Here is a 918,094-nt window from a genome sequence, read left to right as displayed (position 1 = left end):
TCCTTCCCCCTTGTTGAATATAGGTAAATAATAGATGATTACACCCATTATTTACCTATAATGTTACCATATTACTATATGGTATTAAATGGTATATTATACCCTTATTTTGTCATTCTTTAGTAATAGCGGGGGAGAAACGCATTTGGTTGATTCATTCCGTAAAAATGGCCTGTCATTTGCTGGTTTGTTGGCATCATCATATGCATATCTTGGTATCCGTATGGATGGTATGGCATCATCCCGTATCCACCATAATGGCCTAGATGATGGTGATCTTTCATTGGAACATGCTTTGAAAAGTAATCATGCTGATTTGGAAATGCTGAATAGGCTGAATGATGATGTGGATGGTGCGCGTTATACACATCTTTTTTGCCGCTATGATAATGGTTTGGCATATTCATATGATCATGCATGTTTGGCGCGACCATATGCTCATGATTGGCTGTATACACATTTTCAAATGTGTGATAGGGATTTTCTTGGTGATAATGATTCATTTGGCTGTTCATATCGTTCATGTATATCTCATCCTTTATGTCAGGTTGCCATATCCTATGAGCATGAACCGTTTCATGAGCCTATCCATATGAAAGAAAAAAACCGGCTTTTCAGCCGGGAAAACGAAAAGCAGGTAAAGCGTCAAGCCTTAAATTGTGTAGCTATGTCTTCTTCTGCGACGCTTTTTACATCTGCTGCAGACACTTTTAGGAAAATAACAGGGATCGTAGCTTCGAGAGGTATCCCAAAAATCGCTCTCAAACCATTTATCTTTTTTATGACAAAACTTTTTTTCTTTACATGGATCCTCATGGCAATGATCGTCATGCTTTTTATGGCAGTGTGAGTGGGAATGTTTGCACTTGCATTTGCACATTGTCATCCCTCCTAAATGTGACTCAATGCTAGTATATGCGAGAAAGAGTCATGAGGACTGGATGCTCTCGCTTCTTTTGTAAAAAAAGGCTTTTTCTGAAAAAACTCAAATAAAAAGAATTGACTAGTGCTAAAATAACATGATAAAATATAAAATTTTATCCTCTGATGAAATGTGTTATAATGATATTGTGAATACTTTCGGAGGTGGCGGATTTGTTTCAAATAGGTGATAAAATTGTTTATCCAATGCATGGAGCCGGTGTGATTGAAGGAATGGAAGAAAAAGAGATTTTAGGTAAGACGCAGGAATATTTTCTGATTCAAATGCCGAATATGCAGATGATGGTCCCAAAAGGCAGAATCAATCAACTAGGTATACGTCCGGTAGCAGATCAAGCAACGCTGAAAGTTGTGATGAACAATTTTGCAGAAGAAACAAACGACGACACGCTTACTTGGAAGCAAAGATATGATGAAAATCTGAAAAAGCTAAAAACAGGTGCGATCGAAGATGGTGCAGACGTTGTCAAAGATCTAATGAGACGAAATCAGAAGAAAGCATTAAATTCAAGTGAAAAAAAGATGCTTGAAGATGCGAGAGGCATGTTAGTGAGTGAGATTTCACTTGCACAAGGACTAACGCAAGATGAAGTGATGACAGCTTTAGAGAATGAATTAAGAATATAATGATGATATACAGAGACTGGCTGTAAATAGAAGGGGACACTCCTTTTGTTTACAGCTTTTTTGTTTGAAAAAAGAGTAATATTGCCATTTTTGTAGGTGGTTTTAACTAAAATTGAAATGAGGTCATACGATTTAGTTTTTACGTGCACAACAAAAATTCAAAGACCTCAGAAATACCTAGATGACATTAAAAACAGGTAAGTTCTCCTGATTCATTCAAATGAGCCGGACAACCTTTGAATTTTCTAAGCCATTAATAGTAAAATATTGCGGTAAGATGACACCTAAGAGAAAAAAGGAGCGGTGAAATGAAAAGGCTACTAATATGTGGATTCATCTTTCTTATCCTGTGTGCTCTTTTAATGGTGAAATGCAGCCATTCTGTTCAAGAAAAAAAAGAGCAAAAGCAGCATCATCAAGAGGTAGAAAAGTATCAAAAAGAGCGAAAACAAGGTGATCAATATGAAAGCTTTAAACAGCTCATACGGTATGAAAGAGACGGTTATGAGATAGAATTTCACGAAAAGGGCGGAAGTGATTTACTTGTATTTTCTCCTCATGGAGGTGAAATTGAACCAGGAACAAGTGAAATTGTAGAAGCCTTTCAAGAAAGGTACTCTACGTATTTGTTTGAAGGTACGAAGCAAGACAATAACCGGGACCTGCATATCACGAGTACCAATTTTGATGAACCCATTTTGGTTCAAATGATTAAAACGTATCCCTTTTCAATTTCCATCCACGGCTATAAAAGTGATAAAAGACACACGCTCGTTGGCGGCACAAATGAAAAAATGCAAAGAGCAGTTGTACGAGAACTAAAAGATCGGGGATTTTCCGCAGAAATGGTACAAAAAGGCGAACGGCTTTCTGGTACAGATCCCAAAAATATAAATAATCGAAATGCGAGTGGTGAAAGCGTTCAGCTCGAAATTAGTACAGCGCAAAGAGAAGCTTTTTTTGATAATTTTGATACGAGAAAAGGAAAGAAAAAAGCATTCAGACGCTATATTAATGCGTTAAAAGAAGTGCTAAGAGAATTCGACCCGTCTTCGTAAAAAAGTTTTGATGGGCAAAAGTACTCTATTTAAACTTGGTAAAAAAGATAGGAATATGCGATTTGAACATAAAATATGTAATAACTTACAATTTGCCTTAAAAACATAAATTATGTAAAATAATAGTTATCAGTTTGATATGATAGAATGGGGCTGAAGTGGATGGCACACAAAATACCATCTTCCGAAGTAGGTGTAAAGATCAATCAATGGTACACGCATATTTGCAAATTTGAAGTTGAACAGGCAAACGGCATGAAGCGCCTTGTTGAAGAAGAAATTCATGATATGGAAGAGGATCAAGATTTACTCCTCTATTATTCTCTAATGGATTTTCGCCATCAAATGATGCTTCAGCACTTAGCGCCAGTCCATGCAGGGAGTGAAACGCTTCAAGCAGTGTCCTTTCCTAAAGAAATTGACGATGCAGAAGATGAGATGACCGGCTTACTCGGCTATTATTTTCATTTTTTTCATGGAATGTATGCGTTTATCCAGCGCCGGTATATCGAGGCCATTTCATATTACAAGCATGCGGAACATCAACTGATTTTAGTGACAGATGAGATTGAAAAAGCAGAATTTTACTATAAAATCGCAGAAGTATACTATCATATGAAACAAACCTATTTCTCCATGCACTATGCTAAAAAGGCGAGAGACATCTATAAGAAACATCAGCTTTATGGAAAAAGAAGCATTCAATGTGATTTTGTCATGGCAGGTAATTGGATTGATGTCAATCAGTATCAAAAAGCGCTTCCTTATTTAGAAAAAGCGTTAAAGGTCTGTGAAGCGATGGAACAAAAAGAATGCACATCTTACTTTAAAGCAATGGCTCTTAATAACTTAGGCACTTGTCATTATAGTATGGGAACGTACCATACAGCGACTGTCTTTTTCGAACAAGCTATTTCACTTTATCAGAAAGATCAAGCATCCACGATGATCAAATCGTTGTTTTCACTTGCCCTCACTTGTTTTAAACTCGGAGATATTCAGCGGGCAGGCGAGGCCATATCTACAGGAATGAACGAGGCTTGTGTATTGGAAGATGAAATTTATCAGTTGAAATTCCAATTTTTGCAGGCACTCTATATAGAGAAAGACGGCTGTGAGCAATTGAGGTCGGCACTTTTTGGCCTGAGAAATAAAAAAATGTTTGCTGATTTAGAGGAATTAGCACTTGATGCGGCTAATTATTATAAGGAACGCGACATGTACAAGGAATCCTCCACTTTTTTTGAGATTGTGATCGAAGCGCGTACGCACATTCAAAAAGGAGATGAGATGTATGAGAACGAAGCATAACATGTCAGCTGCTCAAGTAGATGAAAGACTTCACACATAAAAACGAGACAAACAACACCCTTTACGCATAAACGTAAAGGGCTTTTTTCTTTATTCTTTGATTGCTTTTTCTGCGTCAATTGCACCTGCTCCATAAATCATCGGATCATCCCCAGACCACTTGCTTGCATTTTCTTTTAACAGGGTTTTGACATCATCCGGCGTTAAATCTGGTGAATGCTCTAACAGTAGAGCGCAAATACCAGCACAAATCGGTGTTGCCATCGATGTGCCAGATAACGTTGTATAATCATCATCGACTCTGCTTGATTTATCGAGTTTATCCAGAAAGGATCTTGGTGATCTGAGAGAAACGATGTTTACTCCTGGTGCGAGGATATCAGGCTTTGCTTCCCCATAAACAGTTGGCCCTCTGCTTGAAAACGGTGCCACGATATCGTCGCTTGATTCTGGTGTATTCCGGTCATCATAGGCTCCGACCGTAATGACTTTTTGACTGACAGCAGGGCTTGCAATCGTCTGGCTGTTAGGGCCAGAGTTTCCGGCAGCGACGCATACAACAATGCCTTGATCCCAAGCAGCATTGACAGCACGCACCATTGGATCGTCTTGTTCGTCATCATAACGCTGGGCAGCGCCGCCTAGCGACATACTGATAATATGAATCGGATCATCAGGGTGGTCTTCGTTGAACTGTATGCACCATTCAACCCCTTCTATAATAGTAGAAAGTGATCCAGCGCCTTGTTTATTTAACACTTTCACGCCAATCAGATTTGCTTTTGGGGCAGGTCCTTTGTATAAGCCGTCTGAGGCGGCTCCATCTCCAGCGACATCTCCCGCGCAGTGAGTACCGTGGCCATTATCATCATAAGGCTTTGTTTTTTGTTTGACTAAATCTACAAAATCACGAATTCTCCCATCTAAATCTTCATGCGGATAGATTCCCGTGTCAATGACAGCGACCGTAATGCCTTCCCCAGTTAAAGTTGTCCCGTTTCGGATGACCTCTTCTGCATGAATTGCTTGTGTGGCTACATCCAGCAGCGCATGAACTTTCCGGTCTAAATAAATTTTGCGAATATGCTCACCGTTTGCTAATAGCTCCTCTAAAGCAGCAGGCGTTAGATCAGCAGCGCAGCAATTGATATGTGAGAAATGTCGTTTTATATTTGTTTTTCTGCTTTTTTTCATGAGCTGTTTAGTGCTTTGAATCCCTGCTTCGGCTGCACCTTCCTTAAATTCAATGATCACACGAAGTTTCTTTTTCTTCTTCAGTCTGCCTTCGAAAAAACGATGAAGAAAGCATGGCGTCCATTTAAAAGGTTTATAAAGGTGAAGAACGGTCTCTCTTAAAGGCTGATCCAGTTTACTAGCATGTGTTCTGACCATTTGCACCATAGAAAATCCAAACATGTGATACCCTCCATTCCAGCTATCCATTCTCGTACACTCTTACATTATGAGAATGAGAACTGCTTGGTTCGGATTCTTGTCCTTCCTTTTCTTCATATTGGCGGCTTGCTTATGCCTTTCAAAAAAGAAAAGCGCTTACATTTTGTAAAATAATAGAAAAAGGTGGAAATCATATAGAATCTGCCGATGTTAGGTGGGAGAGTTCTTCTGAGAGAACCAGTGAAACAAAGCATTTTGCAGAAAAAGGAGGGTTGTAGACAGGGCCAATGCTCATATAAATGGGACTCGTTACAGATGAAAAAAATCAAATCCTTATCAAAAAAAGCCGAATTAAAGAAAACAGACTGGATAGGACTAGGTCATATTAAACATAACGTCATTTGTTTGTCATACTATTCTAACTCTGTTTTCAAAGACGACAGGCGTTTCTGTGTATATAAATGCAATTATCTTATTTTTGAGGAATCTCATGATCTAGAGTGTTATGATCAAACTTGAAGAGAAAATGTGGAAAAAATGATAAGAAATGATGATTCAATATAAATCATAGAAACGGCTTAGAAATCTGTTAAAGGAGAACGGGAATGAAGAAGTTTTTTGCTTTGCTTCTCCTGCTTGCGATCGGATGGGGCGTTTATTATACTATGCAAGCGCAGGAACATGATGAGCCAGTGTCATCAGGTGGGGAAGACGAAAGCGGTTCAAATGATATTTATCGAAATTTTAAAGAACTGGAAGAAAACGAATCAACAAGCAGCTACAACATTACAGCCAACCCAGTGCCTGGCAGCCGCCTTCTTGTGATGTCACCTCATGGCGGGAGAATCGAAGGCGGCGTGAGCGAGATCGTCCATTTTTTTGACAACGATTTTTCGACGTATTTATTTGAAGGTCTAAGAGAGAATGCATCAGAACTTCATATTACAAGTACAAACTTTGATGAGCCAATCGGCGTCGCGCAGGCAAAAGCACATGATTACATCTTAGCAGTGCATGGATACAAAGGCGAGGAAGGGATTGACCATACTCTCGTCGGCGGAACAGATTACGACCGTGCAGAGAAAATTGTCAACTCATTAGAGCGGAACGGGTTTTCTGCTGAACTGGCTGTCGCACACGCAACCCTGAGCGGGACAAGCAATCATAATATTAATAATCTTACAAAAACAGGGCAAAGTGTGCAGCTTGAGATTAGTAGAAGTCAGCGTGAAGCTTTATTTGACAGTTTCGACTTTCGGAGGCGGTCAAGTACAAAAAACGAGACGTTCTATCGTTATGTCAGGGCAATTCGGACAGTGCTGGATGAAGAATATACATAAGGACCGTGCACATGTTAAGACAAGCAGGAGATTTCTTGTTACACTATGAACAGTGATAACAAAAGGAGAGACGGATATGGCGCGTCATCATTTTCATCTTCAGGCAAGCTGGCCTGGTCTGCGTAACGATGTGGGTACAATCGCATGTGAACAATTAAAAACAAAGATTTCGATTCCAAAGGAAATGGACGGTCCTGGTGTTGGAACCAATCCAGATGAGATGCTCTTAGGTGCAGCGGCTACGTGTTATATCATTACGCTTGCAGCCATGATGGAGCGGAGTCAATTAGAAAAAGAGGATCTATCGATGAGCTCTGAAGCCATCGTAGATGTGACAAATGGTGTGTTTACTTATGAGGAAATCATTCATCGACCTGTCATCACCCTTAAAGAGTCCGCTTCCGCACATGAAATTGAGCTGGCCCGTAAGCTTGCGCATAAAGCCGAAAGCTCATGTATGATCTCAAGAGCTGTTCAGGGTAATGTGAACATTTCCTTAGAGGAAACCATTCAAGTCGGCCGTTAAAACAAAAAAGTCATTTTCTCTTGAAATATGGAGAAAATGACTTTTTTTATGACGTCCATTCGGTTTGATCGAGTTGTGCTTTGGTTTCGTTCTTTTGCTTCTTGGACTGATTTAAGACAATCACGCCGCAGATGACAAGTGCAAGGCCGATGAAGCCTTTCGTGCTGATGGTTTCGTTAAACAGCACAAGTCCTACAAGAGCAGTAAGTGCTGTTCCAACGCCAGACCAGATTGCATAGGCAGACGAGAGCTCAATGGTTTTAAGTGCCAAGCTGAGGAAAGTAAAGGCGCAGCCAAATCCGATCAGTACCCCGATACTCGGCAGCAGCTGCGAAAAGCCTTGAGAAAGCTTCAGCATTGTACTGCCAAAAACCTCCGTTAAAATGGCTCCTGTTAAGTAGAGCATTCCTTTCATGATCTCCCACATCCTTTATGACATATTTAATAGTACGACCCCTGAGACAAGCATCGCCATCCCAATGACTGCTTTTTGGTTCAAGGTTTCTTTGAAAAAGAGCACGCCAAAAATAGCCGTGAGGACCGTACCAACCCCAGACCATGTTGCATAAGACATGCTAAGCGGAATGATGTTGAGCGTCAATGACAGCATATAAAAAGCAAGTGTATAGCCAGCCACAACGACAGCGCTAGGCTTCCAGCGCGTAAAGCCATTTGATAATTTTAACATTGCGGCGCCAATGGCTTCTGAAAAAATGGCCACAGCCAAAAAAAGATATCCGAGGATCATAATCATCCCTCCTCTAAGTAAAATCCGGTGAAGTAAAAGGGTTTTTATCCTCTCTTTTCAGCGGTTCAAGCTGAAATGTTTCTGAAAACCAGCATGCTCTGCCACCTGCTGAAGGGTGAGCTGTCTTAATCCTTCTTTTAATATCAGGCGGTGAGCTGCATCAAAATGGCTCTTTTGTGGTTTTAGACATAAAAAAAACACCTACTTTACTGAACAGTCGGTAAAGTAAATGTTAACCCATGAAAAAAGAGTGTGTCAATCGATTCATTTTATGAACGGATGTTTTCACTTAAACGTCATATTTAATACCAAGGGTATGGTCCGTATGGCGGGTATGGAGGAGGGTAAGGGTATCCATAACCATATCCTGGCGCAAGCAGAGATCCAGCAAGCAGGCCTCCAGCAAAACCACCTAAAAATGGAGGTCCAAAGAATCCAGGTCTCCCAAATCCAAAACCAGGGCGTCCAAATCCAAATCCGGGTCTCCCAAACCCAAAACCAGGACGTCCAAATCCGAACCCAAAAGGTCTTCTCATGTCTTCTTGAATAAACGGAGGTGTGTCAAAATAATTCATAATAAAAGGCTCCTTTCTCATAAAATCACTGTAACTGACATCAGTGTATTCCGGTTGCCTACATATGTTTGGGTGAACGCCTAATATAAGGAGGAATGTTAGAAATGGGCCTGTATCCATCTGATTGGGCAAAGTGTCCGCCGCATGCTCATGCATATAAAGCACGTACGGATGTAACAGAGGGGCATTATCATTTAATAGAAGGTATTTCTCAGCCTGTGAATGGAAGCAGTACCGACCGGCATACTCATTTTTATCGCGGGATCACCTCCTTTGAAAGAGGGCATTTCCACAGGTACTACGGGGTCACTGGGCCTGCAATTCCGAGAGTGGATGGAACACATTATCACGAGATTGAGGAAGTCACCTATTCAGCCTATCTCGATTCTGTTCCCATCCCATATGGAGGTGTCGTCTATAGTCCAGATGAGAAGCGGCCAACCCATAAACATCGTTTAAAAGGAAAAACGTATGAAGTGGTTGGAAATGAACCGCTTGGCTGGTGATGGGCAGCATATAGGAGAGTAAGAAAAGTTATGCTATACTGTATGCAGTTTTGTAAAAGTGAGTGATGTTATGAATAAAGCGAAGCAGCCAGTAATCGTGTTAGTAGGGCCGACGGCTGTCGGCAAAACCAAATTGAGCATTGATATAGCCAAAGCATTTAATGGAGAGATTATCAGCGGGGATTCTATGCAGATTTATAAAGGGATGGACATCGGAACAGCTAAAATCACCCCCGAGGAAATGAATGGCATCCCGCACCATTTAATTGATATTAAACAGCCGGACGAATCTTTTTCGACAGCTGAATTTCAGCAGCTGGTCCGTATGAAAATGAAAGAGATTGCTGCTAGAGGGAAAACGCCAATGATTGTCGGCGGAACAGGCCTCTATATCCAATCTGTTTTATATGATTATACATTTACGGATGAGAAAAGTGATCCTGCTTTTAGAGAAGAAATGGCGCTGTTTGAACAGCAGCATGGTGCGCTTTTGCTGCACGAAAAGCTAAAGGCAGTAGATCCTGATGCGGCAAACGCTATTCATCCGAATAACGTCCGCCGCGTGATCCGGGCGCTTGAAGTGATCCATACAACCGGTCAGAAAATGTCGGAGATGCAAAACGGGCATCAAGAAGTTCCTCTTTATGATACAGCCTTCATTGGGCTGAAAATGGATCGAGAGCTTTTGTACGAGCGCATTCATCAAAGAATTGATATGATGATAGCTGAGGGCTTAATTGAAGAAGTGAGAGCACTTTATCAATCTGGCTTGAAGGATTGTCAGTCTGTTCAAGCCATTGGTTATAAAGAGCTGTATGCCTATTTTCAAGGTGACTGCTCACTTGATGAAGCCATCGGGCAATTAAAGCAAAATTCTCGTAGATATGCGAAGCGTCAGTTCACGTGGTTCCGTAATAAAATGGCAGTCACTTGGTTTGATATGACACCGCCTTGCCACTTTTCGGACAAAAAAGAGGAAATTTTCGCATATATAGCAGGAAAGCTTGGACTTAAAGCGAAACTGTAGTTATCAGAATCAAGGAGGACGAAACATGAAACCGATTAATATTCAGGAGCAGTTTTTGAATCAGATCCGCAAAGACAATACATTTGTCACAGTATTCTTACTGAATGGCTTTCAGCTTCGCGGTCAAGTGAAAGGGTTTGACAATTTCACGGTGCTGCTTGAAACAGAAGGGAAGCAGCAGCTTATTTATAAACACGCCATTTCTACATTTGCACCTCAAAAGAATGTAAATCTAGAATTAGAATAGGATATGTTGTATTTAAAATAGCCCCATGCATCTGCGAATAAACCGGCCGGAACCCGCTACGTTTTTTGTCAGTGCAGAGGGGCTATTTTGTATGCAATGAAACTTTTCTGCCAATTTTTCGTATAATTCCTTATTGGATATTAGAAGGGTGAGGGGATTCATATGGAAAATGCAGAGCTTGAATTAAGAAGGATTAGAGTGATCCTCCTTTTGATTGGAATTGTTGTCTTGTTTGGATCGTGCGCTATCTCAAACATTGAAACGAGACAAGAAAGCTGGAATAACCATTCTCATGAAAATGCAGATGGAGTTTTACCATCATCTGCTGCACTAAAAAATAATCACTTTGCTGTTGTAAAAGATGATCAAGTACATGTGTACCGGTTTGATGAAAAAGAAGGAGAGCTGACTCTCGTTACAACGAAATACATAGATGAATGGGACGACGAAGAATATGATGATGGCTCTGATGAAGAAGAGTAAGCACGTAAATTTACAAATGAATGTGAAGCCGCTACACTATAATCATGCATCAGACATCTAGACAGAAAAGGATGAGTTCATGACACATAAAATTAAAATTAATCATTGGGAACAAACTTGTGAAGACGATTCCTGTTTCGAATATGGAACAAGCGTTTCTGTAAATGGGAAAGAATTAGTGAGAGAAGCTTCAATCGTCTCTGCGCTTGAAGCGGTGCTAAAAGAATTAGGTGTTGAAGTGGAAATTACAGAAGTGTCAGAAGATTTACAGTGCGATGCCTACAAAAAATAAAACAAAAAGTCTAGTCTACTAAGCGATTTTTTTTCGTGTTATGATAGATTTCGGTTTCAGTTGAATAGGGAGTAGAGCAGTCTATTTTTAGATCCTGTTCTGCTCTATTTATTTGAACGTACGAGTTCGGCTATGAAGGTTCGGCCGGGTTGGTTGATTTTTTTCGTTTCGAACATCTATATGTTGTGTTTTGAAAAAACATAGTATACTATATATAGTGAATAGCGAAATGATCAACAATACTAAAAACTAGGTCGTGATGGAATTGATTCAAATCGTATTTGATTCAAAAACAGGAAATGTTCAACGCTTTTTGGACAAGACCCCTTTTACAGACAAACGAAAATTGACTGGAGAAGAGTTTTTGGATACGCCGTTTATTCTCGTCACCTTTACGACAGGATTTGGACAAGTCCCTAGTACCACTCAGTCCTTTTTAGAGAAGAATGCTCACCTTTTACTAGGTGTTGCGGTGAGTGGCAACAAAGTGTGGGGAGATAATTTTGCAAAAAGCGCCGATACGATTTCTAAACAATATCAAGTTCCTATTTTGCACACCTTTGAACTAAGCGGAACAAAAAGGGATGTTGAATTGTTTACACAGGAGGTAGAAAGAATTGTCACAAAATCAGGTTCCAAAGTGGATACAATTAAATAACGAAATTATGATTCAAAAAGAAGGAAAGTTTCAGTTCGATAAGGACAAAGAAGCTGTACATAGTTATTTCGTAGATTACATTAATCAAAACACGGTCTTTTTTCACAATCTAGAAGAGAAGATTGATTACTTAATAGAAAACGACTACTATGAGGAAGAATTTTTAAGACAATACAGCATGGCAGATATTAAAGAAGTCTTTGAAGCTGCATATGCCAAAAAATTTAGATTCCCATCATTTATGAGTGCATTTAAGTTTTACAATGACTATGCACTGAAAACAAATGATAAAAAGAAAATCCTTGAACGCTATGAAGACCGCATTTCAGTTGTAGCACTTTTCTTTGCGGGTGGGGATAAAGAAAAAGCACTTGAGTTTGTAGACCTGATGATCAATCAAGAGTACCAGCCAAGTACACCAACCTTCTTGAACGCTGGACGTAAAAGACGCGGTGAGCTTGTGAGCTGCTTCTTGCTTGAAGTGAATGACTCACTAAACGATATTTCAAGAGCGATTGATATTTCAATGCAGCTGTCAAAACTAGGCGGCGGCGTCAGTTTGAACCTCTCAAAACTTCGTGCAAAAGGCGAAGCAATTAAAGATGTAGAAAACGCGACAAAAGGTGTCGTCGGCGTGATGAAGCTTCTTGATAATGCATTCAGATATGCAGATCAAATGGGGCAAAGACAAGGATCAGGCAGTGCCTACCTGAATATTTTCCACAGAGATATCAATGATTTCTTAGATACGAAAAAAATCTCTGCCGATGAAGATGTTCGCGTGAAAACTCTGTCCATCGGAGTCGTCATCCCGGATAAATTTATCGAGCTTGCTAGAGAAGATAAAACAGCTTACACCTTCTATCCGCATACAGTCTATAAAGAATATGGACAGCATCTTGATGAGATGGACATGGAAGAAATGTATGATGAGCTTGTAGAAAACCCGAAAGTTAAAAAAGAAAAAGTCAATCCGAGAAAGCTTCTTGAAAAATTGGCTGTTCTACGCTCAGAATCAGGCTATCCATATATCATGTTCCAAGATAATGTAAACAGAGAGCATGCCTTGAACCATATTTCACGAGTGAAATTCTCAAACCTTTGCTCAGAAGTGCTTCAGGCTTCAGAGGTTTCTTCTTACACGGACTATGATCAAGATGATGAAATCGGTCTTGATATTTCTTGTAACCTTGGTTCATTAAATATCATGAATGTCATGAAAAACAAATCGATCGAAAAAACAGTCAAGCTTGCAACAGACTCACTAACGCTTGTGTCTGAAACAACGGACATTCGCAATGCACCGGCTGTTCGAAAAGCGAACAAAGCGATGAAGTCAATCGGACTTGGCGCGATGAATCTTCACGGGTATTTAGCTCAAAACCAAATTGCCTATGAAAGTGAAGAAGCAAGAGATTTCGCAAATACGTTCTTTATGATGGTGAACTATTATTCAATTAAACGTTCAAGTGAGCTTGCAAAAGAAAAAGGAGAAACATTCCATCGTTATGAAGGCTCTGGCTATGCAACTGGTGAGTACTTCAATAAATACGTGGAGAATGATTTCACACCAAAAACAGAAAAAGCAGCAGCACTATTTGAAGGCATGCACATTCCAACAAAAGAAGACTGGGCAGCACTCAAAGAATTTGTAGCGGAAAATGGCATGTATCACAGCTATCGTTTATGTATTGCACCAACAGGTTCCATTTCTTATGTTCAATCGGCAACAGCCTCTGTCATGCCAATTATGGAACGTATCGAAGAAAGAACATACGGCAACAGCAAAACCTATTACCCAATGCCAGGTCTTTCAGCGCAAAACTGGTTCTTCTATAAAGAAGCGTACGATATGGACATGTTTAAAGTGGTTGATATGATCGCAACAATTCAGCAGCACGTGGATCAAGGAATCAGCTTTACACTATTCCTAAAAGATACGATGACAACGCGTGATTTAAACCGCATCGATCTTTATGCACACCATAAAGGCATTAAGACACTTTATTATGCAAGAACGAAGGATACAGGGCAGGAAGGCTGTCTTTCTTGTGTTGTTTGATTAAAGGAGAGTTTAACGTGACAAAAATTTATGATGCAGCCAACTGGTCAAAACACGAAGACGATTTTACACAAATGTTTTACAACCAAAATGTGAAGCAGTTCTGGCTTCCAGAAGAGATTTCCTTAAACGGAGATCTCTTAACATGGAAATATTTAGGTGAAAAAGAGCGAGATACGTACATGAAGGTACTTGCTGGACTGACTTTACTTGATACAGAACAAGGAAATACAGGGATGCCGATTGTTGCTGAACATGTGGACGGCCATCAGCGTAAAGCTGTACTCAACTTTATGGCAATGATGGAAAATGCGGTGCATGCGAAATCATACTCAAATATCTTCATGACACTCGCACCAACTGAAACGATCAGTGAAGTGTTTGAATGGGTCAAGAAGAATAAATTCCTGCAAAAGAAAGCAGATATGATTGTCAGTTTATACCGTTCGATTCAAAAGGACGATCCTATTTCTCTCTTTAAAGCAATGGTTGCTTCTGTTTATTTAGAAAGCTTCCTATTTTATAGTGGTTTTTACTACCCGCTTTATTTCTATGGACAAGGAAAGCTCATGCAAAGTGGTGAAATCATCAACTTAATTTTGCGTGATGAAGCGATTCATGGTGTATACGTTGGATTATTAGCACAAGAAATTTACAACAAACAAACACCTGACGTGCAAAAAGAGCTATATGATTTCTCTATTGACCTTTTAAACGAGCTTTATGAAAATGAACTTCATTACACTGAAGATATTTATGACCAAGTCAATTTATCGCATGATGTGAAAAAGTTCATTCGTTACAATGCCAATAAAGCGTTAATGAACCTTGGATTTGCCCCTTACTTTGAAGAAGAAGAGATCAACCCTATTGTATTGAATGGACTCAATACAAAAACAAAGTCGCATGACTTCTTCTCAATGAAAGGGAACGGCTACAAAAAAGCAACAGTTGAGCCGTTAAAAGATGACGACTTCTTCTTTGGAGATGAATCATAAGGAAAGCGTAAAAGTCAAAACGCATCACTCGTTTTGGCTTTTTGCCATTTCTAACAATGTGTTACATACTGGAGGTTACCGAACATGGGAAAAATGGACGAAATCATTTTAGTTGCACCGCGCGCACGTGTGTTCCAAAACGAAACACTTGCGTTTAATGGTGTGAACAGTGAAGAGAAAACAATCAGCACAATTATGAAAGAAATCGAAGAGCACTTCGAGCAAATGCGAAGAGGCGATGCAGAAGAAAATCCTGACTTCAAGCAGCCGATTCCTTATGTCGTGATTAAGCGTGAGGACGAAGTGTATGTATACGAAAGACTTCAAGGCGGGGGAGAGACTCGTTTACATCATAAGTTATCTCTTGGCTTTGGGGGGCATATGAATTTCATCGAAGGAAAAAACTTTGCTGAGATTCTAAAAGAAAATACGGATCGTGAGCTGGACGAAGAACTTTCTATTCAAGAAGAAGACAAACTTGAAATGAAAACCCTTGGATTAATCAATGACGATGACAACAGTGTCGGCCGTGTGCATATTGGACTGTTATCAGCGCTTGAGCTATCTCCGGGTGCTCATGTGGAAGTAAAAGAAACAGATCAAATCTCAGGAAAATGGATGAAAGCAGCCGATTTGAAAAAGCCTGAATACTTCGATCGTCTTGAAACATGGTCTCAATTTGTTGTTAACATCTTAGCGTAAATGAATACACAACAAACCGGCTCAGCAGAAGACTTGAGCCGGTTTGTTTCGTTACAACAGCTTCAGCTTATTGGAAAACGAATGCGTCGTGACCGGCCTGCTTCAATCTTGCGACGAGGTCATCTGCATTTTGCTTTGTGCGGAAAGCCCCGGCCTGTACTCGGAACATGCCGCCGTCTAATACAACAAACGCGTCAAAGCCTTTGGATTTAAGTGTGGCTGCTAATTCATCTGCATTGGCTTTCACTTTGAAAGCTCCTGCCTGCACTTTATAAAGATTACTTGCTTTTTTTTTCAATTGAAAGGCTTCTTCTAGACCAGTCGCATGAGCGCGAGCGATGCCTTGAAGGAAGGTTGCGTTGCGGAGCTTATTAGCATCAGCTGCCGTATCAATGAAACCATTCTCTGTTAAAATAGCGGGCATAGAAGTTTCTCGAAGAACGTGGAAGTTCGCAGTTTTCTTGCCGCGGTTGGCAAAATCAACCGAGCGGACAATCTCATCATGAAGGGCATTGCGATACGTGGTGGTCGGTGCTGAAACGCCTGGATACACATAGCTTTCAAAACCTGTGCCCCCGCCAGCATTAATATGAATAGACACGAAATAGTCAGCCCCCCAGCTGTTTGCCGCATTCGTACGCTGGGACAAAGTGACGGATTGGTCAGTTGAACGACTTAAGCGGACGGAAACCCCATCATATTCACTAATCAAAATGTCTCTCAGTAAAAGCGCGATTTGAAGTGTTATATTCTTCTCCAAAAGTCCATTAGCACTAGCTCCAGAATCTGTTCCTCCGTGGCCAGGATCAATAAAAATTTTCACCATCTATTCATCACCTCGTCTTTATTTTATGAGAAAATAGAAGAATTGCCTGTACAAAATGCGGAAATCATTGAGACTCTTTTCTGCATCATTTGTGATCAAAAAGCTACATTTTTCTAAGAAAAAGCAAATTGTTGGTTTGTCCGCCCAAACGGGATGAATACAATGGAAATAGCACATCATTTCCTGGGAAACCGCAGAAATCCCTACAATATTCGGTATCTCGGGTCATTTTGACAGCAAACTTGGGCTTAAGCGGGCGATTGTCACGATTACAGCTCCACCCGAATAGAATAAAGAGAGAAGAGCGAGAGGTGAATACGTTGGAGCGAGCTGTCACATATAAAAACAACGGCCAAATCAATATTATACTTAACGGACAAAAGCAAGTATTGGTTGATGCAGACTCAGAGGCAGAATACCTGGAAGCCTTGCAGAAAAATGAGGCAAAACACAGCATCTTACGGGAAATAGAGCGTGAAATGAACAGCCTTGTCGGTATGGATGAAATGAAACGAAACATAAAAGAGATTTATGCTTGGATTTTTGTTAATCAAAAACGGCAGGAACAAGGGTTAAAGGTAGGAAAACAAGCGCTTCATATGATGTTCAAAGGAAATCCTGGCACAGGAAAAACCACAGTTGCAAGACTTGTCGGGAAGCTTTTCTTTGAAATGAATGTGCTCTCAAAGGGTCACTTAATTGAAGCAGAACGCGGTGATCTAGTTGGAGAGTACATTGGTCATACAGCGCAAAAAACAAGGGATTTAATTAAAAAATCACTAGGTGGTATTTTGTTCATTGACGAAGCCTATTCTCTTGCGCGCGGAGGAGAAAAGGATTTTGGAAAAGAGGCGATTGATACCCTAGTGAAACATATGGAGGACAAACAGCACGAATTCATTCTCATTCTTGCTGGCTACTCCAAGGAAATGGAGCATTTTCTTTCTTTAAACCCCGGCCTGCAATCAAGATTTCCAATCAATATCAGCTTTCCTGATTATACAGTCGATCAGCTCATGGATATTGCAAAACGAATGATGGCGGACAGAGAATATGTATTTACACAAGAAGCTGAATGGAAGCTGCGGGATTATTTAATGCATATTAAAAGTACCACAAGCCCGGCAAAATTCAGCAACGGCCGGTTTGTGCGAAACACCATTGAAAAAGCCATACGAACCCAGGCGATGAGACTGCTTCTTGTGGATCATTATGATAAAAAAGATCTGCTGACCATTAAAAGTCACGATCTTCAAATGAAAGAGGATACGCCTTCTTGAAATGGCGTATCCTTTTTATAAAGAGTCACTAAAATAAACCAGCCGAATAGTGGTATACGTGTGATGTGTTTGGTATGATGGTACTACTGAAAACTTAAGTACAGAAAGGAAACAACTGACGTTGAATGAACATGAAATGACTGAAAAAGCGATCCTTGTCGGCTGTCAATTGCCGCATGTAACGGATGAACGCTTTCAATACTCAATGGAAGAATTAGCTTCCTTAACCAAAACGGCTGGCGGTGAAGCTGTCAGCGTGATGACGCAGAAGAGAAATAGACAAGACAGCGCAACGTATATCGGTAAAGGGAAAGTAGAAGAACTTGAGGTACTTTGCGAGGAACTCGAATGTGATGTCATTATTTTTAACGACGAGCTTTCTCCAAGCCAGCTAAAAGCTTTGGCGACTGCTTTAGATGTGAAAATTATTGATCGTACGCAATTGATTTTAGATATCTTTGCAAAAAGAGCCCGTACAAGAGAGGGGAAGCTGCAAATAGAGCTTGCCCAGCTTCAGTATGCCCTGCCGAGACTAAGTGGACAAGGGATCAGCCTCTCAAGACAAGGGGGCGGAATTGGCGCAAGAGGTCCAGGTGAAACAAAACTTGAAACAGATAGACGCCATATTCGAAACCGCATTCACGAAATTAACGGGCAGTTATCCGCAGTCAAAGAACACCGAACAAGATACCGGGAACGCCGAAAGAAAAATGGCGTATTCCAAATAGCCATTGTTGGGTATACGAATGCCGGAAAATCAACTTTGTTTAACCAATTAACAGAAGCGGATAGTCATGAAGAGGATTTGCTGTTTGCGACACTTGATCCAATGACACGTAAGATGACATTAGAATCTGGCTACAGTGTGCTCATTTCGGATACAGTTGGCTTTATCCAAGACCTTCCGACAACACTGATCGCCGCATTTCGTTCCACCCTTGAAGAAGTGAAGGAAGCCGACTATTTGCTTCATGTCATCGACTCTTCTAATGAGGATTATGAAGGGCACGAACGAACGGTTCATGAGCTTTTAGAAGAATTAGAAGCGGACCGTATTCCAATGCTGACTGTTTATAACAAGGAAGATCAAATCAGACCAGATTTCATCCCATCTTCAAAGCATCGCCACATATTAATCAGTGCTAGACGCAAAGAAGATGTAAAAAGGTTAAAAGCGGATATTATGGCTGAACTGAAAAAAGCCTTTTTAAAGCCATACCATGTGAAGATTCCAGCGTATGAAGGGAAGCTCATCTCCGCATTAAAATCAGAAACGCTTGTGGAATCACTAGAATTTCAAAAAGAAGCAGAGATTTACGACATCATCGGATATAGTGGTGAGGATCAGACCATCTTAGGTCAAATCAAGAAGTATATGTTGGAAAGGAATTAAATCAAGATGTTTCACACATTAAAACACGGCAGTATTTTAGAAAAAGCAGCAGCAGAAACAGAACAAGAGATTTTACACGTGCATCAGCAAATTGATCAAAAGAGCGAACAAAATGAGTGGCGGGTGCTTGAAAGCTATCGAAAGCACAAAGTCAGTGACTCTCACTTTAATCCGACGACTGGATATGGCTACGATGATATGGGAAGAGACACGTTGGAAAAGATTTATGCGGATGTCTTCGGAGGAGAAAGCGGCCTTGTCCGTCCGCAGATCATTTCCGGCACACACGCGATTTCCATTGCTTTATTTGGTGTGCTGAGACCTGGCGATGAATTGATCTACATGACGGGGAAACCATACGACACGTTAGAAGAAATTGTCGGGATTCGCGGGAAAGAAGGGACAGGCTCATTAAAAGACTTCCAGATTGACTACAAAGCCATTGATTTGCGTCAAGATGGATCCGTCGATTACGACAAAGTAAAAGAGTCGATTTCCACTAAAACAAAAGTCATCGGCATCCAGCGTTCAAAAGGTTATGCTTCAAGACCATCCTTTACAATAGAAGAAATTAAGCAAATGATTTCATTTGTGAAAGAGATTAATGAAGAAATCATTGTGTTTGTAGACAACTGTTATGGTGAATTTACTGAATTGCAAGAGCCGTGTCATGTGGGAGCTGACCTCATGGCCGGTTCACTCATTAAAAACCCAGGCGGAGGCCTTGCCAAAACAGGCGGCTACATTGTTGGAAAAGAAAAATGGGTAGAAGCTTGCTCTTATCGAATGACTTCTCCAGGCATCGGCAGTGAAGCGGGTGCATCGCTGTATGCGCTCCAGGAAATGTATCAAGGATTTTTCTTAGCTCCGCATGTTGTGGCTCAAAGCTTAAAAGGCGCAGTGTTTACGGCGCGTTTTCTTGAGAAGCTCGGATTCCAAACAAACCCAGCGTGGAATGCGAAAAGAACAGATTTGATTCAATCAGTTGAATTTGGAGATCCTAAAAAAATGATTGCGTTCTGTCAGGCAATCCAGTATGCATCTCCAATTAACAGTCACGTCACACCACATGCAAGCTATATGCCGGGCTACGAGGACGATGTCATTATGGCAGCGGGCACGTTTGTACAAGGAGCTAGTATCGAATTATCAGCCGATGGTCCGATCAGACCGCCTTATACTGCCTACGTTCAAGGCGGACTCACGTATGCCCATGTGAAAAATGCGATTTGCAGTGCTGTCGATGCCTTATTGGTACAAGGTTTTATTGAAGTACCTGCTCGATAAAAAAATCCATGTTAATATTCCTAACATATTGTTGACACATAATATAACATGACATATAATAAATTTAAGCAAAGAGGAGGAGACAGTTGAGATGAGTGATAACATTCGCCGCTCAATGCCTTTATTCCCAATTGGGATTGTCATGCAGCTAACAGAATTATCTGCAAGACAAATTCGCTATTATGAGGAAAATGGTTTAGTATTTCCAGCAAGAAGTGATGGAAACCGCCGATTATTTTCTTTTCATGATGTTGATAAATTACTAGAAATCAAAAACCTCATCGAACAAGGTGTAAACATGGCAGGAATCAAAAAGCTTTTTGCCAAAGCTGAGGCAGAAAATCCATCGTCTGATACAAAGACTGAGGAAAAAACTACAGCTAAGCACAACTTGACAGATGATGAACTCAGGAAGCTACTGAAGAAGGAACTCATTCAGGCTGGACGTTTCCAACAAGGAACGACCTTTAGGCAGGGGGATATGTCAAGGTTCTTCCGTTAACCAATTAGCAAAAGCATTGCTATACACATTTTACCTTTTGTAGGGGAGGAGTTTTACGAAATGGCAAAGTACACAAGAGAAGATATCGTAAAATTAGTAAATGAGGAAAACGTAAAGTACATCCGTCTGCAATTTACAGACATTCTCGGAACGATTAAAAATGTTGAGATTCCTGTGAGCCAGTTAGAAAAAGCTCTCGATAACAAATGTATGTTTGACGGTTCATCTATTGAAGGATTCGTACGTATCGAAGAATCAGATATGTATCTATACCCAGATCTAAACACATTTGTTATTTTCCCTTGGACAGCAGAAAAAGGTAAAGTTGCACGCTTTATTTGTGACATTTATAAGCCAGACGGGACACCATTTGATGGAGACCCGCGTAACAACTTAAAGCGTATTTTGAAGGAAATGGGAGAACTAGGATTTAGTGATTTCAACCTTGGACCTGAGCCAGAATTCTTCTTATTTAAATTAGATGAAAAAGGCGAGCCAACGCTTGAACTAAACGATAAAGGCGGATACTTTGACCTTGCACCAACAGATCTAGGCGAAAACTGCCGCCGTGATATCGTGCTAGAGCTTGAAGAAATGGGCTTTGAAATTGAAGCATCTCACCACGAAGTAGCACCAGGGCAGCACGAAATTGATTTCAAATATGCAGGCGCGATCCGTTCTTGTGATGACATTCAAACGTTCAAACTCGTAGTCAAAACCATTGCGAGAAAGCATGGTCTTCATGCGACATTCATGCCAAAACCATTGTTCGGTGTAAACGGATCTGGTATGCACTGTAACCTATCATTATTTAAAAATGGTAAAAACGCATTCTTTGATGAAAAAGCAGATTTACAATTAAGCGAGACGGCTAGACACTTTATCGCAGGTATCGTCAAGCACGCAACAAGCTTTACAGCGGTCACAAACCCAACGGTAAACTCTTACAAGCGTCTTGTACCTGGCTATGAAGCACCTTGCTATGTAGCATGGAGTGCACAAAACCGCAGCCCATTGATCCGTATCCCGGCATCACGCGGCATCAGCACACGTGTAGAAGTGCGTAGCGTAGACCCATCTGCAAACCCATATCTTGCACTAAGCGTATTACTTGCAGCAGGTCTAGACGGAATCAAAAACAAACTAGAAGCACCAGCACCAATTGACAGAAACATCTATGTCATGGACAAAGAAGAGCGCCTTGAAAACGGCATCGCTGACCTTCCTGCAACACTTGCAGAAGCACTCGAGCTGCTGAAATCAAACGAAGTCATGATCAACGCACTAGGCGATCACCTATTCGAGCACTTCATCGAATCAAAAGAAATCGAATGGGATATGTTCCGCACCCAAGTACATCCATGGGAACGCGATCAGTATATGTCTCAGTATTAATAGAGAAACCCCTTGGGGCCATTGGCTTCAGGGGGTTTTTGTTTTTGTGGGTGTTTCTTATAAATTAAAATGAAAGCAGGCACCACCCACAATTCACCTACAAAAATGACTCCATGATCTTTGAGGCATACTCTTCATATTCATTCTTTGAATCCATGTCGATTTTTTTGGTGATATGAGATAAATATCAGATGTTACTTTAATGCTTTTGTGGCCCAGTCGCTCAAGAACATATTTCATAGATGCCCCAGATTCTAAAAGTAAAACGGTGTGGTGTATCGAAGGGTATGGATAGGCTTAGTAAAGCATTGCCTAAATTTGCAGGGGTTATCATTGGTTTTGCGTTTATTTTAATGCTTGTATTTAGATCATTCCTTTTATCACTACACAATGGTCGTTTTCGGGTTTGTTTTTTTCCGCACTCATTGCCATACACCTTATATTACATTGGTGGTCATTCTATTGGTTCCAAAATATTGGTTCCAAAATAACCTATGGGTATATTTTCTGATTCAAGGGATTGTCATTTTACTTTGTGTCTCAGTCATGCAGGCAGCCTCCCCTGTCATCCTAATAGGTCTCTTACCGGTTCTAATTGCACAAAGTATTGTTGTGTATTATCATACATTGAAGGTGATATTGACAGTGCTTAGCTTTTATGTGCTTTTCTTTCTTGCGCTTATTTTAGTCAATGATACAGATGATCTGACGGTTTACATTCCTGTTTTATTTTTAATTTTAAACGGGGCACCCACAATTCTTATAGATAGCGATTCTACAAATATGTGAGCAATTAAAACATCAGAAAGAAGTATTTACTGCTCGTTGCCATCATTTTAATTATGGGGAGTTCAAAATTTAGTCTGTGGGTTTAAACCTCAAGACCTTGTAAATAACTATCAAGATAAAAAGACATTGTATTCATCACATCTGTTTTAAAATCCTGTTTAAATTCATGCATATTATGGTTTTTAATAATGGTTATGGTTTTATCTGATAAGGTGGCCAGTAATAATGGCTGCTTCAGCTTGAAAAATATCCATCACTTGTGCCTCATTGATCACATTATTTTCACAAAGTAAGTTATTCGTTTCGGTTAAGTTATGACACCTGTAATCGAGTATAGCAAAAAAGACGGTTCCCATTTTTGAGAATCTTCAATAGCGGATAAATTAATATAGCTAAATTTGAATTTCAGAAAATAATTTAATCTTGAAATTTTCGGAATTAGATAAACCAATTATTAATTGTTTGTTAAAATCATCATACGGTAATTTGTTAATCAATAAATAATCAATTTCTGATAGGGGAGATTGTATCATTTCCATAAATTCAGTCTGGCTGTTAAATGAATCAATAAAAACACCCTTAATTATATAATAGTTCTTTAGTTCTTCTATTAAGCTTTTTAAAAAATTAATCGCATTATTTGCGCTCTCTGATTGTTCTTGCAGATAATAAATAATCACATTTTCCACTTGTATAACCCCCTTTGTTAGAGGTAAATTAAAGTAACTAAATAATATTATCACAAATTTCGACCATACTTCAATTTAATTTGTTATAATGACATAGAATAAGGACAAGTGTTCGGAGGTGTAAATTATGTTATATAGGTTCATTGATTTATTCGCTGGAATTGGCGGTATTCGTAAAGCATTTGAACCATACGGCACTTGTGTTTTTAGTTGTGAATGGGACAAAAAAGCACAGGAAACATACTTTGCTAACTATGGTGAATACCCACACGGTGATATAAGAAGTGTTGATGAAAAAGCAATTCCAGAACATGATATATTACTGGCTGGCTTTCCGTGTCAGCCGTTCAGCATTGCAGGTGTTAGTAAAAAGAACTCGCTAGGAAGACAACATGGCTTTTTAGATGAAACACAAGGTACTCTTTTTTGGGATATAGCAAGAATAATTAAAGAAAAGCAACCGCAGGCGTTTTTGCTTGAAAACGTAAAGAACTTACGTAGTCATGATAAAGGAAATACTTTTAAAGTAATAAAGAATGTACTAGAGGAAGAACTTGGTTATACGGTTTATGATGAGGTTATAAATGCAAAAGGCTTAGTACCTCAGAATAGGGAACGTATTTATATTGTGGGCTTTAAGAAAAAGTTAAAGTTTGAATTTCCAAAGGTTCCGAAAGAAGGTCTTCCTATCAAGTCTATTCTGGAGGAAAATGTTGACGAAAAATATACACTGAGTGATAAATTATGGTCTTATTTACAAGGCTATAAAGAAAAGCATTCTAAAAAAGGAAATGGCTTTGGTTATGGGTTAGTGGACTTAAACTCAAACAGCAGAACTCTTTCAGCACGTTATTATAAAGATGGTAGTGAGGTTTTAATACCACAAGAGGGGAAAAATCCAAGAAGGCTTACACCTAGAGAATGTGCAAGATTACAGGGGTTTCCAGAGGACTTCCAAATAGTAGTTTCAGATACTGCTGCATATAAGCAATTCGGTAATAGTGTTGCTGTACCAGTTGTTAGTTTAATTGCCGAAAATATGATTAAGGCGATTGAACATGATGAATTAATTCATGAAACGGTAGAGGAGAGTAATTTGAAGTATGCAACCAAGTGATAAATTAAATAAAGCAATAGAGACGGCTAACCAGTACGGTCGTTTCTATTGTAAATTTGTTTCAGCTAATGATGTTGGGCTTACAAAAGCACATCAAGAAGGTTTATACATCTCGGTTCATGCTTCACAATTGTTTTTTGAAACCAAAGGGCAAAGAGGGGAGAATAAAGACCACTTTGTCAAAATTCATATTGACGGTTTCTATCCGTTTGAAAGTAGGGCTATTTGGTACGGTAGTAAGACTAGAAAGGAATATAGGCTTACAAGGTTCTGGACTAATTCACCCTTCAATAAATATGAACAAGTAGGAAACCTCATAATTTTTATCCAAGCAAGTATAGATGATTTTTATTGCTTCTTATTAGAGGACGAAGATGAAATTGAAACATTCCTTGAAACTTTTTCTATATCACTAGTCAAAAATAGTGCGGTTTACGGCTTGGATACGGAGGATAGAGAAACCCAAGTAGGGCTAAAATTACAAAAAGCAATTAACGAATATACAAATACATTTTCAGATGTTTTTCCACCAACCGTTCATTTAGCTGAAAAGGCAAGAGAATTGTATCTTAATATCATTCGAGGCAATCTTTCCAATCCTGATAACACATTGATTCGTTGGATTGATCTTGAATATGATGTTTTTAAAGCGATTGAAAAAACCATTTATAGACCATACTTAACGGAACCATTTGGTGAGATAGAACCGTTATTGGAATTTGCAAATAGTGCACTCAACAGAAGGAAAAGTCGAGCTGGTAGATCATTAGAACACCATATTGACTTTATTCTTAACTTTTTTAATATACCTTTTGCCCATCCTGGTAAAACCGAAGGTAACAAAAAGCCAGACTTTCTATTACCATCCAATGAAGCCTATGCTAATATCTTGTATGATGAAAAGCATCTAACTTTCTTAGGGGCAAAAACCACTTGCAAGGATCGTTGGAGACAGATACTAAACGAAGCTAACAGGATACCAGAAAAGCACCTATTAACATTACAACAGGGAATTTCTAAAAATCAGATGGAGGAAATGCAAGAACAGAATGTAATTCTTGTAGTTCCTAAAAAGTATCATGATTACTACCCACCTGAATATAGGGACAAGCTGTTAAGTGTAAGTACATTTTTAGAGTACCTAAAAGAAAAATATGCAGTTTAAGGCGGTTCTGTTGAGAGTCGTCTTTTTTAATATTAACGGAGAAAATTACCGGTAGATCTAAATAACAAGGCAGGTGATATTGTCATGAGAGAAAAACTTATTATGACAGAACAAAGAAAGAGAAATATGCAAGCTATCCAATAAAAGGAACAAAGTTAGAAAAACGAGTAAATACAGCTTTATGGGACTAAAAGTTATGAAAAATGTTATTGATCTATTTGGAAAGCCTGATAATGCAATAAAAAAGTATGAAGTTGTAATATTAAATGATTCTTGTTTTTTACACATATGCCTATTACATGGGAATAAACCCAAAAATAAATGATGGTACTACTGGAATTGAGCAATATAATTACGCTTACTTATAGAAATTAAGATCAGAACTTCTTCTATTAGTAGAGATTAATAACCTTATTTAATTTACCGCTACTGTAGAGGAGATTAGCGAAACCCTTCTACAGTAGTAATTTAATGATCCCTATTTGGCGACCAAACTAAAAACAAATTTGAAAACGTTGGTGACATTGGCGACGAACTTTATATCAGGTACTACCTAATAATATTGAACTTTGACAATCCCTTGATACTGCATTTCTCGTAATGTAAAGGTACTACCTCGACATATTAAACTAGCCAAAATACCTCGTCTCCACCTTGAGAGAATAGAGGTCGCTGTCTCGAGCTTAGAGAGTATGTTCATTTCATACTCCTTTAATACCGACAAAACGCTCACGAATCACCCACAATTTAAAAATATTTTATGATTTTGTATTATTTTTATAAGATAAAACCTCTATAATTCAACGTTCCACATAGACATTTAAAGACAATATAAGTTATAATCCGAACCCAAGTACACCCGTGGGAACGCGAGCAGTATATGTCTCAGTATTAATAAAGAAACGTCCTTAGAACCAATAGTTTCAGGGGGATATTTTAGTCAAATTATATTCAGAAAAGAAGAAAACGAGGCGTAAATTTATGTTTAAAAAAAGAATTAGCGTTCCTAAAGAAAATGTTTTAAAGCAGTTTCTACGCACCATCTTCAATATCACTTCTAAGCAATTCTTCATGTTTTGAAGCGGCAACCTGCGCTTCTTCTCTGTACTATATCCTTTAGAAAACTCTGCTACTTCTTGTTTTACAGGATACCTATGTTTAATTCTCTACTGCCATGTCGTTCCTCTTTTAATGCACTCTACATAAAACATACCTTTTATAGATAAAAGTATGCTTGCATTTTGCGGGATACCGAAAACTTTTAAAATGAACACCTTGACTTTACATATGTTGTAAATATCATGTTAAAATTATACAAAGGAAATGATAGCAAGGGGGTAATGGGATGTCGAATTTGATTTCTTCTGTAGATGTAGCAAACACGCTCAACAAATGGTATTTACATATTAAAAAGAGGGAAGTTTCACAAGCAGTAGAGCTGAGGGATGAGATTCAAGAAATGTTAGGCGAAATGGAAGAAAATCAAGATGTGTTACTCTATTTCAATATTCTTGATTACAGATTTAAGGTACTGATGGAAGATTTAGTGGGGCAACCAACAATAACAGAAAGTGAAAGAGTCAAAACAGATGACATGCTAAGGTTTTACTTTTATCTTTTCAAAGGTATGTATGAGAGTGCAAAGAATAACTATTCAGAAGCCCTAGTCCTATTCAGAGTAGCTGAGAGACAGTTGGACAAGGTACATGATGAAATTGAAAAGGCTGAGTTCCATTATAAAATTGGCACGCTCTACTATTTCAATAAAGTCACGCTTCTTTCTCACCATCATCTACAAACAGCAAAGGACATCTACAAAGGTCATGAAGGTTACAGCATACAGACTATAAACTGTAATATGTTGTTGGCACTGAATTTGATTGATGACGGTAGACTAGACAAAGCTGAACGGATGCTTTTGGATTGTGTCGATAGACTGATTGAAAAGAATGATAAGAGATTGTTAGCGTTGGCTTATTATGATTTGGGATTTCTTAAAATTCAGGATGACCAACATATAGAAGCAATTGAATATTTCAACAAAGCAATTTCCGCAGATGATCTAAAACAGTCAGCTCCTGTTTCATACTTACAATGTGCGTATGAATTTGCAAGATCAAGCTACAAATCAAATCAGTTGGATCAGGCAATAAGTTGGGTTGCTGAGGGGAAAAACTTCTCTAAAGAACAGCAGAACACAAACTTTATTTTGAAATTCAATATCCTTGAGAAATGTTATACAACACCACAGGAAAGCTATGAAGATATCAAGAAAGGGCTATGTCTTTTGGAAGAAAGAAAAGCATATGTTGATATAGAGGCTTTAGCTCCTGATGTTGCCTCCATTTATAAGAAGTTAAATCTTTATGAAGAAAGTAACTACTTCTTGGAATTGGCTTTGAAATCTTGTACGCTTATAGGAAAGGAGGTCATATGATCATGAAAAAAATAATGATGATGATTACTACCGCTTTGCTATTAGGTGCAATTCTTGGAATGCCTGCTGGACAACAAACTCAGGCAGATGCTAAAAATGAGGTAGTGTTGCTTTTCTCTAGAGGTGCAGGGTCATAAAAGGGATAAGATTTAATCCACCACTACGGAGGATAATTGGTTAAAAAACGATAAAGTGGATTAAAGTGTCAGACTCCTTATGGTATTCTAGTAAAAGAATACGCCATAAAAGGAGTCTTTTTTATATGAAAATATTAGATGCTCCATCTTTACTGTCAGCTGTCGAACAAAGATCAAAAGTCTATCAGGAGCTTCGAGACGAAATGCAGCATGTGAAAATAGCATTAAAAAGTGTGTCGGGATTAGGTGATGAATTTACTGGAAAAGGTGCAGACAATATTAAAGCCTTTTATGAGGATCTTGCGCTTTACACAGACACTTATCTTGACTTTATCGATATGCAAAAAGCGTTTTTAGATGGGGTAAAAGGAAAGCTTGATGATGAATCGTTAGGCGGGAGTACATTTATTGATGAGCATTTCTTAGACGCTCAACTGAAACAAGGGATTCAGAATAATAAAGATATGGTCAAGGAACAAAAAGAAGCCCTATCCACTATTTTTGATGACATCAGTGATCTCATAGAACTGAATGTATTTTCAAGTAAAGAGGTTAATGAACATTTAGATGATGCGAATAAAAAAAGGAAAGAGGCAATTGATGCTGTACATAAATTAGATCATGCCCTAAAAACTGAATACGAAAAATCAGAAGCGATTGAGAAACATCTTGCAACCTTTTATGCAAAAATGATGGCTGCTACAGGAAAAGGGAAAAATGCGCAGCCCATGTATTACGATTCAAAAGCATTTCATGAGACAGATGTGTACAAGAATCATGATAAAATCGATGCACAGGTGAAAGCATATTTAAAATTGAAAAAAGAAGAAAAAGAGAAACGAAGAATCAAAGAATTGAAAGAAAAACTCAACGATCCTTCGTGTATATCAGAGGAAAAATACTTTGAGATTGTAGACGAAATTGGATATGAAAATCTTTCTTACGATCAAAAAATGTATTACAGCCAGCTTCTCCAGATCAAAGCGCAGGAAGAAGCATCAGAGGGGTTTGTTGATGTTGTAAAAGGAGCAGCAGTTGGTCTATATGATGTGGCCAAAGATACGGTAGTTGGCATCTATGATCTTGTGACAGATCCTGGAGGTGCCGTTGAATCGGTCGTAACGGCAGTTTCACATCCAATTGAAACATCGAAAGCGATTGGAAAGTCGATTTCAGACTCATTCCAAAAAGAAGTCATCGATGGTGATGCATATTCTCGATCACACTGGTTCGCCTATGCGACTGGTTCTCTAGCAGAAATCGTCTTTGGCTCTAAAGGGGCAGGTGCCATTACAAAAACGGGGACAACAGCGGCTAAAACAACGGTGAAGAAAGGCCTTGAACAAGGAGCAAGATCGATTGATAACGTCACCATTCCAAATCTATTGCCATATTCACCAAAGTTTCAAATGGCTGACGGCCCGAAGCTGCCGTATAAGGTGTTTGACGGAGAAAATCTCAAAAATAAACTCCTCTCTATGGCAAAGCGCCTAGATAACAATTCAGGATACGGTATCTCTAAGACAGGCAGACGATTACCAGCACCAAAATCCCCGCCAACCGTTGTCAGTTACGGAGATCACTATGTGAGATGGAAACGTAAAAAAGTGTTAAAACCGAATGTTGTTTATTCAACAAAACAAGGCTACACCTACACAACCGATCACTACGGACGTATTGTCAAAGTCGAAGCAAGTGATTTAAAATACGGAGAGGTCAAAAGAAACCAATATGCCCAATCCAATTCAGGTAAGCCAGATCGATTACTGGATGATGACGGAGGTCATTTAATTGCGTCTATTTTTAAAGGATCAGGCGATATTGATAACCTACTTCCAATGAATTCACAGATTAATCGAAGCGGCGGGAAATGGTACACCATGGAGCAACGGTGGTTGAAAGCCTTGAATTCAAATCCACCTAAACAAGTAGCAGTGAGCATTGAACCTATCTATAAGGGAGATTCATTACGACCTGTTAGTTTCTCTGTGGAGTATAAAATTGGAGAACGTTATTCTCAAGTATTTATTAAGAATCAACCTGGAGGTTAAAACCCAATGGAAGAATTAGAAATAAATTATAAAAAAATAGCAGAATCAATTAATGAATTAATACCATGTGATTGGGATAAAGTTTGGATGTATGCAGAAATACTTGATGATTCGGCTGAGATAGTGTTTTATTTTAAAGAACAAAATGGAAATGAATATGTTAATGGACATCAAATTCCTCATAAATATAGTGTAAGTAAGTCAACATACATCCACTTATTATACGAACTTAGTGAAATTTTTGAAGCATTGAAAAAGGCATATATACAAAATGATTTAGGTGCTTGGACAACAGCTACCCTCCAATTAGATTATAAAGGGAAATTCTCTATTGAGTATGGATATGATGATGTTTATTCATTAGGCATAGACAATGTGCAAAGAATCGCAGTTTGGGAATATGAAACGTTCGGATTTTTACCCGAAGATGAAGAAGATAAAGAAGCCGTATTAAATTATATAAAAAATAAAGACGATAACTAACGCACAATACCCTCCGAATAAAGGAGGGTATTTCTCATATATGTTTCATAAAACCTCATTTCCATTATCTAAACCGATAAACCGATAAACCGTCACTTCACAATCACCCAGCACCTCTTCAATCATTTCTTCAACAATCGTCCAATCGCCGCCAGCCAATCCGCAGCCGATCCCGTATGGAATGGCGATGGATGTTTGGTTTTTCTCTTCAGGTGATTGTGTCACTGTAACCTTTAGGTGTTGAAAGCAGCTGCGTAAGGCATCGTAGTCTGTTTGCTGTCTTGTTCTTCCGTATCCAGCTTGGGCAAATAAGTTGGCAATTGTTTTTCCGTCTTTTGTTGGGATGAGTTGAACGGAGCTTAACAAGTCATCTCCTTGTTCTGTACATAATTGTTTATAATCTTTGTACACATTCGGATATTTGCTTTTGATCTGTTTCGCTAATCCAGCGCCCATGACTCCTTTACAGTTCACCTGGTGACAGATGATGTCTTCGCTTGCCTCTAAAATGTTGCCATCCACCGTTTTGATCATATGATGTAACCCCTTTTTGATAAAATGCAAACCTATGTTCTATTATAACAGTTGTGATCATGTGATTTAAGAGCCAAAATGTTTTTGATGGGTTTATTTGTAGACACTTCAACATGATCTGATTGTCAAAGTTGATACATGTCATCTAGAATATGGAGAGGCTGCAAAAGCGGAAACAGTGAGGGGGAACAGATGAATCTATTAGAAACGAACCGGTTAATTATTAGACCGTTTTGCGATGAAGATGCGTCAGGAATGCTAGAGTACTTGGCTCATCCAAGAGTCAATTGTTTTCTTGATGAGCGAGTCTCTACATTGGAGGAAGCGGCTGCTAAGGTGCAAAAGAGAAAAGAAGATCACTCATATGTAGCAGTTTGTTTAAAAGAAAGTGGGCAGGTTATTGGTGAATTGTTTCATTTAAAAGAGGAGCCTGATACGTATTCAATTGGCTGGAATTTTAATGCAGCATATGAAGGGAAGGGTTATGCGCGTGAGAGTGCTGAAGCATTCTTATCCTATTTATTTTTAGAAAAGAGAGCAAGGCGTCTTTATGCCTATGTAGAGGATGATAATGTCCGTTCACAGGTATTATGTGAGCGATTAGGCATGCGGAAAGAAGGCCTTTTTCTTGAGTTTATTTCATTTACAAACCATGAAGACGGCACACCTAAATATGAAAACACGTATCAATATGCTTTGCTAAAAAAGGAATGGGCGCAACATCACTCTCGTTAAACAAATTAGTACATGATGTTAAGGTGACAGCAAAGTGACAAACATGTCATATGATTCCATGGTTTGTTCGTTCGATCGATGGAGGCAGACATCTCATTTCAATTATCCTTATCATAAATCAAGTAAAAAGGGATGAAATTGAGATGCAGGGATTTAATGAAGATTTATTTAGGTGGGTGAATGAGCTCAGTATCGATCATGGTTACTTGAATCCGATATTTATTGGACTAGCTGAATATACAGTGCTGTTAGCAGCGTTCATGTGTCTGTTCGTATGGTTTCAAAATCGCAGCAGGTACAATAGGGCGATGGTCGTTTCTGCCGGACTGACCTTCGTACTCGCCGAGTTACTTGGGAAAATCGCTGGGGTGTTTTATTTTAATCAGCAGCCCTTTGCAGAAATGAGCCACGTCAATCTTTTGATTCAAAAGGAAGTGAATAACTCGTTTCCAAGTGATCATACCATCTTTATTTTTTCGATTTGCCTGATCTTTTGGCTGTTTCACAAACGCCATATGTATTGGCTGATCATTGCGTGTGCTGTTGGTTTTTCAAGAATTTGGGTAGGTGTTCATTATCCATTTGATGTATTAGCAGGAGCTGCTATAGCGTGTTTAACAGCCGCCGCCGTTGTATATTTGCCGATATGTCAAAAGAGCGTTGATGCCCTCTTGTCATGTTATGAATGGCTTGAACAAAAATTGGTAGGGAAGAGAACAAAATAATTTGCAGCAAAATACCCCGATCTGTTAACGGCTGAGATCGGGGTACTGTTTATTTTCGCCAAAACGTTGAACAATCCGCTTTGTCTTCGATATTAAATTCGATGATTTTTTTCAGGAGAGGATAATCAACTGGCAAGCTTTCTTTCATGCGAAACATCTTTTTTCCATGATCGTACCCAGCTTGTACAATGTCAGCTGAAAAGTGATCAATTCCTTTTCCTTCTGGTGCGACAGAAATGTGATGTTTTGCCACGCTAAATCCAATAATAAATGTGCCGTGATCTGTGAACATAGGCTGATTCCAAGCAATTCTTGGCTCTAATTGAGGGAATGTGTCTTCTATCCATTGTAAAATGTCTCGAGTACGCTGCTTCAGCTCGGGGTTACCGATATTGCTGACATATTCTTCAAACACATGCATGATGTTTATCCTCCATTTCCATCGACCTCATAAGCCTCAGACAGGATTCGAATCCGCTACAGCGAATTTCCCTTCTAGAGCTGCTGAGGCTCAGAAGTTATTGATTATATTATATAAAGAAGCATGGGAAATGAAAAGCTGTGCTGATGATCTTTAGACAAATCGCACGGTATTAACCATCATAAGATTAGAAAGCCCCAACAAAGGGCTTTTTTCATTTCATCTCGAGATGTTTTTTTAAAAAAAGGCGGAATTTTTTCGCAAATATCATTGACTAGGAGAAAGAAACGCACTTTCAAAGGAAACGGTTATTGAAGATTCAAGTGATTCATATTAAAATGATGTCAAATGGACTAATTAGCAATTGCTAATAGAAGTTCCATATTTAGTGAATTCATGTATTTTAGCTGAAGGTGATTGGGGGTGTAGAATGAGCAAAGTTCCTGTTGCGGAATTGGCATCACTATTAAATGACTGGAACATGGAAATCAAAAAAGATCATGCAGATGAGGCAGAACGGTTATTTGCCAAAGCGAAACAAGCGGTAGAGGAAATTGACGATGCGGATATCCTCATATACTATTCTCTTCTTGAGAAGAGGCATCACATTCTTATGTACAATTTAAGAGGGCAAAAGGGCAATGTTTCAACGAAAAGTATAGAGGGTCATTATGGAAAAAAAGAAGATGACCTGTCTAACCGTCTTGCCTATTATTTCGATTTTTATGAGGGTGTGTATGAGCAGCATCAAGGTAATTATGAGGTTGCATTGCAGATGTATCAAAGTGCTGAAAAGCTCTTAGATAAAATTCCAAGTGAGATCGAACGTGCCGATTTCGATTTTAAAGTGGCATGGCTTTATTACCGGCTCAGTCATATCATGCTCTCATTAAGCTATATCCGCAGAGCGCTGCACGTCTATAAGCGGCACAAGCAGTATGAAAGAAGAACGGCCCTTTCATACTCCCTCATAGCAGCGAATCTAACAGAGATCGGCAGGTATGAAGAGGCGCTTGAGAATTATCGTCTGGCAGAAGAGGTTTTGACAAGCGAGCAGGATGATTTTATGCTGGCTCAGCACCATCACAATGTGGCCATTTTATATTCATTTTGGAACAAACCGAAGGAATCGATACGTCATCTTGAAAAAGCACTGTCCCATCAAGAGTATTATGATTCAGATTTCTTTTTCCATTCTACGTATCTGATCAGCCGAGAACTCTGTGTGATTGGTGAAAAGCAGCGTGCAAGCCAATATATAGATGCTGCATATGCCAGAATGAAAGATGCTTCTCATGAAGTGTTTCAGCTAAAAATAGGCATCGTACATGATCTTTACTTAACGCATGCACCGCAAAGATTTAAGCAAATTGATGAGAAATTAAGAAAGTTAGAAGAGAAGAATGAATATCATGAAGTAAAAGAGCTATCACAATTTGCAGCAAAATATTGTGAAAAGCAAGCACTTTATGAGCAGTCTGTTTTTTACTTGAACAAAAGTTTAGAAGCGGATTTACATATGAAAAGAATGGGGTTGATTTAAGATGAAAACAGGATTAAAAGTATTATTCGTTGTCGGTTTAGCGGTCGCTGCGACTGTTCTGACGCAAAACGTTGCAGGTTCATTCGAAGTTGCAGAAAAAATCATTGGTGGTTAATACCATTTATCTCTCGCCCTTGTTGATGATCGTCAGCAAGGGTTTTTTGTGTTTTAATAGGCTCTTCTTATTAAACGCTGCAAGAACGTTTAATAAGAAGAATTCGCAACAAAGGGGGTGTGCAAATTTATTACCTGCTCCATTATTCTAAATAAACATAGGGCAGAGCAACAAGTTAAAAAGGTCACTTTTCTTTGCTTAATTTAATTTTTTGCAGGACTTTTCATTCAAATTTAATCAAATTGGTCTATTGTACATAGAAGGAAAAGAAAAAGCAGGAGCACCGCCCCATTTGTCATGCATATGATGAGATAAGGTCTGATTCGAAGGCAGGTGGTTGTATGTATCCACGGGTTTATGGTGGTTTTCATGGAGGCGGTTTTAGCGGAGGCGGGGCACATATTGGGCCGGTTGGTTCCCATATCGGCTATGGCGGGTATTATTTGAGCCCTGGTGTATTCTCTGGCTTAGGCGGTTTTCCTGGGTACGGCGGATTCGGGACATTTTCTGGATATCCATATGGTTCTACGTTCATCATGGGACGCCCTCCTGGTTTTTATGTGAGGAGTTATTAGTGTAAATCACAATAATTGAAATAGCCATCTAAAGAGAGGCTATTTCAATTGGTGAAAGTTCTTAAATCCAGCAGTTATCACAATGACCCCTAGGATGATAATAGGGAGCCAGATGATGATAAATGGATCGTATTGATCTGTATATGCAGCTAAAGCCGCACCTAGGCAGTAGAAGACAATCGAGCCTATTCGCATCAAGCTTACAAGCTGGATAGGGGCTTTTCTTTTTTCCCGGTATGTTATGCGCTGGGCTGCATCTTCAAAAAGGTTAGCGAGTGTACTCGTGAGAACGGTTGTGGAAATGCCAGCAACGTTCAATTTACGGGCGGCTGCTGTTTGCATGCCCATGGCCATACTTAAAAGGATGATCAGCATAAAGTAAGCACCTTGTGTATAAGGGAAAATGGTCATGAGAGCAAATAGAAGCAAAATCATCACTTCAATGATAAAGATGCGTGTAACAGCTTTTGGCCAAAACGTTTTCTCGTGCTTTCCGCCTATCACAACTGCAAGTAAAACCCCTAAAACGAATCCACTTAGAGCAGTGATGGAATGAAGGGCTGTTAGCTGCAAGGAGCTGCCTGCTGCAATGCCAAGCAGCACAATATTACCTGTCATATTGGCTGTAAACACATGCCCTAGGCTTAAATAGCCAATTACATCCACAATTCCTGCGGAAAGACATAAGAAAATCAAAGCTGTATTTCGAAATGAATGTGCGGTCAAAATAGTCATCCTTTCTTCCTCTCTAATGAATAAGTGTAACGCTTCATGACCGCGGCTGTCCATCTGATGAGATGGTCACATGTGTGCAAGCTGATGTAAGACTTGTCTAAAAGCATCATCATTCACAAGGTGCCTCATGCGGCGGAACGGATCGCCCTTTTCCTTTAAACGCTCTATGACAGCAGGCATCGTAAAAAGAGAAGGATGAAGCTCATCATGATAGAGTTCGTCCCATTCAAGCGGTGTCGCAACAAGTCCAAGCTCATTTCCCCTTGGAGAATATGGAGCGATAATTGTTTTTCCAGCATCGTGCTGAATGTAGTCTAGATACAAGCGATTGCCGCGTTTTTTCTTAAGACGTTCCAGAGTAAAAAGATCCGGTGCTTGTTCACATAAAAATTGGCATATAAACGCGGTGAATCGTCTTGTTTCTTCGTATGTGAAGGCGTTTTTCTTTAATGGGATATAGACTTGAAGCCCTTTCCCTCCGCTTGTTTTAATGAAGGCTGTGAGAAAAAGTCCGTCTAAAAGTGCTTTAATTCGTTTAGCAGCTTCTATGGCTAGATGAAACTCATTTACAGATGGCGGGTCCAGATCAAAGACGATTTCTGTCGGCCGATCCGTATCTCTTGTCTCAAAAGGGATATGAAATTCCATTGCCAGCTGGTTGCCAAGCCAAAGAAGCGTACGAGGATCATTACAGACCGTGTAAGAAATATCATCAACTTCATCTGTCAAAACAAAATCCGGCGCATAATCAGGTGTCGACTTTTGATAAAAGAATTCGTCTCCAGTGCCATGAGGATACCGAATTAAAGTAAGACGCCTTTCACGTAAAAAGGGCAAAAGGTAGGGAGCCACTTGTCTCAAGTAAAGTAAATAATCTGCCTTGTTTAGTTGAAGAGCCGGGACAATCGGTTTCTCAGGGTGAGTGACGTCTATAGCAGCAGGGAGTGGATACAGCTGTTTAAGCATTTGCTGAAATGTACATGCTGCTGGATCAGCATCTAGTAAAAAGGAAGAAAAACGCGGCTCTCTTAACGCCGATCCATCAAAGGATATACAAGCAATGCTGGCAACGATAGAAGGAGGGATTTCGTATAATGATCCTCCTGTTAACTGGCCTTTTGTCTGAAATAGCGTGCGCAGTGTTTGTTCTTCTTCTTTAGAAAATCCATGCTTGAATTGGACAACCTCGATGAGTGCCGTATCTTGATAAATGGAACCTTGGAAATAGCCATTTTCTTTATCAAAACGGGTCACAATGACAGAGACATACCGCCAGTTTTTCATTTTCAGCCATTCTTTTGAACGAGTATTGTCATGCCATTTACTCGTCTTTTTTTTCGCTACTAGTCCTTCTGCTAAATACGTCGTCATCAAGTTTTTCATGTATTCAGAGTCTGGGTCTGTATGAATGACCTGCAAAAGGGGAGGGTGCTCCAGCTGAACTGATGAGGGGAGATTTGCATCTTGGAATACTTGCTGCAACTGATTTTTTCTATCTATCAGCGGTAAATCAACGAGAGGTTTCCCTTTGCAGCTTAATAGATCAAACGCAATGAAATGACATGGAAATCGTTCAGCCTGTCGTTGAATGGCTTCTTTGTTTTTCAGCCTGCCTCTTTGCTGAACCTTCGCGAACTCACTTTGCTGTTCACTCAGTAAAAAGACCAATTCTCCGTCAAGTGTCAGCGGTAAATAAGGAGCAAATTGGTCTCTTAATTGTTCGCACTGATCCATCACTTCAGGAAATTGCTCATTCAGCCGTTTTCCGGCCCTGCTTTCTAAACGAATCTCGTCTTCTTCCCATACAAGAATAGCCCGAAAGCCATCATATTTTAATTCATACACCCAGTCTGCACCGGCAGGTATATCATGTGTAGGTGTTAATCGCATAGGTTTCATTGTGCATGTCACTTCCTTATATCATGTGTTCTTAGAGTGGGATGAAATTTTCAATCACATACATAAGTCTGATGAAAACATTACATAGTAAGGAGAAAAGAACGGAGGAAGCGCGATGCATACAGTATGGAAAGGCGGCATTAGTTTCGGATTGGTCAATATTCCAGTCAAGCTGTTTACCGCTACAGAGAACAAAGACATTAAATTAAGACAGCTGCATAAAGAGTGTCACACACCCATTAACTACAAGAAAGTGTGTGCCAATTGCGGTGAAGAGGTAGCGCCGGAACAAATCGTGAAGGCGTATGAATATGCGAAAAATAAATTTATTGAATTGGACGATGAAGAGCTAGAAAAACTGCGAAAAGAAAATGAAGAAAAAGCCGTTGAAATCATTGATTTTGTGAAGATCGAAGAGATTGATCCCATCTATTATGAAAGAAGTTACTTTTTATCACCGGATACTGGCGGAGCGAAGGCTTATTCATTATTAAGAAAAGCTTTAGAGGAATCGGGGAAAATTGGTGTGGCAAAAATTATGATCCGCTCAAAGGAGCAATTAGCGATCGTTAGGTGCTATGAACATATTTTGCTAATGGAAACCATTCATTTCCCTGACGAAATTAGACAAGTATCAGATGTACCGAATATTCCTCAAGAGGAGAACATTGTAAAGAAAGAGTTAGATACAGCGCTCCTTTTAATCGAGCAGCTGACCACGACATTCGATCCAGCGGCATATCAAGATGAATACAGAGAACAGCTGATGAATTTAATTGGTGATAAAATATCTGGAGAACATACCGTTCAGCCAGAAACGACAGGCAAAAAAGATCCTGCATCCAATGTGACTGATTTAATGGCGGCACTACAGGCTTCGATCGACCGATCAAAACCAGCCAAAGCGAAAAAAGCAGCGCCTAAGAAAAGAAAAACACCAGCGAAAAAAGAAAAGAAGGCATAAAATAAGACCGCTGACGAGCGGTCTTATTGCGGCTTTAACACGTCCTGAATCGTCCCGTCTTTTCGGTGAATGACAACGGAAGTTCCTTTATTAGCTGAAATCTCCTTTGCCCGGTCAATTGCTTCTTGTTGTGTTTCTTTGACCTCACTTGCTCGTTTCGCTTTCTCAGTTTGAACCGCCCAGCCTTCCTCGTGCTTTACTACATGCTGCGCATGATCCATGAGTTCTGGTCTTGCAGAGCTGCTGCCCTCAGAAGGTTTAACAGAACCATGAGATGAGAAATTCTCTACTTCTTTCTCCGTTGCGTTCTTTTTCCACTCTTTCGCTTGACTGATTGCAATTGGAATGGCTCTATTTTCCTCATAGCCTTCCTGAATCATTTTATTGGCAATCTCAAGCGCTTTTTTTCGAATGATGTTGTCTAATGATTGAAATGAAGGTGGATAATCGTTCATCGTCCAAGGCATATGAACCGCTCCTTTCTTTTATTTGAACACCTTCCCCCATCTGTAATGGATCAAACATACAAGTTCTCTCAAACCAATGTTGGGGATAAAATACATCGTTTTGCTGAGGCAGAATTTCATCAACTCCCGCAGAATAGAAGGTAGAAAAGGAGTGATTTTGATGATGATAAAAGGACTGTATGAAGCACATTTACCTGTGAGTGACTTGAAGACATCTATTGCGTTTTATGAAAAATTGGGATTGACACTTGCTCATGAGAATGAAAGAGTAGCCTTTTTATGGATTGAGAAAGGAAAGAGCTGGCTTGGCATATGGAAGGCAGATATGTCCACTATTCCATATCACGTAGCAACTCGACATGTAGCCTTCCAAATTAAAACATCCAGCATTGAACAGATCAAAGCCTGGCTGATAGAAAAAGGGATCAGCATTCACCCAATGTTTGGTTTTTCAGAAGAGGAACAGCCTTTAGTTCTCGATAATCCGCCGCAATTTCATGCAGCGATCTATTTTCTTGACCCAGATGAGAATCTGCTTGAATGCATTGCCCCGCTTGAACTTGATACAGCAGAAAACTACGATATCATGGCATATGAGGACTGGGACCGAAAGAAAAATCCGTTTATTGATTGACAAAATCACTCATTGTAACTATATTGATTACAACGGTGGTGAAAGATTGTGAAACAAATTAGCAGCAGGTATCCGATTGCTGTTCATATTGTGTCATTTATTGCAGGTGTTCCAAAAGAGTGTACAAGTGATTTTATTGCAGAGAGTGTGAATTCAAATCCAGCCATTGTTCGAAAAATGATGGCAATGCTCAAACGGGCGGGTCTCATTGAAATTCGCCGCGGAGTAGGCGGTGCTTATTTAAAAAGACCGGCAGAGGAGATCACGCTGTTAGATGTGTACCGTGCTGTAGATGTAAGCGCTGATGAAGAGTTATTTAACTTTCATCAGCCCGTCATCGCATGTCCGATTGGTCAAGCGATGGATACGAGACTGCGGCATGAACTAAAAGAAGCACAAGCTGCACTTGAGAATCACCTAAAGCAAGTGACAATTCAGCAATTATTAACGGAGGCGGAATAAAAAAGCTCGTACTTGGAGCTTTTTTTACACCTTTGTTATAACCATTTTGATTATAACAAATGAACATCACCGTTGAACGAAAAATGAGGAGGTCAACCAATGAAATTATTAGTAACAGGCGCAACTGGACAACTTGGATCGCTCGTCGTCAATCATTTGCTTACAAAAGTACCGGCTGAACAAATTGCAGTCAGTGTTCGAAATCCGCAAAAAGCAGTACATTTGAAAGATGCTGGGGTGGATGTACGCCATGGAGACTTTACTCAGCCAGACACTCTCACATCAGCATTTGAGGGCATTGACCGTCTGTTGATCATTTCAACAGCGGATGGAGACCGCGTCGAGCAGCATAAAGCGGCAATAGAAGCGGCAATAGAAGCAAATGTGAGATTTATTGCTTATACAAGTGTTGTCAATGCAAGAGAGAGTCAGCTTGTCCTTGCAAATGACCATGCAAAAACTGAAGAAGCCATTGTGGCCTCTGGCATTCCTCATGTATTTTTAAGAAACAACTGGTATGTTGAAAACGAAAAAGACACGATTCTGGCGTCAGTCAGCGGCGCACCATTTTTAAGCCCTATTGGCGAAGGGAAGGTTGGCTGGGCGACAAGAAATGACTACGCAGAAGCGGCAGCAAATGCGTTAACACTTCCGGCTCTTGATCAGGAGATATATGAACTGTCAGGACCGCTTCGATCGCACACTGAACTAGCACAAATTGTTAGTAAGGTGAGCGGAAAAGAAATCAAAGTAGAAAAAATAGATGTAGACACATTTGGAGAATTTTTAGCTTCAAATGGTGTACCAAAAGAAGCAGTGCCATTTGTCAAAGCCATTCAAAGCGGCATACGCGATGGGGCTTTAGCTGTCGAAAGCCAAGATTTCGAAACATTACTAGGCCGTCCGTTAACACCTATTGAAGAAAGAATTCGTGAATTGATTTCAAACTAAACATCAAAAAACGCCTATCAAAAGGGCGTTTTTTTCATGCAGCTACATGAGCAATATGAACAAATTTTAGAAAAGTCATGATCCAGTTCGGGCAGTGTATCTGTTAATAGATGATGAATGAAGGCTTTCGTCGTGATGAAAGCCTTTTTATGATCCAAAAAAGCTGACGCCAGTTTTAAAAAATCATCTTGCCACTAGGTGAATGGACATAGTAAGATGACGACATACAAGATGAACTGCTCATCTACTGCTGATGTAAAGGAAGCTGCTAATGGTAATGAAGACAACTGCTCAAACGAAATCAATTGCACTGCCACTTGTCATTTCAATTATTGCTATTTCGTTTTCTGCAATCATTGTGAAATGGTCAAATGCACCTGCTGCTATTTTAAGTATGTATCGAATGATCTTTGCGGCGGCTTTCATGCTGCCGTTTATTCTGCCAAGAAAAAAAGAATTTCTCTCAATAAAGCGCAGAGACTGGTTTTTCTTATGTATGTCAGGCTTCTTTTTAGGCCTCCATTTTGTGTTGTGGTTTGGCTCACTGAAGCTGACGACAGTGGCAAGCTCTACCATTATTATCGCCCTTCAGCCGATGGTGTCCTTATTAGGCGGATTCCTTATTTTCCGTGAACGAACGACGATGTCTGCTCTATTGACGATGTGTGCAGCAATTGTGGGTGCCCTCATGATTGGCTGGGGAGATATTGGTCATAGCAAGGAAGCCATCTTAGGAGATATTTTATCCTTTTTGAGTGTGATCGCTGTTGTTTGTTATTTGTTAATAGGACAACAGGCTGTAAGAAAAATATCTCATTGGATTTATAGTTTTTGTGTATTTGGTTTTGCCGGTCTTTTTTTAATTTTATTCAACCTGCTTAAGCAAACTTCTTTTATAGGCTATCCGGGTAAAGAGTGGGGAATCTTTTTATTGCTCGCCATCATACCTACGATGTCTCATGTCATTAATAATTGGCTATTAACCTATGTTAATGCGACAACCATTTCAATGAGTATTCTTGGCGAACCGGTTGGGGCAACGATCCTTGCTGTATGGCTGCTTGGAGAGAAAGTCACACTGCTTCAAATGCTTGGCGGTCTGCTTGTTCTTTTAGGCGTCTTCTTCTTTTTGATGCAGCAGCGTCAAGGAATTGTGATGAAAACAAAAAAATCCGGTTAACTCCCGGATTTTTTACTCTTTTAAATCGTTTTTTTCAATTACTTTGTTTAATTTTGCCTCGATTTTTTTCAATTCCATTCGTTTTCTTCTGATCATGCGAAACGCGATGACAATGATTGTCACAATAAAGGCAATGAATAGAAGAGAGAACACTTGAAATAGAAGATCTCCCATGTTGAATGCCATATTCTCTCCATTAGACATAAGTAAAACCTCCTTTTTATCTATATATTACCATAATCAATAAAAGATTGAGATTTATCCATAATTTATCTATAATAGGTAAAATATCACTCATTAAAGGAGAACCAATATGAGAACTTTAGTCCTTTTACGAGGTCTCCCAGGCGTAGGTAAATCAACATGGATCAAAGAACAAGGCTTAGAGCCTTACACTTTATCAGCGGATCAAATCCGGCTGTTAACTCAGCCGCCGCAGCTATCAGTCAATGGGAAACCAGAAATTTCAAGCAAGCATGACCACAAAGTTTGGTCTTTATTATTCGATCTACTCACAGCCCGTATGGAGCGCGGAGACTTTACTGTGATTGATGCGACACATATTTCAAGTAAATCGATTTCTCAATATAAGTCTTTAGCGACATCTTATCGTTACAGGGTGTATGTCGTCGATTTCACACAGGTACCCCTTGAAACAGCTCTTTTGCAAAATCGCTCACGTGAATCTCACAAAGTGGTGCGGGAATCTGTTTTGTATCAAATGAACGAGCGGGTAAAAACAGAAAAGGTCCCGTCATGGGTGACTGTTTTGCAGCCGGAGGATTATCCGCAAGTGATGACCTATCAGCCTCGATCCTTTGATCAATATGAGGCCATTCATGTTTTCGGAGATATTCACGGTTGTTACACCGCACTTACCACCTATTTGCAAGGAGACATCAAAGAAAACGAACTTTATATTTTTGCAGGTGATTTGCTTGATAGAGGAATAGAAAACAAAGAAGTATTAGAATGGATGCTCGCCCATAGAGAATGCCGGAATGTCATCGTCATTGAAGGCAATCATGATCAGCATTTATACCGGTTTGCACATGGTGAAAAAGTCAGAAGCAATATGTTTAATCGTCATACTGTGCCTGAAATCGAAGCAGCAAACTTTGATTTGAAGGAAGTACGAAAGTTTGTCAGAACATTTCATCAGCTTACTTATTTTACGTACCATGATCAGACATTTCTTGTTACACATGGCGGGCTCGCTCATTTGCCAGAAGAACTTCTGCATGTCTCAACACAGCAGCTCATTCACGGCGTAGGAGAATATTCAGATGATATTGATCACTTATTTGTTCAAAATACAGCTGGGCTGGATATCATCCAAATTCACGGGCATCGCAATTTATACAGACTGCCTATTCACGCAGCGGAAAGGTCTTATAACCTAGAAGGTCAGGTTGAATTTGGGGGGCAGCTGCGGGTGTTGAAAATCACAGCTGACGGGATTGAGACTCATGAAATTGACAATCCAGTCTACAGAGCCTCTGAGAAAAAACAATCGGCTGCTGTTCAAGCAGATATTTCACTGGATGATTTTTTAGGTCATTTAGATCAGCATGAGTACGTACAGGAATTAAAACTTCCGCACCATATATCATCTTTTAATTTTACGAAAAAGGCTTTTAGTGAGCGGCAGTGGGACGATGTGAATGTGAAGGCAAGAGGTTTGTTTGTCAATATGGTTTCAAATCAGATTGTGTCTAGAAGCTACAATAAATTTTTTAACATTGATGAGCGTCCGAAGACAAGAATGCAGCATTTAGTGAACCATCTACAATTCCCTGTCACCGTATATGATAAAGCAAATGGATACTTAGGAACTGTTGGGTATAACGAAATGGAAGATGAATTGGTGTTTACGTCCAAATCGTATACATCACATGTGAAACAAAATCAGCATGCTTCCTGGGTCGAAGAGCTATTTTATAAAACCTTCAGTGATGTGCAGGCTGATTACATCAAATCATACGTCCGTGACTACCATGTCTCTCTTGTGTTTGAAGTCATTTTACCAGAAAAAGATCCGCATATTATCACATATGAACAAGATCAACTCATTTTACTCGATATAGTGAAGCGGCAGTTAAGCTATGAAAAAGCACCATTCGCTGAAGTGAAAAGATTAAGTGAACAGCTTGGAATATCCTGCAAGCAGGAAGTGGCTGTTTTCCATGATTGGACGTCTTTTTATAAATGGTATCAGGAGGTCTCTCATGATGACACAATAAAAGAAGAGGGGTATGTCATTGAGGATGCTCGCGGCTTTATGACCAAACTCAAGCTCCCTTATTATCAATTCTGGAAGCAGATGCGCGGGATGAAGCAGCGCGTTGCAGAGAAGCGTTCCTCGCAAAAATATATGCAGGCTTTGCAGACAGCGGAGCAAGCTAGATTTTATACATGGCTTCTTGAGCAAGAAGCAGATCATGTGAGGAATAGCTCAATTATTGAACTGCGATCACAATTTGAACAAAGTGGTACTGCCCAATTGAATAATGCTGAAATAAATGCATAGTCTAACAAAGAGTCTTTTCTATGGAAAAGGCTTTTTTTGATGCAAATGAAAGGTGGACACTTGCATGCCTGACCATATTGAAGTCATTCTTCGGACGATGTTTGCTTTTGCGATTTTATTTGGAGGAGCACGTCTTTTAGGGAAACAAACCATTGCGCAAATGAATATTTTTGATTTTATAGCAGCCATCAGCTTAGGTTCAATTGCAGCGAACCTGGCGTTTAATACAACGCTCCCGCTTCATCACACAACGATTTCCTTTGTGTCACTTGTCATGATTATTTATGTGATTTCTCTGCTTGCATTAAGAAGCCGGAAGATGAGAGGGTTGATGGCTGGTAAACCAACACTTGTCATACAAAATGGAAAAATTCTTGAAGGAAATATGAAAGGGATGAGATATACCCTTGATTATTTAAATCAGCAGCTGAGAGAAAAAGACATCTTTGATATTAGCGAAGTTGAATTTGCAATGATTGAAACAGATGGGCATATGTCAGTGAAAAAATACCCTTCGTTTGAAAATGTCACGCGGAAGGACCTTCATTTGTTCATGAAGGCAGAGCGTTACATGCCGATTGAAGTCATCATGGACGGGAAACTCATCCAAAAGAACATACATGAAAATCAATTAACAGAACAATGGATAGAAGAAGAGCTTAAAAAAAGGCAGCTGTCCTTAAAGGACATTGTTTATGCTGTTCGTTCAAGTAATGGAAGCTTATATATTGATACATATGACGATCATATTCAGTCTCCAATCGATCAAGAATGAATGTGTAGTGCTGATGACACCCGCATGACACACATTTGACAATCTTTATAAGTCCTTTGGATGTCATGTGACTAGGTATCATTTCTCAATTATTATTATTTTCAGAAAATGTGATGACGGATTAAAATAAGTATGTTTAAGTATAAATAGATGAAATTAAAATATTAATATAATATACCGTAAGCGGAATGAACGTTCATTCCTATATTTTTATAAGGAGGGGATGAAATGCCAGCAGTGACTGATAAACAAGAACAGATCATGAAGGCTTCGCTGGAGCTATTTATTGAACGAGGTTTTGATGGCACCACAATGCCGATGATTTCAAAAAGAGCAAACGTCGGAGCGGGCACCATTTACCGTTATTTCGACAGCAAAGAGGCGCTCGTCAATATTTTGTACCAGCGCAGCCTCTCAGCATTTATCGAAAAAATGAACACAAACAGTCCAGATCCAAAGTTAAGTATCCGGGCGTACTTTAAGCATGTATTTTATTGCTTGGTTTTATTTACAAAGGAGAATCCAAGCGGGCTGTATTTCTTAGAGATTGATAAACGGTCTTATTACTTAGACGAGACGAGCAAAGAGAAAATGCAGCATTTGTTACATGAGCTATTCCTTATCTTTGAAGAAGGGAAAAAGGATGGGATTCATCCAAATCTCTCAGGCAGAACCATTTTATCTATTGTATTTGGAGCTTTTGTGCAGCTGCATAAACAAATTCTTGCAGAAGAAATAGTGCCAACGATTGAATTTTTAGAGGATATTGAGCAATGTTTATGGCGCGCCATCAGCGTTGCATCTTAAAGAGATAAAGGGAGTGGACATATGAAGCAAACATCAATCATTCCGAAACCAAAAACATACGGACCTTTTAAAAATATTCCCCATATAAAAAAAGGAGAGCTTGCTCAAACCTTTTGGAGGCTGGCAGATGAATTAGGACCGATCTTTCAGTTTGAATTTTCAAAAGTAACAAGTATTTTTGTTTCCAGCTATGAACTTGTCAAAGAAGTATGTGATGAGAGTCGTTTTGATAAATACATTGGGACTAGTCTCAGTAAAGTAAGAGCATTTGCAGGGGATGGGTTATTTACGAGCTGGACAGAAGAACCGAACTGGAGAAAGGCTCATCAAATCTTGATGCCGGCATTCAGCCAGCAGGCCATGAAGGGTTATCATGAGATGATGCTCGATATTGCCACACAGCTCGTGCAAAAATGGCAAAGAACAGGCCGCGATGAAGAAATTGTAGTAGCTGAGGATATGACAAAGCTGACTTTAGATACAATCGGCCTTTGCGGTTTTGATTTTCGCTTTAACAGCTTTTATAAAGAAAATCAGCATCCGTTCATCGAAAGCATGCTGAAAGGCTTAAATGAAGCAATGGAGCAGTCGAGCCGATTGCCGATTGCAGATAAACTCATGATTAAAAGAAGAAAAGAATTTGACCAGCATGTCGATTTTATGTCGCAATTAGTAGATGACATTATTCAGGAACGAAAAAAACAAGATAAAACGGGCGATGATTTACTGTCTCTTATGCTGCATGCAGAGGACCCTGAAACAGGTGAACGTTTATCCGATGAAAATATCCGTTATCAAATCATTACCTTCTTAATTGCAGGGCACGAAACAACAAGCGGACTGCTATCCTTTGCGATTTATTTCTTACTAAAGAATCCAGAGAAATTAAAGAAAGCCGTCCAAGAAGCAGATGAGGTGCTGCAAGGCGGGCTTCCGGCATTTAAACAGGTGCAAAAGTTAAGCTACACTCGTATGGTATTAAATGAAGCCCTTCGCCTCTGGCCAACAGCGCCTACGTTCTCTCTTTATGCGAAAGAGGACACAGTAATCGGGGGAAAATATCCGATTCAAAAGAATCAAAGTGTCTCTGTTCTGCTCCCTAAATTACACCGTGATCCAGCAGTATGGGGAGAGAATTCAGAAGACTTTAAACCAGAGCGGTTTATGCACCCTGAGAAAATCCCACAGCATGCCTACAAGCCTTTTGGGAATGGACAGCGTGCATGTATCGGTATGCAGTTCGCCCTGCATGAAGCTACGATGGTTCTCGCGATGGTCCTGCATAATTTAGAGTTAATTGATCACACATCTTATGAGCTTGATTTAAAAGAATCTCTCACAATTAAACCTAACGATTTTAAAATCAAAGTGCGGCCAAGGAAGCAGCAATTCTTTATGGCTCCACCGAAAGAAGAACCGAAGAAAAGCACCAAATCTAGTGAGTCAAAAGTGGCGAGTCACGGTACACCGCTGCTAGTTTTGTACGGATCAAATCTTGGCACAGCAAAGCAAATAGCGAACGAATTGGCTGAAGACGGGAAAGCAAAAGGATTCGATGTGACCACTGCGCCGCTTGATGACTTTACACGCCAATTGCCAGATACAGGCGCTGTCTTCATCGTGACCGCTTCATACAACGGACATCCACCTGACAATGCGAAGCAATTCGTAGATTGGTTGACGCAGGATGAAGAGCAGGATTTATCAAACGTGACATTTGCGGTCTTTGGATGCGGAGATCGAAATTGGGCGAGTACGTACCAGCGAATCCCCCGTCTTATTGATGAGGCTCTTGAAAGAAAAGGAGCCAAGCGTGTAGCTGATTTAGGAGAAGGTGATGCAGGCGGTGATATGGATGAGGATAAAGAAATCTTCCAGAAAACAGTCTTCGAACAGCTTGCAGAAGAATTTAAGCTCACCTTCCAAGAAAAGGATAAGGAAAAACCAAACCTATCAGTTGCTTATACAAATGAGCTAGTGGAGCGTCCTGTAGCTAAAATATATGATGCCTTTTCAGCTGTTGTATTGAAAAATGAAGAATTACAATCAGAAAAAAGCACGCGGCAGACAAGACATATTGAATTAAAATTACCTGCTGGAAAAGCATACAAAGAAGGGGATCATATTGGGATTGTACCGAAAAATAGTGATGCACTCGTTCAGCGTGTGACCCGCCGCTTTAAACTAGATCCAGAGCAGCACATTAAGCTTTCATCTGAGAAAGAGGCAAGTCATTTACCATTAGATCAGCCGATTCCAATCAAAGAATTACTTGCCTCGCATGTTGAGCTTCAAGAGCCTGCGACACGTACACAGCTAAGAGAGCTCGCAGCACATACTGTATGTCCGCCTCACCGCGTGGAGCTTGAACAAATGGCTGGTGAAGCATATCAAGAAGCCATCTTAAAGAAACGAGTAACCATGCTGGATTTATTAGATCAATATGAAGCGTGTGAGCTGCCGTTTGTGCACTTTTTGGCGCTTTTACCAGGTTTGAAGCCGCGTTATTACTCGATTTCTAGCTCGCCAAAGGTAGATGAAGAAAAAGTCAGTATCACAGTGGCAGTTGTAAAAGGTAAAGCATGGAGCGGCAGCGGAGAATATGCCGGAGTCGCATCAACCTATTTATGTGGTCTGAAAGAAGGAGAAGAAGTAGCCTGCTTCCTGCATGAAGCGCAAGACGGATTCCAGCTGCCCCCTTCATCAGACATACCGATGATTATGATTGGACCAGGTACAGGAATCGCTCCATTTAGAGGATTTGTTCAGGCAAGAGAAGTGTGGCAGAAGGAAGGGAAGCAGCTAGGCGAAGCCCACCTATATTTTGGCTGCCGTCACCCTCAGGAAGATGATCTGTATTTTGATGAAATGCAGCTTGCAGCGCAAAAAGGGGTTGTCCATACCCATCGAGCTTATTCTCGTTACGATGAGCAAAAAGTATATGTCCAGCATTTGTTGAAGGAAGACGGCGGCATGCTGATCGAATTGCTTGATCAAGGTGCTTATCTGTACGTGTGCGGAGACGGAAAAGTCATGGCCCCAGATGTAGAGGCTACACTGATCGATCTCTATCAAAACGAGAAACAATGCTCGAAGGAAACAGCTGAAAATTGGCTGACTGCCCTCGCAAATGCCAATAGATATGTAAAAGATGTGTGGAGCTGACAAAAAGGAAAAACCGCCAATTAGGCGGTTTTTTTCTGTTTTCATAGAAAGAGATCGATAGAATGAAGGTTGGGAAGTTACAAAACACCTAATTTAAAAATGAAATATTTTGTAAAAAATAAGAATATTCTCTCATTTACTCCAATATGAAACAATCGTATGATTTTTGATATAGGACATAAAGGAGGAATATGATGAAAAAGGTGAAAATGTTACTCCCTTCTCTTCTCGTTTTTGGTGCTTTAAGTGCGCCTAGTTTTGCCCATGCTGCATCGGATTCAGTACTAACGTCTGATTATGACATGGTGACTTCTGATGGAAAAGTGATCTCTTCAAGTGATTTCCACAATGATACGAAAGCCCCCTCATCCTTTGACAAAGTGGATGATCTTTCTTCTACTGTTGGTGAAAAAGTAAAACCACTATCAAAATATTTAAAAGATTTTCAAACGAAAGTCGTCATTGGAGACGATGGTAGAACCAAAGTAGCAAATACAAGAGTGGCACCATACAATTCGATTGCTTATATTACATTTGGCGGCTCCAGCTGTACCGGGACACTCATTGCTCCTAACAAAATTTTGACAAACGGACACTGCGTATACAATACAGCATCGAGAAGCTATAGTGAAAAAGGAACTGTATATCCTGGTATGAATGATAGTACTGCGGTGAACGGTTCAGCAAAAATGACTGAGTTCTATGTGCCAAGCGGCTATATTAATACTGGTGCAAGCCAATATGACTTTGCCGTGATCAAAACCGATACGAACATTGGCAATACGGTCGGCTACCGATCCATCCGCCAGGTGACAAACTTGACTGGGACAACCATTAAAATCTCAGGATATCCTGGTGATAAAATGAGATCGACTGGTAAGGTGTCACAATGGGAGATGTCAGGTCCTGTGACGAGAGAAGATACGAATCTAGCATACTATACGATTGATACATTCAGCGGAAATTCAGGTTCTGCCATGCTAGATCAGAACCAGCAAATCGTTGGAGTTCATAACGCTGGGTATTCAAACGGAACGATGAATGGCGGTCCGAAAGCGACAGCTGCCTTTGTTGAGTTTATAAACTATGCGAAAGCGCAATAAAAAAAAGCTTGTTTCCTTCATAGGGGACAAGCTTTTTTTATGGATCGATTTGATAGGATTCATATTTCTAACCTGAGAGATTTGAGATGGAGAGCCTCATCATTTTTTTCTCATGTCATCCGCGAACCACTCATACATTAAAATGACACATTTCCTTTCAGTCAAGATGATGCTTAAGATGGATGAGGAGGTCACGCGCTTTTGAAGATGAAAAGAGGCTGGATCGCTGCTGTCGCCTTATGTTTTGTGATATGGATGGGCACGTTGTTAGGTGGATTTGGAGAGAAGCAGGCAGCAAAAGGAGCTGATCGATATGATCATGTCGTTCAATTTCCAAAGGAACGATACCCTGAAACAGGCAGTCATATTCAAGAAGCCATTCAAAAAGGGCATTCAGATGTGTGTACCATTGACCGAAATGGAGCAGATGCCCGCAGGCAAGAATCATTAAAAGGAATTCCGACAAAACCTGGCTTTGACCGGGATGAATGGCCGATGGCGGTTTGTCTTGAGGGAGGAAAAGGCGCAAGCGTTCAATATGTCAGTCCATCTGATAATAGGGGAGCAGGCTCATGGGTCGGCCACCAAATCAGCGGGTTTCCTGATGGAAAAAGAATATTATTCATTGTGAAATAAATCTGGAAAGAGTCTCCTTAGAGTGGGGGCTCTTTTGTTTATCATCAGAGCCTATTCGAGCTGGCTGGGACAAAAGATTCAGTGGTACAATCAATCTATAAGGTACAAAGACTGACAAGAAGAAAATGTGAAGGGACATATGCTTATGGATAAGAACCGTGCATTATACGATTTTTTTATGCAGCATGCAGAGAAGCTGACTGAAACATGGTATGAATCAATTGAGGACGATGATCCAGAATCCATATATCGTTCAACAGATTCCAGCATCATAGCAGAGCTAAAACGGCAGAATCAAGATTATTACCAGCATTTTATACGAGCTATTATTGAAGACAAGACGTATTTACATACTGAATTTAAAAAATGGTCTGAGGACTTAGCCAGTGATCCGAAGCACTTAAATACACCATTAGATTACGTCGTGAGAGAATACATATCCAATCAAAAAGTGGTTCTGCATTACTTAAAAGAATTTATAAAACAGCGTCAAGATGAAATTGATATTGACCGCATCTTTTATTGGTATGATTTAATTTCCGAAGCGTTTAATATTTCAATCCATGTGTTTATCCAGCAATATGTGAAAAATACCACGAAGAAGCTTGTGGCTCAAAGAGATATGATTTACGAATTGAGCTCACCGGTGATTGTTTTAAAAAGCCAGATTGCGTTATTGCCTTTAGTAGGAGACATTGACACAGCGAGAGCAAAGATTATTTTAGAAAATACGCTAAAACAGTGCTCGCAAAAAGGTGTTCAGCATTTATGTATTGATCTATCGGGTGTTGTCATTATTGATACAATGGTGGCTCATCAAATCTTTGATCTTGTCACGTCACTTCGATTAATTGGCGTAGAGACGACCATTTCAGGGATTAGACCAGAAATTGCCCAAACAGCAGTGCAGCTCGGGCTTCCTTTTAATGAATTTCGCACGGCATCATCACTTGCTCACGCGCTGAACCGCATGACTGAATTTTCTCCAATATAAAAACCAGGCCGATGAAAGGCCTGGTTTTTTTTAGATGACAGCGTCAATTTTAGTTACTTTCCAATTATTTTGTACTTTTTCGTACGTTACAGTTCGTTTTACTTTGCGTCCATCCAGTGTTGGGACTGTGAATTCATATGTGCGGATCGTTTGTTTTTTTGAAACAAGTTTAGGTGTGGCTTTTTCCCAATTGAGCATGTTGTCTCCGTCACCGACTGGAACAGCCATTTTGCCTTTATGAACAATGAACTGATAATCTTTTAAACCATGTTTGATGGCATCTTTAGTGAAAACTTCAGATAGGTAGCTGTTTAATTTTTTCTTTGTATCAAATGTTTTAGAAAGATAGTTGTACGTCATATCTTTATAGCTAAATGATTTTAATTTGTAATCAGAATGTTCTTTAATTTTGTAGCCTGACATTGCACTCCAAAAATGTTCTCTTGCATCAAGGGCAATATGTAACGCTTCTTTATTTGTCAAAGCGGCTGATTTCTTTGAAGCGGCCAATGTTGTGGTTTGTAATGAGATCATAAGCATAATAGCAGTTAATAAAACAAATAATTTTTTCAAGGCAATTGCCTCCTTTTCTCAATGAAAACTTCTTATGTTACAAATGTTACAATAATTACAGTGATATTACAAGTATTAAATCTAAATGTTTTTTATTTCTTTTGTTTCTAATTATATAACGTTTGAGGGAGACAAAAAGTTTTCATTTTTTTTATTTTTCTTAACGATTATTTAACCGTTCAAAAGAAGAACGAAACGTCTTTTGGAAAATTTCTATTTAGACGTTTAACACTCTTTTTTATTTATGACATATACTGTCGTGATGAAAGTCTAAAGAAAGTGGTGTTTCGTATGTATCAACCGTATGAAGGTGTGTGGAATGGTTACTCATATGATAGGCAGATGCAAGGCTGGCCATCAATTTCCTTTCCTCAAACTGGGGGTTTTCCTGGGTTTCCAACCGGAGGAGGGCAGGGTTCAGGCGGGCAATCGGCACCGCCAGCTCCGCCGCAGCATATTATTTCGCAGTATCAGCAAGCACTCTCTCAGCCACAAAGTATGCAGTCGCTTATATCGGGGCAAGGTGTTGGCGGAGGCCATCAAACTGTACAATTTGCAGCGGGATGTAATAGAAGATGGACGATTGTGTTGTTGAGAAACGGTCAAGTATTTTTAATGTTTGTCCTTTCCTCACAGCCTTTTGGCAGAACAACTGGCTTTATATGGCCAAACTTTACATTTGGCTCCTTTCCAAGTTCAAGTATTCTTGCATATTCTTGTGCATAAGAAAAAGCCGGTATTCATCAGCTGCTGATGAATACCGGCTTTTTTTAATGAATATTTCGAAATACGCCAATCACTTTACCTAGTATACTCACATTCTGTAAAATAATCGGTTCCATTGATGGATTCTCTGGCTGTAATCTAAAGTGTGTATTTTCTTTATAGAAACGTTTCACTGTCGCTTCATCTTCCTCTGTCATGGCGACCACAATATCTCCATTGTTAGCGGTGCTTTGCTGACGCACAATGACATAGTCCTTGTCCAAAATGCCTGCATCAATCATACTTTCTCCCATAATTTCAAGCATAAACACTTGTTCATCTGGTGCTGCAAAAGTTTCTGGAAGAGGGAAGTATTCTTCTACATTCTCAACAGCCGTGATAGGCAGGCCGGCCGTTACTTTTCCGATGACTGGGACGTTCATTACAGCATTCTTTGGAATATTCATTTCCTCTTCATCTAGTACTTCGATCGCTCTAGGTTTTGTCGGGTCTCTTCTAATTAAGCCCTTTGTTTCTAGTCTAGCCAAATGTCCATGGACCGTTGAACTGGATGCTAGACCGACAGCTTCTCCAATTTCACGGACGGATGGGGGATAACCCTTGCTTTTTACTTCATCTTTGATGAATTTTAGGATATCGAGTTGTCTTTTTGATAGCTTCGTCATCTTTTGCACCTCAAAACGTCAATTTTAAAGAAATTATAGCATGTTTTTCCTAACAGTACAAACATAGGTTCGAAAAAAACGTTTGACAGAAACGTTTGTTCGTATTTATAATGAGTGACAGAAAGAGCGAACACATATTCTATTAGGAGAGATGACATTATGAGGTTAAAAGAATCTATTATTTTTATTGGGGTATTCTCATTCATCGTTGGCATATTTCTCTCACTTATTGCAGTCACAAGCCATAATGATTCAAATCAGTATGTTAAAATAGAGGTTCAATCAGGTGATACTCTTTGGGGGTTAGCTGATCAAGTAAATGACAGCAAATCAATCGACAAAAATGCATTTATTGACTGGGTCACCGAACACAATGATCTTGCTTCAACAGAAATCCAGCCAGGAGACATTCTTGTCATACCCGTGAAAAAAGAGCATCCAGTCGTATATCAGCTTGCAACAGTACAGTAGAAAGGTCGATTGAAGACATGAACGCAATCATTTATGCGAGAGTAAGCACTGTTAAAGAAGAGCAGGAAACCTCGCTGAAAAGACAAGAAGAAGAACTGCTGGCTTTAGCTGCCATGCACAAGATGAATGTGGTCAAAGTCATCAAAGAAAAAGCAAGTGGATATGATCTAGATCGTGATGGTGTGTTTGAAATGCTTGCTGCACTGAAGGAAGAGTCAATCGATGCCGTTCTTATCCAAGATGAAACACGTCTTGGAAGAGGACAAGCAAAAATTGCGCTTCTTCATTGTCTATTTAAAGAGAACGTAAAAGTATACAGCGTGTTTCATAGAGGAGAGCTTGAGCTTTCAGAAGCAGATGAAATGGTCATTGAAATTGTAGGAGTCGTCGAAGAGTACCAACGGAAAATTCATAACCTGAAAATCAAGCGGGGAATGAAAAGGGCTGTTGAGCGCGGATATCAGCCTGAACTGAATTTAAGGCAGCAGGACCATGCACCTGGCCGTGAACGTATCAAAGTACCGATTTCAGAAATTGTTCGATTAAGAAAAAACAACATGACGTTCGCCGAAATTGCCGCAACTCTTCAGGCATTAGGTTTTGACATTTCAAAAGCAACGGTGCATAGAAGGTATCAGGAATACGAAAAAGGCCTTACCACCTAAAGCGTGATTTGTTGTCAAATTGATTGATATTTAGTAGTATGTAGAGAAAATGCTTTAAAGGAGTTTGTCATGATTTCTAAAGAACAGCTTGCAAGAATAAATGAGCTTTCAAAAAAGTCGAAAGAGACCGGTTTATCAGATGCTGAAAAAACAGAACAAAAGAAGTTAAGAGAAGAGTATTTGAAAGCTTTTCGTTCTTCTATGAAAAATACACTTAAAACCGTTAAAATCGTTGACCCTGAAGGAAACGATGTCACACCAGAAAAATTAAAAAGAGAAAAAGATCAGAACCTTCATTAAGGCTGTGATTTCTTGAATTTTGAAAAGATGGGAAGAATATTCTCGTCTTTTTTCATATTTGCATAACTTTTTAGGTGATCGATAAACTAAATGTGACAAAATCCTTCTTTTTCAGCGTGAAATAGTTGTGAAAAAAGGACAGTAGATTTATGATAATGGTGTACACAAGATACGGAAGGGGATTTATATGGAAACGATTGAATTGAAATCTATTGCAACAATACGTACTCTCTCCATAGACGCAATTGAAAAAGCGAATTCCGGTCACCCAGGAATGCCGATGGGTGCTGCACCAATGGCATACGCTTTATGGACGAATCACTTAAACGTAAGTCCGCAAAATCCAAATTGGTTTAACAGAGACCGCTTTGTTTTATCTGCAGGACATGGTTCTATGCTTCTATACAGCATGCTTCATTTAAGCGGATACAACCTGAGCATCGAAGATTTAAAACAATTCCGCCAATGGGGAAGCAAAACACCTGGACATCCTGAATTTGGACACACAGAAGGCGTAGATGCAACAACAGGTCCTTTAGGCCAGGGAATTGCTATGGCTGTAGGAATGGCACTTGCAGAAAGACATCTTGCGGAAACGTATAACAAAGACAACTTTCATGTTGTAGATCACTATACATACAGCATTTGCGGAGATGGAGACTTAATGGAGGGAATTTCCTCTGAAGCTGCTTCACTTGCTGGTCATTTAGGCTTAGGCCGTTTAATCGTTCTTTACGATTCAAATGACATTTCTTTAGATGGCGACCTAGATCGTTCATTCTCTGAAAATGTGAAGAATCGTTTTGAAGCGATGAACTGGGAAGTTCTTTACGTGAAAGACGGCAACAACATCGAAGAAGTAACAGCTGCTATTGAAAAGGCGAAACAAAGCACAGACAGACCTACATTAATTGAAGTGAAAACAACGATTGGTTTCGGATCGCCAAACCGTGCGGGAACGTCTGGTGTGCATGGTGCACCGCTTGGCAGCGAGGAAGCAAAGCTGACGAAGGATGCTTACTCTTGGACGTTTGAAGAAGATTTCCATGTACCTTCTGAAGTGTACGATCATTTCAAAGAAGCTGTCAAAGACGCTGGACAGAAAAAAGAAGCAGCGTGGAATGAGCTGTTTGCGCAATACGAAAAAGAATATCCAGACCTAGCAGCACAGCTGAAGCTTGCGATTGAAGGAAAGCTTCCTGAGAATTGGGATCAAGAGGTTCCTGTTTATGAAGCAGGTTCAAGCCTTGCCTCCCGCGCATCTTCAGGCGAAGTGTTAAATGGCATTGCGAAGCAAGTACCTTTCTTTATTGGTGGGTCTGCTGACCTTGCTGGATCAAATAAAACAACGATTAAAAACACAGATGATTTCGGGAAAAATAATTATGCCGGCAAAAACATTTGGTTCGGTGTCAGAGAATTTGCAATGGGTGCGGCATTAAATGGTATGGCACTTCACGGCGGTCTTCGTGTATTCGGCGGAACGTTCTTTGTTTTCTCAGATTACTTAAGACCAGCGATTCGTCTTGCTGCGTTAATGGGACTTCCAGTCACATACGTCTTTACTCATGATAGTATCGCTGTTGGTGAAGATGGTCCGACGCATGAGCCGGTTGAACAGCTTGCTTCATTACGTGCGATGCCTAATCTTTCAGTTATCCGCCCAGCAGATGGAAATGAAACAGCTGCAGCGTGGAAACTAGCTGTATCTTCAACGGATAAACCGACAGCACTAGTTCTTACTCGTCAAAACCTTCCAACGATTGACCAGGCACCAGAGAAGGCATATGAGGGAGTAGAAAAAGGTGGATATGTTGTGGTTGAAGCTGCTGATGCACAGCCTGAAGCACTTCTACTCGCTTCAGGATCTGAGGTTGGTTTAGCCATTGAAGCACAAAAGGCACTTGAAAAAGAAGGTATCCGCGCGTCTGTTGTCAGCCTTCCTGCATGGGATCGCTTCGATCAGCAGTCAGACGAATACAAAGAATCTGTTCTTCCTAAATCAGTACGTGCACGTATTGCGATTGAAATGGGCGCTTCACTTGGCTGGGAGCGTTATACTGGCCTTGATGGTGACGTGATTGCAATTGATAAATTTGGTGCTTCTGCTCCAGGTGAAACCATTATCGAGAAATACGGATTTACTGTCAGCAATGTAGTCAGCCGTGTGAAAGCGAAGCTGAATAAATAAACGATCTTCAAGCATCATGCTTTTTTGCTATCTGTTTGCAGAGCATTTTCATCCGCTCTGCAAACTTTTTTCTTTTTTCTTGTTTTTTTGACAAAACTAGTTTCTTCTTGCTTCATATATAGACAATTCTTTCTTTCACATTTTTGTATAATACAAGCAATAAATGAGATTGACGAAATGTGAAAGGAAGGGATAGACATGGAACGCCATTATTATATTTATTGGATTGAGGATGAATTTGCGCATCACTATTTTGGCAGAGAATCAATTTTGTTTCATTTGTTTGAGTCGTTACACTGGACGAACCGCACTGACGATGAGCTTGTAATGCTTGTGAAGCAAGTGGATTATGTGACGAAACGAATCCCTGCTTTTCATATGCACCAGCGTCTAATGAATAACTTAACGAACATTCACTATACACAAATAGGTTCGATTTACAGCGCCTCCTTACCAGATGGAAAAGGAACTGCAGCATTTATTATAAAAGACCGGTATATCCAAATGTCTGCCACTGGCAGTTATGAGGCAGAAGCGGTGTTTTTTGAAGTGCTGAGAAAAATTAGCCCTTGTTTTCTTGCGATGGACTTTAGTTCAAAAAAGCACGGGTGGCTTAATCCAGTAAAAGTGAGGAATTTTGTTTAAAAAAATAAAATTGAACGTGAAATGTTGTATAATAGCCTTTTGTTTAGTACACTTTATACGAGACAACATGAAGGAGGAAGAATTATGGATTTATGGGTTGTCATCCTTGTAGGCGTTGTTGCACTGCTTGCAGGAGTTGCACTCGGATTCTTTATTGCTCGTAAGTATATGATGAGCTATTTGAAAAAGAATCCACCGATTAATGAACAAATGCTTCGAATGATGATGATGCAAATGGGCATGAAACCGTCCCAGAAGAAAATCAATCAAATGATGAAAGCCATGAACAACCAAGCGAAATAATACGTACGATATTATGATCATAGATGGAACATGGTTATAAAGAATGGACAAGCGTAGTCCTTTCTTTATTCAATTCACCTTCATCAGACGCTTAAAACCACTGTACTTGCATGAATGAAGCAGGGAAGGTGGTTTTTATTATGGCGTCAAGCAGCTTGTGAAAAAACAAAAAACCCCTATGTCAGAGGTTTTTGTTTCGTTTATGGTCACCATATCAACTGTTCTAATAATTGTGCGGCATGATTGATATCATGAAGTATGATTAGTTGGCTGAGTTTGAGTGTAAGTGTCGTTGATATTGTAAGAGGAGATGATCTAGCTGCTGGCTATGTTCGATGGTCACTGTTGATGTCATCCCATTGTGCAAGACAACTTTCATCAGCTCTTCTCTTTTTTCTTCGATTTGAGTTAATAATGATGTTTTTACCAAAGTCATGTTCCTTTCATGCAAATCTTGATAAAAAGAATCGATTCTATTATATCCATTTTAAGGTTTATTTTCAAATTTAAAGGATTCATTATCTTGATGTCAAATTAAATTATATAAGGTTTTAAGAAAATAGACCATCTTTATTGAAGTGATGTAAAAAAAATGAAATGATTTTGTCATCTCTTATTGTATATTGTAAGAAGGGGGGTGTTCTTTTGACAGATTTGAATTACTTTTTAGCATTTGGAGCAGGATTTCTTTCTTTTATTTCACCGTGCTGTCTGCCGCTTTATCCAGCGTTTTTATCGTATATTACGGGCGTTAGTATAGATGAAGTGAAATCTGAGAAGGTGATGCTGAGAAGAAGAAGTCTGCTTCATACATTATTCTTTTTAGTTGGGTTCTCTATTATATTTATTGCGATTGGCTTTGGGACATCGTTTGTCGGGAAGTTTTTTAATGATTATCATCAAGCGATTCGTCAAATTGGAGCCATCCTCATTATTTTCTTTGGTTTTATGACTCTTGGCGTATTTAAGCCCTCTTTCCTTATGGGCGAAAAGAGAATACAGTTCAAAAATCGTCCTGCGGGTTTTTTTGGATCCATTCTCATCGGAATGGGCTTTGCCGCTGGATGGACACCTTGTACTGGACCTATTTTATCCGCTGTCATCACACTGGCGAGTAACAATCCTGAGTCGGCGGTCATGTATATGATTGCGTATGTCTTTGGATTTGCCGTCCCGTTTTTTATTCTCTCCTTTTTCATTACGAAAATGGCGTGGATCAGAAAGCGTCAGCAGCTCATCATGCGAATTGGCGGAATCATTATGATTGTGGTAGGGATTTTGCTGTTCTTTGATCTTCTCACATGGATTATCATCATGTTCTCATCATTGTTTGGCGGGTTTACAGGCTTTTGAAATCGTTTTCTACAGTCGCGGCGAATGGTTTTTTTTCGTCAATTGGAGTATATTATACATAGGCTGACCTTAAAGAATAAAGGAATGATTTGATATGATGATTTTGATCTCTTCTATAATAGCGATATGTATGGCGGTGGCCGTCATGTTTATTCGCATTAAGTCATCTGCAAAACCTGCAACTGCGAAAAAAATTATTTTACCTCCTATTTTCATGAGCACTGGTGCACTGATGTTTTTTGTTCCTATGTTTCGGGTAACTGGAGCTGAATTTCTAGAAGCGATCACAGTGGGGATGTTTTTCTCTATATTTTTAATCAAAACATCGAAGTTTGAAATTAGAGGCAATGACATCTACTTAAAGCGTTCAAAAGCATTTGTGTTCATTCTCATTGGACTTCTTGTCCTTCGTATCGGAATGAAGACCATCCTGAGTTCTTCTATTGATTATGGTTCATTAAGCGGGATGTTTTGGATTCTTGCCTTTGGCATGATCGTGCCTTGGCGGGTTGCCATGTATTTGTCGTTTAGAAAGCTGTCTAAACAATTAGATCCGCAGCAGATTCAAATGAATTAAACCTCCTTTTAATAAAGGAGGTTACATATTGTTGACAAAGGGCTAAAATTATCTTTTATTTTAGCCTTTTGTCTTCTTTTCAGCGTTATTGAAAACCTTTGAAGTCTAGGAAGGACGAGCACTGGCGCGGAGCGAATTTAACATTCGTGAGCACCAGCGCGCAGGACTGACAAAGAATGCGAGGGTTTGTCTTAACGCTGAAACCTCCTTTATAAAAGGAGGTTATTTTAATAACGATTCATATGGCGAGTGATCAATGTTTTTTTCTTGAAGGCGCTTCAGTAAAAACTTATGATCCCGCTTCGGTGTAGCCATAATGTAGCCGCGAATGATTAAGTCTAAATTAATGCTGGCAGCCTGTTCTTTTAATGCCAGCTCGCCGATTTTACCAGCAATTTTCTCTTTGGCAACATCTCTAAACAGCTCTGGAACAGGTAATACGAGTTCATTTAACAGCTGTTTGTCCTCATCCCGCCATAGGTGAAGGCTCTTTTGAATATATTCATCCTGCCAATCAAGTTCTGATTTCCCATCTTCCTTTGGCAATCGTTTTAAAAATTTGCGAAACATAAAAAAGCCACCGATTGCGAGTAATCCGATCATCACTGTACCCCAAAATAAAATGAACCACAAAAACCAGCCGCTTAACATGTTCTCACTCCTTATACCCCTTATCTCTCTATTTTATATTACATGAAGAGAGGATAGAAGAAAATAACAAAAATGTATGTCTATGATCTCTATAAACGCCCTTTTTCATTGATAGCCGCCCATTTACTAGAATGACCCAAACCAATTAATAGAAAAAGAATACATTATCATATAGCGACTCTACTATTTGGCCATGGTGGTTCGCAAAAGGTATTGACTTGAAACGAACGGAAGAGAGCCCACCTAAATGAAGGTGGGCTCTTAATGTTTGAAGTGCGGGATTTGAAAGGAAAATGCACCGTTTGGATGGTCGGAACATTTTTTAATTTTTATCGATATGATTCGGTTTTCATAATCTGTTTCAATGTCTTTGTCGTTTAGATAAAAAGGGAGCATCACGCTTTTTTCAATTGGCTGTTCGCCTTCACCGTTTGGTTTTTGTACTGTGTAAGTCATCGTCAGCTCATGTCCAGCGAAGGTCAGTTTTACATCAGTGATCGATAGGGTGGAGACATCGATTTCGATAATATAATCACGGCTTGTTTCATAAAGATCAATTGGGAGGTGCTCATCATACCAGGCAAATGGATCATCCATTAAAACATTGAGCCAATCGTCTATTTCAAGAAAATCAGAGGAACTCGATTGCTTTTCATTCTCCATAAACACTCCTCCATCACATCTCATAATAAATCATATGATGAAAACGGAAATGTGTGAAAGACCTAAAACATCCCGTTTGGTCACGGGATGAGAGGGGAATGTTTACATATCATGATGAGAATTGTGCTTTTGTCTTGTATGGTTGCGGTTTTTCACTTTTTTACTGCCTGATAATGGCTCAGGCTGTCCGCCTTGATGCTCCTTAGGAGAGTTTTGACGGATGTCTTTCCCTGTGTTTTTATTCGTCATGATTTTTAGCTCCTTCTTATTGATTCTTTTTGCGTTTTTTATTGTTTTGTCTTTGTTCTTCTGTTAAAACGAGTTGATCATCTTCCGTATAGCCTGCGCCATTACCCTGGCTTTTGGCTGCGTTCATGCCATTAATGACATGATTTGCTTTGCGTTTTGTCATGTTCTATCACCTCATTTGTAGTATGAGCCCGCCCCGCTTCGTTTATGAAGAGTAATCATTTCCTAATGATAAGTTAAACTTATTGAATTTAATAAAAGCATTGTTATTTACTTATGTATGAATTTGTTTTAAGATGAAATTGTGAGAAAATTGTGGTGAAATACGACGATTTTTCTGAGAATTGAAATTGATCTTGATCATCAAAAGGGGGATTTTGGACATGTCGAAACAGCAGCAAGTCGCTAAACAAGACGCTTTTCAATCTAGAAAAACGTTTTCGACAAATGGGAAAACGTATCACTATTATTCGTTAGAAGCACTAGAGAAACAAGGAATCGGAAATGTTTCTAAGCTGCCTTATTCCATTAAGGTACTTTTAGAATCAGTGCTTCGCCAAGTAGACGGTAGAGTGATCAAGAAGGAACACGTTGAAAACTTGGCAAAATGGGGAACTGCCGAGGTAAAAGAAATTGATGTTCCATTTAAACCTTCTCGTGTTATTTTACAAGACTTCACGGGTGTACCAGCCGTCGTTGACCTTGCTTCTTTAAGAAAAGCAATGGCAGATGTAGGCGGGGATCCGGATAAAATCAACCCTGAAATTCCAGTTGACCTTGTTATTGACCACTCAGTACAAGTTGATAAAGCTGGAACTGAAGATGCATTAAACATTAACATGGACTTAGAATTCGAACGTAACGCAGAGCGTTATAACTTCCTTAGCTGGGCAAAGAAAGCGTTTAATAACTATCAAGCTGTTCCGCCTGCAACAGGAATTGTTCACCAAGTGAACTTAGAGTATCTTGCAAGTGTTGTTCATGCGATTGAAGAAGATGGCGAGATCATCACTTACCCAGATACATTAGTTGGTACTGACTCTCATACAACGATGATTAACGGTATCGGTGTACTTGGATGGGGCGTTGGCGGTATCGAAGCGGAAGCTGGTATGCTTGGTCAGCCTTCATACTTCCCAGTACCAGAAGTTATTGGTGCTAAATTAGTTGGAGAGCTTCCAAACGGAACAACTGCAACTGACCTTGCATTAAAAGTCACACAAGTCCTTCGTGAAAAAGGCGTAGTTAACAAGTTCGTTGAGTTCTTCGGACCTGGTGTTGCACAACTGCCGTTAGCAGATCGTGCAACAATTGCGAACATGGCGCCAGAATACGGTGCAACTTGCGGATTCTTCCCAGTAGATGAAGAAGCGCTTGCTTACCTTCGCCTTACTGGACGTGATGAAGAGCAAATTAATATCGTTGAAGAATATTCTCGCGCAAATGGCTTATTCTATACGCCAGATGCAGAAGAGCCAATCTTTACTGATGTTGTGGAAATTGATCTTTCTCAAATTGAGTCAAACTTATCTGGTCCTAAACGTCCACAAGATTTGATTCCACTTTCTCAAATGAAAGAGACGTTCCATAAACACATCGAAAGCCCAGCTGGTAACCAAGGTTTTGGCTTAGATAAATCAGAACTTGATAAACAAATCGAATTTGATCTTTCAAACGGTGAAAAAGCTGTGATGAAGACAGGTGCGATTGCGATTGCAGCGATTACGAGCTGTACGAATACATCGAACCCATACGTTTTAATCGGAGCAGGTCTTGTTGCGAAGAAAGCAAGTGAGCTCGGTATGAAGGTGCCGAACTACGTGAAAACGTCACTAGCACCGGGTTCTAAAGTTGTAACAGGGTACTTGGTGAATTCAGGACTTCTTCCATATTTAAGAGACCTCGGATTTAACATTGTTGGCTATGGCTGTACAACATGTATCGGAAACTCAGGACCGCTTGCGCAAGAAATTGAGGATGCTGTCTCTGAAAATGATCTGCTGATCACTTCTGTTTTATCAGGTAACCGTAACTTTGAAGGTCGTATCCATCCGCTTGTGAAAGGGAACTACCTTGCATCTCCACCATTAGTTGTGGCTTATGCACTTGCTGGTACGGTGAATATTGATTTAACAAAAGATCCTATCGGTGTCGATAAAAATGGCGAGAACGTTTATTTCAATGACATTTGGCCATCAATGGATGAAATCAACAGCGTCGTTAAAAGCACTGTCACACCTGAGCTATTCCGTTCAGAGTATGAAACTGTATTTGACAACAATGATCGCTGGAATGAAATTAAAACGACGGATGATGCATTGTACAAATGGGATGAAAATTCCACATACATTGATAACCCGCCATTCTTTGAAAACCTATCAGTTGAACCTGGTAAAGTTGAACCGCTTAAAGGCTTGCGCGTCGTTGCGAAATTTGGTGACTCTGTCACAACTGACCACATTTCTCCTGCTGGAGCGATCGGTAAAGACACACCTGCGGGCAAATACTTGCAAGAAAGAGGCGTGTCGCCTAGAGACTTTAACTCATATGGATCTCGCCGCGGTAACCACCATGTCATGATGAGAGGTACTTTTGCAAACATCCGTATTAAGAACCAAATTGCACCAGGAACAGAAGGCGGATATACAACCTACTGGCCAACTGGTGAAGTGACATCCATTTATGATGCATGCATGCGTTATAAAGAAGATGGTACGGGTCTTGCGATCTTAGCAGGTAAAGACTACGGAATGGGTTCTTCACGTGACTGGGCTGCAAAAGGAACAAACCTTCTTGGAATTAAATTTGTTCTAGCTGAAAGCTTTGAGCGTATCCACAGAAGTAACCTTGTCTTCATGGGCGTACTTCCTCTGCAGTTTAAAGACGGAGAAAGTGCAGAAACTCATGGCCTAACAGGAACAGAAACATTTGAAGTTCATGTTGACGAAACAGTTCGTCCGCGTGATCTCGTCACTGTGAAAGCAATTGACACAGATGGAAATGAGAAAACGTTTGAAGTGGTGGTTCGCTTTGACAGTGAAGTCGAAATTGACTACTATCGTCATGGCGGTATCCTTCAAATGGTACTTCGCGAAAAATTGGCAAGCAACTAATTTACACCAAAGAAGAGAAGGCGATCTAACAGCTTTCTCTTCTTTTTTAAAATAGTGGAGGATCAATCATGTGGAAAAAAGGAATGGCAAGCGCTGTTTTACTTGTGTTGATTGGTTTACTTGCGTGGAATTTATTTGGGCCAAAAGAGCCCGCAATCGGTCTTGAAAAAGGGGATCAAGCCCCTGATTTTGAACTGAAAACCCTTGACGGCAAAACCACTTCGTTATCTGATTACCGAGGGAAAAAGGTGCTCGTCAATTTCTGGGCGACATGGTGTAAGCCGTGCAGGACGGAAATGCCGGATCTAGACGCGATTAGGAGCGAAAATGACCAAGTTGAAGTATTAGCGGTGAATTTGACGACCACTGAAAAGAGTGTGGATCATGTGGCAGCATTCACAAAAGAATTAAAGCTGAGCTTCCCTGTTTTATTGGACCAAAAAGGCATTCAAGCAAGATATCAGGTGCTTTCATACCCAACGACATACATATTAGATGAAAAAGGACGCATCATGTCTGTGAAGCATCAAATGTTGACAAAAAAAGAAATTGAAAAAGAGCTGGATCTATAATGATTCAGCTCTTTTGCTTATTTTCTAAATGTTTTGGCGAAAATGTAATCATACATATTTGGAGGTGAGTGGAATGAGAAGAAGAAAACGACGCACATTTGAAGAGCTTGTGCTTGAAAATAAAAAAGAATTATTAAGCAATGAGGAATTTTTAAACCAGCTTGAAGAAAAGTTGGAAGAGCGATTTAGACAAAAATAAGTTATGAATTATCCGTTTTCGTTCATCCTAAAGAAGAGGGAGGGATGAATGATGGGTAGAGAGCATGATAAACAAGCACAGTTTACACCAGACCATTTAGGGACGAAGCCTGTAGCATACAAACGGAATAAAGGTAAAAAGATGCATAATAAATCAAATGAACAGCCTGATGTGATTCAGACGAAGGGCGAATAAGGAGGGAATCGTGATGAATGACAAGTCATATCAATCCAATCCAGATGATCGTTCTGATAATGTTGAAAAGCTGCAAGATATGATCGAGAATACACTTGACAATATCGATGAATCTGAAGCAGCGATGTCCCTTTCGACAGAGCCAGAAAAGCAAATGATCAAACAAAAAAATGAAAACCGCAAAATGAGTATTGATGCGATGCGTTCTGAAATCAAGGACGAAGAAGCGGCAAGAAAGAATGGCTATACCGAATAAACCAGGGATTCCTGGTTTATTTTATTTCCTCTTTTAGAAGAACCATTTGGAATGTGGTAAAATGGCAAAGACAGACCTTAGGTTTTGATAGGAGAGCGATGAAAACGTGTATATATCAAAAAAAGAAATAGAAGTCCGTTATGCAGAAACAGATCAAATGGGCATCGTGTATCATGCCAATTATTTAGTCTGGATGGAAGTCGGCAGAACAGCATTGATTAAAGAATTAGGGTTTTCCTATGCGCAGCTAGAAGCAGACGGTGCTCTTGCACCTGTGATAGACTTGCAGGTTCAATATAAAAAACCATTGCTGTATGGTGAAACAGCAACCGTTCATACATGGATTGAAGAATACAATGGTCTCAAAACGGTGTATGGCTATGAAATTCAAAAACCTGATGGACAAACAGCGATTACAGGGACAACCGCGCATATTTGTGTAGATAAAGACACCTTTAGACCTATTCAATTTAGAAAAGCCTTTCCTGCCTGGCATAAAGTATATGAACAGTCGAAGAAGCAGGTTTAATTTATGGCTTTTGGTATTAAACGAAGCGATTTAAACGCTTGGAAAAGAGCTGTCCAGCAAGGAAAAGTTGCTTTTTTAACACACTACTGGCTCGATGACCGTTTTCCAAATGCCAATACTGTCACAAAAGCAGCCTGTCAGGATATGAAGCAGTTAGTTGAGTGGGGAGAAAGACATGGCCTAAAAAAAGAATGGATCCATGACCGCGCAGGGTTTCCTCACTTTGACTTGATCGGTGAGCCGCAAAAAAGAATTCTGCAAAAGGAACGGTCTTTAGGAAACATTCAGGAGTATGGGCTGTATATTGAAGTGTAAAACAAAAAAGATACCCGAGGGATGAGGTATCTTTTTTGTTTATTCATAATGAAATTCTGGTTCTTTCACGGACTCGTTATAATCAATATGCAGATCATGGTTGTCAAAGTACCAAATATCACTTTCCTCAATAAAGAAAGTAATACCTTCTATTTCAGCGGTTGCGCCGGCATTTTGAGGTTCATCTTTTGCGACGCCGAGAGAAAAGCCTTTTTGTACATTACTGCACCCGCCATATCTCACAAAAAAGCGAACTTGATCACCTTTTTCTAAATCTAATTCATCCTTGTACCAATTGAGTGCATCTTCTTTTATCGTTAATTTCAATGTGATCGCCCCTTTTTGAAGTCATGCTGTTTTTTAAAATGCAGGATGCAAAAACAGCTTTTCTTTACTTTTACCACATATTTAAATGGATGAAACGGCTAGAGCCATTTGATTTTCGGTTCAGTTTTGTTGAGAATTCGTTTGAGGTTGGCGATGTGTCTGTAGATCACAAAGCCAGCAAGAACGGCAACAACAATGATTAAGAATAGGTCTTTGGTGAATATGCTGTAAATGAATGTATAGATCCCAGTCAGCATAGATGATAGTGAAACATATTTACTAATGTATAAAAATAAGAAAAAAGCAGCGATCATCGTGATAAATAGGAACGGGGCATAAAATAGCAGCACACCGCCTGATGTAGCGACTGCTTTTCCCCCTTTAAATTTTGCAAAGACAGGAAAGCTGTGACCGATAACAGCAGCAACTCCTGCTAATAAGGGATGGATGTCCAGCTGCATGAAAAACGGTAAAGCTGAAGCAAGCGTCCCTTTTAGGATATCAGCAGTAATCACAATAGACCCTGCTTTTACGCCAAGTGTACGAAATGCATTCGTCGCACCTAGGTTTCCGCTGCCATGTTCACGGATATCGATTCCCTTTGCAGCTTTCCCGACAATGAGACCGGATGGAATACTGCCGAGAAGATAAGCCAAAATAAACATCAAAGCAATTAACATCTGCATAACTCCTTTATATTCTCCCTCTTGTCTTACATTTTAACATGATCTCGTGAAAAACATGGGGAACTTTTTTTGAAAAAATCGAAAGCAGATAGATTCAGCTTTGTTTTTAAGCAGAAATTCGCTAAAATAGAGGAAAAGGAGTGTCTTGATGAACAATCCTACGAAAGAAGAAATTGGCCGTATATTAAAGAGCAGTAAACGAATTGCTGTTGTTGGTTTATCAGATCAGCCGCACCGGACGTCTTATATGGTGTCTAAAGCGATGCAGGATGCCGGGTATGAAATCATTCCAGTGAACCCAACGATCGATGAAGCTCTCGGTGTGAAAGCAGTCGCTTCTTTAAAAGACATAAAAGAGCCTGTTGATATCGTCAATGTTTTTAGACGTTCAGAGTTTTTGCCAGAGGTGGCAGAAGAGTTTCTCGAAATAGACGCACCTGTTTTTTGGGCGCAGCAAGGCATATATCACGAAGAAGCGAAAAGGCTGATTGAGGAAAATGGCAAGATCGCCATCATGGATTTATGTATCAAGGTGGCTCATGCGATGACAAAAACTCATTAAATCGTCAAAAATCCTTGGTTTTTCAAGGATTTTTGCTTTTTTGTTGAAGAAATATATTTGCGATTCTAGAAGAAAGCGATAAAATAAGGCGACAGGGACATATCGGCGGCCTTGCATATCGAGAAAAAGAGCGATAAGATCAATATAGAACATTTGTTCTGTTTTGCTAAAACCATCATATGATTGCATTTGGCTTATGAAACAGTCTTGTTTATAATGGACTTCTAGTTCTGATTGCAGAATGTAGAATGATTCTCATAGCTGTGCAAAAGAGCATGTATTGGTGAATCACACATGCATGGTGATGATGCAGCTTATTAAAGTGGACAGTAATGGGCAGCATGATCATCATTAAAATCTAGAGAGATCATTTGATGATTAGCCGGTTATGTTTGTTAGTGAAAGGGGATTAAGCATTTGGTTAAAAAGCAGCAAGTAGATTATAACGATGATTCTATTCAGGTGCTAGAGGGACTTGAAGCGGTCCGTAAACGTCCAGGGATGTATATTGGATCTACGGATTCACGCGGTCTTCATCACCTTGTCTATGAGATTGTAGACAACTCTGTCGATGAAGTGCTCGCTGGCCATGGAGATCATATCATTGTCAAAATACATAAAGATAACAGCATTTCTGTCCAAGATAAAGGACGAGGAATGCCTACTGGTATGCATAAGCTTGGAAAACCGACACCTGAGATCATTTTAACGGTCCTTCACGCAGGCGGAAAATTTGGTCAAGGCGGATATAAAACAAGTGGTGGACTTCACGGAGTTGGGGCATCTGTTGTGAACGCGCTGTCAGAATGGCTCACTGTCACAATTGAACGTGACGGATTTATTTATCATCAGCGCTTTGAAAACGGCGGTAAACCTGTCACATCACTTGAAAAAGTCGGAAAATCGAAAAAAACGGGAACACTGATTCATTTTAAGCCGGACCCTACCATGTTCAGTGTCACGACCTATAATTTCGATACATTATCAGAGCGTTTAAGAGAATCTGCCTTTTTATTAAAAGGGTTAAAAATAGAGTTAATCGATGAACGGCATGATGTACAAGAAACGTTTTATTATGAGACAGGCATTGAAGCCTTTGTTGCTTATTTAAATGAAGAAAAAGATGTTCTAAGTGAAGTCGTCTCATTTGAAGGAGAGCATCAGTCCATCGAAGTAGATTTTGCTTTTCAATTTAACGATGGCTATTCGGAAAATATCCTTTCCTTCGTTAATAACGTCAGAACAAAAGATGGCGGAACACATGAGTCTGGTGCCAAAACGGCTATGACGAGAGCCTTTAACGAATATGCACGTAAAGTGGTTCTTTTAAAAGAAAAAGACAAAAATTTAGAAGGCACTGACATTCGTGAGGGACTGTCTGCTATTATTTCTGTCAGAATTCCTGAAGAGCTGCTTCAATTTGAAGGGCAGACAAAAGGAAAGCTTGGGACAAGTGAGGCTCGTTCAGCTGTTGATGCTGTTATTTCTGAAAAGCTTGCGTATTTCCTTGAAGAAAACCGGGAAACAGCCACTCTTCTTGTGAAAAAAGCGATTAAAGCGCAGCAGGCAAGAGAAGCTGCTAGAAAAGCCCGTGAAGAAGCGAGAAGCGGCAAGAAACGGAAAAAGTCTGAAGCAACGCTGAGCGGAAAATTAACACCTGCTCAATCTAGAAACCCGGCAAGAAACGAACTATACCTAGTAGAAGGTGACTCAGCGGGCGGGTCAGCAAAACAGGGGCGTGACCGTAAATTCCAAGCGGTGCTGCCGCTGCGCGGAAAGGTCATCAATACAGAAAAAGCAAAGCTTGCTGATATTTTCAAAAACGAAGAAATCAACACCATTATTCATGCAATCGGTGGAGGCGTCGGTGTCGATTTTAATGTAGAAGACATCAATTATGACAAAATCGTGATCATGACAGATGCGGATACGGACGGAGCGCATATTCAAGTGCTTCTCTTGACATTCTTCTACCGCTATATGAAACCGCTGATTGAGCATGGCAAAGTATTTATTGCACTCCCGCCTTTATATAAAGTCAGCAAAGGCTCAGGGAAAAAAGAAATCATTGAGTACGCATGGTCTGATGAAGAAATGGATGACGTATTGAAGAAAGTTGGAAAAGGGTACACGATTCAGCGCTACAAAGGGTTAGGTGAAATGAATGCCGACCAGCTATGGGAAACGACAATGAATCCAGAATCGAGAACACTTGTCAGGGTCAAAATTGATGATGCTGCACGTGTGGAACGCCGCGTCACAACTCTTATGGGGGACAAAGTAGAGCCACGCCGTAAATGGATTGAAAAAAACGTCGCCTTTGGACTTGATGAGGAAAGCAACATTCTTGAAAATGAAAACTTGTCGCTAGCTGAGGAGGTTTAAACATGGCACAACAAGAACGATTTCATGATTTACCATTAGAAGAAGTAATCGGCGACCGGTTTGGCCGCTATAGTAAATATATTATCCAAGACCGTGCACTTCCAGATGCACGTGATGGATTAAAACCTGTACAACGAAGAATTTTATATGCGATGTACGCAGAAGGAAATACGCAGGATAAAAACTTCCGTAAAGCCGCTAAAACAGTCGGTAATGTTATTGGTAACTATCATCCGCACGGAGACTCATCTGTTTATGAAGCGATGGTGAGAATGAGTCAGGAATGGAAAGTACGAAATGTGCTGATTGAGATGCACGGGAATAACGGGAGTATCGATGGAGATCCGCCTGCTGCCATGCGTTATACGGAAGCAAGGCTGTCTGCCATTGCTTCAGAGCTTTTAAAGGACTTAGACAAGGAAACAGTGGAATTCGTTGCAAACTTTGATGATACAAGCAAAGAGCCAGTTGTATTACCAGCGATGTTCCCAAACCTTCTCGTGAACGGATCAACAGGGATTTCAGCTGGTTATGCCACAGATATCCCGCCGCATCATCTTGGAGAGGTCATTGATGGTGTCATTAAACGAATTGAACAGCCGCATTGTACGGTTGAGGATTTAATGACGGTCATTAAGGGGCCGGATTTCCCAACAGGCGGTATCATCCAAGGTGTAGACGGTATTAAGAAGGCATATGAAACAGGAAAAGGGAAGATTATGATTCGCGGAAAAGCGGAGATTGAAACCATCCGCGGCGGACGCCAGCAAATCGTGATCACAGAAATTCCTTACGAAGTGAATAAAGCCAATCTTGTCAAAAAGATGGACGAGTTCCGAATTGAAAGAAAAGTAGAAGGCATTTCAGAGGTTCGAGATGAGACAGACCGTACTGGGCTTCGAATCGTAGTAGAGCTGAAAAAAGAAGCAGATGCAAATGGTGTGTTGAATTTCTTATATAAAAACTCAGATCTGCAAATCCCATATAACTTTAATATGGTGGCGATACATAATCGAAGACCGACTTTAATGACGCTTACCACTGTACTAGATGCATATATTGCCCATCAAAAAGAAGTGGTGACGAACCGTTCAGCGTACGAGCTTCGAAAAGCGAAGGAACGCCACCATATTGTCGACGGCTTAATTAAGGCACTTTCCATCTTAGATGAAGTCATTGCCACAATCCGCTCCTCTAATGATAAGCGAGATGCGAAAAACAACTTGATGGCGAAATATGACTTTACAGAAGCGCAATCAGAAGCGATTGTTTCACTCCAGTTATATCGTTTAACGAATACAGATATTACGCAATTAAGAGACGAAGCAAGAGAGCTTGATGTACGTATAGCAGAGCTTGAAGACATTTTAGGTAACGAGAAAAAGCTGCTAAAGGTCATTACAAACAGCTTGAAAAAGCTCAAAAAGACATATGCTGATGAGAGACGATCTGTCATTGAGGAAAAAATCGAAGAAATTAAGATTAACCTTGAAGTGATGATCGCATCAGAGGATGTATACGTTACAGTCACGAAAGATGGTTACATCAAACGGACAAGCCAGCGCTCCTATGCTGCCTCTAACGGTAAGGACTTTGGCATGAAGGATACAGACCGTTTGATCCATCAGTTTGAAATGAATACAACAGATGTTCTTCTGCTGTTTACGAATAAAGGAAGCTACATTTATTGTCCTGTTCATCAGCTGCCAGATATACGCTGGAAAGACATGGGGCAGCATATTACGAATATCATTTCGATTGATCGTGAGGAATCAATCCAAAAAGCCATTCCAATAAAAGAATTTGATGAAACGTCATATCTTCTATTCTTTACAAAAGGCGGAATGGTGAAGAAAACAGAGCTTCTTCAATATAAAGCGCAGCGTTATTCTAAACCGCTTGTCGCCTTGAACCTAAAAGGTGACGATGAACTCGTAGATGTCCATGTCACAACAGGACAGCAGGAATTGTTTATTGCAACGAAAAATGGTTACGGTTTGTGGTTTGATGAAGAAGAAGTAAGTGTTGTTGGTCCGAGAGCGGCTGGTGTCAAAGGAATCAATTTGAAGGAAGGGGACGAGGTAGTCTCTGGCCAGATCATTGATCCGAAGAACGATGTCCTTGTGCTCACGACACAAAGAGGGGCTGTAAAGCGAATGAACCTCTCTGAGTTTGATAAAACATCAAGAGCGAAACGCGGGGTTCTTATGCTAAGAGAATTAAAGAAAAACCCGCACCGTATTGTGGCTGTGATCGCTGCATCTCTGCACGATACACTTGAGATAGATACAGAAAAGGGTACAACAATTCCGCTTGAAATCTCTACTCTAAGAGCAAATGACCGCTATAGCAATGGATCATTTATTGTAGATGAGGAAGAGCAGGGAGAAGTGACTCATGTCCTTATGACGCCTGAACCTGCGCCAGATGACAATAAATAAGCAAACGAAAACCCCCTGCGACTGGCAGGGGGGTTCTTTTATATACGGGTCTTTTAGCTCTCGTGGTTGCCAAACATGCTTGAAATGGCGTGCACTACTTCAATTCCTTGGTAGACGAAAAGAGAAAGTGAAGTGACAGAGAATAGACCTAGAATGAAAACTCTTAAGAAAAATAACATCGTGTAAAACCTCCCAATTTTTGTTTTGATTTAGATGGTTGGGTTAAACACGAGCTAGTCGGAAATAAGAAGATTGATAGAACACTGCAAGTAAATGCTTCTTTTTCCGGTCAAATCGATCAGTATGAGTGATGCGTGCAAATCCAGCTGTCATACTGCCAATAATCAGCAGTGCTGTAAATGCGGCAAATACTGCGCTCACATGCTTTTGTTTCTTTTCATCGCCCATTGTCTGAACAATTTTCATTTCATGTGATTCTTGATCGGCAACCACCTTTGCATGATGGTATACCTGAACGGAATGAGGCATTGAGAACAAATGAAAACTTGCAAGTGCTATGAATAAGACACCTAATTTTAATAGCATATTTTTTTTCATTTTTCTCACCCCTTCCTTGTTATTTTCATGATCTTACCACGTTTTCAGTTATTTGAAAAGTCTTATTTTTTTACTTTCCCTCTTTAAAAAAGCGATAAACATCAGGACATCTATAGGACTGTTTCACTTCATGAAAGGTTTCAATTTAATTTTTTAAATTTAAAAAAAGTGCCATGATCAAGGATCAGACACGTTTAGTGAGCTTGTAATGCATGTGGTTTTGCTACAGCTTTTGTAAAGATTCCTGCAATACATATGGCAAATAGAACAAAGATAAAGGCATGAAGCAGTCCTACTTGATTGGCAAGGAGCCCTAATATAGGAGGGCCGGCAAGGGAAGCTGTGTAACCAGATAAGGTCACAATACTGACGCGTTTGACAGCGTACCGGCTATCATCGCCAGCTGCAGAAATGGTCAGCGGGAAGCCTAAAGATGCGCCAAGTCCCCATAAAAAGATCGATATCATACATACAACAAGTGAAATCTTCAAAATGACTAAGAATAGGCCGGCAGCAGCTGATAAAATCGCAACTCTTAGCAATAACACTCTTCCAAAGCGATCGATCAAACGTCCGCTGATCAGTCTGCCGCTAATCATGCCGCACAAAAACAAAGCATAGATGACCGTACTCATAGAATGTGAAACTTGGTAGCCATCCACCATTGCAAGTGGAATCCAATCATTGGCAGAGCCTTCGACAAACGCAAGACATAAGGCGATCATCGCAAGAGAAATCGTTCGTTTGTTCAGCCATGCCGTTTGAGTAGACTCAACTGTATCGGACTGCTTCTCATGCTGATCCTTTCCTGTCCCATGCGGAATAAACCGTGTACAAATCAATATGCTGAGAAAAAGCAGAAGGGCGATAACGAGAAGGTGTATCAATACAGAAACCCCTAAATGGATAAAAAGAATACCAGCACCTGCTCCAATTAAAGTCCCAATGCTAAAGGAAGCGTGCAATATAGGCAGAATGGTTTTCTTGATGCTGTACTCAATCTCTGTTCCTTCTAAGTTCATCGCCACATTGCACATGCCAGAACCTGCTCCAAAAAGAAAAAGACCAGAAGTGACGACAAAAATAGAAGAGACGGTTGAACCAATGGCAAGAGTAGTGAATCCAAGGAACATCAAAAAAGCACTGATCACAATCGCTACTCGGCCGCCTTTTTTGCGGACGTATACATTTGAAAGGACAAGCCCAACAATTGAGCCAACAGATAAACCGAGTAAAATAAGTCCCATTGTTCCTGTGTTTGCTTGTAATAAATCTCTGACTTCCGGTGTCCGTGAAAACCATGTTGAGATGGAGATTCCAGACATCGTAAAGATCACAATAATTGCTTTATACCACTTTAATTCCATCTAATCCCTCACATTTAAAAATGTATATGTTATTGAACAAATCTACTCGATTATAAATGAGACTTGCTGATTCGTAAATAACAGGAGGGAGGAACATAATGAAAAATGTGAGCCAAAAGAAATTTCTTTTGGTGAGAGGTGAAATTGATGGATACAAATTGAGATTGATGAGCATTTTTGTAAATGTACTGTTAGATGAACGTTTTGACATTAGAACGTGAAAAAAGCATTGAATTTGGCAAACAGTCGCAATCGAATATCAACTGCCGCAATAATGAACGATTGACAGCAATGCTCATGGCATCTGGCGCTGTTGTGATAAAACGTTGCAGCGAAATGTTTATGGCGGTGAAATCGTGCGAATATCATAAAAGCATTTAGATGAATCAATTAAATTGATTTTTTCTTTATTATCTCAATAAGATAAGTATACTTGGTTTTGAGACAAAAGGAATTCGTTTGTTGTTCAACTTCCTAGAATATATATTATGTAAACTAAGACATGAGAATACATATTTGAGTGCATTTACTTCATTTGTACATCGATATTTAATTTCACAACCTCTACCACCTTCTCAATAAATTAGATCGGTCGTAAAGGTTGTGCCTTTCTGCTACAGTAAATTAAATACTTTGGGATATTTCGTTTAAAAATACTTTCCTCTTTTCATCTGTTGTTAAGTTAACTCCCGAAAAATGAATCCATTTGGTGTCTTCATTTTTAATTCCCAAGTCAGCAAGAGTTCTGTTAATAAAAACGCTTTGAATCGCATTCCCACCTTCAGATTCTATATAATCCTTATCTGTTGTAGATGTTGAGATCACGGTTGTTTTTTTTATATTTGTCAATAAGCCCTTCAAAGCACCAGTATTTTTATCTTCCAAGAATGCGAAACCACTTAACATCACTTTATCAATAAATCCTTTTAAAATTGCAGGTAAATCCCACCACCAGACAGGAAATATAAATATTAATTCAGTTGACTGACTTAATTTCTTTTGATAATCCTTAACTAATTGATAAGGCGTTTCTCCTTTATGAAAATACTTCAATTCTTCAGCTGAAAAAACGGGATTAAACCCATCTTTATATAAATCGATCACTTGAAATGGTTCTCTCTTTGTTTCTAGATTTTCTGTAATGGAAGTCAAAATGGCATGATTATAGCTTCCATCCCAAGGATGTGCATAGACAATCGTTTTCATGATTCGTTCACCCTTTTTTGTTATTTTCATCATATTTTGATGTACATTCATTTTATTGTATGCTATAACGTACTACAAGTACGGTAATTAAAGTGCGATACTAACCTAAAGGAGAGTGTAAAATGACTAAAGAATACTTTATAGCTAATGTTGATCTAAAAGAAACTGGATTTGGGTACACTTTATCATTAATTGGTGGGAAATATAAGATGACGGTACTGTATGCTTTATATACAAACAATGCTCCTATTCGCTATAATCAGTTGAAACGAATGCTTGGGGCTATCTCTTTTAAAACATTAACCAATACACTAAAAGAACTTGAAGCAGATCAGTTAATTAATCGTAAAGAATATCCTCAAGTGCCTCCAAAAGTAGAATATAGTTTATCGGAAAAGGGATTATCATTGATACCTGTATTAGATGCGATTTGCTATTGGGGGGAAGAACAAATGAAAAATAGTTAGTTAGACTGGGAAGAAAGTTAAAATTGTTTGTTTAAAAATGTTTTCTCAGTAGCTTTTTCTCTCGAATTCATGATATTCACCACTTTATTCTACGCAATGAAATAGTTGAATGAAATTGTGCTTTTTGGCAAAAGGGATTGTACATTCAGGCAAGAAAAAGAGCATCTCTCTTGAGATACTCTTAGAACGATGATGAAATAGCTGTTTATTGATAAATCCCATGGAATATTAAGTTATCTATCTCTTCTCTTATTTTTTGTTTGGGTTATGCTGCAAATAAACAACATGAGTTTGTAAAAATTCTTCTAAACCATGTTTACCATCTGCTCCGCCAATTCCAGATTTCTTACGACCTGCATGGAATCCCTGAATGGCTTCAAAGTTTTCACGGTTAATGTACGTTTCTCCAAATAGTAACTCATTTGCAGCGCGCATCGCTGTATCTAAATTCTGTGTAAAGATAGATGATGTTAATCCATATTGGCAATCATTCGCAAGCTCAATTGCTTCATCTAAATCTTTAAACGTCATAATCGGGAGAACCGGTCCAAATACTTCTTCCTGTACAATTTCTGAATCTTGTTTTACATTCACAAGGACAGTTGGTTCATAGTAATATCCAGGTGTCACATCTGCACGTTTTCCACCAGTTAACACTTGGGCCCCTTCTTCAACAGCTCGGTTTACCATCGCTTCAATTGATTCTATTGCTTGCTTATTTGTAAGTGGTCCCATATCTAAACCTTCATCTTCGAGAGGATTGCCATATTTCACATTTTTCATTGATGTGACAATTTTTTTGATAAATGTATCGGCGATACTTTCATGAACATACACGCGTTCAGCACAGTTACATACTTGTCCCGTATTAATGATACGTGAGTCGACAATTGCTTTCACGGCTAAATCAATGTCTGCATCTTCTGCTACAATAGCTGGTGCTTTACCGCCAAGCTCTAGACTGACTTTTGTTACATTTTGAGCTGCAGCTTTCATGACACTTACACCTGCATTCACACTCCCCGTTAAACTGACTAAACCAATCTTTTCATTTGAAGCAAGTTCGTCTCCAACTGTACCTCCGCGCCCTGTTACAAGATTGAATACCCCTTTTGGAATACCCACTTTATCTACTAATTTCGCAAATTCAATTGCATTATTTGGCGTATCACTACTAGGTTTAATGACAATGGTATTCCCTGTTACCAATGCAGGCGCAGCCTTTCTCGCTACAAGGAAGAATGGGAAATTCCATGGTAAAAATCCAGCTACAACCCCGATTGGCTCTTTAAAGATCATTATATTTTCATTTGGTCTGTCACTTTGAAGAATTTCCCCTTCGTACGTTCTTGCTGAACCTGCCATATAATCAATGTAGTCAGCAGTAAAATCAACTTCTGTAGTAGAGAGAGCAAGTACTTTTCCTTGTTCTTCTGAGATGACACGTGCAAGAAAATCTCTATTGTTTCGAATTTCTTCAGCTAAACGTGTTAAATACTTTGCACGCTCAGCAGCCGGTTTCTTTTTCCATTCTTTTTGTGCAACTTCTGCAAACTCAATCGCTTCTTGAACCTCTACTTTAGAACAACTTGGCACTTCTGAAATCACATTTTCAGTTGCCGGATTTAACACCTGTATCACTTCGCCCGAGCTAGCATTTACAAATTCTCCATTAATGTACATTTGAAATTGTTTAACATTAGTTTGTGAGTTCATTTACTGAAACCTCCTAATATTGAATTGTAGTAAAGACTATTTTTATAGATTTAAAACTCCTTGTCTTGGCACAACACCAAATGCATCTGCCAAGTCTTGAAGCTGTTGATCTGTAATGGTTTGTTTCACGCTTCCTTGTGCACACACAACTGTGTATACTTCCGCAGCTTTTTCAGCTGTTTCAATTAACCCAAATGTTTCATCCATTGTTGTTCCAGCACCAAAAATTCCGTGGTGCGGCCAAATAACTGAACGAACATCTTTCATTTTTGCAGCTGTAGCTTCTCCAATTGAATCAGTTCCTGGAACCATCCATGGAATAATACCAATTCCTTCTGGGAATACAACAATGCATTCGGTACACATCTGCCATAAAGTTTTTGTAAATGCTACTTCATCCAAGCTGTGTGTGAATGTCATACCAATAAGGTTTGTTGCATGACAGTGCATGATCACACGATGGTTTGGATCTGCTTTTAATCTTTCAATATGGCTCATTAAATGTGATGGAAGCTCACTTGTTGGAACGCTTCCCTCTTCTAATCCCCATAAAATATCAAGCGATTTACCATCTTCAGTTATACGTATAATACCAAGGTTAGCGGCTGGATCATCTATTACATTTTTAAAATATTTCCCCGAACCCGTCACAATAAAATATTTCCCTGCTAACTCAGCACCATCAAAAATCATCGGCACCGTTCGTTTTACATCATTAACGTCAAGGTACTCTGCTACTTCGTCCTTTTTTAATAAATAACTAATATTCCCGCCATTTCGTTCATCCCAACCTAAGCGATATAGGTTTGCTGTCGTTTTTGTCATTTCTTGAAGGAAAGGTGCTTTTAGTATATCTTTCTTTGTCAGAAGGTCTTTCATCTCCATCTTCTCCCTTGTATTCATTTTTATCTTTTTATTTTGGTTTTCATTGATATATCTTTCTAAATAAAAATTTTTCTTTCGATAAACTAATGCAAAAGCGTTTACATCCTCATATTACTTTGAGAAACACATTAAGTCAACATAAACAAACATTTTATCTTTGTTTATGTTTGTTTTGATTGTGGTATAAGTGGTTATTTTATGATTGATAAAATGCTGTTTCATTCGTGTTAAATACTATACCTTGCTGCTGTTTAAGATCATTTTTTTGAAGTTATAAGTATGTTATGATAAAAACAAACAAAAATAAAAACAAAACAACAACCTTATAGGCAATTTTGTGATTTTTTCTTTTATTCATATTTAAAAGCGAAAGGAAGTTACACATGTTATTAGCTGAAAGGCATCAAAAAATAGTAGATTTAGTTAATTTACGATCCAGCATTCGTGTTTCAGAATTAAGCGAAATTTTTTCTGTGACAGATGAAACGATTCGCCGTGATCTTGAAAAATTAGAGAAAGAAAATAAGTTGCGACGAAGCCATGGCGGAGCAGTTAGTATTGAGGAAAAAGAATCAGAAGTTGATTTTTCAGAGCGAGAAATTACGAATGTGTTAGAAAAGAAAGTGATTGCACGTGAAGCTGTGAAGCAAGTTGAAGAAGGTGACCGTATTATCCTTGACGCAAGTACCACTGCATGGTACATGTCAAAAATCCTTCCGAATATTCCTTTGACTGTTATCACCAACTCCATTAAGGTTGCCATAGAATTAAGTAAGAAAGAAAAAATTCAGGTGATCTCAACAGGAGGTCTCCTTCTTCCTAAATCGTTGTCTTACGTAGGACCTCTAGCAGAGCGCTCACTGGAAAATTATCATGTGAATAAAGTGTTCTTATCTTGTAAGGGTATTGACTTAAATAGCGGCTTAAGTGATTCAAATGAGTGGCAGGCTCTTTTAAAAAGAAAAATGATTGAGCGGTCACATGAAACCATTTTAATGGTCGACTCTAGTAAATTTGGATACCGTGAATTTTCTCATATCTCTTCATTAAGTGTTATTAGCCACATTATAGTTGACGATAAACTAAGCAATGATGCACATGCCATTTTACGTGATAAAAATATTAATGTTACTTCTGTAGCCTTGATGAGTGAATCTGCTTCATAGTCAATTCAAATAGAAGATTAAGGTCTCCCCTTTTCTGTATATATACATGTTCAAGACAAACCTATATAGGTTTGTCTTTTTCTATGTCCACAATTTTATCTTGCTTTATTTATGATGAATCACTCTCATAATCAACATTAACAAAAACTAATAATAAAAAAATGTTGTTTTATTTTTGTTTTTATAATAATATGACCATATAAACAAAGAGAAATAAAGAATTTGCAGAAACTAGGGGAAAAAGTCACTTTATTGTGAAGATTAAAACGCTTTTTTGCAAACGCTTTCTTTATTTTTCATTTATTCTACAGTACAAGGAGCGAGAGAGATGATAAGAAAAGCCAGTATTATGTTTGTACACAAGGATCAATTTGATGAATACAAACGTCGACATGATGAAATATGGCCGGAAATGGTTGAGGCATTAAAACAGCATGGTGCTCATAACTATTCTATTTTCTTAGAAAAAGAAAGTGGTCAATTGTTTGCTTATGTGGAAATCGAAAATGAAGATAGATGGAACCAGATGGCTAAAAGTGAAGTTTGTAAAAAATGGTGGAATTACATGGCGCCTATCATGGAGACAAATTCAGATAACAGTCCACGCTCTGTAGATTTAAATGAATTGTTTTACTTAGCATAATTTTTTAGAAAACAAAGACAGCAAAAAATAACAGGCATTCAAACGGATTGATCATCGTTTGAAGGTACTTGAGAGGAGTTTTAGATATGGCTGGTAATGCAAAAGGCGGATTAAAGTCTACTATTACTGTGGCAATGTCAAATTATTTGGAGGCAGCATCCATCGTAGCTGCTGCTGGCGGCCTGACACTCTGGATGGAATATTTAAATTTAAATGATTTTAAACTGGGATTATTAGGAGCGCTGAGTGCTAATGGATTTGCTTCAGCAGTAGGAGCTCTCATAGGCGGCGTTCTGGTTGATAAATATGGCCGAAAGTTCATTTATAAATACGATTTATTGGTCTATATGTTTGGTGTTTTATTAACGATGTTGTCTTTTAACTTTCCCATGTTGTTAGCTGGATACATTATTACTGGAGTAGCTGTAGGAGCTGCCATTCCAGCTGCTTGGACGTATATAGCAGAAGAAGCGCCTGAAAATGAACGTGCATCTCGTGTAGGATGGGGACAGTTAGCGTGGTCGGTTGGTCCAGCTATTTCGTTACTCCTCTCTGTAGCATTGGCTCCGTTAGGTCTTTTAGGAAGCCGAATTATTTTTGGTCAATTATTTGTAATCGCTTTAATTACTTGGATTATGCAACAACAAATTAGTGAATCAAAAATATGGGAAGAAGAAAAACAAAAAGAAGTGAATCAAAAAGCAAATGGTGAAAAATTAAAAAGCTCAGTCAAAGAATTATTCACAATCAAAGCAAACCGTCATGCGATTATTTTATTACTAGGGATCTATTGCTTCTGGAACTTAGTAGCTGGTGTAATGGGATACTTCATGCCGTATATTTATCAGACCGTTGGAGGGCTTTCATCATCACAAGCAAATTTATTACAAGCGTTCTTATGGATTCTAACTGTTTTAGGAACGTACTTTGTCTTTATTAAACTAGGTGATAAAGTGAACAGACGTGTATTGTATGGCATAGGAGCGGCAATGGGGATTGCGGCTTGGGCTACTCTTACGTATGGCGGAATGGGCATGACTGAACTGCTTATATTTGTGATATTATGGGGAACTGCAGCTGGTTTTGGTGCTCAAGCATTTTATGGTCTTTGGTCAAGTGAGTTATTTCATACAAAATACCGTGCAAAGGCACAAGGGTTCCTTTTTTGTACAGCGCGTGTAGCCGTTGGCCTTATTTCACTTGTGATTCCAACGATGATTTCTACATTAGGATTTAAAATATCAGGTTCTATTATGATTGGGTTCCTTGTAATTGCTGCAATTATTGGATTAGTAATGGCGCCAGAAACAAGAGGAAAGTCATTAAAAGAAATTGAAAAGGAACGATACAGCGCTTAAAAAAATAGCCAAGCTTTCTTTGAGAAGCTTGGCTATTTTTTTCTGCCTCCCCCCTTCTTTATTAAACCAACAACTATTATCTTTTTCCATCCTCACACAATTAAATAAAAAGCTTTTAAAGGTCCATGCACACCCACGACCAAGTTCATTTCGATATCTGCAGAATTACTTGGTCCCGAAATAAAGTGAATACAAGAAGCAACAGCTTCTCCCTTTTCCACACGTTGGTTTAGGTCAAAGACAGCCTGTGTAATACGTGCCACAATCGTTTCACGCGGGATAATCGTGACATAGACAGTTGGCAAAAAGTGAAGTGCTCGCCCTTGTCCCTCATGAGTTTTTACAACAATTGTCCCTGACTCGGCAAGTGCATAGTCACTGAATGTAATACCAAAATTGGCTTTTTCGGCGAGGGAATGATTCGCTTCACGTCCTTTTTTTGAATCCCATACATTTACCTCTATATTTTCTTCAGGCCATTCTTTTTCAAGTAAATCTGTTAATCCATATTCATTAAAACGTGAATCCTGGGCTGTCATCACAGGCCCCCCGCCATGTTCAGCAACAATTTTCTTTAAAGCTTCAGCTAAGTGATCTTTTGTTGTTTCAAAAACAGTTGTATGAATTTTGCTGCAGTGCTCTGTGAACGTAGCGATTAACTCCTTTTCTGTATTACCTTTCATTACATCCCAGTTTACGTTATTCTTCCACTCTGGTCGTACAACACCACTTATTCGTCTTTCGCGTCCCAGTTGTTTAGCCACATGATTTAAAAAAACTTCCTGATTTTGAGCTGTTCCTCTCATTATTTTCCCCCACCTTTTTTATGATCATCAAACCAGTCTCGAAAACGTTCTTTACTTGGAGCTGGGAATTCTCGAATTTCAGTCCAATTTTTTAATGGGCCAATTCCTTTGGAGACTCGATCTCCTGATACAATGGGCTTCATAGCTGTAGGTGCCATTTTTGTACCTAGTTTGTATAGAGCAGCAGATGATGCTCCCATTCCAAACATTTTCATCGCTAGTTTCTCACCTAGAGGAGCACGTCCTTCTTTTTCAACAATTACTTGACGATGTTTTAAAAGTAGTTCGTGTAGCGGAATTTTAACTGGACAAGCATCAGTACATGCTGCACAAAGAGTTGATGCATATGGCAGTTCTTTATAATCGTCATATCCACCTAAAAGTGGACTTAATACTGCACCAATTGGCCCCGGATAGATAGAGCCATAAGAATGTCCTCCGACATGACGATATACTGGACATACATTAATACATGCTGCACAACGGATGCATTGTAATACTTGTTGGAACTCAGACCCTAAGATTTCAGAACGGCCGTTATCAACGACAACAAGGTGAAATTCTTCTGGACCATCTGCCTCTTCTTCATATTTAGGCCCTACTGTCGTAATGTAACTAGTTAGCTTTTGCCCTACTGCACTTCTGCAAAGCAATCCAACGAGTACATCCAGCTCCTCCATTGTTGGTACAAGACGTTCCATTCCCATTACAGCGATTTGCGTTTTAGGAATAGCAGTTACAAGGTCTGCATTTCCTTCATTGGTCACTAAACAGATTGATCCTGTATTTGCAACGGCAAAGTTGCAACCAGTGACACCGATTTCTGCTTCAAGAAATTTTTCGCGCAGGATTTTACGAACAAATTTTGTCATCTCGTAAGGATCCTCCGACTTTCCATAACCTAGTTTTTCTTGAAATACATCACGAATTTGTTCTTTTTTCATATGAAGAGCTGGCGCTACGATGTGGGAAGGTGGTTCATGATCATCAACTTGCAAAATGTATTCGCCAAGGTCACTTTCTACCACTTCACAACCTATGTCTTCTAATGTTTTATTCATTTCTATTTCTTCGGTTACCATTGATTTGGATTTAACGACTTTCTTGGCTTCTTTTTTTTCTGCAACGTCCTTAATGTATTGAGCGGCGTCCTCTTTTGTTTTCGCAAAAAAGACATGTCCCCCGCGTTTTGTAACATTTTCACTTAATTGCATTAAGTAATAATCTAAATTCTCCAGCGTGTGTTGACGGATTTGCTCCCCTAAATCGCGCCATTCTTCCCAGTTCCCAAGCTCTTCACTAGCTGCCAAACGACGTGTATACAGGCGTTCTTGAGCTGTAGACACAGCTTCACGCATCGTAGAATCTTGGATTCCTTTATCAATACGTTCATTAAATTTTTTATCACTAATTTTCATGCTCATGTCGTGTTCCCCCTTGAATTAACGGCTATTTAATACCTCTGCAATATGCAGTACCCGCGCTGATTTTCCTAAACGTTCTATTCGTCCTCCAATATTCATTAAACATCCACAATCTGCACTAATTAAATAGTCCGCACCTGTCTGTTCAACACTTTCTACTTTTTCGTCTACCATTTGTTCAGATATTGGCATCATTTTCACAGAAAAAGTTCCACCAAATCCACAGCAATTTTGGGCGTTGGGAAGGTGCTCAACTTCTAATTCTTTTACATTAGAAAGCAGTGTAAAAGGTGCTTCCTTCACACCTAGCAAACGTGTCATATGACAAGATGTATGATAGGTCGCTTTCCCTTTTAAACGTGCCCCTACATCTGTAACCTTTAAAACCTCTACGATAAATTGAGTTAGTTCATACGTTTTCTCAGCTAGACGCCTAGCTCGCTCCTCCCATTGAATATCTCCTTTGAATATATGTGGATATTCGTGAAACATCGTTGCACAAGAACCAGAGGGAGTTACTACATACTCTACATCTTCAAATGTTTGAATCATATTTTTCGCTGCTTGCTTGGCTTCGGCAACATAGCCACTATTATAGGCAGGCTGGCCGCAACATACTTGTGATGTAGGAAATGAAACTTCACAACCAAGGCGTTCAAGTATCTCAACTGTTGCCTTACCAACATTCGGCTGGAAAGTATCAATTAAACATGTAATAAATAAGCTCACTTTCATTTTAAAACCTCCTCTTAATTAATATTTAGATTTACCTAGGCGTCTGATGACTGAAAAGTAAAAGCAGGCCCTTCTCTCATAAGTGTTTTGTTGCGTGTTCTCCATGTGAGATGAATATGTCCCTTCAATTAACCCCATAGCACATATAGAGTAGAAAAAATATTGAGTTGTAACCTATTCATCTAAAAAGGAATCCTTGTAATATAAACAGGGGAATTGATCTATTAGACCCTTCCCCTGACTGTATCTCTTTGTAAATTTACTAGTTAGCTCTTCATGATTTTTTTAGGCTAAAACAGAGTTTCTTTTTGTTAATACATCTTGCTCATATTGTTTCACTTCTTCCAGCCATGTTTCTTTTACAGGCACGTCCATTTTTTCACAATAGTAATCCCAGATTGCACCGAAAGGATATGTTTTGAATTCCTCTATTAATGCTAATCTTTCAGTAAAGTTTCCATCTTCCTGTAACTGTTTTAAATGTTCATTTGGTACTAACATTGCATATAGTAATGATTTAATCATGTTTCTTGTTCCAATTGTCCATGCTGCAACACGGTTAATACTTGCATCAAAGAAATCAAGGCCAATCATCACTTTATCCAATGCTTGATTTCGAACAATTTCGAGACCAATTTCACGTAACTCATCATCCAGCGTCACAACATGATCACTGTCCCAGCGAACAGGACGAGAGACATGCAAGGCAAGCTTGTCACTGTAAAGCAGCATAGATGAAATTTTGTTTGATACAGTTTCAGTCGGATGGAAATGTCCTGTATCTAATAAACATAGTTTATTATTCTTTAATGCGTATCCAAGATAAAATTCATGCGATCCAACCACATAAGATTCAGAACCAATACCGAATAACTTACTTTCAACGGCATCAAGATTATAGTTTTCATTAATCTCTTCTTCAAAAATCTTATCTAACGAATCTTTTAACCGTTGACGAGGCGTTAGTCGATCACTTGGAATATCTTTATAACCATCTGGAATCCAAATATTTGTTAAGGATGCTGTTCCTAATTCTTTCCCAAAATACTCACCAATTTTGCGGCTGGCGATACAATGATTGATCCAAAAATTTCTGATACGTTCATCAGGATGAGACAACGTTAGCCCATCTGCTGCTTTTTCATGTGAGAATAATGTTGGATTGAAATCTAAGCCTACACCTTGATCTTTAGCCCATTTCACCCAGTTTTCAAAGTGTCTTGGCTCTAATTGATCCCTTTCAACGACTTCTCCATTTGTTTCCGCATAAATAGCATGTAAGTTCACACGATGTTTTCCAGGAATTAAAGATAACGCTTTCTCTAAATCTGATCTTAGTTCTTGAGGTGTCGTTGCTTTACCAGGATAATTTCCCGTTACATCAATTCCACCTGATAATTCTCCTTTATTTACTTCAAATCCTGCAATGTCATCTCCCTGCCAGCAGTGAATGGAAATTGGTACATTTTTTAATTGTTCCAATACTTCATCCACATGGATGCCCCATTTTTCATATTCTTTTTTTGCAAGCTCATAATTTTCTCTAATTGTCATTTGATCGTCTTCCTTTCTTTTTTATGATGTCGTTACGGTTAAAGGTGAAAATTTTTTAACCTCAAAAGAGTTCTTAATGATTGTTCTTGCTTCTTGAATATTTTCAATTTCGCCAACTGCCATTAACTGCGATACAATATTCCCAATTGCAGTTGCTTCAACTGGACCAGCGTACACTTCTTTTTTAGTTGCGTCAGCAATTAGTTGATTTAACATTTCATTTTGGCAACCCCCTCCGATCACATTAATTTGATTGAATGTTTTTTCAAAAATTTCTTCAATTTGATGAATGGCTTGTTGGTAGCTGCATACTAAACTGTCAAACACACATTTTGCTACTTCTCCAGGATGAGTTGGAATTGGCTGGTTTGTTTCTTGACAATAACTTTGAATCTCTTGAATCATATTTTCTGGTTTTAAAAACCGTGTATCATCTACATTTACGATGGATTTAAATTCTTTAGCCTGACCAGCTAGGACGACCAACTCTGCAAAAGAGAACTTATTTTTATAATTTCTTTTCACTTCCTGTATCATCCAAAGCCCCATAATATTCTTTAAAAATCTATAGCGATAATCAATGCCGCCCTCATTGGTGAAATTGTAATCTAAAGCTTTTGTAATACATATTGGAAAATGATTTTCTACACCAACTAAAGACCACGTTCCTGAACTAATATAGATTGTTTCTTCCTGCTCAGGAACCGAAATGACAGCTGAACCAGTATCGTGAGTTGCTGGCAGAATAACCTTCATATTAAAGCCGAATTCCTCTATTAAATCTTCAGTCAATGTACCCAACACTGTTTTGGGTGTATGAATATCTTGAAACATTTCTTTGTTAATGCCTAGTTGATCTAATATGTCATGATCCCATTTCTTTGTGAAAGCATTAACCAACTGAGTTGAAGTGGCATTTGTGTATTCGTTTGCCTTTTTTCCTGTTAATAAATAATGAAAATAGTCAGGAATCATTAGAAAAGATTTTGCATGTTCTAAAATCTCCGGATGATTTTGTTTAATTGAATAAAGTTGATAAATCGTATTAAATTTTTGAAATTGAATTCCTGTCTCTAGATACAGACGTTCCTTCATGAATGTTTTAAAAACTTCATCCATCATCCCGTCTGTTCTCGAATCGCGATAGGCAACAAAATCTGTTAAAGGTTTGTTCAATTCATCTAGTAAAACAAAGTCTACTGCCCATGTATCAATACCGATACTTACTGGAGATAATCCCATATCACTACATTGATGAATTCCCTTTTTTATTTCTTCAAATAATCGATCAAGCTCCCAGCACAACTGTCCATTTTTTTGGACCATTTTATTTTCGAAACGGTGGATTTCTTTTAGATTTAAAAGTCCATCTTCAAGATGACCCGCTATTAATCTTCCACTAGAAGCACCAATATCAACTGCTAAACAACATTTCTTCATTTAAATCACCCTTTTTATGAAAGCGTTTGCTTATGTCTTTATATTAAGCCAGCTAAAAGGAGAAAATAATGTCTAAAATTAATTATTTATTGTCCTTATTTGCAATTGTTTAAAATAAAAAAGAACATTTAGCAGCATCTTATTTTTTTGCTAAGTGTTCTCTGAATTGCTTTGGTGTCTGATGATATTTGTTTTTAAAAATCCGATAGAAATAACTTACATTATCATATCCAACTTGATCTATAACAGAGGCAATTGGCATATCTGTACTTTCCAGTAACTCTTTCGCTTTATTTAAACGTTTTTCTTGAAGTAATTCTTTAAATGTATAGTTGGTAGCCTTTTTAATCTCTTTACTTAAAGCATAATCGGGCTGGCTTAATTTTGAGGCTAATTCATTCAGTGATGCACTCTGGAAATGTTCATCAATATACTTTAATGATTCAACAATTAAATAATGTTGTACAGGATAGTCTTCTGTATGTTCGGCCTTATCAGCGTGTTTAATTAACTCCACCATTAAAAGACCCATATACAATTTAATGGTGGATTCAGACATAAAAGCAGGAGACATAATTTCAATAATAATTTTTTTTATTAATTCTTGAATGCTTTCTACTTCTGAAACTTTAAAGTAAAGGAATTGTCCATTTTGAGTACTGTTATATAGACTGTTAATTAAGAAGTTACTAATTCTGTTTTCAGTGGTTAAAAACGAAAAGATAAAATCAAAAAAATTAGGTAAAATAATAAAATTAATAATAATGTCTTCTTCTGCACAAGCTTGAGTTTCATGCTCAATATGCTGGTTTAAAAATAACAGCTCCCCTTGTTGCAAATTTATTTTTTGATTCCCTACTTTTTGGTTATACTCTCCATTGTAAACATAATTAATCTCAATGTAGTCGTGTTTATGTTTAGGAAAATCCACAAAGCGTGTATGTTTTCGAACCGTAATCATACTCTCTTGATTGAGAAATTTTTGACTTTCTATAATAAAATTAGACTGATTGGTATAAATGTTTTTATTTATCTCTCTTCTGTTTTGTAGAATCAGTTCCTCTTCATCTGTTATCTTTAATAATTGATTTAGAAGATCATGTTGCATAGGTTTCTCCTTTGTTTAGAATCTTATTTGATTTAGAAATTTTGAAATCTAGGCTTCAAATTAGTCGGAAAAAGATGTTTTAATCTATACCAGTATTATTAGACTTTCTTCACCTACAGCCTACATACCTTCTTTGTTTTGCCCGAAGTATTTTTAAAGAGTCTAGCACCATGGTTTTAATTGGACTCAATTTTTTGCTAATCAGTCCAAACCCAGAGAATAAGACAAATGCTGATAACAAAGAGACTCCTTGAGGTGGCCTCTTTACAAACGGTCTGAGATATAGCACGACTATTTCCCAATATTCTTTATCAGTGTTCTCTACGTCCTCAATCAATTCAATCGGTCATATCTTCTTCTTATATAAATCCAAATACCTCATTTTTTTGATTCGCTAGTTCCATTCCCTCTGCTAGATAGAGAGCGTTCATTTTATCGATATCATCATCTGGCCAATGGCGGATTAGTTGACGCAATCTCGCAGCAACGGTTTGACAAACATCTGGTGATAAGTAACTATCAGAATCTGGTTGTTCCAGCAATAGGATGATGTCACCCTGGTAGTTTTTAAAGGGTATTTCCCCACCAAACCCCTCCATATCATCTAAATTCATACCAATACAAGCAGCTAACCTTTTTCTAAAATCATGGAAGTCACTGTATGACCAATGTGCTTCGCAATGAGTAAAATCCAATCCCATGAAACATTCCTCCGATTTCAAGTTGTATTTTAGTCATATCGGGTTATTTTGATTTAATTCCTGCACCACAAAGAGGTATGACAATTGTTTCTTTTGATTCCTTTTTATATTTCATGTAGCCAGCAAAATTGACTGCAGATGTCACTTCCACATAAAATCCTTTCTCACTTAGTTTAGAGCGTGCATTCAATATCTCATGTTCTTCAATATCTATAAACGTACCATTGGTATCTTGTACAGCTTCTAGAATTTGTTTGGAGCGCGCCGGGGCAGCAATGGCTATCCCTTCTGCTAAGGTCCCTGTATTCGTAACAGGCGATGCTGATCCTTTCGCATTTTGATAAGCTTTGACGAGAGGTGCACAGTTTTTCGCTTGTATGGCAATGATTTTCGGTATTTTATGAATCAAACCATTTTCAAATAACTCTTTAAAACCATAATACGCACCTAGGAGGAGAGTACCATTTCCAACCGGAATGATTAAAGCATCAGGTGCTCCTTTTATTTGTTCATAAATTTCATAGGCGTATGTTTTTGTTCCTTCAAAAAAATAAGGATTATACACATGGCTTGCATAAAAAACGTTTTCGTCGTCTACTGCTTTTTGCGCCGCGGCTGCAATATCCTCTCGTGTACCATGAATTTCTTTAATCGTTGCTCCATGGGCTTTTATTTGAGCGACCTTTTTAGGTGAAGTTTCATCGCTTAAGTAGATGTCACATGCAATCTCGCAGCGAGCTGCATAAGCGGCAATTGCTGTTCCTGCATTCCCGCTGCTATCCGCAATGACTTTTGATACCCCTAATTCCTTTGCCTTTGTCATTAAAACAGCAGCTCCTCGATCTTTAAAGGAGAGTGTAGGCATCATATAATCAACTTTTACATAAGTGTTTGGCTCATTAGGATCTAAAACGATTAACGGAGTTTGACCTTCACCCATTGTCACAGATTCCCAAGTCTTAGAACCTTTTGAAAATGGCATGGTTTCAACATAACGCCATAATGAGTTTGGATAGTGATTCCAAGCCGCAATATCTATTTTAGGGGTATCTTTCACCAGGTTTAATACGCCGTTACAATCACATTTCCATAAAGTTGGTGTCATTTCATACTTTTTCCCGCAATGGTTACAAATCAATTGATTCATCAATCATCAGCCCCTTTGAATAATTTTTTATATGAAATATACTTTTTTATATATCATGGGCAAAAAAATATTCTAAATATAAGAAATCGCATCAATTTCAATTTTGAAACCAAAATGTAATTCATTCGTTGGTACAACAGTACGTGCTGGTTGATGTTCACCGAAAAATTCAGAATAAACCGCATCTACTTTGTCCCATAGTTCAATATTAGAAATGTATAATGTCATACGCAAAATCTTTTCTTTTTTACTTCCAGCCGCTTCTACAATCATCTCCACATTCTTAAGCGCTTGTAATGTCTCTTCTTCAATGGGGCCGAATTCTTTTTCACCCGTTTCGGGATTGATGGCAAATTGTCCTGAAACATAGACCGTGTTTTGATGAATGGTTGCGAATGCATAGTGTCCATTGGATTTTAGATTTCCTACCTCAAGGATGCTTTTCATTTCGTTTCCCCTTCATTCGATTTATGTTTGATTTCATCCAAATAGCTATAGACGGTGACTTTAGAAATACCTAACATAGATGCGACCTTCTCAACCGAACCTTTCATTAAAAAGATTCCCTTTTCATCCATGAACCTTATTAATTCAATTTTTTCATGACGTTTCATAACTGGGTGAACACTGTTTTGAATGATCTGTTGAATCAATTGATCTACTATTTCTTCTACATTTTCAAGTTCATCATTTGATGTTGATTCATTCTCTTGAACTTCAACTTTTGTAGAAAGAAAAGTATCCATAAATTGCTGCATTTGATTCAATGCTTCAACATCAAAATTGATACAGAATGCACCGATTACCTTTTGCTTCGAATCACGAATTAATGAAGTCGAAGAACGAATGGTACGGTTGTCTTCTGTTTTAAATGTATACCCAGCAAGATAATCTTCTTTAAAATCTACTGATTGTAAAACAGTCTTTACCAAATGATCAAATGATTGACCGATTTTTCTTCCCGTCACATGATGATTGACTGTAAACATGACAGATGCTTGAGGGTTCGTTAAATCATGAATAACTACTTCACAATTTGGTCCAAACATTTTTGCTGTAGATTTTGCTAAAGGAATATAGCTCTCTAATAAATTCTTCGTATTTTCCATGCCTAAGCACCTCATTTGTTTATTCCAATAGATTATATAATTTTTTATATATAAAAACAATATATAGATTTTTTTATATGTTTAAAAGTTGAGAAAATATAAAAAAAGCAGCCATTGACTGCTTTTTGCTTGTGCTCCTTTCTAATTGATTTCTTGCTGGATTCCATACAAAATGACTTCAATTCCCCACTTGAACCGTTCCATTGATACGGTATCACCTGCAAACATTTCTTCTTTTAGGCTATGGATGAAAGGAAACCGCGTTTTGTCTGCATCATGAAATGCTTTTTTTGTATCTGAAATCTGCGAAGAGCCATGTTTCTTCCAAGAGACCTTTTCGTATGCTACGGAAGATACGTATAACAGTAACAGGTCTACTCCCCATGCAGCAGATGTAGATTTGATCCCGCCTTCATGCAATGCAGCGAGGAGTTGTTCGGTCAACTGTAAAAAGTTCGTTCCTTGCGGGATGGTGGAAAGAGAAATTTCAGCAAGACCAGGTTTTTCGAATAACAGTAGGAAATAAGTATGCAATATGTCAAATAACTGTTCTTTCCATGTGCCACCCGCTGAATCTGGATAAACCATTTGGCCGAGACCATAATCCAATACGTAAGCACTTAGTTCTTGAAAATTGTTCACGTAGACATACAAGGATGCAGGTCCCGTATCGAGTGCTTTAGCCACTTTACGCATACTCATGCTCTCTAACCCTTGCTCCTTTAGAAGCTCATAGGCAGTTTTCACAATGAGTTCACGGCTTAAGGGCTCTTTTGCCGGCCGAGACCGACGACTTATAATACGACGATTTGAATTGTTCATAATCTCTTTATAACATGTCAAAGTCAAATAGTAAATTGAGCATCAATCACCGTTTTCTTGAAAAGAATTCATCATATCTGCAAGCTTGACCGCAGCGTTTTTTGAAAAACATAGTTTTAAACTTTTCTCTGATTCATGAGCTTTCTCCGATGAATATTCGTACATCATGTCTTCGTATTCTTCAATAGCCTTTTCAATATGATTACGATTTCGGACAATCGCAAGTGCAAGCTCCATTGCATCAAACATCGCCATGTTTACACCCTCCCCTGCGAATGGCGACATGACATGAGCGGCATCACCGATAAGTGTTACTCCTTTATGGCGGTTCCATTTAAAACCGACAGGAAGCGTATAAATCCGTCTTGGAATGATGGCATCTTCTGCATAACGAATATAATTTTTCAGCTGATCGTTCCAATCACTAAATAACTCTAATAATTGTTCTTTTGCTTCTTTCGCTTGATGAAACGGAATACCACAAGTCTCAATCCAGTTACGTTCTACCATAAGGTTTGCATACACTTTTATTCGTCCATCTCCGTTTAACTGTCCAATCAGTCCTTTGTGGTCTGCTAAAGCAAACATCTTACCACTTTTATTAAATGCAGCTAAATCAGGGTGGTTCACCTCTACGTTGAGGATATTCAGTTCCAACATCGTGAGCCCGGCGTATTCAATATCAATATTTGTTAACAGAGGACGCACACGAGAAAAAGCACCATCTGCCCCAATTAAAAGATCAACTGTCTCGACAACTCCGTTTTCAAAATGAAGCTCCGTCATGCCGTTTTCTAATGAAACGCAACTTTCTAGTTTATATCCATATTTGATGTTTTCAGCATCAATTTGATCTAACAGCAGTTCGCACAAAACACCACGATCAATTTCTGGGCGGGTGCCTTTTTGGTCTGATTCCGTTTCTTCATCTAAATAAATTCTTCCTGATTTATCAAGTAATCGGAAATCTTCTCCTTCATAGCGGGCGTTCCTTTGAAATTTCTCATAAACTCCCGCTTCTTTTAAAGCTTTTTGACCTGTTTCTTCGTGAATATCCAGTGAGCCCCCTCTTTCAAGACTCTTGTCATGCATCTCTCGTTCATAGATGGTCGTTTGTATACCGTAATTTTGCAGAATCAAGGCGAGTGTTAGCCCCCCAGGTCCCCCTCCAATAATAGCGATCTGCTTTTGGTCCTTAGATAATGCCGTCATCGTATGCATCTCCTCTTCATTATGGAAATCGTTTAAAGCCACATCACATTTATATTATAACGAACACCGTTCGCGAAGAACAGTGTTCGTTTAAAAAGTTTATTTCATGATTGTGTGCTTTAATGAAAAGAAACCAATCGCGCGCCACCATATGATACACTCCAACTAGGAATGTTAAAGGATGTCGAATCATCACAATGATTCTTGAATCAGTCGTTTCCATTGTTCAAATTTTGAGTGTAAGAGGTGTTTCTATGAATAAATTACTAGCAATGTTGATATTAGGATTGAGCTTTAGTGGTGCCGCTCTCATTCTTTCTGTCCCTTTGTTATTCAAGTCCAAACTAGAACAATCTGAGCTGGTGTTCGCTGCTGGATCTGCGGGCGCTTTCGCAGTATTCGCTGTCTCATGCCTAGTTCTTCGAAAACAATTCAATCGCTAAAAAACCTAAACACCCGCCATTAGAACAATGGAGCTTTGTTTAGGTTTTGTGACTTACCTTGATATGAACTTAAAGAATGTGGTACAAGCTGGCCCCGATACTGAGAGCGAATAATACAAGTGCAGGAATTGCTTTTTTAAAGGGATCTTTGGCTAATACGATCAGAGTAAAGGCAGCTGCCAGCATCGTGCCTCCTAACAGTAAGCCTGATAATATTGCTATTATTGGCATCCATATGCCGACCAGCATTCCAGCAGCGCCTATGAGCTCAAAGGCTCCAGTTAAAACATTAAAAAAAGCAGGTAAACCAAATCGTTTGAACTCTTCTGCCATTTTCCCTGAAATAATTTTCGACCCTGTTACAAAAAAGAAAACGGCCAATATCATTTGCAGAATAAGTATGAAAATCGTGATCACATCTTTCTAAGTTATTTGACTGAAACACTCAGTCCGAATGGACAAATTTCCAGCTGATGCAATTTATATGTCATAGCATATATTAGACATAAATAGTTTGTTACAGATTAGACGTTTCAAGATTCATAGTGTGAATGAAATAATTTGTTCAAAAGTAATTTTAATTGTTGAATCTCTTCATCGTTTAATTGCTTTGTCACCGTTTGATGTGCATCCATGACGACAGGAAGAATGGCCTTTTTGACCTCGTCCCCTTTTTCTGTTAAAAGCAGGTGATGTGAGCGCCGGTCTTGTTCATTATAGATCTTTTTGACAAGCCCTTTTCGTTCCATAGACTGGATCATTCTGACGACAGTGGTTTGATTTTTATCAATTCCTTCTGCCAATTCTTTTTGAGTAGTCCCCTTTTCACTACTCAGAATACTTATAATACTCCATTGTTCAGGAGTGACCCCGTAAGGCTTTAACCTGTTCGTAAAATAATTCGTCATTTTGAGATCGGTACGATGAACGAGATAGCCTATTAAATCTTGTAACTCCATGTAAAACACCCTCTATGAAATTTATATGCTATAGCATTTATATTAGTGAAGCCTTTAAAAATTGTCAAATCAACTATCTGCTTTTTTAAAATCAATCCCTGACAAAATATATGGCACTGCTGATTTGATAAACTCCTCTGATGATATGTGCGAACTATTTTTTCTCCATTCAACAGAAGCTCCGTGAATTCCCCAGCTTAAAAAAACAGCTGTGACCTTCAGAATTTGCTTTTCGACATTTTTATATTGATTGATTAACAATTGATAAAAAATAATTTCAAGCTGTTCCCTCACAATAGGAGCAAGTTCAGTTTCATATTCTACTTGGCAGCGGTTATGCAGAGATTGTTGAAAATTCGTTAATGCTTTAAAAATATTGATTATCGTATCTTCATCTAGTTTACGATGATTGAAATGAATACTTTCTAAATTAATCGATAATACTTCTGACAGCGTTTTATCCAGCAAATCGTATTTATCCTCAAAATGATAATAAAACGTCGCTCGGTTGATCATGGCTTCTGCCGTGACATCTTTGATCGTAATATCCTTAAATTCCTTTTTCGATGAAAGTTTAATAAAAGACTCCATGATTAACTTACGCGTTCTCAGAACCCGAGGGTCTGTCTTTGGCTGCGTCATCTTATCCCTCCTCCTTTTTCAACACATCTATCAATCTGTTGGATAAACAACAAATTGAAGAAATTATTGGTGTTGGTCTTACTCGTTGTGTTTTAAGATCTAATTGTAATGCAAATGATTGATTCAAACAACTTCTAGGAAATAGCGTTTCCTTGCAAAAATTGAGGAGGTAAATGAAATTGAAAAACAATGAGATGTTTTGTGATATAGAAACAGGTGTATGTGGTGTAGGTGAAGATGAGGATATCCAGGTCATTGATTTTCAACAGCCTAAAAAAACAATAACGCTCTATTATGTAACAGATCCGATTTGTTCGCATTGCTGGGCAATTGAACCTGTCCTGCGTCGATTTAAAGAGCAATATGGACATTATTTTCATTTCCAGACTGTATTGGGTGGACTGTTAGAGAAATGGCATGGTGGTCCAATTGATCCTGCAAACGGAATTTATAAGCCTGCTGATGTTGCTGGTCACTGGAGAGAGGTTGGAGAACATTCTCGCATGCCAATTGATGGTTCCTTAATGATTGACAATCCTGTTCAATCCTCCTACCCGCCCTCTCGCGTGTTCAAAGTGATTCAAAAACATCATGATGATGCACTAGCCTATACTTTTTTACGCCGTGTAAGAGAAGCGCTATTTGCATTCAATCAAAATATATCGGATATCACGGTGTTAATTGATATCGTCAACGACCTTGGACTTAACGGAGATGTGATTGTCCATGAAGCGGAGCTGCCAAGCGGTCAGGAATTATTAAATCAAGATTTTACTCTTGTTCGAGACCTTGGTGCTAGAGGTTTCCCAACGATCATCTTCGTCAACGAAGAAAATAAAGGAGTCAAAATCACGGGTGGCCGCTCATTTGAAGTCTATGTTGAAGGATTAAAGCAAGCTTTAAACACTGAAGAACTTCAACCGAAAAAGCGCCCAGCTGTTTCTATCCTGCTCGAAAAAGAAAAACTTCTATTTTCTAAAGAAATTGAAGTAATGTACGATGTTGACCAATCAGATGTACGGTCTTTTATGAAGAAAGAACTTCCGCAGCAGCAGTATCAAATGAAAGAAGTGCTGGGGGAACTGTATTTTACAACTTCGACATAAGGAGAATGACGATGGCACATTTATTACAAGTGGATTTTAAGATGAAAGGCCCTTTCGGTGATGAAATGGCAAAAGAGTTTTCTGATTTAGCGAAAAGTATAAATGAGGAAGACGGATTCATATGGAAAATATGGACGGAGAATCCGGAGAAGAATGAGGCTGGCGGAATCTACTTATTCGAAACAAAAGAAGCAGCTGAGAACTATCTTGAGATGCATTCTAAAAGAATCACTAGCTTTGGAATAACAGACATCAACGCTAAAATCTTTAACATGAATGCTCATCTTACTCATATCACAAAAGGTCCATTAAAAACTCATCAAGGTTGACACACGAAAAAAGAGCGGCTGATGGCTGCTCTTTTTTTGTTGTGATTTCATCGATTTATCCACTTTACATTTTCTTTTTTCTCTTCATTGACGACGAGCTGGAAGACATCAGGTCTTGAATAATGTCCTACGACATCGAAGTCAAATTGACTAGAAGAAATATCACGCAAATCAAGATCTGCCAGCAGTATCTCTTCCTGACCATAGACAGGTTCTTTTATATATTCGCCTAAAGGACTGACTATTGCACTCCCCCCTCGGCACATTTCATCAGGAGAAGATGCTAATTCTTCATAGCAGGCTAAATCTTTAGGATACATCTCTTTATTCACATATTGATTACAAGATAGAACGAAGCACCGGCCTTCTGCGGCAAGATGGCGAATCGTTGATTGCCATAGCTCCCTGGAATCTGCCGTTGGGGCTATATAGATTTGGACGCCTTTTGCATACATCGCTGCTCTAGCTAATGGCATATAGTTTTCCCAGCAAATTAAAGCGCCTATTTTACCATACGGAGTATTGAAAACCGGCAGTGTGCTGCCATCCCCCTCTCCCCATATGAGTCGTTCAGAACCTGTCGGCTTTAGTTTACGGTGCTTTCCAAGTAAGGTTCCATCTGGTCCGAAAAACAGTACGGAACAATATAAAGTCCCGCGGCTTGATTCATCATCTCTTTCAATGACACCAATGACGAGATAGACACCAGCTTTACGTGCTGCTTCTCCCAATCTGTCTGTCGTTTGACTAGGAACTGGAACTGAATTTTCTAAGTAACGAAGCCAGTCCTTTCTTCCTTCTGGAGAACGGCTTCCTACTGTGGCACCAAAAGCTAGTCCTCTTGGATAAGCAGGTATAAAAGCCTCAGGAAAGACAACTATATTGGCTCCTTTTTCTCCAGCCTCAAGTGTTAACGAAATGGCTTTTTCAGTACATGCTTCTCTATCCATAATGACAGAAGCAGCTTGCACAACAGCAACTCTACATGTTGACATCTTAACCCCTCCTTATTCTCAGTGTAAAAATAAACGTTTATCATGTACAATATATCATCATCATAATGAGTATGCCTTATTGGAATAATGGGAGGGTAAAATGAACATACGGGACTTTGAAATTTTTAAAACAATTGCGGAATGTGGAAGTTTTTCAAGAGCAAGTGAAAAGCTTTTTATCGCACAGCCTTCCCTTTCTAAAGCCATTCAAAAATTAGAGAAAAAACTGGGTGTCATCCTTTTCGATCGGTCAAATCGAATTTTTAGGTTAACAGATGAAGGACAGCTTGTATATGAAAAAGCGATTGCGGTGCTTCAGCAAATGAATGAGTTGCAAATGGAGCTGGGTGATACAGAAACTCATATTCTCGGCCATCTAAAGATCGGACTGCCGCAAGTGATTGGAACCTTTTTCTTCTCGAAAGTGGCAAAAGGTTTTACTAAAAAGCATCCAGATGTGAAGCTCGAAATGATTGAAGAGGGCGGCTTGCATGTAGAAAAACTCGTTGAGAAAGGCGAAGTAGATGTTGCCTTTGTTGTCATACCTGCGCAAAGTCATGAATTAGAAGAACAACTCATTTTTGAAGCGCCGTTTGTGGCTTGTTTACCAAAAAATCACGCTTTGAAAGATGAACAACAGCTCTCACTCGAACAGCTTAAAGAGGATAACTGGATATTGTTTGATTCTTCATTTGCGTTGAGTCAAGTGATTTTAGAAAGCTGCCGTAAGGAACATTTTGTTCCCAAAATCGCTTACAGTACAACACAATGGGATTTGTTGATGACATTAGTTCGTGATGAACTTGGAGTGGCGATCCTTCCAAGTCCTTTAACGGATATGTACAGAGAGGACATTTGTGTAAAACCAATTAGCAGTCAATATATTCCCTGGAAAATTGGAATTGTCGTGAAGAAAGATCGATATAAAACACGTGCTTTGAAGGCTTTTTTAAAAATCGTTGCGGATATATATTCTGTGGATCAGAAATAGAAACAAATAAAAAATCATCCTTCTTAGTTTCTAACATGGAGAAACTGAAAAAAGCCTAATTTCAAGGCTTTTTTTCATTTTATATGCTGTTATCTGGCCATGATAGCACCTGTCAGCCATGCAATAGACATGAGAACTAAACATACGTATTAGGTCACTTTCTGCTCGTTTTCTTAATCAAGTCCACGCCATCGTATGACAGACTTTCCACATGTACAGGCTTTTGCAGAATGTAATGATCAAAAAAGGTCCCCGTATAGTCTGTGACAAGATTCCTCATCTCCATCGCATCGCGTTCGCCTCTCAGTTCTTCGTTCACACCGGTAAACACGATGTCACAATAATCTAAATGTGCAGCATGGTTAACAGAGAAATAATAGGTTTCCATGCTATTGTTAGCGCCAATGATCGCATTCATATGATAGTTAGGCTCAGAAAACAGCAGCAAAAAGGGTTTTTTCAAGTCGCTGTCAAGAAGACCGAATGCACCGCTATCGAGGCCAATCCCGCAGGCGAATCGGTCGTCATCCCGGCAAACAATCGCTGTCGTAGGCCCTCCGTAAGAATGTCCGACTATGCCCATGCCGGCGTCAAGCTGCAATCTGCCATTAAAGATTGAATTGAGTTCACCGGAATCTAGTTTGTAAAGATAATCGGCTGCATACCTTACATCCTCTGCCTGTAATTCACTATATTTAGTTAACTGATGAAGTATTGGCAGTGTAAGGACGTTGCGGCATGTCTCAATGGCAGTTTCATCGTCAGGCCGGATCGTCATCTGACCAGCCAGCACCACCATCTCTGGATCTTCAGAAAACGCCATAATGGCATCTGAAAAATCCTTTGATACATTAAACAGGCGTCCATCTTTACGCTTATACATCGTGCTATTTTGATGACCGATACTGACGACAACATACCCCATGCTTGCAAGGTCTGTACAGATCACTGTCCCCCATTCTGGAGAACCGCCCCCGCCGCAAACATAAAATAACACTGGATAGCGTTTTTCCTTCCCGGAAAGAGCAAGGTCGTCGTAACAATACGTTTGGATATCGATAGAGAAAAAATCCTTTTCCTTCATATACTCAGTGACAAGCAGCTGGTCATGCAGCATTTCGTATACTTCAGGAAACATGTACGTTGATGGGGTCTTCCCTTCATTGCTATCAGACGGATAGTATACAAATGCGGTCAGTTCTCTTTTTGAGTGATCAGATGCCGTGTACTCAAAATCCATCTGTGTGCGTCCGGCAGTATAGCCGCCGATTGGTTCTGGGAATGCGTCATACCTTTTCATTCTTTTGTTCCCCCTTATGATTTAAAGTGAGTGTGAAAGACACATTGCAAGATAAGCGCTCTCAAAATGATGACCGCTCTCTTTATGTTTCGAGCTTTATGATATAATAACTTGTCAATGCCAGCCGTTTAGTGAAACAGAAATGAACTTTTGGAAGGTGTTCATCCTGGTAAAAGATTAAAAGATAGGTGATCACAATGAGAAGGCTTGAGTCTGGAATGTCAGTAGACAACGAAATATTTTCTGATATTGTCAGGTATGAACATGAAACGATAAGCGGATCGACGATTAGCAACTCGAATGTTCATTCACCTATATTTTGGAGCTGTCACCTGCGTCATCTTGTATTTGATACGTGTGATCTGACGAATGCGAGATTTTTTGCAGGTAGTACGATTGATTATTGTACGTTTATTCGTTCCGATTTGCGCTCTGTTGGGATTGCTAGAGACGAGGCTGTTTTTACGAATTGCGAATTCTCCTCCTGTGATATGAGAGGAATGACATTGGAAAATGCTGCGTTTATCAACTGTACATTTTATAAATGCAGGTTTAAAGACCGCGTTTTACAAGCAGCGAATATCGTAAATTGTACCTTTACCGGTAAGTTGGTGGATATAACGTTTGAGGGAAATGGTAAACAAAAGCTGATTGCCAATTTTGAAAACTGCACCCTTGACGGTGTTTGTTTTAAAGGCTGTGACCTATCGCAATGTATTCCGCCAGCATCCAAAAACCATCTATACGTTGAAAAGGTCTCCGCGCGTGTCAAATATGCATTGATGAAGATAAATGAGGACCCTCATCTTTCTGACGAGGATCGGAAAGTACTGGTACGCAGCCTGCGCAAGCTTGAGAATATGGAACAATATATTTTTAACACGGCGCATATGGAAAAAATACATGGGGCTGTTTTTGTGGAGCGATTTTTCAGTTATTTGGAATGCTATAAAGAGAACGCTTGATGCTTGCTGCGTCCCTCTTCCTGCTAAGTTTAGATCGTACATCAACTTCGAGTATATTTGAGTGGAATCAGTTCCCCGATTTTCACTTTGACTAGTTCGCCATCTATTTCTATGATGACAAAACATTCTGGTCCGAAATCTGAAATGAGCTCTCTGCAGATGCCGCAAGGGCTTACGACCCTCAATCTTCTATCCTCTTCATCTGAATATGGATGTCGGACAGCGACAATTGTATCAAAATCTTTATAGCCATTCGATAATGCACTGCCAATTGCAATGGCTTCTGCACAAACAGTTACCCGTCCGATATAGGCTTCTATATGGACAGCCGAGATCATTTCTCCTGTTTTCATGCGGATAGCGGCTCCTACATGGTGTTTATCATCTTCATAAAGGCTCGTAATCTTCTTTTTTGCTTCGTCTATTAACTCTACATCTTTTGGAGTAAGATCAAATGTGTGCATTGTGTCGCCTTCACCCTTCTATGCTCGTTTTGAATATGCTGATCTATTATACCAAACATCAGCTTTTTCATGATGCTCTTTTATAGCGGGCATACATATATCGAATGATTTTTGTGATGACAGAGGTACACATGCATAAAAAGGTCATCACCACGACCCAATACATATTTGACATGTCAAACCCAGTATAGGCAAATATGAAAATAGTGGAAACTGCAAATGTGATGATAAGAACGATGTAAACTCGCTTAAAGATGCAGTAGCCAACAATCCCCCATATCAAAGATAACAAAGGCAATGTAAATAAGATCAGCGCCATGGGATGAAGAAAGAAAACACTCATCATGTCACTCTCCTTTATGAACTGATGATGAACCGAATATGTATCATATTAAAAGGAAATCTGTGTGTTGTAAACCAAAATTGGAATTTAACTGAAAGTATTTCATGTTGAATGGAAAAAGACTGCTTTCAGTAAGCAGTCCATTTCGCTAAGCTTTCAAATATTCAAGTCGGAGCATTTTGATGTGTGAAAAAAAATCTAACGATTGATCACCTGAATGATTTTTTCCTGAGCATCTTGTGCCTCAGGAATTGGCATGACGACAAACACATGCAGCATTTCTGGATAAACAAAGGTTTTCATGTCAATTCCTTGTTCTGTTAGCTTTTCATCAAGCTTTAGTGCATCTGGATATAAAATATCATGTGTTCCAATAAAATGAGTGATCTTCCCAAGACCATTAAAGTCACCATGAATTGGACTGATTAATGGATCAGTTATCCTTTTATCTGCTGCCCAAATTTTTGTAATGACATCTATTCCTTCTGGCGCTAGAATGGGATCTTTATCGGCATATTCAGATATAAGAGGATTGCTTAAACTCATATCAACACATGCAGATAATAAAATAATATCTTTCGGCTGCGGCAGACCTTCCATCTTTAAAAGATGCGTAAGGCCAAGAGAGATATTTCCACCCGCTGAATCTCCCATAATCGTTAATTGATCGGTACTCTCAATGGTTTTCAGTATTTCTTTATATAGATTTAGGATTTTTGGATAGGTATCTTGGTAGCTGTAATGAGGTAATTTAGGGTAAATAGGAGCGACCACTTTGGCGTTAAGGGATTGAGCCATTTTATCCATGTACCACCAATGGAAATTGAGAGGCTGGTTTACCCAGGCACCGCCATGTATATATAAAATCACCTTTTGCTTTTGCGGCATTTGGTCATTCAATGTGAAAACCTGCATTCCTTCGAAAGTCTGCTCCTTTATCTCACTAACTAATTTCACATCATCTCCGATTGCATAAGGCTTTATATTTTCTATTTGAGACAGAAAGTTTTTGGTTTTTTCGACACTAGCAAAACTCTCTTTATTACTTTGGAACGTGAATAATTTTTCATATTGAATGCTTTCTTCAGAACGTTCTCCATTAAAAAATTCGACACTCATTTTGTTTTCTCTCCTTTATGTTTATTCGTCATCCTGATTCATGACACGAAATGATTTGAGATACACTTGTACTTCTTTCTCAGGAGTCTTTAATAGGTTAGATAGAAGGTCTTGAATGAGACGGAGATTGTTAATTTTCTTTTCAATTTCTTCATGTTTGTGATGTACAATTCTTTTTAAAGTATCAGGTTCTATGTCTTGACTCAGCATTTCCAATATTTCTTTTATTTCCTTTAGTGAATAACCCAATGATTTGGCATCTTTGATCAATTGAATTTTCACAATATAATCTTCTGTGTATAGTCTATAACCGTTCGAACGGCGTCTCGGGACAGGTAAAATGTTGTGTTCTTCATAGTAACGAATTGCGGCAGGGCTTATTCCTGTTTGTTTGGCAAGTTCTCCTCTAGTCATCAACTCCGTCGTTACTCCTTTTTCGTGATTTTGTCTTACTATATTTACATTATAAAGGTTGAACTATACTTCAAGGTCAAGATATGTTTTCGTGAAAAATAAAACACCATCGCATGCAGCCGGTTAAGGCGCTCACGATGGTGTTTTACATCATTCAATTTGCTTTTATAGGTTTTCTCCATTTGATGCGATTACATTTTTGTACCAGAAGAATGAGTCTTTCCGGTAACGATTCAGTGTACCATTTCCTAGGTCGTCTTGATCCACATAGATCAAACCATAGCGTTTAGTCATTTGAGATGTTCCGCAGCTGATTAAGTCAATGCAGCCCCAAGGTGTATATCCCATTAAGTCAACACCTTCTTTTACTGCTTCTTTCATCTGTTCAATATGTTTTTTCAAATAATCAATTCGATATTCATCGTGTACTTTTCCGTCTTGTGTCAATGTATCTCTTGCGCCAAGTCCATTTTCACAAACAAATAAAGGCTTTTGGTATCTGTCGTACAGTTTAATTAATGAAATGCGCAGACCCATTGGATCAATTGGCCAATCCCATTGTGATAATTCCAAGTGCTCATTTTTAATCGGGCTGTCAAACGTACCCGCTAGCTCAGCAGCATCTTCACGCGCTTCTGCTACGTGGGACATATAGTAGCTGATGGCAACAAAGTCAACAGTGCCCTCTTTCAAAATTTGTTCATCCTGCTCTTCAATATCCAATTTGATTTGATTATCAGCAAAGTATTTCACCATGTATGTTGGATATTCGCCTCTAGCTTGAACATCAGGATAGAACATATTCAATTGATTCGATTTGACTGCCTGCAGCTGATCCTCTGGCTTTGTTGTTTTTGCATAGGCTTCAATTTGGTTAATCATACAGCCAATTTGGACATTTGGAATGATTTCCTTCGCTGCCTTCACTGTTAATGCACTCGCCACAAATTGATGGTGAGACGCTTGGTAAGCAGCCTGTAACTTATGATCTACTAAATCCTCTAAAATTCCAGCACCTGTATAAAGGCTATTGAGGTTCATATTCATTTCATTAAACGTAATCCAATATTTCACTTTGTTTTTATATCTTTCTAAAATCGCACGTGCGTATTTTTCGAACAAAGGGACAAGCTCTCTACTCATCCACCCATTATATTTTTCTGTTAAAGTAATTGGCATTTCATAATGAGACATCGTGACTAGCGGTTCAATTCCATATTTCGCACATTCATCAAATACTTTATCGTAAAAAGCCAATCCTTCTTCATTCGGCTTGTCCTCTAAGCCTGTTGGAAAGATTCTTGCCCATGAGATAGACAAACGAAAGACTTTAAATCCCATTTCTGCAAACAGTGCAATGTCTTCTTCATAACGATGATAAAAATCAATTCCGCGTCTTTTTGGGAAATCATATGCCTCAGAATTTTCCTTGTACTTGTTTAGTTCAGCTGAACTAACATCGAATGTAAAGTTGTTCACTTTTCCTTGTGCATAAGGATCTTTATATGCAGCGAAGTCTGAAGTTGACAGCCCTTTTCCGCCTTCTAAATATGCGCCCTCTATTTGATTGGCAGCGGTTGCGCCACCCCATAGAAAATTATCTGAAAATCCTTTTTTTAATTCTTTCATTTCAATCATCCCTTCTATTTAAGATTAATGAATAAGCATTAAGAGTTTATTTTCTCCTGCGTTGACATAAGACTCACCTGTATAGATAACATCCAGGTACTTCGAGGAATTAGTGACGATCATAGGTGTCACGACATCTAATCCTTTTGATTGAATTCCTTCTATATCAAATGATAATAAATGATCCCCGATGTTGATTTCATCTCCTTCTTCCACCAATACCTCAAAGAATTGACCATTTAAGCTGACGGTATCAATCCCTACATGTATCAATAATTCAACCCCATCTTCTGAAACCAAACCTATTGCATGTTTAGTAGGTGTAACGGTCACTACTTTTCCGGAAAACGGTGCTTGTACCACCCCCTTATCAGGCATAATCGCTACTCCCTTGCCCATCATTTCGCTTGAGAAGACGGCATCATTTACTTCAGATAAAGGAACGACCTGACCAGTTATAGGTGCTTGTACTTCATAAGGATTTACTTGATAGGCAGCTTGTTGATTGACTGCATTTTCTGGATTTTTAGATGGCTTTTCCTGTTTTTCCGGCTGACCTTCATCCTTTGTGGCAGGTTCCTTGAACCCAAGAAACATAGTGGCAAGCAGTGATACCAAAAAGCTCAGCGCTATTCCAATTAAAGCCAGCTGGAAATTGTTCGTGCCTTTCATAATGTAGGTTGGCAGAGATGTCATACCTGGAATTGAAAATGCTGTCGTTTTGACTGAGAATAAACCATAAAAACACCCGCCAACTGCGCCGCCTATTAATGAAGCATAGAAAGGCTTTTTCAATCTCAGTGTTACTCCATAAATGGCTGGTTCTGTGATTCCAAAGAAACTCGGAAGCAATGTTGATAACGCTAAAGACCTTGTTTCTACTCGTTTCGTGCGAATGATGACACCTAAAACGGCGCCTGCTTGTGCCATATTGGCAATAAAATTCATCGGAAGCAGCATGACATCGTACCCAACTTTTTCAAAGCTGGCAAACGTGCTTGGGAAGAATGCGTAATGCATCCCAGTTAGCACAATTAAGGGCATGAGGCCTCCCATTAATAAACCTGCAATTGGACCAGCAAAATGGAATAAAGAAGTGAAAAAGATCTCTAAATACTGTCCGAAAACGTTTCCAATAGGCGCTATGAAAGCTAGTGTAAGAGGCGCTGTGATCATTAAACTTAGTACCGGTGTAAACACGATGCTTAAGGATTTTGGAATCACTTTCGTCATCCACTTATCAATAAAGCTAAGCAGCAGCACGCCTAAAATAATCGGTAAGACAGAAGAAGTATAATTATTTAATGGAATACTCAATCCTAAAAAACTAAGTGGATCGGCCCCTTTTGCTGCCCCTTCCACCATGGTGGGATACAATAAAATCCCAGCGAGTGCCATCGCGAGAGATTCTCGTGTTTTAAATTTCTTCGCTGCAGAATAAGCAATGAGGAAAGGTAAAAAGTAAAAGACAGCATTTGAAAAGATTTGAAGTACAGCATAGGTAGAGCTTTTTTCCGTCATCCAGCCTAAACTAACGAACAAAGCCATGATCCCTTTAATCAATCCACTACCAACAATCGCTGGCAAAATGGGTGTGAAAATTCCGCTAATGACATCGAATACGACTTCGATTGGATTCATCTTTGACGTATTTTTGGCAGGAGTAGAATCATTGCTGCGCTCACCAATCAGATGGTCAATTTCCTCATAGACCTCTGCAACTTTTGCTCCAATAATGACTTGGAATTGTCCGCTTTGGAATTGCGCTCCCAGCACACCGTCTACTGTTTTTAGTTCATCTACTTTTACCTGTTTTTCATCGTTGATATTAAATCTCAGCCTCGTAATACAATGCCAGCTTTGAGATATATTGTCGTTCCCGCCGATTAATTTGATAATTTCTTGCGCCAATTCTTTGTTTCCCATGTCTTCACCCCTTCATTTTCACAAAAAAAACCTAAACAAAATCCACCATTAGAAAGACCATTCTTCTAAATGGAGATTTGTTTAGGTTAATGCTTTTTCATAACACGCCTAATAGAAATCATTTTTATTTTGTTGATGTTTCTTTGTGATTCTTTCAATATGAATGACTAAAAAAACAAGTTCGTCTTCAGTGACATTCCAATTGAATTCCCGCTTTAACATTTCTTTAATAATCAATCCGCATGCATAGCTCTTCATATAACGATCCTGAATTAATTCTTTTAATGAATCATCCATTTGCTGCGGAGGTTGATTTGTTTCCTGTCTGACAATAAAATATCTCAAATGAGTGATAAACCTTGAATAATCTATCGATGATTTATCTAATACCATCTCGAAAATGTTTTGAATAATCTTAACGATTTCCTTCGTGAGATGGGTCATTTTGATCGTATCTCCCATAGACTGACCATCTATTTGAGCGTTTACAAAATGAAGGGCAATGAGTGAAGCCTCTGTATCATGAAAAGTAATACCCATCATTTTTTGAATAATTTTAAGTGCTTTTTTCCCAATTTGATATTCTTGAAAATATAGATGTGGAATTTCCCATACAATAGGGTTTTCATATTCCATTTTTTCTTGATGCCTTTGAATAGAAAAGGTAAGATGATCAGATAGCGAAAACAGCATGCTAGAACCTAATTTTTTATTCAACATTTCTTCGCCCATATGAATGATTTTTTCAGTTAATAAAAGAATATCAGTTGGGATAGCGGCAAGTTGAGATTCTAATGGAGACGTCTGATCAGAATAAAATGTCTTACTGACAGCGCTCTCATCAAGTGTATCACCCTTTTTCTTCTTAAAGCCTATTCCTGTACCAAAAACAACTACTTCATTTTGAGTGTCTGTTAGAGCTAATACGATATTATTGTTTAAAACTTTAACGACGGTGAACATCTTCATCCCACCCTACCTAAAACTGCTAAAAAAGCATAAAAAAAACACCAAAATCTCAGCAAACAACGTACAAATGTACAACATGTTTACCTGACTTGGTGGTGCCTGATGATATCAGTAACACTCCTGCATCGGTTACGACTTTATTGTAAACACAGGATAAACCAAAGTCAACTATTTTTTTAGGTAAAATAGATTTAAATACCTATATTATAGTATGTCATTTATGAAGCGTTTTAAAAGGTAAACATATTTAAGGTTGCTGTAAGGTTCAGATTAATACAGGTTAAGGTTGAGGTAGTACAATGGGTTTGTAAGGAAGTGAGGGATGAGTCAAATAGTCCTCTCTTCTAAATCAATCATAGAGGTGAAAAGGTTTGAGAGAAAATAAAATTTTGTCTTCATTATGTTACTTCAGTATCTTTTTTGCGCCATTTCTGTTTCCGATTATCGTCTATTTCTTAGGAAAGGACGAAGTGAAATATCATGCGAAAAAATCGCTATGGACGCATGTTATTCCTTATTTGATTCTCGGCATCGGTATCGCCGGTTCAGGTTTACTTGGCATGAATGATATCAGTCATGCTGGTCCGTTCTTAATTGCAACGTATGCTGTGACATTCCTTGTGGCGATCTACTTCTTCATTTGGAACATTGTGAAAGGCATTAAAGTGTTTTCAGAATAACAGATGAAAAAAACGGTTCTGTGATTGAGCAGAACCGTTTTTTTGTATGTCCGTTCAAACGTGTAATTGGATATCAATCGTTGTTCCTTCCCCTATTATACTTTGTATCGTAATATCCCCGCCGTGCTTTTGGATAATATCCTTTGCAATGGCCATCCCGAGACCAGAGCCTGCATGTGTCCCTCCTGTATTCGTCCCTCTATAGTAGCGGTCAAATACTTTTTCTAGCTCTGCCTCTTCGATTCCTTTGCCGTTGTCTTTAATTGTGATGTGGGTATTTTCTTTTTGTTCAAGCTGTACAATGATTTTCACATCAGCATCATTGTGAACAAGGGCATTTAAAATGAGATTGGTGACCGCTCTTCGTATGAGGATCGTATCAATATTCAGCATGAGCTTGTCTACATTCGTTTGCAGCTCAATGGACTGATCTGCATATCTCGAATCGTTTAGGATATCAATTAACGTTTCACGCAGCAATGGCACAATGTTCACCAGCTCTTTATGCAGCATCACGTCGTTATTTTTCAGCCTTGTTGTTAAATTTAGATCCTCCATGACATCTTTGATGTACAGTGATTTATTCTCTATGATGCTGGCATAATGTCTGATGTCTTGATCTGAAAGAGGATAATTTGGATCTTTCATGATTTCTGCATAGCCTTGAATAGAAGCTAGCGGCGTTTTAATATCATGAGAAATATGGGTGATCCATTCTTCCCGCATTTGCTCTAATTTGTCTTTTTCTTTTTTGCTTGAAGCGAGCTGCTCTGATAAGTGATTGACATTATAGAAGACATCTTTATAAATTCCTTTAGCAGGCAGATTTGTCGTGTAATCTCCGTTTGCCAGCCGCTGGATGCCATGAATGGCAAGGCCGAGCGGTTTTGTGAGCTGCCGGCTGAAAAAGTAACCAATGAGTAACGCAATGATGGCATCGATTGATAATAAAATCATCGTCCCGATATTAAGTTTTGTTACTAAGTCCTTTGTGTTGAACGAGAATAGGTATTTTCCGATGGAAGGGTCTTTAAATCCGATAAAGTAGCTGTATTCTTTATCCTTTATTTTTTTTCCGCCAGCATAAATGGTCGAAAATAATTGCTTATCTTTATATTTATGTAAGTTCACGATTTCTATCGGTGTATATTTGTTCTTTAATCCTTTAGGTGCCCGCGCATGATAGACGTCTTGTCCATTTTCGTCTAAAATTTGAATCCATGCATTCTGTTGTTTTAAAGCTTTCTGTCCTTCTTTGTTTACGGTCATTCCTTGATCAGAAAAAGAGACGTATTGTTCAAATGATCTTGTGAAGGTTTCGGGCGTATTTTTCTCGTTATGCTGGCTGTTTGCCTGAAGTACGACCCAAATCATAAATCCGAATAAGTTGATAAAGACCGTGATTATGGTCACGATAATGACAGAGACCATATACCTGCCTGTTAATCGCCATTTCATCCTTACGCATCCTTTACAACAAATTTATACCCAAGCCCTTTGACTGTGACGAGAAACTCTGGTGTTGACGGGGAATTCTCTATTTTTTCCCGAAGTCTTCGGATATGAACCATCACCGTATTGTCAGAACCGAAGAAGTCTTCTCCCCAAACAGTTTGATAAAGCGTTTCTTTACTGATGACACGGTTCGGGTGCTGCAAGAAATAGGACATAAGCAGAAGCTCTTTTGGCGTGAGATCAATAGTCACGCCATTTTTAGTCAGTTCTGCTTGCTGCTCGTTTAACTCAAACGGTCCTTTTTTGATCACGGGATCGGCTTGAGATGACTGCAAGTATGAGACCCGTCTCAGCTGCGCTTTCACCCTGTAGGCGACTTCCTTTGGGCTGAACGGTTTTGTAATGTAGTCATCCCCGCCGATGGCAAGTCCTACAATTTTGTCTGATTCCTCTCCCTTTGCTGATAAAAAGATAATCGGAACATGGGAGGTCTCTCTGATTTGTCTGCAAATATCATAGCCTTCACCGTCTGGCAGCATAATATCAAGTATGACAAGATCGGGTTGTTCTTGATGGAATTTTGCCAAACCATCACGGGCAGTTGAAGCTGTTATGACGCGATCAATGCCTTCTCTTATTAATACTGTGTTGATTAATTCTAAAATTTCTTTTTCGTCATCGATTACTAATACTTTACTTTGATGCTTTGGCATACATTGATCACTCTCCTGAAGTCATTGTTATTATTATACCCAATGTGAGTACATAGTGAAAAATCAACTTCCTACTTGCATAAAAAAAGCCAATTTTCTCATTTTAAAAGAAAATTGGCTTTTGGTGATTCAATTCATTCTAGCGTTTGACCACAAATGTTGTCACACTTTGAGCCGGGAGATGAGCCCAAAATTGATTACCTGATATATTTAAGTCTGTACCAGGCTGAAGGTTGCTGTTGCTGCTCGTAATCCACCTTGACGCTTGCGAAGCAGTTCCATTTTGCATCACAAAGTGCTGATTGACTCCTGTATTGTTTTTATTGATTGCGACAATGACGACTTGATTGTTTCCTTTATAGGCAGATACGAAAACATTTGGTTCAGGACTTTTCGTTGCATCAATCCTGATGTATCCTGGGCGTACAAATTTGGAGAAATGCGCCATGTTGTAACCGCGTTTGCTGATCATTCCGTCTTCCTTCATAGGGCCGTAGGATCTGCGGATGTACCACCAAACATATGCCTGAAAGTCCCCTTCTACCATCGAATGGTGAATATGCTCTGAAACCCCTAATGCTTCAGGCCAGCGGTCGGCTGAATTGTTATCGCTATTCGGGTAGTAGACCTCTGTCATCCAAAGCTCCTTTCCCCCTCCTTTTTGTTTGAACAGAGGATACGGAAGCTGGCTGATTTGGGTTCCGTACAAATGGGCTCCGAGAATGTCCATATTTCCAAGCGCCTGTGGATCGTTTAAGATAGGATCTGATATATTTTTAAGGTATTGAAAGGATTCTGGCGCAATTACGCGGGCATTAATAGAGCCGGCATTTTCTCTCATGAAACGCAGAATTTCCTGAGGAGTCCACCATGTCCATTCATGTGCATAATCGGGCTCGTTTTGTACGGATATCGCATAGAGATTGACGCCGTTATTTTTCATATACGTCACAAAATCGTTCAGATGCTGAGCATATGCCGCGTATTGATTGTATCTCAGCCGTTTTGCAGTTGTACCATTACGGTTGAAGGTCTCCACCATTTGGCTTGGAGGATTCCAAGGTGAAGCGATCACTAAAGCTCCATGCTCTATTGCTCTTTTGGCAGTGGCGACCTCTCTATGCCAATTATTTCTGTTCTCATCTACATAAATTCTTAGAATCGAAAATCCTAACTGATTCTGCCCATTCCCAAAGGCGGTTTCCCTTTGAGGTGCGGTCAAATCACCAATCCAAGCTGGGTGGTTCATTCCGCCAAATCCGCGAATCACTTGTCTTTCTGCATTGATATTAATATTGGCATCTGCTGCTGAAACTTGAGTCACGAAAGGTCCGATGAACATGACAGACAGCATGGTGAAGCAGACCAATAAAGTGCAGATTGGTTTTTTGATCATTGACATCAAATTTTTCCACTCTCCTATCATTTTGTCATCTTTTGTTATTGAGTAAACCGCCAGGAATCAAATTGAAATAGGTTTGCACCTGTTCCTGTAAAGACAAAAAATACGTTGTGCACGCCAGCTGCTCCGTTTATTGTCGTTTCTACTTCTCGCCAGTTGTTCGTTCCGCCTGTGGAAGGGACATTTAGTGTTCCGACGAGTCTGCCGTCAGGGCTTCCGAGCCGTACTTCTATTTTTCCGCCTGCATTTGATGCTACATTCGCTTTAAATGTTCTTGCGCCGCTTGATCCGAAATCAACGTTACTGGCAGCCACCCAATCTCCGTTTTGAATGTTTGTGACATGCTGGTTATTGACTGGTCCGCCTGGGGCTGAGGAGGCCTCTGTTAAAATGCGTCCATTCCATGCAAATGTTTCAGCTTCTACCCGCTGATATGGATTTAGATTGGATAGCTGTTTGACGCCTTCATAATTGGCTGCTACCTCTTGAAGGGAGCCGTCAGCATTATGCACAAGCTTATTAATGTGCGGAGATCTGTAGCCTTTTCCTGCTCCATATAAGGCAGAGCTGACTGTTTGGGTATGATACACGACATACCATTCGTTTTTAAAATTGAACACAGCATGATGGTTGTTACCGCCTCCCCCGAAAAATGCACCCGGATTTTTCAGGAAGTGCCCTCTATACGTAAAGGGACCCATCGGACTTGAGCTCGTCATATAACCGATCTCACCAGGTGGTTTATCTGCTGGGTGGGAGCCGCCAAAGTTGATGCAATAGGAATAGTAATAGGTTCCGTTATACTTATGCATCCCCGAGTCTTCAAACATAAAAGGAGCATCAATGGTCGAGGCGCTGCCCACAACACTTGTCATATCAGACCCTAGTTTTAGAACTCTTGCTGTTTTAGGATTGGCCCATTGTCCCTGCGTTGGATTAGAACCGCCTGGAACACCTCCACCGGCATATAAATAACCAGAGCCGTCATCATCTACAAAAACGGCTGGATCAAACAGCCATACAACACCGGACATTCCTGGTGTATTTGGTGTGACGAGCGCTTTTCCGATAGGATCTGTCCATGGACCGATTGGGGAGTCTGCTGTAAGAACGCCAATCCCTCCGCCGCTGTTCGCGAAATAAAGGAAAAATTTATCTTTCCCATTGATCTTTTTCACCGCGGCTGATGGAGCCCAGGAAGCACCTGCCCATTTAGCAATCCCTTTGCCGCCATTTGCCCCATTTGCACCGGCTACTGGAATCGCGCCATGATCTGTCCAGTTCACCATATCTGCTGAAGAGATGACGAAGACCCTATTCAAATTGGCAAAAGAATTATCCTTAATCGTTCCGTTGCTGTGATATTCATAGTCATCACTTGACATATAAATGTACACTCTTCCGTTATAGGTGAGCGCAAACGGGTCAGCACCCAAATGGTGGTCTATGAGCGGGTTTGCATTTCCTACACGTTTTGCAATTGTTGTGCTTGCCGCACTCGCATCATATACCGGTAAACAACTCAGTATCAAAGCAAAAATCAATAAACCAACGCCGCACTTCATCCTCGTCCTCATCGTTTCATTTCCTCCTGTTTTCATCTTCCTAATATTGGGGTTTAGGCCCAATTTCAAAATATGTTGATAGGGACTGATGAAGAATGAATATAAAGAATGATTTCTAGTGCAAATCCTTGCTGGAATCAAGATGAAAACCCTTACTTTTTGACTAGAAGACAACAAAAAATGCAGTCTCCCATGCTGGGGCTGCATTTTTTCTTCATGATTCATTGCATGTAGCTTACATATAACGAGCGGTGACCATTTTCTTTCTTGTGTAAAATTCTACTCCGTCAGTTCCATTGGCATGTAAGTCTCCGTAGAAAGAATCCTTCCAGCCGGAAAACGGGAAGAATGCCATTGGTGCAGGTACACCGATGTTTACGCCGAGCATGCCCGCTTCAATGTTTTCGCGAAATTCTCTTATGCTTGATGCACTGTCCGTATACAGGCAGGCACCGTTCGCAAATTTTGATTGATTGGACAGGTCGATTGCTTCTGCTAATGAAGAAACACGGACAATTGATAAGACTGGGGCGAAAATCTCGTCCTGCCAAATTTTCATTTGATTTGTGACATGATCAAAGATTGTCGGTCCGACGAAATACCCTTCTCCATTTGTTTCGTGATCTTGCCGTCCATCACGAATAAGGCTTGCTCCTTCTTCAATCCCTGACTGGATGTATTGAAGCGTTCGTTCTTTATGTTCCTTTCGAATGACTGGACCAAGAAAGACGTCTTCATTGATCCCGTTTCCAATGACGAGCTCGTTTGATTCATCAACTAATTTTTGAATCAACTCATCAGCCACTTCCTCTTCCACTGCGACAACGGCTGCGGCCATGCAGCGCTCTCCTGCTGATCCGAAGGCAGCCCCGATGATTTGTTTGGTTGCCGCTTCTAAATCCGCATCTTTGAGGACAATGGAGTGATTCTTTGCGCCTGCAAGTGCTTGGACACGTTTGCCATGCTCTGTTCCTTTTTTATAGACATATTCTGCGACTGGCTGAGAGCCGACAAACGATATGGCTTTGACCTTTTGATGTTCAAGCAGGCCATTGACGACATCGTGCGCTCCATTGACAATGTTGAGAACACCTTTTGGAAGACCCGCTTCTTCAAACAGCTCTGCTAACCGTGCCGCAAGAATAGGCGTTCGTTCTGAAGGTTTTAAAACAAACGTATTTCCGCAGGCAATGGCAAGCGGGAACATCCAGCAAGGAACCATCATTGGAAAGTTAAATGGCGTAATACCGCCGATGACGCCAATTGGATAGCGGTACATGCCTGATTCAAGTCCAGTCGCAATATCTGGCAGCTGTTTTCCCATCATTAAGGTTGGTGCGCCCGCAGCAAATTCCACACATTCAATCCCGCGCTGCACTTCTCCTTTTGCCTCAGTTACACTTTTTCCGTTTTCAATCGTTACGAGTTCAGCCAGCTCATCCCAGTTCTCAACGAGTAACTGCTGGTATTTAAATAAAATGCGTGCACGCCGGGGAACAGCTGTCTTAGACCAAGTGGTAAACGCTTCTTGTGCTGCTTGTACCGCACGTTCGACATCTGTTTTTGTTGAAAGCGGCACTTCCGCGATGATTTCGCCAGTAGCTGGGTTATACACTGCCTCTGTTTGACTTGTTTCTGCCTCAATCCATTGTCCGCCAATATAATTTTTCAACGTTTGTACATCTGTTTTGGTCATGTTCCCTCTCTCCTCTTTGTTAAAGAATGTCATGCTTAAAGGGTGTGTATGTATCGCCATTGTCTCATCTAATGGTCATTCATCTGTATACACTCTTTGTCAAATCAAACGGCAGTTTTGGTTTACGTTGTGATAAACCGCTTTAGTCAGGCTCTTGTTCAACACAGATTGGATGGTTTTTGACATATGGCACCAGAATGCCAAAAATTCATGATGTATTTTTGATTAACTATTGGGTAACTTTAGAAAAATCATAATATGAAAATGGGTCTCAGTCAATCCTCTTTTTGCTTCATAAGAAAAACCTGATGCAAGGTGCATCAGGTAGAGGCTGGTTCATTTCTGTTATTTGGTTGATGCGGCATATTGATTTGGTTCTATATAATTTGGCAGCATCTCTCCATGTGCTTCAATGAGTTCATCACATAATTGAATGGTGTCATCAATTGATAATTCAGCGCTTGTGTGTGGATCCAGTAGAGCTGCTTGATAAATGTGTTCTTTTTTACCACTGATTGCTGCTTCAATCGTCATCAGCTGTGAGCTGATATTCGTTCGGTTGAGTCCAGCCAATTGTTCAGGGATCTCTCCGACATAGCAAGGCATGATGCCGCTTCGATCTGCCACACACGGTACTTCTACACAGGCTTTTTCAGGCAGGTTCTCAATGAGCCCGCCAGTATTCAGAACATTTCCGCCAAATTTAAAGGGAACGTTCGTTTCGATGGCTTCAATGATACGTGAACCATATTCTTTAGAGCGGGTATGTGTGATCTGTGTGTTTCCTACAAGGTCATGCTTCATTGTATTCCAATTGTTGATTTGTTCCTCGCAGCGTCTCGGGTATTCATCGAGCGGAATGTTAAACTGACCGATTAGTTCTGGGTACCGTGATTTGATGAAATATGGATGGTATTCGGCATTGTGCTCTGAGGATTCTGTGACATAGTAGCCGAATTTATCCATCAGTTCAAAACGAACCATATCATGATGCCGCGATTGCTGCTTTTCTTTTGCTCGTCTTTTGATTTCTGGATACAAGTCTTTACCATCCCGTTTTACCTCTAATAACCATGCCATATGGTTAATGCCGGCGATTTTTTCTTCAATGCCTTCATGATCCATTTCAAGTGATTCAAATAGGTCCTTTGTACACACCTGCACACTATGACAGAGACCAACCGTTTGAATCTGAGTATAGCGAAGCATCGCACCTGTCAGTGTGGCCATTGGGTTCGTGTAATTTAACAATAAAGCATTTGGGCAAACCTCTTCCATATCCTTTGCAAAGTCAAGCATGACAGGAATCGTTCGAAGGGAGCGGAAGATGCCGCCGATCCCTATCGTATCTGCAATTGTTTGTCTTAATCCGTATTTTTTTGGTATTTCAAAATCAATGACAGTACTTGGCCGGTAGCCTCCAACTTGGATGGCATTGATGACATATTTCGCACCCTGTAAGGCTTCTTTCCGGTTGTGATAGGACTGGATGGTCACATTTGCATCGTAATTTGCTTTTAAATGCCGGAGCATCGTTTCTGATTCTTTCAGCCGGTTGTGGTCGATATCATATAATGCGAATTCAAAGCCTGCAAGGGCGGGAACAAACAAACAATCTCCTAATATATTTTTAGCAAACACGGTACTCCCTGCACCGATAAATGTAATTTTAGACATAGACGACTCTCCTTTTTACATCTATATTTGGCTATCCTTTGATAGAGCCTTGTGAAAGCCCTGCGATAAAATATTTTTGTAAAAGTAAAAACATCGTGACCATTGGCAGCATCGCAATGAGTGCAGCTGCACCAACGAGCTGAAGCTGATGCTGATTTTGACCAAAAAAATGGGATAAGGCGACCGTGAGTGTATGCATCTCTTTATCTTGCAAAAAGAAGATAGCAAATTGATAGTCGTTCCAAATATACACGCAGGCAATGATTAATACAGAAGCGGTAATGGGCTTCAGAAGCGGAAAAACGACAGTGAAAAAAACTCTGAGTGTCCCTGCTCCATCAATACGGGCAGCTTCTTCAAGCTCCTTTGGAATTGTCGACCGGATAAAGCCTGAGTATAAGAAAATCGTCAGCGGCAAAAAAGCAGCCACATTGTTTAGAATAGCAATTTGATAGGTGTTCATCATCCCGATTTGAACGACCATTTTATAGAGCGGGACAAGGGCTGTAAGCGGTGGAATGACCATAATGGCAATAAATAAAACATAGACTGCTTTATTCAGCTTTGTGTTCCTTCTTGCAAGCGGATAGGCTGCAAGAGATCCAAACATAATAAGCAATACAGCGGAGCTGAACGTAATGATCACTGTATTCAAAAAAGACTGGCCAAGCTGAGCCTCTGTCCATGCTGTGCGGAAGTTTTCAAGATGCAGCGCTTTCGGAAACAGCCATTTTGAACTGAAATCTCCTATTCCCTTTAATGATGTCGTCACCAAAATATAAAATGGAATGAGATGCAGCAATGTGATCAATAGTGCGAGGACGGAGTACCATCTTTTCTTGCGCTTATAGGCGTTATCCATCACACCTCGGTCTCCTTTCGTTTGAAATAAATCAGCGCTGCGACACTAATGACAAGGATGATGACCGCCATGAAAACCCCTTGCGCCGCTGCATAGCCTGCATCCTGACGTTTGAAATACAGATCATACATAAAGGTCGACATGGATTGCGAGGAATCTCCAGGTCCGCCGCCCGTGAGTGCCACAATGACATCAAAGAGCTTGAGCCCGCCAATGACATTCAGCACAACATTAATGGTGATCGACGGCATAAGCAGCGGCAATGTGATCCGCCTAAATTGCTGGAAGCTCGATGCGCCATCTAATTGCGCCGCTTCATAATAATCCTTAGGAATACTTTGAAGTCCTGCTAAATAAATGATCATCGCAATCCCGACGAATTGATATGTGTTGACAAGCACAATGATCCATGTGTTGAATTGCGGGTTGCCGAGCGCATTTATTTGATCGAATCCAAAAAGCGTCACCACATCATTTAAGGCACCGCCTTGGTAAGCAAACACAAAATACCAAATATAACCCATCGCAATCGGGCTGATCATGACAGGTAAATAGATGACCGTTCTTGTGATGGCTTTCATCTTTAAGCTTTGATTTAATAAGAGAGCATACCCAAGTCCGAGGATATTTTGTAAGATGGTACTCCCAATTCCATAGAGAAGCGTGTTTTTGACAACAAGCCATGTCGTTGGATCCTGAAGCAGCCGCTCATATTGCCCAAGACCAATCCATTGATAAGTTTGTGAGAAACCGTTCCAATTTGTAAAAGAAAGCTGAATGCCGTTCAAAAAAGGATAAATGATAAAGGTACTAACGACGAGAACAGCTGGCATGTACATCCACCAAAGTGATGAATTCTGGCGTTTTTGCATCTTTTGTTTTGGTAAAGAGGTGAATGCGGCTGGCTGCTTTGCTTTTGTGATGTCATTCATTGGCTACACTCCTGTTTCAGCATCCATCGGCTATTGTTTTTTCAAACGCTTATATTCCTCTTCCATTTTCTTTGATAACTGTTCTGGTGTGATGGAGCCTGCTAATAATTCTTGACCCGTTGTTGCCATGACCGCCCACATTCCGCTTGGTAAGTATTTTCGATCGAAATACGGTTCAATCTTCACCTGTTCGTATTGATCGTAAAATGTAGAGTAATAGTTTTTCGCTTTCACTTGTTTTAGAGCTGTTTCAGAGGATGTGCCCTCGGCGATTTTTTTTGCGTTTTCAGGTTTTGCTAAAAAATCGATGAATTGTTTTGCTTCTTTTAGATGCTTAGAGTCTTTCCAAGCAGCAACAGTAAAACGTTCTCCTCCAATCCAGCTTTGTTCATCTCCTTCATGAATGGCTGGAACAGGCATCGTGCCTACTTTGATCGATGAATTCAGTTCTGTCGCTTCAGGTCCTAAGGATCCTCCGACAAAGGTGAAGGCGATTTTGTTTTGTGCCATGAGTTCAGGCGCTTGAGAGAGTTTCGCTGTCAGGACATCCTTGTTTAAAAGGTCTTGATCCTTCAGATCTTTCATGAATTGTGCAAGCGGTGTATAGAGAGACCAATCAAATGATCCGTTTTCAAGTTCCTTTCCGTATTGATGCTTTTGATCGGTGATTAATAAAGGCGTCGCCAGCTCATCAAAGACTTGGGCAATATTTGAGTTATCTCCTCCTGGTATCCAGAGCGGCACAACATCTCCTTTACTTTTTTCTTTCACTGTCAGCAAAGCAGATTTAAGTTCATCAAGTGTTCTAGGGACTTCAATGCCATATTTCTTTAATAGATTGGCATTAAAGCTAAGCCCGTCTTTTGCTTGATTCAGCGGATAGGCGTATACTTTGCCATCTTGGTCTTTTAAAATCTGGTCGAGTGAAGGATCAAGCTGTTTGACCCAATCCATCTCTTTTAAATCAGCTACATACTCGCTATAGCGCAGTTTGGCCCAGCCATGTGTATCAAACAGGTCTGGCATATCGTTTGCCCCCATTTTGACGCGAATCATATCTTCATAGCTGTTGCCTGGGAAATTGGCATCGATTCGAATCTGCTCATGCTCCTTTTCAAACTCACGAATGACTTCTTCAAACGCTTTTCTTTCCCCGCTGTTGCTCATCGTTGAAAATAGCGTCAAGGTCACCTTTCCATTTGCTTCAGAAGAGCCGTTATTGCCGCAGGCAGACAAAATCATGGTCAAGAAAACGGCTGCAGTCAGCAGCATGATTTTTTTATTCATGGTTTCCTCCTTTTGATCACTGAAAATTCAGACGATAATTGGTAGAATTCATGCAGTTGCGGAAACAAAAGAAGTCCATTATACTGGAATTCTATTCTTTTCAAAGAGATAAGAGAGCATATCGGCAGGCTGCCTTATGTTCAGCATGATCTGGCCATCATGCTAAGCAGCTTGCTTTCTGCTTTTTTGTCTCTTTTTTGTTAGCTGAAATCGATGGTTCACCCCCTTTCATGGATGAGACATGTACTGCCTCGCTCGATGAGTGTTGTTGGCACGACGACTTTTAGAGGAAGTTTTCTTCCGTTTATTCTCTCAAGCAAAAGCTTCAGGCCGACTTCCCCCATTTCTTCTGTATATACTTTGACGGTTGTAAGCGGCGGGCTTGAAAATGAAGCGGCTTCAATGTCATTAAATCCAACAATGGATACATCTGAAGGCACGTGTAGACCGGCTTCATGAAGAGCGCGCATTGCGCCGATTGCCATAGAGTCACTTCCAATGAAAAAGGCTTGCGGCAGTTTTCCTTTTTTGATGGCTTGCTGCATAAGCGTATAGCCTTCTTGCATGGAGTATTCACCAATGTGGATGTCTTCCATATGAAGGGCTCCCGCCTCCTGCATTCTTTTCATAAATGTCGTTTGTCTTTCGTCCTCAATCACAGCATTACCTTCGAAATAATGCTCCCGCTCTTTCCCGCCAATATAGCCTAGATGTGTATAGCCGAGAGATTGCAGATGACGAATGGCACGATCTGCTGCTCTGACAAAGTCCACATGTACACAATCATATAAATCTTCATCTGCATAATGATTGATAAAAACAATGTGTTCCATTCGATTTGTCATTTTTTCAACCGTATCGGGGCTGATTCGTCCAATGACGATCAAACCGTCAATATCCTTTAATATCGCCCCTTTATCCATGCTTCTTAGGCGAAAGGTATGGAGAGTGGACAAGCCTTGTTTGGCATATTCTTTTTCAATTCCTTTTCGAATCGATGAAAAAAAGGGATCATTTAATTCTTCGTCAATGGATTGAGCGACAACGACACCGATGACTGGGGATTCAGATGGGCTTTTTTCTTCTGCTTGATCGGCTTTTCTTGCTCTCACTGGGGTATAGTTTAACTTCTTAGCAATGTCGAGGATGTTTTGTCTCGTTGCGTGTGAAACAGCAAGCGTTTGATCGCCATTTAACACACGGGATACAGTGGAAACGGACACTTTTGCATCATGAGCAATATCTTTGAGTGTGGTCATAGGCAAACTCCTCATCGTTATTTGACTAAATATTTACTAAAGATATCTGAAGGATAACATATTAATAAAGCGCTTTCAATTATGAATTTGTGATTTTTATTTTGTTTTTGGGTAAGTTTTGGTGAGTGAATTGTGTTTTAGTAAAATTTACGTAAAAGAGAGGATGGGTTTCATCCTCTCTTTTACTAACGTGATTTAATTGAGGCTGTTTCTTTTGCAAATATTTGCTTCATTGTTTCCCAAGCAGTGTCGAGTTGTTTATGAAGTCCAAATAAACCTGAGGTGCCGATGATGTAGATCTCATTTCCAGCCTCAGCAAGCAGCCGGAACGTACTCTCATTACAAGAGCCGTCTACTTCAATTGAAAATGAGTATCCTTTGTGTTTTTTGATATCTTTCACCTGTTTAATTTTCTGAAGCATTTCTTTAATAAAGGGCTGTCCGGCAAAGCCTGGATCGATCGTCATGATCGTCACTCTGTCTATTAAATGAATAAAGGAATCTAATGCTGCAACTGGTGTGGCGGGATTTAGAACAAAGCCAACCTCACATTTTCTTTCGTGAATATGGCGGATCATTCGAAAGGCATCTTTTTGCACGACTTCTGGGTGTAAACAAATCATCGTTGCGCCTGCATCAATACATGCATCGATTAAAAATTCCTGAGGGTGTTCGGCCATTAGATGAACATCAATCGGTAAATTTGTTAGTTTCCGAAGCTGTTCAATGAAAAAGGGTGATAACGTAATATTCTTCACATAATGACCGTCCATCACGTCGACATGGTACCGGTCTGCTCTTGTGTTGAGAAGATGAATTTGTTCACGGAAGTGAGTTAAATCCATGCACATCAGTGAAGGTGAAAAAACGGCTGTCATTCTCTGGCTCCTCCTTTTTACAGCTGAAATAAAAGCTTGATCAATCCAATCAAGATTCCGATGATACCAAAGTCTGTATCTCCAAACGTTGTTCCTTCAAAGCCAAGGGTTCCTAACACAGGTAATAAACAAGCAGGTAAAAAGGAAAGAAGCAAACCATTTACAAAGGCCCCAGCGACAGCACCTCTTACCCCTCCTGTTGCATTGCCATACACTCCTGCTGTAGCACCGCAAAAAAAGTGCGGGACAAGACCAGGGACAATGACAGTTAAACCAAACAAAGGTAAAAGAAAAATGGATACGATGCCTCCTGCAAAGCTGCATAAAAAACCGATAATGACCGCATTTGGCGCAAATGGAAAAACGGTTGGCGCATCTAGTGCCGGCTTTGCCCCCTTCACGAATCGATCGGCAATCCCTTTAAACGCAGGCACGATCTCGCCAATGGCCATCCGTACCCCTGCTAAAATAATGTACACACCAGCAGCAAACGTAATCGCCTGAATGAGAATGAAGACAGCGAAGTTCGTGCCCCCGCTAATTTGTTCTATAAAAGGAATTCCTGCAAACGGTGCAATCGCAAAGAACAGCAAAGCCATCGTAATCGAAATGGCAACAGAGGTATCTCTTAGAAAACCGAGCGATTTAGGGACTTGAATGGTTTCCGTTGATTTCTCTGGAGAACCAACCCATTTGCCGATCATTCCCGCAGTAAAATAACCGAAAGTACTGAAGTGTCCGAGCGCGAGATCATTGCTTCCAGTGACTTTCCTCGTAAACGGCTGAAGGATTGCAGGGGCAATGACCATAGCTGCCCCTAATATCATTGAGCCAGTAGAGATGAGCACCCACCCGTGCATGCCGGCTGTCGAGAGAACGACGGCGAGCATAGCCGCCATATACAACGTGTGGTGACCAGTCAAAAAGACGTATTTAAAGGGTGTGAATCTTGCAAGTAACAAATTGACCAGCATGCCAAAAATCATAATGAGTGCTGTTTGTGTACCGAATTCCTTTTGAGCAATGGCGGCCATAGCATCTGTATTTGGGACAACCCCTTGAATGTGAAAGGCTGCTTCAAACATCTTTCGAAAAACCCCGAGTGAATCAGAGACGACTGTAGCGCCCGCCCCTAATATTAAGAAGCCCATGGTTGTTTTCAAGGTGCCTGACACAGTGTCTGCGGCTGATTTTTTCTGCAAAAGTAAACCGGCTAGTGCAAACAAACCGATGAGAATAGCAGGTGTGCCCAATATATCGTTCATGATCAGTTCTATCATGATGTGAATCCCCCTTTTTCATGACTTAAATGTGTTGACGAAGGACGTCTTTAATGGCTTTCTGGTCTAACAAATTATTTAAGCCAGCCACATTTCTTGTGCCGTCATTCAGCTGGTCAATAATATCAGCTGCTCCGATATAAAGATCTGCTTGTTCATTTTTACTTGTACTGAGATCGGTATGATCCACTTCAGCTTTAAGACCTAATTCTTCTAATGCTTTTTTGACATTCATTTCTACAATAAAGCTGCTTCCTAACCCGTTTCCACATACAACAAGAATTTTTTTCATTGTCTTTTTCCCCCTTTATACTTGTGAAAATTGATCAATTAGTTCTTGAACCGATGCTAAATCTTCTGCTTCAATCAATTGTTTCGTCCGTTTCTCTTCACTTAACAGCATGGTCAGCTGTTTGAGTGCTTTCAAGTGGCTCATGCTGTCAATAGCGGCTAACACAATGACGAGCCGCACCTGCTTTTTTCCATCCTTTGAAAACGAAATGGGCTGTTTGAATGACATGAGCGTCATGCTCAATTTGTTCACGCCATCCTCGGGCCTTGCATGTGGAATGGCCACTTGTGGTGCAATGACAATATAAGGACCATTTTGATGAATAGACTGAATCATGGCTTCCACATAACTTGGTTTAATCGCATGTTGATCAAGTAAAGGCTGCGCCGCTTTTGTAATCGCCTCTTGCCATGTGTCTGCTGTTTGGTGGAGCTTGATGGTTTGTTCTGTTAATAAATCATTTAACACTGGGTTCCACCCTTTCTGATAGGATACATATGTGGGATGAAGCAGCTCCCGAATATCATGAATCAGTGCTTGTTTATTTTGAACGATGGTATGCTGCTGAATGATGTTGAATAAAGCGTTTACATGCCCCTCGTCACTCTTCGTTTCTGAGCCTTTTCCGTATTGAAGTAATGTTTTTTTCTCATAGGCAGTTAAAATAGGATGAACGAGATGAACTGGTTTTCCTTTAAACGAAATAGGTGTTGTGGACACAACGAAATCTGCATCAACGGCTGCTAATTCTTCATATGCACGCTTTGATAACAGTCCGCGTACTTCGATGTAGCCGATTAATTCAAGAAGCTGAGTTTTCAGCATGTTACTTGTGCCGATTCCTTCTCCGCAGACAATGTATACAGAACGCCTTACAATGGATGAAATTCCTTCTCTTCTCATCCAGCTGCCAAAATGCATGGTGAGATATGCAATTTCATGGTCACTCAACTTTGAACAGGCCGCCTTTTCTAAATGGCAAGCAACTTTTTGAGTGATTTCAAACACTTCTGGCTGTGCTTTTTTTATAGAATCCGTCAATTCATTGATCATCCCAATGTGATAGATGAGCCTGTAATAAGCTGGAATTAAATGCATTGTTAAGTTTTGCTCCAATGCTTTTGGTTCTTGAAAGGAAATACAAGCATATCGCTGAAAGTCCAATATCATTTGTCTGGCGATGGTGCGAATGAGATGTTCTTCTGGTTTTTTAATTGATGGAAGTTTTTGTTTTTTGGCACTGAGCCATAAGGTGCTAAGAAAATAGATCTCATCATCATGAACAATGAGACTGGCCTCTTTTTGAATCTGCGCCATGAAACGAATAGCAGCCAAGCATTCCTCTGTTTCCTGCAATGTTCGCTTTTCTTCGTTTGAAATGTGTACAGCATGCCCTAGCTTCATCCGCTTGAAGTAGAAAAAGAGATCCAAAGAGAGCTGATCCAGCATCTCATCTGCAAATTCAAGCTTAAGTTCTTGTTCTGACTGCTGGAGGAGATGGTGTACCCGTTTGGATGAAATAGGTCCCTTTAACCAAAACGACGGAAACGTTTTTTCGTTTTTTATCATTGTGCGAATGAAATGTATATAAGGTTTGAGTGCCAATCGAATGGCCCTTTCGTCTCCTGAAATGACATAGCCGCTTGCTGCCTGATAGCGGAGTGTGATCTCCTGCTTTGAAAGCGCTTCTTTTAGCTGTTTCATATCCTCAAGCAATGTATTTCGGCTCACCTTTGTCATCTTCATAAAATCATCAATTCTTAGGCAATGCTCGCTACATGCAATGGATAAAAGCAAGATAGCCCTTCGTTCCTTTACACATGGTTCATAATTGTGACCAACAAGAATGGTATCAGCTTTTTGAATAATGACTTCTTTTTCATGAGGATTTAAATAATAGCCAAGTTGGCCTTTTCGCTGCACACCACTAAGCTGATGAGTTTCCAGCCAGCTGTTCATTCGCTTGATTTCAGCGTAAACGGTTCGAGTCGAAACGTTCATTCGATTCTGCAAATCTTCTATTGATAGATAAGATGTCGTGTGAAGCAGCATAGATAGCAAAGTAGTGCCCCTTTTGGTTAAGTACAGTTGGAATTCCTCCTTTCTTCCCCTTTGGTTATAAGTCTAATCAACTCACATGCATCAAAGAAGCCCAAATGTCTTCAGCATGTGCTGTGCAGCGATTGTGTGCTCTTTTCATAAGAAAAACACACTGATTGAGTGTGCTTTCAGGCTTGTATACAAAGAGTCCTTTGTCTTCTTTTGCGTGTTTGATGACCAATAAACGCAAAAAACCTAGAATGGTATAAATCCAGTCAAGGTTTTTTCATTTCTTATCATCTTTTGATTTCTTTTCCCTTGGCTACTGCCCATGCCTTGCAAGTAATTCATGGAGTCATATCTATTACTATGCCGTTGCATCGAGTGAATGCGATTTCAAAAAAAGAATGTCTTTTAAGAACAATTACAAAAATGATGTCATAATACAGATAAAACTTGGTCTCCTCTTAGGAATTCAATAAATGCTTTAACAGTTTTAGTCTCTGTAGATTTCTGATCATACATGAGCCAAGTATCTCTAGTTAATGGCTTTTTCTTAGCATTATATATTTCCATTGTATATAGTTTATCTGAATTTCTTAAGCAAATCTCGGGTGCTATCGAGTAGCCAAGCCCTTGCTTTACCATTTCTTTGCATGTCTCCTGTCGGTCAACTTCCATAGCTATGTTTGGTTGCAGGACTAGATTGTCGTACATCCAATCATCGAGAATAGTCTTTAAAGAATTATCAGTCTGATATTTTATAAATGGTAACAAAGGAAGTTGCCCTATATTAATGGGGTCTCTAGAGATGATTAGTAATTTTTCCTTTGTAAGCCTCTCTTTCTCTCCTTTCCATCGATGGTCCCCTCTAATTATTCCAACTTGTACAATACCTGCATCTAATAACTTCACGACATCAGTGCTCCATCCAGTTTGCACACTAAATTGAACATTGGGATACATGTTGGAAAAATTTCTAAGTAATTGAGGGAGCTTATATTGTGCGAAATTGCTGGAAACGCCAAGTCTTAAGTGTCCCTGTACCTCTTTACCTAAGTTAACGATTTTATCCTTGGTATCCTGCAGTTCCTTTAACATTCTTCGTGCATAGAAAACTAAATGCTCTCCCTCTACAGTAAAGGTAATTCCCTTATGTCTTTTGTGAAACAATTTAATCTCAAAAACTTCCTCAATCTTATTTAATCTATAAGTAATTGAGGGCTGAGATGTATACAACCTTTCCGCTGTTTTTGTTAAATTTTGTTCATTGTAAAGGATATCAAGTAAAATCCAATCTTTTTCATCCATAGTGATCATCCTTTCTAAATTTATTATAATTATAGATGTGTTCTTGTTATAAGTGTAGGTGGTCATTCATATCAGCATAGAAACTAAACCGAAGTCTCAGGAATCATAGTATATGTACTGATTTACATGCAGAGAGCATATCAAATAGGGTAAGGGGGACTCTTTAAGAGTCCCCCTTACCCTATAGCCCTATTTCTATGCATGTTGTTTTAGAAATGTTGTAGCATTGAAACCAGCAGTTTTTCCAAATACTGAACCAGACATTAAACCTGAACCACCTGGATAGTTTTCATAGAAAATACCCCCTACCATCTCACCAGCTGCGTATAAACCCTTGATAGGTTTATTCTTAGAATTTAAGACCTCGCCATTTGTATTCACTCGAAGACCGCCAAATGCAAAGGTAACACCGCATGTTACCGGATAAGCATAATAAGGTGCTTGATCTATTGTCAGCGCCCAATTTGTTTTTGGTGGCGTTATCCCTACAGTCCCCTTTCCATCCTTAATGGAAGGATTATAGTCTCCTTCTTGCACGGACAAATTATATTCTTGTATCGTATCTTTAAACACTTCTTTACTGATTTTCATTAAGTCTGCAAGTTCTTCTAAGCTATCAGCTTGATAGCAGGTAGCTTCGTCCAAAGTATATTCATCGCGTAATAATGGATGTACTTTGGCATCAAATACTTGAAATGCTTTATGACCGGGCTGCTTGAGAATTTCTCTTCCATATTTAGCGTACGTATAATTCCTAAAATCTGCTCCTTCATCTACAAATCTCTTCCCTTCCAAATTAAACATTAAGCCAAGTGGGAAAGAGGATTTTTTGTAAATATCGCCAGGCTTGTTAAAATCACCAACCGCTGGAGCATTATAATCAGTGCCTATAGAATGGCAGCTGCTCCAATCTCCATATTTAGAAGCACCAGCTTTCACTGCCATATCCAAGCCGTCTCCAGTGTTATATTCCGTACCTCTGACAATCGCACCTTCCCATTCCTTACCCAGGAATTCGATTCTCATCTTTTTATTTGCTTCAAAACTACCACATGCAAGAATGACGGTCTTAGAATGAATTTGAACGAACTCACCGTTCTTTTCGACTACTACACCCGTTACCCCATCATCACCACTAATTAAATCAACCGTTCTGGTATCATACTCCACTTTTATTCCTAATTGATCAACACGCTGATAAAGTTGTTTGATGAGCCCAACACCTTTTCCAGAAGTCTTAAGAGGTAAACCGCCCCAAAAATGCCGCTTTCCTTCTTTTTCATATGACTGATTATCATAATTTAATTCAAATTTCACTCCGTTTTTATACATCCACTTAATAGTTTCAAAAGATTTTGAAATTAGATGGTGGGCTAATTTGCTATCACTTTTACCAGAAGTCACTCTCATCAAATCATTCATGAAATCATCTTCTGTATAAGGAGGCATTACAATTTGTTCTGAGCCATAATCTGTCAAATCCGGAAGCACTTCTCTTAACATATCTAGTCTGTTATAGGCTACTCGAATTGCACCATCTGTGAAATATGAATTTCCCCCACGTTTTTCCATAGGTGCCCTTTCAAGAACAAGTACATTTGCCCCTCCTTCATGCGCACTAATAGCAGCACACAAAGCCGCATTACCCCCGCCAACAACGATAACATCATATGAGTTATTCACTCAGCTACTCCTCCTTGACTTTATTTTGTAACATTAAATGTGACTGTACATTAATGTTAAAGAAGATATAGCCATAAGTGAAATATATGTTTTTTTAATTCAATCTAAAATTTTGTTTATAACGGTTGATTACTTGCCATTATTAATAGGTTTATATCTATGTAAACATTTAGCTAATTAAGCAGAAGGACTTTTAGATAAATTCTCTAGAGATTATGTATCAAACTAATATGAAGGAGGGAATAGTCTATCTCCCCTGCCATTTGCAGTAATATGACACGCTGCTTGAAACAACCTTTCAAACTATTTATTTTAATATTAAGGGAGTTAGATACCTTTACAATATAAAAATGCCTCCCCAGATAAGGTAGAGGCATTTTCTAAAAAACCTCATTTACTTATGGTACGGTTACCGTCATGTATCTAATATGAGGTTTAACAAGCATTGATTATTCGTTTGCTGGTTAAAAAAGCGCACCTAAAAATTACCAAGACCTAAATTGAAAAAAAGTTAAATAAATTAAAGGGTATAACATATTTTATATGACTGATATGTTATACCCTTTCTTCTTAAACTAACGCACCTGTTAGCATAACAAGAAAATTATTATGTTATTTTTTTTAGCATTTTAAAATTAGCCAACTTAACCCCCTTTTTTTCCACAGTTTGTGAACAAACAATTTTGTAACCTAGATGTTCAAAAAATGGCTTAGCTGTAATACTTGCTTCGGTATCAATTTCTAAAAGATTTAGTTTCTTTGCCTCAGATTCGAGCATATCAACTAAAGCTGTGGCTATACCTTGGCCTTGATAATCTTTATGAACGAATAGTCTATCTAAGTACCCGGTATGCGTTAAATCGCTAAAACCAACAACTTTATCATGAACTTTAGCAACAAATGTTATATTTTGACCCAATGATTCCTTCCAAGAATTAATTTTAGATTCTTTTTCATCTCTTGGTGCCCAAGCATCCAATTGTACTTGGGAATAATCTTTTGAATTTACGGAATGAACTGTTTCATAAAACAATGAAATAATCTCTTTTGTATCAGTTTCCTTAAATTTTATAATCTCCACTTTCTGTTATACCTCCCCTTATTAGGATAAGCATCCTATGTTGTTATTCTCAATGAGAAATTCTTGCACACTCATAACATATCTCTCCTAAAAGATATAAACGCTTGGTCTAAAGACCTCACTACGCCTCCCGCGGTGGGCTACGTCCTCCACCAAAAACAAACTTATGTTCCAATGTGTTGTATACATATTATACAATTTTTTCAACATCTAATTAACGAATATAATATGCATAAGAAAAGAGGATATATGCTCATCTATTGAACATAGTATCCTCTTATTAGTTTAGTCTATTTAACGCATCAGTGGGCTTTCTTACGATTTAGACTTAAGCAATTGCAGCTCTTGTTCCATTATTTCAGCTGCTTCTGAAATGAATTGGATGATTAAATCTAATTCTTCTGGTTTGTATTCATTTGTGAGCTGTTTGGTAGATGCTGATAAGGATTGGAAAAGTTCTTTCACTTGTGATTTCCCCGCTGTTAGTGGGACAATGATGACTCTTCGTTTGTCCTTTGGGTCTTTTTCTCTTTTGGCATAGCCCGCTTTTTCAAGCCGGTCAATGAGAGCTGTGACTGCACCGGAGCTAAGGCCTGTTTTTTCACTTAATTCCCCCGCTGTGAGGGGGCCGAGTTCGTTTAATAGATCGGCGGATTTGAGATCTGTTGGAAAAAGGCCGAGCGATTGAGCGGCTGCTTGGTGGAATAAAACGGTTCGTGTGGCGAGGCGCCTCATTGTATGTATGATCTGGGCTGCTCTGTCTTCAGCCTCGTTCTTTATTGACAACTTGTTCTCCTCCCTTTAAAATCAATTTATCTTGATCATCAAGATAAATGTTCTCTTACTTTATGGTTAAGTTGATCATAGCAAAAATATTGAGAGAACGTAAGCAGGAGGTAAATGAAATGAATCATGTGGATAAAGGCAAGGCATCCACTCGCTTTGTTGTCATCGGTTTGCTGTTAGGGATTTTTATGGCAGCGATGGACAATACCATTGTTGCAACAGCGATGGGAAGTATCGTAGCAGATTTAGGCAGTTTTGATAAATTTGCTTGGGTGACGGCTTCTTATATGGTGGCAGTGATGGCCGGAATGCCGATTTACGGAAAGCTTTCTGATATGTATGGCCGAAAGCGTTTTTTTCTGTTTGGACTTATTTTCTTTTTAATTGGATCAGCGCTGTGCGGTATCGCACAAACGATGGATCAGCTCATTATTTACCGAGCCATTCAAGGGCTTGGAGGCGGTGCACTTCTACCGATCGCATTCACGATTATCTTTGACATCTTCCCGCCTGAAAAGCGCGGAAAAATGTCTGGTATGTTTGGAGCAGTCTTTGGTTTATCAAGTGTACTCGGACCGCTTTTAGGTGCTATTATTACGGATTCGATTGGCTGGCATTGGGTTTTTTATATTAACGTGCCAATCGGTATTGTTAGTGTCTTCTTGATCGCCAGATACTATCAGGAGTCGCTTGAACATCGTAAGCAGAAAATCGACTGGTCAGGTGCCATTACACTTGTCGTTGCGGTTGTCAGCTTAATGTTCGCGCTTGAGCTTGGCGGTAAATCTTATGCTTGGGATTCGGTGCAAATCCTCACACTTTTTGCTGTGTTTCTTGTGTTCGGTACGATCTTCTTTATGGTTGAGCGTAAGGCTGAGGAGCCGATTATCTCATTTTGGATGTTTAAAAATCGTTTATTTGCAACATCTCAAATTTTGGCGTTTTTATATGGCGGGACATTTATTATCCTTGCTGTCTTTATTCCTATTTTCGTGCAAGCGGTGTACGGTGAATCTGCGACAAGTGCAGGGTTTATTTTAACACCGATGATGATTGGATCAGTCATTGGCAGTATGATTGGCGGAACGATGCAGACGAAAGTGCCTTTCAGACGTCTTATGACCATCTCTGTCCTTTCATTTTTTGCCGGGATGCTGCTGCTTGCCAATATGTCACCAGATACAGCGAGACTGTGGCTCACACTCTTTATGATGATATCAGGCTTTGGCGTCGGGTTCAGCTTCTCCCTTCTGCCGTCAGCTTCAATGAATGATCTTGAGCCGCGCTACCGAGGCAGTGCAAACTCGACCAATTCATTTATGAGATCACTTGGGATGACGTTAGGTGTCACGATTTTCGGGACGATTCAAACCAATGTGCTGACAAATCGTTTAGCAGATTCCTTTAGCGGAATGAAAGGAGCCCCTTCTCAAGTAGGCGATCCACAGGCTATTTTCCAAGAAGGTGCCCGCTCACAAATTCCGCCTGATATTTTAAATAAAGTCATCGATGCAATGTCACAAAGTATTACGTACGTATTTTTGCTTGCTTTATTCCCGATTGCACTTGCGGCGATTACGGTCGTATTTATGGGAAATGCACGGGTACGCACATCTAATGAAATGAAAGAAAACGAATAAAGTGAAAAAGCAGAGCGATAGCGGCTCTGCTTTTTTTCGTCTCATTGATATAATGGATGGGCTTTGCCCTCACTGCCAACGATTCGTATTTTCGATTGGACCATGTCTTTTGCTGCTTGTTTTGCTTTTTGTAAATACATACGCGGATCTAAGCTTTCAGGTTCGTTTGAGAAATGATCACGTATCGCCTCGGAATATGCATTTTTCAGTTCAGTTGAGACATTCACCTTTGCCATACCAAGTGCAACGCATCGCTTGACAGCCTCATCTGGTACAGCGGAACCACCGTGCAGGACAAGTGGTACATCAACCAGCGCTGCAATTTGTTCAATGCGGGCAAAGTCAATATCCGGCACTCCTTTATAAATGCCATGGGCAGTACCAATCGCAGGCGCTAAAGTAGGCACTCCAGTTTCTTCTACAAATTGACGGCATTCTGATGGAACGGCTTTTTCAGCATCCTTTTCATCGACGACGATATCATCTTCTACGCCGCCTACCTTGCCCAGCTCTGCTTCGACATTCACACCTACTTTTAAGGCAAGATCCACGACTTCTTTTGTCCGGCGTACATTTTCTTCATACGAATGCATGGATGCATCGATCATAACGGATGTATATCCGGCCCTGATACAGGTGAGAATCACATCAAAGTCTGTGCAGTGATCCAGGTGAAGGCCGATTGGGATTTGATATTGATCAGCCGCTGCCTTCACTGTATCTGCAATCGCTTTTGCTCCAAGAGATTGAACCGTTCCAACTGTTGTTTGCAAAATCACAGGTGACTTTAATTCTGCAGCAGTTTCGAGCACCCAATAGATACTGTCAAAGGAGTGTACATTGAATGCCACAATTCCGTATTTTTCTTTTTTCGCAGCCTCAAGCATTGGTGTTGTTGAAAGTAAAGGCATGATCAAACATCCTCTCTAGTTAAAATATCCGTTTCTAATACAGCAAGCATGTCTTCATTTGTTCTTGTTTCCAGCAGTTTTTGTCGTTTCGCTTCATCCATTAAGCCTCGTGAAAGGGCAGAAAGAGCCTTTAAATGAGTGGTCCCTGCTTCATTTTTGGGGATCAGTAAGGATAAGAAGAAAAAGCAAGGCTTCCCATCAAAAGCGTCCCATTCAATTCCTGTTTCCGTGCGGACGATCACAAGTGCTGGTTTCGTGATGGCTTCTGTTTGTGTATGCGGAATGGCAAATCCATCTTGAAATCCGGTTGTACTAAGTGCTTCTCTTTCCGCTAAGCCTTTTTTGACATCCTCTGGTGAGGTGCAAATACCTGCTTTGTAGGCAATATCAGCAATGGCTGCGAACACGCCAGCCTGTGAAGAAGCTGTTTCGTGAAGATTCATATAGATATGTTCCATTATTTCTCTTCCTCCCTCTTAAACTGCGGGTTTGTCTATTTTTTTACGGTAAAGTCCGTATAGTATCGCACCTACAAGTGATCCGATTAGTATGGAAAGCACCCATTGGAATGCGCCTGTGACGACTGGAAGGACAAGGAACCCGCCATGCGGAGCTGGAACCTGTACGCCAAACAAATATGTCAATATAGCAGAGATGGCCGAGCCAAACATGATAATTGGCAGGACAACGACTGGGTTTTTTGCCGCAAATGGGATGGCTCCTTCTGTAATATGTGTCGCCCCCAGAATATAGTTGATTGCCCCTGCATTTCGTTCTTGTGGCGTGAAATGTTTTCGGAAAATGGTTGTAGCAATCGCAATGATAAGCGGTGGTGTGATACATGCTGCAGACACACCTGCCATAAAGTAAAGGTTGCCTTGTGCAAGTAAAGCCGTTCCTGTGACATAGGCTGCTTTGTTAAAAGGTCCTCCCATATCAAATCCACACATCGCTCCAACAATTAAGCCTAAAAGCAGCGGGTTTGTGGATTGTACAGATGAGAGAAAATCCATTAAGGAATTATTGAGCCCTGTGATTGGAACTAACAGCGGGGTCATGACAGCCCCAATTAAGAAAATACCGATGACAGGATAGATGAAGATCGATTTTAATCCATCAAGTGATGCTGGTAATTTTTGAAGCAAGAATTGAAGCAATAAAATGATATATCCTGCTGCAAAACCTGCGATAATACCGCCTAAGAAACCAGCACCTCCATCATTTGCAAGGAGTCCGCCTATAAATCCGACGACCATCCCTGGGCGTCTTGCGATTGAATCAGCAATAAATGCTGCTAAAATTGGCACCATTAAGCTGAAGCCAAGTCCGCCAATGCTTTTCAAATAGGCAGCAAACGGATGATACGTTTCGTGCTTAGGATCAGCAGAGTAGATTCCGAATAGGAAGGAAATAGCTATTAAGACCCCGCCTCCAACGACAAATGGCAGCATGTGTGATACACCGTTCATTAAGTGCTTATAGATGGTGTGTATCCATTTATTTGCCGACTTTTGTTGAGAGGATGAAGGAGCTGATGGTTTCTCCGTTCCAGAACCTCTTCCTTTCACTTGATGAACGGGGGCATCTCCATTTATAATGCTCTGAATCAGCTCAGCCGGCGTGCGAATGCCTTTGGCTACAGGCACTTCAATGAGTGGTTTGCCGTGAAAACGGTCTGTATGCACATCTTTATCGGCTGCCACAATGACCCCATCTGCCTCCATAATGTCTTGATCAGTTAAAGCGTTTTCAATTCCTACTTGACCATGCGTTTCGACTTTAATGTCGACCCCTAGCTGCTCAGCAGCGATTTTTAATGCTTCAGCTGCCATAAATGTGTGTGCAATCCCTGTTGGACAGCCGGTTGCAGCGACAATTTTTTTACGGCTCATGTGTTATTCCCCCTTATAACTTCTGAATGTGTACTTGCTCAATCAATGAATCAATGTCATGTAAATCACTTAAGCCTTTCGAAAAAGCAGTGGATGCTCCCGTTGCAATGCCGTAGCGTAAGCATTCTTCAGGTGAATGTCCTTCAAGATGTTTACTAAGAAAAGCTGCGAGCATCGCATCTCCAGAACAAGCTGTGTTTACTACAGTGCCTGTTGGTGCGTTTCCTTTAAACACTGCGTCCTTCGTAATGAATAAAGCTCCTTCCTCGCCGCGGGAAATAAGCACTTGCTCTGCACCCATCTCAATGAGCTTCTCTCCTGATTGAATGAGTTCTTTTTCTGACAAAGGATGTGTTTTGCCGAAAAAAGCAGCGATTTCTTCTTCATTCGGTTTTAATAAATACGGCTTGTATTGAAGCGTCTCAAGAACCGCTGCTGAACTTGTGTCTAAAATGAACTTGACCTTCTGTTGATGACAAATAGCTGCTACTTCTGGAAAAATGCTGGCAGGAACGCCTTTTGGCAGACTGCCTGACATGATGAGGATGCCTCCCTGCGGGATAGCCGCAATTTTCTCACGAAAGGCGTGAAGCGCTTTTTCTTCAATCGCAGGGCCTTGGTTCACGAGCTTGTATTCTTCTGTCGTATTGATAAAAACATTAATGCGGGTAATTCCTTCAACCGAAATAAAATCGGTCTTGATGGAGAGATCCTTTAAGGATTGTTCAATATAAGAGCCTGAAAACCCAGCAATAAATCCTAATGCAGTGCTGGTGAAGCCATATTTCTTTAGCATAATCGACACGTTCACGCCTTTTCCATTCGGCTGATAATCTTCATCTTCTGTGCGATTGACTGCATTTGCCCGCATTTCTTTTAATGCAATATATAGGTCAATAGCAGGATTTAAGGTGCAGGTATAAATCAATTGGTTTCACCTTCTTTCTTTTCTCTAAAGAAAGTATCTCATACGATTCGGTGAAAATGTTTTCAGAATGTGTAAAGGTTTTCATGAGAAAAAGCCTTCTAGATCAAAGTCTCGAAGGCTTTCTTATTGGTTATTTCATTCGGATCACATAGGCATCGAGTAAAATGCGGGCAATGACATGAAGAGACAGGCGGGATCTGACTTCATAATCTGGGAAGAAAGATTGTTCCCCTTTATATCCGACTAGTGTCATATCTGATATTTTGCTTAATGTAGAATCTATTCTTGTCGTGACTGTAATGGTTGTCACTTGCTTCATGCTGAGGTTTTGACACGCTTCAACGAGCTCAGCTGTTTCACCATTTAATGAAACAAAGATGGCAAGCTCACTTTTTTCAATGTCTCGCGATTTCAGCCGAATGATATTTGGATCGTCGTGTACTTCACATGTTTTCCCGATGAGCTGTAATTTGATGGTCATCTCTTTGGCAATCATCTCTGAGAAGCCTCTTCCGAAAATATAAATTTTGTCTGCATTATGTATTTTTTGAACGGCATCTTCGATTTGCCCAATACTTTGCAGCTGAATCGTCTTTAAAACCTCTTCTTCATTTTTCCGAATCGCTAGTTTGATGTCTTCATCAATATTTTTGAGCTGGTCGCTTGCATCTGTCATTTTCTTTTCTTGTTTCAATCGATATTTAAAGGATGTATAGCCGTTATAGCCAATTTTTTTCATCAGCCTGACGATCGTGGCAGTCGATACATTGGCTCTTTCGCTTAAAGTGACAATGGATAAGGTGGAGATATCCTCTAAATGCTGGTGAATATAATTGAGTAAATAACGTTCTGTTTCACTTAACGTTTGATATACATCACTTGGGATGTTAAATAATGATTCATTCAATTCGATTCCCCCTTATTCATTTCATACTATAATTAAATGCCCAATAAAAACAAGATGATTCTTTTGTCATATATTTTGATGAAAGGCGAAAATGAGTGAAATTTTATTTTTGACATAAACTAAGGAAAAGTTGTGTCTATGTGAAAGGAGCTGATCCGTATGCTTCATCTTTTGTTTTATCTGATCCTTCTCTATGTCGTTTATGTCTTTTTGACCGCATTTGTTTTGTTTTATTTACCGGTACAAAAAACATGCAAAGAACATTGTATCTATAAAGCCTCTTCGATCTCAGGCGACGATCAGGGCACAAATCAAGTGCTGCTTCTTGACGATGGATTTGAGTCTGGTCAGGCAAGAATCCAAATGATTCGAGAGGCAAAGAGGATGATCCGCCTTAGTTATTATTCCATTCAAAAGGGAAAAACAGCTGAATGGGTACTAGGTGCTTTAATTGAAGCAGCTGATCGAGGAGTGAAAGTCCAGCTGCTTTTAGACGGCATTTGTCACAGTTTGCGTGGACCGCTGAAGCATTTACGATATGCCGTGGCAAATCACCCGAACATGTCCATTCGTTTTTATGAGCCTTTTCGGTTATTTAAGCCATGGACGTGGCATAACCGACTTCATGATAAGCTGCTGCTGGCAGATGGGCGAGTGGCTGTGATGGGCGGAAGAAATATCGGTGATAAATACTTTGCAGATCAGCCGCCGAAAGACTTTGCATTTGACCGCGATGTGCTGCTTTATAACGACAAAAAAGGAAAAGTATTAGATGAAATGGAGCAATACTTCGTTTATTTATGGAATCATGACTTTACGAAAAGAACAAAAGCTGTATTCTCCAAGCAAAAAGCAAAAAAAGGCTTAAAACTAAGAAAGAAATTGCTTAGATCCTATCAGGAGGCAGTGCGTACAAAAGAACCTTTTGTGATGTCCTCCTTTAATTGGGCAGCAGATGGCACCTCAGTGAAACAGATTGCATTTTTTACAAATCCTGTGGAGCGTTTCAATAAGCGTCCTCTTGTGCTGAAAAAATTAAACGATCTTGCTCACCGGGCAAAGCGTTCTGTGCTCATACAGACGCCTTATATCATCCCGACACGCCCCATGAAAGACGGCCTCACTCCATTAGCTAGCGGGATTCAAACGACAGTTGTCACGAATTCTCTTACAGCGACGCCAAATCCGTTAGCTTTTGCAGGTTACTTAAGCACGAAAAAGGAACTGATGAAAACAGGCGTTCATTTGTACGAATATGAAGGTCCGTATTCCATTCATGGGAAATCGATGGTCATTGATGATTATTTAAGTATTATCGGGACATATAATTTAGATGCGAGGTCTAGTTTTTTAAATACAGAGTCGATTTTGGTCATTGATAGTGCCCCTTTTGCGCTATCACTTACTCAGGCAATAGAACGTAAAATCGCCTATAGTATTCTCGTCGCGAAGGACAAAGCAGCCTATAAAGCGAGTGCCTATGGGCAGAAAAAAAAGCCTTTGATGAAAAGGCTCCTTTTAAATGGTTTATCCGCGATAACCGTTCTATGGCGGCGGTTGATCTAAAGGGCAGCTACTCTTGTGGCAGCCCTTTTTCTTCTGATTGCTCCTCTTCTGCTGACTCCAATTTGGTCAATTTAAATACCAAGATCCCCGCAACAATCACAATGACACCTAATAGTTTTGCGGGAGAAAATTCCACTTTCTCTAACCCAAGCCAGCCGAGAGAATCGAACAAAAGCGCACAGCCCAGCTGTGAAATCAGGACAATCGAGATTCCATAAGTCGGACCAAGACGTTTGATGCTTTGAACGAGGCAGATGACCACCCCTACTCCAATGGCTCCGCTCATCCAGTACCACGCTTCCATATGTCTTAATTGAAACATGCCGGTTCCTTCTAGCAAAAGACCCATCAAAAGTGAAGCAATAAAGCCCATACCTAAAACGAGAGTGGTCGTTGACCAAGAGCCTGTCTGCTCATTGACCTTACTGTTAAAAATGGTTTGTAAGCTGACAAGTGCGCCAGCCGTGATGGCTAATCCTATTCCTATGATCATGTCTGTATCCCTTCATTTCTTCTATTCATAAATGTTTCGCTCCGCTATTTCTAAGAGTCCTTCCCGGTCAAGAATCGTAATCTCTCCTCTTTGCCTCTCTATCAGCCCTTTTTCACAAAATTGCTGAATCACCCTGTTAATATGACGGTAGCTTGTACCAATTAAGCTCGCCGCATCTGTGAGACGAAGTGCGTTCGCGTTATTATCGCCTGTTAATACGGACAATAAGTAGCTTGCGAGCCTGACCTCTACAGGATATAAAAGGTGGAAGCTTAAATCGTTTGATTTCGTATAAAATTTGTTTGTAATGCCCTTTAGTAAAAAGGTTAAAACGCGGGGGTCATCCTTCGCATGGCGCATGAGCGCTTGATGAGAAATCCTTAGCATATGTACTTCTGTGACAGCCTCCACTGTATTGACCATATCTGTCTGCTGAACGTATTCAATATCTCCAATCGCTTCAAGAGGATGTTTAAAAGAAAGAATAAAGGTCTTCCCTTCTTTTGTGGTGGTGAAAATCTTTAATTTTCCTTTTACTAACAAGTACAAGTGCTCCCTCTGATCTCCCTTTGAACAAATCAGCTCACCTTGCTCATAGCGCCATAAGCTGACGTGCGATATGAGACTCTGATGAAAGACGTTTTCTAATTGATGTGCCTTGAGATAAGAGGAAAATAGTGATTCATCATGAAGCTCCTCCATCTGACGCCCTCCTTTATAGCTTTAAAATGATCACGCCTGCGATCATCAATAGAATTCCTGCATAATGCGGCCATTTCATTTTCTTTTTCTGTACACCAAACCATCCTTTTGCATCGATTGCAAAGGTAAATGCAAGCTGTGCAATGAGTAAAGCAGCGATGGTCAGTGTCACACCGATCATTTGAATCGCAGTCACTTCATTGAAAATGATAATGGCTGCAAATGCGCCACCTATTAAATAAAGCGGGTGCACCTTTCGATATTCCCTGAAGTGTCCGTCACGTACGATCAGTAAAATGATAAGTGCGATTATAAAGCCGGTCAGCTGCGTGATGGTTGCCGCCTGCCATGTCCCGATATCCTGGCTGATTCTTGCGTTTGCTACGCCTTGCAGTGTAATACAAGCGCCTCCTAATAAAGCGAAAATAACACCTTTCATTCGTTCAAATGCTCCTTCTTTTTCAGTCTAGTTCCATTAAAAGATAGATGCCCTAATGTTGAAAAGGACATATGTCCCACTTTGCGTATTATATCAGAAACTTTTTCTTTTACAGTTTCATCGTTTTAGATTTTTCACAGTGGGTACAGTTTTATATCACCTAAAACAGAATATTGAATTGAATCACATATAAAAAGGAGACATGTCAGAATGAGAAATCAAGAGAAACATTTTATTAACGGAAAATGGACCGCATCAACAGGAAACGAAACGACGGAAGTCATCAATCCTGCTACTGAGGAAGTCATTGGCACCATTAGTTTAGGAACAAAAGAAGATTTAGATAAAGCAGTCAAAGCCGCTCGTGCCGCCTTCCCTTCTTTCTCAAAAACATCTCGAAATGAACGCGTAAAGATGCTGGAAAACATTGTGCGCGGCTACGAAAAGCGTAAGGATGAACTAATTGAAGTCATGACACAAGAGCTTGGTGCACCACTGAAAGTATCAGAAGAGGTTCATTACAAAATGGGACATGAACATTTTTCTAAAGCAGCGGAAGCACTTAAATCTTATACATTTACTGAGGACCGCGGCGGACATACCATTATAAAAGAAGCGATTGGTGTCAGCGGATTGATTACACCTTGGAATTTCCCAACGAATCAAACATCATTAAAAATCGCAGGTGCCATTGCAGCAGGCTCACCAGTTGTCTTAAAGCCTGCGGAAATTACACCTTTTGCCGCAATGATTCTTGCAGACATCATTGATGAAGCAGGCGTACCAAAAGGAGTCTTCAACCTAGTAAACGGAACTGGTGACGTCATTGGTGATGGCATTAGCTCACATCCTGATATTGACTTTGTTTCATTTACTGGATCAGGTGCTGTCGGCTCTAAAATAATGGAAAATGCTGCAGACAATATTAAGAAAGTGGCTCTTGAGCTTGGCGGGAAATCCCCTCTTATCGTCTTAGATGATGCAGATGTGGATGAGGCAGCCGAAACAGCCGTTCATCATATTGCGATGAATACAGGTCAAGTGTGTTCCGCAGCTACACGTGTGCTGATTCCTGAATCAATGAAAGACGCATTTGAAAAAGCGCTGCTGAATGCCCTGCCGAAGTTTACAGTTGGTGATCCGAGAGAAGATCACGCCACTGGCCCGCTTGTGTCCAAAAAGCAATGGGATACCGTGCAGTCTTATATTGAAAAAGGAATTGAAGAAGGTGCTAACATGCTTGCTGGGGGAACTGGTAAGCCGGACGGACTAGACAAAGGATATTTCGCTAAACATACTATTTTCACAAATGTGAAAAATGATATGACCATTGCGCAAGAGGAAATATTCGGACCCGTCATGAGTGTGATCACATATCAAGACCTTGATCATGCCCTTGAGATTGCCAATGATACAGTGTATGGCCTTGCTGGGTATGTGGTTGGAAAAGATGAAAAAACATTAAAATATGTAGCTGAACATATTCGTGCTGGCCAAATTACCATTAACAATGCCGAAACAGATTACTTTGCTCCGTTTGGCGGCTTTAAGCAATCTGGTATCGGAAGAGAATGGGGAGACTTCGGAATCGAGGAATATTTAGAAGTGAAAGCTGTGATGGGACTTCCAACAGCATAATTTGAAAAAGGAGAAAAACCTTAAGGTTTTTCTCCTTTTTCATGATAGGAAGAATCTGCTCCCCTATTTATCCATAATAATTTTATATTTTTCGATCGTTGCTTTAGGAGGAAACGATTCTTGTAACTCATCAAACCAAACCTCAATCGTTTGACCCTGTGACAGCTCTTTAGAATCTACTTTCGTTAAATCCATAACGATGAGATCGTCTTTATACTTATCAACAAGAAGATGAGTATTCAATGAATCATCGCTATTTAGAGGCATTTTATTGTTTATAAGAAGTAAATTCGTCTCCCCTTTTCTTAGCAGGATGCCTTTTTTTGAAAAAGGTGATGTTGTTTTATTCTTATTGTATGAATCCTTTATATTGCCCTTTGGAGAATGGCACGCTACTAATAAAATGAGAAAAATCAAGATGACAAGCCGAAAACATTTTATGTTTTTAAATTCTAGCTGCATCAACTTTCATACACCCCTTTTCAATTCTTCACATTAGCTTCTTCATGCTAGCATTCTTAGAACACTTAAGGTGCTTTATGCAGGTTAAACTGATTCACCTTCAAGTTCATTCACCTTGCAAAGGTATTAGAAATCTTAATCATGACAATCAATATTATATATTTTACTTAATGGCAAACTTTCGGTAAAGTTCAAATTGAACCTATATATATAATTCCTATCGAATTAATCTATGTTTATATTCCTTGTGAGGTGGATATCGTTGCAACTTCATGTATTGAACAGTCCGTTTAGTCAGGAGCAGGCAGAACTGCTTAATCAGCTGCTTCCGACTTTAACAGATCAGCAAAAAATTTGGCTTACCGGTTATTTATCAGCACAGGCAGCTTTAGCCGGATCAGAAAATACTGCCCTAGCCCCTTCTCCTTCTGCCGCAGCACCAGCGCAGCCTGTCAGCAAAGATGTGACCGTACTTTATGGCTCGCAAACAGGCAATTCTGAAGGATTAGCAAAAAAGACAGCGCAGCATCTTGAAGAGAAAGGTTTTCAAGTGACGCTCTCATCTATGTCAGACTTTAAACCAAATAGTCTGAAAAAAATAAACAATTTACTGATTATCGTCAGCACACATGGCGAGGGAGATCCGCCTGATAATGCCCTTTCTTTCCATGAATATGTTCACGGCAGACGTGCACCAAAGCTTGATCATTTAAGCTTTTCTGTACTTTCACTTGGTGACAGCTCTTACGAATTCTTCTGTCAGACAGGTAAAGAATTTGATGAGCGCTTAAAAGAGCTTGGCGGAACGCGTCTTTTCGATCGAGTGGACTGTGATCTTGATTATGATGAGCCGTTTTCGGAATGGCTTCAAGGGGTGGCATCATCACTTAGTGAAGGCGAAGCCGCAGCAAACCCGCAAGAATCAGCGGGAACAAACACTCAAACAGCTACATCTGAATACTCAAGAACAAATCCTTTTTATGCTGAAGTGCTTGAAAATATCAATCTAAATGGCCGCGGCTCTAACAAAGAAACCCGTCATTTGGAGCTTTCTCTTGAAGGATCAGGACTTGTTTATGAGCCAGGTGACAGCCTTGGTATTTATCCAACAAATGATCCTGCGCTTGTTGATGAACTGATCAAGGCATGCGGATGGGATGCAGAGGAAGCCGTAACTATTCATAAAAACGGTGACACTCTTCCTTTAAAAGAAGCACTCACCTCTCATTTTGAGATTACCGTATTAACAAAACCTCTTCTTCAAAAGATGGCGTCCTTTACAAAAAGCGAAGCCTTGCAGGCCCTTTTAGAAGAAGGAAACGAAGAAAAGTTGAAAACGTATATAGCAGGAAGAGATTTAGTAGATGCTGCTCGTGATTTTGGTCCTTTTGAAGGAACAGCGGCAGACTTCACTGCGATTTTAAGAAAAATTCCTGCCCGCCTTTATTCCATTGCAAGCAGCCTTAAAGCTAATGAAGAAGAAGTTCATTTGACAATAGGTGCTGTGAGATATGATGCTCACGGAAGAGAACGTCAAGGTGTCTGCTCAATCTTATGTGCAGAGCGCTTAGAGCCAGGTGATACGCTGCCTGTTTATATCCAGCACAATCAAAACTTTAAGCTTCCTGAAAACCCTGATGCACCGATCATTATGGTAGGACCAGGCACAGGCATCGCCCCTTTCCGTTCCTTTATGCAGGAGCGCGAAGAAGTCGGTGCAGACGGAAAGTCATGGTTATTCTTCGGTGATCAGCACTTTGTGACGGATTTCTTATATCAAACCGAATGGCAAAAGTGGTTAAAAGATGGTGTGTTAACGAAAATGGATGTGGCTTTTTCAAGAGATTCAGATGAAAAAGTATATGTCCAGCACCGAATGAAGAGACAAAGTAAAGAATTATTCGAATGGCTGGAGCAAGGTGCCTATGTATATGTCTGCGGAGATGAAAAACATATGGCGCATGATGTTCATGATACCCTTCTATCGATCATTCAAGAAGAAGGTGCGATGAGCAAAGAGAAAGCAGAAAGCTATCTAGCCAACTTGCAGCAGCAAAAACGCTATCAGCGTGACGTATATTGATTGAATGCTTGAAAGAAAGGAGCTTTTACTTACATGGTGAAGACAGCATTAACAGCGCCGGATGGACCTCCGAGCGACGTAGAGGAAATCAAAGAAAAAAGTGATTATTTACGGGGTACGTTAAAAGAAGTGATGCTTGATCCGATTTCAGCGGGTATTCCTGATGATGACAACCGCCTGATGAAGCATCACGGCAGTTATTTACAGGATGATCGTGACCTGAGAAATGAACGGCAAAAACAAAAGCTTGAGCCTGCCTATCAATTTATGCTGCGCGTCCGCCTGCCTGGCGGAATCGCCACATCTAAGCAGTGGCTTGTGATGGATGAGCTTGCTCATAAATACGGAAACGGTACGTTAAAGCTGACAACTCGTGAAACCTTTCAGCTTCACGGTATTTTAAAATGGAACATGAAAAAAACCATTCAAGACATCCATTCCACTATGCTTGATACGATTGCTGCTTGCGGCGATGTGAACCGTAATGTCATGTGTACATCAAACCCCTATCAATCAGAAGTACACCATGATGTATACGAGCTCGCCAAAAAATTAAGTGATGACCTGCTCCCGCAAACAAGAGCGTACCATGAAATTTGGCTTGATGAGGAAAAGGTAGCAGCAACGCCTGATACAGAGGTTGAGCCGATGTATGGTCCGCTTTATTTGCCAAGAAAATTCAAGATTGGTGTGGCGGTCCCTCCTGCTAACGATATTGATGTGTTTTCGCAGGATTTAGGCTTCATTGCGATTATTGAAAATGATCAATTAGTCGGCTTTAATGTCGCGATTGGCGGCGGAATGGGCATGACTCATGGTGATACAGCGACCTATCCTCAGCTCGCAAAAGTAATTGGCTTTTGTACACCGGAACAAGTTGTAGAGATTGCCAAACAAGTGATCACCATTCAGCGTGACTATGGAAACCGTTCGGTGAGAAAAAATGCCCGCTTTAAATATACAGTGGACCGCCTCGGTCTTGAGAATGTAAAAGAAGAGCTGGAACGCCGCCTTGGATTTGCTCTATTAGACGCAAGAGATTATCACTTTGACCATAACGGTGACCGCTATGGCTGGGTAAAAGGCATCAATGGCAGATGGCATTTTACGATGTTTGTAGAAGGCGGCCGGATCACGGATTACGATGATTATCAGCTGATGACAGGTATTCGTGAAATCGCAAAAGTTCATACAGGTGACTTCCGCTTAACAGCGAATCAAAATTTAATGATTGGAAATGTCACATCTCATAAAAAGAAACAAATCGAGCAGCTCATTCAGAAGTTCAGTTTATCAGATGGCCAGCAGCACTCTGCACTGCGCCGCAGTTCAATGGCCTGTGTTTCTCTTCCAACATGCGGTTTAGCGATGGCAGAAGCAGAACGCTACCTCCCGCGCTTGATTGACAAAATTGAAGAGATTGTCGAAGAAAACGGCTTAAGTGATAAAGAAATTACGATTCGAATGACTGGATGTCCAAATGGATGCGCCCGTCATGCGCTTGGTGAAATTGGCTTTATCGGGAAATCACCTGGCAAATACAACATGTATCTTGGCGCTGCGTTTGATGGCAGCAGATTAAGTAAACTGTACCGGGAAAATGTAGGAGAAGAAGACATTTTAAACGAGCTTGGCTCTCTACTCCCCCGCTATGCAAAAGAACGTAAAGAACATGAACATTTCGGTGATTTTGTGATTCGGGCAGGTATTGTAAAAGAAACAACAGATGGCACGAATTTTCATGTGCAATAAAAAAGACAGGACGCTCTCCTGTCTTTTTTTATGGACTTTGTTTCCTTTTCAAGTATTCGCAAATGCTTTTGTACACCTTCGGATTGTCTAAAGAAGATAGATCTGGTGAAGGCTGCTGTTCATACGCTCCTTTTAATAAACGCCGGACGATTTTTCCGTTTCTTGTTTTCGGTAAAGCTGAAATGAGATGAATTTCCTTTGGAGTGAGCGCTTTCCCCGCATATGATCCAACATGTGTTTTGAGCTCTCGAATCAGTGTTGCTTCTTCGAAAGACGGTGAACTGGTCACAATGAAACAAACAAGTGCCTCTCCCTTCACCTCATCCTTTACTCCAATCACAGCGGCCTCGTGTACGGCTGGGTGCCCGACAAGAATGGATTCAATTTCAGCTGGACCGACGCGTTTTCCTGCTGTATTAATGACATCATCCGATCTGCCAGTGATATGGAATGCGCCATCCTCTGATTGCATCACCCAATCACCGTGCGTCCACACCCCATCAAATCGTTTGAAATAGGTGTCTTCATATCGCTCCGGATCTTTCCAAAATCCACATGTCATGCCGACCCATGGCTTTTTCACAACAAGTTCCCCTACCTCATTCATAACGCTCTCTCCTGCCTCATTAAACACATCTGCCGCCATTCCTAAGATTGCCGCATTAAAAAGGATCGGTTTGATTGGGCGAAGCAGCGTACTTCCTACAATTCCGCCAGAAACCTCTGTTCCCCCTGAGTAATTTAAGATCGGAATGTACTTTTGACCAATTGTGTCAAAGAGCCACTGCCATGGTGCTTCATTCCACGGTTCACCTGTAGAAATGATGGCTTTGACATGCGGCAGCTCAATGTCTGAAAGGTTTTGCTGCATCGCAGATCGAACAAAAGTAGGGGAAAGTCCAAAATGGGTGACTTTTTGCTCGTGGATGAATGACCAGAGATGCTGTTCATCTGGATAATCGGGGGCGCCGTCATATAAAACAATTGCAGCTCCATTGATCAAGCCGCCAAAGACGAGAAATGGCCCCATCATCCACCCCATGTCTGTGAGCCAAAACAAGCGGTCTCCTTTTGAAACGTCCATACAAAGACCGGCATCAAAAGCTGCTTTTACAGGAAAACCTGCGTGTGTATGGACAGCCCCTTTGGGTGTACCGGTTGTTCCAGAAGTGTATAAGATCATAAGAGGATCTTCATTTGAAAGGTAAGTCGTTTCACTCAGTGGTTCTTCTTTTAACAAATCGTTTAGCTTAATATCCTCTTTATATCCAGTATGAGAGGAAGCGTGTACAATGACTGTTTTGACAGTCTTGGTTTTGTCGATTGCTTCTGCCGCACATTCACGCATGTTGATCGTCTTTCCCCGGCGCGTCACGCTTGAGCCTGTAACGACAATGGTTGCACCGGATGCACGAATACGTACGGCTAGAGGCTCGCTTCCATAGCCGGAAAAGACTGGGCTAAAGATGACACCAATCTTTGCAAAGGCAAGCATGACGGCAGCCGTTTCCGGAAGCATCGGCATATAAATGACTGCCACATCCCCTTTTTGAATCCCCTTCTTCAAAAAACCAGCAGCGAGACGATTGACCTTTTCCTGAAGTTCGAGGTACGTCCATCTTCTCTCTTCTCCTGCTTCATTTCTCCAAATCACGGCTGGTTGATGCTGGGTTTCTTCATTCTCTGCCCATTTGTCAACAGCCGTTTCGACCACGTTGAGCCTGCCGCCTTTATACCAATTGGGCCACATGAAGGAATCTTGGCCTAATGCGGCTTCATACGGCTCCTTCCACACAATGCTGACCGCCTTTTCAGCTTCTCTCCAAAACCAATCGGTACGCTCGATACTAGCTTGATAGAACGCATCGTAAGTAGTAAAACCAAGTGAACGCATCCATTTGTAAAGACGTGTTTGTTTGATCTTCTGCTCTTCGGGTATCCACGCTGGTTTTAGGTTTATCATGAGGCCGCCCCCTTTAGACCGGATAAACCGGATGTTTTCGTCTTGTAAATGTCATTTCTTTAGAGGTATAGGCTTGTAATCTACGACAAAGCTCATCTCGCAAATGGTCAAACGGGATGACACCATCGACAATCATTTCAGAGGCAAGCTCATATATATTCATATCTTCCTGGTATTCTTTGCGTTTCTCTTGTATAAATGACGCCCTCTCTTCTGCAGGCAGTTCGGCAATTTTATTCGCATAGACAGCATTTACAGCGGCTTCTGGCCCCATAACAGCAATTTGCGCAGATGGAAGAGCGAGACAGCAGTCCGGTTCAAAGGCTGGTCCTGCCATTGCATATAAACCTGCACCGTATGCTTTACGAACAATGACGGATATTTTCGGAACGGTTGCCTCTGACATGGCGGAGATCATTTTCGCCCCGTGCCTGATAATGCCTGCTTGTTCCACTTTTGTTCCAATCATAAACCCTGGTATATCCGCAAGGAAAAGGAGTGGAATATGAAAAGCGTCACATAGCTGAATAAACTTGGCGGCTTTGTCGGCAGAGTCATGAAATAAAACACCGCCTTTTACCCTCGGCTGGTTGGCAATAAGACCGACAGGCTGACCATTCATACGGCCAAAGCCTGTGATCAGCTCTGCGGCAAACAGTTTTTTGATTTCAAAAAATGATCCTTCATCAATGAGTAAATCAATGAGCTGATACATATCAAAAGGGGTATTCTGCCCCTTAGGGATAAGGTCTTGGAGGGTGATCTCTGATGGTTTAGGTGCGATTGCGGCTGCCCGTTTTGGTTTTTCTGTATAGTTGGCAGGCATGTAAGTTAAATAAGTGCGAGCGATTTGAATGGCTTCTTCCTCTGTTTTTGCTAGAATATCGCCGCATCCAGAAATGCTGCAATGCATTTTTGCTCCGCCCATTTCTTCAAGTGATACTTTTTCTCCGATCACCATTTCGGCCATTCGCGGTGAGCCTAAGTACATTGAGGCATTCCCTTCAACCATGACGACGATGTCACAAAAAGCAGGAATGTAAGCACCTCCGGCTGCAGAAGGACCAAATAGTAAACAAATTTGCGGAATACGTCCAGACAGCTTCACCTGGTTATAAAAAATGCGGCCTGCGCCCCTTCTGCCTGGAAACATGGCGATTTGATCGGTGATTCTAGCACCGGCAGAGTCGACTAAATACAGCATTGGGCAGTTGAGCTTTTCGGCTGTTTCCTGGATTCTAATGATTTTTTCTACCGTTTTGACGCCCCATGATCCTGCTTTGACGGTAGAATCATTTGCCATGACGCAAACAGTCTGCCCATTCATCCGCCCAGTCCCTGTGACAACACCATCTGCTGGTAAATGTTCATCTTGACACTCGGCAAACATGGCATCCTCAATGAAAGAATCTTCATCTAATAACAACTGGAGGCGGTCACGGACGAACAATTTTCCTTTTTCTTTGTTTTTTTGATGGTACCGTTCGGCCCCGCCTTTCAGAATCTGCTGTTTTTTCAGTTCATATTCTTCGATCATACCCATTCCCCTTTCTTGCTACTTGCCTCTGTATTGAGGCGTTCGTTTTTCTTGGAAGGCTTGAAGACCTTCCGTTCGATCTTCTGTCTCAATGAGCCGTAGATAGGCTTCGTATTCCTTCGTTAGACCTGTATGCAAATCGTGATCAAGGCTTGATTGAATCGCTTGTTTCGCTTCTTTTAAGGCAAGCGGGCCATTTTTGATGATTTGTTTTGCAAGAGAGATGGCATCGTTCATGAGGGAATCTGCTAAAGAGATATGCTCAATCAGCCCGATTTGAATGGCTTCTTCTGCTTGTAATGATGCGCCCGTGAAAATAAGTTCTTTTGCTTTACCGAGTCCAATGAGGCGCGGAAGCCGCTGCGTCCCTCCGGCTCCTGGTATGATAGCTAGTCCTGTTTCTGGCAGGCCGAGTCTGGCTCCGGCTCGTGCAATGCGGAGATCACAAGCGAGCGCGAGCTCAAGTCCTCCGCCAAGTGCGTGTCCGTTCATCACTGCAATGACAGGTACAGGAATGGATTCAATCTCGATAAAAGTTTGCTGAATCGAAAGAACAGCTCCTTTCGCTTCTGCTTCTGTCATCAATCGTCGTTCTTTTAAATCTGCTCCAGCGCAAAAGACTTTAGAACCGGCTCCTGTAATGAGCAGACAGCGAATGCTTTCATCGTGTTTGATTTCTTGAATGAGTTGATTGATCTCCTCCAGCATTGAAGAGGATAGGGAATTCGCTTGTTCTGGCCTGTTTAAGGTCATGATGCCGATCTGTTCATCCTGTATCGAAAAATGGACCAATGATGTCATGTTATTCATCCTTTATGAAGTAGTCTGAGAGTGAAAAGCGCGTAAACAGTGACTAGGCAGGGTTCGTTCTACTTTTGCTTCAATCCATTCTGCCGCTTTAATTAATCTAGGAAGGTGAATATTTGTCTCAATTCCTAGTTTTTGAAGCATATGCACCACATCTTCTGTCGCCACATTTCCGCTGGAACCAGGTGCATAGGGGCAGCCGCCCAGCCCGCCGCTGGAGGAGTCAAATATGGTGATCCCAGCTTTTAATGCCGTATAAATATTGGCAAGAGCCATCCCCTTCGTATCATGAAAATGAAGAGCGATTTTATCAGCAGGAAAACGTTCTAGTAAAATGTCTAAGCGCCTTTCTACTTGAAGCGGATGGGCTTCACCGATGGTGTCACCGAGAGATATTTCATCAATGCCATAAGAAAGCAAAATATCCGTTAACCGCAGGACTTGATCCATTGGCACTTGTTTTTCATACGGGCAGCCAAACACGGTGGAAATATACGCGCGTGTGTTTTTTTCTGCTGCTTTTAAATCAGCTGTCATTTGTTTGATGACAGGAAGTGTTTCGTTGATGGATTGATTCATATTTTTCTTGTTATGTGTTTCACTCGAAGAGATAAACATAGCGCCTGTGTCAAGATTGGCTTCAAAAAAATGAGCTAAGCCTTTTTCATTGGGAATGAGTGCTGCATAGGTGATGTCGTCTTTTTTGTTAAAGGATTGGGTGAGTTCTTTGGCATCTTTTAAGGCTGGAACCCATTTAGGATGAACAAATGATGTGACTTCAATATAAGGGAGCTGGGCTGCTGCGAGCAGATCAATCCACGTTCGCTTCTCGCCAGTGTTCAGCCAGACTGATTCATTTTGCAGTCCGTCCCGCGGGCCGACCTCCCTGATAAGCACACTCTTTGGTAATGCCATCTGGCTCCCTCCTATTCTGTTAGTTCTAAAAGAACCTCTCCTTCATCGACAAATTCCCCCTCTGCCTTATACACTTTGCTGATGATCCCGGATTCTTCAGCAACGATCGGAATCTCCATTTTCATTGATTCTAAAATGGCAACCTCCTGTCCTTTTTGCACTTCATCGCCTTGTTTCACAAGAAGCTTCCACAAGTTTCCGGCCATTTGAATTGTGACAGTTTTCATGAACGGTTTCCCTCCCTTTTTTTCATGAGAAAATCGGTTGTGATGCTGCCTTGTAAGAAAGCAGAAGATCCGGCCATTTCCCTTAAAAGCGGTAAGTTGGTTTTGATCCCTTCTATTTCATATGCTTGTAATGCCCCTTTTAATCGTTCTATTGCAAGTTTTCGTGTATCACCGTAAACGATCATTTTCGCAATCATTGGATCGTAAAAAGGCGTAATGATGCTTCCATTTGTCACGCTTGACTCATGACGGATATACGGAGCTTCAGGTGTGGAGAGCCGAGTGATCGTTCCTGGTGATGGATAAAAGGTGACGGGATCTTCCGCATAAATTCTAACCTCGATGGCATGCCCGATTTGATGAATATCCTCCTGATTGAAGGAAAGCGGCTCACATGCAGTAATTTTCAGCTGCTCCTCAACAAGGTCAATGCCTGTAATTTCTTCTGTGACAGGATGCTCTACTTGTAATCTCGTGTTCATTTCTAGGAAATAAAATTGTTGATGCTGATCGACTAAACATTCAATCGTTCCTGCATTTTCATACCCAATCGCTTTGGCTGCTTTGACGGCCATCTCCCCCATCTGATGTCTCACCGATTCATCGAGACAGGCGGCTGGTGCTTCTTCAATGATTTTTTGATGTCTTCGCTGGAGTGAACAGTCGCGCTCAAATAAGTGAACTCCATGACCGAAGGAATCAAAAAGGACCTGGATTTCAATGTGCCGAGCGTCTTCAATGACCTTTTCCATATACAGCGTCCCATCGTTGAAAAAACTTTGCGCTCTTTTTTGATTCCCTTCAAAAGCCCTGTACAGCTCATCGTCATTTTGCACGATCTGCATGCCAATTCCTCCGCCCCCGCTTGATGCCTTGAGCATGATCGGATAACCGAGTGACTGCGCTTGACTGATCCCTTCTTCTGCATCATGCAGCGGAGCTGAAACACCTGGTACAATGGGGATACCTGCTTGAGCCATCGTTTTTCTTGCTTCAATTTTATTCCCCATTCGCTGAATGACTTGTGCGGCTGGTCCAATAAAGGCCATTCCTTCGCTGCGGCAGCGTTCTGCAAAGGCCGCATTTTCTGATAAGAGGCCATATCCTGGGTGGATAGCATCTGTATTTGTCTGCTTGGCTGCCTTAATGATTGCTTCCATGTTTAAATAGCTTTCAGATACTTTCGCGCCTCCAATCAGATAGGCGCTGTCTGCTTCTTGCACATGAAGTGCATGCTGATCTGCTTCTGAATAAACGGCGACGGTTTGGATCCCGAGCCTTTTACACGTTCGAATAATTCGCCGGGCAATTTCGCCTCGATTTGCAATCAGTACTTTTTGAAACATCGCTGCCTTCACTCCTTTATTAGATCAAGCGCCTGCTTTTTCAGACGAAATTTTTGAATCTTCCCTGATGCGGTCATCGGATACTCGTCAGTGATGAAAAAATATTTAGGAATTTTGTAGCGTGCCATTTGCGACTGACAATAGCTCGTGAGTGTCTCAATCGTCACCGCCCTGCCTTGTTTGAGCCGAATGAATGCGGCAGCTTCTTCTCCATACGTTTCATCGGGTATACCAACGACCTGTGCATCAAGAATGTCCGGATGAGTATAAAGAACGTCCTCAATCTCTTTTGGGTAAACATTCTCCCCGCCTCTAATGATCATATCTTTCAGCCGTCCTGTGATTTTCACATAGCCGTCCTCATCCATCTCTGCTAAATCACCCGTATGAAGCCAGCCGTCCTGATCAATCACTTCATTTGTGGCTTCTTCATTTTTATAGTAGCCTTTCATCACATGATAGCCTCTTGTACACAGCTCGCCTTGTTCTCCTCTTGCTACTTCCTCCGGCGTGCCTGGAATCGTGATTTTCACTTCGATGTGAGGAAGCGCCCGGCCGACCGTTTGAACTCGTCTGTCAAATGAATCATCCGTTCTTGTTTGGGTAATGACAGGAGAGCTTTCGGTCTGTCCATAGGCAATCGTGAGCTCCTTCAGTCCCATTTGTTCAATGACGGCTTTCATCACATGGGATGGGCAAAGAGATCCTGCCATAATGCCCGTTCGTAATGTGGACAGATCGTATTGGTGAAAATTCGGATGGTCGAGTTCTGCAATGAACATTGTCGGGACGCCGTGAAGGACGGTGCACTTCTCTTTTTCCACTGTTTGAAGGACTCGCTCTGGATGGAAGGATTCAATTGGAATGATCGTTCCTCCTTTTGTGAGACATGCAAGCACGCCAAGAACGGATCCAAAGCAATGGAAGAAAGGAACAGGGATACACATTCGGTCCTTTTGGGTGAGCTTCATACAATCTGCGATTTGGCTGGCATTGCAGACAATGTTTGTATGGCTGAGCATGACTCCTTTTGGGTAGCCGGTTGTGCCTGAAGTATATTGCATATTAATGACATCATCAGGCGCAAGCTCATCCATTCGTTTCTCCCACTCATGATTCTCTGTTCTTTTAGCAGCTGCCTGAATACTGTCCCAGCTGCGCATGCCCTTTGGCGTGTGCTCGCCAATATAGACGACACTTTTTAAATAAGGAAAAGATGAGGATGTGATCTCACCTTGATGAGCGTTTTGAAGCTCCGGTATGAGTTCTTCAAGCATTTTGACATAGGATGTCTCTTTAAATCCGTCTACGATAAACAGCATGCTGCTATCAGAATGCTTGAGTAAATAAGCGAGTTCTTGTGATTGAAAGTTCGTATTCACGGTGACAAGAACGGCTCCAATCGACGCGCAGGCGAATTGCAGCATGAGCCATTCAGGTACATTGGGCGCCATGATGGCGATATGATCCCCTTTTTGAACCCCTAATGCCATAAGACCTTTCCCGGTTTCTTTGACTTCTCGATAAAACGCTTCATATGAAAAACGTAAGGAACGTTCTGGATACACAATGGCTTCATGTGCTGGGTGCTGCTCCATTTTCTCCTTTAATAGGAAGCCGATCGTTTGTGGATGAATCGACATCATGGCTTTCCTCCTCCACTTATGGTAAGCGTTTTCATTATTGGATTACGCTAACAGTTGTCTTGCGATGACTAGACGCTGAATTTCAGAGGTCCCTTCTCCAATTTCCATTAGCTTGGCATCTCTCACAAGCCGTTCTACACCACATTCTTTCATGTAGCCTGTTCCTCCGTGAATTTGGACAGCATCAAGACTTGCTTTTGTCGCCATTTCAGAAGCGAAAAGCTTGGCATAGGCAGCTTCTTTTGTAAACGGCTTGCCGTGATCTTTCAGCCAAGCGGCTTTCCACACCATTTGTCTGGCGAGCTCTATTTGCATCGCCATATCTGCCAGCTTAAACTGAATGGCTTGGAAGGAAGAAAGGGTCTGCCCAAATTGCTTTCTTTCCTTTGCATGCGAGAGCGAAGCATCTAGTGCAGCTTGTGCGATGCCAACTGATAACGCAGCAATTGAAATGCGTCCCCCGTCTAATGTATATAAAAATTGCTTAAATCCTTTCGCTGGGTCTCCTAAAATATTCTGGGCTGGTACACGTACACCGTCTAAAATGATTTCTGCTGTATCTGATCCGCGCACGCCCATTTTGTCATATGGATTTGTAATGGACAGCCCTTTTTGCCCTTTCTCCACAATGAAGGCGGAGATGATCGGACGGCCGTTTTCATCATGATCCGAGACAGCGGTGACAATAATGGTTCTGGCAAAATTGGCGTTTGTGATCCAGCACTTCTCCCCGCTGATGACATACTCTTGTCCGTCTTTGACTGCTTTTGTTTTCGTCCCTTTTGCATCTGATCCTGCGTTTGGTTCTGTTAATCCGAAGGAACCGAGTGCTGTTCCAGATGCCAGCGGGACAAGATGAGCCATCTTTTGCTCCTCTGTACCGAAATAATAAAGCGGGCTTGCGCCTAGGGAAACGGCTGCGGCATAACTAAGACCTGTACTACCGCACTGTTTTCCGATTTCTTCTACTGCGAGTGCATACGATATCGTATCTCCTCCTGAGCCTCCGTATTTCTCTGGAAAGGGGATGCCCATAAAGCCGAGCTCCCCCATTTTTTGAAACGTTTTGACTGGGAATACGGCCTGTTCATCAATGGTTTGAGCGAGTGGTGCAATTTCTGCTTTGGCGAAATCTTTGACCATCTGGCGGATCATTTGTTGTTCTTTCGTTAATTCAAAATCCATCTTGCTTCCCCCTTTGGCTCTTTTCTATCATATTTATTAATCAAGCAGCTGCTTCATGCCAAGCTTGATTGAATTCAGAAAATTAAAACAAGAATAATAGAAAAAAAAGCATGAATGAAGAAAAATCCTCATTCATGCTTTTTCGTTATTTCACTATCTTTGTAGAAGGCTTGCTTTCGTGATGAAGACGATTGAGAGCCGTTACTTTGAAGGTATCTCTCTTCTTCTGATTGACTGAGAGGTCTTTGATCGTTGTTATGGCGCCTTTTTCTTTTCTAACTGTTTGCAGTAATTCATATGTTCCTTTATTTGTTAATCGATAGACCGAATAATAGGATACGGTAGAATTTGGATCATTTTTGATTTGTAAAGCCGCACCATCCGATGTCTTTTTCACAGATTGAATGATTGGTTTTTTAGGCGCTTTCTGATGAAGCCAAGGCATTTCTGGAATGAGAGCTGGTTTGCGGTATGACTCTTCTATCAATCGATCCTTTACATTCAAAGGGTTGCGATTGATATCCTTCAGGCTGAAATGCATGCTTCCCTGCACGAGCTGTGACTGCCTGTTCAGCTCAATCTGCCTAAAATATTCTTCCGGGTCAGACCAAGCAGGATCACTGTTTTGATTAATTTTATACGCCGCTTGACCGATGTACAGGTGAACCGGCTCCCCTTTCACCTCATTTGACCACCATTTCGTCAGCACGTCATAAGCGGCAGCTTGAAAGCCGATGCTCCAGTAAATTTGCGGAGTAACATAATCAATATCGTGCTGCTGAATCCACTCTCTTGTATCAGCATACAAATCATCGTAGTTGGTCATACCTGCTGTGGTGTTTGAACCAGTCGGATCATCTTTTATGTTGCGCCATACACCGAATGGACTAATACCAAATTTCACATACGGTTTTTCTTTCTTAATGGTGTCATTGATTTGCTTCACCAGCTGGTTCACATTATCTCTTCGCCAATCTTCTATATGTGTAAATGCTTTTTTTCCATATGTTTCAAACGTTTCTTGATCTGGAAACGGGACACCGGCTATTTTATATGGATAAAAATAATCATCCATATGCACTGCATCAATATCGTAGTTTTTCACAACTTCTTCTATACCGCCGACAATGAAGTCCTGAGTTTCAGGAATACCAGGATTGTAATAAAGCTGGTTACCATACGCAATCGTCCAATCAGGATGTTGTCTTGCAGGGTGATCGGCTGATAAACGGCTGAGATCAGTATGATTCATTGTGATTCGGTAAGGGTTAAACCAAGCGTGAAATTCAAGGCCGCGTTTATGAGCTTCTTCGATCATAAACTCAAGCGGATCATACCCCGGATCTTTTCCTTGCGTTCCAGTCAAATATTCTGACCACGGCCCGTATGCTGAAGGGTAAAAGGCATCTGCTGTTGGTTTAATTTGCATGATGACGGCATTCATATTCATTGCTTTGATTTCATCTAACAAATGAATAAGCTCTTGTTTCTGTTCTGCTGCAGACAGTCCCTTCTTTGAGGGCCAATCTAAGTTATAAACCGATGCAATCCATACCGCGCGCATCTCTCTTGTGCTCTCAAGCTTCCCTTTTGGCACTGGACGAGCTGCTAGACTGCTAGATGGAATCAATAAAAATACAAACATCAACATCAGTGTTAGAACTGTCATACTGATCTTTTTCAGCATGTTTTGCATCACCTCATATTCAGTTTATTCCGCTTTTTGTGATGGAATGCCAGCAGATGGTGAAAGCAGAATGTTTTTCATTTCATTGAGCTGAGATTCAGGGACTTTACAGGCTTCGATTAAATACCGCTCTGCACTCCCGTATGTCTCCAGCATCTCGTGCAGCACATCTTCAAGATAATCTTGCTGCACACCGACAAGCGGCTGAATTTGTTCTTTTGACACCCGGAATAAACTCATCAATCGGACAAATCGTTCCTGTCTTCTAACAAGCATTTGCACGCCTTCGTTGGAACGCATGTATTCACTTAAAACGACTGCCAGCGGTACACCTGCTGTTAACTGAATCAGGGCAGATAAAAAACCTGTACGGTCCTTGCCACTCGTGCAGTGAAGCATCAGCGGGTAATTGCTTTGATCTGAAAGCAGTGTGAACAGCTGCTGAATCTCTTCTTTACGCTCTGTCAGCATGCTTTGATATAAATCTTTCATGATCGGTGTAAATGAGAGAGACTTCCCTTCTGCTACCAGCATACGAAACATGGTCCATTTACTCGGCATCTTACTGTCAGGCTGCATCGGAATATGGACGATTTTGTCGTGTTCCTTGATCTTTGCTGGATGTGATTTACGTTCTGAGGCTGTACGGAGGTCGCAAACGGTTTGAATCCCAAGTGTTGAGAATATCTCGATGTCTTGTTTCGTCAAACGGGATAAGTCTGCGGATCGATAAATCATTCCCTGTTTGATCACCATTCCATCTGTTGTTTGAAGTCCCCCTACTTCTCTAAAATTCGCAAGCTTTGAAAATGGGTTGTTTGATTGATTCATAGAAGTGAAAGTCCTTTCCAGTTTCGTTCTTTTCTCTATCATACGCTTTTATATCAAAGGAGAAAAGAGAATCAATTGACCTAATCCATACAAGAGAATTTATTGGTATAATGGAAAAAGGACATTCGGATTGATTGGAGATATGAAGTATGATAAAAACAAAACGGATTCAGCAAATTAAAGAGTATGTGTTTGACCGGGAATCTGCCTCACTTGATGAGCTTGTGGCGCATTTTGGTGTCTCAAAAAACACAATACGCCGAGATATACAGGCGTTGGTCGAGTCCGGCGTGCTCAAAAAAGTGTATGGCGGAGTGGCTGTAAACCACTCAACGTTAGTGGTGTATCAGGAGCGAAAGACCCGTCAGCTCAGTAAAAAGCAATTGATCGGTCAGACGGCTGCCGCTTTTGTGGAAAACGGGGATATGATTTTTGTTGATTCTGGTACGACAACGCTTGAGATGCTCCCCTATTTGACTGAGAAACAAGTGACCATTGTGACCAATAATGTGGATTTCATTACACAGGCGATGCCTTATGACAATCTCACCATCTTTTCCACTGGCGGGATGCTTGAAAGAAAAACGAATTCTTTCGTTGGCTATCAAAGTGTAGAGCGTCTAAAAGCTTACAATGTGAATAAAGCCTTTATCGCGTCAACTGGTTTATCCATTGATCACGGCGTCACCAATTCGTCCCCGCTTGAAACGGATATTAAAAAATCACTCGTTCAAAAAAGTGCCAAAACGTTTTTATTAGTGGATGATAGCAAATTTGATCATTACGCCTTGACCACGTTTTGTGATTTACACGACCTTGATGTCGTTGTGACCAATCAGGAGCCAAATGAAGCTTATCTTCAATATGGAAAAGAGCATGATGTACGATTTGTCACGCCTTTATCAAATGAATAAAAGGACAAAAAAACGGCTCAGGAATTTGAGCCGTTTTTTGATTCATTGATTTCAAGCTGCATGATCATACGGAATAAAAATCGGTACACGGCCGAGATGACATCAATGAAAGCCGTATCTTCGTGGATGTCCTCAAGTTCAAGAAGCTGTAAATTCACATCAAATAAGCCATCTTGTCCATTAAATTGTAGCTGAGCACCATTTAATGGTGATAGCATGTCCTTTAGAATACCCGTGTCTTTTTTAGGACGTTTTAAACCGAATAGCACGGTATACGTTTGAAACACTTCATCCCATTCAATGGCCAAGCCATCCACTTTCACGACATCAAACCACTTTGATTCGATATAAATGAATTCTTTTTGATGTTTTTTCACATATGTAAGCGGTGTGTTTAGAAATGAAGCGTTTTCTGTTTGAATCATGTCCTCTGATTCCTTGTCTACACGTTCTATATATACATCGCCAAAGCGGGCTTCTTCTTTAATTCTCGACCCTTCTAATGTCCAATTGCGACTCGCCGCTTCATCATATTCGAAGTCTGTCAGCGCCTGTCCTTCTTTTAATAGTTCTTGTAAGCGATTTAGTAACGACATGGCTATGTCTCCTTTCTTCTTCATGTGCATTCATTATTTTAGCATAACTCATGAAAAGAAAGATATGTCCTAGCATATGATGGTATGATAGTGTCAAAAGAAACATCTCGGAGGGGTACGTTTTGCTTACAATGACACTGGCAGAAAAAATCGTAGACGAGGTTAAAAAGGTGCTGACTGAGGAAATCATCATCGCACAAACGAACGGCACCATCATTGCAGCAACAGATCCAGCGCGCGTTGGACAATTTCATGAAGGGGCGTATCTGACATCATTTGAAGGCCAGAAACGAATTCTCACAAAGGATGACCAGCAGCACATGAAAGGCGTCAAAGCTGGCATCAATCTGCCTATTTATTTTAAGCAAGAGGTCATCGGGGTCATTGGGATGACAGGAGATCCTGTACATGTGTCTCCTTTTGGCGAAATATTAAGAAAAATGACCGAACTGCTCATTCATGAACATGAATTTTTTCAAGAAACTGAAACGGATGAACGGCAGCTTGAAGCGTTTGTATTCGACTGGCTCCATCTGCCAGAGACTGCAATTGATCTCACTGAAAAAGCGTCGCGGCTTCAGCTTGATATCAACAAGGAGCGCGCGGTTGTCCTGATTGATTGTCAGGATGAAACGTTTATGAAGCAAAATCAATACAAAGAATTGAAGGAAACACTGCATCTCACTAGTCAGGAGATCATCGTCCGCTGGGGGCATGCCCGTTTTTTGCTTATGCTGCAAACAACAGCAGATGATCGTAAAGTCTTGCAGCAGCGCCTATTTCACATCCATGCCTCTCTTACGGCGCGGAGCACGCCTGGAGTTTTGATTGGGGCGGGAAAACCAGCAGCTGCTCATTTGATGAAGCAATCCTTTCAACAAGCCTTTCGTGCTTTAAAAATGGCACATGCTGATACGCCGATTGTATTTGATGAAGATTTAACGCTTGAACTTTTTATGGAGGAAGTGAGTCAGGAAACAAAAGAAGTGTTTCTTGATCGAACGATTGCCCCTCTTCTCCCCTATCCTGAATTAGTGAAAACATTGCGGGTACTCATGACATCAGATTGCTCATTGAAATATACCGCAGAAGCGATGCATGTCCATATCAATACACTGCATTACAGGCTAAAACGAATCCAAGATTTAACGACACTTGATCCAAAGCGCATGCAAGATGCTATGCTCTTTTATTTAGCCTTCATGCTATTAGATCATGATCCAAAAAAACGAAGCGAACAGCCCGATATTTTGTAGAATCGTCCATAGGCAGGAGGCGATTCTTTTTTTATACTGAAAGAAACGATACGTCTCATCAACAGGAGTTGAATGCGAATGTTAAATTCTGAATTTTTAAATCAATTAAAAAAGATTGTCGGTGCATCTTACATGCAGGACAGTAAAGCCGATCGGCTTGCCTACTCTTATGATGCAACACCAAATTTTCAGCATATGCCAGATGTCATCGTAAGCCCGCATACGGCTGAGGAAATCCAGCAAATTGTCCGGCTCTGCGCCTCATATAACATACCGATCGTGCCAAGAGGATCAGGAACGAACCTTTGTGCAGGCACATGTCCCACTCAAGGCGGACTTGTGATGCTGTTTACAAGAATGAACCAATTAATAGAAATAGATGAAGAAAACCTGACAGCAACGGTGCAGCCTGGTTTGATCACACAGGAACTCATTCGCCAAGTAGAGGAGAAAGGCCTCTTCTATCCACCTGATCCAAGCTCTATGAAAATCTCTACATTAGGCGGAAATATTAATGAAAATTCAGGTGGTCTCCGGGGGTTAAAGTATGGAGTGACAAGAGATTATGTACTTGGACTTGAAGTCGTTCTGCCAAACGGTGACATCATCAAAACAGGCGGCAAGCTTGCAAAGGACGTAGCCGGATATGATATGACCCGTTTGTTCGTAGGTTCAGAAGGAACGCTTGGGATTGTCACTGAAGCCACGCTGAAGCTTTTGCCGCTTCCAGAAACAAAACAAACGATGCTTTGCTTATATGAAAGCCTAGAGGAAGCCGCCGCTTCAGTGTCGGCTATTATTGCAGAGCGTATCATCCCCGCCACATTAGAATTTATGGATCAGCCGACCCTGGAAGTCGTTGAAGACTTTGCAAAAATCGGTTTGCCGACTGACGTTCAAGCGGTGCTGTTAATCGAACAGGACGGCCATCCTGAGGCGGTTTCAAGTGATATGCAGCGCATCGCAAAAGTCTGTCAGCAGCACGGTGCAAAAGAAGTGAATATCGCTCATTCTGAAGAAGAGGCAAATGCACTTTTAACAGCGAGACGATCCGCTTTATCTGCCCTCGCCCGCTTAAGCCCAACGACCATTTTAGAAGATGCCACAGTTCCCCGGTCTGAAATTGCCAGCATGGTGCGGGCGATCGAACACATTGCGAAGCAGTACAAAGTGAAAATCTGTACATTTGGTCATGCAGGTGATGGTAATTTGCATCCTACTTGTGCAACAGATGCAAGAAATGAAGAAGAAATGAAACGGGTGGAAGAAGCCTTTCAGGCCATTTTTGAAAAAGCAGTCTCACTTGGCGGCACCATTACGGGTGAACATGGCGTGGGTCTTATGAAAGCCCCTTACTTGGAACTAAAGGTTAAAAAAGAAGGCATTGCGGCAATGAAAGCGATCAAACAGGCGCTAGATCCGGAAAATATCATGAACCCTGATAAAGTGTTTGGAAAAGCCGCAAGAAAGCGGGTGGTGATTTCATGAGTTCCTCTAAACAAACAGAGATTCAGCAAACATTTCAGCAGCAAATGGACGAAAAAGAGCTGCTCAATTGCATGCGCTGCGGCTTCTGCCTCCCTTCCTGCCCTACTTATATTGAATCTGGTCAACAAGAAACACACTCTCCCCGCGGCCGAATTGCTTTAATGAAGGCGGTGAGAGACGGCGTCATTGAGCCAGATGAAGATGTCGAACATTCATTGAATCTTTGTCTTGGATGCCGTGCATGTGAACCGGTCTGCCCTTCCGGCGTCAAATATGGACGGTTACTTGAGGATGCAAGAGACATCATTCAGCAGCACAAAAAACAATCCATCCCTGTCAAACTTGTAAGACGTGTAGTGTTTAAAGGTCTTTTTCCTTCACAAAGCCGAATGCGGAAAGCAGCAGGACTTCTTCGCTTTTATCAAACATCTGGTCTGCAAATGGTCGCCCGCAAAACTGGTATGCTGAAGGTGCTTCCCCCGCATTTACGGCTGATGGAACAGGCGCTTCCAAAGGTGCCGCGTCAACAGAAAAGCCGTTTGACGGAATACAAAGCCGCTGGCCCAGCAAGAAAGCGTGTCGCCTTTTTTACTGGCTGTTTAATGGACACCGTTTTTTCAACCACAAACGAAGCGACGATCCAACTTTTGCAGCTGGCAGGCTGCGACGTCATCGTCCCTCCCATTCAGGCGTGCTGCGGAGCGCTTCATGGCCATAGCGGAGAAAAAGAGCAAGCGAAACAGTTAGCAAAGCGGAATATTGAAGCATTTGAAGAGATAGATGCGGATGCCATAGTCATGAATGCGGGCGGTTGTGGTGCCTTTTTAAGTGATTACGATCATTTGCTTTGCGATGATCCGGATTTTCAAAAGCGAAGTGAAGTCTTCTCAAAGAAAATCACGGATATATCAGACATTTTAGTGGAGCTTGAATTTCACCGCCGCATGCCGCTTGCTTTGCCAGAGCAAGTCATCACCTATCAAGATTCCTGTCATTTGCGGAACGGAATGGGTGTACAGCATGCGCCAAGGGTGCTGATGAAGGCCATTCAAGGTGTATCATTTAAAGAAATGAAGGATTCGGGCCGGTGCTGCGGCTCAGCTGGCATTTACAACATCTTGCAGCCAAAGATGTCAATGCAAATTTTAGATCATAAAATGACAGAAGCTTGCCAAACAAAGGCTGCTGCCATCGTTACCTCTAATCCAGGCTGTCAGCTGCAAATGGCAGCAGGCATCAAACGCTCAGGGCACTCGCCCAGCATGCGCGCCGTCCATCTAGCTGATTTATTATTAGAAGCCGTTCAATATGGAAAAAAAGCGTCCAGCCCCACAAGCTGAACGCTTTTTTTATGCATATCTTCAGACAATTGGTTAGATAATAGAGGCAAATTGCCAAAGGAGCTGGTTCAAATGCTGAAGAAAAACAAACAACAAAAGGACTCGAATTCAGTATTTGAAGCATTGTCACGTTCTGCTGATTTTACAAATGAGCTGTCTCGAAATGGAGATTTTCTGTATAGGATTTCCTTTTTTCGATCTTTAATTAATGGACATCTTCTACATGAACAAATTCTCCCCTCCCTCAAACAACTGCACTTGACACCCACTCTTGAAGAGCTGAAAGAACGAATTCCCATTGAGCAGGCTGTCATTACGAGCGATCTTCAAAAAGTGGAAGAAGCCCTTCACCGGGGCAGCATCGCCATTAGACTTGAGACAGACTGGGGCAAAACGCTTCTTTTGCCGATTGAAGAAAAGAAAGGCAGACAAGTAGGTCCGCCTGAGATTGAATTTGGCATAATCAGTGCTCAGGAAGCATTTGTGGAGGTTTTAGATACCAATTTAAATTTGGTCAGACGGCGGCTGCCGACGCCTAACCTGAAAGTTGAGGAAAAGAAGGTTGGTACGCTCTCTCAAACAAAAGTTGCCGTGCTATATATTGAAGATATCGCTAACCCGCAAAATATTGAAACGGTTCTTCAGCGAATTGAGGACGTTGATTATGATCAGATTTTAGATGCAAATTATCTTGCTCAAATGCTTTATGATGTGTCCAATACGATCTTTCCGTTGTTTTTGAATACAGAAAGACCCGACCGCGTGTCTTCAGGTTTATCAGAAGGCAAAATTGCCATATTAGTGGATGGATCGCCTCATGTCTTGCTTGCCCCGACTATTTTACTTGAGTATTTTTCCACTATGGAAGACTACAATATGTCATGGATTGCGGCTTCTTGCTTTAGGCTATTACGCATATTTGCTGTGATATTTTCCATTTTTGCCACACCTTTATATGTAGCCGTTTTAACTTTTCATTATGAGCTGATCCCAAAGGATTTATTAGAAACCATTGTGTCCTCGCGCTATCTCGTTCCATTTCCTCCGATCATTGAGGCACTATTTTTAGAGATTTCGATTGAATTACTAAGAGAAGCAGGTTCAAGGCTGCCGGCTAAAGTCGGTCAGACGCTCGGGATTGTTGGAGGGATTGTCATTGGACAGGCTGCTGTAGCAGCAGGCTTAACGAGCAATATTTTACTCATTATTGTTGCTCTGTCTGCTCTCGCCTCATTTGTCACGCCTATTTACAAAATGGGCAGTACCATTCGGCTGCTGAGATTTCCTTTTTTACTCGCAGCACAGGTTTGGGGCGCATTAGGTATTGCCGTGATGGGATCCTTTCTGCTCACCCATTTAATGAAATTAACCTCTATTGGCCGGCCGTATTTAGAGCCTATTTTTCCAATGCGCCTTGCTGATTTAAAGGGCAGTTTGATTCGTCCTCAGCTCCGTTTTTTGAACAAAAGGCCGGAAAATTTACGTCCGCAAAATGAAACCATTCATCGCTCTAAGCCTAAGCAAGGACGCAAGGGGAAAAATGATTTTTATGAATAAGGAAGTGAAGGCATGAGCTCTTCTTCTGTGAAAGAGAAATTTCAAGTATCCCCTTATTTTGTGTTTTTTCTCATCAATGCCAATCAAGTCGGTGTCAGCATTTTAAACTTTCAAACAAACCTTGTTCGTTCTATAAATAATGATGGATGGATCGCCATTCTTATTTCTGGCATGAGCGTCAATATGATGATCTTTCTAATGTACTTGATGTTTAAAAAGGCACCTTCGGATGAATTTGGTGAAATCACGCGATATGTATTTGGCAAATGGATCGGGCAATTATTCAACATTCTCTATATCTTATATTTTGCTTCTTTGTCGCTGATTGTTCTTATTCATTATATGGATGTGATCCATGTATGGCTGTTTAAAGAAATCCCTGGTCTTTTGTTTGCATCTGTACTGCTGCTGCTTGTGTATTACATTCATACCGGCGGCTTTAGAACCATTGCTGGATGGGCATTTTTTAGCGTTGTACTGACGTATTGGATGACGTTTATCTGTTTTTATGTCATGAAATATAGTCATATTCGTTTCATGTTCCCAATGTTTGATCATACATTTTCGCAGCTGCTTGTGGGAGTCAAAGATGCATCCTTATCCATGTTTGGTTTTGGCACGCTGCTTGTCTATTATCCTTTTATTAAACAAGCTCAGACATCTCAAAAATTTGCTCACATGGGGGCATTATTTACGACATGCTTAAACTTGCTCACTTTTCTCGTCTCTATTGCGTATTACTCAAGTGCTCAGCTCAAATTAACAAAATGGCCTACGCTAACGTTAACAAGCATTGTGAAGCTTCCGTTTATCCAGCGTTTTGAATTTATTGAAGTGTCTCTTTGGCTGTTTTTGATCATTCCAAATATCGCGATTCCATTATGGGCTGCGAGCCGAATGGCAAAAAAAGTGATTCATACGAGCCAGCGCGTCACATTCATTGGGCTCAGCATCCTCATTCTGATCATGTTTTCGTTTTTTGCCAGTGCAACTTCTTTTGAAACCTTTAATCAATGGGTGGAATTTAGCGGATTCATTCTGATCTATGGATTGATTGTCTGTATGGTCATTGGACTGATGCTGAAAAAAAGGAGGGGGAAAAAACGAGCATGAAACAGTATGTACTCATAGGTCTCATGTTGTTTAGTCTTTTGTTAACTAGCTGTGCACAGCCCCGTCTTTTAGATGAATTAAATATCTCTCAGGCGGCAGGATTTGATTTAGTCGAAGATGGCGAAATGAAGGGCTTTTTTGTCTTTCCCGTCTTTAAAAGTGAAGAGCAAGGCAGCTATCAAATATTAAGTGCAAAGTCAAACACGATTAGTAATATCCAATTTCTCGTGTCAGAAAAATCGCCTTTTCCGGTGGTTATGGGCCAGGTGCTCGTTATTTTAGTCAGTGAAAAGTTAGCAAAAGAAGTCGGCATGATTGATTTAATGAATTACATTTATCGTGATCCTATTATTGGTTCACGCCAAGTGTTTGCGATTGTAGGTGGAGAAGTTGAAGAGTTATTATACACAAAAATGAATCAAACGAACTTAAATATAGGTGTATACCTCTCTGATCTGTTAGCCCAAAATATGCGAAATGGCAATGAACCTGTCACAAATCAGCATATTTTTATGAATCAGATGATGGCAAAAGGGGTCGATGCTTATCTCCCTTACATTGAAAGAACAAGCAATGCCATCAAGGTCTCAGGTGTCGCTCTATTTGATCAAGAAAAAATGGTGGGTCATATTCCAGGAGAAGACACGTTCACATTTAAAGCGATGATTGAAAATCATAAAAATGGCATCTATGAGTTTCAATTGCATGATCAAGCGAAGACTCATGTTGTCATTGAAAATATCAAATCACATGTGTCTTACCAGATCAAACCAACGAAAAACCTAACAAAAAAGCCTCATATCACGATTGATATCAAACTAAAAGGCGAATTAAAAGAATTCATGAAGTCCAAAAAAATTGATAAACCTAATATATTGGACCAAGTCGAAAAAGAAGTTGAAAAACGTGTCACTCAGCAAGGAGAAGATCTTGTACAGTCCTTTAAAAAGCAAAACATAGACCCGCTTGGACTGGGCCTTAGGTATAGATCAAAAGACAAGGCAATGACACCAGAAAAATGGCAAGACATTTATCCTGGTGCGGATGTACAAGTTAAATGCCACATGAAAATTGTTCAAACGGGAGTCAGCCAATAAAAAGCCTTATTCAAATATGTCTTGTTTGTTCTCCAAGATTTTGGACACTTTCATTTTCACTCGTGGAACCTGATCTTTTTGATTAACATCATGTAAAATCTTTTCTACTTCATTTTTATCAGTTCTAAGGATTTTAGGTGAAAATTGTTCCACTAGGGCCGGTCTATTCCCTTTTGCACAGTTTGCCATTGTATCTAATGCAATTAAGCTGAAAGGTCTTCCTTTGTTTAGCCAAGATTTCATCCTCTCCCAGGTTGGGCAGCTGACGGCTGCCAGCCTTCCCCACTGATCGTGAAAATGGGTGCAATTTGACTCCATCCAATCCAATATTTTATTAGAACGGAAACGGTGGAGGCAAATAAAAGCCTCTAACGGCAATTCTTTTTCACTGATCGATTTCAATTTTTCTAATATATGGTGTAATCCCTCATCTCCTGGCAAACTGCCGGCTGCTGCCCACGAAAGTGGATAAAGGAATTCTTCGTCCGTCTGATCCAAAAGTTCCCTTACCCATTCAGCGGCAAATGTATCTAGAACATCAGCCGCGATTTCTAACATTCGTGATTTCACTCCGGCATGCTCCGTTTTATAAAATCTACTTTGAACAGAATCCAAGATTTTTTGCTGATCGTGCTGTTTCAGAGCATCGATGACATCATCCTCAAGAAACCACCTAGTGATTGAAAAGTCTAATAAAGACACCAAATCATGCCTAACAGCTTGTAATGTTGGTGCTTTCTCACTTTTGGTGATGACGACATCCTCCTCTAATTGGAAAGCCTGTCCGTCCTCTCCATAAAAATCATCGTGCAGTAAAAACTGTTTAGGAGAATGGAGAACAGCTAAGTTATACCATTCAATAGGCCGTAATGAATAGGTGAGTAGTCTTTCGTGACATGAATGGCATAATTGATAAGGCTGTTTCGGTTCATCAGACGCTTCTACAACGTTCATTTCGTTTTTTTGACAGGCTTCACATAAAGTAGTTGTCTCCATTGTTTTCACTTCCTTTTACTGCTAATGAATTGTCTTTCTGCTTCTTTCATCTTTCATTCTTTCTATCACCCGCGGCCATTGATCCATGTTGAATCAATTGAAAAGATATTCTAATCTTCATCCTTTACATCGGGGTCTTCTGGAATCGGTTCATTTAAGATCTCTTGGACGAGCTCTTTATATTGTTCGAGCTGCTTTAAATGCGTTTGAAACTGCCCTTGATAAATGAGATAAGATTCCCCGTCAAATACGTAACGGATCTTTTTTTGCTGGATTAATTTTTCAATATACGCTTCTGATACTTCCAAGTATTCAGCTGTTTCTGCGATTGTTAAATACATGTTTGTGCACCACCCGTTCGTTTCATCTAACAAATTATATCATGATCTACTGAAAAAACGGATGCATCCTATTCTCTTTTATGGTGACCATTCTTCACCTAGCAAGTAGATCGTCTAGATGCCGGCAAATATGGTATGATAATATCTGCTAGACGAGAGCTTTCCAACATAGACTTGATGAAAAAGCCAGGTTCAGTGGTGTCTATATGAGCCGCAAGCCATGCTGGCATATATAGAAAGCATACTCATGAGAAAAGCAAAACAAGCATAGGCTCTTATAAGGATGCTTGAAGAAAATTCGTATTTAAAGGCAGAGTGAAATGAATGGGAACCTTTTTTAATGAAATTTTAACCTGGCTGACAAGCCTTGGTTATGTAGGTGTAGCACTAGGGCTGATGATTGAAATCATTCCGAGTGAAATTGTACTTGCCTATGGCGGATATATGGTGTCAACAGGCACAATTGGTTTTGTTGGAGCTGTTATTGCCGGCGTCATTGGAGGTACACTCGCCCAGTGTTTTATTTACTGGATCGGTCTGTACGGCGGAAGACCTTTTTTAACAAAGTATGGAAAGTATTTATTCATCCATGAACATCATATCGCGACTGCAGAGCGCTGGTTTGACCGGTATGGAACCGGTGTAGTGTTTACCGCACGCTTTATCCCTGTTGTCCGCCATGCCATCTCGATTCCAGCGGGTATTGCCAAGATGCCTTTTTTGAAATTTGTTTTCTTGACAGGATTAGCTGCCATCCCTTGGTCCATCTTATTTATTTATCTTGGCATGCAGCTTGGGACAAAATGGGATCATATTCAAAGTGTTGCTCATGCTTATACAACCCCTATTATGGTCATTGCCATCGTCCTGATTGTTCTCTATTTTGTACTCAAAAAAATTCGGACGAATCGAAAACGGACAATCTAACAAAAACGCCTTTCACTGATCTGGTGAAAGGCGTTTTTTTATGAGTGTGCTGATTGTTTTTCCATATATCGGGATAACTCTATAATCATTGCACCCATTCTCTCAAGTGACGGGGCAAGAATTCGGTCTATTCCCTCTTCTTTTAAAGCTTCAGCAGTGACTTTTCCGACAGCTACTGCCAGTACGTCCTGCTCGAATAATGCTTGCAATTCTTCTTTTCTGCCCCATTCTGCGGCTAGTTTGAAAAAGGCGTGAACCTGGACAGCAGTTGTAAAACAAACGGCATGAACTTGTCCATCTATCATTTCTTGAAGAAGCGTTTCAGCTGCCTCTGGTTCAGGAGGTGTGTGCTGATATGGTAAAAGCGGCAAAACATCTGCCCCCTTGTCATGTAAAAACTGAATGAGAGCTGGTGCATTTTCACCATGAAGCTGCACCATGACGCGTTTTCCTTGAAATTCCTTGTCTTCAAGCTTTGAAATCAAGTCACGAACCGTTCCGTCTTCATCAGAGACCTCTGGCTGTATTCCGCGTTTTTTCAACGCAGCAAAGGTTTTGTACCCTCTTGAAGCAATATGTGCATTTGATAGAATGTTCATAAATTCTTTATCAAGCTGCAGCTCTTTTGCACTCTCAATCAATGTATCTGTACCAATGCCTGTTGTCAAGATCACCCAGTCGGCCCCTTGTTTCACAAAGGTTTCTATGCCTGGCTTTAATTCCTCTTTGGCTAAAAATACGGTTCCTTGAAGAGAGCGAATAACGGCTTGACCTCCTTGTTTTTCGACAAGTATACGCATTTCTTCTGTTTTTCTCGTTCCACAAATGGCAATCGTTTTTCCAGATAAGCCTTTACTCATGTTATCCCTCTTTTTCTATCACATTTGATATGTATTAAATATAGATTTATTTGGAAGACGATGCAAGTGTCTACTAAAAAAGAGCTTGACGTTTCTATCGAATTCGAGTATCTTTTGTAAGTGCAAATTGTAGGAGGTCATTATGGAAAAACAGAATGTTCAAGCAATTCGATTATCAATTGCAGACCCAACACCACTTGGTTTGTTTGGTTTAGCAATGGTGACGCTCGTTGCGTCCTCACAAAAACTAGGAATCACAGATGGCACTTCCCTTATTTTACCTTGGGCTATCTTCCTTGGAGGAATCGCGCAGCTGATCGCGTCCATACAAGATTCAAAGCATCATAATATTTTTGGAGCCACTGCTTTTGGCGCATTCGGTCTTTTCTGGATGGGCGTTGGAACAACTTGGCTCATTCAAGCCGGCGTTTTTGGGAAAACGCTTGCGGGAGCAGCAGATCCAAAACAGCTAGGTTTTGCGTTTATTGGTTATTTGATTTTCAGCTTGTTTATGACGATTGGTGCAATGGAAACACATAAAGTGTTATTTTTGATTTTCGTCTTTATTGATTTCTTATTCATTGGTCTTTCCCTTAGCACTTTTGGTGTGATGTACGATGTGACTCATACCATGGCTGGTATTGCAGAATTGATCATTTCCCTTCTTTCATTTTATGGTTCTGCAGCTGTTGTCCTTAATACACATTTTGGCCGTATTGTTCTGCCAATCGGACAACCATTTCGCATTTTTACAAAAGCATAAATAAAAAAGAACTGCTCTGTGCAGTTCTTTTTTTATGTTTATTTTTCTTGTGCCTCTTGAAAGATCTCTCCGATGATTTCATACGACCGCATTCTTTCTTGATGGTCAAACATATCCGAATTAATCATCACTTCATCTGCTTGTGTAGCTTCAATAAAGGCTTCTAATTCTTTTTTCACCTTGTCTTTATCCCCGATCATGGTTGAACTTAATTGTTCATCCACCATCGCCTTTTCATATGGGCTCCAAAGACCGTCCATGCTGTCGACAGGCGCCTTCAGTTTTCCTGGCGTGTTGCGAATGAGACTTAAAAACCGCTGATAATGAGAGGTTGCCAAATATTCAGCCCGCTCTGTTTGATCTGCAGCAAAAACCGTCACACCGACCATGGCATAAGGCTCTTTTAACACATCAGAAGGTCTAAACGACTGTCTGTACAACTCTAACGCGGGAATTGTATTTTTAGGTGAGAAATGTGCTGCAAAGGCAAATGGCAATCCAAGTTCTCCTGCAAGTCTAGCGCTAAAACCACTTGAACCAAGGAGCCAAATCGGAATGTCCAGACCTTCTCCTGGGACAGCTCTTACATGTTTTTTAACCTGACCGGTCGGCTTGAAATATTGACGAAGTTCTTCAAGCTGCTCTGGGAAATCTTCTCCGTTATGAAGATTACGTCTAAGCGCTCTTGCTGTTAACTGATCCGTCCCTGGTGCTCGGCCAAGACCTAAATCAATTCTCCCTGGATACAATGTCTCAAGTGTGCCAAATTGTTCGGCAATGACAAGTGAAGAGTGGTTTGGCAGCATAATCCCACCAGACCCTACTCGAATTTTTTCGGTTCCTCCCGCAATATATCCAATTAAAACGGACGTTGCAGAGCTCGCAACCCCTTCCATGTTATGGTGTTCTGCCAGCCAGTATCTATGATAGCCCCACTTCTCCGCCTTCTTTGCTAAATCCATACTACGCTCAAAAGATTCTTTAATGGTGCCTCCTTCTGTCACAGAGGATAAATTTAAAACGGAATAGGCTTTGCCCTGTAAAACTGATTGACTCATAAATGATGTCCCCATTTCTGTCAAAAATCATACTATTTTCATACTTTCAACACCATAACACAAATCCATGAAAGATTTAAATGATTTGATTCGATGATATTCGAAATGATGATTTTCTAGGTTTTACTTCCAATTTGAAAATTTGCACATAGAATGAAATATCAATTTTAGGAGATGGGCAATTTGTACAATCAATTCGAACACAAATGTCCCTTTTGCGGTAAATACCATGAACAGCCTCATTACAAAAGATCACGTCATGACCGTCCTCGAAAAAGAGACTGTCCATTCATTAAACAAGAATACTCAAAACAAAATATATCTCAAGGGAATCCACCTTGCCGCATTGCAAAAGGAATAAAACAATCAAAACCAAATCAAAGAGCTGGACCAAGAGGCCCGGCAGGCCCAGCAGGTCCCCCTGGACCAACCGGACCTACTGGACCTGCTGGCGGGTTAACCGGCGCCCTTCCTTTTGATCCCTCACAATCACAAGATTACGATGCAGGGCAAGTGGTCACGTTTAATGGCAGTACTTACATTGCCAATGTTGATGCTCCATCAGGAATACCTGGACTCTCCCCCGACTATACCCTTTTGGCTGCTTCTGGAGAAACTGGTCCTACTGGTTCTACCGGTCCTACTGGCGCTACAGGTATCACTGGACCAACAGGTCCTACTGGTGTGACGGGTATTACTGGAGATACTGGACCTACCGGTGCGACGGGTATCACTGGATCAACCGGACCTACTGGTGCCACGGGTATTACTGGAGCTACCGGTCCTACCGGGGCTACAGGTATCACTGGACCAACAGGTCCTACTGGTGTGAGGGGTATTACTGGATCAACCGGACCTACTGGTGTCACTGGAGATACTGGTCCTACCGGGGCTACGGGTATCACCGGTTCAACTGGACCTACTGGTACCACGGGTATCACTGGTTCAACTGGACCTACCGGTGCCACAGGCAGCACTGGAGATACTGGACCTACCGGTGCCACCGGTATTACCGGAGCTACTGGACCTACTGGCGCCACGGGTATTACTGGAGATACCGGTCCTACCGGGGCAACCGGCAGCACTGGAGATACCGGGCCTACTGGCGCTACAGGCATCACTGGAGCTACCGGGCCTACGGGTGCCACAGGCATCACTGGGGCTACCGGTCCTACTGGTGCAACGGGCAGCACCGGGGCTACTGGACCTACTGGTGTCACAGGCAGCACTGGACCAACAGGTCCTACGGGTGCGACGGGGATCACTGGAGCTACTGGGCCTACGGGTGCCACGGGGATCGCCGGATCAACTGGTGATACAGGTGCCACAGGTAGTACTGGGCCTACAGGTCCTACCGGAGCCACAGGGATCACTGGCACAACGGGGATCACCGGAGCTACCGGGCCTACGGGTGCCACGGGTATTACTGGACCTACAGGTCCTACTGGTGTGACGGGTATTACTGGAGATACCGGTCCTACTGGCGCTACAGGGATCACTGGTTCAACTGGACCTACCGGTGCCACGGGTATTACTGGAGCTACTGGTATCACTGGTTCAACTGGGCCTACGGGTGCCACGGGCAGCACTGGACCAACAGGTCCTACGGGTGCGACGGGTAGCACTGGAGCTACTGGTCCTACGGGGGCAACGGGGATCACCGGATCAACTGGTGATACAGGTGCCACAGGTAGTACTGGACCTACAGGTCCTACCGGAGCCACAGGGATCACTGGCGCAACGGGGATCACCGGAGCTACCGGGCCTACGGGTGCCACGGGCAGCACTGGGGCTACTGGATCTACTGGTGCGACGGGTATTACTGGAGCTACTGGTGCTACTGGACCTACTGGCGCTACAGGGATCACTGGGGCTACCGGTCCTACGGGTGCCACGGGCAGCACTGGGGCTACTGGACCTACTGGTGCGACGGGTATTACTGGAGCTACTGGTTCAACTGGACCTACTGGCGCTACAGGGATCACTGGGGCTACCGGTCCTACTGGTGCCACAGGCATCACTGGGGCTACCGGTCCTACTGGTGCAACGGGTATTACTGGACCTACGGGCAGCACTGGAGATACTGGACCTACGGGTGCCACCGGTATTACCGGAGATACCGGTCCTACTGGCGCTACAGGTATCACTGGTTCAACTGGACCTACCGGTGCCACGGGTATTACTGGACCTACTGGTTCTACTGGTGCCACCGGTATTACCGGAGCTACTGGACCTACTGGCGCTACTGGTATCACTGGTTCAACTGGTCCTACGGGTGCCACGGGCAGCACTGGAGATACTGGACCTACCGGGGCAACGGGTATTACTGGACCTACTGGTCCTACTGGTGTGACGGGTATTACTGGAGATACCGGGCCTACTGGCGCTACAGGTAGCACTGGAGCTACTGGTGCTACTGGTGCGACGGGGATCACTGGAGCTACCGGGCCTACTGGCGCTACGGGTAGCACTGGAGCTACCGGACCTACTGGCGCCACAGGTATTACCGGATCAACCGGGCCTACTGGCGCTACAGGCATCACTGGAGCTACCGGGCCTACGGGTGCCACGGGCAGCACTGGGGCTACTGGAGCTACTGGACCTACGGGTGCCACGGGTATTACTGGACCTACAGGTCCTACTGGTGTGACGGGTATTACTGGAGATACCGGTCCTACTGGCGCTACAGGTAGCACTGGAGCTACTGGTTCTACCGGGGCAACGGGTATTACTGGACCTACTGGTCCTACTGGTGTGACGGGTATTACTGGAGATACCGGACCTACTGGCGCTACAGGTAGCACTGGTTCAACTGGACCTACCGGTGCCACGGGTAGCACTGGAGCTACTGGGCCTACGGGTGCCACGGGGATCACCGGATCAACTGGTGATACAGGTGCCACAGGTAGTACTGGACCTACAGGTCCTACCGGAGCCACAGGGATCACTGGCGCAACGGGGATCACCGGAGCTACCGGGCCTACGGGTGCCACGGGCAGCACTGGGGCTACTGGATCTACTGGTGCGACGGGTATTACTGGAGCTACTGGTGCTACTGGACCTACTGGCGCTACAGGGATCACTGGGGCTACCGGTCCTACGGGTGCCACGGGCAGCACTGGGGCTACTGGACCTACTGGTGCGACGGGTATTACTGGAGCTACTGGTTCAACTGGACCTACTGGCGCTACAGGGATCACTGGGGCTACCGGTCCTACTGGTGCCACAGGCATCACTGGGGCTACCGGTCCTACTGGTGCAACGGGTATTACTGGACCTACGGGCAGCACTGGAGATACTGGACCTACGGGTGCCACCGGTATTACCGGAGATACCGGTCCTACTGGCGCTACAGGTATCACTGGTTCAACTGGACCTACCGGTGCCACGGGTATTACTGGACCTACTGGTTCTACTGGTGCCACCGGTATTACCGGAGCTACTGGACCTACTGGCGCTACTGGTATCACTGGTTCAACTGGTCCTACGGGTGCCACGGGCAGCACTGGAGATACTGGACCTACCGGGGCAACGGGTATTACTGGACCTACTGGTCCTACTGGTGTGACGGGTATTACTGGAGATACCGGGCCTACTGGCGCTACAGGTAGCACTGGAGCTACTGGTGCTACTGGTGCGACGGGGATCACTGGAGCTACCGGGCCTACTGGCGCTACGGGTAGCACTGGAGCTACCGGACCTACTGGCGCCACAGGTATTACCGGATCAACCGGGCCTACTGGCGCTACAGGCATCACTGGAGCTACCGGGCCTACGGGTGCCACGGGCAGCACTGGGGCTACTGGAGCTACTGGACCTACGGGTGCCACGGGTATTACTGGACCTACAGGTCCTACTGGTGTGACGGGTATTACTGGAGATACCGGTCCTACTGGCGCTACAGGTAGCACTGGAGCTACTGGTTCTACCGGGGCAACGGGTATTACTGGACCTACTGGTCCTACTGGTGTGACGGGTATTACTGGAGATACCGGACCTACTGGCGCTACAGGTAGCACTGGTTCAACTGGACCTACCGGTGCCACGGGTAGCACTGGAGCTACTGGGCCTACGGGTGCCACGGGGATCACCGGATCAACTGGTGATACAGGTGCCACAGGTAGTACTGGACCTACAGGTCCTACCGGAGCCACAGGGATCACTGGCGCAACGGGGATCACCGGAGCTACCGGGCCTACGGGTGCCACGGGCAGCACTGGTTCAACTGGATCTACTGGTGCGACGGGTATTACTGGAGCTACTGGTTCTACTGGACCTACTGGCGCTACAGGGATCACTGGGGCTACTGGTTCTACTGGTGCGACGGGTATCACCGGAGCTACCGGGCCTACTGGCGCTACGGGTAGCACTGGATCAACCGGACCTACTGGTGCGACGGGGATCACCGGAGATACCGGTCCTACTGGTGCTACGGGCAGCACTGGGGCTACTGGAGATACTGGTGCCACAGGCATCACTGGAGCTACCGGGCCTACTGGTGCGACGGGTATTACTGGACCTACTGGCGCTACGGGTATCACTGGTTCAACTGGACCTACCGGTGCAACGGGCAGCACTGGAGATACTGGTCCTACCGGGGCTACGGGTATCACTGGTTCAACTGGACCTACCGGTGCCACCGGTATTACCGGAGATACCGGTCCTACTGGCGCTACAGGTATCACTGGTTCAACTGGACCTACCGGTGCCACGGGCATCACTGGAGATACTGGACCTACGGGGGCAACGGGTATTACTGGAGCTACTGGTTCTACTGGTGCCACGGGTATCACTGGATCAACCGGACCTACCGGGGCAACGGGTATTACTGGAGATACCGGTCCTACCGGGGCAACCGGCATCACTGGAGCTACCGGGCCTACTGGCGCTACAGGGATCACTGGAGCTACTGGTTCTACTGGTGCTACGGGGATCACCGGAGCTATCGGGCCTACTGGCGCTACGGGTAGCACTGGAGATACCGGACCTACTGGTGCTACGGGGATCACCGGACCTACCGGTGCCACGGGTATTACTGGAGCTACTGGTTCTACTGGTGCCACCGGTATTACCGGAGCTACTGGACCTACTGGCGCTACTGGTATCACTGGTTCAACTGGTCCTACGGGGGCAACGGGCAGCACTGGACCAACAGGTCCTACTGGTGCGACGGGTAGCACTGGAGCTACTGGTCCTACGGGGGCAACGGGGATCACCGGATCAACTGGTGATACAGGTGCCACAGGTCCTACCGGAGCCACAGGGATCACTGGCGCAACGGGGATCACCGGAGATACCGGGCCTACGGGTGCCACGGGCAGCACTGGGGCTACTGGATCTACTGGTGCGACGGGTATTACTGGAGCTACTGGTTCTACTGGACCTACTGGCGCTACAGGGATCACTGGGGCTACCGGTCCTACTGGTGCAACGGGCAGCACTGGGGCTACTGGACCTACTGGTGCGACGGGTATTACTGGAGATACCGGACCTACTGGCGCTACAGGTATCACTGGGGCTACCGGTCCTACTGGTGCCACAGGCATCACTGGGGCTACCGGTCCTACTGGTGCCACAGGCATCACTGGGGCTACCGGTCCTACTGGTGCAACGGGTATTACTGGACCTACAGGTCCTACTGGTGTGACGGGTATTACTGGAGATACCGGACCTACTGGCGCTACAGGTATCACTGGAGCTACTGGTTCTACCGGGGCAACGGGGATCACTGGTTCAACTGGACCTACGGGGGCAACGGGTATTACTGGAGCTACTGGTTCTACTGGTGCCACCGGTATTACCGGAGTTACTGGACCTACTGGCGCCACAGGTATCACCGGGGCTACTGGACCTACGGGGGCAACGGGTATTACTGGACCTACAGGTCCTACTGGTGTGACGGGTATTACTGGAGATACCGGACCTACTGGCGCTACAGGTATCACTGGAGCTACCGGGCCTACTGGCGCTACGGGTAGCACTGGAGATACCGGACCTACTGGCGCCACAGGTATTACCGGATCAACCGGTCCTACTGGCGCTACAGGCATCACTGGGGCTACCGGTCCTACTGGTGCAACGGGCAGCACCGGGGCTACTGGACCTACTGGTGTCACAGGCAGCACTGGACCAACAGGTCCTACTGGTGCGACGGGTAGCACTGGAGCTACTGGGCCTACTGGTGCGACGGGTAGCACTGGAGCTACTGGGCCTACTGGTGCGACGGGGATCACCGGATCAACTGGTGATACAGGTGCCACAGGTAGTACTGGACCTACAGGTCCTACCGGAGCCACAGGGATCACTGGCGCAACGGGGATCACCGGAGCTACCGGTCCTACGGGTGCCACGGGCAGCACTGGGGCTACTGGACCTACTGGTGCGACGGGTATTACTGGAGCTACTGGTTCTACTGGACCTACTGGCGCTACAGGGATCACTGGGGCTACCGGTCCTACTGGTGCCACAGGCATCACTGGGGCTACCGGTCCTACTGGTGCAACGGGCAGCACCGGGGCAACTGGACCTACTGGTGCTACAGGCAGCACTGGACCAACAGGTCCTACTGGTGCGACGGGTAGCACTGGACCAACAGGTCCTACTGGTCGTACTGGCGCTACAGGGATCACCGGGTCAACCGGACCTACTGGTGTAACCGGTGTTACTGGGGTCACTGGGGCTACTGGAACAGGTGGTTTTACGGATACTGCACTTTATGCAGCTAATAGTTCTGGACCTACCATTATCACTGTAGCTGGTGGAACGAATATTCCTCTGCCGAACTTTCAAAACATTACTAACTTTACCGTAAACGGAACGAGCACTGTTTTTACCGTTTTGCAAACTGGTAAATATTATATTACGTATCAAGTCAACACCACTGCAGCTCTTTTAATTAATACACGCTTACTTTTAAATGGAGATACTTTGCCTGGTTCTGTTCAATCACCGGTGATCTCTACTTCGTTTCTCAATAATACTTTAATTGTCAATATAACAGCTGGAAGCACCATTTCACTGCAGTTTTTTGGGGCGGTTGTCACAGCTATTTTAGTTGGCGGGGGCGGTGCTGCAGGTGCTACCTTGACCATCATACGGCTTAGCTAAACAAAAAAAGAAAGGCTTTTTCAGCCTTTCTTTTTTATGTCTTCTATGACATTTATACACTGTTCAATATCATGAGATTGCAAAAGGTGAAAAATAGATTGGATGATTGAAAACTCTAAATTCCACCATTCTAATAACTGCAGTTTTCCGATTATTTCGGATGAAAATCGATATTTCATGAGCTGCTGGGGATTTCCTGCTGCAATTGCATATGGCGGCACATCTTTTGTGATCACACTATTTGCTCCGATCACGGCTCCGTTTCCTATACATACTCCTGACATAATCGTCGCACCATATCCAATCCATACGTCGTGTCCAATATGGACATCTCCCTTCGATTTGGGATGTCCTTTAATGTCGGCAGCGTCTTTGAAAATTTGATTAAACGGATACGTTGTGACCCAATCTGTACGGTGTTCACCACCTAGAAAAATTTTCACTTCGTTTGCAATGGAACAAAACTTCCCAATATTTAATGTTGTTCCTTCCCCCCAAGTCAACACTTGGAAATCTGGCCCAGCATAAGAAAAGTCACCGATATGATAAGAGCTCAGTTCACTTCTTTGATTTAAAAACATAGAAGATCCGGCCTCCTTAAAAGTGAGAGATCTTCGTATGTATATGCTGCTTTACGCCTTCACATTATGATTGAACAAGCGCTACAATCTGTTTTTTCTTCCATACGAGCTGATAGTAGCTGTATTGGAGGAGTAAGTTTACAAAGAAAGCTGCAGGGTAGCCAATCCATATTCCTTTAATGCCAAGAGATGTATAGTGTGATAGCACATAAGCGACTGGTACTTCTACAAGCCAAATAGAACAAATACTAAAGATCGTCGGCCATAGAACCGTCCCGCTTGCTCTCATTGTGGCTGCAACAATTTGGGCCGTTCCAAAAATGAGATAGCTCCATAGTGTAATGACCACTAAACTATAGGCGATGTCTATCGTGCCAGGGTCTGTTAAAAAGATAGATAAAATCTGCGGTGCAAAAATATAAACGAAAATAATGATACATCCGCCTATGGCAAAGTTAAGACCTAACCCAATTTTAATGACATCTTTCAGTCGATTCATATTTCCTGCGCCAATGAATTGTGCTGCAAAGATCGAGACCGCAATGCCAAGGCTCACTGCCGGCATCTGCACATAACTCACGACTTGATTGACAACACCATAGGCAGCTGTCGCCTGTGATCCATAATCGTTGACGAAAGAAATAACGGCAATTTCTGATAAAGAAATGAGGATCATATTAATGCTTGATGGGATACTGAGCTTTAATAATGTTTTTAATAGATCCCCTTTCATCAATAAATGCTTTCTAACCGATGCATCAATGCGAAGCGGGTGCTTTGTCTTATATAAGTAGATATGTAGAATGATAAACGTCACAATTGTTGAAATCACAGAAGCATACGCAGCACCGTACAAACCGAACGCCGGCAGTCCCAGCCAGCCAAATAATAAAATGGGCAGCATCAAAATATTCGTTGCCGTACTAATCATTAAGAAATAAAATGGTGTTTTCGAATCCCCTGTCCCTCGCAAGAAGGTCGTATAAACAAAATAAAGAAATAAGATCGGCATTGAGATGAATAGAATTCTGGCATAGCCCGCACTTTCCTCCACGATATTAGCGGGTGTTCCCATGAGGTTTAAGATATCTGTTGCGAAAAAACCTCCAATGATCGCTAAAGATACTCCGATCAAAAAAGTGAATGAAAGCGTTGTGCCAATAATTTCTTTTAATTTCTGTTCATTTTTTGCTCCGTACGCTTGTCCAATCAGGATCGAGCTTCCCGATCCAATTCCAATGGAAAAAGAAACGAGTAAAAAGAAAAGCGGAAAGAATGCAGAAATGGCAGCTACTGCATCCTCTCCAATCCATCTCCCGACAAGAACAATGGACACTAACTGTCCGATCGATTGCAAAATATTGCTTAGCAAAAGCGGGATGAGAAAAATGGACATGGTTTTTACTAAAGATTGATTGTTATCTAACGTCATGATGGTTCTCCTTCTCTCTCTAAATCTAAAGATTCTCAGCTAATATGCTGACAATACGGTCTTCTATCTCTTTCCCTTTTTCGTCATCAACAAGGTGATTGAATAAGATGGAAAAAGCGAGCGTCTTTCCGCCCTGCGTGTCAATATATCCAGAAAGTGTGCTGACCGTTGTTAACGACCCTGTTTTTGCACGTACTTTTTCTAGTGTAGCTGGTTCTTTCAATCTGTTCCTTAACGTTCCCCCCACCATTCGGTCACTTGCTCCTGCTAAAGGGAGCGCATGTTCATAGGTTTTAAACCATTTTTCCTTTTGAATGTTTGTCAAAAATAAAGTGAACTGGTTGGCAGAGACCAGGTTAATAGGTGATATCCCCGATCCGTCACGCAGCACTGCAAACGAAGGATCAACGCCAAACGCAGGAAGCCGTTCATTCATGACGTCCAGCCCAGCTTCAAAGCTCCCTTTGTTCTTCACTTTTTTGCCTAGTTCCTTTAGCAAAATTTCTGCATGGGTATTGTTGCTTAATTTCATCATAGGAACAAGCAGCTCTGATAATGGCATCGATGTATGGGAGGCAATTTTTTGGGCTTTTTTAGGAACTTGTTTTGATTTCAGTGGCCCTTTTACTTGAATCCCTTCCGCCTTTAACGCTCGTTTCATTAAGTCTAAAGCATAGGCGGCCGGATCCCATAAAGCTACCCATTGTTTAGATGAGCTTGCTTTAGCTGGAATGGTTCCAGTCAACGTTATTTTGTTGGTTCCATGAGAGCGCTTAAAAGAGATTTTCTTTTTTCCGCCTTCTGGAACTGTTTTCACTTGATTGATGACTTGAGCGACATCCGTCTTCGGGATCATATCATAGGCAGCTTTCTGTCCTGCTTTTTTTCCTGGTTTTACTTCGACAATCACGGTCCCTGCATCATAATCTTGATTCGGTGAAGCCGTGAGAGCAGAAATTTGTGCACCGTAATATTGATCCTCATCACTCCAAGGCAGATCAATGGAGTATCTCGTGTCATCGAACCAAGTGTCATCTGCTGCAAGCTGTCCGCGAATGGTATGTATTCCGGCCTTTTTGACTTGTTTGGCAAGTGCTGCAAAATCCTCCTCTAATAAAGTCGGATCTCCGGTGCCGCGAAGATAAAGGCTGCCATGTAGCGTTTTCTTTTGAATGGAACCATCCATCCAGATGTCTGTAGGGAATGTGTGTGTTTCTCCAAGTATATCAAGTGCGATGGCTGATGTGAGCAGTTTCATATTAGAAGCAGGAGTAAGACGAATATCGGCTTGATGTTCATAAAGAAGAGAGGTGTCAGAAGTATCGCGGACGCTGATGCCAGAGATCGCGCCCTCTAATTCAGGTGCTGTTCGAATGAATTCGTCTAAAGCTGTCATCCATTGAAGTGAATCGTCACGAGCTTTGAGTTGTTCATCTTTCGCTGAAAAAGGGAGAAATAAAATCGACAGGATACATATTTGTAAAAACATGAGCTGTGAAAAACGCTTCACGCAATCCCTCCTTTTTGTTGCAGCCAATTTTAGAAGAATATGTTCATTATACACAAAAGAACGTTTGTTCTCAAAGGTTTTTTAAACAGAAAAGTCAGCTTTCTTTGACGAAAACTGACAAGCCCTTTACCTCTTTTCTGGATTCCAGCCATCGGCTCCGCCAAGAACAGCCTGAACCGTCATTTGACTTGCTTCATTTTGGGTTAAAATGGTTGACCATTTTACGCGGTGTGCTGGACTGCTTCCCGCTCCTGTCGATCCAAATTCTTTGTATCTGGCCGTTCTTTCGTTGTCACGGTTATCCCAGTTATGCCATCCCTCTGCTTTCACATGATCATCCATTTTTGTATGAAGGAATGTTACAGCTGAATGAGGTCTCCACGGACGTCCTAAATAAACCGATTGCGCAGCTGCCGTCCCCTTTTTCAGCGTAGAGTCCATGAATACATAGCCGTACCTTTGCGCTTCTGTTGTGGATGCTGCAGTAATATACCCATTTCCAAGACTTTTTATTTCAGCTCTTTTAAACACAGCCGTGGCTGATCCAAAAATAAAATCGACCGTGCCCTCGATATAGCAGTTTTCATAATATTGCCTCCCTGTGCCTGTTGCATAAAGTGTATCTTGATAGCCTAACACACGTATTTGTTTGAACACAGCCCGGTCGCCAGACACATACAGCGCAACTGCCTGACCAGCATGTCTGCCAGCTGTATTTTGAAAGGTGATATTTTCTGCATAAAAATCGTTTGCACGAATCATTGTACTTGAGCTATTTGTTGTACTGCCACTGCTTGCATTTGTGTCATCATACGTAAGGATCGTCTTGTGCTGGTTTTCGCCGATAAAAGATACGTGTGGTTTATTTTGCGGAAGCAATATTTTTTCTTTATATACGCCATTTTTAATATAGATCGTTGCCCGTTGTTGATTGTTTGCTGGAATCGCATCAATGGCAGACTGAACGGTGCGGTATGACCCACTTCCCTTTTGATCAACGACAAGGACGCGGTTATGCCCGGCTTCTGCTGCTTGAAGTGAAGCGGAGTCAAAAAGAAAGAAAGACAAGACCATGACCATCCATACGTTTCTATATTTCATCACATATCTCCTCCTCATTTTGTGAACGTTTTCATCAAACATTCTTTTTGATCCTATTCCATACACGCACAAAAAAACACCCACGTTTTTTATGTTGTGGATGTTTTTTTAGACTTCTCATATTGCATCGCATAGATCCCTTCATTTTCAATCCATTCACAAAATAGAACATCTCGATAGGAAGAAATATGCTGCTTTTTTAATTGCTCAATCAGCCAGGATTCATCAAAACCGGCTTCTTTTAGATCTTTTTTTAACATTTCGCCGTCAATAATAAACGTTCTAGGCAATTTGACTTCTTTTCCCTTCACGTTCACATCTTCTGCTGTGGCTGGTGCGTATTTCATTTTCGGCAGAACGCTGACAGAGCCGTCAGTTTCCAAAATGGCATATTCAATTTCATTCAGAGCAAAATGGCCTTTTGCGCGAACCAGTGTCTGCAGCTGATTGATATCAAGCATATTTTTCTTCAATCGGTTGTAGTGAATCTTTCCTTTATCAATCACAAGAGTAGGTCTTCCTTCTAAAAACGCACGAATGGATTTAAAGCGCTGTGAAAGCCATTCAACTGTATAAATGAGTACGCCCCATACCGCAACAGCAAATAAAATGTGCTGAACCCTGACTTCTGGGTCAAAAATGGCGTTTCCGACCATTTCGCCTAAAATTAGTGCAGAAATAAAATCAAACGGCGTGATTTGTGCAAATTGTGTTTTCCCTAATAATTTTGTAATGAAAAATAAAGCGAAAAATCCGATTAAGAGTTCAGTCAAAATATTAACAAACGGCACAAAGATTCCATCCTTTCTTGCTGCATTTATATACAGCATATACATGAAAGAAAGGATCTAAACGTTTTCGTCTCTTCAACCCAATTGTTGTACGTATTCACGCATCCTTAATCTGATGCTAGAAGCCTATCTCCAATTCATAAAAAGCCATGACCACACGTTGATCATGGCTTTTCTTTATATTGTAACACCCTTTGTTTGACCTATTTTGGCAGAACCGAACTCCCCATTAAATAACGGTCTACCTCGTGCGCTACTTGTCTGCCTTCATTAATTGCCCAGACAATCAAGCTTTGCCCGCGTCTTGCATCTCCCGCTGCAAATACGCCTTCTACATTTGTTGTATATTCCCCATATTTTGCGTCAATGCGATTGTTTTTGCTGTCCACGCCAAAGTGTTTTACAAGCGGCTGTTCAGTTCCCTCAAAACCAATTGCAATAAAGACGAGCTGAGCCGGCCATACCTTTTCTGTCCCTGGAATCTCATGAAATTCAAACTTCCCTTGTTCGTTTTTCACCTTTTCCATTTGAATGGTATGAAGCTCTTTTAATTTTCCATTTTTGTCTGCCACAATTTTTGTGGTTTGAATGGAATATTGACGCGGATCTTCTCCGAATTTTGCTTGTGCTTCTTCATAAGCATAGTCGAGTGAGAAGACGTAAGGCTGTTCAGGCCACATGTTATCCCCTACACGTGTATCCGGAAGCTTCGGATGCTTCCCGAACTGAACAACACTTTTTGCTTTTTGGCGTAGTGCAGTTGCAACGCAGTCCGCACCTGTATCTCCCCCGCCAATGACAATGACGTCTTTCCCTTTTGCATCAATGAAGTTTTTGTCTTTAAATCCTGAATCAAGCATGCTTTTTGTTGCGAGGGTTAAATAATCCATCGCTAGGTGAATCCCTTTAGCTTCCCGGCCTTCAATCAACAGGTCACGCTGCTTTTGTGCACCTGTACAAAGAATGACCGCATCAAACTGCTCTTTTAGTTCATCGGCAGTGACATCCACGCCAATTTCTGTGTTCGTTACAAAATCAATGCCTTCTTGTCTCAACAGTTTGACTCTTCGTTCCACCACTTCTTTGTCCAGCTTCATATTTGGAATGCCGTATGTCAGCAGTCCGCCAAGACGGTCAGACCGTTCGAACACTGTTACGGCATGGCCTGCTTGGTTTAATTGATCAGCACTTGCAAGTCCTGCTGGTCCTGAGCCGACAATGGCAATCTTCTTCCCTGTACGGCTTGAAGGAATTCTTGGTGTGATCCATCCATTTTCAAAGCCTTTATCAATGATGGTGCGTTCGATATTTTTAATCGAAACAGCTGGATCATTGATGGCGACTGTACATGACCCTTCGCAAGGCGCTGGACATACTCTCCCAGTAAATTCAGGGAAATTGTTTGTTTTTTGCAGTCTTTCGAGTGCTTCTTTCCATCTCCCGCGATACACAAGGTCATTCCACTCTGGAATTAAATTGTAGATCGGGCAGCCAGACACGCCGCCCCTGATCTCCATCCCAATTTGACAAAACGGTGTTCCGCAATCCATACATCTAGCGCCCTGCTTCTTCAATACGTCATCTGTATAAGGAGCTGAATATTCTTTCCAGTCATTTTGACGAGTGAGAGGGTCACGTTCATTTGGCTTTTCTCTTTTATAATCCATAAAACCTGTTGCTTTGCCCATTGTCCTCTCCCCTTTCTTAATGAGCGAGGGCTGCTTTTTGCCCGTTTGCCGTTTCTTGATTTTTCGGTTTAGTGTTTGCTTCAAAGGCATACATCACCGCTTCTTCATGACTGAGGCCCGCTTGTTTTTGTTCTTCGATGCTTTGAAGCATCATTTTGTAATTTCTCGGAATGACTTTGATGAATTGATCCTTTTCTTGCTCCCAGTTTTCAAGAAGTGCTGCTGCTTTTGAGCTGTTTGTATAATCAAGGTGCTCCTTAATCATTTGCTTCACTTCTAGTTCTTCTTCATGATCTGTGAGCTTTTCAAACATGATCATTTCCATGTTACACATTCTTTTGAACTGTTTTGCATCCGATGTATGGATGTAAGCCACACCGCCAGACATACCTGCACCAAAGTTTTTCCCAACGTCTCCTAAAATAACGACACGTCCGCCAGTCATGTATTCACAGCCGTGATCTCCGATTCCTTCAACAACCACATGTACACCTGAATTACGAACAGCAAATCGTTCACCAGCACGCCCGTTAATATAAGCTTTTCCGCTAGTTGCACCGTAAAATGCGACGTTTCCTACAATGACGTTTTCATGTCCATTTTGTACAAAATGATCAGAAGTTTTAACAGCAATTTTTCCTCCTGAGAGTCCTTTGCCGATATAGTCATTTGAATCACCTGTTAAATAGAGAGACATGCCTTTTGGCACAAATGCGCCAAAGCTTTGTCCAGCTGAACCAGTGAATCTTAGTGTGATTGTATCCTCTGGCAAGCCCTCTTCCCCGTAGCGCTTAGACACTTCACTGCCAGTAATAGTTCCGGCCACACGGTTAATATTGCGAATGTTCAATGATAGATCAACCGGTGTTTGATGATTCAGCGCTTCTTGCACATAAGGAAGGATTTCATTCATATCCAGCGATTCATCAATTTTATGATTTTGCGGTGTTCTGAATGTCCGCGCTCCTTCAGGCTGATAAAGCAGTGTTTCAAGGTTTAGCTGCCCTGCTTTCCAGTGAGCTTTTGCTCGTTCACTGACCGCCAGGACATCCGTGCGTCCGATTAATTCATCCATCGATGTAAAGCCGAGTTCCGCTAAAATTTCTCTTACTTCCTCTGCAATAAACATCATGAAGTTCACAATGTGATCAGGGTTACCCATGAATTTTTTGCGAAGCTCTGGATTTTGTGTGGCAACACCGACTGGGCAAGTATCTAAATGACATGCTCTCATCATCACGCAGCCCAGCACGACAAGTGGAGCTGTCGCAAAGCCATACTCTTCTGCTCCTAAAATCGCAGCCATCACAACATCGCGGCCAGTCATTAACTTTCCGTCTGTTTCAAGAACGACTCTCTCGCGAAGACCGTTTAACACAAGAGTTTGATGCGCCTCTGCCAATCCAAGCTCCCAAGGAAGTCCTGTGTGTTTAATACTTGTTTTCGGTGAAGCTCCTGTACCGCCATCATAACCGCTGATGACAATGACGTCCGCAGTTCCTTTTGCTACACCTGCTGCAATCGTGCCAACGCCGGCTTTAGATACAAGCTTGACACTGATGCGTGCATCACGGTTCGCATTTTTCAAATCATGAATCAGCTGTGCCAAATCCTCGATGGAATAAATATCATGATGCGGCGGTGGTGAAATCAATCCGACACCTGGCGTAGAACCACGTACATCGGCCACCCAAGGATACACTTTATTTCCTGGCAGCTGTCCGCCTTCTCCCGGCTTTGCTCCTTGCGCCATTTTAATTTGCAGTTCATCTGCATTGACCAGGTAATGACTTTTCACACCAAATCGGCCAGAAGCGATTTGTTTAATTGCGCTTCTGCGGTCATCACCGTGTTCATCTACTGTAAAGCGGGCAGGATCTTCCCCGCCTTCTCCGCTGTTACTTTTACCGCCAATTCGGTTCATCGCAATCGCAAGTGCCTCATGCGCTTCTTTACTTAAAGATCCAAATGACATGGCACCTGTCTTAAAGCGGCGCACGATGGATTCAGCAGATTCAACATCTTCCAGACGAACTGGCTTTTGTTTTGGCTGAAAAGCAAACAAATTTCTAAGGAAGCCGATTCTTTCTTCGTCCGCTGCCTTTGTATATTGTTTAAATAGGTCGTAATCTTCATTACGGCATGCCCACTGGAGCGTATGAATCGTTTTTGGGTTAAAGGCATGGTGCTCTCCATTTTTTCTCCACTGGAATTCACTGCCTGATTCAAGTGTCTGGTCAGTTGCTGCTTGATACCCTGCTTCATGGCGAAGTTTCGCCTCATGAGCAATGGTGTCAAGATCAATTCCGCCAAGCTGAGAAGCTGTTCCTGTGAAATACGCTTGAATGACGTCTTCACTAATTCCGACTGCTTCAAAGATTTGCGCGCCTCTATAGCTCTGCACAGTGGAAATCCCCACTTTGGACATGACTTTGACGACACCTTCTGTCACGCTTTTACCAAACTTTGTAACAGCTTCATCAAAGCTGATCGAAATCGCTTCGTCTGCAATCAGCTGTTTGTATGTTTCATAGACAAGGTAAGGGTGGATCGCATCTGCCCCGTAGCCAATCAGTGCTGCAAAATGATGGACCTCTCTCACCTCTCCAGATTCAACGATCAAACTGACCTTTGTCCGCAGGCCTTGACGCACAAGGTGCTGATGAAGTGCACTTAGCGCAAGAAGTGATGGAATCGGTACTTTTTGTTCTGTCATTTCACGATCTGAAAGGATTAATAAAGAGACACCTTCTCTGATCGCTTTTTCCGCCTCTTCAAACATCGCATCCAGTCCGCGCTTTAAATCATCGGTGAAAAGTGTATGAATTGTTTTGCTTTTAAAGGCATTATGAACAATCGTTTTCAAGCCGTTAAATTGTCCGCTCGTTAAGACCGGTGTATAAAGTTTAATTCTTCGGCATGAATATTCATTTGGATGTAAAATATCGCCTTCGGCACCTAACCAAGTCATGGTTGATGTCACGAGCTGCTCACGAATGGCATCAATCGGCGGGTTCGTGACTTGTGCAAACAGCTGCTTAAAATAATGAAAAAGAGACTGCGCACGATCTGATAACACAGCAAGCGGTGTGTCACTTCCCATTGAACCGATTGGGTCCTTGCCTTCCTCTAGTAAAGGAATTAAATACTTTTGAATGTCTTCGTACGTATAATGGAACGCACGCTGACGCGTCAATAAATCATCCATTATACTAGAATTTTCTGAATTTTCTTCCGAGCGATTGACGTGGACCATTTCTTCATCGAGCCATTTTTGATAAGGCAGTTCATTCGCAATAGTCGATTTCACTTCTTCGTCAGAAATAATTCTTCCTTCTTCTAAATCAATGAGCAGCATTTTGCCTGGCTCAAGACGATCTTTATACTTAACATCTTCTTCATTCGTGTCGATTACGCCAACCTCAGAAGAGAAAATGATATGATCATCATTTGTGACATAGTATCTTGCCGGTCTTAATCCGTTTCGGTCTAAGATCGCCCCGATTTGTTTGCCGTCCGTAAAGGAAATCGCTGTTGGGCCATCCCACGGCTCCATGAGAGAACTATGGTATTCATAAAATGCCCGTTTCTCTTTCGACATGTGCGTGTTTTCCGTCCAAGGCTCAGGAATCAGCATCATTGCTGTATGAGCAGGTGTACGGCCTGCAAGCACAAAGAATTCAAAGGCATTGTCTAAAATGGATGAATCACTTCCGTCTGCATTCAGCACTGGCAAAATCTTGTCTAAATCGTCTCCGAAGGCTTCAGATACGAATTGTTGTTCTCTTGCTCTCATCCAATTGATGTTTCCTCTTAATGTGTTGATTTCTCCGTTGTGAATTAAGTAACGGTTTGGATGGGCTCTTTCCCATGTAGGGAATGTATTTGTACTAAATCTTGAATGAACAAGTGAAAATGCAGAAACAAATGTTTCATCCTGTAGATCAAGATAAAAAGCATCAACTTGATCTGATGTTAAAAGCCCTTTGTATACGATGGTTTGACTCGAGAGACTGACAAAGTAAAATTGCTTTTCCTCTCTTGTTCCCCAGTTCTCAGCCTGTTTACGAATGACATATAATTTTCGTTCAAATGACAAACGGTCTGTGATGTTGTCGTTTGCTCCGATAAAGACCTGTCTCACAACCGGACAGCTCTTCGCTGCGACAGTACCAATTTTTCCGGCATCGACAGGAACCGTTCTCCAGCCAATTAATGTTTGACCTTCTTGTTTAATGAACCCGTTGATTTTCTGTTCGATGGCTTGACGCGTTTTTTCGTCATCATCTTTTGAAAAGAAGACCATTCCTACCCCGTAACGGCCTTTTTCAGGAAGTGCAAATTCTTTGCAGTTCTTTCTAAAGAAAGCGTCTGGCAGCTGTACCATTAAACCGGCACCATCACCTGTATACGGATCACTGCCTTGCCCGCCGCGGTGATCAAGCTGGCACAGCATTTGTAATCCCTTTTTGACGATGCTATGTGTCGCCTCCCCTTTTAAATGGGCGTACAGTCCGATTCCACATGCATCATGTTCAAATTCAGGACGGTAGAGACCTTGTGGTTGTGGTAGTTGATTATAAGTCATCGTTTCTCTCCCCCGTTTAAAAGATCCGTTTTTTTCACAGTAATAAAATCTCACAAACTCTGTAACTTATTTTAAGTTTTCAAATTGATATAAACAATATATAATTTAGATCAAAACAATCTCTTTTTGAGATAGATGGGTGTGAAGTGCAAAAATGGAGCTTCGTCAGTTACGTTATTTTGTAGAAGTCGCAGACCGTGAACACGTGTCAGAAGCGGCTGAAAACTTACATGTTGCCCAATCTGCCATCAGCCGGCAGATTGCGAATTTAGAAGAAGAACTTGGAGTGGCCTTATTCGAACGAGAAGGACGAAATATCAAATTAACGAAGATCGGCAGACAATTTTTAGATCATGTCAGAACTGCACTCAAAGCCATTGATTACGCGAAAGAGCAAATTGATGAATACTTAGATCCGCACAAAGGAACGGTGAATATTGGCTTTCCTACAAGTCTAGCAAGCCAAGTGCTTCCATCTGTCATATCCGCTTTTAAGCAGGAATATCCAGAGGTCGATTTTTTACTTCGTCAAGGATCCTATAAATTTCTTATTGAAGCGGTAAAAAATCGAGATATCGATCTCGCCTTTTTAGGACCCGTACCAACAAATGATTCTCAAATAGAAGGAAATATTTTATTTTCCGAAAGCATATATGCCCTTTTACCGGTTAGCCATCCCTTTAGCGGACAAAGGAGTATTCATTTAAGTGATTTAAGAAAGGATCATTTCGTGTTATTTCCTGAAGGGTATGTGCTGAGACAAATTGCGGTTGATGCTTGCAAGCAGGCAGGCTATGAGCCTACCATTTCATCTGAAGGAGAAGATTTAGATGCCATTAAAGGTCTCGTATCGGCAGGTATGGGCGTTACCTTATTACCCGAAAGCGCCTTTTATGAAACAACACCGCGATTTACAGTGAAAATTCCGATCGATTTCCCTCAAGTGAGAAGAACGGTTGGAATTATTGCATCTAAAACGCGCGAAATGTCTCCTTCTGCCCATGATTTTTACGTGTTTGTGAAGGATTTCTTTTCTAAAATTGAACAATATAAATAATTCACTAAAACAAGACATTTCATTTGTAGAAATAATCCCTCTTTGTATATGATGGGTTACAGAACAAAAGACTATATGGAAGAAAGGTATTCGTATGAAATCAATTTTATCGTTTTTAAAGCCGTATCGGCTGTCCGTTGTGTCCATTGTCATTCTCACCTTTTTAAGCAGTATGCTCCAGCTGTATTTACCGACGTTAACAGCAGATATCGTTGATGTCGGTATCGTCCAGGGAGATATTGCTTACATATGGAAGGTTGGCGGCTGGATGGTGGGTTGTTCTTTACTCGCCATTTTGCTCACCATTTGGAAGTCTTACTTGTCATCAAAAACAGCACTTGGCTTCGGGCGTGATATTAGAAGACAGCTGTTTGTACATGTCGAAAAATTTTCATTAGAAGAATTTCAAAAGATCGGCACGTCTTCCTTTATTACAAGATCAACAAATGATGTGAAACAAGTCCAAGATGTGACGATCATGATTTTACAAATGATGACGCGGGCCCCGCTCATGCTTGTGGGCGGAATTATTTTGGCTGTTTCCAGGGATGCTGTCCTGTCTCTTATCTTTTTAGCAGCCCTCCCCCTCCTTGGCGGATTTATCTATTTGGTGTCAAGAAAAGCCATTCCGCTATTTGGCCAGCTTCAGAAAAAAACAGACCGGCTGAATTTAATTATGCGAGAATCTCTTTCAGGCATCCGCGTCATTCGTGCTTTTAACCGTGTGGATGATGAAAAGGAGCGATTCCAAGAAGCCAACACGTCCTATAAGGATACTGGTCTTAGAGTCAACCGATTAATGGCTTACTTGTTTCCGTTTATGCTGATCATCATGAACTTCACGAATATCGGCATTGTCTGGCTTGGCGCAAACCGAATTGATGCCGGAGAAATGGAAGTTGGGAATCTCATTGCCTTCATTCAATATGCGATGATGATTTTAATGGCGCTTATTATGCTGTCGATGAGCTTTATTATGGTCCCAAGAGCACAAGCGTCAGCTAAACGCATGAATGAAGTGTTAAACATGGAACCAAAGATTAAAGACAAAGAAGAGTCTATAACTGACCTTCGCGAACCCGCTCAATCCATTCGCTTTGAGGATGTGTCATTTTATTACTCAAATGCTGAGAAACCAGCCGTTCAAGGTATCACGTTTGAAGCCAAAACTGGTGAAACGACAGCCATCATCGGAAGTACGGGTTCTGGGAAAACCACGCTTCTCCAGCTGATGACGCGCTTTTATGAAGTGACAGAAGGCCGGATTACACTAGATGGTGTAGATATTAGAGAGCTGCCTCAAGAGAAACTGAGAAACCAGATGGGCTATGTCTCTCAAAAAGCTGTTTTATTCAGCGGAACCATTGCCGAGAATGTGCGCTTTGGCAAGCAGGATGCAAGCGATGAAGACATCTGGCAGGCGCTGCGAACTGCGCAGGCCGAAGAATTTGTTTTGCAAAAAGATGGCGGAATTGATGCAGAAATTGATCAGGGTGGTTCCAATCTATCCGGCGGCCAAAAGCAGCGGCTTTCCATTGCAAGGGCGCTAGTGCGAAAACCATCATTCTATCTGTTTGACGATAGCTTTTCAGCACTTGATTACAAAACAGATGCAAAGCTGCGGTCATCATTAGAAGCAGAAAAAGCACATGCAGCCCTCATCATTGTGGCTCAACGAATCAGCACAGTGAAGCATAGTGATAAAATCATTGTACTAGATGAAGGAAAAATCGCAGGTATCGGAACACATGAACAATTAATAAAGGATAATCTTGTGTACCAAGAGATTGTCGCATCACAGGAAGGTCAGGAGGTGGAGCGAGGATGAGTAAGAAAATGTCTTCAGGCATGGGCCATAAAGGCGGTCACCCTAAAGGGCCAGCCCTAAAACCGAAGGAATTTAAGAAAACACTGCTTCGTTTGACAGGCTATTTAAAACCAAGAAAATTACAGCTGATCATCGTCTTCATTGCAGCGATTGGTTCAACTGTCTTTAACGTCATTAGCCCAAAGCTGCTCGGGGATGCCACCTCTTCCCTCTTTGACAGCTTTACGAATGGAACAGCCGTTCAATTTGATGTCATTTCACGAATCTTATTGCTGCTTGTTGTGCTGTACGTCGTTGCTTCTCTCTTTTCATTCGTTCAGCAATATGTCATGGCCGGTGTCTCTCAACAGACCATCGCTGAATTACGGCAAGAAGCAAATGACAAGCTCACACGTCTCCCCCTTCGTTATTTTGATAAAACAACCCACGGGGACACACTAAGCCGTGTGATGAATGATATTGATAATATTAATACATCGCTTCAGCAGGCGCTCACCCAAGTGATTACTTCTGTGATTACAGTCATTGGGATTGTTGTAATGATGCTTTTCATCAGTCCGCTGCTTACATTGCTTGTTTGTTTGACGCTGCCACTCAGCCTGTTTGCAATTCGCGGCATTACATCATTCTCTCAAAAGCATTTTAAAGCGCAGCAAAAAGAGCTTGGGACGATCAATGGACATATTAATGAGATGTTCACAGGACATCAGACAGTTCGTGCGTATGGCTACGAAAAGAAAGCGATCGATACATTTGATCAATTAAATGAAAAGCTGTATGAATCATCAAGGAAAGCACAGTTCATTTCTGGTTTAATGATGCCAATGATGACCTTTATCGGGAACCTTGGCTATGTGGCAGTCAGTGTAGCCGGCGGGATTCTTGTCATTAACGGGAATATTCGTGTCGGGGATGTGCAGGCGTTTATCCAATACACACAACAAATGTCTCAGCCGCTTGTGCAAGCATCAAGCGTCGCAAACTTAGTTCAATCAGCGATCGCTTCTGCTGAAAGGGTCTTTGAAATTCTCGATGAGGAAGAAGAAAGTACCGAAGAAGATGCGGCAATTGATCTTGCATCACTCTCAGGCGATGTGAGCTTTGAACAAGTGCAATTCGGATATGAAAAAGATCATCCGATTATTAAAGATTTGAATTTAGATGTGCAAGAAGGACAGACTGTTGCCATTGTCGGACCAACAGGCGCGGGAAAAACGACCATCATCAATCTTTTAATGCGTTTTTACGAATTAGATCAAGGTTCCATACGCATTGGCGGTGCCAAAACAACTGACCTCAGCCGTCAGCAAGTACGAGAATTATTTGCGATGGTTCTTCAGGATACGTGGCTCTTTGAAGGAACGATTTACGACAACATTGCCTATGGCAGGCAGCACGTTTCCAAAGAGGATGTCATTAAAGCCGCCAAACATGCCTATGCAGATGATTTCATCCGCACGCTTCCAGATGGATATGATACACTCTTAACAGAAGATGCAGGCAACCTGTCTCAAGGTCAGCGCCAGCTGTTAACCATCGCCCGTGCCATTTTATCTGATCCAAAGATCTTGATATTAGATGAAGCAACAAGCAGTGTGGATACACGGACAGAGATGCATATCCAAAAAGCAATGAATGAATTGATGAAAGGCAGAACGAGCTTCGTGATTGCACACAGACTTTCAACAATCAAGGATGCGGACCTCATTCTAGTCATGAAGGATGGCACCATCATTGAAAAAGGATCGCACAGCGAACTTTTAAAACAAAAAGGCTTTTATGCAGACTTATATATGAGTCAATTTGCTGAAAATCAAGTGGGTTAACATCAAAAAAAGAGGATAGACACGCATGTCACATGCTGTCTATCCTCTTTTCAATTGTCATCTGCTCGCTTCTTCACTTTTACACTGAGCTTGGTTATATACTCTGCTTCATCTTTAGACATGAGCGAATGAAGTAAATACTCCTCAAATACATCTCCATCCAGCATCATCCCCTCTTTCTCGATTTCATCTAACAAATACGAATAAGCAGACTCAATCTCTTCATATGTTCCTTGATCATACATCACCGCATAGAGCCCGCCAGTTTTTTTGACTGCCCCCGGGCCATCCATTCGGCAGAACAGCTGATCTGACTCATGATAGTGCCGCTTACGGAACTGCTCCTTTTTTAAGACAGAACCATTTGCCGCAGCGCCTTTTATGCCAACTCCCTTTAAAAATTCTCCTACAATACGTGATATTTCTTCTACAGGTGTATTTAAGTCGATCGGATTTGATGCACTTAGTATAACTGGTTCTTCTGGCAGCTCTTGAAACAAGACCTCCCCTATTTTCACAGTTGATAATTCATGCGTCGTCTCCATCACCCGCATAAGAAAGGCCTGGATATCTTGAAGCTTTTCAATCTCTTGTTTGACCTTTTCCACTTGGTCGGCCGCTAGGCTTTGCAGTCTTTCGCGGGAAGGTTCTGTGAAGTATTGTTTTAACTCTTTGATCGGAAATTGAACAGCTCGCAAGGATTGAATTGCAATAAATTGGTCAAATTGCTCGAGTGTATAGTAACGGTATCCATTTTCATGAACACCAGCAGGCTTAAATAAATCGATTTTATCATAATACAGAAGCGTATCCTTTTTTACATCAAATAGCTTGGCGAATTCTCCAGTGAAAAACGTTTTTTGCATATCATTGATCATGATGAAGGCTCCTTTCTTGACTATGGAGTAACTCCATCCTTTATCATAACATGCAGAAACACCACTACGCAGGGAAAGGATAAGAAAATGAACAAAATAACTCAACATGAAGTGACATTAGCACATGCAAATAAAGAGGATTTCCCTTCTATGAAAAAAGAACTTCAGAAAGCTTTTACAGCTGGCGTGATCGACGCATTTGGCGATGCGCAGGATGGACCGATTCCACCAGATGAAGTGATTGATGAATCTTTTCATTCCAATGACCACATTGTTTATCATATTATGCTAAATGGTGAAAAGGCAGGCGGCGTTGTTATCAAAATCAACCAAGAAACACATCACAACTCGGTTGATTTGCTATACATCTCATCATCCTCTCACGGCCGCGGCATTGGTCAGGCAGCATGGAAAGCCATCGAGGCCCAATATCCAGAAACGATTGTATGGGAGGTTGTGACTCCATACTTTGAAAAACGCAACATTCATTTTTATGTCAATAAGTGCGGCTTTCAAATAGTTGAATTTTATCACTTACACCATCCAGATCCAAACGCACCTCGAGAAGCTGATCAAGAAAACGCGCCTATAGCACCTGAAGAATTTGAATTTTTTAAATTTGAGAAGGTCATGAAACCAATAACAAAATAATTGAGATCCTTTCAATCACAAAAGTCGATCCTTCTACTATTTGAAGATCGACTTTATAATTTTTATTAATCTAGCGTTATTTTAAAACCGTCATATGCAAACATCATATCCTCAGGTAAGTATTCACCTCGTTGAATAATGTCTATGTCATGTGATAAGTGTGTTAAGATCATTTTTTTCGGTTGTAACTTTTGTTTTAACTCCATTGCTTCATTCACATCATAAACCGACCTTTTATTGGGCGGCTGATTTTCTTTCCAGAAAGAAGTCCCGAATATCAATGAATCAAGGTGGTAGAATGGCAACCATTGCTCATCAGTTACTTGAAAGGAATCAGATAAATAGGCCCATTTATATCCATTTATTTTTTGAACTAAAATTCCATAAGACGAACCGTTATGACCATGATTTACTTTATGAAAAGAAATTTTATTGCCATCACTTACCCATTTCGTTGTTCCTACAAAAGTTAGCCCTTTTCTATTGTTTAAGTAAGGAAATCGCTCCTTTAACTGATTAATTACATCTGGAGGGCTCACTATTTGTACTTGTTGATTATGCCAGAAGCATAAATCTGCAAAATCACCTAAACCACCGATATGATCGTTATGAGAATGAGTTATAAACACAACTGAAGGAATTGTTCTATTATTATAAGTTTGAAACTGGATCTTGAAATCGGGTGAAATATCAATAAGATAGCTCTTGTTGCCTAAATAAAATTCACAACTCGGCCTAGTTCGTTGATTGTCTGGTAAGCCCGATTTACAAACTGCACACTTGCATAACAATCTAGGTACCCCTTGAGCATCGCTCGTTCCATAAAATATAAGTGAATCCATCTCATTTCTCCTTTTATAACTCAGCTAAATTTTAGATTTATTTTCTAATGAAACCAACTATTCTCCATAGTTACATTTGTAATCAGACTACCAATTATAGTTATGAAAGTAAATATATTGATTGTGATTTATATATATCCAAACTTTATCTAAGAATTCCAGTATTAATTTGAAAGCCAGCTTTTTCAAGCATTTGTGCAGAATCACTAAAAAACACTACCTCATCAAAAGGTAGTGTTTCTTGAATCTTTTCTAGCTTCTAATCTGACCGTCACCACACAGAAGCAGCTTAGTTGTCGTAAGTGCAGGAAGTCCCATTGGCCCTCTTGCGTGCAGTTTTTGAGTAGAGATGCCAATTTCAGCTCCGTAGCCAAGTGCGCCGCCGTCTGTAAAGCGAGTCGATGCGTTATGGTAAACGGCCGCCGCATCGACTTCGTTTAGAAACGTGAGTGCATTTTTTTCATCTTCTGTCACGATGGCTTCTGAATGCTTTGTGCCGTACTGATCGATATGGCTGATCGCTTCCTCGATTGAATCGACTACCTTTACCGCAAGATCCAGACTTAAATACTCATCTGTCCAATCCACTTCCCCAGCAGGAACCGCGTTTGAGAAGTAAGACTCTGCTGCCTGATCGCCATGTACAGTGACACGGTGCTCCTGCAAAGCTTCATTTAATGAGGCTGCATTCTCTTTCAGCCAATCGCGATGAATAATCAGCGTCTCAAGTGCATTACATACGGCCGGACGATTCGTTTTCGCATTGATCACAATCTTAATGGCTTTTTTCACATTCGCGGTTTGATCAATATAGACATGACAGTTTCCTGTCCCTGTTTCAAGCACTGGGATAGTGGATTCTTCCACCACTGTTTTGATTAAAGAAGCTCCGCCTCGCGGAATTAAAACATCGATCCATTCTTTTAGTTGAAACATCGCCTGAACCGATGAACGGTCTGTTTGTTCAATCAATTGCACCGCATCACGAGGAATCTTTGTTTGATCCAATGCTTCATGAATCACACTGACGATGGCTTTGTTGGAAGAAATAGCGGAGGAACCGCCTTTTAAAATCACTGAGTTGCCTGCCTTTAAGGCAAGGCCTGCTGCATCGACAGTGACGTTCGGTCTCGCTTCATAGATCATCCCGATCACGCCGAGCGGTACTCTTCGGCTTTTCACGTGTAAGCCGTTATCAAGAGTCCATTCATCCAATATTTCTCCAACAGGATCTGTTAATCTCGTCACAAGCCGCAAACTTTCAGCAAACTCATGAATTCTTTCTTTATTTAACATTAATCGATCCATGAGTGCCTCTGAGAAGCCCTTTTCTTTCCCAGCATCTAAATCCTTTTGATTCTCCTGTAAAATGAAACGGCTTTTTTGCTCTAACGCTTCTGCCATTTTAAGCAGCGCGTCATTTTTTTCCTCTGTCTGAAGTAAACCAAGTTTTTTTGAAACGTGCTTTGCTTTTTTCGCTTTTTCTTTGACCGATGTGACAACTTCAGCTGTCAGTGTCATGGAATTCCTCCCTTTTTGGTTAACAAACTGGTATCGATAAATCTAAATGACAAACAAATGCTTCAAGATCGACAACATGCACGATTTCATCTTGTAACAAGTCACTCTTACGTGCGAGTTCATCTGATGCATAATTCACAACGCCAAGCCCTATTTCTCTTCCATCTTGATCTAAAATACGGACGACATCGCCTTTTTTAAATGACCCTTTCACATTGACAATCCCATTAGAATCAAGGCTTCCCTCACGGTGCATGAGAAATTCCTGTGTTTTCTCTTGAACCACAATCTCACCCTTTGGTCCAGAATGAAAGGCAATCCACTGCTTCTTATAGTTGAGCGGCGCTACATTTTTGTCAGCGGTAAAATATGTGCCGTCCTCTGTCCCATTGATCGCTTTGTCTAAAATGTGAGGCGTATCTGCTTTTCCTAAAAAGCCATTGATACCTGCGGCCATTGATATTTTAAAAGCATCGAGCTTTGATTTCATTCCGCCTGTACCTACGCTGCTGCCTGCGTCTCCAGCAGCTGCTTCGATGTCTTCTGTGATGTCAGTGACTTCAAGAATTCTCTTCGCATTTGGATTTGTATGAGGATTATCTTCATACAAGCCATCAATATCAGATAAAATAGCAAGGAAATCCGCATCAATGAGGCCAGCTACTTTTGCAGACAATGTATCGTTGTCTCCAAACTTCAACCGATTGATCGTCACTGTATCATTTTCATTAATAATAGGGATGATGCCTCGATCTAATAACACGTTCATTGTGTTACGCACATTTTGATAGCGCGTTTCATCAGAAAAATCACTTCTTGTGATTAAGAGCTGTGAAGCAATATAACCGTGTGATAAAAATAAAGTAGAATATGATTCCATTAAAAGCCCTTGCCCAATTGAGGCAGATGCCTGCTTTTCCGGCAGTGTTTTGGGTCTATTGATAAATCCTAGTTTTCGGTAACCAGCTGCAACCGCACCAGATGAAACCAAAATGACTTCGTGTCCTTCATCTTTGAGTTTCACAATTTGATTGACGAGGTTTTCTAGTTTTTTCAAACTAATCTCACCTTGAAAGCTAGTAAGAGAGCTGCTTCCGATTTTCACAACAATTCGTTTTCTCTCTTTATCTGCGTACACCTAATCACTCCTGTACCTGAACTCTATTTATATAGATACTTTTTGTTTTTGCTGATTGCTTATCTCTTTTGATCGATTGGCAGCATGTTTGACAGCTTGCTTGATCGCTTCTCCCCCGCCAAAATCATCTAATGCATTCAGTCCTGCAGCAGTTGTTCCATTTGGTGACGTAATTTTCTCTCTTAGGACAGAAGGATTTTCCTCTGTTTCTTGCAGCATTTTTGCCGCACCGAGGAGTGTCTGTGTACCAATTTGGCGAGACAATTCCTTTGATAAACCTGCCTCTTCTCCTGCTTCTTCGATTCTTTCCATTAAGAAATAAAAGTAGGCGGGCCCGCTTCCAGCAATTCCAGTGAAGATATCCATTTGCTCTTCCTGAATGGTATAGACTTCGCCCATTTCAGATAAAAGAGCCTGACTTATCCTCATATGATCGTTTTTCACGTAACGTCCAGCAGATAAAGCAGTCGCTGACGCCCCGATCGTACTTGATGTATTTGGCATGACCCTCATGACAGGCTGACCTTCGTGCAGCATGTTTTCAATATACGATAGCTTAACACCTGCAAGGACAGACATGATGAGCTGATCTGGCTGAATATGAGGTTTTAATGATTCAAGTGCTGCTTCAGCATCCTTTGGCTTCATGGCCAGGATCAACATATCCATTTCTTCAAAAGGAAATGAATCCATTGCGGCTGTTTGAATTCCGTATCGTTTCGTTAGTTCATTCAATCGAAGTTGATTTTGTCTGTTTGTTGCGTAAATTTGGCCTAGCGGCATCTGTCCTGATCGCACAATCCCTGCGATCATTCCTTCCGCCATAGAACCTGCTCCAATGAAAGCAACTTTCTTTTGATCAATGATATTGATCCTCTCCCTTGTTCGCTTTTTGTTCGTGTTTTTCGCACGTTAGTTATCGTAACATGATGAGAAATCGTGTCAAGAAAGAGCCAGCGCTTTTCAAAAGTCCCGAATGCATGGCCGGCAGCTTGCTGCAAGTATGTTAGCCGTGTTTTTCAAATACAGTAATTTAGATCAAAAGAACTATGATCATTTGAATCATAGGACCCTTTCGTTCGACTGGATTCACCATTTTATTTTTGGTTTCGGTGACTTCAATTCTATTTTTTAGAAAGCGCTCTCATTTTAATAACTTTCTATTTTCCTATATGGTGAATGTGCTTGAATCTTTCGATTAGACTATTGACATATTTTAGAAAACATGTCCGTTGAAATGATATTTTACTGGTGATACCGTGAAAGAGAAATCATGTGAAAAAGGAGCGTTCATAATGAAAGTGAAAGAAAACTATGTCAATGTGATTCCAATGAAAGAAATCCGTTCTACCGATGACCTTCTTTTCCCATTCCCTATTTACAATGAGCTGCGTGCAGAGAGTGATATTAGATATGATGAGACAAGAAAGTGCTGGGATCTCTTTCGATATGCGGATATCCAGTCTGTTCTAAAGCAGCCAAAAGTGTTCTCTTCACAGCGAGGAAGAAGCACGTCTAAAACAAGTATTTTAACGATGGATCCTCCAAAACATACAAAGATGAGAGCGCTTGTGAATAAAGCATTCACCCCAAAAGCGATCAAGCAATTAGAAGATAAGATCAAAGACCTGACACATGATCTATTAAATCAAGTCAAGGATCAACGTACGTTTGATATCGTGCAAGATCTAGCAGCTCCCCTGCCAGTGATGATCATCGCTGAGCTTCTCGGTGCAGAGGTACAGGACAGAGACCTGATTAAAAAACATTCTGATGCTCTTGTGGCAGGTGCTAAGGATGAATCAAAAGAAGCCATTCAGGCTGTTGTAGATATGCAGAAACGCGCTGAAGAGGAGCTGTCCATTTATTTTGCTCATTTGATCAAAAAAAGAAAAGAAACGCCTTCAGATGACTTGATCTCACTTCTCATTCAAGCGGAAATCGATGGAGAGCGTTTAACGGAGAATGAACTGCTTGGCTTTTGTATTCTATTACTCGTTGCAGGCAATGAGACAACGACCAATTTAATAACCAATGCCGTACGACTGCTGACAGAGCAGCCGCATATCGCTGAATCAGTTCGGCAGGACCCCTCTCTTATTCCTCAATTGACTGAGGAAACGCTGCGGTATTATCCGCCTGTTCAAGCCATTGGCCGAATCGCCGCAGAGGATGTTGAAATTGCAGGCGCGCACATTCAAAAAGGAGACTACCTCATCAGCTGGGTTGCTTCAGCAAATCGGGATGAACAGAAGTTTGAAGATCCAGATACGTTCAGGCTTGACCGGAAATCAAATCCGCATATGAGCTTTGGGTTTGGCATTCATTTTTGTCTCGGTGCACCGCTTGCCCGGCTTGAAAGCAACATTGCGCTTGACGTTTTACTCCATACGTTTCAAGATATCACCTGCGTGGCAGATCAGCTAAAACCTATACAAAGCACGTTTGTTTTTGGGGTAAAAGAATTTCCTGTACAAGTCACCCGTTTTTAAAAGTCCCTTTTCAGGGGCTTTTTTTCATTTTCTTCAATTCATCATCTCTTTCTTACCTTCCACCTCCGAACATGCTAAAATAAAGTCCATACAAAGTGATAACGGAATGCAGAAAGGAAGCCAAAAACTCATGACCGATTATACAGCGATGAAAGACGGAATATTCAAATCAGTTTGTTCGTTAGATTGCCCGGATCAGTGCGGTCTTTTAATACATAAAGAAAATGGAAAGATCGTGAAAGTGCAAGGAGATCCGGATCACCCTGTCACACAAGGAAACATATGCAACAAAGTGCGTAATGTCACAGCCCGTTTATATGATGAAAAAAGGCTGACCACTCCTTTAAAACGTGTTGGCCGAAAAGGCGAAAGTCAATTTGCGCCGATTACGTGGGAAGAAGCCATTGAAACCATTCGTCAAAAATGGACAAAGCTCATCGAAGAAAAAGGGCCAGAAAGCATTCTGCCTTACAGCTTCTATGGGAACATGGGCAATCTCAACGCAGAAGGAATGGACCGCCGCTTTTTTTATCGTCTTGGTTCAAGTCAGTTAGACCGGACCATCTGTCAGTCAGCGGGAACGACTGGCTATAAATATACAATGGGTGCAAGCATTGGGACAGATCCTGAAGACACCATTCATACGAAACTATTTATCTTTTGGGGCATCAATGCCGTATCGACCAATATGCACCAAATCACCTTGGCACAAAAAGCGCGAAAGCAAGGGGCTAAGATTGTCGTAATTGATGTTCACAAGAACCAAACCGGCCGGATGGCAGATTGGTTCATTCCGCTTCGGCCTGGTACTGACAGTGCGCTTGCACTTGGCATCATGCATGTCCTTTTTAAAGAGGAACGTACAGATGAAGCCTTTTTAGAGGATTACACGGTCGGCCATAAAGAGCTGCGCGAGCATGTAAAGCAGTATGATCCAGACACAGTTGAGCGCATCACGGGTGTCCCTAAAGACGACATCATTACACTTGCAAGAATGTACGCTGAGACATCGCCCTCTCTTATTCGCATTGGGAATGGTTTGCAGCATCATGATAATGGCGGGATGAGTATTAGAACCATTTCCTGCCTCCCTGCCCTGACTGGTCAATGGCTGCACAAGGGCGGCGGGGCGATGAAATCAAACTCTTCTTTTCTCAGCTATAATGAAACAGCTCTTCAGCGGCCGGATTTATTAAAAGAACGCACGCCTAGATCCTTTAATATGAATCAGCTGGGCAGCGTGCTGACAAGTGCAGAGCCTTCCGTTGATTCTCTCTTTATCTACTCGTGCAACCCAGCGGTTGTAACACCTGAAGCGAATAAAGTAAGAGAAGGTTTGCTGAGAGAGGACTTATTTACAGTGGTTCATGATTTATTCCTGACAGAAACAGCGGCGTATGCAGACATTGTCCTGCCAGCGACATCTGCCTTTGAAAACGAGGATTTTTATACATCATACTGGCATCATTATATTCAAATTCAGGAGCCAGTGATAGAACGCTACGGAGAAAGCAAATCCAATACTGAAGTATTCCGCCTGCTTGCCCATGCGATGGGCTTTGAAGATGAAGCCTTCCGCGAGACAGATGCTGAACTCATGGAACAAGCTCTTCATCATCCAGAAAATCCGCATTATGAGGACATTTCATACGAAGCATTAAAAGAAAAGAAATGGATCAAAGCGAAACGTGGACCTTTCCAGGAATTAAAGCTTCAAACCCCAAGCGGGAAAATTGAGCTTTATTCTGAACAAATGAAAAAAGACGGGTATCCAGCACTTCCAACCTATGTGCCCCTTTATCAGGAAAGCGATTATCCGCTTACCTTTATACCGGGACCGAACCATAATTTTCTGAATTCCACCTTCTCACTTCATGAAAAACATCAAAAGCTTGAGAAATTTCCGAAGCTTCACATGAATGAACAAGATGCAAAGGAAAGAAAGATTGAAGATGGTGACATGGTCCGTGTGTTGAACGACCGAGGAGAGTGTGAGCTTGTCGTGTCAGTCGGTCAAAATGTATTATCTGGTGTTGTTGTCAGTCAAGGATTATGGGCAGATCAAAAAGGTAAAAAGCATTTAGTGAACGGGTTAACACCTGATCGATTGGCAGATATGGGAGGCGGCGCGACGTTCTTTTCTGGCAGAGTAGAAGTTGAAAAATTATCATAGAAAAAAGCCAGCCGTTTTTTGCTGGCTTTTTTCATATGCTTTTATCGAATCATCAGCTGATTCGTCATGACATTCGCACTTCCGTTGCTTCGGTAGCCTTCTACAGTTAATGCTGTTTCATACATTTTTCCCATTGGCATGCCTAAGCTTTCCCATTTTTTAAAATGCTCACTGACGGAGACAGTTCCGCTTGTGCGTTTTGTTTGACGTACACTCCAATATTGTTTGAAGGTAGCGTCTCCAATGATAGAAGGCTGATTGACACGGAGCGTTTCATATATGTCATATGTGCCTCCATCGGCATAAAATGATCCTTTATACGTCCCTGTTGGACGATATGTGCCCCATGACTCAACAATGTAGTATTCAGCTAATGGAGATTGTGTCCAGCCATAGACACATAAATAGGAATTCCCGCCTGGGTTAAAGGCTGCGTTGTAGTTGATGGAGATGTTGCCAAGTTGATGATGAGTTTTAGTGGAATCAAACTTCTTTCCTTTTCGAAATAAAGCATTTCCGATATTGTTCCAGCTTGCACTAAATGCCCCGCCGTTATTGAGAGTCATCGAGGTATTTCCGTAATCCTTCCATAATTCAAAATCGTATCCGCTATGTGTACCTATTCTATTATCATAAATCGTTTCCGCATGAGCTGGCACAGCCGTCAGTGTCAGCACAAATCCAATACACATCACAAACAACAGCCTCAATCTTTTCAAATTCATTTTCCATTCCTCTCCTTTTTTCATCCGTATTGTTCTGTCATCCCTAAGATGAAAAACCCATCACCTCCTTTCATGCAGCCCTTTCTGCTAGATGGAACGATACTGCTCTAACCCGGCATGGATGTCTCTTGTTTGTGTATAAATCCTTTGATACAAATGAAATAGATCGGCATATACTTCTGCATGCTGCTGCTCTGGCTCATAAACAGCGGCTTGATGGATCAACTGATGTGCACATGCTTCAAGTGACGGATACCATCCGCACCCAACCGCGGCAAGCATCGCTGCACCTAAAGCAGGCCCTTGTTCATTGTCTAACTGGATGACTTCAGCCTGAAAAATGTCTGCTTGCATTTGAAGCCATGTCCGGCTTCTCGCACCGCCGCCAATGGACACAATAGAATCTATGTTTTTTCCTGCTTGCCGGAATAATGCGATAGATTCATTCAGCGAAAAGGTAATTCCCTCTAACACAGCCCTGACAACATGTGCCCTTTCATGCCTGCTGTCTAACCCAACCAAGCTGCTGCGAATGATCGAATCCGCATGCGGTGTTCTTTCCCCGACTAAATAGGGAGTAAAGAGCAATCCTTTCGCCCCTGGCGCTACATGAGCCGCACCTTCTAAAAGTGATTGGAACGATTCCTCAGGAGCCAGTAAGTGTTTTGCCCAGTTAAGACTATATCCTGCTGAAAGGGTGACACCCATTGTGTAAAAAGCGTCTTTTTTTGCATGATGAAACAAATGTAAATTCCCTTGAAGCTCCCTGTCATGATCCTCTTCGTAGGAGAGAATGACCCCAGATGTGCCGATGCTGCATAACGTGCGGTCAGAGGATAAGATGCCAGCACCAATTGCTCCGCAGGCATTATCTGCCCCGCCGGCAAAAACCTTCGCGCCTTCTTTCATCCCAACATCACGTGCAATGTGCGGCAAAAGTGTACCAACCTCCGCCTCTGATGTGACAAGCGGCGGGCAAATATGAAGAGGAATATCAAATGCCTGACAAATCTCCTCACTCCACGTCTGTTCACCGATATTTAACAGCAAAGTGCCAGCCGCATCAGAATAATCAATATGGACAGCGCCTGTTAAACGAAATCTGACATAATCTTTTGGGAGTAAAAACATGTCGATTTGCTGATCAATATGTGGTTCATGTTCCTTTACCCATAATAATTTTGGCAGTGTGAATCCTTCTAACGCCTGGTTTTTTGTGATCTTTTGCAGCCGGTCCCCCAGCTTTTTTGTGATGTGCGTACATTGTGCTGTCGTTCGTGTATCATTCCATAAAATTGCAGGGCGGAGCACTTCTCGAGATTCATTTAATAGAACTAAACCATGCATCTGTCCGGAAAAGCTGATGCCTTCGACTTCTCTTGAATGAACAGACTGCTTCGCCATCAGTTCTTTCATCACAGCCATTGTCTGCTTTACCCAATCCTCCGGGTGCTGCTCACAATACCCCGGTTTTTCTTGAATGAGGCGGTACGGCTTAGAGGCTTCGCAGCACACCTTTCCGCTCTCATCGACTAATATCGCTTTGACCCCGCTCGTTCCAAGATCAATTCCCATTACATACTTCATGTTTTCACTCCTTCAAAACAGGTCCGCCTCTTCAATTAATCTTCTAACAAGTATTGATTTAAACGGGCTTTCAGCTGTTCCTCTCTTCCCGATTCGTTTCTGATCAAAGGATGTTTCAGCGCATATTCTTCTAATGTATGAAAGTTTGCCTTCCCTTCTGAAATATCACGTCCAATTCCTTCAGAAAAGCTGCGATATCGGTGCTTTATGACATCTTCAAACACACGGTCTTCTATGAGCCTATGAGCGACCCGCAGTCCTTTTGCAAATGCATCCATCCCGGCAATATGGGCATATAAAATATCTTCAAGTTCAAAGGAAGCTCTTCTCACTTTTGCATCAAAATTAAGACCGCCAGACCCTAGACCGCCATTTTGCAAAATTTCATACATGGCGAGAGTTGTGGCATACAGATCGGTTGGAAATTCATCTGTATCCCATCCAAGAAGCGAATTGCCTTGGTTTGCATCAACAGAACCAAGCAGCCCATGAATTCTTGCGACACGTAATTCATGCTCAAACGTATGACCCGCCAGCGTCGCATGATTGGCCTCGATATTTAATTTAAAATGGGAATCTAATCCGTATTGCTTTAAAAAGGCGATGGATGTCGCTGCATCTGTGTCGTATTGATGAGTTGTTGGCTCCTTTGGCTTTGGCTCGATTAAAAATTGGCCTGTGTACCCAATTTCTTTTGCATAATCAACAGCCATATGCAAGAAAGCCGCCATGTGATCAAGCTCTCTTTTCATATCTGTATTGAGCAGCGTATCGTACCCTTCTCGTCCACCCCAGAAAACATAATTTTCTGCACCGAGTTCTTTGGCGGTTTCGATGCCTTTCTTAACCTGTGCGGCCGCATAGGCAAAGACATCTGCATGACAAGATGTCGCAGCGCCGTGTACAAATCTAGGGTGTTTGAACATATTGGCCGTGTTCCAAAGCAGCTTTACCCCGCTTTGTTTCATGTATTCTTTCATTCTTTCTAAAATGATGTCTAATTGTTGATTGGTCTCTTGAAGCGTCTCTCCCTCTGGCGCGATATCACGGTCATGGAATGAAAAATACGGAACATCCAATAGGTCAAAAAGCTGAAAAGCTACTTCCAATCTAGCTTTTGCTAAATCCATTCCGCTATAGGAGTCCCATGCTCTTTGCATCGTCCCAGTTCCAAACATGTCTGTTCCATCAGCAGTCAATGTATGCCAATAAGCAACTGAAAAGCGCAGGTGGTCTTTCATTGTTTTTCCGCCAATCACTTCGCTTGGATTATAGTATTGAAAAGCAAGTGGATTTTTTGATTGTTTCCCTTCATATTGAATTTTGCCGATTCCTTCTAGGCTGTATAATGTTTTCATATTTGATTTGGCCATTCTTCATTCCTCCTGAGTACACTTTGTAAGTTGATACAACAAACTAATGATCAATCTATGAAAAAATCACTTTGAATTTTCCATATTTTTTAGTTTTTTAGAAATATTTTCGTTATAATAAAGTTAAAATCATCTTTCTTACTAAATACATGTGAAAAAAAGCAGCTCTTCTCAACTTAATCTAAAGACGAAACAAATGGAGTGGATAACGTGGATATCGCTGATCAGAACTTTGTAAAAAAAATAAATCAAAAACTTTTATTAAAAGAAATTCTCCAGCATGCGCCCATTTCGAGAGCCAAATTATCTGAACGCACTGGATTAAATAAATCGACTGTTTCTTCTCAAGTAAGTACGTTAATGAAAGAACATCTCGTCTATGAGATCGGTCAAGGTGAGTCTAGCGGCGGGAGAAGACCGGTTTTACTGATGTTTAATAAACGTGCTGGCTGCTCTATTGGGATTGATGTCGGCGTTGATTATGTCAATGGCATATTAACAGACCTTGAAGGGTCCATTCTTTACGAAGAACAGATCAAGCTCCCTTCCAGCTCTCCTGATGTGACGACACGTAAATTAATTGAATTAATACAGCAGCTCATCACACAAATGCCCTCTTCCCCATACGGGCTCATTGGCATTGGCCTATGCATACATGGGTTAGTGGATGCAGATGAACAAATTTTGTTTACGCCCCACTCCAAATGGAAAAATGTTGATCTGAAAAAGGCGCTCCAAGACACATTCCAAGTACCGATCTTCATTGAAAATGAAGCAAATGCCGGTGCATATGGTGAAAAAATCTTTGGTGCCGCTAAGCACTATGACCATTTGATCTACGCAAGCATTGGCACTGGCATCGGGATCGGGATCATCATCAATCATCATTTATACAGAGGAGCGTACGGCTTTTCTGGTGAAATGGGACATATGACGATCGATTTTAATGGACCAACATGCAGCTGTGGAAACCGCGGATGCTGGGAATTGTATGCTTCTGAGAAAGCCTTGTTTCAGTCTCTTCAAACAGATGATCAGCACATCTCCCATCAAGATCTGGAACAGCTGGCCAAGTTAAATGATATGAAAACGCTCAATGCCCTGCGCAACTTTGGTTTTTACCTTGGAGTTGGTCTCACAAACGTCCTGCATACCTTTAACCCGCAAGCCATTATTTTAAGAAACAAAGTGATCGAATCACATCCGGCAGTTCTACGCGTAATTGGGGAGGAAGTATCCTCACGAATGGATACGCAATTCAGCTCACATGTAGAGCTGCTCCCTTCGTCATTAGGACACAATGCACCAGTATTGGGGATGACATCTCTTGTCATAGAAGCTTTTCTGCAAGATGCCACCCTCACAACATGATCTATTTATTTTTCAAAAAGAGACAGCTCTTAGCGCGTTGTCTTTTTTTATTCGTTCTGTTTCCTCATAGCGAAAATAGAGAAAATCAGCAGGAAGACGCTCGCCGCTCGTATCTTGGCACTGCATACCGACAAATGCCCCTGTAAAAAACCCCCCACCTCGAATAAAATCATCGGATAAATGGATGGATTCAAGCGGCACATCAATTTCCTTCCACTCTTTTTGATCAAAAGAATAAGAATATTTATATGTCTCTTTCCGAACGGTCACTTTTAAATAGACATATGTGACCTCCTCTGGAATGATGATTTTATGTGCCAATGGCTGAGAAAAGGCAAGGTTTTCACAGACAGATAGTTCAAGCGTGCGGCCAAGTTCCTCATCATATGTCACCTGGAGTGCTGTCCAGTTTTCCGTATTATAATAATTCACAAGACCAGCTGATTGCTGAAAGTTTTCTGGGAAGAACGAAACAGCTGTCTCTGCTTCAAAATAAAAGCTTTGCCAGCGCCTTGCAACGAAAGCTTGGGTAAACTTAGACGTTAAGGATTCGTGACCGAATAACCTTAAATGCTGAGGTTTCTCCGTTAACGAACCAATCTGATCGGAAAACGGAATTCTTAATGTTTGGAAGTGTTGATTTAGTGTTGATTCTTTAAATTCATCGACTGTATGATAGGTTGGTGCAAAAACCTTTTCGTCGATCTCTGGCGCTTCAACCTCCAGCGCCCCCTCTTTTCCCCCTACAACATAAGGCCAGCCATCCTTCCATTCGAGCTTTTGAATCGCTGTTTCTCTTCCTAAAGGACACCAACCTCTCTGTTGAAAAATAGATTCCTTGCTTGATTGAATCGGGCGGCCAGTGAGATGAGCGAGATACCATTCATTTGTATGCGTTTGAACGATTGAAGCATGCCCGCACTTTTGAAGCGGATGTTCAGGCGCATGGAAGGCACTTAAAATCGGGTTATCAGGATGAACCTCATAAGGCCCTTCAATATGCGAGGACCGGGCGATCGTTGCCGCATGCTCATACCGGGTACCTCCTTCTGCCGTTAATAAATAGTAGTAGTCACCGATGTGATACAGATGCGGCGCTTCTGTCAGTTTAATCGGTGTGCCTTTAAAAATGACCTTCCTTTGACCGATGAGCTTCTTTTCAGCCACACTATATTCCTGCAAGGCAATACCTGCAAAGGAATGGTGCTTTTCCCTATGATCCCACAGCATATTTAAGACGTATTTCTTCCCGCTGTGATCATGGAATAAAGATGGATCAAAGCCAGAGCTGTTGAGCCGGATCGGTTCACTCCAATCGCCGTCCACTTCGCTTGCCGTGACCAAATAATTATGACCGTCTTTAAATGGACCATCCACTACTTTGATATCTGAATAAATAAGCCAAAACTGCCCATCGGCATAGCTTAAGCACGGCGCCCATACCCCGCCAGAATCAGGATTTCCCTTCATATCCAGCTGCGACGTTTTTTGCAAAGGACGCGCAGCAAGGCGCCAATGGACGAGATCCTTTGAATGATAAATTTGCACCCCTGGAAACCATTCAAATGTAGAGACGGCCATATAATAATCTTCTTCTACACGGCAAATACTTGGGTCGGGGTTAAACCCTTTGAGCACTGGATTGGTAATCTTCATTGAACTTCCTCCTCTTTCAGAGACCTACATTTTAAAATCGTCCATATGATCGATATATACCTTGTCTCTATTCTCAAGCTCCCGTACGACTTTTTTATGTTTTTCTTCATCTAGGTTATAAAAATTAATATCAACCATCGCTAAAATCAATAAGCATACAGGAATCACCGTTGTCGTGATTAAAATACCCAGTAATGCTTCTGGTGTTTGCATTTGGTTCGCAATATAGCCAAAGCGATCGAGTACAAGCCCTGGCACAATCCCGCCTAATGCCATCCCAAATTTAAAGAAAAATCCGATGATGGCATAGATGAGTCCGCCCATCCTTTTCCCTGTTTTATATTCGCCATATTCAACGGTTTCAGGAATGAGCGCCCACATGTAAGCACCGGCTGTAATACTTCCTGCCGCTGCGACAAGCCTGAAAACAAGTATTAAAGTGATTTGACTCGGCGGTATCACAAGTAATGCAAGAAGACCTACAATATTCAGCAATAATGAATAATTCAGCAGCTTTTTCTTTCCTAACAGCTTGTGCAGTTTTGGAATAAACGGCAGCACCATTAAAGCTGGCAGACTGCCAATGAGTCCGTACCATTTCACTAAATCTTCTCTGCCAAGGTTATACGTCACATAATAGATTCCGACAGAGTTACTGATCGAGTTCACACCAAAAATAATAATAAAGAAAATGCTTAATACAACAAGTGGACGATTTACACGTAACTGAACAAAGATATCACTGAACTTAATTTTTTCCTCCGGCTTTTGAAGCGTGACACGTTCATTCGTGCTTTTAAAACAGAAAATAAGTAATGCACCGCCAAGAACGCCGAGAAAAGCCATCGTCATCTGCCAGCCGAGTGCTGTATTTCCTGTTTTATCACTCAAAAAAGTCGCAAGAAAAGGAACAAAAAAAGCAACAACTAGACCTCCGAGATTAGCAAAAAGCATACGAACAGACGTAATACTGACAACCTCTTGGTTATTTCTTGTCATTGCGGAAGTTAAAGCACCATAAGGAACATTGATGAATGTGTATGTAAGCGATAAACCAACATACGTGATGTAGGCATAAACGAGTTTACCCATTTCAGACAAATCAGGTGTTGTAAAGCAAAGGATGGCGAGTACCACAAAAGGAAACGCACCGAATAACAAGTAAGGTCTGAACCTGCCAAAACGGCTGTTCGTTCGATCCACCATTGCACCAATAAACGGATCTGCAAGCGCATCAATGGCGCGAACAACTAAAAACATCGTCCCTGCTGCCGCCGCTGATAAACCATACACATCTGTATAAAAAAATAATAGATACGTAGAGACAGTTGCATAAATTAAATTACATGCGAAATCTCCTGAAGCATATCCCACTTTTTCAGACATACGAATCTTTTTTAAATTCTCACTTACCATGAGCTTTCTCCCTTCTTCTCTTAGCCTCTTCTAACGAACAGATGATGGAGGGCAGCAGCAGTCAATGCAAAGAATATAAAGCGCTTTCAATTTGTTGTAAAAATGAAGCTGAACATCTGATCTTTTCAGCTTAGCCCACATACGCAGCAAATGATTTGAATGACGGAATCATCCCCTTTAATGGTCGGATCATCTCTTGTAATTCATCTTAGTTTATCGACTAAACAAACTAAGATGAATTCATTTTATAAAATCTGATCTGACTTTTCAATATTTTTCGAAAAAATAATCCAAATAATTGATTTCTTGTCATTTTTCCTGCTGAAATGACGTGAAAAACTGAAGTGAATCATTTAATGGTTGCAATTCAGCTCATCCCATGCTATATTTATCAAGCGATGAGCTGAATTGTGTAAGTCGGGTAACATGTCTCCTTGAGACACACACGAATGTGGCGTGTGGTTATTCCGCCTCAATACGCAAAAGACATCTTCTTAGGAAGATGTCTTTTTTCTTATCCTATTTTTGTCCCATTTTCAACAGGCTCATCTGTGGCTAGTAAAACCACGTCTTCTTTTGACGGCATGCCCCCTAAGACAAGCACTTCTGATTTGAACCCTGCAATTCTTCTAGGCGGAAAATTGACGACTGCTACGATTTGTCTGCCAGTGAGATTCTCAGCCGTATAACGTTTTGTCAGCTGAGCACTGGATTGCTTTAGACCAATCTCTTCACCAAAATCAATCTTGAGTTTCAATGCAGGTACTCTTGCCTCTGCAAAGAATTCTGCTTCTATGATCGTCCCAACACGTATATCTAACGCCAAAAACTGTTCAATATCTGCCATCTGATTCTCTCCTCTTCTTTCAAGGGTAAGTTCATTTACTAGAGTCATCTATTATTTTTTCATTGTAGCACATTCATCTCGTAAAAAAGTGAGTCAAAAAGCCGATTCACTGCAAAAGCTCTTTTAGTTTACATAATAAATTTATCGTCATGTATTAAATGTTTGCATCCTGAAAATGAATTCAGTAAAATGGCAAATAATCCTACTGCTTCCTCCCAAATATATCAGGGAGGGGTTAACACTTGTTTACATTATCAGATATGTGGACATTTTGCTGGTCGTTTTTCGTCATTCTTCCTATCGTTGCCATCCTGCATCAGCTTGGCCATATTATGGTCGCGTGGATGTTTGGCGCAAAGGTTTCTTTTGCTCTTGGCAGAGGCAAAAAAGTATTGAAAGTAGGCGTTGTTGAAATTAGACGAATTTATTTTCTAGATGCATTTTGCCACTATGAAGAAATGAGGAAAAATAACCGATTCTCGCACATTCTTGTCTACCTAGGCGGATCATTATGCAACCTGCTCAGTGTTCTCATACTGAATACAATGATCGCCAATGACATCCTGCCAGAACATCAATTTTTCTATCAATTTGCTTACTTCTCAGTCTACTATGTATTTTTTGCACTGCTGCCAGTCCAGTATGCAGATCATCATCCGAGTGATGGGCAAGCGATTGTGAACATCATTCGGCACGGTGAACCATGTGACATCATTGACTAACAGGGTGACTTCCCGCTGTCAATTTGATAATGAATCGTTAAAAAGAGAATACCGAATAGCTTCATTTGATGAACCGCTGTGAGACTTTTATTTGTCTCCGGCTTCATATGAAAGCTTTCTTCCATTGGCAGTTTCATGGTGATAAAAGGCGTATGCAAATACAATCCTTCGTCACCGGTACTGCCTTTTGGACATGTACTTTTTAATAGAAAGTCTTCCTTTACATTAAAAGGTTTTAAAATGGCGGTCATCTGAGAATATGGAAGCGGCAGCGCAATATTCATATAGCCCGCAGCTGCATCATGATGATGAGCATAAAGCGCAAAAAAGACCTGCTCCCCGGTTTCGTTGTGACGAATCCACGCCCTGACATCCTTTCGCTCTTCTTTAGGATGTTGAAATGTAGTCAGACGTCCCTTCATTTCATACGGAATACGAGATGTTCCCAAATAGAGCTGCCCTATTTTCTTAAAAATGGGCTGAAGTAAAAAAACAAACGGCCTCACCCACCAATGAAAACAGACTGCTGCTTTTAACGTAAATTCCGTCGGATTTTCATAAAACCTTCGAATCACAGGTGACACCCTTTCAGCTGAAAACGTCTTTCCATTTAAATCATCAAGTGAATCGACTAAACCGAGCTTCTCTCGATCATACATTCTTTCCTTTTGAAAAGAGATCAAATGAAAACGGCCATGCACTCTTGATATCGGAAAGTCCTTCTGCTTCAATTGATCCTTTGGTCCTTCGATTAGCCATCCAATCAGACCTGGTAAAATAACAAATAAGGCATTGATACTGCCATGAAACCAAATCATCTGATCAATACTGATATAGGTCACGCGCATAAGCATACCAGCGGAATAAAGAAAAGATAGTAAGATCGTCCCCATTAGCGCGCAGCTAGAAAACACAATCAGCCCTTTTGCCACAGTCGATCGAAACCTTGTTTTCATACATAGAATGCCGTACAAATAGAGTGCAATGACATATAGCGTGACGCTGAACGTATCAAATAGACGGGAGAAGCTAATCCCAACAGCAATCATCACAGGCGACAGCAAAATCACCCAGCCTGCCGCTTTGTATAAAGCTGTCTCTTTTTTGCGCTGTCTCCCTAATAATCCATAGAAAAGCGGGATAAAAAAAGCCGAGTAATGAAAATGAATAGCGGTCAAAAGCACAATGATTGGTGAAAAGGTCATTACCTGTATATCTGCTGTGTACAGCCAAAACCAAAGCCCCCCTAAAGCGAGATACATCCATGCACCACCCGTCATCAATTCATGAAGCGAAAAGATTCCCCTTTTCAGCAAACGAGTAAAGCCATATAAAGCCAAAATGATCGTATACAAAAACCAGCCCGATGCAAACAAGGCAGAATGATAGATGAATGCAGCCGTTGCACAAAGAGCAGCTAATGGAAAGGCTTTCATTAAAAAGCCGATCAGTATCCCCGGCTTACTCTCCCTCTCTTCCTTCGCAAAAAAAGATAAAACTGCAGGAAGGAAAAACAAAATCGCTATCAGTACAAAAAACTCTGCTACCGGACCTGTCATTAAACGGGTGGCGATAAAGCAGCACATGAAGAGGAAGCTTGATATCAAATGCCATTTATTCATCATGAGACATCACCCTTTCAGTAAACCGGCCTTTATATGTAAAAAAGGTCCCAAACAGTCGATTTTTCACATGCACATGAATGGTATACTCCCCTGTATGCTCCTCGTAGCCTTCTATGACATCTGACACACCATAAAGCCATGAAGGCAGCGGCCACTCACATCCTAACATCAACAGCTTCTGCCGGCCGGATTGAATGTGAAGGAACCCATGCTTTGTTACTGTAAAATGAAGCTCTGACATAAGAAGTCTAGGCTTTCCAAAATAGTCTAGTACTTTATGACTCTTCTCATCAATGATCATATCTGCATCAAAGTGCCGTTCCTTCTTTGGGAAATAAAACGTACGAAACCAGTGCATGCCTTCCTCTCCCTTATTTGTCATAAAGGGTTTATTGACAATTCGGAAGGGAATGTTTTTTCCTCTCTCAGGGAAAAAACAGCGAAAGAGTGGACCGATTTTGAAGAAAAATCGAATGAGCCACGTCCCGCCGCCTATTTCCTCCATGGTGCCTTCAGCGGTAAACGCACGGTTGTATCTCTCTTTTAATTTTGGATGCAGTTTATCGTAATCCTTTACTTGATGACGATGAACGACCATGTCTACCTCCCCTTTTTCGTTTGATCGAAAATACGTCTATACAACCTTTTAAATTAATCATTCCTGCAATGGATAGGATCAAAAATGCACTCATCACAAGCGGCTCATGGAGTGTCGTTTGGGGGGATAGGATCCCGATACAAAGCATCAGCAGCAGAAACACGCTTTGAAGAATGAACAAATATTTCTTTGATAGCTTAGGTATCAGCCATGATACGCCTATAAGGGCATAAAACAATCGAAATAAGGTGCTATGATCAAAAGCAGAATGTGAAAAAGGAATGACCGCTTGGCATAGCCAGACGATGGCAAACAGCAAACAAATTCCATAATGGGCAAGTGTTCTCTCCAGTAATAACCGAGGGTGCGTACCCTTTTCAAGCCACGTCTTTAGTGCGCCAAAACTAAAGGCCGTCATAAACCCCATCATCGGGCGAAAAAGAAATCGATCTGCCCACGCCCATCCTTTTCCTTCTTTCGTTTCGTAATCAAATTGCGTTTGAAACACAATATGATCGTTCGTTTTCACATATTTCCAATAGCCGCCGCCTTCTTTGATAAAAGACAATGGGTGTGACGATTTGAATTTAAGCGAGGATGCCCGTTCATTCCGTTCATCCATCATTCTAGTTCGATATGCTCCTGTCCCTGTGACACTTACACCAAATCCAAGATGCTTTTCATACAAAAAGGTTTGGGGCTGTTCATCTTGAGGTCCATTTAATGAAATGGTTGAAAAACGCAAATCCCACTGTTCATGAAGCTTTGGATTTTGCGTATATTCCCATACTTTCTCTAAAGGTGCATGAATGGTTGTTTCCACATAAACAGGCTTTCTTTTCATCTGCCTCTACTCCTCTATGTGAATTATTTCACATAATAAGCATACCATGTTTCACAAAACTGTCAAATCTTTATTTGTTTTCTCTTAAAAAAATTGTTCCAGAAGGATGCTTCTCTATGATATCGGTTCACTGTAAAAAAAGACCTGTCAAATGGACAGATCTTCTTTTTGCAATACACCTGTGATATAGAGCCGAACCGCATAGCTCACACTTTCTTCAAGCTGTTCTTTTCGTTGAAATCCCTTTTTATTAGAAATATCACCGAAGCCGTGCAGTAAGCTTCTCAGTCCTCTGACGACATGTGTCATTTCTTCTTCTTTTACACCAAAGCGTGACATAATGGATTGAACAAACTGAACAAGGCGATCTGCTGCAAGACGTACTTCTTTTTCGTTCATATGTGAAAAGGCTGCTTCATAAAGACCGGGGTGTTCTCGGACAAATTGCACATATTGTCTGGCAAAGGCTAAAACAGCTTCTTCTTTTTCTAGCCCCTTTGTAACTTGCATCCCTTCCTCACAAAGCATGGACAGCCCCTTTACTGCGAGTGCTGCCTGAATCTCATGAAGGCCGGATACGTGATTGTAAAGAGAAGGCGGCCTGATATTCAGCCTTTTAGACAATGTAGCAATGGTCAAAGCGGAGAAGCCCTCTTCATCAACAAAGGCAGCCGCTGTATCCATAATTTTTTCTTGTGTAATTCCCATTCTTGGAGACACGGTTTACTGCCCTCCTTTTATTAGCTGGTGCTGTCTTTTTTTAACGGCAGCTTGAAGCTTTTCATGAGGCTCTATGATAAGGTCACCATGTCCTGCAGCAAGACAGGATATGCGCAGCGCTAGTAATTTTTCAGCGCTTTTTAATGCGGTTTCTGCATCCCATGTGGCAAAAGCCGGGAACGGGAAGCTCCACCGAAACTCACCCGTTACTGATAAGCCGCCTTTTGTCACAAGTGCATCCCCTGCAATGACAACTCCTGACCTTTCATCGTATAAAGAAATGCTGCCAGGTGTATGCCCTGGTGTTGCAATCACTTTCAGCGGCCCAATCTCATCTCCTTCTTCGACAAGCACATCTGGTTTTGTATGAATATTTTTAATAAAACTGCCTTTGATTTTTTGCTGGGGTTCACCAGGGAGCAAGGAAAAGTCACCTTCAAAAAGGCGTGCATCACGTTTTGATAAATAGACGACTGCCTCGGGAAAAGCCTTCTTCACCTCATCTAATGCGCCGATATGATCCATATGGCTATGAGTGAGAATAATCTTATGAATTGGTTTGTTCTTTTTACGGGCAAATTCGATGATCGAGTTCGCCGCCATTTTTAAAGCAGCATCAATTAAGATGAGTCCTTCCTCTTCCTCAAATACATAGCAATTTACCGGAAATAATCGCGGCATCAATGTAAGCTGGTGCAGACGGTCAAAAGTTGTTAATCTCATGATTGCCCTCCTAAAACTAATATCGTTAGTTTTATATTAACTAATGGCGTTAGTTTTAGCAATCATTTTTTCATCAACCGCAATATAAATATCAATTTGCGCTTCTTTTGGATCAATAGATCTTTCATCATACCATTCAAAATCACCTGTATAAGTGCGGTATTGACGCTGATCCCACGTCCAAATCTTGTGCCATGTTTCAAGCACGACCTCTTCAATCGGTCCCTGTCTCGTTTGAAATCTTGCGTAGGCAGACGCAGGAATCTCTTTTACATGTTCGATCTGCTGATCCGCGAATTTCCCAGCTGTAAATAAATAAGAACCATGTTCATCTTTTTCATAATCTGAATACAGCCCTATGACAGGGGCTTGTCCCCCATGAAGCTGCTGCGCAAAAAATTCCTGCCAGAGCGGTGCAATCTTCCGCTCTTTTGTTTGCTCTATTTCGTTTGTTGTTCGAACAGACAACCCTTTAATCCTTTGCTTCTTTAATATCACGATATCGTACATACATTCTCATCTCCTTTTTTCCCATCATATAAAAAGAAACCTGACAACTGTGTGTCAAGTTCCTAATCGCTTCATAAATTGTTTTAATTGGTGATCAAATGCTTCCTTGATATGCTGCGGTGAAAGAATGTCGACATCCGGTCCTAAATAAAATAGGAAACTGTGCAGCCAATCATCTTGCGGCACGGTCATTGCTGCAAGATAGGTTCCATCTGAACAGACAATCAATTCGTTCTCATCCACCCATTCCTTCACTTTACCAACTGATGCTTTCGTTAACCTAAGCGTGAGCGTTGTGACTGAAGGTTCTTCATGCCAAGAGTCATTCCAAGGCTTCTCTTCATTTTTGATTCTTTTCGGTTGGAAATATCCTGAAATGGTGATGAGGTCTGTCATTCTTGTCAGCTTGAACAGACGAAAAGCTTTTTTCACACAACAAAACGCATACAAATACCAATGCCTCCCTTTTAAGACGAGCGTATAAGGCTCCACTTTCCGTGGAAGTGTTTCACCTTTCGCATTGCGATAGGTAAACTGAATGTATTGATGCGCAGAGGCAGCTGTATGGATCAGCTGGAGTTTCTTCTCTGCCTGGCTGTCTTTCCCCCAGGAACTTAAATCAATAAAGACATGGTGCTGTTTCTCGCTTTCATCGGTATGTGGCGGAATGAGAGATTTGATTTTTTTCAGTACATGTTCACTTTCTTTAAAGGAGTATGCACTCGTCATGCTTTCTAGGGCTGTTAAAATAAGCTCAATGTCATCATCGGTAAATAATTTTTTCTCTAAACGATAGTCGTCAACGAGTGAAATGCCCCCGCCTGCTCCTTGTGTTGTCACAACAGGAATCCCGGCTTGATTGATGGTCTCAATATCGCGGTAAATCGTCCTCACACTCACTTCGTGAAGTTCAGCGAGGTCCTTCGCTTGTACTTGCTTCTTGCTAATGAGCAGCATCACAATAGACAAAATACGATCGATTTTCATGCCTTTTCCTCTTTTTCATAAATGTAGGTTTTGATTTGATAAAAAAAGAAAGAATGGTAAAGATAAGGAACAGCCAGCATTCGTTTACATCCCTGCACATGCAGTAGGAGGTTGCATCATGACACATCACGTGTGGCAGTTATTCATAATTGGAAGCATTATGCTGATCTGCATCATCTTTCGAATGAATCGAATGAGACGCTATCAGCTTGTGCGCCCGATCAGTCTTTTGATGAGAATGTATGTATTTGGACTCACTGCCCTTATTCTCTTATTAGAAGGCTGGCAAAATCACAGCATTTTCATCTACGCCGCTATTGGTATGCTCTTTGGAAGCAGTCTGGCCGTTCATGCCTATGAGACGATCCGCATGAAAGAAGAAAATGGCCGTCTTTATGTGAAAACGAGTAAATGGATTGAAAGCTTCATTTTATGCTTATTTTTATCTAGACTTAGTTTTAAGCTGGGTGAGCTGACGAACCATTCGCTCACAAAAATTGGTGTCGTTGAACTGTATCAGCATATTGTGAGTGATGATGCCATGACCATGCTCAGCTTTTTTCTGTTAGCTGCTTACTATGTTGTTTTTTCTTATCAAATGATGAAAGCAGGTAAACGAGTAGCACATACGCATCATGCGTAAAAACCTTCCTATATGAGTAGGAAGGTTTTTATTAGTCATGCTGCGCATGATGAATCATTTGTTCAAGTACTTCCATCACATGCTGATCTTCAGGGCTGTAAAAAATCGATGTCCCTGCTCGTCTAGATTTCACGAGACGAAGGTTTTTTAAAAAACGCAGCTGATGAGAAACAGTTGATTGCATGAGATTCAGCGTTTCCGCGATATCATTTACCGAGTATTCACCTTGAGACAGCAGGTGCAGAATACGAATACGTGTCGGATCAGATAAAGCTTTAAAAGTTTGGGAGACAAGAAATAAACTTTCTTCATCCAGCTCCATCCGTTCCTGTTCTTGATTTGTATTCAGTTCTTCCTTCATTTCGCTTCACCTTTCTTGTTAGTCAGATCACGACTTATTCTATGTATCATCATATACTAAAACGTGCGGCGTGCAAAGCGGGCACACTTTAGAAAAAAGATTTATTCAAATAGCATTGACACTTGGTAGCATTCTTTTTAAAATGAGCATTATTTATTCATTTTTTTAGAGGAGCTGATAGGCAAATTGACTGAAGAGCCAAGACTAAAACGCAGCCTGACTGTCTTTCCACTTGTTGTGATCGGGCTTGCTTATATGGATCCACTTGTCGTATTTGATTCATACGGCATTGTTGCTCAGCTGACGAAAGGACACGTAGCTGCGGCTTATATATTTACGTTACTTGCATTACTATTGACAGCGCTTAGCTATGGGAATATGGTGAAGGCTTTTCCAAAAGCAGGATCTGCTTATACATATGCGCAAAAAAGTATTCATCCTCATGTCGGCTTCCTTGTGGGCTGGACACTTTTACTGGATTATTTATTTCTGCCTATGGTGAATTTTGCGATCGGAAGTGCTTATTTAACCGCAGCCTTTCCTGATGTACCTCATTACATTTGGATCATCATACTTGCTATCGCCATAACGACTGTCAATGTAATCGGTATTCGGCTTACAGCCAACATTACGGCGCTATTTGTGACGTTTCAGGTCATTGTCGCCGTCACCTTTGTTGGGTTTGTTATTTATGGACTCACGCAAAACGCTGGCAGTGGAGAGTTATTGTCAGCCCGGCCTTTTTATTCAGCGAGCTTAGATCCAGCGCTTATTTTTTCAGGAGCGACCATTTTATGTTTCTCTTTTCTGGGATTTGATGCCATTTCGACTATGTCAGAGGAAACCATTAAACCAAAAAAGACGATTCCGCTTGCCATTTTCTTAACAGTTGCGATTGGAGGCGTGCTGTTTACTTTGACGTCTTATTTTTTGCAGCAGGTGTTTCCAAATTTTCAGCAGTTCAAGCATCCTGATGCAGCCTCACTTGAAATTGCAGAATTTGTGGGCGGCGCATTTCTCCACTCGTTCTTTTTAGCTGGCACAATGGTCGCTGTCATTTCTTCCTCCTTATCGTCACATGCGAGTGCAGCAAGGCTTTTATATGCAATGGGAAGAGATCAATCGTTACCGAAGCGTTTCTTCGGGTATATTCATCCGAGATTAAAAACCCCTGTTTTTAATATTTTATTAATCGGAGCTTTCTCCTTAACCGCAGTCGTTGGCGAACTTGAAGTCATTTATTCCTTTATCAGCTTCGGCGCGTTAATTGGATTTACCTTTGTGAATTTGTCTGTTTTTGCGTACTTTTTCGTCAGACAAAAACAAAGAGGTGTGCTGAATACATTGAGATATGCAGTGATCCCTCTATGCGGGACGGCGTTTTGTATTTGGCTGTTAACGAGCATCAGCACAAATGCATTAATCATTGGCATGATTTGGCTGATTATCGGTTTTGTTTATTTCTGCTTCAGGCTGAAAACACGACCTGAATTCACGTTTGGATATGATTGATTATAAGGTTTTCACTTGGTATCCTGCACAGGATATGGCATAATAAAAAGGCTGTACTTCCCTTTTAAAAGCGGGGCAAAACAGGGGTGAACTGACCTTGAAAAAGAAAAAAACAGGATGTTTTGCCATTTCAGGCTGTTTCACAATTTTTCTCTTTGTTTTCGTATTAGCAGCCATTGCCATCTCCTTTAATCAAAAGGAGTTAAAAAAGCTGCCGATTGATACGGAATCAATTGTTTTGTCGAGATTGGATGATTACAAACCGCTTGTAGAAACAGAGTTAAGAGATCAAGATTTAGATCAGTATACCGCGTTAATCCTCGGTATGATGTATCAAGAATCAAAAGGCAGAGGCGGAGATCCAATGCAGTCCTCTGAATCTCTTGGTTTGAAACGAAATGAAATCAATGACCCTCAGAAAAGCATTAAACAAGGAGTCCATCATTTTTCGACTATGTACAAGCATGGGAAGAAAAAAGGCGTTGATTTGGAAACCATTATTCAAAGCTATAACATGGGAATCGGCTATATTGATTTTGTTGCAAAAAACGGGGGAAAACATTCCGAGAAATTGGCAAAGCAATACTCCAAAAAGCAAGTGAAACGAAACCCCAAGGTCTATACGTGCGGCGGCAACAAAGATAACTTCCGCTATCCGTATTGCTACGGTGATTTCACTTACGCTGAAAAAGTAAAAGAAAAAACGAAAACAGTTGAAGAAAAGATGAAATTGGCTTCATCATCCTCACCATCATCGTAAAAAACACTTCCGTAAAGGAAGTGTTTCAGATTGCTGACAAAGGGCTAAAATGATCTTTATTTTAGCTCTTTGTCTTCTTTTAAAGCGTGATAGAAAACCTTTGCAGTCTAGGAAGGGCGAGCACCAGAGCGGAGCGAATTTAACATTCGTGAGCACTGGCGCACAGACCTGACAACGAATGCGAGGGTTTGTCTACACGCTGAAGCACTTCCGTCAAGGAAGTGCTTTTCATTTTATCACTGTTCTTTCCCAATTTCTGGCAGGATTGTTTTCGCTAAATGCTGATCCATTTCCTCATATTCATCATAATGAATCGTTTCATACAGCTCTTTTCTCGTTTGCATATCCTCCAGTATCCCCTGCTGCGTTCCCTTTTCCATGATTTCTGTAAATAAACGCTCATACGCTTTTGCAGCGACTCTAAGTGATGATACAGGGTAAATGACCATTTGAAAGCCAAACATAGAAAATTCGTCTGCATGATAATAAGGCGTCTTGCCAAACTCCGTCATGTTTGCAAGGAGCGGCCCTTTAATATTGCTTGACGCTTGCGTGAAGTCCTCTGCTGTGATGAGCGCCTCAGGAAAAATAGCATCGGCTCCTGCTTCTACGTAAAGATTGGCCCGGCGGATGACATCATCCATCCCATTTACGGACTTTGCATCAGTTCTCGCAATGACCAAAAGCGTTGGTGCCGCTTGTTTAATGGCTTTGATTTTTGCGACCATTTCTTCGACTGGAACGAGTGATTTCCCGTTTAAATGCCCGCATTTTTTCGGCATTTGCTGATCTTCAATTTGAACAGCTGCCACCTTGCTCTCAACCATTTCTTTTGCCGCTCTTGCTGCATTTAAGACACCGCCATAACCTGTGTCCATATCGACCAAAAGCGGAAGCTGGGAAGCTCGAATAATCTCCTTCGCTTTTTCAGCCATTTCTGTTGAATGGATCATGCCGAGATCAGGCAGTCCTTTGCTGGCACAAAAAGCGGCACCTGATAAATAGAGCCCTTGAAAGCCCATTTTTTTTGCATAGAGTGCAGACATTCCGTCGTGAACGCCTGGAATTTGAAATAAAGCTGATTTGTGCATTTGTTTTTTAAAGGCTGCGGCTAAATCAGCCTGACTTGTTTCTTCATTCACGATCCACACGCTAGCTCCCCCTTATATAACGAATAAGTCCATAAATGCTGGTACTGTTGTTGTTTTTAATTGATTTGGATTTTGGCAGAGTGACACAATTTGATCCACTTGTTTTTGTGGAAATCTTGTCTTCAAATGATAGACCCATTTCTTTTCAAGCAGCGGAATGCCTTCCTGTCTTCTTCTTCGATGACCAAGCGGGTATTCAATTTCAATTCGGTCTGTCATTGTCCCGTCTTTAAAGAAGATTTGTACACAGTTTGCAATCGATCTCTTTTTCGGATCTAAATAATCCTCTGTATAACGTTTATCCTCTTTCACAACCATTTGATCACGAAGACGGTCAATGGCCGGATTTTGCGCCGTTTCTTCTTCATAATGGTCAGCTGTCAGTTCACCATAAATCAGTCCTATGGCTGTAATATACTGCAAGCAATGATCACGGTCTGCCGGATTATAAAGCGGCCCTTTCTTATCAATAATCCGAATCGCTGACTCATGTGTCGTAATCTCTACCCGGTCAATTTCATCTAAACGATCTTTTACAGCGTCATGCAGCATCACAGCCGCCTCTGCAGCAGTCTGCGCATGAAACTCAGCAGGATAAGCAATTTTGAAAAGAACATTTTCTATGACGTATGATCCAAGGGGCTGAGCGAGCGTAAGCGATTTTCCGTTCATGAGAACATCTTCAAATCCCCACTTCTCTGCACTAAGCGGTGTTTGATAGCCCATTTCCCCTTTACGAGTCATCATTGCCAGTCTCACTCCGCGGCTTGTTGCATCCCCTGCTGCCCATGATTTCCTCGATCCTGTGTTTGGGGCGTGGCGATATGTCCTAAGCGGAGAATTATCAACAAACGCTTGTGATAAAACATGCTGGACTTCTTCCTTTGTTCCGCCAAGCATTGCACACACAACTGCACTTGTTGCCACTTTGACAAATAACACATGGTCCAATCCATTTCGATTCAGACAATTTTCTAAAGCGAGCACACCTTGAATTTCATGTGCCTTGACAATTGCGTGCAGTACGTCATTCATCGTTAGCGGTTCTTCTCCGTTTGCAAGGCGTGTTCTGCTGATATAATCACTTACAGCTAATATTCCGCCTAAGTTATCTGATGGATGCCCCCACTCCTGTGCAAGCCACGTGTCATTATAATCTAACCAGCGAATCATACAGCCAATATCAAAAGCCGCTTGAACAGGATCTAGCACAAACGAAGTACCGGGAACTCTTGCTCCGTTTGGCACGACTGTTCCAGGTACGATGGGTCCAAGGTGCTTCGTACATTCTGGAAAATTAAGCGCCAGCATTCCGCACCCGAGTGTGTCTATGAGCACATAACGTGCAGTTTCAATGGCCTCTTTGCTCGTAATTTCTCCGTCTACTGCATAGGCCGCGATTTCTTCTAATAGCTGATCTGTTTGATTGGCGACTGCTGTTTTGTTCATGTTCATTCCCCCGTTTTTCCATCATCATTTGAAACCTTTAATCCTCTTGGCCCTAAATACCGGACTCTCGGTCTAAAAATGCGATTATGCAAATGCTGTTCAATCACATGGGCTGCTAATCCACTAGCTCTTGCTGCAAAGAAAATGGGTGTATAAAGTGAAATAGGAATTCCGAGCACGTAATAAATAGGTGCGGCGTAATAATCAAGATTCGGATAGAGGTTTTTCTGCTCTTTCATGTATGCCTCTCCTGCTACACACATGTCATATAGTGTGGTATCTCCCTTTGATTCCGTAAGCGTTTTCAATGAACGTTTTAAAAGAGCGGCTCGCGGGTCCATTTTTCTCATGTATACCCTATGGCCAAAGCCCATCATTTTTTCTTTTGCGGCTAATTTTCGTTCAATGAGCGCAAGAAATCCTTCTGTTGTTTTTCCTTCTAGAAGCATGTGCATGACAGCTTCATTCGCTCCTCCGTGCAGGTCACCTTTTAATGAAGAAATCGCTCCAGTAAAAGCACCATACATGTCAGAATGCGTGGATGCAATGACTCTAGCCGCAAACGTTGAATTCGGCAGCTCATGTTCACTATATAATGTAAGTGTTTGGTCAAAAGCGGTGATTTCGTCTTGTGCCGGGGTGCGTCCTGTTAGCATGGATAAAAAGTTTTCAGTGTAGGATTTGGTCTGATCTGGAGAAATAGCGGCGTCTTTTGTGAGAATATGATAGCTTCCAGCAACAATGGCCGGCAGCTGGCCTAGTAATCGAACTGCACGCCTCTTTTGGCACGTTTCAGATCGATCATGTAATGCGTCATCGTACCCTGCGAGAGCAGATAAGCACGTTCTCATCGCATCCATAGGGTGAGTGGATTTTGGCAGCTCGGTTAAAATGGTTTGAATGGTTGGATGTAAGCTCGTTTGTGAGGATATATCTTGCTGAAATTGGTGATATTCCATCTTATCTGGTAATCTTCCATAAATAAGCAGATAGGCTGTTTCTAAATATGTCTTGTTTTGTGCTAGCTCAATGAGGTCGTACCCGCGAATCACAATTTCCTCTTGCTCCACATCTAAGTATGATATGGACGTTTCGCTTGCCACAATGTCTTCAAGCCCCGGTTTATACTGCAATTGTTCAGTCATCATATAACCCCCGTTTCGTCCAATTGTTGATCTCCAAACGAGCAAACGGCCAGAAATGATGCGAATCTATAGATGGGAAGATACCGTGCAAGTCGGATACCCAATTCCCATTTTATCCAAAGCACTTCATCTTGTAAATAAAAGAACGTATGTCCAGTTGGACATACGTTAGCTGTAGTATGGAGAAATCATGATATATACAATGACGCCAGTAAGACTAACATAGAGCCAAAGCGGCATCGTCCAGCGGGCAATTTTTCGGTGACGCTCGACCTGCATCTGTGCGCCTCTAAATAGTGTAATCAGCGCAAGCGGTACAATAATAGCTGAGAGCACAATATGTGTAATCAAAATAAAGAAGTAAATTGGACGGATGATCCCTTCTCCTCCGAAGTGTGTATCAGCTGCCATTGAATGATACGTCACATACGAAATTAAAAAGACAAGTGTTGTTGAAAATGCAGCAAAGATAAATCGTCTATGCGCTTTAATGTTCTTTTGTTTAATCATGATGAGTGCTGAAAGTAAGAAGATAAACGTAAAGCTGTTCATCACGGCATTCAGTAACGGCAGAAATGTAATATCCAGATGACTAAATTTATCTGTTTTTGGCATTAAAAATAATAAAGCGATTAATCCGTTTATGGCAATTGTTAAAATGACAACAATGCCGGTGAAATTTTTCGGTTTTTGATTCTGTTCGTTCATGTTTGAAAACCTCTCTTTATTAGTTCCGACTAAGAGTATGTTATTTAACTTTCTCTATAAAGTCAATGAATTCGCTGTCTTCGTCGAATTTTAGACAAACTTGCCGAAGATCGGCATTCTAACGGCTTGAAAGATCCATCCACTTCCTTTAAAATTGGAATTTATGTGATTTTTATCATTTCTTATATGAAAGGAGTAATGGACTTGTCAATCTTACAGGAAACACCCAAAGATGTGAAGACGTTAGAGCAAGAATTACAGCAATTGCAGTTCCAAATGTATCGAATGCAAGAAAATATGAAAGATATTTCGAAAAAAGCAAAGATCATTGGCATTGATCAGGCGAAAGAAGATGAATGGATGATTGTCTCTGCCATTGAAAGTGCTGATACATGTAAAATCATGCTCAGCGATTGTGAAAAAGCTTTTCGCGGACAATCTGATTTTTCCTTAATTGCGGAATATCCTGAAGAAGGAAAGATTCATATTGCTGATATTAAAGGCCCTCCCGATAATGGGTACGGCTCAATCTGTATGAAGCATTTAAAAGAAATCGCAAGAGAGCAGAACATCCCAGTTATTACAGGTAATCTCGTCAAAAGAGATTGGAATCACGTGGACCGCTTGATTCACTTTTATGAAAAGCACCAATTTGATGTCCAAATCAATTGGAAAGAACAAAGCGGAGAAATTTATTGGGTGGACAGCTAACGACAAAAAACGAGCGTGTATGATGGAATATACGCTGGTTTTTGTCGAAAATGCAAATTTTTCTGAAAAATATGTGTTTTTTTGACCAAAAAAAGGGTACAATAAAAGCATCAGGCCGCCACCTGATGCTTTCTTCCAAAAAACAATAAGTTACTAGTTAAGTACTTTCACTTTGACTGATTTTACGCCCCAATTTTTTGCTTGGGATTTGCTTGGTACATGTACATCAATTTTGTTACCTTTAATTGCGCCGCCAGTATCTGCTGCGATGGCTTCACCGTAGCCTTCAACATAAACCTTACTTCCTAATGGAATGACATTAGGATCTACTGCAATCACTTTTGCATTTGGGTTTTTGTTTAAGTTTACCCCTGTTGCAGTGATACCTGAGATGCCACCATCATTTGCTGTATAAGCCGTAGCCGTTACAGTCATTTCTTTTTGTACACTTTGACTTGCAGAAGATGATTCTGCTTTAGCTGTTTCCTGTTTAGGAGCAGCTTTTTTCGTTGCTTCCTGTTTAGGAGCAGCTTTTTGTGTTGTTTGCTCTTTTTGGACAGGCTCCTGTTTTTGTACAGGCTCTGAGCTTACCGGAGCTGAGCTTTGACCAGCAACACTTAGTGTTGAACCAATCATAATTATATCTGAGTTTAAGTTATTCCAAGACTTAATATCGCTAATTGACACATTGAATTTTTGAGCGATTTTCCAGAGGCTGTCCCCCTTCTGGACTTTATACTGCTCCTGAGTTTTCTCTTTTGAAGAGATTGTCAATTTATCACCTACATAAATCATGTCAGTAGATAAATTGTTCCAACCCTTTAGGTCCTTTAGAGACACATCATTTTTTTGAGAGATTCCCCAAAGTGTATCACCTTTCTTCACAGTGATTTCCTTTGCAGAAGCTTGCTGTGCTCCAAATGCTGTTGTTGAGATTGCTGCAACAGCAACCAAGGACATAATAGTCTTCTTCATAAAGTAAATCCTCCCTTGTTAGCTTTTTATGGCGGCTAACGAGTGCTATCGTAACATATGTAAATGTCAATTCAATAACAAAACGATATGTTTTAGATTACAGTTCCTTTACATGAAACATCTCTCTCCATTGGTAAATCAGACCACAAAACAGCTCAATTACCCGCCATATCAAGGTTTTGAAAGGATCAGAAACTTCCTGATGAAAACGTGTCCAAACGCAGCGAAAAAAATTTATTTTTCTTCTTCAATCTCTTTATTTTTCTCTTTTTCTATAAATAAACGGATTTCTTCTAAAAAAACATCCCCGTATTTCTCTCTTTTTTGAGCACCTATTCCCTTAATATGGAGAAGTTCTTCTTCTGTTTTAGGCTGAACGGCTGACATTTCCTTCAAGGTTTGATCAGAAAATACAACAAATGGCGGAACGCCCTGCTCTCTCGCCAGCTTCATTCTCACCGCTCTCAGCTGCTCAAATAATGCATCGTTTTCTTGAATCGCCTCTCTTTTCACTGCCTGCTTTTTATACACAGCCTCTTGTCCGACTAACACTTTCTTTCCTTTATGTGTCACTTTTAATGTTGGATAAGCTCCTTCAGACATGTGCAAATACTCTTCTGTAATTAAAAATTCGATGAAATCACTGATTTGCTGGGCTGATTGCTGCTTCATTAAAGCATATGTAGGAAGACGGTCGAAACCGAGGTCAAGCACTTTTTTATTTTTAGAGCCTGCCAGTACTTGAGCAATCATCATTTTTCCAAATCGTTCGTTCATTCTAACCGTACACGATAAAACCATTTGCGCTTCTCGAGTGACCTCTTCACGCTCTCTCTCATCAAGGCAATTGCTGCATTTTTGGCAAGGGGTACTTGCTGTTTGATCAAAGTAGTCCATCACAAATTGCTGCAGGCATTGCTCAGTGTGACAGTAATCCACCATTTGTCTTAGTTTAAGCAGTTCATGCTGATAACGCACTTCATCCTCTGTTGACTGTTCAATGAGGAAGCGCTGCATTCGTACGCCCTGCGGCGAAAACAGTAAAATGCATTCACTTTGGAGCCCGTCTCTGCCGGCACGTCCAGCTTCTTGATAGTAGCTTTCAATATCCCTCGGAATTTGATGATGAATCACAAAACGGACATTTGACTTATTAATTCCCATGCCAAATGCAGAAGTAGCGACCATAACCTGGATGTCATCATTTAAAAACAGATTTTGCTGCTCTTCTCTCACATCATCATCTAACCCGCCATGATAAATGCCAGCTTTGATCTTTTGCTTCTTTAGCCGATTGTAAATGTTTTCAGCTTCTTTTCTTGTAGCAGTATAAATAATGCCGGACTCAAGCTTATTTTTCTTCATATAATGTGTGATAAAGCGGTCACTATTTTCTCCTTTGACCACCTGAAAAGATAAATTCTCTCTAGCAAACCCAGTAAAAATGGTTTCTTCTTCGTTCATGCCAAGTTGTTCACATATATCCCGGTGGACCTTTTTCGTGGCTGTAGCCGTTAATGCGACAATCACTGGTCTTTTTGTCAGCTGATTTAAGCATTCTTGAATAAAGCGGTAGCTTGGCCTAAAATCATGCCCCCACTCAGATATACAATGCGCTTCATCAATTGCAATTAAAGGGATCGTTAACCGATCAAGCAGCTGAAAAAAACGTTCATTTTGTAAACGTTCAGGTGTGATATAAAGCAGCTGATATTCCCCATCTTCACATTTTTTCAGCCTTTTATTCATTTCAGCTGCGGAAAGTGTGCTGTTTAAAAAAGACGATCGTATGCCCATCTCATTTAGCGCATCGACTTGATCTTTCATTAAAGAAATCAGCGGAGATACAACGATCGTTGTTCCTTCCATCATTAGGGCAGGAATCTGGTAGCAAACCGATTTCCCCCCGCCTGTCGGCATAATGCAGACGGTATCCTTCTGTTTGTTCACAATCGATTCAATGGCTTGTTTCTGTCCCTGCCTAAAGGCGTCAAAGCCAAAGTATTGTTTCAGGAGTGCTTCTGCTTGTTCTAACATCCAATTCCCTCTCCGTCTTTTGTTTTGTCTATTTTAACATACATTCATGCCTCTTCCGGCTGTCTATTCAATTTCGTTTTTTCACAAAATAAAAAGCCATTTTCCGAAATGGAAAATGGCTTGAATGATCCTAGGAAAAGCTGCGGATGCCGTAATCTAAGTAAGAAAGTTTTAAACCACCACTCCTCAAAGTGGGTGTTTGCAGAAACGTTCCTGTCTTCCTCTCTAAGGAGGCATGACATTCCGGCTTCAATATAAAACTCCCTATTACAGCTTAAAGGTTAAAACTTAATTAACATCACGCGCATCGCAGCCTTTAAACTATATTACACGAAAGTTTATTAAATTTCAAGAGATCTTTTTTCTATGAAATACTCATGTATACAAGTTATTTGTTCATGTGTACATAAGAAAAAATTATTCTGAAAAAATTTAACCTTCGCTTATAATCCTATTTTTCCTCATCTACATCAACATCCTGCTCTTCCTCTAATCTTTCATACGTATTTGAATGCATCTGATCCATTGTTTCTCTATTCGTTAAATCGCGCATTTGATCAGAGAATGAACGGTCAAACTCGTTTGGGTCTTGAGTGGTTTCTTCATTTTTCTTTGCATCGATTGAATAACGTGCATATGGAACTGCTTTTAAACGCTCGTATGAGATCTCTTTCCCTGTTTTCTCACATATCCCATATGTTCCGTCTTCCATTCGTTTCAGTGCTGCATCGATTTCACCTTCAAGCTGATCATCGACTTGATCCAGCGTTTGTTCTGTCATGCGGTCTAAATAGATGCTCCCATGATCAGCGATATGATTCCCAACACCATTTGAAATCTCACTCGATTCAACGAGCATCGATTCTTCTTTCTTTTTTGATCCCTTCACATCTTCTTTTAGTTGGATCAATCTTTCGTATAAATCAGCTTGTTGTTCTTTCGTTAAGGCCACGGTCAATCACTCCTTTCTCATTACCTTCCCGCTGAAAGGGAAAAGAAAACATCAAAAAAGCCGCCGCCTATTTGGCAGCAGCTTTCTTCTCTTACAGATTGCGAAGTGCTTCTTCAACTGATTTATCGCCTTTCATCAAGTCAAAGGACTTATTTTTCACATTGGATTCTGTTAAGCTTTCCACAAGAACAATGGCTACGTCCTCTCTTGAAATCTCGATGTTTTGATCATCTGGAATATGTTCGGCAGCTTCAATCTTTCCTGTCTTCTCCTCATGCAGCAAGGCACCTGGACGGACAATCGTATAGGAAAGACCAGACTGTTTTAAGTGCTCATCGGCTTTTCTTTTCGCTTCATAATAAGTTTCCATACTTCCTTGTCCTTTTCCTTGGTTCGGATCATCAGCATTATAGGCACTAAGCATAACAAAATGCTGGATGTTTTCTTTTTTCGCTGTATCAACGAGGCGTTTTGCACCTTCTTGATCCACCGCAATGGTTTTATCTGCGCCTGTTTTTGAGCCTGAACCAGCTGCAAAGATGACAGCGTCTGCTTGTTTCACAGCATCTGTCACATCGTTTTCTAGATCACCGATGACAGGTGCTGCACCAAGTTCTTTTAGCGCATCAGCTTGTTTTTCATCTCGAATGAGAGCAAGCGGCTCATGTCCTTTTTCTTCTAGATAACGAATGACAAGTCTACCTGTATGTCCATTTGCTCCTGCAACCAACACTTTCATTGTTCATTCTCCTTTCTGTATCTGTTTCATCTTTATCCGTTTTTTCTATCATTCAAACACTTAAGCTGAAAAAAGCCCTTCCCATCAGATGGGAAAGGCTTAGCAATGTGCGATCTATGAAAATAAGAACGAAGAATGAGAAAAGTGCATATGATCTATGTAATCGCAAGATTGATCAGCAAAGATGTTTTGTCAAAATGGCTTGCACATCACTCAAATCCGTCTCTTTAGAAAAGTCGAGTTCAAATACTTTTGAGCTTGTGACAAGCAGCATACCTGTGTCCTGATCAAACACGCCAGCTTCTTGTATGGCAAAACTTTCAATTGATCGATACGGCAAGGAGACCCTGACTTTCTTCTTAGAAAATACGCGGTTATCGCCAAAGATCAGTCGTTTATTGGTAAAGCAAATTTGGTCGTGACGCAGTCTGTAAACAGCCTCAATTCTTTCCCCTTCAATCAATAAGGATTCGAATTTCTTATCATTTTGTTTACTGACAGAAAAAATACCCACGTAAACCCCCTCTTCCTGCATCAAATTCCTTTATGACAAAACGGCCACACGGCTCTGTGGGTACGTTTTATTCTCACTTATAGAATACGCTATAAATGGTTGTTATTCCATTACGAATAGATTAAATTTCATTTAACTTTTTCTTTTTGATCCGATGCTCTTTCCTCTACTTATTTAGACTGTTAAAGCAGGAAAAAAGTTTCAGTTCTTTTCGAGAAAAAATGCTGCTTCATTCCAATAAAAAAACAGTGATTATGCCAAATCACTGTTTTTAAATGACTATTCGTCTTTTGGTGTATCAATCGTTCCCTCGGCATACACATCGGAAATCTGTTCAAGCGTAATTGCCATATCAGCGTCCTCGTGTTCATGCCAAGCATGTTGATTTTTCTGCTCGTCATTTTGCTGCTTTTTCATCATCATCACCCTTTACTGTTTTTCTTAGTATGAGTGATGACCCTCAAAATCATTCAGCCGAAATATCTTCAAAATACTCCTTGTAATACCCGCCTACTTTACCCGTATTGTCAACGACAAACAGGAATTCCTCTGTTTCATTTTTCACTTCATATGTACTTCCAACCGTTAATGCCCGGTCGACCATATATTTTTTCGCGTTTGTATGTACACATTTTACTTGTTTTAACGTTTGAGCCGTTTGCCAGTTTTGATGGATCATGATTTAAAAACTCCTTTTTTCATCTATACATTTATTGTAGCCAAATTTTCGCGAAATGCAATGAGTGTTATGGATTGCTTTCAGACATGTCGTGTAATATGATATTTGTATACGTTTACATCTGTGTGCGTATACAATTTCGTTGCATGTCCGCTTTTCCCACCTAGAACTCGCAGAAAACAATCCATATTTTTAAGGAGGTTTGTTTATTTATGAGCTCTACAACTCTACAAATTAGTTCAAAACTCGAATCTTTTCTCCAAGGGACGAAAAAACTCTACATTAATGGGCAGTTTGTCACAAGTCACGATAACAAAACCTTTTCTACTCCTAACCCAGCCACAGGCGAAACCCTTATTGATGTATATGAAGCAGGTGCAAAAGACATTGATGAGGCAGTAAAAGCTGCAAAAAAAGCCTTTCATGGTCCTTGGCGCTCAATGTCTGCCGCTGAACGCGCCCGCCTCATGTTCAAGCTTGCTGATTTAATGGAAGAAAACCAAGAAGAGCTTGCACAGCTTGAAACTTTAGATAACGGAAAACCAATTAATGAAACAACAAATGCAGATATCCCCCTCGCCATTGAGCACATGCGCTATTATGCGGGCTGGACGACAAAAATGAATGGACAAACCATTCCTGTCAGTCAAGGATATTTTAATTATACCCGCCATGAGCCGGTTGGCGTTGTAGGACAAATCATCCCATGGAATTTCCCGCTGCTCATGGCCATGTGGAAAATGGGCGCCGCACTTGCAACAGGGTGCACCATCGTTTTAAAGCCAGCCGAACAAACTCCACTCTCTGCTCTTTACTTAGCAGAATTAGTGGACAAAGCCGGCTTCCCAGAAGGCGTGATTAACATCGTTCCTGGATTTGGCGAAACAGCCGGAGAAGCCTTAACTGATCATCCTGACGTGAACAAGCTGGCCTTCACAGGGTCAACAAGTGTTGGGAAATTAATTATGGAGAAAGCGGCTAAAACCATTAAGAGGGTCACATTAGAGCTTGGCGGAAAATCACCGAATATTATTTTACCTGATGCCGATTTAAAGAAAGCCATTCCAGGTGCTTTAAATGGCGTCATGTTTAACCAAGGCCAAGTATGCTGCGCGGGTTCCAGAGTCTTTGTTCATCGGAGCCAATATGATGAAGTGGTCGATCAAATGGCCAAATATGCAGGATCCCTCAAGCAAGGTGCTGGTCTTCATCAAGATACGCAAATTGGACCTCTTGTAAGTAAAGAACAGCACGAACGCGTGTTAGGCTATATTGAAAAAGGTAAATCCGAAGGGGCAACAGCCGTTGTCGGGGGCGATTGCCCTTATGAGGCTGGCTATTTCGTCTCCCCTACTATTTTTAAAGATGTAGAAGATGAAATGACCATTGCCAAAGAGGAAATCTTTGGACCTGTCTTATCTGCAATTCCTTACGATTCCATTGATGAAGTGGTTGAACGAGCCAACCAGTCTGAATATGGATTAGCAGCAGGACTTTGGACAGAAAACTTAAAGCATGCCCATGATATCGCTGCACGTCTTGAAGCAGGAACAATTTGGGTCAACTGCTATAATGTCTTTGATGCCGCCTCCCCGTTTGGAGGATATAAGCAATCAGGTCTTGGCAGAGAAATGGGATCATATGCCCTTAACAACTATACAGAAGTCAAAAGTGTATGGATTAATCTCCAAGACTAATGACGTCAAGAAAGCCGGTGACACTGTCATCGGCTTTTTTTGTGTTTGCATGTGACAGGCCGGCTCCTGAATATAGTATGAAAGGAAAGGAGCATGGCCGCATATGCAAGATTTTAAATTGAAAGTAAACGAATTTATCGAAGAATTGCACATGCAAATGCAGCGAAGACAACGAGAAGATGGCGCCTTTGTTTTCTGCTTTGAAGGTCCAATGATGACAAATGCTTTTTTGATTATGCTGTTAAAGGCTGTCGGCGATGCGGATCAGGCTTTGGTTGATCAATTAGCAGAAGCGATACGCGAAAAGCAAAATGAGGATGGGTCTTTTTCTTTGTACCATGATCAAACGGGACATGTAACTGCCACTGTGCAAGGTTATTGCGGTATGCTTGTTTCAGGCAGGTTTCAACAAGATGAGCCGCATATGGAAAAAGCAGCGCAATATATTCGATCAAAAGGCGGATTAAAGAACGTTCACTTTATGACAAAGTGGATGCTCGCCGTCAACGGCATGCACCCTTGGCCGTACTTCTATGCACCACTTTCATTTTTACTCGTCCCTACATACTTTCCGCTGCACTTCTATCACCTTAGTGCATATGCAAGAATTCACTTTGTGCCAATGATGATTGCACTCAACAAACGATATACTTCTCATGAGAAATTTCCAAGCCTAGCACACCTTGATGCGAACATGTCTAAGAATCCATTTGACTGGTTTATGGCAAGAGAAGAACGTTCCACTCATCACTTTCTGACTTACATGCGATCGTATACAGCACTTGACAGCCGGCTGGACTTTTTCGGATATGAAGCAGCGAAGCGATATATGTTTGATCGCCTCGAAAAAGATGGCACGCTGTACAGCTATTTAAGCGCAAGTATTTTTATGGTCTATGCACTGATGAGCCTTGGGTACTCCCCGGGACATCATCTCATTTTAAAAGCAGTCAAAGGTATGAAAAAGCTAGTCACAGACTGTCAAGGCAGAATGTATGCAGAAAATTCCACATCCACAGTTTGGGATACAGCGCTTGTCAGTTATGCTTCTCAAAAAGCTGGCAAAAAACAAGAAGACCCAGTCATCGCAAAGTCTTTCTCATACTTACTGAACCGGCAGCAAATGAAGAAAGCAGATTGGGCGATCCATAACCGGCATGCTGCTCCGGGAGGCTTTGGTTTTTCAGATATCAACACGAATAATCCTGATTGTGATGATACGCAAATTGTCTTAAAAGCCATTCCTCGAACGTACGCACCAGTTCAGTGGAAACGAGGATTTCATTGGCTTCTTTCCATGCAAAACCGTGATGGCGGGTTCTCTGCTTTTGAAAAAAACCAAGATCACTTCCTGCTTCGACATCTGCCGCTTGAATCTGCGGAGGATGCAGCTATTGATCCATCAACTCCCGATATTACAGGCCGCGTGCTTCATCTCATTGGTCTTGAAGAGAAAAACATGTCACCACCTATTCACAGACAAAAAGATCAATGTGTCAAGTGGCTTCTAGATCATCAAGAGAAAAATGGATCATGGTTTGGCAGATGGGGTGTTTGCTATATTTATGGAACGTGGGCAGCATTAACAGGTCTAAAAGCTGCCGGCATCCCCTCCACCCATCCTGCTGTTCAAAAAGCGTGCCGATTTTTAAAACAGATTCAACGAGAAGATGGCAGCTTCGGAGAATCGTGTAAAAGTGCAGAGGTAAAAACGTATGTCCCTCTCCCGTTTGGTACAGTGGTTCAGACGGCTTGGGCAGCAGAGGCACTTTTACAATATGAGAAGCCAGATGACAAAACCATTTTAAAAGCCATCTCATTTTTGATCCATCATCAGCACACAAGTAAAGCTTTGCACTATCCAGTAGGCATTGGCCTGCCAAAGCAATTTTACATCACCTATCATAGCTATCCATTTGTCTTTCCCATGATGGCTTGTTCCACATTTTTAGAAGAAATGAGGCGTAAGAATGAATAAGGAAGAGTATCGAATGCAGCTCAAAGAGTGGCTTAGCTCCATTCAACACGCGATTCAAGATGACAACATCCGTCAGAAAGTAGACCATTTATGGTTCACAATGGATGATGAACATTCCAGTGAACAAGAGTGGTATGAACTGGCAGAACGTATTGCTGAGGATATGAATCCACAAGAAGAATTGCGAGAGGTAGCAGTAGGAAGTCATCAATTACCCCCTCTCCCTTACCGGTATGATGCACTAGAACCGTTTATTTCAAAAGAAATTATGTATTTGCACCACCAGAAGCATCATCAATCATATGTTGATGGTTTGAACCAAGCTGAGCTTGCATTAAAAACGGCAAGAAGAACCAATGATTTTAAGATGATCAAGCACTGGGAACGGGAGCTTGCCTTCAATGGTGCAGGACATTATTTACATTGCATTTTTTGGTTCTCCATGAGTCCTTCAGGAAAACGAAAGCCCACTGGACAAATGCTTCGTCTTATTGAACAATCGTTTGACAGTTATGATGCATTTAAATCTCAATTTTCAGCAGCGGCCAAACAAGTAGAGGGTGTTGGCTGGGCCATTCTCGTATGGGCGCCCAGATCTCAGCGATTAGAGATTTTACAAGCAGAACGCCATCAATTTTTGTCACAATGGGACGTGATCCCTCTCCTAGCTCTTGATGTATGGGAGCATGCCTACTATCTTCAATATCTGAATGAAAAAGCGAAATACGTAGATCGTTGGTGGAATGTAGTCAACTGGCATGAGCCAGAAGCAAGGCTTAAGCAAGCACAGCAAGTGAAATGGACTCCTTTTTAAGACGATGCTCCATATAGGCAAATGCTTATATGGAGTATTTTTAGTTTACATGATTTTATTATTAACACCTTCATAAAGAATGGGTTGTTTTTTCAGAAAATTCATTTAAAATAGGAAAGATATGTGAGGAAAGTGAGATGAAGCAATGAATGAACATTCTTTTAACCATTAGTCAATTTGCAGGAAGGACCTTTGCGGTTTGGGTCATTTTCTTTGCATGTCTTGGATTTGCTTTTCCTGATGTATTTTCTCAAATTGGACCGTATATCCCTTTTTTACTAGGTGTCATTATGTTTGGGATGGGACTTACGTTGTCTGGTGAAGATTTTAAGGAGCTTTTTCGAAAACCTCTCTATGTGCTTATCGGGGTTTTAGCGCAGTACACACTCATGCCGCTGATCGCCTTTCTATTAGCTTACGGATTACGGCTGCCGTCTGAAATTGCAGTAGGTGTTATTCTTGTGGGCTGCTGCCCAGGCGGTACAGCATCCAATGTCATGACCTTCTTGGCAAAAGGCAATATGGCATTATCCGTAGCGGTCACAACTATATCGACCCTTCTTGCTCCCTTTTTAACGCCTCTCTTTATTTTCATCTTTGCAAGATCATGGTTACCTGTATCACCGGAGGCATTATTTTTGTCGATTGTCCAAGTTGTGCTTATTCCTATTATCTTAGGGGTTGTCGTTAAGGTGTTTTTCAAAAAACAAGTAAACTATGCGGTTCAAGCATTGCCGCTTGTATCTGTTGCTGGAATTGTGGTGATTATTGCAGCGGTTGTCAGTGCAAATAAAGAGCAGATTCTTCAATCTGGATTGCTGATATTTGCCGTTGTCGTTTTACATAATGGGCTCGGTCTTTTATTTGGTTACCTTATTGCGAAATGGTGCAAAATGGATATCCCTTCTCAAAGAGCGATTTCGATTGAAGTAGGCATGCAAAACTCCGGGCTCGGTGCAGCCCTTGCAACAGCACACTTCTCACCGCTCGCAGCCGTACCAAGTGCGATTTTTAGTGTGTGGCATAATTTATCTGGTTCCTGGCTTGCGACGTATTGGTCAAAACGAGGACAACATGACAGCGAAAAGAAAAAAAGCTAGCACCTTAACAAGTGCTAGCTTTTTATAATTGAAGATTATCCTTCAAGCAATAGCTGCTCAGGATCTTCAAGCAGATTTTTAATCGTGACGAGGAATCCAACTGCTTCTTTACCATCGACAATGCGGTGGTCATAAGAAAGAGCTAAATACATCATCGGACGGTTCTCAAAACGTTCTTCATCAATCGCCACCGGACGAAGCTGAATTTTATGCATCCCTAAAATTCCAACTTGAGGGCTGTTTAAAATCGGTGTTGAAAGCAGAGAACCAAATGTTCCGCCGTTTGTGATCGTGAATGATCCACCTTGTAACTCACTAAGAGCCAATTTGTTATCTCTTGCTTTTTTCGCAAGATGACCAATTTCTTTTTCAATCCCCGCAAATGACAATCTGTCTGCATCACGAACAACCGGTACGACAAGTCCTTCGTTTGCAGCAACAGCGATGCCGATGTCATAGAATTTCTTCAAGACAAGCTCATCACCTTGAATTTCTGCGTTAAGCAGCGGATATTTCTTCAGTGCTGCTACAACTGCTTTTGTAAAGAAGGACATGAAGCCAAGCTTGACATCATTTTGTTCTAGGAAGGCATCTTTACGACGCTTTCTTAAATCCATCACAGCTGTCATATCGACTTCATTAAATGTCGTCAGCATCGCAGCCGTTTGTTGAACTTCAACTAAACGTTTTGCAATTGTTTGTCTGCGGCGTGACATTCTTTCACGTTCAACTGGCTTTCCTGGTTGTTCAGTTTGCACCGCAGCATTTGCTTTTGGCGCGGCTTTCGGTGCACTTGCAGGTGCTTCATTCTTTTGATAAGAAGCGACATCCTGCTTTCGTACCCTGCCCAGCGGATCTACGGTTGGAATCTCAGATAAGTCTAATCCCTTCTCTCTCGCTAGTTTTCTAGCTGCAGGAGAAGCGATGGTTCTGCCATTACCAGCTTTCGGCTCTTCTTTCACTGCTTCTTCTTTTTGAGCAGCTGCTGGTTCTTCTTTCGAAGCTGGTGCAGAAGCTTGCTCAGGTGCTGGAGCTGCGGACTCGCTTCCGCCGGCTTCACCTGCTGCAATCGTTCCGATGACCTCTCCAACTTGTACAGTGTCACCAGAATCTTTCAGCACTTCTTTTAGTACACCAGATTCTTCAGCAGTCAGTTCGACATTGACTTTATCTGTTTCAAGTTCTAGCAGGTACTCCCCCTGCTCCACATAATCGCCCGGCTGCTTTAGCCATTGAGCAATCGTTCCTTCCGAGATTGATTCCGCTAATTCAGGTACTTTAATTTCCGCCATTTTTCATTTCCCCCTTAGTTTTTGCGAGTCAAGCTATCAGATACAATTCGTTCTTGTTCTTTTTTATGCACAGTTGGATCACCCTCAGCCGTACTTGAACGTCTTCTTCGGCCGATGTAACGTACTTTTACTTTTTCAGGCGCAATCTCACGTAAATATGGCTCAATGTATCCCCAAGCTCCCATATTTTGCGGTTCTTCTTGCACCCATACGATTTCTTCTAAGTTTGTCAGCTTTGTTAAAATTCCTTTAATATCTTTGGCTGGGAACGGATATAGCTGTTCCACTCTTGCAACGTGAAGCCAATCTTTCGGCTCTTCCATTTGAGTAAAACGATCACTAATATCAATGGATACCTTCCCGCTAGATAGCACGAGACGCGATACTTTTTCATGATCATGTACAAGACCTGGCTGTTCAAGAACTGGACAGAACTGTCCATCCGTTAATTCTTGGACTTCAGACAATGTGTTCGGGTTACGAAGCAGACTCTTCGGTGTCATAATGACAAGCGGACGAATCTCTTCACGAAGCAGCATTTTCGCCTGTCTTCTAAGAATATGGAAATATTGCGCTGCACTTGTCAGGTTCGCAACTGTCCAGTTATTCTCAGCAGCTGATTGCAGGAAGCGCTCTGTTCTTCCACTTGAATGCTCAGGACCTTGTCCTTCATATCCATGCGGCAACAGCATGACTAAACCTGATTTTTGTCCCCATTTTGCACGGCCAGCTGAGATAAATTGATCGAAATACACTTGAGCCGCATTTGCGAAGTCTCCGAATTGAGCTTCCCAAATCACTAACGTTTCAGGAGAATAGACATTATAACCATATTCAAACCCGATAACTGAGCCTTCCGACAGTGGACTGTTATGAACCGTAAACGATGCATTTGCATCACTCAGTTCATGAAGAGCAATAAATTCATCACCCGTTTGACTGTCGTGAAGAACAAGGTTTCTTTGAGCAAAAGTACCACGCTCTGAATCCTGTCCGGTCATTCGAATTGGCGTACCGTCTTTTAATATAGATGCAAATGCGAGTGCTTCCCCAAGTGACCATTCTACTTTACGGTCATCTGTAAACACTTTTGCACGTTTTTCAAGGATCCGCTTCAGTTTACCAAATACTTGGAAACCATTCGGCCAGCTGATCAATTCTTCATTCAGCTTTCGCAGTACATCAAATTCTACTGATGTATCCACTGCTGGGAAGCCGTTTGATACAGGCTCTGGCAGTTCGATTTCTTGAATCGTATGCTCTTTCTTTGAAGGCACCTTTTTATAGGCTTCTTCTATTTTTGACGTCACAGCCTGCTCGATTTCTTCACGCTGCTCTTTTGTCAAAAGCCCTTCTGCAACAAGTTTATCTGCAAAGATATTCTTGACCGTTTTGTGCTTTCTAACCGCATCGTACAGCATTGGCTGAGTTGTAGAAGGCTCATCCATTTCGTTATGACCGTATCTGCGATAGCCGATCAAGTCAATAAGGAAATCCTTCTTGAATCGTTTGCGGTATTCTACAGCTAGCTGAACAGCCGCTAAACACGCTTCTGGATCATCTGCATTGACGTGAACAATAGGAATCTCAAACCCTTTTGCAAGGTCACTTGCATATTTCGTCGAGCGAGATTCATTGCTTTCCGTTGTAAAACCGATCATATTGTTGGCAATAATATGGATGGTTCCGCCCACTTGATAGCCTACAAGTTGACTTAAATTTAATGTTTCTGCCACAATTCCTTCTCCAGGGAATGCTGCATCCCCATGAATTAAGATGGCTAACGCTTTTTCAACGTCTTGAACTGGATAGCCTTTTTGAGTACGTGATTCCTGAGCGGCACGCGTGCTTCCTTCAATAATTGGATCAATGAATTCCAAGTGACTTGGGTTATTAGCAAGCGTAACTCTCGCACTCTTTGTATCTTCGTCTTTGATTTGACGGTCAGCTCCAAGATGGTACTTAACATCCCCCGTCCATCCATAGCTGATGCCAATAGAGCCTTCTGATGGAACAAGCTCTTTATTTGGCGCATGCTGGAATTCAGAGAAAATGATCTCATATGGCTTTCCTAGCACATGTGCTAATACATTTAAACGGCCTCTGTGTGCCATTCCAATGTTAATATTTGAAGTCCCTTGTGTAACAGACTCTGAAATAATTTCATCAAGTACTGGGACAAGTGCGTCTAAACCTTCTATTGAGAAACGCTTTTGCCCAACAAATGTTTTATGAAGAAACTGCTCGAACTGCTCAACTTCTGTTAATCTCTTGAACACAGAAACTAGTTTATCTGCTGGTTTTTTCTTAAATAGTTCACCAGACTCGATCGATTTTGAGAGCCAGTTTCGCTCTTCGAAGTCATGCACGTGATCAAACTCAAATGAAATGGTACGCTTATACGTATTTCTCAAATGGTTAATGGCTTCTATGCCGTTTGAAATGTGTTTTGGTGCATCCGGACTAATAATAGATATCGGAATATTCTTGACATCTTCTTCTGTTAAACCGTACTCCTTTAAAGGAAACAGCTCTTGTAATTCCTTTTCTTTGCGAAGAGGATTGACGGAAGCATTTAAATGGCCATACGTTCTGATGTCTTCTGCCAGTTTAACGACTGATGCTATCTTTTGGATTTGTTCAGAAGTAACTACGCTATTTTCTTTTTTCCCAATTTCCTCCTTCATTTCACTCGGCGGTGCACCAAGTTCATCAAATATGCCTCTTAGATCTTCATCAACACTAGTAGGATCCTGGACATACTGATCGTAGAGCTCGAGCACATAGCCGAGGTTCGGACCATGAAATTCTTCCCAACTCAACGGTTGTTTCACATCATTTTGAAACATTTTGAACACTACCCCCAACTTTGATCATCAAGTGATTGAACACTATCTCGATATAACTTCCAGAACACAATGACCAAATTTATGTAATAAAACGCTTCCAATAATATTCTACCACTGTTTTGGATTACTTTCTACATTCTTTGTTCAATTAAAGATAAAAAATTCACAGAAAAACAAAAAATTTAAATCATTCCGAAAAATAATTTGAAGAAAGGGGCAAAACCTTATGCCCCAATGCTTTTATGCAGCAGTTTCTTCAGTAATGGGTATAAAACATCTGGCAATGTATCGACATCTGGTACAAAAATGCTGAACTTGCCATACATATCTTGAATGGTTTTCATCTGTGCTTCTTCTATCGGCGAATTGGATAAAAACACATTGATCACCTCAATGCCCTTTTTCCTCGCTTCAAGAACTGCTTCATGTGTATCGACAATCCCATTTTGTTCGTAGCTGAACGCAGCTGGCTCTCCGTCTGAAAAGACAATCAGAAACTTTTGCGCTTCTCTTCGTTTTAAAATCATCTTTGTCATTTGACGGATCGCATAGCCATCCCGGTTATCCTCTTCTGGCTCAAGAGACATAATAGAAGGCCCTGCATCAAATAGAGAATCTTTGAACGACACGACTGTGTTGAAGTAGTTTGGCTGACTTGTTTCAGTCGCGTCGTTTGTATCTTCCCAAAACCCAACAATTTGATGTGGGACTTGCACGGATTTTAACGCTTCATGAAATAGAACAATGCCTTTTTTCGTCTCATCCATCTTGTCAAACATGCTCGCTGAACAGTCAACTAATAAGGTGAAAACAGCATCAATCTGAGAAGACGGTGCCTGTTTTTTATAGAAAAGACGCGGATTAGACTCTGTAAAGTAGCGAATCAGCTTTTTGCTGAGACGTCCTGCATGAAGGTCTGTTTTAGGCCATGATTTTTTATGTTCAAGTGTTTTTTGGATCATTTGTTTTAAGCGTTTCTGGTAAGGTTCAATTTCCTTAGCATGCTGCTTGTATACATCGATTTGTTCTGGCATTGGAGGATCTGGTGAAATCATGACTGGAAACGCATATTTGTTCTCTTTTCCATTTTCATGACCGTCTGCTCCGCTTTCTTCACCTTCAGCCTCTTCCAGCGCTTCAAGCTTTGAATAATCTTTTCGGTGTGTTTGCTTTGCAGAGCCTTGGACAGTTCCGAGTGCCTGATCTCCGTCATCGCCTTCTCTTGCTGCATCCTTACCAAGATCACTTTTACCGCCGTGCTCTAAATCAAATTGAAGGAAGCTTTTGGATGGCGCTTCGGTTTCTCGATGCCACACTTCCATATACTCTTGGTGAATATCTTCATCGCCTTCTTTTTCTCGGTCGACTTTGATGTCCTCACTTAATTTAGGTTTTCTTTTTAAGTCATGGAACAGCGGTTCTTTTGCCGCTTGTTCATAGTCCAATTCAGGAAAGAAAAAGTACGTATTGAGCATGTCCTTTTCAAGAAGCTCATCGAAGCCTTCCATTAATTCTTTTACAATAACTGCGATGTCTGCTGTTGAACCCGCATCATATACACGTTCAAGACTTGACTCAATAAACGGAATCATCGGGTTGATCTGCTCATGAAGAGGCGGGATCTCTTCAAGGGGAGAATCAGCTGTCAGCTTCACATAAATCGCACAAAAGAGTGCATCCGTTAAAATGCTTCGTTCTTGGTTAATCGTTAATTGCGTCTTAAAGTGACGCCGGTATAGCTCTCTTCTTCGTTTAAATACCTTTTTTGTTCCAGGGCGGCCTCGTTTAATCCGCTCTTCAATCCGGATATCTTCAAACAGCATAAACAATTGTTTACATAAATCAGGAATGGATAATGTATGGGCATAGCGAATGATCTCCTGAAATACAATAAGATCACTGTAAACCGTCCCTACTGCACGAAGGAACACATCGCTTTTCAGCCCTGCTATCATATCTTCTTGTTTACGATCATCCCAAAAATGACTGATGAAAATTTTCTTTTCAAACGGTTCATAGTAGGACTGCACACCGTATTCAAGCTCGACATCATCACTTTTTGCTAACGTTTTGGCTAAATCCGTTAATTCCATAAATAGAAATGAATCGATTCTGCTGTCATTAAATTTGATGAATTTCAAAAGTCAGAACCTCACTCGAATAATGTTTGGGCGATATTTCTTACCGCTGCTTTTTCCCGGTCATCTTCCAGCTTTTCAACAATCCCTCGTTCAACGGCACGAAGCGGCGGGATGTATTGCGCAAGATCACAAGTATCTAGGAGCGCGCGGATGGATGCTGCTTCTTCACTCACCTGTCCGTTATGAGCTTGTGTAATAAGGTCTGATGAGAGCTGTACGAATTGATCGATTAATCGCTCATCTTTTAAAACAGATTGAGATTGCAATACATCTTTCAGGATACCGCCGCCGATATATGGAACGTCAATGACAACAAAACGGTTTTTTAACGCTTCATTTAGAGGCACTGTGCCGACATATCCTTCATTGATTGCTGCAATGACGCCAAAGCCTTCTTCTGCTTTAACAACCTCGCCTGTAAATGGGTTTGTCATCATTTTTCTGTAGTCAAGTACACCGTTTAAAATAGGTAATGTTTCTGGCTTTGCCATGTTGATTTCATCAATATATAAAAGATGGCCTTTTTTCATTGCTTTCGTCACAGGTCCTTCAATGAATTCAATCGAAGCCACCTGACCATCATTGTGGATGGTTTTATAGCCAATCAAGCTTTCAGCATCAAGATCAACCGAACAGTTCACACTGTGCATCGGCTGCTGAAAGAAAGCGGATAATGTTTCTGCTAGTTTTGTTTTACCTGAGCCAGTCGGTCCCTTTAAAAGAACGTTTTTTCCTAGTGCTAATGCGATCATGGCATCTTGAATGATAGAAGTATCCTGTGATTCATAACCGCCTGTTCCAATAAGGGGACGAAATTCTTCTACCAGCACTTTTGCTTTTGCTTCAATCATTGCTTGAATTTCTTCTGGGAGTGATTGTTCGTTAAACATGTATGATTAATTCCTCTCTTCGATCATTTTCCTCACCAAGTATACTAAAAAAACCTTTATGCACTCAATACATAAAGGTTAGACTTCTGTTATTTTACCATTTCTTTTGTCATCGCTCCGCAAGCGATGCGTTTCCCTGAGTTACCAGAAGGGTTACTTAAGTAATCATCTGCTTCTGCATGAATGATAAAACTTCGCCCATTTTGATCAATTAATTGATTTGGGCCTCCCTTTAACGTCACATCTGGTACATTCACGACAACATCAATTTGTCCATCTGCCCCTACCTCTAAATTAGGCATATCTCCAGCATGGTGCCCCTTTGGATTGTCAAAACCATGCTCTCTATGGGTTGGATTAAAGTGAGCCCCCGCCGTTTCAAAATCTGGCGTTTCACATATTCCTGTTTCATGAATATGAAAGCCGTGAGGACCTGGCGGCAGTCCTTTCGCTTTCACATGCAGATCCAGCCCATTTTCTGAGGACTCTCTTATTTCAATGCTCCCTATTTTTTGCCCGCTTTCGTTTATGAGTGACGTCGTGACTGGTGCTTGTTTAGGTGCTGAAACTTCGCTTGTTTCTTCTGTCGTTTCTTTTTTCGGCGGTGCATGACATGCTGATGCGGTAAAGATCAAACATATCATGATCATCCACACTGACTTTTTCATTTATGACTGCCCCCTTTTGGTATCAGTATGGACAATCACAGCAGCGGGCAAACAAAAAAAGCCGAAAATCGGCTTTTTTTAGAAGAAACGTTTTGCACCTAAGTAGGCTTTTTTCCAATATGGGTTGCTTAAGTTCGAGATTCCTACTCCATTGTCACTTGCATGAAGGAAATTTCCTCCGCCAAGGTATAGTCCCATATGAGAAGGGCCCGCTTTGTACGTTGTAAAATAAACAAAATCTCCAACTTGAGGTGTGCTTACAGAAGTCATCATATTCCAGTAGCCTGCTGTGCTTAATCTTGATACAGATGAAACCTTGTTAATGAGATAGTAAACAAAGCCGCTGCAGTCAAATCCTGCTGGTGTATTACCGCCCCATCTGTAAGGAACGCCTGTCAGCTTTTTCCCCTCTTGGATCATTGTCGTGATCTTTGCATTCATTGGTACATCATTTTTGTTATTGTCGACCGGAGTTGTTGAACCGTTAGACGTAGAACCATTCGATCCAGTTGAGCCGGAAGCTGCACCATTAATTTTTAATACTTGTCCAATTCTAAGCACATCACTTTTCAAGCTGTTGGCTGTACGGATCGATTGAACCTGTACTTTGAATTGATTCGCAATTTTCCATAAGGAATCGCCTGATTTTACAGTATAAGATGTTGTTTTCCCGCTAGAAGACTGGTTATTGTTTGAATTGCTTGGTTTAGTAGGTTTCGGCTGACTTGGTTTTGATGCAGCCGTCCCTTTTACTTTCAATACTTGATTCGGATAAATCATATCAGATTTTAATCCGTTCAATGTTTTGATTTCACCAATCGACATATTTAGCGAATTCGCAATTTTCCAAAGAGAATCCCCTAATTTGACCTTGTATGTACTTGATGATGATGAACTATTTGAGTTCGTTGTCTTATTGCTTGAGCTGGAATTTGAAGATGAGTTTGAATTTGATGACTGGCTTCCGCTCGTCTTCGTGCTTCCAGATACCTTTAGCTTTTGACCTGGTCGAATCAGGTCGCTGTTTAAGCTGTTTAGGCTCTTTAAGCTCGCAACTGACATTTTATGATTTTTTGCAATCAGCCATAAAGAATCGCCAAGTTTTACAGTATAGCTGGAAGTCGTTGAAGCACTTGACTTCGTTGCTTTTGACCCTGTTGATGAACTGGATTTTTTGCTTTTTTCGCCAGGAATTTTCAAGCTTTGTCCTGCAAAAATCATTGTCGTTTTTAATTGATTAAGAGATTGAAGCTCCGAAATACTTGTATTGTACTGTTCGGCAATCTTCCAAAGTGAGTCACCGCTTTTCACCTTGATCGTCTGTGCTTCTGCCGGTGCAGCAAACACAGCTGAGCCAGCGATCGCTGAAACTGTGAGGCCGGTTACTACTTTTTTCTTCATAGAGGAATCTCCGCCTTTCGTGATTTTGTTCAACAAGACTTATGTACTAGTTTTGAGTTTAGCATTTAATGGTTCTGCTTCTCTTGCACTATTTTATCTTTATTTCTATTATATTACTCGACATGAAGACGTTGGGCAATAACAAATAGGCTAAAGCAGCCAACTCAAAATGCTAAAACAAAGCCATATCGTTTCTATCGGCTGTTTATTGTATTTATAAACATTTTTTAAGGAATTTTTAAGTTGACGTTTAGAAATTTGTCAAAACAAGCACGCTGCTAGTTTCATAGTTCTATTCTACATGACAAATTTTTCTGTATCAAATGACTTTTTACTTAATTGACTGTTTTTTCTCCGCAAATCAAAAAAGCATCCTTCCGAATGAAGAATGCAGCGTTCAATTTTATTTTCTTATTTCCGGATCTTTTACGGTAAGCGGATAAAGCACGCCTTCTTTCGCAAACGACATTTTTCCCGTTTCTTCTGACACGACAAGAACAAGTGCATCGGTCATACCAGAGAGTCCGATCGCTGCCCTATGCCTTGTGCCAAGCGAAGGGCTCACTTTTTTTGATGTGAGCGGCAGCACATTCGCAGCAGAAACAAGTGTATTTTCTTTGACTAAAAGAGCACCATCATGCAGTGGATTTCCCGGGTAAAAAATGCTTTCTATTAAGGAAGCACTAATTTTCGCATGAAGGTTTGTCCCTTTTTGAATAAAATCCTCAACCTCATCCCGTCTTTGAATCACAATGAGTGCTCCATGCTTTTGTTTTGATAAGTTCTCAATGGCTAAAGAAAATTGAGCAAATCCTGGTGTGAATTCTTCCATATATGCTTGTAAATAAAACGACGAAGCCTCTGCATGCATTTCATTAAACTGATCATGCAACGATTCGAGATCACAAAGTAAGCACTGCTCTGTCTCATCAAGAGAATCAATGATGTCACTTGCATCCTTCATAATGTTCATCAAATGTGTTCTCATTCCTGCTTTAAAGATCACTTCTTCGTTCGTCCGATGGATCATCTGACCTTTTCCCTCCTTCTTTCGCTTGTTGTTATAAAATAGCAAATTGTGCACATTCTATTTGTATGGAGGTGAACTTAATATGACCATTCAGAAAATCATCCAATATGCTTGCAGCATTTTAGGTGTTGTCAGTCTTTCTTTTATTTATGCCCAAATGTTTAAAAAAACGAAGCCATCTAAGAAAAATAATCCCACGGAGAATTGATTTTTTTACATAGCATGATATAATTCCTCTCGTTATTTCTGTTCAGAGAGGAACTTATGATGAGAGAAACGAATAGCATTCGAGCAAAGCTGACACTATTTTTAACCATTTTGATTCCGATTTTAATCACCCAAGCTGGTCTTTCGCTTATTACCTTTTTAGATACGGTGATGTCTGGAAAAGTGAGTGCAGAAGACCTTGCGGGTGTTGCGATCGGTTCTAGTATTTGGACACCTGTTTATACCGGACTTGCCGGGATTTTGATGGCCGTTACTCCGATTGTGGCTCAGCTGATGGGGGCTGGGCATAAAGAAGATGTTCCCCGGGCTGTCTTTCAGGCGATCTATTTGTCCTTTCTTTTAAGTATCGCTGTGATTGTCATTGGTACGATCAGCATTCCTTACATACTTGGAGGACTTGGACTCGAGCACTCTGTAGAGGATATTGCCCGGCATTTCCTCAGCTTTCTTGCTTTTGGCATCATTCCGCTGTTTGGTTATTCGGTGCTGAGGTCATTTATTGATGCATTAGGGAAAACACGTGTGACGATGTTCATCACGCTCACAGCACTTCCTATTAACTTTGTTTTAAATTATCTATTGATTTTTGGGAACTTTGGCTTTCCAAAGCTTGGCGGTGCGGGTGCCGGCCTTGCATCTGCAATGACGTATTGGGCGATTTTCATCATGAGTATTTGTATTGTCTTCAAAGCAGAACCATTTGCCTCATTTCGTTTGTTTCAAACACTGCCTCGATTGAATATCTCCCGTATAGGGCAAATTTTGAAAATTGGTCTTCCTATCGGGTTTGCAATCTTTTTTGAAACGAGTATCTTTGCAGCAGTGACGCTATTAATGGGTCACTTTGACACCATTACAATCGCCAGTCACCAAGCAGCGATGAACTTTGCTTCTATCCTATATATTTTACCGCTTAGTATTTCAATGGCGTTAACGATCGTTGTTGGCTTTGAAGCTGGGGCAAAGAGGTATAAAGACGCGCAAAGCTACAGCTATATCGGCATTGGAACGGCGGTTTTATTCTCATTATGTACGGCCGCACTCATCTTGTTATTCAGACCAGAGATCGCTGGTTTATACACAGCTGAATCAGCTGTTTTACAAATGACACAGCACTTTTTGATCTACGCGATCTTTTTCCAGCTGTCAGATGCGATTGCTGCACCCATTCAAGGGGCTCTGCGCGGCTATAAAGATGTGAATTATACGCTGATTGCTGCTTTTGTCTCTTACTGGGTCATCGGTCTTCCTGCTGGTTATCTCATTGGCACATATACCTCCTTTGGGGCGTTTGGTTATTGGATTGGGCTGATTGCCGGGCTTGCCGCAGGTGCCATCGTCCTCTTTATCCGGCTCAGATTGATTCAAAAACGTCAACTTCGATATGTATCGAATCACTAAATACAACACAAAAAAGCAGCTGATCTATGTCAGCTGCTTTTTGTTTAATCATTCCATTGATACGTCCAGAAAATTTCTTCATCAAACCATTTTTGGACGACTGGTTCTTTGTTTTTCAGCTTTTGTTCAAGCTCTCTCAGCATGCCCTCTGTTTGCGTTCTATGCGCTCTCAGTGCATTTAATTTGATATCTGCAACATCTGTAATATCAATCACAATATCCGCATTTCCAAGCACTTCTTCTCTATTTTTCGTAATGGCCATGCAGTATGTGACAGGACGTTCTTCTTTTTTCTTGCGGTATAGAGCACGAATCACAGCTTCGCCTGTCGCATCATGATCAGGGTGTACACCGTGTCCTGGATAAAACGTCACAATGAGTGTCGGTTTGACTTCATCAATGATGGTTTCCATCACATCTGCCAAATACTCGTCGTCTTCAAATTCCAATGTTTTATCACGCAAGCCAAGCATACGTAAGTCTGTGATATCCATTTCTTTGCAGGCATTGATTAATTCCTGTTTTCTTAATTCAGGAAGTGTTTCACGGTTAGCATATGTTGGGCTGCCCATATTTCTGCCCATTTCCCCAAGTGTCCCGCATGCATACGTAACAGGAATTCCGCGTTTTCTGCTTTGTGCAATGAGACCTGCAACCCCAAAGGATTCATCATCGGGGTGAGGCAGCATCACTAGTACATGTTCGTTCATGACTTGTCACCCTTTCTTCTACACCTGAAATGGTGTTTCACTAATTTGTAATGAGATCGCTAGTTTCCCGTCTGGCAGGTGCCCAGCTAATAGCAGGCGGCCTTGGTCATCAAACACATAATCGGTTAATCCTTCTGCATAAATCCAGCCATCTTCTGTTTTCATTCCAACACGGTATGGACCTTGTCCTTTTATTTTCGCCTGTGAATAGACGACTTTCGCGTTGCGGATATACGCCACAACCGTCATATTTTGTTCATTTACATGAGCTGAATAAGAACCAGTTGTCGTTTCAAGATGAACGAAGACTGGACGATTTAAAAACGATTCAAGATGTGTTGTGACATCTTCCGTTTGAATTGGTTTCATGAGTGGTTCCTTCCTTCATTTTGAATTAATTCTCGCAGCTTTTTCGTATGTAAGCTGATCAGCTGCAGCTGATGATCATGGTTAAGCTCACTTTCTAAAATTCTCTCCACAGCAAGCACATACTTTTGGTGTAATGATTTTCTCGCCCGCGGATGTGTTCGTGCATCAAGTAAATCATCACATATGGCCTCGTGTAAAGAGGACATATCATCAACATCAAGCTGACGATTTTTCCATAAAGATTGATAGACGGCTGCAAGCTCTTGAGCTGACGACATATGATCACCTCTACAGTTTTGGTAACAACTTATTATGACATGATCCGCCTGCAAAAAAAAGCAAACTGCTCGTTTGGCTTAATGAGAATTCGCTGTTTTTTTCATGCGTAATTGAGAGGTGGTAAACAGTAAAATCGCTACCCAAATACAAAGAAACGTCACAATTTTAGCTGCGGATAAGTGTTCGTGATAGACAAACAGCCCTAAAAACAGCGTAATTGTCGGTGCAATATATTGCAAAATGCCCACTTGGTAAAGTGGAATTCTTTTTGCGCCTTCTGAGAATAAAAGAAGCGGCACGGCTGTAAAAACTCCAGCAAAAAATAAGAGACCGAGCGACCCGAAGCTGTTAGGATTCATAGTCACAACAGGTTCTTTTAAGAAAAATAATAAGTACACAAGTGCAGCCGGTGCGAGAAGCAGCGTTTCAATCGTCAAACCAATCGCGCTCGTGAAGCTCATCCTTTTTTTAATCAAACCATAAAAACCGAAGCTAAGGGCTAATAAGAAAGCAACGACAGGAAATGACCCGTATTGAACCGTTGATAGGATCACCCCAAATGCGGCAATGAGGATGGCAATGGTTTGCCATTTATTTAGTCGTTCTTTTAAGAAAATAATACCTAATAGAACGGATACAAGCGGATTAATATAGTACCCTAAACTTGCTTCTAGCATAAGACCATGATTGACTGCCCAAATGTATACATACCAGTTGACCGAAATTAAAATAGCAGATAAAAGTAATGAAAAAAATGCTTTACCATCCAGTATGAGACCCTTTACTGTCTGCATCGCTGGGCGGACTTGTTTTAAATACAAAAGAATACCGCACATAAACACAAATGACCATAAAATTCTGTGCGCTAAAATTTCGCCTGACGAAATATGCTCCATCAGCTTCCAATATAATGGGAACAAACCCCAGAGTGTAAAAGATGCTGCCGTGTAGAGAACACCTTTTGATTGCTGTTCGTTCAATGTAACCATCCCTTTCTAAATCTAACGTATATTATAGCACGCACGCAGGTGAATGGGCATATACTAATTCAGGGCATTTAGAAAGGATGATTCGCATGTTCGACTGGAACCGATTATTCCCTTTTCAAAAGCAGTTCTCAAAGGAAGCCTTAAAGAATTCAGACCCTAAAGACGTTGAGCAGTATGTCAATCAAGTCATGGAAAGTGTATTCGGCTCGAATTATCCTGCTCAGTTCCCATTTCAGGACCCTCTTTCTCAAAATCAAAAAACGAGAGAAACTGACGTCCATAAAGAAAAAGAGCCAGAAGTCGAAGTGTTCGAGACGACTGATCATGTGTTTGTCAAAATTGAACTTGCTCGTCCGAACACAGAAAAAGTCAAAATCAAACATACAGCCAATCTGCTGTTTATTGATCATTTTCCTGAAGAAGGGACGCAGAAGAAAGTCGTCCTCCCTGCTGCTGTGAAACGAAAAGGAACGAAGGCGTCGTATCAAGATGGTATATTGGAAATTATGTTTTTAAAGCATGATGATCCAGGAATTTCTGAAATTGATATTCCATTATAAAAAGCCTGCTTTGGAATGGAAGCAGGCTTACTCTTTTTTCTTAATAATATGGTGGATATCCGCCGCCATATGGTGGTGGAGCAGGTGGTGGTGGCGGCGGGTAATAAGGACGGGGATAATTAAAAATCGCACTTCCTAGAAATCCGCCAAGCAGTCCGCCGACTAAAGGAGCGCCAAAACCAAAAAACAAAGGGACTCTGGATTCATATGGCGGAATGCCAGGGGCGCCGCCTCGAAAATACGGAGTATGAGGGTACATGCATTTCTCCTCCTTTGTCATGTGCCTAACATCAGCATATTCATCAAGAGTCAAAATGTTTGGGCAAACCTGAAACTAGGCTTGCTCCTTTTTCCCGTGAGAGTCTGTATACTCCCCTGCCCACCGAGATACCTCATGAAACACTTCATGTAACGCATTCCCTTTTTCAGTTAAACTGTAAATGACTTTGACAGGCGTCTCAGGCAGGACAGTCCGCTCTATAATTCCTTCTTGCTCGAGCTCTTTTAAACGCTCAGCGAGCATTTTTTGACTGATAGACGGAATCGTGTCTGTGAGGTCTTTAAAACGCTTTGGACCATCAAGCAATACATGAATAATGAGACCATTCCACCTTTTGCCTAGGAGTAAAAAAGCTTGCTGAATGTGTGGACATAATTGGAATTCCATAAATTTCAGCCTTTCTTTTCATGATTGTTTGACAAACTAACGGTGTACAATTTAAAATATGTCTAGTTACAATAAGTAAGCTTCTCACTTTTTAGTTATTGTACCATACTATTTGCAAAAACGGGAGGAAATATCCATATGGCGACCGATCAAAAAACGATTGACATTTTAAAACAAAGAGCTTCAGTAAAAGAGTATGATACTTCTCATGAAATGACAAAAGAAGAGTTAACAGAGCTTCTTGAAATCACAACAAAAGCACCATCTGCTTGGAACCTTCAGCATTGGCATTTCACTGTTTTCCATAGTGCTGAAGCAAAAGCGAAGTTACTTCCAATCGCGTACAACCAAAAGCAAGTATCACAAGCATCAGCTGTTATTGCAGTTCTAGGTGACCTTGAAGCTAACCAAAATGGCGAAAAAATCTACAGTGAGCTGGCTGAACAAGGCTTTATTACTGAAGACATTAAAGAAACATTGATGACTCAAATCAATGGCGCATATCAAAGCGAGCAATATGCAAGAGAAGCAGCGTATTCAAATGCTTCATTAGCTGCTATGCAATTAATGATTGCTGCGAAAGCAATGGGCTATGATACGTGTGCAATGGGTGGCTTCAGTAAAGAAGCGTACATCAAAGAATTCAATGTAAGCGGCCGCTACGAGCCGGTTATGCTGATTTCAGTTGGTAAAGCAGCGAAAGAAGCTCATAAAAGCAATCGTTTCGACATCGAAGAAGTATCTGATTTCCTTTAAAAATTGGCAAGGCCTCAGCTTTTATGCTGGGGCTTTTTTATTTGCTTTAAATATTATTTTTACATACTTTCTTTCACCTCCCCTCTCTTTATATCTTCACTCTTTCTCCTTTTTCAAGAATGAAAGCGTTATATTAGTATGCTATTCACCAAAATGATTGTTTTTTCTGAAAATGGTCTTGTGATCTAATCTGACAACTGCTATTATTATGAAATTACAAAATATTCAGGAGGAAATCATGAACAAAAAATTGATGCTGGCACTACTTATTTCGATTCCATTCATCGGACAGCTCGCATTGCTGCCTTTTGCGAATCGCATTCATCCATTTGTCATCGGGCTGCCCTTTTTTCACTTCTGGCTTTTACTATGGATTGTACTCACACCAATTTGCACATTTATCATTTACAGGATGCAACATTCAAATGGAGGAACTGACTAATGCAAGGAAATTTAACAGCTTTATTGATTACTGCAAGTATTATTTTCATCGTCGTGGTCATCGGATTTGCCGCTGGTCGTGACAAGTCATCAAGACAGTCAGTAGAAGAATGGTCTGTAGGCGGGAGAAAATTTGGCGGACTGCTCGTCTGGTTCCTCGTTGGTGCAGACTTATATACAGCTTATACCTTCTTAGGGCTTACAAGTACAGCTTATACAGCTGGAAGCGTCGCTTTTTTCGCTATTCCCTATTCAGTCCTAGCTTATTTTATTGCTTATTTCTTTTTACCGAAACTATGGACGGTTGCGAAAAATCACAACCTCACCACCCTTGCTGATTATGCACGTGAGCGGTTTGACAGCAAGCTGTTATCCAGTTTGATTGCGATTGTTGGAGTACTTATGCTGATTCCTTATATTTGTCTTCAGCTGAGCGGGATTCAAGATACGTTAACTGTCGCTGGAACTAGTTATATTAATGTGAATGCAGTTGTTATTATTTCATTTATTTTAGTCGCACTTTATACATTTTTCAGTGGTATTAAAGGTCCTACATATACAGCCATTATTAAGGATATTCTCGTTTGGGTGATCATGCTGTTTATGGTAGTTTCACTGCCAATCATTCATTTTAACGGCTGGACACCGATGATGAATACGTTAGCCAAAGAAGCACCTCAGCTTCTAACAATCCCTGAAGGCGGTCCTAAAGGCATTTTATGGTTCATTACCGCTTCAGGCGTTTCTGCCCTTGCTTTGTTTATGTGGGCACACGCGGCAACTGGGGTTTTTACAGCCAAAAGCGCAGATGCCATCCGTAAAAACAGCATGTTTTTGCCTCTTTATAATATTGTATTGATTTTGGTCATCTTCCTTGGATTTATTGCCTTTTTAGTCTTACCAGAAGATACAAATCCAAGATTTGCTCTTCTTCATTTAATTCAAACGTCATATGGCGGCGTGATGCAGGGACTCGCTTATTCAACGATTGCACTGGCGTCCCTCATTCCATGCTCCATCATGGCCATTGGCGCATCGAATTTATTTGCCAATAATTTATACCGTGACTTAATTCATCCGAATGTGTCACCTAAAAGATTGACCATCATTACACGTTCGATGGTGTTTATCGTCATTGGGCTCGCTCTTTTATTCGGGATGCTGTTCCCAACTGCACTTGTCACGCTTCAGCTCATTGGTGTTTCAGGAATGGTTCAAATCTTCCCAGCTATTGCTATCAGCTTGTTCTGGAAAAAACAATCGAGAGAAGCAACGATTGCCGGGTTAGTCGTTGGAATCATTGTCACCTTTACAGCGAATATCTCACAAGTCACGTTCGGTCTTTATGAAGGTTTTCTTGGATTACTAGCAAACGTCGTCGTCATCTTGATCTTGAATCCATTCTTCCAAAAGAAGGTCACATCCAATTCTGTCATGAATGATCTATTTGAAAAGGATGATGAAAAAACAGAAGCGATCACAAGATAAGAAAAAGCAGTCCCCTGATGAGGACTGCTTTTTCTTTATTTCATTTCTTTTTTCAAGACTTCAATGGCTTTTTTCATTTGTGTATCGTTGTTCTTTAGCTTATCTTGGATCTTTGTCATTAGTACGGTCGTTGTATCTCCTGTCAGAGTACCGTCTGCCTTCAGATCGTTGTCTGTTTGGAAGCTTTTGACGATAGACTGGAATGCTTGATCGTACTCACCGTTTGCTTTTGCTTTGTAGCCAAGCGCTTGGAACATTTTTTGAGCCGCTTTGACTTCATCTCCATTGTCATTTAGCTCATACGATTTTTTCGGGCTTAAGTAAGGCAGCTTTGCATAGCTTGGGAGAGCTGCTTTGACCTGTGGTTCAATTCCTTTTTTGTGAATCCAAGAACCGTCTGGTGTCAGCCATTTTGCAATGGTTAACTTGACACTAGAACCATCATTATAATTTTGTGCATTTTGAACAGTTCCTTTGCCAAACGTCTTTTCACCCACAATTTGAATGCCTGAAGATTGGTGCAGAGCCGCCGCCATGATTTCAGCAGCGCTGGCTGATCCGCCATTTACAAGGACAACTGCCGGCTGATGGACTTTACGTTCTTTTTCAGCCTTGTACACTTGTTTCTTCCCTTTTTCTTCAACCTGCATAATGACTTTCCCTTTATCGATAAAGTCATTGCTCATTTCAATGGCTTCTGTCATGATGCCTCCTGGATTATCTCTCAGGTCAATGACAAAACCTTTTGCCCCTTTTTTCTCGAGGTCATCAATTGCTTTATCCAGCTCTTTCGATGTGGTTTCAGCAAAGGACGTAATTTGGATTTCTCCTATTTTGTCTTTTGTGAGTTTTGCATAAACCGTTTCAAGCGGAATCGTGTCTCTTGTGATGGTCACATCTACATTGCCGACCCCTTGACGGTTGAGGTGCAGCTTAACATCCGTTCCTTTTTTCCCTCTGATGAGAGAGACTGCTTTATTGACCGACATTCCTTTGGTGCTTTTTCCATCCACTTTTAAAATATGATCATGAGGTTTCAAACCAGCTTTTTCAGCAGGAGAGCCTTTAATCGGCGCGACAATTAAAATTTGTCCATCCTTCTCTTCTACTTGTGCACCAATTCCTTCAAATGAAGAAGAAATGGTATTGTTAAATCCTTCGGCTTCCTCCTGATCCATATATGTAGAGTATGGATCATCAAGTGATGCAATCATTCCTTGGATCGCACCATCTACTAGTTTTTGATCATCCGTTTTTTCGTAATACTCATCCTTTACCTTCGTATACGCAGCCATGAGTTTACTAAACTTCTCGTCTCCTGAGACGCTGACAGCACCTTGTTTTGTGATCACAAATGTAATCGCTGAGGACAGTGCAGCAGTCACCAGAATGGCTACCACGAACTTCACTTGTTTTTTCAAAAAAACACCACCTTTATCTCCTTTCATTATTATCAAGGACGATGCTTCATCCGTCAACCAAAGGATCAACTTCTATTTGAAAAGATAAGCCATTTGCCCTTCTATTGCATAATCTTTAGAGAGGAACAGATAAGGAAAGAAGGGATTTTATGAGTGACTATGTAGAAATGCTTGCCTATTTTGGCGTATCAAGTGCCCATCCTGGCGGAATAGAGTTAACAAAAACGATGATTGAGCATATAAAACTGCCGCCTCATACACGTATACTGGACGCCGGATGCGGTACAGGACAGACGGCCGCCTATTTAGGAAATGTAGGTTATCAGGTGGAGGCCATTGATACGCATCCATTGATGATTGAAAAGGCGAACCTGCGATTCAAGCGGGAAGACCTGCCGATCCGTGCTTTAGAGGCATCCATTGAGCAGCTGCCCTTTCCAGATCAAGCGTTCTCTCTACTCATCAGTGAATCTGTTTTGAGCTTTACCAAGCTGCGTGATGCACTAGCTGAGATCAAGCGCGTTCTTGCTCCTGGAAGCCAATTGATTGCAAATGAAGCTGTGTTAAAAGCCCCTCTTACGCCTGAAGAGATGGCAGTTGTTCGAGATTTTTACGGCTTTCACTCGCTCTTGTCGCTAGAAGAATGGAAGGAACAGTTAACCGAAGCGGGCTTCCGTGACATTCAGATCCTCTCATTCGATGAACATATGGGGCAGGAGGAACCGACAGAAATGGAATTATCTGAACACATACCGCCTTCTCTTTACGAGACACTGCAAACACACTACGATCTCATTCAAGCACACCGAAAGCAGCTAAGTCACATTCTATTTGAATGCACCGTATAAAATGAGCGAATCTCCTATATGTTTTGTCCAAACTCTATGAAGTCTCTCGCATAGGATAAGAGTGAATAGAGTTTGTCATAAGGAGGAAAAACATGGAGCGCTACTACAAGCTTTGCCAGCAGCACATGGGGAAAGTCGCTAGAATCACTGATCGTAATGGCAGAGTACATGTCGGACGCATTGAGCGTGTGACAAACCGCAAAGTTTATATTCGTCCAGTCGGCGGGTCTCGCGGAGGCTTTGGCTTTGGCTATGGCTATTGGGGCGGATATTATGGCTGGGGTGCAGCGTATGGCATCGGCCTCGGTTTCATTACGGGCTTCGCATTAGCAGGATTGTTCTTTTTTTAAAAGAAGAATAAGAGAAGGCCTCCCGAATAGCTGGGAGGCCTTTTACTTGTTTAGATTTTCTTTACTTTGTTCATGTATTCTTCAAATGTTAAATCGTGATCATGCATCGCTTTTGCGGCTTCTTTTCCAACATAGCGCAAATGCCACGGCTCATATTCGTATTTCGTAATGTCTTCTTTTCCTTTTGGATAACGGATGATAAAGCCATATTTATAGGCGTTTTTAGCCACCCATTTGCCATCTGGTGTTTCACCAAACTTTTCAGAGATCTCAAAGCCGGCACTTTTTGAGGAAATGTCCATGGCTAAACCTGTTTGATGTTCACTTTCGCCTGGTAGAGCGACTGCTTCTTGTGCTTTTTCTTTGCCTTTTAATTTGACCTCACTATCAAAAATGACTTTTTGACGGTCATAGGAGCGATAGCCAGATACTGCAGCAAGCTCGAAGTTTTCCTTTTTTGCACCTTTGAATAACTTCTCAAGCGCTTCTGCTGCTTCTTTGCGGATATATCGTTTTTCTATATCCTCCGAAAAAGAGAATTCTACTTTTGGTACAACGAGATCAGAAGGTTTATAGGTTCCTGGTAATGCATATTCTTTGTTGACAAGTGCTAGCACGTTTTCAGGATTTTGAATGGTTTTCAGACCGCTCACAACCTTGATGTCATTGAAATATTCACTCTTTAACGTCAGCTCTTGATTCGATGAATCTGCCGTATCGTTTGAGTTGTGCTGGGGAGATGAACTTGCTGCGTTTTTTTGTTCGTTTGGTTTGTTTGATTCAGATGTACCGCTTTTTTGATCCAGCAACTGGCAGCCCGATAGTGCGGCTGTCAAACCAAGAATCGATGCGATTGAGAGTATTTTGTAGCTTTTCTTCATGACATACCTTCCTTTTGCTCTTCTAAAAAAATAAAGATGCGCTACGTTGTAGCACACCCTTTATACTATTATAAAACGGAGTCTAGCGCAATTAAGATCATTTCATCAAACGTTGTTTGACGCTCTTCAGCCGTTGTTTCTTCACCTGTTAGAACATGATCACTCACAGTCAAAATTGATAACGCTTTTCGGTCAAATTTTGCTGCAAGAGAATAAAGAGCGGTTGTCTCCATTTCGATCGCTAGGATACCATATTGAGCCATGAGCTCAAGTGGTTTTTCATTGTAAAATTGGTCTGCTGTAAATACATTTCCTACTCGTACAGCGACATTTTTTGCTTCTGCAGTGTCGTAGGCTTTCTTGAGCAGGCCAAAATCAGCGCATGGCGCATAATCAATCGGTCCAAAAGCCACACGGTTCATTTGTGAATCTGTTGATGATGTCTGAGCTAAAATGACGTCACGTACATTGACATCCCTTTTGATGGCTCCGCAAGATCCAACGCGAATTAAGTTTTGAACATCATAGCTTTGAATGAGTTCATTCACATAAATCGAAATAGATGGTACGCCCATTCCAGTTCCCTGTACAGAAACACGTTTTCCTTTATAGGTTCCAGTATATCCATACATTCCGCGCACTTCGTTATAGCACTCAACATCTTCTAAATATGTATCTGCAATATATTTCGCGCGAAGCGGATCGCCCGGCAGCAATACCGTTTCTGCAATTTGTCCTTTTTCTGCTCCAATATGTACACTCATTTTTTAGCCTCCACTTACGTTTACTATGTATTTTATCCTATTTATTATAAACGATCGAGCTTAAAAAAGAAAATACCAGCTGAATCTCAAGCTGGCATCATCAATCATCTATTTAACTTATCGTCATCATTCGTTCACTGCGTTTCCATCCTGCCGGAGAGAGCTGATAATAGCACTTCCCCTTTTTCCTATCATCAATCACAACAATATCACCTGTTGTGATAAACCGCGCATTGTAATCATTAGGGACTGTATCATGTACATTAAATGTCGAGAATGCTTTTTCCAGTACATCAAGATGTGTTCTGCCGCCAATCTTTGTCCTGTACACAGGCTGATGCCCGCTTGCAGCGCCATATTCAGGTGTCTGATAAATGGTTAAGTGAAATGCTGAAGGTTTCTTTTGAAAAAATCTCAACGTCAATTGCATTCAAATCCCTCCCCTTTCATATAAAATTGGCTGGGATCTGTCAATATCCTTCTTCTATTTTTGTCGAATGACAGACAATCTTTCGTCAATCTTTTTACAAATGAGAAATAAAGCAAGTCCTATCGCAAAGCCTCCAGCGACATCTGTCAAATAATGCACGCCGATATACATCCGGCTGATGCCAATGACCAGAACACCCAGCCCCGTGATCAAATAGACGATTTTTTGTCTTTCTTTCAGCCATGGGATCATTTCAACTAATAGATAAGCCATAAAAGGATAGATGGTGGCTGCATTCATCGAATGTCCGCTCGGAAAGCTGTAATACGTTTCACCTACAAGGTGATCAAAGGCCGGACGCTCTCTAGCAAACAGCCCCTTTAATTCATGATTGATTGTTTTTTCTGTGAGATATAGTAGAAAAAGCATCATGATAGAGTAGTAGCGCTTATACATAAACAAGACCACACTAAAAATGAGCATGATGGGAACGAGCAGCGCGCTGATGCCAAAGTCCGTCAAAGCCAGCATGACATCATTTAAAAAAGGGAGTCTGATGCTTTCAAACCATAAGATGATCTGGTTGTCCACATCTTGAATAGCCCCAGATACCATGAGCGCAGCAATGGCGCCAAATAAAATGAAAAGATATAGGATGTACACGCGAAGGATTCCCCTCCCTCTCTCTTCAGAATCTCTTCAAAGTATAGTGCCTACCACGCCTCTTCTTCAACTATCATTGCTTTTTTCAGCATATATTCAAATGTAATGTCAGCCAGCTCAAACGTTTCAAGCTCAGCAGGTATGTACCCTCTTTTGATCAGCTCCACGTAGAAGAACTCCGCAATTTCCTCTGTATCAATCACCAAATCTGCTTCTTTCATTGCATTCCGCCTCCTTTTTTATGATGTATGAACGCCGGCTGTTTTTTATTACAGTTTGTCATAATGGCTCATTCCATACATATAAATGCAGTAAACAAAAAGAAAAGGGGCTTGAGGCAATGAAATGGTTAAGCATATTAGATGGAGAAACATTTGATCAGGTGATGGGCCGTATCTTGAGGGGATGGTTTTATGTGATTGCATTTTTCTGTGTGCCTTATTTTTTATTCGTGTTAGGACAAGTCTTTCTTTAACCAAAATGTTCGTGTAAACTTTCCAAAATAAAATCCATCATATCCTTATATTCTGGATCTTTGAAAAATTCATAGAGAATTTTATAATCGTTATAAATATCAAGAAGCTCATCCACTATAGATACAGCCAGAAATTCAAGTGAAGATTCGCTTTCTTGTTTCTCTTCTAGCTGCAATAGAGCTGTTTGGACCATATCTTCTTCTAACTCTTTTGAGGTTTCTCCGACGTAATGCACAAAAAGAAGCTGATGAACAAACTGGTCCATCTCATACTTCCTTAGGACAAGCGTTAAATCTTCCTCTTCTGTTTCCAGCCACTCTCCGTCTTTTAGCCTCGTGAGTTCGTAGATGACATCTTCCCAGCCATCTTCAAGGTAGCGCCATATTTCAGTCCGATGACCGATGATTTTAAATAGCTCTTTTCCGTAATCTTTTACATATACAACATCGCCAATGAGGAACTCATATTCAATGTCCAGCTTTTCTGTATCGACAATCACTCCGCTATACTCATCGTAAAGCTGAAGTGATGTTTCAAAATAAAGCACCTCATTATGATTGACCTCATATAAATAGTGCTGGTCAATTTGATGGACTTTTGTAATCGTTCCGACTGTGCCGTACATGACAACGACGACAATATCCCCTACTTGATATTTTGGTGCTTTCGCCTTCATTCTGTCTCCCCCTTGCCCGACTTTTGGTCTTAACGTATCGTATGCCGGCGCAAGGAATTCTGCATGGGCAACCACACCATGCAAAACGCCATTTTATTTCTCATGAAAAAACCGCTTCTCCATTCGGATAAGCGGTTGTGTGTTATTTTTTTTTGACTTCTGCTTCGTATTGCTCAAACGCTTCGTCAAATGTCGTCATTGAGCTTAAATAATCACCGTTTAATTCTAAATAGGCACACAGCTCATGATAATCTGTGGAAGCTTTAGGAAAGCTGTGATCCTCATACGCAGCATTTGCGAAATGGCTGATTTCATCTTTCGGTTTTGGATGTCTGAACTTCATTAAATAATGGTAAAACGACTTCACCTGTTTTTCCCTCCGCGACTCTCTATTTTGTTGTTATATTATACAGCAATTTGATGTCTTGTATAGGCGGAGGTACAACTTATGATGAAAAGTCAAAGTAATTTCGCTTTAATAACCGCTCCATGCTCATTAATTTTTCATAGGAGATTTTTTCTGGAAGTTTTGTCTGATCCACTAATATTAATTGATCTTCAATCTCTTTGATCGTCTCATCCTTTTGATAGGTCATCCCGCAGTGCGTGCAGGAAATGGACGGCGTTTCGATGATTTCAATTGATTGGGTGCCCGTGATCAGTTCCCAATAGACTGTTGTCTGCTCTGCCTTTGCTTTGTTTTCCTCACACCAATCACATGTCAGCAAGGCTATTTCTCCTCCTTCACAGTTTGTTCTTTTTTGAGCTGCGCTTGATATTTCTTTTCTTTTAATTCATCTCGTTTTTCACGTTTGTTTTTGAGTGTGTCGTGTTCAGGATTTGTCTCATATGCTTCTCTACGTTTCATTCGGCTTAAATTCTCAGGCGTAAACGATCTCGCTTCATCCTGAAATAGTGCGGTAACACCAATTGCCGGTTCTTGTTTCTCTTCATAAATTTCATTGAAATACGCATCTGCCTGGCCTGCGACGTAATGCTCTGGTTCTGGATAAGAGGTGATGACACCTTCAAAGTTACGAAGGACGACTTTGTCAGGGCTTTGCGATAGTAAATAATTTGGCTGTAAGGCAATTTTCCCTCCGCCTCCTGGCGCATCTACAACAAAGCTTGGTACTGCATAACCGCTCGTATGCCCTCTTAAGCCTTCAATGATTTCAAGCCCTTTTGAGACTGGTGTTCTAAAGTGGCCAATGCCCTCAGATAAGTCACATTGATAAATATAATATGGTCTGACCCGAATCTTCACGAGGTCGTGCATCAGCTTCTTCATAATCAGCACACTGTCGTTAATACCAGCAAGGATGACGGCCTGATTCCCTACAGGGACGCCGGCATTCACAAGACGTTCGCACGCTTCTTTTGCTTCTTTTGTAATTTCAATACTTGTGTTGAAATGAGTGTTCAGCCAAACTGGGTGATATTTTTTCAAAATCTCGCACAGCTCATCTGTAATACGCTGCGGAAAGACAACCGGCGCACGCGTTCCAATCCGAATGATCTCAACGTGCGGAATGTCTCGTAAGTTTTTCAAAATGTATTCAAGCACTTGATCATTGATTAACAGCCCATCTCCGCCAGAAATTAACACGTCCCGCACCTCAGGTGTTTCTCTAATATATCCAATGGCAGCATCTAACTGCTTTTTCGGCACACCCATACCAATCTGGCCGGAAAAACGTCTTCTCGTACAATAGCGGCAGTACATGGAGCACTGATTTGTCACAAGAAACAGCACACGATCTGGATACCGGTGCGTCAGCCCCGGGACAGGTGAGTCCTCGTCTTCATGCAGCGGATCTTCCAGATCATATTTTGTTTTATGAAGCTCTTCTGCAATTGGCACAGATTGCATACGTATTGGACATCTTGGATCGTCTGGATTCATCAGTGAGGCATAGTAGGGTGTAATGTTGAGTGGAATGGTTTTGGTGGAAATCTTCACCCCTTCTCGTTCTTCTTCTGTTAAGTTTACGATTTTCTCTAAATCCTCAAGCGTTTTCACGGTATGCGTCAGCTGCCAAATCCAGTCGTTCCACTTTTCCTCAGGTACATCCTTCCAAAGCTCTATGTCCTTCCAGTGACGCGCCGGTTCATACAATTTCTGATTCATATCCATTCCCCCTATCAGCATTCACTTTATACTATGCAAGTTATGTGCCAACATGGGAAAATGCCCCTATTCTTTACAAAAGGAGCTTTACCCGTCATATTCAATTGAATGTTGTGCCTACAATTCGGCACCTGCATATTTCTTCAGTTTATATTGCAGTGTTTGTCGAGGGATTTTTAAGGCGGCGGCGGTTTTTTTAATATTTCCATTATGCTGATGTAAAGCTTCTTGAATTAATGTTTGTTCAAATGAAGACACTTGATTTTTTAAGGAGGATTCAGATGTTTCTTTTTCCAGCTTTTGCTCACGTAAATGCGCCGGAAGGTATAGAGGGGTGATCTCTTCCGCTTCCTTTGGCATCATCAACACGGCATGTTCTATCGTATGTTTTAATTCTCTGACATTCCCAGGCCAGTGGTGAGCCATAAACAATCGCTCCGTTTCTTCAGAAAGGCGTGTGACGTTTTTGGAAAACTGCTGATGATAGGTTTGAATGAAGTGGCGGGATAGCAGCGTGATATCTTGCTTTCTCTCACGAAGCGGCGGGATATGAAAAGATGACACATGCAGTCTATAAAATAAATCTTCTCTTAAAATTTGCTTTTTCACTGCTTCGAATGGGTCCATATTGAGCGCCGTAATAAGCCGAACATCCACTTGAATGGACTTTGCATCACCGATGCGGCGTACAACGCCATCCTCTAACACACGTAATAATTTCGTCTGAAGCGTGAGCGGCATTGCTTGCAGTTCATCAAGAAAAAGCGTGCCTCCATCAGCTAATTCAAAAAGTCCCTTGCGATCAATTGCACCCGTATAGCTTCCTTTGACAGATCCGAACAATAAACTTTCAAGTAATGATTCTGGGAGTGCTGCGCAGTTTTGCGGAATGAACACTTGGTTTTTTCGGTCAGATTCATGGACAATGGCTTGAACGAGCACTTCTTTTCCTGTCCCTGTTTCCCCGTAAACAACAACTGATGACGGATAAGCAGCTGCTTTTTTTGCCCTTTCAAGCATTTCTTTTAAAAGCGGATCATTTGTTAAAAATGAAGCAAAATCATGCATTTTTTCTACCCCAGCCACGTCATGTGTCCGCTTTTTTTGGCCTAAACGATTTGAAAGAGCCGACAGCTTCGATACATCTTTTGCCACTTCGACCGCGCCTATTAATGCGTTGTCTTCAATAATAGGCAATGTCGTGTTCACTGTTTCAATTCTTTCTCCGTTTTTATTCAAATAAGTTTGCAGCGAATGATAAATAGGCTTTCCTGTTCTCAAAACATGCATGAGCGTACTTGTTTTTTCAGTTAAAGAGGGATACACATCAAGGATGTACTTGCCAATCACCTCTTCTTTTTGTAAACAGTCAAACTTAGCAGCATTATGATTGTAAAAAATCGTCATCCCTTGATCATCTACAACGTGAATGGCTTCATCAATGGCTTCTAAAATCAATTCAAACCAATCTGCTCTTTCGACAACCTTCCCCATTCTTTCCCCCTCACTTTCAGCGCCAAAAAACCGGCATCAATTGCCGAGTTTTCAGCGGCTTGATCATTTCTAAATGGTTCCCTGTCCTTTTCATGTTTCGCTTTTTCCTTTCTACTTCCTGCAATCATTGCTAAAAAAGCACCCCTCTTATGAGAAGTGCTTTCGTCCGGATGTTTGATAAAGAGACATATCGAATTCTTGCAGTGATTCCCTATACAGCGGCACAATCGGCTTTCCTTCTTGAAATAACGTAAATTGGGACGGGTACAGCTTAATCGGCTGATGATAAAAAGCAAATCGCTTCACGACCTCAGGATCAATTCGGCAAAAGGTATGATGCACAAGTAAATAAACATCTTGTTTCCATTTGAACAGGCGCCTGTTTGGCGGACTGAAAACGGGAGAAGCTTGAATGATGCTGCCATCCTCAAATGCCTGAAGCTGGTCATTTGAAATCGTATAGATCTCCTTTGGGTGAAACTGAAAATATTGCACGTCACGTTTTGAAGCAAACCGTCTTTTTTTCTGATCTTCAATATAAAAGAACGTTTTCCCATGATCTGCGGTGACGACTATATAATTGGGTACTGCCAGCTTCTCTTTCATTTCATATTTCATCTCACATAACAGCGGAACACGGATCGCACGTCTGTTCTTTTCATTTATCCAGCGTTTTTCAATTCCATGAAGTTTCCCATCTGCGATTTGATAATAATCCCCTTCTTTTTCAATGACCGTTCCGTCAATTAAATCATACGGCATACTTGAAAACAGATGATGAAAGGAATGCGGCGTTTTATACGTTGTATCCAGTACATCTTTTAATGGAAAAAACGCAGCGAAATGATTCAGCCTCATCCAAAATACAGAATCTGCATGATGCCAGTGCTTTGGCTCATCGTCCCAATATTGTCCGTATTTTTCATGAATTAATGGAAGCAAGCAGCTTCTGTGCATGACCGAACAATGGTCCACTTGAAAGGACGCATGCTCTAAGATTTGATCTGCTTCTCGAACATAGCTCATTGTTTCCACTAAATGCTGATCAACATTCACGACCCGCTGCGAGGAATACACAATATCTACATGAGGATTCGACCGAAAAACTTCCACCATTTTAAGCAAACGATCTCTATGGTACACGGTATCATCGGTTAAATAACAAATGAGCTCACCTGTTATAAGGGTTAATGCTTCATTAATAAGCGTCGCATAACGTGCGGTTAACAGCCGTTTCGCCGGATGAACCATGTGCGAATACAGCTGAATGCGTTCATCACTTAAATAGGGCTGGATCTTTTGAATGGTGCCCTGTTCTGAGCCATCATCCATAATCAAAAGCTCCCAATGCGGATACGTTTGTTCTACCATACTCTTTAGCACACGATCAATGAAATCTGGTTTATTGTAGCTTGTTAAAATCACCGATACTTTCATGATCATTATCCTTTTTGATTAGATTAAAAAGCCCCCCAGCTGACAATGTTCACATAAGGAACACTCACTCTTAGCTGATTTGTCGCGTTTTTAAAGACCGCTACCGTATCAAACAATTGCACGACAACCACGTTTTGAAGTACATCTCCATTAACTAAATGAACACGCGGCACCGGAATGCCGAGCTCAAGCCATGGACGAAGTAATTCTTTGATGTCTGACACATTCTCTTCCTCACTTTCTCCTAAAAGGCGAATAAGAAGTAAAATCAAGATAACTTCAAGCACTCCTTCCGACTCTAGTAATTCTTCGTTCCAACCATCTAATAATTGTTCAAATTCCATTTATAATCCCTCTCTCTTCACATTTAATCTTTACTAGAGTATGAGCGTCACTTCATTTAGCCTCAGCATTTCAAAACATTTTTAAAAATGTGTGAAGTGATTAATTGAAAAAAAGAATCAGGAATCAGCGTTCTGCTTATGCCAAAAAAAATGAACGGCATATACATAAGGGTGAGTTTGAATTGATGAAGAAAGGATGGGGAAAAAATGAGCGACAAGCGTGCTGAATTAAAAAAAGAACTATTGAAAGTGTTTTTCAAACCAATTACTCATGCATTAACAGCTAATCTTGAAGAAGGAGGAGTTCAAATGGAAGAAAAATTGAACAATTTATTAAGTGAAGTGGCTGCTGAGGCATCACCTTCAGATTCTGCTACAACACTCGATGTATCGCAGCCAGCAAGATGGATTTTTGCAAGACTTGCACCAGGAACCGTCATTAGCATTGTCACTGACTCAGGAGATTTAATCGGGCCAGTTCAATTCGTAGCATTCAATGCTTCAACGGGTGTTGTATTTGTTACACAAGAAAGTTCAGTTACACCAACAGGCTCTGCAACGACTTTATTAGATGTAGATAAAGTTGAAAGTGTTACGTTCACATCTTAATGTGAGAGGGCCATCATGAAGCTTCTTTATATCAGCTCTGGCTACGGCGGAATCTATCACATGTTTGATCAATGGGTAGAAGAAAGCTTCATTGATTCCCCCTTTTCATGTGTAAAGATTGATAGAGAATCTCTACCCACTAACATGCACAAAATCCGGACATTTTCTCCGGATTTTGTTTTGATGATGATCGGTGATCATGTTCCGAAAGATGTGTTTCATCAATTCAAACAAGAAAAAATCCCGATCGTTCTATGGATGACAGAAGATCCCTTTTATACAGATGTGTCTGCTGCTTGCGCACGTGATGCGCGGCTTATATTAACGATTGATGAAGGGGTTTTGCCATTTTATAAACAATTGGGCGCTGATCATACGCACTACTTTCCCATTCCGACAAATACACGTGTCTTTCAGAAAAATGATTCGCCAGAAGAGATGTGCACGTATGACATTGCACTCGTTGGCTACCCTTATCCCAACCGAATCAAAGCCATCGATACACTTTTGCAGCAAAACAAATGGCGTATTCTCGTTGCAGGTAAGGAATGGCACCGTCACTTAAATAAATCACGGAGACATTATCAAGATTTCACACTGTTAACGAATTGGCTGAGTCCTCAGCAAATGGCGGACATCTATCAGCAAACAGCAATTGTCCTGAATCCGCATAGGCCGGCTCAATTTGCGTATAACAAAAACAAAGCCATGATTCAAAATATGAGCCTCAATAACAGAGCATTTGACATTGCTGCAACTGGAAGTTTTCAATTGACGGATCTACATCCTCCGCCTGCTTTTTCAAGCTTTGCTTTTTACAAAGAAGAGGACGATTTGATAGAACAGGTTGAATACTATGGATCAAATGCAGATGAAAGAAAGGCGGTCGCACTGAACAACTACGAGCAAACCGTTCGCTGGAATACATTTGATACGATGCCGCAAAGGCTTTATGACATCGTAAAAAGCGCCCTATAACTGGGCGCTTTTTCTTGTTGAATGCCAGCTTATGCATGATCTTCCGCATCTCGGCGAGCCAATAAAACTTTCTCGGCCTCTTTCCGGTCTGCCTCCTGTTTCACCACAAGCGACCTCGTGTGATCCATCATATATGCTCCGACAGATCCTTCTAAAAAGGAATGAATGCATTCTTTTGCATAATGAGCATGAAAAGCATATACCGCACCATTAAGACGGCCATACGTATATGGCTGCTCATGCTTTGGCATGAAAAAGTAATGATTGTCCTTATATAAAGTAGCTTCATTGTTTTCATGCAGTGTCCAAGTTTCATTTGGGTTTTCTAACGCCTCTGTAAAAGATGCGGTGCAGTCATATCCCCCCTCCACTAAAAGCTGCAAGCACTTCTCGATATCTGCCGGCTGTCTTAGAGGAGACGATGGATGCAGATACAGCACAATATCAAAGGTTTTCCCCTCCCGCTCTAAATAAGCAAGCGCATGCTTCACAGCTAACAGCGAAGGCGTTTGTTCTGTTACATGTGTACTTGGCAGTTCAATCACATTTGCTCCGTAGTGAGATGAAATGATTTGCGTATTGACATCCTCTGAGGAGACAATGACTTCATCTAACTCAATCATTTGCAGTAACGGCTGAATGGTCCAATAGATAAGCGGCCGCTCTGCCAATATGCGTATGTGTTCACCATGCTGGCCGCCGTGACTTCTAAATGCAGGTATCATAGCTAAAATACGATTTCCCCTATACATGTCTTCTCTTCTCCCCTCGCGCACAGCTCCTTACCATTTTCTTCTCTGCCCGAGCTGACCGCAGTACTGAAGTATTCAGGTCTCTCGTTTTTCTAGTTGATCTCTTATCTCTCCATATTCTATTAAGACGACAAGCAGATGGTTATAATTTGTTCACCTAATTTATACATGAAGTGGTTCTTTTCCTCAAACGAATACCGCTCTTTCACATATGATGCAAAGTAGAGAAATGAGAGTTGGGGGATTAGATATGTCCAAACAGATAGAAACGACTTTGAAGACTTTTTTTCGTGACAAAACGATATTAGTTACAGGCGGTACTGGATCAATCGGCCGGCAAATCGTGAATAAATTAACAAGTTGCTCTCCAAAGAAGATGATCGTCTTCAGTAAAGATGACAGCAAACAATACATGATGAAAAATGAGTACGCAGATCATCCAGAGGTCGTATTCGCTTTAGGAGATGTCCGGGATGCAAGCCGCGTGAGACAGCTCGTCAAAGGTGTGGATATCATTTTTCATGCAGCGGCCTTAAAACAAGTACCCACTTGTGAAGATAATCCGTTCGAAGCCGTTCAAACGAATATCATCGGCGGGCAGCACGTCATTGAAGCCGCAATTGAACATGAAGTGAGTTATGTCGTCAACATTTCAACTGACAAAGCGGTTTCTCCAACGAATGCCATGGGTGCAACAAAATTAATTTCAGAAAAACTATTTTTCCAAGCAAACGAAAGTATTCCGAATCAAAAAACCAGGTTTTGCTCTGTACGCTTTGGCAATGTGCTTGGATCTAGAGGTTCCGTTATTCCGATCATGCTCCAGCAGCTATTAAATGAAAAACCTTTGACCGTGACTGATCCTCATATGACACGTTTTTTTATGTCCATTGAAGAGGCTGTTTCCCTCACACTTCAAGCAGCAATCATGATGAAAGGCGGCGAAACCTTCATTCTCAAGATGGAGTCCTTACAGCTTGCCGATCTCTTAAAAGCGTTTCACGAATATGCCGCTCAAATCAATGCTAAATCACCGGATATTCTCGTAGTCGGAAAAAGACCTGGCGAAAAGCTTCACGAGGAGCTCACATTCCCGCACGAAGCAGATGCACTGTTTGAACACGAACAATTTTATGCAATCTTACCGAGACCACATTTGCACCCTGCCTTTCAAAAAGTAGACTTAACGAATTACACCTCAAAAGAAGCACCGCTCATTACAAAAGAAAAGCTATTCCACATCATCGAACAATTACATCATACACATCATAAGAAATAAAAAATCGTCACACGGAAGCAGATGCTTTCCATGTGACGATTTTTAAATGGATCAATCAAATAGATGTTTCAAATCCCCATAGCCTTCTTTTTCAAGGTCATCCTTTGGGATAAACTTTAAAGCGGCTGAGTTGATACAATACCGAAGACCGTTTGGCCCTGGTCCATCAGGAAAAACATGACCTAGATGAGAATCAGCTGTTTTACTGCGAACCTCTGTCCGCACCATTCCATGACTCGTATCAACCTTCTCTGCTACTTCTTCCTCTTCAAGCGGTTTTGTAAAACTTGGCCATCCGCAGTGGGCATCAAATTTATCTAAAGAAGAAAAAAGCGGCTTTCCTGAGATGATATCCACATAGATACCTTCTTCTTTATGATCCCAAAATTCATTTTGAAATGGCGGCTCTGTGCCATTATTTTGCGTGACTTCATACTGCATCCGGTTTAATTCTTTTATACGCTTTTCTTTTTCATTTGCCATTACTTATCACTCCAATGGGACTCAATAAAACCGGCTCTGCCCGAACCGACATGATATCGTTCGTAGTGCATTTTGTTTTTCTTATAATAATGCTGATGATATTCCTCTGCTGGATAAAAAGGACCTGCGTCTAAAATTTCTGTAACGATTGGCTTTTTGAAAATCCCGCTTTGGCTCAGCTGCTCTTTCGATGCCTCTGCAAGCTTTCGCTGCTCGTCATGATGAACATAAATACCTGTACGGTAAGATTCCCCTCTATCACCAAATTGCCCGCCATCGTCTGTTGGGTCTATTTGCTGCCAATACAGTTCTAGCAGCTTCTCATACGGGAACACGTCAGGATCAAACGTGATTTGAACCGCTTCTCTATGTCCCGTTGTATTTGTACATACTTCCTCATAGGTCGGATTCACTGTATGTCCGCCAGTATACCCTGATTCAACTTTGATAATGCCCGGCTGTTCATCAAAAGGTTTAACCATACACCAGAAGCAGCCTCCTGCAAATGTGGCTAATTCTTGTTTTTCAGACATATTAGTGCCCCCTTCATTTAAAAAATGGTATCATCATATTATAACATGATAAAAAATAATGAAAATGATACGACTTGTATACCTAAAATAAAAGAAAGCATTCTGTCGTATCTTTAAAATATAATGGGGGTTTAATGATTGGAACAAAGAAAACAAATGATGTACGAAATGGACACTTTACTGAGAACCGTATTTAAGCAGATCCGTTATGAAATTAACAGCCTGCTCGAAAACGAATTATCTCGGAATGAATTTCTTATTTTAAATCTGCTTCGTGAGCAAGGTGCAAAAAAAGTAACGGAATTCGCTTCCATTCTTGGGGTGTCAGCAAGTCATATTACAGCTGTGACTGACACACTCGTAGAAAAAGGCTGGATCACCCGTATCCGCTCAAAAGAGGATCGCCGCATCATCAAAATCCACTTAACCGATAAGGGTAAGGAAATTACTGAGCATTTTGAGAAAAAGAAAACAGAATACTTTATGGAGCGATTTGAATCATTTGATGACGAAGAACTAAAAACAATGATCAAGTTATTTAAAAAGCTGGATAAAAGTCAAAAGGATTAAGCATAGATTTTAGCGCTCAGGACATACTACGGATAAAAAGAGGTGGAATGAACCATGACAAGCCCTTATCTTTGTCCAAACTGTAAAACAAACAGAACGCGCTTTAATCTCATTGAGCAGCTTTCAGAACCTGTAAAGCTAGATCCAGCAACAGGAGCAGTTGTCGAAAGATACGAAGGAGAGCAGCTTTCTCCTTTTCACTTGAGCTATCAAGGTCCTCAAATGAAAGTCCAGTGCGGCGTCTGTGGTTTAATTGAGGATGAAAAAACGTTCATTAAACTAGCTGAATATCATCAATATTCTTCTCCTTCTTAACATGCCGGCCTGACGGAATACGTCAGGCTTTTTTCTATGCTTCTTTTGCCTATACAGATCGCCTTTTTCATGCATACGCTACAAAAAACACCATTGCATGAGAAAGTAGGGATTGATGACATGCAGCAGCTCTTTTATCATGACTTTCCATATCGGCCATTCGCTGACACCTACGAGCATCTTCAAAGCAGCCCTTCATCAAGAGCCTTTATTCGATTATTTCATGCTGCACCAGATCTCAGTGAGCTCGCTGTTTATGTGAACCGGAAGCAGGTAATGAAACCAATACCTTACAGCCATTTGACCGCTTATATGGAGTGGGATGAGGGAATGTATGAAATAGAAGTGTTCAAACTGGCTACAAATGAGAAAATTCTTCATTCCCGCATTCGATTTAAGAGCGGCGAGGTCTACACATTATGTATCACAGGTGCCCGTGCAGGATTTGCTCTCTTGACTGAGCAGCAGGACACTGTGATCAAACAAGAAGACCTGTCAGCACTTACATTTGTACAGCTGTCTCCGGACCTTCCTTCTATAGATATATATGAACGTGACCAAGGGATCATATCGAAGGGGCTTGATTATGTAAACAGCACCCACATTCATCATTTCTCCCCGAATAAATATCATTTTGAATTGAAAGCCGCCGGCACTCAAAGTGTACTGCTTGATATCCCAAAAGTTCATCTGCAAACAAAGCGCGCATACCTGATTCTGCTTCATGGTTTTGCTAACGGAGATCCTGAACTTATGGCAAAGGTGGTCTTGTCTCGGCAAATATAAAAAAGAGCCTTTCCTAAAATGGAAAAGGCTCCTTACGAGACATCTTCAGCTTTTTCTTGCTTTTGAAAATCAAAAGCAAGAATCATCGTGCCTAGAAATAATGCACAGTAGGCAATATTTAAGTAAAACTGATCGATATTTTCTGCTTTTAAAGCATTGGCAGCTGTTATGCCAAAGTACGCAGCAAATAAAAACGACAGTAAACTAAAATATTGATAGACTCGCTTCATGATTTCACTCCTGACTCACACGTTCTATTGCTTTGGATGATAATATGAGAATTCAATTTCATCGTTCTGTAGATCAATTTTGTTTGCTTTGACATACATATCATTCGTCAGCGGCATTTCTGAAAGACGCACTTCAACCGTTTTTTGATCGGGTTTTACATGAACGAATTCTGGCAGCTCATAGAACTGACCCATGTAGCTTAAAACAAAACTAATCGGAATGCTCAATTGTCCAATTGAAAAGTCATCTACTTTTAAAAGCACATCACCATTATCTTCAACAGTTGGCGTAAATGAGACGTTTGCATCAATCGTTGAAGAGAAAGCTTTAATTGCGCCTGTTACTTTCACATCTTGATCAATCGCTACATGAAAGTCTGGCATATCATTTGATCCTTGATTTTTCAAATAATCATTCACAAAGCTGGTGAGTGATTCCTTTGAGCTGGATATATGAAAAGCATATTCGCTTTTCACTTCTTTGGTTGAAGCGGATTGACCGCCTGGCAGCAGCATCAAAAAACTGCAGGCAATCACAATCAATAGATTGATTGCAAGTAAAATAAAAAATAAGCTTTTCCATTTTTTCATCTATTTTTCACCCTATTCCTTCGGCAGTCCTTCTTTTTTCACTTCGGAGAATAAACGATTTGCCATAAGAGAGTACCCCTTTTGGTTTGGGTGGAAATCATCATCTGCCAGTAATTTTTCATCAGAATCTTCTTCAAATAAATCTGCTACATTGATCATATCCGCATTGCCGTCTTTTTTGAGTTCCTTTTTGGCAGCGGCATTCCAGTCTTTAACGACTTCATCAATATCTCGCAGCTCAGACAAACTGAACTTAAAAGGATTGTACATGCTGACATACATGATTTTCGCATGGTCATTCTGTTCTCTCAGTTGAGCAAGAATGGTTTTAAAGCGCTCCTCAAAAGGACCTTGCTCTTTTTGAAAAGGAGCAAACGTCAAATTAAGCACATTTTGACGAACAACATGCATGAGATCATTCCCGCCGATCGTAAAGAAAATATAGTCAGCGTCTTTCAGTCCGTCCTGCACCTTTTTTTCTTTTAATCTTTTTAGTAAATCTACTGTTCTACTGCCTTTAATGGCATAGTTTTTTAATGTGACAGATTGCACGCCGTCCACCGCTTCTATCTTGTCACGGGTCATGCCTGCATAGCCTTTTTTATCTTGATCTCCGATCCCTTCTGTTAAGGAATCTCCAACCGCTGCGATGGTAATATGTTCTTTTACGTTTTGTGTGTCTTCTAGTTTATCCTTTATGCCAGCCTCTTGCGCGGAACATGCAGAAAGAACAAAAGCTAGAGACATCACAATCAAAATCAAACGAGCCTTCAAACGATGATGTCCCTCCTTTTTCTAATTAAAAAAGTGTATCATGTTTTCGCTCATTTGAACATCCTTATGCTAGCTTCGGCTAAGCGTTTTGATGTCCTTGATGATGTCATCATATGGTGTGTTTTGCACGCCATCATAATTTTTCATCACTTTCCCTTCTTGATTGACAAGGAAAAACAGGGACTGATGAATCACTTGGTCTTCATCTTCAGGTTTTTTTACAATGGTTTTAAAGCTTTTCATTGCGAATTTTTCAATTTCTGACTGTGAATACCCCGTGAGAAAATCCCAATTTTTAAAGGACAATGGATATGCTTTTGCAAAATCTTTTAGCTTTTTCGGTGAATCGACCTCTGGATCCACGCTAAAGGAAATGATATGCGCATCCAATTTTTCTTCTTTTAACCGTTTTTGCAGGTCTGTCATATGAGCGGTCATCGGCGGACAGATCGTTTCACAGCTTGTGAAAATAAAATCTGCTACCCATACTTTCCCCTTCAAATCATCCAATGACACCTTTTGACCATTTTGGTTTTCAAACTCAAAAGGCTCTATTTGATAATTTAACGCATCCTTGATTTGTCCATTTGAACATGAGACTAAAAGAAGCACGCTTATCATCATAAGCGCACCAAGCAAGGCTCCCCTTTTTCTATCCATGATATGTCCATCCCCTTTTTCCATCAATCGGTATAAAAAGTAAAGCCTATTGCGCCCTTTCCGGTATGACACGAAATAATCGGTGTTGTGTAGGCGATGTCAATCAGTGCCTCAGGTGTGTGATCAAGCAGCGCTGATTTGAGCTTTTCGGCGAGTTCTAATGCATCTGCATGCGCTATGCCAATGGCTTGAACTGTTTTTCCTTTCACTGCCTGTACATACTGTTTTGTCAAATGGCGGACAAGCGCAGAGTAGCTTCTCACATTCGCTTCTGGCGTGTATACCCCGTCTGTTAAGCTGGCAATTGGTTTGATGTGAAGAAGTGAGCCGATCAGCGCCTTTCCTCTTCCAATTCTTCCGCCTTTGACGAGATTTTCTAATGTATCGATCGTGACATATAGCTTTGTTTGAAGACGGATTTTATCTAATTCTGTGATGATGTCTTCACGGCTTGCACCCTTTTTGGCAAGTTCTGCTGCTTTGATGACTTGAAATCCTAATCCATAGGAAATAAAATTCGAATCAATCACCGTGATGTTTCCATCTACCATTTTCGAAGCGCTTTCAGCAGTTTGAACAGTACCGCTCATTCCACCAGTTAAATGGATACTGATCACTTCGCTTCCATCTGCCGTCAGCTTTTCATATAATTCGACGAATTGACCGATCGCAGGTTGAGACGTTTTCGGCAGTTCCTCAGCGGCCTCCATTTTTTCAATAAATTCATCTGGCTGTATATTCACTCGGTCAATATAATCAACTCCAGAAATGGAGATATTGAGCGGAATCACGTGTATGGAAAGATCATTGATTTTCTCTTGCGGAAGGTCCACAGTTGAATCTGTTACAATTTTAATTTGTTTCACTATCGTCTCATCCTTGTTGTCTTAGTCTTTACTTATGATATTACCTTATTTCCTGCACACTTGAAAACAACTGACCTAACGTTTTTGAAATTGTCACATTTTCTTCTTTTCATGAAAAAAATCCTTGCCAAACTGAGCAGCGGCCACTTCATAATGGCTGCTCACCCCTTTTGACAAAGATTCCTGCTTACGCATTGTGTTTCAGTGTAGGCTCTTGATAGATCTGTTCATATGTGCTCCACTTGACGTTACGTTTCACATCCTCTCTGAAAGAGTACACAGCTCTCTTCCCTTTAGATACATAGACTTTTTTCAAGAAAGCTTCAAGTCTAAAGGTCAGCATGAAACGATACGTCTCATCTCCCTTTAGAACAGGAACTTCTGTTACCTTGATCTGAGCTCCATCCATCCGTCTAAAACATATTGTTTTGAGCAGCACAAACGATCAATCCTCTTTTCCAATTATCTGTTAAGCCTAAATAAATAGGTGGAATAAATCTTGATCTTTATTCACTTCAACATAGTGGAAGCCTTTTTTATCCATCCGCCCAATCAGCGCCGCATAGTCATCTCTTTCTTTCAATTCGATGCCGACTAGCGCAGGGCCTTTGCTTCGGTTATTCTTTTTCGTATATTCAAAGCGTGAGATATCGTCATTTGGCCCTAACACTTCATCTAAAAATTCCCGAAGTGCTCCTGCTCTTTGCGGGAAATTGACAATGAAGTAATGTTGAAGCCCTTCATAGATCATCGAGCGCTCTTTGATTTCCTGCATTCTGCCGATGTCATTATTTCCTCCACTGACAATACAGACAACATTTTTCCCTTTGATCTCCTCGCGATGGGCATCTAATGCTGCGATCGGCAATGCGCCTGCCGGTTCTGCGACAATCGCACATTGATTATACAGCTCTAAAATCGTTGTACAGACTTTCCCTTCGGGTACAAGACTGATTTTATCGACAACAGACTGAAGCGATGTAAACGTCTTTTCGCCAATCCGCTGAACCGCTGCTCCGTCTACAAACTTATCGATCGAATCAAGTGTCACAACCTCGCCCTTCTCATGTGAAGCATGCAGTGAAGCTGCGCCAAGCGGTTCGACTGCAATGATTTCGGTTTCTGGTGCGATATTTTTGATATATGTACCAACACCAGATAACAGACCTCCACCTCCGACACTTGCAAATAAAAAGTGAGGCTCCACTTCGATATCATTTAATATTTCTACAGCAGTCGTTCCTTGTCCTGCCATCACATCCAAATCATCAAACGGATGGATAAATTCGCGCTTTTCTTCATCTCCGCATTTTACGGCTTCATGATACGAATCATCAAACGTATCTCCGGTTAAGATAATTTCAATATATTCTTTTCCGAACAGCTCCACTTGTGATACTTTTTGCCTTGGCGTCGTAGCAGGCATAAAGATTTTTCCGTGGATGCCTAAATATTTACAAGAATAGGCAACACCCTGCGCGTGATTTCCAGCACTTGCACAGACAATGCCATTTTCTAGTTTATCTTTTGGAAGCTGGCTCATTTTATTAAAAGCGCCTCTTAATTTAAAGGAACGAACTACTTGAAGATCCTCTCTTTTTAAGTAGACATTACATTCATATCGTTCAGAAAGTCGCTCATTTTTTTGAAGTGGTGTATGAATGACTACATCCTTCAAATTTTGATGGGCTTTTAAGATGTCTTTCACTTGAATTAGCGTATTTTCTTTGAGCAACGGTTTCATGTACAAGATCCTTTCTCTTTAACCTTATTTAATTTGTCATTATAACATGAATATTCAAAAAATAAACCAATAGATCACGGTTCAATCATAAATTTTATAAACTTTTTCGTTTTCCTGTACATTTGTTTTAATTGGGTGTTACAATTGAACCAATTAGAACCACAAAGAAAGGAATCACCCCATGACCGCACATTCGTTCACGTCAATATATGGAGACCATCAAGATATCAAACGTGCTATTCATCTGGCAAAACAATTTTCGAAAAACAAGCAGCCAGTCTTGATAACAGGTGAGACCGGCACAGGCAAAACGCTATTTGCCCAAGAAATGGCAAACGCATCTGTTCCACACGCAGCACTGACACATATGTATAGCCCTATCTTGAATGAAGAAACCTTACAGAAAGCCTTCACAGAAAAAAACAATCAAATTCTTTATTTAGATGAGGTCGGCGCATTAAGTATTCCTATGCAGCACAAGGTCATTCACTTTCTAGAAACCTCACCTGCAACAAAAGTAATCGCTTCTTCGTCTTTATCAATAGAGGCACTCAGGGTTTCTTCTACCTTTTTACCCGAGCTGTTTTATCGTCTGAATGTTCTTCACTTGGCCCTTTCGGCTTTAGCCGAACGAAAAACAGACATTCCTGTGTTAACAAATGCTTTCTTTCACGAGCTGAACATGGCACCTGACATTGACCCAAGTGTTTGGGAAGCCTTGCAGCAGTATCCATTTGAAGGAAATGTGCAAGAGCTCAAAAATATCGTTCATTATGCTGCGGCCATACTCGAGGGCCAAACGGTATTTTTACACCATTTACCGCCCTTTGTGTTAGCACCTCTTCCCTCAGCCGTGAAAGGTAAAAAGGAAGAACATCAGCTCACACTAATGGAAAAACAAGAGTTTGTTTTCTTGCTGGAAGCCATTAAATCTCTCAATGAAAAAGGAGAAGCAGCCAGCAGGCGCATCTTGTCTGAATTAAGCAAACAAGGAGACATCCCGCTGACCCCTCAGCAGGTGAGAAACCGTTTAGATGATCTTGAGAAAAAAGCATACGTGACGAAAGGAAAAGGCAGGGCCGGAACGAAGATTACACTTGAAGGTCTTTCATTCCTGAAGTCGCTTGATGGTTATATACCGGTTCAATAAAAGGAGGACATCCATTGTTTACTGTAAAAGAAGAAATTGCAAACGCCATTACACATGGCATTGGTGTTATTTTATCCATCCCAGCCATTGTGTTTCTCGTCTTATTCGCTGTTCAATACGGCACCGTCACAGACATTATCAGCTTTTCGATATTTGGTGCATCCATGCTGCTGCTCTATTTAAGCTCGACCCTGCTTCATAGCATTCGGCACAAAAAAACAAAAGATATTTTTGAAATTCTCGACCACTCGGCTATTTATGTATTGATTGCTGGTACATATACACCCTTTTTACTTGGACCACTAAAAGGTGCGCTCGGCTATACGCTCCTTGCCATTGTATGGGCGCTTGCTGCTGGTGGGATTGTCTTTAAAATCTTTTTCGTCAAACGTTTTATTATCGTATCCACCCTCGTCTATTTATTAATGGGCTGGATGATTATCATTGCCATCAAACCGCTTTACATCCAATTAACAGGTGCAGGATTTGGCCTCTTACTGTTAGGCGGCATATTATATTCAGTCGGAACCATCTTTTATATTTGGCGGAAAATTCCCTATCATCATGCGATTTGGCACAGCTTTGTTCTTGGCGGCAGTGCATCGATGTTCTTCTGTATTTTATTCTATTGCGTGAACGTTCCTGCTGCATGAAAAAAAACAGCATCCACTATTCGGATGCTGTTTTTTTCTTATGCACGCTTTTGTTCGTAATCACTAATCATGACAGGTGCTTTAATATGAATATCGACATTGACAGGACGCATTCTTTTCACGATCTTCCCAGTTAAAAGACGATCCGTTCCGCTTGTTTCAATCGGCACTAGCGGACAATCATATTCTTCAGCAAGCGCCTCTGCAATATGAAGATACGCTTCTGAAAGCAATAGACTCTGCCCAGACATGATTCTTTCCTTTGTTTCTTCTAACAAGACCTCATCCGTTTGATTTTGATGAATGACCGCCATTTTTTTCAGCCATTGTTTTAAAATCGGATACCGAAAGAGCTTCGGCTTTGCCATGAAAGCAAATGGCTTCTCAAGATGGCCAATCAATAATGTCGTCGTGACTGGATTCAGCTCTTTTGTGACATAAATAACCGGGCCATCTGGCAGCTTCTTTTGCTGATGAATGGTCATGACTGATCCTGATTGATCAATACATCCCCGGGAAAACCTTTTTGCATGCTCATGAATGAGATGCATTCGTTTCGTATAGGAAATGCGTGGATCCGTTAATTCATGATCGTACAAATGCCTCATACTTTTTAAAAAGGATACAACAACATAAATCGTTAAAAACCAATAACGAAACAACCGTACTCCTCCTACTCACTTATCCTTTTTTGTCATATACGACAAATTCATAATTGTAGGGGTTCTTTTCGTCACGATGGCCTTTTTCTCGTGATACAATCGTCCATTCGTCTTCATTGTAATACGGGAAATAGCGGTCTCCTTCAAACGCATGGTGAATGTGCGTGATATAGAGACGATCCGCAAATGGCATCATTTCTTCATACAGCTTAGACCCGCCAATGATAAATAACTCTGTCTCGCTTTTCCCAATTGCCAAAATATCAGCAATTGAATGAACAACCTCGCATCCTTCTGCTTGAAAAGAAGAACTTGTGGTCAGCACAATGTTTCGGCGGTTAGGCAGCGCTCGTCCAATGGATTCAAAGGTTTTTCTGCCCATGACAATCGTATGGCCGCCTGTGACTTTTTTAAAATACGCTAAATCTGCTGGTAAATGCCAAGGCATTTGATTATCTTGACCAATGACTCTGTCTTCTCCTGTCGCCACAATCATGGAAATCATACACTGACTTCTCCTTTAATATGCGGATGCGGATCATAGTTCTCAAGCACAAAATCATCAAACGTAAAATCAAAAATGCTCTTTACATCCCTTGTGATACGAAGATTAGGAAGCGTGCGCTCCTCGCGCTCTAGCTGCATTTTCACCTGTGGAAGATGATTTTGGTAAATATGAGCATCACCTAGTGTATGAATAAACTCTCCTGGCTCAAGATTTGTGACTTTGGCAATCATCATCGTTAGAAGAGCATATGAAGCGATATTAAATGGCACGCCTAAAAAGATATCTGCTGATCTTTGATATAGCTGGCAGGAAAGCTTCCCGTTTGATACGTAAAATTGAAACAGACAATGACAAGGAGGCAGCGCCATTTCATCAATTTCCCCCGGGTTCCAAGCACTGACGATCAGTCGTCTTGAATTCGGGTTGTGTTCAATATCATGGATCAGCTTTGTGATCTGATCCACTGTCTCGCCGTTTCCGCTCGCCCATGATCTCCACTGTGCACCGTATACACGGCCCAGCTCTCCATTTTCATCTGCCCATTCGTTCCAAATTCGGACACCATTCTCTTGAAGATATTTGACATTTGTATCACCTTTTAAAAACCAAAGCAACTCATGAATGATCGATTTCAGGTGTAATTTCTTTGTGGTTAAAAGAGGAAATCCTTCCTGTAAATCAAATCTCATCTGGTAACCGAACGTGCTGATTGTACCTGTACCCGTTCTGTCACCTTTTTCATCCCCGTGCTGTAATACATGACGGCATAACTCTTTGTATTGTTTCATTTTTTTCATCCTTTATTTATGTTCTTGTTGTAGTTTACCTTATTTCGGCTTTTGTTGAAACCAAAAAAACATGCCTGCATGATGAGCAGACATGTTTTTCTTTTATACTTGATTCACTCGTTCCTGCTCTTCATCCTTAATATCTTGGTGTGAGTGAGCAATGCGGCTTGCAGCTGCTGCGGCAAGTGCAGCGACTAGGTCATCAAGGAAAGTATGCACTTCACCTGGACGGCCTTCATCTAATTCACGAATAATACCAAATTTCTCTTTATCTAAATAACCGAAGTTGGTCAAACCGATTGATCCATATACATTGACAATGGAAAGCGGAATAATCTCATCAATTCCATATAGCGGCTCATCTGTTTCAACTAAGTGCTGTAAAGGTTCTGGCAAAAGCTTTTTTTCTGCCAGCTGATCAAGGGCAAGTCCTGTTAAAACTGCATGGACAATTTCTCTTTTATTCAGCACTTTTTCAACATTTTCAATACAGACACTAAGTGGAAGGTTTGGATGATATTTTTCTTGGAGCTTCAGCACAATGTGTGCGATATCTTCAATTTTCACTCCGCGTTCGTTTAACATTTGTTTTGTAATCTGCACCATTTCGTTCATTGTATATTTTTTCAATTGGCATGACATCTCCTTCTAGTGGCTCATCCAGCTCGGCGGGGTGTTTTTATCCCAGTAAATATTACCGAGTTCATGATGCGTCTGGAATCCATCTTCTGCTGTATGGTAATGAAAGTTAAACCAATATCCGCTGTGAGGCGGCTGATCTCTTCTGACATGGAAACGGAGCAAATCTTCTCCGGTCTTGCGGTTGTAAATGTGGAAGATTTTTTCGCCATTTCCGCTTGAAGGCTGATCAGTTAAAACAACATCTTGAAATTTTTCGTCATCTTTGAAATTTGTTAAATAGTCGGTTAACACTTGTTCAATCTTCGGCTGAATCTCTTCTCTGTACTCGTCTTCAATGACAGGTGTGATTTTACGGCCAAATTTGAGAAAGGATTGATTTTCTGCACTTGATAGCACCTCTTGCTTATATTGCTCAAAGGGATCTGTCTGCTCTTTGCTTTCCTCTTGCGTTAGTTCCCAGCTGCGCATTTCATCTGATGTATCATAAACAGCTGTATAAGGCGTTTTATCAGATGAAGAAAGTTCAGAGGGCTTGTCTGTCATCAAAGCCGACGGAGGAGAGACTAAACCAAAAGTTGCAATCGTAAAGAGCACAACAAGCGTTTTTCTCATCCACATCTTCATGATATCTAATTCCTTCCATAAGTTATCATACTGCTATTCTAGCATATAATGAATTTTCAGTCATTCAATTTGGCCACCGATTTGAGACTTTCTTTTTCATAATAAAACGTTTACAATGGCAGTAAGGGCGACTAAAATTTGGGAGGAATGGGTATGCTTGAAGGTTTTTTCATTACGGCTTCCTTGCTGACGTTATTTTATTTTGTCTATATGGAGATTACAGATTAAAAGCCCTGAATAAGGGCTTTTTTAGAAGATTGACAAGGAATTCAAGGAGTTGTCTGCACACCTGAACCTTTAGTGAGGGCTTTTTTCTTTCTCAATATATCCATAATGAAATTGGGCTGTTTTTCGTTTTAACACGTGAAATTGATAGGAGTCTGCTAGAAATCGTGTGCTTTTCCAATGATCTTTTAAAACCACTCTTTTTCTCGCCACTCTCAGTGCTTCTTGGACGGCTATTTCGTGGTCAAAGTGGTGCTCTGCCGCATGACGGAGCGGTGCGATACTTGCAGATTCTTGAATCGTCTCCTCAAACATCGGGTCAAAATAGATGACATCAAATGATTCCTCAGAGAGCTTTTTTAGCTGCTCGATACTGTCTCCACTTACAACAGATATCCGTTTCATCGCTTCATCTGCCTCTCTTACCCCTGTCTCCCATGTGTTTAGTCCTTCTCGTACTAGCAATGCTGTCATCGGATTCTTTTCGATACCGACGACCCTTCCATTCGTACCTACTCGCATGCTTGCTGTAATGGCATCTGATCCTAAGCCAAGCGTACAATCTAAAAAGGAATCGCCCGGCTGAAGCTGCGTGGCTTCGATTAAAGGATCCTTTTCTCCGCGCAGGAGCCTCTTCACTCTGAACATCGCTGAGCTTGGGTGGAAGAAGAATTTTTCACCATTTGGCTGATACCACTCGAATCTTTCATTCCCCACAACAAGGACGTCTCCTCGTTTCATCGCAAGCTGCTTGACGGATTGTTTGCGCCTTTCTACATACTCACCATGTAAATCCTCTGCAAGTGCCTTTGCTGTTTCAATTGTTTGTTCATTTGCTCTAAAGCTTGTTGTGATAAGCATGCGGTTCCTCCACCATGATCAAGAAAAAATGCCCTGATTTGATCACAGGACATTTTAACATGTGTATTAGCAATGTTTTTCGAATGCAGATAAGACGTTGTTCATGATGTCTTCCATTTCATGACCTTCAATTTCGTCACGCGGGATAAAATGAACGAGTTCATTTCCTTTTAAAAGTGCCATAGATGGAGACGATGGCTCTTCGCCTGTGAAGTATTCTCTCATTTTTGCCGTTGCTTCCCTGTCCTGACCAGCAAAAACTGTGACAATTCGATCTGGCGTTTTTTCTGCCTTCATCACAGCTTGAGTAGCAGCTGGGCGTGCTAAGCCGGCAGCGCACCCGCATACAGAATTGACAACCACAAATGTTGTTCCTTCTGCTTCTTGCATCGTTTGTTCTACTTCTTCTTCCGTTGTTAGTTCTTGAAATCCTGCACTTGTCAGCTCTTGACGCATCGGTACAACGAGCTGGCGCATGTATTCTTCATATGCCATTGACATAAAAAAGCCCCCTCTATAATCCTTATGTTGTGAATAAAGGATACTATAGAGAGAGCCAATTTTCAAATGTTCGATATCAGATTAAATTTTCATGATTCCGCCTGTATTGGCTGATGTCACAAGTTTTGAATATCTAGCAAGATAACCCGTTTTCACTTTTGGCTCAAAGCCTTTCCAGTTTGCTTTTCTTCTTTCCCATTCTTCCTCTGGAACATCTACGCTTAAAATGCGCTGCTCAATATCGACAACGACATGGTCACCATTTTCAACAAAGGCAAGCGGGCCGCCCTCAGCTGCCTCTGGAGAGACGTGTCCAATAGACAGTCCGCGAGAAGCGCCGGAAAAACGTCCGTCTGTAATTAAAGCAACCTTTGGTCCAAGTCCCATTCCGACGATTTGTGAAGTAGGTGCAAGCATTTCAGGCATGCCAGGTCCGCCTTTAGGTCCTTCGTAACGAATAATGACAACATGTCCCGCTTCTACTTTTCTATTAATGATGCCTTCAAGAGCTTCTTCTTGGGATTCAAATACGATCGCAGGTCCCTCGTGGCGTGTGATCCCGTCTTGTACCCCGCCTGTTTTAATGATGGCTCCATCTGGCGCAAGATTTCCAAATAAAACGGCTAAGCCGCCTTTTTCAGTAAATGGCTTGTCAATTGGATAAATGACGTTATAATCTTTTACCTCATGTCCCGCAATGTTCTCGCCAAGCGTTTTCGCAGTGACGGTCATTGTATCTAAATGAAGAGCTCCTTCTTTTTTAGACAATTCATTTAGTGCTGCTGTAACGCCGCCTGCTTCATGTAGATCCTCAATATAAACATCTGAAGCTGGAGCAAGTTTCGATAAATGAGGCACACGTTCTGCTACTTCATTGATGCGTTCAAGTGAATATTCAACACCTGCTTCATTCGCAATCGCCAATGTGTGAAGAACGGTATTGGTTGAACCACCAAGTGCCATATCTAATGCAAATGCATTATCAATTGCTTTTTCAGTGACAATATCCCGTGGCTTAATATCTTTTTTGATGAGCTCCATGAGTTGTTTTGCAGACTTCTTCGCAAATTCTCTTCGCTCTGGTGATGTCGCCAAAATCGTTCCATTTCCAGGAAGAGCAATCCCGAGTGCTTCCGCTAAACAGTTCATTGAGTTAGCTGTAAACATACCTGAACAAGATCCGCAGGTTGGACAGCCAAACTGCTCTAATTCATTTAATTCCTCTTCATTGATTTTACCTGACTGGTATGCACCAACGCCTTCAAATACAGAAGAAAGAGAAATTTTTCTGCCATCACTTGTTCTACCCGCTTCCATCGGTCCGCCGCTCACAAAAACAGTCGGGATATTCACGCGCATCGCTGCCATCATCATTCCTGGTGTGATTTTATCGCAGTTAGGAATACAAACCATTCCATCAAACCAATGAGCAGATACGACGGTTTCTACAGAGTCAGCAATGATTTCACGGCTTGGCAATGAATATCTCATCCCGATATGACCCATGGCAATTCCATCATCGACGCCAATCGTATTGAATTCAAATGGCACACCGCCAGCTTCACGAATGGCTTCTTTCACAATCTTCCCGAATTCCTGAAGATGGACATGTCCTGGGACAATATCAATATAGGAATTACATACGGCAATAAATGGCTTGCCGAAATCCTCATCCTTTACCCCCGCCGCTCTTAGTAAGCTTCGGTGAGGTGCTCTGTCGATTCCTTGTTTAATCATATTACTGCGTAGTTCTGCCATCTGTTTAAAAAGCCTCCTATACTACAAGTCTTGTTGACTGCATGATTTTGAGTTGATTTTATTTTACAAATTTTCTGTTTATTTAGCCACCTATGAATGACTGATGACTAACATGGCTGCTGAAGCAAGCGCTCAGCAAGGTTCGTGTCATAAAATCTGACCTCCAATATTCTATATTGGTACTACTATATAGAGTTTTTTCGCATATTTCAACAATATTCAAAATAATTTTTCTAAAAAAATTTTTCTGTCTATCATTTTTAGAAAAACAAGCTGCTTTTCATTGGCAGCTTGTTCATCTTTCTCATCATTCGGATGCATTTTTTCTACTTTCTGTCATTTGTTTCCATACAGAGCCTTTCGCTTCTTCTCCATGCTCAATGCGCTCAATCGCCATTTTCACTTGAAGACTGACTTCAAACTCAGGGTCTTGCTCTGCTTCTTTTAATGCTTCAAGTGCCGTTTCGTCACCTTCTTCATAAAGGAACATAGCTGCACGCCAGCGGACAAGCTTACTCGGGTCCTTTAATGCTGCGATCATGGCTTCTATAGCACTAGGGTCACCAAGGTCAGAAATACAGTCGCCAGCCGTTCGGCGGACCGTCACTGTTTTGTCTTCGAGCCCCTTATATAAAATAGGCAGAATGGCAGGATCTTCAATCATGCCAGCATTCACAACGGCTTGTCTGCGAATAGACGTTTTTGGATCCTCCATTGCTTTCATTAAAACAGGTATATCCTTTTGCTCTGGCTGCATTTGCTCTAAATGGGCAAAACGTTTTTTCCAATCTTCCTCTTGCAGCATGTCTTCTGTTACATCATATGCCTTTCGGTTCACCTGTCTATCTACAGCTTCCTGCCCTTCTTTCACTGCCTCTGTTAATCGGGCTAAACGCTCATCATCATAGGCTGCTTGGAGCTCCTCTGTGACTTCCTGACCGATATCAGCAAATTCCCCAAAACGAACGCCGTGTTCTTTCCACACACGCTCAAACACGACATTGTCTGAGCTGCTTCTAAGCTTTAAAATGGCTGCTTGAAAACGTTCAGGCATACCAAACCGCTCTTCTCTTTCACCGTCTGACAGTTTGACCTGCATCGGAATCCCATTAAACATTTGGACAAACACTTTCACTTCACCAAATGTGTCATCGCCTGACTGCGATCCTTCCTGAAGACCTTCTGTTTCTTGTCCAAAAGCTTCTCTGACCTGTTGTAAAATTCCCTGCCAGTCAAACTTTGCATTTCGCTCGACCGCTAAGAAATCTGCGACATGATAAACCCCTTTTACACCTTCAATACTTAAAATACGCTTGATCATTTCTGGCGCTTCATCTTTTTGATCCTTTTTGTAGTTGTTGCTTTTACCGCCTGCAAGTGCTTCTGTCAAAATAACCTTCATGGTATTCGGACTTGGCGTTGGTTCTATTGCTGTTATTTTCATTGATATATCCTCCTTACACACATAAAGACCCTACTCATCTGTAAGGCCGCATTCTTCTTTCCACTTCTTGATAAATAAACACATCAATTCATGCCGCTCATCAGCAAGCTGCTTTCCTGCATGAGTGTTCATCAAGTCTTTTAATTTGAGCAGTTTTTCTTCCATATGCTTTAGCACAGAGCCCTGCTGCGTGTCCTCTGTATAATGGGGCTCACCTGTTGCGCCAGCATACGTAAACACTCTAGCGATACCGCTTGCTCCTATCGCATCCAGCCTATCCGCATCTTGAACAATGGTCCCTTCTAACGTCATTGGCCTAAACTGCTTATGCCGATGACGAAAAGACATCGTTGTAATAATGTCCATGATATAGCGGATATCCCGCGTGTCCAATTCCCACAAAAGGAGCTGGTTCTCAAGCTGCTCCTTCGTAACCTTCCATTCACTTGACAGCTTTTCATCAATGACATCATGTACAATCGCCGCCATTTCGATGATAAAAAGAGAGCCGCCTTCCTGATTTGCAATACGGACAGCAAGCTGGCGTACACGCGCAACATGAGCCGCATCGTGTCCAGTCGGTTCATCCTTCAGCCTATCTGAAACAAAGGAGGCAGCTGCCTCCAATTGTTTTCGCTGCATGACTGTCAGCATCTTATTTGTCCAACAGAGCGATGATTGAGCTTTCTAATTCTTTTGGTGGTGTTTTCGGAGAGAATCGTTCAGTGACTTCTCCGTTTTGGTCCACGATAAATTTTGTAAAATTCCATTTCACTGTTTTTGTCCCAAGCACACCTTTCGCTTCACTTGTTAAATGCTTGAACAGCGGGTGCGCCTCTTCGCCATTGACATCTACTTTCGCAAACATAGGGAAGGTCACTCCATAATTCAAAGAACAGAATTCTTGAATGGCTTCTTCTCCTTCTGGCTCTTGGTTCATAAATTGGTTACACGGAAATCCTAAAATTTCAAGGCCCTTTTCATGATATTGATCATATAGCTCTTGTAATTGTTTAAATTGAGGAGTCAGTCCACATTTGCTTGCTGTGTTTACAATAATGAGCACTTTTCCTTTGTAATCTGCCATCGATTTTTCCTGACCGTTAATGGTCTTGACCTGAATATCATAAATTGACATCTCATAGCCTCCTAGGATTCACTTTTTCCTATCGTAACATGCTTCTTTTAGAAAATCGCTTTTTATGCTCCCGTTTAAAAGAGTCCTGTCACACTGCCGTCTTCTAATAAATCCATTTCGAGAGCCGCAGGTTTTTTAGGCAATCCAGGCATTGTCAAAATGCTTCCGGTTAAGGCTACAATAAACCCTGCTCCTACAGATGGCTTTAACTCTCGAATCGTAATGGTAAAGCCTTTAGGTCTGCCGATTAAAGCTGGATCATCTGAAAGAGAATATTGTGTTTTTGCCATACAAACTGGCAAATGAGCCCAGCCGTTTTCCTCAATGGCAGCCAGCTGCTTTCTTGCTTTAGTTGTGAGCGTGACCCCATCTGCCCCGTAAACCACTTTGGCCACTTTAGATAACTTTTCTTCAATGGAATCATTCTCTTCATACAAATAGGTAAAATTGTTCTTTTTCTTTTCAATGAGTGCCGCTAGTTCCTCGGCAAGAGCTGTCCCGCCTTCGCCCCCTTCTTCCCATACATTCACGGCTTTGACTGGATGGCCATATTTGCCGCACCAATCTTCTATTGCTTGAATCTCTTCTTTTGTATCCGTAATAAACCGGTTTACCGCGACGATATATGGAAGACCAAAAGCTTGCACGGTTTCAATATGCTTTTCTAAATTATGTATACCTTCTAATACGGCGTGTGCATTCTCTTCTTTAAGTTCGGTTTTCTTCATTCCGCCATGCATCTTTAATGCTCTAACTGTTGCCACAATGACAACTGCACCAGGTTTGAAATCGCCAGCTCTTGTTTTAATGTGAAGGAACTTTTCTGCTCCAAGATCTGCTCCAAATCCAGCTTCTGTTACGACATAATCAGCTAATTTTGCTGCCATTTTGGTTGCAATTAAACTATTGCATCCATGTGCAATATTGGCAAAAGGACCGCCATGGACAAGGGCTGGGGTTCCTTCAATCGTTTGAACAAGGTTCGGTTTGAGGGCGTCTTTTAAAAGTAACGTCAGAACACCTTCATATCCAAGTGCTCCCACTGTGACTGGCTCGCCTTCTTGATTATAAGCAACAACAATAGAAGAAAGACGTTTTTTTAGGTCGTTTAAGTCTTCTGCTAAACAGAGGATCGCCATCATTTCGGAAGCCACTGTAATGTCAAATCCGTCCTCTCTAGGATACCCATTTAACTGACCGCCAAGTCCAACAACGACCTGTCTTAATGCACGATCGTTTAAATCAAGCACCCGCTTCCACACAATACGGCGCGTGTCGATGCCGAGTTCATTTCCGTGATGGATATGGTTATCAATAAATGCAGATAAGGCGTTATGTGCAGATGTAATGGCATGAAAATCTCCTGTGAAGTGAAGATTGATTTCTTCCATTGGCAGCACCTGTGAATATCCTCCGCCCGCTGCACCGCCTTTAATTCCCATTGTAGGACCTAATGATGGCTCACGCATCGCAATGATCGCTTTTTTGCCAATTTTTTCGAAGGCTTGACCAAGGCCGACAGTTACGGTGGATTTCCCCTCACCTGCTGGCGTAGGGTTGATCGAAGTGACAAGAATCACGTGCCCTTCTTTTTGTTCCTTTAAACGGTCAAAAATAGTCAAAGATATTTTCGCTTTTGTGAAACCATAGCATTCTAATTCTTCGTCATGTATTTGCAGCTTTGCTGCGATGTCTTGAATCGGTCTCAGCTTAGCCTTTTGGGCAATGTCAATATCTGATAAATGCTTTGTGATCATAACAAAATGGCCTCCTTTTTTTACAGAAACAGCATTCTTTTTTGCTCTATTTTTCATTGTAACATAATTGAAACATTGAAATATCGCCAGAAAGTTCCTATAATGAAGTGAAATTAGCTTTGGTTCAGGGGGTGGCGAGTTGCCTATTAACATACCAGTTCATCTGCCGGCAAAACAAATACTAGAGAGCGAAAATATTTTCGTCATGGATGAGACAAGGGCATTCAAGCAAGATATCCGTCCTTTGAATATCGTGATCTTAAATTTAATGCCAAAAAAAATACAAACTGAAACGCAGCTGCTGAGAATGCTCGGAAATTCTCCTTTGCAAGTGTACTTCACGTTTTTGATTCCAAGTACACATACACCGAAGAATACGTCGAGAGAGCATCTAGATGAATTTTATACGACCTTTGAATCGATCCGCCATAAAAAATTTGATGGAATGATCATCACTGGCGCACCAATTGAGCACTTACCTTTTGAAGAAGTTTCTTATTGGAAAGAGCTGCAGGACATTTTAGACTGGAGTAAAACCAATGTGACGTCTACCCTTCATATTTGCTGGGGGGCACAGGCAGGTTTATATCATCATTATGGGATTGAAAAAATCAAGCTTCCTGAGAAAAAATTTGGTGTATTTGAGCATCTTGTGAAAGAGAAAAAAGAAAGATTAGTCAGAGGTTTCGATGAAGTATACTATGTCCCACATTCTAGGCATACAGATATTAATACAGAACAATTAAAAAACACGCCGAATTTGAAGGTTTTGAGTATGTCTGAAGAAGCGGGTGTTTGTTTAATTGTTTCAGATGATGATAAACAAGTATTTTTAACTGGACATCCTGAATATGATACAGACACATTGATGCAGGAATATGAAAGAGATTTGTTGAAACATGATACAGTCCAAAAACCTGTCCACTATTTTATAGAAGATGGTGACACATTAGTCCCAGTAAATCGCTGGAAAGCCCATGCCACCTTATTGTTTATGAATTGGCTTAATTATTATGTTTATCAAGAGACACCATACGTTTGGGAATAAAATAGACTGTGGTCTGATGATAAATCGTCAAAATGTGTTAAAATACAAATGGCTCTGTCTTCCATTATCAATTGAATCTGTTTGTTTTTTAAAATTAGTTTAATTCTTTCGTAACGAATGATATGCTCTAACTGTTTATATGTTATCTTTATGTATATGTAGACCTATGAGATTAATAGTTTTCGTACGAAGTTTTGTTGTTGTTGATTACATTTGAGGTGAATATTCTTGAATACCAATAAAAAAATATTAATCTTGACCGCAAATTATGGAAATGGACATATGCAGGTAGCAAAAACACTGTATGATGAATGCAAATCCCAAGGGTTTGAACATGTTGTAGTTTCTAATTTGTATCAAGAATCAAATCCCATTGTGTCAGAAGTGACTCAATATTTATACTTGAAGAGCTTTTCCATTGGGAAACAATTTTATCGCTTGTTTTATTACGGTGTAGATAAAATTTACAATAAACGCAAATTTAACATTTATTTAAAGATGGGAAATAAGCGTCTCGACGAATTAATTCAATTACACAATCCGGATATCATCATTATTACATTCCCGATGATTGTTGTACCAGAATACCGAAACAAAACAGGTAAAGTGATTCCAACTTTTAACGTCATGACAGATTTTTGTCTTCATAAGATTTGGGTACATGAAAACATCGACCGATACTATGTTGCAACCGATTATGTGAAACAAAAATTAGTGGAAATCGGCACACATCCAAGCGATGTCAAGGTGACAGGCATTCCTATTAGACCACAATTTGAAGCAGACGTGCCAAAATCGATGATCTATAAGAAATATGGATTATCATCAGACAAAAAAGTTCTTCTCATCATGGCTGGTGCTCACGGTGTACTAAAAAATGTGAAGGAATTATGTGAGGCGCTGCTTCTCGACAGTGAAGTACAAATTGTTGTTGTATGCGGAAAAAACGCAGCGCTGAAACAATCGCTTAGCGAACTTGAAAAAGCACACCCAGATCAATTGAAGGCGCTTGGATATGTGGAACAAATTGATGAATTGTTCAGAGTAACAGATTGTATGATTACAAAACCAGGCGGCATTACTTTAACAGAAGCAACTGCAATCGGTGTCCCAGTCATTCTTTACAAGCCTGTCCCTGGACAAGAAAAGGAAAATGCTCTTTTCTTTGAGGATTATGGCGCTGCCATTGTCATTAACAGACATGAAGACATTTTAGAATCTGTGACCAACTTGCTGCAGGATGAAGAAAAATTAGAAACAATGAAACAAAACATGAAAAAACTGCACTTAAAACAATCTTCTCAAACCATTTTGGAAGATATCGTCGAGCAGTCAGATATCATCATGAATAACAAAACATATGCTCGCGCATTATCATAAAAAGGTGTCCGTCATTGACGGACACCTTTTCTTTACCCTTGATTTCCATTTGTTGTGTATACTTCCTCAAACGGTTGAACGACAACAAAGCCGCTTCCGCTAAACTTCATTTGAATTGACTCTCCGCTTCCCCTGCCAATAAAGGTTTTAAATGAAACATCTGTCACAAATTCAGTTTTTAAATCCCCTGACCAAGCAACTGTCGCATTCGGATCTGTATAAACAGAGTCACCCGGCTGAACAATGAGCGTCAGCGGCTCATAATGACTAGTGATTGCAACTAAGCCCGGTCCTTCTAATTTGACATTAAATAATCCGCCTGCAAGCATGCCAGACACTTTTTTCATCAATTTGATATCCCAGCGGACAGACGGTTCAAATGCGAGCAGGTCGTTTCCATTAACAAAAATGGATTCTCCTTGAGCCAAACGAAGAATCGAGATTTTTTTGCCTTGATCTGCCACATATAATTTCCCATCACCTGTCGCCTTCATTAATGAGGTGCCTTCTCCTGAGAGCATTTTTTTGAACATCTTTGAGACGCCGTGCTCAAAAACACCCTCACGTTCAAATTTGATTTTCCCTCGATAGGAAACCATGGAACCTGTTTTTGCCCAAATGGTGTCAGTCAAATTAATTTCTAAAAGCCTTGATGTTTCAAGTTCGAAGACCCCTTCTCCTTTATCTTCTTGCTGTGTATTCTGAACAAATTCTTCAAGTGTATAACGATTCATGATTGCACCTCTTTCTGTATTTTTTTTATATACGGACAAGCTGCATGCTAGGTTTCGAAAAGAACGTTTTATAGTTCATTGTTATTCACCAAAAAAACAAAAAAATCAAACATTCTGCTCAAAATTTGGCTCGCCGGCTTGACGCTTTACTTTTGATGGTGTATAGTGGAACCATCATTTAACAACTGCAAAGTCGTTAGGTGATGAAAATTTTTTTTAGTACGCCAAAAGGTGTGCTACAGTACTAGGAGGAAAAAGCAATATGCAAAACGGTAAAGTAAAATGGTTCAATAATGAAAAAGGTTTCGGCTTCATTGAAGTTGAAGGCGGAGACGATGTATTCGTTCACTTCACAGCTATCGAAGGAGACGGTTACAAGTCTTTAGAAGAAGGACAAGAAGTTTCTTTTGAAATCGTTGAAGGTAATCGTGGACCTCAAGCTGCAAACGTAACAAAAATCTAATCAACTAAATCAATGATGAAACGACAAAATAAAGAGAGGCATATGCCTCTCTTATTTGATTTTCAGCTGAATTTCAATTGCTAAAATATTTTGCTTCAGTCTTTGTTCAATTTCAGAAATATCTTTTTCGAGAAAAGGTCTTCCCTTCTTTGCTACATCTACTAGCTGCTCTAGATCGCTGTACACCTCTTGAAATGTTCGATGTAATACCGTTTCGAAATCCTTATTATCCATGCCGGCCTTCCCCTTTTCCTCTAATATCCGTCACTTAGTCAAAAAGTAACCCAACCAAAACTTTCTATAGTTATATCGGCTCATTTTTCAGAATATGTTCTTTTTTTACACATTCTCTTCGTGTTTTTTTTCATGAGCGGATGTTTGAGCAGGGAAAACCGGGGCGGCCGCTTATTTTTTAAGGAGCGTCTGCCCATATTCTTTTATTTTCTCTCCTACTGTGCATTGCTGAATACAAAAGGAGTGGGCGTATTTTTTGCCATATTCTTTTCGAAAATGCTTCTTAATCAAACAATCTGAACAATACGTGTCTTGGAGATCCGTCAATTCTTGTACTGCTGTTTTTTTATCCACATTATTCAGCTCCGTCTGCTTCTAATTTCAATTTACTTTCGATTGGGACGTCTGCAAGCATCTGCCTTGCAAGCTGATCCGCTTCTGCATTTTGTTTACGATCGATGACTTCATAGGTTGGCGTGAGCTTCAGCTCCTTTAAAGCCGCTTCAATCCGGTCGAGCCATTTGTTATGTACATCATCATAACAAGGCCATTCTCCTTTTAATTGATTCATGACAACAAGTGAATCGCCCCTAATCATGACAGAATTTCTGCTTGCCCCAAGGTCTTTTAAAGCTTTTACTGCCTCAAATAAAGCCGCATACTCTGCTTCATTATTGGTGATTCCTTGGAAGGGCTGATTTTTTCTTAAACGATAAGCATCTTCTCCGAGCTTATAGTAGACGACAACCCCAAGGCCAGAGTCGCCTGTTTCTTTGTGAAAACTTGCATCAAAATAGACCTGAAGCTGATCAACTTCAAACTTTAGTTCTTCATTTAGTTTTTCAAGCTCTTTAATAGACCACATCGCCCCTTTTTCATCTTCAAATGATAGGAGTGACTGTGGTTCTTTTTTGTCGATATGTTTTGCTAAAATCAAGGCCTCTTTTAGCTCCATCCAATCTTCTTGGAAAAAAGCAATGGACCCAATGGATTTCACTTTCATTGTATAGTGTGCTCTTAATTTCATTGATCACATCACCTTCCTAAGCTTTTAAGGTAAACGTTCGTTATGCTATAATCAAAAAGTTACATTTTACAATGAGAAAGGAAGTTCATGTCACTTGTTTAATGAAGGTATTTGGATCTTATTTGCGATCATTAATTTTATCATTGTTCTTCTATTTTATAAAGGATTTGGCAAAATGGGGCTTTTCGTCTGGATTGGCTTTGCGACGGTTGCTGCAAATTTACAAGTGGTCAAAACCGTTGAATTGTTTGGCTTAACAGCAACACTTGGAAACATTTTATATGGAAGTGTGTTTTTTGCAACGGACGTATTAAATGAAAAATATGGACAAAATGAAGCGAGAAAAGCTGTCTGGATTGGTTTTGCCACTCTTTTAACGCTAACCGTTGTCATGCAGGAGGCTTTGCTATTCCATCCCGCTCCATCCGACATTTCTCAAACATCGCTGGAAACCATATTTGGCTTTATGCCAAGGGTCGCACTTGGCAGTCTTGCTGCTTATATCATCAGTCAAATGTTAGATGTTTATGTATATTCGTTTATTCGCCGGATATTTCCTTCCGATGGTGCGCTCTGGGTGCGTAACGCTGGAAGTACGATGATTAGCCAGCTGCTTGATACACTGATCTTCACAACTATTGCCTTTCTTGGCACCTATCCATTTCATGTATGGATTGAAATCTTCATCACGACTTATGTGATTAAATTTATCGTCGCCGCGATTGGGACACCATACGCGTATGCAGCGAAAAAAATGGTTCCGCTTGATGAAAGGGTGAAATAAATTGCCAGCTGAAATATACATTGATGGTGCTAGCGCAGGTAATCCAGGTCCCTCTGGCATCGGCATTTTCATTAAATATGATGGAAAGGCAGAATCTTTCTCAATTCCTCTCGGATCAATGAGCAATCACGAAGCAGAATTTACCGCTCTCATTGAAGGGATGAAAATTTGCGTAGAAAAAGGACTGCGTTCCGTTTCGTTCCGAACAGATTCACAGGTAGTTGACCGTGCGGCCAATGCAGGATTTGCTAAAAATCCAGCCTTTCAGCATTTTATAAAAGAGATGATCGAGCTTCAAAGCCAGTTTGATTTATTTTTCATTAAGTGGATTCCAAGCAAGGAAAATCAAGCAGCTGATCAGCTCGCTAGAAAAGCGATTCACCTTTCTAAAGGATGAATCGCTTTTTTTCGGTTATGCTAATGTATGAGGTGATACTGATTGGATAAAGAGAATAAAGGTCGTGTCACAAATGGGACAACCCCTCAAGGTGATGCGCAAACAAAAGATAAACAGCCACTATCTCAGCTCGAAAATAGAGCGAAGAAAAGCAATACAAAAAGATAAACCTAGAGATCGGCTTTAGCTGATCTCTATTTTACTTAATCGATTCACCATCGGTTCAATCCCTTTGATTTGATGGTATCGCAGCATGGAAGCAGCCCGTTCATGATTAATGTTCATCTTCGTCTCATCAATTGGACAGCTCAGCGGGACATCACATTTGATCTCTGCCAATAGACGGGAGAGCTTCAAATCTTCTAATCCTGCTTGCATTTTCTTTTGCTGTGCGGCTGTTAGTTTATGAACATTTTCTAATAATCCATCAATGGTTTGATATGTTTGAATAAATTTTAATGCTGTTTTTTCTCCGATTCCTTTGACGCCAGGGTAATTATCACTTGAATCCCCCATAAGTGCTTTCATATCGATCAGCGCCTTTGGAGAGATGCCCATTTCCTCTTCAAATAAGGCTTTTGTATAATGCTTATAGTTCCCAATTCCTTTTTGCATTAGAGCAACAGTCACTTGCTCATTCAAAATCTGAAGCAAATCTTTGTCTCCAGTTAGAACAGTCACACGTGCTTCATTCTGATAGAGTGCAGCCAGCGTGCCGATACAATCATCTGCCTCAAAGCCCTTTAAACCAACGTTTACAATTCCTAATTCTTCTGTCGCTTCCTTTGCTAAATCGAATTGCGGAATGAGCTCGACAGGCGCCTCTCCTCGATTTGCTTTATAATCTTGAAACAATTCATTTCGGTATGTTTGGCTTCCCATATCCCAGCAGCAAACAATATGAGTTGGCTCAAATGTCTGAACAGCGGTTAATAAATGCTTCAAATAGCCATTCACTCCATTTGTCGGGACACCGTGATCATTTATCATAAAATTGCGATGGACAGCCGTTGCATAGAACGATCTGAACAGAAGCGCCATGCCATCAACAAGCAGTACGTGTTTATTCATTCTTATAAACTCCCTTTTTCAAAACAATACTCCTATTCTATCACAGAACATAGAATTCGACATAAAAAAGGCGCCTTCTTCTTTTGGAAAAGAAGTGGCACCTTTGGATTACTTTTGACCGTATTGCATTTTTTTCGATTCTGCTTCTGCGTAGGACGGCATCTCTTTTTGTTTAGGGTTACGCTCATCCTGCTTTTTTGCATGCTGCTTTTTTTCCATCATCATTCCCCTTTCTCGGTTCACTTGTTAAGATGACCAAAAAAGAGAAAGTTACTCTTTACTTCTGTTTTCGTTCGACATACTCCTTAACCATATCAATCGTGACATGCTTACGCAGCGGAACAATTCCGCCCCGTGCAAGCTCATTCATCTTTGAGGTAATCGCATTGATATCGTCAGTTGTAAAAGGTTCGTTTTGCTCACACTTGAAAACAGCAGTCTCTATTGCCTGCTCTCTTTTCTGCTCAAGCGCAAGAAACGACTTGATATGAGCATTCTGTTTTTGTGAATGTGCGGAAATCTCTTCGTGTACGCTCGTCATTTTTTATCAACTGCTTTCTTTTTTATATAGTCTATCATGAATCAAATGGTTTTCAACTGGTTCTTCCATTCATTTGTTTGCTTGTATACTTGTTCTATCATCGCCTGCTCTTTCGCATCTGTCGTCAAGCTCATGATAAATGTTTGTTTTTGTTCACTCAGCTGCTTGAGCGCTTCTGTTTCATATCTTTCAGTAAAGGTTTTCACCATCATATCGTATCTGCTCTGTAATTCTTCTTTTTCTTTATCTGCCCATTTCGTCGTTAACTGGAAAAGGACATCTCGAATCGCTTCAATAAACGCTGTCTTCCCGTTCTGTTCGAAGAAAGCTTTCGCTGATTTTTGCTTCTTTAAGAGCGGCTCAAACGGAGTCAGGTCCGCTTCCACTTCAATTTGTTTCAGCTCTGCATTTTTCTCATCTGGCGGCGACAGCCGGAGAGAAAAGTAAGGATCTTCTGCACATGCAGCCTGCAATCCTTTCTCCCACTCCTCTTTGAAATATTGAGTGATAAACGATTCCATTCGAATATCAAGCGCCTTTAGCTCCTGTACAAATTCAAATTCATAATCCTTTAGCGCCTGTTCAAGCGCTTTTTTCAACTCCTGTCTGAAGTCCCCTTGAGATATTCCAGGATAAAAGGCTGTCTTTAACAGATCATTTGCATAAAGTGACAAGCGCTGAACAATGTGGTAAAGCTGTTCATGCAAGTCCTTTTTCACACTTTCTGTCACTAGCTTAGATCGTTTAATATGGCTCATTTGATCAACGATCGCTTCATAGGATGTGTCTATCTTTTTCTTTTCCGCTTGCTTTTCATCTTCTGACTGATGCAGTGTCTCATGCAGCTTGTCAACTGTTCTACATAATGTACTGGCTTCAAAATACAGAAGCTCAATCGCATCTTTCGTTAATTCTTCCTCAATAAAATAGTCGAGTTGTGTTCTAAGCTGTGCATACTGGTTATAAGGCGACTGGCCCTTGCCTTCTATCTCTTCCTTACTCGATACATGATGAAGGTTTGGATGCCTGATGCCTTCTTTTGTGAGCTCATTTTTCACATAGTCAAAGACGGTTTCAAGCTCTGCTTGATCCTTTGCGAGGTCAGCTGCATTGATAATAAAAAACATTTTATCCATGCTAAATGAATCTTTTACAAGCCCGAGTTTGCGTAAAAATGACCGGTCTGCTTTTGAGAAAGAATGCTGGTAGTAAGTTAAATAAAGAAGGGCATCAGCATCCTTCATATATTGAAAGGCAATCTCTGTATGACGTTTATTCATACTGCTGGCGCCTGGTGTATCAACAATCGTCAGTCCTTTATCTGTTAAAGGTGTACTTAAATACACCGTCACTTCCTTCACCACACAAGAAACAGCCTCTTCAGCCACATATGGCTTTAATTCTTGAAGGGTGACATTAAGCGGCGTTTGTTTATGAATGGAATCACGGAACTTGTCATGAGCATTTAAAAAATGTTCAACAATGATGCGATGATCCTGTTCAAGCTCTCTTTTTTTCAGCGCTCGCTCTAGTTTCGCTTGAAACGTATCTCCCTTTTCTCCTGTTATAGAAAAACCGAGAATTTGATCGAGTTCCTCTAATATTTCCTGCTCGGTTTTGAACACCACTTTCACACTTTCATGCGGATGGTCTTCTGTCGGCCTCGTCAGCTTATTGATCGTGGCCGTAGTTGGTGTAGGAGATGATGGCAGCACCTTTCTCCCAACTAGGGCATTGGCAAACGAAGATTTCCCCGAACTAAAAGCACCGAATAAGGCGAGTGTAAATTCCTTCGCTTGCAGCCGCTTTGTTCGTTTTTCAAAGGACTTTCTTTGAGACCCAAGCGCGTTTAATGGCATTAACATTTGAGAAAGCTGCTCAAACTGGTCAATCGACTGCGCTGTCGTGATGTGCTGTGATTGACGCATTTGATCAAGCTCTGTCTGCTGCTGATTTTCTTTCTCGCTTTCTTCCGCATGAGTTGCCGTTTGATTCTGCTTTAGCTCGTCATGCTGCACCCGATGTTTTTTCGCATAAAACCAATCTTCTTCGACCTGCTCATTTGTTCCGTTTTTCCATATATCCCATATATGTTCAATATCTCTTCTGATTTGATCATTATTTTCCATGCTTTGCTCCAGCGCTTGGAGCTCCTGAGCTGCCTGAGCCCATTTTTCTTGCTGCTTTCCCTCTTCATTCATGAGCTGGGTTTTCAGCATCTCGGTCATTTGTTCAATCAATGGTATTGCTTTCTGTTTGGTCTGTCTTTTCAGTGCTTCACCAGCATCTTTCGCATATTGCAAAACGTATTCATTTGAAAATGTTGCACCATGATGGATCACGTTTTCAAGCAGTGATTCTTCTACAGGCGTTTCAAATGCCATCACTTGATTTAATAGCTCTTCACCAAGCTGATGCTTCTTGACTTCTTTTTTGAGCAGCTCCGCAATATGCCAGTCCACTTCTGCTTTCATTCTTGCTTTGACATCTGCTAAGAAATCGTTCGCTCGCTTTTCTTTTTCCTGCTCGGTTTTATTTTTAGCGAACAGCAGTCCTACCTTAAAGCCGGGTGCTTTCGATTCAATATAGTCACTTGCGAGCTCTCTCATTTTAAATGGGGTTAGGTTTGCATTTTTTAAAATGTTCTCGACTTCAGAAGACACTTCATCTTCTAACTGTTTCGCTCCATTTTCAATGAAGCTTCTTTTCGCTTCAAGTTCCTTGACCTCTTTTCTTTTTTCTTGAAGCTGTAAATCAAGATCCTCTTCCTGCAGCTCTTCTTTTAGCGAGCCCATATGTTCTTTTAAAACATGCTCTATTTTCTGCTCGGTATAGGCGCGAAGCGATGCTTTCGGCAATGTTTGTAATTCTTGCAGTTTCTCGATTAAACGAATCATTTCGTTTTTTGGATGTGACTCATCAGTTACAGATGTAAAGTATAAATGTTCTTCTTCAATGCCTTCTTTTTGAAGCATATCAACTACTTGATTTTTGTAGTCTTCAAACGCTGTCTCATGCTCATCATGTCGGTCGACTTGGTTTACGATGAAATAAAGATTTGGCACTTTCTCTTTAATGGAGCGAATGAAACGAATGTTTTCCTCCGAATGAACATGGTTGTAGTGGACAACATAAAAAAGAGCATCTGCTTGATGAAGAATAGACGCAGCAGATAAAAAGTGGGCATGATCCGTTGAATCAATTCCGGGCGTATCAATCAGTGCCACCTTTTCTTCCAGTCCTCTATAGTCACCGCTAATTTCCACCATTTCAATCTGTTCTCCATCCTTACAGAAACGCTGAACGGCTTCTTTATCATAAGAACCGCTCATTTTTGCAAAACGGCCATCTGAGGTGTGAAGCTTTACTTCACTCTCCCCTTTCCGCACGACGACCAAGTTTGCACTTGTTGGGATTGGGCTCGTTGGCAGGATGTGATCATGAAGCAGATGATTCACAAGTGACGACTTTCCAGCAGAATAGTGGCCGGTAAATGCAATGTACACTTCTTCTTCTGCTTCCTTTTTGATAATCGATGCAAGTTTGGCTGCGCGTTCATGATCATCCCTTTTGAGAAGGCTTTGATATAAAGCACCTGTGGTTTGAACGAGCGAATCTCGAATAGACAAGTCTTTCATGACGATAAACCCCTTTGTTTTTAGAAAAGTCAGTTATGTATGTGATACCATTTTACACAAAATAAAGAGATTTTTCTTCTGATCTGAGGAAATAAAAAAAATCTGCTGCCCGATCAGTCGCAATTGACTGCGATCAGGAAGCAGATTTTTTAGAAACACCTTTTAATACGAATCCAATTAATAGGCTGTATACACAGACCGTACCGAGTAAGAAAACCATTGTCATGTGATCACCTTCCATCCTTCGTGATTGAGAATGCTTATCATTAATGAAAGTGTATCACAATTGATAATGATTTTCAATATTAATTTAACAAATACTGATTGAGCGCTTTCTCTTCTGTTTGAATTCTCACGGCCATCATCCATGCATTTAAACATGTAAACAAAATGGCGGTAAAATAAGCATTAAACAAAAGCGGGATCAGCATAAGCTCAATCGCCACCACTACATAGTTAGGATGCTTTAACCAGCGATAAGGTCCTTTTTTAACAATCATCGCATTTGGTACAACTAAAATCTTTGTATTCCAATACGTCCCAAGAGAACATAATGCCCAGTATCGAATCACCTGTGTGGCCAGCAGAAAAACGAGCAGCACAAGAAAATAGCGCGACGGCGCCTTGTTTAACCCCCATACCTCAACCATGAGTGAGAGAAAAAAGCCCGCATGCATAGCAACCATATAAGGATAATGACTAGCACCAAATTCAATGGCACCGATCGCTTTCACTTTCTTTTCATTTCTTTTGGCCACAAGCATTTCAATAAGCCGCTGACAAACGAAGAAACCAATGATCAGCCAAACGATCATGACATGACCTCCTCCCATTTCATAAGCAATAGCTCTGAGGAAAAGCCAGGGCCAAGCGCTCCGCAAAGCCCCATATCCCCCGCTTCAGCGGATTGATGTACAAGATAATGTTTGATCACATACAAAACTGTGGCAGAGGACATATTCCCGTGTTGTTTGAGTACTTCTTTTGATGAAAAAAGCTGATCCTCTTGTAAGGATAGACTATCAATATAGGCATCAATCACTTTTTTCCCTCCAGGATGAGCAAGAAAAACCGATAGGTCTTCTGCCGAATACCCTTGCTGCTCTAAAAATTGATCGACTTGCTCCTTTAACCAGCCTGAAATAATGGAAGGGATGTCACGGGAGAAAATAACCCGAAAGCCGTCACTTGTAAATTCCCAGCCCATCACATCCTCAGACTCTTTCATTGTGACGGATTGTGTACCAAGCACTCTAGGAACTGTTTTTAGATTGGCGTATTCAGATACACCTTTTTCTCCAGTTAAGAGTACCGCTGCTGTCCCGTCTCCGAACAAAGATGTACCGATTAAATTGCTTTTTGATTGATCTTGCGGCTGAAAGGTTAAACTGCACAGTTCACAGGCAACAACCAGCACCTTTGCTTCTGGAAATGCCCTTATGTATTCGTAAGCCCGGGACAACCCTGCCGCTCCGCCTCCGCACCCTAATCCCCAGATCGGCACTCGTTTCGTATAAGGCGAAAAAGGAAGAACGTTCATCAGTTTTGCATCAAGACTTGGTGTCGAAAGTCCGGTGCTTGAAATAAAAAATAATGCATCAATCTCTTCAAATGGAATCGGCTTTTTCAGGAACGCCTTCTCATGAAGACAATGTATGACCGCTTCTTTTGCATGAGCCAATGCTTTTTCCAAATAGAGATTGTTTTTCTCCTCAAAAGAGTGGTGCGTCTGATACCATTCAATTGGCTGCACAAATTGTCTACTCTCGATTTCTCCGTTTTGAAAAGCTCTCAGCAGCCGGTCGATATCTTTAAACGATCGTTTAAATTGAGATCTTGCAAAATCAGCCGCCTTTTTCTGATTCACATGATGTTCTGGCAGACTCGTTCCAACAGAAAGAATGTACGCCATCGGCTTCACCTCTTTTTTCGATTAATATCCCCTATCGAAAAAAGGATATACATGCCAAAACGTCACAATTCAGTCAAAATATTTTCCTCCGTCTAACTTTTTGTCTTGACGACAATTGATAAATATTGGATAATATAGGTGAAAACATGATGTAGTTTTCCTCCTTCACAGGTTCGTTCTAAGCCAAGCGAACCTGCTTTTTTTATGCAAAAAAACACTTCTAAAAGAGAAGTGTTCAGACCGTAGACAACCCCCCCTTTACTTATACAACACTTTCATACGGAATCTCCCCTTCGCTTCGCATGAATGGTTAAATCTGATGCTATCTCAGCGTATAAATATTAACGTTTCGATCATTATTCAGAATGATTTCATTTAAACATGAATGGATCACCTTTTTTTGCTGATCAACACAAAATAATAACCATAAATTCCTAATTTATTTGAATTTTCTATATTAAAAGGATTTTTTCCACTATATACATAATCAATATGAGTACCAAGAAAAACAGTGAAAAAAGAAAGAATCTACAACATGGTTCGGCTCAAAATTTAATTGACTGGAGTGATTGTAATGAAAAAGGTTTCCAAAAAAAAGACTCCCTACAACACGATACTTCTCTCAAAGGTAATTGGTTTAGTGCTTCTTACACTGTTTCTCTTTTTTATCTGGGATATGTCTAAACCCCATTTGCAGGCGACAAATGGGCAAGCAAAAAATGTTGCCAGCAGTGACTTCCGTGACACAAGCATCAGTCTGAAAGCAAAAGATCAGTCTACAAGAACATTGGATACACATTTTAAGACCAATCCAAACCAACAGGCAACGAATAAAACGGTCTTTTTAACATTTGATGATGGTCCTTCTGCTACATCAAATCAGCTAAGCACATCACGTGAAGGCGACGTTCTTCATGCTTGGACCGCAAATCCAAGCACACCAATCAGCTGTGAAAAGACTTTATCAAGAAGGACATCAATTAGGTCTTCATGGCATGACGCATGATATAAATCTCTTTTATCAGAACAGCGAGTCTCCCGCAAATGAAATGAAAGAAGCTCAGCGTATTCTTGCCTCTGTTACAGGCGTCTACAGCCGTCTTGTAAGAACCCCCTATGGCAGTGTTCCAAATTTAACATATCATCAAAAAGTACGTTTAAACCAAAATGGCTTTATTTACTGGGACTGGACGATTGATAGCCTTGACTGGAGATATAAAAACTCACAATATGTTCCAGAGGTATTGAATCAATTGCAAATGTTTGAGGAAAATAAACCATGGGAACCAAAAGTTATATTAATGCATGATCAACCCTCTACCACAAACTATTTAGATAGCCTGATTATACAGCTAAAAGCAAGGGGCTATACATTTGCAGTCATTAACGAAACAATGCCGCCGGTACAACATTAATAGTGCTAATCACAAAAAGCCCGTATCCAAAAGATGCGGGCTTTCAGCTTGTAGACAAACCCTCACACGCTCCTTCTTAGGATCCTAGGACTTCAAAGGTTTTTTATCAAGCTAAAAAGAAGACAAAGAGCTAAAATAAAAGGTCATTTTAGCTCTTTGTCCATAATCTGAACCCCTCTCCAAGAGAGGGGTTTACATAACAGATTGCTTAGGTTCTTCTACCAGGTCATGCCCGGCTTCTTTTTTAAAAGGAATCATGTGATAAATAATATGAAGCAAAATTGCGGTAAAGCTTCCGGCCACAATGCCGTTACTTGTTAATAATTTAATCGATTCTGGCAGATGCTCAAACATTTGCGGTACGACGGTAACACCTAAGCCGATTCCCACAGAGCAAGCAACAATCAGCAAGTTCTCCTGCTTTGCAAAGTCCACGCGCGAGAGCATTTTAATACCGTATGCAATGACCATGCCAAACATGGCAACCATTGCACCGCCAAGAACTGACTTTGGAATAATCGTCGTAAAGGCAGCGATTTTAGGAAAAAGACCAAATAACATGAGCAATGCCCCTGTTACGACAATGACTTGGTTTTTCTTGACGCCTGTTAACTGGATCAATCCAACGTTTTGCGAGTAAGCTGTGTACGGAAAAGCATTGAAGATTCCGCCTAATAACACAGCAATCCCCTCTGCCCGATAGCCTTTAGCCAAATCCTTCTCTTTTAATGAACGGTTTGTTAAATCACCTAGTGCGAAATAAACGCCTGTTGATTCAACTAATGACACAATCGCAACTAACGTCATGGTCATGATCGGTGCAAATTCAAAGGTCGGCATACCAAAATAAAATGGCTCAATCATGCGGAAAACCTGGGCGTTTGCCACCTCAGCTGTCTCCACTTTTCCCATAAACGCAGCAACTGCTGTCCCAAGAAGAATACCGATTAAAATGGCGATCGCCTTCATAAACCCTTTCGTGAATCGATAGAGCAGTACAATGATAAACAGCACAAGAAAAGCGAGCCCTAGATTCTCAAAAGAACCATAATCCGCACTTCCTTCTCCTCCTGCCATATTATTCATCGCTACAGGAATAAGGGTGATACCAATAATAGTGACGACAGAACCTGTTACAACAGGCGGGAAAAATTTCACAAGCTTTCCAAAGAAAAAAGAAAGAAGAATGACAATACATCCAGAAGCGATAATACTTCCATAGATAGACGAAATTCCATACTTAGAGCCAATCGCAATCATAGGAGAAACTGCTGTAAAAGTACAGCCTAATACAACAGGCAGACCGATCCCAAAAAAGCGGTTTTTCCATACTTGAAGCAATGTGGCCGCCCCGCACATGAAAATATCCGCAGAGATTAAGTAAGTCAGCTGTGCAGGCGTGAGCCCAAGCGCATCTCCAACAATGAGCGGCACAAGAACAGCCCCTGCATACATCGCCAGTACATGCTGAATGCCCAGCGAGAGCGTTTTGACTTTTTTAGCGGCACTCATGATTGTACCTCCCGTACAAACGTGACTTTCCCTTCCTCAAGTGATTCAATACGTGCGAGGGATTCGACGCGGTAGCCCATTTGCAAAAGCGCATTTCTTCCGGGCTGGAATGACTTTTCAATGACAATGCCAAATCCAGCTACTTTCGCCTTCGCCTGCTTTGCAATCGCAGCAAGCCCTTTTGCAGCTTCGCCATTTGCTAAAAAGTCATCGATGATTAACACACAATCATTTTCACTCAGATGCGTATTTGAGACAGCAATCGTGCTTTCTACTTTTTTCGTAAAAGAGTACACACTGGCTGTTAACAGGTTATCCGTTAATGTGAGTGATTGACGTTTTCTTGCAAACACAACAGGTACTTGAAGAGCAAGCCCAGCCATCACAGCAGGCGCGATGCCTGAAGATTCGATTGTGATGATTTTTGTAATGCCATCATGCTTAAATAATCTAGCAAACTCTTGCCCGATCTCATGCATTAACACAGGATCAATTTGATGATTTAAAAAAGCATCTACCTTTAACACTTGATTTGACAGAACGATTCCTTCGTTCTCAATTTTTTGACGTAACAATTCCATCATTCTTCCCCCTAGCATATTGGCAAACATTTAATTTTTTGCATAAAAAAAGCATTGCTGTCCATGAGGAGCAAGCAATGCGAAAACGATCCACGGATCTTCAGCTCAAACAAGAGCTGTTTCATTTTGCTCACTCATAGTCGGACCGTATCGGTGTCCGGTAGAAACTTGCGTGCCATCATCACGCGATTATATGAGTGTTATAGTGTTCAAATTATAACAAGATTTCAGACGCTTGGAAAGCACTTTTCCAGAAAAATACCGAACTAAAATAATAGATCAGCGCAAAATGTTCGTTTTTAGAATATTCAAGCATCAAAAAAGCACCCCTCTCACGAAAGGGTGCCCTTCTTTTATGATAAATACAGTTTCGTATATTTATCCGTTAAGTAGTCGATTAAATATTGAACATTTAATTCTTCGCCTGTTGCATCTTGAATGATTTCAGATGGCTTTTTCCGTTTTCCATGCTGGTGAACATGTTCTGTAAGCCATTCTTTTATCGGTGCAAAAGACCCATTTTGAATGAGCTTATCAAAATTTGGTAAATCTTTGATCATTTGCTGCTTTAATTGCGCCGCATACATGTAACCAAGGGCATATGAAGGGAAATATCCAAAGCTTCCATCAGACCAGTGAACATCCTGCAAGATACCGAGTGCATCATTAGGAGGCGTAATGCCAAGATACGCTTGATATTTTTCATTCCAAAGTGCAGGCAGATCTTCAACCGCTACTTCTTCATTGAAAATTGCTTTCTCAATTTCATAGCGGATGATAATGTGAAGCGGATACGTCAGTTCATCGGCTTCTATTCGAATGTAAGTCGGCTTCGATTCATTCACTGCATGCACAAAGTCATCTAAGGAAACATCTTTAAATTGCGCAGGAGAGGCTTCTTGCAGCTTTTGATAATACGTTTTCCAGAAATCTTCGTGTCTGCCGATAAAGTTCTCAAAGAAAAGAGACTGTGATTCATGGATACCCATCGAAGTGCCATCACATAAAAGTGTTCCGCTCAGTGCTTCATCAATGTTTTGCTCATAGATCGCATGACCACATTCATGAATCGTGCCAAAGATCGCCATTCGAAAATCATGTTCATCGTAACGGGTCGTCACACGTACATCGCCTCTGCTTAAAGTCACTGCAAATGGATGGACTGTTGTATCAAGGCGACCTGCGTCAAAGTCATATCCTAATTCTTTTAAGAAAAAGAGGCTCAATTCCTTTTGTTTATCGATTGGAAAGCTTTTCGATAAAAATGAAGTATCCGGCTTATTAGGAGAGGCTTCGATTTTTTTCACGAGAGGAACGATGGCGTCACGAAGTGCACCAAATTTTTGATCAAGCTGTTCAACCGTCATATCTGGCTCATAGTTATTGAGCAGCACATCATAAGGCGTTTTTTTCACGCCCCAATATTGGATGAAACGCTTGTTAAAGTCAATGAGCTGTTTTAAATATGGTGCAAAGAGAGAAAAGTCTGATTTCTCCCTTGCTTCTACCCAAACATGCTCTGCTTTTGATTGCAAAATCGAGTATTCTTTAAATTCTTCTTTCGGAATTTTGCTGTTTTCATCATATTCTTTTTGTGATAATTCGAGCGCCTTCTGTGTATCTTTTGACAGCTCATCTCGATGTTTGTTTAATGCGAGAAGAAGATCTCTCATTTCATCAGAAGTCTTCATATTAAAAATATCACTTGATAATTGACCGATCGTTTCAGCTCTAAAATCCGCACTTTTTTTAGGTGCTTGTGTTCTAGAGTCCCAATAAAGTAAATGGAGCGCCTCTGTATAATGGGCGATTTTCCCTAGTAATTGATAAAACGCTTTCTCAGTTGCTTCAAGACTCATGCGCTTGTTCCCCCAATCAATAAAATATGTATGTACGTTTCAAGGCTACTTCAATGAATGTTCTTTTGTCAATGAAAAAGGAGGATACACAGTGGTATCCTCCTCATTTGCAAGTTTTCATCTATTTAGGATGTGATGATGGGCTTCACTGGCAGGACGGATTCAATTTTACTTTGAAGCTCAGTATCTTCCTTACGATCAAAGTAAATATGAATGCTTCCTGCATCTTGGCTTGTCCGGATCAGTCTTCCGATACCTTGGCGTAAGCGAAGCAGCATATACGGAAGGTCAACTTCAGCATGTGCATCCTTTGCTTCATTCCGTTTCGCTTCAAATACCGGATCATGCGGCGGATAAGGAAGTCCCCAGATGATCACATTCGTTAATGATTGACCTGGAATATCAAGCCCTTCCCACAGATGAACAGAGCATAACACGGATGTCTCATCAGCTTGGAACTTTTGAACAATCGTGCTGATTTCCTCGTCTCCCTCAAAATATACGTCAAACGGCAGTGATTCATTTGCTGCCTCAAGCTGCTTTCTAAAGAAATGGAGTTCGTCAAATGAAGGGAATAATATCAGAGATCGTCCTCCATTTTCTTTCAGCTGAGTGATCACTTGCTGTGCTTTAGCCTCTTGCTCAGTGAGCTGCTGAATTCCGTGGAAATAAATCTTCATTTGTTCATCGTAATCATACGGCGAAGCGACACTCATTGATAAGTAATCTTTAATCCCAAGACTTTCAGCTAAATAATCAAAGGATTGATTCTCAGACAATGTAGCGGAAGAGAAAATATATGGTCTTTTTTGCGAGAATACTTTTTCGCCAAGTACCTCTGCAACCGTCTTCGGCATCACAACAAATGTTGTATCTAATTCCTGTTTTTCCAGCCAGCTAATGGCATTTTTTTGATAAAGCGATAAAGAATACGCCATTTGTTCAATGTATTCTTCCACAACAGATAATTCATATTGATCGATCGTATACATCTCAGATTCAAACACGAGCGCTTCTCCGATTTTTTCAAGCAAGTCACACAATTCACTTGCAGAACGCTTCACCTCATCCACACGCCCAATTTCAAGCCGGTGCGAGCCTTTGACTTCTTTGGCATGTGTTTTTAAGAGATAAAAGAACTCATCGTTTGTTGCAAGTGCATCTTCAACAAGCTCTGCAAATTCTTCGCGTATGTCGTTTTGCAAAAGACGTTCCAAAAATGTTTCGAGCGTTGATTGCTTCACTCGGTAAGTTAACGCTTTTTGTGCGGCAAACTCGAGAAGATGTCCTTCATCAAATACAACGGAGCTATGCTCAGGAAGCAGCGGAAGCTGGCCCTCACGTTTTCGGGATTCCTTCGTCCACACATGCTCCATGTAAAAATCGTGTGAACAAATGATGAGGTCTGTCGCTTTCCGGTAATGATCTCTTGATAAATTCAGACCGCAGCGATGACGCATGTCGCACGTCAGGCAGTCCTGAAACGAGTCATAGCCAATTCGTGACCATTCATCATTTGATAATTCTGGATACTCTTTTCGATCGCCATACGGATAAAAGGTTTGCATGCCATGAGATTCATGAACAAATGAAGGAAGTGATTCATAAATATCGAGCCACTTTTCATCATCTTCACGCTGCATCGTTTTCTCTAGTTTTTTTAAGCATAAATATTGATCATGCGATTTACTTAATCTCGCATCTATTTGAATATCAAGGTGATTGGCAATTTTATAGATATCACCTTCTTGTTTAACGAGCTGTTCAATTAACGTTTCGTCTGCACATGCAATAATCGCAGGCTTCCCTGTATACCTTGCATATGTGACGGCAAATAATAGATAGACGATGGTTTTGCCTGTGCCTACCCCAGCTTCGGCAAACATCACACTTTTTTCTTTAAAGGCTCTTTCTAGCTGAAAAGCCATAAATATTTGTTCATCTCGAAGATCAAAGCCCTTTTCTGGCAAAATGTCATAAAACACATCACCAATCCAGTTGCCCAGTTCTTCGTAAAAATTATGTTCTTTTGATAATGAAAAAGGCAAACGAGATGCTGTCACCTGCTTCAACCCCCAACTTTTGAATCATTCAGACATTCAATAGTACCATTTACGCTGGGGAAAAACAATCTTTTTTTATGAGCGCAGGCGATGTTGATAGTTTTCCTTCATTAAAAAGGCATGCTCAGAACGTTCTATGTATGCCTGAGCCAGCGCTAAATCTTCGATGGCTGCCGTAAGCTGAGCAGATTGTCCACCTTCATGCCCTTCTATTTCTTGAGCAGTCGAAGTGAGTGCTTTTTGGATTAACTGAATTTGATCATAATGAATCATAAAGACACCTCTTTTTTTAGAATCAAGTTCAGTTTATTCCGCCATGCGAGGAGTTATACCTTTTCAGCATAAAAAAGCCGCACCTTTTTTCGGTGCGGCCATTATTACGATTCGGTTGTTTGCTTTCTAGGCGGGCGTTTTCCCCAATATTGATAATAGTCTGTTTTGATAAATCCATTAAACAGTTTTCTTTTTTTCGTCGCTTTTCTTCCGAAGCACTCTTCGAATTTTTCGTGTGACGTTAAGATGTAAATGGACCAGGTGTCTAGGTTCTTAAATGCTTCACCCATTCCTTGATACATTTTTTCAACTGCTGGTTTATCACTCAATCGTTCACCGTAAGGAGGATTTCCGACAATCACACCGTACTCTTCTTTTGTTTGAAAGTCTTTTACTTGCATTTGCTTAAACTCAATCAGTTCACTTAGTCCTGCTTCTTCTGCATTCATTTTTGCAATGTCTACCATACGATGGTCGATATCACTAGCAATGATCTGAAGCGGCTGGTCATAGTTTGCTTTTTCTTCTACTTCCACACGCGCTTTGTTCCATACGTCTTCACCGATCCATTCCCATGATTCAGACGCAAAATCCCGGTTAAATCCTGGGGCAATATTTTGTCCTATCATCGCTGCTTCAATGGCGATTGTTCCTGATCCGCAGAAAGGATCCACAAACGGACGGTCAGGTGTCCAGTTCGTTAATAAGACGAGCGCAGCAGCAAGCGTTTCTTTAATAGGTGCTCCGCCTTGATCCATGCGGTATCCGCGTTTATGAAGACCTACACCAGATGTATCAAGCGTAAGAACCGCTTTATCTTTTAAAAGAGCGATCTCGATTTTATATTCAGGTCCCGTCTCTTCAAGCCATTCAGACTGAATGTTGTAGGAGGATTTGAGCTTTTGCGCGATGGCTTTTTTGACGATGCGCTGGCAGTCAGGCACACTGGCAAGCTGAGATTTCACAGATTTACCGATGACAGGAAACGTACTGTTTTTCGGTAAAAAAGCGGCCCAGTCAATCGCCTTAGTCCGCTCAAAAAGCTCATCAAATGTTTTTGCCGAAAATTCAGCAACTTGTACCTTGATTCGGTCTGCTGTACGCAGCCAAAGGTTTGCACGGCAAATCGCCAGAGCATCCCCCTTGAAGATCACTTTTCCGTTGTCGACTGTGCACTCATAGCCAAGGTCTCTTACTTCTTTTGCAACAATTGCTTCAATTCCCATTGGAGCTGTTGCGATGAGTGTATAGGTTTTCATTGATTTATCACCTGTTTTCTCGTCCTTTTATGTATTCAAGATAAAAGCTCTCCATATGTTGAAATAGGAGAGCTTTGTTTCATCATGTTTATTATAACGGATTTAACGTTCTGTAAGCCATGTTTTGTTCCATCGTACTGCAAACGGCAAATGCCTCGTACTCAGGTGGTAATCATCTATCTACAGAATTCTCTGTCCTTCTCTCCGTTTGGTTCCTTTGAGAAAGTTCCCCTACCAAGTTTGGGTTTCTCGCTCGAGGGGTTTACCGCGTTCCACTCTCACCATTTCTAGTGAGACTTCGTCACTGTGGCACTTTCAAGGATACTTTGCCATATCCTAAAAAGGACGTAGGCATTTTTCCTGCCGTCAGCCTTTCCCAGGCTGCCCTGGCTTATTTTTTCGCCAGGCACGAACACTACGGGCATCTCAGCACCGTGCGAGCATGGACTTTCCTCTGCAATGCCCTAAATAGCATTACAGCGATTACCCGAACGTTAATCAATAAGCGTTATTATAAACGACAATGACATCTGGCACAAGCTTTTTCAGCAAGACTCAATCATAAAGTTTGCTGCCGAAAACGTGTTTCTCAAGGTTCGATAGTCTTTTTAAAATATCAAAGTTCGTTGTATTAGACTGTGCAGGCTGTCTTTTTCCTTGTTCAACAGCTTCTTCAAGCTGTTTTGACAAGTGGAGGTTTTCTTGTTGAAGTTTTTCGATTTCTTGGTTGAAGGTCTCATAGTCTTTAATGACCATATCTAAAAATTTATCGACTTCTTCTTGTTTGTACCCTCTGACACCTGTTTTAAATTCTTTTTCTAAAATTTCTTTCGCAGAAAGCTTTACTTTATCAGCAAGCATCTTTTTCACCTCATATCGTGAATTCATAGTATATTTTTTCAGAAATACGTGACGTTGTCAAATTTTCTCTTGCTTTTAATCAAAAAACGGATCTTCCGCCTCAACCTGCGCTCTTAGATCATCCATCGTGATGTACATAATGGGGTAATCGGTATAGGCTTCCGCCTCTCTGATCATATACTTCGGTGATCCCTCATGCTCGGGATCATATAGGACGAGAAGACCATCTGTTTTTTCAATAAAAAAGCGGTTCTTTTGTTTAAATTGTGCCGGACTTTCATACGGTCTATGCGTGACACTTTCTACAAAATCGGCCTGTGCAAGAATTCCTTCATACAACTCTTTGTTTTGTTCATTCCAGCGCTCTTCCTGTTCATAAAATGGCGTAATGACTGCAAGTTTTAACGATGGATATTCCTCCTGAAGCTCAAACACCACTTCGGCTGTCCAGATTTCTGCCCCAAGCTGTCCTGATATGAGCACCCATTCCAGACCTTCTTCGATAAGGGCTGTCAGCCTTTTTTGAAGCTCCGCTTTTATGTATTGAAGTGCAGGCTCGTCTTGTTTGAATATCCCAAGCTCAAACGGCTTGTACCCTGTGACAGCAATGATTTTCATTTTTTCACCTGCTTTTAAAAAATGGGACTTATAAAAGTCCCATTCACTTTATCTGTTACAGCAAGGTCCACCGCAGTTAAAGTGTTGATGTGTTGCCGGGTCCACCTGAGAAAACGTATGCGGGAAGTAGTGAACATGTTTGAAATTATGGTGGTGAACATTTGTTACATGCTGCGGGTGGATATGCGGCACAATTGTTGTTGACTCGCTGTGTGTACAGCAATGATTCGTCGGATGAACAATTGGCTGTGTAACATTCGGATGGCAATGATGATGATGGTACATGTAGCATTCCCCTCTCCTTTATTTTCTTACATTAACAATGTATGAAACAAGAGGTGTACATGTACTAATGCATTAACCTATTTTAAAAGTTGGCAAGAAAAATATCTTTATAGTTTGAAAACACAAAAGCGACCAAAATGACCACAAGAAAAAACAAGTAGAAAAGACCCTTATACATGCTATACGCTCCTCATTCAATATCTAACGTTATTTTACAGGATTCGCGGACTTTCTACAATAAAAGTGCTAAACAATTTTTATTTTCGGCCGAGAGCCGAACGTTGTCATTTTTTGCGCTTTCCCGGGTAATAATATTTCATTGCCCAGCTTTTCTCAATAGCCGTTTTTTTCGCTTCTCAAGCTCTTCCGTGTCTCGCTCGCTTAACGATGAGAAAGATAATAAAGATTCCGTGATGGAAAGAGCTGACCTTGCATCTTTTTGGCGATGCTCTTTAAACTTCGCAAGCTCTATGCCCGCTTTTAATGCTAAATGGACATCACTTGATTCAAATAATGTTTCCCATATTCGAATCGCTTCATCCCATTGGTTTAGCCGTTTATATTGTAAGGAGAGATCATAAGCTGCCTGATTGGCATGCTCAAAATCAGCACCTGTTAATTCCCGCAAATGCTTCGTGGCTTCCTGTACATCACGATGCGCAAGGTGCCATCTAGCCAGTGCATATTTCTCATCGTGCTCCTTTACAGCATCCATAGAAAGAATTTTTTTGGATAGATGAATGTAGAGGCTGATTAATGATAGGACGTCTAATTCATTATGAGTCAAAATCCCTTCAATGAGTTTAGGATTTTGTTCCTTTAAAAAATGAAAATAGATCATCGGTGCCAAAAAACCCGGTGTGTCGCCTTCCCGGTGAACGTGCAGCTCTTCTTTTTCCACCACGGACAACGCCATTCGTTCATATTTATGCTTCCACAATCGTCTTGATCCATGTAGAAGATCAAAATGTCCAAAATCTGGAAGTGTAGGGATTTGATCTCGTAATAAGGTATGTCTCGTTTTCACTTGCGGCCAATCGAACGATTTTCCATTATATGTCACTAGAGATTCTACGTTCACTTCATCGAGAAAGCTTTTATAAAGAGCCGCTTCATTTCCCGGATTCGTGAGCAGGTGCTGTTTCACCACTACTTTGTCAGCAAAAACCCGTGCATGTCCTAGCAAGAAGATCATATTTCCCGTCCCGCCAGATAATCCTGTTGTTTCTGTATCAAAGAAAAACAGTTCATGCGGCTTGTAACCTTTAGCCGATAGAGAATGCTGAATGCCGCTTTTGTTCCATGCCTCGATGATCTTTGGCAGTTCCGCAAACGAGTAGAGTCCATGCTTGTCATCTAATGAATAGGTGACTTCTCGAATGAGACAAAAAGAACCCTCAAAGTGATAAGGAACTGCACCCAATTGCTCCCATTCCTTTAAAAATGGAATGTTTTCGGCCGTTACAGACTGATGTTGTCCTTCCACTGCTTTTTGCCGTTTTTCATTTGGTTGGTTGTGCGATAGGTGCTTCTTCATTCTATTTAATTTCCCTTTTAAAGACATAAGTAGGTCCCTTCCTCCTTTCCCTTAAAATACAGACATCAATTCAACAATGCTGCTTTTTCCGCTCACCTCTTTCATTTCCATGCCAATACAGGAGGGACAGCCGTTCTCACAGCGGCACCGCTCTATCAACTGAATGGCTGCACCTGCTATTTCATCGAAACGAGCTTGGACTTCTTTGCTTAAGCCGATTCCGCCAGGGTAGTGGTCATATAAAAAGACTGTAGGTTTGCCGGTATGTGCCGCTTTAATTTGTGAAACAACATGAATATCTGAACGGTCACACATCACAAAAGCAGGTACAATGTGCTGAAGAACATTTGCGATGCCAAGCAGCAGTTGTTCAAGTGTTTTCTCTTCAAATCTCCGCTCTGCTTCATGTAATTCAAACCAAGCCGCACTTGTATGAATTTCTTCTTCAGGTAAGTGAATAGGACCAGAACCGATATTTTCACCGGTACTGAGCCGGATTTTTTTGAAAATGGTCGGCATTGCGTTGACAGTTACATCACCGTAGTGAACAGATACTGCTTCTTTCTCTGTCGTCTGATCGATTTCAAGCACCTTGAGCTGAACAGCTAAATTAGCATCTGTATAGTATTCTACATCCACCTGTTTCACATAAGCCTTCAAATGCTCGTAATCTAGCTTTTCTACTTGATACTGAACCCCTTCATGTAAATAAATCGCTTCATCATGAAGCAATGTCATTGCACTGAATCGATCCATCTCTCCAATAATCCGAACATTCGCTACGTCGGATTGATCCACAATCACCACATTTTCCTGGCTTGCAGACCGCAGGCTGATCCCATGCGCTGGGAACGATTGATCTGACCAATAATACCGGTTCCCGCTAAAATGAAGAACCCCTTCCTCATGTAAGTATTGCAAAATGTCTTCTACTTCCATGTCGCCAAACTGTTCATCCGACCGAAATGGCAGCTCGTAAGAAGCACATTTTAGATGATCCACTAAAATAATGAGGTTTTCAGGATTGATTCTGGCTGCTTCAGGCGGTCTATTAAAGAAATATTCAGGGTGTCTGACAATATATTGATCAAGGGGTGAGGAACTCGCCACCATGATAATAAGCGCCTCCTCATGACGCCTTCCAGCACGTCCTGCCTGCTGCCATGTACTCGCTACACTGCCAGGATACCCCGTCATAATGCACACCTTTAGCTGACCTATATCTACCCCTAATTCTAGTGCGTTCGTGCTGACGACTCCTAAAATGTCCCCTTCTCTTAATCCCTTTTCAATCACGCGCCGCTCTTTTGGCAAATAGCCTCCTCGATACCCGCGAATCGATTTTGGACCGATTTCTTTTTTCACAAGCTCTTGAATATGACTTAATATCACTTCTACCCGTACTCTGCTTCTAGCAAAAACGATCGTTTGGATTTTTTCTTTTAAAAATGTTTTAGCCAATTGATTGACGACAGTTGCAGCGCTTTGTCTAATATTTAATGGCTTATTCACCACTGGCGGGTTATAAAACACAAAATTCTTTTTACCGCTAGGCGCTCCGTTTCGTTCAATAAGATGCACTTTGCTCCCTGTGAGCTGCTGCGCCAGCTCTTTTGGATTCGCAATCGTTGCTGAAGTACATATAAACACCGGATCACTTCCGTAAAATGCACAAATTCGCTTTAACCTGCGAATTACATTGGCCACATGACTGCCAAACACACCTCGATATGTATGAAGCTCATCAATGACAATATACTTCAAATTCTCAAACAAGCTGACCCATTTCGTATGATGAGGCAAAATAGCTGAATGCAGCATATCTGGGTTTGTGATGACAATATGTCCTGCTTGTCTGACTCGCTGCCGAATAGCTGGGGAGGTGTCCCCGTCATATGTTTCACTATGAATCGGAACATCCATCTCGTGGATGATCTCGTTAAGTTCACTCTTTTGATCCTGCGCGAGGGCTTTTGTTGGGAATAAATAAAGAGAGCGGTTTGTCTGGTCTTCTGCAATCGACTGAAGAACAGGCAGATTGTAGCAAAGCGTTTTACCTGAAGCTGTTGGTGTAACAGTCACTACATGCTCACCGTCCATTACACGTTCAAAGGCTTCTTTTTGATGAATGTACAGTTCTTTCACGCCTCGTTTTTCAAGTGCCTTTTTTAGCCTGTCGTCCACTCTTTCAGGAACGGGAGAGGTCTGTGCAGGCTTTGCTTTAAATTCATGCCAATGTTCTACCTGTTCGTCTTTCTTTAATTCTTCTATCAGCTCATTCATTGTTTTCTTTTTCATATTGCGTCCACCTCTCATTCTAGTGTACCGAATATTTGTTTGCATGACTAGGCGGCAATTTTTTGATGCTGGGCTTATGAGCAAATACTTTGAACTGTTGTAACAGTATCTATTACACTTCTATAGTGAAATGATTTTATCAAGGAAGAAGATGATCAGATTGAAGAACGAATTTAAGCCTTTATTTGAACCATTTACGTTTCCAGGAGGCGCCTCTATTGATGGCCGGTTAGTGGTTGCTCCAATGACACACTTTGGTTCTCATGACGATGGCACCATTTCAAAAGACGAAATTGACTTCATTACAGCTAGATCAAGTGAAATGGGCATGGTAATTACAGCATGTGCGAACGTGACTCCAGATGGGAAGGCATTTGAAGGACAGCCTTCTATCGCAAGAGATGAAGATATCCCTGGCCTGAAAAAACTGGCTTCAGCAATCCAGGCAAAAGGAACAAAAGCCATTATTCAAATTCATCACGGCGGCTCTCAGGCCCTCCCTCACTTAGTTCCAAACGGTGATGTGGTTGCGCCAAGCGATGTGTTTAAAGATGGAAAACAAATTGCACGCGCTTTAAAAGAAGAGGAAATTACTCATATTATCGACTCCTTTAAAGAAGCGGCAAGACGAGCGGTTCAAGCAGGGTTTGACGGCGTGGAAATTCACGGGGCAAACGGTTATTTATTACAGCAATTTTACTCACCACATAGCAATCAGCGTACAGATCAATGGGGAGGAAATGAAGAAAAACGTCTAGCTTTCCCTATTGCTGTTGTAGATGCAGTCAAGGAGGCCATCAAAGAACATGCGGCTAAACCGTTTATCTTTGGATACCGGCTATCTCCTGAAGAACCAGAAACACCTGGTTTAACAATGACAGAGACGTTTACATTAGTGGATGTTCTCAAAACAAAAAACCTCGATTATTTGCATATCTCTTTAATGGAAATTGGCTCTAAAGCAAGACGAGGCGCAGATTCTAATAAGACACGTATGGAACTGCTAAAAGAACGCTGCGGCGATACTCTTCCGCTTATTGGAGTAGGCAGCGTCATTACAGCTGAAGATGCACTCCATGCTTACAATCAAGGAATTCCACTGATCGCTGTCGCAAGAGAGCTGATCGTCGATCCAGATTGGGCAAAGAAAATTAAAGAAGGCAGAGAACAAGAGATTGAAACCGTCATTAAACGCAGCCAAAAAGACAAGTATCTCATTCCAGAAGGATTGTGGTCTGTCATGGAAGCGAGTCAAGGCTGGGTTCCAATGGAGGATTAATGTCCTCACCTCAATAAAAAAACTACCCTATCAATGGGTAGTTTTTTCTATTCATGGATTATTTCATTTTCACTGTAAAGAGCTTGGACATCTGCTTTTCTACAGAGCCTTTTGGTTCTTTATCAAGTCGTTCGACCAGGTCACCGTTCATAATCACAATCGGTGTCACTGTACTTGATGCTTTCTCTTCAATCAGTTCTAAATCACACGTAATAAGAGGATCACCGATTTTCACTTTATCCCCTTCTTTAATGTGTGCTTCAAATCCTTCACCATTTAACCCAACTGTTTCAAGTCCGATATGAATCAGAAGCTCAAGCCCCGAGAGTGTTCGAATGCCAATTGCATGTTTTGTATGGAAGAGCTGAATGATTTCACCCTCTACTGGTGACACAATCGTCCCACTTTTTGGTTTTACTGCTACGCCGTCTCCCATCATCTTTTGAGAAAAGACGGGATCTGGTACATCAGTCATATCCATTAACTCTCCATCAACTGGAGAATAAATGACTTCTTCCTTTACATCATCTTGGTTTTTTCCGAAACCGAATAATTTTTTCAGCAATGTCTATTTGCTCCCTTCAAGCTTTGCTTCCTAGATCTATTCAGTGTATGAAACTTTGCGCCCATACACCTTGCTTCATTAACACTATTTAATCATAATTTTTCCCTCTCATCAATTGATAACCGCCTGAGCCCTTTCTGCATAGGCTGGAGATGAGAGGTGATTCAAATGAAACATGAAGGCGAAAAGAAACATGAAATGCTGGCAAATGAAGATATGCTATATGAAGCGATTGAACAATTTTTTGCATCCTCCCCGTTTCACGAGATATTAAATAGTGCGGAGGCACTCATGACCACATCGCACTCACTTGCATCAATTACGACCGATGTGACAGAGGATGAACAAAATGTGTATATCGAGATTCAATTTCCAGACCATTTTGTCGAAGGAGACATTGCGCTAGAAGTAAAAGCCCAATATTTACACTTATCAGTGCAGGAAAAAATCAAAACGGATACGACTTCCTCGTATTCAAGCTTTACCAAAACCATTTTAATGCCGGCAAAAATAGATGAAACGAAAATGAAGAGTGTATGGAAAGATCAATCGCTTCATGTTTCTGCGCCAAAGCAAACAACCCAATAGATCGATCTATTGGGTTTTAACTATGCTTTAAAAATGCTTGTAAATCCTTTCGCCAATGAGCCTACTTGATTCATTGTACTCATCATTTGGCCAGCTGTATCAAACATTTTGTTAAAATCGTATTGCCCATTTGTCTTTTTGAATTGTGACAGCACACTTTTAAATTGAGATGGCTGCTGTTTTTGCGGTCTTGGCAAAGGATAAGGATTCATAGGTGTCTGCATGGGCATCATGCCTGGCGGCTGCATTTGGGGTGGATTCATCGCTTCAGGCGGCTGTAAAGGCGGCACATTTTCTTGGTATCCATAAGGCGGCTGATAAACAGTAGATGGTGCTTGGTTCATTCCACCTTGATATGGCGGCATGAAATAGTCTGGAGGCTGCGGAGGCTGCTGCTGCATCTCTGAATACGGAAAAGGCCTTTGCTTGAATTGATTGAATTCATAAGGCTGCTGGTTTGAATAAGGGAACATCTATCTCGCTCCTCTCGCTCTCAACACATATTGATGTCACTCATATATTATGATCAAGAGCAGCAGATGTGCCTAAAGAAGCCATAAGAAAAACGCAGCATATGTCTTCAGCTGCGCTTTTTGATTTCTTCTATTAAAAGGTTCAGTGTGTAAACCACTGACTCAACTAAATTTTTCACACGGGGTGCGTGCTGTTTGCCAAAATAAGATTGCAGGACTACCTCTTTACCATTTTCTTTTACGGCTTCAAGCTGTTCTTGGTGTAAATATCTAGGTTGGGCCTGCTCAATAAACGAGATCGCAGCGGTGAGCCACTCTTCCATTTTCTGATCAAATGTAACAACGGCCGGCTGAATATCCGTATAAAAATCATAAGATGGGTACTCCTCTTCAGCCTTTCCCTTTTGGTACTGCTCATACGCTTCTTCGATCCATATTCTCAAGTTTTGTGTATGTTCAAGTAATGTTTGATTATCCAAAGTGTTCACCTCTATGAACCATCCTATCAAACGTTTACCTATTGCTCAAATAGAAAAGCTATCCGGCGTGATATGCCGGTCTTGCCGCCAGTTTATACTCGGCTGCATGCAGCTTCACTTCACAATCCTTCACTTCTGATTCAAGCCGGTCAATCATTTGTTCTTGCTCTTCTATCGCTGCCCGTTTTGTCTGCTTCACAGCAAGAGACAGCTCTTCCTCCACCGCATCAATTTTCCGCTCGATTTCCTCTAACAACTGCATAATGGATTCTTTTGATACAAATTCGCTCATCATCAGATTCCTCCTTTATCGTCTCTCGTTACATTCTCTTTTCTTTCTCACCCTCCTTCACACATGACAAAACTAGAAGCAAATCGCCAATCTAAGTGTAGATGAGCGCTATTTCTTCCTTTTCGACAGATGCTTGTCCTTCTTTGTATGATTGCGTCCGATTGTGTAAATTCTAAGGACAAAAGGAGGTAGATTTCATGAAAAAGCAGCCAGCACCAAAAGAGCAAAAGCCAAAAGGGAAAGAAAACAGTACAGATCAGCTTGATAAAAAGCTCGGCGGTCCTAATCGTCCATCAACGTAAAAAAAGCAGGCACCCCCTGCTTTTTATTTATGCAAAAAATAGTGCTCTAATGAAAAAAGAAAACGAAGCTGCCTTTTTTTATGGAAATACCAGTCGGTCAGTTCAATTTGTTTTGGCAGCGGCTCTGCCTCAAATAAAGATGGACTCAATTTCTTATGAAACCAATCTTCCCTTTGATCGTCTAATGAATGTGTCATCACCGGATAAACCGTTCGAAGAAAAGGTGTTGACCTTCTAGCGATCCCTAAATAAGACTCAAAATCAAACCGAGACCCTGTATGCGGAACGGTATGCAAAAAATGATAAAAATCCGAAAATAAATCGGCTCGAAATAATAGTTTCGCTAGTTTTTTACCTAATGTAATGCGTTCCTTTACATTGGAAAACTTCCGTATGGTTAATCCGTACAAATGCCCGTCCACCGTTGGAAAAACAACGGTTTGGAAATGTCCCCACTCGCTGAAAAGATATTGAATCGAGTGAAAAACATTCTTTTTCAGATGAGGATTTTGTATAATAGGAGATTGTATAGTATATTGTTCATTTATGATGAGTGCATAAAGCAGACGCTCTCTGTCACGCTTTAGCCAGAAACGTTCCCACTCAGCACTCATAAAACGAGACACGGAGAAATAAGGCAGCAGATGAAACAAAGGTTTATTGCATCGCTTAGACCATTCATACAAAAGAAGCTGAGGGTAAGCATCTGAAAAGATCAGCCAATTCGCTCTTTCATATGCTGTGAAAAAAAGGTGCCCCTGCTGATCCGTTAAACCTGGATGGAAGAGCTCGCCCTTTAAATCTGTCATGGACCACCCAGCATTTCTCGAGACAAAGGAAGCGAGCAGCGACCATTTCATCTCTGGATGCCGGTCATAAAAGCGCTTGTAAGCATTTGTCCTCGTCAGGTTGTCTTTATTTTTTGCTTTCGTTTCACGCAAAATTTGCTGAGTGATGATGTGCTCTTCTTGGGACAACATGGTGATCTCTCCAATACAAAATGCATTAAAAGGAGGCTGAAACTTGATGATTCGGTATCCAAACGGAAAATCGTATCAGCCCATTCAACAAATTGGGACAAAAAAAAGAAGCAGCGGCGAATCCTCTTATAGTAACCGCGGGATGACGCTTGAGGCTGATTTAAATGAATCGAACCAATACTATTTGGTCAACGGGATCGCAGTTATTCATAAAAAGCCTACCCCAGTTCAAATTGTGAATGTGGATTATCCAAAAAGAAGTGCTGCTGTCATTAAAGAAGCCTATTTTAAACAATCATCCACAACAGACTATAACGGGGTGTACAAAGGCCGCTATATCGATTTTGAAGCAAAGGAAACCAAAAGCACTACCTCGTTTCCGCTCAAAAATTTCCACGACCATCAAATTGAGCATATGAAACAGGTTGAAAAGCAAGGCGGTATTTGTTTCGTTATTATATCCGCTTTTGGCTCCGTTTATTATTTGCCCGCTTCAGATCTCTTTTTCTTCTGGGAGCGGCAGAAGCAAAACGGCCGTAAATCCATTAGCAAAGACGAATTAATGGAAGCAGGCCACATAATGACACTTGGATATTCGCCAAGAATTGATTATATTAAAGTAGTGGAGACACTTCATTTTTCGGATGAAAGCAAGCAGCAATTACGTTCGAAAAAGGTTTAACACGAAAGGTTGAGATGTGATGTCTGATCAATTTACAAGTCGTGAACAGCGACGTAAAGCAAGTCAAGAAAACAATAAGAAGCAAAAGAACAAAAAAGGCAAAAAGAAAGCAGGTCTATTTAAAAAAATATTTTTATCTTTACTCGTGATCGGTCTACTTTGTTTAGTTGCCGGAATCACAACTTTTGCCGTTTTTGCATCAAGCGCTCCTTCTATTGATGATAGTAAGCTTAAAACACCATACTCTTCAAAACTTTATGATAAAGACAAGAAAGTGTTTGCAGAAGTTGGTGCAGAAAAAAGAACGTATGTCTCGATAAAAGACATACCCGATGTGGTAAAAGACGCGTTTATTGCGACTGAAGATGCACGTTTTTATAAGCACCACGGGATTGATCCTATCCGTATTGGCGGTGCCCTTGTCGCAAACGTTGAGGACGGCTTTGGTGCTGAAGGCGGAAGTACAATTACACAGCAGGTTGTGAAAAACTCCCTCTTGAGCAATCAAAAGACGTTAAAACGGAAAGTACAGGAAGTATGGCTCTCGATTCAGCTTGAGCAAAAATACTCTAAAGATGAAATTTTAGAAATGTATTTAAACCGTATTTTCTTCTCTCCTTATGCTTATGGTGTGGGGAAAGCAGCTGAACAATTTTTCGGAGTCACAGATCTAAATAAATTAACTGTTGCACAGGCTGCCACACTTGCAGGGATGCCGCAGAGTCCTTCTGCCTATAACCCAGTGAAACATCCCGAGGCAGCGGAAAAACGCCGTAATATCGTTTTAAGCCTTATGAAAAAACAAGGCTACATTTCAGAAAAAGATTATGACGCTGCAAAAGCAACCCCTGTCAGTAAGACAGTTGTTTCAGCTAGTAAATATAAGAGCCAAAACTCTAGTAAGTACTCTGCCTACATTGAAGAAGTGATGGAAGAAGTTCAGAAAAAAGCCAAAGTTGATGCGTCAACTGATGGATTAAAAATCTATACTTCACTTGATCGAAAAGCACAGGATCACCTAAATGATATCATTAATGGAGATTCAGTTGGATTTACGAAAGGGATGCAGGCGGGTGTCACCCTGCTTGATACGAAAAATGGTGAAATTCGCGCCATTGGCGGTGGGCGTGATGTACCAGCCGGCGGCTTTAACTATGCGACGGATGCAAAACGCCAGCCAGGGTCCACAATCAAACCAATTTTAGATTACGGCCCAGTCATTGAAAACAAAAAATGGTCAACATATCAGCAAATTGATGATGCGCCATATACGTACTCGAACGGAACGCCGATTAATAACTTTGACAGAAGACACTTAGGGAAAATGTCGATGAGAAGTGCTTTGGCACAATCTCGTAACATCCCTGCCCTAAAAGCTTTCCAAGAAGCTGGTACAGACAATGCCGTTCAATTCGCTAATAACTTAGGTATGGACTTACCGTCTGACATTCCAGAGTCCTACTCAATCGGTGGATTTGACGATGGTGTCTCCTCCCTGAAGATGGCTGGAGCATTTAGTGCATTCGGTAATAACGGATACTATAACGAACCGCATGCCGTCACATCTGTTGAATTTAATGACGGGACAAAGCTTGACCTTACGCCGGACTCAAAAGCAGCAATGAGTGATTACACAGCATTTATGATCACAGATATGCTGAAAACTGCTGTCCAATCTGGAACTGGTACACTTGCACAAGTACCGAACGTTCAAGTAGCTGGTAAAACAGGTACAACGAACTTCACACAAGATGATATTAATAAATACAATATCCCTTCTGGCGGTGCGAAAGATTCGTGGTTTGTCGGTTATACGCCGCAATATACAGCAGCCGTTTGGACTGGAATCGGTAATTCAAAAGATGCAGACGGCAAAATGTGGCTGAATGATTACGAGCAGCGTGTTGCCAAAATCGTCTTCCAGCGATTAATTTCTCAAATTGATGATGGAAGCGGCTCATTTGAAAAACCAGACAGTGTCGTCGAAGCTTCAGTTGAAAAAGGATCGGATCCAGCCAAATTAGCAGGACCGAATACACCGAGTGACAAGAAGACAACAGAATACTTTGTAAAAGGAACGGTCCCGACAAAAGTGTCTGACACATATGAGAAAAAAGAAGCCGATAAGCCTTCTGACTTAAAAGCGGTGTATGATGAAGAGAAAAAATCCATTACACTGACTTGGGGCTATTCTGACGACGCAGATGCTACATTTAATGTGAAGCAAGCGGTTGATAATGGCGGCTATAAAGAGATTCAAAACAGCTCTGCTAAAGAAGCGGTCATCTCTGATGTGAAGCCTGGCTCCACATATAAATTCCAAGTGACAGCCACTGTAGAGGATGTCACAAGTAAAGCGGCTTCTACCTTCCTCACCATTAAGGATGACGCAGATGAGGAAGAAAAAGCGGATGATGAGAATAAAGAAGAAGAAAAGCCGCAGCAGCCTGACGACGAGCAGACAGACCAAACAGACGATAACAAAAATCAGCCCCCTGGCACTGACGAGCAAAAGCCTGATGATAAAAAAGATCAAGATAAGGATCAGGACCAGGGCGGAAATACAGAAAACGGAAATAATGATTCTTCTGGTGATGGCTCAGACAGTACAAATGGGAACAGCGGCAACTCACAAACTGATAATAAAGATAAAAAGAAAGATGATGAGAAAGCCAACTCTCAAAGTTCCAATTCGCAATCAAATGCTACTTCTCGAAAAGAAGATGAATAATGAAAAAGCACTTGCCTCCTATGGCAAGTGCTTTTTTTAACGCTGCTGTCTGATTTTTTTAAGTGCTTCATATTTTCCATACTGCTTTTTTAATTCCGTGTATAGCTCGTCCAATTGAATAAAGCAGTGATATTGAGTAGGTTTTAACAAAATGAACTCTAAACGTTCCGTCCAATTAATCGGAGCAACAGGAAATGTCTCTTGCTTGATATGTTCCCATTCAAACGTTTGGACACTCTCCCCTTTGATCCAGTAAAACATCGCAATCATACTGACGATTCCTTGCAGCATATCATCTTCTTCACAGCGGGATTTTCTTGTTTGGAAACGAGGAAGCATTTTTTCTTTTAATTCATTCCACAGTTCGAACATCACTGGAACAAATTCTTCAGTTTCCTGCCATGGAAGCTCGTCTATTAATGGTTCTGAAGATAGATCATATGCAAGTGGATTGGCTCTCAGTATATCTACTCGCTCATCTTTGATCTCTACCTTTTTCTCTTTTAGCTTTTCAACATATGTGGTGAAAACAGCTGCTCCGCTCATGCCAGCTTCACCAGTCCTTTTTTCAGCCTCTTCTGCCCTTCTCTGCACATATCAAGAAGCGGACACGATTCACACTGCGGCCGCTGCGCCTTACAATGATATCTCCCAAAAAAGATCAGGCGGTGATGCGTGACAGACCAATCTTCTTTTGGCACCTTTTTCATCAAAGTTTGCTCTACTTCAAGCACAGAATCTTTCCAGCGGCAGATGCCTAGACGCTTGCTCACTCGTTCTACGTGTGTATCTACTGCTATTGCCGGTACCCCAAAAGCGACCGAAACGACGACATTTGCTGTTTTCCGGCCAACCCCAGGAAGCTTGACAAGCTCATCCCGGTCCTTTGGTACTTCACCGCCATATTCTTCAATCAGCATTTTGCTCAACTTTTGAATATTTTTAGCCTTATTCCGATAAAGACCAATCGAGCGAATATCTTGCTGCAGTTCTTCAAGCGGTACACTTAAATAGTCTTCTGGTGTTTTATATTTTTGAAATAGCGTTTTGGTGACCTTGTTGACAAGCACGTCTGTACACTGAGCAGAGAGTGCAACAGCAATCACAAGCTCAAATGGATTGTCATGAACAAGCTCACACTCAGCCTCTGGAAACATATCTCCTATAATATCTAAACACTCATTGATTTGTTTTTTGGTTAACATGCCTTCTCCTTTATTGGTTATTGTTCCAGCCAATTATAAAAAGGAACTTGTCGTTTATAAGTGGACGTCTCTTCTTTTGAAGGTGGCGTTTTCTGCTGAGAACGGAAATGCTGGCTATGCTCTTTTGCCTCTTCCGCTGTTTTCAGCCCTTTCTTTTTCCACTCAAATAAAATTCGATCAATATAACGGAAATTTAATTTCCCTGATAAAACGGCTTCTCTTAGCGCTAGCCGAATCATCTCAGCATCATGATGGTCTTGATCCATCCAGATCGAAAGTGTTTCTCCTTCAAGAGGAGACAGCGGTCTGCCGAATTCATCTTCAAATAAAGCATATAAAGATTTTTCAGCCTGCACATGATGTTTTTGCGCTTCTTTCGCCTGTTTTGCTTCTAAAAAGTCATACAGCACGCCCCATAAAGGTTCTACTGAATAGCGGTCATGCTGAATACCAGACCTGTCTTCAAATGGCTGAATCGAGATAAATCCTTTTTGAATGAGATGCTGAACCATATACGCACACTCTTCCGCAGAAATGGTCATGCCATGAGAAAGCTCTTCAAATGTTTGGAAGAAAATGCCTTGTTCTTCATTCATTTTAATTTTAAGCATTACCATCATCTGTGATTCATTCAGTCCTAACTGCTCATAATGAGCAATCAGCAAATTGGGCAAACTTGTCAACCCCATTTGCTGCATGTTAATAAATTGCTGCCTATTCATCGGATACACCTCTTAATTTTAAGTATATCACGTTTTATTTCACGTGCCCCTCTAAAAAGACGTTTGAAAAAGCCTCCATTTGTTGGAGGCTTTCACGTCTTAAGGGTATAAACGGTTTAATAATCTTGGGAATGGAATGGTTTCACGCACATGCGGCGCTCCACTAATCCAAGCAACTGTACGTTCAAGTCCAAGACCAAAACCTGAATGCGGTACAGAACCGTATTGTCTTAATTCTGTATACCATTTGTAAGTTTCCTGATCAAGCCCATGTTCTTTCAATCTTGCTTCAAGAAGCTCTAAATCATGAACACGCTCAGAACCGCCAATAATTTCTCCGTATCCTTCTGGTGCAATCAAGTCTGCACAAAGGACAACATCTTCACGATCCGGTGCTGGCTGCATATAAAACGGTTTTAATGATGTTGGGTAATGAGTGATAAACACTGGTTTATCATAGCTTTCGGCGATCGCTGTTTCGTGAGGCGCTCCGAAGTCATCTCCCCATTCGATATCATCAAAGCCTTTTTCTTGCAAGAATTTAATCGCTTCATCGTAAGTGATGCGCGGGAATGGTGCTTTGATGTTTTCTAATTTCGCTGTATCACGGCCTAGTGTATGCAGCTCAACTTTACAGTTTTCAAGTACACTTTGAACAACATGAGACACATAATTTTCTTGATACTTAAGGTTTTCATTGAATTCGACAAAAGCCATCTCAGGCTCGATCATCCAAAACTCAATTAAATGACGTTTTGTTTTAGATTTTTCAGCTCTAAATGTTGGGCCAAATGAGAATACTTTTCCAAGTGCCATTGCCGCAGCTTCCATGTAAAGCTGACCACTTTGAGAAAGGTATGCATCTTCATCAAAATATTTCGTAGCAAACAGTTCCGTTGTGCCCTCAGGTGCACTTCCAGTTAAGATTGGCGGATCTACTTTCACGAAACCTTCTTGATGGAAGTATTCATATGTAGCACGAATAATTTCGTTACGGATTTTCATAATGGCATGCTGTTTTTTAGAACGAAGCCATAGATGACGGTGATCCATTAAGAATTCTGTTCCATGCTCTTTTGGTGTAATTGGATAATCTGTCGCTTCATGAATCACTTCAATGGATTTCACTTGCAATTCAAAACCTAATGGTGAACGCTCGTCTTTTGTCACTTGACCTGTCACATAGACAGATGTTTCTTGTGTAACTGATTTCGCAAGCTTAAAGACTTCCTCTTCCACTTCTGCTTTTACTACGACTCCTTGAATAAAGCCTGTCCCGTCACGCAGCTGCAAAAATGCAATTTTTCCGCTTGAACGTTTATTGGCAATCCATGCGCCGATGGTTACTTCTTGATCGACGTGTTTAAACACTTGATTAATCGTTGTTTTCAACATAATTCCCTCCAAAGCCAGAAAGAAACTCACCTTTTCGACAGGTGTGAATCTTTTTTCATACATTTTATTATAACCGTTCTAAATCAGCATGGTCAACGCAAGACAGGAGAAACTACGGTGTTAAATTTTTTTCCACGTGTCCTGTCGAGAAGTCGACATAGCTGAAGCTATATTGATTGTTCTCATTTAAGTACGTCACTTCCCAAAGGAGTACGTCACCTTCTCTCGCTAATTTGACCTCTTTTAGCTTAGAGACCGTGTTCTCCTTTTGAACGGCTTGTACTGCTTGATTCGAGGTAATGCCTTCTTTTGCTTTTTTTGCGATCACTTTTTCTTTTTTGCTGGCAGGAACCCAAACGTAGGTCATTTCATTCTGTTTGTTTTTCCCTTCAACAATAAATTGTTTTTCTTTCCCGACAAAGGTTTCCACTTGCTCCACTTGTACGATGTTTGCTTGTTCTTTTGCTCGTTCGATCGCTGCTTCATGCCCTTGTTCTCTTTGTCCCATGGCAATTTGATAAATCCACGTAAAGCTGATGATGCCAATAAGTAAAACGAGAGCCACTACAGATGAAATAATCCAGACTATTTTTTTCATGTCAAGCTTCCCCTATGTGCGATATATCGTAAATACCGCTTGATTTTGGTCTTCTTGATCTAATGCTAATCCAAACATGAGATCTTCTCTTTTAAGCGTTCTGTTCAATAAGTCAACGATTTTGTATAGGTCTTCTGAATGCTTAATTTGAACAGTTGAAAGTACCTCTATTTTACTTTCCACTTCTAATTCCTCCTCGGTACGTAAATATTGTTAGTCATACTTTTCTGCACGGGAACCGATACTATTTTTACAACGGAACACAAAAAGCCGTTACGATAAATTAACTCCAAACCCACACCAGCTAAAGGCCGCTTATGACAGCGGCTTTTACTTGTTAAGGTCTTCTATATACGCCTCAAGTGACTCTTTTGACATCTCGTGAACTGGCGCATGAGGGAGTGATTCTAAAAATAGTTTTCCATATGAAGCGGTTTTCACTCGGCGGTCTAAAATCAACAATGTGCCAATGTCTTTTTCAGAGCGCAGCAAGCGTCCAGCTCCTTGCTTAAAGGTTAACACAGCTTCTGGTAAAGCGACGGCTTTAAACGGATTTTTCCCTTGTTTTTTAGCTGCATCACATTTTGCTTCAATGAGCGGAGAATCAGGCGGCCGAAACGGAAGACGTGCCATGATGACTGTTGTCAGCTCTGAGCCTGGAAAATCAACACCTTCCCAAAAGCTACCCGTACCAAGTAAAATGGCTTGTTTTGCTAATTTGAACATTTTCGTTAATTTTACAGGGCTTCCGCCTGTCAAACCTTGAGCAAAAAGGGCTGATTGCATCCCTTCTGTTTTTAGCTCTTCATAGACTGCTTTTAACATCTCATGTGAATTAAACAAAACCAATATTTTTGCATGATGCTGCTTTTCCATGATCTTAATATATCGTGCGGCTTGCTTCACATAATCTCGTTCATCACGGTTCGTAATCGGCGGCATGTCTGCCGGAACAATAACCTTGAGCTGTTTTTCAAGTTCGAAAGGTGAATCAATTTGCACAAGATGAGGATAAAAATCTTGCAGCCCAAACCGTTCCAAGCAATAATCAAAGCGGTGATTGATGGTGAGCGTCCCTGAAGTGAGGACGACACTCTTTTTGTTCATAAAGAAACGATCAGCCAAAAGCTCCCCAGTATCTAACGGCTGTGCATGCATAAAGACTGCGTTTTTTGCACCCTTTGCATCAATTTCAATCCAAACCGTTTCATCGTTTTTCGGTTCAAAGATAAACCGGTAAAGCGTACTGCAAAATGTATGCATAAACGACATGACTTGATCGTATTCCTCTGCTTCAAAGGCAAAGTGCTCTGTCAGCTGATCACTTTTTTGAAGAAGCTCGTTTTTTTGCTGCTCATACAGCTTCTCACAAGCAATTAACAAGGAACAAAGCTTACTTGCCGTTTCTTTAATCCGTTTCCACTGAGCATGCTTCGAATGATGACGTACTCTATGAATGAGACGATTGATATCGGCTTTTGGTTTTGTCCTTTTCACAAATGAATGAACGGTGCTAAAGAAAGCGTCACTTTCCATTTGAAGCTGATTCAGATACTCATCCATTTCGATAAAGGTGTCCGTTTGTAACCCTGCATGATGAAATCTCTTTTTCAGTTTCTTTAACAGTCCGCCTTGTAAGGAGCCAAGCTGCGTTAATTTCGCATGAAGCTGAATATAAGACGCACTATCCCCTAGTGTTTCATTGGCTGTTTTCTCAAATTGATGGGCTTCATCTATCACATATACGTCAGCATGCTGAAAGATAGACGATGCCTCCGTTTGTGATAAGAGCAGACGATGATTCGTTAAAATTAAATCAGCTGTTTTTGCCCTTCTTTTCGCGCGCTCATAAAAGCAATACTCTTTAAAACGGCGCTTTTTCGATGTAAACGGCATGTGCACACAGGAAATGCGGTCTTTTATATTGGCAGCTCCTGACGGTAAATTCAGTTCAGATAAATCACCTGTTTCTGTTACAAGGAGCCACATTAAAATTTGCGCCTTCGTTAAGACGACATCATAGTTATCATCTTCCTCATGAAGCACATGCTCAAACTTATCTAAACAAATATAATGCGCCCGTCCTTTAAATACACAGGCAGAAGGCTCAAACGGGAGCAGTTGATTCAACATCGGCACATCACGCTGAAGCATTTGCTGCTGCAAAAGAATGGAATATGTACTAATAATGACAGGTTTTCCTGATTTCTTCGCTTCTAGAGCAGCTGGGATGAGGTAAGCCAGCGTTTTCCCAATGCCCGGTGCCGCTTCAATTAATGCATAGGCTCTTTCATGAAACACGTCTCTCACTTTATTCATCATCGTGAGCTGGCCTTCTCTTACTTCATAGCCTTCTATCGTTTGCGGGAGCTTCTTTTTGATTTCCTCAAACAGCTGTTCATCATCTTCACCTACTGAATGTGTCGTCTCAGTGATAGGATTGGTGACATCTTTTACAGAAAAAGAGCCGACTTCCACCAAAGAATCTTCCCGGCTTGCATGGCTCGTTTCAAGCTGTTTAATTAAAAGTCCTATATCACTTAAGAGATAAGAGGATAATCTGCGCAGCTGTTTCAGCACATTTGGCGGTGTATGTTTTAATTGATGGAATAATGTTAAAAATAACATGGCAGTAACTTCCGCATCACTATCCGCCCTATGCGGGTGGTCATGTGGAAGCATGAGCTCTTCACTTAATTCAGTGAGCTTATAACCTTCAAGCTCAGGATAAAGAATTCTAGAAATCTCAACTGTATCAATTGCTAGCACATCCAGCTCATTTTTCCCGCATGCTTTTAGTTCATCATTTAAAAAATTCAAGTCAAAATGAACATTGTGCGCAACAAAATAAGCACCCTGTATGAGATCATACACCTCTTGGGCAATATCCTCAAAAAACACCGCATCATCAACCATATGCTGCTGAATGCCTGTCAGCTGTTCAATAAATCCAGGGATTGCTTTTCCCGGGTTCACATATTTTGAATACCGTTCGACAATTTGTCCATTTTCAATGACCACCGCAGCTATTTGAATGATTTTATCACCCTTTTTAGGTGAATTTCCGGTGGTTTCAATATCAACGACAACAAACCTTTGATCGGTCATAAAATGGACACCTCAATTCCTCGTTTCACCCTGAAGTGAAACACGCTCTGGACAAAATAGATGAAACAGAACAGCTTCTTTTCATGAAACTGTTCTGTTTCCATGGAGCTTGCGTTATAAAATCGTTCTCGCAGGCTCTTGCCCAATCATTTGTTCAATTTGGTTTTGTTTATTTAACACGACCACTTTTGGTGTATGTGTCTTTGCTTCTTCTTCTGACAGCATCCCATAAGCGATAATAATGACTTCATCCCCTGGCTGAACGAGTCTCGCTGCCGCCCCATTTAGACAAATGACACCGCTCTTTCTTTCGCCGGGAATAATATATGTTTCAAGTCTCGCGCCATTATGATTATTGACAATTTGTACTTTCTCATTTGCCATCATACCTGCCGCATCAAGTAAATCTTCGTCAATTGTAATACTTCCTACATAATGTAAGTTTGCTTCTGTTACCGTCGCTTTATGAAGCTTAGATGTCATAAAGGTTCTATACATGTTTTTCACCGCTTTCAGGAACATGGAAAATCACATTATCAATCAGTCTTGCCCGTGAGAATTTCACCGCAATCGCCATAATGACTTGACCTGCTAACTGCTGAAGCGGCTCAAGTTCTGGATATGAGTAGATCTCAATATAATCTATTTCTCCGCCCGTGTGAACAAGTTCCTCTTCTATCAGCTGATATACACGACTGACATCACGTTCACCTTTTTCAACAGCTGACCGGCCTTTTTTTAATGCGCGGTATAAAGCGGGTGCTTCTTGTCTTTCTTTTTCTGACAAGTACACATTCCTTGAGCTTTTCGCTAAACCGTCTTCTTCTCTGACTGTCGGTACAGATACAAGGTGAAGATCAAAGAAGAAATCCTTGATCATCGCATCGATTACAGCGACTTGCTGTGCATCCTTTAGACCAAAGTAGACATTTGTAGGTGACACAAGATGAAACAGCTTTGTGAGCACAGTGACAACGCCGTCAAAATGTCCTGGACGTTTTTTTCCGCATAAGACATCTGTCCGCTTTTGAACCGTCATCGTAATAGATGGTTCATTTTGGTACATTTCCTTCACATCAGGTGTAAATAAAATATCCACCCCTGCTTGTTCTGCAAGACGCTGGTCTCTTTCCATATCCCTTGGATAGGATTCAAAGTCTTCATTTGGTCCAAATTGCAACGGATTGACAAAAATACTCATCACGACAATGTCATTTTGACCTCTTGCCTCTTTCGCCAGAGTCAGATGTCCTTCATGAAGAAAGCCCATCGTCGGAACAAAGCCGATGGAATGCTGCTTTTCTTGATGCTGCTTGATCAATTCTTTTAGTTCGTGAATATGGGTGACAACGTTCATTTTTTGATTCCCCCATATAAGCCATCAAGGACTTCTTCTTTGATATGAAACGTGTGCATGTCCTCTGGAAATGTGCGTGCTTTTACTTCTTTCGTATATTGAATGAGCGCTTCTTCTAAAACAGTATCAATTTGCGCGTATTGTTTCACAAACTTAGGTGTTCTAGACACCCCGTATCCTACCACATCATGGTAAACGAGAACTTGTCCGTCTGCCTCAGCTCCTGCACCAATTCCGATCACAGGAATCTTCAGCATGTCGGTAATTCGTTTTGTCAGTTCGCCAGGTACGCATTCCAGCACAAGTGCGATCGCACCGGCTTCCTCACATTTCAAGCTGTCTTCAATCAATTTTTGAGCACTTTCATGGTCTTTTCCTTGCACTTTATACCCGCCAAGTACACCAACTGATTGAGGTGTGAGGCCTAAATGACTGACAACAGGAATTCCGCCTCTTGTTAGAGCTTGAATGGATTCAAATACACCATCTCCGCCTTCTAGCTTTAAGGCATCGGCACCGCTTTCTTGCATGATGCGTGCAGCATTTTTCATTGTTTCTTCTAACGAATAATGGTAAGACATAAATGGCATATCAGTCACAACAAATGTGTCTTTTGCGCCTCTTTTCACCGCTTTTGTGTGATGGATCATATCATCCATCGTGACTTGAACTGTGGAATCTAGTCCAAGTACAACCATCCCAAGTGAATCACCAACTAAGATCATGTCGACTTCCGCTTTTTCCGCTTGCTTTGCAGCTGGATAGTCGTATGCGGTCAGCATCACAATAGGTTCGTTTTGTTCTTTCATTTTGAAAAAATCTAGCTTTGTCTTCATTTGTTCCTCCTCATTCTGGAGAGGAGATGGCTTGCCTCACATCACATGCTTTGATTTCTCATGTGCGGCGAATCATCCCTCTGTCCAAGTCCCTTAGGATCAAGGCAGAAATTTATCAAATTTTTCTTCCTAACAGGTACAGTTCTTTGCAGATACTGCCCACACGAAGTATATCAAAAATGTGCCGGGTGTTCCACTCAAGTTGACTTGATCTCAATGTCTGCGGAGTAGATTTTTTGGATACCGTCCTCCGTTTCAAGCAATAAAACACCTTCTTCATTGATTCCAAGCGCCTTCCCCGTATATTGCCCATTGACGGTGCGGGCAACAATATGTTGACCGATCGTCATCGCAAACGATTCCCATAATTGTTTAATCGGTGCAAATCCTTGCTTCATATAATCATCGTATCTTTTTTCAAAAGTGGACATGATCTGTTGTATGAGTGCAGCACGATCCACTTTTTCATTCAGTTCCATCCGCAGACTTGTGGTGACATCCTTTAGTTCATCTGGGAAGTCATCGGCTGTTTGGTTCACATTAATGCCCGGTCCAATAATGACCGCATGAACCTGGTCAGCTTCTGCTTTTAATTCAGTCAAAATGCCAACGACCTTTTTTCCATCCAATAAAATATCGTTTGGCCATTTAATAGATGGATTGAGTCCTGTTTGCTGCCTAATCGCTTCTGCAATGGCTACAGATGCCAAAAGCGTCATTTGCGGCGCTTTATGCAGTGGTATTTCAGGCCGGAGAATGAGGCTCATCCAAATGCCTGTCCCATCTGGTGAATGCCACGTTCTTTGAAGACGCCCTTTTCCATTCGTCTGATGATCGCTGACAACGATCGTGCCGTGGGGCGCACCTTCATTTACAAGATCATGGGCAATCAGCTGAGTTGAAGCGACTTCTTTCTGAAAATAAATATGCCTGCCGAAGCTCTCTGTTTCCAGACCAAACAGAATTTCGTCCTCACTAATTTTGTCCGGTTTACGAAGCAGACGGTATCCTTTCCTTCTAACTGCTTCTACCTCATACCCCTCTTTTCGCAAATCTTCCATATGCTTCCACACAGCCGTTCGAGAGCAGCCAAGCTCATCACAAATTTGCTGACTTGAGACAAAATCCTGGCTGGATGCTGTAAATAGTTCAATTAATCGTTTTCTAATTGCGGATCGCATGCTTTAAGCCACTCCTCTATGGCTTCTTTTCGGTTTTCCAAACGGTTTTGCAAAACGGCTTTTTTCAGAAAATTAAGCTCCTCTGCAATCCATTTCCCAGACGTCTTTTGCCGAAAGGCCATTAAATCTTTTCCTGAAACAGCGAGGTCTTGGAGCTTTTTAATCGGCAGTGCATCATAAGAACGCTTCGCTGCTTCCAGCTCATCAAAGAAAATGCGGCGCTCATGTTTTAGCTGCGTGATCTTCAAACTAGATAAGAGCACGTGTTCACCAGCTTCAAACATGTTTTCCGCATCCCAGTCACAATCTACGTATTGACTAATAGCTACTGCGTCTTTCAAAAGCTTCGTTGACAGCTTCCATTCTTTTAAGAAGGCCGCAGCCTCCGCTTCATCTAAACCTAGCAAATGGATGAAAGCCCCCCATACCTCTTCTAATCCATCCAGTAAGTAATATGGAAAGGATTGAAAGGATTCATGAAGACGATCCTCTTTGAGACCTGGTAATTCTTCATATAACTTGGTTGAAATGAGCACTTGAATGGCCTGCTCACAATGACGGCCTTTTAAAAGCTTTTCCATTTCAATCTTTTTGCGCTCAACCGATATGTTGGCAAGAAGATGCTTATCTTTTTTCATTGCTTCAGCCGTTTCATCAGCGAGCTCAAAGCCAAGCTGGCTTAAAAAACGGACAGCTCTCATCATGCGAAGCGCATCTTCTTGAAAGCGGCACGCAGGATCTCCTACAGTTTGAATTCGTTTCCGCTTAATATCCTGTTTACCACCTACATGGTCAATGATTTCCCCATTTATATCCATGGCCATCGCATTAATCGTTAAATCTCTTCTTAAAAGATCTTCCTTCAGCGACTTGATAAACGCCACTTCTTTTGGTCTGCGAAAATCTTCATATTCTGATTCCGTTCGAAACGTCGTGACCTCATAGCTGACACCATCATGCAACACAATGACAGTGCCATGCTCCTTACCGACATCTACTGTTTTTTCAAATAAAGACTCAACCTTATCAGGTGTTGCATCTGTCGCAATATCAATATCGCCGATTTCCCGTCCTAATAGAACATCTCTCACCGCTCCGCCGACAAAATAAGCCTGATGCCCATGTTCGTGCAGTGTATGTAATATAGGGATCGCATGTGTGAATGGTTCATTCATCTTCATCATCACCTTCGATCAATTCTAGGTAAAGCTTTTCATATTCACTCACAATCTTTTCAGAAGAGAAATGAGCCTGAACACTAGACTGAGCTGCCGCTGACACTTTTTCATGAAGCGCTTCGTCTTTCAGCAGTGACACTGCGTGCTTTGCTGCTCTGTCTATATCGCCGAGCGGGACAAGAAACCCTGTTTCTCCATGTGTAATGACCTCTGGAATACCGCCGACATCTGTCCCGATACAAGGGACACCGCACGCCATTGCTTCAAGAAGCACAAGCCCAAAGCTCTCCTTCTCCGAAAGAAGCAGCTTCAAATCACTTATTGAATAAAGCTCCTCAACCTTCTCTTGCTTGCCTAAAAACAACACGCGGTCTGTCAGTCCTAGTTTTTTCACGAGCTCGCATACAACCGATTTTTCAGGACCATCCCCAATGAGCAGCAGCTTTGCCTGCACCTGTTCAGAAATCTTTTGAAACACATGAATCACATCATGCACCCGTTTCACCTTTCGAAAGTTTGATACATGGATGATGACCTTTTCGTTCGGTAAAAGACCATAATGTGTCTTTAGCAAATTGTGATCTTCACGCAAATACACCCGTTCATCAACAAAATTATGAATCGTATCAATCTTTTTATCTGGTTTGATGAGATCGTACGTCTGCGCAGCTAATGAATGTGACACCGCCGTCACGCGATCCGATGATTCGATGGCGAACCGGATCACTTCCTTTAATGATGGGTCATAGCCTAAAACCGTAATATCCGTCCCATGAAGCGTCGTAACGACTTTCACAGAGTGTCCAGTCATTTGTTTAGCTAAAAACGCACAGACAGCGTGCGGGACCGCATAATGCGCGTGAATAATATCAAGCTTTTCTCGTTTTGCGACTTCTGCCAATTTACTTGCCAGCGCAAGGTCATAAGGCGGATATTGAAAAACAGCATATTGATTCACATCCACCTCATGAAAATAAATATTTGGATATACTTTATTAAGCCTAAACGGAATGCTAGAGGTAATGAAATGAACATCGTGCCCTTTTTCAGCTAAACGTTTTCCAAGCTCTGTAGCTATAATGCCTGAGCCGCCGACACTTGGATAACAAGTAATTCCGATCTTCAGTTTTTTCATAATTACCCCCCAAGTAAGTCATCGTCCATCAAAAGTGGTTTCTTTGTGATAAACCCTTCTGCATAAGCTTTGTTGACTTCTCTTCCATACATAGACTCTCTCATTTTGACAAAATCAATATAACCGTTCACAAGAGGTGTCTCTACTGAATTTGCCGATTTAACAAATTGGCTTTTATACGCATGCAAGCTATCAATTTTTTGGTGCATTTCCTCAGAAATATCGATCACAAAATCTGGACGATGGTGCCCATTAATCATGTAATAATACATTTGGCTTATTTTATGCGCTGGCTGCTTGTATGAATCTTCAAATTTATGTATACCTGCAGAAAAAGCGGCCTCTTCTACAAGTGAGCCCGCATGGCCGTGATCTGGATGGCGATCTTGGTGGTGCGGAGCGAAAATCAGTTTCGGTTTGTATGTTCGAATCACGCCCGCAATTTCCTTCATCGCTTCGTCATTTAGATACAGCCCTCTATCTGGCAGTGTGAGCTGGATTCTCGCTCTGACACCTAAAATAGCGGCGGCGGCTTTTGCTTCTTCTTTGCGGCTCTCTACCGTTCCATTTGAAGATAATTCGGCCTGAGTCAAGTCGCAAATCCCGACGCGCGCCCCTTTTTTTACGTATTTTGCAATCGTTCCGCCCATTCCGATCTCTACATCATCGCTATGGGCACCGAATGCAAGGATATCAAGTCGTTTCATTTGTTCCTCCGTTTTTTGCTACATCTCGAAAATCAAACGTACCTTTATTTAAATTCCTGACTAAAATTTCAGCGGTTCCCATATTGGTGGCTAATGGAATGGTATACACATCGCAAAGCCGGATGAGTGCAGATACATCCGGTTCATGCGGCTGCGCAGTTAGCGGGTCTCTAAAAAAGAGCACAAGATCCATTGCATTATCAGCAATTAAAGCACCGATCTGCTGATCTCCCCCAAGTGGTCCTGACTGGAAACGATGAATGGGAAGCCCCGTCGCTTCTTTCACTCTCAAACCTGTTGTACCTGTTGCGTAAAGTGTATGATCTGCCAAAATATCACGGTACGCGGTGGCAAATTGAATCATGTCACTTTTTTTCTTATCGTGAGCGATTAAAGCAATGTTCATCAGGAATCCACTCCTTATTAGTCGATGATATTTTCTAAACCATAGACGAGCTGATCAATGTGCATGACCTGCTCTACTGAAAGCTTCACGCCTGACATAAAGGATGCACGGTTATAAGAATCATGACGAATGGTGAGCGTCTGTCCGTCCATTCCAAACAGCACTTCTTGATGGGCAATCATACCAGGAAGTCTCACGCTGTGCAGACGGATACCATCATAATCGGCTCCTCGTGCCCCTTCGATCAATTCTTTCTCTTCTGGATGTCCCTGCTTTTTGCTTTCTCTTACTTCTGCAATCATTTCAGCTGTTTTTAAGCCCGTACCGCTTGGGGCATCTAGTTTTTTATCATGGTGAAGCTCAATGATTTCAACGTCAGGAAAATAATTCGCTGCCATTTTGGCAAATTTCATCATTAAGACCGCACCGACAGCAAAGTTTGGTGCAATAATACAGCCTATGCCCTTTTCTTCTGTTAATTGCTGAAGCTCTTTTAGGTCATCTTCTGAAAATCCAGTTGTTCCTACGACTGGACGCACGCCATGTTCAAGTGCTTTTTTTGTATGTACTTTCCCGATTTCTGGTGTTGTCAGATCAATTAATACATCTGGTGCTGTTTCTGAAAGACACACATCAATATCCGTATAAATTGGCGCATTAGATGTCGTATGAATCACATCAGATAATTTTTTTCCTTCATGCGCGTGATCAAGTGCGGCCACCAGCTCAAAATGGCCTGTTTCTTCCGCCAGCTTCACAGCCTCTATCCCCATTCTTCCTCTTGCTCCAGCGATTACTACTTTGATGGTTTCGTTCGTCATCGTCTCTACTTCCCTTCTTTTTTCGTCCAGCGGTCTTTATCTCTTGTATTGAATTTATGCATCACACGATCATGTGCTTCTTCTAGTGAAATATCAAGTGAATTAGCGAGGCATGTTAACACAAACAAAACATCGCCAATTTCTTCTTCCATGCTTTTTTCTGTTTCCGTTGTTTTTTTCGGCTTTTCTCCATAGTAATGGTTAACCTCTCTTGCCAGCTCCCCTAATTCTTCTGTCAGACGGGCCATCATCGCAAGCGGGCTGAAATAGCCTTCTTTAAATTGTCCTATGTAATCATCTACTTCTTGCTGCACGTGACGCAGCGTTTTTTCTTTCGTCATGAAGCTCATCCTCCTATCCATCTCTTACATGTTAGCGAAATCATAAATATTTGACAAATGTTTAAGACTCAGTTTGCTTGTTTCTCTCCCATACCATATAATATTATCGCTGTCTAAGCAAAAAAAGGAGTGATCTCTTGCTAAAAGAAATTCGTCTTAAAAATATCGTATTTATTTTAATAGGATCTGCGATTTTTTCTTTCGGTCTTGTTCATTTTAATATGCAGAACAATTTGGCGGAAGGCGGATTTACAGGTATTACACTGCTTTTATATTTTCTATTTCACATTGACCCATCTATTTCAAACCTTGTCTTAAACATTCCGATCTTTTTTATTGGCTGGAAAATGCTCGGCAGAACGATGTTTACTTATACAATTGTAGGAACAGTCAGTCTTTCTGTCTTTCTTGCCATCTTCCAGCGCTTTCAAATACATATGCCTCTCCAGCACGATTTAGCTTTAGCCGCCCTCTTTGCAGGTGTGTTTATCGGAACAGGCCTCGGGATCATCTTTAAATTCGGCGGTACAACAGGCGGTGTGGACATCATTGCAAGACTGATTAATAAGCATTATCAGGTGGCCATGGGACGAACAATGTTCATCTTCGACGCATGCGTCATTACCATCTCTCTTACCTACTTAAATTATAAAGAAGCAATGTATACACTTGTCGCAGTGTTTGTTGCTGCGAAGGTCATTGACTTCATGCAAGAAGGCGCTTACGCAGCCAAAGGCGCCATGATTATCTCTGAAAAAGATGACATCATTCAAAAGAAAATCACGGATGAAATGGAGCGCGGTGTCACCATTTTAAAAGGGATCGGTTCCTATACGAAACAGGAGCGCAACGTTCTTTATTGCGTTGTTCCGAAAAACGAGCTTGTCCACCTCAAAAGCGTCGTGACCTCAGTCGATCCTCATGCGTTTGTATCTGTCAGTGACGTGCATGATGTTCTCGGTGAAGGCTTCACATTAGATGAACACAAAAAGCCGCTCAATCCGCATTAAAAAAGAAGCACCAGTTTTGGGCTTCTTTTTTTATGATTTAGGATATTCAGCTTGACGTTTTTGCTTCTTTTCTTTTTCAGCACGATATTTCCGAAATCCAACATACGTTAACGTTAATAAAATGATACTCCCAGTTGTTAAGATGACCCATAAAAGCGATGGATCAGCTTCATCTTGATCGACGTGAGCAAACACACTCGATAAATCCTCTTCCAGCTTCGTGAGACGTTCAAGCTTTGTCCCACTTGATGCTTTTAAAAATTCACCTTGCTCAATCACTTCCATGTGCTGCTTAATCGTCTGCAGCTTTTCAGGCGAAATATCAATGGTTAAACTCGGATAGATCATATCGTATAAAGAAACCAGCTCATTCCATGTTTCATAAAATGTCGTCGATTCTGGATCTTTCACTTCTTTTTTCAAAGTAGGAAAAGACCCCATAATGGGCTTCTCGAGCGAACCCCAAAGAGGCTCAGAATCCGACTGGATCGCATCGAGCAGCATTCTAAATTGAGAGGCATATCGAAGCTTTTCGCGCTCATTCAATTCTTCCTGCGGCAGCCCTTTTATCATATCTTGATAGCCAAGTGTAATTTGCCGAATCTGCGTATTCGTCAAAGTTCCACGCCAATTCTCAGCTTTAAATGTCTTTTCAACATACAATGCGACTTGTAATGCCTCATCATATTTAGCTTGTCTCGTTAATTGAAAGATTGAATCTGATAGTTCCGTTAATTCTTGCAGCGTGTTAGCAGCTGTTTCCTCACCTTTGGCAACAGATGGCTGTAATACGAGAAAAAATAATAGAATCATCGCGATTGGCTTTCGTTTCATGCAAGTCCCTCCTAGCCCTTCTCCTTACAGCGTATGAAGAAAAGGACAAGGTTAGACCAACATTGTTAAGGGAGTTCCAGCTTGACCGATTTTTTCGATAGAACGAGATAATACGAAACAAAAAGAACCGCGATACTTAGCCAAAACGTCGCGTAGCCGATCTCGTTTGAATAAGCAGACAGCATAGAATAACGCGGCATCATACCAAATACATAATCAATCACATCGTTATGTAAAATCCAAATGCCGGCTACTACGAGATGACGCATTTGAAAACGATAATACGGCGCAAACAATACGGCCTGAACCGCCATCGCAAAATGAGACCCAATCAGCATGTATCCTTCCCACGGAAAATCATCAACAGATAAAAGCACAAAGATATTCATTCCTACCGCCCAAAGCCCATATTTAATCAAGGTTACAAGAGCAAGCGCTTCAAAATAAGGAGCGTTTCGTTTCATCAAAAACGCAAGTAATACAAATAAAAAGAAAAAGCTGGCCGTTGGACTGTCTGGTACAAAAGCTAAAAAGACAGCCGGCGTCTCTACGAGCTGCGGAATATACCAATAGTAGCCGTACACAGTGCCAAGGAAATTGATCATAAGCACCAGCACAAGCATGTAGCGCGTCGCTAGCAAATATTGAATCCATCTCATATGTCTCTTCACTCACGATCTGTTAAAATCAGAAAAAAGCTGACAGCGCCAGCTTTTTCTCTTTTGAGTATATCCTTGTACTTGCATTTAAACAACTGAATTATTTTGATTTGACCTCAGATAAATATTTAGAGAGCTTTTCGAGTTCTTCATCACTGCCTTTAAAGACACCCTTAGGCATGTTGCCTTTTCCTTCTACAGCGATTTTAGCGATCTCCTCAGGCGAAAGACCGTTGTCAACGAGTGACGGTCCGGCTGCTCCGCCCTGCATGTTATCCCCGTGGCAGGAGATACATGTCTGCTCTTGATAAATTTTATATTCTTCAGCTGAAGTATCAATCTCTGCTTCTTTCTTAATCTCACCTTGTTTTGCCGCTGCTTCCCAATCATGAGTTGCAACAGACTCCCACGTTAAATATGTTGCTGCGCCGACTGCAAGGATCATCATCCCGACTGCAATTGGTCTTCTATACGGTCTGCGTTCTGGACCTGAGTCAAGAAATGGTGCGAGCAAAAGTGCACCAAACGCAATTCCAGGCATAATCATCGCGCCGACGACAGTGAAGTTTCCTGCAGCAAATTCATATTTTAATAACTGGTACAAAAATAGGAAATACCAGTCTGGCAGCGGAATATAGCCAGTATCTGTTGGATCAGCCATCCTCTCAAGCGGAGGCGCATGAACAACAGTTAGGACAAGAAATCCAATTAAAAAAACGGCACCTACAAGCCATTCCTTTAAAAGAAAGTTCGGCCAAAAGGCTTCTGTTTTTCCCGGATATTCGGAATAGTCTTTAGGTATGTTAGGTTTTCTTTCTGCCGGTATTCTGGAATCTCCGACAAACTTCATCCCTTTTCCCCTATGCAAAGTCATCCCCTCCTCATTGAACATTCATCAAACGCAACATTTTATAGCGGTCCAGAAATTCCTTGCTTACGAATCATAATAAAGTGGGCAGCCATCAGCCCAAATAATGCCGCTGGCAAGAAAAAGACATGGATAGCGAAAAATCTCGTCAGCGTTTGTGCCCCTACAATGTCAGGATGACCTGCAAGCAGCGTTTTGATCTCTTTACCAATGAAAGGTGTTGCTTCTGCAATTTGAAGACCAACCTTCGTCGCAAACAGCGCCTTCATATCCCATGGTAAAAGATAACCTGTAAAACCAAGTCCAAGCATCACAAAGAAAATGAGCACACCAACAATCCAGTTCAGCTCTCTAGGCTTTTTATACGCCCCTTGGAAAAAGACCCTTAGCGTATGTAAAAACATCATCACAATGACTAAACTCGCACCCCAGTGGTGCATCCCTCTGACAATCTGGCCAAATGCCACTTCATTTTGCAAATAATAGACAGATTCCCAGGCATTTTTAATATCCGGCACGTAATACATCGTTAAAAACATGCCCGAAAGGACTTGAATGACTGTCACAAAAAACGTTAAACCGCCAAAACAATACACAAAAGCGGAGAAATGATGTGCTGGATTGACGTGCTCTGGCACCTCGTGATCCGCAATATCTCTCCATATCGGTGTAATGTCCAGCCGCTCATCTACCCAATCGTAAATCTTGTTAAGCATCGTTACCCTTCCCCTTTCGGCACAGCTTTTCCAAGATAGAGGTATCCGTCCTTCACTTGCTGCTTATAATGGTCAAGCGGTGCAAGCGGTGGAGTTCCGGGTACGTTTGTACCATCCTTGTCGTACAGCCCATAGTGGCACGGGCAGAAAAATTTGTTTGGATTTTTCGGATCACTGTTCCAGTTCACTGTACATCCTAAATGTTTACAGATTGGCGATAAAGCGACAATTTCATCCCCTTCTTTGTACACCCATGCTGACCTAGATTCCTTTGACTCATACCATGCATCTACTTGATCAATTTTAAAGTCAAAGCGCTTCGGTTCCTTTGTCAGTTCATCTACACTGACAACTTGAACCATATCCTGATCCTCTGTTCCTTTTAGCACAGGGTCAAGCGCAAAGCGAACCATAGGCATGAGCATTCCAGCGGCCATAAATCCCCCCACGCCGGTCAACGTGTAATTCAAAAATTGACGCCTGGACACTCCATGTCTCTTCTCGCTCATTTTTTTCTCCCCCCCTCAGGTCGTCAGCTACTTTATAACTGAATTAGAAAAAATTTCATAAAACTAGGACACCCTCATAATATATCAATCTATTCACAAGGTCAACATCCTAAAAAGCTATGTACAATGCAAATGTAAGGGTTTTTATGAAGGGTTCCATTTTTGTAACAAAAAGTTCAAAATTTGTTCTACACTGTCTTGAATGATTTTTTGCTTTAATTCAACCTTCAAATGCTCCAGCGGAACAGGCTTGAGCAAAAATAGCGATTCACTGATCTCAGCATGCTCTTTCCACTTGTGATCAGATGTGATCAATATGACATGCTGAAAATGATCTTTGAGCGACTGCTTCATTGTGAGTATGTCTTCTTGTTTCCGGTCACTCACTTCCAAATATGTATGTGGCGGAAAAAGAAAAACCCGCCCTTTTAACTGTCTTTCAAGTTCATCTGCTACAAGAATAGTAAACTCTCCTAAAGACACGGTTTGTTTCATTTGATCCGCATCAATCCCAACTAATGGAATGATAGCGGTATCAATGTAAGCTTTAGATTGCAAAAAGCGATCCGCGTCCTCTGATTGAAACCTCATCAAATTCCCCTCTTTCATGACATAAGCCCTGCCTGTATAGGGCAAGGCTTATTCGTTCAGTTTATGACAATAGGCTTAATTCTTTTGCCAGCTTATTAAATGTTTCTTGATCATGACGGTCAAGTGCTTCATCTATCTCTTTCATGAGCCGTTCTTTTTGGAAAGTTGCGATTGAATGCTCAAGCACTTTCTCAGCAAGATCCTTATCTTTTTCGTTCTCGTAAAGATCCTTTGGAATATGAGGATTTGTTTCAAGAACAGCGGCATATTCCGGCGAACGATATGCAGAACGGAAATTCAATTGAATAAACAAATCCTGCTGTTTATTCAAACGAATATCATGAAATGACTTTTCAGCATCTGTCGTCATGATGTTTTCTTTATAAAATCTAAAGGGAACTTCATCCACACAGTGTGTCGACATGATGATTCCCCTTGGGCAAAATTCTGCTTGCTCTACAAAATGAACCTTTTCCATCAAAGAGTCGTGACTCATTAAATAATTTAATATCCAAACACACTCTCTTCGCTTTAGCTGATAATGGTTTAAGAACCACCGGATAAATTCCTTTTTTTCATTGACAGAAACAGGGGTCTGCATGTTATTCCCTCCTCTATCGTAAATTAAATTGCTATACATGAATTATTCAACAAACCAGTTCTTCATTCCTGCAAACTATAAGGAAATTTCGTCTTCAATTCTTAAAATCGTTTCTTCAATTTCTTCATTCGTGCCATCTTTCTCTAGAACTTTGCGTAATAACGGCAATGCTTCTTTTTGTCTGCCCTCTTCTAAAAGGAACGAAGCGTATTCATATAAAAAGTCACGTTCCTCATCAAAATCAGGCAGGGCAAGTTTGAAATACTCGGCTGCCTCTTTGTATTCTTCTCGCCCGACTGAAGCAGATGCAGCATACCAATTCCATTTTGGATCATCTTCCCCAAAGCTTTTAACCTCTTTAATAACATCCAGGATTTCATCAAACAGCTCTTCATTTAAATAGATCGCCAGCAATGTTTGAACTGCTTCAATATACCCCGGATCGAGAGCAAGTGCTTCTTGAAGCAGTTTTTTCGCATCTTCTGAATCCCCATTTTTCAAATCAATCTTGGCACCATATAAATATAATTCTTTGTTATACTCATCAACTTTAATACCCTCTTTTACTACCTCTAAAGCCTCGTGATATAGTCCTTCTTCCTCATAACTTTTCGCTAAAGGCATATAAAGTGACGAGTAAGACGGATCAATATCTTTCAGTTCTGTAAGCTGCTGAATGGCTGTTTTCGTTCTGCCAGCCCTCATCGCTGTAAATCCGTAGCCAAAAAGAGTATTCGGATCTGCCTGATCTTTTACTGCCTTTTCGTACCATTCAAGTGCATCCTCAAATTCTCCAGCTGTGCTGAGTGATTCAGCGAGCCGCTGATACACATTGACACCGCCAACTTCATGCTGTTGATCTGCCACTTTGTAGAAATAATCTGCCGCTTTTTTTGAAAGACCTTGTGAAAAATACAATTCACCTAATGCAAAATCAATGATGGCTTCATTCGGCAGTAGTTCTTTCGCTTTTAAAAGCTTTTGTTCACTGACTTCAAATAGTCCTTGCATTTGATACAAATCTGCCATTAACAATAAACTCTCTGGGTATGCATCATCATGTTCAGGAATCGTTTCTAATACTGCAATCGCCTTCTCCTCTTCATCAGAGTCAATCAATAGCTCTGCATAAAAACACGTTAAACCTGTTTCTTCTGGATATAAATCATGTAAATCACTGATGAGATTGCGTGCTTTATCGATATCTCCCCAATCATAATATAACTGAGCTGCCTGCGCCTTTTCTTCATCATGCAAATGCTTCTCTGCTTGAGCAAGTGTTTGGAGTCCTTTTTCAGTCTCACCCGCCTCAACTAATTTTATGGCTTCTTGTAATGAACTATTCAAATCAAACCGTTCCTTTCTGTTTCCAAAAACCTAAACTATTGTTACTTCATATCATAATCGACAGGTGCACATCCAGCAAATATGTTGCTCTTTTAAAATGAACCCATTTTTGTGTTTTAAAGACTGTTTTTCATTTCATCCTTTACGAAACTGATGATTTGTAAACTCCATGCACTGTTTTCATCGAACAAAGTGATTTTTTTCAAGGTTTCACCTTGAGACAAGCTATGCTATATTTCTGACAAATATGCAAAAGGAAAGAAAAAGCCTGAGGACATCCTCAGACTGTTTTCGTTAAGTATTCAATGTGATCAAAGAAATTCGGGTATGAGACACGAACAGCATCTGTATCCTCAATCTCAATTGCTTCCTTTGTCATACATGCGGCAATTCCGAGCATCATACCGATACGGTGATCTCCGTAACTTGAGACGACCGCGCCGCCTTGAAGTGTAGTTTTACCATGAATCTTCATACCATCATCTGTTGCTTCAATATCAGCACCGAGTTTTTTTAGTTCTGATACGACTGTATCAATTCGATTGGTTTCTTTTACTTTTAACTCAGCAGCATCTTTAATGATCGTTGTTCCTTCTGCTTGGGTCGCAAGAAGGGCAATAATCGGAATTTCATCGATGAGTCTTGAAATCATGTCACCAGAAATTTCAATCCCTTTTAATGATGAAGTAGAAATCGTTAAATCACCATACGGTTCTCCGCCTTTGGCATCTACTTCATTGATCTCAAGGTTTGCACCCATAAGTCTCAGCACATCAATAATACCCGTTCTTGTTTTGTTTAGCCCGACATTTTTTAAAACAATCCGGCTATTAGGAACGATAGCTCCAGCTACAAGGAAAAATGCAGCTGAAGAGATATCTCCTGGAACAAATATATCTGTTGCTGTTAATGTTTGGCCGCCTTCAATGGAAACACTTTGTTCATCTTCATCTAGTTTCACACCAAACATAGAGAGCATTCTTTCTGTATGATCTCTTGATTTATGTGGTTCAATTAAGGTCGTTGTTCCCTCTGCTTGAAGTCCAGCTAAAAGGACAGCCGACTTAATTTGTGCACTTGCCACTGGAGACTCATAAGAGATTCCTTTTAAATGACCGCCACGAATAGACAGTGGTGTATACTCGCCATTTGCTCTGCCGTCTATTTTGGCTCCTAGTTGTTTAAGCGGACCCGTCACTCGTCTCATTGGTCTTTTGGCAATACTCTCATCACCGATTAGTGTACTGTGAAACTCACAACCAGCTAATATTCCCATCATTAATCGAATGGTTGTACCAGAATTGCCCACATCAAGAATGTCAGACGGCTCCTTGAGCTCTTTCAATCCCTTACCATGAATGACAACATCTGTCCCATTTTGTTCAATTTCAACGCCCATCTTTCTAAAGCAATCAATCGTACTTAAACAATCAGCTCCAGGAAGAAAGTTTTTCACTACTGTGGTCCCATCAGCAATTGCACCAAACATCACTGATCTATGTGAAATAGATTTATCACCTGGGATATGAATTTCTCCATTCATAGGAGCATTTTTATGAATTTTCATGTTTGTCACCTCAGTCAGCATAAAATGTATCGTAATTCGCTCTATTTTTTATACAGATTTCTGCACGCTTGCGATCGTCATCTGTTTGAAAACTAATGCGTAAAATCCCATTAATGTCTTCCCGCGTCTCAATAATACGGATATTTGTAATACTAATGTTTTCACTTGCTAGATGACCTGTGATCTCCGAAATGACCCCAGGGTGATCCGGAACATCGACATACAGATCATAAAAAGCAGGAATGGCTCCTTTTTTCCTTAGAGGAAGTCCATCGCGATATTCCTTTGCATCTTGAAAATAAGAGAACAATCCTTCAGCATCTTCTTGCTGTACGAAGGTTTCAATGCGGTTGATCTCTTTTTTCCATTCATGAAAACGGTCTAAAATCTTGTGTTTATTGTGCAGCAGGATATCCCGCCACATTGCAGGATTGCTTGAAGCAATTCGTGTGATATCACGAAATCCTCCAGCAGCAAACCGTTTAACAAGTGGGAATTGTTCTTCAAAATGATGTGCTTGATGCACAAGGCTGGCTGCAACAATATGAGGGAAATGGCTGATAACACTTGTCACAGCATCATGTTCTTCTGGTGTCATCTCGATGAAATGAGCATGTGTCCCCTTTAACAAATCCATCAACCGATCAACAGCTTGACGATTTGTTTCCTTTGCAGGCGTTAAAATGTAGAACGCATTTTCAAATAAAAAGTCTTTCGCTGCAATAACACCTGACTTATGAGAGCCTGCCATTGGATGTCCACCAATAAATTGGTAATGATTAGGCAGCGCTTTTTCAGCAAAATGGACGACCTTTTGCTTTGTGCTGCCGACATCAGTGATTGTGAGCTCTCTATCAATTCCAGAGTCTGCAATATCGCTAAGCATCTTCACTGTTTGCTGGACAGGTGTTGCCAAAATAATGGTCGAAGATTCTTCTAAACCAGCCATAAACGAATCAGCGGCTAAATCAATGATACCCAGCTTTGTTGCAGCAACCATTTGCTCTTTGGAAACATCAAATCCTACAATTTTTTTATGAGGATGCTCTTTTTTAATTGAGAGTGCAATGGACCCTCCAATTAAACCGAGTCCAGCTATTAATATTGTTTCATTTGCATCATTCATATTCATCACCTGATTTTTCGCGAAAATTAAACAAGCTATTTTTACAGCTTATATGTATATGACGTTGGTACAATGAAAGCCATATCCTGCCTTAGGATATGACTTTCTGGTTATGCTACGCACGAATGCCTTGCATTAAATCGGCAAGTGTACTTAAAATTTCTTCATTTTGCTCTTTTGTTCCGACGGTAATACGTAAAGAAGTCGGAAAGCCAAGTGCTTTCCCGGAACGAACAATGTAACCTTTTTTCAATAATGCATTGAACAATTCATCTGCATCTCTTTTAAAATCAATCAGCACAAAGTTTGTTTGAGATGGATAGATATATAGTCCAAAACGGTCAGCAAAATCTTGATATTGCTTGAGACCTGCTTCATTTTTCTGTCTGCATGATTGAATGAAGTCTTGATCTTTTATCGCTGCACGCGCAGCTGCCTGAGCGATACGACTAGTATTAAACGGTTCTCTCGCTGGTTCAATGGCAGTAATCAGCTCTTCTGACGCAATCCCGTAGCCTACTCGAAGTGCTGCAAGTCCATACGCTTTAGAAAACGTTCTAAGTACAATGACATTTTGATAAGCGTGTAATAAAGATAAACTGTTTGGAAAATCTTCCGCACGAACGTATTCAAAATACGCTTCATCTAGTACAACAAGCACGTGAGCTGGCACTTCATCTAAAAACGCCACAAGCTCAGATTCTGACAAATGATTTCCTGTCGGGTTATTTGGATTACATACCCAGACAACCTTCGTGTTCTCATCGATCGCATCCAGCATACCCTTCAGATCGTGAGCTCCTCCGTCTAAAAGAGGCACTTCTCGAATTTCAGCATGTTCAATCACTGCATTGTGACGGTATTGCGGAAAAGATGGAGATGGGATGACGGTATTTGTATGTTGGTCAAGGAATGCTCTCGCAATAATTTGCACAAGTTCATCTGAGCCATTCCCGAAAATTAATTGTTTTTCACTTACTTGAAGAAACTCAGCAAGCTCCGTTCTTAAACTTGCGCTGTATCCATCTGGATAAATCGCTAAATGTTCGAGTTCAGCCTCTATCGCCTCTCTTGCATGTACGGAACATCCAAAAGGGTTTTCATTTGAAGCCAATTTCACAATTTTGTCTAATTGATATTCTTTTTTGACCTCTTCAATTGGTTTCCCAGGTTGATACGGTTTTAGCTGTTTTAATTGATCTTTGATTTGCAAAATGTTTCACCTCATTTGAATGAATAGAGGGGACTAAATGTTTTTGCATATGTTTCAAATTCTCTTAAAGCCTCTTGACGTGTATCACTTGCTAGCAATTGTTCTTGAAGCTCTTCAATTTTTTTCACAAGTGCACTGCCTACAACGACACCGTCACTCAGTTTATTCATTGAGTCTACCTGCTCTCTTGTTGAGATGCCAAAACCGACCGCAACCGGTATGTGACTCAGCTGTTTCACTTGTTGAATAAAATCTGTAATTGACGCGTCAAAGGATTGTCTGACACCTGTTACACCAAGAGATGAAACACAATACACAAAACCTTCTGCCTGCTCTACAATGTTTACTAATCGTTCCTTGCTTGTTGGTGCAACGAGTGAAATATATGAAATGCCATGTGTTTGACAGTTCTTTTGCAGCTCGCTGCTCTCTTCAAACGGCAAGTCGGGTGTTAAGAGTCCCGAAATATGATTTTTGCGCAGTAAAGCGAAAAAGTATTCTGTGTCTAATTGTAACACAGGATTATAATACGTAAATAGAATTACAGGAATTTTTACACCGTTTTTTTTCATCTTTCCTGCTAATTCTATCGCTTTTACGATATTCATGCCATGATTTAGAGCTCTTTTGGAGGCTCTTTGGATGACAGGACCGTCCGCTAGTGGATCGGAATAAGGAACACCTAGTTCAATCGCATGTGCACCGGCTGCTTGAAGGGAGACAGCTAAATCAATCGTGATGTCTTCTGATGGATCTCCTGCTGTGATAAATGGGATAAATAATTTCTCTCCTTGCTCTAATTGAAATGTGGTCATTTTGTTTTTCCCTCACTTTCAAGCACGTTCATTAATGTATGCACATCCTTATCGCCTCTTCCTGACAGGCAGACAAGGACGATTTCATCTTCATTCATCGTCTTGCTTACCTCAAACGCCTTGGCTAGCGCATGTGCAGTTTCAATTGCTGGCAGGATTCCTTCTTTTTCAGTCAGCAGCTTTAGGGCATCTAGTGCTTCTTGATCTGTCGCACTCACATATTGAACCCGTCCGCTCGCATGTAAATATGCGTGCTCTGGTCCAATTCCCGGATAATCTAAACCAGCGGAAATAGAATATGGCTCAATAATTTGGCCAAATTCGTCTTGGATTAAATAGGTCAAAGACCCGTGAATCACTCCTTTTGTTCCTTTCGTGATGGTTGCAGCATGGAGCGGAGTATCGATTCCCTTTCCAGCGGCCTCTACACCAATGATTTCTACCTCTTCATCTAAAAACGCCCGGTACATTCCAATGGCATTACTCCCGCCGCCGACACAGGCAATGACTTTATGAGGAAGCCTGCCTTCTTTTTCAAGCAGCTGCTCTTTTGCTTCATCACCAATCATCCGCTGGAACTCGCTGACGATTTGAGGATACGGATGAGGGCCTACGACGGAGCCGATCATATAAAAGTGATCACTGCAGTGCTGGACCCAATAGCGGATGGCTTCGTTAGTAGCATCTTTTAATGTGCCATTCCCGCTTGTGACAGGTATGACTTCAGCGCCGAGCAGTTTCATTCGAAAGACATTGAGTGATTGTCTTTCCACATCTTCTTTTCCCATAAATACCGTGCAGGATAGCCCGAACTTTGCGGCCACCGTTGCAGCAGCTACTCCGTGCTGACCTGCGCCTGTTTCCGCGATGATGTTTGATTTCCCCATTTTTTTCGCAAGCAGGGCCTGCCCAAGCGCATTGTTAATTTTATGAGCACCTGTGTGATTTAAATCTTCTCTTTTTAAATAGATCTTTGCGCCGCCGAGGTATGCTGATAATTGGTCAGCATATGTAAGCGCAGTTGGTCTGCCTGAATAGTTTCGAAGTAGTGATACATATTCTGCTTGAAAAGCAGGGTCTTCTTTTAATTCACGAAATGCTTGTTCGATTTCTGCAAGTGGCTGCATGAGCGTTTCCGGGACAAATTTCCCTCCGAATTCTCCGTATCTGCCAATCTCATTTGGATATGCGTACATCATTTAACATCCTTTCTTCGAGCGCTTCGATCTTAGCGCTGCTTTTCTTCCCGTTTTCTTCTATTCCGCTTGAAAGATCGATCGCTTCTGGACCATAGGCAAGGAGCTCTGCTATCTTTTCTGATGTAATACCGCCTGCAATTGCGCAAGTTTTCTCCAGCCGTTTTGCATGCTGAACGTATGCAGGCACCGCCTCCCAAGCAAAAGCTGTTCCAGAGCCGCCTCTCATTCCTTTTACTTTCGCATCAATGAGGAAGCCATCGACAACAGGCGCAAATGCCGTCATTTTTTCGAGCGTGCTTGTGATATTGGGCTCGTGGTGGAACACTTTCCAAACGACAACCCCTGTTTGTTGTTTAATTTCTTTTGCGTCATCCTGCGTTTCATCTCCATGAAGCTGTACGATATCTAAAGGAATATGTTTTGTGATATCACACACTTTTTGAATCTTTTCATTTACAAATACACCGGCAATCTTTTTCTCACACTTTGTTTGAATGAGCCATTGTTTCACTTGATCTGGCTGGACTTGTCTTTTACTTGGAGCAAAAATAAATCCAATGGCATTTGCGTTAGACTGCGCAATACATTCCACATCTTCTTGAGATACTGCTCCGCAATATTTTAAATAAGGCTTCATCCTGTTCATTCTCCAAACAATGTCTGAACGGCTTTTTCTTGTGATTGTTCTCTCATTAATGATTCTCCAACAAGAACTGCACCCGCTCCATGTTTCTTCACAAAGGTTAGATCATCGAATGTTTGAATACCGCTCTCACTCACTAGTAAGACATCGCTTGGAACGAGTGGTGCGATCTCTTTTGTTTGTTCAACTGTTGTTGTAAATGTATTTAAATTCCGGTTGTTCACTCCAATGATTTCAGGAGTGAACAACTTTAAAATATTTTCGAGTGTATCTGCTGCATGTACTTCGACAAGGACATCAAGGCCTTTCTCTTTTGCTTCAGCATAGAGCTCGTGCAGCTTTTGCGGCTCAAGTACTTCTCCAATTAATAAAATGGCATCTGCTCCTATACGTCTTGACTCTTCTACCTGTATGGAGTCAATGATGAAATCTTTTCTTAAAATCGGACGATCGATTTGTTTTTTAATGAGGGACAGGTATTCGTTTTTCCCTTGAAAGAACGGTTCATCTGTTAAAACAGATAAGCAATCAGCGTTTGATTTTTCGTAAGCTTTTGCTGTTTGTAAAGGATCAAAATTCGGTTGAATGATTCCTTTGGAAGGAGACGCTTTTTTCACCTCAGCAATTAGACCAATTGAGCGATGAGGATTCATGAGTGCTTCTTTAAATGATCGTCTTTCAAAGTGTCCATCCTCTGGTAACTGCAATGTTTGGATATGTTCTTTTTTGCGGGCAATGATTTGATTAAGCATAGATCTCTTCCTCCTTCGTTTTTTGTTTTAAACGAGCCAATTGTTCTTTGGCTGCACCATTTTTAATTGTTTCAAACGCTTTTAATGTTCCTGCCATGAGGCTTTCTGACTTCCCTGCGACATATAAAGCCGCTCCAGCGTTCAGGGCTGTAATATGAAGCGGCGCCCCTTCTGTTTGATGATTCAATATATTCTGAATCAATTTGGCGCTCTCTTCCGGTGATTGGACCTGAATGTCTGATAAATGTCCTTTTTGCAGCCCAAAGTCTTCTGGATTGAGTGTATATTCTGTCATGACATCTTTTTTGAGTTCAATCACATATGAATTTGCAGTAATCGTTAATTCATCCAGCCCATCTTCTCCGCAAACAAATATCACATGTTCTGGCTCTAACGGCGCAAGAGCTTTTGCCATTAATTTCGCCTTTTCCTTTGAGTAAACACCAATGATTTGCTTTTTGGCTTGCATTGGGTGGCAAAGCGGGCCTAATAGATTAAATACTGTCCGGAAGCCGAGCTGCTTGCGGACTGCGGCTACTTGTTTCATAGATGAATGGTACAAGGGGGCAAATAAAAAGCCCATGTTTTTCTCTTGTATTTGTCTTCTTGTTTCTTCTGGTGTGGATTGAATGTGAACCCCAAGACACTCTAGTACATCGGCACTCCCGCTTTTAGAAGAAACTGATCGATTTCCGTGTTTGGCGATTTTGGCTCCAGCAGCGGACGCGACAATGGCGGCAGCAGTTGATATATTAAAGGTGGAGAGTCCATCGCCTCCTGTGCCGCAAGTATCAACAACATCAAGCGATTGTTCCATTGGTTCTGCATTTTGCCGCATGGCTTTCACGAAGCCTGTCATTTCTTCAGCGGTTTCTCCTCTATGCGCTAAAATCGAGAGACTTGCAGCGACTTCAGTATCTGTTAAAGAGCCGCTCATCATATCATGCATGAGTTTATTTGCTTCATTTTCTGATAGAAAGCCTCCATTAACAAGAGCTGATAGTCGGTGATTCATCCTGCACACTCTCCTTTTCCGAGAAAATATGTTCCGCAAGCTGAATGGCTTTCAGAAGTGCTCCTGCCTTGTTACAAGTTTCTTCCCATTCATTTTCCGGAACAGAATCAGCCACAATGCCGGCGCCTGCTTGTATAGAAGCGGTCTGATTTTTGACGCTCATCGTACGAATGGTAATACAGGAGTCGATATTGCCGTCGAATCCAATATAGGCAATACAGCCGCCATACGTTTCCCTTGGCTCAGGCTCCATTTCATTTAGTAATTGCATCGCTCTTATTTTGGGTGCACCTGTTAATGTACCTGCTGGGAAAGCGGACATGAGCGCATCGACTGGATGTGTATCCTGCTTTAACTTTCCTGTCACAATGGAAATGATGTGCATAACATGTGAAAAATTCACTACTTTTGTAAAGGTTGGTACGGACACACTGCCGTATTCTGCCACACGGCCTACATCATTTCTGGCAAGATCCACTAACATGTAATGCTCCGCTTTTTCCTTTTCATCTTCAAGCAGCTCTCTTGCTAGCTCAGCATCCTCTTCTCTTGTTCTTCCTCGTTTTCTTGTGCCTGCAATAGGATGGATTTCTAGGTGCCCGTTTTTGGCATGAATTAATCGTTCTGGCGAGCTTCCGACTAAATCACGATCTTTTAATTTCATAAAATACATATATGGAGATGGATTTACAATCCGAAGCACGCGGTATAACTCAAATGAACTCACTGACACAGGGATATCAAATCGCTGTGAGAGTACGCCTTGGAAAATGTCACCCGCCCGAATGTACTCTTTGATTTTTTCTACATCATTTAAAAATTGCGTTTTTTCATAGGTTGACGTCACATGTTCAAAGGACGGCGGCTCATTCAAATTCCCTGATAAAATCAGTTCTTTCATATCAACCTTTGAATGGAGCTTGTGAATCATCTGTTCAAGCTGCTTTTGATTTTCTTTGTAAGCGCGTATTTTTTCGTCTTCTGTTTCATGTCCGGTTAGCTGGGTGTACTGGATAAAATGAACATGATTTGTTTCATGATCAAAAGCAATCATCGTTTGGCAGACAAATAATGTGCAATTTTCTGTCGTCGATGCGCTGCGGTGAGGCTTGACAGAAGGTTCAATGGTTGGGATCAGATCGTAGCTTAAGTATCCAACAGCCCCGCCTGTAAATGGGATATCAATATCTGGCGTTTTGATTTGATATTGATCTTTCATCCAATCTAGCAGTTCTTTCAGCTCTTGCTTTTGCATGACTTCCTGCCCCGCAGCGTCACGTGCAATGTATTTATTTTGGTCATCATGTAAGGTTAAAAACGGGTGCAATCCAATGAAGGAATATCTCGACCAGCTGGAAGACTCATCTTTGCTTTCTAGCAAATACACAATATCTTGTTTGAGTTTTTCAACAATTTGAATCGGTGAGAGCGTATCGACTGTAATGGTTTCAACAATTGGGATCGTTTTGTGGGACTCACTGTCCTTTAAAAATTGGGTCAGGTTTGATTGGGAATTCATAAGCACACTCCTTAAATGGGATTAAGGAGAATGAGGGGACATATAGAGGGTTTGTATGAGTATACGAAATAAGCCTAAAAGAGGGTTGCTCTTTTAGGCAGTATGATTAAATAGAAGTATCGTATCTCTGCTCAACTCTACTCATCTCAACTACCCTAGTCTCATTCTCATCTTCTCTAAGCTTGCAATGCCGTTTACACCTGTGTGTAAACTTCGGCTGTTCATATCGTATTATAATTCCTTGTTTTTTGTCAACTGTAAATCAGGGCGAAGCGTCACAGCTTCTTCCAAGTACACATGCTGTATGTCTTCCTGCTTTGTATCTGTCTGGACAGTCATTAAGACACGAATACATTGCTTTAAACCGCCATCAATGTCCAGTTCCTGCATACATGTAACAGGTACATATGTCCATCCTTCAAACTGACGAAGTGCTTTTGCCGGAAAAACGGAGTGAATATCTTGTGTAGCTGAAATCAAGATCTGCACGACACGTTCTGGATCTACTTGGTTTCTTGAAATAATCGCTTCTAACAGCTGTTTCGTTTTGTTTAGCACTTCTGTTTCTGTATCTTCTATCACAGTTGTAGCCCCACGTATCCCGCGAAACATCATAGACATCCCTCCTCCCGTTTCCATTCTTCGAGCCAGTAGTGCAGCTCATCTTTTGTGAAAGACTGTAAGGTGACGTCTCCAACCTGTTTTAATAAAACAAATTGAACACTGCCGCCTCTTGCTTTTTTATCTCCAATCATCCGGTCAACAAATGTTTTCGTGGAAATATCTTGTGTGACTTGTACCGGGAACCCAAGCTCTTTCATCCACTCTTTTAGTTCCATACGATTGAAGCTGAGTCCTAGCTGCTTTTCACTCACATACAGCGCAAACTGCATGCCGATTGCAATGGCATCTCCGTGCGTGATGGCGCCGTATCCGTACTCTGCTTCAATGGCATGCCCGAGTGTATGGCCTAAATTTAAAAATGCACGCACGCCTTGTTCTTTTTCATCTTCTTGAACAATTGACGCTTTGACTTGAATGCCTTGATACAGCATATGTGCCAGCTCGCTCTTTGATAAATCCGGCAAAGAACGAATGGTCATCAGTTCTGATAAAAAGTCTTCACTTGAAATCAGTGCATGTTTGATGACTTCTGCAAAGCCTGATCTTCGTTCAATTTGAGATAGAGTCTCAAGCATACTAGTATCATAGATCACAGCTTTCGGCTGATGAAACGCACCGATTAAATTTTTACCGAGCGGATGGTTGATCCCTGTTTTCCCGCCAACTGCACTATCATGTGCCAGCAGCGTCGTCGGAACTTGGATAAAGTCAATGCCTCTCATATAAGTGGCAGCAGCAAAGCCAGCCAAATCTCCAATCACGCCGCCTCCCAGCGCAATGATGCATGAGGAACGATCAAGCTGAAATTGAATGGCTTTTGTATGAATATGCTCAAATTCGGCAAAGGATTTTGACTGCTCTCCGCTTGGCACAACCACTTTGTTCACAGGCCACTTCTGCTGAAGTAAGCGAACCATCTCATCACCATAAATGGCATCAACAGCTGCATCTGTGACGATTAAGAGCTTCGTATAGGAATGCCCAGTGGAAGTTATCAAGTCGACGATATTGCTTTTAATCCCATCACCGATAAATACAGGATAAGTGGCGGAAGACGTCTTAACTTCCAGTGTTTTCATTAAAATTCCCTCTGAAGCTGGCGCATTTTTTCAACATTTTCTTTAATGCGGTCGATTTGGTCAAGGCCAAACTGCTCCACAACTGCATTGGCAATTTCCCATGCCACGACTGCTTCTGCGACAACACTTGCGGCAGGAACAGCACAGCTGTCAGAGCGTTCAATACTTGCAGAGAAAGGTTCTTTTGTTTCAATGTCAACGCTTTGAAGCGGCTTATAAAGCGTTGGAATTGGCTTCATAACCCCTCTTACGACAATTGGCATACCCGTTGACATTCCGCCTTCAAGACCGCCTAGGCGATTTGTTTTTCTCGTATAGCCCTTTTCTTCATCCCAGATGATTTCATCATGGACCTCACTGCCATTTTTAGAGGCTGCCTCAAAGCCAATACCGAATTCAACCCCTTTAAAAGCGTTGATACTAAGTACAGCGCCAGCAAGCTTGCTGTCCAATTTACGGTCATAGTGAACATAGCTTCCGACTCCAACTGGCATTCCTTCAACGATGACTTCAACAATTCCGCCAATTGAATCACCGTTTTTCTTCGCTTCATCAATTGCATCCATCATTTTCTGACCTGCTTCACTGTCATAGCAGCGAACAGGTGATTCTTCTGTTACCTTTTGCAAATCTTCAATAGACTCATATGCTGTATGAGCTGCTTTCACTCCGCCAATTTCAAGAACGTGGCCAGCTACTTTAATCCCTAGATGCGCCAAGATTTGTTTGGCAACTGCGCCCGCTGCTACACGAACAGTTGTCTCGCGGGCTGATGAACGCTCTAAAACGTTTCTCATATCACGGTGTCCATATTTAATCGCACCATTTAAATCCGCATGTCCTGGTCTTGGACGAGAGATTTGACGCTTCATTTCGCTTTCTTCTTCTTCTGTAATCGGCTCTGCCCCCATCACCTTTGTCCAGTGCTTCCAGTCGTTATTTTCAACAACAAGTGCAATTGGAGAACCTAATGTTCTCCCGTGGCGAACACCACTTAACACTTTCGCCTGGTCTTTTTCAATCTGCATTCTTCTTCCGCGGCCATGACCTTTTTGTCTTCTAGCCAATTCATAATTGATGTCATCCTGCTCTATGTAAAGCCCCGCTGGAACTCCTTCAATAATTGTGGTCAATTGTGGACCATGTGATTCACCTGCTGTTAAGTACCTCATGACTTAATCTCCCTTCATCGCATTAACGCTTTTAAGTAAAAATATAATAACACACTTGCTACTAAAAAGTCAGCTACATACCCTTCTTTTGATAAAAGAAAGTATCAGCAGATGTCAGTCCAAACTTTTCTGGGTGAAAAATTTGCTCTGTAGAACCAACAAATAATACGCCATTTTGTTTTAAACTGCTGCTCATTTTCAAGTAAATTTCTTCTTTTGCCTCTTCAGTAAAGTAAATCAGTACATTTCGGCAGACGATGAGGTCAAGCTGTTTTTCATATGGATCTGCTAAAAGGTTGTGTTTCTTAAATTGAATATGCTTTCGAACCTCATCCTTCACAGTGTAAAATGAAGCATCTTCTTTTGTGAAATATTTTTGCTTGATATGATCTGGTACCTCTTGCAGAGAGCGTTCATGATATCTGCCTTTTTGAGCTGACTGTAGAACTTTATCATCAATGTCAGTTGCAATAATTTGGAAGTCTTTCACAAGAGGATGACTTGACAGCAGCATGGAGAGTGTATATGGCTCTTCTCCTGTCGAACATGCTGCACTCCAAATCTTTAAGGTGCCGCCATTTTTCAAAAGCAGCGGCAGGATTTTTTGATCAAGTACTTCCCAGCGCTGATAGTTTCGGTAAAATTCTGACACATTAATCGTCATACGGTCCATCGTCTCATCTAATAGTGCTCTGTCCTGTTCAAGCGCGGCCGCGAATGCCTCAAAATCTCTATATCCTTTTTTATCATAAAGTGATGTTAATCTTCGTTTCATTTGTGCTTCTTTATATAAATTCAGATCTACCCCGGTTAGTTTTTTCCATTTTCCAACAAATACTTGATACTGATCCATCAATGTCCTCTCCTGTCTCATCTATCTTTGTCCTAGTATAGCTGTTTTTATCGAAAATTTGTATCTTCTCATGCGAAATTTCGTGTAGAAAGTTCAATATAAAAAAAGCCAAAGTGCTCATTGGATGAACACCTTGGCTTGAACCTTAATAAATCCAGCTTGAGATGGTTTGCTCCCAGCTTGTGAGTTCTTCTTGTTTGAAGAATAAGTTAATTTCTCTTTCAGCACTTTCTGGTGAGTCTGACCCATGGATAATGTTTTTCCCAACAGTCAATCCATAGTCTCCTCTTATTGTGCCCGGAAGCGCTTCCTTTGGATTTGTTTTGCCGATAATCTGTCTTGTTACGTCTACTACCTGTTCGCCTTGCCATACCATTGCAAATACAGGTCCTGACGTAATAAAGTCAACCAATTCCCCGAAAAATGGTTTTTCTTTATGCTCTCCGTAATGTGTTTCTGCTACTTCCTTTGGAATACTCATTAGTTTTGCACCAACAAGCTGAAGCCCCTTTTTTTCGAATCTTGACACAATGTCACCGATTAATTGTCTTTCCACACCATCAGGTTTGACCATAAGAAATGTTTTGTCCATATACGTTTTCCACCCCGTCGTTATGTATGTATAGGCTTACATTGTTACAAAGTGATCGTATCATTTTTTTTTATAATAATCAATTTTTGACAAAAAATTTCACAAAAAAACCAATCAACGTAACGTTGATTAGAATTTTCGTTTCCCAATATATTTTGCAATGGAGGCAAGTGATGTTCTCGCTCGTCCTCGAGGAAGTTTGTCGAGCTGTTCAAAAGCTTTTTTCAAATACATTTCACTCACTCGAATCGAGCGGTCGATCGCATCTGTTTGTTTGAGGCTTTCAATAACAGGCTTCAGCTGCTTCTCCGTCGTCTCACTATTGATCAGTTTCAATTGACCTTCTAGTGTCGGATTTTTCAGTGCGTATAAGACTGGGAGTGTGACATTCCCTTGTAAAAGGTCTCCTCCAACAGGCTTGCCCAGTTCTTCTTCAGTTGATGTGAAATCAAGGACATCATCAATGATCTGATAAGACATGCCGACATAGTACCCAAACCAATAGAGGGCTTTATGTGTTTTTTCATCTGTACCCGCTGCAATGGCGCCTAATTGGCAGCTTCCTGCAATTAGCAAGGCTGTTTTTCGTTTGATTCTTCTTAAATATGTACGCAGATTCTGTTCCATATTATATTTATCTTTCACTTGCTCTATTTCACCAAGACAGAGCTCAACGACCATTTTTGACAAAATTTCATGTGCCATTGGGTGGTTAATTTTTGTCATGTATTCAAGTGATCTTGCAAACATATAATCCCCTGTGTACATGGCAATTCTGTTATCCCATTTTGCCTTAATCGTTGGTTTGCCTCTTCTCAGCTCTGCATCATCAATGACATCATCGTGAACGAGTGATGCCATATGAATCAGCTCGAGGGCAACGGCAACATATTTAATTTTATTAATGTCATAGTCACCAAACATGCCTGAAAGGAGAACAAAAACGGGGCGGATTCGTTTTCCGCCCGCTTGCAGCAAATGAAGACCTGCTTCACTTAATAATGCATAATCAGAGCGAACTGTTTGTTCAAGCTCTTTTTCAATTATATCGATATCTTGATTTAAAAAAGAGATCATTGCTTTTAGTTTCATTATCTTCACCCAAATATCGTTTATTCAAAGCTTCTTTCCGATATGTGTTGCTGCTACACCGCCTGTAAATGGATGATACGAGACATCAGACAACCCGGCCTCTTCGAACAGAGCGGCCAGCTCTTTCATGCCAGGGAACGTTTTGGCTGATTCTTGAAGCCATGAATACTCCTGATAGCTTTTGGCAAACAGTTTACCAAAGAGCGGCATAATGTATTTGAAATAGATATAGTAGCCTTGCTTAAAGCCGATCATCTCAGGCTGTGATGTCTCAAGACAGACAACCAACCCGCCAGGCTTCACTACTCTTGTCATTTCCTTTAGCACCGTTAAATAATCAGGGACGTTTCTAAGTCCAAAACCGATGGTGACATAATCAAATGAGTTATCTTCAAAAGGAAGCTCCATTGCATTGCCGTGAAGCAATTCAATCTGATTGTAGCCCCCAGCCTTCACCTTCGTTTCTCCAACACTCAGCATGTTTTTACTGAAATCAAGGCCTTTGACCTCGCCTTTCTCTCCAACAGCATCTGCGAGCGCAATTGTCCAATCGGCTGTTCCGCAGCATACATCTAATGCTTTAGTGCCTTTTTGCACATTCATGAGCTTCATTGTTTTATCGCGCCATTTTTTATGCTGTTTAAAGCTGATGACAGAGTTCATTTGATCATAGTTTTTATAAATTTTTTCAAATACACCGTGTACTCGCTGTTCTTTTGATTGCTGCATGACTTACCCTTCTTCCACTTTCTGATGGTACGCAGGCTCATTTTTCATATGATCCAAGCGATTTAATAGCTCTTTTTGAACGACCGGAGATGAAACAAGATGCTCCTTGATCGGCCGTTTGGCCTTTTCATAGCCTTCATTCTCAAAGTTGTCAAAACACGAATAGGCGTCCGTATAACTATCGTTCAAAAAAAGTTTTAAATGTTTGTCATCTTCTGCTTGTTTCATGAAACGCTTATAAACAAGGAAACGACTTGCAATCTCATTCCAATGCGTTAATTGAAAATGCTCAGAAATCCTTTGAAATAGTGCAGATTCAACTGTAGCTACACTTTTGTAAAAGTGCGCTGCATCTTGAATGGACCGGTCATACAGTCTAATCTTATGTTCATTGATTTCTTTGATCGCCGTAGCGAGCGTGCGGATCATATAGATATCTTTCATGTCAGAGAGAAGAGAATAATAGAGACCGCTGAAATAGTCTCCTGCTAGGATGGTCAGCTGACGATTTTTGAATTCGTCTTGCTTGATGGCTGCAGCAGTTGTGACTTCGTCATGGGTATCAAGGGCAATTTGCACAAGCATCGCCGTTAAAATATAATTTTCTTTTTTCTCTGCATCAATTTGAGCTTCATCAAACATTGCATGAAAAAGAAGGAGCTTGTCTTCATCGATGAGTGGAGCGCGTAAATGCTTCGCCAAATAAGGATGAGAAAGCTTTTTATTTAATTTTATATTTAGATTAGATAAAATTCCGTAGATGTCTTGCAAAGATATCACCCTTGTCCCAAAAATTACAGTTTATATGTAGCCCTGCACATTGTATAGAGATTTATTATACCATATCAGCTCTCACTTTTATGCTATCAAGTGCATACAAGTTCTTTATTTCTTTGCTTCGCTTTGAATTTCGCCGAAGCTTGTTTGAATGACAGCGTCGCCTCTTACTTTGATCGCTGACGTATGCTCAGTAAATTGTGCAATGATCACTTCACCTTTATCGAGCTTCTCGGAATGGTGAAATCTTGTATCAGAGCCTCTTGTTAGGCCGATGACATTTACACCATTATCAATGGCTTTAATCACCACAAAATCAGATGCTTTATTTTCACTCATTTTGTTCACCTTCCATCTATTGAATTAGTCGTTTTTAATAAAGGAAAGCACTTCTGCTCTTGCGGCTGCATCATTTGCAAATGTGCCGCGGACTGCTGAGGTCACTGTTTTAGCGCCTGGCTTTTTCACTCCGCGCATCGTCATGCACATATGCTCTGCTTCAACGACAATCATCACGCCATGCGGATTAAGTGTTTCCACCATACTATCTGCAATGGTTGAAGTAATGCGTTCCTGAAGCTGCGGGCGTTTTGCCACGGCTTCGACAGCTCTTGCCAGCTTACTAAGTCCTGTTACTTTTCCGCCGCGCGGAATATAAGCGACGTGGGCTTTCCCGTAGAAAGGCACGAGGTGGTGTTCACACATTGAATGGAAAGCAATATCTTTTACAAGGACGAGTTCTTCGTGGTCTTCGCCAAAAATGGTTTTAAAATGTTCTTTTGGATCTTCATTTAATCCCGAGAACACTTCTTCATACATTTTTGCTACTCGTTTTGGGGTATCAAGAAGTCCTTCACGATCCGGATCTTCTCCGATTGCTTTTAATATATCGCGTACCGCGTGTTCGATTAATTCTTTATTTATTTCACTCATGTATTATATCCTCCAAAGGCGATTACATTTCATTCAGATTCTAGCACACTTCAGATCCTAAAAGCAAAGGAGAGCGTTCTAAACGAACCTTTTGATTCAAAAGGAAAAGCCCCTTATGAAAGGGGCTTTTCTAGACCAGTGTGAAACTGTATATGTATAACTCCTTCAACAGGATCATTACACATAACGATTATTTACCTGCCACCGCGTCTTTAAGTGCTTTACCTGGTTTGAAAGCAGGTACTTTGCTTGCAGGGATTTCGATCTCTGCACCAGTTTGTGGGTTACGTCCTTTACGAGCTGAACGCTCACGTACTTCAAAGTTACCAAAACCAATAAGTTGGATTTTGTCACCATTTTTAAGTGCATCTAAAATTGTATCAAAAACAGAATCAACTGCTTTTGTCGCGTCTTTTTTAGATAACTCGCTTGCTTCAGCAACCGCGTTAATAAGTTCTGTCTTGTTCATGCCTTTCACCTCCTCCCAAAAATATGCATTCAGTAGATTGTTATCATTTCTTCACAATTCATCTTCTTTCTATACCCTTTTTCAGAAAAAAAGAGCGTCTAGAAAGCGTTATACATGGCTTTTCATTAGAAAACATCTCTTTGAAGGAATGTTTGTCCAACAAAGTGAAGATTTTCTGTAAGTAGATTAACACATATGAAATACCATATCAAGCATTTTAAAGGGAAGAAGCCTTATTCGTCAAGGATTAAGGGCACTTTTGCGAACGAACATTCCTAATTTCAGCCTGAATCTGACTAATCTTTATACAATTGTCTTTTTATGACTTATTCTATACGCAAAAAAAGACCCCATCAATGAGAGGTCTCACTTGCTATAAAATAATCGCAATCAAACCGCCTGATCCTTCGTTGATGATTCTTTCAAGTGTTTCCTTCAGCTTATATCTTGCGTTTTCCGGCATGAGAGACAGCTTTGCTTGAATGCCTTCTCTGACAAGGGAGCTGAGGGAGCGGCCAAATATATCTGAATTCCAGATGGAAAGCGGATCATCTTCAAAGTCTTGCATTAAGTAGCGGACGAGCTCTTCACTTTGTTTTTCTGTTCCGATAATCGGTGCAAATTCGCTCTCTACATCTACTTTGATCATGTGAATAGATGGAGCTACCGCTTTTAATCTGACGCCGAATCTTGATCCCTGCCTAATGATTTCTGGCTCATCTAAACTCATATCGGACAACGCTGGCGCTGCAATCCCGTAACCAGTCTGCTTCACCATTTTTAATGCGTCTGATACTTGATCATATTCTGTCTTAGCATGAGCAAAATCTTGCATGAGCTCTAGTAGATGGTCTTTTCCTCTAATTTCTACACCAACAACTTCTTTTAAAATATGGTCATATAGATCATCTGGCGCATACAGGTCAATCTCCGCAATCCCCTGACCCATTTCAATTCCTGCTAAACCCGCTCTTTCGATAAAATCAAATTCACTGAATTGACCAACGACACGGTCGACATCTCTTAATCTTTTAATATCCTTTACGGTTTCCTTCACTGAGTCTTGATAACTTTCTCTCAGCCAGTGATCTTCTTTCAACACCATCACCCAGCTTGGCAGGTTCACATTCACCTCTAGAACTGGGAATTCATATAATGCTTCACGAAGAACACTGAGTACGTCTTGTTCTCTCATACTTTCTACGCTCATGGCGAGTACTGGAATATCATACTTTTGGCTAAGTTCCTGCCGCAGCGCTTCTGTTTCAGGATGATATGGCCTCACAGAGTTGATGACCATAATAAACGGCTTTCCAACCTCTTTGAGTTCGTCAATCACACGTTCTTCAGATTCAATATAATCATGTCTTGGGATTTCTCCAATAGATCCATCTGTTGTAATCACAACACCTATTGTTGAATGCTCTTGAATGACCTTGCGTGTACCAATTTCCGCTGCTTCATGGAACGGAATTGGCTCTTCATACCACGGCGTATTGATCATTCTAGGGCCATTTTCATCTTCATACCCGCGCGCACCAGGGACAGTGTATCCCACACAATCGACAAGCCTGATGTTGACATCAAGACCGTCACTCACGTGAATAGATGCTGCTTGATTCGGTACAAATTTTGGCTCTGTGGTCATAATGGTTTTTCCTGCTGCGCTTTGCGGCAATTCATCCTGTGCTCTTGCACGATCTGCCTCATTATTGATATTCGGGAGCACCACGAGCTCCATAAACTTTTTAATAAACGTAGATTTCCCTGTACGAACAGCGCCAACGACTCCTAAATATATATCGCCTCCTGTTCGTTCAGCGATATCCTTGAAAATATCGACTTTTTCCAAGTGATCCCCTCCCGGACTTGCTATCCTCGTTTTCAAATGAAATACTCTATACTTCAATCAAACTGTGCTTGAAAGGTGTCTGGACAATATATGTGTATGACGTTGTCCTATTTGAATATGACACCTTTTTGTTTTGAGAGTATGTTTAGCCATAAAAAAACCTTTCTCCTCATTTATATGCAGAGGAAAAAGGTTCATTCTTGTTTATGACGTCTTTTTTTCTAAAAAGGCAGGCTCACCTTTTTTGTTGATGGTATATGGGACAGAAAACGCGGGTACAAACGGGGTTTCCTGCCAATATACATCTTGAATATTTTCACCTGGTTTCAGCTTTTGCTTCGTATTCTTCAAAATATGAGCAAAATCACTGCGGTAGTCCACATAGATGTCGCCGTTTGATGAAATCAGTAATGGGAGGGAGTTCCCTGTCACAGGACTCATGACTGCAGGAGGCGATTTTAATCCTAGTTTTTTTTCATTTAACGTATATAAATTGGCTGATACGACTTTGCCGTATGGCGGATATGTATGTTCATCTTGATACATCTTGATCCTAAGGCGTAATTCATTAATGGTCTGCGTCATTTTGACATCGAGCAGTTTCACAGTTGGTTTCTTTTCGACGTCTGTGAGGACATAAATATATTCGCCCCCGCCTTCATAAGATGTAGACGGTACATCGTGTAAATATCTTGGTGACAAGCGCTTAAAGTCGATGACATATTTCTGATAAACCGGCGTGTCTGCTTCTTTGGTTTCTATAGGCAGAAGACCATTTGTTGCTTTTTGAAATTCCTCAATCGCTGTCTGTACACTTTGCAGCTGCTCTTCGTATGGCACACGGTTTTCAGCTTTGCGATTTTCTGGATACAGACATCCTGTTAATAAAATAAGTGCTAACAGCGTGACACTGACTTTTGCTTTGATCATCACATTCTTCCTTTTTCTTTATTCATTGACCGGTCCGCTAAAGACAACTAAAAACACAATGATACCTGATATAAGCATCAAGCTGTATGCGACGGTTGAGGCCGTTATTTTAAGAAATTTGCTTTTCAGCTTAAACCTGCTGAAATAAATGGTTACTACGGCTAAAAACATGAGCCCCATTGAACCAAGCGCAAACCACATCTTGATTAAAGCAAAACTCATCGTGCCTGTCCCCCTTCAAAACGAACGAATTGTAAGCGTTTATATTTCATTCTAAACCAAAAATAAGGTAAATATCAATCATTTTTCCAATCATTCAGAAAAAAGCGCATAAAAAAACTGAAGCAAAGAGGGGGACTCTGCTTCAGTCATTGGATCGACTATTTTCCTCATTCTGTAGAGGCAAAGCTCTATTCAAACTTCATTGCTATGTTATGCAAGTCTTCCCCTTCTTGCATCCTCTACATGCCTAAGTTCAGTCTTTCCTTTTATTTTGTTTGATTTTCAAACATGTTCACAAGGTCTTCCATCTCATGTGTTTTCACACGTGCCATTAATGATTCTACAGCATCGTCAACCTTTTTCCCTTCAAACAGGACGCCGTAAAGAGCCTCTGTAATCGGCATGCTGACCTTGTATTCTTTGGAGAGCTGATAAGCGCCTTTTGTTGTGCGGACGCCTTCGACAACCATCCCCATTTTTTCAAGCACTTCTTCGAGCTTATATCCTTTACCGAGTAAATTCCCGCAGCGCCAGTTACGCGAATGAACACTTGTACATGTCACAATCAAATCGCCAACGCCTGTTAATCCGGCAAATGTAAGGGGATTCCCTCCCATTTTTGTGCCAAGACGTGCAATTTCAGCGAGTCCTCTAGTGATAAGCGCCGCTTTTGCATTGTCTCCATATCCAAGTCCGTCTGTGATCCCAGCGGCTAGAGCAATGATATTTTTCAATGCGCCGCCAATTTCCACCCCAATCACATCAGGGTTTGTGTATACTCTAAAATGATTGTTCATGAACAAATCTTGAACAAATTGAGCTGCTTCAATATTTTCTGACGAGACAGTGACAGTTGTCGGATGACGCAGACCTACTTCTTCTGCATGACTCGGCCCTGATAGGACAACGACAGCCTCTCTTTTCTCAGAAGGGACTTCTTGTTCAATCATTTGAGAAATTCTAAGAAGTGTATCTGGTTCAATTCCCTTACTGACATGAACAAACGGCACCTTCGATGAGATCAGCTCATTTGCTTGCTTCAATACCTCACGAATGGCCTTTGTTGGTACAGCGACAATAATCGCCTCTGCCCCTTTTAAAGCCTGCTTCATATCAGTTGTCGCCTGAATAGACGCTGGCAGTTCGACATTTGGCAAGTAATCATGATTTTCATGTTTCTTATTGATTTGATCAATGAGTTCTTGTCTATGTCCCCACATGTGTACATCATGATGATTATCAGCTAATACAAGCGCAAGAGCTGTTCCCCAGCTGCCTGCTCCAAGTACTGAAATTTTCTTCATCCTGCTCACCCTTTTTATTTTCTCGCTCTCGCAAATATTTTAATCGGTGTTCCTTCAAAACCAAATGCATCTCGAATGCGGTTTTCTAGGAAACGCTCATAAGAAAAGTGCATAAGCTCTGGATCGTTTACAAACACAACGAAGGACGGAGGCTTAATGGCCACCTGTGTTGCATAGTAAATTTTCAAGCGCTGTCCGTTATGAGTCGGCGTTGGATTCATCGCCACCGCATCCATAATAATATCGTTCAAAATATTGGTTTGAACGCGCATTGCATGGTTTTCACTCGCTGTGATAATAGACGGCATTAATGTATGAATTCTCTTCTTCGTAAGAGCAGACATAAACAAGACAGGTGCATAATCAAGGAATTGAAAATGCTCGCGGATGTTTTGCTCAAATTCCTTCATCGTACGCTCATCTTTTTCAACAGCATCCCATTTGTTCACAATGATCACGACGGCTTTACCAGCTTCGTGTGCATAGCCCGCAATTCGTTTATCCTGCTCAATAATGCCTTCCTCGCCATCAAGTACAACAGCAACAACATCAGAACGATCAATGGCTTTTAATGCACGAAGCACACTGTATTTCTCTGTTGTTTCATATACTTTTCCTTTTTTCCTCATACCTGCTGTATCAACAATGACAAAGTCACGCTGATTGTACGTAAACATCGTATCGACAGCATCTCTTGTTGTACCGGCGATGTTGCTGACAATGACGCGGTCTTCTCCCAGCATAGCATTCACCAAAGAGGATTTCCCAACATTTGGGCGGCCAATTAAGCAGAACTGAACAACTTCTTCAGCATATTGCGTATCCGGTAAGTTCTTAAAGTGTTCTGCCACTGCATCAAGCAGATCACCAAGACCTAATCCGTGCGTTCCTGAAATCGGATACGGCTCGCCAAATCCGAGTGCATAAAAGTCATACACGTCGCTTCTCATTTCAGGGTTGTCCAGTTTATTGACAGCAAGTACAACTGGCTTTTTCGTGCGATATAAAATTTTTGCGACTTCTTCATCCGCAGATGTCACGCCATCTCGGCCATTTACCATAAAGATAATGACATCCGCTTCGTCCATTGCGATTTCTGCCTGATGGCGAATTTGCGCCAAGAATGGCTCATCTCCAATATCAATTCCACCAGTATCTATTAAATTAAAGTCATAATTTAACCATTCAGCAGAGCTATAGATTCGATCTCTTGTTACACCAGGTGTGTCTTCTACAATCGATATTCTTTCGCCTGCGATTCGATTAAAAATTGTAGATTTTCCAACGTTGGGCCTTCCAACAATGGCTACGACAGGTTTACCCATAGTACCCTTCCTTTCAATCCAGCCGCGATTCAATATGTTCATCATCATGTTTCAACCGGGATTTAAAATTTTCATTCAGTTTTATGAAATAAACCCTTCAAACATGAAGGGTTCAACTTATATATTATATCAATTTTTAATCAGACCACAATGAATAACTTAAAAATGTTTGACAATCAAGTAAAGATCTTCTCCAATGCCGTGTGCAATTCCGTCTAAAATGGCCTCTAAATTCATGGCATACATGTCGAGCTCTTCTTTATTTTCACAGAAAAAAACCGCTGTTCCGCCAATAACCCGCTCTTTATTTGTTGTTGCCACAGCCAATATAAATTGTTCAATGGTGTTCGCCATGCCTTATTACCTCACTTTCTTTTTAATGAAATCTGTCGGCATTCTAATGGCATTTTCTAAAATAGGCACCTCTTCTAATACACGGACAGCTAAATCTTCACGGTGCCATTGCGGTAAAATGAACACACCAAGTGTGCCGTTATTCAGATCACGTTTTGCGAGCGGACAGAGCGATGGTTCACCAGAATCGCGGTACACGCCAAGCACGTTTGATAAATCAAATAAAATCGCTTGCCGCTGTCCAAGATTGGCAATCGTTGTAGCAGAGTTGAAATTTTTCGGTGTCAAAATAAAGCCCATCCCATGTTCTAAAATGAGTTTTTGCTTTTCAGGCAGCCCGATATTCATAATGTATATATCATTCACATAAAGCCCTGCCCCATCAAAGCGAAGCTCCCCTTTTTGAATGCTGACGATATCCTTTAATTGACTGCCTGACATTAAAAGCTTTGCCATGAAAAAACAAAGAATACCGACCACTGTTCCAACAACAAGTGAGAAGAAAATACAGGCTGTCGTTGTAATGAGTGCAGTGAGAATCGCAATATAATTTCGACTTTCAAAGGCAATGGCAATGCCTTCTATATATGTACTGCCTCGTGAGACAAGCTCATACGAATCCATTTGGGTTAACGTATTTCTTTCCATATTTCGGACATCTCGAAATTGCGTGGCTGCCAAAGTGAGAAAAGTAATCGCCGTAAATTCCTCCTGAATCAGTGCAGGCATAATGATCGCACCTAAGCCTGACGCAATAAAACCAAGCGCAATGTGAATCACTTGTCCATGAATATACGTAGGATATTGCCGGTAATCTGTTCTTAACATGTAAAGTCTGGCCACCATCCCAAAGATGACACCAATAATCACAGGAAACGTATAGTCTGTCATGTTGATTTTGCAGCCCCTTTTACTGATTTTCTTGATGAACGGGCGTTCAAGAGCTTTTCAAGCTGATCGACACCTAATAGGAAGACCGCTCCTTGAACAACGAAGGAAAGAAAAGAGAGATCCCCTATGACAATAGATGATGTGAGGCGGTGAATCGTCAGCGCATAAAGGGCTTCGCCGAGGCATACTGACATCATCCATAGGGTGATTCGTTCCGCTAACGGCTGCCCATATGTCATGCACATTAAGATCAGCAGGGAAAATACGACCCAATCCACCTTTATTATCGTGAACCAAACGGGGTCATATAATGCAAACATCATAAAAAAGGCATACGCGTTCACCATTGAGCCCAATTGCATGATTCTCATGATTCGATAACTAGACTTGAATATGACGAAAGCGGCACATGCATATAAAAAAGTCATCAAGAATCCCGCATTGATGCTTATATCTAAAACGGATATCATGACATGACTGAATATAATATGGACAAGTACACAAATGCCCAGCACGCTGCGCCACAAACTTTTTTCCATGATAAATGTCACCATAATCCAAACGAACCATATAGACCAATAATAGTACAAAGCCTCCAACGCCTCATCACCTCAATTACATTATGGGAAAATCTCCAATTTTTAAACATACGGATCCGTTACCCGCTTTGCATGAAATAAACAAGAGGTGACACCCTAATGATTGAGGAGGGATGCATGATGGGAAAAGATAGACAGGAAAAGCGTTTAAAGGCGTCAAAAAGAGTGGAATCTGACCGTGATCAATCCATTCATCATAAGGGAGCAACAACATTAGAAGGTCCAGAAAGCGCTCGAAAAAGAAATCAATAAAAAAAGGCATGTGATGATCACATGCCTCTCTTACTAGATCTTACACTATAGTACGTTGTGTCGACGCCTCTTTCTTTGAGCCAATGACTTGTTTCCCCTGAAATCACAACTTGAGCTTGTCTCAATTCTTCAATCGTCTTCACGCCAAGCACTGTCATCATCATCTTTATATCTTCTTGAAGATCCATGATATCAGCGATGAGGCCGCTTTCTCCTCCACTGGTCAGTGATTTCAAGAAAAATCCAGCAAGACCAGCAGCAGATGCGCCAAGAGCGATTGATTTGGTTACATCAAGAGCATCTTGAATACCTCCTGAGGCTAAAATCGTTTGATTCTGAAAGGCTGTATGTACTTCAGCAAGACTCGCTGCAGTCGGAATTCCCCATTGATCAAAATAACGAAGTGCTTTTTGGCGGCGGAGATTTTCAATTTTAGAAAAGTTCGTTCCACCAAATCCGCCTACATCAACAGCTGCAACCCCAGCATGAAATAACTTTCTTGCCGTTTCCTTGCTCATGCCAAATCCGACTTCTTTCACGACAACAGGCACACCAACTGATTCAGCGATAGCTGTAATCCGCTCAAGCGCTCCCCTGAAATCGCGATCCCCTTCAGGCATGACAATCTCTTGGATGACATTCAGGTGAATCTGGAGCATATTTGCCTCGAGCATGTCGACTGCTTCCTGAGCTTGCTTCATTGTCGCTTCACTGCCTAAATTTGCAAATACAATTCCATCCGGATTCACTTTGCGAACGACTTCATATGTTCGTCTTTCTTCTTTATCTTTCAGTGCAGCCATTTGTGATCCAACTGCTACTGGGATATTGGTCTCCTTCGCTGCGATCGATAAAGTGCGGTTGATCTCATAGGTGGATTCTCCGCCCCCGCCAGTCATTGCATTGATAAAAATTGGCGAACCGAAAGTCAGTCCGCCAATTGTCGTATGTGTATCAATTTGTGATGTCGCAAGATCTGGTAAACTGGCGTGAACGAAGGAAACATCATCTAAACCTGTTGCTGCATGCTGGCCAGTGGACAACGCATGCTCAATATGCTGCTTCTTTCTTTCTGCTCGCGTCAATTTTGATCACCAAATTATTTTAGTTTATTGAGTTTATCGCCGATCAGGTCTCCAAGCTGGAATCCGCTTGTGTTTTCTTCTTTCGCCTGATATTGACGATAATCCTCTTCGATTTGTTTTTCAGGATTTTCTTCTAAATCACGGATGCTTAGTGAAATGCGCTCTTCGTCTTCATTCACATCAAGCACTTTCACTTTCACAGTCTGCCCTTCTTCAAGAACTTCTTGCGGTGTGCCGATATGTTTATGAGAGATTTGGGAAATATGCACAAGCCCTTCTACACCTGGCAGAATTTCAACAAATGCACCAAAGCTCACAAGACGTTGAACGGTTCCTTCAAGCACATCACCTTGTTTTACCTTTTCACCAATTTGGCTCCAAGGTCCTGGTAATGTTTCTTTAATAGATAGTGAGATACGTTCGTTATCACGATCTACAGCAAGTACTTTGACCTTGACTTCCTGTCCTTCTTCTACTACGTCAGATGGCTTTTCAACATGCGCATGGGATAGTTGAGAAATGTGAACTAATCCATCAATGCCGCCAATGTCAACAAATGCACCAAAATCAGTAAGCCGCTGCACTTTACCATCAATCACACTGCCTACTTCAAGCTTTTGCAGGAAGTCTTGCTTTTTGTCTAATTGCTCTTGCTCAACGACTGCACGGTGCGAAAGAATCACGCGATTTTTTTCGCGGTCAAGTTCTACCACGACAAGTGAGAGTGTTTTCCCTTTGTAATCTGTGAAGTCTTCTACATAGTGTGCTTCCACAAGAGATGCAGGAATAAATCCGCGCACACCAATGTCAACGACAAGACCACCTTTTACAACGTCTTTTACTTCAGCTTCAAATACTTCTTTTGTTTCAAACTTTTTCTCTAGGTCTTCCCAAGCGCGGTCTGCATCAACAGCACGTTTCGATAAAATCAAAGCATCGTCTTCGACCTTTGTTACTTTAAGCTCTAATTTGTCGCCATCTTTCACGACATCTGATGCTTTTTCAACGTGAAGACTTGATAATTCACTGATTGGGATGATACCAGGTTGTTTCACATTGACGATATCTACATTGACATGCTTGTCCTCAACTTTAGAAACAATCCCTTTCACTACATCTCCAACCTCTGGTACCTGAACATCGATTTGATTCATTTCCTCTGTCATTTCGATAACCTCCTTGGTCCAAACCTACACAGCTTAGTTAAAACGACTGGTCGAATATGTGTCTTAAGCATGATGATTGCCAGCCGAATATGTATTATAGAAACATTCAAATCAACATAATTGCTTGAATGATCAATAAAAATAGTATTAGTATAAACTTCTAATAAAAGACCTTGTTTGTCAAGAGATAAACCTCTAACTTATAAAAGTTTTCTAAAATTTCTTACTGTTTCTCCACACGGTCTGCTGCATCTAAAATTTCCCCTGCCACCTCTTGAATAGAAAGGGAAGTTGTGTCAATTTCAATGGCGTCATCCGCTTTCTTTAAAGGTGAAACTTCGCGCTCAGAATCAAGCTTATCGCGTCTTGCAATCTCTTCGATCAGCTGATCATAATTGACATCGTAGCCTTTTTTCTGATTCTCTTCAAAGCGGCGTTTTGCTCTTTCTTCTACTGATGCAAGCAAGAAAATTTTCACTTCGGCATCTGGAAGTACGTGAGTGCCTATATCTCTTCCATCCATAACGACGCCGCCTCGTTTGCCAAGCTCTTGCTGCCTGCGGACCATTTCTTCCCGAACAGCTCTATGCTTTGCAACAACCGATACTTGGTTGCTTACGCGGTCTGTGCGAATATCCTCTGTGACATCCGTATTGTCTAGATGGACTTTTTGACCCTCGTCTGTAGTTACTAGTTCAATGACTGTTTTTTTCAGTAATGAATCAAGTGCCTGTTCGTCTTCAAGATCTACACCTTGATTGAGTGCCGCAAGTGTAATTGCGCGGTACATAGCGCCTGTATCAATATAAATATATGATTTTTTTGCTGCGACAATTTTTGCCACAGTGCTTTTTCCTGCTGCTGCAGGACCGTCAATTGCGATAGATAATTTCTTTTTCATAATACCTCTCCTTGATTGAATCTCCCTTATGAATTGTAACACGATCACCGCTCAAACGGGGGAATTTTCTATCAATCCTTCTGCTTAAACGTCTCAATCCATTCTTCAATGCTCATGTTATTCACACCCTCATACTGCACGACTTTTGACAAAAAGAGCTCTCCTTTCGTCAAATGAAGTGTGATCTGAACAGTTAGCAATAAAACAAGCTGAATGAGCACCACTTTCAATAACCATCTTTCCATTGTCTTCATACAAAAAGCCTCCACGCTAGATTCTTTCCTATCTAGTATGGAAGCTTTTTACACCCTTTATTCTTATGCTTTTTTCACACGTGTTAAAAGCTGCTGCTGGAAGCAGTATTTCATGATGTGCTGCTGTTGATCATTTGTGATCTCAGAAAACTCCATGATCGCTTTTGTTTTGCCAGACTGTTCATCTTGATATACTCGATTCATCTCTGCAACCGCTTTTATTTTCACAGGCTCTTTCAGGGGAAGTTCAAACTCTGTGACCACTTCTCCATATTCTTTCAATGACACGCCCTCAGGAACTGCAATCGCCACGCCGCCAGCACTCATATTCACAATAAACGTTTCAAAAGCCTCTTCATCCGTTTGCATGATGGTGGCTTTGACCATCGTATCCACTCTCAGGTATTCTCTTCGCTGAAGCCGGATCATTTCTTCTTTTGGCGGAATGGAAATAACAATCATCGGAATATCTTCTTTTCTTTTTCCGATGACTTCGCTTGTACATTTGTATGGAATTTGGTTTTCGTCAAAAAAGAAAACGGTGATTTCTGTCTGCTGGTTTAAGTAGATGGTACGTCCCGTTTCTTTATCAGCTGGATAATTAATGCAAATATCATCGTTATTATTTTCCAAAACCTTCGATTTTGCTGTTTTCACTTCTTTGTTCTCATTGACATATTCAATTGTGATTGCATCCCCTATTTGTAACATTCCTCATCACTCTTTTCATCTGTGAAATCGTATCCTCTCCTATATTAAACCATGTCTAAAACAAAAGGAAAAGACTTATTAGCCTTTTCCTCGCTTCCTTTTCTATAGGTCTTTATATATAGGTTCTGCATTTTTTAGTTTATCTACTCGTTCTTCTTTTCCGGTATCCGCATTAATGAACATGCGGTACGTATCATTTTTTATCGTTCCAAGGAACTCATAGCACAGAACTTCCTCTGACATATCATTTTGCACAATCGCTAAATGAGTATCTTCGATCTTTACATGCTGATTCAATGTTTTCTTCGCTTCTTTTTGCGAGATTTTAGGTGCTTTGATGTCTCGTGTTTTATGATTCGTTAAGTAGTCTTTCGCTGAAAACCCAACAACCTCGCCATCATCCAATGCGACTTTCATGCGTATACTATCTGGATAAAGCAGGACATTTTTTTGAAGAGGCACATAGGTAAATACACCGATATTATCAAATTGTGCACTTTCATCTAAATGGAACGATTCCGTGTCAAACCCTTGCTTCTTTAAGAAGCTGAGTGCTTTTTCTGAAGCATCATTTAAACTGATTTTCTGTTTTTTCACTTCACGATTCTGAAGAAGGTAGACTGGGTGTCCTCCTTTTTCAGTCAAGTCTAAATAAAAGTTTGCATGGCTGTCTGGATCAGACATCGATAAGCTGTACACGTCACGATTGGTTTTGCTGCCGCTTTTTCTCACTTTAAAGTGTTGGTTATGGTCGGGTGTGAATTGCTGTGCAATGCGGATCGCTTCTTTTTTTGAAATCTTATCGCCTTTTAAATGATTGTAGCCTTGTGTTTCTTTTTCTGTCGATACATTTGTAGGCCCAAGATCAACATCTGCAAATGCATCTGCATTTCTCTCGACTGTTTTCAACCCGTCAATGATGGTGTTGTCGTTCTTTCGATCGCCGTCAGCGAGTGCCATTTCAACATCCATCCATTTTAAGTTTTTATTAAGTACGAGGTGCTGCACTTGTCTAAGTTCGTTTTGGATATCTGACGCTTGATTATATAGGGCTGTAATGGTTTTGTGTGTATCTTTATTTAATGGTTCATCTGATAAAGATTTGACTGATGATTTGTAGCTAAAGTCTCCGACATTCGCCAGAAATTCTTCCGTTTTATTAAAAGGCATCAATGTAAGCGGGAGCTGGCTGACATTGTTATGCGCTTCTGATGACATTCTCCATACATCTGCAAGTGCTGGTGAGATGGATGTTTGGCTGTTCATCGCAAGTGTTGCGCCCAGTTTGTCATGCAGCTGATCCACCTGATACGTTAAATCGTGGAAGGCTCTTTGGTAGTTGTTCTCAGCATGAAGCAGCACGGCGTCTTTTTCTTGATGTTCTTTATAGCCCCAGTAACCTGTTGAGATGACAGCAATTCCTAAAATAGCAATCAATATTCCTCTGATCATTTATTTACACCCCTTTTTATTCGCAGAATATATGTTTTCCGATTCGTTTAATTTGTGGTCTTCCCCAAATCCATGGACTTGTTGCTGTATCAGGATTAAAGTAATAAATGGCGCTCTCAGATGGGTCCCAGCCATTGATTGCGTCAAAAACAGCCTTTTTTGCCGTTTCATCTGGCGTCATATAAAATTGTCCATCTGCTACAGCAGTAAACGCAAGCGGTTCAAAAATGACCCCCGCAATCGTATTTGGAAAGGTCGGATTGTTCAAACGGTTTAAGATGACGGAAGCGATGGCTACCTGTCCTTCATACGGCTCTCCTCTTGCTTCACTGTAAACAGCTTGCGACAAGAGCTGAATGTCATTACTAGAAAAACCACCAGGCATGTTGGCTGCTGTTTGTTTCGGTGTTTGATTTCCCTGCTGGCTGCCTGACTGATTGCCAGACTTCCCAGATGATCCGCTTTGACTTTTTTGATTTTCTTTTGTACCTTGAGCTGTCTTTTTCTGCGAGCTTCTTTGCGCAGGAGCCTTTGTTTGCTGATCAAGAGGCTTTCCGCCATAATGGGTAAACTGGTTCCCTTGCTGCAGCTGCTTTTGAACAAACTCTTTGTAGTATTTCGTCTTTTGAACTAATAAGTTTTTTGTTTTCTCACCTACAAGTCCATCGACCTTCTTCATGCCCAATTGGCTTTGAAAGTTGCGAACGGCCCAGTACGTCCCCCAGCCATAGACGCCATCGATTTTGCCATTGTAAAAACCATTGTATTGGAGCCGCGCTTGCAGCTCGACGACATCTTCTCCTGTTGCCCCGCGCTGGATGACTTGGCTGGTGAAGGCTTCACTTTTACTCGCTGTCAAAAGTGAAGACGCAAGAAGAACGATTGAGAAGATAAGAACGATTTGTTTCATGAAACGAGCTTTATCCATATTTGATCCTCCTGTACTTTTGATGTTTGAATATATGTTTCTTCCGATCCCTATTTTTATACATTCAACACAGGAGAGAATTGGATGGAAAAGACAAAAAAACGCCCTATATACAATAAGGACGTTTTCCAAATTAAATTTGCACCATTTTTACCGCACGGGCTTTTTTTGCTTTCCTTAAACCAAACCACCATAAAAAAATCATGAACGGCACCATGATATATCCCCAGTTTTTCATCCCTAATAGAATGAAATCATACAGGCCGTGAAACAGCACAGGGAGCGTTAAAGAAAGGATCAGCCATTTGCGCTGCTCTTTTTTATCAGAGAAGCGGGCTTTTCCGATATAAAAACCCATCACAACACCAAATAATGCGTGACTTGATACAGGTAGTAACGCACGGGTAAATGCATATTCGACCCCATGACCGACTAAATAAAGAATATTTTCAAGTGTTGCAAAACCAAGTGAGACACTCGTTCCATACACAATCCCGTCATAGTGTTCGTCAAACTGGGCATGCGCATAAACGCTGACCATTAAAATAAACCATTTTAATGATTCCTCTAAAAAGCCCGACGTCACAAATGAAATCAAGATAGGGTTTGTTGCGATATTTTCCTCTTGAAGGACATATTGAATAAACATGGTTGGAAACACAAGTATGACACCTAGCATAAAAGATCTGATGACCATGTGAACCGGCTCATTGTCGTACTGATCTTTCAAATAAAAATAACTTAAAAGTGCGATGCCGGGAGCTAAACCTGCTGAGATGATTGCGATCATAACCAGACCTCTTTCCCTACATTATCCTTCATTATCGTACCATGATTTACCCTTTTTTTATATGACTCGGGCCCATTTTTCTTAAAATAAATTTCTATATAATCCCAATTTATATAGAAAAGAACCGAATCCCCCTTTGAAGGATCCAGTTCTTTTTTTATCCGTTGATTCTTTTGTTGATTTCTTCTGCAATGAGTCCGCCATGAAATCTTCCATTTTCGATAAAAATTTCATTGGCATTATTTCCAGCTGCAATGACTCCTGCAATGAAAATGCCTTCAACATTCGTTTCCATCGTCTCTTCATCAAATGCTGGACGTCCTGATTCTTGGTCAATCGTGACACCCATTTTTTCTAAGAAAGAATGATCTGGGTGATAGCCAGTCATGGCAAATACATAGTCACTTTTCACTCGATCTGTTTGATTTTGCTGGTTTGTAAAGATCACATCTTCTTCTGTGATTTCTTTCACCTGCGCGCCAAACTCCATTCGAATCGTTCCATTACGGACAAGCGCTTCAAACTCTGGTAAAATCCAAGGTTTGATGCTGGATGAATATTCAGTTCCTCTATACAGCACAGTGACTCTGCTTCCGCATTTCACAAGTTCTAGCGCAGCATCCACACTGGAGTTCTTCCCGCCGATCACCGTCACATCTTTATCAAAGTATGGATGTCCTTCTTTAAAATAGTGATACACGTGAGGAAGGTCTTCTCCTTTGACGTTCATATAGTTTGGATGATCATAGTAGCCAGTTGCAATCACGACGTAATCACATGAATAGTCGTCTTTTGATGTACTCACCGTAAAACGGCCATCTTGTTTCGTCACGGCATTTACTTTTTCAAAAGCATGCACACGCAGGTTTTTTCGTCTGACGACCTCTCGGTAATAGGAAAGCGCCTGAATACGAACGGGCTTACGGTTTTCAGTAATAAAAGCGACATCACCGATTTCAAGCTTTTCACTTGTACTAAAAAAGGTTTGATGTGTTGGGTAATGATAAATACTGTTCACGACATTCCCCTTTTCAATCACAAGTGCATCAATCCCAATTTGCTTGAATGCGATGGCAGCTGATAACCCGCATGGGCCGCCTCCTATTATGATCGCTTTTTCTTGTTTCATTTGTTCCACTCCTGTCATTTCACTGCAATAACAATTGCTGGGCTGTTTGATTCTTTGTTCCATTCCATAAAAAAATCTCCTATTTAAGGATAGGAGATTTTAAGGCGCGATGCAAATCAGCCGCTTAAATCCAGCCTCTGAATCGAGAAGCTTCAGCCATTTTACGTACACCAACCATATATGCAGCAAGACGCATATCAATTCGGCGGTTTTGCGCCATTTCATAAATATTATTAAATGATTTCACCATCATATCTTTTAAACGAGTTTCAACTTCTTCTTCAGTCCAGTAGAACCCTTGGTTATTCTGAACCCATTCAAAGTAAGAAACAGTTACACCACCCGCACTCGCAAGTACGTCTGGAACAAGCAGTACACCACGATCTGAAAGAATTTTGGTTCCTTCCAGTGTCGTTGGGCCATTTGCTGCTTCTACGACAATTTTGGCTTTAATGTTTGCCGCATTATCTTCTGTGATTTGGTTTTCAATGGCTGCAGGTACTAAGATATCACAATCCAGCTCAAGCAGCTCTTGGTTTGTAATTGTATCGTTAAATAGTTTAGTGACGGTTCCAAAGCTGTCACGTCGGTCAAGCAAGTAGTCAATGTCTAGACCATCTTCATCGTATAATCCGCCGTACGCATCTGAAATCCCTACGATTTTTGCTCCAGCATCATACATGAATTTAGCTAAGTAGCTTCCTGCATTTCCGAATCCCTGTACGACAACACGAGCCCCGTTAATGTCAATTCCTTTTTTCTTCGCCGCTTCTTTGATGCAGATCGTCACACCTTTTGCTGTTGCAGTATCACGTCCGTGTGATCCTCCAAGAACAATTGGTTTTCCTGTAATAAATCCTGGCGAGTTAAACTCATCAATTCTAGAATATTCATCCATCATCCATGCCATAATTTGAGAGTTCGTAAACACGTCTGGTGCTGGAACATCTTTTGTTGGCCCAACGATTTGACTGATGGCGCGAACATAGCCGCGGCTTAGTTTTTCAAGCTCTCTGAATGACATTTCTCTTGGATCACAGATAATACCGCCTTTTCCTCCGCCATAAGGAAGATCCACAATTCCACATTTTAAACTCATCCAAATTGAAAGCGCTTTTACTTCTTTTTCCGTAACGTTCGGGTGGAAACGAATTCCGCCTTTTGTTGGACCGACAGCATCATTGTGCTGTGCACGGTAACCAGTGAAAATTTTCACCGATCCATCGTCCATACGTACTGGAATTTTGACCGTTAATAGACGAATTGGCTCCTTCAGCAATTCATACACTTCCTGCGGATACCCTAATTTGTCTAGCGCTTTATGTATGACGGTTTGAGTTGACTTTAAAACATCTAGCTTATCTTCTGCGTTATGAGCGGCGTTTTGATCGGCTGCCATTAAAATAAACCCCCTAGAAATCTTTCATGATCTACTGCTCCCTTTCAAGCAATAGTATACACCTTCGTACTGGTAAAGCAAAGGTAAAAAGCGTTTTTTATCAAAATAAAATATCAGCGTTTATAAATATAAAAAAGGATATAAAAAAATACTGTTGTTTCATCACAACAGTATTAAATATAATAGAAAAAAGTGATTAAAAATACATTTGAATCGTTTTCACAGCATCTTCTTGCATGATCACTTTTCCATATTCTTTTAGCCGGTGAATGGTGAGTGTCGTAGGTGAACCAAACTCTGCTAAAATCGAAATGACTGTATCAGCAGATAATTCTCCAACATCATCCAGGCTGAGATAATATTGACCTTCATAATGGTAAACTGTACCCCCTAAAAGTCCAATACGACTTAAACTATGGGACAGTTGAATCACATCTTCAAACGAGGCAAATTGATAGAGCACATGCTTACTCTCGTCGAGCTTGACTTGCATCTCAATGTAATCTTCATCAAACTCATCATCAGCATCTTCCTGCTGACTCTTTGTGACAATGACGACCATCCCCTGCGCCTGAAGAGAAAATACTTCAACAGCAATCGGTCCATTCGCTTCAAAACCGAGCTCCTGATTCGCTTCGTTCATCATGTCTTTAAACAGCTGATGGACTTTGAACGAATCTTTCCAAAGGTCTTCTTTCGTAAGACCTCGGTCTGTCAGGTCATCTAGTGTGAGAAAAATTTTAATTTTATTATAATTCAGACGCTCCAGTCGCATAACGTTCCCTCCTGCCTCTTCTAAACACACATCATACTGTAGTATATGAGATGATGAGTCATAGGTTCTTAATTTTGTATTCAGTTTACACTGTGTCAAGACGGAAGACAAGCATGAAGCTATGCTTACGGTGACTTTTATGGAAAATATTGAGGGTACCGCAAGTTAACGCGTTTTTAGAGGCATTAAATAGATCAGATGGGTTTCTGGTTCTGCTCCTAGACGCATTGGAATCTTTGTTGTCCCGTAGCCATTACTAATGAGAAAGAACGCACCTTTAACCTGGCCTGTTCTTCCTTTTTCATACGGACCAAATTTCCCAATTCGGATCTGTCCTCCATGCGTATGACCGCTCAGGACAAGATCAATTCCCTCTTCTTCACTCATCAAATGATGCACATCTGGATTGTGTGATAAGAGAATATTGACATCATCTTTCACAAACTCAGACCGTATCGCTTCATAATCTGCTTTTTCAAGCCGAATATCATCAATTCCTCCGATTTTGATTCTCTGGCCTTCGAAATTCCATACAGCCGTTTCATTTTGCAAAGTCGTGACATCGTATGCATGAAGAATCTCTTTAAACCTTTGCTGGTGCAGCTCATGATCATTATTTCCCCAAACAAAATAAACCGGCGCAATTCTTGATAAACGTTTCACATTTTCTTCAATCCTTGCATAGGGTACACCTTTTTCTGCTAAATCTCCGCCAATCATAATCACATCTGGCTCTTCCTGTCTGATTTCTGCTAATAAAGTGTCACTGATGAGACGTCTGTGTGTATCAGAAATAAAGAAAATGACTGCAGGCCGGTCTGATTGAAGTGCTTCTATTGTAAAGTAATGCTTTTTGATGTTGTTTTGTTTTGCCGTTTTCACCATTTTTGCCGTTACACACACACCTGTTGTAACAGCCGCAATGGCGGCAGTAAATCCGATGGCATATTTCATCACAAATGGCTCCCTTACATATCTTTCTTTCATAAGACGCTTGAATGAAAAAAGACGTTTCAACTGTTAAACGTCTTTTTTTCTCATTTATTTACTTTCATAATAGAGATTAATGTCATATTGCTTCTGCATATAGTGAAAAACCGCCTCGCGCTCTTTCCACTGATTTGATTGCGGCCATAAATCTGTGCTTTTTTGTATAATTTCACATCGAAGCCGATGATATTCATCCTCAGCCTTTTCTTCTTTTTTCTTATAGTAATAAGATGCGTAAAAAGCAAAGACCTCAGCCATGATCCAAAACAGAAAAACTTCATGACCAAGCAGTGTTGCAATCATGGCTTCCGGCTGAAGCGAGCCGCCTCCTGCATTTGCCGTGATCACAAAATAAAACAAAAGAATGGCCAGCGATAGAAGGGCTGTCCATTGCCATCTTTTGCACTGCTTGGCAAAACCCTCATATTTATGCTTTCTTTTGATCAATGTTTCCATCATTTTCTGTGTCGGCTGATCCATATATCGGCTGATTGCGTGCAATGTCATCACATACACCCTGTCCCTTTTTTCTACATATGTATGTGCGTGCTTCTTCATTCATGTCAGATGATTAGTTTTCTAGTGGAATATTCAGCACTTGACCACTATACACGCTGTTACCTTTCAAATGATTATAGGCTCTAATTTTCTCTTCGCCCGAACGGTTTTTGTAATACTTCATTGAAATTCGATACAGGTTTTCCTCTGGACCAACAGTGTGCTGCACGACACGAACTGGCTTTTCTTCCTGCTTCTTTTTCTCTTCGGCTTCTTTTCGTTTTTTCTCTTCCTGTTGCTTTTGCAGGGCTAACTGCTGCTGTTCACGCTTTTTGGCAGCTTCGGCTCTCGCGCGTTCTTTTTCTTTCGCTGCTTGTTCACGATCTTCTTTCTCTTTAGCAGCTTTTTCTTTTTTCTTCTGTTCAGCTTTTTCTTTCAATCGCTGTTTTTCTTTTTCTTCATCTTTCTTTTGCTTCTCATCATCAGACGCATCCGCTTTATCAACGCTTGAGTCATTTTTCGTTTCGACAAGTGCTGACGGGACTGGGTCTGTGTCAGCACTTGATGTAGAATCAATATTATATACATCTTGATTATTATTATGGTTGATTTCCTTTGACGTGTAGTAGATCAAAAGGAAGAACACCGTGACGACGATAATAGGAAAGATAATAGCCAGTGTTGTAAACAATGGATTACGCACCTTTTTCGTGCGCTGCTTTTTATATTCATGAAAATCTTCTCGTGTAGGAAAGTGAGAGTCATCTGAAGGCTGTACTTCTTCTTCAAAAATTTCCTCTGCATCATCGTCATGGATGTTTGTCAGCTGCTCCTTCTTTCTCTTCATTCTCGACATTTCTTCCATGTTCATCCCTCCCCCTATATTTCAAACGAATTTGACAAGCAAAGACTAAGTCAATGACAAAATGGGTCATGACAGGAACAAATAAATTCCCAGTCCACTCGTATAAAAGTCCTAAAAAAATACTAATAGAAACCACAAGGATAAACAAGAGTATTTTTGATAAGTAGCGAAAGTGAAGGAGCGCAAACACAATACTGGCAATCTCCAATCCAAATTGCTGCTGTACGATCCCTCGGAATAGAATTTCCTCTGAAAAGGCGATGAGCAGTGTTAACCAAACAATATGCGGGATGCTGCGATTTTTGAACATTTTTTCATTTAATCCGCCATCATCATACATATGAGCAGGAAACACCTTCATGACAATCGCATCCACAATGATCACAAGCACAGCGCCGCCAATTCCATAAGTCAGTATCCGTGCATCTTGGATCTCCCAAAGGGATGTAAAATCTGTCCAATGATCGAACATAAATATACCTAGTAAAAAAGAAATGATCAGCATCAGCAGCTGCGTGAAATACAGCTGTTCTACGACTTGTCGATCGGTTAATTTTTCGATGATCCGGCGATGTTGTTCAATCAATGCTGCGCCTCTTTTGTCAGATGAAACATACGATCCAGCACGGTCTTCCAGTGTTTCATTTCATTCAGCTCCAATGGTTGATCTTTTTTTTCATAATCAGACAGGTTAAGTCCGCAAGAAGAGCAGCAGCTGCCAGAGGATGCGCTCTCCGTTTGATCAAGCTGTTCGTAAAAGTATGATAACAGAGATTGTCTAAAGCAGCTATGATCTGTGATCCGCTCCTTAAATTGCCAAACCTTTCTCAGTTTTTCAGTTTGTCTGTCCTGCAATTTCTCTTTCAGTTTCATCAGGAGCACACGAGGCTGTTCTGACTGATACATCCTGTAATAATGGATCAGCATTCTTGCACGTGTCTCCTGAAGCCCTAATTCCATCAATTGTTCACGTAATTTCTTTTCATCATTTGTCTGCATTTGTGTGAGTCTTGCTAAGAAGAAATCAATTTCTGGATCATCAAAGCCTTCTGCTTGTATTAAATGCTGTTGAATATCCGCGTCCTCTTCTGTAAATAAAAGAATGCTCACACTATTTTTCCCGTCCCGCCCTGCTCTTCCAATTTCCTGCATAAATGCTTCAATTGACTGCGGCGGGCTCATATGAATAACAAATCGTATATCTGCTTTATCAATTCCCATTCCAAAAGCACTTGTACAACAAATGAGGTCAAGCTGTCCGCTGATAAATTGCTGCTGAATAAGCATGCGGTCTCCTGCATCCATTCCGCCATGGTAATACTCTACACGCTGATGGGTTTTTTGTTTCATAAAAAGCGCCATATCTTCTGTCATTTGCCGGGTCGGGCAATAAATCAGGCCTGGACCTTGCAGAAATTCCACAAGCTCAATGGCCCGTTTCTCTTTTGCTTCTTTCGTTTCGTGCGCTTCTTTGACTAATGCGATGTTTGGCCGGTTGGCAGAATGAATATGAAAGTCTGGATGCTGCAACCTTAGCGTTTGCACGGTATCTTTTAGCGTTTGTTTCGTTGCTGTTGCCGTCAGTGCTAAGGCAACAGGGTGACCTAACGCTTCTCTCCATTCTCCCAGCTTGGAATACTCCGGACGGAAATCATGTCCCCATTCAGATATACAATGGGCTTCATCGACGACGAACAGACCAATATGCATCGATTTGAGCTGTTCTAGCAGCACCTCTGACATTAATGCCTCAGGGGCGACGAATAAAAATTTATATGATGGCAAATGCCGAATGATATGCCGTCTCTCCTGAAAAGACAATGTGCTGTTAAGCGCCGCCACCCGTTTTTCTCCGCGCATTTTCATTCGTTCGACTTGGTCCTCCATAAGCGATAACAGCGGCGAAATAATGAGAACTAATCCATCTGTCATATAGCCGGGAAGTTGATAGCAGATGGATTTCCCGCCGCCAGTAGGCAGCATGGCCACCGTATCCTTTTGATTCAGTACACTTTGAATAATGTCCTCTTGACCCGTTTTAAATGAGTCGTAACCAAAATATCGCATGAGCGTCTGATGAAGCTTATCCATTCGCTTTCACCATCCTTGTCAGTGCCAATCGTATTTGAAAATAAGTAAATGGATGTTCGAGTTTTTCTTTAATCAGCTTCATCTTATTTGTTTGAAGCTCTCTGGCTACTGCATGAATGGCCTGCTGCTCTTCTTCGCTCACATACGGCTCTATTGAGAAGCTCGGTTCATGTATGGACAGCTCGACAATATGGTCTTCGATCGTTGCCTTTTTTAATGAACGAATGTGAGCAATCTGATCAATATCAAAGCCTTTTTGCACAAGCTCAAGCGTTTTGTGAGTAGAGGTTGTTAACACGCGTTTGAATTCAAGGTCACCTACGAGCTTTTGCATGAGCTGCGTCTCACCTTTTTGGGCAGCATGAATAAAATAATGGAGGACATTCCAAAAAAGCAGGTACACATACCACACATCTTCTTTTAGCCACTCTGCCATTTGCTGATACGTACGCCCAATTCTTTCATTTGAGGTCAATGAATAAACAAAAATCAGCGCCTCTTCATCACTTATACGGCTAAGGAGCTTTTCGAGTTCATGATGCAGCTCTTCTGAAAGCTTATTCTTTTCGTGATGCTGTTTTAAGAAGGACTTCGTCCAGCTTTGTACGGATACATCTCTTTGTATTGGAACATATTGATGTGATCCAGCCATATGGTGAGAAAGCACTTGTACAAGTAACGAGAGCCTCATCCATAGCACCTTTGCTTTATCATGATATTTGGCACCATGAAAATAAGCGGGCATCGGTTTTTCTGAAAAATACTGGTTTAGCATACGCTGTCCTGCATCTGTAACAGTGAATGTCTCCCCTGTTTTTACGATGTAGTGCTTTTCGTCAAGCTTTATAGCAGAGCGATTCAGCTGATCCCTCGTAAACCCCGGGTAACAGCCGAAGTACTTTGAAAGCTGAAACAAACTGGCATCCTGTATGGTTTGTGATGATTTTTTTCCTTTAAAAAGATGGTAGACAGCACTTATGGAGCGTTCGCCGTTCAATTTATGTACGCTGTCCATTAACATGACATCCAAGTAATGAAGAGTCATTCGCCAAAGCACCTGTCTTCCTGACAAAATTCGAATATTTTCTCCCTTTATTTTAACAGATTTCATAGAAGAAGAAATGTTTAAACTCAATTTGTGGGGGAAAGTTATGAACAAACCCTTATGTGATAAGTATTCTCAATCACTTTACAGTTGAAATGTGAAATTAAAATCATTACAATAAGGTTTGAGGAAATTGTTTTTTATCGGTGAAACTAAAAAGGTTAGACCATTTGTTCCATCGAACAATCTGGGAGGTATTTTTTTAACATGGCAAAATATACAATTGTAGACAAAGACACATGTATTGCTTGCGGCGCATGCGGTGCAGCTGCTCCAGACATTTATGATTATGATGATGAAGGCATTGCATTTGTTACGCTTGATGACAACCAAGGGACTGTAGAAGTTCCAGAAGTACTTGAAGAAGATATGCTTGATGCATTTGAAGGATGTCCAACAGATTCAATCAAAGTTGCGGACGAATCTTTCGAGGGTGACCCGCTTAAGCATGAATAGTATAAAAGCCCCTTATGCAGGGGCTTTTTTTATATTAACTATTTTGAAGTCGGCGTTTATTTTCAAACCATGGACGCATTTTCACAAAAATGAGGCTAAACACGATGGTAATGATGATGCCTTTAATAAGATTAAAAGGCAATATCCCTGCTGTTATCGTCGCCTTGAGCATATTATCCGAAAGTTGAGGTGCATTTAAAAACCATGTGTAAGCCGGCAGAAACAGGAAGTAATTTAAAATACTCATCATCACAGTCATAAGCACTGTGCCCAAGAACATAGACCATACAATTCCCTTTGCCGATTTGATTTTTTTGAAAATGAAGGCCACTGGTAAAATGAACAATACGCCTGCTGTAAAGTTCGCTACTTGATCAACAGGAACACCAGACATACTGCCATGAATGAGATAATGCAGTACATTTTTTAACGCCTCAACAGCAATACCTGCACCCGGCCCATAAATTAAAATCGCAATAATCGCTGGAATATCGCTGAAATCAATTTTCAAATATCCTGGAAGCCCAGGGAACGGGAAGTTTAATAACATTAAAACAAATGAAATACTGCTAAGCATACTGATTACGACTAAACGCTTTACTTTACTTTGATTCAATATTCTCTCTCCTTTTCGATCAAATCTTTCGAAAAGAGGATTGTTCCATTTTAGCCACAAAAAAACCGCCCTTGAAAATAGGAGCGGGGAAATTGGGCTAGACAAATAAACGTGTGAACATGAATGTTTTCAACGTTTACGAACCTCCATCTTCTCCCATCCAGACTATACTGTCGGCTTCGGAATCACACCGAATCCTGCCAAAAAGGCTCGCGGGCTTAGAGACTATGCTCATCACCGCCGGTAGGGAATTACACCCTGCCCCGAAGATTGATCATTATTCAATTCGACATCATTATATATGATATATGAGCATTTGTACAGATAAAAATCCTGAGCAAATTCATCAGTTTTAAGAAATCGTAAAAAACACAAAAATTATAATGACAAATGCGCAAAAATTGGTTATCTTTTGTTTAAAGGTGTTCATTCTTTATAAAGACACAAAGAAATGTTCGTGTTTTCTTTTTCACTTTACTGCTTTAATTTGATTGACACAGTGAAAAGGAATATGGTAAATTATCAGATATTTATGACGTTTATTTTAGGAGGAAATCTAACGATGTTTCGAGTATTAGTCTCAGATAAGATGAGCAATGATGGTCTTCTACCACTTTTAGAATCAGATTTTGTTGAAATTGTCCAAAAAAATGTAGCAGAAGCAGAAGATGAATTACACACGTTTGATGCCTTACTTGTCAGAAGTGCCACGAAAGTAACAAAAGAGCTTTATGAAAAAATGACTTCATTAAAAATTGTCGGCCGTGCCGGTGTGGGAGTAGACAATATTGACATTGATGAAGCGACCAAACACGGCGTCATTGTGATCAATGCACCAAACGGTAATACGATCTCGACAGCTGAGCATACGTTCGCCATGATTTCATCACTCATGCGTCATATTCCCCAAGCCAATATTTCTGTCAAATCAAAAGAATGGAACAGAGGTGCATATGTTGGTGCTGAGCTTTACGGAAAATCTCTTGGGATTGTCGGCTTAGGCAGAATCGGAAGTGAAATCGCCCAGCGTGCAAGAGCCTTTGGCATGACAGTCAACGTATTTGACCCATTTCTCACAAAGGAACGTGCAGAAAAAATTGGCGTCAATGCGAAATCACTGGATGAAGTACTCGAAGTATCAGATATCATTACTGTACATACGCCATTAACAAAAGAAACAAGAGGACTTCTCAATAAAGAAACGATTGCAAAAACGAAAAAAGGTGTTCGCCTTGTAAACTGTGCGCGCGGCGGTATTATTGACGAAGCTGACCTTCTTGAAGCTCTTGAAAGCGGCCATGTTGCAGGAGCTGCACTTGATGTATTCGAGGTAGAACCTCCAACTGATAATCCGCTTGTGGATCATCCACACGTCATTGCAACTCCGCATCTTGGTGCCTCTACAAAAGAAGCACAATTAAATGTTGCGGCGCAAGTATCTGAAGAAGTCCTTCAATTTGCAAAAGGCCTTCCTGTCATGTCATCTATTAATCTACCAGCGATGACAAAAGACGAGTTCAAAAAGATTCAGCCTTATCATCAGTTTGCAGGAAAACTTGGACGTCTTGTCTCTCAATCAATGAGAGAACCTGTAAAAGAAGTAGGCATTTCTTATGAAGGTTCTATTTCAAAACTCGAAACATCCTTTATCACAAAAAGTCTCCTGTCAGGCTTTTTAAAAGAGCGTGTTGATTCGACTGTGAATGAAGTAAATGCTGGAATGGTGGCAAAAGAACGCGGCATTAGCTTTAGTGAGAAAATTTCTTCCAGCGAATCTGGTTACGAAAACAGTATTTCTATTGAAGTCAAAGGTGATCTTTCAACCTTTACTCTTAAAGCGACTTACATTCCGCATCTAGGGGAACGCGTTGTTTCTATTAATGGATTTAATATTGATTTTTATCCAGATGGACACCTTGTCTACATTCAGCATACAGATGCACCTGGTGTGATTGGAAAGGTTGGACAGATTTTAGGCGACCATGATGTCAACATTGCAACAATGCAGGTAGGACGTAAAGAAAAAGGCGGCGAAGCCATTATGATGCTTTCTTTCGACAAGCATCTTGAGGACGAAATTGTGAAAAAATTAACCGAAGTGCAGGATATTCTTTCTGTCCGCCTGATTGATCTATAAAAAACAGTGATAAACCTCATGCTTTGCATGAGGTTTATTTAGTTGAAACCATTAAACGGTCTCCTGTTCGAATGAGATGAGTCGTCAGCTCATTGATCTTTTTCAATTGTTCCACAGTCATTTCGTGCGCCTTTGCTATTGACCAAAGGGTATCTCCTTTTTTAATGACATATGTATTTTTTTCATGTCCATTTACATGAAGAGCCGGCTCTTGGAAACGTTCCACTGCAATCATTTTGAGCGGATCTATCGCATCCTCTTTGCTGACTGACCAATTTCCACGATGTACCTCAAAATGTAAATGAGTGCCTCTAGAAGCTCCTGTGTTGCCAATTATGCCAATCGGCTCTCCCGCTTGTACATGGTCACCCTTTTTCACAAAACGCTCGTGTAAATGAGCATAGACGGTTTCGTATCCGTTTGGATGCTGAATAAACACAACTTCTCCATATGTAGCCGATACATATGAACGCGCGACCACACCTTCACTTGCAGCAAAAATGGATTCTCCTTCTGGCGCAGCTATATCTAATCCCTTATGCGAGCCGCCTCTTGTCCCAAACAAGTCAGTGACTTCTCCTTTCACTGGTTCCACCCATTCGTTTGTCTTCTGCGCATGGGCAAATGGCGCTAAGATCAAGAGCAAAAAACAGCTGGCACCTATGAAGCAATACCTTTTCATCAGTGACTCCCCTTCTTTGAGGTTCTTTTCATGACAGCTTAGTATACAGCAAGAAGGCCGTTTTCTATACATAAAAAAGAACGCAATGACTTGCTTGCGTCCTTTAACGATCTTTGATGACAACTGGATTCGGCAGAGCCGGCACCTCTATTGGTTCGTTTAATTCATATGGTCCTACTTGATCTGTTCCTGCATATTGAATGGTGACATCTGTAAAACCAAAATCTTTCGCTGTGAGCAGCAGACCTTCAATGAGTAGAGTATGATCAATTGAGTCCGTTAATTGTGCTGATGCTCCAAACGTGATGGTCACATGCTTACCTTTTGATGTCACTTCTTTAATGGGTTCTTCTTTAATTAATGGTTCAAGTCCAGAATCACTCGTGCGTTTCATGGCCTCTACCGCATCTTCATAAGAAGAATAATGCGTTTTTGAGGGCACCAAAAAAGTCCCGCTCTTATTTTCTAACACGTAATAAGCTTTCTTCGTTTGTTTATCAATTGATATCGTGCCAATACTGCTTGCCCCTAATTGAAGATGAGAACCTTTGACTGACTTGACTTCCACTTGTTTATACCTGCTCCATTTGAGCGTTTCTTTTACCATATCTTTAAATCGATTGGCTTCCTTTATCGTATCAAGGGACAAATCATTTTTTAACTGAAAAACAAGTGTATTCCCATTTTCACGAAGGTCCACCATCTCAAGATAAGATTGAAGAGGCTTTGTCATTTCAGGCAGCTGCACCTGTTCATATGTGCTCATCATTTCCTGCAAATGGTCATGTTCATTTTCTTTTTCAATACTAATGGGAACCACTTGAGATGTTGATTCATCTATGTATGCAACCGTCATATACTTTTGCTTATCTTCATGAGAAACAACATGCGCGGTACCATTTGACTGTTTAACAGGCTCTAATGTGGCATTCACCTGTCCTTTGTCAGCACTTGAGTCCATTTTCATCTGTTGATGATGTTCTTGAGCAGCCGGCTGAAATAAATGAGGAGAAATTAAAAACGCCATAAATAAAACCACAACGGTTGCCACCGCTGGACCGATCCATTTGACACTTTTCTTTTTCTTCCCGCTTGCCATCAGCATCTGCTGGTATATCTGCTTAGATGAACGGTTGTCCTCCACCTTTGGAAGCTGACTTAGTAACACCTTGATTCGTTCTTCGCTCCAATCGGACCTGTTCGTTTTCATTCACTAGCTCCTCCTTCAAAAGCTCCATATGTTTTCGGAGCACTTTCAGGCCTCGGTGCTGCGTTGTTTTGACTTTGCTTTCCGAGAACTTTAGCGCCTTTGCCGTCTCCATGATTGAGTAGCCCTGGATAAACCTTAAAATGATGACAGCTCTTTGATCAATCGTACAGTGATCAAGTGCGGCATAAATTTCTTTTGTATTTTCATCCTGTACAGCCAGTTCGTCTGGAAGCAAGTCTGGGTCTTTTACATCCTGCTTATCCCAATCAAACGTGCCGAGCACCCGTTGTCTAATGGTTTGCTGTTTGCGAAACCAGTCAATCGCCACATGCCTTGCAATTGAAAACAGCCATGTTTTCTCGCTGCTTCTTCCTTCAAAAGTTTTATATGAGTGAAGTACCCGAATGTAAACCTCCTGGACGAGATCCTCTGCCTGATTTTTATCTTTAACCATATAAAATAAAAATTGGTACAAATCTTGATGGTACGAATCATATATTTTTTGAAAGGTTTCATGCATAGGAAACCCCTCCGTTCACTTATTTTTGTCGAGTGACTCTTACAAAACGTTACATTACAACTTTATGACAAATATATTACAAGTTCGACAGTTTGGAAAGGGCTTTTTGTTTAACTTCTCCTTAAAAATTTGAAAATAGAAAAAACACTTCATTTTCTTTCGAAATGAAGTGTTTCTCATGTAACAAGATTCTTCGTCAAGATTAGACGAGTTCCTGCTTTTTTCTTGGAATATAGAAGGTAAAGTGTGTACCTGCCCCCGCTTTGCTGTGAGCATGTATAGAGCCTTGATGCGCCTCTACGATGTTCTTCACAATCGCAAGACCAAGTCCAGTACCAGACCGTCCTCTTGTCCTTGCTTTATCGGCTTTATAGAAACGTTCGAAAATAAAGGGCAGATCCTCTTCGGGAATTCCGCTTCCGGAATCTTTCACATCCATTTTCAGCCCGTTCTCCACCGATTGAACCGAAAAGTGAACCTCTCCGCCCTCTGGTGTATGACGAATGGCATTATCAATGAGATTCGTAAACACTTGCTCAATCTTATCGGGATCGAATACAAAGTACGGTTCATCCACTTGAATATCATACGTAAGGTCGATTTGTTTTTCTTTCGCAATCCCGAGAAACTTACGGTAGATCTTCTCAGTCAGCTCTTCTGTATCTGTTGATTCAAGATTCAGTGTAATGTGACCTGCTTCCATTCTCGCTAGATCTAGAAGATCATTCACAAGTCGTCCCATCCGTAGTGATTCATCATAGATAATTTGTGCAATCTCTTTCTTTTCCTCTTCTGATCCTGCAATATCATCTACAATCGCCTCACTGTACCCTTGCAGCATGGCAATTGGCGTACGAAGTTCATGACTGACATTGGCAATGAAGTCTTTTCTCAGCTTATCAAGTCTTCGTTCCTCAGTCATATCACGAAGGACCGCAACTGCTCCCCTGACATCCTGCTGATTATAAAGCGGAGACATGAGAAGAACCCAGGTACGCCCTTGCAGCGTTACTTCAATCATTTGCTCTTTTTCTGTGCTGACAGCTGTATGAAATAGCTCGCGCGCTTCTGGCGGCAGTTCATCTCCATCTTTGATCTTCATATTTTGCTCGTAATACCATGCCTGCAAAAATCGTTCTGCAGGAGGATTCGTCATCAAGATCGTTCCATCAATATTGATGGTGATAACGCCATCGGCCATACTGCTTAAAATATTAGACAAATGTTCTTTTTCTTGATTTAAGGCTGTGATATGGAATTTAAGCTGCTTCCCCATTTGATTAAAGGCGATAGCCAGTTCTCCAATTTCATCTTGCGTTAAAATAGGAATCTTTGTATCAAATTTCCCTTTCGCCAAATCTTGTGCACCCTCCCTCATCTTTCTGAGAGGATAGGTGACACGTGTTGACAAGAAGAAAGCGAATATAGTGGTCAGTACAATGGCAATTCCGGCTGCTAAGAAGATATAGCGCGTCGTGTGTTTCGTTGTTTGTTCTACAGCGAGGAGTGACTGAGAAAGAAAGACCATGCCTTTTTTTCCGTTCGCCTCATATGGAACACCGACTACAATCCGTTCATCTTTATGATTGCCTGCATCAGGTTCTGCACGTTTACTGATTTTTTTACGATCTTTCAGTGCTTGATTTAAATCGCTGTCCGCTTCAATTTGTTTCTTTGTTATCGCAGGAAGCTTCCCGTCTTTTTCAGACGAATACCACTCTAGCCCGTCCTTTTGGATAATCGCAATACTTGTCAATTTGTCAGCAAGTTCTGATGTAATTGACCTTGCAAGCGATTGATCCTCATGGCTTTCCAAAATGACCGCTACTTTGTTTGCCATTTGTGTTAAATCAGACTTTGCTTCTTCTACATGATAATTTTCAATGAACTCTAAAAGAAGCACAGTTAAAATAGATAAAACGATCAGGACGAGGAAAAGAATGGTTAACCATAGCTTTCCTACAACACTTTTCCACAGTTTCATTCAGCGCCGACCTCAAATTTGTACCCGACACCCCATACAGTTACGATTTTTTTCGCTGCTTCTGGTGACACTTTATTCAGTTTTTCACGAAGTCGTTTGACGTGGGTATCGACTGTTCGTAAGTCTCCAAAGAACTCATATTGCCATACTTCTTTTAACAGCTTTTCTCTGTCATAAACCTTATCTGGTGTTTTTGCAAGGAAATATAAAAGCTCATATTCCTTCGGCGTGAGACTGACTTCTTTGCCATCAGCCGTCACCCTATGTGCATCATGGTCAATGGATAGATGAGAAAACACAAGAACATCCTTTGTTGTTGTCCCAGTATTCAGATAAGACGTTTGAGACGACCTTCTGAGCAATGCCTTTACACGTAAAACAACTTCGCGCGGGCTGAAAGGTTTGACGATGTAGTCATCCGTTCCTGCCTCAAATCCTTGAACGCGGTTGGCTTCTTCTCCTTTTGCCGTCAGCATAATGATTGGAGTCGCTTTTTTGTCTCGAATTTGATTACACACTTCGATTCCATCTGTACCAGGCATCATTAAATCGAGCAAAATGAGGTCGTAATCGGTTTGAAGCCCTTTTTGAATCGCCTCATCTCCATTTTCCGCTTCATCAATTTCATAATTTTCACGTTCTAAATACATTTTTAAAAGGCGGCGAATTCTTGCCTCATCATCTACGACTAATATTTTCGTTTGAGTTGTGTGTTCCATTAGACAGTCCTCCTGCTTTCTCCGTTGTTACATTCATTTTAACAAAAAGCCGAATTGAATCATAAAAGTTGGCTTTTCCTTGTGATTATGCGTAAGAATGAAGCCCCGCAATGACAAGGTTGACAAAGATGAGATTAAACATAATAATGGCAAAGCCGATCACAGCAAGCCAAGCGGACTTTTCACCATGCCAGCCTCGTGACAAGCGAAGATGAAGATAGGCAGCATAAAAGAGAAACGTAATCAATGCCCATACTTCCTTCGGGTCCCAGCCCCAAAACCTAGTCCATGCAATTTGCGCCCAGATCATGGCAAAGATCAGCCCGCCTAACGCAAATACAGGGAAACCAATCGAAACAGCCCTATACCCAATTTCATCGACTAAATCTAGGTTCACCTGTTTCACTAGCGGTTGAAGCAGTGCGCTCAGTCGTTTGCGAATGATCAATCGAATGAGTCCGTATATGATCAGCCCTACGCCAAATGACCATAACACCGTATTGACCTTTCTACCTGAAAAAACAGGCGGCAGCTCAACAAACGGTTCCAAACGATCTTCCGTCACAAGCTCCCCTTTATGAGGTCCGACAAGAGCTGGCAGCTCATAGACCATCTCACTTTTTTCTTTATTTTTATCGATCCAATTAAATGTCGCTTCATATCCTGTCATTCTAAAGATAGACGTGACAGCGATAAATGCAAGTGTGACCACAATCATAAACATGACAAGCTCTAAACCAAACGTCTTCTTCCCTGGCTTTGTTTGATCCACATGCTTTAATAGAAAGATGACACCTGCCACAAAACTGATGGCTAAAATGGCTTGGCCAAGTGCTGCTGTTGTCACGTGAATATAAAGCCAATTACTTTGAAGTGAAGGAATCAGCGGTGAAATATCTGATGGGAACATACTTGCATAGGCAATAATCAATAAAGCGATTGGAAGTGTGAATAAACCAAGTACAGACACTTGATACACAAAATATAAAATGATGAATGCAAGCACCAGCATCATGCCAAAAGCCGTAGTGAACTCAAACAAATTACTGACTGGTGCATGACCAGACGCGATCCATCTTGAAATAAAATAGCCCAACTGGCTCAAAAAACCGATGATGGTAAGCGTAATGCCAATGAGTGCCGCCTTATTCCTGCGCGGTCCTTCTTCTTTCTTTTTTCCTTTAATGGCACCACCAAAAAAAGGAACTGCCGCTAAATAAAATAGAAAAGCTGCAAATAACAGATTTTCACTGACTGCCGCCATCTAATCCTTCCCCCTTGCTTTTGCTGATACTTGTTGTATCAGGCAGTTCTTTTTGATCAACTGGCTGTTTGATGCCACTGCCGCTTAGTAACACGTTAAGATCGGACTTTAAGCCGAACCAGTTTTTGTTTGTATGTCCTGCCACAAATACTTTTCCATCCTTCGCCGACAGCCAGATTCTTCTATGCTGCCAATACATCCCCTGCACGACACCAATCATGAAGATGATTCCGCCTACAATGAGTACCCCTAGTGTTAAATCCTTTCTAACAGTTAACCCTGTGACGTTTTTCGTTTCGACCCGATCAAACTTCATTTTATATAGATTGTTATCTGAACCCTCTACTGTCTCTTGAATAGCCACAAAGCTTTTTTCGCCTTTAGGTTTTTCAGGAGAAATCATTTCAAACACGAAAGCAGGATTATTCGGATTCCTTGTTTTCGTACTCGGCGTTCCATCATCGTCAAAATAAAAATCAGGCAGATAGCTCATCACTTTGACTTTGTAACCGCTACCAAGATCATATTCTGGCTTAGGCTCCAGCAGATTAATCTTCACTGTACCGAAAGATTTTTCTGTATCTTTACGAATCAGCTGAAAGACCATTTGATCGAGTTCATTTTGTTTAAAATCCACTTGATATAATGAGAAATTGTCAAACTTGAGCGGTTCATTCACTTTGATATCGTGTTCTGTTACCTGCTTCAGCTTGGGCTTTTCACCAAATACAACTTCTCCTTCACGTTTGTATAAGATGGCATCCGTTTTATAGCTTTTCACCACTTGACCGTCGCCAGCTTTTTCAATGGCATTCTCAAACACTTCTTTTTCATTTCCAGTTTCATAGCGATCAATTGAAAACGCATTATTTTTCAAGAAGTATTGACCATCCGTACCTGGGATCGGTGCGGTTTCACCTTCTCTGACCCACAGCGTTTCATCCACGTACATGCCCGGGACAAACCGAAGCATCGATCCAATGAGAAAGATGATTAATCCTATGTGATTGACGTAAGGTCCCCAGCGTGAAAAACGTCCTTTTTCGGCTAAAATATGCCCATTTTCTTCTCGCACGCGGTAACGCTTTTGTTTCATTGCTCTTATGATGCCTTCATATGTATGCTGATCTAATGTTTTGTCTGTTTCGCTAAACAGACGCTGTCTTCTCATAAAGCCTTCTTTTTTCATAACCCCTTGGTTTTTGAGTGCTCGATAAAGAGGAATAACGCGGTCGAGACTACAAATGACAAGGGAGATTCCGATTGATGCGACAAGAGCTAAAAACCACCAAGAATTATAAAGATCATGGAATCCAAGTGTGTAATACAGCTTGCCAAACGATCCATATTGCTCTTCATAATACGTGGAAGCAGATGCACCTGGCGGAATAAATCGCTCCTGCGGAAAAATCGTTCCAAGCGAAGAAGCGAGCAGTGTAATGACAATCAGCCACACACCCACTTTAACGGAAGAAAAAAAGTTCCATACTTTATCAACAATCGTTTTGTTGTATGTTTGCGAGCGTCTTGCACTGCCGTCATATCTCATATCAAGCAGCTTCGAAGAGTTTTTCTCTTTAGCCAAAATGGGATTCCCGCATGATTCACATAGAACAGTACCGATTGGATTAATATGTCCACACTCGCACTTTACCTCTTTCATTCTATGACCCCTTTGGTTTAATCAAATTCATATACTCATAGATTTGACGTTCTGTCATCGTTCCCTTTATGACTTTGATTACCTTGCCTTCAGGATTAAGTAAAAGCGTAGTTGGCAGCTGCCCAATATCATACGCCTCTGTCACTTGACGATCTTTGTCCATGGCAACAGGAAAATTCACGCCATAGGATTCCATAAAATTTTTCACGGCAATTTTGGATTCTGCAACATTGACTGCAACAATTTCCACACCGCGATCCTTGAACACTTCATATTGATTCGCCATATAAGGAAATTCTTGTTTACACGGACCACACCATGTACCCCAAAAATTAAGAAAGACACCTTTGCCTTTTAAGTCCTTTAACTCAATCCGATCCCCATCGACAGATTGAAGGACAAAGTTTGGCGCAATAGATCCTTCTTTGACTCGATCCTGTTTGGCAAATACTGAGTTATACATTGTATAACATAGTGCAGCAAGCATCACGAGGAGAATGCCCGTCCGTATGAAAAACCGTCTTTTTTTCATCTGAAGTACCCCTTCCCCATAGACATTCAGGTAAATTATAGCATTCTCCTTCTTTTGATGCTTCCTCATTTTTTGAAGTTTATGTGAAAATTAAAAAGCGCTTTTCCCATGATCGGCAATTGCTCTCAGGCGCTTTACTTCATGCGGAGACAATTCTCTGCGGTCTCCTGGTCTCATACCTTCAATATGAAGGAACGAATATTGCTCCCTTTTTAGCTTTAATACATCATGTCCAATCGCTTCAAACATGCGGCGCACCTGTCTGTTTCTGCCTTCATGAATGGTTAATTGAACAATACAAGTTTGCTTTCGTTTATCAATAGAAAGCATTTTCGCACGAGCAGGTGCTGTTTTTTTATGATCTAACATGATCCCTTTTTCTAGCTTTCTAAGCAATTCCTTTGATGGAATGCCTTTTAGCTTCGCTGCATACGTTTTATCAATTTGGTATTTCGGGTGCATGAGCTTATGGGCAAATTCCCCATCATTTGTAATCAAAATCAAACCGCTCGTATCATAATCTAACCGGCCGATTGGATAAAGGCGCTGCGGGACATCATCAAAGAAATCTGTGACGACCTTACGTCCTTTATCATCCTCGGCAGCTGAAATGACGCCGCGCGGTTTATAAAGCATAAAGTAAACGGGTTCTTCTCTTTCAAGCTTTAATCCATTGACTTCAATTTTATCTGAAGAGCCCACCTTCACTCCGAGCTCTGTCACTGTTTGACCATTAACGGTAACTCGTCCTTCTTTAATTAATTCTTCAGCCTTTCGTCTTGAAGCGACGCCGGCATGTGCAATTACTTTCTGTAAACGTTCCATTTGTCTTTCACCTCATGTACTATCTTACTTGCTTGACTTAAAACAAACAAGCATTCGTGGAAAAATAAGCGTTTCGTCTGTCTAATTTCAGCTAAAAAGCGATTTTCCATCCATGAAATACAAAAAAGCGCCTGATTAGGCGCCGCTAAATAACAAACTGACGATAATCACAGATGCAATGACACCAATAAGATCTGCTAACAAACCTACTTTCAGCGCATCTCCCATTTTTTTAATACCGACTGCTCCAAAATAGACCGTTAAAATGTAAAGGGTGGTATCTGTTGACCCTTGCATGACAGCTGCGAGCTGGCCAATAAAAGAATCTGGGCCATAGGTCGCTATCAAGTCAGATGTCATTCCGAGTGCAGCCGTTCCTGATATCGGTCGAATAAATGCAAGCGGCACGACTTCTGCCGGGAAACCAATTGCTGTAAAAACTGGTTTTAACAGTCCCATGACAAAATCAAGCGCACCTGACGCACGGAAAATCGTAATAGCCACAAGCATACCGACTAAATAGGGAATGATTGAAAAGGCAATTTGAATGCCCTCTTTTCCTCCCTCTACAAATGTTTCATAGGTTGGTACCTTTTTAATGGTTCCCGCAATCAAAATCCCTGCGATGATCAGTGGAATCAAAGCAAGTGACAGCCAGTTAATAAATGCCACAAGATCACCCCCGCCTGCTTCTGCGATAGTGGAAATATCGATCGATGAGAATTGCACCGATTCCTGAAATGAGTGTTGCTAAAATGGTTGGTCCTACAATGTCTGTTGGCTGATCTGCCCCATAGGTCATTCTTATGGCAATGACGGTGGTTGGCACAAGTGTGATAGAGGATGTGTTGACCGCTAAAAATGTAATCATAGACCGGCTTGCCTCATTTTTCCCGCCGTTTAATGCCTTCATCTGCTCCATCGCCTTAATCCCAAGCGGTGTAGCAGCATTCCCGAGACCAAAGAAATTCGCCATAAGATTGGACAAAATATACCCCATTGCAGGATGATGAGGCGGAATATCAGGGAATAGTTTTGAAATAAAGGGCCGGCACAATTTACTAAAGAAATTTAACAGCCCTGCCTCTTCGGCAATCTTCATGAGCCCGAGCCAAAAAACGAGAACACTAATCAGACCAATTGAAATGGTAACTGCTTCTTTTGAGCCCTTAAATACAGCCTCGTTCACTTCCTGCATCGTTCCGTTAAACATCGCATAGACAAGACCGATGACAGTGAGAAATACCCAAATTAGATTGACCATGAAGATCCGCCTATAGATGTCTGAAAGACAGACTTAAACATTTCTTGAAAACTTTTTTGAGGCATGCGGTTTCGTTTATTTTCATAAAAAATCGGTAATTGCTCGATCACCTGTCCATCTAATAAAATCGTCATTTTTCCTACAACATCTGGGATGGCTTCGGCGTTTTTTTTCCATTTCTTTTTAGGGGTGAGCATTTCTGTTTCAATTTTGACAAGTTTTTTCTCATCTTCATTTAAAAAATAGTCCACATCACGCTTGATAAACGCTTTTTTTTCGTAAAAGGTCCCTTTTAACGAAGCAAGTCTTCCTTTTTCAGCAAGCACATACGTTTTGTAGTGATCAAATGCATATTCAAACATAGAGATATGATCCTTCCAGTCGTCCGGCGCATTAATGGTCACAGCGATCAGCTCAGCATCCCCTTTTGCAGCTGTGGAGACGAGTGTACGTTTTGCAAGCTTTGTATATCCGGTTTTCCCTCCAGTTGAATATTCGTATAAACCGGTGAGCAGCTTGTTTTTATTTTTCCAATAGCCTTCCATTGTTTTCGCTTTATAGAAAGTCGTACCGGCAATTTTTTGATATTGTTTATGTTTCATCGCGTATTTTGTTAGGATCGCCATGTCATAGGCTGATGAATAATGATTTTTATGATCATCGAGTCCGTGCGGATTTTGAAAATTCGTATTCTCCATTCCTAGTTCAGCCGCTTTTTGATTCATCATAAAAATAAAGCCTTCTAAGCTGCCGCCAACATGCTCTGCAATGGCAACAGCTGCATCATTTCCAGAACGCAGCATGAGCCCGTAAGTCAAATCTTCTAAGCTCACCTTCTGCCCTTCCTTTAAATAAAGGGATGATCCCTCCGCCCCAATCGCACGCTTTGATACTTTAACGGTATCTTTCATTTTCCCTGATTCAATGGCTAATACAGCCGTCATGATTTTTGTAATACTTGCGATTCTTCTTTTTTCGTGCTCATCCTTTCCAAATAGGACTCTGCCTGACTGTCCATCTATTAAAATGGCGCTTCTTGCACTCACTGATAATGAAATGTCTGCTTTGGCATGTGAGGAAAAAGGCAGTAAGAGTGTAAATAGAAGAAGGACTGCTGTTCCAATTTTTAAATAGGGCATGTTCATTCACGTCCTTGTCCGTTTTGTACAAGTGTATGCTCAGCTGAAAAAGTTATGATGCCTCGTCCATAAAAAAAAGCGCCTCTACATATAGAGGCGCTTCTTCAAGTTGCTTATACCATTTTCACTTGCTGATGAGATGTCGTATATTCCAGCTCTTCTCTCATCGCTAAAAAGTCTTTTTCTAATGAAGAAAATAATTGTTTCATATCAGCGGATACTTCATGGTGAAAAACAATGCTGCTTTTTCCTGTATAGGCCGAACGACTGTCTTCATACCATGTATCCTTTTTCGGCGTGAAAAATTCTTCAATACATTGATGATAAATACGGTGAAGCATCTGCTGTGCGGCTTGCTGCGGGAATGTCTGCTGCTGGCCCATTTTCCTGCAAACTGCTGCTGCATCCTCGCTGTACACTGCAAGCTTCCGTAATGTACTCAATATGTCACAATAATAGGCTTCCGCTTCGGGGTTTAATCGTTTCAAGCTTGATAAGGTGGTTTCGTTCAGAAAACCATTCATTTCAATTGCAACCTTTGATAAAAAGACGCCTGCTTGATCAACTTGAGCCTTTACATTCATATGTGCCATTTGTTTCGTGTTTACCTTCCCCTCATGGCTTTGTCACCATTTTATCTGTCATCAAAAGATTTTAGACCTAAAATCTTTTTTATATTTTATCATACATTTTTCCTTCTTTTGAACTATTTTATGTCTTCAAATGTTTGATTGAAGTTTTCAAAAAATAGATCGGCCTCTTCTTGTACTCCATCTGCTTCCACATTCTCTGGAAGCGGCGGTAATTCATCTAAGGCTTTTAAGCCAAATTGCTCTAAAAAGGTAGGGGTTGTCCCATAAAGAATCGCTCGTCCCGGACCATCGGCACGTCCTACTTCACAAAGCAGCGCTTTGGCTACTAAGCTATGAAGTACCCGCTCTGATTTGACTCCTCTAATCTCCTCTACCTCACTGCGTGTAATCGGCTGTTTATAAGAAACAATTGCAAGTACCTCCAGCGCTGCCTGCGACAAACCCTTGGATGGAGTCTCGACTAATTTTTTTAAATACATGCTGTATTCTTTTTTCGTCAGCAGCATATATGAATCTGCATATTCAATGAGCTCAATCCCTCGTTCTTGTTTTTGATATTCTTCCTTTACGGAAGACATAATGTCGAGTAATACCGACTCATCTACTTCAAGAACAGACATGAGCTGTTTTCTTGTTAAGCCTTCGTCACCTGCTGCATACAGCAGCGCTTCTAAAATGGCTTTCCAATTCACGATATCAAGCGTCATGAATCGTTTCACTCCCTATGATATAAATGTCTTCAAAGTTCCCTTCCTGCTCTAGCATGATTTGATGACTTTTCATCAATTCGAGAACAGCAAGAAACGTCACGACAAGGTGTTCCTTTTGATCATGTTGAAATAGAGTCATGAAATTGGTCCGCTTTTTTGTTTTTCTTAAATGGTTCATAATCTCATTCATTTTGTCTTCAATCGGGATTTCTTGTCTTGTAATCTTTGATGGTGCTGGTTTCGTTATTTTCTTTCGATTTAATACCTTTTGGAACGCACCTAACATATCATACACCGTTACGTGTAAATTTGTGTCCTTCGCTTCTGATTCTTTTGCAAATTCGCTTAAATCACTCGGTGGTTTTGTAAAGGCATTTTGCCTTTCTTCTTCGCGTTCCTTTAGTTCTTGTGCTGCATTTTTATACTTGCGGTATTCAATTAATTTGCCAATCAGCTCTTCTCGAGGGTCTTCTTCCTCTTCGAGCAGGTCTTCATCAAACAGCTCTTCCTCTTGTTTCGGAAGAAGCATTCTGCTTTTAATACTCAGGAGGGTTGCTGCCATGACCAAATATTCGCTCGCAACATCGAGCTCAAGCTCCCTCATCGTGTGGACATATAATAAATACTGCTCCGTAATTTTAGCGACGGGAATATCATAAATATCAATTTCCAACCGGTTAATTAAATGTAAAAGCAAGTCCAAAGGACCCTCGAACGAATCTATTTTCACCTGATATTCCAGCATCTTTTTCTCACCATTTCTACTGTCTTCTAAGTACCGTTTCACCGGCTAACCTTTAGTATAAGACAGGATAAAGCTCTCGTCCAATATAATTTCGGCCATGATGCGTTAGGCAAATCAAGAAAAACAGTGGATCCGCCCATACCAATAAGGGCATTTATACATAGAATACCATTGTAATCAGAACTGATGAAAAAGGAGGCCGTATCATTATGGGAGATGGCTATAACTTCGGCGGAGGATTCGCGCTTATTGTCGTGCTTTTCATCTTGCTGATCATCGTTGGCGCGGCTTGGGTTTATTAAAGAAACAGGGCGTCCTTTTCACTAAGGGACGCTCTTTCTTCTTTTCTTTTCGATATGTTAGACTGAGAGTGGAAAAGGAGATGACCGCTGTGTATCCTGAAGCGTACGTGGCTTTTTTACACGAATTTCATACAACAAGAGATTATTTTGAGTGTCATGAAATTCTAGAGGAATATTGGAAGGAAGATCCCCCAGAGCAGCGCAAAGAATATTGGGTCGGGCTCATTCAGCTCGCGGTTGCCTTGTATCATCAAAGACGGGGAAATGGAAAAGGAGCAAAACGGCTCATTTCTAACAGTCTTCACTTGTTAGAAGCAAATCGTTCAGTATTATCGAATCTCGGTCTGGATGATGAGGCATTTCTGTTGCTTCTGCGAACGCTGAAAAAGAAGATGGATGAAGACATGCCCTATGAGAGTGTGATGCTGCCGATCAAAGATGAAGCACTTCTTTCTTTATGCCAAGAAATGGCCCAAAAAGAAGGACTGCTCTTTGGACAGGAAAGCAACTTATCCCATACATTTTTAATTGAAAAACATAGACTCCGTGACCGGACAGATGTATTGCTGGAACGACAACAACAGATCGAACGTAAAAAAAGCAGAGGACTGTAGCCTCTGCTTTTACATGTGTGATATTTAATTTGTTTCACTGTGACACTTATGAAAGAAGCCTTGCGTTAATTCATTTGGAATGAGTGTTTTGGTTTTAAATATCTCTTCCACGGCTAAAACCATTTCCTTGCCGATTCCTTGATCACGATGGGATGGATTCACACTAATATGCTCGATTTGTACTTGGTCGTCTGTTTTGAGCACACCAATAGCACCTACAATATCCTCGCCATCTTTCCATAGGAACAGCTGCCGATCTTCATCCATTTCATATGACTTCATCGTCTGCTGAAGCTGTTTGACGTCTTTCTCACCCGGCATAAAGGACAGGAGTCCCATGGCAATTTTTTCAAAAGACCTCTTGTAACGAATTAACATATATACCCCTCAATATTCAAATTATCCTAATTTCCAGCAAATGGCTTATGAATCATTTGCTCATCACACATTATAAACATTTTTATACCGTTTTTAAACTCTTTTTCACTAAATTAAGAAAACGTTCGATTTAGATTCGCCATTTCAATAGCAGCTGCAGCCGATTCACTGCCTTTATTTCCAGCTTTTGTACCAGCTCTTTCAATGGCTTGTTCAATCGATTCTGTTGTCAGTACACCAAAGATAATCGGTACCCCTGTTGACATAGCACTTTGAGCAATTCCTTTAGCAGCTTCATTACAAACGTAATCATAGTGAGTCGTTGCGCCTCGGATCACGGTTCCAAGTGTAATGACTGCATCATATTTTTGGGTTTCAGCTAATTTTTTTGCCATGTACGGAATTTCAAAAGCGCCTGGTACCCACACAACATCGATATCATCACCGTTTGCGCCGTGTCTGAGTAATGTATCTTCTGCTCCATCTAGCAGTTTACTTGTAATAAAATCATTGAATCTCGCTACGACGATTGCAAATTTTAGTCCTTCTGCTACTACATGACCTTGTATTGTATTCATATGTTGATCATCCTTTTTTGTGATTTTTATTTTGTTTCAATAGTGGCTGTTCGATTGTTGTTTAAATATGTCTGTAATGCTTCTATTGTAAGCATCTTTAAATCATGCTGTTTTTGGATCTCCTTTAGTTCAGGGACACGCGCCATTGATCCATCTGCATTCATAATTTCACATATGACACCGGCTGGCTCTGAGCCTGCCAGTTTAGCAAGATCAACCGCCGCCTCTGTATGACCTGGCCTTTCTAGTACGCCGCCCTCTTTTGCAATAAGCGGAAAAACATGTCCTGGACGGGCAAATTCGTCTGGATTTGTGTCTTTATTTAACATGGCCAGCATGGTCGTGGAGCGCTCAAAAGCACTAATACCAGTTGTCGTTGTCACATGGTCGATGCTTACTGTAAATGCTGTATGGTGTGCATCTGTATTATGTTCAACCATTGGATGCAGATTCAGGTGTTTGGCGATCGACTCATCGACTGGCGTACAAATAAGGCCTCTTCCATGTAAAGCCATGAAGTTAATCACCTCAGGTGTGGCATGCTCAGCAAGTGCCACAAAGTCTCCTTCATTTTCTCTGTCTTCATCATCCACTACGATAATGATTTCTCCTTGTTTAAGGGCATTTACTGCCTCATCAACAGAATGATACATACAATCGCCTCCTAGAATCCGTGCTCTTTTAGAAATGATGGGGTCAATCGAGATGGCTGTTTTTCGCCCTGCTCTTTTGTTAAAAAGCGATAAATGTATTTACCGATCATGTCACACTCTATATTCACGATATCCCCCATAGATTTAGTCGGGAAAATAGTTCCTTCAAGCGTATGAGGAATAATAGAGACTGTGACATATGAATCTCGCAAATCAAAAATGGTCAAGCTGACACCATCTATTGCGATCGAACCCTTTTGGGTGAGCATATCTGTGAGGGTCTTGTTCATCTTTAAATCATAGTAAATGGCATTACTCTTCTTTTCTATCCGGGTAATGACAGCCGTTCCATCAACATGGCCTGAGACAAAATGGCCGCCAAATCGTCCATTTGAGGACATGGCTCGCTCTAAATTCACTGGACTGCCTTGTGTCAGCTGATCCAGCGATGTCGCTTTGACCGTCTCTGGCATCACATCTGCAGCGAATTGTTCTTTTGTGAAGTTTGTGACTGTGAGACATACTCCATTAATGGCGATACTGTCTCCGAGGTGAACATCTTCCAGCACACGGCTGCATGTAATGACAATTTCCATGGCATCTGCTGATTTTTTACTTAATGACTTAACGGTGCCAACTTCTTCAATTATCCCCGTGAACATGTGATCCTCCCTTTCGTTTCATTTGTATTTCTCACTTTTAAAAAAAGCGATGTTAGGGACATGTGATCGATTGAGCACCTTCGTCGCTTTTTATGGTCCATACAAGGTAGATGAGGGATCACCTAATAAACACTGCATGCAGTCTACTAACGACAAAAACATACAGAAAGCCCCGGAAAAAATTCCGGGGCTTTGGCTTTTTTGCATCAGAAATAAAACTATGATCAACAAATATTTTTCGTTCATAGCTTTCTTTATCCTTCTCCCATCCAGACTTTCACTGTCGGCTTCAGCTTTTCACTGAATCAACCGTTAATAAATTAACGGGTCACGGGCTGTAAAGCATTTGCTTTATTACCGTCGGTCGGGATTTTCACCCTGCCCCGAAGGATACAATCGATATTTAGCTGTCCTTAGGGGCTATTATAGCGATCCTTGTTGTCAAATGCAACAATCAAGATTTCTTCACAAAAAAAGCCTCCTTATAGGAAAGGAGACATGTTAATTAACGACTTTTACTACTTTTATCAGTCCATCTATTCTTTTTTCATTACTAAAGTAGGCTTTAATACGATCGCCTTTTTTCAGATCGGCCACATCATCTTCAAATTTCTTTCCATTAAAAATGATTTTTGTGCCATTCTTTGCTTGACCGTAATATTCATCTCCATCAATTTTCGTAATGGTATATTCATAGATGGTGTAATCTTTATCATTATTTGTTAAGCTCTCGCCAATAGCTGTTGGCACATCTTCAATTTTCATGCCATTCATGTATAAATAACCTGCGCCTAAACAAAGCAGTAAAACAAATAAGATTGCAATTTTTAATTTAATTTTCCCCATATTTAGAACCTCCATCATCTGCACTTCGCCTATTTGTATGTTTTATTCCTTCTTTTATTGAAATAAAACCAAAAAAGCTGATTTTCATTAATGGTTACTTATATAACGATTCAGATGGCCCTTTGGTTCCACCTCTTAATCATTACATATGATACGAATATGCGTTCTTTATTAAGGGGGTCTTTTTCCTATTTATCAGTTCGTAACACACCATACTGCAAGCTTTTCGATTATATTCTTTTTTCAAGTGCGAATAAGTCTTCCTCTAACAATTGGGACCGCTGGACAGCGATGCTGCGGCTGTCACGAACCCCTTGATTATAATAGTAGCTTCCAAGGTTTTTTGTGATAAATTCTAGTATATTGATGGCTGCTAATTCACCAATCTCTTCTTCTCGTTCTTCGGCAAAATAACGCTGAATGGCCACCATCATTTGATTTTTTTCTTCTTTTGTGAGTGGTTTCAAAGTCTCCCCTTCTTTCCGCTTTCTTCATTTTCACCTAGCACGTGTTTTTTCAGCTGGATGTGCTGGCATCCCGAAAATGCGAATGTCTGTTCTCTTATCATATCACAAAAACAGATTCTGTGCATGACTGCCCTAAAATAAAAAGCGTATTTTGATGTAATGGATCAAATACGCTTTCACTATGCTGTATGATTTTTTCACGGAAGCTGTCATAGCGTGTTGTCCATTTTATTTTAAAATGGATAGGATCGTCGCTACAGAATGATCTACAAATGAACGCTCTGGACGTGACTTCATGAGGACGGTAAGCCCGATGAAAGAAACAACCAGTGTCTGTGCTAATGCTTTCGCATTCAAGCTGCTTTCGAGCTCACCCGAGCGAATACCTTGCACAATCTTTTCTTCAAATATGACCGAAAGATACATCTGATGCTCTCTTGTCAAAATTTCAAATTTCTCTTCGTGTGGAGCAAGTTCCACTATTGTATTAATGCAAAAACAGCCTTTACTCGGGCCATCTCTATATTCCTCTTCCACCACATCTGCAAATAATGTATGAAATGCTTCCATTACAGATCGATTGCTTTGAAGTTTTGTTCGAATATGGGCTGCATGCTGCTTTGTATATTTGCGTAATGCAGCCTCAAATAACTCCTCTTTATCTCCAAAGGCTGAGTATAAGCTTGGCCGCTGTATTCCCATTTTCGCAGTCAAATCGCTTAACGTTGTAGCTCTATATCCCTTTTCCCAAAAAAGCACCATTGCATCATCCAACGCTTTTTCCTCATCAAACTCACGCTGTCGAACCATCGTCAATTCCTCTTTTCAACAATAAAATCATTTCACCATTTACAATTATTCATTTCTTTATTTGTAAAGATATCATTTTCTTTTTCATTACTAATCAGTACATTATAATTTTATTTTATTCATGTAAAATTGTCAAACTGTCTTTCTGCTTTCAAGATTAACATAGAATAACTGGATTAAACTCTTGACTTTAAAACATTTTGTTGGTTATCCTTAACAGAAATCATTTTATACCTATTAGTATATTATACTTTTTAGTATAAAAAAGAGGGGATGCAATGAATGGTTAAAGATAAAATGACTCCAAAAGATCATCCTGAGATGAAAACGGCTCATTTACGAATAAAACCTGGATCAAAGATGACTCGCTATATGGCACTAATTTTTGCAGCAGCCTGCGGGATGGCTGTTGCAAACATATACTTCGCACAACCGTTACTAGATTCACTGGCAGCCGAGTTCGGTATCACGTATTCATCCATCGGTATTGTCATTACGATTACTCAGCTTTGTTATGCGGCGGGGCTGCTACTGATAGTACCACTTGGTGATCTGTTGAATCGACGCCGGCTCATCATTGGGCAGATGCTTTTATCTGTGCTTGCCCTCATTCTAGTCGGCATCGCTCCTATCGTCACCGTCCTATTTCTAGGGTTAGCAGTGGTCGGACTGCTCGCTGTAGTCACCCAGGTACTCGTTGCGTTTGCAGCAAGTTGGGCTGCTCCAGAAGAGCGCGGCCGTATAGTCGGCTTGGTGCAAAGTGGAATCGTAATCGGTATACTTCTCGCCCGAACCTTTGCTGGTGTATTAACCGATTTTGCCGGCTGGAGGTCTGTTTATCTTGTTTCTGCCGTCATCATGCTTATTCTAACTGGCGTATTGTTCCGAGTGCTCCCGCGTGATGACAGCAAAAGAGAGTCATTATCCTATGCTAATCTGCTTCGTTCAATGTTTATATTGTTCATACAAGAACGAATCCTGCGCATCCGTGGGATTCTGGCTCTTCTGATTTTTATCGTGTTTGGTACGTTATGGACTTCACTCGTGCTGCCTCTCAGTGCTGCGCCATACTCTCTTTCACATACTGCTATTGGCGCATTTGGTCTTGCTGGAGCAGCCGGAGCGTTAGGGGCTGCTCGGGCTGGCAGCCTTGCTGATCGAGGTTTTGGACAGTTCTCAACCGGTATAGCCCTTGTCCTATTATTCATTTCATGGTTTTTCATCAGTTTGACTGAACATTCACTTATTGCATTAGTCATTGGCATTATCATTCTTGACCTATCTGTGCAGGCAGTACACGTGACCAATCAGAGTATGATTTTCACAGTACGGCCTGAGGCGAGAAGCCGGCTTACTGCCGCTTACATGTTTTTTTACTCCATCGGCAGTGCGACCGGTTCAATTGTTTCAACCAGCCTATACGCAACCTATGGCTGGAGCGGAGTATGTCTTTTTGGTGCCTCTATCAGCGCTTTAGCCATTTTGTATTGGATCATCACCTACCGCCTAACGAAACAAATCACCGTAGTCTCAGAAACAAAATAAAAAAACACCGCGATTAAGCGGTGTTTTAGATTAAGCATCTACAACTTCAACTTTTTCCATGCCTTGGCCTTGCTCCATATCAAGTACAGCCTCGATACCAGATGTTACCTTGCCAAAAACCGTGTGAACACCGTTTAAGTGCGGCTGCGGGTCATGTACGATAAAGAATTGGCTGCCGCCTGTGTCTTTACCAGCATGTGCCATTGATAATGAACCTCTTTCGTGCTGATGTGGATTTCCTTCTGTTTCACATTTAATTGTGTAACCAGGACCACCCGTTCCATTACCGTTTGGATCGCCGCCTTGGCTGACGAAGCCAGGGATCACGCGGTGGAATTTCAATCCATCGTAGAAGCCTTCATTCGCTAATTTTTCAAAGTTTGCTACTGTACCTGGAGCAGCCTCTGGGTAAAGTTCAAACTCAATTTTCTTTCCATTCGTTAATTGTATGTATCCTTTTTTAGCCATTTTTCACATTCTCCTTTCAGGTTAAACAACGCTCATTATAGCACATTTTCGGTGATGTTAAACATCCCCTGCTCTTCGACTGTCATTTACCTCTTAACTGATGATTGATAAAATAGGGTTGCTTGATTCTTTTTTCCTAATAAAATGATATTTGACTAAATGACATGTCTTCATTTATCGGAACAGGAACACATCTTAAAAAGAAAATTGAAACGTCAAGCCAATTTGTTACGTCTATATGATGGAGTGCACTACTTTACGTGTACTCAAAAGCTAAAGTTTCTCTTGAAAGAGGAACGCTTTCGACTTGAAGGAGGTCAACATGTTTAAAAAAATGATGCTTGGTATGATGGCAGCGCTCCTTTTCCTAATTGGTGCGCCAAAAGTCAGCTTAGCGGATGCAGCTGTCGGCGATGTCATCGTCACACTCGGGCAAGACTTAACTCCGGCTGATCGCCAGAAGGTGCTTGACGAGTTGAATCCACCTGAAAATGCGACAAAAATTGAAGTAACCAATAAAGAAGAGCACGAATATTTAGGAAAGTATATCCCTCGTTCTCAAATCGGGACGAGAGCATTATCATCTTCATCGATCACCATTGAAAAATCAGGTACTGGTCTGACTGTGGATACACACAACATCAAGACCATTACAGATGAGATGTATTTAAATGCTTTAATGACAGCAGGTGTCAAGGATGCCAAGGTTGTCGTGACTGCTCCATTTGAAGTATCTGGCACAGCCGCACTGACGGGTTTACTAAAAGCGTATGAGGTGTCAAGCGACAAAGCCATTCCAGAAGATGTGAAGCAGGTGGCAAACGAAGAGCTTGTGACAACTTCTAAGTTGGGTGACTCTATCGGGAAAGACAACGCTTCTGCCCTTATTGCAAAAATCAAAGATGACATTGCAAAAAACGGTGTCCCTAAAACCACGAAAGAAGTAGAAGAAAAAGTGGATCAAGCTGCTTCTGATTTAAACTTAAATTTGACGCAGGATCAAAAAGATCAGCTTGTCTCGCTATTTGATAAAATGAAAAACATCAATATCGATTGGAACCAAGTAGGATCTCAAATTGATAAAGCAAAAGACAAGATTACTAAATTCATTGAATCGGATGAAGGGAAAAACCTCCTTCAAAAGATTTGGGATTTCTTTGTCTCCATTTGGAACGCGATCGTCTCTGTATTCACTGGAGGAAAATAATGCATGAAAAAAAGCTGCCTGTACACCAGGCGGCTTTTTTAAGTAGATGATTTCACTTTTGATTGATATGGTAAATCAAGTTTGACAATGTCCTCATAGGTTTCACGCTCAACCACAAGCTGCGCTTCCCCGTCTTCTACAAACACAACAGCTGGACGCGGGATGCGGTTGTAGTTGTTTGACATACTATAGCCGTAAGCCCCGGTACAAAAAACAGCTAATAAATCCCCTTGTGATAACTCTGGCAGATCGATATCCCAAATAAGCATATCTCCGCTTTCACAGCATTTACCGGCAATTGAAACCGTTTGATCATGCGTTTGGTCCATTTTGTTGGCACTTGCCGCTTCATATTTCGCTTGATATAAAGCTGGACGAATGTTATCACTCATTCCGCCATCTATCGCAACATAATCGCGGATGCCAGGTACATGTTTTGATGATCCGATCGTATAAAGAGTCGTCCCTGCATCTCCAACAAGAGAACGGCCTGGTTCTATCCAAATCTCCGGCATATCAAACTCATAGCGGGCAACGTTCTCTTTCACAGCTTGGATAATTTTCTCGACATATTCTGTCGCAGGAAGTGGTTCATCCTCTTCGGTATAACGAATCCCAAAGCCACCGCCTAAGTTTAACACTGTAGAAATAAAACCAAATGATTCTCTCCATTCATCCAGCTTCAAAAAGATTTTATCTGCTGCAAGGACAAAACCAGCCGTATCAAAAATTTGTGAACCGATATGACAATGGACTCCTAAAAGCTCGATGACTTCTGATCCAAGCACTTGTTTCACCGCTTCATCTGCTTGTCCATTGTGAAGATCAAAGCCAAATTTTGAATCCTCTTGTCCTGTCGTAATGTAATCATGCGTATGCGCTTCGACACCAGGCGTGATGCGGAGCAATACTTTCACTTTTTTTGACAGCTCTTGACCAAGCTGTTCAATAAGCTTCATTTCATAGAAATTATCCACAACAATACATCCGATCCCATGCTCTAGGGCCATCTTTAATTCTTCTCTGCTTTTATTGTTGCCATGGAAATGAATTTTTTCTACTGGAAATCCAGCGCAAATGGCTGTGTGAAGCTCACCGCCTGATACGACATCAAGAGATAATCCTTCTTCTTTGGCAAGCTGAAACATAGCGATGGAGGAAAATGCTTTACTCGCATATGCTACCTGCGCCGTTAATTCTTCTTCTATAAATGCTTTTTGAAAGCTTTTTGCGCGCTCCCGTATTAAAGCCACATCATATACATAAAGTGGTGTCCCATACGTTTCAGCTAAAGAAACAGCATCAACACCACCAATTTCTAAATGACCGAGTTCATTTTGTTTGCAAGTGCCGTGTAAATACAATGTCATTCCCTCTTTCTCCGCTTCGGCTGAAAAAAGGCAGCTGCGTGAGCTGCCTTTTGCCGTGTCTCAAAGTTAAAAATACAATATCACAATCTTCAGCCACTTTCAATGAGCGTTAAGAATTTGGCGGAATTTTTGATCTGTTTTGAGGGTGAACGATGCTCGGCCTTACTTTTGAGCCAGGAACAGACGTCCGAATCAGCACTTGCCACAAAGCCTTCCCATTAAAAGGAATGAACGGCCACATATAAGGCGTCTGCAATGAACGAATGGATGTTAAATAAATGATTAACAACGTAAAACCAATGATGAGTCCATTCAGCTTAAAAATCGCTACTAGTGCTAGGATGATGAGCCTTACAATCTTATTGGCGACACTCAGCTCATAGCTTGGCGTTGTAAAGGTACCGATCGCTGCCAGCGAGACGTATAAGATGACCTCTGGTGTAAACAAACCAACATCAATAGCAATTTGTCCAATTAAAACAGCCGCGATCAGCCCCATGGCGGTCGACAATGCGGTTGGCGTATGAATCGCTGCCATCCTTAAAAATTCTACCCCAAAATCAGCAAGGAATACTTGGAGAATCACAGGGATATGAGAAGGTTTGTTAAACCCAATATAGCTTAAATTGTCTGGCAGGAGATTTGGTTCGAGAATAAAAAGAAACCAAATCGGCAAAAGAAAGGTAGAACATAAAATGCCTAAAAAGCGTACCCATCTTAGGAATGTTCCAACGGCAGGCGCCTGGCGGTATTCTTCTGCATGCTGAACGTGGTGAAAAATAGTGGTTGGTGTAATGATGACACTAGGGGATGTATCCGTAATGATGATGACATGCCCTTCTAATATGTGATTAGCGGCGACATCCGGACGCTCGGTGTAACGCACTAGCGGAAAGGGATTATATCCTTGCTTAATAATAAATTCTTCAATCGTTTTATCAGACATCGTCAGCCCATCGACTTTGATTCCTGATACTTCTTTTTCTATAATATCTACTAAGTCAGGGTCTGCAATATCTTCAATATAACAAACACAAACATCCGCTTTTGAACGTTCGCCTACTTTGAGCATTTTGTATCGCAGCTTTTCATCCCGTACTCTTCTTCGAATAAGCGCTGTATTCACAATAATGTTTTCAACAAAGCCGTCCCTTGCTCCCCGGACAACCTTTTCTGTATCCGGCTCCTCAGGCATTCTGCCAGGATAGCTTCTAACATCAATGATAAATGCGTAGTTTTCACCTTCTACAACGACTGCTACAAGCCCAGACAGCACTTGATCCACTGCTTCATCCAGCGTTTCTACCTTGGAAACCTGCTGATTGACAAGACGGTTCTCAACTACATGTGCAAGATCATCTGATTCAGGTTCGTTGTCATTGATTTCGATTAGTTCTTTTAATAAGTAGATGACATACTGTGTATCACACAATCCGTTTACATAGTAAAGCTGGATTTCCTGATCGTGTATATAAATTTTCCGAACACCAAGGTCAAAGCTGAGGCCCATTCCGACATTTTCCTTGAAGTAATCTTCATTTTTCTTCGGATCTCGGTACACGTTTACCTTGTCTTTCTTCATGGAAACCACTCCTTTCTAATATTAATTCCACTGCTTTCATCGTGATTGGAGATCCCTTGCTCAGATCATCTTTCCGTCCCATCTTGCCAATATCTCCAATCCCGACAACTAACGGAAGGTTGAGGGAGTCCAGGCAATACACTGTATCCCCGCTCATTTTATGGGGCTCCATTTCGGGAAGACCATGTTTGTCGACACCATATTCTGTCAGTTCACCTTCCCGGTCAATGGAGACATGGACCTTTGTCCATTCTGCTTGATGTGTCTTGGATGCAACTGCGATCGCTCCAATGACTTCGATTTCAGGGTGGCGCGCCACATGTTTCATCGCCGTCTCCCCTGTTCCTTCACCTGTCAGACCAGAATCATCAAACATTACAAAGACTGGATCATACGGCGTTTTTAAAATCATCTGAACAAGTTCAGGTCCTGTCCGTTTGCTTGGATTTCCTTTAGAGCTGGAAATACATCGTCCGCCGACGTTTTTAGCAGCAAGCTCAATGGTTTTGGCAGCATATATATCTCCGTCTGTCACTAAAATGACTTTCCGTCTTTGCCCCATATTCGGTTATCCTTTCGGTTTAAAGATAAGTGCGACAATAAATGAGAATAAAATCGCAGCTGATATTCCAGCAGAGGTTAATTCAAAAATACCGATACCGATGCCGATGAATCCGTGTACATCTGCCTGATGCATTGCCCCATGAAGTAAGCTGTGACCAAAGCTGACGATTGGTACAGTTGCGCCCGCACCTGCAAACTCAATAAATTTATCATAAATACCGAATCCATCTAAAATGGTACCCGCTACAACAAAAGTAGTCATGACATGTGCAGGCGTGAGTTTGAGTACGTCTAACAAAAGCTGGCCAATGACGCAAATAAGTCCGCCTGCCACAAAAGCGATAAGATAATCCATTAGCTCTCTCCTCCTGCACGCTCAAATACGACACCGTGCGCAATGGTTGGAATGGTCTCTTTTTGCTGAACCATCATCGGGCTGAGTAACGCACCGGTTGCCACAACAAGTACTCTTTGCAAATTTCCTGCTTTCATTTCTTGAAAAATATGACTAAATGTCACAATAGCTGAACAAGCACAGCCGCTGCCTCCAGCGAATACGTTTTGGTCGGGCGTATAGATAATTAAACCGCAATCATCGTGCTTTCGCCCAAGCTGAATGCCGTCTTCTTTCAGAAGATCCTTTAAGATCGGTGAACCAATGCCTGATAAATCACCAGTTAAAATCAGATCGTAATCATCTACTGTTCTTCCTAAGTCTTCTAAATGATGCTTGATGGTGTCTGCCGCTGCCGGTGCCATGGCCGATCCCATATCAAATGGATCTGTAATGCCAAGATCCATGACCCTGCCAACTGTTGCGCTTGTAATTTGAATGTCAGAGACTTCTTGGCTGATAATAACGGCTCCGCTTCCTGTCACTGTACTTGTTGCTGTATCGGGCTTTTGTCCGCCGTATTCTGTCGGATTACGAAATTGGCGTTCTGCCGTCGCATTATGGCTGCTTGTCGCTGCAATGGCTCTATTTGCAAATCCGCCATCAATGAGCGCTGACGCAATGGCAACCGATTCCATTGAAGTCGAGCAGGCCCCAAACAAACAAAGAAACGGGATCTTCAGCTCTCTTGCCACATAGTTTGCAGTGACGTTCTGATTGAGTAAATCTCCAGCCAGCAACAGGTCAATATCGCTTTTTTGCAAATTTGCTTTTGATAAAGCGGTTGATATCGCATCATCCATGAGCTTCCTTTCAGCCATTTCCCAATTCTTTTGATCACAGTGCATTTCATCGTACGTTTTATCAATTAAATGACCAATCGGGCCTTCTTTTTCTTTCGGTCCTGCAGCAGTTCCTTCTGCATTGACATAAAGCTTGTGCTCAAATACCCAAGATTGTTTACCTGTTAGTTTCACCTTTCATTCCTCCTACGAAAACATCTTTTCAAAGACGTATCGAATGATCCCTACGACATATGCGGAAACGACACCGAACACAATGACGTTCCCAGCAAGTTTAAACATATTTGTGGCAACACCTAAAACAAGCCCTTCACTTTTATGCTCAAGGGCAGCACTTGTCATACTGTTAGCAAAACCTGTTACCGGTACGGCCGATCCCGCTCCAGCAAACTGGCCGATTCTATCGTAAATACCGATACCCGTTAATAGAGAAGAAATTAAAATGAGGGTTGCCACCGTTGGATTCCCTGCTGTCTTTTCGTTAAAATCAAAAAAATGGATATAGAAATTTTGCAGCCCCTCACCTATCAGACAGATTAAGCCGCCAACTAAAAACGCCTTGATGCAGTTGCGGACATAAGGAGGTTTGGGCTGATACGGTTTCACCTTAGATGGATAGTTCTCTTTTAAACTCGACACGTGTTGTTCCCTCCAATTTCTTAAATATAAATAAGCCAATGAAATAGTGAACCAAATACCTTTCCTAAGACGATGGCCATGAGCAGCAAAACAATTTTCCCGTCCATTCCAATTCTTTTCGTTAATATAGGAAGTACATTTAATACTTCAGTAAGTGCAGCTGCAAGCATACCGACGAAGATGCCTGATAAAAGACCAACCGGCAGTGCCAGCCATTTGGTTAAATGCAGATGCATTTGACTTAAGGTGGCCCAGCCGCCAACGACCGCCCCGCTAATGACAGCCGCCTCGTATCCTTGTATAAAGCGCTGCGTTTTGGTTAATTGCATTAAGCGGGGAATGATGCCAAGCACTGTAAGAAATGCCACAAATCCTGCTCCGACCGTTAAACCGCCGCCAAGTCCAACGAGGACGACAAAAAGCCATTTACCGATCATGGATATCTTTCAATGTTTCTTTATTTTCGTTGAGTGCGACGTAATGATCGAGATCAAGCTGATATTTAAACATTTCCACCTCGAGCGGACTTGGTTCTTCATTTAAACGCTTTTTAAATACATGATTGAAAAACAAAATCATGCCAAAACCGAGTCCAAAGCTATATGGAATTTGTAATAAATACGGATGCTCAACCGTTTTTCCAGTGATCATTTCATATAGACGGATATGAACAAGCCGCATACTGACATCCTCGTGGAAATTCATAATGGCAAGGGCCGCTCCGACAAATAATAGGAGCCATACAAACACAAATAAAACGGGAGAAAGCTGACGTTTGCCTGTATCAATTTCAACAATGGCCTCAGAGCCGCCAACGGTTTGAATGTCGATATCCGGCCACGTTTTTTTGATCGTTTTGACGACATGCATGATATCAAGAACGACGATGTGACGATCCTTTTTGCTGACATGATACACCGGCATTTTGCTAAGCTTTTGCACAGCAAACTCATCACCAGTGATTTGGGCGATATCCTCTAAATAAATGAGCTGATCAATACCGGTCTTGATTCGATGGCGCAGCCGAATAAAGATTTGTCCGTCCATCCAAGTCACTTCCTATACGATGGGTTAAAAATAGTATGTGGTGAAAAATGGTTCTCATACCGGCAGAACTTAATTTACCGGTAATTACCACACAAAAAAAAGCCAGCCGAATTGGCTAGCTGTCTTTTTGATCCATTTGCATTTGGATTTGTTTTAAAATTTTCTTTTCAAGCCGTGAGACTTGAACTTGTGAAATGCCTAGTCTTTCTGCAACCTCAGATTGTGTCTGGTCTTTATAATACCTTAAATACACAATGAGTTTTTCCCGTTCTTCTAATTCCTTGATCGCTTCTTTCAGTGCGATTTTGTCAAACCATCTTTCTTCAGAATGATCGGCAATTTGATCAAGTAATGTAATCGGATCCCCATCATTTTCATACACCGTTTCATGAATGGATGATGGTGAGCGTACCGCTTCTTGGGCGAGGACGACATCCTCTGGTGTGATATCAAGGTATTCGGCAATTTCCTGAACGGTCGGCATTCTTCCATGAGACTTAGACAATTCATCCCTTGCCCGCCGAATTTTATTTCCGAGTTCCTTTAGTGACCGGCTGACTTTGACCGTTCCATCATCCCGAATGAATCGCTGAATCTCACCAATGATCATGGGAACGGCGTACGTTGAAAACTTTACATCATATGACAAATCAAATTTATCAACAGATTTCAGCAGTCCTATACAGCCAATCTGAAACAGATCATCTGGTTCATATCCCCTATTTAAAAAGCGCTGAACAACGGACCAAACAAGACGCATGTTTTTTTCTACGAGGAGGTCTCTTGCTTGCTGATCACCGTCTTGGCTTTTTTTGATGAGCTCTTTGACTTCATCATTTGACAGCTGGGCTTTTTTAGCTTGCTTTTTTACCTCCACATCCATATGAGCAGCTCCTTTAATTACAAAGCGCTTTGCTTTTTGATAGATGCTTTGTTAAACGGATGGTCGTGCCCATTTCTGGAGATGAGTCCACCATGACATCATCCATAAAATTCTCCATGATGGTAAAGCCCATTCCAGAGCGCTCTAAGTCTGGTTTTGTTGTAAAAAGCGGCTGTCTTGCTTCCTCAAGATCTGTAATACCCATACCTTCGTCACGAATGGTGAGGTAAACGACATGGTCATCTAAAGTGACGTGGATATGCACCTTGCCATCTGGATTCCCATCATAGCCATGGATGATGGAGTTTGTCACTGCCTCTGATACGACGGTCTTAATTTCTGTTAATTCATCTAAAGTCGGATCAAGCTGAGCGATGAACGCCGCGACTGTCACCCTCGCAAACGATTCATTTTGGCTTAATGCCGAAAAAGTCAGGTTCATTTCATTTCTCATGATGCCACCCCCAATGTTTGCAAAGCCGTTTGCTCAGAAGGCTCCATCCGAATAATTTTAAACAAGCCAGACATATCAAATAACCGGTTCACCGCCGGCGAGATGGCACAGACGACCATTTCCCCGCCAAGCTGCTTAATTTCTTTATATCTTCCTAAAATCACTCCGAGTCCAGAGCTGTCCATAAACGATAAATCAGCCAGATTCAGCACAATGTGGCGAATGTCCTCTGTTTCCAAATAATTCGTCACCTTTTGTCTCAATGTTTCTGCGGAGTGATGATCGAGCTCTCCTGTTAACCGAATGCAAAGTACGCTCTCTTTTACTTGAAAATCAATACCAAGGCTCATTTTTTTATTCCTCCTTGCTCTAATTTCGGATAAAGAGTGTTTCTCTTTTATATGAAGTAAATCCTTCACCATGACAAAACTAGTGACCATTCGTCACATTTAGATGTTCTTTTCTTTTTCCTCATAGCAAAAAGACTGCCAATTACAGCAGCCTTTCGCCTTTTATTTCCATTTCACAAAATCAGCCATTGCTCGTTTGAAGAAAGTCCAAACGCCCGCCTTTTCCATTCCTTCTTTTGCTTCTACAGGGCTTTCATGCAGCACTTTTCCGTCCTTTTTCAAGACGATCGTACCAAGTTCCGTTCCTTTTGAAAATGGAGCCTTGACATCATGAGACAATTTGATTTCTTTTTTGATCTGATCCACATTTTCGCCTTTTTTCGTTAAAAGGGAGATCGGTTCAGAAGTAACGAGCTGAATGTTTTTCTTTTTCCCTTTGCTCACTTTGATCTCCGCCACATCTTGCCCTCTTTTGTAAAGCGGATGAGTCGTATATTGACTAAATGCGTAATCTAACATTTTGACTACCTGAGCGTTTCTGTCTTTCGGAGTGCTTGCGCCGAAGACAACCGCAATGACGCGCATGTTGCCTTTTTTAGCAGATGCAGTTAAACAGTATTTCGCTTCACCTGTAAAACCGGTTTTTACCCCATCGACACCCGGATAAAATTTAATCAGACGGTTTGTGTTTACAAGCCAGAATTTTTTATCCGTGTTTTGCCGGAGATAGTCTTCGTAGACACCTGTGAATTTGGTAATTTGTTCATATTTCAACAGCTCTTTTGCCATTTTTGCCATATCGTGAGCTGTGCTGTAATGGTCTTTTTCAGGAAGTCCTGTTGGGTTTTGAAAGACTGTTGAGGTGAGGCCAAGCTCTTTCGCCCTTTTGTTCATCTGCTCAACGAACTGTTCTTCAGATCCTGCAATATGCTCTGCCATGGCAACTGAAGCATCATTTCCTGACGCAATCGCAATGCCTTTCAGCATTTCTTTCACGGTCATTTCTTCTCCAGGTTCAAGGAAGATTTGTGATCCCCCCATGGACGCTGCATAGTCGCTCGTTCTGACCTTGTCTGTCATTTTCAGTTTACCCTGATCAATGGCTTCCATGATGAGAAGCATCGTCATGATTTTGGTCATACTTGCGGGTGCAAGCTTTTCATCGCTGTTTTTGTTGTAAAGTACCTTTCCCGTGTCACGTTCTATTAAGATCGCTGATTTGGCTTCGTGTGCCAATTCTGATGTTTGTTTTTCTTCTGGTTTTTCAATCTTTTCTTTTGCTGTCGCTGATGGTGAAACCATTGAGATAAGGATCATTAAAATAAACAATGCACATATATGACGTTTCAAGTGGCAGACCTCCATTATCGTAATCCTTTCTATTTTTTCCTCATACAGGCTGTTTTATTCAGAGATCGTATGATTGCAAATAAAAAAAGCCTTCTGCTTGGGTAGCAGAAGGCTTCTGGACACATGCTATGAAAGTTGTTTGACAATGTCTTTTACTAAATCAAGAAAACTTGCTTTCACTTTTTCCGTTACTTCGATCACTTCATCATGAGACAGCGGCTGATCCAAAATACCAGATGCCGCATTGGAAATGCATGAAATGCCAAGCACTCTGATTCCTGCATGACGCGCAACAATGACTTCTGGAACAGTCGACATTCCAACAGCATCTGCTCCAAGTGTTCTTAGGAAACGAACTTCAGCAGGTGTTTCATATGAAGGGCCTGTCATCCCTGCATAAACACCTTGCTGCACAGATATGCCTAAACGCTGGGCTGTTTCTTCTGCAAGTGCCAGCAATTTTTTATCGTACGGTGCAGACATATCAGGGAAGCGAACGCCTTGACTGTCATTTGGTCCAATTAATGGATTGGTTCCCATCATATTGATATGATCTGTGATCAGCATGAGATCTCCTGGACGGAATGAAGTATTCACACCGCCAGCTGCATTTGTGACAATGCATGTTTCAATGCCAATTTCTTTCATCACACGGACAGGAAATGTCACTTGCTTCATATCATATCCTTCATAGAAATGAAAACGTCCTTGCATAGCGCAAACGACAGTACCTTTCAGCGTTCCGATCACGAGCTGCCCTGCATGTCCCTCTACTGTTGAAACAGGGAATCCAGGAATATCTTCATATTTTATTTTGATTGGATTTTCAATTTCATCTGCTAAAATGCCAAGCCCTGATCCTAAAATGAGCCCAACTGTTGGTACATATGTCGATGCTTGTTTAATGTATGCCGCCGCTTCTGAAAACTGTGCTCCCACGAGATTTCCCCCTATTTGAGTTTAGATAAAAAGCTTGTTCCGTATTTTGGCATCGTTGACTTGAAATTATCTGCAACGGTTGCCCCAAGATCAGCAAACGTTTTTGCTGTTGGCAGTTCATTTGCTTCCTGATGCTTTTTGCTGTAAGCAATGAGCGGAACGTATTCTCTTGTATGGTCTGTTCCGTGATGAACCGGGTCATTTCCATGATCTGCTGTGATCACAAGAAGATCATCCTCTTTCAACAGATCAAACACTTCAGGAAGACGTGCGTCAAATTCCTCTAGTGCTTTTCCATAACCCTCTGGATCTCTTCTATGTCCGTAAAGAGCGTCAAAATCAACAAGGTTTAAAAAGCTGAGTCCTGTAAAGTCTGTTTTAAGTGTATCGACCAGCTTGTCCATTCCATCCATGTTCGATTTTGTTCTAAGAGATGATGTGATTCCTTCGCCGTCATAAATATCAGAGATTTTTCCGATCGCAATGACATCAAGCCCATCATCTTTCAGTTCATTCATGACTGTACGGTCAAATGGTTTTAACGCATAGTCATGACGGTTTGGCGTTCTAACAAATGCGCCAGGCTCTCCGACAAACGGACGAGCGATAATCCGTCCAACCATATATTTTTCATCTAATGTAAGTTCACGGGCAATTTCACAAATACGGTAAAGCTCATCTAATGGCACAACTTCTTCGTGCGCAGCAATTTGCAGCACAGAATCCGCAGATGTATAAACGATTAAATCGCCTGTTTTCATGTGCTCTTCGCCAAGCTCATCTAAAATTTCCGTACCAGACGCAGGCTTATTTCCAATAATACCTCGGCCAGTTTTTTCTTTTAGTTCATTTAATAGTTCATCTGGGAATCCTTCTGGAAAGACTTTGAACGGTGTGTCTATGTAAAGACCCATGATTTCCCAGTGTCCTGTCATTGTGTCTTTACCGTTTGATGCTTCTTGCATTTTTCCATAATACGCAAGCGGTTTTTCATCCGCTGGAATTCCTTTGATTTCTTTAATATGACTCAGCCCAAGCTTCGCCATATTCGGCATATGAAGCCCGTTCATTTTTTCAGCAATATGTCCAAGTGTATCTGCACCTACATCATTAAAATCAGCAGCATCTGGTGCTTCCCCAATTCCTACTGAATCCATGACGACGAGAAAAATGCGTTTATACTGATAATCAGGCATTAAAAAGCGCCTCCTTCAATATTCTTGTCTTTTGACCTTACAAACAGTGAGAGGTCAGACATCTCAAGTATAAACCGTTTACAAGCCAGTTGACAACCATAAACGGTGTAAACATGAAAAAGCATGACACCCGTTCACTGTGTCATGCTTTACTTATGCCCTTGGATGGAATTTGTGATACACATCTTTCAGTCTTGTTTTCGTCACATGTGTATAAATTTGTGTTGTTGAGATATCGGCATGTCCGAGCATCTCCTGTACAGCTCTTAAGTCCGCACCGTTTTCAAGCAGGTGTGTAGCAAATGAATGTCTGAGCGTATGAGGCGTCAGTTCCTTTTGAATCCCTGCTTCGATGGCTCGTTTTTTTAAGTTCTTCCAGAAGCCCTGGCGCGACATTTTTTTCCCGTGATGATTGAGAAATAGGGCATCTGACGGCTGTTTTTTTAACAGCTTGCTTCTTCCCTTTTCGAGATATTCTTCAATCGCACTTGCAGCAGCTTCACCGATTGGCACAATACGCTCTTTTCTTCCTTTTCCAAAACAGCGGATAAAGCCCATTGTGAGGTGAACATCGGCAAGGGTCAGATCCAGCATTTCACTGACGCGAATGCCTGTTGCATATAAGAGCTCAAGCATCGCTTTGTCTCGGTAGTCAAAGGGAGTGTGCTGATTTGGTGTATCAAGCAGCTTTTCAACCTCTCCTAATGATAGAACTTTCGGTAAAGTCCGCTCTGTTTTTTGCGTTTCAATGTTCCATGACGGGTCATCCGTTGTCACTTTTTCCCGAAGCAGAAATTGATGAAAGGAACGGATCGATGATAGATGCCGTACAGACGTTTTACTCGATTTCCCTTCCTCTTTTAGCTGCTTTAAATAATGAATGATATGCAGGCGTGTGACATCGCCAATATCCGTCAGCTGTTCATGTGTCATTAAAAAAGACAAGTAGTTCTGTAAATCTCTTTTATAAGAAACAATGGTATTTTCAGAGAGTCCTCTCTCTACGGTCATAAAATGAATAAAGTCGGATAATTGATCGTTCAATGATTTCTACTCCCCGTTTTGATAAAAATAAATCAATCGGTCTTGCCAGTTGTCTTGATTCGGCTGATCCATTTCCATCACTTTAATTGCTGCACCCTCTGGTTTATCATAACGATGGTAGCTTTCATATTCTGAATTTATCCATATCATAGCATAATAGAACAGGACGGTAAAACCAGTGAACAAGATAAATACTTTCATCACTTCCCCTGTTGTTTTGAGCCATTTTCGCATGATCTTCAAGTCCTTTCTCACCTTCTCATTACTTCAGCATATGCCAGGTAGGACAAGGAATATACAGCGAAAATGCAAAAAACCTCTTCATCTTAAATGAAAAGGTTCCAATTCGGATTATTTGCCGGATTCATCATCATGACACCGGTGGCAAATACCATGGAATGTCAATCTATGATCCTTAATTTTAAATTTCCAGTCACGTTCAATAATCTCTTCGACATCTTCTAATAAATCTTCTTCTATCTCATCGACTGTTCCGCATTCCATGCAGACAAGATGATGATGGAAGTGAGCGGCTCCTTCTTTGCGAAGATCATATCGCGAAACGCCGTCTCCAAAGTTAATTTTATCAACAACTTTCAGTTCAGTGAGCAATTCTAACGTCCGATAAACAGTAGCAAGACCAATTTCAGGAGACTTCTCTTTTACGAGGAGGTATACATCTTCTGCACTTAAATGGTCTTCTTCATTCTCAAGCAGTACTCTTACTGTGGCTTCACGCTGTGGCGTGAGCTTGTAGCTGGAAGAATGAAGCTGTTTCTTAATTCGATCAATCCTATTTTCCATTGACTTTCCCTCCTACGCCACATTACTTGATCATTATATCAAATGATGTGCTGAGAGCCAACTATAATCATTTTAAATTGATAAATAAATTGATTATTAATTAATAACAATTATAAAAGAACACCTGCCAGCTTTTTCATCAGCATGAATGATATGTACGATTCAAAAAAAGACGAAAGTGCAGCAAGCGCTAAAATCATCAGCAGAACAGATGCATACCGGCCAAACCACTGGACGGGTGCTTGACTGATGGTTTTTTTCATGAAAAGCTGTCCAATGAGACGGATGGAAAATGCAATCGCACAGGTGCCAATCACTAAATAGGCTGGAATAAGCAAAATGTTTTGCGGAAGCACCGATACGAACGAGAGAAAAAATCCACTCAGCCCCATTTGATTCACGAGAAAACCAACAGTAAACCCAACAACAATTCCTTTTAAAAAGATCATGAGAAAGATGAGCGGCAGACCAATGATGGATATTCCCAGTATCCACATAAGGCCTAAATATTTCATATGATGCAGAAAGCTTTGTATAAACATTTCTTTTGATTCTGCTGCTTTCTCATTCGTCAGCTGACCAAAAAATTGATTTAAATAATAGAATAAATCCTCTTTCTGACTGAATGTCATGCTATTGACAATAATCGCCCCGAAGATCACACCCATTAAAAAGAGTACAGAGACAAATAAATAAATCGAGAGATGGTCTTTTACGTGCTGAAGAAGATGTTCCTTCCAAGACTTTTTCCGCATGTGTCTTCCTCCCAAATAGTAAGGTTACTAGATTCTATGAGAGAGATTACGAAACATGACAGTTTTATCGAAAGAAAAAAGAGAAAGCAGCCTGCTCACCGCTTTCTCTTTTTCATTTATCGCGCGGCTTTTTGTACATTCACAAGCCCTGCACCATAATAAAAAGGTTCTCCAAGTTTTGTCGCCGTTTTTGACAGTCTCTCACGCACTTCATCGTTTGTCAGATTCGGATGTTTTGATAGAATGACAGCCGCAGCACCCGCTACATGCGGTGATGCCATTGACGTTCCGCTCATGTAGCCATATTCGTTATGAGGAATGGTGCTCAGCGTTGAAACGCCTGGTGCTGAGACTTCCAATTCCTCGCCAACAGATGAATCAAAGGCTCTTTGCTTTCTTTGGTCAACAGAGGCAACTGCCATGACTGAGCTGTATTTAGCCGGATAGTCAATCGTATTGAGAGAGCCATAGCTTCCTTCATTCCCTGCAGAAGCCACAATGAGAATCCCTTTATCATACGCTCGATCTACCGCTTCTTTCAGCGCCTCAGATTCACTTGCGCCCCCCATACTAATATTGATGACATCCATGTCATTCTCAATGGCCCATTCAATCCCTTTTATGATCCAGCTATAGTAGCCGTCGCCATTTTCATCTGCCACCTTGACAGCATAGATAGAAGCTTTTGGCGCAATACCCACGACACCTACCTTATTATCTAATGCGGCAATTGTGCCTGCCACATGCGTTCCATGTTTATGCGGATCAACAAGCGGATCAGACTCTGCCGGAACAAAGCTCACCCCGCCGGTGACATGTAAATCCTCATGTTTGCCGTCGATGCCGCTGTCAAGAATGGCTACTTTGACATTCTGTCCAGCGTATCCTTGTTTATGTACCTTTTGTGCTTTGATGCTTTTGATGCCGTATGGAACAGTTTGACTGTTTGTTTTTGCTTTTTGGTCTTCCTCAATGAAGGTCACTTCTTTTGCTTCATTAAGTTTCTTTTTCGAAGTCTCATTCAACGACACTTTCATCATATCTATTTGCTCTATGGATTCTTTCACATGCCCGCCAGCTTCTTCTACAAGCTGTTTTTGTGTTTTGTCTTGAACGGAAGAAGAAAAGCCGATCATGTACTCTTTTTTTGCTTGCTCCTTTGCTGAAATATCTGACGCGCCAAACATGACCGATGCCACAAGCACACTTGCCATACAAAGCCCTGCTCCAAATGACTTGACGTTCACGATACTCACTCTCCCTTTCGTTTCTTTTTGTCATTTAACTACATTTTTAGACAAAAAGAAACGACCGTTTGTCCTATTTTTTAAAATTTTCCATTTATTTGATCTAGTTGTCACAAAAAAGCAAAATAAAAATGCTTATGATCCTCTTGATAGTGATCATAAGCATTTCGTCCTTTATGTTTTTTCATCATATGCTTCAAGGCTTCTTGTTTTGTTTTTGTCTTCCTTTCGTGTGTGCTAAAATGCGGCATGTTTCCTCTCGACAGTTCTGGATTTCGGCTGTGCTGCCTTTGGATATGCTCTCGTTTTTTCTTTGCTTTGCTTTTTCCCATTTGGCAAAACCCCTTTCGTTGACGTTATGATACACGATGTTACATAAAAAAGATAGACGTATACACGTCTATCTTTCTGTTTTCACCATATCAAAATGCGGAATCCCATCTTCGTCATAAACATCTGAGACGGCCTTGAAACCAAATGATTCGTAAAATGACTTCAGGTAGGCTTGCGCCTGTATTTTGACACTTGTTTCACCTAGTTCACTAAGCTTTTCCAAAGCCTTGATGAGCAGCATCTTTCCATAGCCTTTTTTCCGGCCGGCCTGCGTCACAAGAACGCGGCCGATGGACGCCTCCTTGTACATGATCCCGTTTTGGAAAATTCGGCAATAAGCCACAATGGTACCGTTCTCTTTTGCGATGAGATGAAGCGCTTCTTGGTCCCGGTGATCAATTTCAGGGTAAGGGCATGTTTGTTCTACAACAAACACGTTGACTCTTTCCATGAGAATCAAGTAAAGATCCTCTTTTGACAATTGTTCAAACGTTTGACATGTCCATTTAATGTGACTCATGATTGATATCCACCTTACCATACACTCCGCCTCCACCAGCGATCAGTCCGACTTCACCCTTCCTTGCTTTGATGATGTAGTCCGCTGTCTTTTCTGGCAGAACGGCTTTTAGTTCTTGTTCTGTTGCTTGATGTAGAATATTCATCTCTGTGTGAAACACGGCTTTTAGCTTCTCCAGCGTTTTGGGTCCAACACCCGGAATAAACTGAAGCGGGAGCTGATGAATATAAGGAGGTCTCGTTCCTTTTTCACTTTCTTGGTCAGCAAGCTCCTTTAAACGCTCACTCACTCCTTTTGTCATCCGGGTATGTCCGCATACGTGGCACTCTTCTTGATCTGGTGCGTGAGGTCTTACCGCGCATTTCTCGCAGGTCGTATGATAGTACTTCCCAAGCCGCGGAGCAAGTCCATAATTTCCTGTGACGGCTCTGCCATCTTTTTCTTCAAGGGCTAGCTTGAATTCGGCAAAAGAGGCATGATCCATTTTGATTTTTGTATATTCCCGTGCGATTTTCCCTAAAGAATGAGCATCTGAATTCGTTAAAAAGGGATAACGGTTCAGCTCACTCAGCTGAGACGCCATTGACGTATCGCAGCTAAGACCAAGCTCAACAGCATCAATAAGATCAGGATCAAATACTTCCATTAAAGAAGTGTTGACGCCTTTGCCGTATAGACTTTTATGCGGCGTGAATATATGAGCAGGAATAAACAATCCTCCTAGCTCTTTAACCTTGCGCTGAAGTGTTTTCCCATCAACATAGAGGCGCTGTGAACTCAAATGCACATTTTTCATATGAAGCGAAAGCCATGCGGAAAACTCAGACATTTTGTGTAGAGTGGGCATAAATGCAAGCACATGAATCGGGCCCTTTGAATGGTCATCATTGATTTCTAATTCACTGCCTAAAAGCAGCACTGTCTGTCCAAATGATAAACCGCCGTCACTTAGTTCAGTGTACCTGCCTTCCTCTACACCCTCTATTAATTCTTCTAGGACTTCTGGAGATTGTGCATCAATCACACCAATCATCCCCATTCCTTTACTTTCTGCTGCTTCAATGAGAATTTGGTCAATTGTCAGTGACCTTGCACCTGTAATTTTGACAGCTCTGCCTGTTCTTGTTCTGCCAATATGAATATGGAAGTCTGCAAAAAATTCCTTCATTTTGTTGACTCAAGTACCTCTTGCAGTTGTAAGTACTGAATGGCATAGGCCGTTTTTGCATCGTAAATATGCTGCTCTTCAATAAGGTGCAAGGCTTCTTCTAATGAAACTTCCATCACTTCGACAAATTCATCTTCATCCAGCTCTCTTTTTTCTTCAAGCGGAACTAGCTGATCCGCTAGATAGATGTGGACAATTTCATCTGCAAAACCAGGTGATGTATAAAAGGCCGTCAGCTTTTGAAGCTGCTGAGTTGTATATCCTGTTTCTTCTTCCAATTCTCTCAATGCTGTATGTGCCGGCTCTTCCCCTTTTTCTAGTTTTCCAGCCGGAATTTCAACGATGGCTCTCTCTAGTGCTTTTCGGTATTGTTTGACCAAGATGATTTTATTTTCGTCTGTACGTGCAATGACGGCTACTGCTCCAGGATGTTTAATGATTTCGCGTTTGCCTTGTTTTCCATTAGGCAATTCTACATCTTCAAGAACCAAATCAATGATTTTTCCGTTGTATAATTCTTTCGACGATAATGTTTTTTCTTCAAAGTCCTTCAAATTTGTCAGCTCCTCGTTCTACTTTCACTTTTTACTTCATTTATTTTAACATAGATGATTTAAGAGAAGCGAAAAGCGAAACGCTTGCTTCAATGCGCCATTTGAAATCACCTAGCTTGAATTCCTGATTTTTTTCACTTAATGTGAAAGGATAGGAGTGTGATGGAATTGAAAAAAAGACGAATTGGCACCTCAGATCTCTTAGTGAGCGAGGCGGCACTAGGATGCATGTCTCTTGGGACTGAAAAAGAAAAAGCGCTCTCTTTATTAGATGAGGCCATTGATCTCGGAATTAACTATTTGGATACAGCCGATTTATATGATTTTGGGACAAATGAGGAAATTGTCGGAGAAGCCATTAAAAACAGACGGCAAGATTTGATTTTGGCGACAAAAGGCGGCAACCGCTTTGAAAAAGGCAAACCAGGCTGGGACTGGGACCCTTCAAAAGCGTACATAAAGGAAGCAGTCAAACAAAGCCTCAAGCGGCTTCAAACAGATTATATTGATTTATATCAATTGCACGGAGGCACGATTGATGACCCCATTGATGAAACAATTGAGGCTTTTGAAGAATTAGTAGAGGAAGGCGTTATTCGCTATTATGGCATTTCATCTATCCGTCCAAATGTCATAAAAGAATATGCCAAAAAGTCGAATATCGTAAGCGTGATGATGCAATATAGTTTACTCGACCGCCGCCCAGAAGAATGGTTCTCTCTTCTTGAAGAACAAAGCATTAGTGTCGTCGCAAGAGGTCCTTTAGCGAAAGGATTATTAACTGAAAAACCACTTTCTCAAGCAAGTGCAGCGATTCAAAAAAACGGCTATCTTCAATATTCATTTGAAGAGCTTCAACAGATCATTCCTTCTTTAAAGAAAGTCGCTTATGACCTATCACTCACTGAACTGTCCATTCAGTATATACTGAAACATTCTGCGGTCAGTTCCGTTGTATTTGGCGCTAGCTCAGTGGATCAGTTAAAAGAAAATATAGCAGCAGCAAATGCACGTTCTTTAAGTGACCAAGAAGTTAAAGCATTAACTTACTATACAAAACCATCTGTGTATGAGGCGCACCGGTTCAAATAAGAAAAAAGATCACATCATGTGATCTCTCAGATTGTAGAAAAACTTATGTTTTTCTACAATTTTTTATTTTAGCGTATGTATGATGATGAACTCTTTTTCATGCTCAACAGTCTGTGGAGAAGCCTCTATTGCACAGCTCCGTTTATGCACCTTTTTTCTGGAGCTGATTGTAGCTTATTCGATCAGTTCATCTGATAAAGTGGATTTTCCTCTCTTAAAAAGAGAAGGAAGCGGAAGTGCTTTTCTTTAAGCACTTATGTTTCCTGTGGATCTATCTCAAGATGATGGCATGAAAAAAAGGAGCATCATTGCTCCCTTTTTTAGCTTTTATACTTTCTCCAGTCTAAATGGCTTTCATCTAGCAGCTCTGAAAAGCTTTTGTTTTTTTCTTTTTCTTTCTGCTGCCGAAGGAGGTCTTGTCGTTTTTGTTCTTCTCTTTTTTCTGTCTCGACGGCAAGGTTCTGCTTCATTTGAAGAAGCTGCTGTTTGACATCATCGTTTATGCCGTCCTTTAATTTCGCTTGATCTTGATTGGTCTTTTTCATTGTGCCTCTCTCCTTTTGACTTAGTGTATCATCCGTTTTATTTTCTGAGCAAGAGGCACGGCAATCTACCAACATGTGGTATGATCGTCATAGAAAAAACTCCAGAAAGGAAGAATCGGCTAGATGAAGAAATGGATTGCTATATTTGCCTTCATGTTATGTCCACTCGCTGCAATCGGCATTTTTTTCACCAATAAAATGATGTATATTCGAAAATTAACGGATGAAGAGCTCATCAAACGAGAATCAGATGGAGGCCATTATCATCACGAGGAATTTCAACACCTTAAAAAAGAGAAAGTGTGTATTCCTTCAGCATTTGGTTATGATCTCCATGGTTATTTTGTGCCGTATCCTCAAACAACACGCACAATCGTCCTTTGCCACGGTGTTACAGTCAGTTTGATTAATTCCGTTAAGTATATGAAATTATTCCAAAGGCTCGGATGGAATGTGATGCTTTATGATCATAGAAGACATGGGATGAGCGGCGGGAAAACCACGAGTTATGGATATTATGAAAAAGAAGATTTAGCGCAGATGGTGCAGTGGCTCAGACAAAGACTCGGAGAAAGTGCCATCATTGGGATACACGGAGAATCAATGGGTGCAGTCACGACCTTGTTATATGCCGCAAAGCCGGAAGCAAACGCCAGTTTCTACATAGCAGACTGCCCTTTTGCTTCTTTTGAGGACCAGCTTCTGTATCGATTAAAAACAGATTTTCGCCTTTCAGGAGAGTGGATTCTTCCACTAAGTGATCAAGTCTTAAAATGGCGGGACGGATACCGCATCCGGCAAGTTTCCCCTCTTGATGTGATCGATCAGGTGAAAGAACCTGTACTTTTTATCCATAGCCGCCATGACGACTATATCCCCTGTGAGCAAAGTCAGCAGTTATATGCACGAAAAAAGGGTGCCAAACAGTTATTTATTGCGCCACACGGTGCGCATGCAATGTCTTTTAGCGAAAATAAGGAAGCTTATGAGTACGAAATTCAAGCATTTCTTCAAAGGTTTGAATTGAATGAAGATAAAAGAGGAGAATGAACAGCAGTTCGTCCCCTCTTTTTGAGCTAACTTATGCGATAGTCACCACTGTTGTATGGTGTCTGCCCGCAAGCTCCATATGGCTCTCTTCCGATTGCTGCTGACTCATGACCGATAATCCTGCAGTTGCTGCCAATAAAAGAACTATCAAACTCGTTTTCATATAAATGACCCCCATTTTGAATTTTTGATATGGCTTGAATTTTCCTTTCGTAAAACCGGGTAGATACTTCAAACAGTCCAAGCTCATTGTAATAATGAGCCGCATCAAGTGCCAATTCCTCAATATCTGGGTATAAGCGCTTGTCCTCGAGCAGGTCTAATGTATCGTCTATGATTGTTATGTCTGCATCAACGTACAATGCTTTTAAGAACTGAAATTTGCAGATGTAAATTTCATCTTCTAATTCACAGGCCTTCATAATACCTTGTTGATAGAGGGTTAACGACTCTTCTATTTGTTTTTGTTTAAACAGGATTTGTGTCAGCATAAATAGTGGGTCTAGAGAGCGATTAAGATGGGTTAAATTCTCCTTTTCAAACACTTCAATAGAGTCTTTCAGATAACGGCTTGCTCCCGCAAGATCGTTCATTTGATAATAACAGTTACCTAAGTTGAAAAGGGCCGAACCTATGACTCGAGGGTTTCCAATTGAGCGTGCTCGCTTTAGAGCATTTTTAAAGTAGGGCAATGCATGTTCATAGCATTTCAAATCATCATAGTTTGCACCAATGACAAATTCACAGTGGATGATTCTCAGCGTGTACGTTCTGTAGGCAGAATACGTATCTAACGCTTGCAAGGCATAGTGCATCGAAAAGTGGGTTTGTTTCATGTGGTAGTAAATTTCTGCTAATTTAAAGTAAAATTCTGCTCTTTCTATATCATCTGATATGAGATTGAGCTTTTTTTCTGCTGAGCGGTAATAAGCAATGGCACTTAAATAGTTTCTCTGTTCAAATTCAAACATTCCTGTGAAAAAATGAACATAATATTCAAGCATATCCGTTAATTTCGTTTGTGAATGTTCAATCGTTTCTAGCAAATTCTTAATCTCTTCATCATTCGAGGCTTTCTTTGCCGGTTCAAAATATTCAAGCATCACCTTGTGGCGAAAATCCATCAGCTGGTAAAACAATAACAAGTTTTGATCCTGCTCCATCTCGAGGATTTCCTGCTCGATCTCCGCCTTCAGCTTCTCTGCTTTCATTACATGAAATCCGCAAATCTGCCTATACCATTCGTTTATTTTGATACCAACCTGAGGCGATGACAGCTTGAGCTTCAATTCACTTTAGCACCTCCCTTCTCATATACGATACATGTTGTATTCTATCACATTTCCTCGAATGGAAGAAATATGAAAAGTCATTTTTCGCAAAGTTTTCGGTATCCCGCAATAAACGCTGCAAATGCCTATTTTTCGGCATTTACAGCGTTTATTTTTTCATTTCCAGCTTGCTCATTTTGTCGAATTGTGTGTTAAAAAACGGCTTTTTTCTGTTTCAAAAGATCATTTTTCAGATTAGACAACCGTGCGGTTTGATGAGATGATGAACGCACGAAAAAAACCCTTTCGAAAAAGGGCTTTTATAATACATCTGTTACTTGTTCCATATTCTCTTTGATCCAATTGACAGCTAATTCGAGCGTTGGAAATTCTTCCGTTTCAAATGTGACTTCATCTTGAAGAAGCCAAACGTCCTTTTTCACCGAATCCATTCCACCTATTGACCAGTGCAAAAGACTATAGGGATGATTGTTATTTAAAAACGACACCCATGTTTTATTCTGTGCCGTATTTTGTATCACTTTTAGCTTTTGATCCACTACATTTCCACCTTACTTTACAAGTATACCCATTCTCGGGCTGAGTATTTGTTGAGGACTTTTCAACATGAGTGTGTTGGCTTTTTCATTAAAATCAATCGTCATTTCCTCGTCAAAAAAGACCTTTTGTGCTGTGTGTATGTACAGCTTAAAGAGCTGATTATGCTTGAGCTCTTCCCATTCACCTGTTCTTTCACCTGTGAGCCAAATCATTGGGACACCGCTTACCGCACAGCCGCACCCATCTGAATCATAGCGAAGAAGCAGTTCTTTTGTTTCATGCCCTGCTTGTTGTTTTGTAAGGAACGCTGCTGCTGGTTCTGTTATATGAATATACATGCCGAACATCCTTTTTTCGTTGATTGTATTACATTGTAACATATCAGTCATCAATTAAACATGTTCACGCCTTGTCAGCTCTTATGTCTAATTATTTGTCTTAAACTGCTCTGACCAATTGTACGCTTCTTGTTCAATTTCTTTAATGAGCCCATCTTTTCCTTTCATATAACTTGCCATATCTTCAGGATAGGCTTTTGCCAATTGACGCTTTTTATCTGCATAGGCTTTGGCACGATCAGGTGAAGCTTTTAAATAATCTCGGAACACCAAATGCCTTTTCACATCATCATGGCCAGCTTCATAGGCGTGAACGTGATGTGTTCGGTTCAAGCCGCCTTTTCTAAAAAAACGTCTTCCCTTGAGTCCATTTTCTCCGAGGGGTTCATAACCAAGCTGGCGAAACAGGTGGTTACACTCATCTAAGCCGCTGATATGTTTCACCTCTAACAAGATATCAATAATTGGCTTAGCGGCCATTCCTATGACTGACGTACTGCCAATATGGTGGCCATATATCCAGTTGTCTCCAACTATCTTTTTCAGCTTGTCATGCTCATCTTGAAATTGTTCTGGCCAGCTCGATTGGTATTCAATCACTTCCACCTTTCGAAGCATCAAACGTTCCATCTTTGTTAACATCAGATTGTTTTCCACCTGCAAACGGGCCTTCTGTTTAAACCCTAGTTTTTCATAAAGCTTGATTGCTGGTATATTTGCTTCCGCTGTTGTGAGCTCGATTGTTTTTGGATGCTGGATAATGGATTGCATGAGCGCTGTCCCGATTCCTTGTTTGACATGATGAGGGTGCACAGCTAACCGGCTGAGAATGATCCGATCGTCATGCAGTTCATATGAAGCGATCCCTAACAAATGCCCCTCTTTTTCAAATCCTATGAAAATCTCATCTGTTTCTATTATGTCTTTAACCGTTTCTTTTAAGGGCGGTAAATCTTGATAGCCAATTTGTTCTGCCTCCCGCTGATATGCGGCCAATTGGATATGTAACAGCTCTTTTGCTTGTTCTTTATTTTTTTGATCCAGTCTGATGATCATGCGTTCGCCTCCAGCCTTTTCACAAATAGCACCCGGTCTTCATGAATACCGTCGTAATCTGAAAAAACTGAAATGCCATCCACTGTTTTATCTCCCTTTTCTATCTGAAAACCGAGCTTTGTATGGTAAGCAATCGAGACTTTATTCACAGGAGCTGTAATGGCCTTAATCGTTGTTCTTCCTTCCTTTTCAGCCGCTTCATAAAACGCTTGATAGAGAATTTTGCCAATCTTTAATTTCCGGTGGTCTGGATGTACCCCAACAAAGTGAATATACGCTTCATCTGAATGTGATTGCGATAAAAAACCGACTAAAAAGCCGATCAGTTCACCTTTTTCAACAACGACAAAACTTGTTTTCTGAAAATGTTCGAAAAATAGCTTTGGCAATTTCGCGCGCAAATCTCTGCCTCCCCACCAGCTTTGAATGACGGATGTGACCGCATAAAAATCTGACGGCTTCACTTGACGTATCATGATGGCCTCGCCCCTTTTCATTTTTAGCTGTACCGAGCTTTTTTCACAAAAAATCAATTGTTTCAATAGTCTACCTGTCTAATCATTTGTTTGTAAAGATGATGAACCAGTCTTTTTTCCTTTCAGCTTTGTTGCTTCTTCGTCCTTTCACTGCCATCTCCTTTTAAATCTTCACACTTATTTCAAAAAGTTCACTTTTTGTGCGAAAGTTTCATTCTTTTGTTATGTTAAGATGGTTCATATAGGAAATGGAACAAATGTTTATTGGAGATGATGATATTGGTTTGGATTGTTACTTCACTTGTTGTGTTTAGTCTTTTAAAGCTGCTTGTCACTTCGCTGCCTTCTGGTGTTGTTGAACGCCTTTTTAGTCGTTATGCGGTGCATGCAAAAGTAACAAGTGATCAAACAACGATGACGTTTCAAGGACGTCCACTCGATGATCAGCAAACATCTGAAATTATTCAACATTTTAATGATGCGATCTTTATTGAACGCTATTATATTTATCCTGGTGACGAAGAGCGTTTTCTTCATCCACAGGAAGGGCCGGCGCCGCTTACCATGCAAACAAAGCTTGGCAAGCATGATGTAACCCTTTATCTATATCATTACGATGACCACGTGGATGTGGTGCGGCAGTTTACCCATAAGCCAAAGAAAAAGCTAACGGCCTATCGTTTGCGTTCTGAGCCGCTCCAAACATCCAACAACTTGGTACATGCTTAAAATAGCCCATTTTACACAGATAAGACGAAGTGTCTCCACTTCGTCTTTTTTGTATGGATTTACACTCTTCTCTTTGAATGATTTACCAGTATCAATTTCACCTTCTGGCGGTTACAATGTAATACAGAACATACGTTCTAAGAGGTGAAAATCATGAATGAACGAGTCATTCTGCTTGTGGATATGCAGTCGTTTTATGCGTCAGTCGAAAAAGTGGAGGCTCCCCATTTGAAGGATGTGCCGCTCATCGTCTCAGGAGATCCCGAGCGGCGGAGCGGGGTCGTACTTGCGGCCTGCCCCCTCGCTAAAAAACGGGGCGTACAAAATGCATCAAGATTATGGGAAGCACAGGAGAAATGCCCTGAAGCCGTCGTCGTACGTCCACGTATGCAGCGCTACCTTGATGTCTCTGTCATGATGACAGAACTGCTTGAACAATATACAGATCTTGTCGAACCCTATTCAATTGATGAACAGTTTCTCGATATTACGGGAAGTGTGACACTACTCGGTTCGCCCCGCGAGATCGCTCAAAATATACAAACGACCATTATGAACCAGACGGGCATTTACGCACGTGTTGGCATTGGTCCTAATAAAGTGCTCGCTAAAATGGCCTGTGACCATTTTGCTAAAAAAAACACATCTGGCATCTATGAGCTTCGTGCAGACCGGGTTGCGGATGATTTATGGCCGCTTCCGATTGGAAAATTATTTGGCGTCGGCAAACGGATGGAGCACCATTTAAAACGAATGGGCATCAGTACCATCGGGACGCTTGCTACTTATCCGTTAGACCGGCTAAAAAAACGCTGGGGAATCAACGGGGAGCTTCTGCAGCGAACAGCTTTAGGACACGATCCCTCCCCGGTCACTCTTCACACACATGATCAGCAAAAAGCGGTTGGGCATCATATGACCCTTCCCCATGATTATGCGTCTTTTGAGGACATCAAAGTCGCCCTTCTTGAATTGAGTGAAGAAGTGGCAAGACGTGCGCGCTTTAAGCATTATGTTGGGCAAACGGTGTCTGTTGGCGTAAGAGGCGCTGATTTTTCTCATCCGACTGGATTTCATCGACAAATCAAGCTCCATTCACCCACACAGTACGGGACAGATATTGCAGACGCAGCCATTCAGCTATGCCAGCAGCACTGGGACGGCCAGCCCATTCGCAGTGTAGGCATTACTCTCTCACAGCTGCAGCCTGACAGCCACTATCAGCTGAGTTTATTTGATCACCATTTTAAAAAAGACAGACTCAGCAAAGTATTTGATGCGATCCATATGAAGTATGGACCTGCTGCACTCTTGCACGCTTCGTCCCTAACAAGTGCAGGGCAGGCGTATCACCGCGCCGAAAAAATTGGTGGACATTACAAATAACGGAGGCGAACAGCCATGAATCCCAATAAATTAACACCCGGATACAACATCATGTGGGAATCAAGCCGAATGATGCTCCCAGAGCACCGTGAACAGCTGCTTGCTCAAAAACGGAAGAAAAAAGAATACACGCCTCCTCCGCTGAGCACTGATCAGCTAGAGGAAATGAATTTTTTGATCACACAGTCAATTACAGAGGATCAAGCCATTTGCGTGACATATGCCGCAGCAGGTATGAAACAGCAGTTTTGGGGCTGGGTGAAAGCCATTCATTATGAAACGCAGCGCATAAAAATCGTCAATGATGAAGATGTTCTCCACCTGTCCTTGCAGCAAATTGTCGCGATTGATCTTGATTAAATTGTCTTTAAGTGATCGTACGAATCAGCATATCTAAAAGACATAGAAGCACCGGGAGAAAAAACAAGACTTCGAATTTGCGGGGCCATTAAAAGCTCCTCTGCCATATGGCGGATGTCTCCTCCATCAAATTGTGTATTTAATTTGCACAATTTTTCATGTATGATTGGAACATCTTAACACTCAGGGGAGAAACAGCATGAAAAATAACTTACGTACTTTACATCCACTTAGTTGGACAATCATCATCGGTACCATATTCGGCCGGATGGCGACGTCCATGAGCATTCCTTTTTTAGCCGTTTATTTGACACAAGTCAAAGGGGCCTCAGCTTCTTCAGCTGGGTTAATCATTGCCGTCAGCTCTCTTATTGGGATCGTTGCGAGTTTTTACGGCGGCTATGTTTCTGACCGAATTGGCAGAAAAAAAGTCATGCTTCTATCCATCTTCGGTTGGTCATTTGTCTTTGTTGGCTTTGCGTTTGCAGATGCCATTTGGGTCTTCTTTCTCATGAATGCATTAAACGGACTGTGCCGGGCACTGTTTGAACCAACGTCTAAGGCGCTCTTATCTGATGTCACCCCATCAAGTATTCGGTTGTTTGTTTTTAATTTACGGTATACGGCCATTAACATTGGTGTGATCTTCGGCCCGCTGCTTGGCTTATATCTCGGGTCATCGAAAACAACGTTTCCTTTTCTCGTCGCTGCCTTCATTTATTTGTTATACGGATTAACGCTGGCCTGGCAATTTCAGAAGCATCCAGTTGCTGCTCCAGAAAGCACGAAACAGATCAGCGTCAAAAAAGCCCTTTCCATTATCCAAAAAGATACGGTCTTTAGCATCATTCTCATCGGTGTTACCTTATGTTCGTTCGGGTATTCACATTTAAGCTCAACACTGCCGCAATACTTATCAGCGTCACCTATGATTGAGGATGGTCCTAAGCTGTTTGGATATCTTTTATCTTTAAATGCAGTTGTTGTCATTGTCGTACAATATCCGCTCATCATGATTGCGAAGCGCTACTCCACCATTTTGTCGCTGACCACCGGGAATATTCTTCTTGCCGGCAGTTTGTTTGCCATTGCTTTTTCACAGAGTCTCGGCATGCTTGCTTTCATCATTGTCGTGTTTACAATTGGGGAAGTTCTGCTGTTTGCGATGATGGATCTTTTTGTAGACAATATTGCAAAGCCTGAAGTGAAGGGATCGTACTTTGGTGCGATGGGATTTTCTCAGCTCGGCAGCGTGGTCGGACCATTTGTCGGCGGACTGTGCATTGACTATTTCGGCGCAGCCCATCCCCTCTCCATTTTTACGGTCTTGTCGATCATCACCATCGCAGGCGTCCCGTTCTTGTTCATTGGGTACTATCGTCTGAAAAAACGATCGGCAGCTGCCGTAGCTGTTAAAGTAAGTGGAGATCATTAAAAAAACCGCTCTCTCGTTTGAGCGGTTTTTTCTTTATACCCGGCGGATGGCGATCTCTTCCACCTTGTGCTGATCACCTTTTTTCAAAATGAGATCAGCTCGATATTTTGTAGGTAAAATATTTTGATATAAATTAGGACGGTTCACAGTATTCCAAATCGTGCTTGCCATCTGATCTGCCTCTTCATCCGTCAAATCTTTATATTGATGAAAAAAGGATTCAGGATCTTGGAAGGCTGTTTCTCTGAGCAAACGAAACCGTTCTTTATACCATGATTGAATTTGCGTTTCAGCGGCGTCTACATAAATCGAAAAATCAAAGAAATCTGATACAAACACACGCGGTTCATCCTTCAGATCATCCAGCGCTGGTGATTGGAGCACATTGATTCCTTCAATAATGACAATATCAGCATCCTCTACTGTTTCATACACCCCTTCTAGCCGGTCATAGGTCAGATGCGAATATACCGGGGCATGCACAGTTTGTTTACCTGATTTTAATTCATTTAAAAAAGACAGTAGGGCTTTGACATCATAGCTTTCCGGGAAGCCTTTCTTTTCCATCAGTCCTCGATCCTTTAATTCTTTTTGAGGATATAAAAAGCCATCTGTTGTCACAAGACTCACCTTCAGCCCATCTCCAAGCCTCGATAAAAGCGTTTCAATGATACGAGCCGTTGTGCTTTTCCCGACAGCTACACTTCCAGAAATTCCAATTAAAAAGGGAATTTTGGCATGATGCGGGTAGTTTAAAAAGGCATTCACATGCTGGTTTTTTTGTTTTTCTGCAAAGACATGTAATGTCAGAAAACGAATGAGCGGTATGTAAATATCTCGAACTTCTTCAAGCGATAAATAGTCATTTAACCCTTGCAGCGCTCTTGCTTCTTCTTCTGAAACAGATACCGGCATATATTCTCCAAGAGCTGCCCAGGCCTCTCTCGTATGGCGCGTGTATAGCGTATTAAAATCTAGTCGCGTGTCACTCAAAGTCTTTCCCACCAATCTTCACTAAACTCGTAACCTAAAAAGACGATAATCCGATTGTAGCCTAAAATGAAGGCGCTGTCTTTATTTTTCAACTAAAGTTTGCTTCTTTTGCGAAAAAAAAGAGCATTAAAAAGAGGAATATGAGGGTAAATAAGAGTATTCAGTACGATAGATAGAAGGGAGCACACCAAATGAAATATGTGATGATTGGCGGAGATGCAGCAGGAATGAGCTGCGCTATGCAAATATATAGAGAGGATCCAGATGCACACATTGTTGCTTTTGAAAAAGGAGAGATTTTCTCATATGGACAGTGCGGACTCCCCTACTTGATCGGCGGTCTCATTGATCATCACAGACAGCTGATTGCACGCAGTGCTGAAACTTTTCGTGACAAATATGGAATTGACGCCAGATGCTTACACGAAGTGACCTCCATTGACCCAGAGCAAAAAACAGTGTCGGGTCATCATACGAAAACAAAAGAACCCTTTATAGAAAGCTATGACCGCCTCTTAATTGCGACAGGAGCAAGCCCTGTCACACTGGATTTAGACAGCCAGCCATTAGAAGGCGTACACGTATTAAAAACCATCCCGCATGCGCTCTCCATTTTAGACCATTTAAAAAAGGACATCACACATGTCACGATCATTGGCGGTGGATATATCGGCCTTGAAATGGCTGAAAATTTAAAAGCGCTGGGAAAAAACGTACATATCATTCAGCGGGGAGCAACACTCGGCCCGGGCTTTGACTCCGATATGGCAAAATACCTGAAAGAAGAGGCTGACGCCAAGGGCATTCACGTATCGCTTGGAGAAACAGTGCAGCAATTAGAAGGCAAGTCACATGTCACAGCTGTTATCACAGACAAACAAACCATTCAAACAGATATGGTCATCATGGCCATCGGCGTCACTCCTCAAACCTCCTTTTTACATCATACCGGAATCAAGCGGCTTCAAAATGGCGCTATTGCAGTGAATCAATACATGCAAACCAATATAAAAGACATTTATGCTGCTGGTGATTGCGCGGCGACCTATCACCGCATCAAAAAATCACTGGACTATATTCCGCTCGGCACAACTGCGAATAAACAAGGGAGAATCGCAGGCTTTCATATGACAGGGACAAACCGGGCGTTTCAAGGCGTGACTGGAACAGCCGTCATGAAATTTATGGACATGACAGCGGGACGAACAGGCTTATCAGAAAAAGAAGCAAAAGAAGCGGACATTCCTTTCTCTGTCATCACTATAGATAGTACAGATCACGCAGGGTATTACCCAGAAGCGCAGAAAATGAAAGTGAAACTGATCTACCGAAGCGATGACCATACTTTGCTTGGTGCCCAAATCATCGGGAGAAACGGTGTAGATAAACGGATCGATGTAGTGGCGGCTGCCCTTTATCAAGGGCTGACCATAACAGATCTTGAAGATTTAGATATTAGCTATGCACCGCCTTTTAACAGTGTATGGGACCCGCTTCAGCAAGCGGCAAGACGGATATAGAACGTGTCACAATGAAGTCTTACCTCAAAAAAAGAAACCAGTTCAAAACCGGTTTCTTTTTTGTTACTTTTTCATCATCGCTTTGCGTGCTGCTTTTTCAAATAAAAATGGAAATAGCTGATACAATTTGCTGCCAGCATTCATCCAGCCGGGCAGATTAATCTCTCTCTTTTTCGTCATCATGGCTGATACGATCTTCCCTGCCACCTTGTCCGCACTCAGCATCATAAAATCAACGTTCTTCACATATTCACCGCTGCGGTCAGCGATGGTAAAGAAGTCTGTGGCAATCGGTCCTGGATTGACCGTTGTCACGTGAATGCCTGAGTCTGCCAGCTCCATTCTGAGGCTGTTTGAAAATCCAAGAACGGCATGCTTTGATGCGGAATAAATAGCAGATTTGGGAGTCGCAATCTTTCCTGCCTGGGATGCGATATTGATAATATGTCCCTGCCCTCTTTGCTTCATCTCAGGGATGACCTTTTTCGTGCAGGCGATTAAGCCAAACACATTCACCTCAAACATAGACACCATTTCCTCTATGGAGGCATCTTCTACGAGATCGAATACGCCAAAGCCGGCATTGTTGACCAAAATATCGACCGGCCCCACTTCTTTATAAGCCCGATCAATGTCCTCAAGCTGGCTGACATCAAGCTGAGCAATGTGACACACCCCGCCAGCACTCATAATTTTTTCTTTCACACCAGTAAGCTTTTCCACTCGTCTTGCTGAAATAATGATCTCTGCGCCTTCTCCTGCTGCCAAGTACGCCATTTTTTCACCAATGCCCCCAGATGCGCCTGTAATCCAAATTCTTTTTCCTGTCAATCGCCCCATGCGTTTCACTCCTTAGTTTGCCCTGTAATAGACGATTCCGTCTTTTTGTACTTCTTCAATTTGCCCAGCCGCTAAGAGCACATCCAGCTGACCGACTGTCTCTGACATCGTTAAAAACAAGGCCTCTTCATACATCACAGGGAATAGCTTACGGCAAAGATGAAAGGCCGTCATTTCTTTTTGTTTAAGCAGCTGATACATCGTATTTGCTCGTTTCTCTTGTTTCTTAAATCTTTCTTCAATCAATTCATGGTGGGACGTGATGAGCTGACCGTGTCCTGGATAAATCGTCTTGATTGGCAGACGCAATAACCGATTGAGTGATGCTTTATATTGAAGCAGTGATTTTTGACGTTCCTCGCCTTCATACGGTGCTTCCATTAACGGATTTGAAGAAATGGTCGTCAAAAGCAGGTCGCCTCCAATAAAATTCCCCGTTGTTTCATCTAGAAAGGAAAGATGAGACTGTGCGTGTCCGGGTGTTTCCATCACAAAGAAGTGTTCATGCCCGTTCAAACGATCACCTTCTTTTATGATCTCATCTACATGTGAAGTACAAGAATATGTATAAGATTGCTTCACCATTTTTTCACACTCATTTTGTCGAAGCGGGACACCTAACTTCTGAAAAAAAGGAATCATAAAGTCCACTTGGCGCTGCTTAAACACTGGATCCTGACTAATATACGGCTCATTTAGCTGGTGTCCAATCACACGGACATGAGGTTTCATCAAATTTAATAGACCGACATGATCTGCATGATGATGGGTCAGCACCACTTGATCAATATCGTCTATCGATAAACGATGTTCCTTTAATTGCGTGACAAAGGCATGCTCTGCCTCTTCTGTCATCGGCCCGCAATCTACTAAGGTTACGGCCTCTCCTTTTAATACATATGCATGCACATCCCCAACGGCAAACGGCGTCGGGATGGATAATTGAATGATGTCTTCTTTCACTTTTATACGTCATCTCCTGCTTTTTGACTCATGATTGTGGGACTCAGTCTTCTTACTTCATTGTATCTTGCAAAAGGCAGACTGTCATGCGGTTTAGATGGGCAATTTTTTTAACTGCCCCTATTGACATAAACTTGTCCATCGTTGCATAATGAACAACAAATATATGATGCGCGGGTGACAAGGATTAGTAAGCAAAATAATGATGCAAGAGAGTGAGGTCCGCCGGCTGAAAGACTTCACCATCCTCTTATTTGCTGAACCTGCCCTTTGAGCTGTTAGGCAAACCTAAACGTATCCCGCGTTAAGGGACTAGAGCTGAGTATGCATGTTTGCATGCTAATTGAGGGTGGTACCGCGAAAAACCTTTCGTCCTTTTCAGGCGAGAGGTTTTTTTATTTTCTACAAGGAGGAGCAGCTTATGAGTAAAATTGGATTTATCGGTGCAGGCTCAATGGCAGAGTCTATGATCAAAGGTTTATTAAAAAGCGGCATGATGTCGAATGAAGATATCATTGTCACAAACAAAACGAATGAAAAACGATTAGAAGAATTACAGGTACGTTATGGGGTCAAAACGGATTTCGCTCGGTCCTTTATTTATGAAGAAGCGGATATTCTCGTTTTTGCCTTAAAACCGAAGGATGCAGAAAGCGGAATTTCTGAAGTCCAGCCTCATTTACATGGACAGCTGATCATTTCTATTTTAGCTGGTATTTCCATTGAAACGATTCAACACTATGCTGGCGGAAAGACAGCAGTCGTTCGTGCGATGCCAAATACATCAGCGGCGATCCAGCAGTCAGCAACAGGTATTGCCGTAAGTCATGAAGTTACAGAGGAGCAAAAGAAAAAAGCCGTCGAGCTGTTTGAAACAATCGGGCATGTCACAGTATTGGATGAATCGCAGCTAAATGCTGTGACAGCCATCGCAGGCAGCGGCCCTGCATTCATTTATCATTTGATTGAAGGAATGGAGCGAGGTGCTTCGGAACTTGGAATGGACCAAGCAACTGCGAAATTACTCATTTGCCAAATGATTGCGGGCGCCGCCAATATGCTTCAAGACAGCGGTAAAGAACCTGCCGAACTGCGCAAAGAAATCACAAGTGAAGGCGGAACAACAGAAGCCGGCCTGAACACACTGGCTGCCTATCAATTTGAAGAAGCCGTTGTCGATTGTGTCAAAACAGCCACTAAACGCGCAGCAGAATTAAATGAAATGTTTTCAGCCAGTACGTATAAATGAATTTGAAAAGCACCTGTTTTGATGACAGGTGCTTTTTCACATATGACCCTCTATTTTTTCTCGCTGGCCACTGGGTGTGAATTGCGTGATTCACACTTCGGTTCTTTCTGTTCTTTACTAGAAATGGCTTGTTCTAATAAAGAATCACGTGCCTGATAAAAATTCACATCAACTAACAATTCTTGATGCTTCACTTTAGCACCTCCTCATGTAGATGATTCAATCATTGACATGATGGCTTTGATTTGATCCAGATGATGTTGTTCATGTAAAGCGATGGTTTCAGCTAATATTTGGACGGTCATCACTCCTTCTTCCGGATGGAGGCCTGATTGTTCCCAAATATCTTTTTCTAATAGCCGAAGCGTGTTGTTTCTTCTCTCTTTCATCCGTTTGATCAATGCTTTGATCTCGTCAGCGTTATACCATTCATACGCTCTTTCCTTCACGTATATTTCAGGATCATACGATTGAAAGGGCGTGTGATCCTCTGATATCGCCTGCTCTATCCGCTCTGACCAGACTTCTTCTGTGTCATACAAATGCCCGGCGAGCTGCTTAATTGACCACTTCCCCTCCCCCAAAGATTGATCCAGTGTGTCATCATCACAAGCCTTCACTATCTTCTCTAGTTCACTCATACTTTCCTGAAGCGATGTGATGATGTCTGTTTTTGTTAATTTCCCAGTTTCCATTACGCAATCAACGTCTCCTTTACAGTGAATGCATTTCTACTTTTGATTTATCTTGATGCTTTCCTTTTAGTAGCAGTAAGCTGTTCATCAAACCTGCTACTATCACAAGCCCTGCCATCCCTATAGCGATGACATGTATAGGAATCAAATCTCCGATAAATGCCATGAGGATAAACCCACTAATATAAAATATGCGTGATAATGCAAGACCTACTGAAAACACACGGGCTCTTAAATGACTGCTTGCATAGGTCATAATATTAGTAGAATACAAAACTTCGATTGGGCTATATAATAGATTGGCTAATAAAACAACAATCAAAAATCCAATAAAAGTCGTTTGTTGATACGACAATGCATGTAATATCGCAAGCAATATAACCGCTAATGTAGACCACCTTTTATAAAATTGAAAGGAGAATTTCACTTTTTTGAAGTACGCTGCAAGTGTAAGTCCACCGATAATTTGCCCTAGTCCACTAATTGTATGACCAAGCCCCAAGCCAAAATTCCCTTCTCTGGCCACTTCTAAAATATACAGACTAAATAAAACATAAACGATGCTTAAAGCAAACTCTCTTGACATCAATATCCATATGGCGCTTTGAATTTTGGGTGATCCCTTGATTTCTTTAATTCCTTCTTTAAAACTTTGAATATATGACACATACTCTTTTTTTTCAGATGCTTCTTTCGCTTTAATAGGAATTAACAGCATAGCTGATAATAAAAATGTCAGCGCATCTACTAAATAAATTGTGGAAATTGACCAAATTTCTGTCACCAACCCGCCTAATCCTGTCGCAATGAGCATCGATGCGCTAAAAGATGTGGCCAGTATACTATTTCCCTTAGAAAGCTGCTCCTTATCAAGGATTTCAGGTATCATAGATGAACGAGCAGGCAGATATATACCAGAGAAGGCACCATTTAACGCTAATAATAAATAAAGGATAAACGGTGTAACATTCATTGTGACAACTAAAACAAACCCCAGTCCAATGATAAAACGTGCCACATCTGCGAATATCACAACTTTTTTGTAAGAAAACTTATCTATAATTGGGCTCAAAAGCATAGATGTTAAAATGAGAGGGAGCATGGAACAAATAAATAGAATGCTTAGATGGGTCGCTTTCCCAGTAAGCTCATAAATTAAACCAATCGTCGCTATCGTTCTAAACCAATCTCCAAAAGCAGATAAGTTTTGCCCAATAAAGAAACAGACAAAATTTTGATCTTTGAATAGAGATGTCGTTTCTTTCTTTGAAACCATTAGATGAGCACCTCAGTCGACTCGTACCAGCCTAACTCTTTTTGCATAAACTCCACGGCTTGATCATAATTTTCTCTCTCTTTTTCTGGTATAAGATCAACTAAGATCGCCGGATACCATGGCTTCGCTTCTTCTTTGATTACAAAATATTGCTCCGCTTCTTCAACTACTCCTTTCATTATGAGTAATTGTAGTTTACGATAGATTTCCTCACGCTTTGGCATTCGATTGAGATACGTTTTTTCTATTTTCATTGTTTTAGGGAAGAAGATGAGTCTTCTATCAAAAGCATGATATTCTCTAGATTTAACAATAGGTAATTCTTGATTCGTCAGGCTTTCGATATACTTTTGCGTATTTCCTTCATTTGACCATATCATGCCTTGCATATAGGAGATCGCTCCTGTTCCCAAACCAATATATTGATCTTCATATCCCCCGTAAATCACTTCGCCATATTGAAAACGTTTATTCTGATGCTCTGGAGCCATAAACGTATACACATAATTTTGATGCCAGCCATTCGTTTTTAAATGACGATATAATGTATCACTAAACTCAAATTTTTCTTTAGGATTTGGCGGCATTGGCACCTTGCCTTTGTTAATTTTTGATAACCATCCCTTCGAACAAGCAATATATTCTAGTGGATATGTATCAATACTTGTGCTTCCTAATGCCATCACTCCATTTATGTCCTCTATCATCTCTTCTTTCGTTTGTCCAGGAAGCTGATAAAGCAAATCAATATTATAAGATTGGAAATGACGTTTCATTAAGTCCACAGTCTGAGAGATTTGATCAAAACTAGCCGTTAAGTTGAACATTTTCCGATAGTGTTCATTTAATGTTTGGACACCAAAGCTCCCTCTGTTGGCTCCACCTTCAGCCATAGCAGCCACTCTTTCTGGTGTAGCTGTTTTTGCTTCACATTCAAATGTCCATTCATAATCAGCAGATAATGAGAAATTTTCTTTTATAGCGGTCGAAAGTCGATAGATTAGTTCTGGGGGCATTATGGAAGGAGTCCCTCCACCAACGAACACCACATCAAACGTCATTTTTTGGATATTAGGGGATTGGGATAAGATACGCATCTCATTGATTAAAGCATCTATATACTTTCCGATAATGGGCTCATATTTCGTAGATTTAATAAAAGGACAAAACGAACAGATCGTATCGCAGAAAGGGATATGTAAATATAAAGCGTTTTCCCCTTTTTGAAATGTTCGTTCCTTCTGAATGAATTCTGTCACACGAGATTGTGCTCCTTCTTGGCTCGCTTGGCCAAAAAACGGATAAAGAAAATTCCATAAAGACGGATGCTCATCATAATAACTTTTCATATTTGACAATTCTCTCACCCAACTCTCGTCTATTTTTATCCCACATACAAATTCACAGAGAAGCTAAATAAATCACTTCTCTGCGAAACACTCTTTTCAGTAAGTATTGATTCTATTCATTAGATTGCAATCCACTCGTTACGCTTCATTTTCATCACCTCCTTTTAATTAGATAAATTGTAACTTAATTACATAATTGATTATAATAGACTTTTCTGAATATTTCAATCATTTTCACTATTTTTTGTAAGGACTATTGTTTTATATACAATTTACGTATGAAACTTTTGGTATAACCATGAAAATATAGACTGAACATTCACAACCAAAAGCCCTATCATTAAGATAGGGCTCTTCATCACATCTACTTACTTTTTCTCTAATAAAGCATGAATCGTTGATTCTAGTAGTTCTGGCAAAATGCCAAAAGAGAACGGGACGTGCAGCCGTTCTGTCCATTTGTGCGGGTCCTTTCCTAGTGGACCTACGTTGATGACTGGAACGTAAAGGGCTTCCTTTTCTCCTTGTGGTAAAGAATAGCCTTTTTGGTAAAGCGGCATATTGGTCGTATAATGACCTACCTCCTGCTTTTCGAGCTGCAAGTAACTTAAATCAGACAATCCCGGGAAATATTTCACTTCCTCTACTTCAAGTCCATACACCTCTTTTGCCTCTTTTTGAATCTTCTTTAATGTCGTCTGAATATGCGGATCTTCTGTTGAGGACACTGAAGGGTAAAATGGCGGACTATAAAATAAAACAATCAGCGGTCCATCTTCCTTACAAAGCGTCGTCAGCTCCGAGACAATTTTCGTTGAAAAATCACGATCCCCAAGCTCACCTCGGTTGGCGAATGCATAGTTGACAATGCGCTCAACTTCCTGTTCACCAGAGCGTTCTGCGGCTTTTTGATACAGCTCGTGAAACGTGAGAACCGTAACCTGAGTGTCAATTGGTGTAAAGTGTTTAAAGCGCTGAAAGTCAGCTGTTTTCTGCTGAAGATTGGCCTCGATTTGGTCTGCTGCTTGTTTCGCAGTATCATAGAGAAGGCCGTGCAGTTCTTCACTTGAACGTTTCATCATGAGCACATTAAATAAAGATACAGCTGTGTGAGGTGTTTGAACGGAATAGGCTTCTTTTAAGTCCTTTTGCATCAAGTTCGTTGGGGGCGGTGTTATTTCACCATCTACTTCCTCACAATAATCACTATTGAGCTCTAACAGCCGGTTTAGTTCAGATACCATAAAATTCGCATTTAAGCCTGAGAATGGCTCTCCTACATGCGTTTCGATCCCTTTACAGAAAAATCCGGCTAATACCTTTCCTATACTGCCTGTATACATATAATGATGTTCATCCCCTGGATACTTTTCAAACATGGGCTCACTGTTTAAACACGCAGTATAGTCAAGGTCATGCTTTTCTTTAAGCTCTTTTAGCTTCGGCACCGCCTCAAGCATTCCTTGTGAATTCACTTCTTCATCAGGAACTGTGACGAGCAGAACATTTCCATCAAATGTTTCTGTCATCGCTCTTTCCAGCATAGAAAGCTGTACGGTGAGACCTGCTTTCATATCCATGGCCCCTCTTCCAAACAACCAGTCGCCTGAAGCAAGGTCCTCTCTTGCCCTCTTTGGAAGAAGCGCACTTTTTTGCGAAAAGGATGCCATTAACTCTTCAGGCTTGCATGCCATGTTTTGAAATTCGCCGTAATCTTCTGTATCGACTACATCAAAGTGACTAAGAAGCAGCACGGTACGCCGCAGCGTACTGCGCTTCACAAGTGCCGTTAAATAATACCGGCCATCTTTCATCGGATGCAAAGCCAAATGATCAGGGTTCTGCTCAAAATAAGGCCGCTCCCTCAGCAAGTAATATAAATATTCCGCTAACGCGACTTCTCCTGTTGTACCTGATATGCTTTCATACTGCATAAGAGCTGTCAGGAGCTCCTTTAGTTCACTCTCTGTTTGCCATTTCATCCGTTCTCCCCCTTTGATGTCTCTATCTCTTCATTATACAAAAACGTGTATAAAAGCTATATTCTTTGAGCACCTTTTATGACGAAAGTTTGAATGGCTGTTATAATCGGCTATACAATTCCATGAGGAGGCGAAGGTATTTGGAAACAAAACTCTTTTCACCTTGGACATTAAAAGGTGTTACACTGAAAAACCGCATTGTGATGTCCCCGATGTGTATGTATTCATCCTATGACCGTGATGGGAAATTACAGCCTTTCCACTTCACACATTATATTTCCCGTGCACAAGGTCAGGCTGGCCTCATCATGGTGGAAGCCAGTGCTGTATCTCCCGAGGGAAGAATTAGTGATCAAGACCTCGGTATTTGGAGCGATGAGCACATTGAAGGGTTCGCTTCATTAAACGAACAAATCAAAGCATATGGAACGAAGACAGCCATCCAGCTAGCCCATGCAGGACGTAAGGCTGAACTTGATGGAGACATTCTTGCACCATCAAGCATCCCATTTGATGAAACATCTAAAACCCCTGTCGAGATGTCTATTGATCAAATCAAAGATACTGTTCAAGCGTTTCAGGATGCAGCTGTGCGGGCAAAAAAAGCGGGCTTTGACATCATTGAAATTCATGGTGCACATGGCTATTTGATCAATGAATTTCTTTCACCGCTGGCGAACCACCGAACAGACGACTATGGCGGTTCACCAGAGAACCGTTATCGTTTCTTAAGAGAAGTCGTAGATGCAGTCAAGGCCGTATGGGACGGACCTTTATTTGTCCGTGTTTCGGCTTCTGATTACACGACAAAAGGACTTGATATTGCAGATTATATTGGGATTTCCACTTGGCTCAAAGAGCAAGGTGTCGACTTAATTGATGTCAGTTCAGGTGCTGTCGTACAGGCGAAAATCAACACATTCCCCGGCTACCAAGTAACATTCGCAGAGAAAATAAAAGAAGGTGCCGGCATTCAAACAGCTGCTGTCGGTCTAATCACATCTGGAGTACAGGCAGAGGAGATTTTACGAAATCAGCGTGCGGATTTGATCTTTATTGGCAGAGAATTTTTACGGGATCCATACTTTCCAAAAACAGCTGCTCAAGAGCTCCGTACATCCATCGAAAGCCCGCGTCAATATGATCGCGCTTGGTAAAAGCTCTTAGGAAAAAAGGTGTCTATTTTTTGAAATAGGCATCTTTTTTGTTTTTAAGAGAAACATATCTGCCTTTTGTGCCGTCTTTTAGCTAAAGAACCACTTAGAGGAGATGGAAGAATGAATTCGGCAATGATTGAAAAAATGTATCATATAGATGGTCACCACTTTTATACAAAGCATCGTCAAGGCAAAAGGCAAGCCACGATTATCTTTGAAGCAGGCTACGGCATTTCTAGTGATACGTGGTCGAATATGGCACGTGATATTGACCCAGAGCTTGGGGTTTTCTTATACGACCGTTTAGGAAATGGAAAGAGCAGTGAGAGCGGTGAAGGAAGAACCTTGCATGACCTCGCTGATGATTTAGATGCGCTGCTGAGAGAAGCCAATATTCAGCCGCCATTTCTTATTGTCGCTCACTCATTTGGCTCACTTGTCAGCCGGCTATGGGCAAGCCGCAGAGGAGATGATGTCATTGGCATGGTGCTGTTAGACCCAGCAAGTGAGGAGCAAGAGCAGGTGATTCTGCCGCTTTTATCAAAGGAAGAACGCACTTCATATATGGCGCAGTTTACAGCAGAATGTACGCATGAGGACTTTCAGCAAATGTTAAGCACAATCAAAGAGGAGCAAACCCATTATGGGATGATGCCGCTTCTTGTCATTTCATCAGGTAAGAGCCGATTGTTTCACCCAGCGCATGAAGCTTGGCTCAGGCTTCATAAACGCATGCTGTCTTTGTCATCCCAAAGCGGATGGATTCAGGCGCAGAACAGCTCGCACTATATTCATCATGATGAACCGCATATTGTACAGCTTGCCATCTATGATGTATGGTGCGCAGCCAAACAACCTGTCTCCTATTATCAAACTGCCAATTAAAACGAAAAACTCCTTGACCTGTTATGAGTCAAGGAGTTTCTTTTATTTATGCCGTTGGAGCAGATTGACTTTTTTTAGAAAGCAGCTTTTCAATGCTGACAAGCTGAACACATAATGTAAAGATGTCGATCGCTTGCTCCAATTCTTCAAGTGTCGGGAATGTTGGTGCAATGCGAATGTTACGATCAAGCGGATCTTTTCCATATGGATATGTTGCACCTGCACCTGTCATTGTGACACCTGCTTCTTTTGCTTTTTGCACAACAGCTTTTGCACAATGATCAAGTGTATTTAAACTGATGAAATAACCACCATTTGGCTTGTGCCATTCAGCGATGTCTTTTCCGCCAAGTTTTTCGTCAAGAATGGAGAGAACGAGGTCAAATTTCGGCTTAATGATCGCTGCATGCTTTTTCATATGTTCCTTCAAACCTTCAGGATTTTGGAAGAAACGAAGATGTCTTAGTTGATTGATTTTGTCTGGTCCGATCGTTTGAATCGATAGTTGCTTTTGAGTGAAGCTCACATTGTCCGGGCTAGACGCCATCAATGCAACACCTGAGCCTGGGAATGTAATTTTAGACGTAGACGCAAACATAAACACACGGTTCGGGTATCCTGCCGCTTCTACTGCCTGAAAAATATCTTTTAACGTATCAGGTGTATCCGTTAGATGGTGGACTGCATATGCATCATCCCAAAAAATACGGAAGTCGTCTGCTTTTGTTTTCATTGAAGCTAGGCGGTCAACGACCTCATCTGAATACGTAATGCCGTCTGGATTGCTATATTTCGGTACACACCAAATGCCTTTAATCGCTTCATCTTCTGCGACCAATTTTTCTACCTGATCCATATCAGGCCCATCAGCCTTCATATCGACCGTGATCATCTCTATGTTAAATAGCTCACAAATGGCAAAGTGACGGTCATACCCTGGGCTTGGTGCAAGGAATTTTACCTTTGGCAGCTCTCCCCAAGGTGTTTTGCTGTCACATACGCCGTGAGTCATCGCACGTGCAATGGTATCATGCATCATATTCAGGCTTGAGTTACCACCGATGATGATTTGTTCTGGCTTTAAATTGAGTACATCTGCAAAAAATTTCTTCGTTTCAGGAAGGCCTGTCAAGCCGCCATAGTTTCGCACATCTGTGCCATCTTCAGCTGTCATTGCATCCTTTGATGTCACAACATCGAGCATGCCCATAGACAAATCGAGCTGTTTTGGTGAAGGCTTCCCTCTAGACATGTCTAAGTGCAAGTTTTTACTTTTGTAAGTTTCATACTCATTTTGTAGTGCCACATATAGGTCATTCAATTCTGCTTCACTTAATGCTGTAAAACCGCTCATCTTTGATTGTGCCTCCCGTATTCTTCATAGTTTGATTCGTCATTTGTTTTTTCTTCACCATTTTACCACTACCTGAAAAAGAGCGTCATCATAAATATCAAAAAAATCACACAACTTTTTTTGACGATTCATCCAATTTTTACAGGCTGCGTTCAATGGGGAAAGAAGAGAAATCATGTGCAGCTTCTGTCAGCGGAAATATATCGCGGGCTTCTTTCAACAGTTGTTTCAGTGCTTCTTCTCCTTGGTAACGTGCACTTATATGGGTCAAAATGAGCCTTTTTGCGCCTGCTTCCTGTGCTGTTTTCGCTGCTTGTTCTGTTGTGCTGTGATAATAATTGTAGGCTAAATCTGCATCTTCTTTACCGAATGTTGCTTCATGGACTAACACATCCGCATTTTTGGCAAGCCTTGTTATATTCTCGCACAAACGGGTATCTCCTGAAAATGCAACGATTCTCCCTTTTTTAGGGGGTTCCAAATAATTGGTTCCATCGATGATTCTTCCATCTTCGAGTGTCACGGTTTCTCCATTTTTCAACTTCTGATACAAAGGTCCAGGTTTTACACCGATTTCTTTTAGGTCTTCGGCTTTTAATGAACCAGGCATATCTTTTTCCACAACCCGATAGCCGTAAGCTGGAATTCCGTGAGAGACTCTTCTTGCTTCTACTTGAAAGGTATCGTCTTCAAACACGATCCCTTCATCTATTTCTATGATATGCAGCGAATATGTCAAATGCGTTTGTGTAGCTGAAAGTGCTGCGTTCACAAAGGCTTTAATGCCTTTTGGTCCATAGATCGTCAATTCATCCTCCCCGCCTTGAAAGGATCTGCTGCCAAGGAGTCCCGGAAGGCCATATACATGATCACCGTGCATATGTGTGATAAATATTTTCTCAATCTTTCTCGGTTTAATCGTTGTATGTAAGATTTGATGCTGCGTCGCTTCTCCGCAATCAAAAAGCCACACTGCATTTCTTTCTTCTAAAAGCTTTAGCGCTGTGCAAGTGACGTTTCTTGTTTTTGCAGGTATGCCTGCACCTGTTCCTAAAAAGAGCAGTTCCATTACTTTTCCTCCTAAAGCCGGTATACAATATCTTCATTCATATAGAATACATGAAGACAAGGTAAATGTGAATTCAGCGGAATTTTTGAAAAAAGTGAAATGAGAGCAGAAAAAGTCGAATCAAATGTTTGCTTTACGAACAATGAAGCTTTAAAATAAAGAAAATGTACATACATTCTCGGTTTTTACAACAATGCTACGAATAAAGTGAGGTACTTCTCGTGAATACAGAAACTAACAACCCTAAAGCAGTCATTGTCATTTTTGGCGCAACAGGAGACCTTGCCAAACGCAAGCTCTACCCTTCTATACATAGACTTTATCATAGCGGAAAGCTAGGTGATCAATTCGCTGTTGTCGGAGTTGGACGCCGTCCGTGGTCCCATGAAGACCTCAGAGCTGTGGTAAAGGAATCTGTTTCTTCTGATGATGCAGAGGCGAAAACAGAGGAATTCATTTCACATTTCTTTTATCACGATTTTGACGTATCAAGCCCTGCTTCCTATCAATCGCTTAACACGCTTTTAACAGGCCTTGAAGATACGTACAGTATTCCAAATAACCGCATGTTCTATTTAGCTATGGCACCGGAATTCTTCGGAACGATTGCGAAGTTCCTAAAGAGTGAGGGCGTATCAGAAACAACAGGCTGGTCACGACTTGTCATTGAAAAGCCATTTGGGCATGATCTGCCAAGTGCGAAAACATTAAATGAAGAAATTCGTGATGCATTCACAGAAGATCAAATTTATCGTATTGACCACTACCTTGGTAAACAAATGGTTCAAAACATTGAGGTCATCCGCTTTGCGAATGCTATCTTTGAACCACTTTGGACAAACCGCTATATCTCAAACATTCAAATTACATCCAGTGAATCCTTAGGGGTTGAAGACCGGGCTCGATATTACGAAAATTCTGGTGCACTAAGAGATATGGTCCAAAACCATATGCTTCAAATGGTTGCCCTTTTAGCAATGGAGCCGCCAATTAAACTCAATACAGAGGAAATCCGCAGCGAAAAACGGAAAGCATTGCGCGCTCTTCGTCCTTTCTCTAAAGATGAGGTCGATCAATTCTTTGTCCGCGGACAATATGATGCTGGTACGATGAATGGCAATGTCGTTCCTTCTTATCTCGAAGAGCAAAATGTTGACCCGAACTCAAACACAGAAACGTTTGTGGCAGGGAAACTGCTGATTGATAACTTTAGATGGGCCGGGGTGCCATTTTACATTCGTACAGGAAAACGATTAGAAAAGAAATCTACTCAAATCGTGGTTCAATTTAAAGACATTCCAATGAACCTGTACTATGGAAACGGGAATGCCATGCATCCAAACTTACTTGTCATTCACATTCAGCCAGATGAAGGCATCACCCTTCACCTGAATGCTCGCAAGCTGGATGGCGGCACGTATGCGAAACCGATTAAGCTCGACTACCAAACAAACTATAACGACATCATGAATACACCAGAAGCATATGAAAAGCTGATTCATGACTGCTTGCTAGGCGATGCGACAAACTTTGCTCATTGGGACGAAGTGGCACTTTCTTGGAACTTTGTTGATCCGATTTCTGAGAAATGGGCAGAAAGCAAAACATTAAAACCAAACTATCCTGCTGGTTCTATGGGACCGAAAGAAGCAGATGAGCTTCTAGAAAAAGATGGATACCATTGGTGGAATATATAAAATCATATGAAAAAAGAGCAGTCTCCCTTGGAGGTTCTGCTCTTTTTTTAACGTCCTGTTTTCGTTATTTCAACCGTTGAAAAGTCAAATTTATCATAGCGATGATGGCTAAATGAATATTCAAACGGCTGCCCTGCGTTTAAATAAGCAACCTGCTCGACTTCAAGCACAGGATCTGTTGGGTCACACCCTAAATACTGCTGATCCAGCTGATCTGATTTAGCCGCTCTAATTTTCTTGTGCGCTCCTGCTATTTTTAAATGAAGCTGATTTGAAATGTAGCCATAGATAGAACCCAGTAGAACTTCTTCATCTATGCCCTTAATGAGATTGACAGGCATAAACGTTTTTTCTAATACATAAGGCTCTTCATCCACAAGACGGAGCCGGATGATATCATAAACAGGTGTGGTTGAGTCAATAGATAGATGGGCTGCCACCTCTTCGCTTGGAAAATGGACATCAAAATGAATGATTTGAGTCGTGACGTTTTTATCCGCCATGACTTTTGTGAACCCTTTATTTTCATGGCCTGATACATTGATTGCCCCTTGATTGAGCGCTGCCTTTACAATAAATGTACCGTGGCCTCTTTTTCTAAAGAGCAGACCTTCTGCAACGAGAAGATCGAGCGCACGTTTCATCGTCATTCTGCTGCATTGAAATTCGGCGGCAAGCGAGTTTTCATCTGGAATGGGTTGATCTTCTGGATAATATGCTGTTCCTATTCGTTTTCTGATTTCTTCTGAAATGAGTTCGTACTTCTTCATCTCACACCACCAACTGACTTGTTTTTTCATAGCGCTTTATTCTAGAAGAAAATATGGCGTTTTTTAGCCTTCCTCTCATTTTACACTAAGGGATGTGAGCTTAAAAGGTGCCAGCCATTTTTGTTTCATCCACTTACCGTCACATAAGAAAAATACCTGCTCTTTTCAAGGAAAGAGCAAGTATTTTGATTAAAAACCGTTATTCTCTGAAACCGATTGAAACCAGTATCCACTTTTCTTAATCGTTCGTTTCCCGTCTTTTTGAAGATCAACTGAGACAAATCCATAACGATTTTTATAAGCATTCGACCAGGACCAGTTGTCCATAAAGGTCCAAAGATGATAGCCTTTCACATTGCTTCCTTCTTGAATGGCTTGATGCACCCATTTGAGATGCTCAGAAATAAAGTCAATGCGGTAATCGTCATGAATCATTCCTTCTTCATCCTTAAACCGCTCTTCTCCTTCGACACCCATTCCATTTTCAGAAATAAAGCATTCAATATTATCATAGTCTGTTTGGACTTTTTTCAATATGTCGTAAATGCCCTTTTCATAGATTTCCCAGCCTCGATACACATTCATTTTTCTTCCCGGCATCTCAAAAGAATCAAAATAATGGTTCGGCATAAATGGTGCTTGAGGATGCGGCATATGCTCTTTCGCTTTCACTCTTCTTGGCTGATAATAGTTGATGCCAAGAAGATCAATCGTATTCTCTCGAATGAGCTCAAGGTCCCCTTCTTCCATACTTGGCATAAAGCCTTCTTTCTTTAAGACTTCTACTAGCTTTTCCGGGAAATGCCCCTTCACCGCAGGATCTAAGAAGGAACGGTTAAAGAAAGCATCGGCCATCTCTGCTGCTTCTACATCGCGCGGATTCTGGCTTCGCGGGTACGAAGGGGTCAGGTTTAGGATGATGCCAATCTTACCGCCTTGCTGCAGCTCTTTATAAGCCGCAATCGCCTTCGCATTTGATAAAAGTTCATGAAAACCGACCTGTACAGCCTTTTGGAAATCGACCTCGTTTGGATAATGAAAGCTATACATATATCCGCCTTCTACAGGCACAATCGGTTCGTTATGGGTAAACCATTTTTTCACCCTGTCGCCAAATAATTGGAAGCATAATGTCGCATAGCTGACATAATCGTCGACCACCTGTCTGTTCACCCAGCCGCCTTTCTCCTGCAGCGCCATTGGCATATCGAAATGGTATAGGTTCACAAATGGCTCGATATCATGTGCAATCAGTTCATTGATCACATCATTGTAAAAAGACACCGCTTCTTCATTGACGGCACCTGTTCCTTCAGGTAAAAGGCGTGACCATGATATCGACAGCCGAAATGAATTGTGGCCAATTTCCTTCATTAGACGGATATCCTCTTTATATTTTCGATAAAATTGAGATGTCACGTTCGGCCCTACGCCATCAAAAAAACGAGTCGGCTCTTGTTCAAACCAATGATCCCATATGTTCGGTCCCTTTCCATCTCCAGGGACGCTCCCTTCTGTTTGCGTCGCAGAAGCAGAAGATCCCCACCAGAAACCTTCTGGAAATATATATGATTGCTTGTTAGTTTCCATCGACATGTATTGAGTCTCCTTCACCTTTGATGTTTGCTGCCTTCGTTTTTTCTGTTGTTGTTATTTTTTCATTTTTCACATTCATACGGTCAATAAATTTCAAGAACGGGAACCAAATGACAAACACAATCATCAGGTTAAACAACTGAAGCAGACCGCCCGCTAGTGAATTTGTTGCCATCATTCCGCTAATAAAGATCGGCACTGTCCATGGGATATTCACGCCTGTCGGCGGCGGTACAATCCCTGATGCCATCGCAAAATAAGTAATACATGTTATGACCATTGGCGCCAAAATCCACGGAATGAGAATAAGCGGATTCATGACAATCGGTAAACCGAAGATAATCGGTTCATTGACGTTAAATAATCCTGGTCCTAAGCCAAGCTTGGCTACTTGTTTTAATTGCTTACTTTTCAGGAAAATTAAAATCGTAAACACAACAGCGAGCGTCATGCCGGTTCCACCCATTCCAACCGTGTAAATTTCAATAAACTGCTTGCTGATGATATTAGGAACCTCACCTGTTTTTGTGTAGCTCTCTAGGTTTTGAATGGACAATGTATTCCAAATCGGATCCATGACAGAGTTGATAATAATTTGGCCGTGGAGCCCAAAGAACCAAAGAATTTGTATAAAGAAAACAGCAATCAAGGTCGGAATGATACCGCTTCCAAGACCGACAAGCGGCGCCTGAATGGCATGATAAATCAAATCATGCATATTTGTTTTGAAGCCTTGTGTAATGATGATATTAATGAACAAAAAGGTTGTAAGTGTCAAAGTAGCCGGGATCAGTGCAGCAAAAGACTTGGAAACAGCTGGCGGAACCCCTTGCGGCATATTGATCACAAATTTCTTTTGGACAAAAAAACGATAAATTTCAGCAGACAAAAAGCCTGTGATCATTCCTAGGAACATCCCCTTTGCACCTAAACGATCGACTGGGATAACGCCTGCAATCGTTGCACCGCCTTCTTGTTCTAGTAAAAACGGAGTCAGAAGCAAGAAAGAGGCTAAAGCAATCACACCGCCAAAGACAGCTTCCACATCATAGCTTTTTGATAAATAGTAGCCAATCCCAAATACAACAAACACACTCATAATGCTGATGGTCGCACTCGGTGCGATATTCAGCGCAGACTGGACGCCTTCCAGTGCTGTTTGACTCATGATTTTATCTAAAAATGGCAAATTCATCAGCACAACCATAATGGAACCAAAGATGGTGAGCGGGAACGCAAGCATAAAGGCATCCCGTAATACGCCTAAATAGCGGTTGTTGTTCAATCTCCCAGCAATCGGAACCAAAATGGCACTTATTTTATCAAACATTGGTTTCCCCCCTTGTTTACACCCTTTATTGTTTAAGCGATTGGAATATCGGCAGGAGCTCTCCCACAAGCTCCTTGATGGTAATGGTCGACATTAAGTGATCTTCAGCGTGCATGAGCAGTAAGGAAAAGGATGCCCTTTCTCCTCCTGCCTCTTTCTGTACGAGTTGAAAATGGATGTCATGTGCATGCCGTAAATCTTCTTCCGCTTCTTTCATAAGACCAAAAGCCTCTTCTTCTAGACCTTCTCGATATTGTTTAAGAGCCTGAAGCAATTTGCTGCGTGCATTCCCGCTGTGTAAGATCAATTGAAAGCTCACTTGTTCCTCCGTGAGCCCTTCGAGTGTTTTCTTTTCCATCCTTTAAGATTCCCCCATCAATGTAAGTGCCTGTTCATACGCTTTTTGTCCATCAGCAAGCCCGTACGCCTGCATATCAATGACCTCTACCTCAATTCCGTATTTTTTTGCTTCTTTTTGAAGGTCTCCTTTTAAAAAGCTCATTTGCGGTCCGATTAACACTACATCCGCATTCGCCATTTCTTTTTTCGCTTGATCTTGCCCAACTGCCCAAATTTCTGCTTCGTCCCCAATTGAATCGGCATGTGCTTTCATCTTTGTCACTAGTAAACTCGTAGACATTCCCGAACTGCATGCTAATAAAATACGTTTCATTTCTCTCACCCCATTGTTGTAATAAAAGCGCTTCCAATTAATATTATATATTTTTATTTTTAAATGTCTAGACATTTAATTTTATTTGTCTGTATTTAATATAAAAAAGAGCGTATTGTACGCTCTTTTTCTTAATCGTCTTATCCTTTTCCTGCCTGGAACCCAGGGTACTTTGTCATGCCGCCGTCTACATATAACGTCAAGCCTGTGACATAGCTCGCCTCTTTTGATGCCAGCCAGACAGCACATGCTGCCACTTCTTCTGGCTTTCCAATATAACCGATCGGAATCAGCTCAATCACACCTTTTTTCAATGCTGGATCATTGAATTTCTCCGCATTAATCGGGGTATCAATGGCTCCTGGTGCAATGCTGTTTACACGGATTTTTTTAGGGGCATATTCAAGGGCCAATGTTTCTGTCAAAAGCTTGGCGCCTCCTTTACTGGCTGCATAATGCACGAAATGAGGCCAAGGAATTTGTTGATGAACCGACGACATATTAATGATCGAGCCTTCTATCTCATGATCCGTCATATACTTCAGTGCATCACGGCATCCTAGAAACATGCCTGTTAAATTGGTAGACATCACTTTGTTCCAATTATCCAGCGTCATTTCGGTAGAAGGTACTTCATTTTCAATGCCTGCGTTATTGATCATCACATCAAGACTGCCAAATGTATCAACGGCTTTATCAATCATCGCCTGCATATCCTCTTCCTTTGATACGTCTCCCTTGATTTTCACAGCCTGTCCGCCATTTTTTTGAATATCTGCAATGGTTTCATCCGGATTTTCTTTATCGGAGAAGTAATTGATCACCACATTGGCTTTTTCTTGTCCAAATCGGCGGGCCATCGCTTGACCAATCCCTGTACCTGCGCCTGTAATCAGAACTGTTTTTCCTTCTAAATCTGGATACATTCGTGTAACCTCCTATTTTGTAAAGCCTAGCAGCACACCGCCTGCAATGATCATCAGGCAGCCTGCAATGACAAAGCTTTTTCTAGATGCTTTCTCTTTTAATAAGTAAATGCCGCCTAGTGTTGAGATGACAATCCCTGTTTGTGACATCGAAAAGCTTACGGCTACGCCAATTAATGGAATGGCCAAAAGCAGCCCAAGATTTCCTGTTGACCAAACAAGACCGGCAATGATATTTCTAAACGTATATTTGCTAAACGGATCCTGCTTTAAACTAATCGCTAAGGATGAAAGCAGCATGCCGACTGATTGCGGAACGAGTGCAGACCAGCCATCAATATCAAACCATCTTAAAATGACGACATATCCGACGTAGCCAACGGTTGAGATGAGCAGAATGATGATTCCTTTTTTAAAATTCCCTCCATTCTCGCCGCCATTCTTTTTTTGACCGAGCGATGTCATGACAACACCTGCAATGATCAGTAAAATGGCGCAAGAACCAATGAGTATGACCGTCATCGTTTGCCATTCTTTGAAGACCATAACGCCAAATAGCGTTGTGCTCACAAGCTGCATGCCTGTTGATAAAGGAACAGCTTTAGACACACCGAGAAAAGCGACACTTGAAAGCTGATTCATTTGTCCAATACTCCAAAAGATGCCTGAAATGACGGAAACCGCAAAAATAAGCGGTGTCAGCTCTGGCATTTTGATGAAAAAGGCTGCAATTGAAAATAAAAATGCACCGAGCGTAATGCCGAGTGTTTGCTGATACGCATTCCCGCCTAGTTTGACACTGATAAGAACAATACTTCCCCAAAATATCGCTGGGAGAAGTGCATATAATATGCCCACTTCTATCCCTACTTTCTTGTCTTTTTTACATAGCATCCCTCTTTTTCGCATTTTTAGCCGAAAAGATACAAACAAAAAAACCTTACCAAAGGTAAGGTCTTTCAGTCGTTCTCTGTTTATTTCATCCATTCAGTATGGAATACGCCTTCTTTATCTGTGCGCTCATACGTATGTGCACCGAAATAGTCACGCTGTGCTTGAATTAAATTCGCTGGAAGGACAGCTGTGCGATAGCTATCAAAGTAAGCAAGTGCACTTGAGAATGAAGGAACAGGAACTCCTTGTTCCACTGCAAGTGAAATGACTTTACGAAGTGATGATTGATAGTTTTGAGCAATATCCTTAAAGTATGGATCAAGCAATAGGTTTTTCAGTTCAGGATTACGGTCATATGCTTCTTTAATTTGTTGTAAGAAGGCTGCACGAATGATACATCCGCCGCGGAAGATCATCGCAATTTCACCGTATTTTAAATCCCAGTTATATTCATCAGATGCTGCTTTCATTTGCGCAAAGCCTTGTGCGTAAGAGCAGATTTTACTCATGAATAAGGCTTTTCTAACCGCTTCGATCAGCTCTTGTTTATTCTCAGCTGATTGCGCCGGCTCAGGACCTTCGATCAATTGACTTGCTTCCACACGCTCATCTTTCATTGCTGAAATGTAACGCGCAAAAACAGACTCAGTAATGATTGGAAGCGGGACACCTAGATCAAGTGAGCTTTTGCTTGTCCATTTTCCAGTTCCTTTTTGACCAGCTTTATCTAAGATCACATCCACAAGCGGCTGGTTTGTTTCTTCATCCACTTTTGTGAAAATGTCAGCTGTAATTTCGATTAAATAGCTGTCAAGCTCGCCTTTATTCCACTCTGAGAATACTTCATGAAGCTCCCCTGCTGACAATCCAGCAACATGCTTCAAGATAAAGTATGATTCAGAGATCAATTGCATATCTCCGTACTCGATACCGTTATGAACCATTTTGACATAATGTCCTGCTCCATCTGGGCCGATATACGTTGTACAAGGCTCGCCATCTACTTTCGCAGAGATCGCTTCTAAAATTGGTTTCACTAGCTCATGCGCTTCTTTTTGACCGCCTGGCATGATGGAAGGACCTTTTAGCGCGCCTTCTTCACCGCCGGAAACACCAGTACCAATGAAGTGAATACCACTTTCTGCAAGCTCTTGATTACGTCTTTGTGTATCCTTGTAATATGTATTTCCACCATCAATTAAAATGTCACCTTTCTCTAGGTGAGGAAGTAATGATTGAATGGTTGCATCTGTTGCTGCACCAGCTTTTACCATTAAAAGAATTTTACGCGGTGTTTCAAGCGACTGAACAAATTCTTCGATGCTGTATGTGCCAACAACGTTTTTTCCTTCTGCTTCTTGAAGAAACTCTTCTGTTTTGCTGCTAGATCTGTTATAAACGGATACGGAGAAACCGCGGCTTTCAATATTGAGGGCAAGGTTTTTCCCCATAACGGCTAGTCCAACCACACCGATTTGTTGTTTTGACATAATTCTGACGTCCCTTCTAACACACTATATTGATTACTGCTGAAATGATGTACCCTTTGAAATTACCACAACATCACCTCTTTTATCAAGTTTTCAGGCTAGTCATTTCCTCTTTCGTCCTGAAAAAAATCTTTATTAAAACTTGTCCCGCTTGTTTTGCTCTCTTTTTCCTTAATGGTGATCCCTCTTTGCACCAATGGCTTTCCATATTTTTCTTTCAATCCATCTAAAATGGTTTGGAGAGGCTCTTCTTTTGCATCTTCTGTATATGAAAATAAATCAAGCTGTTTAACAGCTGCTTTTCGTTCGACAAGGTCTGTCCCCGTCACACCTAAGAGCCTCACTGGCTGGTCATTCCAATGTTTAAGGAATAACTGTTTTGCCGCTTCAAATATGTCTTCCTTTCGATCCGTTGGATTCGTAAGCATGACACTTCGCGTGATATTTTTCCAGCTTGCATACCGAATCATGATGAGCAGCCGATTCGCCATCACTTCTTTTCTCCTTAACCTTGCACTCACAGATTGTGACAGCTTATCAATTAACGTAACAAGTTCATCTGTATCATCAGAATCATGAGGAAGAGTGGACGAATTGCCGACGGATTTAAATTCGTATATTCTTTCTGGGTCCACGATGCCGTCATGTTCACCATTCGCCTTTTGCTTTAATCTCGGTCCATTGATGCCAAGCAATTCTTTTAGTGTATACTCATTCGCTTTCGCTAAGTCTTCAATGGTATGAATTCCAACCTTTTTTAATTTATCTGCCGTTTTTTGTCCAACCCCGTGCATATCACCAGCAGGGAGCGGCCAGAGCATGTTCGGAACATCTCGTTTACGCAATATGGTGATGCCCATTGGCTTTTTCCAATTTGACGCCATTTTCGCTAAAAATTTATTCGGTGCAATGCCGATACTTGAAGGAAGCATCAGCTCCTCTACAAGCCTTGTTTGAATATCATGAGCCGTTTTTACCGCATGCTCAGCATATGGCGTATGCGTTAAATCAATATAGCCCTCATCAATAGATACAGGTTCGACTAAATCACTGTATTCTCTTAGTATTGTAAACATCTCTTGTGAGGAGCTGCGGTACCGGTCAAAGTTCGGTGTGCGGACAATGAGTCCCGGACATAGCCGCTTCGCCTCCCACAAGGGCATCGGGGGCTTCACACCTAGTGCTCTTGCCTCGTAGCTGCACGTCACAACAATCCCTTTACGCTCTTTTGCATTTCCGCTGATGGCTAAAGGTTTCCCTCGCAAAGAAGGATCATACGCCATTTCGACCGATGCATAAAAACTATTCATATCAATATGAAAAATAATTCGACCCTTTCTTTGAGAATCAACCATTTGCCTGCCTCCTACATTTATTGACTATGGTTACTTCATGTTTGTTCCAATAGACATTTCATATAGTGTATAGTACACTGTGAGTAATGAAATGGATGTGATAATCATGATTATTGATACATTCAATGAAGTCTTTTTCCTTGTTGAATTCTTTACGATTATTCTTCCAGCGCTGACGGCCATCGGCATTGCGTTTTTACTAAAAGACTGCCGTATGAACGAACATCTTGGTGGACATCGTTTGGAAGAGTTGGACGCATCTTGCTTGAATCGAACAGACTTTCTGTTTATCATATATGATCGCATTACAACTTGGATTAGTAAAGTCATTCGAATGAAAAGATCATCTAATGATGATGAAGACCATTCGCTTCCTCTCACTAATTAAATTTTTTTAATCATGAGGAGGAAACGAATTGAAACGTTTATTGACTATTTGTACGACTTTATGTTTGATGATGATTGCGTCACCTGCATTTGCAGCGAGTGCGCAAACGAATACGAGCTCTGATGGGTTTTTCCATCATTATTTTGTTCAGCCTTTTTCTGAGCTGATCATTTGGCTTGCGAACTTCTTCCATGATGATTATGGTTTATCCATTATGTTCGTCACCTTGATTGTCCGCCTGCTGATTTTCCCGCTTTTTGCGAATCAATTTAAGAAGCAAAGAGTCATGCAGGAAAAAATGGCACTGGTGAAACCTCAGATTGACCAAATACAAAGCAAATTGAAGAAAACGAAAGAACCTGAAAAACAAAAAGAACTGCAAATGGAAATGATGAAAGTATATAAAGAGAACAATGTGAACCCGCTGGCAATGGGCTGTCTGCCTATGCTGATTCAAATTCCAATTGTTCTTGGCTTTTACTCAGCGATCCGCTCAACACCTGAGATCGCAACTCATACGTTCTTATGGTTTAACTTAGGACAAACCGATTTATTGGTGGCGGTCTTTGCAGGGGCTATGTATTTCTTGCAATTTTATGTCACGCAAAAATATGCGAAGCAATCAGGCACCCAGACAGAGGCTGCGCTGAAGCAGGCGAAAGTAATGGGCATGATTTTCCCAATCATGATGCTGTTTCTTTCAATCAATGCACCCGCTGCTCTTCCTTTATACTGGATGACAAGCGGACTATTACTCACAATTCAAACGATTATTTTAAATGTCATGTACCAAAAATCAAAAACGAAAGCTGCGGCTAACGAACAAGCCAAACCAGCTGCTGAATAAAAATAAACCCCTTATCTAGAGATAAGGGGTTTTTCATTATGCCAATTCTTCTTTCAACCGGTCTGGCAATTGATCGAGGTCCTCAATTTTCCCAAGGAACTTATTTGGGTCCACTTGTAAAATCATTTTGTTTTCTCTCTCCACAACGCCGAAGAAATATTCAGAGGCCTTCGTGTTCATATGAAATGGCTTGATGTCGCTTTGCTCGATATCGATAATATCTTTTGCATCTGAGACAAGACAGCCAATCATTTGATCGTTTACTTCAAATAGCAGCACCTTGGACTGCTCGTTTACATCAAGAGGCTTTCCGTGAAGCATCACACCTGTGTCACTGACAGGAATGACCTCTCCTCTTAATGACATCAGCCCTTTAATTTCTTTTGGAAGGTTCGACACTTCTTGTAAGTAAGGGACCTTTTCAATCGAACGAATATGCTCTACACTGATGCCAAACTCCTCTTGCCCCACCTGAAAAATAATAATCTTTTGCGCGCTCACAGAGTCTCCTGCCTTTACGATGGATTTGTCGTTTCTTCGATAATGGCGAGAACCATTTCAGCTGTTTTGACTAATTCTTCAATCGGCATTTTCTCATTTTTCGTATGAATATCTTCATATCCAACAGCTAGGTTGACAGTTGGGACGCCGTTGCCTGCAATGACGTTTGCATCACTGCCTCCGCCGCTCGTCTGCAGTTCTGAAGGACGGCCAATTTTTGCTGCCGCTTTTTTCGCCACTTCTACGACTTGGTCGCCGTGTGAGAATTTGAAGCCTGGATACATGATGTCAATTTGTACATCGGCACTTCCGCCCATTTCTTTAGCGGTTTTTTCAAAGGCTTCTTTCATCTTCGCTACTTGAGCTTCCATTTTTGCTGGTTCTAAAGAGCGTGCTTCTGCCAAAATATCGACTTGATCGCACACAATATTTGTTTGTGTTCCGCCTTCAAAACGGCCGATATTCGCCGTTGTTTCTTCATCGATCCGGCCAAGTGGCATGCTGGCAATTGCTTTAGATGCAATGGTAATCGCAGACACACCTTTTTCAGGCGCGACACCTGCGTGAGCGGTTTTTCCGTAAATCGTTGCGCGTACTTTTGCCTGTGTTGGTGCAGCTACGATAATCGTACCGACCTTGCCATCTGAATCAAGGGCATAGCCGTATTTCGCTGTCATCAAATTCGGATCTAACGCTTTTGCTCCAACAAGTCCTGATTCCTCACCTGCTGTGATAACAAATTCAATCGTCCCGTGCGGTAAATTTTTCTCTTTCAGCACGCGGACTGCTTCAAACATAGCAGCAAGTCCTGTTTTATCGTCAGCACCAAGAATGGTTGTTCCATCTGTTTTCACATAGCCGTCCTCAATGACTGGTTTTACGCCATTCCCCGGTACAACTGTATCCATATGAGAAGTGAAATAAATCGTATCTGCCTCTTGATTTCCTTCTAATGTGCAGACAAGGTTGCCTGCACCGTGGCCTGTTACCGCTTTTGAATCGTCTTCAACCACTTTTAAACCAAGCTGCGAGAATTTTTCTTTTAGGACTTCAACAATTTTCTCTTCGTGTTTTGTTTCTGAATCAATCTGAACTAATTCTAAAAATTCGTCTAGTAAGCGTTTTTCATTGATCATGATGATGCTCCTCCTCTTATAGCGGCATGTTGCCATGCTTTTTTAACGGTCTATCTTCTTCCTTACTGCGAAGCACATCAAATGAGCGGATCAATCGCTCTCTCGTTTCAGCCGGCATGAAAATATCGTCTACCAGACCTGCCTGAGCCGCTTTCCATACACTTGGTTTGTTCTCAGGCTCGCGCGAAGCAGGGTGAACGATTTCGTCTGCGAACGTTTTCCCCATGACATCAATTTCGGCCTCTGGCCATGCATAAACAAAGTCAGCGCCTAAGCCCTTACTATTCATCGCGACATATGCACCGCCAAACGCCTTTCTTAAAATCACAGTGATTTTTGGAACGGTTGCTTCAGCGTACGCATATAAAAGCTTTGCACCGTGGCGGATAATTCCCGCTTGCTCGGCTTTCTCCCCTGGTAAAAAACCAGGAACGTCCACAAGGGTTAAGATCGGAATATGAAACGCATCGCAAAATCGAATAAACCTGGCCGCTTTATCGGCCGCGTCAAGATCAAGGCTGCCTGCCAGCACCTTTGGCTGATTGGCAACAACACCAATGGAGGCTCCTTGTAATCTGGCAAAACCTGTGACAATATTTTTTGAGAAACAAGGCTGCGTTTCAAAGAATGAGTCTGGATCGGTTATCGCCGTCACGACTTGTTTGACATCATAGGTGCGTGATGGATCCTTTGGCAGGATGCTGCCTGGATCGGCGGTATCATGCTTTCGTGCTTCAGCGTGCATGACAACCTGTTGTTTCGTTGGTATGTACGTTAAAAGAGTTCGAACTGCTTTTAACACGTCCTTCTCATCTTTCCCAGTATAGTGCACATTCCCGCTTGTCTGATGCTGAACACTTGCACCGCCAAGACGGTCAGGACAGACCGTTTCTCCTGTTGCCTTTTCTATTACTTTCGGACCAGTTAAAAACATATGAGCTGTTTGCTCTGTCATGAAGACAAAATCAGTCAATGCAGGAGAATAGACTGCACCTCCAGCACATGAACCTAAAATAACAGATATTTGCGGGATTCGACCAGAGTACAGCACATTCCGTTTAAAAATCTGTCCGTATCCTTCTAATGATACCACACCCTCTTGAATTCTCGCACCACCTGAGTCTTTTAGACCGATGACCGGCATCTGATTTTTAGCTGCAAGGTCCATTAAAGAGACAATTTTTTTGGCATGCATTTCGCCTAAAGAGCCCCCATATACTGTAGCATCTTGAGCATATACACATACTGGCTTTCCATGAATGAGTCCCGTACCAATGACGACGCCGTCACCAACATGCTCTGACAGATCGCCTGTTGCAAATGACTGAATTTCCATTAAGCTGCCCTCGTCAAGAAGTGTATGCAGCCGCTCTCGAACCGACAGCTTTCCTTTGTTCCTGTGAGCCGCTGCTCGTTTTTCGCCGCCGCCCATTAACGCTTTCTTCCGCCATTCAGACAAGTCATTGAACGATTCATTCATTGCTATGTTTCTCTCCTTTCAAGGACTCGCACAATTCAAATAACACACCTGACGTTTCTTTAGGTGAAATAAATGCAATCTGTTTTCCGCTGGCGCCCATCTGTGCTGTTTTTTGAAGAAGCTGCACGCCAAGGTGATCGAGACGGCTAAGATCATCTTGAATGTCATCTGACTTTAGCGCAATATGATGGAGCCCCTCTCCTCTTTTTGCTAAAAAAGTATGTAGTTTGCTGCGGACTGACATCGGTTCGATTAATTCAATGTGCAGATCATTAAGTGAAGCGAAGGACGCTTTAATCTCCTGCTCAGGAATCTCTTGTATGTCTGAAAAATGCCAGTTAAATAGCTGATGAAGCGTTTGAGATGTTTCTTTAATAGAAAAGACGGCAATGGCAATATGATCGATTTGGTTCATCCGTTCACTTCCTTTGCTGATCACTTGTCGCATATGAAAAAACCAGATAAAATAAAGACAAGTGCGCTTGTCGCAAAAATCTTCGGTTATAGGGGTGCGATATGTCTCAAAAATTCATGAAATTTATGGTGTTGCTTATGATTAGCCTGCTGTTAGTTTCTTCACTTTTAGCAGGAGCAGCAGCCTTTTTATAAGGTTTGAATAAAAGCAGACAAGCAGGTGATTCGCGATCTCAACGAATGGCCTGTTTGTCTTTGGCAAGCGTTTCAAAGGAAGCACTTGATGTTGTAATCCATACCTTTGTACCAATTGGAAGCTGATCAAACAATAGCTCTACATCTTGATTATGAAGTCTCACACAGCCTGCCGTGATAAATTTCCCGATCGATGTTTCGTCACTCGTTCCATGAATTCCGTAGTTTCTGCCATCTGTTCCTCGTGCATCAAATCCAATCCATCTTCGCCCTAGAGGATTATTCTTCGCACCGCCTTCAATATTTTTTCTTCTGTAATAGGGATCTTTCGCTTTGACCATAATGATAAATTCACCTTCTGGCGTTAAATCCGCTGTTTTTCCTGTCGAAGCCGGATATACTTTTTGAATTTTCCCTTGATCAATAAAGGCCAGTTCATTCGTTTGTTTATTAATAATGACAAACGGGTCACCCGGAAGCGGGTTTTGTCCAAGCGGCCAAATAGGTGAAAGGGACATGGTCAGTACGGTATAAAATAAAAGACGCATAGGCTCCTCCTTTTTTCATTAGATTGACCAATGAAGGAGGAACTCATGCGTCTCTATTCTTTCATCCCTTTAAAATAGCTTTTCAGTACTAAATATTGTTCCATTTCACCGAGGAAATGAAAGAGTGCCGCTCTTGCCTCAAATTCTTCTCGTGTTTGCGGGAGCGGAAGTTCATCAAACTCTTCTTTCATATCAATGAGACGTCTTAAAAACTTATGCGCTGTGTTCCCTGGGTGAATATGTTCGCGTAAGTCTCTAATGTATTCTGCAATGATTTGTCCGTGCTCCGTTGTGACGGAAATCGACGTAATTTTGGGCAGCACACGCTCAATGATTTCAAATTGCTTTTGTCTCATGTTGAAATAATGATAATACAGGTTTTCATGTCTTAATACATGGTTTTCAACATCACGATATGCGAGAGCTTTCGCTTCTTTGATCAATTGATGTGTCTCTGGTATTTCTTTTCCTGTCCAGTCTTGCTTCCCTGTCATTAAGTATTGCTCGATTTCCTCAAAGATTTTAGCAAAGTTGGCTTCAATCTGTTCGCTGTAGCATTTGAGCTTTTTATCAACACTTGGCATATATAGGTTCATAATCAGCGCTACCCCAACACCAATGGTAATCAGCAGCAGTTCATTCCAAATGAGATGAAGGGTAATCCCGCCAGACATGTATAAGTGGAGGATGATGACTGAACTTGTGACAATCCCTTCTTTAATTCGAAGCAAAACCGTTGTCGGAATAAAGACAAGCAGCATCAAACCGATCACAAAAGGATGATACCCAATCAGATCGAAAAATAAATAAGAAAATAAAATAGCAAGACTGCATGCTGCAAAACGGGCTCCCGATGCTAAGAGGGATCTTTTCTTTGTCACCTGAATACACAGGATCGTAATAATCCCGGCAGCTGAATAATTTTGCAAGCCAAGCAATTGTGCAATATAAATAGCGATCGCTGTTCCTAATGCTGTTTTCAGCGTTCGGTAGCCGATTTTAAACATGATGTGATTCACTCTTTTCTGTCTTGTTTCCATTCACTTTTGTGAAATGATGAACTTTTTTTACTTTCCCCATTATAATCAAAAAAAGAAGGAGATGTTAAGTCTACCTTCTCTTTTTTCTTTATAATATTTTTTGTAAGAAGTCTTGCGCACGCTGTGAAGACGGTGATTCAAAAAATTGTACAGGGTTTGCATCCTCTACTATTTTCCCGTCATCCATAAAGATCACGCGGTCAGCCACTTCTTTTGCAAAGCCCATTTCATGTGTGACGATGACGAGTGTCATTCCAGATTGAGCCAGCTCTTTCATGACCTCTAATACTTCCTTGACCATTTCTGGATCTAGGGCAGACGTTGGTTCGTCAAACAGCATAATGTCTGGTGTCATCGCAAGCGCACGCGCAATCGCGACACGCTGCTTTTGACCGCCGGACAAACGGTTCGGGAAATCATCTTTTTTCTCCAAAAGCCCTACCTTTTTGAGCAGGTCTTCAGCTTGCTTGATGCTGTCTTCCTTCGATTGATTCTTCACATTCATTGGAGCATACGTGATATTTTCCAGCACAGTTTTATGCGGGAACAGATGGAAATGCTGAAATACCATTCCGATGTTCTCACGCACTTTTAGTGCATTCGTTTTTGGGTTGGTGATTTCGGTGTCCTTAATCGTAATGACACCAGAAGTCGGCTTTTCAAGTAAATTTATGCAGCGAAGGAACGTCGATTTTCCTGAACCAGATGGTCCAATGACCGCTACAACTTCCCCTTCTTTAATGGTGGTGTCGATCCCCTTTAAAACTTCGTTTTTACCAAAAGATTTTGTGAGTTTCTCTATTTTAATCATTTGATTTTAACTTCCTTTCCACCGATTTGCCGACAAAGGTGAGAACAAGCACGATGACATAATAGATAAGACCCGCAAAAATAAGCGGTTCAAGATAATTATACGTGACGGCCCCTGCTTGATAGGCTCGTCTCATAACATCGCCCAGTCCGATGACTGTTACAATCGCTGATTCTTTTGTCAGTGTAATCGTTTCATTCACAAGTGCAGGTGAAATATTTTTAAACGCCTGCGGAAGCAATAAGTCCTTCATCATTTTAGCATAAGGGATGCCTAAAGCAACGGCTGCTTCTTTTTGACCTTTATCAATGGCATTAATACCCGCACGAATAATTTCAGATACGTATGCCGCCGAGTTGAGTGAAAATGCCGCTACAGCAGCCCAGTATTGGTCAATTTGAAACCCAAGAAGCTGAGGCAGACCAAAATAAATAATGAGCAATTGAAGCACAAGCGGTGTGCCTCGGAAAATTGACGTATAAAAATCTGCAAGCCAAATGAGCGGTTTAAACACACTAATTTTACAAAGCGTTAATAAAATTCCTAAGATAAATCCAAGGAAAAGGGATACCACTACTATAGAAAGCGTGACCTTAAGTCCTTCTAGAATAAAGGGCATCTGAGGTATTACATCTTTAAAATCCAACATGACATTCTCCTTTTATTTGCCTTCAGACGAAATCAAAAAATAAAACAGGAAAAAAGTTCAACACGAGTTGAACTTTTCAGCGCTTTCTATTTTCATAAATGACGCTGATCCTTTTCCTGACTTACTTTTCATCAGCAAACCATTTTTTAATTAATTTATCAAGTTCGCCATTATCTTTCATTTCTTTTAATGATTTATTAAATTTCGCTGTTAAGTCGCTGTTTTTCTTGAATGCAATGGCTGAACCTTCGTTTGAGCTGTTCAATCCAAACGCTTGGAAATCTTTTTCCTTTTTCAAGTAACCAGCAGCTACTTTATCTTCAATAATTGCTGCATCAAAACGGCCTGCTTTAATCTCTTGAATGATATCAGAAATTTTATTACGGTCTTCAACTGTTAGGTTATATTTCTTTTGCAGTCCATTTGCTTCATCCTGTTGAATAGAACCTAATTGAACGCCGACTGTTTTGTCTTTTAAATCTTTCTCTGCTTTTATACCGCTAGATTTCTTTGATACAACCAAGTTTTTAGCATTGTAATAAACATCAGAGAAATCAACTTGCTTTTTACGTTTTTCTGTAGGTGTCATTCCTGCAAGGACAATATCAGCTTTGTTTGTTTTAAGGGCTGATACAAGGCTTGCAAAGTCCATATCTTGAATTTCTAGCTTGTAGCCGTTCTTTTTCGCTAGTGCAGTTGCAAGATCTACATCAAAACCGACAATTTTATCTCCGTCTTTTGATTCAAATGGCGGATAATCTGCTGATGTCGCCATCACGAGTGTCTTGTCATCTCCTGATGCGTTTGAATTATTAGAAGAAGTTCCGCAAGCTGCGAGTGCAGCTGCAAGACCAGCTGTCATAAGTAATAATAACCACTTTTTCATATGATGATGCCTCCCAGTATTTAAAATCATGTGTTGATTTGAATATTTATTCACTATAATGTATTTTAAACACTTTCTTTTTAAGATGCAATAGTATTTTGCTAAAATTATTTTGACTCTATTGTCTTATAAAACAAAAAGCAGACCGATCTAAAGACCGGACTGCTTAATATTTATTCATTCAAAAGTCACATGTTAGATTTCTTCGCAATGCTCATCGAAAGCGGCTTGTAGTTTTGACACGACTTCCATTGGCTCGTGTCCTTCAATTTCATGACGCTCGACCATTTTAATGATTTTTCCATCTTTTAATAATGCAAAAGATGGTGAAGATGGCGGGAAGCCTTCAAAGTATTCACGGGCTCTTGCCGTTGCCTCTTTGTCCTGTCCAGCAAACACTGTCAGCAATTGATCTGGACGCTTATCGTAATGAACAGAATAGCCGGCAGCTGGTCTTGCAATACCGCCTGCACAGCCGCATACTGAATTCACCATGACAAGTGCCGTCCCTTTTTTAGTCAGTGCTTCGTCTACTTCTTCAGCTGATGTGAGCTCAGTGTAGCCTGCCTGCTTTATTTCTTCTCTCGCTTGTTTCACAATATCATTCATAAATAAATTAAAATCAATATTCATGTCCGTCCACTCCTTTTGCGTACCAAAACCATTTTAACTCCATCATATCAAGGAAAACGCCTGTGGGCAAATGTGTTGTCTTTTCCTTCGCCTCTTTTTCCGAACATCGTTTATGAGCTGTCAAATTGGGGAAAAGTGATGATAAAGAGATGAAAGGGAGAACTGCGTGATGGCACAATTCAAAAAAGCGATGCTCATTTATAATGGAAATGCTGGACAAAAAAACATGGAAAAAACACTCGGTCAAACAGTGCCTCTTCTTTCTCTACATATTGATGAACTCATTCTTAAACCAACAAAACAGCCAAATGATGCTTATGATTTCTGCCGTCATATTGATGAGACGGTGGAATTGCTTATCATATTAGGCGGAGATGGTACCGTGCATGAATGCATGAACGGCATTGGCGGTCTAGAAAAAAGGCCCGCTGTAGCGATATTACCAGGCGGGACATGCAATGATTTTTCTAGAACACTGGGTATTCCTCAACAAATGCAAAAAGCCGCTCAAATGATTGTAGACGGCAAAGAGAAAAAGGTCGACTTAATCAAAGCAGAAGATCGATACGTGTTAAACTTTTGGGGAATTGGACTGATCGCAGACACGTCCAACAATATTAACGACAAGGAAAAAGCCGTACTCGGCAAAATCAGCTACTTCACAAGTGCCCTGCGCACCCTGCAGCAAACAGATCCTTTTCACGTACGTATTGAGACAGAAGAGGAAAGCTGGGAAGAGGAAGCCGTCATCGTTCTTGTCATGAATGGACATTTTATCGGTACGAATAAAATTGATTTGCCTCATGCAGCCATTGATGATGGAAAAGCAGAAATCTTAATATGCAGAAATACGAGTTTCTCTGCTTTAAAAGAAATCTTTTCAATGAACCGGGAAGAGCTGGAGGATTTCACAGGCGATCTGTCTCTCATTCAAGCGTCCAGTATTCATATCAACACAAAAGAGGAAATGGATGCTGATACAGATGGTGAGGTTTATATGACAGCCCCCTCTTCTTTAGAAGTGTTAAAACAGCATTTGACCTTTATTGTTCCAGCAGAATAAAAAATGCCCGACATCATTTTGATTCGGGCGTTTTTTTGATATAGCGTCTGTATAAATATTCAAGTGCATATCCGAGCAGTGTCCCTGCGAGAAGCGATATTCCTAAAAAGCTATTGGCTGCTCCTTTAAACCCACCGACAATCAGCAGACAGTACACGATTTGAATGATTGAAACGATCGATATGATAAGCAGTAATCGTTCAGGATGATTGTGTGATTTAGAAATGTACCGCAGAAAAGCGAAGGCAATCGCTGTGATAAACATGAGACCAATCGTGAGAAAAGCAAAAAAATCTAGTCCAGACATATCATCGCTCCTTTCTCCTAGATGTGGAAATCCCCCTCTCATGCCGGGAGGGGGAAAATATTGTTTTAATAAACAGATGTCTGTTCGTCGATGCCTTCAAGGATTTGTTTAATTCGTTGAAGGAATCTGCCGCATACAAGACCATCTAGTACTCTGTGATCTAATGAGAGACAAAGATTGACCATGTCTCTTGCCGCAATCATTCCGTTTACAATCATTGGACGCTTCACGATCGATTCTACTTGTAAAATCGCCGCTTGCGGATAATTAATGATTCCCATTGATTGTACCGAACCAAATGATCCCGTGTTGTTGACAGTGAAGGTACCGCCTTCCATATCACTTTGCTTAAGCGTTCCTTGTCTCACCTTAGACGCCAGCTCATGAATTTCTTTGGCGATGCCCTTAATGGTCTTTTCATCCGCATCCTTAATGACTGGAACAAAAAGAGCGTCATCTGTAGCGACAGCAATCGAAACATTGATTGCTTTCTTTTGCACAATTTTATCTCCGGCCCACATGCTGTTCATTTCAGGGAATTCCTTTAAGCCCTGAGCCACTGCTTTGACAAAGAACGCAAAGAACGTCAAGTTAAAGCCTTCTTTTGCTTTAAACTGATCCTTCAGCTGATTTCTTCTTGTCACTAGATTTGTCACATCGACTTCCATCATCGTCCATGCATGCGGAATTTCATGTTTGCTTCTCAGCATATTGGCCGCAATTGCCTGCCGGATCGGCGTGACTGGCAGCTCAACATCACCAGGCATGGAAGGGACGGCAGGCGCCGCTTTTGCTTTAGATGACTGCGCAGGCTCCGGTTGAACGGCACGTTCATTGACAGGTGCTGTCTTCTCTTTGACGCCGCCGTTTTCAATGAGCTGCAGCAAATCTTTTCTAGTAATTCGGCCGCCTGCTCCCGTACCTTGAACAGCCGCTAAATCAATGCCATGCTCATCTGCTAAACGAAGAACGGCTGGAGAGTAACGTTTCTTTTGACTTTGATTCTCATTTGTTTGATCTGCTTCAGGCGCTTCGCTTTGCTCAGGTGCTGCTTCTTCTTTCACGCTCTGCTGCTCGCTTCCTTCTACTTCAATTTCACAGAACACTTCTCCTACTTGCAGCGTTTCGCCTTCCTCAGCCGATAGCTTTGTAATCGTTCCTGTAAAAGATGACGGGACTTCTGCGTTCACTTTATCCGTCATGACTTCCGCAATCGGATCGTATTTATTCACATGATCGCCAGGTGAAACGAGCCATTTACTAATGGTTCCTTCTGTTACACTTTCACCTAGCTGAGGCATTTTCATTTGTTCAATTGCCACTTTGAAACCCTCCTCTTTCTTAAAACGCCGCTAGCTCTCTCATTTCAGCTTCTACCTTATCCGGGTTGACCATGAAGAATTTCTCCATTGCCGGCGCATAAGGCATTGCCGGAATATCTGGTCCTGCCAGGCGTTTGATTGGTGCGTCTAAATCAAATAAGCAATGCTCAGAAATGATCGCCGCAACCTCACTCATGATGCTGCCTTCTTTTGTATCTTCCGTTAACAGAAGCACTTTACCTGTTTTAGAAGCCGCTTCTATAATCGCTTCCTGATCAAGCGGGTACACTGTTCTCAAATCGAGAATATGAGCGGAAATGCCGTCTTTTGCAAGGCGGTCTGCTGCTTGCAGCGCAAAATGGACACAAAGGCCATATGTAATGACCGTAATATCATCGCCTTCTCGTTTCACATCTGCTTTTCCAATCGGAAGAGTGTAATCCTCTTCAGGCACTTCTCCTTTAATAAGACGGTATGCACGTTTATGTTCAAAGAACAATACAGGATCTGGATCACGCACTGCAGCCTTTAGAAGACCTTTGACATCATAAGGTGTAGAAGGCATCACAATCTTCAAACCAGGCTGGTTAGCAAAAATGGCTTCGACCGATTGTGAATGATAAAGTGCCCCGTGTACGCCGCCCCCGTAAGGTGCGCGGATGACCATCGGACAGCTCCAATCATTATTTGATCGGTATCTAATTTTTGCAGCCTCTGAAATGATTTGGTTGATTGCAGGCATAATGAAATCCGCAAATTGCATTTCTGCAATTGGGCGCATTCCATACATCGCTGCCCCAATACCTACACCAGCAATGGCTGATTCTGCAAGAGGTGTATCCATGACGCGCGCTTCTCCAAATTGCTCGTAAAGACCCGCTGTCGCTTTAAATACGCCGCCTTTTTTCCCGACATCCTCTCCGAGCACAAACACTTTCGGATCTCGTTCCATTTCTTCTTTCATCGCCAGTGTAATGGCGTCTATATATGACATAACAGGCATTTTTCTTCCCCCTTACTCCGCATACACGTAACGAAGTGCGCTTTCTGCCTCAGCATAAGCTGCGTTTTCCGCTTCATCAGTAGCTTCGTTTACGATTTGCATGATTTCTTTTGTCATCTCTTCTTTCATTTCAGAAGTCATGACGTTTCCTTCGATTAAATACGTTTCATATTGGATGAGCGGATCTTTCTTTCTTGCTTCGAGCACTTCTTCTTTTTCTCGATAGCTTGAATCATCGTCATCACTTGAGTGCGCAGTTAAACGGTAAGAGATCGTTTCAATCAATGTCGGGCCTTCGCCTCTAGCCGCACGGTCTCTCGCTTCTTTGACAGCGGCATATACTTCAAGCGGATCATTTCCATCTACGGTGACACCAGGCATACCATACCCAATCGCACGATCTGAAATGCGTTCACAGGCCACTTGTTTATCATATGGTACGGAAATCGCGTACTTATTGTTTTCACACATGAAAATAACAGGCAGTTTATGCACAGCAGCGAAGTTAGCGCCTTCGTGAAAATCTCCTTGGTTTGATGAGCCTTCACCGAACGTGACAAAGCTGACAAAGTTTTTCTGCTCTAATCGTCCAGCAAGGGCAATCCCCACCGCGTGAGGAACCTGCGTTGTGACAGGCGATGATCCGGTTACAATTCGATTTGCTTTTTGTCCAAAATGCCCCGGCATTTGTCTTCCGCCTGAGTTTGGATCGTCTTGTTTTGCGAAACCAGACATCATTAAATCTTTTGCTGTCATCCCAAAAGCAAGGACAACCCCCATATCACGATAGTAAGGTAAGACGTAATCTTCTTCTCTATTAAGAGCAAATGCAGCGCCGACTTGCTGCGCTTCCTGTCCTTGACAAGAAATGACGAACGGAATTTTCCCCGAACGGTTTAAAAGCCACATCCGTTCATCGATTTTTCTTGCTAGAAGCATTGTTCTGTATATATCAATTGCTTGTTCATCTGATAATCCTAATTCCTGATGACGCATGTTACTCATCATGTTTCCCTCCTTGATTAAAAATGGATCGCCTTCCCGTCAACAGCAAGGGCAGCCTCGCCAATCGCCTCTGATAAGGTCGGATGCGGGTGTATCGTCTGCCCCACTTCCCACGGGGTTGCATCAAGTACTTTGGCTAATCCAGCTTCAGATATCATATCTGTTACATGAGGACCAATCATATGAATTCCTAAAATATCATCTGTCTTTTGATCGGCAATGATTTTGACGAATCCATCAGACTCCCCGTACACAAGCGCTTTTCCAATCGCCATAAATGGAAATTTCCCTATTTTGACTTCAAAGCCCTGCTCTTTTGCCGCCTGTTCAGTGAGTCCAACACTAGCGGTTTCTGGGTGAGAGTAAACACATTTAGAAACGAGCGTTTCGTCGAGCGGCTTTGGATCTTTCCCAGCCATATGTTCTACAGCAATCATACCTTCGTGTGAAGCGACATGTGCCAGCTGAAGCCCGCCAATGACATCTCCTATTGCGTAAATATGCGATTCTTTCGTTTGATAATGTTCATTCACGACAATGCCTTGTTTTTCGGTTTGGATGTCCGTGTTTTCAAGACCTATGCCTTCGATATTAGGTACTCTGCCGACTGAAAGAAGGAGTTTTTCCGCTTCAAACGTCTGAATGTCTCCATCCTTTTCCGCTTGAATTGTCACGAGATTTCCCTGCTTTTCTACGCTATCTGGCAGTACCTTCGCATTTGTCACAAAAGTGATGCCTTTTTTAGATAATAGCTTTTCCATTTCTTTAGAAATGTCATGATCCTCTGTTGGCAAAATGCGATCTGCAAACTCAATCACAGTGACGTTCACACCAAAATCATTGAGCATAGACGCCCACTCGATTCCGATCACTCCGCCTCCGACAATGAGGATCGACTGCGGAAGCTCTGGCAGTTCAAGTGCATCATCTGATGTAAGGATGTGTGTTCCATCTGCTTCAAGCCCTGGCAGCACACGCGGTCTTGACCCTGTCGCAATGATGACCTGCTTTGGAATCAGCATTTCATTTTCCTCTCCATTTGCCATTTCTACTGAGATGGTCCCTGGCATTGGCGAAAAGATAGATGGGCCAAGAATACGGCCGATCCCTTCATATACATCAATTTTTCCTTGTTTCATTAAATGTTTGACGCCGCCTGCTAGTTTTTCGACGATCTCTGTTTTTCTTTTCTGCACATTGGCAAATTGCAAGGCAATGCCGCCTGCCTCAACACCAAAATCAGCTGCGCGTTTGACGGTTTGATAAACTTCTGCACTTCTGAGCAGCGCTTTAGACGGAATGCAGCCTTTATGAAGACATGTTCCGCCAAGCTTTGATTTTTCTACAACTGCTGTTTTCAATCCAAGCTGTGAGGCACGGATGGCAGCTACATAGCCGCCTGTGCCTCCACCAAGAATGACGAGGTCATATTCAGTTGCCATGACTTGTCACACCTTTCTCCATCCGTTGATCATTTGGGTATTCTTTCGGTGATTCTTCTTCTTTTAAAATACGAAGCGCACCTTCTGCTAACGATTGCAGCTCATTTTCACCTGGATACACGACAACATCAGAAATCCAGTCAATATAGCCGCGAATACTTGATGTAATCTGTTTGCTGTACGCAAGTCCGCCTGTTAATACAATGACGTCAACTGCTCCTTTTAAGACAGCACTCGCTGCACCAATTTCCTTGGCAATTTGATAGCACATTGCTTCATAAATAAGCGCAGCCCGCTGATCACCTGCTTCAATCATGCGTTCCACTTTCACAGCGTCTGTCGTGCCAAGATAGCCCGCAAGCCCGCCTTCACCAATAATACGTTTGAGCATTTCCTCTTGGGTATACTCACCCGAAAAACAAAGATTCACAAGATCACCTGTCGGCAAGGTTCCCGCACGCTCAGGGCTGAAAGGACCTTCGCCATGCAGACCGTTATTGACATCGATGACTTTTCCTTTTTCATGAACACCAATGGTGATACCGCCGCCCATATGAGTAATAATCATGTTCAATTCTTCGTAACTTTTTCCAAAAGAAGCCGCTGTTTTTCTTGCGACCGCTTTTTGATTTAATGCATGAAAGATGCTTTTTCTTTCAATCGTTGGCAGCCCTGAAATACGAGCAATTGGTTTTAGTTCATCCACTACAACTGGATCGACAATAAAGGCTGGGATATTCAGGCCAAGTGCAATTTCTCTCGCGATGATTCCGCCGAGATTGGATGCGTGCTGGCCGGCATATCCTTCTTTTAGGTCTTCCACCATTTGCTCATTGACTTCATATGTGCCTCCTTCAATCGGACGAAGGAGACCGCCGCGCGCGCAAACTGCATCAAACTTTGAGATGTTCATCCCCTGTTCATGCAGTGTTTTCAATATGGTTTCTTTACGGAATGAAAATTGATCAATAATATGAGGAAACTGCTTTAATTCCTCATCTGTATGTCTTAGTGTCGTTTCAAAAATAGAACGTTCATTGTGAAACACACCGATTTTTGTTGAAGTAGAGCCAGGGTTAATCGTGAGAATACGCCATTCTTTTGTCAGCAAAAACAAAACCTCCGTTTCAACTCATTCTTCAAATTAGCGACGGCTTAAAATATGTTGACCATTTTGCAAGAATTGACTTCTTGATTTGCGCATTCTTTCAATTCGCTCTTCAGCCAATCGGTCTGCCGCTTTATATGTTGGAATGGCATCACGGTTTGAAATTTCAATCACACGTTCAATATTTTGATAAATGCCTTCGACTTTTTTCATCGCACGATCTGCATTATAGCCATAAAGCTCATCAGCAACGTTAATCACACCGCCTGCATTGATCACATAATCAGGAGCATATACAATCCCCATTTCATGGATAAGGTCTCCGTGATGCGTTTCTCTTAGCTGGTTATTTGCAGCACCTGCAATCACCTTTGCTTTTAACTTAGGAATGGTCACATCGTTAATGGTTGCACCAAGTGCGCACGGTGCATAAATATCACATGCTTGATCGTAAATATCGTCAGGGTCGACTGCTTTTGCGCCGAAGTCTTCAACAGCTCGCTTGACAGAGTCTTTGTTGATATCTGTGACAATGAGCTGTGCGCCTTCTTCATGCAGATGTTTACACAGGTTGTAAGCGACATTTCCAACACCTTGGACGGCAATTGTTTTTCCTTCTAATGAATCGGTTCCAAATGCTGCTTTGGCAGCGGCTTTCATCCCTTTATATACACCGTAAGCAGTGACTGGAGACGGATTTCCGGATGAACCAAATGCAGGTGAGATCCCTGTAACAAAATCTGTTTCTTCATGAATGAGATCCATATCTTCTACCGTTGTACCGACATCTTCCGCTGTAATATAGCGGCCATTCAGCCCTTGAATGTAACGTCCAAATGCACGGAACATTTCTTCATTTTTGTCTTTTCTCGGGTCGCCGATGATGACTGTTTTTCCGCCGCCAAGATTAAGTCCTGCTGCCGCGTTTTTATAAGTCATTCCTCTTGCTAGACGCAGTGCATCTTCAATGGCTGCTTCTTCGTTTTCATACGTCCACATTCTCGTTCCGCCTAGTGCTGGCCCAAGTGTTGTATCATGAATCGCAATAATGGCTTTTAAGCCAGACTGCTCATCCTGACAAAATACAAGCTGTTCATAATCGTATCGTTCCATATATTTAAAAAGTTCCATCGTGTTATTCCTCCTATTACTTCCACTTAATTTGATGTACAGATGGCAAGTGCAATTGAATAAAGCTTGCTTTCGGCTGAATCAGACCGGCTTGTTAAAGCAATCGGCGCCTTCGCTCCTGCCACCACAGCTCCCACCTTTGCATGTGCAAAGTAGATGAGAGATTTATAAAGAATGTTTCCTGCCTCAATTGTTGGCACAAGCAAAATATCTGCATGGCCGGCTACATCACTCGTAATATTTTTATGAGAAGCTGCCGTTTGAGAAATGGCATTATCTAAAGCAAGAGGCCCATCAATCAGGCATCCAGAAATTTGCCCCCGCCGATTCATTTGCGCAAGACTTGCCGCAGTCAAAGTTGAATCCATTGCCGGATTCACGACCTCCACCGCAGAGAGCACTGCAACCTTTGGCATGTCGTTTCCGACAGCTTGTGCTACTTGAACAGAATTGATCGTAATCTCTTTCAGCATATTTAAATCGGGCGCGATGTTCATCGCAGAATCCGTGACATAAATAAAGCGGTCAAAGCCCGGCACTTCGAATGCCGCGACATGTGATAGGACACTCGCTGTCCTGAGCCCATATTCTTTATTCAGTACCGCTTTTAAAAGAACGGCTGTCGGGACATGCCCCTTCATCAAAATATCTGCATGCTTCTCGCTCACTGCCTGCACGGCAATTTTGGCCGATTCCTCGGGAGAATCTGAATGAATAATATCTATCCAGTCCTCATTGATTTCATGCTGCTTCACTAGCTCCTTCAGGTTGCGTTTGTTCCCAACCAGGAGAAAGCGAGCGACCTTTCGCTTAATTGCCATCTTGATGGCATGAAGCACTTCTTCGTCTTCTGCATGAGCCACAGCCGCCGTTTTATTCTGCAGCTGGGCGGCTTTCATAATCAGATCGTCAAGCTTCATATATGCCCACCTTTCCTTGTGCTCGGTTCATGTTTTATATGCAAGTTCCGTGCCAGTTTGAAATGCAGTGAAATGAGGCGGTTCGCATGACATTCGCGCAATAATTTGCAGGTTACATGCATTTTATTGCATGCTATCTTTTGCAAGTTGATATTTATCCATTTTATAGTAAAGGTTCCGAATGCTGATCGCTAACGTTTTCGCTGTTTTCGTGCGATTGAATTGATGCTTTTCAAGGGTTTGTTTAATCAACTGCGCTTCAAATGCCTCAACAGCATCCGAAAGCGTCTCTCCCTCAAATTGACTGACAGTCAGTTCCTGCTGCTCTTTTTCTTCCTGATCTTCTGACTCCATGAACGAAATATGCCCCTCATCAATCCATTCTTCTTGCGGGTTCAAAAAGATCATGGCTCGTCCAAGTACATTTTCAAGCTCTCTTACGTTTCCAGGCCACTTATATGATCGCAGTCTATTAAGTGCCTGTTCGGTTAACCCGCTCACGTTCCGTCCATAGTCTAAATTGATCTTTTGGATGAGACGTTTGCTTAACGAGTCAATATCCTCAAGACGCTGCCTTAGCGGCGGGATGGAGATCGGATATCTGTTCATTCGATAATATAAATCTTCTCTGAACTTTCCTTCCGCCATCGCTTTTTCAATATTGACATTTGTCGCCGTGATCACACGAACATCGACCGGTATGGCCTTTGTTCCGCCTACTCTTACAATTTCTTTCTCCTGCATGACACGCAGCAGCTTCGCCTGTGTACTTGGCGTCATTTCACCAATTTCATCTAAAAAAATGCTGCCTTGGTTCGCCTCTTCAAACAGCCCTTTTTTCCCGCCGCGCCTTGCACCAGAAAACGCTCCTTCTTCATAGCCAAAAAGCTCTGACTCTAAAAGGGTCTCAGATAAGGCTGCACAGTTGACCCGTACAAAGCGATTATATTTCCGGTCACTTTCATTATGAATGGCGTGTGCAAACAGCTCTTTTCCAGTACCTGATTCTCCCCGGAGTAAAATCGTGGCTGGCGTTTTCGCGCCTAGCTTTGCCTGCTCAAGTGCCACAAGCATTTGCTCACTTTCTCCAATGATGTCTTCAAAAGTGTACTTTGCTTCAAGTGTTCGGATGAGCTGTCTTGCTTTATTTAATTCATTCGTGAGTGATTGAATTTCTGATACGTCATGAATGACGCCGACACTGCCTTTTAAAATGCCATCAACAATGACTGGCGCTACGTTGACGATCACATCTTTTTTATTCGGTCCGACTTTCATTCTGACGCCTCGAACTGGTCTTCTTGTTTCAAGTACCTTCAGATGCATACTTTCTCCTTCAGAAATATCTGCACCTGCTGGTTTCCCCACAACTTCTTTATCTGTTAATCCAGTCATTTTCGTATAAGCCCGGTTGATTAAGATCCCTTTTCCCTGCTCATCGACAACCGATATGGCTTCATCCGACGATTGAATGATCGCCTCCAGCATCGTTCGCACTTCTTTAAGGTTGGTCACTTCCTCCGCAAGCTCAACGGCATCTGTAATATCTTTAAAGATGGATAAAGCGCCTAGCATTCTCCCTGCGTCATCAATAATTGGCAAACGCGTTGTGACAATTTGTATTTGCTGATTCAGAAATTGTTTTTGATTAAATTCTGGCTCTCTCGATCTTAAAATGTCGGGAAGCTTTGTATTTGGGATTACTTCTCGTATGTGGCGGCCAATCGCATCTTTTTGCGAACATCCAACCATTTTGGCCGCTGATCGATTAAACAGGACGACTTCTTCATCCATGTTTATAAAAATCATCCCGTCGTTCGTTGCATTAAAAATGCGGTCATGCTTATAGGTTTGTTCCTTTAATATTTGAATCAGCTGCTGTTTTTCTGACATTAATTCTGATATCACGTATGCCATCGAACTTGGAACAATAACAGCGTGCTCTGGCTTTTCTTCCATCAGTTCTTTCAGCACTGCTGAACTGCCTGTTGTTTCAATAATGATATCAATGTCATCTTTTATGTATTCTTTCCAATCCGTTGTCGTATCAATTCCATTCTTTTTCGCTTCTGCCATCCCCGGTGCCTCAAGATCAAGGTCGGCGATCGCAATGATTTGAATCATATTTGTCTTCAGCAATGTTTCAAGCAATGCTGATCCACCCTGTCCTGCACCGACAATCAAGACTCTCTGCATCCCGTTACCCCTTTATATGAAAAAATTTGCACACCATATTTTTCCGTTGCAAAAAATTGCACAACTCTTATATTACCACGTTTTCCTTTCTTGACAAAATATTTTTTGAATTAGACAATGGAAGTAAATGACGTTTAAGGGGACATTTGATGGGGAGAATACTTGCACTAGTGATTATTTTAATACCTGGCGCGCTTGCAGCACTTGGGATTAAGCTGCTGCGTGATACTGTTTTCGGCATCATCATTGAGCCATTTCCATTTTTATGGCTGCAAGGGATTGCAGGTTTGGTATTTTTAGGGGTGGGTCTTTATGTAGTGGCTGGCTTTATTTTATATAGAGACCGTAAACGAAATAAAGTGACTGCTCGCTTTAAGCAGAGATAAAACGTGAAAAAAAGACCCGCTGATGATAGCAGGTCTTTATTTCATTTCTTCTCTTATTTTCACGGCTCGGTCAGGAAAATCAGTGAAAATGCCATCGACACCTAAGGAAAACATGTTTTTCATTTGCTTTTCACTATTTACTGTAAACGGCCTGATCACTTGCTGAGATGCATGAAGAGCTGACACGACCTCTTTGGTCACGCCTGCACCCTTGATATTCGGATGGTAGCCTCTTGCTGGTACTGTTTTTATATACATCTCCGGTTGATGAATCACATCCATTGTGAGTACAGCTAGTTCAACATGCGGCATCAGTTTGTGAAAAAGAGCTAAACTGCCGTGATGAAAAGATGAAACAAGTACACGATCTTCTATTTGAAAATGCTCGATTTGCTTTTTTACTTTCTCCTCGATACCCGGATATCGATAAATGGAGTTTTTCAGTTCAATATTGATGATTAATGATGATTGCTGGGTCACTAGCTCTAATACTTCCTCTAGAAGCGGAATGGATACAGCACCGGTTTCTTCATAGAAAGAATGACTCGCATCTCCTGCTTTTAATTCTTCATATGTATGGTCTTTTACTAAACCTTTCATATTCGTTGTTCTGTTCAGTTTCTCATCGTGAATGACAGCAAGCCTGCCGTCTTTTGTCAGCTGAACATCCAGCTCAATTCCGTCTGCTCCCGAATGGAGTGCATGCTCGAAGGCTATCATGGTGTTTTCAGGATAGATGCCTTTAAAGCCTCTGTGTGCAAAAATTTTCGTCATAGGTCACCTCTAAATATGATGCTTCCTTTCATTATGACGTGTCTTTTTTCGTTTTTCCAGTTTGAGCACATAAAAAAAACCTCTTCTGATTCGTACGAAGAGGTTGACAGATAAATTCGATCACGTAATCGCTCTGATGGCTTGCTCTGTCGTCTCTGCGTCAAGAGCAAAAAGGGAAGAAACAACTGCGACTGCTGTAACAACGGTTACACCTAACAACAACTTTTTCATAAGATAACCTCCACTTTCTTTTGAAGTATTTGTGCATCGAATTTCTTTTCAAGAAAACGAATGGCATTTTGATAGTCATTTCGTTCCTTGAAGTATTTCGATATTTGTTCAGACAAATCCTCAAGCTCCACATATAATCTATTTTTTTCTATGTAGTCTAATTTTTCAGAGAATACGTCTGCTGCCCCACTATTCTCGCACATCAAATCTAAAATTTCAAATTTTACTATATATTCATTATTTTGGATATCGCAGCTATACAGAATACCCTCTTTAATATATTCCCTCGCCTCTTGATCTCCTAGATGAACCAAGGCATTTGCCAGAACATATAAAGATTGGATGTAATAATGGCTATTGTCACGGTGAATTTGAATGCCCATCCCTTTTTTGGCATAATGTGCGCTTTTTTCATAATCATGCTTTGCATAATAAAGAACAGCTAAATTGTGATAGCATTTCCCAATCAGCACTTCATTGTTAATACGCTTACTTTTTTCAAGTGCTTCTTGATACTTTTCCTCTGCTTCATTGAATTGGAATAAATCAATACAATTACTTGCATGTAAAATCAAGCTGTCAATCGCCTGCGCTGTGTACTCTTCATGTGCTTTGAATGTATCAATGGCTTTTTTAATATGATTAATGGATATGAAATTTTGTTTCAGTTCGTAATAGATCGAAGCAACCTTATGGTGAAAAGTTCCTACTTCCAGGTCTTCATTCACACGTTTTAACCGCTGTTCTGCAATTTTGTAAAAACTAATGGCTTCATCATACTTTTTCACATATGCAGCATATTGACCTTTGTAAAAGTAAAAATAAAAATTAATAATGTCATCTGCTTTCTCATCGAGCGTTCCGACACTTTTCATAATTTGATTGGCTTTTTCAATATTTCCAAGTAACATTTCATGTCTGCCGTCAACAAGCTGATAATAAAGGAGAACTTCACGGTCTTCATCTGTATTTTTTAGCAAATTCTGAATTTTCTCTTTATAGACAGCAGATTTTTCTAGGTCATTCTGAGAAATGACCCTCGTCCACTTGCTAATTTCGTTCGCTACCTCAGCAGAGTGGATTTTCAGCTTTCCCATAACCTCACCCTCTTCTTTTCATTATTATAGCATAGTAAAAGAATGTGAAAATTATTAAATTCGACAATGGGAATATTCAGTTCAAATGGCACAATCTCTAAGAAGCCAGTGACTTTAAAACGCCAACCAATCAGGTCAATAGAAATAGAACTTTCGATCTCGTTTGCTTTAATTACCAAATCCATAAGACCTTTTACTCTCATCCTTTTTCTTACGAATGAGCGTTTTCTTCTTCTATTTTGAAGACTTAACGATCAATTGGCGCAGCTGATTACCACTACTTTATGTTATTTTTATTTTATTCATGCTTTATTTTTCATTTTATTCTGAAAATAAAGCTGCCCGTTTGTCCAATTTAAACATTAAGATGATTTTATCAACCTAACCAATTTTTGACAACATCTTTCAAAATAAAAAACGTCTCTATGAAGAAACGTTTTTTCATAAAAAATATACTAGCTTGCTCTATGCTCTAAACGCAGACGATCAGCTACCATGGCAATAAATTCTGAATTCGTTGGTTTCGCTTTTGACATGCTGACAGTATAACCAAAGAGTGAGGAAATGGAATCAATGTTTCCTCTGCTCCAAGCGACTTCAATGGCATGACGAATCGCTCGTTCTACCCTGCTGGCAGTCGTGTTAAATTTCTTTGCAATGTCTGGGTACAACACTTTAGTAATACTTCCAAGAAGCTCAATATCATTGTACACCATAGAAATCGCTTCTCTTAGGTATAAATAGCCTTTAATATGAGCGGGCACGCCAATCTCATGAATAATCGTCGTAATGCTCGCATCTAAGTTTTTACGTTTCGGTTCAGGTTTGTTACGAAGAACACTGTTTTGGATAGATGAAGATCGATGGGTAACTTGTGTGCCGTTTCCACTGACTTGACGAATATGACCTACTAGGTTTTCCATATCAAATGGCTTTAAAATGAAATAGGATGCGCCCAAATCAACTGCTTTTTTCGTGACATCTTCTTGTCCAAATGCTGTTAGCATAATCACACTTGGCTGTTTTGTCATTTCATTGTTTTCACGGAGGCGTTCTAGTACAGCAAGACCGTCTAAATGAGGCATAATAATGTCTAAGAGGAGAACATCGGGCTCTTTATCTTTAAATAATGTCAGGCATTCCTGACCATTATACGCCACGCCAAGTACTTCCATATCTTCCTGTCCCTCAATGTACTCTGTCAAAAGGCCAACAAGCTCTCGATTGTCATCAGCTACACACACTTTAATTTTCTCCACGTTCTTTCCTCCCCAATGTCGATTCCTTTAGTCTTTTGCATTTCTCTTCTGAGTGTTCAATTCGACAAAACCATGCTATCACCTTTAAAAAACTTTAATTTTCCGAATAATAGAGCATTATCTAGCTTTTTCTACGTTTTTCTTAACGAATCGACGATTATTGCAATTTGACAACAAGCTTTTTTCCATTTTGTCGAAAAATCTCTTTTTCCTTATTTTATAACATGATGGAAGAGAAAGAAAGGGTAGAAAAAAACTGCCGGAAGATTCGCGGCAGTTTGATGATCAGCTTGCTTTTTTGTTTTTTTGATAAAGATCGATTCCTGCTTCTGACAGCATCCATTCAATGTGTACGCCGTACCCGCTAGTCGGATCATTGACGAATACGTGTGTGACAGCTCCAATGACTTTGCCATTTTGGATGATGGGGCTTCCGCTCATTCCTTGGACGATTCCGCCCGTTTTGCTTAAGAGCCGCTCATCTGTTACCTTCAATACCATTCCTTTAGTTGCTGGGAATTTCTGCGGTGTTGTGCTGACGATTTTAATATCAAACTTCTCCACTTTATCATGATCCACAACCGTTAAAATTTCTGCTGGGCCTTCTTTTACTTCATTTGATAAAGCGACTGGAAGTGGTTTATCTGCTACATGATTTTCAAGCTTTTCGGTTAACGTACCAAAGATACCAAAAGGGCTGTTGCGGGAGATATCTCCTATTGTTTTTCTTTCGGAAGAGAATCTCGCCAATTTTTCTCCAGGATTGCCTCCTGTGCCTTTTTCAATCGATGTCACGGTTGATCTGACAATTTCTCCATTGTCGACAACAATTGGTTTTTTTGTATCCATGTCAGAAATCACATGCCCAAGGGCACCATATTTTTTAGATGAAGGTTCAAAAAAGGTCATCGTGCCGATTCCTGCTGCGGAATCACGAATGTAAAGTCCAATTCGATAGATGCCTTCACTTGCATCTTTTGCGGGTGTTAATGTTGTTTGAAAGGTTTTATGATCTCTCTTTATGAGCAAACGAAGCGTTTCACCCGTTTTCCCTGCTTTTTGGATAAATGGAGTGAGGTCATTCATTTTCTCCATTTTTTGACCATTGATTTCAATGATCATATCCCCTGATTGAATGCCTGCGGCTTCACCTGGTGATTTTTTGCCGTCTGCTGTTGTGATTTGATGAAAACCTACAACGAGAACTCCTACAGAGTGGAGCTTGACGCCAATGGATTGTCCTCCAGGAATGACTTTTAATTCTGGGAGAACGTCAACTTTTGTTTTCTTAATAGGAAATCCTTTAAAATCATAAACAATTTCAGCTTTCCCCGCCTTTTGTCCTGTAATATCCAGCTGATTCTTTTTCTCTGAAAGGCTAAAGGCTGGAGAAGAAGCATTGGCTGACGCTTCAATTGATGTGTCAATCGAGTGCTTCTGTTTTTCAAATACAGCAACATTTGTTGGAATGCTGATGTACTCCTTCACTATGCTCATAAACCCTGTACTTATTAAAGAAACAAGGAGAATCACACCAATGGCTTTTCTCATCTTTTCGGGCATTCATTTTTCACTCTCCTCGCTCCTTACCCACACCAGAACACTCATGTTTTGGCTACATCTTTACTTTTGCCTTCTTCGAGAGGATTTATAACCGGCAGCTTTAGAAAATGATTGGATAAATTGATAAAAGAAAAAGACGATTTTATGGGTATATACGCGGGTTTTTAGACAACATAACAAAAGGCAGCTGACGATTCAGCTACCCTGTTGTTTTAACATCATTTGCTTGGTGCAATAGTTCTTTTGCGTGCTGTTTTGTCAGCTCAGTCACTTCCACACCGGCAATCATCCGGCCAATTTCACTCACTTTTTCTTCATGACTTAATGGTTTGACATTCGTCAGTGTTCTGCCCGCTTTAGAGCGTTTCGAAATGAAAAGATGTGTGTCAGCCATTGCGGCTACTTGTGGCAGATGTGTAATGCAGAGCACTTGTGATCCAGACGCAACTTTGTAAATTTTCTCAGCAATGGCTTGTGCCACTCTGCCGCTGACGCCTGTATCAACTTCATCGAAAATAATGGATGTGACGTCTTGTTTGGCTGAGAAAATACTCTTCACAGCGAGCATGACACGTGAGATTTCTCCGCCAGAGGCTACTTTCGATAAAGATTTCATCGGTTCGCCTGTATTTGTAGAAATGACAAATTGTGCTTGGTCGATTCCATTTTTCCCGAGCTGGACAGGTTTTCCGTCTAATAGCGGACAATCGGTGCTGCCAAAAGGCGCATATCGAACAGAAAAAGCTGTGTCAAATGCTGACTTCTCCATATACAAATCCTTGAGCTCCGTTTGAATTTGCTTGGCTAGTTTTTTGGCCCATTTTTTACGCAGCTCCGAAACGTTAAGTGCTTCGAGCAGGGCATCACGGCTCATCGCATCCAGTTTATTTTTGAGCGTCTGCAGGTGGCTGTCTCGATTTTGGATTTGATCTATTTCTTCTTCAATCTTCGCCGCATACTCCAAAATTTCCTCAACGGTTGTGCCGTATTTTCGTTTTAACTGCTTCATTTCATTCAGCCTGGATTCAATAAAATCAAGACGAGCCGGATCGAATTCTAATTGATCCAGCATGCTTCTCATTTGGAAGGTTGAATCCTCTAATAAGTAGTAGGAGTTCGACACTTGTTCAGATAGCTTCTTCAAATCATCGTTGATCTCAGACACCTGATCAAGCTCGCTTGAGGACATGCCCACCCAATCTAAACCGCCTTGCTCATTACGCAAGGCGTTATATGCGTTTTGAAGTGAGGAATAGATTTTTTCGTAGTTGCTGATTTGATGACGCTCTTCCTGAAGCCTTTCATCTTCTCCCGGCTCTAATTGCGCCGCCTCAATCTCCTCTAGCTGAAATTGCAGTAAATCTAAGCGGTGCACCATTTCCTGCTCATTTTCAGACAGTTGTCTGAGCTTTTGAGCCGTCTTCATATATTGATCATATGCTTCTTGATACTGCAAGAGAGCCGGTGCAATTTCTTCTGCCCCAAATTGATCGAGCAAATGCAGATGATTTTCATCTTCCATGAGCAGCTGGTTATCGTGCTGACCATGTATATCAAGCAAAAGCCGGCCTACTTCCCGTAAAATTGAGATGGTGACAAGCTTTCCATTAATGCGGCATATGCTTTTCCCGCTGTTGTTAATATCACGGCGGAGGATCATCATTTCATCTGATGCGTCAATTCCTTGCTCTTCGCATAAAGCAAATACAGGATGATCGGCTGGTACAAGAAAAAGCCCTTCCAGCTCTGCCTTTTTTTCACCGTAGCGGACAAATTCAGAAGACCCTCTTCCTCCCACGAGAAGTGAGACAGCGTCAATCATGATGGATTTTCCGGCACCTGTTTCCCCCGTTAGAACCGTGAGTCCTTTTTCAAATGAAACCGTTAACTCTTCAATGATTGCAAAGTTTTTAATGGTTAGTTCTGCTAACACTCATTTGACACCTCTTTTTGTAAACCTGATTCTTTATAGAAGCTCTAAAATTTTGCTCGAAACTGTCTCTGTATCATCTGGAGTGCGGCAAATGATTAAAATGGTATCATCCCCGCAAATCGTTCCCATAATTTCTTCCCAATCTAAATTATCCATTAAAGCACCAATCGCCTGAGCATTACCCGGCATTGTTTTAAGAACAATTAAATGACTGGCAGCATCCATTTTAATAAATGCATCCATTAGGGATCGCTTCAGCTTTGACAGCGGGTTAAACCGCTGATCCGCAGGAAGACTGTATTTATATGTTCCATTGTTCGTTGGTACTTTCACTAAATGTAATTCTTTAATATCTCTAGAAACGGTCGCTTGTGTGATGTTATATCCATCGGCTTTCAAAATATCGACCAATTCATCCTGTGTTTCGATTTCTTGGCTTGCAATGATTTCTCTAATTTTAATATGCCTTTGACCTTTATTCATATTTGACCCCCCTAGGCGTTTCATTCTCAGTTTGTCTTTACGTTCTATGTTATATGATGCACAGTTCAAAAAACAAGCATTACGTGAGATACAGCCGATTCTCGTCTTTTGACCATGTAAAAAGGAATAATAGCGAGCTATTATTCCTTTTGTTTCAATGATTTCATGTGTCAGCCGGCTCAGGGCTGTTTTTCTTTTCTTTCAATACAGAATGGGCTTCCTTGACGACCTTCTCAAGTTCTGAAGCAGGAAGAGCCGCATTTACTTCTTGATCAGGATGAAGCACTAAATGAAGCAGAAATTCAATATTTCCGTCTCCACCAGTGATAGGTGAAAAAGATACATCCTTTACATCATAGCCTTCTTTTGCAGCAAATTGATTCATCTCTTCTAGTACACCGAGGTGGACAGACGGTTCGCGCACGATGCCTTTTTTCCCAACAAGCTCTCTGCCTGCTTCAAATTGAGGCTTAACGAGTGCAATACAGTCACCACCCGGAACAAGAATATGCTTTAAAGCCGGCAGAATAAGTTTAAGTGAAATAAAAGATACATCAATCGATGCCACTTCTGGCAATCCTTCAGTAAAATCAGCTGGGACGGAATGGCGGAAATTGGTACGCTCCATGACGATGACTCGGTCATCCTGCCTTAATTTCCACACAAGCTGATTGTAGCCAACATCTACAGCATATGATTTGACCGCTCCATTTTGAAGTGCACAATCAGTAAATCCGCCTGTTGAAGAACCAATATCAATCAGCAATTTCCCTTCAACTGTCAGGTCAAATTCTTTGAGCGCTTTTTCGAGCTTTAACCCGCCGCGGCTTACGTATTTGAGAGGATTCCCTTTCACTGTGAGCGGTGTATCACGAGCAATTTTCTCTCCTGGTTTATCCAAACGGTTTTCATTTGAGTAAACGGTCCCTGCCATGATGGCACGCTTTGCTTTCTCTCTTGTTTCCATTAGTCCTTGTTCGACTAATAAAACGTCAAGTCGTTCTTTCTTTGATGTCATGATCCAATTCCTTTTCTTGGTGCTGCAGGAAGCAGGTCACGTAAAGTCTCAGCAACCTGTGCTTTCGTCAGACCAATTTCTTCAAGCAGAGCATCAACACTTCCATGCTCAATAAATTCATCTGGGATACCCATACGTTCTACTTTGATATGTGATGCCTTCTTGTCGTGTAGATATTCTAATACGCTGCTGCCAAACCCGCCTTGGAGCACAGCTTCTTCAATTGTTAAAATCGGAATCCCTTCAGAAAGAATGTCATTTAGCATCGCTTCATCAAGCGGCTTAATAAACCGCGCGTTGACGACACGAATTGATTTCCCTTCTTTTTGAAGTTCCTCAGCTGCTTGCAGCGCCATTTTAATCGTCGTACCGAATGTTAAGATCACGGCATCCTTCCCTGGACGAAGAACCTCCCAAGACCCAATCGGAATGGTTTTGAGCTGTTCATCCATTTTCACGCCCAGCCCATTTCCGCGCGGGAAGCGCATGGCAATAGGACCGTCATCATACTGAATGGCTGTATTGACCATGTGCTGGCCTTCATTTTCATCCTTTGGCATCATGAGCACCATATTCGGCATATGACGCATGAAGGCAATATCAAACACGCCTTGATGTGTTTCTCCATCAGCACCGACAAGACCCGCACGGTCAATCCCGATAAATACATTGAGGTTCTGACGGCAAATATCATGCAGCACTTGATCATAAGCTCTTTGCAGGAATGTTGAATAAATCGCTAAAAATGGCTTCATATCCTGCGTTGCAAGCCCAGCTGCCATTGTGGCTGCATGCTGCTCAGCAATTCCAACATCAAACATTCGCTCTGGAAATTCCTTTGCGAAACCTTCAAGTTTTGAGCCAACAGGCATCGCAGGCGTGATGGCAACAATCCGCTCATCTTTCCGTGCCAGCTTTCTGACTGTTTCACTGACAAGACCACTCCATGACGGTGCAGCAGCTGCTGGTTTTACAAAATCACCTGTATCAATTTTGTATGGACCTGTGCCGTGCCAAGTCCCAATTTTATCGGATTCTGCCGGCTGATAGCCTTTTCCTTTTTTCGTGATGACATGCAGCAGGACAGGACCTTTTGTTTTCTTAGCATATTCAAGGTTTTCAAAAAGATCTTCATAAGAATGTCCATCGACAGGACCTAAATAAGTAAATCCCATTTCCTCAAAGAACATACCAGACACAAGTAAATACTTGAGGCTGTCTTTAATACGCTCTGCTGTGGCAGCAAGCTTTCCGCCTACAGCTGGGATTCGCTTGAATAAATATTCGAGCTCGTCCTTTACCCATTGGTATTTGCCTGCTGTGCGCAGTCTGCCAAGCATTGTGTGAATCGCACCGACGTTTGGTGCAATACTCATTTCATTATCGTTTAAGATGACGATCATATCTTTCTTTTCATCACCGATATGATTCAAGGCTTCCAGCGCCATACCTCCGGTTAATGCACCATCTCCGATAATCGGCAGGATATATTCATCTGTCCCTTTAATATCACGCGCCGCCGCCATCCCCATCGCGCCAGATAATGACGTTGAGCTGTGGCCTGTTTCCCAAACATCATGCTCACTTTCATTTCGTTTAGGAAAACCGCAAAGTCCTTTATATTGACGAAGTGTATCAAACTCCGCTCCTCTTCCAGTTAACAGCTTGTGAACATAAGACTGATGTCCAACATCCCAAAGGAATTTGTCTTTCGGGCTGTCAAATACTTTATGAAGGGCAACCGTGAGTTCAACGACACCCAGGTTCGGACCAATATGCCCGCCAGAGTTAGCCAAAGACTCAATTAAAAACATGCGAATGTCAGCACTAAGCTCCTCTAATTCTGCATTTGACATTCCTTTTAGAAACGTTGGATTTTTTATTGATAAAAGATCCAATCAGGATCAACTCGCTTTCAACAAAATTTCTATCTACATATATAATGCCTTATTCCTAGGAAAACCAAGCAGGAATAAGAGTTGTCTCATCATGATAAACTGTTTACAGTTTACCACAATTGCTCGAAGACCCTCAAATCTAGGCTGTTTTTAATGATCTCTTGAGGCGATCAGATCACATAACTCATGCAGCAATTGCTGCTCTAATTCAAGATTTGAGACAATTTCTTTTGCACGTGTGATGTGCTCGTGCAGCTTTTCTTTTGCTCCTGAAAGCGTTAATAAAGAAGGGTATGTCGACTTTTCATTCACTGTATCAGAGCCGACCCGTTTTCCTATTTTTTCTTCGCTTCCTTCGAGATCTAAAATGTCATCACGGATTTGGAAAGCAATGCCAATATGATAGCTGAATTCTCTTAGTTTTTCGATATCGTCATCAGATGCTCCTGCCAGCATTGCACCTGCTGTGACGCTGAATGTGAGAAGCTTTCCTGTTTTACGGGCGTGAATGGATTCTAATTCAGCAAGCGGCACTTGTTTTTGCTCTGCTTCCATGTCATCAAATTGACCGCCAACCATTCCTAGTGCACCTGCTGACCTCACAAGCTCATCTACGATTCTGAGCTTTTGGTCAGCAGAGACGCTGCTAGATAGCTGCGATGTAATGAGGCGGAAGCTTTCCGTTAAAAGTGCATCGCCAGCGAGGACCGCGGTTGCTTCCCCGTATACTTTATGGTTGGTCGGCTTTCCTCTGCGAAGGTCATCATCGTCCATGCAAGGAAGGTCGTCATGTATCAATGAATACGTATGAATCATCTCTACAGCACAGCCAACCGGTATGCCATCTTCTTCGTTTTTTCCGTAGGCATGTAATAAAGCAAGAACGAGAACAGGACGAAGTCTTTTCCCTCCAGCTTCAAGAGAGTAAAGCATTGAAGATTTTAGGTCTTCTGGAATCTTCAATTTCTGAACATATGTAAATAAATAATCTTCAATGGCCTGTTTTCGTGTTGTTAAAAAAGCCTGCAAATTACTTGTCACCAGCATCTGCCTCCTTCACTGAGAAAGGAGCCAGCTCACCGTCCTCTTTTAAAATGAAATCCATCTGCTTTTCAACGTGCTGTAATTTTTCATGACAAAGCTTTGAAAGTGTCATGCCTTCTTGGAAATAATGAATGGCTTGCTCAAGTGGTACATCTCCTTCTTCTAGCTTCCCAACGATCTCCTCAAGACCTTTCATCGCTTCTTCAAATGTCATTTGTTCTTCTTTTTGTTTATTTGATTCTGTCATGATGATTGCCCCTCCTTCTCAATAACCTCACAAATCAGACGTCCATCTTTCATGGTGATAGCCAGCTGATCCTTCGTATCGACTTGGTTCACACTTTTAATCAGTTCATCGTCTTTATAGGCTAAACTGTAGCCTCTTTCCATCACTTGAAGTGGATTTAATGCATTTAGTTTACCAAGAACAGATTGGAACTGCGAATGTATTGTTTTCATTTGCACATTCATGCTGCGAACGAGCTGTTCTGTTTCATTGGCGTGGCGTTTTTTCGCCTGAAGCAGCTGCTCTTTTGGATGAAGCGGCTTCAGCCTGTATGTCTGGCGGTCTAGTTGACTGCGTTTTTGTTCAATTTGTCTCGTCAGCTGTTTTTGAAAACGGTCAAATACCAAATCGAATTGCTGCTCTTTTTGCTCCTGCAATCGTTTTGGAAAACGGAATGCATAAGAGGATTGCAGCGCCACAAGACGGTCTTTCGCTTGTGACGTTCGATTTTTCACAGCCCTTGTGAGCCGAATGTCAATGGATTTGATTCGTTCTATTAAATCGGCTGTGCTTGGAACAGCGAGCTCGGCTGCTCCTGTTGGTGTGGGTGCTCTCATATCTGCAGTGAAATCACTGATCGTAAAGTCCGTTTCGTGCCCCACTGCAGAAATGATTGGAATGTCTGATGCGAAGATCGCTCTTGCGACAGCTTCTTCATTAAAGGCCCAAAGTTCTTCGATCGAACCGCCTCCTCTTCCGACAATCAAGACATCACAGAGCTGTTTTTCATTTGCTTCCTTGATCCGTTCTACGATTGAACGGGTGGCATTCTCACCTTGGACTAGCGCCGGAAGCACAATGATTTTCGCCTGCTGATAGCGCCGGTTAATTGTTGTGATGACATCTCGAACAGCCGCTCCTGTTGGGGATGTAATAACACCAACAACCTCTGGAAATTCAGGAATTGGTTTTTTATAGCGCGCATCAAATAAGCCTTCACTTGCCAGCTTTTTCTTCAACTCTTCATAAGCAAGATGAAGAGCACCAACACCATCAGGCTGCATTTCTTTTGCATATAATTGATAGTTGCCGCTTGGTTCATATACTTGAATCCCGCCGCGTACAAACACTTTCATTCCGCTTTTTGGTGAAAAAGGCAGCTTTGCTGCGGAACGCTGGAACATAACAGCTTGCATGCGTGCGTTCTCGTCTTTTAAGGTGAAGTACACATGACCTCTTGAATGAATCTTCACATTGGATAACTCACCTTTGATCCAAATATCTTCTAAATGCGGATCAACATCAAATTTTCTTTTTATGTATTTTGTAAGGGCTGTGACCGTCACAAAGGCTTTTTCACTCATGACGTATTCCTCCTCTTCAAAAACGCACATTCATCCACCGGCAGCATGCAGGTGGATGAATGGATAAAGCTTATGCTAATGTACGTTTTGCTGATTTAACCGTATTGTGTGCAAGCATCGTAATCGTCATTGGACCGACTCCGCCAGGGACTGGTGTAATGTAAGAAGCTTTTTCTTTTGCTTCTTCAAAATCAACATCCCCAACAAGCTTCCCAGTATCCAAACGATTGACTCCTACATCGATGACAATTGCGCCTTCTTTGATTTGGTCAGCTTTAATAAAGTTTGCTCGACCGACGGCAACAACTAAAATGTCCGCTTTTAACGTGTGTTCTGAAATATTTGCCGTTCTTGAATGGCAGTAAGTAACCGTCGCGTTTTCATTTAACAGCAATTGTCCAACTGGTTTGCCGACAATATTACTGCGTCCCACAACGACTACTTCTTTTCCGGAAAGACTGACACCCGTTTTTTTCAGTAATTCAACAATGCCTGCTGGTGTACAAGGAAGGAATGTATCTTCCCCAAGCAGCATTTTCCCGATATTTAATGGATGGAAACCATCCACATCTTTCTCAGGTGAAATACGTTCAATGACGGCTTTTTCAGAAATGTGTTTAGGCAGTGGAAGTTGAACAAGAATCCCGTGGAATTGATCGTTCGCATTGTACTGATCAATCAGCTGAAGCAATTCTTCTTCTGTTAAAGAAGCATCTAAATGATCAAGCTGGAAATGCATGCCCATTGCTTCTGCTGCTTTTTTCTTCCCGCGTACGTAAGAAAGTGAAGCCGGATCATCACCGATTAGAATAACGGCAAGACCAGGTGTGACTCCTTTTTGTTTTAGCTCTTCTACTTCTTTTGCTAATTGTTCACGCTTTTCTTTTGCTGTTTCTTTCCCATCGATGATTGCTGCTGTCATGTCGAATCCTCCTATTGCTGCTTTAGGTCGTTTTTAATGTTTGAAAGTACACCATTTACAAATTTCGGTGCTTTATCATCGCCGAATAATTTGGCGAGTTCAATCGCTTCATTCATTGAGACACTAACTGGGATGTCTTCTTGATACACCATCTCGTACACAGACAGCCTTAAAATGGCTCTGTCTACATTTGCAATACGATCGAGTTTCCAATTCACTAGATGCCGAGAGATCATGTCATCAAGTTTGTCCTTTTCTTCAAGCACACCGAAAACCAGTTCCTCGAAAAAAGGATCTGATTCTTGTTCATCCAGCGCATGTGTAATGGCCTCTTTCGGATCAATATTGCTCACATCAATTTGAAATAATGTTTGTAGCGCCTTTTCTCTTGCAGTTCTTCTTTTCATTATTTACTCCTTTAACCACTTTATCCGCTTGTCGTTAAGCCATACAGAGATCATAACATATTTTGACCGTGGTCGCACCAAGATCCATGCGAGCTGTGACGAAAAACGAATCAATCAACGCGTGACGTTATCAATATTCGGAAATGACCCAAAAATGGGCTTTAAAAAACCAAAGAGGCAATGCCTCCTTGGTTTCACTTGAACCCTTCTTTACATTTCTTGATCTACTTCAGCCTCAGGTGCTTTTGTATCAAATTGAATGCCAACGACATGAATGTTAATTTCATTAATCGTTAAGGCAGTCATATTCAAAAGGGTTTGACGGATATTTTCTTGTACAGCAGTGGATACCTTTGGAATGGATAGGCCAAATTCAACCACACAATACACATCAATTGTGATGCCTTCATCAGAGACATCTACTTTTACACCTTTACGGTGATTTTTCTTACCAAAGCGTTCTGCTACATCAGCAGCGAAATTGCCGCGCATTTCGGCAATGCCTTCGACTTCTGAAGCGGCGATCCCAGCAATGACTTCAATCACTTCTGGTGCAATTTGCACTTTTCCCAATTGATCTTCATCAAGGTTCATTTCAAGCAAATTGTTTTCTGACACGATCATTCACCTCCGAAAGCTGTGATTATTTCATGATTTGGTATGTTTCTAAAAACTTCGTATTAAAGTTACCACTCACAAATGTTTCATGCTCGAGCAATCTAAGGTGGAATGGAATCGTTGTATAGACTCCTTCAATAACGAATTCTTGAAGCGCACGTTTCATTTTCGCAATCGCTTCTTCTCTCGTCTTACCATATGTGATCACTTTTGCAATCATGCTGTCATAATATGGCGGAATCACATAGCCCGGATAAGCGGCAGAATCAACACGTACACCTAAACCGCCTGGCGGAAGATACATTTTAATTTCACCAGCTGAAGGCATGAAGTTTTTCTCTGGGTTCTCTGCATTGATACGGCATTCGATCGCCCAGCCTTCATATACGACATCCTCTTGTGTAAGAGAAAGCTTCTCACCTGATGCAACCTTGATCTGTTCTTTGATCAAGTCTACACCTGTGACCATTTCTGTCACAGGATGCTCTACTTGAATACGAGTATTCATTTCCATGAAGTAGAACTTCTCTTCATTATAATCATAAATGAATTCGACTGTTCCAGCACCTGTGTATTCAACAGCTTCTGCTGCTTTTACGGCTGCTTCACCCATTTGCTCACGGATGTCTGCATTCAGTGCTGGTGATGGCGTTTCTTCAAGAAGCTTTTGCATTCTTCTTTGGATCGAGCAATCACGCTCTCCTAAATGAATCGTATTGCCATGCTGATCTGCAAGCACTTGGATTTCCACATGTCTAAAGTCTTCAATGAACTTTTCTAAATAGACACCAGGGTTCCCAAAGTTTTGCGCCGCTTCCTGCTGCGTGATGGTCACTCCGTTAATAAGCTCTTCTTCTGTACGAGCCACACGGATTCCTTTACCGCCTCCGCCTGCAGTTGCTTTAATAATCACAGGATACCCAATACTAGCTGCTGTTGAAACAGCATCATCAAGATCTTTTACAATTCCTTGAGAACCAGGAACGATCGGGACGCCTGCACTCTTCATTGTTTCACGCGCGACATCTTTCGTTCCCATTTTGGAAATCGCTGACGCAGTTGGGCCAACAAAAATCACATTACATTCCTCGCAAAGCTCTGCGAAGTCTGCATTTTCTGCTAAAAAGCCGTATCCTGGGTGAATGGCATCTGTCCCTGTTAATTTTGCTACACTGACAATATTCGTGACATTTAAATAACTATCTTTAGAAGCAGTCGGTCCGATGCAATATGCTTCATCAGCCATTTGTACATGCAGCGCATCGCGATCCGCTTCAGAAAATACCGCAACAGTTTCAATTCCAAGCTCTTTACAAGCGCGGATAATTCTAACTGCGATTTCTCCTCTGTTTGCAATTAATAGCTTTTTAATCATGATCGTACTCCTTACTCTGCTTTCACTAGAAAGAGGGGTTGTCCGAATTCTACAAGCTGACCGTTTTCAGCTAATACTTCGACGATTTCACCTTTTACTTCTGCTTCGATTTCATTAAACAGTTTCATCGCTTCCACGATACATACAACTGAATTTTCCTTCACCTTAGAACCTGTTGTCACGTATGGATCTGCTTCTGGTGAAGATGAAGCATAAAATGTGCCAACCATTGGGGATGTGATTTTATGCAGATTTTCAGACACAGCTGCCTCTTGTGCAGGGGCTTCGGTCTGAGCTGGAGCTTGTGCTGTAGGAGCTTGTTGAGCTGGAGCTGCTTGGACTGGAGCCACTGGTGCTGGTGCCGCAACTTGCTGAACGACTTCTTTATTTTTCTTCAGTTTGATTTTTGCACCTTCGTTTTCGTACGTAAACTCATCGATTGTAGAGTCGTCAATTAATTTAATCAGTTCATGAATTTCTTCGATTTTTAACATGGATTTGCACCCCTATGTATGGATTTATCTTTTTATTATAGGCTAGTACTAAAAGTACATACTATAACCATCTTACAGGAGGATTTCAATGAATTCAACTACTATTGTGGCGAAGCGTCTCACGAAAGCACCTTGGAAGGGGCGTCAAGCCGCATCAAAAAACGCCCTTTTCGGCAAAGGGCGCCAGTTCATTTTTTATTGATTAGTGGGCTCAAAAGTGACAGCTACGTTATCAAGACCTCTCATTTCTTTTGTGACCATATCAATAATATCGGCCGCTTGAGACTTTGATTTTTTATCAGAACGAACCGTGATGCTCACTTTATCTCCTTCAGCACTTACGAGCGCATCTTTATAGCCTTTTGTTTTGATCAAGGTCTCGAGCTGACGCTCAGTCCCTTCTGCCTCACTAAGTGCGGTCATTTGATCATATGCTTCACTTTTTTCTTGTGCTGTTGCATCGTCACTGGACACGATTTCGTTGAATTCTTCGCGCTGCTTGCTTCGTTTATCTTCAAGTTCTAGTCTGTATGTTGTAAAAAGCTCATCATCTGTTTGCTCTGACACAGCCTTTCCTTCTTCACCGCTTGTTTCGATATCCTCTTGTTTGCCGTTTGTTTCTTTGTCAGTGGATTTCTTATCAGCGCCTTTTTCCGTTCCTTTATCCGTCCCTTTTTCTGTTTCAACCTTTTTCTCTTCAGTGCCTTTTGATTTCGTATCTTCTACTGTCACTGCATTTTCACCCTGTGGAGACATGATATAGTACACACTTAATACGACAACTAAACTTAGCATCGTTAATAGCCAAACCGTTTGTTTTTTTAACATCATTCCGAATCCTCCTTGATTTTTTTAGGGGCAACAGCCACTCTATGGCTCGGTACATCAAGCACTCGTGTAACCGCTTCAATGATGGTTTTCTTTATTTGAACGTTGTCTACTCCTTGAGCAACAACGAGGACACCTCGGATTTCTGGTTTTTTCGTTTGAACAACGACTGGTGTTTCTTCATTGCCATTTTTGATAATGACGACTTCTTCTTCCTTTGTTTGATCGGTGACACTTCGCACGCCGCCTTCTTTATCTGTTTCCTCGGTCGTTGTACTTTTATTGGATTTGTTTTTTTCAAACACTTTTAAGGAAGTTGCATCTACATTGACCACAATTGATACATCCTCAACGCCGATGATGGTCTCTAAAATTTCTTTCAGCTGATTTTCGTATTCTTGCTCCACGTCCTCAATTGAATTCTTTGGTTTACCTGAGGATGCCGGTTTGAATACCTCCTGCTCTTCTGAGGATGTTTTTTTAGATGCAGGAACCGCAGCTTGTTGTTTGCTTGATGGCGGTGACAAGATCTGACTGACTAACATGAAAGATACGCCGATAATGAATACAAGCAGCAAGTAATGGTGCTTCGTTAATTTAGGTTTCCCTTCACCTTTTTCAGGCGGCTGGAAGAATGATTTCAGCTTTTGTTTCCAGTCCTTGTTATTCATGATCTGCTGCGTCACCTCCCTCAATGTTCAGCGCGATGTGCTCAGGACTCGTATTCCAAACATCAGCAAGTGTCTCTTTCACCCTCGTGATCTCTTTGCTAGAAGATTCAGCGCTTTCCTCCTTTTGCCTGGAGAGATCAATGTCCACCTTTGCCACCGTTTCTACAGCATCACCTGTGAGCGGGGAAAGAACTGCTTTGATGCGAAATTGATCCGCCTCCATATTCTGATCCAGATGCTCCTCATCAGCCAGCACTTCTACGTGTTTCATTTCATAGCTCTCCTTCTCCAGTGGCTCCTTTGCGCTTTTTTCTAGTTGGACAGCCATTTGCTTTAAAATATATGCACGCTGAGAGGCTTGTATTTCTTTTTTTTCTAAATTCATCTGATTTTTTATTTCTTCTGACTGCGCTTCTTCCTTCCCTTTCATCAATTCTGAAAAAATTTGATCAGGATCTGCTCGAAATAAAGCAAAAATCGGATTGAGCATTACCACGATTAGCAGCAGGCTGACGACCATTTTTGCATACTTTTGCATGCTTGAATTGGGAAGCAGAAGATCAATAACAATCGCAAATAAGATAAAGAGAATAATACTAGTGATCCATTCCGTGAGAAAGCTCAAAAGGTGTCCCCTCCTTACTTCATCATCATGGTCAGGTTACCCGCAGTAATGATGACGGTAATGCTTAAAAAGAACATAAGCGACACAACAGCAAGTGCGGCAAATATATACAGCACACTTTTTGAGATGACATCAAGACAGCTGATGATGGGTCCGCCCCCTAACGGCTGAAGGACGGCAGCAGCAAGCTTATAGATAAGGGCTAACGAAAGTACTTTAATTGCCGGGAAGGCGGCAATTGAAATCAAAATGGCGACCCCAACTAGTCCGACTGTATTTTTGAGTAAAACTGAGGCACTGATCACGGTATCCGTCGCATCTGTAAACATTCTGCCTAGGACAGGGATGAAGTTTCCGGTAATGAATTTGGCTGTACGAAGAGCGATTCCATCCGTAACGGCAGCAGATGCACCCTGAACGGAAATGACGCCGAGAAAAACGGTTAAAAAAACGGCAAGCCCGCCAATTGCCACATTTCTTAACAGCTGGGCAAGCTGGGTGACCTTGTATTGTTCGGTCAGCGTACTAATAATGCTCAATATCGCTGATAAAAAGATGAGCGGGAGAACAACATACTGAATGAAAACACCGCTCGTGTTCATTAAAAATAAAATAACGGGATGAAAGAATCCGGCTGAGACAAGCCCGCCTGATGAAGCAATAAGCGCTAGTAAAAGAGGAATAAGAGCAAGAATAAAACTGGTCATCGTTTGAATAGCCTCTGTTGCATAGGAAATCGCCACATGAAAGCTGTTGAGTGCAATAATGATCAGCACCATATAAACAAGAGCATATGCGACTTTGCTGACGGTGCTTTGTTCAAAAGCATTTTGCAAAAGCTGCAAAAGCGAACAAAAGATGGTGAGTAAAATCAGAGTACCTAGGAGCTTTCCGTTTGCAATGACCTCGTGAAATAAATAATGTACAAAGGCTTTCAGCCATGTTTGGGGAGACAGCTCTTTATCGCCGTCAATCATTTCCTTCACTGTGCCCTTTTGGCTTTCTGGCAAAAAGCCGCCATACTCGTCCAATATGGTTTCCCAAAAGTCACTGATGGAATGAAGCTCAAGTGCATCAGCCTGTCCATTCGCCACTTCTTCTGCTGCTGGCTGTTCATTAGATAAAGCTTCTTTTTCTTCTGCACCTGCATGGGGAGCAATCAGCCAAAAGAAAAGCATCAATCCTATAACAGCAGTCACCCGTTTCATTGTCATCACCTCTTTTCATTTACGTCATGGACGGGATCATCCCTAAGATCGTCTCAATGATGACTGTTAAAATCGGGACTGCCATAACCAAGATGAGGATCTTGCCGCCTAGCTCTATTTTTGATGCAATGGCACCTTGTCCAGCATCCTTTGTCAGCTGAGCGCCAAATTCCGCAATATAGGCAATGCCAATGATCTTCAATATGGTTTCAACATACTTCATATTGACGCCGGCACTTGCCGCAATTTTTTCAATCATCGAGATAATGGCATAGATTTGATCAATTAAATAAAGGAAAATCACACATCCGGTAAAAACCACAAGCATAAAGGCGAAGGTTGGCTTTTGTTCTTTGACGATTAATGCTAAAAAAGTAGCGATTAAACCAAGTCCAACAATTTGTATGATTTCGATTTGTAAGCCCTCCCCTATCCTTGAAATAGAAATACGGCTTTAATCTTTTTAAACAAATCGTCTACAATGGTTGCCACCATAAACAAAATGTAGATAAACCCAAGCAGCGTCACCCACTGAGCGTACTCTTTCTTCCCCATTTGGTCTAAAATCGTATGGAGAAAGGCCACGACGATGCCTACTCCGGCAATTTGAAAAATGACGTTTACATCAACGCCCATGCTCTCGACTCCCTTCCTCTCACATCAATAAAAGAATCAGTAGTAATCCGCTTAAAAACCCGAGGCTTCTGACCATTTTTTCATTTTTTGCTTGGGCGATTTCAGCTTCTTTCTCCTCTGATTCCAAATGGCCTAAAGCAAGCTTGATATACTTTTGCTGAGAAGTGACATCATGCTGGCCAAGTGTTTCTCCAAAGTGTTTCAATGCCTCATATTCGCCTTTTTTCAATACGGTTTTTTTCCAAACATCCTCAAGACTTTCGTTCCATGCATGCCGTGCAGAAAAAGTCCCCACTTTCAGCTTTTCTGCAAATTGTTCAAACAGCTGATTCACAGGAGGACCTACCTGTGCTGCAATTTGCTCTGCCGCCCGCGCTAAAGGGGTTTGACCATACATAATTTCAGCTTCAAGAGACTGGAGAGCAAACCGCAGCTGCCGAATTTGTTTAGGTCTGTCACTATATCGTTTGGCAAACTCGAATCCTCCCCAAGTCGTGGCCGCGACAATGAAAATAGCGCCAATGAGCTTTAACACACTCCCCGCCTCCATTTCATCTCTTGGCCGTCTCGGTCGTACATCCGCCCGATCGTGCCTGGCCCATTGTTTCGATTTAATTCAACATATCGTTCAAACACACGAAGCTTCCATAACGGTTTAAATGAAGGACGTTTATATACATCTTCAAGTGAATAGCCATGAGCTGAGACGATGATGCCTACTCCGGCATGAATCGCTTCTAAAAGTGCCTCGACATCCTCACTTTTTCCGATTTCATCGACAATCATGACCTCTGGGCTCATAGACCGAATCATCATCATCAACCCTTCAGCCTTTGGACACGCGTCGAGTACATCAATCCGGTGGCCAAAATGGTGCTGCGGGACCCCTCTTATACATCCGGCGATTTCAGAACGCTCATCAATAATGCCTGTTTTTCTAGGAGGGATTGTCTTTGTGCCGGTACTAGCAAGACGTGCTATATCCCGCAGCAGTGTGGTTTTCCCCGTTTGCGGGGGACCGATGATGAGTGTATTGTGCCAGTGTTCTTCATATAAATAAGGAAGAAAAGGAAGCGCAATCCCGATTTTTTCTTTGGCAATGCGGATATTAAATGAAGAGATATCTCTTAACCCTTTGACGAATCCGTTTTCAACGATCACCTTTCCTGCAAGTCCCACCCGGTGTCCGCCAGATATGGTGATATAGCCCTGTTTTAGCTCTTCCTCAAGTGTATACATGCTGTAATTGCTCAGTCTGCCTAAAAGCTGAGACGCATCTTCCCCTGTTGTGTGATAAGAAAGAAAACGTGGTTTTCCTCCTTGCATCAGTTCTATAGGACGATCCGTGCGAATGCGGATTTCTTCTATTTGCGCCCATTCTGCCTCTTTCAGCAGTCTGAGTTCTTGTCCAATCGAGTGCGGGAGAATATCCAACAAACTCCGCAACGAATTCCCCTCCTTTTTTTCTTCTCTAAAATGTATGATGTGAGCCGTTAATTATGCCAAGCCGTTTCACTTATAGATCCCAACGAGAATAAACACGACACCAATGAAAATAAACACGAGCTTGGCATAGGATAGCTGCCCTGCAATTTGATAGATTCCAATCGTCATCGTGATAATAAAAATGAGCGGTCCGATAATCGCCAATATACTATTGATGACTACCGCTTTCCGTACATCATTTGTGATTAAAATGAGGATGGCGGCCGTCAGTTCAATGGCGGCAGATAAAAACCTCATACCTGCCATTGCAGCGACTGACGGGTGTAGACCTGGGAGAAATTGTTTCATATAGAACCTCCAGCTTTTTTTACACTATATGCTTGACCAGCTGGAAGTAGTCTTGTTTTTCAGGAAGGAAGAGAGATGAATGAGAGAATTGAGAGAAGGCCTGTCTTGAGGAGTCATTTTTCCAATAAAAAAAGGCTGTAAACACGAGGTTTACAGCCTTTTTTCGTTCATTACGCTCTTGAAACGTATGAGCCGTCTGATGTATTAATCACTAGTTTATCTCCTTGGTTCACAAAGAAAGGAACGTTGACGATTAAACCAGTTTCAGTTTTTGCAGGTTTTGAACCGCCTGATGTTGTGTCACCTTTAATACCAGGCTCTGTTTCTACTACTTCTAGTTCTACTGTGTTTGGAAGTTCTACTCCAAGTGTTTCAGCACCGTACATCACGATTTGAACAGACATATTTTCAAGCAAATATTTCAGCTCATCTTTAATTTGTGCTTCACTAAGTTCAAGCTGCTCATAGGAGCTTGTATCCATGAAAACATGCTGATCGCCATTTGCATACAAGTATTGCATTGTTTTTGTTTCAATTTGAGCTTTCGCTACTTTTTCGCCTGCGCGGAATGTTTTTTCTTGAATGGCACCAGTACGAAGGTTACGCAGTTTCGAACGAACAAACGCTGCGCCTTTCCCTGGTTTTACGTGCTGGAAATCCACTACTCGCCAAATACCGCCGTCCACTTCAATTGTCAGGCCAGTACGAAAATCGTTTACTGAAATCATTTTGTCATCCTCCTACATTTCACCATCATAATATGATAAGTTCTTTCGGTGAGTGGGTCAATCGTTTATTGCCGTCAGCTGTCAGGACAATATCATCCTCAATTCTCACGCCGCCGACATCTGGCAAGTAAATTCCCGGCTCAACTGTGACGACCATTCCCTCTTCTAAGACGACCTCTGATCGTGAGGAAAGGCCTGGCGCTTCATGTACTTCCATACCTAGTCCGTGCCCGGTTGAATGCCCGAAGTATTGACCATAGCCATACTTTTCAATGATGTCTCGTGTGATGCGGTCAGCTTCTTTTCCTGTTAAGCCTGGCTTGATTCTATCCACACCAGCGTTTTCTGCTTCTAATACGATATGATAAATTTCCTTGAGCTTGTCGCTTGGTGTTCCGACAGCAATCGTTCTTGTCATATCAGAACAATAGCCTTTATAGTAAGCACCGAAATCGAGTGTCACTAAATCACCAGATTCAATTACCTTTTCACTCGCTCTCCCGTGTGGCAGGCTTGAACGAACACCTGAGGCTACAATCATATCGAATGAAGATCCTTCAGCACCTTCTTTTCTCATGAAAAATTCAAGCTCGTTCATGACAGCAATTTCCGTCAAGCCCGGCTTGATGTAAGTGAGAATATGATCAAAGGCGTGATCTGCAATCTTCGCAGCTTCCTCTAATATCTTAATCTCTTCACTAGACTTAATCAAGCGCAACTTTTCAACTGATTCAGAGACTGGAACAAGCTCTATACCACCTGCTTTGGCTGCGTACTGCTGGTACGTGGCAAATGTCATATGGTTTTGTTCAAAACCAAGGCGTTTTACTCCAAATTCCTTTGCCGTTTGGGCAGCCGTTTCCACAATGTTTCCTTTATGTTCAATGATGTCATAGCCTTTGACTTGGTCCTTCGCTTGCTCTGTATAGCGGAAGTCCGTGATAAAAGCTGCCCGGTCCTTTGAAACGACAGCAAGACCGGCAGATCCGGTAAAGCTGGTCATGTACTGTAAATTAAAGCTACTCGTAATGACAAGGCCATCGATCTCTAATTCGCTTAAAAGTGTTCTTAGTTTTTCAAGCTTCATGATACTGCTCCCCCTTCACTGACTAAATAACGAATCGCCAATTTATACCCTTCTAAGCCAAGTCCAACGATTTGCCCTTGGCATACTGGAGCAAGTACAGAATGATGGCGGAATTCTTCTCTCTTATGAACATTTGTGATATGTACTTCAATGACTGATAAAGAAATACTTGCAATGGCATCTCTCAGCGCATAGCTGTAGTGGGTAAAAGCACCCGGGTTAAACACGACACCATCGTACTGATCTTCTGCTTCATGGAACGCATCAATCAAATCCCCTTCGTGATTTGATTGAAAGAACGTTAACTGGATATTTGCTCGTTCTGCAAACTGGAACAAATCCGTTTCTAAATCTGTCAGCGTCTTACTTCCATAAACAGCAGGCTCTCTTTTGCCAAGCCTATTTAAATTGGGTCCATTCAGCACAAGAAAATGAGGCATATGAACACTCCTTCACCCTAATTTAATCTATATCGATATCTGTTTCTTTTTCCTTAGAAACCTTTCGTTTCCAAAAATATTTTATCATATGAATAGATGATTTACACTTTATTCTGTCTTTTTCCCGAGTGCCCTCGCAAGCTTCTGACTCGTCAATTCATTATATTCAAACGAAATGCTGTACCCGACAAACATGCCATATAAAATATATAGGCAAAATGTCGTGATAATGGTGCTTTGCTGCAACTCTTGTACTTGCTTTACATCTGGGAAAATGGGATTAAACACGTAAAAAACGAGCAGCCATAAAAGCCCGCCATATATCAAACCCATCCAAAAACCTTTGATCCTTTTTAAAAGCCCATAATAAATAAAGGCCGCTCCAATCGATAAAATTCCTAACAGCACAATACTGATAAAAGTGCCAAGTCCTCCCTTTTTCCAATCTCCAAGCACAAATGGCTGAAGCAGCATATTGGGACTCACCTCTGAAAAATGAAACACATGGGTCAGAAACCCGATAAAGCCCCAAAAAACACCGCCGACAAAGCCAGCAGCAGCTGCCCTTGCCACCAGTGATGACGTTTGCACGGACTGATTTTTTTCATCTTGGTTTTTCTTTTCATCACGTTTCAATTGTGAACACCTCCAGCAAGTAGTATGTCCAAAATGTCATGAAAAAAAAGATTTCCATGCGTGTGTGTAAAATTTTTATAACAGGGTATACTGGCTAAAAAGAGGTAGATAGAATTCTAGTAGATAATCGACCTGTGCGCTAGTGATTTCCCCTCATTTCCTGTACAATAAAGGTATAAGGAAATGCATGTAAATTACAGGAAACAGGCAGGTTGATGAAATATGTCCAATCAAACAAAACCTCCAGCATATGGAGGGCAGGCAGTTGTCGAAGGTGTCATGTTCGGAGGTAAAAAGAACTATGTGACAGCGATTCGGCGAAAGGACCAGTCCATTGAGTTTTTGAAGCTTCCCCGGACCTCCAATAAACGAACCGCCTTTCTCAAGAAAATCCCCTTTGTCAGGGGTGTTGCTGCACTTGTTGAAGCAAGCGCAAACGGCAGTAAGCACTTAAACTTCTCCAGTGAGCGATATGACTTAGATCCTTCTGAAGATCATACTCTTGAAAAAGAACAAAAAGGCTCGAAATTATCAATGATTTTCGGCATTGCTGTGATCGGAGTTCTCTCTCTTCTCTTTAGTAAATTTGTCTTTACACTGGTACCTGTCTTTTTAGCAGAGCTGGTGCGTCCCATCTTTTCAGGGAATTTCGCACAAATCGCAGTTGAAACATTCTTCAAATTGGTCCTTTTATTAGGCTATATTTACTTTATTTCCATGACCCCTTTAATTAAAAGAGTATTTCAATATCATGGGGCAGAACATAAAGTCATAAACTGCTATGAACAGAACCTTGACATCACAGTGGAAAATGTCCAAAAGCAATCCCGTCTGCATTATCGATGCGGCAGCAGCTTTATCTTATTCACTGTCATTGTCGGGATGTTCGTCTATTTACTCGTACCGACAGATCCTTTATGGGTGAGAGTTCTGAACCGCTTGGCGCTCATTCCGGTTGTTCTGGGCATTTCATTTGAAGTGCTTCAGCTCACCAACAAACTCCGAGAAGTGCCTGTGCTTAAAGTGCTTGGCTATCCTGGCCTTTGGTTGCAATTGCTCACAACAAAAGAACCCTCTGACGATCAAGTCGAGGTAGCCATTGCAAGTTTTAATGAACTTCTTCGTTTAGAGGAAGCGTCTCTGAAACAAGCGTCAGATTCTGCTCATCAAGTGATCTAGCTTATAAATCCGGTAAATTCCTTCGGAGGTGGACAGTTATGAATCGCCGAGTACATCCTGCTTTTACCATTATTTTCGCTTTAGGTGTTTTTGGATTTGTGTACTTACTCACAACGAACCCTGGCAGACTTTTTACCATGCTGCTATCTGTTGTGATCATTGGAGCGGCTCTATTTTTCCTATTTAGATGGCTGATGAATCGAAGAACTGGAACAGAAGGCAATCTTTATCGTAAAGCAGTCAAACAATCAAAACGTCGCTACCAGCAGCCTAAACCAAAAACGAAAAGCCAGATGAAAAATCGGGTCACTCATCTGCGAAGCGTGCCGACTGACCACAAGTCTAAGCCCGTCCTTCTCAAAAAGAAAAGCCAAACACATTTGACTGTGATTGAAGGCAAGAAAAACAAAAAGAAGAATCGCGCCTTATTTTAAAATGTCCAGCTTTTTAAAAATTGCTCGGCCTTCTGTCTGCCTAGATCGACGAGCGCCTTTTTCTTTTCTGTCATGAGTTGAAAATCAGTGGCAATGACGTGTTCTACAGGAATAAAAATAATATGACGTTCGTGTTTTGTGGCGATATGTCTTTCGTCATGAGCACCACGCATCGTTTCAAAAAGAGCGCCAAACAGTTCAAACGCATTGCGGATGGAGTGTTGAGGGCGTTCTTTTTCGTTTGGCGTTAATGTGACACCGACGAACGGTCTTTTTTTCTCTTCAGCAAACAGCCAAATTGGAAAATTGCTAAGCACTCCTCCATCTACAATGGTACAAATGCCTTTTGAAGACTTCAGTTTGACAGGTTCGAAAAAATACGGCAGGCTGCAGCTCATTCGAATGGCCCTCGCAACGGAAAACCGCTCTGGATTTAAGCCGTATGAAGGAAGGTCGTCTGGCAGCACGAGGATTTTTCCATTCGTTAAATCGGACGCAACAATTTTCAGCGAATCTTTTTTGAGGTCTCCAAACACGGTGACCCCTTTTCGTTTTAGCACATCGGTCAGCCATTTTTCCAGCCGGTCTCCTTTATAAAGACCGAGACGCCAGTAAATGGATACCCACCTGAGCATTTTAAACGGGATGAATTGACATCTCCTATCAAGCAATTTGTGTTCATCCATTTCATCTAAAAGCGTCCGAATTTCCTGGCTTGTAAAACCTGCTGCGATGAGTGAAGCAATGATTGCTCCAGCACTTGTACCAGCAAGGCGGACAAATTGAAATCCTCTCGCTTCAAGCGCTTCATAGGCACCTGCAAGCGCTGCCCCCTTAATGCCTCCACCTGAGAACACACCATCTATCTTCATCAAGGAGCCCCCTTTGATTTCACGCTAATAATAGTGTAGGAGCATTTGCTTTCAATTAGAACTTTAATCAAAAAGGACACCCTTAGCACGGGTGTCCTTTTTGATTAAGATTCTTGATTTGTTTGTTCGTTTTTCTTTTGAATCGCTTTCAGCTGAACAGATCGCTCATCGTTTTCTTCGAAAAATTGAACGAGATCGCCGATGCGGTCAATGCTGTTCCAGCTGAGATGATGTTCAATGCCTTCTACATCATCATAAATTTTCTCTTCATCTACACCAATGATTCTTAAAAATTGCTCTAGCAGTTCATGTCTATATACGAGACGTTTTCCAATTTTTTTGCCTTTCGGGGTTAAAATTAGACCACGATACTTCTCATAAATGAGGTATTCATCTTTATCTAGCTTCTGAACCATTTTTGTTACAGAGGAGGGATGGACAGCGAGTGCTTCTGCAATATCAGAGACTCTGGCATATCCTTTTTCTTCTATCAGCATATAAATTTGTTCAATGTAATCTTCCATACTAGGCGTAGTCATAAAACCCCTCCATAATGCACCTTTACTTAATAATCAACCCAATTCTACACCAACGTTCATTAAAAAACAAGGAGAGTCCATCGTCTTAACGCTTGTAATTCCAATCATCTGAGGCATATTTCGTTTTGGCGAGATGATGGACAAACGCTAATTCTTCATCTGTCAGCTCATAAGGTTCAAGCTCAATATTTAATCCTTTTTCAAATCCTCTTTTAAACGCAGCACGCGCATCGTCTATTGTACAAGTTCGGTCTGAGATTTCATTGATGGCAACCGCTTTATTTTTAAAGCTTCGCTGCATCCGCTCTCTCACCCGGTCGTTTGGATAAAGGAACAAATCGAACAATTTGTCTTCATCAAGGTCAATTAAAATAGATCCATGCTGGAGGATGACTCCTTTTTGTCTCGTCTGAGCACTGCCCGCTACCTTTCTGCCTTCTACAACAAGCTCGTACCATGAAGGGGCATCAAAACATACAGATGATCTTGGGTTTTTTAAGCTTTCCTTTTCTTTATCTGTACGAGGAATGGCAAAATACGCATCGAGTCCCAGCTCTTTAAAGCCCTCTAAAATGCCTTCTGAAATAACGCGGTACGCCTCTGTCACCGTCGCTGGCATTTCTGGATGTTCTTCTGACACAATCACGCTGTAGGTCAGCTCCTGGTCATGAAGTACTCCCCGTCCTCCGGTTGGTCTGCGGACAAATCCAAGACCATATCGCTTGACGGCATCTAGGTTGATTTCTTTTTCAACGTTCTGAAAATACCCAACAGATAATGTCGCCGGATCCCATCCATAAAAGCGGATAACAGGTGGGATGAGCTTCTCACTATGCCAATAAAGTAAGGCTTCGTCCATTGCCATGTTAAAGGCAGGGTCTTGGTTTCCTGAATCAATGAAACACCATTTCTCTTTTTGCATATAAAATCCCTTCTCTTTTACGTAGTCAATGTTAGATGATGGTGGTGACCACCGGTTTTCTCTCTTCATCAGTCTATCAAATAGGGACGGAATTGAAAATAATTCTTACCATTTATGATGACAAGTTTCTTATGCTTTACTATAATAGTATTTGTCTAAAACGTACCATCAGACAGGCTACTGTGCTGATGCTCAAGAAGGAGTCGAGTTGTATTGTCAATATTCAACTATATCGTCCTCTCACTTTGTGGACTTTTCGTTCTTTATTCCATCGGCAGCTACATTTATCAGCAGCGCATTATGAAAACGCTGACGGAAGAAGAATTTATTAAAGGTTACCGCAAAGCCCAGCTCATTGATGTGAGAGAGCCAAATGAGTTTGAAGGCGGACATATTTTAGGGGCAAGAAATATCCCCCTTTCCCAACTAAAGCAGCGCAAAAATGAAATACGTCCTGACAAGCCTGTTTATCTCTATTGTCAAAATAATTTCAGAAGCGGAAAAGCAGCCCAAACTTTACGTAAAAACGGCTGCCGTGAGATTTATAATTTAAAAGGCGGCTTTAAAAAATGGGGCGGCCGCATCAAAACGAAGAACTAACAAAAAAGACTCTGGGAGCATGATTCCCCCTGAGTCTTTTTTCTTTATTTTCTTTCAAAAACGAGAACTGGATTCCGCGCGGCTTTTGTTTCGTCCATACGTTTGACAACCGTAGTATGCGGCGCTTCCTGCACCACTTCAGGATTCTCTTCTGCTTCTTTCGCAATTTGAATCATTGCTTCGATGAATGCATCAAGTGTTTCTTTTGATTCTGTTTCAGTCGGTTCAATCATGATACATTCCTCAACATTAAGCGGGAAGTAAATCGTTGGCGGATGATAGCCAAAATCAAGTAATCGTTTGGCAATATCCAATGTCCGCACACCTAATTTTTTCTGACGTTTACCTGAAAGGACAAATTCATGCTTACAGTGACGATCAAACGGCAAATCGAAATGAGCACTTAAACGGCGCATCATATAGTTCGCATTTAACACGGCATTATCGGTTACAGCCTTTAAGCCGTCTGGACCCATAGAGCGGATGTACGCATAAGCTCTGACGTTAATGCCAAAGTTGCCATAGAATGGCTTCACGCGCCCAATTGATTCTGGACGATCATCATCAAAGTAAAAACGGCCTTCCTTCTTCACAAGCACCGGCTTTGGCAAATACGGAATCAAATCCTTTTTGACGCCAACAGGACCTGAGCCGGGACCTCCGCCTCCGTGCGGGCCTGTAAAGGTTTTATGAAGATTTAAGTGGACAACATCAAATCCCATATCCCCCGGTCTTGCTCTGCTTAAAACAGCGTTCAAGTTAGCTCCGTCATAATAAAGCTTACCGCCAGCTCCGTGAACGATTTCAGCCATTTCTAAAATATTTTCTTCAAATAGGCCGAGTGTATTCGGGTTTGTGAGCATTAAAGCAGCTGTTTCTTCATTGACAACGCGGCGTAAATCTTCTAAATCAACAAGCCCGTTTTCATCAGATGCAACTGTAATGGTTTCAAATCCAGCCACTGTCGCAGATGCCGGGTTCGTTCCATGAGCAGAATCAGGCACAATGACTTTTGTACGCTGATGATCTCCTCTTGCTTCATGATACGCACGGATCATCATGAGTCCCGTCCATTCGCCATGTGCTCCTGCCGCAGGCTGCAATGTCACAGCGTCCATCCCCGTAATTTCTTCAAGATGATCACCTAGATCGTATAGTAATTCTAATGCACCTTGCACAGTGTCTGCCTCTTGTAGCGGATGAACTTGCGAGAAGCCTGCAAGGCGTGCAACCTTTTCATTAATCTTTGGATTATATTTCATCGTACAAGAGCCAAGAGGATAAAATCCGGAATCGACCCCATGATTGCGTCTTGATAATGCTGTATAATGACGCATAATATCAAGCTCAGATACTTCAGGAAGCTCAGCATCCTCATCACGGATATACGTCTCATCAAATAAAGACGGGATCTCCTGTTCAGGTACATCTAAATCAGGCAGGCTGTACCCAATTCTTCCTTCTTTAGATAATTCAAAAATAAGCGGCTGATCTTGTTTATTCATGGCGATCCCCCAATTCCTTGATAAACGTATCAATTTCTTCTTTTGTTCTTAGCTCTGTCACGGCTACAAGCATGTGCTGCTGAAGCTCTGGGTAGTCTAGCCCTAAGTCGTAGCCGCCGATGATTCCTTTTTCAAGCAATCGTTTATTGGCTTCTTTCACAGGCTCCTGTAACTTGATCACAAATTCATTAAAATGAGCCCCTTCTATATCCGCCTGCAGTCCATATTTTTCTGCCTGCTTTTTGGCATAATGGGCTTTTTGCACGTTTTGATAGGCGATGTCTTTTATGCCTGTTTTTCCTAGTGCCGTCATGGCAACAGAAGCAGCTAACGCATTTAATGCTTGGTTTGAGCAAATATTTGACGTCGCTTTATCTCTTCGGATGTGCTGCTCACGTGCTTGAAGGGTCAGGACAAATCCACGAACACCATTTTCATCTTCTGTCTGCCCGACTAAACGACCTGGCACTTTTCGCATCAGCTTTTTCGTCACAGCAAAATATCCGCAATGAGGTCCGCCAAATGCAGCCGGGATGCCGAACGGCTGCGCATCACCAACGACAATATCTGCCCCAAGTTTTCCAGGCGGCGTCAATAGCCCAAGTGCGAGGGGATTACTAGAGACAACGAACAGACTTTTTCCTTTATGCGCAATGGGTTCAATGTCTTTTAACGGCTCGACTACACCAAAAAAGTTTGGATATTGCACGAGAACTGCTGCTGTATCATCGCAGACCGCCTTTTCCAATGCAGCTAGATCTGTCTGCCCTTTTTTCGCAGGCACTTCAACGACTTCAATATGCTGTCCTTTGGCGTACGTTTTCAGCACCGCTCTTGATTCGGGGTGAACCGTTTCAGAAACGACCACTTTTTTCTTCTTTGTGTGTCCCGCAGCGAGCATCGCCGCTTCAGCTAGTGCCGTCCCGCCATCATACATCGAGGAGTTGGCAAGATCCATACCAGTCAGCTCAGCAATCATTGTTTGAAATTCAAAAATGGCTTGCAATTCACCTTGTGAAATCTCCGGCTGATAAGGTGTATACGCTGTATAAAATTCAGAGCGTGAGATAACATGATCGACAATGACAGGCTGGTAATGATCATATACACCTGCACCAAGAAACGATGCATAGGAAACTGTATCCTTATTCTTTGCAGCTAGTCGGGATAATTCCCTTACAAGCGCTGTTTCAGATGCGGCTTCTTTGATGTTGTATGCTCCTTTGAATCTAACTTTCTCTGGGATATCTGAAAAAAGCTCATCAATCGACTGAACGCCGATGACATCCAGCATTTCTTTTTGATCTTGCTCTGTTTGCGGCAAATACCTGTGCTTCATCCTCTATTCCCCCTCGTTATTTGGCTCTTTTATGAAATGGTGTTGCGACGATTTTGGCTTTTAGACGTTTTTTGCGAACTTGTACTTCCACCTCTGTTCCAAGCTCCGCCTCTGAGGTTTCGATCAAAGCAAGCCCGACATTTTTCTTTAATGTTGGGGATTGGGTGCCCGTTGTGACAAACCCAACCTGCCTTTCTCCTGAAAAAACTGGATAATCTGTACGCGGAATCCCTTTATCAATCATTTCAATGCCGACAAGCTTTCGCTTCAGTCCCTCTTCTTTTTGTTTTTTGAGTGCTGCTTTTCCGATAAAATCAGCCTCTTTATCCGTTTTGACAGCAAAACCAATTCCGCCTTCTAATGGAGAGATATCCTTTGTCAGCTCCTGGCCATAAAGCGGGAGTCTTGCTTCAAATCTCAAGGTGTCACGTGCACCGAGTCCGCATGGTATTAATCCTTTAGGCTGACCTGCTTCTAATAAAGCAGACCAAATATGGACCGCATCTTCTGACTGGCAGTAGATTTCAAAGCCGTCTTCCCCTGTGTAGCCTGTTCTAGAAACAAGTACTTCTTTATTTGCGACCTCAGCTTTTGATAAAAACGTAAATGGTTTAAGCGATGTCACCTCGTCATCCGCCACCTCTTTGATGATGTCAGCTGCAAGAGGTCCTTGAAGCGCTAGCAAGGCGGTTTGATCAGAAATATTTTTGATCAATACGTCATCCTCCCCTTGGTGCTTCAAGAGCCAATCCACATCTTTTTCGATATTTGATGCATTGATGACAAGCAAATAGTGATTCTTTTCTTTTTGGTAGACGAGCAGGTCATCTACCGTTCCGCCATCTTCATAACACATGGCTGTATATAGTGCCTTACCGTCTGTCAGCTTAGACACATCATTGGTTAATAACCTTTGTAAAAAAGGAAGGGCATCTTGACCTTTGACGTCCACCTCACCCATGTGAGACACATCAAAAAGCCCTGCTTTTGTTCGAACAGCTTCATGTTCTTCTTTAATGGAAGAAAATTGGACAGGTAATTCCCAGCCCCCGAAGTCAATGGTTTTTGCGCCAAACGTTTCATACGCATGAAAAAGCGGTGTTCGTTTCAACATCAATCGTTTCCCCCTTTTTTCTTACAGTGCAAATGCAAGCTGAATTTTCAGAAAAAAATCACAGCAAAAAAGGACAGAGCGCTCCCTTTTATCAAAAAGAAGTCTCTGTCCTTGCACCTGAAAGTTTACAGCACAACATCATTGTGCGTTTTCCCCTTTGGTGGTTTGCTAAAAACCGATGAGCAAACACTCTCCAGAGTTGCGTCCGGTAAGAGTACTTTTGCCTGAGAGATTCACTGAATCATTCAGCTTGCTCCTTCGGCGCCTGCCAGTGCAAAATAACCGCCAAGTCTCTCCCCATACCATCATCCGCTCATATTTTTCACATCTATTGGACATACTATCAAAATGGGTGACTTATTTTCTAGATCACTTACCAACATCCTACCATTAGAAATGGATGAAGGGCAACAGAAAAATCATTAACATTTTTAAAACAACCTTTCGATATCGTTCGCTTTTATTCATATATCTAGTCTTTTAAAGACTTCTTAAAAAATGAAGCGTTTAAAAACAGAACAATTTTATCAGACCCTACTAGAAAGAAAGGCAGGCGACCACATTGAATATTCAAACGATTTTTGATCAGGAATGGGCAAATGAATTTCAGCAGCGGCTTTCAGCAGACGGACCTTGGGCGAACTGGGATATGTATCGTTTAGCGACGCAGGTTCAAAAAGTCACAGCCATTGATTCATTCGAGGGGCTGCAAGCTCCTGCGCATCTGCCTGCATTCACACCTTTAAAACACCAGCTCGAAGTAGCCAGAAGAGTCGTAGAAGAAATGAATGGGAAAGCCATTCTAGCAGATGAAGTGGGACTTGGAAAAACCGTAGAAGCAGGACTCATTATCAAAGAATACATGATTCGTGGACTTGCCAAAAAGATTCTCATTCTCGTCCCCGCCTCCCTTGTATCTCAGTGGGTACAGGAGCTGCGGACGAAATTTTATATTGATGCTGTTGAACAAAAAAAGAGCTATGTGTGGGAGCAGTGTGACGTTGTGGTTTCTTCCATTGATACAGCCAAAAGACAGCCGCATCGAGACACGATTTTATCGATTGCGTACGATATGGTCATTATCGATGAAGCACATAAACTGAAAAACAATAAAACGAAAAACTATGAATTTGTGAGAAACCTGAATAAGAAGTTCTGCCTCCTGCTGACAGCGACACCTATTCAAAACCGGATCGGAGAAATATTTAATCTCGTTTCCCTTCTGAAGCCAGGCCATCTAGGAAATGAAGATCAATTTAAAGATGTCTTTGCCAAAAAGGACTTGCAGCTTGAAGACCATGACCGATTAAAACAGCTCGTCAATAAAGTGATGATTCGAAACCGAAGACAAGACACAGGCATCGAGTGGACAAAACGGCATGTCAAAACGATTTCCATTGATTTCTCTCCGACAGAACAAGCATTGTATGATGAAATCTGCAAGCTGAAAGAGAATCCGTCTTATACAAAGCATATGTTTTCTATTATGACCTTGGAACGAGAATGCTGTTCAAGCCGTGAGGCGGTTTATATGACGATTAAAAAAATGCAGGAAGAAGAAAAGCATATTCTCGGATCTTCTGCTATAGCGCAAATCATGGAGAAAATCAATCAAGTTGAGCAAAACTCAAAAGCGCTTGAAGTCGTCAAACTCATTCAGCAGTTAAATGAAAAGGTGATTATTTTCACCGAATACCGGGCAACACAAATTTATTTACAATGGTTTCTACAGCAAAATGGCATCAGCTCTGTTCCATTTAGGGGCGGCTTTAAGCGGGGCAAAAAAGATTGGATGAAAGATTTATTTAGAGAACGGGCGCAAGTGTTAATTGCTACAGAAGCTGGCGGTGAAGGGATCAACCTTCAGTTTTGTAACCAAATCATCAACTACGATCTCCCGTGGAACCCGATGCGTTTAGAACAGAGAATTGGACGTATCCACCGCCTTGGCCAAGAGCGAGATGTCCACATTTACAATATGTCAACAAACGGAACAGTTGAGGAGCATATTTTAAAGCTTTTATATGAAAAAATTCAGCTGTTTGAAAACGTTATAGGCGATTTAGATGATATTTTAACGAGAATTGATATTGAAGAAGTCGAAACAGAATTGCATCAAATTCTCTTCCAGCATGAACCGGACGGAGACATGAGAAAGAAATTAACCCAGTTTGCTTCTTATTTAACAGAAGCACAAACACCACTTTTAGAAAAAAGACAGCAAGGCTCATAAAGGAGAGTTGATCAATGGAGCAGCGTGACATTCACACCTTTCTTCTCCGTTTTTTCCAGGCGAATCAATGCAGCATATTAGAAGAAAGTGCAGGACATATGACCGTACAGCTGACAATCGAAATGGATAAACTGATTATGAACCGTCCTTTTTATTGGCACTGGCTTGAAAAAACTGGCGGTGTGCCTGAACCGCGGCAATTGACTTTCATCACAGATCAAAAAAAAGCGGGTGATACGACCAGTGGTGAATTTATCCATTTCGGCTCCCCCCGGTTATTTCAAATATTTGAGGCGGTCAAACAACAGGGCCGTTTTATCCGGCTTTATGAACGAGTTACCCCGCTTTCAAACAACCAGATCCCACTTGAGCCATGGCTTGGTCTCAATGTAAAAATTTCTTATCTTGCAGACCGGAAAAAAGATAAGCTTTTATCATTAGGCCTTCATCTCATACGCGGAGAAGTCATTGAACAATTTCAAGAAAAGCTGGAAGCCCGCGAGCTTTCGTCTCAAATTCCCGATTATTGCTTTACGATGAGCACAATGATTAAGCCAGAGAGCGGAATCAAACGGCTCTACAGCCTTATGGAGCGTTATGCCCATGAGGAGCCGGACGACTGGGCAGTGCGAGCCGTTCAAAAATGGAAGGAAGACTCCGAACTTTTAAACCAATTTTATGAAGGGACTTCAGACACATCTGTAGAATATGAAATAGAAAGACAAGCACTCAAAACTTTATACGAACCAAAAATCAGTCTTACGATTGAAAATGGCGGACTTTTTTACTTACAGCAAAAAAGAGGAGGTTGACTTATAGTCCCCTCCCTTTTATGTGACATACAATTTTCGATCAGTCTAAAGCTAAGTTTGTCTGTTTGTATTGGGCGGAAACATGACGCAAGCAAACTATGAGGTCTTACCACCTAAGTCTTTCCATTTCATGCGTTAAGTGCCTGAAATACATGATTCAGTATTTTAGGAGGGTATTTGTATGGAAAAGAAAACGAACAAATTAGACAGTGAATGGGTTCAATTATTACGCGAAGCTCGTAATGCAGGACTAACAGTTGAAGAAGTCCGTCATTTCCTCAAATCAAATGAAAAGTCCTCTAAGTCTCCCCCTCTGGTAAGAAGTCATTCTATCAAACCTTTCTGAATGTGCTATAATATCGAAAGGAAGGTGATGACATTGATTGGCCAGCGTATTAAACAATACCGCAATGAAAAAGGCTACTCACTATCAGAACTGGCCGAAAAGGCTGGGGTAGCGAAGTCTTATTTAAGCTCAATAGAAAGAAACTTGCAAACAAACCCCTCCATTCAATTTCTTGAAAAAGTCTCCGCTGTTCTGGACGTCTCGGTTCATACACTTTTAAACGAAAAAGATGAAACCGAATACGATGGTCAATTAGATAGTGAATGGGAAAAACTAGTTCGAGATGCAATGACATCAGGGGTTTCGAAAAAGCAATTTCGTGAATTTTTAGATTATCAAATCTGGAGAAAAAAGCAAGAAGAGGAGTAAAGCGCACGTTTTAGCGCATACTCCTCCAATTGCTATGCAGACCTTGATATCAGCCTAAAGACTGGCTTTATTTTTTATCTTCGCTGTGTGCTTTTTCGTTTTCTTTCACGTAGCCTTTTTCATCCGTATGCTTTTTTGGATTGATCGTTAAACCATTCCACTGAGTCGCTTCGAAGGAAAGATCAATTTGAATCGCATCGCCTTGGTATTTATTTTGGATATAGTGACCAGCTTTATCCTTCGTCTGGTCATTGATAAATTCAATGATCATTTCCACTTTATCGTAATCAAACGGATTCTTTGGAATGCCGTCATACTCTGGAGCCACTGTTCCATCAACAGTTGCTACATTAATTTTCCCACTTTCATGTAAAAACTTCTCATCGACGGCATGACGAAGCTTTTCAAATGCGGTCTGATCCTGTTTTGACGTTAATTGATGCAAGTCAAGCAGGTTTGCATGGTCTAAAATAATATTTTTCGGATAACCATTTCCACCTTCGGCTCCAACCGTAAGAACACTCACCTGAAACTGGCTGAGAAATTCTTCAGCTGTATTTTTACCGCCATTCTTCGCGGAAGATCCATCTGTAAACTGGCTGTAATCAAGACTCATCAGCACTTGGTTTATCGCTAGTGATCCCTTATTATCAAAATGAAATTCTTTCTTGATCCGATCACCAGGTTTTAAGTTCGCAAGGTTGATGGCGCCGGAGTTCTCTTTAGCAGATAAATCCAGCTCTCCTGTCGAGTAGACCGCGTTTGCCTTTTCAATATCATTAAACGCCGCCCATGTTCCCCCGCCAATTAATGCAAGACCTAAAGCCCCTGATAATACACCTAAACGAATTGATTTCTTCATTGCCATGAATAATAAACCCCCTAATTTATTGTTTTATTGAAACCTGATTAGGTTACAAACGATTTAAGCTTGTTCCTCTTTCATATGTACATCAGCCGTGTGTCTACGATGTTTCGCTGCGCCCACAAAATGAATGGTTGAATAAACGAGCAGCATGACACCTGGTATAATGAGGAGTAAAGCAGTTCCAGCTGATGTCCCTGCATACGAAAGAAGCTTTCCTGCATAAGGAATGTTCACTCCCATATACTGCGCAGTCACCTGATCCGCTTTTACCAGCGTGCCGTCCTGATACATATTATTGTCACCCTTCGTCTCAAACGCTTTATTTGCTCCTTTTCCCTTCACCCCAACAATTCGGTGGGTCACAAATGACTGATCCTGCTTCGTTTGAAACGTGATAATATCTCCTTTTTTGAGCGTCTCAGGTGTGGCTACCTGCTTTACGACAATCAGTGATCCAGCTAAAAATTCTGGTTCCATCGAGCCTGATAATACTTGCTTCAATTGATAACCGAAAATCTGAGGTTCTCCTCCTGTTGTTCTTGATGACAACACGACAATAAAACTGGCTATCATCACCGTGAACACCATCACATAAAGAATACTCCCAGACACCTTCATCCATTTTTTCATGACTCCTTCTCCCCTTCGCCTATCATTTTTTCACTTTAAAAGACAGCTCCATTTAGGACGCCTTTTCTTGACACTTTGAGAGCACCATCTGTTTAGACCAAAAGTACGCCTGATCAGATGTGCCAAACCCTTTAGGATAATAGATTTTAAATGCATAGATTCCATTTGTTTTTGCTTTATCTGTCGTGACAGTCGCTGTTTCTTGTGACAATAGGGACTTTATGGAGCCCTTTTCGAGAATATGACCATCTTGTAATGGTTTCTGATCATTCCCTATTTTATGTAATTCCCACTTCCATTCAGAGTACGCAATAGGCTGTCCACTATTTTTTAGTGTCATGCTCAGTCTTTGAGGTGCGCAGACTGTTCCTTCGATCATCGTTTGATCGATAAGCTCCAATTGACTTTGATCCCATTTTTTCGGCTGACAATGCTGATCTGTCTGTTCAAAATTTTCACATGTTTTCATGACAAAGTTTTTGTGCTCGACATCATTAAAAGAAGCATGCGTTGGTGTCATGATGGAAGACGTCAAAATCAAACAAATGGCACAAAAGAGTACAAAGAGCGACTGTTTCATTGATCCCTTCAACTCCTTGAACAGTTGTTCTTTAAAAAGAACGATTATATACAGTATAAGGAAATACCTATAAAACCCAAAACGTCAAATTAGTCCATTTTGTTCTTAAACAAGAACCATTCCGAGAAAATTCTCCCATTTTCTCATTCTTTCACCATATTCAACATTTTTTTGTGTGACATTTGTACTTCTTAAAACTTACATAAAAATGTAGGACTTGGTCAGGATAATAAGAGGTGAGGTGATGTTAAGTGAAATATGGAAAAATCATAATCATGCTCAGTTTACTGCTGAGTCCTATGATTCTAGACGTCAAACCTGTTGATGCGAAAGGTTTGACTGCCGCCGCAGATCAATGGGAAATGCGGGCAGTCAAAGAAGCAAAAAAAAGATATCCGCTAACGCAAGTCTTATTTAAACAAAAAGTATGGGACCGCCACCGCGAGAAGGAATCTGTGAAACAGTATCATATTACGTTAAAAGACCATACAAAGGAATTTGGGGTGTTTGTCACCATTTCCTATAACCCTTACTCAAACAAGGTGAATAAAGTGATTGTTGTGGAGGAATACAGCTAAAATGGCATAAAAAAACCGCCTGCTGGCGGCTTTTTACTTTCGGCGGTGTCGCTGGCGTTTTTTAAGCATCATGGAGAAGCCAAACGGCAGAACCCCAAATAAACGCTGTGAAAACGGTGGTTTCGTTTCCATTTTTTCTTGTTTGTGTTCCTTTCGTTCGTCTCGTGGTGTATTCATATATTTAATGATTTCCTGCGTCATATATTTTACATAGTCATTTGTTTTCAAGCACAATCACCTCTTCTTCTTTCAAGTGTTACCAGGAAGAGGATGATTTTATACACTGGCTATTCAGGGTTTGCCCATCTCATGATTTCACCGGTCTTCCAATACAGCATCAGTTCACGCTCATCGGATAAACCATCTTTTGTTTTCACCTTCACCAAAACAAGGACAAGTTTTTTCTTTTGATCGCATTTCATCCGTTTCAATGTCACACGGCCTTCTTCAGTATCAATATGGATTTTCTGTTTCTCACAAATACGTTCTACTGTGCTGGCAGCTTCACTCACACCTATCCTAACAAGCTGCTGTTTTTTATAAAAAGAAATCGCCAGCTCTGCACTTCTCAGCTCTTTTTGAAAGCCCATCGTTATTGCCCCTAGGATCAAGAGAAAAAATAGAATCGCCGCAAGCACATGCGGATAGATAAACCCTTCCTCTCTTTTCAAGATGTAGGAACCACCCCTTTATATGTGAAAAAAACGGCTTCATACACCTTACCAGATCTATCTGTGACTTTCAGGATAGCTCTATGCTGACTCGTTCTCACGTGAAATTGTTTCACCTTATGCAATAAAGGAAGATGTCCAGCTTGATCCGTTCGTTTTCGAAGCATCTCTTGGTATGGCTCAATCGTTACCACTCGCCCTTGATCGGAAATATACTCTAACGCTTTTCCTCCTTTCACCGATTTCACAGCAGCTGCGCGACTTAATTCCTCATCTAATTGCAGGACAGTCTGTTTCCACTCCATTTGGGAAAATAAGTCGATGTCTTCAAAAGGACGAGCTTTTTCAGCTGCTGAAAAGATCAGCACACAGCCAAAAGAAAGAAACAGAAATAGCTGCAATTGCCACAAAGCTTGTAGAAGGGTAAAAGCTTGTTCATCGGCCCACTTGCCGAAAGCATATGGTCTGCTTTTTTTGTACTTTGTATGAAACACATCCTTTCTGTTTACGCCAATTGAGAACATATGTGATCTCTCCTCTCTTCTTTTTGATGGAAGATGTTGTCCCATTTATGAACGCTTCATTCATCTGTTCATGCAAAATCTGATAAGCTTCAAGCTTGGCTCTTACTTCTTTTTTCCCCATCATGAGTTTTTCATAGACAGGCATGAGCACAAGGGCAGCAAATAGAAAGAGATGACAGGCAAACAGCGTCTCAAACGTACTAAATCCTCTATTGTTTTTGAACATGGATTCGCCCGCTTCCTAAATAAATCGTCAGTTTATACGATTGACTGCCAAATTCGACAATGAGAGATCCACCGCTGCTTGGATGTCCGTTTGCATTAAAATAGATACCTTGCGAGAATGTAGAAGTTTTGATGCTGCCCTTTTTATGCTGATAAGAAGCAATGACTTCGTTACTCTTTTGATCTATTACCTGATAAGATACATGCGGCGGATGGATCTCAACATGCACACGTGTTTTTTTGATAAATGCAGTATATGATGCCAATTGAAGATCTTGCTTCATGATGTTTACTTGTCTTTTGGCTTCAGCGTTTTCTATTATATTTGGGATTTTCCCTCCCATGATCGACAATACAATCGATAAAACAAGTAAGATCATCAGCTGTTCAATCAGGGTAAAACCCTTCTCATATAAAAATAATTTATTCATGCTTCACGTTGCCGTTTTGAATGACAATCGCTTTTCCATTAGGACAAGTTAACCCCTTTTTGACATAACCTTCTTTTTCTAATTCAGCTAAAGATGGCGTCTTCCCATCATGCTCCAATTCAAATGCCATTACTTGTGTGCTGACCATTGATTTAAGCCCTTCACAGCCCTTTGCCTGAATAGCTTGGTGATGACGTGTGATATTCGGTATGGTAATGAGTAAAAGAATGGATATTACGAGCATGACTATTAACATTTCTAACAGGGTAAATCCTTTATCATTCATGTCTCTGTCCTCCTTCTTACACTTGCTCCATTAGTTGATACATTGGTAAAAGAATAGATAAATACACGATGAGTATAAGAAGTGCTGTTACCCCATAAATAACTGGCTGCAGCCAAGAAATCCATTTTTCAATTTTTAGCTCTGCACTCTCTAATAGAAATTGGCTGTACGTGTACATTTCTCTCGCAAGCATTCCGCTGGCTTCACCATGCTTGATGATGGCTGCAAAATGTTTTTCGAAAAAAGGACTCACGCTTACTTGATGCGCCATGCTTTCTCCTTTTCTTAACTCATCCATCATTTGTTCACCTATTTCTTGAAGAAAAGGCAGGTAGCTTTGCTGTTTAAAAGCTTGCAAACCTTCGTACATCGATAATCCAGCCTGAAGCAGTCCGCTGAGCTGAAGAGAAAAAAGGTACGTATGCATCAGCTGCAACCCTTTATATAAAAAAGGCAGCTTACTCATCACCCTCAGCTTCTCAAGGGTCGACTTTTTCCTAAAAAACACAGCATAATATCCGGTAAGACAGATACACATACAACTGGTGATGAGCAGAAAAGCATGAAGGAATTGAAAAATTCCAAACATTCCTTGAATCAACCAAGACATGCGGGTATCCATCGATGAGTACAAAACAGAAAATTGAGGAATGATCATTTTCTGAACGAGTATCAGCACGACCAGAACCGTGAAGATGAGGAAGAGCGGGTAACGTAACATGCGTTTAAACGTGTCTAACTGCTTGACTTTTTTCTCTAAAAAACGGGCGCTTTGTTCTAAAGCACGGGCTAGGCTGCCATGCTTCTCAGAAAAACATAGTATGGCGATGACTTCACGCTGAAAGTGGAGTCTCTCGAGCACCACATAAAACGGCTCCCCTTCGTGCAGCCACTGAATACCTAGTTTTAATTGCTGCCGCTGTTGTTTTGATAACTGGATATTCACCATCACTAATGCCTCAATCAATGTATATCCAGCCTGAATCAATTGAGCCAGTTTTGATAGGCATTCAGCTTGGGCCTTTTTAGACCATACTTTAGAGGCTCGCTTCTTCATAAACCCAGCGGTGATATGTGTTTTTCGATAAATAGCCTAGTGCCACTCCTTTACGAATTAATTTTTGCAATGTTTCATATGACGAGTGAGCAAATTCTCCTTTCGCCTCTTTCATACACTCACCAAGCTCTTTTCCGAAAAGCAATTCAAATACATTTGTTCGTCTGACTGGCCGATTTAGTTTGCAATAAAGCTCACACGTTTCGCCGCAAAAAGGACATGCGAGTTCGATTAACCGCTGAGCAGCGATAGCAACCATTGTTTGTTCGAGTTCATTCATCGTCACACCAAATTCCAGCATTCGATAAAGAGCTCCTTTTGCATTTTTTGCATGCAATGTACTCATGACCAAATGACCTGTTAGAGCTGCTCTAATGGCTGTTCTGGCCGTTTCAGCATCTCTTATTTCTCCAAGCACAATCATATCTGGATCATGTCTTAAAATAGCGCGTAATCCAGCGGCATACGTGATGCCGGCTTTTTCATTCACTTGAACCTGCAGCACTTCTTCATTCCTCGTTTCGACAGGGTCTTCAAGGGTAATAATATTTCGATTAAAATTCTTTTTTGCAAACTGGATTAATGAATATAGTGTTGTTGTTTTCCCTGAATTTGTTGGCCCAGTAAATAAGATGAGTCCATGCGAATGATTCAAAAATGATAATAACCTGGCTGAGGCTTTCGGAAATAATGATAGATGTTTTATTTTCGGAACATGATCCTGCGGTAAAATTCTAATCACTAAGCTCTCATCATTCACTGTCGGTAAGGTAGACATCCGAATAAACACTTGGCCGTTTCTTAGCATCACAGCTAGTGAGCCATTTTGCGGTCTCCTTTTTTCCCCGATATCCATAGAAGATAAAAATTTAAAATGTGCAATAAGCCGTTCTCCGCTTTTTTTATCAATGGTTCGCTGCTGGATTAAATCTGAGTCAACACGAAAAGACACCGAAGCTTCCTTTTCTTTTGGCACAATATGCACATCAGAAGCCCTCATGCGGCATGCTTCTTCTAGCAGCTCTTGTCTTAAATATTCAATCCCATACAAGTGGATCACTCCTTTCTCTGACCACATTGTAGGATAGAGGAACCTGAATGACAAAAGAGCATTTTATGATTTTCATGACTAATAAATGATGAAAACCCTCAACTCTCGATGCATCACATCATTTTTTAGAAAAGAGCATATAAAAAAACCTGACTTTTACAAGTACAGGTTTTTTGGTCATGATGTTGCTTCTTGCTGCTGCTCTTCAAAAATGCGAAATCCTCTTTTTTCTAAAGCTTTTGCAAGGCTGTGTTCAGTATTTACTTTTGAGAAATCAATGCCGAGTTTCACTACAGTTTGAGCGATCTCTGGGCGAATGCCTGATATAATCGTCTCAATTCCTAGCAGCTTCGCACTATCGACCACTTTAAACAGCTGAAAAGCAACCATCGTATCAACAACGGGAACGCCAGATATATCAATAAATAAATGCGTTAGACGCAGTCTAGATGCCTGTTCTAGTACGGATTCCAAAATGATTTTGGCCCGGTACGTATCGATTTCTCCGATCAGTGGCAAAATCCCGATTTCCTTTGATACTGGAATAACAGGGGCACTCAGTTCTTGAATCATCTCTCTTTGTGCATTCAGCTGACTGAGTGTCACACGGTCATATTCTTCTGATAAACGCTCAATCATATCATCAAATGTGGCGTGAAAGTGCTGATTCCACTGACACACATCTTGCAGCGTCACATCAAGCTCTGTTTCTTGGGTGAATGTCTCAATTCTCGAACAGAAAATGTGGCGGAAGATCTTAAATTGTCCAATGATTTCATATAACGGCACCTCGTGAACTGCTCGATCACGTGCAATATCAACAGACCATTTTTTCAAATGGTTTTCTACTTTATCTGACAGCGTCACAAGTGTTGCTGCAATGGTTTGAATAAACGCAGTGTTCTGTTCCTTCAGCTTCTTTTCCGTTTCCTCTGAAGCATGTTTAGAATATAATGAGCCTTCTTCTGTTCTTGTCTTTAGCCATTCTTCGGTCATGACAGGGGCTTCTTTTAGGATAAATTCGTATAATTGCTTAGATTTTTCATTTTTCATTTACTTCTTTCGCTCCTTTTTCACTTAAAACTCGTGACATACAACTTTTATGTATAAATGACCGTAGATGGTGAACAATATCATTACACGTTTGATATTGGGCTATAGCCAAGTGGTAAGGCAATGGACTTTGACTCCGTGATCGTTGGTTCGAACCCAGCTAGCCCAGTTCAGCACAAAAACGAAGACGGCTGAAGCATGTTTCAGCTGATCTTCGTTTTTTATTAGGAAACTGATTGATGAATCGCTTTCTTTTTTGATATTTTCATGAGTTCTCCGGGATTATAACCAACTACTAATTTATTTCCATCAATGATGATTGGTCTCCGGAGCAGTTTTGGTTTTTCAATGAGAAGCTGCAAAACCTCGTTTACTTTTAAGTCATTAATATTTAAATTTAAGCTTTTAAAAGCCTGACTTCGTGTGGCTAAAATTTCATCCATTCCTTCTGTTGTTAAAGAAAGAATCTTTTTTAATTCATCTAGTGTTGGCGTTTCTCTGAAAAGGTGACGCTCTTTAAAATCAATTTGATTCGCCTTTAACCAATGTTTTGTTTTGCGGCAAGACGTGCAGCTAGGGTATGAATAAAAAGTAATGTCACTCATTAGTCTTCCTCCTTAGGTCGTTAACCTTTTCTCTTATGGAGTAAGTACCCTCATGTTTTTCGGCATAAACACTTTTTCTTGATTTTTTCAAAAAAATTTTTTTCTACATTCAAAATAAATTGTTCACATGATGTCAAAAATGTAAATGTTTACATAACAAGTGATGATCAGCTATAATATGAATCAAAGGGGTTTTTAAGGGGAGGGAAAGAAATGAATCGCATGTTCCGCGTGCTTGGCTTTTGGACGGGTATTTTTGCTGTCATGTTCTATTTAGGACATATGAAAGATGCATCGCTGCTGTTCTTCGGTCAAACCGTTCTTTTTGTATTTTTATCCTACTTGAATTTATCCGAAAGAATGTATATTTACATTTTCGGAGCGTACTTGACGATTTTCTTTGCCGGATTTACATATTATTCGATTTTCATCATGGTTCCCGGTACCGGACATTAATTGAAAAAAGCATCTCTATAAAAAGAGATGCTTTTTTTCATACGTTTAAAAAGAAAAACCATTGATAAACGGATTTTGTTCCTGCTCCGTGAGTACAGTGGTTTCTCCGCCATGTCCACTTAAAACAAGAGTTGATTCTGGTAAAGACAATAATTTTTTATGGATTGATTGAAGCAGCACTTCCTGACTGCCGCCTACTAAATCTGTTCTCCCGATGCCGCCTTCAAATAGCGTGTCACCAGAAATAACAAATCCCTCTTCCGCCGAATAGTAAGACACACTGCCAGGTGAATGCCCCGGTGTATGGAACATTTCTAATGTAAACGACCCAATTTGAAGCGTTCCTTCTGACGTAATCAATTTCTCAGCTTCTTTGACTGTAATTCCATTCCCAATCAAACGAGCTGAACCGTTTAATTCAGCGTTCGTGAGCCATTCTTTTTCATTTTCATGTACATATAGCGGCACTCCCCACTCTTCGCGTACCTCATCTGCTGCACCAATATGATCAAAATGAGCATGTGTCAATAAGACAGCAAGCGGTGTGAGCTGTTTTTCTTTTACATAGGAAATCAGCTTTTGCGCTTCACCGCCTGGATCAAAAATTAAGCACTCTCCCAGCTCGTTTTTCCAAATATATGCGTTCGCTTGTACATAGCCTAAAGGCATTCTTCTCCAATTCATTTTCATCACCTACTTTATTCATTCTTTTTTATTATGAAGGCTATTCTATAAAAATTCAAACAATCGTCAACTGGAATCTACTCGACAAGCTTTATGAAAACGGTTAAAATGAAAAGAAAGGAAATCAAGGGGATTGATGACAAAGGGGGACTTTCACATGATGCTCGTCATTATTTTTGGTCTAGTCACGATTTTAGCTGCGCTCGGCATCTATCGTTCACTAAAAAAAGTGAACGTACTTGCCATTGCTTTTGCTGGCGCTACATTTTTGGTTTTTGGATGGTTCACTGTCATGACCATCATCTATAGCGGTTATCCAACTGCACATTAAAAGCCTGCATAATAGCAGGCTTTTTTTATTGATTTAAGTGCTTATTCACGCTTTCTAATTTGCTTGTAAGCGTTGTGGTTTGATCCCGTCTGTCATCGATGCGAATATTGGTCGCTACTCGGTGCAATCCCTTTTCAAAAGGGGCTTCATGAATGCGCTGAATGACCTCAAATAAAACGGATAATTCCCCTTCAATTAACGTATTCATCGGTGTTAATTGATATTTGATTTTTCCTTCTTGTTGAAAGCCTTCTAAAATTCTTTGTACATCTGCTACATAAGCACTGACACTTGGTGTTTCAGTGCCTATTGGAATGATGGTGACGTCTGCTATAGCCATAATTTTTCCCCTTTCAATCAAATTCTTATGTTATCTCGTCCTCATTGTAACCTATCCTTATTCAATCATGCCATGCTCACGTTGCATTTAAAGCAGGTTTGTCTCGTTCTACCGTCAAATCCGCTCTCTCTACCTTCCCGATCTTTGTAAACAGAAGCAGGCATATACCTGAAACAGCTTCAATGATGCCGCCAGCCGCAATGACATACCCAGACCCAAATATTGTTGCCATATAGCCGCCAATGAGGGCGCCTAACGGAATCATTAAATAGGAAATCATGTTGATGATCGCATACACTTGCGGCTGATCCTCTGCCTTTACTGACAATTGAATCATCGTATGTTCGGGTACGTTAACTGCACTAATGGCTGCTCCTAAAGCAAAAGCTGATATAAACACAAGAGGCAATAATGCGTTCATGCCTGTGATGAAGAAGGCGATTCCATCAACGATCCCAGCACCTATAAACAGCAATCCATACCGATTCACTTTTATCTTTGTCAAAACAAACCCCATCAAAAATGCGCCTAGTGCCGTTGTGACTTTGATGAATGAATAGACGACCGGTCCACTATGTAAGTCTTCAGTTAAATAAATAACAGACAATGCTTCCCATGGTGCCGCAGCAAAGTTTGAACAGACACAAAAAATCGCTAAGGGAAACAAAATATGATGGCTTCTAACAAGTGAAAAACCTCGAATTAATCTTTTGCCGTAAGATAATCCTTTTTTGGCTTTATCGATGATGACTTCTGTTTGATATGAAATCATTAGCACCAATAAAGCGGACAAAAGGTAAAGTGGAATGATCACAAGCATTGTATAACCTACACCTACAAATGCAATCATGACACCACAAATCGTTACCGTCACAAGTCTTACTACATGACTTGCTGATTGGATGGTTGCATTTGCTTTTTGTATGAGGTCCTCATGGACAAGCTTTGGAATAATCGATACAGATGCCGGTTCATAGGAGCCTCCTGTCGCCGAATGCAGCAGCATACAGCCAATGATGAGGACTAATGGTGTGAAACCATAAAAGTAACTGACAACGATCACAAGAATAATCGCTCCTCGTGTTAAATCAGCAAAACACATCCAAAATTTCAATTGATGCGGCTTCATCATAGGCGTAATAAATGGCCCAACAATTGCTTGAGGAACAAAGCTGACCGCAATAAAAAAAGCTGTCCCTATGGCCCCTTTCCCTCCTAGTACTAAAAGCCACAAGATGGTGTTGAAAGATAAACTATCAGCCGTAATTTTGCACATTTTAGAAACAAATAAATAAGTAAAATTTCTTTTCCACAGGCTTTGAGCACTCAATAGTCGACATCTCCCTAAATCATATCCTTTTTTTTACATCCATATCTTTCACAATAGCTTACAAGGGGACCTTCGTCAATTACTTCAACATTGTTTTTATTGACCATAAGCAATTGAATGTTTCCCAAATATGAAAAAGCACCAGACAGGTGCTTTTAACACTTACACGCTTCCCACAAAAGCCGTTTTGTTTTTTCATAGATTGAATCAAATTGATCCATGGAAAGAGGATTTTTCCCTAGACCAAGCTCGACTGTATAGCCCTCACTATGAAATTGATAAATAAACCAATCGCGATAGCCTGCATAGCTGTCGAGATATTGGATCGGTTTGTAGCCGCTCACTTGTTCGAATCGTTTGATCGTTTCTTTTGAGAGAGCTGGCTCATGGCCAAGAAAACCCCAATAAATCTCTTCTCCTTGTGTATGAAGGGCGATCAGCCGGTCAAATCGTTTTCGCAACGCAAGATTTGCCATCGCTTTCGCTTCTGGTTCTGTTAATGGCTCGTGCCCAGGATAATCCCGGTAGGACGGTGCCTTCGACTGATGACGATAGTACTCGATCTCCCAATAAGCAGGGAATTGATTGTTTAAATCCACCCCTCGAATATTTGCTTTCCATTCCCGGTAATCGGAATATCCACCGTTTAGCAGTGTGAATTCTTCACTATGAAGACCTAGTGACTCCGGTCCATTACGAACCAAATCCACTCCATCAGGATTGACCATTGGCACGATGGATAAAGCGGTGGTCTGCAGGATATGAACCGCTTCATAATGTCTTGCCTGCACTGGGTCAGACGCTGCTAAGCAAAGCGATTTCAGCCATTTTAATAAAACAGACGTCGTGATCCATTCATTTGCATGAAATGAGGCATTGAGATGAATAGAATGTAAATGCTGAACAGGCTCTGTTCGGATCTCATAAATAGGTGTATCAAGCACTGATTGGCCAATGACGCTGATATGAAGAAAAGGAAATACAGCTTTCAAGCGGCTCAGCTCTTCTTCTAATTGAGCGCTATCATATTCAAATGTTCCATTGATCCAATCATCGGATTGCTGCAGTCTGTAAGGTGCAATAAATCTCTGCACATCACCTATCGAATCAAATACATGGACTCCTTCTGGAAGTCTATATCCTGGTAAAAGAAGCTCATCAGTGCGTGATGGATTAGATAGATGAAAAGCAGCTTTTCCTATGCCAAGCTGCTTTGCCACAGCATCCCTCCCCGCTTCATCCAGCTGCCATTCAATTTTTCCAAACGACGTTGTCTTCATTTACATCCCTCCTCTCATACTATATGAGCCGGGAGGCAAAAAAAGAAAACCTCTGCTTCTAAAATAGCAGAGGTTTTCTCATCTGTTAGGACGCCTTTTTCAGCTCCGTTTCACCTTCTTTTTTGGATGGTGAATGGTCCGGGCTGTTTCGCTCATAAAATCTAAGGAGATCCCCGTAAATGATTTGATCAGAGAATTGAAGCTCCTGCTTCGCCTTCTCTTCATAAGACTGACACACGTTTTTATCATCTGCTGGCTCGCCCGTTTCTTTATTGTAGCAAACACCATCTGTAAAAATGCTGTCCTTCGTAATAAAGCTTCCGTCACGGAGTACTGTAAAGTCATTCGTATCTTTCGATAAAAGGTCATGACCAAATTGAATTTGTTTACTTGTATCAATTCCTAGAAGATTGAGTACAGTTGGACGGATATCGACCTGACCGCCTACCGTATCAATTTCTTTTGGATGTTGATCTGTCACCCCTGGAATGTGTACAACAAACGGGACTTTTTGAAGCTGCACTTCTTCAAATGGCGTAATCTCTTTATTTAAGAATTGTCCCATGGCTTCGTTATGGTTTTCAGAAATTCCGTAGTGATCCCCATACAAAACAAAAATAGAGTTATCGTATAACCCAGCTTCCTTCATCTTTTTAAAGAAAAGCTTAAGAGCTTCATCTTGATAACGCACTGTAGGGAAGTACTTGTTCAGCGTTTTACTCTTTGAATCATATTCATCAATGAGCTTATCTTCTTCATCTAAATCAAAAGGGAAATGGTTCGTTAATGTAATCAATCTTGTATAGAAAGGCTGCGGGATCGATTTCATTAATTCAGCGGACTGCTCAAAGAATGGACCATCTTTCAGTCCCCAGCCAACTGAGTTTTCTTCATTCACATCAAATGATTTAATATCAAAGAACTTGTCGTAGCCAAAGCTATCGTAGATAAGGTCGCGGTTCCAGAAACTTTTGTTATTCGCATGAATAACAGAAGAATGGTAGCCCTCATCCTTTAACAGCTCAGGTGTCGCTGTAAACTCATTGCTTGGATTTGTGAAGAACACAGCCCCTCTTCCAAGTGGATAAAGAGAATTATCTACAATAAACTCTGAGTCAGATGTTTTCCCTTGACCTGTTTGGTGGTAAAAATTAGTAAAGTTATAACTCTTCTTGATCAATTTGTTTAAAAACGGAGTAATTTCTTTCCCGTTTAATTTTTCATTGATCACGAAACTCTGTGTAGACTCAAGTGATACAAGAATGACATTTCGTCCTTTTGCTTGACCAAATGTCTTTTCATTACGGTCCGTTTGATTTGCGCTTACATAGTTTTCAATTTCAGTTAAGCTATTACTGTCAGCAAGAGCTCGTTGGGCGGACTGCTTCGATTGCAATACCCCATCATAAATATGGAAGTTATATAAGCTGATATTTTTCACCAGCATCTCACGGTCAAATGAGCGAGTAAGCAGTTCTGGTCTTTCTGTTTCAGCTAAACCAAGGTTAAAGAAAAATGTAGCTGCCACAAATAAGTAATATGCCGCTCGTTCTTTTCGTGAAATGGTGACATCTGTTCTAAAGGAAGGCTGTTTTTTATAAAGCCAAATTAAAATGATGATATCAACGAACATCAGTAAATCGACTGGTTCAATTAAAGAGGTAATACTTGACCCGAGGTCACCCATATTGTTTGTTTGAAATAGGACGGGGATGGTTAGAAAATCACTATAGAATCGATAAAACACAATGTTGGCTAACAAAATGAATGTCAGGATAAAGCTTGTCACGATGATATATCGATTGCGATTTTTTTCTTTGAAAAATAAACCGATACCGAAGATAAACAAAAGAAAACTAAGCGGATTAATAAACAGGATAAACTCCTGCATGAAATTTTCAATTTTAATATTGAAGCTAGATTTATAGATAACATAGGTTTTGACCCACATCAGCAATGTCGCAATCAGTAAAAATGAAATCGCCTTTAATCTATTCTTTCGCATTGTGACCTCCTTATGCTAAGCGCGCACCCAGGCTCTAGATATACCCTAATTATTGGTGCTTCTAGAAAAATAACTAAAGTATATCTTATCCTGTATATGATGGAAAATCAATGTCTTTTTCCTCATGACAAACTTATGAATATGCTAAACATCCAATTTCATGCCTATCTATCGCTTTTTTTAATAAAAATGACATCATTATGACTTTTTTGTTCAAGACTGCCATTTGGTTTTTGCCATCCATGCACCGCCGATAACACCCGCATCGTTTCCGAGCGATGCAATCACCACTTCAACATCATCTGCGCAAGGCGGGAAAGCATGTTGTTTCACAACGCGCTCTACTTTACTGCGAAGAAGCTCACCTGCTTTTGAAACACCGCCGCCAATTACAATTTTTGTTGGGTTTAAAGCACTAGCAAGATTCGCTAGGACAAGTCCAAGATGTGTCGTCACTTCTTCTACGACACGCATTGCAAGATCATCTCCATTTTCTGCCGCTTCAAATACATTCTTTGCCGATAGCGAAGCGAGCGTGCCGAGTGAAGATGTATGCTGCTCGGTTTCTAATTTATCCTTTGCAAGCCGGACGATGCCAGTTGCAGATGCGATCGTTTCAATACAGCCTGTTCTTCCGCAGTTACAAGGTGCTCCTTGAAATGGAACAGCACAAATATGGCCAATTTCTCCGCCAGCACCTGTCTCTCCTTGAACAACTTCACCGTTTACGATGATGCCGCCGCCAACCCCCGTTCCAAGTGTAACCATTAGGATATTTTTTGCGCCATCTCCTGCACCCTTCCACATTTCACCGAGTGCAGCAATATTCGCATCATTTTCAATGACAGATGGAAGTCCTGTCTCTGCCTCTAGATGATCTTTCAACGGATAGTTTGTCCAGCCCAGATTCGTTGTTTTATAGACGATTCCAGATACTTTATCTACAGGTCCAGGTGCACCCATTCCGATCCCAATAAGTGCTGATTTTGGCATACTGATCTCAACCAGTTTGTGGTCAATTGATTTGGCAATATCGACTGTGATCGTCTGCCCGGATTTATCCGTAGGAATCTCCCACTTATGCTGAATTTCACCATATAGATTAATGAACGCAAGCTTAATTGTCGTACCGCCAAGATCAATACCTACAAACCAATCCCCTGTCATATGCCCTCCACCTTCACATTGTTTTTCGATTTAATTTGGCTAGTTCCATTTGAAGAATGGTCATTGCGTTTGACCATTCGATCCGGTCAATAATGCCCGATGTATACATTTCCTTCAATTCGTCTGCCATAAATTCTAATTCTACTTCACGATCTCCGAAATACACATAATTTCCAAATCTCATGAGCAGCTGCTGTACATCATATAACGTTTTCATTGTTTCCACCATTTCTTCTCATCAACAGATAGGATAAGCGTATTCATAAATGCGCTTTCAGTCAAGTCATTCATCGTGTTTGACTATTTTCGATATATTGTTTCAACTTTAAAAATTGATCATTTTGAGGATCTTGTTTTAACGCTTTCTCTAATAGATCCTCTGCCTTCGCTGTCTCTCCTTTTTCTACGAATAACAACGATAAATGATACAGTTTATTTGGATCATCTGGATCTTTTTCAAGAGACTTTTGCAAAAATTGAATAGCTTTATCAAGGCGGCCCTGCTGCGCTTCCGATAGTGCATAGATATGAAGTGCCTCAGCTGATGCATCTTTATCGTGCACATATTCCTCTAGTTGTTCACTTGCTTCGCTATATTTTTTCTCATCAAATAAACTCGCTGCCTCACTTGCTGCCGCTGCTTCCTTTTGATCGTCAGAATGAAAACCTGTATACAATCCAAAACCGCCAATAAAGAGCAAAGCAGCACTCGCAAGAAGCATTTTGACAGGCTGCACTTGTTTAGGCAGACGGACAGCTAATGCCGTGAAAAAACCGCCAACCAGACCGCCAAGATGCCCTGCATTATCAATACCTGATACAGTGAAGCCTATTCCTAGGTTGATGAGGATAATGACAATAATATTTGTCCCCATCGTCCGAAAGAAAAGCTTTCGGTTTGAGATGGCTAAATATAACAGTGCACCTAAACAGCCAAAGATCGCGCCTGATGCGCCGGCTGCAATTGCCGTATTAAACACAAAGCTCGCAATGGAGCCAAAAATGCCGGAAATCAAATAGATGAGCAAAAATCTTCCCGACCCATAAATTCTCTCAACAGCCGCTCCGACGGACCAAAGAGCAAAAGTATTAAAGAGTAAGTGCGTCAAGCCAATATGTAAAAACATTGGTGTAATCAGGCGCCACCATTCACCATCTAAGATCAGCACATTATTTTTAGCACCAAATGCTGTTAAAGTTGCGGTATTGGTACTTCCGCCTGACAGCTCAAGTAAAAGAAACATCACCACTTGAACAGCGATCAGCAAGTAGGTGAAAAAGGGTCTGCCATTTTGAAAAACGGCCAATTCTCGTTCACGCTGCTTTTCCTGATCATCAAATGCCTGAAGCACGTTCATTTTAAGCTGCATTGCATCCTCAGCTGTGTCTCGCTTCGCTTCTTCTACATCAACTGCAAGAGATGTATTCAGCCATTTTTGCAGTTCGTTTACATCGTTTTGAAGCATGTCTGCATTGAGTAACACAGGAGTAACTGTCACCTTATTCTCTTTTTGCGGCTGACCGTTTAGGTCTTCCCAATCATCTACTGGAACATCAGTTGTAAATTGCAGCTGTAAAAGATGAAGAGATCGTTTGCGCATAGCTTCTCTGAGCTGATTGATCCGATATGTTTGCTCCTCAATATCTCGAACGATCTCTTGCCTGAAATTCACATCTTTTCTATATAGACGGATGAGATCATAACCTGAGTTTCGTGGTGCTTCAAAAAAAATTTCATTTTCTGGGTACGGACTTTGAATCATCTCGTATCCTTTTTGTCTTAATTCATCAACAACTCGCCAAAATAGACTATCTATGACATTCATACATTCGCGCTCCATTTTTTACATTATTATAGCAAGAATCGTTCTGATCCGCATTTCTAAACAAAAAAATCCCGGCTTTTGCGGGATTAGAATGCTTGGCGAATAAATTTCGTCCGAAAATATGGGATTTTCATCAGCCATTTAATTAAAAAGTGACGTACTTGATTTTGGCCTAAAATCAAATTCATGAGCCGATAACGATTTTGCACGAGAACGAATGCAAACAGTGTGAACACAATGCTCCAAATCATTTTATTCATCATATTCCCTCCTATGTTCGTATCGTGGCTTAAATAGGATTTGTTTATGCATGAACCATCGTTTTTATCGCTTAAAAGGTTCCTTTCATAAGCAGGCCTTCACAATCTAATCCCTTGTTCTTTTGATTGAATATAATAGACCTCTCCGCACTCTGATTGATCATAAGAAACGTCAAATGGATGAAGATCGATTAAATCCTTGAAAGTATGAGGCAGCTTACAATTCCGCTCTAACTCTTCCATCTTGTGCGGGAAGTAACTGTCGTATGGATTTGGTGTATGAACATATACAGCGTCTAAACCAGGGTCATGTTCGTGAATACAAATCCAAGTTTGGTATGGCTTTTCAAACCCTTCAAGCTGTTTTAGCAGCCTATAATATAAAGCGATATGAGCTTTGATATGCTCTCTTCTTATTTTTAAGCTATTTTCCCCGACTCCAAAAAAATCAAGGTGCGTATGCCAAAAATAAAACCATGAATCATGATCAAGTTTTAAGTCACAAGTATTCACTTCCTCCCACATATGACGGAAGTATCTTTTCTTTCCGCGAAATTTTTTCAAAACATATCCCCCCGTCAGCTAAAGTGCCTTTTAATGAAGAATGTTGATCGCTATCGTTCATTTGACTTTTGATTACAAGCAAGCACCTTCGCTCAACGCAAAAAGCCCGTTCTTACGTATAAGCAGCGGACTTTTATTTTTGATATAAGGTACCTTTCTCACTGATCATGATTGAGACCGGGATGTCGTGCGTTTCAGCCGGAATATGCTCGGTTTGCTGTACTGTCAAACAAAGGGCAAGCGTTTCGCCGTGATGATCCGCTAAGTAGCGGTCATAATAGCCGCCCCCATATCCGATACGATAGCCTTGTCGATCGAAGCACACCCCAGGCACAATGATCAAATCGATTGATTCTTTATGTACAGCGGCCGACGCATTAGGGTCTGGCTCTGATAACCCAAAGTAGCGGGATATCATTTTCGTCTCCGGTGTATATTCATAAAACGTCATCTCTTTTGTTTCCGGAAAACAGGTGGGTACACATACTGTTTTCCCCTCCTGCCATGCTTTTTCAATTAGAGGCATTGTCGGTACCTCTTTTCCTCTAGACATGGTGAGTGCAATCGTATTCGCTTGTTTCCATGTTGGCAGTTGAAACAAGTGCTCATGAAGTAAAGCGGTGCTTCGCTTGAATTCCTCAGCACTCATCTGATCCAGCTTGGCTAATGTTTGAAGGCGAAGCTCTTTTTTCACACAGATCATCTCCCATCATAAAAAAACAGCAGGAAAATTCCCTGCTGCTTACTTTGTTTCACGATGTAAAGTTTGTTTTTTATCACGTGAGCAATACTTTTTGAATTCAACGCGATCTGGATTGTTTCGCTTATTCTTTTTAGTAATATAGTTACGCTCACCGCATTCAGTGCAAGCTAGAGTAATATTTACGCGCATGTTTTTCCCTCCAAACTAAAATCAATTCACATTCAGACCTAACTATAATACCACTTCTAGCTTAGGAATGCTAGAATGTTTTTTCACCAATTTCAGTTTCAGTACAATCCGTCCGCGTTCTGATCCATATCGCACGGTCATTTCATGAAAAATGCTCTGCTCCCCTATAAAACCTCAATCTTTGTCGTACTGTATACATGAGAATCCCTCTTTTCCCCCACTGCCTCTTTTATTTTGACAGCGGGCAAGGTTTTCATACTCGTTTTTCATATAAAAAGAAAAAAGATGAAAAAAAGGTGATTTTTTCAGCAATTCCTTTTGAAACTAGCTTTTTTATGGTATAAAAAAGAAGGGTCGAAAACTGTCTGAAACAATCATGAAAGCCTTTTATGGCTTTCAGCATTAAAATATGAATTAAAAGGTGATGAAACATGGAAATTGCAATTATCGGATTGCTTGTTGTCAGTATCGTACTGATCGCATTCTCATATTTTCAAAGAGAGCCGATTAAAGAAGTCGAGCAGGAACTTGAAACACTTCAACTATCTGCAATGCAAGAAATCTATAAACTGAAAAAGAAAATGAAGGTTCTTGAAGAAGAATTGCTTGAAACAAACATCGTCGTCCGCAAACATTCAGAAATTGATCCATCTATCGCAAGACAAATCATTTCTAAGCATCAAAATGGCATGTCTCCTGAGGCCATTGCGCGCGCTGAGCATGTATCTGTAGATGAGGTCAACATGATCATTAAAGACAACGAGAAGGTGCTTGTATGACGAAAAAAAGCATCCAAACGTTTGCGGCAGGCATGATTCTTGCAACTGGTGTTCTGGCGATCGTTTTTTTCCTCACTGGAAAAGATGAAGCGGCTGCTGATACAACAACAAAAGAAACGCTCGCAGCAAAAGTAACAGACACTGACGTGAAAAACTATTTAGACTCTAAAAAAGAAGTCTCCGTCAGCCGTGAAACATATCAGCAGCTTCTCGATTATAAAGAAAAAGCACTGAAGGCAAATGAAGACGGCGATTCTAAGAGTGATAAAGAAACATCGGACAAGCCTAAAGGCAAATCGGTCAAATTCGTCATTAAAAACGGGATGAGCACAAGTGATGTTTCAGACATGCTTGAAAAGGACGGAATCATCAACTCGTCTAAAGATTTTAATGATTACGTGATTGACGCCGGCTACCATAAAGAAATTCGTGCAGGCAAGTTCAATTTAAAAACAGGGATGACGTTCAAACAAATCGTCAAAGCCTTAACAAAATAACAACAAAAACCCCCTGGCGGCGCTGACCTTCAGGGGGTTTTTATTATCCAAATCGACCAGATATATAGTCATTTGTTCTTTGATCATTTGGCTCAGAGAACATCACATTCGTATCATTGACCTCAACAAGCTCGCCCATTAAGAAGAAGGCCGTTCGATCTGATACTCGTGCCGCTTGCTGCATGTTATGCGTCACAATGGCAATCGTGTATTTCTCTTTTAATTTCATAATCAATTCTTCAATTTTTAATGTTGAGACAGGATCAAGCGCTGATGTTGGTTCATCCATTAATAAGATGTCTGGGCTTGTGGCAATGGCTCTTGCAATACAAAGACGCTGCTGCTGGCCGCCGGAAAGACCTAGTGCAGGCGCACTTAATCGATCTTTCACTTCATCCCAAAGGGCAACATCACGAAGCGCTTTTTCAGCGATTTCTTTCAATTGCTGCTTGCTCTTCACTCCGTGAATTCTTGGTCCGTAGACGACATTATCAAAGATAGACTGAGGGAATGGGTTCCCTTTTTGAAAGACCATCCCGACGTTTTTACGCAGTTCCACTAGATCGACACGGCCTTTTAAAATATTGTCACCGTTATACATCATATCCCCGGTAATTTTCACACCTGGCACTGTTTTGACCATGAGATTTAAGGTCTTTATAAATGTTGACTTTCCGCAGCCGGACGGACCGATAATCGCTGTGACTTCATGCTCTCTAATGTCTAAATCAATATGCTTCAGTGCGTGATGCTGTCCGTACCAAAGGTTCATATCATTCACACGAAACACTTCTTTTTTGGCTGTTTCAGTTGCTACTGCATTCATCAAAATCCACCCGCCTTATCCAAATCGACCATTGATATAGTCTTCTGTTTTTTGCTGCGCAGGACGTGTAAAGATACGTTCAGTGGCATCATATTCTACTAGATCACCGTTAAGGAAAAAGGCCGTATGATCAGATACACGTAACGCTTGCTGCATGTTGTGTGTCACAATGACGATCGAATAATCATTTTTCAACTCTGATAATAACTCTTCAATTTTTGCATTTGAGATCGGGTCTAGGGCAGAAGCGGGTTCATCTAATAAAAGAACGCTGGGCTTCATCGCAAGTGTACGTGCAATACAAAGGCGCTGCTGCTGACCACCGGATAAGGACAACGCCGAGCGGTGCAGACGATCTTTGACTTCATCCCACAGCGCCGCTTTTGTTAAACTTTCCTCTACCGCATCATCAAGCACTGATTTTCTTTTTTCACCCGCATACTTTAACGCATGGGTAATGTTATTGTAGATCGATTTAGGAAAAGGATTTGGTTTTTGGAAAACCATGCCGATTTCTCTTCTTAAATTCACCACATTAATGCGGTCATCCAAAATATTGAGCCCTTCGTACATGATCGCCCCTTCACTTCTCGCACCTGGAATTAAGTCGTTCATGCGGTTAATGCTGCGTAAAAAGGTTGATTTCCCGCAGCCAGATGGGCCGATTAATGCGGTAATTGCGTTCTTCTCAATTTCAAATGAAATGTGATTGACCGCTCTTTTTTCACCATAATAAATGCTTAAATCCTGCACCTGTAAAATCTGTTCCGCTTGAAGTGGAGCCTTTTTTGCTGCAATCTCTTTTTTTTCTGCTAGCATTTGAACCATATCCCCTTCACACCTCTCTCACATTATTTTGACGTAAGCTTCTTATGAATAAATGAACCAAGCCATCTAGCTGCTAAGTTGAATACTAAAACTGAAAGCACAAGTACGGCTGATGCACCATTTGCAATGGCCTCTGCATCTGGAATGATTCCTTGTGTATTGACGTTCCATATATGAACGGCTAATGTTTCTGCCGGTCTAAAAATATTCAGCGGTGACGTATCAGAAAATGGACTCCAGTTTGTAAAATCAAGACGCGGTGTGGTGAGGCCTGCTGTGAAAAGAAGCGCTGCTGCCTCCCCGAAGACTCTTCCTGATGCTAAAATCGCACCGGTAATAATAGAAGGAATCGCACCTGGAATTAGGACCGTCTTCACTGTATGCCATTTCGTCACACCAAGCGCTAGTGATGCTTCCTTTTGATCCTTCGGTACAGAGCGAAGCGCGTCTTCTGTCACCCTGACCATCACTGGCAGGTTAAACACCGTGAGCGCAAGAGCTCCTCCGATGATCGTATAGCCCCAGCCTGTTAAATTCACAAACATGAGTAAACCAAACATACCAATGACAATGGAAGGAAGTGAAGACAGCACTTCAATACATGTGCGAATAAAATCAGTGACTTTGTTTTGAGGCGCATATTCAGCCATGTACACTCCGCCGCCGACACCAAGCGGTACTGTGATCAGCATTGTAATAAACAAAATGTAAAACGAGTTAAACAGCTGATCCCTAATGCCGCCGCCAGAGCCAATTGCACTTGAGCGAGTTGTCAAAAAGTCAAAATTTAATTCTTTTGCACCGTTGAAGATGATATAAGAAAACAAACCAACAAGGATCGCCGTAATAATGGCGGCACATAATCCAAAAACAAACGTGGCAAAACGATCGGTCATTTTGCTATTCATTAAATCTTCCTCCTAGACGACAAGTATCTGATAATGAGTATGAACATAAACGATACAACTAGAAGGACAAGCCCCATTGACCAAAGTGTATTGTTTTCAACACTTCCATACGTTGTGTGACCCATGTTTAACGTAATTATGGTTGTTAATGTACCAGCTGTATCCATAATGCTCTCTGGTAAATTACGCGTGTTTCCAATGACCATCTGAACGGCAAGGGCTTCTCCAAATGCTCTTGCCATCCCAAGAACGACCGCTGTCATTAATGTTGGAAGAGCTGCTGGTACAAGCACACGTCTAATCGTTTGCCATCTTGTAGCACCAAGTGCATACGATCCCTCACGCAAGCTTTTTGGAAGGGAAGCCATTGCATCAGTTGCAATGGATGTAACGGTTGGCAGAATCATAATAGACAGGACAATTGTTCCTGCTAATACGCTATGCCCTGAGCCGCTTGATTTGAAATGTCCGATAAACGGCACCAATACTGTAAGACCTATGAATCCGTAAACAACGGATGGAATCCCTACAAGCAATTCAATGACTGGCTGGAGAATTTTCCGGCCCCATGCAGGTGCAATTTCTGTCATAAAGATCGCTCCTGCGATGCCTAGCGGCGCTGCAATGAGTGCCGATAGAAGCGTGACGGCAATCGATCCAAAGATAAAAGGAAATGCGCCGTACTCCGGGTTTTCTGCTGTTGGGTTCCAATTGATACTGGTTAAGAACTCAATTGGGCTTACACCATTTACGATGAAAGATTGTAAACCCTTAATGCCAAGGAAGATGGTAATGGCGATGGATACTGCAATCATTAAGAATGCGCAGAATTTCACCAAAATACTTCCTCTTACTTCATCCATTTGCCTATTTTTCTTCGAGCTGATCAGTCGATCGCTCGCTTCTGTATGTTCTATCTGCTTCATCTTTTTCTACACTCCTATGAATGTCATAAAAGGAAAAGTGAAATGCTCCACTTTTCCTTCATCAGCAATTCAAGACCTCTTACTTATCTGATTGTTTGCCTGCTGCGTCTCTTTCTACTTTCATATTAGAGACTGAGATGTAGCCTTGGTCTTTGACGATTTCTTTTTGTACTTCGTCACTCATAAGGTAATCTAAGAATTGTTTTGCTAGACCTTCCGGCTCACCTTTTGTATAAGAATGCTCGTATGCCCAAATTGTATATTTACCGCTTTCTACATTGCTTTCTTCCGGTTTCACACCATCAATGCTAAGCGGTGTAATTTTGTCATCTGTTAAATAAGAGAATGCTAGGTATCCAATCGCACCTGGTGTTTCTGCAATCAGTTTTTTCACTGTGTTTGAAGAATCTTCTGTGATTCCTTCTGCAGGTGTTGCGCCATCAAGGGCATATTTCACAAATGTTGCACGAGTTCCTGAAGAATCAGGTCTGTTTACAAGCGTGATTTTTTGGTCTTTCCCGCCAAGCTCTTTCCAGTTTTTGATTTTACCAGTGAAGATTTTTTTCAATTCGTCCTTTGTGATGTCTTTGACACCCACTTCAGGGTTTACAGCTGCGGCCATTCCAACAACTGCTACTTTGTGGTCTTTTAAAGCTTTTGCGTCGATTCCGTCTTTCTCTTCAGCGAATACATCTGAGTTACCAATCTGTACAGATCCTTCTGAAACTTGAGAAAGTCCTGTTCCCGAACCGCCGGCTTGTACTTGAATATCGGCTTTTGGATGTTTATCCATGAATTTTTCTGCTGCCGCAAGAACTAAAGGCTGCATCGCAGATGATCCTGAGATGGTAATGGAACCTGATGCCTCATCTTTGTTTGAAGCATTTCCTTTACTGTCTTTTGAATCTCCGCTTGAGCTGCTATTTCCGCATGCTGTGACGAATGCTAACAATGCGATAGTAAGGAAAGTAAGCAGCCATAATTTGTTCTTTTTCATTTCAAGAATACCCCCTGAATAATTTGTCCTACGAGTAATACATTAAAGGTTCTTTATTAATTTCGTTTAAATGGAATGTTAAGGTTTTGTAAATGTCGAAGTTTTGTAGAGAAATTGCGGCGTTTTTTATGAATTTTGTCAATTTATATCGGAATTTTTGAAGAAAACGTAAAAAAACGCCCACAAAAAGTGAGCGTTTTTACCTATGAAAGGTCTAGTCATTTGTTTCTGCTTCATTTTCAATTTTGTTTTTGTTTTTCGCCTGTGTATCATTGCTTTCCTGTTTTGATTTCAGTTCAAAGTACTTGTCTAATACTTGTTCACCAATATCATTTGTAATTGGATAGCGCTGGTTGTAGTCTTGATACACCCATGGCACAACAACAGAAATGGCCACTTCTGGATTATCAGCAGGCGCATACGCTACAAGAGTTGTGTTATACGTCGGTGTACCGCGCTTGCTTTTAATTGGACCGTCATAGAATGATTGAGCGGTTCCTGTTTTGCCTGCTGGATTATACTTTTTGTTGCCAAAGTTTGAATAGGCTGTCCCTCTTGGGTTCTGCATTACAAGCTTGAAGCCTTGCTGGACACGCTTGATTTCATCACTTGTCATGTCTAGCTTATTCAATACATCTGGTTTGACGGATTCCGTCACAGCTCCAATGCCGCGCTGCGGGTCTGGCTCTCTCACTTCTTTGACAAGCTGCGGACGTAAACGATACCCGCCATTTGCAATGGTTGAAACATATTGCGCCATTTGCAGCGGTGTAAACGTATCATACTGTCCAATCGCATAGTCAAGTAAAAGGCCCGATTGTGTAGACGTTCCTCTGTAGCCCGTTGCTTCGTTTGGCAGGTCAATACCTGTTTTGACTCCAAGGCCAAATTTACTAAAATTGTAGCGGAACGTATCAAATGCTTTAGGATCAATTGGGAGCGGCTGATTCTTACGATATTCGCTTTTCCCAATGGCGATTGCTGTTTTGAACATATACACGTTTGATGAACGCTCTAGTGCTGTTAAATCATTAATGAGTCCCATATTTTGATAGGATTTCTTTGGCGGTGACTGGGCGATATAGAGGGGTTCATCGTATTGGGTACTTCCAATATGAATAGCGCCTGTTTTATATCCAGTCAGTACAGTTGCCCCTTTTACAGCTGATCCCATCGCATATGAGGATGTCATCGTTCCTAATGAGTAGTCATCGAATTTGTATTTTCCGTTTTTGTTAGAAATCTGCTTACCCGCAACAGAAAGAACCTCTCCGTTTCTTGGGTCCATCATGACAACAAATGCGCGATCAAGAAGCTCAGTTCCCCCTCTTTGTTTCGCACTTCTCAAGTTCTTTTCAATAATTTTTTCAACCGCTTTTTGCAGCTGAATATCAATTGTAAGCACAAGGTCTTTCCCGCTCTTACCTTCTGTTAACACTTTAGAGCTTGTGACATTGCCCTGTTTATCAGTTGTACTTTGTTCTTTTTCCTTTTGGCCCTGCAGGACATCTTCATATTGATATTCAAGATAGCTTTTTCCTACACGGTCATTTCGGCTGTAGCCGAGTGATAGATAATGCTCAAGAAGTGACTGCGGAAGACCTTCATCACTCGAAGACACACTGCCGAGCATACTGCGGAGCAATCCTTTATACGGATAGCTGCGTGACCAGTCTGTCGTCACATCAACACCTGGCAGCTCGTCCAAATGCTCAGAGACGTAAGCAATTTCGCTTGGCTTTACATCTTCATTTTTAATAAATTGAGGTGTCAGTGCATAGCCTGCATCCATCTGCCTTTTAATGGAAAGCACTTGTAAATCTTTTTTCGTCAGTTGATTTAATTCCTTGTCTGTGATGCGTTTTAACTGAAGCTGATATAGTTTATCATCAGAAACCTTATCGTCACCCTTTAATTCTGATTCCTTTTGAACAAGCTTTTTCGCTTCATTCGGATGCGTTAAGATCCAGAAATCTTTTTTGTCACGATCTGTGATTTTTTTCGTACTCACATGAATCATATCCGCTAATTTTGATGCCACTTTGAGCCGCTCTTCTTGTGAAGTCGTCGAGGTTCTCGTATATGTAATGGCATTTAGCGCTTTATTGCTGACAATCGTATTGTAGTTTCGATCGTAAATTTTTCCGCGCGGAGCAGATGAGCTGACATTCACATCCTCTTGTTTTTCTGCCTGCTTTTTATAATCTTCTCCATTGACAATTTGCACAAACCCGAGTCTAACGACAACGCCGGTAAAAATAATAAACGCAGCTAAAAATAATAAATTCAGCCGGATCGGAAGTGTTTTGCGCCCTTCCTTCGCGTCTTTTTTGTTTTTCTTGTTTCTCATCACATCACCTTTTCTATCAAGAAAGAAATGGCACCCCTTTTTATGTAAAAAAGGTGCCATCATCATTTTAGCGGTTTTTCTATCATTTATCTAGAAATTTGATGTTCCATTGGTAAGAAATTTTACCTTTCTCCCTTAATAAGGTTCGTGTGAGAAACTGGCTTTTGACCGTCAGCCTCTTTCATATCAGCTGTTTTTTCTTTCAAATGAATATCTTTTACAAAATAATAAATGAGGGTATGTCCCGCTCCGAGCACAACAAGAGATGCTGGGATTCCGAGCTCATCACCTAGTAAGGTGACAGACAGCAGGAACAAAACAATCGAACAAATACGGCCGGCATTTAAAAATAGCTCTCTGACCACAATATATTCAATTCGGGCCTTTCTGGCATACCTTGCATGGCCGATGACATCATATGTTAAGGATACGTAAGGAACAAGCAGGAGTGGATATCCTATTGCAATGGCTACCGCATACATCAGAAGTGAAACATAGGACAAGTGGAAGACAATTAAAAACAAGGCGCCGTATAAAATCAGTCCGCCAAGCATAATGGCCTTCTTCCGCCACTTTTTCTTAATCAAACGTGTAGCGAAGAAATAAGTAAAAAACGCAACACCTGAATTCACTAAACCAAATGTCCCGAGAGCAAGCTCACTATTTGTTGCAATAAACACGAAGACACTGATTAAGAAGACAAAGACCCCTTCACGAAGCCCTTGAAAAAAGTGAGCTGTTGTAATCTTACGCCAATTCTCGTCTGCATGGCGTTCTTTCCAAATTTGTTTGATAATAAATTTGCCTTTTGACTGCCTTCTTTTGAGGAAAAAGCTCATCACAACCGCTAGTGAAAACAAAAAAAGCGATAACGTGAAAATGACTGTGTAGCCTGTATCATCCGTTAACTGAGAAATGACAATCCCCGCAATGAGAGGACCGATCATGCCAGCAGTTGAAGTAAGCACCCCGAGAAACCCATTAAAGAAGTCTCTTGTTTCAGGCTCAGTGATCTCAAAGGTGAGTACGTTAAAAGCAAGCCAGTAAAAACCATAGCCGATCCCAAGGACACTTCCCAATAAAACTAGCCGTGCGGCCGCTTGTTCTCCTGCCATTAAAACTATTAAATAAAAAGCGGCTAAAAAGATGACACCGAAACGAAGGACAAACGCCCGGTCTATTTTTTTAGCGAGCCGGCCAGCGAATAAAAACGTAATGGGCTGAAGCACCACAATGGCCAAGTTATAAATCGCAAGATCCGTGAATTTTCCGGACTGTTTCCATAAGTACACATTTACAAACGTATTCGAAAGCGCAATGGCAAGTGCGTATAACCCGCCAATCGTGAGGAGGAGCAATAAATCTCTTGTAACATCCATGTCCCCGAACATTTTCTTTAATCTGCTCATACAATTCATTCTCCTTTTCTACACAATAGTCTGTCTCATCAAAAGGCAGATATGTAAAAAAAGGAGGGAAAATATAAAAAGACCTGCTTCTCTAAAGAGCAGGTCTTTTCAAATCAAATGATTTATTTAGCTTCGCTGTAAAGACGAGCTACTTCATCCCAGTTCACAACATTCCAGAATGCTGAAATGTAATCAGGACGACGGTTTTGGTAGTTTAGGTAGTAAGCATGCTCCCAAACGTCTAGTCCTAGAATTGGCGTTTTTCCTTCAGTTAAAGGAGAATCTTGGTTTGGCGTGCTTGTGATTTCAAGTTTTCCGTTGTTCACAACAAGCCATGCCCAACCAGAACCAAAGCGTCCTGCAGCTGCTGCAGCGAAATCAGATTTGAATTTTTCAAATCCACCTAATTCTTTTTCGATTGCATCTGCAAGTTCACCAGTTGGTGCGCCGCCACCGTTTGGTGAAAGAAGCGTCCAGAATAATGAGTGGTTCGCATGTCCTCCGCCATTGTTACGTACAGCTGTACGAATGTTTTCAGGCACTGAGTTTAAGTTAGCCACTAGCTCTTCAATTGATTGTTCTTCAAGAGCTGATACACCTTCGATTGCTTTGTTTAAGTTTGTTACATATGTGTTGTGGTGTTTTGTGTGGTGAATCGTCATTGTTTCCTTGTCGATATGTGGTTCTAATGCATCGTAAGCATATGGTAATTCTGGAAGTTTAAAAGCCATGGTTAAATTCCTCCTTAGAATGTATGTACTGAAATGCTTCCTTTGTAAGTCAGCAATTCACCCTACTCAAAGAGTATCAAAAGAAACAGCTTGTTTCAACGTTATTGCTCATGTTCTGAAACATTTCAGTGTTTATTTTGTATTTAGCCCTTTTGAAAAAGTTTTAAACACCCTTTTTCAGCTTAGCGAAGGACATAAAATAAAAAGATGCCCAGCATCAGCGCTTGAATCAATCCTTTTGCAAAAACACCTGATACAAATCCAATTAATGAGCCTAATCCGACTTTCACACTCGTCTTCAGATCTTTTTGATGAACAAGGAGCTCTGCAATGACACTCCCGAGAAATGGACCAATAATAATTCCTGCAATCGGTATCACAAAAGGACCAGCTAATAACCCAATGGTGCTTCCCCAAATAGCTGCCTTGCTGCCGCCAAAGCGCTTTACCCCAATCAGGTTTGAGACATAATCTGCTGCAAATAAGACGGCAGTAAACATGGCTTGAATGAGCCAGAACGTCAGTGTAAGCGGCTCGAAGCTAAAAAAGAAACCATATAGAATAAATCCGAGAACCATAAAGACTACACTCGGGATAATTGGATAAACCAGTCCAACAAACGCAATGATAAATGCACAGCCAATCAGTATCCAATACAGAACGTCCAAGACCCTGCCGCCTCCTTTTTATATGCTGTATACATTATGCCTCATTCCTTCTATCTTAACCAGTGATGAAGGCTATACTTGTACTTGATGGATAGACATTGATACAATATGAGAAATAGAAAAGAATGTAGGAAGTGAATGGGTATTGAACGTATTTAATCTATTGTTAAAAGGAATTTATTCACCAAAAGATATTGCTAAAGCAAGGTTTACAGGGATCGGTAAAGCGATTTTATTCATTTTTATCCTCTCAATCATCGCAGCAGTTCCTCAGGGGTATCATATGAGCCAAGAGATCTCGAATGCGATGTCAGGATTTCAGCATGTGATCAAAAAAGATTTACCCGACTTTTCAATTGAAAAAGGAAAGCTTCAAGCGGATCAAAGTGCACCAATAGAAAAAGAAGAAAACGGCATCACGATCATCTTTGATCCTGCTGAAAAAATAAAAGCAAGTGAGCTTGAATCAAAGCAAACGGCTATCGCTTTATTAAAGGAAAAAGCAGTGATTGCCATTGATGGACAAATGACAGATATTCCATACCAGCTCCTTGGTGGAACGCTGACAAAAGATGAACTCGCCCGGGTCACAAATCAGAACCAAGCGATTATCATCCCTGTCATCTGTGTACTGCTATATCTATCAACTGCGGCTCTCATGTTTATCAGCGCAACATTCCTTGCGATGCTTGGTACATTTATTAAACGAATGCAGCAAAAAGAGCTGTCCTTCCAAATGCTTTGGAAGCTCTCCGCTTATTCACTCACATTAACAACGGTCTTTTTCGCCATCATGAGTGCATTAAACACGCCTGTTGCAAACTCATTTTTATTAAATTGGGTCATTAACTTTATCTTTTTATATCTTGTTGTTAAAGAAATACCTGCAAAAAAAAGCAAATGATCCATCCAACAAGGATTTGTCTACACAATGAAAGCTCCTCCGGCTCGGAGGAGCTTTTTATGTATGTTCATGCTAGGACTCATCTGGATGGATGATCGCAAACAAATAGTGATCCTCCCACACTCCATTAATCTTTACTTTTTTACGATTTAGTCCCTCATTTTCAAAACCTGTCTTTTCAAGTACACGAATGGAACCCTTATTACTCGGCTTTACTCCAGCCTCAATACGATGGAGATTTAACTCAAAAAAGGCATAGTCAATGATTAAACGAATGGCTTCTGTCATATATCCATTTCCGCCCTGCCTTTGATCGAGTACATACCCGAGCCAAGCTCCTTCTATCGGACCTCTTACGACAGAACTTAATGAGATCGTCCCAATTAAGGCACCTGTTTCGTTTAAGAAAATACCATGCATGTAAGATTCATCTTGTGCACTTCTTTGCCTACTCCGCTGAATCCGTTCAATTTGACGAGGTAATGTGAAGAAATCATCTTTGACCAAAGGTGTAAATTCCTGAAAATATGTGCGATTCTCAAGCTCTAATGTTAACAGTGATGCTGCATCATTTTCTGTTAGTGTTCTCACATATATATGCTGACTAACCTTCTTCATAAAATCCCCCCCTTTATTATTTTATCATAATGGCCATATGAGGTTGCTCTCATTTACTACACCAACGACCCAAGAAGTTTTTATTACAAGACATACTAGAACTAACTAGAACCATCCTTTCCAGCTTTTCTCCTCTTTTTGGTTCTATCATTTCAGGACATGCATAGACTGAAGTAAACTCTTAAAAGCGGTGAGTAAAATGCGGCGAATTCTTTTTTTACTAATCAGTTTGTTTGTCCTCTTTATTATCTTTTTTGATTTGAAAAATGGAACCATTCCTGTTGAGGAAAACCCAGCCGTTCCAGCAAGTGCCCTTCAAACAGCTGAGAAAAAGACATATAAGAACGTCACTGTAAAACAAGGTGAAACGGTCCTCTCCATCGTACATACAAGCAAACCGCTTGATGATGTCATTAAAGATTTCGAGGAGCTGAATCAAGGTGTTAAAGCGAACGAAATCAGGGCAGGCAGCACATATAAGTTTCCTGTCTATAAGAGATAAAACGTTAATTCCTTGTCATTCATACAAAGAGACTGTTACAATATGAACTGTAAAACACGACGTACACGGCAAAGGATTGCTTGTACACTAAGGAGCGATTGACAAGTGAGTGAAGTCACACATCGTACTAAAACGCGTCCCGTCAAAGTGGGACCTTTAACTATAGGTGGAAATAATGAGGTTGTCATTCAAAGTATGGCAACAACCAAAACACATGATGTCGAAGCGACAGTCGCTGAAATTAAACGTTTAGAAGAGGCAGGCTGTCAAATCGTGCGTGTCGCATGTCCAGATGAGCGTGCAGCAAATGCAATTGCGGACATTAAAAAGCAAATTAACATCCCGCTTGTTGTGGATATTCATTTTGACTATAAGCTTGCTCTGAAAGCGATTGAAGCAGGCGCAGACAAAATCCGAATCAATCCAGGAAACATCGGAAGAAGAGAAAAAGTCGAAGCTGTTGTCAAAGCAGCAAAAGAAAAAGGCATTCCAATTCGTATTGGCGTAAACGCTGGTTCATTAGAGAAAAAAATTCTTGATAAATACGGTTACCCAACGGCAGATGGTATGGTCGAAAGTGCACTGCATCACATTAAAATTCTAGAAGACCTAGACTTTCATGACATCATCGTCAGTATGAAAGCATCTGATGTAAACCTTGCAATTGAAGCATACGAAAAAGCGGCTAAAGCCTTTGATTATCCTCTTCACCTCGGGATTACAGAATCAGGTACGTTATTTGCAGGTACAGTCAAAAGTGCAGCTGGACTTGGCGCTATTTTGAATATGGGGATTGGGAACACGCTCCGCATTTCATTAAGTGCTGACCCAGTTGAGGAAGTAAAAGTAGCACGTGAATTATTGAAATCATTTGGTCTTGCATCAAATGCAGCAACACTGATCTCCTGCCCAACTTGTGGACGAATTGAAATTGACCTCATCAGCATTGCAAATGAAGTCGAAGAATATATTTCTAAAATCAAAGCACCGATTAAAGTAGCTGTTCTCGGCTGCGCTGTAAACGGTCCAGGTGAAGCGCGTGAAGCGGACATCGGAATCGCAGGCGCTAGAGGCGAAGGCTTATTGTTCCGTAAAGGTGAAATTGTTCGTAAAGTACCGGAAGAAACAATGGTCGAAGAACTGAAAAAAGAAATCGATAAAATCGCTGAAGAACATTATGCGAAAATGGAAGCTGAAAAAGAAAAACAAGCGAATGCTTAACAAAAAACGCCTGACTGTGACGTCAGGCGTTTTTCTGTTCTTGTTAAAAGAACGGGGTGATAAATATGCCTAGGATGACGGAAACAATTCCGATCCCAATTGACCACGCGCCAAGCGCATGTGCTCCTTTTCTTCGTGCAATATAACCAACGACGATTGCCGCTACCCCTAATAGCACCGGCAAGACAAATAATGAGATAATCGCAATCGCGAGTGCTGTATAGCCTATCCCTTTACTGCCTGAATCGTCACCTGCATGGTCACGTCCTCGTCTATCTTCTCGATCTCTTGAAGCTTGATATGGCTCTGCAATTTCAGCAGCTGTTTCCTCTAAATAGCCATCATCATTACTAAAGTGTGTGTCGATTTCACGATCATTTCTTCTGAAATCCTCGTCTCTTTCCATGATCAATTCCCCCTTTTGGTTAATAGAAAGGAGCTTTTTTAGTATGAGCAAAAATGTCTGTTTCATGTTTGCTAAAACTTGCTGGAATTGTGAATTGATTATGTTACACTTTAAGAGTATAAAAATAAGGAGTGTGGGCATGTTACGTTTAGGAATTGATATTGATGGTACAGTGACGGCGCAGGACACCTTTGTTCCCTACTTAAATGAGTCGTTCCAATGTACCATGACACTAGATGATATGACAGAGTATGATTTGACGAAGCTTTTAAAGATTTCTCAAGAAGAATTTTGGGGCTGGATGGATCAGCACGAGCCTCTTATTTATAAACAGGCAGAGCCTGCTGAGGGTGCAAAAGAGATCCTCGACCAAATGAAGCAGCAGCACAGACTGATTTATATTACAGCAAGAAGGCAGCAGCATTCGGATATTACCTACAAGTGGTTTCAAGAACATGATGTGCACTATGATGCTATTGAGCTGGTTGGCGGTCATCATAAGCTGGAAGCCGTTCAAAAGCACAAGATTGATGTATTTTTTGAAGACCATCATGGCAATGCCACAATGATTGCAAAAGAAGCTGACATCCCGGTTATTCTTTTTAACTCCCCTTATAATCAAATGCCAATTGACGACAGAATTATTCGCGTGAACAACTGGCAGGAAGCGTCTCAATGGATCAAACAATACGAACAGCGTCTGCAAACTGCTTATTAATGTAACTGAGCGAGCACCGAAACAGAACAAACGCGAGGATTTGTCTACATGCTGAAGCCGATACATTTAATGTATCGGCTTTTTTGATGGAGCAAGCTGCCCTTCTTTCATTAGAAAATGGTACAGTGCCCCCTTCATGCCTGCCTGATTCAAGTAGTAGCAAGTTTCCAGCTTCACCTGAATGTTCTTCCACGCATGCAGTGTATGTAAATGTTTTTCAATGTTTTGTAATAAATCTGGTCTTGCACTTACGCCGCCGCCAATGAGGATTTTCTCTGGGTTAAGAACAGTCGCTACATTGTAAATGCCAATGGCGATTCGCTTGTACCATTGATCCACCAGCTTCTCAATGGCCGGATCATGCTTCGTCTTTTCAAAAATCTCTTGGCCGTCTATTTGATTACTTTGCGGAATTCCTTGCTTTTCTTTATAGCTCCGAATTAATCCAGCTGTTGAAGCGCTGCTGTTGAGAGTTGTAAACTGGCCATTTTCCGTTTCTGTCAGCATCATGCCAAATTCACCACCGCGGAAGGAAGCCCCGCGCACAAGCTGACCATCAGCAAAAATACCACCGCCAACACCCGTGCCAATCGTCATACAAATAAAGCTGTCACAATCTTTCGCATTGCCGCTATATTTTTCTGCGAGAGCTGCACAGTTCGCATCATTCTCCACTTCTACACGAAGAGACGTTTTTTCTTCTAAAAGTGTTTTTACATTTTGACCATTTAAGGCGATGATAGCGCCTGCAAATTCTGTATAACCTGATTCACTGTCTACAAAGCCTGGAAGACTGATGGCGATACCGCTGACATCCTGCATCCTTTGATATTGCCTGACCACATCCGCCATGGCTACTAAAAACGGTTCAAGCTGCCGGCAGTTCGTCTCATAGTCACCGCTAGTGACCAGCTTTCCATCCTGATCCATTAATCCATGTTTTGTTCTCGTCCCGCCTACATCAAACACGACGTAATATGCCACTTTTGACCCCTCCCTTTACTCCAAAATGTAGTACCTTGATCTCATTTTAATGAAACAGCCGCCCTTTGTAAAACGTTTTCAAAAGACAAAACAAAAAAGCCAGCTCCACGGCTGGCTTTTTCATGAGTGAACTTCCTTCGGTTCGCAGGAAGGACACGTTCCGTATATTTCAAATTTATGTCCGCTAATATGATAATCATCTAGATCGGCATCCAGTTTGTCCATAGGACAGGCATCGATCTCCTTTGTTTTCCCGCATGCAAGACAAATAAAGTGATGGTGATGATGGGAAAATGAACATTTAAAACGGAATAGTTTCTCCCCTGACAATTCCGTTGTTTCTAATATTCCAAGGTCTTCATATAGCGACAAATTTCGGTAAATCGTATCAAAGCTGAGACCAGGGTAGTCTTCACTTAGTGCCGTCAGCACATTTTTAGCCGTCAAGTATTTATCAGAATCAGAAAACAATTGAAGCATGTCTTCACGTTTGCTTGTATATTTGTAGCCTTTTTCCTTTAATAAATCAAGCGCTTCTTGTACGTTCATGTTGATTCCCCCTTCTGAATTTCCCAATACTGATACACCCGATTAAAATCAAAATAGACAGCATCACAATGGTTCCGCCTGGCGCTAAATCAAGATAATAGCTTAGAATCAATCCGGCTAATACAGACAATTCACCAAACAAGATCGAAAGGAAAATCGCCTGTTTGAATCCTTTGGCAATGCGGATACTAGCCGCAACAGGAAGCGTCATGAGCGCCGACACAAGCAGTGTACCGACGATACGCATCGATGCCGCAATGACAAGTGCGACAACTAAGATAAAAATAAAATGAATCCATTTTGCTGAAATACCAGAAGCCTTTGCATGCTCTTCATCAAAAGAAAGCAGAAATAATTCTTTATATAATAGCACGACAACTAGCACAACAACGAGTGAGATCCCCACAATAATCCAAAGATCAAGTCTTGAAACCGCACTGACACTACCGAATAAATAACTAAACAAATCTGTATTAAAGCCATTCGCTAGTGAAATGAAGATGACGGAAATCCCAATACCACCTGATAAAATGATGGGAATGGCAAGCTCCTGATAATGCTTATACACAGAGCGCAGGCGCTCAATGAACAATGACCCTGCAACAGAAAAAGCCATTCCTAAGTAGAGCGGGCTTACCCCTGTCAAAAGGCCAAACTTTTTATCAAGGAATAGACTTGCGGCAATACCAGCAAGTGATACGTGACTGAGGGCATCTGCAATAAGCGAGAGCCTTCTTACGACAATAAATACACCAAGTAAGGGCGCAATAAAACCGATCAGCATACCTGCGATAAACGCATTTTGTAAAAATTCATAATGAAAAAATGGAAATAGCATTATTCATGTCCCCCATGATGATGATGGTCGTGATGAATCACTTGAATGTCATGCCCGTAAAATTGGGATAGCGCCTGATCATCCATTGAATCAAACGCTGCTGCATCCCCGTGGAAATGCAGTGTCTGATTTAAACAAGCCACATGGGTGACTTTATCAGAAACGGTGCCAACGTCATGTGTGACGAGAATTAAAGACATTCCTTTTTCTTTGTTCAATGTTTCGAGCAGCTGATAAAAGCCTTCTACTGTACGCTGATCGACCCCAACTGTGGGTTCATCCAAAATGAGCAGCTTCGGCTGACTGACAAGCGCACGGGCAATAAATGCACGCTGCTGCTGACCACCAGAAAGCTCACCGATGTTTTGGTGCTTTAAATCTTGTATGCCAACTGAGCGAATGGCATCTTCAACTTGCCATTTATCCTGCTTGCTCATTCGTTTAAATAAACCAATTTTCGCAGTCAGTCCGCTTGCGACAACCTCATATACAGAAGCTGGGAAACCCGTATTAAAGCTATTCGCCTTTTGAGAAACAAATCCAATTTGATCCCAGTCTCTAAATTTTGAAACAGGCGTGCCAAATAGTTTTAATTCGCCTTGCTGCGGTTTAATGAGCCCAAGCAGGCATTTTAATAAGGTTGTTTTACCAGATCCATTCGGTCCAACAAGTGCTAGGAAGTTTCCTTCCTCTACTGTTAAATGAATGTGATCAATGACATTTCGCTGTCCATAAGAGTACGAAATGTCCTCCATTTCAATAATTGGCTTTGCCATGAATCTTTCCACCTTTAATCAAAATAAAAAGAATGATTACGATTTATACAACAAAAAGAAAATGGCTTTTGCCATTTTCTCTGTTCATACATACATTTCATTATATAAAAGAAAGATAAAAAAGTAAAATAAAAGCTAATGAATGGCTGTTTTGAACTTACCGCCTTTTGTTTCATGCGTATCCATAATCGTAATAAATGCTTGGCCATCAATTTCAAATACAATGGATTTCAGCTTTGTAATTTCAAGCCTTGTGACAACGGCGTAGATGACATCTTTTTCTTCATCTGTATAGCCGCCTTTTCCTTTCAGCTTTGTCGTTCCCCTGCCAAGTCGATGCAGAATCGCATCTGAAATTTCATCATAATGATCTGATACGATAATAACAGCTTTTGTTTCATCAAGCCCTTGAATAACAGCATCAATTGTTTTCATTGCCAAATAATATGTCATGACAGAATACATAGCCTGCTCTGGTCCGAAAACAAAGCCCGCCCAAATAAAAATGAACACATTGACGATCATCACAAACTCACCGACGGAGAAAGGAATTTTTTTCGTTAGAAGAATCCCTAAAATCTCTGTTCCATCCATTGAACCTCCATTACGGATGACAAGTCCAACACCAAATCCAAGTAATAGCCCGCCAAATACAGTGGCTAAAATCGGCTGAGTTGTAAATGCCTCTACATGATGAAGTGAAGATTCAATCACGGCTAAGCTGACAATCCCAATCACAGTGGAAACAAGAAAGGTTTTCCCAATATGTTTGTATCCTGATATCATAAATGGAATATTTAAAATGACAACAAGCGTCGCAAAGTTAATAAACGGGTTATCTGTAAAGAGATAATCCAAAATAAGCGAAATGCCGATGATGCCCCCATCAATAATATTGTTTGGCACTAAAAATAATTCAATGCTGACTGCTGCACATGCAGCTCCTACTAGAATCAGAAAAATTCTCATAATAAAATGAGGCACTGATTCCTTTCTATGCTGTTTACTATTTGCCATACGTTCTCCCTTCTACACATGTTAAATTTTCAATGAACATTTTATTCACTTTACTATTTTATCATTTCACAGAATAAAATAAAATTTTTTGCACATTTTCCGTTTTCGCCCATACATTGTTACAGAGGGGAGGAATGGAATTGATTTTAATTCAAAAAATTGTCCTGCAGCGGCTCAATCAGATCACAGCAAATGATCTGTTAAGGTATGCGAAACAGTATGGCGTCAGTTTAACGTCTAATCAAGCTGCTGAGGTTGCCAAACTCATGAACGGGAAAAACATCAATATTTTTAATGATTCAGAGCGTAACCGGCTTCTTAAGCAAGTGGAAGCGATTACTTCTAAACAGACAGCACAGACTGTGAATGATCTGTTTAACCGGTTTACAAGTTAGGCAAAAAAAGGGCCGCATTTAGCGGCACCTCATCATGTTGCATCCTTTTTTATTGACCCGTAATTTTATCTAGTAAGCCTTCATCAAATTGCTTTTCTTTCAGCATCGCAATTTCGAATTTGTAAGGTGGTTTTTTGTTCTTTTTATCTTCACCTACATAAGGCGTTTCTAGAATTTTCGGCACATCTTGAAGTTGCGGATGATGCACAATATAGTTCAGTGCATCGAAACCAATTTCACCAAAACCGATATTTTCATGTCGGTCTTTTCTTGCGCCTTGTACGTTTTTACTGTCATTAATATGAAGAACTTTGATTCGGTCAATACCGACAATTCGGTCAAATTCTTCTAACACACCATCAAAGTCGCTTACAATCGGGTAACCAGCATCGTGCGTGTGACACGTATCAAAGCAGACAGAAAGAGCTTCGTTATGTGTCACTCCGTCGATAATTTGGGCAAGCTCTTCAAAGCTTCTTCCGCACTCTGATCCTTTTCCTGCCATTGTTTCAAGTGCAATTTGAACCTCTTGACCTTTTACAATGACTTCGTTTAAACCTTCAATGATTTTTTGAATCCCTGCTTCTGCCCCTGCTCCGACATGCGCACCCGGGTGGAGAACAATTTGTCTTGCTCCCAGCGCTTCCGTACGCTCAATCTCAGAGCGAAGAAAGTCTACACCAAGCTCAAATGTCGATGGATTCACTGTATTTCCAATATTGATAATATACGGAGCATGCACGACGATATCCGTCATGCCATGCTCTTTCATATGCGCTTGTCCAGCTTCAATATTCAGGTCTTCAATTTTTTTGCGGCGCGTATTTTGCGGTGCACCTGTATAAATCATAAACGTATTCGAACCATAAGAGGCAGCTTCTTGACTCGCTGCAAGAAGCATATGTTTTCCGCTCATGGATACATGTGAACCAATCTTCAACAATGTTTCCCCCTACTTTCCATTACGCTTTGACTTTCTACGTTCCTGTCTTTTGATTTTATCCATCTCACGTGTCATTTTCTTTTTATATCCAGGTTTGACGGCTTTCGGTTTTCTCACAAGACGCTTTGCTTTTTCTTCAATTTCATTTGGTGCTTTTTTACGTCTTTGACGCTTCAGACGGTCATCTGCATCTCGCCATTCGCCATGAACAATGGTTTTGTTTTCAAACACAACGCCCATTTTCTCAATTTGAATGAGTGCATCCTCATCAGTCAGCTCATAAATGGTCATGGCAATTCCAGATGAACCAGCACGAGCTGTTCTTCCAACGCGGTGCACATAAAAATCAAGATCAGATGGAAGTTCATAGTTAATCACGTGGCTGACGCCTTTAATGTCAATTCCGCGTGCTGCAAGATCAGATGCCACAATATAAGTGAACTCCAAATCTTCAATTTGTTTCATGACTTTTTTACGTTCGCGCGGCGTTAATCCGCCATGGAGCACACCGATTTTCATTCCTTTTTCTTGTAAGAATGCTGCGATTTCATCAACAGTTGTTTTTGTATTGGCAAAAATGATGCCTAAATAAGGCTGTACATTCGTCACCATTTCATGGAGCAATTTTAATTTATCACGCTGTTTAGACGGAACTAAAATATGCTGAATGTTTTCTGCTGTAATCCGTTTTGGTTCAACATGCGCATACTTTGGATTGTCCATATATTTTTTCAGAAAAGGCTTTAGTTTTTCTGGAATGGTTGCAGAGAACACAAGCATTTGCAGCTGTTCTGGCATTTGTGCACCAATACGGTCCACATCTTCTAAAAATCCCATATCCAGCATTAAATCCGCTTCATCAATGACAAGAGAGGTCGCTTTGTAAACATTCAGCGCCTGCTCATGAATGAGGTCAGCAATACGTCCAGGTGTGCCGACAACCAAATGCGGCTGGTTTTTTAGCTTTTGAATTGATTTCTGCTTGTCCGTTCCGCCAATGTAAAGCTTTGCTTTGATCTCTTCTTCTGGAGAAGCATTCTTTAAAATCGTTTGAGCTTCTTTGAAAATTTGATTGGCTAATTCTCTTGTAGGTGCAGTAATCACCACTTGTACCTGCTCTTTGCTTGGATCAATTGAATGAATCAGCGGCAGTAAGTACGCATGAGTTTTTCCTGTTCCTGTTTGTGACTGTCCAATCACGCTTTCTCCTTTTAAAACAGCAGGGATGATTCTTTTTTGAATATCAGTCGGCTCATAAAAGCCTAGTTCATGAATAGCATCTATAATAAAAGGCTTTAATTCATATGTTGTAAATTTCGTTTCTTTCATGTTTTCACTCCTTAAGGCAATGCCTTTTTGCTCATCTCCTCATTATAGCTGATTTTCAGTAAAAAAACCATGTCCGCTTTTCCTACAGGAAACCAATTGATGCTTCCTTGCATAACCTATGAAGAGAAAGAGAATGCAGTAAGGGAGGTACAAGTATGTTAGGGCAAAGGCCTATGGGCGATTTTCAGCCGCGCCGTCCCTCACGCCGGCACCTTGGAAATGGCGGACAGCCCGGAATTTTTCAAAGAGGACAGCAGCAGCCTCCTATCCAACAGCCTTTTCAAGGGCAAGGCAATCCATTTCAGCAAATGATGCCTCGCTCCCCGTCTGTACAGGGAGGCGGCGGTTTACAAGGGATGGGCGGAATTCCAGGAGGTGAGAGCCGTGCACTAGGCGGCGGAGCAGGAATGAAAGGCATGCTCGCTAAGTTTCTTCCTGGCGCAGGAGGAGCGGGAGTCTCTGGAGGTGGTGCGGGATTACAAGGAATCCAGAGCTTCACAAATCCTGCGACCCTCTCAAGCATGTTAGGAAATGTTCAAAAAGTGCTCGGGATGGCGCAGCAATTTACGCCAATGATTCAGCAATACGGTCCTTTAGTGAGAAATTTGCCTGCGATGATTAAACTGTACAGCCAGCTTGGCAGTGCGGATGATGATGAAGAAAGTGCAAATGATGCTGATGCAGAATCAACGGAGACTAACGCGGAAACAGAAGTGTCCGAGGAAGAAGCACAGACTGACGAAAATGAAGAACCGGAAGACATCCTCGTCAAAAAAGCAGCACCTCACACATCACCTGCTCCTGAAGCAAAACCGAAAAAAAGATCTGGCAGCTCTGTTCCAAAACTATATGTCTAGTGATCTTTTAACGGCGAAGTGTTCACTGCGTATAACAATCTTTGATATATACGCTTACTTTGGCTATAATGGAAGCAAGAGAATGATAAAAAGCCGTTTTTTACGGCTTTTTATATTGTTCTTCTCTAGCAGCACTTCCCTACAGGAGGACGAATAAATGAATGTAATTAAAATATCGCCGCGTGGCTATTGCTATGGCGTTGTGGATGCAATGGTCATTGCTAAAAATGCCGCACTTGATAAAAACCTGCCACGCCCAATTTATATATTAGGTATGATTGTGCACAACAAACATGTCACTGATGCCTTCGAGGAAGATGGAATTTACACACTGGACGGACCAAACCGCTTAGACATTTTAAAGCAGGTTGAAAGCGGAACAGTCATTTTCACGGCTCACGGCGTTTCTCCTGAGGTTCGTGAAATCGCAGAAGAAAAAGGCCTTGTCGCCATTGATGCGACCTGTCCCGATGTAACGAAAACCCACGAACTCATTTCAGAGAAAACAGCCGATGGTTATGACATTATTTATATTGGGAAAAAGGGTCATCCTGAGCCAGAAGGAGCTGTTGGAGTAGCCCCTGACAAGGTACATCTTGTCGAAACAGAAGCCGACATTGAGGCGCTCGATTTAACATCAGAAAAACTGCTTATCACGAACCAAACGACGATGTCTCAATGGGATGTCCACGATCTGATGGAGCTGATTAAAGAAAAATACCCTCACGTTGAGTATCATCAAGAAATTTGCCTTGCGACACAGGTACGTCAGGAAGCTGTTTCGCAGCAAGCTGGTCAAGCCGACCTAACCATTGTTGTCGGCGATCCAAAAAGTAATAACTCTAACCGTCTCGCACAAGTGTCAATGGAGATTGCGGGAACGCAGGCTTACCGTATTGGTGACTTAAGTGAACTCAAGCTGGAGTGGCTGCAGGGCGTCAAAACCGTTGCCGTTACTGCTGGTGCTTCAACACCAACACCTATTACAAAGGAAGTCATTCGTTTCTTAGAAAACTATGAACCGGATGATGAAACGACTTGGAAGATTGAACGGACCGTTCCTCTTTCTAAAATTTTACCTCGCGTCAAAACAAAGAAATAAGAAAACGTCAGAGCGAATATATGCTCTGACGTTTTTTGATTACATAAATTGAAATGGGTTTGTGTTTGATTCAGAAACAAAGAGCTGTACGTCATATTTTTTATCCGCACATAGCGATTGTAGCTTCGCCTTTACGCCCTCTTTCATAATCTTTTCAGCATAATGTCCTGGGTCCACAACGTTCAGCCCTAGCATCATGGCATCATGCGCAACATGGAAATAAAGGTCTCCTGTCACATACACATCGGCACCCATTCTTTTCGCTTGATGGATGTATTTATTTCCGTCTCCGCCAAGCACCGCCACTTTTTTCACAACAGCATTTTGATCTCCTACAAAACGAGCACCATTCACATCTAGCTTCGTTTTCACAAATTGTGTGAAATCTCTAAGTGTCATAGGCTCATTTAGCTCTCCGATACGGCCAAGACCTTTTTGAATAGGAGGAAGATCTGTCGTGTGTACACTATAGGCGACTTCTTCATAAGGATGTGCTTTGATCATTTCGCGAATCACTTGTTTTTCTATACTTGCTGGGAAAATGGTTTCAATCCGCACTTCTTTCACAAATTCTAATTGTCCCGTCTCACCAATAAACGGCTCAGCTTCTTCTGATGGCAGAAAGCTGCCTGTCCCTTCATTTGAAAACGCACAATGGCTGTAGTTGCCGATATGGCCGGCGCCCGCATTTCCTAAAGCTGTCCGGATGGCTTCTTCAAATTCCTCTGGGACATACAAAGCGAGCTGTTTGATTGGATCTTCGTATGTCGGCACTAACACACTTGTTTCTTCAAGCTCTAGAGCCTCAGCAAGCAAGTCATTGACTCCGCCATCAGCTACGTCTAAATTCGTATGTGCCACATACACCGCAATATCATGTTTGATGCATTTCTCAATGATCCGTCCAGCCGGCTGATCTGTCGCTACATGTTTTAATGGACGAAAAATCGGCGGATGGTGAGCTATAATGAGATCCACTTTCCGCTCGATCGCCTCATCTACTACATTCTCTAATACATCTAGGGTGATCATAACATTGGTTACTTTTTTATTTAATGTCCCGATCTGAAGACCAATTTTATCACCTTCCATGGCGTATGCCTTTGGCGAAAACTGTTCAAACAATTGGATGATTTCATGCCCGTTTACTGTTTTAGCCAACAGTCAAAACCTCCTTTAGCATCTTTATTTTCGCATTCAGCTCTTCAAGGCGCTCTTTATTTTCTTCTGTCCGCGCCGCCTGCTGAATTTGACTTTCTATCTTCTCCATATGCTGAAGCTCTTGCATCCACTTGCGCCGGAAGACGTCATTTTGCTCTTTCGCAAGAAACGGGCCAACCAGCATACCTGCTTCAAGTGACATCCCTTCATAGGCTTTATTTTTGTCGCCTTTTTCTGCGATGATGATTTCGTATATTTTGCCGTCCTCTTCTAAGATGACTTCATCTAACAAATCATACCCCTCTTGATAAAGCCATAAACGAATATGGTGGGCATGGATATTCGGCTGAAGAATGAGCCTCTCATGGCCTGCGAGCTTATGCTTGCCTTCATTTAGAATGCTTGCGATGAGCGCCCCGCCCATACCTGCTATCGTCACTGCATTCACTTCGCCTTTTTCAATGACTTCAAGGCCATTTCCTTTTCTGACAGATATCTGTTCATCTAATTCAAGTCTATGTACTTGCTGCTGCGCCGATTGAAGCGGTCCATCGGTAATTTCACCAGCAATGGCTTTCACTGCTTTTTGATGCAGGATCGCATAGCATGGCAAATAGGCATGATCTGAGCCAATATCAGCGAACACTGCCTCATCTGGTAAAAAGTCTGCGACTTTTTTTAATCGTTTGGATAAATTCATTTCATTCATACGTATCACTACTTTTCTTTAATGTTCATACTTGTCTATCTTATATAAATTATGGACTTTTTAAAAGTCGTTTTCAAATGAAAAAAGCTCTTCTTTTGAAAAAGAGCTTTTTGTGTAAGATTATTTAATTTTAGACACCCATTCCGCCATTTCATCGAGCTTTTCATTTGGAATCAGCCCGCCTGGCATCCCGTTGCCGCCTTCTTGAATTTTCTTCTTGATGTCAGCTACTTCAAGCTTGTCTCCAACACCTTTTAATGCAGGACCTGCGCCGCCTTCATAGTTTTCCCCGTGACAGCTTAGACAGTTCTGTTTATACAATTCTTCCGGCGTCGCATTTGCTGTCTCTTCTTGCTTTTGCTCTTTGCCCCCTGAGGCAATTTTTTCTTCATCTTTCAGCCCCTTCATTGATAAGAAAAAAGTGAGTCCAATACCTAAAATGGCAATCAATAAAAATGGTATAAGTGGATTCCGTTTCATTTCTTTCATCCTCCCCTTTGTGAAAACCCCTTTGAGACTATGCAAACAATTCTAATTCTACTTTAATTTTACAAAAAGTAAACGAATTATGATACAAAACTTTGGTCAAGTTCACAGATTAGACAAAAATGATTCAAGATGAGAAATGAAGCCTTCAGCACATTTAGATGTATTTTTTATACATCTTTTTTCTAAGAACGTTGCAAATTCATTTGTTATTCAGTAAAATATAATCAGATTGAAAAAAGCGTTTTCATTTTTGATAAGAAAGAACGGATCTCTTTCAAGATCCGTCCGGTTTCTACTCTAAGAAGTCTTTTAATCGTTTGCTTCTGCTTGGGTGTCTTAATTTACGAAGAGCTTTCGCTTCAATTTGTCGGATACGCTCTCTTGTTACGCCGAACACCTTTCCAACCTCTTCTAACGTGCGAGTTCTTCCGTCGTCTAGTCCGAAACGTAGTCTCAGCACATTTTCTTCACGGTCCGTCAGCGTGTCTAATACATCTTCAAGCTGCTCTTTTAAGAGTTCGTACGCAGCGTGGTCAGATGGAGATGTCGCCTCTTGGTCTTCGATAAAATCACCAAGATGCGAGTCATCTTCTTCACCAATAGGTGTTTCTAAAGATACAGGCTCTTGCGCAATTTTAAGAATCTCTCTTACCTTTTCTGGAGTTAAATCCATGTCTTCAGCAATTTCCTCAGGCGTTGGTTCTCTGCCTAGGTCTTGCAGAAGCTGTCTTTGAACACGGATCAATTTATTAATGGTTTCCACCATATGAACCGGGATCCGGATTGTTCTCGCCTGATCGGCAATCGCACGTGTGATCGCCTGTCTAATCCACCAAGTCGCATATGTTGAGAATTTATATCCTTTGCGGTAATCAAACTTCTCAACCGCCTTCATCAGACCCATGTTTCCTTCTTGAATCAAGTCAAGGAACAGCATACCACGACCGACATAGCGTTTCGCAATGCTGACAACGAGACGAAGGTTCGCTTCCGCTAATCTTCTTTTTGATTCCTCATCGCCCTCTTCGATCTTTTGAGCATACGTAATTTCTTCTTTAGCAGATAACAAATTGACGCGTCCAATTTCTTTTAAGTACATACGAACAGGATCATTGATTTTGACACCTGGTGGTACGCTTAAATCATTCAGGTCAAATTCTTCTTCCGCTTTAGCCAGCTGCTGAACATTTGGGTCTTCTGTCTCTTCGTTTTCACTAATGAGCTCTACACCCTGTTCGCCTAAGTATTCATAGTATTCATCCATTTGGTCTGATTCAATTTCAAAGCTAGACATACGCTCTGCAATTTCTTCGTATGTTAAAACGCCCCGTTTTTTACCCGTTTCAGTGAGCTTATCTCTCACCTGTTCAAAGGTTAATTCAGTTTCGGTTTCGTGGGCTTGTTTATCAGCCATTATGGATCCCTCCTTCCAAAGCTTGCAACGAATTCTAAAGTAACTTGCGATTTGCTTCCGCCCTGCTTTTCTCTCTCTATCAAACAGATGACGAAGCAAATAGGAATAAAATAAATAATGATGAAGGCAAGATGCTTGCGGTCTTATGCTCCTCCCGTAAAGGATTCATTGCCAGCCGTAAGTCCTGTCATTAATAATAGACGTTTTACTTCAGCGAACGGTTCAACTGAATAATTTCTTTTGCAAGTGTTGCCGCTTTGAAGAAATCTTTTTGCCTCTCCGCTTCTGCACGTTCTAGTTCTTTTTCCTTTATCATTGACAAATTCCGATGATTCAACACTTTTTTTACATAATCACTTAATTCAGCTTCACTTAGTTCGTCTCCGACTTGAATCATCAATATATCTGTCAACAGCTGGTTCATGACATCATCTTCTATCCGGTTCATCAGGTGCTGCGGCGTTGGTTCTTTGCCTTCTTCATACAAGGCATAAATGTACGTTGCCAGCGCCCTGTGCGAATCTATATTAAATTCAATCCCGACTCTGTCAAGTACTTTGCGGATCACGTCATCGCTTTTTAACATATGAGCAAGCAGCATTCGCTCTGCATTTTCATATGCCGGCCGCAGACGCTTTCTTCTCACTTGTGTTGACAGATGTGCACGCCGTTTTTCAAGCCCGTTTTCTTCCTGCGTGCTTTTGGTTTCTTGCCGCTGCTGTTTTTCAAACAGCTCCAGTTGTTCTTTTAATGAATCAAGTGAGATCGAAAACTCCCCAGCAAGCTGTTTCATGTAAATCTCTTGCTCCAAAGAGCCGTTTAACCGGCTGATTTCTCGGAGAACCTGCTTCATATAAGTAAGACGGTCTCCTTCGTCTGATAAGTTTTTTCCTCTTCGGAAAAAATTCATCTTAAACGTCATTAATGTCACACTTGCATCTATGATGTCATTCCTAAATTTCTCGCCGCCATATTTACGAATGTAATCATCTGGATCAAGTCCATCTGGTATCATGGCAACGCGAACTTTACATCCTCTTTTTCCAAGCAATTCTGACGCTTTCATGGTCGCTTCGTATCCGGCAGTATCAGAGTCATAGCAAAGGATGATCTCTTCTACGTTCCGTCTGAGAAGCTTTACGTGCTCTTCTGTAAGAGACGTACCCATTGTTGCAACACTTTCACCGACACCTGATGTAACAGCTGAGATGACGTCTGCAAATCCTTCAAAAAGAACCGCCCGTTCGCGTTTGCGAATATGCATACGTGCGTCATGAAAGTGATAAAGCAGCTTACTTTTATGAAAAAGCGGCGTTTCAGGACTATTCATATATTTAGGCTGCTGATCACCAAGCGATCTTCCGGAAAAAGCGATGACCGTTCCATGATGATCATGAATGGGAAACATGACACGATCTCTAAAGCGGTCAAAAAAGCCTGTGCCGTTTTCACGTTGAATCAAAAGACCAGCTTTCTCCATCATCACAGGATCAAATCCTCGTTTTTCTAAAAACTTGGTCACGAAATCCCAAGAATCAAGAGCATACCCGATCTCGAACTTGGCAATTGTTTCATCCGTAAAGCCTCTGGACCGTAAATAATCGAGTGCGTTTTGACCTTCCTTTGTATTTACCAGCAAATGGTGGTAAAATTTCTTAAGAAGCTCATGGGCCTCAATCATTTTATGATCTGCAGTGTCCTCTTGCTGAGAGGAACTCATCTGAGCATTCGCCACCTGATCAGGCAGATCAATATGGTACTTATCAGCCACATGTGAAACGGCTTCAATAAATGAGTAGCCTTCCATTTGTCTGAGGAACGAAAACACATTACCTCCTGCACCACAGCCAAAACAATGGAAGATTTGCTTATCTGCTGAAACAGAGAATGAAGGAGTATTTTCACCATGAAATGGACAAAGACCGAAGTAATTTCGACCTTGCTTTCTAAGCTGTACGTATTCTCCAATCACTTCGACAATGTCTGCGTTTTTTTGGATCTGCTCCAAAAGTTCATCTGGTATACGTTTGCTCATCCTAATAACACTCCGTCGTACATTATTCGCCTTTTAATTTAAAAATCCTTCATGATTCGACAGGATTTTTTGTAGTTGCGCCGTAAATCGCTTCTTATCCTCTTCTAAAAGCTTTTTGGGACCTTTTCCGTATACACCTTTTCTTCGCTGTTTGCTAGAAACATGCCTGCGTTCCAAATCAAAATCAATTGTTTCGTTTGTGTACATTCGTCCTCTTTCAGACAGAACAATGACCTGTCTCGGAAGCAGTAAGGAGGCAAGACCAATATCTTGGGTGACGACAATATCATGTGCGGAAGCTGAGTTTGCAATGACTAAGTCCGCTGCTTCCTTATGTGTATCTACAAACCGCCAATCTTCAAGTGGAGATCTTTTGGTTTGAAAATGCTCATATGAAGCAATGAACGTCACTGGTACTTGAAATTGAGATGCGACAGAAAGGATTTCGTCTTTTACAGGACAAGCATCTGCATCGACATAAATCGTCCTCTCTTTTTTACGTTCATTCAGGTGACTAATTCTCCATCCCTCCACCTTATTCCTGCTTTAGAGAAGCAAAAAGACCATACTTTTCCCCCATAAAGCAATCAACAGTAAAACTCATTTTGTCGAAAAGTTATGTTCAGAATCACTTGACTTCTGCCAATATTAGTTTATTCGTTCTTGACTTAACTTAAACCTAAAATCAATCATTTTATCACAATTTTTTATTATAATACAAATGCAGCAAATATGCTATTGTTTTTGTTTACCCGTTTCCCACCATAGGAAAAACCCAGGAGGCGCATCCTGAGTTTATTCGGAACCTCTTTTGGTCAGCATTTGATGAATGACATTTGCCGTTTCCTCAACTGCTTTATTTGATACATCAACGACTTGACAGTTAATTCGGTCAACCACTTTTTCAAAATACTCTAGTTCCTCTTTAATCCGCTCAATGTTCGCATAAATAGCGCGATCATTTAAACCAAGAGATTTTAAACGCTCTTTGCGAATATGATTTAGTTTGTCTGGACTAATTTTCAAACCGATACATTTCTTCGGATCAACTGAAAATAACTCTTCTGGCGGATCAACTTCAGGTACAATTGGAACGTTCGCTACCTTCAGCCTTTTATGCGCCAAATATTGAGATAATGGTGTCTTGGACGTGCGTGATACACCAATGAGCACAATATCAGCCTTTAGAATGCCTCTTGGGTCTCTGCCGTCATCGTATTTCACAGCGAACTCGATGGCTTCTACCTTTTTAAAATAGTCCTCATCTAATTGACGTACACGACCCGGCTCATGTTTCGCTTCATTTCCATAAGCCGTTTCCATTTTATCAATGAGTGGACCGATGATGTCATAATAAACGACACCGTTTGCTTCTGCTTCTTCGATTAAGAATTGGCGCATTTCCGGCACAACAAGAGTAAAGCAGACGATCCCGTTATCTGCTTTCGCCAGTGAAATGACTTCTTTAATCGTACCAACATCCTCTACATACGGGATTCTTCTAATATTTGAATGGTCTGATGAGCCGCCATCAAATTGGCTAAGTGCCGCTTTGACCACGAGCTCTGCCGTTTCACCTACTGAATCTGATACCACAAAAATTACGCGATTACTCATAACATCCCCTCGCAGTCTTCTGTCATTAGATTATTTCGTTCTCCGATAAGCTGACAAGTATTTTCGTCATGTTTGTTTTCGTAATTCTTCCGACCACTTCAAAGCCTTTATCCGTATCTTTTATCACAGGAAGTGCATCTATTTGCTTTTCAATCAAGTGCTTCGCCACATCCATAATGAAATCTTCCTTGCGGCAAACGGTAATGTTCGGCATTCTTGTCATAATAATATGGACAGGGATAGATGGAAGCTCCTGTTTCCCTATACTTGCGCGAAGGAGGTCTTTTCTTGATAACACGCCTGTTAAAATAGAGTGATCGTCCACAACGAATAATGTGCCCACATCCTCTAAAAACATCGTACAAATCGCATCATAAACCGAAACATTCTCATGTATCACCACTGGAATGGATTGAAAGTCTTTCACTTGAAGTTTTTTCAGCTTATCTGCGAGAAGCTGCGTGCCTGTTTTTCCTGTAAAAAAGTAACCGACCCTTGGTCTTGCTTCTAAAAAGCCTGACATTGTTAAAATGGCTAAATCGGGTCTGAGGGTCGCCCTTGTTAAGTTCAGCCGATCGGCGATATGCTCTCCAGTGATCGGACCATTCTCTTTGACAATCTGTAAAATCTGCTCTTGCCGTTTATTTAACTCGATTGTACTCACCACCTTTAAATAGAGAGAGCGAAATCTTTACTTTATGTATATCATTTTCATAACTCATCATATTATAGCGCATCTTTGTCCGAATGAAACAAAAATCCACTCAAAAACCGTGAATTAAATGAGTAAAAAACGATTGCCCTTCGGAAAAGGCAACCGTTCTTAGGTATTTATTTTACAATTAAATTGTTCATATTCGCAAATGATTGAATGACTGTGGCTAGTTTGACCATTTGTGCCAATCGATTTCGCTTCAGTTTTTCATCATCCGCATGAACCATTGTGTGATCGAAATAATGAACGATCGGTGTTTTTAACGTATCCAGCGCCTCAAGTGCCAGGCTGTATTGTCCTGCTGCTACATGTTCCTTTACAGCTTTCTCTACTTGCTGATACGCCTCAAACAGCTTTTGCTCATGTTCATTTTCAAACAGTTCAGGCTGAATCTCTGCGTCTTCCCCTTTTTTACTAATTGAAATGACGCGTCCTAATGCTTCAGCCGTTTCTTTGAAGCTTTCTTGTTTCACACTCTCTTCAAGAACAGCCGCTTTTTTGACGACTGCATATGGCTCAATATTTTCAACATCCAGCACTGCATCAACAACATCATGGCGAATATGCTCAGCTTGAAGAACATATTTTAAACGATGTGTTAAAAATTCAATCAGAGCAGCTTCATGTTCTGCCTTTACTTGAGCAAGTGCTAACAGCTCTTTAAATGAAATATTCCAATGACGGTCGAGCAGGATTTGAACGATACCGCTCGCTTGTCTTCTAAGTCCATAAGGGTCTTGAGAACCCGTTGGGATCACATCAATTGAGAAGAATGAACAAATAGAATCGAGCTTATCTGCTACTGCCACAATCGCACCAATCAAAGTAGAAGGCGCCTCGTCACCAGCAAAGCGCGGCATATAGTGCTCATTAATGCTTCTTGCCACTTCTTCATGTTCACCAAGAGCTCTTGCATATTTCTCACCCATGATTCCTTGTAATTCTGGGAATTCATAGACCATTTGAGTCACAAGGTCAAACTTCGAAATACTGGCTGCTCTAGCCACACGTTTAGTTGTTTCGTCATCTGCTCCAACCTGCGCCGCTAGACGGGTTGCAATGTCTGTCACTCTCTTCAGCTTGTCGCCGATTGTTCCAAGTTTCTCATGGAATACCACTTTATCAAGCTTTTTAATATTGTCTTCAATCACTAGTTTTTCGTCTTCTTTATAGAAGAATGCAGCATCTGATAAACGCGCACGAAGTACTTTTTCATTCCCTCTTGCGACATTTTCCAGCGCCTCACTGTTTCCATTTCTGACTGTAATAAAGTGCGGCAATAATTTCCCTTGCTCATTTTTCACAGGGAAGTAGCGCTGATGCTCTTTCATTGTCGTCACCAATACTTCTTCCGGCAATGCAAGAAACTCTTCTTCAAAGGAACCAGACAGCACAGTTGGATATTCTACAAGATCGTTCACTTCTTCTAGAAGCTCAGGATCAACAGGGATGACCCAACCTTTTTCTGTAGATAGCGCATCTAGTTGTTCAGTAATTAATTGTTTTCTTTTATTTGAGTCTGCAATCACAAATTGATCGCGCAAAGTTTGTTCATAGGAAGCAGGTGAGTCAATGCTGGCTGTCGTACCAAGGAAACGGTGTCCTCTTGTCTCACGGCCGCTTTTCACCCCAGCAATTTCAACAGGTACAATCTCTTCTCCAAATAAACAAACAATCCATTTAATCGGACGGATATAGCGTAAATCCTCGCTTCCCCATCTCATGTTCTTTGGAAAGCTTAATGAAGCAGCGATCTCACCTAACGCTGGCAGAAGGTCTTTGACTTGCTTTCCTTCTTGAAACTTTTGGACATGGACATAATCCACTCCTTTGATCTCTTTGAAATAGAGATCATCTGTTGAAGCACCTTGTCCTCTGGCAAAGCCTTCGGCTGCTTTTGTCCAATTGCCTTCAGCATCTTGGGCAATCTTTTTAGCTGGGCCCTTTGCTTCTTCTTTGATGTCTTCTTGTTTTTCTGCGACACCTTTCACAAGTACAGCAAGACGTCTTGGTGAGTTGAATAAAGCAGTCTCTTCGAATGAAATATTTTGCGTTTCAAACCATGCTTTTACTTTCTCGCCTAGCTGCTTCGTACTCTCTGGCATGAAACGAGCCGGCATCTCTTCTAAGCCGATTTCAAGTAATACATCTTGTTTATTCATGAGAAGCCGCCTCCTCTTTTAGCATAGGGAATCCCAGTTTTTCGCGTTCTTCATAATAGGTTTTGGCTACTTTTCTTGCTAACTGACGCACTCTTCCGATATAACCAGTTCGCTCAGTCACAGAAATAGCGCCCTTTGCATCGAGCAGGTTAAACGTATGAGAGCATTTGAGGACATAATCGTATGCCGGGTGAACAAGCCCTTTGTCCATTTGGCTATGTGCTTCTTTCTCATAGGTTGTAAATAGCTCGAACAGCATGTCAGTATTAGATGTTTCAAATGTATAAACAGAGTGCTCATATTCAGCCATTAAGAATAAATCTCTGACCGTAAACCCGTCTGTCCATTCAAGATCGAAGACATTTTCTTTGTCCTGGATGTAAGAAGCAAGACGTTCAATACCGTATGTGATTTCAACAGAAACGGGCTTACATTCTAAGCCGCCGACTTGTTGGAAATACGTGAACTGCGTAATTTCCATCCCATCAAGCCATACTTCCCAGCCAAGTCCTGCACAGCCAAGAGATGGATTTTCCCAGTTATCTTCCACAAAACGAATGTCATGTTTCAGCGGGTCAATGCCAAGTGCCTTCAATGATTCAAGATATAGTTCTTGAATATTGTCAGGTGATGGCTTAATGATTACTTGAAATTGATGATGCTGATACAATCTATTTGGGTTTTCTCCATATCTGCCATCAGCCGGGCGTCTTGAAGGCTCTACATATGCTACCTTCCATGGCTCAGGGCCGATGCTTCTGAGGAACGTGTATGGACTCATCGTTCCGGCACCTTTTTCTGTGTCATACGCCTGCATTAATACGCAGCCTTCATTTGACCAATGCTTTTGCAGCGTCAAAATCATGTCTTGAATATTCAATGATCGCACCTCCATCTTTTCTACACCAACCGCTATGTATGGCGGGTGGGATGAGAACCTTGTAAGAGAACACAAAAACTCCCGTCTCTATGCTCGCAAGGTTCTTGCAAACATAGGGACGAGAGTTTTTCCCGCGGTTCCACCCTATTTGCTGGTGTCGTAGCATCCAGCCGCTTTGTTTTACGTTGCTCAAGAATGCCTTTCGTTACGCCTCCATCCTTAGCTTACACCGCCCTAAGGTCGCTTTTATGGATTTTACGTAAGTACTTCTTTCTGTCAATGCAACATATTTTATCTTAGATGATCTTACAAAAAGTCATGGGAGATGTCAACTTTTGTTTTCCCCGCCCATTAGCTTTTTCATGGATTCCATCTGATTCATGAATTTTTTTGATTTTAAATAGAGGCCGGAATATTCGTCATAGTAGTGATCAAGCACTTGACGAATTTCTTGTTTCGTCTGCGGCTTCACATCGACCTGGCCAAGCCTTGATAAATCAAAATAATGAAACAAACGGAGCAGCCTTGCAGCTGCGGGGGATAAGGGCAGTTTATATGGATCTTTCGAAAAACAATTTTGGCAAATGAATCCGTTATCTCTTATCGAGAAATGGAACTGCCCTTCTTTTTGACCACAGTGGACACATTGATCCAGTTCAGGCTTCATCCCCATCACTGATAACATTTTGACCTCTACGATAAATAAAATAATATCAGCATCTGTGCCTTCATTGAGATGACGCAGAGATTGGAGCAGAAGCTCAAACAAATAAGGGTTTGGCTTTTTTTCTTCTGTCCCTTTATCAAGTAGTTCCGTCATATATGCGGCATATGCGGTCAGAAATAAGTCTTCCCGAATGGTCCGCATACTTTCAATCATTTCGCCTTGCTGGAGCGTTCCAAGTCCTGTTGATGATTGGATGAGAAAGGTGCCGTATAAAAACGGCTGGCTTATAGCTGACAGGCGGCTGTTTGATTTTTTAGCGCCTCTTGCCATCACGCCAATTTTTCCATGTTCTCTAGTGAGCAGCGTGACAATTTTGTTTGTTTCGCCATAATCTGTTGTTCTAAGGACGATTCCTTCACTTTTAATGAGCATTTGTCTACACTCCGAGCTCTGGAGGGGGTCAAGAATTATAAGATTGGAAAATCAAATCGTGCTATTTCTTCTTCAAGTACATCGGGTCTTTCCAGGTTCTCCTTTTCTAACTCTTTGAAAAGCAGATACGTGTCAACGCTTCCTGTTTGTGAAAATACGTTCCATGTAAAATTCAACATAAAAACCCCACCTTTCTTTATTAGAAGCAGCAACGCTACATCCAACATATTAATTTTATCTTGACCAGGCTACCTCCATTTCATGATAAACAATTTTTACTAATCGAACCGCACCATGGTCAGATTTACTGACAAATGCAGCGATTTTTTAATATTCGTCTTCTCTAAATCCGAAGTCACGCAGGTGAGTGGATTTATTACGCCAGTCCTTCTGAACTTTGACCCAAAGCTCTAAATACACTTTTGAGCCTAGAAGTGCTTCAATATCTCTACGCGCTTTTTGTCCCACTTCTTTTAATAAGCTGCCTCGTTTACCAATGACGATCCCTTTTTGCGAATCACGTTCTACGACAATGGTTGCCGCAACATGGATCTTGCCATTTTCATCTGGCTTAATCGATTCAATCGCAACCGCAATACTGTGCGGAATCTCTTCTCTCGTTAAATGCAGCACTTTTTCACGAATTAATTCAGAAATAATAAACCGTTCTGGATGATCTGTTACTTGATCTGCCGGATAAAATTGAGGGCCCTCTGGAAGATAACCTTCAATCTGCTGAAGAAGCGTGTCAATGTTATTCCCTTCAAGAGCTGAAATTGGCACAATTTCCTTGAATGGATAACGCGTGCGGTATTCATCAATTAAAAGGAACAGTTCATCTGGATGAATTTGGTCAATTTTATTCACGACAAGGAACACCGGTGTAGATGTTTGCTTAAGTCGTTCAATGATGAATTCATCACCTTTGCCATAGCCTTCCTGCGCGTTGATCATAAACAAGATCAGGTCGACTTCCTTCAGTGTATTTTGAGCCACCCTCATCATAAAATCACCAAGCTTATGCTTAGGTTTATGAATCCCCGGTGTATCGATGAAGATTGTTTGTGATGTGTTTGTTGTCAGGACACCTTGCACTTTGTTTCGCGTCGTTTGGGGCTTATCACTCATAATGGCGATTTTTTGTCCAATGACACGATTAAGAAAAGTTGATTTCCCTACATTTGGTCTTCCAATAATTGATACAAATCCTGATTTGAAGCTTTCGTTAGTCATTTAAATCCTCCGGTGAAAATGCTCCTGGCAATAGTTCGTTTACTGTTGTTTCGTATATATGTCCTTTTAAGTTCGTTAGAATCACTGGCATATCAGGTGCACATAGCTCTGAAATGACCTGTCTGCATGCGCCGCACGGCGAAACAGACCGGTCTGTATCAGCCACCACTGCTAACATTTGAAAAGATGTAATGCCTTCTGAATAGGCTTTAAAAAGTGCTGTTCTTTCCGCACAATTACACATACCATATGCTGCATTTTCAATGTTGCAGCCGCCATACACTTTTCCATCATTCGACAGTAATGCTGCACCGACTTTGAATTTAGAATAGGGTGCATATGCAAAATCTCTTGCTTTGACTGCTTCTGAAATCAACTCTTGTTTGTTCATTCCTAGTTCCCACTTTCAGAAGAAATGGACCCACTGTCACATTTATATTTTACATAATTCACGTGACATTTTCACGCCCATTTCTAAAAATGTTAATAAATAGTAATATTGTTCTATTGCATGATCTTCGGTAAGAAGATGATCAATCCAATCATAACCGAAATCGCGGCGTAAACGCAAACAGCGCCTGCCGCAGCGTCCTTCGCTCTCTCTGCAAGCGGGTGCCTTTCTTCTGTCATCAGATCCACTGTATGTTCAATGGCTGTATTGACAAGTTCAAGCGCAAACATCCCCCCGCATAGAAGAAGAACGATCAGCCATTCAAATGGTTCAATGCGGAACCAAAAGCCGCAGATCACCACGATGATGGCTGCGACTGTGTGAAATCGAAAATTCCTTTCATTCAAGAAAGTTCGCCATATTCCTCTAAACGCATAGTAAAAACTCCGAAAAAAACGGGCGAGCGGCCTTCTTTTCTTACGATGATCTCGAAAGGCCATAATCATCCAAGATCTTTGTCTGTTTGGCGAACATTTCTTTTTCATCTTCCTCTGTCATATGATCAAACCCGAGCAAATGAAGGAATCCATGAATCGTTAAGAATCCAAGCTCTCTCATAAAGGAATGTCCATATTCCTCCGCCTGCTCTTTCGTTCGATCCACACTAATGATAATGTCACCGAGTACAGGCGGGATATCATCTGCTCCAATGATTTCAATTTCCCCTTCTCCTTCTTCCTCAAGTGCAAAGGAGATCACATCTGTTGGCGCGTCTTTTCCGCGGTATTCTTTATTGATTTGATGAATCTCTTCATTCGAAACGATCGTCACTGATACTTCCGCTTGATCCTTGACCTCAAGGGCGTCTGCAGCAAACTGAAGAAGCTTTTCCACTTCTTCAAGCTGCTCTTTTGTTACTTGTCCTGTTTCATCTATTAAATCGATTAACAATGTCATTTACTTCACCTTCTGCTTCGGGGCATCTGGATATTCAATCCGAGAATGGAAAATCCCCTTTAATGTTGTACAAATCGTTTGGCTGATAATATTTAATTCTTTAAATGTCAGGTCACATTCACTAAATTGCCCGTCCTGCATTTTATCTGAAATAATGCCTTTGACAAGCTTTTCAATCCGCTCTGGATTTGGATTATGCATCGAACGAACCGCCGCTTCAACGCTGTCAGCCACAGAAATAATCGCTGCTTCTTTTGATTGCGGCTTTGGACCAGGGTAACGAAATTCTTCTTCTGTCACCTGATCATCACGCTCTTTTGCCTTATAGTAAAAGAACTTTAAAAGTGACTTCCCGTGATGCTGTTCTGCAATGTCAACAAGCTCTTCAGGAAACTTCTTTTCTCTCAGCATATCAGCGCCATCTGTCGTATGGGCAATAATAATATTTTTACTCAGCTGAGGAGAAAGCTTGTCATGCGGATTATCAATGTTCATTTGGTTTTCGATAAAGTACTGCGGTCTTTTCGTTTTCCCAATGTCATGATAATAAGCGCCGACCCTTGCTAAAAGACCATTTGCGCCGACTGCTTCACATGCAGCATCCGCTAAATTCGCCACCATGACACTATGATGATATGTACCTGGTGTCTCGGTTAAAATCTTTTTGAGCAGCGGATGATTAGGGTTGGATAATTCAATCAGTTTCATTGTTGAAAGAATGCCAAACATGCTCTCAAAAACAGGCATTAACCCAATGACCAAGATAGATGATGCAAACCCTGACACAATTGCCATCAAGAGATTCACACCGATTTCAAGACCTGATGGTGAAGAGTTTTGGATCAGTGTAATGGATAAAACCACAAGTACATTCACCAACGCCACCAAAAGCCCGGCCTGCAATATTTTTGATCTTGCATTATGTTTTCTTAAAAATAAAATACCTGCCATCCCGCTCATCAGATAATAAGCGCAGATCACATAGTTAAAGACACCGGTTACTCCTTGATTAAACATCATACTGCCGCAAAGAGCAAATACAAGACCGGAGAATATCGCTAACCGCTCATTAATGAGCAGTTTGATCAGCATCGTCCCAAGTGCTACTGGCACAACATAGCCTATCGTCGTATACTTCGTTTCCTGAAAAAGACTGAACACTTCCATGATAATTAAAATAATCGTGAAAATAAGCGAGTAGAGCAGTAAAGACTTATTCTTATGGACAAGCGATTTTTTCCTCGATTCAAGGGAATGAATAATCGCTGCTAAGAAAAGACCAATTAATATGAAAAGTCCACTGACAGGCTTAAATAAATTTGAGCTGTTTAACAGGCCGGTCAGTTCTAATTTGCGATAAACTTCCCGGTCGATCAGCTCTCCTTCTTCAACTAAGATTTGTCCTTGCTTAATTTGCACAGGCTGAATATTGTCAGCCGCTTCCTGTCTTTTCTTCTCTGTTGCCACTGGGTCAAATACATAGTTTGGAATGATCGCAAATTCACCGATTTCTTTCGCTGCATTTAAGTATTTTGATGGAATCGAATTGTTTTCAAGCTCTGTTTTGACTTGTTTTTTCTCATCTTGTAATTTCGCTGCTGTGATTTCTTTACTCATCAGTGAATTCACCACTGTGATGATGGAATCCTTAGTAAAAGAGAGATTTTCATCACTTGCCTGGAGCAGCGCTTTGATGGATTGATCCGAAACAGCCTCCTGCATATCTGTTGTGAGCTTTTCTTTGACACGCTTGACCATTTCTTGATCTGATGGCGCGTTCTCTTTATCATCAGCTGCTTTCTTCTCTTCTTTAATGGCTTCAAAGAGGGATGAGATGAGGTCTACGCGATTATCAGAATACGCTTTTTTGAGCGTATATTGATCTTCTACTTGATCTGTTGCTTCTTGTTTCTTTTCTTCTGTCGCTTCTTGATCATCAACGGTTGACGGAGAATAGATGGTCTGTTCGCTCACTGAAAACAAATCTAAGTCGAGCGATTCAGGCTTTACATGGAAGAAGAGCACCACGAATAAAATGGCTGCTAAACCAGCGTAAAGCAAAACATTTAAATAACGTGAGCGCTCCATTTTCTGAGGTTCTTTTTTAGACAGCAGTCTTTTGCGCTTACTGCCTTTTTGATTCTTTCTCAAGGAAAGTACCTCCTTTTTTACTTTAAACCACGATCGAAACAAAATGACCCGATAAAGACGATCGGGTCACTCAGTTCATTTTTGCTTTTCGTATGCGCCAATGATCTTCGCCACAAGCGGGTGTCTGACCACATCTGTCTGGTCTAATTCAATAAATGAGATGCCCTTGATCTCTGCAAGCATGTCCTTTGCAGCCGCAAGACCTGACTGCATGCCCTTTGGCAGATCAATCTGTGTAATATCTCCTGTAATGACCATTTTAGAGCCAAACCCAAGTCTCGTCAAAAACATTTTCATTTGAGCAGGCGTTGTATTCTGCGCTTCATCTAAAATAACAAATGCATCATCAAGCGTCCGGCCTCTCATATAGGCGAGGGGCGCTATTTCAATCACGCCGCGCTCGATTAATCGTTCCGTATGATCACTGCCAAGCACATCATGCAAGGCATCATATAGTGGTCTTAAATAAGGATCTACTTTTTCCTTTAGATCGCCTGGTAAAAAGCCAAGACTCTCTCCTGCTTCAACAGCTGGTCTTGTCAGGATTATCCGTTTCACATGTCCATTTTTCAGCGAATGTACCGCATTGACGACTGCCAAATACGTCTTCCCTGTACCAGCAGGTCCAATTCCAAAGACGAGGTCATCTTTTTTCATCGCCGCAGCATATTCCCGCTGGCCGATTGTTTTCACCCTGATCGACTTTCCTTTGGCATTTTTCGTAATTTCATCTTCATACATATTTTCAAAATAATTCAGCTTGTTTTTTTGCGCCATTTTAATGGCATAGACGACATCCCGTTCAGATATCTCAATTCCTTTACGGATGAGATGTAAAAGAGATGTGATCAAACGGCTTACTGTTTCTCTAGATGCTTCCTCACCAGAAACATACACTTTTTCTCCACGCGTAATAATGGAGACGTTCAGCTCGTTTTCCATTAGTTTCAGATAAGCATCTTGATTGCCAAATAAAGCAATCGCTTCGTTTGGGCTATCCAATTTTTGTTGAATCTCAAGTAAATGTTCTGTCATTCTCTAGTCTCCCTGAACAATAGGTGTTGGTTGAACAATATCTTCTATTACTTGGTAAAGGATGATTAACTTAACTTTACCATTCCCTGTTGTCTCGTGCAAAACTTTTTCACTTTTCACCTCTCCTGTTTGACCTAGCTTCTCTTCTAATTCTTTTTTACCCATTTTAATCCCTGCTTGAACCGCTTCTTTATTTGTGTATTCTCGATTTATTTTCTCACTTTCACGTGTGATTTCCTTTTCATAAGAGAATGGGAGCTGCATGTTTAAGAAATGAAGCGGATGAACTTCTGTTTCTGTTTTTGGCTGCTTAAAATCATCCTTTTTAAAAGAAAAGCCCCAAAATGGCAGTGAGCCTCCAAATGCGGAGAGCTTGTGCTTTGTCTTCATTTTACCCGTAAAGACGTCAAAAGATGTTCGAAGAGGGACAGAAACTTCAGATCGATACCATGTTTCACCATAGATTTTCGCTTTGGCTCCTACCGTTTTTTGCTGATCTTCGCTGCCAATGAGTCCAGAGACAAGCATCTGTCCTTTCTTTACATGTTCATCAACCGCGGCGAGCGGCTCCCCTTTTTCGACATACATTCTCGTGATGACAGCTTTTTTCTTAGCGACGATATGCTGAGGACTCGTGTATTTTTCTTTTTCGGGTTCATTTTTTTCCACAACTTTCATTTGAAATGTTGTGCCGTTTAGTTCAACGCCGACCCATGTGATGCTTTGAATATTGGTTGTGAGGGATTTTTGAATTTTTTCAGGTGTTCCCATTAGAAACTGAAAACGGCCTTTTTGCACCCCAATGTCATCTAAATGCTTTCTCATTTGATGTTCAGTTTCCGGGTTGGCTCCTTTAATATCAATTTTCCATACCATGTTTGAAAGCGCCAATATCGTCACAAGAAAGCACACAATCCCAAGGGTAAATCCGATATTCTTCCTTGACCAAAGGAGTAGAAACGGAAAGCCCTTCTTTTGATGAAATGAACATGTCACGTCATGATGTCTGCGTACTTTTCTGAAGGCATGTACATCTGATAAGCGAATAAATAAGCGCACGTTGTCTTGACGGCGGCTCACTTGAAACATTGTGATCCCCTGCCTCGTGCACTCATTGATGAGCCGCTCAATGCCGTTTCCTTTGATCTCCACTTCCACTCTGCCAATAAAATAGGCGAACCATTTATTCTTCACGCTTCTCCCCTCCGTCAGTTAAGAATCAATATAACGGACCTCATCGATTTTCCCTTCTAATAAAATCTCTTCTGGCAAAATCGTTTTAATCACAAAATCTTTCCCTGAAATAATGCATTGTCCCTGTTTGAGCATCAGCCTTACCTCTTGATCACTGAAAAGCAAAAGCCCTTTATGGTTCTCTATGTAAATGTGGAGTCTGCCAACCATCGTAATACGGGGAAGATCCATCATCACGTCTGGAGGGATTTCAAGTGTTCTTGTCAGCCATGCTTTAAGTCGATTTTTTCTTTTTCCCATTCAATAAGAACCCCTTCCCACCTCATGTGTATGAGATCAAACTGAAAGATGGTGAGACTGATGAGAAAGCCTCTATATCATCCTATTCCTCAGCGGTTCATATCATGCTAATGAATCCCTTAAAACAGCCGCTTCAGCATTTTCTTTATGAAAAATCGTCATCAGGCAAAAAAAGCCCCCTTTTTTTGAAGGGGGCTTTCTTCTTTATCTTTTATATGGCCGTTTCATCGTTCTGTGCGGCTTTTTCGCGCGCGGCTCTCCAAATACTTCTCCGAGGATCATTCCTTGAACAATTGTATCTTGGTTGAGCTTCTCAATGATTTTTGGCCTCACTTCAGCAGATGCAGCCTTTGGCCTTGTCAGCTCTCTTTCAAGCGATTGGAACTCTTTATTCAGCTCACTTTTTCTTTCTTCCATTTCGGCAAGTGTAGCCGTATAGCGATCTTGTAAGGACTGAGATGTTTTTTTCTTCATCCCGCCATGATCATGTACATCGCCGAAATCGTCCAGCTGATCCGTCACGACTGGATCTGGACTTGTTTGCTTTGTTTGCTTCTGGGGCACCGGCTTACGCTGAGGAGCGGGCTTCTTTTGCTGATTCTGCTCTTCGTTCTCCTCTTGTTTGCCGATTTTCCCAAAGACGGCAGAAATGATACCGATGATAATCGCAATTAGTAGCGGATTTTCAAATAGAATGTCCAATGGGCTCCCTCCTTAAAGCGTGAGAGGATGCTTATTTGTTTTCATTATCAGATGGACCTTTTGTCATTTTACCAAATGAATCTCTCATATCCGTATCAGCATCGATATTCTTAATGTTCATGTAGTCCATGACACCAATATTGCCTTCACGTAATGCTTCAGCCATTGCAAGTGGTACTTCAGCCTCTGCTTCTACGACTTTCGCGCGCATTTCTTCAACTTTCGCACGCATTTCTTGTTCTTGTGCAACAGCCATTGCGCGGCGTTCTTCTGCTTTCGCCTGTGCAATGTTTTTGTCTGCTTCTGCTTGGTCTGTTTGCAGAATTGCCCCGATGTTCTTACCGATATCAACATCAGCGATATCAATCGAGAGAATTTCAAATGCAGTACCTGAATCTAATCCTTTACCAAGAACCGTTTGAGAAATCATATCAGGATTCTCAAGAACCTTTTTATGATTATCTGATGAACCGATTGTAGAGACAATCCCTTCACCTACACGGGCAATAATCGTTTCTTCCCCTGCACCACCGACAAGCCGGTCGATGTTTGCACGAACTGTAATACGTGCTTTTGCTTTGACTTCAATACCGTCCATCGCAACACCAGAGATAAATGGTGTTTCAATGACTTTAGGGTTTACACTCATTTGAACTGCTTCAAGTACGTCACGGCCTGCTAGGTCGATAGCTGCACAGCGGGCAAAGTTCAATTCAATATTCGCGCGCTGCGCTGCAATTAATGCGTTCACAACTCGGTCCACGTTACCACCTGCAAGATAGTGGCTCTCCAGCTGGTTAATCGTCACATCAAGACCTGCTTTATGTGCTTTGATGAGCGGGTTGACCACTCGGTTTGGAATCACTCGGCGCAGTCTCATTCCTACAAGTGTAAAAATGCTCACTTTTACGCCAGCCGCTAGGGCAGAAATCCACAGCATCACCGGGACAAAGGTGAAAAAGATCGATAGAACAATCAAACCTGCTGCGATAATCACAAATAATAGTAAAGTAGATGGATCCATTTTATTCCTCCTCTAAAATCAGTATATCTATACTTTCCTCACGACAATGCGTGAGCCTTCCGCTTTCACAATTTTTACTTGTTCATTCTTATCGATAAATGCACCTTCTGACACAACATCAATGCGCTCATCTCCGAATACGATCGTACCAGATGGACGAAGAGCAGTGGCTGTCACTGCGATTTGTCCAACAAGATCCTCTCTTGTTTCATTTGAAACATAACCGCTCTCCTTATTGGTTGAATCGGTTAAAATGAACTTTTTAAAGAATTTCATACGTTTCCCCAACACCTTTGTCAATAAAATAACTGCTATGATTGAAACAGCAGTGGCAATCAAGATGGAAATCGCCATTTCTGTAAAGCTTCCAGCTGCTAAAAATAAGCTGACAACGACACAGATCAGTCCAATGACACCTACGATTCCCCCTGGCAAAAACAATTCCAGAATGATGAGTGCAATCCCTGCTAAAAACAGGAACAACGTCTCATATCCTGCAAAACCTGCCACGAGATGACCATAAAAGAATAGAAGAAGCGCTGTCACTCCCATGGTGCCCGGGACCCCAAAGCCAGGAGAATAGAGCTCAACAATTAACCCTAAGCTTGCAATGGATAAAAGGATTGGAACGACAATTGGGTGCGTAAGAAAACGCGCAACCTTTTCAGCAAAGCTCACTTCATCGTATTGAACAGAAGTGTCTTGTAATTTCAGCTTCTGAAGCAAGTCATCCATATTTTTTGCTTCCCCTTCTGCATACCCGAATTGAAGCGCCCGGTCTGTATTGAAGGTGAGCAATTCTCCTTTTGGTGCACCAGCTTCTTTTGCGTCTATATCTACATCCGCCATGGCAAGAGCATACTTTGGATCACGCCCCTGCTTTTCGGCAGCATCACTCATTTCAGCAAGCCATAGAGATTCAGATTTTTGATCGGCAGCATTGCCTTCTCCATCAATGATCGCAGCAGCCCCCATTTTTCCATTCGGGGTCATATAAATTTGATCGGCATTTAATGCAAGGAATGCCCCCGCTGAAAGCGCTCTATGATTGACAAACGCTGTCACTGGGATATCGGAAGCACGAATGGTATCTGCGATCTCAAGAGCTGCATCGACTGCACCACCCGGTGTATTGATGTCGAGAATAATATGCTTCGCCCGCTCCGACTTTGCCTGCACAAACGATCGTTCAATGAATTTAGAAAGTCCTTTTTCTACTGTATCTTCAATTGGGATAACATGAACTTTCTGATCTGTTGATTTCGCGGTCAATTGAACCCCTAATAACAAGCATATTATAAAACAACTGAAGAGAGCAATAGAAATTTTTATTTTTTTCATCTATTTGGTGATCCCTCCTCTCTTTCTTCCATTTTACTGTTCCTTTACATACGTTACAAATGTATCATAGGTTTCATTTTTATATGACAGAATCATGCGGGCATAAAAAAAGTACCCTTCTAACAATAGAAGGATACTTTTTTATTGAGACAGCTGCTCGCTGACAAGTCTGTTAATGCCAGCTCCATCAGCTTTACCTTTTACTTTTGGCATAATAGCGCTCATGACTTTACCCATGTCAGCCTTCGAGGAAGCACCTGTTTCAGCGATCGTTTCTTTCACGATTGTTTGCAGTTCTTCTTCAGAAAGCTGTTCAGGTAAATAAACGTCTAATATGTCAATCTCTTTTTGAACTTTATCTACTAAATCTAAGCGATTAGCTTTCGAAAATTCATGGAGGGAGTCTTTACGTTGCTTAATCTCGCGGGAAAGGACGGTTAGTTCCTCATCGCCGGTCAAACTGTCTTTCTTAAGCTTAATTGCTTCATTTTGCAGCGAAGCCTTTACCATACGAATGACAACAAGCTTGTCTTTCTCACGGTTTTTCATCATAAGCTTCATATCAGAATTTAATTGCTCAAGAAGACTCATAAAATCCACCCTCTTTAGAATTTACGTTTTCTAGCAGCTTCAGACTTTTTCTTGCGCTTTACGCTAGGCTTTTCATAAAATTCACGCTTTCTTGCTTCTTGCAATGTTCCAGTTTTGGATACACTGCGTTTAAAGCGACGAAGAGCATCTTCAAGCGATTCGTTTTTTCTAACGACCGTTTTTGACATTCTCTTTCCCTCCCTCCGAATACACCAATCGACTGCATTAAAAAAAGATATACATGCAAAACATGTACCTAGACATTATAATATAAGCCTAGTGTGAGGTCAACTAAGTGATTTGGAAATATATTTTCGTCATGAGCAGGTAGACAAGTCCATATATTCATTGGTAAGAGGAGGACTTTTCTATGATGGCGATCATTTATTTTTGTGCACTTATTTTCATTTTTTTATGGTCAATGGGTTTGCTGAGAAAAGGATTAATGGCGCTTGCGTCGTCTCGTATTGAGAAATCACTTCTTCTCTTTACAGATCACCCGGTAAAAGCATTCTTGGTCAGCATTGTGTTTACAGGGGTTCTACAAAGCAGTTCGGCATTTATGGTCATCGTCATCGGCTTTGTCAGTACTGGCATTCTCTCTTTTAAAAAATCGATCCCAATGATTCTTGGAACCAATATCGGCTCCACGTTTACGACAGAATTTATCGCCATTAAAATGGATGTCTTCATGTGGGTTATGATCATAGCCGGTCTTGTATGCATCCTTTTTGGCAGAACATCTTTTAGGCATGCAGGAAAAAGTTTATTTGGGCTCGGGATGATCTTTTTTTGCATACAAGGCTTTTCAAAAATTGCAGGGATGATGACAAGCCAGCCTGAGACATTGCGTTTTCTTGAAATGATGCAGCATTCAGACTGGACAGCGCTGCTTTCGGGTACCATTTTCACAGCGATTGTTCATTCGAGCTCGGTCTGTATCGGTATTTTAATGGGATTTATGAATGAGGGAACTGTGGCACTTCAGGAAGGCATCAGCTTTGTGTTAGGGTCCAATATTGGGACATGTATTACGGCTGTGATGGCTGCGATATCTGGAGGCTACGCAGCACGTCAAACGGCTTATGCACACGTCGTGTTTAATGTACTCGGGGTTCTTTTAAGCCTCCCGTTTCTCGCCCTGATCACAGAGGTTGTCGCCTTTCTCGCAAGCTCTCCTGCCCAGCAGATTGCGCATTTCAGCCTGCTGTTTAATGTGGCAAGCTCTCTCCTCTTCTTCCCATTCATACGCCCTTTTCACGCATTGATCTTGTGTCTCATGCCGAATCAGACAAAATAAAAGAAACCGGCTTGCCCTTTTGGCTGCCGGTTTTTTATCTTTTATGAGGTCATTCTCACTTTATCTGGCTGCACATCATCGCTGATGCGAACGAATTGTCCTTCGTTATAAGGATAACCCGCTTTCGTAATTTTCACTTTGACCAGACGTCCGATCATGTCCTCTGTCCCTTCAAAAACAACCTTCATATAGTTATCGGTATAACCAACATAAAGATTGTGGTTTCCTTCTTGTTCTTTGAAGGATTCTTCCGGAATAATCTCTAGCACCTCACCTTCGTATGCTGATGCATACTCTTTCGCAAGCTGGTCAGAAAGAGCGATCAAACGGTGGACACGTTCGTTTTTCACATTTTCATCTACTTGATCTTCCATTCTTGCAGCCGGGGTACCTGTACGTTTGCTGTAAGGGAAGACGTGCAGCTCAGAGAATTGATGGTCTTTGACAAAATTGTACGTTTCCAAGAACTCTTCTTCTGTTTCCCCAGGGAATCCAACGATTACATCAGAGGTGACAGCAAGTCCTGGCAATGCTTTTTTCAGCTTTGTTAAACGCTCTGCAAAGAATTCCATCGTATATTTACGGCGCATTCTTTTTAGCACAGTATTTGAGCCAGATTGAAGCGGGATGTGTAAGTGTCTGACAATTTTATCTGACTGATCAAGCACTTCAATCACTTCATCTGTAATTTGACTTGCTTCAATAGATGAAATACGGATTCGTTTTAAGCCAATGACACGTTTATCTAATTCTTTTAGAAGCTTTGCAAAGTTATAATCCTTTAAGTCTTCTCCGTATCCGCCTGTGTGAATACCTGTAAGCACAATTTCTTTATAGCCCGCATCAACAAGCTGCTGCGCTTGATTGATGACCTCTTCTGGATCACGAGAACGAAGAAGGCCGCGCGCCCAAGGAATAATGCAGAATGTACAGAAATTGTTACAGCCTTCTTGGATTTTTAATGAAGCGCGCGTTCTGTCTGTAAAGGCAGGAACATCTAGTTCTTCAAATACACGTGCTTTCATGATATTGCCAACCCCGTTGATCGGCTGTCTTTCTCTGCGGTATTCTTCAATATAGCCTAGTAATTTATGTCTGTCCTGTGTTCCAACCACAATATCAACACCAGGAATCGCCATGATTTCTGCTGGTGATGTTTGCGCATAGCAGCCCGTTACACAAATGACACCATCCGGGTTATGACGAATGGCTCTTCTAATGACTTGGCGGCTTTTCTTATCGCCTGTATTCGTGACCGTACATGTATTAATGACATATACGTCTGCTTTTGATTCATACTCTTTTCTTTCATAGCCTGCTTCTTTAAACAGCTGCCAGATCGCCTCTGTTTCATAGTGATTGACCTTACAGCCAAGTGTATGGAACGCTACTGTTCCCATCATGATTCACCTCTTAATAACTCTGTTTGATAAGATATAGCAGAAAGCGCATATAAAGGAGCGGTTTCCGTTCTTAAAATGCGTGGTCCAAGCCCGCAAATGACTGCACCAAGCGTTTCAAGCTCTTCAATCTCCTTTTCTGCCAAACCGCCTTCAGGGCCAAAAACCACTAGCAAGGTTTGTTCGCCTTTCATCTGTTGAAGCACAGTTTGAAAACGGCTCTGCTCTCCTTCTTTCGATGATTCTTCGTATGCAACGACACATTTATCGAATTCACCAGCTAATTGCGTCAGCTCTTTAAACGTTGATACTGAATAAACACGTGGAATGATATTCCGGTAGGACTGCTCGGCTGCTTCTTTCGCGATTTTCTCCCAGCGCTCTCGTTTTTTATGTGACTTTTTTTGGTCAAGCTTTGTAATAGAACGAGCCGCTTGAAACGGGATAAAAGCACTTGCGCCAAGCTCTGTGCCTTTTTGGATAATGAGCTCAAGCTTATCTCCTTTTGGAAGACCGCTTGCAATCGTCACCCTGATCGGAAGTTCTCTGTCCTGATTTGTCCAGCTTTCAAGGTGACAAATCACTTCTTCCTTTGTTATTGTATCAATTTTACTGAGCGCTTCAAAGCCGTCTATCGTTAAACAAAGGATTTCCTGCCCTGCTTTCATTCGCATGACATTGGAAAGATGATGTACATCTTCACCTTTTATAACGATAGCTCCCTTTGCAGTCACTTCTTCTTTCGTGAGGTCGATAAAATATCGTTGCATACGTGTCCTGACACCTACTCGCTTTATTTTTTCGCTATAATGCTGACCCAATCTTCCATTGACAGCACTTCAACAATGTCAAAACCTGCTTCTTCTAATGCTGTTTTGACTTGTAATTTCTTTTGTCCAATGATGCCTGATGTAATGAAATAGCCATCTTTCTTCAATAGGTCATAGGCTTGATCTGTAAAGCGTAAAATCACTTCTGCCAGAATGTTGGCGACAATCAAATCACGCTCACCTGAAATCCCATCAAGCAAGTTGTTTTGTTTGACCGCCACTTGTTCACTTACACCATTTAATTCGATGTTTTGCTTCGCACTTTCTACCGCAACGGTGTCGAGATCAAAGGCTTGAATATCCTTAGCACCAAGCATTGCTGCCGCCACACTTAAAATTCCAGAGCCTGTTCCAACATCAATCACCGTATCGTTTTCCTTCACATAACGCTCAAGCGCCTGAATGCAAAGGACGGTTGTAGGATGCGTACCTGTTCCAAATGCCATACCAGGGTCCATTTCAATAATCAGTTCATCAGAATGAACCGGTGTATATTCTTCCCACGTTGGAACGATGGTGAATTTTTCAGAGATTTTCACAGGATGATAGTATTTCTTCCATGCAGTGGCCCATTCTTCTTCATTTACTTCACAAATTGACAGTGTATTGCGTCCAAGGTCAATATCGTATAGAAGAAGGTTGTTGATGGCTTCTTTGATCTCATCTACCGTTTCCATCAAAAAGCTGTTCATTGGAAGATAGGCTTTGACAATGACACCTTCATCCGGATAGTCATTCGGATCGAGCTGGTAGATCTCACCGTATACATTTTCACGTTCCTTGACTAAATCAAGCGGGTCCTCAATCACGACACCACTTGCACCTGCTTCATGCAAAATATTGGTGATTGGTTCCACCGCTTCATTTGTTGTATGGACGCTAATTTCTGACCACTTCAATACTACCAACTCCTTATCCGTCTTACTCGCCTTTAAATGCACGTTTTACCTTATCGAAGAAGCTCATTTCTTGTTCGTCCGGTTTATTTCCGCTCACTTCAGCAAATTTTCTAATGATATCTTTTTGATTGTCTGTTAAATTTGTCGGTGTGACGACTCGTACAACGATATGCTGATCGCCTTGGCCGTAGCCGCGTACATTTTTCACACCTTTACCTTTGAGTCTAAATTTCGTGCCAGTTTGAGTGCCAGCAGGAACTTTTAATTTTACTTTTCCGTGTAATGTCGGCACTTCAATTTCGTCACCTAATGCAGCTTGGGCAAAGGTGAGCGGCATCTCGCAGTAAATGTCATCTCCATCACGTTCGAAGAATTCATGCGCACGCACATGGAACACAACAAATAGATCGCCTGGAGGTCCTCCATTTACACCTGGTTCTCCTTGACCAGACACTCTGAGCTGCTGGCCATCATCAACACCTGCAGGGATCGTCACGTTAATTTTCTTACGCTTACGCACTTTGCCAGATCCGCCGCATGTTGAACATTTATGATCAATTTGTTTCCCTGTTCCGCTGCAGTAGTTACATACTCTGCGGTTGACCACTTTACCAAATGGGGTTGACTGCTCAACATTTAATTGACCAGAACCGCCGCAATGTGAACAGGTTTTCGCCTGCGTCCCAGGCTTTGCACCTGATCCATGACATGTTTCACACGATTCTTCACGAGGGATTTCAATCGTGGCTTCTTTCCCAAATGCCGCTTCTTCAAACGAAAGCGTCATTGTATATTGCAGGTCCGCTCCTTGGCGCGGTGCATTTGGATCTCTTCTTCTGGCCCCGCCGCCAAAAATACTAGAGAAGATATCATCAAAGCCGCCGAAGCCGCCAAAGTCTCCTCCTCCGCCAAAACCGCCGCCACCAAAGCCTTGGTTTGGATCGGTATGACCGAACTGGTCATAATGCGAACGTTTTTGATCATCAGAAAGGGTTTCATAGGCTTCTTTTACTTCTTTGAATTTCTCATCTGAGCCAGCTTCTTTATTAATATCAGGGTGATACTTTTTTGAAAGCTTGCGGTATGCCTTTTTGATTTCGTCCTTTGAGGCGCTCTTACTTACGCCAAGCACTTCATAGTAATCACGCTTACTCATCTCTTCACACTCCCGATTTTCTCACATAAATACGATTGTATCATTTTGATTTAACCTTTTTCAATTCCTTTCATCGTTGAAAAGAAAAAAAGTCAAAGCCAAGAGATCCTGACTTTGACTTTCTGACGAGTACGTTTCAGCAGTCTTTTTCAAAAGTAAAGGTGATTATTTTTTCTCTTGATCGTCGTTTACTTCTTCGTATTCTGCATCCACTACATTGTCATCTGCTTTTTGAGCACCTTCAGCGCCTTCTTGCTGAGCTTGTGCTTGTTTTGCAGCTTCTTCATAGAGCTTTGTCGTTAATTCTTGAACGATTGTTTGCAGCTCATCTTTTTTCGCTTTGATGTCTTCAAACTCGCCTTTTTCGATCGCAGCTTTTAGTGCATCTTTCGCGTCGTTTGCTTTTTTCACTTGCTCTTCATCGATTTTGCCTTCTAGATCTTTTAATGTTTTTTCAGTTGTAAACACTAATTGATCTGCTTCGTTGCGCACTTCGATTTCTTCTTTTTTCTTCGCATCTGCTTCAGCATTTTCTTCAGCTTCTTTGACCATTTTTTCGATCTCATCATCAGAAAGACCTGAAGAAGATTTGATTGTGATGTTTTGCTCTTTGCCTGTACCCATATCTTTCGCACGTACGTTGACAATACCGTTTTTATCGATATCAAAAGATACTTCGATTTGCGGTACGCCGCGTGGTGCTGGCGGGATATCAGTCAATTGGAAGCGGCCTAATGTTTTGTTATCTGCAGCCATTGGGCGCTCACCTTGCAGGACATGGATATCTACAGCTGTTTGGTTGTCAGCAGCCGTTGAGAATACTTGAGATTTACTTGTTGGAATTGTTGTATTACGTTCAATCAGCTTCGTGAATACGCCGCCCATTGTTTCAATTCCTAAAGAAAGTGGTGTTACGTCAAGAAGAACAACGTCTTTGACATCTCCTGTGATCACTCCACCTTGGATCGCTGCACCAAGTGCAACAACTTCATCAGGGTTTACACCTTTATGAGGCTCTTTGCCTGTTTCTTTTTTGATTGCTTCTTGTACTGCAGGAATACGAGTTGATCCACCAACAAGGATGACTTTATCAATCTCGCTAGCAGATAAACCAGCATCTTTCAGTGATTGACGTACAGGTGTCATTGTACGCTCTACAAGATCTGCAGAAAGCTCTTCGAATTTAGCACGCGTTAACGTTAATTCAAGGTGAAGAGGTCCTGCTTCTCCAGCTGTGATAAATGGCAGTGAGATTTGTGTAGAAGATACACCAGAAAGATCTTTTTTCGCTTTTTCAGCAGCATCTTTTAAACGCTGAAGCGCCATTTTATCTTTAGAAAGATCAATGCCATTTTCTTTTTTGAATTCAGCCACTAGGTGATCAATGATGACTTGGTCAAAATCGTCTCCACCTAGACGGTTGTCCCCAGCAGTTGAGCGCACTTCAAAGACGCCGTCTCCAAGCTCAAGGATCGATACGTCAAATGTACCGCCGCCAAGGTCGTATACAAGAATCGTTTGATCTTCTTCTGTTTTATCTAAACCATATGCAAGTGCAGCTGCTGTTGGTTCGTTGATGATACGTTCTACTTCAAGACCAGCAATTTTACCAGCATCTTTCGTTGCTTGGCGTTCTGCATCGTTGAAGTAAGCAGGAACTGTGATAACAGCTTTTGTTACTTCTTCGCCAAGATAGCTTTCAGCGTAAGATTTAAGGTGCTGAAGAATAATCGCAGAGATTTCCTGCGGTGTATAGTTCTTGCCTTCAACTTCTACTTTATAATCTGTACCCATATGTCTTTTAACAGACATGATCGTGTTCGGGTTTGTAATTGATTGACGTTTTGCTACTTCACCCACTTGGCGCTCTCCGTTTTTAAAAGCGACAACAGATGGTGTTGTACGTGCTCCTTCAGCGTTTGCAATGACTTTTGGCTCGCCGCCTTCAAGTACTGCAACACATGAGTTTGTTGTTCCTAAGTCAATCCCAATGATTTTACTCATATTCGATGACCTCCCATTATGTAGTTATTGATTTACTTTTACCATTGATGGACGAATAACTCGGTCTTTGAGTTTATAGCCCTTTTGCAATTCTTCTACAACGATATTTGAATCGTAGTTTTCATCTTCAACTTGCATGACGGCTTGATGAAGGTTTGGATCGAACTCTTTGCCGACAGCTTCAATTGGTTCTACGCCTTCATTTTTCAACGCTTCTACCAGCTGGCGGTAAACCATTTGCATTCCTTCTAACAAACTTTTCGTCTGATCATTGTCTGGATCAATTCCAAGCGCTCTTTCAAAGTTATCAAGAGCTGGGAGAAGATCACTGACAACATGTTGAGAACGATATTTTTGCACGGTCTCCACTTCAGTTCGAGCACGGCGTTTATAGTTTTCAAAATCTGCTTGAACACGCAGAATTTTGTTTTCTTTTTCATCTAGAAGCTGCTGCAATTCATCGATTTTTTCTTGGAAGGCAGACTGTTCATCATGTGTTACTTCCTCAGTATCTGCTTGAACTGCTTCTTCTTGTGCTTCAACCTCTGCTTCTTGCTCAGGTGTCTGTTTTTCTTCTGACATTGTGTTCACCTCCCTCAAAAGATTCAAAAATACGAAGGGGCAGTGCCCCTATCTTTTATCACCTTACTCATCATACAAATTGGAAAGTGCGTTTGACAAGTCTTTTGATACATGATGCAAGAGACTGACAACCCGTCCGTAATCCATACGGGTTGGACCGATGACGGCAATGGAGCCGAGTGATTTTTGATCAATCGAATAAGTGGCTGTAATTAAACTGCAGTTCTCCATTGCTTCCAAATTGTTTTCTGAACCGATTTTAATGGTGATTCCTTGCTGATTTGGATGAAACAGCTGCATGACATCATTCTTTTGCTCAATAAGCATCATGAGTGAACGGATGCGGTCTATGTCATGAAACTCTGGCTGATTCAACATATTAATCTTCCCGCCAAAGAAAAGTTTTGATTCATTTTGAGTCGATGTAAATGTATTGCCGAGCGCATCTAAAATATGATCATAATCTTTTAAATGCGTACGTAGAAGCATCACAACTTCTTTATACATTCTGTCCTTCAGCTGATCCATCGGAACTCCGGCTAGGCGGCTGTTTAAAATATTCATCAGCTTCTCAATATCGGAGACATCGAGATGCTCAGAGAAGGTAATGGTTTTGTTTTCAACATGTCCGCTGTCTGTAATCATGATCGCCACTGCTTTGTTTGGCTGAACAGGGACAAGCTGAATTTGCTTTAATCGATTTTCACTTAGCTTTGGACCAAGCACAATCGATGTATAGTTTGTGAGATCTGATAAAATTTCCGCCGATTTTTGAACTGTCTTTTCCAGCTCAAAAATTTTCTCCTGAAAGGCCGACTGGATGAGCACAAGCTCTTTAGACGACAGTTTTCGCGGAGAGAGCAAATGATCTACATAATAACGATATCCTTTTTCGGAAGGAATTCTTCCTGATGAAGAATGGGTCTTTTCAATAAAACCAAGTTCCTCCAAATCAGCCATTTCGTTTCTAATCGTCGCAGAGCTGAATGTAATGTCTTCTTTTTTAGAAAGAGTCCTTGATCCAACTGGCTGCGCCGAACGAATAAAGTCATTAATGATGACTTGCAGAATCAAAAGCTGACGATTTGTTAACATCATCATCACCCCTGTTAGCACTCTCTTTCAACGAGTGCTAATTGTATAAACAAAATTACCAAACTCAAATTAAAATGTCAATTATAACTCACCGAGAAACGCTTGAAATACTTCATTCCCTAACAATTTTCCTTTTCTTGTTAAACGAATCCCCATGTCATCTTTTACAATGAGGCCTTTTTCTTCTAATTCTTCAAGAACAGTGGAAAAAAGAGCTTCAGGTGCAGCACCATATTTTACTTGGAAATCAGCGCTTTTCACCCCTTCAATCTTACGAAGACCTAAAAACATTTCTTCTTCTATCTGCTCTTCTTTTGTAACCTGGTGTGTTTCCTTATACGGGAACCCTGTTTGATCAATCAGCTCCAAATAATGTTTCACCGGACCTGCGTTCACATTTCGGATGCCATCTACATACCCGTGTGCACCTGCACCAAAACCGAAGTAATCTTCATTGCTCCAATAGGTTAGGTTATGCTGGCTTTCAAAGCCAGGTTTGGCGTAATTGCTAATTTCATACTGCTTTAATCCATGGTGCTCCATTTCATCCATCACAAGCTCATACATTTCAGCCTCGCGTTCTTGCGGCGGTAAATGAAGTTTTCCTTTTTGCATTAAGTTGTAAAAAACGGTTTTCGGCTCGACGATGAGTGAGTAAACCGAATAATGCTCTGCCCCCAGCGAGAAAGCCGTCTCAAGTGAATTCATCACATGATGCTTTTCTTGATGCGGCAAGCCAAACATGAGATCGAGGCTAATATTGTCAAATCCAACGGCTCTAGCTCGCTCAAAGGACGTAAGGACATCCTTCTTTTGATGAACTCGTCCGATTTTTTTGAGTAAATCGTCTTCAAAGGTTTGAACGCCAAAGCTCAGCCGATTCACGCCGGCTGCCTTAAGCACTTGCAGTTTTTCAAGCGATAATTCGTCTGGGTTTGCTTCTACTGCAAATTCAATTAGGTTTTTTGTCGGCTTTAATACGCGATGAATGCTGTTCATGAGCTTGTCTAACTGGCTGACGGTCAGTGATGTCGGGGTTCCCCCGCCAATAAAGATCGTCTTTAGTTCCTGCTCGCCTTTTTGCTCGATCGTGTGCTGCATCTCTTTCTCAAGAGCCGCTAAGTATTCATCGACTGGCTGTGTTTTAATGAAAAATTTATTGAAATCACAATAGTGGCAAATGTGCTCACAAAATGGAATGTGAATGTATGCTGCTTTCATTTGATGACACCTTCTTTACAGGTAAAGAGCCGCAGTTTATCGCTGCGGCGCCTTTGTTTGTTTTCGACTATAAACGTCAAGGCGGACATTGTAAAGCAGGTTGCCTTGAGAATGTTATTTTTTCGGTGTGCTGTCGTCCATCTTCAGCACGGCCATAAATGCTTCTTGCGGGACTTCAACAGAGCCCACTTGCTTCATGCGCTTTTTCCCTTCTTTTTGCTTCTCAAGAAGCTTTCTTTTCCGGGAAATATCTCCACCATAACATTTAGCAAGTACGTTTTTACGCATCGCTTTAATGGTAGAACGAGCAACGATTTTTTGACCGATTGCTGCTTGAATCGGTACTTCAAAGTGCTGGCGTGGAATCAGTTCTTTTAGCTTTTCTACGATGATCTTGCCTCGTTCATATGCGTAATCGCGGTGAACGATAAAGGAAAGGGCATCGATTTTTTCGCCATTTAGCATGATATCCATCTTCACTAACGTCGATGGACGGTAGCCAATCAGCTCATAATCAAAGGACGCATAGCCTTTTGTGCTGGACTTTAGCTGATCAAAGAATTCGTATACGATCTCTGCCAAAGGAATTTCGTACACGATGCTCACGCGGTTCGCATCAAGATACTGCATATCAATGAAATGTCCGCGCTTTCCTTGGCAAAGCTCCATCACAGAGCCTACATAATCATTCGGCACCATCATTGTTGCTTTTACGTATGGTTCTTCAATTCGCTCAATCTTTTGCGGATCAGGCAGATTGGACGGATTATCTACGACGATTTTTTCTCCATCTGTCATATAGACATCGTAAATAACACTTGGCGCTGTCGTAATCAGATCAATTTTAAATTCACGTTCAATCCGTTCTTGGATGATTTCCATATGAAGCATTCCAAGGAACCCGCAGCGGAAACCGAAGCCAAGTGCTTGGGATGTCTCTGCCTCATATTGAAGTGAAGAATCATTTAGTTCAAGCTTTTCTAATGCTTCACGTAAATCGTTGTATTTCGCTGTATCAATTGGATAAAGTCCGCAGTACACCATTGGGTTTAGCTTTCTGTATCCTGGCAGTGCTTCTTTCGCAGGGTTCTCCGCACTAGTGATCGTATCCCCTACACGTGTATCACCGACATTTTTAATCGCAGCGGTTAAGTAGCCAACATCTCCAACGGTGAGTTCGTCTGTTGGCATGGCTTTTGGTGTGAAAACGCCGACTTCAAGTACTTCAAATTCTTTACCCGTCGCCATCATTTTAATTTTCTGACCAGGTCTGACGGTTCCTTCAACAATTCGTATGTACGCAATAACGCCGCGATACGCATCGTAGAGAGAATCAAAAATAAGGGCTTGAAGTGGTGCTTCTGGATCTCCAGCGGGAGCCGGCACCTTTTCAACGATTTGTTCTAAAATATCCTCAATTCCAATACCCGCCTTAGCAGAGGTAAGAACAGCTTCAGACGCATCCAACCCGATGACATCTTCAATTTCTTCTCTTACACGCTCAGGCTCTGCACTTGGCAGATCGATTTTATTGATAATGGGAAGAATTTCTAAGTTGTTATCAAGAGCTAAATAAACGTTCGCAAGTGTCTGTGCTTCAATTCCTTGTGCTGCATCTACTACGAGAATCGCACCCTCACAGGCAGCTAGGCTTCGAGATACCTCATAGGTGAAGTCGACATGCCCTGGTGTATCAATCAGGTGCATGATATATTCTTCTCCATCCTTCGCCTTATACTTCAGCTGGACAGAGTTTAATTTAATCGTTATGCCGCGTTCACGCTCTAAATCCATGGAATCAAGCAATTGTTCTTTCATTTCCCGTTGAGTAATCGCCGCTGTTTTTTCCAAAATACGGTCCGCCAATGTGGATTTCCCATGGTCAATATGGGCGATAATGGAGAAATTTCGAATTCTTGATTGCCGTTCTAATCGTTTTTCTTTATCTGTCACAATCTATCACTCCTACTATAAAACGCGGGTTGCGCTAGGTTAGATTATATCAATAGGGCTGTAAAGATTCAATCGAAATCAAGAAAAGCCGCTCATCGGTCAGCGGCTTTGATCAAAAGGGTGATATCTCATGAAATTCGTTTATTTCCCATTTACCCAATCATAAAGAGAACGGGCTGCATGTGTCATGCCATCAGATAGGGCTTTTCCTGCCTTGGAAAAGGCATTAAAGCCCTCTATTTCCTCCAGCTGTTTTTGTTTTTCGGCAAGATCCTTTTCTGTAACAGCCGTTCCTAAGATAGAAGCTTCCTTCTCTTCATTGTCGTTCATTTGAATGGAGAAAGCTCCTTTTAATTGCGGATCATGGTAGCCCTTCATTTGCAGCATGCCATTATTCGCTTGCTGCATTCCTAAAAAGACACCAAACAGCAAGACCAAGCCTAACATAATGGTTTTTCCAATAAATGAGCCCATATCCGTCACCACCTTAAGAGCGTTTTTTCTCATCCTTTGCTTTGCCATCCACCTTTTCCGCGTCCCAGAAAATGTCGCTGAACACATCAGCTGCTGCATTGGATGCATTTCTTAATTCTTCCATATTATTGTCCACTCCGCCAAATTCTAAAAGAAGGGCTTTGTCGGATAAATCTTGATTATAGATTCCATTATCACCAATTTCTCCTTTGGCAAACACACCGACACTAAGACCTTTATATTTTTTCTCCATCAAATGGTGGAACTCTGTCGCAAGCTTCAAGTTTTTCTCATAGCTTTGATTCTTCTTCCCAACAACAAACGCAATTCTCGCATATTTCTTCCCTTTGATTTCGACAGTCGTATCTTTCTTTCTTCTTGAGTCCCGGTGAATATCAATTAAATAATCGAGGTCATCATTTTTCGCTAAGGCTTCTTTCACGACCAATCTTGATTCATTATAAGACTGCGGATACTTTAATCCTTTTTTCACCAGCCTTTTTTCAATTTCCGTTTTGTCGACTGTATTGCCGATTCCTTGCTGATCAAGTGCCTTTCCAAACATGTCGCCGACAAGGGTGACATTCACTTTTGAATGCCGTGCATTATTTGGATTCGTTTCTCCTTTTAAAAATGGTAAATATGATTCCGTGTTATGTGTGTGATAAATGTACACAGCTTTTCGTTTTCCTGTTGACCGGTCCGGTTCTTTGGCAGGCTTTTTCGGCGTATCATCATCGAGCTTGTCCAGCTCAGCCAAATTTGCTTCTTTTTCATCTTGGATCACTTCACTAGGCGGCGGCGATTCCATTGGCATATTGGTATAGTCTGTTCCTTCACCCGCTAAGATGATTTTCGTATCAAAATGTTCAAAACCTGGGAGTTCTCTTCCTAGGAAACTGCGCGGGTCTTCTAAATTAATACTGGTTGCAAGCTTCAGTGACAGCCCAGAGAAATGAAATCCTTTTTGATCTTCTGGAACTGCTGAGGCGAAATATTGGTTTTCCATGCCCATTAATGTGGCAAAAAATGCGCCAGAGAGCTCATCTGCTACACCATATAACGAAGCTTGCGGCCTCAGCTCGGGTTTTAAAGAGGTCAAAGCCCCTGACATCACAAACACCACAACAAGAGAGGCAATAAATAAAAATATGCTTTTTACTACTTTCGTTCCATTAATCGCAACGACCAACTGTCGAGGACGGCGGGGTCTTTTTTTCATGATTTACTCCCTCCAGCACGCTTTCTAGTAATTACACTATGAGCGAGCTAGAGAAAGTAGAACCGATTAATGATTATATGAACCCATGTTATCTTGAGTGATTTTTTGATGAAGCGCTGTGTTTAATCCGTTGGCGAGTACGTTTGCCATATCATCAATGAATGTATCTACTTCCTTAGGCGTGACCATTAAATTTTGCCCGAGCGGCGCAAGCACTTCATGGATCAGCTGCCTTTTCTCTTCTTCAGGAAGGGTTCCTACGATGCCTAAGAATGATTGACGCGTTTCCTCATCTGGCAAGTCTTCTTCGTTAAGCACTTTTTTCTTCCCGAATGTCAAACCAGCGGGCACAAGAGAGCGGGACGGCCGGTCATCTTTCAGTTCTCTACCAAAATGCTTTAAGACATAATCAATTGTGTCACTTGCAATGGTTACTGCATCCACCACTGTCGGAACGCCAATCGCAATCACTGGAATGCCCAATGTTTCTTTGCTTAATTCTTTTCGCTTATTCCCTACACCAGAACCGGGATGGATGCCTGTATCAGAGATTTGAATGGTTGTATTCACTCGTTCCACCGCACGAGCAGCAAGGGCATCGACCGCAATGACAAAATCAGGCTTAGACCGTTCAATCACACCTTGGATAATGTCACTTGTTTCAATACCGGTCAGTCCCATCACCCCTGGAGACAAAGAGGAAACCGGGCGATAGCCTTCCTGAACATTTTCCGGCTGCAATTCAAAGAGATGGCGGGTCACAAGCAGGTTTTCAACGGTGAGAGGACCTAGTGCATCTGGCGTGACATTCCAGTTTCCCAGTCCTACTACAAGGCAGCTCGCATCAGCCTGAATGCCTCTGTCTTTTAAAAACTGAGCAAAATGATGAGCAAAGACTTCGACGACTTTTTCTTGCATCTCAGAGTCTTTCTCCCGAATGCCTTGTGCCTCAAACGTCAAGTATGTCCCTGCCTTTTTGCCGGTCAGCTCCTCCCCTTCTTTCGTGATTTCCACAGTACGTATGCGGATGCCTTGCTCTTCTTTTTCCTTTTCGACAATCCCTTGGATCCCGTCCTTTTTGACGACATTCGGATCGTTCTCTTGTTCTAGTATCTCTTTTGTTTCAACAGCTAGGTCTGTCCGGATTTGATAAACGCTTAAATCGAGTTTCTGTTTCTCCATAAAAAGACTCCTTCCACCAAGTAATTAACAGTAGTCTTTCCATCTCTTTAAAGAAACATTCGAGCACGTCATCAATGAAAAATACTTTACATTTATATTGCATTCTATAGGTGTGTTTGATAGAATACAATTTGTTCTATTGTGAAGATTTAACCTTAAGACAATTGTGTTTAGGTTGTATCTTAGGAGGTGAAACACATGCCAAATATTAAATCAGCGATCAAACGTACAAAAACGAATAACGAACGCCGTGCACATAACGTAACAATCAAGTCTGCGATGCGTACTGCGATTAAACAAGTTGAAGTTTCTGTAGCTAACAACGATGCTGAGCAAGCAAAAGCTGCTCTTGCTTCTGCTGCAAAACGCATTGACAAAGCCGTTAAAACTGGTCTTGTACACAAAAACGCAGCTGCGCGTTACAAATCAAGACTTGCTAAACAAGTAAACGGACTTTCTGCATAATGTTTGCAACGCCTCAGTGATGAGGCACCTGTTTAACTGTACGTCCGTCCTGACCGGCCCAGCCATAAGGACAGACTGGCAATTATACATCTAAACAAAAACGACCCTCTTTTTAGAAGGTCGTTTTTTTATGTTCAAGCGCCTAACAATCGAAGCAAGAACAATTCTAACAGCAGCTGCTTGTCCTTTTTACCCGTTTTCATTTCATAATCAATCGTTGAAAGCTCTTTGACGATCTGCCTGAGCTCTTCTTCTGAAAACAGTCTTGCCTGATCCATCGCAAGTTTGACCCGGAATGGGTGGACTTTTAGATTTGAAGCAATTTGTTTTTGTCCATATCCTTGCTGAGCGAAGTACTTCGTCTGCAAAATCAATCGAAATTGAGTGGAAATGAGCGCTAATATTTTAATGGGTTCCTCATTTTGCTTTAGCAGGTCATAAAACATCTGCATGGCCTCAGAGCGGCGTCTGTTTACAATTTGATTAATCAGCTCAAAAATATTTTGCTCTAAGCTTCTTGCAACGAGCTGATTGACATCCGCTAACTCAATTTCCTCCCGCTCTCCAATATATGTACTTAGCTTACGAATCTCTTGGAATAGAGAGGATAGACTCCCGCCGCATAGCATCACAAGCTGCTCAGCCGCTTCAGATGTAATCGTCTTTCCTTCTGTCTTCACCAGTGTGATGGTGAAATCAGTTGTTTCTTTTGAATTTAACTCTTTCGCCTCAACGACAGCAGCTTTCTTTTTTAGCAATTTGGTGATTTTTTTACGCTCATCCAGCTTTTCATATGGTGCTAATAGCACGAGAATGGTATAGGGCGCTGGCTTTTCTAAATAAGCTTCTAACACAGAAAGCTCATGCTCGATCTTCTCCTTTTTCTTTTCAGCTGTAAGAAAATAAGGATTCTTGATCACGACGAGACGCCTTTCTCCCATAAACGGAAATGTTTCTGCATCTGTCACAGCCTGTTCAAGCGGCACCTCTTCCATATCGAAGATGGAGTAATTAAAATCCTTCGTTTCTTCGTCTACAACAGCTTGTCTCAATTTAGCAGCGGTTTCTTGCAGTAAATATGTTTCTTTCCCATATAAGCAATAAACGGGATGGATATCCCCTTTTTTTAAATTGTTCCATACCTCAAAGACCATCAATTGAATCCCTCTCTTTCACTTCCTCCTCTATCCTAAAGTGTGTGAAGACATTAGTAAAGAGGAAGCTGAAAGTGCCGCCTCCTCATTTATAGTAAACGTCCGGCGCAAGCTCCCGGGTCAGCCTGCTGTCAGACGATATTCATAAAATGATCATGAAAATGGAAAACGGTTACTTTACCTTCTAGCAATTCCAAATGAGTTCAAGTATACTAAAATTAGCCAGGAGGGATGAAAATGAATGAATTTGAAAAAAATGTACAAAGCAAGCGGAATGATGTGACCGACTCAGCTGTTGGTTTTATCATCACATTCGGATTTTTCGCCTCAATGTTTATTTTGGCAACCATTATACACCTCGTTGGATCTTAACTTCATGAAGGTTACATGACTGCCATTTTGGCAGTTTTTTTATTGATTTTGTAAGATATCATATGGAGGATGAGTGTAAAACGTTCCTTCCTCATCGAGAAATTCATACGTCACGCTCCCATCGATATCTGTACGATACACCTTCATTTGCTCGTCCTTTAATTTTTTCAATACTTCCTGATGTGGATGCTGATAACGATTGCGTTCACCTGCTGAAATGAGTGCATGTGAAGGCTTGAGATGCTGAAGCCATTCTTCGCTTGTTGACCCTTTACTCCCGTGATGTCCAACCTTTAAGACATCTGCCCGCAGATGAGGAAAGGCTTCTATCATGTCTCGCTCCCCTTCTTGTTCAAGATCTCCAGTGAGCATAAACCGCTTTCCCCCAAGAGTAAATGTCAAAACGAGTGAATCATTATTTTTACTTGTTATCCGATCACGCGACGGATGAAGAACCTCAAATATTTGCTCTCCAATCTGAAGCTGATCTCCTCTCTCTAATTCATCAATCATAATCCCTTGATCAGCTGCTTCTTTTAACAGCTCCGCATCCTCTGGACTCCGGGCAAAGCCTTTTGGTATAGCCAGCCGCTTTACTTTATTTCGCTTGATTAATCGAACCGCTTCTCCCATATGGTCTTGATCCGCATGCGTAAGTATCAGGACATCAAGTTTCGCTATACCTTTAGAATGCAGAAACGGGATCAGCGTTTGATCACCGATCGAAGAAACCTTACGTCTTTTTTTCCACGGTTCTTCTTCAAAAGAAAGTCTGCCCCCTGTATCCACAAGCAGGTGCCCCTTTCGATAGGGCAGCTGAATAAACAAACTATCCCCCTGTCCTACATCCAGCATCGTAACTTCCCCTTTTTCGAAAAAATTCGGAGTGAAATAGTGTGCACTCAAAACTCCAATGAGAAAAAGGATCGGCACAGCATAGGATGTCACAGAAGTTTTGCACTCCATCACAAATAGGAGAACTATTAAGGCGCTCACCTCAAGAAGAATATGCCACCAAGCAGACTTCATAAAAATCAAGTTGAATCCATCAAAAACAGCCATATAGGCTGACAATTGATGACTAATCTGGATCACCGAATCAAGCAGCTGAAACAATGTTTGTCCAAGCGGAAGATAAACGATAGCGAAAAGAAAAAAGAGTAAGGATAGTGGCATGACGACCGTCGTATAAAAAGGAACAAATATCATGTTCAAAGGAACGCTCAGCAAAGAAAATTGATGAAAATGATATAAAAGAACAGGGAGCGAAGCAAGCTGTGCAATGAAGGAAATAAGGAATAATTGCATGACTGAATTTTTTGCTTTCGATAAAATGCTAGTCGATAATAAAATAAAAAACGTCACCACGAACGAAAGCTGAAATCCGATATCGAATAAATAAAGAGGATGAATTGCTAATAAGAATAAAAACGTAACGCTTAATACCACAGCTGAAGGCTGTTTCATTTCTTTTGGCAGACTAGTCATCACTAAATAGATTCCTGCCATGAGACAAGCTCTTAAAACAGATGGTGCAGCACCTGTCAAACAAGCATAAACAGGAAGAAAGCATAATAAGAGAATACGTGCAGTCTCTCTTGTCACGCCTGCACGAAGGAGGCACCAAAATAAACACGCAAGAAGCGTTTGCACATGCAATCCTGAGATCGCTAGTAAATGAATAATGCCGAGCATTTGATAATCTCTTAATGTCTCAGGGTCTATCAACTCACGTTCGCCAAAAATAAGTGCCTGTACAATGCCAACAGAGTGTTTTGGCACATGATCCTCTAAAAATTTCAAACCCTTTTGCCTCATTGCTTGAAGGTAATAGGAAGAACCATCTTTTTTTGTACAGTTTTTGATCGACTGTGGCAGGAAAATGGCGTCAATGCCTTTTGTCTTTAAAAATTGATCGTATTGAAACCCGTTAGGAATGGTTGCGTGTTTTGCTGGGCGAACTTCACCTGTCATGTGACAGCTCATACCAGGTTCTACATCTTTTAATGCCTCCTTTTCACGCTCAGTTTGAATTGTATAAAAAGTGGCTAGTCGTTCATGGTCTGTTGATACAGTCGCTGAAAAACGATTGCCATCTGTTTTCGGAATGCTTTCAATCACAACGGAACCAGAAAGGAGTTTTTCTTGTGCGGGTTGATCCGCTTCAAGAGACTCATGAACCATAAAAATGAGTGTATAGACAGCCCCGCATAGGCTGACCATTAAAAAGAACTGTGGGGCTTTTTTCAGCAGGCTGAGAAGCAATATGATGAGAAGAAAGAGAAGGAAATACATATGAAGATGATATGCAGCCAGAGCAATTCCAACAGCTGCTGAAATTGCCCCAAACGGCAAATATTTAAACATAGGAAGTAAATAGTTGATTCGCCTTCTCATGCATATCGCGAATTTCTGTTTCGCTAAGTCCTGATTCACTCAGCTTCCCAATTAAATCTGCAACAAAGGCCAATTTTTCTTGATTTTTTAAGTCGATGATCATTTCATCTAATTCAACTTGCTCCGTTTGAACACCCGCCTGCTCGAATAAATCAACGGCATATGGGTGATTTTTATAATCCTTTGCATAGTACACTGTTCGTATGCCCGCTTGAATGATGGCTTTACAGCACTGTAAACAAGGGAAATGCGTGACATATATTTCAGCATCAGCTGTAGGTGCACCAAATTTAGCACATTGTAAAATAGCGTTCATTTCTGCATGGATGGTGCGAACACAGTGATGATCAATGACATAGCATCCTACATCCGCACAATGAACATCACCGGCAATGGAGCCATTGTACCCCCCTGCAATAATGCGCTTGTCCCTTACGATGGTCGCCCCAACAGCTAACCGCTCACAGGTGCTTCGTAAAGCAAGCAAATGGCTTTGTGCCATAAAATATTGATTCCATGAAATTCTTTCCACGAGCTGATCCCTCCAGAATGATGGTTGATATTAAGTGTACATGCCTTTCTTCTATACCGTCAATTCTACTTCACGGTCAATTGACTTTTCAGCCGTTCAATCGTCTTTTCCCCAAAACCTGAAATGTTTCGCAAGTCTTCAATTTGTTGAAATTCTCCGTGTTCCTCTCTATACGAAATAATGGCTTCGGCCTTAGCTGGTCCTATGCCGTTAATGGTTTGCAATTCGGCTGCATCGGCCTGATTGACATTCACACCCTGACTCTTTTCAATACCTGATGATGCATCAGCTGATGCTGTTTGCGTCTCTTTCTCCGCTTCCCCCTGCTTCCGAACATAAATCATCATACTATCCTCTAATTTTGCTGCTTGGTTGATTTCAATTGTGTCTGCTTTGCTGGTAAAACCTCCTGCTCTTTGAATTGCTTCTTCTACCCGTGCATCAGGTTGAAACGTATAAACACCTGGTTTTCTTACAGCTCCTTTGACCTCTACAAAAATCGTTGATGGCTCTTTTTCTGTCTTTTCTTGTTTGTCTTCTAATGTGACTTGTATGTCTTTATTTCCCTTCAATACACTTGGTTCTCTGCTGCCCTCCCCTTTTCCAATGAAAAAGAAGAAACTGATGATGATCACAACCATGAGCCCAGCTGCAAGATAAAGACTGTATTTTTTTAATGGAATGAGTCGTTTCACTTGCTCACGCTTCTTTCAATCATATTTTTCTACTGCTCAACATACTGTTTAGAAGATAACAGATCCTACGCGTCTAAGGAGGGAGAACGTTTGAATATAGGGTTAATCGGTACAGGAAACATGGGTACCATACTTACTGAGGCATTTATTGAATCAAAAGCAGTCAATCCCTCATCAATCACCATTACAAACCGAACCATTGAAAAAGCGTTCAATATAAAAAAGAACCATCCAGAGCTTGAAGTAACGAAACAGCTTTCAGGTGCTGTCATGAATAAAGATTTCATTTTTGTTTGTGTCAAACCACTTGATATTTATCCACTTTTAAAAGAGCTGAGCCCTCTTTTAACGGAGCAGCAAACTATTGTCATTATTACAAGTCCGGTTCATCCTGAACAGCTTCAGGATATCGTTCCATGTCAAACAGCCAGGCTGATTCCAAGCATTACAAACCGCGCTTTATCAGGTGCATCACTTTTAACTTTTGGTTCATCATGCAATGCCGCGACGAAAACAGCGTTAAGACAGTTAGCTTCGTGCATTTCAACACCAATTGAGATCCATCATTCAATTACAAGAGCGGCTTCCGATATTGTCAGCTGCGGACCTGCTTTTATCAGTTTTCTCGTTCAGAAAATGATTGAAGCGGCCGTAGAAGAAACGGATATTTCTAAAGAAGAAGCCACCACCTTATCAGAAGATATGCTTGTTGGACTTGGCCGTTTGATTGAAAAAAGAGTCTATACCCTTCCGACACTGCAAGACAAAGTATGTGTGAAAGGCGGCGTCACTGGTGAAGGCATTAAAGCACTTGAAGCAGGTGTGCAAGATATGTTTCACCGTCTCTTTCAAAACACCCATGAAAAATTTGATGAAGATTTAGAAGCAGTTGCGCATCAATATCCACCAAGTGTGTTCACTGATGATCGCAGAAATTAATCATCTTTGCAATAAGCGAAAAAAGGGTTTTAAAAAACCATCGTTCTATTAAACGATGGTTTTTGGTTTCTTAGCTGAGATGAAATATCTTTCGGCGAATTCACCGGGGGCTTCATTTGTAAAATCAGCGGTCACTTCTATATGTTCAAAGCCAGCGGACTCGAGGAACGCTGCATATGTTTCAAATGGAAATGTGCGCTGTTCATGTGTCTCATCATAACGCTGATACATGTCTCCGTCCTTTACAAAAAAGCTTAAATCATGAATGACCGAATACATGTCATCCCCTTTATCGCTCTGCCAAATATAGCTGATCTCTTCATCTTGATCTGCAAAAGTCGAACCCGGGAATACCTCTTCCACTTTATAAGGCGTATGAACATCAAAAAGTAAAACCCCATCTGCCTCTAAAAGCTGAAACATGTTTTTAAAGGTTTTTTTGACGTCATTTTCGTTTTTTAAGTAATTCAGGGAATCACAGCAAATAACGGCTGCCTGGAAGGCTTGCTCAAAGCCCGTAACCTCTCTCATATCTTGATGTAAAAATTGAATCGACTGGTTTTTCGCCTGCGCTTTTTGCTGCGCGAAGGCCAGCATTTCTTCACTAAGGTCAATTCCTGTGACCTTGTGGCCCTTTTCAGCTAACCGAAGAGAAATCTCTCCAGTTCCACAGCCTACATCGATGATGGCTGCATTCGGCTTAATATACTGCTGGATCCACTGAACCCATTCATCATAAGGTGCATGTGTCATGAGCTCGTCATACACACCTGCAAACCCTTGATAAATCATGAGTTAATGCCAAGTGAAAGCGTTTCTCTCGGCGCATCTCCCCATAGCTTTTCTAGATTGTAGTATCCTCTTTCTTCTTTGTGGAACACATGGGCAATGACATCACCTAGGTCAATCAATACCCATCTTGCTTCATCAAAGCCTTCCATCTTCTTCACTTCAATTCCACTTTCCTCTGCAAGATGTTTTACTTCTCTTGCAATGGCTTGCACTTGTTTATCAGAATTTCCGTGACAAATGAGGAAATAATCTGCAACAAGTGAGATTCCTTGCATATTAAGGGCAATAATATCCTCAGCCCGTTTATCATCGCATGCTCCTGCTGCGACGTTTAAAATTGATGATGAATCCATCCAAAATTCCTCCTTAGTTGTTCTTATGCACAAGCGAGTTGTAAGTAGCAAGCGTATCTGGAAAGACTGGCTGATTCTTTTTCATTAGAAAACTGATGGTGTTTTTTAATGATTGGATCAGTGCGCGATCTAGATCATGCTCTGCTAACTCCCTTACTTCTTCGACACCAGGGAAATGACGTCCTGGTTCAATATAATCTGCGACATAAATGACTTTTTCAAGTAAAGTCATGTCTGGTCTGCCGGAAGTATGAAATTCAATGGCTGTTAACACATCTTGATCGTCAATTCCAGCTTCCTTTTTGACCAAATAGGCACCAACCGGGGCGTGCCAAAGCTCTGGCGAATATTCAAGCAATAAAGGGTTCATCTTCTCTTGCTCGATAATCCCCTTCATTTCTTCCTTTGGTCTAAATTTCGCATAATCATGAAAAATAGCGGCGATCTCTGCTTTTTTCACATCTGCACCGAACCGTTCCGCTAATGAAATGGCTGTCTCCATGACTCCAAGTGTATGTGTATATCTATGCTCTGTTAACTGCTCTTTGACACAGTTCAATGCTTCTTCACGATTCATATAAATGATGCTCCTTTATATAACGCTCAACAGCTTTCGGAATCAAATAATCGACAGGTTTCCCCTGCTCTATTCGCTGCCTAATCAATGTCGATGATACATCAAAAGCTGGAACATCTGCAAATAAAAGAGGATATGCCGTACTTCCAACGTAACCTGGTCTTTTCATTCCAATAAAGGTGATCATTTGAAGCAAATCATCGATCCGATGCCATTTTGGCAAATACTCGACCATATCCGCTCCTATCATAAAAAAGAACTGATCTTCTGGATGACGCTTCTTTAACAGATCGACTGTATCTACCGTATAAGACGGACCCTCCCGCTCCATTTCAATGAGCTCGAGCCGAAAATATGGATTTGACTGAATCGCTTCCTCCACCATTTTTATCCGGTGATGACTATCTGCTCGTTTCCGTCCTGTTTTATGAGGAGGCATATGGTTTGGGATAAACCAAATTTCATCAAGCCCCACTTGAATCCGTACCTCACTTGCCATCAGCAAATGCCCGTTATGGGGAGGATCAAACGTACCGCCGAACAATCCTATTTTTTTCATATCACATCCACCTTTACGGCAGCTTAATTTGTTTATTTTCCTTAGATTCTTTGTAAAGGACAATCACATTTCCGATCGTTTGAACGAGTTCCGCCTTTGCACCTTTTACAAGTGCTTTCGCAACTTCTGTTTTGTCCTCGTCGCAATTTTGCAATACGCTGACCTTTAACAGTTCTCTTGCTTCAAGCGCCTCGGAAATTTGCTTGACCATATTGTCATTTACCCCGCCTTTTCCAACTTGAAAAATAGGTGATAAATGATGTGCCTGTGCACGTAAAAAACGTTTTTGCTTACCTTTTAACATGGTGTTCCTCCTAATTTCTCTATGACAATTGACTTCATTTTTCCGGCGTCAGGCGTGATGCCTGTCCAGAGTTCAAAGGCTCTTACTGCTTGTCCAACAAACATGCCAACCCCATCTACTGTTTTCAAGCCTAATCCTGCTGCTTCACTAAGCAGTTTTGTTTCTATTGGATTATACACAATATCACAAACGACCGCTGTTTTTTTTGCGTTCGCTAAAGAAATCGGGGTTTCTTCAACATTCGGATACATGCCGATCGAGGTCGTATGGATGATGACATCATATTCCCCAAGCCGCTCTTCTGCTGTATTTAATGTGATTGCATGAGATGTAATTTTCCCCTCTGCACTTTCAATTAAAGCTTCCGCTTTTTCAATGGTGCGGTTCGTAATATCAAAGCTCTTCGGTGCATACTGAGCAATTGTCGTATATATCGCTCTTGCTGCTCCGCCAGCACCAATCAGGAGAAATGACAGCTCTGATAACGGCTGATCCAAGGCTTCAAGCAATGAATGAAGAAAGCCTTCTCCATCTGTATTGTACCCAACGAGCTGATCCCCTTCGAGCCGCACCGTATTGACGGCACCGAGGCGTTCAGCTGTCACATCAATTTTGTCAAGGTACTGCATGATTTCTACCTTGTGCGGAACAGTGACGTTAATGCCGCTGATTCCTAATGCTTTCATGCCGCTAACAGCATCTTTCAGGTCATCATTTTCTACTTGAAAGCCATGATAATGTCCATCAATTCCAGCATCCTTTAATGCTGCATTATGAATATCCGGAGACATTGAATGGCCAACAGGGTTACCGATTACTCCGTATAAAGGTTTCAAGGTCTCTCCCCCTTTGAACATTTAAATTAACGAACGTCTCATAAACACATGAACGCCTTTTGGCGCATAAACTTTGATTTGCTTGCCCGCATCATTTGCAGTGACCCAGCCTAAACCTGAAAAGACGATGTCCATTTTTGGCTGATCAATGGTAAAGGTATGCGGAACGAGCGGCGGGAAATCTTCCATTCCTTCTTTTGATGGCGGTGACAAGAGTTCCCCTGCATGTTTTTCATATAAATCATCTGCGTTCTCCAGCTTTGTCCGGTGAATGTTCAGCTCATTTGGCATATAGCAGACAAATGATGTTCTGCCACCTTTTACGTAATCAAATCGAGCCAGTCCGCCAAAATAAAGCGTTTGTGCTTCATTTAATTGGAACGTTCTCGGTTTCAATTCTTTTTTCGGCGTTAAAATCTTCAGGTCATTTTTGCTGACATAGTGCGCCATTTGATGGCGGTTGATGATGCCCGGCGTATCGAATAAAGCAGACCCGTCATCAAGCGGGATTTCAATGGCATCAAGTGTAGTACCTGGATATTGGGATGTAGTAATAACGTTTTCTTCCCCAGATACTTCTTTGATGATTCGATTGATAAATGTTGATTTTCCAACATTCGTACAGCCGACGACATAGACATTTCTTCCCTCGCGGTAATGATCGATCGCTTCCATCACCTCAGGTACGCCCTGGCCTCTGCTTGCACTGATTAAGAATACATCGATGGGATTTAATCCGTTTTCTTTTGCTTCCCGCTTCATCCAATGAATCAGACGATCTTTTTTCACGGATTTCGGTAAAATATCCACTTTGTTGCCGACAAGTAAAATCGGATTACCACCGACAATACGGCTCAGCCCATTGATCCAGCTTCCGTTAAAGTCAAAAATATCAACGACCTTCACAATGAGAGAATCTGTCTCTCCAATGCTGTGCAATATATTTAAAAAGTCGTCTTCTGTTAAAGAAACATCTTGAATCTCATTGTAGTTCTTTAACCTAAAACAGCGCTGACAGATCACATCTTCTTTCAATAGAGATGCTGCCGGCGCATATCCTAATTGATCTTTATCTTCCGTCTGAATGGCTACACCGCAGCCAATACAAACAACCTTTTCCATTATTACTCTTCCTCCCACTGAATGTGGCCCTTACGCTTTAAGGCTCCTAAAATTCTGCGTTCAATCTGCCTGTTAAACTTTGTGAAAAATCCGTCCGAGGCAGCAACAGGAACGACCAAAATCGTATGGAAGCCATGACGATTCCCGCCAAGAACATCTGTCATGAGCTGATCCCCAATGACAACCACATCTTCTTTTTTCAACTGCATATCAGCAACTGCCTTATTAAAGGCTCTTCCCATAGGCTTTCTCGCTTTATAAATAAACGGGATATGAACCGGTTCAGAAAAAAGCTTGACCCTTTTTTCATTATTGTTCGATACAATCGTCACTTGTATCCCGTGATCTTTCATTTCTTGAAACCATTCAATTAAGCGCGGTGTCGCACTTGGACGGTCCCATTCTACTAGTGTGTTATCTAGATCGGTAATAATTCCTTTTACATTTCGTTCTTTTAATTTTTGCGGCGAAATGTGGAAAATACTTTTCACAAATTCATCCGGTAAGAAATACTTCTTTAGCACAATTTGCACCCTTTCTTCCATTGGTTTTCAGCGATTGTGTCGAATCAAATCACAATTTGTCTGTCTATCGAATACAATGAAAAAGTTTTCGACATATGATGAGGACCTTCAACAGGTGTGGATAATTTTACACACATTATCCACCTATATTTCATCACGCTTTCATTCAATTATAAACACTCTACCCACAAGTTATCCACTTAACCATGTGGATAACAGAACGATTGTTCTTGTTTCCCATTCATGGTAGATTAAAGGTACTTCAAAGACAGTCGATCAACCTATGATGATATGTCTTTTCTTCAAATTTTATGCCAACTTTTTCAGGGGAGGTGTTTTTCCCATCATATGGGTTTCTAGTATGAAAAAGCTGTCAGATGATTTACTTATAGAATCGTATTATAAAGCAAATGAAATGAACTTAAATCGCGACTTCATTGAATTAATTGAGACAGAAATGAAAAGACGTTCGCTCGGGCATATGCTCTCTGTTTCCTCTTAATTCCATATCACAGGAACCATGCCTCCCGAGCACTCTCCTTTTTTAAACTCAGGTGACTGATATTATATCACTTGCGCTATAGGCTTACTACTATTTTCCGTAAAAAACACCCCTTCTGATAAAAGAAGAGGTGTCTTAATTGCAAGGCTGTTCATTCCAAAACCATAACCCTCCGCCTACGACTAAAATGACCACAAGGAACACAACAAGAAAAGCGTAACCGATTCCTGCTCCTTGTGCTGGATAAGGTGAACACGCAGGGTAAGGATAAGGACATCCCCACATATCAGTTACCTCCTTCTAGGAAGATATACTGTTAGACTATGCTGGATGGATGGTCTTGTTTAGGCAGATGGCCATCATTTAAAAATGTTTGATGACATCACGCTCTTTGATTTCGTTATAAATAATTCTCGCCCCTTTTGGTGTCATATGATTGCCAGAAGGGTCGATCAAACCTGACTGAATCAGAGCTCGATCACTATCTTCACCTGCTTCTCGGATGAAAGCTTTCCAGTTGTCGACAAGCGGCACCTGCTCATCCTTCGCTACTTCTCTCGTGATATCATTATAAGAGTTTTGCCAGGCTCTTGCCCCGCCTCTTCCGGCAAAATAAGATGACTTATATCTAGAGTAATAATACAAGCCCTTTTTCCCGCCTTCTACAACAGGCACACAGGTCATGAGAATCGGGGTAATGCCTTCTTTTCTACTTTCAGAAATAAAGTAGGATAAATTTTCTTTAAACCGTTTTTTCGTCACTCGGGGATGTTTCCCGTCTAAAATCGCCGCATCATTCGTCCCGAACATGATGAGGACGTAAGTTGGTTTCTGTTTTAAAATATCCTGCTCAAAGCGAAGTTTCGCGTCTTCAGTCGTCTGCCCGCCAATGCCTGCATTCTTCACTTGAATTTGGCCGCGCTCGACGTTTTTCATGAGATTTACCCATTTTTCAGATGTTGGATAATCTCGAAAATCCCAGTTTGATCCTCTTGTATTGCTGTCACCAAATGCAATGACGCTTTCTTGTACTGGCTTAGAGCACCCAGCAGCAACACATAATAGGATGAAAAGGAAAACATATTTCTTCACAACATTCACCTCCAAAAGCCCTCTTCATATAGTAAACGACAAGACTTTTGGTTTCAATGAATGACTGTTTTTGACGAATGCTTCCTATTGCAGCTGAACGGGCATATATGCTTTGTCATGGTGCAGCAGTTCACTTACTTTTACAAACTCATAGCCTCTCTTCTTTAATTCAGGAATCACTTGTTTTAATGCTTCTACCGTTTGCTTCCGATTTCCCCCGCCATCATGTAAAAGGATGATATCGCCGCCTTGAATATGATCAATAATTCGGCTTGCAATTTTATGAGCCCCTGGTCTTGACCAGTCCTTCGGATCTTGCGTAAAAGACCACATGACCACATCGTACCCTTGCTTTGACAGAATGCGGAATGATTTCATTGTTAAGCGTCCACCAGGAGGGCGAAATAATAAGGGGCCGCCAGGCTGGAGTGAAGCGATTTGAGCCGCTGATTCTTTTAATTCCCGCTTGATCTCCTTTGACGACAAAAGGTCAAAATACGTATGATTCATCGTATGATTGCCGAGTTCATTCCCTTCGTCCACAATCCGTTCTGCGATCATTGGATATGCATGGATTCGGCTCCCTATCACAAAAAAGCTTGCATTCACTTGATGCTCCTTCAGCACATCCAATATTTGATTTGTATACACTGGATGAGGTCCATCATCAAAGGTGATCGCAATCTTTTTCCGTTCCGCTCTCATGTCCCAAAAGGCACGTCCCGTTTTTTCAAGATCGACTCGTTTTAATGTACGTGCCTCTACTTCATTAGGAACAAAAGCACATAGCAGCCATATACACATCAAGATATGCAGCCCTCTCATTCGACCGCCTCCTCCACCGAACATCATTACCGATAAATTGCCCGCTTTCTCATCAATTCATGCAAGCTTCATGGTGATATCCGCTTCTTTTTCAAATAAAAAAGCCGGCCATACTGGCCCGCTCTTTGTTTCACGTTTGGTTTCTCTCTTCAACTGTCGAACGTTGCTTAGAATTCATACAGACACTCTCCTTCTTGGATTTGATTTTGAGCCCATAATAATTTCTGATAATACTGGTTGGACTTCTTGTATTGTTGAGAGGCTTCTAAGGCTGTCGCAATTTCTAGTGAGATATCCTCTATATAAGAGTATAGGCTAAGTTTTTCCAAATAATCAATGGTTTTTTGCAGTTGGTCTTCATTGATTTCCTGAACATATAAAGCATCCAGGTACTCAAACATATGACAGAACAGCTGGTCTTCATGCTTCTTTGCGGCCAATTTCCCAGCTTCTAATATGCGCAGGGCATCCGCCTGTTCATTCTGTCTAAAAAGCAGCTTCGCTAGCGTATAGAGCGTATGCGGAAGCGTTGGAAGCAGCTCTTTGCGGGCAAGATCAGCGGATTCCGTTAAATATCGTTCCGCTTCCTCTCTATAACCCAGCTCGCCATAACATTTTCCTAAATTATAGAGCGCTGAACTGTATATGCGCGGGTGATCAATTTGAGATGCGAGCTGTTTTGCCTTTTTTAAATGAGGCAGTGCCCGGTCTTTTCGTTTTAAATCTTGATAATTTCCTGAGATGACAAAGAGACATTGAATGATGCGAATGGTATACGCATCATGCTGATCGTATATTTCCAGCGCCTTTAAAATATGGTGCATGGAGACATGTGTTTGTTTCATGATATAGTAGGCTTCTGCCACTTTAAAATGAAACTCTGCCTGCTCAATATCATCGAATACCATGGACAGCTGCTTTTCTGCCACTCGATAATATTTGACGGCTTCTAAATATTCTTTTTGACTAAATTCATGCATGCCACGAAAAAATGCATGGTAATAATGCAGCATATCAGATAACTCATGATTGGAGTTTTCGATTTTATCGACTAGATTAGATACTGAGAAAGGTTGATATTTTGAAGGGTGTATATAGTCAAGCATGATTTGGTGCCGAAAACACATGAGCTGATAATAAATCAGTAAATGCTGGTCCTCTTCCATCTGTTCAATTTCCGCTTCAACTTCCGCTTTCAAGATTTCCGCATCTGGAACACTGAACTGCCGTATCATTCGATACCATTCATTAATTTTCATACCTACATGTGAAGATAGAACCTTCCCCATGTTCCGAAAAAACCCCTTCCTTTTCGGTCTAATATTACATATTTTAGCACGCTTCTTGACCGCCAAGCACCGCAAAGAAACCGCAAACATATGAGAGGGGCTGTAAAAAGAGACGAACATTTTTCGAAAAACATGATTTTTTCATCGTACAGACACAGACAATCCCTCCTTCACATACATTTGAGGATATAGGCAGCGGCCTAAACATGGTGGAGGTGAAAATCGTGGCAGGAGTATTTACAGCGATGGGATTGATGGTCAAAGAATTGGTGTTTTTAGTGTCCTATGTCAAAAACAATGCCTTTCCACAGCCCCTTTCGGGAGATGATGAAAAAAAATACTTAGCCCTCATGGCACAGGGCGATGAACACGCAAGAAACATGCTGATTGAACATAACCTTCGGCTCGTCGCCCATATTGTAAAGAAATTTGAAAATACCGGGGAAGACGCTGAAGACCTCATCTCCATCGGGACGATCGGACTCATTAAAGCCATCGAAAGCTATTCCTCTGGAAAAGGAACAAAGCTGGCAACGTATGCAGCGCGGTGTATTGAAAATGAAATTCTCATGCATTTACGCGCGCTCAAAAAAACAAAAAAGGACGTCTCCTTGCATGACCCCATCGGTCAGGATAAAGAAGGCAACGAAATTTCATTAATTGATGTCTTAAAATCCGAAAATGAAGATGTGATCGATACCATTCAGCTCAACATGGAGCTTGAAAAAGTAAAGGAGTATATCGACATTCTCGACGGCCGAGAAAAAGAAGTGATCGTCGGCCGGTTCGGCCTTGATTTAAAGAAAGAAAAAACGCAGCGGGAAATAGCCAAGGAGCTCGGGATATCGCGGAGCTATGTGTCACGTATTGAGAAGCGGGCGCTGATGAAAATGTTTCATGAGTTTTACCGGGCGGAAAAGGAGAAACGGAAGCGGGAGAAGGGGAAGTGAAAATGAATTTCCCTAACTTCTAACAAAAACAGACCTCGTGAGGTCTGTTTTTGATTTCGGCGCTAAGCTACTGTCACTCTGCATTTTGATAATAGCTGCCCTTTATTCATATCGCCCAATAAATCTAATTTAAATGACTGCGATGTCCTCTTTGTTAATTAAATATATTTTGTTATGATCGTGATCTTTGCTAGGATAATGATCAATTAAATATTTTCTCAAGGTATTTAATTCAGCCATATCAATCTTTTTTGATTCAATTGCATTTTCCCACATTACAATTAATGTTTCATCGTCTATTACCTCTAGCACTTGAGGAACAAATTTTTTATTTTCTCGTCTATACGCTTGATACGCTGTGTAAGAAACTGCATCTAATACTGAATACCAGCCATATTGTTTTTGTTCATCTTTTTCTTTATTAGCGAACTCAGCTACATCCATATAATCTTCACTATCTATATAATTACATAAATCATCTGCACTTAACTCTTTGCCAGAAAGCCATTTCCAACAATCATCTAAAGCTTTTTCTCCTATGTGGTAACCATCATCTTCTTTATCTATGAATGTATACATTTTTTCAGCTATTGCTAAGCCTAGAGCAACTTTAGCTTCTTCACTAAGGTCATTTATAAAATCCATCTATAGCCTCTTTCCTATTTTTTCATTTTAACTACATTTTTTGTAACACCATTTTTAACTTCAGCAGCCGACATTATGACGGAACTAATATCATTGATAATCCTTAGCCCTCAAGAACAGTGGCAAGATTTTGGTCATGAACTTTGTCATGCGCTAAGACATGAAGGAAATCAATTAATAATGCCTCCACTCTTTAGAGAGCTGCAGGAAATGCAGGCGAAGCGTTTTGCATATAAGTTTTGTATTCCGACATTTATCCTTAGAAAAATAAAAGCTATTCAACCGTATAATAATTTCACAAATGAAATAGCAGCACTTTTCAATGTTACATATGAATTCGCTATCGAACGTTTCGTGACTTTAAACCCATGCTATAAGTCATAAATTATTCTGTCTAATTTTGTCGAAAATCATCATTTCAATATTTTTTGTATTATAATGTTTCCTGTATTACTAAAATGTGTATATAGAAGGGTGTAGAAAAATGAAAAAAGCTAAACTAATTTTATTCTTATGCTTTATGGCAGTTTTAACTGCTTGTGGTAACACTAACAGCTCAACTGAGCCGGCAAAAAAAGAAGAAACGAGCAAAGAGGCTTCAAAAGAATCAGCACAAAAAGAGAATAAACCAACGTCAGGACGTTTATCAAAGATCGGGGAGTGGAAGAAAGATAAAAATGGTTCAACACTGACTTTGAAAAAGATAAACAACAAACAAAAAGAAATAGATTTAAGTCCTATTAAGATGAAAATACAAGATGTTAAAGTTTTTGAATACAGTAATTTAGGTGAAGACGATAAAGAGCTTCTTTCTGATAATCAATATGAAAAAGATAAATATCATAGAATACAAATTACTTATACGACTGAAAACACTTCTGATAAAGATGTTTTGTTTTCTGGTGTTGATGTTATTACCACTAATACAAAAAAACAAATCGAAGTCAATACGTCTAATTTGTATACGGATAAAGGTGTTGGTTCTTTTTATGGTAAAGTCGAAAATGAAGGTATGGTTGTAGTTCCTTTACTGGTAGATGATGTTTCGGATTTGAGTTCAATCACACTTCACTTAAGTGATGTATATCTAAATGACGAACCTGAATTATTGCATGATGGGTCAAAAGTTAAATTCGATTTTTAAATTTTGCACCCCCCTTTTGACATTGATAACGAAATCCTCATGCATTTATGTGCGCTAAAAAACATCGTTCGCGATAAATAACAAAACGAGCTGTGAATGTGATTGATTCTATTTAACTCAACATGGTGCTTGAAAAAGTAAGAAACTTCTATAAAAACAGACCAAGCTTGGTCTGTTTTTATCTCGTCATTATGAACTTCCCCTCAATTTCTTCTTAATTGAAAAGGGTACTATTAATAAAAAGAAACAAACATTAATTAACATCAAATAAAAAATACTCCGAAAAAACTAAGCGCTAAACAAAGTTTAACCATCATTTACTCCACTATATTGTTTTCTTTTAAAAAATGTTCAAAAATCTTATTACCTTCATCTTCAATTTGGCCATCTTCAATAGGATATTCCCCAATTAATAACCCTACATCTTTCCACTTCTCATATTTCTTTGAAAACGTTAACCCGTAACTTTTCTGATCAAAAAACAATAGCCATCTCCCTGTTTCTAAACTCTTAAAAAACACGCCTTCATAATCAAAACCATGCTCATCATACCCTACATGTAAATGAATACTCTCATCTAAACTATGTATTCTTTCATCTGTACACACTTTCATCTTACTCCCCTAGCTTTTCACATCATGCTGAAAATCAATATTCCTTAACTCGACCCATTCAACAAGATCAGATACCTTTTTTGTCGTCAAAAAATGTTGAACGATTTCATATGCCTGATTGCGATCGACATAGCTGCACGACGGTACATACAATGGTGATCCTGCTATGAAATGCTCGATCGTTTCGATCTTTTCTATCTTTTGAAAAGGAACTAAACAATCTGGATATCTGATGATAAAGAATCCATACGGTTCAGTATAAAAGAAAACTAGAGTTTCGCATTCCCTATCTTCCTCTATCTCAATGGAAGATTCCCCGTTACCTTGTTTCCAATACTCTTCACCCTCCTGAAAGAAGATCCTTTTCATGAATTCTTCTCCCGGATTTTCTACTGGAGCTTCTGTAGGCCCGTAGTATAAAAACATCAATATCGCTCCTTCATGCCTCTATCCATTTGGATTTAACCAATTGTTCTATTTCCCTCAAAATCATAAAATGCTTGTGTTTGTTGGTTTAATTTTAGCATGTGATATAGCTTTGGGTTTAGCTTTTGAAAGGTTTGAGTGCTGACCCATTTTACTTCTTCAATATCATGATCCGGATCTAGAATGTTCATCTCTCCCCCGGTGATTTCCGCAAAGAACGTAATGATAAGTGCATGATGCTTTTTATCTTGAAAGAATGCTTCTCGAACCGAATGAAGTTCCTTTACTTTGACAACATACCCTGTCTCTTCTTTCACTTCGCGGATGACAGCCTGCTGCAGGTGTTCACCTTTTTCCACAGCACCGCCCGGGAGTTCCCAATATCCCTTTACATTCTTGACCGTTAATAGATTTTCTTCCTCGTCATAAATAATAGCTGAAACCACGTCTACTCGTTTCAAATAAATCCCCCTCAACATTCTCCATTCACATCAATTGCCGAATATATGACACGAACTGTTCATTTTAGACATTCTTATTATACTGTATCCTTGATATATGATAATGGAGGTCATAACATGTGGATGATCATCATTTTACTTATTGTCCTCATAGGATTTACAGGGAATATCGTTTCTCTTTTGAGACAAATCAAAGCGTCAAACGAGACAATCATCCAACTGTTAGAACATCAAAAACCGAAAAAAAACACCTCGCGCAACTAGCAGGAGGTTTTTCAATAGGAGAAATCTTATCGTTTTTCATCAAACAACATATATCTAATTCGCCGAATATAATGGAGCGCAATATGACCGAGACATAAAATGAGCCCAATCATCGCAAGAATATAGATGGGCAGCATCAAACCAGGTACATAGTTTACAACAAATCCCAAACTAAACGCTGTTAGCATATATATGCTGATCAACCTCATCAACACCATTCGAAGCCCTCCCTTTCTACAATCACTTTAACATATTTTCCCTTTATCTTCATAATTGGATTTAAAAAAGATGCGAATCCATTAAGACTCGCATCTTTTTTACGTATTCAATTTACCTTTTTCGCCCGTGCTTCCTTCCACTGCTCAAGCTCCGAGACTGTTAGTAATTGATATCCTTGTTTGGTCAATTCTTTGATGATCGTGACAGCCGCGTTTGCAGAGGTGTCATAGATGTCGTGCATTAAGACGGTTTCTCCGCTAGACGCATGTGTGAGAATGTAGTTGGCGACGTATTGGCTGTTGCGATATTTCCAGTCTTCAGGATCTACGTCCCAAAGCGTGACTTTCATGTTGACAGCCGAGTTGATCTGTCCGTTTGTTCCACCATATGGCGGTCTAAAGTGAGTCGGTGTGAATCCGCCAGCTTTTTCAATGATTTGCTGCGTATCTTCTACTTGTTTGATGGCTTGTTTTAACGGGAGTCTTGTGAGTAAAGGGTGGTTATAAGTATGATTTCCGATTTCATTTCCACCTTTTCTAATCTCACCTAACATATCGGGATAATATTGAACCCTGCTTCCTAAGACAAAAAATGTCGCATGTCCTTTGTTTTCTTTTAAAGCTGTTAAGATTTTTGAGGTCGTCGATGGATTTGGCCCATCATCAAATGTAAGGGCAATGGCTTTTTGATTTGGGTTGAATACTCCCTGTTTTGGCAGTTTTACGATCTTTCTTTTTGCGATCGGTTCTTTTTTCTCGTTTTTGTTCTTTTCTTTATTGATGTATTCTGGCTTTAACATTCCTTTAAGCAGTGTTTTCTTAATCGCCAGCACTTGAGGGCCTTGTTTGTCTGGTGCAATTTGCCCTGCTGGGAAGTAGAATTCAATAAAACGATCTTTGATGGCAAAATACTGATAATGCTCTGCCTTAGGAGACGTTCCTTGTTTGAGCAAATGCTCGTTTTCAGCAAGAGAGTGATCTTTTTTTAACTCCTCAAATGTCATTTGAGACAGTTTTTGCAGACTTTCTTTCTTTGATAAAAATAGATCATCTATCGATAAAAAATGCTGTTTCTTAAAATCAAAATTGAATATCTCCGTTTCATGTGCGCCTTTTACTCCGCCTTTCAATTCATATGTATTGAATTTGATCGCAGCAGTTTGTTTGGCATAATGAGTAATCTCGTAATCTATGTTTAATTCGTATCGATGATCTTCATCGATATCACTTGCTTCACTAAATGATGTTTTGAATTTGTCGAGCGCTGTTTCTGCAAATCTTTTCATCTCTTGATCTAGCTTTTTTTGATGAAACACTGGATAGTTCACAGCATATCTCAAGTATCTCCCGTCATTCACGAGAGTGACAATTTCAACTTCTTTATAGCTCGCATCTGGTTCTACCTTCTTCTTCTCTGTCCCGCTTGCCTGCTGATTATGATAAAACGCAGCGATTCCGATGATGATCGCAAGTCCGCATAGGACGAGACTGACTTTCCATTTCATTGACACAATGATTCTCCTCTCGTGATGCCGCCATGCCTGAATGACGTGTGTTTGTAAGATAGACTTTGCATGCCCCCTTTTTAGTTTGCAAATCACACAATTGTCACATTTTAGACACATTTTTAGAGATGAATAAAAAAAGGACTTGATTTCTCAGTCCTTTGATTACTTTTGCATATATAGTTGAAATAATTTCGTTTCTTCATCAATGGAACGCGCTCGATCAAATGCCGCTCTGACCGTCTTTGTATTGTTCATGAGCTCGTACAGCATGGTCAGCACAAAGATAAATGCTGCATTCCCATCGATGTAATCGTCCGGTGCCGTATAAGATGTGGCCCCTGCCTTTAAGAAAGCATCTGCTAGATTTTTCTCTCCTAGTGTGCAGCCTGTAGAGATGACATGAACTCCTTCTAAGGAGGCATACCGCTTGATTTCATCCGCTCCAAAAGCAGTATCTCTAGGCTCCTCATCTTCGTATACATCTTCCCCTAATTCAGGCATGATAAATGCTCCTTCTTCCCCGTGAAACGATAAAAGAAGGTAATCTATTTCTCCTCTATTTCTGCCAGATAACACATGAATCAGGTCATTCGGTCTTCCAATCCAATGCATATCGACTTTCGCGCCGAAGTTTTCAAGTGCTGCACGCAGTGCAAAAGATTCCAGCTCACTATTGGGTCCTGCTGCTAATGTGATGCGCATGGCTTGTTGATCCACTTCTATCTCCTCCAGACTATGATAAAAATAAAACCATTTTTTCCTCATCTGCATATGTATCAGCCCATTTTAGCGCTTTTTCTTCGACAGCGTACGACTCAAATCCAACAGAGCGATAGAGGCGTTTGGCTGAGTGATTAGTTGTCACCACCGATAAATACATTTGCTCGATATCCTGCCGTTCTCGCGCAAAGGAAAGAGCTTTTGTCATTAAGGCCTGGCCTGCTCCTTCTCCGCGTGAACTAGGTGTTACATACATCGCTGTCAGATTCGCTCGGTGCTTTAGCTTCTGCAAGGTTTCTTGGATGAGCGTGACTGTCCCCACAAGCTGCCCTTGATGAAAAGCGCCAAATGTCCACATAGATTTCGCCGAAGCAAAACGCGCTTTATATTTATCCTCTATATTGATTGGCTCTTCCTCATAGCTCATCGCAAAACCCTCTGGATTTAATTGCAATGCTTCTAGTCTGAGTGCTGCATATTCTTCAGCATCATCTGGTGTTAACAATCGAATATTCAGAAAATCACCTCCAAAAGAATGATGGATACTTCCAATTTTATCTTGAAAGGAGATTTTGATCAAAGGATATTGGCCCCTCTGCACATATCTCTTTACCTATATGCACATTAGACTCGCTTCCCCACCTATAAAAACAAGGTATTTCCGATCATGTTTACGTGTTTTATTCTAGCAAAAACGATTCTTTTCTCACTTATCTTTTCACCTTTTTTATATTAATCTATAACTAATTCATGAAAAAAATGAAAAAAAAGGATTGCGATGAACTAAAAAATATCCTAAGATGAAATAGTAATAAAAATACAAAAAAGGGAGGAATTTGATATGACAGAAACAAAAAACGAAATCAAATTACATGTTCTTTTTGGTGCTTTAGCAGTAGGATTCCTTATGCTAGCTCTTTTTTCCTTCTCGCTACAAATGCTGCCCGTTGCTGATCTAGCAAAAGAATTTGGTATTCCAGGCAGTGTTGCAGCTGTTGTTCTGAACGTGGTTGAAGCGGGCGGGGCTGTTACAACAATTGTCTCCATTTTAACTGCTGTAGGATCAGGTGGTCTTTCTCTCATTGCAGCGGCTGGTAAAGAGACAATTCGTCAGTACCTTAAAAACGAAATTAAGAAAAAAGGCCGCAAAGCCGTTATTGCTTGGTAATTCAATTTTATGACCCAATAGAAGGAGACTTTGTTCTCCTTCTATTTAAATTTTTATGCAGGTGAGAAGATGTTATATCCATTATTATCACTACTCCTATCAATTAGAATGAAACAACAATATTCAAATCTAGCTCAGTTTATAATACGCAGGGTTCCATTTTTCAAAACGTTTTCTTCTAAACAATACATATTATTTTCTTGTATCCTTGATACTTTATTCGGATGCCTGATTGTATACGTTATTTATTCATATCTTTACTCTCCGGTCTATCAAATAGAATGGGAAAGTGCTTTTGTGATATTTTTGTTCCTTTTCTCTATTGTCAAAGGAATTGAATCTTATAGAAGAACGCATATTCTTCCTTTTGAAAAGTTGATACAGCTTGCACCTGTTTCCGCGAGATGCCTTTTTCAAACGCTTTTATTTTCAGAGTTGGTATGGCTTCTATTTACAAGCTTGAGTACTTATTTGATCTATTTTCTCTTTCAATATTTCATTGCTCAAACACATGACTGGATATTCTGGTTGAAGCATCTCAATGTTATATTGACAGGCTTCTTACTTTTTATCGTCAGCAATAAGATATTTGGTGCTTACATCTATAACATTGTCGTAAAAAAAATTGGGATCATTCGTGTTCTTTTTTTCGCAAGCATCTCTTTACTTTTCTTCTTATTTGGAAGAGTTCTAATATCAAATATTATTTTCCCTTTTTATCACACCTTCCGACAACTTTTTCAATCAATTTCTTCGCTTGCAGAGGATGCGTTTTGGATTACACTTTCAAACAACTTGATGTCTTTATATCAGAATAATCTTCAACAAATCCATCATGCTTTATTTTCACAGGATTCGGTATTTCTACAATTTCTAGCGCTTTTTACTTCACCTGTCACATTTTTCGTGGTGATATTAACGGCAACACTCGTCATGAAGACCCCTGTTCGCTGGATTCCGACTGGAAAAGAGCATGGTCAAAGCTCAAAACATTTTAGAGATTTGTTTTATTGGTACTTTCAAGCACTTGATAAAATTCAAGGCTCGCTGTTTCAAAAGAATATGCTGATTCAAAAAGATCTTAAGGTGCTAAAAGAAAAAAGGTGGCTGCTGTCTAAAGAGTTTTTTAATTATATGTTCATGTCATATGAAGCCTTCTTCTATGTCGGGGTTATGACAGGTTTGATCTCGCTTATTGATCATCAAGCCTTGCAAATTCAGCTATTATTCACATTAAATGTGATGATTTTAGCTAATCAAACATATGAAATGAGAATGCTGACCCCTTCTATATTTTCTTTGAGTGCTGAAAAAAAGAATATTTGGCTCTATGAGCTTTCTCAAACATCTCTTATGCAGTTTTTCTTATCAAAAATCCAGTTATTTTATTGTTTATTTTCCATACCATCACTCTTTCTACTGTTCATTAATCTATCAATCATGAGTGTATATCACCTTTTTGATGTTCAGATGCTCATTCAATTGGTGGTATTGGGGATTGGCTTTTTCATTTTTCCATTGATTCAACTGTATTTGTTTCCATTCACAACGAAATTCAATTTTATTCACGAGCATGAAATAGGGACAACCAATGAAGAAATAGAAGTTATCGATAAAGGACAGGCCTTTGCAAGGAATTTTCTCGTGTTGCCTTTCATGTACTATATGATCTTGACCTCTTTTCTACCTATTTTGCAGCATTCTACAAGTCTCGTAAGCGTTCTGTTTGCTTTATATTTTGTGATCGTTTCAGTGATTTGCTGGGTGTTATGCCGCAAGACCATCTATAAAGGGATTGAATATGTTGAAAAAAATAAGATGTTTTATATCGGAGAATAGACTGATTCTACGCCTCGGTTACCTCTACGCTGCTATCTTTATTGCAGCTGTACTAATCGGAAGCCTTCTTCCTTATGATCAGATTCCTTATCTTAAAAAGGATGAAGAGATGTTTTTTCTATCTATTTTCTTAAACAATTTACAAGTTGGAATGGCGATATTAGGCATTGGAGCTTTTACAGGCGGCATCATGTCTGCTGGCATTCTTTTTTACAACGGCTACATTATCGGCAAACTCGTTCAGTATTTGATTGTCAATCACGAAGCGCAGCAGCTATTCACAGGACTACTGCCTCATGCTTTCGTAGAAATTCTTGGATTAATTCTGTTTTCAATCGTCAGCTCTTATCCTTTTATTTATCTTTATCGATTTATAAAAGGAGAAACAATTGAATTAAAAAAACTGACCCTGACTGTGCTTCAATTGATTTTTGCAGCAGCCGTTCTCTTATTCATAGCATCTCTTTTAGAGCAATACGTTAGCCATGTACATCTACCATAGAAGAAAGGAGAATGTGGTTCCATGGAGCTACTTCTACGACCTAAGCAATTTTTCAATCAGAATCAATCGATTAAAACCATTGTAGGCCTTGTCTTACTATCATTATTTGTGTCGACTGTCTTTTTAACTTTTTTTATTATTGATTTGTTAGTAGATGAACCTTTATCCACTGGGAAACAACTTGCCAGCATTGTTTTTATCTTTTTGCTGACAATCCCGCTTTATTTCATTTTAAATTTTCTCAGTACTGTCCTAACTTCTATTTATATGTATTTTTTTCATAAAGCTTTTATATTACGCAAAATGTATCTTGTTATTTTGGTTTATAATGCATTTCTGTTATTAGTGAATAGTGCAGCGATCTATTGTGTGATGGTGTTACAATTAGATCACTATTTTCTCTTGATTCAAATAGTTTCCTTCTTATTCAACTTATATCTTTTACGCATCCTTTATGATGGAATTATTTACTATGCTGAAGGATCAAAAAAAGCTGCCTTAGCAACTGTGCTCTTGTATATGCTGGTGACTACTGCGTTTGTTATTGGAGGATTCATCAATGGCTAATCTTCAAGTGTCTCAGCTATCATTTCGCTATGAATCAACAGAAGAGACTTCTCCCCTTCTCGATCATGTGTCATTTGATCTGAAAGAAAGTGATCGAGCTTGTATTATTGGAAAGAACGGCAGCGGTAAATCGACACTTTTAAAGATCATCGCAGGTCTGCTTCCTTCAGCATCAGAAATGATTTTACTTAACGAGCAGCATCACCCTGGAACCGCTCAATATAAAAGTCTGGTAGCGTACATTCCAGATAAACCTTTAGTCTATGATGCGCTCACTGGTTTCGAGCATATGGAGCTTATCCAGTCTTTATGGAAAATGAAAAAGTCGGAAAAGGTTTTATACAAAGAGACCTTTCTATCGCTTTGTGATGCATTTGATTTAACTCATGCCCTAAAGATGCCTGTCAAACAGTATTCATTGGGCATGAGATATAAACTTTTCTTTAATTGTATGGTGGCAAGATCTCCAGAGCTGATTATTCTTGATGAGCCTTTTACCTCTCTTGATGAAGCCTCTCAAATACAATCGATTTCTTTATTAAAAAAAGAATTCTCACATCGATGTGTTTTATTTACAAGCCATCAGCGCTACCTTTATTCAGAATTAGGAAATCGTTTCTTCCAGCTGGATCAGGGACAATTAAATGAAATGGAACGTTAAATATACAAAAGGCATCCCATAAAAGGATGCCCCTTCATTACCACTTACAGCGCTTCACCGGACGGCAGCAAGGGTTCTTGATATCACTGCCGCAATCGTATTCTTCTACAATATACTCGTTGTGAGTAGATTCAGTGACAGGATAGTAGTTTTCTATTCTTTTGATATTTTTATTGACGTTTGTGATATGCGTTGGATGAATTTTTCTGATCGTTTGTTCATTCGTTCTTGTATTGACAATTTGACGTGTGGGGAAAACAACCGTTTCTTCTCTGCGAGGTCCAAAGAAGAAATCATCTAATCGATTCCGGCTCATCTCAACACCCCTTCAAGTTGTCTTTCACTTACACTCTATCGTATGTAGGAGGCACCTTTCGTGATTAGATGCTTGTCTATTTTTAAAAGAATCCACTCTCTATCTAGTTTTCTCTTTCTTTGAAAAAGGGTAATTTTAACATATTATACAAATGATATATTGCACGAATATAAGGTGAGCTGCGAGACTGCTCCATAATTTTTCCACTCATCATCAAATAAGAGGTGAACGATATGATCAACACGACACAGCCATTCGAACGAAACAAGCTAGACATTGCACTTGAACTAACTCAATTGCATCTGAATCAATATCAAACAAACCATCCTGATCAGCTGAGTGAAATCTATGCGAAATATTACGCACTGCTTGAAGTGCTGGATTTGTCTTCCTATGATCAATTGATTGATTTACTGCCACATGAGCTCAAACAGAAGCTTGAGTAAAAAACCATCTACCCACATGGGATAGATGGTTTTCTTTATTTATACACGTGCAGCCATATCGGTTTCGATTTGCTCTAAACTTCTTCCCTTTGTCTCGACTAGCACAAATCGGGTGAATAATAGTCCGATTAAGCAGATGACTCCAAATGCGGAGAAAATAACCCCAAAGCTGAATTGATCTGCCAGGATAGGGAAAACGAGTCCAACCGCTAGAGATCCGGTCCAGTTAAAGGCAGAAGAAATACCTGCTCCGATACCTCTGACAGAAAGCGGGAAAATTTCGCCGATGATGATCCAGGTGATCGGTGCCCACGAGAAGGCATAGCACAAAATAAAGCAGCAAAGTGAAATCAATGTCACCCAGTTTAAAATTCCTTCACTAACGCCAAGTGCCCCTAATGCGGCGGGAGCAAAGAAAGAAAGGGCCATGCCCGATCCCCCTACGGTGAGAATCGTTCGGCGGTCGAAGCGGTCAACAAATTGTAAAAAGATCACGGTCGTGACGACAAAAATGACACCGACAATGACTGTAAAACCTGCGGCGACCTGCGGCGCAAGACCAACATTCCGAGCGATACTCGTTGCATAATAGACAATAGAGTTCGCGCCTTGAATTTGCTGAAGGGTTGCCATTCCAACTCCAATGAAAAGAGCCATTCTGAATTTCTTTTGAAACAATTCACGAATCCCTGAGCGTTCTTCTTTGGCCACTTCTAAAATTTCCTGCATTTCTGATTCGATTTCTTCACGGGAAGAACGCAGTGATCCTAATACTTCCCGTGCTTTATGAGCCATGCCGTGTTTAATTAAATATCTCGGAGATTCAGGAAGCTTCAGCATCCCAATATAAAGCACGATCGCAAATAAAGCGGCACTTCCCAGCATCCAGCGCCAGCTGTCCGGGATAGGTTCAAACACAAACGCGACAATATAACTGAGCAATAGACCAGTTACAATCATGAGCTGATTGAGTCCAGATAATTTCCCGCGGATTTTAGCAGGAGCGATTTCAGACATATAAGCCGGAACCAAAGATGAGGCTGTTCCTACTGCTGTCCCTAAAAAGATTCGAGCGATGGTGAGTGAAATCTCTTCTGGTGCGATAGCTGATCCGATAGCCCCGACAAAAAAGATAACGGATGAGACCAAAATGAGTTTTCGGCGGCCAAATTTATCCCCTAAGAGACCGCTTAAGATGGAGCCAATGATGGCCCCGCCCATTAATGAAGAGACAACGATTCCAAGCCATAATGGGCTGAGCTGAAATTCTTCCTGAATATGTCCTTCTGCCCCTGCAATAATCCCAATATCATATCCGAATAAGATGCCTGCAAAGGACCCGAAAAAGAAGATAAATTTGCTTGACACTTTTTTCTCCAAGTGGATGACCCCCTCACTTAATTAACCGCTTTCATTTCATCCCGTGCTTCTACTGTAAACAGCAGAAGACCTTTCCTCCATCTATAAAACCACATATTCTGCATTGACAAGCTTTGCAAAATGAACAATTTGATCCACCGTTAAATTGAGAGACACGACTGTATGATGGCCCCCGCCTTCTTTAATCCATGCTTTGACGCCATCCTGAAAATTCGGTTTGATTTTCCACAATACACGCGCAACTGGTAAATGAGGTGCTGCTTCCTCCGGCTCAAAGGCTTCGACTTCTTGTATCAGCCATTTGAAATGTGTTCCAAAATCAGCTATAGAGACAACGACACCCTCGCCTGCTTTTCCATCAAACACAAGACGCGCTGGATCTTCCCGGTTTCCGATTCCAAGTGGAGACACGACAATGACAGGTTTCGTATGTGCGAGCGCTGGATCTACTTCCAGCATATGAGATTGCAGCACTGCTTCCTGCCCAGAGGTCATTTCATACGTGTAGTCTTCCATAAATCCAGTGGATTGATGATGACTCATCACCTTTAATAAGCGGTCAAGTGCGGCCGTTTTCCAATCACCTTCCCCGGCAAAGCCGTATCCCTTTGCCATCAGCCGCTGTACCGCAAGTCCAGGCAGCTGCTTCATCCCATGTAAATCTTCAAAGTTTGTTGTAAAGGCATTATAGCCGCCTTCATCTAAGAAACGTTTGATGGCGATCTCATATCGCGCCTGCACCTTGACACTTTTTTCCCATTCTTCAACTGAATACGTTCCATAATTTACATCATATTGCGTTAAATACTCAGCAAATAATGCATCTACCTCTTCTTCCTCTACTGCATTTACATATTCGACGAGATCGCCTATTCCAAAGTAATCAACGGTCCAACCTAATTGAATCTGCGCTTCGATTTTATCGCCTTCTGTCACGGCTACATGCCGCATGTTGTCGCCAAACCGGGCTACTTTGATGTGAAAGCTCTCATGATAGGCAGCTGCAACGTCCATCCAATCAGCAATTTGCTGCTGCACTTCCGGCTTTGACCAATGACCGGTCACAATTTGGTTTTGTTTATTTAAACGTGCATTGATATAGCCATATTCTCTGTCTCCATGTGCGGATTGATGGAGATTCATATAATCCATGTCGATCGTGTCCCAAGGAATCTTTTCATAATATTGTGTGACAAGGTGCAAAAGAGGCTTTTGCAAAAGGCTGGTGCCGCGTATCCACATTTTTGCTGGAGAAAATGTATGCATCCACGTCATCACCCCGACAACTTCATCGCGATAATTGACCTCTTTCATAAGCTTTGTGATTTGATCGGCACTGACAGCCAGGTCCTGCAAAATCACTGGATAAGGAAGTAAACCGCTCTCATTTAAAGCATCCGTCATCTTTTGTGCATCTGCTTTTACTTTTTGCAGTGCTTCATCACCATATAAATGCTGTGACCCAACGATAAACCAAAACTCTTTTTTCAGGCTTGTTAACATAGATATCCCTCTTTTCTTTATCTTGAAGGTTTTTGTCCGTAATACGCATGCTTTCCATGTTTTCTTAAGTAATGTTTATCTAAAATTCGCTGCGGCAATGGCTCCGCAAATTCGTTTAATTGCTTGGCAAAAAGGTTCATCTTGGCGACTTCGTCTAAAATCACACTGTTTGTGACCGCACTTTTTGCATCTTTCCCCCACGTAAACGGACCATGACCTTGAAGCAATACACCCGGCACCGCCATCACATCTAGGTTTCTCTTCTCAAACGTTTCGATGATCAGCCGGCCCGTTTCTACCTCATAACCGCGATTGACTTCTTCTTCTGTTAGAAAACGAGCGCATGGAACGGCGCCGTAAAATGTATCGGCATGTGTTGTACCCATTGCTGGTAAATCAAGACCTGCCTGCGCCCAAACGGTTGCCCACATAGAATGGCTATGTGATATGCCGCCAATTTCCTCAAAGTGTTTGTAAAGAACTGCATGTGTAGCTGTATCTGACGAAGGGCTGAATTCTCCTTCCACCACTTCACCATCAAAGTTCACCACGACCATATCTTTTGCTGATAGTTGTTCATACGCTATGCCGCTCGGCTTAATCACAAACAAACCACTGTCACGATCACATGCACTGACATTGCCCCATGTAAATTTCACAAGTCCGTATTTTGGCAAATCTAAATTCGCTTGATACACTTCTTCTTTTAAGCGATCTAGCATACCGTCGTCACTCCTTTCTTTGGCATCAGATGCGCTACCGCCGCTTCTTCAATCGCAAGCCCCTCTTGATAGCGCTTTAAAAATTCGTCAAAGCCTTTGACATCGAGTGGATCGGGCTCCATGAGCTCTTCTGATGTATGGGCAAATACGCGATGGGTGAGAAATTCAGCCAATGTTTGCTGCTGATGATGAACCATATATGAAGCAAGGACAGCCATCCCAAACGCACCGCCTTCTCCCGCTGTTGAAACGACTGATACAGGTGTATTCAGCGCTGCGGCAACCATTTTTTGTCCAACGAGCGGTGTTTTAAATAATCCCCCATGCCCTAGTAAGCGGTCAATCACTACATGTTCCTGTTCCTTTAACCGGTCCATGCCTATTTTCATAGCACCAAAAGCGGAGAACAAATGGGTTCGCATGAAATTAGCAAGGTTAAAGCGGCTTTCAGGAGACCTGACAAAAAGAGGTCTTCCTTCTGGCAGTCTCGTAATATTTTCACCAGAGTAATAGCCATAGCTTAAGAGTCCGCCGCCATCTCGATCTGCTTCTAAAGCTTGCTGCAATAAGGATTCGTATAACTTTTCTGATCCCACTTGCAGTCCAAGTGCTTCAAATGCCTCTCTGAATATATTCATCCAAGCGTTTAGGTCACTTGTACAGTTATTCGCATGAACCATGGCAACTGGCAGTCCATCCGGCGTCGTGACAAGATCCACTTCTGGATACACACCTTTTAGATCCTGCTCCAGCACAATCATGGCAAAAACCGACGTCCCAACAGAAATATTCCCGGTCCGTCTTTCTACACTGTTTGTCGCCACCATTCCCGTTCCAGCGTCACCTTCCGGCGGGCAAAATGGAATACCTGGCTGCAAATGTTTTCCTTGATCCAAAATGGCTGCCCCTGCTGCCGTTAACACGCCAGCCTCTTCGCCTGCTAAATAGACACGCGGCAGGAGGTGGCGAAGCTTCCACGGATAGCCTTTTTCTGCAATCAATGCTTCAAATTGCTGGAGCATTTCTTCATTATAGTCCTTCGTTTCATCATCAATTGGAAACATCCCTGACGCATCGCCAATACCAATGGCCTGCTTTCCGGTTAACAGCCAGTGAATATATCCAGACAAAGTGGTCATATATTCTAATCGGGATAGATGTTTTTCCTCTTCTAATACCGCTTGATACAAATGGGCTATGCTCCATCTTTCTGGAATATGAAATTGAAATACGTCTGTCAGCTTTTGACTCGCCTCGATGGTCGCTCCGTTCCGCCATGTTCGGAACGGAACGAGAACCTCTCCTGTATGATCACACGCCACATAGCCATGCATCATCGCTGATACCCCGATTGAGCCAATGGTTTGAATGGTCACACCATACTTTTGCTCGGCCTGTTCTTTCATCTCTCGATACGCCACTTGCAGACCTGTAATGATATCAATTAAGTTGTACGTCCATATTCCATCCTGGAGAAAACTTTCCCATTCATATGCACCTTGTGCAATTGGCTGAAATTCCTCATCTATTAAAATCGCTTTAATTCGTGTTGAACCAAATTCAATGCCTAAAGATGTCCGTCCTTCTTTCAAGGCTTTGGCCGTCTCTTTGTGATTCACTCTACGTTCACCCCCATTTTTGATAGCGGTTTCAATTTTCTTTTTCTAGATTCATTGATTCTCTGGTACAATCACAATATAATATTTGTACGTACATATGTCAATAATAAATATAGTTGTACATACACAATGCGACAAAAACCTTCATTTTTTCTGAAGGGGTCGTGATAGAAAAGGAAAGCGCCTGTTTTTGATTCGACAACCATGTTAAAATATGTCCATACAATTTCTTCTCAATCCGAGTAGATGATCAACTGAGAAAGAAGTGAAACGATGAAAAAGAAGTACCAGATCATTATTGATGATATAAAAAGCAAAATACTCACAGGGGATTATCGGATCGGGGAGCGTATTCCAACCGAATCAAGCCTGCAAGACATGTATCAAGTGAGCAGACATACAGTTCGAAAAGCCATTTTGGAATTGTCCAGCGAAGGATTTTTGCGCAGCGAAAAAGGTTCAGGCACATTTGTGACCAATCAATATCAAACAAAACCTGCGGGACATGCACATATGAAAACGATTGGGGTCATTACAACATACATATCCGATTACATTTTCCCTTCTATCATTCGAGGCATTGAAAGCCGATTAAACGAAGAGAACTATTCCTTGTTACTGGCAAGTACAAATAACGATGTTGAGCAGGAGAAAAAAGCACTGGAAATGATGCTGTCTTTTGGGGTGGACGGACTTATTGTCGAGCCGACGAAAAGCAATTTATATAATCCAAACATTTCGTACTACTTATCCTTTAAAGAACAGGATGTACCGCTCATTATGATCAATGCCTATTATGAGCAGTTAGAGGTTCCTTTTCTCTGTTTAGATGATGTGAAGTCCAGCTATTTAGCCACAAAAGAGCTGATCTCCTCGGGACATCAGCAAATTGGGCTTATTTCAAAAACAGATGATTTACAGGGAAAATATCGGATGAAGGGCTATATTCAAGCGCTAGGTGAAGCTAAGCTTAATTTCCTGCCTGAGCATGTGCTTTTTTTCGATACAGAATCGAAGCAGCATTTGGGGGAGCAAATTTCCACATTCCTGATGGCGCACAGACATGAGCTGACCGCCCTTGTTTGCTATAACGATGAGGTAGGATTAGAAGTCGCCAGCGTATGCAGCGAAATCGGGCTGTCCATTCCAGATGATCTCTCGATTATTGGACAGGATAATTCGTATATTGCCCAGAAAAATGCCCATGTGAAGCTGACAACACTCACCCATCCTCAGGAGCAAATGGGCCGGGATGCAGCTGACTGGATGATTAAAAAAGTTCAAGGGAAAAAGAATCTCCCTGATCAAACGTTTTACGAGCCCGAATTGGTTCCAGGTGAAACGATCAAACGAATAAAATGAGCCCCTACTCCAAGTGGCTCATTTTATTTTAGATTCCAGCATAAGGCGTGAATGGGTCGGATGCTTGAAATGAAAGTGTTTCCCCTCATCCTTCATTAATCAAAAAAAAATCCCCATCTTATAAAAAGATAGGGAAAATGTCTATTACGCCTCTTCTTTAGGGGATGGCACTGCGCATACGCCATCTGCACATGCCGCTTCAAAAGAATTAGCAGCCACTTTCTCAGCTTGAGCTGCTTCTTCTTTCCAAGCCGTTTCAAGTGTACGCAGGAACGTATCTGCTGGCTGTGCACCAGCAACCGAATATTTATCATTGATCAAGAAAAACGGAACAGCATTGATACCAAGCTGTCTCGCTTCTTGTTCATCTTTTTGGACATGATCGGCAAATGCTTCGCTGCCCAAAACTTGCTGCACTTCCTTCTCATCAAGACCTGCTTTTTCTGCAATATCTAAAAGGGTTTGACGATCACCAACATGCTTTCCATCTGTAAAATACGCTTGAAACAGTTCTCCCATAACGAAATCGCCTTTCCCCATTTGACCAGCATATTGCGCCAATCGATGAGCATCAAAGGTGTTTGTCAACACGAGCGGATCAAATTGAAAATCGATTCCTTTCTCTTTGCCGGCCTGCTTCACCTGTTCATTCATCGCCATTGCCTGGCTGCGGCTCATGCCATATTTTTTGACAAGCATATCATGGACATCATAATCGATCTGGGTAGGTGCATGTGGATCAAGCTCAAAGCTTTTAAACTCGATCTCTACCTGTTCCTTCTCTGGGAATTGTTCAAGTGCTGTTTCCAGCTGTTTTTTTCCTATATAACAAAAAGGACAGGCAATATCTGACCAGATTTGTACTTTCATCTTCATCTTCCTTCCGTGTTTACGCTTTTTCTTTTAACGATGTAACAATTATAGTTACATCAAATCGGTTATGTCAAGATTCTGGGTTTGATTGAAATGAAAAAGCCTCTCCTTCTAAGAAAGGAAAGGCTTTGAAAATGACTATTCTAAATTTGCATGGTGACCGTACATTGTATGTGTATCGAGCTCTTTCATTTCCATTAACCGCAAAATGACCGCATCGTATGTCAAAAGAAGCAACTGCTCAAATAGTGAACCCATTGGCTGAATGGTATGATGGCTTCCTTCCTGTTGATCCTTCGGTGCACCCGGCAGTAAGATGACTTCATCTGCTAGATCAGCTATTGGTGACTCAGTTGAAAGCGTGAACGCTGCCACTTTTCCGCCAATTGCTTTTGCCTTTTTTGCAAGGACAAGCAAGGTCTCTGTTCGGCCAGAGCCGCTCCCCACAATCAAGAGATCCTCTTCTGTAAAGGAAGGCGTATTCGTTTCTCCAATGACGTAAGCCTTGACGCCAATATGCGTAAGTCTCATCGCAAACGATTTTCCCATCAAACCTGACCTGCCTGCACCTGCCACAAAGACTTTTTGCGCAGATAAAATACTTGTGACCAGGCGCTCTGCTTGTTCGTCTTGAATGGCTGACGAATGCTCAGAAAGCTCATTTAAAATGGCCTTCACATAGTCGCTGGTCTTCATGATTGTGCGATCAGCTGCTTCATTTGTGCCGCTACTTCTGCTTTATTGTCCTGGCTTGCGATACCGCCGCCGACAATGATTAAATCAGGGTTTAATTTCACGACTTCAGGTAACGTATCAAGCTTAATTCCGCCTGCAATCGCTGTTTTCGCCTGTTTAACCACTTGTTTTATCGTCATCAGGTCAGCAAATGAGTTTTGACCAACCGCTTGCAGGTCATAGCCTGTATGCACACAAATATAATCGACTCCAAGCGCATCCAGCTCTTTTGCACGGCCTGCGATATCTTTGATGCCAATCATATCAACTAAAATTTGTTTTCCTCTTGCTTTCGCTTCTTTCACCGCTCCTTGAATGGACATATCTTCTGCCGCTGCAAGAATGGTGACGATATCTGCTCCAGCTTCGGATGCCTGCTGCACTTCATAGCCGGCAGCATCCATAATTTTCAGATCAGCAAGTACACGTAAATTCGGAAAAGCCTGCTTGACTTCTTTTACAGCACGAAGCCCTTCGTTAATCACAACAGGTGTCCCAATTTCGACCACATCAATAGATGCTTCTACTTCTTTGATCAGCTCAATCGCTTCTGGTATATTCACTAAATCTAATGCTAATTGTAATTTCATCAACTTTCACTCCCGTTTTTCATCTCATCTTCAAGAGCTCCGCGGTTGATGCATCTTGAACGATGAAATGAGTATAACAACAGGATGGACGCAATCCAAGTACGCACTTTTTTTTTACATACTATACTTTTCCGCATATGGTTACAAAAAAGATACTGTCTTTTGGCCAGTATCTCAGCGTAAAGACAAACCCTCGCATTCGGTGTCAGGTCACGCTGAAAAGAAGACAAAGGGCTAAAATAAAGTTATTTTAGCCCTTTGCCTGCAATCGGTAGTCTTTCTATTTATCATCCTTTAAGAAATTGCTGTCGAGATATTGTTTTCCCCAATCATACATCGCCTCTAAAATCGGCATTAAGCTTTCTCCTAGTTCTGTGAGAGAATACTCAACCTTTGGCGGGACGACAGGATAAACCTCCCGGTGCACAATGTGATCTTCCTCTAATTCTCTTAGCTGATTGACAAGCATTCTTTGCGTAATCCCAGGCATTAACGACTTTAACTCACCAAAACGTTTTGTCCCTTCTCTGCCAAGGTGCCATAAAATCAGCATTTTCCACTTACCGCCGATAATATTCAGCGTCAGCTCCTTTTCGCAGTTGAACACTTTATTTTCCATTCGTGATGACAACGACATACACTCCTTTAATAACAAACCACTTAGATTTCATCATAACTGCAACAAAATGGATTGTCGAACATATGGTCTTCGTTATTGATTTTGTTTTTTAACAAAAGCCATCACAGCCTCTGTCATTTTTTGTGCTTCTTTTGGCGCTCTGTCTGATCCAAACCATTTGTTCAAGTCACTGTGGCTCAGCGTATGCACCCGAAAAACAAACCGAGAGCCTTTTTCATGATTCAGTTTTTCAGCAAATCGATACACTTCAGGATTTTCCCAGCCCGTGACCAAATAGACAGGCGGTACATTCTTTTGATTCATATAAGTGACAGGTGATGCCTTTGTCCAATTCTCCTCTTGTTTGCCAAAGACTTTTTTGTACGATGGGATGGCTTGTATAAATTGATTGAGGTTTAACGGCCCATCTAAAATCACGATGGAATTGATCGTTTTTGGCGACAGCCCCACACGTTTTAAGTAAGTCGAATCTGTAGCAACCAGCGCCGTCAAATGACCACCCGCTGAGTGACCCATAACATTGATTTTTGATGAATCGATTTGATATTCATCTGCATGATCCTTGACCCATTTGATGGCGTTTGCCGTATCATCTGCCATCTGCTCATAGTTGGCATCAGGGTGAAGCCTGTAATTCATCGAAACAAACACATACCCTTGACCAGTAAAATAATCAGCCTTTGAAGCGACTCTATTCTTATCGCCGCCTGTCCAGCCGCCGCCATGGAGATAGATCATCACTGGGTGCTTCTTCTTTTTGACTTCATCTTTGCCCTTTGGCATATACATATCGAGTGTTTGCTGTTTGTTTTGTGTGTTTGCATAATGGATATTGGTTGTCGGCTTAGGCTGGTTTAAACGGAACACAAAGAATGCGCATACCAACAAGCCAGTGATGACCGCCGCAAATAAGAGCCATTTCATGATTCGATTCAATGTCATTGCACCTTTCTGTGTTGGGATGGGGAAGCATGAGTAGCAGATATGTAGAGAAACTAGCACGATTCAATTTGATACTAGATTCATATGGGATGTGCCGGAGCAATACAATTGATAATCGTAATATTCATTATACTCCTTAAAGTAGTGAAATTCATTGATTTGCTCTAGATGGTTGACATCGAAATCAGGAATTAGAATCTGGATCTTTCATCTAAAAACCATGTCATAGTTTATCCTCCAAGAGGTTATTGTATAAATGCAATGATTCGTTTTCTTGTTTCCTCATGGTACTGGACGTAGGAATGTAATAAAGGATACGATTCAAGGATGTGTTGAAACGATTTGATTTGAGGGTATTGCTCTTCAAATGACTGACGTAGCACGTTTAATTGTTTTTTCGGTATTCGTTTATGATCGATCACATAACTTAAGCTGCCTGTCACAAGAGTGAAAAATTCATAAAAATCATCGGACCAAATACCTGTTTCCTCCTCAAAAGATACGATATCTTCTGGATAAGCGGAATGAAAACAATATTGATAGCGCTGCTTCAAATCATTGATTAATGCTGTTTTATCTTGGCTGATGTTCATGGCCTTATGCTCCTTATATATATAGATTACTGATAATCATTTCTTTGTCTATCATTAGTAATTGATACTTCCTAATTTAAACCACAAGTAACATTACGAATAATTTGATAGCAATTGAGTGAAATATTCATTGAATGTTTTTTGATCCTTCAATAACAGTTCTAACCAATTTGCTAAAACAGGATGATCCAGTGGTTTCCATCCTTCTTCTAATAACATTTTCTTTGCAGAATCTTTTGTTGATACCATACCTATTATACAAATTTCCATATCTCTATCTGCCCAAATCACCCACTGCAAAGAATGAGATAACCAAACCACAATGTTCGAGTTCGTAATTATATTATCCGCTATGGAATCTTTTGGATGCGTCCATAGTGCATTTACATAATCCTCACCTGAAATGTTCACACTCGCTTTCAGCCAATTATAATAACCAAACTCCTTCAAAAAGTGATCAACTGGATCTGGCTTAAGGACTGCGGTCAAAAATTCTCTATCACGTGTTGAATTTGATAACTCCTTGATTGTTGGTAAAATATCATCACTTAATGCCCAATCAAACTCTTGAAACAAAAAACAATCAAAATTCTTACGGAAGACTTGTTGTGGCAGCCTTTTATTTTGATCGAATACATGATCCACTAAATCTGATAGAACTTGAATTCTTTTTCTGAACAAATAAATAAGTGCTCAGGCTGGTTCAAGCAAAAGCCTCCTTTCTGCCATACTCATGTATTTTCCAATCTATTTCTAAAACTAACCCATATATCCTCAACTTATCAATATATCCCCTTTTTCATATAAAAAAGCACCCTAAACGGATGCTTCAATCAAATGATATTTCTTCAAAATACGATAGGTGATTTCTTTTGCTTCTATACCGGTGCCTTCAATATTTGTGGTGAAGATGTAGGTTTTGTTTTCATGTTTGATGAAGCCTGCGTACCAGCCGATACCTGAGCCGGAGCCTGTTTTTCCGTATAGGGTGGCATGTTTCTCTTCTTTTTGGATCATCATTCGTTTGACCGTTCTCATGACAGATAGGTCCAATGGGAGACTTTCTTCATATAGCTGTTTGAGGAAATGGACTTGTTCTACTGGAGAAATGCGCAATGAACTGCTTAACCAAAATTGATCGATTCCGCCAGATATGTCTTCATTCCCATAATGAATGGCTTTCACCCAATGATTCATGCGTTCTTCTCCGATGTCACGCGCCATGGCTTGATAATACCAGACGACTGAATCTCTCATGCCAGAGCCCAGTGTATGATCCTTATTCCAGTTATCAATCTCTCTTTTCACTCCGTCCCAATATTTGATGTCGTATTCATCTCTCACTGCGCCTGTTTGGAGTCCGATGAGGGCATTTGCCACTTTAAATGTCGATTGTGGGGCAAAGCGCTCGTTCGCTCTTTTTTTGTTATACACCCATGGGGATTTTTCTTTTACTTCTTGGATGACAAATGTGCCTTCCCGGTCTTTCATGAATTCATCTACTGACCATGCTGGAGATGTTCCCTCACTTGATGAAGGCTGGCCGATACAAAGTGCTATCAGCATGAAGCCTGAAAACAGCCATTTCATATGCTTTTTCTTCAAAAAAACCGCTCCTTTTCCTATGATTTCTATCGATTGTAGCATGCCTGAGCGATGAGACATAAGGGGCGCTTGTCCTCTTTTCTGCCAAATAAAAAAAGCCGGTTTCATCCGGCTTTCTGGTCATATTAGCTTTCTTTTTTCTCTTCAATGGCCTGCTTCGCGATTTTTGAAATCGTCATATCATCCATTGGCGGGTTATGGAGCCCAGCCCGGATATCTCGATAGTAACGCTGAAGCGGACAGCCGAGGCTTAAGCTTTTTGCACCGACTAAACGCATGGCTTTATCAACCACTTGCAGACTATGATTGACGACTGTATGCTTCACAGCACCGAATTCATTGATTAACAGTTCTCTTTTCTCAGGCTGTTCATACAATGTTGTCGTTGAATAGATGACGTGGCGTGCTTGCTTTAGTAGTAAATCAATTTCGCCAATCAGTGTTTGGACATTTGGCAGATCACTAATCGTTCCGCTGATACTGTTCGGTGAATGTGTGATGGCATACTGAACTGCATAATCTCTTGCCGCTTGAGCAATTCCTAAATAGCAGGAAGGAATATGTGCGATCCAAGGGTTTAACGTACCGCCCCGAGGTCCTTTTTGCACTTCAACAAGCATATCATCTGATACCACAACTTGATCTAAGATTAAATCATGGCTTTCTGTTCCTCTCATGCCGACAACATCCCATGTTTCTTCTATAGAAACACCTTCTGTGTCACGGTGAATTAAGAAGAATCCCATCGCCTCTTTTTCTTCGATCCATACGCCGACTAAAAAGTATGTGAGAGCTGGTGACATTGTTGTGAAAATTTTACGTCCATTGATCACCCAGCGATCACCTGATTTAATCGCTGTTGTCCCAGGCTTGCCGCCTCTTGTTGGGCTGCCTGTCTGCGCCTCACTCACAGCGCGGTTGACAAGGGCGCCCTTCTTCACTTCTTCCGCAAAGAATTGCAGCTGCTTCTCATTCCATAGTTTCTTTTCATAAATTTCACCAACAACTCCTTGGTGCCAGCCGATCGATAAGGCAGTCGCTCCGTCCATGCTGCCAAGCGTTTCTTGAAACAGAACCATATCCGTTACAGATTGACCCGCGCCTCCATATTCAGCGGGAAGAGACAGGGTTGTATATCCCATGTTTACTAATGATTCGATATTCTTTTTAGGAAAATAAGCGCCTTCATCATGTTTTTTTGCGTTTTGTTCGATCGTTTCACGAAGAGATTCCAGCTCATTGAGCCATGTTTTTTGAAAATCGGTATCAACAAATAATGCTTTAGACAAAACGTATCCAACTCCTCTGTTTCTCACAATCTATGATATCTCATTTTTCCAATCGGAATGAATAAAACACACTTTACTTATAGGATTTAATGTGTTAAATTTTATCAATATTAAGTACATCTGTCAAAGGAACGTGATGCTTTTATGATCTCAGCTACTAATCTACATAAATCTTATGGGCAGACCCATGTGTTAAAAGGCATTGATTTCACAGTACAAGAAGGTGAAGTGGTCGCAATTATTGGACCGAGTGGATCGGGAAAAACAACACTTCTTCGCAGTTTAAACAGCCTCGACATTCCAGACAAAGGAGAGCTGACTGTTGGAGAAGCCACGATTCAATTTGAACGATATCATAAAAAAGATCTTTTAAAACTAAGGCAGCAATCTTCCATGGTATTTCAACATTATCACTTGTTTCAAAATAAACGGGCACTTGAAAATATTACAGAGGGATTGATTGTGTCCCAAAACATGTCTAAAAAAGAAGCTGAAAAGGTTGGAGAGCAATTTTTAGCGCGGATTGGACTGCTTCATAAAAAGGATGCATTTCCGAGCGAATTATCTGGCGGCCAGCAGCAGCGGATTGGAATTGCCCGCGCTCTTGCGATGAATCCTGCGGTGCTTCTGTTTGATGAACCAACGTCCGCACTGGACCCAGAGATGGTCGGAGAAATCCTTGAAATGATCAAAGATATTGCAAGTCAAGGGATGACGATGGTCATTGTGACGCATGAAATTTCGTTTGCAAAGGACGTAGCGGATACGGTGATCTTTATGGCAGATGGGGAAATCGTTGAAAAAGGCTCACCAGAAGACGTCCTGATAAAGCCTCAGCATGAACGAACGAAACAATTTTTATCCAGGATTCATCGCGGAATGTGGCAAGGATCGGAGGAAGACATATGAAACAAAAGACAGCATTCATGACGGCTGGTGTCCTTCTGTTTCTCCTCTCTCTGATTGGCTGCAGCAGTGTAAAAACAACAACAGATGACGGGAAACAAATTGTGAAAGTCGCACTGAGCGCAGAGGTCAATCCACCCTTTTTAGCGACAAATGACCGAAACGAACCGATTGGCTATAACATTGATTATTTAAATGAAGTGGAAAAAAGACTTCCGCACATACATTTTGATTACATCTTTGGCGAGGAAGAATCCAATCTTATTGGTGTTGGCGCGGGGAAGTTTGAAATGGCAGCTAATTGGTTTTTCAGTAACCCTGAACGCGAAAAACGGTTTCTTTACCCTAAAGTTCCGTACGGCTATTCGATGACAGGATTAATTGTGAATGAATCAAACCGGGATATTCAATCGCTTGACGATATGACATCAAAAAAGCTCGCTCCTGTCAGTCCCAGCGGCGGATTGCGTTCAATATTAAATCAATATAATGAAGAACATGATCCAGATATTCCGCTGACAACCATTGAAAGCCCTTCAAATGAACTCAACTTAAAGCGTGTTGAAAGCGGACGGTCCGATGCGGCCTTTATGAATATTTCGACCTTCGATACCATTCAAAAGCATCTGAACCTAAAGGTCAAAGTGGGCGGGATCGTGTCAAAGGAGCCGATCTATCTTGTCTTACAGCCAAGTGAGAAGCAGCTTGCAGCAGATTTGGACCAGGTCACACAAGAGATGATTGATGATGGAACACTGCCTAAGCTTGCCAAAAAGTGGTTTGGAGTTGATTTCTTTCAAGATATTGACTACATCTCAGAGCAAGGCTATCAATATGAAGAAAGGAAGGAAGCGTCATGACGTTTACAGCTGGAGATTGGCTGCGGATCTTTTTACAGGTGCTTGAACGCCTGCCACTCACTTTTCTCATTATTGTAGTGTCATTGTTTTTTGCCATCTTGATAGGGCTTTTATTTGCATGCATTCGTATTAAGCAAATCCCAGTACTGAAGCAATTGGCTGTTGTCTATTTATCTTTTACACGAAGTACGCCATTAATTGTTCAATTATTCTTAATTTATTTTGGACTGCCTCAGCTTTTACTTGTGGCAGGAATTCAAATCAACCATTGGGATAGAGTGTTATTTGTGATGATGACGTTTTCTTTACATACTGGCGCTTATTTATCTGAAGTTTTTCGCAGTGCGTATTCGTCTGTTGGGAAGGATCAGCTGGAAGCCGCCTACATTGTTGGGATGACAGATACACAGGCCTTGATCAGGATCATTATCCCGCAGGCCTTTCTCATTGCCCTGCCAAACCTCGGAAATTACACCATTGATCTTGTGAAAGACACGGCGATTGCCTTTACGATCGGGCTCATCGATATTATGGGACAGGTGAAGATCATCTTAGGAAATAACTACGGAATCGGCATGTTTGAAGTGTATGTGATCATTGCGATTGTGTACTGGCTCATTTGTATGAGCATTGAACTAGTCACCATGCTGCTTGAAAAGAAATTTGTAAAAGGCCGCACCAGCCTGTCACGTTAAGGAGGCGATTTGATGCAAACCATTGATATTCCATTTGCGATTGACCAAGTACCCCATATTCTAAAAGGCGTTCCTTTTACCTTATTAATTGCACTTGTTTCCATGGCTATGAGTCTTGTGATTGGATCTGTTTTTGCTTTCATTCGTCTCTTTCGCTTCCCTGTACTCAGGCAGCTCGTCACGCTCTACGTCTCCTTTTTTAGAGGAACGCCTCTTATTGTTCAACTGTTCGCTTTCTTTTATGGGCTCCCTTTTGTTCTAACTAGTATGAGCGGCACATTCGGGCTGTCCTTTCATCCGGATATGGTCTCCCCATTAGCTGTTGCCCTTATTACCTTCAGCCTGCATTCAGCCGCCCATTTAACAGAGGTGGTCCGGAGTGCACTTCTCGCAGTAGACAAAGGGCAGCTTGAAGCGGCAAAAATTGTGGGTATGACCACGAGGCAGGCGATGCTGCGCATTATTTTGCCGCAGGCATTTGTTGTTGCCTTACCGAACCTAGGCAATCAGCTCGTTCAGCTATTAAAAGCCACATCTCTTTCGTTTACAATTGGGGTACTCGAAATCATGGGTATTTCCCGGATCATTGCAAATGACGGCTATCAGTTTTTAGAAACTTATCTCGTCTCTGCTTTGATCTATTGGCTGCTGAGCATTTTCTTTGAATTAGCTTTTGCATTGTTAGAGAAACGTGTCAGCGTGTACGGAAGAACTCTCGGACGTTAAAAAGTCGATCAGGCACAAAAACCTGATCGACTTTTTTATTCACCCTTTTTTGGTGTGTTAAACAGTTCTTTTGGTGCGGGTTTGAGCTTTGGTGCTGAGCCGAATACGACAGGTGCAGAAATATATCTGAACTCTCCTTTTCCATCCATGCTGCGGCCATGTGCCCATCTGCCTTCCTTGCTTTCTTCCCCTCTTGAGAAGTTAAACAAGTCATAGGATACTTGCTGTTTTTCTAATGAACGAGGGAAGGTGGTTGGTACGACGACATCCCCTTCTCGCTCTTCTAATTCCTTAATTGCGGCAAGCCACATATTTTGATGATATGTATCACGAGCAATGAGGAAGGAGAGCATATCCTTGACTCCTCGGTCATCTGTCATTTCGTAAAGTCTTGTGACCTGAAGGCGGCCCTGTGCCTCTGCATTCAAATTCGCCCTGAAATCAGCCATTAAATTTCCACTTGATATGATATATTTTGCATTCCATGGATACCCTTGACTATCCGCTGCCATGGCCCCTAAACCGGCAACAATCGCATGCTGCGGGTTCATTCCGCCCATGACAGCTGCAAGTGCTGGATCACTTTGATACGCCTCTTCTTGTTCCTTAACTGGTGCATTATCAAGTAAACGCGCAATCATCGTTGCCAGCATTTCGACATGACCAATTTCCTCTGTTCCCACGTCAAATAATAAATCCCTATATTTTTGATCTGCCCGGCAATTAAAGCCTTGAAATAAATATTGCATCATCACACTGATTTCACCATATTGACCGCCTAATACTTCTTGTAATTTCTTTGCATAAACCGGATCAGGCTTAGAGGGCTTTGCTTCATATTGTAGTTCTTTGATGTGATAAAACACGATGTCATCTCCCTTATCATTAAACATCTTTTCAATTATCACTATTCAACCGCAGCTCTCATTATGAAAATGAATTGACCACATAAAAAAAGAGAATGGCATATGCCATTCTCTACTTTGTCCTACTTATTCAGCACTGACTAAAATTTTCACTTGATCTTTTTCATTGATTAATGCATGGAAGCCATCCTCGATCACATCGTCCAGCTTGATTTTTTTCGTGACGAGTGTGTCTGCAGAGAAATAGCCTTTTCTCATTAAGTTTAATACAGATGGGAATACGTCTCTGTAGCCGATAATTCCTTTTACTGTACGTTCTTTGATGACGATATCATTCGGCATAATTTCTGCGCCTTTTTCCCAAATACTCACAATGACTGTTTCGCCTGAAATTCTAGTTGATTGGATTGCTTGCTTCAATACAACAGGTACACCTGTCACTTCAAAAGAAACATCGACGCCACCGTTTGTACGGCGTGCGATTTCTTGAACAACATCTTCATACTGAGAAGGATCCACAATGATCGCTCCAAGCTCTTTTGCTTTCTCTTGGCGTTCTTTTGATAATTCAACTGCATAAATATCAGTAGCACCAGCTGCTTTTAATGCTTCAATGACAAGTAAACCAATTGGTCCGCAGCCAAACACAGCCGCTGTATCCCCAGCCTGTACTTTACTAGAACGAACCGCATATAAAGCAACTGCTGAAGGCTCGACAAGCGCGCCTTGCTCATATGAGATTTCGTCTGGTAATAAATGAAGTAATTCTTCATCGACTGATACATATTCAGAGAATCCACCGCCGCCTCCGGCAAGTCCTAAAAAGCCCATGTTTTCATCTAAGTTATAAGCACCTTGATGCCCGTGAGTTGCAAAAATAGGTTCAACAACCACTCGATCGCCTACTTTATAATTGCTCACGCCTTCTCCTACTTCAACAACCTCGCCAGAGAACTCGTGTCCCAGTGTAATAGGTGCTTTTTCTTTTGTAAGTGGATGAGGTTCATTCACAGGAATGAAGATCGGTCCGCCCAAATATTCATGTAAATCACTACCACAAATGCCGCACCATTTTACTTTAAGTTTCACTTTTCCTGGAGCAACTGTTGGTTCATCAATTTCCTCTAGTCGAATGTCCTTTTGATCGTGCCAGCGTAGTGCTTTCATTTGTAAGACTCCTTTTCTCATCAATTTAATTAACTTACTTAAATAATGATAACATAATTTTTTAAATTTTCTAAGTAGGATGCACTACTTTTTTAACAGTCAATGGACGAAAGATGACAAAACATAGCAATAGACAGATAAGAAGCATACATATACACCCAATGATGACGGAGATTCTAATAGATAAAACATGAGCGAGCCCGCCGAATATTCCTGTCATGGTCATCGTTAGAATGGCTTCAACCAAAGCATAAAAACTGGCTACCCTCCCCATCACCTCTACGGGGATATTCGCTTGATAGAACGTCATAAAGCCTGTATTCGCAAATGCTAAAAAGAAGGCTAATATAAAAAATCCACCCGCGGCTGCAACTAGACTGCTGGAAAATGCATAAATAAGATAGCCAAACGCCACAAACAAACTGCCGATTCCAAGCATCAGCGAAACTGACAGCCTTTCGACAATGACCGAATTAAGACTTGCACCTGCGATGATACCTGCTCCAGCCATACTGACAAGAAGGCCGTATTCTGTATCAGTCAGCATCAGTACTTCTTTTGCAAAGGCTGTTTCAAGTGAGTCAATGGCCGTAGGAAGGACCGATATCGCCGCACTAAATAATAAATATACCGCCATGATCTGGCGTGACGTCAAACTAAATTTCAGAACAAGCTTTGCATCCTCTTTTAACATTGAAAGGGAAAACCCCTTTTGGGCAGCATCTGTTTTGAGCAAATTCGGTAAACACATCGTTAACAGAGCAGATATCAACAGGCAGATTGCATTTACATAAATTGAAAAAACAGGAGTCCCGATTAGAAAGAGCAGACCTGCTGCCGCGGGCCCAAGTAAAAATCCACCAGATTGTAATAAAGAGCGAATGGCATTAAACCGTTTTCGGTTATCGGCCGGTATTAGTCCTGTCATATACACCATCGACGCTGGATGAAAGATCGCTTGTGCCATCTGTATGAAAAACACCATGACATACAGGATGAGCAGATATCCTGAAAATAAGGCAAAGGGGATGCATGCAATGAACAGAGCACGGGCGATATCTAAACCGATCATCACATTCCGCTGATTCAGCCTGTCAATCAAACTGCCAGACCAGCTATTGGTCAAAAGAGCAGCCGCAGGTCTTAGTATATAAACTGCTGTTACAGCAAGTACAGAGCCCGTTTCTTGAAAAATAAGCAGATGGAGGGCAATCATATAAATCCATTCTCCTATGTTTGCGATCCCGATGGCTCCAAGCAAAATACTCATATCCCGCCAATGTTTTTTCATCATGGTCCCCCCTATTTGTCATAAAAAAAATCCCGCCCCCAAGACATTTCTGTCTTGAGGACGGGATTTACTCCGCGTTGCCACCTCAGTTCATTCATCTGTTGCCAGATGAACCTTAGCGGGTGATCATTCACCCTTCTCTGTAACGGGAGAAGTTCGCTGCACCACCATCCGAGGGAATCCGGTGCAGAGCTAAGAGGCTTGGTTCGATCATGCTTCCCAGCTCCTTCTCAGCTTCACGGAGTTCTCTGTGTGGGGCAGCTATGATGTACTCTTCTCTATTTACGCTGTGTTACTTATTTTCACGATCTTCAGCTGAATTGTTACATATTGTACTGCGCCTCAATCAAAGCGTCAATATTTTTTTCATGTTAATCCGCATAAATCATTTTTCTAGTCATGCCGCCATCAACGACCAAATCTGTGCCGGTCACAAATTGATTGTCTTCATCAGTTAAATAAAAACAGGCTTTCACAATATCCTTTGGCGTACCGACTCGATTGGAAAGATGCTGCTGATGGTCAATTTCTCGAAGACTTTTCTCATCCTTCGTTTCAATCCATCCAGGGGAAATGCTATTCACCGTAATGCGATCCTGACTAAAAGAAACCGCCAAGGCATGAGTAAGCGCGGAAATGCCGCCTTTTGATGCAGCATATGCTTCCGTATGAGGTTCTGACATGGCCGCACGGGTAGATGAAATGTTCACAATGGAACCGCCTTTTGGATTCTCTTTGATATAACGTGCTGCTTCTCTAGCGCATAAAAAAGTCCCTCTTACATTTGTATGCAGCACATGATCCCACTCATCGACCGTTAATTCATAAGGCGACGCTGTGCACATGACGCCGGCATTATTGATGAGAATATCAATCGTTTTGCAGCGCTCCCCCGTAAACGACATTAAGCGCTGAATATCCTTCTCCTGTTTCACATCCGTTTTGATGAAATAAACTTCATTGGACTCTTTTCTCAGCTGCTCCTCCAAACGCTTTCCCTTTTCTTCATCTATATCAGCAAGCACCACACTCGCCCCTTCTTTTGCATAGCCGCAGGCGACCGCTTCACCAATTCCATTGGCTGCGCCTGTGATGATGACGGTTTTTCCTTTAAAATGTAGCATATGATTGATTCCTTTCTATGACTGGTATGAATAATTTACTTTTATTCTTTCCTGAAAAGTGCGATCCAGTCATCTACCTCTATTGATTCTATTTCATCCTCTGTCATTTTCAATCTATAATATTGCTTTATTTTCTCGTTAGCATCTAACATGTATTTTGTAACGATCTCTTCCTCCTTTAAAGTTTTCGTTGTTCGCTTGACCCATTCTTGAAAAGGGTACCGTTTTTTTCTTTCCAATGACCTTACTTCTTTTATCCCTTCTTCTAAAAACAATTTCCTCCATTGTTCTGCCGATAGACACGACACATGACTTGGGTCTCTCAATCGTTCCAGCTGATTGATAAATAGTGCAAGCTCTTCATCATTTGGCGAAACATTATCAATAAAGCAAAACAGACCATTTGACTTTAATACACGAGATGCCTCTTTGGCAAACTGTTCAGGGTGCGGGAAATGGTGTGCTGCAATTCGGCATGTGACCATATCAAATGTGCCATCTAAAAAAGGAAGGCTTTCTGCATCCGCTACTACATAAAAAATTTGTGGATACGCTTTTAAATGAAGTGATGTATTTGAAAGCATCGCTTTCGTTAAATCCGTCGCAAACACTTGATTCACATATGGAGCCAGTGCTTTTGCGGTATGCCCGCCACCAGTTGCTATATCGAGTACGATCCAGCTTTCTTTTGGAGCTGCCCATTCAACAATAAGATCCAGGTCTGCTCCCTTTGCATGAGTTTGACTCGTCACATACTTTTCTGCATTTCTCCCAAATTGTTCTACCACTCTTCTTTTGGCCTGAACTGAATTCATCTGATTCCTCCCCTTTGAAATGGATTGTATATTCTATATGATTTTCCACAATAAAGAGCCGTCCCATTTTATTGAGCGGCTCCTTTCATGTTAAAAATTTATCGAGAAAGCATTCCGTGCGGGTCAATGACAAATTTCTTCGCCACACCCGAATCAAAGTCACTATATCCTTTAGGGGCTTGATCAAGGTCGATGACGGTTGCATTGACGGCTTTGGCGATCTGTGCTCTTCCGCTTAAAATGGATTTCATTAGACTGCGATGATATTGCATAACAGGGGTTTGGCCTGTCACAAAGGTATGAGCCTTCGCCCAGCCAAGTCCAATCCGTACTTTCAGAGAACCGACTTTTGCATCGGCATCCACTGCTCCTGGATCTTCTGTGACGTAAAGCCCTGGAATTCCAAGCTTGCCGCCAACTTTGGTAATATCCATAATCGTATTTAAAACGGTCGCAGGTGCTTCTCCCAGATCTCCATGACCCGAAGCTTCAAAGCCGACACAATCGACGGCACAATCGACTTCTGGCTCCCCTAAAATATGCGTGATTTGTTCGCCGATTCGATCGTGTTTTCGTAAATTGATCGTCTCGCAGCCAAAGCTTCTTGCCTGCTCCAGTCTTTGCTCATTCAAATCTCCAACAATCACAGCAGATGCGCCAAGAAGCTGAGCCGAATGTGCTGCTGCAAGACCTACTGGCCCAGCACCTGCAATATAAACGGTCGAACCAGGCTTTACTCCAGCCGTATAAGCACCATGAAAACCTGTCGGGAAAATATCGGAAAGCATCGTGAGATCAAGTATTTTTTCCATCGCTTGATCTTTGTCTGGAAATTTGAGTAGCTGAAAATCTGCATATGGAACCATGACATACTCGGATTGGCCGCCAACCCATCCGCCCATATCTACATATCCATAGGCAGAGCCTGGACGGTCCGGGTTTACATTTAAGCACACATGGGTTTTTTGTTCTTTACACATGACGCAGCGTCCGCATGCAATATTAAACGGAACGGACACGAGGTCCCCTTTTTGAATAAACTCTACATCTCGTCCAACTTCAACGACTTCACCTGTAATTTCATGACCAAGGACAAGCCCCTCAGGTGCAGTCGTACGCCCTCTCACCATGTGCTGATCACTTCCGCAAATATTCGTCGTCACTACTTTTAAAATGACGCCATGCTCACATTTGCGCCCCACATTGGCTTTTGGTACACCCGGGCCGTCTTTTAAGACCAAATCAGGGTATCCAATATCCTCAACTGCTACTTTTCCTGCTCCTTTATAAACGACACCTTTGTTTCCCGACATGATTTCATTCCTCCCTTTTGTTTAAAAATGAAGTCTCTACAATTTTCTCTATTTCTAAGGCAATTCCCTTCTTCAAACAGCACATTATGTGAAAAATAAGGAGGTACATGTCTATGTGAGAAAGAAAAATGTGTCTTCCAGTGAAATAAAAAAGAAAATATTGAAAAAAAAGCTAAACTTTTGCAGAACAGTGTCGATATAAGAAATAAGCCAGACAGGTATCCTTAATCGACAAACAAATTCCTTATATATACTATCATTCCTTACACACCTGGCTGGCGCCTACATCACATACAAAAGGCTCTTCTGATGAAGAGCCTTTATTTATTTTTACATTCGATTGCAGGCAAAGAGGCTCCTCTGACGAAGAGCCTCTTTTTTGATTGCTTGTTCATTACCTGGGAAATATTTTCATCATTTTAAGGCTTTGATACAGATGTATGTATCATAGTGATAAACCGAGACTTCTCTAAAGTGATACGCTGAAAACAGGCGGCTGATCTCTTGTTCACTGTGCGATGAAAAAGATGTTGACCGTTTTTGTTCCTTTATCAGCTCCTGCTTTTGGAAAGATAAAAATACTTCTCCATCCACTTGAAGAACGCGGTACACTTCCTTCATGACTTGCTCAATATCCTTCAAGTAATAGATCGTCTGCACCGTAAATAATTTATTGAATGATCTGTCTTCAAAAGGTAATTGCTCAGCCTTACCAAACGTAATGACGGCTTTGTCCTGTTCCGTAAGCTTCTTATGTTTTCTTTTTGCATATTTAATCATATGACGAGAGGCATCTACCCCATATACTTTTCCGCGGTCAAGTTTTTCTGCTACCTTTGATAAGGTGATGCCTCTTCCAGTCCCAATTTCTAAAATTCGGTCATTTTCTTGTATATTTAAGAGTTGAAGCGTCCATTCATTGATATTATGATGATTTTTTTCCATATAGCGGGCAACCCATTTTGAGAACAAGCCTTTTGGTTCCCTCATCTGTTTTCCAATCCAGCTTTGAATCAATGTTAACACCTGCTTTTCACCAGTAAATAAACTATTTACAAATTTTCTTACTTTTCATATCGGCTCTCACCTAACAAAAATTAAGACCTAGTCCTAATTTATTTGTCCTTTATAAGACGCTCCTTTTCAGAAAATGTTTCGCAGAAAGTGAAAATTTTTTTAACCTGAATAGGCGTTTTCATTATTTGTGCTCAGATTGATTTCGTTTTCTGCATGAGCTGCATAATTTATAAATGTATCTTGATTAGATAAAGGTGGTGCTAGATTATGGGCTTTGGCGGTTATTCTGGAGGCTACTGCGGTGGCTACGGTGGCGGTTTTGCAGGCGGATTCGCATTGCTTGTTGTACTGTTCATTTTGTTGATCATCATTGGTGCAAGCTGGATTTGCTAACGTAAAAGGAGCAGGAAACCATGACGTTTCCTGCTCCTTTTCTTTAATACCAATAATTCCGGTACTGATACATATAACGTCTGAGCATTTCCTCTTGCTCTCTTTGCATGCGGTATGGATTTCCGTACCCGTGCTTTAAGGAATGCGGAATAGATGTATATCCGTGCCCCACAGACGGAAACCTCATATATGGTGACATCGACATTCATTGATCACCTCACAATCTCCTTTTACGGTTATCATATGTGCAGGTGATCAATGTGGAGCGTGTCTAAACCTGGTCCTTCTCCCTCGTATAACAATCAAGCATTGCAAGCATCATAAACATGTCAATCTCCTCCTTTTCACATTTTTCATTTCTTGTTTTAGTTCATATACTTTAGTTGTTTCTGTTTCATTTCTTCATAAATTGTTTCGACTTCTTGTTCGTAAAGAACGGTCTCAATGTCCTTGTATTTACGCTTGATCGTCAAAGTAATAAAAAATAAATGGATTGTCATATACGCTCACCTCCCTTCAGTTCGCAGCACGCGAAACAGCCCGCAGATCTTCTTTATCAGTTGACCTGCGGGCACACAAAAATGCAGATCAAAAGACAGTGTCTTCCAACCTGCAATGGATGATACGTGTGAAATCCTCGTTTACTTAAACAGTTTTGAAGCGTGCACCGTATAAGGCAAAGGAAGGACACGAACTCTTCCACAGGCTGATGACATGATGAAATTGTTGGTTGAATTGATCACAAATAGATACGAATAACATATTCTTCAGCCTCCTTTACGTTTTTTTTAATTACTTTGTAAGTATATCCAGCAAGCACCATTTTGTAAACCTGTTTTTAGTAATATAGATGATTTTTGTGTTTTTGACTAAATTTCTACAGTTATTCTTGTCCGATTGTCCAATTCATTAAAAAAAGCCTCCTCAAGGCACATGAGGAGACTTTCGAATTAATCTTCATCTAATTCTTGCAGTTTCTTTTGAAAGAAAATCGCGCGTTTAACACAAACAAACGCTGCTAATAAGAAAACACAATCTATTCCCATCATCAGCATTTTTGGAGATGCTTCGATGTGCTGATTCGGTAAGATTGTACCAATATATAAAAAGGTGCTGACAGCAAGCAGAATAAAAGCGTACTGCTTGTAATCTGTCACTAAACCACTCCACTTTTTCTTCACTTGTTTCACCTTCCGTCATCAATGTCTATTCATAGCTTAACATAGTGAGAGAAAGCGAGTGGCATGTAAATCTATCCATTCGCCAGCGCGCTTAGTCCTTGCTTCAGATCATTCAGTAAATCATCGATATCTTCAATTCCGACCGAAATACGAATTAAACCATCTGTAATGCCAAGCTCCTCCCGGCGGTCTTTTGGAATGGACGCATGGGTCATCCGGGCAGGGACAGAAATTAAGCTTTCAACCGCTCCAAGGCTTTCTGCGATCGTAAACAGCTTCAGCTGGCTTAAAAATACATCGACATGTTCTTCTTTTCCAATATCAAAAGAGATCATGCCGCCGAAGCCTGATGCTTGTGTTTTCGCAAGTTCATGGCCAGGGTGAGTACCGAGACCTGGATAATAAACACGTGTGACAGCTGAATGTTGTTCTAAAAACTCAGCGATTTTCTGTGCATTTTGTTGATGTGCTTCCATTCTTAGTCCAAGCGTTTTGATCCCCCTCATGAGAAGCCATGAATCCTGAGGTCCAAGAATTCCGCCTGTCGAGTTTTGAACAAAGTGCAGTTCTTCTCCAAGCTCTTTCGTCGCTGTGACGACAAGCCCGCCTACAACATCACTATGGCCGCCTAAATATTTAGTCGCACTGTGCAGAACAATGTCCGCGCCATATTCAATCGGCTTTTGGAAATACGGTGTGAAAAATGTATTATCGACAATCATCAAGATGTTGGCTTCCTTTGTCAATTCGCCGATTGCTTTTAAATCCGTCATTTTGAGTAAAGGATTGGTTGGTGATTCAATGTAAACGGCTTTTGTTTCAGGTAAAATAACTTTTTTCACTGCTTCAGGATCACTTGTGTCAACAAAGGTTGCATGAATGCCAATGCGGTTTAGCACCTTTGTGATGACGCGGTAGGTTCCGCCATAAACGTCATCTGTCAGCACAATATGATCTCCGCTGTTAAACAGCATCATCACAGCCGTAATGGCTGCCATCCCTGAACCAAATGCGTAGCCGTTTGCTCCTCCTTCAAGATCACGAATGACTGTTTCCAGTGCAGTTCTTGTTGGATTTGCTGTTCTGGAGTATTCATACCCCGTATGTTCGCCTGCTTTCGGCTGCTTATAAGTACTCACTTGGTAAATCGGAACAGACACGGCGCCTGTTCTTTCATCACCCGTTGTTCCACTGTGAATCATCATTGTTTTTGGTTTCATGCTATTTTCCTCCCTCATAAATTCCTTTACTTAAATATCGCTCACTGCTGTCAGGAAAAATGGTGACAATGACTGTTCCAGGTGATGCTTTCTTTGCTTCCTCTAAAGCGGCAAATAAAGCGGCACCAGAAGAGCTGCCGATGAGAACACCTTCTTTTTCAGCTGCTTCTTTCACCATTCGAAACGCATCATCATCACTGACAGTGTAAATCTCATCGAATAAAGCCTGCTCCATATAATCCGGGATAAATTCAAGGCCAATTCCTTCCGTTCTATGCGGGCCCGGATCCCCTCCATTTAAAATTGACCCTTCAGGCTCCACAACCACTGTTTTTATCGCCTGATGCTGCTCTTTTAAATAGGCGGCACAACCTTGAAAAGTTCCTCCAGATCCTGCTCCCGCCACGAATACATCGATATTCCCTTTTAAGTCGGACCATAATTCGGGACCGAGTGTTCTGTAGTAAGTCAATGGATTTACTTGGTTTTTAAATTGTAAAACACAATAGGCATTGTCGAGGCTTGCCTCTAGTTCAAGGGCTCGATCAATGGCACCCTTCATGCCTTCTTTTCTCGGCGTATGAATAATCTCTGCACCAAGCGCCTTCATCACCTGTTGTTTTTCTTGACTAAAATGTTCTGGTACACAAAAAATGGTCTGCAATTGATGCTTCCTTGCACTTAGGGCAAGCCCAATTCCTGTGTTTCCAGCAGTTGCTTCAATAATGGTTCCGCCTGGACGCAGTTTGCCAGATGATAATGCTTCTCTGATCAGCATGTCACCTAAACGATCCTTAATACTTCCACCTGGATTCATCATCTCAAGCTTTGCATACACCTCAACGCCTTCTGGGACGCCAATCCCTGACAGCTTTAAAAGCGGTGTGCGGCCAATTAATTCGGTAATATCCTTTATAACAGCCATATGATTCCCTTCCTTTGCATGGAAAAGAAGGGGGAAACCCCTTCTTTTATTGTGTTTGCTTTATCATACGCAAGACAAGGTCGGTTGAGTGAATCGCTGCTTGCTCAAGGAATTGATCAAAGGAGATATTGGATTCTTTCCCGGCAATATCTGATAGCGCACGAACGACAACAAATGGCGTGCCAAAGAGCTGGCAGACTTGCGCAACGGCTGCGGCTTCCATTTCCACCGCATATAGCTCTGGAAACTTCTCTCTCACAAACGCTACACGATCCGGATCATTCATAAATGAATCTCCTGTTGCAATCGTTCCTTTTGCCACTTGAATATGATCGATCTCTAAAGCAGATTCCTCTGCCAGCTTCACAAGCTTTTCATCCGCAATGAAAGCAGCTGGAAGTCCCGGCACTTGTCCATATTCGTAATCAAAGATGGTCACATCTACATCATGATGTCTCACATCAGTAGAGATGACAATATCACCTACATTTAATGAGTGATGGAAACCGCCAGCAGATCCTGTATTGATCACATAATCTGGCTGAAAGCGGTCAAGCAGTAATGTTGTGCTGACCGCTGCATTTACTTTTCCAATCCCTGATTTTAATAAAATCACTTCTTTATCTTCATAAACACCTGTTGTAAATTCACACCCAGCGATGTTTTCTTGTGTAGCATTTTTTAGTTGGTCTCTTAAAATCGTCACTTCTTCTTCCATTGCACCTATGACTGCGATTTTCAAATCAAAAACATCCTTTCATTCCCTTTTCTTCGCTTCTACGATCCAAACAAAATCATTCATTTGATGAAAGGACGTGCTAAAACCTTCTTCTTCAAAGATTTGCTTTAGCACATCAATGGATGGATAATATTCCGTTTCTAAATCCTCTGCAAGCTGATCGAACCCTGCGGCTCTCGCTTTGTCGATCTCAGCTTGATGTACTGCTTGATTTTGAAACATTGTATCAGCAAAGACTATTTTACCATCTGAGTGAAGGATGTTGCTATAGGTGTGAATGGCTTGTTTTTTTTCTTCGTCCGTTAAATGGTGGAAAGCATATGAGCTGACGATCGTATCTGGCTCAAAAGGCGGCACTGGAAATGATAAAAAATCCCCATCATGAAATACATCTGGTACTCCTTTTTGAAGAGCCGCTTTCTTCATGGCATCTGATGGTTCAACACCAAACACGTTTTTATCAGCTGCAAGCAATAGCGCTGTTAGATTCCCCGTACCGCTTCCAAACTCAAGAACATATTGGCCTGAACGGCGGGCAATCTCTTTTAAAATAGCCGGATACCGGCGAAACACTTCTTTATACTGCTCGTCATGACCACTTACCGTGTCGTCATAAGAGTCAGCCCAATGATCAAATAAAGAAAGAAACTCACGTCCCATTTTCTTTCCCTCCACTTTATCTATTTATTCCTATGCGTATAGTATGTTTTATTCCGTCGAACAGTTCCTATCCTACCACAACTTCTGTTTCTTTCCTACTAAAAAATACTGGGAGAGGCCGAAAAATATTTGCCCTTCTGAGGGAGAGAGATTAAGATGAATGAAGAGTACAGAGAGGTGAATCAAATGGATTTTCAATTGGATTTTTTAAAGGACAAAATTGAATTTTTTGAAGCATCGTCTTTAAAAGAACTTGAACAAAAGATCCAGAAACAAATTGAGCATAATCAGGCGATCCTGCTGACCGTTCATTCTGTCAGTCATCAAACGACTGTGATCGATGAGCGGATTTTGTATACAGCAGTTGTTCATTTTAAAGCGAATGTTTAAACAAAAAAGATAGCATATCTGCTATCTTTTTTTCATGTTTATCTTAATTTTTCAACCTTCACAGGTTTCCAGCCTTTTTCATCTACCCACGTAATTTCCACGCGGTAGCGTTCACCTGTTGATTTATCACGGATGGTTCCTTTTGCATCTTGAGGACCTCCGTTATTTCCTAACCAAAGAACGGTCATTTGATCTTCTGAAATTCCTGTCGCATAAGACATGGCTTTGATCATTTCTTTCCAGTCTTTTGAGCTGGAATCATAGGTTGCTGTATGTGAACCGGATTGCTCTGTTCCTACAGGCTCCCAGTCATCGTTTTCGTATGTTTTGTCTACGTCACTCGTTTTGCCGCCATCTGTTTCTTTGGCATCTTTTAACGCATCTTTATTAGGCTTTTCTTCATCATCTGTCTTCTTCTTTTCGTCGTCTTGATCAGATGAATCATCTTTTTTTGCATCTGAATCATCGGATGTGTCTTTCTTTGGATCTTTCACATCTTCTTCTGAGTTTTGTTTATTTTCACTTGTTGCAGGTGCCGTTTTTGATGGCTCTTTCGCTACATCTGGATCTTTCGGCTTATTAAAAATTAACAAACTCGATGCGACAACCAAAATAAGCACCACAACGATACCAATTAATATGTTAAGCACCATATTCGCCTTTCTGCGCTTATCACGATGTTCAAATCGAGAATTTCTACTCAAAATCTCTGCACTCCTTTGCCTCTGTTCCCTAAGTCGTTACTATTCTAACATGTCATGAAGGGATGTTCTATGTCTGTTTCTTTTCAATTTCATTGACCTTTTTTACAATATCATAAAACGCATCATTTGTCTTAGCCCGGCCACTTGTCTCGTCAAGGTGAACAACGACAAGGGCGTATTTTGGTTTTTCTACCGGAAAGTATCCAGCAAACCACTTATGATAAAGCGGATTCCCCTTTTTGTCTTGACTGCCGGTTTGGGCAGTACCTGATTTTCCCGCTACATCGTATGGCAAATCTTGAAACCTTCTTCCGGTTCCCTTGTCAGAGGTCACCACCTGTCTTAAATATTTTTGCAGTTTTTGAGCTGTATAGCGGCCTATGCTGCCCGCTTCAGGCCGTTTGTTTTGAAAGGACAGCATTGTTGTTCCATTTTGATACAGCACTTTTTCTGCGATTTTCACTTCTTTTCGTTCTCCTCCTCTTGCGATCGTAGCCATCATATTCGCGATTTGCAGAGGAGTTGTTTTGACATTTTTTTGTCCTATTGCGGTTTGTGCAATGGCTTTTTTGACATGCTTGTCTCTTTTATCTCCCCACACACTGCCTGTTTCTTCACGATCAAACTGTTTGAAGTGCTGCTTATGATAGACATCCCCTTCCCAGCCAGCTCGATCTATGAGTCCAAGTTTTGCAGCCGTCTTTTCGATGATTTGATCATCTGTTTGAATGAGCCTTTCAGCAAGTGTCGCAAAGGTATAATTGCAGCTCTGCGAGAAACTGTCAGTCAGATTCAGCACTTCCTGTTTTCCTTCAGGCTCTCCATATAAATTCTTTCGACAGTCATACATGGTTTGTGGCTGGTCAAGGTTTTTTTCGATTGCTGCGGCAAGCACTGCCGTTTTAAAGACAGAGCCTGGTGCAATGGCTGTCAGCATGTAATTTCTTGCCTCATGCCGGTTTTTACTTGTGACATTTGGGGTACTCGCCATCGCCAGCACACTGCTGCTTTCAATGTCGAGCAAAACGGCACCGCCTTTTTCAACGCCTTGTTCTTTGAGCACATTCTCCATTTCAGCCTGCATGTCTTCATCTATTGTTGTCTGTACCTGAAGTGGATAAAAGGAATGAGCTTCTGCTGTATATTTGACGTCCATACCGAACAAAGGGTTTCCCCTTCCGTCCACATGATATAACAATTTTGTGTCTTGCTCGGGTAATAGAAATTCATCAAAGGTGCTTTCCAGCCCAAATGTGCCGATTTCAGTACGAATAGAAAGCTCTTTTTTGTCAGGATAACGCTTTCTGAGTAGTTCTGGATTCTCGCTTGTGAAGCCTAATGTGTGGAGGGCAAGTCTTTTTTTGTCCTTCTCTTTCATATATACGCCGTACACACCGGAATATTTCATATCATTGATGTCTTTCAGCTTTTTTTTCGTGATGTCATCTTTTAAAATGAGAGGTTTTTTCGTTTCTGTCAGCTGTTTTTTGAGTTCATCTTCTTCCATCTCAAGAATAGAGGCGGTTTGCTGTAGGTGCGGAAGATCATATTGCAGGAAAGGAAATAAGATAACCGCGGGCTGTTCTTTTGTAAGTAGTGCTTGGCCGTTTCGATCTAAAAACTCACCGCGCCCGTCTGAAATAACGACTTCTTCTGTTCGCTGTTTGACACTTTCTTGTATTAAATTGATATCAAGCTTTGAAAAAGATTCTGTGAAGAACAGCTGAATTTCTGCCAGTCTAAACAGAAGACCGAGCAATAGCATAAAAATAATCGCACCTGTCCATTGAATTCTTCTTTTTTTGCGCATAAAAACACCTCGTCCCTATTGTGGACGAGGTGTTTACCTGATAAACGTGATTATGAAATTTTTACAATTTGGACGAACATTTCTCCGCCAGGTGTTTGAACGGTTACTTTGTCGTCTACTTGTTTACCTAAAAGGCTTTTTGCAATAGGTGAATCGTTTGAAATCTTGCCTTCGAACGGATCAGCTTCTGCGCTTCCCACAATTGTGTAAGATTCTTCTTCGCCGTCTGGTAATTCAACGAATGTCACCGTTTTACCAAGTGAGACCACATTTGAATTTCCTTCATCTTCAATAATTTTGGCATTACGAATCATATTATCAAGCGTTGTAATACGGCCTTCTACAAACGCCTGCTCTTCTTTAGCAGAATCATATTCCGAGTTTTCAGAGAGGTCTCCAAAGCTTCTAGCAATTTTAATACGCTCTACAACCTCTTTACGTTTAACCGTTTTCAAATGTTCAAGCTCTTCTTCTAATTTACGCTTTCCTTCTTCTGTCATTGGAAATACTTTCTCTTGTGCCATGAATCATTCACTCCTTCTATTAATCCTCATCATACAAACTTTCTGCACGTGAGTGACGACTGAAATATACAAGAATGAGGACATGTTCAGGCCCTCATTCCTTCTGTCCCATATTCGTAAAAGTCCATCTTACATGGCGTCCCTTTTAGATGCAACTATTATGCCTTTTATTAGACAGGACCACTCGCAGCGGTCTAAAATCGCACAAACTGTGGAAAGGCACAGGAAGCTCCTGTACCTCGTTCGGCCATTTCGATCATATGTAGAAGAATAGCTTATCCATTCTCCATCTTCCAATACATAATATGGTCAGTGTACGATATGTCTATGCTATATTATTACAAAATTGCTTTTTGATCAAGAATTGTTTGAAAATTTGTGATGATTTGTTTGTCGTTTTTTTAATATACTTTTTCAACTTCATTCTTTCGCTATGTGGTAGTGATTTCTCCACCTCTTCTTTTCTTCATTGTTTTATTATCATATCAAACCCTCAAGATTCTTTCTGAGAATGCTACTTTAATAAATGTTCACACGTTATTAACAAATATTAACAAGGAAATATTTGGTTTTTGTTGAATTCTATCAATGCAAGACCAAATACATGCTAGGGAGTGTTTTAAATGAACATGAAGAAAACAATTGTTTCTGTTCTATCCATCTCTACATTATCTTTTTCACTAATGGGCATGGCTTCGGCCAAAGAAACAGCGGATTTCACAGTCAATAGCTTCCCTTCTGGATTTCAAACTTTAGATGTGATTTCGATTCAAAATTACGATTTACCTATGAGAGTTGGTGAGGAGCGCACAGTCTATAATGCTGCAGCAACACGTTATTGGACAGATAACCAGAGTGTTGCTTCTGTTAGCTCTAGTGGGCTAGTGACCGCTCATTCACGTGGCGATGCCACTATCACTCTTTATAAAGGAACGTCTGTCTTAGGACAAGTTTTTGTGAGAGTTTGGTAATATGATGCTGAAAAGACCTTTACAATGTAAAGGTCTTTTTCTTCTCCACCTATTACTCTGCTCGGTTTTGAAGAATCGTTTGAATTTTTGTCACCATGAGGTCTATCGCCACATGGTTTTGACCGCCTTCTGGGATGATAATATCGGCGTATCGCTTTGTCGGTTCAATGAATTGATTATGCATCGGTCTGACAACAGATACATATTGTTCAATCACAGAGTCGATCGACCGGCCTCTTTCCTTCGTATCGCGTAAAATGCGGCGGATGATGCGAAGGTCTGCATCTGTATCAACATACAGTTTAATATCCATTAAGTCTCTCAAACGTTCGTCTTCGAGCGCAAAGATACCTTCAACGATAATGACATCCTTCGGCTCAACATGAACCGTCTCTTCTGAACGTGTGTTCAGCTTAAAATCATATATTGGTTTTTCAATGGATTCGTACCTTAAGAGCTGTTCCAAATGCTCAAACATCAGGTCATTGTCGAATGCAAGCGGATGATCATAGTTCGTGAGCAGGCGCTCTTCAAATGGCATATGACTTTGATTTTTGTAATATAAATCTTGCTGAAGCATGAGGATGGAATGTCCTTTAAATTTTTCATAGATTGAATTGGTGACGCTCGTTTTACCTGAACCCGAGCCGCCAGCAATACCAATGACAACTGGTTTACTCCTCATGTGGCTGTTATTTCCCCTTTCTCATCATGTTGCTAGGGTATACTTTTTGATCAAGCTTGAATTTGACGATTTGCAGCGGATGACGAGCGGCATCTAGTTCATTTCCTTTTTCATCCCAAATCGTTTCAATTTTGCATGTGAAATTCTCAATTTCTGGTCCGAAGAATTCGACTTCGTCGCCTGTTTTAAAGAAGTTACGCTGCTGCAATGTCACGATTTGTTCTTTCTCATCATAATGAAGAACAAGACCTGCAAAATCAAATGTCGTTTTCTTTCCATGAATGCCAAACATTTGTTCATCTGTTCCTGGTACGCCTTCGAAAAAGGCTGGTGCTGTGTCTCGGTTTGCGCATTTATCTAATTCATCTAACCATTCCTGCTGAATGACAAAATTGTCTGGATCAGCACAATACGCATCAATGACTTTACGATACACACTTACAACGGTGGCAACATAATGAATGGATTTCATCCGTCCTTCGATTTTTAAGCTGTCAATTCCCATTTCGATCATTTGCGGAATGGATTCAACAAGCTTCAAATCTTTTGGACTCATTGCAAATGGCGCATCTTCCTCACCAAATAATGGCGCTTCCTCAGAACCTTCTAGTTTATAAAGATCATAATCCCAGCGGCAGGACTGGCAGCAGCCTCCGCGGTTAGAATCTCTTGCTGTCATATGGTTACTGAGCACGCAGCGGCCAGAGTATGCGATACACATCGCACCGTGAATGAATGTTTCGATTTCAATATCGACCTTTTCTTTCATTTCTCTAATTTCTAGCGCACTTGTTTCACGTGCGAGCACCACACGCTCAAGCCCTTCTTCCTTCCAAAATTGAACAGCTTTCCAATTTGAAAGAGATTGCTGTGTGCTTAAATGGACTTCAAGCTTCGGTGCAACACGTTTACATGTTTCAATGATCAGTGGATCAGCTACGATAATGCCTGCAACTCCAGCACCTTCAATCCCTTGAAGGTATTCCTCCAGCCCGTCCATGTTTTCATTGTGGGCAAAGATATTCGTTGTCACATAAATGCGTGCGCCATATTTGTTTGCAAAAGCGACGCCTTCTGCCATTTCTTCAATTGAAAAGTTATCGGCATTTGAGCGAAGTCCAAATTCTTTCCCGCCAATAAAGACAGCATCAGCTCCGTAATGTACAGCAATTTTCAGCTTTTCCAAGTTTCCTGCGGGTGCAAGCAGTTCTGGTTTTTTTGTAATGACACGTTTCCCATCAATCATTTCAGAAATACCATCTTTCAATAATGCCATTTCCTCTGCCTCCTCTTATATTAATAAACCGTTTCTTTAAAGAAGAATCCTGTATCAATCGAACGATTCACTGGCTGAATCTCTTCAATCCGCTTCACCCAGTCTTCTTTCTGATCTTCATACGCGTCTTTGTCAGTCGTTAGTAAATCAATTGCTTTTCTATAAAGTGATGTCACCTCTGTCATATAAGAAAGTGACTTTAAAATTCCGTCAATTTTAAATGAGTCAATGCCTGCGTCGACAAACTCTTCTAATTCGTCAATCATACATACATCATTTGGACTCATAATATGTGTCCCGTTTGCATCCTCGAAAATAGGGTATTTGTTTTGACGCTCTTGGTCATGCAGGAATAGCCCTTCCTCCATATTTCTGCCTTCGACGTCCATTTGCTTGCCCTGGTATTCAAAGTAGTTGCCGATGAGCGTACGTTTCGATTGAAACATACACGTCATGCCATGGACTTGAATTTCAATCTCCACTTCAGCATTTTCTTTGATGTCGATCACACTGTCCATGTTCAGCTCTTTAGCAAGAACAGCACGCGATGCGCCTTTTCTGCCCCAGTAGTTACAAGTGTAATAGTTGGTCCCAGTCGTTTCTGTACTCCAGTGAAGATTCAGGTTCACCCCTGTTTCCTTTGCCGCCATGATCACGGCTGGGTCTCCAAAGACGACGCCGTCCACGCTTAATGAATCGAGAAAGGTTAAATAATCTCCAAGCAGCTGCACGCGGTCATTATGAAAAATCGCATTCATCGCCACATACACTTTTTTGTGATGGGCATGTGCAAGCTCTACCGTTTGTTTCACATCTTCTCTTGAAAACTCACCTGCAAGACGAATACCGTATGTTTGTTCGCCTATTAAGAATGCATCAGCCCCTGCCTCAATTAATGGCAGTACATCTGACACGCTGCTTGGCGTCACAAGCAATTCTGGTTTCTTCATGATTGGTCACCTCTTTTTGTACTAATGGCGATCCCGTCTCCAACTGGGATAATGCACGTTTGGAAATCAGGGTTTGACATGAGCCATTGATTGTATCGATCAATTTTTCCAATTAATTGTTTTTTTCGTTTATCTTCAATTTCTTCTTCATAATTTGTCGCCACTAAGCCTTTGAATAATACATTGTCTGTAATGATCATTCCGTCATGAGCGAGCATCGGTTCAAACAGCTCAAAAAAACGCTTGTACTGCCCTTTTGCAGCATCAATAAAAATCACGTCATAGGGCGCCATCGTTTGGACCGTTTTAGCCGATTCCATCGCATCACCAAAAAACACGTGTATTCTTTCTTTTAACTTTAATTCCTCAATGTTCCGCGTCGCTTCTTCATAGCGCTTTGCATTGCGCTCAATCGTATAAATCTCAGCATCTGGCAGAGCTGTTGCCATTCGAATGGCGGAATAGCCAATCGCTGTCCCGACCTCAAGAATTTTCTTCGGCTTTTTCATCGAAAGCAGCTGCAATAAAAGCTCGATGCTCACCTTTTCCATAATTGGCACATGATGCTCTTTTGCATATATCTCTAATTGAGCGATTGCATCAGGACTTGGGTGAATTAAATGTTCAATATAATCATTTATTCGATCATCTTCGATAGTCATTATCTGTCTAGCTCCTTCATGACCTGAAAAAGAAGAGTCCTGCCTATTGCAGCTCTCTTTCTCGTCAATCTTTCGTTCATCTAAGTAAAAACAACCCGATATATTTTACCACAAAGAAGTGGCAATTGCGAACCTATAAAATGGATATTCCAACGAAAAAAACTGCAGGCAATCTCGTATTGTCTACAGTCTTTTTCGATTCACTTGTACGTTAATTGCTGCCTGTGATGTATTTTGCTTTTGCTTTATTATGCTCATTTAACGTTTTCGTAAATACGACTTCGCCATTTTTCTTCGCAAGGAAGTAAACGTAATCCGTCTTCTCTGGATGCAGAGCGGCTTTCCAAGAGGATTCACCAGCATTTGCAATAGGTCCAGGCGGCAGCCCTTTGTTGTTATACGTGTTATAAGGAGATTTCACTTTTAGGTCTTTGTAATAAACGCGGGATTTATGCTCACCAAGTGCATAAAGAACGGTTGGGTCAGTTTGAAGCGGCATGTCCTTTTTCAACCGGTTATAGAATACACTTGAGATTTTTGCCCGATCTGTCTTTTCTGTTGCTTCCATTTCAATCAGTGATGCCATCGTTAACACATCATGTATGGACATGTTTCTCTTTTTCATGTCTTTTTCATACGTTTTCACGTATTGATCTGTTTGTTTAATCATCGTTTCAATGATCGTTTCGAGCGATTCATCCTCACGATAAAATGGATACGTAGCAGGGAATAAATAACCCTCCAACGGATGTTTCACCTGTTTTCCATTCACCTGTGATGTCACGGTTTTCGGATATTTTTTCATTAACGTTTGAATAAAAGCAGGATCATCCAGCTTCGCTTCAACTTCCTTCGCTGAAAAATTCGTTTGATTTGCAATAATGGCTGCAATATCAGATAGCTGTCTTCCCTCTGGAATCACGAGCTGAAAGGCGTAATCTGTCCCGCCAGATGTCAGCTTTTTGATCAGCGTGTCTGCGTCCATTGTTTGTTTTAAATGAAAATATCCCGCTTTAAAGCCGGACGCGTTTTTATATTTTGCATAATAAGTAAAAATCGTGTCATTCGAAATGAGCCCATTTTCTTTTAAAATGCCCGCAATTTCGCGGACAGATGTCCCATTTGGAATATGAATATTAATGGTTTGTTTACTTTTTTGATCGACCGGTCCGAGTGCTGATTTAACATATAAAAAGCCTGATAATGCTGCAATGATGATAACAGCAAGGACAGATAACAGGACGATCCCCATTTTTCTTTTGAAGAATGGTCGTTTCTTTTGTTCTGAAAACATGCATGGCCCTCCTCACATCTAGCTTTTATAGTACATGATTCGACGGAGTTCGGCAATTACTTGCTTATGCATCCTCATGACAGAACTTGACATAACACGGCTAAACCAATGCCGCCACCACTTCCAATAGCAGCCATGACATAGCTTCCATTCGGTAAGGCGCGCGCTTCATAAAATAATCTCACCATTATAGCAGCTCCTGACGCGCTGTATGGATGCCCAAGGCAAAGTGCACCGCCTCTTCTATTGATCCGGTCAAATGGTATACCCAGCGTCCGGGCAATAAGTGCTGGCTTCAGCGCAAACGCTTCATTGATTTCAAATAACGCCACTTCTTCTGCCTTTAGGTTCTCTTGATTCAAAAGCTTCTTGATCGCATCAATTGGTGAAGCAGCTGGAAAATGAGGATGTATCGCTGTCACAACACTTCCGACATACCGTAACATCGCCTTACATTCACTCGCTTCCGCTAGCGATCTTTCCATCACAGCGACAGCAGCTGCTCCGTCTGCTTTCTTACAGCTATTGGCAGCGGTCACAGTTCCTTTTCCCGGCAAAAATACAGGTTTTGCCCGCTTGATCAGCTTTGCCATCGGTCTTATTTTAGCAGCCGCTTCATCTATGCTCATACCGTCAATCGAAACGATTTCTTCTGAATATGTACCATGTTTAAATGCTGCTAAACTTCTTTCCCAGCTTAAAAGGGCATAGTCATCTTGTTCTTTTCTCGTGACAGAAAATGTCGACGCGGTCAGCTCAGCTGCTTCTCCCATATGCGGATCTCCTATCCACTCCGGTGAAAAGCGGGCTCTTTCTTTCATTGGTGATCTGGAAATGCTCTCTGTCCCGCCAGCGATATACATTGAGCCCTCCCCTGATTGAACCATGATGCAAGCTGTTCTGATCGCTTCAAGACCAGAGGCACACTGCCTGTCAATCGTCATACCGGGAACATGTAAAGGAAGACCTGCTTCTAATGAGGACAGACGGGCCATATTTCCACCGCCTCCGACGACGTTGCCTAATATGACGTCATCCGGCGTCCTCATCTGAGACAAATGCCGAATAAGGGGAGCGGCTAATTGTTCTGGGCGATAATCCTTCAGCATCCCGTTTTTGTCACCGAAGGGTGTTCGTTTTGCTTGTACGATCACTGCTTGCATGACAATTGCTCCTCCGCCCACTTTTTCATGCTCACGCGGGCTATTTTTCCGCCGGATGTTGCAATCATTTGATCAATCACAAGCCATTTTTTTGGTACCTTGTAGGCTGCAAGCTTTTCTTTGACAGCTTGTCGAACCGCCTTTATTTGCAGCACTTGCTCCAGTATGGCAACAGGGATTTCACCCCAATATGGGTCAGGAACGCCAACCACAACCGACCGCTTCACCTCTGGCTGTTCATTTAGCACGCGCTCAATTTCCTCAGGAAAAATATTCAGTCCCCCATAAACAATCATGCCATTCTCACGGCCGCTCATATACAGATAACCGTCTTCATCCAGCCAGCCCATGTCGTAAACTGTCAACCACTCCTGCGGCGGTTTCTCTCCATGTAAGTAGCCTGAAAAAGTCATTGGGCTCTTTACATAAATTCTCCCTGTTTCATTTGGCTGACAGACAGATTGATCGGGCCGCCTTACTTCTACTTGAATGGAGGAGAAAGGCCGTCCAACAGAAGAAGGTTTTTGTAGAAAATCATTTGAAGACAAATAAGAGACAAAACTCAACTCTGATGTGCCATAAAAATCAAAAAAAGTGACATGTGGATAGTTGGTGACGAGCTGTTCTTTTGAAGAGATGCTCCAATCTGCTCCCGATGACATGACAAGAAGCGGATTGTCTCCTCCAAAAGCATCGATTTGCAGTAACGTTTCTGTCATTGTTGGGACAGTATACATAACGGTGATATCACCTGTCTCTAAGGCTTTCTTTGCTTTTCCTGGCACAAATTTTTCTAAAAGCGTCACTGTGCCGCCAAAGTATAATGTACTGATGGCACCATATAAAAAGTGAGAGGATAAAAGTGTACCTAATATGAGAACATGATCTTGATGAGTGATTCCAAATGAAGCGGCGGTCATTCGAAAGCTCTCGATCCATGACTGCTGACGCCTAATAAAGGCTTTCGGTGAGCCCGTTGATCCTGACGTAAATCCCATATAAAAGACAGGGTCCTTTTCATCACATTTGCTGCATGGACTGTCTGTGAAAAGGTTCATTCTTTCCTTCCATTCAGATAAAGAAAGAAGCGGCATGTCCACACTGCCCTGTTCAAATCTTTTCATATATCGATCCTCTATAATGGCGAGGTCTGCCTCACTTAACAAGAGCTTTTCTACACATTCCTCATGACTCCATCTCGGATCAAGCGGAACGGCTGTCCAGCCTGCACAAGCAGCGCCCGCAAATATTTGCAAGAAAGAAGCGCCATTTGATAATAAAAAAGCGATTCTTTTTTGCTGATGAGCCGTTCCTTGTAACCACTGTGCCGATCTCTGCACACGTTCATACCAATCTTGATATGTAATGCTTTCTTGCTCATCTATGATGGCAATCTGATCTGGTTTCATTTCTGCATGTACTGCATAGCTTTCCGTTATTCTGATCAAACTGCACGCCTCCCTTTGTGCAGATCCCTTTTTCGATATGACATGGCCTGAATGATTTTGACCGTAAAGACAGCACACATGCCCGCTTTGATGAAATCACCTGGAAGATAAATCAAACTAAAAAAAGCTGCCTGCGAGACCTTAATATGCATCATCATGGCTTGAAAAGGAATGCCGCATAAATATAAAATCACAATACTGCAAACCGCATAGATCACAAAAAGACGCAGTGCGGTTACTTTTTTCAGCCGGTTCACCCATAGGCTGATCATGAAGGCAGCAACTGGATAAGCAAGTAGAAAGCCACCGCTTGGCCCAAAAAAGACCCCAATTCCGCCTCTCCCACCTGATAAAAGAGGTGCGCCTGCTGCCACAACCAAAAGAAAAAGACATAAACTGATCAGTGCTTGTTTTGGCTTTAACAGCCCTCCAGCAAGCAAAAGACCTGCGGTTTGCAATGTAATCGGTACAGGTGTAAATGTAAGTAAAATCGGCGGGATCAATCCCAACATCCCGATGACTGCTGTCATTAACGCTATTTGCATCATATCTTGAATTTTCAACATACATACCCCTCACTCAATTTATTGTTAAAAACAGAGTAAAAGGTACAGTTCATTATGTCAACATAAAACGAAATTAAGTTAACATAATAGCCGTAAAAAAAGACCTGTGAAGAAAGATCATGAAGATCCGTTCACAGGCCTTTTATTCGTTCTATTCTTCGTCTTCTTGATCTAAGAACGTATTTAACGTTTCTTCAATCATGTCCCACTCTTCATCCGTTTCAATCGGCTCTAGCTCGCCATCTTCACCGTCTTCGTTCGGTGTGAAGCTTGATGCATGAATTTCAATTTCCTCATTGTCTTGCTCAGAAATTGGGTAGTAAAGAACATATGATTTGTTAAAATGATCGCTTTCAAAAGTAAATAGTACTTCGCAAAGCTGTTCATTTCCATTATCATCAACGATTGTAATTTGCTTTTCTCCGTGTTCCATTTGATTCACCTCATTTTAATTTAAGCTGTCTAAATATCCTTGCAGGATCATGACAGCCGCCATTTTATCAATGACTTTTTTACGCTTTTGTCTGCTCACATCTGCAGAGATGAGCATTTTTTCCGCTGCCATTGTTGACATACGCTCGTCCCAAAGCACAACAGGAACATTGTACGTGTTTTCTAACACTTTCGCAAATGATTGGCTGGCTTCGCCTCTTGGACCGACCGTGCCGTTCATATTTTTTGGAAAGCCAAGTACAATTTTATCCGCTCCATATTCTGCAATGATCTCAGACAGGCGGCTGAGACCAAAGTCTCCGCCTGCTTCATCAATTTTAATCGTTTCAATCCCTTGCGCTGTCCATCCCATTTCATCACTGATCGCAACACCAAGGGTTTTCGTGCCTAAATCTAAGCCCAAAATTCTCATGTTTTACGCCTCTTTATGTGTCTCTAAGTACGATTTAACCAATTCCTCAATTAATTCGTCTCGTTCTAGTTTACGAATTAGGTTGCGTGCATCCTGATGTCTTGGAATATAAGCAGGGTCGCCTGACAGCAAGTATCCGACAATTTGATTGATCGGGTTGTATCCTTTTTCTTGTAGTGCGTCATGAACTGTAATGAGCACTTCATTCACATTGGTTTCAGCTGAATCATCAGAGAAGTTAAACTTCATTGTCTTATCAAATGAACTCACTGCTTCTTGCACCTCTCTTCCAACATTCTACTAGCAAGCTTTTTTCTAACCGCTCATCTAATACCATTATTCTACACTACATCGCCTGATTATAAAACGGATTTGACAGATTCTTCGACAGTTGCCAGTGCTTCTTCAAGTTTTTCTGGTTGTTTTCCGCCTGCTTGTGCCATGTCTGGACGTCCGCCTCCGCCTCCGCCGCAGATTTCAGCTGCCTGCTTTACAAGCTTCCCTGCATGCAGACCTTTTTCGATCACGTCTTTTGTCACTCCTGCTGAAATGTTTACTTTTCCGTTTTGAACGGCTCCTAGGACGATGACAGCTGATCCTAATTTAGCTTTCAAGTCATCAACCATTGTTCTTAAATGGTTCATGTCTTTAGCATTTACTTTTTCAGTTAATACTTTCACTCCGCCAACTTCTGTCACTTTCTCTAAAATAGAGCCTGCTTCTGCTTGGCTTAATTTCGCAAGAAGAGATTCGTTTTCTCTTTGAACCTCTTTTAAATCTGCCTGTAATGATGCAATCCGTTTTGGGACGTCCTTCGTATTTGACTTCAGCTCACTTGCTGCCTGCTCTAAAATCGCCAGCTGGTCATTTAATTCTTCATAGGCACCTTTACCAGTCACAGCTTCAATACGGCGTGTTCCAGCACCAATACCCGACTCAGAAGCAATTTTAAACAAACCGATTTCCGCAGTGTTTTGCACGTGACAGCCGCCGCATAGCTCGATGCTGTAATCGCCCACTTGGACAACACGGACAATATCGCCATACTTCTCGCCGAAGAGCGCCATAGCACCCATTTCTTTTGCTTCAGCAATTGGTTTTAGATCAATAGCAACAGAAATACCTTCCCAAATCTTTTCGTTCACGATTTTTTCAATTTGAGACAATTCTTCTTTCGTCACTTGTCCAAAGTGAGAGAAATCAAAGCGAAGTCTGTTTTCATTCACCAATGACCCTGCTTGGTTCACATGGCTGCCTAATACATCTTTTAGCGCCTGATGCAGAAGGTGTGTCGCTGTATGGTTTTTCACAATGCCTTTTCGAAGAGCTGATTCCACTTCTGCAGTGACTTCGAGACCTTTTTGAGCCATACCGCTTATGACGACTCCTTCATGGACATGCTGACCGTTTGGCGCTTTTTTCACGTCTTTGATCTCAATGATGGCTTCTGCACTTTTTAGTGTCCCTTTATCAGCCACTTGTCCGCCGCTTTCCGCATAGAAAGGTGTTTCATCTAACAAGATTTGCACCGTGTCTCCTTCATGTGCTTCCGAGACAATTTCTCCGTTTTGAAGCAATTCGATAATGCGAGTTTCCGCAGTTAAATTTTCGTAGCCAACAAAGGTACTTTCCACTTTAATATCGCCTAAAGCGCCGCCTTGAACCTGCATACTGCCGACATCTTGTCTCGCATTTCTTGCCCGTTCACGCTGCTTCTCCATTTCCGCTTGGAAGCCTTCTCGATCAACTGTCATGTTCTCATCTTCTGCGTATTCTTCTGTCAGCTCGACAGGGAATCCATATGTGTCATACAGCTTAAATACATCTTCACCTGAAATTTGTGAGCTGCCTTTGTCTCTTTCTTTTTTTATCACTTCTGACAAAATGGCTAACCCTTCGTTCAGTGTTTCGTGGAAACGTTCTTCTTCGTTTTTGATGACTTTCGCAATAAATTCTTCTTTTGCTTGTACATCTGGGTAGAAATCCTTCATGATCTCAGCAACAACTGGCACCAGATCATACATAAACGGACGATGGATATGGATCGTTTTTGCATAACGCACAGCACGGCGCAGCAAACGTCTTAATACATATCCCCGGCCTTCATTGGAAGGAAGCGCTCCGTCACTTACAGCAAAGGCAACTGTCCTGATATGGTCAGCAATCACTTTAAATGCTGTATCTTTTTCCTTCGCCAAACCATAGCTTTCTCCAGAAATGGTTTCGACTGCACGAATAATTGGCATGAATAGGTCTGTATCAAAGTTCGTTGGCACATTTTGAATGACAGATACCATTCGTTCAAGACCCATCCCTGTATCAATGTTTTTCTTCGGCAGTGGTGTGTATGACCCATCTGGATTATGGTTGAATTCAGAGAACACCAGATTCCATACTTCTAGATAACGCTCGTTTTCCCCGCCTGGATATAATTCTGGATCGTTCATATCGTGACCGTATGATTCACCGCGGTCATAGAAAATTTCTGTATTCGGTCCGCTTGGGCCCTCGCCAATATCCCAGAAGTTGCCTTCAAGACGGATAATACGTTCTTCAGGCACACCGATTTTATCTCTCCAAAGGATATATGCTTCTTCGTCCTCTGGGTGGACTGTCACAGACAACAAATTCGGATCAAAGCCAATCCATTCGTCACTTGTGAGGAATTCCCACGCCCATTCAATGGCCTCTTCTTTAAAATAGTCACCAATAGAGAAGTTGCCAAGCATTTCAAAGAATGTGTGATGGCGTGCTGTCTTCCCTACATTTTCAATATCATTCGTACGAATCGATTTTTGCGCGTTGCAAATACGCGGATTGTCAGGTACGACGCGGCCATCAAAGTATTTTTTTAATGTTGCCACCCCACTGTTGATCCATAAAAGTGTCGGATCGTCATGCGGTACAAGTGACGCACTCGGTTCTACAGCATGTCCTTTTTCTTTAAAAAAGTCTAAAAACATTTGACGTACTTGAGCTGAAGTTAAAGTTTTCATTCAAAAATCCTCCCTTTTCATTCATCAATCTCCACACAAACGCAAAAACATCCCGCCCTATGCAAGCACAAAACGACTTACACAGGGACGAGATGTTCTCGCGGTACCACCCTGATTATAGACAATATGTCTATCACCTTCACATCCGATAACGCCGGAAGAGAGCGGCAGTGTTTATCTGCACTCGGGACTAGCTTCCGTTAAAGGTCTGATAAGGCTTTTCTCAGCAAATAAAGCCTCTCTCTGCAACAGCTTTTTAACGTACTCGGGTCCGTCATTGAATTTCAATATGTATGAATCGAAATTATTATAGACAACTCGGCTCGTCTTGTCAATGAACGCTTCGTCTCATCAGGATATATTGCACAATGATCACCCTAATAATAGCAGCAGTTGGTACGGCTAAAATCATACCTATTAAACCAAATAACTCTCCACCAGCAAGCAAGACAAGCATAATGACGACAGGATGCATATGAAGACTTCGCCCAACAATGATCGGGCTGAGGACATTGCTCTCTAAAAATTGCAGCACCGCTACTGTGATCAGCACAATGATGACCGATTTCACCGAAATGGTAAACGCAATAAAGACGGCAGGAACTGCGCCAATAATCGGTCCAAAATACGGAATCACGTTCGTTGCTCCTATCATCATGCCAAGGACGAGCGGGTACGGGATATGAAAAAGCCAGAGCACAATGGCTGCTGCCCCCCCTATTAAAGAACAGACAAGCAGCTGCCCTCGAATATAATCACCAAGCGATTCATCCACTGCTTTGACAAAAGCATGCCCCCTCTTCCTAAATGATGGCGGCGTTAAATACCATGCCGCCCGCTTCATTGTGTTCATGTCTTTTACCATATAAAAAACAAGAAAAGGAATGAGTGCTGCGACTAAAGCGTAATCAAATAAAACTTTACAGCTAAGAATCATCCGCTCAGCGCTATTGGCTGCATATGTCTCCGATTGAACAATGAAGCGATCCAAGCGGTCGTGAAGTCCGTCAGGCCAGTGGCTCGTATGATGATGAATATGTGATAAAGCGCCATTATAAGTTTCAGCGATGACAGGAATTTGTTCTGACAGCTCATTTAACTGTGCGATCATAACAGGCGCTCCTTTATAAACAGCAAAACCAATCCCGCCAAAAAACAGGACATAGATCAATAAAAGGCTGACTGTTCTTGGCAGCCCTCTTGCATGCAGTCTTTCCACAATAGGATAAAGCAGATAAGAAATAAAAATGGCGATCAGAAGCGGAATCAGAACCGCCTTCAGCAATAAAAAAATAGGCATCCATAACTCGTCGAGCTGCAGTAAAATGAGCAAGGATGCAAGGACAAGCAGGACCCCTGCAGCATATATCAGAAATTGGATGGGACGTTTCTTCACCTATTTCACCTCTCTTCTTATTGTTTAACCATCTTCTGCAATTATCCACGTAAATAAAATTTGTCCTAACTTTGTTAAAAATGAATACACATGAAACATACAGCTCCATCCAAAGTCACTGTTTGCTGTAAAATCTCGTCAGAAAATATTCCATCATTTACTTCTTTTTACACAAGTTGTGCTAGAATCCACTTTAGCTTTAGCCAATGAAACACAAGAGGAGGTTCTTCATGATCACATTCGAAGAAGTCAACAAGCATTATGGCCAGTTCCATGTACTTAAGGACATTAACCTACATATTCAAAAAGGGGAGGTTGTTGTGATCATCGGTCCTTCAGGATCTGGAAAAAGCACGATGCTCAGATGTATCAATCGTCTTGAAAGCATTGATGAGGGAAAAGTTCTCGTCAACCAAGTGTCTGTTCAGCATCCGAAGACCAACATCAATCTTGTCAGACAAAATATCGGAATGGTCTTTCAGCATTTTCACCTCTATCCGCATAAGACGGTGCTTGAAAACATTATGCTTGCGCCGATGAAGGTCAAAAAAGTGAGCAAGGAAGAAGCAAAGGAAACAGCTGAATTTTATTTAAATAAAGTCGGCATTCCTGAAAAGGCAGACACCTATCCTTCAAGACTCTCGGGCGGACAGCAGCAGCGCGTTGCCATTGCAAGAGGGCTTGCGATGAAGCCAGAGGTGATGCTTTTTGACGAACCGACTTCTGCACTTGATCCAGAGATGATCGGCGAGGTATTAGATGTGATGAAGCAGCTGGCCCGTGAAGGCATGACCATGGTTGTCGTCACGCATGAGATGGGCTTTGCCCGCGAAGTGGCCGACCGCATTGTTTTTATTGATGAAGGCAGAATTCTTGAAGAATCAACACCGGCTGCATTTTATGAAAAACCGCAAGAGAAACGTGCTCAATTATTTTTAAGCCGTATATTAAATCACTAGGGGGAATGGTTTGATGAAAAAAATGAAACGCTTTGGCCTGCTGCTCTTTATGACTTGCTGCATCGCCGCTTTGGCTGCTTGTGGATCTACTGAAAAAGGGTCAACTGATGCAAAACAAGGAAGTTCTTTAGAAGCCATTAAGAAAGACAAAAAAATCATTTTCGGTGTAAAAAATGACACACGTCTATTCGGTCTAAAAAATCCGAGCAGCGGTGATATTGAAGGATTTGATATTGACATTGCAAAAGCCATCGCAAAAGAAATACTCGGCGATGAAGGAAAAGCAGAATTTAAGGAAGTGACATCTAAAACAAGAATTCCTTTGCTTCAAAAAGGGGATATCCATGCGATTGTTGCGACCATGACAATTACAGAAGAGCGTAAAAAAGAAGTCAATTTCTCAGATGTTTACTTTGAAGCAGGACAATCACTGCTTGTGAAAAAAGGAAGCGACATTCAATCCATTGATGATCTTAAAAAAGGAACAAAGGTGCTGGCCGTGAAAGGATCTACTTCTTCTCAAAATATCCGCGAGAAAGCACCTGAAGCATCCGTATTAGAATTTGAGAACTATCAGGAGGCTTTTACAGCCTTAAAATCAAACCAAGGGCAAGTGCTGACAACTGATAATGCGATCTTATTTGGTATGGCAGATGAGGATTCAAATTACGAAGTGGTCGGCGGCACTTTTACCGATGAACCTTATGGCATTGCTGTGAAAAAAGGGGATCAAGAATTAACAGATGCGATCAATAAAGCCTTAAAAACGTTAAAAGACAATGGAGAGTATGACAAGATTCTTAAAAAATGGATCAAAGAATAACGTTTGATTCGTTAAGATCGATGCCTCAGGTGAGCCGCTCCATGGCTCCCCTGTTGATCAGGAAGGAAGTGAACTGATTGCTGCGGTTTTCCATTCTCACTGAAAACTTTCATCTTTATTTAGAAGGCTTTAAATATACCATTGGTGCAAGTGTCATTGCTCTGATTGGAAGCTTTTTGATCGGTACACTCATTGCCATTATGAGAATTGCGCCACTCAGGCCGCTCAACTGGTTAGGGACGGCTTACGTGGAATTTATTCGGAATATTCCGTTATTATTGATCACCTTTGTTTTCTTCTTTGGTTTACCCGTGCTGGGTATTGTAGCAGATGGCTTTACTGCTGGTACGATTGCTCTTGCCATTTATACCTCTGCCTTTATTGCTGAAGCCATTCGTGCAGGGATACAAGCTGTGCCGCTTGGACAAATGGAAGCAGCCCGCGCTTCAGGTCTGTCATATGGCGGGACAATGCGGTATATCATTTTGCCGCAGGCGATTAAAATCGTCATTCCCCCTCTTGGGAATCAATTTATTAACCTTGTCAAAAACTCCTCTATTTTAGGTGTCATTGCAGGGTTTGATCTCATGTATCAGGGAGACCTCATTGCGTCTAGAACATTTGTGACGTTTGATGTCTACATCTTTGTTGCGATGTTCTATCTGCTATTAACAATTCCGCTCAGTCTAGGTGTTGGTTATTTAGAAAGAAGATTAGCAAGAAGCCACTAGAAAGGAGGAAACATCATGGATTTTATAGGTGCCTACCAGCCTGATCATCTCGCCTTTTTACTTGAAGGATTTGCTGTCACCTTAAAAGTGGCTTTTATCTCCATCATTTTGAGCTTTATCATTGGATTAATCGTTGGCACATTGCGGTTCGCTCAAATTCCGATTTTATCAAAGGTGCTTGCGGTTGTTGTAGAAACCATTCGGAACCTGCCGCTTTTACTGATCATCTTTTTCACGTATTTTGCATTGCCTGAAATCGGCATCAAGCTGAGTATCACAGCCTCTGCTATTGCGGCTTTAACCGTGTTTGAATCCGCGATGCTGTCAGAAATTATTCGGAGCGGTCTTAAATCAATTGATAAGGGTCAGATCGAAGCAGCCAGGTCATCTGGTTTAACCTATATTCAAACATTAAAAATGATTATTATGCCGCAGGCACTGCGCCGAATGGTGCCGCCAATTGTCAGTCAATTCATATCTCTTTTGAAAGATACGTCACTTGCCGTAGTCATTGCGCTTCCAGAATTATTACATCACGCACAAATATTAAACGGGCAAAGCCAATCCTATTTACTGCCGATTTTCCTATTGGCAGCTATGATGTATTTTGTCGTCAATTTCAGCTTATCCATTCTTGCAAGACGATTAGAATACAGGCAGGCATAAAAAAGAACATCCGCTCTTGGCGGATTGCCTTAGCGTATAGACAAACCCTGCGTCCCGATCTGCTATCACGCTGAAAAAAACAAAGGGCTAAAATGAAAATCATTTTAGCCCTTTTTGTTTACATCATTCTCATAACACGTTTTCTTAGCTTTTTCATATCCCGCTTTGATGGCATATCATATCGGCTTGCAAAGTGATATGCGAGTGCACCTGCACCAAGCGTTAATAGTGAAGAAGTCATTTTGCCCATTCGAAATTCCCCCTTAACACTTATAGTTGAATTGAACGTTCATCGTCACTAAACAGATCATCTAAGCTGCTTAGTGTCCCGTCTTCCTCCACTTGGTGTGTAGATATTTTGCCTTTTGACAGTGTCAATTCAATAAAACAGCCCCAGCAATAATATTGATTGACCCCAATTTTTCCGATGTCTTTACATTTGCAATTTGGGCAAATGAGCATAATCAGCACCTCTTTACGTTCGGTTTAGAACCAGTGCTTCCTTTTGAACGTTCATCAAGGTTCCGGCAGCTTGCAGCTGTTTCCGAATCCCTGATAGCTCAGTAAAGAAGCCGTCCGAGAGTTCATATGCTACGATTGTGCCCGAATTTGAGCAAAAGTATACATCTTCCAAAATACCTAAATTTTCACCATCAGGCGACTGCATCATTTTCTTTTTTAACTTCGAAAATAATAAGGATGGAGCAGAGGAATCCGTGCCTATTCCCTCCTGGCAGCTCACATATAAACCTTTGTCTGTCAGCTGATCAAAAGCAGAGAATGGAATGAGTGCACAGTCTTTCTTTTTCCCCTCTAACACATATCCTCCGCATCTGCCTCCGGCTAAAAAGCAAATATCTTTTATGGAACCAAGCGATTGGGACAGCTCATCTGTATAGATCGTCATTCCTTCAAGTTCTCGGCATGTTCTCAAAATGTGCTCAACCACCTTTTGCGGAACAGTCTTATCGTATGCGTTTACTTTAAGACTCATACGAAGAAATGGCTTCCATGAACGGAATGGGAGAAGTTCTTTTCACGCTAAAAGGCTTCCATATGGAAGCCTTCTACTCATGCATAAAATCAAACGGAGTGATTCCCTCCATGCCAATATTTGCGTCATGTACGCTAAACGGAAGCTCTTTTTGGAGCGCTTCAAGTTCTGCATCCATGATTTGTTCGGTTTGCACCAGCCGCATCGTTAAGGACGTTTGTCTGAGGGAATCCTCATTGTTTTTCACGCCCCACTCCAGCGCTGATTCCTCGCCGCACAAAATTAAAAACTTTTTACTTCGTGTAATGGCTGTGTACAGAAGATTTCGCCGAAGCATTCGGTAATAGCTCCTCACGACTGGCAGCACAACAATCGGGAATTCACTTCCTTGTGATTTGTGAATGGAGCAGCAATAGGCATGGGTAAATTGATGAAAATCTTTTTTTGTAAAGGTGATTTCATTTCCATCAAAGGAGATGACGGCCATGTCTTCTTTTTCTGTATTTTCTTTTGCATAAAAAATCGAGACAATTTCACCGATATCGCCGTTAAAAATGTTGTTCTCCGGCTGATTCACAAGCTGAAGCACCTTATCACCTGTCCGGTACACCACATCACCAAACGGGATTTCTCTGCCTTTTGGTTTTTTAGGATTCAAAATGTGCTGCAGCATTTTGTTGAGCTCATTGATGCCTGCTTTTCCTTTATACATCGGTGCCAGCACTTGAATGTCCTTTGCCGAAAACCCTTTTTGAGCAGCATTGCTGACGACTTTCTCAATGACTTCTTTCATTTGATCGGCTGAACACTGAATGAAGGACCGATCTTTTGATCGTGCAGTAATATCTTTTGGCAGCACACCATTTTTCATATCATGTGCAAGTTCAACGATGGTTGAGCCGTCTGCCTGCCGGTAAATATCTGTCAGGGTAACAGCCGGCACAGCTTTTGAGGCAAGTAAATCCCGTAAAACTTGGCCTGGTCCGACAGATGGCAGCTGATGTTCATCCCCTACCATAATCACTTGGATATGATCAGGAATCGCTTTAAACAAATGATTCGCCAGCCAAATATCCAGCATACTTGATTCATCAATGATGACAAGCTTTCCTTCAATCGGCTGTTCCTCATCATGAGAGAAGCCCTCCGAACCGTTCCAGCCTAGCAGACGGTGAATGGTGACAGCTGGAAGCCCTGTTGATTCTGTCATCCGTTTAGCCGCTCGTCCAGTTGGTGCCGCAAGCACAAATGGGAAGGATTCATCTTTTTTATAATCACTTGGATCAAGAGATACACCGTGAAGATCACTGTAAAGCTCGACAATCCCTTTAATGACTGTTGTCTTCCCTGTTCCAGGCCCGCCTGTTAAAAGCAGCATCGGGGACATGAGTGCCTTTTGAATCGCTTCCTTTTGTGTCGGTGCATACTGGACGCCTAACCGCTCCTCCAATTCACCAAGTGCAAGCAGAAATTCTGATTCAGGAAATTGATCTGCATATTCTGTTTGGGAGACGATTTTTTGAATGCGTTTGGCGACACTTTGCTCCGCATAAAATAAGGATGGATGATAGCAGCGCTCATCTTCAATGATCATTTCTTTTCCTTCGCCAAGTGCAATGATCTGATTGGCGACATCCATTTCAGTCACTTTGTAATCATTGCCTGTTTGGTTGAGCAGTTTGCGGGTTTCGACGATCAAATCTTTTGTTTGTATGTACGTATGACCGTCCTGAAGACTAGCTGTCTCCACTGTATATAGCAAGGCGGCACGAATCCGTTCTGGGTCATTTCCTGAGATGCCTGTTCTAGCGCCAAGCTCATCCGCCTTAATAAATCCGATCCCCTCGACATCCTTAACAAGCTGATAGGGATTTTCCTCGATCTTCTGCAGCGTTTCACTCTCGTACACTTGGTAAATCTTCATGCTGAGCTGCGGACCAAAGCCATATTGATTCAGGCTGATCATGATTTGTTCCAGCCCTTGATGCTCCTGAAGCGCTGCGGCCAGCTTATCCGCCTTCTTTTTTGATAAGCGCGGAACATCGTACAAAACAGCTGGGTCACGCATAATTTTATGAAGCGTCTGATTACCAAGCTGCCCCACGATTTCTTCAGCCGTCTTTTTCCCTATCCCCTCAAATAAATCACTTGAGAGATAATGAATGATTCCTTGCTTCGTTGTCGGCACTTCCTTTTGAAAATGAGTGGCCTGAAACTGTTCACCAAATTTCGGATGGCTTGTGACTTTGCCATAGAAAGTGTAGGTTTCCTCCTCATGAAGTGCTGGGAAGTAGCCTGTGACAGATGCTGTTTTTTCCTCTAAGTTTTCCGATGTTTCAATGACTTTCACCTTTAACACCGAGTATAAATTACTTTCATTATGGAAAATAACGGCTTGAATGATCCCCTTTAAAAACGGTTCGTCCTCAAGCTTCATTTGATCTGGATGTTCCTGCACAGGTCTTCCCTCCTTCCATCTATTCTGCCTCTTGAATCAGCTTTTGCGCATGTAGTGCCAGCATATGGTCAGGCTGCACGTCAATGGCTTTACCCAGCATCTCAAGTGCTTCGTCTTTTTTCTCTAAGTACGCATACGCAACCCCTAAATTATAAAAGGCATCTGCATGCTGCGGATCACGCGTGATGACTTCAGTAAAAGTTGTCACCGCTTCTTCCAGCATGTGTTCATTGGCTAAGCACATGCCAAATTGAAATCTTGCTTCATTATCTTCTTCGTTTAGTTCAACGGCACGCTGAAGGTACGGCATCGCAAGCTTTGGCTGCTCTAATTTAATGAGCGTCTGCCCGAGCATATAAAACAAATCACTATTTTCCATGCCCGCTTTTAGTGCTTGTTCAAAGTAGTCTTTCGCTTTCATAAAGTCTTCTTTTAATGTATACACATTTCCTGCTCCATAATAGGCTGCAGCTGCGGTATGATCAAGTTCAATTGCTTTTTGAAAGAAGTTTAAAGCACGTTCAAATTCATTGATACTTGAAAGTAAGTTCGCAAAGTTAATATATGGAACCGGGTCCTTCGGGCTTTCTTCGATCGCTTTTGTAAAAGCTTCAGCTGCTTTTTCGATATTCCCTTGATTCAAGGCTTCTATGCCGATTTCGTTATAATTCATTCGCTCTTCTCATCCTTTCATTAAAAAACCTCAACAGCGATGTTGAGGTTTTGAAAACATGTTACACATACGATAGCTTTTGACCATCCTTGAAGACATCGTCAATTGTCCCGCCGCCAAGACATTCGTCGCCGTCATAAAAAACAACCGCTTGTCCCGGGGTAACAGCACGAACAGGTTCATCAAAGATAACCATCGCTTCTTGCTCACCTGTCATTTTGACCTTCACATGGTGATCTTCTTGACGGTATCTGAATTTTGCTGTGCAAGTTAATTCACCGTTTTCTCCGACAATATGAGGACGAGTCCAGCTGATATTAACGGCTGAAATGCTTTCAGAGTATAAAAGTGGATTGTGGAAGCCTTGTTCAACAAACAAGATATTTTTCTCTAAGTCTTTCCCAACGACAAACCAAGGATCACCGCTGCCGCCAATGCCAAGTCCTTGGCGCTGACCGATCGTGTAATACATCAGTCCATCATGCTCCCCTTTTACTTCTCCGTCCATTGTCTGCATCACACCAGGCTGTGCAGGCAAATATTGACTGAGGAACGTTTTAAAATTTCTTTCTCCAATAAAGCAAATACCTGTTGAATCTTTTTTCGTTGCTGTTGCGAGCTCTGCTTCTTTTGCCAATTCACGAACCCTTTTTTTCTCTAAATCACCGATTGGGAACATAACTTTATCAAGTTGTTCCTGAGTCAGCTGATTTAAGAAATACGTTTGGTCTTTGTTTGCATCAAGACCTCGCAGCATTTTGACTTCATCGCCTGTTCGATCAACACGGGCATAGTGGCCTGTTGCCAAATAATCCGCACCAAGTGACAATGCATGTTCAAGGAATGCCTTGAACTTAATTTCTTTGTTACACATGACATCTGGGTTTGGCGTTCTGCCCGCTTTATATTCATCAAGGAAATATTGAAACACTTTGTCCCAATATTGCTTCTCGAAATTCACTGCATAATAAGGGATTCCAATTTGGTTGCATACGCGGATGACATCCTCATAGTCTTCCGTTGCTGTGCAAACACCATTTTCATCAGTGTCATCCCAGTTTTTCATAAATATGCCGATGACATCATAGCCTTGCTCCTTTAGCATAAGAGCGGCAACTGATGAATCGACTCCTCCGGACATACCGACCACAACTCTTGTATCTTCTGGTCTTTTTGTCATCTTCATCAACTCCAATTTCAATGAAACAACATGTGCGTTTCGTTCTTCAGGTGCTTCGCTGTTTCATTTTTCACACACGAACAAAAGGAATCATTTATTTAGCTAGGCGTTTGACAACAGCCGCTATCTTACGTGCCGCCTGCTTCACATGATCCTCTTCATTCCCAAGACCGAAGCTTATTCTGACTGAGGACGTCAGCTCTTTTGCTTCTTCGCCATACATGGCGCTTAACACGTGCGAAGGAAGGACAGATCCAGCCGTACATGCCGATCCGCTTGAAACAGCAATCCCTTCCATATCTAAATTCACAAGCAGCGATTCAATGGAGACGCCCGGGAAATGAACATTTAATATGTGTGGCAATGTCTCTTTCGGATGTCCATTAATAGAGAAATTGAGTGATTCCTCTTCGAATACTTGCAGCATGGTTTCTTTGAGCTTACCATAATGCGTCGCTTTTTCTCTTCTATTTTGCTTCGTTAATTGAACAGCTTCTGCAAGCCCAACAATTCCTGCCACATTTTCAGTGCCAGCACGGCGCTTTCTTTCTTGTTCCCCTCCGAAAATTTGCGGAGAAAGTTTCACGCCTTCGTTTACATATAAAAAGCCAGTTCCCATCGGACCATTCAGCTTATGGCCAGAAGCAGATAAAAGATCAATATGGAGATCTGCTGCATCAATGGACACTGTGCCAAACGCCTGCACTGCGTCTGTATGAAAATGAGCACTGTGATCACGCAGAAGTTCGCCAATGGCTTTGATTGGCTGAATCACACCTGTTTCATTATTGCCGTACATGATGGTCACAAGAATCGTATCTTCTCTTAATGCTTGTTTTAATTGATCCAGATGAATCAATCCAGTTTCGTCCACATCTAAATATGTTACTTCAAATCCTAGCTTCTCTAGATGTTCACATGTATGCAGCACCGCATGATGCTCTGTTTTCACTGTGATGATATGTTTTCCTTCATGCTGTCTTGCCATGGCAACACCTGTGATCGCCAGGTTGTCCGCCTCGGTTCCACCGCTTGTGAGGATGATTTCCTGCGGTTTACAGTGTAATTCTCCTGCAATGACTTCTCTTGCTTCATCGAGCCACTTTCTTGCCTCGCGCCCATATGAATGAATACTAGAGGGATTGCCAAATATCTCTGTAAAGTACGGCATCATCTTGTCCACAATACGCTGATCCATCGGCGTTGTGGCCGCATGATCTAAATAGATTCGTTCCATTTCCGGTACACCTCTGATCTAAATATAGAACATATACGAGTCTTGATCCCCGTCATCTGTGTAGCTTGCCAAGTCTTCAAGAGTTGTATTGTCTAGTACGTCTTTTACTGCATCACGAATACGAATCCATAGTTCACGCTTTGCTGGTTCTTCGTTTTCGATGACTTCAACAGGACTAATTGGTCCTTCTAATACACGAATAATATCACCTGCTGTGATCTCATTTGGTTCATGTGCAAGAACATAGCCGCCATACGCACCGCGGATACTTTTTACAAGACGGGCATTGCGGAGTGGTGATACAAGCTGTTCTAAATAATGCTCAGACAAATCATTGTTTTGAGCGATTGATTTTAATGATGTAGGACCTTCGCCATGTTTTTTGGCTAATTCGATCATGATCGTCAGACCATATCTGCCTTTAGTTGATATTTTCAAGTTAAACACCTCTGCGTTTTCTATTCTATGTCATCAATTATTTTTCTGATTTCATATACGCTGATATATAGACCAAAAGCAATTATATCATACTTTCAGCCAACTTTCATTTACGGGTACTGAGCATAATAGGAGGACGCATCCCTTTTCTATTTGAAGAAATTTCGGTACTCTATACAAACAAGACATTGCTATAGGAGAGATAATTATGAAACCTTTAGCGTACCGGATGCGCCCGAGTCATATTGAAGACATTATTGGGCAGGAGCATCTTGTTGGAGAAGGTCAAATTATTAGACGAATGGTCGAGGCAAAACATTTATCCTCGATGATTTTATACGGACCGCCGGGTATCGGCAAAACATCGATTGCGACCGCGATCGCTGGCAGTACAAGCATTGCTTTTCGTACGTTGAATGCGGTCATTCATAACAAAAAGGATATGGAAGCTGTCGCCGCTGAAGCAAAAATGAGCGGCCAGGTGATCCTTATTTTAGACGAAGTCCACCGGCTTGATAAAGGAAAACAGGATTTTCTTCTTCCTTATTTAGAAAATGGCATGATCATTTTAATTGGCGCAACGACGGCTAATCCCTATCATGCGATCAATCCTGCCATCCGAAGCCGGACACAAATATTCGAGCTGAAGCCGCTTGAAACAGAGCAAATCAAAGCTGCGTTAACAAGAGCCTTACAGGATGAACATCGCGGTCTTGGCGGTTATGAGGTGACAGTGGACGATGAAGCGATGAATCATTTTGCCAATGGATGCGGAGGAGACGTGCGTTCTGCTTTAAATGCACTAGAACTCGCTGTCTTATCGACAAAAGCTGATGAGACTGGGCATATCCAAATCACTCTTGCCGCAGCAGAAGAATGTTTACAAAAAAAGAGCTTCTCACATGACAAGAATGGTGATGCTCATTATGATGTCCTCTCGGCTTTTCAAAAATCCATAAGAGGATCTGATACAGATGCGGCGCTGCATTACCTTGCCAGACTGATCGAAGCAGGAGACCTTGAAAGCATTTCAAGAAGATTACTCGTGATGGCTTACGAGGACATTGGTTTAGCCAGTCCGCAGGCAGGCCCCCGCGTGTTAAGCGCAGTACAAACAGCAGAAAGAGTCGGTTTCCCAGAAGCACGTATTCCGCTGGCGAACGCAGTGATTGAGCTGTGTCTTTCCCCTAAGTCCAATTCAGCATATAAGGCGATTGATGCGGCACTTGGTGACATTCGTACAGGGAAAATTGGTGAAGTTCCAGTTCATTTAAAGGATGCTCACTACAAAGGCGCCACAGCACTCGGAAGAGGTGTCGATTACTTATACCCACATGATTACGAAAACGGCTGGGTGAAGCAGCAATATTTACCTGATCCGCTGAAAAACAAGCAATACTATGTACCGAAGCAAACCGGGAAATTTGAAGGTGCATTGAAACAGGTCTATGAGAATTTAAAACGCCAAAAATAAAAAAAGCCCCCTGCATATTAGCAGGCGGGCTGTTTATTTATCCTTCACACGTGTAATCGGAATATCTTTTAAAAGCTTCATAATCACATGACCACCCATGATCAGCCCGGCAACAGACGGAACGAATGCATTGGATGATGGCGGCATTTGTGCCTTGCGAATCTTCGCTTCATCATTTCCAACTTCTTTTCTGACATCTTCACGAATGACAATCGGACTTTCGTCAGAGAAAATGACTTCAATTCCTTTACGAATCCCTTCCTTACGCAGACGTGTTCTCACAACTTTTGCAATAGGATCGGTATGTGTTTTTGAAATATCATCGATTTTGAAGCGTGTCGGATCTGTTTTGTTCGCAGCTCCCATACTTGAAATGATGTTCACACCTCGTTTCAGACACTCTTTCATTAAATGAATTTTATAGTGAATGGTATCTGAGGCATCAATGACATAATCAAGCGGATACTCAAAAAATTGCTCGTATGTTTCCTCTGTATAAAACATCTTCAGCGCAACAACTTCACATTCTGGATTAATATCAGCGATTCTCGCCTGCATTAAGTCAACTTTTGGCTGGCCAACTGTTGATAGCAATGCTGGAAGCTGCCGGTTCACATTTGTAATATCAATATCATCTTTATCAACAAGAACAATACGGCCAACGCCTGAACGAGCGAGTGCCTCTACTGCGAATGAACCAACGCCGCCCACACCAAGCACTGCAACTGTACTGTTTTTTAGTATATTTAAGCCTTCCTTGCCAATGGCAAGCTCGTTTCTTGAAAACTGATGTAACAAGTGCCTCACTCCACCTTTATTTAAAATGAATCGAAAGAATCATATCATATTCAGACTTCTCCGTCATCCTTCTCTAAAAGAAAAAAACACAAAAAAGTCCCGATGACGCCGCCAGCATTTCCTTCGTTTTGAACCCCGCACCATGCAGGTGGGTGCTTTCTTCCTGACTTTATAAGTCCTCTAAAGAGGCATTTATGCAGAAAGGAAAGGCAAGCTCCCGTATAAAAAAATGTTCGGTCAAAACTAGGTAACCACCGTACGTATCAGGACTTTATTTATTGATTGATGAAAGCATATCATAGGCATGTTGCTTTTTCAAGCGTTTACATGCCTATAAACATGCGCCTATTTTACTGTTTTACTTTTGTTTTAATCGCTAAACTCAGCTCATCAAGCTGCGCCTCGCTCACATGGCCAGGGGCATCTGTAAGAACGCAGCTCGCACTTGCCGTTTTAGGGAATGCAATCGTATCTCTTAAGTTAGAGCGGCCTGCAAGCAGCATGACTAAACGATCAAGCCCCAGCGCGATTCCGCCATGCGGAGGAACACCATGCTCAAAAGCATCCAACAGGAAGCCAAATTGTTCGTAAGCCTCTTCTTTTGAAAAACCAAGTAAACCAAACATTTTTTCTTGAATGTCCTTTTCGAAAATACGAATAGAACCTCCGCCAAGCTCGTAGCCATTCAGCACAAGATCGTAAGCCTGTGCCTTCATGTCTTCTGGGCTTGTTTCAATTAATTCAAGATCATCGCGAACTGGCATTGTGAATGGATGATGAGCAGCATAGAAGCGGCCTTCTTCTTCATCTTTTTCAAGCAGCGGCCAATCGACAACCCATAAGAAATTGAATACAGACTCATCGATCAGTTCAAGCTCTTTACCAAGTTTTAAGCGAAGTGCACCAAGCGCATCATGGACAACAGACGTCTTATCTGCAACAAAGAGTAAAAGGTCGCCTTCTTCAACTTGCAGCTGTTCTTTTAATTCAGCTTGCTTTGCTTCATCAAAGAATTTAGCGATCGGACCTTTTAATTCAGTCCCTTCTGCTTTTAGCCAAGCTAGACCTTTTGCACCGTAGTTCGCAGCAAATGCACCAAGTGCATCAATGTCTTTTCTTGAGTAGTTCGCTGCAGCCCCTTTTACATTGATGGCTTTCACAGCTCCACCATTTTTCACAGCTCCGCTAAACACTTTGAAATCTGAGTCTTTTACCGTGTCTGAAATGTTCACTAGCTTCATCTCAAAGCGAGTATCCGGCTTATCAGATCCATAAGAATTCATCGCTTCATCATATGTCATACGAGGTAATGGCAATGTAAGGTCTACACCTTTGACATCTTTCATCACCTTCGCCATCATCTCTTCAGCAAGCGTCATGATGTCCTCTTGACTCATAAAGGACATTTCAATATCGACTTGTGTAAATTCAGGCTGACGGTCAGCACGCAAGTCTTCATCTCTAAAACAGCGGGCAATTTGATAATAACGGTCCATTCCAGAAACCATCAGCAATTGTTTAAATAATTGCGGAGACTGAGGCAGTGCATAAAATTCTCCCTCGTGTACACGGCTTGGAACAAGATAGTCACGCGCGCCTTCTGGCGTACTTTTCGTTAAAATTGGTGTTTCAATGTCTAGAAAGCCGTTGTCGTCTAAGAAATGGCGGAATGCTTTTGTGACTTCATGTCGCATTTTCATTGTTTCAAACATTGCAGGGCGGCGAAGATCTAGATAACGATATTTTAAACGCACATCTTCTGATACCTCGTCTGCTTGGTCTGAAATCACAAATGGAGGAGTCTTTGCTTCATTTAAAACGGTGACCGTTTCGACTTGAATTTCAATTTTACCCGTTTTTAAATTTGGGTTGATCGTTGCTTCTTCTCTTGCGACAACCGTTCCTTTAATATCAATGACATATTCATTACGAATTGATTCTGCTGTCTCAAGCGCCTCTTTTGATAGGTCTGGATTAAAGACAACTTGTACAATCCCTGTACGATCGCGCAAATCAATAAAGATTAATCCGCCTAGGTCACGCCTTTTTTGAACCCATCCTTTTAATACAACTGACTGACCAATTTGATCTTCTGTTACTTCTCCACAATAAAAAGTTCTACCAAACACAAACATTCCACTCCTTCTTTACGCTTTCTGGTGGGCCTTCAGCATTTGAAGCAGCTCATCAAGCTTCACTTCAATTTGTTCACCCGTTGTCGTATCTTTCACATTCACAATTTGCTGCGCAAGTTCATCTTCACCAAGAACTGCAATAAATTTGGCTTTTAATCGATCAGCCGCTTTAAATTGTCCTTTTAGTTTCTTCCCTGTATAGTCCATTTCACTTGAGATACCTTCTTTTCTCAGACGGTTTAATAATGAAACAGAATAATCCTTCGCTTCATCTCCAAGTGCAGCAATGTATAGATCAATACCATCTTGCAGAGGAAGCTCAATTCCTTCAGCATCGATCGCTGAAAGGAAACGCTCGATACTCATCGCAAATCCGATCCCTGGTGATTCAGGACCGCCAATTCCTTCAACGAGCCCATCATAACGGCCGCCGCCGGCTAATGTTGTGATCGCACCAAAGCCTTCTGCATTACTCATGATCTCAAATGCTGTGTGATTGTAGTAATCAAGACCGCGTACTAAATTTGGATCAACGACATACTCAATGCCTATATTTGATAAGTATTGTTTGACCTTTTCAAAATACGTCCGCGATTCTTCATTTAAGAAATCTTGAATGGATGGAGCTGTTGCCATCAGTTCGTGATCACGATCCTTTTTACAATCAAGAATACGCAGCGGATTTTGATGTAAACGCGTTTGACAGTCATGACAGAATTCATCAATTCTTGGCTCAAAGTGCTCGACCAGTGCTTTGCGGTAGTCTGCACGGCTCTCTTTGTCACCAAGGCTGTTAATGACGAGTTTTAAGTTAGAAAGACCTGCTTTCTCATACACACTCATCGCAAGCGAAATGACCTCAGCATCAATGGCAGGATCTTTGGAACCAATCGCTTCAATCCCAAATTGATAAAATTGACGATATCTTCCTGTTTGCGGACGTTCATAGCGGAACATTGGTCCGATGTAATACAGCTTTGTTGGCTGAGCCGGCTGTGCAAACAATTTATTTTCAACATAAGAACGGACGGTTGAAGCTGTTCCCTCTGGACGAAGAGTGATGCTGCGTCCTTTTTTATCTTCAAATGTGTACATCTCTTTTTGAACGATATCAGTTGATTCGCCTACTCCCCGTGCAAACAGCTCTGTATGCTCAAAAATCGGTGTGCGGATTTCTTTGTATTGAAAGGCTGCACATGTATCTCTCGCAATTTGTTCAACATACTGCCAGCGTTCTGACTCTCCAGGTAAAATATCCTGTGTGCCTCTTGGAATATTAAAACTCATTTTTCGTCCTCCTACGACCATCATTCATTTTTTATGTGGACATATAAAAAACCCCCGCCTCTACTATGTGTATAGTAGGGACGAGAGTTATACCCGTGGTGCCACCCTAGTTGGAACATGATCCAGCCATGTTCCCGCTCAAATCCTTAACGCAGATTCACGTTCTCCGCCTATTGACTCATTTTTAGAGCGTTCAGCAGGAAACCTACAGAGTGTTCTTTCGTGATAAATGCCATGCGGATTCGCTTTCAGCCTAAGGCGATTCCTCTCTGCTCACGCAATTTACCCTACTATTCTCTATCATCAGTTCCACATTTTAAATTTTCAAGTGTGTTGATTTATATTATAATAAGGTCGGTGCTGCCACTCTGTCAACCCTTGCCGTGCCTCTTTTTCTTTTCCAGCTCTTCTTTTGACGTACATCCGTATTCAGATGCGGTTTCTTCAAGGAAGCCTGGCTGATCCATTTCGTCGTGCTGCCAGCGGTCGATATCACGATGTCCATTATATTGCACTCGTCCTAATTTTCTGCTTAATCTCATGTTTGTACATCCTTTTATCACATTTTTATTTAGTATAAACAGATTGATTCATTTTTATTAGGGAAACTGCAAGGAATTCATCCACTACATAACGAATTAACATTCATCGGTTTTACAAGGGAGGGGAAAACACCGTTTTGAATCTGAAAAAACACAATCAAATGATGATGCTGCTTACTTGTTTTGTTCTCATCGCCAGTTCTTTGCCTATGACACATGTTACAGCACAAACAGATCAAGCTGTGGTCGCAACTGATGAAATCAATGTGAGAACGGGCCCTGGTTTAAGCTATGGAATCGCAGCTGTTGTAAAACGCGGCGAAAGTTATCCCATTCTCACTGAACAAGGAGAATGGGTGCAGATCCAATTATCAAACGGACAAAAAGGCTGGGTCGTCTCATGGCTGATCACCACATCATCCGGCGCTCAAAAATCCGCGAAACCAAAGGCGCAAGGTCAAAGCAAGGCTGGAGGCAGTACAATTACATCGACAGCTTCCGACCTTCGCATCCGGACAGGCCCTGGGACTTCCTATCAAGTGATTGGTACTTTCCCGCAAGGCGCTTCCGCTAAAAAGCTCGAGACAAGTGGCGAATGGACGAAAATTTCGTATAAACAAGCAGAAGGCTGGGTTCACTCTGATTATGTTTCAGGGGGTCAGAAAACTTCTCAATCAAGCTCCGGCGGGTCCTCTCGCTCTAACCAGACAGGCACAGTTGGCGTATCGAGCTTGAATGTAAGGCAATCGGCCGCACCAAATGCACAAGTCGTCGCTTCACTTGCCCGCAACACACAGATCACCATTTTGCGAGAGCAGAACGGCTGGTATGAAATTGAGGGGAAAGGCGTAAAAGGCTGGGTTGCAAGCTATTACATTGTCACAGGCAAAGGAGCAGGCTCTGCACCTGAAAAGAGTTCATCCTCTTCGGCTTCTGAGCAAAAAGCGTACATTGTCTATGACGGCACCAACATTCGAAAAAGCGCTTCTACCTCTGCTGGGATTGCAGAAAGAGCAACCAAAGGAGCTGCCTATCAAATCGTTCGGACGCAAGGTGACTGGTACGAGGTGACACTATCAAACGGTGGAACTGGCTATGTGGCGAGCTGGGTCGTTCAAACGAAGAAAAATAGCAGCGAAGCGCCAAGACCTCAGCAGGATTCATCGTCTGGAACTGGTTCTTTAAAAGGAAAAACGATTGTTCTTGATCCTGGTCATGGCGGAAAAGACAGCGGCACAATTGGCGCAGACGGTGCTTTTGAAAAGAACATCACCATCAAAACCGCCAATTTACTTGCAGGCAAATTAAGGGCTTCTGGTGCAAATGTATATTTAACAAGAAGTGATGATACCTTTATCAGCCTTCAATCAAGGGTGGCAACATCTCATTACCGAAATGCAGATGCATTTATTAGTCTTCATTATGATAGTTTTATGGATCAAAGTGTTAGAGGAAGTACCGCGTATTATTATCAAGCAGCAAAAGATCAGCAATTAGCGTCAAGCGTTCATTCCGAAGTCGCAAAACGCTCTCAAATCCCTGATAAGGGTGTCAAATTCGGAGATTACTTTGTTTTAAGAGAAAACAAACGCCCTTCCCTTTTGTATGAACTCGGGTATTTAAGCAATCCTCAGGAGGAAGCGATCATTTATAGCGCCTCTTACCAAGAACGAGTCACAGAAGGAATGACTGAAGGATTAAAACAATATTTTCGTTAAAAAGAAAGAGGCCGCTGCGCCTCTTTTTTGTTTATCCGCAAAAGAAAAAGACTCTAAACAAACTCCCGCATGAGTTCATCTACAGTCTAAAGAGAATCTATTCTTTGCTGTCCATCAAGATCGTGACTGGCCCTGAATTGGTCAATGACACGTCCATCATCGCGCCAAAACGGCCAGTTTCTACATGAATGCCTTTTTCTATAAGGGTTTTATTGAAACATTCATAAAGCGAGTTGGCTGCATCGGGCTTGGCGGCTTTCATAAAATTCGGCCGTCTGCCCTTTCTCGTATCACCATAAAGGGTAAATTGTGATACAGACAGAACACTTCCTTTTATGTCCAATAATGAACGATTCATTTTCCCATTTTCATCTTCAAAAATACGTAAATGTGCAAGCTTCTCAGCTAAATAAAGCACATCTTCTTCAGTATCTTCGTGTGTGACACCAACAAGCACCATATATCCTTCGTTGATGGCACCTGTGATCTCTTCTTCTACCTTCACAGATGCATTTGTCACACGCTGCACAACAAGCCTCATAGACGATATACTTCCTTTCTAATTCATGAATCGGCGAACAGAGTAAATGTCTTTGATTTGTTTAATGCGTTCGACCACTTTGTGCAAATGATTAATATTTTGGATAAAGATCGCCATATGGATCGTCGCCACTTTGTTACGATCAGACTTCCCAGAAACAGAGGAGATGTTCGTTTTGGTTTCGTTGACTGCTTGAAGCACCTCATTGAGTAAGCCGCGTCTATCATATCCTAATATTTCAATTTCCACATTGTATTCTTTACGGTTTTGAGCAGGCTGCTCATGCTCCCACTCGACGGGAATTAACCGCTCCTGCGCTTCTCCTGTCTTCACGTTCGGACAGTCGTCGCGGTGAACAGATACGCCTCGGCCCTTCGTAATAAAACCGACAATGCTATCACCAGGAACAGGATTACAGCACTTAGATAAGCGGACAAGCAGGTTATCAATTCCTTTGACCCTTACGCCAGCTTCCCGTTTTTTCCCGTGATACGTCTTTGGCTCCACCGTCACTTCTTGAACGGTTTTCTCTTGCTCTTCTTGATCTCTTTGTTTTCTTTCTTTTTCCGTTAAACGATTGGCGACCTGTAGTGCAGTAATGCCGTTATATCCAACTGCTGCATACATGTCCTCTTCGTTTGAAAAGTTAAATTTGTCAGCCACTTTTTGCAGGTTTTCTGCTGTCAGAATGTCTTTGACGTCAAACTCAAGGTTTTTGATTTCTTTTTCCACGAGCTCTCGGCCTTTTTCGACATTTTCTTCACGGCGCTGTTTTTTGAAAAACTGTCTGATCTTGTGCTTCGCTTGGGAGGTTTGGGCAAGCTTGACCCAATCCTGACTTGGCCCGTAGCTGTGCTTTGATGTCAGAATTTCAATAATGTCACCTGTTTTTAGTTTGTGATCGAGTGTGACCATTTTGCCATTGACCTTGGCACCGATCGTTTTATTCCCAATTTCCGAGTGAATCCGGTAAGAGAAATCAATCGGAACTGAGCCCGACGGCAGTTCAATGACGTCTCCTTTTGGTGTAAATACAAACACCATATCAGAGAAGAGATCGATCTTTAACGACTCCATAAATTCTTCTGCATCTGTGGATTCATTTTGGAACTCAAGAATTTCTCTAAACCAAGAGAGCTTCTTTTGGAAGACCGCTTCTTCCGTTGATTCTACTGACTCTTTGCCTTCTTTGTATGCCCAGTGTGCCGCAATCCCGTATTCTGCAATTTCATGCATTTCCACTGTACGGATCTGTACTTCAAGCGGATCGCCTTTTGGCCCAATCACCGTTGTATGAAGAGACTGGTACATGTTCGGCTTTGGCATCGCGATATAATCCTTAAACCTGCCTGGCATCGGCTTCCAGCATGTATGGATAATCCCGAGCACGGCATAACAGTCTTTAATGCTGTCAACCAAAATACGAACGGCAAGCAGATCATAAATTTCATTAAACTGCTTATTTTGCAAGACCATTTTGCGATAAATACTATAAATATGTTTTGGTCTGCCGGAAAATTCGGCCTTGATGTTCACCTCAGACACGCGGTCTTTCACTTCATTGACGACCTCGTCCAAGTATTCCTCACGTTCCGCTCGTTTGCGCTTCATCAGATTCACAATCCGGTAATATTGCTGCGGATTTAAATAGCGGAGTGCTGTATCTTCAAGCTCCCACTTAATCTTTGAAATCCCTAATCTGTGCGCAAGCGGTGCAAAGATTTCAAGTGTTTCATTTGAAATTCTCCGCTGCTTTTCCTGCGGAAGATGTTTGAGCGTTCTCATATTATGAAGGCGGTCTGCCAGCTTAATCAAGATCACGCGAATATCCTGCGCCATTGCAACAAACATTTTTCGATGGTTTTCGGCCTGCTGTTCTTCTTGTGATTTATATTTAATCTTCCCGAGCTTTGTGACACCATCAACAAGCATTGCTACTTCCTCGTTAAAATGCTCTTTTAAATCCTGTAATGTCACATCTGTATCCTCAACTACATCGTGCAGGAAACCGCCTGCAATGGTTGATGGGTCCATTTCAAGGTCAACAAGAATGCCCGCCACTTGAATTGGATGGATAATATAGGGCTCACCAGATTTCCGGTATTGCTCCTTGTGTGCATTTTCAGCATATTCATATGCTCGCTCTATAAATTGAATATGTTCAGCGGACAGGTATTCTCTTGCCTTGTCAATGACCTGCTGCGCCGTTAAAACTTGTTCGTTCGCCATGGAATCACCTTTTTAAATGAAAACTGTATTGTAGTTTATTATCAAGAAAAATTCGATAGATGTAAAGAGAAGAAGTCCGCTAAAAGATTTTTGATAGGAAAAAAGCACCCTTCTTACTGAGTGCTTTTTACGAAAACTCCATTAGTATTGCATTAACGTCATGATGTCGTAGCCGTCAAGCTTCTTTCTGCCGTCCAGATACGTCAGTTCAATCAAAAATGCAATCCCTGCCACAACGCCGCCTAATTCCTCTACAAGCTTAATGGACGCTTCAATTGTTCCACCAGTCGCAAGTAAGTCATCTGTAATCAGGACACGCTGACCAGGACGAATCGCATCTTTATGAATCGTTAATACATCTTTACCATATTCCAAGCCGTAATCGACTTTAACGACTTCACGAGGAAGCTTTCCTTCTTTACGAACCGGTGCAAAACCTACACCAAGTGCGTATGCTACAGGGCAGCCAATAATGAATCCACGCGCTTCAGGTCCAACAATGAGATCAATATCTCTTTCCTTCGCGTATTCAACGATTTGATCCGTTGCATAACGGTACACTTCGCCTTTATCCATTAACGTTGTAATATCTTTAAATTGTACACCTTCCTTTGGGTAGTCAGGTACAACTGTCACATATTGTTTTAAATCCATCTTTTCCTTTTCCTCCTCGTACGTCAAAGCACAGGTGAGACTTCGCTCATTATGCTATTCAGCCATTCCTTCAGCTCTTTAGCTGAGGAATATGTTAGTGTTTGATCGAGTTCCATCAATCGTTGTTTTGCTGTATAGGACGCTGATGCCGTTAAATCTTTTTTAGGCGCATCAAGTACTATTGACAGCACACCATTCTCTATTTTAACAAAACCGAGTTCAAAAAACACCTTTGTCATAAAAATGATTGTATCTTTTGTCCAGCCTCTATGTTTGGCAAGGTCCATTCCTTGTTCTTTGATAGGAAAACTTCCCCGTTTAAACAAGAACCCATAAAACCATTTGAATTGGTCACGGCTTGGGAAAGAGGACATAAAATGATCTTCTTTTCTTTGAAAAACCGTATAAATTCTGGCAGGCTTTTGATTTTCTAAGAGCTGCTTCAGCAATTGCTCATCTGCGGGAACATCCGCAAAGACCACATATTTGCCCTGTAAATCAAACGTTGATACATTTTCTGCATGAACATGATGAATGGGGATATCGACGTCCTGTTTTGTTGCTTCATCAAAACAGACAACCAAAGATTTTTCTGAATCAAGCGTCGAAACTTTCTTCTCCCAATCCATTTTCCCGCGCAGATCAAACAGCTGCCATTCATCAACTCGTGCATCTTTTAGCATCAGCTGGGGCTTCTTCCGGTTATTCCATTCATTGACGGACATTTCTCCAATCACGGAAATGCGGCTTCCTGGAACAATTTCTTCTTTTAATTTCCCTTGGTGAAAACCGACACAGTCAAGCAGCTTGTCTTCGTCTTTCAGAGACATTTTAATATGGTTATGATTTGCCCCAATCGTTCGGATATCTTCAAGCTTCGCATCTTCAATCATAATGAACGGTTTTGGGTTTGACATACCGAATGGTGACAGCATCCCCGCTTCTTCAATCGCTTCAACCGTCAATTCGTCTACCTTGCACACGGCATCGACCCGCTGAATTGGAATGAAATCTTCTTCCGTCAATGTTTCATTTGCATATTGATTTAATCTTTCCCTTAGTAAAGCGACATCATCCGCTCGAAGTGTCATCCCTGCTGCCATCGGGTGCCCGCCGAAATGGGGGAGGATGTCGCGGCATTTGCTTAGATGGAAAAATAGATCGAAGCCAGGAATACTCCGGGCTGATCCTTTTGCCATTTGCGTCTCTTCGTCTATTCCAAGCACAATCGCCGGACGAGAAAAAGTATCCGTCAATTTAGAGGCAACAATTCCGACAACGCCCGGATTCCAGCCAGCTTTCGCTACAACGATCGCAGACTGGTCATCAGGCGTTTCTTCCACCATTTGAATGGCTTCTTCTGTGATCGTACTGACAATCTTTTGACGTTCTTTATTCAGTTCCTGTACAAAACGAGCGAGCTCTTCTGCTTCATCCTTATCCTCAGTCATAAGAAGATGAACGGCAGGATCAGCCTGTTCAATTCGCCCTACAGCATTCAGCCTTGGCGCAATTTGAAAGCCGACCGTTTCCTCGCTTGCTTCTTCTAGAGTGGCTCCCGCTTCTTTCAATAACGCTTTCAGCCCCGGTCTATTCGACTGTCGAAGCTGCACAAGGCCTTTTTTGGCGAGCCACCTATTCTCATCATGAAGCGGTACAAGATCCGCGATTGTCCCGATTGCTGCAAGATCTAACAGCTGAACTGGCAGCTTCCCAAGAAGTGCATGCGCCACTTTAAACGCCACACCTACACCAGCAAGTTCTTTAAAGGGATACTCACAGCCCGGCTGCTTAGGATGGACAATGGCAAGTGCCTCAGGCAGCTCCTCACTTGGTTCATGGTGATCTGTAATGATTAGGTCTAACCCTATTTCTTTTGCAATACGTGCTTCATTTACAGCAGCAATGCCTGTATCGACCGTGATGACAAGCGATGCTCCTTGCTCCTTGATATATCGAAATGCCTGTTCATTAGGCCCATAGCCTTCTTTAAATCGATCTGGAATATAAAAGTCTACTATCGCAGACCGCTCTTTTAATGTATGTAAAAGTACAGCCGTACTTGTCACACCATCTGCATCATAGTCTCCGAAGATCACAATCGATTCCTGCTCTTCGATCGCTTTGTTGATGCGCTCTACTGCTTCTTTCATTCCTTTTAATAGAAATGGATCATGAAATTCGGCTTTTTGATCAAATAAAAAAGACCTCGCCTCTTCTACTTCTTCAAGTCCTCTTTTTACGAGAAGCGATGCAGTCAGCGCTGAAATATTCAGATTTTCAGAGAGTGATTTCACTTTTTCTTCGCTTGGATGTTCATATTCCCAGCGCATTTTGGATAATAACATAAATTCACCCCTCAACCACACTATTATACTAGAGTGGCCTGAGGGGTTTCAATTTTTATTTTATGAAATTGTGCTGGAAGATTATTTTTCCTTCCGGTCAAATGTTGCTGGCTGTTCTTTTAAAGGCGTGACATGCGTTTTCTTTTGAAGATCTTTGTCTGCCTTTTTCGTCGAAGCAGCAGGTGCAGCGGCTGCACGCTGAGCTTTTAATGCTTTTAGTTCACGTTTCAGTTTCACAATTTGGAAGATCCCTGCAAATGCCACAATCAGTCCGCCCATTAAAACAGAACCAATAATGACAAGGATCAGCGGCCATTCAGCCGTTCCAAATAAGTAATCTACCTCGACAGGCCGTACATTAATCACGGCAAATACTGAGACAATTAATACGAAAATAAATGCGAGTATGATGGTCCATTGTTGTTTGTTCATCTACAAATCCCCCAAGCTTTTTCTTTTATTCTTCCCTTTTCACTGCCTTTTTTAAACACCGAAAGAAAGCAGTGGAAGAAAACCTATCAGCGTGGGCATCATCAGCTGCTGAGTTTTTCTTTAATCAGGTTCTTTAATTCTTTTCTTTCTCCAGAAATGACAAGGGTATCCCCTTCTTCGATGATGGTATCTGGTCCTGGATTTAAAATCTTCTCATGTGACTTTCTCACAATGGCGATGACTGTTACTTGATAGTTTTGGCGAACATTGAGGTCACCGATGCTTCTTTGAACAGCTGGTGCATTCTTTTCAATTTTAAACCATTCAATCATCAGTTCATCAATGGCTACCTCTACGGTTTCAAGCGCTTTCGGCTTATAGACCATACCGCCTAAAATAGCCGCGATTTGTCTTGCTTCTTCATCGTTTAGCAGGATGCCAGAAATCGTTTCTTCATGGTCGTCCTCCTGAAAATGATACATTTCTCTTCTGCCGTCATCATGTGTAATGATGGCAAGCTTCTCATTATTTCTTGTGATCATTTCGGCTTTATGACCGATACCTGGCAGTTCAGTTTCCCGAACCTTCATAACAGCCCCTCCAATGAATAAAGCCAAATGCCCTAAACAGACACTTGCTTTCTATACTGATCTAAACGTATGTCATTATAGCAAAAGACCATTTCAAGATCAATGAAACCCAAAATGTTTTTTCAAATCGTCTTATTTTCAGAAAAACCGTAGAAAAAGACTGCCAAAAAGGCAGCCTCTCTAGATTAAATATCTTGATTTGTATCTATCTTAGCTGGTTTTTTCAGCTCACGGCCTTTCCACATCAGCCAAATTTGTGCCGCGATATAAAGGGATGAGTACACCCCTGTTAATAAGCCGACAAGTAAGGCGATGGAGAAGTTTGTAATCGACGCTGATCCGAAGATAAGCAGTGCGACAACAACGACAAGTACAGTCAGCACCGTGTTGACAGATCGCGTAAAGGTTTGCTGTAAGCTTAAGTTCACAATGTACGATAGGTCTTCAATGGTTTTCGGTTTACGTTTCTTCATTTGCTCACGAACCCTGTCGAAGGTAACGATCGTGTCGTTGATCGAGTACCCAATGACCGTGAGGATCGCGGCAATGAAGGTGACATCCACCTCTAAGCGCGTAATACTAAAGAAGGCGACAATAAAGAATGCATCGTATAGCAGTGAGATAATCGCCGCAATCGCCATCTTATACTCAAAACGGACGGATACATATAAAATGATCCCGATGGAAGCAATGATGATGGCATATAGCGCATTACGGGCAAGTTCTTTTCCGACAGTCGGTGATACTGTACTTACGTTTGGCTCAGTGCCATATTTATCATTGAAGTAATCCTTCACTTCAGCGATTTTTTCTTTGTTCGGCACCCCGACAAATCGAACAGCTGCCTGATTTTCTTTTTGCCCTGACAGCACAACACTGTCTGCTTCAAGACCAAGCTTTTTAAAGTCTTGCTCTACTTGTGCAGTTGTCAGCTTGTGATCGCTTTGAACATCAATTCTCGTTCCACTAGCAAAGTCAATACCAGCATTGAGCTTGAAGATCGAAAGGACGATGATTCCCGCAATGGTAACAGCTATTGAGAAAATCATAAAGCCTTTACGTTTGCTGACGAAATCCCATTTATCAAATGGCGTTTTCGGTTCGGTATTTTCTGTTGTTTCGTGGATATTCATGATGTCTTTTTTGCGGACACCAAACCAGCCTTTTTTGCGGTCAAGATAGCGGCTTTCAACAAGAAGTCCAAGAAGGAATCTTGATAGGAAAACAGCTGTGATAAAGCTTGTTAAAATTGAGAGGATGAGCATCGTTGCAAATCCTTTTACAGAGCTTGTCCCGAAGAAGAACAGCACTCCGCCGGCAATAATACTTGTTAAGTTTGCATCAAAGATGGTCGCAAATGATCTGCGGTTCCCTGACCTGAAAGCAGAACGGACAGATTTGCCGAGCTTCAGCTCTTCTTTGATCCGCTCATAAGTAATAATGTTGGCATCGACAGCCATCCCTACCCCTAGAATAAGTGCGGCAATTCCAGGCAGTGTCATGACCGCGCCCATCCAGTCAAACACTTGCAGCGTAATGTAGATATAAGCTGAGAGTGTGATGATAGCTATAAGACCAGGTAATCGGTAATAAAGCAGCATGAATAAGAAGATAAATGCGATTCCTACAATTCCTGCGAACACTGTTTCGTTCAGTGCTTGTTCACCAAACTGTGCACTCACAGATGTTGAATATTTTTCTGTTAATTTTACTGGCAATGCCCCGGCATTTAAAATACTTGCAAGGTCTTTTGCCTCTTGGACAGTAAACTTTCCTTCAATTTGTACGTCACTGCTGTTAATCTCTTGATTCACATTTGGTGCAGATACATACTTGTGGTTTGATTTTGAGACTTCTTTTTTGAAGGAATCTCCTTTGTGATAATCAAGCCAAATGACAAGCTGATTATTTGGTGCCATAGCTGCTACTTTTCTTGTGACGTCACCAAATTTTTTCGCATCCTTTAGTTTAACCGTCACAATCGGCTCATTCGTTTGACTGAATGTTTGTTTTGCACTGTTTTCGACTAGGTCAGCCCCGTTTAGGAGCTCTTTATCATTCGTATCTCTGAAGGACAGCTGCGCTTCAGTGGAAAGAATTTCCCTTGCTCTGTTTTGATCTTTTACGCCTGCAAGCTGCACGCGGATACGGTTGTTGCCTTCAATCGAGATGTTCGGCTCACTTACACCTAGCACGTTTGCTCTTCGGTTAAGAGCTTCCACTGTACTAACGAGAACACTATTTGTGATCTTGTCCTCTTTTTTCACTGGATGTACATCATACAGGACTTCAAATCCACCCTGTAAATCCAGCCCTAGCGTTATATCTTTCGCAACAGGCTTTGTGAGTAAGCCTACGCCAGTTCCAATTAACAGAACCACTAAGAAAAACGCAAGAATGCGCCCTTTTTTCATTATGTATTTCCTCCTTAAACACCTGAATCCATTAAGATGGCTTATTTCAACAGTTCATCAAGCATATTCTTGCCATCTTCACTGTCCAAAAAAGCAGACGTTTTAAACGACTGAACGGTTGCATAGTTCATAAATTCGCCTATTTTCACAGATAAAATATCTGCAACCATTTCATGAATTGGATACTCTTGTTTTTTCTTCCACTTCTTATTCTCTAAGTATGACCATAATTCCTCTAAATCTACATCTTTATAGCCCAAAACGATGAATTCTTCAAGCTTACTGAACAGAAAAGGCTTTAAATGGTCTTTGTATATAGCAGCTGGGTGTTGTGTCATTGCGTAGCTCCCCCTTTTCAGTTTTTTATCGAGAGACTTGTCATGCTTGGACGATATACACGCATATCTTATTGTATATGATTCTATGTCGTTTGAGAAGGCAGGTGATCTGTGATTTGACGAAGCAAACGTTTTTAAAGGGAACCATCATTTTAATTTTAGCAGGTTTTATCACGAGAATATTGGGTTTTGTCAATCGAATTGTCATTGCGAGGTTCATTGGCGAAGAAGGGGTCGGGCTTTATATGATGGCTGCACCTACCTTTTTTCTCGCCGTGACGCTCACGCAATTCGGACTGCCTGTCGCTATTAGTAAGCTTGTTGCAGAAGCAGAAGCCCGGGGTGACAAACAGAAAACAAAACGTATTCTGGTCATGTCCCTTGCGATAACAGGAACACTCAGCCTGATATTCACGCCGCTTTTTTTATGGTTTGCGCCTATCATGGCAGAAAATATGCTGACTGATCCTAGAACGGTCTATCCACTGCTTGCCATTACACCCGTCGTACCAGTCATCGCCATTTCCAGTGTGTTAAGAGGCTATTTCCAGGGCAGACAGCAAATGAGCCCGCTTGCGATGTCTCAAGTTCTGGAACAGGTCGCAAGAATTTCACTAGTGGCGGTATGTACAACGGCTTTCCTTCCTTATGGGATTGAATTTGCGGCAGCAGGTGCGATGATTTCATCTGTGATTGGAGAGATGATTTCACTTGCTTACTTACTGATCGCCTTTCGCTATAAAAAGACCATTCGTATTCGAAAACGATTTTTTAAGGCGATTCATGACGGGAAGGACACGTTTAAGCAGCTGATGAGCATTGCCCTGCCAACAACAGGCAGCCGTTTTATCGGGAATATTTCGTGGTTTTTAGAGCCGATTGTTGTCGCGCAAAGTCTTGCCATTGCTGGTTATGCGGCTGTAGAGGCGACAAGGCAGTACGGGGAGTTGACTGGTCTTGCCCTGACCCTTTTGACACTGCCTAGTTTTATTACGTATTCACTCTCCACTGCATTAGTTCCGGCGATCAGTGAAGGAATGGAGCAGAACAAACGTAAAACGGTCGAATACCGCTTGAAGCAGGCGATGCGCCTTTGTTTACTCAGCGGAGGCATTTCATGTATTATTCTTTTCGTTTACGCAGAAGATTTAACGCTCTTTATGTATGGTTCATCGCACGCGGCCATTTATGTGAAATTCATGGCACCATTTTTCCTTCTATATTATTTCCAGGGGCCCCTTCAAGCCGTGCTTCAAGCACTCAATTTAGCTGGTGCGGCGATGACCAACAGCCTGATAGGTGCAATTGTGAAAACAGGGATGATTTTTGTCCTTGCTTCCCAGCCTGGCTTTGGCATTATGGGCGCAGCACTTGCGATATTAATCGGCATCATCCTTGTCACGCTGCTCCATGCGGCAACTGTTGGAAAAGTGCTGCCTATTCATTTACCATTAAAGGAATATGGGCTATGCGTCCTTGTGATTATCGGTACGGGGGCTGTCAGCCTTTGGCTGAAGTCTCAAGTAAACGGACTCTTTTCTGCTCCTCTTGAACTTGTGACACTCATCTTTGTTACGTGCACGCTGTATGTCATTCTACTAATCTGCCTTGGCCTAGTGAAACGAGAAGAGCTGCGCCGCATCCCGTTCATCGGGAAGCTGTTTTAACTCATCTCTTTTTAATCACTTCATCTTTCAAATCAATATAAAACGTTTTTTGATTAAAGCTGCAGTAAGAGATTTGATCGAAATCATGATAGCCTCTTTTAGCAAGCTCATCTTTCAGCCACTGTTCATTTTGATTGATTTGCTTAAGGTGGTCATGCTGCACTACACCGTCCGCAATAAGTGGAAGCTCAAGCGCTGCATGTTTGCTCTTGTTTTCTTTTTCGACAACGGCGAGCTTTCCAGACGGCTCTAAAATGGCGTAAGAGACATCCTGAATGCTGTCGATGTTATTTTCTCTTAATTGAATGAGCAGGTCATCAAAATTGTATCGCTGTTTTCTCATTGCACCCTCGTCTATTTTCCCATTAATGATGAGTAAGGCCGGTTTGCCGTCAAGAAAGCGCCGGACACCTTGGAATTTCAATGAGAAATAGGCAAGTGTGATTTGAATGAAGGTTAACAGCAGGATTGGCCATACCGTATGTAACATGCGATCCTCTACTTCTTCTATGGCGAGAACTGCAATTTCAGCGATCATCATAAAAATGACTAAATCTAAAATACTCAGCTCGCCAATTTCCCTTTTTCCCATTAATCGAAAAATAAACCAAATAAGAAAATATAAAATGATGGTTCTCATGGAAATGATCAAGATGTCCTGCATGTGATGTAAACCCTCCTTCTCCAACATAGCTTGTGTCAAAACACTTTATTTATGTAGAAAAGAAACGTCTGAAACATGTCTATTTTTTCTTCACTGTGAATACATTTTAGTAAAAGACAAGCTTCGTTCAATTGGAGAGGAGACGAATCTACATGCAGGAAACGAAACAAATTGGAAAAGGAATTTTATCCGGCTTAATTGCCATTTTTGTTGTGATGGTTGTCACAAGTTTACTTGTGTCGCTCATGCTTACATTCACAAGTATGCAGGAAACATCATTTAAATGGATGATTATGATTTTGTCCTTTGCTGCCCTTTTATTAGGAGGCATCATTTCTGGAGGGAAAGCAAAGGAGCGCGGCTGGCTGATTGGTGCGGTCACGTCTATCATCTTTTCCCTCACTGTATTTCTATTTCAATATTTGGGGTTTGGAAAAACGTTTTCACCAGAGCAGTTCATCTATCATGGGGCATTTTTAGGCATTTGTATGCTGGGAGGAATGATTGGCGTCAATCTTCGAGGCAAATAAAAAAAGAGCGGATCTTATCGCTCTTTTTTTATGGCTATGTATCGGAGGATTAGCCTTTGTCAGCTAATTCTCTAATAGCACGACGATCGAAAGTTAAACGGTTGTTTTCGCTTGTTTTGATGACCACTTTTGATTCATCAATTGAGTCGATTTCACCGTGTAAACCACCGATTGTGACGATTTTATCGCCTTTTGATAAAGATTGCTGCATCTGACGCACAGCTTTCTGTTGCTTTTGCTGTGGACGGATTAACAAGAAGTAAAGCACAGCAAACATGACAACAATCATAATGATTGAACCCATACCACCATCCATTCTATTTCACCCCTTTCTAAAGCATTGTAAAGCCTTTCGTTTATGCGTTAAAAGTTTTTCGCATTCGGTTTGTTAAAGCCATAACGCTCAAAAAACTCTTCTTTAAAATCACCTAAACGATCCTCACGGATAGCTTCTCTCACTTGCTCCATTAATTTTAACAGAAAATGAAGATTATGATAAGTTGTTAATCGAATTCCGAACGTTTCATTTGTTCGGATGAGATGTCTAATATAGGCGCGTGTGTAGTTTTTACATGTATAGCAGTCACAGTTTTCATCAATTGGTCTAAAGTCACGCTCATATTTTGCATTTTTCACAACAAGACGGCCTTCACTTGTCATCAAGGTGCCGTTTCTTGCAATTCGCGTTGGCAGTACGCAATCGAACATATCTACTCCGCGAATGGCGCCGTCAATTAAGGAATCTGGCGAGCCGACACCCATTAGGTACCTCGGCTTGTCTGCCGGTAAAAATGGTGTTGTGAACTCTAGTACACGATTCATCACATCTTTTGGTTCCCCTACAGATAAGCCTCCGATGGCGTAACCTGGGAAATCCAGTGAAACAAGGTCTTTTGCACTTTGTTTTCGAAGCTCTTCGTATTCTCCGCCTTGGACAATCCCAAACAGCCCTTGATCCTCAGGACGCTGGTGCGCTGTTAGACAGCGCTCTGCCCATCTGCTTGTCCGCTCCACAGAACGTTTCATATAATCGTACTCTGCAGGATACGGCGGGCATTCATCAAATGCCATCATAATATCAGAACCAAGTGCATTTTGGATGTCCATGGCTTTTTCAGGAGATAGGAACAGCTTGTCTCCATTTAAGTGATTACGGAAGTGTACGCCTTCTTCTTCAATTTTTCTAAATTCACTCAATGAAAAAACTTGGAATCCGCCTGAATCTGTTAGAATTGCTCGATCCCAGTTCATAAATTTGTGCAGACCGCCTGCTTCCTTTACGATATCGTGACCTGGACGAAGCCATAGGTGGTACGTATTGCTTAAGATGATGCCTGCATCCATTGCCTTTAATTCTTCAGGCGCCATTGTTTTGACTGTAGCCAGTGTACCTACTGGCATAAATACAGGTGTTTCAAAGGAGCCGTGCGGTGTATGAACGCGGCCAAGACGTGCACCTGTTTGTTTGCATGATTTAATGAACTCATAACGTATCGGTAATTGCGACAAAAATGAGCCCTCCTGTCTTTGTTGTATGATGTTATTGAATCAGCATGGCATCGCCAAAGCTGAAGAATCGGTATTCCTCTTTAACAGCCTCATTGTACGCTTTTAGTACGTGCTCTCGTCCAGCTAATGCGCTGACAAGCATAATTAACGAGGATTTTGGCAGATGGAAATTCGTGATCATGCCATCAATTGCCTTGAATGTGTAGCCAGGGTAAATAAAGATCGACGTCCAGCCGCTTGAGGCTTTGAACTCACCATCATGTGCACTTGCAATGGTTTCAAGCGTTCTTGTTGACGTTGTGCCGACTGAAATAATCCGCCCGCCTTCCTTGCGAACGCGATTAAGCTCATCAGCTGTTTCTTCATTCATTTCATAAAACTCTGCGTGCATTTCGTGTTCTTCAATACGTTCTGCACTCACTGGACGAAATGTGCCAAGCCCAACGTGCAGCGTAATGAAAGCAATGTGTACACCTTTCGCTTTCAGCGCATCCAGCAGCTCGGTTGTAAAGTGGAGACCGGCAGTTGGCGCAGCAGCGGAGCCAACCTCTTTTGAATAAACGGTTTGATAGCGTTCACGGTCGTCCAGCTGCTCTTTAATATATGGAGGCAGCGGCATTTCACCAAGGGATTCAAGCACTTCATAAAAAATGCCTGTATATTGAAACTCGACTTTTCTTCCGCCATGTTCCATTTCCTCTGTACATACCGCTTTGAGCCGTCCATCACCAAAAGTGATAACCGTCCCCTTTTTCACCCGTTTGGCTGGTTTTACAAGTGTTTCCCAGTTGTCTCCTTCTTCTTGTTTCAATAGAAGCAGCTCTACTTTGGCACCTGTATCCTCTTTCATACCAAACAGACGTGCAGGCAGAACGCGAGTATTGTTTAGAACGAGACAATCACCCGTTTGAAAATAATCGATGATTTGCGAGAATGTATCATGTGTAATCGCACCCGTTTGTTTGTTTAAGACCATCAGTCTTGATGCATCTCGTTGTTCAAGCGGCACTTGTGCAATCAATCTTTCTGGTAAATCAAAATCAAATAGTTCTAGCTTCATTTCCTTCACCTATTCTGTAGTTAACTAGTAAACGTTATTTCATCCGTCCAAAGATATTAAGTAATATGGTTAGTACGATGCTAATGACTATGCATGTAATGACAGGAAAAAAGAATGTTACATTTCCTTTTTTCACAAAAATATCACCTGGAAGCTTACCAACCAATTGAAACACTAATCCTGCGGCAAAAAGGACACCACCTAAAATCATTAATATTTTAGGGAATTCAGTCACGAATCGGAACCTCCATTTGAAAATGTTCATACGCTTCTCTTGTGACGACCCGCCCTCTTGGTGTTCTTTGCAGGAAACCAATTTGCAGTAAGTACGGTTCGTACACATCTTCAATCGTATGTGATTCTTCTCCAATTGTCGCTGAGATCGTATCAAGCCCAACAGGACCGCCTCTAAATTTTTCGATCATACTTAAAAGCAGCTTATGGTCTATATGATCGAGGCCAAGTCTGTCCACTTGAAGACGCTCTAGGGCATCTTCCGCAATATCCTGCGTAATGGCATGATTCCCAAGCACCTGCGCAAAATCTCTTACTCTTCTGAGCAAACGATTGGCAACCCTCGGTGTTCCCCGGGAACGTCTCGCAATCTCTTCGGCAGAGCGAATATCGATCCCAATCTCAAACAGCTCGGCTGTTCTTGCCACAATGTGAGCCAAATCTCTTTGCTCATAGTATTCCAATCTTGCATGTACCCCAAACCTGTCACGAAGCGGCGCTGTTAACAGCCCGACACGGGTCGTTGCACCTACAAGCGTAAATGGCGGTAAATCAAGCCGTACAGAGCGTGCTGTATCTCCTTTTCCAATGACAATATCTAAACAAAAATCCTCCATTGCTGGGTACAGCACTTCTTCAATTGAGCGCTGCAAGCGGTGAATTTCATCAATAAACAATACATCACCTGGCTCAAGAGATGTTAAGATGGCCGCCAAATCACCAGGACGTTCAATCGCTGGTCCTGACGTTGTACGCAGCTGAACATTCATTTCATTGGCAATGATCGACGCAAGCGTTGTTTTCCCAAGTCCAGGAGGTCCATATAAAAGGACGTGATCAAGCGTTTCCTGCCTCATGCGGGCAGCTTCAATAAATACGCTGAGGTTATCCTTTACTTTTTGCTGACCGATATATTGGCTAAGTGTCTGTGGCCGCAGACTTTGCTCAATGGCTGATTCATGGTTGTCTGCTTCAGTTGAGACGAGCCGTTCATCCATGAGACATCACCCTATTTCAACATTTTTTGTAAAGCTTTTTTCACATATTGATCGGTTGTGAGATTCTTTTCTTCTTTTAATAATGGAAGAACCTTTTTGATTTCACGATCACCGTATCCAAGGACACTTAAAGCTTCAAGCGCTTCATCTAATGCAGTTTGCTGCGTTTCGACCTGAATGTGGTCCTCGTGATTAAATAAGTTGCCAATCATTTCTGGCACCACATCTGCAAGTTTGCCTTTTAGATCCAGAATGATTTGACGTGCTGTTTTTTTGCCCACACCAGGGAATTTAATCAGGAATGCTTCATCTTCACGTTCTATTGCTGAAATGACAGCGCCAGGATCGCCGGAAGCAAGAATGGCAAGTGCGCCCTTTGGCCCAATTCCTGTGACATTTAACAGTTTTGTGAACAGCGCTTTTTCTTCTCGTGTTTGAAAACCGTATAACGAAAATGCGTCTTCCTTTATGTAATGATACGTATAAATCGTTTCTTGTTTATTTACTCGATAGATAAACGGGTTTGGGGTATAGACTTGATATCCCACTCCGCCGTTTTCAATGACAACATATTGCGGGCACACATAATCAATGGTCCCTTTTACAAACTCTATCACCGTTTTCACCTCTTTGACTGTTCTTCATTGTAACATAAATCGAAGAGAAAACCGCAATAAAAGTTAACATACGTTCGCTCAATACATTTTTATGATGAAACCACGAAAAACAGCTTGCGGCCTTCACACCAGCAAGCTGTTACACGCTTTAAAACGATATTTCATTTCGGTAAGGCTTCATGACTTCAAGCACATGCTCAAATTCATCCTTTGTTCGAAAAGGAATGCCTTGCTCAAGCTGCTTTTCCACATGACTTTCTAAACGGGACGTATCAATTTGAAAAAAGAGATGAATAGGCTCCGCCCAGCCGTCAGGCCTTCCATGAAACGTAGAAATCACACCGTCCTCTGATAATCCGATATATCCATTTGCTTTACTTAATGGAGAGATATCATCAATTTGCTTTCTAAAAAGGGCAAAATCCTCTTTTTGTTCTATCAGCGTCCATCCTTTATACTGCGCCCAGAATGTGTCTTTGTCTTCTAATGATGCCCGGTGTCTTTCAATACTCACATCGCCGTCTAGATAGACTTTTTCAAGCTGGACGGTGATAGAGTTTGACTGCTTTTGCAAGTGTTCTTTTCCTTCCATATCCGCAGCGAAAAAAAGCACACTTGTCATGATAAGTCCTGTAACGAAACATTTCATCTTCACTTTCACTATTTACACCTCTTTAGAACATGAGATCGATGCATGACATATGTAGTTTGACCCATTTTTCTAAACATTAACCAAATCAATCATTCAAATGTATGGTAAGAGTCTTTCGTTGTATCCTTCATTCGTAAATGTTATGTTTTATACAATCCATTGCTTTATCGAATGACACGGTTTTTTCATCATTCGTTTTTCAGCCGCATAAACTGAAACCAAAGAAGGTGAAGTCAATGTCAGATGTCAAAAGATTAGCCGAATCGATTCAGTATCATGAAGAAAAACGTTTTCATAAGCTTGCCTATAAACCGGCAGAGCTTGAGCTGTGCGGCAAAGGAAGAAGTGCCTATGTCTTTTTATACAAAAAAGACGGCAAGAAAATGGCACTAAAAGTCTTTTTCCCTTCTTATCAGCATATTGCCCGCAAAGAGGCTGCCATTTACGAAAAACTTTCTGGTTCGTCTTACTACCCTGAGATTTATGAGTCTGGGGATCAGTATATTTTAATGGAATATATTAAAGGCTACACATTCTATGAATGCCTTACAAAAGGAATTCCTATTAAAAAACAAATGATTGAACAGGTCGATGATGCGCTGGAGGAAGCGCGCGAGAAAGGATTGAATCCTTCTGATATCCATCTGCGCAATCTGATCTTAACAAAAGAAGGAAGGATCAGGGTCATTGACGTTGCCAGATTCACGCAAACGAAAGCATGTCATCAATGGGATGATTTAAAAGCCGCTTATGCCTATTACCAAAAACCTTTTTTCCCTAAAAAAGCACCGCGTCTGTGGCTTGAAGTGATTGCATATTTGTATAAAAAAAACTGGCTGTCCCGCGGGCAGCTTAACAATCGAAACGATTTTTCTGCATAGTGAAAGCCGCTCTCTTTGAGCGGCTTTCTGTTGTTATTCTGTTTCTACATGGATACTATTGACGTTTAATAGGTTAATGATTTCATTATTCAGCTTAAACCAATGATTGGCTTCTTCAATTTTTTTATACACATCATAGGTAGCTGGACGTTTCAGCTCGAAATCAAGCACTTCCCCATTGTTCATATGAAATGTTACCTTAAATACTTTCATCATAAGATCACCTTCCACTCTTTCTTGTTCGCTGGTCAAAAAGATCAGCTCTTTTCATTCATTCTCTATTCAACTCGTTTCCCCTCCTTGTTTCCATTCAAACCCAAGAAGTTTAAATTTTGTTTAAATTCACACAGCATATCTATCTCTCATATCTGAAAAGAAGTATATTGCTTAAAAAGGAGGCTGCCCTTGATGAAGCAGAAAAAGAAACGAACACCTCCAGAAGAACAAACAGTCTTTTTTCATTTAACAGATGCTCTCATTCCGAGTGTGGACATGATGGCATATGCAGTAAAGGCATTTTTTCACCTTTTAAGAAAAGCCTTTTCAGCCGTTTGATAAAACCCCGCACTGCATGCGTGCGAGGTTCTTTTTTTAGGGCTGATAAATTTGACTTCCCCCGCTGACAAACTCCTTCGCCTTCTTTTCCATCTCTCTTTTCACTTCTTCAGATTGATTGCGGATATCATGGGAAATTTTCATACTGCAAAACTTCGGTCCGCACATCGAGCAAAAGTGAGCGGTCTTAGCGCCTTCAGCAGGCAATGTTTCATCATGGAACGCCAAGGCTCTTTCTGGATCCAGTGACAAGTGGAATTGGTCCCGCCATCTAAATTCAAATCTCGCTTTTGATAATGCATCATCACGCTTTTGAGCAGCAGGATGTCCTTTTGCTAGATCAGCGGCATGTGCGGCAATTTTATAGGCGATCACGCCTTCTCTCACATCTTCTTTGTTCGGCAGACCTAAATGCTCTTTTGGCGTTACATAGCACAGCATTGCTGTTCCGTACCAGCCGATCATGGCAGCGCCGATGGCGGATGTAATGTGATCATACCCCGGCGCGATATCTGTTGTAAGTGGCCCTAACGTATAAAATGGCGCTTCATTGCAAATATCCATTTGCTTGTCCACATTCTCTTTGATTTTATCCATTGGGACATGACCAGGCCCTTCAATCATTACCTGCACATCATGTTTCCAAGCGATCTCTGTTAACTCGCCTAACGTTTCCAGCTCTGCAAACTGCGCCTCATCATTGGCATCAGCAATCGAGCCTGGTCTAAGTCCATCTCCAAGAGAAAAGGCGATATCATACGTTTTCATAATTTCACAAATGTCTTCGAAGTGTGTGTAGAGGAAATTCTCTTGATGATGAGCAAGACACCATCTTGCCATAATCGCACCGCCTCTTGAAACAATTCCGGTCACCCGATCGACTGTGAGCGGAATATATCTTAATAGCACGCCCGCATGAATCGTGAAATAGTCTACACCTTGCTCTGCTTGTTCAATTAATGTGTCCCTATACACGTCCCACGTCAAATCTTCTGCTACTCCATTCACTTTTTCAAGGGCCTGATAGATAGGAACGGTTCCTACCGGGACTGGGCAATTCCGAATGATCCATTCTCTCGTTGTATGAATATCCTTTCCAGTAGACAGGTCCATCATTGTGTCTGCCCCCCATCTGATCGCCCACGTCATCTTTTCTACCTCTTCATCAATGGATGACGTGACAGCTGAATTGCCAATATTCGCATTGATTTTGACATGAAAATTCCTTCCGATAATCATTGGTTCACTTTCTGGATGGTTAATATTCGAAGGAATGACGGCTCTTCCGCTCGCTACTTCCTCTCTAACGAACTCAGGGCTTAGTTCTTCTCTTATTGCGATAAACTCCATTTCAGGCGTAATGATGCCTTTTTTGGCATAATGCATTTGCGTCACACAGGCACCTTGTTTCGCGCGGAGCGGCATATGATGAAAATCAGTCTGGACAGAATGGAAGGACTCCTTCTCCCTTGAACGATATCCGTTATCTTCCGGTTTTACATGACGCCCTTCATAGCTTTCTGTATCTCCTCTTTCTTCAATCCATGCTGCCCTAAGACGCTTTAATCCCTTTGTGACGTCAATATGAACGTTCTCATCGGTGTACGGTCCACTCGTATCGTATACACGGACTGGTTCATTTTTTATGTCGCCCGCCTCTGTCACAGTATGCGAGAGCGCAATCTCTCTTTTTGGCACTAAGATATCGGGTCTTGATCCTTTCTCATACACCTTTCGGCTGCCGTCAAAGCTGGATAATAATGATTGGTTGGATGGGACACTTTTCTTTTCTTTCATTTGCTGTTCTCTCCTTTTCTTCTTGTCACCGGACAGGATGGAATCAGCACCAGCAAAAAACCAGGCTCTATTGAAAGAACCTGGTTTCGTCGTCAGAAATAAACATGCATATCATTGATAATGATACATGCATCATCTTCAACTTCCCCACGCTGGTACGAGCCAGATCAGGTCCAAAGGGTTAAGAAGCTTATGCTTCTCTCTCAGCCCATTTACGGGCACCCCTAGTCACTTTTATTGATTTCCACATCAGTGTAGCACAGAGACATCATGAAAAAAAGAGAATTCAGGAAAATAGTTCCTTTCCCCTACAAGCTTTATAGATCATATTGATATACAGACTTCTATACATGATCTGTCTCTCTCATTTCAATTAAATCTGAAATAATCGTTGATCCTTTCCTCCTATTATGTATAATTAATCTAAACGGAGAATTTTTATACAATTTATTCAAAGGAAGTTCTAGTCGATTGCAAACATTTCTCACATTTATCGTCGTAGGATTCTCAATTGCTCTGCCTGTTGGAGCAATCACGGTTGAAATGACAAAACAGGGACTCAAAAACGGATTCTTTCATGGTTTAACTGTCGGAGCAGGCGGTATGACCATAGACTTATTACTTATTTTGGCTTTATATGCTGGATTTGCTCAGTTTTTATCTTTGCCGTTTGTTCAAATCCCGCTCTGGCTGATCGGAGCTGTATTTTTAATGATTCTCGCATACGATTCCATTAAACATGCGGATCAAGATATCCATTTAGCAGGAGAAAAGGTCAATAAATCATTCGCAAAAACGTATCGAAACGGCTTGCTCGTGGCGGTATCTCCTGGAAATCTTGTGTTCTGGGTTTCTGTTTTTGGTGCTGTACTTGCGGATGCTTATACAAAAACAGATTCATCTGAATTTATGCTGGCTGCCGGCGGTATTTTGGCAGGGATTCTCCTTCATGACATCGGTCTTCTCACACTTGTATCCTTAACAAGAAAAGTAATGAATCGGACGATGATCAAGTGGACATCCATTATTGCTGGTATTTTATTACTAGGGTTTGGCTGTTATTTCTTTTACGAATTTTATATAGGCATCAAGGTTTATTTTTAAGAAAAGGCTAAAGTTCATGATGAACTTTAGCCTTTTTGATGTCAAACTACCGGGTCATGCCTGTTTGGCCTGTTTCAAATTGCGTTCTTCTCATATCTCTAAAACGTGTGAATGCACCTTCATCTTTGATGACTTGGACTGCTCTTCCATCCGCATAACGAGTCGCTGCTTCTTCTACTTGTGATACGCCTTCTGATGTCAGGCGACCATCTGATTTAATGGCAATATACACATTCTCATCCGTCACCATGACTTGAGAGTCTGCCACGTGATTCATTTTATTGACGCGGTTGGCAATTTTTCTTGAACGCTGGATGTTCTCTTGTTTATCGTAGCCTGAGAACGACATTTGGTTATGATAGTTCATATCTCCATGACTGTAGCGTCCATCACCACCTGTGAGAGGCATTCGATCATCAGCTTGAGGACGTGTACGGTAATCAACATTCGTTGTATTTCTGCCGTTCATTCCCTCCATGAGTTCAGAAACTGGTCCTTGATGATCCTGATTGTTGTCTTCCGCTCGTTGATTCGAATGATAACCAACCGGCTGGCCTGATTGATTATGACGTGTATCGACACCTGCATTATTATTTGCACCACATGCCGTTAAACCAATAGGAAGAAGCACTAATGCGATTGTTTTTTGCCATTTTTGTCTCAAACGAAAAACCCCCTGTACAAATTCAATCTCATGAGCGCGAAACAGGCTCTGTTTTAGCATGTACAGTTATGAAAAAAATCAAGCTGTCAGTTATAAACAAAAAAAGGAACGATTGAGATCGTTCCTTCTGTCATTAATCTTCTTCTTCTTCCTCCGGCCTTGCAAAAACGGATTGACCTGGATATGGCTGCATATAAGGCTGAGCTGGATAAGCCCCCATTTGACCATAAGGAACAGGATTTGGATAATGCCCTGGCCAAGGCTGATGATGCTTCATTCCATCATCGCATCCGCAGTCTTCCTTGCCATATGCTGGATTTGAAACGTTTGGATAAAAGCCTTGATTTGCATTGGCATTTGCGTTGGCGTTTGAATGCATATGGTGATGCCAGTGATGTCCGTCGTTTGCATGGTGCTCATGATTTTCCCCGTAGTAAGCTGGCGCTTGATACGCAGGATAATACGGATGAGCCGGGTATGGATATGGCATCATGTGATGGTGATAATACGGCTGGATAGGATAACATAGGCCTGATCCCGGTAAGATTGGCGATGCCGGCACCATTTGCTGCGGATATGGATACATTGCTGGCATGTAATGACCATAACCATAATAAGGATCATATGGTTCATGATGATGGTGCTGGTGATGATGCTCCTTATTTTCAGCTATTCCTCCTACCGCTGCCCCTCCCACATTTGGCATTTGCGGGAAATTAGGAAGGTTTGGGTAATTGCTATTCTCCATATCTTTTCCCTCCTCTTTTTGATGCGGAATATGAATAAACGGATCATACCCCTTTGCCACTTCTTCTTTTAGATGACCTTTATTTTCATGATGAAAATGGTCCTTGTTATCTTTATGTTCCTTATTTTCATGATGAAAATGGTCCTTGTGGTCTATATGTTCCTTATTTTCATGATGAAAATGATCCTTGTTATCTTTATGGTCTTTATTTTCATGATGAAAATGATCCTTGTTATCTTTATGGTCTTTATTTTCATGATGAAAATGATCCTTGTTATCTTTATGGTCTTTATTTTCATGATGAAAATGATCCTTGTTATCTTTATGGTCTTTATTTTCATGATGAAAATGATCCTTGTGATCCTTTTTGTCATGAACGTGATCTTTTTTCTCATGATGATCTTTTTTGGGAGGAGGCGTGAATGGCTGGTAGAGATTGGTCTGATAATAGTTCACATCGACTTGCGGAAAAACTGGCTGCTCGATCTTTGGCACTGGCGGTACATAAGGTACCGGTTCATTTGGCTTTTCCTTCGGTTTCGTATCTTGCACTTGCACGACATCTTTTGGCTTTTCTTTCACATACGGATGTTCTTTCGTTTTTGGCATTTCTTTTGCTTTGTGATGATCTGTTTTCACAGGAACACCACTAGATGGAATTTTAATCTTCATACCCGGCATGATCAAGTCAGGATTACTGAGCTGTGAATTTAGTTTTTTCAATTCTTGAAAGTCGACTCCGTATTTCTTTGAAATTTTCCAAAGGGAGTCTCCTTTTTGCACAATATGAATTTTCAACGTTTTCCCCTCCTATGCAAAACGTGAACGTAACGGTTATGTCAGAAGTACAATATGTTTCAACATAAATTTATGCCTATTTACAAGCCGATATGATAAAAACTTGTTTTCTGATAGGAGGGGCTGATTCATTATTTAATGGCCAGCATTTTATTGAGTGCAAGCAATGCGTCTTTCGTGATGTCTTCATTGACCTGTATCAACCCGGCCGGCTGACCCTTATCAATGCTTTCAAGTGACCATAACAAATGAGGCAGATCAATCCGGTTCATAGTCAAACATGGACACATATCTGGGTTGAGGGATTCAATTTGTTTATCTGGGTGCTGCGCTATGATCCGTTTGACTAAATTCATCTCTGTTCCAATCGCCCATTTGCTTCCTGCTGGCGCCTGCTTGATCGTATCAATAATAAATTTCGTTGAACCTGCTAGGTCAGAAGCCCTTACGACCTCATGCGTGCATTCAGGATGGACAAGAATTTGAATGTCACGGTCTTTTTTTCTCATTTCTTCTATATTTCGAACGGTAAATTTCTCATGTACGGAGCAATGGCCTTTCCATAAAATCATCTTAATACGGGAAAGCGGCTGATCGGTGATGAGCTTTTCTTCTATCTGATCCCACACAGCCATTTCTTCTAGCTGAATACCTAAATCAAAAGCCGTATTACGTCCTAAATGCTGATCAGGGAGAAAGAGAATCCGCTCTTTTTGTGTCAGTGCCCACTCGAGTACTTTTTTAGCGTTTGACGAAGTAACAGTTGCCCCGCCATGCTTGCCGACAAATGCTTTAATATCTGCTGTTGAATTGACATACGTAAGCGGAAGTATTGTATCCCCAAACAGATCAGTGAGCTGCTTCCATGCTCTGTCTGTTTGTTTCATGTTTGCCATATCTGCCATTGAACAGCCTGCCCTCATATCTGGCAAAACGACGCTTTGATTCTTGTTTGACAGCATATCTGCCGTTTCTGCCATAAAATGAACGCCGCAGAACACAATGTATTCAGCCTCGTGATTGTCAGCAGCTATTTGCGCTAGCTGCAATGAATCTCCTGCTGCATCTGCAAATTCGATGACCTCATCCTTTTGATAATGGTGGCCCGGTATAAAAAGCTTTGAGCCAAAAGCCCGCTTAATTTCTAACACTCGCTGCTTCATCTCATCCTCAGAGCGGTGTTTATATTCATCTGGCATCATGACTGCATGTTGATTGGCTAATACATTAAGCATGGACATGAGTTGTTCCCCCTTTATGACTGAATTCCATATTCATACTAAAATCAAATGCTGGAGCAGAATGTGTTAGAAAGCCAAGTGAAATAAGGTCGACTCCTGTCCCCCTGTAGCTTGGCAATGTCTCTAGCGTGATTCCTCCTGAAGCCTCTGTCAGAATAGACTCTGGCGTCATTTGTTTAAAACGTTTCACCTCGTCCGGAGAGCAGTTATCAAACATGATGACATCCGCTTTTGCATCAATGGCTTCCATTAGCTGCGTTTCTGATTCAATTTCCACTTCAATTTTCACCATATGACCGGCATATGCTCTTGCTTTCTCTACAGCTTCACGGATAGAACCGCATGCCGCAATATGATTATCTTTAATCATCACCCCATCCGATAAGCCAAAGCGATGATTCTTTCCACCGCCTGTCTTTACTGCGTATTTCTCTAACATACGCAAGCCGGGTGTCGTTTTTCTCGTATCACAAATCGTAATAGACGGGTCACCTAATCGCTGCACCGCCTCATGTGTTAAGGTGGCGATACCTGTCATTCGCTGCAATAGATTTAAAATGACTCTCTCTCCCTTTAATAAGTCGTTGACTGGGCCCTTTATTTTCGCCAGTACAGCACCTGAATGAATCCAATCACCTTCTTGAAAAAACAGCTCAGTTTGAATCTGTTCATTCAACAGGCGGTACCCTAGATCAATTACTTGTGATCCTGCCAATACACCAGATTGTTTCGCAATGATAAGAGCTGTTCCTTTCTTATTTCCAAAGATGGCATCAGCCGATACATCTCCAAAGCCAATATCTTCTGTGAAAAAATGAGTGAGCATTTGTTTTAACTGTAAACGTTCCATTTGGCACCGATCCTTTCATTTTTGATGATATGAATGTGACCTTTTTCATGAACAATCTGCCTGCCCTGCCACAACGCATCGCTTCGCTCTGGATAATCCATTCGATAATGGCCGCCTCTGCTTTCTGTACGAAGTAATGCAGATTTAGCAAGGCAAATCGCTAATGCCCATTGATTGCTTAATTCGATCTGTTCATTTGTGATATCCTTCACATTAATTTGCTGAAAAGTGACATGTTGTAACGAATGAAGCAAAGTCTGCAAGCCCTTTTCATCTCTCACAATGGCCGCAAATGTAGTCATCCATTGTCTCAGTTGAGATGTTGAAATCATTGGGACCATCCATATTTCTTGAATTGAAAAAGGTGGACTTGTTTCTTTCTGTTTAGGCAGTTGTTCAATTCTCTGTGCCGCTTTGCTGCCTAACACGAGACCTTCCAGAAGAGAATTACTCGCCAATCGATTCGCACCGTGTAAGCCAGTACAGGCCGCTTCTCCAATTGCAAATAGCGCTGGAACAGTCGTTTCTCCATATTCATTGACGCTGATTCCGCCCATTAAAAAGTGCATACCGGGGGAAATTGGCAGCCTGCCGCTTGCCATATCGACGCCTGCACGCTGACACATCGCATCTATTGCTGGAAAACGAGTTGAAAAATACGGAATATCATGGATGTTAAGATACAATTGATGACCTAATTGCTGCTCATGAAAAATAGCTCTAGCGACCACATCTCTAGGTGCTAAATCAGCTTGTGGGTGAATACCTTTCATGATCCGCCTGCCTGTTTCATCTTCTAAATAAGCTCCCTCTCCCCGTACTGCCTCTGAAATGAGACCAACTGCTTTTCCAGCGATTGTTAAAAGAGTAGGATGAAATTGAACAAATTCGATATCCACTAATTGCGCCCCAGCTCGATAGGCCATCATCAGCCCGTCTCCTGTTACAGAAGGATCATTTGTGTTTGTCTCATATAGGGAGCCGCAGCCGCCAGTTGATAAAACAACGGCATCTGCGGTCATCGTATGTACGTGTCCTGTCTTGTCTTTCCATACAACACCCGTACATGTCCCTTTATGAATCAATAGATCAATGACATGATGATATTCGTATAAATGAATATGTGAGCCAAGCTGACTTTTTAGATACTGCACAAGGGTTTTGCCTGTTTGATCTCCTCCTGCATGCAAGATGCGATGAGTGGTGTGTGCTCCCTCTTTGCCTAATTGCGGCTCTCCCATCTCATCTTGATCAAATGGACAGCCTTCTGCTACGAGCTGCTCCACAAGGTGTTTTCCAAGTCTCACGATTTCCTGTACGGTTCTTTCATCATTGTGATCACAGCCGGCAGCTAGTGTATCTTGCACATGCTGCTGAACTGAATCATGTGCTGAAAAGGCAGCAGCGATTCCTCCTTGTGCCAGCATGGAATTACTAGATGAAAATTGTTTTTTTGTCATCATGATGACCTGGCAGCTTTTCGAAATGGTTTTTGCAAAGGAAAGCGCTGCAATGCCTGATCCCACCACAATGACTTTTTTGATTGATGACACCATCGCCCCTCCTGTCATTTACACCTGTCTTGACACATATCATTACACAACACTAAAATAAATACAAGAAAAAATTTTCACACGGGAGATGGATAGGTTGGTTTATTTAGATTACGCAGCTTCTACACCTGTTTCAGAGGAAGCACTGCATGTTTTTGAGCAGCTAAGTAAAAATTTCTACGGAAATGCAAGCAGTCTTCATGATGCTGGGGGAAAAGCAAATGACATATTGACTTACAGCAGACAATCACTCGCTGCCATGATCGAGGGTGAACCAGATGGAGTCTACTTTACAAGCGGTGGAACTGAATCCAATCTCCTTGCGATTCAATCGATCATCAATGGACTGCCAGCACATCAACAGCATGTCATCACAACTTCAGTTGAGCACCCTTCTGTTCATCATTCAGTTAGCAGCTTAGAGCGTCTTGGCGTAAAAGTCACGATCATTGAACCGAATCAGGATGGAATCGTTACAGAGGACATTCTCAAAAAAGCATTATTGCCTGAAACAGGGCTAGTATCTATTCAGCATGCTAATTCAGAAACAGGGATTATCCAGCCGCTTGCTGAATTAGCGCCTCTTTTAAAAGAAAGGAACATTCTTTTTCATACAGATGCTGTGCAAACATTTGGAAAGATTCGTGTGTCGATCAAAGAACTTGGAGTCGATGCCGTGTCCATCTCAAGTCATAAAGTGTATGCTCCTAAAGGCGCTGGTGCCGTTTATATGGGCGCACATGTTCCTTGGAAACCTTTATATGCAGGTGCAGTTCAGGAAAATGGCTTACGTCCAGGGACAGTGAACGTTCCGTGTATCGGTGCTTTTGCTGCCGCAAGTGAACAAACGATGCTTAGGCTGGATGAACAGCATAAATTAGATAAGCAGCTCCGTGATTATTTTCTTCAGCAGTTAAAAATAAGACAGCTGCCTGTTCGTACACTTCAGGACAATGACAACCGCCGCACGCTGCCTCATATTATTGGTTGTTTTTTTGAAGGGTTTGAAGGACAATATGTAATGTTAGCATGTAACCGGCATGGGATTTGTCTATCAACTGGAAGCGCATGTGCTTCTGGTTATCACCATCCTTCCCCTGCTGTGAAGGCATTACGTGTATCAGATCGTGATGCCCTTCAATTTATTCGACTATCATTTGGATGGCAGTCATCAAAAGAGGACATCGATCAGCTTTTGCATACATTTGAGCATTTGCAAAAGGAAAAGAAGGGAGCTTAGGACGTGGAGCAAGAGAGGAAACTCATTGGCGAAGAAAGAAGAACCGCCATTTTAGAGTGGCTGAAAGAAACAGACACACCGCTTACCGGAAGCTTTTTAGCTAAAAAAGCGGCTGTCTCTCGACAAGTCATTGTACAAGATATTTCATTATTAAAAGCAAAAAACGAACCCATTATTGCCACAAGCCAAGGCTATGTGTATATGGCAGCGCAGCATGCGCCAGAAAGAGAAATTGAACAAATCATCGCCTGCAAGCATGATCCTGCTCGTACAGAAGAGGAACTGACCTTAATTGTAGACTTTGGAGTAACGGTGAAAGATGTGATCATTGAGCACCCTGTTTATGGTGAACTGACGGCCTCTATTCGCGTCAGCACACGGAAACAAGTCGCTGATTTTGTCCATCATATTTCTAACACTGGCGCGTCCTACTTGTCAGAACTAACAGACGGCGTGCACCTGCATACTCTCACTTCTTACAGCCAAAAGCAGCTTGATCAAGCCATTCAAGCGCTGGATGATGCTGGGTTTTTAATAAAAGACTAAAAAAATAGTGTCCTCATGGGACACTATTTTTCATTCGTTAATTCATATGTTTGATAGCTGCCGAGCAGCTTGACCTCACAGCCAATCGCTTCTAATTCTTGAATCGCACCAGGGACTAGGACATCATCCATTTCTTTTTCAATATCAATAATAAATAAATAATGTCCAAGACCTGTTTTTGTCGGACGAGATTCAATTTTTGACAAGTTGAGATTCCGCCAAGAAAAAGCAGACAGCACGCGGTGCAATGCGCCTGATTGGTCATCCTTAGGCAGACTGACCACAATGGTCGTTTTTGGCTTTGATGAAAAACCAGAATTCATTGGGAACGATGCGTTAGGATCTTTATGTAAAATCACAAAACGTGTATGGTTGTGCGGATAATCATGAATGTCTTTTTTCGCAATCGTCAAACCATACGTTTTTGCGGCAATTTCATTGGCAATAGCACCAACAGCTTCATCTGGATGCTCACTGATGTATTTTGCTGCATAGCCTGTTGATTCCACTGGCCGATGAGGAATATGAGGGTACTGCTTTTTCAGAAATTGATGACACTGAGCAATCGCGTGAGGATGCGACTGAATGACATCTAACGTCTCCCAGCTCTCCGCTCTTGATGGGTGGACAAGCAAATGCTGCCGAATTGGTGCTGTCATTTCCCCCACAATGGACAGCGCTTCTTCATGAATTAAATAATCAATCGTTAAGTTCACAGATCCTTCGAGTGCATTTTCAAGTGGAACGACCGCCAAATCGACTTCGCCCTTTGACACAGCATCCATACATTGCGGAATTGTTGCATAGGCACGCTGCACTGCATCTTTTGGAAAACAAGAGCATACGGCCAAATGAGTAAATGTTGCCTCTGGTCCAAAATAACCTACAGTTAATTGCTTCATCTGCTATGATCTCTCCTTTTACGCCCCAGAACCTAGAATTTCGACTTTTTCGACAAATTCAAGCTTTCTTAATTGATTCATGACGGTGTTGATATCATCTGCCATACCTGCCGTACTAATTGATAGGGTGACATTCGCTCTTCCTTGCAGCGGAATCGTTTGGTGAATGGATAACACATTACAGCCCGAGTCAGCCACAATTTGAAGCAGCCTTGACAGAGCCCCAGACCGGTCCTCAAGGTGGAAAAACAATGTGATGATCTGCTCTTTCACCATTGTATAAAATGGAAAAACAGCATCTCGGTATTTGTAAAAAGCACTGCGGCTTAAATCCGCTTTTTGAACAGCATCGGCAACTGAATCCGCTTTTTTGCGATCAAGAAGCTTTTTGACCTCAAGCGTTTTTCGCATCGCATCTGGAAGTACATCCTCTCTTACTAAATAGAACGTTTCTTCTTTCACCTGTTTTCTCCCCTTTTAAAAACGGGAGAGTCCATGGTCTGGACCCTCCTTTTGATCAATCAATAAATTCGAATTCAAATTCAAGCAGACGAATGATGTCGCCATCTTTTGCACCGCGCTCACGCAATGCATCATCGACACCCATTCCGCGCAGCTGTCTAGAGAATCGTTTAACGGATTCATCTCTTGAGAAGTCTGTCATCTTAAAGAGTCGCTCAAGTGCTTTACCCGTTAAGACAAACGTGCCATCAGGATCTCTTGAGATCTCAAATGGTGCATCGCCCTCATCAAATCTGTACATCACGCGGTTATCCGACAGCTCCTCTTCATTATAAAGCGGGAATTCCGGTGTTGTTTCAAGCTGATTGGCAATTTCAAATAAGAGCTCACGAAGCCCTTCTCTTGTGATCGCACTAATCGGGAACACTTTATAGTCATCCGTTAATTTTTCTTTAAATGCCGCTAGATTGTCAGCTGCATCTGGCATGTCCATTTTGTTCGCAACAATGATTTGCGGACGCTCTGTCAATCTCATATTGTATTGCTCAAGCTCTTCATTAATCGTCACGTAGTCTTCGTATGGGTCACGCCCTTCAAGTCCAGACATATCAATGACATGAACAATGACACGTGTACGCTCAATATGACGTAAAAATTGATGACCTAAGCCAACGCCTTCGTGCGCTCCTTCGATCAGTCCTGGCAGATCCGCCATAACAAAGCTTCTGTTATCGTCTGTTTCAACAACTCCGAGGTTCGGCACAAGCGTTGTAAAATGATAATCCGCAATTTTTGGTTTCGCAGAAGAGACAATCGAAAGCAGCGTTGACTTCCCGACACTTGGGAAACCAACAAGTCCAACATCTGCAAGTACTTTTAATTCTAAAATGACGTCACGTTCTTTACCTGGCTCACCGTTTTCAGACAGCTGTGGTGCAGGGTTTGCTGGTGTTGCGAAGCGTGAATTTCCACGTCCGCCACGTCCGCCTTTGGCAATCACAGCCCGCTGCCCATGCTCTGTCAAGTCAGCTAGTACTTGTTCCGTCTCTGCATCTGTCACAACCGTACCCGGCGGAACTTTGACAATCATTTCTTCTGCATTTCGGCCATGCTGGTTTTTACTCATTCCGTGCTCACCGCGGTCAGCCTTGAAATGACGCTTATAACGAAAGTCCATTAACGTTCTAAGTCCTTCGTCTACTTCAAATACAACATCTGCACCATTTCCGCCGTCGCCGCCTGCTGGGCCGCCCTTTGGTACATATTTTTCACGACGGAACGCCACCATACCGTTTCCGCCGTCACCGCCTTTAACATACACTTTAACCTGATCTACAAACATAACTTCCTCCGTTTCTCTGCATCACATATCTCGTTCTTGCCTCAAACAAAGCTCAATCATGGACTCATGAGGCGTCACATGAAATTGCGTTATACTCATACATGGATAGTTTGCGTCATGAAACGCATTTAACGCATCCAAACTTGTTAATTTTCCTTTGAAATCAAAATATAAGATCACATCATTTTCTTCATGATCTATTTGGAAAGTGACCGTTAAATGATTTTCAGTTTTTTGACAAACTGATTGATCGAATATCGAAAACAACTCCTGTGATACCGTTAGCAGCTGCGATTCATATGCTGATAAGTCTCGGGTTTCACCAAGCACTTCATATTCTAAGGTGATAAAATGCGACTCCCAATTAAATGTTAGAAAGTAATAGGCCAATTGGGGAATTTTTAAATTTGAGAGTTTGGATTCATGCTGTGCTTCAATGACCATTTCTTCTATAATTTCAAACACGCGGTCATATTTTTCTAATGTCAAGTTGCCTTTGATCAGCTGTAATTTATTCATCCAGTCGTGTCTTGAACGACTGAGCAGATAGATCAATTCATTTGTTAATGCAACGTGAGTTAATTTTTCATTTTCTTTACTTGGTATCTCTTCCATTATCGCACTCCCAATCGTTTGGTCTCTCTTTTAGGAGTCTTATCATCAATATGTCTCCCTGAATTATAACAGAGAAGACAGCATAGAAAAACACTAGTTATGTGAGGAAAGGTTGTTTTTTCTGATCGTATAGGAGAAAATGAGGCAAAGTCAGCAAACGTTCTTTGATATTTATGGAGTGCATTTTCTTTTATCATCTTCGATACTGCTTGTAAAAAGTGAAAAAAACTCCAGTCAATGACCGGAGTTTTTAGCAATTATTGTGCCGCAGGATATACGCTCACTTTTTTACGGTCACGACCGAAACGTTCGAATTTAACCGTTCCGTCGATTTTAGCGAAAAGAGTGTCGTCGCCTCCGCGTCCAACGTTTTCACCTGGATAGATTTTCGTTCCACGTTGACGATAAAGGATAGAACCACCAGTTACGAATTGACCATCAGCACGTTTAGCGCCTAAACGTTTAGACTCAGAGTCACGTCCGTTCTTTGTAGAACCTACCCCTTTTTTAGATGCGAAAAATTGAAGATCTAATCTAAGCATGAAGTTCACCTCCTATTTTTTTGTTGATATTCTCACATAATCGTGATAATCTCGTTCAATTGTCTCTAAGGAAACGACCATGCCTTCTAAAAGCAGCTGGGCTTTTTCAAAGGATACTGGATCTGTATCAGCTGGCAGTTCAAAAGAGAAATAGCCGCCTTCTTCACCAATATCGAGCAGTGGGTCCAATCCTGTCAGTGCAATAATTGAATTGACTGAGCCGAAAACAACAGCAGATACACCTGCACAAACGAGATCCTGACCTTTTTCAGCAAACTCGGCATGTCCAGTCATCTGAAAAGACGTAATGCTTTCATCTGCTGATGACCGAGTAATGGTTGCTTTGATCATATCACTCACACGCCTTAAGCGTTGATTTTTTCGATAACAACTTTAGTGTAAGGTTGACGATGACCTTGTTTCTTGTGGTTGTTTTTCTTCGGTTTGTACTTGAACACAGTAATTTTCTTACCGCGACCTTGTTTTTCAACTTTAGCCGTTACTGTTGCTCCAGCAACTGAAGGGTTACCCACTTTGACAGTGTCTCCGCCGACAAACAATACGTTTTCGAAAGTTACTGTTTCACCTGCTTCAGCAGCTAGTTTTTCAACATAAACAGTTTGACCTTCTTCAACTTTTACTTGTTTACCACCAGTTTCGATAATTGCGTACATCTCTGCACCTCCTAATAAACTCAGACTCGCCGAATACAGGGGGCCATAGGCTCTTTACACCTGCTCCGCGCGGTTGTAGCACGGGTGCTACATATCCATAACATTAAAAAATATATCAAACTAGACGCAGAATGTCAATGTATTTTCACCATTAGTACGGTAAAAGAAGCTCTTCCATTGAGGAGGTGGTTCTGCGATCTGAAAAATACGCATGGAGCAGTTCATTTTCATCAAGCTGGCTCATTTTTACGCCATCTCTTTCAATAATAATTGGATGCTTGCAGCCCCTTTGAAACCGTGCTATCACTTCGTATACTTTTTCCTCTGCACTTGCTCTCAGCGGAATCAGTTTTTCTACCTTTTGCTCTTTTTTACCGTAATACCGTTCTAGTAAAAAGCGAACCCTGACGTAATGCCGCTGCCTGTGCTCCCTCACGAGTGAATAAGCTAAAAAAGTGAGCAGCACCCAGCCATTGAATTGCAGCGGTGCAAACAAAAGTAACCCTCCTGTCAATAGGCCGAAAAAGACAAGTGAGCCTTTTATTGCTAGGGCATGTGCACGTTGGAAAGGGTAAAAAACAGATAAGAGCAAAAAGAATAATTTTCCGCCATCAAGCGGCCAAACGGGCAAAAGATTCACAAGAAAAATCGCCATATTATAAAAGGTAAACATCATAAAGACGTCGTGCGAGATAAGAGAAGCCTCCATGAAAAGCCATGCCATGAGCTGGAGTGGTACATGCTGAAGCGGCCCGCACAAAATGACCGCCAGCTCTTCTTTTAACGGACGGTTCCCATGTTCCTCTACTTCCACCGTTCCGCCAAATGGCAGTAAAAAAATCCGCCGAATGCGCCAATGATAATAGCAGGCAGCCGCTGCATGTCCAAGTTCATGGACACAGACGATCACGAGCAGACAAAGCAACGGCTTGATTTGACCTGACAGAATCGCAAACGCCATCACAATCCACAGCAGCGGATGGATGTGAATTTTCGTCAGCATGAGCAGCCATCTATTCAAAGGTCATCACCTGAATAGGATCGATAAATTGTTCATTTTGCTTAATGGCAAAGTAATACGTGCCCTTCCCTTGATCATCAAGCGAAATCTGGCCAATTTTTTCACCCTTATCGACAAAATCGTATAAGGCCACATCGGCTTTCTTTAATTGACCGTACCAGCTATAGCTGTTATCTGCATGCTGCACCACTACGGTAAGTCCTGTATCGCTTTTCTTTTTCACCTCGACCACGTAGCCTTCCTTCATACTATCAATCGCTTCAGCTGATGTCTCGACTTTGACCCCTGCTCCATTTTGAGTAAAGGATTCCTGCACTTTACCAGAGGCAGGAACAGCCAGTTCTTGATTCGCTTGTACGTCCTTTTGACCATCTTTTTTCTCGGTTAAAAAGGCCAGCGGATGTCCAACTGTTTTTTCAAACCAGCGGTGGGCAGCAGCAAATTGAAAATCTTGCTCAAAGGTCTGAGTAATCATTGGCTTCAGCTGCTGAAACGGACCTGCCTGACCTTTAAATGAAATGGCTGCAATCAACACAAGGGACGCTGATAATAAGCATTTAAGCACAAAGGTATTAGGGTTAAATAAGGGATGACGGTATTTCTTTGGCTGGTGAGTCGCCGGTTCATAGGAGGTCGAGCCAGAATGCTTTTCTTCCTCTGTCAGCATAACCCATGGCGGGATATCTTCTTTTTTCTTGAAAGCCGTCTTCTTAGGGGGAGCAGCTGACTGCTTTGTTTTGCGGCGCTGCGCGATTTTCTTTCGGTACTCGTCCACTCTTTTCATGAGATCACCCTTTACATACAAACAGTTTGTACATTTTATGTGACAACCTCATCTGATATGCAACAAAAAGACCGATTCTCATCGAATCGGTCTCAGCGGGTAGACAAACCCTCGCATTCGGTGTGAGGTCTGCGCTCCGGTGCTCACGAATGTCAAATTCGCTCCACTCCGTTACTCGCCCTTCCTAGACTGCAAAGGTTTTCTATCACGCTTAAGTGATTATGCTCTTACACCAAAAAATGCTTTCAGCTTTGCAAACATTCCCTTGTTTTCTTCTTCAAATGATTGAAGCGGTACTGATTCGCCTAGTACCCGGCGGGCAATATTGCGATATGCAATCGATACTTTATTTTTAGCATCCATGACAATTGGTTCACCATTGTTTGAAGCCTTAATCACATCATCATCATCTGCTACGATGCCAAGTAGATCAATTGATAAGTGATGTACAACTTCATCCACATCCATTGAATCGCCATTTTTCGCCATGTGTGTACGAATACGGTTGACAATCAAACGAGGCGGTTCGATATCTTCTTGTTCTAACAAACCGATGATTCGGTCCGCATCTCTCACAGCTGAGATTTCAGGCGTCGTCACGACAATGGCCTTGTCTGCACCGGATACAGCATTTTTAAAGCCTTGCTCAATTCCAGCAGGGCAGTCAATGACAACATAATCAAAGTCTTGTTTCAATGATTGAATTAATTCTTTGATCTGTTCCGGCTCTACAGCCGTTTTATCGCTTGTTTGAGCAGCAGGTAAAAGATACAAAAGATCCTCGAAACGCTTATCTTTTACAAGCGCTTGGTGAATTTTGCATCTTCCTTCTACTACATCGACTAGATCATAAATAATGCGGTTTTCCAGCCCCATCACGACATCCAGATTCCGAAGGCCGATGTCGGTATCAACTAGACACACTTTTTTCCCTTGAATTGCTAGTGCTGTGCCTAAGTTTGCAGATGTTGTTGTTTTGCCAACGCCGCCTTTTCCTGAGGTAATCACAATAGCCTCGCCCAATTTCACATTCCTCCCTCAAGCCTTGTCAGATTAGGTCTTATATGAGCCAATTGCTGCAGGCGTTCAATGATCATATTGCCATCTATATCTAAATAAGCACATTCCATTTCATTTCCATCTTCTTTTTGGTCTGGTGCACGGTTAAAAACTTGTGCGATGCGAAGCTGTGTTGGAATCATATGTGATGCCGCAATAACAGCCTGTTTGTTGCCATTACATCCAGCATGCGCCACACCTTTTAATGCGCCAAGCACAAAAATATTCCCCCCTGCGCGAATCGTTCCGCCAGGATTGACATCTCCTATTAATAAAAGATCTCCTTCGACATACAGCACCTGTCCAGAGCGTACAATTTTTGCTACAGAAGTAATTTCGGCCTCTGCTTTTAATCGTCTCGCCTCTTCAGTTGACATGACGTCACTTTCAATTGAGTGGATAACGAGATGTTCATTTTCAGACACCGCTTCGGTCAAACGTGTCTTCTGATCCTCTGTTAAATAACGAAAACCAAGCTTAATATGCACATTGACCTTATGTCCTTCTCTTCCATCTGTATATTGCTCAAGTAATAGAACCTCACGCAAGCCAGAAAGAAGGTCATCAAACGAACAGTCATCATTTAACTGTAATGTTAATCCGTTTTTTGTACCTTTTATCGTCACATATTGCTGTTTTTGAGTTTTCAAGATGCTCACCTCAACAACATACTCATTTCTCCGTAATTGGACAAACTCCTGCTTTTATTCGTCGATCAGTTCTTGTTTCACATGGGTGAAAAAGAGCCTTAGCGGCACAACAAGTATGAGAGACGCAGCAGTATTTAAAAGAATCGTTGGAATAAAGCGTTCGATGACATACGTATTAAACGGCATAATCCCTGGTTGAATTGTCGCTTGAACGCCGTATACATAAAACTCCATCACGGAAACAGCAATAATCGACAGAAAGACGACGACTAACATATTCGTTTGCAGAACTTTAAAGGCTTTTGCTAGCAAATAGCAAAGCGCCCCAAAGCCAAACATATGAACACCAAGTATGCCTGTATATGAAATATCATATAAAAGTCCAAAGATAAATCCGTAAATCACACCGTATTTTTGATTCACAAAAGCAGTCATAAAAACAAGTGCGAGTAAAATGAAATGAGGAGCTAAAATTTGATTCTCTGAAACAAATGGGAGCTTCACTAAATCAACAAAAATGCTGTCAAATACGAAGATAAACAACATGACGAAAGCAAGAAGGACACGTTTCACGAGCCTTCCTCCTTCGTCAATTCAGATGCATCTGCCGTACTTGTGCTGCGATTCACCACAATCACGCGGTCTAAATTGTTGAGTTCAGCCGCTGGTTCTACGTAAATGATCTTTGTCAGGCCGTAATGGTCTGGCTCAATTTCACTCACCTTACCAATCGTCAAGCCTTGCGGGAATACGCCCCCTGCTCCAGATGTTTCAACAAGATCTCCTTTTTTGACATCCCCATCTGCATCGGATTTTAGAATATTCATAGTCAGCATTTTTTTCTTGCTGTCATAACCGTTAATGATTCCGTTGAGTTCTTCTTTGCCCTTTTTCGCAAAAATTTTCGTTGAAATTCTATTATTTTGGTCAGTAGAGCTTAGCAACCTTACAGTCGAAGTAAAATTGTTGAGCTTATCACTTTCAATTTTCCCAATTAATGCACCACTTTCATTTGTGACCGCCATATCTTTGTCAACGCCTTGTTTTTTCCCTTTATCAATCATTACAAAGCTATCCCAAAGAGATGGGTTTCTTGCGATAACAGTTGAGAGAATTGGCGTGTAGTCACGAATAGAGTTCACATAGCCGAGCTGCTTGCGAAGCTTTTTGTTCTCATCTTCTAGTTCTTGAAGTTTCGCCTCATATTGGGTTTGTCCATCAAGTTTTTTTCGAAGACGCTCGTTTTCATCATATGTGTTCTTTAAATCTTGTACGTTCCCATAAATACCGGCAATAAATTGTGATGGTTTATGAAAGACACCTTGAAAAAAGCCTGTCGTATCCCCCACTAATTTTTCCGGCCATGAAGCACCTCTGCCGCTTTTCACTGAAAAACCAATCATGGCCACCAGTACGATGACACAGACAAGGAGCAACATTAATCTTTTATTCATAAAAAACTGCGGCATGTCTTACACCTCTTTAATTACGCCCGATTATCGATTATCTTTTGATTTTCCTTTGAACAAATGAATATGTTCTAGTGCTTTCCCTGTTCCGATTGCCACACAGTCAAGCGGGTCTTCTGCAATAATGACTGGCATTTTCGTTTCATCACTAATGACTTTGTCAAGATTACGAAGCAATGCACCGCCTCCTGTTAAAACAATTCCGCGGTCCATAATATCTGCTGCCAGCTCAGGCGGGGTTTTTTCAAGAGTCATTTTCACTGCATCGACAATTGTTTCCACCGTATCGCGAAGCGCTTTTGCAATCTCTTCTGCCGTAATAGAGATTGTTTTTGGCAGACCTGTTAAAAGGTCTCGTCCGCGAATGTCCATCTCATCATGTACATCAGGCTGCGCAGAACCAATTTCCATTTTAATCGCTTCTGACGTACGATCACCGATCATTAGGTTATACGTTTTACGGATGTAGCTGCTGATCGCATCATCCATTTCATCTCCTGCCACGCGGATTGATTGTGATGTCACAATGCCGCCAAGAGAAATAATCGCTACCTCTGTTGTACCGCCGCCAATGTCCACAACCATACTTCCTGTTGGCTCCCATACAGGCAGGTTAGCACCGATTGCCGCAGCAAATGGCTCTTCAATCGGGTATGCGTCACGTGCACCAGCTTGCCTTGTTGCATCAATAACTGCACGCTCTTCTACAGCTGTAATACCAGATGGTACACATACCATAACGTAAGGTTTACGAGCAAAAAGCCCTTTGCCTTTTAATGCTTGATTAATGTAATATTTCATCATTGTTGCTGTCGTCTCGTAATCTGCAATGACTCCGTCTTTCATTGGGCGTAATGCCACAACATTACCAGGTGTACGGCCAATCATGTTTCTAGCATCATTTCCGACTGCCACTATAGACTTCGTATCAGTTTCCAAGGCTACGACCGAAGGTTCTCTCACAACAATGCCTTTTCCTTTAATAAAAACAAGCGTATTCGCTGTTCCAAGATCTATTCCAAGGTCTTTTGTACCAATTCCAAACATATGTATGTATCTTCCTTTCTTAAACCAAAATTCCCTTAGGGAAAAACTCATAAACTCTATTATATCGTAAAACATTGAAAAAAAAAGTGTTACAAATATCCTTTTTCCTTCAAACTCACAAATTTTTGATCACCTATGACAAGATGATCAAGCAGCTGTATTCCAATCAGCTTTCCACATTCAAAAAGTCGCTGTGTGACTTCAATATCTTCCCTGCTGGGCGTCGGATCTCCAGATGGATGGTTGTGCACACATATAAATGAAGCAGCGGACCGTTTAAAGGCCTCTTTGAAAATTTCACGCGGGTGAACGATGGATGAGTTCAAACTTCCAATAAACACAGTATGTTTATGAAGAACCTGATTCTTTGTATTGAGGTATAGACATACGAAATTCTCCTGTTGTAAAAACCTCATATCTTCCATCACATAGTTTGCCCCATCCTCTGGTGTGCGGATCACATAGCGGTTGTCCGTCGTTTGATGGTGTAATCTAGTGCCGAGTTCTAAAGCAGCTAAAAGAGCGATCGCCTTCGCCTTTCCAACTCCTCGAATCTTCGACATTTCTTCAATTGAGGCTTCTCTTACAGAGCGAAGACCGCCAAATGTTTGCAGAAGTCTTGCGGAAATTTGGAGAACTGATTCCTTTTTTGTGCCTGTCCTTAAAAGAATCGCAACAAGTTCATGGTTTGACATACTGCCGGGACCATATTTCATAAATCGTTCTCTCGGCTTTTCATCTTGAGGAAAATGCTTTAGCAACATTGGGAAATCGTTCATGATGCCCACTCCTTTTAGATTCCTTCCTGTCATCAAAAAGGGGTGATTCCAAATGTTTCGAGCACTCTAACTGTTTTGGCAATAGGGAGACCTACAACGGAAAAATAATCACCATCTATTTTTTGAACAAACAGTGCGCCTCTCCCTTGAATGCCATAGCTCCCCGCTTTATCAAGCGGTTCTCCCGTTTCGATATAGCGGTCTATTTCATTTTGCGTAAGGGTCCAAAATGTCACTTCTGTCTGTTCATAAAATGTTTCTTTTCTATTCTCTGACTGAATTGTGACACCCGTCAAGACTTGATGTGTCTTTCCTGACAATAATTGAAGCATTGAGGCCGCTTCTTCCTTGTCTTTTGGTTTCCCAAGACATTTGCCATCAATTGCAACAATCGTATCTGCACCAATGATCACAGCTTCGGGATATAATGTTTGAATATCATTTGCTTTTTGTTCTGCCAACCATTGGACGTTCTCTGCAGGAGAAAAGTTTCGATTTATTTCTTCTTTTAATTGACTTGCTTGAATGTCATAAGAAAACCCTGCTAGATCAAGCAATTCTTTTCTTCTAGGTGATTGAGATGCGAGAATCAATTGGTTCATGTTTGTTCATCCTTTCAGGGTTTAGCCTAAGAAGTAAGATACCCATTCATCCTATCAAATGTACATCTTACCGACAATTTACGAAAATTCATTTTTCATGTTCCTTCATCATTATGTTGGATGCAAAAGAAAAAAACTAGTCATTTTTTGACTAGTTTGGTTTCTTAAAATATGATTTTACGTATTTAATTGATCAAGCAGTGCCTGCTGAGATTTCCACCCGTTTTCAGCAGTAGGTTCATTTAACAGCTGCACCGCTTTCAGCAAACTGCTTTTAGCTGGTGCGTCCATTGTTTTGGCATTTTCAAGCTCAGAGATCAGCTGCGTAACGTCCTTTTGATCCACATCATCCCCTGCAATGACTTTAGAGGATAATACAGATGCCTTTTCTATTAAACTAGTCAGCTCCTCCGGTACTTGAAATGAGAGCTCCTTGCCTCCCCACGCCTCAAAGTGCTGATCAATCAGCTTCTTCCCAACAGCACTTGTCATGCCCTGTTCTGTCGCAAGCCCAGCAATGACATAATAGCCGTCATCCATTGAGACCTTTTTCCCCGCATATCCGGCTTCTTTTAAACTGCCAACTAATTCATCTGCTCCTTTTTCAGAGGAAAACTTTCCAGCCTGTACGACATATGTTGAAAAACTGCCAGAGGCGCTTTTTTCATCTTTGTTCTCTTTTGATTCATCAGCAGTATCTGCTGGCGGCGCATCCCCGCCCGCTTTCATCGATGATTGATTTCCGGACGCTGAAACGCTGATATCTCCCCCTGATGGATTCTGAGTACCATCTTGGCTTAAGCTAAGTGCAAACACACCAAGGCCTGTCCCAAGAACCACTGCAAACACAATCGTTGTCATCACTCTCTTAAACGGACCGCGGTTTTTACCGAACTTCTGATCAAAGGAGCCTTTTTTCTTTTGATATGGTGTGACGACCTTTGGGTCAGAATGATAAATATGATCAGCTGCGTCATCCCACTGGAAATCTTCTTCTTTCGGTTTAGCCGGTTCTTCCTCGGAAGCAGCTGTCTCCTGTTCTGACTGCCTTTTTTCCTCCCAATTCGAAAACGTCACTTGATCATCCTCTTGGCGTTTTGGCGGCTGATGGTCATCTTCATGAAGCATTTCTTCTTTGCCATTAATATTGACTTTTAGCCCTTGTTTTTTTGCCTGCCTTTTTTTCACTGTCATTCCCCGCTTTCTGACATTGTTTGTAAGAAAGACCTTTTTGTCCAATGAATCAGCGCGAATGTAACCCGTCCTTCTTTCTGTTTCACACTTTAACATAGCGGATAAAAAAAAGAACAAGACTTTTGTCGGCAGAGAAAAAAAGTGTTCGCCAATTTTTTCAACCGGTCGACCCGGCGAACGGGAGCATGACATGAGCTCCATAGAGATACAGCCAAAAAGAAAAAGAGATCGCAGGAACAAAAGGAAATGGCTCATCTAATCGAAAAGAAAAAACCTTCGCATAGACGATTCCAGCGATACACGAGAGGAAAAGAATGAGAAGGAATGGCTTGAATCCTAAGCAAAATGCAAGCACTCCGAACAGCTTGATATCAGCTCCGCCCATGCTATTTGGCTTGAAACGATCTAAACTATAAAACAAGAGAAAGCAAAAAAGAAGCGAAGCCGCTCCTTCCCACCAAATAAGAAGAGGTTCAAGCGTGCGGTATATGACGAAAAGAGGGAAAAAGAAGAGAAACAGCTCGTTTGGCACCCTCATATAAAGGAGATCGCTCACGACAGCAATCACAAATAAACTACAAAGAATCACAAGAAAAAGGCCTTCAAACGAAACACCAGCGATTCTATACATGAGCAAAAAAAGACTGCCTGACAGCAGCTCTATCATTGGATATAGCAAAGACAGCCGAGTGCCGCAATGTTTACAATTCCCCCTCAATAATGCATACGAAACTAGCGGGATCATTTCGCGCAAGGAAAGCGGCTGTTTACAGACTGTGCAGTGAGAACGAGGAAAAAGAATAGACCGCTTAAGTGGCAGCCTTTCACCAACTAGATGAAAGAACGATCCCATGATGATGCCTGCAAGAAACACAAAAATTCCAATCATATATCGCGGCTCCTTCCGAGAATAAGATAGACCGGATTTTACCATGACCCTATTCATTGAGCACATAGCAAAAATATGATTTTGCTTCCCTTCTGCACATGAAAACAAAAAAACGCAAAAGGCATTGAAGCCATTTGCGTTTTTTTGTTACCCGATCATACGATTTCGTATATCTGAAATAAAATAAAGAGAGCCTGTCACAAGAATCACCGCTGAAGGATCATCACTTTTTTTCTGAATGAACTCAAGCACTGTACGAGGGTCATCATCATACGACTTTGCGTCTAACTGACTGCATACATAAAGCTTTTCAGCTGATTCGGCTCTTGGGAAATCAAATGAAACAAAATGGATAGAAGAACTTACAGCTTCAAGCTTTTGAATCATTTGCTTGTACGGCTTATCTTTTAAAGCACTAAAACATACATGCACCTGTTTACTAGAAAAATGAGCTAGTACGGTTTCAATTAAACGGTCGATCCCTTCTTCATTATGAGCGCCGTCTAAATACACTGAAGGCTGATCTTTGACCTTTTCAAATCTCCCAGCCCAAACTGCCTGCCGAATGCCCTCATATATTTGCTCTTCTGTCACGCTAATATAGCCTTCTTGCTCCAGCCATTCAATGAGTAAAACAGCAAGGGAAGCATTTTGCCTTTGATGCGTTCCAATTAATCCTGTTTCAAGCTGCGGATACTGCCCTCTTGATGTGCGTAACGTGAAACGTTCCCCTGTTTCTGTCGGCTGCTGCTCATCAAAGATACAAGTATCATGTAAAGAAATACATTCGGCATTCTTTTCTTTGGCTGTGTTTTGAATGACAGCAAGAGCTTCAGGCTGGTGAACTGCCGTGATCATCGGAATACCCTCTTTGATAATGCCCGCTTTTTCAGCTGCAATTTGTCCAAGTGTGTCACCTAAAATGGCCATATGATCATGACCAATCGACGTAATCGCTGTTAAGATAGGCAGAGCAATATTTGTAGAATCAAGCCTTCCGCCAAGCCCTGTTTCCAAGAGGACAAAATCTACTTGGTGTACATGAGCAAAATAAGTAAATGCACAAGCTGTAATGATTTCAAATTCTGTTGCTGCGCCAAGCTCTGTTTGATCTAATTCATCAACAAAAGGCTTAATCTCATTCACCAAACTCAGCCATTCTTCATCCTCTATAGGCGCTCCGTTCACGCTGATTCTTTCATTAAACGTTAGTATAAATGGGGAAGTGAAAGTTCCGACTGAATAGCCGGCTGCCTGTAAAACAGAACGCGTAAACGCAATGGTTGATCCTTTACCATTTGTACCTGCCACATGTACTGCTTTTATGCTTTGTTCCGGATTTCCTAGTCTGTTCATCAGCCATTTCATTCGTTCAAGACCCGGTTTTACGCCAAAGGCCAGTCTGCTATGAATCCACTCAATCGCTTCATGATAGGTTGTAAACAATGTCATCTCTCATTTCATACGAAATTTTCAAAAAAGACGACTCCATTTCATTAGGAGCCGTCTTTTTAACCTTATGCTTTCAGCTCTTCAATACGCTTTTGAACAGCTTCGCGTTTTGCGACATAATCACGTTCTTTCGCACGCTCTTCTTCTACGACACTTTCAGGCGCTTTTTTCATAAAGCCTTCATTGCCAAGCTTTTTCTGTACTCGTTCCACTTCTTTTGTCAACTTATCAAGCTCTTTTTGCAGACGAGCAATTTCTTCATCTAAGTTGATTAAGCCTTCAAGCGGCAGAATGAGTTCTGCTCCAGAAATGACAGCCGTCATCGCTTTATCACTAGCTGGGACATCTGTGCCAATTTCAAGAACACTTGGGTTCGTGAAGCGTTCAATATATGAACGATTTTTCTCTAAACGTTCCTGAACATCAGACGTAGATGCTTTAATGTAAAGCTCAACTTGTTTGCTCATTGGCGTGTTCACTTCACTGCGAATGTTACGAACAGAACGAATGAGTTCAACAAGCAGCTTCATATCAGCAGAAGCTTGTTCGTTGGAAAGCTCCGGCTTCACTTCAGGCCATGCCGCTACAGTAATGGACTCACCTTCATGCGGTAGATGCTGCCAGATTTCTTCTGTTAAGAACGGCATAAACGGATGTAGAAGTCTCATCGTTTGATCTAATACATACGCAAGGATCGAACGAGTCGTTTTCTTCGCCGCTTCGTCTTCACCATAAAGCGGAAGTTTCGCCATTTCAATGTACCAATCACAGAAATCATCCCAAATGAAGTTGTATAAATGTCTGCCCACTTCACCGAATTCATACTTGTCAGCAAGCTGTGTGACACTTTCAATTGTTTCATTTAAGCGTGTTAAAATCCATTGATCAGCAACTGATTTTTCTCCTGATAAATCAAGCTCATCATACGTTAAACCATCCATATTCATTAAAGCAAAACGGGATGCGTTCCAAATTTTGTTCGCAAAGTTCCAAGTGGATTCAACCTTTTCAAAGCTAAAGCGAAGATCCTGACCTGGTGAACTTCCAGTCGCTAAGAAATATCTTAATGAATCTGCACCGTACTTGTCGATGACCTCCATTGGATCAATTCCGTTGCCAAGCGACTTACTCATTTTACGTCCTTGTTCGTCGCGGATGAGCCCATGAATGAGGACATCTTTGAACGGTTTTTCTCCTGTGAATTCAAGACCTTGGAAGATCATACGGGACACCCAGAAGAAAATGATGTCATAGCCTGTGACAAGCAGATTGGTTGGATAGTAGCGCTTGAAGTCTTCACTGTCTGCATCTGGCCAGCCCATTGTAGAAAACGGCCAAAGCGCTGAACTAAACCATGTATCAAGCACATCGTTATCCTGTTCCCAGTTCTCAATATCTTCTGGTGCTTCAAGTCCAACGTATACTTCTTTTGTTTCTTTATGATACCAAGCCGGAATGCGGTGTCCCCACCATAGCTGACGAGAAATACACCAGTCACGGATATTTTCCATCCAATGTAAATATGTCTTCTCAAATCGGTCTGGAACAAATTGAACTTGGTCGTCCCCTTTTTGCAGATGAATGGCTTCGTCTGCCAGCGGCTGCATTTTCACAAACCATTGTGTCGATAAATACGGTTCAACGACAGCTCCACTTCGCTCACTATGACCAACTGAATGCATGTGGTCTTCAATTTTGAACAAAATGCCTTCCTCTTGTAAATCCTTCACAAGCTGTTTGCGGCATTCGAAGCGGTCCATTCCTTTGTATTGCAGGGCATTCGCATTCATTGTGCCATCTTCATTCATGACAAGAATACGCTCTAACCCATGGCGGTTTCCAAGCTCAAAGTCATTCGGGTCATGAGCAGGTGTAATTTTCACAGCACCTGAACCAAACTCCATATCGACATAGTCATCACCGACGATTGGGATTTCACGGCCTGTAATTGGTAAAACCACTGTTTTTCCAATCAAATGCTGATAGCGTTCGTCATCAGGGTGTACGGCTACGGCTGTATCCCCCAGCATAGTTTCAGGTCTTGTTGTCGCAATTTCAATTGAACCTGTTCCATCTGAAAGCGGATATCTCAAGTGATAAAACGCACCTTGAACATCCTTATAAATCACTTCAATATCAGAAAGTGCCGTTTTCGTTGCTGGATCCCAGTTAATGATGTACTCTCCGCGATAAATAAGCCCTTTTTCATACAATTGAACAAACACTTGGCGAACGGCTTTATTCAGACCTTCATCTAAAGTAAAACGTTCACGGGAGTAATCGAGGCCAAGGCCCATTTTCGCCCACTGGCTGCGAATAAAATCTGCATATTCTTCTTTCCACTTCCACGTTTCTTCTACAAATTTCTCCCGGCCAAGATCATACCGGCTTACGCCTTCTTCGCGAAGCTTCGCCTCAACTTTTGCTTGAGTCGCAATACCGGCATGGTCCATACCTGGAAGCCAAAGAACGTCATAGCCCTGCATCCGTTTCATACGTGTCACGATGTCTTGGAGTGTAGAATCCCATGCATGCCCAAGGTGCAGTTTTCCTGTCACGTTTGGTGGAGGAATGACGACTGTATATGGATCTTTCGTTTTGTCATTTTGTGCTTCGAAGAATTTCCCTTCAAGCCAGTACGTATAGCGGTCTTTTTCAATCGCATTTGGATCGTACTTTGTTGGCATTTCTTGATTATTTGTTCCCATTTGTGTAACCTCCACATTTTTTCGGCTGATGAAACATAAAAAAAAGCCTTTCCATCCTTATAAAAGGACGAAAAAGCTTTTTCGCGGTACCACCTTTTTTCACGAGACACATAAACGTGTCCCATACACTCTAAAGGATAACGGGGTTCTCCCGAATTTCTCTACTTGTTCATTCAAGAAATTAAGCTCACAGGCGACCTTCCAAACAAGTACATCCTAGGAAACCTTTCAGCTCTTGGCTTCCCTCTCTTTAGGGTCTTGCTCGTACTCTTCCTGATCCACGCTTACGATATATCACGTTCATCAGCACATACTCATCTTTTATTAATATTACTAAATGCCTTTTGTTTTCGTCAATCATCTTTTCCGCTTTTCTTCTTCTTTATACAAATTGGGCAGGCACCCTTCGCCCTTTTGCCCATATGATAATAACAAAATGAAGAAGGAGGGCGTTTGATTTGAAGAAGATCAATCCTTACACACTTCCCCCCTGGCTGAGACAAATTCGGGCAGTTGCTTCCCAAGTCGTTCTCCCGATTGCTATATTTCAAGGGTTTCGTACGATCATTTTCCCTACGACATTTGACGTCCTCATTCTAGGTATTCTTATTTTTCTCGCCTGTGCCTTTCATCTTGATTGGTTTTAAAAACACATGCTTATGTACCTGCCCATATAAAGCCAACGCAGCATAACCTCGTCATTCCGCCGATGACGAGGCACTTTGTTCTTCTTCAAGCCGTCTAGCCTGCTCAATCTCGTGAATCTTCATGACGGTCGGCTCAGAATTTTTCATCTGCCAATACGCTCTTAACAGCTGCTGGCAGCTTTCCATTTCATCCTGCCCGCCTGGTTCATAGGCTTTTACTGTATCAAACAGACCTTGCGGATAAGCAAGGTAGCTTAAGAACAAATGCAGTTCTTCCTCCCGAAGAGGGTTTCCTTTTTGATACGTATAAAACAAGGAAGTGCATTCAGGACAAGACGTGGGATAGGTTTTGAAAGTCCGAAAGTAAAAGGTCAGAAGATCATAAATGGGGGCGGCTTTTTTAGACCGCTCGAAATTGGTGAAATGTCCTGTCCCTACATCATTATACAAAAAGTGATGGATCGATAGCTGCCCATGATTTAGCACAACACGCGTTGTCTCTTTGTCTTTCATTTCTTCATGCCAATCTTCTAAACGTTCAAGCGCAAATTCACTGGCAGACATCGCCTCTGAAAAATACATAGCAGCGGCCAGCTCAAATGGCGACATATACCACGTTTGTTCTGCCCGCTCTATGAATCGTTCATACATGTCTTTCTCTGTTTCCCATTTGGTCTTGATTTGTGTGTAATGCGCTTCTATCTCTTGCGCTGTGATATCCATCATGACTTCAGTCCGCTTATGAAGTCTCGCAATCTCTTGAAATAAATATTCATGCTTATCGTCCTGCTCTTCTCTCTTTTCATTCGTCAGCCACGGCATAAGATAGTATGCATACTGGCTTTCCCGATGACTTGAGAAAAAGGAACCGCTCTTCGTCCGATAAATCGGCACAAAGGAGCGATAGCCCTTTGATTCCAGTTCAAGCATTTGTTCTGTAAATTGCATATGCCGGCTGGCTTTTACTCTTTTTAAGGCAAATACCCCCTGCTTTGTATATACTTTGATGACAGCAGGACTGACAGGTTCAATATATTCAGCCTCAAGCCCGTATTCGTATAAGACAGATTGGATTTCATCCACGTTTACTCACCACATTTTCTCGGTCAGTCATCGCTTGCTATGCATTGCTTTTTTGATATTCAGGAATATAAAGAATCTGCCCTTCCTCAAGCTCCGCATCAATCGATAATGAGTTCATGCGAAGAAGCTGCTGCACATTCAACTGATATCTCTCACAAATACGATCGACCGTATCTTCTTGCTGAACTATACATATTTTCATGCGGGAAAAATCTTCCTCCTCCTGCTTAGCGAACAGCTTTGTTAAATAAAGAGAGTTCTCACTGCCAGACGTTTCTCTTACGTCTTCTTCAAGCTCCTCTTCTTCTTGAGCTGACTCATATATTTTAGGTGCTTCCCGTTCATATAACCGCCCGAGCTGATATTCGTCATCGTGCGCTTCTTGCTCAGGCTCCACTTGATCAGCAGGTGACTCAAAAGCCGGATACGACTGTACCGTTTCTTCCTGCTCTTCAGCAGCTTCCGGATCCTTTCTCACTTCCACTTCAAAGAACGGCTCTTCCCGCTCCTCTTCTTCTAAAAGCTTTGGCGGTTCAAAAAATGGCGGTTCCTGCACCTGAGCTTCAGGAATGGATCGATAGCCAGACGCCACCGCTTCTTCTTGGTTATTAGGCTGTTCCGGCTCTTCATGTTCTTCTAATTCTTCCGGTTCTTCGGGTGCTTCCTCTTCTTCCCGCACTAGCTCTATCTCAATTTCTGCTTCCTCTTCTTCCTCTTCTTCCTCTTCTTCCCTCACCAGCTCTATCTCAATTTCTTCTTCCTCTTCTTCTTGTTCTTCCTGTACTGCCTGTTCCTCTTGCTCGGTGCGCGTGTCATGTTGGAATACAGGCTGCTTCTCATCATCCTCACGTTCTTCGCCTTGCAGCTCTTCATGTTCTTCTTGTTCCGGCTGCAAATGATAATCATAGGTCATATCGCCATAATCCTCTTCAGGACGATGGACAAATTCATACGGCTTCTCTACAGGCGCTTCAGGCGTTTCCTCGTCTAACAAGCCCTCAATGGCTAAATCAGCCTGAATGGTGAGCAAACGATTCTCTGTCAGCTGGTAATCAAACGCATCAATAAACACAAACACATCATTTAAATGACTAATTTTGTTCTTCGGAATGGTGATATCGACTGGAAATTGATGCAGAAGCTCCGCCGTTCCGTCTTCTCTGACCTTTACCTCATCAGCTTCCCTGTATGTTGGAAAGGAACTCAATTCACCCAATAGCTCCTCTTGATTTATGTTGTATTCTCCTGTTAGCTCGAGTGAACCTCTAATGGAAACATAATCATTCACTTCTTGAACGAGAATGTCAGGGTCGAGAGAAATTGACAGCAGCTCACTGACTTCCTGTCCGCTTTTGAAATAAATGGATTCTTCTACCGAAAACTGTAATCGATTGTTTTGAGACAAGTCGGTGTCCTCCTTTCATCTAATCCTTAAAAAATAAAATTAGATGTCAATACAGTTGTATGTGAGAGGAAGTGAAAATATGATTGGTTTTCTCCAATGCAAAAAAGCCGATATGTCTCCATATCGGCTTTTGTTTTATCGACGTAGTTTTTGAAAAACCTTTTCTACTGTCTCAATCGTATATTCGATGTCTTCATCTGTATGAGCTGTTGACAGGAATAGTCCTTCAAATTGAGAAGGCGGGAGGAAGATGCCGTGATCGGCCATTTCCTTGTAAAATTCAGCGAATAAAGCAAGATCAGCTGTTTTCGCTTTGTCATAATTGATCACTTCTTCATTTGTAAAGAAGAATCCGATCATGGAGCCCGCACGGTTAAATGTTAATGGAATTCCGTATGCTTTTGCCGCTTTCGAAATGCCTTCTTCTAAACGGTCACCTTTTCGTTTAAATTCTTCATAAGATTCAGGTGTCAGCTGTTTTAGGGTTTCTAAGCCTGCTGTCATCGCAAGAGGGTTACCAGATAACGTTCCTGCTTGATAAATTGGACCACTTGGCGCAATTTGTCTCATAATATCCGCTCTTCCACCATAAGCACCGACCGGAAGACCGCCTCCAATCACTTTACCAAGGCACGTCAGATCAGGTGTGATGCCAAAATAGCCTTGCGCGCAGTGATAATCCACACGGAAGCCTGTCATGACCTCATCAAAAATGAGTAATGATCCGTACTGCTCCGTGATGTCTCTCAGTCCCTGCAAGAAACCTTCTTGCGGAGGGACAACCCCCATATTTCCTGCAACCGGTTCTACAATGACACCCGCGATATCGTCTCCAAATTCTTGAAAAGCAACTTGAATGCTTTCTAAATCATTGTACGGCACTGTGATTGTGTTGCTTGCAGTCCCTTCAGGAACACCAGGACTATCTGGCAGTCCAAGCGTCGCCACTCCAGAACCCGCTTTAATGAGCAAAGAATCACCGTGGCCATGATAGCAGCCTTCAAATTTCACAATTTTATTTCTGCCTGTAAAACCGCGAGCTAGACGAAGTGCACTCATCGTCGCCTCTGTACCAGAGCTGACCATACGAATGACTTCGATGGAAGGAACCCGTTCAGATACAAGTTTAGCTAATTCATTTTCAACTAACGTAGAAGCACCGAAGCTTGTCCCATGTTCCGCTACTCGCTGAATGCTTTCAACGACACGGTCATTCGTATGTCCTAAAATAAGCGGTCCCCATGATAAGACATAATCGATGTATTCATTTCCATCAATATCATAGATCTTAGCGCCTTTGCCTCGTTCCATAAAAATCGGGTCTGTGTTGACTGATTTAAATGCACGCACAGGGCTGTTGACACCACCAGGCATTAAATGCTGTGCTTCTTCAAATGCTTGCTTTGATTTTTCATAGCTACGTCCCATTTCAACGTCCTCCTGTCTATCCGTTCTTTATTCTGAGAGCCATTTTGCTGCATCTTTTGCATGATACGTAATGATGAGTTCTGCTCCTGCACGTTTCATGCTTGTCAGCATTTCAAGAACAAGCTCCTTTTCAGAAATCCAGCCATTTTGAGCAGCGGCTTTCACCATTGCATACTCTCCGCTCACATTGTAAGCAACAACAGGGAGTGTAAATTCATTTTTAACATCACGCATAATGTCTAAGTAAGAAAGGGATGGTTTGACAATTAAGAAGTCAGCTCCCTCTTCTACATCAGATTGCGCTTCTCTTAGTGCCTCTAAACGGTTTGCAGGGTCCATTTGATATGTTTTACGATCTCCAAACTGCGGTGTACTATGTGCCGCATCACGGAACGGACCGTAAAAAGCACTTGCATATTTCACAGCATATGACATGACAGGTACATGAATAAAGCCTGCTTCATCAAGTGCCTCACGAATGGCAACAACAAATCCGTCCATCATATTTGAAGGCGCGATGATATCTGCACCTGCACGCGCTTGGCTGACAGCAGTTTTCGCTAATAGCTGAAGAGATTCATCATTTAAAATTTCTCCATCTTCAACGATTCCGCAATGTCCGTGATCTGTATATTGGCATAAGCAAGTGTCTGCAATGACCACGAGCTCTGGGAAATGCTTTTTGATTTCAAGCGTTGCTCTTTGAACAATGCCATGATCGTGATACGCCTCACTGCCTACATGATCTTTATGATCTGGCACACCAAATACAATGATCGATTTGATGCCAAGATCAACAAGCTCTTGGACTTCTTCTTTCACAAGGTCTACAGAAATGTGATATACACCTGGCATTGAAGAGACTTCTTTTCGTACATTTTCTCCCTCTACAAAAAAGATCGGGTAAATGAAATCAGATGGTCTTAAAAAGGTTTCTCTGACTAATTCTCTCATTCCTGCGCTTGTCCGCAATCTGCGGTGTCTATTAAATTTCATCAATGGTTCAACTTCCTTTCAGATAAACGGCACATCAAATCAAGCATTCCGTCTATCGTATAAGTATCTGGGGTTTCAGAAGAAATCCCGTATTGAAGCAGTGCCTCTTTTGTCAGAGGACCAATCGTCACAAAACAGGTGTCAGATGCAGCCAGCATCGCTGCATCTGCTTCCATCACATGCATAAAAGAATGAACAGTGGATGAGCTCGTAAATGTAATAAAATCAAATGATTGCTTCGTCATTGCCGATTTGAGAGCAGCAATTCCTTCCTCATCCTTGACTGTTTCATATAAAATCCATTCTTTTACCTCTATGCCGAGCGGAATGAGGGTTTCTTTCACCACATCTCGTGACAGATGCCCTTTTGCTACAAACACACGCTCTCCTGGGCGTACATGGTCAAGTAATGCATCGGCCAGCTCTTCCGCTATAAATCGTTCTGGCACCACATCCACCTTTAAGCCGTACTGCTCAAGATAGGCAGAAGTTTTCTCTCCTACAGCAGCCACTTTCAAATGGGTCAAGCTCTTATGTAAATGATGGTCTTTTATGTAATTCAGAAAAAAAGACGCACCATTCACACTCGTGAAAACAAGCCAATGGCTATTTTCTAAGTCCTTTAAAAAGGCCCGCGCTTTTTCTTTTGTGAGCGTAGGCTCAAACCGAATAAGAGAGGTTAAAACCGCATGGCCGTTCAGCGCTTCGATCTTTTGCTGAAACACGCCCGCTTGACGTTCATTTCGAGTGACAAGCACCGTCTGTCCGTGAAGCGATTTGCCTATGCTCATTGAGACAGATCCTTTTTCACCTTGTCGATCAAATCCTTTGCTCCCTTATCAGCCATCTGCTTCGCACACGCTGTTCCAATTGCCTCAGGGTCAGTGCCTGTGACGGTTTCCCGAATAATCGTGTGCCCATCAGCAGATGCAACAAGACCTGTTAGTTCAATTTCATTATGCTCATTCATCGTTGCATAGCCAGCGATCGGCACCTGACAGCTTCCATCCATTTGTTTGAGGAAAGCTCTTTCTGCGAGGACCGTTTTCTTCGTATATTCATTCGTAAATTGGGCGAGAAGCTGCAACAGCTCTTCATCATCCCCGCGGCACTCAATCGACAGTGCGCCTTGTCCAACGGCAGGAAGGCAAGTCTCAGGAGATAAAAATTCCGACACGACCTCTTTGCTCCAACCCATTCTAGACAGACCGGCAGCCGCTAGAATAATGGCATCATACTCTTCATTTTTCAGCTTTTCCAATCTCGTATCAATGTTTCCTCGAATCCATTTAATCTCAAGATCTGGTCTCTCTTGAAGAAGCTGGGCGCTGCGCCGTAAGCTGCTCGTTCCCACAATTGCGCCCTTAGGCAGTTCGCTAAGACTCAGATGATCCTTCGAAATAAGTGCATCCCGCACATCTTCACGCTCAGGAATACAGCCAATGACTAACCCTTCCGGAAGAGCAGCCGGCATATCCTTCATGCTGTGCACCGCCATATCGATATCATGATTCAGCATCGCCTGCTCGATCTCTTTAACAAACAGTCCTTTTCCGCCAACCTTAGATAAGGTCACATCTAAAATTTGATCACCCTTTGTCACAATTTCTTTTATTTCAAAAGAATAAGAAGGGTTTAGTTCAGACAGCTTTTGAATGACCCATTTTGTTTGTGTAATTGCCAGCTTACTTCGTCTAGAACCTACTTTAATTGTACGCAATACGTCTTCCTCCCGACAATGCCTTTAAGACTCATCATTATTGAAACCAATGAAAGGTTGATAAGCTACCAAGCAGAAAATAATTAATCATCAGCACAAGAAATGAAGCGACATTCCAAAATGCCACGATTTTGCCCTGCATATTTCTCACCAATCTGATATATAAGTAAAAACCATATAAAAACAGCATAATAAACGAACCAAGCACCTTTGCATCTGTCCAGTACAACGTATCATACGAAATATATGCCCAAATGATGCCAAGAATTAAACTAAGCAAGAGCATTGGCACCCCAATAATGTTTAATACGTACGCCATATGATCGAGCTTTGATAAGTCTTCAATTCTCAGAAGCCATTTTCCCCATTTTTTCTTTTTCAGCAAACGATATTGAAAGAGATAAAGCAGTGAAAACGCAAATGAAAGTGAAAAGGCACCGTAGGATAAAATCGCCATCGTAATATGAATCACGAGCAGTTCACTCGTCAGCTTCCCCGTTAGTTCTGCTGAATGGAGATCAGATGGTGTAAAGGTGTGAATCGCCATCATGGAAAAACCGATCACATTTGTAAAAAAGACAATAAATTCAACGCGCAATACCTTTGTGAGCACAAGAGAAAGTGTCACAAGCACCCACGTATAAAAATATAACCCCTCTGCTACATTCAACACAGGGAATCGGTCTGTTTCAATCATAATATAGAACATGTAGACTGTTTGCAGCAGCCAGACAATAGAAAGCAACCAGAAAGCCATTTTTCCAGCCTTCCGGTTGTGTTGAAGAAAATCTATGAAATAGAACAAGACACTTAGTGCATAGATTAAGATCGTCGCTTCATTGAGTCTCGCTACAATGGATTCCATCATCGCTTAATCACTCACTGGCAACTGTAGCAAAGCCTTGTGCCATATTTGGTTTGAACAGCTGAAATGATCCTTGCTCCACCTGCATTGGCTCCACCTTTTGCTCTTCATCTTCAACCTGTAAATCAAAGATTTCTTTAAAGAGTAAAAGCTTTTCCTCTGCATTCGGCTCCGCGGCAATTTCTTTTGCCTTTAAGATAGGATCTTTCAGCATTTGGTTAATGATGCTTTTCGTATGTTTATTTAACAGCTTCATTTCACGGTTTGTGAGGTTTGGAAGCTTCCGCTCAATACTCTGCATCGTATCGGCTTGAATTGTGAGTGCCTTTTCTCTAAGTGCAGAAATGACCGGAACAACACCTAACGTATTCAGCCATTGCTTAAATTCCACAATTTCTGCTTCAATCAGGAGCTCAACCTGCTCAGCCACTGCACGGCGCTCTTTTAAGTTGGCAGCCACGATGCCTTCAAGGTCATCAATGTCATACAAAAAAGCACCTTCTACTTCAGAAATGGCTGGATCTAAATCACGGGGCACAGCAATATCCACCATAAATAGAGGTCTGCCCTTCCGCTTTTTATTCGCACTTTCGACCATTTCTTTTGTAATGACAAATTGTTTCGCACCCGTTGAGCTGATTAAAATGTCCGCTTCGGATAATGTTTTTTCTAATTGGTTTAAGCTCTTAGGCTCTCCTGAAAAACGACCGGCCAATTCCTTTGCCTTCTCAAACGTTCGATTGATGACCGTTACTTGGCCAATTCCTTGACCTTGAAGGTTTTGAGCCGCCAGTTCGCCCATTTTGCCCGCACCAAGAATCAGGACATGCTTATCAGAAAGACGTCCAAAGATTTTTTTAGCAAGCTCCACAGCTGCATAGCTGACAGACACAGCATTAGACGCAATATCTGTTTCCGCATGAGAGCGTTTTGCAACGGTTACCGCCTGTTTAAATAAATAATTGAAAACGGTACCAATGGTCTTCTCCTCTTGAGCTACTTTAAAGCTGGAGCGTACTTGACCGAGTATTTGCGTTTCACCAATGACCATGGAATCAAGTCCACAAGCCACACGAAATAAATGCTCTACCGCTCCATCGTTTTCATAGAACTTCAAATATGGAGAGACATCTTCCTTTTCTAAACCGAACCAATCGGCTAAAAATCTTTTTATATAAAACCGTCCAGTATGAAGCTGATCTACTACTGCGTAGATCTCTGTTCGATTACATGTTGAGATGACGATATTCTCTAGAATGCTTTTTTCTTCTTTAAGCTTGGACATCGCTGTTCCGAGCTCACTCGGTTCAAAGCTCAGCTGTTCCCGTATCTCAACAGGGGCTGTTTTATAATCTAAACCCACAACAAGAATATGCATAACTTCAGCTTGCACCCCCAACGCCCTGTCTAATTTATAATAATTACAATATAGAATTTATTATTTATAATGATTATAACATATATTCATTTTTAACTGGATAAAAATTGTGAACAGATTTCAAAAATGTTGTGATATAGTAGAAAAATGTTCGACATCAATTATGCCATATCATCACTTCAAGCAATTTACCAGATTTGGCGCGTGCGGACAAATGATCTGCTTAAAAGAAGGTGACATCTTTGAAGAAGAAATCCATTTTGCTGCCGCTCACTTTACTGGCTGTAGCGCTATATGCCATTCTCTCAGGAGGTCAATTTGACATTTGGAAGGATCAAGAGAAATGGTATACACTTGTACTGCTTTTTGGCCTCGCTTTTTTATATCAAGGAAAAAAGGAGCAGGAAAGCGCTCATATGTTTATCGGTATGCTCATGACAGGCCTTTCGCTACACTTTATTCTTCAGCCAAAATGGGACCACTGGCCAGACACATTTACGATGATTGTGTTCATCGTAGGACTTGCACTCTTTGTGAAATCATCTCAGAAAAAAGAATATCGTATTGAAAGTGTTGTGCTGATCGCACTCAGTCTGTTCCTTTATTTCTTTCAGCAAATTACAAAACAGCTAAGTTCCCTTTCGATCCCTACTTCCGGTTTTGAATTGTACTGGCCTTATGTACTGATTGCTGTCAGTCTCCTCTTATTATTTTTAAAAAGGAAATAACTTATACAATAAAAAAGGCATCTGCTCATGGCAGATGCCTTTTTTTAGCCGTTTACTTTCGCAAGGATCGCATTCCAGGCTTCATCTTTCCCCTTTTTTGTTTCAGAAGAGAATAAGATGAGTTCATCTGAAGGGTCAATGTCGAGCGTCTGTTTGACGACTTTCGCATGTTTTTCCCATTTGCCTTTTGGAATTTTATCCGCTTTTGTTGCGATGACGATCACTGGAACTCCGTAATATTTAAGGAATTCATACATGTTCACATCATCTACTGATGGCTTATGGCGCAGATCCACAATTTGGACGACTGCTTTTAATTCTTCACGCATTGTAATATACGTTTCGATCATTCTACCCCAGGCTTCGCGCTCTGTTTTTGATACTTTGGCAAAGCCGTAGCCCGGAACGTCCACAAAATGGAGCATATCATTAATAATGTAGAAATTAAGCGTTTGGGTCTTACCTGGTTTAGAAGACGTACGCGCTAAATTTTTACGATTAATTAATGAGTTGATGAACGAGGACTTTCCAACATTTGATCGTCCAGCAAGCGCGATTTCAGGCAGTCCGCCGCTCGGGTACTGCTCTGGTTTCACCGCACTAATGACGATATCTGATTTTGTTACTTTCATCTTCCCTCTCCTACCAACGCTTTCTCAAGCACCTCATCTAAATGTGAGACCGGAATAAAGGTTAGTCCTTCTCTCACACTTTCAGGAATATCATCAATATCCTTCTCATTGTCCTTTGGAAGAATAATGGTTTTCAATCCTGCACGATGTGCGCCTAATGCTTTTTCTTTTAGTCCGCCAATTGGAAGCACTCTTCCTCTTAACGTTATCTCTCCTGTCATACCAACCTCTTTTGACACAGGACGTCCTGTAAGTGCTGATACAAGAGCCGTCGCAATGGTGATACCAGCTGATGGCCCGTCCTTTGGAACCGCACCCTCTGGAACATGGATATGAATATCGTGCTTTTCATTAAAATTAGGATCAATGTTCAGTTCATCTGCTTTGGAACGAATATAACTGAATGCCGCCTGTGCAGATTCTCTCATGACATCACCAAGCTTACCTGTTAACAAGAGCTTACCTTTACCAGGCGAGAGTGATACCTCAATTGATAAAGTGTCTCCGCCAACAGTCGTATACGCAAGTCCTGTGACAACCCCCACTTGGTCTGTCGTTTCAGCCTGACCATAACGGTAAAGTCTTTTTCCGAGAAATTCAGATAAGTTCTTTTCCGTCACTGTGATGCGTTTGCGGTCTTCAGCCACAATTGCTCTTGCTGCTTTACGGCATATCGCCGCAAGCTGACGCTCTAATCCACGAACACCCGCTTCTCTTGTGTAATAGCGAATCGTATCATAAATCGCGGCTTCACGAAGCTGCAAGTTCCCTTTCTTTAATCCGTGCTCCTTTAGCTGCTTCGGCAGAAGATGATCTTTCACAATTTCTGCTTTTTCAACCTCTGTATACCCTGCAATCGTGATAATCTCCATTCTATCACGAAGTGGACCTGGAATGGTTGCTAAATTGTTGGCAGTGGCAATAAATAACACCTGAGATAAATCAAATGTCTCTTCAATATAGTGATCGCTAAAGTTGTGATTTTGCTCAGGGTCCAGCACTTCAAGCATCGCAGAAGACGGATCACCTCTAAAATCAGAGGACATCTTATCGATTTCATCTAAAAGAAACACTGGATTCATAGTGCCTGCCTTGCTCATCCCGCGAATGATACGGCCTGGCATCGCCCCTACATACGTTCTTCTATGTCCACGAATCTCAGATTCGTCACGCACACCGCCAAGAGAGATACGGATAAACTTTCGGTCAAGTGATTTAGCAATCGATTTGGCAAGTGACGTTTTCCCTACCCCAGGAGGTCCTGCTAAGCAAAGAATCGGTCCTTTTAATGAATTGGTCAGCTTCTGTACAGCAAGGTATTCAAGCACACGTTCTTTGACTTTTTCCAGCCCATGATGCTCATCATCTAAAATTTCACTTGCAAGCTTTAAATCCAGACGATCTTCTGTATAGATGCCCCATGGAAGATTGATCAGCCAATCAATATAATTTCGAATGACAGAGCTCTCCGCAGAGCTTGAAGGAATTTTTTCATAACGGTTCAATTCTTTTAACGCCGTTTCACGAACAGAATCCGGCATGCTGGACTCTTCAATTTTAGACATCAATGAACTGACTTCGCCTGTTTTTCCTTCCTTGTCTCCAAGCTCCTTTTGAATGGCTTTCATTTGTTCACGCAAATAATATTCTTTTTGCGTTCGTTCCATTGAACGTTTGACGCGCTGTCCAATTTTCTTTTCAATTTCCAGCACTTCTTTTTCATTGTGGATTAAGCTGATGACACGATTCAGACGTTTTTTGACATCCACTGTTTCCAGCACTTCTTGCTTGTCCTTTAATTTGAGCGGCAGGTGAGAAGCGACGATATCTGCCATTCTCCCCGGTTCTTCAATATCCGTCACCGTTGCATATGTTTCAGCTGATATTTTTTTTGAAATTTTTATGTACTGATCAAAGTGATCTAACAAAGTGCGCATGAGTGCTTCTGCTTCTGCGTCCTTTAATTCTTCTTCTGCCAATTCTTTAATATCGACGGACGTATAGTCCTCAAGCTCCACGTATGATTCGATCTGCGCTCGATTTAAACCTTCAACGAGTACACGAATCGTTCCATTCGGCAGCTTCAGCATTTGTTTGATTTTTGTGTAGGTGCCGACTTTGAAAATTTCCTCTTCACCTGGTTCATCTATTGAAATTTCCCGCTGTGTTGCTAGAAAAATCATATGATCGTTCATCATCGCCTGTTCTAATGCTTGAACAGACTTCTCGCGTCCAACGTCCAAATGCAAGACCATTGTTGGATAAACAAGCAAGCCTCGCAATGGAAGGAGCGGAACATTCTTTTTGATTTCATCTGCCATGTTGATTGACACCTCCGTCACTAGTATGAATCATTATAATATACCTGTTTCAGTCTTGTACAATGTAAAAGACTTGAGAAATGATGATCTTACCGTAGTATACCCTTTCTTTTTATCTTGAAAAAGAAAAAAAGATCTATTTCACTAAAAAATCCCCATATGTGATGGGGATTAAACAGATTTTCTTTTCATTTCCTCTTCTAGTCCATCTTTCTTCTCGTCTGGCGGGTTGACCAAACACTGATCCAGCACCTCTTGGAAGTGCTTCACAGGCACAATGGTGACGCCTTCAATCTCTTTTAAGATCGACTGCTGGTTGTCATATGGAATAATCACGGTTGTGGCACCAGCTTGTTTCGCCGCCTTAATCTTCGGTATCACACCGCCGATCGGTTTCACCTGACCCTGCAATCCGATTTCACCTGTCATTGCTGTCAGATGATCAATCGGGATTTGATGAATGGCAGAGAAAATCGCCGCCGCCATGGCAATCCCAGCAGACGGTCCATCAATTGGGGCACCGCCTGGGAAATTAATATGGATGTCATATTCATTTGTCCGTATGCCTAAGTTTCTTAGCACTGTTAATACATTTTCAACAGACCCTTTAGCCATACTTTTTCGTCTAATGGATTTCGATTGATTGCCAATGCTTTCTTCTTCTGCAATGCCTGTAATGTTGATACTGCCTTTTTCAAGCGCCTTACATATATTCACTTCAATCTCAAGCAAGGCTCCGCTGTTTGGTCCGTAGACAGCCAGACCATTCACTACACCGACTTTTGGCTTTTCCGGTACTTTTTGTTCATATCTTGGTGTCAGCTGGCTTGAATGAATGACCCACTCGACATCGGCGATCGTGATGTCTTTTCGGTTTTCCGTGACGGCCATTCCAGCGGCGATTTGCACCATATTGACTGCTTCACGGCCGTTTTTCACATATGAGGTTAACAGGTTCAGCCCTTCATCACTTAATTCCTTTTGGATTTTTTGGACAGCTTTAGCAGCGACAATTTTCAGCTCATGCTGGTCAAGGTCCTTAAAGAAAATTTCTAAACACCTCGATCGAATCGCTGGTGGAATTTCTTCAGGTGTTCTTGTCGTAGCACCAATCAATCGAAAATCAGCCGGAAGCCCATTTTGAAAAATATCATGAATGTGATTCGGAATTTGGGTGTTTTCCTCACTGTAATAGGCACTGTCTAAAAATACTTTCCGATCTTCAAGGACTTTCAGCATTTTGTTCATTTGGATCGGATGCAGTTCGCCAATTTCATCAATAAACAGAACCCCGCCATGAGCATGCGTAACGGCTCCTTGTTTTGGCTGCGGAATGCCTGCCTGTCCCATCGCTCCCGCCCCTTGGTAAATCGGGTCATGCACGGAGCCAATGAGTGGGTCTGCAATGCCCCGTTCATCGAATCTTGCGGTTGTGGCATCGAGCTCCACAAATACCGCATCTTTCTTAAACGGTGAATCAGCATGACGTTTCGCTTCTTCCATGACAAGACGGGCAGCGGCTGTTTTTCCAACCCCCGGGGGTCCGTAGACAATGACATGCTGAGGATTCGGTCCGCACAGCGCTGCTTTTAGAGCACGAATGCCGTCTTCCTGCCCTACAATATCTTGAAATCCCTTTGGCCGGACTCTCTCTGATAAAGGCTCACTCAGCTTGATTGACCGCATCTTTCTGAGTGCTTCCATTTCTTTCTTTGATTCTTTGTCTATCGTCACCTTTTGTGTGCGCTGATTTCGCAGTAAGTTCCAAAAGTACAGCCCGATGACGATTCCAAAGAACAGCTGTATGAATAATACGATTCCTGTCCAGCTCAATCGGTGCTCCCTCCTTCATCTATCTTATGTATTGGTTTCTGTCTGCTAGTATTTCCTAGAGCTGGACGGAATAAACACGTCTTCCACGATAAATAAAAAACTCCTGAATCAAAATGATTCAGGAGTGATAACTTCTCTTATGCAGATGTTTTTGTATCTTTATTGACGACGGTGCCATCCTTTAAGACAAGACGCGGCGGCTCACCATCAGCAACCGTTGCACCAGTGATGACACATTTTTCAATATCATCACGAGATGGAAGGTCAAACATGACATCAAGCATGATGCCTTCAATGATTGAGCGAAGACCACGAGCTCCTGTTTTTCGCTCAATTGCCTTTTTCGCAATTTCGCTAAGAGCATCTTCTTCAAATTCAAGCTCTACATCGTCAAGCTCAAGCATTTTTGTATATTGCTTAACAAGCGCATTTTTAGGCTTCGTCAAGATTTCTACAAGTGCTTTTTCATCTAACGGCTCTAGGCTTGCAATAACCGGCAGACGACCGATGAATTCTGGAATTAAACCGAAGCGAAGCAAGTCTTCTGGCAATACTTTTGATAGAAGGACTTCTTTTTCAAGATCTTCGACTTTATTTTCTGCACCGAATCCAATCACTTTTTGACCTAAGCGGCGTTTGATGATTTGCTCAATCCCGTCAAAGGCTCCTCCACAAATGAAGAGGATGTTCGTCGTATCAATTTGAATGAATTCTTGATGTGGGTGCTTACGTCCACCTTGAGGCGGTACACTAGCGACTGTTCCTTCAAGAATTTTCAAAAGGGCTTGCTGTACACCTTCCCCAGATACATCACGAGTGATAGAAGGGTTTTCTGATTTTCTTGCTACTTTATCGATCTCATCGATGTAGATAATGCCTTTTTCCGCTTTTTCTACATCATAATCCGCTGCCTGGATCAGCTTTAGTAAAATATTCTCTACGTCTTCACCAACATAACCTGCTTCAGTTAATGATGTTGCATCTGCGATCGCAAATGGAACATTTAAAATACGAGCAAGTGTTTGAGCAAGTAATGTTTTACCGCTTCCTGTTGGTCCAATCATAGAAATATTACTTTTCGAAAGCTCAACATCATCAATCTTGCTGTTGGAATTGATCCGTTTGTAATGGTTATAAACCGCTACAGCTAAGGATTTTTTCGCATTGTCTTGTCCGATGACATATTCATCAAGAATCTCCCGAATTTCATGAGGCTTCGGAACATCCTTGAATTCAACTTCTTCCTCAGTGCCGAGCTCTTCTTCAACTATTTCCGTGCAAAGCTCGATACATTCATCACATATATATACGCCAGGTCCTGCGACCAGTTTACGCACTTGATCTTGCGTTTTTCCGCAAAACGAGCATTTTAATTGACCTTTTTCCTCGTTGAATTTAAACATTCTTTCACCCCTTATTCTTCTTCACTTGCCTGTAGCTAACAGTCAGCTACCTTTCTGGGTCCAGTATGTATGCATTTTACCATACTTTCCTAAAAGACGGTAACGATGTGTTTCTAACACTGCACATTGAGATATGTATGACAGAAAGACGCGACTTACACTATCGTTTCCAAAAGAAGCGATGATAAGTCAAAAATTGTACAAAACAAGGCACGAGTCACTCGCGCCCTGTTTTATTATTATGCACCATATTAACGGTTTTCTACAAGAAAATCAATTGCTTTACGAACTTTTAGATCTTCTTTCATTGCTTCAGTAGATCCGATCGCTTGTTTGATATTTTCAATTGGCATGTTGTATGCTTCAGCCATTTTTGAAAGTTCTTCTTCCACTTCTTCGTCAGACACTTGTAAGTTTTCTGCAGCAGCAATTGCTTCAAGTGTTAGGTTAGATTTTACGCGTTTAGCAGCATCTTCTTTCATTTGCTCTTTCAGCGCATCTTCATCTTGTCCAGAGAATTGGAAGTAAAGCTCAAGGTTCATTCCTTGCATTTGAAGACGTTGTTCGAATTCTTTCATCATGCGGTCTAGCTCAGTGTCAACCATCGCTTGTGGGATGTCAACTTCCGCATTTTCAGAAGCTTTCGCAACTAGCTCTTCACGAAGTTTTCCTTCTGCTTCGTTTTCTTTTGCTTCTTCAAGACGTTTCTTCGTTTTTTCAGTTAATTCAGCAAGCGTTTCTACTTCTTCATCAACATCTTTAGCGAACTCATCGTCAAGTGCTGGAAGTTCTTTTGCTTTGATTTCATGAATTTTCACTTTGAATACAGCTGGTTTACCTGCAAGGTCTTCAGCATGGTATTCTTCTGGGAATGTCACTTCTACGTCTTTTTCAGCGCCAGCTTCAAGACCAACTAATTGCTCTTCGAAACCAGGGATGAATGAACCAGAACCTACTTCAAGAGAGTAGTTCTCAGCTTTTCCGCCTTCGAATGCTTCTCCATCAACGAATCCTTCGAAATCAAGAACAACTGTATCGCCGTTTTCGATTGCGCCTTCTTCTTTGACAACAAGCTCAGCTTGACGGTTTTGCATGCCTTTTAGCTCTTCTTGTACATCTTCATCAGTGACAGCTGTGTCGTCTTTTTCTACGTTAAGACCTTTGTAGTCACCAAGTTTTACTTCAGGCTTCACTGTTACTTTTGCAGTGAAGATTAAGTTTTCGCCTTTTTCGATTTTCTCAACATCGATTTCAGGGCGGTCAACTGGCTCGATACCAGCTTCGTCGATTGCTTTTGGATATTCAACTGGAAGAAGAATATCTAAAGCATCTTGATAAAGAGATTCTACACCAAAACGCTGCTCGAAAAGACCACGTGGTACTTTCCCTTTACGGAATCCAGGGATCGATACTTGCTTAACCACTTTCTTAAATGCATCATCAAGTGCTTTGTTAAATGTTTCAGCGTCAACTTCTACAGTTAGAACGCCTTCGTTACCTTCTTGTTTTTCCCATTTTACTGACATGTGTGTTTCCCTCCAAAAATCTATTCAGATTGTGCGTTGCTCCATTCTAAAGCATCATAAAGACTTCGTCCAATCAAAAACCACGCACTCCGCTAAGAAGCTTGCATTATGTATACAACATTTGACTTGATTATACATATCGTCTTTCAACCGTTGGAATCTGACAACTGCACTATATATGCACAAATACAACCATTATATTATAACATAACAAGTCCGTCTTTCAACTAAATCGACAAATTACAAATAAGAAATTTCTTCAATATCTTTCAGCATTGTGCAAGCTTCTCTCAGCTCTCGTTCGTTAAATTCATACAATAGATGCAATTCTTCGAGTTCAATCTCGATTCCATGCATTTCATAGCCGACTTTATGAAGTGCCGCTGCCCAAAGACTCGGATCTGTGTACTTAGGAAGAAATGGATACAGCACAAATAAGTGCCGGCGCCATAACTCTTCCACGCCTTGGTAAAGGGTTGGGTTCTCATTGCCGAGCGTGTCATCGAGCATACGAAGCACTTGCTGAAGAAGCGGCATCTGCTCTGGTTTTACAGCCTCAGAAGGAATAAGGGTTAGAGAATCACCGAATTTCGTCACATGAACCGGCTTTGCCACATCATGATCTGCCAGAAGCTGCAGGATCATTGATTTGACCAAAGGGTTCCCATCAGGATTTTGTAAGATTGTATTTAATAGACCCATGTGCGGTGTGATGTTCCGGTCTTTCAATGAATGGATAAACTGTACCTGTTCTTCCGGCCGCTTTAGCATGTCATCTATGTTGACCTCACTGCTGGCGTCCTCATCTTCATCTAAAATTTCTTCAGGTGATTCGATCATTTTTCTGCTAAATTCGAGCAGCTTGTAAAAATGCTCCGCGCTTTCTGCTGGAAGATGGTTTTCCTCGAGCACAGCCTCAATCGTCTGTTTGACTTCTTCATATTCTTTCAGCTGAATTAAGATCGTCATATACACTTGGAGCACAGTGAAATAGTGACCATATCCTTCATGCAGCATTTTTTCACAAACACGCTTTGCATCCTGCAGCTCACCCAGCTCCAGAAAGCAAATTGCCATTCCGAGGTGAATATCGGATTCTTCATCGTCATCATACGATTTTGCTTCTGAAAACAAGTGAAGCGCCTCTTGATACTGTTTATCTTTTAATGCTGCCATTCCTTTTTCAATTAGTCTTTCTTTCAGACCAGGAAACAAAATGACATTATCTTTCTTCTTGTCATGCTTCATGCTTACGTTCCTTTCGGGCGCATATTTTTTATCAGTTTACCAACGAAGATTAGTAAACACAAGTAACGAGAGGTTTTCATGCAAAAAAGAAGCCGTCACACCTCGGGCGGACAGCTTCTCGTTGCTTAGGCGCGCAGCCAGCTGCTGCGCTTTTCTTCAAATGCTTGAATGTCATCTTCTAGTAGTAATGTTAATGAAATCTCATCATAACCATTTAGGAGCATTTCTCTCCAGTGAGGGTCGACTTGAAAAGGGGTGATATTCCCTTCGTGATCTTCTATCTGCTGTTTTTCCAGATCAACCGTCATCTCATACCCTTTGTTCTCATATGACGCAGCGAAGGTTTTCCACACATCATAATCAAGACGAATCGGAAGCATCCCATTTTTAAAGCAGTTTTGATGAAATATATCTGCGAATGATGGTGCAATGACAATTTTAATGCCATAATCATCAAGCGCCCAAGGAGCATGTTCCCTAGATGATCCGCAGCCAAAGTTTTCTCCTGCGATCAAAATGGATGCTCCTTCATAGATCGGCTGATTCAGTTCGAAATCTGGATTTGGGCTGCCATCGGCTAAATAACGCCAGTCGAAAAAGGCAAAGCGGCCATATCCTGTTCGTTCGATTCTTTTTAAAAATTGCTTCGGAATAATTTGATCTGTATCTACATTGATCCGGTTAAGCACAGCGGCTTTTCCTTTATGAGTGACTAAAGGCTCCATCTATGACAACTCCTTACACGACTGTTTTCTCTTGATTAAACTTCCTGACATCGACAAATCTACCATGTATCGCAGCCATTGCAGCCATTGCCGGGCTGACAAGATGCGTTCTCGCACCCTTCCCTTGACGCCCCTCAAAGTTACGGTTTGATGTGGACGCGCAGCGCTCGCCCTCCGGTACCACATCGTTATTCATACTAAGACACATACTGCAGCCAGATTCTCTCCATTCAAATCCTGCTTCAAGGAAGATTTCATGAAGACCTTCTTCTTCTGCTTGCAATTTGACACTTTGAGAGCCAGGCACCACAATCGCTCTAACATGATCTGCTACTTTTTGTCCTTCAATCATAGAAGCGGCTTGGCGTAAATCAGTCATTCTTGAGTTCGTACATGAGCCGATAAAGACATGCTCAATCGTAATATCTTCTATACGCTGATGCGGGTGGACACCCATGTATTCGTAAGCACGAATCGCTTCTTTTTGATCATCTTCTTGTGCAAAATCCTCAGGTCCTGGGATCGATGCATCCACAGGGAGTACCATTCCTGGGTTAATTCCCCACGTGACCATTGGTGAAATCTTATTTCCATCTAACACAATGGTTTTATCATAGGTTGCACCTGGATCTGTTCTCAGTTCTTCCCATTCTTTAATAGCTGCTTCGAAGTCTTCACCCTGCGGTGCATATTTGCGGCCGCGGCAATATTCGAAGGTGGTTTCATCAGGTGCAATCAAACCTGCTCTTGCGCCTGCCTCAATTGACATATTACAAACGGTCATCCGCTCATCCATCGTCATGTTTCTGAATACTTCCCCAGTGTATTCAATGACATAACCTGAGCCGAACTTCACGCCGTGTGCACCAATGACGGCTAAAATGACATCTTTGGCAGTTACCCCTTTTTGAAGCTTTCCGTCTACTCTAATTTCTAACGTTTTCGGACGCTGCTGCCAAAGTGTTTGTGTAGAAAGTACATGTTCAACCTCACTTGTACCGATCCCAAAGGCAAGTGCGCCAAACGCGCCGTGAGTTGATGTATGACTATCTCCACAAACGATTGTTTTCCCCGGAAGTGTCAATCCAAGCTCCGGTCCAACGACATGGACGATTCCTTGGTCAACACTGTGAAGGTCAGCAAGACGAACGCCAAATTCCGCACAGTTGCGCTCTAAAGCACTCACTTGCTTTTTAGCAATCTCATCTTTGATCACAAATCGATTCACAGTTGGAATGTTGTGATCCATCGTCGCAAACGTGTTTTGAGGTCTTCTCACCTTGCGCCCTTTTTGTCTTAATCCTTCAAATGCTTGAGGTGATGTCACTTCATGCACCAAGTGCAGATCAATATATAAAAGGTCTGGTTTCCCCTCGCCGCTTTTGACTACATGCTGATCCCATATTTTTTCGATGATTGTTCGAGGCATAACCCTTTTCCTCCCTCTACCTAATTCCACAAGATTCTATTTATACAATGGTTTGCACGCGCTGCTTGAGTGCGTCTACAACCGCATTAGTGATTTCTTCAGTCGTTTGATATGTTCCCTCTTTTGCTGCTAAATCTTTTGTTCGTTTGCCAGAGGCAAGAACAGCTTCCACAGCTTCCTCTATTGCAGCCGCTTCTTTTTCTAATGCAAAGGATGTTCTAAGCAAGCTTGCTGCTGATAAAATGGTTGCCAGAGGGTTTGCAACGTTTTGCCCCGCAATATCGGGTGCTGAACCATGAATTGGCTCATATAAATGAAGGCCAGTGCTTGATAAACTAGCAGATGGCAGCATGCCGAGTGATCCAGTAATCATCGAAGCTTCATCGCTTAAAATGTCACCGAACATATTCTCTGTCACAATGACATCAAATTGAGCAGGCTTGTAAATCAGCTGCATGGCAGCATTATCGACGAGCATATGCTCAAATTCAACTTCTGGATATTGGGCAGCAACTTCTTCTACCGCATCCCGCCATAGTTTACTAGAAGCAAGAACGTTCGCTTTATCCACAGACGTCACTTTTTTCCGTCTCGTTAAAGCCATGTCGAACGCTTCTTTTAATACGCGGACAATTTCTTCCTTTGTATAAAGGAGCGTATCAACGGCAGCTTCTTTTCCTTCATCATCCGTATAGCGTTCGCTTGGTTCACCAAAATAGAGACCGCCTGTTAATTCACGAACGATGACGAAATCGACTCCGTTAATGTGATCCTGTTTTAACGGAGATGCCTCGCTTAAACTATCGAACACCTTTACAGGGCGGATGTTTGCAAATAAGTCCAGCTGTTTACGAATGGCGAGCAAGCCTTTTTCTGGACGAAGCTCTGGCGGGTTTTGATCCCACTTTGGTCCGCCGACTGCTCCTAATAAAATCGCATCAGCGCTTTTGCATACATCTACTGTTTCCTTTGGAAGCGGGTTGTTTTTTTCATCTATTGCGATACCGCCAATGAGCGCAGTTTCGAATTCGAATTCGTGCCTAAATTGAGCCGCCGTCTCTTGAAGGACAGCGACTGCAGAGGTCACGACTTCCGGTCCGATTCCATCGCCGGGCAAAAGTGCAATTTTCTTTTTCATGAGAACCTTCCTCCTTTCCTATGAGATCGCGTGATGTTTCTCAATTTCAATCAGATTTGATTTGAAGATTAAATGCCTGTTCACTGCATTGACGTAAGCTTTTGCCGATGCTTCAAGCACATCTTGCGCTACACCGCGTCCTGCTGTTTCTTTTCCTTCTATTGAAACAGTGACATATACTTCTGCTAGTGCATCTCTGCCTTTTCCATTTGATTGAATGCGGTAGTCCAGCAAATGAATTCTTTCCTCCATACAGCGCTCAAGTGTGTTGTACACAGCTTCTACACTGCCTGCACCTGTAGCTGCTTCTTGAATGACTTCCTGCGTTTCTTGGTTTTTCAGAGAAACTGTTGCTGTTGGCATTTGCTCTGTTCCATAATGCACTTGCAGACTTTCAAATTCGTAGCCAATTTTTCGGTCTGCTACTTTTTCTTCTAATATAATAGAGATCAAATCATCATCTGTAATTTCTTTCTTCTTCTCTGTCAAGTTCTTGAAAGTCTCAAAGAATTTATTGATTTCGTCTTCCGTTAGTTTAAAGCCTAGTGTTTTCATGCGGTCTTTAAACGCGTGTCTTCCGGAGTGTTTTCCAAGGACAAGCACATCTGTTGTCACACCGACAAGCTCTGGAGAAATAATTTCATAGGTTGTTTTTTCTTTGAGGAAACCATCTTGGTGAATACCTGATTCATGTGCAAAAGCGTTGTTTCCAACGACTGCTTTATTACGCGGCACAATCATTCCTGAGTATTTGCTCACTACATCACTTGTACGCTTAATTTCATTCAATTGAATCGTTGATTCGACCTGGTAAAAATCTTTTCGAATATGAAGAGCCACTGCAATTTCTTCTAACGCGGCATTTCCAGCGCGCTCACCAATTCCGTTGACAGCCGTTTCAATTTGATCTGCTCCATTTTCAATAGCAGCAAGTGAGTTTGCCACAGCCATTCCTAGATCATCGTGACAGTGAGCGGACAAGTTGACGCGGTCGATATTTGGAACGTGTTCCTTCATATATTTAAAGATATTACCGTACTCTTTTGGCGCTAGGTATCCAACTGTATCTGGCAAGTTAATGACACTCGCCCCAGCGTCAATGACCTTTTCTACAATTTCTGCCAAGAAAGCAAGATCTGTACGGCACGCATCTTCTGCTGACCATTGAACAACTGGAAAACGTTCTTTCGCATATTTCACCATTGCGACTGCCTGTTCTACGACTTCTTCACGTGTTTTCTTTAGTTTATGCTTCAGGTGAATGTCAGAAGTGGCAATAAAGACATGAAGCCTTGGCTCCACTCCATCTTTTAAAGCTTCCCATGCAGCATCAATGTCACCTTTCACACATCGTGCAAGACCAGCTACAGAACAGTTTTTAATCGTTCTTGCTATTTCTTGTACGCCTAAGAAATCCCCTCGGGATGAAGCGGGGAAACCCGCTTCAATGATATTAACCCCAAGGCACTCAAGCTGCTTTGCAATGATTAGCTTTTCTTGTGCATTTAAGTTCACTCCTGGAGATTGCTCTCCATCTCGAAGTGTTGTGTCAAAAAAATTAATTTTCCGCACCGACGCTCACCGCTTCCTTTTTCTTTCCTTGTTTAACGAAAGGCATCATTTCACGAAGCTTTCTACCAACGATTTCAATTTGGTGCTCATTTTCATTTGCATTGATTGCATTGAAACGTGGACGATTCACTTGGTTTTCAACAATCCATTCTTTTGCAAATGTTCCGTTTTGGATATCAGTCAAAACAGCTTTCATCGATTCTTTTACTTTTGCATCCACAACACGTGGTCCTGATACGAAGTCACCCCATTGTGCTGTATCAGAGATTGAATATCTCATGCCTTCTAATCCTTCTTCATACATAAGATCAACGATCAATTTCAGTTCATGCAGACACTCAAAGTATGCAAGCTCCGGCTGATAACCAGCTTCTGTTAACGTTTCGAATCCTGCTTTTACTAGTGAAGTAAGACCTCCACAAAGAACTGCCTGCTCACCGAATAGATCCGTTTCTGTTTCTTCTTTAAATGTTGTTTCAAGAACGCCCGCTCTTGCTCCGCCGATCGCTTTTGCATAAGCAAGTGCTTTGTCTTTCGCTTGGCCAGATACATCTTGATAGATAGCAAATAGGGCAGGTACACCAGCGCCTTGCTCATATGTTCTTCTCACAAGATGTCCTGGACCTTTTGGAGCTACAAGATATACATCTACGTCACTTGGAGGAACAATTTGATGGAAGTGAACGTTGAATCCGTGTGCGAATACAAGTGAGTTACCAGCTTCTAATTGATCTTTGATTTCTTCATCATATACTTTCTTTTGCTGCTCATCTGGAAGTAGTACCATGACTACGTCTGCTTGTGCTGCTGCTTCTTTTACTGTGAATACTTGATGGCCGTCTTCTTGTGCTTTTGTATAAGATCCGCCTTTTCTTACGCCGACGATCACATCTACGCCGCTTTCTTTTAAGTTCAATGCATGTGCATGACCTTGTGATCCGTAACCAATGATAGCTACCTTTTGACCATTTAATACGTTTTCTTGAATATCACCGTTATAATATACTTTTACCATTTGACTCTCTCCTTTTTGTTTAGACAATTGAAATTGTTTTATTTGTTTGCGGCTTTTGCTGATTATCTCTCGCAAAGGCCGTGGTGCCAGTTCTGGCGACTTCTTTAATGCCGTATGGCTTAAGTAATTCAATGAGTGCTTCAATTTTTGAAGACTCACCTGTCACCTGAATGACGACACTCTCTCTGCTAACATCTACAATAGAAGCTCTAAAAGGTTCAATGACCCCCGTGATCTCCATTCTAGATGCTGGTGCAGATACGACTTTTATCAAAGCCAGCTCTCGCTGAACGATTGATTGGTTTGTAATGTCTGTTACTTTTAGAACATCGATTTGTTTGTTCAGCTGTTTTGTCAGCTGTTCGATGTCTTTCTCTTGGTCTACATGGACGACGAACGTGATGCGTGATACATCTTGAATCTCAGAATGGCCGACCGTAATGCTTTCAATGTTGTAGTGTCTTTTGGTAAAGAGGCCTGTGATTCTGTTCAGTACGCCAGATCGATTTAATACAGTCAACACAATAATTCTTTTCAAGGTTTCACCCCCACCATCTCATGAAGTCCTTTCCCCGGTGCTACCATCGGGAATACTTTTTCATCTCTCGCTACATTGACATCGATGAAAACAGGCTCTCTAGAGGTTAAGGCTTCTTCAAGCTTTTCTTTCGCCTCTTCGTCTGATGAGATTCTGATTCCTTTAATGCCATAAGCTTCAGATAATTTGACGAAGTCTGGCTGCTCTGAAAATTTAGAATGTGAGTAGCGCTCTTCGTAGAAAATTTCTTGCCATTGTCTTACCATTCCAAGGCAGTGATTATTGAGCACAATCACTTTGACTGGAAGGTTCAGCTCACGGATAACGGCAAGTTCTTGCAGGGTCATTTGGAAACCTCCGTCTCCTAAAATCGCTACAACGGTTGCCTCTTGATCAGCTAGCTGAGCGCCGATGGCTGCTGGTAATCCGAAGCCCATTGTGCCGAGGCCTCCAGATGTTACCCACTTATCTGCATTTTCAAATGGATAGAACTGTGCTGCCCACATTTGATGCTGTCCCACATCAGTTGCGACAATGGCTTCACCTTTTGTAAATTGATGAATGTATTCAATCAGCTTTTGAGGCTTAAAGCCTTCAGCTTCGTTTTCGACGTACCAGAGTGGATATTCTTCCTTCCACTGATCTAATTGGTTTTTCCATTCGTCAGCATCTGCTTGTTTCCCGTCTTGCTTGATCAGTTCTTCAAGGACTAGCTTACTGTCTCCAACAACCGGGATATGGGTATGAATGTTCTTGCCGATTTCCGCTGGGTCGATGTCAATATGAGCGACCTTCGCATGTTTCGCAAAATGATTGAGGTTACCTGTTACCCTGTCATCAAATCTCGCTCCGATTGAGATGAGCAGATCACATTGATGAAGAGCCATGTTCGCTGCATATGTGCCGTGCATACCAGCCATCCCGAGGAAAAGAGGATGTTTTGCCGGGAATCCGCCAAGTCCAAGCAATGTATGAGCGACTGGGATTTGCTGCTGCTCTACATACTGCCTTAATTCTTCAGATGCTTTGCCATGAAGAACGCCAGCTCCTGCTAGAATGACTGGTTTTTTCGCTCTGCTGACAGCTTCTACTAATTTGCGAATTTGCAAATAGTTCGGCTCTACTTTTGGCTGATAACCAGGTAAATCAATTGGCTGATCATATTCAAACGTTCCTTCAATGCCTGCGACATCTTTTGGAATATCAATTAAAACTGGACCAGGTCTGCCTGTTGTTGCGATATGGAATGCCTCTTTAATGACACCCGGTAATTCCTCTGGATTTCTTACTTGGTAGCTGTGCTTTGTAATTGGCATTGTGATGCCGAGTACATCTGCTTCTTGGAAAGCATCCGATCCAATGACTGACGTTGCCACCTGTCCTGTGAATACAACAAGGGGAAGTGAATCAATCATTGCATCTGCAATTCCTGTCACAAGGTTTGTCGCTCCCGGCCCTGATGTTGCAATGACAACACCCGGTTTACCAGATACTCTTGCGTATCCTTCTGCTGCGTGAATCGCTCCCTGCTCATGTCTTGGCAGGACATGAAATAAACCAGAATCGTAAATTTTATCGTAGATTGGCAAAACCGCTCCGCCCGGATAGCCGAAAATGACTTCTACTTTTTCTCTTTTGAGTGCTTCAATTAACATGAGTGCACCGTTCATCGTTTGTGGTGCTTTTGATTTTTCCGTCTCCATTTGTACATTTGTCCCCATTTGATTTCCTCCTCTTTGTCTTGCTTCAGTCAAGTCCTTTCACCCTTTTCTATTCAAGATAGAGATATGAGACCATATAAAAAAGCCTTCTCACCCCACAATGACACTACTTTTCACTAGGTCAAAGGGGCGAAAAAGCTTTGTTTTTTCGCGGTACCACCCTTGTTCACGGCAAATCCTGCTGCCGTCTCATGGACATCTTTCGTCCATTTTGGTAACGAGTGAGCAATGTCACTCGGTCTGCCCTACTATCATTTCAAGCAGACACTCAGAGGTGAGTTCACTTTAGAAAGTAACACCGGTTTCCAGCTAGCACCGGCTCTCTGTAGATACTGACTCTAAAGCTACTAGTCCTCTTCAACGTTTATCGATATCTATTTAGCTTGCATGAATGTTTTCATCTGCAAAAACGACTTTTTCTCCCTCTTCAACTACTCGCTTACGGAATTGTTCAAGAAGTTTGTTTGTGTGGAACCCAGGTTTCCCTTCACCGATTGTACGGCCGTCAACTTTTACAACGGCGATGACTTCGGCTGCGGTTCCTGTTAGAAATACTTCTTCAGCTGTATACACATCGTGTCTTGTGAATGGTTCTTCTTTCACTTCGTAGCCTAAGTCTTCTGCAATCTCCATGATGGCATTTCTTGTGATGCCTTCAAGTGCGCCGATATAACCTGGCGGTGTATAAAGCTTGCCTTTTTTATAAATAAACACGTTGTCTGCAGAACCTTCTGCCACGTACCCTTGATCGTTCAGCATCAGTGCTTCACTCACACCGGCCATATGGGCTTCGATTCGGACAAGAATGTTATTCAAATAGTTTAATGATTTCACTTTTGGGCTAAGGACATCTGGACGATTTCGTCTTGTTGGAACCGTCACAATATCAATACCCGTTTCATATAGGTGCTTTGGAAAAATGGCCAGCGGCTCTACAATGATCACTGTGTTGGCTCTCCCGCAGTTGTTAGGATCTAAACCAAGATCACCCGCTCCTCTTGAGACGACAAGGCGGATATAGGCATCCTTTAGGCCGTTCCTTTCAACTGTATGAATCATTTTTTCCGTGAGTTCCTCAAGTGAATATGGAATGTTCAGCATAATGGATCTGGCGGAATCATACAGGCGGTCTAAATGTTCTTTCATTCGAAAGATATTTCCGTTATACACGCGAATCCCTTCGAAAACACCGTCGCCATATAAGAAGCCATGATCGTAAACTGAAATTTTCGCATCCTCTTTTTTCACGAGTTCATCGTTTAAAAAGATCCACTGTTCCTTTTGGTCTTCCATTTTCAGTGAGCACCCTCTCTTTCAAACAAAAAGTAGTTGAATTTTCAGACACTTTATATTGAAGCGTCTCTCGCTTGCACTGCATGTTTGTTTAGCTTTTGTTGAACCCATCTTACGCCGCTTTCCATACAGTGTCAACAGCATTTTTAAAATTATTAGACAATTTAGACTAATCAAAATTAAATGTATACGCTTACACCTTTGCTAGACAAGGAATGAAAAAACTTAAAATTTTTTGTATTTTTTCTTCAATTTATTTACTTTACATGAACGGTTTTCTTTTGAGAAAACTTTTGTGATATTTTTTCACATGATTTTTGATGAATATTGTGAGATTTCAATCACTTGGTTTTTTCTTTTGACATGCCTTTCTAAAGCGTTTTCCTATGAATTTATGATAGAATGAGAGCATCTAATAGAAGGAGGGCAATACATGGCTAACATCAGAGGTTATATCGGTACGTATACAAAGGGAGACAGTAAAGGTGTTTATACGTTTACATTAAATACGGACAAGCAGCAGATTGAGCAAGTAGAAGTCGCTGCTGAACTTGAAAATCCTACATATTTAACCGTGTCAGAGGATCAAAAGTTTGTTTATGCTGTTGTGAAAAAAGGATCACAGGGCGGCCTTGCTGCGTATCAAATTGATTCAACAACAGGCAGACTTCACTTCATCAACCAAGAGCTTGCCGATGGCTCTTCTCCTTGCCACGTCAGCGTGGACAGTCAAACGAAAACGGCGTATACAGCGAATTATCATAAAGGGACAGCAGAGATGTATGAAATCGATGCTGAAAACGGCTCAGTGATCCGCACGCTCTCACAGGCGCAGCATGAAGGAACTGGCCCTAACGAAGATCGTCAGGAAAAACCGCACACTCACTTTATGGGTCTCACGCCAGATGAACAATTTGCAGTGGCTGTTGACCTTGGAACAGATGGAATCTATACGTATAAGAAAGAAGACGGCAAACTTGAGCTTGCTCATACATTTGAAACAAAGCCAGGCAGCGGACCTCGTCATATCACATTCCACCCAACGAAACCTGTGGCATATGTAATGACAGAGCTAAGCTCCGAGGTCATTGTGCTTCGTTACTTTGAAGATGGTCATTTTGAAGAGATCCAAACAATCGCGACCATTCCAAGCGATTTTACAGAGAACAATCAAGGAAGTGCCATTCATGTCTCTTCAGACGGACAATTTGTTTATGCAGGAAATCGCGGTCATGACAGCATTGCGATTTTTAAAACAGACGCTGACGGCCAATTAAGTCTTGTCGAGATTGCTTCTTCTGAAGGAAACTGGCCTAGAGATTTTGTGCTTGATCCAACAGAAGAATTCCTCGTCGGTTCAAACCAAGAATCTAGCAATCTTGTTTTATACAAACGCGACAAAGAAACAGGACGACTCACTGTCTTACAATCAGACATTACCGTCCCTCATCCAGTTTGCGTGAAATTTTTAGGGTAAAGAAAAAAGCCTCCAATAACGGAGGCTTTTCTTTATGCAGACGGTATACCGCCATCCTCGAGCTTTTGATCAATCAAAGACGTATCGGTTTTTTCGCCGAACCATTTTGACAGCCTGTCTTTTGCTTTCCCTTTCACATTATCATCAATGTACATCGCTACTTGAAGCAAAGCAAATGTAATGGCCCCTAAATCATCTGTATAGCCGACACCAATCAATGTATCCGGAATGAGATCAAGTGGAAGGATAAAGTAGCCGAGTGCTCCAATAATCAGGGTCTTTGCTTTGACCGGCACTTCGGGTTTTTGCAATGTATAGTAAAGTAATAGCACAGCATAGACAAGAGAGACACCAGCTTTTTGTGCCGTCTTTTTTAACTTTTCCCAAAAGGCATAATCATTAAAATGCTTCTTCGAACGCTTTAATAGTTCTTTTTTCTCAGAACGATTCATCATATCGCCTCCATCTACAGCATAGCCCTTTTCCCTTAGTTATACAAGATATCCGCCGATTCGACAAATAAAAAGCAGCAGAAAGCTGCTGCATTCTACTGCTCTTTGTAAAACTTTTCAATTGCCTTATCGATGTACACCCATCCTTTATAAGACACATGAATCGTATCTTTAAAGAAATATGGATCGTACTCATGCTTAGTCAAATCTGCGACTTCATACCCATTATCCCGAATTTGACGATTGATTTTTTCATAATAGCCTGTACGGCCTTCTTTCGGAAAACCGGTGTAATCATACCACTTTCCGTTGACAGGAATTGTCACAAACAAAGGCTTTGCCCCTGCCTGTTTTAAAATATCCAGCATGATCTGAAAATCTTTGTATTCTGGTGATTCCGCATAAGAGTGACCTTCACGGGAATCCTTCATCTTTTTCATGATCGGTTTCAGCTTGTGATCAAACAGTTTTTGATTAATATAAAACGGGTTGTCCCCTGCTCTTTTCGCACCAAAAATGCTCGCTTCTTTTTCAAGCTCAGCCCATGTTTTTCCTTTGACTGAAGGAGACGGTTGAAGCTTGCGCTCATGCCCCGATCCAATCGTATAGTACATGTCTTTCTTTTGAAGCATACCATAATACATTTTCGCAATAGGAGAAATCGCGCCATAAGCGAACTTGTTCCCAGATAGCTCTGCTTTAAAAAGCTCTGTAATCACCATGTCGTTTTTGACTGCTTTAAACTTCATGATTCTTTTGATCAGCTCTTTTTTCACAGTTGGATCAATTTCTTTATTATAGGCGAGATTAAGTGCTTGAAGCGCTGAATAGTTAGGTGCAAAGTGATTCTCGTCAGATCCCCATTTCACAAACCACTGCGGGGACACGATAAATACAAGCTTCTTCCCTTTTAATTCATCCATATGCGCTGCGAAGTTCATCGCATGAATTAATGATTGCGATCCACCTTTTCCAATAAGATAAGGTGTAAACCCTTGAGGATTCTCATGAAAGAAATTCGAAGGGTGATATGGATCAAAACGTGATAGTTCAGAAGATCCATAGATCGGCAAATAAGTTGGATCTTTTAGCATTTCATCTTGTAAATAGAGCCCTTGAAACATCCCTGGATCTAATTCTGTGGCTGACTTTTGTAATTTGTCTTTTGGGATCAGGTGTGAGAGCCATGCATTTGGTACAAGAAGAACACCAATGAATAGAACAGCCGCTAAAATAAGCGGCCCAAAAAAACGCTTTTTCATTACTTCATCTCTGCCAGCTGCTCAGCAATATGATTCGGCGTATCCCACACATCACGATCGAATTCTGTAATCGGAACAGTGATTCCGAGTTGACTTTCAATTGCCATAAGCAGTTCTACTGTACCAAATGAATCAAGAAGACCTTCTTCAAAAATCGCAATCTCTGGATTTTCTTTCACAACGTCGTCCTGACAAACCTCTGCAATAATACCGTATACTTGATTTTTAAATTCCATAATTTTCTACTCCCTTAATCATTAATGATGAAATGGTTTTCCTGAAAAAATATAAAATCCGAAACAAATCACATGGAATGTAATAATGATCGACACAACCATTGTGACCTTATTATCCGGCCACCACTTGTGCTTTTTATTCCATTTCTCAAATAAATTGTAACCGGACATGATAACTGCATGATATAGTCCGTAAATAATATATTGAAGGGCAAGACCATGCCAAGCACCCATTAATAGAAAGAGGACAAAGTACCCAATATTTGATACAGCCATTCGGTTCTTGATCCACTTCTTTTTAGTCATAAAGAACACAAATCTCATAAACACGTAGTCTCTGAACCAGAAGGACAGGGACATGTGCCAGCGATTCCAGAAGTCTTTAATGTTTCGGCTGATAAACGGTTTATTAAAGTTCTCTGGTGATTTAATGCCCATTATATAACTCACACCTACAGCAAATGCTGTATATCCAGCAAAGTCAAAGAACAAATACATGCTGTAAGCATACATATACGTTAACTGCTGAACAAAGTGACTGCTGCTAATGTGATGAATATTCATCAGAATATATGTGTGAATTAGATAACCAATAATGAACTTATATAAGAAGCCAATAAAAATTTTATGAATACCGGCATATAGAAGATCACTGTATGCTTCCTTTTCAGGCGGCGTATCCATATCCTTTTCAAATCGGCGGTAACGATCAATCGGACCTGATGAAATCGTCGGGAAAAAGACAATGAAATAGACCAAACGGTGAATCGGAATTTTCTTCTTAATCAAGCCGTCTCTTGTCTCGATAATTAACTGAACACCTTTAAATGTTAAGTACGAGATCCCCAAAAAGCTCAGCCAGTTCATTGGCGCCGGCTGGTGCGGCTGATGAGTTAAAAAGAACGGTATAATCTTTGACAGCACAAGCGGCAAAATAGATGCCACCACTGCTGTATAGAAAACGGATGCCTGATTCGCCTTTAACCGGTATGCAATGTACAGGCGGATGATGAAGACTTGCCACACCGTGAACAAGAAGAGCAGCAGCGCGCCATGGGCATCCTTTGAGAAAATAAGCGCCAGCGCCACAACCGTTGCAAACATGTTGTAGCCCTGCATTCTTTTGCCGCGAAGACCAAGAATGATCGTCGGCAAAAGAAGAATACCAATTAGAATGAAGAAAAAGAATGAACTAAACGGAATCATAGAAGAACCTCTTTCGCGATTCTCTTACGGTCAACCTTCCCGTTTGGCGTCATGTACAGCTGCTCAAGATAGACAAACTTTCTTGGAATCATGTACGCTGGCAGTGAATCCGCCATTTCTTTCTTAATCGCGCTTGTCAGCTGATACTCTTTTTCAAATGAATGAGCTGTTGGAACAATCGCTGCAATCAAGTACTCGACATGACCGTTTGGCTGGAATGGCACAATCACACAAGCATTGACATAGGTTGTCTCGCTCACATGATATTCAATTTCTTCAAGCTCCATCCGGTATCCATGAAGCTTAATTTGATAGTCGAGACGGCCATGGCACGTAATTAATCCATCCTGCGCCACACCTGCGTCACCTGTACGGTAAGCAGGACGTCCCTCGTATTCAAAGAACACTTTATCTGTCAAGGCTTGTTCACCTAAATAGCCATTGCTGACGCTTGGCCCCACGATGACAATTTCGCCTTTTTCACCATCAGGAAGTGTCTTACCTTCTTCATCTAAAATGACGATATTTGTATCAGGTTTGGCATAGCCGACTGGTAAAGAATCGTGCTGATCAAGAATCGCCTGTGTGACTTCAATCGATGTGATCGCAACAGTTGCTTCAGTTGGACCATACGTATTAAAGACCTGCGCCTTTGGAAAACGCTCCAGAAGTGAACTTGCTACAGCTACAGGAAGCGCCTCACCGCAGAACAAGAAAACTTTCAGCTCTGGTAAAAGCTCCGCTGTAAAGGAAGGGTCCATTAAGCACATTTGCACAAAAGAAGGTGTTGATGTCCACACTTCAACGTCAGATTGACCAAGTGCTGCAAACATATCCTTTGGCTTATTGACGAGATCTTTTACTAAACAGTAAAGCGTGCCGCCTGATTGAAGCGCTGGATAGAGATCCATCACTGATAAGTCAAAAGAAAATGGTGCTTGATTTAAGAATGTGCGTCCCTCACCAATTGGGAAGTCACGGCACATCCACTCTGTAAAGCTTTCTAAATTATTGGCTGTTACCTGAACGCCTTTCGGTTTTCCAGTGCTGCCAGACGTATAAATAATGTAAAAAACATCATCTTGTTGAACCCACTGCGTGGATGGCGGTGCTTCTTTTTCAAGTGCTAAAAGCGATGCCGCACTCTTCACTTCAATGTGCGCTTCTACATCTAATACATTCTGCTCATTTGCACAAATCAATAGACTGGCTTTTGAGCTTTCAATAATTGAGACGATACGCTCGACAGGTATTGAGATATCGACCGGAATATATGGTCTGCCTGATTTCACACTGCCTAAGAAAGAAATCAGCATCTCTGGCTCCATATGACCGTATACAATGACAGGTTCACTGCCAGCTGCGACTGCATCGATCGCACCAGCCATTTGGTCTGATAAATGCCAAAGCTCATCATATGTGATCGACGCATGTTGAGAAACAAATGCTGGCTGTGTTGGTTTTGTTTGCTGGTATTCATGAATCGTTTGTAATAGTTTCATAATTTAATCTCCAATTAAAAATCGTTGTAAATGAATGATCCCGTATTTGCTGTGTGGAATCCGTAAATAAAGAACAATAATAGCAAAATAAGTAAGTAAAAGCTTGTATATCCTATCCATTTTACAGACTTATTTTCTGATAGCTTTTTGAATAGCATATTGATAACCTCTTTTCTTTTGACACTTATAGAGACGCATGACTCATTCAAAGAGTTTCATATCAAACCATAAAATTTTTAAGAAATGCTAAAAAAATGTCGAACCTTGGAACGTCTCTTTTGAGCAAAGCTGTCTTATTGTAACAAAGATTTAATACATTTGAAATGAAATCCGAGCTTAAATTTGCCTTAAAATTGCTGAAAGCTGTCGAACTAACGCAAAAGCCACCTAGTTGGACTAGATGGCTTTGATTTCGTTACTTCAAAAATTTTGTGCGATTTATTTGTCTAGGGAATATCTTTCAATGGCTTCTTCTGGAGACGTTTCTTTATCAAACACAAGATAACGACTATAAACTTCTTTTAAATGTACTGATTCATCTATATTATCTACTAATTCAAAGATATCTAAAATTGCAACTACTTTGGTAGTAGTCATTCCCCCCTCTGAATTTTCATAAGTTTCTTCTGGGAAGTTTTCTTGTATGATACTTTCAATCTCATCTGGTTTTTTTGTTTTTATTAAAAAAATTCTTTCTTCAAATATTTTTTCAGGGCTTAAACGTGGCGAAGTTGTTGATTCAAATAAAACTTTTACAGAATAAATATCGTACATAAATGATCACCTTTCATTTCATTTTTTCTTAAATCTGTTGTCTGTTAACAGTTTTTTAGCTTTTTTAGCATTCTTTTTCCCTTTTTTTGCGTCTTTGTTGATTTGTTCTATCGTTTTATTTAAGTATTCACTTGGAAACTCTTTTCTGATTGACCCTTTTCTATTCTTAGAGATGAATTGGTCTGCTGTCATTTTATGATGTTTGACAACTTGAGCTTCCCAAGAGTTTGAAGAAAATATCATACCACCTACAATGACAGCACCAGTTGCTAATACTGCAGCTTGTCCTAACCCTGGTATAAAGAAGAAAGGAAGTGGGATGGCGAATTTAGTTTCTGCAAGTTGATCAGGATTTAATTCTCCTTCAGATGATACAAAATCATTTGTGTTAATTACAGCAGTTTCATTTTCTGTTGCTTTTGCTGGTGCTTGTAAAACAAAGGTAAATACGGATAGAGCTAATAGTGTGGAAATCATTTTTTTCATCATGTTAAATACTCCTTATAGTTTATTAGAAATTTAGTTGAATAAAAATATTATATTATATTAATTAGATTTTCAATGATTTTAAGGTAAATTTAAGAAAATTTGTTTTATATTAACGTCTCCGTGAAGCATTTTCTCTATTATATCTTAATAAGAACCCATAGTTTCATGGGTTCTTCATCAATCCATTATTAGAAAGTCTGTCACAAGGCAAGCGAGTTCTCCGTTTTGATCTAGCCCCCAAAAGCTTGGGTACATCCCATCACCGAAGCCTGTTGTAAACATGGCAAAGTCCACTTTGTCATGAAAACGGGTGACAAGCCAGTCCCATGTGTGCTTGTTGTTTTGCGCAAGCGCTCTTCAAATTCTTCATAAAGATAAAAATCATTGTCTTCTTTCAATTGATTGATTTCCTGCCCTGCTTTTGTGGCAAGCTCCCATTCTATTAATTGCTCGTTTGTAAACTTGATCATCGAATAAGCAACGCGTTCATCTCCGCTTTCTAACCGCTTAACCACAAGTAGAATAGGATATTTTCCTAGAGCAACCTTCCTCGTAAACGATTGGTCCCCTTCTGAAACAAAAGGATCACAGGCAACGATATGACCGCTCGTGATCTCGATATAGCCTAACTGTTTAGCAAATAATTGATCACCCTCTTGACTGTTTGTTGTCTCTCCATTTCTATATAACAGGTGTGTTGGATTGATGTTGTACAAGTGATCATTCCTTTCATTGTTTTTCTGGGGTGTTTGGGATTATGTATTTTTCTCTGTTTTGTCTTTTTTCCTGCTTTATTTTCCCTATTTAATCTGTCCAACCTACTTATGAAAACTTACTGAAATAAATAACTCCTTCACTAGTTTATTCATTATTAATACTTGGACAGCAGTCAACAACATAAACATTTAAAGGGAATAAGTACGTTTGGAGGGAATTAAATGGCACAAGATTCTGATGAACGTAAGTTGCAACAAATAAAACAAATGCAACAGATGTTTTTAGAGAAAATGAAAACTCAACCTTATCCCATGTACCCTAATTACGGAAAAATCACACGCTATGAAGAAATCCCAATTAATTTACCTGAACAACGTCAACTTCGTCATCCTGGTGTAGAAGGTTTAATGGTACCACTTCCAATTATTGAAAATACAAATTACAAAGGGAGTGGTAAGTTAGCGGGAAAAGTTGCTCTTATTACAGGAGGGGATAGTGGTATTGGTGCAGCCGTAGCCATTGCCTTCGCAAAGGAAAGTGCTGACGTTGCGATTGCATACTTAGATGAACACGAAGATGCTAATAGAACAAAAGCAAGAATCGAAGAACTCGGGCAACGTTGTTTATTGATGCCAGGAGACTTGCGAGATAAAAGGCAATGTATCACCATTGTAGAGAAAACAGTAAAAACCTTCGGGCGTCTAGATGTTCTATGTAACCACGTTGGTATCCAATTTCAACAACCAAGCCTTCTTGACATTACAGACGAACAATTCGATGACACCTTTAAAGTCAACATATACTCACATTTTTACACAACCAGAGCAGCGCTTCCTTACTTAAAACCAGGCAGTTCTATTATTGGCACTTCTTCAGTCGTAACGTATGTAGGTGAGCAACAAATGATCGATTATACAGCCACAAAAGGGGCAATTGTTGGTTGGACACGTGCTTTGGCTAAAAATGTTGTAAAAAAAGGAATTCGTGTAAACGCCGTTGCCCCAGGTCGAATCTGGACGCCGCTTATTGCAGCAAGCTTCTCGTCAGACCAAGTGGCTGTATATGGAGCGTTTAACCCAATGGAACGAGTTGCCCATCCATTTGAACTCGCACCAACATTTGTTTATCTTGCTTCTGATGATTCACGTTTTGTTACAGGTCAAGTGCTGCATGTTGACGGTGGGGAATCCACACATTCCTAATATAAGGAGGTCATTGGATTGAGGTATGAATTTAATCCAGAAGTAGAGTTATTACTTGTGAACCATTCAATGGAAAAAGTCACTATGGTTTATATGGAAGATTCATGGCTAATGCCTAAAATTGGACGTAGACCGCCTTATTATTGCTACCCAAATTACGAACTGAATTATCCAATCATTTAAATAAATCTCAGTTATTCAGGAACGTTTAGGGCATACAAAAATGGATACAACTATGTCAATTTACGCTTCTTTGATACAAAAACAGGGAACGGAAATACTTAAAAATAAATCCGCTCCCAACCCGCTCCCAAAATCCTGTTTTGGACCGAGTTACGAACTTATGTTCCAAAGAACAAAAAAAGCCTGAAATCCTTGATAATAAAGGTTTCAGGCTTTTTTCTTAGTACGTCCCAGGAGAGATTCGAACTCCCGACCGACGGCTTAGAAGGCCGTTGCTCTATCCTGCTGAGCTACTGGGACATGTTGTTATGTAGTGTGCTGTGGTGTATTACCTCAGCGACAAGATTTATTATATTACTATTGTTCTTTAAAGTCAACGGTTTTTCGAAAGTTTTTTCATAAGGGGCACATGCTGCACCCTTATGAAATACCTTCCAATGTGACAGTGTTTTCGAGGTCTTGTATGACCTGACCTTCGTCCGTGAAAAACTGTACGTTTGCTTCGCTTCCATCTAGTGTCAGTATAGCATAGCTGCGCTCTTTTCGCACTCTTGGCAGGTGCACGCTGCCTGGGTTAATGAGCAGTTTTCCCCTTAGCAGTTCACTGCCTGGGATGTGCGAGTGGCCAAAGCAAATAATGTCTGCGCCCAGCTCTTCTGCACGGTAGTAGACTTGAAGTAAGGATTGTTTGATGCCATGCAGATGTCCGTGAGTGAGAAATAGTTTTCCTCCTCCATCAAGCGGGAGCAGGAGCTCTTCTTCAAAATCGCCCATAAAGTCACAATTTCCTTTGACGACTTTGTATCCTTCGAGAGCTGGGTGGTTCGTGTCGAGTTCTGAATCTCCGCAGTGAATCATCATGTCAACTTCAGCTGCATGCCGTTTGGCAATGGTTTGAAGTTCGTCTGTGAGTCCATGGCTGTCACTAATGATGAGTATCTTCATGGCTTCATTCCCCCTTATTCATTTGCGTCTAGCAGTGATGAAAGCTTTTGAAGCGCGACCGCTCGATGGCTGATCTTGTTTTTCTCCTCTGGTGATAACTCGGCCATCGTCTGGTCTTTGTCTTTGACGATGAAAATCGGGTCGTATCCGAAGCCATTTTCGCCGATAGGTTTTTCTGCGATGAAGCCTTCTACTGATCCTTCTACAGTCTTTGTTTCTTTTCCCGGTATGCTGACAGCAAGGGCACATCTGAATCTCGCTGTGCGGTCTTCTTTTTCAATGCCTTGAAGTTCGCTCAGCACTTTTTCCACATTCTCCGCATCGTCTTTATGCTCACCTGCGTATCTCGCTGAATACACGCCAGGCTTTCCGCCCAGATAATCAATCGACAGACCGGAATCGTCTGCAATGACCATTTCACCTGCTTTGGCTTGAATGGCCTCCGCTTTGATGATGGCATTTTCTTCGAAGGTTTGTCCTGTTTCTTCAATCTCTTCAGTAAAGCCAATGTCTGCTAGTGTTTTGACCGTGAATCCTTTTGGCTCAAGAATGGCTTTGAATTCTTTCGCTTTGCCCGCATTGTGCGTTGCAATGATGGCTGTTTTCATCCTGATCAAACCCTTCTCTTTATTCGATGACTTCTCCTGTTACTGCTTTTTGCTTTTCGATTAATTCTTTGATGCCCTTTTCGGCTAAATCAAGCAGTCCGTTTAGCTGTTCTCTTGAGAATGTCGCTTCTTCGCCTGTTCCTTGAAGTTCAACAAAGCGTCCAGCGCCTGTCATGATGACATTCATATCTACTTCAGCAGAAGAATCTTCTTCATAATTTAAATCTAACAGAAGACCTTGCTGAGAATCAATTCCGACGGATATCGCCGCTAAATAATCAGTAATCGGGTTTACTTTGATAACTCCTTCAGCTCTTAGCTTTTGAATCGCGAGTGTCATGGCAACAAAAGCACCTGTGATGGACGCTGTGCGTGTGCCGCCGTCTGCTTGAATGACATCACAATCAATCCAAATGGTGCGTTCGCCAAGCTTTTCTAAGTCAACGACTGCGCGGAGTGCTCGTCCAATTAAACGCTGAATCTCCATAGTACGTCCTGTGACTTTTCCTTTAGATGATTCTCTCATCGTTCTTTGTGCAGTTGCTCTTGGAAGCATGCTATATTCTGCTGTGATCCAGCCTTTTCCTTCTCCTCTTAAAAAAGGAGGTACGCGGTCTTCGATCGATGCGTTACAAATCACCTTCGTATTTCCCGCTGAGATTAAGACAGAGCCTTCTGGATGCGTGATGTAGCCTGCCTCTATTTCAATTTTTCTCAATTCGTCATATTGTCTTTCATCTAATCTCATGTTTTACCTCCGTTACGATATACATTCCTCGCGGGTGCCAGCGGGGTTCTCCTACTAACTTTGACAACCTCAGCTCGTTCTAATCGCTTGGAATAAAAAAGAGGCAGCGAATATGCATGCCTCTTTTTCTCCATTATATCAATGTGTGACGTTAAAAACTACCTGTATTCACTTGTTCTGGTCGTGAAACCGGCTTTGTAAGCTCTGCTCCTTTTTCGTTCACAAGCTCAGCCTTGCCGTTCACCTTGACAGATACGCTTTTGACGTCAGGCAGCTCGGTTAATGTGAGCACAATGCTATCAAGAACTTTTTGTGAAATGACCTTTTTCTTTTCATCTGCACTGCCAAAAATGGATTCGTTGAAATCAAGTGTCACATGTCCATCTTTTACTTTTGGTACATCATTCAGCTTCACATCTTGATCGAAATCTGTAAGCAGATGGCTTTTTTTGCTTGGTCCAGAGACGAGCTCATCAATCGCTGCTGTAATCGGATCATCCTCGTCTTTTGGTGCTCTTGTGGTGACCGGAACGTAGTAGGTCTGTTCATCAGATTCAGCTAAGTAGTATACCGTCACTGGCTTTGTCGATGTCATATCAGCGGCAGCCTCGTGCTGGATATTTATACCATCCTCTCTACTTAAATCATCTGAGATGGGCGTACCGTTCACAGGCATTTCTTTTAGTTCATGTCCATTCATCTTCAATTTGACTTTGGCTATGGAATCAAACTGTGTTAACGTCCAAGTAACAGATTGCAGGATGCGCTGTTCGTCTTCTTTTTTATAGTTTTTAAATTCATTTGAAAAATCCACAACCGCCGTTCCGTCTTTAATATCGACAGATACGCTCGTATCCGCTGGCAAAACTGCTCTGAATCCATTCGGCATTAAGTTAGAAATAGGTCCACCATCTACGAGATATTCAAGGGTTTGTTTGGCACTTCCTTCATTTTTCGGCAGCGGAATGGATTGAGATACGACATACCCGTTTTTATCAATTAAATATAATTCTCTCATGACCGTATCTGCCTGCTTCTCTTCTTTTCCTTCTTTGGCTGTTTGTTTATCTTCTTTATTTTCTTTCACATATGTGACGTTTTGTGGTGGATCAATCTCTGTTTTCGCTTGGTCTGTTTGAAACAATCCGCATCCTGACAAAAGCATGGCTGACGCGATACACGTAACAGCTGCTGTAGATCCTTTTTTCAGCATACTTCACCCTCCTCTAGTAGTTTGTACTACTATGTATACGAGCTCCCTCGGAGGATTAGACCCTTTTCATAAAAAAATAACCCACTTCAAATAGAAGGGGGTTATTGCTGATAGATGTGTTCAAGTGACACGGTTTCGACCTTCCCTGGCAGGTAGCCAAACCAGTCACGAGCGATGTTTTGAAAATTTTGCTGCTGCCCTGTTGTGTAAAATGTATGGATAGGTGCTTCTTTAGAGGTATTTAACAGCCCTTTATATGAAAGAATCGTACTCGCTTCTCTCGCTGTCTCATCCCCTGATGAAATGATGCTGACATCACTGCCCATAAAGCGCTGAATCGGTTCTTTTAAAATTGGATAGTGTGTGCAGCCAAGAATAAGTGTATCAATTCCTGTTTCTTTCATCGGTTCAAGGGAGTCTTTCACCACTGCCTCTGCTGTCTGATCTAAAAACGTACCGCTTTCCACAAATGGGACAAGGAGCGGACACGCCAGACTTTGAACTGTTAGGCCTGCTTTTAGTGACAGCAGTGCTTCTTTGTATGCCTCGCTTTTGATCGTATTGACTGTGCCAATAACGCCAATATGCTGGTTGTTTGTCACCTTAATTGCTGTACGGGCGCCGGGCTGAATGACGCCAATGACCGGAATGTCAAGCGTTGCCTTGATTTCATCTAATGCGATCGCCGTTGCTGTGTTGCATGCAATGACGAGCATTTTAATATGGTGGTGTTTTAATAAGTAGTGCGCCATTTCCCATGTATATTGAAGAACTTCTTCTTCTTTCCGCGGGCCATATGGACATCGTTTTGTATCGCCTACGTAAATGATTTTTTCTTTTGGCAGTTGTCTCATGATTTCCTTTGCAACGGTTAAACCGCCGACGCCGGAATCAATGACGCCGATTGGTTGATCCAACAAAATCGCCTCATTTTCTTTTCATTTGCTGCTGTAGTTTCGTTAAGGATTGGTTGAAAACGATGGCTTCTTCTTCTGAGAAAGCCTCTAGAAGTTCACTGACGTATTCTTGGCGTTTAGCAATCACTTCTTGAATGATCCTCTCGCCTTCAGGCAATAAATGAATGCGAACCACGCGGCGGTCAGATGGATCTTTCACCCGTTCGACAAGTTCACTTTTTTCCATTCTATCAATTAAATCAGTGGTTGTACTGCAAGCCAAGTACATCTTTTGTGATAGCTCGCCTATTGTCATATCTCCGAATTCATAAAGCCACTGAAGCCCGATGAATTGTGGAGGTGTAATCGTATATTGATTCAGGATTTCTCTGCCTTTTTGCTTAATAATTGCGGCAATGTGACGCAATGATTTTTCAATCTCTGCAACATGGCCTGACTCATTCGTTTCCATTTTATTGATACCTCACTATAGCATCTCACTTTGATTAAAACGTACATGTCTATTTTCCTCGTTTTTCAAAGAAAATGCAAGAAGAGACTCATGGAAACCATATAGAAATAACCGGTTCCTTCCCTATATGGAAGGAAAACCGGCTGACTTTAGAGCTCTAGCTCACCCATACGCAGAAGCTCGACTACAGCCTGTGAACGGCCTTTGACTCCTAGCTTTTGCATGGCATTTGAAATGCATACCTTTTGCAAATGATTATAGCGTAGATGGTTATTTAAATCTATAGTGAAAGTTCATCTGTCCGTTGGGATGAATGACGATACGGTCAATGAGTTTGTCAAACACATGCTTTAAATCTTTTTCCTTATCCTCAAGTTCTAGAAGAACTGCCTTCATTTCAACCATTGAATTTTTCTCATCCTGTACTTGTTGCAATGAAAATAAACTCTGTTCAAGCTTTGTTATTTTAGATTGAATGTCATTACGTTTTATTTGAAACTCGGATTTTGTAATCATTTGATCTTCCAGGTATAACTCTAATAACCTTTTGTTCTGAGTCTCTAAGGATTTCAACTCTGCTTTTATTGATTTGATTTGTTTTTCTTTTTGATCAAGAGCATTTCGCTTAAAATCGTGTGATATATCCTCTGAAAATTCAATGAGATTTTCAATAACTAAGTCACGAACCTCTTCATAACTTATGGGAACATGGTTCACACAGCCATCATTGCCGGATCTCCTATAATTACTGCATTTTACGTATTTCCAATAGGTTTTCTCTCCGTTTTTTTTGGCTCTACTAGTTTGGATAATGACCATATTAGATCCGCATTTCCCGCAAACAAGCAGTTGTCTTAGCTCGTTCCATGGTGTGAATTTAGTTTTTTTATTAACTGTCGGTTTATTATTTGCTTTTTCCCAATCTTCTCTCGAAACGATTGGCGGACAGAAGTCTTCATAAATGGTCCATTTTTCGGGTGGATTCCTTATGAATTTTTTTCTTCCATCGACCTTGATCGTGGTATGTCTATTAGCTATGTGCACACCACAATAAATAGGGTTCTTCAATATAGTCTGAACTGTTGTAAGCTGCCAGTTACTTCGTGTTCTAGGAGGAGGTATTTCACCAATTTTGCACTTTTCTTGCAATGCATATGTAACTCTTTTCTGACCTAGCCCCTCATTATTGTAAAGGTTGAAGATCATCCTTATTACTTGAGCTTCGTTTTCGTTAATCACTAGGTGTTTACCATCTTTCTGGTAACCGTAAGGCACTCTTCCTGAATGCTCCCCACGTCTGGCTTTGGCTGCAAGTACACCACTTATATTGACTGACATAGACTTAGGTAACTGCTCCGCAAACAGAGCAGACATTTCAAATTTCATTGATGCTTTGCTTTCATATAGGCTGTCGTAGTCCTCTTCAAGAGTCACTACTCGAACCCCATTAGACACCAAAATTTCTCTGATATATAAAGCATCTTTCAGATCTCGCGCAAGACGTGTAATTGATTTAAAAATAACCATCTTTATGTCTTTCTTTTCTGCCAAAGAAAATATGTATTTCATTGCTGCCCTGTCTTCAAGGACGGTTCCGCTTATACCATCGTCTAACAAAACAGAACGGTCATCCCATTCATAATTGTGTTGCTCGATCCAGTATCTACAAACGTCAATTTGGTTTTCTTTAGAACTTATTTGCTCGTCTCGATCTGTCGAAACCCTTGTATAAACTTTATAAGGGTAGTCGTCATATTTGATGATTTCGTCAACTGATGATTCTTTGCGGAAATGCATATAACACACCCCAATTGTTAATTATTCTTACTAAATTATAACATCTTGAATATCAATTCTGTAATATTCTTGATATGTGAAAATACATTATTTCATCTCATTACATTAAAAATTTGTGATAGACTTAATTGGAAAATACTTGGTTTGGAGGGTTATCATTGAATCGAATTAATTTCTTTTTTCTTTTAATTTTGTGCACCTTATTAATATCCGCTTGCGGTAAAGCAGAAAACACATCCACAAGTAGCTCTAATTTAAAAGAAGAAAGCATTGAAACTAAAGAAAAATTAAACGTAAAGATCAGTTTGAATAAAAAAATTAAAGACAATAAAAAGATTCTCATTAGCGGAAAAAGCAATTTGCCTAAAGATACAAAATTAACAATTAGTCTGGAATGTCCGAAGTGTACAAACTATTATTACGACTTCTCTAACGATGTAACTGTTAAAGAGGATGGAGTGTTTGATTATAAATTTGCTAATGAAGAAGGTGAAGAGTTTGAAGGCGGTAAGTATACTGCTTATGCAGAAACGTCACCCGACAATCTTCAAACTGAAGATGTTAGAGCGATTTTTGGAAAAGATGGAGTTAATCTTGTAGGTTCTAATGTTAGCGGTGGTACTGATCGAATAGCTAGTGCTGAAATTAATTTTAAAATGAAAAACCCCTCAAAAGTTAAACAAAAAATCAAGAAAAACAACGCTGCAGAATTTACTCAAAAGAAAGATGAAGAACTGTCTATTTTGAAAAGTGATGCTGAATATGAAATTGAATCTATTGTAGAAGATAATTACACTACTGCTTCAATAGAAAAAATTGAAATTAATGAAGATATGGGATCGGGGGAGCCGAATAAATTTATTGCTCTTGTTCACTTGTCGTTTGATGCAAAGAATTCTGCTAAAACATCTTATGATATGACGGAAATGTTTAGTGATGATCTAGCTGCTAAGATTGGATCGGATAATGACTCGATTTCGCAGTTATCTGTATTCTGGAAAGTGCCATACATAAGTGATAAGAGCGCAGCCAAATTCTCCTACGAACGATCAGGGGATAAGATGATAATTAAAAGTAAATCCACTATTTTGAAATAGTCCTTCGACTTGAAGGGCTATTTATTTACCTTTATAATCGAACGTATATTCTATTTTGCAGGAGGGTATGCCGTGACGGATCTTGAAAGGAAGCTTTATCGAATAATCTACAACATGAGCCGGTTCCGTAAGAATCCCACGATTAATGAGCTTAAACGGAAAACAGGCAAAGATGAGCCGACGATTCGTAAGGCTGTTAAAAACCTTATGTCAAGAAATGAAATAGAATGGGATAAAGAGAAGAAGGAATGGCGGTTTAAATAAAAAAACCCTTCCAGTGGAGGGGCCTTGTTATTAACTATTTTCTTTTGAATATTTCTTAAACAGCGTTTCGCTAATTCTGCTTACGATATAGATCGCTACTGCTAAAATCAACATCAATGGAAACATACTTAAGCGATCATTTGCAACATAAACAATTATCCCCGCAATTACAGCAACTACGATTGCCGTTAAAAAATGTTTCACCGCCATCTCACCCCTTTGTATAAATCATATACATTTTATTACATATAAGCTGGCATTAAAAGACTTTTTTATCTATAATGATATATGAATTACATTTTTTCCAGAAAGAGGGTTGTTATGAAAATCTTTAAATCTTTGTTTCTTGTCGGTTTGTCTTTGGTTTTAATGTTTTCTGTAAGCGCTCCTGTATTTGCTCAACAAAATGAAGCGACCTCTAAAGAACAAGTAAACTATCAACCTTTTCAATTCTCTACAAATGAAAATATTTTAAATTCGGAAGTAACCACTCTAGCAAAATGGGACGGTCAATTCACTTCAAATTACACTATACCGTCTTATGTAGTCGCATCAGCCGCATCCTACGGCATGTACCATATTACGAGATATTTAACTGCAACTCTTCAACTTGGTCCAGCTGCAGCAGCTGCATTTACTGCAATGGTGACCGGTTATGTCGCATCAAAAGGTGAAATAAAATTAAAGTCAGTACAAAAATATAGATGGATTAAGAAATACACCAAAGCAGAATATCAAGCAACAACAAAAATATATGTTAAAGGTAAATACAAAACGACCAAAACAAAAAAGTGGATTTCAGAAGTAGATACTAACATTGATAGTGTTAATTAAATATTAAACAAAAAAAGCCCCTCCAATAAGGAAGGGCTTTTCTCTTTACCTTTGTTTAACTTCAATATATTTAGATGCAGCAGTGATGTATAATCCTGATTTAAGTTTATACATTTTTGATCCGTTGACTGTAACGGTCTTATCAATCGTAAATGCTTCACCAGGTTTCACCTTTTTGTGCTTTGCTGACCAATTCGGCTTATCATAGACCCATAGCCACCCGTCGGCATTCGGCTTCACCACGGCCATTTTAACGCCTTTTGGTGAGGGTTTAATAGTTGGCTTTGTTTTAGTTGAAGAGGATACCTTTTTTAAACCGACTGCCGCTGCAATTCCTTCCGCATGTCCCTCGGCCAATAAGCTCAGGAACGAATCTTGTTTCAGCAGCGCAGCATCTTCTTTGCGATCAATAAAAAGGTTCTCTGTTAAAATTGCTGGCATTTTTGTTTCTCGCAATACTGCAAGATCTTTAGACTTGGTACCGCGGTCCCCTGCTTTACCTTTAATTTTTCTATAGATCGCATCATGTACGATCTTTTGCTGCTTGCCAGTGCCGGATGATGCAGATAATTCGACGTAGCGAAACGACTCAAAGCCTGTGCCGCCAGCTGCATTGATGTGGATAGATGCAAAATAATCAGCGCCCCAATTATTTGCTAGTCTTGCCCTTTGAGACAGATCAATATAAACATCAGTTGAACGAGTGAGTTTGACCGTTGCACCATATACCTTTTCAAGAATCGTTTTTGTTTTCTTTGCGATAGTTAGTACAAGATCTTTTTCTTTTAATCCGTTTGCTGCTGCGCCGGAATCGTGCCCGCCATGTCCCGGATCAATCATAATTTTCTTTGTCATGTTCAATCTCTCCATTCATTTGTTTTTATATAGAAAAAGCCGCCGATTACTCAGCAGCTTTCTTTTCCTCTTCTTCTTTTTGACTGTCAGACTCGATAACGTGAAGACGGTCTGTGATGGAAGCTGGAATTTTTACACCGATTTGTGCAAGGTTCTCGACAATGGACAACCCTTCGTTTGCAATATAAAAAAGCACTGTCCCAAAGGTCAGCACTCCATTTAAACCCATGATCTGATCAATGATGTTAGCAACAATCACGACAACAAAACTAAGCATTTTCCGCACGTAACCGAACCATGCTGTACGGCTGCGTAGTTTGCCAACTTTCCACGCTTTGATGATACCCGTCAGAACATCAATAACACTTAGCAGTACGAGCAAGTCCAGAAATTTCACTCCACCAAATAGATAAGTCTTCGCTAAATCCAAAGTTTCAAAGTTAATAAACAATTTTATATCCCCCATTCATTTGTCACCTCCTTTCGAAGGCAAAATAAAAAGCACCTGTTAAGATGCTGTTGTTCCTAAATCCACTGAGACAGCTGGCTTGTCGAATGAAACGCCAGTGATCTGCACAAACTCTTCTTTTGTTATTACTTTTAATGCGACATACTCCCGCATAATCTCGAGAGTGTAAACGCCCCAATCCCAAAATACTTTTATGTCGTCCGCCGTCGGGTAGATCATGATGACCCACCTCTCTGTATCTGTGATACCTGCAATGTGAGTAAAGCCATTTGTTTTTTAAGTGTGGGTATATCATTGGACAAAGGGGATTTAGGTTGCAAGCCTTCTATATACTCTTTGGATGCTGATTCACTCCACACTTTCTTTTTTTCGTTATACATTGGAAGGTATAACCCCTCTTCTGGACGTACACTCGTAGCATTCTTTGGCAACTCGTCATATTCACTTATTACATCTTCACCTGTATACATAAAGTTTTCGTCATAATAATATATGTGCATGTCCCTTCCCTCCTTTACCACAATGGAATTGACTCGTTTATCTCAACTCTCGACACTTTTGAATTATCGTTCGCGTTGAGACCATTGAACTTGAGTGATCCGTCTTTCTCAAGCGTCAAACGTGCCGATCCGTACGATCCAACCGTAGCACCCAAAAATGCAGTTTCTCCTGACGGTTTTTGAGCAAAACGGGCAATCACTGTATCATTTGCCGGAATACCTTCAAAAGAACCACGTATACGTATTTCATTTTGACGTATGGAGAATTGGAGAGGATTTCCCGCAAATTGTTTTACTGTTCCAGCGACTAACGTTACTTGGTTCCATGTGCTGCTTAAATCTTTTTCGGTTAGCAATCGGTTCCAACCACTCCATACGTTATCGTTAAGGTAATTTGTATAGATATTGTTGATATAATCTGTTGCATATACCCATCCAAATGTACCCTTTCCATTTGTCGCATCTGTAATGTGGAAGAAACCTCTGAAAGAACGGTTGTTAGGTAAATCTTTTGATTTTGCTATTGCGTAAAAAGAGCCCATCCCTAGACCGTTATCAATCACGGCATCCAAAATGCTAACTGATGTGTCTTTAATTGAAATCAACGGCAAGCCCGTATCGGTCGTGATTTTCTTTTGTTGAAAACCCGCCATAAGGTCTTTCATCTTTTTCGCAGCTGTATCTGCTTTATCTTGAGCGCCGGCGGGCGTCTCTGCGTAATCCTCCGTATATTTTTTAGCTGCTGCAAGCCCTTGGGCAACTTTATCTTGTGCGCCTTGCTTTGTTTCGATCTTTTCCAAGTCCTCGAACTTGGCCCTCAGATCATCAATTGTTTGTATAGACACCTCGTAAAGCTCATTTATCTTTGCTCTTAAAGCCTCGAACTCGTCCACATAGTATTCTGTGAACGGCACAATATCTTGATCAATGAGGGACTTTGAAATATTAAAAGAGAACTGATGCACAGACATAGATTGATCATTTGTATAGTACAAATTTAATTCAGCTTGTACTAGTCCGTGGTGTTTAACCTCTTGATCTGACAAGATGTATTCCGCCTGACCTTCCACACGGTCAAGAATGTTTATGTCTCTAATGAATCGGCTGCCGTCGGCCATAACTAATACAAGTTTTCCTGTGACAGCTGCAAGAGGCAAAGGTACGCCATCTTTCGTGAGCTTGAAAGTTAGCCTTGCTGTCTGTCGATCCTGTGTCCAAAAATTTATGCTGGTTGATACACTTGAATTGGTATATGCGTTCACATCAAATTCAAGCGACCCATTCTTTCGAATCATTTTCTCTCACCTCACTCAAATTACATTTTCAATTGACTTAATAGGATCAACGCTGTTATCTTTCAAGCTGCCTTCTGCGCCAGCTCCTTTGAGTCTATTTCCGAAATGCTGAATGCGTGAGCATTTACTGGTTAAATACATCGCATATCGACATTTCTTTCCTCTGACAGTCACAAATTTAACCGAAGAATCTTCTACACCATCCATAAAGATGACCCCATAATATGGATTTGAAGAGGAAGTGCGCTTTCCCGCATTGTTGATATTAGCTCCATCAACATCAATGTTTTTTGAGTCTCCAGAAACTGATATTCCTGAATAACCTACTTCATCTAGTCGAGTTCGGTTGATGCTGACGTTTTCGCATCCAAACTCCACTCGAATACCGTTCCCTTCAATATTTTTTCCGATACTTAGATCAACTTGTCCATTCTTACAACGAGTCAGTAAAACCCCATGATGTCCTACATTATTAAACTCATTGTCTGAAACAGTGAAGCCAACTACGTCAGATAGATGAATAGCATGCTTCACTTTAACGCCATCTATAAAGTTTCCATTAATTTTCACATCTTCGATTGTTTGATAACCTTTACGTCCATAAACTTGTACAGCATGGCGGTCTTTTACATTAATAAAAGTATTTTTTGAAACAATGTGCCTTCTCACTTTATTGACTCGATTTGTAGGATTCCCATTCTTATCTTGCGTATATTTTGATGTCACGGCTGGAAGTAGCAACCTTACACCAGATGCACAATTTAAAAATGTGTTCCCTTCAATCAAGACATCTTCCCACTTGTTTCCTGAAACAGCCCATTCAGTTGTATCTTCCACAACGTTGAATAAAAACTTGATATTTTTATACCAAAAACCATCTGTGCTAGTATGCGAGTCCATTGCTCGTGCATAGCCGCCTAGCTTATCTGATTTACTGAAATGGCACCTTTGAACAATTATATTTTCAGAAGGGGTATTGTCATAGCTACCAAACGCCCCAAAGTTTTCAGACGATCTCATAAGGTCCAATTGAATAGCTGCTGAAAACCACCTATCTCCCTTATAATCTGCATATCCTGAGAATTTGACATCATCAATTAACACGTTTTTGTTACCAGCACAATCTAAACCGTGCCCTCCACAAACATCACGTATGTGAATACCTTTGATAACTATTCCATCTGCGTGAGCAAATCCTAAAACAGAACACTGTTCCTTATATTCATCACCAGCGCTATCAAACATTCCCTGACCGTCAATCAGCAAATTCCCATGTCCCTCATAGCCTTTGGTTTGATCGTCTTTGTCACCATTTACAAGCATTGACCCTACAAATCCGCGCCTTATAACGGCACCAGCTTGTAAGGTCAAATGAGTATTTTTATATATGCGGGCTGTCTCCGTCAGCTTGTAATTACCGGGTGGCACTACAATATGCACAGGATATAATTTTGCAAGACTTAGCGCAGCCTTAAAGCCCGCTGTGAAGCTCCCGTATTTCTTGATGAATTTTTTGAGATTGAGAGAAACTGCAGAATCTTCTATTTCTTGCTCAAGAATTTGAAAATCATAATCAAGACGATCTTTTGCGGTGGGGTGAATGGATGCATCCCTAGCGACACGAATATCAACGACTTCTTTTACGTCTTTTCCATCGTGATTTAATACTAGATTGATTATTCTTGACCACATGTTGTCTATTCGATTCGCGACTGAATACAATCCGTGTTTGATTTGATTAGACGTATGAGCAATATCGCTTGTTTTATGTCGTTTCAAATCATCTGCATTCTGATTCAAATGATTTTCTATTGACGACATGTCTTCTCGCAGCTGCTCTGCGTATTTCGAGTTTCGTCTAGTGTCATAGTCCTTTCTAAGCCTTACCATATTCTCACTCTCCTTTTGGCAAAAATAAAAAGACCCTATCTAAGCGTCTTGAGCATGTCGTTTATATATCGTTGTAAGTTTTTCACTTGTTTTACTTGATCTACTGTTATTCGTTGTATGTCCTTGCGATAATTCGCAAAGGTTATCGTTGGGCTACTATACGGATTGAGAGGGTTATGCTGAATTGATACCACCCTCAGATCGTCCTCAAAGGTTATTCCGTCTGCAGTGTCGGCAATGACATGAATTGTATCGCCTAACCAAAAATCTTGTTCAATTTCAAGCAGCTTCGGTTCATAGATTTTTTGGAATTCAACTTCTACAGTCATTTCAGGATAAGGATTTACATGCTTCTTTAAGGCCGAAATGATGCTGCTCGATTTTTTGTACCTCTCATCTTTAATCGGCTCTGCCCAACGTGGTTTTCCTTCAATGAGAAATTTATCTTCATCAGGATGAATATAAAGAACTGGATCAAATACATACTCAGGCTCTTTCTCTTCATCTTTTGTCGCTTCTTTTTCATCTTCAGTTGTTTTGTCATCCTTTGATTGAGAGACGGCCTCTGTTTCTTTTTGTGCGCCGTATCCCCATGCACGAGTGGTACAATTCTGGGAATCTGTCGTAATTGTTATACCCGGCATGTTATAGCGACTATCAAGCACAAAGTCTATTTTTTGGCCCATCTTTTTGTAAACATGGATTTTGTAATTATCCACGTCTAACTCTATGTCATAATCTTCGATGATTTCATCCATAAGTTCCGTGGAATTCTTCTCACCGAAGTTTTCTTGTTCTGCAGAAGAAATTTCACCATCTTTTGCATGTATGACATACTTGAAATCGGTTCCTTTAAGAGCAATATCAAGAGCTTCTTTAATACTTAATTTCTTTGAAACTGTTTTTTCAATCCTGTTGTTAATCAACAGGACGGAGAAGATATGTGCAGCAGTAACCGTTTTTGTTAGCATCCCATTTTCTTGATGTAAACTCACATTGGTAATGTAGTATTTCTGATGATTATATTTCTTTTCATCAAGATATAAAATGTTGTCCACAACCAATAGCTCAAACTCTGCGGCATTTTCCTGCGTGCGCGGCAGTGTAAAACTGAACGTTTTTTTACCTGTGGGATCGGCTGTGAAGTCAACAGACACACCAGTGATCTCTATGACATCCTTTCCATCCTTGCTTGAAACATGTAGCTGTGGAAAATCCACATCGGACGGTAAATTTTGATTGAGTGGCATGTCTTTCCCATCGTATTCCTTACTTGGATACTCAGGTTCAGTTGGTGTTTCTGGTTCACTCGGCTCTTCTGGTAGATCATCCACATTATCATATTGTGTGAGTTTGTAAGTGAAGATTATGCTGTTTAATTTCGTTGCATAGTTGATGTCAGTGGCGTAACCACCTTTAGCAACAGCAGCAGTAGCCTTTTGATAGTCTTTTTCGCCTACCACCGCTTTATAACGACTTAGACGAGTGTATAAACTCCCTAAATCTGCGAGACTTTCTGCATAAGATGGATACTTTCTAAATCTCGCCTGTATTCTGGTAACGTTCCCTTTCTTATCTTGTTCGCTTGTCCACATCAGTACATATTTACCGTTATAGGTACCTTTGATCCCAAATAGGTTGTTGGCTTGTTGAGAAAGACCACTTGTGCCAAAACCACTTTCTAAGCACCCTTGAGCAATGACAAGGCTTGCAAGAACGTTGTATTTTTTGTAAACCTTTTGCGCTCCCGGTGCCAGTTTTTTGATAAAATCAGCCGCAGCCATGTCATCCCTCCTTATGCATAGTAGAACCTTGTGTCAAACACAATTTCAATATCACTTGCGTTCTGTATTTCAAAATCGTTTCGTCCTATATCAAGTGATGGGAGCCTGCCAGATGTCTTTAGACGTTTTTTATTTGCAACGGTGTACTGTTTAATAAAAGAAACTTCCTTTGATTTAGATAGTTCATCTTCAATTTTCAATCGTTCCCCCGTCGTATGATTGATGATGGTTACACCTTTTCCCTTTGCTTTCAACGTCACTTGGTAATCATGTCTAAGTGGATTGATCCTAAAGTCTCCAATGTTATAGATGCTGAACGTTTTTTTGTTCTTGAATGAATACTCTAAGTCGTCACGCATCTCAATATTCATTCCGGGACTCCATCGTTCACCCTCAAATGTTTGAAGATTAAGCGATGTACTTTTCGATTCAGCAGCACCCAAAACATCAGTGAATTCAACACTAAAAACAACATGGTTCTTTTCTTTTTCCTTTGGAACTGAAAAATTCCCATCACAAGTCACCAAAAAGCGCCTGTTAGGGAATAAATCGCAAGAAATATAATATGGGTACGGTTTAACCAATAAAGCATATAGCTCGCTTCTATAGCTGTAAAAATTTTCAGCTATTATAGAGTTCATGTATATTTCTACTTGGACAGACCTTTCTTTGTACTTCACATCCCGTGGATGTTGCGGCAGTACAATACCGTTAATTCGTGGCAATGACACTGTCTCAAATTCAACAATTGGTGAGGCAGGTGTCAGACTCAACGGATGGAAATGAGGAAGCAAGTCATTTAGACTTTGTTCACCCAATCCATTGTTAAAATCAATATATAATTCCATCTACCTCACCCCACTCATAAATGCTTCTTTTCTAAATCGTTCTCCTGTCGTTTGGTCTAGCTTTCGACCATCCATGTAGTTGTTGCTATCTTTTGAAATTAATTGTTCAAAGCCTTTTTGCATCATCATTAATCCTTGAGACAGCAGGTCTATTTGTTGTGCCATCAGACCAATTTGCTTGTTTTGGTTCTCGATCATCTGTCTCAAATCGGATCCATCTTGCTGCCTGCTCTGAGGCTTGTCTCCTTTGTTACTAATGCGATCAAGCATCTGTAAAGCCGTGGAGATCATACCATTCCCAAAACTAGGCACTCCAAGCTCTTTGCCAAGGTTAGAATACAACTGTAAAGAGCGTTTACGATACTTTGGCTCAGTGGTAATTGCATATTCGCGCCAGCCGTTTTCTCCTAACTGTGCAATTTGGTGGCTGTCGATAACACCACCAGATGCATAACCGATATAAGGGCCACCGCGCGCCATAGATTTTAATCCCGGATGATTATAGATGCCGCCATAACGCTTGTTAAGATAGTTAATCGCAGCAACAATTTGGTGTACTGGATGTTTGATGTTTCCATATCCGGGCTTTTTGTATGCTGCGAATGTTGTCGGAATAAACTGCATGAGTCCTTGTGATGGATGTCCCGCCTTCCAGTTACTGTCCCATCGGTTAACTAAGGTCGGGTTTCCACTTGATTCTTTCATAGCAATGGTTTCTAGTGCTTTTGCATAGGATGGGGAAATTCCAGTGATGCTGATGGCTTGTGCAACCCACTTTTTGACTGCAGCACTACCCCCTACACCTTTGAATGATCCTCCTTCTCCTCCAAAATCACCTAACGATTTTGTTAGAAATCCTAAAGCACCTTTTTGAATTGTCTTTAAAATACCTGTTCCAAGTCCGTCTATCCCTTTACCAGTTTTAAACGGAATGAGACCGCCAAATATATTGCTGATAATTTTCTTTGGGCCAGCCATCACAAGGTCAAAAATATCTGATCCGAAATCTTTCACCTTGCCGACTACTTCACCAGCTTTTTTGGCGCCCTTTTTAAAGAAATCACCAACACCGCCAGCATAACCCGGTAAGCCCTGTGAAGTGATTTTTTTGGTCTGATCATGAGGCAGTACCGATGTTCCGCGTGGTAAATCCCAAATTTGAGGACCACCAACGCCGACCATATATGTTCCAATACCAGGAGTATGTGCAAGCTCATATCCTTCCTCACCAACAAGTGCACGGCCTCCCGGGTGATAGTCAGTACCTTTGGCATATGCCTTACCGGGTGCAACGTTCTTCGCCTTTTTCTTCCCGTTGTGTCCGCTTGGTTTCCACTCAGGGATTGTCGGTATATTCATGAATTCAAGAACTTTATTGATACCACCAGTAATGGTATTGACGACACCAGCTAAATCCACAAGGAATGTATCCCAAGCGCCTAGCACTTCACCTGTCTCCCAATTGACTTGTTCGATATGTCCATCTGCTTGTTTCTTTGCTTCTTTCACAACGCCTTTATGGCTCTTTTTCGCCTCGTTGATTGTTTTGTCTCGCTGATCTTTGGCAGCTTTAACTGTCGCATCATGTTCTTTTTTGGTGATAGTACCTTTGACGTAATACTGATCATCTGCAGCTTTCACAACTGCATTGTATTGTTTTTTAGCATTGCTGATGACTTTGTCTTTTGCTGATTTACTATTTTTCACCGTTGCGGCAGCTTGCTTTGCAGATAAATTAGACGATTCTTCTTTTAACTTTTTAGAAATGAGTGTTTGCTCATCTTTGCTTTTTGTCAGAGCCGTTTCGACTTCTTTACTCATCTTTTGAGTAATGCCCTTGACTTCATCCCATTCTTTTTGGGTGAGCGAGCGATGTTCTTTTGCTGCTTTGTCATATATTTTTTTGACTCGGCTCTCGTACTTTTCTATTTGCTTCTGCTTCTTTTCATTGCCTGTTTTGATTTTATTGAGGATGTTTTCCTCATCTTTCTTTTTAAGTGAATTATTCTTTGAATAGAAATCTCCTAAAACGTCAAGAGACTTGTCAGCACTATCTTGATAGCCTTTTTTTATGGTGTCGGCCATTTTTGAAAATCGCTTATTCATGTTGTCAGCTATCTTATCCGTGATCTTCGTTTGATTGAGATACAGGCTGTCTAGCTTTGCATTGGCTTTTGTCTCCATATCCGAATAAGCATTTACAGCTTTCGAAGTGGATTCAGAAACTTTATCGCCAAAATCAATTGTTGCTGGCAAGACTCGTTTTTGCAGGTTGTCATAATATTTAAACCCTGCTTCGCCTAAAAGCGTGACCCCTGTTATCAGTAACCCAACTGGACCACCAAGCAACGATAAGCCGCCTCTAAGCAAACTCACAACACCTGCGCCTTTTTTTAAGATGTTAAACAGGCCAAAACCGCCCTTTGCGAGTTTCAAAAATCCCCCTGCACCTTTTACGGCGTTTACTCCTGCCATGACTATACCTTTACCAAATTTAAGTATCTCAGGAAGAAAAGAGAGCGCAAGACCTCCAATCATACCCATTGGCCCACCAAACATCATTAAACCGCCGCCAGCAATTCGAGACGCGCCGCCAAGTCCACGCATTGTCCTTGATGTTCTTGTGGCCGTTTGATTTAGACGGCCCATGCGTGTAGTCGCTAAACCAGTGTTTTGTTGTAAACGTCCCATACGAGTGGACATAACAGCCGTTGATGCTGCAGCTGTGTTAATGCCTGTCGCCGCAGTTCTTGAAGCGACACCCGCAGCTGTAACTTGTGTCGTGTATACTCCTAGACTTGTTGATGATCCTCTGACAGTGCCTGTCAGATACGTGCCAGCAGTTCTTAGCACTCTCCATCCTTCGGCCATTCTAGGAATGACACTCAATAACAATAAAGAAGCCCCACCTAAAAGGCTAAAAGCTGTTACGGCTGCGCCAGTAATGGCAATTGTTTGCATGACAGAAGGAGGCAGGTGATCAAACCAGTTAACGATCTTTGTTAATCCATCTGTAGTGGCGCGGATCACTGGAATAAATTGATTTCCTAATGAAATAACGGCATTATTTACTGCTGAACGCAGGTATTCCATTGATCCAGCGAGGTTGTCCATTTGCCCTTTTGCAACTTTTTCAGCTACACCGCCACTGTTTTCTATTTCTTTTGTGAATTTGTCGATCTTATCACCGCCCGCATGAAGCAAAGTGATAAAACCAGATAAAGCATGCTGACCAGCCAATTGCTTTGCAATACGGATTTTTTCTGTTTCTGTATAGTTTTTTGTTTTCTCATTGATTTGGTTGATGATGTCAGCTAATGGTCGCATACGGCCACTAGCATCAGTAACACTTAAGCCAAGCTCATGTATCGCATTACCTGCAGGTTTTGGAGGTGAAGCAAGCCTTGTTAAAGTGGAACGTAACGCAGTACCAGCCATATCAGCTTTAATCCCACTATTCGCCATGATACCCGTTGCGGCCGCTAACTCTTCCATGCTGACACCTGCAGTTTTTGCCGCAGGGCCAGCGTATTTCATTGTCTGTCCAATCTGTTGGAGTGTGGCGTTTGAATTGGTGAACGTGTAGGTCATTGCATCTGCTACCCGGTTTGTATCTTCTGCAGCAATATGAAACTCTGTGAGGATGTCAGATACAATATCTGCTGTTACACCTAAATCTGTTTGCCCTGCTGCCGCAGTAGCAAGCAAGCCCGGCATGGCACCGATGATGTTATTTGTCTTATAGCCAGCCATTGCAAGGTATTGCATTCCTTCGGCAACTTGTCCGTCTGTAAATTGTGTCGTAGCCCCCAAATGACGCGCCGTTTCTGTGAGACGGCCCATCTCGTCATTCGATGCATTCGCCACAGCACCGACCCGGCTCATAGCCTTTTCAAAGTCTGCGGCCACTTTAACAGCTCCACCTATTGCGACGGTGCCTGCTACACCGATACCTGTTAATGCCTTCCCTGCCATTCCCGCAGCAGAGTAGACAGATTGTAACTCTTCTGATACTTCCCCAGCGTTCTTCTTAAAAACAGAAAAAACACCAGCTGCTTTATTGCCGGTGCTTTGCAAATGCTCAAATTCTTTAGATACATCTCGTAATTCTTTTTCTAGCTTTTGATGAACAGCGATGGAGTCATTCAATTTGCGGGCATGTATTTGTGTTTCTCGCGCATCACGGCCCTTTTCTCTGACAAGTTGTTCATATCGTTTTCGATGTTCCTGAACAATTCGACCTTGAAGTTGATATTTGTTGTTAAGTCCCTCTACTTGTGATTGTAATTGCTTTGATCTATCACCAGTATTTTTATAAATGGCCGCAGATGCCTTCATTTCAGAGTTGGTTAATCTCAATTGCCTTTGAAGTCCTGTTATACCTTTATTAAAACCTGAGTCATCCAAATTGACCTTGGCGACCATATTTCCGATTGCTTGTGTCATATATGTATCACCCCTCTTTCCTGACTGAATTAAAAGAATACTTGATCAATAGGGACGAGTTTAGGCTTGTTTTCCTCCGCGACTAATTCTAGATAATGAAAAATATCCATTTGATCAATTTCATGCATTTTCCACCCTTGTTTTAACAAGGTGCTATAAATTTCATTCAATTGATCCTTCCCAGTTTTAACGGACTCTTCTAAGCTTCCACTTCGGGCAAAAAATCCTTTTCTTCGTCAGTTTCAGGCATTTTAAAACCCATGATCTCCATCATTACTTTCCTTACCACTTCTGCAATTTCAAACGACTGAAATCCCTCCTGAAATTGTTCAAAAGTAAACTGGTTATTAAAAACTCGAACGATAAATTTAATTCGTTCATTCAAGCTTTTAATAAGCTCTTTAGCATTTTCTGATTCTGTTGCTTTTTCATCTAATTCGAATGCCTCATAAAGTGTTTTTGCATCCGTTCTTGGGGCGATAAATGTTTTGAATTTCTTCTCTTCCTTAAACCATATTGAGATTGAAATTTGTTTTTGAGCCATTTTGACTCCTCCTTTTTCGAATTAAAAATAAGAGAGCTGTGAAGCTCTCTTTTGGTAAAAGTCTTAAGCGCCTTTCCCTAAATCAGCACTGATTTTCTCAGCTGATTGATAAGCGTCTCCATAAACTTTTTTATAGAACTTATCCAAATCAAAACCTTCTGTATCCTCATCAGCAACAACTTTATACAATTCGTCTTGTTCCCGATCTAAAAATTCGCCGGATAACTTTGCAGTTTGAAAGTCTACCTTTTCCTCTTTAGTCTTGACATCAGTGCCAGGAATAGAAAATCTACCTTGCACCAGACCTACATATCTTTTCTTTCCATTTGCTTTAACTCCATAAAAAGACATGGCCACCCATGGAGGAATGTTGTTCTTCTTGTACAAAAGCATGCCGTTTTCTTCCTCTAATCCAAGCAGCATAATAGAAATTTCATGTGGAAGATCACGCATTTCCATTTCAACTTTAGTAGACCCGGTTGAGACAACCATATCCACAAGTTTATTATCTGCATACTGTTTTTCAGTTGATTGCTCTGGTTCGACTTTTATATTGATTGCATAAGGAAACTCGTAAATTTTCTTTGCAACCCATAGTCCACTCTCTTGTTTAAGTGGTGAAAATTTAACACCAGCAACCCCAACTAACGAGCTGTGTTGAGTCATATATATTCCTCCGTTTATATTTCTATATTTTTTTCGAATCTATAGCCTTTTCTGATTAACCTCTCCTTCTCTAAAAAATCAGAAATAGGTATCGTTGGTGCAAAATCTAAACGCTCCATCACATCACCAATCGCAGCCAAAAAGGGTTGTGGATCGGCGTTGTGATAAACATCAATTTGATAAGTTGCGCTATCTTGAATAGGTTTATCATCAGCCCACTTGATCGGTCTGTAGTTGATTTCTTGCAGCACGACATACGGCGGACTCGACTTTGTACCCTCTGGCACTGCAAGCTCATAGATGTCACCTTTGTCTATTAAAGACAAAAGCGCTGGATCATTCTCCAACGCTTCAAAAATGGCATTCTTGCAAGTATCTGCACGCCTTATTAAGTTTTGATTGATCATAGTTTACTCAGCGCCTGTCGGTATTTATCTGCTACTCTTCGAATAGCCTCGTCCCATTTTGCATCTACAGTACGCGTAAAGAATTTTTGCGCAGGCTGATGTAAGGTGCCGAATTCAGGAAAGTGAATTCTCCATTGTGTATCCTTACGTGACTTCGATTTCGGCCAACCAACAGCCACATATTTCACTCCGTCACCGTCAGTGCGAAGCCGGGTAATATCAAGATCATCCTGCATGTGTTTTTGGGCTTTGTCCGACCTTGGTGTGTTTGGGTGAAGTTCATCTTTTATCACGGTTGCGCCAGCTGTAAGAGCTTCTTTATGCATTTTGCTTACTTTTCTTTGCATGTTGCCAATGGCGTTTTCTAATTCATCTAAACCTTCAATTTGAAGATTAAACATTACTACTTCACCACCTTTGCCCTAACTGTGAGGAAATGAAGCCTTGAATAATTGGGTGTTATAGACTCAATTTCGTAAACTTTTTCTTTGAATAAGAGCCTCATATGTTCGTCAATGTCTTCCCGGTGCCGAATGGTGAACTTGATTGTATGTTCTTTTTGGATAGCAGCTGCAGCATAATATTCAGCCCCTTTTAAACCCTCTGCTTTAGCCCAGCACTCAACCACAGTTTCCCAACCGTTGTCACCATCAACAGGTAAACGAGTCTTTTCTTTTTTCTGTTGAAACTGGATGCGGTGTCTCATGTCATTCAGCATCTTTTTCACCGTCCGCAACCACGTATTTGAGTTGATTGACCATTGTTGTGAGCACCCCGTCAAGATTTGATGTCGTTCCAGATATTTGCCTATTCTCATACCAGTGAGTCACAAAAGACATGACGGCCAGTTCTGCTCGTGCTAAATTATTAGGAAATTTCAGACCCGTTGCATTCGTGATGTACTCCTTTGCCGCAGCGATGAAATGTAAAATCAAATCATCCTCCACATCACCATCAATGCGGAGGTATTTTTTCGCTTTTTCAAGTTCTTTTTGTTCTGCCTCAGTCATCCGGCATCACCTTTATTCAGATTTTGGGTTTTCTAATGCTTCGACCTTATTTTGCAATTCGGTGATCAAGTCTTTTACAGCAGAATTGAGATTTTCCCACATGACGCTGCCAGTACCGATAGTGCGAGAGTTGACAGATTTATCAGCTAAGTGTTCATTTTTAATAGCGCCTTCCTCAATTACAGCTGCATCACCCTTATCACCTTTTGGTCCCTGCTCTCCCGGATCGCCTTTTTCTCCTTTTGGACCTTGAGGACCAGTATCACCTTTTGGTCCTTTTTCACCTTGCATCCCTTGAATGAAGAGAGGGTTTTCTTCACTGTTTCCTTTTAAATAAACAGGCGTGATAGGTTTACCGTCAGGCCCCGCCTCTGCAGATGTGAACACTCCGTTACTTTCATTCAAAAAATCTTTAGCCATGATAGATCAATCCCTTTCAATTTTTATTTATTTTCCAGCGTCTACAGACTTATCTTCAGAAGGTGTTTCAACTACTGCTTCCTCACCTACAACTAAATCAGTAACAATTACTGCGGCTTCTGGATCAACTACTTTTCCGTCAAATCGTTCAATACCTCTGAAATATGTTTGATCTGTTAGAAATGCATCTGAGCCGATGTCAGTTGATTTGATCTCGAATTTTTGACGATCAAACATAAAGTATGCATTTTTAAAATCACCGAATAGAATATGAGTTTTTTGTTTATCATCTGTGACAATCTCGTCATACACTTCAACGGGTCTACCGAATAAAAGGAAGCTATCCTCATTGCGTGGGTCCTCGGCTAAAATCCCGCGGCCGTTTTTATCTTCAATGTTTGCTAGTGTTTCAAATGCTTCTGTATTCATAACCCACTTAGCATTTCTTCGGTAACCCTTTTTAAGTTGATTTTTAACCTTCCGCAAAAATTTAATGGTGATAAGTGATGGCGCCTTGAGAGTTTTATATTTTTTACTTGAGATAATTCCTTCTATATTTTTGTCTCCACCTTTTCCATAGAAGACTTCCTCATTTTCAGTCACAGTCGCGCATTCTGAAAGCCATTCTACAATTTCTCTTGTGAAATTAAGGAAAGAATCATCGAGTAATTCAGCTGAAATAGGTAAAAACCCAGCGAATTTCTTAACGTTGTATTGGATTTCTTCAAATTCCATATTTTTTAGCTCTTTAATCGCCTCTTTTTCCCCAATATTATAAAGCTTTCCAGCAGTACCTTTTCTTACTGGATAAGTGCCAGATGGTGATTTTTTTGGCACAATGCGAACTAGATTACGAACAGAATTTAATTCTTGAATAGACTTAATAATCTGTTTTGAAATATCATCCGGTACTGTGTATCCGCCATCCTTATCACTACTAGATGAAAGCTGTCTATTTTCTTTTAAAACTTCCTGCAGCATTTTCCGTTCTTCGTTTCCCAATTCATCTTCACGGCCAGTCAAAACCTTGAACCATGCGTTTCTATATTCTTGGGTTCCTGTTAAACTGCGTTCTTCCTCAGATAAATCAGATTCAGGATCTCTTTTTTGTTCCGGTACATAATGTCTGTCTTCTTGAATGTCTGGTGCATCCAGCTCTCTTTCCTCAGACATCATTTCAATTCTTTTTTGCAGCGCCTTTGCTTCATCAAGCATAGAGCGTGCTTCTTCATCTTTTCCTTCACTTATTAAATTCCTAGCTTCTTGCTTTTTCTGTGTGAACTGCTGGCGCAATTGACGTTCCTCTTTACTCATCATTACTGGCATAGATTTTCCTCCTTGATTTTGAGCATAAAAAAAGACCCACTACATAGTCAGGTCTAATAAGTCTAGTTCCAGCTCAATCCTCTTATTTGATGTGTTTTTTTGTCTTTTTAAAACTTCTACTTTTTCTAGACTTCTTTCTCCTACAACAGCTTCCGTGTCGCTGTATGCAGGAGTTGTGACAAGTGAAATATCAAAAATGCGATTGATTCGATTGATTCGGCGCTCATATAACTTTTCTTCTTCATTTCTTGTCCATTCATCAGGTTCTTCATCACCTGAATGATCAAGAGAAAACGAAAAAGAACATTGATTGATCACGCCTGCTCTCAAATTCTTCATCAAATCTTGTCCGTAAGTTGTGTCTGTTGGCTCAAATCTAAATTTCAGCCCTATTGCATCAACAGTTAATTGAAGACTACCAGCGCCCGTTGAAACAGTGTTTCTTGCTAATGGATAATCAATTTTATGATTAAATAAAGCAATTACATTGGACATATCTGCTTCGTCCAACGCTCCACGGCTGATGATTTCCTTAAACCACCCAAGACGCTCAGACCACTTTTCAAATTTAAGGGCATAACCCTCTACATATTCACTTTTGCTTTCATCATCAAGTGACCTAACTTCAATTTCCGTCGTTAGCTGTCTGATTTCCTTCGGCATTATTCGGATCACCTCCTTTATGACCTGCTTTAGCCATCTGATATTGATCTAACATATCTAAGAAAGTGTAATTCAGTGAAACTAGGTGCCTGTCCCCATCAGGAATAGCATTCTTTGACTCAAGAGCACGAATTTCATTTATATTCATAGCTCCTATTCGTTCCATAATTTCATAGAATTCAGCTCTTGATTTTGAATCACCGCGCAATTCACTATTAACATTAAATTGAACATATAGCCCTTGCCTTATTTCATCATCAGTAAACAGCTTTGTATTGATTTCTTGTTCAAAGGAAACGATCCACGGCTGTAAAGTGTTCTTCACATATTCTATAGATTGATGTTCGATATTACTGAATGTAGCGCGGTCCAATTCATTTATCTTATGAAGAGGCACCTTGAATATGGAAGCGATTTGAGCCTTATTGAATTTCATAGACTCTACAAATTCGGCATCTTTTAGAGGCATTGAAATAGATTGATAATCAAGTCCAGCATCAACAATCGCAATACTTTCACCTGCATTTACTCTCTGCCATTCTTTTCTTGCAACCTCTTTTGCCTCTGGTTGTAACAGGGTTGGGATTTTCAAAATACCTCTTGGTGTTGCATCATTTTTGTACAATTTTGCGTTAAACTTTGTTGCAGCAGATTGAGCACCAATATGTTCCCTTGCAACCTGAATTGGACTGAGGCCTACTATTCCATCTTCCGTCATTCCTTTAAAGTGCAGAACTTCTTCCGCATGCAATTCAGCTCGTTTGTTATTGATGATTGTTTCGTACCACAATATACCTGTGTTTGGATCGAGGTACGGATTTGTATTCGCTGGATTAAGAGGGATTAATGTTTTGATATCACCTGTTTTATCTGAAAGAATCAAAGAATATGCATTTCCCCATGTACAAACATGCGTCATCATTACTTTTTTCCAAGTAAAAGCTGTCATATATTGATTGGGCTTTAAATAGAGCAATTTAAAAACAGGATGGTCACGCTCTCCTGAAATATTCTCTCCCAGCCTCCGAAACATATGGACAGATAGTTTTGCTATATCATCTGACAAAACATTTATACAAGAAAAAACATCAGGATGTTTTAACGAGGTCGATTCACTCACTTTCTCTCCGCTTGCTGTTTTACCACCACCGAAAATATCAAACACCCATTGCGGGACCTGTGACATCCCCCAGCCACTGTCTGAACCTTTTGATCTTTTAGAGAACATACCTTCTAATAACAATTAATCACCTCCTTCGGCTCATTAAAATTGCTGTAAATATAAAAAAAACACCTGTCACTAAAAGACCGATGATTTCATGTATTTTATAAGCTGCTATTGTAATAAAGATTGCCCCAGCAAAAAATACTAGGTCATTTAAGATTGAGAATAGAAAAATCATAATTTTTTTTATGATATTTTTCATTAGAATGAAAAGCCCCCTGACAAAATATACTCATTCAAATCTAAATGATCATCATTTTGACTAGCTCTCACATGAGCGTTTATGAGTGCAGCTGCTGGGTCAATACGTTGTGACGATTTTGATTTATCAAGCATGATATTCTCCTGCGCGTCAATCTTTGTGACGGCATTCCCCATCGCCCACGTTAATAGATCATTGTTGTCATGGATTAATTTTCGCGCTTTAGCTTTCTCACGTAAATCTTTGGTCGGCTCAGATAAGGTTTGCACCCCTTGCCTGATCTCGATCATGACGTATCCATCAGCTTCCATCTGCTGCGCAAACTGCGTTGCGTTATATGGATCATATCCAATCTCTTTGATTTTCCACCCTTTATCATTTTCCATTTTCTTGATGTAAGCACGTATATAGTCATAGTCAACGACAGCACCATCAGTAAGAGTTAGCCAACCTTTTTTGACCCACAAATCATACGGTACCTTGTCAGTTTTCATCCTCTCATGAAACGTATCTTCTGGCATAAAGCCGTGTGCTGTAACATAATACATCCCATTTTCGAGAGGAAATTCAAAACTGGCCGCTGTTAAATCAATTCGTTTTGATAAGTCTATCCCCGCATAACATTCCTTACCTTTTAAATCTGGTAGACCTTCACTCAAACCGCAATCTGACCATGCTTGCATATCCATATATCCGTTTGATCGCATGTTCACCCAAATATTCATGTTTTTGGTGAGGAAATCACGCATTTTTTCTGGTACATTCAAAGCCATTTCTAAACGCCGTCTTAAATAATTTATGCCAAACTCGTGTTTTGCAAGTATCGGATTCGCTTTTTCCCATTTACTCTCGTCTTTAATATCATCATCTGCATCTAACTCATTAATCATTGCAAAGTAATGGTCATTTTTCTCTACCATATTTGGATCTAAAAGACGAGAAGCAAAATTGTACTCGACACGGTAAGCAGGATTATTCAATTCAGGTCCAGCAGTTGTGATAATTACCATTAAAGGTTGTGATCTTGCTCCCATACCCGATTCAATAACATCATATATTTCTGATGTTGGGTGAGCATGATATTCATCAATAATTCCACATTGAGGGTTAAATCCATCTCCGGTTTTCCCGGCATCTTTTGCAAGTGGTGTGATAATTGATTTTGTTTTAATATGTTCAATTGTCCCATATGCTACCTTATATTTTTTTGATGGTTTATTGAGAAGATCGCTACCCTCAATTTGAGCCTTTATTTCTTTCCAGCAAATCTTGGCCTGCTCTTTTTTGGTGGCACCTATATACACTTCCGACATACTTTCTCCAAGCGCCATTGCTTCATATGACCCAACAATTGCTAAGCTTTGAGTCTTTGCATTTTTACGGCCAACTTGCCAATACACAATTGTAAAACGGCGAATGTCGGTATCTTTGTGGACCCATCCATAGACATTGCCGAAAATGAAAATCTGAATAGGATCAGGATCAATATTTTCACCTGCTAATGGTCCTTTGGTATGTTTAAATTGAGTCATCCAAAAAAGAAATCTGCGTGCTTTTTCTTCATCGAATACATACGGAAACTCTTCTGTTCCTTCTCTTTCGACATCATTCAAAAAACGTTGACAAGCCCAAATGTGTTTTTGACAAGCGTTAATTTCCCCTTGTAGAACATCATTTGAATAATCAATCATAAACTGCTTAATTGTCACACGTTATCAAACTCCTTCTCAGCAGCCGTCTTTTCTCGAATCTCCTGTGTTTTGGTGATCGCTAGTTTTGCGCGTGCTGATGGAGTAAGACCAAAATCATTTGCAGCTGACTTCATTTGATCAAAGAAGTTCTTTTGTCTTTTCAATAATGGGTGTTCTTCCCCAATCAATTCAATTGGATTTCCGTCCTCATCAAATCCATCTTTATGAACCATGAGTCCATCATCTTCTATCACTTTAGTTATTGAAATGTATTGTGAATAGGCATTACAATAGGCGGCCAACATGCTGATATCTGCCTCCGTTATAATGTCCACTTCCTTTAATAGCTCGGCAATCCGTTTGAATTCCTTTTTAGCAACCTTATCTAACCAGGATGGAGGTTTGATATTGTTTGATCGCATTTTCATTTTCTTTTCTTGGTCGGCGCGCATCGCTAGTTCATCTGTGTTTTTCTTATTTGGATTGCCCTGTATTAGTTGAAGCGTTGCGGATTTTGCAGGTCTCGGCATATTTTTCACCTCATTTTTTTCAAATTCATACTTGTTTTTGAATGGATTCATGCTATGATCGAATTAACAACAAAACCAGTCGTACCAAGCCCTCTCGGTATTTTCACCGAGGGGGTTTTTCGTGTTTTTGGAAACTTTGAAAAGCGGTGTTTGTTTGTAGACGACGGCTCACCGATCTTCACAAAGCCGTTTTCTAGGGATTTAATGCCGGGGGGTACTATGACCCTCGCTTGCCATGAACCTTGTTGTGACAGCTATTACACATGCTTTCGAGGTTATTTAAATCTAATCGTTTGTTCCAATCCTGTTTTAGCTCTACTATGTGATGAACCATGACAGCAGGAACGACACGATCTTGCTTTAAACAGCTTTGACAAAGGTAATTGTCTCGCATTAGAACAAGTTGTCTTGTCTGTTTCCACTCTTTCGATTTGTAAAAGTTTGTTGATTGTTTATCTCGAACATGTTTGTTGTAATACTTTGCTTCCTGCTGCTTACCATCGGCATGAGTGGGACAATAACCATCCCTTGTTAACTCTCTGCACCCTCTCACCTTACACTCCCTCAATGGTTTAGGTGGCATTGGATTCACCAGCTTTCCTCTCATCTATCATCGCAAACAAAACAAAGGCATGAAGATGCCCTACTTTCTGTACAGCATAAAATTTCCTATGCTGCCTTTGATATGACGCTAGATAGGATCGTGCTGCTTCATAGGACAGAGTCTGGCTGACATGTAGTAAGCTGTCTATAGCTTGCCTGTCCCTCACACCGTAAGAACCAAGCATGCCTAACCCCCTGATGATCTCCCCATCTGCCCATATGCATCCCCTTTTATTAAGGGCTTTAAGTCCGTTATACAATTGGTCTGTCCTTACTGCGTGTCCAACTGCTGTGTTAATGATTAGTTCCCTGAGTGAGTTGTCCACGTTGTGTCCCTCCCCAAAATAAAAAGCACCCCGAAGGATGCTATGAATTGTTCAATCTTTGTTTGGCTTCATCAATTAGAGGAAACATAAGACGTTTGACGCTTTCATGTAGCTGCGTATATTTTTCAAAACGTCGTTGTGCGCTTCTATGTGTCGTTGCTTGTTCGTAAAAGCTGCGTGCCTTTCTCAATTCCCGTAATTTCTGGCGGATGACTTTATTTGTAGCAGAAACAACATTCGAGTTTCCACAATGAGGACAGGAGAAGAATTGAATTACAATTCCTTTCGCTTCATTTATCTCTCTAACTTCCACAGCATAATATGTTTGGCATTTCTCGCACAAAACATCATTCATTTCATATTACCCTTTTGTAGAATGTAGACCCCTCGTTCTTTGTCCCAAACTAGATCATCTTTATTTGGCAGCTCATTCAATGCTTTCCCACGTTTATACTGAGTTCGTTTTTCATTGGGATACTTACTAACGACATCCGCATTTTGCAGGTTGATATAAGCAGAACCAAATTCATCAGGTCCAGATGTTTCCCAATTGAAACCTACATTGATTAATCCTTTCAGCGATTCACCTTTATGGATTACCTCGGGAATAGAATTTATATCTTTCAATGTGATTTGAAGCAAAGGAGGCTCTTCAAATGTCCAAGGTTCAAGGTTCTCTGCTTCTTCTTTGATCGTCAGTACGCCAGGGATTCCAAAAATTTCAGTCAATGTTGCTTGTTCTATCCCCGTATCGATTTTACTTTCTTCGTATGGAACGTATTTCTCCCCAGCCTTTAAGGTGCTTCTATCAAGCAAGAACCCAGAAACCGTAACACCCTTTTCTATCAATATAGTGATGGTTTCCTCCCGTACCCCTTCTTCAACCAACACTGTTTCAAAACGGGTACTCTTTTTGAAAGCAGTCTCTCCGATAACCTTTATATTGGGATACTCTTTTCTATAACTATTAACCATTAAATCCATGACGACAATCGGTATTTCTTTAATTCCGGCTAGATGTACAAGCGCTGCTGTTTTCCCAATTCGTCTTGTCCTAGCAGTCGTAACGATCAAAGTCTTTTTAGATAACGCCTCATCCAGTTGGTCAAAGATGCTTCTGTAAGTTAAGTCTAAGTACATTTTCTACACTCTCCTCATAATAAAAGCACCTGTCACACAGACAGGCGCTTCACATTTATCTATTCCACAAAATCAATCAGTGAGTCCATTCGCCAGCATCTTCATTATACGTTCTTGTGCTTCCTTGAAAGACATATCCTCGGCATCAAAGAATGTATACTCTGATTTAATCAAATTGCCCTCGTATTTAATTTCAGCATTCGCAACGATATAAGGAACACGCTTAACGGTTTCAATAAAATACGACTCGTCGAAAGGTTCTCTCACTTCTCGAACACGCTGCTCCATAGATGTCACAGTAAGTTCTACCAAAGCTAACACCTCCATATAAAAAAGCGACCTCCGCAATGGAAGCCGCTCTCAATTTATCACCTAATACCATCATAACCGCTCTCAGACAAAATGCTTTGCCAAGATCGTGCCAAAAGTGTGCCATTTTTATACGATTCTCAAACATAGATAAGTAGTTCATTTTAGTCCTATTTTTTGTTTTACCCACTCCTTAGTCATATCTGCGCCAACACTAGAAATCACCATAAGTGGAATACCACTAATTTGTTCCCCTAATTTCTCTTTCAATCTTTTATAAACAGTTTCATTCCTCAAACTATCTAAAAAATCATGACCTTTGTGAGTTAAACTTCTGGCCAACCATCGGAAATGATAAGGACCTCTTGTAGCATCTTTCCCTTCGATTAGTCCTGCCTGAGACAACAATTTCACTTGGTAACTAACTTCTTCAAGAGTTTTTCCATCAACCTCAATAATTCGCCACTCCAAAGGATTTTGGTCTTCTTCTAAGTAAAGTAATATTTTACGAATTAAATCCATGTCTCTTTTTATAGTAATCATCCCTTCTTCATCTGCATTATTTTCCGACAAAAAAAGCGACCTCCACCAACGGAAGCCGCTCTTAAATTAATTACCTTTCGTGATAGCTTTAATCATTTGCCATACCCTCTTTCATCTTTTGTAACATCTTTTCAGTATCTTTATCGGTTCTTTTATTCAACCATTTAAGTAATGCTGTTGGAGCATGACTGTTATCCATCGGTTGAGACCACTCATCTTCAAAGCGGGTTTTCAGATCACCGAAAGTCATTTCACTAACATGTTCTAAAGGAACATTGAATTTTGTGCTAATTAATTTGTTTACAAGTTGGTCAGTTGAGCCGACTTTTTCAGACAACAGAAAATTTGAATGAACATCGTTATCTTCTTTCTTTCCACCAATACGATTTACATATTCTTCATAACGGTCTCTTATAAACTCAAGAATTTTATCAGATGCCGTGAAATGCTTTCTAATCATTAAACCCGCTCCTATCGAACTGTAATTATATTCTAATTATATCAGCATCATCTTCGCTTATCCACATTATCCACCAATTAACCATATCTAATATTGTGTCTAACTCAGGGAATCGCTGAATCCTTTGCCCCTCTTGCTTTTCAGCCATTTCCTTAAAATGAGTTGGACATTTTCTCATTATGGTTAGTTGATGAAAAAGCGCACAAAAAAAGACCCACCTGCCAATTGAACAGATGAGTCTATAAGCCAAAGTCGTCCATTGTTCTATCCATTGTGTCTTGTGTGATCCCGATATATCTCAATGTAATATCTGGGCTTGAGTGGTTGAATATTTCTTGTAGCAAGGCCACATCCTTGAATTTCTTATAATGCCAGTAGCCAAACGTTTTCCTTAGTGTGTGTGTCCCTATGCTATCGAGGCCAACATACTCCGCTGCCTCTCTCAATATATTATATGCACTACTGCGGCTGATAGGCTTGTTTAGCCCCTCCCTGCTTCTAAATACATACTCTTGATCATCGCGATCTTTAATATATTGATCTAGTGCTTTCCGAAGCGTCTTGTTTACCTTGATTCTTTTTTCTTTGCCTGTTTTCTTCTCCCTTAAAGACACATATTGTTTCTTAACGTCTTTGACACGTAATTGAAGAAGATCAGATATTCTCAAGCCTAGATTGATTCCGGCCACAAAAAGCAGCAGGTTTCTTTTGTTCCGCTCTCCAAGATATTTCTTTATATAATGGATCTGATCAAGGTCCCTTATTGGCTGAACAAAATTCATGATTTATCCCCCTGCTTATACACTTCTTCTCTAAGTGCGAAGGCTAAACGGTAAAAGGCTTTATTCTTGAATCGGTAATAATTCCGCTGGCTTAGACCCATTTCTGCATAGATTTCATAATCAAACATCTCTTCATCCTGCATATAGAGCATTACTAAGATGCGGCGCTCTTTTTGCGTAAGGCGATTAATTGCACGCTGAATGCGTTTCATGAACTGATCACGCTCGATTTCCCAATCCATTTTTTTAAGAGCTGCATCCTCGGTCGATGAATGAAACTGATTGGAGAAACTCGGCGGCGTAATGGTGTATGTTGTTGTGATCTTTGGAAGAAAGTCTTCCGGCGTTTGCAACCTAAGTATTTTATACTTTTCCATCATCTTTTCCATTTTGAATCTTGTTTTTTCCTCGTCGATCTGCGGAATGTCTAAGCTTGTTTGATTCATGATAATTCCCCCTTTATTTTCTGCGCATGGCCCCGCCTTTGGCTCTTCTCAGTCTCTGCATGTTTTGCCCCATCAGCTCTCTTAAATCTCTGTCAGTGAGCTTCTGCGGCTGTTTTTTTGGTTTATCCTTCTTCATGGCCGCTCCTTTCCGACAAAAAGAAAACGGACACCAACCAGCACCCTTAAAAGGTGTTGATCAGTGTCCGCAGGCTCTCCGTCTTGGACTTATTTAGTTGTATCTATGAAAATATGTTCCCAATCATCGTCACTCTCGTCATAATTGCTTTGTATGAAAAAATAACAAGCTGTTTTATCTTTAGACTCAAACAATGTTTCATCTGTTCTTTTGTCATAAACTCTATACTGATTCATTTCGCTCCCCCTCATCTACGCCCTGCTCCATGAACTTTTCATATGTTTGTTGGCACATATCAATTCCGTACTTCCCGCAGTGAGCGCAATGGACATTCTCGGACAATTTAATCTTTTCAATATATGTTGGCTTTTTACATTCTCCGCAAAAATAGGGATATAAAGTGATCATTTTTCCTTTTGTCATTTTCCGCTCTCCATCCGTTCTTTATCCCGTTGCCTGATTTTTTCGTAAGTCTGTACGCTCATATAAATTTCATGCGTTGCACAGTGGGCGCAATTGACGTCTTCTGGCCATTTAAGCTCATCAATATATGTCCATTCATCACAATCTTCACAATAGTAGCTGTGCAAGTCTTCTGCTTTCATTCCGCTACCTCCTTGGCATATTCTTGTAGCTGCCTTTCAATAGTTTCCACAGGTACAAGAGGAAAAGCAGTCTTTTCCCACAAGATAAATTCACATCGCTTATCATCAGCGGCAGGGAAATACCTTCTTATTAAGTCGTGCCATGTTCTGATCGTCATTTCCGCACCTCGAAAGCGGGCGTATAGATATGGCCTTTTACGCCTGTCCAGTTTTTGTTTCTGTAGATCGTCATTTTGATACGGTGCGTGCCTGCTGTGTGATTTACTGTGTAAAATTCCTTTGCTGGTGTGGCTGTTTTGAAAGAACCGACCAAACTAAACCGCTGATCCTTCCATTTGCCATTCACCTTCTTTTGAAGGGTAAAGCGGTAGTATACTGTTTCATTGCCTGTTTTGCGTGCTGTCACATCAATGCTTTTAGCACGTGGTGTGTATGAATTGGCATCCGTTGATACGCTGACAGTATGCCCGCCAATTGTTTTATATCCGCTCGTTACTGCCGCAGCAGATGGAGCATAAAGCACCGCAGCCACAATGATAGATAGTGTGATTAGTAGTTTTTTCATTTGTCATCCCTCATTTCGCTCATTTCGGATATTTCTACTTCCACACTAAACGGACTTCGATAATCGTTATCTGAACGCTCCAAAACTTTTAACCATTTTGTCTTTTCAAGAACATAAGACACATCTTGTCCGCTCGATGAAGTCTTTTCAGCATCATCAAGAACAGCATAAAGTGCACCTTCTGGTATATCTTCTGGGACCTCAATAAACACGCTACGGTGGTATTTTAGGGTCTCTTCTATGTCTAGTTTGATTTTTTTAGTTTTCATCTTCATTCCCCTTCCTCATAGCAGGCTCCCGTCAATGATCAGTACCATTTCTTCTTCGTTTGTTAAATGCTCAAGCACTTCTTTGACCGGGATCACATTGTTGTCCTCTCCATTTACTCGGCTGTATATGATTGCTGCATATGCTTCCGTAACTTCGGTCATGTTCTCTATTAATTTGCCATCATCATCAGCAACGGTATCAGTATAAATTTCCGTGGCTTTTTTGATATTCCGTGCTTTGATTAATGCATAATAAGGCTCGTGCGTCTCATAAAACTTCATTTCTTCTTTTTTGCTTTTAACCTGTTCTTCCAGCAACTGAATGGCCGTTTCAAGGTATGTCGCAAAATCAATTGCTTCTTCCTGCGCATGTCGCAACCATCCTTTTAAGTCGTGGGAAGATGTTTCAACCTCAACCCCGTACTTTTGCAGGCCTTTTTCCTGCTGCTTATGCAATTTCTCGATGACTGAATATACAATTGGGTTATTTTCGTTCATTGTGCTTCCTCCGTTCCTTGTGGCAAAATATCTATCTCTACACGTTGTTCAGACGTCCAATATGCTGTTGCATAGTCACCTCTGAAAGCATGATTTAAGATTTCTTGCATTTTTTCAACGACTTCTTTTGTAAAACAATCGTTAGCACGTTCATCCCAGTTTTCATACATGTCTTCATGTTCTGCCTCTATATATCTTTCAATCATGGTGCTTGCTTTCGGTTCCCATCGTCTTCTCTTAATAACAAACCAGTTACCTTCAGGAGAGGCTTCACCGTCTCTAATATCATCAATAAGCTCGGCTACCATGTAAATATCATGCGTCTCTTCGTTACCAACCTCGATATGATGTGGTAAATTTGATAGTTTTAATGGTTTATTTAATTTCATCGTGCTTCCTCCTTTAGTGATTCAGTATCAATATTTAAGACCTGCAGCATCCAAAGAAGAGTAGCCATGCCGGCAACAGCTTCTTTATCCGCTCCATTCGATTTCACGCCTCTTTCTACAAAGTCGTTCATTCGTTCTATGATTTGATTTTGTTGCTTTTTATTGAGCTTCACTCCGTGCTCTCCTTCTCATCAAACATTTTCAAAATTTCTCTAATAATCCTCTGCTGCGCCAAAAGGTTTTTTTCGCAAGACAAGTTTTCAAGCAACTCTTTGAGTTCTTCTCTTTTCTCCATCAGGCTTGCTCCTTCGCTAGTTGTTCATTTGGCAATACCGACAGGTCATAACCTGATTCAATAAAACTAATGCTCAATTCCCTATTAACATCATTTCCTAAGTGAGTATAAACCTTGTCCATTTCTTCTTTAGAGAAGTTAGTCCCTAAAAACTCGTTGAATATTTGAAGCACTCTCTTTTGCCAGTAGTGACCTACTCCTTTGCAACTTGGTCGAGATAGCCAAGCTAAAACCTTACATTTTAAATCAAGGTCTGTTTTGACATCCTCTAACCTAAAATAAATATTTTTGGTTGGGACTAAGATCAACTCATTATTGTGATTAATAAATACTTTAGGTGATACTTTCTCAGTAATCTCTATGAGTCTATTTAATTCAGTTTTTACGCTCGTCATTCAGTATCCCTCCTGCTGCCGCTTATTATTGACGGCGTTTTTTTGCATGTATGCTTGTTCTATTTGTTCAGGATTGAAGCCGAAGCCAACGATTCCAATTGCAATAAATAGCCACCATGCTAAACGAAAATTTGATTCTTTTGTGTATTCATCACTAAACATTTGAGAGTTCAGTAAATGCCACTGCATTTTTAAAAATGCTCCTGAAAGTCCACCTTCAAAGCCTTCCCTTTGGAAATCTTCAATGGATTCTTCTAATAAATACAGATGCCAGCCCTTTTTAATCGCAATTGATAAGAAGAAGTGAATGCAGTCCGCATATTCCTCTAAAAGAGGGTTTTTAGTTCCTTCTGTGCCTTCTCCGTCGCAATCTTCACATTTGATAAATTCATGACCACCGTAGCCCTCAGCATCTTCTGCAACTCTTTCGTAATTCACATCACCAGTACCGTTACAAGGGGAACAATCTATCAATCTTTCTGTGCATGGCTTCTGGTTATCACTCCAATGCTTGAACCAGCGCCCTTCATTTGCAAACTCGCCTAGTTCAGTAATTAGAGCAACATATGTGTTAGGCAGCAGGTCTTGACCTTCCAGCCCTTTTTCTCGGATGATTCGGCGGTCTAACTCCGACTGCATTTTAAACATTTTTTCAAGATTCATTTTAGTTGGCCCCTTTTCAATTTAATTTAATGAGAATGATGGAACTGCTTCAAACCATATTTTTTTACGCTGTCTTGACCAACCGTTTATAAATGGTTTTGAATCCCTGTAAAGAGTCTCAAACATTTCTTTGCGAATATCTCTGTGAAACTGCCATACCATTACATCTTCATTCAACGATTCTGAAGGATCGTTAAGTTCCCATAAACCCCAATCATCCCATGCAACACTTTCTAGCCAGCTTGCTAGGGCATAATTTGATTCAAAGACGAAGAAAGGACCTCCATCAATTGGGTATAGTAAAAACAATTCATAGTACCTGTTAAATTCCGTCATATATTCTGGAAGCTTGTCTTTTATAAATTCAACCGCTTCCTTAAGTGTTTCAACTTTCTCTAACACGTGTTCACTCATCCTGTTTCCTCCTAAGCCGCTAGGCGTTTAATTTCCAAGTAATCCAGCGATCGTTATGATCCCCATGAAAAACAGCAGCGTGAAGATGACAGGTCCGTTTGACTCGCGCTTTGCCATGACGACATTGCCCTCTATAACAAGGTCATCATTTTCACGCACCAGCATCGGCACAACGTTTTCTGGCACTTTAAGATGGACAGCAGCATCATCAATCGTCATCGCTTTGTTTTTACAGGCTTTGACGGCCTGAGAAAGCTCGATATGTTTTGGTAGACTCATTTTTGCTCCTCCTTCACCACATATCCATTTGTTAAAGCGCTCATTAAGTCATGCGGATCAACATCATTTAAAGGTGCGAATAATAGTTCCCACGGTGGTGTATCGCCTCTTTTTACTAACCAATGTTCAAATACAAACAATCTATTTAATCTAACGCCACGTTCCATCCCGTGTGATTCGTAATATTTCACGCCTGCTTCTACTGCTTTGGCTTGTTCTTTTGTTAGCTCGACTTTTGAAGAAGTAGTAATTGAAAGACTCATTATTTCCCCGCCTCCATTAGTAAAGATCGTTGTAAGTTTTTCAGTTCAATGGTGACATCGGCTAGTTGCTCTGTAGCTCTGTTTGCCTGTGTTTCGGCTTTTTTCCAATCGTTCAAAAACTGTTCGTTCTTTTTGTTTGAGATTCTCAATTCTTGCTTTAGGCGCTGTATTTCGTTGTATAGGTCCATTTCTGATTCAATAACAGGCACGTCTACTTTTTGCAGAAATTCAACGGCGAAGTGTCCTGAAAAACCTTCTAGGAAAACAGCAGGTGCGCTTGGATTAAATTCATCACCTTTACACTTCCATACTCTTCCCTCGTTCAGTTCCGCTTCCATGCATGAGTGCATGACGACTAGATCACCTTTTTTGAGTTTTTGACTCATACTCTTTCACCCTCCAATCGCTTTCTAAAAACATATTCATAATGCTTCTCAAGGTTTTTCAGGGCTTCTGATCCACCTCTGCGAAACTCAGATTTAGTTCTTTTAAATTGTTGTTTCTCCCAATCCAGTTCGCTTAAGAAAAACATTGAGAATGCGCGAAGTTGATAATTCTTTTTCTCTATTTCTTTTTTCAACCGTGTCACCTCGTCAAAGAGGTCAACGTTTATTTGATCTTTTGATAACATTGCAATTCCTCCCCCGCAGGGGATGAACCCCTGCTTATTTATTAAATTTAAATCCGTAGTCAAAACGTATTCGATCTAATTTGCCTTTAATGGTTTCGATTATCGTGTGTCCATGCTCTGGTGCTTCTGTTATATGAGCCGTGTTGTTAATACCGTCTAGGACAATCACTTGAATTTTCCCCGGTTCAACATCAGCTGTAAAAAGATCGTTTTTTTCTAATGTGATTCGTTGTGGTTCATTCACTTTGATCACTCCATGTGATATAATTAAGATTCATGGGCTTAACTACTCACATTTTTGTGAATTCTACCACTGAGACTCGACGGATTGATCTGTGCGCTGCCAACGCCAGTCTACACGTCTGAGTCTCTTTTTATATGGCTTGGGTGGATGCTGCTGCCTATAAGCTGCTAGTTCTTCCTCTGACATAACCCACGCTTTCACTGGACCTGCTTTGTATGGATTCACTACAGTTTCCAATATGCTCACCTCCTTTTATTCGTCACGCTGCGGAACGTTGAGATTATAGATTCTTTCGAGTTCTTCGTCTGATAAGCCCTCACAATAATCTCGCCCAACGTTCGTGAGGCTCAACCATTCGATCATTAAAGCTCTATCCTCTTTAGTCATTACTTGATGCCTCCCCTCTGTTTGAGGTGGCGCACAGCTGCTGTCTTGATCCGTTTTGGACAATCTTCATACCGCGCAATCACTTCCAATTGCCGTGCTGTCGCTTTCTCAAATGGCAACAGGATGCTTTTTCTTTTCATGCTGCTTGTCCTCCTTTCCGAATACTCCGCCTTTACGTGGTTCGATCTTTCCTAACTCTGCTTGGTCAATTATCAGCAACAGGATGTCATCGACTTTGCGTGCTAAACGATTTGCGATGTGTCTAATCGGTTCATGATCCTGCCACATCTCCCGAAAAGCTATGATGTCCCTCTCGCACCAGATGAAGTCGCTGGACGGGCAGGCGTAGTAAACGGGTTGATCTTCAAACAACTTGCGTAATTCTCGCTTCTTCGCCATCATGACGCTCTTTTTGATGTACATAGGCTCGTTTGCGCCGACACCGTTCGGACGCTCCTTGATCTTTCCTCTTTTCGAAAAATCAATCATCAGAATTAACACTTCTTCTTCTGGCCTGCGAAATAGCTCGGCCATTTCACTTAAAGACCTGCCTTCGTACCAGTAATCCAAAAACCGTTTAAGACCTACGATCGTCCATTCAAAATTCACATATTCTAAGATGATTCTAGTGACACTCATTTTGCGATTTCCTTTCTTCGCCCAACCTCTTTATGCACAATATGCATGGATGCTGCCAGATTCTTTTCCACGTGCCAGTAACGAGGGTTTAACCCATTCACTACTAGGATTTTTCTTTCTGTGCGTGTTGGTTTTCTGCCGCCTTTTTTCATATTCAGCGCGCCTCCTTATGTTTTTAATATTCGTTCAGACTTACTTCCAGCTGATCTATTAAACTATCAACCTTCTCAGATGTGATTTTGCTCATGTTTTACACTCCCTTAGAACGGCAATTCCTCGTCACGTTTATCAAAAGTATCCCTAAACAAAATGTATTTAGATCTTTTCGTCATGCGTGATACAAGTTTGGTATCGTACATTTGTTTTAGTTTGTCTCCTGTTAAATTGGATGTGTAAATCGTTGCTTTATCCTGTCTAGCTGATGTGACTGCATAAAGTATCTTGTGTATAAAGTTGGTAGCTTCACTCTTTGAATGTTCAGATCCCGTCTCAGCCCCTACATCATCAATCACAAGATAATCCACTTCACCTATAAGACCCGTTACATAACCTTGGGTGAATTTACTTTCTTTGTTGTGGAAAGAGTCTTGAATGGCAAAAGCAGCATCAGCAAGGTTTACAAATAAGCATGATTTCCCCATATCTTCTGGGTTTTCAGGGTCAGGCGGTACATTGAGTGCTTTAAGTGCTGCATAAGCTAGATGACTTTTCCCTACTCCGGGATGACCCTGCAGAAAGATATTAAACACTTTGCCTTGTTTTAAATATCCAACCAGATCCATCATGAGGCGTTTATTTGCCGTTTCCTCAGGCTCAGTTACTTTGTAATTATCAAACGTCGCATTCGCAATGGTCCTGTCTCGGAAGATGCTGCGCTTCTCCAGCATGTTGAAATTTTTTGTCCGCTGGCTAAACTCGATTTGAGTCTCCAATTCTTTTTGTATCTTCTTCTCATCTGCCTCCAGCTCACACCTTGGACAGATTACTTTGCCATTGAGAATCATCATACGAACAGGCTTGATGACATCCTCGTTCCCTCTTGTGTAAGTGTGTTTCTCACAAAAATCAGAATGGAATGTCATTCTTGCGTTTAAGGCCTCCGCCGCCACTGATTTGATGCTCTGCATGCTTTATCACCCCCGCACCTTCATTCAGGTATCCTTCAAACTTTGTTCCAAACAATGTCGTTGGCTGCAGATATTTATTCATTTTGTCGTCTTTAAGCCATTGATTAGTTTTTGTAAGGATCACTGTTTTAAAATCTTCAAACCTGAACCCGTCATTCCAGCGTGCTTTAATTAACCTTTGTGTAGCAGTAGAAGAATGTCTGAAAGACTTTCCTGTTACTTTGTTCAAAAGATCAACAATCAGTTTGAATGGAATTTCAGATTCTTGAGTTTTAAGGTCAACAGTCGGGTTTCCCGACAATATTTCTTTTTTTTCTTCTTCTTTTTCTTTTTCTTCTTCTTCTTGTTCACTTGTCGTCGGCGTATCGTGTAACGTATCGTCGGCGTATCGTTCAAATAAATCCCGGATGCTGGTGTTCTCGATTTTTGGATAAAGTACCCTCATAAGAGATTTATCTTTAACCTCTCTTAATTCTTTCGTGACACAGTCTAAGATTGGCTTTCCACCTTTATTCAAGTTGTATTTAGGCCAATTCTTTATTGCCATTTCCCTTGTGTCATTGTTATAAAGGATCAGTTTATGATGATTTACAAAACGATCCATCAAGCTGTTGACCGACTCAATGGAGTATCCTAAATCAAAAGCCATTTGCTTTTTGGTAATTGGGTATATTCCTATTTGAGTGGTGTTAGGATTGGTGATAAGGTACAGATAAAAATATCTATCTTCTGGTGTTAGTTCTTCTGTGACTTTGGGATCTTGCCAAAAAGTTGTATAGACATGGCGAAATTTTGCCACGAGTTACTCACCTCTTTTTTTGATTAAGCTTGTCCTTCAAAAAAAGGTGAAACAAAAAGTTTCAAGCCTCTTTTATCTCTTTAAGTTTTCCTTTTTTCACCACTGTGTAATATGGCGCTACTGCTTCAATAAAGAGTTTTTCTCGATCTTCTGTTCCAAAGAAAACCTCTCCCACGAACAGGTTGCTTTTTTTCTTTTTTTTCCTTTGAGCCATAAGATCACCTCGAAACATAATATGCAATGTGGACGAAGGGACTACCCTTCGAATTTTGCTTACTATAGGAAGCACTCAGTTTAAAAAAAATAAGCTGGTGGCAAATTTAGTTTTTCGCTTAATTTAACTAAAGAAGAGTGCGACGGGTTAGCTTTTCCTTTTTCTAACTTGCAAATATATGAACTAGAAAACCCTGTAACCAAGCCGAATTGACGTTGAGTTTCATTTCTTTCTGACCTTATTTTTTTGATTTTTTCTGCAAAAGAAACAGTTTCGCGGTCCATTGTTTTCACCTCCCGAACGCTTCCTTTAGGAAGCACAAGTAAAATATACCATCCTTCTACTTTTAGTGCAACCATAAATTTCATAAATGTTTCTTATAGGAATCTTAAACATGATATAATTAAAGTTGTTGTTACTAATCAGTGGCGTTAAATCGAGGTGACTTTATTTTATGGATAACAAGAAAAATGAGTTAATCGGAATAAACTTAAAAAGACTAAGACAAGAGCAAAAACCCAAACTATCTATTAGAAAGCTCGCTCAAGAAGTTGGTTTAAGTAACGGCTATTTATCAAAACTCGAAACGGGCAAAATCAAAAGTCCCTCTTTGGAGGCTTTGACCAAACTTGCAGATTTTTTCAATGTTGATCCCACTTACTTTGTGACTGATCCAAGTGACCTTGAAAAAATGGGTAAAGAAGCTGAGAAAGTAGTTTTCGCGAAAGAACTAACTCTTGAGAATATCAAAAATGCAAACATTATAGATGCAGAGGGCAAACAAATAACAGATGATGAACGTAATTTCATGTTAGATGCCCTTAAAAATTACAGAGCTTCTAAGGCTAAATTTTTAGAAGACGATTCACCTGAAGAGGATTGATTTTGATCTTCTTTTTTTGTTGCTTCTAAGATTTCCATTAATTCTTCATATTTTATAGCCATTTCTCTTCCCTCCAAGGAACATTTGTTCTGTTTATATTTTAATCCATATTAGAAATATTTAAAAGAATTTCCTGTTTTCGTTTTTTTTGAAAACAGGAAACTTCCCCAGAAAACACGAAAGACGATACCTGATTATGGTAGCGTCTTTTTAACATCTTATATTTACATTCCCGGTCTTACATCTTTTGTTTCATATATTGTTTCTGGGTTGTTAGTGATAAGTGAGTGAATTTCCGAAACAACTATTGTTGCTCCTAGTGTAACTGTTAAAACAATTACATTGAAACGTTTATTCATGTATAGCACCCCCTAACTCTTAGAGTGTATACCTAAATCCAATTCTATTCAATTCATTTTTTGGGAAACTTGCCCTGAAATAATCTTTGCTTTTTGAAAAATAATGATGTGATAATAGCAATTTTTCTGATGAAGATTCTTTTATTCCATCAAAAAGAAGCGCATATTTATGATATCTCTCATCTTTATAATATTTGCTTAAATCCCCATCTTGTTTTAATAACAAGGAGAATTCACTTACTGCAAATTCGTCATGAATACTTTTATTCCAGTACTTTTGAAGAAACGATATTTCTTCTTTATTTTCCAGAATTTCGGCCTGTCTATCAGGAAATTTCGAATAAAGTTCAATACATTTAAGATAATAAGAAATTGACTGTTCATAGGATTCTGGAAAATAAGAAAGACCTAAAATATGATAAGCAGTAATGTTGTGAGCCGTGCTGAAATTCCTATCCAAAATTCTGTTAGCGATTTTTCGTGATTGTATTAATTCTGTTTTTTGCTTCAAGTAAATATTGACTTGAATTTCATCTACCCTAGCACCGTATGCCATTTTTAGAAACGGATCATTAACCTGAAACAACAAGTCATTTATTTGATCAATCGTATAAATAGTTAAATCATAATGGCCGTTCAAATAATAATAATAGACTTGTAAGACCTTCACCATAATTTCAGTTTCCAAAAAGGTGTTTTTGAAATTTCTCAGGTTATCTAAAAAAGTATTACTTTCGAATATAAATCTTGACTCTAACATTAACGAATATAAAGAACATAATTCCTGAGTTTTTGAATTTCTTTTATTTTTGTACTCCTGTGCAAGAACACTTGTATAATCGTACAATTGCTTGGAATAACAATATTCTAAAGCAGCAGGAATATTTTTAGAACTAATGCCTTCTTTAAAATAATCCAAAATAAGTTCGATTTCGTTCTCTTTGTCAATGTGATTAATGATCTTATGAACAATCCAGAACGAGACATCCTTGCCATTTAAAAATTTACTTAAATAACTACTGCTTATACCCAGCTTTGCTGCAACTTGTTTTTGACTTTCTTTAGACATTTCAATTGAGTTTCTTAAATGTGTCCGTAAGTCTTTCGCGATTGTACTTGTCATATATGATCACCTTACCATTGTTAAATTTATCATGAAGTACAAAAAAATGTTGTCGGAAATTGTCGCAGAAGTATGAATTTTTGCTCTAATACATAAGTAATTACTTCTTTTAGTTCAATTATAATCCTTTTGTGTAACTTATTAACATATGACTTTTGGAGTTATTTTGTTTATTCGAGGAATTAATTTGTAAAAGGTATGCTTAGCATTCGAAATATGATTTCGAACAGTCTTTTCGCTAATAAAAAGCTCGCTTGCAATTTCTTTTGTAGTTTTATCTTGGACGAGCAATTCGAATACTTCTCTTTCTCTTTTGGTTAATAGCGGCTTGGATTGAAACTCTTTCTCCTTCAAGTATTGTAACCCTCCTTGCTAAGGTGAGAGCTCTAGTCTCTATAGAATGGGATTCTGTATAGTCGAGATATCATATGCCGGGTGCCTGAGGTAGGTGACGTTAAAATCAAGAAATCCCGCATATCAGCGTCCAATTTACTTCGCTTTCATCCACGCAAAAAAGGACGAGTCTCCTCAACGAGACATCGTCCTTTTTTGCGTGGTATTTAAAAGATTGAAATGGCGCCTGTTAACAATGCAATAAGTGTTGTAAAAAGGGCAGTTAACACGGTCCATAGCAGTGCATATTTTTGCAAATCACCAATATCTTTGTTCAGCATACTGACAAGCAGCAGTGTTGAAGCTACAAGCGGACTCAGTAAGTGGACAGGCTGCCCTATGATAGAAGCACGTGCAATTTCCACCGGATCAATCCCGTAAGCTGCGCCGGCTTCAGCCAAGATTGGCAGCACCCCGAAATAGTAAGCATCATTTGAAAGAACAAATGTAAATGGCATACTCGTCAAAGCAACAATCAGCGGGAAAAATGAGCTGTAGGAATCTGGAATCATGTAAATGACCAAATTGGCAATGGACTCGACCATTTTTGTTCCAGAAAAGATCCCTGTGAAAATCCCTGCTGCAAATACAAGTGTAATGACCGTTAATGCGTTTCCTGCATGAGATAAAATTCGCTCGCGCTGATCTTCAACCTTTGGATAGTTGATCATAAGAGCAATGACAAATCCAATTAAGAAGAGTACAGGAATTGGGATGATATCTAGGACTAGTGTGACCATCACGGCAACTGTAAGGAAGAAGTTAATCCAAATCAGATTCGGTCTCTTGATATCGGCTACTCCATCTTCAATTGACGCAGCCAATTCAGGAGAGATGGACACCTCTTCTTTGTGCTGAATTTCTGCAATTCCAATCCGTTTTCTTTCTTTTTTCCCAAGTACATAAGCAGTAAAAAGTATAAAAAGACCGCCTCCAACCATCGTTGGGAGTAATGGAATGAAAAATTCGCCTGCATCTAATCCAAGCGCCGCGATTGCACGAGTAGCTGGACCGCCCCATGGTGTCATTCCGCTCATAATTCCTAATGATAATAATGAAATTGTTCCTAAAATTAATGGGTTCATCCCAATTCTTAAGAAAAGTGGCAGCATAGCTGATACGGTAATCATGTACGTTGTTGTTCCGTCACCATCTAATGCAACAAGCATAGACAAAATCGCTACCCCAAAAGCAATTTTGACAGGATCACCTTTTACAATACGTAGAATGAGTTTAATCAGAGGATCAAACAATCCAGCATCCAGCATGACACCGAAGAATAAAATCGCAAATAACAATAAAGCAGCTGATGGTGCAACAGTTTTCAGTCCATCAAGCATCATGTCCCCTAACCCTTTGTTAAAGCCGCCGATCAATGCAAATATGATAGGTACAACGGTTAGAGCCACCACCGGATGCATACGTTTTGTCATAATGAGAAATGTAAATGTCAAGACCATCAAGATCCCTAAAATAGCTAGCACTTTATATCCCTCCATCCTCTTCTTTACATGATCTGCAAGCGCCCCCTTGCACTTGCGATCTATATGTTAGCGCTTTCTATTTCAAGGATATAATAGCTTTTTTTATAATGAAAATATTGATTTTTTCGTCTATTCAATAAATTTCTTTTATAATCAACCTTGCTGATTTCTTAAAAACTCAATGAACGCTTTCACAACAGACAAATGAAGTGAGTCTGGCTGGTACATGAGCCATGTATCTCTTAAAACAGGCTGTCCATCTTTATACGAAAGACCTTTTACAAATAACTCATCACTTGGTCTGAGGCAAATTTCTGGGACAATGGCATAGCCTAAACCATGCTTCACCATCTCTTTTGATGTATCCTGACGGTCTGTTTCCATCGTCACAAGCGGAGGCATTGTGAATGTTTCCTGCCACCATCTGTTAATCAGCCGTTTTAATGAACTGTCTGTATGATAGTCAATGAGCGGCAGATTCGGGAGATCCTTTAGCTGAATTTCTGATTTTGAAATGATGCAAAGACGCTCTTTATCGAGCAAAAAACGCTCTCCATTCCAGTCATAATCGCCTCTTAAAATCCCTAAATGCACACTTGATGTTCCTAATAAATCCATTACCTTTGTGCTCCAGCCTGTGTTGACCATGAATTGAACATGTGGATACTGCTTAGAAAATTCTTTTAATATTTCTGGCAGTTTATACTGGGCAAAGTTACTTGAGACCCCCAATCGGATCGTTCCTTTGACCTTTTTTTGCATATTGAGCATGCCATCTTTCGTTTGCTGCAGCTGTTTGAGCATGTCATTTGCATATTTAGCCAAGTATTCGCCCTCTGATGTAAATTCAATTCCTCGTTTTCTTTTAAAGAAAAGCTTCATATCAAACTCCTCTTCAAGCTGTTTCAATCGATAGCTTAAGGCAGGCTGAGAGACAAATAATTTTTCTGCCGCTTTTGTAATGTTCTTTTCTTCATAAAGTACCTTTAAAAACCGCCAATCTTTTTCATCCATTGTTTGCCCTCCTTTTTTACTAATTATAAAATATTTTTATCGATTTCTCTCAAAATAATGTATTTAACTTATTTCTTATTATACTTTACCATTTTGGTTAGATAAACAGTTAATTAAAAATTGAGGGTGAGAGTAATGAGAAAAGTTCCAATCACAATCATGCGAGGCGGTACAAGTAAAGGGGTATTCATTCACGCTGACAATGCACCATATGAACACGATGAGCTCGAAGCATTTCTATTAGACATTATGGGCAGCCCTGACCGGCTGCAGGTCGATGGAATCGGCGGCGGTAATTCTTTAACAAGCAAAGTGGCCATTATCGATAAAGCCACACGCCCGGATGTGGATGTGAACTATACATTTGCACAAGTCAGCATTAATGAGAGATTTGTCGACTTTAAAGGAAACTGCGGGAACATCTCATCAGCCGTTGGGCCGTATGCAATCATTAAAGGACTTGTTCAAGCGGTTGAGCCCATTACGACTGTACGTATCCTCAATACCAATACAAATAAAGTCATTACGGCAGAGGTCGAAGTCGAAAATGGAGAAGTAAAATTTGAAGGACAGGCAGAAATTCCAGGAGTAAAAGGAACTGGTTCTCCCATTTATTTATCCTTTGAGAAACCTGAAGGCGCTGTCACAGGTAAAACCTTTCCGACTGGAAATAAAATTGATACGATTCAAACAAAGTTTGGGGAGATTCTAATCTCGATCGTTGACATTGCAAATCCAATTGCCTTTATTCGTGCCAAAGATATTCAATTAAAAGGAACTGAATTGCCTGAAGAGTTTACAGACGAATTACTGGATGATTTAGAAGAAATTCGTTCTCTCGCTGCTGAAATGTGTCACTTTGCACCAAAAGAAATGGCCACATTACAGTCTCCAGCTGTTCCAAAGCTTGCGCTCATTAGCGAGCCTGCTGATTATGTAGATACAAATGGAATCTTGAGACGAGCAGCAGATATGGACATCATCGTTCGTATGCTATCGATGCAACGACCGCACCAAGCACTTGCCATTACCGGCTCTGTCTGCGTGACAGCCAGCTGTTTCTTAGATGAAACGCTTCCTTCTCAGCTGTTTCAAGGACAAGATGACACCCTTCGTATTGGGCATCCTGCTGGTATTATGCAAACGGAAATTGACATCTCTCAAAACAGAGTCAAAGTCATTCGAACTGCAAGAGAAATTCTAGATGGAGTTGTCTTCACAAAACAAGACTATGTGATTCAGCCTCATATTAAAAGAGAAGCTTAAAGCAGACGAGAACATCGTCTGCTTTTTTTAATGCTGAAGCGGTGCATCTATATCTCCGGCAGAATGAGCTTTTATCTGCCCTTTCTCATCTTTTAGCTGGAGATGACCGTAGCGGTTGACTCCGCAGCAAATGCCCTCTTCCCATGTTTGTTTTTCTCGGTCTAACGAAATCCGCAGCGGTTTATGAAGACGATATAATCGTTTGTTGTAGAGGGCAGTGAGTGCTTCAAACCCTTCATTCTTCCAGCGTGTATGATATTTTTCAAAAGCCGTGGCAAGTTCCTTCACAAGCTGATCGGCTTTTACCTCTGTAAGTTCTGATAGGCAAATGGTTTTGTACGGAACATGCTCCGGCTTTGTCTTCACATTGATGCCAACCCCAATATAAATGGCGTTACGGTCCGCTTCAATCAATGTGCCTGATATTTTTGCCTCATTAATAAGAATATCATTTGGCCATTTAATCGCCAGCTGATCCTCAGCCCTCATGAGAGGTTTGAGTACATCGTAGATCGCTAGTGCCGTCAGCGGAGCAATCGTTGACTGGGTGGAGAGTTCTTCTGGCGGCAAAACCGTCATGGTCAAAGCGACATTCCCTGCAGGCGTTTCCCACGGTCTGCCTAGCCTGCCTCTTCCTGCTGTCTGCTGATGTGCATAGACAGCAAATGAGGGCTTCTCTCCTTTTTGCATAAGCCTTTTTGCTTCATTATTTGTACTATCAATGGTGTCATATTGAAAAATCTTCATGTGTTCTCCTTTTGTTTCTTCTTGATATGATCCTTTTATTATAACAAAATGAAGCTTACACGATGATGAGGGCTCTATGTTACTTATTTCGTTGAGCTTGAAATGTCTCTTTTTCTTCCTCTGTAAATGGAACAGAAGCGCCTGTTTCTTTATTAATTTGCACCATCGTGACTGAACCTGTAAAGCATGGTTCCTGCTGTTCGTTTTCTCCTAAATAATGAAGGATGAGTGAGCTTGATCCGACTTTTTCTGGCTTTACATACACACGAAGTCTCTCTCCAATCTCCACCTGTTTGATGTAATCACATTGCAGGTTTGCCACGACTGTAATCGTCTCTTTCACACGTTTCATTCGTTTATCCACAATTCCTGTTTTTTGAAAAAAGGCAATCCGTGCTTCTTCAAAATATACAAAAGGGGTGACATTGTTCATATGGCCAAACATATCCGTTTCTGAAAAACGGACAGTCGTTTCGACATAAAATCGAAAGGATGCTCTCCATTCTTCAAATGGTTCTTCAATATATGACGGAAGTCTCACTTCATCATCTCCTTATTCATCAATAAACGCCTCTCCCATATTGGAAGAGGCGTTTATTTTGTGTTCCATCCAGCCTCTTGTAACACTCATCATGATTGGCAAAGAGGACTGAATGTGATGTTATTCTGCGTGATCGCTCCCGAAGAAGTTACGAAAAGCTTGTAATGTTGTATCTCGGTTAAGTGCTGCAATTGACGTTGTCAGCGGGATTCCTTTCGGACAAGCCTGCACACAGTTTTGAGAGTTCCCGCAGTTCGCAAGACCGCCGTCACCCATAATTTCTTCTAGACGGTCAGACTTATTCATCGCACCTGTCGGATGTGCGTTAAATAAACGTACTTGCGAAAGCGGTGCAGGGCCCATAAAGGAAGACTTATCATTCACGTTTGGACAAGCTTCAAGGCAGACACCACATGTCATACATTTAGAAAGCTCATACGCCCATTGACGTTTTTTCTCAGGCATTCTTGGTCCAGGTCCAAGATCATATGTGCCATCGATCGGCACCCATGCTTTAACTTTTTTCAAGGAGTTGAACATACGGCTTCTATCAACCTGCAAGTCTCTCACGACCGGGAATGTCTTCATCGGCTGGAGACGGATCGGCTGATCTAACTGATCAATTAGTGCTGTACATGACTGGCGCGGTTTTCCATTAATGACCATAGAACAAGCTCCGCACACCTCTTCAAGACAGTTCATATCCCAGTTGATCGCCGTTGTTTTTTCACCTTGTTTATTGACCGGGTTACGTCTAATTTCCATGAGTGCGGAAATGACGTTCATATTCGGACGGTAAGGGATTTCGAATTCCTCATCATAAGACTTTCCATCTGCTGTATCTTGACGTGTGATTATGAAATGAATTGTGTTTTTTTCACTCATCTTATTTCTCCACCTTTTTCTTCGAGTAATCTCGTTTACGAGGTGCAATTAACGATACATCGACGTCCTCATAGTGGAATGCAGGCTTTTGATTTTTCCCTTTGAACGTAGCCATCGTTGTTTTAAGGAATTCTTCATCGTTTCTCTCTGGGAATTCCGGTTTATAGTGTGCGCCTCGGCTTTCATTCCGGTTATATGCCCCGATCGTAATGACTCTTGCCAGCTGAAGCATGTTGTCAAGCTGACGCGTGAAGGCAGCGCCTTGGTTGCTCCATGATGCGGTATCATTGATGTTGATCTTCTTGTAGCGCTCCATTAGTTCTTCGATCTTCTGATCTGTTTTTAAGAGTTTGTCATTGTAACGAACCACTGTGACATTATCCGTCATCCATTCTCCAAGCTCTTTATGAAGCACGTATGCATTTTCTGTACCATCCATGCTGAGGATGTTGTCCCATTTCTCCTGCTCTTTCTTCACAGCGCTGTCAAATGTTGCAGAAGAAAGGTCTTCCGCAGATTTCTCAAGACCGCTAATGTACTTCACCGCATTTGGTCCAGCGACCATTCCGCCGTAAATCGCAGAAAGAAGTGAGTTTGCACCAAGTCTGTTTCCGCCGTGCATTGAGTAATCACATTCTCCGGCAGCGAACAGACCTTTGATATTCGTCATTTGATCATAGTCGACCCATAATCCGCCCATTGAGTAATGAACAGCTGGGAAGATTTTCATCGGCAGCTTACGCGGGTCATCACCCATGAATTTTTCATAGATTTCAATGATTCCGCCAAGCTTAATATCAAGCTCTTTTGGATCTTTGTGAGAAAGATCGAGATATACCATGTTCTCTCCGTTGATGCCAAGCTTTTGCTCGACACATACGTCAAAGATTTCACGCGTTGCGATGTCACGCGGTACAAGGTTCCCGTATGCTGGGTATTTTTCTTCAAGGAAGTACCAAGGCTTTCCGTCTTTATATGTCCAAACACGTCCGCCTTCACCACGAGCTGATTCACTCATAAGACGAAGCTTGTCATCTCCTGGGATCGCTGTTGGGTGAATTTGAATGAATTCTCCATTTGCATAGTGTGCACCTTGCTGATAGACGATGGATGCAGCAGATCCAGTGTTAATCATGGAGTTCGTTGATTTACCGAACACGATTCCAGGACCGCCTGTTGCCATGATGACCGCATCTGAACGGAAGGATTCAATTTCCATTGTCGTCAAGTTCTGTGCGACAATCCCGCGGCACACTTCCTCGTCATCTAAAACAGCGCCAAGGAATTCCCAGCCTTCATATTTCGTGACAAGTCCTGCTACTTCATAGCGGCGAACCTGCTCATCCAGTGCATATAATAGCTGCTGGCCTGTTGTAGCTCCAGCAAACGCTGTACGGTGGTGCTGTGTTCCCCCGAAGCGGCGGAAGTCCAATAATCCCTCTGGTGTTCTATTAAACATAACACCCATACGATCAAGTAAGTGGATAATGGACGGCGCTGCTTCACACATTGCCTTTACTGGCGGCTGGTTGGCTAAGAAATCTCCGCCGTATACCGTGTCATCAAAATGCTCATAAGGTGAATCCCCTTCACCTTTTGTATTGACCGCTCCGTTGATTCCGCCCTGTGCACATACAGAATGCGAACGTTTCACAGGTACGATTGAAAATAGTTGAACAGCTGTTCCCGCTTCTGCTGCTTTAATAGTTGCCATGAGACCAGCTAAGCCGCCTCCGACAACGATGATGCTAGAATTACTCATTGTAGCCCCTCTCCCTCTTCTACTAATCTATTTCCTCTTAAACAAAAGCGAAAATTGCTCTTAGCCCTACATATGAAAGCGCTATAAATATACCTAATGTCACATATGTGGAGATTCGTTGTGAGCGTGGTGAAACGGTAATTCCCCAGCTGACAGCAAATGACCACAAGCCATTAGCAAAGTGGAAAATAGTAGATAAAACGCCGACAATATAGAAGCCTAGCATAAATGGAGAGCTTAAAATATTCGCCATCATGTCATAGTTGACTTCAGCTCCAAGCTGAGCTTGAATTCGAGTTTCCCATACGTGCCAAGTGACAAAAATCAATGTGATAATACCTGAAATCCTTTGCAGTCTGAACAGCCAGTTTCTTAAGTAACTGAAGCGAGACGTGTTGTTTTGTGCCGTAAAGGCTATGTACACCCCATAAACAGCATGATAGATCAGTGGTAAGAAAATCACGAACAGCTCAAGTGCATATCTGAAAGGAAGCTGTTCCATAAAGTGTGCAGCTTTGTTAAACGCCTCTGGTCCATTTGTCGCAAAGTGGTTAACCACTAAGTGCTGTATTAAAAATAGACCGACCGGAATGACGCCAAGCAAAGAATGCAATCTCCGATAAAAAAATTCTTTGTTCCCCGACATTACTTTACCCCCTAGTAAAAAAAGTGCAATTGCTTGAAAATTGTCTTACCCCCGCTTCTTTCAATTGTAAGCACTTTATTCAAATTTATTGACAATTTCATTTTACTCCTATGTCAAAAAAGCGTCAAGAAACCGCGTACATAAATTAAAATTTTCCGAAATTTAAAAGTTTTAAATCAAAATTCGTTTTACTACAATAAGAATTTCTTAGACTTCAGGGAAAACTCTGTCATCATATGCCCACATAAGCTATAATAAATTGTTGAAAGAGGGGAGCCGTACAATGAATAAATTCGAATCTAACTTAGAACAGCTAAAAGAAATTGAAGTCAATGGATTTGCCTACGAGCTGATACGCGAAGTTCTGCTGCCAGATATTCTTGGTCAGGACCATTCATCTATGATGTATTTTGCGGGTAAACTGCTTGCTCGTAAATTTCCTCAAGAGTCATGGGAGAAGATCCCCGAATTTTTCCATGATGCCGGATGGGGGACTCTCACGATGGTCCATTCGAAAAAACAGGAAATTGAGTTTGAGCTCGAAGGTCCACTAGTATCCAATCGACTCACCTATCAAAAGGAGCCATGCTTTCAGATGGAAGCGGGTTTTATTGCTGAACAAATTCAGCTTCTAAATGAGCACGTGGCTGAATCCTACGAACAAGTGAAAAAGCGTGCTGAGAAAGTCATTTTAACCGTTAAATGGGATTTAAGAGACCCTAGCTAATACTCTTGATAAAAGGCGCGGACTTCAGGTCACGCCTTTTTTAATGTCTACATCTATCATAGCATACTTAATGAATGGGTTTACGCACGTTTCAGCCGATTCCATATAGAAAAAAGAGGTGACCCTCTTTCATGAGATCACCTCTTTACCTTTTTAAGAATGAGCAGCGGCGCTCACCTTTGATAAATCAAACGCATCATGCAGCGCTTCAACCGCTTTGACCATATCATCACGGCCGACCACTGTTGAGACTTTGATTTCAGACGTACTGACCATTTTCACTTGAATGTCTTTTTGCGCTAACACAGCAAACATTTCAGCTGCTACGCCTGGATTTGAGACCATTCCAGATCCCACGATGGATACTTTCGCTAATTTGCTTTCTGTCTCAATCTGCTCGTAGCCAAGCGCTCCTTTATATTCTTCTAATACTTCAACTGTTTTGGACAAATCATCCGTTTTGACAGAGAAAGAGATGGAAGTCTGGTTAGTGCTTGTGACGGACTGAATGATGATATCGACATTGATATTCTGTTTCGCAAGCGTCGTAAAGATGGTCGATAATGTTGTAAGTCCGCTTGAAAGCCCGCACACGGTCACACGCGTAATCTGATCTTCAAATGCGATGCCTCTGACAACTAAATTTTGTTCCATGGATGATTCCTCCTCAATTAACGTACCCGATTCATTTTCAATACTAGAACGGACTTCTAGCGGGACTTGATAATTTTTCGCAAATTCAACAGCTCTTGGATGCAGGACCCCAGCTCCTAAATTAGCCAGCTCAAGCATCTCATCGTATGAAATACCTGCAAGTTTCCGCGCAGATGATACATAACGCGGATCTGTTGTAAACACTCCTGGTACATCTGTGTAAATATCACATTTATCAGCTTTTAGTGCGGCAGCCAGTGCCACAGCAGTCGTATCTGATCCACCGCGGCCAAGTGTTGTGATATGTAAGTCATCTGCAATTCCTTGGAAGCCTGCCACAACAACGACTTTCCCCGCACTTAATTCCTCTTTTATTCTTGATTCATCAATGTCCACAATTCTTGCATTTCCGTGTACGTGCTCTGTTTTCATACCAGCCTGCCAGCCTGTAAAGGAAATGGCATCATAGCCTCTTGCTTGGAGCGCCATCGATAATAATGAAATGGTCACCTGCTCACCAGTTGCGAGCAGCATATCCATTTCTCTTTTGCTTGGATCGTCTGTGAGTTCTTTCGCTAGGTCTACTAGAACATCCGTTGATTTGCCCATCGCTGAGACAACCACAACCACATCATGTCCTGCCTCGCGTTCAGCGATCACTCTATCTGCGGCATTGCGAATTTTTTCTGTCGATCCAACGGAAGTTCCGCCAAATTTTTGTACAATTAGTCCCATGTCTACCACCCTTTTTCAAAAGTTCACGTGTGAGAGAAGAGGCTGCTTTGGAGACCGCCCGCTCACTGCAAATAAAAAAGCAATGAGAGAACAAATCTCCCATTGCTTTAAAATCATCATTAAACGATGCAAACAATGAGATAGCCCTCCAAGAAATGAATTCTTGACAGCTCTACATTTCTTCAATGTACAGCCAGCGAATAAAATGAGTGGATTTTATTCACTTCGGCGACGCTCCCCTTTCAGCCCTCTTCTTAGATCCCATCGATCTCTGAAGGCTTACTCTTGAAGTTCGCACCTCTATCTTCAACAAACAACACGTTCATTTATTAAATTAGTCACATCTTAACAGACTTTTGGAAAAAGTACAATCTATTTTTTTAATGCTTCCATTAAAAGTTCAGCCGTTTGTTTCGGAATGCCAGCCTCCTGAAAGTCTTGGAGAGAGGCTTCTTTCATCTTTTTCACAGAGCCAAAATGTTTGAGGAGCTGCTTTTTACGCTTTTCTCCGATACCTGGTACATCGTCTAAAATAGACTGGAATGCATTTTTTCCGCGCAGCTGCCGGTGAAAGCTAATGGCGAACCGGTGCACTTCATCTTGAATGCGCTGTAATAAGTAAAAGGCCTGGCTATTCCGCTCCAGCGCAACAATTTCAAGTGTATCTCCCATCATGAGATTCGATGTCCGGTGTTTTTCATCTTTTACAAGACCTGCGACAGGAACTGATAGATTCAATTCATTTTCAAGAACATCGATGGCTGCGTTGATCTGTCCTTTTCCTCCGTCAATTAAAATTAAATCTGGCAGCGGCAGTTCATCCTTTAACACGCGGGTATATCGTCTTCTAATGACTTCACGCATGGATGCATAATCATCTGGCCCTGAGACGGTTTTAATTTTGTATTTTCGGTATTCCTTTTTATAGGGCTTCCCGTCCTGAAAGACGACCATGGCAGAAACCGGGTCTGCTCCTTGAATATTTGAGTTATCAAATGCCTCGATTCTGTATGGCATATAAATATTAAGCGCATCCCCGAGCTGCTTCACCGCTCCAATTGTCCGCTCTTCATCACGCTCAATGAGCGAAAACTTTTCTTTTAAGGCGATTTTGGCATTTTGATGGGCAAGTAAAAGTAAATCCTTTTTCTTTCCTTTTTTCGGCTGGTGAACGTTCGTCTCAAGCAATTGCTCAATCATCTCTTGATCCACACTATCAGGCACCAAAATTTCCTTCGGCAGAAAATGGTTGTTCTTTTCATAAAATTGCCCCATAAACGTGAGGAACTCTTCCTCAGGGTCCTGATACATAGGGAACAGGCTGACATCACGTTCAATTAATTTCCCCTGTCTGATGAAGAAGACTTGGACACACATCCAGCCTTTATCATAGGCATAGGCAAAGACATCTCGATCTGATAAATCACTCATCGTCATTTTCTGTTTTTCCATCGTTGAGTCGATATAAGCGATTTGGTCTCTCAGTTCTTTTGCCCGTTCAAACTCTAAATTTTCAGCAGCTTCCTGCATCTTTTCGGTGAGTTCTTTTTTGATTTGCTGATGTCCTCCGTTTAGAAACCTTGTGATTTCGTCCACAAGCTGCTTATTCGTTTCCTCGGAAATGTCATACACACATGGCGCAAGACATTGTCCAAGATGATAATAAAGACAGACGCGGTCAGGAAGAGTGGCACATTTTCTCAGTGGATATAAGCGGTCGAGCAGCTTTTTCGTTTCTCTTGCTGCTTGTACGTTTGGGTATGGACCGAAATATTTTCCTTTGTCCTTTTTTACATTGCGGGTGACGATCAGCTTAGGATGGCGTTCATTCGTAATTTTTATAAAAGGATACGTCTTGTCATCCTTGAGCATGACATTGTATTTTGGGTCATATTTTTTGATTAAATTCAGCTCTAAAATGAGCGCCTCGATATTAGACGAGGTGACAATGTATTCAAAGTCTTCAATTTCACTGACAAGCCGCTGCGTTTTAGCGTCATGTGATCCAGTGAAATAAGAGCGCACCCTGTTTTTTAAAACCTTTGCCTTTCCCACATAAATGATCGTATTTTGTCTATCTTTCATTAAGTAACAGCCTGGTTGATCCGGCAGGACTGACAGCTTTTCTTTGATTAGTTTGTTCATCTTTTCATCCGTCCTTGTTTTCCTCTTTCACTCCTTCTAGTGTATCACGAACATTTGTTTTATACCATGTTGAAAGAAAAGCGGCTCTCGTCTTTACGAGAACCGCTTCAATGATTATGCCGCTTGAGCATAGATCGGTTTATAGATGTTTGTTGACAAGCTCAGCAAGTGCTTCTTTTGGTTTGAAACCAACAGAAGTTTCTACAACTTCACCGTCTTTTAAAACAAGAAGTGTTGGGATACTCATAACGCCGTATTTACCAGCAGTTTCTTGGTTATCGTCTACATCAATTTTTACAATTTTCATTTTGTCGCCCATTTCTTGATCAAGTTCTTCAAGAACTGGAGCAATCATTTTACAAGGTCCACACCATGGTGCCCAAAAGTCTGCAAGAACAACACCTTCTGCAGTTTCTTGTGAAAATGTTGCGTCAGTAGCTTTTACGATTGCCATTATTCATTCCTCCAATGTAAATTATGCTTTTTAGTATAGCATCTACCAATGTGACTTGCGAATGAAATGCTTACGAATCATTTTTTAGGAAATGAATTAAAAAACAAACCGTATAATCGCACCAATAACAACAATCGCACCGATGATCATTAGAATGGTTCTAAGCATATGACATGACACCCTTTCCGCTTCATTTACAATGTATGATGCCCCAACATTCTTCTCATCAAACATCGAAATATGCAATTAAGCGAGGTCGACAGTTATCATGACCACTGACATTGGCGGCAGCTCTACCGTTAATTCGCCGGACTTTACAGTCATTTGCTGAAAGTCTTTTGGCTGAACAGAATGAGGATCATCGAATGTATTATGCGCATTCATGCGATCAGCCGTCAGCACACGTCCAGTGACTTTCGTTTGTTCATCAATCCCTTCAATGGCAAGGGATATCTCTCTTTGTTCATGCGGATTCAGATGACAGTAGCTAATATGCATCTTACCTGATGAACGCGAGGCTGACACACTGACCTGAGGAATTTTTTCACCTCTTCGTTCATACGGCGGTGAAACAAACTCCACTTCAAGCGCTTCTTCCTCTTGATGCACTTGAAACATGTGAAATACATGATACGTAGGCGTCAGAAGCATCTTTTCGTCCTTTGTTAATACCATCGCTTGCAACACATTGACCGTCTGAGCAATATTTGCCATATGAATCCGCTCGCAATGGCGATGAAAAATATGAAAATGGAGGGCAGACACAAGGGCGTCTCTTAGTGTGTTTTGCTGATATAAAAACCCAGGATTGGTCCCTGGCTCTGGATCATACCACGTCCCCCATTCATCTATAATCATCCCGATTCGCTTGTCTGGGTCATAACGATCCATGATTTCTCCATGGTCTTCGACAAGCCGTTCCATCTCATAGGCCTTTTTCAGCGTGATAAACCATTCATCCTCATCGAATTCAGTCGCTGATCCTTTCTTCTCCCATGTACCAGGTACGGTGTAATAATGTAAACTGAGCCCATCCATCCACGGTGCAGCCCGCTCCATCAATACTTTCGTCCAATTCACGTCATTAGAGTTCGCGCCGCAGGCGATTTTGTAAATACGCTGCCCTGCAAACTCTCTTACGTACGTTTGATAGCGTTTATATAAATCTGCATAGTATTCAGGCGTCATATTCCCGCCGCAGCCCCAGCTTTCATTGCCTACACCAACATAGGTCAGCTTCCAAGGTTCTTGTTTTCCATTTTGAATGCGCCAGTCTGACATAGGTGTCCCATTTGGAAATGTCATGTATTCGACCCAATCGGCTAATTCTTGAACAGACCCGCTTCCCACATTGCCGCAAATGTAAGGTTCACATTCAAGCAGCTCACACAATGCCATAAATTCATGCGTACCAAATGAATTGGATTCAACCGTACCACCCCAATGGGTGTTTACCATTGGCTTTCGTTCACTCAGATCACCTACACCATTTGCCCAGTGATACTCGTCTGCGAAACAGCCCCCCGGCCACCTCAGCACCGGAATATGTAATGCTTGAAGGGCCTTTAGCACATCGGTACGAATCCCTTCAATATGATCAATCTCAGAGTCTTTCCCTACCCAAATCCCATCATAAATCCCTCTTCCTAAATGCTCCTGAAAGTGCCCATAAATGTGTTTAGAAATGCGTCCAATCACGTCATTGACTTTTACTGTCCCCTTCACTTGTCAACCGCTCCTTTTCTTCTTGATCACATACAAAAAAACCCAGAATACCTAGGCATTCTGAGTGTATGAGCGTTACGAGTGGATATTCATCTTTTTTAACTCTTCATTCAAAAGCGGTACCACTTCAAACAAGTCACCGACGATTCCGTAATCGGCGATTTTGAAGATTTCCGCTTCTGGGTCCTTGTTGATTGCCACAATGACTTTACTGTTAGACATTCCCGCTAAATGCTGAATCGCTCCTGATATCCCGCATGCAATATAAAGATCAGGTGTGACGACTTTTCCCGTTTGACCAATTTGCAGGGCATAATCACAATAGTCTGCGTCGCAGGCGCCGCGCGAGGCTCCGACTGCTGCCCCCAGCGTCTCAGCGAGTTCATTCAGCGGTTCAAAACCTTCCTTGCTCTTAACCCCGCGCCCTCCAGCAACAATGACCTTTGCTTCAGATAAATCTACACCTTCTGACGTTTTTTTAATGACTTCCTTTACGATCGTCCGGAGGTTCTGAATATCGACAGAAACCGGTGTGACTTCTCCGCCTCGTGACGCATCACGCTCAAGTGGTGCCACGTTGTTTGGCCGGATGGTTGCTAGAAGCAGACGGTCTGTCGAAATGACTTTTTCAAAGGCTTTTCCAGAGTAAATTGGTCTAGTGAAAACAAGATGTTCGCCGGTAACGCTTACATCGATCGCATCTGAGATCAAGCCGGTCTGGAGACGTGCGGCTATTTTCGGCGACAGGTCTTTACCGATAGACGTATGGCCAAAGAGCACAGCATCCGGATCAACTTGATCTAATATGGCTTGAAGCGCCTGCGAAAAACCATCTGACGTATAATATGAAAGGTGTGGATGCTCCACAATCATCACATGATCCGCTCCATAGTAAAGCAGTTCATCCGCTAGGCCTTTGACATCATCCCCTATTAACACGCCAATGACCTCACCGCCATCTGCCACTTTGTGAGCGGCAGCAATGGCTTCAAATGTCACATTTCTTAACTTACCGTCACGACTTTCTCCAAGTACAACAACTTTTTTACTCATCTTCAAGCTCCCCCTTGTTCTCATGATATCGTAAAGTGGATGTTTAGATAACTTTTGCTTCATTTCTGAGTAGATCTGTCAGTTCTTTGACTTGATCCTGAAGCTCGCCGCTCAGCACCTTGCCACCCTCTTTTTTCTCCGGTAAGAAACGTTCAATTGTTTTGATTTTATATGGTACATCGTCTTCATCTAAATCTAAATCATCAAGTTCCAATTCTTCTAAAGGCTTTTTCTTTGCCTTCATAATGCCTGGTAATGATGGATAGCGAGGCTCATTGAGTCCTTGCTGAGCTGTGACGACAAGCGGGAGTTCGACAGAAATGACTTCCACATCACCCTCTGCATCTCGTTCAATCGACGCAGAGCCGCCGTCAATTTGAATACTAGTTATCGTTGTCACATATGAAAAGCCAAGTAATTCAGCAAGACGCGGGGCTACCTGTCCAGAGCCGCCGTCAATTGCTACATTCCCTGCTAAGATCAAGGAAGCCTCTTTGTCTTTTAAATAGTGATAAAGAATGGTAGAAGCTGAATATTGGTCCCACTCTTCTAAGTCATCTTCGACGTTTAATAAGACAGCTTGGTCACAGCCCATAGCAAGCGCTGTTCTCAGCTGTTTCTCTGCATCCTCACCGCCAACTGTCACAACGGTCACTTCTCCCCCGTGCTCATCGCGAAGCTGAATGGCTTCTTCAATGGCATACTCGTCATAAGGATTAATAATGAACTCTGCTCCATCTTCTTGAATGGCACCAGACTGAATAGAAATTTTCTCTTCCGTGTCAAACGTACGCTTCATCAAAACAAATATATTCATTTATTTCTCCCCCTTGTGTCGTACTTATCCCTTATTCCCCTTTAAAGTTCGGTTTGCGCTTTTCGATAAAGGCCTGGATGCCTTCTTTGGCGTCATTTGATTGGAAAACCTCACCAAACTTTTTGGCTTCCAGTTTCATTCCGCCGTCATATGAATACAATTTTGTTGCATTCAATAAATCAAGCACATATTCAAGTGATTTTGGGCTTTTCGCTGCAAATTTCCCCGCAAGTGTTTTAGCCGCTTCGAGCGCTTCTTCCTCTGTTTCTGCCAGCTTTGTAACAAGGCCGCTCGCAAATGCTTCTTCACCTGTAATCGGTTCAGCTGTTCCCATCATTTCAAGCGCTTTAGCAGAACCAACGTAGCGCGGTAGGCGCTGCGTGCCGCCGAATCCTGGAATAATGCCAAGATTTAGTTCTGGCAGTCCAAGCTTTGCATCTTTTGTTGCGATTCGGATATCACAAGACATGGCAAGCTCAAGGCCTCCGCCTAATGCTGCTCCGTGAATCGAGGCAATGACTGGCTTTGGACACTGTTCAATCCGTTCAAAGACTTGCTGTCCTCTATCTGCGAGGCTTGCATAATCAGACTCTTCCTGTAAAGTCGTAAATTCTTTAATATCAGCACCTGCTGAGAAGAATCTGCCTTCCCCGTGGATCACAATAGCTCTTATTTCTTCATTCTGTTCGAGCTCATCGAACATGTCATTAAGCTCAGTGAGCAGCTGAGAGGATAAGGCATTTGCAGGCGGGTTCTGAATCGTGATGAGAGCTGTCTGTCCTTCATGATGTAAGCTGAGTATTTTTTCCATGTCAATCATCCTTTTTCACATTGTCTTTAGGATTGATGTATTCCGTTTAACAGCAGATCATGTACATTTTCTGCAAGTGCAGGCAGATCATACTTTTGATCATTCATGACCCATGTTGTTGCGGTTTCATCAATCGTCCCAAATACCATTTGTCTCGCTAAGCGGACATCTAAATTTTGTCTGAATTCTCCTGTTTTCTTTCCTTCTGTTAAAATCGACTCGAGCATATTTAAATACCCTTTTAGCACCTCATTGATTTTTTGCCGCAGCTCAAGGTTTGACTGCCTGAGTTCAAGCTGTGTCACAAGAGCCAAATGATGATTTTGCGCCAGCATGCGAAAGTGCTCCTCAATCAACAGTAGAAGCTTTTCTTTTGCAGACGGCTTCTTTTGAATATCTGTCTCCATCCGTTCGATGAATTGTCCCATTTTTTCTTTGAACAATGAGATGAGAATATCCTCTTTGTTTTTGAAATAAAGATAAATGGTTCCGTCTGCCACCCCTGCTTGTTTCGCAATCTTTGAAACTTGTGATTGATGATAGCCGTTCTCCGCAATCACCACAACTGCTGCATCAATAATTTGCATGTACTTCGGTCTTTTCTGCTTCAATGTGCTTCGTCCCTTTCTAAATTGAATGAGCATTCATTCATAACTTTATGTTAAAAAGAAACGGGTGATTTGTCAAGAGATCTTCTTCTTTCTTTTCAACCTTTATCATACCAGAGCAGACTGTCATCATTCAAATCATCCGGCCGCTCGACCGGATGATGAAGGTCGTTATTTCTTCAATTGATCGACAGGTGTCTCAGATGATGAAGCTTGCTTTCTTTTTTCTTCTTCAATTAATACTCTGCGCAAAATTTTTCCGACAGCCGTTTTAGGCAGTGATTCTTTAAATTCATACACGCGCGGTACTTTAAATGAAGCAATTCTCGTTCTCACAAAGCGATCGAGTTCATCCTCTGTTAAATAAGCATCCTTTTTCGGTACAACAAACGCTTTTACTGTTTCTCCTCTATAAGGATCTGGTATACCTGCGACAACGACTTCTTGTACAAGCTCATGCTCATATAGGGCTTCTTCGACCTCTCTTGGGTAAATATTATAACCGCTCGCAATAATGACATCTTTTTTCCGGTCAACGATATAGAAAAAACCGTCCTCATCCATATACCCAATATCTCCAGTGAAAAACCATCCATCCCTTAATACAGCTGCTGTCTCCTCTGGCTGATTCCAGTAGCCTTTCATGATCTGCGGCCCCTTGACGATAATTTCTCCGTGCTCATATGGCTCTTTGAGGCCACCCGTTTCCTCGCAATAAATACCTGCATCTGTCCCAGGCCACGGACAGCCAATGCTGCCTGTTTTGTTCGCCCCCCATAAAAAGTTAGAATGGGTCACTGGTGAGGTTTCTGAAAGACCATACCCCTCCACTAAACGTCCTCCTGTTAATTTTTCAAAGCTCTGTTTGACTTCAACAGGAAGAGCCGCCGAGCCGCTTAAACATGCAGTGATGGACGACAGGTCATATTTTTCAATGTTCGGATGATGCAGCAAGGCGATATACATCGTTGGTGCACCTGGAAAGAGTGTCGGTTTCTGTTTTTCAATCGTTTTGAGGGTATCAGCTGCGTCAAAGCGAGGAAGTAGAATCATTTGATGCCCTTCTTTGACAGCAAGGTTTAATACGGTCGTCATTCCGTATACATGAAAAAACGGAATGATGCCAAGGATTCGTTCTTTTCCTCTTGTCGTTCTATACATCCAAGAAGCGCACATTTCAGTATTCGCTAAAATATTTTCATGCGTAAGCATGACTCCTTTTGGTAAACCGGTCGTTCCGCCTGTATATTGCAAAACAGCGACATCCTCTTTCGGTTCAAAGGCAATCGCCGGGATCTGTTCTCCTGACGATTCTTTCATGATTTGTGAGAAGTGATGAATGGTGTCACTTTTCTCCACCTGGATGACCATTTTGTTTTTTCTTTTTTGGACAATAGGAAACAGAATGTTTTTCGGAAATGGTAAATAATCCTGTAGTTTGGTGATGATTAAGTGCTCCATACTTGTCAGCGCTTTCATTTTATAGGCCTTTGGATACAATAAATCCAGTGTAATCAGCACTTTTGAGCCGCTGTCCTCCATTTGATATGCCAATTCTTTCTCCGTATAAAGCGGGTTCGTTTGAACAACGATGCCGCCTGCAATTAAAACAGCATAATAAGAAATGACCGATTGAGGACAGTTTGGCAGCATGATCGCTACTCTGTCGCCTTTTTTCACGCCAATTTCCATCAGATGACCAGCTAGTTTCAATGCGTCTTCCTGGAGCTGTTCATAGGTGATGTTTTTTCCTAGAAAATGAATGGCTGTATGCTCAGGTGCAGCCTCTGCGGAGCTGAATAAGTAAGATTGTAACGTCTCATTTGGGATGGTGAGTTCGTGGGGAATTTGATTCGGGTAATGCAGAAGCCAACGTTTATCTGACTGCATAAAAACCCTCCTTCCTGAACTTTCGTACTATTTTATTATAGCAAACTTTTCCTTAAGACAGTTTGCTTTTTTCAAATAGAGCTTGGTTCCATGACATCTTTACTTCTTTGCCGATGTTTCGATCGATGCTCTTTTTCCTTCATGATGCCACTGTTCATATAATCCACCAATTGCCCGGAATGACTCATTTACTCTCTTCACGATCTGTTGATGGATACTCGGATCATTAGGTAAATGCGTCTGGATGTTGTCGACTTGATACTGCCTCATCATGTCGATGTAGACTGTGAGAAAGATCGTGTCTTCTAAAATCCAGTAAATGACTTCATCCGCCGCTTTTGTTCTTTTATGCAGCATTTGGATGCCTCGTTCATATTGAATGAGAATATAGCCACTTGAATCGATTTGAACATACGGGCTCAAATCATCAAAAAATCCAGTCGTTTGAAATGGACGTGCAATATACGGTTCATATATGTCTCTTGGCAGGGAAGTCATTTGGAGACAAGTATCAATGCGCTTTATGAGTTCATCTTTTTGCAGAATTTGCTTCATGTGATTCGCCGCCTTCGGGTGAGATAAAAGCTGCCAAGGAATCCCTGACAGCTTTCTCACTTTGTCTTCTTCATTTCACAGGAACATGTAAACGGCACCAATGACCGCAAAAGTGCAGGCAACTACGATTAATACTTTTGCTAGCTTTTCCATGTCGTCTCCTTAAATGCCGGCTGCTACTACATAAGACAGCCCAACTGAAATAATGAGTGAAATAAACCCGACCGCTCTATTATCATTCTCAATCTCTTTGTCTACTTTAAATCGTGGTGTTAAAAATTCAAAAATGAAATAACTGACAAGCAGCATCACAAAGCCGTATACGCCCCATCCAATCATTTGCAGAAGGGAATTGTGCTGTGCGATTGAATGCTGAAACACATTCGCAATCCCAAAGATCTTTCCGCCTGTTGCCATGGCAACAGCTAAGTTCCCCCGCTGGATCTCTTCCCAGTTTTTATAGGAGGTGACGAGTTCAAAAATGGTTAGAAATAAGACAAGACATAGGACGGCCACGCTGTAATAGGCGGCAATTTCCACAAGTTCATTTTCCCAAAAGGCTTTCATGCGTTTTCTCCTTTTTACTTTAATTCGACGATGGTGACGCCTGATCCTCCCTCGCCTTGTTCCCCAAAACGAGCATTTTTCACACTTCGGTGCTGTTTCAGTAATTCCTGAACCCCTTTTCTGAGGGCGCCAGTTCCTTTTCCATGAATGATCGACACACGCGGATAACCAGCTAAGACAGCATCATCTAAGTATTTCTCGACTCTGCTTAAGGCATTTTCATAACGCTCTCCCCTTAAGTCGAGCTCAAGCGATACATGATAGTCTTTTCCTTTGACTGCCGTAATGGCTTTCTCCTGCTTAAATTCAGGTGCTGATTTGATAAATTCCATGTCTTTTTCTTTTACTTTCATTTTCAAAATGCCCATTTGGACACTCCATTCTTTGTCACCTGTTTGTTCAAGCAGCGTTCCTTTTTGCCCGAAGGTGAGCACTTTCACTTCGTCGCCTGATTTTAGCTGTCTTGCTGCTTTTTTCACCGGCTCTGGCTTTTTCTTCCGGTCAAACTCAGGGACTGCTTCTTCAAGACGCTTTCTCGCATCGATGAGTTCATGCTCTTTGAATGATCGATGCTCATTTTTTATCGACCGAAGCTCTTGAATGATGTCTTCTGCTTCTTTTGAGGCTTGTTCAATTTTTTCTGCTGCTTTTTGTTCAGCTTCTTCAAGTAGTTTGTCCTTTTGCTCATTCCATTCAAGAATTTGTCTCTGCAATTCTTTATGAAGCTTTTCTGCTTCTTTTCTATAGACTTCTGTCTCATGCAGCTCTTCTTCTGCTTGTTTTTTGCTGTCTTCTAATGAAGCAATCATTTGGTCTACTTCATTATGCTCGGCATGCATATCCGCTTTTGCACGGTCAATGAGGTGATCTGGCAACCCAAGACGTTTAGAAATTTCAAATGCATTACTTCGTCCGGGCACACCGATGAGCAAGCGGTACGTTGGTGATAAGGTTTCAATGTCAAACTCCACGCTCGCATTTGTAACACCTTCTCGGTTATATCCGTAAGCCTTCAGCTCAGGATAGTGAGTCGTTGCGATGACGCGTGCATTTGTTTGATGCACTTCATCTAAGATACTCATGGCCAGCGCGGCACCTTCTGCAGGGTCTGTTCCTGCCCCTAATTCATCAAATAACACGAGTGAGTTAGATGTCAAATTCTTTAAGATATCTACAATATTGACCATATGAGATGAGAACGTACTCAAGCTTTGCTCAATGGACTGTTCATCTCCAATATCAGCAAAGACTTGGTCGAATACAGCCACTTCCGAGCCTTCTTCAACTGGAATATGAAGGCCTGCCTGCGTCATCAGCGTAAGAAGACCAAGCGTTTTCAAGGTAACTGTCTTACCCCCTGTATTTGGGCCAGTAATAACGATGGTTGAAAAATCTTTGCCGAGCTCAATGTCATTTGCCACAACCTGATCCCTAGGCAATAGAGGATGTCTTGCCCGCTTTAAATAAATCTCCCCATGATCGTTCACAGCAGGCTTTGTGGCTTTTTCTGCCTTTGCATATTTGGCTTTAGCAAAAATAAAATCTAGCGTCTGAAGCTCCTTTACATTGTGAAGCAGTTCCTCAATGTGCTCTGACACGCTCGCTGTCAGCATTTGCAATATCTTTTCGACTTCTTGTTTTTCTTTTAAACGGGTTTGCTGCAAGGTGTTATTTAAATCCACGACCACTTGCGGCTCGATAAATAGGGTTGCTCCTGATGATGACTGATCGTGAACAATTCCGCCGTAATTCGAGCGGTACTCCTGCTTTACTGGAATCACGAACCGGTCATTACGAATGGTAACAATCGTGTCTGACAGCATTTTTGAAGCAGATTGTGAGCGAATCATAGATTCTAATTTATCTCGAACTTTTGATTCTAATGAACGTAATTGCGTACGTATTGTTCGTAGAGCCGGAGTTGCATGATCAAGCACTTCTCCATTATCACCGATACAGCTTTCGATTTCTTTTCTGACTTCAGGCAGCAAAATCAGCGTCTCTGCATATGTATGAAGGCGCGGTATATCTACACCATCTTCATACAGTGACGTGAGAAAGTGCTTCATATTTTTCGCAGTATATAATAGCGCTGCAATTTCCATGAGCTCAGATGGGCTTAATGTACTGCCGATTTCTGCCCGTTTGACCCCGCGTCTAATATCCGTCAGCCCGCCAAATGGCGCCGATCCCTTTAAGCGGATGACATCCTGTGCTTCTGCTACCTCTTCCAGCAAATGCTGAATGGTTTCGATATCCGTCAGCGGCGTTAAATCCTGCGCTCTTTCTTTTCCTAATGAAGATGCGGTATAGGACATGACTTTTTCTTTTACTTTATGAAATTCTAATGATGCTAACACTTTTTGTTGCAGCATGGTCCAGCCTCCTAACGACTACCTGTCACGCGTTAAAAACTTTTTGATCTCGTTTAGAGAAAAAGTATTCACGACATTTGCTTTTGGTGTCCAGCCTTTTCTTGCAGCTGTTATACCAACTTCCATATGATCCAGCATGGCGATATTGTGCGCATCTGTATTGATCATGATGTTCACACCTGCTTCGTTTGCTTTCATTAAATGCTCTGCTTTTAAATCAAGTCTTGACGGGTTGCTGTTGAGCTCTAGTGCAGTACCCGTTTTCTTCGCAAGCTCTATGAGCTGATCTATATTTAAGGCATAGCCGTCTCGTCTGCCGATCAAACGGCCTGTTGGATGTGCAATTAAATCCACATGCTGATTCCGCAGGGCATTTTCAAGGCGCTCCATAATGACTTCTTCCGGCTGAGAAAAGCTAGAATGGATAGATGCAATCACAAAATCCATGTCTGCTAAAAAGTCATCATCATAATCTAATGATCCATCCGGGAGAATATCCATTTCGACCCCTTTGAAAATGTGAAAATGCTCGAATTCTTGATTCAGCTTGTCAATTTCTTTTGCTTGCAGACGTAAACGTTCTTTTGTTAAACCGTTTGCTACTTTTAAATATTGCGAGTGGTCTGTAATCGCCATGTATTCATAGCCTTTTGCGATACATGCCTCTGCCATTTCGCGAATAGAAAATGCGCCGTCACTCCATGTCGAGTGCATATGAAGGTCGCCTTTGATATCTTTTAACTCTACAAATTGCATACTTTCTTTATACGTATCAATCTCCGCTCCGGTTTCACGAATTTCTGGCGGAATGAGCGGAAGTTGAAAATGCGCATAAAAAGCAGCCTCGTCTTCAAACGTTTTTACTTCTCCAGTTTCAATTGTTTCCACACCATATTCACTAATACGCTCTCCTCGTTCCTTCGCCAGCTGACGCATGCGAATATTGTGATCTTTTGAGCCTGTGAAATGGTGCAGCGTTGTTGCAAATTGGTCTGTTGTCACAAGCCGGAAGTCTACACTGATCTCAAAATCAAGGGCAAGAATGACAGATACCTTCGTATCACCGCTTGCGATGACGTCTTTGACATCATCAAGTGCAACGAGCTGCTCTCTGACTTGTTCAGGATTGTCAGTCGCGATGATATAATCTAAATCTTTGACAGTTTCCCGTGCACGTCTTAAACTACCAGCTCTTGAAAAACGAATAATACCCTTCATCTGTTCAAGCGCATGATCAATCCGCTCTGCCACATCTAATGCAAAGCCAATTGGCAGTCGTTCTGGCTGCTTTCCGGCCTCTTCAAGAGCTGCGAGAATCTTTTCTTCGGTTTTTTTACCGAAGCCTGCAAGTGCTTGTACTTTTTCCGCTTCACATGCTTCTTTTAATGACTGGGCATCATGGACGCCAAGCTCTTGGTAAAGCTTCGCAATCTTCTTCCCGCCAAGCCCTTGCAGTTTTAAGAGCGGGACAAGTCCTTCAGGCACTTCCTTTTTTAATTGTTCGAGTGTTTCTGATTGTCCTTTTTCGATATACTCTGTGATCACAGCAAAGGTTCCTTTTCCAATGCCGGGTAATGCTAATAGATCATCTATTTGAGAAAGGCTGCGGTCGTCTTGTTCCAGTGCCGCTGCTGCTTTACGAAAGGCAGAAATTTTAAAAGGATTATCTCCTTTTAGTTCCATATATACTGCAATTGTTTCAAGAAGTTTGATAATATCTTTTTTATTCATCTCTCATCCTCCAGCCGCTTTGGCATCTTCCTATATAAATATACAAACTTTCCCTTCATCCTACAACTTTCTGTCATGGAATGAGAAAAAACTTCTCCAGGAAAGGAGAAGTTTTTAAACTCCATACGTCGACCATAGGTCTTTGACAAGACCGGACAGGTAAGGGGTGTTGTTTACGATCACATCTGCTAACATTGATTTGCTCATCATTGTTTGCAGCGCATCTACTGGAAGTAATGCAGCGACAAACAATAGAATAAACACAAATAAATAGGTTTCAAGAAATCCTAAAACACCGCCAAGCAGTTTGTTCACCTGTTTAATCACAGGAATACTTGCAATGGTTGTGAGCAATCCGCCAATGATGGCGAGCAGGATTTTGGTCAAGATAAACAGAATGATAAACGCAATGGTATTATAATAAGCTGTTTCTAGATTCCCACTAAAGAAAGCGAGCTGCGGTTGACCGCCGCTAAAATTAGGTGCCGGAATCCACGTAAGCTGTGGTGCAAGTGACTGATAAAACATGGAAGCCACTAAGATAGAAACAACAAAGCTGATCAATTTAATAAATTGAAGAATAAACCCGCGTTTTAGACCGACAAGCGTTCCCATAAGAAGCAAAAACAAAATGATGATATCGATCACGGTAATTTCATTCCTTTTCTTTTAGCTGAATCTCTAATTTTTCGTATTGCTCTTTTAATTTCAAGTAGTCGTGGACGACATTGACTGCTGTCAGTACAGCTAATTTGTTTATATCAAGGTATGGATTTTTTTCATTTATTTCTCTCATTTTATCATCAACAATTGACGCAACATGTCGCATATGCATCTTCGTTTCTTGTCCGATGATCGTATAGGACTGTCCGTAAATCTCAACTGTTGTTTTCGTTTTACCGCCGTCAGACAACGTTTCTCCTCCATTCCACGAGAATCCTAGTCTCTATCATAACATGTTTAGACATTGAATGGAAAGACGAGCCCTTCCCTGTTATGGTACACTTTAGAAATCAATGATATCAAGGTAAAAAGGAGTTATCCACTGTGCCCCAATCCGTTTTAAAAGCAACATCAGAAGATCTCAAAAAGATGAAGAGCGCGTATGCACACCATTTAACAGACACTTTGCCGCCAGGCGCCCTCTTTCAAGCAAAAGTCCCTGGCTGTACGATTACAGCTTATCGATCTGGAAAAGTGCTCTTTCAAGGACAAAAGGCAAAAGCTGAAGCCAGTCAATTCAGCCATTTACAAGCAGCTGATACGAAAAGTCAAAAAGCACCTGCTGTCACAAAATACAGTCCGCCGCCCGGCATTGCTTCCATGTCGGTCGTCGGTTCAGATGAAGTAGGTACAGGTGATTATTTCGGACCGATCACAGTCTGTGCGGCCTATGTTGATGCCAGCCAGCTTGCTTTAATGAAAGAGCTTGGCGTAAAAGACTCAAAAGGGCTAAAGGACCCGCAAATTATCAACATTGCCAAGGATCTCATCAAAACCATTCCGTTCAGCCTTCTCGTTCTCCGAAATGAAAAGTACAATACGATGCAGGAAAAGGGCATGAGTCAAGGAAAAATGAAGGCACTGCTTCATAACCAAGTCATCACCTCTGTGCTAGAAAAACTGGGCGGACAGCAGCCTGAGGCCATTTTGATTGACCAATTTGCAGAACCAGGCATTTATTTCAAGCATCTTGCCGGGAAAAAAATCATTCGGGAGCGGACGTACTTTAGTACAAAAGCAGAAGGCATCCATTTGTCAGTCGCTGCAGCTTCCATTATCGCAAGGTACGCTTTTTTAATTGAAATGGACAAATTATCACAGGCTGCAGGCTTTGACATCCCAAAAGGAGCCGGCCCTCATGTAGACAAGGCCGCCGCCAAGCTCATCAAGCTGCATGGAGAAGATGCTTTACGTCAATTTACAAAGCTGCATTTTGCCAACACACAAAAAGCGAAAAAAATGTTATAAAAAAAGCTAGGGCCCATGAGGCCATAGCTTTTTTTCTTTACCCGCGTAAGACGGCTTGATACGTATCTTCTAGTGCTTTCAATACTTTTGTATGAACAGCTGTGACTTCTTCCTCGGTCAACGTTTGTTCAGGGTTTAAATATTGCAGAGAGAATGCAACAGATTTTTTGCCTTCTTCCATATGTTCCCCTTCGTACACATCAAATACAGATAGGTCTGTGAGTAGATGGCCGCCTGCTTCATAGATCACACGCTCCAGCTGTCCGCTTGAGATATGCTGATCTACAACAAGTGCGATATCTCTTGTCACAGCAGGGAATCTCGGAATCGCTGTATATTTCATATCCTTCGTTTCAGATGTCATCACATCTGTTAAATCAAACTCAAAGACATACGTTTCTTTTAAATCCAATTCTTTTTCAACGACTGGATGCAGTGCGGCAACAAAGCCAATGACTTGACCATTTAAGTGAACATCTGCAGTTCGCCCTGGGTGAAGACCCTCACGTTCTGCTTGAACATAAGTGATTTGGTCTGACACACCAAGCTTTTCGAACAATCCTTCAGCAATTCCTTTTGCTACATAAAAATCGACGGCTTTTTTCTCGCCCTGCCAAAGATTTTTATGCCATAAGCCTGTCAGCGCACCAGCGACATGTTCTTTTTCCACTGGTTTTGCTCCTTCAGCTTCTGCTAAGAAAACAGATCCCGTTTCATAAAATCCAAATGTATCGGCTTGTCTTGCCAAGTTATATGCTACAGAATCCAGTAAGTTTGGCAGAAGACTTTGTCTTAGCACACTGCGTTCCTCACTCATTGGCAGAGAAAGCCTCGTTTCATAAGCTGGATGCAGGGCAAAAGCTGTGGACTTATGCTGATTCGTCAATGAATACGTAATCGCTTGAGAAAGTCCTGCACCCTCTAAGAAACGTCTCACCTTTCTGCGCTTCACTTGGTATGGCGTGAGGCCGCCAACGGTGCCAGCTGTCCTAGGCAGTGTAGATGGAATATTATCGTAGCCATATAATCTTGCAACTTCTTCAATGAGGTCTTCTTCAATCGTAATATCCATTCTGCGAGAAGGAACCGTTACGACAAGAACATCATTTGATTCGCCCACTGTGAAGCCTAGTTTGTTGAAAATCTGAATCATATCTTCTTTTGAAATGCTCATTCCAAGCACCTTGTTCACACGCTCAGTTGATACGTGGATGACATTCATACTTGCTTCAAGGTGATTTTCCTCAACTGTACCGCTTAGCACTTCACCGCCTGCATACATGCTCATCAATTGAGCTGCTCTTTCTGCTGCCGGTTTCGTACGCTGGGGATCGAGTCCTTTTTCAAATCGTGTGCTTGATTCACTGCGAAGCCCTAAGTCTCTAGATGCTTGACGGACTGTTTGACCGTTGAAATATGCCGCTTCTAAAAGAATCGTCGTCGTCTCATCCCGTACCTCTGATTCAAAGCCGCCCATGACGCCTGCTACCGCGTGCGCTTTCGTTCCATTCGTGATGACAAGATGCTTTGATGACAATGTACGCTCTTGCTCATCGAGTGTTTGAATGATTTCGCTATCAGACGCTTTACGAACGACCACCTGCTTTGAACCAAAGCGGTCATAATCAAAGGCATGAAGCGGCTGGCCGTATTCAAGCAGTACAAAGTTTGTAATATCCACGACGTTGTTAATTGGACGGATGCCTGCATTCATCAATCTTGTTTGCATCCAAAGCGGTGCTGGTCCAACCTTTACATTTTTAATTATCTTCGCTGCATAAAGTGGATTCGCTTCTTGATCCTCAATTTTAACAGAAATATAGTCTGCTGCTTTTTCAGAAGAAGTGTCATGTGCCGTATCAGGAAGCTTGATGTCTCTTCCTAAAATGGCGGCAACCTCATAAGCGACACCCAGCATATTCAGGGCATCGGCACGGTTTGGTGTTAAGCCAAGCTCAAGTACCGCATCATCTAATTGAAGTGCTTGAAGAGCATCATCTCCTGGTTTCACGTCATTCGGGAAAACAAAGATGCCTTCAGCATATTCTTTTGGTACGAGCTTGCTCTCTACGCCTAATTCTTGCAGAGAACAAATCATGCCATGAGACTCTTCACCGCGCAGTTTTGCTTTTTTAATTTTAAAGTTGCCAGGAAGGACTGCACCCACCGTTGCGACGGCCACATGCTGTCCTTTCTCCACATTCGGAGCTCCGCAAATAATTTGCACAGGTTCGTCTTCGCCGATATCAACAAGACATTTGTTTAGTTTATCCGCATTCGGATGCTGTTCACGTTCAATGACGTGTCCAACGACAACTCCTTTGATGCCTTCGCCTTTATATTCAACGGCTTCCACTTCAATTCCGCTTCTCGTGATTTTTTCTGCTAATTCATCCGGCTTGATGCCTTCTAAATCGACATAGTCTTCTAACCATTTATATGAAACAAACATGTTGATTTCCTCCTCTTAGTCCTGCTTGAATTGCTTTGTGAATCTAATGTCATTTGTGTAGAAATGGCGAATATCATCAATGCCGTATTTCAGCATCGCGATCCGTTCCACACCCATTCCAAAAGCAAAGCCTTGGTAAGTTTCTGGATCAAATCCGCTCATTTTCAGGACATTCGGATGAACCATCCCTGCACCTAAAATCTCAATCCAGCCTGTTCCTTTACATACAGAGCAGCCCTTCCCGCCGCATTTAAAGCAAGACACATCGACTTCGACGGATGGTTCTGTGAATGGGAAAAAGCTTGGACGCAGTCTAATTTCACGATCTTCACCAAACATTTTTCTTGCGACTGTCTCCAGCGTTCCTTTTAGATCACTCATGCTAATATTGTGATCGACGACAAGCCCTTCAATTTGCATAAATTGATGTGAATGAGTCGCGTCATCACTGTCACGTCTATATACTTTCCCAGGACAAATGATCTTCACAGGACCTTGTCCTTTATATTTCTCAAGTGTACGTGCTTGAACTGGTGATGTTTGTGTTCTCATCAATGTATCTTCAGTAATATAGAAGCTGTCCTGCATATCACGTGCCGGATGCTCCTTTGGAAGATTCAGCGCTTCAAAGTTATAGTAATCCGTTTCCACCTCAGGACCTTCCTCAACGGTATAGCCCATTCCAATAAATAAATCTTCAATATCTTCGACAACTATCGTTAATGGATGTCTTGCTCCCATTTTGATTGGACTTGCCGGCAAAGTAACATCGATCGTTTGAGAAGCAAGTTTTTTCTTCACTTCTTCTGCTTCCAGCTGTTCATTTTTTTCAGCAATGGCACCAGCAATCTGCTCTCTTACTTCGTTTGCGAGTGCACCCATTTTCGGTCTTTCTTCTGCGGAGAGCTTGCCCATTCCGCGAAGTACTTCTGTAATCGGTCCTTTTTTCCCTAAGTATTGAACACGAATGTCATTAACCTCTTTGAGCGAGCTAGCTGCTTCAACCTTCGCTATCGCCTCTGTTTCAAGCTGTTTTAACGTTTCTTGCATGAGTGTAATCCTCCTTTTGATATACAAAACCGCTCGGATAAACGGCTGTTTGATCGTTTGAAGACAATAAAAAAACCCGTTCCTCCATAAAAGAAGGGACGAGTTGTGGTCGCGGTACCACCCTTGTTAAGCACAAATGCATGTGCGAATAAGCTTCATTGACATAACGGAATCAAACGAATCCGGTTCACCTTTACGCAAAGCAAAGCCTGCGGTCCCGGTGACAACTCCAGAGGTGAATTCCTGTTTCAGCATTCCTTAAATGCACTTTCAGTCTACGATGCATTCTCCCTATAAGGCCGCTTCTTGAAACAATCTTCCTCTATCATGGTTTTTAAAATATTAGTTTCATTATAGTGAAAATGAACGCATGTTGCAACATTATCCACGCAAATGATAGACAAGAACAGCGGCTGCAACAGCTACATTTAACGATTCTGCCTGCCCATACATTGGCACATATAAATTTTGGTCTGTCATTTGCAGAATCGCTGGATCAATACCTGCTCCTTCATTTCCAACAATTAATGCAAACGGACCTTCTGCCGTTACGCTTCTATACTCTTTCGCATCTTTTAAAGCACTTCCGTATACAGGTATGCCTCGTTCTTTCAGTTCGGTGATCGCCTGTTGAAGGGTTTGCTTTAAGATAGGCAGGTGGAAATGAGACCCTTGTGCCGAACGGAGCGTTTTTCCGTTAAACGCATCAACTGTTCCTTCTCCTAAGATCACAGCATCAAGACCAGCGGCATCTGCTGTCCGAATGAGTGTGCCTAAATTCCCCGGGTCTTGCACTGCGTCTAATAGAAGAAGCCGTTCATACTTCTTTTCTTCAAAAACTGGAACTGTACAGACCGCGGCAATGTGCTGAGGCGTTTCCGTTTCTGTCATGGCAGAAAAGGCCTCTTCGCTCAGTTCATATAGCTCAATGTCAGGCTGGATATGAGAAGGAAGCATATCGGGCGAGGTGACCATTAATTCCTTCACAACCCCGCTCTTTAATGCTTCTTCGACTAAGTGTATTCCCTCAACGAGAAACAGCCCCGTTTTCGTTCGTTCTTTTTTCGTATGGAGCTTTTTCCACTGTTTAATGTTTGTGTTTTTAGCTGATTCTATATATTTCAAGCGACGTTAACTCCTTTAATTATCATGAATTTATTATATCTCATGCACACTACATAATAAACCTGTCTTTGAGACAGAATAGGGCTATTACCATCAAAAAAGGAGTGTGGGCAATGGATTTTAATTTAAGAGGCGCAGTCATTCAAAACATTACTGGCCATAATCAAGAACAGCTTGAACATACGATTTTAGATGCGATTCAAAGCGGCGAGGAAAAAATGCTGCCAGGCCTTGGCGTGTTGTTCGAGGTGCTATGGCAAGAAGCATCAGAAAACGAGAAAAATGAAATCCTTGAAACATTAGAACAAGGCTTGAAGCCTCAGCAGCAGCAATAAAAGAAGCCGGTTTGCTTATAAGAGCAAGCCGGCCTTTTTGATTTTAGCCAGTGATAGGCGTTTCCATCCGAAGCGCTGGATCACGCCAGATTTCAACCCATTTTTTAATCGCAAACACAATAATCACAAATCCTAAGATCAGCATGATGATCGAAAGCACGGCATTCAGCACGCTGTAGCCGGATGCTTCAGGATTGAGATATACATTCGCTACCATCCAATAGCCTGCATAATTCACCGTCACATATAAGTAAGCAAGCGGAATTAAACAAGTGAGCATATATCGCCTTTTATCTGCAATTTTTAATACAACGGTTGCCCCAATGATTAAACCAACCGAGGCCATTAACTGATTTGAAACCCCAAACAGCGCCCAAATAGATCCGATGTCCCCTGAGTAAAGTAAGTATCCCCACATAAAACAAGCAAGCGCACTTGCAAACACCGAACCAGGTACCCAGTCAGTTCGTTTAAGCGGTTTATATGCTTCACCTAAGAAGTCTTGAATCAAATAGCGTGCCACACGTGTCCCCGCATCAATAGCAGTTAAAATAAAGACAGCCTCAAACATAATGACGAACTGGAAGAAGTAAGAAGCCAAATGACTAAAGAACGGAATCCCCGTAAAGATATACGCCATCCCTACAGCCAATGTCACGGCACCACCCGTTCTTCCTTCTAAGTCAAGACCAATTTCCTTACTCAGCTGCGGAAGGTTTTCGACACTCATACCGAGTGTACGGAACACTTCTGGCGTGCTGTTTATCGCAAAATAATCTCCTGGATGAAGGGCAGTAGCCGCAATTAAAGCCATAATCCCAACTAAGCATTCTACAAGCATTGCGCCAAACGCAACAGGCTTCATATCACTCCAGCGGTCCAGCATCTTAGGTGTTGTCCCTGAACCAACAAATGCGTGGAAACCAGAAATGGCACCGCAAGCAATGGTAATCGAAATAAATGGCCAGACAGGACCAGCTAATACAGGTCCTCCTCCATTCACAAACTCTGTAAACGCGGGGAATTGAATGGACGGATTCACGACAAAGATACCAGCAATCAGCGCAATGAATACACCAATTTTCATAAAACTACTTAAATAGTCCCTCGGTGCAAGCAGCAGCCAAACTGGCAGAGCCGCAGCAAAAAAGGCATAGATCGGCAGGGCAAGAGCAAGCGTTTTTGTATCAAGTGTTAAAAAATCACCTAGTGCCGTTCCTTGAATATTTGGCCCAAGGAATACACCAAACATCAGCAAAATAAATCCCGCAGATGTCGCCAGCTTTAAATTGCCTGTTTTTTTATAATACAGACCAACCCCCATTGCAATCGGAATCGTGATTCCAACTGCAAATGTCCCCCAAGGGTTACGTTCTAAAGCATGAAGCACAACCATAGACAAACCTGCCATTGTGATGGTAATAATAAACAGCATCGCAAGCCCTGTACAAAACCCGGCAACAGGTCCCAGCTCTTCCTTCGCTACCTCTGATAAGGATTTCCCCTTTTTTCGCATCGACGCAAATAAGACGACTAGATCATGTACAGCTCCGCCTATGACTGCACCAATTAAAAGCCAAAGGAGACCAGGTAAATATCCAAATTGAGCGGCTAAAATCGGACCCACTAACGGACCAGCAGCTGCAATCGCAGCAAAGTGATGCCCAAATGTGACCCATTTATTTGTCGGCACATAATCTTTCCCGTCCTCTAGTGTGTGAGCCGGTGTAGGATGATCATCTGTGACCTTTAATACCTTGACCATCATAAATGTGCCATAAAGACGATAGGCAATCGCTAAAATACACATAGATCCTATGACAATTGTAACCGCATTCATTTAACCATCCCCTTTGTATAAACAATTTGTTACAAATATAACATAAATTGATTGATTTTTCTTTCTTTTAAAACCAAGTTGACAAATAAGAATAATGTGTTTACTCTTAAGGTAGCTTCACCTACTTCCATAAACTCTCTTTTGACAGGGCATTCTATGGCTCTGTCCTTTTTATTGCTTCCATCTTACAAAAATAAACGCTCGATCACATGTGCCTTATTCACTAGGAAATACTCTCTTCTTTTACCAAAAACAGTTCTTTTGACTCACCTTGAAAACACTGTTCATTTCCTGGGAAATTCAATAAAAAAAGCCTTTCCCCTGTACTGAGGAAAGGCTTTCTTACTTAAGAACCGTACGTAATCTGTTCAACAGTTTTTTGATCAAGTCTTTTGATCACTTCTGTTAAAAGCTTCACTGCATTTTCATAATCATCTCGGTGAATCATTGCGGCATGGGTATGAATATATCTGCTCGGAATCCCGATAGATAGTGATGGAACACCATGACCCGTTAAATGGATACCACCAGCATCTGTCCCACCGCCAGGCATTGAGTCATATTGATAAGGAATGTTCAGCTCATCAGCTGTTTGGACAACAAAATCACGAAGTCCTTTATGAGAGACCATTGAAGCATCAAATACAACAATCGTTGGGCCTTTGCCAAGTTTGCTAGTTGCTTCTTTCTCAGTGATGCCCGGTGTATCTCCTGCTACACCTACATCAATGGCAAATCCAATATCAGGCTGAATTGTAGCCGCTGCTGTTTTGGCTCCGCGCAGGCCTACTTCCTCTTGGACAGTTGCGACGCTGTAAGCAATATTCTCATGCTGAGCATTGTGTAAGTTTTTCATGACATCAATTGCCACTGCACAGCCAATGCGGTTGTCCCATGCTTTTGCAAGGAGCATTTTTTCATCATTCATTACTGTAAACTCAAAGTAAGGAACGATTTGGTCTCCAGGCAGCACGCCCCACTCCATTGCCTGTTCTTTGCTTGACGCCCCAATATCAATAAACATATCCGTAATCTCAATTGACTTTTTGCGAGCTTCAGGCGACAAGACGTGTGGTGGTTTTGAACCGATCACACCTGTGATCTCTCCCTTTTTCGTCACAATGGTGACACGCTGGGCGAGCATGACCTGTGACCACCAGCCGCCGACTGTTTGAAAACGAATGTAGCCTTTGTCATCAATTTTTGTCACCATGAATCCTACTTCATCTAAGTGACCAGCGAGCATAATTTTAGGTCCGTTTGCGTTTCCTTCCTTTTTAGCAATCAAGCTGCCAAGGCGGTCTGTAGAGACTTCATCTGCATATGATTCTATGTATGTCTGCATGACTTTTTTGACATCACGTTCATTTCCTGGAATCCCTTTTGCATCCGTTAGGTCTTTCAGCATAGTTAATGTTTGATCTAGCTTTGTCATTCCATTTATCCTCCTTTATCTTCATGGTGCATTCTTATTATACAAAACCTCTTTCGTTCAATACGATCTTTTTATGAATATTTTTTCGTTTAACGAAATATTTTTTTAAAAAAAGTTGAAACCTTTTGGTGTTTTCATTCGTAGTACATCAGATAACGGTATTGGAGGTGCATCCTGTCATGTTTGTAATCCTCATGAGACTAGCTCTTGTTGCACTGCTTGTCTACATCTTCTACATGGCGGTAAAATTCTTCTCAAATCCGAGAAGAAAGCTGAAACAAGCACAATTAAAAGAAGGCTTTTATTTTATGGACGAACAGCAAAATGCGCGCAAAAATTTTAATTTCGTCTATAAAGGTGTCTTGTTTGAAGGGGAGAAGCATGTTCCTTCTAAGGATCATCCTCTGTTTGTCCACTCCATTTACGTTTGGACGGAGTCACCTGAAAAGCTAAGTGAATTTACATTAGAAGACTTTGAAAAACTGGAGGAAAACATTATCGAGCGTTATCCTCAAACAAAAATTGATTGGGATCAGCCCATAAAAAAAATCAAACAAAAAAAAGGAGCAGACACGCCGTCCTGATGGCGTCTGCTCCTTTTTCAAATAAATTGGATATATCCTAATAGGATCAGCTGCAAAATAATTAATACAGGCATGCCGATTTGAAAGGCAGGATGCTTTGTTTTATGCCGGAAATACTGCATTCCTAGATACGATCCAGCAGCGCCAAAAAGTACCGCAGCACTCCATAAATGCGCCTCTGAAATTCTCCATTTATGTGCTTTAGCCCGGCGTTTATCCTCACCCATAAGAAAAAAGCCGTAGCCATTCACCAAAATAAGCAGCAGAATCAAAGCCATATTCATTCATTTCACCTCACATGATGAGAAAAAAAGATCACCCCTCGAAGGAATGATCTTTTATAGAACTTACTTGTCTAGTTGTGCTTTTGCAGCATCAGCAAGCTGATTGAATGCACTTAGGTCATTCACAGCAAGGTCAGCAAGCATTTTGCGGTTTACTTCGATACCAGAAAGCTTTAAGCCATGCATTAAACGGCTGTAAGAAAGACCGTTCATACGAGCTGCAGCGTTGATACGAGTGATCCATAGTTTACGGAAGTCACGTTTTTTCTGACGACGGTCACGGAAAGCGTAGTTTCCAGATTTCATCACCTGTTGGTTTGCTACTTTGTATAATCTATGTTTTGAACCGAAATAACCTTTTGCTAATTTAAGAACCTTTTTACGACGCTGACGCGACACAGTTCCGCCTTTTACTCTTGGCATTGTAATTCCCTCCTATGATTCCTATTCCAAATTACTTAATGTTTGCAAGTTGTTGTTTGATACGTTTGAAATCTCCAGCACTTACGATTGCACTCTTACGCAATTTACGTTTTTGCTTTGTAGATTTGTTAGCGAACAAGTGACTTGTGTACGCATGAGAACGTTTAAGTTTACCAGAACCTGTTTTTTTGAAACGTTTAGCAGATCCGCGGTGAGTTTTCATTTTTGGCATTGGATGTTTCCTCCCTCTGTTACTTTACTTTTCGACTTTTGGTGCAAGCATGAGGAACATGCTGCGTCCGTCCATCTTAGGTTTTGTTTCTACTGTTGCTACTTCAGCGCAAGCTTCAGAGAAACGGTCTAACACGCGCTGTCCGATTTCTTTATGCGTAATTGCACGGCCTTTAAAGCGGATAGAAGCTTTCACTTTATCTCCCTTTTCAAGGAATTTGATTGCATTACGGAGCTTCGTGTTAAAATCATGTTCATCGATTGTCGGGCTCAACCGAACTTCTTTTAAGCTAATGATTTTTTGATTCTTACGTGCCTCTTTTTCCTTCTTCTGCTGTTCGAATCGGAACTTACCATAGTCCATGATTCGGCAAACAGGTGGTTTTGCATTTGCAGCAACTAACACAAGGTCAAGATTGGCTTTCGTAGCAATTTCCAGAGCTTCCTGGCGGGTTTTAATCCCAAGCTGATCGCCATTTTGTCCGATCAAACGAACTTCACGCGCACGAATACCTTCATTAACTAATTGATCTTTGCTAATAGTGAGCCACCTCCATGAGATTTTGAATTGAGTTCACAATTCATTTGACCATTTCGTTGTATGTTTTACAGGCAAACAAAAAGTGTGGGCATATAAAACACCCACACTGCGAACATTTGCATGAAAAAATAAATGTACGGTCAACCTGTCAACTACAAACATGTGTCAATCAGGTGAGAAGCGGGTGCTTCTGCTTGTGATATCTATTCAATTCGTTAATTATTTTACACAATTTTCATTCGTCCGTCAAGTAACCGAACTCTTGAAACAACTTTTTCAGTTTAACATGATGAGACGAATTGGGCAAGACTTTTTCACACAATGACGCCATCAAAGAATCAACTGCATAAAGATTGGGATGACGATAACGGTCACAACTCCTACGACCACAACGGCGATACTTGCCATAGCTGCTTCTACTTCTCCCATCTCAATTCCAACTGAAACCCCAAGCGCATGTCCTGATGTACCAAGTGCAAGACCTTTTGCCACTGGGTTTTTAATGCGAAACAATTTTAAGAAGAAGGCACCTAGTGCATAGACAATGACTGCGTTAAATATGACCGCAAAGGCTGTGATATCTGCGATTCCGCCAATATCTTTTGCAATCGGAAGAGCAATCGCTGTTGTCGCTGCTTGTGGAAGCATACTTTTCATCACAGCCGCATCTAAATGAATCCCTTTTGCTACGAGATATACGATCGTAATGGAACAAAGTGAACCTACAAAAATAGCAGATAAAATTTGCCACCAATATTTTTTAAGCAAGGCTCGCTGCTTATAAAGCGGGATAGCGAAAGCAATCGTGGCAGGCTCTAAGAAAAATTTGATAATCTTGCCGCCCTCATTATAATCTGCGTATGAAAAACCGCCAACTTTCAAAAATAAAATGCCCAGTACCATCGCCACAAACAGCGGGGTGAACAAGAAGAAACCTTTTGATTTTTTAAATAAGAATGTCCCTATCCCAAAGGCGACTAATGAGACGACAATGCCAAAATAAGGACTCATTGTACTTGTACCCATTTTGCATCTCTCCTTTAATGCGTACTTGAAGCTGGTTTATTTGAATGAGAAGGAGCAGATTTACTCTCCTTTGTCTCTTTACGTTTCTGCGGTCTTTCTGATAATTGCATGAGAAGCTGCGAAAACAGCCCTGTCGCTGCAAGTAACATAATGGTTGCAATGATAATGACGCCGACTACTTGCACACCTACTTCTTGCATGACACCTAGTGATTGAATAACTGATATCCCAGAGGGAACAAATAGAAAGCTAATGAGTCCTGTCAATGATGTACCTAATTGCTCCACCTGCTCCAGTTTAACGATTTTCGTTGTCAGCAAAACAAATAATAGAACCAAACCAATGACGGATGCGGGCATCGGAATCGGTAAATACATTGAAATGAGATTAGAAACGAACATTACGGTTGCAAAAATAAATGCTTGAGATAGAAATCCATATACTTTCGTGGCACTCATGCCCCTTCACCTCTTTCTTCGACTGCCCTCAGTATAAGTCATGAAATAAATGAATGAAGCGTTTACAATAAAACTCGCTGGATTCATTGACTGAAATGCAAAAAACGAGTATTGAAATACAAACAAAAAAAGCCCTCCTACTCTAGCAGGAGTGACTTCTTTAATTCTTTGGCATATGTGCGGCTGACAGGAATGATCGACCCGTCTGTCATATGCAGATTATACGTCGAATTAAACCACGGCTGTACTTCTTTCATATGAGAGGTATTCACGATATAGCTGCGATGGACCCTCATAAAGTAAGCCTCAGGAAGTTTCTTTTCAATGACCACAAGCGGTTCTGTGACCTCATACATGTGATCCTTTGTTTTAACGACCTTTTTCCCCTCACTGAGTCCTACATACATGATCTCTTCAACTTGCAGGATCACAATTGAGTCATCGACTGAGATGGCTAATTTTTGCTGGTGGGGTGCTTTCTCATCTGACAGCTGGTGCTCTTGCGTTTCAACAGATTTCCATTTTTTAAACTTTTGAATGGTCTGGAGCAACCGCTCTTCATCAAATGGTTTTGTTAAGTAATCAAGGGCACTTACCTCAAACGCCTTCAGCGCATATTGATCAAAGGCTGTCGCAAATACAACCGCTGGCGGATCAGACATCCGGTTGAGCCTTTTCGCAATATCAAATCCGTTCTCACCAGATAAATCAATGTCTAAAAAGAGCAGATCCGGCTTATGGTCGACCATTCGGTCAAACGCAGATTCTATATTTTCTGCTTCCTCTATTTGAACATCCTCTTTCGTTCTTCGTAATAAGTATTTTAATTCATCTCTTGCTAACACTTCATCATCTACGATTAATACCTTCATCAACGAGAATCATCCTTTTTTACATAGTCCATCGGAATGCGAAATGAGATGTCAGTGCCTTGGTCACTATGAATGGATAAAGCGGCTTGTCTGCCAAAAATCCCTCTTAACCGCTGATCTAAATTAAAAAGGGCTGTCCCTGTTCCTTCTAGTGATTCGACAGGCGCTTTTAATAGCTTAGCCATCTTATCATCTTCAATCCCCTGTCCATTATCTGTCACTTTCATATAAACATGCCCATCTTTCATCAAAGCGGATACGATGACTTCACAATTCGTTTGATGTTTAGGAAAAGCATGTCTCACTGCGTTTTCAACAAGCACCTGAAGCACAAAGGGCGGAATCAGCACCTGCTCCAGCTCCTTTTCAATTTGAAAGGTCACATGGTACTTATTTGGAAACCTTGCTTGTTCAAGTGACATATATGCCTCCACATGCTGAATCTCCTTCTGCATTGGAATCAGCAGCTGGCGGGCGCCTTGCATATTTGAACGGAAATAAATACTTAGCTGAAGCAGCAGCTTCCTTGCCATCTCCACATTGGTTCTGCATAAAACAGAGATGGTATTAATGGCGTTAAATAAAAAGTGCGGGTTTACTTGTGCTTGAAGTGCTTTGATCTCTGCATCTTTTAGCAGGCGGCTTTGGGTTTCGGCCTCCCCAAGCTCAAGCTGTGTAGAAAACAGCATCGCCAAACCTTCTGCAAGCTCCTCTTCCACCCTGCTTAATCCGACCGGAGAATTGAAATACATTTTTAACGTTCCGATCGTTTGACCGTTAGAAGTGAGCGGCAGCACGATTGCCGCTTCAAGAGGGCAATGGGCGACTGAACAATTGATTTCTCCCTTCGAATGTGCCTTCATAATCTTGCCGCTCATCAAGACTTGTTTCGACAGCCCTGTAATCAGGCTTTTAGATGGAATATGATGATCTGTTCCATCTCCGACATGCGCTAAAATCTTTTCTGTGTCTGTTAAGGAGACCGCATCTGTTTCGGTTAACCGATGAATGATCTCCGCCACACTTTTACATGACTGTTCATTTAACCCTTGGCGGAAAAAAGGCAGTGTTTGATCGGCGATCGAAAATACACGATGTGTCTGCATCGCCTTTGCCTGCTCTTCTTGCCGAATGACTGACTGTAAAATAGATAAAAAGATAAAGCTGCCGATGCCATTCACAAAGATCATCGGCAGGGCGATGATACTGACAAGCCCCCATGCATCCGCAAATGGCTTTGCAAACAGAAGGATAATGATCATCTGCAATGATTCCATCGCCACACCAAAAAGGGCTGCTTGGCGAGGTGTCACCATTCGATTCCGCCGCTTAAACCTGCTGCCGACATAGCCTGCAATGACACCCGCTAAAATGGAAGAAATCGCACAGCTGAGCGCGGTGCTTCCTCCTAAGGAATAGCGATGAATTCCAGCTAAAAGCCCTGCGCCAATCCCTACAAACGGCCCCCCGATCAAACCACCCATTTCGATCCCCATAATTCTCGTATTGGCGATAGAGCTTGACGAGCCAAGATGATAAGAAAATTCATGATTCATGACAATTTGCTGCTGAATTTCAATTCCTGTGTAATTGCTGATAATACTAAAAGAAGCAAAAATGAAGACAAGAATTGCCTTTTTCCGAAACCCTTGATTATGAAGCAATAGATTGCGAAAGCCCTTCACATGGGCAAGCACAAATCCTAAAATAACGATGATCCCCACACGCTCGATCATCATGATAATTAAATGAAGCAAACCGGCCCACCTCAAATGATGTATGTCATATCTACTGTCTTTCTATTCTATCATGTGCGGTCAATGATCAAATATCTCTCAAATCTTTTCTTTATTGCCCTCTTCTTCTATTGTAAAATGAACATGAGCCTGTCACTTGCAATTGAAGGTAACACATACATAACAAGGGAGAAGATCATGAAAGCCGTATTTTTCGATTTAGATGATACTTTGCTTTGGGATGAAAAAAGCATTCACACAACTTTTCAGGAAACTTGCCGGGAAGCGGAAAAGAAATATGGACTTGATCCAGAATCGTTTGAACAGATTGTACGTGAAGAAGCAAGAAAACTGTACTCTTCCTATGAAACATATGATTATACTGTCATGATCGGCATTAATCCTTTCGAAGGACTGTGGTCAAATTTTAGTGAACCGATTAGCGAAGGCTTTCAAAAGCTGAACGCCCTTGCCCCAGAGTATCGCAAAAACGCTTGGACCAATGGCTTAAAGACAGCGGGAATTGACGATGAGGCATTTGGACAATATTTGGCTGATTTCTTTGCAGCAGAGCGCAGAAAACGCCCATATGTCTATGAAGAAACATACCCTGTTTTAAACCGCCTGAAAGGCAGCTACGAATTGCTCCTTTTAACAAACGGAGATCCTAGCCTTCAAAAGGAGAAACTGGCAGGTGTTCCTGAGCTTGCCCCTTATTTTAACGAAATTGTGATTTCAGGAGATTACGGGAAAGGCAAACCTGATCCAGGTATCTTTGAGCACTGCCTTCAGCTGTTAAACTTAACAAAAGACGAAGTGATCATGGTTGGAGATAATCCGAAAACAGATATTCTCGGCGCATCTCGCGTTGGCATCCAAACCGTTTGGATCAATCGCCATGACAAGAAAAATGAAACAGATGTGACGCCTGATTATGAAATCAAAGACTTACATGAATTGTTTGATATATTAAAATAGAACAAAAAACACCCTTCTCCTGACGAGATTGGGTGTTTTTGTATTCTTAGAGCTAAATGATTGCTGCTAGACTTTGCGCTTGCCGGTCTAAGCCGCGTGCTGCTTCTCCGACAATGATGAATTCCTCGCTTGCCTGCTTCACAAGATCCCGGTTAGTAAACACGGTTGTCTTTGCCCGGCTTGTTCCGCTTCTGACCCTCTCTACTTCTGCATGGATCGCCTTCACATATTGATCTACCTTGACGATTGCTTCTTTTGAATTTGTCGCAAGCTTTCGAATTTCTGCTGCCACTACACTAAAGCCATTTCCATAGGAACCTGCATGTGCCGCTTCTATTGCCGCATTTAAGGCAAGCAGCTGGGTTTGTGAAGAAATGCTGTTAATGGTTGCCGCAATGGAGCTGATGGACTCTACCTGCTCCGTTAACCCTTTTAGCAAGCTCATATTTTGATCAGTTTCGTTTGCTATATGATCAAAGGAGGCATTGACACTTTGACTATGCTGAATGCCAACTTCTGCTCGTTCCATTAATTTCGCAGACATCTCCTTTAAGTCTTCTACGACTTGCTTCATTGTGTGTTCTCTCTCCGTAATATCTGTCGCCACTTTCACAACACCCACTACAGTTCCTTCTTCATTTCGAACAGGTGAATATGTCGCTTCAAGCCATAAGCTGCTGCCGTTTTTTGTGATCCGCTGCACCTTTTCCTGAAAAACTTGACCCTCTCTCAAACGCTTCCAAAACATGTGATAGCTTGTGTGTTCTGTAATATGCGGAGGACAGAACTGTCTATGTTTAAGACCAATCATCTCTTCTTTAGAATATCCCATGGCTTTTGCAAAAATATCGTTCACCCATAGAACTTCACCTGTCACATTAAATTCAATCATTGCCAGCGAGTGCTCTAATGCACGAAGAACAGCTGATTGCTCCAATACATGTGAAGATAAATTGTTTGTTGTTTGCATCATCGCTTTCATTCCCCCAATTTGTCTCGAACCAATAGTACATACTTACCCTTACTTTTGTACTATCTAAACGTCTCTTTTTAGGAATTGGATCACTAGTGGAGGATGTTTTCCAAAAAGAAAAAAGCCAGTGATCAAAAGAGAATCACTGGCTGCTTATTATTTTTTTGCTTCTGCTACTGCATGTTTCACAAAGGCTTCAAGATCCATTGTTTCTGAATCTTGTTCCCCGTATTTTCTTACATTGACAGCGCCATTTTCTGCTTCTTGATCTCCGACGACAAGCATGTACGGAATCTTTTGCATTTGCGCTTCTCTAATTTTGTACCCAATTTTTTCATCGCGGCTGTCAAGCTCTACACGAAGACCTTCAAGCTGCAAACGTTCTTGCACTTTTTTCGCATAGTCTAAATGAACAGACGGTGAAACTGGAATGACTTGGAATTGTACAGGTGCCAGCCATGTTGGAAGGGCTCCTTTGTACTCTTCAATTAAGAAGGCAACAAAGCGTTCCATTGTAGAAACAACGCCTCTATGAATGACGACTGGACGATGGTGCTTTCCATCTTCTCCGATGTATGTGAGATCGAAGCGTTCTGGAAGTAAGAAATCAAGCTGTACAGTGGATAATGTCTCTTCTTTTCCAAGAGCTGTCTTCACTTGTACATCAAGCTTCGGACCATAAAATGCCGCTTCGCCTTCTGCTTCATAGTAGTCGTGACCAAGCTCGTCCATTGCATCCTTCAGCATCGATTGTGCTTTATTCCACATCGCATCGTCATCGAAATACTTCTCAGTATCTTCTGGATCACGGTAAGATAAGCGGAATGTGTAGTCATTCAAGCCAAAGTCTTGATACACTTCTTCAATTAAGCGAACTGTACGGATGAACTCGTCTTTGATCTGATCTGGACGAACAAAGATGTGTGCATCGTTTAATGTCATACCGCGAACACGCTGAAGGCCGGATAAGGCACCTGACATTTCATAGCGGTGCATTGTACCAAGCTCTGCAATACGAATTGGCAATTCTCGATAGCTGTGCGGCTCGTTTTTGTAAATCATCATATGGTGCGGACAGTTCATCGGACGAAGAACAAGATCTTCGTTGTCCATTTCCATCACTGGGAACATGTCTTCTTGATAATGCGCCCAGTGTCCTGATGTTTTATACAATTCAACATTCGCAAGAACTGGTGTGTACACATGCTCATAGCCAAGACGCACTTCTTTATCGACAATGTAACGCTCAATGACGCGGCGGATCGTTGCGCCTTTTGGCAGCCAAAGCGGAAGACCTTGACCAACCTTTTGGGAATTCGCAAACAGTTTCAGCTCTTTTCCAAGCTTACGGTGATCGCGTTCTTTCGCTTCTTCAAGCAGACGTAAGTGCTCATTTAAATCTTCTTTGCTGAAGAAAGCTGTTCCGTAAATACGCTGAAGCATTTGGTTGTTACTGTCACCTCTCCAGTATGCACCTGCAAGGCTTAACAGTTTAAACTCTTTGATTTTCCCTGTAGACGGCAAGTGAATTCCGCGGCAGAGGTCAAAAAATTCACCCTGCTCATAAATCGTCACAGCTTCACCTTCTGGAATCGCCTCTAACAGTTCAAGCTTCAATTCATCACCAATCGCTTCAAAGCGCTTTTTCGCTTCTTCTCTTGATACTTCAATTCGCTCAATTGACAGATTGCTGTTAATGATTTTCTTCATTTCTTTTTCAATCTTTGGTAAGTCTTCAGGTGTGATGGCAACATCGATGTCCACATCGTAATAGAAGCCATTTTCGATGACAGGACCTACGCCAAACTGAACGTGATGCTCTTTTCCATAAAGGCGTTTGATCGCCTGCGCTAGCAAATGTGCTGTGCTGTGGCGCATAATGTCGAGTGCTTCTTCACTTTTATCTGTGATGATCTCGATTGTTCCACTTTCTAATAGCGGCGTACGCAGATCTATTTCTTTACCGTTCAATTTACCGGCAAGTGCTTTTTTCTTTAGGCCCGGGCTAATTGATGCCGCGATGTCTTCTGTTGTAGCTGTTTTGTCAAACTCCTTGACTGCTCCATCTGGAAATGTAAGTTGAATTTGTTCTGACATCTCTGGTCACTCCTTTTTTTGGCAATATAAAAACCCCGCCCCCTGGAAAGGGACGAGGTTGAATAAACGGAATCGTGGTTCCACCCTTTTTCCCGTATTTGCAGCTTACTTTTCATAAGCAAATACGGCTTGTGTTTCGATAACGGGAATTCCCGTCAGCCATTACTAAAAAGTTCACAGCTGATGTTCAAAGGTGGTAAAGCAAATGGTCCTCTGCTAGGAAGCTTTCAGCCGCGGCTTCCCTCTCTTTAAGCGGGCGTTCATTCGTTCATGTCCTTATCAATACGGTCTCTGTATGAAGTTACACCGTATTATAAAACGTTTTTTCGTGAAAATCAAGAAAGCTTTTCACTTTTCTTGTTGAAATGAGCATGTACAAATTGAACATTCTGCTCTTGGAATGAATGAGACGGGAACACTTCGACCCTTTCTTGAAAAATATTTTGAATGGTTTGCACCATCGAGTGACCTGTATCATTTGTAAACAGGTCAATTTTTTGCGGTGCAATGGAGACGAGCGGTGCAATCAGCTGCGAATCAATATACATTGGATGCTCTCTTACAAACTGTCTGTCTATGTATTGTTTTTGATCACGCTCAGAAGCGTAGCGAAATTCCCAAATCACCAGGCGGTCCTGATGCACAACATGTACTTTTTCGAGCCTAGGCTCTCTTGCCATCACATAGTCTCGAAGCGATTGAATGAAATTTTGATACTCTTGCTCCATTTTGTATTCTTCAATGGACACTTCAACATAGTTCTTCAGCCTTCGGTCATATTCTGACAGCCTAAATGTCATAAATGAACCAATTGAAAAAACACCTTGCTGTAAAGAAATCGCCTCAAGCTCCTTTTTTAAAAGGGCTTCTCTTGACGGGTCTTGATGAATGCCGGGAATATCATCTAAGTCCCCGTTCATGATACTGTGAGCGATGGAAAGAATTTGGTGCTGCTCTTCAGGATCTTTAAATAAATAGGTGTTTTCAAGGATGCTGCGCATGCGCTCATTTTCTTTGCATTCCAAAAAAAAGTGAACCAATAATTGCCGCACAATGTGCTCAAGTGCTTCTTCTGATTCCTTCGCCTCTATGAGAAGCCGGTCTTTCCCTTGTTGAATTGACATGTGATGCCGACTGTCCAAGTGTTCAGCAAGATGTAAAAAAGCGGCGGTATCATATTCATCTTCAAAGATTATTTCAAGCATGTTTGTCCCCCCTAACGACATCTGTTACATATATATGGGGAGAACATAAAAAATAGACGCCTAAAATAAATCAGGCATCTTTCTTTTTAAAATGAGTGGAACAGAGATAAAGATCAAATAAATCAAACAAACAACCGCTAAGGCGGCATAATTACCGCTGACAAAGCTTGAGCCGAGAACATTTAACGCAATTGTACCCGGTATTAAGCCTAAAAAGGTGGCTGCCACAAATGCACGATAATTTGCACGTGAAGCGGCTGCCGCATAGCTGACAAAATCAAAATGAATCGGTGCAATACGCAATAACAAAATATAAAGAAATCCATGCTCCTGAATACGGGACGTCACCGCTTTCAGATTCCGGCTGTTTGTTTCCGTTTCCTTCTTTTTTGCTCGAAAGGTTGAAGCAATGAGGAAAGAACCTGTTGCCCCAGCTGTAGCCCCAATGAGAGCATAAATCGTCCCAAGGACACTCCCGAATGCCAAACCTGCTGCCAGCGAAAAGACCGTAATCGGGACGAGAACAAACGGGCGAAAAAGAGATAAGAAAAGAAAAACAAAGGGAGCCAGCATCCCAAATTGAAGCACCCAATTCTTCACATCTTTCGGCGCCAGCTGAAGATGCTGTTTATTCAGCCACCACAGCGCAGCAGCAAGAATGCCAATCACAAGAAAAAGCAGCCATTTTCTTTTGTTCATTTCATTTGCTCCTCCTTCAGGTGACATACGCTTTTATAAATGACGGCGGTTTTCTCCTTCGAGCAAGACAGGCTCTGCTAAATAGAGAATCCGTTCCATTAAACGAGCGGCTTTGACCTCTTCTTTTTCCCCCCGCTGCGAGTACGTAAAGTGATGCTTCAGCTCACTTGGTGAGAAATTAGAAGAGAAAAACGTCGGCAGCTGCTCTGCCATACGGTATTGTAAAATCGTTCCGAGCAGTTCATCCCGCACCCAGCTTGTCATCGATTCTGCCCCAATATCATCAAGCATTAAAATAGGGGTGGACTTGACCATATTCAGCTTTTCTTCTAGCGTATGATCGGCTAATGAATTTTTTAACTCTCTCACAAATTCAGGCACGTAAACAAGGAGAGAAGGGTATTCTTTCTCCGCTAACTGCTGCGCAATAGCTGCCAGTATATACGTTTTTCCGACTCCAAACTTTCCGTGTAAATACAAGCCTTTTCCTTTTCCAGTCTCATCATAGCTTTGGAGGAATTGACCTACTTTTTGGATGACCTCTTGTCTTCCCACAACGTTCAGATCAGCGAACGTCGCTTGAAGGACATTTTGCGGAATATACATGCTTTTCATCAGCTCTTGCTGTTTTTTCTGTCTATCGAGCCGCAGCTTGACCAGGCAAGGGGAATATTCAATATCAATACTCTGACCTTTGATCACAAGCTTCGGGTGATACCCATCTAAAATGGCATTGACGTTTTCGTCATCTAAGCAATAAGAGCAGCCCTTCGACTGCTGCACATATTCAAAGAGCCGGTTCAAGCTGCGATTGATCATGTCTTCATGTATCTCTTCTTGATGCTCCTGTAAAAAGGCCTTCACATCTTTATCAGATAACACACTTTCTTTAATCTGATTGTATCTCACGCGAAAATCTACTCGTCCTTTTAGCTGTTCAAATGAACGACCGATCGGTTTCATCCCATCTCACCTCACCTTAATGTGCATTGTACTTTTTCATATTTTTAAACTGATCTAACAGTTTTTCTTTTTCTCGTTCGAGGTCTTCTGTAGACAGACTGTCCGTTTGCTCTTTTGCCGGCTGTTCTTTTGTTTCGGTTTCTTTCATCCAGTCAGGCAGTTTCTCTTCCCTGACGACTTTTCCTGAACCATATGTGCTGCGCTGCTTTTTCTGCTGCGCCCACTCTGTCATTTGTCTGTTCTCTTCTTTGGCAATTTTCATGGCCGCTGCTACGGTTTTGATTTTCTTTCTCACCCAATGAGCGGCGATTTTTTGCATGTATGTTTTCGACAGCTTCATATCTGTTTTGAGTAATGTATAGTAGATGAGAACATTCATGACACCTGGCTCTAGCTGCTGCTCGAGCATGATATCTTCGACAATCCTTAAGTCGGCATACGTTGGCTCAATGCCATCTGCCATGTCTTTTAGCAGCTCCCTAGGCGAAATATGATCCAGCTTTTCAATCAATTTTGCATCTGGAGTATCTGTTGCCGGCGTCTTTGAAGCATCTTGGCGCAAGTGTCTTGGCTGTTTTTGATCAATCAGTTTTGGCTGTTCGCCTCTGTATTCAATTTGGTACCAGTCTCTGGCTGCTTTTCTTAGTTCTTCTGTTGAGATCATTTGATCTGAACCGCATGCACCTGCTACAATATTTTGCATTTGAAGCGGGGTGATGCCGTATACAGCAGCTAACTTCTTAATTGTTTCTTTTACCTGCTTTGTCAAAGCCTTTCTTGGAATCATCATGTCAGACATACCCGCTAATAATAGATCGAAATCAAAGGATTCGTCTGAGAGCGGTGCCGGCTGACTCGATCCAACGGTCACATATTCATAGCCTTGATCAAGTGATGACGCCTGATGAATTTCTTCTGTCATCTTGCGTTCGCCTGGCTGCAATACGTGAAAGACTTCTTCAAATGACCGTGAAATGTTCTTTGCTTCTGCAGGAACACCCGGATAAGAGAAATAATCACGAAGCTGCATATATTTTGCTTTCTCTACACGATGGTACAGCAGGACATTCAGCATACCATCTTGGAAAAACTCATCCGGTCTTAGCGGCGGTACAAGCTCATATGTAAACAGTCTGCCTTCTTCCGTTTCCTGTTCATATGTGCGGAGTAAGCCGATCGCTTCAAGCTTTAAACGTTCCTCAAAAATATCATTTAAATTCGTCTGCAGCATGACCATGAGCTGCCGATGAGGTGCAGGTTTCCCCCACATACGATTTTGTTCCAGCTCACCCCACAGCGTCATGTATAAGCTGAAAGCGGACATGCCAATAAGCGGCTGATATAAAAGAGTGATGAGCTGTCTATCGATGTCACCGAGCAATGAAGCGCTTTTGACGACATACGGATCGACGGCTAGCACTTCCTTCCAATGCTCTGTCATATGCTGATCCTCCCCATGAATTGCGATTGTTTCCATTGTACACTCTTTTTACGTTTTACGCTTTACGCAGGAAAAAGAGCATGAAGAATCTCCAGCTCTTTTTAGCGTTCTTTCTTTAATAGATCTTTTAATTCATCAATAAAGACATTGATGTCTTTAAACTGCCGGTAAACCGAGGCAAACCTGACGTAAGACACTTCATCAATTTTTGCCAGCTCGTCCATCACCATTTCACCTACAAGCTCGCTTTTCACTTCTGACATGCCTTGATTGCGCAGTTCTTTTTCGATATTAAAGCAGACATCCTCCAGCTGCTTTAAAGCGACAGGACGCTTTTCACACGCTTTGATGAGGCCTCTCAGCATTTTTTCCCGGCTGAATTCTTCTCGAATCCCTTCTTTTTTCACAACAATCAGCGGTAATTCTTCTAATTTCTCAAACGTCGTAAAGCGATATTGACAGCTTTCGCACTCTCTTCTACGACGGATGGATTTCCCTTCATCTACTGGTCTTGAATCAAGCACCCTTGTGCCAAGGTGCTGACATGTGGGACATTTCATTTCATCAGCTCCGATCTATTCTTGGAAGTTGTTTGTCTAGTTCATCATAAAGGGACAGAACGGTCTTCTGGCTATAGCCGAAATCTGTTGGCAGGGCCGTTTCTGTTGTCACATTAAAATCGACAGCTGTTTCAAAAGGACGAATTGAAATGACAGTCGCCACGAGAAAGGCTTTTTTCGGCAATCGTATGTTTGCGCTGATTTCACCTCGTTCTGCTGAAACAGATGTCACTTGATAGGAATCGCTTCGGGAAAGCATAGCTTCCAACGCTTGAAAAACTTGTGCATTCGTCGATTTGTAGTAATGGCTTTTCAGTTCTGACACTGGATGTTCGTCAGCTGTTTCTGTATGGTTTGACATGAACCGTTTAAACTTTTGTCCTAAAGTCATACACGTATCCCCTTTGCCATAATGCCTCTTTCTTTATTTTATAAAAAAAACCTTTGTTTTCCTAGAACAAAAGTATAGACAAGCTGGGGAATGTTGGATTTTTTATCAAATAAATATAAAAAGGAGCATAACACAAAGGCATTCAATGCTTTTGGCCAGCTCCCATTGCAATCTTTTTTATGTTTACAGTGCTTTGGCTTGTGCCTGTTTCACTTGTACAGGTCCCATGCCTCGAGGAATTTCGATGTTTTCTCTTGTTTCAGCACCTAATTCATCTCCGATATGATCTGCTGCAATATTCGGATCTAGGTCGCCGCAAGTATAAACATCTATGCTCGCATAACCATGTTCAGGAAAGCTGTGAATTGTCAGATGAGATTCAGAAATTATGACAACTCCACTTACTCCTTGAGGTGCAAATTTGTGAAAAGCAACCTCTCTTACCTCAGCTCCTGATTTCAAAGCTGCATTTACAAACGTTTTTTCAATAAAATCCATGTCGTTCAGTTTATCACAGTCGCATCCCCATAGTTCGGAGATAACGTGACGTCCGATTGTTTCCATCATGGACCCCCCTTAAACAAGAATGAAAGAGTGAAGTTCTAAGCAGCCGGACCGGACATATACCACGGGGGAAAGTTAGTCCTAAGAGGTCCTAACCCTTTAAGTATACCCGAATGAGTCTGCGAACAAGAAGTTCACGAAAAATAGTATACTTTGTTTAGACCCATTTTGCAAGCTGTGTTTTTAGTGGGATTTTCTCTCATTTCTTGAAAAGGGACGTTCGTCTTCTTCATTTCAAACAGCAGACAGCTCTTTCATCTGTGCACCGACATACTTCACAAGGTCAACCACTCGGCATGAATAACCCCATTCATTGTCATACCATGCAAGAACTTTCACTTTTCTCCCTTCCATTACCATCGTTGTCAGTCCATCAACGACTGCTGAATAAGGGTTCGTGTTAAAGTCCGTAGAAACAAGCGGCTCATCTGTGTAATCTAAAATACCGGCAAGAGATGTTTTGGATGCATTTGAGAAGGCTGCATTGACTTCTTCTGCTGTGACATCTTTTTTCAAGTCAACGACAAGATCAACCATCGACACATTGGAGACAGGCACGCGAAGTGCAAGTCCATGCAATTTCCCTTTCATGTGCGGAAGCACTAAAGAAAGCGCTTTAGCGGCACCCGTCGTAGTTGGAATGATGGACTGAGCACATGCTCTTGCCCGGCGCAAATCCTTATGCGGGTTATCGATATTTTTTTGATCATTTGTATAAGCATGAACCGTAGTCATTAAACCGTTATCGATGCCAAATTCATCATCTAACAGTTTCACAACTGGTGCTAAACAGTTTGTTGTACAAGATGCGTTTGAAATAATGACGTGCTTTTCAGGATCAAGATCATCCTCATTGACACCCATTACAATCGTAATGTCTTCATTTTTACCTGGAGCTGTTAGAACGACTTTTTTCGCTCCGGCATCTATATGGCCCATCGCTTGATCTTTTGAATTAAATTTACCTGTTGCTTCAATGACGATATCAATCCCAAGCTCTCCCCATGGAAGCTGCTTTGGGTCTCTATTATTAAGCAAAAGCACTCTTTTGCCATTCACAATCAAGGCGTCATCTTCTGCTGTCACATCACATTCGTATCGTCCATGATTTGTATCATATTTAATTAAATGTGCTAGCGTTTCAGCAGGATAGCTTGCGTTCACCGCTACAATTTGAATTTGATCATCAAGCATTGCTTTTCTGAAGACCATGCGTCCAATTCTGCCAAACCCATTGATCGCTGCTTTTACCTTCATGAACAGGTCACTCCTCTATTATGTGTTATACTCAATAAATTTATTTATGAAATTAGTATATCACATTAGAATGTAATTGCCAGTATATAAACGTATATTTTCTAAAAAGGGCTGTTCTTTTCAAAGGAAATAAGAATAAAGCATAAAAAAAGAAGAGTACGTGTATGTACTCTTACTTATCTGTATGTTCCCATTCATTTAATATGTTCTGCAATTGCTTTCTGATAAAAGCAAGATCTTGTGTGTTCTCTATCACGCGGTCTGCTTTTTTACATTTCTCCTCAAGAGGCCGCTGAGAGTGAATACGATTCAGCGCTTCTTCCTCGCTGAGGTCATTTCGATTCATGAGCCGCGATAGCTGCAATTCAGGCGTTGTATACACCACAATGATGCGGTCGACGAGACTTTCCAGCTGACTTTCAAATAAAAGCGGGATATCGAGGACGACGAAGGTTTCTTGCTGAGCAACCCCTTCATCTCGCTGTTTGAGCATTTCCTTTCTCACTTCTGGATGAACAATCGCATTCAGCTGCTTTCTTTTCTCTTCATCAGAAAAAATGATAGCTCCAAGCTGCTGGCGGTTCAGCTCCCCATTTGGCAGGAGAACATCCTCGCCAAAGGTTTGAACGATTTGATGAAGGGCTGGTGTTCCTTTGGCAACCGCTTCTTTTGCAATGACATCTGCGTCCACGACCCGGATGCCCTGCTCTTTTATCATTTGAGAGACGGTGCTTTTTCCACTAGCAATCCCGCCTGTTAATCCAATGACAAGCGTCAATTGATTTCCTCCTTTACAGCTTCCACACCCCAATTAAAATGAGCAGAAGCCCTGGTAAGCATGCAAGTTTATCGATCCAGCGCCAATTTGCCAAATAATGACCGGAATGGAGCCCGATACACACAAAGAGTGAGCTCATCACGGCCACAGTGATACTCATGACAATTGGAGAAAAGCCTAGAATCGCAGCGCCAATCCCTGCGCCAAATGCATCAATGGATAAAGCAATTCCAAGAAGCACCGCTTCTATTCCATTGATCGTCCCAGAACGGTCAATATCTGCACTTGTCGGCTTTCGCAAAATTTGAATAACAAGACCAAGCGATTGCACTTCCACATTGAGCAATGTCTTTTCATGAAGAAGCAAATCACGCTCTTTCGCTGGTTTGTAAAATTGATAAAGGACCCAAAGGCCAATGGCGATTAAAATGCCTCCACCAAGTTTATCTGTCACTGAGACAGGGAGGAATGTCGTCAGCAGGCTGCCAATCAGCATGGAAATGAGCAGCACAATCCCTGAACAGCATGCAATAATGACAATCGCTTTAAATGGAATCTTCATTTTACGAAGTCCATACGTAAAGCCTACAGAAAAGCTGTCAATGCTGACTGCAATAGCTAAAAACAGGAGCGAAATCGAAATCATACCTGAACTCTTCCTTTCTGTTCATGCAACGATGATCAAGAGTCTCTAGGCGTCCTTAGACTCTTCTTCACTATATGAAGAGCAGGTGGGCTGTGTGTCAGTCTACACCTTGCTGAAAAATGAATGTTTTTTATCGTATGCACAGCAAAAAGGAAGCATGCTGATGGCTGATATTTATTGAGGACGTTTTTGGCAGGTCACACAAAAATGAGTGCCGCGCCCTCCGACTACTGTTTTCTCAATGATGCTTCCGCATGTTTGACAAGGCTCTCCCCGCCGGTCATACACAAGAAGCTGCAGCTGAAATGTTCCAATATCACCTTGTGAATTGATATATGAGCGAATCGTGCTTCCTCCTGCATCTACCGCCACTTGAAGAGTATCGATAATATGCCTGTGAAGCACTTTACAGGATTCAAGGCTGAGCTGATTCGCTTTTGTTTCTGGATGAATGCCTGCTTTAAACAAAACCTCATCTACATAAATATTACCTAATCCCACGACAATCTTTTGATCAAGCAGCGCTGTTTTGACCACACGGGATGTTTTTTTCAATTGCTCCCATAAATATTCTGGAGTGAATTGATCATCAAAAGGCTCATATCCCAGCTGTGAGAGCGGGAGTTCCTTTTCTTCTTCACCCGGCTGAAACAAATGCATCGTGCCAAATTTACGCACATCATGATACCGAAGTTCAGTACCGTCTGTAAACGTAAAGACGACGTGTACATGTTTATCGTATGGCTCATGCGCTTCATGTACACGGTATTTCCCTTCCATCCTTAAATGGGAGACCATCACGTAGTGGTCTAAATGAAAGAGCAGGAACTTTCCTCTTCTTTCAATGGTTTGTATCGTTTCTCCTACCATCCTTCTTGCGAACTCTTCCGGCTCCCCAGGACGTTTGATGATATTTGGCCATTTGATATCGACCGTTTCAATCGTTTTTCCTTCGACTAACCGCTTGAGTGTGCGCCGGACGGTTTCAACTTCTGGTAATTCCGGCATGCTCCTCGCTCCTTTTTCTCTCTCTATTATTTTGCGTCGTACCAAGATGGCCCTGAAGCAAAATCAACTTTTAGCGGCACATCTAGCTGAAGTGCATTTTCCATGACTTCAGGGACAATTTTTTCAAGTATGGAAATTTCTTCTTTCGGCGCTTCGAAGATCAATTCATCGTGCACCTGTAATAAAAGATTTGCCTGCAAGTTTTCTTCTTTTAGCTTTCGCGCCATATCAATCATAGCTTTTTTAATAATATCAGCTGCACTTCCTTGGATCGGTGTGTTCATGGCTGTTCGTTCGGCAAAGCTTTTGATATTAAAATTACGGCTTGTGATATCCGGGATATACCGTCTGCGTTTGAGCAGCGTCGTGACATATCCTTTTTGTTTCGCTTCCTGCACGATCTCTTCCATATAGGTTTTCACGCCTTTAAAGCTTGTTAAATAGCGTTCGATAAAGGCAGCTGCTTCTTTTCTTGTGATCCCAAGGTTTTGAGATAATCCATAGTCACTGATCCCATATACAATTCCGAAGTTGACAGCCTTGGCTTGTCTTCTCATAGAGGAAGTCACTTCTTCTTCTGACACATGGAACACGTCCATCGCTGTCTTCGTATGGATATCCATATCTTGCGTAAACGCTTCGATCAAATTCTCATCCTGAGAAATATGAGCGAGTACACGCAGCTCAATTTGTGAATAGTCAGCAGCAAACATGAGCCAGCCTTCTTTTGATGGGACGAATGCTTGACGAATCTTTCGTCCTTCCTCTAAACGAATTGGGATGTTTTGCAGGTTGGGATCTGTTGAGCTTAGTCTTCCTGTTTGCGTGAGCGCTTGATTAAATCTTGTATGCACTTTATGTGTATCCTTGCGCGTTACTTTCATTAAGCCTTCCACATAGGTCGATTGCAGCTTTCCAATTTGGCGGTAATGCAGAATGGACCGAATGATTTCATGCTTATCTTCAAGCTTTTCAAGAACATCCGCAGATGTCGAGTAGCCTGTTTTTGTCTTCTTCATAATCGGCAGACCTAATTTTTCAAAAAGAATCACGCCAAGCTGTTTAGGAGAATTGATGTTAAACGTTTCTCCTGCTAAGCGGTGAATGGTTTCTTCATATTCTTTCAGCTTTTTCGTTAATTCTTCCCCCATCTTTTCTAGGCGCTCAAAATCCACCTTTACGCCAAGGGATTCCATTTCACCTAAGATGAGTGCAAGCGGCAGCTCTAAGTCTTCATACAGTTCATGCTGATCATTTTTTTCTAACGCTTCAAGTGTTAAATCATGCAGAGCAGAGATCGCCGCTGCTTTTCGTCCAAGATGTTCCTTCAGTTCATCTTCAGGTGGAATCGCCTGCTTTGCTCCTTTTCCGTACACTTTTTCATCAGAAAGAGCGATGTTGAGACCGTATTCCTTCGCCACACTTGCGACGTCCTCATACGATTTCTGAGGGTTGACGACATAGGAAGCGAGCAGGACATCGTTATCGACACCTTTAAGATCGACATCATGCCATCTGAGGGCGACAACGGCTCTTTTTGAATCAAAGACCCATTTCTTCTTCGTTTCATCCTGTACCCATTGTTTAAATGCATCTGATTGAAGCGCATCTTCTTTCGTGATAAAAAACGCACCATTTTCATTATGGATCGCAAAACCAATCAAATCTGCTTCATGATAATTATCTCCAAGCTGTTCTACCACAAGGGCGGCATGATCTGTCAGCATCTCATCCGTTACTTCGGTCATTTTTTTCACTTCTAATGCTTCTACTTCGACCTGCTCACCTGTTTCTGGTGCTTCTCCTAGACGTTCTAGCAGCGTTTGAAAGCCTAGTTCTTTATAAAGAGAGATCACTTGATCCATATGAGGACCTTCATATGCGAGATCCTTGCTTGATACATCAATTGGCGCTTCTACAAGAATCGTTGCGAGTTTTTTACTCATCACTGCCTGCTCTTTATATTCTTCAAGCTTTTCTTTGAGTTTTTTCCCGCTGACTTCGTCAATATGTTCAAGCAGGTTTTCAACCGTTTCAAACTGCTTTAACAATTTAATCGCTGTTTTTTCACCTACACCTGGCACCCCTGGGATATTATCTGAGGAATCTCCCATCAAACCTTTCATATCGATGATTTGATCTGGGCGCAAGCCATATTTCTCTTCAATATGAGCCGGTGTGTAATATTCTACTTCTGTAATGCCTTTTTTCGTAATTGCTACCGTCGTATGGTCTGTTGAAAGCTGCGTTAAGTCCTTATCTCCTGAGAAAATTTTGACTTCAAAGCCGTCTTTTTCTGCCTCCACAGCCAATGTCCCGATAATATCGTCAGCCTCGTATTGAGGAAGCTCGTACCTTTTCACCTGATAGGCATCTAATAACTCACGGATGAACGGCATTTGTTCTGATAGCTCTGGCGGCGTTTTCTGTCTTCCGCCTTTATATTCTTTAAATGTCTCGTGGCGGAACGTTGTTTTTCCCGCATCAAATGCCACAAGCATATGGGTTGGCTTCTCGTCCTCGAGCATCTTCATTAAGATCATCGCAAAGCCATAAATGGCATTTGTATGGACGCCTTTATCATTTGATAATAGCGGCAAAGCAAAAAAGGCTCGATAAGCGAGACTGTTTCCATCCACTAGTACTAATTTCTTTTTGTCTGTCATGTTTTTAATCCTCCATCGGCTGAGCCATTTCAGCCGTCTCTTTCACACATTGTATCATCATTTTATCAAAGTTTATTTTGAAAAGAAAATAGTCGAACCTGCATAAAAAAAGGGACGAAAACAACAAGTGTTTTCGTCCTTACAAAATTGGCTCCTTGGATGAAGGGGTTCCTATTCATCCTACCAATGATTGTTTAACTAAACATGAATCCATTGTAAAGATCATGTAAATTTTAACGTGACTTTCCTTTTTTTTCTATTTTGATTTCAGGCTCACTGTAAAAGTCGTTCCTTTGCCTTGTTTGCTATGGACTGAAATTGTCCCTTCATGCGCTTCCACAAGGTGTTTGACAATCGCAAGACCAAGACCTGTACCGCCTGAATTTCTACTTCTATCTTTATCAATTCGATAAAATCTCTCAAATATTCTTGGAATCTCGCTTTTCTTCATGCCGATTCCTGTATCTGCTACATCAAATTCATAGGCGCCTTTCCGCGGTCTTGCTGAGATGGTGACACTCCCTCCCTCTGGTGTATAGGTTAGGGCATTGTTCACAAGATTGAGGAAGATCTGCTTTAATCTCAGCGGATCTGCCATCACATAGACAGGCTCTTTCGGGATACGCACTTGTAATTGAATACCTTTTTCTGCGGCCTTTTGTTTTAAAAGGACTTCAATCTCTTGAATGATTTCTGTCGCATTGGCGTCTTGAATATTCAATTTGAAATGCTGCTGCTCGATTTTGGAAAGATCGAGTAAATCTTGAATGAGAGTTTCAAGACGGACACTCTCTTTTAGAATGATGGAAAGGAATTGTGTCAGCGCTTCTTTGTCATCAATCGCTCCATCAAGAAGGGTTTCGGAGAATCCTTTAATCGACGTAATCGGTGTCTTTAATTCGTGAGACACATTAGCGACAAAATCTTTTCGCATCTGCTCCAGCTGCTTTGTTTCTGTCACGTCATGAAACACAAGGACAATTCCTTTCCATTCATCGTCTGTACTTAAAATGGGAACACCATCCACCTGGAAGTAGCGCCGTTCAATGTCAACGGCTAGGCGTAAAAACTTCCGTACCTTCGTTTCTGTCATGAAAATTTCATCAATCAGCTCAATAATTTCTTCATGTGTAAACGATTCATGATACAGCTTGTGCATGTAAATGTGCTTTTGCACCTTAAACTGTTTGCGGAAGGTTCGATTGACTAGGTTGATATACCCCATCTTATCAATCAAAATAATCCCTGCTCCGATGTTTTCAATGACTGTTTGCAGACGGTCTCGCTGCATCTCCCCAGTGCTTGTCATTTCTTGAAGGCTTTCTGCCAGGCGCTTCATTGATGTATTAAGCTCACTTGTTTCAATGATCAGCTCTTCATAATGATTGGTATCATAGTTCCCGCGTTCCAGCTGTTTGGCTACCTTTGTGGCATAATCTATCGGTTTTACATATTTCATCGACATGCGGTATCCAAAGAAAACGATGATAATAATCGCCGAGCCAAGACAAACGGCTAATGCGAGCCAAAGCTGGCCGTCAATTTCATTTAAAGGCTGGAATGACGCGTGGAGAAATAAATAGCCTGCCGGTTCGTTTTGTTTCAGGATAGGGACTGCGTAATGAAACAGCGCATCCTTCTCATCCTCAATGACGACGCCTTTTGTTTGAAGTCGTTCATTGTTCAGTGTGTTTTGAATGATGCCCCTTTGCTCCGCTTGACCCGTTGTATGTATGATATTCCCCTTCAGATCCACAATTGACGCATTCATATCGAGATGCTGCTTTGCCTGATTGAGGATCTCCTTGTTTTGCTTCGCCTGCAGATCATCACCATCCATGGAAGAAAGAAGAAAGCTCGATTCATTTTCCATTCGTTCCGTTAATTTTGTTTCATAAAAAACATGGAACATGTGATCCAAAAAAAGGCCAAGTGCAACAAACACAATAAAAAGGAGAAAAATAAGTCCCGAAAACAGGCGGGTTCGAATTTTACTCATTTGGCTTTGGCTCCTCCAATTTGTAGCCTAGGCCGCGAATGGTTTTAATGTATGTTGGTTTTTTCGTGTTCTTTTCAATTTTGTCCCGCAAGTGGCTGATATGCACATCCACAATACGAGTGTCGCCTGCAAAGTCATAATTCCAAACGGCACTAAGCAGCAGATCACGTGTGAGGACACGTCCTTTATGCTTGGCCAAATAAAGCAGCAGTTCAAATTCCTTCGGCGTAAGCTCTAGGCGTTCTTCTTGGAAGTAGACTTCGTAGTGTTCTGGTAAAATGCGCAGTTCACCAATTTTGATTTGGTCTGCAATGACCTCTTCCTTCTCCTCTTGCGCGGGGACAGGCTGAGATTGCTGCGCTCTTCTCAAGATGGCTTTTACCCGAGCACCCACTTCTCTAGGACTGAATGGCTTTGTCATGTAATCATCGGCTCCAAGTTCAAGACCGAGCACCTTATCAAATTCATCGTCCTTTGCTGTCAGCATTAAAATAGGGAACATCATTTTTTGAATTCTCAGTTGTTTGCACACTTCAATGCCGTCCATTTTCGGAAGCATTAAATCTAATACAATGAGATCAGGCTGTTCACTTGCTGCTTTTTCAAGCGCTTCTTCCCCATCTCTTGCTGTGACGACATCATAGCCCGCCCTTTCAAGGTTATAGCTTAGAAGTGTTACAATCGATTCTTCATCATCCACAACTAATATTTTTTTATTCATGTTGTGCCTCCAATTAGTGATTTCCCCTGCATCCGTTTTTTTGTATCTTATGTGAAAAGCGAGAAGTCATGCTTTCTCTTTCATTTTAACGAAAGCTTAACAAGAGGACAATTTAAAATTTCGACAAGATTTGTTTTGTAAACAAAAAGAAGGCCCCTCATAAGAGAAGCCTTCTTTTTTTCATATTAAGACAATACTTTCATGACGTTCTTAACAGATTCAACAGAACGGTCAAGCTGACTTCTTTCTTCTTCTGTCAGCTCAAGCTCAATGATCTGCTCAAGGCCGTTTCCACCTACGATTGTTGGTACACCAAGGTAAATGCCTTCGTAGCCATATTCACCTTCAAGGTATGCAATCGTTGGGATAACGCGGCGCTGATCTTTTAGAATCGCCTCAACCATTTCTACTAGTGAAGCAGCAGGTGCATAATAGGCACTACCGTTACCTAATAGGTTTACGATTTCGCCGCCGCCTTTTCTTGTTCTTTCAACAATCGCATCAATTCGATCTTTTGGAATCAATGTTTCCAGCGGGATACCGCCTGCATAAGAGTAACGAACAAGCGGAACCATGTCATCGCCATGTCCACCAAGCACAAAGCCCGTCACATCTTTGACAGATAGATTTAATTCTTGAGCAACAAACGTACGGAAGCGTGCTGTATCAAGAATGCCCGATTGTCCAATGACTTTTTCTTTTGGTAATCCTGATTCTTTATAAACGGCATATGTCATTGCATCAACAGGGTTTGTTAACACAACAATAATGGCTTCTGGAGAATATTTAACGATTTCGCGTGTCACGCTGCGCATGATTTTTTCATTTGTTGACACGAGATCGTCACGGCTCATTCCCGGCTTTCTTGCAATTCCTGCCGTAATGACCACGACATCAGAACCGGCTGTATCTTCGTAGTTAGAAGTGCCTGTAATGTTCGCATCGAAGCCTTGAACAGGGCTTGCTTCCAGCATATCAAGAGCCTTCCCTTTTGTTGGGTTCTCAAGCTGCGGGATATCAACTAATACGACATCCGCTAATTCTTTTTGAGCTGTTAGAAATGCTGTAGTTGCTCCAGTAAAACCTGCTCCGATGACAGATACTTTTTTACGCTTGTTTGCCATTTCCTTTTTCCCCTTTAACTTTAAAGTTTAAGAATCAAGACAAGTTTTTGATGAGCTCGTCAGCAAACTCAGAACATTTTACTTCTGTTGCGCCATCCATTAATCTAGCAAAATCGTACGTGACGACTTTAGATGCAATTGTTTTTTCAACAGATTGAATCACTAGATCAGCTGCTTCCTGCCAGCCAAGGTGCTCAAGTAAAAGCACGCCTGATAGAAGAACAGAAGATGGATTCACTTTATCAAGACCAGCATATTTTGGTGCTGTTCCGTGAGTCGCTTCAAAAATAGCGTGTCCTGTTTCGTAGTTGATGTTCGCACCTGGTGCGATACCAATTCCACCAACTTGTGCTGCAAGTGCATCAGAGATGTAATCTCCATTTAAGTTCATTGTAGCTACAACATCGAACTCAGCTGGACGAGTTAGGATTTGTTGAAGGAAAATATCTGCAATGCTGTCTTTGACAATGATTTTGCCAGCAGCTTCTGCTTCACTTTGCGCTTTGTTTGCCGCATCTTTTCCATCTTGTTCTACAATACGATCATATTGTGCCCATGTAAAGACCTTGTCGCCAAACTCTTTTTCAGCCACTTCGTAGCCCCAGTTTTTGAAGGCACCTTCTGTAAATTTCATGATGTTTCCTTTGTGAACAAGCGTCACAGATTTACGGCCTTGGTCAATTGCATATTGGATAGCCGCTCTGACAAGACGGGATGTACCCTCTTCAGAAACTGGCTTGATTCCGATACCTGACGTTTCTGGGAAACGGATTTTGTTCACACCTAATTCGTTTTTCAAGAAGTCAATTAACTTCTTCACTTCGTCTGAACCTTTTGCATACTCGATACCTGCATAGATATCTTCTGTGTTCTCACGGAAGATCACCATATCTGTGTCTTCTGGACGTTTCACAGGAGAAGGTACGCCTTTGAACCAGCGAACTGGACGTAAGCATGTGAATAAATCAAGCTCTTGTCTAAGTGCCACGTTTAATGAACGGATTCCTCCGCCAATTGGTGTTGTGAGGGGTCCTTTAATCGCAATTAAGTATTCACGAATGTCTTCAAGCGTTTGCTCAGGAAGCCACTCTCCAGTTTTATTGTAAGCTTTCTCACCTGCATATACTTCTTTCCAAGTGATTTGCTTTTCACCTTTATATGCTTTTTCTACAGCTGCTTCAAGTACTCTTGATGCTGCTTTCCAAATGTCAGGACCGATTCCGTCCCCTTCGATAAACGGGATAATTGGATTATTTGGTACATTCAATACGCCGCCAGTAACTGTAATTTTTTCGCCTTGTGACAATGATATTACCTCCCAGGTTATGTAGTGAATATTTGAAACTTCTTGGCTTGATGCCTGCAAGCAAAAAAGTTTTTCACGTGATTCGTTTTTTTGTTGATATAGAGGCTGATTGGCCTTTTGAAATCAGCCCCCGTTTATTCTATAAACATTAGTCTCTTTCACTGATCGGAACAAAGGTTTGAAGATCAGGTCCAATGTAGTCAGCTCTTGGACGGATGAGTCGGTTGTTGTCATATTGCTCTAGAATGTGAGCAATCCATCCAGAGAATCGGCTGATCACGAAAATTGGTGTAAACAAGTCATGATCAATGCCAAGACTGTGATATACAGATGCAGAATAAAAATCAACATTTGGTGGAAGATTTTTCTCTGATGTCACGATTTCCTCTGCGCGAACAGACATTTCATACCATTTCGGCTCGCCAGTGAGGTTTGTTAAACGCTGGCTCATTTCTTTTAGATGCTTTGCACGCGGGTCACCTTGACGGTATACTCGGTGGCCAAAGCCCATAATTTTTTCTTTCTTCTCTAGCTTACCATGAATATAGGAATCTACGTTTTCAACTTCGCCAATTTCTGAAAGCATCTTCATCACGCCTTCATTCGCGCCGCCATGAAGCGGTCCTTTCAGCGCACCGATAGCCGCTGTCACACCAGAGTAGATATCTGATAGTGTAGCAACACATACACGTGCTGTAAATGTCGATGCGTTTAATTCATGATCCGCATGTAGAATAAGTGCCTTATCAATGGCTTCAATTTCTACTGGTGACGGCTCTTCGCCATTTAGCATATACAAGAAGTTTGCAGCATAGCTGTATTCTTCTTTTGGCTGTACAGGCTCAAGTCCCTTGCGAATGCGTGAAAACGCAGCGACTAGTCCAGAAATTTTCGCCTGTAAGCGAATCGCCTTTCTGTAATTCGCTTCTTTGTCCATAATCTCTGATTCGTCATCGAGTAAACCTAGTAAGGATACTGCTGTACGAATCGCAGACATTGGATGAACCCCATCGAGCGAATAAGATTTAAAATGCTCAATGATTTCTTGCGGAATCTGAGCATTTTCATTGAGCTGCTGTTTTAATTCACTCAGCTCCTGCTCATTCGGCAGCTTTAAGTGCCATAACAGGTAGACAATTTCTTCGAATGTAGCTTTTTCAGTTAAATCATCGATATTGTACCCTACATAAGTAAGAGTATCATCAATAATTGAGCTTACGGATGAAGTTGTTGCCACGATACCTTCAAGACCTCTTGTTGCTGTCATGTTCAATCTCCCCTTTTTAAAAAGATTCCCCTTCGTTGCAGAATTCTCACTTTTTGAAAGCGCTATCCAATCCGAATAAGATGGCAGGTTCAGAAAAGAAAATGCTTACATTTACCTATACGGTTAGAGCGCTTTTAGCCTCATATCTCTTGTGTGATCAATGAGTTCAAAATTAAGCCTATTCCCATTATAAACAATAATCAGACATTTGTTAAATGTTTAACTATAATTTTTTTTGATATTTTTTTTTCCAGTCTCCCATATCAGGCATGGAATAAAGGGATTTTGCTTCTTTTAATATATTTAATTATGTTTTTTTGCAAAAGCTCACACAAGAAAAAATTAAAAAAAGAAAGTGGCATGAACCACTCTCTTTTCACCCGCTGAAAAATTTCACAGCCTGCATCGCCAAATAAGCAATTCCTGCCCCGATGAGCGGTCCAACAGCCACACCTTTAAATAAGCTGACTGCCAAAATGGTACCGAACACAAGCGCTGCCGTAATATGCGGATCATTTTCGAGTAGCACAATACCGTTTTTTGCAATTAATGCTACTAATATACCCGCTCCAAGAGCTATCCAAGCATAGGAAGATTTCATCGCTTCTCCAAGCTGCTTAAATCCAATGTCACCTGTTGCAATAGGGACCAGCACAGCAATGGTAATGACGGTGACTCCCCAATTAATGCCTTTAGATTGGAGAACCGGGAAAATTTTTTGATCCAGGCCAATCAGTTTAATCGCAATCAGCACAGAGACCGCTAAAATTAACGAATTGTTTTTTGCAATAAGTGCAATAACGAGTAAAAGTACCAAAAATAAATTTGCTTGAGTAAACATACGCCGCTCCTTTCTTTCTTTTTATTGCGACCTTTTCATATTACTAATCTTTTTGAATAAAATGAAGTATCGGACATGCTTGTTTTTTGGAGGGGATTGTGTGAATCACGCCTATGTGGCCATTTTTCTGCGAAGTTTGATGATGATCAGCATTGCTGTTTTTGCGGTTGTCTTTTTATATCAGTCTTTTCCGTTTTTATATCCTTTTTGGATCGCCCTTATCGTGTCTTGTTTAATTCATCCTGCCGTATGCAAAATCGAAGAGATCACCGGGATGCCAAGAGGACTTGTTGTGGTCATTGTGCTCTTGCTCTTTTTAGTTGCAGCCGCCGGCTTAATGACGCTTTTAGTTGCGGAAATCATTTCAGGAAGTGCTTATTTGGCAAAGGTGCTGCCTGGCCATCTTGATCAAATGATTGGTATTGTGGAGCAATTTTTCACAGATAAAATTTTGCCTTTATATCATGATGTAACGGCCCAATTTAATACGCTTCAAGCAGGTCAAAAGGAATCGATTTTGGGACAAATTCAAGCACTCGGTGATGAAGCTGCCGCAAAAATCGGGACTTTTCTTTCAAAAACACTCGAGCTTATTCCGGCTTTTTTAGGTCTTTTGCCTGATGCAGCAGCCACACTGTTATTTTCTGCTCTGGCAACTTTTTTTATCACGAAAGATTGGTTTACGTTAAAAACATACGGCTCACGTATCTTTCCCGCAAAATGGATGCAGCATACACGCGCCATTTTATCTGAAATCAAAAAAGCCATTACCGGCTTTATGAAGGCCCAGCTTCTACTTGTTGCCATGACGATTGGTATTGTATTGATTGGACTCATCATTTTAAAGGTCAAGCATGCCTTCGTAATCGCTCTATGTATTGGACTCGTCGATTTACTTCCTTACATTGGGAGCGGCACTGTATTTCTACCGTGGATCATTTATTCTGCCATGACAGGAAATCTTTCCCTCGCCATTGGCCTGGGCATATTGTATATTGTCGTCCTCATTCAAAGACAAATATCAGAGCCTAAAGTCTTAAGCAAATCCATCGGACTTAATCCTTTAGCAACGCTTGTGGCGCTATTTGTCGGGTTAAAATGGTTTGGTTTTCTAGGACTTGTGATTGGCCCTGCTTCCCTTGTCGTGTGGCAGGCATTCCGTAATGCAGGAGTTTTCAGAGATATTTATGAGTACATTCGGTATGGCATGCAAAAATAAAAGAGACCTTCAGCTGAAGGTCTCTTTAGCGAATGATCTTATAGCGGTTACGATTAGACATGTTTCTAAGCCAGCGTTCAAAGAGCGGCTTGATTCCCTTTCTCGTCACCGGAATGAGCAGCAAAGCCCCAATGAGATCCGATAAGAAGCCTGGAATGAGCAGCAGCAGACCGCCAATCAGAATACAAAAACCATCGACAATCGCTCCCCCTGGCATCTTGCCATATTGTAAATCTCGCTGCACTTTTTGGAAGGCTTCTATTCCTTGTTTTCTTGCGAAATAAGCACCTAGTGCACTTGTCAGCACAATTAGCAGCATCGTTGGCAAAATGCCAATGATTTTACTTGAGATTAAAAATAAACTAATTTCCACCGCAGGGAACAGAATTAATAATAGTAGAAAATATTTCTTCAACCATATCACCTCATGGGGTATCTTTCATCGAAAGCTGTTTACTTTTTTTAGTGTAACATAAAAAAAGAGAGGAGTCAGACAACTCCCCTCTTGGATGATTTAAAGGACGCTTGCACGGCCTTTGTAGATCGCTCCGCGTGCTGGATCTACTGTAATCTCTTCGCCTTCTTTTAATAGTGTTGTTGCGCTGTCAAGACCAACAATCACTGGAATGCCAAGGCTTAGTCCAACAACTGCTGCATGGCTTGTTAAACCGCCTTCTTCTGTGATAAGGGCAGATGCTTTTTCTAAAGCTCCCATCATATCACGATCTGTGCAGTTTGCAACTAGGATCGCACCGTCGTACATTTTTTCTTCTGCTTCTTTTCCGCTTTGTGCAATGACAACCGGTCCAAATGCAGATTTACGGCCAATACCTTGACCTTTCGCAATGATGTCACCGACAACATATACTTTCATTAAGTTCGTAGTACCTGTTTCACCAACTGGCACACCTGCTGTAATCACGATTAAATCGCCGTGTCTTACATAGCCTGTTTCAATTGACTTTTCTACTGCATTCTCAAGCATTTCATCAGTAGACGTCGTTTTTGATCCGCTCTTTGCAAATACACCGAATACGAGTGAAAGCTTTCTCGCCACTGATTCGTTTGCAGTAACTGCTACGATTGGTGCTTTTGGTCTATATTTTGAAATCATTCTTGCTGTATGTCCGCTTTCCGTAGGCGTCACAATTGCTGCAACATCAAGCTTCATCGCTGTATGTGCAACAGATTGACCGATCGCATCTGTAATGCTGACTTCTACTTCTTCGCTTCTGCGAGAAAGAATTGCTTTATAGTTTAGTGCATCTTCTGAACGTGATGCAATGTTATGCATTGTTTGTACAGCTTCCACTGGATATGTTCCTGCTGCTGTTTCACCAGAAAGCATAATCGCATCTGTGCCGTCAAAAATAGCATTTGCCACGTCACTTGCTTCCGCGCGTGTTGGACGAGGGTTACGCTGCATGCTGTCCAGCATTTGAGTCGCTGTGATGACAGGCTTGCCTAAACGATTGCATTTTTTGATCAGCATTTTTTGAACAAGCGGTACTTCTTCTGCCGGGATCTCTACACCAAGATCTCCACGCGCAACCATTAAACCGTCAGATACCTCAAGGATCTCGTCGATGTTATCAACACCCTCTTGGTTTTCAATCTTAGGAATGATTTGAATATCAGTCGCATTGTTCTTTTCAAGAAGCTCACGAATTTCAAGAACATCAGAAGCTCGTCTAACAAAAGAAGCTGCGATGAAATCGACGCTTTGTTCAATTCCAAACAGAATATCATTGGCATCCTTTTCTGTAATACCAGGCAGGTTTACACTGACGCCAGGTATGTTGACACCTTTTTTGTTTTTGAGTGTGCCTGTATTCATGACTTTTGTGACGATTTCTTTGCGGTCCATGTTAATTTCTTTTACTTCTAAACCAATCAGACCATCATCTAGTAGAATTGTTGAGCCTACTTCTACATCATGAATTAAATCTTCGTACGTCACACTAATTTTTTCCGTATTTCCAACAATGTCTTCCATACTCACGATAAGATCAGCACCAGCGACTAGCTCAATTGAGCCGTTTTCAACTGTACGTGTACGGATCTCTGGACCTTTTGTATCTAGAAGGATCGCAATGTCCTTGCCTAATGTTTTACCTGCTTTACGTATGTTTTCAATGCGTGCACCATGCTCTTCAAAATCTCCATGGGAGAAGTTTAGTCTGGCTACATTCATTCCTGCTTCAATCAATTCAGTCAGCTTTTCAATGCTTTCACTTGCTGGACCGATTGTACAAACGATTTTTGTCTTTCTCATTACTGTTCCTCCTAAGGTCTTCTCGTTTTATATAGAGAGCTCTTGTGAAAGTCGGTACATATTTTTATCGACTGTATGTTTTTTATCTAAGATTTCTAAAATATCGTGATGGACAAGTTCATTGCTTTGAATGCCTACACAGCGTCCGCCTTTTCCTTCAAGAAGAAGCTCGACTGCATATGCTCCTAAACGGCTTGCCAGCACACGGTCAAACGCACTCGGAGAACCTCCGCGCTGAATATGTCCTAAGACAGATACACGTGTTTCAAGGCTTGTCTCCTCTTCAATCCGCTTACCAAATTCAACACCGCTGCCTACGCCTTCTGCAACGATGATGATACTATGCTTCTTGCCGCGCTCGTGCCCTCTTCTTAACCTAGCAATAATTTCGTCCATGTCATAGTCTGCTTCAGGAATCAAAATAGATTCTGCTCCGCCCGCAAGACCTGACCAAAGAGCAATATCACCAGCATGTCTTCCCATTACTTCCACTACGTATGTACGTTCATGAGATGTGGCTGTATCACGAATTTTATCAATGGCATCAATGACAGTATTCAGTGCTGTATCAAAGCCAATAGTGAAATCAGTACCTGGAATATCGTTGTCAATCGTGCCAGGGACACCTACACATGGAAAACCGAGCTCAGTTAATTTCTTCGCTCCCATAAATGACCCGTCTCCACCAATGACAACAAGTCCTTCAATACCGAATTTTTTTAAGTTTTCAATTCCTTTTTCACGACCTTCAACTGTCTTGAATTCAGGACATCTTGCCGTGTAAAGTTTTGTTCCTCCACGATGAATGATATCGCCTACTGAACCTATTTCGAGTTTCTCAATTTTACCGTTAATTAGACCTGAGTATCCATTATAAATACCGTAAACTTCAACATTATGGTAAATTGCTTTCCTTACAACTGCGCGCACAGCTGCATTCATTCCTGGGGAATCCCCACCGCTTGTTAAAACTCCTATACGCTTCATCTTTTTCACCTCAGAGACCATATATGAATTAAACATACCATTTCCACTGCTTGAAAACAATCATGAGCAAATTTGGATGTTTTCAATACGAATTTCTAAAACCGTACTTATTATACAATTAAATAAACCGTTTTTAAACAAAAGTTAAGAACGTCATGAAAGCAAATCTCTCTGAAATCTGTAAAGGTAGGTGCTATAAACCTTATCATATCAAGGTTTTCAGACGTTTCAAATTTTATGAAAACAAAAGAAAATTATTTTCAAATAGCGCTTACATGAGGACGGTTTTCATGAAAAAAGATGAAAAAAAATAAACGCCAGCCAAAAAGGCTGTACGTTTATTTAGTTTACCCCAATATATTGATTTTCAATCGATACTTTCCCGATTGCTTTGTATTTTTGATATCTTTGTTCGACTAGTTCTTCAGGTGTTAGTTTGAGCAAAGATGTAAGTGATTGTTTTAATGTTTTTTCCATGTAAGCTGCTTGTTGTATCACGTCTCGATGTGCTCCACCTTGCACTTCTTTAATAACATCATCTATAATATCTAATTCTTTTAGGTCAGGAGCGGTAATTTTCATTGATTCTGCAGCTTTTTTCGCAAGTGAAGAGTCCTTCCAGAGCAGTGCTGCTGCACCTTCAGGTGAAATCACTGAATACGTTGAGTTTTCTAGCATGAATAGGTGGTTTCCTACGCCTAAGCCTAGTGCACCGCCACTTCCCCCTTCTCCAATGACAATACAGACAACTGGTACACGAAGTCCTGCCATTTCGAATAGGTTTTTCGCAATTGCTTCACTTTGTCCGCGCTCTTCAGCTGCTTTACCAGGATAAGCTCCTTTTGTATCAATAAAGCAAATGATAGGGCGATTAAATTTATCTGCTTGTTTCATCAAGCGCAGCGCTTTACGGTAGCCTTCTGGATGAGGCATGCCGAAATTACGGCGCAAGTTTTCTTTTGTATCTTTACCGCGCTGATGGCCAATAACAGTGACAGGAAGCCCTTTAAACGTGGCAATTCCTCCAACGATCGCTTCATCATCACCATAAAAACGGTCACCGTGACATTCGAAAAAGTTGTCAAACAGCTCTTGAATGTAATCGAGAGTTGTTGGGCGCATCGCATGCCGAGCAATCTGCACTCTGTCCCACGGCTTTAAATTTGTATAAATGTCTGCTTCAAGCTTGCTCAGACGTGTTTCAAGGCGCTCAATTTCTGCACTTAAATCCATTTCTGAGTTTTGTGTGAACTTTTTCAGTTCATCAATTTTCGCTCGAAGTTCAATGACAGGTTTTTCAAATTCTAGTTCTCCAGCCACTCTCGTTCACCTCCTGTGCTGTGTAGTGCTAAGATTCGGCCTAGTGTTTCTTTCATTTGTGCACGATGGATCACAGCATCAAGCTGTCCATGCTTCATTAAAAATTCAGCCGTTTGGAAGTCCTCTGGCAGGTCTTCACGAATCGTTTGTTCAATGATTCGGCGGCCTGCAAAACCAATTAAAGCACCAGGTTCTGCAAAGTTGTAATCACCGAGAGACGCAAAACTAGCTGATACACCGCCAGTTGTTGGGTTCGTCATCACAGAGATAATTAAACCTTGATCCTCGCTGAACAGTTTTAATGCTGAACTTGTTTTTGCCATCTGCATCAGACTGAGAATTCCCTCTTGCATTCTCGCTCCGCCAGATGCAGTAAAGATAATAAAAGGCACCTTGTCCGCTTTTGCTTTCTCGATCGCTAGTGTGATCTTTTCACCAACAACGGATCCCATACTGCCCATACGGAACGTGGCATCCATGACAGCAATCACAGCACTTTGGCCTTCAATTTCACCTTTACCTGTGACAATGGCTTCATTCAAAGATGTTTTTTCTCTGTCTTTCTCAAGCTTTTCTTCGTAGCCTGGGAAACCGAGCGGGTTTGCTGAAATGAGGTGCCCGTTAAATTCTTCAAATGTGCCTTCATCGACAAGGCTTTCAATACGCTGTTTTGCATTCATTTGCAAATGTCTGCCGCAATTCATACAAACACGTAAATTTTTATCTAGTTCTTTGGTGAGCATTATTTTTTTACATTGCGGACATTTGGTCATGATGCCTTCAGGCACATCTTGACTTGCCTGTTCAGAGGGTACAGATGCATATTTTTTCTTTTTACTGAAAATATTCTTGATTGACAAATGACTACCTCCCTTTTTGAAGGGTTTTTTCTTCACACGCACATCCACTATTATAGGACATGTCATAACTGTACCGAAACTATTGTACTTTTTTTGTCAAACGCTGTCATCCTTCATTCAATTTTTTCAGTGGGGAATTGATGAGAAATGAGTATGTGTTTGGGGCGCTGAGCAGTTGATATGTTTGAATTGTGAACGTCTACAAAAAAATCTCATTCCGGATGAAAAAATTTTCGCGTAAGAGAGGAAATGGTGCACGTTTTCCCTCCAATTTCAGAAAGAACGTGCACACTTTTCCAGTTGATTATTCGCCGATAATCGTTAATTTTCTTGTTTTTTCAGCGACAGCTTCTGGGTCGACTTTGATTCTTGCAACGCCAGTTTCCATTGCTGCTTTTGCCACCGCTTTTGCTACCGCTGGTGCAACGCGTGCATCAAATGGTGCAGGGATGACATATTCAGCTGACAATTCTTCCTCTGAAACAAGAGAAGCAATCGCTTCAACAGCTGCGATTTTCATTTCTTCGTTAATGTGAGTTGCACGTACATCTAATGCTCCGCGGAAAATTCCTGGGAATGCCAGTACGTTGTTCACTTGGTTCGGGAAGTCAGAACGGCCAGTTCCTACAACACTTGCACCTGCTGCATGTGCATCTTCTGGCATGATCTCTGGATTTGGATTAGCCATAGCGAAGATGACAGGGTCTTTTGCCATTTTTCCAACCATTTCTTTTGTTAAAGCGCCTGCTACTGAAACCCCGATAAAGACGTCTGCGCCTTCAATGACTTCTTCTAATGAACCTTCTTTGCGATCTTGGTTCGTGAATTTAGCTACTTCGTTTTTCACTGCATTCATACCGTTCGGGCGGCCTTCGTAAATTGCACCTTTCGTATCACACATAATGATATCACGTACACCGAAATGATAAAGAAGTTTGATAATCGCAATTCCTGCTGCCCCGGCGCCGTTTGCCACTACTTTGATTGAAGACATGGATTTTCCAGATAGCTTCAGTGCATTCACAAGTCCTGCTACTGTCACAATTGCTGTACCGTGCTGATCATCGTGGAAAACTGGAATGTTTGTCTCTTTTTTCAAGCGCTCTTCGATGATAAAGCAGTTAGGAGCTGCAATATCTTCAAGGTTCACACCGCCAAAAGTCGGCTCAAGAAGCTTCACTGTTTCAACGATTTTGTCTACATCGTTCGTTGCAAGCGCGATTGGGAAGGCATCTACGCCTGCAAAGCTTTTGAATAATACAGCTTTCCCTTCCATTACTGGAAGAGATGCTTCTGCGCCAATATTTCCAAGGCCTAAAACAGCGCTTCCGTCTGTGACAACAGCGACCATATTGCCTTTCATTGTATAATCATACACTTTGCTTGTGTCGTCATAAATATCTTTACATGGTTCTGCAACACCAGGTGAATAAGCCAAGCTCAAGTCTTTCGCATTTTTCACTTGTACTTTTGATTTTGATTCGAGTTTGCCTTGATTCTCTTTGTGCATATGTAATGCTTCTTCTCTTAATGACATGTGATGAACACTCCTTCAAGTGGAAAATGATTTAATGATTTGCTAAGTTGATAAGCACATACTGGCAGTTTTAAATACACAGAATCTTTAAAATGATAACACAATAGGTGAATTTGTAAAACATATTCAGGCGATTTGTCATCATTTAAT

Annotated in this window: 991 protein-coding genes, 2 tRNA genes, 3 other RNA genes, 4 pseudogenes, 7 riboswitches and 8 other annotated features (1 of these 1015 cut by a window edge); of the genes and pseudogenes, 229 read left to right on the top strand and 771 right to left on the bottom strand. The window is 41.4% G+C overall.

Annotation, left to right across the window (positions count from 1 at the left end):
• Positions 1 to 119: 119 nt before the first annotated feature.
• Positions 120 to 524: a hypothetical protein gene (locus NSS92_RS05950; RefSeq protein WP_267586326.1), complete on the bottom strand. Its 405-nt coding sequence runs from the start codon at positions 522 to 524 to the stop codon at positions 120 to 122.
• Between the two features lie 68 nt (positions 525 to 592).
• Between NSS92_RS05950 and NSS92_RS05945 the strand changes: the two genes are divergently transcribed.
• From NSS92_RS05945 to NSS92_RS05930, 4 genes are all read left to right on the top strand, one after another.
• Entirely contained in the window at positions 593 to 850 is a 258-nt protein-coding gene (locus tag NSS92_RS05945; RefSeq protein ID WP_267586327.1) for a hypothetical protein, read from the top strand.
• Positions 851 to 1,095: 245 nt separating this feature from the next.
• Positions 1,096 to 1,569: a CarD family transcriptional regulator gene (locus tag NSS92_RS05940; protein ID WP_087978163.1), complete on the top strand. Its 474-nt coding sequence runs from the start codon at positions 1,096 to 1,098 to the stop codon at positions 1,567 to 1,569.
• A 308-nt stretch (positions 1,570 to 1,877) separates the two neighbouring features.
• On the top strand, positions 1,878 to 2,627 hold the full coding sequence (locus NSS92_RS05935) for a poly-gamma-glutamate hydrolase family protein (protein WP_267586328.1): 750 nt from the start codon (positions 1,878 to 1,880) through the stop codon (positions 2,625 to 2,627).
• A gap of 162 nt (positions 2,628 to 2,789) precedes the next feature.
• On the top strand, positions 2,790 to 3,938 hold the full coding sequence (locus NSS92_RS05930) for a Rap family tetratricopeptide repeat protein (RefSeq protein WP_340867131.1): 1,149 nt from the start codon (positions 2,790 to 2,792) through the stop codon (positions 3,936 to 3,938).
• 90 nt (positions 3,939 to 4,028) lie between these two features.
• Here the strand turns inward: NSS92_RS05930 and NSS92_RS05925 are convergent, their stop codons facing one another.
• The gene (locus NSS92_RS05925; protein WP_340867130.1) at positions 4,029 to 5,354 is read right to left on the bottom strand and encodes a S8 family peptidase; all 1,326 of its coding nucleotides are present in this window, start codon (positions 5,352 to 5,354) and stop codon (positions 4,029 to 4,031) included.
• 584 nt (positions 5,355 to 5,938) lie between these two features.
• On the opposite strand from NSS92_RS05925, the gene NSS92_RS05920 reads away from it, so the two are divergent.
• Both NSS92_RS05920 and NSS92_RS05915 read left to right on the top strand, forming a co-directional pair.
• Positions 5,939 to 6,673, top strand: a complete 735-nt coding sequence (locus tag NSS92_RS05920) for a poly-gamma-glutamate hydrolase family protein (RefSeq protein WP_024427035.1) — start codon at positions 5,939 to 5,941, stop codon at positions 6,671 to 6,673.
• A gap of 76 nt (positions 6,674 to 6,749) precedes the next feature.
• A complete protein-coding gene (locus NSS92_RS05915; RefSeq protein WP_197197874.1) occupies positions 6,750 to 7,199 on the top strand; it encodes an OsmC family protein in 450 nt (149 codons plus the stop codon).
• Positions 7,200 to 7,245: 46 nt separating this feature from the next.
• On the opposite strand, the gene erbB is transcribed toward NSS92_RS05915, so the two are convergent.
• From erbB to NSS92_RS05900, 3 genes are all read right to left on the bottom strand, one after another.
• Positions 7,246 to 7,614 (bottom strand): SMR family multidrug efflux transporter EbrB, encoded by a 369-nt coding sequence (gene erbB / locus NSS92_RS05910; RefSeq protein ID WP_340867129.1) that lies wholly within the window; start codon positions 7,612 to 7,614, stop codon positions 7,246 to 7,248.
• A 15-nt stretch (positions 7,615 to 7,629) separates the two neighbouring features.
• Positions 7,630 to 7,947 carry an SMR family multidrug efflux transporter EbrA gene (gene erbA, locus NSS92_RS05905; RefSeq protein WP_251219050.1) on the bottom strand — a complete coding sequence of 106 codons (318 nt, stop codon included), beginning with the start codon at positions 7,945 to 7,947 and terminating at the stop codon, positions 7,630 to 7,632.
• Positions 7,948 to 8,249: 302 nt separating this feature from the next.
• Positions 8,250 to 8,522 (bottom strand): hypothetical protein, encoded by a 273-nt coding sequence (locus tag NSS92_RS05900; protein WP_047203904.1) that lies wholly within the window; start codon positions 8,520 to 8,522, stop codon positions 8,250 to 8,252.
• A gap of 104 nt (positions 8,523 to 8,626) precedes the next feature.
• Here NSS92_RS05900 and NSS92_RS05895 point away from each other — a divergent pair, with 104 nt between their 5' ends.
• The 9 genes from NSS92_RS05895 to NSS92_RS05855 all read left to right on the top strand — a co-directional run bounded on the left by NSS92_RS05895 (position 8,627) and on the right by NSS92_RS05855 (position 15,497).
• The gene (locus NSS92_RS05895) at positions 8,627 to 9,028 is read left to right on the top strand and encodes a YmaF family protein (protein ID WP_025093278.1); all 402 of its coding nucleotides are present in this window, start codon (positions 8,627 to 8,629) and stop codon (positions 9,026 to 9,028) included.
• A gap of 70 nt (positions 9,029 to 9,098) precedes the next feature.
• Positions 9,099 to 10,055, top strand: coding sequence for a tRNA (adenosine(37)-N6)-dimethylallyltransferase MiaA (gene miaA / locus NSS92_RS05890; RefSeq protein WP_340867128.1), 957 nt, complete (start codon positions 9,099 to 9,101; stop codon positions 10,053 to 10,055).
• 25 nt (positions 10,056 to 10,080) lie between these two features.
• The gene (hfq, locus tag NSS92_RS05885; RefSeq protein WP_024424088.1) at positions 10,081 to 10,302 is read left to right on the top strand and encodes an RNA chaperone Hfq; all 222 of its coding nucleotides are present in this window, start codon (positions 10,081 to 10,083) and stop codon (positions 10,300 to 10,302) included.
• Between the two features lie 162 nt (positions 10,303 to 10,464).
• Entirely contained in the window at positions 10,465 to 10,785 is a 321-nt protein-coding gene (locus NSS92_RS05880) for a YmzC family protein (RefSeq protein WP_024427040.1), read from the top strand.
• 79 nt (positions 10,786 to 10,864) lie between these two features.
• The gene (locus tag NSS92_RS05875) at positions 10,865 to 11,077 is read left to right on the top strand and encodes a hypothetical protein (RefSeq protein WP_003212415.1); all 213 of its coding nucleotides are present in this window, start codon (positions 10,865 to 10,867) and stop codon (positions 11,075 to 11,077) included.
• 265 nt (positions 11,078 to 11,342) lie between these two features.
• On the top strand, positions 11,343 to 11,735 hold the full coding sequence (gene nrdI, locus NSS92_RS05870) for a class Ib ribonucleoside-diphosphate reductase assembly flavoprotein NrdI (protein ID WP_008360380.1): 393 nt from the start codon (positions 11,343 to 11,345) through the stop codon (positions 11,733 to 11,735).
• Positions 11,695 to 13,797: a class 1b ribonucleoside-diphosphate reductase subunit alpha gene (gene nrdE, locus NSS92_RS05865; RefSeq protein WP_267586334.1), complete on the top strand. Its 2,103-nt coding sequence runs from the start codon at positions 11,695 to 11,697 to the stop codon at positions 13,795 to 13,797. The genes nrdI and nrdE overlap by 41 nt, the downstream gene beginning before the upstream one ends.
• Before the next feature lie 17 nt (positions 13,798 to 13,814).
• On the top strand, positions 13,815 to 14,795 hold the full coding sequence (nrdF, locus tag NSS92_RS05860) for a class 1b ribonucleoside-diphosphate reductase subunit beta (RefSeq protein ID WP_024424085.1): 981 nt from the start codon (positions 13,815 to 13,817) through the stop codon (positions 14,793 to 14,795).
• Positions 14,796 to 14,879: 84 nt separating this feature from the next.
• Positions 14,880 to 15,497: a hypothetical protein gene (locus tag NSS92_RS05855; protein ID WP_024424084.1), complete on the top strand. Its 618-nt coding sequence runs from the start codon at positions 14,880 to 14,882 to the stop codon at positions 15,495 to 15,497.
• A 67-nt stretch (positions 15,498 to 15,564) separates the two neighbouring features.
• Here NSS92_RS05855 and NSS92_RS05850 read toward each other — a convergent pair whose 3' ends face one another.
• Complete coding sequence (locus NSS92_RS05850; protein WP_024427042.1) at positions 15,565 to 16,323, bottom strand: N-acetylmuramoyl-L-alanine amidase; 759 nt, start codon at positions 16,321 to 16,323, stop codon at positions 15,565 to 15,567.
• Between the two features lie 320 nt (positions 16,324 to 16,643).
• Between NSS92_RS05850 and spoVK the strand changes: the two genes are divergently transcribed.
• The 6 genes from spoVK to NSS92_RS05820 all read left to right on the top strand — a co-directional run bounded on the left by spoVK (position 16,644) and on the right by NSS92_RS05820 (position 22,969).
• Positions 16,644 to 17,603, top strand: coding sequence for a stage V sporulation protein K (gene spoVK, locus NSS92_RS05845; protein WP_048239875.1), 960 nt, complete (start codon positions 16,644 to 16,646; stop codon positions 17,601 to 17,603).
• 121 nt (positions 17,604 to 17,724) lie between these two features.
• The gene (gene hflX / locus NSS92_RS05840; protein ID WP_267586336.1) at positions 17,725 to 18,996 is read left to right on the top strand and encodes a GTPase HflX; all 1,272 of its coding nucleotides are present in this window, start codon (positions 17,725 to 17,727) and stop codon (positions 18,994 to 18,996) included.
• Between the two features lie 6 nt (positions 18,997 to 19,002).
• On the top strand, positions 19,003 to 20,283 hold the full coding sequence (locus NSS92_RS05835) for a methionine gamma-lyase family protein (protein WP_340867127.1): 1,281 nt from the start codon (positions 19,003 to 19,005) through the stop codon (positions 20,281 to 20,283).
• Between the two features lie 91 nt (positions 20,284 to 20,374).
• Positions 20,375 to 20,785, top strand: a complete 411-nt coding sequence (locus NSS92_RS05830; RefSeq protein WP_267586338.1) for a MerR family transcriptional regulator — start codon at positions 20,375 to 20,377, stop codon at positions 20,783 to 20,785.
• A gap of 60 nt (positions 20,786 to 20,845) precedes the next feature.
• The gene (glnA, locus tag NSS92_RS05825) at positions 20,846 to 22,180 is read left to right on the top strand and encodes a type I glutamate--ammonia ligase (RefSeq protein WP_340867126.1); all 1,335 of its coding nucleotides are present in this window, start codon (positions 20,846 to 20,848) and stop codon (positions 22,178 to 22,180) included.
• Positions 22,181 to 22,642: 462 nt separating this feature from the next.
• Positions 22,643 to 22,969 carry a hypothetical protein gene (locus tag NSS92_RS05820; protein WP_340867125.1) on the top strand — a complete coding sequence of 109 codons (327 nt, stop codon included), beginning with the start codon at positions 22,643 to 22,645 and terminating at the stop codon, positions 22,967 to 22,969.
• Between the two features lie 392 nt (positions 22,970 to 23,361).
• Here the strand turns inward: NSS92_RS05820 and NSS92_RS05815 are convergent, their stop codons facing one another.
• Positions 23,362 to 23,658, bottom strand: a complete 297-nt coding sequence (locus NSS92_RS05815) for a hypothetical protein (RefSeq protein WP_267586340.1) — start codon at positions 23,656 to 23,658, stop codon at positions 23,362 to 23,364.
• A gap of 127 nt (positions 23,659 to 23,785) precedes the next feature.
• Here NSS92_RS05815 and dcm point away from each other — a divergent pair, with 127 nt between their 5' ends.
• The 6 genes from dcm (at position 23,786) to NSS92_RS05785 (ending at position 31,048) form a co-directional block, all read left to right on the top strand.
• Entirely contained in the window at positions 23,786 to 24,775 is a 990-nt protein-coding gene (gene dcm / locus NSS92_RS05810; protein ID WP_249857238.1) for a DNA (cytosine-5-)-methyltransferase, read from the top strand.
• Positions 24,762 to 25,940 (top strand): type II restriction endonuclease, encoded by a 1,179-nt coding sequence (locus tag NSS92_RS05805; RefSeq protein ID WP_267586341.1) that lies wholly within the window; start codon positions 24,762 to 24,764, stop codon positions 25,938 to 25,940. The genes dcm and NSS92_RS05805 overlap by 14 nt, the downstream gene beginning before the upstream one ends.
• Positions 25,941 to 27,285: 1,345 nt before the next feature.
• The gene (locus NSS92_RS05800; protein WP_267586343.1) at positions 27,286 to 28,377 is read left to right on the top strand and encodes a Rap family tetratricopeptide repeat protein; all 1,092 of its coding nucleotides are present in this window, start codon (positions 27,286 to 27,288) and stop codon (positions 28,375 to 28,377) included.
• A 2-nt stretch (positions 28,378 to 28,379) separates the two neighbouring features.
• Positions 28,380 to 28,514 (top strand): hypothetical protein, encoded by a 135-nt coding sequence (locus NSS92_RS05795; protein WP_260627233.1) that lies wholly within the window; start codon positions 28,380 to 28,382, stop codon positions 28,512 to 28,514.
• A 125-nt stretch (positions 28,515 to 28,639) separates the two neighbouring features.
• On the top strand, positions 28,640 to 30,565 hold the full coding sequence (locus tag NSS92_RS05790; RefSeq protein ID WP_340867124.1) for a T7SS effector LXG polymorphic toxin: 1,926 nt from the start codon (positions 28,640 to 28,642) through the stop codon (positions 30,563 to 30,565).
• 6 nt (positions 30,566 to 30,571) lie between these two features.
• The gene (locus NSS92_RS05785) at positions 30,572 to 31,048 is read left to right on the top strand and encodes an immunity protein YezG family protein (RefSeq protein ID WP_267586345.1); all 477 of its coding nucleotides are present in this window, start codon (positions 30,572 to 30,574) and stop codon (positions 31,046 to 31,048) included.
• Positions 31,049 to 31,093: 45 nt separating this feature from the next.
• Here the strand turns inward: NSS92_RS05785 and NSS92_RS05780 are convergent, their stop codons facing one another.
• On the bottom strand, positions 31,094 to 31,582 hold the full coding sequence (locus NSS92_RS05780; protein ID WP_340867123.1) for a macro domain-containing protein: 489 nt from the start codon (positions 31,580 to 31,582) through the stop codon (positions 31,094 to 31,096).
• A gap of 192 nt (positions 31,583 to 31,774) precedes the next feature.
• Between NSS92_RS05780 and NSS92_RS05775 the strand changes: the two genes are divergently transcribed.
• Both NSS92_RS05775 and NSS92_RS05770 read left to right on the top strand, forming a co-directional pair.
• Positions 31,775 to 32,317 (top strand): GNAT family N-acetyltransferase, encoded by a 543-nt coding sequence (locus tag NSS92_RS05775; protein WP_340867122.1) that lies wholly within the window; start codon positions 31,775 to 31,777, stop codon positions 32,315 to 32,317.
• A 143-nt stretch (positions 32,318 to 32,460) separates the two neighbouring features.
• Entirely contained in the window at positions 32,461 to 33,042 is a 582-nt protein-coding gene (locus NSS92_RS05770) for an undecaprenyl-diphosphatase (RefSeq protein ID WP_340867121.1), read from the top strand.
• A gap of 49 nt (positions 33,043 to 33,091) precedes the next feature.
• Here NSS92_RS05770 and NSS92_RS05765 read toward each other — a convergent pair whose 3' ends face one another.
• Positions 33,092 to 33,463, bottom strand: coding sequence for an iron chaperone (locus tag NSS92_RS05765; protein ID WP_267586348.1), 372 nt, complete (start codon positions 33,461 to 33,463; stop codon positions 33,092 to 33,094).
• Positions 33,464 to 33,893: 430 nt separating this feature from the next.
• Here NSS92_RS05765 and NSS92_RS05760 point away from each other — a divergent pair, with 430 nt between their 5' ends.
• Both NSS92_RS05760 and NSS92_RS05755 read left to right on the top strand, forming a co-directional pair.
• A complete protein-coding gene (locus NSS92_RS05760; RefSeq protein WP_267586349.1) occupies positions 33,894 to 35,006 on the top strand; it encodes a response regulator aspartate phosphatase in 1,113 nt (370 codons plus the stop codon).
• A gap of 456 nt (positions 35,007 to 35,462) precedes the next feature.
• Positions 35,463 to 35,696, top strand: coding sequence for a hypothetical protein (locus NSS92_RS05755; RefSeq protein WP_267586350.1), 234 nt, complete (start codon positions 35,463 to 35,465; stop codon positions 35,694 to 35,696).
• A 39-nt stretch (positions 35,697 to 35,735) separates the two neighbouring features.
• On the opposite strand, the gene NSS92_RS05750 is transcribed toward NSS92_RS05755, so the two are convergent.
• Both NSS92_RS05750 and NSS92_RS05745 read right to left on the bottom strand, forming a co-directional pair.
• Positions 35,736 to 36,431 carry a YoaK family protein gene (locus NSS92_RS05750; protein WP_267586351.1) on the bottom strand — a complete coding sequence of 232 codons (696 nt, stop codon included), beginning with the start codon at positions 36,429 to 36,431 and terminating at the stop codon, positions 35,736 to 35,738.
• 66 nt (positions 36,432 to 36,497) lie between these two features.
• Positions 36,498 to 38,330, bottom strand: a complete 1,833-nt coding sequence (locus NSS92_RS05745) for a DNA ligase D (protein WP_340867120.1) — start codon at positions 38,328 to 38,330, stop codon at positions 36,498 to 36,500.
• 115 nt (positions 38,331 to 38,445) lie between these two features.
• On the opposite strand from NSS92_RS05745, the gene ku reads away from it, so the two are divergent.
• A complete protein-coding gene (ku, locus tag NSS92_RS05740; protein ID WP_267586353.1) occupies positions 38,446 to 39,294 on the top strand; it encodes a non-homologous end joining protein Ku in 849 nt (282 codons plus the stop codon).
• Positions 39,295 to 39,317: 23 nt separating this feature from the next.
• Here the strand turns inward: ku and NSS92_RS05735 are convergent, their stop codons facing one another.
• Positions 39,318 to 39,761 carry a DUF2188 domain-containing protein gene (locus NSS92_RS05735; RefSeq protein WP_340867119.1) on the bottom strand — a complete coding sequence of 148 codons (444 nt, stop codon included), beginning with the start codon at positions 39,759 to 39,761 and terminating at the stop codon, positions 39,318 to 39,320.
• A gap of 160 nt (positions 39,762 to 39,921) precedes the next feature.
• Between NSS92_RS05735 and NSS92_RS05730 the strand changes: the two genes are divergently transcribed.
• The 4 genes from NSS92_RS05730 to NSS92_RS05715 all read left to right on the top strand — a co-directional run bounded on the left by NSS92_RS05730 (position 39,922) and on the right by NSS92_RS05715 (position 42,988).
• Positions 39,922 to 40,395, top strand: a complete 474-nt coding sequence (locus NSS92_RS05730; protein WP_340867118.1) for a VOC family protein — start codon at positions 39,922 to 39,924, stop codon at positions 40,393 to 40,395.
• Positions 40,396 to 40,443: 48 nt separating this feature from the next.
• Complete coding sequence (locus tag NSS92_RS05725) at positions 40,444 to 40,857, top strand: Rrf2 family transcriptional regulator (protein WP_340867117.1); 414 nt, start codon at positions 40,444 to 40,446, stop codon at positions 40,855 to 40,857.
• A gap of 99 nt (positions 40,858 to 40,956) precedes the next feature.
• Positions 40,957 to 41,808, top strand: coding sequence for an SDR family oxidoreductase (locus NSS92_RS05720; RefSeq protein ID WP_340867116.1), 852 nt, complete (start codon positions 40,957 to 40,959; stop codon positions 41,806 to 41,808).
• 271 nt (positions 41,809 to 42,079) lie between these two features.
• Positions 42,080 to 42,988 carry a DMT family transporter gene (locus tag NSS92_RS05715; RefSeq protein WP_340867115.1) on the top strand — a complete coding sequence of 303 codons (909 nt, stop codon included), beginning with the start codon at positions 42,080 to 42,082 and terminating at the stop codon, positions 42,986 to 42,988.
• 12 nt (positions 42,989 to 43,000) lie between these two features.
• On the opposite strand, the gene NSS92_RS05710 is transcribed toward NSS92_RS05715, so the two are convergent.
• Positions 43,001 to 43,192, bottom strand: coding sequence for a TIGR00366 family protein (locus NSS92_RS05710; protein ID WP_267586360.1), 192 nt, complete (start codon positions 43,190 to 43,192; stop codon positions 43,001 to 43,003).
• A gap of 109 nt (positions 43,193 to 43,301) precedes the next feature.
• On the opposite strand from NSS92_RS05710, the gene NSS92_RS05705 reads away from it, so the two are divergent.
• From NSS92_RS05705 to NSS92_RS05675, 7 genes are all read left to right on the top strand, one after another.
• Positions 43,302 to 45,518 (top strand): RNA ligase, encoded by a 2,217-nt coding sequence (locus tag NSS92_RS05705; protein ID WP_340867114.1) that lies wholly within the window; start codon positions 43,302 to 43,304, stop codon positions 45,516 to 45,518.
• Between the two features lie 64 nt (positions 45,519 to 45,582).
• Entirely contained in the window at positions 45,583 to 46,293 is a 711-nt protein-coding gene (locus tag NSS92_RS05700) for a DUF421 domain-containing protein (RefSeq protein ID WP_267586362.1), read from the top strand.
• A gap of 228 nt (positions 46,294 to 46,521) precedes the next feature.
• Positions 46,522 to 47,100 (top strand): TetR/AcrR family transcriptional regulator, encoded by a 579-nt coding sequence (locus NSS92_RS05695; RefSeq protein ID WP_340867113.1) that lies wholly within the window; start codon positions 46,522 to 46,524, stop codon positions 47,098 to 47,100.
• Positions 47,101 to 47,121: 21 nt separating this feature from the next.
• Positions 47,122 to 50,265: a bifunctional cytochrome P450/NADPH--P450 reductase gene (locus NSS92_RS05690; protein ID WP_340867112.1), complete on the top strand. Its 3,144-nt coding sequence runs from the start codon at positions 47,122 to 47,124 to the stop codon at positions 50,263 to 50,265.
• 194 nt (positions 50,266 to 50,459) lie between these two features.
• Positions 50,460 to 51,368, top strand: coding sequence for a trypsin-like serine peptidase (locus tag NSS92_RS05685; RefSeq protein ID WP_267586365.1), 909 nt, complete (start codon positions 50,460 to 50,462; stop codon positions 51,366 to 51,368).
• Between the two features lie 255 nt (positions 51,369 to 51,623).
• Complete coding sequence (locus tag NSS92_RS05680; protein ID WP_340869933.1) at positions 51,624 to 52,004, top strand: NucA/NucB deoxyribonuclease domain-containing protein; 381 nt, start codon at positions 51,624 to 51,626, stop codon at positions 52,002 to 52,004.
• Positions 52,005 to 52,149: 145 nt separating this feature from the next.
• Complete coding sequence (locus NSS92_RS05675) at positions 52,150 to 52,998, top strand: STAS domain-containing protein (protein WP_340867111.1); 849 nt, start codon at positions 52,150 to 52,152, stop codon at positions 52,996 to 52,998.
• Positions 52,999 to 53,028: 30 nt separating this feature from the next.
• On the opposite strand, the gene NSS92_RS05670 is transcribed toward NSS92_RS05675, so the two are convergent.
• Positions 53,029 to 53,571 (bottom strand): IseA DL-endopeptidase inhibitor family protein, encoded by a 543-nt coding sequence (locus tag NSS92_RS05670; RefSeq protein WP_340867110.1) that lies wholly within the window; start codon positions 53,569 to 53,571, stop codon positions 53,029 to 53,031.
• Positions 53,572 to 53,862: 291 nt separating this feature from the next.
• Here NSS92_RS05670 and NSS92_RS05665 point away from each other — a divergent pair, with 291 nt between their 5' ends.
• Positions 53,863 to 54,297, top strand: a complete 435-nt coding sequence (locus tag NSS92_RS05665) for a hypothetical protein (RefSeq protein WP_267586368.1) — start codon at positions 53,863 to 53,865, stop codon at positions 54,295 to 54,297.
• Positions 54,298 to 54,341: 44 nt separating this feature from the next.
• Here the strand turns inward: NSS92_RS05665 and lexA are convergent, their stop codons facing one another.
• On the bottom strand, positions 54,342 to 54,962 hold the full coding sequence (gene lexA, locus NSS92_RS05660; protein ID WP_267586369.1) for a transcriptional repressor LexA: 621 nt from the start codon (positions 54,960 to 54,962) through the stop codon (positions 54,342 to 54,344).
• Positions 54,963 to 55,121: 159 nt separating this feature from the next.
• On the opposite strand from lexA, the gene yneA reads away from it, so the two are divergent.
• From yneA to NSS92_RS05630, 6 genes are all read left to right on the top strand, one after another.
• The gene (gene yneA, locus NSS92_RS05655) at positions 55,122 to 55,433 is read left to right on the top strand and encodes a cell division suppressor protein YneA (RefSeq protein ID WP_024425130.1); all 312 of its coding nucleotides are present in this window, start codon (positions 55,122 to 55,124) and stop codon (positions 55,431 to 55,433) included.
• Between the two features lie 17 nt (positions 55,434 to 55,450).
• Entirely contained in the window at positions 55,451 to 56,098 is a 648-nt protein-coding gene (locus tag NSS92_RS05650; protein ID WP_267586370.1) for a YneB family resolvase-like protein, read from the top strand.
• Between the two features lie 69 nt (positions 56,099 to 56,167).
• A complete protein-coding gene (locus tag NSS92_RS05645; protein ID WP_048240230.1) occupies positions 56,168 to 56,398 on the top strand; it encodes a DUF896 domain-containing protein in 231 nt (76 codons plus the stop codon).
• A 187-nt stretch (positions 56,399 to 56,585) separates the two neighbouring features.
• Positions 56,586 to 58,589, top strand: a complete 2,004-nt coding sequence (tkt, locus tag NSS92_RS05640; protein ID WP_267586371.1) for a transketolase — start codon at positions 56,586 to 56,588, stop codon at positions 58,587 to 58,589.
• 198 nt (positions 58,590 to 58,787) lie between these two features.
• Complete coding sequence (gene sirA / locus NSS92_RS05635) at positions 58,788 to 59,234, top strand: sporulation inhibitor of replication protein SirA (RefSeq protein ID WP_024425134.1); 447 nt, start codon at positions 58,788 to 58,790, stop codon at positions 59,232 to 59,234.
• 84 nt (positions 59,235 to 59,318) lie between these two features.
• Entirely contained in the window at positions 59,319 to 59,537 is a 219-nt protein-coding gene (locus NSS92_RS05630; protein WP_003212379.1) for a YneF family protein, read from the top strand.
• Positions 59,538 to 59,799: 262 nt separating this feature from the next.
• Here the strand turns inward: NSS92_RS05630 and NSS92_RS05625 are convergent, their stop codons facing one another.
• Positions 59,800 to 59,973, bottom strand: coding sequence for an aspartyl-phosphate phosphatase Spo0E family protein (locus NSS92_RS05625; protein ID WP_369810454.1), 174 nt, complete (start codon positions 59,971 to 59,973; stop codon positions 59,800 to 59,802).
• 209 nt (positions 59,974 to 60,182) lie between these two features.
• Between NSS92_RS05625 and NSS92_RS05620 the strand changes: the two genes are divergently transcribed.
• The gene (locus NSS92_RS05620) at positions 60,183 to 60,890 is read left to right on the top strand and encodes a cytochrome c biogenesis CcdA family protein (RefSeq protein ID WP_034283434.1); all 708 of its coding nucleotides are present in this window, start codon (positions 60,183 to 60,185) and stop codon (positions 60,888 to 60,890) included.
• A 94-nt stretch (positions 60,891 to 60,984) separates the two neighbouring features.
• On the top strand, positions 60,985 to 61,467 hold the full coding sequence (locus NSS92_RS05615; protein WP_047203110.1) for a CcdC family protein: 483 nt from the start codon (positions 60,985 to 60,987) through the stop codon (positions 61,465 to 61,467).
• 222 nt (positions 61,468 to 61,689) lie between these two features.
• Here the strand turns inward: NSS92_RS05615 and NSS92_RS05610 are convergent, their stop codons facing one another.
• From NSS92_RS05610 to sspO, 4 genes are all read right to left on the bottom strand, one after another.
• On the bottom strand, positions 61,690 to 62,118 hold the full coding sequence (locus NSS92_RS05610; protein WP_024427086.1) for a DUF2621 domain-containing protein: 429 nt from the start codon (positions 62,116 to 62,118) through the stop codon (positions 61,690 to 61,692).
• A 261-nt stretch (positions 62,119 to 62,379) separates the two neighbouring features.
• The gene (locus NSS92_RS05605) at positions 62,380 to 62,781 is read right to left on the bottom strand and encodes an Hsp20/alpha crystallin family protein (protein ID WP_340867109.1); all 402 of its coding nucleotides are present in this window, start codon (positions 62,779 to 62,781) and stop codon (positions 62,380 to 62,382) included.
• Positions 62,782 to 62,883: 102 nt separating this feature from the next.
• On the bottom strand, positions 62,884 to 63,030 hold the full coding sequence (locus tag NSS92_RS05600; protein WP_003211331.1) for a small acid-soluble spore protein P: 147 nt from the start codon (positions 63,028 to 63,030) through the stop codon (positions 62,884 to 62,886).
• 16 nt (positions 63,031 to 63,046) lie between these two features.
• The gene (gene sspO, locus NSS92_RS05595; RefSeq protein WP_034283440.1) at positions 63,047 to 63,193 is read right to left on the bottom strand and encodes a small acid-soluble spore protein O; all 147 of its coding nucleotides are present in this window, start codon (positions 63,191 to 63,193) and stop codon (positions 63,047 to 63,049) included.
• A gap of 220 nt (positions 63,194 to 63,413) precedes the next feature.
• Here sspO and acnA point away from each other — a divergent pair, with 220 nt between their 5' ends.
• The 7 genes from acnA to NSS92_RS05560 all read left to right on the top strand — a co-directional run bounded on the left by acnA (position 63,414) and on the right by NSS92_RS05560 (position 68,209).
• Entirely contained in the window at positions 63,414 to 66,143 is a 2,730-nt protein-coding gene (gene acnA, locus NSS92_RS05590) for an aconitate hydratase AcnA (protein ID WP_095408614.1), read from the top strand.
• 68 nt (positions 66,144 to 66,211) lie between these two features.
• Entirely contained in the window at positions 66,212 to 66,715 is a 504-nt protein-coding gene (locus tag NSS92_RS05585; protein WP_340867108.1) for a TlpA family protein disulfide reductase, read from the top strand.
• Positions 66,716 to 66,788: 73 nt separating this feature from the next.
• Entirely contained in the window at positions 66,789 to 66,914 is a 126-nt protein-coding gene (locus tag NSS92_RS05580) for an FbpB family small basic protein (RefSeq protein WP_003211002.1), read from the top strand.
• Between the two features lie 51 nt (positions 66,915 to 66,965).
• Positions 66,966 to 67,109, top strand: a complete 144-nt coding sequence (locus NSS92_RS05575; protein ID WP_008357830.1) for an acid-soluble spore protein N — start codon at positions 66,966 to 66,968, stop codon at positions 67,107 to 67,109.
• 13 nt (positions 67,110 to 67,122) lie between these two features.
• A complete protein-coding gene (tlp, locus tag NSS92_RS05570) occupies positions 67,123 to 67,365 on the top strand; it encodes a small acid-soluble spore protein Tlp (RefSeq protein ID WP_267586373.1) in 243 nt (80 codons plus the stop codon).
• A gap of 106 nt (positions 67,366 to 67,471) precedes the next feature.
• The gene (locus NSS92_RS05565; protein ID WP_249857255.1) at positions 67,472 to 67,894 is read left to right on the top strand and encodes an acyl-CoA thioesterase; all 423 of its coding nucleotides are present in this window, start codon (positions 67,472 to 67,474) and stop codon (positions 67,892 to 67,894) included.
• A gap of 3 nt (positions 67,895 to 67,897) precedes the next feature.
• Positions 67,898 to 68,209, top strand: coding sequence for a hypothetical protein (locus NSS92_RS05560; RefSeq protein ID WP_340867107.1), 312 nt, complete (start codon positions 67,898 to 67,900; stop codon positions 68,207 to 68,209).
• Between the two features lie 39 nt (positions 68,210 to 68,248).
• Here the strand turns inward: NSS92_RS05560 and NSS92_RS05555 are convergent, their stop codons facing one another.
• Together NSS92_RS05555 and plsY are read right to left on the bottom strand one after the other, a co-directional pair.
• A complete protein-coding gene (locus NSS92_RS05555; RefSeq protein WP_024425145.1) occupies positions 68,249 to 68,536 on the bottom strand; it encodes a HesB/YadR/YfhF family protein in 288 nt (95 codons plus the stop codon).
• A gap of 98 nt (positions 68,537 to 68,634) precedes the next feature.
• Positions 68,635 to 69,216 (bottom strand): glycerol-3-phosphate 1-O-acyltransferase PlsY, encoded by a 582-nt coding sequence (plsY, locus tag NSS92_RS05550; RefSeq protein ID WP_024425146.1) that lies wholly within the window; start codon positions 69,214 to 69,216, stop codon positions 68,635 to 68,637.
• A gap of 154 nt (positions 69,217 to 69,370) precedes the next feature.
• Between plsY and NSS92_RS05545 the strand changes: the two genes are divergently transcribed.
• The 3 genes from NSS92_RS05545 (at position 69,371) to parC (ending at position 74,610) form a co-directional block, all read left to right on the top strand.
• Positions 69,371 to 69,784, top strand: a complete 414-nt coding sequence (locus NSS92_RS05545; protein WP_267586377.1) for a CoA-binding protein — start codon at positions 69,371 to 69,373, stop codon at positions 69,782 to 69,784.
• A gap of 417 nt (positions 69,785 to 70,201) precedes the next feature.
• On the top strand, positions 70,202 to 72,169 hold the full coding sequence (parE, locus tag NSS92_RS05540) for a DNA topoisomerase IV subunit B (protein ID WP_267586378.1): 1,968 nt from the start codon (positions 70,202 to 70,204) through the stop codon (positions 72,167 to 72,169).
• A 2-nt stretch (positions 72,170 to 72,171) separates the two neighbouring features.
• Positions 72,172 to 74,610, top strand: a complete 2,439-nt coding sequence (gene parC, locus NSS92_RS05535) for a DNA topoisomerase IV subunit A (protein WP_267586379.1) — start codon at positions 72,172 to 72,174, stop codon at positions 74,608 to 74,610.
• Positions 74,611 to 74,663: 53 nt separating this feature from the next.
• On the opposite strand, the gene NSS92_RS05530 is transcribed toward parC, so the two are convergent.
• The 3 genes from NSS92_RS05530 to NSS92_RS05520 all read right to left on the bottom strand — a co-directional run bounded on the left by NSS92_RS05530 (position 74,664) and on the right by NSS92_RS05520 (position 76,535).
• Positions 74,664 to 74,789, bottom strand: coding sequence for a hypothetical protein (locus NSS92_RS05530; RefSeq protein ID WP_260601818.1), 126 nt, complete (start codon positions 74,787 to 74,789; stop codon positions 74,664 to 74,666).
• Positions 74,790 to 74,832: 43 nt separating this feature from the next.
• Positions 74,833 to 75,168, bottom strand: a complete 336-nt coding sequence (locus NSS92_RS05525; protein ID WP_340867106.1) for a hypothetical protein — start codon at positions 75,166 to 75,168, stop codon at positions 74,833 to 74,835.
• Between the two features lie 194 nt (positions 75,169 to 75,362).
• Entirely contained in the window at positions 75,363 to 76,535 is a 1,173-nt protein-coding gene (locus NSS92_RS05520; protein ID WP_340867105.1) for an MFS transporter, read from the bottom strand.
• 98 nt (positions 76,536 to 76,633) lie between these two features.
• Between NSS92_RS05520 and NSS92_RS05515 the strand changes: the two genes are divergently transcribed.
• Complete coding sequence (locus NSS92_RS05515; RefSeq protein ID WP_340867104.1) at positions 76,634 to 76,756, top strand: hypothetical protein; 123 nt, start codon at positions 76,634 to 76,636, stop codon at positions 76,754 to 76,756.
• A complete protein-coding gene (locus tag NSS92_RS05510) occupies positions 76,740 to 76,916 on the top strand; it encodes a hypothetical protein (protein ID WP_340867103.1) in 177 nt (58 codons plus the stop codon). The genes NSS92_RS05515 and NSS92_RS05510 overlap by 17 nt, the downstream gene beginning before the upstream one ends.
• A 243-nt stretch (positions 76,917 to 77,159) precedes the next feature.
• Here the strand turns inward: NSS92_RS05510 and NSS92_RS05505 are convergent, their stop codons facing one another.
• Entirely contained in the window at positions 77,160 to 77,741 is a 582-nt protein-coding gene (locus tag NSS92_RS05505; protein ID WP_340867102.1) for an NAD(P)H-dependent oxidoreductase, read from the bottom strand.
• A gap of 122 nt (positions 77,742 to 77,863) precedes the next feature.
• Between NSS92_RS05505 and NSS92_RS05500 the strand changes: the two genes are divergently transcribed.
• Positions 77,864 to 78,208: a winged helix-turn-helix transcriptional regulator gene (locus NSS92_RS05500; RefSeq protein WP_340867101.1), complete on the top strand. Its 345-nt coding sequence runs from the start codon at positions 77,864 to 77,866 to the stop codon at positions 78,206 to 78,208.
• 249 nt (positions 78,209 to 78,457) lie between these two features.
• On the opposite strand, the gene aldA is transcribed toward NSS92_RS05500, so the two are convergent.
• A complete protein-coding gene (gene aldA / locus NSS92_RS05495; RefSeq protein ID WP_340867100.1) occupies positions 78,458 to 79,924 on the bottom strand; it encodes an aldehyde dehydrogenase in 1,467 nt (488 codons plus the stop codon).
• Between the two features lie 42 nt (positions 79,925 to 79,966).
• Positions 79,967 to 80,803 (bottom strand): rhamnulose-1-phosphate aldolase, encoded by an 837-nt coding sequence (gene rhaD / locus NSS92_RS05490; protein ID WP_340867099.1) that lies wholly within the window; start codon positions 80,801 to 80,803, stop codon positions 79,967 to 79,969.
• Positions 80,804 to 81,192: 389 nt separating this feature from the next.
• On the opposite strand from rhaD, the gene NSS92_RS05485 reads away from it, so the two are divergent.
• From NSS92_RS05485 to NSS92_RS05475, 3 genes are all read left to right on the top strand, one after another.
• On the top strand, positions 81,193 to 81,975 hold the full coding sequence (locus NSS92_RS05485) for a DeoR/GlpR family DNA-binding transcription regulator (RefSeq protein ID WP_340867098.1): 783 nt from the start codon (positions 81,193 to 81,195) through the stop codon (positions 81,973 to 81,975).
• 328 nt (positions 81,976 to 82,303) lie between these two features.
• Positions 82,304 to 82,618 (top strand): L-rhamnose mutarotase, encoded by a 315-nt coding sequence (rhaM, locus tag NSS92_RS05480; protein ID WP_340867097.1) that lies wholly within the window; start codon positions 82,304 to 82,306, stop codon positions 82,616 to 82,618.
• 86 nt (positions 82,619 to 82,704) lie between these two features.
• Positions 82,705 to 83,976, top strand: coding sequence for an MFS transporter (locus NSS92_RS05475; protein WP_267586388.1), 1,272 nt, complete (start codon positions 82,705 to 82,707; stop codon positions 83,974 to 83,976).
• A 92-nt stretch (positions 83,977 to 84,068) separates the two neighbouring features.
• Here the strand turns inward: NSS92_RS05475 and NSS92_RS05470 are convergent, their stop codons facing one another.
• The 12 genes from NSS92_RS05470 to NSS92_RS05415 form a co-directional block, all read right to left on the bottom strand.
• The gene (locus tag NSS92_RS05470; protein ID WP_340867096.1) at positions 84,069 to 84,782 is read right to left on the bottom strand and encodes a LutC/YkgG family protein; all 714 of its coding nucleotides are present in this window, start codon (positions 84,780 to 84,782) and stop codon (positions 84,069 to 84,071) included.
• Entirely contained in the window at positions 84,782 to 86,206 is a 1,425-nt protein-coding gene (locus NSS92_RS05465) for a LutB/LldF family L-lactate oxidation iron-sulfur protein (RefSeq protein ID WP_340867095.1), read from the bottom strand. Before NSS92_RS05465 ends, NSS92_RS05470 begins: the two co-directional genes overlap by 1 nt.
• 18 nt (positions 86,207 to 86,224) lie before the next feature.
• A complete protein-coding gene (locus tag NSS92_RS05460) occupies positions 86,225 to 86,941 on the bottom strand; it encodes a (Fe-S)-binding protein (RefSeq protein ID WP_340867094.1) in 717 nt (238 codons plus the stop codon).
• A gap of 285 nt (positions 86,942 to 87,226) precedes the next feature.
• Positions 87,227 to 88,495: an L-rhamnose isomerase gene (gene rhaA, locus NSS92_RS05455; protein ID WP_340867093.1), complete on the bottom strand. Its 1,269-nt coding sequence runs from the start codon at positions 88,493 to 88,495 to the stop codon at positions 87,227 to 87,229.
• A 21-nt stretch (positions 88,496 to 88,516) separates the two neighbouring features.
• On the bottom strand, positions 88,517 to 89,935 hold the full coding sequence (gene rhaB / locus NSS92_RS05450) for a rhamnulokinase (RefSeq protein WP_340867092.1): 1,419 nt from the start codon (positions 89,933 to 89,935) through the stop codon (positions 88,517 to 88,519).
• A gap of 139 nt (positions 89,936 to 90,074) precedes the next feature.
• Positions 90,075 to 91,043, bottom strand: coding sequence for an AraC family transcriptional regulator (locus tag NSS92_RS05445; protein WP_340867091.1), 969 nt, complete (start codon positions 91,041 to 91,043; stop codon positions 90,075 to 90,077).
• A gap of 359 nt (positions 91,044 to 91,402) precedes the next feature.
• Positions 91,403 to 91,744: a hypothetical protein gene (locus tag NSS92_RS05440; RefSeq protein WP_340867090.1), complete on the bottom strand. Its 342-nt coding sequence runs from the start codon at positions 91,742 to 91,744 to the stop codon at positions 91,403 to 91,405.
• A gap of 43 nt (positions 91,745 to 91,787) precedes the next feature.
• Positions 91,788 to 92,891: a threonine synthase gene (locus NSS92_RS05435; RefSeq protein ID WP_340867089.1), complete on the bottom strand. Its 1,104-nt coding sequence runs from the start codon at positions 92,889 to 92,891 to the stop codon at positions 91,788 to 91,790.
• 72 nt (positions 92,892 to 92,963) lie between these two features.
• Positions 92,964 to 93,338 (bottom strand): RidA family protein, encoded by a 375-nt coding sequence (locus tag NSS92_RS05430; RefSeq protein ID WP_267586397.1) that lies wholly within the window; start codon positions 93,336 to 93,338, stop codon positions 92,964 to 92,966.
• On the bottom strand, positions 93,335 to 94,000 hold the full coding sequence (locus NSS92_RS05425; protein WP_340867088.1) for a helix-turn-helix transcriptional regulator: 666 nt from the start codon (positions 93,998 to 94,000) through the stop codon (positions 93,335 to 93,337). Before NSS92_RS05425 ends, NSS92_RS05430 begins: the two co-directional genes overlap by 4 nt.
• 141 nt (positions 94,001 to 94,141) lie before the next feature.
• Positions 94,142 to 94,822 (bottom strand): TetR/AcrR family transcriptional regulator, encoded by a 681-nt coding sequence (locus NSS92_RS05420; RefSeq protein ID WP_340867087.1) that lies wholly within the window; start codon positions 94,820 to 94,822, stop codon positions 94,142 to 94,144.
• A 42-nt stretch (positions 94,823 to 94,864) separates the two neighbouring features.
• Complete coding sequence (locus NSS92_RS05415) at positions 94,865 to 96,034, bottom strand: FAD-dependent oxidoreductase (RefSeq protein ID WP_340867086.1); 1,170 nt, start codon at positions 96,032 to 96,034, stop codon at positions 94,865 to 94,867.
• A gap of 254 nt (positions 96,035 to 96,288) precedes the next feature.
• Here NSS92_RS05415 and NSS92_RS05410 point away from each other — a divergent pair, with 254 nt between their 5' ends.
• Entirely contained in the window at positions 96,289 to 96,477 is a 189-nt protein-coding gene (locus NSS92_RS05410; protein ID WP_039178972.1) for a hypothetical protein, read from the top strand.
• 69 nt (positions 96,478 to 96,546) lie between these two features.
• Here NSS92_RS05410 and NSS92_RS05405 read toward each other — a convergent pair whose 3' ends face one another.
• From NSS92_RS05405 to NSS92_RS05395, 3 genes are all read right to left on the bottom strand, one after another.
• Positions 96,547 to 96,894, bottom strand: a complete 348-nt coding sequence (locus tag NSS92_RS05405; protein ID WP_267586402.1) for a DoxX family protein — start codon at positions 96,892 to 96,894, stop codon at positions 96,547 to 96,549.
• A gap of 116 nt (positions 96,895 to 97,010) precedes the next feature.
• Positions 97,011 to 97,436 carry a MarR family winged helix-turn-helix transcriptional regulator gene (locus NSS92_RS05400; RefSeq protein WP_340867085.1) on the bottom strand — a complete coding sequence of 142 codons (426 nt, stop codon included), beginning with the start codon at positions 97,434 to 97,436 and terminating at the stop codon, positions 97,011 to 97,013.
• 69 nt (positions 97,437 to 97,505) lie between these two features.
• The gene (locus NSS92_RS05395) at positions 97,506 to 98,078 is read right to left on the bottom strand and encodes a TetR/AcrR family transcriptional regulator (RefSeq protein WP_267586404.1); all 573 of its coding nucleotides are present in this window, start codon (positions 98,076 to 98,078) and stop codon (positions 97,506 to 97,508) included.
• A gap of 179 nt (positions 98,079 to 98,257) precedes the next feature.
• On the opposite strand from NSS92_RS05395, the gene NSS92_RS05390 reads away from it, so the two are divergent.
• Complete coding sequence (locus NSS92_RS05390; protein ID WP_267586405.1) at positions 98,258 to 99,184, top strand: DsbA family protein; 927 nt, start codon at positions 98,258 to 98,260, stop codon at positions 99,182 to 99,184.
• An 11-nt stretch (positions 99,185 to 99,195) separates the two neighbouring features.
• Positions 99,196 to 99,513: a monooxygenase gene (locus tag NSS92_RS05385; protein WP_267586406.1), complete on the top strand. Its 318-nt coding sequence runs from the start codon at positions 99,196 to 99,198 to the stop codon at positions 99,511 to 99,513.
• A gap of 47 nt (positions 99,514 to 99,560) precedes the next feature.
• Here the strand turns inward: NSS92_RS05385 and NSS92_RS05380 are convergent, their stop codons facing one another.
• Positions 99,561 to 100,508: a carbon-nitrogen hydrolase family protein gene (locus tag NSS92_RS05380; protein ID WP_267586407.1), complete on the bottom strand. Its 948-nt coding sequence runs from the start codon at positions 100,506 to 100,508 to the stop codon at positions 99,561 to 99,563.
• Between the two features lie 100 nt (positions 100,509 to 100,608).
• Between NSS92_RS05380 and NSS92_RS05375 the strand changes: the two genes are divergently transcribed.
• Positions 100,609 to 101,499, top strand: coding sequence for a LysR family transcriptional regulator (locus NSS92_RS05375; RefSeq protein ID WP_340867084.1), 891 nt, complete (start codon positions 100,609 to 100,611; stop codon positions 101,497 to 101,499).
• 154 nt (positions 101,500 to 101,653) lie between these two features.
• Here NSS92_RS05375 and NSS92_RS05370 read toward each other — a convergent pair whose 3' ends face one another.
• Positions 101,654 to 102,799 (bottom strand): alpha/beta hydrolase, encoded by a 1,146-nt coding sequence (locus tag NSS92_RS05370; RefSeq protein ID WP_267586409.1) that lies wholly within the window; start codon positions 102,797 to 102,799, stop codon positions 101,654 to 101,656.
• Between the two features lie 197 nt (positions 102,800 to 102,996).
• On the opposite strand from NSS92_RS05370, the gene NSS92_RS05365 reads away from it, so the two are divergent.
• A complete protein-coding gene (locus NSS92_RS05365; RefSeq protein ID WP_267586410.1) occupies positions 102,997 to 103,764 on the top strand; it encodes a pentapeptide repeat-containing protein in 768 nt (255 codons plus the stop codon).
• A gap of 41 nt (positions 103,765 to 103,805) precedes the next feature.
• Here NSS92_RS05365 and NSS92_RS05360 read toward each other — a convergent pair whose 3' ends face one another.
• The 7 genes from NSS92_RS05360 to NSS92_RS05330 all read right to left on the bottom strand — a co-directional run bounded on the left by NSS92_RS05360 (position 103,806) and on the right by NSS92_RS05330 (position 110,622).
• Positions 103,806 to 104,228, bottom strand: a complete 423-nt coding sequence (locus tag NSS92_RS05360; RefSeq protein WP_267586411.1) for a cytidine deaminase — start codon at positions 104,226 to 104,228, stop codon at positions 103,806 to 103,808.
• Positions 104,229 to 104,295: 67 nt separating this feature from the next.
• Positions 104,296 to 104,547 (bottom strand): DUF2651 family protein, encoded by a 252-nt coding sequence (locus tag NSS92_RS05355; RefSeq protein ID WP_267586481.1) that lies wholly within the window; start codon positions 104,545 to 104,547, stop codon positions 104,296 to 104,298.
• A gap of 222 nt (positions 104,548 to 104,769) precedes the next feature.
• Positions 104,770 to 105,690 (bottom strand): alpha/beta hydrolase, encoded by a 921-nt coding sequence (locus NSS92_RS05350; RefSeq protein WP_340867083.1) that lies wholly within the window; start codon positions 105,688 to 105,690, stop codon positions 104,770 to 104,772.
• Positions 105,691 to 105,711: 21 nt separating this feature from the next.
• Positions 105,712 to 106,104 (bottom strand): MerR family transcriptional regulator, encoded by a 393-nt coding sequence (locus NSS92_RS05345; RefSeq protein WP_340869930.1) that lies wholly within the window; start codon positions 106,102 to 106,104, stop codon positions 105,712 to 105,714.
• A 165-nt stretch (positions 106,105 to 106,269) separates the two neighbouring features.
• Positions 106,270 to 107,733: a glycoside hydrolase family 1 protein gene (locus NSS92_RS05340; protein WP_267586413.1), complete on the bottom strand. Its 1,464-nt coding sequence runs from the start codon at positions 107,731 to 107,733 to the stop codon at positions 106,270 to 106,272.
• Between the two features lie 24 nt (positions 107,734 to 107,757).
• Positions 107,758 to 109,659 carry a beta-glucoside-specific PTS transporter subunit IIABC gene (locus NSS92_RS05335; protein ID WP_340867082.1) on the bottom strand — a complete coding sequence of 634 codons (1,902 nt, stop codon included), beginning with the start codon at positions 109,657 to 109,659 and terminating at the stop codon, positions 107,758 to 107,760.
• Positions 109,660 to 109,767: 108 nt separating this feature from the next.
• The gene (locus tag NSS92_RS05330; RefSeq protein ID WP_267586415.1) at positions 109,768 to 110,622 is read right to left on the bottom strand and encodes a PRD domain-containing protein; all 855 of its coding nucleotides are present in this window, start codon (positions 110,620 to 110,622) and stop codon (positions 109,768 to 109,770) included.
• 377 nt (positions 110,623 to 110,999) lie between these two features.
• Between NSS92_RS05330 and NSS92_RS05325 the strand changes: the two genes are divergently transcribed.
• Positions 111,000 to 111,308, top strand: a complete 309-nt coding sequence (locus tag NSS92_RS05325) for a DUF4870 domain-containing protein (RefSeq protein ID WP_267586416.1) — start codon at positions 111,000 to 111,002, stop codon at positions 111,306 to 111,308.
• A 54-nt stretch (positions 111,309 to 111,362) separates the two neighbouring features.
• Here the strand turns inward: NSS92_RS05325 and NSS92_RS05320 are convergent, their stop codons facing one another.
• The 18 genes from NSS92_RS05320 to NSS92_RS05235 form a co-directional block, all read right to left on the bottom strand.
• Positions 111,363 to 112,766, bottom strand: coding sequence for a sensor histidine kinase (locus NSS92_RS05320; protein ID WP_340867081.1), 1,404 nt, complete (start codon positions 112,764 to 112,766; stop codon positions 111,363 to 111,365).
• 2 nt (positions 112,767 to 112,768) lie between these two features.
• Positions 112,769 to 113,476: a response regulator transcription factor gene (locus NSS92_RS05315; protein ID WP_340867080.1), complete on the bottom strand. Its 708-nt coding sequence runs from the start codon at positions 113,474 to 113,476 to the stop codon at positions 112,769 to 112,771.
• Between the two features lie 139 nt (positions 113,477 to 113,615).
• Positions 113,616 to 114,881, bottom strand: a complete 1,266-nt coding sequence (locus NSS92_RS05310; protein WP_340867079.1) for a glucuronoxylanase — start codon at positions 114,879 to 114,881, stop codon at positions 113,616 to 113,618.
• Between the two features lie 35 nt (positions 114,882 to 114,916).
• A complete protein-coding gene (locus NSS92_RS05305; protein ID WP_267586419.1) occupies positions 114,917 to 116,455 on the bottom strand; it encodes a glycoside hydrolase family 43 protein in 1,539 nt (512 codons plus the stop codon).
• Positions 116,456 to 116,678: 223 nt separating this feature from the next.
• Complete coding sequence (locus NSS92_RS05300) at positions 116,679 to 118,139, bottom strand: CoA-acylating methylmalonate-semialdehyde dehydrogenase (RefSeq protein WP_267586420.1); 1,461 nt, start codon at positions 118,137 to 118,139, stop codon at positions 116,679 to 116,681.
• Between the two features lie 345 nt (positions 118,140 to 118,484).
• Positions 118,485 to 119,816 (bottom strand): alpha-glucosidase/alpha-galactosidase, encoded by a 1,332-nt coding sequence (locus NSS92_RS05295; protein ID WP_340867078.1) that lies wholly within the window; start codon positions 119,814 to 119,816, stop codon positions 118,485 to 118,487.
• Between the two features lie 31 nt (positions 119,817 to 119,847).
• Positions 119,848 to 120,678 (bottom strand): carbohydrate ABC transporter permease, encoded by an 831-nt coding sequence (locus tag NSS92_RS05290; protein WP_340867077.1) that lies wholly within the window; start codon positions 120,676 to 120,678, stop codon positions 119,848 to 119,850.
• The gene (locus NSS92_RS05285; protein ID WP_267586423.1) at positions 120,678 to 121,610 is read right to left on the bottom strand and encodes a carbohydrate ABC transporter permease; all 933 of its coding nucleotides are present in this window, start codon (positions 121,608 to 121,610) and stop codon (positions 120,678 to 120,680) included. Before NSS92_RS05285 ends, NSS92_RS05290 begins: the two co-directional genes overlap by 1 nt.
• Positions 121,611 to 121,640: 30 nt before the next feature.
• Positions 121,641 to 122,897, bottom strand: coding sequence for an ABC transporter substrate-binding protein (locus NSS92_RS05280; protein ID WP_267586424.1), 1,257 nt, complete (start codon positions 122,895 to 122,897; stop codon positions 121,641 to 121,643).
• Between the two features lie 218 nt (positions 122,898 to 123,115).
• Entirely contained in the window at positions 123,116 to 124,156 is a 1,041-nt protein-coding gene (locus tag NSS92_RS05275; RefSeq protein ID WP_087975337.1) for a LacI family DNA-binding transcriptional regulator, read from the bottom strand.
• A 185-nt stretch (positions 124,157 to 124,341) separates the two neighbouring features.
• A complete protein-coding gene (alsE, locus tag NSS92_RS05270) occupies positions 124,342 to 125,034 on the bottom strand; it encodes a D-allulose 6-phosphate 3-epimerase (RefSeq protein WP_340867076.1) in 693 nt (230 codons plus the stop codon).
• 17 nt (positions 125,035 to 125,051) lie between these two features.
• Positions 125,052 to 126,314 (bottom strand): PTS ascorbate transporter subunit IIC, encoded by a 1,263-nt coding sequence (locus NSS92_RS05265; protein ID WP_340867075.1) that lies wholly within the window; start codon positions 126,312 to 126,314, stop codon positions 125,052 to 125,054.
• A gap of 25 nt (positions 126,315 to 126,339) precedes the next feature.
• Positions 126,340 to 126,606 carry a PTS sugar transporter subunit IIB gene (locus tag NSS92_RS05260; RefSeq protein ID WP_039179043.1) on the bottom strand — a complete coding sequence of 89 codons (267 nt, stop codon included), beginning with the start codon at positions 126,604 to 126,606 and terminating at the stop codon, positions 126,340 to 126,342.
• Positions 126,607 to 126,621: 15 nt separating this feature from the next.
• Positions 126,622 to 128,667, bottom strand: coding sequence for a BglG family transcription antiterminator (locus NSS92_RS05255; RefSeq protein ID WP_340867074.1), 2,046 nt, complete (start codon positions 128,665 to 128,667; stop codon positions 126,622 to 126,624).
• 417 nt (positions 128,668 to 129,084) lie between these two features.
• Positions 129,085 to 129,957: a LysR family transcriptional regulator gene (locus NSS92_RS05250; protein ID WP_340867073.1), complete on the bottom strand. Its 873-nt coding sequence runs from the start codon at positions 129,955 to 129,957 to the stop codon at positions 129,085 to 129,087.
• Between the two features lie 195 nt (positions 129,958 to 130,152).
• Positions 130,153 to 131,640, bottom strand: coding sequence for an FAD-dependent tricarballylate dehydrogenase TcuA (tcuA, locus tag NSS92_RS05245; protein ID WP_340867072.1), 1,488 nt, complete (start codon positions 131,638 to 131,640; stop codon positions 130,153 to 130,155).
• A gap of 607 nt (positions 131,641 to 132,247) precedes the next feature.
• Positions 132,248 to 132,721, bottom strand: coding sequence for a GNAT family N-acetyltransferase (locus tag NSS92_RS05240; RefSeq protein ID WP_267586430.1), 474 nt, complete (start codon positions 132,719 to 132,721; stop codon positions 132,248 to 132,250).
• Positions 132,722 to 133,036: 315 nt separating this feature from the next.
• Complete coding sequence (locus NSS92_RS05235) at positions 133,037 to 133,456, bottom strand: MarR family winged helix-turn-helix transcriptional regulator (RefSeq protein WP_238409548.1); 420 nt, start codon at positions 133,454 to 133,456, stop codon at positions 133,037 to 133,039.
• A 170-nt stretch (positions 133,457 to 133,626) separates the two neighbouring features.
• Here NSS92_RS05235 and NSS92_RS05230 point away from each other — a divergent pair, with 170 nt between their 5' ends.
• A complete protein-coding gene (locus NSS92_RS05230; protein ID WP_340867071.1) occupies positions 133,627 to 135,147 on the top strand; it encodes an MDR family MFS transporter in 1,521 nt (506 codons plus the stop codon).
• Positions 135,148 to 135,188: 41 nt separating this feature from the next.
• On the opposite strand, the gene NSS92_RS05225 is transcribed toward NSS92_RS05230, so the two are convergent.
• The 5 genes from NSS92_RS05225 to NSS92_RS05205 form a co-directional block, all read right to left on the bottom strand.
• The gene (locus tag NSS92_RS05225; RefSeq protein ID WP_340867070.1) at positions 135,189 to 136,058 is read right to left on the bottom strand and encodes a class II fructose-bisphosphate aldolase; all 870 of its coding nucleotides are present in this window, start codon (positions 136,056 to 136,058) and stop codon (positions 135,189 to 135,191) included.
• A 2-nt stretch (positions 136,059 to 136,060) separates the two neighbouring features.
• The gene (locus NSS92_RS05220) at positions 136,061 to 136,519 is read right to left on the bottom strand and encodes a PTS sugar transporter subunit IIA (RefSeq protein ID WP_095408703.1); all 459 of its coding nucleotides are present in this window, start codon (positions 136,517 to 136,519) and stop codon (positions 136,061 to 136,063) included.
• Positions 136,520 to 136,534: 15 nt separating this feature from the next.
• Positions 136,535 to 137,950, bottom strand: coding sequence for a PTS fructose transporter subunit IIC (locus NSS92_RS05215; RefSeq protein WP_267586433.1), 1,416 nt, complete (start codon positions 137,948 to 137,950; stop codon positions 136,535 to 136,537).
• Between the two features lie 13 nt (positions 137,951 to 137,963).
• Positions 137,964 to 138,878 carry a 1-phosphofructokinase gene (gene pfkB, locus NSS92_RS05210; RefSeq protein WP_340867069.1) on the bottom strand — a complete coding sequence of 305 codons (915 nt, stop codon included), beginning with the start codon at positions 138,876 to 138,878 and terminating at the stop codon, positions 137,964 to 137,966.
• A gap of 130 nt (positions 138,879 to 139,008) precedes the next feature.
• A complete protein-coding gene (locus tag NSS92_RS05205; protein ID WP_024425669.1) occupies positions 139,009 to 139,785 on the bottom strand; it encodes a MurR/RpiR family transcriptional regulator in 777 nt (258 codons plus the stop codon).
• A gap of 159 nt (positions 139,786 to 139,944) precedes the next feature.
• On the opposite strand from NSS92_RS05205, the gene NSS92_RS05200 reads away from it, so the two are divergent.
• On the top strand, positions 139,945 to 141,351 hold the full coding sequence (locus NSS92_RS05200) for a phospholipase D-like domain-containing protein (RefSeq protein ID WP_340867068.1): 1,407 nt from the start codon (positions 139,945 to 139,947) through the stop codon (positions 141,349 to 141,351).
• A gap of 7 nt (positions 141,352 to 141,358) precedes the next feature.
• Here the strand turns inward: NSS92_RS05200 and NSS92_RS05195 are convergent, their stop codons facing one another.
• The 3 genes from NSS92_RS05195 to NSS92_RS05185 are packed head-to-tail and all read right to left on the bottom strand — an operon-like array spanning position 141,359 to position 142,985.
• Positions 141,359 to 141,844 (bottom strand): DMT family transporter, encoded by a 486-nt coding sequence (locus tag NSS92_RS05195; RefSeq protein WP_267586436.1) that lies wholly within the window; start codon positions 141,842 to 141,844, stop codon positions 141,359 to 141,361.
• Between the two features lie 21 nt (positions 141,845 to 141,865).
• A complete protein-coding gene (locus NSS92_RS05190) occupies positions 141,866 to 142,546 on the bottom strand; it encodes a Crp/Fnr family transcriptional regulator (RefSeq protein WP_267586437.1) in 681 nt (226 codons plus the stop codon).
• A gap of 13 nt (positions 142,547 to 142,559) precedes the next feature.
• Complete coding sequence (locus tag NSS92_RS05185; RefSeq protein ID WP_267586438.1) at positions 142,560 to 142,985, bottom strand: DMT family transporter; 426 nt, start codon at positions 142,983 to 142,985, stop codon at positions 142,560 to 142,562.
• Between the two features lie 210 nt (positions 142,986 to 143,195).
• Between NSS92_RS05185 and NSS92_RS05180 the strand changes: the two genes are divergently transcribed.
• Entirely contained in the window at positions 143,196 to 144,623 is a 1,428-nt protein-coding gene (locus NSS92_RS05180) for an aldehyde dehydrogenase family protein (protein WP_340867067.1), read from the top strand.
• A gap of 63 nt (positions 144,624 to 144,686) precedes the next feature.
• On the opposite strand, the gene NSS92_RS05175 is transcribed toward NSS92_RS05180, so the two are convergent.
• Positions 144,687 to 145,085, bottom strand: coding sequence for a DUF3221 domain-containing protein (locus NSS92_RS05175; RefSeq protein WP_340869925.1), 399 nt, complete (start codon positions 145,083 to 145,085; stop codon positions 144,687 to 144,689).
• Positions 145,086 to 145,347: 262 nt separating this feature from the next.
• Here NSS92_RS05175 and NSS92_RS05170 point away from each other — a divergent pair, with 262 nt between their 5' ends.
• Both NSS92_RS05170 and cysI read left to right on the top strand, forming a co-directional pair.
• Positions 145,348 to 147,168, top strand: a complete 1,821-nt coding sequence (locus NSS92_RS05170; RefSeq protein WP_267586440.1) for an assimilatory sulfite reductase (NADPH) flavoprotein subunit — start codon at positions 145,348 to 145,350, stop codon at positions 147,166 to 147,168.
• A gap of 33 nt (positions 147,169 to 147,201) precedes the next feature.
• Positions 147,202 to 148,920, top strand: coding sequence for an assimilatory sulfite reductase (NADPH) hemoprotein subunit (cysI, locus tag NSS92_RS05165; RefSeq protein WP_340867066.1), 1,719 nt, complete (start codon positions 147,202 to 147,204; stop codon positions 148,918 to 148,920).
• A 28-nt stretch (positions 148,921 to 148,948) separates the two neighbouring features.
• Here the strand turns inward: cysI and NSS92_RS05160 are convergent, their stop codons facing one another.
• From NSS92_RS05160 to NSS92_RS05115, 10 genes are all read right to left on the bottom strand, one after another.
• Positions 148,949 to 150,883, bottom strand: coding sequence for an AMP-binding protein (locus NSS92_RS05160; RefSeq protein WP_340867065.1), 1,935 nt, complete (start codon positions 150,881 to 150,883; stop codon positions 148,949 to 148,951).
• Between the two features lie 13 nt (positions 150,884 to 150,896).
• The gene (locus NSS92_RS05155) at positions 150,897 to 152,420 is read right to left on the bottom strand and encodes an acyl-CoA carboxylase subunit beta (RefSeq protein WP_267586443.1); all 1,524 of its coding nucleotides are present in this window, start codon (positions 152,418 to 152,420) and stop codon (positions 150,897 to 150,899) included.
• 18 nt (positions 152,421 to 152,438) lie between these two features.
• A complete protein-coding gene (locus tag NSS92_RS05150) occupies positions 152,439 to 153,221 on the bottom strand; it encodes an enoyl-CoA hydratase (protein ID WP_267586444.1) in 783 nt (260 codons plus the stop codon).
• Positions 153,222 to 153,233: 12 nt separating this feature from the next.
• Positions 153,234 to 154,142, bottom strand: a complete 909-nt coding sequence (locus tag NSS92_RS05145; RefSeq protein WP_340867064.1) for a hydroxymethylglutaryl-CoA lyase — start codon at positions 154,140 to 154,142, stop codon at positions 153,234 to 153,236.
• A gap of 11 nt (positions 154,143 to 154,153) precedes the next feature.
• Positions 154,154 to 154,369 (bottom strand): acetyl-CoA carboxylase biotin carboxyl carrier protein subunit, encoded by a 216-nt coding sequence (locus NSS92_RS05140; RefSeq protein WP_267586446.1) that lies wholly within the window; start codon positions 154,367 to 154,369, stop codon positions 154,154 to 154,156.
• Positions 154,366 to 155,715 carry an acetyl-CoA carboxylase biotin carboxylase subunit gene (locus NSS92_RS05135; protein WP_340867063.1) on the bottom strand — a complete coding sequence of 450 codons (1,350 nt, stop codon included), beginning with the start codon at positions 155,713 to 155,715 and terminating at the stop codon, positions 154,366 to 154,368. Before NSS92_RS05135 ends, NSS92_RS05140 begins: the two co-directional genes overlap by 4 nt.
• Positions 155,716 to 155,723: 8 nt before the next feature.
• Positions 155,724 to 157,361, bottom strand: a complete 1,638-nt coding sequence (locus NSS92_RS05130; RefSeq protein WP_340867062.1) for an AMP-binding protein — start codon at positions 157,359 to 157,361, stop codon at positions 155,724 to 155,726.
• Positions 157,362 to 157,403: 42 nt separating this feature from the next.
• Positions 157,404 to 158,546, bottom strand: a complete 1,143-nt coding sequence (locus NSS92_RS05125; RefSeq protein ID WP_340867060.1) for an acyl-CoA dehydrogenase family protein — start codon at positions 158,544 to 158,546, stop codon at positions 157,404 to 157,406.
• 145 nt (positions 158,547 to 158,691) lie between these two features.
• Complete coding sequence (locus tag NSS92_RS05120; RefSeq protein ID WP_340867059.1) at positions 158,692 to 160,233, bottom strand: glycoside hydrolase family 10 protein; 1,542 nt, start codon at positions 160,231 to 160,233, stop codon at positions 158,692 to 158,694.
• A 24-nt stretch (positions 160,234 to 160,257) separates the two neighbouring features.
• Positions 160,258 to 161,064, bottom strand: coding sequence for a tyrosine-protein phosphatase (locus NSS92_RS05115; RefSeq protein WP_340867058.1), 807 nt, complete (start codon positions 161,062 to 161,064; stop codon positions 160,258 to 160,260).
• A 149-nt stretch (positions 161,065 to 161,213) separates the two neighbouring features.
• Here NSS92_RS05115 and NSS92_RS05110 point away from each other — a divergent pair, with 149 nt between their 5' ends.
• Positions 161,214 to 161,978, top strand: coding sequence for a DeoR/GlpR family DNA-binding transcription regulator (locus NSS92_RS05110; protein ID WP_340867057.1), 765 nt, complete (start codon positions 161,214 to 161,216; stop codon positions 161,976 to 161,978).
• A 17-nt stretch (positions 161,979 to 161,995) separates the two neighbouring features.
• Here NSS92_RS05110 and NSS92_RS05105 read toward each other — a convergent pair whose 3' ends face one another.
• The gene (locus NSS92_RS05105; RefSeq protein WP_048239933.1) at positions 161,996 to 162,574 is read right to left on the bottom strand and encodes a hypothetical protein; all 579 of its coding nucleotides are present in this window, start codon (positions 162,572 to 162,574) and stop codon (positions 161,996 to 161,998) included.
• A 122-nt stretch (positions 162,575 to 162,696) separates the two neighbouring features.
• Between NSS92_RS05105 and NSS92_RS05100 the strand changes: the two genes are divergently transcribed.
• The 6 genes from NSS92_RS05100 to NSS92_RS05075 all read left to right on the top strand — a co-directional run bounded on the left by NSS92_RS05100 (position 162,697) and on the right by NSS92_RS05075 (position 170,425).
• On the top strand, positions 162,697 to 163,830 hold the full coding sequence (locus tag NSS92_RS05100) for a CdaR family transcriptional regulator (RefSeq protein WP_340867056.1): 1,134 nt from the start codon (positions 162,697 to 162,699) through the stop codon (positions 163,828 to 163,830).
• Between the two features lie 78 nt (positions 163,831 to 163,908).
• Positions 163,909 to 165,318 carry a glycolate oxidase subunit GlcD gene (gene glcD / locus NSS92_RS05095; RefSeq protein WP_340867055.1) on the top strand — a complete coding sequence of 470 codons (1,410 nt, stop codon included), beginning with the start codon at positions 163,909 to 163,911 and terminating at the stop codon, positions 165,316 to 165,318.
• Entirely contained in the window at positions 165,315 to 166,658 is a 1,344-nt protein-coding gene (locus NSS92_RS05090) for a (Fe-S)-binding protein (protein WP_340867054.1), read from the top strand. The genes glcD and NSS92_RS05090 overlap by 4 nt, the downstream gene beginning before the upstream one ends.
• Before the next feature lie 72 nt (positions 166,659 to 166,730).
• Positions 166,731 to 168,215, top strand: coding sequence for a spore germination protein (locus tag NSS92_RS05085; RefSeq protein WP_340867053.1), 1,485 nt, complete (start codon positions 166,731 to 166,733; stop codon positions 168,213 to 168,215).
• A 12-nt stretch (positions 168,216 to 168,227) separates the two neighbouring features.
• Positions 168,228 to 169,328 carry a GerAB/ArcD/ProY family transporter gene (locus tag NSS92_RS05080; protein WP_340867052.1) on the top strand — a complete coding sequence of 367 codons (1,101 nt, stop codon included), beginning with the start codon at positions 168,228 to 168,230 and terminating at the stop codon, positions 169,326 to 169,328.
• On the top strand, positions 169,325 to 170,425 hold the full coding sequence (locus NSS92_RS05075; protein ID WP_340867051.1) for a Ger(x)C family spore germination protein: 1,101 nt from the start codon (positions 169,325 to 169,327) through the stop codon (positions 170,423 to 170,425). Before NSS92_RS05080 ends, NSS92_RS05075 begins: the two co-directional genes overlap by 4 nt.
• A gap of 6 nt (positions 170,426 to 170,431) precedes the next feature.
• Here the strand turns inward: NSS92_RS05075 and NSS92_RS05070 are convergent, their stop codons facing one another.
• The gene (locus tag NSS92_RS05070) at positions 170,432 to 171,421 is read right to left on the bottom strand and encodes a hypothetical protein (RefSeq protein ID WP_267586458.1); all 990 of its coding nucleotides are present in this window, start codon (positions 171,419 to 171,421) and stop codon (positions 170,432 to 170,434) included.
• Between the two features lie 110 nt (positions 171,422 to 171,531).
• Positions 171,532 to 171,762, bottom strand: coding sequence for an excisionase family DNA-binding protein (locus NSS92_RS05065; RefSeq protein ID WP_039179160.1), 231 nt, complete (start codon positions 171,760 to 171,762; stop codon positions 171,532 to 171,534).
• Between the two features lie 324 nt (positions 171,763 to 172,086).
• On the opposite strand from NSS92_RS05065, the gene NSS92_RS05060 reads away from it, so the two are divergent.
• Positions 172,087 to 172,689, top strand: coding sequence for a DedA family protein (locus NSS92_RS05060; RefSeq protein ID WP_034284052.1), 603 nt, complete (start codon positions 172,087 to 172,089; stop codon positions 172,687 to 172,689).
• Positions 172,690 to 172,727: 38 nt separating this feature from the next.
• Here NSS92_RS05060 and NSS92_RS05055 read toward each other — a convergent pair whose 3' ends face one another.
• Positions 172,728 to 173,549: a uroporphyrinogen-III synthase gene (locus NSS92_RS05055; protein WP_340867050.1), complete on the bottom strand. Its 822-nt coding sequence runs from the start codon at positions 173,547 to 173,549 to the stop codon at positions 172,728 to 172,730.
• A 142-nt stretch (positions 173,550 to 173,691) separates the two neighbouring features.
• Here NSS92_RS05055 and NSS92_RS05050 point away from each other — a divergent pair, with 142 nt between their 5' ends.
• A complete protein-coding gene (locus NSS92_RS05050) occupies positions 173,692 to 174,312 on the top strand; it encodes an acetate uptake transporter (protein ID WP_024425703.1) in 621 nt (206 codons plus the stop codon).
• A gap of 38 nt (positions 174,313 to 174,350) precedes the next feature.
• Here the strand turns inward: NSS92_RS05050 and NSS92_RS05045 are convergent, their stop codons facing one another.
• A complete protein-coding gene (locus tag NSS92_RS05045) occupies positions 174,351 to 175,370 on the bottom strand; it encodes an LLM class flavin-dependent oxidoreductase (protein ID WP_340867049.1) in 1,020 nt (339 codons plus the stop codon).
• A gap of 183 nt (positions 175,371 to 175,553) precedes the next feature.
• On the opposite strand from NSS92_RS05045, the gene NSS92_RS05040 reads away from it, so the two are divergent.
• Entirely contained in the window at positions 175,554 to 182,477 is a 6,924-nt protein-coding gene (locus NSS92_RS05040) for a hypothetical protein (protein ID WP_445661629.1), read from the top strand.
• A 20-nt stretch (positions 182,478 to 182,497) separates the two neighbouring features.
• Here NSS92_RS05040 and NSS92_RS05035 read toward each other — a convergent pair whose 3' ends face one another.
• From NSS92_RS05035 to gltB, 7 genes are all read right to left on the bottom strand, one after another.
• Positions 182,498 to 183,058, bottom strand: coding sequence for a CatB-related O-acetyltransferase (locus NSS92_RS05035; RefSeq protein ID WP_267587545.1), 561 nt, complete (start codon positions 183,056 to 183,058; stop codon positions 182,498 to 182,500).
• A gap of 64 nt (positions 183,059 to 183,122) precedes the next feature.
• Entirely contained in the window at positions 183,123 to 184,490 is a 1,368-nt protein-coding gene (locus tag NSS92_RS05030) for an MATE family efflux transporter (RefSeq protein WP_029708164.1), read from the bottom strand.
• A 25-nt stretch (positions 184,491 to 184,515) separates the two neighbouring features.
• Complete coding sequence (gene dacB, locus NSS92_RS05025; RefSeq protein ID WP_340867047.1) at positions 184,516 to 186,000, bottom strand: D-alanyl-D-alanine carboxypeptidase/D-alanyl-D-alanine endopeptidase; 1,485 nt, start codon at positions 185,998 to 186,000, stop codon at positions 184,516 to 184,518.
• A gap of 126 nt (positions 186,001 to 186,126) precedes the next feature.
• A complete protein-coding gene (locus NSS92_RS05020; RefSeq protein WP_267587543.1) occupies positions 186,127 to 187,101 on the bottom strand; it encodes a pectinesterase family protein in 975 nt (324 codons plus the stop codon).
• Positions 187,102 to 187,190: 89 nt separating this feature from the next.
• Positions 187,191 to 187,892, bottom strand: a complete 702-nt coding sequence (locus NSS92_RS05015; protein ID WP_267587542.1) for a DUF421 domain-containing protein — start codon at positions 187,890 to 187,892, stop codon at positions 187,191 to 187,193.
• 203 nt (positions 187,893 to 188,095) lie between these two features.
• The gene (gene gltD, locus NSS92_RS05010) at positions 188,096 to 189,580 is read right to left on the bottom strand and encodes a glutamate synthase small subunit (protein WP_034660884.1); all 1,485 of its coding nucleotides are present in this window, start codon (positions 189,578 to 189,580) and stop codon (positions 188,096 to 188,098) included.
• Positions 189,581 to 189,596: 16 nt separating this feature from the next.
• Positions 189,597 to 194,168 carry a glutamate synthase large subunit gene (gltB, locus tag NSS92_RS05005; protein WP_340867046.1) on the bottom strand — a complete coding sequence of 1,524 codons (4,572 nt, stop codon included), beginning with the start codon at positions 194,166 to 194,168 and terminating at the stop codon, positions 189,597 to 189,599.
• Positions 194,169 to 194,322: 154 nt separating this feature from the next.
• On the opposite strand from gltB, the gene NSS92_RS05000 reads away from it, so the two are divergent.
• The 3 genes from NSS92_RS05000 (at position 194,323) to NSS92_RS04990 (ending at position 198,879) form a co-directional block, all read left to right on the top strand.
• Complete coding sequence (locus NSS92_RS05000; protein WP_034280677.1) at positions 194,323 to 195,225, top strand: LysR family transcriptional regulator; 903 nt, start codon at positions 194,323 to 194,325, stop codon at positions 195,223 to 195,225.
• 94 nt (positions 195,226 to 195,319) lie between these two features.
• Complete coding sequence (locus NSS92_RS04995; RefSeq protein WP_340867045.1) at positions 195,320 to 197,053, top strand: ABC transporter ATP-binding protein; 1,734 nt, start codon at positions 195,320 to 195,322, stop codon at positions 197,051 to 197,053.
• Entirely contained in the window at positions 197,050 to 198,879 is a 1,830-nt protein-coding gene (locus NSS92_RS04990) for an ABC transporter ATP-binding protein (protein ID WP_340867044.1), read from the top strand. Before NSS92_RS04995 ends, NSS92_RS04990 begins: the two co-directional genes overlap by 4 nt.
• 50 nt (positions 198,880 to 198,929) lie before the next feature.
• On the opposite strand, the gene NSS92_RS04985 is transcribed toward NSS92_RS04990, so the two are convergent.
• A complete protein-coding gene (locus NSS92_RS04985) occupies positions 198,930 to 199,757 on the bottom strand; it encodes a MerR family transcriptional regulator (protein WP_267587534.1) in 828 nt (275 codons plus the stop codon).
• 87 nt (positions 199,758 to 199,844) lie between these two features.
• Here NSS92_RS04985 and NSS92_RS04980 point away from each other — a divergent pair, with 87 nt between their 5' ends.
• On the top strand, positions 199,845 to 200,408 hold the full coding sequence (locus NSS92_RS04980) for a GNAT family N-acetyltransferase (protein WP_267587533.1): 564 nt from the start codon (positions 199,845 to 199,847) through the stop codon (positions 200,406 to 200,408).
• Between the two features lie 65 nt (positions 200,409 to 200,473).
• Here NSS92_RS04980 and NSS92_RS04975 read toward each other — a convergent pair whose 3' ends face one another.
• The 4 genes from NSS92_RS04975 to proC (NSS92_RS04960) form a co-directional block, all read right to left on the bottom strand.
• Positions 200,474 to 201,250 carry an MBL fold metallo-hydrolase gene (locus NSS92_RS04975; protein WP_267587532.1) on the bottom strand — a complete coding sequence of 259 codons (777 nt, stop codon included), beginning with the start codon at positions 201,248 to 201,250 and terminating at the stop codon, positions 200,474 to 200,476.
• 252 nt (positions 201,251 to 201,502) lie between these two features.
• Positions 201,503 to 202,771: a glutamate-5-semialdehyde dehydrogenase gene (locus tag NSS92_RS04970; protein WP_340867043.1), complete on the bottom strand. Its 1,269-nt coding sequence runs from the start codon at positions 202,769 to 202,771 to the stop codon at positions 201,503 to 201,505.
• Positions 202,772 to 202,790: 19 nt separating this feature from the next.
• Entirely contained in the window at positions 202,791 to 203,909 is a 1,119-nt protein-coding gene (gene proB, locus NSS92_RS04965; protein ID WP_340867042.1) for a glutamate 5-kinase, read from the bottom strand.
• 27 nt (positions 203,910 to 203,936) lie between these two features.
• On the bottom strand, positions 203,937 to 204,734 hold the full coding sequence (proC, locus tag NSS92_RS04960; protein ID WP_445661628.1) for a pyrroline-5-carboxylate reductase: 798 nt from the start codon (positions 204,732 to 204,734) through the stop codon (positions 203,937 to 203,939).
• 470 nt (positions 204,735 to 205,204) lie between these two features.
• On the opposite strand from proC (NSS92_RS04960), the gene NSS92_RS04955 reads away from it, so the two are divergent.
• The gene (locus NSS92_RS04955) at positions 205,205 to 206,401 is read left to right on the top strand and encodes a cytochrome P450 (RefSeq protein ID WP_267587529.1); all 1,197 of its coding nucleotides are present in this window, start codon (positions 205,205 to 205,207) and stop codon (positions 206,399 to 206,401) included.
• A gap of 130 nt (positions 206,402 to 206,531) precedes the next feature.
• The gene (locus NSS92_RS04950; RefSeq protein WP_267587528.1) at positions 206,532 to 208,574 is read left to right on the top strand and encodes a molybdopterin oxidoreductase family protein; all 2,043 of its coding nucleotides are present in this window, start codon (positions 206,532 to 206,534) and stop codon (positions 208,572 to 208,574) included.
• A gap of 41 nt (positions 208,575 to 208,615) precedes the next feature.
• On the opposite strand, the gene NSS92_RS04945 is transcribed toward NSS92_RS04950, so the two are convergent.
• The 3 genes from NSS92_RS04945 to xylA form a co-directional block, all read right to left on the bottom strand.
• Positions 208,616 to 209,299 carry a glycoside hydrolase family 11 protein gene (locus NSS92_RS04945; protein ID WP_024422656.1) on the bottom strand — a complete coding sequence of 228 codons (684 nt, stop codon included), beginning with the start codon at positions 209,297 to 209,299 and terminating at the stop codon, positions 208,616 to 208,618.
• A gap of 87 nt (positions 209,300 to 209,386) precedes the next feature.
• Positions 209,387 to 210,886, bottom strand: coding sequence for a xylulokinase (gene xylB, locus NSS92_RS04940; protein WP_340867040.1), 1,500 nt, complete (start codon positions 210,884 to 210,886; stop codon positions 209,387 to 209,389).
• 35 nt (positions 210,887 to 210,921) lie between these two features.
• Positions 210,922 to 212,259, bottom strand: coding sequence for a xylose isomerase (gene xylA, locus NSS92_RS04935; protein WP_081124498.1), 1,338 nt, complete (start codon positions 212,257 to 212,259; stop codon positions 210,922 to 210,924).
• 210 nt (positions 212,260 to 212,469) lie between these two features.
• Here xylA and xylR point away from each other — a divergent pair, with 210 nt between their 5' ends.
• The gene (gene xylR, locus NSS92_RS04930) at positions 212,470 to 213,630 is read left to right on the top strand and encodes a transcriptional repressor XylR (protein ID WP_340867039.1); all 1,161 of its coding nucleotides are present in this window, start codon (positions 212,470 to 212,472) and stop codon (positions 213,628 to 213,630) included.
• A 12-nt stretch (positions 213,631 to 213,642) separates the two neighbouring features.
• On the opposite strand, the gene NSS92_RS04925 is transcribed toward xylR, so the two are convergent.
• The 3 genes from NSS92_RS04925 to csaA all read right to left on the bottom strand — a co-directional run bounded on the left by NSS92_RS04925 (position 213,643) and on the right by csaA (position 217,549).
• A complete protein-coding gene (locus NSS92_RS04925; protein WP_267587525.1) occupies positions 213,643 to 215,286 on the bottom strand; it encodes a glycoside hydrolase family 43 protein in 1,644 nt (547 codons plus the stop codon).
• A gap of 24 nt (positions 215,287 to 215,310) precedes the next feature.
• Entirely contained in the window at positions 215,311 to 216,702 is a 1,392-nt protein-coding gene (locus NSS92_RS04920; RefSeq protein WP_267587524.1) for an MFS transporter, read from the bottom strand.
• A gap of 514 nt (positions 216,703 to 217,216) precedes the next feature.
• The gene (gene csaA, locus NSS92_RS04915; protein WP_034280640.1) at positions 217,217 to 217,549 is read right to left on the bottom strand and encodes a chaperone CsaA; all 333 of its coding nucleotides are present in this window, start codon (positions 217,547 to 217,549) and stop codon (positions 217,217 to 217,219) included.
• Positions 217,550 to 217,791: 242 nt separating this feature from the next.
• Here csaA and NSS92_RS04910 point away from each other — a divergent pair, with 242 nt between their 5' ends.
• The gene (locus NSS92_RS04910) at positions 217,792 to 218,271 is read left to right on the top strand and encodes a site-2 protease family protein (RefSeq protein WP_041109445.1); all 480 of its coding nucleotides are present in this window, start codon (positions 217,792 to 217,794) and stop codon (positions 218,269 to 218,271) included.
• Here the strand turns inward: NSS92_RS04910 and NSS92_RS04905 are convergent.
• From NSS92_RS04905 to NSS92_RS04875, 7 genes are all read right to left on the bottom strand, one after another.
• On the bottom strand, positions 218,268 to 219,896 hold the full coding sequence (locus tag NSS92_RS04905; RefSeq protein ID WP_340867038.1) for a YndJ family protein: 1,629 nt from the start codon (positions 219,894 to 219,896) through the stop codon (positions 218,268 to 218,270). The two genes, NSS92_RS04910 and NSS92_RS04905, sit on opposite strands and share 4 nt — an antisense overlap.
• Complete coding sequence (locus NSS92_RS04900; protein ID WP_340867037.1) at positions 219,886 to 220,494, bottom strand: DUF4166 domain-containing protein; 609 nt, start codon at positions 220,492 to 220,494, stop codon at positions 219,886 to 219,888. Before NSS92_RS04900 ends, NSS92_RS04905 begins: the two co-directional genes overlap by 11 nt.
• Positions 220,457 to 221,338 carry a hypothetical protein gene (locus NSS92_RS04895; protein ID WP_340867036.1) on the bottom strand — a complete coding sequence of 294 codons (882 nt, stop codon included), beginning with the start codon at positions 221,336 to 221,338 and terminating at the stop codon, positions 220,457 to 220,459. Before NSS92_RS04895 ends, NSS92_RS04900 begins: the two co-directional genes overlap by 38 nt.
• A 147-nt stretch (positions 221,339 to 221,485) precedes the next feature.
• The gene (locus tag NSS92_RS04890) at positions 221,486 to 222,058 is read right to left on the bottom strand and encodes a TetR/AcrR family transcriptional regulator (RefSeq protein ID WP_340867035.1); all 573 of its coding nucleotides are present in this window, start codon (positions 222,056 to 222,058) and stop codon (positions 221,486 to 221,488) included.
• A 3-nt stretch (positions 222,059 to 222,061) separates the two neighbouring features.
• Positions 222,062 to 222,781, bottom strand: a complete 720-nt coding sequence (locus tag NSS92_RS04885; RefSeq protein WP_340867034.1) for an MBL fold metallo-hydrolase — start codon at positions 222,779 to 222,781, stop codon at positions 222,062 to 222,064.
• Positions 222,782 to 222,817: 36 nt separating this feature from the next.
• Positions 222,818 to 223,291, bottom strand: coding sequence for a GyrI-like domain-containing protein (locus tag NSS92_RS04880; protein ID WP_340867033.1), 474 nt, complete (start codon positions 223,289 to 223,291; stop codon positions 222,818 to 222,820).
• 54 nt (positions 223,292 to 223,345) lie between these two features.
• Positions 223,346 to 224,278 (bottom strand): helix-turn-helix transcriptional regulator, encoded by a 933-nt coding sequence (locus tag NSS92_RS04875; protein ID WP_267587516.1) that lies wholly within the window; start codon positions 224,276 to 224,278, stop codon positions 223,346 to 223,348.
• Positions 224,279 to 224,396: 118 nt separating this feature from the next.
• On the opposite strand from NSS92_RS04875, the gene NSS92_RS04870 reads away from it, so the two are divergent.
• Positions 224,397 to 224,921, top strand: coding sequence for a hypothetical protein (locus tag NSS92_RS04870; protein WP_034280620.1), 525 nt, complete (start codon positions 224,397 to 224,399; stop codon positions 224,919 to 224,921).
• A 31-nt stretch (positions 224,922 to 224,952) separates the two neighbouring features.
• Here NSS92_RS04870 and czrA read toward each other — a convergent pair whose 3' ends face one another.
• Positions 224,953 to 225,282, bottom strand: a complete 330-nt coding sequence (gene czrA / locus NSS92_RS04865) for a Zn(II)-responsive metalloregulatory transcriptional repressor CzrA (protein ID WP_024422670.1) — start codon at positions 225,280 to 225,282, stop codon at positions 224,953 to 224,955.
• A 186-nt stretch (positions 225,283 to 225,468) separates the two neighbouring features.
• Here czrA and NSS92_RS04860 point away from each other — a divergent pair, with 186 nt between their 5' ends.
• Together NSS92_RS04860 and NSS92_RS04855 are read left to right on the top strand one after the other, a co-directional pair.
• Positions 225,469 to 226,794 (top strand): APC family permease, encoded by a 1,326-nt coding sequence (locus NSS92_RS04860; RefSeq protein WP_248350708.1) that lies wholly within the window; start codon positions 225,469 to 225,471, stop codon positions 226,792 to 226,794.
• Between the two features lie 97 nt (positions 226,795 to 226,891).
• Entirely contained in the window at positions 226,892 to 227,554 is a 663-nt protein-coding gene (locus NSS92_RS04855) for a lysozyme family protein (protein ID WP_267587514.1), read from the top strand.
• 236 nt (positions 227,555 to 227,790) lie between these two features.
• Here the strand turns inward: NSS92_RS04855 and prpB are convergent, their stop codons facing one another.
• The 4 genes from prpB to NSS92_RS04835 form a co-directional block, all read right to left on the bottom strand.
• Positions 227,791 to 228,705: a methylisocitrate lyase gene (prpB, locus tag NSS92_RS04850; RefSeq protein ID WP_340867032.1), complete on the bottom strand. Its 915-nt coding sequence runs from the start codon at positions 228,703 to 228,705 to the stop codon at positions 227,791 to 227,793.
• 12 nt (positions 228,706 to 228,717) lie between these two features.
• Entirely contained in the window at positions 228,718 to 230,154 is a 1,437-nt protein-coding gene (locus tag NSS92_RS04845) for a bifunctional 2-methylcitrate dehydratase/aconitate hydratase (protein WP_340867031.1), read from the bottom strand.
• A 2-nt stretch (positions 230,155 to 230,156) separates the two neighbouring features.
• The gene (mmgD, locus tag NSS92_RS04840) at positions 230,157 to 231,299 is read right to left on the bottom strand and encodes a citrate synthase (RefSeq protein ID WP_340867030.1); all 1,143 of its coding nucleotides are present in this window, start codon (positions 231,297 to 231,299) and stop codon (positions 230,157 to 230,159) included.
• A 168-nt stretch (positions 231,300 to 231,467) separates the two neighbouring features.
• Positions 231,468 to 232,007 carry a DUF420 domain-containing protein gene (locus tag NSS92_RS04835; RefSeq protein WP_024422676.1) on the bottom strand — a complete coding sequence of 180 codons (540 nt, stop codon included), beginning with the start codon at positions 232,005 to 232,007 and terminating at the stop codon, positions 231,468 to 231,470.
• Between the two features lie 198 nt (positions 232,008 to 232,205).
• Between NSS92_RS04835 and NSS92_RS04830 the strand changes: the two genes are divergently transcribed.
• Positions 232,206 to 232,718: a hypothetical protein gene (locus NSS92_RS04830; protein ID WP_340867029.1), complete on the top strand. Its 513-nt coding sequence runs from the start codon at positions 232,206 to 232,208 to the stop codon at positions 232,716 to 232,718.
• Positions 232,719 to 232,871: 153 nt separating this feature from the next.
• Here the strand turns inward: NSS92_RS04830 and NSS92_RS04825 are convergent, their stop codons facing one another.
• The 8 genes from NSS92_RS04825 to NSS92_RS04790 all read right to left on the bottom strand — a co-directional run bounded on the left by NSS92_RS04825 (position 232,872) and on the right by NSS92_RS04790 (position 238,614).
• On the bottom strand, positions 232,872 to 233,693 hold the full coding sequence (locus NSS92_RS04825; RefSeq protein ID WP_267587509.1) for a LysM peptidoglycan-binding and 3D domain-containing protein: 822 nt from the start codon (positions 233,691 to 233,693) through the stop codon (positions 232,872 to 232,874).
• Between the two features lie 234 nt (positions 233,694 to 233,927).
• Positions 233,928 to 235,730 (bottom strand): DNA helicase RecQ, encoded by a 1,803-nt coding sequence (gene recQ, locus NSS92_RS04820; RefSeq protein WP_142945785.1) that lies wholly within the window; start codon positions 235,728 to 235,730, stop codon positions 233,928 to 233,930.
• Positions 235,731 to 235,863: 133 nt separating this feature from the next.
• Positions 235,864 to 236,049: non-coding RNA, 6S RNA (gene ssrS, locus NSS92_RS04815), on the bottom strand.
• Between the two features lie 132 nt (positions 236,050 to 236,181).
• Complete coding sequence (locus NSS92_RS04810) at positions 236,182 to 236,682, bottom strand: TraR/DksA family transcriptional regulator (protein WP_340867028.1); 501 nt, start codon at positions 236,680 to 236,682, stop codon at positions 236,182 to 236,184.
• Between the two features lie 91 nt (positions 236,683 to 236,773).
• Positions 236,774 to 237,421, bottom strand: a complete 648-nt coding sequence (locus tag NSS92_RS04805; RefSeq protein WP_340867027.1) for an SDR family oxidoreductase — start codon at positions 237,419 to 237,421, stop codon at positions 236,774 to 236,776.
• Between the two features lie 175 nt (positions 237,422 to 237,596).
• Positions 237,597 to 237,935 carry a PH domain-containing protein gene (locus NSS92_RS04800; RefSeq protein WP_024422682.1) on the bottom strand — a complete coding sequence of 113 codons (339 nt, stop codon included), beginning with the start codon at positions 237,933 to 237,935 and terminating at the stop codon, positions 237,597 to 237,599.
• A 279-nt stretch (positions 237,936 to 238,214) separates the two neighbouring features.
• Positions 238,215 to 238,352: a DUF4025 domain-containing protein gene (locus tag NSS92_RS04795; RefSeq protein ID WP_080769829.1), complete on the bottom strand. Its 138-nt coding sequence runs from the start codon at positions 238,350 to 238,352 to the stop codon at positions 238,215 to 238,217.
• Between the two features lie 49 nt (positions 238,353 to 238,401).
• Positions 238,402 to 238,614 (bottom strand): DUF6501 family protein, encoded by a 213-nt coding sequence (locus NSS92_RS04790; RefSeq protein WP_024422683.1) that lies wholly within the window; start codon positions 238,612 to 238,614, stop codon positions 238,402 to 238,404.
• A gap of 212 nt (positions 238,615 to 238,826) precedes the next feature.
• Here NSS92_RS04790 and NSS92_RS04785 point away from each other — a divergent pair, with 212 nt between their 5' ends.
• The 4 genes from NSS92_RS04785 to NSS92_RS04770 all read left to right on the top strand — a co-directional run bounded on the left by NSS92_RS04785 (position 238,827) and on the right by NSS92_RS04770 (position 244,203).
• The gene (locus NSS92_RS04785) at positions 238,827 to 240,311 is read left to right on the top strand and encodes an aldehyde dehydrogenase family protein (protein ID WP_340867026.1); all 1,485 of its coding nucleotides are present in this window, start codon (positions 238,827 to 238,829) and stop codon (positions 240,309 to 240,311) included.
• Positions 240,312 to 240,414: 103 nt separating this feature from the next.
• A complete protein-coding gene (locus NSS92_RS04780; protein WP_340867025.1) occupies positions 240,415 to 242,289 on the top strand; it encodes a terpene cyclase/mutase family protein in 1,875 nt (624 codons plus the stop codon).
• The gene (locus NSS92_RS04775; RefSeq protein WP_267587506.1) at positions 242,282 to 243,103 is read left to right on the top strand and encodes a superoxide dismutase; all 822 of its coding nucleotides are present in this window, start codon (positions 242,282 to 242,284) and stop codon (positions 243,101 to 243,103) included. Before NSS92_RS04780 ends, NSS92_RS04775 begins: the two co-directional genes overlap by 8 nt.
• 149 nt (positions 243,104 to 243,252) lie before the next feature.
• Positions 243,253 to 244,203, top strand: a complete 951-nt coding sequence (locus NSS92_RS04770) for a bile acid:sodium symporter family protein (RefSeq protein ID WP_267587505.1) — start codon at positions 243,253 to 243,255, stop codon at positions 244,201 to 244,203.
• Positions 244,204 to 244,238: 35 nt separating this feature from the next.
• On the opposite strand, the gene odhB is transcribed toward NSS92_RS04770, so the two are convergent.
• The 7 genes from odhB to cdaS all read right to left on the bottom strand — a co-directional run bounded on the left by odhB (position 244,239) and on the right by cdaS (position 254,474).
• Complete coding sequence (gene odhB / locus NSS92_RS04765) at positions 244,239 to 245,495, bottom strand: 2-oxoglutarate dehydrogenase complex dihydrolipoyllysine-residue succinyltransferase (RefSeq protein ID WP_039179294.1); 1,257 nt, start codon at positions 245,493 to 245,495, stop codon at positions 244,239 to 244,241.
• A gap of 14 nt (positions 245,496 to 245,509) precedes the next feature.
• The gene (gene sucA, locus NSS92_RS04760) at positions 245,510 to 248,344 is read right to left on the bottom strand and encodes a 2-oxoglutarate dehydrogenase E1 component (protein WP_340867024.1); all 2,835 of its coding nucleotides are present in this window, start codon (positions 248,342 to 248,344) and stop codon (positions 245,510 to 245,512) included.
• A 224-nt stretch (positions 248,345 to 248,568) separates the two neighbouring features.
• A complete protein-coding gene (locus tag NSS92_RS04755) occupies positions 248,569 to 250,485 on the bottom strand; it encodes a vWA domain-containing protein (RefSeq protein WP_267587502.1) in 1,917 nt (638 codons plus the stop codon).
• An 11-nt stretch (positions 250,486 to 250,496) separates the two neighbouring features.
• Complete coding sequence (locus NSS92_RS04750; protein WP_340867023.1) at positions 250,497 to 251,375, bottom strand: ATP-binding protein; 879 nt, start codon at positions 251,373 to 251,375, stop codon at positions 250,497 to 250,499.
• 89 nt (positions 251,376 to 251,464) lie between these two features.
• The gene (locus tag NSS92_RS04745) at positions 251,465 to 252,043 is read right to left on the bottom strand and encodes a superoxide dismutase family protein (RefSeq protein WP_340867022.1); all 579 of its coding nucleotides are present in this window, start codon (positions 252,041 to 252,043) and stop codon (positions 251,465 to 251,467) included.
• Between the two features lie 78 nt (positions 252,044 to 252,121).
• A complete protein-coding gene (locus NSS92_RS04740) occupies positions 252,122 to 253,444 on the bottom strand; it encodes a C40 family peptidase (RefSeq protein ID WP_340867021.1) in 1,323 nt (440 codons plus the stop codon).
• Between the two features lie 403 nt (positions 253,445 to 253,847).
• The gene (cdaS, locus tag NSS92_RS04735; protein WP_044332896.1) at positions 253,848 to 254,474 is read right to left on the bottom strand and encodes a sporulation-specific diadenylate cyclase CdaS; all 627 of its coding nucleotides are present in this window, start codon (positions 254,472 to 254,474) and stop codon (positions 253,848 to 253,850) included.
• Positions 254,475 to 254,556: 82 nt separating this feature from the next.
• On the opposite strand from cdaS, the gene NSS92_RS04730 reads away from it, so the two are divergent.
• Together NSS92_RS04730 and NSS92_RS04725 are read left to right on the top strand one after the other, a co-directional pair.
• Entirely contained in the window at positions 254,557 to 254,682 is a 126-nt protein-coding gene (locus tag NSS92_RS04730; RefSeq protein WP_008359993.1) for a hypothetical protein, read from the top strand.
• Between the two features lie 59 nt (positions 254,683 to 254,741).
• Entirely contained in the window at positions 254,742 to 256,103 is a 1,362-nt protein-coding gene (locus NSS92_RS04725; RefSeq protein ID WP_267587499.1) for an MATE family efflux transporter, read from the top strand.
• 44 nt (positions 256,104 to 256,147) lie between these two features.
• Here NSS92_RS04725 and bshB2 read toward each other — a convergent pair whose 3' ends face one another.
• The 4 genes from bshB2 to rarD all read right to left on the bottom strand — a co-directional run bounded on the left by bshB2 (position 256,148) and on the right by rarD (position 258,450).
• Positions 256,148 to 256,813 (bottom strand): bacillithiol biosynthesis deacetylase BshB2, encoded by a 666-nt coding sequence (gene bshB2 / locus NSS92_RS04720; RefSeq protein ID WP_267587498.1) that lies wholly within the window; start codon positions 256,811 to 256,813, stop codon positions 256,148 to 256,150.
• 18 nt (positions 256,814 to 256,831) lie between these two features.
• Entirely contained in the window at positions 256,832 to 257,182 is a 351-nt protein-coding gene (locus NSS92_RS04715; protein ID WP_024428327.1) for a YojF family protein, read from the bottom strand.
• Positions 257,179 to 257,460 (bottom strand): hypothetical protein, encoded by a 282-nt coding sequence (locus NSS92_RS04710; RefSeq protein WP_340867020.1) that lies wholly within the window; start codon positions 257,458 to 257,460, stop codon positions 257,179 to 257,181. Before NSS92_RS04710 ends, NSS92_RS04715 begins: the two co-directional genes overlap by 4 nt.
• A gap of 78 nt (positions 257,461 to 257,538) precedes the next feature.
• The gene (gene rarD, locus NSS92_RS04705; protein WP_029705997.1) at positions 257,539 to 258,450 is read right to left on the bottom strand and encodes an EamA family transporter RarD; all 912 of its coding nucleotides are present in this window, start codon (positions 258,448 to 258,450) and stop codon (positions 257,539 to 257,541) included.
• 86 nt (positions 258,451 to 258,536) lie between these two features.
• Between rarD and NSS92_RS04700 the strand changes: the two genes are divergently transcribed.
• Positions 258,537 to 259,010, top strand: coding sequence for an Hsp20/alpha crystallin family protein (locus tag NSS92_RS04700; RefSeq protein WP_267587496.1), 474 nt, complete (start codon positions 258,537 to 258,539; stop codon positions 259,008 to 259,010).
• Positions 259,011 to 259,050: 40 nt separating this feature from the next.
• Here NSS92_RS04700 and NSS92_RS04695 read toward each other — a convergent pair whose 3' ends face one another.
• The gene (locus NSS92_RS04695; protein WP_024422697.1) at positions 259,051 to 259,269 is read right to left on the bottom strand and encodes a hypothetical protein; all 219 of its coding nucleotides are present in this window, start codon (positions 259,267 to 259,269) and stop codon (positions 259,051 to 259,053) included.
• Between the two features lie 75 nt (positions 259,270 to 259,344).
• Positions 259,345 to 259,677 carry a winged helix-turn-helix transcriptional regulator gene (locus NSS92_RS04690; protein WP_340867019.1) on the bottom strand — a complete coding sequence of 111 codons (333 nt, stop codon included), beginning with the start codon at positions 259,675 to 259,677 and terminating at the stop codon, positions 259,345 to 259,347.
• 138 nt (positions 259,678 to 259,815) lie between these two features.
• Here NSS92_RS04690 and NSS92_RS04685 point away from each other — a divergent pair, with 138 nt between their 5' ends.
• From NSS92_RS04685 to NSS92_RS04675, 3 genes are all read left to right on the top strand, one after another.
• Positions 259,816 to 260,433, top strand: a complete 618-nt coding sequence (locus NSS92_RS04685) for a nitroreductase family protein (RefSeq protein WP_264007267.1) — start codon at positions 259,816 to 259,818, stop codon at positions 260,431 to 260,433.
• Between the two features lie 238 nt (positions 260,434 to 260,671).
• Positions 260,672 to 260,875 (top strand): DUF3311 domain-containing protein, encoded by a 204-nt coding sequence (locus NSS92_RS04680; RefSeq protein WP_267587495.1) that lies wholly within the window; start codon positions 260,672 to 260,674, stop codon positions 260,873 to 260,875.
• Positions 260,875 to 262,362, top strand: a complete 1,488-nt coding sequence (locus NSS92_RS04675; RefSeq protein ID WP_267587494.1) for a sodium:solute symporter family protein — start codon at positions 260,875 to 260,877, stop codon at positions 262,360 to 262,362. Before NSS92_RS04680 ends, NSS92_RS04675 begins: the two co-directional genes overlap by 1 nt.
• Positions 262,363 to 262,397: 35 nt before the next feature.
• On the opposite strand, the gene NSS92_RS04670 is transcribed toward NSS92_RS04675, so the two are convergent.
• The gene (locus tag NSS92_RS04670) at positions 262,398 to 263,783 is read right to left on the bottom strand and encodes a S41 family peptidase (RefSeq protein ID WP_267587493.1); all 1,386 of its coding nucleotides are present in this window, start codon (positions 263,781 to 263,783) and stop codon (positions 262,398 to 262,400) included.
• Between the two features lie 149 nt (positions 263,784 to 263,932).
• Here NSS92_RS04670 and NSS92_RS04665 point away from each other — a divergent pair, with 149 nt between their 5' ends.
• A complete protein-coding gene (locus NSS92_RS04665) occupies positions 263,933 to 264,631 on the top strand; it encodes a class I SAM-dependent methyltransferase (RefSeq protein WP_267587492.1) in 699 nt (232 codons plus the stop codon).
• Positions 264,632 to 264,723: 92 nt separating this feature from the next.
• Positions 264,724 to 264,981 (top strand): hypothetical protein, encoded by a 258-nt coding sequence (locus tag NSS92_RS04660; RefSeq protein ID WP_267587491.1) that lies wholly within the window; start codon positions 264,724 to 264,726, stop codon positions 264,979 to 264,981.
• A 50-nt stretch (positions 264,982 to 265,031) separates the two neighbouring features.
• Here NSS92_RS04660 and NSS92_RS04655 read toward each other — a convergent pair whose 3' ends face one another.
• From NSS92_RS04655 to NSS92_RS04635, 5 genes are all read right to left on the bottom strand, one after another.
• Positions 265,032 to 265,862, bottom strand: a complete 831-nt coding sequence (locus NSS92_RS04655) for a M15 family metallopeptidase (RefSeq protein ID WP_267587490.1) — start codon at positions 265,860 to 265,862, stop codon at positions 265,032 to 265,034.
• 68 nt (positions 265,863 to 265,930) lie between these two features.
• Positions 265,931 to 266,626, bottom strand: coding sequence for a purine-nucleoside phosphorylase (gene deoD / locus NSS92_RS04650; protein WP_012010274.1), 696 nt, complete (start codon positions 266,624 to 266,626; stop codon positions 265,931 to 265,933).
• A gap of 112 nt (positions 266,627 to 266,738) precedes the next feature.
• A complete protein-coding gene (locus NSS92_RS04645; protein WP_095408805.1) occupies positions 266,739 to 267,056 on the bottom strand; it encodes a hypothetical protein in 318 nt (105 codons plus the stop codon).
• Positions 267,057 to 267,110: 54 nt separating this feature from the next.
• On the bottom strand, positions 267,111 to 267,719 hold the full coding sequence (locus NSS92_RS04640; RefSeq protein ID WP_340867017.1) for a phosphatase PAP2 family protein: 609 nt from the start codon (positions 267,717 to 267,719) through the stop codon (positions 267,111 to 267,113).
• A 50-nt stretch (positions 267,720 to 267,769) separates the two neighbouring features.
• Positions 267,770 to 267,940 carry a YozD family protein gene (locus tag NSS92_RS04635; protein WP_065214722.1) on the bottom strand — a complete coding sequence of 57 codons (171 nt, stop codon included), beginning with the start codon at positions 267,938 to 267,940 and terminating at the stop codon, positions 267,770 to 267,772.
• 119 nt (positions 267,941 to 268,059) lie between these two features.
• Here NSS92_RS04635 and NSS92_RS04630 point away from each other — a divergent pair, with 119 nt between their 5' ends.
• Positions 268,060 to 268,194 carry a hypothetical protein gene (locus tag NSS92_RS04630; RefSeq protein ID WP_255290989.1) on the top strand — a complete coding sequence of 45 codons (135 nt, stop codon included), beginning with the start codon at positions 268,060 to 268,062 and terminating at the stop codon, positions 268,192 to 268,194.
• Here the strand turns inward: NSS92_RS04630 and NSS92_RS04625 are convergent.
• From NSS92_RS04625 to cgeC, 8 genes are all read right to left on the bottom strand, one after another.
• A complete protein-coding gene (locus NSS92_RS04625; RefSeq protein WP_024422708.1) occupies positions 268,191 to 268,871 on the bottom strand; it encodes a hypothetical protein in 681 nt (226 codons plus the stop codon). The genes NSS92_RS04630 and NSS92_RS04625 overlap by 4 nt on opposite strands.
• A 142-nt stretch (positions 268,872 to 269,013) precedes the next feature.
• Positions 269,014 to 269,238, bottom strand: a complete 225-nt coding sequence (locus NSS92_RS04620) for a YozE family protein (RefSeq protein WP_267587487.1) — start codon at positions 269,236 to 269,238, stop codon at positions 269,014 to 269,016.
• A gap of 79 nt (positions 269,239 to 269,317) precedes the next feature.
• Positions 269,318 to 269,599, bottom strand: a complete 282-nt coding sequence (locus tag NSS92_RS04615) for a YokU family protein (RefSeq protein ID WP_340867016.1) — start codon at positions 269,597 to 269,599, stop codon at positions 269,318 to 269,320.
• A 2-nt stretch (positions 269,600 to 269,601) separates the two neighbouring features.
• Positions 269,602 to 271,002 carry a lysine 2,3-aminomutase gene (gene ablA, locus NSS92_RS04610; RefSeq protein ID WP_340867015.1) on the bottom strand — a complete coding sequence of 467 codons (1,401 nt, stop codon included), beginning with the start codon at positions 271,000 to 271,002 and terminating at the stop codon, positions 269,602 to 269,604.
• A 117-nt stretch (positions 271,003 to 271,119) separates the two neighbouring features.
• A complete protein-coding gene (locus NSS92_RS04605; RefSeq protein WP_340867014.1) occupies positions 271,120 to 272,496 on the bottom strand; it encodes a sigma-54 interaction domain-containing protein in 1,377 nt (458 codons plus the stop codon).
• Positions 272,457 to 272,624: a hypothetical protein gene (locus NSS92_RS04600; protein ID WP_267587484.1), complete on the bottom strand. Its 168-nt coding sequence runs from the start codon at positions 272,622 to 272,624 to the stop codon at positions 272,457 to 272,459. Before NSS92_RS04600 ends, NSS92_RS04605 begins: the two co-directional genes overlap by 40 nt.
• Positions 272,625 to 272,643: 19 nt before the next feature.
• Positions 272,644 to 273,939, bottom strand: coding sequence for a glycosyltransferase family 2 protein (locus tag NSS92_RS04595; protein ID WP_340867013.1), 1,296 nt, complete (start codon positions 273,937 to 273,939; stop codon positions 272,644 to 272,646).
• 17 nt (positions 273,940 to 273,956) lie between these two features.
• Positions 273,957 to 274,277: a spore maturation protein CgeC gene (cgeC, locus tag NSS92_RS04590; RefSeq protein WP_267587482.1), complete on the bottom strand. Its 321-nt coding sequence runs from the start codon at positions 274,275 to 274,277 to the stop codon at positions 273,957 to 273,959.
• Positions 274,278 to 274,484: 207 nt separating this feature from the next.
• On the opposite strand from cgeC, the gene NSS92_RS04585 reads away from it, so the two are divergent.
• Both NSS92_RS04585 and NSS92_RS04580 read left to right on the top strand, forming a co-directional pair.
• The gene (locus NSS92_RS04585) at positions 274,485 to 274,886 is read left to right on the top strand and encodes a hypothetical protein (RefSeq protein ID WP_267587481.1); all 402 of its coding nucleotides are present in this window, start codon (positions 274,485 to 274,487) and stop codon (positions 274,884 to 274,886) included.
• 15 nt (positions 274,887 to 274,901) lie between these two features.
• Positions 274,902 to 275,864, top strand: a complete 963-nt coding sequence (locus tag NSS92_RS04580; RefSeq protein WP_340867012.1) for a CgeB family protein — start codon at positions 274,902 to 274,904, stop codon at positions 275,862 to 275,864.
• A gap of 29 nt (positions 275,865 to 275,893) precedes the next feature.
• Here NSS92_RS04580 and NSS92_RS04575 read toward each other — a convergent pair whose 3' ends face one another.
• Positions 275,894 to 276,616, bottom strand: coding sequence for an acylneuraminate cytidylyltransferase family protein (locus NSS92_RS04575; RefSeq protein ID WP_340867011.1), 723 nt, complete (start codon positions 276,614 to 276,616; stop codon positions 275,894 to 275,896).
• 250 nt (positions 276,617 to 276,866) lie between these two features.
• Between NSS92_RS04575 and NSS92_RS04570 the strand changes: the two genes are divergently transcribed.
• Complete coding sequence (locus NSS92_RS04570) at positions 276,867 to 277,895, top strand: SDR family NAD(P)-dependent oxidoreductase (protein WP_340867010.1); 1,029 nt, start codon at positions 276,867 to 276,869, stop codon at positions 277,893 to 277,895.
• Positions 277,896 to 277,946: 51 nt separating this feature from the next.
• Here NSS92_RS04570 and msrB read toward each other — a convergent pair whose 3' ends face one another.
• A complete protein-coding gene (gene msrB / locus NSS92_RS04565) occupies positions 277,947 to 278,378 on the bottom strand; it encodes a peptide-methionine (R)-S-oxide reductase MsrB (protein ID WP_024422719.1) in 432 nt (143 codons plus the stop codon).
• Positions 278,378 to 278,911: a peptide-methionine (S)-S-oxide reductase MsrA gene (msrA, locus tag NSS92_RS04560; RefSeq protein WP_024422720.1), complete on the bottom strand. Its 534-nt coding sequence runs from the start codon at positions 278,909 to 278,911 to the stop codon at positions 278,378 to 278,380. Before msrA ends, msrB begins: the two co-directional genes overlap by 1 nt.
• 138 nt (positions 278,912 to 279,049) lie before the next feature.
• On the opposite strand from msrA, the gene NSS92_RS04555 reads away from it, so the two are divergent.
• The 3 genes from NSS92_RS04555 (at position 279,050) to NSS92_RS04545 (ending at position 280,582) form a co-directional block, all read left to right on the top strand.
• Positions 279,050 to 279,481, top strand: a complete 432-nt coding sequence (locus NSS92_RS04555) for a MarR family transcriptional regulator (protein ID WP_007500780.1) — start codon at positions 279,050 to 279,052, stop codon at positions 279,479 to 279,481.
• Between the two features lie 54 nt (positions 279,482 to 279,535).
• Positions 279,536 to 279,796, top strand: a complete 261-nt coding sequence (locus tag NSS92_RS04550; RefSeq protein ID WP_024422721.1) for a hypothetical protein — start codon at positions 279,536 to 279,538, stop codon at positions 279,794 to 279,796.
• 69 nt (positions 279,797 to 279,865) lie between these two features.
• Positions 279,866 to 280,582, top strand: a complete 717-nt coding sequence (locus tag NSS92_RS04545; RefSeq protein WP_340867009.1) for a DUF4397 domain-containing protein — start codon at positions 279,866 to 279,868, stop codon at positions 280,580 to 280,582.
• Positions 280,583 to 280,614: 32 nt separating this feature from the next.
• Here the strand turns inward: NSS92_RS04545 and ypmT are convergent, their stop codons facing one another.
• The 7 genes from ypmT to ilvA form a co-directional block, all read right to left on the bottom strand.
• Positions 280,615 to 280,812 (bottom strand): protein YpmT, encoded by a 198-nt coding sequence (ypmT, locus tag NSS92_RS04540; RefSeq protein WP_024422723.1) that lies wholly within the window; start codon positions 280,810 to 280,812, stop codon positions 280,615 to 280,617.
• Between the two features lie 24 nt (positions 280,813 to 280,836).
• A complete protein-coding gene (locus tag NSS92_RS04535) occupies positions 280,837 to 281,403 on the bottom strand; it encodes a YpmS family protein (RefSeq protein WP_340867008.1) in 567 nt (188 codons plus the stop codon).
• Between the two features lie 12 nt (positions 281,404 to 281,415).
• The gene (locus NSS92_RS04530) at positions 281,416 to 282,177 is read right to left on the bottom strand and encodes an SGNH/GDSL hydrolase family protein (protein WP_251216660.1); all 762 of its coding nucleotides are present in this window, start codon (positions 282,175 to 282,177) and stop codon (positions 281,416 to 281,418) included.
• 69 nt (positions 282,178 to 282,246) lie between these two features.
• Positions 282,247 to 282,837, bottom strand: coding sequence for an SCO family protein (locus NSS92_RS04525; RefSeq protein WP_340867007.1), 591 nt, complete (start codon positions 282,835 to 282,837; stop codon positions 282,247 to 282,249).
• Positions 282,838 to 282,860: 23 nt separating this feature from the next.
• Positions 282,861 to 283,703, bottom strand: coding sequence for a DegV family protein (locus NSS92_RS04520; RefSeq protein WP_267587475.1), 843 nt, complete (start codon positions 283,701 to 283,703; stop codon positions 282,861 to 282,863).
• Positions 283,704 to 283,890: 187 nt separating this feature from the next.
• On the bottom strand, positions 283,891 to 284,142 hold the full coding sequence (locus NSS92_RS04515) for a YpmP family protein (protein WP_024422728.1): 252 nt from the start codon (positions 284,140 to 284,142) through the stop codon (positions 283,891 to 283,893).
• Between the two features lie 36 nt (positions 284,143 to 284,178).
• A complete protein-coding gene (gene ilvA / locus NSS92_RS04510; protein WP_267587474.1) occupies positions 284,179 to 285,447 on the bottom strand; it encodes a threonine ammonia-lyase IlvA in 1,269 nt (422 codons plus the stop codon).
• A gap of 181 nt (positions 285,448 to 285,628) precedes the next feature.
• Between ilvA and NSS92_RS04505 the strand changes: the two genes are divergently transcribed.
• Together NSS92_RS04505 and trhA are read left to right on the top strand one after the other, a co-directional pair.
• On the top strand, positions 285,629 to 286,597 hold the full coding sequence (locus NSS92_RS04505) for a sigma 54-interacting transcriptional regulator (protein WP_340867005.1): 969 nt from the start codon (positions 285,629 to 285,631) through the stop codon (positions 286,595 to 286,597).
• Positions 286,598 to 286,611: 14 nt separating this feature from the next.
• The gene (trhA, locus tag NSS92_RS04500; RefSeq protein ID WP_041109539.1) at positions 286,612 to 287,250 is read left to right on the top strand and encodes a PAQR family membrane homeostasis protein TrhA; all 639 of its coding nucleotides are present in this window, start codon (positions 286,612 to 286,614) and stop codon (positions 287,248 to 287,250) included.
• A 38-nt stretch (positions 287,251 to 287,288) separates the two neighbouring features.
• Here trhA and NSS92_RS04495 read toward each other — a convergent pair whose 3' ends face one another.
• The 12 genes from NSS92_RS04495 to NSS92_RS04440 all read right to left on the bottom strand — a co-directional run bounded on the left by NSS92_RS04495 (position 287,289) and on the right by NSS92_RS04440 (position 298,158).
• Positions 287,289 to 287,912, bottom strand: coding sequence for a lysophospholipid acyltransferase family protein (locus tag NSS92_RS04495; protein WP_267587471.1), 624 nt, complete (start codon positions 287,910 to 287,912; stop codon positions 287,289 to 287,291).
• A 19-nt stretch (positions 287,913 to 287,931) separates the two neighbouring features.
• Positions 287,932 to 288,417: a dihydrofolate reductase gene (locus NSS92_RS04490; RefSeq protein ID WP_267587470.1), complete on the bottom strand. Its 486-nt coding sequence runs from the start codon at positions 288,415 to 288,417 to the stop codon at positions 287,932 to 287,934.
• Positions 288,414 to 289,208: a thymidylate synthase gene (locus tag NSS92_RS04485; RefSeq protein ID WP_267587469.1), complete on the bottom strand. Its 795-nt coding sequence runs from the start codon at positions 289,206 to 289,208 to the stop codon at positions 288,414 to 288,416. Before NSS92_RS04485 ends, NSS92_RS04490 begins: the two co-directional genes overlap by 4 nt.
• A gap of 102 nt (positions 289,209 to 289,310) precedes the next feature.
• Positions 289,311 to 289,838: a phosphatidylglycerophosphatase A family protein gene (locus tag NSS92_RS04480; protein ID WP_144473308.1), complete on the bottom strand. Its 528-nt coding sequence runs from the start codon at positions 289,836 to 289,838 to the stop codon at positions 289,311 to 289,313.
• An 18-nt stretch (positions 289,839 to 289,856) separates the two neighbouring features.
• Complete coding sequence (locus tag NSS92_RS04475) at positions 289,857 to 290,474, bottom strand: YpjP family protein (RefSeq protein WP_142945828.1); 618 nt, start codon at positions 290,472 to 290,474, stop codon at positions 289,857 to 289,859.
• Between the two features lie 297 nt (positions 290,475 to 290,771).
• Entirely contained in the window at positions 290,772 to 291,560 is a 789-nt protein-coding gene (locus tag NSS92_RS04470; RefSeq protein ID WP_340867002.1) for a class I SAM-dependent methyltransferase, read from the bottom strand.
• Between the two features lie 66 nt (positions 291,561 to 291,626).
• Positions 291,627 to 292,061, bottom strand: a complete 435-nt coding sequence (locus NSS92_RS04465) for a BrxA/BrxB family bacilliredoxin (RefSeq protein ID WP_024422738.1) — start codon at positions 292,059 to 292,061, stop codon at positions 291,627 to 291,629.
• 81 nt (positions 292,062 to 292,142) lie between these two features.
• On the bottom strand, positions 292,143 to 293,819 hold the full coding sequence (gene ilvD / locus NSS92_RS04460; RefSeq protein ID WP_024422739.1) for a dihydroxy-acid dehydratase: 1,677 nt from the start codon (positions 293,817 to 293,819) through the stop codon (positions 292,143 to 292,145).
• Positions 293,820 to 294,126: 307 nt separating this feature from the next.
• A complete protein-coding gene (locus tag NSS92_RS04455) occupies positions 294,127 to 295,263 on the bottom strand; it encodes a conserved virulence factor C family protein (protein WP_047203259.1) in 1,137 nt (378 codons plus the stop codon).
• Positions 295,264 to 295,293: 30 nt separating this feature from the next.
• Entirely contained in the window at positions 295,294 to 295,905 is a 612-nt protein-coding gene (locus tag NSS92_RS04450) for an HD domain-containing protein (RefSeq protein ID WP_340867000.1), read from the bottom strand.
• Positions 295,906 to 295,918: 13 nt separating this feature from the next.
• A complete protein-coding gene (locus NSS92_RS04445) occupies positions 295,919 to 296,401 on the bottom strand; it encodes a glutathione peroxidase (RefSeq protein ID WP_041085791.1) in 483 nt (160 codons plus the stop codon).
• A gap of 74 nt (positions 296,402 to 296,475) precedes the next feature.
• Positions 296,476 to 298,158: a formate--tetrahydrofolate ligase gene (locus tag NSS92_RS04440; protein WP_267587465.1), complete on the bottom strand. Its 1,683-nt coding sequence runs from the start codon at positions 298,156 to 298,158 to the stop codon at positions 296,476 to 296,478.
• Between the two features lie 139 nt (positions 298,159 to 298,297).
• On the opposite strand from NSS92_RS04440, the gene metA reads away from it, so the two are divergent.
• Complete coding sequence (gene metA / locus NSS92_RS04435; protein ID WP_095408830.1) at positions 298,298 to 299,206, top strand: homoserine O-acetyltransferase MetA; 909 nt, start codon at positions 298,298 to 298,300, stop codon at positions 299,204 to 299,206.
• A 228-nt stretch (positions 299,207 to 299,434) separates the two neighbouring features.
• Positions 299,435 to 300,586 (top strand): diglucosyl diacylglycerol synthase, encoded by a 1,152-nt coding sequence (locus NSS92_RS04430; RefSeq protein WP_144470907.1) that lies wholly within the window; start codon positions 299,435 to 299,437, stop codon positions 300,584 to 300,586.
• A gap of 32 nt (positions 300,587 to 300,618) precedes the next feature.
• Here NSS92_RS04430 and NSS92_RS04425 read toward each other — a convergent pair whose 3' ends face one another.
• Entirely contained in the window at positions 300,619 to 301,320 is a 702-nt protein-coding gene (locus NSS92_RS04425) for an AIM24 family protein (RefSeq protein WP_041085797.1), read from the bottom strand.
• 262 nt (positions 301,321 to 301,582) lie between these two features.
• Between NSS92_RS04425 and cspD the strand changes: the two genes are divergently transcribed.
• Positions 301,583 to 301,783, top strand: coding sequence for a cold-shock protein CspD (gene cspD, locus NSS92_RS04420; RefSeq protein ID WP_003215784.1), 201 nt, complete (start codon positions 301,583 to 301,585; stop codon positions 301,781 to 301,783).
• A 51-nt stretch (positions 301,784 to 301,834) separates the two neighbouring features.
• Here the strand turns inward: cspD and NSS92_RS04415 are convergent, their stop codons facing one another.
• From NSS92_RS04415 to NSS92_RS04405, 3 genes are all read right to left on the bottom strand, one after another.
• Entirely contained in the window at positions 301,835 to 302,017 is a 183-nt protein-coding gene (locus NSS92_RS04415) for a hypothetical protein (RefSeq protein ID WP_008346368.1), read from the bottom strand.
• Positions 302,018 to 302,188: 171 nt separating this feature from the next.
• Positions 302,189 to 302,371, bottom strand: a complete 183-nt coding sequence (locus tag NSS92_RS04410) for a zinc-finger domain-containing protein (protein ID WP_024422748.1) — start codon at positions 302,369 to 302,371, stop codon at positions 302,189 to 302,191.
• A gap of 1 nt (position 302,372) precedes the next feature.
• Positions 302,373 to 303,044, bottom strand: coding sequence for a ribonuclease H family protein (locus NSS92_RS04405; protein WP_340866997.1), 672 nt, complete (start codon positions 303,042 to 303,044; stop codon positions 302,373 to 302,375).
• A 94-nt stretch (positions 303,045 to 303,138) separates the two neighbouring features.
• Here NSS92_RS04405 and NSS92_RS04400 point away from each other — a divergent pair, with 94 nt between their 5' ends.
• From NSS92_RS04400 to NSS92_RS04390, 3 genes are read left to right on the top strand one after another with little or no spacing between them, the layout of a single operon-like run.
• Positions 303,139 to 303,828: a queuosine precursor transporter gene (locus NSS92_RS04400; protein WP_267587463.1), complete on the top strand. Its 690-nt coding sequence runs from the start codon at positions 303,139 to 303,141 to the stop codon at positions 303,826 to 303,828.
• A gap of 1 nt (position 303,829) precedes the next feature.
• A complete protein-coding gene (locus tag NSS92_RS04395; RefSeq protein ID WP_203128560.1) occupies positions 303,830 to 304,225 on the top strand; it encodes a reverse transcriptase-like protein in 396 nt (131 codons plus the stop codon).
• Positions 304,226 to 304,267: 42 nt separating this feature from the next.
• On the top strand, positions 304,268 to 304,393 hold the full coding sequence (locus NSS92_RS04390; protein WP_003215584.1) for a hypothetical protein: 126 nt from the start codon (positions 304,268 to 304,270) through the stop codon (positions 304,391 to 304,393).
• Between the two features lie 15 nt (positions 304,394 to 304,408).
• On the opposite strand, the gene NSS92_RS04385 is transcribed toward NSS92_RS04390, so the two are convergent.
• From NSS92_RS04385 to NSS92_RS04360, 6 genes are all read right to left on the bottom strand, one after another.
• Positions 304,409 to 305,296, bottom strand: a complete 888-nt coding sequence (locus tag NSS92_RS04385) for a 5'-3' exonuclease (protein WP_340866994.1) — start codon at positions 305,294 to 305,296, stop codon at positions 304,409 to 304,411.
• A 277-nt stretch (positions 305,297 to 305,573) separates the two neighbouring features.
• On the bottom strand, positions 305,574 to 305,837 hold the full coding sequence (locus NSS92_RS04380) for a YpbS family protein (RefSeq protein ID WP_039179417.1): 264 nt from the start codon (positions 305,835 to 305,837) through the stop codon (positions 305,574 to 305,576).
• Between the two features lie 41 nt (positions 305,838 to 305,878).
• On the bottom strand, positions 305,879 to 309,475 hold the full coding sequence (locus tag NSS92_RS04375; protein WP_340866993.1) for a dynamin family protein: 3,597 nt from the start codon (positions 309,473 to 309,475) through the stop codon (positions 305,879 to 305,881).
• A 133-nt stretch (positions 309,476 to 309,608) separates the two neighbouring features.
• On the bottom strand, positions 309,609 to 309,695 hold the full coding sequence (locus NSS92_RS04370) for a Fur-regulated basic protein FbpC (RefSeq protein ID WP_226340839.1): 87 nt from the start codon (positions 309,693 to 309,695) through the stop codon (positions 309,609 to 309,611).
• A gap of 85 nt (positions 309,696 to 309,780) precedes the next feature.
• Entirely contained in the window at positions 309,781 to 310,290 is a 510-nt protein-coding gene (locus tag NSS92_RS04365) for an isoprenylcysteine carboxyl methyltransferase family protein (protein ID WP_324290897.1), read from the bottom strand.
• On the bottom strand, positions 310,287 to 311,387 hold the full coding sequence (locus NSS92_RS04360) for a type III polyketide synthase (RefSeq protein ID WP_340866992.1): 1,101 nt from the start codon (positions 311,385 to 311,387) through the stop codon (positions 310,287 to 310,289). The genes NSS92_RS04365 and NSS92_RS04360 overlap by 4 nt, the downstream gene beginning before the upstream one ends.
• Positions 311,388 to 311,961: 574 nt before the next feature.
• On the opposite strand from NSS92_RS04360, the pseudogene NSS92_RS04355 reads away from it, so the two are divergent.
• Positions 311,962 to 312,802: pseudogene (locus tag NSS92_RS04355) on the top strand (polysaccharide deacetylase family protein).
• A 192-nt stretch (positions 312,803 to 312,994) separates the two neighbouring features.
• On the opposite strand, the gene pbuX reads toward NSS92_RS04355, so the two are convergent.
• The 12 genes from pbuX to NSS92_RS04295 form a co-directional block, all read right to left on the bottom strand.
• Entirely contained in the window at positions 312,995 to 314,314 is a 1,320-nt protein-coding gene (gene pbuX, locus NSS92_RS04350) for a xanthine permease PbuX (protein ID WP_267587457.1), read from the bottom strand.
• Entirely contained in the window at positions 314,311 to 314,895 is a 585-nt protein-coding gene (gene xpt / locus NSS92_RS04345; protein WP_142945847.1) for a xanthine phosphoribosyltransferase, read from the bottom strand. The genes pbuX and xpt overlap by 4 nt, the downstream gene beginning before the upstream one ends.
• A 117-nt stretch (positions 314,896 to 315,012) precedes the next feature.
• A riboswitch (purine riboswitch) is annotated at positions 315,013 to 315,112 on the bottom strand.
• Positions 315,113 to 315,248: 136 nt separating this feature from the next.
• The gene (locus NSS92_RS04340) at positions 315,249 to 316,754 is read right to left on the bottom strand and encodes a carboxypeptidase M32 (protein WP_340866991.1); all 1,506 of its coding nucleotides are present in this window, start codon (positions 316,752 to 316,754) and stop codon (positions 315,249 to 315,251) included.
• Between the two features lie 125 nt (positions 316,755 to 316,879).
• Entirely contained in the window at positions 316,880 to 318,817 is a 1,938-nt protein-coding gene (locus tag NSS92_RS04335) for an ATP-dependent DNA helicase (RefSeq protein ID WP_340866990.1), read from the bottom strand.
• A 75-nt stretch (positions 318,818 to 318,892) separates the two neighbouring features.
• Positions 318,893 to 319,090, bottom strand: coding sequence for a hypothetical protein (locus NSS92_RS04330; protein WP_111290353.1), 198 nt, complete (start codon positions 319,088 to 319,090; stop codon positions 318,893 to 318,895).
• 104 nt (positions 319,091 to 319,194) lie between these two features.
• Complete coding sequence (locus NSS92_RS04325) at positions 319,195 to 320,349, bottom strand: THUMP domain-containing class I SAM-dependent RNA methyltransferase (protein ID WP_267587454.1); 1,155 nt, start codon at positions 320,347 to 320,349, stop codon at positions 319,195 to 319,197.
• A 108-nt stretch (positions 320,350 to 320,457) separates the two neighbouring features.
• Positions 320,458 to 320,844: RNase P RNA component class B (rnpB, locus tag NSS92_RS04320), an RNA gene on the bottom strand.
• A 60-nt stretch (positions 320,845 to 320,904) separates the two neighbouring features.
• The gene (gpsB, locus tag NSS92_RS04315; protein WP_012010336.1) at positions 320,905 to 321,210 is read right to left on the bottom strand and encodes a cell division regulator GpsB; all 306 of its coding nucleotides are present in this window, start codon (positions 321,208 to 321,210) and stop codon (positions 320,905 to 320,907) included.
• A 75-nt stretch (positions 321,211 to 321,285) separates the two neighbouring features.
• A complete protein-coding gene (locus NSS92_RS04310; protein ID WP_267587453.1) occupies positions 321,286 to 321,828 on the bottom strand; it encodes a DUF1273 domain-containing protein in 543 nt (180 codons plus the stop codon).
• 48 nt (positions 321,829 to 321,876) lie between these two features.
• The gene (locus NSS92_RS04305; RefSeq protein ID WP_075623378.1) at positions 321,877 to 322,113 is read right to left on the bottom strand and encodes a CotD family spore coat protein; all 237 of its coding nucleotides are present in this window, start codon (positions 322,111 to 322,113) and stop codon (positions 321,877 to 321,879) included.
• 316 nt (positions 322,114 to 322,429) lie between these two features.
• The gene (locus NSS92_RS04300) at positions 322,430 to 323,677 is read right to left on the bottom strand and encodes a ribonuclease H-like domain-containing protein (protein ID WP_340866988.1); all 1,248 of its coding nucleotides are present in this window, start codon (positions 323,675 to 323,677) and stop codon (positions 322,430 to 322,432) included.
• 24 nt (positions 323,678 to 323,701) lie between these two features.
• Complete coding sequence (locus tag NSS92_RS04295; RefSeq protein WP_340866986.1) at positions 323,702 to 325,948, bottom strand: DEAD/DEAH box helicase; 2,247 nt, start codon at positions 325,946 to 325,948, stop codon at positions 323,702 to 323,704.
• 160 nt (positions 325,949 to 326,108) lie between these two features.
• Between NSS92_RS04295 and NSS92_RS04290 the strand changes: the two genes are divergently transcribed.
• Complete coding sequence (locus NSS92_RS04290) at positions 326,109 to 327,227, top strand: NADH-dependent flavin oxidoreductase (RefSeq protein ID WP_224928710.1); 1,119 nt, start codon at positions 326,109 to 326,111, stop codon at positions 327,225 to 327,227.
• Positions 327,228 to 327,285: 58 nt separating this feature from the next.
• Here NSS92_RS04290 and NSS92_RS04285 read toward each other — a convergent pair whose 3' ends face one another.
• Entirely contained in the window at positions 327,286 to 327,792 is a 507-nt protein-coding gene (locus NSS92_RS04285) for a PTS sugar transporter subunit IIA (RefSeq protein ID WP_039183169.1), read from the bottom strand.
• Between the two features lie 168 nt (positions 327,793 to 327,960).
• On the opposite strand from NSS92_RS04285, the gene NSS92_RS04280 reads away from it, so the two are divergent.
• On the top strand, positions 327,961 to 328,380 hold the full coding sequence (locus tag NSS92_RS04280; RefSeq protein WP_041109586.1) for an Hsp20/alpha crystallin family protein: 420 nt from the start codon (positions 327,961 to 327,963) through the stop codon (positions 328,378 to 328,380).
• A gap of 20 nt (positions 328,381 to 328,400) precedes the next feature.
• On the opposite strand, the gene NSS92_RS04275 is transcribed toward NSS92_RS04280, so the two are convergent.
• From NSS92_RS04275 to NSS92_RS04265, 3 genes are all read right to left on the bottom strand, one after another.
• Positions 328,401 to 328,853: a YppG family protein gene (locus tag NSS92_RS04275; protein WP_340866985.1), complete on the bottom strand. Its 453-nt coding sequence runs from the start codon at positions 328,851 to 328,853 to the stop codon at positions 328,401 to 328,403.
• Positions 328,854 to 328,960: 107 nt separating this feature from the next.
• Positions 328,961 to 329,341 carry a YppE family protein gene (locus tag NSS92_RS04270; RefSeq protein WP_267587449.1) on the bottom strand — a complete coding sequence of 127 codons (381 nt, stop codon included), beginning with the start codon at positions 329,339 to 329,341 and terminating at the stop codon, positions 328,961 to 328,963.
• 49 nt (positions 329,342 to 329,390) lie between these two features.
• The gene (locus tag NSS92_RS04265) at positions 329,391 to 329,627 is read right to left on the bottom strand and encodes a DUF5446 family protein (protein WP_024428114.1); all 237 of its coding nucleotides are present in this window, start codon (positions 329,625 to 329,627) and stop codon (positions 329,391 to 329,393) included.
• 194 nt (positions 329,628 to 329,821) lie between these two features.
• Here NSS92_RS04265 and sspM point away from each other — a divergent pair, with 194 nt between their 5' ends.
• Entirely contained in the window at positions 329,822 to 329,926 is a 105-nt protein-coding gene (sspM, locus tag NSS92_RS04260) for an acid-soluble spore protein SspM (RefSeq protein WP_012010346.1), read from the top strand.
• A gap of 23 nt (positions 329,927 to 329,949) precedes the next feature.
• Here the strand turns inward: sspM and NSS92_RS04255 are convergent, their stop codons facing one another.
• On the bottom strand, positions 329,950 to 330,906 hold the full coding sequence (locus NSS92_RS04255; protein ID WP_340866981.1) for a DUF2515 domain-containing protein: 957 nt from the start codon (positions 330,904 to 330,906) through the stop codon (positions 329,950 to 329,952).
• Positions 330,907 to 330,952: 46 nt separating this feature from the next.
• On the opposite strand from NSS92_RS04255, the gene recU reads away from it, so the two are divergent.
• On the top strand, positions 330,953 to 331,588 hold the full coding sequence (gene recU / locus NSS92_RS04250) for a Holliday junction resolvase RecU (protein ID WP_267587562.1): 636 nt from the start codon (positions 330,953 to 330,955) through the stop codon (positions 331,586 to 331,588).
• Positions 331,589 to 331,607: 19 nt separating this feature from the next.
• Positions 331,608 to 334,319, top strand: a complete 2,712-nt coding sequence (locus NSS92_RS04245) for a PBP1A family penicillin-binding protein (RefSeq protein WP_340866980.1) — start codon at positions 331,608 to 331,610, stop codon at positions 334,317 to 334,319.
• A gap of 36 nt (positions 334,320 to 334,355) precedes the next feature.
• Here the strand turns inward: NSS92_RS04245 and NSS92_RS04240 are convergent, their stop codons facing one another.
• From NSS92_RS04240 to NSS92_RS04160, 17 genes are all read right to left on the bottom strand, one after another.
• The gene (locus tag NSS92_RS04240) at positions 334,356 to 334,865 is read right to left on the bottom strand and encodes a YpoC family protein (protein WP_340866979.1); all 510 of its coding nucleotides are present in this window, start codon (positions 334,863 to 334,865) and stop codon (positions 334,356 to 334,358) included.
• Positions 334,862 to 335,524: an endonuclease III gene (gene nth, locus NSS92_RS04235; RefSeq protein WP_034280464.1), complete on the bottom strand. Its 663-nt coding sequence runs from the start codon at positions 335,522 to 335,524 to the stop codon at positions 334,862 to 334,864. The genes NSS92_RS04240 and nth overlap by 4 nt, the downstream gene beginning before the upstream one ends.
• Before the next feature lie 17 nt (positions 335,525 to 335,541).
• Positions 335,542 to 336,246 carry a DnaD domain-containing protein gene (locus NSS92_RS04230; protein ID WP_267587445.1) on the bottom strand — a complete coding sequence of 235 codons (705 nt, stop codon included), beginning with the start codon at positions 336,244 to 336,246 and terminating at the stop codon, positions 335,542 to 335,544.
• 99 nt (positions 336,247 to 336,345) lie between these two features.
• Positions 336,346 to 337,638: an asparagine--tRNA ligase gene (gene asnS / locus NSS92_RS04225; RefSeq protein WP_340869917.1), complete on the bottom strand. Its 1,293-nt coding sequence runs from the start codon at positions 337,636 to 337,638 to the stop codon at positions 336,346 to 336,348.
• Between the two features lie 115 nt (positions 337,639 to 337,753).
• Positions 337,754 to 338,239 (bottom strand): cell wall elongation/penicillin-binding protein regulator TseB, encoded by a 486-nt coding sequence (gene tseB, locus NSS92_RS04220; RefSeq protein ID WP_267587444.1) that lies wholly within the window; start codon positions 338,237 to 338,239, stop codon positions 337,754 to 337,756.
• A gap of 12 nt (positions 338,240 to 338,251) precedes the next feature.
• Positions 338,252 to 338,422: a YpmA family protein gene (locus NSS92_RS04215; RefSeq protein WP_065214698.1), complete on the bottom strand. Its 171-nt coding sequence runs from the start codon at positions 338,420 to 338,422 to the stop codon at positions 338,252 to 338,254.
• Between the two features lie 147 nt (positions 338,423 to 338,569).
• Entirely contained in the window at positions 338,570 to 341,347 is a 2,778-nt protein-coding gene (gene dinG / locus NSS92_RS04210) for an ATP-dependent DNA helicase DinG (RefSeq protein ID WP_267587443.1), read from the bottom strand.
• 114 nt (positions 341,348 to 341,461) lie between these two features.
• The gene (panD, locus tag NSS92_RS04205) at positions 341,462 to 341,845 is read right to left on the bottom strand and encodes an aspartate 1-decarboxylase (RefSeq protein ID WP_024422780.1); all 384 of its coding nucleotides are present in this window, start codon (positions 341,843 to 341,845) and stop codon (positions 341,462 to 341,464) included.
• The gene (panC, locus tag NSS92_RS04200) at positions 341,838 to 342,704 is read right to left on the bottom strand and encodes a pantoate--beta-alanine ligase (RefSeq protein ID WP_340866978.1); all 867 of its coding nucleotides are present in this window, start codon (positions 342,702 to 342,704) and stop codon (positions 341,838 to 341,840) included. Before panC ends, panD begins: the two co-directional genes overlap by 8 nt.
• The gene (gene panB / locus NSS92_RS04195; protein WP_024422781.1) at positions 342,701 to 343,540 is read right to left on the bottom strand and encodes a 3-methyl-2-oxobutanoate hydroxymethyltransferase; all 840 of its coding nucleotides are present in this window, start codon (positions 343,538 to 343,540) and stop codon (positions 342,701 to 342,703) included. The genes panC and panB overlap by 4 nt, the downstream gene beginning before the upstream one ends.
• Before the next feature lie 197 nt (positions 343,541 to 343,737).
• Positions 343,738 to 344,721, bottom strand: coding sequence for a biotin--[acetyl-CoA-carboxylase] ligase (locus tag NSS92_RS04190; protein WP_340866976.1), 984 nt, complete (start codon positions 344,719 to 344,721; stop codon positions 343,738 to 343,740).
• Positions 344,694 to 345,896, bottom strand: a complete 1,203-nt coding sequence (locus NSS92_RS04185) for a CCA tRNA nucleotidyltransferase (protein WP_340866975.1) — start codon at positions 345,894 to 345,896, stop codon at positions 344,694 to 344,696. The genes NSS92_RS04190 and NSS92_RS04185 overlap by 28 nt, the downstream gene beginning before the upstream one ends.
• Positions 345,889 to 347,034 (bottom strand): N-acetyl-alpha-D-glucosaminyl L-malate synthase BshA, encoded by a 1,146-nt coding sequence (gene bshA, locus NSS92_RS04180; RefSeq protein ID WP_340866974.1) that lies wholly within the window; start codon positions 347,032 to 347,034, stop codon positions 345,889 to 345,891. Before bshA ends, NSS92_RS04185 begins: the two co-directional genes overlap by 8 nt.
• A 2-nt stretch (positions 347,035 to 347,036) precedes the next feature.
• The gene (bshB1, locus tag NSS92_RS04175; protein WP_064497524.1) at positions 347,037 to 347,741 is read right to left on the bottom strand and encodes a bacillithiol biosynthesis deacetylase BshB1; all 705 of its coding nucleotides are present in this window, start codon (positions 347,739 to 347,741) and stop codon (positions 347,037 to 347,039) included.
• On the bottom strand, positions 347,728 to 348,147 hold the full coding sequence (gene mgsA, locus NSS92_RS04170) for a methylglyoxal synthase (protein ID WP_034280445.1): 420 nt from the start codon (positions 348,145 to 348,147) through the stop codon (positions 347,728 to 347,730). The genes bshB1 and mgsA overlap by 14 nt, the downstream gene beginning before the upstream one ends.
• A gap of 17 nt (positions 348,148 to 348,164) precedes the next feature.
• Positions 348,165 to 348,968, bottom strand: a complete 804-nt coding sequence (dapB, locus tag NSS92_RS04165) for a 4-hydroxy-tetrahydrodipicolinate reductase (RefSeq protein ID WP_095408867.1) — start codon at positions 348,966 to 348,968, stop codon at positions 348,165 to 348,167.
• Positions 348,969 to 348,973: 5 nt separating this feature from the next.
• Positions 348,974 to 349,309 carry a nucleotide pyrophosphohydrolase gene (locus tag NSS92_RS04160; RefSeq protein ID WP_024422788.1) on the bottom strand — a complete coding sequence of 112 codons (336 nt, stop codon included), beginning with the start codon at positions 349,307 to 349,309 and terminating at the stop codon, positions 348,974 to 348,976.
• A gap of 137 nt (positions 349,310 to 349,446) precedes the next feature.
• Here NSS92_RS04160 and NSS92_RS04155 point away from each other — a divergent pair, with 137 nt between their 5' ends.
• The gene (locus NSS92_RS04155) at positions 349,447 to 350,319 is read left to right on the top strand and encodes a YitT family protein (protein ID WP_197198208.1); all 873 of its coding nucleotides are present in this window, start codon (positions 349,447 to 349,449) and stop codon (positions 350,317 to 350,319) included.
• 30 nt (positions 350,320 to 350,349) lie between these two features.
• Here NSS92_RS04155 and ypjB read toward each other — a convergent pair whose 3' ends face one another.
• The 36 genes from ypjB to NSS92_RS03975 form a co-directional block, all read right to left on the bottom strand.
• A complete protein-coding gene (gene ypjB, locus NSS92_RS04150; RefSeq protein ID WP_267587438.1) occupies positions 350,350 to 351,153 on the bottom strand; it encodes a sporulation protein YpjB in 804 nt (267 codons plus the stop codon).
• 65 nt (positions 351,154 to 351,218) lie between these two features.
• On the bottom strand, positions 351,219 to 351,812 hold the full coding sequence (locus NSS92_RS04145) for a DUF1405 domain-containing protein (protein WP_142945870.1): 594 nt from the start codon (positions 351,810 to 351,812) through the stop codon (positions 351,219 to 351,221).
• A gap of 100 nt (positions 351,813 to 351,912) precedes the next feature.
• The gene (locus NSS92_RS04140) at positions 351,913 to 352,680 is read right to left on the bottom strand and encodes a menaquinol-cytochrome c reductase cytochrome b/c subunit (RefSeq protein ID WP_024422792.1); all 768 of its coding nucleotides are present in this window, start codon (positions 352,678 to 352,680) and stop codon (positions 351,913 to 351,915) included.
• Positions 352,681 to 352,721: 41 nt separating this feature from the next.
• Positions 352,722 to 353,396, bottom strand: coding sequence for a menaquinol-cytochrome c reductase cytochrome b subunit (qcrB, locus tag NSS92_RS04135; RefSeq protein ID WP_003215804.1), 675 nt, complete (start codon positions 353,394 to 353,396; stop codon positions 352,722 to 352,724).
• A gap of 2 nt (positions 353,397 to 353,398) precedes the next feature.
• A complete protein-coding gene (locus NSS92_RS04130) occupies positions 353,399 to 353,905 on the bottom strand; it encodes a ubiquinol-cytochrome c reductase iron-sulfur subunit (RefSeq protein ID WP_007500911.1) in 507 nt (168 codons plus the stop codon).
• 144 nt (positions 353,906 to 354,049) lie between these two features.
• Positions 354,050 to 354,496, bottom strand: a complete 447-nt coding sequence (locus NSS92_RS04125; RefSeq protein ID WP_251216624.1) for a YpiF family protein — start codon at positions 354,494 to 354,496, stop codon at positions 354,050 to 354,052.
• 61 nt (positions 354,497 to 354,557) lie between these two features.
• A complete protein-coding gene (locus NSS92_RS04120; RefSeq protein ID WP_008344562.1) occupies positions 354,558 to 355,097 on the bottom strand; it encodes a ReoY family proteolytic degradation factor in 540 nt (179 codons plus the stop codon).
• Positions 355,098 to 355,172: 75 nt separating this feature from the next.
• The gene (locus tag NSS92_RS04115; RefSeq protein WP_095408873.1) at positions 355,173 to 356,444 is read right to left on the bottom strand and encodes a tetratricopeptide repeat protein; all 1,272 of its coding nucleotides are present in this window, start codon (positions 356,442 to 356,444) and stop codon (positions 355,173 to 355,175) included.
• Positions 356,445 to 356,724: 280 nt separating this feature from the next.
• On the bottom strand, positions 356,725 to 358,011 hold the full coding sequence (aroA, locus tag NSS92_RS04110; RefSeq protein WP_340866973.1) for a 3-phosphoshikimate 1-carboxyvinyltransferase: 1,287 nt from the start codon (positions 358,009 to 358,011) through the stop codon (positions 356,725 to 356,727).
• Between the two features lie 10 nt (positions 358,012 to 358,021).
• Positions 358,022 to 359,137, bottom strand: a complete 1,116-nt coding sequence (locus NSS92_RS04105; RefSeq protein ID WP_340866972.1) for a prephenate dehydrogenase — start codon at positions 359,135 to 359,137, stop codon at positions 358,022 to 358,024.
• 115 nt (positions 359,138 to 359,252) lie between these two features.
• A complete protein-coding gene (gene hisC, locus NSS92_RS04100) occupies positions 359,253 to 360,350 on the bottom strand; it encodes a histidinol-phosphate transaminase (protein ID WP_267587434.1) in 1,098 nt (365 codons plus the stop codon).
• Positions 360,351 to 360,361: 11 nt separating this feature from the next.
• The gene (gene trpA, locus NSS92_RS04095) at positions 360,362 to 361,165 is read right to left on the bottom strand and encodes a tryptophan synthase subunit alpha (RefSeq protein WP_340866971.1); all 804 of its coding nucleotides are present in this window, start codon (positions 361,163 to 361,165) and stop codon (positions 360,362 to 360,364) included.
• Complete coding sequence (trpB, locus tag NSS92_RS04090; RefSeq protein ID WP_267587433.1) at positions 361,162 to 362,361, bottom strand: tryptophan synthase subunit beta; 1,200 nt, start codon at positions 362,359 to 362,361, stop codon at positions 361,162 to 361,164. Before trpB ends, trpA begins: the two co-directional genes overlap by 4 nt.
• The gene (locus NSS92_RS04085; RefSeq protein ID WP_340866970.1) at positions 362,342 to 363,010 is read right to left on the bottom strand and encodes a phosphoribosylanthranilate isomerase; all 669 of its coding nucleotides are present in this window, start codon (positions 363,008 to 363,010) and stop codon (positions 362,342 to 362,344) included. Before NSS92_RS04085 ends, trpB begins: the two co-directional genes overlap by 20 nt.
• Positions 363,007 to 363,759 (bottom strand): indole-3-glycerol phosphate synthase TrpC, encoded by a 753-nt coding sequence (gene trpC / locus NSS92_RS04080; RefSeq protein WP_267587431.1) that lies wholly within the window; start codon positions 363,757 to 363,759, stop codon positions 363,007 to 363,009. The genes NSS92_RS04085 and trpC overlap by 4 nt, the downstream gene beginning before the upstream one ends.
• The gene (gene trpD / locus NSS92_RS04075; protein WP_340866969.1) at positions 363,752 to 364,774 is read right to left on the bottom strand and encodes an anthranilate phosphoribosyltransferase; all 1,023 of its coding nucleotides are present in this window, start codon (positions 364,772 to 364,774) and stop codon (positions 363,752 to 363,754) included. Before trpD ends, trpC begins: the two co-directional genes overlap by 8 nt.
• Positions 364,746 to 366,293, bottom strand: coding sequence for an anthranilate synthase component I (gene trpE / locus NSS92_RS04070; RefSeq protein WP_340866968.1), 1,548 nt, complete (start codon positions 366,291 to 366,293; stop codon positions 364,746 to 364,748). The genes trpD and trpE overlap by 29 nt, the downstream gene beginning before the upstream one ends.
• Positions 366,294 to 366,524: 231 nt before the next feature.
• A complete protein-coding gene (aroH, locus tag NSS92_RS04065; protein ID WP_024422804.1) occupies positions 366,525 to 366,908 on the bottom strand; it encodes a chorismate mutase in 384 nt (127 codons plus the stop codon).
• Positions 366,905 to 367,996 (bottom strand): 3-dehydroquinate synthase, encoded by a 1,092-nt coding sequence (aroB, locus tag NSS92_RS04060; RefSeq protein ID WP_267587428.1) that lies wholly within the window; start codon positions 367,994 to 367,996, stop codon positions 366,905 to 366,907. The genes aroH and aroB overlap by 4 nt, the downstream gene beginning before the upstream one ends.
• Positions 367,996 to 369,168 carry a chorismate synthase gene (gene aroC, locus NSS92_RS04055; RefSeq protein ID WP_024422806.1) on the bottom strand — a complete coding sequence of 391 codons (1,173 nt, stop codon included), beginning with the start codon at positions 369,166 to 369,168 and terminating at the stop codon, positions 367,996 to 367,998. The genes aroB and aroC overlap by 1 nt, the downstream gene beginning before the upstream one ends.
• Positions 369,169 to 369,241: 73 nt before the next feature.
• A complete protein-coding gene (locus NSS92_RS04050) occupies positions 369,242 to 370,021 on the bottom strand; it encodes a CheR family methyltransferase (protein ID WP_267587427.1) in 780 nt (259 codons plus the stop codon).
• Between the two features lie 145 nt (positions 370,022 to 370,166).
• Positions 370,167 to 370,613, bottom strand: a complete 447-nt coding sequence (ndk, locus tag NSS92_RS04045) for a nucleoside-diphosphate kinase (protein ID WP_267587426.1) — start codon at positions 370,611 to 370,613, stop codon at positions 370,167 to 370,169.
• Between the two features lie 129 nt (positions 370,614 to 370,742).
• Positions 370,743 to 371,705, bottom strand: coding sequence for a heptaprenyl diphosphate synthase component II (hepT, locus tag NSS92_RS04040; protein WP_048239331.1), 963 nt, complete (start codon positions 371,703 to 371,705; stop codon positions 370,743 to 370,745).
• Positions 371,706 to 371,729: 24 nt separating this feature from the next.
• Positions 371,730 to 372,434 (bottom strand): demethylmenaquinone methyltransferase, encoded by a 705-nt coding sequence (locus NSS92_RS04035; protein ID WP_340866967.1) that lies wholly within the window; start codon positions 372,432 to 372,434, stop codon positions 371,730 to 371,732.
• Positions 372,435 to 372,437: 3 nt separating this feature from the next.
• Entirely contained in the window at positions 372,438 to 373,205 is a 768-nt protein-coding gene (locus NSS92_RS04030) for a heptaprenyl diphosphate synthase component 1 (protein ID WP_095408888.1), read from the bottom strand.
• Positions 373,206 to 373,319: 114 nt separating this feature from the next.
• The gene (mtrB, locus tag NSS92_RS04025; RefSeq protein WP_008344541.1) at positions 373,320 to 373,550 is read right to left on the bottom strand and encodes a trp RNA-binding attenuation protein MtrB; all 231 of its coding nucleotides are present in this window, start codon (positions 373,548 to 373,550) and stop codon (positions 373,320 to 373,322) included.
• A gap of 24 nt (positions 373,551 to 373,574) precedes the next feature.
• The gene (gene folE, locus NSS92_RS04020) at positions 373,575 to 374,144 is read right to left on the bottom strand and encodes a GTP cyclohydrolase I FolE (protein WP_003215789.1); all 570 of its coding nucleotides are present in this window, start codon (positions 374,142 to 374,144) and stop codon (positions 373,575 to 373,577) included.
• A 190-nt stretch (positions 374,145 to 374,334) separates the two neighbouring features.
• Positions 374,335 to 374,613, bottom strand: a complete 279-nt coding sequence (hbs, locus tag NSS92_RS04015) for a non-specific DNA-binding protein Hbs (protein WP_003215863.1) — start codon at positions 374,611 to 374,613, stop codon at positions 374,335 to 374,337.
• Between the two features lie 373 nt (positions 374,614 to 374,986).
• Positions 374,987 to 376,465 carry a stage IV sporulation protein A gene (gene spoIVA, locus NSS92_RS04010; protein WP_008344534.1) on the bottom strand — a complete coding sequence of 493 codons (1,479 nt, stop codon included), beginning with the start codon at positions 376,463 to 376,465 and terminating at the stop codon, positions 374,987 to 374,989.
• A gap of 204 nt (positions 376,466 to 376,669) precedes the next feature.
• Positions 376,670 to 377,395, bottom strand: coding sequence for a hypothetical protein (locus NSS92_RS04005; protein WP_267587424.1), 726 nt, complete (start codon positions 377,393 to 377,395; stop codon positions 376,670 to 376,672).
• Positions 377,396 to 377,413: 18 nt separating this feature from the next.
• A complete protein-coding gene (locus NSS92_RS04000) occupies positions 377,414 to 377,617 on the bottom strand; it encodes a DUF2768 domain-containing protein (protein ID WP_034280421.1) in 204 nt (67 codons plus the stop codon).
• A gap of 266 nt (positions 377,618 to 377,883) precedes the next feature.
• On the bottom strand, positions 377,884 to 378,921 hold the full coding sequence (locus NSS92_RS03995; protein ID WP_340866965.1) for an NAD(P)H-dependent glycerol-3-phosphate dehydrogenase: 1,038 nt from the start codon (positions 378,919 to 378,921) through the stop codon (positions 377,884 to 377,886).
• A 14-nt stretch (positions 378,922 to 378,935) separates the two neighbouring features.
• On the bottom strand, positions 378,936 to 380,246 hold the full coding sequence (der, locus tag NSS92_RS03990) for a ribosome biogenesis GTPase Der (protein ID WP_060697190.1): 1,311 nt from the start codon (positions 380,244 to 380,246) through the stop codon (positions 378,936 to 378,938).
• A gap of 159 nt (positions 380,247 to 380,405) precedes the next feature.
• Entirely contained in the window at positions 380,406 to 380,600 is a 195-nt protein-coding gene (locus NSS92_RS03985; protein ID WP_008344527.1) for a capping complex subunit for YIEGIA, read from the bottom strand.
• 6 nt (positions 380,601 to 380,606) lie between these two features.
• Positions 380,607 to 381,491, bottom strand: coding sequence for a YIEGIA family protein (locus tag NSS92_RS03980; RefSeq protein WP_340866964.1), 885 nt, complete (start codon positions 381,489 to 381,491; stop codon positions 380,607 to 380,609).
• On the bottom strand, positions 381,488 to 382,081 hold the full coding sequence (locus NSS92_RS03975) for a YphA family membrane protein (protein WP_445661650.1): 594 nt from the start codon (positions 382,079 to 382,081) through the stop codon (positions 381,488 to 381,490). Before NSS92_RS03975 ends, NSS92_RS03980 begins: the two co-directional genes overlap by 4 nt.
• 129 nt (positions 382,082 to 382,210) lie before the next feature.
• On the opposite strand from NSS92_RS03975, the gene NSS92_RS03970 reads away from it, so the two are divergent.
• Positions 382,211 to 382,342 (top strand): YpzI family protein, encoded by a 132-nt coding sequence (locus tag NSS92_RS03970; RefSeq protein WP_075611569.1) that lies wholly within the window; start codon positions 382,211 to 382,213, stop codon positions 382,340 to 382,342.
• 17 nt (positions 382,343 to 382,359) lie between these two features.
• Here the strand turns inward: NSS92_RS03970 and fni are convergent, their stop codons facing one another.
• The 17 genes from fni to NSS92_RS03885 form a co-directional block, all read right to left on the bottom strand.
• Positions 382,360 to 383,427: a type 2 isopentenyl-diphosphate Delta-isomerase gene (fni, locus tag NSS92_RS03965; protein WP_340866961.1), complete on the bottom strand. Its 1,068-nt coding sequence runs from the start codon at positions 383,425 to 383,427 to the stop codon at positions 382,360 to 382,362.
• 14 nt (positions 383,428 to 383,441) lie between these two features.
• Positions 383,442 to 384,593 (bottom strand): 30S ribosomal protein S1, encoded by a 1,152-nt coding sequence (gene rpsA / locus NSS92_RS03960; RefSeq protein ID WP_340866960.1) that lies wholly within the window; start codon positions 384,591 to 384,593, stop codon positions 383,442 to 383,444.
• Between the two features lie 223 nt (positions 384,594 to 384,816).
• Positions 384,817 to 385,494, bottom strand: a complete 678-nt coding sequence (gene cmk, locus NSS92_RS03955) for a (d)CMP kinase (protein ID WP_340866959.1) — start codon at positions 385,492 to 385,494, stop codon at positions 384,817 to 384,819.
• A 71-nt stretch (positions 385,495 to 385,565) separates the two neighbouring features.
• On the bottom strand, positions 385,566 to 385,748 hold the full coding sequence (locus tag NSS92_RS03950; RefSeq protein WP_024422820.1) for a DUF5359 family protein: 183 nt from the start codon (positions 385,746 to 385,748) through the stop codon (positions 385,566 to 385,568).
• 63 nt (positions 385,749 to 385,811) lie between these two features.
• Positions 385,812 to 386,459: a flagellar brake protein gene (locus tag NSS92_RS03945; RefSeq protein ID WP_340866958.1), complete on the bottom strand. Its 648-nt coding sequence runs from the start codon at positions 386,457 to 386,459 to the stop codon at positions 385,812 to 385,814.
• 102 nt (positions 386,460 to 386,561) lie between these two features.
• On the bottom strand, positions 386,562 to 387,911 hold the full coding sequence (gene ypeB / locus NSS92_RS03940; protein ID WP_267587416.1) for a germination protein YpeB: 1,350 nt from the start codon (positions 387,909 to 387,911) through the stop codon (positions 386,562 to 386,564).
• Positions 387,912 to 387,927: 16 nt separating this feature from the next.
• Entirely contained in the window at positions 387,928 to 388,839 is a 912-nt protein-coding gene (sleB, locus tag NSS92_RS03935) for a spore cortex-lytic enzyme (RefSeq protein ID WP_267587415.1), read from the bottom strand.
• A 133-nt stretch (positions 388,840 to 388,972) separates the two neighbouring features.
• Complete coding sequence (prsW, locus tag NSS92_RS03930) at positions 388,973 to 389,629, bottom strand: glutamic-type intramembrane protease PrsW (protein WP_024422824.1); 657 nt, start codon at positions 389,627 to 389,629, stop codon at positions 388,973 to 388,975.
• Positions 389,630 to 389,786: 157 nt separating this feature from the next.
• Entirely contained in the window at positions 389,787 to 390,758 is a 972-nt protein-coding gene (locus tag NSS92_RS03925; RefSeq protein ID WP_340869915.1) for a YpdA family putative bacillithiol disulfide reductase, read from the bottom strand.
• Between the two features lie 124 nt (positions 390,759 to 390,882).
• On the bottom strand, positions 390,883 to 392,157 hold the full coding sequence (locus NSS92_RS03920; RefSeq protein ID WP_340866957.1) for a Glu/Leu/Phe/Val family dehydrogenase: 1,275 nt from the start codon (positions 392,155 to 392,157) through the stop codon (positions 390,883 to 390,885).
• A gap of 196 nt (positions 392,158 to 392,353) precedes the next feature.
• Entirely contained in the window at positions 392,354 to 392,932 is a 579-nt protein-coding gene (locus NSS92_RS03915) for a genetic competence negative regulator (RefSeq protein WP_024428080.1), read from the bottom strand.
• Positions 392,933 to 393,097: 165 nt separating this feature from the next.
• Entirely contained in the window at positions 393,098 to 393,886 is a 789-nt protein-coding gene (locus tag NSS92_RS03910; RefSeq protein WP_267587414.1) for a metallophosphoesterase, read from the bottom strand.
• Positions 393,887 to 393,973: 87 nt separating this feature from the next.
• Complete coding sequence (locus tag NSS92_RS03905) at positions 393,974 to 394,429, bottom strand: DUF2663 family protein (RefSeq protein WP_047202733.1); 456 nt, start codon at positions 394,427 to 394,429, stop codon at positions 393,974 to 393,976.
• A 64-nt stretch (positions 394,430 to 394,493) separates the two neighbouring features.
• Positions 394,494 to 395,285: a LysM peptidoglycan-binding domain-containing protein gene (locus NSS92_RS03900; protein WP_267587413.1), complete on the bottom strand. Its 792-nt coding sequence runs from the start codon at positions 395,283 to 395,285 to the stop codon at positions 394,494 to 394,496.
• Entirely contained in the window at positions 395,230 to 395,871 is a 642-nt protein-coding gene (locus NSS92_RS03895) for a CPBP family intramembrane glutamic endopeptidase (RefSeq protein WP_280806409.1), read from the bottom strand. The genes NSS92_RS03900 and NSS92_RS03895 overlap by 56 nt, the downstream gene beginning before the upstream one ends.
• On the bottom strand, positions 395,868 to 397,376 hold the full coding sequence (locus NSS92_RS03890) for a RecQ family ATP-dependent DNA helicase (RefSeq protein WP_340866955.1): 1,509 nt from the start codon (positions 397,374 to 397,376) through the stop codon (positions 395,868 to 395,870). The genes NSS92_RS03895 and NSS92_RS03890 overlap by 4 nt, the downstream gene beginning before the upstream one ends.
• The gene (locus NSS92_RS03885) at positions 397,369 to 398,421 is read right to left on the bottom strand and encodes a helix-turn-helix domain-containing protein (protein ID WP_340866954.1); all 1,053 of its coding nucleotides are present in this window, start codon (positions 398,419 to 398,421) and stop codon (positions 397,369 to 397,371) included. The genes NSS92_RS03890 and NSS92_RS03885 overlap by 8 nt, the downstream gene beginning before the upstream one ends.
• Positions 398,422 to 398,688: 267 nt before the next feature.
• On the opposite strand from NSS92_RS03885, the gene NSS92_RS03880 reads away from it, so the two are divergent.
• A complete protein-coding gene (locus NSS92_RS03880) occupies positions 398,689 to 398,937 on the top strand; it encodes a ferredoxin (RefSeq protein ID WP_003215700.1) in 249 nt (82 codons plus the stop codon).
• 34 nt (positions 398,938 to 398,971) lie between these two features.
• Here the strand turns inward: NSS92_RS03880 and NSS92_RS03875 are convergent, their stop codons facing one another.
• Complete coding sequence (locus NSS92_RS03875) at positions 398,972 to 399,553, bottom strand: ECF transporter S component (protein ID WP_024428075.1); 582 nt, start codon at positions 399,551 to 399,553, stop codon at positions 398,972 to 398,974.
• Positions 399,554 to 399,697: 144 nt separating this feature from the next.
• A riboswitch (FMN riboswitch) is annotated at positions 399,698 to 399,828 on the bottom strand.
• 287 nt (positions 399,829 to 400,115) lie between these two features.
• Between NSS92_RS03875 and serA the strand changes: the two genes are divergently transcribed.
• Complete coding sequence (gene serA / locus NSS92_RS03870; RefSeq protein ID WP_024422834.1) at positions 400,116 to 401,690, top strand: phosphoglycerate dehydrogenase; 1,575 nt, start codon at positions 400,116 to 400,118, stop codon at positions 401,688 to 401,690.
• A 34-nt stretch (positions 401,691 to 401,724) separates the two neighbouring features.
• Here serA and NSS92_RS03865 read toward each other — a convergent pair whose 3' ends face one another.
• The 15 genes from NSS92_RS03865 to NSS92_RS03795 form a co-directional block, all read right to left on the bottom strand.
• Positions 401,725 to 402,372, bottom strand: coding sequence for a peptidoglycan DD-metalloendopeptidase family protein (locus NSS92_RS03865; RefSeq protein WP_340866953.1), 648 nt, complete (start codon positions 402,370 to 402,372; stop codon positions 401,725 to 401,727).
• A 103-nt stretch (positions 402,373 to 402,475) separates the two neighbouring features.
• Complete coding sequence (locus NSS92_RS03860; RefSeq protein ID WP_340866952.1) at positions 402,476 to 403,582, bottom strand: sigma X negative regulator; 1,107 nt, start codon at positions 403,580 to 403,582, stop codon at positions 402,476 to 402,478.
• Complete coding sequence (gene sigX, locus NSS92_RS03855) at positions 403,494 to 404,102, bottom strand: RNA polymerase sigma factor SigX (RefSeq protein ID WP_024422837.1); 609 nt, start codon at positions 404,100 to 404,102, stop codon at positions 403,494 to 403,496. The genes NSS92_RS03860 and sigX overlap by 89 nt, the downstream gene beginning before the upstream one ends.
• Before the next feature lie 202 nt (positions 404,103 to 404,304).
• The gene (locus NSS92_RS03850) at positions 404,305 to 406,086 is read right to left on the bottom strand and encodes an ATP-binding protein (protein ID WP_267587406.1); all 1,782 of its coding nucleotides are present in this window, start codon (positions 406,084 to 406,086) and stop codon (positions 404,305 to 404,307) included.
• Positions 406,083 to 406,805 carry a response regulator transcription factor gene (locus NSS92_RS03845; RefSeq protein WP_003215596.1) on the bottom strand — a complete coding sequence of 241 codons (723 nt, stop codon included), beginning with the start codon at positions 406,803 to 406,805 and terminating at the stop codon, positions 406,083 to 406,085. Before NSS92_RS03845 ends, NSS92_RS03850 begins: the two co-directional genes overlap by 4 nt.
• Positions 406,806 to 406,890: 85 nt before the next feature.
• Positions 406,891 to 408,069, bottom strand: coding sequence for a c-type cytochrome biogenesis protein CcsB (gene ccsB / locus NSS92_RS03840; RefSeq protein ID WP_024428071.1), 1,179 nt, complete (start codon positions 408,067 to 408,069; stop codon positions 406,891 to 406,893).
• Entirely contained in the window at positions 408,053 to 409,732 is a 1,680-nt protein-coding gene (gene resB / locus NSS92_RS03835) for a cytochrome c biogenesis protein ResB (protein ID WP_340866951.1), read from the bottom strand. The genes ccsB and resB overlap by 17 nt, the downstream gene beginning before the upstream one ends.
• Before the next feature lies 1 nt (position 409,733).
• Entirely contained in the window at positions 409,734 to 410,264 is a 531-nt protein-coding gene (gene resA / locus NSS92_RS03830) for a thiol-disulfide oxidoreductase ResA (RefSeq protein ID WP_047204114.1), read from the bottom strand.
• 90 nt (positions 410,265 to 410,354) lie between these two features.
• Positions 410,355 to 411,089: a 23S rRNA pseudouridine(2605) synthase RluB gene (rluB, locus tag NSS92_RS03825; protein WP_267587404.1), complete on the bottom strand. Its 735-nt coding sequence runs from the start codon at positions 411,087 to 411,089 to the stop codon at positions 410,355 to 410,357.
• Positions 411,090 to 411,224: 135 nt separating this feature from the next.
• Positions 411,225 to 411,761: a spore maturation protein gene (locus NSS92_RS03820; RefSeq protein ID WP_041085969.1), complete on the bottom strand. Its 537-nt coding sequence runs from the start codon at positions 411,759 to 411,761 to the stop codon at positions 411,225 to 411,227.
• A gap of 4 nt (positions 411,762 to 411,765) precedes the next feature.
• On the bottom strand, positions 411,766 to 412,353 hold the full coding sequence (locus tag NSS92_RS03815) for a nucleoside recognition domain-containing protein (RefSeq protein WP_041085971.1): 588 nt from the start codon (positions 412,351 to 412,353) through the stop codon (positions 411,766 to 411,768).
• Positions 412,341 to 413,492 (bottom strand): D-alanyl-D-alanine carboxypeptidase family protein, encoded by a 1,152-nt coding sequence (locus tag NSS92_RS03810; protein ID WP_340866950.1) that lies wholly within the window; start codon positions 413,490 to 413,492, stop codon positions 412,341 to 412,343. The genes NSS92_RS03815 and NSS92_RS03810 overlap by 13 nt, the downstream gene beginning before the upstream one ends.
• A gap of 113 nt (positions 413,493 to 413,605) precedes the next feature.
• Positions 413,606 to 414,085, bottom strand: a complete 480-nt coding sequence (locus tag NSS92_RS03805) for a YpuI family protein (protein WP_024422846.1) — start codon at positions 414,083 to 414,085, stop codon at positions 413,606 to 413,608.
• Between the two features lie 113 nt (positions 414,086 to 414,198).
• Complete coding sequence (scpB, locus tag NSS92_RS03800; RefSeq protein WP_024422847.1) at positions 414,199 to 414,792, bottom strand: SMC-Scp complex subunit ScpB; 594 nt, start codon at positions 414,790 to 414,792, stop codon at positions 414,199 to 414,201.
• Entirely contained in the window at positions 414,782 to 415,540 is a 759-nt protein-coding gene (locus NSS92_RS03795) for a segregation/condensation protein A (protein WP_024422848.1), read from the bottom strand. The genes scpB and NSS92_RS03795 overlap by 11 nt, the downstream gene beginning before the upstream one ends.
• A 209-nt stretch (positions 415,541 to 415,749) precedes the next feature.
• Here NSS92_RS03795 and NSS92_RS03790 point away from each other — a divergent pair, with 209 nt between their 5' ends.
• The gene (locus NSS92_RS03790) at positions 415,750 to 415,842 is read left to right on the top strand and encodes a YjcZ family sporulation protein (RefSeq protein WP_012010430.1); all 93 of its coding nucleotides are present in this window, start codon (positions 415,750 to 415,752) and stop codon (positions 415,840 to 415,842) included.
• Positions 415,843 to 415,931: 89 nt separating this feature from the next.
• Entirely contained in the window at positions 415,932 to 416,456 is a 525-nt protein-coding gene (locus tag NSS92_RS03785; RefSeq protein WP_267587402.1) for a DUF309 domain-containing protein, read from the top strand.
• Positions 416,457 to 416,480: 24 nt separating this feature from the next.
• On the opposite strand, the gene NSS92_RS03780 is transcribed toward NSS92_RS03785, so the two are convergent.
• The 7 genes and pseudogenes from NSS92_RS03780 to NSS92_RS03750 all read right to left on the bottom strand — a co-directional run bounded on the left by NSS92_RS03780 (position 416,481) and on the right by NSS92_RS03750 (position 420,850).
• Positions 416,481 to 416,834, bottom strand: a complete 354-nt coding sequence (locus NSS92_RS03780; protein ID WP_048239303.1) for a GNAT family N-acetyltransferase — start codon at positions 416,832 to 416,834, stop codon at positions 416,481 to 416,483.
• A 113-nt stretch (positions 416,835 to 416,947) separates the two neighbouring features.
• The gene (gene ribH, locus NSS92_RS03775) at positions 416,948 to 417,412 is read right to left on the bottom strand and encodes a 6,7-dimethyl-8-ribityllumazine synthase (protein WP_340866949.1); all 465 of its coding nucleotides are present in this window, start codon (positions 417,410 to 417,412) and stop codon (positions 416,948 to 416,950) included.
• Between the two features lie 47 nt (positions 417,413 to 417,459).
• Positions 417,460 to 418,065, bottom strand: a pseudogene (gene ribB / locus NSS92_RS03770) (3,4-dihydroxy-2-butanone-4-phosphate synthase); the annotation flags it as partial.
• 11 nt (positions 418,066 to 418,076) lie between these two features.
• Positions 418,077 to 418,727, bottom strand: coding sequence for a riboflavin synthase (ribE, locus tag NSS92_RS03765; protein WP_340866948.1), 651 nt, complete (start codon positions 418,725 to 418,727; stop codon positions 418,077 to 418,079).
• Positions 418,728 to 418,980: 253 nt separating this feature from the next.
• A riboswitch (FMN riboswitch) is annotated at positions 418,981 to 419,122 on the bottom strand.
• Between the two features lie 106 nt (positions 419,123 to 419,228).
• On the bottom strand, positions 419,229 to 419,573 hold the full coding sequence (locus NSS92_RS03760) for a hypothetical protein (protein ID WP_008344451.1): 345 nt from the start codon (positions 419,571 to 419,573) through the stop codon (positions 419,229 to 419,231).
• Positions 419,574 to 419,803: 230 nt separating this feature from the next.
• Entirely contained in the window at positions 419,804 to 420,040 is a 237-nt protein-coding gene (locus tag NSS92_RS03755; RefSeq protein WP_267587400.1) for a DUF2164 domain-containing protein, read from the bottom strand.
• A gap of 228 nt (positions 420,041 to 420,268) precedes the next feature.
• Positions 420,269 to 420,850, bottom strand: a complete 582-nt coding sequence (locus NSS92_RS03750) for a TetR/AcrR family transcriptional regulator (protein WP_340866947.1) — start codon at positions 420,848 to 420,850, stop codon at positions 420,269 to 420,271.
• Between the two features lie 321 nt (positions 420,851 to 421,171).
• Here NSS92_RS03750 and NSS92_RS03745 point away from each other — a divergent pair, with 321 nt between their 5' ends.
• Positions 421,172 to 422,395 carry an MFS transporter gene (locus NSS92_RS03745; RefSeq protein ID WP_340869913.1) on the top strand — a complete coding sequence of 408 codons (1,224 nt, stop codon included), beginning with the start codon at positions 421,172 to 421,174 and terminating at the stop codon, positions 422,393 to 422,395.
• 30 nt (positions 422,396 to 422,425) lie between these two features.
• Here NSS92_RS03745 and NSS92_RS03740 read toward each other — a convergent pair whose 3' ends face one another.
• Positions 422,426 to 422,863, bottom strand: a complete 438-nt coding sequence (locus NSS92_RS03740; RefSeq protein WP_008359679.1) for a peptidylprolyl isomerase — start codon at positions 422,861 to 422,863, stop codon at positions 422,426 to 422,428.
• A gap of 322 nt (positions 422,864 to 423,185) precedes the next feature.
• Here NSS92_RS03740 and NSS92_RS03735 point away from each other — a divergent pair, with 322 nt between their 5' ends.
• Positions 423,186 to 424,070 carry a DUF1002 domain-containing protein gene (locus NSS92_RS03735; RefSeq protein WP_024428065.1) on the top strand — a complete coding sequence of 295 codons (885 nt, stop codon included), beginning with the start codon at positions 423,186 to 423,188 and terminating at the stop codon, positions 424,068 to 424,070.
• A 38-nt stretch (positions 424,071 to 424,108) separates the two neighbouring features.
• On the opposite strand, the gene lysA is transcribed toward NSS92_RS03735, so the two are convergent.
• The 23 genes from lysA to NSS92_RS03620 all read right to left on the bottom strand — a co-directional run bounded on the left by lysA (position 424,109) and on the right by NSS92_RS03620 (position 442,066).
• The gene (gene lysA / locus NSS92_RS03730) at positions 424,109 to 425,434 is read right to left on the bottom strand and encodes a diaminopimelate decarboxylase (protein ID WP_340869911.1); all 1,326 of its coding nucleotides are present in this window, start codon (positions 425,432 to 425,434) and stop codon (positions 424,109 to 424,111) included.
• Positions 425,435 to 425,549: 115 nt separating this feature from the next.
• Positions 425,550 to 427,022 (bottom strand): spore germination protein, encoded by a 1,473-nt coding sequence (locus NSS92_RS03725; protein WP_034280365.1) that lies wholly within the window; start codon positions 427,020 to 427,022, stop codon positions 425,550 to 425,552.
• A complete protein-coding gene (locus NSS92_RS03720) occupies positions 426,976 to 427,584 on the bottom strand; it encodes a stage V sporulation protein AE (RefSeq protein ID WP_340866946.1) in 609 nt (202 codons plus the stop codon). The genes NSS92_RS03725 and NSS92_RS03720 overlap by 47 nt, the downstream gene beginning before the upstream one ends.
• A gap of 6 nt (positions 427,585 to 427,590) precedes the next feature.
• Positions 427,591 to 427,941: a stage V sporulation protein AE gene (gene spoVAE, locus NSS92_RS03715; protein ID WP_024422860.1), complete on the bottom strand. Its 351-nt coding sequence runs from the start codon at positions 427,939 to 427,941 to the stop codon at positions 427,591 to 427,593.
• Positions 427,941 to 428,957 (bottom strand): stage V sporulation protein AD, encoded by a 1,017-nt coding sequence (gene spoVAD / locus NSS92_RS03710; protein ID WP_340866945.1) that lies wholly within the window; start codon positions 428,955 to 428,957, stop codon positions 427,941 to 427,943. The genes spoVAE and spoVAD overlap by 1 nt, the downstream gene beginning before the upstream one ends.
• Positions 428,958 to 428,969: 12 nt before the next feature.
• Positions 428,970 to 429,422 (bottom strand): stage V sporulation protein AC, encoded by a 453-nt coding sequence (gene spoVAC, locus NSS92_RS03705; protein WP_262090225.1) that lies wholly within the window; start codon positions 429,420 to 429,422, stop codon positions 428,970 to 428,972.
• Positions 429,423 to 429,442: 20 nt separating this feature from the next.
• Positions 429,443 to 429,859 (bottom strand): stage V sporulation protein AB, encoded by a 417-nt coding sequence (locus tag NSS92_RS03700; protein WP_048239295.1) that lies wholly within the window; start codon positions 429,857 to 429,859, stop codon positions 429,443 to 429,445.
• Positions 429,849 to 430,469 carry a stage V sporulation protein AA gene (locus tag NSS92_RS03695; protein WP_034280357.1) on the bottom strand — a complete coding sequence of 207 codons (621 nt, stop codon included), beginning with the start codon at positions 430,467 to 430,469 and terminating at the stop codon, positions 429,849 to 429,851. Before NSS92_RS03695 ends, NSS92_RS03700 begins: the two co-directional genes overlap by 11 nt.
• Positions 430,470 to 430,584: 115 nt before the next feature.
• Positions 430,585 to 431,352 (bottom strand): RNA polymerase sporulation sigma factor SigF, encoded by a 768-nt coding sequence (gene sigF, locus NSS92_RS03690; protein WP_024422864.1) that lies wholly within the window; start codon positions 431,350 to 431,352, stop codon positions 430,585 to 430,587.
• Positions 431,353 to 431,365: 13 nt separating this feature from the next.
• Positions 431,366 to 431,806 carry an anti-sigma F factor gene (gene spoIIAB / locus NSS92_RS03685; protein WP_024422865.1) on the bottom strand — a complete coding sequence of 147 codons (441 nt, stop codon included), beginning with the start codon at positions 431,804 to 431,806 and terminating at the stop codon, positions 431,366 to 431,368.
• Entirely contained in the window at positions 431,803 to 432,156 is a 354-nt protein-coding gene (spoIIAA, locus tag NSS92_RS03680) for an anti-sigma F factor antagonist (RefSeq protein ID WP_024422866.1), read from the bottom strand. The genes spoIIAB and spoIIAA overlap by 4 nt, the downstream gene beginning before the upstream one ends.
• Positions 432,157 to 432,318: 162 nt before the next feature.
• A complete protein-coding gene (locus tag NSS92_RS03675) occupies positions 432,319 to 433,473 on the bottom strand; it encodes a D-alanyl-D-alanine carboxypeptidase family protein (RefSeq protein ID WP_445661649.1) in 1,155 nt (384 codons plus the stop codon).
• A 159-nt stretch (positions 433,474 to 433,632) separates the two neighbouring features.
• Positions 433,633 to 434,445: a purine-nucleoside phosphorylase gene (locus NSS92_RS03670; protein WP_340866942.1), complete on the bottom strand. Its 813-nt coding sequence runs from the start codon at positions 434,443 to 434,445 to the stop codon at positions 433,633 to 433,635.
• Positions 434,446 to 434,456: 11 nt separating this feature from the next.
• Positions 434,457 to 435,641: a phosphopentomutase gene (gene deoB, locus NSS92_RS03665; RefSeq protein ID WP_217008812.1), complete on the bottom strand. Its 1,185-nt coding sequence runs from the start codon at positions 435,639 to 435,641 to the stop codon at positions 434,457 to 434,459.
• A gap of 153 nt (positions 435,642 to 435,794) precedes the next feature.
• Positions 435,795 to 436,685: a site-specific tyrosine recombinase XerD gene (gene xerD, locus NSS92_RS03660; RefSeq protein ID WP_340866940.1), complete on the bottom strand. Its 891-nt coding sequence runs from the start codon at positions 436,683 to 436,685 to the stop codon at positions 435,795 to 435,797.
• Positions 436,686 to 436,691: 6 nt separating this feature from the next.
• Entirely contained in the window at positions 436,692 to 436,919 is a 228-nt protein-coding gene (locus tag NSS92_RS03655; RefSeq protein WP_003215798.1) for a YqzK family protein, read from the bottom strand.
• Between the two features lie 117 nt (positions 436,920 to 437,036).
• Positions 437,037 to 437,489 (bottom strand): ferric iron uptake transcriptional regulator, encoded by a 453-nt coding sequence (gene fur / locus NSS92_RS03650; protein WP_024422872.1) that lies wholly within the window; start codon positions 437,487 to 437,489, stop codon positions 437,037 to 437,039.
• 110 nt (positions 437,490 to 437,599) lie between these two features.
• Positions 437,600 to 438,244 (bottom strand): stage II sporulation protein M, encoded by a 645-nt coding sequence (gene spoIIM / locus NSS92_RS03645; RefSeq protein WP_340866939.1) that lies wholly within the window; start codon positions 438,242 to 438,244, stop codon positions 437,600 to 437,602.
• A 116-nt stretch (positions 438,245 to 438,360) separates the two neighbouring features.
• Positions 438,361 to 439,491 (bottom strand): S8 family peptidase, encoded by a 1,131-nt coding sequence (locus tag NSS92_RS03640; RefSeq protein ID WP_340866938.1) that lies wholly within the window; start codon positions 439,489 to 439,491, stop codon positions 438,361 to 438,363.
• 110 nt (positions 439,492 to 439,601) lie between these two features.
• On the bottom strand, positions 439,602 to 439,823 hold the full coding sequence (locus NSS92_RS03635) for a hypothetical protein (protein WP_340866937.1): 222 nt from the start codon (positions 439,821 to 439,823) through the stop codon (positions 439,602 to 439,604).
• Positions 439,824 to 439,891: 68 nt separating this feature from the next.
• Positions 439,892 to 440,344, bottom strand: a complete 453-nt coding sequence (locus NSS92_RS03630) for a GNAT family N-acetyltransferase (RefSeq protein ID WP_267587389.1) — start codon at positions 440,342 to 440,344, stop codon at positions 439,892 to 439,894.
• Positions 440,331 to 441,512 carry a TIGR00375 family protein gene (locus tag NSS92_RS03625; RefSeq protein WP_340866936.1) on the bottom strand — a complete coding sequence of 394 codons (1,182 nt, stop codon included), beginning with the start codon at positions 441,510 to 441,512 and terminating at the stop codon, positions 440,331 to 440,333. Before NSS92_RS03625 ends, NSS92_RS03630 begins: the two co-directional genes overlap by 14 nt.
• Positions 441,509 to 442,066 carry an NUDIX hydrolase gene (locus NSS92_RS03620; RefSeq protein WP_024422878.1) on the bottom strand — a complete coding sequence of 186 codons (558 nt, stop codon included), beginning with the start codon at positions 442,064 to 442,066 and terminating at the stop codon, positions 441,509 to 441,511. Before NSS92_RS03620 ends, NSS92_RS03625 begins: the two co-directional genes overlap by 4 nt.
• A 168-nt stretch (positions 442,067 to 442,234) precedes the next feature.
• Here NSS92_RS03620 and NSS92_RS03615 point away from each other — a divergent pair, with 168 nt between their 5' ends.
• Positions 442,235 to 443,158: an aldo/keto reductase gene (locus NSS92_RS03615; RefSeq protein WP_270127884.1), complete on the top strand. Its 924-nt coding sequence runs from the start codon at positions 442,235 to 442,237 to the stop codon at positions 443,156 to 443,158.
• Between the two features lie 320 nt (positions 443,159 to 443,478).
• Here NSS92_RS03615 and NSS92_RS03610 read toward each other — a convergent pair whose 3' ends face one another.
• Positions 443,479 to 443,703 (bottom strand): YqkE family protein, encoded by a 225-nt coding sequence (locus tag NSS92_RS03610; protein WP_060697244.1) that lies wholly within the window; start codon positions 443,701 to 443,703, stop codon positions 443,479 to 443,481.
• Between the two features lie 123 nt (positions 443,704 to 443,826).
• Between NSS92_RS03610 and NSS92_RS03605 the strand changes: the two genes are divergently transcribed.
• Entirely contained in the window at positions 443,827 to 444,753 is a 927-nt protein-coding gene (locus tag NSS92_RS03605; RefSeq protein WP_340866935.1) for an alpha/beta hydrolase, read from the top strand.
• Positions 444,754 to 444,779: 26 nt separating this feature from the next.
• Here NSS92_RS03605 and NSS92_RS03600 read toward each other — a convergent pair whose 3' ends face one another.
• The 5 genes from NSS92_RS03600 to NSS92_RS03580 all read right to left on the bottom strand — a co-directional run bounded on the left by NSS92_RS03600 (position 444,780) and on the right by NSS92_RS03580 (position 448,455).
• Entirely contained in the window at positions 444,780 to 446,042 is a 1,263-nt protein-coding gene (locus NSS92_RS03600; RefSeq protein WP_340866934.1) for a Rap family tetratricopeptide repeat protein, read from the bottom strand.
• A 302-nt stretch (positions 446,043 to 446,344) separates the two neighbouring features.
• A complete protein-coding gene (locus NSS92_RS03595) occupies positions 446,345 to 446,584 on the bottom strand; it encodes a YqkC family protein (RefSeq protein ID WP_095408938.1) in 240 nt (79 codons plus the stop codon).
• Between the two features lie 12 nt (positions 446,585 to 446,596).
• On the bottom strand, positions 446,597 to 446,923 hold the full coding sequence (locus NSS92_RS03590; RefSeq protein ID WP_024428050.1) for an iron-sulfur cluster biosynthesis family protein: 327 nt from the start codon (positions 446,921 to 446,923) through the stop codon (positions 446,597 to 446,599).
• 87 nt (positions 446,924 to 447,010) lie between these two features.
• The gene (locus NSS92_RS03585) at positions 447,011 to 447,979 is read right to left on the bottom strand and encodes a GNAT family N-acetyltransferase (RefSeq protein ID WP_340866933.1); all 969 of its coding nucleotides are present in this window, start codon (positions 447,977 to 447,979) and stop codon (positions 447,011 to 447,013) included.
• Positions 447,976 to 448,455 (bottom strand): GNAT family N-acetyltransferase, encoded by a 480-nt coding sequence (locus tag NSS92_RS03580; protein ID WP_267587384.1) that lies wholly within the window; start codon positions 448,453 to 448,455, stop codon positions 447,976 to 447,978. Before NSS92_RS03580 ends, NSS92_RS03585 begins: the two co-directional genes overlap by 4 nt.
• 279 nt (positions 448,456 to 448,734) lie before the next feature.
• Between NSS92_RS03580 and NSS92_RS03575 the strand changes: the two genes are divergently transcribed.
• The 4 genes from NSS92_RS03575 (at position 448,735) to NSS92_RS03560 (ending at position 452,365) form a co-directional block, all read left to right on the top strand.
• Positions 448,735 to 449,184, top strand: coding sequence for a YfmQ family protein (locus tag NSS92_RS03575; RefSeq protein ID WP_340866932.1), 450 nt, complete (start codon positions 448,735 to 448,737; stop codon positions 449,182 to 449,184).
• A 153-nt stretch (positions 449,185 to 449,337) separates the two neighbouring features.
• Positions 449,338 to 450,570 carry a DNA polymerase IV gene (locus NSS92_RS03570; protein ID WP_340866931.1) on the top strand — a complete coding sequence of 411 codons (1,233 nt, stop codon included), beginning with the start codon at positions 449,338 to 449,340 and terminating at the stop codon, positions 450,568 to 450,570.
• Between the two features lie 15 nt (positions 450,571 to 450,585).
• Complete coding sequence (locus tag NSS92_RS03565; RefSeq protein ID WP_041086037.1) at positions 450,586 to 450,930, top strand: YolD-like family protein; 345 nt, start codon at positions 450,586 to 450,588, stop codon at positions 450,928 to 450,930.
• A 199-nt stretch (positions 450,931 to 451,129) separates the two neighbouring features.
• Entirely contained in the window at positions 451,130 to 452,365 is a 1,236-nt protein-coding gene (locus NSS92_RS03560) for an MDR family MFS transporter (RefSeq protein WP_340866930.1), read from the top strand.
• Positions 452,366 to 452,398: 33 nt separating this feature from the next.
• On the opposite strand, the gene coaA is transcribed toward NSS92_RS03560, so the two are convergent.
• On the bottom strand, positions 452,399 to 453,358 hold the full coding sequence (gene coaA / locus NSS92_RS03555) for a type I pantothenate kinase (protein ID WP_340866929.1): 960 nt from the start codon (positions 453,356 to 453,358) through the stop codon (positions 452,399 to 452,401).
• A 191-nt stretch (positions 453,359 to 453,549) separates the two neighbouring features.
• On the opposite strand from coaA, the gene NSS92_RS03550 reads away from it, so the two are divergent.
• Positions 453,550 to 454,878 (top strand): CoA-disulfide reductase, encoded by a 1,329-nt coding sequence (locus tag NSS92_RS03550; protein ID WP_340866928.1) that lies wholly within the window; start codon positions 453,550 to 453,552, stop codon positions 454,876 to 454,878.
• Between the two features lie 63 nt (positions 454,879 to 454,941).
• On the opposite strand, the gene NSS92_RS03545 is transcribed toward NSS92_RS03550, so the two are convergent.
• Both NSS92_RS03545 and NSS92_RS03540 read right to left on the bottom strand, forming a co-directional pair.
• Positions 454,942 to 455,718, bottom strand: a complete 777-nt coding sequence (locus NSS92_RS03545) for an SDR family NAD(P)-dependent oxidoreductase (RefSeq protein WP_340866927.1) — start codon at positions 455,716 to 455,718, stop codon at positions 454,942 to 454,944.
• A 12-nt stretch (positions 455,719 to 455,730) separates the two neighbouring features.
• Entirely contained in the window at positions 455,731 to 456,681 is a 951-nt protein-coding gene (locus NSS92_RS03540; RefSeq protein WP_340866926.1) for an MBL fold metallo-hydrolase, read from the bottom strand.
• A gap of 421 nt (positions 456,682 to 457,102) precedes the next feature.
• Here NSS92_RS03540 and proC (NSS92_RS03535) point away from each other — a divergent pair, with 421 nt between their 5' ends.
• Positions 457,103 to 457,930, top strand: coding sequence for a pyrroline-5-carboxylate reductase (gene proC / locus NSS92_RS03535; protein WP_340866925.1), 828 nt, complete (start codon positions 457,103 to 457,105; stop codon positions 457,928 to 457,930).
• A gap of 50 nt (positions 457,931 to 457,980) precedes the next feature.
• Here proC (NSS92_RS03535) and NSS92_RS03530 read toward each other — a convergent pair whose 3' ends face one another.
• From NSS92_RS03530 to NSS92_RS03510, 5 genes are all read right to left on the bottom strand, one after another.
• Entirely contained in the window at positions 457,981 to 458,124 is a 144-nt protein-coding gene (locus NSS92_RS03530) for a hypothetical protein (RefSeq protein WP_155267113.1), read from the bottom strand.
• 12 nt (positions 458,125 to 458,136) lie between these two features.
• A complete protein-coding gene (locus NSS92_RS03525) occupies positions 458,137 to 458,625 on the bottom strand; it encodes a DinB family protein (protein ID WP_267587377.1) in 489 nt (162 codons plus the stop codon).
• A 19-nt stretch (positions 458,626 to 458,644) separates the two neighbouring features.
• The gene (locus tag NSS92_RS03520) at positions 458,645 to 459,901 is read right to left on the bottom strand and encodes an MFS transporter (protein ID WP_142945942.1); all 1,257 of its coding nucleotides are present in this window, start codon (positions 459,899 to 459,901) and stop codon (positions 458,645 to 458,647) included.
• Complete coding sequence (locus tag NSS92_RS03515) at positions 459,901 to 461,250, bottom strand: coproporphyrinogen-III oxidase family protein (protein WP_340866924.1); 1,350 nt, start codon at positions 461,248 to 461,250, stop codon at positions 459,901 to 459,903. Before NSS92_RS03515 ends, NSS92_RS03520 begins: the two co-directional genes overlap by 1 nt.
• A gap of 368 nt (positions 461,251 to 461,618) precedes the next feature.
• Entirely contained in the window at positions 461,619 to 463,232 is a 1,614-nt protein-coding gene (locus NSS92_RS03510; RefSeq protein WP_340866922.1) for a M20/M25/M40 family metallo-hydrolase, read from the bottom strand.
• A 140-nt stretch (positions 463,233 to 463,372) separates the two neighbouring features.
• Here NSS92_RS03510 and namA point away from each other — a divergent pair, with 140 nt between their 5' ends.
• Both namA and NSS92_RS03500 read left to right on the top strand, forming a co-directional pair.
• Complete coding sequence (namA, locus tag NSS92_RS03505) at positions 463,373 to 464,389, top strand: NADPH dehydrogenase NamA (RefSeq protein WP_340866921.1); 1,017 nt, start codon at positions 463,373 to 463,375, stop codon at positions 464,387 to 464,389.
• A gap of 120 nt (positions 464,390 to 464,509) precedes the next feature.
• The gene (locus NSS92_RS03500) at positions 464,510 to 465,274 is read left to right on the top strand and encodes an alpha/beta fold hydrolase (RefSeq protein WP_267587373.1); all 765 of its coding nucleotides are present in this window, start codon (positions 464,510 to 464,512) and stop codon (positions 465,272 to 465,274) included.
• 46 nt (positions 465,275 to 465,320) lie between these two features.
• Here NSS92_RS03500 and NSS92_RS03495 read toward each other — a convergent pair whose 3' ends face one another.
• Together NSS92_RS03495 and rnz are read right to left on the bottom strand one after the other, a co-directional pair.
• Positions 465,321 to 466,628 carry an aminotransferase class I/II-fold pyridoxal phosphate-dependent enzyme gene (locus tag NSS92_RS03495; protein ID WP_340866920.1) on the bottom strand — a complete coding sequence of 436 codons (1,308 nt, stop codon included), beginning with the start codon at positions 466,626 to 466,628 and terminating at the stop codon, positions 465,321 to 465,323.
• A gap of 139 nt (positions 466,629 to 466,767) precedes the next feature.
• Entirely contained in the window at positions 466,768 to 467,697 is a 930-nt protein-coding gene (gene rnz / locus NSS92_RS03490) for a ribonuclease Z (RefSeq protein ID WP_340866919.1), read from the bottom strand.
• Between the two features lie 221 nt (positions 467,698 to 467,918).
• Between rnz and zwf the strand changes: the two genes are divergently transcribed.
• The gene (gene zwf, locus NSS92_RS03485; protein ID WP_340866918.1) at positions 467,919 to 469,394 is read left to right on the top strand and encodes a glucose-6-phosphate dehydrogenase; all 1,476 of its coding nucleotides are present in this window, start codon (positions 467,919 to 467,921) and stop codon (positions 469,392 to 469,394) included.
• Between the two features lie 47 nt (positions 469,395 to 469,441).
• On the opposite strand, the gene NSS92_RS03480 is transcribed toward zwf, so the two are convergent.
• The 9 genes from NSS92_RS03480 to NSS92_RS03440 all read right to left on the bottom strand — a co-directional run bounded on the left by NSS92_RS03480 (position 469,442) and on the right by NSS92_RS03440 (position 478,428).
• Positions 469,442 to 470,164, bottom strand: coding sequence for a GntR family transcriptional regulator (locus NSS92_RS03480; protein WP_024422902.1), 723 nt, complete (start codon positions 470,162 to 470,164; stop codon positions 469,442 to 469,444).
• Positions 470,165 to 470,353: 189 nt separating this feature from the next.
• Positions 470,354 to 471,760, bottom strand: a complete 1,407-nt coding sequence (locus NSS92_RS03475; RefSeq protein ID WP_340866917.1) for a glycoside hydrolase family 1 protein — start codon at positions 471,758 to 471,760, stop codon at positions 470,354 to 470,356.
• On the bottom strand, positions 471,744 to 473,090 hold the full coding sequence (celB, locus tag NSS92_RS03470; protein WP_267587368.1) for a PTS cellobiose transporter subunit IIC: 1,347 nt from the start codon (positions 473,088 to 473,090) through the stop codon (positions 471,744 to 471,746). The genes NSS92_RS03475 and celB overlap by 17 nt, the downstream gene beginning before the upstream one ends.
• A gap of 25 nt (positions 473,091 to 473,115) precedes the next feature.
• Positions 473,116 to 473,448 carry a PTS lactose/cellobiose transporter subunit IIA gene (locus NSS92_RS03465; RefSeq protein WP_142945952.1) on the bottom strand — a complete coding sequence of 111 codons (333 nt, stop codon included), beginning with the start codon at positions 473,446 to 473,448 and terminating at the stop codon, positions 473,116 to 473,118.
• A 3-nt stretch (positions 473,449 to 473,451) separates the two neighbouring features.
• Complete coding sequence (locus NSS92_RS03460; RefSeq protein WP_047202257.1) at positions 473,452 to 473,763, bottom strand: PTS sugar transporter subunit IIB; 312 nt, start codon at positions 473,761 to 473,763, stop codon at positions 473,452 to 473,454.
• A gap of 140 nt (positions 473,764 to 473,903) precedes the next feature.
• Positions 473,904 to 474,689, bottom strand: a complete 786-nt coding sequence (locus NSS92_RS03455; protein ID WP_340866916.1) for an SDR family oxidoreductase — start codon at positions 474,687 to 474,689, stop codon at positions 473,904 to 473,906.
• Between the two features lie 12 nt (positions 474,690 to 474,701).
• Entirely contained in the window at positions 474,702 to 475,547 is an 846-nt protein-coding gene (locus tag NSS92_RS03450) for a GRP family sugar transporter (protein WP_185907644.1), read from the bottom strand.
• Between the two features lie 116 nt (positions 475,548 to 475,663).
• Positions 475,664 to 477,073: an NADP-dependent phosphogluconate dehydrogenase gene (gene gndA, locus NSS92_RS03445; protein WP_024428028.1), complete on the bottom strand. Its 1,410-nt coding sequence runs from the start codon at positions 477,071 to 477,073 to the stop codon at positions 475,664 to 475,666.
• Between the two features lie 98 nt (positions 477,074 to 477,171).
• Positions 477,172 to 478,428: a DNA polymerase IV gene (locus NSS92_RS03440; RefSeq protein ID WP_267587366.1), complete on the bottom strand. Its 1,257-nt coding sequence runs from the start codon at positions 478,426 to 478,428 to the stop codon at positions 477,172 to 477,174.
• 106 nt (positions 478,429 to 478,534) lie between these two features.
• Between NSS92_RS03440 and NSS92_RS03435 the strand changes: the two genes are divergently transcribed.
• Positions 478,535 to 478,816 carry a hypothetical protein gene (locus NSS92_RS03435; protein WP_024422910.1) on the top strand — a complete coding sequence of 94 codons (282 nt, stop codon included), beginning with the start codon at positions 478,535 to 478,537 and terminating at the stop codon, positions 478,814 to 478,816.
• Positions 478,817 to 478,844: 28 nt separating this feature from the next.
• A complete protein-coding gene (locus tag NSS92_RS03430) occupies positions 478,845 to 479,663 on the top strand; it encodes a membrane protein insertase YidC (protein ID WP_411353430.1) in 819 nt (272 codons plus the stop codon).
• Positions 479,664 to 479,699: 36 nt separating this feature from the next.
• On the opposite strand, the gene NSS92_RS03425 is transcribed toward NSS92_RS03430, so the two are convergent.
• Genes NSS92_RS03425 through mce form a run of 4 tightly spaced genes read right to left on the bottom strand, consistent with a single transcriptional unit; the run spans position 479,700 to position 483,195 of the window.
• Positions 479,700 to 480,164 (bottom strand): chemotaxis protein CheW, encoded by a 465-nt coding sequence (locus NSS92_RS03425; RefSeq protein WP_267587365.1) that lies wholly within the window; start codon positions 480,162 to 480,164, stop codon positions 479,700 to 479,702.
• Between the two features lie 14 nt (positions 480,165 to 480,178).
• Positions 480,179 to 481,300, bottom strand: a complete 1,122-nt coding sequence (locus tag NSS92_RS03420) for a tripeptidase T (protein ID WP_111292258.1) — start codon at positions 481,298 to 481,300, stop codon at positions 480,179 to 480,181.
• A gap of 16 nt (positions 481,301 to 481,316) precedes the next feature.
• Positions 481,317 to 482,780 carry an acyl-CoA carboxylase subunit beta gene (locus tag NSS92_RS03415; protein WP_340866914.1) on the bottom strand — a complete coding sequence of 488 codons (1,464 nt, stop codon included), beginning with the start codon at positions 482,778 to 482,780 and terminating at the stop codon, positions 481,317 to 481,319.
• Entirely contained in the window at positions 482,773 to 483,195 is a 423-nt protein-coding gene (gene mce, locus NSS92_RS03410; RefSeq protein ID WP_340866913.1) for a methylmalonyl-CoA epimerase, read from the bottom strand. The genes NSS92_RS03415 and mce overlap by 8 nt, the downstream gene beginning before the upstream one ends.
• A 101-nt stretch (positions 483,196 to 483,296) precedes the next feature.
• On the opposite strand from mce, the gene prli42 reads away from it, so the two are divergent.
• Positions 483,297 to 483,389 (top strand): stressosome-associated protein Prli42, encoded by a 93-nt coding sequence (prli42, locus tag NSS92_RS03405; protein ID WP_149126490.1) that lies wholly within the window; start codon positions 483,297 to 483,299, stop codon positions 483,387 to 483,389.
• A gap of 38 nt (positions 483,390 to 483,427) precedes the next feature.
• On the opposite strand, the gene NSS92_RS03400 is transcribed toward prli42, so the two are convergent.
• From NSS92_RS03400 to NSS92_RS03375, 6 genes are all read right to left on the bottom strand, one after another.
• Positions 483,428 to 483,937, bottom strand: a complete 510-nt coding sequence (locus NSS92_RS03400) for a L,D-transpeptidase (RefSeq protein WP_340866912.1) — start codon at positions 483,935 to 483,937, stop codon at positions 483,428 to 483,430.
• 53 nt (positions 483,938 to 483,990) lie between these two features.
• On the bottom strand, positions 483,991 to 484,944 hold the full coding sequence (locus NSS92_RS03395) for an aromatic acid exporter family protein (protein ID WP_340866911.1): 954 nt from the start codon (positions 484,942 to 484,944) through the stop codon (positions 483,991 to 483,993).
• A gap of 121 nt (positions 484,945 to 485,065) precedes the next feature.
• Entirely contained in the window at positions 485,066 to 485,788 is a 723-nt protein-coding gene (locus NSS92_RS03390) for an amino acid ABC transporter ATP-binding protein (protein ID WP_034280282.1), read from the bottom strand.
• A complete protein-coding gene (locus NSS92_RS03385; RefSeq protein ID WP_003215691.1) occupies positions 485,781 to 486,437 on the bottom strand; it encodes an amino acid ABC transporter permease in 657 nt (218 codons plus the stop codon). Before NSS92_RS03385 ends, NSS92_RS03390 begins: the two co-directional genes overlap by 8 nt.
• A 121-nt stretch (positions 486,438 to 486,558) precedes the next feature.
• Positions 486,559 to 487,323 carry a transporter substrate-binding domain-containing protein gene (locus NSS92_RS03380; RefSeq protein ID WP_024422920.1) on the bottom strand — a complete coding sequence of 255 codons (765 nt, stop codon included), beginning with the start codon at positions 487,321 to 487,323 and terminating at the stop codon, positions 486,559 to 486,561.
• A 195-nt stretch (positions 487,324 to 487,518) separates the two neighbouring features.
• Positions 487,519 to 487,956 carry a BrxA/BrxB family bacilliredoxin gene (locus tag NSS92_RS03375; protein ID WP_024428021.1) on the bottom strand — a complete coding sequence of 146 codons (438 nt, stop codon included), beginning with the start codon at positions 487,954 to 487,956 and terminating at the stop codon, positions 487,519 to 487,521.
• Between the two features lie 169 nt (positions 487,957 to 488,125).
• Here NSS92_RS03375 and NSS92_RS03370 point away from each other — a divergent pair, with 169 nt between their 5' ends.
• Positions 488,126 to 489,019, top strand: a complete 894-nt coding sequence (locus tag NSS92_RS03370) for a YegS/Rv2252/BmrU family lipid kinase (protein WP_267587359.1) — start codon at positions 488,126 to 488,128, stop codon at positions 489,017 to 489,019.
• Between the two features lie 13 nt (positions 489,020 to 489,032).
• Here NSS92_RS03370 and NSS92_RS03365 read toward each other — a convergent pair whose 3' ends face one another.
• The 9 genes from NSS92_RS03365 to NSS92_RS03325 form a co-directional block, all read right to left on the bottom strand.
• The gene (locus NSS92_RS03365; RefSeq protein WP_340866910.1) at positions 489,033 to 489,326 is read right to left on the bottom strand and encodes a YesK-like family protein; all 294 of its coding nucleotides are present in this window, start codon (positions 489,324 to 489,326) and stop codon (positions 489,033 to 489,035) included.
• A 65-nt stretch (positions 489,327 to 489,391) separates the two neighbouring features.
• A complete protein-coding gene (locus NSS92_RS03360; protein WP_340866909.1) occupies positions 489,392 to 490,648 on the bottom strand; it encodes a dihydrolipoamide acetyltransferase family protein in 1,257 nt (418 codons plus the stop codon).
• A 19-nt stretch (positions 490,649 to 490,667) separates the two neighbouring features.
• A complete protein-coding gene (locus tag NSS92_RS03355) occupies positions 490,668 to 491,651 on the bottom strand; it encodes an alpha-ketoacid dehydrogenase subunit beta (protein WP_095408966.1) in 984 nt (327 codons plus the stop codon).
• 12 nt (positions 491,652 to 491,663) lie between these two features.
• On the bottom strand, positions 491,664 to 492,656 hold the full coding sequence (locus NSS92_RS03350) for a thiamine pyrophosphate-dependent dehydrogenase E1 component subunit alpha (protein ID WP_039179824.1): 993 nt from the start codon (positions 492,654 to 492,656) through the stop codon (positions 491,664 to 491,666).
• Positions 492,657 to 492,673: 17 nt separating this feature from the next.
• Positions 492,674 to 494,098, bottom strand: a complete 1,425-nt coding sequence (gene lpdA, locus NSS92_RS03345; RefSeq protein ID WP_340866908.1) for a dihydrolipoyl dehydrogenase — start codon at positions 494,096 to 494,098, stop codon at positions 492,674 to 492,676.
• Complete coding sequence (gene buk, locus NSS92_RS03340) at positions 494,088 to 495,209, bottom strand: butyrate kinase (protein ID WP_411353429.1); 1,122 nt, start codon at positions 495,207 to 495,209, stop codon at positions 494,088 to 494,090. The genes lpdA and buk overlap by 11 nt, the downstream gene beginning before the upstream one ends.
• 33 nt (positions 495,210 to 495,242) lie before the next feature.
• A complete protein-coding gene (gene bcd, locus NSS92_RS03335) occupies positions 495,243 to 496,337 on the bottom strand; it encodes a branched-chain amino acid dehydrogenase (RefSeq protein WP_003215658.1) in 1,095 nt (364 codons plus the stop codon).
• Between the two features lie 26 nt (positions 496,338 to 496,363).
• The gene (yqiS, locus tag NSS92_RS03330) at positions 496,364 to 497,257 is read right to left on the bottom strand and encodes a phosphate butyryltransferase (RefSeq protein WP_041106819.1); all 894 of its coding nucleotides are present in this window, start codon (positions 497,255 to 497,257) and stop codon (positions 496,364 to 496,366) included.
• A 123-nt stretch (positions 497,258 to 497,380) separates the two neighbouring features.
• Complete coding sequence (locus NSS92_RS03325; RefSeq protein ID WP_340866906.1) at positions 497,381 to 499,453, bottom strand: sigma-54-dependent Fis family transcriptional regulator; 2,073 nt, start codon at positions 499,451 to 499,453, stop codon at positions 497,381 to 497,383.
• A gap of 149 nt (positions 499,454 to 499,602) precedes the next feature.
• On the opposite strand from NSS92_RS03325, the gene NSS92_RS03320 reads away from it, so the two are divergent.
• On the top strand, positions 499,603 to 499,839 hold the full coding sequence (locus NSS92_RS03320; protein WP_111292269.1) for a DUF2627 domain-containing protein: 237 nt from the start codon (positions 499,603 to 499,605) through the stop codon (positions 499,837 to 499,839).
• Positions 499,840 to 499,875: 36 nt separating this feature from the next.
• Here NSS92_RS03320 and NSS92_RS03315 read toward each other — a convergent pair whose 3' ends face one another.
• The 29 genes from NSS92_RS03315 to NSS92_RS03175 all read right to left on the bottom strand — a co-directional run bounded on the left by NSS92_RS03315 (position 499,876) and on the right by NSS92_RS03175 (position 525,198).
• Positions 499,876 to 500,613: a glycerophosphodiester phosphodiesterase gene (locus tag NSS92_RS03315; RefSeq protein WP_048239245.1), complete on the bottom strand. Its 738-nt coding sequence runs from the start codon at positions 500,611 to 500,613 to the stop codon at positions 499,876 to 499,878.
• Positions 500,614 to 500,840: 227 nt separating this feature from the next.
• Positions 500,841 to 501,941: a Rap family tetratricopeptide repeat protein gene (locus NSS92_RS03310; RefSeq protein WP_340866904.1), complete on the bottom strand. Its 1,101-nt coding sequence runs from the start codon at positions 501,939 to 501,941 to the stop codon at positions 500,841 to 500,843.
• 455 nt (positions 501,942 to 502,396) lie between these two features.
• Entirely contained in the window at positions 502,397 to 503,200 is an 804-nt protein-coding gene (spo0A, locus tag NSS92_RS03305; RefSeq protein ID WP_024422935.1) for a sporulation transcription factor Spo0A, read from the bottom strand.
• 285 nt (positions 503,201 to 503,485) lie between these two features.
• Positions 503,486 to 504,763, bottom strand: a complete 1,278-nt coding sequence (gene spoIVB, locus NSS92_RS03300) for a SpoIVB peptidase (protein WP_025092993.1) — start codon at positions 504,761 to 504,763, stop codon at positions 503,486 to 503,488.
• Between the two features lie 199 nt (positions 504,764 to 504,962).
• Complete coding sequence (gene recN, locus NSS92_RS03295; RefSeq protein ID WP_267587351.1) at positions 504,963 to 506,696, bottom strand: DNA repair protein RecN; 1,734 nt, start codon at positions 506,694 to 506,696, stop codon at positions 504,963 to 504,965.
• Positions 506,697 to 506,729: 33 nt separating this feature from the next.
• Positions 506,730 to 507,179 (bottom strand): transcriptional regulator AhrC/ArgR, encoded by a 450-nt coding sequence (ahrC, locus tag NSS92_RS03290; protein WP_024422938.1) that lies wholly within the window; start codon positions 507,177 to 507,179, stop codon positions 506,730 to 506,732.
• A 163-nt stretch (positions 507,180 to 507,342) separates the two neighbouring features.
• Positions 507,343 to 508,197 (bottom strand): TlyA family RNA methyltransferase, encoded by an 855-nt coding sequence (locus NSS92_RS03285; protein WP_340866903.1) that lies wholly within the window; start codon positions 508,195 to 508,197, stop codon positions 507,343 to 507,345.
• On the bottom strand, positions 508,194 to 510,095 hold the full coding sequence (gene dxs / locus NSS92_RS03280) for a 1-deoxy-D-xylulose-5-phosphate synthase (protein WP_144471078.1): 1,902 nt from the start codon (positions 510,093 to 510,095) through the stop codon (positions 508,194 to 508,196). The genes NSS92_RS03285 and dxs overlap by 4 nt, the downstream gene beginning before the upstream one ends.
• 150 nt (positions 510,096 to 510,245) lie before the next feature.
• Positions 510,246 to 511,136, bottom strand: a complete 891-nt coding sequence (locus tag NSS92_RS03275) for a polyprenyl synthetase family protein (RefSeq protein ID WP_340866902.1) — start codon at positions 511,134 to 511,136, stop codon at positions 510,246 to 510,248.
• Positions 511,126 to 511,386, bottom strand: a complete 261-nt coding sequence (locus NSS92_RS03270) for an exodeoxyribonuclease VII small subunit (protein ID WP_003215880.1) — start codon at positions 511,384 to 511,386, stop codon at positions 511,126 to 511,128. Before NSS92_RS03270 ends, NSS92_RS03275 begins: the two co-directional genes overlap by 11 nt.
• The gene (gene xseA, locus NSS92_RS03265) at positions 511,383 to 512,729 is read right to left on the bottom strand and encodes an exodeoxyribonuclease VII large subunit (RefSeq protein ID WP_340866901.1); all 1,347 of its coding nucleotides are present in this window, start codon (positions 512,727 to 512,729) and stop codon (positions 511,383 to 511,385) included. Before xseA ends, NSS92_RS03270 begins: the two co-directional genes overlap by 4 nt.
• A gap of 70 nt (positions 512,730 to 512,799) precedes the next feature.
• Positions 512,800 to 513,651, bottom strand: a complete 852-nt coding sequence (gene folD, locus NSS92_RS03260; protein ID WP_142945977.1) for a bifunctional methylenetetrahydrofolate dehydrogenase/methenyltetrahydrofolate cyclohydrolase FolD — start codon at positions 513,649 to 513,651, stop codon at positions 512,800 to 512,802.
• 11 nt (positions 513,652 to 513,662) lie between these two features.
• Positions 513,663 to 514,058 carry a transcription antitermination factor NusB gene (gene nusB, locus NSS92_RS03255; protein ID WP_340866900.1) on the bottom strand — a complete coding sequence of 132 codons (396 nt, stop codon included), beginning with the start codon at positions 514,056 to 514,058 and terminating at the stop codon, positions 513,663 to 513,665.
• A gap of 210 nt (positions 514,059 to 514,268) precedes the next feature.
• Positions 514,269 to 514,676: an Asp23/Gls24 family envelope stress response protein gene (locus NSS92_RS03250; RefSeq protein WP_034280262.1), complete on the bottom strand. Its 408-nt coding sequence runs from the start codon at positions 514,674 to 514,676 to the stop codon at positions 514,269 to 514,271.
• A gap of 25 nt (positions 514,677 to 514,701) precedes the next feature.
• Positions 514,702 to 516,051, bottom strand: coding sequence for an acetyl-CoA carboxylase biotin carboxylase subunit (gene accC / locus NSS92_RS03245; RefSeq protein WP_039179872.1), 1,350 nt, complete (start codon positions 516,049 to 516,051; stop codon positions 514,702 to 514,704).
• Between the two features lie 11 nt (positions 516,052 to 516,062).
• The gene (gene accB / locus NSS92_RS03240) at positions 516,063 to 516,545 is read right to left on the bottom strand and encodes an acetyl-CoA carboxylase biotin carboxyl carrier protein (protein WP_340866899.1); all 483 of its coding nucleotides are present in this window, start codon (positions 516,543 to 516,545) and stop codon (positions 516,063 to 516,065) included.
• Between the two features lie 195 nt (positions 516,546 to 516,740).
• Positions 516,741 to 517,373, bottom strand: coding sequence for a SpoIIIAH-like family protein (locus NSS92_RS03235; protein ID WP_186318657.1), 633 nt, complete (start codon positions 517,371 to 517,373; stop codon positions 516,741 to 516,743).
• The gene (spoIIIAG, locus tag NSS92_RS03230; RefSeq protein WP_024428005.1) at positions 517,373 to 518,044 is read right to left on the bottom strand and encodes a stage III sporulation protein AG; all 672 of its coding nucleotides are present in this window, start codon (positions 518,042 to 518,044) and stop codon (positions 517,373 to 517,375) included. Before spoIIIAG ends, NSS92_RS03235 begins: the two co-directional genes overlap by 1 nt.
• On the bottom strand, positions 518,037 to 518,669 hold the full coding sequence (gene spoIIIAF, locus NSS92_RS03225; RefSeq protein ID WP_041086144.1) for a stage III sporulation protein AF: 633 nt from the start codon (positions 518,667 to 518,669) through the stop codon (positions 518,037 to 518,039). The genes spoIIIAG and spoIIIAF overlap by 8 nt, the downstream gene beginning before the upstream one ends.
• A gap of 14 nt (positions 518,670 to 518,683) precedes the next feature.
• Complete coding sequence (gene spoIIIAE, locus NSS92_RS03220) at positions 518,684 to 519,877, bottom strand: stage III sporulation protein AE (RefSeq protein WP_340866898.1); 1,194 nt, start codon at positions 519,875 to 519,877, stop codon at positions 518,684 to 518,686.
• Between the two features lie 19 nt (positions 519,878 to 519,896).
• Positions 519,897 to 520,310: a stage III sporulation protein AD gene (spoIIIAD, locus tag NSS92_RS03215; protein ID WP_087978339.1), complete on the bottom strand. Its 414-nt coding sequence runs from the start codon at positions 520,308 to 520,310 to the stop codon at positions 519,897 to 519,899.
• Complete coding sequence (gene spoIIIAC / locus NSS92_RS03210; RefSeq protein ID WP_003153142.1) at positions 520,307 to 520,513, bottom strand: stage III sporulation protein AC; 207 nt, start codon at positions 520,511 to 520,513, stop codon at positions 520,307 to 520,309. Before spoIIIAC ends, spoIIIAD begins: the two co-directional genes overlap by 4 nt.
• Before the next feature lie 19 nt (positions 520,514 to 520,532).
• Positions 520,533 to 521,048, bottom strand: a complete 516-nt coding sequence (spoIIIAB, locus tag NSS92_RS03205; RefSeq protein WP_024428003.1) for a stage III sporulation protein SpoIIIAB — start codon at positions 521,046 to 521,048, stop codon at positions 520,533 to 520,535.
• Positions 521,042 to 521,959 carry a stage III sporulation protein AA gene (gene spoIIIAA / locus NSS92_RS03200; RefSeq protein ID WP_340866897.1) on the bottom strand — a complete coding sequence of 306 codons (918 nt, stop codon included), beginning with the start codon at positions 521,957 to 521,959 and terminating at the stop codon, positions 521,042 to 521,044. Before spoIIIAA ends, spoIIIAB begins: the two co-directional genes overlap by 7 nt.
• Positions 521,960 to 522,025: 66 nt before the next feature.
• Positions 522,026 to 522,307, bottom strand: coding sequence for a YqhV family protein (locus tag NSS92_RS03195; RefSeq protein WP_024422953.1), 282 nt, complete (start codon positions 522,305 to 522,307; stop codon positions 522,026 to 522,028).
• A 170-nt stretch (positions 522,308 to 522,477) separates the two neighbouring features.
• Positions 522,478 to 523,035 (bottom strand): elongation factor P, encoded by a 558-nt coding sequence (gene efp, locus NSS92_RS03190; RefSeq protein ID WP_024422954.1) that lies wholly within the window; start codon positions 523,033 to 523,035, stop codon positions 522,478 to 522,480.
• 25 nt (positions 523,036 to 523,060) lie between these two features.
• The gene (locus tag NSS92_RS03185) at positions 523,061 to 524,122 is read right to left on the bottom strand and encodes a M24 family metallopeptidase (RefSeq protein ID WP_041117955.1); all 1,062 of its coding nucleotides are present in this window, start codon (positions 524,120 to 524,122) and stop codon (positions 523,061 to 523,063) included.
• A complete protein-coding gene (gene aroQ / locus NSS92_RS03180; protein WP_267587343.1) occupies positions 524,119 to 524,562 on the bottom strand; it encodes a type II 3-dehydroquinate dehydratase in 444 nt (147 codons plus the stop codon). The genes NSS92_RS03185 and aroQ overlap by 4 nt, the downstream gene beginning before the upstream one ends.
• 108 nt (positions 524,563 to 524,670) lie before the next feature.
• Positions 524,671 to 525,198, bottom strand: coding sequence for a YqhR family membrane protein (locus tag NSS92_RS03175; RefSeq protein ID WP_267587342.1), 528 nt, complete (start codon positions 525,196 to 525,198; stop codon positions 524,671 to 524,673).
• Positions 525,199 to 525,420: 222 nt separating this feature from the next.
• Between NSS92_RS03175 and NSS92_RS03170 the strand changes: the two genes are divergently transcribed.
• On the top strand, positions 525,421 to 526,377 hold the full coding sequence (locus NSS92_RS03170) for a DUF1385 domain-containing protein (protein ID WP_039179902.1): 957 nt from the start codon (positions 525,421 to 525,423) through the stop codon (positions 526,375 to 526,377).
• Positions 526,378 to 526,415: 38 nt separating this feature from the next.
• Complete coding sequence (locus NSS92_RS03165) at positions 526,416 to 526,811, top strand: SA1362 family protein (protein ID WP_340866896.1); 396 nt, start codon at positions 526,416 to 526,418, stop codon at positions 526,809 to 526,811.
• On the opposite strand, the gene NSS92_RS03160 is transcribed toward NSS92_RS03165, so the two are convergent.
• The 3 genes from NSS92_RS03160 to NSS92_RS03150 form a co-directional block, all read right to left on the bottom strand.
• Positions 526,808 to 527,683: a patatin-like phospholipase family protein gene (locus NSS92_RS03160; RefSeq protein WP_267587341.1), complete on the bottom strand. Its 876-nt coding sequence runs from the start codon at positions 527,681 to 527,683 to the stop codon at positions 526,808 to 526,810. The two genes, NSS92_RS03165 and NSS92_RS03160, sit on opposite strands and share 4 nt — an antisense overlap.
• Before the next feature lie 104 nt (positions 527,684 to 527,787).
• Positions 527,788 to 528,222, bottom strand: a complete 435-nt coding sequence (gene mntR / locus NSS92_RS03155) for a transcriptional regulator MntR (RefSeq protein ID WP_003215946.1) — start codon at positions 528,220 to 528,222, stop codon at positions 527,788 to 527,790.
• 85 nt (positions 528,223 to 528,307) lie between these two features.
• Positions 528,308 to 529,144 carry a lipoate--protein ligase family protein gene (locus tag NSS92_RS03150; protein ID WP_267587340.1) on the bottom strand — a complete coding sequence of 279 codons (837 nt, stop codon included), beginning with the start codon at positions 529,142 to 529,144 and terminating at the stop codon, positions 528,308 to 528,310.
• A 219-nt stretch (positions 529,145 to 529,363) separates the two neighbouring features.
• Between NSS92_RS03150 and NSS92_RS03145 the strand changes: the two genes are divergently transcribed.
• Positions 529,364 to 529,744, top strand: a complete 381-nt coding sequence (locus tag NSS92_RS03145; protein ID WP_024422963.1) for a rhodanese-like domain-containing protein — start codon at positions 529,364 to 529,366, stop codon at positions 529,742 to 529,744.
• 44 nt (positions 529,745 to 529,788) lie between these two features.
• Here the strand turns inward: NSS92_RS03145 and gcvPB are convergent, their stop codons facing one another.
• Genes gcvPB through gcvT form a run of 3 tightly spaced genes read right to left on the bottom strand, consistent with a single transcriptional unit; the run spans position 529,789 to position 533,702 of the window.
• Positions 529,789 to 531,249, bottom strand: a complete 1,461-nt coding sequence (gene gcvPB, locus NSS92_RS03140) for an aminomethyl-transferring glycine dehydrogenase subunit GcvPB (RefSeq protein WP_340866895.1) — start codon at positions 531,247 to 531,249, stop codon at positions 529,789 to 529,791.
• Positions 531,242 to 532,588 carry an aminomethyl-transferring glycine dehydrogenase subunit GcvPA gene (gene gcvPA, locus NSS92_RS03135; protein WP_340866894.1) on the bottom strand — a complete coding sequence of 449 codons (1,347 nt, stop codon included), beginning with the start codon at positions 532,586 to 532,588 and terminating at the stop codon, positions 531,242 to 531,244. Before gcvPA ends, gcvPB begins: the two co-directional genes overlap by 8 nt.
• 16 nt (positions 532,589 to 532,604) lie before the next feature.
• Positions 532,605 to 533,702 carry a glycine cleavage system aminomethyltransferase GcvT gene (gcvT, locus tag NSS92_RS03130; RefSeq protein ID WP_340866893.1) on the bottom strand — a complete coding sequence of 366 codons (1,098 nt, stop codon included), beginning with the start codon at positions 533,700 to 533,702 and terminating at the stop codon, positions 532,605 to 532,607.
• Between the two features lie 103 nt (positions 533,703 to 533,805).
• A riboswitch (glycine riboswitch) is annotated at positions 533,806 to 533,901 on the bottom strand.
• Between the two features lie 3 nt (positions 533,902 to 533,904).
• Positions 533,905 to 534,011, bottom strand: a riboswitch (glycine riboswitch).
• 253 nt (positions 534,012 to 534,264) lie between these two features.
• Between gcvT and NSS92_RS03125 the strand changes: the two genes are divergently transcribed.
• The 4 genes from NSS92_RS03125 (at position 534,265) to sinR (ending at position 537,462) form a co-directional block, all read left to right on the top strand.
• Positions 534,265 to 535,935: a DEAD/DEAH box helicase gene (locus tag NSS92_RS03125; RefSeq protein ID WP_267587336.1), complete on the top strand. Its 1,671-nt coding sequence runs from the start codon at positions 534,265 to 534,267 to the stop codon at positions 535,933 to 535,935.
• Between the two features lie 14 nt (positions 535,936 to 535,949).
• The gene (locus tag NSS92_RS03120; RefSeq protein WP_340866892.1) at positions 535,950 to 536,747 is read left to right on the top strand and encodes a YqhG family protein; all 798 of its coding nucleotides are present in this window, start codon (positions 535,950 to 535,952) and stop codon (positions 536,745 to 536,747) included.
• A 181-nt stretch (positions 536,748 to 536,928) separates the two neighbouring features.
• Complete coding sequence (locus tag NSS92_RS03115; protein WP_080967832.1) at positions 536,929 to 537,093, top strand: anti-repressor SinI family protein; 165 nt, start codon at positions 536,929 to 536,931, stop codon at positions 537,091 to 537,093.
• A gap of 33 nt (positions 537,094 to 537,126) precedes the next feature.
• Entirely contained in the window at positions 537,127 to 537,462 is a 336-nt protein-coding gene (sinR, locus tag NSS92_RS03110; RefSeq protein ID WP_024422969.1) for a transcriptional regulator SinR, read from the top strand.
• Between the two features lie 67 nt (positions 537,463 to 537,529).
• On the opposite strand, the gene tasA is transcribed toward sinR, so the two are convergent.
• The 3 genes from tasA to tapA are packed head-to-tail and all read right to left on the bottom strand — an operon-like array spanning position 537,530 to position 539,540.
• Entirely contained in the window at positions 537,530 to 538,330 is an 801-nt protein-coding gene (tasA, locus tag NSS92_RS03105) for a biofilm matrix protein TasA (protein WP_034280222.1), read from the bottom strand.
• 57 nt (positions 538,331 to 538,387) lie between these two features.
• The gene (gene sipW, locus NSS92_RS03100; protein WP_340866891.1) at positions 538,388 to 538,960 is read right to left on the bottom strand and encodes a signal peptidase I SipW; all 573 of its coding nucleotides are present in this window, start codon (positions 538,958 to 538,960) and stop codon (positions 538,388 to 538,390) included.
• 52 nt (positions 538,961 to 539,012) lie between these two features.
• Positions 539,013 to 539,540, bottom strand: a complete 528-nt coding sequence (tapA, locus tag NSS92_RS03095) for an amyloid fiber anchoring/assembly protein TapA (RefSeq protein ID WP_340866890.1) — start codon at positions 539,538 to 539,540, stop codon at positions 539,013 to 539,015.
• A gap of 299 nt (positions 539,541 to 539,839) precedes the next feature.
• Here tapA and NSS92_RS03090 point away from each other — a divergent pair, with 299 nt between their 5' ends.
• Positions 539,840 to 540,118: a DUF3889 domain-containing protein gene (locus NSS92_RS03090; RefSeq protein ID WP_267587556.1), complete on the top strand. Its 279-nt coding sequence runs from the start codon at positions 539,840 to 539,842 to the stop codon at positions 540,116 to 540,118.
• Positions 540,119 to 540,151: 33 nt separating this feature from the next.
• On the opposite strand, the gene NSS92_RS03085 is transcribed toward NSS92_RS03090, so the two are convergent.
• The 9 genes from NSS92_RS03085 to NSS92_RS03045 form a co-directional block, all read right to left on the bottom strand.
• Entirely contained in the window at positions 540,152 to 540,346 is a 195-nt protein-coding gene (locus NSS92_RS03085) for a YqzE family protein (protein ID WP_024718846.1), read from the bottom strand.
• 59 nt (positions 540,347 to 540,405) lie between these two features.
• On the bottom strand, positions 540,406 to 540,789 hold the full coding sequence (locus tag NSS92_RS03080) for a competence type IV pilus minor pilin ComGG (protein WP_340866889.1): 384 nt from the start codon (positions 540,787 to 540,789) through the stop codon (positions 540,406 to 540,408).
• The gene (comGF, locus tag NSS92_RS03075) at positions 540,786 to 541,313 is read right to left on the bottom strand and encodes a competence type IV pilus minor pilin ComGF (protein WP_267587331.1); all 528 of its coding nucleotides are present in this window, start codon (positions 541,311 to 541,313) and stop codon (positions 540,786 to 540,788) included. The genes NSS92_RS03080 and comGF overlap by 4 nt, the downstream gene beginning before the upstream one ends.
• Positions 541,225 to 541,539, bottom strand: coding sequence for a competence type IV pilus minor pilin ComGE (comGE, locus tag NSS92_RS03070; protein WP_276569589.1), 315 nt, complete (start codon positions 541,537 to 541,539; stop codon positions 541,225 to 541,227). The genes comGF and comGE overlap by 89 nt, the downstream gene beginning before the upstream one ends.
• Positions 541,523 to 541,969 (bottom strand): competence type IV pilus minor pilin ComGD, encoded by a 447-nt coding sequence (gene comGD, locus NSS92_RS03065; protein ID WP_340866888.1) that lies wholly within the window; start codon positions 541,967 to 541,969, stop codon positions 541,523 to 541,525. Before comGD ends, comGE begins: the two co-directional genes overlap by 17 nt.
• Positions 541,962 to 542,255: a competence type IV pilus major pilin ComGC gene (comGC, locus tag NSS92_RS03060; protein ID WP_340866887.1), complete on the bottom strand. Its 294-nt coding sequence runs from the start codon at positions 542,253 to 542,255 to the stop codon at positions 541,962 to 541,964. The genes comGD and comGC overlap by 8 nt, the downstream gene beginning before the upstream one ends.
• 16 nt (positions 542,256 to 542,271) lie before the next feature.
• Positions 542,272 to 543,312, bottom strand: coding sequence for a competence type IV pilus assembly protein ComGB (gene comGB, locus NSS92_RS03055; protein WP_340866886.1), 1,041 nt, complete (start codon positions 543,310 to 543,312; stop codon positions 542,272 to 542,274).
• The gene (comGA, locus tag NSS92_RS03050) at positions 543,293 to 544,363 is read right to left on the bottom strand and encodes a competence type IV pilus ATPase ComGA (protein WP_340866885.1); all 1,071 of its coding nucleotides are present in this window, start codon (positions 544,361 to 544,363) and stop codon (positions 543,293 to 543,295) included. The genes comGB and comGA overlap by 20 nt, the downstream gene beginning before the upstream one ends.
• Positions 544,364 to 544,540: 177 nt before the next feature.
• Positions 544,541 to 545,416 carry an STAS domain-containing protein gene (locus NSS92_RS03045; RefSeq protein ID WP_340866884.1) on the bottom strand — a complete coding sequence of 292 codons (876 nt, stop codon included), beginning with the start codon at positions 545,414 to 545,416 and terminating at the stop codon, positions 544,541 to 544,543.
• A gap of 98 nt (positions 545,417 to 545,514) precedes the next feature.
• On the opposite strand from NSS92_RS03045, the gene NSS92_RS03040 reads away from it, so the two are divergent.
• Positions 545,515 to 545,585: transfer RNA gene (locus NSS92_RS03040), tRNA-Gln, on the top strand.
• A gap of 55 nt (positions 545,586 to 545,640) precedes the next feature.
• On the opposite strand, the gene NSS92_RS03035 is transcribed toward NSS92_RS03040, so the two are convergent.
• On the bottom strand, positions 545,641 to 546,021 hold the full coding sequence (locus NSS92_RS03035) for a Spx/MgsR family RNA polymerase-binding regulatory protein (RefSeq protein ID WP_007501232.1): 381 nt from the start codon (positions 546,019 to 546,021) through the stop codon (positions 545,641 to 545,643).
• A gap of 213 nt (positions 546,022 to 546,234) precedes the next feature.
• On the opposite strand from NSS92_RS03035, the gene NSS92_RS03030 reads away from it, so the two are divergent.
• Positions 546,235 to 546,477, top strand: a complete 243-nt coding sequence (locus NSS92_RS03030) for a DUF2626 domain-containing protein (protein ID WP_003217440.1) — start codon at positions 546,235 to 546,237, stop codon at positions 546,475 to 546,477.
• A 45-nt stretch (positions 546,478 to 546,522) separates the two neighbouring features.
• On the opposite strand, the gene NSS92_RS03025 is transcribed toward NSS92_RS03030, so the two are convergent.
• On the bottom strand, positions 546,523 to 547,161 hold the full coding sequence (locus NSS92_RS03025; RefSeq protein WP_340866883.1) for an MBL fold metallo-hydrolase: 639 nt from the start codon (positions 547,159 to 547,161) through the stop codon (positions 546,523 to 546,525).
• A 157-nt stretch (positions 547,162 to 547,318) separates the two neighbouring features.
• Between NSS92_RS03025 and NSS92_RS03020 the strand changes: the two genes are divergently transcribed.
• Positions 547,319 to 547,492 carry a DUF2759 domain-containing protein gene (locus NSS92_RS03020; protein ID WP_003217333.1) on the top strand — a complete coding sequence of 58 codons (174 nt, stop codon included), beginning with the start codon at positions 547,319 to 547,321 and terminating at the stop codon, positions 547,490 to 547,492.
• A 25-nt stretch (positions 547,493 to 547,517) separates the two neighbouring features.
• On the opposite strand, the gene NSS92_RS03015 is transcribed toward NSS92_RS03020, so the two are convergent.
• From NSS92_RS03015 to rpmG, 11 genes are all read right to left on the bottom strand, one after another.
• Entirely contained in the window at positions 547,518 to 547,832 is a 315-nt protein-coding gene (locus NSS92_RS03015; RefSeq protein WP_024427984.1) for an MTH1187 family thiamine-binding protein, read from the bottom strand.
• A gap of 76 nt (positions 547,833 to 547,908) precedes the next feature.
• On the bottom strand, positions 547,909 to 549,162 hold the full coding sequence (locus tag NSS92_RS03010; RefSeq protein ID WP_340866882.1) for an MFS transporter: 1,254 nt from the start codon (positions 549,160 to 549,162) through the stop codon (positions 547,909 to 547,911).
• 155 nt (positions 549,163 to 549,317) lie between these two features.
• Positions 549,318 to 550,442 carry a M14 family zinc carboxypeptidase gene (locus tag NSS92_RS03005; protein WP_340866881.1) on the bottom strand — a complete coding sequence of 375 codons (1,125 nt, stop codon included), beginning with the start codon at positions 550,440 to 550,442 and terminating at the stop codon, positions 549,318 to 549,320.
• Between the two features lie 85 nt (positions 550,443 to 550,527).
• Positions 550,528 to 552,447, bottom strand: coding sequence for an LTA synthase family protein (locus NSS92_RS03000; protein WP_267587322.1), 1,920 nt, complete (start codon positions 552,445 to 552,447; stop codon positions 550,528 to 550,530).
• A gap of 213 nt (positions 552,448 to 552,660) precedes the next feature.
• Positions 552,661 to 553,614 (bottom strand): ROK family glucokinase, encoded by a 954-nt coding sequence (locus NSS92_RS02995; protein WP_267587321.1) that lies wholly within the window; start codon positions 553,612 to 553,614, stop codon positions 552,661 to 552,663.
• 13 nt (positions 553,615 to 553,627) lie between these two features.
• Positions 553,628 to 553,831, bottom strand: coding sequence for a YqgQ family protein (locus NSS92_RS02990; RefSeq protein ID WP_267587320.1), 204 nt, complete (start codon positions 553,829 to 553,831; stop codon positions 553,628 to 553,630).
• 70 nt (positions 553,832 to 553,901) lie between these two features.
• Positions 553,902 to 555,440: a rhomboid family intramembrane serine protease gene (locus NSS92_RS02985; RefSeq protein WP_340866880.1), complete on the bottom strand. Its 1,539-nt coding sequence runs from the start codon at positions 555,438 to 555,440 to the stop codon at positions 553,902 to 553,904.
• A gap of 86 nt (positions 555,441 to 555,526) precedes the next feature.
• Positions 555,527 to 555,700 (bottom strand): hypothetical protein, encoded by a 174-nt coding sequence (locus NSS92_RS02980; RefSeq protein WP_162473402.1) that lies wholly within the window; start codon positions 555,698 to 555,700, stop codon positions 555,527 to 555,529.
• Between the two features lie 99 nt (positions 555,701 to 555,799).
• A complete protein-coding gene (locus NSS92_RS02975) occupies positions 555,800 to 556,264 on the bottom strand; it encodes a hypothetical protein (RefSeq protein ID WP_340866879.1) in 465 nt (154 codons plus the stop codon).
• 133 nt (positions 556,265 to 556,397) lie between these two features.
• Complete coding sequence (locus tag NSS92_RS02970; RefSeq protein WP_340866878.1) at positions 556,398 to 556,958, bottom strand: 5-formyltetrahydrofolate cyclo-ligase; 561 nt, start codon at positions 556,956 to 556,958, stop codon at positions 556,398 to 556,400.
• A gap of 48 nt (positions 556,959 to 557,006) precedes the next feature.
• Entirely contained in the window at positions 557,007 to 557,156 is a 150-nt protein-coding gene (gene rpmG / locus NSS92_RS02965; protein WP_008360061.1) for a 50S ribosomal protein L33, read from the bottom strand.
• Positions 557,157 to 557,587: 431 nt separating this feature from the next.
• Here rpmG and NSS92_RS02960 point away from each other — a divergent pair, with 431 nt between their 5' ends.
• Together NSS92_RS02960 and NSS92_RS02955 are read left to right on the top strand one after the other, a co-directional pair.
• Complete coding sequence (locus NSS92_RS02960) at positions 557,588 to 557,935, top strand: hypothetical protein (RefSeq protein ID WP_024422989.1); 348 nt, start codon at positions 557,588 to 557,590, stop codon at positions 557,933 to 557,935.
• Entirely contained in the window at positions 557,932 to 558,432 is a 501-nt protein-coding gene (locus NSS92_RS02955) for an endolytic transglycosylase MltG (RefSeq protein WP_340866877.1), read from the top strand. Before NSS92_RS02960 ends, NSS92_RS02955 begins: the two co-directional genes overlap by 4 nt.
• Positions 558,433 to 558,475: 43 nt before the next feature.
• Here NSS92_RS02955 and pstB (NSS92_RS02950) read toward each other — a convergent pair whose 3' ends face one another.
• The 9 genes from pstB (NSS92_RS02950) to NSS92_RS02910 form a co-directional block, all read right to left on the bottom strand.
• Complete coding sequence (gene pstB, locus NSS92_RS02950; RefSeq protein ID WP_041106885.1) at positions 558,476 to 559,258, bottom strand: phosphate ABC transporter ATP-binding protein PstB; 783 nt, start codon at positions 559,256 to 559,258, stop codon at positions 558,476 to 558,478.
• 15 nt (positions 559,259 to 559,273) lie between these two features.
• A complete protein-coding gene (pstB, locus tag NSS92_RS02945) occupies positions 559,274 to 560,086 on the bottom strand; it encodes a phosphate ABC transporter ATP-binding protein PstB (protein ID WP_034280171.1) in 813 nt (270 codons plus the stop codon).
• Between the two features lie 23 nt (positions 560,087 to 560,109).
• The gene (pstA, locus tag NSS92_RS02940) at positions 560,110 to 560,994 is read right to left on the bottom strand and encodes a phosphate ABC transporter permease PstA (RefSeq protein WP_025092964.1); all 885 of its coding nucleotides are present in this window, start codon (positions 560,992 to 560,994) and stop codon (positions 560,110 to 560,112) included.
• Complete coding sequence (gene pstC / locus NSS92_RS02935; protein WP_024422994.1) at positions 560,994 to 561,920, bottom strand: phosphate ABC transporter permease subunit PstC; 927 nt, start codon at positions 561,918 to 561,920, stop codon at positions 560,994 to 560,996. The genes pstA and pstC overlap by 1 nt, the downstream gene beginning before the upstream one ends.
• A 79-nt stretch (positions 561,921 to 561,999) precedes the next feature.
• A complete protein-coding gene (locus NSS92_RS02930) occupies positions 562,000 to 562,917 on the bottom strand; it encodes a phosphate ABC transporter substrate-binding protein (RefSeq protein WP_047202306.1) in 918 nt (305 codons plus the stop codon).
• A gap of 214 nt (positions 562,918 to 563,131) precedes the next feature.
• A complete protein-coding gene (locus NSS92_RS02925; protein WP_324290889.1) occupies positions 563,132 to 565,267 on the bottom strand; it encodes a peptidoglycan D,D-transpeptidase FtsI family protein in 2,136 nt (711 codons plus the stop codon).
• A gap of 122 nt (positions 565,268 to 565,389) precedes the next feature.
• Positions 565,390 to 566,676, bottom strand: a complete 1,287-nt coding sequence (locus NSS92_RS02920; protein ID WP_340866876.1) for an MFS transporter — start codon at positions 566,674 to 566,676, stop codon at positions 565,390 to 565,392.
• 122 nt (positions 566,677 to 566,798) lie between these two features.
• Positions 566,799 to 567,407: a superoxide dismutase SodA gene (sodA, locus tag NSS92_RS02915; protein WP_126741035.1), complete on the bottom strand. Its 609-nt coding sequence runs from the start codon at positions 567,405 to 567,407 to the stop codon at positions 566,799 to 566,801.
• A 182-nt stretch (positions 567,408 to 567,589) separates the two neighbouring features.
• The gene (locus NSS92_RS02910; RefSeq protein WP_039180001.1) at positions 567,590 to 568,075 is read right to left on the bottom strand and encodes a DUF456 domain-containing protein; all 486 of its coding nucleotides are present in this window, start codon (positions 568,073 to 568,075) and stop codon (positions 567,590 to 567,592) included.
• A 145-nt stretch (positions 568,076 to 568,220) separates the two neighbouring features.
• Between NSS92_RS02910 and NSS92_RS02905 the strand changes: the two genes are divergently transcribed.
• Positions 568,221 to 568,979, top strand: coding sequence for a DUF1189 domain-containing protein (locus NSS92_RS02905; RefSeq protein WP_041117993.1), 759 nt, complete (start codon positions 568,221 to 568,223; stop codon positions 568,977 to 568,979).
• Positions 568,980 to 569,051: 72 nt separating this feature from the next.
• Here NSS92_RS02905 and NSS92_RS02900 read toward each other — a convergent pair whose 3' ends face one another.
• Positions 569,052 to 569,597, bottom strand: a complete 546-nt coding sequence (locus NSS92_RS02900; RefSeq protein WP_340866875.1) for a GNAT family N-acetyltransferase — start codon at positions 569,595 to 569,597, stop codon at positions 569,052 to 569,054.
• 199 nt (positions 569,598 to 569,796) lie between these two features.
• Here NSS92_RS02900 and NSS92_RS02895 point away from each other — a divergent pair, with 199 nt between their 5' ends.
• Both NSS92_RS02895 and ispG read left to right on the top strand, forming a co-directional pair.
• Positions 569,797 to 570,099 carry a hypothetical protein gene (locus NSS92_RS02895; protein ID WP_039180007.1) on the top strand — a complete coding sequence of 101 codons (303 nt, stop codon included), beginning with the start codon at positions 569,797 to 569,799 and terminating at the stop codon, positions 570,097 to 570,099.
• 105 nt (positions 570,100 to 570,204) lie between these two features.
• Entirely contained in the window at positions 570,205 to 571,320 is a 1,116-nt protein-coding gene (ispG, locus tag NSS92_RS02890) for a flavodoxin-dependent (E)-4-hydroxy-3-methylbut-2-enyl-diphosphate synthase (protein ID WP_024423001.1), read from the top strand.
• A 43-nt stretch (positions 571,321 to 571,363) separates the two neighbouring features.
• Here the strand turns inward: ispG and NSS92_RS02885 are convergent, their stop codons facing one another.
• Positions 571,364 to 571,726, bottom strand: a complete 363-nt coding sequence (locus tag NSS92_RS02885) for a DUF308 domain-containing protein (protein ID WP_039180010.1) — start codon at positions 571,724 to 571,726, stop codon at positions 571,364 to 571,366.
• A gap of 139 nt (positions 571,727 to 571,865) precedes the next feature.
• Between NSS92_RS02885 and NSS92_RS02880 the strand changes: the two genes are divergently transcribed.
• Complete coding sequence (locus tag NSS92_RS02880; RefSeq protein ID WP_340866874.1) at positions 571,866 to 572,444, top strand: 5' nucleotidase, NT5C type; 579 nt, start codon at positions 571,866 to 571,868, stop codon at positions 572,442 to 572,444.
• Positions 572,445 to 572,510: 66 nt separating this feature from the next.
• Here the strand turns inward: NSS92_RS02880 and NSS92_RS02875 are convergent, their stop codons facing one another.
• From NSS92_RS02875 to NSS92_RS02855, 5 genes are all read right to left on the bottom strand, one after another.
• A complete protein-coding gene (locus NSS92_RS02875) occupies positions 572,511 to 573,428 on the bottom strand; it encodes an ROK family protein (protein WP_340866873.1) in 918 nt (305 codons plus the stop codon).
• Positions 573,429 to 573,548: 120 nt separating this feature from the next.
• On the bottom strand, positions 573,549 to 573,977 hold the full coding sequence (locus NSS92_RS02870; RefSeq protein ID WP_142945446.1) for a Fur family transcriptional regulator: 429 nt from the start codon (positions 573,975 to 573,977) through the stop codon (positions 573,549 to 573,551).
• Positions 573,955 to 574,815, bottom strand: coding sequence for a metal ABC transporter permease (locus NSS92_RS02865; protein WP_048238903.1), 861 nt, complete (start codon positions 574,813 to 574,815; stop codon positions 573,955 to 573,957). Before NSS92_RS02865 ends, NSS92_RS02870 begins: the two co-directional genes overlap by 23 nt.
• On the bottom strand, positions 574,815 to 575,591 hold the full coding sequence (locus NSS92_RS02860; RefSeq protein ID WP_267587308.1) for a metal ABC transporter ATP-binding protein: 777 nt from the start codon (positions 575,589 to 575,591) through the stop codon (positions 574,815 to 574,817). Before NSS92_RS02860 ends, NSS92_RS02865 begins: the two co-directional genes overlap by 1 nt.
• 135 nt (positions 575,592 to 575,726) lie before the next feature.
• Entirely contained in the window at positions 575,727 to 576,608 is an 882-nt protein-coding gene (locus NSS92_RS02855; protein WP_340866872.1) for a YitT family protein, read from the bottom strand.
• Positions 576,609 to 576,748: 140 nt separating this feature from the next.
• Between NSS92_RS02855 and NSS92_RS02850 the strand changes: the two genes are divergently transcribed.
• Positions 576,749 to 577,003: a DUF2624 domain-containing protein gene (locus NSS92_RS02850; RefSeq protein ID WP_340866871.1), complete on the top strand. Its 255-nt coding sequence runs from the start codon at positions 576,749 to 576,751 to the stop codon at positions 577,001 to 577,003.
• 49 nt (positions 577,004 to 577,052) lie between these two features.
• Here the strand turns inward: NSS92_RS02850 and NSS92_RS02845 are convergent, their stop codons facing one another.
• Both NSS92_RS02845 and NSS92_RS02840 read right to left on the bottom strand, forming a co-directional pair.
• Positions 577,053 to 577,946 (bottom strand): deoxyribonuclease IV, encoded by an 894-nt coding sequence (locus NSS92_RS02845; protein ID WP_267587306.1) that lies wholly within the window; start codon positions 577,944 to 577,946, stop codon positions 577,053 to 577,055.
• Positions 577,947 to 577,955: 9 nt separating this feature from the next.
• On the bottom strand, positions 577,956 to 579,275 hold the full coding sequence (locus NSS92_RS02840; protein ID WP_340866870.1) for a DEAD/DEAH box helicase: 1,320 nt from the start codon (positions 579,273 to 579,275) through the stop codon (positions 577,956 to 577,958).
• A gap of 155 nt (positions 579,276 to 579,430) precedes the next feature.
• Here NSS92_RS02840 and vrrA point away from each other — a divergent pair, with 155 nt between their 5' ends.
• The gene (vrrA, locus tag NSS92_RS02835) at positions 579,431 to 580,132 is read left to right on the top strand and encodes a VrrA/YqfQ family protein (RefSeq protein WP_267587305.1); all 702 of its coding nucleotides are present in this window, start codon (positions 579,431 to 579,433) and stop codon (positions 580,130 to 580,132) included.
• A 157-nt stretch (positions 580,133 to 580,289) separates the two neighbouring features.
• Positions 580,290 to 581,234, top strand: coding sequence for a 4-hydroxy-3-methylbut-2-enyl diphosphate reductase (locus NSS92_RS02830; protein WP_267587304.1), 945 nt, complete (start codon positions 580,290 to 580,292; stop codon positions 581,232 to 581,234).
• A 39-nt stretch (positions 581,235 to 581,273) separates the two neighbouring features.
• Here the strand turns inward: NSS92_RS02830 and NSS92_RS02825 are convergent, their stop codons facing one another.
• The 25 genes from NSS92_RS02825 to rpsU form a co-directional block, all read right to left on the bottom strand.
• The gene (locus NSS92_RS02825) at positions 581,274 to 582,395 is read right to left on the bottom strand and encodes a Nif3-like dinuclear metal center hexameric protein (RefSeq protein ID WP_340866869.1); all 1,122 of its coding nucleotides are present in this window, start codon (positions 582,393 to 582,395) and stop codon (positions 581,274 to 581,276) included.
• A complete protein-coding gene (locus tag NSS92_RS02820) occupies positions 582,388 to 583,104 on the bottom strand; it encodes a tRNA (adenine(22)-N(1))-methyltransferase (RefSeq protein ID WP_251216515.1) in 717 nt (238 codons plus the stop codon). Before NSS92_RS02820 ends, NSS92_RS02825 begins: the two co-directional genes overlap by 8 nt.
• A gap of 120 nt (positions 583,105 to 583,224) precedes the next feature.
• Positions 583,225 to 583,584, bottom strand: a complete 360-nt coding sequence (cccA, locus tag NSS92_RS02815) for a cytochrome c550 (protein WP_034280134.1) — start codon at positions 583,582 to 583,584, stop codon at positions 583,225 to 583,227.
• 301 nt (positions 583,585 to 583,885) lie between these two features.
• Entirely contained in the window at positions 583,886 to 585,007 is a 1,122-nt protein-coding gene (gene rpoD / locus NSS92_RS02810) for an RNA polymerase sigma factor RpoD (RefSeq protein ID WP_008342392.1), read from the bottom strand.
• 205 nt (positions 585,008 to 585,212) lie between these two features.
• Positions 585,213 to 587,042, bottom strand: coding sequence for a DNA primase (gene dnaG / locus NSS92_RS02805; protein WP_340866868.1), 1,830 nt, complete (start codon positions 587,040 to 587,042; stop codon positions 585,213 to 585,215).
• A gap of 33 nt (positions 587,043 to 587,075) precedes the next feature.
• Positions 587,076 to 587,576: a YaiI/YqxD family protein gene (locus NSS92_RS02800; protein ID WP_267587301.1), complete on the bottom strand. Its 501-nt coding sequence runs from the start codon at positions 587,574 to 587,576 to the stop codon at positions 587,076 to 587,078.
• A gap of 261 nt (positions 587,577 to 587,837) precedes the next feature.
• On the bottom strand, positions 587,838 to 588,659 hold the full coding sequence (locus tag NSS92_RS02795; RefSeq protein WP_008342399.1) for a pyruvate, water dikinase regulatory protein: 822 nt from the start codon (positions 588,657 to 588,659) through the stop codon (positions 587,838 to 587,840).
• A gap of 25 nt (positions 588,660 to 588,684) precedes the next feature.
• The gene (locus NSS92_RS02790) at positions 588,685 to 589,323 is read right to left on the bottom strand and encodes a helix-turn-helix transcriptional regulator (RefSeq protein ID WP_024423017.1); all 639 of its coding nucleotides are present in this window, start codon (positions 589,321 to 589,323) and stop codon (positions 588,685 to 588,687) included.
• Between the two features lie 167 nt (positions 589,324 to 589,490).
• Positions 589,491 to 591,536 carry a glycine--tRNA ligase subunit beta gene (glyS, locus tag NSS92_RS02785; protein WP_340866867.1) on the bottom strand — a complete coding sequence of 682 codons (2,046 nt, stop codon included), beginning with the start codon at positions 591,534 to 591,536 and terminating at the stop codon, positions 589,491 to 589,493.
• Positions 591,529 to 592,416, bottom strand: a complete 888-nt coding sequence (gene glyQ / locus NSS92_RS02780) for a glycine--tRNA ligase subunit alpha (RefSeq protein WP_012010611.1) — start codon at positions 592,414 to 592,416, stop codon at positions 591,529 to 591,531. Before glyQ ends, glyS begins: the two co-directional genes overlap by 8 nt.
• Before the next feature lie 111 nt (positions 592,417 to 592,527).
• Positions 592,528 to 592,705: a binding site (T-box leader), on the bottom strand.
• Positions 592,706 to 592,744: 39 nt separating this feature from the next.
• Complete coding sequence (gene recO / locus NSS92_RS02775; RefSeq protein WP_012010612.1) at positions 592,745 to 593,515, bottom strand: DNA repair protein RecO; 771 nt, start codon at positions 593,513 to 593,515, stop codon at positions 592,745 to 592,747.
• A 35-nt stretch (positions 593,516 to 593,550) separates the two neighbouring features.
• Entirely contained in the window at positions 593,551 to 593,694 is a 144-nt protein-coding gene (locus NSS92_RS02770) for a YqzL family protein (protein ID WP_003217288.1), read from the bottom strand.
• 148 nt (positions 593,695 to 593,842) lie between these two features.
• Positions 593,843 to 594,748, bottom strand: a complete 906-nt coding sequence (gene era, locus NSS92_RS02765; RefSeq protein WP_007501305.1) for a GTPase Era — start codon at positions 594,746 to 594,748, stop codon at positions 593,843 to 593,845.
• Positions 594,741 to 595,139, bottom strand: coding sequence for a cytidine deaminase (locus tag NSS92_RS02760; protein WP_340866866.1), 399 nt, complete (start codon positions 595,137 to 595,139; stop codon positions 594,741 to 594,743). The genes era and NSS92_RS02760 overlap by 8 nt, the downstream gene beginning before the upstream one ends.
• 113 nt (positions 595,140 to 595,252) lie before the next feature.
• Positions 595,253 to 595,639, bottom strand: coding sequence for a diacylglycerol kinase family protein (locus tag NSS92_RS02755; protein WP_048238914.1), 387 nt, complete (start codon positions 595,637 to 595,639; stop codon positions 595,253 to 595,255).
• Entirely contained in the window at positions 595,617 to 596,096 is a 480-nt protein-coding gene (gene ybeY, locus NSS92_RS02750; protein WP_061408615.1) for an rRNA maturation RNase YbeY, read from the bottom strand. Before ybeY ends, NSS92_RS02755 begins: the two co-directional genes overlap by 23 nt.
• Complete coding sequence (locus NSS92_RS02745; protein ID WP_410973168.1) at positions 596,097 to 598,208, bottom strand: HD family phosphohydrolase; 2,112 nt, start codon at positions 598,206 to 598,208, stop codon at positions 596,097 to 596,099.
• Between the two features lie 114 nt (positions 598,209 to 598,322).
• Entirely contained in the window at positions 598,323 to 599,282 is a 960-nt protein-coding gene (locus NSS92_RS02740) for a PhoH family protein (protein ID WP_041118006.1), read from the bottom strand.
• 3 nt (positions 599,283 to 599,285) lie between these two features.
• Positions 599,286 to 600,476: a sporulation protein YqfD gene (gene yqfD, locus NSS92_RS02735; RefSeq protein WP_340866865.1), complete on the bottom strand. Its 1,191-nt coding sequence runs from the start codon at positions 600,474 to 600,476 to the stop codon at positions 599,286 to 599,288.
• Between the two features lie 18 nt (positions 600,477 to 600,494).
• A complete protein-coding gene (gene yqfC, locus NSS92_RS02730; RefSeq protein ID WP_012010618.1) occupies positions 600,495 to 600,776 on the bottom strand; it encodes a sporulation protein YqfC in 282 nt (93 codons plus the stop codon).
• Positions 600,777 to 600,980: 204 nt separating this feature from the next.
• On the bottom strand, positions 600,981 to 601,478 hold the full coding sequence (locus tag NSS92_RS02725; RefSeq protein ID WP_267587298.1) for a hypothetical protein: 498 nt from the start codon (positions 601,476 to 601,478) through the stop codon (positions 600,981 to 600,983).
• Between the two features lie 31 nt (positions 601,479 to 601,509).
• Positions 601,510 to 602,502, bottom strand: coding sequence for a flotillin-like protein FloA (floA, locus tag NSS92_RS02720; protein WP_024423026.1), 993 nt, complete (start codon positions 602,500 to 602,502; stop codon positions 601,510 to 601,512).
• Positions 602,503 to 602,529: 27 nt separating this feature from the next.
• On the bottom strand, positions 602,530 to 603,843 hold the full coding sequence (locus tag NSS92_RS02715) for an NfeD family protein (RefSeq protein ID WP_340866864.1): 1,314 nt from the start codon (positions 603,841 to 603,843) through the stop codon (positions 602,530 to 602,532).
• A gap of 141 nt (positions 603,844 to 603,984) precedes the next feature.
• Positions 603,985 to 604,434: a GatB/YqeY domain-containing protein gene (locus NSS92_RS02710; RefSeq protein WP_267587296.1), complete on the bottom strand. Its 450-nt coding sequence runs from the start codon at positions 604,432 to 604,434 to the stop codon at positions 603,985 to 603,987.
• Positions 604,435 to 604,448: 14 nt separating this feature from the next.
• The gene (gene rpsU / locus NSS92_RS02705; protein ID WP_003152957.1) at positions 604,449 to 604,622 is read right to left on the bottom strand and encodes a 30S ribosomal protein S21; all 174 of its coding nucleotides are present in this window, start codon (positions 604,620 to 604,622) and stop codon (positions 604,449 to 604,451) included.
• A 182-nt stretch (positions 604,623 to 604,804) separates the two neighbouring features.
• On the opposite strand from rpsU, the gene NSS92_RS02700 reads away from it, so the two are divergent.
• Entirely contained in the window at positions 604,805 to 605,734 is a 930-nt protein-coding gene (locus NSS92_RS02700) for a Na/Pi symporter (protein WP_340866863.1), read from the top strand.
• 41 nt (positions 605,735 to 605,775) lie between these two features.
• Here NSS92_RS02700 and mtaB read toward each other — a convergent pair whose 3' ends face one another.
• The 12 genes from mtaB to gpr form a co-directional block, all read right to left on the bottom strand.
• Positions 605,776 to 607,134 carry a tRNA (N(6)-L-threonylcarbamoyladenosine(37)-C(2))-methylthiotransferase MtaB gene (gene mtaB / locus NSS92_RS02695; protein ID WP_340869898.1) on the bottom strand — a complete coding sequence of 453 codons (1,359 nt, stop codon included), beginning with the start codon at positions 607,132 to 607,134 and terminating at the stop codon, positions 605,776 to 605,778.
• Entirely contained in the window at positions 607,134 to 607,904 is a 771-nt protein-coding gene (locus NSS92_RS02690) for a 16S rRNA (uracil(1498)-N(3))-methyltransferase (protein ID WP_340866862.1), read from the bottom strand. The genes mtaB and NSS92_RS02690 overlap by 1 nt, the downstream gene beginning before the upstream one ends.
• A 23-nt stretch (positions 607,905 to 607,927) precedes the next feature.
• On the bottom strand, positions 607,928 to 608,863 hold the full coding sequence (gene prmA / locus NSS92_RS02685) for a 50S ribosomal protein L11 methyltransferase (protein WP_267587294.1): 936 nt from the start codon (positions 608,861 to 608,863) through the stop codon (positions 607,928 to 607,930).
• Positions 608,864 to 608,885: 22 nt separating this feature from the next.
• On the bottom strand, positions 608,886 to 610,019 hold the full coding sequence (gene dnaJ, locus NSS92_RS02680) for a molecular chaperone DnaJ (RefSeq protein ID WP_024427952.1): 1,134 nt from the start codon (positions 610,017 to 610,019) through the stop codon (positions 608,886 to 608,888).
• A 165-nt stretch (positions 610,020 to 610,184) separates the two neighbouring features.
• Positions 610,185 to 612,023 (bottom strand): molecular chaperone DnaK, encoded by a 1,839-nt coding sequence (dnaK, locus tag NSS92_RS02675; protein ID WP_034280107.1) that lies wholly within the window; start codon positions 612,021 to 612,023, stop codon positions 610,185 to 610,187.
• A gap of 24 nt (positions 612,024 to 612,047) precedes the next feature.
• Positions 612,048 to 612,605, bottom strand: a complete 558-nt coding sequence (grpE, locus tag NSS92_RS02670) for a nucleotide exchange factor GrpE (protein WP_267587292.1) — start codon at positions 612,603 to 612,605, stop codon at positions 612,048 to 612,050.
• 63 nt (positions 612,606 to 612,668) lie between these two features.
• Positions 612,669 to 613,700 (bottom strand): heat-inducible transcriptional repressor HrcA, encoded by a 1,032-nt coding sequence (gene hrcA / locus NSS92_RS02665; RefSeq protein ID WP_003217350.1) that lies wholly within the window; start codon positions 613,698 to 613,700, stop codon positions 612,669 to 612,671.
• An 81-nt stretch (positions 613,701 to 613,781) separates the two neighbouring features.
• Positions 613,782 to 614,921: a radical SAM family heme chaperone HemW gene (hemW, locus tag NSS92_RS02660; protein WP_340866860.1), complete on the bottom strand. Its 1,140-nt coding sequence runs from the start codon at positions 614,919 to 614,921 to the stop codon at positions 613,782 to 613,784.
• 114 nt (positions 614,922 to 615,035) lie between these two features.
• Positions 615,036 to 616,874, bottom strand: a complete 1,839-nt coding sequence (gene lepA, locus NSS92_RS02655) for a translation elongation factor 4 (RefSeq protein WP_144471135.1) — start codon at positions 616,872 to 616,874, stop codon at positions 615,036 to 615,038.
• Positions 616,875 to 617,015: 141 nt separating this feature from the next.
• Entirely contained in the window at positions 617,016 to 617,348 is a 333-nt protein-coding gene (locus NSS92_RS02650; protein ID WP_340866859.1) for a YqxA family protein, read from the bottom strand.
• 13 nt (positions 617,349 to 617,361) lie between these two features.
• On the bottom strand, positions 617,362 to 618,570 hold the full coding sequence (locus tag NSS92_RS02645) for a stage II sporulation protein P (protein ID WP_025092944.1): 1,209 nt from the start codon (positions 618,568 to 618,570) through the stop codon (positions 617,362 to 617,364).
• Between the two features lie 66 nt (positions 618,571 to 618,636).
• Entirely contained in the window at positions 618,637 to 619,752 is a 1,116-nt protein-coding gene (gene gpr / locus NSS92_RS02640; RefSeq protein ID WP_024423041.1) for a GPR endopeptidase, read from the bottom strand.
• 198 nt (positions 619,753 to 619,950) lie between these two features.
• On the opposite strand from gpr, the gene rpsT reads away from it, so the two are divergent.
• Positions 619,951 to 620,217, top strand: coding sequence for a 30S ribosomal protein S20 (rpsT, locus tag NSS92_RS02635; RefSeq protein ID WP_024423042.1), 267 nt, complete (start codon positions 619,951 to 619,953; stop codon positions 620,215 to 620,217).
• A gap of 134 nt (positions 620,218 to 620,351) precedes the next feature.
• Here the strand turns inward: rpsT and holA are convergent, their stop codons facing one another.
• On the bottom strand, positions 620,352 to 621,371 hold the full coding sequence (gene holA, locus NSS92_RS02630) for a DNA polymerase III subunit delta (RefSeq protein ID WP_340869895.1): 1,020 nt from the start codon (positions 621,369 to 621,371) through the stop codon (positions 620,352 to 620,354).
• A 237-nt stretch (positions 621,372 to 621,608) separates the two neighbouring features.
• On the opposite strand from holA, the gene NSS92_RS02625 reads away from it, so the two are divergent.
• The gene (locus NSS92_RS02625) at positions 621,609 to 621,743 is read left to right on the top strand and encodes a YqzM family protein (RefSeq protein WP_340866858.1); all 135 of its coding nucleotides are present in this window, start codon (positions 621,609 to 621,611) and stop codon (positions 621,741 to 621,743) included.
• Between the two features lie 39 nt (positions 621,744 to 621,782).
• Here NSS92_RS02625 and NSS92_RS02620 read toward each other — a convergent pair whose 3' ends face one another.
• The 3 genes from NSS92_RS02620 to NSS92_RS02610 form a co-directional block, all read right to left on the bottom strand.
• Positions 621,783 to 624,110, bottom strand: a complete 2,328-nt coding sequence (locus NSS92_RS02620) for a DNA internalization-related competence protein ComEC/Rec2 (RefSeq protein ID WP_340869892.1) — start codon at positions 624,108 to 624,110, stop codon at positions 621,783 to 621,785.
• Positions 624,103 to 624,672, bottom strand: a complete 570-nt coding sequence (locus tag NSS92_RS02615) for a ComE operon protein 2 (RefSeq protein ID WP_039180075.1) — start codon at positions 624,670 to 624,672, stop codon at positions 624,103 to 624,105. The genes NSS92_RS02620 and NSS92_RS02615 overlap by 8 nt, the downstream gene beginning before the upstream one ends.
• A gap of 65 nt (positions 624,673 to 624,737) precedes the next feature.
• Positions 624,738 to 625,367, bottom strand: coding sequence for a helix-hairpin-helix domain-containing protein (locus NSS92_RS02610; protein WP_267587287.1), 630 nt, complete (start codon positions 625,365 to 625,367; stop codon positions 624,738 to 624,740).
• Positions 625,368 to 625,457: 90 nt separating this feature from the next.
• Between NSS92_RS02610 and comER the strand changes: the two genes are divergently transcribed.
• On the top strand, positions 625,458 to 626,306 hold the full coding sequence (comER, locus tag NSS92_RS02605; RefSeq protein WP_267587286.1) for a late competence protein ComER: 849 nt from the start codon (positions 625,458 to 625,460) through the stop codon (positions 626,304 to 626,306).
• Between the two features lie 48 nt (positions 626,307 to 626,354).
• Here comER and NSS92_RS02600 read toward each other — a convergent pair whose 3' ends face one another.
• The 8 genes from NSS92_RS02600 to NSS92_RS02565 are packed head-to-tail and all read right to left on the bottom strand — an operon-like array spanning position 626,355 to position 631,373.
• On the bottom strand, positions 626,355 to 627,098 hold the full coding sequence (locus NSS92_RS02600) for a class I SAM-dependent DNA methyltransferase (RefSeq protein WP_267587285.1): 744 nt from the start codon (positions 627,096 to 627,098) through the stop codon (positions 626,355 to 626,357).
• A complete protein-coding gene (gene rsfS, locus NSS92_RS02595; protein ID WP_003217467.1) occupies positions 627,095 to 627,451 on the bottom strand; it encodes a ribosome silencing factor in 357 nt (118 codons plus the stop codon). Before rsfS ends, NSS92_RS02600 begins: the two co-directional genes overlap by 4 nt.
• 13 nt (positions 627,452 to 627,464) lie before the next feature.
• Positions 627,465 to 628,028, bottom strand: a complete 564-nt coding sequence (gene yqeK / locus NSS92_RS02590; protein WP_340866857.1) for a bis(5'-nucleosyl)-tetraphosphatase (symmetrical) YqeK — start codon at positions 628,026 to 628,028, stop codon at positions 627,465 to 627,467.
• On the bottom strand, positions 628,018 to 628,587 hold the full coding sequence (locus tag NSS92_RS02585) for a nicotinate-nucleotide adenylyltransferase (RefSeq protein WP_267587283.1): 570 nt from the start codon (positions 628,585 to 628,587) through the stop codon (positions 628,018 to 628,020). Before NSS92_RS02585 ends, yqeK begins: the two co-directional genes overlap by 11 nt.
• 13 nt (positions 628,588 to 628,600) lie before the next feature.
• Positions 628,601 to 628,891 (bottom strand): ribosome assembly RNA-binding protein YhbY, encoded by a 291-nt coding sequence (gene yhbY / locus NSS92_RS02580; RefSeq protein ID WP_008342507.1) that lies wholly within the window; start codon positions 628,889 to 628,891, stop codon positions 628,601 to 628,603.
• The gene (gene aroE, locus NSS92_RS02575; RefSeq protein ID WP_267587282.1) at positions 628,885 to 629,727 is read right to left on the bottom strand and encodes a shikimate dehydrogenase; all 843 of its coding nucleotides are present in this window, start codon (positions 629,725 to 629,727) and stop codon (positions 628,885 to 628,887) included. The genes yhbY and aroE overlap by 7 nt, the downstream gene beginning before the upstream one ends.
• A 21-nt stretch (positions 629,728 to 629,748) precedes the next feature.
• Complete coding sequence (yqeH, locus tag NSS92_RS02570; RefSeq protein ID WP_034661381.1) at positions 629,749 to 630,849, bottom strand: ribosome biogenesis GTPase YqeH; 1,101 nt, start codon at positions 630,847 to 630,849, stop codon at positions 629,749 to 629,751.
• 2 nt (positions 630,850 to 630,851) lie between these two features.
• Positions 630,852 to 631,373 (bottom strand): YqeG family HAD IIIA-type phosphatase, encoded by a 522-nt coding sequence (locus NSS92_RS02565; RefSeq protein ID WP_008356191.1) that lies wholly within the window; start codon positions 631,371 to 631,373, stop codon positions 630,852 to 630,854.
• Positions 631,374 to 631,734: 361 nt separating this feature from the next.
• On the opposite strand from NSS92_RS02565, the gene NSS92_RS02560 reads away from it, so the two are divergent.
• A complete protein-coding gene (locus tag NSS92_RS02560; RefSeq protein ID WP_003217327.1) occupies positions 631,735 to 631,875 on the top strand; it encodes a sporulation histidine kinase inhibitor Sda in 141 nt (46 codons plus the stop codon).
• Positions 631,876 to 632,010: 135 nt separating this feature from the next.
• Here the strand turns inward: NSS92_RS02560 and NSS92_RS02555 are convergent, their stop codons facing one another.
• The 4 genes from NSS92_RS02555 to NSS92_RS02540 all read right to left on the bottom strand — a co-directional run bounded on the left by NSS92_RS02555 (position 632,011) and on the right by NSS92_RS02540 (position 635,081).
• Complete coding sequence (locus tag NSS92_RS02555) at positions 632,011 to 632,160, bottom strand: hypothetical protein (RefSeq protein ID WP_162842499.1); 150 nt, start codon at positions 632,158 to 632,160, stop codon at positions 632,011 to 632,013.
• Between the two features lie 78 nt (positions 632,161 to 632,238).
• Positions 632,239 to 632,967 (bottom strand): SGNH/GDSL hydrolase family protein, encoded by a 729-nt coding sequence (locus NSS92_RS02550; protein WP_185907625.1) that lies wholly within the window; start codon positions 632,965 to 632,967, stop codon positions 632,239 to 632,241.
• An 84-nt stretch (positions 632,968 to 633,051) separates the two neighbouring features.
• Positions 633,052 to 633,792: a polysaccharide deacetylase family protein gene (locus NSS92_RS02545; RefSeq protein ID WP_340866856.1), complete on the bottom strand. Its 741-nt coding sequence runs from the start codon at positions 633,790 to 633,792 to the stop codon at positions 633,052 to 633,054.
• Positions 633,793 to 633,959: 167 nt separating this feature from the next.
• Entirely contained in the window at positions 633,960 to 635,081 is a 1,122-nt protein-coding gene (locus NSS92_RS02540) for a response regulator aspartate phosphatase (RefSeq protein ID WP_041086294.1), read from the bottom strand.
• 221 nt (positions 635,082 to 635,302) lie between these two features.
• Between NSS92_RS02540 and sigK the strand changes: the two genes are divergently transcribed.
• Positions 635,303 to 636,031, top strand: coding sequence for an RNA polymerase sporulation sigma factor SigK (sigK, locus tag NSS92_RS02535; protein WP_034738387.1), 729 nt, complete (start codon positions 635,303 to 635,305; stop codon positions 636,029 to 636,031).
• 129 nt (positions 636,032 to 636,160) lie between these two features.
• Here the strand turns inward: sigK and NSS92_RS02530 are convergent, their stop codons facing one another.
• Entirely contained in the window at positions 636,161 to 636,676 is a 516-nt protein-coding gene (locus NSS92_RS02530) for an Imm6 family immunity protein (protein ID WP_268419768.1), read from the bottom strand.
• Positions 636,677 to 636,751: 75 nt separating this feature from the next.
• On the opposite strand from NSS92_RS02530, the gene NSS92_RS02525 reads away from it, so the two are divergent.
• Entirely contained in the window at positions 636,752 to 637,060 is a 309-nt protein-coding gene (locus NSS92_RS02525) for an ImmA/IrrE family metallo-endopeptidase (RefSeq protein WP_340866855.1), read from the top strand.
• Positions 637,061 to 637,160: 100 nt separating this feature from the next.
• On the top strand, positions 637,161 to 637,820 hold the full coding sequence (locus NSS92_RS02520) for a hypothetical protein (RefSeq protein WP_340866854.1): 660 nt from the start codon (positions 637,161 to 637,163) through the stop codon (positions 637,818 to 637,820).
• 317 nt (positions 637,821 to 638,137) lie between these two features.
• On the opposite strand, the gene NSS92_RS02515 is transcribed toward NSS92_RS02520, so the two are convergent.
• Genes NSS92_RS02515 through NSS92_RS02505 form a run of 3 tightly spaced genes read right to left on the bottom strand, consistent with a single transcriptional unit; the run spans position 638,138 to position 639,321 of the window.
• Positions 638,138 to 638,434 (bottom strand): DUF3986 family protein, encoded by a 297-nt coding sequence (locus NSS92_RS02515; RefSeq protein WP_340866853.1) that lies wholly within the window; start codon positions 638,432 to 638,434, stop codon positions 638,138 to 638,140.
• Positions 638,435 to 638,443: 9 nt separating this feature from the next.
• On the bottom strand, positions 638,444 to 638,860 hold the full coding sequence (locus NSS92_RS02510) for a hypothetical protein (protein ID WP_340866852.1): 417 nt from the start codon (positions 638,858 to 638,860) through the stop codon (positions 638,444 to 638,446).
• A gap of 35 nt (positions 638,861 to 638,895) precedes the next feature.
• Positions 638,896 to 639,321, bottom strand: a complete 426-nt coding sequence (locus NSS92_RS02505; RefSeq protein WP_267587276.1) for an NUDIX hydrolase — start codon at positions 639,319 to 639,321, stop codon at positions 638,896 to 638,898.
• A 117-nt stretch (positions 639,322 to 639,438) separates the two neighbouring features.
• Between NSS92_RS02505 and NSS92_RS02500 the strand changes: the two genes are divergently transcribed.
• A complete protein-coding gene (locus tag NSS92_RS02500; protein WP_340866851.1) occupies positions 639,439 to 639,585 on the top strand; it encodes a hypothetical protein in 147 nt (48 codons plus the stop codon).
• Positions 639,586 to 639,611: 26 nt separating this feature from the next.
• Here the strand turns inward: NSS92_RS02500 and NSS92_RS02495 are convergent, their stop codons facing one another.
• The 4 genes from NSS92_RS02495 to NSS92_RS02480 form a co-directional block, all read right to left on the bottom strand.
• Complete coding sequence (locus NSS92_RS02495) at positions 639,612 to 639,803, bottom strand: hypothetical protein (RefSeq protein WP_034280052.1); 192 nt, start codon at positions 639,801 to 639,803, stop codon at positions 639,612 to 639,614.
• 107 nt (positions 639,804 to 639,910) lie between these two features.
• Positions 639,911 to 641,314: a polysaccharide deacetylase family protein gene (locus tag NSS92_RS02490; protein WP_340866850.1), complete on the bottom strand. Its 1,404-nt coding sequence runs from the start codon at positions 641,312 to 641,314 to the stop codon at positions 639,911 to 639,913.
• 159 nt (positions 641,315 to 641,473) lie between these two features.
• Positions 641,474 to 642,028, bottom strand: coding sequence for a delta-aminolevulinic acid dehydratase (locus tag NSS92_RS02485; RefSeq protein ID WP_340866849.1), 555 nt, complete (start codon positions 642,026 to 642,028; stop codon positions 641,474 to 641,476).
• A 16-nt stretch (positions 642,029 to 642,044) separates the two neighbouring features.
• Positions 642,045 to 642,611 carry a GNAT family N-acetyltransferase gene (locus NSS92_RS02480; protein ID WP_340866848.1) on the bottom strand — a complete coding sequence of 189 codons (567 nt, stop codon included), beginning with the start codon at positions 642,609 to 642,611 and terminating at the stop codon, positions 642,045 to 642,047.
• A 261-nt stretch (positions 642,612 to 642,872) separates the two neighbouring features.
• Between NSS92_RS02480 and NSS92_RS02475 the strand changes: the two genes are divergently transcribed.
• The 5 genes from NSS92_RS02475 (at position 642,873) to NSS92_RS02455 (ending at position 646,768) form a co-directional block, all read left to right on the top strand.
• Positions 642,873 to 643,199 carry an uberolysin/carnocyclin family circular bacteriocin gene (locus tag NSS92_RS02475; RefSeq protein WP_024423066.1) on the top strand — a complete coding sequence of 109 codons (327 nt, stop codon included), beginning with the start codon at positions 642,873 to 642,875 and terminating at the stop codon, positions 643,197 to 643,199.
• Between the two features lie 528 nt (positions 643,200 to 643,727).
• Positions 643,728 to 645,038, top strand: coding sequence for a hypothetical protein (locus tag NSS92_RS02470; RefSeq protein ID WP_340866847.1), 1,311 nt, complete (start codon positions 643,728 to 643,730; stop codon positions 645,036 to 645,038).
• A complete protein-coding gene (locus tag NSS92_RS02465) occupies positions 645,001 to 645,540 on the top strand; it encodes a stage II sporulation protein M (protein ID WP_340866846.1) in 540 nt (179 codons plus the stop codon). Before NSS92_RS02470 ends, NSS92_RS02465 begins: the two co-directional genes overlap by 38 nt.
• Before the next feature lie 21 nt (positions 645,541 to 645,561).
• Positions 645,562 to 646,107, top strand: coding sequence for a hypothetical protein (locus tag NSS92_RS02460; RefSeq protein ID WP_340866845.1), 546 nt, complete (start codon positions 645,562 to 645,564; stop codon positions 646,105 to 646,107).
• On the top strand, positions 646,100 to 646,768 hold the full coding sequence (locus tag NSS92_RS02455) for an ABC transporter ATP-binding protein (protein WP_340866844.1): 669 nt from the start codon (positions 646,100 to 646,102) through the stop codon (positions 646,766 to 646,768). Before NSS92_RS02460 ends, NSS92_RS02455 begins: the two co-directional genes overlap by 8 nt.
• A 37-nt stretch (positions 646,769 to 646,805) precedes the next feature.
• On the opposite strand, the gene NSS92_RS02450 is transcribed toward NSS92_RS02455, so the two are convergent.
• Entirely contained in the window at positions 646,806 to 647,084 is a 279-nt protein-coding gene (locus tag NSS92_RS02450; protein WP_039180101.1) for a spore coat protein, read from the bottom strand.
• A gap of 233 nt (positions 647,085 to 647,317) precedes the next feature.
• Here NSS92_RS02450 and NSS92_RS02445 point away from each other — a divergent pair, with 233 nt between their 5' ends.
• Entirely contained in the window at positions 647,318 to 647,530 is a 213-nt protein-coding gene (locus NSS92_RS02445) for a hypothetical protein (protein WP_340866843.1), read from the top strand.
• 39 nt (positions 647,531 to 647,569) lie between these two features.
• Here NSS92_RS02445 and NSS92_RS02440 read toward each other — a convergent pair whose 3' ends face one another.
• The 4 genes from NSS92_RS02440 to NSS92_RS02425 all read right to left on the bottom strand — a co-directional run bounded on the left by NSS92_RS02440 (position 647,570) and on the right by NSS92_RS02425 (position 652,754).
• Positions 647,570 to 648,910 (bottom strand): sugar porter family MFS transporter, encoded by a 1,341-nt coding sequence (locus NSS92_RS02440; RefSeq protein WP_340866842.1) that lies wholly within the window; start codon positions 648,908 to 648,910, stop codon positions 647,570 to 647,572.
• A gap of 81 nt (positions 648,911 to 648,991) precedes the next feature.
• On the bottom strand, positions 648,992 to 650,413 hold the full coding sequence (gene araA, locus NSS92_RS02435) for an L-arabinose isomerase (RefSeq protein WP_267587272.1): 1,422 nt from the start codon (positions 650,411 to 650,413) through the stop codon (positions 648,992 to 648,994).
• 17 nt (positions 650,414 to 650,430) lie between these two features.
• Positions 650,431 to 651,135: an L-ribulose-5-phosphate 4-epimerase gene (locus tag NSS92_RS02430; protein WP_268427921.1), complete on the bottom strand. Its 705-nt coding sequence runs from the start codon at positions 651,133 to 651,135 to the stop codon at positions 650,431 to 650,433.
• On the bottom strand, positions 651,129 to 652,754 hold the full coding sequence (locus NSS92_RS02425; RefSeq protein ID WP_340866841.1) for a xylulokinase: 1,626 nt from the start codon (positions 652,752 to 652,754) through the stop codon (positions 651,129 to 651,131). Before NSS92_RS02425 ends, NSS92_RS02430 begins: the two co-directional genes overlap by 7 nt.
• A gap of 273 nt (positions 652,755 to 653,027) precedes the next feature.
• Between NSS92_RS02425 and NSS92_RS02420 the strand changes: the two genes are divergently transcribed.
• Complete coding sequence (locus NSS92_RS02420; protein ID WP_340866840.1) at positions 653,028 to 654,116, top strand: GntR family transcriptional regulator; 1,089 nt, start codon at positions 653,028 to 653,030, stop codon at positions 654,114 to 654,116.
• Between the two features lie 144 nt (positions 654,117 to 654,260).
• On the opposite strand, the gene NSS92_RS02415 is transcribed toward NSS92_RS02420, so the two are convergent.
• The 9 genes from NSS92_RS02415 to NSS92_RS02375 all read right to left on the bottom strand — a co-directional run bounded on the left by NSS92_RS02415 (position 654,261) and on the right by NSS92_RS02375 (position 661,383).
• Complete coding sequence (locus NSS92_RS02415; protein WP_340866839.1) at positions 654,261 to 654,986, bottom strand: DsbA family oxidoreductase; 726 nt, start codon at positions 654,984 to 654,986, stop codon at positions 654,261 to 654,263.
• 141 nt (positions 654,987 to 655,127) lie between these two features.
• Positions 655,128 to 655,685: a 6-phospho-3-hexuloisomerase gene (hxlB, locus tag NSS92_RS02410; RefSeq protein WP_267587267.1), complete on the bottom strand. Its 558-nt coding sequence runs from the start codon at positions 655,683 to 655,685 to the stop codon at positions 655,128 to 655,130.
• Positions 655,682 to 656,314 carry a 3-hexulose-6-phosphate synthase gene (gene hxlA, locus NSS92_RS02405; RefSeq protein ID WP_024423080.1) on the bottom strand — a complete coding sequence of 211 codons (633 nt, stop codon included), beginning with the start codon at positions 656,312 to 656,314 and terminating at the stop codon, positions 655,682 to 655,684. Before hxlA ends, hxlB begins: the two co-directional genes overlap by 4 nt.
• Before the next feature lie 280 nt (positions 656,315 to 656,594).
• A complete protein-coding gene (locus NSS92_RS02400) occupies positions 656,595 to 656,951 on the bottom strand; it encodes a winged helix-turn-helix transcriptional regulator (RefSeq protein WP_012010675.1) in 357 nt (118 codons plus the stop codon).
• Between the two features lie 75 nt (positions 656,952 to 657,026).
• Positions 657,027 to 657,896 (bottom strand): alpha/beta hydrolase, encoded by an 870-nt coding sequence (locus NSS92_RS02395; protein ID WP_340866838.1) that lies wholly within the window; start codon positions 657,894 to 657,896, stop codon positions 657,027 to 657,029.
• 245 nt (positions 657,897 to 658,141) lie between these two features.
• Positions 658,142 to 658,489, bottom strand: coding sequence for a YxiJ-like family protein (locus NSS92_RS02390; RefSeq protein WP_267587264.1), 348 nt, complete (start codon positions 658,487 to 658,489; stop codon positions 658,142 to 658,144).
• A 93-nt stretch (positions 658,490 to 658,582) separates the two neighbouring features.
• Positions 658,583 to 659,170: a hypothetical protein gene (locus NSS92_RS02385; RefSeq protein ID WP_267587263.1), complete on the bottom strand. Its 588-nt coding sequence runs from the start codon at positions 659,168 to 659,170 to the stop codon at positions 658,583 to 658,585.
• Positions 659,171 to 659,305: 135 nt separating this feature from the next.
• Positions 659,306 to 660,094, bottom strand: a complete 789-nt coding sequence (gene blaBPU / locus NSS92_RS02380) for a BPU family class D beta-lactamase (protein WP_340866837.1) — start codon at positions 660,092 to 660,094, stop codon at positions 659,306 to 659,308.
• Positions 660,095 to 660,219: 125 nt separating this feature from the next.
• Positions 660,220 to 661,383 carry an acyl-CoA dehydrogenase family protein gene (locus NSS92_RS02375; RefSeq protein ID WP_340866836.1) on the bottom strand — a complete coding sequence of 388 codons (1,164 nt, stop codon included), beginning with the start codon at positions 661,381 to 661,383 and terminating at the stop codon, positions 660,220 to 660,222.
• A 144-nt stretch (positions 661,384 to 661,527) separates the two neighbouring features.
• Here NSS92_RS02375 and NSS92_RS02370 point away from each other — a divergent pair, with 144 nt between their 5' ends.
• Genes NSS92_RS02370 through NSS92_RS02355 form a run of 4 tightly spaced genes read left to right on the top strand, consistent with a single transcriptional unit; the run spans position 661,528 to position 664,570 of the window.
• The gene (locus tag NSS92_RS02370; protein WP_445661627.1) at positions 661,528 to 662,292 is read left to right on the top strand and encodes an amino acid ABC transporter ATP-binding protein; all 765 of its coding nucleotides are present in this window, start codon (positions 661,528 to 661,530) and stop codon (positions 662,290 to 662,292) included.
• Positions 662,289 to 663,149 (top strand): amino acid ABC transporter substrate-binding protein, encoded by an 861-nt coding sequence (locus NSS92_RS02365; RefSeq protein WP_267587260.1) that lies wholly within the window; start codon positions 662,289 to 662,291, stop codon positions 663,147 to 663,149. The genes NSS92_RS02370 and NSS92_RS02365 overlap by 4 nt, the downstream gene beginning before the upstream one ends.
• Positions 663,146 to 663,844, top strand: a complete 699-nt coding sequence (locus NSS92_RS02360; protein WP_039180205.1) for an amino acid ABC transporter permease — start codon at positions 663,146 to 663,148, stop codon at positions 663,842 to 663,844. Before NSS92_RS02365 ends, NSS92_RS02360 begins: the two co-directional genes overlap by 4 nt.
• A 12-nt stretch (positions 663,845 to 663,856) precedes the next feature.
• A complete protein-coding gene (locus tag NSS92_RS02355; RefSeq protein WP_340866835.1) occupies positions 663,857 to 664,570 on the top strand; it encodes an amino acid ABC transporter permease in 714 nt (237 codons plus the stop codon).
• Between the two features lie 35 nt (positions 664,571 to 664,605).
• On the opposite strand, the gene NSS92_RS02350 is transcribed toward NSS92_RS02355, so the two are convergent.
• The 7 genes from NSS92_RS02350 to NSS92_RS02320 form a co-directional block, all read right to left on the bottom strand.
• Positions 664,606 to 665,436: a manganese catalase family protein gene (locus NSS92_RS02350; protein WP_267587257.1), complete on the bottom strand. Its 831-nt coding sequence runs from the start codon at positions 665,434 to 665,436 to the stop codon at positions 664,606 to 664,608.
• A gap of 126 nt (positions 665,437 to 665,562) precedes the next feature.
• On the bottom strand, positions 665,563 to 666,603 hold the full coding sequence (locus tag NSS92_RS02345) for a 2,3-butanediol dehydrogenase (RefSeq protein WP_017358082.1): 1,041 nt from the start codon (positions 666,601 to 666,603) through the stop codon (positions 665,563 to 665,565).
• Positions 666,604 to 666,673: 70 nt separating this feature from the next.
• Positions 666,674 to 667,894, bottom strand: coding sequence for an MFS transporter (locus NSS92_RS02340; RefSeq protein WP_340866834.1), 1,221 nt, complete (start codon positions 667,892 to 667,894; stop codon positions 666,674 to 666,676).
• A 371-nt stretch (positions 667,895 to 668,265) separates the two neighbouring features.
• Positions 668,266 to 669,018 (bottom strand): SDR family oxidoreductase, encoded by a 753-nt coding sequence (locus tag NSS92_RS02335; RefSeq protein ID WP_340866833.1) that lies wholly within the window; start codon positions 669,016 to 669,018, stop codon positions 668,266 to 668,268.
• A gap of 41 nt (positions 669,019 to 669,059) precedes the next feature.
• Positions 669,060 to 669,833 carry a class I SAM-dependent methyltransferase gene (locus NSS92_RS02330; RefSeq protein ID WP_340866832.1) on the bottom strand — a complete coding sequence of 258 codons (774 nt, stop codon included), beginning with the start codon at positions 669,831 to 669,833 and terminating at the stop codon, positions 669,060 to 669,062.
• A gap of 98 nt (positions 669,834 to 669,931) precedes the next feature.
• The gene (gene fdhA / locus NSS92_RS02325) at positions 669,932 to 671,146 is read right to left on the bottom strand and encodes a formaldehyde dehydrogenase, glutathione-independent (protein ID WP_340866831.1); all 1,215 of its coding nucleotides are present in this window, start codon (positions 671,144 to 671,146) and stop codon (positions 669,932 to 669,934) included.
• Between the two features lie 414 nt (positions 671,147 to 671,560).
• Positions 671,561 to 672,163: a class I SAM-dependent methyltransferase gene (locus tag NSS92_RS02320; RefSeq protein WP_324290907.1), complete on the bottom strand. Its 603-nt coding sequence runs from the start codon at positions 672,161 to 672,163 to the stop codon at positions 671,561 to 671,563.
• 267 nt (positions 672,164 to 672,430) lie between these two features.
• Between NSS92_RS02320 and NSS92_RS19455 the strand changes: the two genes are divergently transcribed.
• Complete coding sequence (locus NSS92_RS19455) at positions 672,431 to 672,556, top strand: YjcZ family sporulation protein (protein WP_008342643.1); 126 nt, start codon at positions 672,431 to 672,433, stop codon at positions 672,554 to 672,556.
• Between the two features lie 43 nt (positions 672,557 to 672,599).
• On the opposite strand, the gene NSS92_RS02310 is transcribed toward NSS92_RS19455, so the two are convergent.
• The 7 genes from NSS92_RS02310 to NSS92_RS02280 form a co-directional block, all read right to left on the bottom strand.
• Positions 672,600 to 672,755 carry a hypothetical protein gene (locus NSS92_RS02310; RefSeq protein ID WP_267587553.1) on the bottom strand — a complete coding sequence of 52 codons (156 nt, stop codon included), beginning with the start codon at positions 672,753 to 672,755 and terminating at the stop codon, positions 672,600 to 672,602.
• 166 nt (positions 672,756 to 672,921) lie between these two features.
• Positions 672,922 to 673,056 carry a YrzI family small protein gene (locus NSS92_RS02305; RefSeq protein ID WP_065214597.1) on the bottom strand — a complete coding sequence of 45 codons (135 nt, stop codon included), beginning with the start codon at positions 673,054 to 673,056 and terminating at the stop codon, positions 672,922 to 672,924.
• 450 nt (positions 673,057 to 673,506) lie between these two features.
• Positions 673,507 to 673,737: a YrhC family protein gene (locus NSS92_RS02300; RefSeq protein WP_048238968.1), complete on the bottom strand. Its 231-nt coding sequence runs from the start codon at positions 673,735 to 673,737 to the stop codon at positions 673,507 to 673,509.
• A gap of 71 nt (positions 673,738 to 673,808) precedes the next feature.
• Entirely contained in the window at positions 673,809 to 674,957 is a 1,149-nt protein-coding gene (locus NSS92_RS02295) for a bifunctional cystathionine gamma-lyase/homocysteine desulfhydrase (protein ID WP_340866830.1), read from the bottom strand.
• A 1-nt stretch (position 674,958) separates the two neighbouring features.
• Positions 674,959 to 675,882: a PLP-dependent cysteine synthase family protein gene (locus NSS92_RS02290; RefSeq protein WP_267587237.1), complete on the bottom strand. Its 924-nt coding sequence runs from the start codon at positions 675,880 to 675,882 to the stop codon at positions 674,959 to 674,961.
• 46 nt (positions 675,883 to 675,928) lie between these two features.
• A complete protein-coding gene (gene mtnN / locus NSS92_RS02285; RefSeq protein ID WP_024423101.1) occupies positions 675,929 to 676,624 on the bottom strand; it encodes a 5'-methylthioadenosine/S-adenosylhomocysteine nucleosidase in 696 nt (231 codons plus the stop codon).
• Between the two features lie 15 nt (positions 676,625 to 676,639).
• Positions 676,640 to 677,281 (bottom strand): class I SAM-dependent DNA methyltransferase, encoded by a 642-nt coding sequence (locus tag NSS92_RS02280; protein WP_267587236.1) that lies wholly within the window; start codon positions 677,279 to 677,281, stop codon positions 676,640 to 676,642.
• A 186-nt stretch (positions 677,282 to 677,467) separates the two neighbouring features.
• Between NSS92_RS02280 and NSS92_RS02275 the strand changes: the two genes are divergently transcribed.
• Positions 677,468 to 677,671, top strand: a complete 204-nt coding sequence (locus NSS92_RS02275; RefSeq protein WP_048239190.1) for a YrzA family protein — start codon at positions 677,468 to 677,470, stop codon at positions 677,669 to 677,671.
• A 38-nt stretch (positions 677,672 to 677,709) separates the two neighbouring features.
• Here the strand turns inward: NSS92_RS02275 and NSS92_RS02270 are convergent, their stop codons facing one another.
• The 3 genes from NSS92_RS02270 to greA form a co-directional block, all read right to left on the bottom strand.
• Positions 677,710 to 678,375 carry a YrrS family protein gene (locus NSS92_RS02270; RefSeq protein WP_340866829.1) on the bottom strand — a complete coding sequence of 222 codons (666 nt, stop codon included), beginning with the start codon at positions 678,373 to 678,375 and terminating at the stop codon, positions 677,710 to 677,712.
• A 67-nt stretch (positions 678,376 to 678,442) separates the two neighbouring features.
• On the bottom strand, positions 678,443 to 680,185 hold the full coding sequence (locus tag NSS92_RS02265) for a peptidoglycan D,D-transpeptidase FtsI family protein (RefSeq protein ID WP_340866828.1): 1,743 nt from the start codon (positions 680,183 to 680,185) through the stop codon (positions 678,443 to 678,445).
• A gap of 50 nt (positions 680,186 to 680,235) precedes the next feature.
• Positions 680,236 to 680,709, bottom strand: a complete 474-nt coding sequence (gene greA / locus NSS92_RS02260) for a transcription elongation factor GreA (RefSeq protein ID WP_047202506.1) — start codon at positions 680,707 to 680,709, stop codon at positions 680,236 to 680,238.
• 623 nt (positions 680,710 to 681,332) lie between these two features.
• Here greA and NSS92_RS02255 point away from each other — a divergent pair.
• Positions 681,333 to 681,680 carry an Ig-like domain-containing protein gene (locus tag NSS92_RS02255; RefSeq protein WP_267587233.1) on the top strand — a complete coding sequence of 116 codons (348 nt, stop codon included), beginning with the start codon at positions 681,333 to 681,335 and terminating at the stop codon, positions 681,678 to 681,680.
• A gap of 52 nt (positions 681,681 to 681,732) precedes the next feature.
• Here the strand turns inward: NSS92_RS02255 and udk are convergent, their stop codons facing one another.
• From udk to NSS92_RS02190, 13 genes are all read right to left on the bottom strand, one after another.
• Positions 681,733 to 682,365, bottom strand: a complete 633-nt coding sequence (gene udk / locus NSS92_RS02250; RefSeq protein ID WP_024423106.1) for a uridine kinase — start codon at positions 682,363 to 682,365, stop codon at positions 681,733 to 681,735.
• A 7-nt stretch (positions 682,366 to 682,372) separates the two neighbouring features.
• Positions 682,373 to 683,641, bottom strand: coding sequence for a peptidase U32 family protein (locus tag NSS92_RS02245; RefSeq protein WP_111292103.1), 1,269 nt, complete (start codon positions 683,639 to 683,641; stop codon positions 682,373 to 682,375).
• Positions 683,642 to 683,661: 20 nt separating this feature from the next.
• On the bottom strand, positions 683,662 to 684,591 hold the full coding sequence (locus NSS92_RS02240) for a peptidase U32 family protein (protein WP_111292104.1): 930 nt from the start codon (positions 684,589 to 684,591) through the stop codon (positions 683,662 to 683,664).
• Positions 684,588 to 685,253: an O-methyltransferase gene (locus NSS92_RS02235; RefSeq protein WP_039180249.1), complete on the bottom strand. Its 666-nt coding sequence runs from the start codon at positions 685,251 to 685,253 to the stop codon at positions 684,588 to 684,590. Before NSS92_RS02235 ends, NSS92_RS02240 begins: the two co-directional genes overlap by 4 nt.
• 211 nt (positions 685,254 to 685,464) lie before the next feature.
• Positions 685,465 to 686,547, bottom strand: a complete 1,083-nt coding sequence (mltG, locus tag NSS92_RS02230) for an endolytic transglycosylase MltG (protein ID WP_039180252.1) — start codon at positions 686,545 to 686,547, stop codon at positions 685,465 to 685,467.
• Positions 686,548 to 686,621: 74 nt separating this feature from the next.
• Positions 686,622 to 687,710, bottom strand: a complete 1,089-nt coding sequence (locus NSS92_RS02225; RefSeq protein ID WP_340866827.1) for an acetyl-CoA C-acyltransferase — start codon at positions 687,708 to 687,710, stop codon at positions 686,622 to 686,624.
• Positions 687,698 to 689,155, bottom strand: coding sequence for an acyl-CoA synthetase (locus NSS92_RS02220; protein ID WP_340869885.1), 1,458 nt, complete (start codon positions 689,153 to 689,155; stop codon positions 687,698 to 687,700). Before NSS92_RS02220 ends, NSS92_RS02225 begins: the two co-directional genes overlap by 13 nt.
• Positions 689,155 to 689,724: a biotin transporter BioY gene (locus NSS92_RS02215; RefSeq protein WP_340866826.1), complete on the bottom strand. Its 570-nt coding sequence runs from the start codon at positions 689,722 to 689,724 to the stop codon at positions 689,155 to 689,157. Before NSS92_RS02215 ends, NSS92_RS02220 begins: the two co-directional genes overlap by 1 nt.
• A gap of 151 nt (positions 689,725 to 689,875) precedes the next feature.
• Positions 689,876 to 690,157, bottom strand: coding sequence for a DUF1292 domain-containing protein (locus tag NSS92_RS02210; RefSeq protein ID WP_024423112.1), 282 nt, complete (start codon positions 690,155 to 690,157; stop codon positions 689,876 to 689,878).
• Between the two features lie 15 nt (positions 690,158 to 690,172).
• Entirely contained in the window at positions 690,173 to 690,589 is a 417-nt protein-coding gene (ruvX, locus tag NSS92_RS02205; RefSeq protein ID WP_340866825.1) for a Holliday junction resolvase RuvX, read from the bottom strand.
• Between the two features lie 3 nt (positions 690,590 to 690,592).
• Positions 690,593 to 690,859, bottom strand: coding sequence for an IreB family regulatory phosphoprotein (locus NSS92_RS02200; protein WP_008358522.1), 267 nt, complete (start codon positions 690,857 to 690,859; stop codon positions 690,593 to 690,595).
• 89 nt (positions 690,860 to 690,948) lie between these two features.
• A complete protein-coding gene (gene alaS / locus NSS92_RS02195; protein ID WP_340866824.1) occupies positions 690,949 to 693,585 on the bottom strand; it encodes an alanine--tRNA ligase in 2,637 nt (878 codons plus the stop codon).
• A gap of 80 nt (positions 693,586 to 693,665) precedes the next feature.
• Positions 693,666 to 693,872: a binding site (T-box leader), on the bottom strand.
• Positions 693,873 to 693,916: 44 nt separating this feature from the next.
• A complete protein-coding gene (locus NSS92_RS02190) occupies positions 693,917 to 694,981 on the bottom strand; it encodes an AI-2E family transporter (protein WP_267587227.1) in 1,065 nt (354 codons plus the stop codon).
• 230 nt (positions 694,982 to 695,211) lie between these two features.
• Here NSS92_RS02190 and NSS92_RS02185 point away from each other — a divergent pair, with 230 nt between their 5' ends.
• From NSS92_RS02185 to NSS92_RS02170, 4 genes are all read left to right on the top strand, one after another.
• Complete coding sequence (locus NSS92_RS02185; protein ID WP_048238982.1) at positions 695,212 to 695,940, top strand: amino acid ABC transporter ATP-binding protein; 729 nt, start codon at positions 695,212 to 695,214, stop codon at positions 695,938 to 695,940.
• A gap of 13 nt (positions 695,941 to 695,953) precedes the next feature.
• Positions 695,954 to 696,763 carry a transporter substrate-binding domain-containing protein gene (locus NSS92_RS02180; RefSeq protein WP_324290882.1) on the top strand — a complete coding sequence of 270 codons (810 nt, stop codon included), beginning with the start codon at positions 695,954 to 695,956 and terminating at the stop codon, positions 696,761 to 696,763.
• Between the two features lie 77 nt (positions 696,764 to 696,840).
• On the top strand, positions 696,841 to 697,494 hold the full coding sequence (locus NSS92_RS02175; RefSeq protein WP_252056372.1) for an amino acid ABC transporter permease: 654 nt from the start codon (positions 696,841 to 696,843) through the stop codon (positions 697,492 to 697,494).
• Between the two features lie 15 nt (positions 697,495 to 697,509).
• The gene (locus NSS92_RS02170) at positions 697,510 to 698,160 is read left to right on the top strand and encodes an amino acid ABC transporter permease (protein ID WP_267587226.1); all 651 of its coding nucleotides are present in this window, start codon (positions 697,510 to 697,512) and stop codon (positions 698,158 to 698,160) included.
• Positions 698,161 to 698,278: 118 nt separating this feature from the next.
• Here the strand turns inward: NSS92_RS02170 and NSS92_RS02165 are convergent, their stop codons facing one another.
• The 8 genes from NSS92_RS02165 to cymR all read right to left on the bottom strand — a co-directional run bounded on the left by NSS92_RS02165 (position 698,279) and on the right by cymR (position 705,140).
• Positions 698,279 to 698,410 (bottom strand): YrzQ family protein, encoded by a 132-nt coding sequence (locus NSS92_RS02165; RefSeq protein WP_003216198.1) that lies wholly within the window; start codon positions 698,408 to 698,410, stop codon positions 698,279 to 698,281.
• A 20-nt stretch (positions 698,411 to 698,430) separates the two neighbouring features.
• Entirely contained in the window at positions 698,431 to 698,622 is a 192-nt protein-coding gene (locus tag NSS92_RS02160; protein ID WP_003216308.1) for a hypothetical protein, read from the bottom strand.
• A 13-nt stretch (positions 698,623 to 698,635) separates the two neighbouring features.
• Positions 698,636 to 699,154, bottom strand: coding sequence for a PRC-barrel domain-containing protein (locus tag NSS92_RS02155; protein WP_340866823.1), 519 nt, complete (start codon positions 699,152 to 699,154; stop codon positions 698,636 to 698,638).
• Positions 699,155 to 699,227: 73 nt separating this feature from the next.
• A complete protein-coding gene (gene recD2 / locus NSS92_RS02150; protein ID WP_340866822.1) occupies positions 699,228 to 701,612 on the bottom strand; it encodes an SF1B family DNA helicase RecD2 in 2,385 nt (794 codons plus the stop codon).
• 19 nt (positions 701,613 to 701,631) lie between these two features.
• Positions 701,632 to 702,285, bottom strand: coding sequence for a tetratricopeptide repeat protein (locus tag NSS92_RS02145; protein ID WP_076840407.1), 654 nt, complete (start codon positions 702,283 to 702,285; stop codon positions 701,632 to 701,634).
• A gap of 61 nt (positions 702,286 to 702,346) precedes the next feature.
• A complete protein-coding gene (mnmA, locus tag NSS92_RS02140; RefSeq protein ID WP_039180282.1) occupies positions 702,347 to 703,465 on the bottom strand; it encodes a tRNA 2-thiouridine(34) synthase MnmA in 1,119 nt (372 codons plus the stop codon).
• A 94-nt stretch (positions 703,466 to 703,559) separates the two neighbouring features.
• Entirely contained in the window at positions 703,560 to 704,702 is a 1,143-nt protein-coding gene (locus NSS92_RS02135; protein WP_340866821.1) for a cysteine desulfurase family protein, read from the bottom strand.
• An 18-nt stretch (positions 704,703 to 704,720) separates the two neighbouring features.
• On the bottom strand, positions 704,721 to 705,140 hold the full coding sequence (cymR, locus tag NSS92_RS02130; RefSeq protein ID WP_024423125.1) for a cysteine metabolism transcriptional regulator CymR: 420 nt from the start codon (positions 705,138 to 705,140) through the stop codon (positions 704,721 to 704,723).
• 208 nt (positions 705,141 to 705,348) lie between these two features.
• Between cymR and NSS92_RS02125 the strand changes: the two genes are divergently transcribed.
• Positions 705,349 to 706,614 carry a replication-associated recombination protein A gene (locus NSS92_RS02125; RefSeq protein WP_267587222.1) on the top strand — a complete coding sequence of 422 codons (1,266 nt, stop codon included), beginning with the start codon at positions 705,349 to 705,351 and terminating at the stop codon, positions 706,612 to 706,614.
• Positions 706,615 to 706,647: 33 nt separating this feature from the next.
• Here NSS92_RS02125 and NSS92_RS02120 read toward each other — a convergent pair whose 3' ends face one another.
• The 5 genes from NSS92_RS02120 to NSS92_RS02100 all read right to left on the bottom strand — a co-directional run bounded on the left by NSS92_RS02120 (position 706,648) and on the right by NSS92_RS02100 (position 711,376).
• Positions 706,648 to 707,412, bottom strand: coding sequence for a tRNA threonylcarbamoyladenosine dehydratase (locus NSS92_RS02120; RefSeq protein ID WP_024423127.1), 765 nt, complete (start codon positions 707,410 to 707,412; stop codon positions 706,648 to 706,650).
• 92 nt (positions 707,413 to 707,504) lie between these two features.
• Positions 707,505 to 707,685: non-coding RNA, 6S RNA (ssrS, locus tag NSS92_RS02115), on the bottom strand.
• 77 nt (positions 707,686 to 707,762) lie between these two features.
• Positions 707,763 to 709,541, bottom strand: coding sequence for an aspartate--tRNA ligase (aspS, locus tag NSS92_RS02110; RefSeq protein ID WP_340866818.1), 1,779 nt, complete (start codon positions 709,539 to 709,541; stop codon positions 707,763 to 707,765).
• Positions 709,542 to 709,559: 18 nt separating this feature from the next.
• Positions 709,560 to 710,834 (bottom strand): histidine--tRNA ligase, encoded by a 1,275-nt coding sequence (gene hisS, locus NSS92_RS02105; RefSeq protein WP_340866817.1) that lies wholly within the window; start codon positions 710,832 to 710,834, stop codon positions 709,560 to 709,562.
• A 73-nt stretch (positions 710,835 to 710,907) separates the two neighbouring features.
• Positions 710,908 to 711,147: a binding site (T-box leader), on the bottom strand.
• Positions 711,148 to 711,205: 58 nt separating this feature from the next.
• On the bottom strand, positions 711,206 to 711,376 hold the full coding sequence (locus NSS92_RS02100; protein ID WP_003216250.1) for a YrzK family protein: 171 nt from the start codon (positions 711,374 to 711,376) through the stop codon (positions 711,206 to 711,208).
• Between the two features lie 137 nt (positions 711,377 to 711,513).
• On the opposite strand from NSS92_RS02100, the gene NSS92_RS02095 reads away from it, so the two are divergent.
• Entirely contained in the window at positions 711,514 to 713,094 is a 1,581-nt protein-coding gene (locus NSS92_RS02095; RefSeq protein WP_445661626.1) for an SH3 domain-containing protein, read from the top strand.
• A gap of 97 nt (positions 713,095 to 713,191) precedes the next feature.
• On the opposite strand, the gene dtd is transcribed toward NSS92_RS02095, so the two are convergent.
• The 8 genes from dtd to NSS92_RS02055 form a co-directional block, all read right to left on the bottom strand.
• Positions 713,192 to 713,635, bottom strand: a complete 444-nt coding sequence (gene dtd / locus NSS92_RS02090) for a D-aminoacyl-tRNA deacylase (protein WP_267587219.1) — start codon at positions 713,633 to 713,635, stop codon at positions 713,192 to 713,194.
• An 18-nt stretch (positions 713,636 to 713,653) separates the two neighbouring features.
• Positions 713,654 to 715,864 (bottom strand): RelA/SpoT family protein, encoded by a 2,211-nt coding sequence (locus NSS92_RS02085; RefSeq protein ID WP_340866816.1) that lies wholly within the window; start codon positions 715,862 to 715,864, stop codon positions 713,654 to 713,656.
• A gap of 141 nt (positions 715,865 to 716,005) precedes the next feature.
• Positions 716,006 to 716,518, bottom strand: a complete 513-nt coding sequence (locus NSS92_RS02080) for an adenine phosphoribosyltransferase (RefSeq protein ID WP_267587217.1) — start codon at positions 716,516 to 716,518, stop codon at positions 716,006 to 716,008.
• Between the two features lie 23 nt (positions 716,519 to 716,541).
• Positions 716,542 to 718,866: a single-stranded-DNA-specific exonuclease RecJ gene (gene recJ, locus NSS92_RS02075; RefSeq protein WP_340866814.1), complete on the bottom strand. Its 2,325-nt coding sequence runs from the start codon at positions 718,864 to 718,866 to the stop codon at positions 716,542 to 716,544.
• An 81-nt stretch (positions 718,867 to 718,947) separates the two neighbouring features.
• Positions 718,948 to 719,298 (bottom strand): LapA family protein, encoded by a 351-nt coding sequence (locus tag NSS92_RS02070; protein ID WP_340866813.1) that lies wholly within the window; start codon positions 719,296 to 719,298, stop codon positions 718,948 to 718,950.
• Between the two features lie 101 nt (positions 719,299 to 719,399).
• A complete protein-coding gene (locus tag NSS92_RS02065; RefSeq protein ID WP_267587215.1) occupies positions 719,400 to 719,888 on the bottom strand; it encodes a cation:proton antiporter regulatory subunit in 489 nt (162 codons plus the stop codon).
• A 185-nt stretch (positions 719,889 to 720,073) separates the two neighbouring features.
• Positions 720,074 to 722,302: a protein translocase subunit SecDF gene (secDF, locus tag NSS92_RS02060; protein ID WP_340866812.1), complete on the bottom strand. Its 2,229-nt coding sequence runs from the start codon at positions 722,300 to 722,302 to the stop codon at positions 720,074 to 720,076.
• A 41-nt stretch (positions 722,303 to 722,343) separates the two neighbouring features.
• Positions 722,344 to 722,640: a post-transcriptional regulator gene (locus NSS92_RS02055; protein WP_003216788.1), complete on the bottom strand. Its 297-nt coding sequence runs from the start codon at positions 722,638 to 722,640 to the stop codon at positions 722,344 to 722,346.
• Between the two features lie 116 nt (positions 722,641 to 722,756).
• On the opposite strand from NSS92_RS02055, the gene spoVB reads away from it, so the two are divergent.
• The gene (gene spoVB / locus NSS92_RS02050) at positions 722,757 to 724,307 is read left to right on the top strand and encodes a stage V sporulation protein B (protein WP_252056383.1); all 1,551 of its coding nucleotides are present in this window, start codon (positions 722,757 to 722,759) and stop codon (positions 724,305 to 724,307) included.
• 1 nt (position 724,308) lies between these two features.
• Here spoVB and NSS92_RS02045 read toward each other — a convergent pair whose 3' ends face one another.
• On the bottom strand, positions 724,309 to 724,971 hold the full coding sequence (locus tag NSS92_RS02045; RefSeq protein WP_267587212.1) for a DUF421 domain-containing protein: 663 nt from the start codon (positions 724,969 to 724,971) through the stop codon (positions 724,309 to 724,311).
• 152 nt (positions 724,972 to 725,123) lie between these two features.
• Here NSS92_RS02045 and NSS92_RS02040 point away from each other — a divergent pair, with 152 nt between their 5' ends.
• On the top strand, positions 725,124 to 725,501 hold the full coding sequence (locus NSS92_RS02040) for a TIGR04086 family membrane protein (protein ID WP_267587211.1): 378 nt from the start codon (positions 725,124 to 725,126) through the stop codon (positions 725,499 to 725,501).
• A gap of 49 nt (positions 725,502 to 725,550) precedes the next feature.
• On the opposite strand, the gene yajC is transcribed toward NSS92_RS02040, so the two are convergent.
• The 7 genes from yajC to NSS92_RS02005 all read right to left on the bottom strand — a co-directional run bounded on the left by yajC (position 725,551) and on the right by NSS92_RS02005 (position 730,568).
• Positions 725,551 to 725,817, bottom strand: a complete 267-nt coding sequence (gene yajC / locus NSS92_RS02035; protein WP_008360993.1) for a preprotein translocase subunit YajC — start codon at positions 725,815 to 725,817, stop codon at positions 725,551 to 725,553.
• 47 nt (positions 725,818 to 725,864) lie between these two features.
• Complete coding sequence (gene tgt, locus NSS92_RS02030) at positions 725,865 to 727,010, bottom strand: tRNA guanosine(34) transglycosylase Tgt (protein WP_024423141.1); 1,146 nt, start codon at positions 727,008 to 727,010, stop codon at positions 725,865 to 725,867.
• A 31-nt stretch (positions 727,011 to 727,041) separates the two neighbouring features.
• Positions 727,042 to 728,070 carry a tRNA preQ1(34) S-adenosylmethionine ribosyltransferase-isomerase QueA gene (gene queA, locus NSS92_RS02025; protein ID WP_267587210.1) on the bottom strand — a complete coding sequence of 343 codons (1,029 nt, stop codon included), beginning with the start codon at positions 728,068 to 728,070 and terminating at the stop codon, positions 727,042 to 727,044.
• A 34-nt stretch (positions 728,071 to 728,104) separates the two neighbouring features.
• Positions 728,105 to 728,305: a DUF2905 domain-containing protein gene (locus tag NSS92_RS02020; RefSeq protein WP_012010741.1), complete on the bottom strand. Its 201-nt coding sequence runs from the start codon at positions 728,303 to 728,305 to the stop codon at positions 728,105 to 728,107.
• Positions 728,298 to 729,302 carry a Holliday junction branch migration DNA helicase RuvB gene (ruvB, locus tag NSS92_RS02015; protein ID WP_024423143.1) on the bottom strand — a complete coding sequence of 335 codons (1,005 nt, stop codon included), beginning with the start codon at positions 729,300 to 729,302 and terminating at the stop codon, positions 728,298 to 728,300. Before ruvB ends, NSS92_RS02020 begins: the two co-directional genes overlap by 8 nt.
• Positions 729,303 to 729,313: 11 nt before the next feature.
• On the bottom strand, positions 729,314 to 729,919 hold the full coding sequence (ruvA, locus tag NSS92_RS02010) for a Holliday junction branch migration protein RuvA (protein ID WP_024423144.1): 606 nt from the start codon (positions 729,917 to 729,919) through the stop codon (positions 729,314 to 729,316).
• 148 nt (positions 729,920 to 730,067) lie between these two features.
• Positions 730,068 to 730,568 carry an intercompartmental signaling factor BofC gene (locus NSS92_RS02005; protein WP_267587549.1) on the bottom strand — a complete coding sequence of 167 codons (501 nt, stop codon included), beginning with the start codon at positions 730,566 to 730,568 and terminating at the stop codon, positions 730,068 to 730,070.
• Positions 730,569 to 730,807: 239 nt separating this feature from the next.
• Between NSS92_RS02005 and NSS92_RS02000 the strand changes: the two genes are divergently transcribed.
• The gene (locus NSS92_RS02000) at positions 730,808 to 731,452 is read left to right on the top strand and encodes a serine/threonine protein kinase (RefSeq protein WP_034279877.1); all 645 of its coding nucleotides are present in this window, start codon (positions 730,808 to 730,810) and stop codon (positions 731,450 to 731,452) included.
• 33 nt (positions 731,453 to 731,485) lie between these two features.
• Here NSS92_RS02000 and NSS92_RS01995 read toward each other — a convergent pair whose 3' ends face one another.
• Positions 731,486 to 731,668, bottom strand: a complete 183-nt coding sequence (locus tag NSS92_RS01995) for a hypothetical protein (protein ID WP_008342761.1) — start codon at positions 731,666 to 731,668, stop codon at positions 731,486 to 731,488.
• A gap of 192 nt (positions 731,669 to 731,860) precedes the next feature.
• Here NSS92_RS01995 and NSS92_RS01990 point away from each other — a divergent pair, with 192 nt between their 5' ends.
• Complete coding sequence (locus NSS92_RS01990) at positions 731,861 to 732,007, top strand: hypothetical protein (protein WP_340866811.1); 147 nt, start codon at positions 731,861 to 731,863, stop codon at positions 732,005 to 732,007.
• A 36-nt stretch (positions 732,008 to 732,043) separates the two neighbouring features.
• Here NSS92_RS01990 and thiC read toward each other — a convergent pair whose 3' ends face one another.
• A complete protein-coding gene (gene thiC / locus NSS92_RS01985; RefSeq protein ID WP_340866810.1) occupies positions 732,044 to 733,804 on the bottom strand; it encodes a phosphomethylpyrimidine synthase ThiC in 1,761 nt (586 codons plus the stop codon).
• Between the two features lie 127 nt (positions 733,805 to 733,931).
• Positions 733,932 to 734,040, bottom strand: a riboswitch (TPP riboswitch).
• 235 nt (positions 734,041 to 734,275) lie between these two features.
• Between thiC and NSS92_RS01980 the strand changes: the two genes are divergently transcribed.
• The gene (locus NSS92_RS01980; RefSeq protein ID WP_075622123.1) at positions 734,276 to 734,908 is read left to right on the top strand and encodes a LysE family transporter; all 633 of its coding nucleotides are present in this window, start codon (positions 734,276 to 734,278) and stop codon (positions 734,906 to 734,908) included.
• Positions 734,909 to 734,954: 46 nt separating this feature from the next.
• Here NSS92_RS01980 and NSS92_RS01975 read toward each other — a convergent pair whose 3' ends face one another.
• From NSS92_RS01975 to nadB, 5 genes are all read right to left on the bottom strand, one after another.
• The gene (locus tag NSS92_RS01975) at positions 734,955 to 735,572 is read right to left on the bottom strand and encodes a YhcN/YlaJ family sporulation lipoprotein (protein ID WP_267587206.1); all 618 of its coding nucleotides are present in this window, start codon (positions 735,570 to 735,572) and stop codon (positions 734,955 to 734,957) included.
• 133 nt (positions 735,573 to 735,705) lie between these two features.
• On the bottom strand, positions 735,706 to 737,118 hold the full coding sequence (gene safA / locus NSS92_RS01970; RefSeq protein WP_340866809.1) for a SafA/ExsA family spore coat assembly protein: 1,413 nt from the start codon (positions 737,116 to 737,118) through the stop codon (positions 735,706 to 735,708).
• Between the two features lie 131 nt (positions 737,119 to 737,249).
• Positions 737,250 to 738,359, bottom strand: a complete 1,110-nt coding sequence (gene nadA, locus NSS92_RS01965; protein ID WP_340866808.1) for a quinolinate synthase NadA — start codon at positions 738,357 to 738,359, stop codon at positions 737,250 to 737,252.
• Complete coding sequence (nadC, locus tag NSS92_RS01960) at positions 738,346 to 739,209, bottom strand: carboxylating nicotinate-nucleotide diphosphorylase (RefSeq protein ID WP_267587203.1); 864 nt, start codon at positions 739,207 to 739,209, stop codon at positions 738,346 to 738,348. Before nadC ends, nadA begins: the two co-directional genes overlap by 14 nt.
• Complete coding sequence (gene nadB / locus NSS92_RS01955; protein ID WP_340866807.1) at positions 739,191 to 740,765, bottom strand: L-aspartate oxidase; 1,575 nt, start codon at positions 740,763 to 740,765, stop codon at positions 739,191 to 739,193. The genes nadC and nadB overlap by 19 nt, the downstream gene beginning before the upstream one ends.
• A 94-nt stretch (positions 740,766 to 740,859) precedes the next feature.
• Between nadB and NSS92_RS01950 the strand changes: the two genes are divergently transcribed.
• Together NSS92_RS01950 and NSS92_RS01945 are read left to right on the top strand one after the other, a co-directional pair.
• On the top strand, positions 740,860 to 742,002 hold the full coding sequence (locus NSS92_RS01950) for an IscS subfamily cysteine desulfurase (protein WP_445661625.1): 1,143 nt from the start codon (positions 740,860 to 740,862) through the stop codon (positions 742,000 to 742,002).
• A 3-nt stretch (positions 742,003 to 742,005) separates the two neighbouring features.
• Entirely contained in the window at positions 742,006 to 742,548 is a 543-nt protein-coding gene (locus NSS92_RS01945; protein ID WP_041086449.1) for a transcription repressor NadR, read from the top strand.
• A gap of 23 nt (positions 742,549 to 742,571) precedes the next feature.
• Here the strand turns inward: NSS92_RS01945 and pheA are convergent, their stop codons facing one another.
• From pheA to NSS92_RS01845, 20 genes are all read right to left on the bottom strand, one after another.
• Positions 742,572 to 743,450 (bottom strand): prephenate dehydratase, encoded by an 879-nt coding sequence (gene pheA / locus NSS92_RS01940; protein WP_024423155.1) that lies wholly within the window; start codon positions 743,448 to 743,450, stop codon positions 742,572 to 742,574.
• Between the two features lie 18 nt (positions 743,451 to 743,468).
• The gene (locus NSS92_RS01935; protein WP_008342790.1) at positions 743,469 to 743,912 is read right to left on the bottom strand and encodes an ACT domain-containing protein; all 444 of its coding nucleotides are present in this window, start codon (positions 743,910 to 743,912) and stop codon (positions 743,469 to 743,471) included.
• 55 nt (positions 743,913 to 743,967) lie between these two features.
• Entirely contained in the window at positions 743,968 to 745,254 is a 1,287-nt protein-coding gene (gene obgE, locus NSS92_RS01930; protein WP_039180364.1) for a GTPase ObgE, read from the bottom strand.
• Between the two features lie 21 nt (positions 745,255 to 745,275).
• The gene (locus NSS92_RS01925) at positions 745,276 to 745,869 is read right to left on the bottom strand and encodes a sporulation initiation phosphotransferase B (protein WP_267587200.1); all 594 of its coding nucleotides are present in this window, start codon (positions 745,867 to 745,869) and stop codon (positions 745,276 to 745,278) included.
• A gap of 257 nt (positions 745,870 to 746,126) precedes the next feature.
• A complete protein-coding gene (rpmA, locus tag NSS92_RS01920) occupies positions 746,127 to 746,411 on the bottom strand; it encodes a 50S ribosomal protein L27 (protein ID WP_003216586.1) in 285 nt (94 codons plus the stop codon).
• Positions 746,412 to 746,423: 12 nt separating this feature from the next.
• The gene (locus tag NSS92_RS01915) at positions 746,424 to 746,762 is read right to left on the bottom strand and encodes a ribosomal-processing cysteine protease Prp (protein WP_034279847.1); all 339 of its coding nucleotides are present in this window, start codon (positions 746,760 to 746,762) and stop codon (positions 746,424 to 746,426) included.
• Positions 746,763 to 746,776: 14 nt separating this feature from the next.
• Positions 746,777 to 747,085 carry a 50S ribosomal protein L21 gene (gene rplU / locus NSS92_RS01910; protein WP_003216781.1) on the bottom strand — a complete coding sequence of 103 codons (309 nt, stop codon included), beginning with the start codon at positions 747,083 to 747,085 and terminating at the stop codon, positions 746,777 to 746,779.
• A gap of 12 nt (positions 747,086 to 747,097) precedes the next feature.
• Positions 747,098 to 747,170, bottom strand: a sequence feature (ribosomal protein L21 leader region).
• 66 nt (positions 747,171 to 747,236) lie between these two features.
• A complete protein-coding gene (locus NSS92_RS01905) occupies positions 747,237 to 748,106 on the bottom strand; it encodes a M50 family metallopeptidase (RefSeq protein WP_340866805.1) in 870 nt (289 codons plus the stop codon).
• Entirely contained in the window at positions 748,099 to 748,890 is a 792-nt protein-coding gene (locus tag NSS92_RS01900; protein ID WP_340866804.1) for a M23 family metallopeptidase, read from the bottom strand. Before NSS92_RS01900 ends, NSS92_RS01905 begins: the two co-directional genes overlap by 8 nt.
• Before the next feature lie 219 nt (positions 748,891 to 749,109).
• The gene (gene minD / locus NSS92_RS01895; RefSeq protein ID WP_017358134.1) at positions 749,110 to 749,913 is read right to left on the bottom strand and encodes a septum site-determining protein MinD; all 804 of its coding nucleotides are present in this window, start codon (positions 749,911 to 749,913) and stop codon (positions 749,110 to 749,112) included.
• A 2-nt stretch (positions 749,914 to 749,915) separates the two neighbouring features.
• The gene (gene minC, locus NSS92_RS01890) at positions 749,916 to 750,599 is read right to left on the bottom strand and encodes a septum site-determining protein MinC (RefSeq protein WP_267587197.1); all 684 of its coding nucleotides are present in this window, start codon (positions 750,597 to 750,599) and stop codon (positions 749,916 to 749,918) included.
• 54 nt (positions 750,600 to 750,653) lie between these two features.
• Positions 750,654 to 751,172 (bottom strand): rod shape-determining protein MreD, encoded by a 519-nt coding sequence (mreD, locus tag NSS92_RS01885; RefSeq protein WP_061109422.1) that lies wholly within the window; start codon positions 751,170 to 751,172, stop codon positions 750,654 to 750,656.
• Positions 751,169 to 752,068: a rod shape-determining protein MreC gene (mreC, locus tag NSS92_RS01880; protein ID WP_048239013.1), complete on the bottom strand. Its 900-nt coding sequence runs from the start codon at positions 752,066 to 752,068 to the stop codon at positions 751,169 to 751,171. The genes mreD and mreC overlap by 4 nt, the downstream gene beginning before the upstream one ends.
• 27 nt (positions 752,069 to 752,095) lie before the next feature.
• A complete protein-coding gene (locus tag NSS92_RS01875; RefSeq protein WP_007501538.1) occupies positions 752,096 to 753,115 on the bottom strand; it encodes a rod shape-determining protein in 1,020 nt (339 codons plus the stop codon).
• An 89-nt stretch (positions 753,116 to 753,204) separates the two neighbouring features.
• Positions 753,205 to 753,879: a RadC family protein gene (gene radC / locus NSS92_RS01870; protein ID WP_267587548.1), complete on the bottom strand. Its 675-nt coding sequence runs from the start codon at positions 753,877 to 753,879 to the stop codon at positions 753,205 to 753,207.
• 47 nt (positions 753,880 to 753,926) lie between these two features.
• A complete protein-coding gene (locus NSS92_RS01865) occupies positions 753,927 to 754,496 on the bottom strand; it encodes a Maf family protein (protein WP_340866803.1) in 570 nt (189 codons plus the stop codon).
• A 177-nt stretch (positions 754,497 to 754,673) separates the two neighbouring features.
• A complete protein-coding gene (locus tag NSS92_RS01860; protein ID WP_267587195.1) occupies positions 754,674 to 755,690 on the bottom strand; it encodes an SPOR domain-containing protein in 1,017 nt (338 codons plus the stop codon).
• Between the two features lie 157 nt (positions 755,691 to 755,847).
• A complete protein-coding gene (locus NSS92_RS01855) occupies positions 755,848 to 756,579 on the bottom strand; it encodes a prepilin peptidase (RefSeq protein ID WP_340866802.1) in 732 nt (243 codons plus the stop codon).
• 147 nt (positions 756,580 to 756,726) lie between these two features.
• Positions 756,727 to 758,031, bottom strand: coding sequence for a bifunctional folylpolyglutamate synthase/dihydrofolate synthase (locus NSS92_RS01850; RefSeq protein ID WP_340866801.1), 1,305 nt, complete (start codon positions 758,029 to 758,031; stop codon positions 756,727 to 756,729).
• Positions 758,032 to 758,096: 65 nt separating this feature from the next.
• Complete coding sequence (locus NSS92_RS01845; RefSeq protein WP_025092445.1) at positions 758,097 to 760,739, bottom strand: valine--tRNA ligase; 2,643 nt, start codon at positions 760,737 to 760,739, stop codon at positions 758,097 to 758,099.
• Positions 760,740 to 760,799: 60 nt separating this feature from the next.
• Positions 760,800 to 761,029: a binding site (T-box leader), on the bottom strand.
• A 168-nt stretch (positions 761,030 to 761,197) separates the two neighbouring features.
• Here NSS92_RS01845 and NSS92_RS01840 point away from each other — a divergent pair.
• Positions 761,198 to 761,386 (top strand): hypothetical protein, encoded by a 189-nt coding sequence (locus NSS92_RS01840; RefSeq protein WP_003216497.1) that lies wholly within the window; start codon positions 761,198 to 761,200, stop codon positions 761,384 to 761,386.
• A gap of 51 nt (positions 761,387 to 761,437) precedes the next feature.
• On the opposite strand, the gene ysxE is transcribed toward NSS92_RS01840, so the two are convergent.
• The 8 genes from ysxE to hemA form a co-directional block, all read right to left on the bottom strand.
• The gene (gene ysxE, locus NSS92_RS01835; RefSeq protein ID WP_267587191.1) at positions 761,438 to 762,469 is read right to left on the bottom strand and encodes a spore coat protein YsxE; all 1,032 of its coding nucleotides are present in this window, start codon (positions 762,467 to 762,469) and stop codon (positions 761,438 to 761,440) included.
• A gap of 37 nt (positions 762,470 to 762,506) precedes the next feature.
• On the bottom strand, positions 762,507 to 763,874 hold the full coding sequence (locus NSS92_RS01830) for a LysM peptidoglycan-binding domain-containing protein (RefSeq protein WP_340866800.1): 1,368 nt from the start codon (positions 763,872 to 763,874) through the stop codon (positions 762,507 to 762,509).
• A 135-nt stretch (positions 763,875 to 764,009) separates the two neighbouring features.
• Positions 764,010 to 765,302, bottom strand: a complete 1,293-nt coding sequence (gene hemL, locus NSS92_RS01825) for a glutamate-1-semialdehyde 2,1-aminomutase (RefSeq protein WP_058838326.1) — start codon at positions 765,300 to 765,302, stop codon at positions 764,010 to 764,012.
• Positions 765,303 to 765,329: 27 nt separating this feature from the next.
• On the bottom strand, positions 765,330 to 766,298 hold the full coding sequence (gene hemB, locus NSS92_RS01820) for a porphobilinogen synthase (protein ID WP_029706177.1): 969 nt from the start codon (positions 766,296 to 766,298) through the stop codon (positions 765,330 to 765,332).
• Positions 766,298 to 767,089, bottom strand: coding sequence for a uroporphyrinogen-III synthase (locus tag NSS92_RS01815; protein WP_340866799.1), 792 nt, complete (start codon positions 767,087 to 767,089; stop codon positions 766,298 to 766,300). The genes hemB and NSS92_RS01815 overlap by 1 nt, the downstream gene beginning before the upstream one ends.
• Complete coding sequence (hemC, locus tag NSS92_RS01810; RefSeq protein WP_034279812.1) at positions 767,086 to 768,018, bottom strand: hydroxymethylbilane synthase; 933 nt, start codon at positions 768,016 to 768,018, stop codon at positions 767,086 to 767,088. The genes NSS92_RS01815 and hemC overlap by 4 nt, the downstream gene beginning before the upstream one ends.
• A gap of 37 nt (positions 768,019 to 768,055) precedes the next feature.
• Positions 768,056 to 768,886 (bottom strand): cytochrome c biogenesis protein, encoded by an 831-nt coding sequence (locus tag NSS92_RS01805; RefSeq protein ID WP_267587187.1) that lies wholly within the window; start codon positions 768,884 to 768,886, stop codon positions 768,056 to 768,058.
• A gap of 7 nt (positions 768,887 to 768,893) precedes the next feature.
• Positions 768,894 to 770,261, bottom strand: coding sequence for a glutamyl-tRNA reductase (hemA, locus tag NSS92_RS01800; RefSeq protein ID WP_024427831.1), 1,368 nt, complete (start codon positions 770,259 to 770,261; stop codon positions 768,894 to 768,896).
• 242 nt (positions 770,262 to 770,503) lie between these two features.
• Here hemA and NSS92_RS01795 point away from each other — a divergent pair, with 242 nt between their 5' ends.
• On the top strand, positions 770,504 to 770,989 hold the full coding sequence (locus NSS92_RS01795; RefSeq protein WP_340866798.1) for a hypothetical protein: 486 nt from the start codon (positions 770,504 to 770,506) through the stop codon (positions 770,987 to 770,989).
• A 44-nt stretch (positions 770,990 to 771,033) separates the two neighbouring features.
• Here the strand turns inward: NSS92_RS01795 and yihA are convergent, their stop codons facing one another.
• From yihA to ilvE, 14 genes are all read right to left on the bottom strand, one after another.
• On the bottom strand, positions 771,034 to 771,621 hold the full coding sequence (gene yihA / locus NSS92_RS01790; protein WP_024423177.1) for a ribosome biogenesis GTP-binding protein YihA/YsxC: 588 nt from the start codon (positions 771,619 to 771,621) through the stop codon (positions 771,034 to 771,036).
• Entirely contained in the window at positions 771,618 to 773,942 is a 2,325-nt protein-coding gene (lon, locus tag NSS92_RS01785) for an endopeptidase La (RefSeq protein WP_095285529.1), read from the bottom strand. The genes yihA and lon overlap by 4 nt, the downstream gene beginning before the upstream one ends.
• A gap of 171 nt (positions 773,943 to 774,113) precedes the next feature.
• A complete protein-coding gene (lonB, locus tag NSS92_RS01780; RefSeq protein WP_340866797.1) occupies positions 774,114 to 775,775 on the bottom strand; it encodes an ATP-dependent protease LonB in 1,662 nt (553 codons plus the stop codon).
• A gap of 137 nt (positions 775,776 to 775,912) precedes the next feature.
• Positions 775,913 to 777,178: an ATP-dependent protease ATP-binding subunit ClpX gene (gene clpX, locus NSS92_RS01775; protein WP_024423180.1), complete on the bottom strand. Its 1,266-nt coding sequence runs from the start codon at positions 777,176 to 777,178 to the stop codon at positions 775,913 to 775,915.
• A gap of 251 nt (positions 777,179 to 777,429) precedes the next feature.
• A complete protein-coding gene (gene tig, locus NSS92_RS01770; RefSeq protein ID WP_024423181.1) occupies positions 777,430 to 778,704 on the bottom strand; it encodes a trigger factor in 1,275 nt (424 codons plus the stop codon).
• Positions 778,705 to 778,944: 240 nt separating this feature from the next.
• Positions 778,945 to 779,952: a DNA damage checkpoint antagonist DdcA gene (gene ddcA / locus NSS92_RS01765; protein WP_340866796.1), complete on the bottom strand. Its 1,008-nt coding sequence runs from the start codon at positions 779,950 to 779,952 to the stop codon at positions 778,945 to 778,947.
• A gap of 125 nt (positions 779,953 to 780,077) precedes the next feature.
• A complete protein-coding gene (leuD, locus tag NSS92_RS01760) occupies positions 780,078 to 780,677 on the bottom strand; it encodes a 3-isopropylmalate dehydratase small subunit (RefSeq protein ID WP_267587184.1) in 600 nt (199 codons plus the stop codon).
• Positions 780,678 to 780,690: 13 nt separating this feature from the next.
• On the bottom strand, positions 780,691 to 782,106 hold the full coding sequence (gene leuC / locus NSS92_RS01755) for a 3-isopropylmalate dehydratase large subunit (RefSeq protein ID WP_340866795.1): 1,416 nt from the start codon (positions 782,104 to 782,106) through the stop codon (positions 780,691 to 780,693).
• Positions 782,107 to 782,146: 40 nt separating this feature from the next.
• Positions 782,147 to 783,244: a 3-isopropylmalate dehydrogenase gene (leuB, locus tag NSS92_RS01750; protein ID WP_267587183.1), complete on the bottom strand. Its 1,098-nt coding sequence runs from the start codon at positions 783,242 to 783,244 to the stop codon at positions 782,147 to 782,149.
• Positions 783,245 to 783,262: 18 nt separating this feature from the next.
• On the bottom strand, positions 783,263 to 784,816 hold the full coding sequence (locus NSS92_RS01745) for a 2-isopropylmalate synthase (RefSeq protein ID WP_340866794.1): 1,554 nt from the start codon (positions 784,814 to 784,816) through the stop codon (positions 783,263 to 783,265).
• Positions 784,803 to 785,831, bottom strand: a complete 1,029-nt coding sequence (gene ilvC, locus NSS92_RS01740; RefSeq protein ID WP_024423187.1) for a ketol-acid reductoisomerase — start codon at positions 785,829 to 785,831, stop codon at positions 784,803 to 784,805. The genes NSS92_RS01745 and ilvC overlap by 14 nt, the downstream gene beginning before the upstream one ends.
• A 19-nt stretch (positions 785,832 to 785,850) precedes the next feature.
• On the bottom strand, positions 785,851 to 786,369 hold the full coding sequence (gene ilvN / locus NSS92_RS01735; protein WP_007501584.1) for an acetolactate synthase small subunit: 519 nt from the start codon (positions 786,367 to 786,369) through the stop codon (positions 785,851 to 785,853).
• Complete coding sequence (ilvB, locus tag NSS92_RS01730; RefSeq protein WP_267587181.1) at positions 786,366 to 788,090, bottom strand: acetolactate synthase large subunit; 1,725 nt, start codon at positions 788,088 to 788,090, stop codon at positions 786,366 to 786,368. The genes ilvN and ilvB overlap by 4 nt, the downstream gene beginning before the upstream one ends.
• Positions 788,091 to 788,212: 122 nt before the next feature.
• Positions 788,213 to 788,460 (bottom strand) — a binding site (T-box leader).
• Positions 788,461 to 788,468: 8 nt separating this feature from the next.
• Positions 788,469 to 789,383, bottom strand: coding sequence for a branched-chain-amino-acid transaminase (gene ilvE, locus NSS92_RS01725; protein ID WP_024427825.1), 915 nt, complete (start codon positions 789,381 to 789,383; stop codon positions 788,469 to 788,471).
• Between the two features lie 433 nt (positions 789,384 to 789,816).
• Between ilvE and NSS92_RS01720 the strand changes: the two genes are divergently transcribed.
• Positions 789,817 to 790,860 (top strand): lactonase family protein, encoded by a 1,044-nt coding sequence (locus NSS92_RS01720; RefSeq protein ID WP_340866793.1) that lies wholly within the window; start codon positions 789,817 to 789,819, stop codon positions 790,858 to 790,860.
• A 32-nt stretch (positions 790,861 to 790,892) separates the two neighbouring features.
• Here NSS92_RS01720 and NSS92_RS01715 read toward each other — a convergent pair whose 3' ends face one another.
• The 10 genes and pseudogenes from NSS92_RS01715 to NSS92_RS01675 all read right to left on the bottom strand — a co-directional run.
• On the bottom strand, positions 790,893 to 791,312 hold the full coding sequence (locus NSS92_RS01715) for a YkvA family protein (RefSeq protein WP_267587180.1): 420 nt from the start codon (positions 791,310 to 791,312) through the stop codon (positions 790,893 to 790,895).
• A 95-nt stretch (positions 791,313 to 791,407) separates the two neighbouring features.
• On the bottom strand, positions 791,408 to 792,574 hold the full coding sequence (gene dltD, locus NSS92_RS01710; protein ID WP_025092477.1) for a D-alanyl-lipoteichoic acid biosynthesis protein DltD: 1,167 nt from the start codon (positions 792,572 to 792,574) through the stop codon (positions 791,408 to 791,410).
• A complete protein-coding gene (dltC, locus tag NSS92_RS01705) occupies positions 792,574 to 792,810 on the bottom strand; it encodes a D-alanine--poly(phosphoribitol) ligase subunit 2 (protein ID WP_024423191.1) in 237 nt (78 codons plus the stop codon). Before dltC ends, dltD begins: the two co-directional genes overlap by 1 nt.
• A gap of 21 nt (positions 792,811 to 792,831) precedes the next feature.
• On the bottom strand, positions 792,832 to 794,016 hold the full coding sequence (dltB, locus tag NSS92_RS01700; RefSeq protein WP_267587179.1) for a D-alanyl-lipoteichoic acid biosynthesis protein DltB: 1,185 nt from the start codon (positions 794,014 to 794,016) through the stop codon (positions 792,832 to 792,834).
• Positions 794,013 to 795,518, bottom strand: coding sequence for a D-alanine--poly(phosphoribitol) ligase subunit DltA (gene dltA / locus NSS92_RS01695; RefSeq protein ID WP_340866792.1), 1,506 nt, complete (start codon positions 795,516 to 795,518; stop codon positions 794,013 to 794,015). Before dltA ends, dltB begins: the two co-directional genes overlap by 4 nt.
• Before the next feature lie 14 nt (positions 795,519 to 795,532).
• Positions 795,533 to 795,682 carry a teichoic acid D-Ala incorporation-associated protein DltX gene (locus NSS92_RS01690; protein WP_024427820.1) on the bottom strand — a complete coding sequence of 50 codons (150 nt, stop codon included), beginning with the start codon at positions 795,680 to 795,682 and terminating at the stop codon, positions 795,533 to 795,535.
• A gap of 274 nt (positions 795,683 to 795,956) precedes the next feature.
• The gene (locus NSS92_RS01685; protein WP_081124638.1) at positions 795,957 to 796,292 is read right to left on the bottom strand and encodes a DUF4288 domain-containing protein; all 336 of its coding nucleotides are present in this window, start codon (positions 796,290 to 796,292) and stop codon (positions 795,957 to 795,959) included.
• A gap of 18 nt (positions 796,293 to 796,310) precedes the next feature.
• Complete coding sequence (locus NSS92_RS01680) at positions 796,311 to 796,781, bottom strand: hypothetical protein (RefSeq protein ID WP_267587177.1); 471 nt, start codon at positions 796,779 to 796,781, stop codon at positions 796,311 to 796,313.
• Between the two features lie 177 nt (positions 796,782 to 796,958).
• The gene (locus NSS92_RS19450; RefSeq protein ID WP_411353424.1) at positions 796,959 to 797,075 is read right to left on the bottom strand and encodes a DUF4241 domain-containing protein; all 117 of its coding nucleotides are present in this window, start codon (positions 797,073 to 797,075) and stop codon (positions 796,959 to 796,961) included.
• Positions 797,076 to 797,164: 89 nt separating this feature from the next.
• Positions 797,165 to 797,497: pseudogene (locus NSS92_RS01675) on the bottom strand (DUF4241 domain-containing protein); the annotation flags it as partial.
• 222 nt (positions 797,498 to 797,719) lie between these two features.
• Here NSS92_RS01675 and NSS92_RS01670 point away from each other — a divergent pair.
• The gene (locus NSS92_RS01670; protein WP_098677018.1) at positions 797,720 to 798,700 is read left to right on the top strand and encodes an SDR family oxidoreductase; all 981 of its coding nucleotides are present in this window, start codon (positions 797,720 to 797,722) and stop codon (positions 798,698 to 798,700) included.
• Between the two features lie 409 nt (positions 798,701 to 799,109).
• Here the strand turns inward: NSS92_RS01670 and NSS92_RS01665 are convergent.
• The 9 genes and pseudogenes from NSS92_RS01665 to NSS92_RS01625 form a co-directional block, all read right to left on the bottom strand.
• Positions 799,110 to 799,183 (bottom strand) — tRNA-Arg (locus NSS92_RS01665).
• 120 nt (positions 799,184 to 799,303) lie between these two features.
• Complete coding sequence (locus NSS92_RS01660) at positions 799,304 to 799,828, bottom strand: metallophosphoesterase (RefSeq protein WP_340866790.1); 525 nt, start codon at positions 799,826 to 799,828, stop codon at positions 799,304 to 799,306.
• Positions 799,829 to 799,842: 14 nt separating this feature from the next.
• Positions 799,843 to 800,445 (bottom strand): XTP/dITP diphosphatase, encoded by a 603-nt coding sequence (locus NSS92_RS01655; RefSeq protein ID WP_162860205.1) that lies wholly within the window; start codon positions 800,443 to 800,445, stop codon positions 799,843 to 799,845.
• Between the two features lie 10 nt (positions 800,446 to 800,455).
• Entirely contained in the window at positions 800,456 to 801,184 is a 729-nt protein-coding gene (rph, locus tag NSS92_RS01650; protein WP_251216410.1) for a ribonuclease PH, read from the bottom strand.
• 151 nt (positions 801,185 to 801,335) lie between these two features.
• Complete coding sequence (locus NSS92_RS01645) at positions 801,336 to 802,397, bottom strand: GerMN domain-containing protein (protein ID WP_048239038.1); 1,062 nt, start codon at positions 802,395 to 802,397, stop codon at positions 801,336 to 801,338.
• Positions 802,398 to 802,498: 101 nt separating this feature from the next.
• Complete coding sequence (gene racE / locus NSS92_RS01640) at positions 802,499 to 803,317, bottom strand: glutamate racemase (RefSeq protein ID WP_445661624.1); 819 nt, start codon at positions 803,315 to 803,317, stop codon at positions 802,499 to 802,501.
• Positions 803,318 to 803,324: 7 nt separating this feature from the next.
• Positions 803,325 to 803,765 carry a MarR family winged helix-turn-helix transcriptional regulator gene (locus NSS92_RS01635; protein WP_034279763.1) on the bottom strand — a complete coding sequence of 147 codons (441 nt, stop codon included), beginning with the start codon at positions 803,763 to 803,765 and terminating at the stop codon, positions 803,325 to 803,327.
• 149 nt (positions 803,766 to 803,914) lie between these two features.
• Positions 803,915 to 804,001: pseudogene (gene gerE / locus NSS92_RS01630) on the bottom strand (spore germination transcription factor GerE); the annotation flags it as partial.
• A gap of 34 nt (positions 804,002 to 804,035) precedes the next feature.
• The gene (locus tag NSS92_RS01625) at positions 804,036 to 805,562 is read right to left on the bottom strand and encodes a recombinase family protein (RefSeq protein WP_156060409.1); all 1,527 of its coding nucleotides are present in this window, start codon (positions 805,560 to 805,562) and stop codon (positions 804,036 to 804,038) included.
• 158 nt (positions 805,563 to 805,720) lie between these two features.
• Here NSS92_RS01625 and NSS92_RS01620 point away from each other — a divergent pair, with 158 nt between their 5' ends.
• Entirely contained in the window at positions 805,721 to 806,659 is a 939-nt protein-coding gene (locus tag NSS92_RS01620; RefSeq protein ID WP_340866788.1) for a hypothetical protein, read from the top strand.
• 72 nt (positions 806,660 to 806,731) lie between these two features.
• Positions 806,732 to 806,923, top strand: a complete 192-nt coding sequence (locus tag NSS92_RS01615) for a hypothetical protein (protein ID WP_335371113.1) — start codon at positions 806,732 to 806,734, stop codon at positions 806,921 to 806,923.
• Between the two features lie 30 nt (positions 806,924 to 806,953).
• On the opposite strand, the gene NSS92_RS01610 is transcribed toward NSS92_RS01615, so the two are convergent.
• Positions 806,954 to 807,133, bottom strand: a complete 180-nt coding sequence (locus NSS92_RS01610; protein ID WP_335371114.1) for a hypothetical protein — start codon at positions 807,131 to 807,133, stop codon at positions 806,954 to 806,956.
• Positions 807,134 to 807,244: 111 nt separating this feature from the next.
• On the opposite strand from NSS92_RS01610, the gene NSS92_RS01605 reads away from it, so the two are divergent.
• Complete coding sequence (locus NSS92_RS01605) at positions 807,245 to 807,757, top strand: hypothetical protein (protein WP_070326406.1); 513 nt, start codon at positions 807,245 to 807,247, stop codon at positions 807,755 to 807,757.
• A 45-nt stretch (positions 807,758 to 807,802) separates the two neighbouring features.
• Here the strand turns inward: NSS92_RS01605 and NSS92_RS01600 are convergent, their stop codons facing one another.
• From NSS92_RS01600 to NSS92_RS01320, 56 genes are all read right to left on the bottom strand, one after another.
• A complete protein-coding gene (locus NSS92_RS01600) occupies positions 807,803 to 808,612 on the bottom strand; it encodes an N-acetylmuramoyl-L-alanine amidase family protein (RefSeq protein WP_335371115.1) in 810 nt (269 codons plus the stop codon).
• A gap of 46 nt (positions 808,613 to 808,658) precedes the next feature.
• Positions 808,659 to 809,078 carry a phage holin family protein gene (locus NSS92_RS01595; RefSeq protein WP_025094095.1) on the bottom strand — a complete coding sequence of 140 codons (420 nt, stop codon included), beginning with the start codon at positions 809,076 to 809,078 and terminating at the stop codon, positions 808,659 to 808,661.
• A 42-nt stretch (positions 809,079 to 809,120) separates the two neighbouring features.
• Positions 809,121 to 809,300, bottom strand: coding sequence for an XkdX family protein (locus tag NSS92_RS01590; RefSeq protein ID WP_335371116.1), 180 nt, complete (start codon positions 809,298 to 809,300; stop codon positions 809,121 to 809,123).
• Positions 809,297 to 809,581 carry a hypothetical protein gene (locus NSS92_RS01585; RefSeq protein ID WP_335371117.1) on the bottom strand — a complete coding sequence of 95 codons (285 nt, stop codon included), beginning with the start codon at positions 809,579 to 809,581 and terminating at the stop codon, positions 809,297 to 809,299. The genes NSS92_RS01590 and NSS92_RS01585 overlap by 4 nt, the downstream gene beginning before the upstream one ends.
• A gap of 14 nt (positions 809,582 to 809,595) precedes the next feature.
• Positions 809,596 to 810,876, bottom strand: coding sequence for a BppU family phage baseplate upper protein (locus tag NSS92_RS01580; protein WP_335371118.1), 1,281 nt, complete (start codon positions 810,874 to 810,876; stop codon positions 809,596 to 809,598).
• Between the two features lie 15 nt (positions 810,877 to 810,891).
• On the bottom strand, positions 810,892 to 812,766 hold the full coding sequence (locus NSS92_RS01575; protein ID WP_335371119.1) for a right-handed parallel beta-helix repeat-containing protein: 1,875 nt from the start codon (positions 812,764 to 812,766) through the stop codon (positions 810,892 to 810,894).
• A gap of 35 nt (positions 812,767 to 812,801) precedes the next feature.
• Positions 812,802 to 814,550, bottom strand: coding sequence for a phage tail protein (locus NSS92_RS01570; RefSeq protein WP_335371120.1), 1,749 nt, complete (start codon positions 814,548 to 814,550; stop codon positions 812,802 to 812,804).
• Positions 814,551 to 814,561: 11 nt separating this feature from the next.
• Positions 814,562 to 815,398: a phage tail domain-containing protein gene (locus NSS92_RS01565; RefSeq protein ID WP_335371121.1), complete on the bottom strand. Its 837-nt coding sequence runs from the start codon at positions 815,396 to 815,398 to the stop codon at positions 814,562 to 814,564.
• Positions 815,399 to 819,844, bottom strand: a complete 4,446-nt coding sequence (locus NSS92_RS01560; protein ID WP_335371122.1) for a phage tail tape measure protein — start codon at positions 819,842 to 819,844, stop codon at positions 815,399 to 815,401. It abuts the gene before it with no gap.
• Positions 819,845 to 819,873: 29 nt separating this feature from the next.
• On the bottom strand, positions 819,874 to 820,014 hold the full coding sequence (locus NSS92_RS01555) for a hypothetical protein (RefSeq protein WP_323648231.1): 141 nt from the start codon (positions 820,012 to 820,014) through the stop codon (positions 819,874 to 819,876).
• Positions 820,015 to 820,043: 29 nt separating this feature from the next.
• The gene (gene gpG / locus NSS92_RS01550) at positions 820,044 to 820,388 is read right to left on the bottom strand and encodes a phage tail assembly chaperone G (protein ID WP_335371123.1); all 345 of its coding nucleotides are present in this window, start codon (positions 820,386 to 820,388) and stop codon (positions 820,044 to 820,046) included.
• A 63-nt stretch (positions 820,389 to 820,451) separates the two neighbouring features.
• Entirely contained in the window at positions 820,452 to 821,054 is a 603-nt protein-coding gene (locus tag NSS92_RS01545) for a major tail protein (RefSeq protein ID WP_335371124.1), read from the bottom strand.
• A 14-nt stretch (positions 821,055 to 821,068) separates the two neighbouring features.
• Positions 821,069 to 821,461 carry a tail completion protein gp17 gene (gp17, locus tag NSS92_RS01540; protein WP_335371125.1) on the bottom strand — a complete coding sequence of 131 codons (393 nt, stop codon included), beginning with the start codon at positions 821,459 to 821,461 and terminating at the stop codon, positions 821,069 to 821,071.
• Positions 821,458 to 821,862: an HK97-gp10 family putative phage morphogenesis protein gene (locus tag NSS92_RS01535; RefSeq protein WP_335371126.1), complete on the bottom strand. Its 405-nt coding sequence runs from the start codon at positions 821,860 to 821,862 to the stop codon at positions 821,458 to 821,460. Before NSS92_RS01535 ends, gp17 begins: the two co-directional genes overlap by 4 nt.
• A 2-nt stretch (positions 821,863 to 821,864) precedes the next feature.
• Positions 821,865 to 822,179, bottom strand: a complete 315-nt coding sequence (locus NSS92_RS01530) for a phage head closure protein (RefSeq protein WP_335371159.1) — start codon at positions 822,177 to 822,179, stop codon at positions 821,865 to 821,867.
• A complete protein-coding gene (locus NSS92_RS01525) occupies positions 822,169 to 822,471 on the bottom strand; it encodes a head-tail connector protein (RefSeq protein WP_335371127.1) in 303 nt (100 codons plus the stop codon). The genes NSS92_RS01530 and NSS92_RS01525 overlap by 11 nt, the downstream gene beginning before the upstream one ends.
• 12 nt (positions 822,472 to 822,483) lie before the next feature.
• Positions 822,484 to 822,891 carry a collagen-like protein gene (locus NSS92_RS01520; protein ID WP_335371128.1) on the bottom strand — a complete coding sequence of 136 codons (408 nt, stop codon included), beginning with the start codon at positions 822,889 to 822,891 and terminating at the stop codon, positions 822,484 to 822,486.
• A 27-nt stretch (positions 822,892 to 822,918) separates the two neighbouring features.
• Positions 822,919 to 824,217, bottom strand: a complete 1,299-nt coding sequence (locus NSS92_RS01515) for a phage major capsid protein (RefSeq protein ID WP_335371129.1) — start codon at positions 824,215 to 824,217, stop codon at positions 822,919 to 822,921.
• Positions 824,218 to 824,256: 39 nt separating this feature from the next.
• On the bottom strand, positions 824,257 to 824,880 hold the full coding sequence (locus NSS92_RS01510; protein ID WP_173408282.1) for an HK97 family phage prohead protease: 624 nt from the start codon (positions 824,878 to 824,880) through the stop codon (positions 824,257 to 824,259).
• Complete coding sequence (locus NSS92_RS01505; RefSeq protein WP_335371130.1) at positions 824,843 to 826,123, bottom strand: phage portal protein; 1,281 nt, start codon at positions 826,121 to 826,123, stop codon at positions 824,843 to 824,845. The genes NSS92_RS01510 and NSS92_RS01505 overlap by 38 nt, the downstream gene beginning before the upstream one ends.
• A 183-nt stretch (positions 826,124 to 826,306) precedes the next feature.
• On the bottom strand, positions 826,307 to 827,998 hold the full coding sequence (locus NSS92_RS01495; RefSeq protein ID WP_335371160.1) for a terminase large subunit: 1,692 nt from the start codon (positions 827,996 to 827,998) through the stop codon (positions 826,307 to 826,309).
• Positions 827,999 to 828,012: 14 nt separating this feature from the next.
• Positions 828,013 to 828,528 (bottom strand): phage terminase small subunit P27 family, encoded by a 516-nt coding sequence (locus NSS92_RS01490; RefSeq protein ID WP_335371131.1) that lies wholly within the window; start codon positions 828,526 to 828,528, stop codon positions 828,013 to 828,015.
• A 217-nt stretch (positions 828,529 to 828,745) separates the two neighbouring features.
• Complete coding sequence (locus NSS92_RS01485; protein WP_335371132.1) at positions 828,746 to 829,111, bottom strand: HNH endonuclease; 366 nt, start codon at positions 829,109 to 829,111, stop codon at positions 828,746 to 828,748.
• The gene (locus NSS92_RS01480) at positions 829,101 to 829,457 is read right to left on the bottom strand and encodes a hypothetical protein (RefSeq protein ID WP_335371133.1); all 357 of its coding nucleotides are present in this window, start codon (positions 829,455 to 829,457) and stop codon (positions 829,101 to 829,103) included. The genes NSS92_RS01485 and NSS92_RS01480 overlap by 11 nt, the downstream gene beginning before the upstream one ends.
• A 40-nt stretch (positions 829,458 to 829,497) precedes the next feature.
• Positions 829,498 to 829,812 (bottom strand): transglycosylase, encoded by a 315-nt coding sequence (locus NSS92_RS01475; protein WP_335371134.1) that lies wholly within the window; start codon positions 829,810 to 829,812, stop codon positions 829,498 to 829,500.
• Positions 829,809 to 830,597, bottom strand: a complete 789-nt coding sequence (locus NSS92_RS01470; RefSeq protein ID WP_335371135.1) for a hypothetical protein — start codon at positions 830,595 to 830,597, stop codon at positions 829,809 to 829,811. Before NSS92_RS01470 ends, NSS92_RS01475 begins: the two co-directional genes overlap by 4 nt.
• 72 nt (positions 830,598 to 830,669) lie before the next feature.
• Positions 830,670 to 830,918: a hypothetical protein gene (locus NSS92_RS01465; RefSeq protein ID WP_340869877.1), complete on the bottom strand. Its 249-nt coding sequence runs from the start codon at positions 830,916 to 830,918 to the stop codon at positions 830,670 to 830,672.
• 147 nt (positions 830,919 to 831,065) lie between these two features.
• Positions 831,066 to 831,479, bottom strand: coding sequence for a DUF2513 domain-containing protein (locus NSS92_RS01460; RefSeq protein WP_335371137.1), 414 nt, complete (start codon positions 831,477 to 831,479; stop codon positions 831,066 to 831,068).
• A gap of 58 nt (positions 831,480 to 831,537) precedes the next feature.
• Positions 831,538 to 831,909, bottom strand: a complete 372-nt coding sequence (locus NSS92_RS01455; RefSeq protein WP_340866787.1) for a hypothetical protein — start codon at positions 831,907 to 831,909, stop codon at positions 831,538 to 831,540.
• Positions 831,910 to 832,148: 239 nt separating this feature from the next.
• On the bottom strand, positions 832,149 to 832,691 hold the full coding sequence (locus NSS92_RS01450) for a site-specific integrase (protein WP_340866786.1): 543 nt from the start codon (positions 832,689 to 832,691) through the stop codon (positions 832,149 to 832,151).
• Positions 832,688 to 833,137, bottom strand: coding sequence for an ArpU family phage packaging/lysis transcriptional regulator (locus NSS92_RS01445; protein WP_335371139.1), 450 nt, complete (start codon positions 833,135 to 833,137; stop codon positions 832,688 to 832,690). The genes NSS92_RS01450 and NSS92_RS01445 overlap by 4 nt, the downstream gene beginning before the upstream one ends.
• A 13-nt stretch (positions 833,138 to 833,150) precedes the next feature.
• Complete coding sequence (locus tag NSS92_RS01440) at positions 833,151 to 833,273, bottom strand: hypothetical protein (RefSeq protein WP_257787580.1); 123 nt, start codon at positions 833,271 to 833,273, stop codon at positions 833,151 to 833,153.
• Positions 833,274 to 833,362: 89 nt separating this feature from the next.
• On the bottom strand, positions 833,363 to 833,509 hold the full coding sequence (locus NSS92_RS01435; protein WP_335371140.1) for a hypothetical protein: 147 nt from the start codon (positions 833,507 to 833,509) through the stop codon (positions 833,363 to 833,365).
• A 183-nt stretch (positions 833,510 to 833,692) separates the two neighbouring features.
• Positions 833,693 to 833,878, bottom strand: a complete 186-nt coding sequence (locus NSS92_RS01430) for a hypothetical protein (protein WP_335371141.1) — start codon at positions 833,876 to 833,878, stop codon at positions 833,693 to 833,695.
• Between the two features lie 154 nt (positions 833,879 to 834,032).
• The gene (locus tag NSS92_RS01425; protein WP_335371142.1) at positions 834,033 to 834,443 is read right to left on the bottom strand and encodes a hypothetical protein; all 411 of its coding nucleotides are present in this window, start codon (positions 834,441 to 834,443) and stop codon (positions 834,033 to 834,035) included.
• Complete coding sequence (locus tag NSS92_RS01420; RefSeq protein ID WP_335371143.1) at positions 834,440 to 834,712, bottom strand: hypothetical protein; 273 nt, start codon at positions 834,710 to 834,712, stop codon at positions 834,440 to 834,442. Before NSS92_RS01420 ends, NSS92_RS01425 begins: the two co-directional genes overlap by 4 nt.
• A 15-nt stretch (positions 834,713 to 834,727) precedes the next feature.
• Positions 834,728 to 835,210, bottom strand: a complete 483-nt coding sequence (locus NSS92_RS01415; protein ID WP_335371144.1) for a hypothetical protein — start codon at positions 835,208 to 835,210, stop codon at positions 834,728 to 834,730.
• Positions 835,207 to 835,599 carry a hypothetical protein gene (locus NSS92_RS01410; RefSeq protein WP_340866785.1) on the bottom strand — a complete coding sequence of 131 codons (393 nt, stop codon included), beginning with the start codon at positions 835,597 to 835,599 and terminating at the stop codon, positions 835,207 to 835,209. The genes NSS92_RS01415 and NSS92_RS01410 overlap by 4 nt, the downstream gene beginning before the upstream one ends.
• Positions 835,596 to 835,772, bottom strand: a complete 177-nt coding sequence (locus NSS92_RS01405) for a hypothetical protein (protein WP_335371146.1) — start codon at positions 835,770 to 835,772, stop codon at positions 835,596 to 835,598. Before NSS92_RS01405 ends, NSS92_RS01410 begins: the two co-directional genes overlap by 4 nt.
• Positions 835,769 to 835,894 carry a hypothetical protein gene (locus tag NSS92_RS01400; protein WP_335371147.1) on the bottom strand — a complete coding sequence of 42 codons (126 nt, stop codon included), beginning with the start codon at positions 835,892 to 835,894 and terminating at the stop codon, positions 835,769 to 835,771. Before NSS92_RS01400 ends, NSS92_RS01405 begins: the two co-directional genes overlap by 4 nt.
• Positions 835,894 to 836,289, bottom strand: a complete 396-nt coding sequence (locus NSS92_RS01395; RefSeq protein WP_335371148.1) for a hypothetical protein — start codon at positions 836,287 to 836,289, stop codon at positions 835,894 to 835,896. The genes NSS92_RS01400 and NSS92_RS01395 overlap by 1 nt, the downstream gene beginning before the upstream one ends.
• A complete protein-coding gene (locus NSS92_RS01390) occupies positions 836,290 to 836,952 on the bottom strand; it encodes a dUTP diphosphatase (protein WP_335371149.1) in 663 nt (220 codons plus the stop codon).
• Between the two features lie 21 nt (positions 836,953 to 836,973).
• Positions 836,974 to 837,366 carry a hypothetical protein gene (locus NSS92_RS01385; protein WP_267527892.1) on the bottom strand — a complete coding sequence of 131 codons (393 nt, stop codon included), beginning with the start codon at positions 837,364 to 837,366 and terminating at the stop codon, positions 836,974 to 836,976.
• Between the two features lie 27 nt (positions 837,367 to 837,393).
• Entirely contained in the window at positions 837,394 to 837,645 is a 252-nt protein-coding gene (locus tag NSS92_RS01380; protein WP_335371150.1) for a hypothetical protein, read from the bottom strand.
• Positions 837,642 to 837,908: a hypothetical protein gene (locus tag NSS92_RS01375; protein WP_335371151.1), complete on the bottom strand. Its 267-nt coding sequence runs from the start codon at positions 837,906 to 837,908 to the stop codon at positions 837,642 to 837,644. The genes NSS92_RS01380 and NSS92_RS01375 overlap by 4 nt, the downstream gene beginning before the upstream one ends.
• Positions 837,908 to 838,294: a hypothetical protein gene (locus NSS92_RS01370; RefSeq protein ID WP_335371152.1), complete on the bottom strand. Its 387-nt coding sequence runs from the start codon at positions 838,292 to 838,294 to the stop codon at positions 837,908 to 837,910. The genes NSS92_RS01375 and NSS92_RS01370 overlap by 1 nt, the downstream gene beginning before the upstream one ends.
• Entirely contained in the window at positions 838,291 to 838,539 is a 249-nt protein-coding gene (locus tag NSS92_RS01365; protein ID WP_335371153.1) for a hypothetical protein, read from the bottom strand. The genes NSS92_RS01370 and NSS92_RS01365 overlap by 4 nt, the downstream gene beginning before the upstream one ends.
• A 34-nt stretch (positions 838,540 to 838,573) precedes the next feature.
• Positions 838,574 to 838,783, bottom strand: a complete 210-nt coding sequence (locus NSS92_RS01360; RefSeq protein WP_017358222.1) for an XtrA/YqaO family protein — start codon at positions 838,781 to 838,783, stop codon at positions 838,574 to 838,576.
• Positions 838,784 to 838,846: 63 nt separating this feature from the next.
• On the bottom strand, positions 838,847 to 839,020 hold the full coding sequence (locus NSS92_RS01355) for a hypothetical protein (protein ID WP_335371154.1): 174 nt from the start codon (positions 839,018 to 839,020) through the stop codon (positions 838,847 to 838,849).
• A 15-nt stretch (positions 839,021 to 839,035) separates the two neighbouring features.
• A complete protein-coding gene (locus tag NSS92_RS01350; protein WP_117590493.1) occupies positions 839,036 to 839,170 on the bottom strand; it encodes a BH0509 family protein in 135 nt (44 codons plus the stop codon).
• 108 nt (positions 839,171 to 839,278) lie between these two features.
• Positions 839,279 to 839,809 (bottom strand): hypothetical protein, encoded by a 531-nt coding sequence (locus NSS92_RS01345; protein WP_335371155.1) that lies wholly within the window; start codon positions 839,807 to 839,809, stop codon positions 839,279 to 839,281.
• Positions 839,806 to 839,961, bottom strand: a complete 156-nt coding sequence (locus NSS92_RS01340; protein WP_164071250.1) for a DUF6906 family protein — start codon at positions 839,959 to 839,961, stop codon at positions 839,806 to 839,808. The genes NSS92_RS01345 and NSS92_RS01340 overlap by 4 nt, the downstream gene beginning before the upstream one ends.
• A gap of 108 nt (positions 839,962 to 840,069) precedes the next feature.
• Positions 840,070 to 840,936 (bottom strand): ATP-binding protein, encoded by an 867-nt coding sequence (locus NSS92_RS01335; protein ID WP_335371156.1) that lies wholly within the window; start codon positions 840,934 to 840,936, stop codon positions 840,070 to 840,072.
• Positions 840,875 to 841,735, bottom strand: a complete 861-nt coding sequence (locus tag NSS92_RS01330) for a conserved phage C-terminal domain-containing protein (RefSeq protein WP_335371157.1) — start codon at positions 841,733 to 841,735, stop codon at positions 840,875 to 840,877. Before NSS92_RS01330 ends, NSS92_RS01335 begins: the two co-directional genes overlap by 62 nt.
• A gap of 61 nt (positions 841,736 to 841,796) precedes the next feature.
• On the bottom strand, positions 841,797 to 841,949 hold the full coding sequence (locus tag NSS92_RS01325) for a hypothetical protein (protein WP_323648318.1): 153 nt from the start codon (positions 841,947 to 841,949) through the stop codon (positions 841,797 to 841,799).
• An 80-nt stretch (positions 841,950 to 842,029) separates the two neighbouring features.
• Complete coding sequence (locus NSS92_RS01320) at positions 842,030 to 842,233, bottom strand: helix-turn-helix domain-containing protein (RefSeq protein ID WP_135226595.1); 204 nt, start codon at positions 842,231 to 842,233, stop codon at positions 842,030 to 842,032.
• Positions 842,234 to 842,403: 170 nt separating this feature from the next.
• On the opposite strand from NSS92_RS01320, the gene NSS92_RS01315 reads away from it, so the two are divergent.
• Entirely contained in the window at positions 842,404 to 842,832 is a 429-nt protein-coding gene (locus NSS92_RS01315) for a helix-turn-helix domain-containing protein (protein WP_268381860.1), read from the top strand.
• 224 nt (positions 842,833 to 843,056) lie between these two features.
• Here NSS92_RS01315 and NSS92_RS01310 read toward each other — a convergent pair whose 3' ends face one another.
• The 5 genes from NSS92_RS01310 to NSS92_RS01290 all read right to left on the bottom strand — a co-directional run bounded on the left by NSS92_RS01310 (position 843,057) and on the right by NSS92_RS01290 (position 847,205).
• Positions 843,057 to 843,191: a hypothetical protein gene (locus NSS92_RS01310; protein ID WP_268381859.1), complete on the bottom strand. Its 135-nt coding sequence runs from the start codon at positions 843,189 to 843,191 to the stop codon at positions 843,057 to 843,059.
• A gap of 19 nt (positions 843,192 to 843,210) precedes the next feature.
• Positions 843,211 to 844,314, bottom strand: a complete 1,104-nt coding sequence (locus NSS92_RS01305) for an AimR family lysis-lysogeny pheromone receptor (protein WP_335371158.1) — start codon at positions 844,312 to 844,314, stop codon at positions 843,211 to 843,213.
• A 141-nt stretch (positions 844,315 to 844,455) separates the two neighbouring features.
• Positions 844,456 to 844,668 (bottom strand): helix-turn-helix domain-containing protein, encoded by a 213-nt coding sequence (locus NSS92_RS01300; RefSeq protein ID WP_073206862.1) that lies wholly within the window; start codon positions 844,666 to 844,668, stop codon positions 844,456 to 844,458.
• A gap of 206 nt (positions 844,669 to 844,874) precedes the next feature.
• Complete coding sequence (locus NSS92_RS01295; RefSeq protein ID WP_267587173.1) at positions 844,875 to 846,191, bottom strand: CitMHS family transporter; 1,317 nt, start codon at positions 846,189 to 846,191, stop codon at positions 844,875 to 844,877.
• Positions 846,192 to 846,344: 153 nt separating this feature from the next.
• Positions 846,345 to 847,205 carry a LysR family transcriptional regulator gene (locus tag NSS92_RS01290; RefSeq protein ID WP_024423208.1) on the bottom strand — a complete coding sequence of 287 codons (861 nt, stop codon included), beginning with the start codon at positions 847,203 to 847,205 and terminating at the stop codon, positions 846,345 to 846,347.
• A 135-nt stretch (positions 847,206 to 847,340) separates the two neighbouring features.
• On the opposite strand from NSS92_RS01290, the gene NSS92_RS01285 reads away from it, so the two are divergent.
• The gene (locus tag NSS92_RS01285) at positions 847,341 to 848,471 is read left to right on the top strand and encodes a 2-methylaconitate cis-trans isomerase PrpF family protein (protein ID WP_340866783.1); all 1,131 of its coding nucleotides are present in this window, start codon (positions 847,341 to 847,343) and stop codon (positions 848,469 to 848,471) included.
• 27 nt (positions 848,472 to 848,498) lie between these two features.
• Here the strand turns inward: NSS92_RS01285 and NSS92_RS01280 are convergent, their stop codons facing one another.
• The 5 genes from NSS92_RS01280 to NSS92_RS01260 form a co-directional block, all read right to left on the bottom strand.
• Positions 848,499 to 849,218, bottom strand: coding sequence for a biotin--[acetyl-CoA-carboxylase] ligase (locus NSS92_RS01280; protein WP_340866782.1), 720 nt, complete (start codon positions 849,216 to 849,218; stop codon positions 848,499 to 848,501).
• Positions 849,219 to 849,297: 79 nt separating this feature from the next.
• A complete protein-coding gene (locus NSS92_RS01275; RefSeq protein ID WP_044335316.1) occupies positions 849,298 to 849,759 on the bottom strand; it encodes an acyl-CoA thioesterase in 462 nt (153 codons plus the stop codon).
• Positions 849,760 to 849,879: 120 nt separating this feature from the next.
• Positions 849,880 to 850,644 (bottom strand): succinate dehydrogenase iron-sulfur subunit, encoded by a 765-nt coding sequence (gene sdhB, locus NSS92_RS01270; RefSeq protein WP_024427169.1) that lies wholly within the window; start codon positions 850,642 to 850,644, stop codon positions 849,880 to 849,882.
• A 1-nt stretch (position 850,645) separates the two neighbouring features.
• Positions 850,646 to 852,406, bottom strand: coding sequence for a succinate dehydrogenase flavoprotein subunit (gene sdhA / locus NSS92_RS01265; protein WP_048239041.1), 1,761 nt, complete (start codon positions 852,404 to 852,406; stop codon positions 850,646 to 850,648).
• Positions 852,407 to 852,443: 37 nt separating this feature from the next.
• A complete protein-coding gene (locus tag NSS92_RS01260) occupies positions 852,444 to 853,052 on the bottom strand; it encodes a succinate dehydrogenase cytochrome b558 subunit (protein WP_058015127.1) in 609 nt (202 codons plus the stop codon).
• A gap of 283 nt (positions 853,053 to 853,335) precedes the next feature.
• On the opposite strand from NSS92_RS01260, the gene NSS92_RS01255 reads away from it, so the two are divergent.
• Positions 853,336 to 853,779, top strand: a complete 444-nt coding sequence (locus tag NSS92_RS01255; RefSeq protein WP_024423214.1) for a YslB family protein — start codon at positions 853,336 to 853,338, stop codon at positions 853,777 to 853,779.
• A gap of 153 nt (positions 853,780 to 853,932) precedes the next feature.
• Here NSS92_RS01255 and NSS92_RS01250 read toward each other — a convergent pair whose 3' ends face one another.
• From NSS92_RS01250 to zapA, 15 genes are all read right to left on the bottom strand, one after another.
• Positions 853,933 to 855,168, bottom strand: a complete 1,236-nt coding sequence (locus tag NSS92_RS01250) for an aspartate kinase (protein ID WP_340866781.1) — start codon at positions 855,166 to 855,168, stop codon at positions 853,933 to 853,935.
• A 133-nt stretch (positions 855,169 to 855,301) separates the two neighbouring features.
• A riboswitch (Lysine riboswitch) is annotated at positions 855,302 to 855,479 on the bottom strand.
• Positions 855,480 to 855,540: 61 nt separating this feature from the next.
• Complete coding sequence (gene uvrC / locus NSS92_RS01245; RefSeq protein ID WP_041115055.1) at positions 855,541 to 857,313, bottom strand: excinuclease ABC subunit UvrC; 1,773 nt, start codon at positions 857,311 to 857,313, stop codon at positions 855,541 to 855,543.
• Positions 857,314 to 857,452: 139 nt separating this feature from the next.
• Entirely contained in the window at positions 857,453 to 857,767 is a 315-nt protein-coding gene (gene trxA / locus NSS92_RS01240) for a thioredoxin (protein WP_007501629.1), read from the bottom strand.
• 246 nt (positions 857,768 to 858,013) lie between these two features.
• A complete protein-coding gene (locus NSS92_RS01235; protein WP_340866780.1) occupies positions 858,014 to 859,492 on the bottom strand; it encodes an alpha-N-arabinofuranosidase in 1,479 nt (492 codons plus the stop codon).
• 75 nt (positions 859,493 to 859,567) lie between these two features.
• A complete protein-coding gene (locus NSS92_RS01230; RefSeq protein WP_340866779.1) occupies positions 859,568 to 860,545 on the bottom strand; it encodes an electron transfer flavoprotein subunit alpha/FixB family protein in 978 nt (325 codons plus the stop codon).
• Positions 860,546 to 860,588: 43 nt separating this feature from the next.
• A complete protein-coding gene (locus NSS92_RS01225) occupies positions 860,589 to 861,362 on the bottom strand; it encodes an electron transfer flavoprotein subunit beta/FixA family protein (protein WP_340866778.1) in 774 nt (257 codons plus the stop codon).
• Between the two features lie 31 nt (positions 861,363 to 861,393).
• Positions 861,394 to 862,173 carry an enoyl-CoA hydratase gene (locus NSS92_RS01220; RefSeq protein WP_340866777.1) on the bottom strand — a complete coding sequence of 260 codons (780 nt, stop codon included), beginning with the start codon at positions 862,171 to 862,173 and terminating at the stop codon, positions 861,394 to 861,396.
• Positions 862,174 to 862,199: 26 nt separating this feature from the next.
• Positions 862,200 to 862,784, bottom strand: coding sequence for a TetR/AcrR family transcriptional regulator (locus NSS92_RS01215; RefSeq protein ID WP_024423221.1), 585 nt, complete (start codon positions 862,782 to 862,784; stop codon positions 862,200 to 862,202).
• Positions 862,785 to 862,952: 168 nt separating this feature from the next.
• Positions 862,953 to 864,671, bottom strand: coding sequence for an AMP-binding protein (locus NSS92_RS01210; RefSeq protein ID WP_340866776.1), 1,719 nt, complete (start codon positions 864,669 to 864,671; stop codon positions 862,953 to 862,955).
• A 99-nt stretch (positions 864,672 to 864,770) separates the two neighbouring features.
• Positions 864,771 to 865,226 (bottom strand): immunity 63 family protein, encoded by a 456-nt coding sequence (locus NSS92_RS01205; protein WP_340866775.1) that lies wholly within the window; start codon positions 865,224 to 865,226, stop codon positions 864,771 to 864,773.
• A gap of 162 nt (positions 865,227 to 865,388) precedes the next feature.
• Positions 865,389 to 865,793: a DUF350 domain-containing protein gene (locus tag NSS92_RS01200; RefSeq protein ID WP_008345990.1), complete on the bottom strand. Its 405-nt coding sequence runs from the start codon at positions 865,791 to 865,793 to the stop codon at positions 865,389 to 865,391.
• Positions 865,794 to 865,807: 14 nt separating this feature from the next.
• The gene (locus NSS92_RS01195) at positions 865,808 to 868,165 is read right to left on the bottom strand and encodes an endonuclease MutS2 (RefSeq protein WP_340869875.1); all 2,358 of its coding nucleotides are present in this window, start codon (positions 868,163 to 868,165) and stop codon (positions 865,808 to 865,810) included.
• A gap of 21 nt (positions 868,166 to 868,186) precedes the next feature.
• A complete protein-coding gene (gene polX, locus NSS92_RS01190) occupies positions 868,187 to 869,899 on the bottom strand; it encodes a DNA polymerase/3'-5' exonuclease PolX (RefSeq protein ID WP_340866774.1) in 1,713 nt (570 codons plus the stop codon).
• A 114-nt stretch (positions 869,900 to 870,013) separates the two neighbouring features.
• A complete protein-coding gene (locus NSS92_RS01185) occupies positions 870,014 to 870,547 on the bottom strand; it encodes a CvpA family protein (RefSeq protein ID WP_024423226.1) in 534 nt (177 codons plus the stop codon).
• 7 nt (positions 870,548 to 870,554) lie between these two features.
• Complete coding sequence (zapA, locus tag NSS92_RS01180; protein ID WP_012010831.1) at positions 870,555 to 870,812, bottom strand: cell division protein ZapA; 258 nt, start codon at positions 870,810 to 870,812, stop codon at positions 870,555 to 870,557.
• A gap of 134 nt (positions 870,813 to 870,946) precedes the next feature.
• On the opposite strand from zapA, the gene rnhC reads away from it, so the two are divergent.
• The gene (gene rnhC, locus NSS92_RS01175) at positions 870,947 to 871,870 is read left to right on the top strand and encodes a ribonuclease HIII (protein WP_340866773.1); all 924 of its coding nucleotides are present in this window, start codon (positions 870,947 to 870,949) and stop codon (positions 871,868 to 871,870) included.
• 37 nt (positions 871,871 to 871,907) lie between these two features.
• Here rnhC and pheT read toward each other — a convergent pair whose 3' ends face one another.
• From pheT to NSS92_RS01160, 3 genes are all read right to left on the bottom strand, one after another.
• The gene (gene pheT, locus NSS92_RS01170) at positions 871,908 to 874,322 is read right to left on the bottom strand and encodes a phenylalanine--tRNA ligase subunit beta (RefSeq protein ID WP_340866772.1); all 2,415 of its coding nucleotides are present in this window, start codon (positions 874,320 to 874,322) and stop codon (positions 871,908 to 871,910) included.
• A 15-nt stretch (positions 874,323 to 874,337) separates the two neighbouring features.
• Positions 874,338 to 875,372 carry a phenylalanine--tRNA ligase subunit alpha gene (gene pheS, locus NSS92_RS01165; RefSeq protein WP_039180518.1) on the bottom strand — a complete coding sequence of 345 codons (1,035 nt, stop codon included), beginning with the start codon at positions 875,370 to 875,372 and terminating at the stop codon, positions 874,338 to 874,340.
• A 381-nt stretch (positions 875,373 to 875,753) separates the two neighbouring features.
• Positions 875,754 to 876,497 (bottom strand): TrmH family RNA methyltransferase, encoded by a 744-nt coding sequence (locus NSS92_RS01160; protein WP_340866770.1) that lies wholly within the window; start codon positions 876,495 to 876,497, stop codon positions 875,754 to 875,756.
• Positions 876,498 to 876,610: 113 nt separating this feature from the next.
• On the opposite strand from NSS92_RS01160, the gene sspI reads away from it, so the two are divergent.
• Positions 876,611 to 876,832 carry a small acid-soluble spore protein SspI gene (gene sspI, locus NSS92_RS01155; RefSeq protein WP_024425725.1) on the top strand — a complete coding sequence of 74 codons (222 nt, stop codon included), beginning with the start codon at positions 876,611 to 876,613 and terminating at the stop codon, positions 876,830 to 876,832.
• Positions 876,833 to 876,875: 43 nt separating this feature from the next.
• Here sspI and cstA read toward each other — a convergent pair whose 3' ends face one another.
• Both cstA and NSS92_RS01145 read right to left on the bottom strand, forming a co-directional pair.
• On the bottom strand, positions 876,876 to 878,672 hold the full coding sequence (gene cstA, locus NSS92_RS01150) for a carbon starvation protein CstA (protein ID WP_024425724.1): 1,797 nt from the start codon (positions 878,670 to 878,672) through the stop codon (positions 876,876 to 876,878).
• 346 nt (positions 878,673 to 879,018) lie between these two features.
• The gene (locus tag NSS92_RS01145) at positions 879,019 to 880,107 is read right to left on the bottom strand and encodes a M42 family metallopeptidase (protein ID WP_024425723.1); all 1,089 of its coding nucleotides are present in this window, start codon (positions 880,105 to 880,107) and stop codon (positions 879,019 to 879,021) included.
• 179 nt (positions 880,108 to 880,286) lie between these two features.
• On the opposite strand from NSS92_RS01145, the gene NSS92_RS01140 reads away from it, so the two are divergent.
• The gene (locus NSS92_RS01140; protein ID WP_024426127.1) at positions 880,287 to 880,691 is read left to right on the top strand and encodes a hypothetical protein; all 405 of its coding nucleotides are present in this window, start codon (positions 880,287 to 880,289) and stop codon (positions 880,689 to 880,691) included.
• Between the two features lie 17 nt (positions 880,692 to 880,708).
• Here the strand turns inward: NSS92_RS01140 and NSS92_RS01135 are convergent, their stop codons facing one another.
• The 8 genes from NSS92_RS01135 to NSS92_RS01100 all read right to left on the bottom strand — a co-directional run bounded on the left by NSS92_RS01135 (position 880,709) and on the right by NSS92_RS01100 (position 886,283).
• A complete protein-coding gene (locus tag NSS92_RS01135; RefSeq protein WP_252056430.1) occupies positions 880,709 to 880,975 on the bottom strand; it encodes a DUF1294 domain-containing protein in 267 nt (88 codons plus the stop codon).
• Positions 880,976 to 881,038: 63 nt separating this feature from the next.
• Positions 881,039 to 881,398 carry a 50S ribosomal protein L20 gene (rplT, locus tag NSS92_RS01130; RefSeq protein WP_003216409.1) on the bottom strand — a complete coding sequence of 120 codons (360 nt, stop codon included), beginning with the start codon at positions 881,396 to 881,398 and terminating at the stop codon, positions 881,039 to 881,041.
• A gap of 31 nt (positions 881,399 to 881,429) precedes the next feature.
• Positions 881,430 to 881,630, bottom strand: coding sequence for a 50S ribosomal protein L35 (gene rpmI / locus NSS92_RS01125; RefSeq protein ID WP_003216324.1), 201 nt, complete (start codon positions 881,628 to 881,630; stop codon positions 881,430 to 881,432).
• A 24-nt stretch (positions 881,631 to 881,654) separates the two neighbouring features.
• Positions 881,655 to 882,170, bottom strand: a complete 516-nt coding sequence (gene infC, locus NSS92_RS01120) for a translation initiation factor IF-3 (protein WP_024718649.1) — start codon at positions 882,168 to 882,170, stop codon at positions 881,655 to 881,657.
• Positions 882,171 to 882,240: 70 nt separating this feature from the next.
• Positions 882,241 to 882,372: a sequence feature (ribosomal protein L20 leader region), on the bottom strand.
• 128 nt (positions 882,373 to 882,500) lie between these two features.
• A complete protein-coding gene (lrgB, locus tag NSS92_RS01115; protein ID WP_024425719.1) occupies positions 882,501 to 883,196 on the bottom strand; it encodes an antiholin-like protein LrgB in 696 nt (231 codons plus the stop codon).
• Positions 883,197 to 883,210: 14 nt separating this feature from the next.
• A complete protein-coding gene (gene lrgA, locus NSS92_RS01110; protein ID WP_024425718.1) occupies positions 883,211 to 883,654 on the bottom strand; it encodes an antiholin-like murein hydrolase modulator LrgA in 444 nt (147 codons plus the stop codon).
• 137 nt (positions 883,655 to 883,791) lie between these two features.
• Complete coding sequence (locus NSS92_RS01105) at positions 883,792 to 884,529, bottom strand: LytR/AlgR family response regulator transcription factor (protein WP_267587154.1); 738 nt, start codon at positions 884,527 to 884,529, stop codon at positions 883,792 to 883,794.
• Positions 884,526 to 886,283 (bottom strand): sensor histidine kinase, encoded by a 1,758-nt coding sequence (locus NSS92_RS01100; RefSeq protein ID WP_340866768.1) that lies wholly within the window; start codon positions 886,281 to 886,283, stop codon positions 884,526 to 884,528. The genes NSS92_RS01105 and NSS92_RS01100 overlap by 4 nt, the downstream gene beginning before the upstream one ends.
• A gap of 177 nt (positions 886,284 to 886,460) precedes the next feature.
• On the opposite strand from NSS92_RS01100, the gene NSS92_RS01095 reads away from it, so the two are divergent.
• Positions 886,461 to 887,240 (top strand): HAD family hydrolase, encoded by a 780-nt coding sequence (locus NSS92_RS01095; RefSeq protein ID WP_267587152.1) that lies wholly within the window; start codon positions 886,461 to 886,463, stop codon positions 887,238 to 887,240.
• A 52-nt stretch (positions 887,241 to 887,292) separates the two neighbouring features.
• On the opposite strand, the gene NSS92_RS01090 is transcribed toward NSS92_RS01095, so the two are convergent.
• From NSS92_RS01090 to NSS92_RS00995, 20 genes are all read right to left on the bottom strand, one after another.
• Positions 887,293 to 888,213 (bottom strand): methyl-accepting chemotaxis protein, encoded by a 921-nt coding sequence (locus tag NSS92_RS01090; protein WP_267587151.1) that lies wholly within the window; start codon positions 888,211 to 888,213, stop codon positions 887,293 to 887,295.
• 156 nt (positions 888,214 to 888,369) lie between these two features.
• Positions 888,370 to 890,310: a threonine--tRNA ligase gene (gene thrS, locus NSS92_RS01085; protein ID WP_340866767.1), complete on the bottom strand. Its 1,941-nt coding sequence runs from the start codon at positions 890,308 to 890,310 to the stop codon at positions 888,370 to 888,372.
• Positions 890,311 to 890,355: 45 nt separating this feature from the next.
• Positions 890,356 to 890,602, bottom strand: a binding site (T-box leader).
• A 43-nt stretch (positions 890,603 to 890,645) separates the two neighbouring features.
• A complete protein-coding gene (gene ytxC, locus NSS92_RS01080) occupies positions 890,646 to 891,515 on the bottom strand; it encodes a putative sporulation protein YtxC (protein ID WP_267587150.1) in 870 nt (289 codons plus the stop codon).
• A 60-nt stretch (positions 891,516 to 891,575) separates the two neighbouring features.
• The gene (locus NSS92_RS01075; protein ID WP_340866766.1) at positions 891,576 to 892,214 is read right to left on the bottom strand and encodes a TVP38/TMEM64 family protein; all 639 of its coding nucleotides are present in this window, start codon (positions 892,212 to 892,214) and stop codon (positions 891,576 to 891,578) included.
• A gap of 33 nt (positions 892,215 to 892,247) precedes the next feature.
• Complete coding sequence (gene dnaI, locus NSS92_RS01070) at positions 892,248 to 893,177, bottom strand: primosomal protein DnaI (protein ID WP_340866765.1); 930 nt, start codon at positions 893,175 to 893,177, stop codon at positions 892,248 to 892,250.
• A 16-nt stretch (positions 893,178 to 893,193) separates the two neighbouring features.
• Positions 893,194 to 894,618, bottom strand: a complete 1,425-nt coding sequence (locus NSS92_RS01065) for a replication initiation and membrane attachment family protein (protein ID WP_340869873.1) — start codon at positions 894,616 to 894,618, stop codon at positions 893,194 to 893,196.
• A 101-nt stretch (positions 894,619 to 894,719) separates the two neighbouring features.
• On the bottom strand, positions 894,720 to 895,178 hold the full coding sequence (nrdR, locus tag NSS92_RS01060; RefSeq protein WP_003216720.1) for a transcriptional regulator NrdR: 459 nt from the start codon (positions 895,176 to 895,178) through the stop codon (positions 894,720 to 894,722).
• A 4-nt stretch (positions 895,179 to 895,182) separates the two neighbouring features.
• Positions 895,183 to 895,569, bottom strand: a complete 387-nt coding sequence (locus NSS92_RS01055) for a cytosolic protein (protein ID WP_267587148.1) — start codon at positions 895,567 to 895,569, stop codon at positions 895,183 to 895,185.
• 183 nt (positions 895,570 to 895,752) lie between these two features.
• Positions 895,753 to 896,133 (bottom strand): adenosylmethionine decarboxylase, encoded by a 381-nt coding sequence (speD, locus tag NSS92_RS01050; protein ID WP_003216492.1) that lies wholly within the window; start codon positions 896,131 to 896,133, stop codon positions 895,753 to 895,755.
• 234 nt (positions 896,134 to 896,367) lie between these two features.
• Positions 896,368 to 897,390 (bottom strand): glyceraldehyde-3-phosphate dehydrogenase, encoded by a 1,023-nt coding sequence (locus NSS92_RS01045; protein WP_267587147.1) that lies wholly within the window; start codon positions 897,388 to 897,390, stop codon positions 896,368 to 896,370.
• Between the two features lie 172 nt (positions 897,391 to 897,562).
• Positions 897,563 to 898,168, bottom strand: a complete 606-nt coding sequence (gene coaE, locus NSS92_RS01040; protein ID WP_340866764.1) for a dephospho-CoA kinase — start codon at positions 898,166 to 898,168, stop codon at positions 897,563 to 897,565.
• Positions 898,169 to 898,181: 13 nt separating this feature from the next.
• Entirely contained in the window at positions 898,182 to 898,814 is a 633-nt protein-coding gene (ytaF, locus tag NSS92_RS01035; RefSeq protein WP_340866762.1) for a sporulation membrane protein YtaF, read from the bottom strand.
• A gap of 174 nt (positions 898,815 to 898,988) precedes the next feature.
• A complete protein-coding gene (gene mutM / locus NSS92_RS01030) occupies positions 898,989 to 899,822 on the bottom strand; it encodes a DNA-formamidopyrimidine glycosylase (RefSeq protein ID WP_024426140.1) in 834 nt (277 codons plus the stop codon).
• Positions 899,823 to 899,848: 26 nt separating this feature from the next.
• Positions 899,849 to 902,488, bottom strand: a complete 2,640-nt coding sequence (polA, locus tag NSS92_RS01025) for a DNA polymerase I (protein WP_340866761.1) — start codon at positions 902,486 to 902,488, stop codon at positions 899,849 to 899,851.
• A gap of 256 nt (positions 902,489 to 902,744) precedes the next feature.
• Positions 902,745 to 904,487: a two-component system histidine kinase PnpS gene (gene pnpS / locus NSS92_RS01020; RefSeq protein WP_125587155.1), complete on the bottom strand. Its 1,743-nt coding sequence runs from the start codon at positions 904,485 to 904,487 to the stop codon at positions 902,745 to 902,747.
• A complete protein-coding gene (locus NSS92_RS01015; protein ID WP_024426141.1) occupies positions 904,480 to 905,208 on the bottom strand; it encodes a response regulator transcription factor in 729 nt (242 codons plus the stop codon). The genes pnpS and NSS92_RS01015 overlap by 8 nt, the downstream gene beginning before the upstream one ends.
• Positions 905,209 to 905,393: 185 nt before the next feature.
• Entirely contained in the window at positions 905,394 to 906,332 is a 939-nt protein-coding gene (gene mdh / locus NSS92_RS01010; RefSeq protein ID WP_008356047.1) for a malate dehydrogenase, read from the bottom strand.
• A 34-nt stretch (positions 906,333 to 906,366) separates the two neighbouring features.
• Positions 906,367 to 907,638, bottom strand: a complete 1,272-nt coding sequence (gene icd, locus NSS92_RS01005) for an NADP-dependent isocitrate dehydrogenase (RefSeq protein ID WP_024424789.1) — start codon at positions 907,636 to 907,638, stop codon at positions 906,367 to 906,369.
• 148 nt (positions 907,639 to 907,786) lie between these two features.
• Positions 907,787 to 908,905: a citrate synthase gene (gene citZ / locus NSS92_RS01000; RefSeq protein ID WP_024424790.1), complete on the bottom strand. Its 1,119-nt coding sequence runs from the start codon at positions 908,903 to 908,905 to the stop codon at positions 907,787 to 907,789.
• Positions 908,906 to 909,281: 376 nt separating this feature from the next.
• Entirely contained in the window at positions 909,282 to 909,746 is a 465-nt protein-coding gene (locus NSS92_RS00995; protein ID WP_007501699.1) for a DUF441 domain-containing protein, read from the bottom strand.
• Between the two features lie 100 nt (positions 909,747 to 909,846).
• On the opposite strand from NSS92_RS00995, the gene ytvI reads away from it, so the two are divergent.
• Positions 909,847 to 910,965: a sporulation integral membrane protein YtvI gene (gene ytvI / locus NSS92_RS00990; protein ID WP_340866760.1), complete on the top strand. Its 1,119-nt coding sequence runs from the start codon at positions 909,847 to 909,849 to the stop codon at positions 910,963 to 910,965.
• A 25-nt stretch (positions 910,966 to 910,990) separates the two neighbouring features.
• On the opposite strand, the gene NSS92_RS00985 is transcribed toward ytvI, so the two are convergent.
• From NSS92_RS00985 to dnaE, 7 genes are all read right to left on the bottom strand, one after another.
• The gene (locus tag NSS92_RS00985) at positions 910,991 to 911,380 is read right to left on the bottom strand and encodes an FxsA family protein (RefSeq protein WP_340866759.1); all 390 of its coding nucleotides are present in this window, start codon (positions 911,378 to 911,380) and stop codon (positions 910,991 to 910,993) included.
• 99 nt (positions 911,381 to 911,479) lie between these two features.
• Positions 911,480 to 913,240: a pyruvate kinase gene (pyk, locus tag NSS92_RS00980; protein WP_340866758.1), complete on the bottom strand. Its 1,761-nt coding sequence runs from the start codon at positions 913,238 to 913,240 to the stop codon at positions 911,480 to 911,482.
• Positions 913,241 to 913,267: 27 nt separating this feature from the next.
• A complete protein-coding gene (pfkA, locus tag NSS92_RS00975) occupies positions 913,268 to 914,227 on the bottom strand; it encodes a 6-phosphofructokinase (protein WP_041086887.1) in 960 nt (319 codons plus the stop codon).
• 342 nt (positions 914,228 to 914,569) lie between these two features.
• Positions 914,570 to 915,547 (bottom strand): acetyl-CoA carboxylase carboxyl transferase subunit alpha, encoded by a 978-nt coding sequence (accA, locus tag NSS92_RS00970; protein ID WP_340866757.1) that lies wholly within the window; start codon positions 915,545 to 915,547, stop codon positions 914,570 to 914,572.
• On the bottom strand, positions 915,532 to 916,407 hold the full coding sequence (gene accD / locus NSS92_RS00965; protein WP_340866756.1) for an acetyl-CoA carboxylase, carboxyltransferase subunit beta: 876 nt from the start codon (positions 916,405 to 916,407) through the stop codon (positions 915,532 to 915,534). Before accD ends, accA begins: the two co-directional genes overlap by 16 nt.
• A 304-nt stretch (positions 916,408 to 916,711) precedes the next feature.
• Positions 916,712 to 917,944, bottom strand: a complete 1,233-nt coding sequence (locus tag NSS92_RS00960; RefSeq protein ID WP_041086592.1) for an NAD(P)-dependent malic enzyme — start codon at positions 917,942 to 917,944, stop codon at positions 916,712 to 916,714.
• 141 nt (positions 917,945 to 918,085) lie between these two features.
• On the bottom strand, positions 918,086 to 918,094 hold the 3' portion of the coding sequence (dnaE, locus tag NSS92_RS00955) for a DNA polymerase III subunit alpha (protein ID WP_267587141.1). The gene runs 3,327 nt beyond the window's last position; the window shows 9 of its 3,336 coding nt (coding positions 3,328-3,336); its start codon lies off the right edge, out of view; its stop codon occupies positions 918,086 to 918,088.

This window comes from Bacillus sp. FSL M8-0166 (genome assembly GCF_038008825.1).
Taxonomy (GTDB): Bacteria; Bacillota; Bacilli; order Bacillales; family Bacillaceae; genus Bacillus; species Bacillus safensis.
This window is presented reverse-complemented; position numbering and strand designations above follow the sequence as displayed.

What these genes read in the sequence shown, in the direction of transcription:
- NSS92_RS05435 (WP_340867089.1), bottom strand. Translation starts at nt 92,891, where the DNA reads ATGAATCAATTGATTTGTAACCATTGCGGGAAAAAGTATGAAATGACA.
- ytaF (WP_340866762.1), bottom strand. Translation starts at nt 898,814, where the DNA reads ATGATTTCGATTTCGCTCCTGTTTTTAGCTATTGCAGTCAGCATTGAC.
- NSS92_RS05290 (WP_340867077.1), bottom strand. Translation starts at nt 120,678, where the DNA reads ATGGATAACGCCTATAAGCGCAAGAAAAGATGGTACTCCGTCCTCGCA.
- tseB (WP_267587444.1), bottom strand. Translation starts at nt 338,239, where the DNA reads ATGAAAAAAATAGTCTGGATTATTTCATCTGTAGTGGCTCTCGTTTTA.
- NSS92_RS02290 (WP_267587237.1), bottom strand. Translation starts at nt 675,882, where the DNA reads ATGGCTGTTATAAAGGATATTACCGAATTAATTGGCCGCACACCGCTT.
- sirA (WP_024425134.1), top strand. Translation starts at nt 58,788, where the DNA reads ATGGAACGCCATTATTATATTTATTGGATTGAGGATGAATTTGCGCAT.
- spoIIIAC (WP_003153142.1), bottom strand. Translation starts at nt 520,513, where the DNA reads ATGGGCGTTGATGTAAACGTCATTTTTCAAATTGCCGGAGTAGGCATC.
- holA (WP_340869895.1), bottom strand. Translation starts at nt 621,371, where the DNA reads ATGGTCTTTGAGGTATGGAACAATTTAAAAAAAGGGGATATCCATCCC.
- NSS92_RS01055 (WP_267587148.1), bottom strand. Translation starts at nt 895,569, where the DNA reads ATGACTTTAGGACAAAAGTTTAAACGGTTCATGTCAAACCATACAGAA.
- NSS92_RS04775 (WP_267587506.1), top strand. Translation starts at nt 242,282, where the DNA reads ATGAATAAGGAAGAGTATCGAATGCAGCTCAAAGAGTGGCTTAGCTCC.
- NSS92_RS05650 (WP_267586370.1), top strand. Translation starts at nt 55,451, where the DNA reads ATGAACGCAATCATTTATGCGAGAGTAAGCACTGTTAAAGAAGAGCAG.
- panB (WP_024422781.1), bottom strand. Translation starts at nt 343,540, where the DNA reads ATGAAGACAAAGCTAGATTTTTTCAAAATGAAAGAACAAAACGAACCT.
- NSS92_RS02710 (WP_267587296.1), bottom strand. Translation starts at nt 604,434, where the DNA reads ATGAGTCTTCTTGAGCAATTAAATTCTGATATGAAGCTTATGATGAAA.
- NSS92_RS05360 (WP_267586411.1), bottom strand. Translation starts at nt 104,228, where the DNA reads ATGCACACATTTGATCTTACTCCAAAAGATGTAGAGTTAATAGACGAA.
- NSS92_RS01335 (WP_335371156.1), bottom strand. Translation starts at nt 840,936, where the DNA reads ATGCAGAGCATCAAATCAGTGGCGGCGGAGGCCTTAAACGCAAGAATG.
- NSS92_RS03865 (WP_340866953.1), bottom strand. Translation starts at nt 402,372, where the DNA reads ATGAAAAGGTATTGCTTCATAGGTGCCAGCTGTTTTTTGCTCTTGATC.
- NSS92_RS05735 (WP_340867119.1), bottom strand. Translation starts at nt 39,761, where the DNA reads ATGCCTTGGACGATGAACGATTATCCACCTTCATTTCAATCATTAGAC.
- NSS92_RS01415 (WP_335371144.1), bottom strand. Translation starts at nt 835,210, where the DNA reads ATGAACGAAAATAACCCAATTGTATATTCAGTCATCGAGAAATTGCAT.
- NSS92_RS01210 (WP_340866776.1), bottom strand. Translation starts at nt 864,671, where the DNA reads ATGCAGTCAGATAAACGTTGGCTTCTGCATTACCCGAATCAAATTCCC.
- recU (WP_267587562.1), top strand. Translation starts at nt 330,953, where the DNA reads ATGATTCGGTATCCAAACGGAAAATCGTATCAGCCCATTCAACAAATT.
- NSS92_RS02145 (WP_076840407.1), bottom strand. Translation starts at nt 702,285, where the DNA reads ATGAATTATAACGAAATCGGCATAGAAGCCTTGAATCAAGGGAATATC.
- NSS92_RS05190 (WP_267586437.1), bottom strand. Translation starts at nt 142,546, where the DNA reads ATGGAGGAGCTTCATGATGAATCACTATTTTCCTCTTATCTCAAGGCA.
- obgE (WP_039180364.1), bottom strand. Translation starts at nt 745,254, where the DNA reads ATGTTTGTAGATCAGGTTAAAGTGTATGTTAAAGGCGGTGACGGCGGA.
- xseA (WP_340866901.1), bottom strand. Translation starts at nt 512,729, where the DNA reads ATGAGTGAAAAAGCCTTTGTGACGGTCACAGCCCTTACAAAATACATA.
- NSS92_RS02740 (WP_041118006.1), bottom strand. Translation starts at nt 599,282, where the DNA reads ATGACAGAACATTTACTTGAGATTCAACAAAAATTGGATAGCCCAAAC.
- spoIIAB (WP_024422865.1), bottom strand. Translation starts at nt 431,806, where the DNA reads ATGAGAAATGAAATGAACCTGACTTTTTCGGCATTAAGCCAAAATGAA.
- NSS92_RS05345 (WP_340869930.1), bottom strand. Translation starts at nt 106,104, where the DNA reads ATGACTAGAGGAGAACTTGCCAAACAAACAGGAATAAGCCCTGCCGCA.
- parC (WP_267586379.1), top strand. Translation starts at nt 72,172, where the DNA reads ATGGCACAACAAGAACGATTTCATGATTTACCATTAGAAGAAGTAATC.
- NSS92_RS05730 (WP_340867118.1), top strand. Translation starts at nt 39,922, where the DNA reads ATGATGATAAAAGGACTGTATGAAGCACATTTACCTGTGAGTGACTTG.
- NSS92_RS05365 (WP_267586410.1), top strand. Translation starts at nt 102,997, where the DNA reads ATGAGAAGGCTTGAGTCTGGAATGTCAGTAGACAACGAAATATTTTCT.
- NSS92_RS05275 (WP_087975337.1), bottom strand. Translation starts at nt 124,156, where the DNA reads ATGACCACACTCAAAGATATTGCTCATGATGCAAAAGTGTCCGTTTCC.
- NSS92_RS03025 (WP_340866883.1), bottom strand. Translation starts at nt 547,161, where the DNA reads ATGAATTGGAGAAGAATGCCTTTAGGCTATGTACAAGCGAACGCATAT.
- NSS92_RS02135 (WP_340866821.1), bottom strand. Translation starts at nt 704,702, where the DNA reads ATGGAACGAATCTATTTAGATCATGCGGCCACAACGCCGATGGATCAG.
- NSS92_RS04005 (WP_267587424.1), bottom strand. Translation starts at nt 377,395, where the DNA reads ATGATCAAAGCAAAAGTCAGTGTCACGCTGTTAGCACTTATTTTATTA.
- mreC (WP_048239013.1), bottom strand. Translation starts at nt 752,068, where the DNA reads ATGCCGCAGTTTTTTATGAATAAAAGATTAATGTTGCTCCTTGTCTGT.
- sodA (WP_126741035.1), bottom strand. Translation starts at nt 567,407, where the DNA reads ATGGCTTTTAAACTTCCAGAATTACCATATGCTTACGATGCATTAGAA.
- NSS92_RS03395 (WP_340866911.1), bottom strand. Translation starts at nt 484,944, where the DNA reads ATGTTTAAAATCGGCTACCGAACGCTGAAAACAGCATTAGGAACAGCG.
- mntR (WP_003215946.1), bottom strand. Translation starts at nt 528,222, where the DNA reads ATGACTACGCCTAGTATGGAAGATTACATTGAACAAATTTATATGCTG.
- NSS92_RS01485 (WP_335371132.1), bottom strand. Translation starts at nt 829,111, where the DNA reads ATGCCACCTAAACCATTGAGGGAGTGTAAGGTGAGAGGGTGCAGAGAG.
- NSS92_RS03605 (WP_340866935.1), top strand. Translation starts at nt 443,827, where the DNA reads ATGAAGAAATGGATTGCTATATTTGCCTTCATGTTATGTCCACTCGCT.
- csaA (WP_034280640.1), bottom strand. Translation starts at nt 217,549, where the DNA reads ATGGCAGATATTGAACAGTTTTTGGCGTTAGATATACGTGTTGGGACG.
- aroC (WP_024422806.1), bottom strand. Translation starts at nt 369,168, where the DNA reads ATGAGGTACTTAACAGCAGGTGAATCACATGGTCCACAATTGACCACA.
- dnaI (WP_340866765.1), bottom strand. Translation starts at nt 893,177, where the DNA reads ATGAAACCGATCGGTCGTTCATTTGAACAGCTAAAAGGACGAGTAGAT.
- NSS92_RS03045 (WP_340866884.1), bottom strand. Translation starts at nt 545,416, where the DNA reads ATGAAAAATGAAAAATCTAAGCAATTATACGAATTTATCCTAAAAGAA.
- NSS92_RS04465 (WP_024422738.1), bottom strand. Translation starts at nt 292,061, where the DNA reads ATGTCAATGGCATATGAAGAATACATGCGCCAGCTCGTTGTACCGATG.
- NSS92_RS04970 (WP_340867043.1), bottom strand. Translation starts at nt 202,771, where the DNA reads ATGACACTGACAGCTGAAGTTGTCACATCGGTCAAAGAAAAAGCGAAA.
- NSS92_RS03980 (WP_340866964.1), bottom strand. Translation starts at nt 381,491, where the DNA reads ATGACAGACTATACGTTTCCTGTGATTATTGGTGTCATCTTTGGGATG.
- NSS92_RS04920 (WP_267587524.1), bottom strand. Translation starts at nt 216,702, where the DNA reads ATGGTAAGTGAGAATTTAAAAAAGATTCGTATGTCTGAAAAAGTGGGA.
- NSS92_RS04365 (WP_324290897.1), bottom strand. Translation starts at nt 310,290, where the DNA reads ATGATCGTTTGGCTGATCATTGGTTTCTTCGTTTGTCAGCGGCTTATT.
- NSS92_RS05615 (WP_047203110.1), top strand. Translation starts at nt 60,985, where the DNA reads ATGATGATTTTGATCTCTTCTATAATAGCGATATGTATGGCGGTGGCC.
- NSS92_RS01230 (WP_340866779.1), bottom strand. Translation starts at nt 860,545, where the DNA reads ATGAGTAAAAAAGTTGTTGTACTTGGAGAAAGTCGTGACGGTAAGTTA.
- NSS92_RS03020 (WP_003217333.1), top strand. Translation starts at nt 547,319, where the DNA reads ATGATGCTCGTCATTATTTTTGGTCTAGTCACGATTTTAGCTGCGCTC.
- NSS92_RS05090 (WP_340867054.1), top strand. Translation starts at nt 165,315, where the DNA reads ATGAGTTCCTCTAAACAAACAGAGATTCAGCAAACATTTCAGCAGCAA.
- NSS92_RS04700 (WP_267587496.1), top strand. Translation starts at nt 258,537, where the DNA reads ATGTTCGACTGGAACCGATTATTCCCTTTTCAAAAGCAGTTCTCAAAG.
- NSS92_RS01525 (WP_335371127.1), bottom strand. Translation starts at nt 822,471, where the DNA reads ATGACTGAGGCAGAACAAAAAGAACTTGAAAAAGCGAAAAAATACCTC.
- sspI (WP_024425725.1), top strand. Translation starts at nt 876,611, where the DNA reads ATGGATTTTAATTTAAGAGGCGCAGTCATTCAAAACATTACTGGCCAT.
- hemL (WP_058838326.1), bottom strand. Translation starts at nt 765,302, where the DNA reads ATGGGACGTAGCTATGAAAAATCAAAGCAAGCATTTGAAGAAGCACAG.
- NSS92_RS02450 (WP_039180101.1), bottom strand. Translation starts at nt 647,084, where the DNA reads ATGAGCCGGAATCGATTAGATGATTTCTTCTTTGGACCTCGCAGAGAA.
- NSS92_RS01440 (WP_257787580.1), bottom strand. Translation starts at nt 833,273, where the DNA reads ATGAAGAAGGATAAACCAAAAAAACAGCCGCAGAAGCTCACTGACAGA.
- serA (WP_024422834.1), top strand. Translation starts at nt 400,116, where the DNA reads ATGTTTCGAGTATTAGTCTCAGATAAGATGAGCAATGATGGTCTTCTA.
- NSS92_RS05465 (WP_340867095.1), bottom strand. Translation starts at nt 86,206, where the DNA reads ATGAGCATGAAAATTAGTGATAAAAAATTTAATGAACGTATTGATAAA.
- NSS92_RS02985 (WP_340866880.1), bottom strand. Translation starts at nt 555,440, where the DNA reads ATGAATGTCATAGATAGTCTATTTTGGCGAGTTGTTGATGAATTAAGA.
- spoVAE (WP_024422860.1), bottom strand. Translation starts at nt 427,941, where the DNA reads ATGGATTATCTTATCGCTTTTGTGGCAGGCGGACTTATTTGCGTCATT.
- NSS92_RS02335 (WP_340866833.1), bottom strand. Translation starts at nt 669,018, where the DNA reads ATGCTACATTTTAAAGGAAAAACCGTCATCATCACAGGCGCAGCCAAT.
- NSS92_RS02540 (WP_041086294.1), bottom strand. Translation starts at nt 635,081, where the DNA reads ATGGGGAAGGTTCTATCTTCACATGTAGGTATGAAAATTAATGAATGG.
- gcvPA (WP_340866894.1), bottom strand. Translation starts at nt 532,588, where the DNA reads ATGAAGCACAGGTATTTGCCGCAAACAGAGCAAGATCAAAAAGAAATG.
- hbs (WP_003215863.1), bottom strand. Translation starts at nt 374,613, where the DNA reads ATGAACAAGACAGAACTTATTAACGCGGTTGCTGAAGCAAGCGAGTTA.
- NSS92_RS01635 (WP_034279763.1), bottom strand. Translation starts at nt 803,765, where the DNA reads ATGGAAACGAATGAGTCAGGCCATGTTGCAGAGATTGAAAAATCATTG.
- deoD (WP_012010274.1), bottom strand. Translation starts at nt 266,626, where the DNA reads ATGAGTGTACATATTGGAGCAGAAAAAGGACAAATTGCAGAAACGGTA.
- NSS92_RS04880 (WP_340867033.1), bottom strand. Translation starts at nt 223,291, where the DNA reads ATGTACGATATCGTGATATTAAAGAAGCAAAGGATTAAAGGGTTGTCT.
- resB (WP_340866951.1), bottom strand. Translation starts at nt 409,732, where the DNA reads ATGAAAGAGGTAAAGTGCGAGTGTGGACATATTAATCCAATCGGTACT.
- NSS92_RS02055 (WP_003216788.1), bottom strand. Translation starts at nt 722,640, where the DNA reads ATGACACAACACCCAGCTGCTATATACAAAGACCATTTAAAGCCTTTT.
- NSS92_RS01900 (WP_340866804.1), bottom strand. Translation starts at nt 748,890, where the DNA reads ATGAAAAGAGTGGACGAGTACCGAAAGAAAATCGCGCAGCGCCGCAAA.
- mnmA (WP_039180282.1), bottom strand. Translation starts at nt 703,465, where the DNA reads ATGACAAAAAGACCAGAAGATACAAGAGTTGTGGTCGGTATGTCCGGA.
- NSS92_RS02005 (WP_267587549.1), bottom strand. Translation starts at nt 730,568, where the DNA reads ATGAAATGTTTCGTTACAGGACTTATCATGACAAGTGTGCTTTTTTTC.
- NSS92_RS01260 (WP_058015127.1), bottom strand. Translation starts at nt 853,052, where the DNA reads ATGTCGGGGAACAAAGAATTTTTTTATCGGAGATTGCATTCTTTGCTT.
- NSS92_RS02840 (WP_340866870.1), bottom strand. Translation starts at nt 579,275, where the DNA reads ATGAAAGAAACGAAATTTACAACATATGAATTAAAGCCTTTTATTATA.
- NSS92_RS04470 (WP_340867002.1), bottom strand. Translation starts at nt 291,560, where the DNA reads ATGCTTATCACAACAAGCTTTAGAGCAAATGAACAAACAATTGAAACA.
- msrB (WP_024422719.1), bottom strand. Translation starts at nt 278,378, where the DNA reads ATGGCAAATGAAAAAGAAAAGCGTATAAAAGAATTAAACCGGATGCAG.
- NSS92_RS02475 (WP_024423066.1), top strand. Translation starts at nt 642,873, where the DNA reads ATGACAGAAACAAAAAACGAAATCAAATTACATGTTCTTTTTGGTGCT.
- mmgD (WP_340867030.1), bottom strand. Translation starts at nt 231,299, where the DNA reads ATGACTGAACAATTGCAGTATAAACCGGGGCTTGAAGACATTGTGGCA.
- NSS92_RS01860 (WP_267587195.1), bottom strand. Translation starts at nt 755,690, where the DNA reads ATGACAGTGAAAAAAAGGCAGGCAAAAAAACAAGGGCTAAAAGTCAAT.
- NSS92_RS03005 (WP_340866881.1), bottom strand. Translation starts at nt 550,442, where the DNA reads ATGAAGACAACGTCGTTTGGAAAAATTGAATGGCAGCTGGATGAAGCG.
- NSS92_RS05710 (WP_267586360.1), bottom strand. Translation starts at nt 43,192, where the DNA reads ATGTCTAATGGAGAGAATATGGCATTCAACATGGGAGATCTTCTATTT.
- NSS92_RS04245 (WP_340866980.1), top strand. Translation starts at nt 331,608, where the DNA reads ATGTCTGATCAATTTACAAGTCGTGAACAGCGACGTAAAGCAAGTCAA.
- NSS92_RS04580 (WP_340867012.1), top strand. Translation starts at nt 274,902, where the DNA reads ATGAAGCTTCTTTATATCAGCTCTGGCTACGGCGGAATCTATCACATG.
- NSS92_RS03945 (WP_340866958.1), bottom strand. Translation starts at nt 386,459, where the DNA reads ATGTTACAAATAGGGGATGCAATCACAATTGAATATGTCAATGAGAAC.
- hisS (WP_340866817.1), bottom strand. Translation starts at nt 710,834, where the DNA reads ATGAGTTTTAATATTCCAAGAGGCACACAGGATATTTTACCTGGAGAG.
- NSS92_RS01045 (WP_267587147.1), bottom strand. Translation starts at nt 897,390, where the DNA reads ATGAAGGTAAAAGCAGCGATCAATGGGTTTGGCAGAATTGGACGCATG.
- NSS92_RS04635 (WP_065214722.1), bottom strand. Translation starts at nt 267,940, where the DNA reads ATGAAAGAAGCAGATTTGGTGATTGATACAGAGGAAATTGCGGAGTTC.
- NSS92_RS05110 (WP_340867057.1), top strand. Translation starts at nt 161,214, where the DNA reads ATGATAAAAACAAAACGGATTCAGCAAATTAAAGAGTATGTGTTTGAC.
- trpC (WP_267587431.1), bottom strand. Translation starts at nt 363,759, where the DNA reads ATGCTTAATCAAATCATTGCCCGCAAAAAAGAACATATCCAAACATTG.
- NSS92_RS05035 (WP_267587545.1), bottom strand. Translation starts at nt 183,058, where the DNA reads ATGTTTTTAAATCAAAGAAGTGAACTGAGCTCTTATCATATCGGTGAC.
- queA (WP_267587210.1), bottom strand. Translation starts at nt 728,070, where the DNA reads ATGAAGCTAGAACTATTTGATTTTGATTTACCAGAAAGATTGATTGCA.
- dcm (WP_249857238.1), top strand. Translation starts at nt 23,786, where the DNA reads ATGTTATATAGGTTCATTGATTTATTCGCTGGAATTGGCGGTATTCGT.
- ndk (WP_267587426.1), bottom strand. Translation starts at nt 370,613, where the DNA reads ATGGACAAAACATTTCTTATGGTCAAACCTGATGGTGTGGAAAGACAA.
- dapB (WP_095408867.1), bottom strand. Translation starts at nt 348,968, where the DNA reads ATGACGAACGAAACCATCAAAGTAGTAATCGCTGGAGCAAGAGGAAGA.
- NSS92_RS01660 (WP_340866790.1), bottom strand. Translation starts at nt 799,828, where the DNA reads ATGAAGATACTCATCATTAGTGACAGCCATGGACTCACAGACGAACTT.
- deoB (WP_217008812.1), bottom strand. Translation starts at nt 435,641, where the DNA reads ATGCCTGATTATCAGTATAAACGCATTTTTCTCGTCGTCATGGATTCA.
- rhaB (WP_340867092.1), bottom strand. Translation starts at nt 89,935, where the DNA reads ATGAAGAAATGTTGTTTAGCAGTTGATATTGGTGCTTCTAGTGGAAGA.
- araA (WP_267587272.1), bottom strand. Translation starts at nt 650,413, where the DNA reads ATGTTAACAAGCCTGAAAAAAGAGTTTTGGTTTATCGTTGGGTCACAG.
- NSS92_RS01535 (WP_335371126.1), bottom strand. Translation starts at nt 821,862, where the DNA reads ATGTTTAATCTTCAAATTGAAGGTTTAGATGAATTAGAAAACGCCATT.
- NSS92_RS04750 (WP_340867023.1), bottom strand. Translation starts at nt 251,375, where the DNA reads ATGTTTAACGAACAATCACTCCCAGAAGAAATTCAAGCAATGATTGAA.
- NSS92_RS04990 (WP_340867044.1), top strand. Translation starts at nt 197,050, where the DNA reads ATGAGTAAGAAAATGTCTTCAGGCATGGGCCATAAAGGCGGTCACCCT.
- ribE (WP_340866948.1), bottom strand. Translation starts at nt 418,727, where the DNA reads ATGTTCACGGGGATAATTGAAGAAGTTGGCACCGTTAAGTCATTAAGT.
- NSS92_RS04535 (WP_340867008.1), bottom strand. Translation starts at nt 281,403, where the DNA reads ATGAAAAAATGGAAAAGCTTATTTTTTATTTTACTTGCAATCAATCTA.
- comGD (WP_340866888.1), bottom strand. Translation starts at nt 541,969, where the DNA reads ATGAATAAATTATTTTTATATGAGAAGGGTTTTACCCTGATTGAACAG.
- NSS92_RS05485 (WP_340867098.1), top strand. Translation starts at nt 81,193, where the DNA reads ATGTTATTAGCTGAAAGGCATCAAAAAATAGTAGATTTAGTTAATTTA.
- NSS92_RS01400 (WP_335371147.1), bottom strand. Translation starts at nt 835,894, where the DNA reads ATGGAGAAAAGAGAAGAACTCAAAGAGTTGCTTGAAAACTTGTCTTGC.
- NSS92_RS04680 (WP_267587495.1), top strand. Translation starts at nt 260,672, where the DNA reads ATGAACAAAAAATTGATGCTGGCACTACTTATTTCGATTCCATTCATC.
- xylB (WP_340867040.1), bottom strand. Translation starts at nt 210,886, where the DNA reads ATGAAGTATGTAATGGGAATTGATCTTGGAACGAGCGGGGTCAAAGCG.
- NSS92_RS02180 (WP_324290882.1), top strand. Translation starts at nt 695,954, where the DNA reads ATGAAAAAAATGAAACGCTTTGGCCTGCTGCTCTTTATGACTTGCTGC.
- xylA (WP_081124498.1), bottom strand. Translation starts at nt 212,259, where the DNA reads ATGGCCAAATCAAATATGAAAACATTATACAGCCTAGAAGGAATCGGC.
- NSS92_RS03720 (WP_340866946.1), bottom strand. Translation starts at nt 427,584, where the DNA reads ATGGGGCAAAGACGGAAAGTCATTTTAGTGACAGACGGAGATATATAT.
- NSS92_RS04785 (WP_340867026.1), top strand. Translation starts at nt 238,827, where the DNA reads ATGAGCTCTACAACTCTACAAATTAGTTCAAAACTCGAATCTTTTCTC.
- NSS92_RS01670 (WP_098677018.1), top strand. Translation starts at nt 797,720, where the DNA reads ATGGCACAAGATTCTGATGAACGTAAGTTGCAACAAATAAAACAAATG.
- mgsA (WP_034280445.1), bottom strand. Translation starts at nt 348,147, where the DNA reads ATGAACATTGCTTTAATCGCTCACGATAAGAAAAAAAGTGACATGATT.
- trpA (WP_340866971.1), bottom strand. Translation starts at nt 361,165, where the DNA reads ATGACCACATTTCAATTAGAGCAAGGAGAGAAATTATTTATCCCATTT.
- lexA (WP_267586369.1), bottom strand. Translation starts at nt 54,962, where the DNA reads ATGACGAAGCTATCAAAAAGACAACTCGATATCCTAAAATTCATCAAA.
- acnA (WP_095408614.1), top strand. Translation starts at nt 63,414, where the DNA reads ATGTCGAAACAGCAGCAAGTCGCTAAACAAGACGCTTTTCAATCTAGA.
- sigF (WP_024422864.1), bottom strand. Translation starts at nt 431,352, where the DNA reads ATGGATGTGGAGGTAAAAAAGCAAGCTAAAAAAGCCCAGCTGTCAAAT.
- NSS92_RS02065 (WP_267587215.1), bottom strand. Translation starts at nt 719,888, where the DNA reads ATGAAGGTTCGGGAAACTGAACTGCCAGGTATCGGTCATAAAGCCGAA.
- ilvD (WP_024422739.1), bottom strand. Translation starts at nt 293,819, where the DNA reads ATGGCAGAACTACGCAGTAATATGATTAAACAAGGAATCGACAGAGCA.
- NSS92_RS02165 (WP_003216198.1), bottom strand. Translation starts at nt 698,410, where the DNA reads ATGGGCAAAATGACTTCTTCACTATTAACGCTTGGTGCAGGTGCACTC.
- NSS92_RS04975 (WP_267587532.1), bottom strand. Translation starts at nt 201,250, where the DNA reads ATGGATTCACTTATATTTTATGGAACGAGCGATGCTCAAGGGGTACCT.
- NSS92_RS02955 (WP_340866877.1), top strand. Translation starts at nt 557,932, where the DNA reads ATGACGAAAAAAAGCATCCAAACGTTTGCGGCAGGCATGATTCTTGCA.
- aroA (WP_340866973.1), bottom strand. Translation starts at nt 358,011, where the DNA reads ATGAAAATTCATAAAAATGCTCCTATGAATGGAGAAATTCATATCCCA.
- nrdR (WP_003216720.1), bottom strand. Translation starts at nt 895,178, where the DNA reads ATGAAATGTCCCACATGTCAGCACCTTGGCACAAGGGTGCTTGATTCA.
- spoIIAA (WP_024422866.1), bottom strand. Translation starts at nt 432,156, where the DNA reads ATGAGCCTTGGTATTGATTTTCAAGTAAAAGAGAGCGTACTTTGCATT.
- NSS92_RS03735 (WP_024428065.1), top strand. Translation starts at nt 423,186, where the DNA reads ATGTTTAAAAAAATGATGCTTGGTATGATGGCAGCGCTCCTTTTCCTA.
- pstC (WP_024422994.1), bottom strand. Translation starts at nt 561,920, where the DNA reads ATGAAGCAGATAGAACATACAGAAGCGAGCGATCGACTGATCAGCTCG.
- NSS92_RS01380 (WP_335371150.1), bottom strand. Translation starts at nt 837,645, where the DNA reads ATGAGTCTACCAAAACATATCGAGCTTTCTCAGGCCGTCAAAGCCTGT.
- NSS92_RS03985 (WP_008344527.1), bottom strand. Translation starts at nt 380,600, where the DNA reads ATGGCGAACACCATTGAACAATTTATATTGGCTGTGGCAACAACAAAT.
- NSS92_RS02070 (WP_340866813.1), bottom strand. Translation starts at nt 719,298, where the DNA reads ATGAACAAACAACAATGGACCATCATACTCGCATTTATTTTCGTATTA.
- NSS92_RS04240 (WP_340866979.1), bottom strand. Translation starts at nt 334,865, where the DNA reads ATGAGCGGAGCAGCTGTTTTCACCACATATGTTGAAAAGCTAAAAGAG.
- rplT (WP_003216409.1), bottom strand. Translation starts at nt 881,398, where the DNA reads ATGCCAAGAGTAAAAGGCGGAACTGTGTCGCGTCAGCGTCGTAAAAAG.
- NSS92_RS05370 (WP_267586409.1), bottom strand. Translation starts at nt 102,799, where the DNA reads ATGAAAAGGTATGACGCATTCCCAGAACCAATCGGCGGCTATACTGCC.
- pfkA (WP_041086887.1), bottom strand. Translation starts at nt 914,227, where the DNA reads ATGAAGCGTATAGGAGTTTTAACAAGCGGTGGGGATTCCCCAGGAATG.
- NSS92_RS05920 (WP_024427035.1), top strand. Translation starts at nt 5,939, where the DNA reads ATGAAGAAGTTTTTTGCTTTGCTTCTCCTGCTTGCGATCGGATGGGGC.
- NSS92_RS02360 (WP_039180205.1), top strand. Translation starts at nt 663,146, where the DNA reads ATGACGTTTACAGCTGGAGATTGGCTGCGGATCTTTTTACAGGTGCTT.
- NSS92_RS05300 (WP_267586420.1), bottom strand. Translation starts at nt 118,139, where the DNA reads ATGACCAAAACAGATGTACAAACGTTGAAAAATTATATTGGCGGACAA.
- NSS92_RS05695 (WP_340867113.1), top strand. Translation starts at nt 46,522, where the DNA reads ATGCCAGCAGTGACTGATAAACAAGAACAGATCATGAAGGCTTCGCTG.
- NSS92_RS01145 (WP_024425723.1), bottom strand. Translation starts at nt 880,107, where the DNA reads ATGACAAAGCTAGATCAAACATTAACTATGCTGAAAGACCTAACGGAT.
- NSS92_RS04000 (WP_034280421.1), bottom strand. Translation starts at nt 377,617, where the DNA reads ATGAGTTTTGCTTTAATCAAGATGTGGTTTGCGCTTGGTTCAATGGGG.
- uvrC (WP_041115055.1), bottom strand. Translation starts at nt 857,313, where the DNA reads ATGAACAAACTAATCAAAGAAAAGCTGTCAGTCCTGCCGGATCAACCA.
- aroH (WP_024422804.1), bottom strand. Translation starts at nt 366,908, where the DNA reads ATGATGTTTCGCGGGATACGTGGGGCTACAACTGTGATAGAAGATACA.
- mce (WP_340866913.1), bottom strand. Translation starts at nt 483,195, where the DNA reads ATGAACCAAATCGATCATATTGCCATTGCCGTCTTTTCTATTAAAGAA.
- NSS92_RS04305 (WP_075623378.1), bottom strand. Translation starts at nt 322,113, where the DNA reads ATGTACCATCATCATCATTGCCATCCGAATGTTACACAGCCAATTGTT.
- NSS92_RS03585 (WP_340866933.1), bottom strand. Translation starts at nt 447,979, where the DNA reads ATGATCATCAGACTGGATCAAAAAAATAAAGAACAAGCAAAAGAGCTG.
- NSS92_RS04360 (WP_340866992.1), bottom strand. Translation starts at nt 311,387, where the DNA reads ATGGCGTACATTCTTTCTGTTGGAACGAGTCTGCCAGAACATCATGTG.
- NSS92_RS03760 (WP_008344451.1), bottom strand. Translation starts at nt 419,573, where the DNA reads ATGGGGAAAATTAAATTAAAAATTGCAATCTTATTTGTTTTACTGCTT.
- NSS92_RS05780 (WP_340867123.1), bottom strand. Translation starts at nt 31,582, where the DNA reads ATGATCAAAACGGTGGATGGCAACATTTTAGAGGCAAGCGAAGACATC.
- NSS92_RS05410 (WP_039178972.1), top strand. Translation starts at nt 96,289, where the DNA reads ATGAATAAATTACTAGCAATGTTGATATTAGGATTGAGCTTTAGTGGT.
- bshB2 (WP_267587498.1), bottom strand. Translation starts at nt 256,813, where the DNA reads ATGAACGAACATGTACTAGTGATGCTGCCTCACCCCGATGATGAATCC.
- NSS92_RS02245 (WP_111292103.1), bottom strand. Translation starts at nt 683,641, where the DNA reads ATGGCATTATTGAAAGATGGTATTTCTGAAATGATTGATGGGAAACGT.
- ilvA (WP_267587474.1), bottom strand. Translation starts at nt 285,447, where the DNA reads ATGAAACCGTTGCTCAAAGAAAATACGCTAATTCAAGTGAAAGACATC.
- NSS92_RS04630 (WP_255290989.1), top strand. Translation starts at nt 268,060, where the DNA reads ATGAAATGGTTAAGCATATTAGATGGAGAAACATTTGATCAGGTGATG.
- msrA (WP_024422720.1), bottom strand. Translation starts at nt 278,911, where the DNA reads ATGTCTGAAAAACAAGAATTAGCCACATTTGCAGGAGGCTGCTTCTGG.
- NSS92_RS02620 (WP_340869892.1), bottom strand. Translation starts at nt 624,110, where the DNA reads ATGTTTAAATATTTGCCGTTTGGGGCAATTTCAGCAGCTGTTGGAATT.
- polX (WP_340866774.1), bottom strand. Translation starts at nt 869,899, where the DNA reads ATGAATAAAAAAGATATTATCAAACTTCTTGAAACAATTGCAGTATAT.
- NSS92_RS02600 (WP_267587285.1), bottom strand. Translation starts at nt 627,098, where the DNA reads ATGATTTATCAAGGGTTTGCAGGTGTGTATGACGAGCTCATGACACAT.
- NSS92_RS04895 (WP_340867036.1), bottom strand. Translation starts at nt 221,338, where the DNA reads ATGAAAAGAAAGCCTGTTTATGTGGAAACAACCATTCATGCACCTTTA.
- NSS92_RS02400 (WP_012010675.1), bottom strand. Translation starts at nt 656,951, where the DNA reads ATGTCGTTGTCATCACGAATGGAAAATAAAGTGTTCAACTGCGAAAAG.
- NSS92_RS05285 (WP_267586423.1), bottom strand. Translation starts at nt 121,610, where the DNA reads ATGAATGACATCACAAAAGCAAAGCAGCCAGCCGCATTCACCTCTTTA.
- NSS92_RS04770 (WP_267587505.1), top strand. Translation starts at nt 243,253, where the DNA reads ATGAACATTCTTTTAACCATTAGTCAATTTGCAGGAAGGACCTTTGCG.
- NSS92_RS04340 (WP_340866991.1), bottom strand. Translation starts at nt 316,754, where the DNA reads ATGAGTCTTGAAGCAACTGAGAAAGCGTTTTATCAATTACTAGGGAAA.
- cmk (WP_340866959.1), bottom strand. Translation starts at nt 385,494, where the DNA reads ATGAAAAAGAAATTATCTATCGCAATTGACGGTCCTGCAGCAGCAGGA.
- NSS92_RS05560 (WP_340867107.1), top strand. Translation starts at nt 67,898, where the DNA reads ATGGCTTTTGGTATTAAACGAAGCGATTTAAACGCTTGGAAAAGAGCT.
- NSS92_RS01865 (WP_340866803.1), bottom strand. Translation starts at nt 754,496, where the DNA reads ATGAACCAATTGATTCTCGCATCTCAATCACCTAGAAGAAAAGAATTG.
- NSS92_RS02445 (WP_340866843.1), top strand. Translation starts at nt 647,318, where the DNA reads ATGATCAACACGACACAGCCATTCGAACGAAACAAGCTAGACATTGCA.
- spoIIIAG (WP_024428005.1), bottom strand. Translation starts at nt 518,044, where the DNA reads ATGAATAACAAGGACTGGAAACAAAAGCTGAAATCATTCTTCCAGCCG.
- NSS92_RS04745 (WP_340867022.1), bottom strand. Translation starts at nt 252,043, where the DNA reads ATGAAAAAGTCAGTGTGGATGATCATGATATGTTTGATCTTTACCGCA.
- NSS92_RS02885 (WP_039180010.1), bottom strand. Translation starts at nt 571,726, where the DNA reads ATGGAAAGAGACGAGGATTTCAGAAGAAATGATCGTGAAATCGACACA.
- NSS92_RS05895 (WP_025093278.1), top strand. Translation starts at nt 8,627, where the DNA reads ATGGGCCTGTATCCATCTGATTGGGCAAAGTGTCCGCCGCATGCTCAT.
- NSS92_RS03160 (WP_267587341.1), bottom strand. Translation starts at nt 527,683, where the DNA reads ATGAAGATAGATGGTGTGTTCTCAGGTGGAGGCATTAAGGGGGCAGCG.
- NSS92_RS01325 (WP_323648318.1), bottom strand. Translation starts at nt 841,949, where the DNA reads ATGGCTCAAAGGAAAAAAAAGAAAAAAAGCAACCTGTTCGTGGGAGAG.
- NSS92_RS01520 (WP_335371128.1), bottom strand. Translation starts at nt 822,891, where the DNA reads ATGGCTAAAGATTTTTTGAATGAAAGTAACGGAGTGTTCACATCTGCA.
- ilvE (WP_024427825.1), bottom strand. Translation starts at nt 789,383, where the DNA reads ATGGAAGACCAAAAGGAACAGTGGATCTTTTTAAACGATGAACTCGTG.
- grpE (WP_267587292.1), bottom strand. Translation starts at nt 612,605, where the DNA reads ATGTCAGAAGAAAAACAGACACCTGAGCAAGAAGCAGAGGTTGAAGCA.
- prli42 (WP_149126490.1), top strand. Translation starts at nt 483,297, where the DNA reads ATGTCTCAAAAATTCATGAAATTTATGGTGTTGCTTATGATTAGCCTG.
- NSS92_RS05330 (WP_267586415.1), bottom strand. Translation starts at nt 110,622, where the DNA reads ATGTTCACCGTCGTTAAAGTTTTAAACAATAATATCGTATTAGCTCTA.
- NSS92_RS04445 (WP_041085791.1), bottom strand. Translation starts at nt 296,401, where the DNA reads ATGTCAATTTATGATATTCAGGTCAAGACCATTAACGGTCAGGAAAAA.
- NSS92_RS04505 (WP_340867005.1), top strand. Translation starts at nt 285,629, where the DNA reads ATGACCGCACATTCGTTCACGTCAATATATGGAGACCATCAAGATATC.
- NSS92_RS05645 (WP_048240230.1), top strand. Translation starts at nt 56,168, where the DNA reads ATGATTTCTAAAGAACAGCTTGCAAGAATAAATGAGCTTTCAAAAAAG.
- NSS92_RS04685 (WP_264007267.1), top strand. Translation starts at nt 259,816, where the DNA reads ATGGCGACCGATCAAAAAACGATTGACATTTTAAAACAAAGAGCTTCA.
- NSS92_RS04490 (WP_267587470.1), bottom strand. Translation starts at nt 288,417, where the DNA reads ATGATTTCCATGATTGTGGCGACAGGAGAAGACAGAGTCATTGGTCAA.
- NSS92_RS05715 (WP_340867115.1), top strand. Translation starts at nt 42,080, where the DNA reads ATGGTAATGAAGACAACTGCTCAAACGAAATCAATTGCACTGCCACTT.
- NSS92_RS02365 (WP_267587260.1), top strand. Translation starts at nt 662,289, where the DNA reads ATGAAACAAAAGACAGCATTCATGACGGCTGGTGTCCTTCTGTTTCTC.
- leuC (WP_340866795.1), bottom strand. Translation starts at nt 782,106, where the DNA reads ATGCCTCGAACAATCATCGAAAAAATATGGGATCAGCATGTAGTCAAA.
- NSS92_RS05335 (WP_340867082.1), bottom strand. Translation starts at nt 109,659, where the DNA reads ATGGGAAACAAAGAATTGGCGCAAGAAATTATCAAATTAATCGGCGGG.
- NSS92_RS02295 (WP_340866830.1), bottom strand. Translation starts at nt 674,957, where the DNA reads ATGAAACCAAAAACAATGATGATTCACAGTGGAACAACGGGTGATGAA.
- NSS92_RS05790 (WP_340867124.1), top strand. Translation starts at nt 28,640, where the DNA reads ATGAAAATATTAGATGCTCCATCTTTACTGTCAGCTGTCGAACAAAGA.
- NSS92_RS02125 (WP_267587222.1), top strand. Translation starts at nt 705,349, where the DNA reads ATGAAACCTTTAGCGTACCGGATGCGCCCGAGTCATATTGAAGACATT.
- NSS92_RS03185 (WP_041117955.1), bottom strand. Translation starts at nt 524,122, where the DNA reads ATGAAGCTTGAAAAACTAAGAACACTTTTAAGCGAATTAGAGATCGAT.
- cccA (WP_034280134.1), bottom strand. Translation starts at nt 583,584, where the DNA reads ATGAAACGGAATCCACTTATACCATTTTTATTGATTGCCATTTTAGGT.
- NSS92_RS04300 (WP_340866988.1), bottom strand. Translation starts at nt 323,677, where the DNA reads ATGTCTTTAAAAGGGAAATTAAATAGAATGAAGAAGCACCTATCGCAC.
- NSS92_RS04985 (WP_267587534.1), bottom strand. Translation starts at nt 199,757, where the DNA reads ATGATCAATGATATGCAAAAAACGTTTTTCACTGGAGAATTCGCCAAG.
- NSS92_RS02340 (WP_340866834.1), bottom strand. Translation starts at nt 667,894, where the DNA reads ATGAAAAAACATTGGCGGGATATGAGTATTTTGCTTGGAGCCATCGGG.
- NSS92_RS02990 (WP_267587320.1), bottom strand. Translation starts at nt 553,831, where the DNA reads ATGAAAACGTTATATGATGTACAGCAGCTGCTCATGAGATTTGGAAAT.
- NSS92_RS04715 (WP_024428327.1), bottom strand. Translation starts at nt 257,182, where the DNA reads ATGAAACCAATTCAAACGGAAGATGTCACAACACATCTTGAATCGTTT.
- spoIVB (WP_025092993.1), bottom strand. Translation starts at nt 504,763, where the DNA reads ATGCCCGAAAAGATGAGAAAAGCCATTGGTGTGATTCTCCTTGTTTCT.
- NSS92_RS03590 (WP_024428050.1), bottom strand. Translation starts at nt 446,923, where the DNA reads ATGTATATTCATATAACAGAACCAGCAGCAGCGTTCCTTACAAAACAA.
- nusB (WP_340866900.1), bottom strand. Translation starts at nt 514,058, where the DNA reads ATGAAAAGAAGAACTGCAAGAGAAAAGGCGCTACAAACATTATTTCAA.
- NSS92_RS02265 (WP_340866828.1), bottom strand. Translation starts at nt 680,185, where the DNA reads ATGCGCAAAAAAAGAAGAATTCAATGGACAGGTGCGATTATTTTTATG.
- spoIIM (WP_340866939.1), bottom strand. Translation starts at nt 438,244, where the DNA reads ATGCGGAAAAAGTCTTGGAAGGAACATCTTCTTCAGCACGTAAAAGAC.
- NSS92_RS05875 (WP_003212415.1), top strand. Translation starts at nt 10,865, where the DNA reads ATGACACATAAAATTAAAATTAATCATTGGGAACAAACTTGTGAAGAC.
- NSS92_RS05420 (WP_340867087.1), bottom strand. Translation starts at nt 94,822, where the DNA reads ATGAACAATTCAAATCGTCGTATTATAAGTCGTCGGTCTCGGCCGGCA.
- NSS92_RS00995 (WP_007501699.1), bottom strand. Translation starts at nt 909,746, where the DNA reads ATGTTTACTCAAGCAAATTTATTTTTGGTACTTTTACTCGTTATTGCA.
- NSS92_RS05505 (WP_340867102.1), bottom strand. Translation starts at nt 77,741, where the DNA reads ATGAAAACGATTGTCTATGCACATCCTTGGGATGGAAGCTATAATCAT.
- ruvX (WP_340866825.1), bottom strand. Translation starts at nt 690,589, where the DNA reads ATGAGAATTTTGGGCTTAGATTTAGGCACGAAAACCCTTGGTGTTGCG.
- NSS92_RS04825 (WP_267587509.1), bottom strand. Translation starts at nt 233,693, where the DNA reads ATGAAGAAGACTATTATGTCCTTGGTTGCTGTTGCAGCAATCTCAACA.
- NSS92_RS01565 (WP_335371121.1), bottom strand. Translation starts at nt 815,398, where the DNA reads ATGGAATTATATATTGATTTTAACAATGGATTGGGTGAACAAAGTCTA.
- NSS92_RS01875 (WP_007501538.1), bottom strand. Translation starts at nt 753,115, where the DNA reads ATGTTTGGAATTGGTACAAAAGACCTTGGAATAGATCTTGGAACAGCG.
- NSS92_RS05720 (WP_340867116.1), top strand. Translation starts at nt 40,957, where the DNA reads ATGAAATTATTAGTAACAGGCGCAACTGGACAACTTGGATCGCTCGTC.
- NSS92_RS03475 (WP_340866917.1), bottom strand. Translation starts at nt 471,760, where the DNA reads ATGTCGATGGAAACTAACAAGCAATCATATATATTTCCAGAAGGTTTC.
- NSS92_RS01995 (WP_008342761.1), bottom strand. Translation starts at nt 731,668, where the DNA reads ATGATGAAAGTATTTAAGGTAACATTTCATATGAACAATGGGGAAGTG.
- NSS92_RS05755 (WP_267586350.1), top strand. Translation starts at nt 35,463, where the DNA reads ATGTATCCACGGGTTTATGGTGGTTTTCATGGAGGCGGTTTTAGCGGA.
- NSS92_RS01645 (WP_048239038.1), bottom strand. Translation starts at nt 802,397, where the DNA reads ATGCTGAAAAAAGGATCTACAGCAGCTGTTACGTGTATCGCGTCAGCC.
- dnaG (WP_340866868.1), bottom strand. Translation starts at nt 587,042, where the DNA reads ATGAGCAAACGTATACCAGATGAACTTTTGGAGCAGATCCAAAAAAAC.
- NSS92_RS01285 (WP_340866783.1), top strand. Translation starts at nt 847,341, where the DNA reads ATGAGAAAAGTTCCAATCACAATCATGCGAGGCGGTACAAGTAAAGGG.
- yqeH (WP_034661381.1), bottom strand. Translation starts at nt 630,849, where the DNA reads ATGGAAAAGGTTGTTTGTATTGGCTGCGGTGTAGCCATTCAGACGGAA.
- NSS92_RS03370 (WP_267587359.1), top strand. Translation starts at nt 488,126, where the DNA reads ATGGCACAATTCAAAAAAGCGATGCTCATTTATAATGGAAATGCTGGA.
- rnz (WP_340866919.1), bottom strand. Translation starts at nt 467,697, where the DNA reads ATGGAACTGCTCTTTTTAGGAACAGGTGCAGGCATACCTGCAAAAACA.
- NSS92_RS03790 (WP_012010430.1), top strand. Translation starts at nt 415,750, where the DNA reads ATGGGAGATGGCTATAACTTCGGCGGAGGATTCGCGCTTATTGTCGTG.
- NSS92_RS02500 (WP_340866851.1), top strand. Translation starts at nt 639,439, where the DNA reads ATGTGGATGATCATCATTTTACTTATTGTCCTCATAGGATTTACAGGG.
- aldA (WP_340867100.1), bottom strand. Translation starts at nt 79,924, where the DNA reads ATGAACTCACAAACTAATGTTAAACAATTTCAAATGTACATTAATGGA.
- NSS92_RS02770 (WP_003217288.1), bottom strand. Translation starts at nt 593,694, where the DNA reads ATGTTGAATTTTACATGGAACGTATTTTCACAAACAGGAAGCGTTGAC.
- NSS92_RS02255 (WP_267587233.1), top strand. Translation starts at nt 681,333, where the DNA reads ATGAACATGAAGAAAACAATTGTTTCTGTTCTATCCATCTCTACATTA.
- NSS92_RS05515 (WP_340867104.1), top strand. Translation starts at nt 76,634, where the DNA reads ATGAAAAATGTGAGCCAAAAGAAATTTCTTTTGGTGAGAGGTGAAATT.
- glcD (WP_340867055.1), top strand. Translation starts at nt 163,909, where the DNA reads ATGTTAAATTCTGAATTTTTAAATCAATTAAAAAAGATTGTCGGTGCA.
- NSS92_RS01395 (WP_335371148.1), bottom strand. Translation starts at nt 836,289, where the DNA reads ATGACGAGCGTAAAAACTGAATTAAATAGACTCATAGAGATTACTGAG.
- NSS92_RS05855 (WP_024424084.1), top strand. Translation starts at nt 14,880, where the DNA reads ATGGGAAAAATGGACGAAATCATTTTAGTTGCACCGCGCGCACGTGTG.
- NSS92_RS02555 (WP_162842499.1), bottom strand. Translation starts at nt 632,160, where the DNA reads ATGTGGGGATGTCCTTATCCTTACCCTGCGTGTTCACCTTATCCAGCA.
- NSS92_RS04265 (WP_024428114.1), bottom strand. Translation starts at nt 329,627, where the DNA reads ATGATGAGCGAATTTGTATCAAAAGAATCCATTATGCAGTTGTTAGAG.
- accB (WP_340866899.1), bottom strand. Translation starts at nt 516,545, where the DNA reads ATGTTAAAAATCGAAGAAATTCATGAACTGATTAAATTAATTGACGAC.
- hxlB (WP_267587267.1), bottom strand. Translation starts at nt 655,685, where the DNA reads ATGAAGACCAGCGACTATGTGAAGGCCATTTTAAATGAGCTTTCTGAG.
- NSS92_RS03525 (WP_267587377.1), bottom strand. Translation starts at nt 458,625, where the DNA reads ATGGAAACTGGGAAATTAACAAAAACAGACATCATCACATCGCTTCAG.
- udk (WP_024423106.1), bottom strand. Translation starts at nt 682,365, where the DNA reads ATGAGGAGTAAACCAGTTGTCATTGGTATTGCTGGCGGCTCGGGTTCA.
- comGC (WP_340866887.1), bottom strand. Translation starts at nt 542,255, where the DNA reads ATGAATGATAAAGGATTTACCCTGTTAGAAATGTTAATAGTCATGCTC.
- NSS92_RS03900 (WP_267587413.1), bottom strand. Translation starts at nt 395,285, where the DNA reads ATGGAAGAAATGTCGAGAATGAAGAGAAAGAAGGAGCAGCTGACAAAC.
- NSS92_RS04730 (WP_008359993.1), top strand. Translation starts at nt 254,557, where the DNA reads ATGACCATTCAGAAAATCATCCAATATGCTTGCAGCATTTTAGGTGTT.
- plsY (WP_024425146.1), bottom strand. Translation starts at nt 69,216, where the DNA reads ATGTTAATTGCTTTGATGTTTATTTTGGCTTATCTTCTCGGCAGTATT.
- NSS92_RS05605 (WP_340867109.1), bottom strand. Translation starts at nt 62,781, where the DNA reads ATGGAGAATGAAAAGCAATCGAGTTCCTCTGATTTTCTTGAAATAGAC.
- rpsT (WP_024423042.1), top strand. Translation starts at nt 619,951, where the DNA reads ATGCCAAATATTAAATCAGCGATCAAACGTACAAAAACGAATAACGAA.
- nadA (WP_340866808.1), bottom strand. Translation starts at nt 738,359, where the DNA reads ATGTCCATGCTTAATGTATTAGCCAATCAACATGCAGTCATGATGCCA.
- cdaS (WP_044332896.1), bottom strand. Translation starts at nt 254,474, where the DNA reads ATGATCCATCGGACGAACGAAGAAGTGATCTTTAAAGCAGGAATGAGA.
- NSS92_RS04120 (WP_008344562.1), bottom strand. Translation starts at nt 355,097, where the DNA reads ATGCAGACCCCTGTTTCTGTCAATGAAAAAAAGGAATTTATCCGGTGG.
- prsW (WP_024422824.1), bottom strand. Translation starts at nt 389,629, where the DNA reads ATGATCGCAATCATCTCAGCAGGTTTAGCTCCCGGCATCGCACTTTTA.
- NSS92_RS02715 (WP_340866864.1), bottom strand. Translation starts at nt 603,843, where the DNA reads ATGAAAAAAATAAAAATTTCTATTGCTCTCTTCAGTTGTTTTATAATA.
- NSS92_RS05415 (WP_340867086.1), bottom strand. Translation starts at nt 96,034, where the DNA reads ATGACGGCATTATCTAAGGACCAAAAGCAGATCGCTATTATTGGAGGG.
- yihA (WP_024423177.1), bottom strand. Translation starts at nt 771,621, where the DNA reads ATGAAAGTAACAAAATCAGATATCGTCATTAGTGCGGTGAAACCAGAG.
- NSS92_RS03905 (WP_047202733.1), bottom strand. Translation starts at nt 394,429, where the DNA reads ATGACATTGCACGCAATCAGCCGATATATGGATCAGCCGACACAGAAA.
- pstB (WP_041106885.1), bottom strand. Translation starts at nt 559,258, where the DNA reads ATGAATGCAGTAGCAACTGAAACAGCCAAAAAAGAAGTGTTTCGTGTG.
- NSS92_RS01685 (WP_081124638.1), bottom strand. Translation starts at nt 796,292, where the DNA reads ATGTACGATATTTATTCTGTAAAAGTTTTATTTGAATCAACAACTTCG.
- NSS92_RS05500 (WP_340867101.1), top strand. Translation starts at nt 77,864, where the DNA reads ATGACTAAAGAATACTTTATAGCTAATGTTGATCTAAAAGAAACTGGA.
- alaS (WP_340866824.1), bottom strand. Translation starts at nt 693,585, where the DNA reads ATGAAAACTTTAACTTCAGCTCAAGTACGTCAAATGTTTTTAGACTTT.
- cspD (WP_003215784.1), top strand. Translation starts at nt 301,583, where the DNA reads ATGCAAAACGGTAAAGTAAAATGGTTCAATAATGAAAAAGGTTTCGGC.
- NSS92_RS03350 (WP_039179824.1), bottom strand. Translation starts at nt 492,656, where the DNA reads ATGAGTAACATGCGTCATCAGGAATTAGGATTATCAGATGAACAAGCA.
- NSS92_RS01075 (WP_340866766.1), bottom strand. Translation starts at nt 892,214, where the DNA reads ATGAACAAAAGAAAATGGCTGCTTTTTCTTGTGATTGGCATTCTTGCT.
- comGF (WP_267587331.1), bottom strand. Translation starts at nt 541,313, where the DNA reads ATGTTCTCAATTGGCGTAAACAGAAAGGATGTGTTTCATACAAAGTAC.
- NSS92_RS05225 (WP_340867070.1), bottom strand. Translation starts at nt 136,058, where the DNA reads ATGCCTTTACTTTCAACAACACCAATGCTTGAGGCTGCGAAAAAAGAA.
- NSS92_RS02690 (WP_340866862.1), bottom strand. Translation starts at nt 607,904, where the DNA reads ATGCAACGATATTTTATCGACCTCACGAAAGAAGAAGTGACTGCAAAG.
- NSS92_RS01625 (WP_156060409.1), bottom strand. Translation starts at nt 805,562, where the DNA reads ATGCATTTCCGCAAAGAATCATCAGTTGACGAAATCATCAAATATGAC.
- dtd (WP_267587219.1), bottom strand. Translation starts at nt 713,635, where the DNA reads ATGAGGCTTGTTGTGCAGCGTGTGACAAATGCATCTGTGAAGGTAGAA.
- NSS92_RS05830 (WP_267586338.1), top strand. Translation starts at nt 20,375, where the DNA reads ATGAGTGATAACATTCGCCGCTCAATGCCTTTATTCCCAATTGGGATT.
- sspM (WP_012010346.1), top strand. Translation starts at nt 329,822, where the DNA reads ATGAAAAAGCAGCCAGCACCAAAAGAGCAAAAGCCAAAAGGGAAAGAA.
- NSS92_RS04230 (WP_267587445.1), bottom strand. Translation starts at nt 336,246, where the DNA reads ATGAATAGGCAGCAATTTATTAACATGCAGCAAATGGGGTTGACAAGT.
- rpmA (WP_003216586.1), bottom strand. Translation starts at nt 746,411, where the DNA reads ATGCTTAGATTAGATCTTCAATTTTTCGCATCTAAAAAAGGGGTAGGT.
- NSS92_RS04655 (WP_267587490.1), bottom strand. Translation starts at nt 265,862, where the DNA reads ATGAAGAAAAGCTACAAAATACTCTCAATCGCATCGATTCTTGGTTTG.
- NSS92_RS04370 (WP_226340839.1), bottom strand. Translation starts at nt 309,695, where the DNA reads ATGGTTTTCTTACTCGGTACGGTCTGTGTATACAGCCTATTAATTGGA.
- NSS92_RS05235 (WP_238409548.1), bottom strand. Translation starts at nt 133,456, where the DNA reads ATGAGGCGCCTCGCCACACGAACCGTTTTATTCCACCAAGCAGCCGCT.
- proC (WP_445661628.1), bottom strand. Translation starts at nt 204,734, where the DNA reads ATGGCGGAAGGAATGATCGCAGGGATTGTGCGATCAGGACAGATGCCG.
- NSS92_RS05020 (WP_267587543.1), bottom strand. Translation starts at nt 187,101, where the DNA reads ATGAAATATAGAAACGTATGGATGGTCATGGTCTTGTCTTTCTTTCTT.
- NSS92_RS05395 (WP_267586404.1), bottom strand. Translation starts at nt 98,078, where the DNA reads ATGACGCAGCCAAAGACAGACCCTCGGGTTCTGAGAACGCGTAAGTTA.
- NSS92_RS04330 (WP_111290353.1), bottom strand. Translation starts at nt 319,090, where the DNA reads ATGATTCATTATGATCAAATTCAGTTAATCCAAAAAGCACTCACTTCG.
- NSS92_RS04545 (WP_340867009.1), top strand. Translation starts at nt 279,866, where the DNA reads ATGCATACGCTACAAAAAACACCATTGCATGAGAAAGTAGGGATTGAT.
- dltD (WP_025092477.1), bottom strand. Translation starts at nt 792,574, where the DNA reads ATGAAAAAGCGTTTTTTTGGGCCGCTTATTTTAGCGGCTGTTCTATTC.
- gcvT (WP_340866893.1), bottom strand. Translation starts at nt 533,702, where the DNA reads ATGTTGAAACGAACACCGCTTTTTCATGCGTATGAAACGTTTGGCGCA.
- xpt (WP_142945847.1), bottom strand. Translation starts at nt 314,895, where the DNA reads ATGGAATTGTTACGTCAAAAAATTGAGAACGAAGGAATCGTTCTGTCA.
- NSS92_RS02855 (WP_340866872.1), bottom strand. Translation starts at nt 576,608, where the DNA reads ATGGCAAATAGTAAACAGCATAGAAAGGAATCAGTGCCTCATTTTATT.
- gcvPB (WP_340866895.1), bottom strand. Translation starts at nt 531,249, where the DNA reads ATGAATAAACAAGATCAGCCGCTTATTTTTGAATTATCTAAAGAAGGA.
- NSS92_RS05265 (WP_340867075.1), bottom strand. Translation starts at nt 126,314, where the DNA reads ATGATAGAACTGATCATGAACGATATATTGGGCACACCTGCTATTCTC.
- NSS92_RS03455 (WP_340866916.1), bottom strand. Translation starts at nt 474,689, where the DNA reads ATGTATCCAGATTTAGAAGGAAAAACAGTTCTGATTACAGGCGCAGGT.
- NSS92_RS03495 (WP_340866920.1), bottom strand. Translation starts at nt 466,628, where the DNA reads ATGAGCGGTTTTACAGCATTAAGTGAAGCAGAATTGAATGACCTATAT.
- NSS92_RS05195 (WP_267586436.1), bottom strand. Translation starts at nt 141,844, where the DNA reads ATGATCATAGGAATAGGATTAGCCATCACGGCTGGCGCACTTGTCAGC.
- NSS92_RS01375 (WP_335371151.1), bottom strand. Translation starts at nt 837,908, where the DNA reads ATGAGTCTTTCAATTACTACTTCTTCAAAAGTCGAGCTAACAAAAGAA.
- trpE (WP_340866968.1), bottom strand. Translation starts at nt 366,293, where the DNA reads ATGAATTCCCAATCAAACCTGACCCAATTTTTAAAGGACAGTGAGTCC.
- NSS92_RS04280 (WP_041109586.1), top strand. Translation starts at nt 327,961, where the DNA reads ATGAAACATGAAGGCGAAAAGAAACATGAAATGCTGGCAAATGAAGAT.
- NSS92_RS02085 (WP_340866816.1), bottom strand. Translation starts at nt 715,864, where the DNA reads ATGGCGAACGAACAAGTTTTAACGGCGCAGCAGGTCATTGACAAGGCA.
- NSS92_RS02870 (WP_142945446.1), bottom strand. Translation starts at nt 573,977, where the DNA reads ATGAACGTACAAGAAGCGCTTGATTTATTAAAGGAAAAAGGCTACAAA.
- NSS92_RS02925 (WP_324290889.1), bottom strand. Translation starts at nt 565,267, where the DNA reads ATGAGAAACAAGAAAAACAAAAAAGACGCGAAGGAAGGGCGCAAAACA.
- NSS92_RS01350 (WP_117590493.1), bottom strand. Translation starts at nt 839,170, where the DNA reads ATGACTAAAGAGGATAGAGCTTTAATGATCGAATGGTTGAGCCTCACG.
- trxA (WP_007501629.1), bottom strand. Translation starts at nt 857,767, where the DNA reads ATGGCAATCGTAAAAGCTACTGACGCAACATTTTCACAAGAAACTGCA.
- NSS92_RS03375 (WP_024428021.1), bottom strand. Translation starts at nt 487,956, where the DNA reads ATGAATATTGATTTTAATTTATTTATGAATGATATTGTGAAACAAGCG.
- NSS92_RS03000 (WP_267587322.1), bottom strand. Translation starts at nt 552,447, where the DNA reads ATGCGAAAGAATAGATTAAAGGCGATTTCATTTTTACTGATTGCGACA.
- NSS92_RS01315 (WP_268381860.1), top strand. Translation starts at nt 842,404, where the DNA reads ATGGATAACAAGAAAAATGAGTTAATCGGAATAAACTTAAAAAGACTA.
- NSS92_RS05625 (WP_369810454.1), bottom strand. Translation starts at nt 59,973, where the DNA reads ATGACTTTGGTAAAAACATCATTATTAACTCAAATCGAAGAAAAAAGA.
- NSS92_RS05295 (WP_340867078.1), bottom strand. Translation starts at nt 119,816, where the DNA reads ATGTCTAAAATTACATTTATCGGTGCAGGGAGTACCGTGTTTGCTAAA.
- NSS92_RS03635 (WP_340866937.1), bottom strand. Translation starts at nt 439,823, where the DNA reads ATGGGAAAAAGCAAAGCAAAGAAAAAACGAGAGCATATCCAAAGGCAG.
- pheS (WP_039180518.1), bottom strand. Translation starts at nt 875,372, where the DNA reads ATGCAAGAAACGTTAAAACAGCTTGAAACAGAGGCGATAGCGAAGGTT.
- cstA (WP_024425724.1), bottom strand. Translation starts at nt 878,672, where the DNA reads ATGAATGCGGTTACAATTGTCATAGGATCTATGTGTATTTTAGCGATT.
- rpsU (WP_003152957.1), bottom strand. Translation starts at nt 604,622, where the DNA reads ATGTCAAAAACGGTCGTTAGAAAAAACGAATCGCTTGAAGATGCTCTT.
- NSS92_RS05315 (WP_340867080.1), bottom strand. Translation starts at nt 113,476, where the DNA reads ATGCCAAAGCATCAAAGTAAAGTATTAGTAATCGATGACGAAAAAGAA.
- NSS92_RS04830 (WP_340867029.1), top strand. Translation starts at nt 232,206, where the DNA reads ATGGACTTGTCAATCTTACAGGAAACACCCAAAGATGTGAAGACGTTA.
- NSS92_RS02345 (WP_017358082.1), bottom strand. Translation starts at nt 666,603, where the DNA reads ATGAAAGCACTACGCTGGCACGATCAAAAGGACATTCGACTAGAGGAA.
- dltC (WP_024423191.1), bottom strand. Translation starts at nt 792,810, where the DNA reads ATGGAATTTAAAAATCAAGTATACGGTATTATTGCAGAGGTTTGTCAG.
- NSS92_RS05630 (WP_003212379.1), top strand. Translation starts at nt 59,319, where the DNA reads ATGGATTTATGGGTTGTCATCCTTGTAGGCGTTGTTGCACTGCTTGCA.
- gltD (WP_034660884.1), bottom strand. Translation starts at nt 189,580, where the DNA reads ATGGGCAAAGCAACAGGTTTTATGGATTATAAAAGAGAAAAGCCAAAT.
- NSS92_RS05440 (WP_340867090.1), bottom strand. Translation starts at nt 91,744, where the DNA reads ATGGGATTGGATTTTACTCATTGCGAAGCACATTGGTCATACAGTGAC.
- NSS92_RS02235 (WP_039180249.1), bottom strand. Translation starts at nt 685,253, where the DNA reads ATGACTATCGAAGATGATCGAATAAATGATTATATTGAACATTTAATT.
- bcd (WP_003215658.1), bottom strand. Translation starts at nt 496,337, where the DNA reads ATGGAACTTTTTAAATATATGGAACGATACGATTATGAACAGCTTGTA.
- NSS92_RS05745 (WP_340867120.1), bottom strand. Translation starts at nt 38,330, where the DNA reads ATGAAACCTATGCGATTAACACCTACACATGATATACCTGCCGGTGCA.
- gpsB (WP_012010336.1), bottom strand. Translation starts at nt 321,210, where the DNA reads ATGCTTGCTGATAAAGTAAAGCTTTCTGCGAAAGAAATTTTAGAAAAA.
- NSS92_RS05675 (WP_340867111.1), top strand. Translation starts at nt 52,150, where the DNA reads ATGGATAAGAACCGTGCATTATACGATTTTTTTATGCAGCATGCAGAG.
- NSS92_RS05950 (WP_267586326.1), bottom strand. Translation starts at nt 524, where the DNA reads ATGAACGATATGAACAGCCAAATGAATCATTATCACCAAGAAAATCCC.
- NSS92_RS03515 (WP_340866924.1), bottom strand. Translation starts at nt 461,250, where the DNA reads ATGAAAAGTTATTATGATGAGCATCCGTCTTTATGGAATTTTCTTTAT.
- NSS92_RS02155 (WP_340866823.1), bottom strand. Translation starts at nt 699,154, where the DNA reads ATGAGTCTTAAAGTAAACGCATACGATAAGACTGTTCCGCAAAAGGTG.
- NSS92_RS05700 (WP_267586362.1), top strand. Translation starts at nt 45,583, where the DNA reads ATGCCTGACCATATTGAAGTCATTCTTCGGACGATGTTTGCTTTTGCG.
- NSS92_RS02305 (WP_065214597.1), bottom strand. Translation starts at nt 673,056, where the DNA reads ATGACAATCCATTTATTTTTTATTACTTTGACGATCAAGCGTAAATAC.
- NSS92_RS04585 (WP_267587481.1), top strand. Translation starts at nt 274,485, where the DNA reads ATGAGCGACAAGCGTGCTGAATTAAAAAAAGAACTATTGAAAGTGTTT.
- NSS92_RS04125 (WP_251216624.1), bottom strand. Translation starts at nt 354,496, where the DNA reads ATGAGGTTTCAATCAGAGGACGCGGATCGCTTTTTGCAATCTAAAGCT.
- NSS92_RS01065 (WP_340869873.1), bottom strand. Translation starts at nt 894,618, where the DNA reads ATGACAGAGCATTGGAAGGAAGTGCTAGCCGTCGATCCGTATGTCGTC.
- NSS92_RS02275 (WP_048239190.1), top strand. Translation starts at nt 677,468, where the DNA reads ATGGATTTTCAATTGGATTTTTTAAAGGACAAAATTGAATTTTTTGAA.
- NSS92_RS05155 (WP_267586443.1), bottom strand. Translation starts at nt 152,420, where the DNA reads ATGATCGAAGAATATGAACTGAAAAAACAGCAGATTCTGAAAGGCGGG.
- NSS92_RS02465 (WP_340866846.1), top strand. Translation starts at nt 645,001, where the DNA reads ATGTTGAAAAAAATAAGATGTTTTATATCGGAGAATAGACTGATTCTA.
- NSS92_RS03885 (WP_340866954.1), bottom strand. Translation starts at nt 398,421, where the DNA reads ATGACTCTTCATTACTTGGATGTCATGTTAATGGACAGCGTACATAAA.
- NSS92_RS03315 (WP_048239245.1), bottom strand. Translation starts at nt 500,613, where the DNA reads ATGACGAAAATTTTTGCACACAGAGGCTTTAAAGGCATCTATCCTGAA.
- glnA (WP_340867126.1), top strand. Translation starts at nt 20,846, where the DNA reads ATGGCAAAGTACACAAGAGAAGATATCGTAAAATTAGTAAATGAGGAA.
- sleB (WP_267587415.1), bottom strand. Translation starts at nt 388,839, where the DNA reads ATGGATAAAGCTCGTTTCATGAAACAAATCGTTCTTATCTTCTCAATC.
- dinG (WP_267587443.1), bottom strand. Translation starts at nt 341,347, where the DNA reads ATGACCGATCAAAGGTTTGTTGTCGTTGATATTGAAACCACCGGAAAT.
- NSS92_RS04375 (WP_340866993.1), bottom strand. Translation starts at nt 309,475, where the DNA reads ATGAAAGACTTGTCTATTCGAGATTCGCTCGTTCAAACCACAGGTGCT.
- thiC (WP_340866810.1), bottom strand. Translation starts at nt 733,804, where the DNA reads ATGAAAGAAAAGAAAAGTGTCCCATCCAACCAATCATTATTATCCAGC.
- NSS92_RS05610 (WP_024427086.1), bottom strand. Translation starts at nt 62,118, where the DNA reads ATGTTAAGCGGCTGGTTTTTGTGGTTCATTTTATTTTGGGGTACAGTG.
- speD (WP_003216492.1), bottom strand. Translation starts at nt 896,133, where the DNA reads ATGGAAACAATCGGACGTCACGTTATCTCCGAACTATGGGGATGCGAC.
- mltG (WP_039180252.1), bottom strand. Translation starts at nt 686,547, where the DNA reads ATGTTTTCAGAACAAAAGAAACGACCATTCTTCAAAAGAAAAATGGGG.
- NSS92_RS02625 (WP_340866858.1), top strand. Translation starts at nt 621,609, where the DNA reads ATGAATGAATTTGAAAAAAATGTACAAAGCAAGCGGAATGATGTGACC.
- NSS92_RS05930 (WP_340867131.1), top strand. Translation starts at nt 2,790, where the DNA reads ATGGCACACAAAATACCATCTTCCGAAGTAGGTGTAAAGATCAATCAA.
- celB (WP_267587368.1), bottom strand. Translation starts at nt 473,090, where the DNA reads ATGTTTGATAAAATAAGTGCCATTTTGGTTCCGATTGCTGGGAGATTG.
- NSS92_RS02495 (WP_034280052.1), bottom strand. Translation starts at nt 639,803, where the DNA reads ATGGTGTTGATGAGGTTGATCAGCATATATATGCTAACAGCGTTTAGT.
- panC (WP_340866978.1), bottom strand. Translation starts at nt 342,704, where the DNA reads ATGAACGTTGTCACCCATATTCACGAACTAAAAGAATTGATCAAGCAG.
- NSS92_RS01560 (WP_335371122.1), bottom strand. Translation starts at nt 819,844, where the DNA reads ATGACACAAGCAATCGGAAATATGGTCGCCAAGGTCAATTTGGATGAC.
- NSS92_RS03520 (WP_142945942.1), bottom strand. Translation starts at nt 459,901, where the DNA reads ATGGTTTCAAAGAAAGAAACGACATCTCTATTCAAAGATCAAAATTTT.
- leuD (WP_267587184.1), bottom strand. Translation starts at nt 780,677, where the DNA reads ATGGAGCCTTTAGTCACTCATAAAGGAAAAGCCGCTGTGCTTAACCGG.
- NSS92_RS02515 (WP_340866853.1), bottom strand. Translation starts at nt 638,434, where the DNA reads ATGAAAGTGTGTACAGATGAAAGAATACATAGTTTAGATGAGAGTATT.
- secDF (WP_340866812.1), bottom strand. Translation starts at nt 722,302, where the DNA reads ATGAAAAAAGGGCGCATTCTTGCGTTTTTCTTAGTGGTTCTGTTAATT.
- NSS92_RS01320 (WP_135226595.1), bottom strand. Translation starts at nt 842,233, where the DNA reads ATGGACCGCGAAACTGTTTCTTTTGCAGAAAAAATCAAAAAAATAAGG.
- NSS92_RS02895 (WP_039180007.1), top strand. Translation starts at nt 569,797, where the DNA reads ATGCGGCGAATTCTTTTTTTACTAATCAGTTTGTTTGTCCTCTTTATT.
- resA (WP_047204114.1), bottom strand. Translation starts at nt 410,264, where the DNA reads ATGAAAAAAAGACGGTTTTTCATACGGACGGGCATTCTCCTCGTGATG.
- gpG (WP_335371123.1), bottom strand. Translation starts at nt 820,388, where the DNA reads ATGGCTCAAAAACAAATTTCAATCTCAATATGGTTTAAGGAAGAGAAG.
- NSS92_RS01850 (WP_340866801.1), bottom strand. Translation starts at nt 758,031, where the DNA reads ATGACATTGTTTACAACCTATCATGAAGCGATTGAGTGGATTCATAGC.
- NSS92_RS03860 (WP_340866952.1), bottom strand. Translation starts at nt 403,582, where the DNA reads ATGAAAACGAACAGGTCCGATTGGAGCGAAGAACGAATCAAGGTGTTA.
- NSS92_RS02995 (WP_267587321.1), bottom strand. Translation starts at nt 553,614, where the DNA reads ATGACAGGGGATTGGTTTGTAGGTATTGATCTTGGCGGTACGACAATT.
- NSS92_RS03745 (WP_340869913.1), top strand. Translation starts at nt 421,172, where the DNA reads ATGAAAACGGCTCATTTACGAATAAAACCTGGATCAAAGATGACTCGC.
- NSS92_RS03750 (WP_340866947.1), bottom strand. Translation starts at nt 420,850, where the DNA reads ATGGTTCGACAGCGTGAGTTTGATGAGGAAAAAGCGTTGGATGATGCA.
- NSS92_RS03845 (WP_003215596.1), bottom strand. Translation starts at nt 406,805, where the DNA reads ATGGAACACACAACTCAAACGAAAATATTAGTCGTAGATGATGAGGCA.
- NSS92_RS01490 (WP_335371131.1), bottom strand. Translation starts at nt 828,528, where the DNA reads ATGCCGAGACCTGCAAAATCCGCAACGCTTCAACTAATACAGGGCAAT.
- rpmI (WP_003216324.1), bottom strand. Translation starts at nt 881,630, where the DNA reads ATGCCAAAAATGAAAACTCACCGCGGATCTGCTAAACGTTTCAAAAAA.
- NSS92_RS01135 (WP_252056430.1), bottom strand. Translation starts at nt 880,975, where the DNA reads ATGAATATGGCTTTGATTCTGCTGCTTATTTTGGTGAATGGCTACGGC.
- NSS92_RS02700 (WP_340866863.1), top strand. Translation starts at nt 604,805, where the DNA reads ATGATGGCGATCATTTATTTTTGTGCACTTATTTTCATTTTTTTATGG.
- ribH (WP_340866949.1), bottom strand. Translation starts at nt 417,412, where the DNA reads ATGAATACAATACAAGGTCATGTAGTAGCAGAAGGACTAAAATTTGCA.
- NSS92_RS05475 (WP_267586388.1), top strand. Translation starts at nt 82,705, where the DNA reads ATGGCTGGTAATGCAAAAGGCGGATTAAAGTCTACTATTACTGTGGCA.
- NSS92_RS05160 (WP_340867065.1), bottom strand. Translation starts at nt 150,883, where the DNA reads ATGATAAACCTAAAACCAGCGTGGATACCCGAAGAGCAGAAGATCAAA.
- NSS92_RS03320 (WP_111292269.1), top strand. Translation starts at nt 499,603, where the DNA reads ATGGGGAGAATACTTGCACTAGTGATTATTTTAATACCTGGCGCGCTT.
- NSS92_RS02240 (WP_111292104.1), bottom strand. Translation starts at nt 684,591, where the DNA reads ATGAAGAAACCAGAATTGCTTGTGACGCCAAGCAGCGTGTCAGATGTA.
- NSS92_RS02370 (WP_445661627.1), top strand. Translation starts at nt 661,528, where the DNA reads ATGATCTCAGCTACTAATCTACATAAATCTTATGGGCAGACCCATGTG.
- NSS92_RS04695 (WP_024422697.1), bottom strand. Translation starts at nt 259,269, where the DNA reads ATGTACCCTCATACTCCGTATTTTCGAGGCGGCGCCCCTGGCATTCCG.
- NSS92_RS05150 (WP_267586444.1), bottom strand. Translation starts at nt 153,221, where the DNA reads ATGACATCATTGGTCCATTTTTCGATACAGGATGAACAGATCGGCATC.
- NSS92_RS01445 (WP_335371139.1), bottom strand. Translation starts at nt 833,137, where the DNA reads ATGAATCAAACAAGCTTAGACATTCCGCAGATCGACGAGGAAAAAACA.
- vrrA (WP_267587305.1), top strand. Translation starts at nt 579,431, where the DNA reads ATGTTAGGGCAAAGGCCTATGGGCGATTTTCAGCCGCGCCGTCCCTCA.
- rhaA (WP_340867093.1), bottom strand. Translation starts at nt 88,495, where the DNA reads ATGACAATTAGAGAAAATTATGAGCTTGCAAAAAAAGAATATGAAAAA.
- era (WP_007501305.1), bottom strand. Translation starts at nt 594,748, where the DNA reads ATGACTAACGAAAGCTTCAAATCAGGATTTGTATCAATTATTGGAAGA.
- NSS92_RS02210 (WP_024423112.1), bottom strand. Translation starts at nt 690,157, where the DNA reads ATGGAACACGGAGAAAAGCAAATTACAATCGTTGATGATAATGGAAAT.
- NSS92_RS03725 (WP_034280365.1), bottom strand. Translation starts at nt 427,022, where the DNA reads ATGAAGAAAGACAAGGTAAACGTGTACCGAGATCCGAAGAAAAATGAA.
- NSS92_RS01430 (WP_335371141.1), bottom strand. Translation starts at nt 833,878, where the DNA reads ATGAAAGCAGAAGACTTGCACAGCTACTATTGTGAAGATTGTGATGAA.
- NSS92_RS05280 (WP_267586424.1), bottom strand. Translation starts at nt 122,897, where the DNA reads ATGAATAAAAAAATCATGCTGCTGACTGCAGCCGTTTTCTTGACCATG.
- NSS92_RS05380 (WP_267586407.1), bottom strand. Translation starts at nt 100,508, where the DNA reads ATGTCAACATGTAGAGTTGCTGTTGTGCAAGCTGCTTCTGTCATTATG.
- dltB (WP_267587179.1), bottom strand. Translation starts at nt 794,016, where the DNA reads ATGATTCCGTTTAGTTCATTCTTTTTCTTCATTCTAATTGGTATTCTT.
- rpmG (WP_008360061.1), bottom strand. Translation starts at nt 557,156, where the DNA reads ATGCGCGTAAATATTACTCTAGCTTGCACTGAATGCGGTGAGCGTAAC.
- NSS92_RS03805 (WP_024422846.1), bottom strand. Translation starts at nt 414,085, where the DNA reads ATGGCACATATGAATGTAAAGGCTCAAGTTGATCAAGCAGGCGTCTTT.
- NSS92_RS03995 (WP_340866965.1), bottom strand. Translation starts at nt 378,921, where the DNA reads ATGAAGAAAATTTCAGTACTTGGAGCAGGCAGCTGGGGAACAGCTCTT.
- NSS92_RS03625 (WP_340866936.1), bottom strand. Translation starts at nt 441,512, where the DNA reads ATGAAGGAATTTTTTGCAGACTTCCATATTCATATTGGCAGAACAAGA.
- NSS92_RS04995 (WP_340867045.1), top strand. Translation starts at nt 195,320, where the DNA reads ATGAAATCAATTTTATCGTTTTTAAAGCCGTATCGGCTGTCCGTTGTG.
- leuB (WP_267587183.1), bottom strand. Translation starts at nt 783,244, where the DNA reads ATGAAAAAGAAAATTGCACTTTTGCCCGGCGATGGAATCGGACCGGAA.
- NSS92_RS01720 (WP_340866793.1), top strand. Translation starts at nt 789,817, where the DNA reads ATGGCTAACATCAGAGGTTATATCGGTACGTATACAAAGGGAGACAGT.
- scpB (WP_024422847.1), bottom strand. Translation starts at nt 414,792, where the DNA reads ATGACGCTTGATATCGTGAATTGGAAAGCCATTTTAGAAGCGCTGCTG.
- NSS92_RS01715 (WP_267587180.1), bottom strand. Translation starts at nt 791,312, where the DNA reads ATGAATCGTTCTGAGAAAAAAGAACTATTAAAGCGTTCGAAGAAGCAT.
- aroQ (WP_267587343.1), bottom strand. Translation starts at nt 524,562, where the DNA reads ATGCCTCATTTTCTTGTGCTGAATGGACCCAATTTAAATAGGCTTGGC.
- NSS92_RS02645 (WP_025092944.1), bottom strand. Translation starts at nt 618,570, where the DNA reads ATGAAAAAAAGACCCCGCCGTCCTCGACAGTTGGTCGTTGCGATTAAT.
- NSS92_RS03850 (WP_267587406.1), bottom strand. Translation starts at nt 406,086, where the DNA reads ATGAAACTGTGGAAAAGTGTTGTAGGAAAGCTATGGTTAACCATTCTT.
- glyS (WP_340866867.1), bottom strand. Translation starts at nt 591,536, where the DNA reads ATGAATAAACAAGATGTATTACTTGAAATCGGCTTAGAAGAGATGCCG.
- recO (WP_012010612.1), bottom strand. Translation starts at nt 593,515, where the DNA reads ATGCTCATTAAAAGTGAAGGAATCGTCCTTAGAACAACAGATTATGGC.
- recQ (WP_142945785.1), bottom strand. Translation starts at nt 235,730, where the DNA reads ATGTTAGAACAAGCAGAAGCACTCCTGAAACAATACTTTGGCTTTGAC.
- NSS92_RS04905 (WP_340867038.1), bottom strand. Translation starts at nt 219,896, where the DNA reads ATGATGAATAAATGGCATTTGATATCAAGCTTCCTCTTCATGTGCTGC.
- spoIIIAE (WP_340866898.1), bottom strand. Translation starts at nt 519,877, where the DNA reads ATGAAACGGGTGACTGCTGTTATAGGATTGATGCTTTTCTTTTGGCTG.
- NSS92_RS01345 (WP_335371155.1), bottom strand. Translation starts at nt 839,809, where the DNA reads ATGAGTGTCACTAGAATCATCTTAGAATATGTGAATTTTGAATGGACG.
- NSS92_RS05460 (WP_340867094.1), bottom strand. Translation starts at nt 86,941, where the DNA reads ATGAAAGTGAGCTTATTTATTACATGTTTAATTGATACTTTCCAGCCG.
- NSS92_RS05850 (WP_024427042.1), bottom strand. Translation starts at nt 16,323, where the DNA reads ATGGTGAAAATTTTTATTGATCCTGGCCACGGAGGAACAGATTCTGGA.
- erbA (WP_251219050.1), bottom strand. Translation starts at nt 7,947, where the DNA reads ATGATCCTCGGATATCTTTTTTTGGCTGTGGCCATTTTTTCAGAAGCC.
- NSS92_RS03740 (WP_008359679.1), bottom strand. Translation starts at nt 422,863, where the DNA reads ATGGCTAAAAAAGGATACATACAATTAACGAATGGAAAGAAAATTGAG.
- NSS92_RS04160 (WP_024422788.1), bottom strand. Translation starts at nt 349,309, where the DNA reads ATGACGAAAGAAAAAACGCTGCGTCACGTGCAGCAAGAAGTAGATGAT.
- NSS92_RS05375 (WP_340867084.1), top strand. Translation starts at nt 100,609, where the DNA reads ATGAACATACGGGACTTTGAAATTTTTAAAACAATTGCGGAATGTGGA.
- tlp (WP_267586373.1), top strand. Translation starts at nt 67,123, where the DNA reads ATGAATGACAAGTCATATCAATCCAATCCAGATGATCGTTCTGATAAT.
- NSS92_RS04185 (WP_340866975.1), bottom strand. Translation starts at nt 345,896, where the DNA reads ATGAATGAACCATTCACACATGCGATCCCTATATTACATACACTGCAC.
- NSS92_RS03510 (WP_340866922.1), bottom strand. Translation starts at nt 463,232, where the DNA reads ATGAAATGGCAAACAGAGAGTGAACTAAAGGAGCTCCTGACAGCTCTT.
- NSS92_RS02820 (WP_251216515.1), bottom strand. Translation starts at nt 583,104, where the DNA reads ATGAATGAAATGAATTTATCCAAACGATTAAAAAAAGTCGCAGACTTT.
- rsfS (WP_003217467.1), bottom strand. Translation starts at nt 627,451, where the DNA reads ATGGATTCATCATCAATTTTAAACGTCGCAGCAGGAGCATGCGATGAT.
- NSS92_RS03920 (WP_340866957.1), bottom strand. Translation starts at nt 392,157, where the DNA reads ATGGCAGCCGATCAAAACGCCGCTCATAACGCAGAAGATAAGCTAGAT.
- rhaM (WP_340867097.1), top strand. Translation starts at nt 82,304, where the DNA reads ATGATAAGAAAAGCCAGTATTATGTTTGTACACAAGGATCAATTTGAT.
- NSS92_RS01305 (WP_335371158.1), bottom strand. Translation starts at nt 844,314, where the DNA reads ATGACAAGTACAATCGCGAAAGACTTACGGACACATTTAAGAAACTCA.
- qcrB (WP_003215804.1), bottom strand. Translation starts at nt 353,396, where the DNA reads ATGCTTAACAAGATTTACGATTGGGTAGATGAGCGGCTGGACATTACA.
- NSS92_RS01370 (WP_335371152.1), bottom strand. Translation starts at nt 838,294, where the DNA reads ATGAGTCAAAAACTCAAAAAAGGTGATCTAGTCGTCATGCACTCATGC.
- aroB (WP_267587428.1), bottom strand. Translation starts at nt 367,996, where the DNA reads ATGAAAACACTGGAAGTTAAGACGTCTTCCGCCACTTATCCTGTATTT.
- NSS92_RS05320 (WP_340867081.1), bottom strand. Translation starts at nt 112,766, where the DNA reads ATGAAATGGCGATTAACAGGCAGGTATATGGTCTCTGTCATTATCGTG.
- bshB1 (WP_064497524.1), bottom strand. Translation starts at nt 347,741, where the DNA reads ATGAAACGACTTGATATCCTTGCATTCGGTGCCCATAGCGATGATGTA.
- tasA (WP_034280222.1), bottom strand. Translation starts at nt 538,330, where the DNA reads ATGGCAATGAAGAAATCAATTCGTTTAGGTGTATTATCAGGGGCTTTA.
- NSS92_RS04130 (WP_007500911.1), bottom strand. Translation starts at nt 353,905, where the DNA reads ATGAGCGAGAAGAGACATGGAGTGTCCAGGCGTCAATTTTTGAATTAC.
- NSS92_RS05075 (WP_340867051.1), top strand. Translation starts at nt 169,325, where the DNA reads ATGAAACAGTATGTACTCATAGGTCTCATGTTGTTTAGTCTTTTGTTA.
- rph (WP_251216410.1), bottom strand. Translation starts at nt 801,184, where the DNA reads ATGAGATTAGATGAAAGACAATATGACGAATTGAGAAAAATTGAAATA.
- pstA (WP_025092964.1), bottom strand. Translation starts at nt 560,994, where the DNA reads ATGAATAGCAAAATGACCGATCGTTTTGCCACGTTTGTTTTTGGATTA.
- NSS92_RS01530 (WP_335371159.1), bottom strand. Translation starts at nt 822,179, where the DNA reads ATGCTGAATGACATGAGACACCGCATCCAGTTTCAACAGAAAAAAGAA.
- NSS92_RS01310 (WP_268381859.1), bottom strand. Translation starts at nt 843,191, where the DNA reads ATGAATAAACGTTTCAATGTAATTGTTTTAACAGTTACACTAGGAGCA.
- der (WP_060697190.1), bottom strand. Translation starts at nt 380,246, where the DNA reads ATGGGTAAACCTGTCGTAGCCATTGTTGGAAGGCCCAACGTTGGAAAA.
- lrgA (WP_024425718.1), bottom strand. Translation starts at nt 883,654, where the DNA reads ATGAGTGCCACGAAAGTATATGGATTTCTATCTCAAGCATTTATTTTT.
- NSS92_RS05070 (WP_267586458.1), bottom strand. Translation starts at nt 171,421, where the DNA reads ATGGAGACAACTACTTTATGTGAAGCCTGTCAAAAAAACGAAATGAAC.
- NSS92_RS05030 (WP_029708164.1), bottom strand. Translation starts at nt 184,490, where the DNA reads ATGACGTTAGATAACAATCAATCTTTAGTAAAAACCATGTCCATTTTT.
- yqiS (WP_041106819.1), bottom strand. Translation starts at nt 497,257, where the DNA reads ATGAAGCTTGACGATCTGATTATGAAAGCCGCCCAGCTGCAGAATAAA.
- NSS92_RS04380 (WP_039179417.1), bottom strand. Translation starts at nt 305,837, where the DNA reads ATGACGAGCGTACACGAAGAGATTTCCGCACATTCACAAAAACAGAAT.
- NSS92_RS03270 (WP_003215880.1), bottom strand. Translation starts at nt 511,386, where the DNA reads ATGACAGAATCAAATAAACAAAAAGAAGAACAAATGACATTTGAAGAA.
- NSS92_RS04665 (WP_267587492.1), top strand. Translation starts at nt 263,933, where the DNA reads ATGAGTGACTATGTAGAAATGCTTGCCTATTTTGGCGTATCAAGTGCC.
- NSS92_RS05045 (WP_340867049.1), bottom strand. Translation starts at nt 175,370, where the DNA reads ATGAGTCAATCAGTTTTACAGGGCAAAGCCTATTCCGTTTTAAATTTA.
- fur (WP_024422872.1), bottom strand. Translation starts at nt 437,489, where the DNA reads ATGGAAAATAGGATTGATCGAATTAAGAAACAGCTTCATTCTTCCAGC.
- accC (WP_039179872.1), bottom strand. Translation starts at nt 516,051, where the DNA reads ATGATTAAAAAGCTATTAATTGCAAACAGAGGAGAAATCGCAGTTAGA.
- NSS92_RS02460 (WP_340866845.1), top strand. Translation starts at nt 645,562, where the DNA reads ATGGAGCTACTTCTACGACCTAAGCAATTTTTCAATCAGAATCAATCG.
- NSS92_RS03580 (WP_267587384.1), bottom strand. Translation starts at nt 448,455, where the DNA reads ATGATACGTCAAGTGAAGCCGTCAGATTTTTATGCGGTCACATCCGTC.
- NSS92_RS04885 (WP_340867034.1), bottom strand. Translation starts at nt 222,781, where the DNA reads ATGAGATTAACAACTTTTGACCGTCTGCACCAGCTTACATTGATGCCG.
- ccsB (WP_024428071.1), bottom strand. Translation starts at nt 408,069, where the DNA reads ATGGCGGCAGTCAGTGAAAATCTGTTATTTGCAGCTTTTCTATTTTAT.
- lpdA (WP_340866908.1), bottom strand. Translation starts at nt 494,098, where the DNA reads ATGGCAACTGAATATGACCTCGTCATTCTTGGTGGAGGCACAGGCGGC.
- NSS92_RS01590 (WP_335371116.1), bottom strand. Translation starts at nt 809,300, where the DNA reads ATGATCTACCCGACGGCGGACGACATAAAAGTATTTTGGGATTGGGGC.
- NSS92_RS01515 (WP_335371129.1), bottom strand. Translation starts at nt 824,217, where the DNA reads ATGCCAGTAATGATGAGTAAAGAGGAACGTCAATTGCGCCAGCAGTTC.
- hrcA (WP_003217350.1), bottom strand. Translation starts at nt 613,700, where the DNA reads ATGTTAACAAATCGTCAGCTTTTGATTCTGCAAGTCATCATTAATGAC.
- NSS92_RS02545 (WP_340866856.1), bottom strand. Translation starts at nt 633,792, where the DNA reads ATGAGAGGGCTGCATATCTTGATGTGTATATGGCTGCTATGTGCTTTT.
- pstB (WP_034280171.1), bottom strand. Translation starts at nt 560,086, where the DNA reads ATGGTTCAAATGCTAGCAGAAAAAAAAGAGATTGCAGCAAAAAAGGCT.
- NSS92_RS03435 (WP_024422910.1), top strand. Translation starts at nt 478,535, where the DNA reads ATGATTATTGATACATTCAATGAAGTCTTTTTCCTTGTTGAATTCTTT.
- comGE (WP_276569589.1), bottom strand. Translation starts at nt 541,539, where the DNA reads ATGTTCAAAAACAATAGAGGATTTAGTACGTTTGAGACGCTGTTTGCC.
- bshA (WP_340866974.1), bottom strand. Translation starts at nt 347,034, where the DNA reads ATGAAAAAACTGAAGATCGGAATTACTTGTTATCCAAGTGTCGGCGGC.
- NSS92_RS03970 (WP_075611569.1), top strand. Translation starts at nt 382,211, where the DNA reads ATGGGAAAAGATAGACAGGAAAAGCGTTTAAAGGCGTCAAAAAGAGTG.
- NSS92_RS05175 (WP_340869925.1), bottom strand. Translation starts at nt 145,085, where the DNA reads ATGCAGCTAGAATTTAAAAACATAAAATGTTTTCGGCTTGTCATCTTG.
- gpr (WP_024423041.1), bottom strand. Translation starts at nt 619,752, where the DNA reads ATGGAGAAACAGAAACTCGATTTAAGCGTTTATCAAATCCGGACAGAC.
- NSS92_RS05805 (WP_267586341.1), top strand. Translation starts at nt 24,762, where the DNA reads ATGCAACCAAGTGATAAATTAAATAAAGCAATAGAGACGGCTAACCAG.
- NSS92_RS03235 (WP_186318657.1), bottom strand. Translation starts at nt 517,373, where the DNA reads ATGTTAAAAAAACAAACGGTTTGGCTATTAACGATGCTAAGTTTAGTT.
- NSS92_RS05545 (WP_267586377.1), top strand. Translation starts at nt 69,371, where the DNA reads ATGAACAATCCTACGAAAGAAGAAATTGGCCGTATATTAAAGAGCAGT.
- NSS92_RS04870 (WP_034280620.1), top strand. Translation starts at nt 224,397, where the DNA reads ATGACACATCACGTGTGGCAGTTATTCATAATTGGAAGCATTATGCTG.
- sigX (WP_024422837.1), bottom strand. Translation starts at nt 404,102, where the DNA reads ATGCATGAAACCTTTCAAAAAATATATGATTCGTACCATCAAGATTTG.
- NSS92_RS03090 (WP_267587556.1), top strand. Translation starts at nt 539,840, where the DNA reads ATGATTCTAGACGTCAAACCTGTTGATGCGAAAGGTTTGACTGCCGCC.
- NSS92_RS04085 (WP_340866970.1), bottom strand. Translation starts at nt 363,010, where the DNA reads ATGAACAGGATGAAGCCTTATTTAAAATATTGCGGAGCAGTATCTCAA.
- NSS92_RS03380 (WP_024422920.1), bottom strand. Translation starts at nt 487,323, where the DNA reads ATGAAAAAGTGGTTATTATTACTTATGACAGCTGGTCTTGCAGCTGCA.
- nadB (WP_340866807.1), bottom strand. Translation starts at nt 740,765, where the DNA reads ATGGTGTCATCAATCAAAAAAGTCATTGTGGTGGGATCAGGCATTGCA.
- NSS92_RS04385 (WP_340866994.1), bottom strand. Translation starts at nt 305,296, where the DNA reads ATGAATAAACACGTACTGCTTGTTGATGGCATGGCGCTTCTGTTCAGA.
- pbuX (WP_267587457.1), bottom strand. Translation starts at nt 314,314, where the DNA reads ATGAGTGCCGCTAAAAAAGTCAAAACGCTCTCGCTGGGCATTCAGCAT.
- rluB (WP_267587404.1), bottom strand. Translation starts at nt 411,089, where the DNA reads ATGGAACGTTTACAGAAAGTAATTGCACATGCCGGCGTCGCTTCAAGA.
- NSS92_RS05795 (WP_260627233.1), top strand. Translation starts at nt 28,380, where the DNA reads ATGAAAAAAATAATGATGATGATTACTACCGCTTTGCTATTAGGTGCA.
- NSS92_RS02760 (WP_340866866.1), bottom strand. Translation starts at nt 595,139, where the DNA reads ATGAACAAACAAGAGTTGATTTCAGAAGCAGTCAAAGCAAGAGATTTT.
- NSS92_RS03390 (WP_034280282.1), bottom strand. Translation starts at nt 485,788, where the DNA reads ATGATTAAAATAGAGAAACTCACAAAATCTTTTGGTAAAAACGAAGTT.
- greA (WP_047202506.1), bottom strand. Translation starts at nt 680,709, where the DNA reads ATGGCACAAGAGAAAGTATTTCCAATGACAGAAGAAGGAAAGCGTAAA.
- folD (WP_142945977.1), bottom strand. Translation starts at nt 513,651, where the DNA reads ATGACAGCAGCAATCATCGATGGGAAAGAAACAGCAAAAGAAAAGCGT.
- dltA (WP_340866792.1), bottom strand. Translation starts at nt 795,518, where the DNA reads ATGAAACTATTACAAACGATTCATGAATACCAGCAAACAAAACCAACA.
- NSS92_RS01575 (WP_335371119.1), bottom strand. Translation starts at nt 812,766, where the DNA reads ATGGTAAGGCTTAGAAAGGACTATGACACTAGACGAAACTCGAAATAC.
- NSS92_RS04950 (WP_267587528.1), top strand. Translation starts at nt 206,532, where the DNA reads ATGACCGATTATACAGCGATGAAAGACGGAATATTCAAATCAGTTTGT.
- NSS92_RS03420 (WP_111292258.1), bottom strand. Translation starts at nt 481,300, where the DNA reads ATGATCAATGAAAAACGCTTACTAGACGAATTTTTAGAATTAGTTCAG.
- NSS92_RS03630 (WP_267587389.1), bottom strand. Translation starts at nt 440,344, where the DNA reads ATGAGTCACATTAAATGGACATGTCAAACGTTTGAACAATTGTCAAAA.
- NSS92_RS05880 (WP_024427040.1), top strand. Translation starts at nt 10,465, where the DNA reads ATGGAAAATGCAGAGCTTGAATTAAGAAGGATTAGAGTGATCCTCCTT.
- NSS92_RS04190 (WP_340866976.1), bottom strand. Translation starts at nt 344,721, where the DNA reads ATGCGATCCGCAATTAGAAAACGATTAATTGAACTATTTACAGCATCC.
- NSS92_RS04440 (WP_267587465.1), bottom strand. Translation starts at nt 298,158, where the DNA reads ATGATCACAAAGCATTTATCAGATATTGACATTGCCCAAAAGGCTAAG.
- NSS92_RS01580 (WP_335371118.1), bottom strand. Translation starts at nt 810,876, where the DNA reads ATGATTCGAAAGAATGGGTCGCTTGAATTTGATGTGAACGCATATACC.
- NSS92_RS01570 (WP_335371120.1), bottom strand. Translation starts at nt 814,550, where the DNA reads ATGGCTGCGGCTGATTTTATCAAAAAACTGGCACCGGGAGCGCAAAAG.
- NSS92_RS04105 (WP_340866972.1), bottom strand. Translation starts at nt 359,137, where the DNA reads ATGAATGATGCAAATGAAACAATATTAATAGCTGGACTCGGTTTAATT.
- NSS92_RS04295 (WP_340866986.1), bottom strand. Translation starts at nt 325,948, where the DNA reads ATGAAAAAGAAAACAATGAATGAGCTGATAGAAGAATTAAAGAAAGAC.
- NSS92_RS04710 (WP_340867020.1), bottom strand. Translation starts at nt 257,460, where the DNA reads ATGTCGTCAGCTCAAGAGCTTGCAGCCGTCTATCAATCTTTATGGAAA.
- ablA (WP_340867015.1), bottom strand. Translation starts at nt 271,002, where the DNA reads ATGAATCAGAAATTGTATGAACCGGCGCGTCACTGGAAGGACATAGAG.
- NSS92_RS05785 (WP_267586345.1), top strand. Translation starts at nt 30,572, where the DNA reads ATGGAAGAATTAGAAATAAATTATAAAAAAATAGCAGAATCAATTAAT.
- NSS92_RS05750 (WP_267586351.1), bottom strand. Translation starts at nt 36,431, where the DNA reads ATGACTATTTTGACCGCACATTCATTTCGAAATACAGCTTTGATTTTC.
- NSS92_RS03500 (WP_267587373.1), top strand. Translation starts at nt 464,510, where the DNA reads ATGAATTCGGCAATGATTGAAAAAATGTATCATATAGATGGTCACCAC.
- NSS92_RS01855 (WP_340866802.1), bottom strand. Translation starts at nt 756,579, where the DNA reads ATGATTGGAATTTTTGTGTTTCTTGCAGGCATCATCATGGGATCGTTC.
- NSS92_RS05085 (WP_340867053.1), top strand. Translation starts at nt 166,731, where the DNA reads ATGCTGAAGAAAAACAAACAACAAAAGGACTCGAATTCAGTATTTGAA.
- NSS92_RS03610 (WP_060697244.1), bottom strand. Translation starts at nt 443,703, where the DNA reads ATGAAAAAGACCAATCAAGATCAAGCGAAATTAAAGGACGGCATAAAC.
- sdhA (WP_048239041.1), bottom strand. Translation starts at nt 852,406, where the DNA reads ATGAGTAATTCTAGCATCATCGTTGTCGGAGGCGGCTTAGCTGGTCTC.
- NSS92_RS02100 (WP_003216250.1), bottom strand. Translation starts at nt 711,376, where the DNA reads ATGAGATTAAGCAGAAAATTAGGACGAGTGCAATATAATGGACATCGT.
- NSS92_RS01390 (WP_335371149.1), bottom strand. Translation starts at nt 836,952, where the DNA reads ATGAATCTTGAAAAAATGTTTAAAATGCAGTCGGAGTTAGACCGCCGA.
- NSS92_RS05000 (WP_034280677.1), top strand. Translation starts at nt 194,323, where the DNA reads ATGGAGCTTCGTCAGTTACGTTATTTTGTAGAAGTCGCAGACCGTGAA.
- NSS92_RS05055 (WP_340867050.1), bottom strand. Translation starts at nt 173,549, where the DNA reads ATGAGTAAAGGCTTATCTGGAAAAACGATTGCCATTTGTGGAACGAGA.
- NSS92_RS04945 (WP_024422656.1), bottom strand. Translation starts at nt 209,299, where the DNA reads ATGAATTTGAAAAGATTGAGGCTGTTGTTTGTGATGTGTATTGGATTT.
- NSS92_RS05525 (WP_340867106.1), bottom strand. Translation starts at nt 75,168, where the DNA reads ATGAAAAAAAATATGCTATTAAAATTAGGTGTCTTATTCATAGCACTT.
- NSS92_RS02520 (WP_340866854.1), top strand. Translation starts at nt 637,161, where the DNA reads ATGAAAAAAGCTAAACTAATTTTATTCTTATGCTTTATGGCAGTTTTA.
- NSS92_RS01605 (WP_070326406.1), top strand. Translation starts at nt 807,245, where the DNA reads ATGAAAATCTTTAAATCTTTGTTTCTTGTCGGTTTGTCTTTGGTTTTA.
- NSS92_RS02225 (WP_340866827.1), bottom strand. Translation starts at nt 687,710, where the DNA reads ATGCAAGCAGTGATCGTACAAGCAAAACGAACACCCTTCGGTGACAAA.
- NSS92_RS05765 (WP_267586348.1), bottom strand. Translation starts at nt 33,463, where the DNA reads ATGCATGTGTTTGAAGAATATGTCAGCAATATCGGTAACCCCGAGCTG.
- NSS92_RS02185 (WP_048238982.1), top strand. Translation starts at nt 695,212, where the DNA reads ATGATCACATTCGAAGAAGTCAACAAGCATTATGGCCAGTTCCATGTA.
- trpB (WP_267587433.1), bottom strand. Translation starts at nt 362,361, where the DNA reads ATGTACGCATATCCAAATGAGATTGGCAGATACGGAGAATTCGGAGGG.
- rpsA (WP_340866960.1), bottom strand. Translation starts at nt 384,593, where the DNA reads ATGACAGAGGAAATGAATCAAATCGATGTTCAGGTACCAGAGGTTGGA.
- NSS92_RS05685 (WP_267586365.1), top strand. Translation starts at nt 50,460, where the DNA reads ATGAAAAAGGTGAAAATGTTACTCCCTTCTCTTCTCGTTTTTGGTGCT.
- NSS92_RS05775 (WP_340867122.1), top strand. Translation starts at nt 31,775, where the DNA reads ATGAATCTATTAGAAACGAACCGGTTAATTATTAGACCGTTTTGCGAT.
- NSS92_RS02215 (WP_340866826.1), bottom strand. Translation starts at nt 689,724, where the DNA reads ATGTTGAAAATTCAAGATATGATGCAAATAGCGTTAATGACAGCAGTC.
- NSS92_RS01250 (WP_340866781.1), bottom strand. Translation starts at nt 855,168, where the DNA reads ATGGGACTAATTGTACAAAAATTTGGCGGAACTTCCGTTGGATCGACA.
- efp (WP_024422954.1), bottom strand. Translation starts at nt 523,035, where the DNA reads ATGATTTCAGTAAACGATTTTCGTACTGGCCTGACAATTGAAGTGGAC.
- NSS92_RS03570 (WP_340866931.1), top strand. Translation starts at nt 449,338, where the DNA reads ATGAATGAACGAGTCATTCTGCTTGTGGATATGCAGTCGTTTTATGCG.
- gndA (WP_024428028.1), bottom strand. Translation starts at nt 477,073, where the DNA reads ATGTCAAAACAACAAATCGGTGTGGTTGGACTAGCCGTTATGGGGAAA.
- NSS92_RS05425 (WP_340867088.1), bottom strand. Translation starts at nt 94,000, where the DNA reads ATGGAAAATACGAAGAATTTATTAGAGAGCTATATTCCTTTAGCAAAA.
- NSS92_RS04275 (WP_340866985.1), bottom strand. Translation starts at nt 328,853, where the DNA reads ATGTTCCCTTATTCAAACCAGCAGCCTTATGAATTCAATCAATTCAAG.
- NSS92_RS02755 (WP_048238914.1), bottom strand. Translation starts at nt 595,639, where the DNA reads ATGGCCTTTCGAGATCATCGTAAGAAAAGAAGGCCGCTCGCCCGTTTT.
- NSS92_RS01280 (WP_340866782.1), bottom strand. Translation starts at nt 849,218, where the DNA reads ATGAAGATTTTTCAATATGACACCATTGATAGTACAAATAATGAAGCA.
- NSS92_RS02900 (WP_340866875.1), bottom strand. Translation starts at nt 569,597, where the DNA reads ATGAAGAAGGTTAGTCAGCATATATATGTGAGAACACTAACAGAAAAT.
- NSS92_RS05385 (WP_267586406.1), top strand. Translation starts at nt 99,196, where the DNA reads ATGGCACATTTATTACAAGTGGATTTTAAGATGAAAGGCCCTTTCGGT.
- NSS92_RS04790 (WP_024422683.1), bottom strand. Translation starts at nt 238,614, where the DNA reads ATGATCCATCAAAACTGGCAAACGGCTCAAACGTTAAAACAAGTAAAA.
- NSS92_RS03385 (WP_003215691.1), bottom strand. Translation starts at nt 486,437, where the DNA reads ATGTTGGATTTTAAAGATGTAATACCTCAGATGCCCTTTATTCTAGAA.
- mdh (WP_008356047.1), bottom strand. Translation starts at nt 906,332, where the DNA reads ATGGCAAACAAGCGTAAAAAAGTATCTGTCATCGGAGCAGGTTTTACT.
- NSS92_RS00960 (WP_041086592.1), bottom strand. Translation starts at nt 917,944, where the DNA reads ATGTCATTAAGAGAAGAAGCATTACATATGCACAAAGAGAATCAAGGC.
- NSS92_RS01385 (WP_267527892.1), bottom strand. Translation starts at nt 837,366, where the DNA reads ATGAGTGAACACGTGTTAGAGAAAGTTGAAACACTTAAGGAAGCGGTT.
- NSS92_RS01595 (WP_025094095.1), bottom strand. Translation starts at nt 809,078, where the DNA reads ATGGGGGATATAAAATTGTTTATTAACTTTGAAACTTTGGATTTAGCG.
- NSS92_RS04725 (WP_267587499.1), top strand. Translation starts at nt 254,742, where the DNA reads ATGAGAGAAACGAATAGCATTCGAGCAAAGCTGACACTATTTTTAACC.
- NSS92_RS04605 (WP_340867014.1), bottom strand. Translation starts at nt 272,496, where the DNA reads ATGGGGAAGGTTGTCGAAAGAGCAGATTGGTTTGAATTGATTTTAGAA.
- NSS92_RS04595 (WP_340867013.1), bottom strand. Translation starts at nt 273,939, where the DNA reads ATGATCATGAAAGTATCGGTGATTTTAACAAGCTACAATAAACCAGAT.
- NSS92_RS02865 (WP_048238903.1), bottom strand. Translation starts at nt 574,815, where the DNA reads ATGCTATTTCCATTTTTTCATTATGAATTTTTACAAAATGCGTTTATC.
- NSS92_RS01090 (WP_267587151.1), bottom strand. Translation starts at nt 888,213, where the DNA reads ATGATGCAAACAACAAACAATTTATCTTCACATGTATTGGAGCAATCA.
- NSS92_RS02355 (WP_340866835.1), top strand. Translation starts at nt 663,857, where the DNA reads ATGCAAACCATTGATATTCCATTTGCGATTGACCAAGTACCCCATATT.
- tapA (WP_340866890.1), bottom strand. Translation starts at nt 539,540, where the DNA reads ATGAAACAGTCGCTCTTTGTACTCTTTTGTGCCATTTGTTTGATTTTG.
- ahrC (WP_024422938.1), bottom strand. Translation starts at nt 507,179, where the DNA reads ATGAATAAAGGTCAAAGGCATATTAAAATTAGAGAAATCATTGCAAGC.
- NSS92_RS04795 (WP_080769829.1), bottom strand. Translation starts at nt 238,352, where the DNA reads ATGAAAAAGCAGCAAAATGACGAGCAGAAAAATCAACATGCTTGGCAT.
- comGB (WP_340866886.1), bottom strand. Translation starts at nt 543,312, where the DNA reads ATGAAGAAGCGAGCCTCTAAAGTATGGTCTAAAAAGGCCCAAGCTGAA.
- NSS92_RS05145 (WP_340867064.1), bottom strand. Translation starts at nt 154,142, where the DNA reads ATGGCATTACCAAAGAGTGTGCTTATCAGGGAGGTCGGCCCGCGGGAC.
- ddcA (WP_340866796.1), bottom strand. Translation starts at nt 779,952, where the DNA reads ATGAAGCATGACAAGAAGAAAGATAATGTCATTTTGTTTCCTGGTCTG.
- NSS92_RS02040 (WP_267587211.1), top strand. Translation starts at nt 725,124, where the DNA reads ATGCAGGAAACGAAACAAATTGGAAAAGGAATTTTATCCGGCTTAATT.
- NSS92_RS05430 (WP_267586397.1), bottom strand. Translation starts at nt 93,338, where the DNA reads ATGAAAAGCATCCTTGAGGTAGGAAATCTAAAATCCAATGGACACTAT.
- thrS (WP_340866767.1), bottom strand. Translation starts at nt 890,310, where the DNA reads ATGTCAGAACAAATTCAACTTACATTTCCAGATGGAGCAGTCAAGGAG.
- NSS92_RS03030 (WP_003217440.1), top strand. Translation starts at nt 546,235, where the DNA reads ATGAATCGCATGTTCCGCGTGCTTGGCTTTTGGACGGGTATTTTTGCT.
- NSS92_RS05250 (WP_340867073.1), bottom strand. Translation starts at nt 129,957, where the DNA reads ATGGATGAAAAAGATTGGATTTTACTTGATATCCTTTACAATGAACAA.
- rplU (WP_003216781.1), bottom strand. Translation starts at nt 747,085, where the DNA reads ATGTACGCAATTATCGAAACTGGTGGTAAACAAGTAAAAGTTGAAGAA.
- mutM (WP_024426140.1), bottom strand. Translation starts at nt 899,822, where the DNA reads ATGCCGGAATTACCAGAAGTTGAAACCGTCCGGCGCACACTCAAGCGG.
- NSS92_RS03195 (WP_024422953.1), bottom strand. Translation starts at nt 522,307, where the DNA reads ATGAAACAATTTCTCCCAGGTCTACACCCGTCAGTCGCTGCAATGGCA.
- NSS92_RS03355 (WP_095408966.1), bottom strand. Translation starts at nt 491,651, where the DNA reads ATGCCTGTTATGTCATATATAGACGCCATTACACTGGCGATGAAAGAA.
- NSS92_RS02160 (WP_003216308.1), bottom strand. Translation starts at nt 698,622, where the DNA reads ATGCTCATTTGCCCAAATTGCAAATGTAAAGACATCGGAAAAATTGGG.
- NSS92_RS04780 (WP_340867025.1), top strand. Translation starts at nt 240,415, where the DNA reads ATGCAAGATTTTAAATTGAAAGTAAACGAATTTATCGAAGAATTGCAC.
- tig (WP_024423181.1), bottom strand. Translation starts at nt 778,704, where the DNA reads ATGTCAGTAAAATGGGAAAAACAAGAAGGTAACGAAGGCGTTCTAACT.
- NSS92_RS05260 (WP_039179043.1), bottom strand. Translation starts at nt 126,606, where the DNA reads ATGAAAAAAATTCTTGTTGTATGTGGAAACGGGTTAGGAAGCAGCTTT.
- NSS92_RS04550 (WP_024422721.1), top strand. Translation starts at nt 279,536, where the DNA reads ATGACAAGCCCTTATCTTTGTCCAAACTGTAAAACAAACAGAACGCGC.
- miaA (WP_340867128.1), top strand. Translation starts at nt 9,099, where the DNA reads ATGAATAAAGCGAAGCAGCCAGTAATCGTGTTAGTAGGGCCGACGGCT.
- NSS92_RS02280 (WP_267587236.1), bottom strand. Translation starts at nt 677,281, where the DNA reads ATGGGACGTGAGTTTCTTTCTTTATTTGATCATTGGGCTGACTCTTAT.
- NSS92_RS01805 (WP_267587187.1), bottom strand. Translation starts at nt 768,886, where the DNA reads ATGATGGAATCCATTGTAGCGAGACTCAATGAAGCGACGATCTTAATC.
- NSS92_RS04625 (WP_024422708.1), bottom strand. Translation starts at nt 268,871, where the DNA reads ATGAAGGCGAAAGCACCAAAATATCAAGTAGGGGATATTGTCGTCGTT.
- pyk (WP_340866758.1), bottom strand. Translation starts at nt 913,240, where the DNA reads ATGAGAAAGACAAAAATCGTTTGTACAATCGGTCCAGCAAGTGAAAGC.
- NSS92_RS01495 (WP_335371160.1), bottom strand. Translation starts at nt 827,998, where the DNA reads ATGATTGATTATTCAAATGATGTTCTACAAGGGGAAATTAACGCTTGT.
- nadC (WP_267587203.1), bottom strand. Translation starts at nt 739,209, where the DNA reads ATGGAACGTTTACAGTTAAAACAAATGCTCACTCATTTTTTCACAGAA.
- NSS92_RS02560 (WP_003217327.1), top strand. Translation starts at nt 631,735, where the DNA reads ATGAAAAAGCTGTCAGATGATTTACTTATAGAATCGTATTATAAAGCA.
- NSS92_RS01015 (WP_024426141.1), bottom strand. Translation starts at nt 905,208, where the DNA reads ATGAATAAAAAAATATTAGTTGTGGATGATGAAGAATCGATTGTAACA.
- NSS92_RS02960 (WP_024422989.1), top strand. Translation starts at nt 557,588, where the DNA reads ATGGAAATTGCAATTATCGGATTGCTTGTTGTCAGTATCGTACTGATC.
- pheT (WP_340866772.1), bottom strand. Translation starts at nt 874,322, where the DNA reads ATGTTTGTTTCATATAAATGGTTAGAAGACTATGTCGATTTAGAAGGC.
- NSS92_RS04575 (WP_340867011.1), bottom strand. Translation starts at nt 276,616, where the DNA reads ATGTATAGGGGAAATCGTATTTTAGCTATGATACCTGCATTTAGAAGT.
- NSS92_RS03480 (WP_024422902.1), bottom strand. Translation starts at nt 470,164, where the DNA reads ATGAAGAAGTACGAACTCATTTCAGAAGAAATCAGAAAACGAATAGGA.
- NSS92_RS05680 (WP_340869933.1), top strand. Translation starts at nt 51,624, where the DNA reads ATGGGCACGTTGTTAGGTGGATTTGGAGAGAAGCAGGCAGCAAAAGGA.
- mtaB (WP_340869898.1), bottom strand. Translation starts at nt 607,134, where the DNA reads ATGGGAACAGTAGCGTTCCATACACTTGGCTGTAAGGTCAATCACTAT.
- NSS92_RS02830 (WP_267587304.1), top strand. Translation starts at nt 580,290, where the DNA reads ATGAATGTAATTAAAATATCGCCGCGTGGCTATTGCTATGGCGTTGTG.
- NSS92_RS04925 (WP_267587525.1), bottom strand. Translation starts at nt 215,286, where the DNA reads ATGAAGATTACCAATCCAGTGCTCAAAGGGTTTAACCCCGACCCAAGT.
- NSS92_RS01455 (WP_340866787.1), bottom strand. Translation starts at nt 831,909, where the DNA reads ATGATTAGAAAGCATTTCACGGCATCTGATAAAATTCTTGAGTTTATA.
- NSS92_RS03950 (WP_024422820.1), bottom strand. Translation starts at nt 385,748, where the DNA reads ATGAAGACAATGGAAAGATGGTTATTGAAAGTGGTGCTCATTCAGCTT.
- NSS92_RS03115 (WP_080967832.1), top strand. Translation starts at nt 536,929, where the DNA reads ATGGAAAAGAAAACGAACAAATTAGACAGTGAATGGGTTCAATTATTA.
- dnaJ (WP_024427952.1), bottom strand. Translation starts at nt 610,019, where the DNA reads ATGAGTAAGCGTGATTACTATGAAGTGCTTGGCGTAAGTAAGAGCGCC.
- NSS92_RS03285 (WP_340866903.1), bottom strand. Translation starts at nt 508,197, where the DNA reads ATGACATCAAAGAAAGAACGACTTGACGTTTTATTAGTCGAACAAGGA.
- clpX (WP_024423180.1), bottom strand. Translation starts at nt 777,178, where the DNA reads ATGTTTAAATTCAACGAGGAAAAAGGTCAATTAAAATGCTCGTTTTGC.
- NSS92_RS03780 (WP_048239303.1), bottom strand. Translation starts at nt 416,834, where the DNA reads ATGTTAATTCGTTACAAGAGGTCTTTTGAAAAAATTGCCATGGGACTC.
- NSS92_RS02650 (WP_340866859.1), bottom strand. Translation starts at nt 617,348, where the DNA reads ATGGGCTCATTTATTGGAAAAACCATTATGTTAGGCTTGGTCTTGCTG.
- NSS92_RS02170 (WP_267587226.1), top strand. Translation starts at nt 697,510, where the DNA reads ATGGATTTTATAGGTGCCTACCAGCCTGATCATCTCGCCTTTTTACTT.
- hemB (WP_029706177.1), bottom strand. Translation starts at nt 766,298, where the DNA reads ATGAAATTTAATAGACACCGCAGATTGCGGACAAGCGCAGGAATGAGA.
- NSS92_RS04740 (WP_340867021.1), bottom strand. Translation starts at nt 253,444, where the DNA reads ATGAAGAAAAAAGTAGTAACCGGCCTCACAGTTTCAGCGATCGCTGGC.
- NSS92_RS05060 (WP_034284052.1), top strand. Translation starts at nt 172,087, where the DNA reads ATGGGAACCTTTTTTAATGAAATTTTAACCTGGCTGACAAGCCTTGGT.
- NSS92_RS04425 (WP_041085797.1), bottom strand. Translation starts at nt 301,320, where the DNA reads ATGAATCGTTATACACTTGAAGAATTTGTTCAGAATACACAGCAAGAA.
- NSS92_RS01815 (WP_340866799.1), bottom strand. Translation starts at nt 767,089, where the DNA reads ATGAGCATAGGCAAATCGCTTCACGGACAGACGGTGCTTGTCACTCGA.
- NSS92_RS05665 (WP_267586368.1), top strand. Translation starts at nt 53,863, where the DNA reads ATGTATCAACCGTATGAAGGTGTGTGGAATGGTTACTCATATGATAGG.
- NSS92_RS05105 (WP_048239933.1), bottom strand. Translation starts at nt 162,574, where the DNA reads ATGTCGTTACTAAATCGCTTACAAGAACTATTAAAAGAAGGACAGGCG.
- NSS92_RS01340 (WP_164071250.1), bottom strand. Translation starts at nt 839,961, where the DNA reads ATGAAAAAAGGCGGCAGAAAACCAACACGCACAGAAAGAAAAATCCTA.
- NSS92_RS02415 (WP_340866839.1), bottom strand. Translation starts at nt 654,986, where the DNA reads ATGAAAGTACAAATCTGGTCAGATATTGCCTGTCCTTTTTGTTATATA.
- NSS92_RS03545 (WP_340866927.1), bottom strand. Translation starts at nt 455,718, where the DNA reads ATGGGGCGATTGACAGGAAAAAGAATTTGGATTACAGGCGCATCTGGG.
- NSS92_RS04675 (WP_267587494.1), top strand. Translation starts at nt 260,875, where the DNA reads ATGCAAGGAAATTTAACAGCTTTATTGATTACTGCAAGTATTATTTTC.
- NSS92_RS05130 (WP_340867062.1), bottom strand. Translation starts at nt 157,361, where the DNA reads ATGATGTCGATTCATCCACAAACGATCGGCTTCCTATTAAAGGAGAAA.
- NSS92_RS02860 (WP_267587308.1), bottom strand. Translation starts at nt 575,591, where the DNA reads ATGGCAAAGCCAATTATTGAAATGGAGGACATTTCGTACTCTTATGGA.
- NSS92_RS05575 (WP_008357830.1), top strand. Translation starts at nt 66,966, where the DNA reads ATGGGTAGAGAGCATGATAAACAAGCACAGTTTACACCAGACCATTTA.
- NSS92_RS05350 (WP_340867083.1), bottom strand. Translation starts at nt 105,690, where the DNA reads ATGAGTGTCGAATTTTTTAATGGAGAACGTTCTGAAGAAAGCATTCAA.
- sipW (WP_340866891.1), bottom strand. Translation starts at nt 538,960, where the DNA reads ATGAAAAAATGGATGAAGGTGTCTGGGAGTATTCTTTATGTGATGGTG.
- NSS92_RS03415 (WP_340866914.1), bottom strand. Translation starts at nt 482,780, where the DNA reads ATGAATGAATCGTTCAATGACTTGTCTGAATGGCGGAAGAAAGCGTTA.
- ruvB (WP_024423143.1), bottom strand. Translation starts at nt 729,302, where the DNA reads ATGGATGAACGGCTCGTCTCAACTGAAGCAGACAACCATGAATCAGCC.
- NSS92_RS01450 (WP_340866786.1), bottom strand. Translation starts at nt 832,691, where the DNA reads ATGAATTTTGTTCAGCCAATAAGGGACCTTGATCAGATCCATTATATA.
- NSS92_RS05835 (WP_340867127.1), top strand. Translation starts at nt 19,003, where the DNA reads ATGTTTCACACATTAAAACACGGCAGTATTTTAGAAAAAGCAGCAGCA.
- NSS92_RS02330 (WP_340866832.1), bottom strand. Translation starts at nt 669,833, where the DNA reads ATGAATTCAGTTCAGGCCAAAAGAAGAGTGGTAGAACAATTTGGGAGA.
- floA (WP_024423026.1), bottom strand. Translation starts at nt 602,502, where the DNA reads ATGGATCCATCTACTTTACTATTATTTGTGATTATCGCAGCAGGTTTG.
- NSS92_RS05340 (WP_267586413.1), bottom strand. Translation starts at nt 107,733, where the DNA reads ATGAAAGAATTAAAAAAAGGATTTTCAGATAATTTTCTATGGGGTGGC.
- hemA (WP_024427831.1), bottom strand. Translation starts at nt 770,261, where the DNA reads ATGCATATTCTTGTTGTGGGTTTAGATTATAAAACAGCCCCTGTTGAG.
- NSS92_RS05135 (WP_340867063.1), bottom strand. Translation starts at nt 155,715, where the DNA reads ATGTTTCAAAAAGTACTGATTGCAAATCGAGGCGAAATTGCCCGGCGA.
- NSS92_RS02000 (WP_034279877.1), top strand. Translation starts at nt 730,808, where the DNA reads ATGTCAGATGTCAAAAGATTAGCCGAATCGATTCAGTATCATGAAGAA.
- NSS92_RS04255 (WP_340866981.1), bottom strand. Translation starts at nt 330,906, where the DNA reads ATGTTGTCCCAAGAAGAGCACATCATCACTCAGCAAATTTTGCGTGAA.
- NSS92_RS03815 (WP_041085971.1), bottom strand. Translation starts at nt 412,353, where the DNA reads ATGGTCAATCTAATTTGGGTATTTCTCACTGTCATCGGTCTTGTCTAT.
- ilvB (WP_267587181.1), bottom strand. Translation starts at nt 788,090, where the DNA reads ATGGGGACAAATGTACAAATGGAGACGGAAAAATCAAAAGCACCACAA.
- mtrB (WP_008344541.1), bottom strand. Translation starts at nt 373,550, where the DNA reads ATGAGTGAAAATAAAGCATCTGATTTTGTGGTGATTAAAGCCATTGAT.
- NSS92_RS04875 (WP_267587516.1), bottom strand. Translation starts at nt 224,278, where the DNA reads ATGAAAATCGATCGTATTTTGTCTATTGTGATGCTGCTCATTAGCAAG.
- NSS92_RS03795 (WP_024422848.1), bottom strand. Translation starts at nt 415,540, where the DNA reads ATGCTGGAATATCAGGTGAAAATAGATTCGTTCGAGGGTCCTTTGGAC.
- NSS92_RS04645 (WP_095408805.1), bottom strand. Translation starts at nt 267,056, where the DNA reads ATGCAATTGACGTTGAGATTTTTTCAAAAGAAACCTTCAGCATTTCAC.
- fdhA (WP_340866831.1), bottom strand. Translation starts at nt 671,146, where the DNA reads ATGTCGGGAAACAAAGGTGTCGTTTATAAAGGAGCAGGAAAAGTAGCA.
- yqfC (WP_012010618.1), bottom strand. Translation starts at nt 600,776, where the DNA reads ATGGGAAAAAGAAAAAATCGACTTAAAGCATGGCTGACAAGAACACTT.
- NSS92_RS05915 (WP_197197874.1), top strand. Translation starts at nt 6,750, where the DNA reads ATGGCGCGTCATCATTTTCATCTTCAGGCAAGCTGGCCTGGTCTGCGT.
- tkt (WP_267586371.1), top strand. Translation starts at nt 56,586, where the DNA reads ATGGAAACGATTGAATTGAAATCTATTGCAACAATACGTACTCTCTCC.
- NSS92_RS03310 (WP_340866904.1), bottom strand. Translation starts at nt 501,941, where the DNA reads ATGGGAAAGCTGAAAATCCACTCTGCTGAGGTAGCGAACGAAATTAGC.
- NSS92_RS03925 (WP_340869915.1), bottom strand. Translation starts at nt 390,758, where the DNA reads ATGAAACAAGAAAAAGCGATCATAATAGGAGGCGGCCCATGCGGGTTA.
- NSS92_RS05770 (WP_340867121.1), top strand. Translation starts at nt 32,461, where the DNA reads ATGCAGGGATTTAATGAAGATTTATTTAGGTGGGTGAATGAGCTCAGT.
- NSS92_RS04325 (WP_267587454.1), bottom strand. Translation starts at nt 320,349, where the DNA reads ATGAAAACCTATACACTCATCGCAACAGCTCCAATGGGAATTGAAGCA.
- NSS92_RS03675 (WP_445661649.1), bottom strand. Translation starts at nt 433,473, where the DNA reads ATGATCCTTATCTCAATGGTTTCACCATCAGCGACAGCAAAAGAAAAG.
- NSS92_RS05760 (WP_267586349.1), top strand. Translation starts at nt 33,894, where the DNA reads ATGAGCAAAGTTCCTGTTGCGGAATTGGCATCACTATTAAATGACTGG.
- cysI (WP_340867066.1), top strand. Translation starts at nt 147,202, where the DNA reads ATGGTGAAGACAGCATTAACAGCGCCGGATGGACCTCCGAGCGACGTA.
- NSS92_RS03440 (WP_267587366.1), bottom strand. Translation starts at nt 478,428, where the DNA reads ATGGTTGATTCTCAAAGAAAGGGTCGAATTATTTTTCATATTGATATG.
- NSS92_RS05520 (WP_340867105.1), bottom strand. Translation starts at nt 76,535, where the DNA reads ATGGAATTAAAGTGGTATAAAGCAATTATTGTGATCTTTACGATGTCT.
- odhB (WP_039179294.1), bottom strand. Translation starts at nt 245,495, where the DNA reads ATGGCGGAAATTAAAGTACCTGAATTAGCGGAATCAATCTCGGAAGGA.
- NSS92_RS04600 (WP_267587484.1), bottom strand. Translation starts at nt 272,624, where the DNA reads ATGATTGCAGGAAGTAGAAAGGAAAAAGCGAAACATGAAAAGGACAGG.
- NSS92_RS05080 (WP_340867052.1), top strand. Translation starts at nt 168,228, where the DNA reads ATGAGCTCTTCTTCTGTGAAAGAGAAATTTCAAGTATCCCCTTATTTT.
- NSS92_RS03910 (WP_267587414.1), bottom strand. Translation starts at nt 393,886, where the DNA reads ATGAAATATGCCATCGGATTTACTGCCGCCATTGCGGCTGTTACAACA.
- ybeY (WP_061408615.1), bottom strand. Translation starts at nt 596,096, where the DNA reads ATGACATTGTTAATCGATTTAATAGATGAAACAGGACAAGTAACAAAA.
- nth (WP_034280464.1), bottom strand. Translation starts at nt 335,524, where the DNA reads ATGTTAACCAAAAAACAAATCAATGAGTGTTTAGATATTATAGGAGAT.
- NSS92_RS04415 (WP_008346368.1), bottom strand. Translation starts at nt 302,017, where the DNA reads ATGGATAATAAGGATTTCGAAACGGTATTACATCGAACATTTCAAGAG.
- hfq (WP_024424088.1), top strand. Translation starts at nt 10,081, where the DNA reads ATGAAACCGATTAATATTCAGGAGCAGTTTTTGAATCAGATCCGCAAA.
- NSS92_RS04450 (WP_340867000.1), bottom strand. Translation starts at nt 295,905, where the DNA reads ATGCAGCGAAAACAATTGGAGGCAGCTGCCTCCTTTGTTTCAGATAGG.
- NSS92_RS04485 (WP_267587469.1), bottom strand. Translation starts at nt 289,208, where the DNA reads ATGAAACAATACAAAGAGTTATGCCGTCATGTATTACAGCACGGGGAT.
- NSS92_RS03550 (WP_340866928.1), top strand. Translation starts at nt 453,550, where the DNA reads ATGAAATATGTGATGATTGGCGGAGATGCAGCAGGAATGAGCTGCGCT.
- NSS92_RS03810 (WP_340866950.1), bottom strand. Translation starts at nt 413,492, where the DNA reads ATGCCCTATTTAAAAATTGGAACAGCAGTCCTTCTTCTATTTACACTC.
- ytxC (WP_267587150.1), bottom strand. Translation starts at nt 891,515, where the DNA reads ATGCTTGAAATAATCTTTGAAGATGAATATGATACCGCCGCTTTTTTA.
- NSS92_RS05800 (WP_267586343.1), top strand. Translation starts at nt 27,286, where the DNA reads ATGTCGAATTTGATTTCTTCTGTAGATGTAGCAAACACGCTCAACAAA.
- NSS92_RS05925 (WP_340867130.1), bottom strand. Translation starts at nt 5,354, where the DNA reads ATGTTTGGATTTTCTATGGTGCAAATGGTCAGAACACATGCTAGTAAA.
- NSS92_RS02920 (WP_340866876.1), bottom strand. Translation starts at nt 566,676, where the DNA reads ATGAGCAGATTAAAGAAAATGTTCGGGGACATGGATGTTACAAGAGAT.
- NSS92_RS04475 (WP_142945828.1), bottom strand. Translation starts at nt 290,474, where the DNA reads ATGAAGATGTGGATGAGAAAAACGCTTGTTGTGCTCTTTACGATTGCA.
- NSS92_RS01420 (WP_335371143.1), bottom strand. Translation starts at nt 834,712, where the DNA reads ATGAAAACTAAAAAAATCAAACTAGACATAGAAGAGACCCTAAAATAC.
- sspO (WP_034283440.1), bottom strand. Translation starts at nt 63,193, where the DNA reads ATGACAAAACGCAAAGCAAATCATGTCATTAATGGCATGAACGCAGCC.
- NSS92_RS03365 (WP_340866910.1), bottom strand. Translation starts at nt 489,326, where the DNA reads ATGTCTGGACTAGATTTTTTTGCTTTTCTCACGATTGGTCTCATGTTT.
- ilvC (WP_024423187.1), bottom strand. Translation starts at nt 785,831, where the DNA reads ATGGTAAAAGTATATTATAACGGTGATATTCAAGAAAACGTATTAAAT.
- NSS92_RS02525 (WP_340866855.1), top strand. Translation starts at nt 636,752, where the DNA reads ATGACGGAACTAATATCATTGATAATCCTTAGCCCTCAAGAACAGTGG.
- NSS92_RS01585 (WP_335371117.1), bottom strand. Translation starts at nt 809,581, where the DNA reads ATGCACATATATTATTATGACGAAAACTTTATGTATACAGGTGAAGAT.
- NSS92_RS03460 (WP_047202257.1), bottom strand. Translation starts at nt 473,763, where the DNA reads ATGAAACGTATTTTATTAGCATGCAGTTCGGGAATGTCTACGAGTTTA.
- NSS92_RS05705 (WP_340867114.1), top strand. Translation starts at nt 43,302, where the DNA reads ATGAGAACTTTAGTCCTTTTACGAGGTCTCCCAGGCGTAGGTAAATCA.
- NSS92_RS01680 (WP_267587177.1), bottom strand. Translation starts at nt 796,781, where the DNA reads ATGATGAAAAAAATGATTTCCACACTATTAGCTCTATCCGTATTTACC.
- NSS92_RS02430 (WP_268427921.1), bottom strand. Translation starts at nt 651,135, where the DNA reads ATGCTAGATCGCTTAAAAGAAGAAGTGTATCAAGCGAATTTAGATTTG.
- NSS92_RS03120 (WP_340866892.1), top strand. Translation starts at nt 535,950, where the DNA reads ATGGAGCAGCGTGACATTCACACCTTTCTTCTCCGTTTTTTCCAGGCG.
- NSS92_RS03890 (WP_340866955.1), bottom strand. Translation starts at nt 397,376, where the DNA reads ATGGATAAGCTTCATCAGACGCTCATGCGATATTTTGGTTACGACTCA.
- NSS92_RS04980 (WP_267587533.1), top strand. Translation starts at nt 199,845, where the DNA reads ATGAACAAAATAACTCAACATGAAGTGACATTAGCACATGCAAATAAA.
- NSS92_RS02585 (WP_267587283.1), bottom strand. Translation starts at nt 628,587, where the DNA reads ATGAAAAAAATAGGATTGTTCGGCGGTACGTTTGATCCTCCCCATAAC.
- NSS92_RS01915 (WP_034279847.1), bottom strand. Translation starts at nt 746,762, where the DNA reads ATGATCAAAGCAACCATTACTCGGTCATCAGCAGATGAAAGCATTACG.
- czrA (WP_024422670.1), bottom strand. Translation starts at nt 225,282, where the DNA reads ATGAAGGAAGAACTGAATACAAATCAAGAACAGGAACGGATGGAGCTG.
- yqeK (WP_340866857.1), bottom strand. Translation starts at nt 628,028, where the DNA reads ATGAATCGTGAAGAAGCATTGAACTGTGTCAAAGAGCAGTTAACAGAG.
- NSS92_RS02530 (WP_268419768.1), bottom strand. Translation starts at nt 636,676, where the DNA reads ATGGATTTTATAAATGACCTTAGTGAAGAAGCTAAAGTTGCTCTAGGC.
- NSS92_RS05200 (WP_340867068.1), top strand. Translation starts at nt 139,945, where the DNA reads ATGCTTCATCTTTTGTTTTATCTGATCCTTCTCTATGTCGTTTATGTC.
- NSS92_RS05115 (WP_340867058.1), bottom strand. Translation starts at nt 161,064, where the DNA reads ATGAATCAATCAAACAACCCATTTTCAAAGCTTGCGAATTTTAGAGAA.
- NSS92_RS05580 (WP_003211002.1), top strand. Translation starts at nt 66,789, where the DNA reads ATGAGAAGAAGAAAACGACGCACATTTGAAGAGCTTGTGCTTGAAAAT.
- NSS92_RS03655 (WP_003215798.1), bottom strand. Translation starts at nt 436,919, where the DNA reads ATGCGAAAATGGCTCAAAACAACAGGGGAAGTGATGAAAGTATTTATC.
- NSS92_RS04405 (WP_340866997.1), bottom strand. Translation starts at nt 303,044, where the DNA reads ATGAAATTAAGAGCACACTATACAATGAAAGTGAAATCCATTGGGTCC.
- NSS92_RS01545 (WP_335371124.1), bottom strand. Translation starts at nt 821,054, where the DNA reads ATGACTCAACACAGCTCGTTAGTTGGGGTTGCTGGTGTTAAATTTTCA.
- trpD (WP_340866969.1), bottom strand. Translation starts at nt 364,774, where the DNA reads ATGAATCACCGACTATCAGCTCTTGTTAATGGAGGCTTTCTATCAGAA.
- NSS92_RS01365 (WP_335371153.1), bottom strand. Translation starts at nt 838,539, where the DNA reads ATGTTATCAAAAGATCAAATAAACGTTGACCTCTTTGACGAGGTGACA.
- alsE (WP_340867076.1), bottom strand. Translation starts at nt 125,034, where the DNA reads ATGACAGCCGTTTTTTCACCTTCACTGATGTGCATGGATTTAACTCAC.
- rarD (WP_029705997.1), bottom strand. Translation starts at nt 258,450, where the DNA reads ATGGTTACATTGAACGAACAGCAATCAAAAGGTGTTCTCTACACGGCA.
- NSS92_RS05585 (WP_340867108.1), top strand. Translation starts at nt 66,212, where the DNA reads ATGTGGAAAAAAGGAATGGCAAGCGCTGTTTTACTTGTGTTGATTGGT.
- NSS92_RS05180 (WP_340867067.1), top strand. Translation starts at nt 143,196, where the DNA reads ATGAGAAATCAAGAGAAACATTTTATTAACGGAAAATGGACCGCATCA.
- NSS92_RS03400 (WP_340866912.1), bottom strand. Translation starts at nt 483,937, where the DNA reads ATGCGTCTTTTATTTTATACCGTACTGACCATGTCCCTTTCACCTATT.
- citZ (WP_024424790.1), bottom strand. Translation starts at nt 908,905, where the DNA reads ATGACAGCAACAAGAGGTCTTGAAGGTATCGTGGCAACAACTTCATCC.
- NSS92_RS04845 (WP_340867031.1), bottom strand. Translation starts at nt 230,154, where the DNA reads ATGAACAAAACAGCAGTCGCCAATCAAACAGATCAGCTATTAGAAGAA.
- NSS92_RS05355 (WP_267586481.1), bottom strand. Translation starts at nt 104,547, where the DNA reads ATGGCGCTGATCTTATTTACATTGCCTTTGTTATCTTTGATATGGGGG.
- panD (WP_024422780.1), bottom strand. Translation starts at nt 341,845, where the DNA reads ATGTATAGAACCTTTATGACATCTAAGCTTCATAAAGCGACGGTAACA.
- NSS92_RS03170 (WP_039179902.1), top strand. Translation starts at nt 525,421, where the DNA reads ATGTCCAATCAAACAAAACCTCCAGCATATGGAGGGCAGGCAGTTGTC.
- hepT (WP_048239331.1), bottom strand. Translation starts at nt 371,705, where the DNA reads ATGAAACTAAAAGCAATGATCTCTTTTTTAAATCAAGATATCGATATA.
- dnaK (WP_034280107.1), bottom strand. Translation starts at nt 612,023, where the DNA reads ATGAGTAAAATCATTGGGATTGACTTAGGAACAACAAACTCATGTGTT.
- NSS92_RS04035 (WP_340866967.1), bottom strand. Translation starts at nt 372,434, where the DNA reads ATGCAGCAATCAAAAGAACAGCGAGTACACGGTGTATTTGAAAAAATT.
- NSS92_RS04145 (WP_142945870.1), bottom strand. Translation starts at nt 351,812, where the DNA reads ATGAGATGGATTCAATATTTGCTAGCGACGCGCTACATGCTTGTGCTG.
- ypeB (WP_267587416.1), bottom strand. Translation starts at nt 387,911, where the DNA reads ATGATCAGAGGAATATTGATTGCTATTTTAGGAATTGCTGTCATCTCA.
- yajC (WP_008360993.1), bottom strand. Translation starts at nt 725,817, where the DNA reads ATGGATGGTGGTATGGGTTCAATCATTATGATTGTTGTCATGTTTGCT.
- NSS92_RS03915 (WP_024428080.1), bottom strand. Translation starts at nt 392,932, where the DNA reads ATGCGACTGGAGCGTCTGAATTATAATAAAATTAAAATTTTTCTCACA.
- NSS92_RS04310 (WP_267587453.1), bottom strand. Translation starts at nt 321,828, where the DNA reads ATGAAAATCATTGCTGTCACAGGGTACAAGCCGTTTGAGCTTGGGATA.
- NSS92_RS04955 (WP_267587529.1), top strand. Translation starts at nt 205,205, where the DNA reads ATGAAAGTGAAAGAAAACTATGTCAATGTGATTCCAATGAAAGAAATC.
- NSS92_RS01220 (WP_340866777.1), bottom strand. Translation starts at nt 862,173, where the DNA reads ATGGAAAAAATACTCAGCTTACATCATGAAGGACAGACAGCTCTCATC.
- NSS92_RS02930 (WP_047202306.1), bottom strand. Translation starts at nt 562,917, where the DNA reads ATGAAAAAGAACAAATTATGGCTGCTTACTTTCCTTACTATCGCATTG.
- lon (WP_095285529.1), bottom strand. Translation starts at nt 773,942, where the DNA reads ATGGCAGATGAAATCAAAAAGAATGTTCCGCTCCTTCCATTGCGAGGC.
- NSS92_RS03695 (WP_034280357.1), bottom strand. Translation starts at nt 430,469, where the DNA reads ATGGACGGACAAATCTTTATTCGGCTGCGCCATCGAATCAAGACCGGT.
- NSS92_RS05305 (WP_267586419.1), bottom strand. Translation starts at nt 116,455, where the DNA reads ATGAGGACGAGGATGAAGTGCGGCGTTGGTTTATTGATTTTTGCTTTG.
- NSS92_RS01200 (WP_008345990.1), bottom strand. Translation starts at nt 865,793, where the DNA reads ATGAAAGCCTTTTGGGAAAATGAACTTGTGGAAATTGCCGCCTATTAC.
- NSS92_RS03560 (WP_340866930.1), top strand. Translation starts at nt 451,130, where the DNA reads ATGAAAAATAACTTACGTACTTTACATCCACTTAGTTGGACAATCATC.
- NSS92_RS01205 (WP_340866775.1), bottom strand. Translation starts at nt 865,226, where the DNA reads ATGAAGCAAATTCTGCAAAAAGATGAACTCATAAAGCGCATTGATACT.
- hemW (WP_340866860.1), bottom strand. Translation starts at nt 614,921, where the DNA reads ATGAAAGCAGCATACATTCACATTCCATTTTGTGAGCACATTTGCCAC.
- NSS92_RS05065 (WP_039179160.1), bottom strand. Translation starts at nt 171,762, where the DNA reads ATGTATTTAACAATCGCAGAAACAGCTGAATACTTGGAAGTATCAGAA.
- recJ (WP_340866814.1), bottom strand. Translation starts at nt 718,866, where the DNA reads ATGTTATTATCCAAAATGCGCTGGGAATATGAACATCCAAGCGAAGAA.
- lrgB (WP_024425719.1), bottom strand. Translation starts at nt 883,196, where the DNA reads ATGGGTACAAGTACAATGAGTCCTTATTTTGGCATTGTCGTCTCATTA.
- NSS92_RS03165 (WP_340866896.1), top strand. Translation starts at nt 526,416, where the DNA reads ATGAATCGCCGAGTACATCCTGCTTTTACCATTATTTTCGCTTTAGGT.
- NSS92_RS05185 (WP_267586438.1), bottom strand. Translation starts at nt 142,985, where the DNA reads ATGAAAGGTGTTATTTTCGCTTTATTAGGAGGCGCTTGTATTACACTG.
- NSS92_RS01095 (WP_267587152.1), top strand. Translation starts at nt 886,461, where the DNA reads ATGAAAGCCGTATTTTTCGATTTAGATGATACTTTGCTTTGGGATGAA.
- NSS92_RS05140 (WP_267586446.1), bottom strand. Translation starts at nt 154,369, where the DNA reads ATGAAAACTGTCACAATTCAAATGGCCGGAAACTTGTGGAAGCTTCTT.
- NSS92_RS05050 (WP_024425703.1), top strand. Translation starts at nt 173,692, where the DNA reads ATGGAAAAACAGAATGTTCAAGCAATTCGATTATCAATTGCAGACCCA.
- NSS92_RS04570 (WP_340867010.1), top strand. Translation starts at nt 276,867, where the DNA reads ATGTCCAAACAGATAGAAACGACTTTGAAGACTTTTTTTCGTGACAAA.
- NSS92_RS05945 (WP_267586327.1), top strand. Translation starts at nt 593, where the DNA reads ATGAAAGAAAAAAACCGGCTTTTCAGCCGGGAAAACGAAAAGCAGGTA.
- NSS92_RS01225 (WP_340866778.1), bottom strand. Translation starts at nt 861,362, where the DNA reads ATGAATATATTTGTTTTGATGAAGCGTACGTTTGACACGGAAGAGAAA.
- gp17 (WP_335371125.1), bottom strand. Translation starts at nt 821,461, where the DNA reads ATGATCAATCAAAACTTAATAAGGCGTGCAGATACTTGCAAGAATGCC.
- NSS92_RS02980 (WP_162473402.1), bottom strand. Translation starts at nt 555,700, where the DNA reads ATGAATAAAATGATTTGGAGCATTGTGTTCACACTGTTTGCATTCGTT.
- NSS92_RS02795 (WP_008342399.1), bottom strand. Translation starts at nt 588,659, where the DNA reads ATGAGTAATCGCGTAATTTTTGTGGTATCAGATTCAGTAGGTGAAACG.
- NSS92_RS05215 (WP_267586433.1), bottom strand. Translation starts at nt 137,950, where the DNA reads ATGAGCCGTAAAAAAATTGTCGCTGCAACCGGCTGTCCAACAGGGATT.
- NSS92_RS02420 (WP_340866840.1), top strand. Translation starts at nt 653,028, where the DNA reads ATGAAAAAGAAGTACCAGATCATTATTGATGATATAAAAAGCAAAATA.
- NSS92_RS05445 (WP_340867091.1), bottom strand. Translation starts at nt 91,043, where the DNA reads ATGCAACATGATCTTCTAAATCAATTATTAAAGATAACAGATGAAGAG.
- NSS92_RS03325 (WP_340866906.1), bottom strand. Translation starts at nt 499,453, where the DNA reads ATGCAGAGAGTCTTGATTGTCGGTGCAGGACAGGGTGGATCAGCATTG.
- rpoD (WP_008342392.1), bottom strand. Translation starts at nt 585,007, where the DNA reads ATGGCTGATAAACAAGCCCACGAAACCGAAACTGAATTAACCTTTGAA.
- NSS92_RS05400 (WP_340867085.1), bottom strand. Translation starts at nt 97,436, where the DNA reads ATGGAGTTACAAGATTTAATAGGCTATCTCGTTCATCGTACCGATCTC.
- NSS92_RS02080 (WP_267587217.1), bottom strand. Translation starts at nt 716,518, where the DNA reads ATGGATTTAAAACAATATGTGACAGTTGTACCTGACTACCCAAAGGAA.
- NSS92_RS03035 (WP_007501232.1), bottom strand. Translation starts at nt 546,021, where the DNA reads ATGAGTGACATTACTTTTTATTCATACCCTAGCTGCACGTCTTGCCGC.
- polA (WP_340866761.1), bottom strand. Translation starts at nt 902,488, where the DNA reads ATGACAGACAAAAAGAAATTAGTACTAGTGGATGGAAACAGTCTCGCT.
- yhbY (WP_008342507.1), bottom strand. Translation starts at nt 628,891, where the DNA reads ATGTTAAAAGGTAAGCAAAAACGTTTTTTACGTGCACAGGCACATCAT.
- pheA (WP_024423155.1), bottom strand. Translation starts at nt 743,450, where the DNA reads ATGAAGCAATTAACTGTAGGTTATTTTGGACCAGAGGCAACATTTACT.
- NSS92_RS03880 (WP_003215700.1), top strand. Translation starts at nt 398,689, where the DNA reads ATGGCAAAATATACAATTGTAGACAAAGACACATGTATTGCTTGCGGC.
- NSS92_RS04805 (WP_340867027.1), bottom strand. Translation starts at nt 237,421, where the DNA reads ATGAAAGTGTTGGTTGCAGGAGCAAATGGACATACAGGTAGACTTGTC.
- NSS92_RS05900 (WP_047203904.1), bottom strand. Translation starts at nt 8,522, where the DNA reads ATGAATTATTTTGACACACCTCCGTTTATTCAAGAAGACATGAGAAGA.
- folE (WP_003215789.1), bottom strand. Translation starts at nt 374,144, where the DNA reads ATGAGTGAAATAAATAAAGAATTAATCGAACACGCGGTACGCGATATA.
- NSS92_RS04835 (WP_024422676.1), bottom strand. Translation starts at nt 232,007, where the DNA reads ATGAACGAACAGAATCAAAAACCGAAAAATTTCACCGGCATTGTTGTC.
- NSS92_RS02045 (WP_267587212.1), bottom strand. Translation starts at nt 724,971, where the DNA reads ATGCAGGACATCTTGATCATTTCCATGAGAACCATCATTTTATATTTT.
- NSS92_RS01600 (WP_335371115.1), bottom strand. Translation starts at nt 808,612, where the DNA reads ATGACAAAGAAAATTATGATTGATCCGGGACATGGCGGGCACGATTCC.
- NSS92_RS01925 (WP_267587200.1), bottom strand. Translation starts at nt 745,869, where the DNA reads ATGGAAGAGATACCAAGTAAAGAAAATGAAAAATTAACTCACGTTGCA.
- NSS92_RS03015 (WP_024427984.1), bottom strand. Translation starts at nt 547,832, where the DNA reads ATGGCTATAGCAGACGTCACCATCATTCCAATAGGCACTGAAACACCA.
- NSS92_RS04455 (WP_047203259.1), bottom strand. Translation starts at nt 295,263, where the DNA reads ATGAAAATAACAGCAATAGAACCAACGCCAAGTCCGAATACCATGAAG.
- NSS92_RS01425 (WP_335371142.1), bottom strand. Translation starts at nt 834,443, where the DNA reads ATGAAAAAACTACTAATCACACTATCTATCATTGTGGCTGCGGTGCTT.
- NSS92_RS01140 (WP_024426127.1), top strand. Translation starts at nt 880,287, where the DNA reads ATGTTTGTAATCCTCATGAGACTAGCTCTTGTTGCACTGCTTGTCTAC.
- NSS92_RS01470 (WP_335371135.1), bottom strand. Translation starts at nt 830,597, where the DNA reads ATGTACTTAGACTTAACTTACAGAAGCATCTTTGACCAACTGGATGAG.
- sdhB (WP_024427169.1), bottom strand. Translation starts at nt 850,644, where the DNA reads ATGAGTGAAAAAAACACAATTCATTTCATAATCACACGTCAAGATACA.
- NSS92_RS04525 (WP_340867007.1), bottom strand. Translation starts at nt 282,837, where the DNA reads ATGGATAGAAAAAGGGGAGCCTTGCTTGGTGCGCTTATGATGATAAGC.
- NSS92_RS01990 (WP_340866811.1), top strand. Translation starts at nt 731,861, where the DNA reads ATGAAGCAGAAAAAGAAACGAACACCTCCAGAAGAACAAACAGTCTTT.
- ypjB (WP_267587438.1), bottom strand. Translation starts at nt 351,153, where the DNA reads ATGAAACGAAAGCCAATCGCGATGATTCTATTATTTTTTCTCGTATTA.
- NSS92_RS05120 (WP_340867059.1), bottom strand. Translation starts at nt 160,233, where the DNA reads ATGCTGAAAAAGATCAGTATGACAGTTCTAACACTGATGTTGATGTTT.
- NSS92_RS03150 (WP_267587340.1), bottom strand. Translation starts at nt 529,144, where the DNA reads ATGCAAAAAGAGAAATGGTGTTTCATTGATTCAGGAAACCAAGACCCT.
- NSS92_RS03565 (WP_041086037.1), top strand. Translation starts at nt 450,586, where the DNA reads ATGAATCCCAATAAATTAACACCCGGATACAACATCATGTGGGAATCA.
- NSS92_RS02455 (WP_340866844.1), top strand. Translation starts at nt 646,100, where the DNA reads ATGGCTAATCTTCAAGTGTCTCAGCTATCATTTCGCTATGAATCAACA.
- NSS92_RS05230 (WP_340867071.1), top strand. Translation starts at nt 133,627, where the DNA reads ATGAATCATGTGGATAAAGGCAAGGCATCCACTCGCTTTGTTGTCATC.
- NSS92_RS19455 (WP_008342643.1), top strand. Translation starts at nt 672,431, where the DNA reads ATGGGCTTTGGCGGTTATTCTGGAGGCTACTGCGGTGGCTACGGTGGC.
- hxlA (WP_024423080.1), bottom strand. Translation starts at nt 656,314, where the DNA reads ATGAAATTACAATTAGCATTAGATTTAGTGAATATACCAGAAGCGATT.
- gltB (WP_340867046.1), bottom strand. Translation starts at nt 194,168, where the DNA reads ATGACTTATAATCAACTACCACAACCACAAGGTCTCTACCGTCCTGAA.
- yneA (WP_024425130.1), top strand. Translation starts at nt 55,122, where the DNA reads ATGAGGTTAAAAGAATCTATTATTTTTATTGGGGTATTCTCATTCATC.
- NSS92_RS05935 (WP_267586328.1), top strand. Translation starts at nt 1,878, where the DNA reads ATGAAAAGGCTACTAATATGTGGATTCATCTTTCTTATCCTGTGTGCT.
- NSS92_RS05530 (WP_260601818.1), bottom strand. Translation starts at nt 74,789, where the DNA reads ATGTTATTTTTCTTAAGAGTTTTCATTCTAGGTCTATTCTCTGTCACT.
- NSS92_RS05600 (WP_003211331.1), bottom strand. Translation starts at nt 63,030, where the DNA reads ATGACGAATAAAAACACAGGGAAAGACATCCGTCAAAACTCTCCTAAG.
- NSS92_RS03700 (WP_048239295.1), bottom strand. Translation starts at nt 429,859, where the DNA reads ATGATCGGTAAATGGCTTTTTGTCGTCCTCGTTGGACTTGGCGGCGGT.
- cgeC (WP_267587482.1), bottom strand. Translation starts at nt 274,277, where the DNA reads ATGGAATTTGAACAATTATTAGATGGTTGGAACGAAGAATTACTAGAG.
- ypmT (WP_024422723.1), bottom strand. Translation starts at nt 280,812, where the DNA reads ATGAAGCGAGTCTATCAATATTTTAGTTTACTGTCGTTTTTATTTGCT.
- NSS92_RS01435 (WP_335371140.1), bottom strand. Translation starts at nt 833,509, where the DNA reads ATGAATCAGTATAGAGTTTATGACAAAAGAACAGATGAAACATTGTTT.
- ku (WP_267586353.1), top strand. Translation starts at nt 38,446, where the DNA reads ATGCATACAGTATGGAAAGGCGGCATTAGTTTCGGATTGGTCAATATT.
- NSS92_RS01255 (WP_024423214.1), top strand. Translation starts at nt 853,336, where the DNA reads ATGAATAAATTCGAATCTAACTTAGAACAGCTAAAAGAAATTGAAGTC.
- NSS92_RS04690 (WP_340867019.1), bottom strand. Translation starts at nt 259,677, where the DNA reads ATGGAATTCCAATTATGTCCACACATTCAGCAAGCTTTTTTACTCCTA.
- NSS92_RS05125 (WP_340867060.1), bottom strand. Translation starts at nt 158,546, where the DNA reads ATGGATTTTGAATTAACGAAAGAACAACAAATGATCCGCCAGATGGTC.
- NSS92_RS01845 (WP_025092445.1), bottom strand. Translation starts at nt 760,739, where the DNA reads ATGGGAACAAATAATCAAGAAATGCCAACAAAGTACGATCCAAATGCG.
- NSS92_RS01475 (WP_335371134.1), bottom strand. Translation starts at nt 829,812, where the DNA reads ATGAATGATGTTTTGTGCGAGAAATGCCAAACATATTATGCTGTGGAA.
- erbB (WP_340867129.1), bottom strand. Translation starts at nt 7,614, where the DNA reads ATGAAAGGAATGCTCTACTTAACAGGAGCCATTTTAACGGAGGTTTTT.
- NSS92_RS01410 (WP_340866785.1), bottom strand. Translation starts at nt 835,599, where the DNA reads ATGAAATTAAATAAACCATTAAAACTATCAAATTTACCACATCATATC.
- NSS92_RS03465 (WP_142945952.1), bottom strand. Translation starts at nt 473,448, where the DNA reads ATGGAAAAGAAAACACTCGAAGGGCTCACGGAGGAACAAGTGAGCTTT.
- NSS92_RS02390 (WP_267587264.1), bottom strand. Translation starts at nt 658,489, where the DNA reads ATGAACATCAGCCAAGATAAAACAGCATTAATCAATGATTTGAAGCAG.
- sucA (WP_340867024.1), bottom strand. Translation starts at nt 248,344, where the DNA reads ATGTTTCAAAATGATGTGAAACAACCGTTGAGTTGGGAAGAATTTCAT.
- pnpS (WP_125587155.1), bottom strand. Translation starts at nt 904,487, where the DNA reads ATGAGTAAAATTCGAACCCGCCTGTTTTCGGGACTTATTTTTCTCCTT.
- NSS92_RS05690 (WP_340867112.1), top strand. Translation starts at nt 47,122, where the DNA reads ATGAAGCAAACATCAATCATTCCGAAACCAAAAACATACGGACCTTTT.
- NSS92_RS04660 (WP_267587491.1), top strand. Translation starts at nt 264,724, where the DNA reads ATGGAGCGCTACTACAAGCTTTGCCAGCAGCACATGGGGAAAGTCGCT.
- NSS92_RS01610 (WP_335371114.1), bottom strand. Translation starts at nt 807,133, where the DNA reads ATGGCGGTGAAACATTTTTTAACGGCAATCGTAGTTGCTGTAATTGCG.
- NSS92_RS02510 (WP_340866852.1), bottom strand. Translation starts at nt 638,860, where the DNA reads ATGTTTTTATACTACGGGCCTACAGAAGCTCCAGTAGAAAATCCGGGA.
- NSS92_RS02310 (WP_267587553.1), bottom strand. Translation starts at nt 672,755, where the DNA reads ATGTCACCATATATGAGGTTTCCGTCTGTGGGGCACGGATATACATCT.
- radC (WP_267587548.1), bottom strand. Translation starts at nt 753,879, where the DNA reads ATGTTGCTAAAGCATTTTCCTCAAGATGAAAAGCCGAGAGAACGATTT.
- NSS92_RS04050 (WP_267587427.1), bottom strand. Translation starts at nt 370,021, where the DNA reads ATGGATCAGTATCAAGTATTTGTTGGAAAATGGAAAAAACTAACCGGG.
- NSS92_RS02880 (WP_340866874.1), top strand. Translation starts at nt 571,866, where the DNA reads ATGTTACGTTTAGGAATTGATATTGATGGTACAGTGACGGCGCAGGAC.
- rhaD (WP_340867099.1), bottom strand. Translation starts at nt 80,803, where the DNA reads ATGAAAGACCTTCTGACAAAGAAAGATATACTAAAAGCACCTTTCCTT.
- proC (WP_340866925.1), top strand. Translation starts at nt 457,103, where the DNA reads ATGAGTAAAATTGGATTTATCGGTGCAGGCTCAATGGCAGAGTCTATG.
- NSS92_RS05470 (WP_340867096.1), bottom strand. Translation starts at nt 84,782, where the DNA reads ATGAGAGGAACAGCTCAAAATCAGGAAGTTTTTTTAAATCATGTGGCT.
- NSS92_RS01510 (WP_173408282.1), bottom strand. Translation starts at nt 824,880, where the DNA reads ATGCCGAAGGAAATCAGACAGCTAACGACGGAAATTGAAGTTAGGTCA.
- NSS92_RS04900 (WP_340867037.1), bottom strand. Translation starts at nt 220,494, where the DNA reads ATGGTCGTTCATCGTCATCAAGTAAAGGATTACGATAAACTGCATCCA.
- NSS92_RS02395 (WP_340866838.1), bottom strand. Translation starts at nt 657,896, where the DNA reads ATGACATTGAATCGAATCATGAAATGGCTCTTATTTGCGGCGGTCATC.
- NSS92_RS01290 (WP_024423208.1), bottom strand. Translation starts at nt 847,205, where the DNA reads ATGGATGAAAAAGATTGGCGGTTTTTAAAGGTACTTTATGAAGAAAAG.